At 63.6% G+C, this 913,088-nt stretch carries 855 protein-coding genes, 4 tRNA genes, 2 pseudogenes and 1 riboswitch (2 of these 862 cut by a window edge); of the genes and pseudogenes, 475 read left to right on the forward strand and 386 right to left on the reverse strand.

All coding sequences use genetic code 11. The features are described 5' to 3' along the window. From J0W34_RS00240 to J0W34_RS00325, 18 genes are all read left to right on the forward strand, one after another. Window positions 1-618: the 3' end of a pyridoxal phosphate-dependent decarboxylase family protein gene (locus J0W34_RS00240; protein ID WP_230970225.1), read on the forward strand. The gene continues 894 nt to the left of window position 1, outside the view; the window shows 618 of its 1,512 coding nt (coding positions 895-1,512); the start codon falls outside the window, past its left edge; the stop codon is at window positions 616-618. Beyond that, entirely contained in the window at window positions 618-1,859 is a 1,242-nt protein-coding gene (locus J0W34_RS00245; protein ID WP_230970226.1) for a beta-ketoacyl-[acyl-carrier-protein] synthase family protein, read from the forward strand. The genes J0W34_RS00240 and J0W34_RS00245 overlap by 1 nt, the downstream gene beginning before the upstream one ends. Next, window positions 1,859-2,692, forward strand: a complete 834-nt coding sequence (locus tag J0W34_RS00250) for a MaoC family dehydratase (protein ID WP_230970227.1) — start codon at window positions 1,859-1,861, stop codon at window positions 2,690-2,692. The genes J0W34_RS00245 and J0W34_RS00250 overlap by 1 nt, the downstream gene beginning before the upstream one ends. Continuing rightward, entirely contained in the window at window positions 2,682-2,942 is a 261-nt protein-coding gene (locus J0W34_RS00255) for an acyl carrier protein (RefSeq protein ID WP_230970228.1), read from the forward strand. Before J0W34_RS00250 ends, J0W34_RS00255 begins: the two co-directional genes overlap by 11 nt. Window positions 2,943-2,951: 9 nt before the next feature. Then, window positions 2,952-3,854, forward strand: a complete 903-nt coding sequence (locus tag J0W34_RS00260; protein WP_227817714.1) for a diiron oxygenase — start codon at window positions 2,952-2,954, stop codon at window positions 3,852-3,854. Next, a complete protein-coding gene (locus J0W34_RS00265) occupies window positions 3,827-5,407 on the forward strand; it encodes a phytoene desaturase family protein (RefSeq protein WP_230970229.1) in 1,581 nt (526 codons plus the stop codon). The genes J0W34_RS00260 and J0W34_RS00265 overlap by 28 nt, the downstream gene beginning before the upstream one ends. A gap of 3 nt (window positions 5,408-5,410) precedes the next feature. After that, complete coding sequence (gene fabG / locus J0W34_RS00270) at window positions 5,411-6,154, forward strand: 3-oxoacyl-ACP reductase FabG (RefSeq protein WP_230970230.1); 744 nt, start codon at window positions 5,411-5,413, stop codon at window positions 6,152-6,154. A gap of 27 nt (window positions 6,155-6,181) precedes the next feature. Next, window positions 6,182-6,541, forward strand: a complete 360-nt coding sequence (locus J0W34_RS00275; RefSeq protein WP_230970231.1) for a ferredoxin family protein — start codon at window positions 6,182-6,184, stop codon at window positions 6,539-6,541. Continuing rightward, window positions 6,538-7,368, forward strand: a complete 831-nt coding sequence (locus J0W34_RS00280) for a fatty acid desaturase (RefSeq protein WP_230970232.1) — start codon at window positions 6,538-6,540, stop codon at window positions 7,366-7,368. The genes J0W34_RS00275 and J0W34_RS00280 overlap by 4 nt, the downstream gene beginning before the upstream one ends. Window positions 7,369-7,411: 43 nt before the next feature. Further along, window positions 7,412-8,296 carry a fatty acid desaturase family protein gene (locus J0W34_RS00285; RefSeq protein WP_230970233.1) on the forward strand — a complete coding sequence of 295 codons (885 nt, stop codon included), beginning with the start codon at window positions 7,412-7,414 and terminating at the stop codon, window positions 8,294-8,296. Window positions 8,297-8,304: 8 nt separating this feature from the next. Next, the gene (locus J0W34_RS00290; protein WP_230970234.1) at window positions 8,305-9,777 is read left to right on the forward strand and encodes a class I adenylate-forming enzyme family protein; all 1,473 of its coding nucleotides are present in this window, start codon (window positions 8,305-8,307) and stop codon (window positions 9,775-9,777) included. Window positions 9,778-9,785: 8 nt separating this feature from the next. Beyond that, entirely contained in the window at window positions 9,786-10,337 is a 552-nt protein-coding gene (locus J0W34_RS00295) for a DUF2867 domain-containing protein (protein ID WP_230970235.1), read from the forward strand. Then, a complete protein-coding gene (locus J0W34_RS00300; protein ID WP_230970236.1) occupies window positions 10,334-11,500 on the forward strand; it encodes an MFS transporter in 1,167 nt (388 codons plus the stop codon). Before J0W34_RS00295 ends, J0W34_RS00300 begins: the two co-directional genes overlap by 4 nt. 12 nt (window positions 11,501-11,512) lie before the next feature. Further along, entirely contained in the window at window positions 11,513-12,232 is a 720-nt protein-coding gene (locus J0W34_RS00305) for an ABC transporter ATP-binding protein (RefSeq protein ID WP_227817705.1), read from the forward strand. Continuing rightward, window positions 12,229-13,536 carry an ABC transporter permease gene (locus J0W34_RS00310; RefSeq protein ID WP_230970237.1) on the forward strand — a complete coding sequence of 436 codons (1,308 nt, stop codon included), beginning with the start codon at window positions 12,229-12,231 and terminating at the stop codon, window positions 13,534-13,536. Before J0W34_RS00305 ends, J0W34_RS00310 begins: the two co-directional genes overlap by 4 nt. Next, on the forward strand, window positions 13,533-14,291 hold the full coding sequence (locus J0W34_RS00315) for an outer membrane lipoprotein-sorting protein (RefSeq protein ID WP_230970238.1): 759 nt from the start codon (window positions 13,533-13,535) through the stop codon (window positions 14,289-14,291). The genes J0W34_RS00310 and J0W34_RS00315 overlap by 4 nt, the downstream gene beginning before the upstream one ends. Before the next feature lie 26 nt (window positions 14,292-14,317). After that, complete coding sequence (locus tag J0W34_RS00320; protein ID WP_230970239.1) at window positions 14,318-15,544, forward strand: hypothetical protein; 1,227 nt, start codon at window positions 14,318-14,320, stop codon at window positions 15,542-15,544. A 116-nt stretch (window positions 15,545-15,660) separates the two neighbouring features. Next, window positions 15,661-15,930, forward strand: coding sequence for a hypothetical protein (locus tag J0W34_RS00325; RefSeq protein ID WP_230970240.1), 270 nt, complete (start codon window positions 15,661-15,663; stop codon window positions 15,928-15,930). A 127-nt stretch (window positions 15,931-16,057) separates the two neighbouring features. Here the strand turns inward: J0W34_RS00325 and J0W34_RS00330 are convergent, their stop codons facing one another. From J0W34_RS00330 to J0W34_RS00350, 5 genes are read right to left on the reverse strand one after another with little or no spacing between them, the layout of a single operon-like run. Next, a complete protein-coding gene (locus J0W34_RS00330) occupies window positions 16,058-16,588 on the reverse strand; it encodes an ureidoglycolate lyase (protein ID WP_230970241.1) in 531 nt (176 codons plus the stop codon). After that, window positions 16,585-17,619 (reverse strand): allantoicase, encoded by a 1,035-nt coding sequence (gene alc, locus J0W34_RS00335; protein WP_230970242.1) that lies wholly within the window; start codon window positions 17,617-17,619, stop codon window positions 16,585-16,587. Before alc ends, J0W34_RS00330 begins: the two co-directional genes overlap by 4 nt. Window positions 17,620-17,622: 3 nt before the next feature. Continuing rightward, window positions 17,623-18,573, reverse strand: coding sequence for an allantoinase PuuE (puuE, locus tag J0W34_RS00340; protein ID WP_230970243.1), 951 nt, complete (start codon window positions 18,571-18,573; stop codon window positions 17,623-17,625). Continuing rightward, window positions 18,570-19,310 (reverse strand): aspartate/glutamate racemase family protein, encoded by a 741-nt coding sequence (locus J0W34_RS00345; protein WP_230970244.1) that lies wholly within the window; start codon window positions 19,308-19,310, stop codon window positions 18,570-18,572. The genes puuE and J0W34_RS00345 overlap by 4 nt, the downstream gene beginning before the upstream one ends. A 20-nt stretch (window positions 19,311-19,330) precedes the next feature. Further along, the gene (locus tag J0W34_RS00350; RefSeq protein WP_230970245.1) at window positions 19,331-20,086 is read right to left on the reverse strand and encodes a GntR family transcriptional regulator; all 756 of its coding nucleotides are present in this window, start codon (window positions 20,084-20,086) and stop codon (window positions 19,331-19,333) included. A gap of 542 nt (window positions 20,087-20,628) precedes the next feature. On the opposite strand from J0W34_RS00350, the gene J0W34_RS00355 reads away from it, so the two are divergent. After that, window positions 20,629-22,077 (forward strand): NCS1 family nucleobase:cation symporter-1, encoded by a 1,449-nt coding sequence (locus tag J0W34_RS00355; protein ID WP_230970246.1) that lies wholly within the window; start codon window positions 20,629-20,631, stop codon window positions 22,075-22,077. Between the two features lie 166 nt (window positions 22,078-22,243). Here J0W34_RS00355 and J0W34_RS00360 read toward each other — a convergent pair whose 3' ends face one another. The 9 genes from J0W34_RS00360 to J0W34_RS00400 form a co-directional block, all read right to left on the reverse strand. Continuing rightward, window positions 22,244-22,645, reverse strand: coding sequence for a hypothetical protein (locus J0W34_RS00360; RefSeq protein WP_227817694.1), 402 nt, complete (start codon window positions 22,643-22,645; stop codon window positions 22,244-22,246). Window positions 22,646-22,713: 68 nt separating this feature from the next. Continuing rightward, the gene (locus tag J0W34_RS00365) at window positions 22,714-24,105 is read right to left on the reverse strand and encodes a CDP-glycerol glycerophosphotransferase family protein (protein ID WP_230970247.1); all 1,392 of its coding nucleotides are present in this window, start codon (window positions 24,103-24,105) and stop codon (window positions 22,714-22,716) included. An 18-nt stretch (window positions 24,106-24,123) separates the two neighbouring features. Continuing rightward, complete coding sequence (locus tag J0W34_RS00370; protein ID WP_227817692.1) at window positions 24,124-24,774, reverse strand: LysE family translocator; 651 nt, start codon at window positions 24,772-24,774, stop codon at window positions 24,124-24,126. Further along, a complete protein-coding gene (locus J0W34_RS00375; protein WP_230970248.1) occupies window positions 24,771-27,401 on the reverse strand; it encodes a membrane protein insertase YidC in 2,631 nt (876 codons plus the stop codon). The genes J0W34_RS00370 and J0W34_RS00375 overlap by 4 nt, the downstream gene beginning before the upstream one ends. A gap of 42 nt (window positions 27,402-27,443) precedes the next feature. After that, window positions 27,444-28,262 carry a phosphocholine cytidylyltransferase family protein gene (locus J0W34_RS00380; RefSeq protein ID WP_227817690.1) on the reverse strand — a complete coding sequence of 273 codons (819 nt, stop codon included), beginning with the start codon at window positions 28,260-28,262 and terminating at the stop codon, window positions 27,444-27,446. A 90-nt stretch (window positions 28,263-28,352) separates the two neighbouring features. Further along, window positions 28,353-29,546 carry a pyridoxal phosphate-dependent aminotransferase gene (locus J0W34_RS00385; RefSeq protein ID WP_227817689.1) on the reverse strand — a complete coding sequence of 398 codons (1,194 nt, stop codon included), beginning with the start codon at window positions 29,544-29,546 and terminating at the stop codon, window positions 28,353-28,355. A 67-nt stretch (window positions 29,547-29,613) separates the two neighbouring features. Then, a complete protein-coding gene (gene aepX, locus J0W34_RS00390) occupies window positions 29,614-30,504 on the reverse strand; it encodes a phosphoenolpyruvate mutase (protein ID WP_227817688.1) in 891 nt (296 codons plus the stop codon). Window positions 30,505-30,598: 94 nt separating this feature from the next. Continuing rightward, the gene (locus J0W34_RS00395) at window positions 30,599-31,033 is read right to left on the reverse strand and encodes a hypothetical protein (RefSeq protein ID WP_227817687.1); all 435 of its coding nucleotides are present in this window, start codon (window positions 31,031-31,033) and stop codon (window positions 30,599-30,601) included. Then, window positions 31,030-32,202, reverse strand: coding sequence for an MFS transporter (locus J0W34_RS00400; RefSeq protein ID WP_230970249.1), 1,173 nt, complete (start codon window positions 32,200-32,202; stop codon window positions 31,030-31,032). The genes J0W34_RS00395 and J0W34_RS00400 overlap by 4 nt, the downstream gene beginning before the upstream one ends. Window positions 32,203-32,307: 105 nt before the next feature. On the opposite strand from J0W34_RS00400, the gene J0W34_RS00405 reads away from it, so the two are divergent. Continuing rightward, window positions 32,308-33,216, forward strand: a complete 909-nt coding sequence (locus J0W34_RS00405) for a LysR family transcriptional regulator (protein ID WP_227817685.1) — start codon at window positions 32,308-32,310, stop codon at window positions 33,214-33,216. Between the two features lie 50 nt (window positions 33,217-33,266). Here J0W34_RS00405 and ppk2 read toward each other — a convergent pair whose 3' ends face one another. Further along, on the reverse strand, window positions 33,267-34,181 hold the full coding sequence (gene ppk2 / locus J0W34_RS00410) for a polyphosphate kinase 2 (RefSeq protein WP_227817684.1): 915 nt from the start codon (window positions 34,179-34,181) through the stop codon (window positions 33,267-33,269). Between the two features lie 198 nt (window positions 34,182-34,379). Between ppk2 and J0W34_RS00415 the strand changes: the two genes are divergently transcribed. From J0W34_RS00415 to J0W34_RS00425, 3 genes are all read left to right on the forward strand, one after another. Further along, the gene (locus J0W34_RS00415) at window positions 34,380-36,320 is read left to right on the forward strand and encodes a bifunctional metallophosphatase/5'-nucleotidase (protein WP_230970250.1); all 1,941 of its coding nucleotides are present in this window, start codon (window positions 34,380-34,382) and stop codon (window positions 36,318-36,320) included. 132 nt (window positions 36,321-36,452) lie between these two features. Next, the gene (locus tag J0W34_RS00420) at window positions 36,453-36,890 is read left to right on the forward strand and encodes an SRPBCC family protein (RefSeq protein WP_230970251.1); all 438 of its coding nucleotides are present in this window, start codon (window positions 36,453-36,455) and stop codon (window positions 36,888-36,890) included. Window positions 36,891-36,894: 4 nt separating this feature from the next. Next, window positions 36,895-37,215, forward strand: coding sequence for an ArsR/SmtB family transcription factor (locus J0W34_RS00425; RefSeq protein ID WP_230970252.1), 321 nt, complete (start codon window positions 36,895-36,897; stop codon window positions 37,213-37,215). 25 nt (window positions 37,216-37,240) lie between these two features. Here J0W34_RS00425 and J0W34_RS00430 read toward each other — a convergent pair whose 3' ends face one another. From J0W34_RS00430 to sbmA, 3 genes are all read right to left on the reverse strand, one after another. Further along, a complete protein-coding gene (locus J0W34_RS00430) occupies window positions 37,241-37,765 on the reverse strand; it encodes a 3'-5' exonuclease (RefSeq protein ID WP_230970253.1) in 525 nt (174 codons plus the stop codon). A gap of 115 nt (window positions 37,766-37,880) precedes the next feature. Continuing rightward, window positions 37,881-38,486 carry a hypothetical protein gene (locus tag J0W34_RS00435; protein WP_230970254.1) on the reverse strand — a complete coding sequence of 202 codons (606 nt, stop codon included), beginning with the start codon at window positions 38,484-38,486 and terminating at the stop codon, window positions 37,881-37,883. Between the two features lie 217 nt (window positions 38,487-38,703). Beyond that, on the reverse strand, window positions 38,704-39,993 hold the full coding sequence (gene sbmA / locus J0W34_RS00440; protein WP_230970255.1) for a peptide antibiotic transporter SbmA: 1,290 nt from the start codon (window positions 39,991-39,993) through the stop codon (window positions 38,704-38,706). A gap of 258 nt (window positions 39,994-40,251) precedes the next feature. Between sbmA and J0W34_RS00445 the strand changes: the two genes are divergently transcribed. Then, window positions 40,252-41,124, forward strand: coding sequence for an MBL fold metallo-hydrolase (locus J0W34_RS00445; protein WP_230970256.1), 873 nt, complete (start codon window positions 40,252-40,254; stop codon window positions 41,122-41,124). A 10-nt stretch (window positions 41,125-41,134) separates the two neighbouring features. After that, window positions 41,135-41,944: a sulfite exporter TauE/SafE family protein gene (locus J0W34_RS00450; protein WP_230970257.1), complete on the forward strand. Its 810-nt coding sequence runs from the start codon at window positions 41,135-41,137 to the stop codon at window positions 41,942-41,944. 343 nt (window positions 41,945-42,287) lie between these two features. On the opposite strand, the gene J0W34_RS00455 is transcribed toward J0W34_RS00450, so the two are convergent. The 6 genes from J0W34_RS00455 to J0W34_RS00480 form a co-directional block, all read right to left on the reverse strand. After that, window positions 42,288-42,863 carry a hypothetical protein gene (locus J0W34_RS00455; protein ID WP_230970258.1) on the reverse strand — a complete coding sequence of 192 codons (576 nt, stop codon included), beginning with the start codon at window positions 42,861-42,863 and terminating at the stop codon, window positions 42,288-42,290. A gap of 96 nt (window positions 42,864-42,959) precedes the next feature. Then, the gene (locus tag J0W34_RS00460; RefSeq protein ID WP_227818314.1) at window positions 42,960-43,295 is read right to left on the reverse strand and encodes a hypothetical protein; all 336 of its coding nucleotides are present in this window, start codon (window positions 43,293-43,295) and stop codon (window positions 42,960-42,962) included. Between the two features lie 238 nt (window positions 43,296-43,533). Continuing rightward, window positions 43,534-43,764 (reverse strand): CcdB family protein, encoded by a 231-nt coding sequence (locus J0W34_RS00465; RefSeq protein ID WP_227818315.1) that lies wholly within the window; start codon window positions 43,762-43,764, stop codon window positions 43,534-43,536. Window positions 43,765-43,863: 99 nt separating this feature from the next. Beyond that, a complete protein-coding gene (locus J0W34_RS00470; RefSeq protein ID WP_269144629.1) occupies window positions 43,864-44,235 on the reverse strand; it encodes an endonuclease domain-containing protein in 372 nt (123 codons plus the stop codon). Between the two features lie 210 nt (window positions 44,236-44,445). Then, window positions 44,446-45,543: an aromatic ring-hydroxylating dioxygenase subunit alpha gene (locus J0W34_RS00475; RefSeq protein ID WP_230970260.1), complete on the reverse strand. Its 1,098-nt coding sequence runs from the start codon at window positions 45,541-45,543 to the stop codon at window positions 44,446-44,448. A 43-nt stretch (window positions 45,544-45,586) separates the two neighbouring features. After that, entirely contained in the window at window positions 45,587-46,552 is a 966-nt protein-coding gene (locus J0W34_RS00480) for a PDR/VanB family oxidoreductase (RefSeq protein WP_230970261.1), read from the reverse strand. A gap of 256 nt (window positions 46,553-46,808) precedes the next feature. On the opposite strand from J0W34_RS00480, the gene J0W34_RS00485 reads away from it, so the two are divergent. Continuing rightward, a complete protein-coding gene (locus tag J0W34_RS00485) occupies window positions 46,809-48,530 on the forward strand; it encodes a sigma-54-dependent Fis family transcriptional regulator (protein ID WP_230970262.1) in 1,722 nt (573 codons plus the stop codon). A 15-nt stretch (window positions 48,531-48,545) separates the two neighbouring features. Here J0W34_RS00485 and J0W34_RS00490 read toward each other — a convergent pair whose 3' ends face one another. Further along, on the reverse strand, window positions 48,546-49,445 hold the full coding sequence (locus tag J0W34_RS00490) for a LysR family transcriptional regulator (RefSeq protein WP_230970263.1): 900 nt from the start codon (window positions 49,443-49,445) through the stop codon (window positions 48,546-48,548). Between the two features lie 190 nt (window positions 49,446-49,635). Here J0W34_RS00490 and J0W34_RS00495 point away from each other — a divergent pair, with 190 nt between their 5' ends. The 3 genes from J0W34_RS00495 (at window position 49,636) to J0W34_RS00505 (ending at window position 54,498) form a co-directional block, all read left to right on the forward strand. Continuing rightward, the gene (locus J0W34_RS00495) at window positions 49,636-51,288 is read left to right on the forward strand and encodes a DUF1302 domain-containing protein (protein ID WP_230970264.1); all 1,653 of its coding nucleotides are present in this window, start codon (window positions 49,636-49,638) and stop codon (window positions 51,286-51,288) included. A 26-nt stretch (window positions 51,289-51,314) separates the two neighbouring features. Continuing rightward, window positions 51,315-52,658, forward strand: coding sequence for a DUF1329 domain-containing protein (locus J0W34_RS00500; protein WP_230970265.1), 1,344 nt, complete (start codon window positions 51,315-51,317; stop codon window positions 52,656-52,658). Window positions 52,659-52,818: 160 nt separating this feature from the next. Continuing rightward, on the forward strand, window positions 52,819-54,498 hold the full coding sequence (locus J0W34_RS00505; RefSeq protein WP_230971709.1) for a sigma-54-dependent Fis family transcriptional regulator: 1,680 nt from the start codon (window positions 52,819-52,821) through the stop codon (window positions 54,496-54,498). Between the two features lie 663 nt (window positions 54,499-55,161). On the opposite strand, the gene J0W34_RS00510 is transcribed toward J0W34_RS00505, so the two are convergent. Together J0W34_RS00510 and J0W34_RS00515 are read right to left on the reverse strand one after the other, a co-directional pair. Beyond that, complete coding sequence (locus tag J0W34_RS00510; RefSeq protein WP_230970266.1) at window positions 55,162-57,030, reverse strand: ATP-binding protein; 1,869 nt, start codon at window positions 57,028-57,030, stop codon at window positions 55,162-55,164. A 617-nt stretch (window positions 57,031-57,647) separates the two neighbouring features. Continuing rightward, window positions 57,648-60,425 (reverse strand): ExeM/NucH family extracellular endonuclease, encoded by a 2,778-nt coding sequence (locus J0W34_RS00515; protein ID WP_230970267.1) that lies wholly within the window; start codon window positions 60,423-60,425, stop codon window positions 57,648-57,650. 189 nt (window positions 60,426-60,614) lie between these two features. On the opposite strand from J0W34_RS00515, the gene J0W34_RS00520 reads away from it, so the two are divergent. Together J0W34_RS00520 and cowN are read left to right on the forward strand one after the other, a co-directional pair. Then, entirely contained in the window at window positions 60,615-61,256 is a 642-nt protein-coding gene (locus tag J0W34_RS00520) for a Crp/Fnr family transcriptional regulator (protein WP_230970268.1), read from the forward strand. A gap of 65 nt (window positions 61,257-61,321) precedes the next feature. Further along, window positions 61,322-61,618, forward strand: coding sequence for a N(2)-fixation sustaining protein CowN (gene cowN, locus J0W34_RS00525; protein ID WP_227818045.1), 297 nt, complete (start codon window positions 61,322-61,324; stop codon window positions 61,616-61,618). A gap of 11 nt (window positions 61,619-61,629) precedes the next feature. Here cowN and J0W34_RS00530 read toward each other — a convergent pair whose 3' ends face one another. Further along, window positions 61,630-62,547: a LysR family transcriptional regulator gene (locus J0W34_RS00530; RefSeq protein ID WP_230970269.1), complete on the reverse strand. Its 918-nt coding sequence runs from the start codon at window positions 62,545-62,547 to the stop codon at window positions 61,630-61,632. A 172-nt stretch (window positions 62,548-62,719) separates the two neighbouring features. Here J0W34_RS00530 and J0W34_RS00535 point away from each other — a divergent pair, with 172 nt between their 5' ends. From J0W34_RS00535 to J0W34_RS00575, 9 genes are all read left to right on the forward strand, one after another. After that, the gene (locus J0W34_RS00535; protein WP_230970270.1) at window positions 62,720-63,163 is read left to right on the forward strand and encodes a DUF695 domain-containing protein; all 444 of its coding nucleotides are present in this window, start codon (window positions 62,720-62,722) and stop codon (window positions 63,161-63,163) included. Between the two features lie 408 nt (window positions 63,164-63,571). Then, a complete protein-coding gene (locus tag J0W34_RS00540) occupies window positions 63,572-63,910 on the forward strand; it encodes a 2Fe-2S iron-sulfur cluster-binding protein (protein WP_230970271.1) in 339 nt (112 codons plus the stop codon). Window positions 63,911-63,931: 21 nt separating this feature from the next. Next, window positions 63,932-64,867: a catechol 2,3-dioxygenase gene (locus J0W34_RS00545; protein WP_230970272.1), complete on the forward strand. Its 936-nt coding sequence runs from the start codon at window positions 63,932-63,934 to the stop codon at window positions 64,865-64,867. 157 nt (window positions 64,868-65,024) lie between these two features. Further along, a complete protein-coding gene (locus J0W34_RS00550) occupies window positions 65,025-65,303 on the forward strand; it encodes a phenol hydroxylase subunit (protein WP_230970273.1) in 279 nt (92 codons plus the stop codon). Window positions 65,304-65,339: 36 nt separating this feature from the next. Continuing rightward, window positions 65,340-66,332 carry an aromatic/alkene monooxygenase hydroxylase subunit beta gene (locus tag J0W34_RS00555; protein WP_230970274.1) on the forward strand — a complete coding sequence of 331 codons (993 nt, stop codon included), beginning with the start codon at window positions 65,340-65,342 and terminating at the stop codon, window positions 66,330-66,332. 9 nt (window positions 66,333-66,341) lie between these two features. After that, window positions 66,342-66,611, forward strand: a complete 270-nt coding sequence (locus tag J0W34_RS00560) for an MmoB/DmpM family protein (RefSeq protein ID WP_227818052.1) — start codon at window positions 66,342-66,344, stop codon at window positions 66,609-66,611. 33 nt (window positions 66,612-66,644) lie between these two features. After that, a complete protein-coding gene (locus tag J0W34_RS00565; RefSeq protein WP_230970275.1) occupies window positions 66,645-68,198 on the forward strand; it encodes an aromatic/alkene/methane monooxygenase hydroxylase/oxygenase subunit alpha in 1,554 nt (517 codons plus the stop codon). A gap of 237 nt (window positions 68,199-68,435) precedes the next feature. Further along, window positions 68,436-68,795: a phenol hydroxylase subunit P4 gene (locus J0W34_RS00570; RefSeq protein WP_230970276.1), complete on the forward strand. Its 360-nt coding sequence runs from the start codon at window positions 68,436-68,438 to the stop codon at window positions 68,793-68,795. Between the two features lie 13 nt (window positions 68,796-68,808). Further along, window positions 68,809-69,864: an NADH:ubiquinone reductase (Na(+)-transporting) subunit F gene (locus tag J0W34_RS00575; protein ID WP_230970277.1), complete on the forward strand. Its 1,056-nt coding sequence runs from the start codon at window positions 68,809-68,811 to the stop codon at window positions 69,862-69,864. 307 nt (window positions 69,865-70,171) lie between these two features. Here the strand turns inward: J0W34_RS00575 and J0W34_RS00580 are convergent, their stop codons facing one another. Next, on the reverse strand, window positions 70,172-70,804 hold the full coding sequence (locus J0W34_RS00580) for an HD domain-containing protein (RefSeq protein WP_230970278.1): 633 nt from the start codon (window positions 70,802-70,804) through the stop codon (window positions 70,172-70,174). 97 nt (window positions 70,805-70,901) lie between these two features. Between J0W34_RS00580 and J0W34_RS00585 the strand changes: the two genes are divergently transcribed. Next, complete coding sequence (locus tag J0W34_RS00585) at window positions 70,902-71,792, forward strand: LysR family transcriptional regulator (protein ID WP_230970279.1); 891 nt, start codon at window positions 70,902-70,904, stop codon at window positions 71,790-71,792. A gap of 3 nt (window positions 71,793-71,795) precedes the next feature. Continuing rightward, a complete protein-coding gene (locus J0W34_RS00590) occupies window positions 71,796-72,344 on the forward strand; it encodes an RNA 2'-phosphotransferase (protein ID WP_230970280.1) in 549 nt (182 codons plus the stop codon). 895 nt (window positions 72,345-73,239) lie between these two features. On the opposite strand, the gene J0W34_RS00595 is transcribed toward J0W34_RS00590, so the two are convergent. The 5 genes from J0W34_RS00595 to J0W34_RS00615 all read right to left on the reverse strand — a co-directional run bounded on the left by J0W34_RS00595 (window position 73,240) and on the right by J0W34_RS00615 (window position 82,312). Beyond that, window positions 73,240-75,327 carry a multiheme c-type cytochrome gene (locus tag J0W34_RS00595; RefSeq protein WP_230970281.1) on the reverse strand — a complete coding sequence of 696 codons (2,088 nt, stop codon included), beginning with the start codon at window positions 75,325-75,327 and terminating at the stop codon, window positions 73,240-73,242. A 4-nt stretch (window positions 75,328-75,331) separates the two neighbouring features. Then, window positions 75,332-77,092 carry an arylsulfatase gene (locus J0W34_RS00600; protein ID WP_230970282.1) on the reverse strand — a complete coding sequence of 587 codons (1,761 nt, stop codon included), beginning with the start codon at window positions 77,090-77,092 and terminating at the stop codon, window positions 75,332-75,334. Window positions 77,093-77,226: 134 nt separating this feature from the next. Continuing rightward, on the reverse strand, window positions 77,227-78,633 hold the full coding sequence (locus J0W34_RS00605) for an alginate export family protein (RefSeq protein ID WP_230970283.1): 1,407 nt from the start codon (window positions 78,631-78,633) through the stop codon (window positions 77,227-77,229). A 324-nt stretch (window positions 78,634-78,957) separates the two neighbouring features. Continuing rightward, window positions 78,958-80,316 carry a sigma-54-dependent transcriptional regulator gene (locus J0W34_RS00610; protein WP_230970284.1) on the reverse strand — a complete coding sequence of 453 codons (1,359 nt, stop codon included), beginning with the start codon at window positions 80,314-80,316 and terminating at the stop codon, window positions 78,958-78,960. Then, entirely contained in the window at window positions 80,291-82,312 is a 2,022-nt protein-coding gene (locus J0W34_RS00615) for an ATP-binding protein (RefSeq protein WP_230970285.1), read from the reverse strand. The genes J0W34_RS00610 and J0W34_RS00615 overlap by 26 nt, the downstream gene beginning before the upstream one ends. A gap of 260 nt (window positions 82,313-82,572) precedes the next feature. Here J0W34_RS00615 and J0W34_RS00620 point away from each other — a divergent pair, with 260 nt between their 5' ends. From J0W34_RS00620 to J0W34_RS00670, 11 genes are all read left to right on the forward strand, one after another. After that, complete coding sequence (locus J0W34_RS00620; RefSeq protein ID WP_230970286.1) at window positions 82,573-84,033, forward strand: 2-hydroxymuconic semialdehyde dehydrogenase; 1,461 nt, start codon at window positions 82,573-82,575, stop codon at window positions 84,031-84,033. A gap of 145 nt (window positions 84,034-84,178) precedes the next feature. Then, window positions 84,179-84,976 (forward strand): 2-oxopent-4-enoate hydratase, encoded by a 798-nt coding sequence (gene dmpE / locus J0W34_RS00625; protein WP_230970287.1) that lies wholly within the window; start codon window positions 84,179-84,181, stop codon window positions 84,974-84,976. Then, window positions 84,973-85,776, forward strand: a complete 804-nt coding sequence (gene dmpH, locus J0W34_RS00630) for a 2-oxo-3-hexenedioate decarboxylase (protein ID WP_230970288.1) — start codon at window positions 84,973-84,975, stop codon at window positions 85,774-85,776. Before dmpE ends, dmpH begins: the two co-directional genes overlap by 4 nt. A gap of 202 nt (window positions 85,777-85,978) precedes the next feature. Further along, on the forward strand, window positions 85,979-86,905 hold the full coding sequence (locus J0W34_RS00635; RefSeq protein WP_230970289.1) for an acetaldehyde dehydrogenase (acetylating): 927 nt from the start codon (window positions 85,979-85,981) through the stop codon (window positions 86,903-86,905). Continuing rightward, window positions 86,905-87,954 carry a 4-hydroxy-2-oxovalerate aldolase gene (gene dmpG, locus J0W34_RS00640; RefSeq protein ID WP_230970290.1) on the forward strand — a complete coding sequence of 350 codons (1,050 nt, stop codon included), beginning with the start codon at window positions 86,905-86,907 and terminating at the stop codon, window positions 87,952-87,954. The genes J0W34_RS00635 and dmpG overlap by 1 nt, the downstream gene beginning before the upstream one ends. A gap of 72 nt (window positions 87,955-88,026) precedes the next feature. Continuing rightward, window positions 88,027-88,956 carry a catechol 2,3-dioxygenase gene (locus tag J0W34_RS00645; RefSeq protein ID WP_230970291.1) on the forward strand — a complete coding sequence of 310 codons (930 nt, stop codon included), beginning with the start codon at window positions 88,027-88,029 and terminating at the stop codon, window positions 88,954-88,956. Window positions 88,957-88,984: 28 nt separating this feature from the next. Continuing rightward, window positions 88,985-89,749, forward strand: a complete 765-nt coding sequence (locus J0W34_RS00650) for an SDR family NAD(P)-dependent oxidoreductase (RefSeq protein WP_230970292.1) — start codon at window positions 88,985-88,987, stop codon at window positions 89,747-89,749. Between the two features lie 15 nt (window positions 89,750-89,764). Further along, a complete protein-coding gene (locus J0W34_RS00655) occupies window positions 89,765-90,196 on the forward strand; it encodes a tautomerase family protein (protein WP_230970293.1) in 432 nt (143 codons plus the stop codon). 41 nt (window positions 90,197-90,237) lie between these two features. Continuing rightward, window positions 90,238-90,669, forward strand: a complete 432-nt coding sequence (locus J0W34_RS00660) for a tautomerase family protein (protein ID WP_227818071.1) — start codon at window positions 90,238-90,240, stop codon at window positions 90,667-90,669. A 140-nt stretch (window positions 90,670-90,809) separates the two neighbouring features. After that, window positions 90,810-91,514, forward strand: a complete 705-nt coding sequence (locus J0W34_RS00665) for an NAD(P)H-dependent oxidoreductase (RefSeq protein ID WP_230970294.1) — start codon at window positions 90,810-90,812, stop codon at window positions 91,512-91,514. Window positions 91,515-91,624: 110 nt separating this feature from the next. Beyond that, window positions 91,625-92,713 carry a hypothetical protein gene (locus J0W34_RS00670; RefSeq protein WP_230970295.1) on the forward strand — a complete coding sequence of 363 codons (1,089 nt, stop codon included), beginning with the start codon at window positions 91,625-91,627 and terminating at the stop codon, window positions 92,711-92,713. A gap of 120 nt (window positions 92,714-92,833) precedes the next feature. Here the strand turns inward: J0W34_RS00670 and J0W34_RS00675 are convergent, their stop codons facing one another. Together J0W34_RS00675 and J0W34_RS00680 are read right to left on the reverse strand one after the other, a co-directional pair. Further along, window positions 92,834-94,018, reverse strand: coding sequence for an ABC transporter substrate-binding protein (locus J0W34_RS00675; protein ID WP_230970296.1), 1,185 nt, complete (start codon window positions 94,016-94,018; stop codon window positions 92,834-92,836). A gap of 401 nt (window positions 94,019-94,419) precedes the next feature. Further along, window positions 94,420-95,370 carry a LysR family transcriptional regulator gene (locus J0W34_RS00680; RefSeq protein WP_230970297.1) on the reverse strand — a complete coding sequence of 317 codons (951 nt, stop codon included), beginning with the start codon at window positions 95,368-95,370 and terminating at the stop codon, window positions 94,420-94,422. Window positions 95,371-95,527: 157 nt separating this feature from the next. On the opposite strand from J0W34_RS00680, the gene J0W34_RS00685 reads away from it, so the two are divergent. The 4 genes from J0W34_RS00685 (at window position 95,528) to J0W34_RS00700 (ending at window position 102,384) form a co-directional block, all read left to right on the forward strand. Continuing rightward, entirely contained in the window at window positions 95,528-96,427 is a 900-nt protein-coding gene (locus J0W34_RS00685) for an alpha/beta hydrolase fold domain-containing protein (RefSeq protein WP_230970298.1), read from the forward strand. Then, window positions 96,424-97,617: an efflux RND transporter periplasmic adaptor subunit gene (locus J0W34_RS00690; protein WP_230970299.1), complete on the forward strand. Its 1,194-nt coding sequence runs from the start codon at window positions 96,424-96,426 to the stop codon at window positions 97,615-97,617. Before J0W34_RS00685 ends, J0W34_RS00690 begins: the two co-directional genes overlap by 4 nt. Window positions 97,618-97,699: 82 nt before the next feature. Further along, window positions 97,700-100,948 (forward strand): efflux RND transporter permease subunit, encoded by a 3,249-nt coding sequence (locus tag J0W34_RS00695; RefSeq protein ID WP_230970300.1) that lies wholly within the window; start codon window positions 97,700-97,702, stop codon window positions 100,946-100,948. Further along, window positions 100,945-102,384 (forward strand): efflux transporter outer membrane subunit, encoded by a 1,440-nt coding sequence (locus tag J0W34_RS00700; protein WP_230970301.1) that lies wholly within the window; start codon window positions 100,945-100,947, stop codon window positions 102,382-102,384. The genes J0W34_RS00695 and J0W34_RS00700 overlap by 4 nt, the downstream gene beginning before the upstream one ends. Before the next feature lie 179 nt (window positions 102,385-102,563). On the opposite strand, the gene J0W34_RS00705 is transcribed toward J0W34_RS00700, so the two are convergent. Continuing rightward, on the reverse strand, window positions 102,564-102,872 hold the full coding sequence (locus tag J0W34_RS00705; RefSeq protein WP_227818082.1) for a hypothetical protein: 309 nt from the start codon (window positions 102,870-102,872) through the stop codon (window positions 102,564-102,566). A gap of 14 nt (window positions 102,873-102,886) precedes the next feature. After that, window positions 102,887-103,087 (reverse strand): DUF2905 domain-containing protein, encoded by a 201-nt coding sequence (locus J0W34_RS00710; protein WP_227818083.1) that lies wholly within the window; start codon window positions 103,085-103,087, stop codon window positions 102,887-102,889. 141 nt (window positions 103,088-103,228) lie between these two features. Between J0W34_RS00710 and J0W34_RS00715 the strand changes: the two genes are divergently transcribed. Together J0W34_RS00715 and J0W34_RS00720 are read left to right on the forward strand one after the other, a co-directional pair. Further along, window positions 103,229-104,929 (forward strand): Hsp70 family protein, encoded by a 1,701-nt coding sequence (locus J0W34_RS00715; RefSeq protein WP_230970302.1) that lies wholly within the window; start codon window positions 103,229-103,231, stop codon window positions 104,927-104,929. 12 nt (window positions 104,930-104,941) lie between these two features. Beyond that, window positions 104,942-106,927, forward strand: coding sequence for a J domain-containing protein (locus J0W34_RS00720; RefSeq protein ID WP_230970303.1), 1,986 nt, complete (start codon window positions 104,942-104,944; stop codon window positions 106,925-106,927). Here J0W34_RS00720 and J0W34_RS00725 read toward each other — a convergent pair whose 3' ends face one another. Then, a complete protein-coding gene (locus tag J0W34_RS00725; protein ID WP_230970304.1) occupies window positions 106,928-108,052 on the reverse strand; it encodes an aminotransferase class V-fold PLP-dependent enzyme in 1,125 nt (374 codons plus the stop codon). A 213-nt stretch (window positions 108,053-108,265) separates the two neighbouring features. Here J0W34_RS00725 and J0W34_RS00730 point away from each other — a divergent pair, with 213 nt between their 5' ends. The 8 genes from J0W34_RS00730 to J0W34_RS00765 all read left to right on the forward strand — a co-directional run bounded on the left by J0W34_RS00730 (window position 108,266) and on the right by J0W34_RS00765 (window position 117,038). Continuing rightward, entirely contained in the window at window positions 108,266-111,223 is a 2,958-nt protein-coding gene (locus J0W34_RS00730; protein ID WP_230970305.1) for a type VI secretion system Vgr family protein, read from the forward strand. Window positions 111,224-111,229: 6 nt separating this feature from the next. After that, window positions 111,230-112,432 (forward strand): hypothetical protein, encoded by a 1,203-nt coding sequence (locus J0W34_RS00735; RefSeq protein ID WP_230970306.1) that lies wholly within the window; start codon window positions 111,230-111,232, stop codon window positions 112,430-112,432. Between the two features lie 15 nt (window positions 112,433-112,447). Further along, a complete protein-coding gene (locus J0W34_RS00740; protein WP_230970307.1) occupies window positions 112,448-113,125 on the forward strand; it encodes an AHH domain-containing protein in 678 nt (225 codons plus the stop codon). Beyond that, a complete protein-coding gene (locus J0W34_RS00745) occupies window positions 113,122-113,748 on the forward strand; it encodes a hypothetical protein (protein WP_230970308.1) in 627 nt (208 codons plus the stop codon). Before J0W34_RS00740 ends, J0W34_RS00745 begins: the two co-directional genes overlap by 4 nt. Window positions 113,749-113,775: 27 nt before the next feature. Continuing rightward, complete coding sequence (locus J0W34_RS00750) at window positions 113,776-114,399, forward strand: hypothetical protein (protein WP_230970309.1); 624 nt, start codon at window positions 113,776-113,778, stop codon at window positions 114,397-114,399. 27 nt (window positions 114,400-114,426) lie between these two features. Next, the gene (locus J0W34_RS00755) at window positions 114,427-115,050 is read left to right on the forward strand and encodes a hypothetical protein (protein WP_230970310.1); all 624 of its coding nucleotides are present in this window, start codon (window positions 114,427-114,429) and stop codon (window positions 115,048-115,050) included. Window positions 115,051-115,116: 66 nt separating this feature from the next. Continuing rightward, the gene (locus tag J0W34_RS00760) at window positions 115,117-115,947 is read left to right on the forward strand and encodes a phospholipase D-like domain-containing protein (RefSeq protein ID WP_230970311.1); all 831 of its coding nucleotides are present in this window, start codon (window positions 115,117-115,119) and stop codon (window positions 115,945-115,947) included. Continuing rightward, window positions 115,944-117,038, forward strand: a complete 1,095-nt coding sequence (locus J0W34_RS00765) for a T6SS immunity protein Tli4 family protein (protein WP_230970312.1) — start codon at window positions 115,944-115,946, stop codon at window positions 117,036-117,038. The genes J0W34_RS00760 and J0W34_RS00765 overlap by 4 nt, the downstream gene beginning before the upstream one ends. A gap of 191 nt (window positions 117,039-117,229) precedes the next feature. Here the strand turns inward: J0W34_RS00765 and J0W34_RS00770 are convergent, their stop codons facing one another. Beyond that, window positions 117,230-117,745: a hypothetical protein gene (locus J0W34_RS00770; RefSeq protein WP_230970313.1), complete on the reverse strand. Its 516-nt coding sequence runs from the start codon at window positions 117,743-117,745 to the stop codon at window positions 117,230-117,232. A gap of 356 nt (window positions 117,746-118,101) precedes the next feature. On the opposite strand from J0W34_RS00770, the gene J0W34_RS00775 reads away from it, so the two are divergent. Both J0W34_RS00775 and ggpS read left to right on the forward strand, forming a co-directional pair. After that, complete coding sequence (locus J0W34_RS00775) at window positions 118,102-119,355, forward strand: MFS transporter (RefSeq protein ID WP_227818239.1); 1,254 nt, start codon at window positions 118,102-118,104, stop codon at window positions 119,353-119,355. A gap of 11 nt (window positions 119,356-119,366) precedes the next feature. Further along, window positions 119,367-121,664, forward strand: a complete 2,298-nt coding sequence (ggpS, locus tag J0W34_RS00780; RefSeq protein ID WP_230970314.1) for a glucosylglycerol-phosphate synthase — start codon at window positions 119,367-119,369, stop codon at window positions 121,662-121,664. Here ggpS and J0W34_RS00785 read toward each other — a convergent pair. The 3 genes from J0W34_RS00785 to J0W34_RS00795 are packed head-to-tail and all read right to left on the reverse strand — an operon-like array spanning window position 121,648 to window position 124,467. Next, complete coding sequence (locus tag J0W34_RS00785) at window positions 121,648-121,893, reverse strand: FeoC-like transcriptional regulator (protein ID WP_230970315.1); 246 nt, start codon at window positions 121,891-121,893, stop codon at window positions 121,648-121,650. The two genes, ggpS and J0W34_RS00785, sit on opposite strands and share 17 nt — an antisense overlap. A gap of 10 nt (window positions 121,894-121,903) precedes the next feature. Further along, window positions 121,904-124,219, reverse strand: coding sequence for a Fe(2+) transporter permease subunit FeoB (feoB, locus tag J0W34_RS00790; RefSeq protein ID WP_230970316.1), 2,316 nt, complete (start codon window positions 124,217-124,219; stop codon window positions 121,904-121,906). Beyond that, window positions 124,219-124,467 carry a FeoA family protein gene (locus J0W34_RS00795; RefSeq protein ID WP_269144631.1) on the reverse strand — a complete coding sequence of 83 codons (249 nt, stop codon included), beginning with the start codon at window positions 124,465-124,467 and terminating at the stop codon, window positions 124,219-124,221. Before J0W34_RS00795 ends, feoB begins: the two co-directional genes overlap by 1 nt. 440 nt (window positions 124,468-124,907) lie before the next feature. Here J0W34_RS00795 and J0W34_RS00800 point away from each other — a divergent pair, with 440 nt between their 5' ends. Beyond that, window positions 124,908-125,516 carry a hypothetical protein gene (locus tag J0W34_RS00800; protein ID WP_230970317.1) on the forward strand — a complete coding sequence of 203 codons (609 nt, stop codon included), beginning with the start codon at window positions 124,908-124,910 and terminating at the stop codon, window positions 125,514-125,516. A 10-nt stretch (window positions 125,517-125,526) separates the two neighbouring features. On the opposite strand, the gene J0W34_RS00805 is transcribed toward J0W34_RS00800, so the two are convergent. Continuing rightward, window positions 125,527-127,389: a M48 family metallopeptidase gene (locus J0W34_RS00805; RefSeq protein WP_230970318.1), complete on the reverse strand. Its 1,863-nt coding sequence runs from the start codon at window positions 127,387-127,389 to the stop codon at window positions 125,527-125,529. Between the two features lie 96 nt (window positions 127,390-127,485). After that, window positions 127,486-129,132, reverse strand: a complete 1,647-nt coding sequence (rtcR, locus tag J0W34_RS00810; protein ID WP_230970319.1) for an RNA repair transcriptional activator RtcR — start codon at window positions 129,130-129,132, stop codon at window positions 127,486-127,488. Between the two features lie 336 nt (window positions 129,133-129,468). Between rtcR and J0W34_RS00815 the strand changes: the two genes are divergently transcribed. From J0W34_RS00815 to J0W34_RS00845, 7 genes are all read left to right on the forward strand, one after another. Then, window positions 129,469-129,541: transfer RNA gene (locus tag J0W34_RS00815), tRNA-OTHER, on the forward strand. A gap of 548 nt (window positions 129,542-130,089) precedes the next feature. Continuing rightward, window positions 130,090-131,238 carry a slipin family protein gene (locus J0W34_RS00820; RefSeq protein ID WP_230970320.1) on the forward strand — a complete coding sequence of 383 codons (1,149 nt, stop codon included), beginning with the start codon at window positions 130,090-130,092 and terminating at the stop codon, window positions 131,236-131,238. A gap of 338 nt (window positions 131,239-131,576) precedes the next feature. Further along, window positions 131,577-131,984 carry a zinc-ribbon domain containing protein gene (locus J0W34_RS00825; protein ID WP_230970321.1) on the forward strand — a complete coding sequence of 136 codons (408 nt, stop codon included), beginning with the start codon at window positions 131,577-131,579 and terminating at the stop codon, window positions 131,982-131,984. After that, window positions 131,981-133,216, forward strand: a complete 1,236-nt coding sequence (locus tag J0W34_RS00830; protein ID WP_230970322.1) for an RtcB family protein — start codon at window positions 131,981-131,983, stop codon at window positions 133,214-133,216. The genes J0W34_RS00825 and J0W34_RS00830 overlap by 4 nt, the downstream gene beginning before the upstream one ends. 30 nt (window positions 133,217-133,246) lie before the next feature. Next, a complete protein-coding gene (locus J0W34_RS00835; protein ID WP_227818248.1) occupies window positions 133,247-134,611 on the forward strand; it encodes an AAA family ATPase in 1,365 nt (454 codons plus the stop codon). Window positions 134,612-134,746: 135 nt separating this feature from the next. Next, a complete protein-coding gene (locus J0W34_RS00840; protein ID WP_230970323.1) occupies window positions 134,747-135,187 on the forward strand; it encodes a hypothetical protein in 441 nt (146 codons plus the stop codon). A gap of 248 nt (window positions 135,188-135,435) precedes the next feature. Beyond that, window positions 135,436-136,701 (forward strand): J domain-containing protein, encoded by a 1,266-nt coding sequence (locus tag J0W34_RS00845; protein WP_230970324.1) that lies wholly within the window; start codon window positions 135,436-135,438, stop codon window positions 136,699-136,701. A 48-nt stretch (window positions 136,702-136,749) separates the two neighbouring features. On the opposite strand, the gene J0W34_RS00850 is transcribed toward J0W34_RS00845, so the two are convergent. Beyond that, window positions 136,750-137,046 (reverse strand): hypothetical protein, encoded by a 297-nt coding sequence (locus J0W34_RS00850; RefSeq protein ID WP_230970325.1) that lies wholly within the window; start codon window positions 137,044-137,046, stop codon window positions 136,750-136,752. A gap of 64 nt (window positions 137,047-137,110) precedes the next feature. Between J0W34_RS00850 and J0W34_RS00855 the strand changes: the two genes are divergently transcribed. Then, the gene (locus J0W34_RS00855) at window positions 137,111-137,557 is read left to right on the forward strand and encodes a M23 family metallopeptidase (RefSeq protein ID WP_230970326.1); all 447 of its coding nucleotides are present in this window, start codon (window positions 137,111-137,113) and stop codon (window positions 137,555-137,557) included. Between the two features lie 3 nt (window positions 137,558-137,560). Continuing rightward, window positions 137,561-138,001: a lipoprotein gene (locus J0W34_RS00860; RefSeq protein ID WP_230970327.1), complete on the forward strand. Its 441-nt coding sequence runs from the start codon at window positions 137,561-137,563 to the stop codon at window positions 137,999-138,001. 82 nt (window positions 138,002-138,083) lie between these two features. Here the strand turns inward: J0W34_RS00860 and J0W34_RS00865 are convergent, their stop codons facing one another. Both J0W34_RS00865 and J0W34_RS00870 read right to left on the reverse strand, forming a co-directional pair. Then, entirely contained in the window at window positions 138,084-138,680 is a 597-nt protein-coding gene (locus J0W34_RS00865) for a Yip1 family protein (protein ID WP_230970328.1), read from the reverse strand. A 427-nt stretch (window positions 138,681-139,107) separates the two neighbouring features. Then, window positions 139,108-139,734, reverse strand: coding sequence for an outer membrane beta-barrel protein (locus tag J0W34_RS00870; RefSeq protein WP_230970329.1), 627 nt, complete (start codon window positions 139,732-139,734; stop codon window positions 139,108-139,110). Window positions 139,735-140,120: 386 nt separating this feature from the next. Here J0W34_RS00870 and J0W34_RS00875 point away from each other — a divergent pair, with 386 nt between their 5' ends. Next, window positions 140,121-142,712, forward strand: a complete 2,592-nt coding sequence (locus tag J0W34_RS00875; RefSeq protein ID WP_230970330.1) for a hypothetical protein — start codon at window positions 140,121-140,123, stop codon at window positions 142,710-142,712. A gap of 215 nt (window positions 142,713-142,927) precedes the next feature. Next, entirely contained in the window at window positions 142,928-143,869 is a 942-nt protein-coding gene (locus tag J0W34_RS00880; protein WP_230970331.1) for a PEP-CTERM sorting domain-containing protein, read from the forward strand. 112 nt (window positions 143,870-143,981) lie between these two features. Here J0W34_RS00880 and msrA read toward each other — a convergent pair whose 3' ends face one another. Next, window positions 143,982-144,638, reverse strand: a complete 657-nt coding sequence (gene msrA, locus J0W34_RS00885; RefSeq protein ID WP_230970332.1) for a peptide-methionine (S)-S-oxide reductase MsrA — start codon at window positions 144,636-144,638, stop codon at window positions 143,982-143,984. Window positions 144,639-144,871: 233 nt separating this feature from the next. Between msrA and J0W34_RS00890 the strand changes: the two genes are divergently transcribed. From J0W34_RS00890 to J0W34_RS00915, 6 genes are all read left to right on the forward strand, one after another. Continuing rightward, the gene (locus J0W34_RS00890) at window positions 144,872-145,033 is read left to right on the forward strand and encodes a DUF3482 domain-containing protein (protein WP_227815127.1); all 162 of its coding nucleotides are present in this window, start codon (window positions 144,872-144,874) and stop codon (window positions 145,031-145,033) included. 110 nt (window positions 145,034-145,143) lie between these two features. Next, complete coding sequence (locus tag J0W34_RS00895; RefSeq protein WP_230970333.1) at window positions 145,144-145,581, forward strand: M23 family metallopeptidase; 438 nt, start codon at window positions 145,144-145,146, stop codon at window positions 145,579-145,581. A gap of 104 nt (window positions 145,582-145,685) precedes the next feature. Beyond that, window positions 145,686-147,677, forward strand: coding sequence for a HEAT repeat domain-containing protein (locus J0W34_RS00900; protein WP_230970334.1), 1,992 nt, complete (start codon window positions 145,686-145,688; stop codon window positions 147,675-147,677). A 37-nt stretch (window positions 147,678-147,714) separates the two neighbouring features. Further along, window positions 147,715-148,308 carry a DUF1287 domain-containing protein gene (locus J0W34_RS00905; RefSeq protein WP_230970335.1) on the forward strand — a complete coding sequence of 198 codons (594 nt, stop codon included), beginning with the start codon at window positions 147,715-147,717 and terminating at the stop codon, window positions 148,306-148,308. 227 nt (window positions 148,309-148,535) lie between these two features. Further along, complete coding sequence (locus J0W34_RS00910; RefSeq protein ID WP_230970336.1) at window positions 148,536-149,114, forward strand: DUF1444 family protein; 579 nt, start codon at window positions 148,536-148,538, stop codon at window positions 149,112-149,114. 92 nt (window positions 149,115-149,206) lie between these two features. Beyond that, window positions 149,207-150,823, forward strand: coding sequence for a methyl-accepting chemotaxis protein (locus tag J0W34_RS00915; protein WP_230970337.1), 1,617 nt, complete (start codon window positions 149,207-149,209; stop codon window positions 150,821-150,823). Between the two features lie 332 nt (window positions 150,824-151,155). Here J0W34_RS00915 and J0W34_RS00920 read toward each other — a convergent pair whose 3' ends face one another. Beyond that, entirely contained in the window at window positions 151,156-152,277 is a 1,122-nt protein-coding gene (locus J0W34_RS00920) for a mechanosensitive ion channel family protein (RefSeq protein ID WP_230970338.1), read from the reverse strand. Window positions 152,278-152,452: 175 nt separating this feature from the next. Here J0W34_RS00920 and J0W34_RS00925 point away from each other — a divergent pair, with 175 nt between their 5' ends. Then, the gene (locus J0W34_RS00925; RefSeq protein WP_227815134.1) at window positions 152,453-153,151 is read left to right on the forward strand and encodes a type VI secretion system tube protein Hcp; all 699 of its coding nucleotides are present in this window, start codon (window positions 152,453-152,455) and stop codon (window positions 153,149-153,151) included. Window positions 153,152-153,248: 97 nt separating this feature from the next. Here J0W34_RS00925 and J0W34_RS00930 read toward each other — a convergent pair whose 3' ends face one another. Continuing rightward, entirely contained in the window at window positions 153,249-153,848 is a 600-nt protein-coding gene (locus J0W34_RS00930) for a cysteine hydrolase family protein (RefSeq protein WP_230970339.1), read from the reverse strand. 62 nt (window positions 153,849-153,910) lie between these two features. Here J0W34_RS00930 and J0W34_RS00935 point away from each other — a divergent pair, with 62 nt between their 5' ends. From J0W34_RS00935 to J0W34_RS00950, 4 genes are all read left to right on the forward strand, one after another. After that, the gene (locus tag J0W34_RS00935) at window positions 153,911-154,831 is read left to right on the forward strand and encodes a LysR family transcriptional regulator (RefSeq protein ID WP_227815136.1); all 921 of its coding nucleotides are present in this window, start codon (window positions 153,911-153,913) and stop codon (window positions 154,829-154,831) included. Continuing rightward, complete coding sequence (locus J0W34_RS00940) at window positions 154,828-155,532, forward strand: YceI family protein (RefSeq protein WP_230970340.1); 705 nt, start codon at window positions 154,828-154,830, stop codon at window positions 155,530-155,532. Before J0W34_RS00935 ends, J0W34_RS00940 begins: the two co-directional genes overlap by 4 nt. A 148-nt stretch (window positions 155,533-155,680) precedes the next feature. Continuing rightward, window positions 155,681-156,556 (forward strand): spermine/spermidine synthase domain-containing protein, encoded by an 876-nt coding sequence (locus J0W34_RS00945; RefSeq protein ID WP_230970341.1) that lies wholly within the window; start codon window positions 155,681-155,683, stop codon window positions 156,554-156,556. Between the two features lie 150 nt (window positions 156,557-156,706). Next, window positions 156,707-157,411 carry a PEP-CTERM sorting domain-containing protein gene (locus tag J0W34_RS00950; protein WP_230970342.1) on the forward strand — a complete coding sequence of 235 codons (705 nt, stop codon included), beginning with the start codon at window positions 156,707-156,709 and terminating at the stop codon, window positions 157,409-157,411. 81 nt (window positions 157,412-157,492) lie between these two features. Here J0W34_RS00950 and J0W34_RS00955 read toward each other — a convergent pair whose 3' ends face one another. Both J0W34_RS00955 and J0W34_RS00960 read right to left on the reverse strand, forming a co-directional pair. Next, window positions 157,493-158,269 carry a slipin family protein gene (locus J0W34_RS00955; RefSeq protein WP_230970343.1) on the reverse strand — a complete coding sequence of 259 codons (777 nt, stop codon included), beginning with the start codon at window positions 158,267-158,269 and terminating at the stop codon, window positions 157,493-157,495. Then, entirely contained in the window at window positions 158,266-159,687 is a 1,422-nt protein-coding gene (locus tag J0W34_RS00960; RefSeq protein WP_230970344.1) for an NfeD family protein, read from the reverse strand. Before J0W34_RS00960 ends, J0W34_RS00955 begins: the two co-directional genes overlap by 4 nt. Before the next feature lie 105 nt (window positions 159,688-159,792). On the opposite strand from J0W34_RS00960, the gene J0W34_RS00965 reads away from it, so the two are divergent. Both J0W34_RS00965 and J0W34_RS00970 read left to right on the forward strand, forming a co-directional pair. Further along, complete coding sequence (locus J0W34_RS00965) at window positions 159,793-160,011, forward strand: VF530 family protein (RefSeq protein WP_230970345.1); 219 nt, start codon at window positions 159,793-159,795, stop codon at window positions 160,009-160,011. A 97-nt stretch (window positions 160,012-160,108) separates the two neighbouring features. Further along, on the forward strand, window positions 160,109-161,188 hold the full coding sequence (locus J0W34_RS00970; protein ID WP_230970346.1) for a potassium channel family protein: 1,080 nt from the start codon (window positions 160,109-160,111) through the stop codon (window positions 161,186-161,188). 28 nt (window positions 161,189-161,216) lie between these two features. On the opposite strand, the gene J0W34_RS00975 is transcribed toward J0W34_RS00970, so the two are convergent. The 6 genes from J0W34_RS00975 to J0W34_RS01000 form a co-directional block, all read right to left on the reverse strand. Then, complete coding sequence (locus J0W34_RS00975) at window positions 161,217-161,750, reverse strand: hypothetical protein (RefSeq protein WP_230970347.1); 534 nt, start codon at window positions 161,748-161,750, stop codon at window positions 161,217-161,219. Beyond that, window positions 161,737-162,198, reverse strand: a complete 462-nt coding sequence (locus J0W34_RS00980; RefSeq protein ID WP_230970348.1) for a hypothetical protein — start codon at window positions 162,196-162,198, stop codon at window positions 161,737-161,739. Before J0W34_RS00980 ends, J0W34_RS00975 begins: the two co-directional genes overlap by 14 nt. 118 nt (window positions 162,199-162,316) lie before the next feature. Then, entirely contained in the window at window positions 162,317-163,216 is a 900-nt protein-coding gene (locus tag J0W34_RS00985; protein WP_230970349.1) for a metal ABC transporter solute-binding protein, Zn/Mn family, read from the reverse strand. Then, window positions 163,213-164,046 (reverse strand): metal ABC transporter permease, encoded by an 834-nt coding sequence (locus J0W34_RS00990; RefSeq protein WP_230970350.1) that lies wholly within the window; start codon window positions 164,044-164,046, stop codon window positions 163,213-163,215. Before J0W34_RS00990 ends, J0W34_RS00985 begins: the two co-directional genes overlap by 4 nt. Next, window positions 164,039-164,794, reverse strand: coding sequence for a metal ABC transporter ATP-binding protein (locus J0W34_RS00995; RefSeq protein ID WP_230970351.1), 756 nt, complete (start codon window positions 164,792-164,794; stop codon window positions 164,039-164,041). The genes J0W34_RS00990 and J0W34_RS00995 overlap by 8 nt, the downstream gene beginning before the upstream one ends. Before the next feature lie 184 nt (window positions 164,795-164,978). Continuing rightward, entirely contained in the window at window positions 164,979-165,404 is a 426-nt protein-coding gene (locus J0W34_RS01000) for a Fur family transcriptional regulator (RefSeq protein WP_227815147.1), read from the reverse strand. A gap of 98 nt (window positions 165,405-165,502) precedes the next feature. Between J0W34_RS01000 and J0W34_RS01005 the strand changes: the two genes are divergently transcribed. From J0W34_RS01005 to J0W34_RS01055, 11 genes are all read left to right on the forward strand, one after another. Next, the gene (locus J0W34_RS01005; protein WP_230970352.1) at window positions 165,503-166,081 is read left to right on the forward strand and encodes a DUF2796 domain-containing protein; all 579 of its coding nucleotides are present in this window, start codon (window positions 165,503-165,505) and stop codon (window positions 166,079-166,081) included. Further along, a complete protein-coding gene (locus tag J0W34_RS01010; protein ID WP_230970353.1) occupies window positions 166,060-166,773 on the forward strand; it encodes an ABC transporter ATP-binding protein in 714 nt (237 codons plus the stop codon). Before J0W34_RS01005 ends, J0W34_RS01010 begins: the two co-directional genes overlap by 22 nt. After that, complete coding sequence (locus tag J0W34_RS01015; RefSeq protein ID WP_227815150.1) at window positions 166,770-168,035, forward strand: ABC transporter permease; 1,266 nt, start codon at window positions 166,770-166,772, stop codon at window positions 168,033-168,035. Before J0W34_RS01010 ends, J0W34_RS01015 begins: the two co-directional genes overlap by 4 nt. Before the next feature lie 115 nt (window positions 168,036-168,150). After that, on the forward strand, window positions 168,151-168,723 hold the full coding sequence (locus J0W34_RS01020) for a DUF3299 domain-containing protein (protein WP_230970354.1): 573 nt from the start codon (window positions 168,151-168,153) through the stop codon (window positions 168,721-168,723). Further along, window positions 168,720-169,094, forward strand: a complete 375-nt coding sequence (locus tag J0W34_RS01025) for a hypothetical protein (protein ID WP_230970355.1) — start codon at window positions 168,720-168,722, stop codon at window positions 169,092-169,094. The genes J0W34_RS01020 and J0W34_RS01025 overlap by 4 nt, the downstream gene beginning before the upstream one ends. Before the next feature lie 112 nt (window positions 169,095-169,206). Next, entirely contained in the window at window positions 169,207-170,601 is a 1,395-nt protein-coding gene (locus J0W34_RS01030; RefSeq protein WP_230970356.1) for a TonB-dependent receptor, read from the forward strand. A 10-nt stretch (window positions 170,602-170,611) separates the two neighbouring features. Continuing rightward, window positions 170,612-171,508, forward strand: a complete 897-nt coding sequence (locus J0W34_RS01035; RefSeq protein ID WP_230970357.1) for a metal ABC transporter substrate-binding protein — start codon at window positions 170,612-170,614, stop codon at window positions 171,506-171,508. A 79-nt stretch (window positions 171,509-171,587) separates the two neighbouring features. After that, window positions 171,588-172,148, forward strand: a complete 561-nt coding sequence (locus tag J0W34_RS01040) for an ATP-binding cassette domain-containing protein (protein ID WP_230970358.1) — start codon at window positions 171,588-171,590, stop codon at window positions 172,146-172,148. Continuing rightward, window positions 172,145-172,933, forward strand: a complete 789-nt coding sequence (locus J0W34_RS01045) for a metal ABC transporter permease (protein WP_230970359.1) — start codon at window positions 172,145-172,147, stop codon at window positions 172,931-172,933. Before J0W34_RS01040 ends, J0W34_RS01045 begins: the two co-directional genes overlap by 4 nt. Window positions 172,934-173,178: 245 nt before the next feature. Further along, window positions 173,179-174,879, forward strand: coding sequence for a hypothetical protein (locus tag J0W34_RS01050; RefSeq protein ID WP_230970360.1), 1,701 nt, complete (start codon window positions 173,179-173,181; stop codon window positions 174,877-174,879). Between the two features lie 7 nt (window positions 174,880-174,886). Then, window positions 174,887-175,474, forward strand: coding sequence for a peptidoglycan-binding domain-containing protein (locus J0W34_RS01055; RefSeq protein ID WP_230970361.1), 588 nt, complete (start codon window positions 174,887-174,889; stop codon window positions 175,472-175,474). A 225-nt stretch (window positions 175,475-175,699) separates the two neighbouring features. On the opposite strand, the gene J0W34_RS01060 is transcribed toward J0W34_RS01055, so the two are convergent. Continuing rightward, window positions 175,700-176,752, reverse strand: coding sequence for a CobW family GTP-binding protein (locus tag J0W34_RS01060; RefSeq protein WP_230970362.1), 1,053 nt, complete (start codon window positions 176,750-176,752; stop codon window positions 175,700-175,702). A gap of 570 nt (window positions 176,753-177,322) precedes the next feature. On the opposite strand from J0W34_RS01060, the gene J0W34_RS01065 reads away from it, so the two are divergent. From J0W34_RS01065 to J0W34_RS01080, 4 genes are all read left to right on the forward strand, one after another. Further along, complete coding sequence (locus J0W34_RS01065; protein ID WP_230970363.1) at window positions 177,323-178,573, forward strand: hypothetical protein; 1,251 nt, start codon at window positions 177,323-177,325, stop codon at window positions 178,571-178,573. Beyond that, window positions 178,570-179,256: a hypothetical protein gene (locus tag J0W34_RS01070; RefSeq protein ID WP_230970364.1), complete on the forward strand. Its 687-nt coding sequence runs from the start codon at window positions 178,570-178,572 to the stop codon at window positions 179,254-179,256. Before J0W34_RS01065 ends, J0W34_RS01070 begins: the two co-directional genes overlap by 4 nt. 205 nt (window positions 179,257-179,461) lie before the next feature. Continuing rightward, complete coding sequence (uvrA, locus tag J0W34_RS01075; protein WP_230970365.1) at window positions 179,462-185,059, forward strand: excinuclease ABC subunit UvrA; 5,598 nt, start codon at window positions 179,462-179,464, stop codon at window positions 185,057-185,059. 81 nt (window positions 185,060-185,140) lie between these two features. Further along, window positions 185,141-185,494: a YbaN family protein gene (locus J0W34_RS01080; RefSeq protein ID WP_230970366.1), complete on the forward strand. Its 354-nt coding sequence runs from the start codon at window positions 185,141-185,143 to the stop codon at window positions 185,492-185,494. Window positions 185,495-186,007: 513 nt separating this feature from the next. Here the strand turns inward: J0W34_RS01080 and J0W34_RS01085 are convergent. The 5 genes from J0W34_RS01085 to J0W34_RS01105 all read right to left on the reverse strand — a co-directional run bounded on the left by J0W34_RS01085 (window position 186,008) and on the right by J0W34_RS01105 (window position 194,712). Continuing rightward, window positions 186,008-188,119, reverse strand: a complete 2,112-nt coding sequence (locus J0W34_RS01085; protein WP_230970367.1) for a catalase — start codon at window positions 188,117-188,119, stop codon at window positions 186,008-186,010. Between the two features lie 120 nt (window positions 188,120-188,239). Continuing rightward, on the reverse strand, window positions 188,240-189,703 hold the full coding sequence (locus tag J0W34_RS01090; protein ID WP_230970368.1) for a UdgX family uracil-DNA binding protein: 1,464 nt from the start codon (window positions 189,701-189,703) through the stop codon (window positions 188,240-188,242). Beyond that, entirely contained in the window at window positions 189,697-191,001 is a 1,305-nt protein-coding gene (locus tag J0W34_RS01095; RefSeq protein WP_230970369.1) for a putative DNA modification/repair radical SAM protein, read from the reverse strand. Before J0W34_RS01095 ends, J0W34_RS01090 begins: the two co-directional genes overlap by 7 nt. 89 nt (window positions 191,002-191,090) lie before the next feature. After that, window positions 191,091-193,097 (reverse strand): TonB-dependent receptor plug domain-containing protein, encoded by a 2,007-nt coding sequence (locus J0W34_RS01100; protein ID WP_230970370.1) that lies wholly within the window; start codon window positions 193,095-193,097, stop codon window positions 191,091-191,093. 169 nt (window positions 193,098-193,266) lie between these two features. Continuing rightward, window positions 193,267-194,712 (reverse strand): DegQ family serine endoprotease, encoded by a 1,446-nt coding sequence (locus tag J0W34_RS01105; protein WP_230970371.1) that lies wholly within the window; start codon window positions 194,710-194,712, stop codon window positions 193,267-193,269. A gap of 206 nt (window positions 194,713-194,918) precedes the next feature. Between J0W34_RS01105 and J0W34_RS01110 the strand changes: the two genes are divergently transcribed. Next, window positions 194,919-195,857 carry a hydrogen peroxide-inducible genes activator gene (locus J0W34_RS01110; RefSeq protein WP_230970372.1) on the forward strand — a complete coding sequence of 313 codons (939 nt, stop codon included), beginning with the start codon at window positions 194,919-194,921 and terminating at the stop codon, window positions 195,855-195,857. 96 nt (window positions 195,858-195,953) lie between these two features. After that, the gene (locus tag J0W34_RS01115) at window positions 195,954-196,424 is read left to right on the forward strand and encodes a Dps family protein (RefSeq protein WP_331001528.1); all 471 of its coding nucleotides are present in this window, start codon (window positions 195,954-195,956) and stop codon (window positions 196,422-196,424) included. Window positions 196,425-196,472: 48 nt separating this feature from the next. On the opposite strand, the gene J0W34_RS01120 is transcribed toward J0W34_RS01115, so the two are convergent. From J0W34_RS01120 to J0W34_RS01140, 5 genes are all read right to left on the reverse strand, one after another. Beyond that, entirely contained in the window at window positions 196,473-197,060 is a 588-nt protein-coding gene (locus tag J0W34_RS01120; RefSeq protein ID WP_230970373.1) for a DUF924 family protein, read from the reverse strand. Beyond that, window positions 197,057-199,537 carry a DNA topoisomerase III gene (locus J0W34_RS01125; protein ID WP_230970374.1) on the reverse strand — a complete coding sequence of 827 codons (2,481 nt, stop codon included), beginning with the start codon at window positions 199,535-199,537 and terminating at the stop codon, window positions 197,057-197,059. The genes J0W34_RS01120 and J0W34_RS01125 overlap by 4 nt, the downstream gene beginning before the upstream one ends. 190 nt (window positions 199,538-199,727) lie before the next feature. Then, window positions 199,728-200,195, reverse strand: coding sequence for a DUF494 family protein (locus J0W34_RS01130; RefSeq protein ID WP_227815174.1), 468 nt, complete (start codon window positions 200,193-200,195; stop codon window positions 199,728-199,730). A 154-nt stretch (window positions 200,196-200,349) separates the two neighbouring features. After that, window positions 200,350-201,444 (reverse strand): DNA-processing protein DprA, encoded by a 1,095-nt coding sequence (gene dprA, locus J0W34_RS01135; RefSeq protein WP_227815175.1) that lies wholly within the window; start codon window positions 201,442-201,444, stop codon window positions 200,350-200,352. 1 nt (window position 201,445) lies between these two features. Beyond that, window positions 201,446-202,471, reverse strand: coding sequence for a LysM peptidoglycan-binding domain-containing protein (locus J0W34_RS01140; RefSeq protein WP_227815176.1), 1,026 nt, complete (start codon window positions 202,469-202,471; stop codon window positions 201,446-201,448). A 173-nt stretch (window positions 202,472-202,644) separates the two neighbouring features. On the opposite strand from J0W34_RS01140, the gene def reads away from it, so the two are divergent. The 5 genes from def to J0W34_RS01165 all read left to right on the forward strand — a co-directional run bounded on the left by def (window position 202,645) and on the right by J0W34_RS01165 (window position 208,566). Next, window positions 202,645-203,148, forward strand: coding sequence for a peptide deformylase (gene def, locus J0W34_RS01145; protein ID WP_227815177.1), 504 nt, complete (start codon window positions 202,645-202,647; stop codon window positions 203,146-203,148). 5 nt (window positions 203,149-203,153) lie between these two features. Then, window positions 203,154-204,080, forward strand: a complete 927-nt coding sequence (gene fmt / locus J0W34_RS01150; RefSeq protein ID WP_230970375.1) for a methionyl-tRNA formyltransferase — start codon at window positions 203,154-203,156, stop codon at window positions 204,078-204,080. An 82-nt stretch (window positions 204,081-204,162) separates the two neighbouring features. Beyond that, window positions 204,163-204,999: a zinc metalloprotease HtpX gene (gene htpX, locus J0W34_RS01155; RefSeq protein WP_230970376.1), complete on the forward strand. Its 837-nt coding sequence runs from the start codon at window positions 204,163-204,165 to the stop codon at window positions 204,997-204,999. Between the two features lie 95 nt (window positions 205,000-205,094). Continuing rightward, entirely contained in the window at window positions 205,095-206,465 is a 1,371-nt protein-coding gene (locus tag J0W34_RS01160) for a sigma-54-dependent transcriptional regulator (protein WP_230970377.1), read from the forward strand. A 19-nt stretch (window positions 206,466-206,484) separates the two neighbouring features. Then, window positions 206,485-208,566, forward strand: a complete 2,082-nt coding sequence (locus tag J0W34_RS01165) for a sensor histidine kinase (protein ID WP_230970378.1) — start codon at window positions 206,485-206,487, stop codon at window positions 208,564-208,566. Window positions 208,567-208,584: 18 nt separating this feature from the next. On the opposite strand, the gene J0W34_RS01170 is transcribed toward J0W34_RS01165, so the two are convergent. Next, window positions 208,585-209,001 carry a hypothetical protein gene (locus J0W34_RS01170; protein WP_230970379.1) on the reverse strand — a complete coding sequence of 139 codons (417 nt, stop codon included), beginning with the start codon at window positions 208,999-209,001 and terminating at the stop codon, window positions 208,585-208,587. Window positions 209,002-209,192: 191 nt separating this feature from the next. Here J0W34_RS01170 and J0W34_RS01175 point away from each other — a divergent pair, with 191 nt between their 5' ends. Continuing rightward, entirely contained in the window at window positions 209,193-209,642 is a 450-nt protein-coding gene (locus J0W34_RS01175; RefSeq protein ID WP_230970380.1) for an SRPBCC family protein, read from the forward strand. 30 nt (window positions 209,643-209,672) lie between these two features. Here J0W34_RS01175 and J0W34_RS01180 read toward each other — a convergent pair whose 3' ends face one another. Beyond that, entirely contained in the window at window positions 209,673-211,931 is a 2,259-nt protein-coding gene (locus J0W34_RS01180; protein ID WP_230970381.1) for a TonB-dependent receptor plug domain-containing protein, read from the reverse strand. Between the two features lie 340 nt (window positions 211,932-212,271). Between J0W34_RS01180 and J0W34_RS01185 the strand changes: the two genes are divergently transcribed. From J0W34_RS01185 to J0W34_RS01215, 7 genes are read left to right on the forward strand one after another with little or no spacing between them, the layout of a single operon-like run. Beyond that, the gene (locus J0W34_RS01185) at window positions 212,272-214,338 is read left to right on the forward strand and encodes a 4Fe-4S binding protein (protein ID WP_230970382.1); all 2,067 of its coding nucleotides are present in this window, start codon (window positions 212,272-212,274) and stop codon (window positions 214,336-214,338) included. 1 nt (window position 214,339) lies between these two features. After that, on the forward strand, window positions 214,340-214,981 hold the full coding sequence (locus J0W34_RS01190) for a TorD/DmsD family molecular chaperone (protein ID WP_230970383.1): 642 nt from the start codon (window positions 214,340-214,342) through the stop codon (window positions 214,979-214,981). Window positions 214,982-215,025: 44 nt separating this feature from the next. Further along, a complete protein-coding gene (locus J0W34_RS01195; RefSeq protein WP_227815188.1) occupies window positions 215,026-215,250 on the forward strand; it encodes a hypothetical protein in 225 nt (74 codons plus the stop codon). A gap of 10 nt (window positions 215,251-215,260) precedes the next feature. Further along, window positions 215,261-218,161 (forward strand): formate dehydrogenase subunit alpha, encoded by a 2,901-nt coding sequence (locus tag J0W34_RS01200; RefSeq protein ID WP_230970384.1) that lies wholly within the window; start codon window positions 215,261-215,263, stop codon window positions 218,159-218,161. A 21-nt stretch (window positions 218,162-218,182) separates the two neighbouring features. Further along, a complete protein-coding gene (fdh3B, locus tag J0W34_RS01205) occupies window positions 218,183-218,785 on the forward strand; it encodes a formate dehydrogenase FDH3 subunit beta (RefSeq protein WP_227815190.1) in 603 nt (200 codons plus the stop codon). Then, window positions 218,782-219,003, forward strand: a complete 222-nt coding sequence (locus J0W34_RS01210) for a hypothetical protein (RefSeq protein WP_227815191.1) — start codon at window positions 218,782-218,784, stop codon at window positions 219,001-219,003. The genes fdh3B and J0W34_RS01210 overlap by 4 nt, the downstream gene beginning before the upstream one ends. 12 nt (window positions 219,004-219,015) lie before the next feature. After that, window positions 219,016-220,035, forward strand: a complete 1,020-nt coding sequence (locus J0W34_RS01215; protein WP_230970385.1) for a formate dehydrogenase subunit gamma — start codon at window positions 219,016-219,018, stop codon at window positions 220,033-220,035. A 36-nt stretch (window positions 220,036-220,071) separates the two neighbouring features. Here the strand turns inward: J0W34_RS01215 and mobA are convergent, their stop codons facing one another. Both mobA and J0W34_RS01225 read right to left on the reverse strand, forming a co-directional pair. After that, the gene (gene mobA / locus J0W34_RS01220; protein ID WP_230970386.1) at window positions 220,072-220,680 is read right to left on the reverse strand and encodes a molybdenum cofactor guanylyltransferase MobA; all 609 of its coding nucleotides are present in this window, start codon (window positions 220,678-220,680) and stop codon (window positions 220,072-220,074) included. After that, window positions 220,677-221,540 carry a formate dehydrogenase accessory sulfurtransferase FdhD gene (locus J0W34_RS01225; protein ID WP_230970387.1) on the reverse strand — a complete coding sequence of 288 codons (864 nt, stop codon included), beginning with the start codon at window positions 221,538-221,540 and terminating at the stop codon, window positions 220,677-220,679. Before J0W34_RS01225 ends, mobA begins: the two co-directional genes overlap by 4 nt. Before the next feature lie 119 nt (window positions 221,541-221,659). On the opposite strand from J0W34_RS01225, the gene J0W34_RS01230 reads away from it, so the two are divergent. The 4 genes from J0W34_RS01230 (at window position 221,660) to gss (ending at window position 226,616) form a co-directional block, all read left to right on the forward strand. After that, the gene (locus J0W34_RS01230; protein ID WP_230970388.1) at window positions 221,660-222,145 is read left to right on the forward strand and encodes a DUF3305 domain-containing protein; all 486 of its coding nucleotides are present in this window, start codon (window positions 221,660-221,662) and stop codon (window positions 222,143-222,145) included. Continuing rightward, window positions 222,126-222,710, forward strand: a complete 585-nt coding sequence (locus J0W34_RS01235; protein ID WP_230970389.1) for a DUF3306 domain-containing protein — start codon at window positions 222,126-222,128, stop codon at window positions 222,708-222,710. The genes J0W34_RS01230 and J0W34_RS01235 overlap by 20 nt, the downstream gene beginning before the upstream one ends. A gap of 283 nt (window positions 222,711-222,993) precedes the next feature. Further along, a complete protein-coding gene (locus J0W34_RS01240; protein ID WP_230970390.1) occupies window positions 222,994-224,613 on the forward strand; it encodes a methyl-accepting chemotaxis protein in 1,620 nt (539 codons plus the stop codon). Between the two features lie 116 nt (window positions 224,614-224,729). Beyond that, window positions 224,730-226,616 carry a bifunctional glutathionylspermidine amidase/synthase gene (gene gss, locus J0W34_RS01245; RefSeq protein WP_230970391.1) on the forward strand — a complete coding sequence of 629 codons (1,887 nt, stop codon included), beginning with the start codon at window positions 224,730-224,732 and terminating at the stop codon, window positions 226,614-226,616. Between the two features lie 6 nt (window positions 226,617-226,622). Here the strand turns inward: gss and J0W34_RS01250 are convergent, their stop codons facing one another. Further along, window positions 226,623-227,444 (reverse strand): AraC family transcriptional regulator, encoded by an 822-nt coding sequence (locus tag J0W34_RS01250; RefSeq protein WP_230970392.1) that lies wholly within the window; start codon window positions 227,442-227,444, stop codon window positions 226,623-226,625. Between the two features lie 109 nt (window positions 227,445-227,553). Between J0W34_RS01250 and J0W34_RS01255 the strand changes: the two genes are divergently transcribed. The 4 genes from J0W34_RS01255 to J0W34_RS01270 all read left to right on the forward strand — a co-directional run bounded on the left by J0W34_RS01255 (window position 227,554) and on the right by J0W34_RS01270 (window position 229,839). Beyond that, window positions 227,554-228,087 (forward strand): carboxymuconolactone decarboxylase family protein, encoded by a 534-nt coding sequence (locus J0W34_RS01255; protein WP_230970393.1) that lies wholly within the window; start codon window positions 227,554-227,556, stop codon window positions 228,085-228,087. Window positions 228,088-228,106: 19 nt separating this feature from the next. Next, the gene (locus J0W34_RS01260) at window positions 228,107-228,703 is read left to right on the forward strand and encodes a cytochrome P460 family protein (RefSeq protein WP_227815201.1); all 597 of its coding nucleotides are present in this window, start codon (window positions 228,107-228,109) and stop codon (window positions 228,701-228,703) included. Further along, complete coding sequence (locus J0W34_RS01265; protein ID WP_230970394.1) at window positions 228,693-229,325, forward strand: uracil-DNA glycosylase family protein; 633 nt, start codon at window positions 228,693-228,695, stop codon at window positions 229,323-229,325. The genes J0W34_RS01260 and J0W34_RS01265 overlap by 11 nt, the downstream gene beginning before the upstream one ends. Before the next feature lie 64 nt (window positions 229,326-229,389). Then, a complete protein-coding gene (locus tag J0W34_RS01270; protein WP_230970395.1) occupies window positions 229,390-229,839 on the forward strand; it encodes a hypothetical protein in 450 nt (149 codons plus the stop codon). Here the strand turns inward: J0W34_RS01270 and J0W34_RS01275 are convergent. The 3 genes from J0W34_RS01275 to J0W34_RS01285 form a co-directional block, all read right to left on the reverse strand. Further along, the gene (locus tag J0W34_RS01275) at window positions 229,833-230,384 is read right to left on the reverse strand and encodes a hypothetical protein (protein ID WP_230970396.1); all 552 of its coding nucleotides are present in this window, start codon (window positions 230,382-230,384) and stop codon (window positions 229,833-229,835) included. The two genes, J0W34_RS01270 and J0W34_RS01275, sit on opposite strands and share 7 nt — an antisense overlap. A gap of 89 nt (window positions 230,385-230,473) precedes the next feature. Beyond that, window positions 230,474-231,364 carry an ATP-grasp domain-containing protein gene (locus tag J0W34_RS01280; RefSeq protein ID WP_230970397.1) on the reverse strand — a complete coding sequence of 297 codons (891 nt, stop codon included), beginning with the start codon at window positions 231,362-231,364 and terminating at the stop codon, window positions 230,474-230,476. A 6-nt stretch (window positions 231,365-231,370) separates the two neighbouring features. After that, window positions 231,371-232,429, reverse strand: coding sequence for an extracellular catalytic domain type 2 short-chain-length polyhydroxyalkanoate depolymerase (locus tag J0W34_RS01285; RefSeq protein ID WP_230970398.1), 1,059 nt, complete (start codon window positions 232,427-232,429; stop codon window positions 231,371-231,373). Window positions 232,430-232,557: 128 nt separating this feature from the next. Between J0W34_RS01285 and tpx the strand changes: the two genes are divergently transcribed. The 15 genes from tpx to J0W34_RS01360 all read left to right on the forward strand — a co-directional run bounded on the left by tpx (window position 232,558) and on the right by J0W34_RS01360 (window position 245,511). Continuing rightward, the gene (gene tpx / locus J0W34_RS01290) at window positions 232,558-233,058 is read left to right on the forward strand and encodes a thiol peroxidase (RefSeq protein ID WP_227815207.1); all 501 of its coding nucleotides are present in this window, start codon (window positions 232,558-232,560) and stop codon (window positions 233,056-233,058) included. Between the two features lie 127 nt (window positions 233,059-233,185). Continuing rightward, complete coding sequence (locus tag J0W34_RS01295) at window positions 233,186-234,154, forward strand: DUF481 domain-containing protein (protein WP_230970399.1); 969 nt, start codon at window positions 233,186-233,188, stop codon at window positions 234,152-234,154. A 152-nt stretch (window positions 234,155-234,306) separates the two neighbouring features. Continuing rightward, the gene (mnmG, locus tag J0W34_RS01300; RefSeq protein WP_230970400.1) at window positions 234,307-236,217 is read left to right on the forward strand and encodes a tRNA uridine-5-carboxymethylaminomethyl(34) synthesis enzyme MnmG; all 1,911 of its coding nucleotides are present in this window, start codon (window positions 234,307-234,309) and stop codon (window positions 236,215-236,217) included. Continuing rightward, window positions 236,214-236,849, forward strand: coding sequence for a 16S rRNA (guanine(527)-N(7))-methyltransferase RsmG (gene rsmG / locus J0W34_RS01305; protein ID WP_230970401.1), 636 nt, complete (start codon window positions 236,214-236,216; stop codon window positions 236,847-236,849). The genes mnmG and rsmG overlap by 4 nt, the downstream gene beginning before the upstream one ends. After that, window positions 236,849-237,619: a ParA family protein gene (locus J0W34_RS01310; RefSeq protein WP_227815211.1), complete on the forward strand. Its 771-nt coding sequence runs from the start codon at window positions 236,849-236,851 to the stop codon at window positions 237,617-237,619. The genes rsmG and J0W34_RS01310 overlap by 1 nt, the downstream gene beginning before the upstream one ends. A gap of 11 nt (window positions 237,620-237,630) precedes the next feature. Further along, window positions 237,631-238,482 (forward strand): ParB/RepB/Spo0J family partition protein, encoded by an 852-nt coding sequence (locus tag J0W34_RS01315; RefSeq protein ID WP_227815212.1) that lies wholly within the window; start codon window positions 237,631-237,633, stop codon window positions 238,480-238,482. A 146-nt stretch (window positions 238,483-238,628) separates the two neighbouring features. Then, window positions 238,629-238,970, forward strand: coding sequence for an ATP synthase subunit I (locus J0W34_RS01320; protein ID WP_227815213.1), 342 nt, complete (start codon window positions 238,629-238,631; stop codon window positions 238,968-238,970). A 1-nt stretch (window position 238,971) separates the two neighbouring features. Continuing rightward, on the forward strand, window positions 238,972-239,799 hold the full coding sequence (gene atpB, locus J0W34_RS01325) for a F0F1 ATP synthase subunit A (RefSeq protein WP_227815214.1): 828 nt from the start codon (window positions 238,972-238,974) through the stop codon (window positions 239,797-239,799). A 67-nt stretch (window positions 239,800-239,866) separates the two neighbouring features. Continuing rightward, window positions 239,867-240,112 carry a F0F1 ATP synthase subunit C gene (gene atpE, locus J0W34_RS01330; protein WP_227815215.1) on the forward strand — a complete coding sequence of 82 codons (246 nt, stop codon included), beginning with the start codon at window positions 239,867-239,869 and terminating at the stop codon, window positions 240,110-240,112. Between the two features lie 46 nt (window positions 240,113-240,158). Then, a complete protein-coding gene (locus J0W34_RS01335; protein ID WP_227815216.1) occupies window positions 240,159-240,632 on the forward strand; it encodes a F0F1 ATP synthase subunit B in 474 nt (157 codons plus the stop codon). 3 nt (window positions 240,633-240,635) lie between these two features. Continuing rightward, complete coding sequence (locus J0W34_RS01340) at window positions 240,636-241,169, forward strand: F0F1 ATP synthase subunit delta (RefSeq protein ID WP_227815217.1); 534 nt, start codon at window positions 240,636-240,638, stop codon at window positions 241,167-241,169. 11 nt (window positions 241,170-241,180) lie between these two features. Further along, window positions 241,181-242,719, forward strand: coding sequence for a F0F1 ATP synthase subunit alpha (gene atpA / locus J0W34_RS01345; RefSeq protein ID WP_227815218.1), 1,539 nt, complete (start codon window positions 241,181-241,183; stop codon window positions 242,717-242,719). Between the two features lie 21 nt (window positions 242,720-242,740). After that, complete coding sequence (atpG, locus tag J0W34_RS01350) at window positions 242,741-243,610, forward strand: F0F1 ATP synthase subunit gamma (protein WP_227815219.1); 870 nt, start codon at window positions 242,741-242,743, stop codon at window positions 243,608-243,610. A 26-nt stretch (window positions 243,611-243,636) separates the two neighbouring features. Then, complete coding sequence (gene atpD / locus J0W34_RS01355; protein WP_227815220.1) at window positions 243,637-245,037, forward strand: F0F1 ATP synthase subunit beta; 1,401 nt, start codon at window positions 243,637-243,639, stop codon at window positions 245,035-245,037. Between the two features lie 51 nt (window positions 245,038-245,088). Then, window positions 245,089-245,511 carry a F0F1 ATP synthase subunit epsilon gene (locus J0W34_RS01360; RefSeq protein WP_227815221.1) on the forward strand — a complete coding sequence of 141 codons (423 nt, stop codon included), beginning with the start codon at window positions 245,089-245,091 and terminating at the stop codon, window positions 245,509-245,511. An 80-nt stretch (window positions 245,512-245,591) separates the two neighbouring features. Here J0W34_RS01360 and J0W34_RS01365 read toward each other — a convergent pair whose 3' ends face one another. Genes J0W34_RS01365 through J0W34_RS01380 form a run of 4 tightly spaced genes read right to left on the reverse strand, consistent with a single transcriptional unit; the run spans window position 245,592 to window position 248,208 of the window. Continuing rightward, window positions 245,592-246,179, reverse strand: coding sequence for a ubiquinone biosynthesis accessory factor UbiJ (locus J0W34_RS01365; protein ID WP_230970402.1), 588 nt, complete (start codon window positions 246,177-246,179; stop codon window positions 245,592-245,594). Between the two features lie 7 nt (window positions 246,180-246,186). Continuing rightward, entirely contained in the window at window positions 246,187-246,996 is an 810-nt protein-coding gene (locus J0W34_RS01370) for a Tim44 domain-containing protein (protein ID WP_230970403.1), read from the reverse strand. 43 nt (window positions 246,997-247,039) lie between these two features. Further along, window positions 247,040-247,777, reverse strand: a complete 738-nt coding sequence (gene ubiE / locus J0W34_RS01375) for a bifunctional demethylmenaquinone methyltransferase/2-methoxy-6-polyprenyl-1,4-benzoquinol methylase UbiE (RefSeq protein ID WP_227815224.1) — start codon at window positions 247,775-247,777, stop codon at window positions 247,040-247,042. Between the two features lie 5 nt (window positions 247,778-247,782). Beyond that, a complete protein-coding gene (locus J0W34_RS01380; RefSeq protein ID WP_230970404.1) occupies window positions 247,783-248,208 on the reverse strand; it encodes a gamma-butyrobetaine hydroxylase-like domain-containing protein in 426 nt (141 codons plus the stop codon). Between the two features lie 160 nt (window positions 248,209-248,368). Between J0W34_RS01380 and phoB the strand changes: the two genes are divergently transcribed. Both phoB and phoR read left to right on the forward strand, forming a co-directional pair. Beyond that, window positions 248,369-249,079: a phosphate regulon transcriptional regulator PhoB gene (gene phoB, locus J0W34_RS01385; RefSeq protein WP_227815226.1), complete on the forward strand. Its 711-nt coding sequence runs from the start codon at window positions 248,369-248,371 to the stop codon at window positions 249,077-249,079. Between the two features lie 78 nt (window positions 249,080-249,157). Then, on the forward strand, window positions 249,158-250,441 hold the full coding sequence (gene phoR, locus J0W34_RS01390) for a phosphate regulon sensor histidine kinase PhoR (RefSeq protein ID WP_269144644.1): 1,284 nt from the start codon (window positions 249,158-249,160) through the stop codon (window positions 250,439-250,441). Here phoR and J0W34_RS01395 read toward each other — a convergent pair. The 9 genes from J0W34_RS01395 to gatC all read right to left on the reverse strand — a co-directional run bounded on the left by J0W34_RS01395 (window position 250,419) and on the right by gatC (window position 258,273). Next, complete coding sequence (locus J0W34_RS01395) at window positions 250,419-252,008, reverse strand: hypothetical protein (RefSeq protein ID WP_227815227.1); 1,590 nt, start codon at window positions 252,006-252,008, stop codon at window positions 250,419-250,421. The genes phoR and J0W34_RS01395 overlap by 23 nt on opposite strands. A gap of 98 nt (window positions 252,009-252,106) precedes the next feature. Further along, window positions 252,107-252,523: an HIT family protein gene (locus J0W34_RS01400; RefSeq protein WP_230970406.1), complete on the reverse strand. Its 417-nt coding sequence runs from the start codon at window positions 252,521-252,523 to the stop codon at window positions 252,107-252,109. Window positions 252,524-252,613: 90 nt separating this feature from the next. Then, window positions 252,614-253,417 carry a class II glutamine amidotransferase gene (locus J0W34_RS01405; RefSeq protein WP_227815229.1) on the reverse strand — a complete coding sequence of 268 codons (804 nt, stop codon included), beginning with the start codon at window positions 253,415-253,417 and terminating at the stop codon, window positions 252,614-252,616. Window positions 253,418-253,426: 9 nt separating this feature from the next. After that, window positions 253,427-253,867: a DUF1499 domain-containing protein gene (locus J0W34_RS01410; protein ID WP_227815230.1), complete on the reverse strand. Its 441-nt coding sequence runs from the start codon at window positions 253,865-253,867 to the stop codon at window positions 253,427-253,429. Continuing rightward, window positions 253,867-254,367, reverse strand: a complete 501-nt coding sequence (locus J0W34_RS01415; protein WP_230970407.1) for a DUF3617 domain-containing protein — start codon at window positions 254,365-254,367, stop codon at window positions 253,867-253,869. The genes J0W34_RS01410 and J0W34_RS01415 overlap by 1 nt, the downstream gene beginning before the upstream one ends. 31 nt (window positions 254,368-254,398) lie before the next feature. Beyond that, a complete protein-coding gene (gatB, locus tag J0W34_RS01420; RefSeq protein ID WP_230970408.1) occupies window positions 254,399-255,859 on the reverse strand; it encodes an Asp-tRNA(Asn)/Glu-tRNA(Gln) amidotransferase subunit GatB in 1,461 nt (486 codons plus the stop codon). A 57-nt stretch (window positions 255,860-255,916) separates the two neighbouring features. Next, a complete protein-coding gene (locus tag J0W34_RS22185; protein ID WP_269144632.1) occupies window positions 255,917-256,501 on the reverse strand; it encodes a hypothetical protein in 585 nt (194 codons plus the stop codon). Beyond that, window positions 256,498-257,952, reverse strand: a complete 1,455-nt coding sequence (gatA, locus tag J0W34_RS01435) for an Asp-tRNA(Asn)/Glu-tRNA(Gln) amidotransferase subunit GatA (RefSeq protein WP_230970410.1) — start codon at window positions 257,950-257,952, stop codon at window positions 256,498-256,500. The genes J0W34_RS22185 and gatA overlap by 4 nt, the downstream gene beginning before the upstream one ends. A gap of 33 nt (window positions 257,953-257,985) precedes the next feature. Next, entirely contained in the window at window positions 257,986-258,273 is a 288-nt protein-coding gene (gene gatC, locus J0W34_RS01440; RefSeq protein WP_227815234.1) for an Asp-tRNA(Asn)/Glu-tRNA(Gln) amidotransferase subunit GatC, read from the reverse strand. A gap of 160 nt (window positions 258,274-258,433) precedes the next feature. On the opposite strand from gatC, the gene J0W34_RS01445 reads away from it, so the two are divergent. The 19 genes from J0W34_RS01445 to J0W34_RS01540 all read left to right on the forward strand — a co-directional run bounded on the left by J0W34_RS01445 (window position 258,434) and on the right by J0W34_RS01540 (window position 281,543). Further along, the gene (locus J0W34_RS01445; protein ID WP_227815235.1) at window positions 258,434-259,477 is read left to right on the forward strand and encodes a rod shape-determining protein; all 1,044 of its coding nucleotides are present in this window, start codon (window positions 258,434-258,436) and stop codon (window positions 259,475-259,477) included. A gap of 65 nt (window positions 259,478-259,542) precedes the next feature. After that, window positions 259,543-260,451 carry a rod shape-determining protein MreC gene (gene mreC, locus J0W34_RS01450; RefSeq protein ID WP_230970411.1) on the forward strand — a complete coding sequence of 303 codons (909 nt, stop codon included), beginning with the start codon at window positions 259,543-259,545 and terminating at the stop codon, window positions 260,449-260,451. Window positions 260,452-260,458: 7 nt separating this feature from the next. After that, window positions 260,459-260,980: a rod shape-determining protein MreD gene (gene mreD / locus J0W34_RS01455; RefSeq protein ID WP_227815237.1), complete on the forward strand. Its 522-nt coding sequence runs from the start codon at window positions 260,459-260,461 to the stop codon at window positions 260,978-260,980. 169 nt (window positions 260,981-261,149) lie between these two features. Beyond that, window positions 261,150-263,048, forward strand: coding sequence for a penicillin-binding protein 2 (gene mrdA / locus J0W34_RS01460; RefSeq protein WP_227815238.1), 1,899 nt, complete (start codon window positions 261,150-261,152; stop codon window positions 263,046-263,048). Next, complete coding sequence (gene rodA, locus J0W34_RS01465) at window positions 263,045-264,187, forward strand: rod shape-determining protein RodA (RefSeq protein WP_227815933.1); 1,143 nt, start codon at window positions 263,045-263,047, stop codon at window positions 264,185-264,187. Before mrdA ends, rodA begins: the two co-directional genes overlap by 4 nt. Continuing rightward, the gene (locus tag J0W34_RS22265; protein WP_321573650.1) at window positions 264,184-265,257 is read left to right on the forward strand and encodes a septal ring lytic transglycosylase RlpA family protein; all 1,074 of its coding nucleotides are present in this window, start codon (window positions 264,184-264,186) and stop codon (window positions 265,255-265,257) included. Before rodA ends, J0W34_RS22265 begins: the two co-directional genes overlap by 4 nt. A gap of 153 nt (window positions 265,258-265,410) precedes the next feature. Then, window positions 265,411-266,538, forward strand: a complete 1,128-nt coding sequence (locus tag J0W34_RS01480) for a D-alanyl-D-alanine carboxypeptidase family protein (RefSeq protein WP_227815239.1) — start codon at window positions 265,411-265,413, stop codon at window positions 266,536-266,538. Between the two features lie 13 nt (window positions 266,539-266,551). Continuing rightward, entirely contained in the window at window positions 266,552-267,412 is an 861-nt protein-coding gene (locus tag J0W34_RS01485; RefSeq protein ID WP_230970412.1) for a D-amino acid aminotransferase, read from the forward strand. Beyond that, window positions 267,402-267,677 carry an HP0495 family protein gene (locus J0W34_RS01490; RefSeq protein WP_230970413.1) on the forward strand — a complete coding sequence of 92 codons (276 nt, stop codon included), beginning with the start codon at window positions 267,402-267,404 and terminating at the stop codon, window positions 267,675-267,677. Before J0W34_RS01485 ends, J0W34_RS01490 begins: the two co-directional genes overlap by 11 nt. A 1-nt stretch (window position 267,678) precedes the next feature. Beyond that, window positions 267,679-268,323 carry a lipoyl(octanoyl) transferase LipB gene (gene lipB, locus J0W34_RS01495; protein WP_230970414.1) on the forward strand — a complete coding sequence of 215 codons (645 nt, stop codon included), beginning with the start codon at window positions 267,679-267,681 and terminating at the stop codon, window positions 268,321-268,323. A gap of 24 nt (window positions 268,324-268,347) precedes the next feature. Then, entirely contained in the window at window positions 268,348-269,295 is a 948-nt protein-coding gene (gene lipA, locus J0W34_RS01500; RefSeq protein WP_230970415.1) for a lipoyl synthase, read from the forward strand. 3 nt (window positions 269,296-269,298) lie between these two features. Then, window positions 269,299-270,018: an SIMPL domain-containing protein gene (locus J0W34_RS01505; protein WP_230970416.1), complete on the forward strand. Its 720-nt coding sequence runs from the start codon at window positions 269,299-269,301 to the stop codon at window positions 270,016-270,018. Between the two features lie 272 nt (window positions 270,019-270,290). Continuing rightward, window positions 270,291-272,399, forward strand: coding sequence for a TonB-dependent receptor plug domain-containing protein (locus tag J0W34_RS01510; RefSeq protein ID WP_230970417.1), 2,109 nt, complete (start codon window positions 270,291-270,293; stop codon window positions 272,397-272,399). A gap of 24 nt (window positions 272,400-272,423) precedes the next feature. Beyond that, window positions 272,424-274,349: a carotenoid biosynthesis protein gene (locus tag J0W34_RS01515; protein ID WP_230970418.1), complete on the forward strand. Its 1,926-nt coding sequence runs from the start codon at window positions 272,424-272,426 to the stop codon at window positions 274,347-274,349. A 28-nt stretch (window positions 274,350-274,377) separates the two neighbouring features. After that, on the forward strand, window positions 274,378-274,959 hold the full coding sequence (locus tag J0W34_RS01520; RefSeq protein ID WP_227815247.1) for a YfiR family protein: 582 nt from the start codon (window positions 274,378-274,380) through the stop codon (window positions 274,957-274,959). After that, window positions 274,952-277,696 carry a hybrid sensor histidine kinase/response regulator gene (locus J0W34_RS01525; protein ID WP_230970419.1) on the forward strand — a complete coding sequence of 915 codons (2,745 nt, stop codon included), beginning with the start codon at window positions 274,952-274,954 and terminating at the stop codon, window positions 277,694-277,696. Before J0W34_RS01520 ends, J0W34_RS01525 begins: the two co-directional genes overlap by 8 nt. Then, window positions 277,689-278,636 (forward strand): diguanylate cyclase, encoded by a 948-nt coding sequence (locus J0W34_RS01530; RefSeq protein WP_227815249.1) that lies wholly within the window; start codon window positions 277,689-277,691, stop codon window positions 278,634-278,636. Before J0W34_RS01525 ends, J0W34_RS01530 begins: the two co-directional genes overlap by 8 nt. Before the next feature lie 115 nt (window positions 278,637-278,751). Then, window positions 278,752-279,432, forward strand: coding sequence for a DUF4197 domain-containing protein (locus J0W34_RS01535; protein ID WP_227815250.1), 681 nt, complete (start codon window positions 278,752-278,754; stop codon window positions 279,430-279,432). A 110-nt stretch (window positions 279,433-279,542) separates the two neighbouring features. Beyond that, a complete protein-coding gene (locus J0W34_RS01540) occupies window positions 279,543-281,543 on the forward strand; it encodes a UvrD-helicase domain-containing protein (protein ID WP_230970420.1) in 2,001 nt (666 codons plus the stop codon). Window positions 281,544-281,546: 3 nt separating this feature from the next. Here the strand turns inward: J0W34_RS01540 and J0W34_RS01545 are convergent, their stop codons facing one another. Both J0W34_RS01545 and J0W34_RS01550 read right to left on the reverse strand, forming a co-directional pair. Continuing rightward, the gene (locus J0W34_RS01545) at window positions 281,547-281,900 is read right to left on the reverse strand and encodes a hypothetical protein (protein WP_230970421.1); all 354 of its coding nucleotides are present in this window, start codon (window positions 281,898-281,900) and stop codon (window positions 281,547-281,549) included. Window positions 281,901-281,965: 65 nt separating this feature from the next. Continuing rightward, window positions 281,966-282,391 carry a c-type cytochrome gene (locus J0W34_RS01550; RefSeq protein ID WP_227815253.1) on the reverse strand — a complete coding sequence of 142 codons (426 nt, stop codon included), beginning with the start codon at window positions 282,389-282,391 and terminating at the stop codon, window positions 281,966-281,968. Window positions 282,392-282,513: 122 nt separating this feature from the next. Between J0W34_RS01550 and J0W34_RS01555 the strand changes: the two genes are divergently transcribed. The 7 genes from J0W34_RS01555 (at window position 282,514) to J0W34_RS01585 (ending at window position 293,069) form a co-directional block, all read left to right on the forward strand. Continuing rightward, a tRNA-Arg gene (locus tag J0W34_RS01555) sits at window positions 282,514-282,590 on the forward strand. Between the two features lie 207 nt (window positions 282,591-282,797). Beyond that, entirely contained in the window at window positions 282,798-283,685 is an 888-nt protein-coding gene (locus tag J0W34_RS01560) for a ubiquinol oxidase subunit II (RefSeq protein WP_230970422.1), read from the forward strand. Then, window positions 283,682-285,628, forward strand: coding sequence for a cbb3-type cytochrome c oxidase subunit I (locus tag J0W34_RS01565; protein ID WP_230970423.1), 1,947 nt, complete (start codon window positions 283,682-283,684; stop codon window positions 285,626-285,628). The genes J0W34_RS01560 and J0W34_RS01565 overlap by 4 nt, the downstream gene beginning before the upstream one ends. Beyond that, window positions 285,622-286,236: a cytochrome c oxidase subunit 3 gene (locus J0W34_RS01570; RefSeq protein WP_227815256.1), complete on the forward strand. Its 615-nt coding sequence runs from the start codon at window positions 285,622-285,624 to the stop codon at window positions 286,234-286,236. The genes J0W34_RS01565 and J0W34_RS01570 overlap by 7 nt, the downstream gene beginning before the upstream one ends. A 1-nt stretch (window position 286,237) precedes the next feature. Next, entirely contained in the window at window positions 286,238-286,552 is a 315-nt protein-coding gene (locus tag J0W34_RS01575) for a cytochrome o ubiquinol oxidase subunit IV (RefSeq protein ID WP_227815257.1), read from the forward strand. 281 nt (window positions 286,553-286,833) lie between these two features. Beyond that, on the forward strand, window positions 286,834-292,212 hold the full coding sequence (locus tag J0W34_RS01580; RefSeq protein ID WP_230970424.1) for a PAS domain S-box protein: 5,379 nt from the start codon (window positions 286,834-286,836) through the stop codon (window positions 292,210-292,212). A gap of 50 nt (window positions 292,213-292,262) precedes the next feature. Then, window positions 292,263-293,069: an alpha/beta fold hydrolase gene (locus J0W34_RS01585; protein WP_230970425.1), complete on the forward strand. Its 807-nt coding sequence runs from the start codon at window positions 292,263-292,265 to the stop codon at window positions 293,067-293,069. Between the two features lie 6 nt (window positions 293,070-293,075). Here the strand turns inward: J0W34_RS01585 and J0W34_RS01590 are convergent, their stop codons facing one another. From J0W34_RS01590 to J0W34_RS01605, 4 genes are all read right to left on the reverse strand, one after another. Then, complete coding sequence (locus J0W34_RS01590) at window positions 293,076-294,056, reverse strand: zinc transporter ZntB (RefSeq protein ID WP_227815260.1); 981 nt, start codon at window positions 294,054-294,056, stop codon at window positions 293,076-293,078. Between the two features lie 97 nt (window positions 294,057-294,153). Next, complete coding sequence (locus J0W34_RS01595; RefSeq protein ID WP_230970426.1) at window positions 294,154-294,333, reverse strand: zf-HC2 domain-containing protein; 180 nt, start codon at window positions 294,331-294,333, stop codon at window positions 294,154-294,156. Continuing rightward, window positions 294,330-294,569, reverse strand: a complete 240-nt coding sequence (gene nrtS, locus J0W34_RS01600; RefSeq protein WP_227815262.1) for a nitrate/nitrite transporter NrtS — start codon at window positions 294,567-294,569, stop codon at window positions 294,330-294,332. Before nrtS ends, J0W34_RS01595 begins: the two co-directional genes overlap by 4 nt. A gap of 51 nt (window positions 294,570-294,620) precedes the next feature. Beyond that, window positions 294,621-295,370, reverse strand: coding sequence for a YiiX/YebB-like N1pC/P60 family cysteine hydrolase (locus J0W34_RS01605; RefSeq protein WP_230970427.1), 750 nt, complete (start codon window positions 295,368-295,370; stop codon window positions 294,621-294,623). Between the two features lie 169 nt (window positions 295,371-295,539). Here J0W34_RS01605 and J0W34_RS01610 point away from each other — a divergent pair, with 169 nt between their 5' ends. Together J0W34_RS01610 and J0W34_RS01615 are read left to right on the forward strand one after the other, a co-directional pair. After that, on the forward strand, window positions 295,540-296,064 hold the full coding sequence (locus J0W34_RS01610) for a hypothetical protein (RefSeq protein WP_230970428.1): 525 nt from the start codon (window positions 295,540-295,542) through the stop codon (window positions 296,062-296,064). Between the two features lie 99 nt (window positions 296,065-296,163). Continuing rightward, entirely contained in the window at window positions 296,164-296,676 is a 513-nt protein-coding gene (locus J0W34_RS01615; protein WP_230970429.1) for an inorganic diphosphatase, read from the forward strand. A 100-nt stretch (window positions 296,677-296,776) separates the two neighbouring features. On the opposite strand, the gene J0W34_RS01620 is transcribed toward J0W34_RS01615, so the two are convergent. The 6 genes from J0W34_RS01620 to J0W34_RS01645 form a co-directional block, all read right to left on the reverse strand. After that, entirely contained in the window at window positions 296,777-297,460 is a 684-nt protein-coding gene (locus J0W34_RS01620) for a PEP-CTERM sorting domain-containing protein (RefSeq protein ID WP_230970430.1), read from the reverse strand. Window positions 297,461-297,681: 221 nt separating this feature from the next. Continuing rightward, window positions 297,682-299,151 carry an FAD-dependent monooxygenase gene (locus tag J0W34_RS01625; protein ID WP_230970431.1) on the reverse strand — a complete coding sequence of 490 codons (1,470 nt, stop codon included), beginning with the start codon at window positions 299,149-299,151 and terminating at the stop codon, window positions 297,682-297,684. Between the two features lie 36 nt (window positions 299,152-299,187). Continuing rightward, entirely contained in the window at window positions 299,188-299,919 is a 732-nt protein-coding gene (locus J0W34_RS01630) for a tetratricopeptide repeat protein (RefSeq protein WP_230970432.1), read from the reverse strand. Between the two features lie 69 nt (window positions 299,920-299,988). Further along, on the reverse strand, window positions 299,989-300,729 hold the full coding sequence (locus tag J0W34_RS01635; RefSeq protein WP_230970433.1) for an acetoacetate decarboxylase: 741 nt from the start codon (window positions 300,727-300,729) through the stop codon (window positions 299,989-299,991). Between the two features lie 235 nt (window positions 300,730-300,964). Beyond that, window positions 300,965-301,747, reverse strand: a complete 783-nt coding sequence (locus tag J0W34_RS01640) for a 3-hydroxybutyrate dehydrogenase (protein ID WP_230970434.1) — start codon at window positions 301,745-301,747, stop codon at window positions 300,965-300,967. A 32-nt stretch (window positions 301,748-301,779) separates the two neighbouring features. Continuing rightward, a complete protein-coding gene (locus tag J0W34_RS01645; RefSeq protein ID WP_230970435.1) occupies window positions 301,780-302,919 on the reverse strand; it encodes a patatin-like phospholipase family protein in 1,140 nt (379 codons plus the stop codon). A 211-nt stretch (window positions 302,920-303,130) separates the two neighbouring features. Here J0W34_RS01645 and J0W34_RS01650 point away from each other — a divergent pair, with 211 nt between their 5' ends. Next, window positions 303,131-303,517, forward strand: coding sequence for a hypothetical protein (locus tag J0W34_RS01650; protein WP_230970436.1), 387 nt, complete (start codon window positions 303,131-303,133; stop codon window positions 303,515-303,517). An 84-nt stretch (window positions 303,518-303,601) separates the two neighbouring features. On the opposite strand, the gene J0W34_RS01655 is transcribed toward J0W34_RS01650, so the two are convergent. Both J0W34_RS01655 and J0W34_RS01660 read right to left on the reverse strand, forming a co-directional pair. Continuing rightward, window positions 303,602-304,312 (reverse strand): YfdX family protein, encoded by a 711-nt coding sequence (locus tag J0W34_RS01655; protein WP_227815273.1) that lies wholly within the window; start codon window positions 304,310-304,312, stop codon window positions 303,602-303,604. Window positions 304,313-304,688: 376 nt separating this feature from the next. Next, on the reverse strand, window positions 304,689-305,564 hold the full coding sequence (locus tag J0W34_RS01660; protein ID WP_230970437.1) for a PEPxxWA-CTERM sorting domain-containing protein: 876 nt from the start codon (window positions 305,562-305,564) through the stop codon (window positions 304,689-304,691). Window positions 305,565-305,929: 365 nt separating this feature from the next. On the opposite strand from J0W34_RS01660, the gene J0W34_RS01665 reads away from it, so the two are divergent. Beyond that, window positions 305,930-307,345 carry a hypothetical protein gene (locus J0W34_RS01665; RefSeq protein WP_230970438.1) on the forward strand — a complete coding sequence of 472 codons (1,416 nt, stop codon included), beginning with the start codon at window positions 305,930-305,932 and terminating at the stop codon, window positions 307,343-307,345. A 373-nt stretch (window positions 307,346-307,718) separates the two neighbouring features. Here the strand turns inward: J0W34_RS01665 and J0W34_RS01670 are convergent, their stop codons facing one another. The 3 genes from J0W34_RS01670 to J0W34_RS01680 form a co-directional block, all read right to left on the reverse strand. Continuing rightward, complete coding sequence (locus tag J0W34_RS01670) at window positions 307,719-308,315, reverse strand: hypothetical protein (protein ID WP_230970439.1); 597 nt, start codon at window positions 308,313-308,315, stop codon at window positions 307,719-307,721. A 115-nt stretch (window positions 308,316-308,430) separates the two neighbouring features. Next, window positions 308,431-310,254, reverse strand: coding sequence for an AAA family ATPase (locus tag J0W34_RS01675; protein WP_230970440.1), 1,824 nt, complete (start codon window positions 310,252-310,254; stop codon window positions 308,431-308,433). Between the two features lie 746 nt (window positions 310,255-311,000). Next, on the reverse strand, window positions 311,001-312,911 hold the full coding sequence (locus J0W34_RS01680) for a sigma-54-dependent Fis family transcriptional regulator (RefSeq protein WP_230970441.1): 1,911 nt from the start codon (window positions 312,909-312,911) through the stop codon (window positions 311,001-311,003). A gap of 265 nt (window positions 312,912-313,176) precedes the next feature. Here J0W34_RS01680 and J0W34_RS01685 point away from each other — a divergent pair, with 265 nt between their 5' ends. Further along, a complete protein-coding gene (locus J0W34_RS01685; protein ID WP_230970442.1) occupies window positions 313,177-314,103 on the forward strand; it encodes a transporter in 927 nt (308 codons plus the stop codon). Between the two features lie 318 nt (window positions 314,104-314,421). Here the strand turns inward: J0W34_RS01685 and J0W34_RS01690 are convergent, their stop codons facing one another. Together J0W34_RS01690 and J0W34_RS01695 are read right to left on the reverse strand one after the other, a co-directional pair. After that, window positions 314,422-316,086 (reverse strand): methyl-accepting chemotaxis protein, encoded by a 1,665-nt coding sequence (locus J0W34_RS01690; protein ID WP_230970443.1) that lies wholly within the window; start codon window positions 316,084-316,086, stop codon window positions 314,422-314,424. 89 nt (window positions 316,087-316,175) lie between these two features. Beyond that, window positions 316,176-318,197, reverse strand: a complete 2,022-nt coding sequence (locus J0W34_RS01695) for a methyl-accepting chemotaxis protein (protein ID WP_230970444.1) — start codon at window positions 318,195-318,197, stop codon at window positions 316,176-316,178. 476 nt (window positions 318,198-318,673) lie between these two features. On the opposite strand from J0W34_RS01695, the gene J0W34_RS01700 reads away from it, so the two are divergent. Then, window positions 318,674-320,068 carry a phospholipase D-like domain-containing protein gene (locus J0W34_RS01700; protein ID WP_230970445.1) on the forward strand — a complete coding sequence of 465 codons (1,395 nt, stop codon included), beginning with the start codon at window positions 318,674-318,676 and terminating at the stop codon, window positions 320,066-320,068. A 26-nt stretch (window positions 320,069-320,094) separates the two neighbouring features. Here the strand turns inward: J0W34_RS01700 and J0W34_RS01705 are convergent, their stop codons facing one another. The 3 genes from J0W34_RS01705 to J0W34_RS01715 form a co-directional block, all read right to left on the reverse strand. Next, window positions 320,095-320,712: a DedA family protein gene (locus J0W34_RS01705; protein WP_230970446.1), complete on the reverse strand. Its 618-nt coding sequence runs from the start codon at window positions 320,710-320,712 to the stop codon at window positions 320,095-320,097. A 254-nt stretch (window positions 320,713-320,966) separates the two neighbouring features. Further along, window positions 320,967-322,361, reverse strand: coding sequence for a sigma-54-dependent transcriptional regulator (locus J0W34_RS01710; RefSeq protein ID WP_230970447.1), 1,395 nt, complete (start codon window positions 322,359-322,361; stop codon window positions 320,967-320,969). A gap of 3 nt (window positions 322,362-322,364) precedes the next feature. Continuing rightward, entirely contained in the window at window positions 322,365-323,858 is a 1,494-nt protein-coding gene (locus J0W34_RS01715; RefSeq protein WP_230970448.1) for a sensor histidine kinase, read from the reverse strand. 268 nt (window positions 323,859-324,126) lie between these two features. On the opposite strand from J0W34_RS01715, the gene J0W34_RS01720 reads away from it, so the two are divergent. The 4 genes from J0W34_RS01720 (at window position 324,127) to J0W34_RS01735 (ending at window position 326,736) form a co-directional block, all read left to right on the forward strand. Continuing rightward, window positions 324,127-324,615: a DUF1269 domain-containing protein gene (locus J0W34_RS01720; RefSeq protein ID WP_230970449.1), complete on the forward strand. Its 489-nt coding sequence runs from the start codon at window positions 324,127-324,129 to the stop codon at window positions 324,613-324,615. 70 nt (window positions 324,616-324,685) lie between these two features. Beyond that, window positions 324,686-325,060 (forward strand): hypothetical protein, encoded by a 375-nt coding sequence (locus J0W34_RS01725; protein WP_230970450.1) that lies wholly within the window; start codon window positions 324,686-324,688, stop codon window positions 325,058-325,060. 191 nt (window positions 325,061-325,251) lie between these two features. Then, entirely contained in the window at window positions 325,252-325,887 is a 636-nt protein-coding gene (locus J0W34_RS01730) for an MBL fold metallo-hydrolase (protein ID WP_227815290.1), read from the forward strand. Window positions 325,888-326,037: 150 nt separating this feature from the next. Continuing rightward, window positions 326,038-326,736, forward strand: a complete 699-nt coding sequence (locus J0W34_RS01735) for a response regulator transcription factor (RefSeq protein WP_227815291.1) — start codon at window positions 326,038-326,040, stop codon at window positions 326,734-326,736. A 70-nt stretch (window positions 326,737-326,806) separates the two neighbouring features. Here the strand turns inward: J0W34_RS01735 and mscL are convergent, their stop codons facing one another. Further along, complete coding sequence (gene mscL / locus J0W34_RS01740; protein WP_227815292.1) at window positions 326,807-327,232, reverse strand: large conductance mechanosensitive channel protein MscL; 426 nt, start codon at window positions 327,230-327,232, stop codon at window positions 326,807-326,809. Window positions 327,233-327,446: 214 nt separating this feature from the next. On the opposite strand from mscL, the gene J0W34_RS01745 reads away from it, so the two are divergent. The 4 genes from J0W34_RS01745 to J0W34_RS01760 all read left to right on the forward strand — a co-directional run bounded on the left by J0W34_RS01745 (window position 327,447) and on the right by J0W34_RS01760 (window position 333,946). Next, complete coding sequence (locus J0W34_RS01745) at window positions 327,447-329,075, forward strand: FecR domain-containing protein (protein WP_230970452.1); 1,629 nt, start codon at window positions 327,447-327,449, stop codon at window positions 329,073-329,075. Window positions 329,076-329,085: 10 nt separating this feature from the next. Further along, window positions 329,086-331,419, forward strand: a complete 2,334-nt coding sequence (locus J0W34_RS01750; RefSeq protein ID WP_230970453.1) for a CHASE2 domain-containing protein — start codon at window positions 329,086-329,088, stop codon at window positions 331,417-331,419. 22 nt (window positions 331,420-331,441) lie between these two features. Next, window positions 331,442-332,872: an AsmA family protein gene (locus J0W34_RS01755; protein ID WP_230970454.1), complete on the forward strand. Its 1,431-nt coding sequence runs from the start codon at window positions 331,442-331,444 to the stop codon at window positions 332,870-332,872. Between the two features lie 102 nt (window positions 332,873-332,974). Next, entirely contained in the window at window positions 332,975-333,946 is a 972-nt protein-coding gene (locus tag J0W34_RS01760; protein ID WP_230970455.1) for an NAD(P)H-dependent flavin oxidoreductase, read from the forward strand. A 39-nt stretch (window positions 333,947-333,985) separates the two neighbouring features. Here J0W34_RS01760 and J0W34_RS01765 read toward each other — a convergent pair whose 3' ends face one another. Together J0W34_RS01765 and J0W34_RS01770 are read right to left on the reverse strand one after the other, a co-directional pair. After that, window positions 333,986-335,419 (reverse strand): YdgA family protein, encoded by a 1,434-nt coding sequence (locus tag J0W34_RS01765; RefSeq protein WP_230970456.1) that lies wholly within the window; start codon window positions 335,417-335,419, stop codon window positions 333,986-333,988. 117 nt (window positions 335,420-335,536) lie between these two features. Next, on the reverse strand, window positions 335,537-336,469 hold the full coding sequence (locus tag J0W34_RS01770) for a homocysteine S-methyltransferase family protein (RefSeq protein ID WP_230970457.1): 933 nt from the start codon (window positions 336,467-336,469) through the stop codon (window positions 335,537-335,539). Between the two features lie 120 nt (window positions 336,470-336,589). Between J0W34_RS01770 and J0W34_RS01775 the strand changes: the two genes are divergently transcribed. From J0W34_RS01775 to J0W34_RS01805, 7 genes are all read left to right on the forward strand, one after another. Continuing rightward, the gene (locus J0W34_RS01775; RefSeq protein ID WP_230970458.1) at window positions 336,590-337,642 is read left to right on the forward strand and encodes a GlxA family transcriptional regulator; all 1,053 of its coding nucleotides are present in this window, start codon (window positions 336,590-336,592) and stop codon (window positions 337,640-337,642) included. 28 nt (window positions 337,643-337,670) lie between these two features. Then, window positions 337,671-338,285: a flavin prenyltransferase UbiX gene (locus J0W34_RS01780; protein ID WP_230970459.1), complete on the forward strand. Its 615-nt coding sequence runs from the start codon at window positions 337,671-337,673 to the stop codon at window positions 338,283-338,285. Between the two features lie 259 nt (window positions 338,286-338,544). Continuing rightward, window positions 338,545-339,570: an amino acid ABC transporter substrate-binding protein gene (locus tag J0W34_RS01785; protein ID WP_227815301.1), complete on the forward strand. Its 1,026-nt coding sequence runs from the start codon at window positions 338,545-338,547 to the stop codon at window positions 339,568-339,570. 75 nt (window positions 339,571-339,645) lie between these two features. Beyond that, window positions 339,646-340,836 carry an amino acid ABC transporter permease gene (locus tag J0W34_RS01790; RefSeq protein WP_230970460.1) on the forward strand — a complete coding sequence of 397 codons (1,191 nt, stop codon included), beginning with the start codon at window positions 339,646-339,648 and terminating at the stop codon, window positions 340,834-340,836. A gap of 1 nt (window position 340,837) precedes the next feature. After that, window positions 340,838-341,944, forward strand: coding sequence for an amino acid ABC transporter permease (locus tag J0W34_RS01795; RefSeq protein ID WP_227815303.1), 1,107 nt, complete (start codon window positions 340,838-340,840; stop codon window positions 341,942-341,944). Between the two features lie 72 nt (window positions 341,945-342,016). Further along, entirely contained in the window at window positions 342,017-342,745 is a 729-nt protein-coding gene (locus tag J0W34_RS01800; RefSeq protein WP_230971712.1) for an amino acid ABC transporter ATP-binding protein, read from the forward strand. A gap of 99 nt (window positions 342,746-342,844) precedes the next feature. Further along, the gene (locus J0W34_RS01805; protein ID WP_230970461.1) at window positions 342,845-343,450 is read left to right on the forward strand and encodes an LON peptidase substrate-binding domain-containing protein; all 606 of its coding nucleotides are present in this window, start codon (window positions 342,845-342,847) and stop codon (window positions 343,448-343,450) included. 316 nt (window positions 343,451-343,766) lie between these two features. Here J0W34_RS01805 and J0W34_RS01810 read toward each other — a convergent pair whose 3' ends face one another. Together J0W34_RS01810 and mutY are read right to left on the reverse strand one after the other, a co-directional pair. Then, window positions 343,767-344,519 (reverse strand): Hint domain-containing protein, encoded by a 753-nt coding sequence (locus tag J0W34_RS01810; RefSeq protein ID WP_230970462.1) that lies wholly within the window; start codon window positions 344,517-344,519, stop codon window positions 343,767-343,769. Between the two features lie 307 nt (window positions 344,520-344,826). Next, complete coding sequence (mutY, locus tag J0W34_RS01815; protein WP_230970463.1) at window positions 344,827-345,858, reverse strand: A/G-specific adenine glycosylase; 1,032 nt, start codon at window positions 345,856-345,858, stop codon at window positions 344,827-344,829. A gap of 170 nt (window positions 345,859-346,028) precedes the next feature. Here mutY and J0W34_RS01820 point away from each other — a divergent pair, with 170 nt between their 5' ends. Beyond that, window positions 346,029-346,352 carry a hypothetical protein gene (locus tag J0W34_RS01820; RefSeq protein ID WP_230970464.1) on the forward strand — a complete coding sequence of 108 codons (324 nt, stop codon included), beginning with the start codon at window positions 346,029-346,031 and terminating at the stop codon, window positions 346,350-346,352. A 52-nt stretch (window positions 346,353-346,404) separates the two neighbouring features. Here J0W34_RS01820 and J0W34_RS01825 read toward each other — a convergent pair whose 3' ends face one another. After that, entirely contained in the window at window positions 346,405-347,115 is a 711-nt protein-coding gene (locus J0W34_RS01825) for a Crp/Fnr family transcriptional regulator (RefSeq protein WP_230970465.1), read from the reverse strand. Window positions 347,116-347,282: 167 nt separating this feature from the next. Here J0W34_RS01825 and J0W34_RS01830 point away from each other — a divergent pair, with 167 nt between their 5' ends. Further along, window positions 347,283-347,774 (forward strand): flavin reductase family protein, encoded by a 492-nt coding sequence (locus J0W34_RS01830; RefSeq protein WP_230970466.1) that lies wholly within the window; start codon window positions 347,283-347,285, stop codon window positions 347,772-347,774. Between the two features lie 4 nt (window positions 347,775-347,778). Here the strand turns inward: J0W34_RS01830 and J0W34_RS01835 are convergent, their stop codons facing one another. The 3 genes from J0W34_RS01835 to J0W34_RS01845 all read right to left on the reverse strand — a co-directional run bounded on the left by J0W34_RS01835 (window position 347,779) and on the right by J0W34_RS01845 (window position 349,781). Then, window positions 347,779-348,678 (reverse strand): helix-turn-helix transcriptional regulator, encoded by a 900-nt coding sequence (locus J0W34_RS01835; protein WP_227815312.1) that lies wholly within the window; start codon window positions 348,676-348,678, stop codon window positions 347,779-347,781. Window positions 348,679-348,760: 82 nt separating this feature from the next. Then, window positions 348,761-349,561: a spondin domain-containing protein gene (locus J0W34_RS01840; protein WP_230970467.1), complete on the reverse strand. Its 801-nt coding sequence runs from the start codon at window positions 349,559-349,561 to the stop codon at window positions 348,761-348,763. A 146-nt stretch (window positions 349,562-349,707) separates the two neighbouring features. Further along, a tRNA-Gly gene (locus tag J0W34_RS01845) sits at window positions 349,708-349,781 on the reverse strand. 143 nt (window positions 349,782-349,924) lie between these two features. Between J0W34_RS01845 and thiS the strand changes: the two genes are divergently transcribed. The 5 genes from thiS (at window position 349,925) to J0W34_RS01870 (ending at window position 354,092) form a co-directional block, all read left to right on the forward strand. Then, a complete protein-coding gene (gene thiS / locus J0W34_RS01850; RefSeq protein ID WP_227815314.1) occupies window positions 349,925-350,134 on the forward strand; it encodes a sulfur carrier protein ThiS in 210 nt (69 codons plus the stop codon). 30 nt (window positions 350,135-350,164) lie between these two features. Beyond that, a complete protein-coding gene (locus tag J0W34_RS01855) occupies window positions 350,165-350,950 on the forward strand; it encodes a thiazole synthase (protein ID WP_230970468.1) in 786 nt (261 codons plus the stop codon). 76 nt (window positions 350,951-351,026) lie between these two features. Further along, window positions 351,027-351,770, forward strand: a complete 744-nt coding sequence (gene trmB, locus J0W34_RS01860) for a tRNA (guanosine(46)-N7)-methyltransferase TrmB (protein WP_230970469.1) — start codon at window positions 351,027-351,029, stop codon at window positions 351,768-351,770. Window positions 351,771-351,826: 56 nt separating this feature from the next. Continuing rightward, window positions 351,827-353,620: a signal peptide peptidase SppA gene (gene sppA, locus J0W34_RS01865; protein ID WP_230970470.1), complete on the forward strand. Its 1,794-nt coding sequence runs from the start codon at window positions 351,827-351,829 to the stop codon at window positions 353,618-353,620. A 94-nt stretch (window positions 353,621-353,714) separates the two neighbouring features. Beyond that, a complete protein-coding gene (locus tag J0W34_RS01870) occupies window positions 353,715-354,092 on the forward strand; it encodes an MliC family protein (RefSeq protein ID WP_227815318.1) in 378 nt (125 codons plus the stop codon). 55 nt (window positions 354,093-354,147) lie between these two features. Here the strand turns inward: J0W34_RS01870 and hemW are convergent, their stop codons facing one another. The 5 genes from hemW to J0W34_RS01895 are packed head-to-tail and all read right to left on the reverse strand — an operon-like array spanning window position 354,148 to window position 358,573. Next, entirely contained in the window at window positions 354,148-355,350 is a 1,203-nt protein-coding gene (gene hemW / locus J0W34_RS01875) for a radical SAM family heme chaperone HemW (protein ID WP_230970471.1), read from the reverse strand. Continuing rightward, a complete protein-coding gene (rdgB, locus tag J0W34_RS01880) occupies window positions 355,347-355,949 on the reverse strand; it encodes an RdgB/HAM1 family non-canonical purine NTP pyrophosphatase (protein ID WP_230970472.1) in 603 nt (200 codons plus the stop codon). Before rdgB ends, hemW begins: the two co-directional genes overlap by 4 nt. Continuing rightward, window positions 355,946-356,671, reverse strand: a complete 726-nt coding sequence (gene rph, locus J0W34_RS01885; RefSeq protein ID WP_230970473.1) for a ribonuclease PH — start codon at window positions 356,669-356,671, stop codon at window positions 355,946-355,948. The genes rdgB and rph overlap by 4 nt, the downstream gene beginning before the upstream one ends. A 31-nt stretch (window positions 356,672-356,702) precedes the next feature. Next, the gene (locus tag J0W34_RS01890) at window positions 356,703-357,629 is read right to left on the reverse strand and encodes a PP2C family protein-serine/threonine phosphatase (protein ID WP_227815322.1); all 927 of its coding nucleotides are present in this window, start codon (window positions 357,627-357,629) and stop codon (window positions 356,703-356,705) included. Beyond that, the gene (locus J0W34_RS01895) at window positions 357,626-358,573 is read right to left on the reverse strand and encodes a serine/threonine protein kinase (RefSeq protein ID WP_227815323.1); all 948 of its coding nucleotides are present in this window, start codon (window positions 358,571-358,573) and stop codon (window positions 357,626-357,628) included. Before J0W34_RS01895 ends, J0W34_RS01890 begins: the two co-directional genes overlap by 4 nt. Before the next feature lie 102 nt (window positions 358,574-358,675). Between J0W34_RS01895 and J0W34_RS01900 the strand changes: the two genes are divergently transcribed. Continuing rightward, on the forward strand, window positions 358,676-359,545 hold the full coding sequence (locus J0W34_RS01900; RefSeq protein WP_227815324.1) for a YicC/YloC family endoribonuclease: 870 nt from the start codon (window positions 358,676-358,678) through the stop codon (window positions 359,543-359,545). Window positions 359,546-359,642: 97 nt separating this feature from the next. Here the strand turns inward: J0W34_RS01900 and J0W34_RS01905 are convergent, their stop codons facing one another. The 4 genes from J0W34_RS01905 to J0W34_RS01920 form a co-directional block, all read right to left on the reverse strand. Next, window positions 359,643-359,837: a helix-turn-helix domain-containing protein gene (locus tag J0W34_RS01905; RefSeq protein ID WP_227815325.1), complete on the reverse strand. Its 195-nt coding sequence runs from the start codon at window positions 359,835-359,837 to the stop codon at window positions 359,643-359,645. Between the two features lie 404 nt (window positions 359,838-360,241). After that, the gene (locus J0W34_RS01910; RefSeq protein WP_227815326.1) at window positions 360,242-360,568 is read right to left on the reverse strand and encodes a DUF1840 domain-containing protein; all 327 of its coding nucleotides are present in this window, start codon (window positions 360,566-360,568) and stop codon (window positions 360,242-360,244) included. Between the two features lie 66 nt (window positions 360,569-360,634). Then, window positions 360,635-361,192, reverse strand: a complete 558-nt coding sequence (locus J0W34_RS01915; RefSeq protein ID WP_227815327.1) for a hypoxanthine-guanine phosphoribosyltransferase — start codon at window positions 361,190-361,192, stop codon at window positions 360,635-360,637. A 6-nt stretch (window positions 361,193-361,198) separates the two neighbouring features. Further along, window positions 361,199-361,741 carry an adenine phosphoribosyltransferase gene (locus tag J0W34_RS01920; RefSeq protein WP_230970474.1) on the reverse strand — a complete coding sequence of 181 codons (543 nt, stop codon included), beginning with the start codon at window positions 361,739-361,741 and terminating at the stop codon, window positions 361,199-361,201. A 274-nt stretch (window positions 361,742-362,015) separates the two neighbouring features. Here J0W34_RS01920 and ribA (J0W34_RS01925) point away from each other — a divergent pair, with 274 nt between their 5' ends. Next, on the forward strand, window positions 362,016-362,678 hold the full coding sequence (gene ribA / locus J0W34_RS01925) for a GTP cyclohydrolase II (RefSeq protein ID WP_230970475.1): 663 nt from the start codon (window positions 362,016-362,018) through the stop codon (window positions 362,676-362,678). 57 nt (window positions 362,679-362,735) lie between these two features. Here the strand turns inward: ribA (J0W34_RS01925) and J0W34_RS01930 are convergent, their stop codons facing one another. Then, window positions 362,736-363,980 (reverse strand): nitronate monooxygenase, encoded by a 1,245-nt coding sequence (locus tag J0W34_RS01930; RefSeq protein ID WP_230970476.1) that lies wholly within the window; start codon window positions 363,978-363,980, stop codon window positions 362,736-362,738. A gap of 167 nt (window positions 363,981-364,147) precedes the next feature. Next, the gene (locus tag J0W34_RS01935; protein ID WP_230970477.1) at window positions 364,148-364,930 is read right to left on the reverse strand and encodes an exodeoxyribonuclease III; all 783 of its coding nucleotides are present in this window, start codon (window positions 364,928-364,930) and stop codon (window positions 364,148-364,150) included. Window positions 364,931-364,965: 35 nt separating this feature from the next. On the opposite strand from J0W34_RS01935, the gene pyrE reads away from it, so the two are divergent. The 3 genes from pyrE (at window position 364,966) to J0W34_RS01950 (ending at window position 367,106) form a co-directional block, all read left to right on the forward strand. Then, a complete protein-coding gene (gene pyrE / locus J0W34_RS01940; RefSeq protein ID WP_227815332.1) occupies window positions 364,966-365,610 on the forward strand; it encodes an orotate phosphoribosyltransferase in 645 nt (214 codons plus the stop codon). Between the two features lie 5 nt (window positions 365,611-365,615). Continuing rightward, window positions 365,616-366,251, forward strand: coding sequence for a hypothetical protein (locus tag J0W34_RS01945; protein WP_230970478.1), 636 nt, complete (start codon window positions 365,616-365,618; stop codon window positions 366,249-366,251). A 93-nt stretch (window positions 366,252-366,344) separates the two neighbouring features. Continuing rightward, complete coding sequence (locus tag J0W34_RS01950) at window positions 366,345-367,106, forward strand: SIR2 family NAD-dependent protein deacylase (protein WP_230970479.1); 762 nt, start codon at window positions 366,345-366,347, stop codon at window positions 367,104-367,106. Here the strand turns inward: J0W34_RS01950 and J0W34_RS01955 are convergent. Genes J0W34_RS01955 through J0W34_RS01965 form a run of 3 tightly spaced genes read right to left on the reverse strand, consistent with a single transcriptional unit; the run spans window position 367,103 to window position 370,508 of the window. Further along, window positions 367,103-368,218 (reverse strand): hypothetical protein, encoded by a 1,116-nt coding sequence (locus J0W34_RS01955; protein ID WP_230970480.1) that lies wholly within the window; start codon window positions 368,216-368,218, stop codon window positions 367,103-367,105. The genes J0W34_RS01950 and J0W34_RS01955 overlap by 4 nt on opposite strands. Beyond that, window positions 368,215-368,796 carry a sigma-70 family RNA polymerase sigma factor gene (locus J0W34_RS01960; RefSeq protein WP_230970481.1) on the reverse strand — a complete coding sequence of 194 codons (582 nt, stop codon included), beginning with the start codon at window positions 368,794-368,796 and terminating at the stop codon, window positions 368,215-368,217. The genes J0W34_RS01955 and J0W34_RS01960 overlap by 4 nt, the downstream gene beginning before the upstream one ends. After that, entirely contained in the window at window positions 368,793-370,508 is a 1,716-nt protein-coding gene (locus tag J0W34_RS01965; protein ID WP_230970482.1) for a vWA domain-containing protein, read from the reverse strand. The genes J0W34_RS01960 and J0W34_RS01965 overlap by 4 nt, the downstream gene beginning before the upstream one ends. Window positions 370,509-370,776: 268 nt before the next feature. On the opposite strand from J0W34_RS01965, the gene J0W34_RS01970 reads away from it, so the two are divergent. From J0W34_RS01970 to J0W34_RS01990, 5 genes are read left to right on the forward strand one after another with little or no spacing between them, the layout of a single operon-like run. Further along, complete coding sequence (locus tag J0W34_RS01970; protein WP_230970483.1) at window positions 370,777-372,093, forward strand: NAD(P)/FAD-dependent oxidoreductase; 1,317 nt, start codon at window positions 370,777-370,779, stop codon at window positions 372,091-372,093. Continuing rightward, a complete protein-coding gene (locus tag J0W34_RS01975) occupies window positions 372,093-373,076 on the forward strand; it encodes a chorismate transformation enzyme, FkbO/Hyg5 family (protein WP_230970484.1) in 984 nt (327 codons plus the stop codon). Before J0W34_RS01970 ends, J0W34_RS01975 begins: the two co-directional genes overlap by 1 nt. Beyond that, window positions 373,073-373,903 (forward strand): MipA/OmpV family protein, encoded by an 831-nt coding sequence (locus J0W34_RS01980; RefSeq protein WP_230970485.1) that lies wholly within the window; start codon window positions 373,073-373,075, stop codon window positions 373,901-373,903. Before J0W34_RS01975 ends, J0W34_RS01980 begins: the two co-directional genes overlap by 4 nt. A gap of 22 nt (window positions 373,904-373,925) precedes the next feature. Next, window positions 373,926-374,696 carry a lysophospholipid acyltransferase family protein gene (locus tag J0W34_RS01985; RefSeq protein WP_230970486.1) on the forward strand — a complete coding sequence of 257 codons (771 nt, stop codon included), beginning with the start codon at window positions 373,926-373,928 and terminating at the stop codon, window positions 374,694-374,696. Between the two features lie 11 nt (window positions 374,697-374,707). Then, window positions 374,708-375,475, forward strand: a complete 768-nt coding sequence (locus tag J0W34_RS01990) for a glycosyltransferase family 2 protein (RefSeq protein ID WP_230970487.1) — start codon at window positions 374,708-374,710, stop codon at window positions 375,473-375,475. On the opposite strand, the gene J0W34_RS01995 is transcribed toward J0W34_RS01990, so the two are convergent. The 31 genes from J0W34_RS01995 to J0W34_RS02145 all read right to left on the reverse strand — a co-directional run bounded on the left by J0W34_RS01995 (window position 375,434) and on the right by J0W34_RS02145 (window position 413,581). Next, window positions 375,434-376,141, reverse strand: a complete 708-nt coding sequence (locus J0W34_RS01995; protein ID WP_230970488.1) for a phosphatase PAP2 family protein — start codon at window positions 376,139-376,141, stop codon at window positions 375,434-375,436. The two genes, J0W34_RS01990 and J0W34_RS01995, sit on opposite strands and share 42 nt — an antisense overlap. 7 nt (window positions 376,142-376,148) lie before the next feature. Beyond that, window positions 376,149-376,871: a 3-oxoacyl-ACP reductase FabG gene (gene fabG / locus J0W34_RS02000; RefSeq protein ID WP_230970489.1), complete on the reverse strand. Its 723-nt coding sequence runs from the start codon at window positions 376,869-376,871 to the stop codon at window positions 376,149-376,151. Then, complete coding sequence (locus tag J0W34_RS02005) at window positions 376,868-377,335, reverse strand: 3-hydroxylacyl-ACP dehydratase (RefSeq protein ID WP_230970490.1); 468 nt, start codon at window positions 377,333-377,335, stop codon at window positions 376,868-376,870. Before J0W34_RS02005 ends, fabG (J0W34_RS02000) begins: the two co-directional genes overlap by 4 nt. Next, window positions 377,332-378,147 (reverse strand): beta-ketoacyl synthase chain length factor, encoded by an 816-nt coding sequence (locus tag J0W34_RS02010; RefSeq protein ID WP_230970491.1) that lies wholly within the window; start codon window positions 378,145-378,147, stop codon window positions 377,332-377,334. Before J0W34_RS02010 ends, J0W34_RS02005 begins: the two co-directional genes overlap by 4 nt. Continuing rightward, entirely contained in the window at window positions 378,144-379,337 is a 1,194-nt protein-coding gene (locus tag J0W34_RS02015) for a beta-ketoacyl-[acyl-carrier-protein] synthase family protein (protein WP_230970492.1), read from the reverse strand. Before J0W34_RS02015 ends, J0W34_RS02010 begins: the two co-directional genes overlap by 4 nt. Before the next feature lie 61 nt (window positions 379,338-379,398). After that, a complete protein-coding gene (locus J0W34_RS02020) occupies window positions 379,399-380,112 on the reverse strand; it encodes a methyltransferase domain-containing protein (RefSeq protein ID WP_230970493.1) in 714 nt (237 codons plus the stop codon). Further along, complete coding sequence (locus J0W34_RS02025) at window positions 380,109-380,927, reverse strand: polysaccharide deacetylase family protein (protein WP_230970494.1); 819 nt, start codon at window positions 380,925-380,927, stop codon at window positions 380,109-380,111. Before J0W34_RS02025 ends, J0W34_RS02020 begins: the two co-directional genes overlap by 4 nt. Further along, window positions 380,924-381,538 (reverse strand): alpha/beta hydrolase, encoded by a 615-nt coding sequence (locus tag J0W34_RS02030; protein ID WP_230970495.1) that lies wholly within the window; start codon window positions 381,536-381,538, stop codon window positions 380,924-380,926. The genes J0W34_RS02025 and J0W34_RS02030 overlap by 4 nt, the downstream gene beginning before the upstream one ends. Continuing rightward, the gene (locus tag J0W34_RS02035) at window positions 381,535-383,859 is read right to left on the reverse strand and encodes an MMPL family transporter (RefSeq protein ID WP_230970496.1); all 2,325 of its coding nucleotides are present in this window, start codon (window positions 383,857-383,859) and stop codon (window positions 381,535-381,537) included. Before J0W34_RS02035 ends, J0W34_RS02030 begins: the two co-directional genes overlap by 4 nt. Continuing rightward, window positions 383,856-384,455, reverse strand: coding sequence for a LolA family protein (locus tag J0W34_RS02040; RefSeq protein WP_230970497.1), 600 nt, complete (start codon window positions 384,453-384,455; stop codon window positions 383,856-383,858). Before J0W34_RS02040 ends, J0W34_RS02035 begins: the two co-directional genes overlap by 4 nt. Further along, a complete protein-coding gene (locus J0W34_RS02045; RefSeq protein ID WP_230970498.1) occupies window positions 384,452-385,360 on the reverse strand; it encodes an LpxL/LpxP family acyltransferase in 909 nt (302 codons plus the stop codon). The genes J0W34_RS02040 and J0W34_RS02045 overlap by 4 nt, the downstream gene beginning before the upstream one ends. A gap of 11 nt (window positions 385,361-385,371) precedes the next feature. Further along, on the reverse strand, window positions 385,372-385,668 hold the full coding sequence (locus J0W34_RS02050; protein ID WP_230970499.1) for a 3-hydroxylacyl-ACP dehydratase: 297 nt from the start codon (window positions 385,666-385,668) through the stop codon (window positions 385,372-385,374). Next, window positions 385,665-387,023, reverse strand: coding sequence for an AMP-binding protein (locus tag J0W34_RS02055; RefSeq protein WP_230970500.1), 1,359 nt, complete (start codon window positions 387,021-387,023; stop codon window positions 385,665-385,667). The genes J0W34_RS02050 and J0W34_RS02055 overlap by 4 nt, the downstream gene beginning before the upstream one ends. 3 nt (window positions 387,024-387,026) lie before the next feature. Further along, window positions 387,027-387,737, reverse strand: coding sequence for a COG4648 family protein (locus J0W34_RS02060; RefSeq protein WP_230970501.1), 711 nt, complete (start codon window positions 387,735-387,737; stop codon window positions 387,027-387,029). Beyond that, window positions 387,734-388,012, reverse strand: coding sequence for a phosphopantetheine-binding protein (locus J0W34_RS02065; RefSeq protein ID WP_227815357.1), 279 nt, complete (start codon window positions 388,010-388,012; stop codon window positions 387,734-387,736). The genes J0W34_RS02060 and J0W34_RS02065 overlap by 4 nt, the downstream gene beginning before the upstream one ends. Before the next feature lie 62 nt (window positions 388,013-388,074). After that, window positions 388,075-389,319: a beta-ketoacyl-[acyl-carrier-protein] synthase family protein gene (locus J0W34_RS02070; RefSeq protein ID WP_230970502.1), complete on the reverse strand. Its 1,245-nt coding sequence runs from the start codon at window positions 389,317-389,319 to the stop codon at window positions 388,075-388,077. Then, window positions 389,316-389,561 (reverse strand): acyl carrier protein, encoded by a 246-nt coding sequence (locus tag J0W34_RS02075; protein ID WP_227815359.1) that lies wholly within the window; start codon window positions 389,559-389,561, stop codon window positions 389,316-389,318. The genes J0W34_RS02070 and J0W34_RS02075 overlap by 4 nt, the downstream gene beginning before the upstream one ends. Window positions 389,562-389,705: 144 nt before the next feature. Continuing rightward, window positions 389,706-391,142: a TolC family protein gene (locus tag J0W34_RS02080; RefSeq protein ID WP_230970503.1), complete on the reverse strand. Its 1,437-nt coding sequence runs from the start codon at window positions 391,140-391,142 to the stop codon at window positions 389,706-389,708. Next, window positions 391,139-393,286, reverse strand: a complete 2,148-nt coding sequence (locus tag J0W34_RS02085; RefSeq protein ID WP_230970504.1) for a peptidase domain-containing ABC transporter — start codon at window positions 393,284-393,286, stop codon at window positions 391,139-391,141. Before J0W34_RS02085 ends, J0W34_RS02080 begins: the two co-directional genes overlap by 4 nt. Window positions 393,287-393,293: 7 nt before the next feature. Beyond that, window positions 393,294-394,562, reverse strand: a complete 1,269-nt coding sequence (locus tag J0W34_RS02090) for an HlyD family secretion protein (RefSeq protein WP_230970505.1) — start codon at window positions 394,560-394,562, stop codon at window positions 393,294-393,296. Window positions 394,563-394,656: 94 nt separating this feature from the next. After that, window positions 394,657-394,839: a hypothetical protein gene (locus J0W34_RS02095; protein ID WP_227815363.1), complete on the reverse strand. Its 183-nt coding sequence runs from the start codon at window positions 394,837-394,839 to the stop codon at window positions 394,657-394,659. 212 nt (window positions 394,840-395,051) lie between these two features. Further along, the gene (locus J0W34_RS02100) at window positions 395,052-399,503 is read right to left on the reverse strand and encodes an EAL domain-containing protein (protein ID WP_230970506.1); all 4,452 of its coding nucleotides are present in this window, start codon (window positions 399,501-399,503) and stop codon (window positions 395,052-395,054) included. A gap of 17 nt (window positions 399,504-399,520) precedes the next feature. Then, window positions 399,521-400,570, reverse strand: coding sequence for an ABC transporter substrate-binding protein (locus J0W34_RS02105; protein ID WP_227815365.1), 1,050 nt, complete (start codon window positions 400,568-400,570; stop codon window positions 399,521-399,523). Further along, on the reverse strand, window positions 400,571-402,664 hold the full coding sequence (locus tag J0W34_RS02110) for a TonB-dependent receptor plug domain-containing protein (RefSeq protein WP_230970507.1): 2,094 nt from the start codon (window positions 402,662-402,664) through the stop codon (window positions 400,571-400,573). A gap of 85 nt (window positions 402,665-402,749) precedes the next feature. Further along, a complete protein-coding gene (locus J0W34_RS02115; protein WP_230970508.1) occupies window positions 402,750-403,565 on the reverse strand; it encodes a hypothetical protein in 816 nt (271 codons plus the stop codon). Beyond that, entirely contained in the window at window positions 403,558-404,328 is a 771-nt protein-coding gene (locus tag J0W34_RS02120) for a citrate synthase family protein (RefSeq protein ID WP_230970509.1), read from the reverse strand. The genes J0W34_RS02115 and J0W34_RS02120 overlap by 8 nt, the downstream gene beginning before the upstream one ends. Next, window positions 404,325-406,106: a thiamine pyrophosphate-binding protein gene (locus J0W34_RS02125; RefSeq protein ID WP_230970510.1), complete on the reverse strand. Its 1,782-nt coding sequence runs from the start codon at window positions 406,104-406,106 to the stop codon at window positions 404,325-404,327. The genes J0W34_RS02120 and J0W34_RS02125 overlap by 4 nt, the downstream gene beginning before the upstream one ends. A 353-nt stretch (window positions 406,107-406,459) precedes the next feature. Continuing rightward, window positions 406,460-407,176 carry a PEP-CTERM sorting domain-containing protein gene (locus J0W34_RS02130; protein WP_227815370.1) on the reverse strand — a complete coding sequence of 239 codons (717 nt, stop codon included), beginning with the start codon at window positions 407,174-407,176 and terminating at the stop codon, window positions 406,460-406,462. Window positions 407,177-407,390: 214 nt separating this feature from the next. Continuing rightward, window positions 407,391-411,278: a DUF3683 domain-containing protein gene (locus J0W34_RS02135; protein WP_230970511.1), complete on the reverse strand. Its 3,888-nt coding sequence runs from the start codon at window positions 411,276-411,278 to the stop codon at window positions 407,391-407,393. A 150-nt stretch (window positions 411,279-411,428) separates the two neighbouring features. Next, on the reverse strand, window positions 411,429-412,736 hold the full coding sequence (locus J0W34_RS02140) for an ATP-binding protein (RefSeq protein ID WP_230970512.1): 1,308 nt from the start codon (window positions 412,734-412,736) through the stop codon (window positions 411,429-411,431). After that, complete coding sequence (locus J0W34_RS02145) at window positions 412,727-413,581, reverse strand: response regulator (RefSeq protein ID WP_230970513.1); 855 nt, start codon at window positions 413,579-413,581, stop codon at window positions 412,727-412,729. The genes J0W34_RS02140 and J0W34_RS02145 overlap by 10 nt, the downstream gene beginning before the upstream one ends. Before the next feature lie 79 nt (window positions 413,582-413,660). Here J0W34_RS02145 and J0W34_RS02150 point away from each other — a divergent pair, with 79 nt between their 5' ends. Continuing rightward, window positions 413,661-414,197 (forward strand): hypothetical protein, encoded by a 537-nt coding sequence (locus tag J0W34_RS02150; protein WP_227815374.1) that lies wholly within the window; start codon window positions 413,661-413,663, stop codon window positions 414,195-414,197. Between the two features lie 11 nt (window positions 414,198-414,208). After that, window positions 414,209-414,505, forward strand: a complete 297-nt coding sequence (locus tag J0W34_RS02155) for an EF-hand domain-containing protein (protein ID WP_230970514.1) — start codon at window positions 414,209-414,211, stop codon at window positions 414,503-414,505. A 24-nt stretch (window positions 414,506-414,529) separates the two neighbouring features. Here J0W34_RS02155 and J0W34_RS02160 read toward each other — a convergent pair whose 3' ends face one another. Then, complete coding sequence (locus J0W34_RS02160; RefSeq protein WP_227815376.1) at window positions 414,530-414,880, reverse strand: RidA family protein; 351 nt, start codon at window positions 414,878-414,880, stop codon at window positions 414,530-414,532. 181 nt (window positions 414,881-415,061) lie between these two features. Here J0W34_RS02160 and J0W34_RS02165 point away from each other — a divergent pair, with 181 nt between their 5' ends. Both J0W34_RS02165 and J0W34_RS02170 read left to right on the forward strand, forming a co-directional pair. Beyond that, window positions 415,062-415,544 carry a cytochrome C gene (locus J0W34_RS02165; protein ID WP_230970515.1) on the forward strand — a complete coding sequence of 161 codons (483 nt, stop codon included), beginning with the start codon at window positions 415,062-415,064 and terminating at the stop codon, window positions 415,542-415,544. A gap of 28 nt (window positions 415,545-415,572) precedes the next feature. Beyond that, the gene (locus J0W34_RS02170; protein ID WP_230970516.1) at window positions 415,573-416,274 is read left to right on the forward strand and encodes a hemerythrin domain-containing protein; all 702 of its coding nucleotides are present in this window, start codon (window positions 415,573-415,575) and stop codon (window positions 416,272-416,274) included. Between the two features lie 6 nt (window positions 416,275-416,280). On the opposite strand, the gene J0W34_RS02175 is transcribed toward J0W34_RS02170, so the two are convergent. The 3 genes from J0W34_RS02175 to J0W34_RS02185 are packed head-to-tail and all read right to left on the reverse strand — an operon-like array spanning window position 416,281 to window position 418,597. Next, entirely contained in the window at window positions 416,281-417,618 is a 1,338-nt protein-coding gene (locus J0W34_RS02175; protein ID WP_230970517.1) for a pyridoxamine 5'-phosphate oxidase family protein, read from the reverse strand. Continuing rightward, the gene (locus tag J0W34_RS02180) at window positions 417,615-418,142 is read right to left on the reverse strand and encodes a hypothetical protein (protein ID WP_230970518.1); all 528 of its coding nucleotides are present in this window, start codon (window positions 418,140-418,142) and stop codon (window positions 417,615-417,617) included. Before J0W34_RS02180 ends, J0W34_RS02175 begins: the two co-directional genes overlap by 4 nt. Before the next feature lie 35 nt (window positions 418,143-418,177). Further along, window positions 418,178-418,597, reverse strand: a complete 420-nt coding sequence (locus tag J0W34_RS02185) for a YqaA family protein (protein ID WP_230970519.1) — start codon at window positions 418,595-418,597, stop codon at window positions 418,178-418,180. A 125-nt stretch (window positions 418,598-418,722) separates the two neighbouring features. Here J0W34_RS02185 and ilvA point away from each other — a divergent pair, with 125 nt between their 5' ends. Beyond that, window positions 418,723-420,243 (forward strand): threonine ammonia-lyase, biosynthetic, encoded by a 1,521-nt coding sequence (gene ilvA, locus J0W34_RS02190; RefSeq protein WP_227815382.1) that lies wholly within the window; start codon window positions 418,723-418,725, stop codon window positions 420,241-420,243. Window positions 420,244-420,319: 76 nt separating this feature from the next. Beyond that, entirely contained in the window at window positions 420,320-420,769 is a 450-nt protein-coding gene (locus J0W34_RS02195) for a c-type cytochrome (protein ID WP_227815383.1), read from the forward strand. A gap of 14 nt (window positions 420,770-420,783) precedes the next feature. On the opposite strand, the gene J0W34_RS02200 is transcribed toward J0W34_RS02195, so the two are convergent. Beyond that, window positions 420,784-421,080 (reverse strand): DUF6916 family protein, encoded by a 297-nt coding sequence (locus J0W34_RS02200; RefSeq protein WP_227815384.1) that lies wholly within the window; start codon window positions 421,078-421,080, stop codon window positions 420,784-420,786. A gap of 80 nt (window positions 421,081-421,160) precedes the next feature. Between J0W34_RS02200 and J0W34_RS02205 the strand changes: the two genes are divergently transcribed. Together J0W34_RS02205 and J0W34_RS02210 are read left to right on the forward strand one after the other, a co-directional pair. Continuing rightward, the gene (locus J0W34_RS02205) at window positions 421,161-422,363 is read left to right on the forward strand and encodes an aspartyl/asparaginyl beta-hydroxylase domain-containing protein (RefSeq protein ID WP_230970520.1); all 1,203 of its coding nucleotides are present in this window, start codon (window positions 421,161-421,163) and stop codon (window positions 422,361-422,363) included. Further along, window positions 422,356-422,835 (forward strand): GNAT family N-acetyltransferase, encoded by a 480-nt coding sequence (locus tag J0W34_RS02210; RefSeq protein WP_230970521.1) that lies wholly within the window; start codon window positions 422,356-422,358, stop codon window positions 422,833-422,835. Before J0W34_RS02205 ends, J0W34_RS02210 begins: the two co-directional genes overlap by 8 nt. Here J0W34_RS02210 and J0W34_RS02215 read toward each other — a convergent pair. The 4 genes from J0W34_RS02215 to J0W34_RS02230 all read right to left on the reverse strand — a co-directional run bounded on the left by J0W34_RS02215 (window position 422,832) and on the right by J0W34_RS02230 (window position 425,196). Continuing rightward, window positions 422,832-423,356, reverse strand: a complete 525-nt coding sequence (locus J0W34_RS02215; protein ID WP_230970522.1) for a phage tail protein — start codon at window positions 423,354-423,356, stop codon at window positions 422,832-422,834. The two genes, J0W34_RS02210 and J0W34_RS02215, sit on opposite strands and share 4 nt — an antisense overlap. Before the next feature lie 17 nt (window positions 423,357-423,373). Next, window positions 423,374-423,769: a DUF6916 family protein gene (locus J0W34_RS02220; RefSeq protein WP_230970523.1), complete on the reverse strand. Its 396-nt coding sequence runs from the start codon at window positions 423,767-423,769 to the stop codon at window positions 423,374-423,376. 70 nt (window positions 423,770-423,839) lie between these two features. Beyond that, on the reverse strand, window positions 423,840-424,364 hold the full coding sequence (locus tag J0W34_RS02225) for a phage tail protein (RefSeq protein WP_230970524.1): 525 nt from the start codon (window positions 424,362-424,364) through the stop codon (window positions 423,840-423,842). Window positions 424,365-424,497: 133 nt separating this feature from the next. After that, window positions 424,498-425,196, reverse strand: a complete 699-nt coding sequence (locus tag J0W34_RS02230; protein ID WP_230970525.1) for a PEP-CTERM sorting domain-containing protein — start codon at window positions 425,194-425,196, stop codon at window positions 424,498-424,500. Window positions 425,197-425,220: 24 nt separating this feature from the next. Between J0W34_RS02230 and J0W34_RS02235 the strand changes: the two genes are divergently transcribed. Together J0W34_RS02235 and J0W34_RS02240 are read left to right on the forward strand one after the other, a co-directional pair. Then, window positions 425,221-425,403 carry a hypothetical protein gene (locus J0W34_RS02235; protein ID WP_230970526.1) on the forward strand — a complete coding sequence of 61 codons (183 nt, stop codon included), beginning with the start codon at window positions 425,221-425,223 and terminating at the stop codon, window positions 425,401-425,403. Between the two features lie 89 nt (window positions 425,404-425,492). Next, window positions 425,493-426,236 carry a HEAT repeat domain-containing protein gene (locus J0W34_RS02240; protein ID WP_230970527.1) on the forward strand — a complete coding sequence of 248 codons (744 nt, stop codon included), beginning with the start codon at window positions 425,493-425,495 and terminating at the stop codon, window positions 426,234-426,236. Between the two features lie 21 nt (window positions 426,237-426,257). Here the strand turns inward: J0W34_RS02240 and J0W34_RS02245 are convergent, their stop codons facing one another. Continuing rightward, window positions 426,258-426,908, reverse strand: coding sequence for a hypothetical protein (locus tag J0W34_RS02245; protein WP_230970528.1), 651 nt, complete (start codon window positions 426,906-426,908; stop codon window positions 426,258-426,260). Further along, the gene (locus J0W34_RS02250; protein ID WP_227815394.1) at window positions 426,908-427,483 is read right to left on the reverse strand and encodes a 5-formyltetrahydrofolate cyclo-ligase; all 576 of its coding nucleotides are present in this window, start codon (window positions 427,481-427,483) and stop codon (window positions 426,908-426,910) included. Before J0W34_RS02250 ends, J0W34_RS02245 begins: the two co-directional genes overlap by 1 nt. A gap of 73 nt (window positions 427,484-427,556) precedes the next feature. Here J0W34_RS02250 and J0W34_RS02255 point away from each other — a divergent pair, with 73 nt between their 5' ends. From J0W34_RS02255 to J0W34_RS02270, 4 genes are read left to right on the forward strand one after another with little or no spacing between them, the layout of a single operon-like run. Further along, window positions 427,557-429,557 carry a lytic transglycosylase domain-containing protein gene (locus J0W34_RS02255; protein ID WP_227815395.1) on the forward strand — a complete coding sequence of 667 codons (2,001 nt, stop codon included), beginning with the start codon at window positions 427,557-427,559 and terminating at the stop codon, window positions 429,555-429,557. A gap of 13 nt (window positions 429,558-429,570) precedes the next feature. Continuing rightward, complete coding sequence (locus J0W34_RS02260; RefSeq protein WP_230970529.1) at window positions 429,571-430,536, forward strand: complex I NDUFA9 subunit family protein; 966 nt, start codon at window positions 429,571-429,573, stop codon at window positions 430,534-430,536. Then, entirely contained in the window at window positions 430,536-431,624 is a 1,089-nt protein-coding gene (gene cca / locus J0W34_RS02265; protein WP_230970530.1) for a multifunctional CCA tRNA nucleotidyl transferase/2'3'-cyclic phosphodiesterase/2'nucleotidase/phosphatase, read from the forward strand. Before J0W34_RS02260 ends, cca begins: the two co-directional genes overlap by 1 nt. A gap of 60 nt (window positions 431,625-431,684) precedes the next feature. Then, a complete protein-coding gene (locus J0W34_RS02270; RefSeq protein WP_230970531.1) occupies window positions 431,685-433,595 on the forward strand; it encodes a transglycosylase domain-containing protein in 1,911 nt (636 codons plus the stop codon). A 1-nt stretch (window position 433,596) separates the two neighbouring features. Here the strand turns inward: J0W34_RS02270 and J0W34_RS02275 are convergent, their stop codons facing one another. Beyond that, on the reverse strand, window positions 433,597-433,797 hold the full coding sequence (locus tag J0W34_RS02275; RefSeq protein ID WP_227815399.1) for a DUF2905 domain-containing protein: 201 nt from the start codon (window positions 433,795-433,797) through the stop codon (window positions 433,597-433,599). Window positions 433,798-433,985: 188 nt separating this feature from the next. On the opposite strand from J0W34_RS02275, the gene J0W34_RS02280 reads away from it, so the two are divergent. Together J0W34_RS02280 and J0W34_RS02285 are read left to right on the forward strand one after the other, a co-directional pair. After that, window positions 433,986-434,792, forward strand: a complete 807-nt coding sequence (locus tag J0W34_RS02280) for an alpha/beta hydrolase (RefSeq protein ID WP_230970532.1) — start codon at window positions 433,986-433,988, stop codon at window positions 434,790-434,792. An 88-nt stretch (window positions 434,793-434,880) separates the two neighbouring features. Continuing rightward, the gene (locus tag J0W34_RS02285; protein WP_227815401.1) at window positions 434,881-435,081 is read left to right on the forward strand and encodes a hypothetical protein; all 201 of its coding nucleotides are present in this window, start codon (window positions 434,881-434,883) and stop codon (window positions 435,079-435,081) included. 22 nt (window positions 435,082-435,103) lie between these two features. Here the strand turns inward: J0W34_RS02285 and J0W34_RS02290 are convergent, their stop codons facing one another. Then, a complete protein-coding gene (locus tag J0W34_RS02290) occupies window positions 435,104-436,264 on the reverse strand; it encodes a class I SAM-dependent methyltransferase (protein WP_230970533.1) in 1,161 nt (386 codons plus the stop codon). Between the two features lie 116 nt (window positions 436,265-436,380). Between J0W34_RS02290 and J0W34_RS02295 the strand changes: the two genes are divergently transcribed. The 3 genes from J0W34_RS02295 to J0W34_RS02305 all read left to right on the forward strand — a co-directional run bounded on the left by J0W34_RS02295 (window position 436,381) and on the right by J0W34_RS02305 (window position 439,087). Further along, a complete protein-coding gene (locus J0W34_RS02295; protein ID WP_230970534.1) occupies window positions 436,381-437,133 on the forward strand; it encodes a pteridine reductase in 753 nt (250 codons plus the stop codon). Between the two features lie 72 nt (window positions 437,134-437,205). Next, window positions 437,206-438,111 carry a tRNA 2-thiocytidine(32) synthetase TtcA gene (ttcA, locus tag J0W34_RS02300; RefSeq protein ID WP_407941165.1) on the forward strand — a complete coding sequence of 302 codons (906 nt, stop codon included), beginning with the start codon at window positions 437,206-437,208 and terminating at the stop codon, window positions 438,109-438,111. A 106-nt stretch (window positions 438,112-438,217) separates the two neighbouring features. Further along, entirely contained in the window at window positions 438,218-439,087 is an 870-nt protein-coding gene (locus J0W34_RS02305; protein WP_227815405.1) for an FHA domain-containing protein, read from the forward strand. A 53-nt stretch (window positions 439,088-439,140) separates the two neighbouring features. Here J0W34_RS02305 and J0W34_RS02310 read toward each other — a convergent pair whose 3' ends face one another. The 11 genes from J0W34_RS02310 to thiL all read right to left on the reverse strand — a co-directional run bounded on the left by J0W34_RS02310 (window position 439,141) and on the right by thiL (window position 447,056). Continuing rightward, window positions 439,141-439,374: a PsiF family protein gene (locus tag J0W34_RS02310; protein ID WP_230970536.1), complete on the reverse strand. Its 234-nt coding sequence runs from the start codon at window positions 439,372-439,374 to the stop codon at window positions 439,141-439,143. 123 nt (window positions 439,375-439,497) lie between these two features. Next, window positions 439,498-440,436 carry an HPr(Ser) kinase/phosphatase gene (gene hprK / locus J0W34_RS02315; RefSeq protein WP_227815407.1) on the reverse strand — a complete coding sequence of 313 codons (939 nt, stop codon included), beginning with the start codon at window positions 440,434-440,436 and terminating at the stop codon, window positions 439,498-439,500. Then, window positions 440,405-440,890, reverse strand: coding sequence for a PTS IIA-like nitrogen regulatory protein PtsN (gene ptsN / locus J0W34_RS02320; RefSeq protein WP_227815408.1), 486 nt, complete (start codon window positions 440,888-440,890; stop codon window positions 440,405-440,407). Before ptsN ends, hprK begins: the two co-directional genes overlap by 32 nt. Window positions 440,891-441,007: 117 nt before the next feature. Further along, window positions 441,008-441,331, reverse strand: coding sequence for a ribosome hibernation-promoting factor, HPF/YfiA family (hpf, locus tag J0W34_RS02325; protein ID WP_227815409.1), 324 nt, complete (start codon window positions 441,329-441,331; stop codon window positions 441,008-441,010). A gap of 14 nt (window positions 441,332-441,345) precedes the next feature. Beyond that, complete coding sequence (locus J0W34_RS02330; RefSeq protein ID WP_230970537.1) at window positions 441,346-442,758, reverse strand: RNA polymerase factor sigma-54; 1,413 nt, start codon at window positions 442,756-442,758, stop codon at window positions 441,346-441,348. Window positions 442,759-442,772: 14 nt separating this feature from the next. Beyond that, on the reverse strand, window positions 442,773-443,495 hold the full coding sequence (gene lptB / locus J0W34_RS02335; protein ID WP_230970538.1) for an LPS export ABC transporter ATP-binding protein: 723 nt from the start codon (window positions 443,493-443,495) through the stop codon (window positions 442,773-442,775). Beyond that, a complete protein-coding gene (gene recX / locus J0W34_RS02340; RefSeq protein WP_227815412.1) occupies window positions 443,482-443,928 on the reverse strand; it encodes a recombination regulator RecX in 447 nt (148 codons plus the stop codon). The genes lptB and recX overlap by 14 nt, the downstream gene beginning before the upstream one ends. Before the next feature lie 10 nt (window positions 443,929-443,938). Continuing rightward, window positions 443,939-444,982 carry a recombinase RecA gene (gene recA, locus J0W34_RS02345; protein WP_227815413.1) on the reverse strand — a complete coding sequence of 348 codons (1,044 nt, stop codon included), beginning with the start codon at window positions 444,980-444,982 and terminating at the stop codon, window positions 443,939-443,941. Between the two features lie 95 nt (window positions 444,983-445,077). Beyond that, window positions 445,078-445,563: a CinA family protein gene (locus tag J0W34_RS02350; protein ID WP_230970539.1), complete on the reverse strand. Its 486-nt coding sequence runs from the start codon at window positions 445,561-445,563 to the stop codon at window positions 445,078-445,080. 9 nt (window positions 445,564-445,572) lie between these two features. Further along, window positions 445,573-446,058 carry a phosphatidylglycerophosphatase A family protein gene (locus J0W34_RS02355; RefSeq protein ID WP_230970540.1) on the reverse strand — a complete coding sequence of 162 codons (486 nt, stop codon included), beginning with the start codon at window positions 446,056-446,058 and terminating at the stop codon, window positions 445,573-445,575. 29 nt (window positions 446,059-446,087) lie between these two features. Continuing rightward, window positions 446,088-447,056: a thiamine-phosphate kinase gene (thiL, locus tag J0W34_RS02360; protein ID WP_230970541.1), complete on the reverse strand. Its 969-nt coding sequence runs from the start codon at window positions 447,054-447,056 to the stop codon at window positions 446,088-446,090. A gap of 374 nt (window positions 447,057-447,430) precedes the next feature. Between thiL and J0W34_RS02365 the strand changes: the two genes are divergently transcribed. From J0W34_RS02365 to J0W34_RS02375, 3 genes are read left to right on the forward strand one after another with little or no spacing between them, the layout of a single operon-like run. Further along, a complete protein-coding gene (locus tag J0W34_RS02365; RefSeq protein ID WP_230970542.1) occupies window positions 447,431-449,203 on the forward strand; it encodes an N-acetylglutaminylglutamine amidotransferase in 1,773 nt (590 codons plus the stop codon). Window positions 449,204-449,214: 11 nt separating this feature from the next. Then, window positions 449,215-450,948: an N-acetylglutaminylglutamine synthetase gene (ngg, locus tag J0W34_RS02370; protein ID WP_230970543.1), complete on the forward strand. Its 1,734-nt coding sequence runs from the start codon at window positions 449,215-449,217 to the stop codon at window positions 450,946-450,948. 19 nt (window positions 450,949-450,967) lie between these two features. Next, on the forward strand, window positions 450,968-452,185 hold the full coding sequence (locus tag J0W34_RS02375) for an osmoprotectant NAGGN system M42 family peptidase (protein ID WP_227815419.1): 1,218 nt from the start codon (window positions 450,968-450,970) through the stop codon (window positions 452,183-452,185). Between the two features lie 178 nt (window positions 452,186-452,363). On the opposite strand, the gene gcvA is transcribed toward J0W34_RS02375, so the two are convergent. Beyond that, entirely contained in the window at window positions 452,364-453,353 is a 990-nt protein-coding gene (gene gcvA, locus J0W34_RS02380) for a transcriptional regulator GcvA (protein ID WP_227815420.1), read from the reverse strand. A gap of 222 nt (window positions 453,354-453,575) precedes the next feature. On the opposite strand from gcvA, the gene J0W34_RS02385 reads away from it, so the two are divergent. The 3 genes from J0W34_RS02385 to J0W34_RS02395 all read left to right on the forward strand — a co-directional run bounded on the left by J0W34_RS02385 (window position 453,576) and on the right by J0W34_RS02395 (window position 457,724). Further along, window positions 453,576-454,031, forward strand: a complete 456-nt coding sequence (locus tag J0W34_RS02385; RefSeq protein ID WP_230970544.1) for a Rid family detoxifying hydrolase — start codon at window positions 453,576-453,578, stop codon at window positions 454,029-454,031. 94 nt (window positions 454,032-454,125) lie between these two features. After that, window positions 454,126-455,592 carry an aminotransferase class V-fold PLP-dependent enzyme gene (locus tag J0W34_RS02390; RefSeq protein WP_230970545.1) on the forward strand — a complete coding sequence of 489 codons (1,467 nt, stop codon included), beginning with the start codon at window positions 454,126-454,128 and terminating at the stop codon, window positions 455,590-455,592. Window positions 455,593-456,851: 1,259 nt separating this feature from the next. Next, a complete protein-coding gene (locus J0W34_RS02395; protein WP_230970546.1) occupies window positions 456,852-457,724 on the forward strand; it encodes a delta-class carbonic anhydrase in 873 nt (290 codons plus the stop codon). A gap of 1 nt (window position 457,725) precedes the next feature. On the opposite strand, the gene J0W34_RS02400 is transcribed toward J0W34_RS02395, so the two are convergent. Beyond that, window positions 457,726-458,556, reverse strand: a complete 831-nt coding sequence (locus J0W34_RS02400) for a transglutaminase family protein (protein ID WP_230970547.1) — start codon at window positions 458,554-458,556, stop codon at window positions 457,726-457,728. A gap of 224 nt (window positions 458,557-458,780) precedes the next feature. On the opposite strand from J0W34_RS02400, the gene J0W34_RS02405 reads away from it, so the two are divergent. Continuing rightward, window positions 458,781-459,131 (forward strand): RcnB family protein, encoded by a 351-nt coding sequence (locus tag J0W34_RS02405; protein WP_227815425.1) that lies wholly within the window; start codon window positions 458,781-458,783, stop codon window positions 459,129-459,131. A 4-nt stretch (window positions 459,132-459,135) separates the two neighbouring features. Here the strand turns inward: J0W34_RS02405 and J0W34_RS02410 are convergent, their stop codons facing one another. From J0W34_RS02410 to J0W34_RS02475, 14 genes are all read right to left on the reverse strand, one after another. Then, window positions 459,136-459,366: a hypothetical protein gene (locus tag J0W34_RS02410; protein ID WP_230970548.1), complete on the reverse strand. Its 231-nt coding sequence runs from the start codon at window positions 459,364-459,366 to the stop codon at window positions 459,136-459,138. Between the two features lie 118 nt (window positions 459,367-459,484). Next, entirely contained in the window at window positions 459,485-459,880 is a 396-nt protein-coding gene (locus J0W34_RS02415; RefSeq protein WP_230970549.1) for a CBS domain-containing protein, read from the reverse strand. Window position 459,881: 1 nt separating this feature from the next. Further along, entirely contained in the window at window positions 459,882-460,097 is a 216-nt protein-coding gene (gene nqrM, locus J0W34_RS02420) for a (Na+)-NQR maturation NqrM (RefSeq protein WP_227815428.1), read from the reverse strand. 24 nt (window positions 460,098-460,121) lie between these two features. Beyond that, window positions 460,122-461,348, reverse strand: a complete 1,227-nt coding sequence (nqrF, locus tag J0W34_RS02425) for an NADH:ubiquinone reductase (Na(+)-transporting) subunit F (RefSeq protein WP_230970550.1) — start codon at window positions 461,346-461,348, stop codon at window positions 460,122-460,124. A 16-nt stretch (window positions 461,349-461,364) separates the two neighbouring features. Beyond that, on the reverse strand, window positions 461,365-461,973 hold the full coding sequence (gene nqrE / locus J0W34_RS02430) for an NADH:ubiquinone reductase (Na(+)-transporting) subunit E (protein WP_227815430.1): 609 nt from the start codon (window positions 461,971-461,973) through the stop codon (window positions 461,365-461,367). Window position 461,974: 1 nt separating this feature from the next. Continuing rightward, a complete protein-coding gene (locus J0W34_RS02435; protein WP_230970551.1) occupies window positions 461,975-462,643 on the reverse strand; it encodes an NADH:ubiquinone reductase (Na(+)-transporting) subunit D in 669 nt (222 codons plus the stop codon). Between the two features lie 2 nt (window positions 462,644-462,645). Continuing rightward, window positions 462,646-463,428 carry a Na(+)-translocating NADH-quinone reductase subunit C gene (locus J0W34_RS02440; RefSeq protein ID WP_230970552.1) on the reverse strand — a complete coding sequence of 261 codons (783 nt, stop codon included), beginning with the start codon at window positions 463,426-463,428 and terminating at the stop codon, window positions 462,646-462,648. Then, entirely contained in the window at window positions 463,418-464,629 is a 1,212-nt protein-coding gene (locus tag J0W34_RS02445) for an NADH:ubiquinone reductase (Na(+)-transporting) subunit B (RefSeq protein ID WP_230970553.1), read from the reverse strand. The genes J0W34_RS02440 and J0W34_RS02445 overlap by 11 nt, the downstream gene beginning before the upstream one ends. Window positions 464,630-464,632: 3 nt before the next feature. Beyond that, window positions 464,633-465,985 (reverse strand): Na(+)-translocating NADH-quinone reductase subunit A, encoded by a 1,353-nt coding sequence (locus J0W34_RS02450; protein WP_230970554.1) that lies wholly within the window; start codon window positions 465,983-465,985, stop codon window positions 464,633-464,635. 326 nt (window positions 465,986-466,311) lie between these two features. Next, window positions 466,312-466,764: a transcription antitermination factor NusB gene (nusB, locus tag J0W34_RS02455; protein WP_230970555.1), complete on the reverse strand. Its 453-nt coding sequence runs from the start codon at window positions 466,762-466,764 to the stop codon at window positions 466,312-466,314. Further along, on the reverse strand, window positions 466,761-467,237 hold the full coding sequence (gene ribH, locus J0W34_RS02460; protein WP_230970556.1) for a 6,7-dimethyl-8-ribityllumazine synthase: 477 nt from the start codon (window positions 467,235-467,237) through the stop codon (window positions 466,761-466,763). The genes nusB and ribH overlap by 4 nt, the downstream gene beginning before the upstream one ends. A gap of 18 nt (window positions 467,238-467,255) precedes the next feature. After that, window positions 467,256-468,374 carry a bifunctional 3,4-dihydroxy-2-butanone-4-phosphate synthase/GTP cyclohydrolase II gene (ribBA, locus tag J0W34_RS02465; protein ID WP_227815437.1) on the reverse strand — a complete coding sequence of 373 codons (1,119 nt, stop codon included), beginning with the start codon at window positions 468,372-468,374 and terminating at the stop codon, window positions 467,256-467,258. A 53-nt stretch (window positions 468,375-468,427) separates the two neighbouring features. Further along, the gene (locus J0W34_RS02470) at window positions 468,428-469,045 is read right to left on the reverse strand and encodes a riboflavin synthase (RefSeq protein ID WP_230970557.1); all 618 of its coding nucleotides are present in this window, start codon (window positions 469,043-469,045) and stop codon (window positions 468,428-468,430) included. A gap of 90 nt (window positions 469,046-469,135) precedes the next feature. Then, window positions 469,136-469,504, reverse strand: a complete 369-nt coding sequence (locus J0W34_RS02475) for a VOC family protein (protein WP_227815439.1) — start codon at window positions 469,502-469,504, stop codon at window positions 469,136-469,138. Between the two features lie 114 nt (window positions 469,505-469,618). Between J0W34_RS02475 and J0W34_RS02480 the strand changes: the two genes are divergently transcribed. Next, window positions 469,619-470,314, forward strand: a complete 696-nt coding sequence (locus tag J0W34_RS02480; protein WP_227815440.1) for a helix-turn-helix transcriptional regulator — start codon at window positions 469,619-469,621, stop codon at window positions 470,312-470,314. A 24-nt stretch (window positions 470,315-470,338) separates the two neighbouring features. Here J0W34_RS02480 and dsbD read toward each other — a convergent pair whose 3' ends face one another. Genes dsbD through J0W34_RS02495 form a run of 3 tightly spaced genes read right to left on the reverse strand, consistent with a single transcriptional unit; the run spans window position 470,339 to window position 473,382 of the window. Further along, window positions 470,339-472,204, reverse strand: a complete 1,866-nt coding sequence (gene dsbD / locus J0W34_RS02485) for a protein-disulfide reductase DsbD (RefSeq protein ID WP_230970558.1) — start codon at window positions 472,202-472,204, stop codon at window positions 470,339-470,341. A gap of 4 nt (window positions 472,205-472,208) precedes the next feature. After that, window positions 472,209-472,544 carry a divalent-cation tolerance protein CutA gene (gene cutA, locus J0W34_RS02490; RefSeq protein WP_230970559.1) on the reverse strand — a complete coding sequence of 112 codons (336 nt, stop codon included), beginning with the start codon at window positions 472,542-472,544 and terminating at the stop codon, window positions 472,209-472,211. A 7-nt stretch (window positions 472,545-472,551) separates the two neighbouring features. Further along, complete coding sequence (locus J0W34_RS02495; protein WP_331001529.1) at window positions 472,552-473,382, reverse strand: ABC transporter permease; 831 nt, start codon at window positions 473,380-473,382, stop codon at window positions 472,552-472,554. 37 nt (window positions 473,383-473,419) lie between these two features. Here J0W34_RS02495 and queF point away from each other — a divergent pair, with 37 nt between their 5' ends. Then, on the forward strand, window positions 473,420-474,259 hold the full coding sequence (gene queF / locus J0W34_RS02500; protein WP_230970560.1) for an NADPH-dependent 7-cyano-7-deazaguanine reductase QueF: 840 nt from the start codon (window positions 473,420-473,422) through the stop codon (window positions 474,257-474,259). 79 nt (window positions 474,260-474,338) lie between these two features. Continuing rightward, a complete protein-coding gene (locus tag J0W34_RS02505; protein WP_230970561.1) occupies window positions 474,339-474,917 on the forward strand; it encodes a glycine zipper 2TM domain-containing protein in 579 nt (192 codons plus the stop codon). A gap of 21 nt (window positions 474,918-474,938) precedes the next feature. On the opposite strand, the gene J0W34_RS02510 is transcribed toward J0W34_RS02505, so the two are convergent. The 6 genes from J0W34_RS02510 to J0W34_RS02535 all read right to left on the reverse strand — a co-directional run bounded on the left by J0W34_RS02510 (window position 474,939) and on the right by J0W34_RS02535 (window position 479,213). Further along, window positions 474,939-475,550 carry a DUF502 domain-containing protein gene (locus tag J0W34_RS02510; protein WP_230970562.1) on the reverse strand — a complete coding sequence of 204 codons (612 nt, stop codon included), beginning with the start codon at window positions 475,548-475,550 and terminating at the stop codon, window positions 474,939-474,941. A 15-nt stretch (window positions 475,551-475,565) separates the two neighbouring features. Continuing rightward, a complete protein-coding gene (locus J0W34_RS02515) occupies window positions 475,566-476,492 on the reverse strand; it encodes an ATP-binding cassette domain-containing protein (protein ID WP_230970563.1) in 927 nt (308 codons plus the stop codon). Between the two features lie 9 nt (window positions 476,493-476,501). After that, entirely contained in the window at window positions 476,502-477,110 is a 609-nt protein-coding gene (locus J0W34_RS02520; RefSeq protein WP_230970564.1) for a glutathione S-transferase, read from the reverse strand. 10 nt (window positions 477,111-477,120) lie between these two features. Beyond that, window positions 477,121-477,765: an alpha/beta hydrolase gene (locus tag J0W34_RS02525; protein ID WP_227815449.1), complete on the reverse strand. Its 645-nt coding sequence runs from the start codon at window positions 477,763-477,765 to the stop codon at window positions 477,121-477,123. Window positions 477,766-477,774: 9 nt separating this feature from the next. Then, window positions 477,775-478,083 (reverse strand): (2Fe-2S) ferredoxin domain-containing protein, encoded by a 309-nt coding sequence (locus J0W34_RS02530; protein ID WP_227815450.1) that lies wholly within the window; start codon window positions 478,081-478,083, stop codon window positions 477,775-477,777. A 71-nt stretch (window positions 478,084-478,154) separates the two neighbouring features. Then, window positions 478,155-479,213, reverse strand: coding sequence for a VanZ family protein (locus J0W34_RS02535; RefSeq protein ID WP_227815451.1), 1,059 nt, complete (start codon window positions 479,211-479,213; stop codon window positions 478,155-478,157). Window positions 479,214-479,340: 127 nt separating this feature from the next. Between J0W34_RS02535 and J0W34_RS02540 the strand changes: the two genes are divergently transcribed. The 4 genes and pseudogenes from J0W34_RS02540 to J0W34_RS02550 all read left to right on the forward strand — a co-directional run bounded on the left by J0W34_RS02540 (window position 479,341) and on the right by J0W34_RS02550 (window position 485,067). Further along, complete coding sequence (locus J0W34_RS02540) at window positions 479,341-479,655, forward strand: hypothetical protein (RefSeq protein WP_230970565.1); 315 nt, start codon at window positions 479,341-479,343, stop codon at window positions 479,653-479,655. A gap of 724 nt (window positions 479,656-480,379) precedes the next feature. Beyond that, a pseudogene (locus tag J0W34_RS22315) lies at window positions 480,380-480,724 on the forward strand (DUF6531 domain-containing protein); the annotation flags it as partial. A 390-nt stretch (window positions 480,725-481,114) separates the two neighbouring features. Beyond that, a complete protein-coding gene (locus J0W34_RS02545) occupies window positions 481,115-484,519 on the forward strand; it encodes an RHS repeat domain-containing protein (protein WP_230970566.1) in 3,405 nt (1,134 codons plus the stop codon). Then, window positions 484,504-485,067 carry a hypothetical protein gene (locus tag J0W34_RS02550; RefSeq protein ID WP_230970567.1) on the forward strand — a complete coding sequence of 188 codons (564 nt, stop codon included), beginning with the start codon at window positions 484,504-484,506 and terminating at the stop codon, window positions 485,065-485,067. The genes J0W34_RS02545 and J0W34_RS02550 overlap by 16 nt, the downstream gene beginning before the upstream one ends. A gap of 505 nt (window positions 485,068-485,572) precedes the next feature. Here the strand turns inward: J0W34_RS02550 and ubiT are convergent. The 5 genes from ubiT to ubiB form a co-directional block, all read right to left on the reverse strand. Further along, entirely contained in the window at window positions 485,573-486,082 is a 510-nt protein-coding gene (gene ubiT / locus J0W34_RS02555; protein WP_230970568.1) for a ubiquinone anaerobic biosynthesis accessory factor UbiT, read from the reverse strand. Window positions 486,083-486,090: 8 nt separating this feature from the next. Then, the gene (locus J0W34_RS02560; protein ID WP_456238053.1) at window positions 486,091-487,017 is read right to left on the reverse strand and encodes a U32 family peptidase; all 927 of its coding nucleotides are present in this window, start codon (window positions 487,015-487,017) and stop codon (window positions 486,091-486,093) included. A 4-nt stretch (window positions 487,018-487,021) separates the two neighbouring features. Further along, a complete protein-coding gene (gene ubiU, locus J0W34_RS02565) occupies window positions 487,022-488,017 on the reverse strand; it encodes a ubiquinone anaerobic biosynthesis protein UbiU (protein WP_230970569.1) in 996 nt (331 codons plus the stop codon). A 97-nt stretch (window positions 488,018-488,114) separates the two neighbouring features. Further along, a complete protein-coding gene (locus J0W34_RS02570) occupies window positions 488,115-489,527 on the reverse strand; it encodes a sodium:solute symporter family protein (RefSeq protein ID WP_230970570.1) in 1,413 nt (470 codons plus the stop codon). Between the two features lie 133 nt (window positions 489,528-489,660). After that, window positions 489,661-491,193: a ubiquinone biosynthesis regulatory protein kinase UbiB gene (gene ubiB, locus J0W34_RS02575; RefSeq protein WP_230970571.1), complete on the reverse strand. Its 1,533-nt coding sequence runs from the start codon at window positions 491,191-491,193 to the stop codon at window positions 489,661-489,663. A 263-nt stretch (window positions 491,194-491,456) separates the two neighbouring features. On the opposite strand from ubiB, the gene J0W34_RS02580 reads away from it, so the two are divergent. The 12 genes from J0W34_RS02580 (at window position 491,457) to J0W34_RS02635 (ending at window position 508,679) form a co-directional block, all read left to right on the forward strand. Continuing rightward, window positions 491,457-492,251, forward strand: coding sequence for a caspase family protein (locus tag J0W34_RS02580; protein ID WP_230970572.1), 795 nt, complete (start codon window positions 491,457-491,459; stop codon window positions 492,249-492,251). 49 nt (window positions 492,252-492,300) lie between these two features. Further along, window positions 492,301-497,757 (forward strand): CHAT domain-containing protein, encoded by a 5,457-nt coding sequence (locus J0W34_RS02585; protein WP_230970573.1) that lies wholly within the window; start codon window positions 492,301-492,303, stop codon window positions 497,755-497,757. Between the two features lie 10 nt (window positions 497,758-497,767). Next, window positions 497,768-498,343 carry a D-Ala-D-Ala carboxypeptidase family metallohydrolase gene (locus J0W34_RS02590; RefSeq protein ID WP_227815460.1) on the forward strand — a complete coding sequence of 192 codons (576 nt, stop codon included), beginning with the start codon at window positions 497,768-497,770 and terminating at the stop codon, window positions 498,341-498,343. Between the two features lie 118 nt (window positions 498,344-498,461). Next, on the forward strand, window positions 498,462-500,195 hold the full coding sequence (gene argS / locus J0W34_RS02595; protein WP_321573656.1) for an arginine--tRNA ligase: 1,734 nt from the start codon (window positions 498,462-498,464) through the stop codon (window positions 500,193-500,195). 22 nt (window positions 500,196-500,217) lie between these two features. After that, window positions 500,218-500,784: an SPOR domain-containing protein gene (locus J0W34_RS02600; protein ID WP_227815462.1), complete on the forward strand. Its 567-nt coding sequence runs from the start codon at window positions 500,218-500,220 to the stop codon at window positions 500,782-500,784. Between the two features lie 71 nt (window positions 500,785-500,855). Continuing rightward, complete coding sequence (locus J0W34_RS02605) at window positions 500,856-501,494, forward strand: thiol:disulfide interchange protein DsbA/DsbL (protein WP_230970574.1); 639 nt, start codon at window positions 500,856-500,858, stop codon at window positions 501,492-501,494. 6 nt (window positions 501,495-501,500) lie between these two features. Beyond that, on the forward strand, window positions 501,501-502,301 hold the full coding sequence (locus J0W34_RS02610) for an SDR family oxidoreductase (RefSeq protein WP_230970575.1): 801 nt from the start codon (window positions 501,501-501,503) through the stop codon (window positions 502,299-502,301). A 197-nt stretch (window positions 502,302-502,498) separates the two neighbouring features. After that, window positions 502,499-503,536 carry a patatin-like phospholipase family protein gene (locus J0W34_RS02615; protein ID WP_230970576.1) on the forward strand — a complete coding sequence of 346 codons (1,038 nt, stop codon included), beginning with the start codon at window positions 502,499-502,501 and terminating at the stop codon, window positions 503,534-503,536. Window positions 503,537-503,648: 112 nt separating this feature from the next. Next, the gene (locus tag J0W34_RS02620) at window positions 503,649-504,056 is read left to right on the forward strand and encodes a hypothetical protein (protein ID WP_227815466.1); all 408 of its coding nucleotides are present in this window, start codon (window positions 503,649-503,651) and stop codon (window positions 504,054-504,056) included. 125 nt (window positions 504,057-504,181) lie between these two features. Then, a complete protein-coding gene (locus tag J0W34_RS02625) occupies window positions 504,182-505,153 on the forward strand; it encodes a TAXI family TRAP transporter solute-binding subunit (RefSeq protein WP_230970577.1) in 972 nt (323 codons plus the stop codon). 86 nt (window positions 505,154-505,239) lie between these two features. Next, entirely contained in the window at window positions 505,240-507,873 is a 2,634-nt protein-coding gene (locus tag J0W34_RS02630) for a TRAP transporter permease (protein ID WP_230970578.1), read from the forward strand. Further along, the gene (locus tag J0W34_RS02635; RefSeq protein WP_230970579.1) at window positions 507,873-508,679 is read left to right on the forward strand and encodes a helical backbone metal receptor; all 807 of its coding nucleotides are present in this window, start codon (window positions 507,873-507,875) and stop codon (window positions 508,677-508,679) included. The genes J0W34_RS02630 and J0W34_RS02635 overlap by 1 nt, the downstream gene beginning before the upstream one ends. Before the next feature lie 280 nt (window positions 508,680-508,959). Here J0W34_RS02635 and J0W34_RS02640 read toward each other — a convergent pair whose 3' ends face one another. From J0W34_RS02640 to J0W34_RS02650, 3 genes are read right to left on the reverse strand one after another with little or no spacing between them, the layout of a single operon-like run. Then, complete coding sequence (locus J0W34_RS02640; RefSeq protein WP_230970580.1) at window positions 508,960-509,409, reverse strand: putative toxin-antitoxin system toxin component, PIN family; 450 nt, start codon at window positions 509,407-509,409, stop codon at window positions 508,960-508,962. Window positions 509,410-509,451: 42 nt separating this feature from the next. Further along, a complete protein-coding gene (locus J0W34_RS02645) occupies window positions 509,452-511,269 on the reverse strand; it encodes a PHA/PHB synthase family protein (RefSeq protein WP_230970581.1) in 1,818 nt (605 codons plus the stop codon). Window positions 511,270-511,279: 10 nt separating this feature from the next. Next, complete coding sequence (locus J0W34_RS02650) at window positions 511,280-512,317, reverse strand: MBL fold metallo-hydrolase (RefSeq protein ID WP_230970582.1); 1,038 nt, start codon at window positions 512,315-512,317, stop codon at window positions 511,280-511,282. A 129-nt stretch (window positions 512,318-512,446) separates the two neighbouring features. Between J0W34_RS02650 and J0W34_RS02655 the strand changes: the two genes are divergently transcribed. The 16 genes from J0W34_RS02655 to J0W34_RS02725 all read left to right on the forward strand — a co-directional run bounded on the left by J0W34_RS02655 (window position 512,447) and on the right by J0W34_RS02725 (window position 526,605). After that, window positions 512,447-512,833 carry a MerR family transcriptional regulator gene (locus tag J0W34_RS02655; protein ID WP_230970583.1) on the forward strand — a complete coding sequence of 129 codons (387 nt, stop codon included), beginning with the start codon at window positions 512,447-512,449 and terminating at the stop codon, window positions 512,831-512,833. Between the two features lie 74 nt (window positions 512,834-512,907). Further along, on the forward strand, window positions 512,908-513,360 hold the full coding sequence (locus tag J0W34_RS02660) for a PaaI family thioesterase (RefSeq protein ID WP_230970584.1): 453 nt from the start codon (window positions 512,908-512,910) through the stop codon (window positions 513,358-513,360). A 21-nt stretch (window positions 513,361-513,381) separates the two neighbouring features. Further along, window positions 513,382-514,554 carry an isovaleryl-CoA dehydrogenase gene (locus J0W34_RS02665; protein ID WP_230970585.1) on the forward strand — a complete coding sequence of 391 codons (1,173 nt, stop codon included), beginning with the start codon at window positions 513,382-513,384 and terminating at the stop codon, window positions 514,552-514,554. A gap of 77 nt (window positions 514,555-514,631) precedes the next feature. After that, window positions 514,632-515,771: a carbonate dehydratase gene (gene can, locus J0W34_RS02670; RefSeq protein ID WP_227815476.1), complete on the forward strand. Its 1,140-nt coding sequence runs from the start codon at window positions 514,632-514,634 to the stop codon at window positions 515,769-515,771. A 26-nt stretch (window positions 515,772-515,797) separates the two neighbouring features. Then, a complete protein-coding gene (locus J0W34_RS02675; RefSeq protein WP_230970586.1) occupies window positions 515,798-516,988 on the forward strand; it encodes an acetyl-CoA C-acetyltransferase in 1,191 nt (396 codons plus the stop codon). 76 nt (window positions 516,989-517,064) lie between these two features. Continuing rightward, window positions 517,065-518,198, forward strand: a complete 1,134-nt coding sequence (locus J0W34_RS02680) for an acyl-CoA dehydrogenase (protein WP_230970587.1) — start codon at window positions 517,065-517,067, stop codon at window positions 518,196-518,198. A 15-nt stretch (window positions 518,199-518,213) separates the two neighbouring features. Then, window positions 518,214-518,648, forward strand: coding sequence for a PaaI family thioesterase (locus tag J0W34_RS02685; protein WP_227815479.1), 435 nt, complete (start codon window positions 518,214-518,216; stop codon window positions 518,646-518,648). 44 nt (window positions 518,649-518,692) lie between these two features. Continuing rightward, on the forward strand, window positions 518,693-519,295 hold the full coding sequence (locus J0W34_RS02690; RefSeq protein ID WP_230970588.1) for a 2-hydroxychromene-2-carboxylate isomerase: 603 nt from the start codon (window positions 518,693-518,695) through the stop codon (window positions 519,293-519,295). Continuing rightward, on the forward strand, window positions 519,296-519,898 hold the full coding sequence (locus tag J0W34_RS02695) for an LOG family protein (protein WP_230970589.1): 603 nt from the start codon (window positions 519,296-519,298) through the stop codon (window positions 519,896-519,898). 27 nt (window positions 519,899-519,925) lie between these two features. Further along, entirely contained in the window at window positions 519,926-521,533 is a 1,608-nt protein-coding gene (locus J0W34_RS02700) for a carboxyl transferase domain-containing protein (protein WP_230970590.1), read from the forward strand. Window positions 521,534-521,536: 3 nt separating this feature from the next. Next, window positions 521,537-522,172, forward strand: coding sequence for an FMN-binding negative transcriptional regulator (locus J0W34_RS02705; RefSeq protein WP_230970591.1), 636 nt, complete (start codon window positions 521,537-521,539; stop codon window positions 522,170-522,172). Continuing rightward, window positions 522,169-522,969: an enoyl-CoA hydratase/isomerase family protein gene (locus tag J0W34_RS02710; RefSeq protein WP_230970592.1), complete on the forward strand. Its 801-nt coding sequence runs from the start codon at window positions 522,169-522,171 to the stop codon at window positions 522,967-522,969. The genes J0W34_RS02705 and J0W34_RS02710 overlap by 4 nt, the downstream gene beginning before the upstream one ends. Before the next feature lie 7 nt (window positions 522,970-522,976). Further along, complete coding sequence (locus tag J0W34_RS02715) at window positions 522,977-523,666, forward strand: DUF4126 domain-containing protein (protein WP_230970593.1); 690 nt, start codon at window positions 522,977-522,979, stop codon at window positions 523,664-523,666. Further along, window positions 523,663-524,298: a VOC family protein gene (locus J0W34_RS02720; RefSeq protein WP_230970594.1), complete on the forward strand. Its 636-nt coding sequence runs from the start codon at window positions 523,663-523,665 to the stop codon at window positions 524,296-524,298. The genes J0W34_RS02715 and J0W34_RS02720 overlap by 4 nt, the downstream gene beginning before the upstream one ends. A gap of 185 nt (window positions 524,299-524,483) precedes the next feature. After that, the gene (locus tag J0W34_RS22190) at window positions 524,484-524,609 is read left to right on the forward strand and encodes a hypothetical protein (protein WP_269144633.1); all 126 of its coding nucleotides are present in this window, start codon (window positions 524,484-524,486) and stop codon (window positions 524,607-524,609) included. Next, window positions 524,602-526,605 carry an acetyl-CoA carboxylase biotin carboxylase subunit gene (locus J0W34_RS02725; protein WP_230970595.1) on the forward strand — a complete coding sequence of 668 codons (2,004 nt, stop codon included), beginning with the start codon at window positions 524,602-524,604 and terminating at the stop codon, window positions 526,603-526,605. Before J0W34_RS22190 ends, J0W34_RS02725 begins: the two co-directional genes overlap by 8 nt. Before the next feature lie 332 nt (window positions 526,606-526,937). Here the strand turns inward: J0W34_RS02725 and J0W34_RS02730 are convergent, their stop codons facing one another. Continuing rightward, window positions 526,938-527,447: a tlde1 domain-containing protein gene (locus J0W34_RS02730; RefSeq protein ID WP_227815488.1), complete on the reverse strand. Its 510-nt coding sequence runs from the start codon at window positions 527,445-527,447 to the stop codon at window positions 526,938-526,940. Between the two features lie 74 nt (window positions 527,448-527,521). Between J0W34_RS02730 and J0W34_RS02735 the strand changes: the two genes are divergently transcribed. From J0W34_RS02735 to bfr (J0W34_RS02765), 7 genes are all read left to right on the forward strand, one after another. Further along, on the forward strand, window positions 527,522-528,448 hold the full coding sequence (locus J0W34_RS02735; protein WP_227815489.1) for a hydroxymethylglutaryl-CoA lyase: 927 nt from the start codon (window positions 527,522-527,524) through the stop codon (window positions 528,446-528,448). Between the two features lies 1 nt (window position 528,449). Further along, the gene (locus tag J0W34_RS02740) at window positions 528,450-528,656 is read left to right on the forward strand and encodes a DUF1289 domain-containing protein (RefSeq protein WP_269144634.1); all 207 of its coding nucleotides are present in this window, start codon (window positions 528,450-528,452) and stop codon (window positions 528,654-528,656) included. Between the two features lie 33 nt (window positions 528,657-528,689). Then, the gene (locus tag J0W34_RS02745; protein WP_230970597.1) at window positions 528,690-528,875 is read left to right on the forward strand and encodes a DUF1289 domain-containing protein; all 186 of its coding nucleotides are present in this window, start codon (window positions 528,690-528,692) and stop codon (window positions 528,873-528,875) included. Window positions 528,876-528,887: 12 nt separating this feature from the next. After that, window positions 528,888-529,802, forward strand: coding sequence for an MBL fold metallo-hydrolase (locus J0W34_RS02750; protein WP_230970598.1), 915 nt, complete (start codon window positions 528,888-528,890; stop codon window positions 529,800-529,802). A gap of 751 nt (window positions 529,803-530,553) precedes the next feature. After that, a complete protein-coding gene (locus J0W34_RS02755) occupies window positions 530,554-532,251 on the forward strand; it encodes an alkaline phosphatase D family protein (protein WP_230970599.1) in 1,698 nt (565 codons plus the stop codon). A gap of 259 nt (window positions 532,252-532,510) precedes the next feature. Beyond that, a complete protein-coding gene (gene bfr, locus J0W34_RS02760; RefSeq protein ID WP_230970600.1) occupies window positions 532,511-532,996 on the forward strand; it encodes a bacterioferritin in 486 nt (161 codons plus the stop codon). 10 nt (window positions 532,997-533,006) lie between these two features. Then, on the forward strand, window positions 533,007-533,489 hold the full coding sequence (bfr, locus tag J0W34_RS02765) for a bacterioferritin (protein WP_227815495.1): 483 nt from the start codon (window positions 533,007-533,009) through the stop codon (window positions 533,487-533,489). A gap of 76 nt (window positions 533,490-533,565) precedes the next feature. On the opposite strand, the gene J0W34_RS02770 is transcribed toward bfr (J0W34_RS02765), so the two are convergent. From J0W34_RS02770 to dctP, 3 genes are all read right to left on the reverse strand, one after another. After that, entirely contained in the window at window positions 533,566-535,098 is a 1,533-nt protein-coding gene (locus J0W34_RS02770; RefSeq protein ID WP_230970601.1) for a TRAP transporter large permease, read from the reverse strand. After that, entirely contained in the window at window positions 535,095-535,790 is a 696-nt protein-coding gene (locus tag J0W34_RS02775; RefSeq protein ID WP_227815497.1) for a TRAP transporter small permease subunit, read from the reverse strand. Before J0W34_RS02775 ends, J0W34_RS02770 begins: the two co-directional genes overlap by 4 nt. 108 nt (window positions 535,791-535,898) lie before the next feature. Next, complete coding sequence (gene dctP / locus J0W34_RS02780; protein WP_227815498.1) at window positions 535,899-537,032, reverse strand: TRAP transporter substrate-binding protein DctP; 1,134 nt, start codon at window positions 537,030-537,032, stop codon at window positions 535,899-535,901. Window positions 537,033-537,273: 241 nt separating this feature from the next. On the opposite strand from dctP, the gene rapZ reads away from it, so the two are divergent. From rapZ to J0W34_RS02795, 3 genes are read left to right on the forward strand one after another with little or no spacing between them, the layout of a single operon-like run. After that, window positions 537,274-538,152 (forward strand): RNase adapter RapZ, encoded by an 879-nt coding sequence (gene rapZ / locus J0W34_RS02785; RefSeq protein ID WP_227815499.1) that lies wholly within the window; start codon window positions 537,274-537,276, stop codon window positions 538,150-538,152. Next, window positions 538,149-538,538, forward strand: coding sequence for a NusG domain II-containing protein (locus J0W34_RS02790; protein ID WP_227815500.1), 390 nt, complete (start codon window positions 538,149-538,151; stop codon window positions 538,536-538,538). Before rapZ ends, J0W34_RS02790 begins: the two co-directional genes overlap by 4 nt. Next, window positions 538,519-539,046 (forward strand): Gx transporter family protein, encoded by a 528-nt coding sequence (locus J0W34_RS02795; protein WP_230970602.1) that lies wholly within the window; start codon window positions 538,519-538,521, stop codon window positions 539,044-539,046. Before J0W34_RS02790 ends, J0W34_RS02795 begins: the two co-directional genes overlap by 20 nt. A gap of 1,301 nt (window positions 539,047-540,347) precedes the next feature. Here J0W34_RS02795 and J0W34_RS02800 read toward each other — a convergent pair. From J0W34_RS02800 to prpF, 3 genes are all read right to left on the reverse strand, one after another. Further along, window positions 540,348-540,704 (reverse strand): VOC family protein, encoded by a 357-nt coding sequence (locus tag J0W34_RS02800; protein ID WP_227815502.1) that lies wholly within the window; start codon window positions 540,702-540,704, stop codon window positions 540,348-540,350. Window positions 540,705-540,797: 93 nt separating this feature from the next. Continuing rightward, complete coding sequence (locus J0W34_RS02805; RefSeq protein ID WP_230970603.1) at window positions 540,798-541,661, reverse strand: dienelactone hydrolase family protein; 864 nt, start codon at window positions 541,659-541,661, stop codon at window positions 540,798-540,800. Window positions 541,662-541,761: 100 nt separating this feature from the next. After that, complete coding sequence (gene prpF, locus J0W34_RS02810) at window positions 541,762-542,907, reverse strand: 2-methylaconitate cis-trans isomerase PrpF (protein WP_230970604.1); 1,146 nt, start codon at window positions 542,905-542,907, stop codon at window positions 541,762-541,764. A 108-nt stretch (window positions 542,908-543,015) separates the two neighbouring features. Here prpF and J0W34_RS02815 point away from each other — a divergent pair, with 108 nt between their 5' ends. Next, complete coding sequence (locus J0W34_RS02815) at window positions 543,016-543,648, forward strand: LysE family translocator (protein ID WP_230970605.1); 633 nt, start codon at window positions 543,016-543,018, stop codon at window positions 543,646-543,648. 118 nt (window positions 543,649-543,766) lie between these two features. Further along, window positions 543,767-544,147, forward strand: coding sequence for a response regulator (locus J0W34_RS02820; protein WP_227815506.1), 381 nt, complete (start codon window positions 543,767-543,769; stop codon window positions 544,145-544,147). 208 nt (window positions 544,148-544,355) lie between these two features. Here the strand turns inward: J0W34_RS02820 and J0W34_RS02825 are convergent, their stop codons facing one another. Both J0W34_RS02825 and J0W34_RS02830 read right to left on the reverse strand, forming a co-directional pair. Then, window positions 544,356-545,978, reverse strand: a complete 1,623-nt coding sequence (locus J0W34_RS02825; protein WP_230970606.1) for a GMC family oxidoreductase — start codon at window positions 545,976-545,978, stop codon at window positions 544,356-544,358. Window positions 545,979-546,071: 93 nt separating this feature from the next. Then, the gene (locus tag J0W34_RS02830) at window positions 546,072-547,586 is read right to left on the reverse strand and encodes a CoA-acylating methylmalonate-semialdehyde dehydrogenase (RefSeq protein WP_230970607.1); all 1,515 of its coding nucleotides are present in this window, start codon (window positions 547,584-547,586) and stop codon (window positions 546,072-546,074) included. Between the two features lie 140 nt (window positions 547,587-547,726). On the opposite strand from J0W34_RS02830, the gene J0W34_RS02835 reads away from it, so the two are divergent. Together J0W34_RS02835 and J0W34_RS02840 are read left to right on the forward strand one after the other, a co-directional pair. Continuing rightward, a complete protein-coding gene (locus J0W34_RS02835; protein WP_227815509.1) occupies window positions 547,727-548,617 on the forward strand; it encodes a LysR family transcriptional regulator in 891 nt (296 codons plus the stop codon). Between the two features lie 193 nt (window positions 548,618-548,810). Beyond that, entirely contained in the window at window positions 548,811-549,707 is an 897-nt protein-coding gene (locus J0W34_RS02840; protein WP_230970608.1) for a helix-turn-helix domain-containing protein, read from the forward strand. A 101-nt stretch (window positions 549,708-549,808) separates the two neighbouring features. On the opposite strand, the gene J0W34_RS02845 is transcribed toward J0W34_RS02840, so the two are convergent. The 4 genes from J0W34_RS02845 to J0W34_RS02860 all read right to left on the reverse strand — a co-directional run bounded on the left by J0W34_RS02845 (window position 549,809) and on the right by J0W34_RS02860 (window position 554,457). Next, entirely contained in the window at window positions 549,809-550,858 is a 1,050-nt protein-coding gene (locus J0W34_RS02845) for an alpha/beta fold hydrolase (RefSeq protein WP_230970609.1), read from the reverse strand. 50 nt (window positions 550,859-550,908) lie between these two features. Continuing rightward, on the reverse strand, window positions 550,909-551,676 hold the full coding sequence (locus tag J0W34_RS02850) for an SDR family NAD(P)-dependent oxidoreductase (protein WP_230970610.1): 768 nt from the start codon (window positions 551,674-551,676) through the stop codon (window positions 550,909-550,911). Window positions 551,677-551,702: 26 nt separating this feature from the next. Then, window positions 551,703-553,358, reverse strand: a complete 1,656-nt coding sequence (locus tag J0W34_RS02855; RefSeq protein WP_230970611.1) for a flavin-containing monooxygenase — start codon at window positions 553,356-553,358, stop codon at window positions 551,703-551,705. Between the two features lie 223 nt (window positions 553,359-553,581). Further along, window positions 553,582-554,457 (reverse strand): transporter, encoded by an 876-nt coding sequence (locus J0W34_RS02860; RefSeq protein WP_230970612.1) that lies wholly within the window; start codon window positions 554,455-554,457, stop codon window positions 553,582-553,584. Between the two features lie 417 nt (window positions 554,458-554,874). On the opposite strand from J0W34_RS02860, the gene J0W34_RS02865 reads away from it, so the two are divergent. Then, entirely contained in the window at window positions 554,875-555,873 is a 999-nt protein-coding gene (locus tag J0W34_RS02865; protein ID WP_230970613.1) for a PEP-CTERM sorting domain-containing protein, read from the forward strand. Here the strand turns inward: J0W34_RS02865 and J0W34_RS02870 are convergent. Both J0W34_RS02870 and J0W34_RS02875 read right to left on the reverse strand, forming a co-directional pair. Next, entirely contained in the window at window positions 555,818-556,774 is a 957-nt protein-coding gene (locus tag J0W34_RS02870; RefSeq protein WP_230970614.1) for a nucleoside recognition domain-containing protein, read from the reverse strand. The genes J0W34_RS02865 and J0W34_RS02870 overlap by 56 nt on opposite strands. 42 nt (window positions 556,775-556,816) lie before the next feature. Further along, window positions 556,817-557,098, reverse strand: coding sequence for a YciI family protein (locus J0W34_RS02875; RefSeq protein ID WP_230970615.1), 282 nt, complete (start codon window positions 557,096-557,098; stop codon window positions 556,817-556,819). 205 nt (window positions 557,099-557,303) lie between these two features. Between J0W34_RS02875 and J0W34_RS02880 the strand changes: the two genes are divergently transcribed. Then, complete coding sequence (locus J0W34_RS02880; protein ID WP_230970616.1) at window positions 557,304-557,795, forward strand: PliI family lysozyme inhibitor of I-type lysozyme; 492 nt, start codon at window positions 557,304-557,306, stop codon at window positions 557,793-557,795. 72 nt (window positions 557,796-557,867) lie between these two features. Here J0W34_RS02880 and J0W34_RS02885 read toward each other — a convergent pair whose 3' ends face one another. Beyond that, on the reverse strand, window positions 557,868-561,230 hold the full coding sequence (locus J0W34_RS02885; RefSeq protein WP_230970617.1) for a PAS domain S-box protein: 3,363 nt from the start codon (window positions 561,228-561,230) through the stop codon (window positions 557,868-557,870). 326 nt (window positions 561,231-561,556) lie between these two features. On the opposite strand from J0W34_RS02885, the gene J0W34_RS02890 reads away from it, so the two are divergent. The 5 genes from J0W34_RS02890 to J0W34_RS02910 all read left to right on the forward strand — a co-directional run bounded on the left by J0W34_RS02890 (window position 561,557) and on the right by J0W34_RS02910 (window position 568,946). Beyond that, entirely contained in the window at window positions 561,557-563,401 is a 1,845-nt protein-coding gene (locus J0W34_RS02890; protein ID WP_230970618.1) for an ATP-binding protein, read from the forward strand. A 74-nt stretch (window positions 563,402-563,475) separates the two neighbouring features. Continuing rightward, complete coding sequence (locus tag J0W34_RS02895) at window positions 563,476-564,519, forward strand: DMT family transporter (protein ID WP_230970619.1); 1,044 nt, start codon at window positions 563,476-563,478, stop codon at window positions 564,517-564,519. A gap of 276 nt (window positions 564,520-564,795) precedes the next feature. Further along, entirely contained in the window at window positions 564,796-566,970 is a 2,175-nt protein-coding gene (gene katG / locus J0W34_RS02900; RefSeq protein ID WP_230970620.1) for a catalase/peroxidase HPI, read from the forward strand. Between the two features lie 127 nt (window positions 566,971-567,097). Beyond that, window positions 567,098-567,598 carry an arsenate reductase ArsC gene (locus tag J0W34_RS02905; protein WP_230970621.1) on the forward strand — a complete coding sequence of 167 codons (501 nt, stop codon included), beginning with the start codon at window positions 567,098-567,100 and terminating at the stop codon, window positions 567,596-567,598. 127 nt (window positions 567,599-567,725) lie between these two features. Next, complete coding sequence (locus J0W34_RS02910) at window positions 567,726-568,946, forward strand: SpoIIE family protein phosphatase (RefSeq protein ID WP_230970622.1); 1,221 nt, start codon at window positions 567,726-567,728, stop codon at window positions 568,944-568,946. Between the two features lie 54 nt (window positions 568,947-569,000). Here the strand turns inward: J0W34_RS02910 and J0W34_RS02915 are convergent, their stop codons facing one another. The 3 genes from J0W34_RS02915 to J0W34_RS02925 form a co-directional block, all read right to left on the reverse strand. After that, window positions 569,001-569,348: an EthD family reductase gene (locus tag J0W34_RS02915; RefSeq protein ID WP_230970623.1), complete on the reverse strand. Its 348-nt coding sequence runs from the start codon at window positions 569,346-569,348 to the stop codon at window positions 569,001-569,003. 75 nt (window positions 569,349-569,423) lie between these two features. Next, on the reverse strand, window positions 569,424-572,948 hold the full coding sequence (locus J0W34_RS02920) for a PAS domain S-box protein (RefSeq protein WP_230970624.1): 3,525 nt from the start codon (window positions 572,946-572,948) through the stop codon (window positions 569,424-569,426). 207 nt (window positions 572,949-573,155) lie between these two features. Continuing rightward, window positions 573,156-573,833: an FKBP-type peptidyl-prolyl cis-trans isomerase gene (locus tag J0W34_RS02925; RefSeq protein ID WP_230970625.1), complete on the reverse strand. Its 678-nt coding sequence runs from the start codon at window positions 573,831-573,833 to the stop codon at window positions 573,156-573,158. Window positions 573,834-573,952: 119 nt separating this feature from the next. On the opposite strand from J0W34_RS02925, the gene acuR reads away from it, so the two are divergent. The 6 genes from acuR (at window position 573,953) to J0W34_RS02955 (ending at window position 579,345) form a co-directional block, all read left to right on the forward strand. Continuing rightward, on the forward strand, window positions 573,953-574,591 hold the full coding sequence (gene acuR / locus J0W34_RS02930; protein WP_230970626.1) for an acrylate utilization transcriptional regulator AcuR: 639 nt from the start codon (window positions 573,953-573,955) through the stop codon (window positions 574,589-574,591). Between the two features lie 28 nt (window positions 574,592-574,619). Beyond that, entirely contained in the window at window positions 574,620-575,603 is a 984-nt protein-coding gene (gene acuI / locus J0W34_RS02935) for an acrylyl-CoA reductase (NADPH) (protein ID WP_230970627.1), read from the forward strand. A gap of 64 nt (window positions 575,604-575,667) precedes the next feature. Then, a complete protein-coding gene (locus tag J0W34_RS02940; protein ID WP_230970628.1) occupies window positions 575,668-576,243 on the forward strand; it encodes a peroxidase-related enzyme in 576 nt (191 codons plus the stop codon). A 101-nt stretch (window positions 576,244-576,344) separates the two neighbouring features. Further along, complete coding sequence (locus J0W34_RS02945) at window positions 576,345-577,313, forward strand: Bug family tripartite tricarboxylate transporter substrate binding protein (protein ID WP_230970629.1); 969 nt, start codon at window positions 576,345-576,347, stop codon at window positions 577,311-577,313. Between the two features lie 77 nt (window positions 577,314-577,390). Then, window positions 577,391-577,834, forward strand: coding sequence for a tripartite tricarboxylate transporter TctB family protein (locus J0W34_RS02950; protein ID WP_230970630.1), 444 nt, complete (start codon window positions 577,391-577,393; stop codon window positions 577,832-577,834). Window positions 577,835-577,839: 5 nt separating this feature from the next. Further along, window positions 577,840-579,345 (forward strand): tripartite tricarboxylate transporter permease, encoded by a 1,506-nt coding sequence (locus J0W34_RS02955; protein ID WP_230970631.1) that lies wholly within the window; start codon window positions 577,840-577,842, stop codon window positions 579,343-579,345. A gap of 34 nt (window positions 579,346-579,379) precedes the next feature. On the opposite strand, the gene J0W34_RS02960 is transcribed toward J0W34_RS02955, so the two are convergent. Continuing rightward, the gene (locus J0W34_RS02960; protein WP_230970632.1) at window positions 579,380-580,795 is read right to left on the reverse strand and encodes a sensor histidine kinase; all 1,416 of its coding nucleotides are present in this window, start codon (window positions 580,793-580,795) and stop codon (window positions 579,380-579,382) included. Further along, complete coding sequence (locus J0W34_RS02965) at window positions 580,788-581,465, reverse strand: response regulator (protein ID WP_227815536.1); 678 nt, start codon at window positions 581,463-581,465, stop codon at window positions 580,788-580,790. Before J0W34_RS02965 ends, J0W34_RS02960 begins: the two co-directional genes overlap by 8 nt. 94 nt (window positions 581,466-581,559) lie before the next feature. On the opposite strand from J0W34_RS02965, the gene J0W34_RS02970 reads away from it, so the two are divergent. The 5 genes from J0W34_RS02970 to J0W34_RS02990 all read left to right on the forward strand — a co-directional run bounded on the left by J0W34_RS02970 (window position 581,560) and on the right by J0W34_RS02990 (window position 585,974). After that, a complete protein-coding gene (locus J0W34_RS02970) occupies window positions 581,560-582,612 on the forward strand; it encodes an ABC transporter substrate-binding protein (RefSeq protein ID WP_230970633.1) in 1,053 nt (350 codons plus the stop codon). A gap of 16 nt (window positions 582,613-582,628) precedes the next feature. Next, complete coding sequence (locus J0W34_RS02975; protein WP_230970634.1) at window positions 582,629-583,675, forward strand: AbrB family transcriptional regulator; 1,047 nt, start codon at window positions 582,629-582,631, stop codon at window positions 583,673-583,675. A 74-nt stretch (window positions 583,676-583,749) separates the two neighbouring features. Then, entirely contained in the window at window positions 583,750-584,637 is an 888-nt protein-coding gene (locus J0W34_RS02980) for a LysR substrate-binding domain-containing protein (protein ID WP_230970635.1), read from the forward strand. Continuing rightward, a complete protein-coding gene (locus tag J0W34_RS02985) occupies window positions 584,634-585,230 on the forward strand; it encodes an acyl carrier protein phosphodiesterase (RefSeq protein WP_227815540.1) in 597 nt (198 codons plus the stop codon). Before J0W34_RS02980 ends, J0W34_RS02985 begins: the two co-directional genes overlap by 4 nt. 132 nt (window positions 585,231-585,362) lie before the next feature. Then, window positions 585,363-585,974 carry a PEP-CTERM sorting domain-containing protein gene (locus tag J0W34_RS02990; RefSeq protein WP_227815541.1) on the forward strand — a complete coding sequence of 204 codons (612 nt, stop codon included), beginning with the start codon at window positions 585,363-585,365 and terminating at the stop codon, window positions 585,972-585,974. Window positions 585,975-586,706: 732 nt separating this feature from the next. Here J0W34_RS02990 and J0W34_RS02995 read toward each other — a convergent pair. From J0W34_RS02995 to J0W34_RS03025, 7 genes are all read right to left on the reverse strand, one after another. Further along, window positions 586,707-587,351, reverse strand: a complete 645-nt coding sequence (locus J0W34_RS02995; RefSeq protein WP_230970636.1) for a LutC/YkgG family protein — start codon at window positions 587,349-587,351, stop codon at window positions 586,707-586,709. Then, window positions 587,348-588,757 carry a LutB/LldF family L-lactate oxidation iron-sulfur protein gene (locus J0W34_RS03000; RefSeq protein WP_230970637.1) on the reverse strand — a complete coding sequence of 470 codons (1,410 nt, stop codon included), beginning with the start codon at window positions 588,755-588,757 and terminating at the stop codon, window positions 587,348-587,350. The genes J0W34_RS02995 and J0W34_RS03000 overlap by 4 nt, the downstream gene beginning before the upstream one ends. An 11-nt stretch (window positions 588,758-588,768) precedes the next feature. Next, a complete protein-coding gene (locus tag J0W34_RS03005; RefSeq protein WP_230970638.1) occupies window positions 588,769-589,554 on the reverse strand; it encodes a (Fe-S)-binding protein in 786 nt (261 codons plus the stop codon). A gap of 160 nt (window positions 589,555-589,714) precedes the next feature. Beyond that, window positions 589,715-589,993: a hypothetical protein gene (locus J0W34_RS03010; RefSeq protein WP_230970639.1), complete on the reverse strand. Its 279-nt coding sequence runs from the start codon at window positions 589,991-589,993 to the stop codon at window positions 589,715-589,717. Window positions 589,994-590,006: 13 nt separating this feature from the next. Further along, on the reverse strand, window positions 590,007-590,558 hold the full coding sequence (ruvC, locus tag J0W34_RS03015; protein WP_230970640.1) for a crossover junction endodeoxyribonuclease RuvC: 552 nt from the start codon (window positions 590,556-590,558) through the stop codon (window positions 590,007-590,009). Further along, window positions 590,555-591,100 (reverse strand): DinB family protein, encoded by a 546-nt coding sequence (locus tag J0W34_RS03020; RefSeq protein ID WP_230970641.1) that lies wholly within the window; start codon window positions 591,098-591,100, stop codon window positions 590,555-590,557. The genes ruvC and J0W34_RS03020 overlap by 4 nt, the downstream gene beginning before the upstream one ends. A gap of 14 nt (window positions 591,101-591,114) precedes the next feature. Continuing rightward, window positions 591,115-591,432, reverse strand: coding sequence for a heavy metal-binding domain-containing protein (locus J0W34_RS03025; RefSeq protein ID WP_230970642.1), 318 nt, complete (start codon window positions 591,430-591,432; stop codon window positions 591,115-591,117). Window positions 591,433-591,586: 154 nt separating this feature from the next. Between J0W34_RS03025 and J0W34_RS03030 the strand changes: the two genes are divergently transcribed. Next, complete coding sequence (locus J0W34_RS03030; protein ID WP_230970643.1) at window positions 591,587-592,147, forward strand: hypothetical protein; 561 nt, start codon at window positions 591,587-591,589, stop codon at window positions 592,145-592,147. On the opposite strand, the gene J0W34_RS03035 is transcribed toward J0W34_RS03030, so the two are convergent. Then, the gene (locus tag J0W34_RS03035; RefSeq protein WP_230970644.1) at window positions 592,112-592,738 is read right to left on the reverse strand and encodes a histidine phosphatase family protein; all 627 of its coding nucleotides are present in this window, start codon (window positions 592,736-592,738) and stop codon (window positions 592,112-592,114) included. The genes J0W34_RS03030 and J0W34_RS03035 overlap by 36 nt on opposite strands. Window positions 592,739-592,793: 55 nt before the next feature. Beyond that, window positions 592,794-593,657, reverse strand: coding sequence for a DMT family transporter (locus J0W34_RS03040; protein ID WP_230970645.1), 864 nt, complete (start codon window positions 593,655-593,657; stop codon window positions 592,794-592,796). Window positions 593,658-593,861: 204 nt separating this feature from the next. On the opposite strand from J0W34_RS03040, the gene J0W34_RS03045 reads away from it, so the two are divergent. After that, window positions 593,862-594,416, forward strand: a complete 555-nt coding sequence (locus J0W34_RS03045; protein WP_230970646.1) for a PEP-CTERM sorting domain-containing protein — start codon at window positions 593,862-593,864, stop codon at window positions 594,414-594,416. Between the two features lie 75 nt (window positions 594,417-594,491). On the opposite strand, the gene J0W34_RS03050 is transcribed toward J0W34_RS03045, so the two are convergent. The 5 genes from J0W34_RS03050 to metK form a co-directional block, all read right to left on the reverse strand. After that, window positions 594,492-594,965, reverse strand: coding sequence for a DUF2269 family protein (locus J0W34_RS03050; protein WP_230970647.1), 474 nt, complete (start codon window positions 594,963-594,965; stop codon window positions 594,492-594,494). Further along, window positions 594,962-596,215: an SDR family oxidoreductase gene (locus tag J0W34_RS03055; protein WP_230970648.1), complete on the reverse strand. Its 1,254-nt coding sequence runs from the start codon at window positions 596,213-596,215 to the stop codon at window positions 594,962-594,964. Before J0W34_RS03055 ends, J0W34_RS03050 begins: the two co-directional genes overlap by 4 nt. Beyond that, entirely contained in the window at window positions 596,212-596,673 is a 462-nt protein-coding gene (locus J0W34_RS03060; RefSeq protein WP_230970649.1) for a thiol-disulfide oxidoreductase DCC family protein, read from the reverse strand. Before J0W34_RS03060 ends, J0W34_RS03055 begins: the two co-directional genes overlap by 4 nt. Window positions 596,674-596,762: 89 nt before the next feature. Then, complete coding sequence (locus tag J0W34_RS03065) at window positions 596,763-597,293, reverse strand: GbsR/MarR family transcriptional regulator (RefSeq protein WP_230970650.1); 531 nt, start codon at window positions 597,291-597,293, stop codon at window positions 596,763-596,765. Window positions 597,294-597,411: 118 nt separating this feature from the next. Next, window positions 597,412-598,578: a methionine adenosyltransferase gene (gene metK / locus J0W34_RS03070; RefSeq protein WP_227815556.1), complete on the reverse strand. Its 1,167-nt coding sequence runs from the start codon at window positions 598,576-598,578 to the stop codon at window positions 597,412-597,414. A gap of 248 nt (window positions 598,579-598,826) precedes the next feature. Between metK and J0W34_RS03075 the strand changes: the two genes are divergently transcribed. Both J0W34_RS03075 and J0W34_RS03080 read left to right on the forward strand, forming a co-directional pair. Next, window positions 598,827-599,690, forward strand: coding sequence for a lysophospholipid acyltransferase family protein (locus tag J0W34_RS03075; RefSeq protein WP_321573652.1), 864 nt, complete (start codon window positions 598,827-598,829; stop codon window positions 599,688-599,690). Then, window positions 599,687-600,559: a lysophospholipid acyltransferase family protein gene (locus tag J0W34_RS03080; RefSeq protein WP_230970651.1), complete on the forward strand. Its 873-nt coding sequence runs from the start codon at window positions 599,687-599,689 to the stop codon at window positions 600,557-600,559. The genes J0W34_RS03075 and J0W34_RS03080 overlap by 4 nt, the downstream gene beginning before the upstream one ends. Here the strand turns inward: J0W34_RS03080 and J0W34_RS03085 are convergent. Beyond that, entirely contained in the window at window positions 600,553-600,789 is a 237-nt protein-coding gene (locus J0W34_RS03085; protein WP_230970652.1) for a hypothetical protein, read from the reverse strand. The two genes, J0W34_RS03080 and J0W34_RS03085, sit on opposite strands and share 7 nt — an antisense overlap. 135 nt (window positions 600,790-600,924) lie before the next feature. Here J0W34_RS03085 and dapF point away from each other — a divergent pair, with 135 nt between their 5' ends. From dapF to xerC, 3 genes are read left to right on the forward strand one after another with little or no spacing between them, the layout of a single operon-like run. Next, a complete protein-coding gene (gene dapF, locus J0W34_RS03090) occupies window positions 600,925-601,758 on the forward strand; it encodes a diaminopimelate epimerase (RefSeq protein ID WP_230970653.1) in 834 nt (277 codons plus the stop codon). A 29-nt stretch (window positions 601,759-601,787) separates the two neighbouring features. Continuing rightward, window positions 601,788-602,438, forward strand: coding sequence for a DUF484 family protein (locus J0W34_RS03095; RefSeq protein WP_227815561.1), 651 nt, complete (start codon window positions 601,788-601,790; stop codon window positions 602,436-602,438). Between the two features lie 8 nt (window positions 602,439-602,446). After that, window positions 602,447-603,352 carry a tyrosine recombinase XerC gene (xerC, locus tag J0W34_RS03100; protein WP_230970654.1) on the forward strand — a complete coding sequence of 302 codons (906 nt, stop codon included), beginning with the start codon at window positions 602,447-602,449 and terminating at the stop codon, window positions 603,350-603,352. A 4-nt stretch (window positions 603,353-603,356) separates the two neighbouring features. On the opposite strand, the gene J0W34_RS03105 is transcribed toward xerC, so the two are convergent. Further along, complete coding sequence (locus J0W34_RS03105; RefSeq protein WP_230970655.1) at window positions 603,357-603,869, reverse strand: DUF2242 domain-containing protein; 513 nt, start codon at window positions 603,867-603,869, stop codon at window positions 603,357-603,359. A gap of 114 nt (window positions 603,870-603,983) precedes the next feature. On the opposite strand from J0W34_RS03105, the gene J0W34_RS03110 reads away from it, so the two are divergent. Continuing rightward, on the forward strand, window positions 603,984-605,171 hold the full coding sequence (locus J0W34_RS03110) for a class I SAM-dependent rRNA methyltransferase (RefSeq protein ID WP_230970656.1): 1,188 nt from the start codon (window positions 603,984-603,986) through the stop codon (window positions 605,169-605,171). Here J0W34_RS03110 and J0W34_RS03115 read toward each other — a convergent pair. The 22 genes from J0W34_RS03115 to J0W34_RS03220 all read right to left on the reverse strand — a co-directional run bounded on the left by J0W34_RS03115 (window position 605,168) and on the right by J0W34_RS03220 (window position 621,734). Beyond that, on the reverse strand, window positions 605,168-606,274 hold the full coding sequence (locus tag J0W34_RS03115; RefSeq protein ID WP_230970657.1) for a M14 family metallopeptidase: 1,107 nt from the start codon (window positions 606,272-606,274) through the stop codon (window positions 605,168-605,170). The two genes, J0W34_RS03110 and J0W34_RS03115, sit on opposite strands and share 4 nt — an antisense overlap. Window positions 606,275-606,279: 5 nt before the next feature. Beyond that, on the reverse strand, window positions 606,280-607,758 hold the full coding sequence (locus J0W34_RS03120; RefSeq protein ID WP_230970658.1) for a glutamate--cysteine ligase family protein: 1,479 nt from the start codon (window positions 607,756-607,758) through the stop codon (window positions 606,280-606,282). Window positions 607,759-607,849: 91 nt separating this feature from the next. Continuing rightward, on the reverse strand, window positions 607,850-608,206 hold the full coding sequence (locus J0W34_RS03125; RefSeq protein WP_230970659.1) for a hypothetical protein: 357 nt from the start codon (window positions 608,204-608,206) through the stop codon (window positions 607,850-607,852). Next, window positions 608,203-608,856 carry an SGNH/GDSL hydrolase family protein gene (locus tag J0W34_RS03130; protein WP_230970660.1) on the reverse strand — a complete coding sequence of 218 codons (654 nt, stop codon included), beginning with the start codon at window positions 608,854-608,856 and terminating at the stop codon, window positions 608,203-608,205. Before J0W34_RS03130 ends, J0W34_RS03125 begins: the two co-directional genes overlap by 4 nt. Window positions 608,857-608,936: 80 nt before the next feature. Next, entirely contained in the window at window positions 608,937-609,569 is a 633-nt protein-coding gene (locus J0W34_RS03135; protein ID WP_230970661.1) for a glycine-rich domain-containing protein, read from the reverse strand. Between the two features lie 14 nt (window positions 609,570-609,583). Continuing rightward, a complete protein-coding gene (ruvB, locus tag J0W34_RS03140) occupies window positions 609,584-610,639 on the reverse strand; it encodes a Holliday junction branch migration DNA helicase RuvB (protein WP_227815571.1) in 1,056 nt (351 codons plus the stop codon). Continuing rightward, the gene (locus J0W34_RS03145) at window positions 610,636-611,151 is read right to left on the reverse strand and encodes a DUF4442 domain-containing protein (protein ID WP_230970662.1); all 516 of its coding nucleotides are present in this window, start codon (window positions 611,149-611,151) and stop codon (window positions 610,636-610,638) included. The genes ruvB and J0W34_RS03145 overlap by 4 nt, the downstream gene beginning before the upstream one ends. Further along, the gene (ruvA, locus tag J0W34_RS03150; RefSeq protein ID WP_230970663.1) at window positions 611,151-611,750 is read right to left on the reverse strand and encodes a Holliday junction branch migration protein RuvA; all 600 of its coding nucleotides are present in this window, start codon (window positions 611,748-611,750) and stop codon (window positions 611,151-611,153) included. The genes J0W34_RS03145 and ruvA overlap by 1 nt, the downstream gene beginning before the upstream one ends. Window positions 611,751-611,765: 15 nt before the next feature. Next, a complete protein-coding gene (locus J0W34_RS03155; protein ID WP_230970664.1) occupies window positions 611,766-612,377 on the reverse strand; it encodes a glutathione S-transferase family protein in 612 nt (203 codons plus the stop codon). A 29-nt stretch (window positions 612,378-612,406) separates the two neighbouring features. Further along, complete coding sequence (locus J0W34_RS03160; protein ID WP_230970665.1) at window positions 612,407-613,078, reverse strand: HAD family hydrolase; 672 nt, start codon at window positions 613,076-613,078, stop codon at window positions 612,407-612,409. Continuing rightward, entirely contained in the window at window positions 613,075-614,034 is a 960-nt protein-coding gene (locus J0W34_RS03165; protein WP_230970666.1) for a prenyltransferase, read from the reverse strand. Before J0W34_RS03165 ends, J0W34_RS03160 begins: the two co-directional genes overlap by 4 nt. A gap of 3 nt (window positions 614,035-614,037) precedes the next feature. Continuing rightward, window positions 614,038-614,625 (reverse strand): DUF1294 domain-containing protein, encoded by a 588-nt coding sequence (locus J0W34_RS03170; RefSeq protein ID WP_230970667.1) that lies wholly within the window; start codon window positions 614,623-614,625, stop codon window positions 614,038-614,040. 11 nt (window positions 614,626-614,636) lie between these two features. Continuing rightward, complete coding sequence (gene rng / locus J0W34_RS03175; RefSeq protein ID WP_227815578.1) at window positions 614,637-616,094, reverse strand: ribonuclease G; 1,458 nt, start codon at window positions 616,092-616,094, stop codon at window positions 614,637-614,639. Then, window positions 616,091-616,552: a CZB domain-containing protein gene (locus J0W34_RS03180; RefSeq protein WP_230970668.1), complete on the reverse strand. Its 462-nt coding sequence runs from the start codon at window positions 616,550-616,552 to the stop codon at window positions 616,091-616,093. The genes rng and J0W34_RS03180 overlap by 4 nt, the downstream gene beginning before the upstream one ends. Further along, window positions 616,549-617,184: a Maf family protein gene (locus J0W34_RS03185; protein ID WP_230970669.1), complete on the reverse strand. Its 636-nt coding sequence runs from the start codon at window positions 617,182-617,184 to the stop codon at window positions 616,549-616,551. Before J0W34_RS03185 ends, J0W34_RS03180 begins: the two co-directional genes overlap by 4 nt. 77 nt (window positions 617,185-617,261) lie before the next feature. Further along, window positions 617,262-617,732, reverse strand: a complete 471-nt coding sequence (rlmH, locus tag J0W34_RS03190; RefSeq protein ID WP_230970670.1) for a 23S rRNA (pseudouridine(1915)-N(3))-methyltransferase RlmH — start codon at window positions 617,730-617,732, stop codon at window positions 617,262-617,264. Beyond that, complete coding sequence (rsfS, locus tag J0W34_RS03195; RefSeq protein WP_227815582.1) at window positions 617,729-618,079, reverse strand: ribosome silencing factor; 351 nt, start codon at window positions 618,077-618,079, stop codon at window positions 617,729-617,731. The genes rlmH and rsfS overlap by 4 nt, the downstream gene beginning before the upstream one ends. Window positions 618,080-618,173: 94 nt before the next feature. Continuing rightward, entirely contained in the window at window positions 618,174-618,857 is a 684-nt protein-coding gene (gene nadD, locus J0W34_RS03200; protein ID WP_230970671.1) for a nicotinate-nucleotide adenylyltransferase, read from the reverse strand. After that, window positions 618,841-619,617 carry a BPSS1780 family membrane protein gene (locus J0W34_RS03205; RefSeq protein ID WP_227815584.1) on the reverse strand — a complete coding sequence of 259 codons (777 nt, stop codon included), beginning with the start codon at window positions 619,615-619,617 and terminating at the stop codon, window positions 618,841-618,843. Before J0W34_RS03205 ends, nadD begins: the two co-directional genes overlap by 17 nt. Before the next feature lies 1 nt (window position 619,618). Further along, window positions 619,619-620,365, reverse strand: a complete 747-nt coding sequence (locus J0W34_RS03210) for a BPSS1780 family membrane protein (RefSeq protein WP_230970672.1) — start codon at window positions 620,363-620,365, stop codon at window positions 619,619-619,621. Window positions 620,366-620,388: 23 nt separating this feature from the next. Continuing rightward, window positions 620,389-621,339 (reverse strand): homoserine kinase, encoded by a 951-nt coding sequence (locus J0W34_RS03215; protein ID WP_230970673.1) that lies wholly within the window; start codon window positions 621,337-621,339, stop codon window positions 620,389-620,391. 50 nt (window positions 621,340-621,389) lie between these two features. Continuing rightward, window positions 621,390-621,734 (reverse strand): DUF2782 domain-containing protein, encoded by a 345-nt coding sequence (locus tag J0W34_RS03220; protein ID WP_227815587.1) that lies wholly within the window; start codon window positions 621,732-621,734, stop codon window positions 621,390-621,392. Window positions 621,735-622,097: 363 nt separating this feature from the next. Between J0W34_RS03220 and J0W34_RS03225 the strand changes: the two genes are divergently transcribed. Next, window positions 622,098-624,056: a sigma-54-dependent Fis family transcriptional regulator gene (locus J0W34_RS03225; RefSeq protein ID WP_227815588.1), complete on the forward strand. Its 1,959-nt coding sequence runs from the start codon at window positions 622,098-622,100 to the stop codon at window positions 624,054-624,056. A 62-nt stretch (window positions 624,057-624,118) separates the two neighbouring features. Here J0W34_RS03225 and J0W34_RS03230 read toward each other — a convergent pair whose 3' ends face one another. Next, complete coding sequence (locus J0W34_RS03230; RefSeq protein WP_227815589.1) at window positions 624,119-624,736, reverse strand: amino acid kinase family protein; 618 nt, start codon at window positions 624,734-624,736, stop codon at window positions 624,119-624,121. A 541-nt stretch (window positions 624,737-625,277) separates the two neighbouring features. On the opposite strand from J0W34_RS03230, the gene J0W34_RS03235 reads away from it, so the two are divergent. From J0W34_RS03235 to J0W34_RS03255, 5 genes are all read left to right on the forward strand, one after another. Then, on the forward strand, window positions 625,278-627,080 hold the full coding sequence (locus J0W34_RS03235) for a methanol/ethanol family PQQ-dependent dehydrogenase (protein WP_230970674.1): 1,803 nt from the start codon (window positions 625,278-625,280) through the stop codon (window positions 627,078-627,080). A 141-nt stretch (window positions 627,081-627,221) separates the two neighbouring features. Beyond that, the gene (locus J0W34_RS03240) at window positions 627,222-627,626 is read left to right on the forward strand and encodes a c-type cytochrome (RefSeq protein ID WP_230970675.1); all 405 of its coding nucleotides are present in this window, start codon (window positions 627,222-627,224) and stop codon (window positions 627,624-627,626) included. A 15-nt stretch (window positions 627,627-627,641) separates the two neighbouring features. Next, the gene (locus J0W34_RS03245) at window positions 627,642-628,520 is read left to right on the forward strand and encodes a quinoprotein dehydrogenase-associated putative ABC transporter substrate-binding protein (protein WP_230970676.1); all 879 of its coding nucleotides are present in this window, start codon (window positions 627,642-627,644) and stop codon (window positions 628,518-628,520) included. Next, window positions 628,504-629,184 carry a hypothetical protein gene (locus J0W34_RS03250; protein WP_230970677.1) on the forward strand — a complete coding sequence of 227 codons (681 nt, stop codon included), beginning with the start codon at window positions 628,504-628,506 and terminating at the stop codon, window positions 629,182-629,184. The genes J0W34_RS03245 and J0W34_RS03250 overlap by 17 nt, the downstream gene beginning before the upstream one ends. After that, window positions 629,181-629,558 carry a hypothetical protein gene (locus J0W34_RS03255; protein ID WP_230970678.1) on the forward strand — a complete coding sequence of 126 codons (378 nt, stop codon included), beginning with the start codon at window positions 629,181-629,183 and terminating at the stop codon, window positions 629,556-629,558. The genes J0W34_RS03250 and J0W34_RS03255 overlap by 4 nt, the downstream gene beginning before the upstream one ends. A gap of 1,464 nt (window positions 629,559-631,022) precedes the next feature. On the opposite strand, the gene J0W34_RS03260 is transcribed toward J0W34_RS03255, so the two are convergent. Next, window positions 631,023-631,748 (reverse strand): LOG family protein, encoded by a 726-nt coding sequence (locus J0W34_RS03260; protein ID WP_230970679.1) that lies wholly within the window; start codon window positions 631,746-631,748, stop codon window positions 631,023-631,025. A 95-nt stretch (window positions 631,749-631,843) separates the two neighbouring features. On the opposite strand from J0W34_RS03260, the gene J0W34_RS03265 reads away from it, so the two are divergent. The 5 genes from J0W34_RS03265 to J0W34_RS03285 all read left to right on the forward strand — a co-directional run bounded on the left by J0W34_RS03265 (window position 631,844) and on the right by J0W34_RS03285 (window position 637,321). Continuing rightward, window positions 631,844-632,422 (forward strand): nucleoside deaminase, encoded by a 579-nt coding sequence (locus tag J0W34_RS03265; RefSeq protein WP_227815596.1) that lies wholly within the window; start codon window positions 631,844-631,846, stop codon window positions 632,420-632,422. A gap of 45 nt (window positions 632,423-632,467) precedes the next feature. After that, a complete protein-coding gene (gene polA / locus J0W34_RS03270) occupies window positions 632,468-635,191 on the forward strand; it encodes a DNA polymerase I (RefSeq protein WP_230970680.1) in 2,724 nt (907 codons plus the stop codon). Window positions 635,192-635,329: 138 nt separating this feature from the next. Next, window positions 635,330-636,076: a hypothetical protein gene (locus J0W34_RS03275; RefSeq protein ID WP_227815598.1), complete on the forward strand. Its 747-nt coding sequence runs from the start codon at window positions 635,330-635,332 to the stop codon at window positions 636,074-636,076. 133 nt (window positions 636,077-636,209) lie between these two features. Then, a complete protein-coding gene (locus J0W34_RS03280) occupies window positions 636,210-636,692 on the forward strand; it encodes an ArsI/CadI family heavy metal resistance metalloenzyme (RefSeq protein ID WP_227815599.1) in 483 nt (160 codons plus the stop codon). An 86-nt stretch (window positions 636,693-636,778) separates the two neighbouring features. Continuing rightward, window positions 636,779-637,321: a PEP-CTERM sorting domain-containing protein gene (locus J0W34_RS03285; RefSeq protein ID WP_227815600.1), complete on the forward strand. Its 543-nt coding sequence runs from the start codon at window positions 636,779-636,781 to the stop codon at window positions 637,319-637,321. An 83-nt stretch (window positions 637,322-637,404) separates the two neighbouring features. Here J0W34_RS03285 and J0W34_RS03290 read toward each other — a convergent pair whose 3' ends face one another. From J0W34_RS03290 to J0W34_RS03310, 5 genes are all read right to left on the reverse strand, one after another. Further along, window positions 637,405-638,130, reverse strand: a complete 726-nt coding sequence (locus J0W34_RS03290; protein WP_230970681.1) for a PEP-CTERM sorting domain-containing protein — start codon at window positions 638,128-638,130, stop codon at window positions 637,405-637,407. Window positions 638,131-638,247: 117 nt separating this feature from the next. Then, window positions 638,248-639,531, reverse strand: coding sequence for a TRAP transporter large permease (locus tag J0W34_RS03295; protein ID WP_230970682.1), 1,284 nt, complete (start codon window positions 639,529-639,531; stop codon window positions 638,248-638,250). Beyond that, entirely contained in the window at window positions 639,528-640,040 is a 513-nt protein-coding gene (locus J0W34_RS03300) for a TRAP transporter small permease (protein ID WP_230970683.1), read from the reverse strand. Before J0W34_RS03300 ends, J0W34_RS03295 begins: the two co-directional genes overlap by 4 nt. A gap of 84 nt (window positions 640,041-640,124) precedes the next feature. After that, window positions 640,125-641,162: a DctP family TRAP transporter solute-binding subunit gene (locus tag J0W34_RS03305; RefSeq protein ID WP_230970684.1), complete on the reverse strand. Its 1,038-nt coding sequence runs from the start codon at window positions 641,160-641,162 to the stop codon at window positions 640,125-640,127. 193 nt (window positions 641,163-641,355) lie between these two features. Continuing rightward, on the reverse strand, window positions 641,356-642,141 hold the full coding sequence (locus J0W34_RS03310) for a DUF4399 domain-containing protein (RefSeq protein WP_227815605.1): 786 nt from the start codon (window positions 642,139-642,141) through the stop codon (window positions 641,356-641,358). Window positions 642,142-642,367: 226 nt separating this feature from the next. On the opposite strand from J0W34_RS03310, the gene J0W34_RS03315 reads away from it, so the two are divergent. Continuing rightward, complete coding sequence (locus J0W34_RS03315; RefSeq protein ID WP_230970685.1) at window positions 642,368-644,227, forward strand: putative bifunctional diguanylate cyclase/phosphodiesterase; 1,860 nt, start codon at window positions 642,368-642,370, stop codon at window positions 644,225-644,227. 9 nt (window positions 644,228-644,236) lie between these two features. Here the strand turns inward: J0W34_RS03315 and J0W34_RS03320 are convergent, their stop codons facing one another. Then, window positions 644,237-644,674: a DUF2721 domain-containing protein gene (locus J0W34_RS03320; protein WP_227815607.1), complete on the reverse strand. Its 438-nt coding sequence runs from the start codon at window positions 644,672-644,674 to the stop codon at window positions 644,237-644,239. Between the two features lie 57 nt (window positions 644,675-644,731). Here J0W34_RS03320 and J0W34_RS03325 point away from each other — a divergent pair, with 57 nt between their 5' ends. The 4 genes from J0W34_RS03325 (at window position 644,732) to J0W34_RS03340 (ending at window position 646,909) form a co-directional block, all read left to right on the forward strand. After that, entirely contained in the window at window positions 644,732-645,580 is an 849-nt protein-coding gene (locus tag J0W34_RS03325) for a DNA ligase (protein WP_230970686.1), read from the forward strand. 209 nt (window positions 645,581-645,789) lie between these two features. Next, a complete protein-coding gene (locus J0W34_RS03330) occupies window positions 645,790-646,122 on the forward strand; it encodes a hypothetical protein (protein WP_227815609.1) in 333 nt (110 codons plus the stop codon). A 20-nt stretch (window positions 646,123-646,142) separates the two neighbouring features. Next, window positions 646,143-646,514, forward strand: coding sequence for a hypothetical protein (locus tag J0W34_RS03335; RefSeq protein WP_227815610.1), 372 nt, complete (start codon window positions 646,143-646,145; stop codon window positions 646,512-646,514). Next, window positions 646,511-646,909 (forward strand): hypothetical protein, encoded by a 399-nt coding sequence (locus J0W34_RS03340; RefSeq protein ID WP_230970687.1) that lies wholly within the window; start codon window positions 646,511-646,513, stop codon window positions 646,907-646,909. Before J0W34_RS03335 ends, J0W34_RS03340 begins: the two co-directional genes overlap by 4 nt. Here the strand turns inward: J0W34_RS03340 and J0W34_RS03345 are convergent. Further along, window positions 646,882-647,826 carry a trypsin-like serine protease gene (locus tag J0W34_RS03345; RefSeq protein WP_230970688.1) on the reverse strand — a complete coding sequence of 315 codons (945 nt, stop codon included), beginning with the start codon at window positions 647,824-647,826 and terminating at the stop codon, window positions 646,882-646,884. The two genes, J0W34_RS03340 and J0W34_RS03345, sit on opposite strands and share 28 nt — an antisense overlap. Window positions 647,827-647,996: 170 nt before the next feature. On the opposite strand from J0W34_RS03345, the gene J0W34_RS03350 reads away from it, so the two are divergent. Further along, a complete protein-coding gene (locus J0W34_RS03350) occupies window positions 647,997-649,193 on the forward strand; it encodes a lytic murein transglycosylase (RefSeq protein ID WP_230970689.1) in 1,197 nt (398 codons plus the stop codon). A gap of 10 nt (window positions 649,194-649,203) precedes the next feature. Here J0W34_RS03350 and J0W34_RS03355 read toward each other — a convergent pair whose 3' ends face one another. The 4 genes from J0W34_RS03355 to J0W34_RS03370 are packed head-to-tail and all read right to left on the reverse strand — an operon-like array spanning window position 649,204 to window position 653,176. Next, window positions 649,204-649,974, reverse strand: coding sequence for a polysaccharide deacetylase family protein (locus tag J0W34_RS03355; protein WP_230970690.1), 771 nt, complete (start codon window positions 649,972-649,974; stop codon window positions 649,204-649,206). Continuing rightward, window positions 649,975-651,045, reverse strand: coding sequence for a glycosyltransferase (locus J0W34_RS03360; protein WP_230970691.1), 1,071 nt, complete (start codon window positions 651,043-651,045; stop codon window positions 649,975-649,977). Further along, on the reverse strand, window positions 651,042-652,124 hold the full coding sequence (locus tag J0W34_RS03365; protein WP_230970692.1) for a glycosyltransferase family 4 protein: 1,083 nt from the start codon (window positions 652,122-652,124) through the stop codon (window positions 651,042-651,044). The genes J0W34_RS03360 and J0W34_RS03365 overlap by 4 nt, the downstream gene beginning before the upstream one ends. Beyond that, window positions 652,121-653,176, reverse strand: coding sequence for a glycosyltransferase family 9 protein (locus J0W34_RS03370; RefSeq protein ID WP_230970693.1), 1,056 nt, complete (start codon window positions 653,174-653,176; stop codon window positions 652,121-652,123). The genes J0W34_RS03365 and J0W34_RS03370 overlap by 4 nt, the downstream gene beginning before the upstream one ends. A 199-nt stretch (window positions 653,177-653,375) precedes the next feature. On the opposite strand from J0W34_RS03370, the gene J0W34_RS03375 reads away from it, so the two are divergent. The 8 genes from J0W34_RS03375 (at window position 653,376) to J0W34_RS03410 (ending at window position 662,623) form a co-directional block, all read left to right on the forward strand. Continuing rightward, window positions 653,376-654,596, forward strand: coding sequence for a glycosyltransferase (locus J0W34_RS03375; protein ID WP_230970694.1), 1,221 nt, complete (start codon window positions 653,376-653,378; stop codon window positions 654,594-654,596). 261 nt (window positions 654,597-654,857) lie between these two features. Further along, complete coding sequence (locus J0W34_RS03380) at window positions 654,858-656,159, forward strand: O-antigen ligase family protein (protein WP_230970695.1); 1,302 nt, start codon at window positions 654,858-654,860, stop codon at window positions 656,157-656,159. A gap of 97 nt (window positions 656,160-656,256) precedes the next feature. Beyond that, window positions 656,257-657,363 carry a glycosyltransferase gene (locus J0W34_RS03385; protein WP_230970696.1) on the forward strand — a complete coding sequence of 369 codons (1,107 nt, stop codon included), beginning with the start codon at window positions 656,257-656,259 and terminating at the stop codon, window positions 657,361-657,363. Then, entirely contained in the window at window positions 657,356-658,534 is a 1,179-nt protein-coding gene (locus tag J0W34_RS03390; RefSeq protein WP_230970697.1) for a glycosyltransferase, read from the forward strand. Before J0W34_RS03385 ends, J0W34_RS03390 begins: the two co-directional genes overlap by 8 nt. Beyond that, a complete protein-coding gene (locus tag J0W34_RS03395; protein ID WP_230970698.1) occupies window positions 658,528-659,685 on the forward strand; it encodes a glycosyltransferase in 1,158 nt (385 codons plus the stop codon). The genes J0W34_RS03390 and J0W34_RS03395 overlap by 7 nt, the downstream gene beginning before the upstream one ends. Beyond that, window positions 659,675-660,784, forward strand: coding sequence for a glycosyltransferase (locus tag J0W34_RS03400; RefSeq protein ID WP_230970699.1), 1,110 nt, complete (start codon window positions 659,675-659,677; stop codon window positions 660,782-660,784). The genes J0W34_RS03395 and J0W34_RS03400 overlap by 11 nt, the downstream gene beginning before the upstream one ends. Next, window positions 660,781-661,908: a glycosyltransferase gene (locus tag J0W34_RS03405; protein ID WP_230970700.1), complete on the forward strand. Its 1,128-nt coding sequence runs from the start codon at window positions 660,781-660,783 to the stop codon at window positions 661,906-661,908. The genes J0W34_RS03400 and J0W34_RS03405 overlap by 4 nt, the downstream gene beginning before the upstream one ends. Before the next feature lie 46 nt (window positions 661,909-661,954). After that, window positions 661,955-662,623, forward strand: coding sequence for a sulfotransferase family 2 domain-containing protein (locus tag J0W34_RS03410; protein ID WP_230970701.1), 669 nt, complete (start codon window positions 661,955-661,957; stop codon window positions 662,621-662,623). Between the two features lie 4 nt (window positions 662,624-662,627). On the opposite strand, the gene J0W34_RS03415 is transcribed toward J0W34_RS03410, so the two are convergent. The 7 genes from J0W34_RS03415 to cobU form a co-directional block, all read right to left on the reverse strand. Continuing rightward, window positions 662,628-663,725, reverse strand: a complete 1,098-nt coding sequence (locus tag J0W34_RS03415; RefSeq protein ID WP_227815626.1) for a glycosyltransferase family 4 protein — start codon at window positions 663,723-663,725, stop codon at window positions 662,628-662,630. A 51-nt stretch (window positions 663,726-663,776) separates the two neighbouring features. Beyond that, window positions 663,777-665,537 carry a lipid A export permease/ATP-binding protein MsbA gene (gene msbA / locus J0W34_RS03420; RefSeq protein WP_230970702.1) on the reverse strand — a complete coding sequence of 587 codons (1,761 nt, stop codon included), beginning with the start codon at window positions 665,535-665,537 and terminating at the stop codon, window positions 663,777-663,779. A gap of 70 nt (window positions 665,538-665,607) precedes the next feature. Next, on the reverse strand, window positions 665,608-666,270 hold the full coding sequence (locus tag J0W34_RS03425; RefSeq protein ID WP_227815628.1) for a tyrosine-protein phosphatase: 663 nt from the start codon (window positions 666,268-666,270) through the stop codon (window positions 665,608-665,610). A 54-nt stretch (window positions 666,271-666,324) separates the two neighbouring features. After that, entirely contained in the window at window positions 666,325-666,873 is a 549-nt protein-coding gene (gene cobC / locus J0W34_RS03430) for an alpha-ribazole phosphatase family protein (protein WP_230970703.1), read from the reverse strand. After that, window positions 666,858-667,628: an adenosylcobinamide-GDP ribazoletransferase gene (locus J0W34_RS03435; protein ID WP_230970704.1), complete on the reverse strand. Its 771-nt coding sequence runs from the start codon at window positions 667,626-667,628 to the stop codon at window positions 666,858-666,860. Before J0W34_RS03435 ends, cobC begins: the two co-directional genes overlap by 16 nt. Window positions 667,629-667,637: 9 nt before the next feature. After that, window positions 667,638-668,672 (reverse strand): nicotinate-nucleotide--dimethylbenzimidazole phosphoribosyltransferase, encoded by a 1,035-nt coding sequence (gene cobT / locus J0W34_RS03440; RefSeq protein WP_230970705.1) that lies wholly within the window; start codon window positions 668,670-668,672, stop codon window positions 667,638-667,640. A gap of 52 nt (window positions 668,673-668,724) precedes the next feature. Then, a complete protein-coding gene (gene cobU / locus J0W34_RS03445) occupies window positions 668,725-669,282 on the reverse strand; it encodes a bifunctional adenosylcobinamide kinase/adenosylcobinamide-phosphate guanylyltransferase (protein ID WP_230970706.1) in 558 nt (185 codons plus the stop codon). A gap of 59 nt (window positions 669,283-669,341) precedes the next feature. Next, window positions 669,342-669,572, forward strand: a riboswitch (cobalamin riboswitch). 117 nt (window positions 669,573-669,689) lie between these two features. Between cobU and J0W34_RS03450 the strand changes: the two genes are divergently transcribed. The 6 genes from J0W34_RS03450 to cobA all read left to right on the forward strand — a co-directional run bounded on the left by J0W34_RS03450 (window position 669,690) and on the right by cobA (window position 675,598). Beyond that, window positions 669,690-671,636, forward strand: a complete 1,947-nt coding sequence (locus J0W34_RS03450) for a TonB-dependent receptor (RefSeq protein ID WP_230970707.1) — start codon at window positions 669,690-669,692, stop codon at window positions 671,634-671,636. A gap of 62 nt (window positions 671,637-671,698) precedes the next feature. Continuing rightward, window positions 671,699-672,643 (forward strand): FecCD family ABC transporter permease, encoded by a 945-nt coding sequence (locus J0W34_RS03455; protein ID WP_331001530.1) that lies wholly within the window; start codon window positions 671,699-671,701, stop codon window positions 672,641-672,643. After that, the gene (locus J0W34_RS03460; RefSeq protein ID WP_227815635.1) at window positions 672,640-673,416 is read left to right on the forward strand and encodes an ABC transporter ATP-binding protein; all 777 of its coding nucleotides are present in this window, start codon (window positions 672,640-672,642) and stop codon (window positions 673,414-673,416) included. The genes J0W34_RS03455 and J0W34_RS03460 overlap by 4 nt, the downstream gene beginning before the upstream one ends. 9 nt (window positions 673,417-673,425) lie before the next feature. Further along, window positions 673,426-674,223 (forward strand): ABC transporter substrate-binding protein, encoded by a 798-nt coding sequence (locus J0W34_RS03465; RefSeq protein WP_230970709.1) that lies wholly within the window; start codon window positions 673,426-673,428, stop codon window positions 674,221-674,223. Then, complete coding sequence (cobO, locus tag J0W34_RS03470; protein WP_230970710.1) at window positions 674,220-674,828, forward strand: cob(I)yrinic acid a,c-diamide adenosyltransferase; 609 nt, start codon at window positions 674,220-674,222, stop codon at window positions 674,826-674,828. Before J0W34_RS03465 ends, cobO begins: the two co-directional genes overlap by 4 nt. Before the next feature lie 2 nt (window positions 674,829-674,830). Further along, the gene (gene cobA / locus J0W34_RS03475) at window positions 674,831-675,598 is read left to right on the forward strand and encodes a uroporphyrinogen-III C-methyltransferase (protein WP_230970711.1); all 768 of its coding nucleotides are present in this window, start codon (window positions 674,831-674,833) and stop codon (window positions 675,596-675,598) included. A 242-nt stretch (window positions 675,599-675,840) separates the two neighbouring features. On the opposite strand, the gene J0W34_RS03480 is transcribed toward cobA, so the two are convergent. Next, on the reverse strand, window positions 675,841-676,629 hold the full coding sequence (locus J0W34_RS03480; protein WP_230970712.1) for a hypothetical protein: 789 nt from the start codon (window positions 676,627-676,629) through the stop codon (window positions 675,841-675,843). Window positions 676,630-676,721: 92 nt separating this feature from the next. On the opposite strand from J0W34_RS03480, the gene J0W34_RS03485 reads away from it, so the two are divergent. From J0W34_RS03485 to J0W34_RS03495, 3 genes are all read left to right on the forward strand, one after another. Further along, window positions 676,722-677,501, forward strand: coding sequence for a hypothetical protein (locus J0W34_RS03485; RefSeq protein ID WP_230970713.1), 780 nt, complete (start codon window positions 676,722-676,724; stop codon window positions 677,499-677,501). A gap of 100 nt (window positions 677,502-677,601) precedes the next feature. After that, window positions 677,602-678,951: a replication initiation factor gene (locus J0W34_RS03490; protein ID WP_230970714.1), complete on the forward strand. Its 1,350-nt coding sequence runs from the start codon at window positions 677,602-677,604 to the stop codon at window positions 678,949-678,951. Between the two features lie 207 nt (window positions 678,952-679,158). Beyond that, window positions 679,159-680,220, forward strand: a complete 1,062-nt coding sequence (locus J0W34_RS03495) for a tyrosine-type recombinase/integrase (RefSeq protein WP_230970715.1) — start codon at window positions 679,159-679,161, stop codon at window positions 680,218-680,220. A gap of 26 nt (window positions 680,221-680,246) precedes the next feature. Here the strand turns inward: J0W34_RS03495 and J0W34_RS03500 are convergent. The 10 genes from J0W34_RS03500 to ybgC form a co-directional block, all read right to left on the reverse strand. After that, window positions 680,247-680,322, reverse strand: a tRNA-Lys gene (locus J0W34_RS03500). 46 nt (window positions 680,323-680,368) lie between these two features. Further along, entirely contained in the window at window positions 680,369-681,085 is a 717-nt protein-coding gene (gene queC, locus J0W34_RS03505) for a 7-cyano-7-deazaguanine synthase QueC (protein WP_227815643.1), read from the reverse strand. Window positions 681,086-681,105: 20 nt separating this feature from the next. Next, a complete protein-coding gene (queE, locus tag J0W34_RS03510; protein WP_230970716.1) occupies window positions 681,106-681,765 on the reverse strand; it encodes a 7-carboxy-7-deazaguanine synthase QueE in 660 nt (219 codons plus the stop codon). Between the two features lie 14 nt (window positions 681,766-681,779). Then, entirely contained in the window at window positions 681,780-682,496 is a 717-nt protein-coding gene (gene ybgF, locus J0W34_RS03515) for a tol-pal system protein YbgF (protein ID WP_227815645.1), read from the reverse strand. Continuing rightward, entirely contained in the window at window positions 682,496-683,020 is a 525-nt protein-coding gene (gene pal, locus J0W34_RS03520; protein ID WP_227815646.1) for a peptidoglycan-associated lipoprotein Pal, read from the reverse strand. Before pal ends, ybgF begins: the two co-directional genes overlap by 1 nt. A 56-nt stretch (window positions 683,021-683,076) precedes the next feature. Beyond that, the gene (tolB, locus tag J0W34_RS03525) at window positions 683,077-684,357 is read right to left on the reverse strand and encodes a Tol-Pal system beta propeller repeat protein TolB (protein WP_227815647.1); all 1,281 of its coding nucleotides are present in this window, start codon (window positions 684,355-684,357) and stop codon (window positions 683,077-683,079) included. A gap of 35 nt (window positions 684,358-684,392) precedes the next feature. After that, window positions 684,393-685,250, reverse strand: coding sequence for a cell envelope integrity protein TolA (locus J0W34_RS03530; protein WP_227815648.1), 858 nt, complete (start codon window positions 685,248-685,250; stop codon window positions 684,393-684,395). Window positions 685,251-685,255: 5 nt separating this feature from the next. Then, on the reverse strand, window positions 685,256-685,663 hold the full coding sequence (locus J0W34_RS03535) for an ExbD/TolR family protein (protein WP_227815649.1): 408 nt from the start codon (window positions 685,661-685,663) through the stop codon (window positions 685,256-685,258). A 24-nt stretch (window positions 685,664-685,687) separates the two neighbouring features. After that, the gene (gene tolQ / locus J0W34_RS03540; RefSeq protein WP_227815650.1) at window positions 685,688-686,362 is read right to left on the reverse strand and encodes a protein TolQ; all 675 of its coding nucleotides are present in this window, start codon (window positions 686,360-686,362) and stop codon (window positions 685,688-685,690) included. Between the two features lie 2 nt (window positions 686,363-686,364). Beyond that, window positions 686,365-686,793 carry a tol-pal system-associated acyl-CoA thioesterase gene (gene ybgC, locus J0W34_RS03545; protein WP_227815651.1) on the reverse strand — a complete coding sequence of 143 codons (429 nt, stop codon included), beginning with the start codon at window positions 686,791-686,793 and terminating at the stop codon, window positions 686,365-686,367. 202 nt (window positions 686,794-686,995) lie between these two features. On the opposite strand from ybgC, the gene J0W34_RS03550 reads away from it, so the two are divergent. The 3 genes from J0W34_RS03550 to hslU all read left to right on the forward strand — a co-directional run bounded on the left by J0W34_RS03550 (window position 686,996) and on the right by hslU (window position 690,049). Continuing rightward, the gene (locus J0W34_RS03550) at window positions 686,996-688,081 is read left to right on the forward strand and encodes an STAS domain-containing protein (RefSeq protein WP_227815652.1); all 1,086 of its coding nucleotides are present in this window, start codon (window positions 686,996-686,998) and stop codon (window positions 688,079-688,081) included. 83 nt (window positions 688,082-688,164) lie between these two features. Next, complete coding sequence (gene hslV / locus J0W34_RS03555; RefSeq protein WP_227815653.1) at window positions 688,165-688,710, forward strand: ATP-dependent protease subunit HslV; 546 nt, start codon at window positions 688,165-688,167, stop codon at window positions 688,708-688,710. A gap of 4 nt (window positions 688,711-688,714) precedes the next feature. After that, the gene (gene hslU, locus J0W34_RS03560; RefSeq protein WP_230970717.1) at window positions 688,715-690,049 is read left to right on the forward strand and encodes an ATP-dependent protease ATPase subunit HslU; all 1,335 of its coding nucleotides are present in this window, start codon (window positions 688,715-688,717) and stop codon (window positions 690,047-690,049) included. Window positions 690,050-690,093: 44 nt separating this feature from the next. Here the strand turns inward: hslU and J0W34_RS03565 are convergent, their stop codons facing one another. Beyond that, window positions 690,094-690,564 carry a PEP-CTERM sorting domain-containing protein gene (locus tag J0W34_RS03565; protein ID WP_230970718.1) on the reverse strand — a complete coding sequence of 157 codons (471 nt, stop codon included), beginning with the start codon at window positions 690,562-690,564 and terminating at the stop codon, window positions 690,094-690,096. Window positions 690,565-690,731: 167 nt separating this feature from the next. Here J0W34_RS03565 and J0W34_RS03570 point away from each other — a divergent pair, with 167 nt between their 5' ends. Beyond that, window positions 690,732-691,607, forward strand: a complete 876-nt coding sequence (locus tag J0W34_RS03570) for an AEC family transporter (protein WP_230970719.1) — start codon at window positions 690,732-690,734, stop codon at window positions 691,605-691,607. A gap of 149 nt (window positions 691,608-691,756) precedes the next feature. Beyond that, complete coding sequence (locus tag J0W34_RS03575) at window positions 691,757-691,954, forward strand: dodecin family protein (RefSeq protein WP_227815657.1); 198 nt, start codon at window positions 691,757-691,759, stop codon at window positions 691,952-691,954. A gap of 6 nt (window positions 691,955-691,960) precedes the next feature. On the opposite strand, the gene gor is transcribed toward J0W34_RS03575, so the two are convergent. Then, window positions 691,961-693,319 (reverse strand): glutathione-disulfide reductase, encoded by a 1,359-nt coding sequence (gor, locus tag J0W34_RS03580; protein ID WP_230970720.1) that lies wholly within the window; start codon window positions 693,317-693,319, stop codon window positions 691,961-691,963. A gap of 186 nt (window positions 693,320-693,505) precedes the next feature. Between gor and J0W34_RS03585 the strand changes: the two genes are divergently transcribed. Together J0W34_RS03585 and J0W34_RS03590 are read left to right on the forward strand one after the other, a co-directional pair. After that, window positions 693,506-694,426 carry a DUF808 domain-containing protein gene (locus tag J0W34_RS03585; protein WP_230970721.1) on the forward strand — a complete coding sequence of 307 codons (921 nt, stop codon included), beginning with the start codon at window positions 693,506-693,508 and terminating at the stop codon, window positions 694,424-694,426. 7 nt (window positions 694,427-694,433) lie between these two features. After that, window positions 694,434-695,186 (forward strand): TSUP family transporter, encoded by a 753-nt coding sequence (locus J0W34_RS03590; protein WP_230970722.1) that lies wholly within the window; start codon window positions 694,434-694,436, stop codon window positions 695,184-695,186. On the opposite strand, the gene J0W34_RS03595 is transcribed toward J0W34_RS03590, so the two are convergent. Then, on the reverse strand, window positions 695,183-695,842 hold the full coding sequence (locus tag J0W34_RS03595) for a class I SAM-dependent methyltransferase (protein WP_230970723.1): 660 nt from the start codon (window positions 695,840-695,842) through the stop codon (window positions 695,183-695,185). The two genes, J0W34_RS03590 and J0W34_RS03595, sit on opposite strands and share 4 nt — an antisense overlap. A 6-nt stretch (window positions 695,843-695,848) precedes the next feature. Between J0W34_RS03595 and arfB the strand changes: the two genes are divergently transcribed. Next, a complete protein-coding gene (gene arfB, locus J0W34_RS03600; protein ID WP_331001531.1) occupies window positions 695,849-696,274 on the forward strand; it encodes an alternative ribosome rescue aminoacyl-tRNA hydrolase ArfB in 426 nt (141 codons plus the stop codon). A 16-nt stretch (window positions 696,275-696,290) separates the two neighbouring features. Here arfB and J0W34_RS03605 read toward each other — a convergent pair whose 3' ends face one another. Beyond that, a complete protein-coding gene (locus J0W34_RS03605) occupies window positions 696,291-696,695 on the reverse strand; it encodes a hypothetical protein (RefSeq protein WP_230970724.1) in 405 nt (134 codons plus the stop codon). A gap of 101 nt (window positions 696,696-696,796) precedes the next feature. Here J0W34_RS03605 and J0W34_RS03610 point away from each other — a divergent pair, with 101 nt between their 5' ends. Further along, window positions 696,797-697,534, forward strand: coding sequence for a toll/interleukin-1 receptor domain-containing protein (locus tag J0W34_RS03610; protein WP_227815663.1), 738 nt, complete (start codon window positions 696,797-696,799; stop codon window positions 697,532-697,534). Window positions 697,535-697,570: 36 nt separating this feature from the next. After that, window positions 697,571-697,942: a hypothetical protein gene (locus J0W34_RS03615; RefSeq protein ID WP_230970725.1), complete on the forward strand. Its 372-nt coding sequence runs from the start codon at window positions 697,571-697,573 to the stop codon at window positions 697,940-697,942. A 10-nt stretch (window positions 697,943-697,952) separates the two neighbouring features. Here J0W34_RS03615 and J0W34_RS03620 read toward each other — a convergent pair whose 3' ends face one another. From J0W34_RS03620 to J0W34_RS03630, 3 genes are read right to left on the reverse strand one after another with little or no spacing between them, the layout of a single operon-like run. Then, window positions 697,953-698,345: a DUF2721 domain-containing protein gene (locus J0W34_RS03620; RefSeq protein WP_227815665.1), complete on the reverse strand. Its 393-nt coding sequence runs from the start codon at window positions 698,343-698,345 to the stop codon at window positions 697,953-697,955. Window positions 698,346-698,374: 29 nt separating this feature from the next. Then, window positions 698,375-699,613: an MFS transporter gene (locus tag J0W34_RS03625; protein ID WP_227815666.1), complete on the reverse strand. Its 1,239-nt coding sequence runs from the start codon at window positions 699,611-699,613 to the stop codon at window positions 698,375-698,377. Window position 699,614: 1 nt separating this feature from the next. After that, window positions 699,615-700,058, reverse strand: coding sequence for an Lrp/AsnC family transcriptional regulator (locus J0W34_RS03630; RefSeq protein ID WP_227815667.1), 444 nt, complete (start codon window positions 700,056-700,058; stop codon window positions 699,615-699,617). Between the two features lie 111 nt (window positions 700,059-700,169). Between J0W34_RS03630 and J0W34_RS03635 the strand changes: the two genes are divergently transcribed. Together J0W34_RS03635 and J0W34_RS03640 are read left to right on the forward strand one after the other, a co-directional pair. After that, entirely contained in the window at window positions 700,170-701,078 is a 909-nt protein-coding gene (locus J0W34_RS03635; protein WP_230970726.1) for a dimethylarginine dimethylaminohydrolase family protein, read from the forward strand. Continuing rightward, complete coding sequence (locus J0W34_RS03640) at window positions 701,075-702,118, forward strand: ornithine cyclodeaminase (RefSeq protein ID WP_230970727.1); 1,044 nt, start codon at window positions 701,075-701,077, stop codon at window positions 702,116-702,118. The genes J0W34_RS03635 and J0W34_RS03640 overlap by 4 nt, the downstream gene beginning before the upstream one ends. Window positions 702,119-702,172: 54 nt before the next feature. On the opposite strand, the gene phaP is transcribed toward J0W34_RS03640, so the two are convergent. Next, on the reverse strand, window positions 702,173-702,718 hold the full coding sequence (gene phaP / locus J0W34_RS03645) for a TIGR01841 family phasin (protein WP_227815669.1): 546 nt from the start codon (window positions 702,716-702,718) through the stop codon (window positions 702,173-702,175). Between the two features lie 285 nt (window positions 702,719-703,003). Between phaP and J0W34_RS03650 the strand changes: the two genes are divergently transcribed. Continuing rightward, the gene (locus J0W34_RS03650) at window positions 703,004-705,142 is read left to right on the forward strand and encodes an AsmA family protein (RefSeq protein ID WP_230970728.1); all 2,139 of its coding nucleotides are present in this window, start codon (window positions 703,004-703,006) and stop codon (window positions 705,140-705,142) included. A gap of 155 nt (window positions 705,143-705,297) precedes the next feature. After that, entirely contained in the window at window positions 705,298-705,609 is a 312-nt protein-coding gene (locus J0W34_RS03655) for a DUF2853 family protein (RefSeq protein WP_227815671.1), read from the forward strand. Window positions 705,610-705,677: 68 nt separating this feature from the next. Here the strand turns inward: J0W34_RS03655 and J0W34_RS03660 are convergent, their stop codons facing one another. The 7 genes from J0W34_RS03660 to J0W34_RS03690 form a co-directional block, all read right to left on the reverse strand. Then, the gene (locus J0W34_RS03660) at window positions 705,678-706,112 is read right to left on the reverse strand and encodes a CBS domain-containing protein (protein WP_227815672.1); all 435 of its coding nucleotides are present in this window, start codon (window positions 706,110-706,112) and stop codon (window positions 705,678-705,680) included. A gap of 233 nt (window positions 706,113-706,345) precedes the next feature. Continuing rightward, window positions 706,346-707,626, reverse strand: a complete 1,281-nt coding sequence (locus J0W34_RS03665) for a sulfate adenylyltransferase subunit 1 (RefSeq protein WP_230970729.1) — start codon at window positions 707,624-707,626, stop codon at window positions 706,346-706,348. A 146-nt stretch (window positions 707,627-707,772) separates the two neighbouring features. Further along, window positions 707,773-708,687 (reverse strand): sulfate adenylyltransferase subunit CysD, encoded by a 915-nt coding sequence (gene cysD / locus J0W34_RS03670; protein WP_227815674.1) that lies wholly within the window; start codon window positions 708,685-708,687, stop codon window positions 707,773-707,775. A 160-nt stretch (window positions 708,688-708,847) separates the two neighbouring features. Continuing rightward, entirely contained in the window at window positions 708,848-709,621 is a 774-nt protein-coding gene (locus J0W34_RS03675; RefSeq protein ID WP_230970730.1) for a phosphoadenylyl-sulfate reductase, read from the reverse strand. After that, window positions 709,618-710,142 carry a DUF934 domain-containing protein gene (locus J0W34_RS03680; RefSeq protein WP_230970731.1) on the reverse strand — a complete coding sequence of 175 codons (525 nt, stop codon included), beginning with the start codon at window positions 710,140-710,142 and terminating at the stop codon, window positions 709,618-709,620. The genes J0W34_RS03675 and J0W34_RS03680 overlap by 4 nt, the downstream gene beginning before the upstream one ends. Continuing rightward, on the reverse strand, window positions 710,135-711,817 hold the full coding sequence (locus J0W34_RS03685; protein ID WP_230970732.1) for a nitrite/sulfite reductase: 1,683 nt from the start codon (window positions 711,815-711,817) through the stop codon (window positions 710,135-710,137). Before J0W34_RS03685 ends, J0W34_RS03680 begins: the two co-directional genes overlap by 8 nt. 10 nt (window positions 711,818-711,827) lie before the next feature. Further along, a complete protein-coding gene (locus J0W34_RS03690; protein ID WP_230970733.1) occupies window positions 711,828-712,607 on the reverse strand; it encodes a sulfite exporter TauE/SafE family protein in 780 nt (259 codons plus the stop codon). A 104-nt stretch (window positions 712,608-712,711) separates the two neighbouring features. Here J0W34_RS03690 and cysB point away from each other — a divergent pair, with 104 nt between their 5' ends. Then, complete coding sequence (cysB, locus tag J0W34_RS03695) at window positions 712,712-713,653, forward strand: HTH-type transcriptional regulator CysB (RefSeq protein WP_227815679.1); 942 nt, start codon at window positions 712,712-712,714, stop codon at window positions 713,651-713,653. A 13-nt stretch (window positions 713,654-713,666) separates the two neighbouring features. Here cysB and J0W34_RS03700 read toward each other — a convergent pair whose 3' ends face one another. Both J0W34_RS03700 and J0W34_RS03705 read right to left on the reverse strand, forming a co-directional pair. Then, window positions 713,667-714,644: an asparaginase gene (locus tag J0W34_RS03700; protein WP_230970734.1), complete on the reverse strand. Its 978-nt coding sequence runs from the start codon at window positions 714,642-714,644 to the stop codon at window positions 713,667-713,669. A 12-nt stretch (window positions 714,645-714,656) separates the two neighbouring features. After that, window positions 714,657-715,565 (reverse strand): transporter substrate-binding domain-containing protein, encoded by a 909-nt coding sequence (locus J0W34_RS03705; protein WP_230970735.1) that lies wholly within the window; start codon window positions 715,563-715,565, stop codon window positions 714,657-714,659. 163 nt (window positions 715,566-715,728) lie between these two features. On the opposite strand from J0W34_RS03705, the gene prsT reads away from it, so the two are divergent. Next, window positions 715,729-718,539: an XrtA/PEP-CTERM system TPR-repeat protein PrsT gene (gene prsT / locus J0W34_RS03710; RefSeq protein ID WP_230970736.1), complete on the forward strand. Its 2,811-nt coding sequence runs from the start codon at window positions 715,729-715,731 to the stop codon at window positions 718,537-718,539. Between the two features lie 133 nt (window positions 718,540-718,672). Beyond that, on the forward strand, window positions 718,673-719,467 hold the full coding sequence (xdp1, locus tag J0W34_RS03715; protein WP_227815683.1) for an exosortase-dependent surface protein XDP1: 795 nt from the start codon (window positions 718,673-718,675) through the stop codon (window positions 719,465-719,467). Window positions 719,468-719,518: 51 nt separating this feature from the next. On the opposite strand, the gene J0W34_RS03720 is transcribed toward xdp1, so the two are convergent. Then, entirely contained in the window at window positions 719,519-721,336 is a 1,818-nt protein-coding gene (locus tag J0W34_RS03720; RefSeq protein ID WP_230970737.1) for an ABCB family ABC transporter ATP-binding protein/permease, read from the reverse strand. A gap of 35 nt (window positions 721,337-721,371) precedes the next feature. Then, window positions 721,372-722,007: a LysE family translocator gene (locus J0W34_RS03725; protein ID WP_227815685.1), complete on the reverse strand. Its 636-nt coding sequence runs from the start codon at window positions 722,005-722,007 to the stop codon at window positions 721,372-721,374. A 112-nt stretch (window positions 722,008-722,119) separates the two neighbouring features. On the opposite strand from J0W34_RS03725, the gene J0W34_RS03730 reads away from it, so the two are divergent. Continuing rightward, window positions 722,120-722,737 (forward strand): DUF2238 domain-containing protein, encoded by a 618-nt coding sequence (locus J0W34_RS03730; protein ID WP_227815686.1) that lies wholly within the window; start codon window positions 722,120-722,122, stop codon window positions 722,735-722,737. On the opposite strand, the gene J0W34_RS03735 is transcribed toward J0W34_RS03730, so the two are convergent. Together J0W34_RS03735 and J0W34_RS03740 are read right to left on the reverse strand one after the other, a co-directional pair. Further along, complete coding sequence (locus J0W34_RS03735) at window positions 722,719-724,041, reverse strand: ATP-binding protein (RefSeq protein ID WP_230970738.1); 1,323 nt, start codon at window positions 724,039-724,041, stop codon at window positions 722,719-722,721. The two genes, J0W34_RS03730 and J0W34_RS03735, sit on opposite strands and share 19 nt — an antisense overlap. A gap of 3 nt (window positions 724,042-724,044) precedes the next feature. Beyond that, window positions 724,045-724,734: a response regulator transcription factor gene (locus J0W34_RS03740; RefSeq protein ID WP_230970739.1), complete on the reverse strand. Its 690-nt coding sequence runs from the start codon at window positions 724,732-724,734 to the stop codon at window positions 724,045-724,047. Between the two features lie 190 nt (window positions 724,735-724,924). Between J0W34_RS03740 and J0W34_RS03745 the strand changes: the two genes are divergently transcribed. The 13 genes from J0W34_RS03745 to J0W34_RS03805 all read left to right on the forward strand — a co-directional run bounded on the left by J0W34_RS03745 (window position 724,925) and on the right by J0W34_RS03805 (window position 744,853). Further along, the gene (locus J0W34_RS03745; RefSeq protein WP_227815689.1) at window positions 724,925-725,461 is read left to right on the forward strand and encodes a Spy/CpxP family protein refolding chaperone; all 537 of its coding nucleotides are present in this window, start codon (window positions 724,925-724,927) and stop codon (window positions 725,459-725,461) included. Window positions 725,462-725,720: 259 nt separating this feature from the next. Then, window positions 725,721-726,404 (forward strand): TetR/AcrR family transcriptional regulator, encoded by a 684-nt coding sequence (locus J0W34_RS03750; protein WP_230970740.1) that lies wholly within the window; start codon window positions 725,721-725,723, stop codon window positions 726,402-726,404. Window positions 726,405-726,459: 55 nt separating this feature from the next. After that, entirely contained in the window at window positions 726,460-728,946 is a 2,487-nt protein-coding gene (locus tag J0W34_RS03755; RefSeq protein WP_230970741.1) for an acyl-CoA dehydrogenase, read from the forward strand. Beyond that, the gene (locus J0W34_RS03760) at window positions 728,943-730,229 is read left to right on the forward strand and encodes an acetyl-CoA C-acetyltransferase (protein WP_230970742.1); all 1,287 of its coding nucleotides are present in this window, start codon (window positions 728,943-728,945) and stop codon (window positions 730,227-730,229) included. Before J0W34_RS03755 ends, J0W34_RS03760 begins: the two co-directional genes overlap by 4 nt. Window positions 730,230-730,387: 158 nt before the next feature. After that, window positions 730,388-731,332, forward strand: a complete 945-nt coding sequence (locus J0W34_RS03765) for a DegV family protein (RefSeq protein WP_230970743.1) — start codon at window positions 730,388-730,390, stop codon at window positions 731,330-731,332. A gap of 28 nt (window positions 731,333-731,360) precedes the next feature. Then, on the forward strand, window positions 731,361-733,304 hold the full coding sequence (locus tag J0W34_RS03770; RefSeq protein ID WP_230970744.1) for a 3-hydroxyacyl-CoA dehydrogenase NAD-binding domain-containing protein: 1,944 nt from the start codon (window positions 731,361-731,363) through the stop codon (window positions 733,302-733,304). A 75-nt stretch (window positions 733,305-733,379) separates the two neighbouring features. Next, a complete protein-coding gene (locus J0W34_RS03775) occupies window positions 733,380-733,727 on the forward strand; it encodes an acyl-CoA thioesterase (RefSeq protein WP_227815940.1) in 348 nt (115 codons plus the stop codon). 65 nt (window positions 733,728-733,792) lie between these two features. Beyond that, entirely contained in the window at window positions 733,793-735,130 is a 1,338-nt protein-coding gene (locus tag J0W34_RS03780) for an OmpP1/FadL family transporter (protein WP_230970745.1), read from the forward strand. 207 nt (window positions 735,131-735,337) lie between these two features. Then, complete coding sequence (locus tag J0W34_RS03785; RefSeq protein ID WP_227815696.1) at window positions 735,338-737,719, forward strand: 3-hydroxyacyl-CoA dehydrogenase/enoyl-CoA hydratase family protein; 2,382 nt, start codon at window positions 735,338-735,340, stop codon at window positions 737,717-737,719. A gap of 22 nt (window positions 737,720-737,741) precedes the next feature. Further along, entirely contained in the window at window positions 737,742-738,941 is a 1,200-nt protein-coding gene (locus tag J0W34_RS03790) for an acetyl-CoA C-acyltransferase (protein WP_227815697.1), read from the forward strand. Window positions 738,942-739,144: 203 nt separating this feature from the next. Beyond that, window positions 739,145-742,399: an EAL domain-containing protein gene (locus tag J0W34_RS03795; RefSeq protein ID WP_269144635.1), complete on the forward strand. Its 3,255-nt coding sequence runs from the start codon at window positions 739,145-739,147 to the stop codon at window positions 742,397-742,399. Window positions 742,400-742,514: 115 nt separating this feature from the next. Then, a complete protein-coding gene (locus tag J0W34_RS03800) occupies window positions 742,515-744,410 on the forward strand; it encodes a putative bifunctional diguanylate cyclase/phosphodiesterase (RefSeq protein ID WP_227815699.1) in 1,896 nt (631 codons plus the stop codon). An 8-nt stretch (window positions 744,411-744,418) separates the two neighbouring features. Continuing rightward, on the forward strand, window positions 744,419-744,853 hold the full coding sequence (locus J0W34_RS03805) for a bacteriohemerythrin (protein ID WP_230970747.1): 435 nt from the start codon (window positions 744,419-744,421) through the stop codon (window positions 744,851-744,853). A 2-nt stretch (window positions 744,854-744,855) separates the two neighbouring features. Here the strand turns inward: J0W34_RS03805 and J0W34_RS03810 are convergent, their stop codons facing one another. After that, window positions 744,856-745,434, reverse strand: a complete 579-nt coding sequence (locus J0W34_RS03810) for a rhomboid family intramembrane serine protease (protein ID WP_230970748.1) — start codon at window positions 745,432-745,434, stop codon at window positions 744,856-744,858. 125 nt (window positions 745,435-745,559) lie between these two features. On the opposite strand from J0W34_RS03810, the gene J0W34_RS03815 reads away from it, so the two are divergent. After that, on the forward strand, window positions 745,560-746,360 hold the full coding sequence (locus J0W34_RS03815) for an enoyl-CoA hydratase/isomerase family protein (RefSeq protein WP_230970749.1): 801 nt from the start codon (window positions 745,560-745,562) through the stop codon (window positions 746,358-746,360). A gap of 13 nt (window positions 746,361-746,373) precedes the next feature. Here J0W34_RS03815 and J0W34_RS03820 read toward each other — a convergent pair whose 3' ends face one another. Then, window positions 746,374-746,757 (reverse strand): hypothetical protein, encoded by a 384-nt coding sequence (locus J0W34_RS03820; RefSeq protein WP_230970750.1) that lies wholly within the window; start codon window positions 746,755-746,757, stop codon window positions 746,374-746,376. A gap of 182 nt (window positions 746,758-746,939) precedes the next feature. Between J0W34_RS03820 and J0W34_RS03825 the strand changes: the two genes are divergently transcribed. From J0W34_RS03825 to J0W34_RS03860, 8 genes are all read left to right on the forward strand, one after another. Further along, a complete protein-coding gene (locus J0W34_RS03825; RefSeq protein WP_227815704.1) occupies window positions 746,940-748,130 on the forward strand; it encodes a hybrid sensor histidine kinase/response regulator in 1,191 nt (396 codons plus the stop codon). A gap of 88 nt (window positions 748,131-748,218) precedes the next feature. Then, entirely contained in the window at window positions 748,219-748,998 is a 780-nt protein-coding gene (locus J0W34_RS03830) for a DUF3750 domain-containing protein (RefSeq protein ID WP_230970751.1), read from the forward strand. 448 nt (window positions 748,999-749,446) lie between these two features. Further along, window positions 749,447-750,202 carry a helix-turn-helix domain-containing protein gene (locus J0W34_RS03835; protein WP_227815706.1) on the forward strand — a complete coding sequence of 252 codons (756 nt, stop codon included), beginning with the start codon at window positions 749,447-749,449 and terminating at the stop codon, window positions 750,200-750,202. Window positions 750,203-750,207: 5 nt separating this feature from the next. Beyond that, window positions 750,208-752,349: a bifunctional acyl-ACP--phospholipid O-acyltransferase/long-chain-fatty-acid--ACP ligase gene (gene aas, locus J0W34_RS03840; protein WP_230970752.1), complete on the forward strand. Its 2,142-nt coding sequence runs from the start codon at window positions 750,208-750,210 to the stop codon at window positions 752,347-752,349. Between the two features lie 2 nt (window positions 752,350-752,351). Then, on the forward strand, window positions 752,352-753,602 hold the full coding sequence (locus tag J0W34_RS03845) for an amidohydrolase family protein (protein ID WP_230970753.1): 1,251 nt from the start codon (window positions 752,352-752,354) through the stop codon (window positions 753,600-753,602). Further along, window positions 753,599-755,479, forward strand: coding sequence for an MFS transporter (locus J0W34_RS03850; protein ID WP_230970754.1), 1,881 nt, complete (start codon window positions 753,599-753,601; stop codon window positions 755,477-755,479). The genes J0W34_RS03845 and J0W34_RS03850 overlap by 4 nt, the downstream gene beginning before the upstream one ends. A gap of 15 nt (window positions 755,480-755,494) precedes the next feature. Beyond that, window positions 755,495-758,236 carry a DUF2339 domain-containing protein gene (locus J0W34_RS03855; protein ID WP_230970755.1) on the forward strand — a complete coding sequence of 914 codons (2,742 nt, stop codon included), beginning with the start codon at window positions 755,495-755,497 and terminating at the stop codon, window positions 758,234-758,236. After that, a complete protein-coding gene (locus tag J0W34_RS03860) occupies window positions 758,233-759,570 on the forward strand; it encodes a DUF3999 domain-containing protein (RefSeq protein WP_230970756.1) in 1,338 nt (445 codons plus the stop codon). The genes J0W34_RS03855 and J0W34_RS03860 overlap by 4 nt, the downstream gene beginning before the upstream one ends. On the opposite strand, the gene J0W34_RS03865 is transcribed toward J0W34_RS03860, so the two are convergent. Further along, on the reverse strand, window positions 759,459-760,316 hold the full coding sequence (locus J0W34_RS03865; protein ID WP_230970757.1) for a YdcF family protein: 858 nt from the start codon (window positions 760,314-760,316) through the stop codon (window positions 759,459-759,461). The genes J0W34_RS03860 and J0W34_RS03865 overlap by 112 nt on opposite strands. Window positions 760,317-760,396: 80 nt before the next feature. Between J0W34_RS03865 and J0W34_RS03870 the strand changes: the two genes are divergently transcribed. The 8 genes from J0W34_RS03870 (at window position 760,397) to ubiA (ending at window position 767,638) form a co-directional block, all read left to right on the forward strand. Beyond that, window positions 760,397-761,689: an O-acetylhomoserine aminocarboxypropyltransferase/cysteine synthase family protein gene (locus J0W34_RS03870; protein WP_230970758.1), complete on the forward strand. Its 1,293-nt coding sequence runs from the start codon at window positions 760,397-760,399 to the stop codon at window positions 761,687-761,689. 29 nt (window positions 761,690-761,718) lie between these two features. Continuing rightward, window positions 761,719-762,261: a DUF2802 domain-containing protein gene (locus tag J0W34_RS03875; protein ID WP_230970759.1), complete on the forward strand. Its 543-nt coding sequence runs from the start codon at window positions 761,719-761,721 to the stop codon at window positions 762,259-762,261. Window positions 762,262-762,269: 8 nt separating this feature from the next. Continuing rightward, window positions 762,270-762,995 (forward strand): SPOR domain-containing protein, encoded by a 726-nt coding sequence (locus J0W34_RS03880; RefSeq protein ID WP_227815715.1) that lies wholly within the window; start codon window positions 762,270-762,272, stop codon window positions 762,993-762,995. A 125-nt stretch (window positions 762,996-763,120) separates the two neighbouring features. After that, window positions 763,121-763,555, forward strand: coding sequence for a flagellar assembly protein FliW (fliW, locus tag J0W34_RS03885; protein ID WP_227815716.1), 435 nt, complete (start codon window positions 763,121-763,123; stop codon window positions 763,553-763,555). 107 nt (window positions 763,556-763,662) lie between these two features. Next, a complete protein-coding gene (locus J0W34_RS03890) occupies window positions 763,663-764,043 on the forward strand; it encodes a RidA family protein (RefSeq protein WP_227815717.1) in 381 nt (126 codons plus the stop codon). A gap of 15 nt (window positions 764,044-764,058) precedes the next feature. Then, a complete protein-coding gene (recG, locus tag J0W34_RS03895; protein WP_230970760.1) occupies window positions 764,059-766,125 on the forward strand; it encodes an ATP-dependent DNA helicase RecG in 2,067 nt (688 codons plus the stop codon). A 68-nt stretch (window positions 766,126-766,193) separates the two neighbouring features. Further along, on the forward strand, window positions 766,194-766,769 hold the full coding sequence (locus J0W34_RS03900) for a chorismate--pyruvate lyase family protein (protein ID WP_227815719.1): 576 nt from the start codon (window positions 766,194-766,196) through the stop codon (window positions 766,767-766,769). Then, entirely contained in the window at window positions 766,766-767,638 is an 873-nt protein-coding gene (gene ubiA, locus J0W34_RS03905) for a 4-hydroxybenzoate octaprenyltransferase (RefSeq protein WP_227815720.1), read from the forward strand. The genes J0W34_RS03900 and ubiA overlap by 4 nt, the downstream gene beginning before the upstream one ends. An 81-nt stretch (window positions 767,639-767,719) precedes the next feature. On the opposite strand, the gene J0W34_RS03910 is transcribed toward ubiA, so the two are convergent. Both J0W34_RS03910 and J0W34_RS03915 read right to left on the reverse strand, forming a co-directional pair. Beyond that, window positions 767,720-768,610, reverse strand: coding sequence for a PEP-CTERM sorting domain-containing protein (locus J0W34_RS03910; protein WP_227815721.1), 891 nt, complete (start codon window positions 768,608-768,610; stop codon window positions 767,720-767,722). Window positions 768,611-768,697: 87 nt separating this feature from the next. Then, on the reverse strand, window positions 768,698-771,637 hold the full coding sequence (locus J0W34_RS03915; protein WP_230970761.1) for a hybrid sensor histidine kinase/response regulator: 2,940 nt from the start codon (window positions 771,635-771,637) through the stop codon (window positions 768,698-768,700). A 150-nt stretch (window positions 771,638-771,787) separates the two neighbouring features. Between J0W34_RS03915 and ubiD the strand changes: the two genes are divergently transcribed. The 3 genes from ubiD (at window position 771,788) to sfsA (ending at window position 774,488) form a co-directional block, all read left to right on the forward strand. Beyond that, window positions 771,788-773,269, forward strand: coding sequence for a 4-hydroxy-3-polyprenylbenzoate decarboxylase (gene ubiD, locus J0W34_RS03920; protein ID WP_230970762.1), 1,482 nt, complete (start codon window positions 771,788-771,790; stop codon window positions 773,267-773,269). A gap of 84 nt (window positions 773,270-773,353) precedes the next feature. Continuing rightward, window positions 773,354-773,776 carry a DUF4870 family protein gene (locus tag J0W34_RS03925; protein WP_227815724.1) on the forward strand — a complete coding sequence of 141 codons (423 nt, stop codon included), beginning with the start codon at window positions 773,354-773,356 and terminating at the stop codon, window positions 773,774-773,776. A gap of 4 nt (window positions 773,777-773,780) precedes the next feature. After that, entirely contained in the window at window positions 773,781-774,488 is a 708-nt protein-coding gene (sfsA, locus tag J0W34_RS03930) for a DNA/RNA nuclease SfsA (protein WP_230970763.1), read from the forward strand. An 89-nt stretch (window positions 774,489-774,577) separates the two neighbouring features. Here sfsA and dacB read toward each other — a convergent pair whose 3' ends face one another. The 3 genes from dacB to J0W34_RS03945 all read right to left on the reverse strand — a co-directional run bounded on the left by dacB (window position 774,578) and on the right by J0W34_RS03945 (window position 778,340). Continuing rightward, complete coding sequence (dacB, locus tag J0W34_RS03935; protein WP_227815726.1) at window positions 774,578-776,161, reverse strand: D-alanyl-D-alanine carboxypeptidase/D-alanyl-D-alanine endopeptidase; 1,584 nt, start codon at window positions 776,159-776,161, stop codon at window positions 774,578-774,580. 147 nt (window positions 776,162-776,308) lie between these two features. Further along, on the reverse strand, window positions 776,309-776,923 hold the full coding sequence (locus tag J0W34_RS03940) for a lytic transglycosylase domain-containing protein (protein WP_230970764.1): 615 nt from the start codon (window positions 776,921-776,923) through the stop codon (window positions 776,309-776,311). A gap of 22 nt (window positions 776,924-776,945) precedes the next feature. Beyond that, window positions 776,946-778,340 (reverse strand): undecaprenyl-phosphate glucose phosphotransferase, encoded by a 1,395-nt coding sequence (locus tag J0W34_RS03945; RefSeq protein WP_230970765.1) that lies wholly within the window; start codon window positions 778,338-778,340, stop codon window positions 776,946-776,948. Between the two features lie 167 nt (window positions 778,341-778,507). Between J0W34_RS03945 and epsL the strand changes: the two genes are divergently transcribed. The 16 genes from epsL (at window position 778,508) to J0W34_RS04025 (ending at window position 796,272) form a co-directional block, all read left to right on the forward strand. Continuing rightward, window positions 778,508-779,740 carry an XrtB/PEP-CTERM-associated polysaccharide biosynthesis outer membrane protein EpsL gene (gene epsL / locus J0W34_RS03950; RefSeq protein WP_230970766.1) on the forward strand — a complete coding sequence of 411 codons (1,233 nt, stop codon included), beginning with the start codon at window positions 778,508-778,510 and terminating at the stop codon, window positions 779,738-779,740. A 210-nt stretch (window positions 779,741-779,950) separates the two neighbouring features. Continuing rightward, window positions 779,951-780,883, forward strand: coding sequence for an EpsD family peptidyl-prolyl cis-trans isomerase (locus tag J0W34_RS03955; RefSeq protein WP_230971636.1), 933 nt, complete (start codon window positions 779,951-779,953; stop codon window positions 780,881-780,883). Between the two features lie 73 nt (window positions 780,884-780,956). Further along, window positions 780,957-781,733: a polysaccharide export protein EpsE gene (gene epsE, locus J0W34_RS03960; protein ID WP_230970767.1), complete on the forward strand. Its 777-nt coding sequence runs from the start codon at window positions 780,957-780,959 to the stop codon at window positions 781,731-781,733. 21 nt (window positions 781,734-781,754) lie between these two features. After that, entirely contained in the window at window positions 781,755-783,116 is a 1,362-nt protein-coding gene (epsF, locus tag J0W34_RS03965; protein WP_230970768.1) for a chain length determinant protein EpsF, read from the forward strand. A 45-nt stretch (window positions 783,117-783,161) separates the two neighbouring features. Further along, window positions 783,162-784,085, forward strand: coding sequence for a chain length determinant protein tyrosine kinase EpsG (gene epsG, locus J0W34_RS03970; protein ID WP_230970769.1), 924 nt, complete (start codon window positions 783,162-783,164; stop codon window positions 784,083-784,085). A 19-nt stretch (window positions 784,086-784,104) separates the two neighbouring features. Beyond that, on the forward strand, window positions 784,105-785,037 hold the full coding sequence (gene xrtB / locus J0W34_RS03975) for an exosortase B (RefSeq protein WP_230970770.1): 933 nt from the start codon (window positions 784,105-784,107) through the stop codon (window positions 785,035-785,037). After that, the gene (locus tag J0W34_RS03980) at window positions 785,034-785,750 is read left to right on the forward strand and encodes an exosortase C-terminal domain/associated protein EpsI (RefSeq protein ID WP_230970771.1); all 717 of its coding nucleotides are present in this window, start codon (window positions 785,034-785,036) and stop codon (window positions 785,748-785,750) included. The genes xrtB and J0W34_RS03980 overlap by 4 nt, the downstream gene beginning before the upstream one ends. A gap of 38 nt (window positions 785,751-785,788) precedes the next feature. Beyond that, window positions 785,789-787,000, forward strand: a complete 1,212-nt coding sequence (locus J0W34_RS03985) for a glycosyltransferase family 4 protein (RefSeq protein WP_230970772.1) — start codon at window positions 785,789-785,791, stop codon at window positions 786,998-787,000. Next, window positions 786,987-788,330: a hypothetical protein gene (locus tag J0W34_RS03990; RefSeq protein WP_230970773.1), complete on the forward strand. Its 1,344-nt coding sequence runs from the start codon at window positions 786,987-786,989 to the stop codon at window positions 788,328-788,330. The genes J0W34_RS03985 and J0W34_RS03990 overlap by 14 nt, the downstream gene beginning before the upstream one ends. After that, window positions 788,327-789,214, forward strand: a complete 888-nt coding sequence (locus J0W34_RS03995; protein ID WP_230970774.1) for a hypothetical protein — start codon at window positions 788,327-788,329, stop codon at window positions 789,212-789,214. Before J0W34_RS03990 ends, J0W34_RS03995 begins: the two co-directional genes overlap by 4 nt. Further along, a complete protein-coding gene (locus J0W34_RS04000; protein ID WP_230970775.1) occupies window positions 789,211-790,092 on the forward strand; it encodes a sulfotransferase domain-containing protein in 882 nt (293 codons plus the stop codon). The genes J0W34_RS03995 and J0W34_RS04000 overlap by 4 nt, the downstream gene beginning before the upstream one ends. 37 nt (window positions 790,093-790,129) lie before the next feature. Further along, the gene (locus J0W34_RS04005; RefSeq protein WP_230970776.1) at window positions 790,130-791,413 is read left to right on the forward strand and encodes a lipopolysaccharide biosynthesis protein; all 1,284 of its coding nucleotides are present in this window, start codon (window positions 790,130-790,132) and stop codon (window positions 791,411-791,413) included. A gap of 116 nt (window positions 791,414-791,529) precedes the next feature. Further along, window positions 791,530-792,822, forward strand: coding sequence for a hypothetical protein (locus J0W34_RS04010; RefSeq protein WP_230970777.1), 1,293 nt, complete (start codon window positions 791,530-791,532; stop codon window positions 792,820-792,822). A 350-nt stretch (window positions 792,823-793,172) separates the two neighbouring features. Continuing rightward, window positions 793,173-793,958 (forward strand): glycosyltransferase family 4 protein, encoded by a 786-nt coding sequence (locus tag J0W34_RS04015; protein ID WP_230970778.1) that lies wholly within the window; start codon window positions 793,173-793,175, stop codon window positions 793,956-793,958. 10 nt (window positions 793,959-793,968) lie between these two features. After that, the gene (locus J0W34_RS04020) at window positions 793,969-795,114 is read left to right on the forward strand and encodes a glycosyltransferase family 4 protein (protein ID WP_230970779.1); all 1,146 of its coding nucleotides are present in this window, start codon (window positions 793,969-793,971) and stop codon (window positions 795,112-795,114) included. 63 nt (window positions 795,115-795,177) lie between these two features. Then, window positions 795,178-796,272, forward strand: a complete 1,095-nt coding sequence (locus tag J0W34_RS04025) for an acyltransferase family protein (protein ID WP_230970780.1) — start codon at window positions 795,178-795,180, stop codon at window positions 796,270-796,272. Window positions 796,273-796,389: 117 nt separating this feature from the next. On the opposite strand, the gene J0W34_RS04030 is transcribed toward J0W34_RS04025, so the two are convergent. Continuing rightward, window positions 796,390-800,523 (reverse strand): glycoside hydrolase family protein, encoded by a 4,134-nt coding sequence (locus J0W34_RS04030; RefSeq protein WP_230970781.1) that lies wholly within the window; start codon window positions 800,521-800,523, stop codon window positions 796,390-796,392. A gap of 407 nt (window positions 800,524-800,930) precedes the next feature. Between J0W34_RS04030 and J0W34_RS04035 the strand changes: the two genes are divergently transcribed. From J0W34_RS04035 to J0W34_RS04065, 7 genes are all read left to right on the forward strand, one after another. After that, window positions 800,931-802,034: a sugar phosphate nucleotidyltransferase gene (locus J0W34_RS04035; protein ID WP_230970782.1), complete on the forward strand. Its 1,104-nt coding sequence runs from the start codon at window positions 800,931-800,933 to the stop codon at window positions 802,032-802,034. 117 nt (window positions 802,035-802,151) lie between these two features. Continuing rightward, the gene (gene rfbB / locus J0W34_RS04040) at window positions 802,152-803,207 is read left to right on the forward strand and encodes a dTDP-glucose 4,6-dehydratase (RefSeq protein ID WP_230970783.1); all 1,056 of its coding nucleotides are present in this window, start codon (window positions 802,152-802,154) and stop codon (window positions 803,205-803,207) included. A gap of 11 nt (window positions 803,208-803,218) precedes the next feature. Next, window positions 803,219-804,112 (forward strand): glucose-1-phosphate thymidylyltransferase RfbA, encoded by an 894-nt coding sequence (gene rfbA / locus J0W34_RS04045; protein WP_230970784.1) that lies wholly within the window; start codon window positions 803,219-803,221, stop codon window positions 804,110-804,112. Next, a complete protein-coding gene (gene rfbC / locus J0W34_RS04050; protein ID WP_230970785.1) occupies window positions 804,112-804,657 on the forward strand; it encodes a dTDP-4-dehydrorhamnose 3,5-epimerase in 546 nt (181 codons plus the stop codon). Before rfbA ends, rfbC begins: the two co-directional genes overlap by 1 nt. Continuing rightward, a complete protein-coding gene (rfbD, locus tag J0W34_RS04055; RefSeq protein ID WP_227815751.1) occupies window positions 804,654-805,550 on the forward strand; it encodes a dTDP-4-dehydrorhamnose reductase in 897 nt (298 codons plus the stop codon). The genes rfbC and rfbD overlap by 4 nt, the downstream gene beginning before the upstream one ends. Continuing rightward, complete coding sequence (locus J0W34_RS04060) at window positions 805,547-805,891, forward strand: hypothetical protein (RefSeq protein ID WP_227815752.1); 345 nt, start codon at window positions 805,547-805,549, stop codon at window positions 805,889-805,891. The genes rfbD and J0W34_RS04060 overlap by 4 nt, the downstream gene beginning before the upstream one ends. A 67-nt stretch (window positions 805,892-805,958) precedes the next feature. After that, on the forward strand, window positions 805,959-806,696 hold the full coding sequence (locus J0W34_RS04065; protein WP_230970786.1) for a PEP-CTERM sorting domain-containing protein: 738 nt from the start codon (window positions 805,959-805,961) through the stop codon (window positions 806,694-806,696). 67 nt (window positions 806,697-806,763) lie between these two features. Here the strand turns inward: J0W34_RS04065 and lysA are convergent, their stop codons facing one another. Together lysA and lptM are read right to left on the reverse strand one after the other, a co-directional pair. Further along, on the reverse strand, window positions 806,764-808,020 hold the full coding sequence (gene lysA / locus J0W34_RS04070; RefSeq protein WP_230970787.1) for a diaminopimelate decarboxylase: 1,257 nt from the start codon (window positions 808,018-808,020) through the stop codon (window positions 806,764-806,766). After that, window positions 808,017-808,163: an LPS translocon maturation chaperone LptM gene (gene lptM / locus J0W34_RS04075; protein ID WP_230970788.1), complete on the reverse strand. Its 147-nt coding sequence runs from the start codon at window positions 808,161-808,163 to the stop codon at window positions 808,017-808,019. The genes lysA and lptM overlap by 4 nt, the downstream gene beginning before the upstream one ends. Before the next feature lie 50 nt (window positions 808,164-808,213). On the opposite strand from lptM, the gene cyaY reads away from it, so the two are divergent. Beyond that, window positions 808,214-808,537, forward strand: coding sequence for an iron donor protein CyaY (cyaY, locus tag J0W34_RS04080; RefSeq protein WP_230970789.1), 324 nt, complete (start codon window positions 808,214-808,216; stop codon window positions 808,535-808,537). Window positions 808,538-808,543: 6 nt separating this feature from the next. On the opposite strand, the gene J0W34_RS04085 is transcribed toward cyaY, so the two are convergent. Further along, window positions 808,544-811,012, reverse strand: coding sequence for a penicillin-binding protein 1A (locus J0W34_RS04085; RefSeq protein ID WP_230970790.1), 2,469 nt, complete (start codon window positions 811,010-811,012; stop codon window positions 808,544-808,546). A gap of 168 nt (window positions 811,013-811,180) precedes the next feature. Here J0W34_RS04085 and J0W34_RS04090 point away from each other — a divergent pair, with 168 nt between their 5' ends. From J0W34_RS04090 to J0W34_RS04135, 10 genes are all read left to right on the forward strand, one after another. Continuing rightward, a complete protein-coding gene (locus tag J0W34_RS04090; protein WP_227815758.1) occupies window positions 811,181-812,257 on the forward strand; it encodes a pilus assembly protein PilM in 1,077 nt (358 codons plus the stop codon). Next, a complete protein-coding gene (locus tag J0W34_RS04095) occupies window positions 812,254-812,841 on the forward strand; it encodes a PilN domain-containing protein (protein ID WP_227815759.1) in 588 nt (195 codons plus the stop codon). Before J0W34_RS04090 ends, J0W34_RS04095 begins: the two co-directional genes overlap by 4 nt. Then, on the forward strand, window positions 812,842-813,519 hold the full coding sequence (locus J0W34_RS04100) for a type IV pilus inner membrane component PilO (RefSeq protein ID WP_230970791.1): 678 nt from the start codon (window positions 812,842-812,844) through the stop codon (window positions 813,517-813,519). It begins immediately after the preceding gene. Window positions 813,520-813,526: 7 nt separating this feature from the next. Further along, window positions 813,527-814,045: a pilus assembly protein PilP gene (locus tag J0W34_RS04105; RefSeq protein ID WP_227815761.1), complete on the forward strand. Its 519-nt coding sequence runs from the start codon at window positions 813,527-813,529 to the stop codon at window positions 814,043-814,045. After that, a complete protein-coding gene (gene pilQ, locus J0W34_RS04110) occupies window positions 814,042-816,183 on the forward strand; it encodes a type IV pilus secretin PilQ (protein ID WP_407941132.1) in 2,142 nt (713 codons plus the stop codon). The genes J0W34_RS04105 and pilQ overlap by 4 nt, the downstream gene beginning before the upstream one ends. 4 nt (window positions 816,184-816,187) lie before the next feature. After that, entirely contained in the window at window positions 816,188-816,754 is a 567-nt protein-coding gene (locus tag J0W34_RS04115; RefSeq protein WP_227815762.1) for a shikimate kinase, read from the forward strand. Then, window positions 816,742-817,827 carry a 3-dehydroquinate synthase gene (aroB, locus tag J0W34_RS04120; protein ID WP_227815763.1) on the forward strand — a complete coding sequence of 362 codons (1,086 nt, stop codon included), beginning with the start codon at window positions 816,742-816,744 and terminating at the stop codon, window positions 817,825-817,827. Before J0W34_RS04115 ends, aroB begins: the two co-directional genes overlap by 13 nt. Then, window positions 817,824-818,948 (forward strand): deoxyguanosinetriphosphate triphosphohydrolase, encoded by a 1,125-nt coding sequence (locus J0W34_RS04125; RefSeq protein ID WP_230970792.1) that lies wholly within the window; start codon window positions 817,824-817,826, stop codon window positions 818,946-818,948. The genes aroB and J0W34_RS04125 overlap by 4 nt, the downstream gene beginning before the upstream one ends. Window positions 818,949-819,166: 218 nt before the next feature. Further along, entirely contained in the window at window positions 819,167-823,804 is a 4,638-nt protein-coding gene (locus tag J0W34_RS04130) for a glutamate synthase-related protein (RefSeq protein ID WP_230970793.1), read from the forward strand. A gap of 1 nt (window position 823,805) precedes the next feature. Beyond that, window positions 823,806-825,272 carry a glutamate synthase subunit beta gene (locus tag J0W34_RS04135; protein ID WP_230970794.1) on the forward strand — a complete coding sequence of 489 codons (1,467 nt, stop codon included), beginning with the start codon at window positions 823,806-823,808 and terminating at the stop codon, window positions 825,270-825,272. Window positions 825,273-825,333: 61 nt separating this feature from the next. Here the strand turns inward: J0W34_RS04135 and J0W34_RS04140 are convergent, their stop codons facing one another. Together J0W34_RS04140 and J0W34_RS04145 are read right to left on the reverse strand one after the other, a co-directional pair. Beyond that, complete coding sequence (locus tag J0W34_RS04140; RefSeq protein ID WP_230970795.1) at window positions 825,334-826,527, reverse strand: acetate/propionate family kinase; 1,194 nt, start codon at window positions 826,525-826,527, stop codon at window positions 825,334-825,336. After that, the gene (locus J0W34_RS04145) at window positions 826,524-827,936 is read right to left on the reverse strand and encodes a bifunctional enoyl-CoA hydratase/phosphate acetyltransferase (protein ID WP_227815767.1); all 1,413 of its coding nucleotides are present in this window, start codon (window positions 827,934-827,936) and stop codon (window positions 826,524-826,526) included. Before J0W34_RS04145 ends, J0W34_RS04140 begins: the two co-directional genes overlap by 4 nt. A gap of 209 nt (window positions 827,937-828,145) precedes the next feature. Between J0W34_RS04145 and glmU the strand changes: the two genes are divergently transcribed. Both glmU and glmS read left to right on the forward strand, forming a co-directional pair. Further along, the gene (gene glmU, locus J0W34_RS04150; RefSeq protein ID WP_230970796.1) at window positions 828,146-829,507 is read left to right on the forward strand and encodes a bifunctional UDP-N-acetylglucosamine diphosphorylase/glucosamine-1-phosphate N-acetyltransferase GlmU; all 1,362 of its coding nucleotides are present in this window, start codon (window positions 828,146-828,148) and stop codon (window positions 829,505-829,507) included. Between the two features lie 36 nt (window positions 829,508-829,543). Next, on the forward strand, window positions 829,544-831,373 hold the full coding sequence (glmS, locus tag J0W34_RS04155; RefSeq protein ID WP_230970797.1) for a glutamine--fructose-6-phosphate transaminase (isomerizing): 1,830 nt from the start codon (window positions 829,544-829,546) through the stop codon (window positions 831,371-831,373). A gap of 438 nt (window positions 831,374-831,811) precedes the next feature. On the opposite strand, the gene J0W34_RS04160 is transcribed toward glmS, so the two are convergent. Together J0W34_RS04160 and J0W34_RS04165 are read right to left on the reverse strand one after the other, a co-directional pair. Further along, a complete protein-coding gene (locus J0W34_RS04160) occupies window positions 831,812-832,480 on the reverse strand; it encodes a hypothetical protein (RefSeq protein WP_230970798.1) in 669 nt (222 codons plus the stop codon). Between the two features lie 510 nt (window positions 832,481-832,990). Further along, a complete protein-coding gene (locus J0W34_RS04165; RefSeq protein ID WP_230970799.1) occupies window positions 832,991-834,076 on the reverse strand; it encodes a hypothetical protein in 1,086 nt (361 codons plus the stop codon). Between the two features lie 473 nt (window positions 834,077-834,549). Here J0W34_RS04165 and J0W34_RS04170 point away from each other — a divergent pair, with 473 nt between their 5' ends. Next, window positions 834,550-834,981 carry a cupin domain-containing protein gene (locus J0W34_RS04170; RefSeq protein WP_230970800.1) on the forward strand — a complete coding sequence of 144 codons (432 nt, stop codon included), beginning with the start codon at window positions 834,550-834,552 and terminating at the stop codon, window positions 834,979-834,981. An 81-nt stretch (window positions 834,982-835,062) separates the two neighbouring features. Here J0W34_RS04170 and J0W34_RS04175 read toward each other — a convergent pair whose 3' ends face one another. Both J0W34_RS04175 and J0W34_RS04180 read right to left on the reverse strand, forming a co-directional pair. Then, the gene (locus J0W34_RS04175; RefSeq protein ID WP_230970801.1) at window positions 835,063-835,704 is read right to left on the reverse strand and encodes a response regulator; all 642 of its coding nucleotides are present in this window, start codon (window positions 835,702-835,704) and stop codon (window positions 835,063-835,065) included. Next, on the reverse strand, window positions 835,697-837,112 hold the full coding sequence (locus J0W34_RS04180) for a histidine kinase (protein WP_230970802.1): 1,416 nt from the start codon (window positions 837,110-837,112) through the stop codon (window positions 835,697-835,699). Before J0W34_RS04180 ends, J0W34_RS04175 begins: the two co-directional genes overlap by 8 nt. Window positions 837,113-837,365: 253 nt before the next feature. On the opposite strand from J0W34_RS04180, the gene J0W34_RS04185 reads away from it, so the two are divergent. The 3 genes and pseudogenes from J0W34_RS04185 (at window position 837,366) to J0W34_RS22200 (ending at window position 840,382) form a co-directional block, all read left to right on the forward strand. Further along, entirely contained in the window at window positions 837,366-839,507 is a 2,142-nt protein-coding gene (locus J0W34_RS04185; protein ID WP_230970803.1) for a 4Fe-4S binding protein, read from the forward strand. A 222-nt stretch (window positions 839,508-839,729) separates the two neighbouring features. Beyond that, window positions 839,730-839,933 (forward strand): annotated as a pseudogene (locus J0W34_RS22195) (SOS response-associated peptidase); the annotation flags it as partial. A 65-nt stretch (window positions 839,934-839,998) separates the two neighbouring features. Further along, the gene (locus J0W34_RS22200; RefSeq protein WP_269144636.1) at window positions 839,999-840,382 is read left to right on the forward strand and encodes an SOS response-associated peptidase family protein; all 384 of its coding nucleotides are present in this window, start codon (window positions 839,999-840,001) and stop codon (window positions 840,380-840,382) included. Window positions 840,383-840,873: 491 nt separating this feature from the next. Here the strand turns inward: J0W34_RS22200 and J0W34_RS04195 are convergent, their stop codons facing one another. Continuing rightward, window positions 840,874-841,902 carry an IS110 family RNA-guided transposase gene (locus J0W34_RS04195; RefSeq protein WP_230970804.1) on the reverse strand — a complete coding sequence of 343 codons (1,029 nt, stop codon included), beginning with the start codon at window positions 841,900-841,902 and terminating at the stop codon, window positions 840,874-840,876. A gap of 129 nt (window positions 841,903-842,031) precedes the next feature. On the opposite strand from J0W34_RS04195, the gene J0W34_RS04200 reads away from it, so the two are divergent. Beyond that, the gene (locus J0W34_RS04200; protein ID WP_230970805.1) at window positions 842,032-842,481 is read left to right on the forward strand and encodes a hypothetical protein; all 450 of its coding nucleotides are present in this window, start codon (window positions 842,032-842,034) and stop codon (window positions 842,479-842,481) included. A 460-nt stretch (window positions 842,482-842,941) separates the two neighbouring features. Here J0W34_RS04200 and J0W34_RS04205 read toward each other — a convergent pair whose 3' ends face one another. Next, entirely contained in the window at window positions 842,942-843,733 is a 792-nt protein-coding gene (locus J0W34_RS04205) for an IclR family transcriptional regulator (RefSeq protein WP_230970806.1), read from the reverse strand. A 157-nt stretch (window positions 843,734-843,890) separates the two neighbouring features. Here J0W34_RS04205 and J0W34_RS04210 point away from each other — a divergent pair, with 157 nt between their 5' ends. The 27 genes from J0W34_RS04210 to J0W34_RS04340 all read left to right on the forward strand — a co-directional run bounded on the left by J0W34_RS04210 (window position 843,891) and on the right by J0W34_RS04340 (window position 873,608). Next, window positions 843,891-845,498 (forward strand): MFS transporter, encoded by a 1,608-nt coding sequence (locus J0W34_RS04210; RefSeq protein WP_230970807.1) that lies wholly within the window; start codon window positions 843,891-843,893, stop codon window positions 845,496-845,498. Window positions 845,499-845,839: 341 nt separating this feature from the next. After that, complete coding sequence (locus tag J0W34_RS04215; RefSeq protein ID WP_230970808.1) at window positions 845,840-846,832, forward strand: tripartite tricarboxylate transporter substrate binding protein; 993 nt, start codon at window positions 845,840-845,842, stop codon at window positions 846,830-846,832. A 69-nt stretch (window positions 846,833-846,901) separates the two neighbouring features. Then, the gene (locus tag J0W34_RS04220) at window positions 846,902-847,699 is read left to right on the forward strand and encodes an enoyl-CoA hydratase/isomerase family protein (protein WP_230970809.1); all 798 of its coding nucleotides are present in this window, start codon (window positions 846,902-846,904) and stop codon (window positions 847,697-847,699) included. 22 nt (window positions 847,700-847,721) lie between these two features. Then, on the forward strand, window positions 847,722-849,806 hold the full coding sequence (locus tag J0W34_RS04225; protein WP_230970810.1) for an acetate--CoA ligase family protein: 2,085 nt from the start codon (window positions 847,722-847,724) through the stop codon (window positions 849,804-849,806). Window positions 849,807-849,834: 28 nt separating this feature from the next. Next, window positions 849,835-850,707 carry an alpha/beta fold hydrolase gene (locus J0W34_RS04230; RefSeq protein ID WP_230970811.1) on the forward strand — a complete coding sequence of 291 codons (873 nt, stop codon included), beginning with the start codon at window positions 849,835-849,837 and terminating at the stop codon, window positions 850,705-850,707. Window position 850,708: 1 nt separating this feature from the next. Then, window positions 850,709-852,757, forward strand: a complete 2,049-nt coding sequence (locus tag J0W34_RS04235; RefSeq protein WP_230970812.1) for a 3-hydroxyacyl-CoA dehydrogenase NAD-binding domain-containing protein — start codon at window positions 850,709-850,711, stop codon at window positions 852,755-852,757. 7 nt (window positions 852,758-852,764) lie between these two features. Then, window positions 852,765-854,093 carry an MmgE/PrpD family protein gene (locus tag J0W34_RS04240; protein WP_230970813.1) on the forward strand — a complete coding sequence of 443 codons (1,329 nt, stop codon included), beginning with the start codon at window positions 852,765-852,767 and terminating at the stop codon, window positions 854,091-854,093. Between the two features lie 36 nt (window positions 854,094-854,129). Then, entirely contained in the window at window positions 854,130-855,335 is a 1,206-nt protein-coding gene (gene pcaF, locus J0W34_RS04245; RefSeq protein ID WP_230970814.1) for a 3-oxoadipyl-CoA thiolase, read from the forward strand. 108 nt (window positions 855,336-855,443) lie between these two features. Beyond that, window positions 855,444-855,908, forward strand: coding sequence for a tripartite tricarboxylate transporter TctB family protein (locus tag J0W34_RS04250; protein WP_230970815.1), 465 nt, complete (start codon window positions 855,444-855,446; stop codon window positions 855,906-855,908). Between the two features lie 12 nt (window positions 855,909-855,920). Further along, window positions 855,921-857,432 carry a tripartite tricarboxylate transporter permease gene (locus J0W34_RS04255; protein WP_230970816.1) on the forward strand — a complete coding sequence of 504 codons (1,512 nt, stop codon included), beginning with the start codon at window positions 855,921-855,923 and terminating at the stop codon, window positions 857,430-857,432. Window positions 857,433-857,476: 44 nt separating this feature from the next. Further along, complete coding sequence (locus J0W34_RS04260) at window positions 857,477-858,214, forward strand: TerC family protein (RefSeq protein WP_230970817.1); 738 nt, start codon at window positions 857,477-857,479, stop codon at window positions 858,212-858,214. A gap of 12 nt (window positions 858,215-858,226) precedes the next feature. Beyond that, window positions 858,227-858,652, forward strand: a complete 426-nt coding sequence (locus tag J0W34_RS04265) for a universal stress protein (protein ID WP_230970818.1) — start codon at window positions 858,227-858,229, stop codon at window positions 858,650-858,652. Window positions 858,653-858,952: 300 nt separating this feature from the next. Continuing rightward, window positions 858,953-859,396 carry a universal stress protein gene (locus J0W34_RS04270; protein WP_230970819.1) on the forward strand — a complete coding sequence of 148 codons (444 nt, stop codon included), beginning with the start codon at window positions 858,953-858,955 and terminating at the stop codon, window positions 859,394-859,396. A gap of 64 nt (window positions 859,397-859,460) precedes the next feature. After that, on the forward strand, window positions 859,461-859,862 hold the full coding sequence (locus tag J0W34_RS04275) for an acyl-CoA thioesterase (RefSeq protein ID WP_230970820.1): 402 nt from the start codon (window positions 859,461-859,463) through the stop codon (window positions 859,860-859,862). A gap of 296 nt (window positions 859,863-860,158) precedes the next feature. Continuing rightward, a complete protein-coding gene (locus J0W34_RS04280; protein WP_230970821.1) occupies window positions 860,159-861,151 on the forward strand; it encodes a tripartite tricarboxylate transporter substrate binding protein in 993 nt (330 codons plus the stop codon). A gap of 334 nt (window positions 861,152-861,485) precedes the next feature. Beyond that, a complete protein-coding gene (locus J0W34_RS04285; RefSeq protein ID WP_230970822.1) occupies window positions 861,486-862,790 on the forward strand; it encodes an OprD family outer membrane porin in 1,305 nt (434 codons plus the stop codon). Between the two features lie 282 nt (window positions 862,791-863,072). Continuing rightward, entirely contained in the window at window positions 863,073-864,737 is a 1,665-nt protein-coding gene (locus J0W34_RS04290; protein ID WP_230970823.1) for a sigma-54 interaction domain-containing protein, read from the forward strand. Between the two features lie 149 nt (window positions 864,738-864,886). Beyond that, window positions 864,887-866,074, forward strand: coding sequence for an acyl-CoA dehydrogenase family protein (locus J0W34_RS04295; protein ID WP_230970824.1), 1,188 nt, complete (start codon window positions 864,887-864,889; stop codon window positions 866,072-866,074). A gap of 35 nt (window positions 866,075-866,109) precedes the next feature. Beyond that, on the forward strand, window positions 866,110-866,292 hold the full coding sequence (locus tag J0W34_RS04300; protein ID WP_230970825.1) for a rubredoxin: 183 nt from the start codon (window positions 866,110-866,112) through the stop codon (window positions 866,290-866,292). A 65-nt stretch (window positions 866,293-866,357) separates the two neighbouring features. Further along, window positions 866,358-867,704: an ABC transporter substrate-binding protein gene (locus tag J0W34_RS04305; RefSeq protein ID WP_230970826.1), complete on the forward strand. Its 1,347-nt coding sequence runs from the start codon at window positions 866,358-866,360 to the stop codon at window positions 867,702-867,704. Between the two features lie 10 nt (window positions 867,705-867,714). Beyond that, window positions 867,715-868,557, forward strand: coding sequence for a nitrate ABC transporter permease (gene ntrB, locus J0W34_RS04310; protein WP_230970827.1), 843 nt, complete (start codon window positions 867,715-867,717; stop codon window positions 868,555-868,557). 4 nt (window positions 868,558-868,561) lie between these two features. Next, window positions 868,562-869,485 (forward strand): ABC transporter ATP-binding protein, encoded by a 924-nt coding sequence (locus J0W34_RS04315; protein ID WP_230970828.1) that lies wholly within the window; start codon window positions 868,562-868,564, stop codon window positions 869,483-869,485. 27 nt (window positions 869,486-869,512) lie between these two features. Continuing rightward, entirely contained in the window at window positions 869,513-869,956 is a 444-nt protein-coding gene (gene cynS / locus J0W34_RS04320; RefSeq protein WP_230970829.1) for a cyanase, read from the forward strand. Window positions 869,957-870,002: 46 nt separating this feature from the next. After that, a complete protein-coding gene (locus tag J0W34_RS04325; RefSeq protein ID WP_230970830.1) occupies window positions 870,003-870,554 on the forward strand; it encodes an OsmC family protein in 552 nt (183 codons plus the stop codon). Window positions 870,555-870,558: 4 nt separating this feature from the next. Then, entirely contained in the window at window positions 870,559-870,918 is a 360-nt protein-coding gene (locus tag J0W34_RS04330) for a carboxymuconolactone decarboxylase family protein (RefSeq protein WP_230970831.1), read from the forward strand. Between the two features lie 79 nt (window positions 870,919-870,997). Beyond that, entirely contained in the window at window positions 870,998-872,176 is a 1,179-nt protein-coding gene (locus tag J0W34_RS04335) for an NAD(P)/FAD-dependent oxidoreductase (protein ID WP_230970832.1), read from the forward strand. 529 nt (window positions 872,177-872,705) lie between these two features. Continuing rightward, a complete protein-coding gene (locus J0W34_RS04340; RefSeq protein WP_230970833.1) occupies window positions 872,706-873,608 on the forward strand; it encodes a DMT family transporter in 903 nt (300 codons plus the stop codon). Window positions 873,609-873,632: 24 nt separating this feature from the next. Here J0W34_RS04340 and J0W34_RS04345 read toward each other — a convergent pair whose 3' ends face one another. The 17 genes from J0W34_RS04345 to J0W34_RS04425 form a co-directional block, all read right to left on the reverse strand. Then, entirely contained in the window at window positions 873,633-874,568 is a 936-nt protein-coding gene (locus tag J0W34_RS04345) for a Pnap_2097 family protein (protein WP_230970834.1), read from the reverse strand. Window positions 874,569-874,587: 19 nt separating this feature from the next. Beyond that, complete coding sequence (locus J0W34_RS04350) at window positions 874,588-875,892, reverse strand: MSMEG_0569 family flavin-dependent oxidoreductase (RefSeq protein ID WP_230970835.1); 1,305 nt, start codon at window positions 875,890-875,892, stop codon at window positions 874,588-874,590. A 37-nt stretch (window positions 875,893-875,929) separates the two neighbouring features. Further along, entirely contained in the window at window positions 875,930-876,223 is a 294-nt protein-coding gene (locus J0W34_RS04355) for an MSMEG_0570 family nitrogen starvation response protein (protein ID WP_230970836.1), read from the reverse strand. Continuing rightward, window positions 876,216-877,403, reverse strand: coding sequence for an MSMEG_0565 family glycosyltransferase (locus J0W34_RS04360; protein WP_230970837.1), 1,188 nt, complete (start codon window positions 877,401-877,403; stop codon window positions 876,216-876,218). The genes J0W34_RS04355 and J0W34_RS04360 overlap by 8 nt, the downstream gene beginning before the upstream one ends. Further along, the gene (locus J0W34_RS04365; RefSeq protein WP_230970838.1) at window positions 877,396-878,394 is read right to left on the reverse strand and encodes a sll0787 family AIR synthase-like protein; all 999 of its coding nucleotides are present in this window, start codon (window positions 878,392-878,394) and stop codon (window positions 877,396-877,398) included. Before J0W34_RS04365 ends, J0W34_RS04360 begins: the two co-directional genes overlap by 8 nt. Then, window positions 878,391-878,948, reverse strand: coding sequence for an MSMEG_0567/Sll0786 family nitrogen starvation N-acetyltransferase (locus tag J0W34_RS04370; RefSeq protein WP_230970839.1), 558 nt, complete (start codon window positions 878,946-878,948; stop codon window positions 878,391-878,393). The genes J0W34_RS04365 and J0W34_RS04370 overlap by 4 nt, the downstream gene beginning before the upstream one ends. Next, window positions 878,945-880,057, reverse strand: a complete 1,113-nt coding sequence (locus tag J0W34_RS04375; protein ID WP_230970840.1) for an MSMEG_0568 family radical SAM protein — start codon at window positions 880,055-880,057, stop codon at window positions 878,945-878,947. The genes J0W34_RS04370 and J0W34_RS04375 overlap by 4 nt, the downstream gene beginning before the upstream one ends. Then, a complete protein-coding gene (locus J0W34_RS04380) occupies window positions 880,014-881,024 on the reverse strand; it encodes a Nit6803 family nitrilase (protein WP_230970841.1) in 1,011 nt (336 codons plus the stop codon). The genes J0W34_RS04375 and J0W34_RS04380 overlap by 44 nt, the downstream gene beginning before the upstream one ends. A gap of 19 nt (window positions 881,025-881,043) precedes the next feature. Further along, window positions 881,044-881,526, reverse strand: coding sequence for an MSMEG_0572/Sll0783 family nitrogen starvation response protein (locus J0W34_RS04385; protein WP_230970842.1), 483 nt, complete (start codon window positions 881,524-881,526; stop codon window positions 881,044-881,046). A gap of 432 nt (window positions 881,527-881,958) precedes the next feature. Next, window positions 881,959-883,353, reverse strand: a complete 1,395-nt coding sequence (locus tag J0W34_RS04390; RefSeq protein ID WP_230970843.1) for an aminotransferase-like domain-containing protein — start codon at window positions 883,351-883,353, stop codon at window positions 881,959-881,961. A gap of 55 nt (window positions 883,354-883,408) precedes the next feature. After that, a complete protein-coding gene (locus J0W34_RS04395; protein WP_230970844.1) occupies window positions 883,409-883,879 on the reverse strand; it encodes a DUF934 domain-containing protein in 471 nt (156 codons plus the stop codon). Then, window positions 883,857-885,533 carry a nitrite/sulfite reductase gene (locus J0W34_RS04400; protein WP_230970845.1) on the reverse strand — a complete coding sequence of 559 codons (1,677 nt, stop codon included), beginning with the start codon at window positions 885,531-885,533 and terminating at the stop codon, window positions 883,857-883,859. Before J0W34_RS04400 ends, J0W34_RS04395 begins: the two co-directional genes overlap by 23 nt. Before the next feature lie 15 nt (window positions 885,534-885,548). Then, window positions 885,549-886,961 (reverse strand): cytochrome c oxidase accessory protein CcoG, encoded by a 1,413-nt coding sequence (ccoG, locus tag J0W34_RS04405; RefSeq protein ID WP_230970846.1) that lies wholly within the window; start codon window positions 886,959-886,961, stop codon window positions 885,549-885,551. Between the two features lie 102 nt (window positions 886,962-887,063). Then, window positions 887,064-888,482, reverse strand: a complete 1,419-nt coding sequence (locus tag J0W34_RS04410; protein WP_230970847.1) for an aminotransferase-like domain-containing protein — start codon at window positions 888,480-888,482, stop codon at window positions 887,064-887,066. 239 nt (window positions 888,483-888,721) lie between these two features. Continuing rightward, window positions 888,722-889,750 carry an NAD(P)-dependent alcohol dehydrogenase gene (locus J0W34_RS04415; protein WP_230970848.1) on the reverse strand — a complete coding sequence of 343 codons (1,029 nt, stop codon included), beginning with the start codon at window positions 889,748-889,750 and terminating at the stop codon, window positions 888,722-888,724. A gap of 10 nt (window positions 889,751-889,760) precedes the next feature. Further along, window positions 889,761-890,417, reverse strand: coding sequence for a hypothetical protein (locus J0W34_RS04420; protein ID WP_230970849.1), 657 nt, complete (start codon window positions 890,415-890,417; stop codon window positions 889,761-889,763). A gap of 14 nt (window positions 890,418-890,431) precedes the next feature. Next, window positions 890,432-890,641 (reverse strand): hypothetical protein, encoded by a 210-nt coding sequence (locus J0W34_RS04425; protein WP_230970850.1) that lies wholly within the window; start codon window positions 890,639-890,641, stop codon window positions 890,432-890,434. A gap of 212 nt (window positions 890,642-890,853) precedes the next feature. On the opposite strand from J0W34_RS04425, the gene J0W34_RS04430 reads away from it, so the two are divergent. The 3 genes from J0W34_RS04430 (at window position 890,854) to J0W34_RS04440 (ending at window position 893,700) form a co-directional block, all read left to right on the forward strand. Then, complete coding sequence (locus tag J0W34_RS04430; protein WP_230970851.1) at window positions 890,854-891,549, forward strand: PEP-CTERM sorting domain-containing protein; 696 nt, start codon at window positions 890,854-890,856, stop codon at window positions 891,547-891,549. A 97-nt stretch (window positions 891,550-891,646) separates the two neighbouring features. After that, window positions 891,647-892,306, forward strand: coding sequence for a response regulator (locus tag J0W34_RS04435; RefSeq protein ID WP_230970852.1), 660 nt, complete (start codon window positions 891,647-891,649; stop codon window positions 892,304-892,306). Continuing rightward, window positions 892,303-893,700 carry an ATP-binding protein gene (locus J0W34_RS04440; protein ID WP_230970853.1) on the forward strand — a complete coding sequence of 466 codons (1,398 nt, stop codon included), beginning with the start codon at window positions 892,303-892,305 and terminating at the stop codon, window positions 893,698-893,700. The genes J0W34_RS04435 and J0W34_RS04440 overlap by 4 nt, the downstream gene beginning before the upstream one ends. Window positions 893,701-894,081: 381 nt before the next feature. Here the strand turns inward: J0W34_RS04440 and J0W34_RS04445 are convergent, their stop codons facing one another. After that, complete coding sequence (locus J0W34_RS04445; protein ID WP_227815776.1) at window positions 894,082-894,939, reverse strand: LysR family transcriptional regulator; 858 nt, start codon at window positions 894,937-894,939, stop codon at window positions 894,082-894,084. Window positions 894,940-895,075: 136 nt separating this feature from the next. Between J0W34_RS04445 and J0W34_RS04450 the strand changes: the two genes are divergently transcribed. The 3 genes from J0W34_RS04450 to hmpA all read left to right on the forward strand — a co-directional run bounded on the left by J0W34_RS04450 (window position 895,076) and on the right by hmpA (window position 898,897). Further along, window positions 895,076-896,194 (forward strand): HPP family protein, encoded by a 1,119-nt coding sequence (locus J0W34_RS04450; protein WP_230970854.1) that lies wholly within the window; start codon window positions 895,076-895,078, stop codon window positions 896,192-896,194. Then, a complete protein-coding gene (ccoG, locus tag J0W34_RS04455) occupies window positions 896,191-897,582 on the forward strand; it encodes a cytochrome c oxidase accessory protein CcoG (RefSeq protein WP_230970855.1) in 1,392 nt (463 codons plus the stop codon). Before J0W34_RS04450 ends, ccoG (J0W34_RS04455) begins: the two co-directional genes overlap by 4 nt. Window positions 897,583-897,709: 127 nt before the next feature. Then, window positions 897,710-898,897, forward strand: coding sequence for an NO-inducible flavohemoprotein (gene hmpA / locus J0W34_RS04460; protein WP_230970856.1), 1,188 nt, complete (start codon window positions 897,710-897,712; stop codon window positions 898,895-898,897). A 110-nt stretch (window positions 898,898-899,007) separates the two neighbouring features. Here the strand turns inward: hmpA and J0W34_RS04465 are convergent, their stop codons facing one another. After that, on the reverse strand, window positions 899,008-899,688 hold the full coding sequence (locus J0W34_RS04465) for an FMN-dependent NADH-azoreductase (RefSeq protein ID WP_230970857.1): 681 nt from the start codon (window positions 899,686-899,688) through the stop codon (window positions 899,008-899,010). 113 nt (window positions 899,689-899,801) lie between these two features. On the opposite strand from J0W34_RS04465, the gene J0W34_RS04470 reads away from it, so the two are divergent. Then, the gene (locus tag J0W34_RS04470) at window positions 899,802-900,689 is read left to right on the forward strand and encodes a LysR substrate-binding domain-containing protein (protein ID WP_230970858.1); all 888 of its coding nucleotides are present in this window, start codon (window positions 899,802-899,804) and stop codon (window positions 900,687-900,689) included. Window positions 900,690-900,823: 134 nt separating this feature from the next. Here J0W34_RS04470 and J0W34_RS04475 read toward each other — a convergent pair whose 3' ends face one another. After that, on the reverse strand, window positions 900,824-902,428 hold the full coding sequence (locus J0W34_RS04475; protein ID WP_230970859.1) for a methyl-accepting chemotaxis protein: 1,605 nt from the start codon (window positions 902,426-902,428) through the stop codon (window positions 900,824-900,826). Window positions 902,429-902,763: 335 nt separating this feature from the next. Here J0W34_RS04475 and J0W34_RS04480 point away from each other — a divergent pair, with 335 nt between their 5' ends. Then, window positions 902,764-903,258: a Crp/Fnr family transcriptional regulator gene (locus J0W34_RS04480; protein WP_227815783.1), complete on the forward strand. Its 495-nt coding sequence runs from the start codon at window positions 902,764-902,766 to the stop codon at window positions 903,256-903,258. A gap of 86 nt (window positions 903,259-903,344) precedes the next feature. Here J0W34_RS04480 and ribA (J0W34_RS04485) read toward each other — a convergent pair whose 3' ends face one another. The 11 genes from ribA (J0W34_RS04485) to J0W34_RS04535 all read right to left on the reverse strand — a co-directional run. After that, entirely contained in the window at window positions 903,345-904,016 is a 672-nt protein-coding gene (gene ribA / locus J0W34_RS04485; protein WP_230970860.1) for a GTP cyclohydrolase II, read from the reverse strand. A 234-nt stretch (window positions 904,017-904,250) separates the two neighbouring features. After that, window positions 904,251-905,192, reverse strand: a complete 942-nt coding sequence (locus J0W34_RS04490; protein WP_230970861.1) for an electron transfer flavoprotein subunit alpha/FixB family protein — start codon at window positions 905,190-905,192, stop codon at window positions 904,251-904,253. An 8-nt stretch (window positions 905,193-905,200) separates the two neighbouring features. Next, window positions 905,201-905,950: an electron transfer flavoprotein subunit beta/FixA family protein gene (locus tag J0W34_RS04495; RefSeq protein WP_230970862.1), complete on the reverse strand. Its 750-nt coding sequence runs from the start codon at window positions 905,948-905,950 to the stop codon at window positions 905,201-905,203. 16 nt (window positions 905,951-905,966) lie between these two features. Continuing rightward, window positions 905,967-907,172 (reverse strand): 3-oxoadipyl-CoA thiolase, encoded by a 1,206-nt coding sequence (gene pcaF / locus J0W34_RS04500; RefSeq protein ID WP_230970863.1) that lies wholly within the window; start codon window positions 907,170-907,172, stop codon window positions 905,967-905,969. Beyond that, the gene (locus J0W34_RS04505) at window positions 907,169-908,695 is read right to left on the reverse strand and encodes a 3-hydroxyacyl-CoA dehydrogenase (protein WP_230970864.1); all 1,527 of its coding nucleotides are present in this window, start codon (window positions 908,693-908,695) and stop codon (window positions 907,169-907,171) included. Before J0W34_RS04505 ends, pcaF (J0W34_RS04500) begins: the two co-directional genes overlap by 4 nt. Window positions 908,696-908,780: 85 nt before the next feature. Then, window positions 908,781-909,572 (reverse strand): enoyl-CoA hydratase-related protein, encoded by a 792-nt coding sequence (locus J0W34_RS04510; protein ID WP_230970865.1) that lies wholly within the window; start codon window positions 909,570-909,572, stop codon window positions 908,781-908,783. An 8-nt stretch (window positions 909,573-909,580) separates the two neighbouring features. Beyond that, on the reverse strand, window positions 909,581-909,979 hold the full coding sequence (locus tag J0W34_RS04515) for a RidA family protein (protein ID WP_230970866.1): 399 nt from the start codon (window positions 909,977-909,979) through the stop codon (window positions 909,581-909,583). Beyond that, complete coding sequence (locus J0W34_RS04520) at window positions 909,976-910,416, reverse strand: acyl-CoA thioesterase (protein WP_230970867.1); 441 nt, start codon at window positions 910,414-910,416, stop codon at window positions 909,976-909,978. Before J0W34_RS04520 ends, J0W34_RS04515 begins: the two co-directional genes overlap by 4 nt. A gap of 19 nt (window positions 910,417-910,435) precedes the next feature. Further along, window positions 910,436-911,617 carry an acyl-CoA dehydrogenase gene (locus tag J0W34_RS04525; RefSeq protein ID WP_227815792.1) on the reverse strand — a complete coding sequence of 394 codons (1,182 nt, stop codon included), beginning with the start codon at window positions 911,615-911,617 and terminating at the stop codon, window positions 910,436-910,438. Window positions 911,618-911,636: 19 nt separating this feature from the next. After that, window positions 911,637-912,794 (reverse strand): acyl-CoA dehydrogenase family protein, encoded by a 1,158-nt coding sequence (locus tag J0W34_RS04530; protein ID WP_230970868.1) that lies wholly within the window; start codon window positions 912,792-912,794, stop codon window positions 911,637-911,639. 10 nt (window positions 912,795-912,804) lie between these two features. After that, on the reverse strand, window positions 912,805-913,088 hold the final stretch of the coding sequence (locus tag J0W34_RS04535) for an enoyl-CoA hydratase family protein (protein ID WP_407941134.1). The gene runs 562 nt beyond the window's last position; 284 of the gene's 846 nt are visible here — the last part of the coding sequence; the start codon falls outside the window, past its right edge; its stop codon occupies window positions 912,805-912,807.

A 913,088-nucleotide genomic window follows, 5' to 3' on the forward strand; every position in this document is an offset into this window, starting at 1 on the left:
CGGGCGGACAGTGTGTGCTGGGACCTGCACAAGGTGTTCTTCCAGAGCGTGCCCTTGAGCTTCCTGTTCTTCAAGGACCGGCATGCCGCCAGTCATGCCTCGCGGCACAGCACGCCCTATCTGACGCAGGAGTGGGCCGGCGATTACCCGGACATGCACAACTGGACCCTGGAGTGCTCGCGTCATGCCAACGCCATCAAGCTGTGGCTGTCGCTGCATACCACGGGGGCCGAGGCCATCGAGCGCGATGTGCGGGGGTTGCATGCGCTGACGGTGACGCTGTCGGAGCGCCTGCGGCAGAACGCCCGCCTGACGGTGTACGGCCAGCCGGACACCAACATCGTGTGCTTTCGCGTCGCCAGTGGCGTGTATGGCGACGGTATCACCCAGCAGTTGTTCGACCAGCTGAACGGAACGCGTTACTGGTCAGTCGGGCACGTCCATCTGGATGGCCATTTCTTCATCAAGGTGTGCTTCATGAATCCGCGCATGACCGAGGCGCTCGTTATCGAGTTTGCGTCCGAGGTCGAGCGGCAGTTGCGCACTGTAGCGGCCGTGATGCTCGTCGGCGACGAGAGCGCGGACGGTTCCCATGAATTCATCGAGGCGGTGTGGTAATGCGACGAGTGGTAGTGACAGGGTACGGTGCGGTGACCGCACTGGGCGAGACAGCCGGCGAGGCCTGGACGTCGATCATGAACGGGGTCATGGGGTATTCGAAGCAGGGCTTCGACAATCCGGACATCAAGGCGAAGTTCTACGCGTTCGTGCCCGAATCGAAAGCCCGCTACAAGGCGATTCCCAAGGCCATCCAGCGCTGTTTGCCGCGTTTTGCGAAAAACGCGGTGGTGGCGGCCCGCGAGGCCCTCGACATGGCGTTCGGCGATCCCCAGCGCATCGCCGACCATTACGCCGCACATGATTGCGGCGTGATCATCGGTACGGGCTGGGGGGGCGTTGACCAGTCCAACGAAATCCACGGCGAATACCTCGAGACCGGGTTCGGCAATCCCTTCGGCAGCCTGATCACCATGCCGAGCGTGGCCACCGGGGCATGCTCCCTGCTGTGGAACCTGCGCGGCTACCAGAACACCGTCAATGCCGCGTGTGCCACGGGCACCATCGCCATCGGCGATGCCTTCGAGATCATCCGCAGCGGTCGGGCGCGCATGATGCTGGCGGGGGGCTCCGAAACCCTGGTGGGCGAAACCAACGTGTGGAACATCGACGTGCTCAACGCCCTGAGCAAGGAGCAGACGCATCCGGAGCTGGCCTGCTGCCCCTTCGACCGTCGCCGCTCGGGCTTCGTGCTGGCCGAGGGCGCTGCCGTGGTCTGCCTGGAAGAGTACGAGCATGCCGTGCATCGCGGTGCCCGGATCCTGGGTGAAATCACCGGCTACGGCAATTATTCCGATGCCTGCGACTTCACCGCCCCGGCCGAGGACATGGCCTCCCGGGTGAAGTCGATCGAGCGCGCCCTGATTCAGGCCAACGTGAAGCCCGGACAGATCGGTTACATCAATGCCCACGGGACTTCGACACCGCTCAACGACCTGAACGAGACCAACTCGATCAAGAAAGCCTTCGGCGAAGTGGCCTGGGACATTCCGGTCTCGAGCACCAAGTCGTACAGCGGACACCTGATTTCGGCGGCCGGCAGCTTCGAGACCATCATCTGCCTCAAGGCGCTGGAAACCGGCACGCTGCCGGGCACGCGGAATCTCAATGATCCCGACCCCGAGTGCGACCTGAACTATCTGGCCAATGGCCATGTGCAGGCTGACGTCGATCGGACGCTCAACCTGAGTTTCGGGTTCGGGGGCGCCAATGCGGCGCTCGTGATCGAACGGGTGCGCTGATGCGCTTCGTCTTCCAGCCCACCGATGTGCGCGACTGGGCCGACCTGTCGCAGGACTTCAACCCCATCCATTTCGATCAGGCGGTGGCCCGGCGGATGGGGCTCGACGGCGTCGTGGTGCACGGCATGCTGCCGCTGATGCATATCAAGCGCCAGCTCGGCCGGCAGCTCGATCCGCACGCCACCGCCCTGTGGCGGACCATCCGCTGCAAGTTCCGTCAGCCGGTCGCCGAGGGGCGAGGCCATCAGCTGGAAGTCAAAGCGCGCCCGTCGGCCTTCCGCTTCTCGCTCAAGCGCGAAAGCGACGGTGCCGAGACCATCGGCGGTTCGGCGCTTGAAGCGGCCGTCGACGACGAGTCGGCGAGCGCGTCGGCTTGTTTCGACATCGCTCCGGACGTGTTGCGCGAAAAAGCGGCCACCTTCCACAGCGCGTTTCCCGAGTTCGACCGCGCCTGGTTGCTGCTCGACGCCATCGTCTTCTCCCAGTTTCTCAGCCACCAGATTCCCTACGAGCTGGTCCGGCAGGTGCCGGGATTCGATGACGCCATGGATCAGCGCGACCTGATGCATCGGGTGCTCACGGTGCAGACATCGCACACCGTGTCGGTGGCGCCATCGCTATGGCAGCAGCCCATCGAATCCTTCGATCCGGCGCGCCGGGTCGAGTGTCGCGTGCTGCCGCCGGTGACCGCGTCGGGGGGCGACAAGAGCCTGGCCGGGACCTGCCAGATCAACGTGTTTCTCGATGGCGAATTCGTCATGCAGTCCGAGGTCGGCGTCTTCCTGCGCTTCGACCCGTTTCACCACTCTTCACGAGGTAATCATGAGCAATAAAGAAGACATCCTGGCGCACCTGACCGACCTGATCGTCGACATGAAGGATTGCGAGACGACGGCGGTGCACCCGGCGGCCACCTTCGAAGATCTGGAACTGGACAGCCTCGACTTCGTCGAGGTGCAGGTGTCGGTCAAGAAGCGCTACCAGGTCAACCTGGTGCCCGACCTGTTCGCCAACGGCACCATTGCCAACGTCGGTCAGCTGGTGGATTACATCGCCGCCGAGTCGGTCGCGGTCGAGGCCTGAGGAGGGCGCATGGAAACGCTTGAACGCACCCAGACCCGCATCGGGCTGACCGAGGTCGACCGGGCCAAGGTCGGCACCCTGATCCGCGCCTCGCACCGTCATGTCATGGACCTGGAGACGGTGCTGCCGTGGGCCGACGGCATCGACTTCTCCCGCAATCCGAAACTCGAAACCGGCAGCTGGATCTACGGCACCGAATACTGGGACGCCCTGACCCCCGAGCAGCGCAACGAGTTGTTGTGGAAAGAGGTGGCCCGCGATGTCTCCATGTTCATCTGGCTGGAGCAGTCGCTGCCGCCGCTCTACATGAACTACGCCAATCAGGAGCCTTTCGGCATGCTGCCGGAGGTGTACGAATACCTGATGATCTTCTCCCGAGAAGAGATCACCCACACCCTGATGTTCCGCCGCTACCTGGATCTGGCGAAGCTGCCGCTGTTCGATCCGCCGCGCGGCGCCTACGCCCAGTTCACCCGCCAGCTGCCGGAAATGCATCCTGTGCTCGGCATCCTGTCGACGCTGATGCTCGAGTGGGTGGCCGAACTCAATGCCATCTATCTCACCCAGGGCCGCGACAACGAGCCGCTGACCCGCAAGATGTTCCATGAGCACCACATCGAGGAGGTGCGTCATATCGCCTTCGGCAAGCGGGTGGTCGAATACTTCTTCGAGAACGGCCCGGCCGAGGTGATCGACCGCATCCGTGGCAGCTTCGCGCCGCTCTACCAGAACCTGAAGAACGAGGTGACCTACAACCGGGACATCGCCCGTCACACCTCCTTCAAGTTTCCGATCGCCGAGGATGACGACGCGGCGGTCGAGCGTATCCGCCAGTCCGAGAACAACCGTCGCATGAATGGCGAGCGCTTCGCCGAGGTCGATACATGGTTCGCGAAACTCGGGATTCTCTGAGCGATCGCCCCTGGGATCTCGTCTGCGTCGGGACCGGCATCTCGGCCCTGACCTATGGCGCCTTGCGCCTGCGCGAGGCGCCCGGGCAGCGGATGCTGTTCCTTGAGCAGCACAACGTGCCCGGCGGCTACAGCAGCGAATTCGTGCGCCCCAAACAGGGCGCGCGATTCGACTGCAGCCTGCACAAGCTCACCGGCATGGGCGAGACCGGCAACCTGCGTCAGCTCTTTCGTGAGCTCGATCTGGAATCCAGCGTCGAACTGGTGTTCTCGCCGGCCTGGTTCCAGGTGGCCGGTGGTGTCGAGCTGATGCTCGACCAGGTGCCATCGCGCATGCGCGATGCCTTGTGCGATGCCTTTCCCGACGAGGCGGGTGCCATCGACGCCTTTCTGTACGAGGTGGAGGTGCACGGGCGCAACTCCTACATGCAGTTCGAGGTCATGCTCGGTCGCTTCGAGCCGGACTTCAAAGCCTTGCGTGTGGCGCACCGGACGCTCAAGATCATCACGGTACTCGACGCGCTGCGTGCACGCTTCAAGGACCCGAGGCTGATCGAAATCCTCAGCCTGCCCGCGATCTACATCGGCGCCTTCCCCGAGCAGTGCGCCTTTCTGTACTACCTGCACGTGGTGTATGCCAGCCTGTATGAGCGCAGCGCCTACATGCGTGGTGGCTCGCAGCAGCTCTCGCGCTTGCTCGTGAGCCAGATCGAGTCCATGGGCGGCGAGGTCCGGCTCAAGACCGACGTCGAGCAGGTGCTGATCGATCCGGACTCGGGCCTGGCCACCGGCGTGAGAACCGACCGGGGCGAGGTGAGGGCGGATCGGGTGATGATCAACGCCTCGCCGCGTTACGCCCTGGAGACGCTGCTGCCGCCGCTCGACGCGCTGGCCCCGCATCGGGCGCGGGCCGCCGAGCAGGTGACCGCCAACGCCACCACCACGCTGTACCTCGTCCTCGATTGCCCGCCCGAATCCATCGGCCTCGATCACGCCGAAACCATGGTGCTGGCCGACGATCCGCTCGCCGCGCTCGAAGCGCGCCGGCAGGCCCGTGCCCAGCCCACCGAGGCGGCCCTGTGCGAGCCGGCCTACTGGGGTGCCTCGTCCTTCGAGGTCACCAACTATCACGCCCTCGACCCCAGTGGGGGGGCCGTGGTGATCGTCAATGTGCTCGACGACATCCGTCACTGGCCGCCGCGCAAGACGCCGGAATACCGGCAGAAGAAGCGCCGGGTCGCCGAGCAGTTGCTCGCCCGGCTCGACAAGGTGCGTCCCGGCCTGCGCGGACATGTGCGCTACAGCGAGGTCTCCAGCCCGCGCACCTACGAGCGCTACACCCGCAATAGCGCCGGTTCGGGCTACGGCAACCTGGTGCTGCCAGAGGCCACGCCCAACCTCATCAACCACAACTTTCCCGTGCGCAACCTCAGCTTCCTCAGCGCCTGGATCTCCGGCTCCGGCTACGAAGCCACCATGGGATATGCACGCATGCTGGTGCGCAGCGCACCCCCCGCACGGCTGGCCCGCACCGGTACCGACAGGAGTTTCTGATTCATGAATGACACTGCCTCGAGATGGATTCTGGTCACCGGCGGCAGCCGCGGCATCGGTCGCGGCCTGGTCGAGCATTTCTCGCGCGACCACCGGGTGATCTTCACCTATCAGCACAGTGCAGAGCGTGCCAACGCCGTTGTCGATGCACTGCGCGCCCAGGGGCGTGACGTGTCCGCCTTCCGCTGCGACGGCGGCGACCCGGTGGAGACGGCCGCCTTCGGGCAGATGTGCGTCAAGGAGTACGGCCCGCCATGGGCGCTTATCCACAACGCCGGCATCACCCGCGACGGGCTGATGGTGAGCATGGACAACACGTCCTGGCGCGATGTGCTGGCCACCAATCTGGACGCCTGCTTCTACCTGACCCGCGCCTTTCTCGAATCGATGATGGCCGAGCGCAGCGGCGCCATCCTGATGATGTCCTCGGTGACCGGCCTGAAGGGCAACAAGGGGCAGGTCAACTACGGGGCGTCCAAGGCCGCCATGAGCGGCATGGTGCGCAGCATGGCCCAGGAGCTGTCGCGCTTCGGCATCAGTGCCAATGCCATCGCACCGGGTCTGATCGACACCGAGATGGCCGAAGGCATGACCGACAAGGCGCGCAAGGACATGGAATCGGCCATTCCGATGCGGCGCCTGGGCAGCGTCGATGAAGTGGCCCGGCTCGCCCGCTATCTGGTGTCGCCCGAGGCGGCCTACATCACCGGCCAGACCATCGTGATCGATGGTGGCCTCACTGCCTGATCCCCGTTCAGGACCAAGGAGTCTGACGTGACCTATGCCGTGACCAGTGGATGCATCAACTGCAAGTTCTCCGACTGTGTGGAGGTGTGCCCGACCGATGCCTTTCATGAAGGCCCCAACATGCTCGTCATTCACCCGGAAGACTGCATCGACTGTGGCCTGTGCGAACCGGAGTGCCCGGAGAAGGCCATCTTCGCCGACACCGATCTGCCGGACGACGAGCTCAACGCACTGGACATCAACACGCGTCTGGCCGAGTGCTGGCCGGTGATCTGCAAGTGCATCGACCCCATGCCCGAGGCCGAGCGCTGGAGCGGGGTCGCCAACAAATGGCCCTTGCTTGAAATCGAAGCCGGCGTGCTTGCCATGGAGACGGATGCGTCATGAAATCGCGCGGGATCTCCGTGGACCTGGCCAGCACGCTGTTCGTGCTGGCGCTGGTGGGTGTTGCCACGGCCATCGTTCTCGTGTCGTCCACCGCCGTGGCCGCGAGCCTGTCCGTGCTGCTCGGCCTGCTGCTGGTCGGGGCGCTCGAGGCGGTGCATCAGGCGACCCACAACAGCCTGTTCTCGTCCCGCGCCGCCAACCGCGGGGTGGGCACGGCGCTGGCGATGCTGTTGCTGATCAACTTCGTCCGCTATCGTGCCTTTCACGCCCATCATCACGCCCACACCGCCACGCCGAACGATCCCGAGCGCGTGCTCTACGAGGGCGAGGGGCAGGGCCCGTTGGTCGCCTGGCTGCTGGCGCCGGTGTTCTATCTGGGGTTTGCGCTGGCCATCGAGCGCTCGCCCTATGTGGCCATGCGGCTGCGGGGTCAGGCCCGGCTCAACCGGATCTTGCTGATCCTGTTTGCGGCTGCGCTGATCGGACTGACCGTCTGGCAGCCGCGGACCCTGGGCCTGCTCTACTGGCTGCCGCTGGCCTGCTTCGGCTGGTTCGACTACCTGCTCAACCAGGCCGAACACTACGGCATGCGGGAACTGGCGCCGGGCGAGGACCCGGCCGATGTGACCAACAACCTGCTGCTGCCCGCGCCCCTGAGCTGGCTCTTCCTGCATCGCAACCTGCACCGGGTCCACCATGTCCAGCCGCGAACGCCATGGCACCTGACCACCCGGGCCTACCGGGCCCAGGGGGCGCCGGGCCTGAGATTCGGGGATTTCTTCTCGCGCTTCTTCGCCGAGGGGCCCCGTCGCTGGGGCGTCCGATGAGAGAAACGACCGTCTTCCGATTTACTGATTCCGGAGCTGTTCAATGAAGGTGTTCATTCGCGATACCGTGTATCTGGCGGTGTTCCTGGCCGTTTTCGGCGCCAATTCATGGGCGCTCGCCAGCGGGTTTGCCCCGGGGGGGCTAGTCCCGCTGCTGGTGTTGTTGCAAGGGCTGATGTTCGTCGGGCTGATGGAGCTGTTTCATCAGGCGGTGCACCTCAACCTGCACCGCTCGCGCGCGCTCAACCTCATCCTCGGGCGTCTGGCCGGCGCGCATCTCGGGCTGGGCTTCGTTGCCTATCGCCGTTTCCACCTGGCCCATCACAACAACACCAATACGGCGGACGACCCCGAGCGCGACTTCTACCAGACGCCCGCGAGCACCACCGGCTTGTGGCTCTATCCGTTCATCTACCTGTTCCGCAACGCGGGCGTCATCAACCAGGGCAAGTACCTGCGCGCCGAAGACCGCCTTGGCCACCGGGTCGACCTGGTGAGCATCCTCGTCTTTCGCGCGGCGAGCATCGCGCTGACGGTGGTCTATCCGTGGCCCATGCTGATGGCCTACTGGTTGCCGTACTTCGTGTTCTTCTACATCGAGCTGTACATGTCCCAGTCACAGCATTTCTTCTCCGCCGAGGCCCGGCAGGCGCCACGCGGTCTGGAGCACTATGCGGCGAGCGTGAACATCACCCTGCCGTTTCCGCTCGGCTTCCTGTGCCTGTACACCAATGAACATGCCACCCACCATGTGAAGGCTTCGGTGAAGTGGTACGACACCCCCGCCAAGACCCGCGAGGACGCGGCCTACGTGTGCAGCATCCCGGCCATCGCCTTCCTGAAGGTGCTGTTCTCCGAGGGGGCGAAGCAATGGACCTCCACGCCCGAGCTCACCCCGCCGGGCAACGCCCCCCTGACCCAACAGTGAGCGCACTCATGACCCTGTATGAACAATTCTGCGCAACCTGCATGAGCTACCCCAATCAGGTGGCCTTCGAGGATGCCCGGCGCACGGTGACGTACGCTCGCATGCTGGTCGACGTCGAGAAAGAGGCTCAGGCCATGGTCGACCGCGGTGTCGAGTCCGGTGACCGGGTGGCGGTGAGTGCCGGCCGTCCGTATCCGGTGCTGGTGCTCGAACTGGCCTGCGCCAAACTGGGCGCCACGCTGGTCTTCCTCGAAAGCTTCATGGCCCCCAACAGCGAAGAATGGGCCGATGCGATCGAAGGCTCGTCCGCGCACTGGGCGGTCACCTGGCTGGACGAGACCTGCGGTGGCTGGACGCGGACCGACGAACCGCGCGACCCGCTCACTGCGTGGCCCCGCTACATCCTGCTCCAGGCCCGCACCAGCGGCACCACCGGACGCTCCAAGGGCGTGTGCCTGTCGGAGACCGCCTTGCTGCTGGCGGTGCAGAACACCCGCCACATTGCCCATGTGCAATCGGACTCGCGCGGCATGCTCATCTACGAGCCCCTGGGCTTGCTCAGCCAGATTGCTGCCTTCTCGACGCTGCTCTCCGGCGCCACCCTGGTCGATGGCATGCATGTGGCCGATGCTCCCGACACCCTGGCGGCCTTCCTTGAGCACAAGCGCATTTCCCATCTGGTGATGGTGCCGCAGCACATCGCGGCCACCATCGGCGATCCGCAGCTGGCCCGGCGCGACCTGAGCGCCCTCAAGACCATCATGTACGGCGCGGCGCCGGTGACCGCGGCCTTGATGCAGCGGGCGCGTGCCGCCATCGACTGCCGCTGGCTGCAGTGCTACGGCATGACCGAGACCACCGGCCCGGTGTGCTGGCTGGCGCATGAAGAACAGAACCTGGCCGGCTATTCGGTCGGACGCCCAGCGCCCGGCTGCGACATCCGCATTTTCGATACCGAGACGGGTGAGCCCTGCGAGGCCAATGTCACTGGCGAGGTCATGATCCGCGGGCCGCTGGTGATGGAGGGCTACTGGAACGAATCCACGCGCCGGCCCGAGGCGGGCGATGCGATCACCGAAGGATGGCTGCACACCGGCGACCTGGGTGCGCTGTCCGATGACGGGCATCTGCTCCTGCGCGGGCGCGCTTCCGACGAGATCGTGTGCGCGCTGGGCTACACCATCAGGCCGCGTGACATCGAGTTGGTGCTGGAGAACGTCTCCGGCATTCATGAAACCGCCGCGATCGGCTTCGAGCTCGATGAAGCGGGCATCGTGCCCGTGGTCGTGTGTCATGTGGACCCGGCGCATGCCGAGGTCGGGGCCCTGATCCGCGGTGCCTTCCACGCCCGGCTCGACCGCTCCAAGCATCCGACGCATTTTGCCTTGCTGGCCGAGGCATTGCCGCGTGGCAGCAACGGCAAGATCCATAAAGCACGCCTGCGCAGCCAGTTGCAGGCCGCCGACCTGATCGCACTGTGAGGGACGACATGAAACATGCCAGCAGAACCGGCGCCAGCCCGGGCATGGACGATGTCGGGTGCGATGCCGCCCCCGATTACATCGACGAGTTCTCGACCGTGCTCGAACGGGACGATGTGGAGGAATGGGAGATGGTGGCCGCGCTGTTCCACTCGGCGCCGGGCTGGTTCGATGTGCTCGCCCGCCTGCGCGACCGCATCGTGCGGCTGTTCGGGCTCAAGACTGCGAGCAACAACCCCAGAGTCATTCCACCGCCCTACCTGCCGGGGATGCGCATGGGCTTCTTTCGCGTGATCCATGTGGTCCCCGGCGAGGCGCTGCTCGGTGACGAGGACACCCATCTGGACTTTCGCACCGCGCTGCGCCTCAAGCGCGACGGCGGGCGCACCTGCCTGACCGTGTCCACCGCCGTCCACACCCGTAACCGCTTCGGCCGGATCTACCTGGCCCTGGTCCGGCCGGTGCACCGGCTGGTGGTGCCGATCATGCTCAAGGGCATGGCGCGCATCCTGACCACACGGTCGCTCCCGGCCAATTTCTACTCCCGAGCAAGAACATGACATCGACTGCGCTTTCCGCCTCCCCGTTCAACCGGGTGCTCTTCATCCTGTATGGCGTCTCCGCACTGGCGGGGATGGCCGTCGGCCTCTACAACCCGATCATCGCGGTGATGATGAAAGCGGCAGGCTATTCGGACACGGCCATTGGCGGCGCCTCCAGCCTGTTCTTCCTGTGCGTGATCCTCACCGCACCGCTGGCCGGCTTCCTCACCCAGCGGATCAGCATGCGCCTGGCGCTGGCCTGCGGTCTGGTGCTGGCCGGCACGGCCTCGTGCCTGTTCGCCTATGCCCAGACCAGCGCCGAGTGGTTCGGCTACCGGGGGCTGCTCGGTGCCGGTATCGGCCTGTACCTGATCGGCGGCCAGTCCGCGGTCAATACCTTTGCCAATGACCGCAACCGCACCATCGTGGGCGGACTGCATGCCCTGTGCTTCGGCATCGGCATGGGGGTCGGGCCGATCCTGGGCACGGCCCTGTACGAGGTGACTCCGGCGCTGGCCATGTTCGTGTGCGCGGGCATCCTCTTTGTGGGGGCGCCGGTCGTGCTCATCGGCCTGCCAGTGGAGGTCGCCAGCAAGCCCCGCGCGCTGCGCCTGGCGCAGATCAAGCGCATCTCCCTGGCCTTGCACGCGGTGTTCGCCTACGGGGTGGCCGAAGCCATCCTGATGAGTCTGTTCCCCGTCTTCATGCTCGACCGTGGCTACAGCATGACCACCATGAGCATTGCGTTTTCCGCCTTCGTGGTGGGCGGCATCATCAGCACCGTGCCGCTGACCAAGTGGGCCGACAAGGCCGGTCAGGAGCGGGTGCTGGCCTTCTGCGCCTGCGTCGGGGTGCTCGGCAGCCTGGCCATGACACTCAGCACCCAGCCCTATATCGCCATGGCCGCGTCGGCGGTGACCGGCGCCTGCCTCGGCCCGGTGTTCGCGCTGGCCCTGGCGCTGCTCGGCCGTCGCCTGCCCAAGGAAGATCTGGCCGGCGGCAGCGCGGTGTTCACCGCCTTCTTCAGCCTGGGCTCGATGGTGGCGCCGTGGCTGGCCGCGCTCATCATGGCGCAGCTGGGCAGCCTGCACATCTTCACCCTGAGCACCTTGCTGTTCGCGACCTTGCTGGTGCGCCTGGTGGTCGCCCGGCCGGCGGTGCAGCAGGCCTCGGGCGCCTGAGCGGAGATCGACATGGATGCTCGTGTGCGCCCGGCGCAGTCGCTGTACACCCTCAGCGGCGTGCGCAAGACCTTCCGGCTGGGGGAGACCCGGATTCAGGCCCTGCGGGGGGTCGATCTGGACATTCTCGCCGGTGACTTCCTCGCCATCTGGGGGCCGTCGGGCAGTGGCAAGTCGACCCTGCTCAACATGCTCGGCCTGATCGACGCGCCCGACGAGGGACGTGTGGTCTTTGACGGCCAGACCGTGGGCGGCATGACGGACGACGCCCTGTCCGATTGCCGCAATCAGAAGATCGGATTCGTGTTCCAGAACTTCAATCTCATTCCCGTGCTCTCGGCCCTCGAAAACGTGATGCTCCCGCTGCAACTGCAGGGGGTGGGTCGCGCCGACGCACGGGAACGCGCCGCGCGCTGGCTCAAGCATGTCGGGCTGGAGCGGCTGATGGCCTTTCGCCCCGATACGCTCAGCGGGGGCCAGCGCCAGCGGGTGGCGATCGCGCGGGCGCTGGTGGGTGAGCCGAGGGTGGTGATCGCCGACGAGCCCACGGCCAACCTCGACTCGGTGACCAGTCATGAAATCATCGATCTGCTCGAACTGCTCAACCGCAAGACCGGGGTGACCTGCATCTTCACCACCCATGATCCGCGCCTGCTCGACCGGGTGCCCCACCAGTTGTGTCTCGAGGACGGCGAAGTGTCCGCCAACCGGTTCGTGGAGGTCGGCACATGATCGACATCAGCCTGTTCCAGATGGCGTGGCGCAACCTGTGGCGCAATCAGCGCCGCAGCCTGGTGACCATCGTCAGCCTGGCCTTCGGCTTCGGGGCCATTGCCCTGTTCGCCGGATACACCCATGCGATCTACATGGGGCTGAGCAACGTGGCCATCCACACCGACCTGATCGGGCATCTGACCGTGAACAAGGACGGCTGGCGCACCATGGGCAAGTTGCACCCGGCGCGCTACCTGCTCACCGGGGAGGAGATCGAGCAGGTGAGGCGGGTGGTGGAGCGGGAGATTCCGGGCGCACGGGTGATCGAACGCATGACCGCTTCGGGCCTGGTGTCCAACGGACGCAACAGCACCATCTTCATCGCCGAAGGCATCTCGGCGCCTGACATGCAGACCCTGCGCGGGCCCTTCCGCAACGCGCCCGGCGCGCTGGTGGCCGATCAACCGCACGCCGTGACCATGGGCGAGGGGCTGGCCGACACCCTTGGTCTGGCGCAGGGCGATCCGGCCTCGATTCTCGTCAGCACCATCCACGGCCAGGCCAATGCGGCCGACATCGACGTGGGCACCACGGTCAATACCGGCAACCTGGCCACCAACGACAAGTGGATGGTCATGCCGCTGGCGCTGGTGCAGGACCAGATGGACGCGGTCGGGCGCGCCGAGTACCTGACCATCGTCCTGCCCGATGCGCTGGATGGCGGCGCGCAGCCGGAGGGCGATGACGTGCTGCTCACCATGTTCTCGCGTCCCGCCCCCGACGACGCGACCTCCAACGCGCTGCGCGACCGTCTGCTTGCCGTCTTCAACGCGGCCGGGCTGAGCATGGAAGTGCGCACCTGGCAGGAGATGTCCACCTTCTACCGGCAGGTGCGCGACATGTACAACATGATCTTCGGCATGATGCTGGCCGTCGTGCTCTCGATCGTCGTGCTCTCCATCGGCAACGCCATGAGCATGGCGGTGGTCGAGCGCACCCGCGAGATCGGCACCCTGCGGGCCATGGGCATGCGGCGCCACGGGATTTCGCGTCTGTTCGTGACCGAATCGGTGCTGCTCGTCGCCGTGGGGTTGGCGGCCGGTCTGGCCCTGATGCTGGCCGTGCGCGCCGGTGTCAACGCGCTGGATGTGCGCTACATCCCGCCGGGCAACACCACGGCCATTCCCCTCTATGTCGCGTTCGACGGTGTGCGCACGCTGATGGCCGCCGGCATCCTCTCGGTGCTGGCCATCGGTGCGGCCTTCATGCCCTCGCGCAAAGCCTCTCGCCAACCCATCACCGTATCACTGGGACACGTATGAGTATGTTCTCGACGCCGGGCGCCTCCCGCCTGCTGATCGTCATTGCCAGCCTGTGGATGAGTACCGTCTCGGTGGCCACGCCGGAAGGCGAAACCCTGGTCCGTCAGGCGGATGAAGCCCGCGGCGGCGGTATTCCCGGCCTGATCTGGGACGTGCGCGCCGTGACTTCCGGGGCCGATTCGGACACCCTTCCCGAGCACCGCCTCCGGGTCAAGGCGGCCGAAGCGGCGAGCCTGGCCGAAGTGCTCGAACCGGCCAATTCGCGCGGCTCGAAGATGCTCCAGGTGGAACGCAACATGTGGATGACCAAACCGGGCCTGCGCAAGCCGGTGGCCATCTCGCCCCGCCTGCGCCTGACCGGTCAGGCCGCCGTCGGCGACATCGCGGCCACCAACTACGCCAAGGACTACGAAGCCACCTACCTGCGCGAAGAGCGTTGCGGCGAACGTCTGTGTCATGTGCTCGACCTGGTGGCGCGGACGAAGCGCACCACCTACGACCGCATCACCTACTGGATCGATACGGAACGCGGCACGGCGGTCAAGGCGGATTTCCTCTCGCCCTCGGGCAAGCGGCTCAAGTCAGCGCGTTTCGAGTACGGCAACGTGGTCGAACTGGACGGACGAAGCATCCCCTTCATCAGCCGCATGTCCATCAGCGACGCGCTGAGCGATTCGCGCACCGAGCTGGAATACTCACGCATACAGATCGAGCCGGTGGCCGCGTCGGAGTTTGACGTGGCCAACCTGCAGTGAGGCGCACCTCGCGGGCGCGTTGGCTGGTGCCCCTGATCCTGGCGGTGATGTCGTCCGCCGCGCCGGCCGCGGGGTCACCCTGGCGCGGCGCGGCCGAACTCTGGGCCTATGGCACCTGGGCGGAGGTGCGTGACGAGGCCCCGATCAATCCGGGCAACCGCATCGCGCAGATCCCCGAGACGCGCTATGTGGCCGACCTGCGGGCCGAGCTGCGTGGCGATTTCGACCGTGTTCACCTCTACCTTGCACCGCGCTGGGTGGGCGAGCAGCAACACCTCGCCGGGCGGGACGACCAGGGCGAAAGCCATCTGCGCCTGCGTCAGGGCTTTGTGCGGGTGGACGACGGCGCCAACAGCTGGCTCATCGGCCGGGAGCGTCTGACCTGGGGGCCGGCCAACTTCCGCTCACCGAGCAACCCGTACTACTTCGACCCGGGGCGTGTCGATCCGCTGGCCTCCACGCACGGCATCGATCTGGCCCGGATGACCCACGCCACGGGTGATTGGCGGCTCACCGGTGCCTATGTGCGCGGCACGCGGGAAGTCCCTTCCGCCGGCCCCAGCCGCCGATCGGCACTGCTCAAGCTCGATCACCAGGGCGAAGCGCATCTGGTGAGCGGCATCGTCATGTGGCCCGGCGCCTCGGACGACTGGGCACAGCGCACGCCCTTCCTGGGCGCCTTCGGACAGCATGTGGTCGATGATGCCTGGCTGCTTTACTGGGAGCTGGGCTCCGGCGCGCCGTCGGGCGAGCTGGCGCTCTCCGATCCGCCGCGCCGGCGCGCATCGGCCTCGCGACAGAATGTGGTGCTCGTCGGTGGCTCCTACACCCGGCTGGACGGCCACGTGGTGTATCTGGAGTACCTGCACGACGAGGGCGGGTTCGATGACGATGAACGCCGCCGCTATCGGCAGCTCGCCAACAGCGCCGCCGACCGGCTGGACCGGGGCGACGGTGGCGGGGCGCAGACACTCGGCGTGTTGCTGGGGGCGGCGCCGCGGCTGCTCGGCCGCCACTACCTGTGGGCCGGCTGGCAGAGCAACCCACAGGTGACGCGTCACCTGTGGCGGGCCGAGCTGACCGTGAATCTCGATGATGGCAGTGCGAGGACCCTGCTGTATGGCGAGAAGAGCCTGGCAGACACCCTGTCGGGATTCGCCGGTTTGACCTGGCACAGCGGGAGTGACGACACCGACTTCGGCATGCTGACCCGTGCGCAACTGAGCCTGGGGATCAAGTGGTTTGCGTTCTGAGCGGTCCGGCCACGGCCCGCGCCTCTCCCGGCCCGGGCAGCACCTGTGGACGCGCTTGCCGGAACAGGCGCACCATGGTGTTTCAGGCCTTTGCATGTCAAACGAGGGGGCGACCGATGAAAACCCGAATCACCCGCCAAACCGACGGCGTCCAGATACAGGTCAGCGAGATCGGTGATCACGCCGATGCGCTCATGGACGCCTTTCAGGCCTGCCGCGAGGGCCGCTGCTCATGTCCGACCACTGAATACGAGAAGGTGGAATCGATCGACGTGGCACAGGCGGACAACGGCATTTCGCTGACCGTCAAATCAAAGGAAGGCACGCAGATCGACGTGGCTGAAATCGAGCAGTGTCTGGCGCACACCCGGCAGCAGCTTGAGTGAGGTGTGGCTCACCCGGCGGGTTTTTGCGCCCTGCCGGGTGTCTTGGGTAGCTCGCTGAGATGTCCCGACGGCCGCCCGGCATCGGGCTGGCGGCTTGTCGCTGCCAGGTGCCAGGACGGCGCGGTGTTTACTCCACGTCCCACGTCACGCCGGCGACATTCGCTGTCAGCGCCGGAATCGTCGCCGGCACCGCCAGCGTCTGCTCGATGCAGTTGTCCCCTTCGCCCGCACGGTCGATCACCAGAAAATCACACACGTCGTTGAGCGCCAGCAGCGGGTGGTGCCAGGTGCCCGCCGCATAGTTCACGCCCTGGTCCGGCTGGGCGAGAAAGATGCGGATGGCCTCGGCGCTGACCGTATCCCCCGGGGTGGCGACGGCGACCAGATAGGGCTGGCCGGACAGCGGCATGAAGGCCTGGGAGGCGAGCGGGTGCTTCTCCATCATGGTGATGGCGAAGGGCAGCTCCCGCGGCTGACCGCGGAAGATGCTCACGATGGCCTGGCCGTTGCGGCCCGCGTCGACGTTGGCCAGGTCGTGAAAGCGCTCGGTGTTGCCACCGTTGATGATGCGCCGTTCGGCGGCGGGCGAGGCTTCGATGACCTCGCCGTAGGGGGCGAAGGCGGCGGCGGTGAGCGGTGAGACCTTGAGTTCGATCATGGGCTCACCTTACCCCAAAGCCGCAGTCGCGAGACGCCGCCGTCGGGGATGATGTTGAAGCGCACATGGGTGACCGGGCCAAGCTCGGCCAAACCTTCGGTAAAGCTGTGGATGGCGTGCATCTCGAGCTTCTGCTCGTTCATCAGCACCGGCCAGAACATGGCCTGGGTGATGAGCGACTGGTCGGTGCCGCCCTCGACCCGCGCGGCCTGAACGCTGCAGCGATCCGGGTAGTTGCCGCGGAAGTGGGCGGTGTCCACCTCGATGCGCTCGATGATGCCGGCGGCGCCCAGTTCGACGATGCACCAGTCGTTGCCCGGCTCGCGGCGGCGGCGGGTCTCCCAGCCATCGCCCATGTTCACGCCCCGGCCCGGCAGCAGGATGTTGCTCGGCGAGCCATAGTGGGCGTCGTTGCAGGCCACCACGCGACCGCCGTTTTCCAGGGCGGCCAGATCGTAGGTGGCGCCGGGGTCGTCAAAGCTGCCGACCGGCTGGCCATAGACGCGCAGGCGGGCCACGCCACCGTCCGGGTAGATGTGGATGCGCAGATGGCTGAAGGCGCCGCTGCCGATGGCCTTGAGCAGATGATGGCTGTTGCCCTGAAGGCTGGTGGCCTCGAGCAGGGGCGTCCAGGCGGCGTGTTCGAGCACGGCGGGGTCGTCGCTGGTGGCGTCGGTGCCCTCGATGGCGATGGCCGGGGCGTAGTTGCCGGTGAAGTGGCTGGTGTCCACGTCAAACCCGCTGATGGTGCCCTTGCGGCCGAGCTTGATGATCGACCAGTCGTGGCCGGTGGTGCGCTTGCGGCGGGTCTCCCAACCGTCCATCCACTTGCCGTGGTCGTCGTATTTGCCGGGGATGAACACCGCCGGGGCCGGGTCGAGCATGCGCGAGAGCGGGGCGAAGAATTCGTCGCTGGCGAAGATGGCCTGCGCGCCCAGGCGCGGGTCGGCGAGGTTCACCGAACGCAGCGCCCAGTCGGGCAGGTCGGCGGCGGGGGCGATGACGGGGGCGCCGAATTGCGGAGCGGCCATGGATTAATCCTTGCGAAACGAGGTGTGGGGGTGGGTGTCGATCCAGTGCCGCGCGATGTCGACGCGCCGGCACACCCACACCCGGTCATGGGCCTCGATGTGATCGAGGAAACGTTGCAGTGCGCGCATGCGCCCCGGCCGGCCCAGCAGGCGGCAGTGCATGCCGATGGAGAGCATCTTGGGGGCGTCTTCCCCTTCGGCGTAGAGCACGTCGAAGGCATCGCGCAGGTACTGGAAGAAGGGGTCGCCATGCGAGAAGCCCTGGGGCAGGGCGAAGCGCATGTCGTTGGTGTCGAGCGTGTAGGGCACGATCAGGTGCGGCACGCGCTGTCCGTCGGTTCTGGTGACTTCGGTCCAGAAGGGCAGGTCGTCACCGTAGTAGTCCGAGTCATACAGAAAGCCGCCATGGTCGGCCACCAGCCGGCGGGTGTTGGGGCTGTCACGGCCGGTGTACCAGCCCAGCGGTGGCTCGCCGGTGAGCTTTTCGATGGCGGTCATGGCCAGCGTCATGTGTTCGCGCTCGGTGGCCTCGTCCACGTCCTGGTAGTGAATCCAGCGCCAGCCGTGGCAGGCGATCTCGTGGCCCAGCTCGACAAAGGCGCGGGTCAGTTCTGGATGGCGTTCCAGCGCCATGCCCACGCCAAAGACGGTGAGCGGCAGGCCGCGCTGTTCGAATTCGCGCAGGATGCGCCACACGCCCACGCGCGAGCCGTATTCGTAGATGGACTCCATCGACAGGTGGCGGTCGGCAAAGGCCGGGGGCGCTGCCAATTCGGACAGAAACTGCTCGCTCCCCGCGTCCCCATGCAGCACGCAGTTCTCGCCGCCCTCTTCATAGTTGAGGACGAACTGCACCGCGATGCGGGCCTGGCCCGGCCATTGGGCATGGGGCGGGTTCGCGCCGTAGCCGATCAGGTCGCGCGGATAGTCACGCAACTGAGGGCGCGTACTCATGCCTCGCCCCCGGAGAAATGCGCGAAGCGGCCGGAGAAACACTTGGCCGGTGGCGGGGCGAGGTCACCGTGCTTGCTGGTGTTCAGGCCCAATGCCGCGGTGGCTTCCACCAGTTTGACCGCTGCCGAGACGCCTTCGATCACCGGCAGGCCGACCGCCTGGCTGATCTCCTGCTCGAAGCCGGCCATGCCGCCGCAGCCGAGCACGATGGCGCCAGCCCGGTCCTCGTCGCGCGCGCGGCGGGATTCATCGATGATGCGGCCCACGGCGGCCACCATGTCCTGCTCCAGTGCCAGCACCGGAATCTCCACCGCACGCACGTTCTGGCACAGGGCAGCGTTGCCGTATCGGTGCAGCAGTTCTTCGGCAATGATCACCGTGCGCGCCAGCGTGGTGACCACCGAGAAGCGCGCGCTCACCAGGGCCGCCATCTGGAAGGCGGCCTGGGCGATGCCGATGACCGGGGCGCGGGTGAGCTCGCGCGCGGCGTTCAGGCCCGGGTCGCCGAAACAGGCGATCACGTAGCCGTCCGCCCCTTCCGCTTCGCCCCGGCGCACTTCCTCGCACACGCCCACGGCCGCGACGGCATCGTCGAAATGGCATTCGATGGACGCCGGCCCGTCAGCCGGATTGACCGCCACGATGCGGGTGTCGGGCGCAGCCACGCGCTGGGCGGCCACGCCGATGGCCGCGGTCATGCTGGCGGTGGTGTTGGGGTTGATGACGCGAATGTGCATAGGGTGTCCTTGATGCGTGATCACAGCAGGCGCTTCTTGGGCACCCGCGGGGCCACGCGCTGGAGGATTTCTTCCAGGCCCGGGGGCTTGGGGGCGTTCTCGCTGTAGGCGAAGCCCGATTCCACCCGGTCGAGGTGTTCGGCCATCCACGCGGCCGCGGCCTCGGTCTTGCCGGCGCGGATCAGCGTGATGATCTCGGTGTGCTCCGAATGACGGCAGGAGGTGGAGATAGGCGAGCCGTAGGTGGCGATGATGAGCGAGCTGCGGGCCACCAGCGCCGAGACGGTGCGGGCGAGGATGCCGTTGGCGGTGATCTCGGCCAGGCGGACATGAAACTCGCCCGACAGGCGGATGGCGGCAGGGCGGTCGCCGTCCTTCTGGGCGGCATCTTCCTGCGCGACGATGGCGGCCAGAGCCTTGAGGTCGGCCTCGGTCGCACGCTTGATCACCTCGGCCATGGCGCCGCATTCGAGAATCTTGCGGGTGGCGAACACCTCGCGCGATTCATCCACCGACGGCTCACCCACCACCGCGCCGCGATTGGGGCGGATCTCCACCAGCCCCTCATGCCCCAGGCGCTGCAACACCTTGCGGATGATGGTGCGGCTCACGCCGAAGCTGCGCGACAACGCATCCTCCGGCAACCGCGTGCCGGGGGTGAGGTGCGCCTCGAAGATGGCGGTGTGCAGGTGCAGGTAGATGGCCTCGTCCTTGTCCTGCCCGGGGGTGGGCTCGACCAGGGGGCGCGGGGCTGCGGTGGGCTCGAGAGTGCTCATGGTTGCGCAGGAATGGTATTCGACGCGAAATAAAGTTGTACACAACTTAAAGCGGGATATTGCACCGTGTCAAATACGATTGATCGACGGCCGGCACATTTGAACGGAGCCGAACTTGTCTCTTCATCGGGCTGAAACAAGAGGTTTCAAGGAGAAATGACCGCTTTCCGATATCGCCGCCGATCATCCGTCAAGCTGAAAAAGCGTTGCTCATGACGGAGAAACTGGTCAGAACTGCACCGATGTTGTGCCAGAATCGGGACACAATGCACCACGATGAATCAATTTTTGTGTTCTGGCGCCTTTATTTTTTGTATACAAACTGGCGATTCAAAAATTTTTTCATCCGGGCGCTTTCTCGATTGTTCTGGCCTCGATTCCGATGCAATCCGAACAATCCACGCGCACCGGGCCGACAAGCATGGATTGGCCCGGTGTTTGCAAGGAACGGGGCATGTGGCAGTGGCCCATCACGCGGGTTTCGACCCTGCCGCACATGGTCAACACGTGGGTGAAGACGCCCACCGAGTCAGGAGAGTTCCATGTCGAACACCACCCCCACCCAGTACAGCGAACGGCTGCACAACGAGGATCTTGCCCCGCTCAAGGACAAGAACTGGAACTGGTACAACATCTTCGCCTTCTGGATGTCGGACGTGCACAGCGTCGGCGGCTACGTGTTTGCCGGCAGCCTGTTTGCCCTCGGGCTTACCAGCTGGCAGGTGCTGGTCTCGCTGATCGTGGGCATCTGCCTGGTCAATGTGCTGTGCAACCTGGTGGCCAAGCCCAGCCAGATGGCCGGGGTGCCTTACCCGGTGGCCTGCCGAATGTCCTTCGGCGTGTTCGGCGCCAACGTGCCGGCGATCATCCGCGGCCTCATCGCGGTGGCTTGGTACGGCATCCAGACCTTCCTGGCCTCCTCGGCGCTCACCATCGTGCTGCTGCGCTTCTTCCCGGGCCTTGGCGTGCTCGCCGAGGACAGCTTCATGGGGCTGTCCTATCTGGGCTGGATGGGCTTCATGATCATGTGGTGGCTGCAGGCGCTGGTGTTCTGGCACGGCATGGAAGCGATCAAGAAATTCATCGACTGGGCCGGTCCGGCGGTCTATGTGGTGATGTTCGTCCTGGCCGGCTGGATCGTCTGGAAGGCAGGCCCCGAGAACATCTCCCTCAACCTGGGTGATGTGAAGTACAGCGGCTGGGAGTCCTTCGGCATGATGCTGGTGGCCATCGCGCTGGTGGTGTCCTACTTCTCCGGCCCGATGCTCAACTTCGGCGACTTCTCCCGCTACGGTCGCAGCTTCAAGGACGTGAAACGCGGCAACTTCTGGGGCCTGCCGGTCAACTTCCTGGCCTTCTCGGTGGTGACCGTCATCACCACCTCGGGCACGCTGCCGGTGTTCGGCGAGCTGATCACCGACCCGATCGAAACCGTCAGCCGCATCGACAACACCACCGCCGCCGTGCTCGGGGCCTTCACCTTCGTGACCGCCACCATCGGCATCAACATCGTGGCCAACTTCGTCTCGCCGGCCTTCGACTTCGCCAATGTGGCGCCCAAGCACATCAGCTTCCGCACCGGGGGCTTCATCGCCGCGGTGGGATCGATCTTCATCACTCCGTGGAACCTGTTCAACTCCCCCGAGGTGATCCACTACACCCTGGACATGCTCGCCGCTTTCATCGGCCCGCTGTTCGGCATCCTGCTGGTGGATTTCTACCTCATCCGCAAACAGAAGATCGTGGTGGACGACCTCTACAGCGACGAACCGGGCAAGGCCTACTGGTACCGCAACGGCTGGAACCCCCGCGCCCTCTATGCGCTGGTGCCCTCGGTGGTCGTCGGTGTCGCCATCACCCTGTCGGGCAACGTGATGCTGGCCAACTTCAACTGGTTCATCGGTTGTGCGCTGGGCTCGGTCTTTTACTACGGGCTCATGAAGCGGCATGCCGCGACGCTGCCGCAGATGGCGTCAGCGACAGCGGGCTGAAGTCTTCGAGGAAGGGGCCTTCGCAGCACCCCCGGCCGCTGAATGGCGGTCGGGGGTTCCCGCATCTGATGTGGGCGCAGAACGCGCACGATCGTCAAGAACATGCAGGATAGTGGCGAGTAACCGCCCCACCGTGGCCGGGCGAAACCCTTCCGACCGGTTCGCCCTACCTGAGCTGCGCGCCAATCACGAACGCGTTATAGCCCGCGTGGGACAGCCAGAGCGCGAAAACGGCAAACACCTGTCGGCCGAGCGTAGGAGCCGATACGGCGCTGAAGGCGCCAGCGGTCAGTAAAAAGGCCAAGGGGGCAGAGGCCAGGGCATCGCTCCCGGACTGCAGCACATGGGCTGCGGCGAATGCCGACCCGATGATCAGGATGCCAGCGACCCGGCCGCTGTCTCGATGACGCGTAGACAGCAGAGCCACCCGACGAAAAAGTACCGCAGCGCCGAGCAACAGCGCTGTTTCACGTGCAGGACCCCAGAGCACAAGCTCGACGCCCGGATGATCCGGCGCGATCGCAGTCATCACGACGATGAGCGCGATGGCAATGACGGCCGCCATCATGGGCGAACCCGACAACGGTGGAACTGATCCGAGGGGTCTGCGTGCGGGCTTGAGCGTTGGGCGACCGTTCACGCCGAGACGGTCCGTGCGGTTGGGGATGCGGATGCGTTCTCAGTAGCCGGTGCCCCGGCCGCACGGGCGATGACGTCGGCCGTGGGCGCGCTGGCGGCGCCGAAGTTGGCGACGTAGTGATGGCGGGTGTGAGCGATGCGTGCTGCACGTTCCGGATCCGCGAGCTCGGCCGCTACGATCTGACCAAGGTGGGGCAGATCGGACAGATCAATCCGGCGACCGATCACGTCGAGCATCTCGATCTCCCACGGCTCGAATTCCAGATCCATGGCTTCGAAGCCTCGCTTGTCGACCGGGAGGTCCATAGTCAATACGGGGCGCCCCGTCAGGAACGCAAAGTCGAATACGATCCCCGAGATGTCCGACACGAGGATGTCCGATGCAGCCATGGCGTCGACCGGGTCGCGACCGAGATCCCAGCGAAAGCCGGGTTGTGCGTCGGTGACGCGGCGCAGGGCGTCGATGAGCGCCTGCTCTGAGCGCAGGCTCTGGGGGTGCGGGCGGACGATGACCTGCATGCCGGCGGAGGAAAGCGCATCGATCAGTGCCTCGCCACAACGCGCCAGCAGTCCGTTGCGTCCCCAGGTCGGCGCCAGTAGTACCGTAGGCGCCTTGTCTGGTGCCTGATCGCGCCGCAGCGCGGCTTCGGCGTACCGTGGCGCCAGCCGATCGTAATATAGGCAGCCGGTGGTGTGCAGGGCCTTGTGGGGACGTCCACGCAGCGCCTCGAGGGCGCGGATGACCCGTGCCTGATGAGGGCCGCTGATGACCACCGAATCGAAGAAGTCGAATGAATAGGGCCGGTTGAATGATTTGTCGGTGGGGGAATGGATGACGTGCATGTAATGATGAACGTGTGGCGAGCGACGGACCTGCATCACATCAAGGCCGGGTGTCGTCATGCACACGACGCGGGCGCGCAGCGTTCTCAAACGAGCCCAGGCCATGTGGCCGTTACCGATGCATTCGGCACTGAACAGGGGGTAGCGTGTATCGCCCTCAAGGCCGAGCAAGGGGTCGTCGACATCGTTGGTCAGGTACAGGCAGGGCAGCTTGCGGGCAGCCAGCTGCTCGATCAACGGGCCGAAGGTGGCTTCATATTGAGCGCCCTCGCTGAACAGCACCACGGTGGCTTCGTGTTTGTTTCGCCGCATGCCCCGGGGCGACGCCAGCATGCCCAGACGCGTGCCGACACGGTAGGCAAGATCCCGAACCACGAAGTAAGCAGTACCGGCGATGCCGGCAATGGCGGAGAAGATCAGGCTGCCCGTGCCCGGATCCAGATAGAGTAGGGCGGCGGGTGATGACGGCTGCGAGATCGTCGCCGATGCAATGGCACCGCAGCATAGCGCGAGCAGAAGGAATGGATGGAAGGGAATTACGCGCATGGGTCAGACTCCGGGCGACTAGGTCAGGGTGTTGATGAGCAGCGTGAGGCCGAACAGAAAGAAAGCGACTGAGCTGGCGCGGGACACGGCATGCGCCGAGCCGGGCCTTGCCAGCCAGCGACGCGCTTTCGCGGCGACGCCGGCATAGACTGCGTGAACCGCGATCAGCGCGACGCAGTATGTGGCGATGGCGATGAGCAGCGGGCCTGCCGCTGCCTCGAGCGAATCATGTTCGCCGACGAACTGGGGCAATACGGACAGGAAAAATCCCAGTGACTTGGGGTTGCTGGTCTGGAGCATCGCCCCTCGGAGCAGAATGCGTTGATTCTCTTGTGGGTCGAGCGCCTCGTGGGTGTGTTGCGCGGTGACCTGCAGGATGATTCTCGGCTCGCGGTGCCAGGTTCTATAGGCGAGGTAGAACAGATAACCGATCCCCAGTGATTTGAGCAGCGTGAACAGATAGGCTGACGAGTGAATCAGCAGCCCGACGCCTGCAGAGGATGCGGCCGCCATGATGGCGGCCCCCAAGGCGAGGCCGACGACCCCGCTCATGGACATGCGCCAGCCCAGCGCAAGCGAGTTGTCGATGGTCATCAGTACGCCAGGGCCGGGACTGGCGACCGTCAGGACCACCATCAACAGGAAAGGAATGTAGTGCTCTGCCATCATGGCGCTCCTGACGTGACCATTCGGGTGGCGGGAGGGTGCGCGTGATCGTGGCGTGGCAGCTCGGCAAAATCCGTCCCGTTGGCGGTGTGCCAGCTCAGGGCCTGGCTGACCGGGCCGCGGTTCTCATGCACTGCGTCGATGACGTACTTGTCGTGAGTCTGGCCGGCGGGTTGCCAGGGGGTCTCGTAGAGCGTCACCGGCGGCACCAGTGGCGTATAACGGATCGTCTTGCCCGTGGCCCGGTCCAGGCATCCGCCGATGGTTTCGCACAGCATGCCGGGCACGCTGAAGTTCGCGATGTAGGTCGGATCTTCCCTCAGGGTGTGGTCGGCGTTAAACGGTTTGACCATCAGGAAGGCCTGATACATGGCGTACTTGCGCTGACCGGGGATGCCGTCGAGTAGCGGGTTGTCAGACACCCAGCCGTGGTCGGAAGCCAGCACGATGTAGGTATTGTCGAGCACGCCCTGTTCGCGCATCCAGGAGACAAATTCGCCAACGCCGAGCAGCACGCAGCGATGGGTTTCAAAGATCTTCTGGGTCTCGGCATCCTTGAAGCGCGGGGCGACCCGCGAGACCTTCCCGTCGCGTGCATCGGTCGGCAGGCAATCGTCGTCGAGAAGGAAGGGCGCGCGTGGCGTTTCGTTGGTGATGAAGTTGAACGTCGGCCGGTCCGAGTCCAGGGAGCTGACCTGCGGCAGCGCGTGCAAGCTGAAGAAGTTGTTCAGGTATTTGTCCAGTCGCTTCTTCCAGGCGAACGACATCGATAGCCATTGGCCGCCGTCGTAAATGGCGTTCTTGAGCGAATGGGGTGCGATCCGGAACAGCGTAATCGCGAGGTATTGCTTGGTGAGTCCCTGAAAAAAGTCGCTGGACTGCTCCGACGTGACTTTGCGCTTTCGCTCCTGAACACCCTGCCCGATCGAGTGAATGCAGCGTCCCTTGCCGGTCTTTGCGTATTGCTGATTGAAGAGATCGCAGTCACCCGAGCGCACGAGACCAAACCAGAACGGATCGGAATACTGCACGTCGTAACCCCGGGCGTGGAAGTTCTCGACATACAGTCGGTAGGCGTCCGACACCTTCTCCTTCAGCGTGCCGTCCTGACGCGCATTGATGGCGCCCACCGTGTAATCGGGTCCGCCAAAGACGGATGGCAGTCCGTTGATGGTGCGGTTGCCGCTTGAAATCACATTGGGGAACCAACTGAAGCCCAGCAATTGTGTCTTGAGCTGGGGTTCGTCCTCGAGAATGGCCGGGATGTACCCGCTCATGGCGCCATCGAGAAAGATCAGCAGCACGTTGGGTTCGGTGCGCGAATACCTGAACAATTTGGTGTCCGGCGTTGCCGCAGCCAGCGTCTGGTCGATGCGCTTGTCGAGTGACCACAGGCTGGCGCCGATGCTCAGTACGCTGGTCAGCAAGAGCACGCCCAGGACGTTGCGTAGTGCATTGGGGTGGCGGACGGTCAGCCACAGGCTGAACATGACCACTGCGCCGGTGAGGAACAGGTCCAGCGCGAGGCTGCCTGCACCCGGTGCCAGGGCTTGTGGTGTGAAGAACACGAAGTTGTCGAGCATGCCGGCGTCCGGCTGCTGCACGAAGGCGAACACCAGGGCGAGGGTGGTGACGCAGAAGGCGAGCACACTGGTCCAGGCCCGCCATGCCGGATTGAAGAGTCGATACGCGATGGCGCACAACAGCAAAGCTGGAATGGACGACAGCAGGGCTGCGACCAGGACGAAGGGGATGTAGCCACTGAGGCCGTCAACGTTGTCTTCAAGGCTGGCAAAACCGATTGGCAACGCAACGATCACAAGCATGAACAGGCAGGCGCAGGCCAGCCAGTAGGTGCGCCCAATGGTGCCCGACAGGCTGTCGAGCAAGCGTTGTGTACGACCGCTGCGCCAGACACCGAGGAGGTCGCCCAACAGTCGCATCAGGTGCGAACGTTGTGGCACGCCGCCGATACCGTCGCGCGCATACCAGGCGCTTTTCGCCAGCGAGAGCACGTTGTTGAACGTCCAGTACAGCACCAGGCCGCTCGGTGAGGCGTAAAGCAGGACCAGGAAAATCAGCGCGACGCCGACTCCTTGCGCCCACTGCCCCGACGTGAGCTGACGTGCATACAGTTCCAGCGCGAGCAGGTTGACCGCCGTCATGACCAAGGGCAGCAGGTTGGCACCGGCCAGCAATCCGTCCGGTCGGGCCAGATCATCGATGAACAGGAACGAGGCCCCGTTGAAGGGCGCATAGTCGGACAGCAGACCGAAGGCGGCAATGAAGAACGGAATCTGGATTGCCAGAGGCGCCAGTGCGCGAAGGGCGTACGCCGGGTGGTAACCGTGCAACTGATAGAGCTGGCGCAGCATCATGTGCAATTCCTGCCCCTTGAAGACGGCACGGAACTCGTCGATTTTGGACCGCATCCTCTGCTGGATGGCACGCTCCCTGGCCTGGACCTTTTCAGCCCAGTGGTAAGCGGGCATGAGCAGCAGATTGAAGACGACGCTCAGCACGATCAGCGCAAGACCGTGGCTGTGCGTCAGGCTGTACGCGAATTGAAGCACTTCGAGCAAGGCCCAGCGGATGGGCGCAATCAAGAACAAATCGAGCGAATCGAGCATCGGTTCAGTGGTATCCGGAAGTCGTGTCAGGGGCAGTGAGGATCAGGCAGCGGCACGCACGGCAGGAAAGAGGCCATGCGCGATGGCGAGGTCCTGCGGGGTATCGACTTCGAACCAGGCTTGTTCAAGCGTATCGACCGCGCGGATACGGAAGCCGGACCCGACGAGATCCTGCATGGCGTACTCAAGCGGAGCACTCCGGCCTGCGGTTTCAATGGTTCGTGTGACGGCAGATTGCAGGTCACTACATGCGGCCCCGCGTGCGACGCAGGTCAGATTGACGGTCTTGAAGGTGTCCGCCAGTTCGAAACCCCGTGCTCGCACCGACTCGTGAAGCCAGGCGGTGACCACCCCGTCGGCGACCGTGGCGAATGTGCCGGACAGGGTCGGTCGATAGGGCGCGAGCAGGGTTGCGGCGTCGCACTGATTCAGGTTGTCAAGCAAGCGCGTGAGCAACTCACGCTCAAGCACGACATCGCCCTCGATCAGCAATAGGTCGTGCGCTTCACGGTGGCTCTCTGCCGCGTCAAGGGCGAGTTTCAGCGAATAGACGGAGCCCGTGCTGGCGTAGTCCGGGTTATGAACAAAGTCGATCTGCATGGGACTTGAGTTGGTGGCCATCCATTGGCTGACGAAGGCGCGGATGTCCGCTTGCAGGTAGCCGACGACAAGCGTCAGTCGCTGGATACCCAGCGCATCGAGGTGCGCGAGCATGCGCTCCAGGATGGCCTGATCTGACACCTTGACCAGGCACTTGGGTGTCTCGCGGGTGTTTTCCTTGAGGCGGCTGCCCAGTCCGGCAGCGAGGATGATGGCGTGGTACGGGTGTCGCGCCATGGCAGGGCTGTTTTCATTGATCATGGATTCAGTCTCCAAACGTGTGCAGGGTGAGCTGCGGTCGACGCGAGCGGCGCCGATCGGGCGGTGTCAGGTGGGTGAGTCGGTGCGTCGTCAGTTCAGGCGCCGGAGCAGTTCGCGCAGCCGGCCCAGGCCTTCCATCACATCGTTGTCGCCAATCGCATACGAGAGGCGAACACTGCTGGGGTCACCGAACGCCGCGCCTGAAACGAGGGCAATGTGCGCTTGATCGAGCGCGAGCTCGCAGAAAACATCGACATCGTCGATGGTGCGATCACCCAGTCGTTTGCCAAGGTAGGCGGATACGTCGAGGAACAGATAGAACGCACCCTGAGCCGGGGCGGCGGTGATGTCGGGCATGTCGGCGATGATGGCCAGCGCGCGTTCGAGTCGTTCATCGAGCGCTCTGTTGACCGTGGCAATGAACTGCCCGTCGTCCCGGTCAAGTGCGTGACTGATGGCGTACTGGGCGACTGCACTGGGGTTCGACGTCGTGTGACCCTGGAGATTGGCCATGGCTTTGATGACAGGTGCGGGTGCCGCCACATAGCCAAGCCGCCACCCGGTCAGCGCGTGGCTCTTGGAGAACGAGTTCACCAGAATGGCTCGAGCCTTTAATTCCGGATGGCTGGTCAGGATATGGGCATGGCGATGGCCTGCGCGCACCAGCGAGGCATAGCACTCGTCGAAGATGATCCACAGGCCATGCTTGATGGCAAGCGCGGCGATCCGTTCCAGTTCTGAGGCGTCGTAGACCACCCCGGTGGGATTGTTGGGAGAGTTGATGATGATGGCCCGGGTTTTCGGACCGATCGCTTTCTCGACGTCGCTGGCGAGCAGTTGATACTTGCTGGGCCGAGTGTCGACGAATACCGGGCGACCCTGGGCAAGTTCGACCTGTGTCGGGAAGGTCACCCAGTAGGGTGATGGAATGATGACTTCGTCACCCGGATCGAGCAGCACCATGGCAGCGTTGTACAACGCTTGTTTGGCACCGGCGGTGAGCCCGACCTCCTCCATGCTGTAGTCGAGACCCGTGTGGCGTGAGACGACCCTGCTGACCTGCTGACGCAACGCGGGCAGGCCGAGCGTCGGCGTGTAGGTGTTCTTGCCGGAGGCGATCGCACCGCGTGCGCCTTCCTTGATCAGCTCGAAGGTATCCACGTCGAGTTCGCCGGCCGCGAAGTTGATGACCTCGATGCCGCGGGCCTTCATTTCGTTGGCGATGGTTCGCATGCGCGAAGTGCCGGGGGGCTGAATGGTCTGGGTGCGTTGTGACAGCATCATGAGTTGCGTCCTTGAGTGTGGCGGGTGTCAGCCGCGCCATGGGTGTCTGGGTGGTCGATCGAGGAAATCAACGGGTGCCCGGAATCAGGTGGAGGATTTCGTCGATTCCGAGGCAGCGGCCTTCCACTTCCAGCGTGCGGCCGTTGCGCAGAATCTCCTCGGCGACGTCCCTCATGGCCAGATAGGCGCTGCGCAACATGTGATTGGCGTAGATCACGATGTTGAAACCTGCAGCCTCCAGGTCTTCGAACCGCAGGTGGGCAAAGCTGGTTGGCACGCAGACCAGTGGCACGTCCGGATGGTGTTGGCGGAATTGGTGGGCAAACGCGAGGATCTCGGCGCCATCCTTGCGCCGACTGTGGATCATGATTCCGTCGGCGCCCGCTTCGACGTACGCCAGGCAGCGTGACAGGGCATCATCCGCACCGCGGTCGAGGATGAGGCTTTCGCATCGCGCGATGATCAGGAAATCATCGGTGACGACGGCCTTGCGTCCCGTGCGGATCTTCTGGCAGAAGGCTTCAACATCTTCCTGCTGTTGGAACACATCGTTTCCGAACAGGGAGTTCTTCTTGAGACCGCATTTGTCCTCGATGACCACGGCAGAGACACCTGCGCGTTCGAGCGCGCCCACGTGCAGCGCAAAATGCTCGGGTTGCCCGCCGGTATCGCCGTCGAAGATCATGGGCAATGCGCTGACCTCGAAGATGTCATGGACGTTCAGCAGGCGGTTGCTTGCCGTCAGGATTTCGATGTCAGGCAGGCCACGCTGCGTCGAATCGGTCAGTGAACTCGACCAGATGGCGTCATAACCGACGAACCGGCCGGGTTCGGGCTCGGTGCGGGTATGCTGCGCAAGCAGCGCGGACAGCGGGCTGTGCGCTTCGAGAACGCGGATGCATTGTTTTTCCCGCAAGGCTTTTTTGAATAATGACCGCCGCTTTTCGGATGTGATCATGTCTATCGTCTCCTGATGCCAGTGCTATCGGTTGGATGTCCGTCGAGGCGTGTGCATCACGCTCCGGCTGGGTTGAAAAGGGTGTTTCGGTGATCTATTCCTCACGCCAGCGGGTCGAGAGCCACTGGCGCCAGTGCTCGCGTGTCTTTGCAGCGACATCGAGGTCATGCAGCGGATCGATCGGGCGTGGATAGAACAGGTCGGGGTAGTCCGTGCCTTCAATCGGAACGGGTGCCGGGTAGCGCGGGATCGCGTGAAAATGAGGGTTGGGATCCACCATCATCAGTGCCATGTAGTTGAACTTGGCCGCATGGGTCAGTGATCTGACCGTGGCCTCGTATTGCGCGATGACGCGAGGCAGTTCGGCGAAAGCAGCGGATGAGAGTGCGCCCAGGCTGAGCACGTCGCTTCGGGCGGCGATGATGCAGCTCAGCGGTGTGCTCTGGATCGGCCGGATCAGCACGACCCAGTGATCGAAGGCCCGGACTGCCGAGCGGGGAAAGTCGAAACGTTCCAAGGTGGGATTCATGCGCGCCCCCGGAGGGTCCAGACGCGTAGGAACATCCATGCCCCCAGCAAGCAGGCCACGAGCAGGATCAGGAGAACGGGGCCGTCGTCCTTATACGTATGGATCAACCAGACGACCACGATCGGGCCCATGGCCCGCGCGATGAGCGGTGGACTCCCGATCAGCCCGCTTGTGGCGGCGTATCGAGCGGGGCCTCCCAGCGCCAGGGGCGTGGTGGCCTTGAGGATCGTCAGCAGTCCCAGTCCGATGCCGTAGGTGAAGATGAACAGCAGGCACAAGGCAGGCTCCCACCGGGCCAGCCAGAGAGCCACCAGCGAAAGACACATGAGGCCCAAGGTGATCCAGCCCAGCTGGCCGACATTGAAGCGGGCGCCAAAGAGCACATCCAGGCTTCTGCCCAGCGCCTGAGCCGGCCCGATGCACGCAGCCAGTGCGACCGCGGTCCCCGGCGAGAAGCCGCGTGCCTGAAGCAGGCTGATTGCCACGACGGCAATGGCTGCCGTCACGAATCCGTACAGGGTGAAGCATCCGGTCAGCAGCATGAGCGTGTGCGGGCGAGAACGCGTCAGTCCCGCACCCTCCGTGCCGTCGAGTCGACATGCCTCGGGAGCCGGCATCGGCGCTACTGTCCCGGCCAGGCGTAGCGGCCAGCTGGTGACGGCCGTGATTGCGTGCAGGGCGGCGAACACTTGCAGGGTGTCGCGCCAGCCGACAAGCCCCTCAAGATGAAAGGTGAGTGGCCAGAAGGCAGTGCTGGCCAGCCCGCCAACGATGGTCAACCACCCGATTCGCCGTCTGTGTTCCGACGGGTAGGACTGGACTACGGTGGCAAAGGCGGCGTCATAGAGTGTCATGCCCATCGCCAGCCCGAGGAGCGTCCACCCGGCGTAGAACTCTAGAACGGTGTGGGCGGATGACAGTCCCCAGAATGCCAGGGCAGCGATCAACGACCCCAGTGCCATAATGCGGCGAGCGCCCCAGCGCTCCATGGCCAGCCCCAGGGGGTAGGTGACCAGACCCCAGATCAGCAGGGCCACCGAAAAGGCTCCCGTGACCGTTTCCGGGTCGCAGCCCAGATCGCGCGCCATGGACCCGGCGAGGACGGCGAACGCGTAGTAGAGACTGCCCCAGGAGAGCAGTACAGTGGAGGACAGCCAGACCAGCAACATGATTCGTTATGTCATTTGCTTGTAATATTTCCAGTGTCGTCCTGCCCGTAATGCTTATGCAATCGAGATTCTCTGATCCCCTGTTGACTGTTTTTCAACACACCGATGTCTAGTCGCCCGCCTTTCAATGCACTCCACGTCTTCTGTGTGGTCGTCAGGGAAGGCAGTTTTCGCGCCGCCGCGGCTGCCCTGAGTCTCACTCCGGGTGCGGTCAGCCGTCAGATCGGGCTTCTGGAGGCGCGCCTCAAAGTGACCCTGTTTGAGCGGGGCAGCAGTGGTCCGGCGATGCTCACGCCTGCCGGGCATCGGCTTCATGAGCGTGCTGCAGACCGGATAGAGGGGCTGCTTGAATTGCTGGACGGTGAATCCCACCCTGGACGACAGCACAAGCTCTTGGTCGACACCAGTGTGACGCTGGCCATGTACTGGCTCATTCCGCAGCTTCGTCTCTTCGGCGACCGGCATCCGGGGACTCTTGTGCAGGTCAGGACCGCCGATGGCGACATCGATCCGGCCTCGCCGGCGGATGTCTTCATTCGCCGCGAGCCCAGCGAGCTTAGAGGACTGCCGGCCCAGCCATTGATGATGGAACGCTCTGTATTGGTGGCGGGGGCTGAATTTTCACGCGGAATTCAAGAGCGGCGCGGTGCAGGCCCCTTGGCCTTTGACGGCGACGTGCCACGGATCGGCATGCGTTCCCGCACGGATCTATGGCCGGCGTGGGGAAACGCGCACGGTCACGTGGCTCTGGAGCCGACGCTGCTGTTCGACAACACCGTGCTCGCCATTCAGGCGACGCTACAGGGGCTTGGTGTGCTCGTGGTGCCGGAGATCTTCGTGGCCGAGATGTTGGCCTCCGGGAGCCTGTGCCGCTTGCATCCCCTGACGCTGGAGACTGGGCGCTACGCGTTTGCGGTCGGACGGACGAGAGACTCGATGCGAGTGCGTCAGTTTACCGACTGGTTGTCGGCGCAGGCCACCGGGGCGGGCGGAGTGCCCTTGCCCGTGATCTGACGCGCTGGCGCGCGGCTTGCGAGCCGGCTCTGATCGGCCGCCGAGCGCCCTCAATACCGCTTCGGCACGTAAAGCGCTTCCGGCATGTCACTGCGCTCGTAGTCCGGATTGAACACCCGCTCCGGCAGGGAAATCGGCTCACGCGGCACGTCTTCATACGGCACCTGATCCAGCAGGTGCGCAATGCAGTTGAGTCGTGCCCGTTTCTTGTCGTTGCCCTCGACGATGTACCACGGCGCTTCCTGGATGTTGGTGCGCGCCAGCATCTCCTCCTTGGCCATGGTGTAGTCCTCCCAGCGCACACGGGACTGCAGGTCCATGGGGCTGAGCTTCCACTGCTTGAGCGGGTCGTGGATGCGCATGAGGAAGCGCAGTTGCTGCTCCTCGTCCGAGAGCGAGAACCAGTACTTGATGAGGCGCACGCCGGAGCGCACGATCATGCGCTCGAACTCGGGGACGTCCTGAAAGAACTGCTCCACTTCATCGGGTGAGGCAAAGCCCATCACGCGCTCGACCCCGGCGCGGTTGTACCAGGAGCGATCGAACAGCACGATCTCGCCGGCGGCGGGCAGGTGCGGCACGTAGCGCTGGAAATACCACTGGGTCTTTTCCCGCTCGGTGGGCTTGGCCAGCGCAACCACTTTGCAGGTGCGCGGATTGAGGCGCTGGGTGATGCGCTTGATCACGCTGCCCTTGCCGGCCGAATCACGGCCCTCGAACAGCACCACGACCTTCTCGCCCGTGTGCTCCACCCAGTCCTGCAGCTTGATCAGCTCGGCCTGCAACTCGATCAGCGCCAGGAAGTAGGTGCGCCGGTCGATGGTTTCCGGGTGCGCCTTCTTGTAGATCTTGCGTAGTTCGAGGGACAGGGCGGGTTCGGACAGTTCCAGCTCGACGTCTTCGTCCAGTTCGTCGTCCAGTTCGGCCTTGAGCCATTCGAGGGTGTCCTGGGGCAGGTCGGACATGGCGCGGTACTCCTTCGGTGGTGCGCTGAGGTCAAACGAATATTGTGCGCCTGATTGCGCGACAAAGTGATGTCAGCGGGGGCGGTTTCGGATCATGTGCGCTGTCATCATTTTTTCGGGTGGCCGACATGTGCGCGTCATCGCGCGTGCTTAAGGTGGAGCGCTTCGAATTCACCCGTCGCCTCCGGAGACCCCGCCATGACGCACCGCCTCAAACCTGTTGCCGCCGCCATGCTGCTCGGCCTGTCCACCCAGTTGTTCGCTGCCGGTTGTTCCGGCCATCTCGTGTTCGGCGACCTCGATTCCGGTGTCGCCGACCGCGCCGTGGGCGACGCCTGCCTGAGCGAACTGATCGACGCCACGCCCAACACCTGGGGCAACCACGGCCAGTTCGTGTCCCATGTGGCCCGCACCACCCTCAAGCGCGAGGTGCGCCGCACCCTGAACCACCGTGAGCGCGCCCGCCTCGTGAAGGCGGCGGCACACTCCGACATCGGCAAGACGCTGGAGGTGAAGATCATCACCATGGGTGATTTCCACGGCAACCTGCGCCCGACCGGCACGCGCAGCATCGACGGTGCCACCTTCGATCGTGGCGGTGCGGAGTATGTGTCGGCGGTGGTGAAGGAGAAGCTGACGGCCTACCCGAACACCGCGTTCGTGCACGCCGGCGATCTTATCGGCGCCAGCCCGCTGCTCTCCGCCCTGTTCCACGACGAGCCGACCATCGAAGCCATGAACGAGATGGGTCTGATGGTCAATGCCGTGGGCAACCATGAATTCGACGAAGGTCGCGAAGAGCTGCTGCGCATGCAGTACGGCAACCAGCTCGGTGGCAACGGCTGCCACCCCACCGACGGTTGCCAGGACGGTGACGACTTCGGCGGCGCCGACTTCCAGTTCCTGGCCGCCAACGTGGTCGATACGGCCAGCGGCAAGACCCTGTTCCCGGCCTACAAGATCATGAACTTCAAGGGCAACAAGGTCGCCTTCATCGGCATGACGCTGGAGAACACGCCGGCCATCGTGACGCCTTCCGGCGTGGCCGGCCTGAGCTTCAAGGACGAGGCCGATACGGTCAACGCGCTGGTGCCGCACCTGCGCCGCCACGGGGTGAAGAGCATCGTGGTGGTGGTGCATGAAGGCGGGTTTGCCACCGGCGGCAGCAATGCCTGCGAGGGCGTCTCGGGCCCGATCGTCGACATCGTGGCGCGTCTGGACGACGCGGTCGATGCGGTCATTACCGGCCACACCCATCAGGCCTACATCTGTCAGCTGCCGAATGCGGCAGGCCGCAACATTCTCGTGACCGCCGGCTCGCCCTATGGCCGTTTCCTCACTGACATCACGCTGACGCTCGACACGAAGAAAAAGGACGTGATCGCCACCGCCGCCGAAAACACCGAACTGCTGTTCGAACAGGGCGTGGCCCCCAAGGACGCGGCCATCACCGCGCTGATCGACAAGTACGATGCGCTGGCCGCGCCGCTGGAGAACCGCGTCATCGGCCACAACGCGGACGTGCTCAGCCGCACTGCCAACGCCGCCGGCGAGTCGGTGCTCGGAGACGTGATTGCCGATGCCCAGTACAACGCCACCAGGGACGCCGGCTTTGGCGACGCCGTGGTTGCGTTCATGAACCCGGGCGGTATTCGCGCCGACATCGGCTATGCCCAGATCGGTAGCGAAGGCGACGGCAACATCACCTACGGCGAAGGTTTCACCGTGCAGCCGTTCGGCAACTCGCTGGTCACCATGACCCTCACCGGCGCGCAGATCGAAACCCTGCTCGAGCAGCAGTTCATGGGCTGCACCAACAACCAGCCCTTCAACCGCATCATGCAGGTCTCCGATGGCTTCAGCTACACCTGGGACGCCAACGGCCCGGCGTGTGACAAGGTGAATCCCGCCAGCATCACCCTCAACGGCGCGCCCATCGATCTGTCAGCCAGCTACCGCGTGACGGTCAACAGCTTCCTGGCCGATGGAGGTGACAACTTCAGTGTGCTGGCCGAAGGCACCGACCGGCTGGGCGGCGCGCAGGATGTGGATGCCCTGGAAGCCTGGTTCAACACCTATGGTGTGGTCGATCCGGTGACCTATCCGACGGCGCTGCAGCGGATTCAGCGCTTGAACTGAGTGCCGCTGAACTGAGCCCGGGAGCCGCGCATCGCCGCGGCTCTTCTTCTGTTTTAAAATGCAACCAAATGGTTGCATTAACCGACAGCCTGTGTTCTGATGGCCACTCACCCCGACGCCAAGGAGCTCACCATGAAAAACGTGATTGAACGCGAGATTGTCATCCGTGCCTCCCAGGCGCGCATTTACGACGCCATCGCCAACCCCGCGGAGGTGGTCAAGTGGTTTCCCGAAACGCTGGAGGGTCGCTACGAGGTGGGTGAGCAGCCGATCTTCGGTTTCGGCGATCATGGCCGCAATCAGTTGTGCATCGTCGCGGCGCAGCCGCACACCTATTTCGCCTACCGCTGGGTGCCGGGCGCCGCGCATTTTCTGGGCGATGTGATGAGCGTGCCCAATACCCTGGTCGAGTTTCGCATCGAGCCCCTGGGCGACGGGACCTGCCGCCTCACCCTGACCGAGTCCGGGTTTGCCGATCTGCCCGCCGACGTGATGCGCTCGGCCTTTGACGACAACTCGGGTGGATGGACCTTCATGCTCGGTCGCCTCGAAGACTACTTTGCGGCCTGATCCCATGCAGGAGGCACACATCTACAAGGCCCTGGGCGATCCGACCCGGCTGGAAATGCTCCGGCGGCTGTCGATGCAGGCGGGGGCAAGCATCGGTGAGTTGTCGGCTGGTCTGGGCATGTCGCGCCAGGGGGCACGAAAGCAACTGCAGGTACTGGTGGATGCGAACGTGGTGCGGCTCATGCAACGGGGCCGCCAGACCGAGGTGGTGCTGGCGCCCGAGGCGCTTGCGCAAGCCCGCGAGTTCATTGCCTGCATGGAACGTGACTGGGACGCCCGGCTGGGTCGCTTGAAGCAACTGCTGGAGTCCGATCCCGGCACGTGATGCCGGGCCATGACAGTGAGCCGGGCTAGCCGACGCCGGTGCCGCGGGTGGCCGCGCCCTGGGCGGCGGTGCGCCGGTAGGTTTCCTGAACCAGCCAGGCGTCGTGGCTGGCGCGGTGGCGCACCAGGTGCGCCTCTTTCTGGACCTGCCGCTTGGTGGCGTGCCAGAGTGCCATCTGCGACTCGCTGAGAATCATGTCGAGCATGCTCACCTGGAACTGCATGTCCTGACCCGCTTCATGAAACAGCGTGATCAACCAGGGTTTGTCCACCACCCAGCCATCGGTGTAGAGCGTGTAGCCGGCGAGCATGTCATTGAGCAGGGCGGCCACTTCGGTCACCGGCTTGCCGAAGGTGGCCAGCTGTTGTCGCGAGATGCCGTGGACGCTTTCGGCCTGCTCGGACCAGAAGGTCCAGGAGGGTGCCGGCTTGATCAGCGTACAGAAGCGTCGCCCAGCATCGAGCGCCACGCCAATCTCGATCGGGTAGCTTGTACCGCCAAAGCCGGAGGCTTCGACGTCAATGATGTACGGGATGGCGGGTCGATGCATTGAGGGTCGGGGCCAGCGTTGTCAATGCATGGTAAAGCCGTATGGCCGGGGGTGGAAGCACGTTGTGTCGTGCCCGCCGGCTGTAACTCGCAGACGGGTCGTGGTGACGGGGCGCTCACCACAGCTTGTACCACGGCTTTTTCGACGAGCCGGCCGCTGGGTCGTGGTCAGTGGCATGCGAGTCGGAGACGCAGGGGTAGGGGGCCGTCTTGGTGCCTTCAACGAATCCGTAAATGGCCAGTGCGCTGCCTTGTTCGACGGGGATCACCTTGCTGCAATCGTGCACCGTGATCCCGGTCGCGATGGCTGCGCCCAGCGCCGCATCATGAAGCGGCAGCGACATCTTTTCGATATAGCCCAGATAGAGCGGTGCCAGCCGCTCGTGCGAGCCCTTGAACGACAGCGGGGAGAGTTTTGCCGACGCGTAGTCGTGATCGACCTCTTCCTGGCTGATGGGGCTACCGAGCTGGCGCAAGGTGGTGAACATGACGTTCATCAGCTTGGGCCCATCGGTATTGGCCTGCTCGGACAGGACGGTGGTGCCCGGTTCGACCTCGGGGTCGAATTCAAAGCTGCGGTACATCAGTGACCCGGCCATGCGTGACACTGAGAGGATGAGTGTTTCCGGGTGAAACTGGTCGTTTGTCGTCAGGCGGGCCCGGCTTGCCTGATTGAAGAAATTGGCCGCTTCAATCAGGGCCTGGTACTGGTCGTCACTCAACGCGGTTCTCCGTCGGCAGTGGGGTCGTCCCGAAGGGGGCGGGACGTTGTCGGCGAAGATAGCGGAGTCTGGGGAAAAGTGAAACGTCATAAATCACTCGCGGCCCGGGCGCAGGTCGCGGCGGTGATCAGTCCGGGGGCGGGCCGTGAGCCGCGCACGCCCGCGAGGTGTGGGCGGAGGCCGGGCAAGGCCCTGTCATCCGCCCGGACGTCAACGCTCAGGCGTCGTTCACCGGCACGGGTACCGCCTGGCCGGTCAGCTCGATGTCCGACAGCGGCTGCCCCTCCAGCGTGGCTTCAAAGGCCTTGAGACGCTTGTGGATGGACAGCAACTCCACGATGGTGGTCCAGGAGTTCACCAGGTACTGGAAGGAGTTTTCCACCTGGTTGAAGGCATTGAGAATCCGCTGCATCACGCCCAGCGTGAACGCACCGGCCACGATGGACGGGGCGAGGGCAATCAACGGGACGAACTGGCCGATGTTGATGTAGCCGAAGCGCACCACATTGAAGTACAGGTAATGGAAGTACAGGCGGAAGTAGTTCTGGCGCACGTCGGCGAACAACTCGCCGAGGGTGAGCGGATGGGCACGGTGTTCGTGGTCTTCCCCCAGCACCAGTTCTTTCCGGTAGGCCGCTTCGACCCGTTGGTTCTTGAACTCCAGCCCCGGTAGCTTGATGCCGGCCAGCCCGAGCAGGAAGGTGCCGAAAATCGACCAGATGATGGCCACGAACACCAGCGCATGCGGCACTTCGCCGATCAGGGGCAGTTCCTTCACCTGCTCCGAAAGCAGCCACAGGATGGGCAGAAAGGCGATCAGGGTCATGATGGATTCGAGCAGGCTGACGCCCAGATTCTCCACAATGGTGGCGAAACGCATGGTGTCTTCCTGAATCCGCTGGGAAGCCCCTTCGATATGGCGCAGGCGCTGCCAGTGCTTGGTGTAGTAGTCGGTCATCGCTGTGCGCCAGCGGAACACGAAGTGACTCACGAAGAAGCGGTTGAACACCGCCACGGCCACCGCGATCATGATGATCCAAGCCACTGTCGCCAGCTCGCTGAAATAGTCACCGATCTGCACCGTGCCGGGCTTGGACAGCGCGTTCTGGATCAGGTCGTAAAACCCCCCATACCACTCGTTGAGCATCACGCTCACTTCCACCTGAAACCAGGTGATGAACACGATCAGCCCCGAGCCGAACACCGACCATTTCGCCCATGGCTGCTTGCCGAAGAAGGACCACGGAATCATGAACGCCAGGTAAGCCACCAGCATGTACTGGTAAAGCCACAGGTTGATGGTCGACTGCACCTCGGCGTTGTCGGTGGCCGCCACCGCGCCCGGAAAGTGCAGGCCGAGGTGTTGCCCGAGATCCGCCGCAAAGCCATACCAGGCGCCGATGCAGGCGCTGGCCCACAGCAAGAAGCTGAAGAAGAAGAGCTTGGGGCGCGGGAAGAAGGAATGGAACATGGTCGCTACGTGCTCCGGCACAGGCCTGACGGCCACGGGGAATGATCCTGAGACGGGTCACGACCGGGTCGGTTCCCGGCCGGGCGAGATCCCGGCATGGCGTTGATGATACGTCGGGTCTGCAAAAGTGCGTCGTGAAGCATGCGACAGCAGCCGGGAACTCCGGCCACGGCCGGCTTGTCATTACCTATAAGAATATGCTTATATACGAAAAAGCATAAAGACCCATTCAAGCCACCGGACCCGTCGGGCGAAGCCCCGGCGATGACACCGGCCACGCATGGAGATCAGCCCATGACCCAGACCCGAAATACCGCAGACATCCGCGCCTTCTTCGACGAGGACACCAACACCGTCACCCATGTGGTGAGTGACCCGGCCACCAAGAGCGCGGCCATCATCGACAGCGTGCTCGACTTCGACCCCAAGTCGGGCCGGACCTCGCATGAACACGCCAATGAAGTCATCGACTACGTGCGCCGTGCGGAACTGCAGGTCGAATGGCTGCTCGAGACCCATGCCCACGCTGACCACCTCTCGGCTGCGCCCTATCTGAAAGCCCATGTGGGCGGCAAGATCGCCATCGGCGCGCATATTCGCGATGTGCAGGGCGTGTTCAGCAAGATCTTCAACGCCCCCGACATCAGCGGCACCGGCGTGGAATTCGACGTGTTGTTCGAAGACGGTGAGCGTTTCGCCATCGGCGAGCTGGAGGTGGAGGTGATGCACACCCCCGGCCATACCCCCGCCTGCCTCACCTACGTGATCGGGCCGGACGCCTTTGTGGGCGACACCCTGTTCATGCCCGACTATGGCACCGCCCGATGCGATTTCCCCGGTGGCGACGCGGCCACCCTGTACCGCTCCATCCGCAAGGTGCTGTCGCTGCCGCCCGAGACCCGGCTGCACCTGTGCCACGACTACCCGCCCGATGATCGCGAACCGGAATGGGTGTGCACCGTGGCCGACCAGCGCGAAAACAGCGTGCATATCGCCGATGGCGTGACCGAGGCCGAATTCGTGAAGATGCGCGAAGCGCGCGACGCCACCCTGGACATGCCGCGCCTCATCCTGCCCTCGGTGCAGGTGAACGTGCGCGCCGGCAATCTGCCGCCGCCCGAAGACAACGGCGTCAGCTATCTCAAGCTGCCCATGAACCTGCTCTGACCCCCAGACGATGAACGAGACCCTCGTCCTGGCCGGCGTGCTTGGCGGTGCCATTGGCGCGCTGCTGGGGCTGACCGGCGCAGGTGGCGGGGTGCTGGCCATACCCGCGCTCATGCTCGGGCTCGGGCTCGGGCTGACCGAAGCGGTGCCGGTCTCGCTCGCCGCCGTGGCCCTGGCCGCCACGCTGGGCGCCGTGGTCGGCCTGCGCAAGGGCATCGTGCGCTATCGCGCCGCCATGCTCATGGCAGCCCTGGGCATGGTGAGTGCGCCCGTCGGGCTGTGGCTGGGGCATGAGATCCCCCAGACCGTGCTCACCGTCGTCTTCTGCCTGCTCATGCTCTACATCGCCGCGCGCATGCTGCGCAAACGGCCGGCCCCCGCGCCGGGCGAGGCCTGCCTGGTCGAGGAGCGCAACTGCATGCTCGACCCGCTCACCGGTCGCTTCAAGTGGAACACCCGCTGCTCCTTCACCTTGGGGCTTATCGGCTGCACCGCCGGCCTGTTCACCGGCATGCTCGGCGTCGGCGGCGGCTTTCTCATCGTGCCGGCCTTCCGCCAGTTCTCCGACCTCTCCATGCAGGCCGCCAGCGCCACCTCACTGGCTGTCATCGCCCTGGTCTCGGCCTCCACGGCTACCGGCAGCCTGCTGCACGGCGGCGGTTTCGACAGCACCGGACTGACCTTCATTGTCGCCACGGCCACTGGTCTCATGGTGGCGCGGGCGTTCTCCGCGCGCATTCCGGAGCACTGGCTTCAGCGGGGCTTGGGGGTGGTGATTCTGGCGGTGGCGGTGGTGTGGTTGGGGAAGCAGTTTGTTTGAGCTGACTGCCCGGTCGCGCAATCACGTAGGGTGCGCTAGGCGAAGCCGTAGCGCACCAATCGGTGGTGGATAAACAAATGCCGCCCGAAGTCGAGCGGCATTTGAGAAGGCACATGTGGCGCGGGCCGGGTTTTCGATAGGTGACGGAGTCCCGGGTTGAGACGCCGAATGGTGCGTTACGGCTGACGCCTAACTCACCCTACGGAGTCCGCCTTACGCGCGTTAACTCACCATTGGCGGTGTAGAAACGAAGCCCTCGCGAGGCCGAGCGGCATTCGGGAAACCAGCTCAATGGTGCGTCTGCGACTTCAAATGGCGAAGAAGTCCGGACTCGTGATGCGCATTACGTGCCTTGGAGAAACTCTGCCGCTGCCCGAGTGACGAAGTACTTTTTGCTTCCTTTGCTCCCAAATTCTAAACGAACGAGACCAGCCGACAAGAGCGACTCCAGATCGTCTTTGATAAACCGACGGTCATCGTATTTTATTCTTCCCCCTAAACCTCCAATAAGGGGATATTCGTCAGGTTTTCCTGTGTAGACCTTATATTCCATAAAGTATTCAGCACCCGACTCTACAAGTTGCTTGAGAATTGAGACGGCTTGCTTCGATAGCATGGGTTTCGAATTTAGCAACCTAGCGAGGTTTCCAAATCCCTCGAATTCGCTTGCTAGATGTGCTATCCGGCTATCGAGTTGCGAAAGCCGTTCGACGAGAATCGCATGGTTTGTCGCGAGCAATGCCGAGAGTTCCTTGGATAAGAGTGAATGCCGCTCTATAGAATTGGCGATCGACTCGTAGTGACTCTCTTTTAGCCATGACGTGAATTCGGTTAGCTCCGTCCCAGATCGCTCAGCCTTGTAACTGGAGAGAAGTCCAACAATCGTCGCGAAGGTGCCAGCTGCGGTTAAAGGATCCATGCTTTCTCCCATGGAAAACGTTGTTTTGAGAGGTCTGAGCGGACTTCTGACGCACATGCTGACGGATGATGAGCCGAGCCTCGGACGGAACGCGATTTATGGCACTGAACTCTCAGAAAGCTCTGACAAAGCCTGTTCCAGCAATCTCGTAAGTTTCGCATACGGATAGAACACAGTGCCGATTCCGGAACCCCCGTTTTCATACGCCAAGCAGATATTTCTGCCGAGTGATCTTTCTCCGCTAAGGGAGGCTGTTCCGTTAATGCCGTCGACTGAAATCAGTTTTTGGCCCAAATGACCCATGTTGATAATCGCTAAAGCATCCTCTTCGAAAAACGACAAACCCAGAAAGCAACTTTCGTCATTTCGCAAATCGAAGAGCACGCGAATGCGGCGGTGTTCAACGAAGACTTCGTACCTAGTTTCGTCCATGTGTTTTCCAAGTTTGTTCCGCATGGGGTTACATAGTGCCCCGGCGCAACGCCCTAAGCAATCCCAAATGACTATTCTTCCCTACCTGTTGCCGACTGCTTTGGCCGACCGCTGGGCAGCGCGAGTAGGGCCGAAGAGCGAAGCGTCATCCGCCAATTTGAAGCGCGTCGTACTCGATCCGAAGAATGGCGCCTTTGGCGCTCTTCATGCCCACGCGACCGAAGCGTTTGCGCGTGCGTCAAAACCCGTGAAACACCAGATCCACCGCCGCGACCAGTTCGCCATGGCGGGCACTGGCGTCCAGCACCGGTTGCTTCAATTCCGAAGCGCGAATGGCGGCCATGAACTGCGTGACCATGACGTAGGGTTCGCCGTCGATATTGAACAAGGGGTTGAGCGTGCTGGCCGGCTTCGGGGCGTCGCTTGCATGCATGAGCGGCGCGACCACGCGGGTGTTGAGCTGGCCCATGAGGTCGTGCGCGGTGCACCGCGACGGTGGATCGACGTCGGCGGTTGGATCGTGGTTTTTCGCAAGATGAGTGAAGCCGCCGCGTCCACTCCTCCCCCTTCAAGGGGGAGGCTGGGAGGGGGATGGGTCAAGCGCCAGGTAAATCGCTTCGACCACCGCGTCCGTCTGGCAGAGGACGTCGTTGTTCCAGAACCTGAGCACCCGGAATCCGGCTCGCTCGAGCATGTCGGTTCTTGCATGGTCGTACGCCTGCTGGTCGGCGTGTTGGCCGCCGTCCACCTCGACAACGAGTTTGTGCTCCAGACAGACAAAATCGAGAAAGTACGGGCCAAAGGGATGTTGGCGTCGGAATTTGGCGCCTAGCTGCTTCGCGCGAAGCCGTCGCCAGAGCGCGTGCTCAGCGTCCGTCATGGACGCGCGGAGGGTTTGCGAAAGCTTTGTGCCATGGGTGTGGCTGGATCGGGTTAGCATATGGCATAGATTAACCCCATCCCCACCCCAATTAACCCCATCCCCACCCCAACCCTCCCCTTGAAGGGGAGGGGGTCTGGTCCGTGCGGGGTAATTGTGTGCGTCCGGAGTTCCCCGACTTGTCGGTCATCGTTGCGTGGGCCAGGCTTCTGACCTTGCCATAAAAAAACCCGGCACACGGCCGGGTCAAGGACTGAAGCAGTCAGGAATTCAGTGGGCAGGCGCCAGCGCGGGCGTCTTGGCTTCGGCCTTTTCCGCTTTCGCCTTTTGCTCCGCATCGATCATCTGTTGCAGCAGACGACGCACCCGCACCGGGCCCAGATCCGAGCTGATCAGTACCGGGCAGAGGGCGAAGAAGTCGGTGGTGCCCATGTTCTTGTGCACTTCGGTGAGGATCGGCCCGTCTTCGTTGGCGAAGGCGCCGTGCATGGCTTCAATCTTCATCTTGTTGAAGTCGGCATCCTCTTCAATGTGATTACGTCGCGTGGCGAAGAAGTAGTGGGTGTTGTCCGCGTCTTCCGGCGTGCAGGCGTGCAGGTCGTACTGGCCGACGGTGTGCTCGTAGTCGAGCGGGGCGTTGTCGTCCTGGGTGGCGCCGATGGTCAGTTGCAGGTTGGTGGGGGCGGACCAGGTCACGCGCACGAAGTGGCGGGCTTCCACGCCCGGCTCGGCCAGGAAGTCGTTGAAGATCAGCATGGGCGGGGTCTGCGACCAGTTCCACTGCACCGCCACTTGGCCGTTGTTCTCTTCCAGCTTGGGGATCATGGGCGAGAGCTGGCCACGGGTGGTGATGATCTCGCCGTGCACATGGTCCACATGCGACAGGTCCATCACGTTGTCGGTGATCAGCTCGTAGTAGCAGGGCCACTTCATGTAGGTGTGGGCAATGCCGTTGTCGTGGCCGATGTCCAGGGTGCCGAAGTCGGGCAGGGCGGATTCGTCCGCCGGTTGGTCGCCCATCCAGATCCAGATGAAGCCGTGGCGCTCGAGCAGAGGGTAGCTCTTCACCTGTGCGGCCGCCGGGATCTTCTGGTTGCCGTGCGGGTTCCTGGTGCACTTGCCGCTGCAATCGAAGGTGAGGCCGTGGTAGGGGCACACCACCGCGTCGCCGTCGCGCTTGCCCATCGACAGGGGCACGAAGCGGTGCGGGCAGCGGTCGTAGAGGGCCACGGGCGTGCCGTCGGCCTTGCGGTAGATCACCACCGGGGTTTCAAGCAGGGTGCGCTTGAACAGGGCTTCGCCTTCCACTTCGGTGGACAGGGCGGCCACATACCAGGTGTTCATCAGGTACTTGTGCTGTGTCTCCATGGTCTTTTTCTCTCTTGTGTTGATGCGTGGATGGGGTTGGGGATTACAGGTCGAGCAGCAACTTGCCCTTGCCGCGCGAGCAGCACGGGGTGAACTGGTTGTTGGCCTGGTGTTCCGCGTCGGTCAGGAACATGTCGCGGTGGTCCGGTTCGCCGTCGAGCACGCGGGTGAGGCAGGTGCCGCAGATGCCCTGCTCGCACGACAGCGGCACGTCGAAGCCGGCTGCGTGCAGGGCGACGATGGCGGTCTGCTCGGCGCCGACGCGAATCGACTGGCCGGTGCTGTTGATCACCATCTCGAAGCTGCCGTCGTCGCTGGTGTCGATGGCGGGGGCGGAGAAGCGCTCGGAATGTACGTTGGCCTCGGCCCAGCCGGCGGCGCGGGCGGTGTCGATGACGTGGTCCATGAAGCCGTTGGGGCCGCACACATACAGGTGCGTGCCGGTTTCCGGCGTGGCAAGGAGGGCGGCCGTGTCGAGCTTGCCGGCCTCGGGCAGATCGTCGTGATAGACATGCACCCGGTCAGCCCAGGGGGCGGTGGCGAGTCGGTCCAGATACGCCGCGCGGTGCCTGGTGCGGCTGCAGTAGTGCAGCTCGAAGTCGGCACCGGACGCATGCAGGGCCTCGGCCATAGCAATGATCGGGGTGATGCCGATGCCGCCCGCGAACAGCAGCGAGCGTTGCGCGTCGGTGGCCAGCGGAAAGAGGTTGCGCGGCAGGCTGATCTCGAGGGTGTCGCCTTCGTGCAGGTCGTCGTGCACACAGGCGGAGCCGCCACGACTGGCCGGGTCGCGCAGGATGCCCAGCTCGTAGCCGGCATCGGTCTGGCGGGCAATGGAGTACTGGCGGATCAGGCCGTTGGGCAGGTGCAGGTCGATATGGGCACCGGGCTCGGCCGGGGGCAGGGGCTCGCCATCGGCGGAAGCCAGGGTCAGGCCGATGATGTCGTCGGCCAGCCTGGCTCGGTGAGCGATGCGGGCCTGAAGGCGCAATTCGTTGCTTGCGTTCATGGGTGTCTCCTCCATGGGCGTGTGTCGCGGCCGATCTAGGTGTCGGCACTGCGTGTGTGGAGAACGCTTACGCAATCGATGTGCCAGCGGGCACGCCGCAGGCCGGAAATGCCCATGGGGCGGGGTGTTGCGGCGATCAGTCGGGTCTATCCGGCCATCAGGAAAATGAATTGATGCCCTAAAACAGGCAGCTCGGTGTGTTTGATTTCATGCAACTGCATGAGATGATGAAATCCAGTCTCAATCCGGACCGCCCATGTCGCCGACCCGTTCCGCCTTCGAACTGCATGCCCACGCCGAGCGCGATGAGTTCATCGCCCGGCACCTGCGCATGGCGCCCGACGAGGGCGAAATCCGCCTGTTCGATCAGCGCATGCTGCTCATGCACGGATACTCGCTCGCGGCCCTGCGGCGCGAGCTGATCGAGCGCCTCGGGCTGGAAAAGACCCGTGAGCTGTTCACCCGCCTGGGCTATCAGCAGGGGGTGGAGGATTCACACCACCTGCGCGCGCAGGTGGGCGGTGACGTGGCGCAGGCCATGGCGCTGGGCCCGCGCCTGCGGGAAATTGAAGGTTTCGTGCGCAACCGGGCCGTGGAGCAGATGCAGTTCGACACCGAGTCCGGCCAGTTCCGGGGCGACTACTACTGGCAGTCGTCCTGGGAGGCGGAAACCCATCTGCGCGAGTTCGGCGTCAGCGGCACCCCGGCCTGCTGGATGATGGTGGGCTACGCCTGTGGCTACACCACGGCCATGATGGGGCGCCCGGTCATCTGGCGCGAGATCGAGTGCGTGGCCATGGGCCATGAGCGCTGCCGGGTGATCGGCCAGCCCATCGAAGAATGCGATGCCAACGACGAGGCACTGCGCTTTTTGCAGGTGGAGGATTTCATCTCCGCGCCGCGTCACCGTGCGGTCGTGGCGGGCGCAGACCTCGGCCCCGCGAGCGACAGCGGCCTGCCCGATCTGGTCGGCGCCTCGGCGGGGTTCAATGCCGTGGCCTATCGACTCAAACGGGTGGCGCCCACCGATGCCACGGTGCTGTTCATGGGCGAGAGCGGCGTGGGCAAGGAGCGCTTCTCCAAGGCGCTGCACGCCATCGGCCCACGGGCGAGCCAGCCTTTTGTCTCGGTGAATTGCGCCGCCATACCGCAGGAGCTGGTGGAGGCCGAGCTGTTTGGCGTCGAGAAGGGGGCGTTCACCGGTGCCAATGCGGCACGGCCCGGTCGCTTCGAGCGCGCCAATGGCGGCACGCTATTCCTCGACGAGATTTCGTCGCTGCCCATGCATGCCCAGGGCAAGCTGCTGCGGGTGCTTCAGGAGGGCGAGGTCGAGCGCGTGGGTGACACCCAGGTGCGCAAAGTGGATGTGCGCATCGTCGCAGCCGCCAACCGGGACCTGCGCGAGGCGGTGAAGGCGGGCGAGTTTCGTGAGGACCTGTTCTTCCGCCTCAACGTGTTCCCCATCCTCATTCCGCCGCTGCGCGAGCGCCGCGAGGATATTCCCTTGCTGGTGAACGTGTTCATGCAGCGATATGCCCAGCGCTTCGGCAAGGGTATTGCCGGGGTGACCCGCCGGGCGACCGAAGCGCTGCAGGCCTACGACTGGTCGGGCAATGTGCGCGAGCTTGAGAACATGATCGAACGCGGCGTCATCCTCGCAGACGAGGGCGCCAGCCTGGATGTGCAGCATCTGTTCTCGGGCGGTGAGGTGCTGCCCGATCTGGCGCCCGCGACCGTCATGCCCCGATTGCCGCAGGCGGACGAGGCGCCCAGGCAGGCAAGCGATGCCGCGCCCATCGATACGGCCCAGCAGCAGCTGGATGCACTGCTGGCCGAGGCCGGCTCGCTCGATGGCATCGAGACCCTGATGATGCAGCATGCCTTGCGCCAGACCGGCGGCAATGCCTCGGCGGCGGCGCGGCTGCTGGGGCTGGGGCGCGGCCAGTTCGAATACCGTCGCAAGAAGCGCGGGGTGTGATCGAACGGGCTGTGATCAATCGGGCGCAGTGCGCTTGCGGTATTCATCCACCACTTCAAGCAGGCCGGCCAGAATCGGCGAGGTATCGCCCTTGCGATAGAAGCAGGTGAGATCCACACGCCCGTCGGGGATGTCGGTCAGCTCCCGGTAGGCCACGCCCGGCACGCGCAGGGTGGAGGCCGAACTGGGCACCACGCAGATGCCGAAGCCGCAGGCCACCAGCGCCACGGCGTTGACCGTATCGCCCACGGCTTGCGACACGTTCGGCTGAAAACCCGCCTGGGCACACATGCCCATGAGCTTGTCGATGAAACTCGGGCGGGTGCCGGTGGGAAAGATCACCAGCGGGAAGGGCGCAATGTCCGGAAACGAGACCGTGTCGAGCTGCGCCAGCGGATGGTGGATGGGCACGGCCAGCATGATGCGTTGCGAGGTCACCAGGCGCATTTCCAGATCGGGTTGCGCTTCCAGAATGCGGTTGAAAGCCACGCTGATGCGCTTCTGGCGCAAGGCCTCGATCTGCTCGGCCTTGGTCATGGTGTGCAGCACCACCTTCACATCCGGATAACGGGTGCGAAAGGCCATGAGCACTTCGGGAATCACATCCAGAATGGCCGACCCGAAAATCGCCACGTCGATGCGCCCCAGCCGGCCCTGGCCGGCGCGCTGGGTGCGCTCGGTGGCCTGCTCCACCAGCGACTGGATGTTGCGTGCCTCCTCCAGAAACAGCTCGCCCGCCGGGGTCAGTTCCATGCCCTTGGGCGTGCGGTTGAACAGCACGACGCCCAGGTCGGCCTCGAGCTGTTGAATCTGTCGGGTGAGGGGCGGTTGCGAGATATGCAGCCGGGCCGCGGCGCGCCCGATGTTGGCCTCTTCGGCCACCGCCACGAAGTAACGTAGTTGACGCAGATCCACAGGCTCACCTCTCAAGGGATTATGGCTGGGATACCTAAAAGGTATTGCTCGACAAGAACAATGGTATTGGACGGTAACAAGAATGACACGCTACCGTCCAGTGCGCATGCGTCCCACATGGCATCCGGTGTTGCCATTGGGGTATGACAAGCGCCAAGAACCAGAACCATAAATACAGGGAGACCACACCATGAGCACGCGCCTGCCGCGGCTTCGCCACGCCCTCATTCCGCTGGTCATCGCCAGCCTCTGTGCGCCCGGCGCCGCCAATGCCTTTCGCATCCAGACCGATAATCGTGACATCAAGATGTCGTGGGACACCACCGTCAAGTACAGCGCCGCGTGGCGGGTGCGCAGCGCGGACGATCAGGTGGCGGGCGACCCCACGACGGCGCAGGTGAACACCAACGATGGTGATCTCAACTTCGACAGGGGACTGATCTCGAACCGCCTCGATGTGCTCACTTCTTTCGATCTGAGCTTCAAGCGCAAATATGGCCTGCGGGTGAGTGGTCAGGGCTGGTACGACTCGGTCTATCACGACGATACCGACAACCCGGGCAACATGGGCATCAACCAGGTGTCGACGCCCGCAGACCAGTTCGTCAAGGACACCGAGCAGCTCCACGGTCAGCACACCGAGTTCATGGACGCGTTCATCTATGGCAACTTCTCGCCCAAGCGCAAACGCCTCAATCTCAAGCTCGGTCGCTTCACCCAGCTCTACGGCGAGAGCCTGTTCTTCGGTGCCAACGGGGTGGCCGGCGCCCAGACGCCGCTCGATCTGGCCAAGGCGCTCAGCGTGCCCAACCCCGAATTCAAGGAGGTGGCCCGGCCGGTCGGGCAGGTGAGCGCACAACTGCAGCTGAACTCCGATGTGTCCATCGGCGCCTACTACCAGTGGGAATGGCGCAAGACCCGCGTCCCCGGCGCCGGCAGCTACTTCAGCTTTGCCGACTTCGCCGATGAGGGGGGCGAGCGCCTGCTGCTCGGCCCGGGGGTGTTCCTCCACCGTGGCAAGGACATTCACGCCAAGGACAACGGCCAGGGCGGGGTGCAGATGCGCATCAAGTCGGGTGACAACGAGTTCGGTCTGTATGCGGCGGTGTTTCACGACAAGATGCCGCAGTTCTATGCCCGGCCCGGTGTGAACGCGCGCAGCGTCAACGACATTGGCGACTATGTGCTGGTGTACGGCGAGAACATTCGCCTCTTCGGTGGTTCGTTGACCACGCTGGTGGGTGACACCAACGTCGCGGCCGAATTGTCGATCCGCGAGAACATGCCGCTGGTCGCAGCGGGTAACACGGTGGTCATTCCCGGCGACAGCCGGGCGGATGGCGGCGCACGCGCGGCCTTCCCGAAAGGCAAGACGCTGCACTTCAATGCCTCGGCCATCGGGGTGTTGCCGGCCAGCCGCTTCTGGGATGGCGCCTCCTTCATGGGTGAGTTCGCGTTCAACCACGTGATGTCCTACACCGACAACGCGGACCGGGTGGACCCGAGCGCCACGCGAAGTGCCTCGGCCATTCAGGCGGTGTTCCAGCCCGAGTACTTCCAGGTGCTGCCGGGGCTGGACCTGCAGGTGCCCATCGGCATCAGTTACGGCATCGACGGGCGCTCATCGGTCAATGGCGCGCTGTTCCCGTCCGAACATGGCGGCAGCGTGAACCTCGGCCTCAAGGCGAAGTATCAGCAGGTGTGGCACGGCAGCGTGAACTACACGCACTACTTCGGCCCCGATGGCGCCATCATCCGCGCCGTCGGCACGCCGCTGCTGAGCTACGACAACGTCCACGGTGATCGGGACTTCGTCTCCGTCTCCGTCGAACGCACTTTCTGACCCACGCCCGGGATCGAGGAGGCAACATGAATCGTCAGTTCAAACTGATGGCGGCCGCTGTCGTGCTTGCGGCCATGCACATCGCCCACGCCGCAGTCCCCGAAGAACAGGCCGCCAAACTCGGCCAGTCACTCACTCCCCTGGGCGCGGAGAAAGCCGGTAACGCCGATGGCAGCATCCCGGCGTGGACCGGTCAGGTCATGCTCACCAGCGGCGAGAAGATCGGCGACGTGCCCAAGGCACTGTTCCCCGACGAGCAGCCCGTACTGAGCATCAGCGCCACCAACATGGATGCGCACAAGGCACGACTCACCGAAGGCACCATCGCGCTCATGCAGCGCTACCCGAGCACCTTCCGCATCGACGTGTATCCCACCCACCGCACCGCCGTGGCGCCGGACTACGTTTATGAAAACACCCGCCAGAACGCCACCCGCTGCACCCTGACCGAGGACAAATCCCTCGAGGGCTGCTACGGCGGCATTCCTTTCCCGATCCCCAAGAGCGGGCTCGAGGTGATCTGGAACCACCTGCTGCGGGTGGAGCCCGAGTCCATCGAGATGAGCTTCAAGAACATCGTCGGCGCCTCGAACGGCTTGAAGATGCTCGCCACACAGAATGAAGAGGCCTGGCAGTACCCGTACTACTACCGCGATGGCAATGTGGACGACTGGGAAGGCGAGTACTGGCTGCAGCGCTTCTACACCGTGGCGCCGCCGTTCAAGGCCGGGGAGTCGCTGGTGATCCGTGACGGTATCGACCCGGACACCCCGCGTCAGGCCTGGCAATACATGGTCGGACAGCGCCGGGTGCGTCGTGCACCGACCGTGGGCTACGACACGCCGGACTTCGTCTCATCGGGGGCCAACTACTTCGACGAAGTGATGGGCTTCATGGGGCATCCGGGCCGTTATGACTGGAAACTGGTCGGCAAACAGGAGATGTATATCCCCTACAACGCCAACCGGGCGGTGACCGCGCCTCAGGAGGCAGCCTACATGGACGCCCACCTCAACCCGGACGTGTTGCGTTGGGAACTGCACCGGGTGTGGGTGGTGGAGGCGACTGTCGCCGAGGGCGAGCGCCACGCGGTGCCGCGGCGCGTGTTCTATTTCGATGAAGACACCTGGCAACTCGTGCTCATGGACGGCTACGACCGCAACGGCAAGCTGTGGCGCACCTCGCAGGTGACCCCGTTCTATGTGCCGGGCATCCCGGCCGTAACCATCAAACCGGTGACCGTGTTCGATCTGCGTGCGCAGACCTTCTGCACCGTGCAGGCGCTCAATGGCGAACGCTACCGGGTGGTCGAACCACGCGATGAAACCTACTTCACCGGCGACGCGGTGGCGGCGGAGACGTCGCGCTGATGGTCGCGTGACTGCGTGTCCGACCGTGCCCGACCGTGTCGGACAGGGCGCCCCGCCCGTGGGGCGCCCTGTGTCGTTTCCGGCGAGTGCCGGCGCGTTGGCGCACTGAGGTAAAGTTGTCGCCAGGAAGTGGCCCGTGCGAGGCGACTGCGGAGACATGATGGCCGATCAGAAACTCATCGAGAAATTCAACCTGCGCTCCCGCCTGCGCTTCAACATCGACGCCGGGCAGATCTGGCTCGACGAGAACCGCATGCTGCTGCTGCACGCCAAGGCCATGGGCCACATGCGGCGCGAGCTGTTCGACGCCCTGGGCGAGCACGGCGCCCGCGGGGTGCTGATCCGCATGGGCTTCGGCGCCGGCCAGCAGGATGCCGAACTGGCGCGCTCGCTCATCGGCGAGGGCGACCCCTACGATGTGTTCAACATCGGCCCCGAGCTGCATGCCTTCGAGGGCATGGTCAAACCGACCATCACCAAGAAGGAGATCGACTGGGAGAAAGGCATTTTCATCGGCGAGGTGCTGCTGGCCAACACTTGGGAGGCCGAATCCCACATCCAGCACTTCGGCATCGGTGACGACCCGGTGTGCTGGACCATCGTCGGCTATGCCTCGGGCTATACCAGCCAGTTCTTCAAGCGCTTCATCGTGTTCCGCGAGGTGACGTGCATGGGGCGCGGCGACCACGCCTGCAAGCTGCTGGCCAAGCCCGCAGAGCTGTGGGACCCGAGCGACGGCTATCTCGACTACTTCCGCCAGAACCCGGCCTCCTACCCGATGCGCCGGCTTGAAGACGAACTCACCGCTCTGCGTGGCCGTGCCCGTGGCCCGGTGAGCACCGAAGGCGAGATCGTGGGCAATTCGCCGGAATTCCGCGCCGCCTTCGATCTGGTGCGCAAGGCCGCCAACAGCCCCATCAACGTGTTGCTGCTGGGCGAGACCGGTGTGGGCAAGGAGATGTTTGCCCGCTGGATGCACGACAACAGCGACCGCGCCAGCGGCCCCTTCGTGGCCATCAACTGCGGCGCCATCCCGCACGACCTCATCGAATCGGAACTGTTCGGTGTCGAGAAGGGCGCCTTTACCGGCGCCCAGCATTCACGCCCCGGCCGCTTCGAGCGCGCCGACGGTGGCACCCTGTTCCTGGATGAAGTGGGCGACCTGCCGCTGGCCGCGCAGGTCAAGCTGCTGCGTGTGCTGCAGACCGGCGAAGTCGAACGCCTGGGCGATCACCAGATCCGCAAGGTGAACGTACGACTCGTCGCCGCCACCAACGTCGATCTGCCCAAGGCCATTGCCGAAGGCCGCTTCCGTGCCGACCTGTATTACCGCCTGTCCACCTACCCGGTCACCCTCCCGCCCCTGCGCGACCGCCCCGGCGACATTCCGCCGCTGGCCAGTGCGCTCATCGCCAAATATGAAAAGAGCTACGGCAAGCAGCTCGGCGGCCTCACCGACCGCGCCCTGCGCGCCCTGCTGAACCACACCTGGCTGGGCAACGTGCGTGAGCTGGAAAACCTCGTCGAGCGGGGCGTGCTGCTCGCCCCCGAAGGCGGCCAGATCGAAGTCGAACACCTCTTCGCCGACCCCCCGGCCGAACGCGACGCCGGTGCGCAGGTGGACGTCTCCGGCGTGGTCGGCAACGCCGAGGAATCGAACCGCAACCGCCTGTGCGAACAGGTGCTCGACCGCCAGAATTTCAACCTGGACGCCCATGAGCAACGCCTGATCGAGCTGGCCGTGCAGCGCGCCAACGGCAACCTGACCCACGCCGCCAGAGCCTTGGGCATCACGCGGCGGCAGTTGTCGTATCGGTTGAAGCGCGGGGGTGGTGACTGAGCGGGGGGTTGCTGCTTATGTGACAAGTTCAGGTAGGCGCTGCGGCTGATGAGGGTGTCGCGAAGTCAACAGGGCTCTGTTTAGAGCCCTGTATTTTTTGAATTCCTGACTCACGGTCGGGAACGGAGCAACCGATTTCCTTGGATGTTTTCCCAAGGGCGGTTTTCGCCTCGAAGCAGACGTTGAACGCCCGGTTATGTGTATCTTTGCTAGGGGCCGCACCGGATGGTGAATTCCTTGTACCCCATAGCATTGACACTGATATTCGGTGGCTTTCCACGAACTTCGACTGGAGCTGCCATAAGCTGAAAAGTGGTGATATCTGAACCAAATTTCCTGGAAGCGACGCTCGATACTTGCGTTGTTTGGCCATTGGCTGTGGAGCAATAGACTTCGACTCGGGTAGCCTCGATGCCTTCGAACACATACTCGTTCACCGGCGTAACTTTGCATTCGGCGTACCCGGGTAAATCGGCTACTGAAATATGAAGCCAATCGTTTCCAGGACGAAACTGCTTCACTTCCCTTGAGGCCCCATCTAGGACTTCAATCTTCCACGTACAGAATTGAGCAGTTGCCGGAATTGGCAGTACTAGTGCTGATAGAAGTAGGAGATGTCGCATCTTTTTCTTCACATAGCGCCCACGTTCAGGTGACTCCGTCCTATTGGCGCAGTACTTGTGTGACTTCATTAAGCCACCTCAGCAATTCACCATCGGCGTCGATCTCGGCCAGCAGGTCAGGCGTCATGTGCGAAGGAGCTTGGGAGCACAATACCCGTTTAGCTCTCGAGATCTTTTTTCCTTTCTTTTCATCGTCAAGCTCCTCCCAAGGAGTGGTGCTCTCAGATTGACTATGCACGAGCCGAGCAACCTCGGTTGGGACGTCGTCGAACGGGCCAAAGTTTTCGTCCCGGGCTAGTTCGATGTTCAGGCCGGCGTATGCAGCCTTTATCGCATCTATGTGCAGGTAGTTTTCAATCTCAAGCTTTCCTGTGCATTGGGCTGTGCAATCAGCTCGACCATTTACGGCGTCTACGTGATCTTGGTACTTCGGCTGCTCTGGTGGAGTGGTATCGCGATCATAGAGGTGAAATTCCGGCCGATTTAAGTTCTCAAGTCTGGACGACCAAAGCGCGAGCGTAGACCCACCCAAGGGAAAGAAGATCAGCCTTCCATCAACTTCTGCGGCTTCGAGGTCGGCAACCGCAACGCCGTCACGCGACAATCTTGAAGATATCCGCTGTAGGAATGCGATGTCATTCGGTCCCTCGACGCCGACGAACAACTTCACTGTTGAATCGGGCAAAACTCCCAGGGCACGGGCAAAAAGGGTGTTTGTGTCGGGGCCGCCCAGCTGCAACGCACGCGTACCGTTATCTTCAACATGGATATATCGCAAGCACTGATCTGGGAGGCTTCTCGCTAGCATCGGTGTATGAGTCGTAACCACCACCTGGTACTCTGACGAGAGGTCCATCAAGGCCCTTAGCAAGACTCGCTGGTTAGTAGGATGCTGACTGGTTTCAGGCTCCTCGATAGCATAGATAACCGATCCATGATCAGATTTTTGTGCTGCCTTTTCCGCTTTCGCTCGGAAGAAGCTCAGGAGGACGAGCCGCTTTACTCCACTTCCTCTTTTGTTGATCGGGATATCGTCGTCACCGGTGATACTTGCCTTGAACAGGTTTTCCCACTTCGGAGGCTGGAAGGTCGGGTTGAGTTGGGATGCCAGGTTTGCATCCATCTCCTGCAACTTCTTTAAGGTTTCGTCAGCGATTGATTTGACCTGTGATTGTACGAACTCCTCAATCTCTTTGAGCTTGGCTTCCTGCTCCTTAATCGCTTCTTTTACCGCTGCCTTCAATGGGTCCTGCGCTTCAGCATCTTGATCGGTGCTTACCCTATCGGATTTGAATAGCGCCAGAGCCGGGATGTATTTCTTCAGTTCTGTCCAAATTTTTTTAGCGTTGTCGTCGTTTAATGGCACAAAGTTTGGTGTCGGAGCAAGATCTCCGAGGTGGTCACGAATTCGGTGGCGGAGTTGTGAATTTACCTTTTGATCGACGCCATCGAGGTTGACCCCGAGATCTCTAGCTCGAGCTTTTAGGTCGGCATTCTTCAACTGAAGGAGGTCAGCAGCCCCGTCAGTTGATGGATGCACGCAGTACGCCTCAACACTAGAGCACTTTGGGGACTTCAAGTCACCGCTGTAACGCTTGTGAATTTCCAGCTGCCCTTCGGCGTTGAGGAGATATTCGCTAGCTAGGGTTGTAGGAAACGCGTCGTCAATAATTATTTCTGGTGGAAGGTCTGAGAATTCACATGCGATCACCAGGTCTTTGGGGTTGCCTGATTTTGCTGCGTCATCTGCATCGGGCGCGCCGTCGTTAAGGAAAATCTCCATTGCATCCATCAACGACGACTTACCAGAATCGTTCTTCCCAATCAGCGCAGTGATGTCGGCGAACGGAACGCAGAACTCATCCGAATAGCAGCGGAAGTTGCGAACCCTAAGAGTTTCAAGTTTCATCAAGTCACCGAGCTTGTTGTAGACCGCAAATTGCGGGCGTAACCGTGTGGCTGCGGTATAACGTTCCGAAACCCGCAGGCTTGAACCGCTTGCGGAACTTGAGATTGGGCAGTGTGGTGCGTTTATTTTCAGTCATAACCAAATCAACAAACCCCGCAGTCGTATAAGGGAATTCTGAACCCGCAATACACGACGAGCATACGATTGGCATGACGTCATGTCTATCGAATGTGTTCGAGCGGCTTACGCCAAGGACCGCTTCAGGTGCGTACCAGACATAGCGAAGCGTCATCCGCCATTTCTCAGTCTCGATGGGGCTCTTCCGCCCTAGGTTCAGGCGACCCGCCAAGCATGGCACTCACGTGGGGCGGCAGGGGCAGGGTGTCGTGGATAGGCAGCACCTTTGCATCCGGTAAGGCGGCGACCAGTTCGCGCCACACGTGAGCGCCGGGCCGGCCGAATCAGGAGCCGATGATGGACACGGTCCTGGATATCTCCTGTGCAGGAATCGCGGTCCGCTGCGTCGCGTTGTATTCCCCCGCCTATTCGCATCGGGCTCAACCCACAAGAAAAATGGCCCGTCTGAGGACGGGCCATCGGCTTCAAGGTGAGCGCACTCAGCGATGTCTGGGTACGGAAACCACCGTCTGCTTGATGGTGGTGTTACCGGCGGCATCGGTGGCGGTGTAGGTAAGCGTGTATTCGCGACCGTGGCCACGTCTGCTGCGCTCGGCGCGCAGACCGATGGTCTGGTCATCGATGATCACGATATCCCCGTGGGTGTGGCCGTCGCCATGGCCGTTGTCCTGCTCGTTCGAGGTGACCGACAGCAGCTTGACCGTGGGTGTCTCGCCACTGTCGTCGCTGGCGGTGATGCTGGCGTGCACTTCGACCATGCGGTGATTGGGCGGCCACAGCATGTCGGCGTCCAGCGTCACTTCCAGCGTCGGGGCGATCAGGTCCAGACCCACCAGCACCGGATCGTGGTCGGACGAGCGATAGGCGTCGGGGGCGTAGAGGGCGTCTTCCGCATCGGCCTTGAAGCTCGTGTCGTAGTCGATCAGGTCCGGTTCGTCGGCATTGATGTGCCAGACCGTGGTGCCGGTGACGGCCGGGGCGAGGCTGGCGCTGGCCAGTGCGTGGTCGAGGTAGCCGGCCTGGCCGTCGAATACGTAGGAGTAGGCCGTGTCGCCACCGAAGGCCGCGAGCAGGTTGGTGTAGCCGGCTGAACGCAGGGCCGTGATCGGGTCTTCCCGGGTATAGCTGTTCAGATCGCCGATGACGAGGGTGCGGGTGCTGCCGCTGGCGGTCGGGTCGCTGGCCAGCCAGTCGGCCAGCGCCTGCGCGGCCGTAGTGCGGGTCAGGTTGCAGTTGCCCTGACCGTCGCCCAGATCGGGGTCGTTCAGGTCATTGCAGTCAGAGCCCTTCGACTTGAGGTGATTGACTGCCACGGTGAAGCGCTCGCCGCTGACGGCCGAGGCGAAGGTCTGGGCCAGGGCCGGGCGGTTCTTGTCGTCGATGAAGCGGGCGTCCATCGAGCTGTCGAGCACCGCAAAGCTGCCGACCGGGCTCACGCGGGCTGGCTTGTAGAGCAGGCCGACGCGAATGGCGTCGGTGCCGACCACACCGGTGTCGATGAAGGCATAGGTGCCGGCACCGACGCGGTCATTGAGGCCCGCCACCAGATCGGCCGCAGGCTCGACCCCGGGGGTGTTTTCCATTTCGATCAGGCCGATCACGTCGGCATCGAGGCCCGCCAGGGCCGACAGGATCTTCTCGCGCTGACGGGTGAATTCCTCGGCCGTGTCGGCGCCACGGCATTCCATGTCCTGTGCCGCGCCGCAGATGTCGGCGCCGGTGTCGAGACTCAGGAAGTAGTTGAGCACGTTCATGCTCGCCACACGGACGTTGCCGCCCACCTCCGCCGGTGCATCGGGCCGGTCGTTGAGGCTCAGGTAGGTGCCGTACCCGGTGGGTTGCAGGCGGTAGCGGCCGAAGGTTTCGTCCACCACGCCGGTGATGCCGCTGACGGTGTCGCCCCCGCGGAAGCGGTTGTTGAGCGTGAAGGCTTCGCCGTTGCCCGGATGGATCGGCGGGGTCGGGTTCTGGGTGCTGCGCCCGTCGTCGATGAGCAGGCGGCGGGTGACGTAGTCGGCGGCGAGCTGGTTGGCGTCGGCGCCCGGCGCGGCCACGGCGGTGGGGGTGTAGAAGCGGCTCTGGCCTTCGGGCGGCAGGCCGATCACCACCTCGCCGTAGCGGTCGAAGTTGAAATACTCGCTGATGACCAGTTCCTGCGGCAGCTGGACCAGCATGCCCTCGTAGGCCTCCATGGCCTCGGCGCTGTCGAGCGGGAAGAGCAGGGCGGTCGGGGTGATCGTCTCGCCGCTGCCGCACACTTGCACGGTGGGCGAGCCGCTCATCTCGGTCATCGAGCTGCCGCCGCTGGTGGTGTATTCGATCACCGTGCCGTTGACCCGCACCCGGTCGCCCACCGCCACACTGAAGCTGCTGCTGCCGGTGAAGACGAACAGGCCTTCCGAGGTGGTCGGGTCGCCGTCTTCGTCGCCAGCCTCTTCCTGAATATAGAAACCGCGCAGGCCCGGCATCAGCGCCGTCACGACCGCTTCCACGCTCTGAGCGCCGCCCAGTGCGAAGGTGGCACCGCTGCCCTGGATGGCATGGATCGGGGTGGCTTCGTCGCCGCACTGTCCGGCGACCACGGTCGGCTCGGTGGCATTGGGCAGCCCCGGCGTGTTGAGCGCTTCACCCGGTTCCAGCGAGCCGGCCTGACCGGCGATGCCCGCCAGATCGAAATCATTGCGCACCCAGTCCTGCGGCGAATCGGTGTCGACGCCATCGGGCAGGCGCGAGGCGCCGCCCGGGGCGAAGCTGCTGATGCCGTCGTAGTTGCGGCCCAGGGTCGGGCCGTAGGTCAGGTCGCTGCTGCCGCCATCGTTGATGGCAACCGAATCGACGATCTCGCGCCACGGCGTGGCATCGAACGTGCCGTCGTTGTCGGTGTCCACATCGTCACCGGCGGCGCCGCTGAAGTCTTTGACCAGCAGCAGGGTCATGGAGCCGTTCTCCAGCTCATTGGCCGCCAGCGACTTGAGCAGCAGACCGTCGGGGTTGGTCGTGCCATCGACCGGAATCACCGAATCGATGGTGCCGGCGGCCGTGCTGTCGCCCTCGATCTCGAGCAGGGTGTAACCACTGACCGCGGTGTTCGGGGCGCCGACGAGTTCAACGTACTCCACGTCGGTGCCGGCGGTGCTGGCGGAAAACTCGTTGATCAGCAGTTCGCCCGCGGCCAGTGCCGGCGGGGTTGCGAACAGGGTCGAGATGGCCAGCGCGAGCGTGCGCTGGGTGGCAAGGCGGTGGCGACGTGTCGTCATGATCGGTGGGTTCCCCTGCGGTTGATTCTGTCGGATGTCCGGCGCATGCGCGCAAGCCCACCATTGGACGCAGTGGATGTTGCATCGACATGTCATGCGCACGACGTGTTCATGACGAGGTAGATCCCCCGATCGGCGGGCATCAAACTTGCGACCCGGTCGGGGTCCGCCCTGCACAGACGATGGAACATGACCCCTGCCCACGCCCCGCATCAGGCCTTCATCGACATGCCCGCCCGCCGCAGGACGCTGCCGGCCGGGTATCTCGTGGCGACGCCGAATCACACGGAAAATCAGGTGTTCATGGTCGAATCCGGGCGTTTGAGGGTGTCTCTGACGGGCCAGAGCCGGGCGCTCACCCTGAGCTACCTCGAACCGGGCGACATCTACACCACCCATACTCCCACCTACATCGAAACCGTGTCGCCCACGGTGCTTCGCATGGTCGAAACCGCACAATTCGCACAACAGTTGCGCACCGACCCGGCCGCCATCGGCACCGTCATGCGGGTGCTGGGACGATTGCTGGAAAACTCGGTGGCCCTGGTCGAGGATCTGGCCTTTCGGGACGTGCCGGCCCGGCTTGCGCGATTTCTGCTCGGCCTGGCCGAACGACGCGGGACGGCCGTGGCCGGCGGAGTGCTGGTCCCGCTGGAACTGAACATGGAAGACGTGGCCAGCCTGCTGGGGACCACCCGCCAGACCGCCTCCAGCCTCATGAACCAGTTCGAGCGCGACGGCTGGCTGCAGCGGCCCACGCGCCGCTCCGTGCTGGTGACCAACATGGCGCGCCTCGAGGCGCTGGCCGGTCGCGACGGCAGTGTCGGCTAGCCGACAGACCCGGGCGGCTGACGTGGCCTAGCATCGGGGCCACGATTCCGTCCCCGAGGCCTTTCATGAGCACCCCCAGCCGCTGCACCCCGACGACCGACCGCTATGTGAGCTTCAAGGGCATCGATTGCGCCGGTAACGCTCGCGCCCTCATGGCGCGCATCGAACACCACATGACCCACGGTCACGGTTCGGCCTTCTGGGATTACTTCATGAACAAGCGCAAGGCGCAGTCAGGGCCGACGCCGGATGAGCTGTTCCTCATTCATTCGAACCTGAACCAGGTGCGCGAGCTGTTCGAAGCGGCGGACGATGAGGACGCCCTTGAACTGCTGTTCCGGCTCGAAGAGGAATGCTGCTGAGCCCTGGTTGCTCAATCGACGTCTGGCCAGACCGCCTCGACGGCGGCGATCAGTGCGCCGAGGAGCGGGCTTTGCGCCTGCGTGTTCGGCCAGACAAAGTTCAGGCGGACGGGCGGCAAGGCCATCGGCAGCGCGCAGATGGCACGTGAGGCGGCCGCGCGCTCGATGTCTTCCCGGCGCGAAATCGCCACGCCCACGTTGGCCGCCACCATGGCGAGGATGGAATCCTTGCGATTCACCACCGCCGCGCGGGCCGGCGTCTGCCCCATGGGTGCGAACAGCGCGTCGAGCACCTGCGTCTGGATGTGATCCGGTGCGTTGTGGATCCACGGTTCGCGCACCAGGGTGTCGAGATCGGCGCCGGCCAGTCGTGCCTGCCAGGCGAGGGGGGCGGCAATGGCCATGTCCTCGTCGCGGATGTGACGATGGGCGAAGCGGGCCGGGTCGACGGGCCCGCTCGCGAAACTCGCATGCAGATCGCCCGCCTGCAGCTTGGCGAGGTTGGCGCCGGTGCTCCCGGCGAGCAGCTCGAGCGCGATGCGCGGATGGCGCGCTGTCATGAGGCGCTGGAGTTCGGGGAGGCGGAGAAACTCGGCATCGGTATTGATGCCCACGCGCAGCACCCCCACCAGCTCGCCACGCAGTTCAGCCGCCCGCGCCTGAACCTGCCCGGCGGCGGCCAGGGTGCTTGTGGCGAGCGTCAGCAACTCCGTGCCCGCCGGGGTCAGCGTCATGCCTTTGGGTGTGCGCTCGAACAGCGTCAGTCCGAGCATGCCTTCCAGCGCCTTGATGTGGGCGCTGATGGTGGGCTGGCTCAGGCACAGGCGTTCGGCGGCGCGGGTCAGGTGTCCGGCGTCGGCAACGGCGCAGAAGGTTCTGAGGTGATAAAGCTCCACGGGGCCTGCCTGGGGTTGAACGCGGTCAAGCATACACGCGCGCCGGGGCGGACAGCATGGGTGGAACACCGGCTGCAGGCCGGAGAAACGTTTGCCGGTGTCACTCAATCTTCATAATCGTGACGAAAGTCCGCATGGCACGAATAAGCCCAATGGCATAATCCGCCGACATTCGGGCAGTCGGGCATCGGATCTGGAGAAGCGAATGAAGGGCGTGGGCGCAGACGAAGACAAGGATTGGGTGGTCACCCGGCTCATGGGTGACAAGGGTCTGTGCCAGCTGCGCGTCGCCCGGCTGCCCGACGGCTTCGACTTTTCGGCGTATGCCGACCGGGTTCACATCCTCTGGCGATTCGACGGTGGCGACGAGGCCATGCCGAGCGCGGCTGAAGAGGCGGCCATGGCCGAATTCGAACACGCGCTCGTCGACATGCTCAGGGCCGATCGCCAGGGCGCGCTGGTCATGGTGCTCAACGAGCTGGGTCATCGGGAGTTCGTGATTCACATCACCCGCGAGGACCGGCTCATCCACTATCTCAATACCATCGACGAAGCCATTGCCCTGCCCATCGAGGTCCAGGCCGATTCGGACGCAGACGGAACCTTCTTCAAGGCCCACGCAGGGCATCTCCTTCACAAGACCGCCTGACCCCCGGCGTACCCCATCCCCATCGGTTCGAGCCGTTTCCCGGCGATGGTCCGAGGGAACGCGGTTGTCCGTGAAACCGCTGCCCCCTGATTCACCACACCCCTTCGTTGCTGCGCCTGACTTCGCTCTTCGCGCCGGACAAGAATGTTGCGGTGCACATAAGCCATTGATTCCAAATGGGTTTGTTGCGGCGCAGCTTGACCAATTTGTCACCCGATCATTGAAGGTGTTCCAAATGGTCATGCGATCTCCCGGCCTTTTTCTGGTCAAAATCTCGAGAAAGTAACGAAATCAAGCACTTGGTCCGGCTGGCACGCCCCCTGCATTAATAGCGTTGAGGGCGCGATTAGAAAAATTGATCCCCGCGCCCGACTGACAAAACCGTCAGGACATGCTGGAGGAGACGCCATGCACTACCAGGTCACGATCGAAGAGACCGGCGAGCGCTACACGTGCGGTGAGCAGGAGAACCTGCTGATCGCCATGGCCCGTTCCGGTCGTCGCGGCATCCCGGTGGGGTGCCGCGGGGGTGGCTGTGGTGTCTGCAAGGTGGAGGTCACGGCCGGGGAATACGAGACCCGCGCCATGAGCTGCCAGCATGTCACCGAGGAAGACCGGGCCGAGCGCCGTTTGCTCGCTTGCCGTGTGTTTCCCCGGGGCGATGTGTCAGTGAAGGTGCTGGGCAAGATGCACAAGGCGGTCTGTACGAACGCCGGCTTGCGCCCGACAGAGAAAACCAGAATCTGATTCGTTGAGGAGGAGATCCAAATGGCAATGACCGGTGTTTTGCGTCCGGGTCACGCGCAGTTGCGCGTGATGAATCTGGAAGAAGGGGTGCGTCACTATCGCGACGTGCTGGGTATGGTCGAGACTGGTCGTGACAGCCAGGGCCGCGTGTATCTGAAGTGCTGGGATGAGCGCGACCACAACAGCCTGGTGCTGCGCGAGGCCGATCGGGCCGGCATCGACTTTGTCGGCTTCAAGGTGCTCGACACCGCCACGCTCGACAAATTCGAGCGCGACCTGCAGGAATACGGCCTCAAGACCGAGCGCATTCCGGCCGGCGACATGATGGAAACCGGCGAGCGCGTGCGCTTCGAGATCCCGACCGGGCATCTGGTCGAGCTCTATGCCGAGAAGACCCAGGTGGGCAATGGCCTGCAGAAACTGAACCCCGAGCCCTGGACCCCGGCGGCCGAGAAAGGCATCGCCCCGGCCCGCTTCGACCACCTGCTGCTGTACGGGCCGAACGTGGCCGAAGCCAAGAAGATCTTCTGCGACGTGCTGGGCTTCTATCTGGTCGAGCGCGTGCTCGGGCCGGACGGCGAGGGCGAGGCGGCCATCTGGTTGTCCTGTTCCCACAAGGTGCACGACATCGCCTTCGTGGAGCACCCGGAGCCGGGCAAGCTGCATCACCTGTCCTTCATGCTCGAGAGCTGGGAAGAAGTGCTGCGTGCCGGCGACATCATGTCCATGAACAAGGTGCCCATCGACATCGGCCCGACCCGCCACGGCATCACCCGCGGCTGCACCATCTACGCGTGGGACCCGTCGGGCAACCGCTTCGAGACCTTCATGGGCGGCTACCAGCCCTATCCCGACTACGAGCCCACCACCTGGACCTTCGACGGCCTGGGCGAGGGCGGCGGTCTGGACTACCCGCAGCGCAAGCTGCACGAGAGCTTCCTGACCGTGGTGACCTGATGCCCGATGGCCTTCCCCTTCAAGGGGAGGCCAGGAGGGGATGGGTCTTGCGGCCGTGTATCAAAACCCATCCCCACCCCAGCCCTCCCCTTGAAGGGGAGGGAGCCTACGCACCGGGCCCATGAATTGCCCGGTGTTCAACAAGGAGACGCCAGCCATGGCATCAGCACATCCGAGCGCCCCGCGGGCGACCCGGCAGGGCGAGTTCGACCCCATGCGCAAGTTCGTGCGGGTGCGCGAGCTGCGCAAGGACGGGTTCGTGGAGTTCGACTTCGCCATCGGCGAGCCGGAGATCTACGTGGAGATGATCCTCCACGCCGACGCCTTCGATGACTTCTGCGCGGACAACCAGGTGGAGTTCCTCACCGATGAACCCGCCGCAGAGGATGAGCAGCAGTGGCGCCTGAGCCAGACCTCGGGCCGCCAGTTCAAATAAGAACCATGCCCCACCGGGCACACGGAGAGACACGACATGCAGATTGACCTTCGAACCGTCAGCATCAAGCCGCTGCGCAACACCTTCGACCACCTGGTGCGCCGCTTCGGCGACAAGCCCGCCTCCCGTTACCAGGAAGGCAGCTACGACATCCAGGCCGATGCCAACCTGCAGTACCGGCCCATGTGGGAGCCGGAGCATGAACTGCACGACCCGGGCCGCACCGCCATCGTCATGGCCGACTGGTATGAGTTCAAGGACCCGCGCCAGTACTACTACGGCACCTACACGCTGACCCGCTCGCGCCAGCAGGAATCGGCCGAGGCCAACTTCGACTTCGTCGAGACCCGTGGTCTGCTCGCCCAGCTTAGCGACGAGGATCGCCAGCTCGTCATTGATGTGCTCATGCCCCTGCGCCATGCCGCCTGGGGCGCCAACATGAACAACACCGGCATGTGTGCCGACGGCTACGGCACGGTGATCACCCAGCCGTGCATGTTCGCCGCCATGGACAACCTGGGCGTGGCCCAGTACCTCACCCGCGTCGGTCTGGCGCTGAACGACACCGAGTCGCTGGTGGCCGGTCGCGACGCCTGGATGAACGACGACATGTGGCAGCCCCTGCGCCGCAATGTGGAAAAGATGCTCGTCACCCGCGACTGGTTCGAACTCATGGTGGCGCAGAACTTCGTGGCCGACGGCCTGCTGTACCCGATGATCTACGAGCAGTTCGTGGACACCCGGCTCAACGCCCGTGGTGGTGCCGGCGTGTCGATGATGTGCGCCTTCATCACCGAATGGAGCAGCGAAATGCGCAAGTGGATCGACTCGGTGATCAAGATCGCCGCGAAGGAATCCGACGCCAACCGCGCGCTGCTGACCCAATGGACCCGCTCCTGGCGCGACCGCAACGTCGAGGCCCTGGCCCCGATTGCCGCCCGGGCCTTCGGTGAAGACGCCACCCACATCCTCGACACCATCACCCACGCCTTCAACGCCCGTGCTGCCAAGCTCGGCCTCGACCTGTGAGCCCCCGCCATGTCTGACGTATTCATTGCCCTGCAAGCCAACGAAGAGAGCCGCTACATCGTCGAGGCCCTGCTCATCGACAACCCCACCGCGGTGGTGGACGAGCAGCCCGCCATGGTCAAGATCAACGTGCCGCACCAGCTGGTGCTCAAGCGCGAAACCATGGAAGAGGTCATCGGCCGCCCCTACGACCTGCAGGAAATGCAGATCAACCTGATCACCCTGTCGGGCCATGTGGATGAAGACGAGGATGAGTTCCGCCTCGCCTGGAACGATTAAGCGCCGCCCTCAGAGAGACAAGGAGTAACCACTATGGATATGCCGGTTAAAAAGAAAAAACTGGGGCTCAAGGAAAAATACGCCCTCATGACCCGTGACCTCGGCTGGGAACCCAGCTACGAGAAGCACGAGGATGTGTTCCCCCTCATCAACTATGAAGGGCTGAAGATTCACGACTGGGAGAAGTGGGAAGACCCCTTCCGCCTGACCATGGATTCGTACTGGAAATACCAGTCCGAGAAAGAGCGCAAGCTGTACGCCATCATCGACGCGTACAACCAGAACAACGGCCACCTCAACGTGACCGACGCGCGCTACATCAACGCCATGAAGGTCTTCCTGTCGGCCGTGCCGTCGCTGGAATACAACGCCCACCGCGGCTTTGCCCGCCTGGGTCGTCACATGGCCGGTGTCGGCCCGCAGGTCGCCTGCCAGATGCAGGCCATCGACGAGCTGCGCCACGCCCAGACCCAGATCCACGCGCTGTCGAACTACAACCGCTTCTACAACGGCTTCCATGACTGGAAGCACATGAACGACCGCCTGTGGTACCTGTCGGTGCCCAAGAGCTTCTTCGAAGACGCCTGCACCAGTGGCCCCTTCGAATTCATCATCGCCATCAGCTTCTCGTTCGAGTACGTGCTGACCAACCTGGTGTTCGTGCCCTTCGTCTCGGGCGCCGCCTACAACGGCGACATGGGCACCATGACCTTCGGCTTCTCCGCCCAGTCCGACGAAGCGCGTCACATGACGCTGGGCCTGGAAGTCATCAAGTTCATGCTCGAGCAGGACCCGGCCAACCTGCCCATCGTGCAGAAGTGGATCGACAAATGGACGTGGCGCGGCGTGCGCCTGCTGACCATCGTCGCCATGATGATGGACTACATGCTGCCCAAGCGCGTCATGAGCTGGAAGGAAGCCTGGGAGATCTACTTCGAAGAGAACGGCATGAGCCTGTTCAAGGATCTGGCCCGCTACGGCGTGAAGGTGCCGGACTGCGTCGAGCAGATCAAGAAAGAGAAGAACCACATCTCCCACCAGGCGTGGACCACCTTCTACGCCGCCGCACCGATGACCAACTTCCACACCTGGGTGCCGAGCGACGAAGAACTCGACTGGCTCTCCGAGAAGTACCCGGAGACCTTTGACCAGTACTACCGCCCGCGCTTCGAGTTCTTCCGCGAACAGGCCGAAAAGGGCGAGCGTTTCGTGAACCCCAACCTGCCGCAGCTGTGTCAGGTGTGCCAGATCCCCATGCTGTTCACCGAGCCCGACGAGCCGACCCAGACCGCCTACCGCCAGAGCGAGCACAAGGGCGAGAAGTACCACTTCTGCTCCGACCACTGCCAGCACATCTTCGACGACGAGCCAGAGAAATACGTCGAAGCCTGGCTGCCGGTGCACCAGATCATGCAGGGCAACTGCTTCGCCGAAGGCGCCGACCCGACCTCGCCGGACTTCAACCCCATCGCCTCGGTGCTGGACTGGTGGCACATCGAGAACGGCCGGGACAACGGCGACTTCGCCGGCTCCGAGGACGAGAAGAACTTTGCCCAGTGGCGCGGCATGGCCACGTCCAACAACTGATTGAACGGGGGGAGATCGGCGAGTGCCGGTGACGTGACAGACACCCTCCCCTTCAAGGGGAGGGCCGGGGTGGGGATGGGTTTCAACGGTGGCAACGAACACCCAATCCCCCTCCCGACCTCCCCCTTGAAGGGGGAGGGGTTACAGCGCAAAGCCCGCAACCCGTAGGGCGGAAGCGCGCCACCGGCGCACCACCCGCCGCCCCACCCAACACCCAACACGCTTCAGGAGTCAGACATGTCTGTTCGATCCATTCGCCCCTTCGAGCCCGTCGTCAAGGACGCGGCCGAAAACTTCCACGGCATGCAGGTGGTGTACCTCTGCTGGGACAAGCACCTGATGTTCTATGCCCCCATCGCCAAGATGCTGCCGCCGACCCTGACCTTCGGCCAGCTCATCGACGCCGAGATCACCCCGGCCTACAGCCGCCACCCTGACTTCGCCAAGATCGACTGGTCCGCCGTGCAGTGGAGCAAGGACGGCGAAGCCTTCACCCCGGCGCTGGACAAGTCCCTGCGTGAGAACGGCATCACCCACAAGACCGCCATCCACTTCAACACGCCGGGCCTCAACGGCATCAACGGCAGCGGCTTCTGAGGCGGGTAGTGGCATGACCTACGAACTCACCATTGAACCGCTCGGCCAGACCATCGAGATCGAGGAAGGCCAGACCATTCTCGACGCCGCGCTGCGTGCCGGCATCTACCTGCCCCACGCCTGCTGCCACGGCCTGTGCGCCACCTGCAAGGTGGACATCCTCGATGGCGAGGTGGAGCACGGCGAGGCCTCCAGCTTCGCGCTCATGGACTTCGAGCGCGACGAGGGCAAGTGCCTCGCCTGCTGCGCCACGGTGGAAGGCGACATCACCATCGAAGCCGACATCGAAGAAGACCCGGACGCCCGCAACCTGCCGGTGCAGGACTACGACGGCGAAGTCACCCGCATCGAGTCGCTGACGCCGACCATCAAGGGCGTGTGGATCAAGCTCGACCACCCCGTCGAGTTCCAGGCCGGCCAGTACGTGAACCTGGCACTGCCGGGCGACATCGGCACCCGCGCCTTCTCCGTTGCCAGCGCCCCGTCCACCGACGGTGAGGTGGAACTCAACATCCGCATCGTCCCCGGCGGCAAGGGCACCACCTACGTGCACGAAGAACTCAAGGCCGGCGACCGCCTGAGCATCACCGGCCCCTACGGTCGCTTCTTCGTGAAGAAGTCCGCCAACATGCCCATGATCTTCATGGGCGGAGGCTCCGGCCTTTCCAGCCCGCGCTCGATGATCCTCGACCTGCTCGAAGAAGGCTGCGAACTGCCCATCACCCTGGTCTATGGCCAGCGCAACCGCGACGAGCTCTACTACCACGACGAATTCGTCGCCCTGGCGGCAAAGCACCCCAACTTCACCTACGTGCCCGCCCTGTCGGACGAGCCCGAAGGCTCGGACTGGGACGGCTTCCGCGGCTACGTGCACGACGCCGCCAAGGCCCATTTCGACAACGACTTCCGCGACCACAAGGCCTACCTGTGCGGCCCCCCGCTCATGATCGACGCCTGCATCACCACCCTCATGCAGGGCCGCCTCTTCGAACGCGACATCTACACCGAGAAGTTCATCTCGGCTGCCGATGCGCAGCAGGTGCGAAGTCCTTTGTTCAAGGCGATCTGACGAAGAAGCCCGCGAAAGCGGGCTTCTGCCATTTCGGGTCAATCAATCTCAGACCCCGTAAGAGAAGCCAAAGGCGCCATCCGCCGATCCAGTCCCTCCGAGAAGTGCCTTCTTACAGCGCGTGACACGCAACGGCGGATACCTGACTCAGGCGACTGGTTCCAATTAATTCCGTCGATGTCATTCAAGACAGTCCGCTTTCGATGGGCTGTCCGCTGGAAACCCCTTAGGATCTGAACGGAGAGGCTTGATGAGATTGCTGATTCTGGAGCTAATGTTGTTTAGTCGTTTGGCGATCCGGGTCGCTTCAACGTGAATCCGACCATTCCATCCGCCGATCCTGCCCGGCCTCGGGCAGCGAGGAGACGACACCCTCACGAATCAGGGAGTTCTCGAACCACCTCACGTGGTCAATTGACTCATCATCGCTGACCGGACGGCGGTAAGCGTTATCGGCGCGATGGAAGAGAATTAGCAGTCGGGTATCCAGACCGTCGCGACCGAACTCTTCACGGAATTTCTCCCGGCGCTCGGGTGTCCATCGAGCGGCCGACCACTGCCCGGACTTGTCCTGCATCTTGCGCCAGTGGCTGTAGGCCCTGTCGTTGGAGAGGATCACCTGGACAAGCCGGTCCGGGGCGCCAAGATCCGAAGCGATTCGTGCAGAAATCACGCTGTGCGAGTCGCCCGAAAGCCGTCCGTTTTCGTAACAGGTGTCGGGCTTCCCGATATCGTGCAGATAGCACAGAGCCACGAGTGCCCAGTAGTCCTCGTCATCGGCATACCAGCCATCCACGAATGGCCGCACTTGTTCCAGCACATGCCGGCCCACACTGCCCTCCGGATGCCCGGGGCGAACATGGCCCCAGTCTTTGGCGCGTAGCCACTGCGGCGAGCGCATGATGTGCTCGACCCAATCCTTTCCCTGCATATTCTTCATGTTGTTCTCCTAGCGAGTGGAGCGCATGGTAGGCTGCTCAGAGATATGAAAAAACTAGTTAATATTGAAGAGCTATAAGGTGTATGGATAGTTGATCATGCTGCGAGCAGACCACCTCAATCTCGAGGCCATCCAGGCATTTGCCGTGTTCTCCGACAGCCTGAATTTCACCAAGGCGGCCCAGACCCTGCATATTTCGCAGCCAGCCCTGCACGCAAAGATCCGCAAGCTCGAGTCGCAGATGTCTTTGCCCCTATACGTGCGCGAGGGCCGCGTGTTACGGCTCACGCCGCAGGGAGAGCAGGTTGCGCGATTCGGTCGGGAACTGAGCGAACGGGCCCAACGATTCTGCGATTCAGCCAATGGCGTCGCGCAACGACCCATTACACTCGCTGCGGGTGAGGGGGCGTACATGTACCTGCTCGGTGCGGGCATACAGGCGTTTCTGTCGCACCAGCAGACAAGGCTTTCGCTTGTGACCGCCAATCGTGAACGGTCGATTCAGTGGGTCCGCGAAGGGCGGGCGCTGCTCGGCGTCGCACCCTTGGAGACTGTTCCGGACGACATCGAGGCCATGCCCTTGTCGGTCGTTGGCCAGATCGTTGTGGCCAACCGTGCGCATCCCCTGGCAAAGCGGCGTTCGGTTGAACTGCAGGATCTCGCCGGATGCGCCCTCATCGTGCCGCCCGAAGGCCGACCCCATCGACACATGCTCGGCCAGACCCTGCAATCGGCTGGGGTCCCCTGGTCGGTCGCGGTTGAAGCCTCAGGGTGGGAGCTGATGATGCGCTTCGTGCAGTTCGGAGTCGGGCTCGCCATCGTGAATGCGTGCTGTACGGTCCCCAAGGAACTGAAGCGTCTGCCCATATCGGGCTTTCCGATGATTCACTACCATCTGTTTCATTTGAGGGGCTCTGTCCTCAGTGCCCAGGCCAGGCAGCTGTGCGAGGATCTTCGTCAGCATGCAAACACGTGGGTGCAGAACTAAACCATGGATATCAAGGCGCTGAAGAGATTGAGCAAACAGATGTCGTGGGCGCTGAGACATGCTGCCCACGAGGTCGGACTTGTCGTGGATCCCGATGGCTACGTCCTGATCGATGACTTGCTGCCCTGCCTGCAACGCGATCTGCCATGGGCCACACGCACCTCGCTCGAACAGGTGGTTGCCACAGTGGAAACCGACAAGCAGCGCTTCTCCATTGACGGGGACTGGATTCGAGCCAACTACGGCCATTCACTCGATCGGCAGATCGAGTACCCGCAAGGCGAACCGCCCGCTGTGCTCTACCACGGGACCAGCGAAGCTGCGCTGGGCGAGGTCATGCGAGCCGGCCTCCTGCCCATGAGTCGACAATACGTTCACCTGACCACAGACCGGCGCCTGGCCACTCGTGTCGGTGCTCGCCACGGCAAGCCGGTGGTGCTACGTGTTGATACCAAAGCCGCGATCCGAGATGGAATCGTGTTCTTTCAGGCGAACCCGGTGTTCTGGCTGGTCGCTGCCTTGCCGGCCATGTACCTGGCCGGTGAATCTTGATCGAGTTCTCGGGGCGGCTGGGGTTGGTTTGATCGGGCTGCGTCCCATGCGCGAGCTCTAATCCTGGATTTCCTCCCTGCTCAGAGAGTTGTAGCCAAGCCATAAGGCCAACCCCGGGGCGAGTTCGCCAGAGATGCTATGCGCCGACCCGGAGTCTCCGCGACGTGTAGCTCCGGATGATGACGACCGATTCGTGGCATTGGGGCGGGAAAGATCGCCATAGAGGCTCCTAAGCCGGCGATTTGTCAGGCATGAGGAGCTTCCAGTGCGACCATGAAAGCGGAAAATGGGTTTGGTCGATTTCTGGATACTCCGACCGGAGGTGTGGCAGTCTGAAGACAGTTCACCGGGCAAGGGGCGCTCGAGACGTCGCTTCTTGGGCTCATTTCAGCTGAGGACTTGGCAATGGATAAAAAAATGTTGATCACGGCAGTGTTTGTACTCGCCATCTTTGTATTTATCGGTGTTGCAAACAAAATTGGGCTAACGAAACTACTTTTGGGGTGAGGCAGTCGAAGCCGTAACGCACCATCGTGCGTCTCAAGTCGGGACTCCGTTGTTGATTGAATACCTAGTCAAGCGCCAACGGCCTGCTTTCGAAATCGCCACTCGACCTCGGGCGGCGTTCGGTTTTCCGCCGCCGTTCGGTGCGTTCCAGCTTCGCCTGACGCTTCCTACGTGACGTCATGAAAGACCGCTCAGACCGGCTGTGTCGATGTTGGCTGTCCGCGTTGAGGCTAAGCAGCCATAGTTGCTTTGGTATCAATTGGCGCCGCCGGATGGCAAGTGCCCACGCCCGAGATCAAAGGGCTCGACGAATTCATTCTCGGTCAGACCATCGCGAGCGCCACTGGCGCGGCACCGACTGGCCAAAACTCATGCATCGGCGAAACCGTCATTCCCGCGCCCCCGCACCGGCCCGCGCCAGATAGCGCTCCACCGCATCCAGATTCCTCTGTGCCTGCGCATGGCCGGGCATCAGCCTGACGGCTTCGCGCAGCTCACGGGCTGCCGTTTCCCATTGGGCTTGCTGGCCGGCCAGCAGGCTGAGGGCCAGGTGCAGTTGGCCGGGTGCCGGGGATTGCGCGAGACCGGCGCGTAGCAGTTCAAGCGCTTCGTCGGTCCGTTCAGTGGCCGAGAGCAGGGCGGCGAGGCCGAGGCGGGCGTTCTGCAGGGCGGGTTCGCGCTCGAGGGCGCGTCGGTAGTGTGTCTCCGCGCTGGCGACGTCGCGTTGTGCGAGGGCGATGGCGGCCATGTCGAGCTGGACGCTGGGTATGTCGGCCATGGCCTGTCGGGCGGTTGTCAGCTCGGCCATGGCGGCCCGGCGCGGGGCGACCGATGCCGGTTCAAGGCGGCTGTCGGGCAGGTCGACCAGGCCCCGGGCGGCGGTGATACGCACGCCCCGGCGCGGGTCGGTGAGCAATGGTGGCAGCTGGCCCAGGCGCTCTTCGGCGGGGCGCGCTGCGACGGCCGCCGCCGCAGCCACACGAACCGCCGGGTCCGGGTCATTCAGTGCGGTGGCGGGCACCGGGCCGGGGTTCTGGTCGGCCCAGGTCTCCAGCGCCGTGGCGCGGACGATGGCGGGCTGGGTGGTGTCGCGGATCAGGGCGGCGAGCCGGGGGAGGGCGGCCACGTCACCCCGGCGGGCCGCTGCAAGCACTTCGCCATAGTGTTCGGGGCGGTTCCGTTTGCCATGATGGCGTTCGATGGCCGCTTCGGCCCATTCGGGCGGTTTGTCGGCGTGGCAGTGCTGGCAGGCGTTGGGGGTGCCAAGCGTGCGGGTCAGGTCCGGGCGCGGAATGCGGATGGCGTGGTCGCGCCGGGCATGGACCACCATGTAGTTCTGGCTCGGCATGTGGCATTCAACGCACTGGCTGCCGGGGCTGCCCGCAGTGTGGAAGTGATGTGCCGGCGTGTCGTAGTCCTTGGGTTTCAGGCCGCTGAAACGTGCGGTGTCGGGGGCCGGCTGATGGCATTGCAGGCACAGCGCATTGCCCGGGGCGCGCAAGCGGCCGCTGTGGGGTTCATGGCAGCTGGTGCAGGCGACGCCGGCCTGATACATGCGGCTCTGGCGGTATGAGCCGTACTCGAAGACTTCGTCCCGCTGCTGACCGTCGGAATGATAGAGGTCGGCGCGTAGGTTGTCGGGGACGAAGTTGTCGAGCAGGGGCGTGCCGGGGGTGGTCTCTTCGAGCAGCCGGCTGCGTCGGGCGTGGCAGGCGGCGCATTGGTCCACCTGGGCAGGGGCGCCGGACCGATCGGCGAAGAGGGCCTGGTTGGTGGTGCGCACCGGGGGTGTGCTCGATGCACTCGCTCCGGCGGCGGAGGCAGTGGCCGCGAGGGCGCGCGCGCTGTCCACATGGGCCCGACCACCCCCGTGGCAGGCCTGGCAGCCGACGTTCGGTGCTGCCCAGGTGGTGCGATAGGTGTCTTCGCGGTCGTCGTAGCCCTTGCGGTAGGCGGTGGTGTGGCACTCGCCGCACATCATGTTCCAGTTCTGGTAGCGGCCGGTCCAGTGCAGATTGGAGCCCGGCGGGACGGCGCCGTCCGGGTGAAGGGAAAACCACTGTTGGCGTTCGGTGTCCCAGGCGAGGGTGAAGGCCTGCAGGCGTCCGCCGGCCTGGGGCAGCAGCACCTGTTGCAGTGGGCGGACGCCGAAGGTGTATTCGACCGGTCGTTCGGCGCTGCGGCCCGTGGCGTCTTCGGTGTGGACAAAAAAGCGCCCGTTGCGCTGCTCGAAGCGGGCCTGCTCGCCGCCGCGGGCGAACCGGGCCTGGCTGAAGTCGCCCAGCACGGTCTGCGGTGTTGCCGGGGCCATGGCGTGGGCGTGTTTCGAGTCGCGCCAGCCTTCGCCCTGTGCGACATGGCAGGCCAGGCATTCGCCGTCGGCGACATGGTCAGGGCGTGGCCCCGCCTGCGGCGCGGCGGCCAGGGCCGCCGGTACCGCAAGCACCGTCAGGACAAATCGACACAGGGCGTGCATGCGCCTATCTTGCCGTGCGCGGGGTCAGATTGGCTTCGAATTCCAGATCCTCGTAGTAGTTGCGCGAGTTGCTGTAACCCGGTCGCTCGGCCAGACCCGGCAGCTCCAGCGTGCCGGTCTTGCGCACGTAGTCCTTCCAGGCGGCCAGCATTTCGCCGAGCTTCTGCGGGTGGGCGGCGGCCAGGTCGTTCAGTTCGGTGCGGTCGTCGGCCAGGTTGTACAGCTCCCACTGGCCCGAGCCCCAGGGCGGGTTGGCGTAGACGATTTTCCAGTCGCCCTTGCGCAGTGCCTTGCGGCCACCGAGTTCCCACCCCATGGCGTCGTCCTTGCCATGGACGGCATCGGCCTCGCCGCGCAGGTAGGGCAGCATCGATTTGCCCTCCAGCGGCACCACGGTGTGACCCTCATGGGTGCTCGGGTAGCGGGCGCCGGCCAGTTGATACACCGTCGGCGCGATGTCGGTCACGCGGAGCACTTCGCGCTTGACCGCGCCCTGCTTCATGCCCGGCCCCCAGGCAATGGCCGGCACGGTGATGCCGCCCTCGTAGACATAGGCCTTGTACAGGTGGAACGGGGTGGCGCTCACCTGGGCCCATCCGGGCCCGTATTCGGCGAAGGAACCGGGCAGGCCGAGGTTGGCCGTGCTGTTGTCCATGACCTTGCGGATCCACTCGCGGGTGCGCGCCACGTCATAGACCGAGTTGCCGTCGGCACCGTTGTCGGAGAGGAAGAAGATGTAGGTGTTGTCCAGCTCGCCGCTACGCTTGAGATAGTCCAGCATGCGACCGATGTTGCGGTCCATGCGGTCCACCATGGCGGCATACACCGCCATGCGGCGGGCTTCCGAGCGCTTCTGTTCGGGGGTCAGGGTGTCCCACTTTGGCCACACCGGATTGCCCGGATAGGCGGCGGTCTGCTCACCGACGATGCCCAGCGTGCGCATGCGCTCGAGGCGCTCTTTGCGCAGGGCCTCGTAGCCGGCCTTGTAGCGATCTTCGTACTTCTTGATGTCCACCTCTGGCGCCTGAAGTGGCCAGTGCGGGGCGGTGTAGGCCAGGTAGGCGAAGAACGGCTTGCCGGTGTCCTTGCCGGTCTCGAGATAGTCGATCAGCTTGTCGGTGTAGAAGTCCGAAGAGTAGAAATCCTTCGGAATGTTCACCTGCTGGCCGTTCTCGCGGTAGACGGCCATGGGCGTCTTGTCGGGGTTGCCGGCAATGACGCCGAGCTGGTCGCCGAAGTGGCTGGCGCCGCCCTGGACCATGGCGTAGGACTGCTCGAACCCGCGCGCCGCGGGGCTGAATTCCTCCGGTACGCCCAGGTGCCATTTTCCGGTCATGGCGGTACGGTAGCCGGCGCCCTTGAGCACTTCGGCCATGGTGACGACCCGATTGTTCAGGTGCCCTTCATAGCCGGGCTTGCCGCGCTGCTCGGCGACCAGCAGTTCGCCCATGTCGCCGAAGCCGGCCAGGTGGTTGTCGCTGCCCGACATGAGCATGGCACGGGTGGGCGAGCAGAACGGGGAGGCGTAGAACTGCGTCATCGTCACGCCTTCCTGGGCCAGGGTGTCGAGGTTGGGGGTGGCGATTTCGCCCCCGAAGCGGCCGATGTCGGAGTAGCCCAGATCGTCGGCCACGACGATCAGGATGTTGGGGCGCTTCTGCGGTGCCGCCTGGGCGATGGCCGCCTGGCAGAGTCCGGTGAGGGCGGCCAGCCCGAGGCACAGGCTGCGGGCCAGTCGGGTCGAGTGTCGTGGGGTGTTTGTCATGTGTGTCTCCTGTGGCCGACGGCCCCTGCGGCGGGGCGTCGGCGTGCGTGTCGTATCTGGGTGTCCCGTTGAAGGGCGGTCAATGAAAGGGCTCGGGGGGCGCGGCCATCGGGGCGGCGGCGCTTCCTGTTCGATCAGAAGCTGGCCGAGATGCGGAATTCGGCGCTGCGAACGTCCTTGCCGCCGGCCTGCTTGATGGCGTCATCCACCGCGTAATGCTGCAGATCGAGGTCGATGGCGATGTTCTGGCTCGGGGTCCAGCGCCCGCCGACCAGGTAGGCGGTGCCGATAGCCCGTTCGTCGTTGCCGCGTGTGCCAGCCACCGGGCGCAGGCCCGGCAGATAGACGAAATCGTCGGTGCTCTGGCGCCAGCTCTTCAGCACTTCCATGTGCACGTAGGTCGTGGGCGTCGGCGAGAGAATGAACGAGGGGCCGGTCAGGATGATGTTGGACTGGGTGGTCACGCCGGCAATGCCGTACTCCCCGTTCTTGGGGTACAGACCGTCGAAGGTTCTGCTGGTCGAGCCGGTGGGTTTGCCGCCGCTGCCCACGTCGAAGTGGACCCCCAGCGCGGCCTTGAAGGGGGTGTCGAGCTTGTACTGGGTGAGGCTGCGGATCCCCCAGGCGCTGATGTCGCGGTCGGCGTGCTCGCCGGCCTGGGCCATGACGTCCCAGGTCCACTTGTACTTTTCGGTGTTGCCGAAGTAGCGCACGCCTACGGTGTGCCGGTCTTCTTCGCCGGCCACGCCCTGGAAGAGGCGCGATTCGATATGGCGGGTGAAGGCATAGACGTCGAGCGCCGTGCCTGTGCTCAGCGGCAGGGTGCCGTAAGCGCCGTAGATCTGGGTGTCCTCATCGGCGCGGTTGTTCATGGCGCCGTCTTCATAAACGATGGGTTGAAGCGCGACCAGATCGAGGCGTTTGCCGTCCCGGGCCTTGACGGTGCCGCGCACGCCGTCAAAGGCGAGGCGCACGTTGCGCAAATCGCCGATGTTGAACAGGGCGCCCTGGCCGAACAGGATCTCCTGGCGACCGACCCGCACCGTGCTGCGGGTATCGCCGAGCGTGAAGTTCACATCGACGAAGGCCTGGGCCACATCGGTGCCGTTACCGTCGCGTGGTGTCGGCAGCTTGGCGCCCCAGGTGCTGGTGTTCTGCATCTGCAGGAAGGCTCGCACCGCGTCGTCGAACAGGTGAAGATCCGCATGCAGCTGGAGGCGCTGCATCATGAAGGAATCGTCCTTGAACGGGCCAAGGGCGAAGTCCGGGTTGGTGATGGTGCGGTGGGTGTAGCGCATGTCGCCGCCGAGCACCAGCCAGGCCGAGGGCCCCAGATCGTGAAAGCGCACCGCATCGAGCGGTTCGGTCCGTCGCGCCGGGTCCTTGAGAAAGCGGTAATCGGCGGCCCAGCGTGAGGGGCCTTGCGGCAGGGGCCGGGGGGATTCGGGCGGGTTGGCGGATTGGGCCTGAGCGGTGGCGGGCAGGGTGGCGCCGGCGAGCGAGATCGCGCCGGCGGCCAGTGCGATGGCCGTCTTGTACATGGTTGTCTCCAATGTTGTTTTCTCTTTCTTGTGTTGCCGCGGGCGCTCCGGTCATCGAGTGACGCGGCGCTCGCGGTGGAGAGCTATTGCAACCGACGTGCCAGCCCGCCGGCGTCCATGACAACGGAATTCAAGGGGTGGTGCGCCTGCCCTGAAAGCCGTAAAAATCTCGATATTTTTGATTGAAAGGAAAAATGCGGGCGTCAGCGGCGCGGGTCGCTTCGGCCGGCCGGACTGGTCAAAAATCGACCGCCCGGTGCGGACGGGTGGGCAAAATCTGCCCGGCCCCGGCCCCGGCCCCGGCCCCGGGCCCGGGGATGGGGTTCAGTCGGTGAGTTTGTTGCGCAGGGTCGCCCGGGTGACGCCGAGCAGACTGGCCGCCTGTGTCTTGTTGCCGCCGCACAGGTAGAGCACGTGCTCGATGTATTCGCCCTCGATCTCGCTGAGCGGGCGAATCGTGTCGGGGTCGGCGGCCCAGGCCGGGGCGCCGGGTGTCCGCTCGTCATGCAGCTCCCGCGGCAGGTGGGTGCTGCTGATGGTGCCGCCGCCGGACAGAATCGCGGCTCGCTCCATCACGTTGCGCAGCTCGCGGATATTGCCCGGCCACGGGTAGGAGAGCAGCAGGGGCGGCACTTCGGGGGCGATGGCGGGCACGTCGATGCCGATCTCAGGGGCCACCTGCTCGAGAAAATGCCGCGCCAGGGTCAGGATGTCCTGCTGCCGGTCGCGCAGGGGCGGGATGTCGATGGCCGCCACATTCAGGCGGAAGTAGAGATCCTCGCGGAAGCTGCCGTCCTGGATCATGGCGCGCAGGTCGCGATGGGTAGCGGCGACGAAGCGCACGTCGACGCTGATCTCGGTCTGCCCGCCCAGGCGGCGGAAGCGTTGGGTTTCGAGTACGCGTAGCAACTTGGGCTGCAGGGCCGGCGCCAGATCGCCGATCTCGTCGAGAAACAGCGTGCCCCCATCGGCCAGTTCGAGCAGGCCCCGCTTGGTGTGCTTGGCGTCGGTGAAGGCGCCGCGCTCATGGCCGAACAGTTCGGATTCGAGCAGGCCCTCGGGGAGCGAGGCGCAATTGAGCGTCACCCAGGGGCCGTCGGCCCGCATCGAGCGCTGATGGATGGTGTGGGCGATCTTCTCCTTGCCCACGCCCGACTCGCCCCGGATCAGCACCGGCACCTTGCCGGCGGCGGCCACCTTGTGGGTGGTCTCCAGCATGTCGAGGAAGACGGCGGTGCCGCCACGCAGCTCGTCGGCGCTGGCGCTGCGGGCCTGTGCCCGACGCCATGCCACCTCGTGGCGCAGCTGTCGCGTCTCGAGTGCGCGCCGGATCAGCTCGCGCAGGTCCTCCAGATCGAAGGGCTTGTTGATGTAATCGTAGGCTCCGGCCTTCAGGCTGGCGACGGCGGTGCGCACCTCCGGATAGGCGGTCATGACGATGAACAGGGGCGCGCTGCCGGCCGCATCGTCCGCATCCACGCTGGCGCCCAGCACGTCGAGCCCGCCCATGTCGGGCAGATGCAGGTCGAGCAGGGTGAGCGCGTAGCGGTGCGTGCGCAGTTGCGCGAGCGCGGCGGCGCCGGTGCCCACGGCCTCGACCTCGAAACCCAGGCGTTTGAGGAAGCGGGCCACCGTGCTGCGCAGGGTGTCGTCGTCTTCAACGAGCAGAATCGATTGCGTCATGGACTTGGATGGCGATGGGCCAGTGCAGGACGACCCGGGTACCCCGCCCCGGTTCGCTGTGGATGGAAATCTTGCCGCCGTGATCCTCGACGATCTTGCGCACGATGGGCAAGCCCAGGCCGCTGCCTTCGCGGCGTGTGGTGAAGAAGGGCTCGAAGATGCGGGCCAGCAGGTCGGGGGCGATGCCGGGGCCGGTGTCGGTCACGTCGAGTTCGACATGGTCGCGCCCGGGGGTCGCGGCGATGGTGATCGAGCCCCCGTCCGGCTGGACCTGGATGGCGTTCATCACCAGGTTGAGCAGCACCTGCTTGAGCTGGTGCCGGTCGGCCTGCAGCGGCGGCAGGTGATCGAGCTCGCCGACCGTGAACGCGATCTTGCGGCTGGTGGCATCGCGACGCGTCCAGAACAGCACGTCGTCGAGCGCGGCGCGCAAGGCGCATGGCTCCGGCGTGGGTGCATGCTGCGCGGCATAGCCATGGAAGCTGCGCAGAAAGGCCGACAGCCGGTCGATCTCGGATTCGAGCCGGGCCAGATCCTCGCGCGACTCGGTCGAGAGTTCGGGTCCGTATTGCAGCGATTGGGCGACCGCTTTCATGCCCCCCAGCGGGTTGCCGATCTCATGCGCCAGCCCCATGGTCAGTTCGCCCACCGTGGTGAGCTTCTCCATCTGGAACATCTGGCGGTCCAGCTCGCGGCGCTGGTCCTGCAGGGCGCGCCGTTCGAACACGGTGGCCAGTCGCTGGGCGACCAGTTCGAGCATGTCCTGCACCTGGGCCCGGACGCTTTCGTCATCGGCCTTGTCACCGGCCGGTTCGTAGGCGACGGTGAGGTGGCCGTGGGTCTGGCTTTCCGCCAGCAGAGGGGTGGACAGCTGCCGGGCCGTGTCGGGCGAGGTGCCGGTGGCGAGCTGTTGCCCGTCCCACTGGACCGCCACTGCGGTGGTGTCGGGCCGGGCGAAACCCGAGCGCAAGGCGTTGGCGACATCGTGCAGCATGACGCGCAAGGGGGTGTTCAGGTCTTCGCTGGCCTTGAAGACGGCGTGCAGGCAGGCCTGCTCGCGCACACGCGCCGCGAGGGCGCGCTTGGCCTTCAGCAGGTCGGCCGTGCGTCGCTTGACCGAACGCCGCAGGGTCCACAGCCACACCAGCAGGATCAGCACGGTAAACGCGGTCACCGCCGCCGCCTTGGCCAGATGACGCAGGTAGGCGGGCGGCTCGTCCACCATCGAACCGAGCCAGCGGTCGAATACGGCCTGCCGTGCCTCCGGATCGACCCGGGCATAGCCGGCCGCGATCAGCTCCCGCATGGCATCGTTGCCCTTGAGGACGGCCCAGTGCGCCGTGAGGGTGCGCAGAGGCGGCGAGTGGCGAAACTCCGATGCCTTGCCGGCCCGGTTGAGCAGGTAGGCGGCCTGCTGATCGGGCAGGCAGAACACCTTGATGTCGCCGTTGAGGGCCGCGTCCACAAGGGCGACGAAACTCGGATACGGCGCCAGGTTGAACGAGCCGCCATCCTTGAGTTCGGTCGGGCACACGCCCCCGCGACGCACGCCCACCAGAAAACCGCGCGTGCTTTTCGCGTCCACGATGCCGCTGATGCTCTTGTGGAAGTAGAGCACCAGATTCGAGGGCATGTAGGCGGCCGAGATGTCGAGCCGGTCTTTCTCGACATCGGCGTTGGAGACGAAGTCGATGGCATCGACCTTGCCGGCCAGCAACAGGTCCTTGGCCTCGCGGTAGGTGACCGGGTGAAGCGTCACCTTGATGCCGGTGGCGTCCTGCCACAGGGACCACCGGTCCACCCCGAGCCCCTGGAGTTGACCGTCGGCGTCGCGAAAGACCCAGGGCGGGCTGTTGTCGCTCACCGCGACGGTGATCGAGCGCACGGGCGCGGGGTCGGCGAGGGCCATCTGCACCCAGCACAGCAGGAGCGCCGCAACGAAGCCCCGTCGCAGGGAGCGCTGCCGGATCAGGGACAAGAATGCGGATGTGGGCAATGGCACCTCGGGTCGGCTTGGTGACGCTTCTGGGGGCAAGGGAAGTGGCTGCGAGATCAGCCTGTCGTGGGGCGATCCATGACCGCGCCGCCCTCGCGAGCACACCGGGACAAGGCAGCGCCTTATTCAGGATGCGCCCATCCGGACACGATTATCAACATACAAAAAAGGTATTAAAACGCGAGAAATAAGGTATTGGACGGTATTGGATTGGGTGCCTAGACTGGCTGCATATCGTTCCCACCTCTCCGAATACCGACATGCGTCAGATCGATCACTTCATCAATGGCGGCTTCACCGCCGGCAGCACCGGCAAGCGCTTCGAAAAGCGCTCGCCCCTCGACAACTCGGTGATCACCCGCATTGCCGAAGGCGGCAAGGCCGAGGTGGATGCGGCGGTGAAGGCGGCGCGCAGCGCGCTGCACGGTGACTGGGGTCGCATGACCACGGCCGGCCGTGTCGAGATGCTCCATGCGGTGGCCGACGAGATCACCCGCCGCTTCGACGACTTCGTGCAGGCCGAGATGGAAGACACCGGCCAGCCGGCGCATGTGATGGAGCATGTGTTCATCCCGCGTGGCGCGGCCAACTTCAAGATCTTCGCCGACGTGATCAAGAACGTGCCGACCGAGGCTTTCCAGATGGACACCCCGGATGGCGAAGGTGCGCTCAATTACGCGATTCGCGTGCCCAAGGGCGTGATCGGTGTGATCAGCCCGTGGAATGCCCCCTTCCTGCTCATGACCTGGAAGGTCGGCCCGGCCCTGGCCTGCGGCAATACCGTGATCGTGAAGCCCTCGGAAGAGACCCCGAACACCGCCGCCCTGCTGGGCGAGGTGATGAACGCGGTCGGCGTGCCCGCCGGCGTTTATAACGTGGTCAACGGCTTTGGCCCGCAGTCGGCCGGTGAGTACATCACCAGCCATCCGGGTGTGGATGCCATCACCTTCACGGGTGAAACCCGTACCGGCACGGCGATCATGAAAGCCGCCGCCGAAGGCACCCGTGACGTGTCCTTCGAGATGGGTGGCAAGAACGCCGGCATCGTGTTCGCCGATTGCGATTTCGACGCCGCGGTCGAAGGCGTCTTCCGCTCCGCCTTCCTCAACAGTGGTCAGGTCTGCCTGGGCACCGAGCGGGTCTATGTGGAGCGCCCGATCTTCGACAAGTTCGTCACTGCGCTCAAGGCCAAGGCAGAGTCGGTGAAATTCGGCCGCCCGCGCGACGCCGGTGCCAACTACGGCCCGCTGATCAGCAAGGAGCACCAGCAGAAGGTGCTCTCCTACTACAAGAAGGCGGTCGATGAAGGCGCCACCCTTGTCACCGGCGGTGGCGTGCCCGAGATGGGCGGCGAGCTGGCCGAGGGCAACTGGGTGCAGCCGACCATCTGGACCGGCCTGCCCGAGACCGCCTCGGTGGTGCGCGAAGAGATCTTCGGCCCCTGCTGCCACATCCGTCCCTTCGACAGCGAAGACGAAGTGGTGAATCTGGCCAACAACACCGACTACGGCCTGTCGACCACCATCTGGACCACAAACCTCGCGCGCGCCCACCGCATGGCGGCCCGTGTCGACGTAGGCATCACCTGGATCAACAGCTGGTTCCTGCGCGACCTGCGCACCGCTTTCGGCGGCTCCAAGCAGTCGGGTATCGGCCGTGAGGGTGGCGTTCACTCTCTCGAGTTTTACACCGAACTACGCAACGTCTGCATCAAGCTATGAATAAAGCTACTGCGCGCCCCGATCTTGCAACTGCGATGCTCACCGTACATTCGTACGGCTGCGCTTCTCGTCGCAACCTCGGCGCTGCTCGCGACGCTTTCCCCATAGCTTGCAGCTCTGAATTTGACCTTACGGTGAGTTTTCGATGAACGAAGAACTGATCAACCAATGCGGTGACGAGCTCTACACCGCCTGGCTTGAGCGCAAGACCCTCGCGCCGCTGACCGAGCGTTATCCCGAGATCGAACTCGAGGACGCCTACAGGATCGCGCTGCGCTACATCGACCGTCGCGTTCAGACGGGCGAGACCATCGTGGGCAAGAAGATCGGTGTCACCTCCAAGCCGGTGCAGGACTTCCTCGGCGTGTATCAGCCGGACTTCGGCCAGCTGACCTCGGGCATGGTCTATGAGGACGGCGCCACCATCGACCTGGGCACGCTGATCCAGCCCAAGGCCGAGGCCGAGCTGGCCTTCGTGCTCAAGGAAGATCTGACCGGACCGGGCATCACCGCCATGGACGTGATCCGCGCCACCGACTACGTGGTGCCGTGCTTCGAGATCGTCGATTCGCGCATCACTGACTGGAAGATCAAGATCGAGGACACCGTGGCGGACAACGCCTCCTGCGGCGTCTATGTGCTCGGCAAGACGAAGGGCGATCCGCGCAAGCTGGACATCACCCTGGCCGGCATGGTGCTGGAGAAGAACGGCGAGCTGTTCTCCACCGGCGTCGGCGCCGCCGTGCAGGGTTCCCCGGCCAACGCCGTGGCGTGGCTGGCCAACACCCTGGGCGAGCTGGGCATCCCCTTCAAGGCCGGCGAGGTGATCCTCTCCGGATCGCAGTCGGCCCTGGTGCCGGTCACCGGCGGTGACGAACTGGTCTGCCATGTGGGCGGGCTGGGCAGCTGCAGCATCAAATTCTCGGGCAGGAGCGCCGTATGAGCATGGAAACGACACTCAGCCGCGAAGACATCGTGCGCCTGACCGAGCGCATCGAAGGCGCCCAGACCCGCGCCTACGCGATCCCCAAGCTGACCAACGAATACCCCAACATGACCCACGGCGACGGCTACGCCGTGCAGACGGAGCTGCGCCGCCGCTTCATCGCCCAGGGCCACCGTCATGTGGGCTGGAAGGCGGGGCTCACCTCGAAAGCCAAGATGCAGCAGATGGGCGTGAACGTGCCCTCCATCGGCTTCCTGACCGACCGCATGGCCCGCCCGGAAAACTCCGCCATTTCCACCGGCGACCTGGTGCACCCGCGCGTCGAGTGCGAGGTGGCGTTCGTGACCAAGGCGGATCTGGCCGGCCCGAACTGCACGAAAGAAGACGTGCTGGCCGCGACCGACTATGTGCTGCCGGCGGTGGAGATCATCGATTCGCGCTTTTCCGGCTTCAAGTTCGACCTGGAGAGCGTGATTGCCGACAACGGCTCCTCCGCCCGCTATGTCGGCGGCGGTCGTGCCCGCGATCCGAAGGACCTGGATCTGCGCACCCTGGGCGTGGTGATGGAAAAGAACGGCGAGATGGTGGCCATGGGCGCCTCCGCCGCCGTGCTCGGTCACCCGGCCGAAGCCGTGGCCATGCTGGTGAACATCCTCGCCGAGATGGGCGAAACCCTGCCGGCCGGCAGCTTCGTCATGAGCGGCGGCATCACCGAAGCCATTGCCGTGAAGCCGGGCGACAACGTGATCGCGCGCTTCCAAGAGCTGGGCAGCGTATCGATGCGGTTTGTGGAGTAGCAAACGCGTTCCTCCCCCTTCAAGGGGGAGATCAGGCGGGGGATGGGGTGCGTCGGCGACGTTTTAACCCCATCCCCGCCCCAGCCCTCCCCGTGAAGGGGAGGGGGCAGATTTGAAGTCATACCCGAGGCTGGCACGCCGAACTCACGCGGCGAAGCCTCAAAAGGGAACCGGTGCCCTGCGCACCACGAGAGAGGGACAGATGAAGAAGATTCGTTGTGCACTGATCGGCTCGGGCAACATCGGCACCGACCTGATCTACAAGATCCAGCGCAGCCCGGTGCTCGAACCGGTGTGGATGGTGGGTATCGATCCGGAATCCGAAGGCCTGAAGCGGGCCCGCGACATGGGCCTGAAAACCACGGCCGAGGGCGTGGACGGCCTGTTGCCGCATGTGCTCGAAGACAACATCCAGATAGCCTTCGACGCCACCTCCGCCTATGTGCATGGGGAGAACAGCCGCAAGCTCAACGAGCTGGGCGTGATGATGATCGACCTGACCCCGGCCGCCATCGGCCCCCTGTGCGTGCCGCCGGTGAACCTGCGCGAGCATGCAGAAAAAGTGGAAATGAACGTGAACATGATCTCCTGCGCCGGGCAGGCGACGATTCCCATCGTCAATGCCGTGGTGCAGGTGCAGAGCGTCGGCTACGCCGAGATCATCGCCTCGCTCTCGTCCAAGTCCATCGGCCCGGGCACCCGGGCCAACCTGGATGAATTCACCTACACCACCTCCAACGCGCTGGAGAAGGTCGGTGGCGCGCGCAAGGGCAAGGCGCTGGCGATCATCAACCCGGCCGAGCCGCCGATGATCATGCGCAACACCATCTACTGCCTGACCGACGAAGCGCCGGACGAAGCGAAGATCATCGAATCCGTGCGCAAGATGATCGGTGAAGTGCAGAAGTACGTGCCCGGCTACAAGCTGGTGAACGGCCCGGTCTTCGACGAAGTGCCGCAGGGCCATCGCGTGGCGGTGTACATGGAAGTGGCCGGCCTGGGCGACTACCTGCCCACCTACGCCGGCAACCTGGACATCATGACCGCCGCCGCCTGCCGCACCGCCGAAATGTTCGCCGAGGAGATCCTCGCGGGCAAGATCCAACTCAAAGCCACGGAGGCCGCGTGATGACGGACTCGAACCTCAAGGGCCGCAAGGTCATCCTCCATGACATGTGTCTGCGCGACGGCATGCACGCCAAGCGCGAGCAGATCAGCGTCGAGCAGATGGTCAAGGTCGCCACCGCGCTGGATGACGCCGGCGTCCCCTACATCCAGGTGACCCACGGCGCCGGCATGGGCGGCAACTCCCTGCAGCACGGTTTCGCCCTGGCGAGCAACGAGGAATACATCAGCGCCGTGGCCGCCGCGGTCAAGCAGACGAAAATCTCCGTGCTGCTGATCCCGGGCCTGGGCACCATGCGCGAACTGCAGGCAGCCTACGATGCGGGCGCCCGCAGCGTGCACGTGGCCACCCACTGCACCGAGGCCGACACGGCCCCGCAGCACATCGCCTTCTGCCGCAAGCTGGGCATGGACACCACCGGCTTCCTGATGATGGCCCACCTCAACGACGCCAAGGGCATCGCGGCGCAGGGCAAGCTGATGGAAAGCTACGGCGCCCAGACCGTGTATGTGACCGACTCGGCCGGCTACATGCTGCCGCAGGACGTCAAGGACCGCATCGGCGCGCTGCGTGACGTGCTCAAGCCCGAGACCGAAATCGGCTTCCACGGTCATCACAACATGGGCATGGGCATCGCCAACTCGATCGCCGCCATCGAAGCCGGCGCCAGCCGCATCGACGGTTCCGTGGCCGGCCTGGGTGCCGGCGCCGGCAACACCCCGCTCGAAGTGTTCCTGGCCGTGTGTGACCGCATGGGCATCGAGACCGGGGTGGACCTGTTCAAGCTCATGGACGTGGCCGAAGACATCATCGTGCCGATGATGGATCACATGGTCCGCGTTGATCGCGATTCGCTCACCCTGGGTTTTGCCGGGGTGTATTCCACCTTCCTGCTGCACGCCAAGCGCGCCGCCGAACGCTTCGGCGTGCCGGCCCGTGACGTGCTGGTCGAGCTGGGCCGCCGGAAGATGATCGGCGGTCAGGAAGACATGATCATCGACACCGCCATGACCATGGCCAAGGAACGCGGTTTGCTCAAGGACGTCGCCTGAGCGGCGAGACACCACAACGACGGCCTGCCCACGCAGGCGGGCCGCATCACCCCTGAAAATGGAGACAAGACAATGGCAATGAGAGGCATCCTTCGCCTGGGCGAAGTCCAGATTCGCGTGCTCGACATGGCGGAAGCCAAGCAGCACTACGGCAAGTACATGGGCCTGCACGAAATGATGACCGACGCCGAGGGCAGGGTCTATTTCAAGGCCTGGAACGAGAAGGACCACCACAGCGTGGTGCTGCGCGAGACCGATCGCGCCGGCCTCGATCATTTCGCCTACAAGGTGTTCGACGACGCCACCCTGACCGAGCTGCAACGCAAGATCGAAGCCTTCGGTATCGAGGTTGAAAACGTCGCTGCCGGTGTTTATCCCAAGAGCGGCCGGCGCATCAAGTTCCGCGTCCCCACCGGCCAGGAAATGCATCTGTATGCCGAGAAGGAATACGTGGGCAACTCGCTGGGCGAGACCAATCCGGGCACGCTGCCCGACGAAGGCGTGATTCGCGGCATGCGCATCGACGGGCTGGATCACCTGTTCATCCTCGGCCCGAACATGCCCGATACCGTGCGTCTGTTTTCCGAGGTGTTCGAATTCGACCTGGCTGAAGAGCTGGTGGACGAGCCGGGCGGCAACCAGATCCTGACCTTCTTCAGCTGCTCGTCACGCGCCCACGATATCGCCTTCGGCATGCATCCGGAGCCGGGCCGCTTCCACCATGCGTCCTTCCGTCTCAATTCGACGGAAGACCATGTCTATGCGGGCGACCTGATGGGCAAGTACGGCGTGCCCATCGAGCAGAACGACCGCCACGGCATCACCGGCGTGAAGACCATCTATTTCTTCGACCCGTCGGGTAACCGTAACGAGATCTTCACCGGCGGTCACACCCGCTACCCGGACACCCCGAAACTGACCTGGACCATGGACCACCTCGGCCTGGCCGCCTTCGCCCAGTCGCTGCACGTGCCCGAGACCTTCCTCGGCGTGTCGACCTGATCGAAAAAGAACAACGGAGTACAGCAACATGACAAGCGACGCAGATCGCACCGAAATCGCGGTTGTCGTGGGCGCCACCGGCGCCTTCGGCAACAAGATGGTCGACCGCCTGGTCGACGCCGGCCTCAAGGTCGTGGCCGTGGCGCGCAGCGCCGATTCGCTGGCCGAGCTGCAGGCCCGCCAGCCGTCCATCGGTGTGTGCGTGGCCGACATCTCGGATGACTCATCCATCGCCGCCATCAGGGAAGTGCTCGACCGTCCGGTGCGTGCCGTGGTGCATGGCCCCGGCGTGGGCGTGGCCGGCGGCATTCTGGTCGCCCCGACCGCCACCATGGTCGATGCGGTAAACATCAAGGTCGGTGGCCTGTTGCGCCTGACCCGCGCGGCCGACGAGCGTTTCGTCAAGGGTAGCCGCATCATCGCCATCGGCGGTCACTATGGCCTCGAGCCGACCGCCTACGCGGCATCGGCAGGCGTGGCCAACGCGGCGCTGGTGAATGTCTCCCGTCAGCTCAGTCTGGCCTACGGCCCGCGCGGCGTCACCGCCCACGTCATCGCCCCGGGGCCGGCGGACACCGAGCGCCTGCGCAACGTGGCCAAGGCCCGTGCCGAGCAGCGCGGCTGCAGCGTGGATGACGTGCTCGACGAGCTCAAGGAAGAGTCGTCCATCGGCGCCTTCACCACGCCCGAGCAGGTCGCCTGGGCGGTGAGCATGTTGCTCGACCCCTGCGCCGATGCCATGACCGGCTCGACGCTGATGCTCGACTCCGGCCGCCGCAAGGGCCTGCCCTGAACGAGGACGAACACCATGCCCGTCGCCAATTTTCATCTGATCGACATCCCGCTCAACCGGGCCCTGGTCAAGCCGTTGCTCAAGGGCGCCTGCGCGCTGTACGCCGAAGTGCTGGGCGCGCCGCCGGAGCGCATCCGTGCCTTCGTGACCTTCCATGACCCGGACGCCTTTCTGGCGGGCGGCGAACTGTGCAGCGAGAACGGCGAGAACGCGCCGTACTTCGACTTCATCGTCCTGGAAGGGCGGCCGGTCGAACAACGTCACCTGCTGCTCTCGGGCTTTACCGACTTGCTGGTGGCGCTGCTCGGCGTCGATCGAAACGCCATTCGCGGCCACTGCCGCCCCGTGTCGCCCGAGAACTGGGCCATCGGCGGCGTGCCCGCCAGCGAGAAACGCGCAGCCGAGATCGACACGCTAGCCCGCGCCGCGGCCGCGGCGGCCCGCTAGCCCGTGGTACATCGGAACACTTGAATGACCGGAGAGAAACCATGCCCGTTGTGACCTTCCATCTGCTCGACAACGAGACCACCCACGCGAAGGCGGAAGAACTGCTGAAGGGCGCCTGTGCCCTGTACGCCGAGGTGCTTGATGCCCCCATCGAGCGCATTCGCGCCTTCATCACCCTGCACCGGGCCGACCAGTTTCTCGTTCATGGCCAGCTGTGTTCGAAAAACGGCATTCATTCACCGTTCTTCGATTTCATCATCATGAACGGCCGCCCCATCGAGTCGCACAACCGGCTCATGAAGGGCTTCACCGACCTGCTGGTCGAGGTGCTTGGCGTCAAGCGCGAAGACGTGCGCGGCATCTGCCGCCGTGTCGAGCCCGAAGACTGGTGCATCTCCGGCGAACCGGCCAGTGAGGTCCGCAAGGCCGAGGTCGAGGCACGCAAGGCGGCGGCTGCCGCCGCCAATGCGTAAGGCCACAGCCAGCCCCGGCCCAACCGCTCCCGCTCCGACCGACAAGCCCTCTCCTCAAGAGTGTCGGTCGTCTTCACCCTCCGCAGTCCCAGTGGCTGCGGAGGTTTTTTTGGCCTCACGATTGACCCGGGAAGCATGAGATGAATGTTCTGATCGTCTTCGCCCACAACGAGCCGCAATCCTTCAACGCCGCCATGAAAGACCTGGCGGTGAAGGAACTGGAGGCGCAGGGCCACAAAGTTCAGGTCTCCGACCTCTACGCCATGGACTGGAACCCGGTGGCCAGCGCCGCCGACTTCGGCAGCCGCAAGAATCCCGACTACCTCGTTTATGCCCTCGAACAGCGTCACAACTTCGAGGCCGCCACCCTGGCGCCCGACATCGCCGCCGAAGTCGAGAAGTTGCAATGGGCCGACTTCATCCTCTTCAACTTCCCCATCTACTGGTACGGCATGCCAGCCATCATGAAGGGGTGGATCGACCGGGTGTTCGTCTCCGGCCTGTGCTATGGCGGGCGCCGCATCTACGACCGGGGCGGCCTGGCCGGCAAACGCGCCATGCTTGCGTTTTCGCTGGGCGGGCAGGAACACATGTTCGGCGAAGGCGCCATCCACGGCGAACTCGACCTGCTGCTGCGCCCCATCCAGCGCGGCATGCTCGGCTACGTGGGCCTCACCGTGCTGCCGCCCTTCATTGCCTGGCATGTGCCGTATCTGTCGGATGAGGCACGGGCGCAGATTCTGGCCGACTACCGCGAGCGGCTGCACCAGCTCGACACGCTCGAGCCGCTGGTGTTTCCGACAATGGGAGATTTCGACGAAACCTTGCGCCCCAAAGCAGGCTGAACCCGGTGGCGCTCGCCCAAGCGCGCCTGACCTGTGGCACCCTGTGATGCTGTTGGTATGACTGTTCGCGGCCAACTGCGGGTGGCCGATGCATCAATGGAGCGGTTCGAATGAGTTATGTGGTGCAAATCTGGGCCGACCCGGTGCCGGCAAGCCTGACCGAGGCGAGCCAACTGATCGATCGGCTCAGTACCGAGCGTTGCGCTCAACTGCCCGAGTTTATCGAGCTGGCCAAACGGCTCACGGAAAAGTACCCGTGCCTGACGACCCCGGATGCACCCGGTGAGCACGGCGCATGGAGCGACGGGCCGCTCGATGGGCTGACCGACGAGCCCATCTACGGCCTCGGTGTGTCCTCGGACATGATCGACGAGGTGATGCCCTTTGTCGTCGCCACCGCCCGGCAGCTCAAGCTCACGGTCTACGACATGCAGGCGGGGCTGGCCTTCTTGCCGGACGGGACAATCCTGTGCGATCACCCGAACACGGTGGTCGCTGCCACGAGCGATGCCGATCCGATGGCCGAGGGTGGCATCGATGAACGCTTCCGCTCACGGCCTCACTTCGCCGAGGTGTTCAGGGCCGAACTGTGTGAGCTGATGCGCTCGCACGGCTACAAGGACTACAAGTCGTTCAGCATGTTCAAGCGCCGCACCGATCTGTTTGATGAAGAGGTTCAGATCAGTGCGGGATCAAGCTACGACCCAACGCTCATTTGGCGACTGACGCCTCGTCTTCCCGAAGCGCTCAAATCGGAAATCGAAGCTGCGGGTCTGTTGGAGGTCGTATATGAACTGGACCTCTGGGCGCTGGTCGATGCCGAACCATTTGATCGATCTTCGGCAGGTAAGACCGAGTCAGCTTACAGGGGGTCATTCAGTAACGAGGTCTTCTGGCGGGTTCAGTCGGTCCCGCAGGCGCGAGAAGTGGCCGCAAAGTGCATGGGACCCACTTTTGAGCATCGAATTCTTCCGGTTCTCAGCAAGTTCACGAATTGGCAAGCGGTCGATCAGATAATCAATCGGAACGACAATCAGCCCAGCCCGGTTTACGTAGAGGGCGACATCCTCGTTCTGGCCTGGCTGGCGGGAAGAACCGACCTTCGGTCGCTGGCGGAGCACTTGAAGCGGACCACGAAAGGCTTCAAGACCACGAAAATCGACACCTACCTCGCCGTGCTGGAGCGCGTCCCGCGCTAAGCACGTGGTCACTCTCGGCGCGCTGCAAGCGGCGCCGGGGGCGCTGTTGCGATCAGACGGTAGAAACCGGTCCTGCGGACGAAAGCGCAGGGCGGATTCTAGCCTGCCGCCCCCCGCCCCTTACTCGATCAGATACCCGGCCGACGACAACACCCCCAGCCCGATGCGTGCCACGGTCTTGTCGCTTGCGCCGGTGGGCGTGATGCGCAGGCCGCCGATGTCGCGGTCGCTCATGCCTTGCAACTGCGTGCGCAGGCTGGCGCGATCCACCACGCCGCTGATGCCGCCGATGGCATCGAGCACGACCCGTAGATTCAGATAGGCCTCGAAGCCGAGGTAGTTGGTGCTCAGTGGCAGTTCGGCGGTGACTCGGCGGAACTCGTTTGCCAGCGGAGCGGGGCTGGCCTCCGGGTTGGGCACCACGGTGGTGAAGCCGAGCATGCGCCCGCGAATCGATGGCACGGTCATCACCAGCGAAGGATCGGCCATGGACACCACGATGGGGGGCAGCTGTGACTGGTTGTCCGGCTGCAGAAGCGGCGTGGTCATGGCCGTGGAAGCGCTCAGGTCGAGCACCAGCGCATCGGGCTTGATGCCTTTGAGGGTGTCGAGCGCTCTTTCATCGGCCGTGATACGGGAGACCTTGATGTGGTTGGCCTCCAGGGCTCGCGTCAGCGCGTCGTTCTTTTCCGGCAAACTGGTGGCGTCGCTCATGATCACGGCGCGCAGGATGCCGATGGTGGCCATCTGCCTGGCCAGTTTCTCTGCCTCGGCCGCGTAGTCGCCCCGCACCGGGAACACCCGGCCGCCACCGGCGCCGCGCAAGGCCGTCGCGCCGGAAATGGTGCCCACCAGTACGCCGTCGGCCTTGCCGATGATCGGCACCGCGGCATCGCAGACCCGATCACCCACGCAGTTGATGACCGCCAGCACACCGTCTTCCTCGAGCAGCTGTGCCACGTTGTCGGCATAGCCTTCGGGTGTGCCGTCGTCCTGCAGGGTGATGAGTTCGACCGGGCGGCCGCCGATACCGCCGCCATCATTGACCGCGTCGACCAGCGCGCGAGTGGCGTCGGAGATGGCGCTGGCGATCTTGAAATTGGCCATGCCCATGGGCACGGACTGACCGATCAGAATGGGTTTTTCCGCCGCATAGGCGTTGCCCAGCAGCACGGCCGCCGACAGGGCAAGGGTGCCGGCCAGCCATGCCAGGTATCGCGCCACCCGCGCGCTGGTCATGAATCGCAACGCACGATGGGTCGGGGCGGGCGTCCGTGACACCGCCGCGTGTTCGTTGGAATGCATGTTGTCTCCTCCTCGGGATGAGACACGGGTACGTTGCCTGTGTCTCTGTTCGATGTGCGGTAATCCGGATGCTGCCGGCAGGCCTGGCCTCGAAAGAAAAGGCCTCCGCGCACCATGCGCGGAGGGTTCTGCAACAAGCGTGAAGGTCACGGTGGAGAGGGGGATCCAGCACGCCTGCAGAAGCTCAAAACGTGCGCCCGACCTGCCCTCGGACCCATGACCCGTGATCCCCAAGTGAGACGCCCTGACGCCTCGGCATGGCAAGCCCTGAGTCCAGCCTGACGAAAGTCAGGTCGGTTGCACCTGGCAATATTTACGGGGCTGGGCCATCGAGGTCCAATACCAATGGTGTGGGGGCTTCATACCGAATAGGTATCGTCGAGCGCAGGCGACGCGAGGGGTCAGGGCGTTCTCCGGAGCCGGCGCAACGGGACGTCGGGATCGAGTGGCACGACTTCGAGCTGTGCGAATACCTCGGCCATCCAGTCGACAAAGACACGAACCTTGGCCGAGAGGCGGCGATTGGGCGGATACACCGCATACACCGGCAGGGGGCCGGGCAGCCAGTCACTCAGCACGGGGACCAGGGTGCCTTTGCGCAGATGGTGTTCAACCAGATAGCTGGGGATCTGGGCCACGCCGTGGCCGGCGACGATCGCCGCCAGGTAGGCATTGCTGTCGTTGACCGTGATCCGACTGCGTCCGAACAGCTCGATGCGTTCGTCGCCTCGATTGAAATCCAGCGGAAACGCCCGACCGCTGCCGGCGGAGAAGTAGCCGACCACCCAATGCGCGTCTTCCAGTTCCGACGGGTGGGTCGGTTCGCCGTGGCGCTCGATGTAGCTCGGTGCCGCGCAGGTGGAGAAACCCATATGGGTGAGCAGGCGGGCCACCATCTGGTCATCAATGATGTTGCTGCCGCGGATGACGCAGTCCACGTTGTCGGTGATCAGGTCCACAAGGCGGTCGCCGACCCCCAGGTCAATCTGGATGTCCGGATATCGCGCATGGAAGTCATGCAGCTGGGGGATGATCACATCGCGCGCCAACGAGGCGGGCACATCCACCCGGATGCGGCCACAGGGGCAGGCCTGGGCGTTGGCCAGCGAGGTGTCGATCTCTTCCAGTTCGGCCAGCAGGCGCGCGGTGCGTTCGTAGTAGGCCGCACCCTCGGCGGTAACCGTCACCTGGCGCGTGGTGCGGTTGAGAAGCTGGACATGCAGGTGGGCTTCGAGGCTCTGCACGAGCTTGGAAACGGTGGCTTTGGGCATGTTCAGCGACTCGGCCGCCTTGGTGAAGGTGCCCGCTTCAACAACGCGCGCGAACACGCGAATGGCCTGGAACTGGTCCATGAGAAATCTCCCGTGCAGATGTGCAACTGCACAATTGTCCATATGTGGAGACAATGTAATCGCAAATAGGCTGTTTATCCATAGGTGTAAACAAACTATCGTTCAGCCATACGAAAACACAACCCCCAACCCCACGCACACATGTGAACCGATGCCCATGAGCCGTTTTTCCACCCTGCCGATCGACGCACGCGAGCCTGACTGGGCGCTTGAGGCGATCCAGAACGGCGCCGAGGCCACCGTCCCGGTGCGTGTCTACGGTGCCCCGTCGGCGCCGGCGGGCGCGGTGGTGGTCCATTTTCATGGGGGCAACCTGCGTGATGGCACGCTCGACGATGGCCTTGTGGTTGCGCGGCTGTTGCAGGGCGCGGGCGCCGTGGTGATGTCGGTGGCCTACCCGCCGGCCTGCGCACAGCCTTTCCCGGCCGCACTCGATGCCGGTCGTGCGGTGCTGATGTGGGCACATGGCCGGCTCAGCGCGCTGGCGGGCAAGGGGGCGCGACTGTTCGTGGCCGGCGAGGAGGGCGGCGCGAACCTGGCCGCTGCGCTGGCGATGCAGACTCGCGACCAGCGTTGCTCCGCCCTGGCCGGGCAGATCCTGGTGTCGCCCATGCTCGACCCGCGTGTCGGCACGGCGTCGATGCGCGCAGCTAGCGCCGGCAAGACCTGTTGCCAGTGGGCGCAGGGCTGGCACGCCTATCTGGATTGCGGCTCGGCCGCCGATCACCCCTACGCCTTGCCCGCGCGCTCCCTGCGGCTGGCCGGCTTGCCGCCCACCCTGGTCATCACCGGCGAGGACGACCTCATGCGCGACGAGGCGCTGGCCTACGCGCAGCGCCTGACCGAAGCCGGCACGCCGTGTCTGACAGAGGTGGTCGCCGGGGAGACCGGCTGGCCGCTGTCGCTCAGATGCGCCGACGCCCTGGCAGCCCCGTGGGCGGCGCAGGTGCAGGCACGGATGCATGGCTTCCTCAACCCGAATACCGAGAGGGTCGCCTGTCGAGCGGCCTCCGCCCCGACCCTGAAAGACTCCAACCCTGACGGAGAAAGATCATGACGACGAAAGAACAGAGCCCGCGCCGGCAGCGCAACCTGGCGGCCATCATTCTGGCCCTCGCGGCCGGGGGTGGTGCGGTGTACGCGAGCAAGAACGATGCGCCCGAGACGCCGCTGGCAGCGACCGTGGAGGCCGCCATTCCCGTGTCGGTGCAGACCGTGGAGGAGCGCCACGTCCAGCTGTGGCAGGAATTTTCGGGGCGACTCGAAGCGGTGGACGAAGTGGACATCCGCTCCCGTGTCTCCGGCACCATCCAGGCGGTGCACTTCAAGGAAGGCAGCCTGGTGAAGGCCGGTGACCTGCTCATCACCATCGACCCGGACCCGTACGCGGCCGAGGTGGATCGTGCCAGTGCCCAGGTGGTGGCCGCCCGTGCCCGCGTGGCCTACAGCACCAGCGAGGCGGAGCGTGCCCAGCGCCTGTGGAAGGTCAAGGCCGTGGCTGAGCGCGAGCTTGACGAGCGGGTCAATGCCAAGCGCGAGGCCGATGCCCAGCTGCGTGCCGCGTTGGCCGCGCTCAAGACCGCCAAACTCAATCTCGACTACACCCAGGTGCGCGCGCCGGTCTCCGGTCGGGTCGGGCGCATCGAAATCACCGTGGGCAACCTGGTGGCCGCCGGTCCGGGTGCCCCGGTACTGACCCGGTTGGTGTCGGTGAGCCCCATCTATGCGCGCTTCGACGCCGACGAGGCGGCCATCGCCCAGGTGCTGCGCAGTCGCCAGAGCGCCGATGGCGTGGCCGGCCTCAAGGACATTCCGGTGCAGATGAGCACACTGACCACCGGTGATCGCGCCCTGACCGGCCACCTGCAGCTGGTGGACAACCGGGTGGATCCGGCCAGTGGCACGGTGCAGATGCGTGCGGTGTTCGACAATCCGGACGGGCTGTTGCTGCCCGGTCAGTTCGCCCGGGTGAAGCTGGGCAGCGAACAACCGGCCGAGGCGGTGCTCATCAGCGAGCGCGCCGTGGGCACCGACCAGGACAAGAAGTACGTGCTCGTGGTCGATGCCGAAGATCGCACCCGCTATCGCGAAGTGCAGCTGGGCAATGCGGTCGATGGGGAGCGCATCGTGCTCTCCGGTCTGTCGGCCGGTGAGCGCATCGTCGTGAGCGGTCTGCAGCGCGTGCGCCAGGGCTCTCTGGTGTCGCCGCAGCCGGTTCAAGCGCCCGCGCCGACCGCCGGCCTCTAAAAACAACCCCCCGGACAAGCCGCCGTCGTGACCCACAAGGTCGCGAGGGAGGCGGCTTGCCATCCATCTCCCGGAGCGAGCCATGAACCTCTCCAAATTCTTCATCGACCGGCCCATCTTCGCGGGCGTGCTGTCGGTGCTGATCTTTCTGGGCGGCCTGATCAGCGTCCGCAGTCTGCCCATCTCCGAATACCCGGAAGTGGTCCCCCCGTCGGTGGTGGTGCGTGCCCAGTTCCCGGGTGCCAACCCGCGCGTGATTGCCGAAACCGTCGCCACCCCGCTGGAGGAATCCATCAACGGGGTCGAAGACATGCTCTACATGTCCAGCCAGGCCACCACCGACGGCCTGATGACCCTGACCGTGACCTTCCGTCTGGGGACGGACCCGGACAAGGCCCAGCAGCTGGTGCAGAACCGGGTGTCGCAGGCCGAGCCGCGTCTGCCCGAAGAGGTGCGTCGGCTGGGCATCACCACGGTCAAAAGCTCGCCCGACCTGACCATGGTGGTGCACCTGCTCTCGAGCAACGGCCGCTATGACATGACCTACCTGCGCAACTACGCGGTGCTCAACGTGAAGGACCGGCTCGCCCGCGTGCCCGGCGTGGGGCAGGTGCAGCTGTTCGGCTCGGGCGACTACGCCATGCGCGTGTGGCTCGACCCGCAGAAGGTGGCCGAGCGTGGCCTGTCGGCCAGCGACATCGTGACCGCCATCCGCAGCCAGAACGTGCAGGCCGCCGCCGGCGTGGTGGGCGCATCGCCCGCGCGCTCGGACGTGGAGCTGCAGCTGTCCATCAACGCCCAGGGGCGCCTGCGCAATGAAGAGGAATTCGGCGACATCATCATCAAGCGGGCCGACGACGGCGCCGTGACCCGCCTGCGCGACGTGTCGCGCATCGAGCTGGGGGCGGCCGACTATTCGCTGCGTTCGCTGCTCGATAACAAGGACGCGGTGGCCGTGCCGATCTTTGCCGCACCGGGCTCCAACGCCATCGATATTTCCAACGGCGTGCGCGCCACCATGGCAGAAATCAAGCAGACCATGCCCGAGGGTGTGGACTACGAAATCGTCTACGACCCCACCCAGTTCGTGCGTGCCTCCATCGAGTCGGTGGTGCACACCCTGCTAGAGGCCATCGCCCTGGTGGTGATCGTGGTGATCCTGTTCCTGCAGACCTGGCGCGCGTCGATCATCCCGCTGCTGGCGGTGCCGGTGTCGGTGGTCGGCACCTTCGGGGTGATGCATCTGTTCGGTTTTTCCATCAACGCGCTGTCCCTGTTCGGCCTGGTGCTGGCCATCGGTATCGTGGTCGACGACGCCATCGTGGTCGTGGAAAACGTGGAGCGCAACATCGAGGCCGGGCTGTCGCCGCGCGAGGCAAGCTACCGGGCCATGCGCGAGGTGTCGGGGCCGATCATTGCCATCGCCCTAGTGCTCATCGCGGTGTTCGTGCCGCTGGCCTTCATCACCGGCCTCACCGGCCAGTTCTACCGCCAGTTCGCCCTCACCATCGCCATCTCGACCGTGATCTCGGCGATCAACTCGCTCACCCTGTCGCCCGCCCTGGCGGCCATGCTGCTCAAGGGCCATGACGCGCCGAAAGACGCGCTCACCCGGGGCATGGACAAAGTGTTCGGCCCGCTCTTCCGCGGTTTCAACCACCTCTTCGGCCGGGGCGCCGAGGCCTACAGCGGCGGTGTGAAGAAGGCCATCGGCCGGCGTGCGCTCATGCTCGGGCTGTATCTGGGGCTGGTGGGCCTGACCTGGGCCTTGTTCCAGGGCGTGCCCAAGGGCTTCGTGCCGGCGCAGGACAAGCAGTACCTGATCGGCTTCGCCCAGCTGCCCGACGGCGCCACGCTGGACCGCACCGAGGCGGTCATCCGCCAGATGGGCGAGATCGCCATGCAGGACCCGGGCGTGGAGCACGCGGTGGCCTTCCCCGGGCTGTCGATCAACGGCTTCACCAACAGCTCCAGCTCCGGCATCGTGTTCACCCCGCTCAAGCCCTTCGACGAGCGCAAGGGGGCCGACCAGAGTGCCGGGGCCATTGCCGGGCGTCTGAACCAGGCCTTTGCCCAGATCCAGGATGCCTTCATCGTCATCTTCCCGCCGCCGCCGGTGCAGGGGCTGGGGACGACCGGCGGCTTCAAGCTGCAGGTCGAAGACCGAGCTTCGCTGGGCTTCCCGGCCCTGAACGACGCGGTGCAGGCCTTCATGGCCAAGGCGCATGAGGCCCCTGAACTGGCGGGCATGTTCACCAGCTTCCAGGTGAACGTGCCGCAACTCTATGCCGATCTGGATCGCACCCGCGCCCGCCAGTTGGGCGTGGCGGTGACCGATGTGTTCGACACCCTGCAGATCTATCTGGGCAGCCTGTATGTGAACGACTTCAACAAGTTCGGCCGGACCTATTCGGTACGCGTGCAGGCGGATTCACAGTTCCGTGCCCGCGCCGAGGACATCGGCCAGCTCAAGGTGCGTTCCGCCTCGGGCGAGATGATTCCGCTGTCGGCCCTGCTCAAGGTGTCGCCCAGCTTCGGGCCGGAGCGTGCCATGCGCTACAACGGCTTCCTGTCCGCCGACATCAATGGTGGTCCGGCGCCGGGCTATTCCTCCGGTCAGGCGCAGGACGCCATCAAGCGCATCGCGGCCGAAACCTTGCCCCCGGGCATTGCCTTCGAGTGGACCGAGCTGACCTATCAGGAAATCCTCGCCGGTGACTCGGCCCAGTGGATCTTCCCGCTGGCGATTCTGCTGGTGTTCCTGGTGCTGGCCGCCCAGTACGAAAGCCTGACCCTGCCGCTGGCGATCCTGCTCATCGTGCCCATGAGTCTGCTCTCGGCCATGGCCGGGGTGTGGCTGTCGAACGGCGACAACAACGTGTTCACCCAGATCGGCCTGATGGTGCTGGTGGGCCTGTCGGCCAAGAACGCCATCCTGATCGTGGAGTTTGCCCGCGAGCTGGAGTTTGCCGGTCGCACGCCGCTGCAGGCGGCCATCGAGGCGAGCCGCCTGCGCTTGCGCCCGATCCTGATGACCTCCATGGCCTTCATCATGGGCGTGCTGCCCCTGGTGCTTGCCAGCGGGGCCGGCTCGGAGATGCGCCGCGCCATGGGTGTGGCGGTGTTCTCCGGCATGATCGGCGTGACCGCCTTCGGCCTCTTCCTCACCCCGGTGTTCTATGTGGTGCTGCGCCGCCTGACCGGCAACCGCACCCTCAAGCTGCACGGGCACGAGGCCCACCTTGAAGCCTTCGCCGGCACCCCCGGTGCCCGACCCGGCCCCCGCCGCGCGTCGCGACGAACTGCTCTGAGCAGGAGGACGACATCATGACCCTCAATACGACATTGCTGACCCCCGTCCTCGCCGCCCTGGTGCTGGCGGGTTGTGCCTCCGCGCCACAGATCGACGCCAGTGCCCTGCCCACGGCACCGGCCCAGTACCGTGAAAACGATGCGCGCTGGATGCGCGCCGACACGGCCACGGTGGCGCCCCGCGCCGACTGGTGGACGCTGTTCGACGACCCCGTCCTCGACCAGCTTGAAACGCAAGCGGCCAAGAACAACAATGCCCTGCAAACCGCCGCCGCCAACCTGGCCCGTGCCCGCGCCGTGGCACGAATCACCGATGCCGACCGGGCACCCCAGGTGGGTGTCGGCGCACAGGTGACCCGCCAGGGCGGCCCGCTGGCCGAAGAGGCCGGCACTGCAGGCACACTCGGTCAGGTGGGGGCGAGCTTCTCCTATGAAGTGGATCTGTTCGGCCGCCTCTCCGAGGCGTCACGCGCAGCTCGCCTCGATGCCGACGCCCAGGCGGCCTTGCTCGACGACGCCCGCCTGCTGGTGCATGGCGCGGTGGCGGAAACCTATCTGGCCATCCGCGTGCTCGACCAGGAGCGCCGTGTGGTGCGCGATACGGTGGCGGCCTACCGCAACACGCTGGACCTGAGCCGCCAGCGGCTCGACGCCGGCGACATCTCCGAACTCGATGTGGCGCGCATCGAGACCGAGCTGGCGGTCAACGAATCCGACGCCCTGGCGCTGGACCGCCGCCGTGCCGTGCTCGAACACGGTCTGGCGGTGCTGGTGGGGCAGGCCGCCTCGGACTTCACGCTCGAAGCCACCGACTGGACGGCCACCCTGCCGACCATCCCCGCCGGCCTGCCCAGCGCCTTGCTGAGTCAGCGTCCGGACGTGCTGGCGGCGCAGCGGGCGGTGCTCGCGGCGCAGGCGCGGGTGGGCGTCGCCCAGGCGGCGTGGTTCCCCAACATCGCGCTGACCGGCAACGCCGGCTATGCCTCGACCGATCTGGAAGACCTGTTCAAGTGGTCGACCCGCGCCTGGGGGATCGGTGCGCTCCTGTCCTTGCCCATCTTCGATGGCGGCCGGCGCGAGGCCGGTGTACAGAGTGCGCAGGCGGACCTCGACGGGGCGCTGAGTCGCTACCGGGAACAGGCGCTGGTGGCGTTCCGCGACGTGGAAGACCAGCTCGCCTCCCTGCGTCTGTTGTCCGAGCAATCCGATGCCCAGGCCCGCGCGGTCAATTCGGCCACGCGGGCCATGACCCTGTCCGAACATCGCTACGACAACGGGCTGGTGAGCCAGCTTGACCTGCTCGATGCGCGTCGCAGCGAGCTGGCCAGCCGACGGGTGGCCCTGCAGGTGAAAGCGGCGCGGTATCAGTCCACCGTCGCACTCATTCGCGCACTCGGTGGCCGCTGGGCGCCGGGTGGTGCAGCCGAGCCGGTGGCGCTGGCCAACACCCCTTGATCAGTAATGCCGTTCAGTTAAGAGAATCCGAGCCTTATAGACGGGTCGCTCCCTCCCCTTCAAGGGGAGGGTTGGGGTGGGGATGGGGTGAAACTGGGCAGCTCAAACCCCATCCCCCTCCTGACCTCCCCCTTGAAGGGGGAGGAACCGTGCCTTAACTGAACGGCATTACCCCTTGATCAGCTGCTTTCAAGACTGGCGAGAAAATGCTCGCGGGCGGATTCGAGCAGGTGAAGCTGCTCGACGGCGACCAGCCGGCGGGCGTGCTGATGGTAGAGGTCGAGCGCGGTGATGACATCGGCCAGGGCGACCGTGTCTGTCGGTGGTGCAACCGCCTGAGTGGCACCACCCACCGGTTTGAGGGTGGCGTGCTTGGGCACGAACACGGTGCCGCCCTTTTCGGTGTTGGCGGTCATCGGACCGATCTTGGTGAAGACCTTGCCCTGCCATTCAAACTGCGCGCCGATGGGGAGGAGATGGATTTTCATTCGTGTCGGTCCGGTTATTTGCGCCACCACCACAGCAACAGCGAGACCACCACGGAGACGACGATGGAGGTCATCAGCGGAAAGTGAAAGCTGAAGCCCTCGCGCTGCATGTGGATGTCGCCGGGCAGGCGGCCCAGCGGCAGCTTGGCCAGCCAGGGCCACAGCAAGCCGACGGCGACCAGCAGCAGGCCGAGGAGGATGAGGGTGCGTTGCATGACCACAGTCTACAAACTTTCACGGTCGCACGGCATGCCGTCGCGGATGTGATCGATGCCGCGCGATGAACGCCGGATCCCGCGATACACTGGCGCCCTGAGATGGCAACGCCAATGGCATGAGCAGGAGAGAGCGGCGGCATGATGATTGGTATCGATCTGGGCACCACCAACAGTCTGGTGGGGGTGTTTCGCGACGGTGAAGCGACCTTGATTCCCAATGCACTGGGGCATGTGCTGACCCCGTCCGCGGTCGGCATCGACGAGCAAGGCAACATGCTGGTGGGCTTGCCGGCACGCGAGCGCATCGCGACCCACCCGGATCACACCGCGATCGCCTTCAAGCGCTGGATGGGTACCGACAAGACCCTGATGCTGGGCAAGAAGCGTTTTCGCCCTGAAGAACTCTCTGCGCTGGTGCTGGGTGCGCTCAAGCGCGACGCCGAAGCGTTTCTCGGCGAGCCGGTCACCGAGGCCGTCATCAGCGTGCCGGCCTACTTCAACGAGGCGCAGCGCAAGGCCACCAAGACCGCGGCCGAACTGGCCGGGCTCAAGGTGGAGCGCCTGCTCAACGAGCCGACCGCTGCGGGGCTGGCCTACGGGCTGGCCGAACGTCAGGAGATGAGTACTTTTCTGGTCTTCGACCTGGGGGGCGGCACCTTCGACGTGTCGGTGCTGGAGTATTTCGAGGGCGTGGTCGAGGTGCGTGCCAGCGCGGGCGATACCCGGCTTGGCGGTGAGGACTTCGTGCAGGTGCTCATCCGCCTGTTTCTGGAGCGTTGCAAGGCGCTGAGTGCGGCCGATCGCGAACGCATCGAGCGCGACCAGAGCCTGTGGCGTATCGCCGAGCAGGCCAAGCGCGATCTGGGCGAGCACGAGCAGGTCGTCATGCGCCTCCGGTTCGGTGACGCGACTCACGAACACACCATCACCCGGGCCGACTTCGAGGCCGCCTGCGCCGATCTGCTCCAGCGCCTGCGCCACCCCATCGAGCGCGCGCTCAAGGACGCTCAGCTCGACCCGGGCGCCTTGACCGAAATCGTGCTGGTGGGCGGTGCGAGCCGCATGCCGGTGGTGCGCCAGATGGTGACCCGGTTGTTCGGTCGGCTGCCGCTGCGCCATATCAACCCGGACGAGACCGTGGCCCGCGGTGCGGCGATTCAGGCGGCGCTGAAGGCGCGTGATGCGGCGCTGGACGAAGTGGTGCTCACCGACGTGATGCCGTTTTCCCTCGGCATCATCATCAGCCAGGAGACAGGTGGGCGGCGCATTCCCGACCGGTTTTCGCCGATCATCGAACGCAATACCCCGGTACCGGTGTCGCGCGTAGGGAGCTACTGCACGGTCCGGGACCAGCAGGCCGCGATCTTTCTGGATATTCGTCAGGGCGAATCGCCCGTGGGCTCGGACAACCTCAAGCTGGGCGAACTGGAAATGCCCGTTGCCGCCCTGCCGGCGGGCGAGGCCAACGTGGATGTGCGCTTTACCTATGACGTGAACGGCCTGCTCGACATCGAAGTGACCGACACCCGCACCGGCCACAAGGTGAGCACCGTCATCAAGCAGTCTGAAAACGTGATGACCGAGGCGCAGATTGCCGAGGCGCTGGCTAAGCTCGCCGATCTCAAGGTGCACCCGCGCGAGAAGCAGGAAAACATCTATCTGGTGAATCGGGCCAAGCGGCTGTACGAAGACAACCTGGGCGAGGTGCGTCAGCAGATTCTCGACTGGCTCTCCCGTTTCGAGGGCATCCTCGAGTCCCAGGACGAGCGTCGCATCCGTCAGGCACGCACGGACTTTGCCGCCGCGCTCGACAGCATCGATCGTGGCTTCATTCTCTGAGCGGTCGCTGGCGTGAATGACCACTGGGACTGCCTGGGGCTCGAACCCACCGACGACCTGGCCACCATCAAGCGTGCCTATGCCAAGGCACTCAAGCTCAACCGGCCCGAGGACGATGCCGGCGCCTACCAGCGCCTGCGCGAGGCCTACGACTGGGCGCAGCAATTTGCGCGCTGGGCAAAGGCCAATCCCGGCTGGCGGGAGGAGGACGACGACCCGGACGAGGACGTCAGCGAGACGGATGAGGCTGCCGCGCCATCGGACCTCGACAGCCCGACGAGCAGCCACGAAACGCGCCCACCGCCAGAGCATGAAGTGCAGATCGCGGTATCACCACCGGATCATCGTGCCTGGTGGCAGCGTGTCGGTGTCGATCCGGCCGCCGTGCTCATGCCGCACGATCGCGTGCTGCTCACGGGCGAGGGCGCGGCCGAACCGCTCATCTTCGTGAGTGTGCTGGGGCAGGCCGCGCCAACCCTTGTGCCACGCTGGCATCGGCATGTGGTGCCTGAGCATGAAGCCACCTGGGCCGACCCGATCTACGGTTTCGACGATCTGCACGCCGTCGACGCCAACGACGTGCTCGATGTGCTGGCCGACTGGCGTGACGCCGACGATCCGAATGAAGACCGCAGCGAAGCCCTCGTGCATCTGCTCCATCAGCTGCCGCTGCGCGAACAGGACGAGGTGCAGGTGCGGTGTGCCGGATTCGTGCTGGAGCAATCTGACCTTCCGCCCCGGCTGGTCCTCACGCTGGCAAACTGCTTCGACTGGGGGCGTGATTTCCGGCTCGAACAACTCATCGGTGAAGACGACGCGCTGGCGCTCTATGAGCGCATCGAGCGGGCGCGGGAAGATCTCGCCGAACTCGGGCCGCGAGGCCTCAGGGCCGCGCAGGCGCGCCTGTCTCGCTTGCTCGACTCGGCGCGGGCGCATGCCGAAAAACGCTATGCCACCTTCTGGGCGCGCCTGCTCTTGAGCCCTGTGGCGCACTATCGTGATCTGAAGGCACCAGATGCGGCCGTCGTTCTCTCGGTTGCGGAGCTGCCAGTGCGGCCGCTCTCCAGCGCTGTGCGTGCCGTGTTCTTCGTTTGTCTGCTCGCCGTCGCTGCGCTCATCGGATTCATGCATGGCGTCGACGGCGTGCTCCATGCGCTTGGCGCCGGAACTGCGCTTGAGCCGCGACTGACCTACCCCTTGCTGCTTCTCGGGGGAGGCGCGCTCGGCTATTACATGATGGCCGAATGGCCCCTGCCCGGGCTGGTCGGTATTTTCAGCCGGTTGGGCGGGACGCGGCCGGGCGAATGGCTGGCCCAGCAACGACACCAGCGCGTCACCTACTGGCTCTGGCTGGCCTATCTGCTGATTCTGACGGTGGGTTTGACCGTGCCTTACGACGCCATGCAGAGGGACGACGTGGCGATGGATCCCGGCGTCTGGATTGCGATATCGGCGCTCTTCAGTGCCTTGCCATTGCTTGCCCTATGGCCGCGCGGTGAAGCATGGGAGCCTCTGTATCTCCCCATGTGGGGCATGTTCAGCGCGGTGCTGGGGGCAAACACCAGTCTGGGCTGGCTGATGTCGCTGCCCATTGCCGCGGCCTGGATCGTGCTGGCGGCGCTGGTCGCGGTGTGCCATGCCGCGCTGGCCGATCGCGTGGTCAATGGCTTCTTCGGGTTGATCCGTCCCACTGGTTTCCGCTGGGTCCTGTTCTTCATTTTCATCAAGGGCGTCGTGGTGTTCTATACCGCACTCGCCCTGATCACCCCGCCACTGTGGTTGTGCGTCTATGCGCGCGATGCGGGCTGGCAGAAGGTGTGGATGGCCATGATGATCGCCTTCGGCCTGTGGGGGACCGGGCTGCTGGCGCTCGACGGCTTCAGCTTCATGGTGTGGCTCATGGTGACGCTCTTTGCCATGACGCGGCTCGACCGCCTGATCGCCAATACGCTCGACACGCGAGCCCTGGGCGCCGCCGGAGGCGACGCCCGCGCCTGATCACGCCGCGTTGAGCGCCGTGTTGAGCGTGGCGACGGTGCGGTCCACGTCCATCAGCTTGTCGAGGCCGAACAAGCCCACGCGGAAGCTCTTGAAGTCGGCAGGTTCGTCGCACTGTAGCGGCACGCCCGCAGCGGTCTGAAGGCCTTTGGTCATGAACGTTTTGCCGGTGTGGGTGGCGTCGTCTTCGGTGTAGCTCACCACCACGCCCGGCGCCTGGAAGCCTGGCGCCGCCACACTCTTGAAGCCATGCCCTTCGAGCAGGTCGCGCACACGGCGGCCCAGCTCGATCTGGGCGCTCTTGAGCTTCTCGAACCCGATGCCCTCCATCTCCAGCATGGTATTGCGCATCTTCGTGATGCCATCGGTCGGCATGGTGGCGTGGTAGGCATGGCCGCCGCCGAGGTAGGCATTCATGATCTGCATCCACTTCTTCAGGTCGGCGGCGAAGCTGGTGCTGGTGGTCGTTTCGATGACCTCGAGTGCCCGCTGGCTCATCATCACCATGGCGCAGCAGGGTGAGCCGCTCCAGCCCTTTTGCGGCGCGCTGATGAGGATGTCCACACCGGTGGCCTGCATGTCCACCCACACGGTGCCCGAGGCAATGCAGTCGAGCACGAACAGGCCGCCCACCTCGTGCGTGGCCTCGGCCACGGCCTTGAGGTAGTCGTCGGGCAGGATCATGCCGGCGGCGGTTTCCACATGCGGCGCAAACACCATGGCCGGCTTCTCGGCGCGAATGGTCGCCACCACCTCATCGATGGGTGCCGGCGCAAAGGGGGCCTGATATTCATCGCTGGTGCGACGCGCCTTGAGTACCGTGTGGCTCGACGGAATGTTGCCCATGTCGAAGATCTGCGTCCAGCGGAAGCTGAACCAGCCATTGCGGATCACCAGCGCCTTCTTGCCGGACGCGAACTGGCGCGCCACGGCCTCCATGCCGTAGGTGCCGCCGCCGGGTACCAGCACGGCCGATTCTGCCTTGTAGGTGTCTTTGAGAATCCGCGACACATCCCGCATGACCGTCTGGAACTTCTGCGACATGTGGTTGAGTGATCGGTCGGTGTAAACCACCGAGTATTCGAGCAAGCCGTCGGGATCGACGTCTGGTAACAAGCCTGGCACGGGTGTCTCCCAATCTCTGGTCTGTGGCCGCTATTGGGTGCGACCTGAAACGTACAGCATGCCACCGTTTTCATGACGGCTCCACCCTGTGCGAAGCAGGGGGATCTGGCGCCTCTTGCGAGATCATTGAAATGGCATGATTTGCGGCTGTCTGTTTGCCAATGGCATAGTCTCGCGTACCATACAACCCCTCGTGTTTGTCCTGACCTTGCCATGTTTTCCGAGTTTTCCACCGCCACGCGGCTGTACGATCTGAGCTGGCGCGACAGCGGCCCTGAGTTGCTGGTCGAAGCCTGGTGGGGCCATGAGGCCCTGTCGCAGGGGTTCGAGCTGTGCATCGACGCGCTGTCGACCGACGCACACCTGGCGCTCAAGGACTTTCTGGGCAAGGCGGTGAGCCTGCGCTGCGCCCTGCCCGACGGCAGCGCCAGCACCCGCAGCGGTCTCGTGCGCGCCGCCTTCAAGCTGGGCAGCGACGGCGGCTTCACCCGCCACCGGCTGGTGGTGGTGCCCTGGAGCTGGCTGCTCACGCAAACGCGCAACAACCGCGTCTTCCAGGACAAGAGCGTGGTCCAGATCGTCGAACAGGTATTCGCCACCCACCAGCAGTTCGCTGCCTGGCAGTGGAGCGATGAAGTGGCAGGCTTTCTGGAGCGCGTGCGTCCCCGCAGCTACTGCGTGCAATACGGCGAAACCGACTACGCCTTCATTTCCCGCCTGCTGGCCGAAGAGGGCATCGGCTGGTGCATGGAAGAAGACGACAGCGCCCCGGCCGGCCACCGCATGCGCCTGTTCGCCGACAGCGGCGCCTTCCCCGAAGACGTCCAGTCCCAGGTGGGCGGCATCCGCTTTCACCGCGCCGACTCGCAGGAAGAGAGCGACGCCATCGTCGCGCTCGGCGCCCACCGCAAGCTCGGCCTGTCGGTGGGCACCACGCTCAGCTACGACTACAAGCACAAGAAGATCGTCGCCACCAGCCTGCCCAGCGTGCAGCGCCCCGGCGGCCCCAACGCCCCGGTGCTCGAAGACTTCGACGACGCCGGGCTCTACGCCTACGCCGACCGGGCCGAAGCCGAGCACTACGCCGGGCTCATGCTCGAAGCGCGCGAAGCACGCTTCAAGACCTTCATCGGCCGCGGCACCGTGCGCAGCTTCCGCCCCGGGCTGGCCTTCAGCCTGAGCGAATCGACGCTCGACGCCCTGGTCGACTCACCCGACGACGCCACCGACGAGAACGCCACCCGCTTCGGCCTGCGCTCGGTGCTGCATGTGGGCATCAACAACCTCACCGGCGAAGCCATGGCCAGCATCGCCAAGCGCCTGTCCGGCGCACTGCACACCGACCCCGGCGCCTGGGAAGAGGCCGAGACACCCCGCGCCGACATCGCCCACGCCCCCGCCCAACTGCCCGATCGCATCCTCGAACTGGCCTGCGAGCGCGGCTACGGCAACCAGTTCGACACCCAACGCCTCAGCGTGCCCTGGCGCCCCGTACTGGCCGACGGCACCGGCGAGCGCCTCAACCCGCGCCCCACCGCCCCCGGCCCCATGACCGCCATCGTCGTCGGCCCGCAGGGCGAAGCCAGCCCCAATGGTGCCGACGAGCTCTACTGCGACAAATACGGACGCATCAAGGTGCGCTTCCACTGGCAGCAAGGCCTCGAAGCGGACGACAACCGCAGCTGCTGGCTGCGCGTGGCCAGCCGCCAGGCCGGCGAAGGCATGGGCTGGCAGTTTCTCCCGCGTATCGGGCAGGAAGTGCTCGTGGGCTTCCTGGGGCAGGACATCGACCGCCCCATCGTCATCGGCGCGCTCTACAACGGTCGGGGCGAGGGTGGCGTCGCCCCCACCCCGGGCGGCGAGACCGGCAGCGAATCGGACACCAGCGTCTTCACCCAGGCCACCGACCACAGCCCCTCCGCCCAGGGCAACCTCAGCGCCGGCAACAGCCCCGCCTGGCACGGCGGCGCCTCCACGGGCCACGGCCACGCCGCTGCCCTGACCGGCTTCAAGACCAAGGAGTTTGGTGCCAACGGCAGCTACGCCGGCTACAACCAGCTCGTCTTCGACGACACTGACAGCCAGCAGCGCGTGCAGCTCAAGAGCACCGAATCGACCAGCGAACTCAACCTCGGCCACCTCATCCACCAGGCCGACAACTACCGCGGCTCCTTCCGTGGCACCGGCGTCGAACTCAGAACCGATGCCTGGGGCGCCCTGCGCGCCGGCAACGGCTTGCTCATGAGCACCTGGGCCAAAGGCAGTGACCGAGAACCGGCCGGCGACAACAGCGCCGGCATGGCCCTGCTCAAGCAAGCCACCACCCTAGGCGAAACCCTCTCGGGCGCCGCCAAGACCCACCAGACCGTGCAACTGGCCAGCGCCCTGGGCTCCCAGGCCGCCAACCAGAGCGCCATCGACCCCGACGCCGCCCCCCTCAAGGCCCTGCACACCGTCGCCAGTGGCATGGTCGCCCGGGACAGCACCGGCGCCGCGAACAGCGACGCGGGCGCCAAGAACACCGCCGTGGGCGATGGCAAAGTCCCGCATCTCACCGATGCCGCCATCGTCCAGGCCGCCAAAGCCGGCCTGGCCATGGTTGCCGGGCAACACCTGCAATGGACCGTGGGCGAGACCGCCACCCTCATGAGCGGCCAGGACACCAACTTCGCCATCGCCGGCAAGACCCGTATCCACACCGGCCAGGCCATCGGCCTGCTCGCCGGCGCCATTCAGCCCGGCGAGCAGAACACCGGCATCAAGCTCATTGCCGCACAAGGCGACATCGATGCCCAGGCCCAGAGCGACGAGATGAAGTTCCAGAGCAAGAAGGACCTCAAACTCGTCTCGGCCAGCGCCAACATCGACTTTGCGGCGGCCAAGAAGATCGTCATGTCAGTCGGGGGCGGGGCGAGCATCACCATCGACGGGGGCATCACCGTGCAGTGCCCGGGGACGATTACGGTGCATGCGAGCAAGAAGAGTTTTAGTGGGCCGACGAGCGAGAGTTACGCGTTGCCCGTCATGCCCACTGAGAACAGCGACTGGGTCAAGGTTGACGCGGTATACGACGACGCCTGGAACACCCGTTGGCCCTTGGACGACATGAAGCTCGATCTTGGCGGACAGCCGCTGGCCACCCACTTCAACCTCCCCAAGACCAAGGAGTAAGGCCAGATGGCTTCGGAAGACGAGGGCGCGAAGAAGTTGCTCACCCCACAGGGCGGCTCCGTCGCCGTGATGGCAAATCCGAGAAATGTCAGTGAGAAGGAGATTCACGACGACAGATTGCTGATCATTCAACGCCTTGACGGTTGCTATGGCAATCTCGTTGAGCACATGGCACCAATGCAGGCGGCCTGGGATGCCAACCCCATGGTCGCGTTGGGCGAAGCGGCCATCGACGGTGCCAGCGCTGGTGTTGGTGACTGGGCCGACGACTTTGCCGACATGTTCGACAAGAAGACGTGGGTCGCGTTGGGGGACAAGTTGGAGCATGCGGCAGGCGCCGTCTACGACACCACCCGCGAGTATGCGGCGGATGTCTACCAGCGCATCGACGCGCTCTTCGAGAACGCCGACGATACCCTCGCCAACTGGGCATGGTGGCAAAGCCAGATCGAATCGGCCGAGCAGGCCGTCGTTGACGATCTCCAGCGAAAGTACGAAGCGATGAGGGAAACGGTTGATGACATCGAGGAGGTCATTGCCATCGCCCAGCGGGTGTGGGCCTATCGGGACGACATTCTCAACCTCCCTAAGCTGATTGCAGAAGGTGACGCCAAAGCGGTGCAAGCCTTTGTCGACAACACACTACCGAAGATCGACAAGGAACTGGCCGATGGCATTCGCAACGACCCGAATTTCTACGTCGTGCTGGAGATCATTCAGGACAATGACAGCGCGCTGGCCTATCTGAGTTACGTCAGCCTGGCCATCGAAGCCGTGCCGCCCAACTTCTACGCCTACCACGCCGGCAAGGGCGGCGCCTACCTGATGATTGAAGTGGTGCTGCTGATCGTCACCGCACTGCTATCGGCCGGCACCGTCGCCGCAGCACGCATCGCCGCACTCGGCGCGCGAATTGCCGCCAGCAGCGCCAAGGTCGCCGGCGTTGCCCGCAAGGTCGAAGCGGCGCAACGCGCCTTCGCCGCCTTTGTCCGCATGCTCGACGACTTCTCGGCCGCCGCCAACCAGCTCCACGCCCTGGGCGCCAAGCTCAACGTGGCGCGCCAGCGCGGCCTGCGTGTTGCGGGCAGCACAAAAACCACCATCACCGCCCGCCGCGCCGCCATCAAGCGCGACCGCCGCTGCCGCATCTGCGGCAGCAGCAAACACAGCACACCGCACGGGCGGCTGGGCACGGTCGAGTACGAATAAGGAGAAGAAGGCACAATGCTCGGCAACGTACTGAAGGACGCCAAGTACCTCAAACGCATCAAGGACGCCACGGACCTGCTCTCCGACCCCGGCCACCCGCGCCACCACGGAATCAAGATGCAGGCGCATCATGTGATTTCGGCGGAGGGGGTGAAGAAGTCTGGTCTTGGGAACGATCTCGTTCGATTTGGCTATGACATCAACCTGTTGGACAATCTGGTCTTCATTCCCTCGACGCTACAGGGCGCGTGCCACTTGGGCGTGCAGCCGCACCGGGGAGATCACAGGGCGCCGGTCGAGGGGGATGAGTTTGATGATGATCGGAAGCGACCGGATGACTACCATAGAACGATCGCCAAGCGAGTCAATGAGTTGAAGCGCCTGCTTACCGACAATTGCCCGGCCGAGGATCCGGACCGGCGGCGGACGATTCACCAGAAGATGGATGAGATCAGCAAGAAAATTGCGAAACTCATCCGAATCGTCCCGAGTAAAGCTCCTCTGACGAGAGTTGCGAAGCACTTCGGCCCGACATCAAAGATCGGCTGCGGCGGGGTCGATTCGATTCCTCGCCACGAAGACCATCCCTGCCCGGTGGAGCGACATCACCACGGTCAGCAAGGCCCCGGCCAGAAGGACGAGCAAATCACATACCGGAAAGATAAGCCGTATCAGTTGAAGGTGGGACGATGAGCGCAGGCAGGTTTGACAATGACTACTATTTTGTCCACGAAGTCCCTCACGATGAGCGTCTTCCATACCTGACACCCGATGAAGACACGTCGCGCAAACCCTATACGTCCAAGCGACTCCCGATGCATACCAAACCGTTGATTTTCCACAACGGCTCCTTGGATTATCAAAAGGCGAACCGCATCACTCCGTACGATCCGCCCCCGGAAATCCTCTTCAGTGGCTCCGACGTTGTCGTCAAGGACAAGCTGCGCGACAAACTCCTGCCGCTGGAAATTCCCAACCTCGCCATCCAGCCGGCGATCTACATCGACCACAAAAACAACTGGCACGAGGACTACTGGTATCTGACATTCACCGAGTTGTTCGATTGCTGGGATCGAGAGAGGTCTTACTACGACCCCGATCCGGTCGATTTCGACGATGTGAAGCTCTACGAGGTGTACACCTACTCGCTCGACGAAAAGGTGTTGGAAGAAACGCCGCTCGAATCTCGGCGCCTGTTCAAGATGGGTAGCACCACGGAAGGTCCGGTTGTCGTCCACGTCTCCATTGCAAGCTGGTTCGGACTTAGCGGCGCAGTGCTTGTGCCCATCGCCGAGTATGGGGTGTCATTTCCCTGAAGCGAGAGCGGTGTTGAAGGTCGGACGATGAGCACAGGAAAATTCGATAGCGACTACTACTTTGTTAGAAAAGCGCAAGACGAGCGTTTGCCGTCGTTGACACCCGACGAAGATACATCTCGCAAGCCTTATACGTCGGAGCGGCTTCCGATGCATACCAAGCCATTGATCTTCTTCAACGGTGCGTCGGATTTTCAGAAGAGCAATCACATACGGCCAAGTGACCCGGCTCCAGACATCCTTTTCAGCGGTTCGGATGTCCTCGTCAAAGACGAAGTACGCGATAAACTTCTGCCGCTGGAAATCCCCAACCTCGCCATCCAGCCTGCCATCTACATCGACCACAAGAACAACTGGCATGAGGACTACTGGTATCTGACGTTCACCGAGTTGTTCGATTGCTGGGATCGTGAGCGATCGTCATATCGGCCCAAGCCCATCGATTTCGATGGAGTGAAGATCTACAACGTACGTCAATATTCCCTGAACGATGACCTGCTTGACGAAACCCCACTCGAGTCCAGACGGCTGTTCAAGATGGGTGGCACGCTGGATGGCTTCGTCGTCGTCCATGTCTCCATTGCGAGCTGGTTCGGACTCAGCGGCGCAGTGCTTGTGCCCATCGCCGAGTACGGGGTGTCATTTCCTTGAAGCGAGAGCGGTGCTGAAGGTCGGACGATGAGCACAGGAAAATTCGACGGCGAATACTATTTCGTGCTGAAGGACAGGGCAGAGGGAATGCCAGAAATGACGCCGGATGAGGACACCGCAAGGAAGGGCTATCGGTTCACTCGGCTTCCGCTGCACACGAAGCCTCTGATATTTCACAACGGCTCATTGGAGCATCAACGAGCAAATCGAATTAGGCCCATCGACCCGCCTCCCGAAATTCTATTCGATGGCTCCGACGTCCTCGTCAAAGACGAAGTACGCGACAAACTCCTGCCGCTTGAAATCCCAAACCTCGCCATCCAGCCTGCCATCTACATCGACCACAAGAACAACTGGCATGAGGACTACTGGTATCTGACATTCACCGAGTTGTTCGATTGCTGGGATCGAGAGAGGTCTTACTACGACCCCGATCCGGTCGATTTCGACGATGTGAAGCTCTACGAGGTGTACACCTACTCGCTCGACGAAAAGGAGTTGGAAGAAACCCCGCTCGAATCTCGGCGCCTGTTCAAGATGGGTAGCACCACGGAAGGTCCGGTTGTCGTCCACGTCTCCATCGCGAGCTGGTTCGGGCGCAGCGGCGCAGTGCTGGTGCCCATCGTCGAGTACGGGGTGTCATTTCCCTAAGACCGTCTTGGCCTCCGATTTGGTGCTTCCCTTGGATACAAATTTTCAAGGCTGGATGGAAATTGCTTGGGCCCGAAGACATCCCTGCTCGAAGCCTGCGACGAGTACGTCACCTTGCTCAACCTGCGCAACTGGGAAAAGCTTTGCGAGCGCTACGTGACCGAACAGATCTACGTGCACTCAAAGCTGATGGTTGTGGATGACCGGATCGCGCTCATTGGCAGTGCCAACATCGATGACCGCAGCTTGCTGGGCGAACGCGATTCGGAACTGGCGGTACTGGTGATTGACGACACCCATGAGAAGGCCGACATCGGCCTGGGCCGGCAGACGCCGGTGCGCAAGTTTGCGCGGGAACTGCGCATGGACATCTGGAAGAAGCTGTTCGGAATCACCGGCAATGTGCGCCCGGCCACGCATCTGCAGGCGGCCATCGAACAGCCGGTCAAGCCAGCCAGTTGGAAGGCGATTCAGAAGCAGGCGCGGGAGAATGCCGAGGCGTATGAGAAGGCGTTTGAGTTTGTTCCGAGGAATTGGGTAGATGAGGTCGAAGGCAGGGTTCCTGCCAAGATCTTGCCCACTTGGGATTCAAGCTCCGACGTGCCTGAGGGAATAGCGGCCAATTGGGGAAAGAAAGGCTATCTGAAATCGCCATTACCGTTCCAGTCGGAATTCTGGGGTAAGCCACGTTACAACCCGACCGCCGTGGCCGGCCTCAACGACATCAAAGGATTCATTACCGCCCTGCCCGTTCACTGGACCGAAGGCGAGAATATCAAGTTTGTGTTCCCGACATCGCTAGTGGTGCAGAACGATCGTACACCGGCCGGTACGCCGCTAAAGACCGCTTGGGACGCAACGCAAGAAGACCAAGCTATAACGGACGAACACGTATGAGCTACCGGAATATTGCGATGGCCCTCGGGCTTTGTCTGCCGCTGGGCGCTTGCGCCGACAAGCCTGCAAACCAGACATGGCCAATCGAATGCGTAGGGCGCATGCAGATTTCGTTGCCGGGCGAGGCCGATCAGGCAGCCTTACCAAGTTCGGCATTCATTGAACAGTTTGCCGCAACTCAGACAAAGCGTATCCGGCACACGTACTCAGATGGGTCGTACGCTTCGCGGGTCAATTTATATTTTCGCGCCGGCGTGGAAGTCAGTCAAAAACTCAGCAATCAGGAAGTCGCGAATCTGAAGGGGGCCATCAAGGAGCGAAATATCCGGGTACAGCAGCATGCGAAAGACCAAGGCGGACAAGTGACATATTTGAATACTGGTCCGCTTGAAGGCTCAGTGCTGGTGCGAAGCGATGTGTTTTACATCTCTTCCACATTGATATTTGGCCAACATGCGCTGACATGGAAACTTCGCACGGACGAAAAACGCTTTGACGAAGTGAAGGCTTTGGCTAACGGTTTGAGCACGAACCTTCGTCCCCGCCCCCTTTTCGACACCCCCCACGAACCTGGCGTCTGCCTGCCCTATGCCTTCATCCGCGACGACGGCACCACCCCGCACAGCATCGCCATGAGCTACCGGCTCAATGATCACCCGGACATCGTCATCAATCTGGAGAGCAGTAGCGCAAGCCCCACACCGAAAAAGGGCGACCATGCCCGCCCGGATACCGTCACAGACGAGACGCGCACGAGTGATTTCTGGAACCAGCAGATGACATGGCTGCACACGTTCAAAACCCACTGGAAGCGCCCATTCTCCATGCGCAGTGTGGACATCGCCGGTCGTAAAGGCACGGCATCGTTCGTGGAAGTGGTGCGCGAAAAAGGCGGTCCCACCGACCACATCTATCTCGTGGTCGCGCGCGGCAATCCGGACGCCCCCGAGGCTGAGCCGGACATCCGCTTGTTCGTCGAGCAGACGCAGGAGAACGCCACCAAGCGCGGCATTACGCCGCTGACGCAGGACGAGGTGCAAGCGCTGGCCGAGCAGATCACTGCGAGCGTGTCGATCAGGCCCACTCTCTGATCGCTTACCGCAAGTCTTCTGGACCATGCAAACCCTCGTGGGTGGCCGTAAGAGCCTGCTCAACGGCATTCGCAGGGGGTTGAAGGCACTGCTGGTTGCAGTAGGCTGGCAAACCGTTGCGCCAAAAGATCGATGAAGAAGTTAATCAGGGCGCCGCGGCGCCCTGATTTATTGCGTTCAAGCCCGGAAGTTCAAGCCGTCTTCTTAACCGCCACCCGACGGCGCGTCACCGGCTTCTTCTCCACAGCCGTGGTGCTCTGTTCCATCGTCTTCAGCATGCTCGCGCCGGCTTCGGCGGCCAGTTCGGCGCTTTCTTCGACGGCTTGTGTCATCAGTTCGGCGGCTTCGACCATCACTTCAGTGCCGGCCGGGCTCCAGCGCTGCAGATCTTCGTAGCTGGCGTGGGCGGTGCGCTGGATGGTGGCCAGCTGGGCGTTGAGCAGGTCGACCCACTTTTCGTAGCTGTTGGTGAACACCTGCATGGCGCTTTGCAGCACCGAGACGGCGGTGTCCACCTGCACGGGGCTCGGTTGAGCGCCGGAGAGCATGGTCTGGGCGCGCTCGGCCTGGGTGTCGAAGCTGTCGCGGGCGTGCTGGAGCGAGAGCTGCATCATTTTCTCGATGGTATCCACGCTCAATTGACCATAGGCGTGCAGGTGGTCGATGGATTCGATCTGGTGTTCTTTGACGAGCGCTTGGGCAATCATGGGTTTGACCTCACTGGGTTGTCCGGGGGGTTGTCGGGAGCATAAGGGTGTTCTGTGACATCCATATGGAGGCATTGCCTACGGGATGAACGCAGGGTATGTAGGATAAGACCGATTGTGCATTGCACCAAACCCGGTACAATGTTCCTACAAAACTAATTTGCGTTCCAGCGTTGGCCGGTGATCCCGGCACTGCAGTTCGATCGGACAGGAACGCGCGCGGGTTGTGCTCACAGAGCAGCCCATTTGGTGATCGCGTAAGCGCGCACTGGTCACGTCGATCGTGTCTGCGTGCCTTTGTCCGGTCGAGGTCGCGGTGGTTGATCCACCTGGTCGAAGCTGACGCCTGGAGAAACATGCTTCCGGTTGTCGCTCGTATCTTGGCGCTGCTCTCAGGGACGATCCTCTTGCTTTTGGGGGTCGGCCTGCTCAATACGCTCCTCGTGCTTCGCGGGGCGCTCGAAGGCTTTTCCGACAGCATCCTCGGCCTCATGGGGTCGAGTTATTTCGCTGGCTTCCTTGTCGGCACCTTGCTGGTGCCGCGTCTTATCAAACGAATCGGCCACATTCGTGGCTTTGCATTCTTCACTGCGGCGGTCGGTGCGGCCGTGCTCGGTCATCTCATGGTGATCGACCCCTGGGTGTGGATTGCACTGCGCGTCATTGCTGGGGCCGCTATCGTCGGGCTCTACATCGTGATCGAGAGCTGGCTGTCCAGTGATGCGGGTGAAGCGCTACGCGGGCGGGTGTTCGCGGTGTACATGGTGTGTAACCTGGGCGCCCTGGCGGCGGCGCAACAGTTGCTGAATGTGGATGCGCCTTCCGGTTACTTGCTGTTCGTGATTGCGGCGTTTTTCGTGAGTCTGGCGGCCATGCCGGTGTCGGCGACACGTTTGCCGCCGCCCGAACTGCCCAGCGGCGAACGCATGACACTACTGGCCTGTTATCGTAAGGCGCCGGTCGCGGTCACCACAGGCGTGTTGTCGGGGCTGGCCATGGGCGCTTTCTGGAGTCTGGGCGCCGTTTATGTCGGCCGCCTCGGGGCGGACGAGACGGTCGCGGCCGATTTCATGACGGCGGCGATTCTGGGCGGCGTCGCCCTTCAATGGCCCATTGGCCACTTTTCTGACGGTAACGACCGCCGCCGTACGCTGGTGGTGGTGGCCCTGATCACTGCGGCGGCTTCGGCGGGCATGCTGATGGTCGGGGCGGATTACTGGCTCATGCTCGCAGCCACGTTTGCCTTTGGCGGTGTGGCGTTTTCTCTGTACCCGATTGCGGTCGCTCACCTCGTCGACCACCTGCGAGCCGAAGAAATTCTCAGCGGCAGCGCATCTTTACTACTCTTTCATGGAGGCGGCGCCGCGGTCGGTCCGATGATCGCCGGGGCGCTGATGAGCCATCTGGGGCCCATGGCCCTGCCGATTCACTTCATGGTGATGACCCTGCTGCTGGCGGGCATTGCCTTCTGGCACACGCGCCGACGTGCCGACGTCATCGTCGATGAGCCGGCCGTGTTCGTGCCCATGGTGCGTACCTCTCAGGGTGCGCTGGACATGATGGCGGCGGACCATGCGACCGCAGCCAGTACAGAAACCCACGCCAATTGAGGATAACAACGATGATTCTTGCAACCGATCTGGATGGTACTTTTCTGGCGGGCGACCCCGAAAACCGCGCCCGCCTGTATCAGCTCATCAACAACCACCCCGAGATCACGCTGGTCTTCGTGACCGGCCGGGGGCTCGAAGTGGTCATGCCCCTGCTCGATGACCCCACCATCCCTCAACCCGATTTCATCATCTGCGACGTGGGTGCCACCGTCGTCGAAGGTACGCATCTGCAGTCGGTGGAGCCGATCCAGTCGTCGATCGATGCCATCTGGCCCGGTCAGCACGTCGTTGCCGAACAGGTGGCCGACATCCCCGGCATTCGTCGCCAGAAGATTCCGCAGCAGCGCCGCTGCTCGTACTTCTGCGATGCAGAGGCGGTCACCGACGAGCTGCGCAAGCGGGTCGAGGCACTGGGTTGCGAGTTGCTGTATTCGGCCGACAAGTATCTGGACGTGCTGCCCAAAGGGATCAACAAGGGCAACACGCTGGTTCAGCTGGTCGATCTGCTCGAAGTGCCGCGGGACGAGGTGATTGTCGCCGGCGATACGCTGAACGATCTGTCCATGTTCGAGGTGGGCCTGTTCGGGGTGGCCGTGGGCGAGTCAGAACAAGGCCTGCTCGACGCCACCCGCGACCGCTCCAAGATCCTTCACGCCAAGCACACTGGCTGTGGCGGCATTCTCGAAGCCTTGTCGCACTTCGGCTTCCTGGGCCAGGGGGCGGTGGCCGCCGAGCTGGCCGAGCTGTCCAAGCCAGGGCGCTCAGAGCTGGTGATGGTGTATCACCGCCTGCCCTACGAAGAAACCTGGGAGAACGGCGAGCTGGTGCGTCGTCGGCCCACGTCCCCCAACGGCATCATGCCGACGCTGTTCTCGTTCTTCAAAGGCGGCAAGCGCGGCGCCTGGGTGGCCTGGTCCATCCACGACCCCGAGAGCGGCCGCCCTTTTGAAACCCACACCGTGGTGGATCGCAAGGAATTCCCGGGCCTGGTGGCGGCGCGCGTAGCGCTCACCAAGAACGACGTGGACGTCTTCTACAAGCGTTTTTCCAAGGAAGCCTTCTGGCCGACGCTGCATACCTTCTGGGAGCGCGCGCACTTCCGCGAGGAAGACTGGGAGGTGTTTCTCAAGGTGAACCGCATGTTCGCCGAGCGCACTGCGGCCGAGGCCGCCGAGGGCGCGCTGGTGTGGCTGCATGACTACAACCTGTGGATGGTGCCGGCCTTCCTGCGCGAGTTCCGCCCCGATCTGCGTATCGCCTTCTTCCACCACACCTACTTCCCGTCTGCCGATGTGTTCAACGTGCTGCCGTGGCGCCGCGAGATCATCGGCAGCCTGATGCAGTGCGACTACATCGGCTTCCATATCCCGCGTCAGGTGGAGAACTTCATCGATGCCGCGCAGGGGGTGCTGCCGGTCAAGGTGGTCGAGCGCAAGGCCAGTGCGCCACGCTTCCGCACCTATGGCTGCGCGGTGGGCGTGGACACCTACGCCACCACAATCGAGGTGCACAATCGCCGCATCGGGCTGGGCGCCCACCCGGTCGGGCTCGACGTGGGCCGCATCGAGAAGATTCTGGCCGAGCAGTCGACCCAGAAGCGTATGGAAGCCTTGCGGGCCGAGCTGGCGGGCAAGCGCATGGTGCTGTCGGTGGAGCGCCTGGACTACACCAAGGGCACGCTGCAGAAGATCGAGGCCTTTGAGCGCCTGCTTGAAAAGCATCCCGAGTTCCACGGCAAGGTCACCCTGGTGACTGTGTGTGTGCCGGCGGCCAAGGAAATGACCATCTACCAGCAGTTGCAGGAGCAGATCGAGCGCGCCGTGGGGCGGGTCAACGGCCGTTTCTCCACCGTGGGCTGGACGCCGCTGCAGTTCTTCTTCCGTCCGCTGCCCTTCGAAGAGGTGGTGAGCTACTACGCCATGGCCGACGTCATGTGGATCACCCCATTGCGCGATGGCCTCAACCTGGTGGCCAAGGAATACGTCGCCACGCAGGGCCTCACCAACGGCAAGGGCACCCTGGTGCTGTCCGAGTTTGCCGGCGTGGCGGCCGAGCTGCATGGCACCTTGCTCACCAATCCGCACGACCCGGCCGATCTGGAAGACAAGATCTACCTGGGGCTGACCATGAGTGGTTCGAATGGCGACCCGGCCGGGCGCATCCGTCAGCAGTTCGGCATCGTCCAGCACAACGATGTGCACGCCTGGGGGCAGGAGTTCATGGAGGCGGTCAAGGCGGTGGATACCACCCCGCTGGAAGACCGTGAAGAGCCTGCGATGGCATCCGAACTCAGCGGTGTAAGCTGACCGGCGACTCGCCAGGAGCGCCCCAGGCATAGACCTCCAGGGCGTCGTGGTCGCATTTGCAGCAATCGCCGCAGGTCTGGGCCGGGAGCTTGTGCACCCGGCCTTTTCTTTCGAGGGTCTCGAGCATGGCGCGCAGGGCGTCGGGCGCCATGCCCAGTTTGAGTGAGAGGTCCTGAACGCTCGCGCGCTGATGTTCGCGCAGCACATCCCGAAGCTTGTTGATCAGCATTGCCGGCCCCTCAAGTGCTGGATGCCACGGCAGGCGCGGCAAGACGTTTGCCCTGGTGGCGCAGGGCGAGGAAGACCGCGCCGATCGCCACGACCACGATGCCCACCTCGGTGGCAGAGCGGCTGGGATGCTGGGCAAAGGTGGCCAACTGGTAGTACAGGGTGGCCAGCCCGTAGGCCAGCCCGGTGGTCCACAACGACACAAAGCTCGCCCAGCGACCGCCCGCTTCCTGGTAAATGGCCGCCACGGTGGCGCTGCACGGCATGTAGAGCAGGATGAACAGCAAATAGGCGAAGGCCCCGGCCGCGCCGTCAAACCGGGCGGCCATGGCACCGAAAGTGCCGACCGACACGGCTTGTTCGGCCGCTGTTGCCTCGGTATCGCTCAGATCGCCCACGCTCACCCCCAGCGGATCGGTCCAGCCGCCCAGGGCATCCATGAGGTTGACCGGGATGGTTTCGGCCGCAGCGACGAGACCGCCCCAGACGCTGAACGGCGCAGCCTCGGTCTCCGGCGCGTCCTGCTGGGCCAGTGCGGTATAGGCCGCATCCAGCGTCCCGACCACGGCCTCTTTGGCAAGCACGCCGGTGACGATGCCCACGGCCGCTGGCCAGTTGTCCTCATGCAGACCCATCGGGGCAAACACCGGGCTCACCGCGCGACCCACTTCGGCCAGCACCGACCTGTCGCTGTTGTCATTGCCGAAGCTGCCATCGGTGCCCACGTTGTTGAGCAGGGTGATGACCAGCACCATGGGCACGATCACGCGACCGGCACCGACGACAAAGCTCTTGAGCCGCGACCAGGTGTGGATCATCACGCCCTTGGCGGTGGGCAGGTGGTAGGGCGGCAGCTCCATGATGTAGGGCGCGCTTTCGCCCGACAGCAAGGTGCGCTTGAGCGCCAGCCCGGTGATCACCGCCGCGGCGATGCCGATCAGGTAGAGGGCAAACACCACGTTCTGCGCGCCCTGCGGGAAGAACGCCGCGGCGAACAGCACATATACCGGCAGGCGCGCCCCGCAGGACATGAAGGGCACCATGGCCATGGTCATCAGGCGATCGCGTTTGCGCTCCAGCGTGCGGGTGGACATCACCGCCGGCACGTTGCAGCCGAAACCCACGATCAGCGGCACGAAGGACTTGCCCGGCAGGCCCATCCAGTTCATCAGCCGGTCCATCACGAACGCGGCGCGGGCCATGTATCCCGAGTCTTCCAGCACTGACAGGAACAGGTACAGGCAGGCGATCACCGGGATGAAGGTCGCCACGGTCTGAACACCGCCACCCACGCCATTGGCCACCAGCACGGTGAGCCACTGGGGCATGTTCATGGCCGCCATGATGTGGCCGAGGCCGTCGACCATGAGCGTGCCCACGGCCATGTCGAAGAAATCGATGAAGGCGCTGCCGATGTTGATGGTGAACATGAACATCAGGTACATCACGCCCAGGAAGATGGGAATGCCGAGCACCCGGTTGAGCACCACGCGGTCAATGCGCGCCGTGGTGTCCCGTGGGACTTCGCCGATCACGCGCACCGCGTTGCCGGCAATGGCGTTCGCGAGGGTGTAGCGCGCATCGGCGACGAGGATGTCCACATCATCGTTCAGTTCGGCCTGCAGCCTGCGCGCGCGCTCGGCACCCACGGGCCCGACGGCCTGCATGGCCAGATCGTCGCCTTCGAGCAGACGTACCGACAACCAGCGCGCCGACACATGGGTGTCGAGGGCCGCGGGCAGCGCGAGCGGCTCGAGTTGCGCCATGGCCGTGGCCAGGCTGGCTTCGTAAGTGACGTCGGCGGTGGCCCTGGGCAGGCGGACAAGCGCATCGTGAATGGCCAGGCGGAGTCGATCAATGCCGTCGCCTTGTGCCGCGCTGGCCAGCACCACCGGTACGCCCAGTGACTTCTCCAGTGCATCCGGATCGAGGGCCAGGCCCTTGGCCCGCGCCACATCGGTCATGTTGAGCACCAGCAGCATGGGCACGCCCATTTCGGCCAGCTCGATGGTGAGATACAGGTTGCGCTCCAGATTGGAGGCATCGACCACGTTGACGATCAGACTCGCCTCGTTGGCGTGGATGTAGTCCCGCGCCAGTTTTTCATCGAGCGACACCTCGCCATCGACCACATCCAGCGAGTAGGTGCCGGGCAGATCGACCACTTCAACCGCCTGACCCGTGAAGCGGTATTCACCGTGCTTGCGCTCGACCGTCACGCCGGGCCAGTTGCCCACATGCTGGCGGGCGCCGGTCAGCGCGTTGAAGACGGTGGTCTTGCCGCAGTTGGGGTTGCCCACCAGGGCGATGGTCTGGCGTTGTTGCATCACAACTTCTCCACTTCCAGCGCGTCGGCCTCGTCCTTGCGCAGCGACAGCGCCGAGCCGCGCACGCGGATTTCCACCGGATCGCCCATGGGGGCGACGCGCACCACCGTGAACGGGGTGCCCGGAGTGAGGCCCATGGACAGGAGCTTGCGACGATAGGCCTTGCCGGTCGGATTAAAGCCGGCGATCTTCGCCTGGTCGCCAACCGCAAGGTGCTTGAGCATCATCGTCATGTCGCTGGAAATCATCAGGGTCTCGAGTGTAAGTGAAAATTATTCCTATTTGCACTTCGATTAACTTGCGCTGGATCAATCTTTCCGGAAATTCTCGCAAGGACGGCAAGGGCTCCCGCAAGAACAGGGCCATGGCGGGTTCATCCAGAGGGTCGTGTCCGGCCGACTCGACTAAGTGCTTGGATAGGCAGCGTTTTGACCTGGTGTTGGGGGCGCGGTTTGGGTGGGGGTGTGCTCGGCCGTGTGTGTCGGGTTTGCGACATCCCGCGCTCGCTTGTCTCGGCGGCGATAGCGGTCTGGCGGCGTGCCGGCCGATGTCGGGAATTTTGACACCGGGCGCTCGTTGCTTGAAAGAATGCGGCTCAAAGAGGGCTTTGATGCCGTTGGCCTGATGTGTGCTTGCGACTGATTGACGCATCAACTCCCGTCAGTCACACAGTCACGAGGTCGGAAGAATGAGAAATCTGTTGTTTGCAGCGGTGCTGCTGATGTCCGGGGCGGCCCATGCGGCATTGCTCGGCACCACCGTTACCGCGACCGGGACATATTCGAACCCGCTGGGTCTGGTCAATGACGGATTCATCCCCCCCGAAACGACGCCCTGGGCCAGCGGGACCAACGTGTTCTGGAGCGACGGGGGCAACAACACCGTTCGATTCGTTTTCGACCTGGGCGCTGATTTTCTGGTCAGGGATATTCTCGTGTCGGTGGACAACAATGACGCCTATCGCGCGCAGTACTCGACAGACGCGTCGAACTGGACCGATCTGTTCATCATCCCGAGTGCCGGGGGTGAGATTTCCCCGATCCAGGGAGGCCTGGATACCCTGACCAGCGAGGCCGCATCGCTCGAATATCTGCCCGCCATGGACTTCGCCGGGCAGATCGCGCGCTACATTTCGTTCGAGGCGATTGGCGGCGACAGCAGCTACGCGCTGGCTGAATTGCAGATCTTCGGCGACGAATTGCCGGTTGACCGCCCGGTGCCGGCGCCCGGCACCGCATTGCTGCTGGCGGCTGGCCTGGCCGCGATGCGTTTTTCCCGCCAGCGCCGGGGGCGCTGAGTCCCGCAGCTCACATCACGCGAGCGCCGCGTTTCCAGAAGAACTTGCTGCCGAACTGCTTGTTGTCGCCGTCCACGCAGATCACGATGGTTTCATCCGGCAGTTCAACGGTCTCGAGGATGCGGCGCTGAATGTCTTCTGCACGATCCCGGTTGTGGCGCCGAAGGGCGCCGGTGATGCTGAACCCCAGCACGTAGAGCGGTCGGTCGGGCTGGTGCCGGACGCGCTTGCGCAGCAGATAGGCCTTGCGCACGCCGCCGATGCCTGACAGTTGTTCGCGCAAGCGTGCGAGTTGCGCGTCCGGCAATTCATGGCGCTCGAAGGTGTCGTCCAGACGCACCTCGTTACGCTCCTTGTTCGCCAGGTACTCAAGTTCGCTGCGTTCCACCAGGCGCTCGTGCCAGGCGTCGGCTTCCTCTTTCCGGCCGTGTCGCCAGTGGTAGTCGCGCAAGGCTTCGCTGCCGGGGGCGATGGCAGCCTCATCCACGGTCATGGCGCGTTCGATCAGTGGCTGCCCGCCATCATCGTCGCGGTCGAGCAGGCGGGTGCCTACCGAATAGAGCACGACCGGGTCGTCCGGGACGCGTTCGAGCAGCGCCCTGAGTTGTGCCAGCGCGCCATCGGCATCGTCGCCGATGCTTTCGGTCAGTCGCGCCCGCTCCAGCGCCTCGTCCCGGGGGAGCGGGGCCTCGGTCTGCGCGCGCTCATCCAGTGCCGCCAAACGGGCACGCCCTTCCTGGACCTCGCGGTAGCGCTCGTCCCATGACGGGGCGATGGCCTCTCGCCACTGGTGGTCGAAGGCCTCCGTGATCGGCTCGAGTGCATCGCCAAGCAGGCGGTCGGCCGAGGTGCCGTCAGTTGGCGGGGCCAGCCTTGGCTGGGCGTCGAAGGCGGCCAGGCGGTCCTTGAGCGCCGGGTGCGTGTCGCCCGAGCCGGTCTGGCGGGCCATGGCCTGTTCGAGCCAGCTGCGGGTCGAGTCTGCATCCACATCGTCGACAAAGTGCCGACCCATGCCGGTGTACGGCAGGACATTGGGCTGCGCCTGATCGTCGGCCTGGCGGTGCAGTTGCGGCCAGAAGCGTTCGGACAGATAGCTGCTCATGACCTCGACGCCGGTCAGTGCCTCGGCGGCGGCCTCTGGCGACGTCAAACGCACGGCCGTGGCGTCCGCCTGATATTCGTTGGCACGCGCCATCGGGAATGAATAGGCGGTGAAATACGGGACGAAACGGTTGAGGAAGGGCTTGAACAGAAATCCGCCCCGGCTCTCAGTGGCTTCGAGCACATCCACCAGTCGCGCCCAGCGCAGCCGCTGGCGGTAGATCCAGTTCGACACCCGTCCGTGACCCCGGGCCAGGTGGCCGAATTCATGTGCCAGCACGGCCTTGAACTGTTCGACACTGAGCGACTTCATCAGCGGCAGGCCGATCAGCAGATAGTTGCGTGGCCAGCCGAAGACGCCCAGTCGCGGTGACTGAACCACGCCTGCGTTGAAGTCGTCGGTGACCAGCACGTGATGAAAGCGGGGGGCGTCGAGGTCTCGACGCAGGGCTTCGATCATGGCGAACAGTTCAGGACTGTCCTGGGCGGTGACTTCGGTGCCGGTCGGCGGCGGGATCTTGACCCACAAAGCCTTGATCACCATCCACAGAAAGATGCCGACGATGAAGATCAGCTTGATCGCCAAGGCCTTGAGCACGGCCACGGAGGCAACCAGGCCGACCAGCAGCGCCACGATCAACAGCAGGATGCCCATGACGTAAGCGTTACCCAGAGCCGCCAGTCCGAGCACGCGCGCCGTGTAGGCCCCGGGGCGGGTGTGCGCGTCGTTTTCGAGGCGTGCGACCAGTGCGTCGAATTCATCACGTGTCATGGTGGTCACCATTCAGTGCGCTTGAAATGCCGGGCAGCCTAGCATGGCGTTTGCATGATCCGTGAGGAAAAATGCCTCAAGTCGCCGAGCGGCCGGTCACGGCGTCTGCCCGGTGTTTGCGGGGCCTTGAGCGATGTCGGACCAGGCCAGCTCGAACTTCGCCAGATACTTGCGCAGGCGGTCGGCGTCGTTGACCACCTTCCGCTCGGTGCGCGAGATGTCGAACAGCTGTCGGCCGGCCTCCGACAGGCTCTTGCAGCGACGGCATTCGGCCACTACTGCGGCCAGTTGAAGCCGGTCGAAACGATCGAGCGCATCGAGCCGATCCCCCAGCAGGGCGCGCAGACCGGCGGCGTCCGTCTCGCCGGCCTCCACCGCCCACGCGTGTCTGAGGCGCTCGATTTCCTCTGCCACAATCGCCTCGTTGATCCGCCCGGCATCCGCCAGGGTCGCCATACGCGTGACCGAGGCCGACAGCTCGCGAAAGTTGCCGCTCCAGCGCGCCTCGGGCGAGGTGGCAAAGCGCAGCCAGGCGCGTTTGGCCTCCACGTTGAAGCGCACTGCCTTGCCCAGTTCGCGGGCATGGCGCTCGAGTTCGAAATCCAGGTTGGGTTCGATGTCCTCGACCCGTTCGGCCAGGCCCGGCAGGGGGAAGGTCCACAGGTTGATCCGGGCATAGAGGTCTTCGCGGAATTTGCCCTCGCGCACCCATTGGCGCAGGTCGCGGTGGGTGCCGGCGATGAGCATGAAGTCGCTGCTCACCTCGGTGTCGCCGCCAAAGGGAAAGAAGTGCTTCTCTTCAATCGCCTTGAGCAGCATCGCCTGCTCGTCCAGGCCCAGCTCGCCGATTTCGTCCAGAAACAGCATGCCGTCGTGGGCCGCCCGCAGCAGGCCGGCGCGCTCGGTCTGCGCACCGGTAAAAGCCCCCTTCACATGGCCGAACAGGGCCGACATGGCCATGTCGCCGCGCAGGGTGGCGCAGTTCACCTCAACAAATCGCCCCTTCACCTGGTGACGGCGCTGGCGCAGTTCGAAAATGCGTCGTGCCAGAAAGCTCTTGCCCGCGCCGGTGGGCCCTACCAGCAGCACCGGCGCGGTGGAGCGCACCGCCACCTTCTCGATCTGCTCGATGGTGCGGTTGAAGGTGGCGTTGCGGGTGGCGATACCGCTCTTGAGGAAAGAGACGGTCTCCTCCGCCTCGCGGGCAAAGCGGGTGGCAATGGCGTCGTAGCGGGACAGATCCAGATCGATGACGGTGTGGGTGCCGCGCACGTCGCGGGGTTCGCCTTCGTTGGCCTCAGTGCGGCGCTTGCGCGGTGGCGCGGTCTGAAGCAGCCGCGCGGGCAGATAGTGCGCCTCGGTGAGCAGAAACCAGCAGATCTGCGCCACATGGGTGCCGGTGGTGATGTGGACGAGGTAGTCCTCGGCCTCGGTGTCGAAGGCATAGCCACGGGCGAAATCGTGCAGCGCGCCGTAAACCTCGCCGAAGTCCCACGGGTCGCGCAGCTCGATCTCCACCGAGCGCACCTCCGTCGCGGGCGACACCTCGGCAATGTCGAGCTTCACCTTGCTGGCCAGCCCCCGATTGCGGGCGTCGTGGATCAACTCGAGCCGATGCACCGGCAGGCCGTCCTGCTGGCACAGCCCCACCGTGGGTCGCCATTTCTGCCAGCGTTGCTGCCCCCGGCCACCGTAGTCGAGCACGGTGCCGAGAAAGCCGATCACGACGTTCTTGCGGTTCATGAGTTTCGCCAGAAAGATAAAAAACTAGCCATTTGTATCTGATTTTAGCGACCGTGTTAAGCGCGTACATGACGAATGGCAATGCCGATAAAAAATTTTGTCTATTGAAAACATGAGTTTGCGATCTTTTTGAATCCTCTGTCGTATTTCTGGCACGCCCTTCGCAGTACAGAGATCAACCGCGGAATCACCGCTGGAGTACGGGTTGAGGTTCTGGATGCCTCGCCGGTGCGCTCCCGCCGGATGACGTTGTGTGGGGCGTATGCCGCCTCGGTGAAGAAACGGTGTGCTGGATGCGTGTTGGTACGTTGATTCAGGTTCGACTCCTGACATCCCCGTTCGGTAGCTCATTTGGATAGAGCAGCAGATTTCGATCTGTTGGTGGCGGGTTCGAATCCCGCTCGAACACCAGCCTGATTAGCTGGCATTTATTTCAAGCAGTACCCGCCGGTTGTGGCGGAAAGGGCGGCGGCCCACGCGGCCAACGCCCCGCCCGCCACCGCCGTGCCGGCCGGCCCTTGTGGCTCGCCACGGGCAGCGATGGCAACACCTGACGGGTTGGAGGGCGCTTCGGTGACTTCCACTGCCCAAAGGCCTTGCCCCCGCACCCCGAGGCGCCCCGCAGGCGGCCCGCCGGCACGGCGACAGACTGGTAGAGGGGTCATCCCTCGCCATTCGCTGGATCGCGTTGTGCTCATGGCGCTTCGCTGGAACATCTTGAGGCTCGTCGCATTGTGCGCATCTGCCTTTTGGAGGGATTCGCAGTAGCCATGAGCACAACCCTGCGGGCTCACCCCTGCTGGGCTCCATGGCCGCGTTGCGACTCCTTGACTGGGGGCCACCCAGTCTGCGTCCCCGCGCCTTGCCCTGCAGCCCAGCAGGAGTGATCGCGCCAACGAATGGCGAGGGATGACCCCTCCCGGCCACAAGCCGAAAACAGATGATTGGAGAATAAAAATGAACATGTTGTGGAAGCGATTCGTGGTGAACCAGACCCAGCGCGCGCTGTTGCTGCGCGAGGGCAACTTCGAGCGTGTGCTCGAGCCGGGTGTGCATCGTGTGATGGACCCGTTCGACCGCTACGCCATCCAGTGCTGGAGCGTGCAGGCGCCGCACTTTGATCACCCGCTGGCTGAAACCCTGCGTCGTGAGCGGGGCGCGGTGATCGAACAGTACTTCGATGTGATGGACACCAATGAAGATCAGGTGGGCCTGCGCTTCGAGAACAAGATGCTGGTCGAGATCGTGCCGCCGGGCGCCCGTCGCCTGTACTGGAAAGGCCCGGCCGAGGTGCGCTTCGAGGTGGTCGAGCTGGCCGAAGGCGCCGAGGTGCCGGCGCGTGTGGCGCGTCTGCTGAACCAGTCCAACCTGCGTAGCCGCGTGGTGACCGGGCTGGCCGGGGTGTTGAGCCTGCAAGTGCCGGCCTGGCATCTGGGTGTGCTGAAGATCGACGGCAAGGTCGAGCGCCTGCTGGAGCCTGGTTTCGTGGCCTTCTGGCGCTTCAACCGCGAGGTGAGCGTCGAGCTGGTCGATACCCGTCTGCAAACCTTGGAAGTGAGCGGGCAGGAGATCCTGACCCGCGACAAGGTCGGCCTGCGGGTGAACCTTGCCGCCACCTGGCGCTTTGCCGACGTGCTGGCTGCGTTTGCCGCCACACCGAAGCCGGTGGAGCACCTGTACCGCGAACTGCAGTTCGGTTTGCGGGCGGCGGTGGGCACCCGGTCGCTCGATGAGTTGCTGGAAAACAAGCAGCTCATCGACGAGGTGGTGAGCCAGCACCTGGCCCAGAAGCTGGCCGGGCAGGGCATCGAGGTGCATAGCGTGGGCGTGCGGGACATCGTTCTGCCGGGCGAGATGAAGACGATTCTCGCCCAGGTGGTCGAGGCGGAGAAATCCGCCCAGGCGAACGTGATCCGTCGCCGCGAAGAAACCGCCGCCACCCGCTCGCTGCTCAACACCGCCAAGGTGATGGAAGAGAACCCGACGGCCCTGCGCCTGAAGGAGCTCGAAACCCTGGAGCGTGTGGCCGAGCGTATCGACCGCATCTCGGTGTTCGGTGGCCTGGACCAGGTGCTGAACGGCCTGGTGAGCATCAAGTCCGGGTGAGATTGGGACACGGCTTCGCCCGTGTCGGCCCGGCCGGGTGCGAGGCGATGGCTTCGCACCCGTTGGGGGAGGGCTTGGCGGGGCTGAGCGCGAAATGGCGAGCGGCCGGAAATGATTGCCGATACCGGTGAAGGGTAAAACCGAAGGCTTTGGAAACGGGCGGTATTTGAGGATGCAGCTGCGGGGTCTGCGTAAGGTTCCGTACGTGGCGCGCGTTTAAAGCACTGTTTCGCACGGGTGTCATGCCCCGTGTCGGCCTATTGCGGGTTCGAGTCCCGCCAGCCCCGCCAAGCCCTTCCCGGAGGGGAAAACGTTGCCCGGATGCACGGGAGTGAAACATGAAAAGCAACAAACAACGCCGCGCCGAAATCATGGCGGCCCGACGCCAGCGCAAGCGGCTGCGGACGGTGGCGACTCAACTCGAGCAGCGCCGCGTGCCGCTCGCGGCCAACGCCCTGCCGGTGGACGCGGCCGCGCTGATGCCCACCAACAGTTACGGCGCACCCGTGTGGCAGACGCGCGGTTTCTATCTGGACCTTGCCTTCACCTGCAAGGACTGCGGTGCCGAGTGCCTGTGGACGGCGCAGCGACAGAAGTGGTGGTATGAAGTGGCCAAGGGCCACCCCGATTCCACCGCCGTGCGATGCAAACCCTGCCGCGCCAAAGAGCGCGCCAGAAAAGAGACGGCCCGCCGTGTGGCGCTGGCCGGTCTGCAAAAGAAAATGGAAGCAAAGGAACACCCATGAAGATCGAACAACAACACGATCACGACATCCTGCACGCGGGACAGGGCGCGCCCATCAAGCTGTGGACCCACGGCGTGCCGGTCGAAGACGATGCCCGCCAGCAACTCATCAACACCGCGCAGATGCCCTTCATCTACAAGCATCTGGCCGTGATGCCGGATGTGCATCTGGGCAAGGGCTCGACCATCGGCAGCGTGATCCCCACCCGTGGCGCCATCATCCCGGCGGCCGTCGGTGTGGATATCGGCTGCGGCATGATGGCCGCCCGCACCACGCTCACCGCGGCCGACCTGCCGGACAACCTGCACGGCCTGCGCACCGCCATCGAAAAGGCCGTGCCGCACGGGCGCAACATGACCCGAGGCAAGCGCGACCAGGGGAGCTGGGGTCGCCCGCCCGAGCTGGTGGATGCTTACTGGAAGGCGCTGCTGCCGGGCTTCAACCGCATTACCGAAAAGGCGCCGCGTTTGAAGAACACCAACAACCATAACCATTTGGGGACGCTCGGTACGGGCAACCACTTCATCGAAGTGTGCCTGGATGAGGCCGAGCGCGTGTGGATCATGCTGCATTCGGGTTCGCGCGGTGTGGGCAACGCCATCGGCCGCCACTACATCGAACTGGCCCAGGCCGACATGCGCCAGCACATCGCCAATCTGCCGGACCGCGACCTCGCCTACTTCGAAGAAGGCTCGCAGCACTTCGACGACTATGTCGAGGCCGTGGGCTGGGCGCAGGACTACGCCCGCAAGAACCGCGAAGTGATGATGCAGCACGTGATCGCCGCCACCCGTACCGTGATCGAAAAGCCCTTCCAGGCGGATGTGGAGGCGGTGAACTGCCACCACAACTACGTGCAGCGCGAAACCCACTTCGGGCACAAGGTGCTGGTGACGCGAAAAGGCGCTGTGTCCGCCCAGAAAGGCCAGCTCGGCATCATCCCCGGCTCCATGGGCGCACGCAGCTACATCGTGCGCGGCAAGGGCAACCCGGAGAGCTTCTGCTCATGCAGCCACGGAGCAGGACGCACCATGAGCCGCAACGCCGCCAAGAAGCGTTTCTCGATCGAAGACCAGATTCGCGCGACCGAAGGCGTGGAATGCCGCAAGGATGCATCGGTGATTGACGAAATCCCGATGGCGTATAAGGATATCGACGCCGTCATGGCCGCGCAGGACGCGCTGGTGGAGGTGGTGCACACCTTGAAGCAGGTGGTGTGTGTGAAGGGGTGATAGCTAAAATAAATTTGCTCTGGGGCTAGTATGGATAATCTGAATTATTCCGAATCTGATTTTGGTGAAAGGTTAAACAAAGTACTTTCAGCGTCAAAGCCGATAAACAGCATTGAATTTTTAAAAGGTAGAGATAGAGAGCTAGAAACCATAAAACGCGCTCTATACGCTGACGGGAGGCACGTTTTTATCTTCGGAGATCGAGGTGTCGGGAAGAGTTCACTGGGCCAAACTGCTGCGATCGCATACCAAAGTTCGGATGCAGAACCAATCTTCGTTTCGGGGTCACCTGACGATTCATTCTCATCCATAGTGGCCAACATAGTGGCGCGAGCGATTAGCAAGCCGCGTACGAAAAGCGTAAAAAATTCGAAAAAAATTTCGCTTTCTTTTAGAGGTCTTTCGATTGGTGAAGGGGAAGATGTCAGCCCAATCGATATCGAATCTAACATCCAAACAATTGGTGATGCTGTTGAACTGCTCAGGCAGGCTGGAAAAGAGCACTCAGCTAAGCCTATCATTGTAATTGACGAGTTTGATACGATTTCCAGTCTCGATGAGAGAAACAAGTTCTCATATCTTCTCAAGCAGTTGGGAGATCAAGCAGTAAACATCAAATTCATTTTTACTGGAATTGCTCGGTCTCTAGATGAATTATTAGGAGTGCATCAATCGGCGTATCGGCAACTCGAGACAGTTGAACTGCCTCGCCTTGGCTGGGACGCTCGCCGCGAAATCGTAACTTCAACTGCGGCTGCATTCAATATCACTGTGGATAACGATGTAAATTGGCGCATATGTATGGTGAGCGATGGGTATCCATACTACATACATCTTGTGTTGGAAAAGATTTTATGGGCAGCTTACATTCTAGAGCCTGATATCTCGGAGATTGGATGGGATTTGTTTCATGAAGGTTTGCACGAAGCCATTTTGGCAACAAGTGCAGAGTTGAAGCGGCCTTACGAAAAAGCGGTATTGCACAGAGAAGAATCATACGAAGATGTTGTATGGGCAACCGCTGATCATGACGATTTAATGAGGTCGTTGAATGATATGTATGAATCGTACAGATTGGTTGTAGAAAAAAGGAATGATGCGCGCGAAGTTTTAGACCGGGGGAGATTTTCCGCGCTGGTGCGTAAGCTCAAAGACGCAAGCTACGGTTCTGTACTTACAAGTGTTGAGTCGCGTAAAGGCTGGTATTCCTACAGAGAAAAAATGCTACGCGGATTCGTTCGAATGCAAGCGCACGTTAACGGTGTCGAGTTGACTGGTGATCGACCAACGCCGAGACAGACGCAGCACGTTGGGAACGCGCGAAAGGGTTACAAAGGCGCAGCTTTGCCGCGCGGTGTTCGCCAGCGTTCAAAAATCGGAAGTTGGGACGATTGAAAGCGGTGTTGCGAAACAGGGGGCAGACCTCGGTATTTAACTTAATTAGCCAGGTTCGAATGTTGAGCGCCTAAAACCGAGCTCTGCCCCCTATTTCGGCTTGTGTGAAGGGGTGAGAGTTTCTGAGGGTTATGAATGCACGTACTAAAAGAGGGTAAAGAAGCGTTCCTTGAGTTCTTGAGAAATTTGACGCCGCAAGCTTTGCTTTTGGGTATAGCATTGGTCTCGGGGCGCAATCTCACGCTCACGTGCTGCTACCCAGAAAATGCGGCACAAACTCTTGCGGCGTTCGGATTCGGTGGGCTCGCTCTGCTTGCAGCATGGTCGAGTTCAGCTCTATTTATTGAAAAATACTTCGTTGCAGCTGACGATATGGAGGGAATTTCGCTGCAACTTAAGCGGGATGGATTAGTCGGAATTAATTATATGAAAGAGCTACTCAAACACGCATGCCGAAGACACAAAATTCTTTTCGTTGAGGCAATTTTCATTGTTTTCGTAGTTGAGTTCGCGATTGCAGCAGTATTTGTAGTGGCAATTGCAAATGCAGCGGGAATTGTTCGACTAATGAAATAGCCCGCGTAGGGCGCATTAACCGAAGGCCAATGCGCCGCATGTCTTCCGCGAAGCGTCTTCGACTCGACATACCCTCTTTCCAGGGAGCCCTGCACGCTCAACCCCGCTGACAAGGTCATTGACCCACTCGAGGTGGGGCGTTGTGGCGAATTCGCGCATGAAAAAGGCGACAGCCTCAACGGATAGCGCATTGCTGCCCTGCACCAAATTCGCGAGAATAAAGGCCACCAAGTTGGCAGGGGACGGTGGTGGCCGAACAAAGCAACACGCCTGACGGAAACGCTGGCTGGTGGAGCCGGCTGGCGCGCCGGATGCGCGGGTTCTTCAATGCGCCTGGCGTTTCTCAGGTGCAGGCTCCGCCATCAGAGACCCACGTGGAGACGTCTGAAGTCGTTTCGTCTGCCTCGGATGGCTCGGAGAACGATGAAGTGCCGGTTTTGTCGGCTGGACAGGACGGAACAAGCTTGCGTGTTCAGGACGCCGGGGAAACGCTCTTGCCCGAACCCGAACCCGAACCCGAACCCGAACCCGAACCCGAACCCGAACCCGAACCCGAACCCGAACCCGAACCCGAACCCGAACCCGAACCCGAACCCGAACCCGAACCCGAACCCGAACCCGAACCCGAACCCGAACTATTGCCAGAGCCAGAGCCAGAGCCAGAGCCAGAGCCAGAGCCAGAGCCAGAGCCAGAGCCAGAGCCGCGGCCGAAGCGGAAGCCGAGAAAGCGCAAGTCGGCCGTCGTGAAGGACAACCCCACCGATGGGGCTCAAGCGCTGCAGTCAGCGCCGGACCCCGCATGCGACGGGCTACGGCTGAAGATCGAAGACGTTCAAGGCAAGATCCTCGACCTTTCAGAGCGAAAGGCGAGCATGGATGCGACGATGACCGCGTTCCATACGGCGCAATATGAGGCGCTTGGCGAACTCCTTGCCGACTGCCTTGCGCTGCGATGTGCCGTCACACGCCGACAGGCCGAGATCTCCGGGTCGGTGGAGGACCGTGAAGCGGCGGCCGCGGCCGCCCGGGAAACCGAGCGCTACCAGCAGCAACTCGCGGAGGCGCCCGCTGCGGCGGCCGCGCAAGACCCGGAAACCCGGGCACGTCTCAAACAGGTCTATCGCGCGGTGGCCATGCGCTGCCATCCAGACCGGGTCGAAGCCGCGGATCAGGCGCAGGCCACGGAGCACTTCCAGCGTGCGCAGCGGGCCTATCGACAGTCAGACCTCGAAGCGCTGGAGATCCTGTTGGCGGAGCTCGAGGCTTTGCCGGCCGCCTTGGGGAACACACATGGGCAGGACGATCTGGCGACGCTGGAAAGGGCGTTGTCCCGCCTGCGGGGTCGCGCGGCCGATCTCATCCTCGAGATTCAGACCCTGCAGTTGAGCCCCGAATATCGCCGTGCCCTGGACCCTGATCGATGGGGCCCGTATTTCGACGAAGCACGTCAGGCGTTCGAGCGAGAGCGCGATCAACTGCGGGCGATGCTGAAGACGTTCGACGACCGGGCATAGGCGTCCCCTACGCCCCTCGGTCATTCGAGAGACGCAGCTTTCCGCGGGTCAGACGACCCGTATTTCCTCGGGCGCGCTGGAAGCGCGATGCTCGCCATCAACCTGAGCGAAGGTGAAGTCGAAGTGGGCGCGTTGGGCCCCGGAGCCCATGCGCTGTGCCGGGCTCGTGGCGGGCACCGTGGCCGACCCTGCGTTGCTTGTCGAAATCAATGCGCTGCTGGCAGTGGAGATGGCGGCGGACGAGAGCGGGGCGCTGGACGCGTTTTTCTGTCGGTTGGTGACATCGGACTGGAAATCCGAATATCGGGCGTAGTCGGCAGCGCGGCGTCGGGCACGCAGATTCAATGCTGACACGGAAAACCATATGGCATATCATGGGCAGCCGTCATTGAAATCAGGAGGCGATCCGATGCCGACGCCGCAATCCCCGACACTTTCGAACCCCATCAATAACGGGAGCCGCAGGGGGAGTGACAAGTGGGGTTCAGGCCATTTCGCTGCGCCGCGCGGAAGTCGACAACACAATGGTGTTGATATTTCTGCTTCGTTAGGTGAGGCCGTGCTTTCTCCGATCGATGCGAAGGTCGTTCGCGTTGCCTATCCGTATGCCACGGATTTGTCTTTGACCGGCATCTTGCTGGAGGGCGTGGGCCGCCATGCGGGTTTCACGGTAAAGATTTTCTACATGTCACCCGAGCAATCGAAAATCGGCAAACAGGTGTCTGCAGGCGAACGCATCGGCGCGGCTCAGAGTCTGCTCACCAAGTATCCTGGCATCAAAAACCATATCCACCTCGAAGTACGCCAGAATGGTGTCGTGATTGACCCCCAGTCCCTGATGCCCACTTTGCACTGACCCATGAAGAAGCTCCTCATTGCCATCGGAATGGCGGCGCTGCTGTCCGCGTGCCAGACGACCGGTGATTTCTCGGGTTCTCTGGAAGCGCGACGCTCGGCGGTGGATGAGGCGGGTGCGCCCTGCGTTCGCGTTCATGTGGCCGGCGACTACCGGCTGGTGGAAAATGCGTGCCCCGGTGCGGATGCGCGTCGCATCACGCTCATCGATCAGGCCGGTGAGCGCTACTACGCGTCATACGACCCGACATTCACGCGCTGGGCGTGGACAGAGGGGTGCGCGACCGAGGGCGCTTGCGCGTACACATTGAAGGTACGAGAGGGCGCCATCACTGCGTTCACCTATCGCTTTGCCATCAACCTGAGCGAAGGTGAAATCGATGTGGAGGTGGCGGGCGATACCTTGGTGGTCGTCCGCAAACAGATCGTCGATCAGCCGTCCTGAGTCGAGCGCGACGGCGGGCGCCAGCGACATTGCGTCGCCAGCGCCCGGTCAGTGGGGCCGCTGTCTTTGTGGCGGGTTTGCCTCAGCGCCAGCCCAGCACCAGACTCAGCACCAGGCTCATCACCACCGTCAGGCCGATCCACGCAGCAACGCCGGCGAAGGTGATCCGATTGCTGATGTGGTGTGCGGCATCCGCGTCGTCAACATGCAGCAAGGTGCGCACGCCGTGGCGAATGAGCGCGGCGGTGCCGAGCCATGCAATGGCCAGCATCAGCACGTTGAAGGTCATGCTCGGCACGAACAGCATCAGCGAGGTCAGCCACAGGGGCACCGGTGCGATGGCGGCCAAGCTGAAGCTCTGTGCATACGTGGGCTGGGTGTCCGAGCTCTCGGCGATCTGCCGGATCACGTCGGCCATCAAGAACACCATGGCCAGCTCGACCGCGAAGAAAATCCCGCCGACGATCAGGGCTTCGCCCATGCCAAGCGCCGGGGCCAGGGCAGGGAAGACGGCGCCGGGCGCCGTGGTGCTCGCGTACAGGTACATCAGTGGTGGGAGCAGGGACAAGGGCGCGGCAACGGCGAGCAACATGCGGATGACGCTCGGATGTTTTCGATCGATGTACTGCCAGCCGCGGGACTCGGAAATCAGCATGTGAGGCAGGTCTGCAAGAGACATGGTGTCCTCCTTGGTGGTCAGCGCACCGGCGCCATGCCGGCGCTCACAAACTCAGTGTAGACCATGGAATGAGTGCCATTTTCAGTTGAGGCTCGGCCCGACGTCTGTCGCCGGCGTGCCTCTCGACCTCGCCGTCCGCAACCACATCCTCGAAGCGCTCGCTACCACGGCGCGTGAGTGTTCGGGGCATCGAACCTGTCTGCACGCACCGGCGTCGCACCTTTATCGCCGGCGCACGGTCGGCATCATTGCCATCTCGATGGCGAAAAAGAACGTTTGCGGCGATTCGCAGGGCGAGACGGTGCCGATGAAGAAGGACCTCGGTGTGTTGTGCAGGCAGATCTCTGATCAGCCCTTCCGAGCGAGTAACGAGGCGAAAAAAATGCCCGGGAAACACCCGGGCATTTTTCATGACGCCAGTTCCAGATCAGAACTTGACCATGACGCCGACCGTGACCAGATCGACGTCGCCTTCGCCGGTGCGATCTTCATCGCCCACGTCGAAGAAACGTTCCCACTCGGCGCGCATGGCGAAACTGTCGTTGAAGGCGTATTCGGCACCCAGACCGAGAACCAGGTTGACTTCATTGTCGTCGACGCTGGAAACCGCGTTGCCGCCGGGGCCGGACGCCGAAACGTCGACTTCGTTTTCGGAGAAATACACACCGCCCTTGCCCAGCAGCGAGAACGCGTCATTGAGGGGCAGGAAGCCGACCGCTTCGACAAAAATGCCATGGCTCTTCCAGTCGGCCTCGAGTGAGCCGCCGGTGAAGGTGGCGTCGTACTGGGACGAGCCGAGATTGACGTAACCGCCTTCGATGGCGAAGTGCTGATTGAAGCGGTAGCCGCCATAGACCTTGAAGGCGACATCCTCTTCATCGACATCGCTCGACAGACCGGTGACGCCGACGGAACGCAGTGCGTCATCGAAGCTGCTCTTGTCGATGTCGACTGACGCGACGCCAGCAGAAAGACCCATGTATGCGTCCTGAGCCTGCGCCATGGACGTCAAGCCAATCGCAAGTCCGATGGCGACGAGTGTTTTCTTGATCATGAATGCTCCTGAATGATGTGCCTTTATGTTGATTGTCATGGCATATACAGAATGAGTCCGGGATTGTAACAAAACCCTTCATGCGTATCCAAAGCGAATTTTCAGAATCACGACGGTGCTTGGGGTGTTGTCGGGAACACGGGTTGGCGGCTCGACGCCGCGAGCGCAGCGGCCAGGCACTTAATCCTTTGGCTAATGAACGCGGGTGCAGTCTCCTCATTTGCCAAGGCGCTATTCGCTAGTGAAATGTATCGAGAGAGCCGAAGCTGGTAGTGAGTTGAACTGCATCTTGCTTACAAAGTAACCATGAAGTGTTCATGGTTACTGCCTACCCTGTCAGGACGACCCCGAGGCGTCGGGCATAACTAAAGCACAGGGAGCAACTCATGAATCCGTCCGCAACGCGTGAGCGGTACAAGGCCCTCTTTTCATTCTCGGCCGGCTTGTTCTTCATGGTCTGCGCGCCCGCGCAGGCGCAGAGTCTCAGCATTGACGAAGTGAAATGGGAAAGTGGTGACCACCTGCTGGTCGGCAAGGGGGAGGCTCCGAGGCGATCCACGATCCGGGTGCTCAACGCAGGTGACGGCTCACTGATTACCACCATCGAAAGCGGCCGGCGCAGCGAATGGCGGCTGCGCCAGGGGATGGATCGACCGCCCTGTCGATTGCGGGTTGAAGCTGGCGCGCTGTCGGCCGAGCGCAATGTGCAAGAAGCCGGCAGTGATTGTGATAGCGGCGCCACTGAGCCGCCGCCTCCGCCGCCTGCCGGTGGGACGTCCATCAATTCCACCAGCACCAGCCTCAACAGTGCGATGACTCCGGTGACCGAGCAGTCGCTGGGCGATGGCAATGCGTATGCCCTGTTTGCTGCCAACGATCTGGGCATGCACTGTGCCGATCTGGACTACCAGATCTTCAGCATCCTGCCGCCGTTCAACGTGGTGCACGCTCAGGTCGTTCGCAAGGGCGCCGACCCGCAGCTGATGGACGACAGTAACATCGAGGTGGTGTATTCGGCGGCATCGAACGCCAACGATCCCGCTCAGGCCAACAGCACGGCCGCCGAGCGTGGCGAGGTGATCTACAAAGGCAACTTCTGGCAGACCATGCCGGGTGACGCCAACCCCCTCTGGTACGAAGCCTATGCGCCCCTGTACTTCGGTCTGCTCCAACCGGGTGACCTGAGCGAGGACGCGGGTTTGCCGGTGCCCGATTCGATGAAACTGTCAGGTACGCCCGAGGCTTATTGTCTGGCGGGTTATCTGGCAGGAAGCGAGGGGCCGGAGGGGCCACGGGTCAAATGTGATCTGTCCCAGGCGACCATGCCGGGGCATCTCAACCCCTATCTGGCGAACGCGCCGAAAACCTTCGGGCGCTTCGACCGGGAGGTGAATTTTTTCAACGGCCTGCTGGGCGGACTCGGGCTGGGCGCCATCGTCCCGGAGACCAACTGGTTCTCGGCCGAGGGCATCCCCATCATGCCGGTGGACGATCAGGGCCGGACGAATCCGTATCCGCTCATGCGCGTGCAGGCCAAAGACCGGACGACTGGAGCGATCCTGGCGAGCACCGACGTGGTGCTGCCGGTGGCGACGGAGGCCGATTGCCAGGGTTGTCATGCGCGCACCTTCGATTGCGAAGACGTGAACCAGACCTATGGTTACACGCTGCAGTGCTCGGAACAGGCGCTTGATCGGGCGCACCCCGAGATCGTTGGCTATGTCCCGCCGGTGGTGGCCGAGAGTGGGCAGGCGCCGGGAGACACCCTGGAGCAGCGCATGCTCAACGCCGCCAAGATCAATATCCTGCGTCTGCACGATGCCAAGTGGGGCACCACGCTGGACAGCACCCGGCGCGTGGTGTGCGCCAGCTGCCACTATTCGCCCGCACTGGATCTGGCGCAACTCGGGCCCACGGACTCGCCGGCGACCGAACAGACCCAGCACATTTCCATGTCGCGGGCCATGCACAAGCACCATGGCGATCTGATGGCCAAGTCCCTGGCGGCGGCGCTGTTCCCGGACATGCCGGCACCGAACGATCCGATTCGAGATGAACCGGTGGCCAGTCATCTCGACCGCTTCCCGCTGGCGGATGCGGCTTCGACGCAGACTGTCACCGAGTACGTGCTGGAGCAAAGTTGTTACTCCTGCCACCCGGGCAAGCGGACCCAGTGCTTGCGTGGCGCCATGGCCAACGGCGGCGTCGTATGCCAGGACTGCCATGGCGACATGGCCACGGTGGGTGACGACTTTACCCACCGGTTTCCCTCCACGGCCGGAGCCATGGACACCAGCAAGCGCATTCCCTGGGCGGTGGAGCCGGGCTGCCAGTCCTGCCACGTGGGCGACGCGACTCATCAGCCGGGCAACACTCAAGGCTTCATCTACGCCGAGGACGGCATCCGCCTGCTTCGCGCCTATCGCAGCGGTGATGGCTCGGCGACGCCGATTCGCGCGCGTGACTCCCGGTTTGCCGAGAACCAGGTCACCAACAGCCTCGGTCAGCCGGTGGATCTGCTCTATCGGCTGAGCAAGGGCCATGGTGGTCTGTCCTGCGAGGGCTGCCATGGCAGCACCCATGCGATTTTTCCCAACCCCAATGCGGACGCCAACGACAACGTGGCGGCCACGCAGATTCAGGGACACTCAGGCACGGTGATCGAGTGCAACGCGTGTCATACCGGTATCTTGCCCAACCGCATGGATGGCCCTCACGGCATGCATCCGGTGGGTGCGGGGAGCGACTGGAACGAAGGGCACGAGGATGTGGCCGAACGCGACACCACCGCATGCAAGAGCTGTCACGGCCCGGATGGTGCCGGCACGGTACTCGCTCGCACCGCGACCGAACGTACCTGGCTGTGCAAGGACGAGAAGGGCAGTCTGTGCAGCCGCGAGGATCAGCGGATCACCGTGTCGAAGGGGACTGTGGTCAGTTGCACCTTGTGTCACGAAAACAAGATCAATGGCGACTGATGGCGCGGGCGCGGGCGTGGGCCGGCCGGCCGGGGGGGGCATGGATGACGTCGGAATTTTTTACATTCGGAAACAGGTGGCTTTGCGGGAGCTGATACAAGTGTTTGAAAAAAAGCGGCTTTCCTGATCTGGTATATCGATTGCTTAGTTGTGAGCATATGTAAGCACGTGTTACCGAGTTGCCTTCACCGGGCAGCCACTGACTGGAGTAAAAAATGAGTTCTTCGATCCTGAAACTGGGCCGTGTTGCCGCAGTGATCGCCTCTGCCATGGCGCTCTCGACGCCCGCGCACGCTATTCTTATCGACAACGGTATCGCTCAGGGCACGCTGGGTGCCTGGGAGGTTGATGTGGTCGGTGGCGGTCAGACCCGCAACGGTACGGTGACGGCCCTGAACCAGGCCACGAACACCGTCGAGACAGCTGAAGTGATCTACGATTACTACACCTATCTCAATGTGGGTGGCACGGGCATCCAGCTGTCCACGGGTGGGCAGGCTGCATCCGCCAACGGTGTCACCAGCTCCGGTTCTTTCACCGGGACGACGGGTGCGACAGTCAACTGGTCGGTCGAAAGCAGCATCGCTGCCGGTAGCAGCATCATGACCAACACCTTCACCTTCACCTCAACCGGTGATCTGGGTGAAATTTCCCTGTTCCAGTATCTGGACGAAGACGTGGTTGGCGCCGGTGACGACGTTTTCTTCACGCGTGGCTCGGCAGCCGGTAGTGATCTCGAACTGTTCACCATCGACAACAACCGCGGGTTCGGCGTGAGCCACGGCGGAGCCTACTCCGATGGGCAAGGTCTGCTGAACGCCACCTTCATTGGTTGGGCCGTGGACAACTACAACGACATGAAGCCGCGCCTGGGGGCTGGTACCCAGACCGTTTCGCTCGCTGGCAACGTTGACCCGGCTCTGTCCACCTCGGTCAACCCGTTTGTGGGTAACGTGATCGGTCCGGTGGATGTGGTTTCCGTGCTGGGCTGGGCGATTGACCCGACGGCGCAGACCGCGACCATCATCACGACCCTCGGTGGCGTGCCCGATGTCCGTCAGATCGACAACAACGACGTGCCGGAGCCCGGCACCATTGCCTTGTTGGCCGCCGCTCTGGGTGGCCTCGGTTTCAGCCGCCGCAACAAGCGCGCCTGAGCCTTGCGTGGTCGGGCTCAGCTCCTTCAGGAGCGGTGCCCGCCAAAAAAAGCCCCGCAATTGCGGGGCTTTTTTTGGGCGTGCCGATGCCGATTGACTCGGCGTCACACGTTCAATGATGGGCAAACACGGCTTCATTTCCCCACAGCTCGGTGACGCGGGCGTCACGGCCGCAGGCCTGCCGATAGAATTTGTAAGCCTCGGCTTTCGATTTCAGGCCGCGCCGGGTCAGCACGGTGTCATCCTTTTTGTAGTAGTCCTGGTGGTACGCCTCGGCCGGGGTAAAGGGCGTGGCGGTGAGGATGGGGGTTACCACCGGCTTGCCCAGCGCTTTCTGGGCTTCAAGCTTGGCCGCCTCGGCCAATGCGCGTTCCTCGGGCGAGTGAACGAACACAGCGGTGCGATAGCTCTCTCCCCGGTCGCAGAACTGGCCGCCCGCGTCGGTCGGGTCGATGCTGCGAAAGAACAGATACAGCAACTTTTCTTCGCTCACTTGTGCCGGGTCATAGCGGATCTGGACCGCCTCGTAATGCCCCGTGCCGCCACCCGAGACCTGCTTGTAGGTGGGGTTCTCGGTATGACCGCCGGTGTAGCCCGAAATCACCTCGGTGACACCGGGCACTGATTCGAAATCCGATTCCACACACCAGAAGCAGCCGCCGGCAACCACCAGCTGATCTGTCCCGGCCTGGGCCGGCGTCGCGAAGAGCCAGCCTGCGCTGGCGAACGTCAATGCCGCTGCAAGGCGACGAAGCCTGATCGTGTTCATGTGCATTTCTCTTGGTCGGTAAAGGTGATACCCATCTGACGGTGAAGGAGGGCGGAGGCTTACATTCACATCCACCTTCCGCCCGAGGTTGGGCTGTCGGGTATCAAAATACGGCACCCGAAGATTCGTTCTGATGATCAAGGACCAAAATTCTTCCACTCCAGAGTCACCTGCGATTTCATGCTCGCACCGCAACCCGGATGTGCCTCTGCACATCCGTTCAGGAGTAGGACATGAAAACCGTTCGAAAAAACAGTCAGCATCCTGTCTCTGTACTGGCCATGGTCGGCCTGACGCTCTGGATGGCGACCGCCATCGGCGCTGCCGGTGGCGTACTGATGAAATGGTATGGCGCACTGATGATGGGATCGTTCCAGCTGCCGCTGGTTCCGTAACCGTCTTCTCTGATCACGCTTCGGGTTCGTGCCCGGAGCCGTCTGCGCAATGTGCCACTGGCGTTCATGGCATGGCTCGACTAGGCTCGCGTGCTTAAAGAGGAGCGCGCGTGTTCAAGTACTCAATGATCAATCCTGTCGATGCGGGCACGGTACGCCGGTGCGATTGCTGGGGCGAGGGGCATTTCGGCGCGCCGCGGGGGTGTCGAACGCATCGCGGCGTGGACATCGTCGCTCGCGCCGACGCACCGGTGTTCTCACCGATGCATGCGCTTGTGGTGCGTGTCGCCGAGCCCTACGATGACGACGCCGTGCTGTCGGGCGTCCTGCTGCAAGGGATCGACGCCCACGCCGGGCTTGAGGCCAAGCTCTTCTATGTACTCCCCGACCTCGCGCTGATGGGGCAATGCGTGCGCGCCGGCGCCGTGATCGGCCGTGTTCAGAGCTTGCAGGCCCGCTACCCGGGTATCACCGATCATGTGCATCTGGAGGTGCGCGCCCAGGCAGTACCCATCGACCCGGTACCCCTCATTGCCGATTTGAGCTGAGCGCACGGCAGAACCTGCTGCGCGTGCTAGACTGCGCGCCGGCCAGTATGACATTCGATTCGCTCTCGCGACCCGCCCGACGCACCGTTTCCGATCTCTCTTCCATGCACACGTACGATGAAAACGCCTTGCGTGCCCAGTTGCTGTCCACCCATTCCAAGGCCTTCGCCGAAGGTGTGGCCAGCCTGAGTGCGGTGATCCGTCAAGGTGTACCGGTGTCTGCCCGTCTTGTGGCCGACGCGCTGGCGGTGCGAGTTGGGGATGCTGCGGGTCGCATGGACATCCTCGGGGCGCTGCGCCATGTGCCATCCGACGCGGCTGTCCTCGATCTGGTGGATGCCACCTGGCGTCAGGCACTGGCCGAGGACGATGACCCCCGGGTCAGAGCGCGCGCAGCAGAGTATCTGGCCGAGTCGCCGCGAAGTGGACGCCTTCCGTTGCTCAATGCGCTGGGTGGGGACCCCGATCCCGACGTGCGCCTGAGTGCGGCCCGGGCGCTGAGCGTGTTCTCCACGCCTGCCCAGCTTGAGCATCTGATGATGCTGTACCGGGAAGAGTCCGACCAGCGTGTGCGCTCGGGGATCATTCCCCTGCTGGCGCAGACACGGGATGAAACCGTACTGCCCATCCTCGCCAAGGCCATCGAGGATGAAACACTTCGGCCGGCCGTGCTCGAAGCCCTGCAGGAACACTTCAGTTTCGACGACTTGCTTGCGACTGAAGGCGAGATCGGTGGTGCCAGTCTCGGCCAGCGGCTGCAGGGTTTCATCGGTTTCGGTCCCGTGGGCTGCGCCAGGCGCCTGGTCGACCGGGTGCGCTCGATCATGAGTGCAGATCCCGAGCCGCGACACCGTGCGCTGGCGACCGCATGCATGCATTACTTCGATGTGGCCGCACCCGACGTACTCAGGGCGCTGAACGACGTTGCGCTCGAGGTGCGTCGCGCGGCACTGGAAGTCCTCACCACCATCGATTGCCCCGGTGCCTCGCCCGTGCTGAAGGCCATGTATGCGCGCGATCGCGGTTTGCGGCGCGAGATCCTGGCCGCATTGGGGCAGCAGCGCGAGGCTTCGGTGGTGAGCTTTCTGGGCGAGGCATACCGCAGTTCGCCCGATGACGACGAGGCCCGGCTTGGTGCCATCGAAGGGCTGGCTGATCTGGGTATGGCCGAGGGCCTCCCGATCCTGGCGCTCGCCATGGGGGACGCGTCCGGCTGGAACCGGAACTCGGCGGCGGCCGGTATCTGGAAAGTCTTGACCTTTCTCGATCTGCCGCCCGACGTGGACGTCATCTCCACCGTGGTGGAGGCACTGGTGCCCGCCCTGCGCGATGCGCATCCGCACGTGGCCCACCATGCGGCACGTGCGCTGGGTGTCACCGCCAGCGAGGTCGCGGCGCGCCACCTGATCGAGGCGCTCGCTCGCACGGGAGACGAACTGGCCGGTGAAATTTTCCTGTCGCTCGGCGAACTCCAGTCCCGGGCGGCGCTGCCGCAGCTTTTGTCGGTTCGGCCAGGCGTCTCGTTCCGGCTGCTCGAATCGGCGCTCACGGCCTTGAGCCGGTATGAAGACCCGGGCTTGCTGCCCGCGTTGATCGAGCGCGTGTCCTGGCCCGCGGCCGGACTGGGGGCCCGAGAGCATCTCATCGATCGCATCATGCTCATGGGTGGCCCCGAGGCGCGCAACTGTCTGATCCGCTGTCTGGATGACGATGACGAATTCGTGCGCGAGCGGGCGGCAAGCGCGCTGGAAGGTTACGAGCATCCGGACGTGATCCGCGCGCTCGCCGCGCGTCTGCAGGATGCGGCAGAGACGGAAGACGTACAGATTGCAGCCGCGCGAAGCCTGTCGAGCATGCGCGTGACGGGCACACTCGAGGCCCTCAAGCCGTTGCTCGACTCGCCCCTGCCGCGCGTGCGTCGAGGGGCCTTGCTCGCGATCGCAAGCATTCCGGGCCCGGCCCGGCTGCGAGCCATCGACCGGGCGCTGGATGATGAAGATGAAAGCGTTCGCGAGACGGCCATCGAAATCGGCGAGATGCTCGCCGAGGATGAGGATGCGACCTTCTTCCATTGGGGATCGGTGCGATACGAGTGAGTGTGTGGCGCGTCTGACGGCGGCAATCGGAGAATCCATGAAACCTGGTGCGAGAACATTGTTGTGCGTGACACTGGCTGTGACCTTGAACGCTCAGGCCGGGGTCACGCCGCAAGCACTGTCCGAGGCCGCCATAACGCGTACGCAGCATGTGGTGAAGTACGACGGCAGCTACCGTTCGATTGCCTACCCCAACGGGGATGTGCCCGCCGGGACCGGCGTGTGCACCGATGTCGTCATCCGCAGTTACCGCGCCCTGGGCATCGACCTGCAACAGCAGGTGCACGAGGACATGCGGGCCCATTTTTCGCGCTACCCGTCGAAGCGACTCTGGGGGCTGACTCGCACCGATACCAATATCGATCATCGTCGTGTGCCCAATCTTCAGGTGTTCTTCAGCCGGCACGGGCAGGCCTTGCCGAGCTCGCACAACGCGGCGGACTATGCGGCCGGCGACATCGTTACCTGGATGCTGCCGGGCAACCTGCCCCACATCGGCATCGTGACCGATCAGATCGATCCGGCGAGCGGGACACCGAAAGTGGTGCACAACATCGGCGCAGGGCCCCAACTCGACACCGTCCTGTTCGCGTGGCCAGTCACCGGGCACTATCGATACATGCCGAAGTGAGCGGCTATCCGGCCGGAGGGCGACATACCGGCCGGAAAACGCGCTGCACGCAAGACGCTCCACCCCCGCAGATGGTGACCTGATCACGGTGTTTGAAACAAAAGTATGACTTGCGAGGCTGTTCTGCGAAATCTGCCCGGGCCTTCGGCCGAAGAGGCTGGTAGATTTCCGGGGTATCGCTGACGGAGATCGGCGACATTTCGAGAACAGACAGTGAATCAACCCTGATGAGCAACATGCTGAACGTGCGCGAGGCCATCGCCTGCATCAAGGTCGGCGCGCCCGACATGGACGGCGACGCCGCCCTGCATCTGACCGGAGACGATGCCCCGGTCCTGACGCCCCTCGGGGCCAACATGAATATCGCCTATCTGGTCGATGATGGTGCTTCGCTCGTCTATGTGCAGGCGCGCCACCTGGACCAGCTCGACGGTCGCCGTGACCGCCTGGCCCGGCTTGGCTTGCGCAATCTGATGAAGCTGGCCGGAGAGCGCATGAAAGTGCGCACCTACAACAACATCTATGCGGTTTTTCTGGATGGCCACTTCGAGGCCAGCCTGACCCTGCTCAACGAGCTCTGGGACGAAACGCTGGCGGGCATGGTCCCCAACGGGCCGATCGTGGCCATGCCGACCCGCGATGTGCTCGCGTTCTGCGATGCAGAGTCCCGTCAGGGCATTGCCGAATTGCAGGACATGGTCGCGCGCGTGTGGCGCGACGGCACCCCGGATCACGCCCTCAGTCGCGATCTGTTCTATCGAACCGAACAGCGCTGGAAAACGATGCGATCGGCGAGCATGCGCTAAGGCGCGCAGCGGCCGCGCTTTCAGCGCGGAATCAGGGTTAATTCGCAGACGCCGGTGCCGATATGTTTCATCGAGACCCTTTGGAAATCACGATGAAACTCACCGTCAAAACGCAGATGATGACCACCCTTGGTGTGGTGACGAGCTTGCTGGCCTTGCTGCTGCTCATTACTTTCAACATGGCGGGCGAGGCGGAGCGCCAGACGCAACTGCAGGCAGAGCACGCTCAGGCGGCCGACGCCGTTCAGGAATTCCGCTATCGGGTCGCACAGGTACAGCAGTTCCTTACCGATGTGAGCGCTACAGGCGACGAAGCGGGGTATCAGGAATCGTCGGAACACTACGCCGCCGGACTCGCTGCCCTGGGCGCGCTCGAAACGGCGCGGCCGGCCTTGGCTGCCTCAATCACTGACGTCCGTCGTCGATTTGCCAGTTTTGATGAGGTCGGGCGTCAGATGGCAGCGGCCTATGTGTCTCAAGGGCGCGAAGCCGGCAATACGTTGATGAAGATGCCGGACTCCGGTTTCGACGCCCGCGCGAGCGCTCTGGTTGAAGCGATGAGCCCCCTCATCGAGAGCATCGAACGTGATCGCAAGAACGCCCGGCAGCTCTTCGCTGACGAGGTTCACCTCGGCGCAATGGCTGTTCTGGCGCTTGAACTGGTGATTCTGGCAGCGGCCGGGGGCATGCTCTGGCATCTGGCCGTGCGGGTCTTCCGTAATCTCGGCGGAGAGCCCGAGGCCGCACGCGAGATCGCCGACCGTATTGCCAATGGTGATCTGAGCCAAGATCTGTCCAACGATCGTGCCCCGGCGGGTTCCCTGATGGCTTCCATGGCCCGGATGCAGGCGCGCCTGCGTGATTTTGTGGGGACCACGAATCAGGCCATCCAGAACGTGAATGACGTGTCTACATCGCTTTCGGCGGCGGGGTCGCACCTGAAGGGCTCAGCCCACGATGCCAGTGGCGCCACGTCGGCCATGGCAGCGACGGTGTCGCAGCTGGCCGGCAACCTGGAGGAAATTGCGACCAATGCCAATGGGGCGCGGGACACCAGTGAAAGCTCCGGCCGTCTGGCAGATGAAGGCAGAAATCTCATGAGCCATACTGCGGCCGACATGGGGCGAATCGAGCAGGCCACCAACGAAGCTGCCCAAGGGCTGGCACGACTGGGACAGGCGTCTGACAGCATCAGCCGGGTCATCGACATGATTCGCGAGGTGGCCGACCAGACCAACTTGTTGGCATTGAATGCGGCCATCGAAGCAGCACGAGCCGGCGAATCGGGGCGCGGCTTTGCGGTGGTGGCGGACGAAGTGCGCAAGCTTGCCGAACGCACCGCATCGTCCACCAACGAAATCCAGGCCTTGGTGAGCGAAGTACGGGGGACCTCGGAGGCGGCCATTGCCACCATCGGTGACGTGGTCGGTCGCGTCAACGAAGGCGCCGGTCGCGCGCGCGCAGCGGACGAAACCATGGCGAGTATTCACGCGCAAACCCAGCAGGTGGTACGTATGGTGACGAGCATCAGCCAGTCACTGGGTGAGCAGGAGGTTGCCCATACCGATCTGGTGCGTCGTATGAGCGCACTGGCGGGCAACTCGGAGCTCAACAGTGAAGCCGCGGGTGATCTGGCGAATCATGCCGCTCGCATGCAGAGTCTGTCGCTCGAGCTCAAGCAAACGGTCGCGTGGATGCACGTACGTTGAGGTACAGACCCGATGGGGCAGCCGCGCCCAGCGCGTCAGTTGCGGGGTGATCGACAGGTTTTCCCGACCTCGCCGTCAGGCGTCATCACCGAGCCCCAGGCTGCGCCGAGCCGCCACGCAGCCCGCACGGCCCAGACTGCCAGGACGGCCGCAAGTGCTTCAGGGTGAAGGCCGGTATCGTCCGGTGAAGTAACGTTGCCGGGCGGTAGGGGGCGATTTGCCTGTTTGCGCTTGAGTCGGTTGCGGCGCAAGCAACATGCCGGCAAGCCCTTGCAAATCCAGATCTTGATCTGTCAAGCCACAAACGCGCCGGGCGGCCGGCGGGCTGCCCGTCAGGCCTGCGCGCTCGCCTGCGCGTGGATGGCGTTCGCGGACTCGGGATCAGCCGGAGACACTGACGCATGGAGCACCGGTGTCGACAGATCGATGCCATGCGCGCGCGCCCCGGCGATGAGTGCGGCCAGCACACGTTGCCGGGTGCTGAGTACCCGTCGTACGTCCTTGGTGTAGTAGAACACCGTCCACTCCACCGCGAAGTCGCCGGCGTCCGTGGCGCGCAGCTCCGGCGGGGCCTTGTGCTCCACGGGCAGATCCTTGTCCGCAGCCAGTTCGGTGAAGACCGCATCCACATAGGCCTGCATCGCTTCCTGCGGGGTGTCGTAGCCCACCTTCAGCTTGATCGCCTCACGCAGGCCCTTGGCCGACGCGAACTTCGACAGGTTGTGGATGGTGGTGCCGCGCAAGGTGGCATTGCTGATCATGGTGCGGTGGTTGTTGGCCAGGTTCAGCAGTTCGGAATGGAATATCTTGGTCTTGAACACGGTGGCCACCGTCGGGTCGGTTTCGCCCAGCTCGATCACGTCGCCTTCCTCGACCAGTCGGCTGTTGAGAATCACCAGCCCGCTGATGATGTCCGGCGCCCAGGCGCCCTGGGTGAGGGCCAGAATCACACCGAAGAAGCCGATTACGCCACCCGCCTCGAGCAGGCTGTGAAAGCCCATGATCTGCACTTCGGCAATGAGCACCACCACGAACAGCAGAATGCTCGAGAGCAACCCGAGCAGGCGGGTGTTGTAGGTCTCGACCCAGACCGTGTTGCCGTTGACCTCCCGCTTCTTGCCGAAGCGCCGCTTGATGAGAAAGTTGGCCAGGTGGGCCGTGAGATACCCCAGGAACGCCACCAGCACCGCGGCCAGCAGTCGTGTCATCCACGAATGCGACGCCACCGGCAGCACCAGCGCATTGAACACCACCAGCATCAGCACCAGCACGTTGGCGGCGCGAAAGTAATGCAGCTTGCTGGCAAAGCCCTCGTCAGACACCGGCTTGTTGCTCAAGCGGGCGAGGATGGGCCGCGAGAAGACGAGAAGCAGGATGTTGGCGACGATCAACCCCAGCTCGATGCTGGAGAAGGCGTCTGCCAGCGGGGGCAGGGAGAAGCCGAGAACGTTCATGACAGGTGGGGGCGACACGTTGGACCGGCCGTCATGCTCGCACACTCCGGGCGCTGCCGGGCACCTAGGACGATGTTTCCATTGCCGATGGCATGAATTCGTGATGTTCTATGCCGGCGCGATGTGCAGCCTGCCCATCGCCATGCCCTTGTCGCCGGTTCAACAGGAGTTTTTCATGATCTCACGCCCCTTCCGCTTCAACACCCTGCGGGCCGCGCTGGCCGCGTCCGCCTTGCTGACCCTCAGCATGCCCGCCTCGGCACTTGACACGTATTTTCTGAACATCGATTCGATCAAGGGCGGCAGCGTGATCGAAGGCCACGAGGAGGCGATCGACATCCAGTCTTTCAACTGGGGTGTGTCGGTCAGCGCTGACGGGGCCGGCGGACGCACCACCGCGCGCCCGGTCTTCAGCGATTTCCTGTGGACTCAGACGGCGGACGTCTCCACCCCCATGCTGTTCCAGGCGGTCTCCGCAGGCAGGGCTCTGCCCAAGGCCACCTTCGAAGCGGTACGCACGCTCGGCGGCGGGCTTGAGACCTACTTCCAGATGGAATTCGACAAGGTGATCATCACCTCCATGTCCCTCGGCGGCAGTTCCGGCGGCGCGGTCAGTGTGGTGGGCAGTTTCGCCTATCAGGCCGTCACCATGACCTACTGGGGCATGGACCCGAGGACCGGGGCGACGGGGACGCCGGTGAGCGCCACCTACAACCTGGAAACCGGCCAGGGCGATCTGGCGGCGTTGTCGGGCATCTATTCGGCCGCCCTGATCGGCGCGCCCGTGGTGGCAGTGCCGGAGCCGCAGACCTACGCCATGCTGCTGGCCGGTCTCGGGCTGGTGTCCCTGGTGGCGCGGCGGCGGAAGCGCTGAGCGCATTGTGACAACGCCCGGCCGGAGCCGGGCGCATTCTAGGGTGCCGAACATGATGGTCAATCCGGCATGGCGATTGCCTCGTGTGCCGGGGCGTTTAGCCGGGCAGTGCGTCCGCGGTCGGGACGACGCGGGCAAACAGATCGCCGAGCGCGGCGAGGCTTGCCTGCTGCAGGAGTGCCGCCGGCACGGTCTGGCCGTCCGGCCCCGGCAGGTCGCGGGTCGCGGTGGCCGTGGCAACGACGATCGGGTTCAGCCCGAGATTGAAGGCGCCGCGGGCCGTCGAGTTGATGCACATGTGGGTCATGAAACCCACGATGATCACGTCCTTGCGGCCGATTTCGGCAATGTGTTTCTCGAGGTCGGTACCGATGAACGCGTTGGGCAGATGCTTGACGATGACCGGTTCGCCTGCTCCGGGCGCCACGGGGTCGGCAATGGCGCCGATGCGCTCGCGGATATCGTAGGGGCTGCCGGGGCCGGCATCGTGCTGGATGTGGAACACCGGGCAGTCCAGGGCGCGGGCACGCTGGAGCACATGGGCCGCTTCGGCCAGCGCGTCCTCGACGCCCGCCAGCTGCATCAGGCCTTCGCGGTAGGTTTGCTGACAGTCCACCAGAACGAGGGCGCAATCGCCCAGGGCAGGGATGGCGTCGGGCAGGCCGGCAACGTTGCGAAGGGTGGTGAGCTTGGTCATGATGTGTTCCCTGATTTCAGAATGTGGTGTGACACACCCTAACGCGTGAGGATGTGATTTCGATGGGCATCCATGCAGGACAGCCCGGCAGCGATGCAGCCTGTTTCGACTGGAACGAAGTGCGCTTCGTGCTCGCCATCGCGCGCGCCGGCTCGATGGTCGACGCCAGTACCGTGCTCGGGGTCGATCAGACCACGGTGTCCCGACGCCTGCGCGGCCTGGAGCAGGCGCTGGGCACGCCGCTGTTCGAACGCCATCGTGGCCGCATGCGTCCGACCGGCGCCGGCCTGCAGGTGATCGAGCACGGTTCGCGCATCGAGCGTGAGATGGTCGCGATCCACCACGTGGTGGCAGACACCGATGCCCAGGTGCGCGGCGTGACCCGGGTGACTGCCGTCGACACGCTGGTGACCCATTACCTGTCTGGCCTGGTGGGGCCGGCCCGATGCGCCCTGCCGACGCTCTCCATCGAACTCATCGCCACCAATCACAATCTCGACCTTGCCCGGCGAGAGGCCGACATTGCCATCCGCCTGGCCCGTCCGACCGAGGGTGATCTGGTGGCGCGGCGTCTGGGCGAACTGGGCATGGGCGTTTTCGGCCGTGCCGACCGCGTGGGCGACAGCCTCTGCTTCGATCCCGAGGTCCCCTGGCTGACCTACGACCGGGACATGATGTCGCTGCCCGAGATGGCCTGGCTGGCGCAGCGCATCCGGCCGTCGGCGGTGGTCTTCCGCAGCAACTGCATCGACGCCCTCGCGCGAGCCGCTGTGGATGGTGTGGGTCTGGCCGTGCTGCCCCGTGTGGTCGGCGCCGCGCATCCGGCCTTGCGCTGCATGCCCTTCGCCGTGCCCGGTCGTGACATCTGGATGGTCATCGCACGCGAATTGCGCGACTTGCCTCGCGTGCGCGTTCTGGCCGACTGGCTGGTCCAGCGTTTCGCGGCGGACGACCTGTGGCTTCGCGACGGGCTGAGACGATGAGCGCCCGCGCCCGGCTTGGCGGGCTGTGTCTGATCGCTTCCCTCGCCGCCTGTACCACGGCGACGCCTGATGCGCCGGGTCAGGCACAGGCACCCGTCGGTCCCGTCCTGTCGGCACCGGAGGCCGCGCGGTCGTATGCGGTCGACCCGCAGGCCAGCCGCATTCGCTTCATTGTTCGCCGGGGTGGCAGCCTGGCCCGACTGGGGCATAACCATGTGATCATGGCCCGGCAGATCAAGGGGGTGATCCGGTCGGCGGATTCGCCACAGCGCTCCACCGTCGAACTCAGCCTGCCGGTGAGCGGTTTCGAGGTCGATCCGCCGGACGAGCGCGCCGCGCTGGGCGAAGGCTTCGGCCCGGTGTCCGAGGCGGCCGTGGCGGGCACACGCAAGAACATGCTCGGTGACAAGGTGCTGGAGGCCGCCCGCTTCCCGGTCGTCACCATCGAGACGGTGCGCGTTGTGCCGAAGGCATCCGATTGGGACATCACGGTCCGGATCACGCTGCACGGGGTCGCGCGCGACCTCACGGTGCCGGTGCAGGTGACTCGGGACGGGGCGATGTTGCGCGCACGCGCCGAATTTTCGGTTCGTCAGCGTGATTTCGGCATCACGCCGCTGTCGGTGCTGGGCGGCGCCCTGCAGGTTGAAGACGAGGTGGCGGTGAGCATGTCGCTGGTGGCCCTGGCCGACGACGCCTGAGTCGCCCCTGCGACAATCCGTCTCTGTGCGGCGTGTCGCGCAACGGCTAGGCTACGCACACCTCTTTTGATTGCTTTCGCGCCCCGGTCTGGGGCGCTTTTTTTTGGGGCGTCGCAACGGGGGCGCGGGCCCGTCATAGAATCGCGGCATGGCCGAAGACGACTACCTCATCCTGCCCAGTCCGTTTGACGTCGCGCCGGGCAGGGTGCTCCTGCGCGAACCGCGTGACGCCGACCCGACGGTGCTTGAAGCGCGGCTGCGTGCCGGCACCTACGAGCACCCCTTCGTGGTGGATGACGGCGAACATCTGACGCTGTATCTGGGCTCGATCGAGCTTATCCAGACGGTCATGGACAAGAACGATCCTCAAGCGCTCATGCCCGGTTACAGCCAGGCCATGATGATGTTCCTGCTTTTCAATCCGCAGCCACGCGACATCCTCATGGTGGGGCTGGGGGGCGGGGCCCTGCTCAAGGCCTGTCGTGCCCAGTTGCCTCGCGCGCGCATCGAGGCGGTGGATGTGGACCCGGCGGTGCTGGGTTGGCGGACGCTGTTTCAGCTGCCGCTCGATGATGCCCGGCTTGCGGTGAGCGTGGGTGACGGGGGTGTGTTCGTCGCGGCGCATCGGGGCGAGGTGGATGTCCTCATGATCGATGCCTTCGACGAGACCGGTTTCGCCCCTTCGCTGGATCGCCACGAGTTCGTCGCCCATGCCCACGCCGCGCTCTCGGCGCGCGGGCTGATGGTCACCAATCTGGCCGGGCCCGGCGCCGCCTACGGTGAGTTCCTCATGGCGATTCGCGAGGTGTTCGACGATCAGCTGCTGGTGGTGCCGGTGAGGGATGACGGCAATCACGTCCTGCTGGCCTTCAAGGACCCGTCGATGAGACCGGTCTGGCACCGGGTTCAGCGCATGGCCGCAGCGCTTGAAGCGCGCACGAAGCTTGCACTCGGGCGCTTCGTCGACGACGCGCAACGCATCGGTTGGCGGCGCCTGCCAGACACCCTGTGGCAGGCTGACTGAGCGTGATCCGGATCACGCCCGGCAATGGCTTCGGCGCCGGGTTGGTCGGAACGGTCGACCAGATCACGCTGTTCACCCGGCGGGTTACATAAAGTGGCGACGCACTGGGCGCTTGCGCCCGCACACCGCTTCGGGGAACAAGGAACAAGAATGAAAGCAAAACACCTGATCGCACTTGCACTGGCCTCCGTGGCGGGTGCGGCCAACGCAAATCTCATCGCCAACGGTGATTTCAATGCAGGCCTGTCCGGCTGGACGCTCCAGAATGGCGGTAGTGGCGCCTGGTATGCCGATGGCGTCGGCACGACAACCCCGTTCAGCAATCACCAGACCAGCAGCGCCGGCGGTGGTGCCGGGACCTACGCGGTGACCGACCAGGGGGGTGGTGGCTTGCACGTGATGTCGCAAGTCTTCACCGTCAGCGCAAACCAGCAGGTGACGGTCGAGTTCGATCTGTTCGCCAACAGCTATGGCGGTAACGTCATCGACTGTGGTGTGATTGCCTACAACGTTGGCCCGTGCCAATACACCATGGTGGATATCGTGCGCGCCAACGTGAATCCGCTCTCGCGTTCGGGCGGTGACGTCGTCGCCACACTGCTCTCACCGTTCGTGGATCCGCTGTCGAATCCCAATCCGTTCACCAGTTACGCCTTTGATGTCTCCGCATTCCTTGCCGCGGGTGGCGATTTCCGTCTGCGCTTTGCCGAAGTGGATAATCGTGGCTACCTCAACGTGGGCGTAGACAACGTCAGTGTGCTGGCTGAAAGCGTGGTGCCGGAGCCTGCCTCCATCGCCCTGATCGGCCTTGGCCTCACCGGCCTGATGGTGTCCCGCCGCAAGAAGCAGTCCTGATGCACGCGTGAGCCCAAGGCGCATTGCGTTGAAAAAAGCCCGGCACATGCCGGGCTTTTTTCATGAGCGTGGCGGGCGCGCTCAGCTTGTGGGCGCGTCACGCTTGAGTGTCTTCGCCAGCCCCTCGATCAGGTCTCCGGGCATGGGGAACACGATGGTGTTGCTGCGGTCGTTGGCCACCTGGGTGAGGGTCTGCAGGTAACGCAGCTGCATGGCGCCGGGCTCGCGGCCGAGCATCTGGGCGGCCTCCATGAGGCCGACGGCGGCCTGCTTTTCGCCCTCGGCATGGATCACCTTGGCCCGCCGCTCGCGCTCGGCCTCGGCCTGGCGGGCGATGGCGCGGATCATCGACTCGTCGATGTCCACATGCTTGATCTCCACGTTGGCCACCTTGATGCCCCAGGCGTCGGTCTGAGCGTCGAGGATCTTCTGCACGTCCATGTTGAGCCGGTCGCGTTCGGTGAGCATCTCGTCCAGCTCGTGCTTGCCGAGCACCGCCCGCAGCGTCGTCTGGGCCAGCTGGCCGGTGGCCATCAGGTAGTTTTCCACCTGGATGATGGCTTTCTGCGGGTCCACCACGCGGAAGTACACCACCGCATTGACCTTCACCGACACGTTGTCGCGGGAGATCACGTCCTGGCTGGGCACGTCCATGGTCACCACGCGCAGGTCCACCCGCACCATCTGCTGCAGCCCGGGGATGAGGATGATCAGGCCGGGCCCCTTCACGCTGGAGAAGCGCCCGAGGGTGAACACCACGCCGCGCTCGTATTCGCGCAGGATCTTGATCGACGCGGCAATGAGTGCGATCAGGACGATGAGGATGGGCGCAATGCCCGTGAGTGTATCGAAGTTCATGACTGACTCCCGTGATCGGTGTCGATGGGGGTGACGCTGAGGGTGAGGCCGTCCAGATCGGTGACGCGGATGGCGGTGCCGGGGGACAGGCCGGCGGGGTTGCGCAGTTGCCACCACTCGCCGTCAACATGCGCCCACAGGGCACCGTCGTCGCGGGTGTCCACATAGCCGGCGGCGCCGATGAGTGATTCGCGTCCGCTCGCGATCGGCCGCTGGCGGCTCTTCACGAGCAGGTTGCCGGCCAGGAAAATCAGCCCGGCCGCGGCCAGTGCGACGCCACCGAGGAAGGGCAGCGAGATGCCAAAGCCGGGCACGTCGCGATCCATGAGAAACAGCCCCCCGAGCATGAAGCTGATGATGCCGCCGATGCCCAGCACGCCGAAGCTGGGCATGAACACCTCGGCGCCCATGAGCAGCATGCCGAAGGCGATGAGCGCCACGCCGGCCCAGTTGATGGGCAGCATCTGCAGGGCATACAGCGCCAGCAGCAGGCAGATGGCGCCGGCCACGCCCGGCACGCCGAAGCCGGGGCTGGTGAACTCCACGAACAGCCCGTAGAAGCCGATCATCATCAGCACCACGGCCAGTTGCGGGTTGGCCAGCACCGCCAGCACCTGGTGCCGCCAGCTCGGCGCAATGCGCTCGATGGTGGCGTCCGCCGTGTGCAGCGTGCGCATGCCGTCGTGCAGGCGTACCTCGCGCCCGTCGAGCTGGCGCAGCAGATCGGGCAGGTCGGTGGCGATGATCTCGATCACGCCGCTCTCGAGCGCGGCCTTGGCCGACAGGCTGGCCGCGTCCCGCACGGCTTCTTCGGCAAAGCTCACATCGCGTCCGCGCAGTTCGGCCAGACTGCGGATATAGGCAATGGCATCGTTGGTGGCCTTGCGGGCGAGGGTGTCGCCGCCCAGTGAGGGTGTGATGCTTTCCTTGTCTGCTTCACCCTCGCCGGCCTCGGCCGGCGTGTCGGGCTTGCCACTGCCCCCGGGCATACCGCCCACGGCCACCGGTGAGGCGGCGCCCAGATTGGTGGCCGGGGTCATGGCCGCCACATGGCTCGCGTAGAGGATGAAGGTGCCGGCGCTGGCGGCGCGCGCGCCTTCCGGATGTACCCAGGTCACCACCGGCACGGGGGAGGCCAGAATGGCCTTGATGATCTGGCGCATGGAGGTGTCCAGGCCACCGGGGGTGTCGAGGGCAATGACGATCGCCTCAAGCCCGTCAGCCGGCTGCAGGCCACCGACGATGAAGTCCGCCGAGGCCGGCCCGATCACCTCGGCCACCTCCAGCACACGCACCTGTGCGGCCTGGGCAACGCCGCCGAGAAGGGGCAGCAGACCCAGCAGCATCAAGAGCGATTGTCTCAGATAGCGCAGCGCGCACATGCGGGCCTCCCGCAACGGGTGAATGGCTTCAGTCACTTCAAGTCTAGATCACCGGGTCTGACGCGCGTGTGCCTCGCGGGTTCCCCGGGCTTTCCCGTACCATGGCGGCGAATGCATTTCGACCATGAGGCGCCCCGAGCCGTGACTGACGAGCAACCCAACAATCCACTCCACGGTATCACCCTTGAGCGGGTGGTGACCGAACTGTCCGAGCATTACGGCTGGGCGGGCCTGGCGCAGCGGGTGAACATCAACTGCTTCAAGAACGAGCCCTCGGTAAAGTCCTCGCTCAAATTCCTGCGCCGCACACCCTGGGCACGGGCCGAGGTCGAAGCTCTGTACGTGGACACCTTCAGCTGACCGGGCGTCGACGCCGGCGGGCGCGGGCGCCCATTGTCCCTGACGTGCGTGGGGTCTATGCTCTTGCGCGTGATCCCTGTCCAGGTGTTTGCGTAAGGTGCTTCTGATCGAGTTCTTCCGGCATCGGCGTGATGCGGCCACTGGCCAGCGCATCCGCCTCGGGCGCAGCCGCCAGCTCGATCGCATCTTCCGCCGCATTCTCATCGCCGGTTGCGTGCTGCTGCTCATGTTCGCGGTGGGTAGCGTCGGTTTCTACTTCATCGGCGGCGAGGCCACCACCTGGTCAGATGCCGTCTACATGACGCTCATCACCCTCTCGACCGTCGGCTACGAAGAAGTCATGCCCATTCAGGGCACGGCCGACCGCCTGTTTACCGGCATCATCTCGCTGGTGGGGTTCGGCGCGGTCACCTTCATGTTCACCACCCTGTCGGTCTTCTTCCTCGAAGGCGATCTGGACGAGACCCTGCGGAGACGACGCATGGAAAAGCACATCAGCAAACTCAAGGGCCACTACCTGATCTGCGGCTACGGCCGGGTGGGGCGCAACGTGGCCGAGGAGCTTGACGCCACGCACCGGCCCTACGTCGTGATCGACGCTGACGAGGAACGGCTTGCCGCCGCCCGCGAACGCCAGCCCGATCTGCTCTGTCTGGCGGGCGACGCCAGCGACGACGACCTCCTGCTGGCCGCCAATATCGAGGCGGCCGCCGGCGTGTTCGCCGTCACCGACGACGACAGTCGCAACCTGATGATCGCCCTCACGGCCAAACAGCTGTGCCGCTCGACCCGCGTGGTGGCACGCTGCATGGAAGTGCGCAACAGCCCCAAGCTGCGCAAGGCCGGCGCCGACATGGTCATCGCGCCGGATTTCACCGGTGGCCTGCGCATCGCCGCCGCCATGCTGCGCCCCGGTGTGCTGAGTTTTCTCGATGACCTGATCCGTTCGGAGACCGCGCACCGGGTCGAAGAGATTCCCCTCCCCGAAGGCTTTGCATCCCGCCCGCTCGAAACCCTCGATCTGCCGGGCAAGGACGTGGTGTTGCTCGGCGTGCGCGAGCACCGGCACTTCCGCTTCAACCCGTCGGCCGATACCTGTCTTCAGGCGGGGCAGGTGCTGGTGGTGATGTGCGCGCCGGAAGCCCGCAAGGCCGTCGAGCAGGCCATCACCGGATAGCGATGGGCGCCATCGTGGGGTGCCGGTCTTATTCGACCACGAGTCGTCCGTTCGACCAGCGCACGACCTCAAACTCACCACACTGAAGGCATTTGTACCAGTTCATCGTATTGCCGCTCAGTTCAAGGGCGCTGAACGCCGCTTCGCTTCGGTCTGTGACCATGTGAGCTTGTGGTGTATTGCCTGTCAGCGCCAGCAGGAAGCGGCCGGTTTGTCCTGCCGGGGTCCTGTAGACGCCAACGAGGTATCGCTCTGGCGCGCCGTCTCCATTGAGATCGGCTGACGCGCTCAACCGGAGTTGAGTATTGGTCAGTGCTTTCAGTTCGGTATCGGAGACAATCGCTTCCAGCTTTTTCAGCGTAAGTTCGCTCGCACCTGACCACGCCGGATTCAATTGCGAGATGGGTATGCCCGCTACTTGTTGATCGTTTGCGTCCAGATGGAGCGTGAGCCACCACGCCGTGAGGGGCTCGGCGGGAGCCGGGGGCTCAGCGCTGGTGCAGGCTGCTGACAGCGAGATGCACGTGATCGCTGCACCGTACTTGAGCTTACCAATCCACATGCCAGTGACGACCTCCTGCGGCGCGTGGCTCACGAATGACGTGGGCTCCCAGCGCGCGAATTCTTGCTTCGATCCGGTTCAGTGTGTTTGCGTTGCCCACAGGCCAGCTGATGTCACGGGCTGAATTCGATAGATGCTTCGAGACAACAGCCCCGTTGCGTACAGCACGAGTGATGATGATCTCAAAGGCGTCGATCGTATCGTCAAGCGACGCGTTCATGTTGGTCAGATACCACTGATCCATCTCATGAATGTGGGGCCGGGGAAGATAGGTCCGGATAAATTCGTTTCGATCAGCGCGGATACGCTCTGCCATCAATTCAGCTTGGCGGCGCAGCGTTCGAGCGCGGCCGGTGATGCGAATGCCAGCCGATGGAAATTCTTTTTGAATGGTGGCGATCAGTTGATCGATTGTGGAGACTCTTCCCGATAAAACGGCGGAAGCCATGGCGCGTCCTGATTTGAGACAGATCGGGTCAGGATAGGTACGTGCCAAAAAATGTCAAATGAATTAATAGGGCGCCCGGTGCCTGTCGCCTGTTCCCGAGAGCGTCGAGCCGTGCCGCTCAGGGGGCCGTCAGCGTCTTCAGGTTGTGGCGCATGAGCCCGGTGTAGGTGTCGGCGCCGTCCTTGCGGGACAAGGCGTCGGCATACAGGGCGCCGCCCACGGTGGCGCCGGTCTCGCGCCCGATGCGCTGGATCAGGCGGTCGTCTGCCAGGGTTTCGAGATACACCCGATCCACGTTCAGCTCGCGCAACTGGCGGATCAGGTCCGCCACGGCAGCGGCCGAGGGCGCGGCTTCGTTCGACAGGCCCGCTGGCGCCAGAAAGTGCAGTCCATAGGCATGGGCGAAATAGCCGAAAGCGTCGTGCGGTGTCACCACCGTGCGTCGCGATGGCGGCAGGCTGGCAAAACCGGCCCGCAGGTCTTTTTCCAGGGTGTTGAGCTGCGCCAGATAGGCCGCTTCGTTGGCTTCGTAAATGGACTTCCCGGCCGGGTCGGCGGCGATCAGGGCGGCGGCAATGGTGCGCACGTAGTTCATGGCGTTGGTCGCATCCAGCCACGCGTGCGGATCGGCCATGCCGTCATGGTGATGTTCGTGCCCCGGCTCGTCGTGGCCTTCATCGTCGCGCTCGAGCGGCGTGACCTGGGACGAGGCGACCACATGGGTGCCGGTGAAACGCGCCGACTGCATCATCGGGTCGATCCACGGGTCGAAGCCCAGCCCGTTGCTCACCAGCAGGTCGGCGTCGCGCAGGCGACGGATGTCCGAGGCGCGCGGGTCAAAGGCATGGGCGTCCTCGTCGAAACCGACCAGAGTGGTCACCGTCACCCGGTCGCCACCGATTTCGCGGACGAAATCCTGCAGGATCGTGAAGGTAGTGAGCACCCGCAGGGCGGGTTCGGCAAAGGCAGTGCTGCTGAGCGAAAAGCACAGCATCAGGGAGGCAAGAAAGCGGGTCATGCAGTGGCCAGACGTTGTCGGGGTTTGAGGGGGGCGCCGGCGAGTACCAGCATGTAGATGAGGCCCAGGCTCAGGACGACCGAGGGGCCGGCGGGCAGGTCGAGATGGAAGGACACCAGCAGGCCGGAGATACTGCCTGCCAGTGCAGCGGCCACCGCCACCACCAGCATGGTGTCGAGCCGTTCGCAGACGAGGCGTGCAGTGGCTGCCGGCAGAATCATGATGCCCACCGCCATGAGCGTGCCCAGGGCGTGGAAACCGGCGACCAGATTGAGCACGGCCAGCAGCAGGAAGCCCACATGGGCGAGGGTGCCCGGCCCGCCGGCCTGACGCATGAAGTCCGGGTCGGCGCACTCGATGACCAGCGGGCGGTAGAGCACGGCAAGGCCGAACAGCGAGACCGTGGCGATGCCGGCGATCAGTACCAGCGCGTCCGGGTCGAGTGACAGCACCGAGCCGAACAGCACATGCAGCAGGTCGATGTTGCGGCTCTTGATCGACACCAGCAGCACGCCGATGGCCAGTGAAATCAGGTAGAAGGCCGCCAGGCTGGCGTCTTCGCGCAGGGCGGAGCGACGCGCCACCAGGCCGGCCAGCACGGCTACCGCTACGCCGGCGGTCACGCCACCCAGGGTCATGGCGCCCAGCGACATGCCGGAGACCAGATAGCCGATGGCGGCGCCGGGCAGGATGGCATGCGAGATGGCGTCGCCCATCAGGCTCATGCGCCGCAGCAGCATGAACACGCCAATGGGCGCCGCGCCCAGCGACAGCGCCACGCAGGCGGCCAGCGCGCCGCGCATGAACTCGAACTCGAAGGCTTCAAACATGCTGCGACTGGCCCAGCGCATTGCGCAGGAAGGCGTGGCGCGGGGGCACGAATTCGCCGGCGGCGGGTGCCGGGGTGGCGCGCACGGTCAGCAACTCCTGGGTCGGCACCAGCTGGGCATGACCGTCATCCACCGACAGGCACCATTCGAAGCGCTGGCGCACCAGTTCCACGTCGTGCAGCACCACCAGCACCGTGCGTCGTTCATCGTGCCACTCGTCGACGATGCGCATGAGCGCGTCGCGGGTGGGGCGGTCGACCCCGGCGAAAGGCTCGTCGAGCAGCAGCAGGGCTGCGTCCTGCAGAATCAGGCGGGCAAAGCGTGCCCGTTGCAACTGGCCGCCGGAGAGGGCGCCGATGGGGCGACGGGCCAGATCAGCCAGACCGGTGCGGTTCAGCGCATGCTCGATACGATGGCGGGTCTCACCCGTGAGGCGGCCGAACATGCCGGTATGGCCCAGCGCACCCATGGCCACGAATTCGAACACGCTGATCGGGAAGCGCACATCGACGGTGGCCGTCTGTGGCAGGTAGCCCATGCGCGCGCATGTGGCACAGCGATGCATCTGCCCGCCCATGGTGGGCAATTCGCCCGCAATGGTCTTGAGCAGGGTGGATTTGCCGGCGCCGTTGGGGCCGATCACCGCCACCCGCGCGCCCGAGGGCACGTTGATGCTCACGTCGTGAATGGTCGTGCGCCCGTCGTGGCCGGCGCTGATATCGGTCAGGCAGAGGGCATGCGCGCTCATGCGATGGCCCAGCCGGTGAGCGCCCACACCACGGCGACCGCCACGGTGGCGATCGCCAGCCGGGCGCCGACGCCGAAGGTCAGCAGCGAGTGAAAGGTGTGATGGGTCTGGGGCATGGATGCAATGTTTTATCGTGATTTTGATGGAGATAATGCAACGGAGTTGCGTTAGTTGCAAGCCGCGATCAGTGCTGATCGCCACAGGTGGGGCAGGCGCCGTGCAACACCAGCTCGGCCCGGTCCAGCTGATAGCCGCCGGGCAGATTCACTGCCACCGCGGGGGCCAGGCCCTCCAGGCACACCACCTTGCCGCAGCGGTCGCAATGAAAGTGCGCATGCTCGTGCGGAGCGGTGGCGGCCACGCCAAAACGCCGCGTCCGGCCGTCGCCCGCGGTCATGGTATGCGCCACGCCGACCTCCACCAGCCAGTCGAGGGTGCGGTAAAGCGTCACGCGGTCGTGGCGTACACCCTGGGCACTGAGCATCGCGGAAATGTCTTCGTGGGCCAGCGAGCCCTCGGACGAGAGCAGCACATCAAGGACCGCCACCCGGGTGCGGGTGACACGGCCACCGTTTTCGGCGATGAGGGAAGCAGCTTTGGATTCGGGCACGTTTTGCAAGTCAGTTGCAGCTGTTAATGCAACACTGTAGCATTTGCGCCGCCTCATGAACAACCCGCCGGTCCGCGAGACCGCGCATTCGGAGCCCCATGAAACTTCTGCCGATTGCCTTGCTGCTCACTCTCTCCGCCAGCCCGCTGTTTGCCCAGCACGCCCATGAGCATGGCGTGGCCCGCCTCGGGCTCGTCCAGTCGGGGTCCGAAGTCGGCGTCGAATGGTCCGGGCCGCTCGATACCGTCGTGGGTTTTGAGCACGCTCCATCCACGGCGGCCGAGAAACAGGCGCTGGCGGATGCCATCGAACGCCTGCGCAACCCGGTAACCGTGGTTTCGATGCCGCCCGCCGCCGGATGCCAGCTGATGTCCGCCAACGTCGCCATGCCGTTTCAGGCCGAAGACGCCGAGGGCGAGCACGAACACGAGCATGAACATGAAGACGAGCAAGAAAAGGGAGAGGGCGCCGACGCCATGCACGGTGAGCACGCCGACCTGATCGTCACCTATGACTTCACCTGCCAGCACCCCGAGGCACTCAAGGTGGTGCAGGTCACTGCCTTCGACAGCTTCGAGCGCCTGCAGCGGGTCGAAGCTGCCGTGCTCACCGACACTCGCCAGGGGGCGGCGCGCCTCACCCGGGAGAACACGGCGTGGACGCTCCCGACGCCGTGAGTGCCGCGGTCACACTCGACGGGGTGCGCTTTGCCTGGAAAAAGGCGAGTGCGCCCTGCCTCGACATCGTGCATTTTTCGCTCGGCCGGGGTGAGCGCGTCTTTCTCCACGGCCCCAGCGGAAGCGGCAAGAGCACGCTGCTCTCGCTCATCGGCGGCGTGACCGTGCCCCAGCTCGGTTCGGTACAGGTGCTCGAGAAGGATCTGACCGTGCTCACCGGCCCGGCACGTGACCGCCACCGGGCGGACCACATCGGCTTCATCTTCCAGCAGTTCAACCTCATTCCCTACCTGTCGGCGGCGGACAACATCACCTTGCCGTGCCGCTTCTCGCGCAAGCGCGCGGCGCAGGCGGGCGATCTGCCGCGTGCCGTGTCGCGGCTGGCAGAGCATCTGGATCTGTCGGCCGACGTGCTCGACGCGCCGGCCGCCGAGCTGAGCGTGGGGCAGCAGCAACGGGTGGCCGCCGCCCGGGCCCTGATCGGCGCGCCCGCGCTGGTGATTGCCGACGAGCCCACCTCCGCGCTCGATGCCGACCGGCAGGCGGCGTTTCTCTCCTTGCTGCTCGATGAATGCCGCGAGGCCGGCTCGGCGCTGCTGTTCGTGAGCCACGATCTGTGGCTGGCCGACCAATTCGACCGCACCGTGCCGCTGGCGGAGATCAATCGGGCCGGGATGGAGACGGCGGCATGAGGCTGCCGGTTTTCTTCCTCACCTGGGCCAGCCTGCGCAACCGCGCGCTGGCCAGCGTGCTCACGCTCATTGCCATTGCCCTGTCGGTCACCCTGCTGCTCGGGGTGGAGCGGCTGCGCAACGACGCCCGCGCCGGCTTCGCCAACACCCTGTCGGGGACCGACCTCATCGTCGGTGCGCGTAGCGGTGCCGTGCCGCTGCTGCTGTATTCGGTCTTCCACATCGGCGATGCCACCGCCAACGTGAGCTGGCAGAGCATCCAGGCCCTTGAAAAGATGCCGGCGGTGGACTGGGTGGTGCCCGTCTCGCTGGGCGATTCGCACAAGGGCTACCGGGTCATCGGCAGTACGCCGGACTTTTTCGCCCACTATCAATATGGGCGCCGCCAGCCACTGGCCTTCGCCCAGGGCCGTGCTTTCGAGGGGCTGTTCGATACCGTGGTCGGCGCCGAGGTGGCCCGCAAGCTGGGTTATGCGCCGGGCAGCCGCATTGTGCTCTCGCACGGCGCGGGCGAATTCACCGGTGCCGAGCATGGTGACAAGCCCTTCACCGTCACCGGGGTGCTCGCCCCCACCGGCACCCCCATCGACCGTGCCGTGCTGGTGAGTCTGGGGGCCATCGAAGCCATCCATCTGGACTGGCAGGGCGGCAGCCGCATTCCGGGTGTGCAGATCCCGCCCGAGTTCGTGAAGAAATTCGACCTGAGTCCCAAGTCGGTCACCGCCGCCTTTGTCGGCCTCAAGCAGCGCACCGCGGTGTTCCGCGTCCAGCGCGAGATCAACACCTTCAAGGCCGAGCCCCTGCAGGCCATTCTGCCGGGTGTGACGCTCGATCAGCTGTGGCGCGTGGTGGGCGTGGCCGAGCAGGTGCTGCTGGCCGTTTCGGGTTTTGTGGTGCTGGTGGGTCTGTCCGGCCTGGTAGCCATGATGGTGGGCGCGCTGTCGGCCCGCCGCCGCGAACTGGCCATCCTGCGTGCCATGGGCGCCGGCCCGCGCGACATCTTCACCCTGCTGCTGGCCGAGAGCCTGTTGCTGTCGGTGGCCGGTGGCGTGCTGGGCGTGTTCATCCTGTGGCTGGCCAGTACCGTGGCCGCCCCCTGGCTGGCGGCTGTCCACGGCGTGCAACTTGTGCCCCGTATCATCGATCTGAGAGAGTGCGCCCTGCTTGCCGGGGTGGTGGGCGCGGCGGTACTGGCCAGTCTGGTGCCCGCGTGGCGCGCTTATCGATATTCGCTCGCCGATGGCATGAGCGTGAGGATGTGAGCACAAAGACGATGGCCACCGACATTCTGCCCTTGCGGACAACGACCCGCCGTGGCACGACACACCCCCTCCCCTTCAAGGGGAGGAGCGCTCACCCCTCTGAATGGACCTGCATATGAAACACGTGCTGATATCCACCCTGATCTGTCTGGCGACCCTCGGCGTCCACGCCGAGGACTACCAGGTGGGCGACCGCCTTGCCAAGCCCGCGGCCGAGGCGGCCGGGAGCTACAAGACCATCACCTTCGACGACCTCATGCCGCTCGATTGGGACCCCAACGCCATCTTCAAGGAAATCGACCTCAGTGCCCTGCAGGACAACGACCCTCGTGCCGCCGAGATGATGGACAAGATCAAGCAGGCCTGGGAGCAGGCCCCGGTGGTGCCGGCGCTGTCGGGCCAGAAGATCCGCATGGCCGGCTTTCTCGTGCGCCTCGAAGGCGACGACAAGGAAATCCGCGAATTCCTGCTGGTGCCGTACTTCGGCGCCTGCATCCATGTGCCGCCCCCGCCCGCCAACCAGGTGGTGTACGTGAAGCCGCGTAAACCCGTGCCGGTCGGCCCCGACATGGGCGCGGTGTGGGTCAATGGCATCATCAGCCTCGCCGCCGCCAAGACTGATCTGGGCGATGCCGGCTACCGCATCGACGCCATCGAGGTCGAGCCGTATCGGGAAGAGGGGCAGTGAGCTTTGCCGGCCGCCGCCTGATGCCGCACCCCCTGCTGCGCCGATGGCTCGGCCTGCTGTGCGTGCTGCTCGTGCTGGCGTCCACCCAGGCGTTGTTGCACCCCTTCAAGCACCTGCCAGGCTTTGGCAGTGCCGCGCCAACGCTCAGCGCGTCAGATCTCGATGACGCCGGCCTCGACCTGCCGGGCCACGCCGAAGACCGCGTCTGCTTCGACTGCGTGGCCGGGCAGGTGGCCCGCGTGGCCATGCCGGTCACGCCCTGGGTCATCAGCCTCAACGCCACCGCCCGAACGGGCTGGACGCCACCCCCCTGTACGCCGGACGGCCGCTGTCCGGCGCGGCCCCGCAGCCGCTCTCCGCCCCTCGGCTGAGTCGTTTCACCTCCCCTGACTGAAACCGACCAGCCGGACCCGCCTTCGGGCGTGTCCGGTCACTGTTCGTGCGCCTGGCGCACGACGAACCGATTTGACGGAGAAATTCCTGATGTTTGCCCCCACCCCCCGCCGCATGGCCCTCAGCCTGGCGCTCGCCCTGTCTTTCCCCCTGCCGGCCCTGGCCGCCGACGATGCCGAACTGTCGGCCCTGCGCGATGAGATCCGCCAGCTGCGCGCGGCTTACGAGCAGCGCCTTGCCGACCTCGAATCCCGGCTTGAGCAACAGCAGGCGGCCCCGGCCCCGGCCGCCGCTGCGCCCGTCGCGCCCGTGGCCCATGCCGCCCCCCGTGGCGGTGGCTTCAATCCCGACGTCTCGCTTATCCTCATGGGCCAGTACCGGCGCATGAAGGACATCGACGAGCGTCACATCAGCGGCTTTACCTCGGTGGCCGAGCATGGCGATGACGACCACGCCCATGGCGCCGGGTCGCGCGGCTTCTCCATCGACCATTCCGAACTGGTGTTCTCGGCCAACATCGACAACCGCTTCACCGGCCTGGCCAACTTCGCCATGGCCGATGGCGAGGTCGAAGTGGAAGAGGCGTGGTTCGAAACCCTCGGCCTCGGCCACGGGCTCACCGTGCGTGGCGGTCGCTTCCGCTCCGGCATCGGTTACGCCAACCAGCAACACCCCCACGCCTGGGACTTTGCCGACGCCTCGCTCATGTATCAGGCGCTGTTCGGCGAGCACGCCAGCTATGCCAATGACGGCCTGCAACTGCGCTGGGTGGCACCCACCCCGGTGTATCTGGAATTCGGCGCCGAAGTGGGCCGCGGCGCCAACTTCCCCGGCACCGACCGCGACACCAACGGCGTGGGCAGCGGCGCGCTCTATGCCCACCTGGGCGGCGACGTCGGCACCAGCCACAGCTGGCGCGCCGGGTTGTCTTACCTCAACGCCCGGGCCGAAGACCGCCATTCGCACTTCGAAGACGTGGGCGGCGAAGAGGTGCATACCAACTTCAGTGGCACCAGCCGGGCCTGGATTCTCGACGGCGTGTGGAAATGGGCGCCCGACGGCAACGCCCGCGACCGTTACCTCAAGCTGCAGGGCGAGTACTTCATCCGCAAGGAGCGCGGTGATCTGGAATGCAATGGCGCCACCGGCACTGCCTGCGACGGCGGTGTGGACAGCGATTACCTCACCCGGCAATCCGGCTGGTATGCCCAGGCGGTCTATCAGTTCATGCCCGAATGGCGCGTCGGCCTGCGCTACGACCGGCTCGACCCCGGCACCCAGGACTACGGGGTGAACAACGCCAATCTCGAGCGCGAGGACCACAACCCCCATCGCACCACCCTCATGGCCGACTGGAGCCCTAGCGAGTTCGCCCGCCTGCGCCTGCAATGGGCCCGGGACCAGTCCATGGCCGGCGAGACCGACAACCAGCTGTGGCTGCAATACATCATGAGCCTGGGCGCCCACGGCGCGCACACGTTCTGAGGGCGCACGCATGAAACGCATCCTTTCTTTCGGCCTGCTGCTCATGGCGCTGGCCACCCCCGCCTGGGCGGGGCTCAAGGTCTTCGCCACGCTCCCAGAATGGGGCGCGCTGGCGCAGATCATCGGTGGCAACGAGGCGGACGTGTTCGTGGCCACCCACGCCCGGCAGGACCCGCATCATGTGGACGCCCGCCCCAGCCTCATTGCCCGCGCGCGGGCGGCCGATCTGGTAGTGGCCAATGGCGCCGAGCTGGAGATCGGCTGGTTGCCGGTGGTCCTGCGCAGCGCCGGCAATGCCGCCACCGTGCCCGGGCGGCCGGGCTATTTCGAGGCCGCCGCCCAGGTGCCGCTGCTGGAGATCCCCGCGCGCCTCGACCGGGCCGATGGCGACGTGCACGCGGCCGGCAACCCCCACATCGGGCTAGACCCCCGGCGGTTGCTGACCGTGGGTGCGGCGCTCACCGAGCGCATGGCCGCCCTCGACCCGGCCCAGGCCTCGGCCTATCATGCCAACTGGCACGCCTTCGCCACCCGCTGGCAGGGCGCCATCGACGGCTGGTCGGCCCAGGCTGCGCCGCTTCGCGGGTCGGCCATCGTGGTGCATCACACCGCCTATCCCTACCTGGCCGACTGGCTCGGCCTCAAGCGCCTGGGCGCCCTGGAGCCCAAGCCCGGCGTGGCGCCCACCTCGGCCCATCTGGCGGGTCTGCGCGCGCAGATGGCCGACACCCCGGTGCGGGCCATCCTGCGCCCGCCCTACACCAGCGAGGCGCCGGACCAGTGGCTGGCCGAGGCCACCGGCGTGCCCGTACTCGATGCGCCCATCGCGCCGGCGGAAGCCACCGAGCAGGGCTTGCGTGACTGGTACGCCGGTATCGTCACTGCCCTCGTCAAGGCCGCGCCATGAGCCCGCCCGCCCGGCCGCCCGAAGGGCACGCGAACCACCCCCGGGGAGGATGTCGCGTCAGCGACAGGAGGGTCGTTCAATGAGCCTGCTGCGCCTGTCGGCCTTCCGCTTCGGGCGCGGGCAGGTGCTTGCCCGCGCGCTCGATCTTGACCTGATCGCCGGTGAGCAGGCGGTGCTGCTCGGCCCCAACGGGGTCGGCAAAAGCACCTTCCTGCAGGCGCTGCTCGACCCCGCGCTGCGCCTCGGGGGCGAGCTCCACCTCGCTCCCGGCGCGCGGGTGGGCTATCTCGCCCAGTCGGGCGAAGCGCTCGACGCTCTGCCGCTCAGCGGCCGCGAACTGCTCGGCCTCACCCAGGCCACGCCGGCGGGCCTGCCCCCGGCGCTCGGCGCCTGCCTCGACCAGCGGCTCGATGCCCTCTCCGGCGGGCAACGCCAGTTCCTGCGCTTCTGGTCCATCGCCGCCGCGCCCTTCGACGTGCTGCTGCTCGACGAGCCCAGCAACAACCTGGACGAAGCCGGCGTGCGGGCCTTGCAGCACTGGCTTGCCCAGCCCCATCCCGCCCAGGCGGTGCTGCTCGTGACCCACGACAGCCGTCTGGTTGCCGCGCGCCAGCGTCGTCTGAGCCTGGAGCCGGCATGAACTGGGACCTGCTCCTCGACCCCCTGTTTCGCCTGCCCTTCGTCACCGGCCTGGGCCTCGCCATCGGCCTGCCGCTACTCGGGCTCTACCTGCGCATGCGGGGCGAATGGCTCGCCGTGCTCGGCATCGCCCAGTTGGCCGCCCTCGGTGCGCTCGCTGCCAGCGTGTTCGCGCTCCCCGGCCTGCTCGGCGCGGGTGCGGCCGGCGTGGGCGCCGTCGTCGCCAAGCGCATGGGCCGTGGCGGCGGCATGGGCGCCTATGTACTCATGCTGCTCATCGGCTGGTCCCTCGCCGTGCTGCTGCTTGCCAACCACCCGGCCATCGAGCACGTGGGGCAGGGCCTGTTCGACGGCCAGCTCTATTTCGCCGACAGCGACCACGCCCTCGCCACGCTGGTCATCACCATCCTCGGCGGGGCACTGCTCCACCGCCACGGCCAGCGGCTGCTGCTGGCCCGTGCCCACCCGGTGCTCGCTCGCGCCTGCGCACACACCCGCCGGGCGCACTGGCGTTTCGACTTGCTCGTGGGCATCAGCGTGGGGGTGGGCATCCTCTCGCTGGGCGTCATGGCCGCCTTCGCGCTCACCTGGGTGCCCGCCTGGATCGTGTTCGACCGCGCCCGCAGCTGGCGGCAGGCACAAAGGCAGGTGGTGATGGTCGGCGTGCTCGGCTATGCCGCGGCGTTCGTGGTCGCGCTGGTCGCGGATCAGCCTTTCGGGCCGGTGTGTGTGGTGGGGGTGCTGGGGGCCGGGTTGGTGGTGCGGTGGGGGGGCGTGAGGCGATAAATGGCGTTGCGAGCGGTCTGACCGGGTTCTGGACGCATGCCCGCTTCAGCATAAGCACGCCCTGTATAAAAACACCGGAGTCTGCTCCCAATAGTCGACCGATGACGTCGAGATTCTTTACAAATTATTAAAATTTGTAAAAAGTCACACTCCAAGTCATTGAATTTCAGGAGGTATTGCTAAAGGCATAGTTATTGCGGGTGTCGTTGCCGACTGTTACCGGTCGCACAACGGAGACAAACACCATGCGAACAACACTCAGAACAATCGCATCGTTCGTGGGCGTGCTTCTCGTCCCGGCCGTCCATGCGGCCGTCATGTACGACGCAGGCGCGCTCAATTTCGAGAGCACCAACCAGTCGATGTGGGGTAGCGGCAGCGCCTACGTCAATACCAACTCGGTCTTTGTCGGCACCCAATGGAGCAACAAGACCGCCACCATCGGCGGCATTGCCGGCGACCCCAATACGGTCATCATTCCCGGCACCAACGACTACACCATTCGCTGGTTCGAGCCGCGCATCAACCTGGGCTTCACGTCCATCGGTTGCGGTTGCACCCGCAGCAAGACCATTCCCGGCATTCCGCCGGTGACCGCCGACACCCGCACGGGCGCCGAGATCAACCTGCACACCTCCGGCAAGGTCGGCCTCGAGTTCGGCTACACCATCGACAGCGGCTCGATCAACACCACCGCCAATTTCAACGCCTCGGCCATCGTGCCGGACCAGATCCAGGCGGCGCAGTATTTCAGCCTCAACACCGCCAGCGTACTGGGCAGTGGCACGATCCAGAGCCAGTCGCCCAAGGTCGAGGCCTACATGAGCGCGATCATGCAGCTGTCGGGCTCCATCGACGCCCAGGCCTGTCTCGTGCCCTTCGGCTGTTCGGCCAAGGGCACCGCCGCCTTGCCGACCATCGACCTCAACCAGCGCATCCTGTCGGTGGACCCGAACAGCATCAAGGTGCTCGACGGTGCCGGGCCCGGGGGCGCGCCCATTGCCGAGACCACGCTCTTCAACCAGAGCCTCACGCTTGAAGGCGGCCTGAGTGCCACCCTGGTTCCGGGCTTCAAGCTCACCACGCTCAACGGCGCGGCGACCATCGTCAACACCATGCCCCCCGTGCCGTCGGTGACGGCCGACATGGCCGAACTGACCGTACAGTTGCCGGACATCGCTACCAGCGGCTCGGGCTCGAATGCGCCGATCACCTCCAGCGGGCGCGACGATGTGCTGTCGGCCCAGGTGGATCTGGACGGCATGGCCACCATGTTTGCGGGCCTGCCCCCGACCGGCCTCAACTTCGACCTCATCGACACCCCGGTCTTCAAGGTCGGCGCCTCACTCGACCTGATCGACGTCGATGCCGGGCCGGTTCTCGGGCTGGCGCAGGACTTCGAGTTCTCGCCCACGCTGATGACCACCATCAACTTCAGCAACCCGGTTGAAATCGCCGGCATGATCGGCCCGCAAACCTCCTGGACCGGTAAATGGAGCGACCTGCCCGCCATCGCCATTTCCCAGACCACCACCGCCAACCCGGTGTTCTGGATCGACGCCTTCCTGACCAACAACATGGGTCTGGATCTCGGGCTCGAAGGCACGATGGACCTGCTCAAGCTCGGCGCCACGGCCTCGGTCGGCGGCATCGATGTGCTCGGCCTCAACCCGCTGAGCCTCAACAACCTGCTCGGCCTCGACAACACCCTGTTCTCGACCGACAAGCTCCTGTTCGACATCTTCAGCGACACCTTCGGCCTCGGCGGTTTCGACCCGATTCAGGGCTCGCCCATCCTGCTTGCCCTGGCCACCGATCCCGGGCAGGGCGGCAATCTGGTCCCCGAGCCCGGCACCCTGTGGCTGGCGCTCGCTGTGCTTATCGGCTGGGGCGCCACGCAGCGGCGTGGCCGCGCTGCTTCGACGCCGGGCATGATCGGCGCATAATGCCGGCATGTCCCTGAAAACCTGCCTGCTGCTGCTCGGCATCGGCCTGTCGCTGCCTGCGGCAGCCGCCGATGGCAAAGACCAGTTCGCCGTGCGTGGCGCCAGCCTCATCGACTGCGCCGTGTTCTCCCGCGAGCACGCGGCGCGCGCCGATGTCTCAAAGATCGTCGCCTCCTGGGTCGATGGCTACGTCTCCGGCATCAACCAGGCCACGCCGGACACCTACGACATCCTGTCCTTCGAAACCACCGAGCTGATCCTCGAAATCGTCGACCGTCACTGCCGCGAGCGCCCCACCGACCGGGTGTTCTCAGTGGTGCACAAGCTCTTCGAACAGCTCAAGGCCGACCGGATCAAGGCCCGCGCCGACAAGATCCTCATCGAACAGGACGGGCGCGACGCCCAGCACTACACCGAGCTGATCCAGCGGGTGCAACGCAAGCTCAAAGCCGCCGGGCTCTATCAAGGCAAGGCCGACGGCCAGTTCAGCCCGGCACTGTCCTCAGGCATTGCCAAGTACCAGACGTCCATCGGCTTCGAGCCCACCGGCTTCCCCGATCAGGCGACCCTGTGGCGATTGCTGCGCAGCAAATAAGTGGGTGTTCGCCGCGTTCAGGTGGGGTGAGTCGCGTAGGGTGGGTTAGGCGTAAGCCGTAACCCACCATTGGGCGTCTCAATCTGGAACCCCATTCCATATCGGAGACACGGCCCCGCGCCCGATGCGTGCCGTCTCAAACGGCGTTCGACCTCGGGCAGCATCTGCTTATTCACCGCCGCTTGGTGCGTTACGGCTTCGCCTAACGCACCCTACCTGACGCCGTCATGCTTCAAGACACGCCAGCATGTCCCGCTCGATGCCATCCCAATCGAGCACCTGCGGACTGATGATCTCGATCCGGCTGTCGCGCCGGTAGGCCACCTTGTCGAAGTCGTGTTCGTTCCTCACCCGGTTGTAGAACACCCACGCCTCACCGATGCGGATCACGCCCTTGATGCGGTTGACGGGTTCCAGCGCATTCAACACCGCCTCCAGCTTCCAGAAATCGAAGCAGTCGTTCCGGTGGAACACCCAGCCGCAGGTGAACAGCCCGGCGCCCTGGCCGGTCTTGCGGATCGGCTGGCCGGGTTCGGGGGCGGGGGCTGCGACCGGGACTGAATCGGCGTTGCGTACCGGGCTGCGCTTCTGCTGGTAGGGGTGGGCGCCGCCCGGTGCCGGGTGGAGAGCCTGGGTATGGGCCTCGGGGAATTGCGATTCCAGTTCGCCGTTGCGCACCAGGTCGAGCAGGGCGGGGGCGATCACGCCGCGGGTGGTGCGGCCCACATGCTGTTTGAGCGGGAACATGTTGCCCAGGCTGGCTTCGGCGGCGGCAATCTGCGCCTCTTCGGCCAGATCGCATTTATTGATCAGCACCACATCGGCCAGGTTGAGCTGGTCGTGAAAGACGTTGTTGTCCAGAACTTCCTCATCCCCGAGCCCCCGGGGGTCGAGCAGGCACACGGTGGCGCGCAGGTCGAGCCTGTCCTTGAAGGTCGGCCCGGTGAGCGCATCGATGATGCCCTCCGGGTGGCCGATGCCGGTGGGCTCGATGATCAGCCGGTCCGGCCGGGCCAGCTCGATCAGGTCTTTCACCGTCGCCCGCAGGGACGGCCCCAGTGCACAGCAGATACACCCGCCCGCCAGCTCCTTGATATGCAGCCCGTCCCCGTCCGGCATCATCTCCTGATCAATGCCCACCTGCCCAAACTCATTCACCAGCACGGCCCAGGATTCGCCCGCGGGGCGGTTCTCGAGCAGGGTATTGATGGCGGTAGTTTTCCCGACGCCGAGGAAGCCGGTGATGATGTTGGTGGGGATGAGGTGGTGGGTGGTCATGGGTTGGCTTGGGGTTGAGGCGTTTGAGTTATGAGGACGCTGACTAACCGGTGGCTTTTAGAGGCACTCGATTGATTCTGTGAAACTAGCACGGTCCCGCCGAGAGGTGTCGGGCAATGGTCTCAAGTTCCTAGTAGAGCGCAATAACCGAAGGGCATTGCGCCGAATGGTTCAGCGAGGCACTATTGAGCCCATGCGACGCAATGCCCTTCAGTTATTGCGCTCAATGCGGGCTTCGACGAAGTATTGCGGAGACATGTTGCGGAGTGATGCCCGTTGGTTGTCGGTTTGTACGCGAGATGAATCGCATTACGACTTAAGTAAAGATTGCCGTTAACTTAAAATATAAATAACAACAATCCACTTGGTGTAAGTGAAGTCGCGTGATATTCTCAACGAGTTAAACATGTTGCTTCTAAAGAGCAGTTGAAAATAAATATTAGGGGGCGAGAATTGACTTCGGAGGTTGCTGGCGAAAGTTCGCGCGTAAGGCGACGCCAGGTTGACGGCGATGGGAGTTACGTTCAAACGCTTCTCAACTCCCTCACATTAGATCAAATACGTGGGGCGATGTACCGACTGGCCCCAAAAAAGAAAATATCGTTAAAGGCTCATGCTGCTTCCCTGGATGCGGTGGTTTCGACAGGTGCGTCAATTGAAGAAATCGAAAGAGCTTTGTTGGAGGCCGAGAGTTCTCAGCCGTTTAAGCACTGCCTTTTAATAAGGCTTGATTCTTTTTCTGGGTCAAATCTAGATAGCGAGAAAGTGGGGCGCTCATTTGGCTATGGAAATTATGTATTTAGGTTTGCGCACTTATCATCTTCTCGAACTCTATCCCTGACCTTTGAGCACGATGTTGAGCTTAAGGAGTGGGTTGAAGTTGAAACCGATGTCAGGAAGCGACAAACCGTAGTAACGCGACACCCCATCGTGGTTCGCGTTCATCCAGACGATAAGCTCCTCGTGATCAGTTATCCGGGTTTCTCGAATTCGAGATCTCGCGATTCCACGGCTGAGTCTTATGAGGCGGTCTTGGCGAGTTTTGTGAAAATGCTGAATGCCAGCTTCGGATGGAAAACCCGATCGATTGGGATTCAAACAGCACTGAACTATTTTCTTTTGGGTGGGAACAAAAGAGTAGTGAGGATGCGTGCAGACGTTGATACTGTTCTTGGGCGTATTGATGTCAGCGCAAATTCAGAGGCCGGTAGTATTGAAAGCGCGCTGACGCATTTTTTTGCGGATCATTTGCCTGGTGTCAATAAAGAAGATCTGTTAGCTGCAGCTAATTTGGCTTTCAGTAACGCTACGCCAAACACGATTGTGCTCTTCTGGCTTGAAGAAAAATTATTTACCCGGCTCAAGTTCTGGGATTTTGGAGCTGAGCTTTTCTTTGTTTGGAACAAAGAGTCCGCTAGTTACTATTCGGTGGATGAGATTGCAAGGACTTTAAGTGAAACTAGTCGCATGCAGTCTAAGGCTGGCGCAGGAGCCGACAACGAGCCAATCCTATCTTGGATAACACGTCAGAAGCCGTTGACCATCATCACGCCTGGTAATTTGGCTCAGCGTTTTGAACTAGAGGCAAAAGAAGCAAGAGCTTTGCTGCTAAATGCTATGAAAGCTGGTGTCATTGAGGCTGTCTATCGAATCGCTATCAATGAAGTTTTTGAGAGCTTTTCAAATCATTGGACGACTGAGTTGTCGCAACTAAAGACTATTGTTGAGACGGACGGCGGTCGCGTTATTGATGGCTCTGATCCGGCGAACATAGAGGTGGCGTTCCGGCGCGTTGCTAACCTCGAAGGAGTTTGGCAATGACGTATGGGATGAATGAATTTATTAGGGATCTTGTCGAGAAAGACATATCCCCTGACGATCAGATTTATGATTACCTTTCAGATACAGACATTCCCCGCCTAGAAGTCTTGTTGCATAGGTTGGATCACATCCGATCTCTCGATGCCAAGGAAATCGCGAAATCACGGTCAAAACCGCACCCACATTCTTCAGTGCGGTCTGTTCGAGGGAGGCAGGCGGCTATGCTTGGTAAGGTGCTAGAGCAGATTATGCTGACTCTCCTTAAGGGCTGTCGCTGTATCAGCGTTGGTGCAAATATTCGGTCGACTACTTCGGAAATTGATTTCTTGGTTCAGGTTGGACCGTTGGCTCTTGTTATACCAATATTCAAATCGGCAAAAACACACTTAATCGGAGAGGCTAAATGTTACTCATCAGGATTCAAGTCTGAGTGGGTCAATGAGTTGGTAGGAATAATGCAGTTGCATAGCGCGAATCACAGTATTATTTTTACTGCCTCTCCATCCAAGGTGCTTCGAGCTGAGCATCGACACGCGATTCAGTTGCATGGAGTTAAAGGCGATCGCGTAATTCCTTTTGGGCTCGCGCAAGTCAAAGAGATTGCCGGGGGTAAAAATTTTCTTAAAGTCTTGTCGGATCAGTATGTGCGAGTGTTGAATGCGACAAATGATCTAGCGATTTAGCCTGCGTAAAGCGTTGCCTGAACAAGGATCGCGGGCCGGACTCCGGGAGTCATTGGTGGATCTCCAACTGACCCCGGATTCCGCTTCGCTGCATCCGGGCTACGCACCCTACCGTCGAAGCCGCAACTCCCTGCACACGCACTACTGAACTTTTCTCCAGTTCCGGTATCCTCTCTGAGTCCACTTCGCTGCCTCAGAGATCCCCATGTCCGACCGCTCTACCGCCGATGTCATCCGCATTACCGGCGCGACCCAGAACAATCTGAAGAACCTGGATCTGGAGATCCCCCTGGGGGCGCTGGTGGTGTTCACCGGGCCGTCGGGGTCGGGCAAGTCGTCGCTGGTGTTCGACACGCTGTATGCCGAGGGGCAGCGGCGGTATGTAGAGACCTTTTCGCCCTATGCGCGGCAGTTTCTGGACCGCATGGACAAGCCTCATGTGAGCCGTATCGAGGGGGTGCCGCCGGCGATTGCGATTGACCAGACCAATCCGGTGCGCACCTCGCGATCCACGGTGGGCACCATGACGGAGCTCACCGACCACTTCAAGCTGCTGTTCGCCCGCACCGGGCATCTGCACTGCAAGTGCTGCGGCCAGCATGTGCAGCGGGACACGCCGGACAGCATCACGGCGGCGGTGACGGCGCGGGCGGCCGAGGCGGGCGACCCGCGCCTGCATGTGACCTTTCCCATCGATGTGCCGGCCAATTTCACCGAGGACGAGATTCGCGGCTATCTGGAGCAGCAGGGTTACACCCGCATCCATGGCAGCGAGGGCGACCGGCTGTGGGTGATTCAGGATCGCTTCCGCGCCGGGTCGGCGGAGCCCGCCCGCATTGGCGAGGCGGTGGAGGCGGCGCTGCGCACCGGGCAGGGGCGCATGGCGGTGCGGGTGATGGATGGCGAGGGCAACGAGGGCGCGGTGTGGCGCTTTTCGCAGGACTTTCACTGCGCCGATTGCGACATCGCCTATGGCGAGCCGCTGCCCAGCCTGTTTTCCTTCAACTCGCCCCTGGGCGCCTGTGAGACCTGCCGTGGCTTTGGCCGGGTGATCGGCATCGACTTCGGGCTGGTGGTGCCGGACGAGAGCAAGACGCTCAAGCAGGGCGCGGTGAAGCCCTGGCAGACGGCGAGCTATTCCGAATGCCAGGACGACATGGAGATGATGGCCAAGAAGGCCGGCATCCCCCTCGACGTGCCCTGGCGCGACCTCACCGACGCACAGAAGCACTGGGTGCTGGAAGGCGAGGACAAGTGGAAGAACTGGAGCCGCTCCTGGCCGGGCGTGTGGTACGGGGTGCGCCGCTTCTTCGACTGGCTGGAGACCAAGGCCTACAAGATGCATGTTCGGGTGCTGCTGTCGAAGTACCGCAGCTATACCGAGTGCCCGTCGTGCCACGGGGCCCGACTCAAACCCGAAGCGCTTTACTGGAGGACCGGCTCAGCCGCAGCCGCCGACGACGTGATGCCGCTGGCCGACCGCCTGCTGCCGCCGGGCATGACGCCCGAGTTGCTGCCCACGCTGCCGGGCCTGTGCATCCATGACCTGATGCAGCTCTCCATCGAGCGGCTGGGGCGCTTCATGGACACCATCCAGCCCGAGGGCCATTCCGCCGAGGACGAGGCCACCCGGCTGGTGTGCGACGAGATCCGCACCCGGGTGCGCTATCTCAACGAGGTGGGTCTGAGCTACCTCACGCTGGACCGCCAGAGCCGCACCCTGTCGGGCGGCGAGGTGCAGCGGATCAACCTCACCACGGCGCTGGGCACCTCGCTGGTGAACACGTTGTTCGTGCTCGATGAGCCCTCGATTGGCCTGCACCCGCGCGACATGGACCGTATCGTGCAGGTGATGCGCCGCCTGCGCGACGCGGGCAACTCGCTGGTGGTGGTGGAGCATGACCCGGCGGTGATGCTGGCCGCCGACCATATTTTCGACATCGGCCCCGGCCCGGGCGAGCGGGGCGGGCAGATCGTGTTCTCCGGCACGCCGGACGCCCTGCGCGCCGAGGGCACGACGCTGACCGCCGACTACCTGTCGGGCCGCAAGCGCATCGACGGCGGCACGCCGCCCCAGCCGCTGGACGACGACACCCCCCGGCTGGTGCTGCACGGGGTGCGCGAGCACAACCTGCAGGGCATCGACGTGTCCCTGCCGCTGGGGCGCATGGTGTGCGTGACCGGCGTCTCTGGCTCGGGCAAATCCACCCTGGTGCAGGACGTGCTCTATCCCGCCTTGCTCAAGCACTTCGGCCAGCCCACCGAGGCGCCCGGTGCCCATGAAGACATCACCGGCATCGGTTTCATCGACGACGTGGTGATGGTGGACCAGAGCCCCATCGGCAAGAGCTCGCGCTCCAACCCGGTGAGCTATGTGGGCGCCTGGGACGCGGTGCGCGCGCGTTTTGCCAATCTGCCGGCGGCCAAGCAGCGCGGCTACACGCCGGGCACCTTCAGCTTCAACGCCGGCCAGGGGCGCTGCCCCACGTGCACCGGCTCGGGCTTCGAGCATGTGGAGATGCAGTTCCTCTCCGACGTGTATCTGCGCTGCCCGGACTGCGACGGCAAGCGCTACCGCCCCGAGGTGCTGGAGCTGGAGATCGACGGGCGCAATGTGGCCGACGTGCTGGAGATGACCGTCTCCGAGGCGCTGGCCTTTTTCGACGGCGACGCCGCCATCGCCACCGCGCTGCAGCCGATCATCGATGTGGGGCTGGACTACCTGCGCCTCGGCCAGCCGGTGCCCACGCTCTCGGGCGGCGAGGCCCAGCGCCTGAAACTGGCGGGGCATCTGGCCGAGTTTGCGGCCAAGGCGAAGAAGCGCAATCCGGGCAAGAAGCAGAAGCCGGGTGGCACGCTGTTTCTGTTCGACGAGCCCACCACCGGCCTGCACTTCGACGACACCGCGCGCCTGCTCAAGGCGTTCCAGAAGCTGGTGGATGCCGGGCACTCGCTGCTGGTGATCGAACACAACCTGGACGTGATCCGCGCCGCCGACTGGCTGGTGGACCTGGGGCCTGAAGGGGGCGAGGGCGGTGGCCTGCTGATCGCCGAGGGCACGCCCGCCGAGGTGGCAAAGCACCCGACATCCCACACCGGGCGGGCGCTGGCCGAGTACGAGGCGGAGCTGTCGAAACCCGCCACCGCCTTCAAGGTGGCGGAAAAGTCGGTGGCCTACCGGCCGCGTTCCGCCGGGGCGGTGAGCATCCGCCACGCCCGCGAGCACAACCTCAAGAACATCGACGTGGACATCCCGCGCGAGGGCTTTACGGTGATCACCGGGGTGTCCGGCTCGGGCAAGTCCACGCTGGCCTTCGACATCCTCTTCGGCGAGGGGCAGCGGCGCTATCTGGAATCGCTCAATGCCTATGCCCGCCAGTTCGTGCAGCCGGCGGCGCGGCCCGAGGTGGACGCCATCTTCGGCATCCCGCCCACGGTGGCCATCGAGCAGCGCACCAGCCGGGGCGGGCGCAAGAGCACGGTGGCCACGCTCACCGAGCTGTACCACTTCCTGCGCCTGATCTACGTGAAGCTGGGCACCCAGTATTGCCCCACCTGCGACGTGCCGGTGTCGCCGCAGAGTTTCGAATCCATCATCGCGCGCATCAGCGAAGAGCACCGGGGCCACTCGGTGGAGCTGCTCGCGCCGCTCATCAACAACCGCAAGGGCCTGTACACCGATCTGGCCAAGTGGGCGCGGGGCAAGGGTTACGAGCAACTGCGGGTGGATGGCGACTACCTGCCCACCCGCAAGTGGCCGCGCCTGGACCGCTATGTGGAGCACACCATCGAACTGCCGGTGGGTATGGTCAAGGTCGGCCCCGAGCACGAGGGCCTGCTGCGCGAGCAGGTGAAGGAGGCGCTGGACGTGGGCAAGGGCGTGCTCAAGGTGCTGCGCCTGGGCACCGTGGGCGCCAAGCCCGAAGTGTTCTCCACCCACCGGGCCTGCCCGAGCTGCGGCAAGAGCTTCCCCGAGCTGGACCCGCGGCTGTTCTCGTTCAACAGCAAGCATGGCTGGTGCAACTCGTGTTTCGGCACCGGGCTGGTGGTCGGCAAGGTGAAGGAAGAGGAAGTGCACGACCTGGACCTGGCGTCCATGGACGAGGAGCCCACCGAAACCTGCCCGAGCTGCGAGGGCGCGCGACTGAACCCGGTGGCGCGGGCGGTGCGCTTTGCCGACCGGCCGATTCATGCACTGACGGCCGGGTCGGTGGATGCGGTGGCGGACTTCGTGAAGGGCATGGCGCTCACCGGCCGCGAGGCCGACATCGCCCGCGACATCGTGGCCGAGCTGGGCAGCCGGCTGGGCTTTCTGCAACAGGTGGGCCTGGGCTATCTGGCGCTCGACCGGGCGGCGCCGACGCTGTCCGGCGGCGAGGCGCAGCGCATCCGCCTGGCGGCGCAGCTGGGCTCGAGCCTGACGGGGGTGTGCTACATCCTCGACGAGCCAACCATCGGCCTGCACCCGCGTGACAACCGGGTGCTGCTCGACACCCTGGCCGAGCTGGAAGCCAAGGGCAACACCCTGGTGGTGGTGGAGCATGACGAAGACACCATCCGCCGCGCCGACCATGTGATCGACCTGGGGCCGGGCGCTGGCGTGCGGGGCGGCCGCATCGTGGCCGAAGGCAATGCCGAGGCGCTGATCGCTTCGCCGGAATCGGTGACTGGCAAGCACCTGCGCGCGCCCCTGCAGCACCCGCTCTACCCGCCGCGCGCCGTCGGCAAGGACGACGACAGCCTGTGGGTGCGCGGCGCCAGCCTGCACAACCTGCGCGGCGTGGACGCGCGCATCCCGCTGCAACGGCTCACGGTGGTGACCGGGGTGTCCGGCTCGGGCAAGTCCACACTCGCCCGCGATGTGCTGCTCGAAGGCATCAAGGCCCTGATCCACGAAGGCGAGGCCCCCGGCTGCAAGGCCATCGAGGGCGTGGAGCAGATCGAGCGGGTGTTGGAAGTGGACCAGACCCCCATCGGCAAGACGCCACGCTCCTGCCCGGCCACCTACGTGGGCTTCTGGGATCTGATCCGCAAGGCCTTTGCCGACACCAGCGAGGCGCGCATGCGCGGCTGGGCGGCGGGGCGCTTCTCCTTCAACACCGGCGACGGCCGATGCCCGGTGTGCGAAGGGCAGGGCCAGCAACGCATCGAGATGAGCTTTCTGCCTGACGTGAAGGTGCCCTGCGAGGCCTGCGGCGGCCGGCGCTTCAACCGCGAGACCCTGTCAGTGCGTTGGCGCGGCAAGAACATCGGCGAGGTGTTGTCGATGGACATCGACGAAGCGGTGGACTTCTTCGCAGCACACCCGCGCATCCACCACGCCCTCAGACTGATGCAGGACGTGGGTCTGGGTTACCTCACCCTCGGCCAGGCCAGCCCCACGCTCTCGGGCGGCGAGGCCCAGCGCATCAAGCTGGTGACCGAGCTGTCCAAATCGCTCACCCCCGCCGGCAAGGTGCGCGGCCGGGTGAGCGCCGGGCAGACCCTGTATGTGCTCGACGAACCCACCGTGGGCCTGCACATGGCCGACGTGGAAAAGCTCATCCATGTGCTGCACCGGCTGGTGGATGCGGGCAACACGGTGGTGGTGATCGAGCATGACCTGGACGTGATGGCCGAGGCCGACTGGCTGATCGACATGGGGCCGGAAGGCGGCGACGGCGGCGGCCAGATCGTCGCCAGTGGCCCGGTGGCGAAAGTACTCAAGGCGGGTAAGGGGCACACGGCCCGACTGCTGGCGGAATTTCTCAAGCTACGCCGTGAGCATGCCGATGAAGCTGGAAAGGTCGGCCAGAACGCGTAGGTGATGGCGCGCGGGCCGGTGAAGGGAACAGAGGCCGTTTGATAGAGTCCCATCTGAGTACCCGCGGAGGACACTGTGATCATGCGACGACCGCTCTACATGAGCGCCGGGCTGCTGGCTCTGGGCGTGGGCTTCATCGGCATTTTCCTGCCGCTGCTGCCCACGACCCCGTTCGTCCTCCTCGCCGCCTTCTGCTTCGCCCGCGCCAACCCCGCGTGGGAAGCACGGCTGCTGGCCGACCCCCGCTTCGGCCCCTCCATCATCGCCTGGCGCGAACGCGGCGCCATCCCAGCCTACGCCAAGCGCATGGCCATCTTCATGATGGCCCTCAGCTCCCTCATCTGCTGGTTCTGGATTCCCAACGGCTGGCACTGGACGCCCGCGGCCACGTGCAGTCTGGTGGCGATCTGGATGCTCTCGCGTCCGTCGTCCTGAGGAAAATCGCGTTGGCCGGATAAGCGAAGGCGCCATCCGGCAAAACAGCCTCTCGGGAGGGTACGAACGCCGGATGGCGCTTCGCTTATCCGGCCTACGGGGGCGTCTCCTAAACTTGATTGAAGCCGAGTTGGTCACGCCGATTGGGGGGCGATCGGCATTTTTACGTCGGTGCGTAGGGCCGAAGAGCGGAGCGTCATCCTCCAATTTTGCCCTCAGGTAGCTCCGAAACGGCGGATGACGCCTGCGGCTCTTCCGCCCTACCTGTTCTCGCGGCGATGCGACGTGTGATGGCGACCAGAATGCGTTGGCCGCTGTCGTCCTGAGGGATGTTCCGTAGGCCGGATAAGCGAATGCGCCATCCGGCAACACAGCCTCTCGGGAGGGTGCGAACGCCGGATGGCGCTGCGCTTATCCGGCCTACTAACCGCACCTGCTTCGACGAAAAAGCCCCCGGTCGTTGCTAACCGGGGGCTTGAACCCCAGCCTTGCTTTACGCGCGGGCGCGCCAAATTACTTCTTCTTGCTAGCCGGATCGCGCGACCACTGACGCGTACCTGCGACCTTGATGAAGGGCTTGGGATCATCGATGCCCACCACGCCGTCGTCGTGTTTCACGTGCGCGCGCTCGAGGATGATCTGGGTGCCAGGGCAGGCGGCGATGGCCTTGAGGTGGTGGTAGGCATCGCTGAACCAGCTCACGGCCGCCGGATCGTCGGCGAGTTTTTCGCCTTCCTTCGGCATGAGGATGCTCACCACGGCGTCGAAGACCACGCTCGGCGTGCCAGCCAACTGGCCGTCGACAGCCACTTCGGTGCCGTCCTTGAAGCTCACACGCTTGGTCGGGGCGACCAGTTTGACCATGGCGCCGGCTTTCTCGGCGGCCTTGCGGAAGCTATCCACCGCCTTGCCGTTGGAACCCTCGGCAACGAGGATGCCGATCACACGGCCTTCAAGCGTGTCTTTCGCCTTGCCGATGACCTGCAGGGCGGGGGAGGCGGGCATGTCCTGCACCGGCACGGTGGGTTTGGCCGCCTTGGGCAGCTTGCTCATGCCGAGCCCCTTGCCCACTTCCTTGGCCAGGTCCTGATCGATCACCCGCAGATGGCTGACCACCCGCTCGACCACCTCGGCGGTCTCCACTTTGGACAGCTCGAAGACGATGGCCGAGGCGATATGGCCCTGCTCGACCGGGGTCTGGCTACGATAGAACTGACGCGCCTGACTGTAGTGGTCGGCGAAGCTTTCGGGGCGGATACGGCCCTTGGCCGGGTCGTCGATGCGCTCGGCAAAGCTCTGGAGGCCAGTCGCGGCACTAGCGCGCGGGCTGTTGCCTTCCAGGCTGCTGGGCTCGTACGCGACGCGGCCTTTCGGCACCTGCATCTGCATGTGGCCATCGCGCTGGTTGTTGTGGAACGGGCATTTGGGAGCATTGATCGGCAACTGCGCAAAGTTGGGGCTGCCGAGTCGGGAGAGCTGGGTGTCCAGATAAGAGAACAGGCGGCCCTGCAGCAGCGGGTCGTTGGAGAAATCGATGCCGGGGACCACGTTGGCCGGGCAGAAGGCGACCTGCTCGGTCTCGGCAAAGAAGTTGTCCGGCCAGCGGTCCAGCACCATGCGCCCGATGGTGCGAAGGGGCACCAGCTCTTCCGGGATCAGCTTGGTCGGGTCGAGATGATCGAAGGGGAATCCGGCGGCTTCTTCTTCAGAGAACAACTGCACGGCCAGTTCCCACTCGGGATACTGACCCGCCTGAATGGCTTCGAAAAGATCACGGCGATGGAAGTCGTTGTCGGCACACTGCAGCTTGACCGCCTCGTCCCACACGGTGGATTGCAGGCCCAGCTTGGGCCGCCAGTGGAACTTCACGAAGGTGGATTCGCCCTTGGCATTGATGAGGCGGAAGGTGTGGATGCCGAAGCCCTCGATCATGCGGATGCTGCGCGGGATGGCGCGGTCGCTCATGGCCCACATGACCATGTGCATGGCCTCGGGGGTGAGGGAGATATAGTCCCAGAACGTGTCGTGGGCGCTGGCGGCTTGCGGGTAGCCGCGATCCGGCTCCATCTTCACCGCGTGGATCAGGTCGGGAAACTTCATCGCGTCCTGGATGAAGAACACCGGGATGTTGTTGCCAACCAGATCCCAGTTACCTTCCTGGGTGTAGAACTTGACGGCGAACCCGCGCACGTCGCGGGGCGTATCCACCGAGCCAGCGCCGCCGGCGACAGTGGAGATACGGCAGAACACCGGCGTGCGCGCGCCCTTCTCGGTAAGCACCTTGGCGGTGGTGATGCCCTTGAGCGGGTCGGTCAGCTCGAAGTAACCATGAGCCGCCGTGCCGCGCGCATGCACGATGCGCTCGGGGATACGTTCGTGGTCGAAGTGGGTGATCTTCTCGCGCAGGATGAAGTCTTCCAGCAGCGTCGGGCCTTTGGCGCCCTGAGTCAGCGAGTTCTGGTTATCGGCAATGACCGTGCCCTGCTGGGTGGTCAGGGCGGGATGCTCGCCACCGGCCTGCTGCTGCAGTTCGCCGGCGTTGCCGCGTCGGGTCTCGGCGTCCTTGGGCGCGGACATGCGTGTGTCAGGGGTGGCGGTGCTGCCGCCGGGGTTGCGCTTGGCCATGATCGGTTTTCCTGGTCGGGTGTGGTGACTTCAGGAGACTACCGAGTGGCGTCGCGCCGCCTTGTCGGACAATGCCGACTGGATATGACGGACAATGCCGCGAAGATGAACGATCCCCGCTCAGGCGTGTTCGGAGGCTGCGGCGTTGTCGAGTACGTGACGGACCTGGTCGAAGGCCGCGCGCCAGGCGGGTTCGACACGTTCGCGCTGCTCCGGTGCCATGCGCAGAAGGGCGGACGGGTGGGTAAGGACAAGCACCGGGGTGCCATCGGGTCGGGCCAGCCATTGGCCCTCAGTGGTATGGATGCGGACGCTCTGTCCGAGCACGCTGCGCGCGGCGGTGGCACCCAGCGCGACGATGCAGCGCGGTTGCACCAGCGCAATCTCGTGATCGAGCCATTGCGAGCAGGCCGCAGCCTCGCGTTGACCTGGCGTCTTGTGCAGCCGTCGTTTGCCACGCATTTCGTATTTGAAGTGCTTCACCGCGTTGGTGAGGTACGTGTGCTGCGCCCACGGCTGGTGCTGTAGCGCGTCGCGCAGCAGGCTGCCGGCAGGGCCGACGAAGGGACGGCCGATGAGGTCTTCACGGTCACCGGGCTGTTCGCCGACGATCATCACCGGGGCGTCCAGCGGACCTTCACCGCAAACGGCCTGGGTGGCCGCGGCGCCGATCGGGCAGTCCTGGCAGTTGCGCACGGCGCGCTCCAGCGTGGCGCGCGCGTCGTCCGGCGAGATCTGTCGTGTCGGGCGGCCAGGGAGGTGGCCAGCGCGACGCTCGCGCGCCTCGCCGGGGGCTTCGGTCATGGTGGTCGTGCGGGCTTGAGCCTCGTTGAGCAGGCGGGGGATGCTGCGCGCCTCAGGCAGGTTCTTCCAGTAGCGCACCGGCATTTCGCGGCGCATCTGGTCTGGATTGGCGCGGGCCGGGTTGAACGTGCTCTCGTAGTAGGCGAGCCACTCGCCGCTATCGGTGGTGTCCAGGGCGAAGGGCGGGCTGGCGCAGCCTGGGGCGTGGCGCAGGGCGGTGCCGTCCCACTCCACGCAGCCTTTGGGCGTGAAGATGGCCCAGCGCATGCCGGCGAAGCGCTTGGCGAAGAAAGGCGCCACCGCATCGACGATGTAGTGATCGGGCTCGAACCAGGCCAGGTAGCGCTCGTTGCCCAGCGCATCGGCCACTGGATGAAAGCGCACGAAGGCTTTCATCTTGTGCTTCTCGCGCCTCACCTGTTTGACGAACTGCTCCATCGCGACGCGCTCAGGGGCGAGGGTGTCGTGCCAGTGACGGCGGTCGGCGGCGACCCGGGCGAGGCAGGTGTGGATGGCAGTGAAGCGCGCCGGCTCGGCGTGGAGGAAGGCGACGGCGGCCATGTCCACGGCGCCCTTGGGCAGGTTCATGGCCGGCGGGGTGGGCAGTTCATGGGGATGAATCATTGCCCTGGTGTCGGCGTCGAACAGCCCGCCCTGGTGTTCGATGGTGCCGGTTTGCCAGCGCACGTCTGACGGTTCGACGCCTTCGCTGATGAGATGGCGCAGGGCGAGGCGAAACCCGGTCCAGTCGGTGGGGCCGTCGAGCTGGATCGTCAGCATGCTTCCAGGCGGGATACTGCCGGTGCTGCGGGCATCGGATCCGCGAACAGGTCACCCTGAACCGGTGCGGTGGCCTGCTTGTCTTCCTGCACCAGTGCCGCCACATCCTTGCTGCCCGGCCGGTGGTCGGGCAGCACCACGAAGGGCAGCACCCGTTTGCGGGGCAGGCGCATGCGTTGCAGGTCGTCGGTGCGCAGGCGGCGCACGCGCCGGGCGGTGAGCAGGCGCTGAACCGATGTGGGGCCGAGGCCGGGCACGCGCAGCAGCATCTCTTTGGACGCGCGATTCAGATCCACCGGGAAGTGCTCAGGATGTGCCAGCGCCCAGGCCATTTTCGGGTCGATATCGAGCGACAGCATGCCGCCGTCGGTGGCGATCTCTTCGCACTCAAAGCCATAGAAGCGCATGAGCCAGTCGGCCTGATAGAGCCGGTGCTCGCGCATGAGCGGGGCCGCGCGGGACGGTAGCGCCGCCGGAGCACCGGGGATGGGGCTGAAGGCGGAGTAATACACCCGGCGCAGCTGGTAGTTGCGGTAGAGCGTGATGCTGGTGCGCAGGATGCTCGCATCGTTGGAGTCGTCCGCGCCGATCACCATCTGGGTGGTCTGCCCGGCGGGGGCGAAGCGCGGCGGCTTGGCAATGCGGGGCTTGGCGCCGGCCATGGTGCGAGGCGCGCGGGCCTTGCGGGCTTCCTTGTTGTCGTCCACGGCCAGGCGGATGCGGCCCATGGCGCGCTTGATGTCGCCGATGTCCTTCTCCGGGGCCAGCGTTTTCATGGCTGCGTCGCTGGGGAGTTCGACGTTGATACTCAGGCGGTCGGCGTATTTTCCGGCTTCGGTCAGCAGCTCTTCGCTGCAATCGGGGATGGACTTGAGGTGGATGTAGCCGCGGAAGTTTTCTTCTTCCCGTAGCTTCTTGGCCACGAGTACGAGCTGCTCCATGGTGTAGTCGGGGCTGCGGATGATGCCGGAGCTGAGGAACAGGCCTTCGATGAGGTTGCGCCGGTAGAAGTCCATGGTGAGTGCGACCAGTTCTTCGACCTTGAAGCGGGCGCGGGGGGTGTTGCTGCTCTCGCGATTGACGCAATACAGGCAGTCGTAGATGCACCAGTTGGTGAGCAGGATCTTGAGCAGGGAGATGCAGCGCCCGTCCGGCGCGTAGCTGTGGCAGATACCCATGCCGCCGGTCGAGCCGATGCCCTTGCTGCCGGCGGAGTCGCGCCGGGGTGCCCCGCTGGACGAACAGGAGGCGTCGAACTTGGCGGCGTCGGCAAGGATGCGGATTTTGTGTTCGAGCATGGGGCCCTCATTGTGCTGTTCAAATATACAGCGTTTGAATGAGGGCTGCCAAGCCAGGGCGTGCGGCCTCCGGACCGCTTACCGGGGGGTCAGAACTGCAGGTTCAGCCCGGCGTAGACCTGTCGTGAGACCCGGTTGGCGGCACGGTTGCCATACACCAGCTGCATGGCAGGGTCGGCAATTTCCTGATGACGTCCGCCCAGGTTGAGCGCAGTGAGGCTGGCGGTCGCCGGTCGGCCAAAGGCGGTGAAAGCGCGGGTGAGGGACACATCGAACGTGGTGTGGTCTTCGACCACGACACGGCCGTTGGCCAGGTAACTGTCGCCCGAGGCGACCGGCCCCACCCGATTGATGCTCAGGTAGCTGCTCCAGTGCGCCGGCCAGCGCTGCTTCCAGATCAGGTTGGCGACGTATGGGGCAATCGCTGACGAAGCGGCCTCGCTGCCCGCATCGCGGTCGACAACACTCCAGGCCAGTTGAAACTCGCCTCCGGTCCATGGGTGTGTGCCCAGTTGTAGCTCTAGGCCTGTGAGTGTGGTGGTGCTGGCAGCATTCTGAAACTGGGTGGACTGGATCTGTGAAGAGAGCAGCGAAGGGGACGATACGGGCAGTCGCACGATCTGGTTCTGCAGTCGCTCCCGAAACAGCCGCAGGTCGAGTGTTGTCCCGGTGCTGTCGAATCGCGACAGTACTCCGGCTTCCAGCGTGTCGGCACGTGTCTCGCGCAGCGCCGGGTTGGGTACGAAGGGATGCGCGAGCAGCACGCCGGGAAAGGCGCTGTCGTAGATACGAAAATCAATGCCTTTTTCAAAAACCTCTGGCGCGCGGTAGACCCGTGAGGCGCCAATCCGCCAGGTGGTATCGGCGGTTGCCTTGAGGTTGGTGTAGAGCCGCGGGCTGACGCGCCAGCCTTCGCCAGCGTCTTCCGCGGTCAGACCGGCGTTGACCGTTACCATGTCGGAGGCCTGCCACTCGGCATTGGCGAACACCTTGTTCTGACGGCTAACGAGGCTGTCGCTGCGTGCGAACTGGGCCGGCGACACCGTCTCTGCGCGTTGTGTGCTCGCGCCCCAGGCGATGCGCAACGAACGGGCCAACCGGTCGCGGCGCTGAAGCTCGAAACGGCTTGTGCCGCCCCGGCGGTCGCGCGAGAGGTGGATGTCGTTGAAAACGGCATATGAGGTTAGCCAGCTGTCTTCCAGACGGACGTATTGACGGTAGAAGCCCAACGACCATTCGCGGTCGGTGTCCTCCGCGTTCAGCCAGCGCAGGTGGAACAGGGTGTGCCGGTCGCGTGATTCGCGAACCTTGTTGGAGCCGAAGGGGGAGTCAGGGTAGCCACGCTCCGTGCGCTCTCCCGTGCTGCCGAGTCGCAGATGGAGGCTATTGTGAGCGTCAATCCGCGTTTCGGTGACGAGGCTCAGTCGTTGTGTGCTTCGATCGTCAGCCAGACCGCGAAAGCCCTCTTCATGCTGTTCGCCCACAATCAGGCGGGTGCCCGTGTTGCCGACTCGGCCCGACCAGCCGATCTCGATATCGCGCAAGGCGTTGTCGCCCAGGTATGTTCTCACGTGGGTTGTCGGCGTGTCGCCGATACTGCGGGTGATCAGATTGGCAGAACCGAGCAGGGAGGTTGATCCGTAGGTGCTGGCGCTGGCGCCGCGAAGGACCTCGATCTGCTCGAGCTCGCTCAAGAAGATTGGCATGGTGGTCCAGCTCAAGGCACCGAAGTTGACCGGAACCTCGACCGTTGCGCCGTTGACGAGCACCTGCATGACCCCCGGAGAGCTGACGCCGATGCCGTGATAACTGACCCACGAGGCATGGGAGCGCTCGTAGCCGATATTGAGACCGGGGACCGCGCGAAGCAGCCGCGACACGTTGCGGTAGTTCGACGCCTCGATCGTGTCGCGATCGATCACAGTGATTGAGCCGGGCGCGTCGGCCAGCAACTGGGGGAGTCGGGAGGCCGTCAGGACGACCGGCAGCGGCTCGAAGAAAGCGTCTTCCTCGAACTTCTGACCATGACAGAGGGCAGGTGCCAGCAGGGAAAAAAGGAGACCCGTGATGGGTAGCGATATACGCATGGAGCTCATACGGGGCCGCCGGGGCCAGAACTTGATCAGAATGAAGTGAGGATAAGCGGATTTAACTTTCGTCGTAGTGGTAATTGTTCACTTTAAGCACGGTCGTTCGTCTCATGATACAAAAAAACACGGCCGGCATCAGGGTGCCGGCCGTGTCCTGATAAGGTCCGCTGTCGCGCTATTTGAGCTTGATGGGTACGTACAAACGCTCGTCTCCGCGCTGAATCAGCAGGGCAAAGCGGTTACCGGCCTGCTTGAGTTGCTGCCGGAAGGTCTTTACATCGGTCACCTGCGCATTGTTGATGGCCAGAATGACATCGCCCCGCTGCAGCCCCGCCTGGGCTGCCGGTCCGGCGACGCGTTCAACGGCAAGGCCGCCGCGAACGCCCAGTTGTTCTGCTTCCTGGTTGGTCAGAGGGCGCGCTGACAGGCCCAGTGCCGTGTCGGATGAATCGGTGCGTCGCTCGGTCGCGCGGATGGATTCACCGTCCATGCTGCCGAGGGTGGCCGAGACAATGCGCGATTTGCCGCTGCGCCAGATTTCAAGCTTGATCTCGGTGCCCGGGCGCATCTCGCCGATGATGCGCGGCAGATCGACGGAATCGTCGACCGGGGCGCCATTCACGCCCAGAATCACGTCACCGGCCTGAAGCTCTGCCTTGTCGGCGGCCGAGCCGGGCTCGACACTCGACACAAGCGCGCCGCGAGGCTTGTCGAGGCCGAACGAATCGGCCAACTCTTCCGTAACGCTCTGGATGGCCACACCGAGACGGCCGCGGCTGACCACGCCGAATTCCTGCAACTGGGCCTTGACCTTCATGGCCACGTCGATGGGAATGGCGAAGGAAATGCCCATGAAGCCGCCCGAGCGCGAATAGATCTGCGAGTTGATGCCGATCACTTCGCCTTCAAGATTGAACAGCGGCCCGCCCGAGTTCCCGGGATTGATGGCCACGTCGGTCTGCAGGAAGGGCACATAGGTTTCATCGGGCAGGCGGCGCGCCTTGGCGGAGATGATGCCGGCGGTCACCGTGTTGTCGAAGCCGAAGGGCGAACCCACGGCCACCACCCATTCGCCCACCCGGGCATCTTCCGGGTTGCCGATCTTGACTACCGGCAGATCCGTGGCGTCGATCTTGAGCAGGGCGACATCGGTGCGGGTATCCACGCCTTCGACCTTGGCCTTGAACTCGCGCTTGTCGGTGAGGCGCACGATCACTTCGGTGGCGTCGTCGACCACGTGCGCATTGGTGAGCACGTAGCCGTCCTCGCTGACGATGAAGCCGGACCCGACGCCGCGGGAGATCTGCGGCCCCGGTCCGTTAGGCCCCCCCGGCATACCCGGCAGCGGGATACCGAATCGACGCAGGAAGTCCTGCATCTCGGGCGGGACATTGAGCTGGGCTTCCACTTCCTGCACGACGCCGATGTTGACCACAGCCGGGCCGACACGCTCGACCAGCTCGGCAAAGTCAGGCAATGACCCGAAGGCGGCCAGACTGTTGGCCGCGGCAGGGGCGACAGGCGCGGCCTGGGCCAATGGCGCGGTGAAGGGGGCCAGACCGCTGGTGGCCAAGCCGATGGCGCTGGCGACCAAGGCCAGCCGGGCACTGCGTCGAAGCATGCATCCTCTCCTGAAATCGATTTGCCGACAGACAGGGACCGCCCTGCCGCGCCGGACACTACTTTATACATGTGGGGCCGAATCGGTGCGACACAAGCCGGATCTTGAGACGTTTCGTGACTACCCACTGTCACGATAGCCTGAGATAATCAGCCTCACTGATAGGGACCATGGCGTCGCACGACCGTTCCAGACCTGGATTTCGCATGACATTGACCGACCTGAAGTACATTGTCGCGCTTTCGCGCGAACGCCATTTCGGCCGCGCGGCCGAGGCCTGCCACGTGAGCCAGCCGACCCTGTCGGTGGCCATCAAGAAAGTCGAAGAGCAGCTGGGCGTGTTGTTGTTCGAACGTGGCACCAGCGACGTCAAGGTGACCGAGTTGGGTGAGCGCGTGGTCGAGCAGGCGCAGCGCGTGCTGGTGGAAGCCGCGCAGATCAAGGAAATCGCCCAGGCGGGCAAGGATCCGCTCGGTGGTGCGCTGCGCGTCGGGGCCATCTACACGATCGGACCCTATCTGTTTCCGCATCTGATCCCGAAGGTGAAAGAGCTGGCGCCGCGCATGCCGCTCATCATCGAAGAGAACTACACGGCCTCGCTGGCCGAGTCGCTCAAGCGAGGCGACATCGACGTGGCGATTCTTGCGCTGCCGTTCGAGCAACCGGGCATCGTCGCACAACCCATCTACGACGAACCTTTCCGGGTGCTGATGCCGGCCGATCACGCGTGGACGACGCAAGAGGCCATCGCCTCCAGGCAGCTGGCCGAAGACCAGTTGCTGTTGCTGGGTGCGGGCAACTGCTTCCGCGATCAGGTGCTTGAGGTGTGCCCGGAGTGCAGCGGTGTGGCGGGTCTGCAGCGGACCTTGCAAGGCAGCTCGCTCGAGACCATCCGGCTCATGGTGGCCAGTGGCATCGGGGTGACGGTGCTGCCAAGCACGGCGGCCGACACCATGCCCGATCAGAACAAGCTCGTGGCGGTGCGCCCCTTCGAGTCGCCCGACCCGACGCGCACCGTGGCACTGGCCTGGCGGGTGACTTATCCGCGCAGTGGTGCCATCGATGTGTTGAGGCGCGCCATTCTCGAGTGCCACTTGCCCGGCACGCGACCGGTGAGCGGCGCGATGCAGGGGGTTGCTGCATAGTCAATCGATATTAATTCAATCGATACGTTTGATTGGCTCTATCGATGTTGCGGAATTAAGCTGACGCCATCACCTCTGCACATCAAGGAGTCAGCCATGGACATCGATATCGGCATCACCCGGGAAGACCGCAAGACCATCACCAACGGCCTGTCGCGCCTGCTGGCCGACAGCTACACGCTCTACCTGATGACCCACAACTTCCACTGGAATGTGAAGGGGCCCATGTTCAACACGCTGCATCTCATGTTCGAGACGCAGTACAACGAACTGGCGCTGGCGGTGGATGGCATTGCCGAGCGCATCCGTGCGCTGGGCGAGCCCGCGCCCGGCACCTATGCCGCCTTTGCAGCGCTGACCCGCATCGAGGAGCCCGTCGGTGTGCCGGACGCCGCGAGCATGATCCGTGCGTTGGTCAAGGGACAGGAAGCGGTGGTCAAGACCGCCCGCGAACTGATGCCGGTGGTGGATGCCGCGGGCGACGAACCCACGGCCGATCTGCTGACCCAGCGCATGCAGGTGCACGAAAAGACGGCATGGATGCTGCGAAGTCTGCTCGAGGATTGAGGCTTGCGCTCAGCGACAGCGGCCGGGTGAATCCGGCCGTTTTTTCATTCAGAAGCCGCTACCCGGCTGGGCGAGATAATCAAGTTCCTCGGGGGTGCTGCTGCGGTTGAGGATGGCGTTGCGGTGAGGAAAGCGACCGAAACGTTCAATGACGGCGTAGTGCCGTTCCGCGTAGTCCAGCGTGCTTTCAAACCCGGCGTGCTCGTCTGCCAGCGCGCGGAACAACCGAAGCGCCATGCGCTGATCACCGATGTCTTCCGAGTGCTCGAAAGGCAGGTAGGCAAAAATGCGTTCGACGGGGATCAGGGTCTGATCGTCGCCGCGCGAGACGAGGTCTTGCGCAATGGACAGGGCCGTGGCGTCGCCTACAAAGGCACGTGGCGTGTTGCGATGCATGTTGCGGGGGAACTGATCGAGCAGGAGCAGTTGCGCCAACGCTGCGTGCGGCGTTGTGCCCCAGTCCGGCAGCCTGCCGTCGAGCGCACTGTCCGTGAGGGTGCCGAAATGCTCGCGGATATGGGCGTCCGTCTCGTCGCGTTTGACGAACCACAACTTGCGCTGCCGGCCGTAGGTGTCGCTCCCCGGCGCGCCGAACCAGAAATCAAGTACGGCTTGCGCGTCGGGGGGCAGGCTCATTCGGATTTGGCCTTGGCTTTGCCCTTGGCGGCCGGCTTCTTGGGCGCCCGGGGCTCAAACTCGAAGCCGACCTTGCCGTCCTTCTGACGCACCAGGAAGGCGGAGAACTTGCGCTTGGTCTTGTTGGAGACGAACCCGCGCAGCAACTCGGTCTTGCCCTCGGCCAGCAATTTCTGCATCTGCTCGCGTTCCACCGGTTGCTGAAGAATGATCTTGCCGGAGCGGAAGTCGCAGGACTTGTCCGGCCCGACCGACTTCTCGCAGACGTAGGCCATGCCGTGCTCGTAGACCTTGCTCTGGCACTTGGGGCATTCGCCCAGCGGCTCCTGATCCGAGAAATCGACGGGTTCGGCGTTTTCGTCGTCCTTGGGTTGGCCGAAGTCGAACGTCGGCTGCTGCTCGTCGTTGAGGACGATGTCCGCGTTGAACAGGCGGCCCATCTTGTTGCGGAAGCCCATGAGCGGACCGACGTGACCTTCCTTGAGCAGGGTTTCGATCTCGTCGATCTCGAACTGACGGCTGGCCACGATCTTCCACGTGCTCCAGTCACAGGCCTGGCAGGCGAACTTCTTGTAGTTCTCCTTCACCACCCCGCCGCACTTGGGGCAGGGGGTCTTCAGGGTGACGAAGTCGCCCGGCACGGTGTCGGATTCGTACTGCTTGGCGCGATCGACCATCTCCTGCGCCATGCGCGCGATCTCATCCATGAACGCGTCACGGGACAGGGCGCCTTTTTCGATCTGCGAGAGCTTGTATTCCCACTCGCCGGTCAGCTCGGGCGAAGTCAGTTCGGACACGCCCAGGCCGGTGAGCAGGGTGATCAGTGAAAAGGCCTTGGCGGTGGGCACCAGCTCCTTGCCCTCGCGCAGCATGTACTGTTCGCCGATCAGGTTCTCGATGATCTGGGCGCGGGTGGCCGGGGTGCCGAGGCCGCGCTCGGCCATGGCGGCACGCAACTCCTCGTCGTCCACCATCTTGCCGGCGCCTTCCATGGCGGAGAGCAGGGTCGCTTCGTTGTAGCGGGCAGGCGGGCGGGTCTGCAGGGCGCGAACTTCCAGTTCGTCCGTCTTGACCTTTTCGCCGGCGGCCACAGCCACCAGCTCGTCGTCACCACTCTTCTCGCGGCCCACGACCACCAGCCAGCCCGGCTTGACCAGCACCTTGCCCTCGGTCTTGAAGGCTTCACCCTCGACCCGGGTGATGCGGGTGGTGACGTTGTACTCGGCGGCCGGATAGAACACCGACAGGAAGCGACGGGTGACCAGGTCGTAGATCTTCTGCTCCGGCTCGGAGAGCTTCTTGGGCTCGGTGCCGGTGGGGATGATCGCGAAGTGATCGGAAATCTTGGCGTTGTTGAAGATGCGCTTGTTGCCGCCCTTGACCCAGCCTTCGCGTTTGATCTCGTTGGCGAACTTGCTGTACTCAGCCGGCAGGTTGCCCATCACCTCCTTGACCGTGTCCACATAGTCTTCGGGCAGGGCGCGGGCGTCGGTACGCGGATAGGTAAGCACCTTGTGGCGTTCGTACAGGGCCTGGGCAACCTGTAGCGTGGCGCGGGCCGAAAAGCCGAAACGGCCGTTGGCCTCGCGCTGCAGGCTGGTCAGGTCGAACAGCATGGGCGATTGCTGGGTGGAGGGCTTGGTCGCTTCCTCCACCGTGCCCGGCTTGCCTTCGCACTTGGCGCGGATGGCCTCGGCCTTGTCGGCCGTCCACAGGCGTTCGGCGCGGGCATGCTCGTCGTCGTTCTTCTTGAAGTTCTCGTCGAACCAGCGGCCCGGGTATTCACCTTCGGCGCACGCGAAGCTGGCGTGAAGCTCCCAGTAGTCGCGGGACTTGAACTGGCGAATCCGGTTCTCGCGTTCGATGACGATAGCCAGGGTCGGCGTCTGGACGCGGCCGACGGTGGTGAGGTGGAAACCGCCGGTCTTAGAGTTGAACGCCGTCATGGCGCGGGTGCCATTGATCCCGATCAGCCAGTCGCTTTCCGCGCGGCTGACGGCGGCGGCGGCCAGGCCGGCCACCGCTTCGGCATCACGCAACTGCTGAAAGCCGTCGCGAATCGCGGTCGGTGTCATGGACTGCAGCCACAGACGCTGGACCGGTTTCTTGGTCTTGGAGTGCTCGACGATGAAATTGAAGATCAGCTCGCCCTCGCGCCCCGCGTCGCATGCGTTCACGAGGCTATCGACGTCCTTGCGCTTGATCAGCCGTGTGAGCAGCTTGAGCCGGTCTTCACTCTTCTTGATCGGTTGCAGTGCAAAGTGGGTGGGAATGACCGGAAGGTTGGCAAATGACCACTTGCCGCGCTTGACCTCTTCGTCCGGCGGGACCGCCAGCTCGAGCAAATGACCGACGGCGGACGACAGCACGTAGTCGTCCGACTCGAAGTAGTCTTTCTGGCGGGTGAAACCACCGATCGCACGGGCGATGTCCTGTGCGACGGAGGGTTTTTCCGCAATGATCAGTTTTTTGCTCATGTCATGGCTGCGAGCCCTTTTGGGTCCGCATGGTTCCCGCATTTGTTAGGTCATTGAGCGCGGCATGATAAGGAAGCCGCGGCGACGCTGGCAAGTTTCGGCACAAGTGCGAAGTGCCGGTATCGCATGCGACACCGGCAGCCGACCTGCATCGGAAGGCCGCTCCAGCCTGTTACGGCGAAGCAGCTGTTTACTGAAGAACCGGGCGCTCGTCTTCGTCGTCTTCGGTGAGCAGTTCATCCACCAGCAAGGAGTCCATCGGGCGCGCCTCGCGCCACATCACCATCAGCACGATGACCTTGATCCGCCCCATGGAAACCGCTGCTTCAGGCAGCGCCATGACACGATCCACGATCAGTTCGCGGCTGCGGGCATCGAGGACGCCGGCACTTTCCAGGAAGGTGATGAAGCCGATCCCTTCGGTGCCGAGCTTGACCTGCTCTTCGGCCACATAGATGCGAATGGCGCCGATGGACGGCGCCACCGGCAACACGCTGGTGCCGGCCACATCGTCGAGACCGGAGAGCCACTCGAGTGCTTCGGAGATTTCCTCGTCCTCGAATCCGGCCGCGGACAGGCGCCGAGCCAGTTGATCCGGTTCGGGACACGCCTCGGCGTGAATATAGTTTTCAAACAGATAAACAAGGACGTCGAACATGTTGGGGCCTGCTTTATGGAAGGCTCCTCGTGAGACCGGCAGCGCGTTCCGATGGTTGCGTTGCGCGGCATTCGGATCGGGGTTTGACCGGATCCTGAACACCGTGCACCTCGTCCTCGGACCGCTCATGACGGGTTTTCGAGGCGCCTTGGAGTCAAAGTCGCTGGAAGCGGCCGCCGGGCAGGCGGCTGACTCGCCCTTCCAGTTCCATGTCAAGCAGCATGGCGTAGAGTGTTTCCGTCGTCAAGCCGGTGCGGTGCACCATTGTGTCGATCGTCACAGGATCGAAACCCATCGCATCGAGCAACGGGTCCGCCGTTTGCGTGTCGGTCGAGACGGTCTCCACGGCGCGCTCCAACGGGCGTTCCAGCGCGCTAAACGCTTGTTCTTCAAGAATGTCCCGCGCAGTTTCGACCAGCTTGGCACCTTCGCGAATGAGCTGATGGCAACCTTTGGCGAGCGGCGAATGGATGGAGCCGGGGATGGCGAAAACCTCTCGTCCCTGATCAACGGCTTGCCGTGCGGTGATGAGCGAGCCACTGCCCGGAGCGGCTTCGACCACGAGAACGCCGCGTGACAGGCCCGAGATGATGCGGTTACGGCGCGGGAAGTTGTGCGCGACGGCGGCCGTGCCCAGCGGAAACTCGCTGACGATCGCGCCGTGGGCGACGATCCGTTCGGCCAATGCCTTGTTCCGCGCCGGGTACATGCGATCGGCCCCGGTGCCGATGACCGCCACCGTGTCGCCGTGGGCTTCGAGGGCGCCCTCATGGGCCGCAGCGTCGATACCGAGCGCCAGGCCGCTCACCACGCACAATCCGCCGCTTGCCAGGTTGTGCGCGAAGGCACGCGCATTGTCGATGCCCTGTGCCGTCGCGTTGCGCGAGCCGACGATGGCGATGGATGTCCTGTTCAGGACGGACAGATCGCCTTTGACGTAGAGCAGCGACGGCGGGTCGGCGGTATCCAGCAGGGCTCGGGGGTAGGTGTCGTCCGCCAACGTGACCACATGATTGCCGGGTGTCTCCAGCCATTGGCGGGTTCGATCGATCTGCTCGCTGGCGTCGTGATCGCGGATGGCGTGGGCGAGCTTGTCGCCCACCACCTTTGCCAGCGCGCCATGGCCGGCGTCGAAAATCGCCACAGGGAGCCCGAAGACGCTCAGTAAACGACGCTGACGCTCACCCCCGATCCCGGGAATGAGCGTCAGTCTGAGCCAGGCGGCGAATGCGTCGTGGCGATCCGCCACGTCAGGGATTGCGGATGGTATCGGCGATCTGGACCGGTGCGGAGGCATCCACGACGAGGCCGTAGGACACACGGTTGAACACGCGGAACACGAACACCAGCCCATAACGGTTTTCGGGCAGGTCGAAGGTTTCCTTCTCGCCGGTTTCCGGGTCCTTGTATTTCACTTCGCCGCGCGCACGGTACAGCGCGAGCACGTGACCGACTTCGATGCCTTCTTGCTGACCGACGCCGAGCGTGATGACCCCTTGGCGACCGGTCTCGCTGACGCCGCCATACACGCCGATCACGCGGCCTTCGACGCTCGCCTCGGGCGAGTGCGGCACATAGGAGGTGATTTCCGGGCGGGTGGCGGGCAGCATGCGCTCGCCGCTGCCGATTTCCTGCTTGGCCGAAATGATCTGGAGCACTGCCGGCGCGCCATGCTGGGTCACCGCCGCGGTACCCAGATGGAAGGCTTCGTAACCGAGCACTTCCTTGGTCAGCGGGTCGACGAGCGGGCGGGCAGGACGGAAGACATGCCACTGGTCGGTGCCCGGATCGACGTCCTTGGCGAACACGGTGTCGCCCTGGCCCGTGAAGAGCCGGTTCTCCTGGGTGGCAACGATCACGGCGGCGTTCTGGATGTTCTGCTCATCCACCACGAGCGGTTGGGACAGGAAGGGCTCGATCTCGTTCTGCGGGATGCTCGGGATGGCGTCTGCCAGATCCTCGGTGTAGACCGTCGGCTTGATGTCACGGCCCACGCGACGACCGAGTCGCAGATAGGGGCCGCTGCGGTCGAGCATGATGACCTGGCCGGGGTAGATGAGGTGCGGATTGCGAATCTCGTCCTTGTTCATCTGCCACACTTCGGGCCAGCGCCACGGGCGGCGGAGAAACTTCCCTGAGATATCCCAGAGCGTGTCGCCTTTCTTGACCACGTAGCTGTCAGGCGCGTTGGCGGCCAGTTCGACAGGCGCTGCGGCTGCAGCGGGCTGGACGAGGGCGGCGACGCCGATGAACATAGAGAATATAATGCGGATCATCACTCGCTTCCGTATTGATGCGGGCGGCATTTTCAAAGCCCTGCCGGGAATTTGTTCACCCAATGACGGTCACAAATCCCGGAAGTTGAGTGCCCCGATGACAAACGTGCAATCATCGGGGATGGCAAATCACTTGAAATTCTGCACGTAATCCCATAACGCGGCAAGCTTTTATGGCACTTCTTCCTATCCTTCACTACCCTGACGAGCGACTCCATACCAAGGCGAAACCGGTGGCCGAGGTGGATGAGCGCATCCGTACCCTCGTGGCCGACATGGCCGAGACCATGTACGAAGCGCCGGGCATCGGTCTGGCGGCGACGCAGGTGAACGTCCATGAACGTGTGGTCGTCATCGACGTCTCGGAGGAGCGCAACGAACTGCGGGCCTTCATCAATCCGGAGATCATCGAACGCCATGGCGAGACGGTGGGCGAGGAAGGCTGCCTGTCGGTGCCCGGGATCTACGACAAGGTCACGCGGGCGGAGCGGGTCAGGGTCAAGGCGCTCAACGAGCGTGGTGAAGCCTTCGAACTCGAGGCGGATGGCTTGCTGGCCATCTGCATCCAGCATGAGCTCGATCATCTCGACGGCAAGGTGTTCGTCGAATACCTGTCACAACTCAAGCAGGGCCGCATCAAGAGCAAGCTGGCCAAGCGCGCCCGCATCACGGCCTGAGACCCATGAAAATCGCTTTTGCCGGCACGCCGGAATTCGCGGCGCAGGCCCTGCGCGCGCTCATCGAAGCCGGGCACGAGGTTGTGCTGGTGCTGACGCAGCCCGATCGTCCGGCGGGCCGTGGCATGAAGCTCACGCCCAGTCCGGTCAAGGTGGTGGCGCTCGAACACGGCATTGCGGTCGATCAACCGGAAAAACTGCGCACCGAAGAACAGCAGGCCGCGTTGCGCGCAGCCGCGCCCGAGGTGCTGGTGGTGGCGGCCTACGGCATCATCCTGCCGCAGGCCGTGCTCGACATCCCGACCCACGGTTGCCTCAACATCCATGCGTCACTGCTCCCGCGCTGGCGGGGTGCGGCACCCATCCATCGTGCCATCGAGGCCGGCGACGCCGAAACCGGCATCACCATCATGCAGATGGACGCAGGTCTGGACACGGGCGACATGTTGCTCAAGCGCGCCATGCCCATCCGGGCCGACGCGACCACCGCCTCGCTCCACGACGCGCTGGCGGCGCTGGGCGGCGAGATGATCGTCGAGGCGCTCGCCGCGCTGCCAGATGGCCTGACGCGTACCCCTCAGCCCGAAGAAGGCGTCACCTACGCTCACAAGATCGACAAGGCAGAATCCCGCATCGACTGGCGACGCCCGGCGATCGAGCTCGATCGGGCCGTGCGTGCCTTCAATCCGTTTCCCGGTGCCGTGGCCGAGCTGGGTGGAACAACGCTCAAGCTGTGGGCGGCCGCCCCGTGTGATCGACAGGGCGCGCCGGGCGAAGTGTTGCAGGCCGATGCCGAGGGCCTGGTCATCGCCTGCGGTGAAGGCGCGCTGAAGATCACCACCGCCCAAAAACCGGGCAAGAAGCGTCAGCCGGTTGGCGATGTACTGCAGGGCCTTGAGCTGGTGCCCGGCATGGTTTGCGACTTGCCGTAACGGATTGAATTTTTTTGTCTATACCCCATCTAATCGGGGCGTGGCGAAAGTTGCCCGCGCTTGACTGGAGGAAAGACTGGAAATGTTCGGAAACTGGATGAAAACCTCGATCCTGATGGCGGGGATCGTGGCCCTGTTCGGTGCCGTCGGCGCAGCCATTGGCGGCCAGCAGGGCATGTTGCTCGCGCTCGTCTTCGGTGGCGCCATGAACCTGTGGGCCTACTGGTTCTCGGACAAGATGGTGCTCAAGATGTATCGGGCACGTCAGGTGGATGCCGCGAGTTCTCCGTATCTCTACAACATGGTCAAGGAGCTGGCGGGCCGTGCCGGGCTGCCGATGCCGAAGGTCTACATCATCGATGAAGACCAGCCCAATGCCTTTGCCACCGGACGGAATCCCGACAACGCCGCCGTTGCAGCCACGACGGGCATCATGAAGATGCTCAGCGAGCGCGAACTGCGCGGCGTGATGGCGCACGAGCTGGCGCACGTGAAGCATCGCGACATTCTCATCTCGACCATGTCCGCCACGGTGGCCGGTGCGATTTCCATGCTGGCCAACTTCGGCATGTTTTTCGGCGGCAACAACGATGACCGGCCCAACCCGGTGGTCGCCATTGCCATGATGATCCTGGCGCCGATGGCGGGCATGATTATCCAGATGGCGATCTCGCGGACCCGTGAATTCGGTGCAGATCGGGGTGGCGCCGAAATTTCCGGTGATCCGCATGCGCTGGCGGATGCGTTGGCCAAGATCGACGCCTACGCTCGCGGCATCCCGATGCACACGGCGGAGCGCCATCCGGAGACGGCGCAGATGATGATCATGAACCCCCTCTCCGGCGGTGGTCTGCGTGGCCTGTTCTCGACCCACCCGAGCACCGAGGAGCGCATTGCCCGCCTGCGGGCCATGGGTTGAGCCGACCGCTGACCTAGGGAAAATACTGACGCGCGGCACCCGCCGCGCGTTTTTCATTGATGGTCTAATGGGCCGATCGCCCGACACTGCCATTCATGACGACCCCAGCAAACACCGACAGCGCATCCCCCGACCGAGCCCAGTGGGCGGATTACGCCGTGCTGGTGGTCGACGATGAGGAGGGGCTGCGCAGCTTCCTGAACCGTGCGCTGAGCGCACGCGGAGCGCGTGTGGAGACGGCCGAGTCGGCCGAGGCCGCGGCGGCCGTGCTGGCCGACGGGCATTTTGACGCGATCGTGCTCGACATCGCCCTGCCCGGCAAGGCCGGCATCGAGTGGCTGCGGGAGCTGCGTGCCGGGGCCTACTCGGGCGACGTGATCCTCATCACCGCGTTTGCCGACATGGACACCGCCATCGATGCGCTGCGCGCCGGTGCGGCGGACTTCATCCTCAAGCCCTTCCGGGTGGATCAGATTCTCAACTCCCTGCAGCGCTGTTTCGAGCGTGCCCGTCTGGCGCGGGAAAACTACGTGCTGCGCCGGGAAGTGGCCGACCTGTCGGGCGAGACCGGCATCGTGGGCAGCTCCCAGGCCATGCGTCAGCTGTACGGCCTCATCAAGCGTGTGGCGCCAACGCCGACCACGGTGCTGATCCAGGGTGAATCGGGCGTTGGCAAGGAGCTGGCAGCACGGGCCCTGCACGGCATGAGCACCCGGGCCGAGCGCACTTTCGTGCCGGTCAACTGTGCGGCGGTGTCGCCCGAACTCATCGAGAGCGAGCTGTTCGGGCATGTGAAGGGGGCGTTCACCGGCGCCGCTGACAGCCGTAGTGGCCTGTTCGTGTACGCCAACGGGGGCACGCTGTTCCTCGACGAAATCGGCGAACTGCCGCTGGCCCTGCAGACCAAGCTCCTGCGCGCCCTCGAAGAGCAGCGCGTCCGGCCGGTGGGCTCGACCAAGGAAGTGCCGGTGGACGTGCGCGTGATCGCCGCCACCAACCGCGACCTGCAGGCCGAAGTGGCGGCCGGGCGTTTCCGTGAAGATCTTTACTACCGGCTCGAGGTGCTGACGCTGACGATCCCGCCGCTGCGTGACCGGCCGGACGACATCGTGCCGCTGGCCGAGCATTTCAATCACCAGCTGGCGGCGCGCATCGGCCTGCCGCCGCTCGACATCCTGCCCGAAGTGGCGGCACGGCTGGCCGGCTATCGTTGGCCGGGCAATGCGCGCGAACTGCGCAACTTCATCGAACGGGCGCTCATCCTCGGACACTTTCCGGTGGACGCAGAGCAGGACACGGTGGGCGGTGCCAAGGACATGCCCCTGACCCTGGCCGAGGTGGAAAAGCGCCACATCCTGGCGGTGCTGCGCCAGTGCGAGGGCAACAAGACGCGCGCCGCCGAACTGCTCGAAGTCTCCCGCAAGACGCTCGAACGCAAGTGCGCCGACTGGGGCGTCTCGCTCTAGTGGCCGCGCCGCGCTAGCCATGTTCAAACGCTGGCTCGCGCCCTTGCGGCGCTCGGTACGCGCCCAGTTGCTGGCCCTGGTGCTGGCGCCGCTGCTCATCGGTGTGCCGATTCTGCTGGCGCTGGTATGGACCTGGGGGAACGAGGCCTACCAGCGGCTGCTCATCTCCAAGATCCGGGCGGATCTGGTCATTGCCCATGAGTACTTCGACCGGGTCAAGGACGGGATCGGCCAGGAGCTGCGCGGCGTGGCCGGCTCTCACCGTCTGGCGCTGGCCTATCCCGACGGCGACCCGGTGGCGCTTCAGCAATTGCTCAAGCAGACCTTGCAGTCGACCCGGGTGGACTTCCTGCAGGTGCTCGACATGACGGGGCAACCGGTGGCGTCGGCGCGCGGGCAGGTGCGCGCGCTGCCCGACCGGGAGCGCTGGCCGGTGGTGGCTGAGGCCATGAAAGGCACGCCGGGCACCGGGATCGAGCTGTTCGGTCCGAACGAGCTGGCGGCCATCGACCCGGCGCTGGCCGTGCGTGCCCATACCCGACTGGTCTCGACCCCGGCTGCGCGGCCGGACGATCGCACCTCGGAAGAGCGCGGCCTGATGATCCATTCCGCGGCGCCCATCCGCAATCTGGCGGGCGAGGTGATTGGCGTGCTCGAGGGCGGGGTGTTGCTCAACGGCAACCTGGACATGGTCGACAACATCAACGCCATCGTCTATCGGGAAGGCTCACTGCCGCTGGGCAGCCAGGGCACGGCCACCCTGTTTCTCGGCGATACGCGTGTGGCGACCAACGTGAAACTCTTCGAGAACCAGCGCGCCCTCGGGACCCGGGTGTCCGAAGTGGTCTACGACTATGTGATCGGCCAGGGCAAGATCTGGCACGACACGGCCTTTGTGGTGAATGACTTCTATGTGTCGGGCTACGAGCCTTTTGTGGATGGGTCGGGTAACAAGGTGGGCATGCTCTACGTGGGTTTTCTGGAGGCGCCCCTGCGCGCTGCCAAGCAGACGGCCATGGGGGTGCTGTTCGGCCTGTTCGTGATCATCTCGCTGCTCGGTGCCGTGGTGTCCTTACGCTGGGCGCGCGCCATTTTCCGGCCGGTCGAGCAGATGAACCGGGTCATCCACGAAGTGGAGCAGGGACACTCGGCCGCCCGCGTGGGCGATCTGAAGCGGGAGGACGAACTCGGGCGGGTGGCGCACGAGTTCGATCATCTGCTCGACAGTCTGGCCACCAAGCGTGAGCAGTTGCAGCAGTGGGCCGATGAACTTGACCGCAAGGTGGCGGAGCGCACCGCCGAGCTGGCCGATGCCAACGAGACCCTGCGTCGCGCGCAGCAACAACTGGTGGTCAGCGAAAAACTCGCCGCGGTGGGTGAACTCACTGCCGGTGTGGCGCACGAAATCAACAATCCGGTGGCGGTGATCCAGGGCAACCTCGATGTGCTGGCGGACATTCTCGGGCCCCAGGCCGACCCGGTGCGCGAGGAGATCCGCCTCATCCACCAGCAGGTGGACCGCATCCGCCAGATCGTCACCAAACTGCTCCAGTTCGCCCGTCCCGGCGAGTTTGCGGGTTACACCGAGCAGGTGGACGTGCCGTCGGTGATTGCCGATTGCCTGGTGCTGTCCCGTCACACCCTGGACAAGCGCCAGGTCAAGGTCGAAGTCGTGCATGCGGCGACCCGGAAGGTGGAGATCAACCGCAGCGAGCTGCAGCAGGTGCTCATCAATCTGATCGTCAATGCGGTGCAGGCCATGGCCGAGGGGGGGCGACTCACCCTCAGCAGCGAGGACTGGCTGGATGGGGAGCGGGTCATCGGGGTGCGCATTGGCGTCAAGGACACGGGCGCCGGCATCGAAGACGCGGATCTCAACCGCATTTTCGATGCCTTCTTCACCACCAAACAGGGCAGCGGCACCGGCCTGGGGCTGTCCATCAGTCAGACCTTGGTGCAGCGCTACGGCGGGCGCATCACGGCCGACAGCACCCCGGGCGAGGGCACCATTTTCCACGTCTGGCTGCTGTGCGACGCCGTTTACGAAGAAGGACCGAGCGCACCCGGATTCAAGGCGCGCTGGCGCTTTGGCAGCAACTGAGCCATAGAGCGGCGGCGCTCAACGCTGCACGCAGTCCTCGGTGCCGTGATTGCCGCCTTTGTACTCCGGCTCGTAGTAGAACTTGTGGAACGTCCACTTGCCCTCGGCGTTCTTGCTGAACATCGCGGTGCCGGTGCCGTAGTCGCGCGTCGTCGGGTCGGTGAGTGAGAAGAAAATGCCCATGTGCTCGCCGCGGGCGGCCGCCTGGCCCTCATACACGCCGTAATCCGGCACTTCGAGCTGGAACCGGTAGGCGCCGTATTCACCCGTGCTTTGCGTCGGGATGTTTTCGATGGTGACCGTCCCGGTATAGGCACCCTCATGCGCGTCGTTGCCGGTGCAGTCATAGACGCCGCTGTAGTCGGGGCCGGTGAATTCCGCGGCGAGTGCGGGCGTGACGGCCAGCAGGCCAGTAATCAGCAGGGCGATCTTCAAGGTCGGCTCCGGGGTGAAACGTCATAATGGTTAGGTCACCGAGCATACCCTCGAAAGGCAAACAGGCGAAGGCACCGGGAGCGGCCAGTCCGGATCGGCCGCCTGTTCACCAAAATGTCGCGCGGCATGTCGATTGATGCGCTTCAATGACGACTAACAGGTGTCACCCATCAAACACAAAGGAGAACTCCATGCCTCATACCGTGACCCTGCACCGTGTTGTCCGCGCCCCGGCCTCGCGCCTGTACCGTGCCTTCGTTGATGCGGACGCCCTGTGCAAATGGATGGCACCCCATGGCTACACCGCGCATGTGGATCATCTGGATGCCCGCGTCGGCGGCACCTATCGGATGTATTTCACCAACTTCAGCACCGGAACAAGCCATTCGTTCGGCGGCCGCTACATCGAACTGGTCGAGGGCGAAAAGCTGGTCTACGACGACCAGTTCGATGATCCCGCCGTACCCGGCACCATGATGACCACCATCACGTTGTCGCCGGTGTCGGTTGGGACCGAGCTGCGCATCGAGCAGTCCGGCATCCCAGACATGATCCCGTCCGAGGCCTGCTACCTGGGCTGGCAGGAGTCGCTGGAACTGTTGATCAAACTGGTCGAGCCGGAGATTCCCGACGGATTGTGAGTTTGACGGGGCGGCACCCCGTCAATCGGATCAGAAGCGTAGCTTCACCCCCGCATACAGATTTCGACCGGCACCCGGCACGCCGACGCCCCACACCGGCGCGCCGGCGGCGGTGGCCGACATCGTCGTGCCCTGGCCCAGGTAGGCGCCGCCGAGTGGGTCGAAGTAGAGGCGGTCGAAGACGTTCTCGACGCCGAAATCCACCTGCACCTGCTGCCAGGCATAGCTGGCACGCAGGTTGAGCAGGGTGTAGCCGCTGGTTTCGATCTCGTTGCGCTGATCGGACACATCATGCTTGCCGCCCACGGCCACGACTTCAGCGGCGTTGTTCCATCCGCCGACCTGGTGCGTGAGCGTCAGGCGCGTGTTGATCGGCATGATGTTGTACAGATCGTCGCCGGTGTCCAGGTTCTTGCCGTCCACATAACTCAGTACGCCCTTGAGACCGAATGCGCCGTAAGCCGTGTGCCCGAGCGGCAGGTGGCCGGCCAGATCAATGCCGAACAGACGCGCCGTCTGGTTGGTGTAGCGCAGCACGGTGAACTGGTCTTCGAGCAGCACGTCGCGCTCGGTGTTGGTGGTGCCGTTCCACTGCGCGGCGTCGATGTAGTCGGTCACGCGCGTGTAGAAAGGGGTCACCTTCAGACCCCAGGCGTCGTCCTCGGCGTGCCAGTTGAGCGTGGCGGAGAGGGTGTGGGCCTTCTCGGGTTCAAGATCCAGGTTGCCCACGTAGCCGTTGCCGTCCCCCACGAAGTTGTTCATGAGGGCGGCCATCTGCCAGGTGGACCAGGTGTAGCGCTCGTAGAGATTGGGCGAGCGGGTCTTGCGGGCGAAACCGAATTCCAGCTCGGCGGTGGCGCTCAGTGCATAGCGGGCCAGCGCGGTCACGTCCCAGTTGTTGTCGGTGCGCTGGTGGTCCTGGGCATTGAAGGCGTCGGCATCGCGGCCCTGAAAACCGCCGCCGGCCGGATTGTAGCCAATGGCATCGCCCGCATCTGACGCCACGCGCTCATAGCGCACGCCGAAAAGGGCCGTCCACGGCTGGGCCAGCATGCCTTCCCACTCACCGAACACGGCCCACCGGTCACGCTCGCCATCGCGAATGTTCCAGAAAGTGCCAGGCCACATGCCGCCGCCCGAGGCCGGCCACCAGTCGTCCAGTTCATACGCCTGGTAGTCGACCCCGGTGCGTACGAGGTCGGTGTCGTTCAGCGTGATGTCCGCCTGCAGACGCAGGCCGTCCGTCTGGCTGGATGTGTACATGGGCATGCCGGCGGCGCAGTTGGCGGCAATGGGAGCGCAGGGCACGCCATTGATGGCCGCGCTGCCACCCGAGGCGGCGCTGTACCAGTAGCGTTTATCGTCGCCGAAGTCCATGAAGTGATCGACTTCTTCATGGTAGGCGCGGGCTTCGAAACGGCCCCGGTCGAAGCGTCCCTCGTAGCGCAGGTTGGTGCGTTGGGCCGAGTTGTCGAGCAGGTCCATGCGCTGGTTCGGATACAACTGCTCGGCCATGTCCTGCAGGCCGAAGCGCGCTTCGAACAGATGGTTCTGCTGGCGGAAGGCGAGGTTCAGCTGGTGGTTGCTGGTCTGGTAGGCGGTCGAGCCGATGGTGTCCCGATCCAGCGTATGGCCCACGCGACCGATGGCAGTGCTGCGCGTGAAGTTGCCCCCGGCGCTGAGATCGTTCGAACGGGCGGTCGAGCCGGTGTAGTGGGCGCTGAACTGCTCGCTGGCCGCGGCGGCCGACAGGTTGGCCGAGAAGGCGTCGCCGTTGCTGCCATAGCGTGCGCCCGCCTCGCCGCTCACCCGCATGCCTTCACCCGGCGCAGCAAAGCGCGGGGCGGCAGAATCGACGACGATGCTGCCGCCAATACTGTCGCCCCCCACGCTCACGGGCGTGATGCCGGCAAACACGCTGGCGTGCGCCACCGCGGCCGGCTCGATGTAGGACAGGGCCGGGTTCATGTGATTGGGGCAGGAGGCAATCAGGTCCATGCCATCGACCCTGATGCGCAGACGGTCGTCTGCCAGGCCCCGGATCGCAGGCAGGCTCGAGACACCGCCGGCCTTGTAAAGGCTGACTCCGGGCAGGCCACGCAACAGGCTGGCCGTGTCGTCGGTGGCCGGCGTGGCCTCGCGCAGGGTCTTGCCACTGCGTGTGGCGGCATCAGGCACATGATCCGCCTGGTCGGTCACGACCGTGCGTGGCAGACGCGTGTCATCGGCGGCAGCGACAAGCGGCAGGGTGGCCATCAAGGCGGCCAGGGTCAGGCGCGGGAAAGGCATGCGGGCTCCGGGTCAGGCGTTTTCAGATCGGTCGCGATGCTAAGCGCGCGGGCCGGGCAGGGCCTGCGACAGACTGTCGCGCATGGGCGCCCACCCGGGGCGTGGCGCCAGTGACGGCGTGCCATTCAAGCCAGGTGCGACATTTTGTCTCGCCGGCACTGGCGCCTTGGACAAAATGTCCCGACGTGGGCTGGTGGTAAAACACCAAGTGCTTGTTTTTCCGGTCTTTGACGCGTTGGCACGAAAGCCGCTATGGCTCTATCGATCAAGCGCGCATCAAGTCGCGCACCAACGTGGGCAGCGTTATCCAAAAAATGGATAACGCATCGAGGAGACGAGTTTGGATCTCAAGCAAGGCCGGCCGGACGCGGCTGGTGTCACCCTGTGCCGTTGCCAGGGACGGATTCATGACGCGGCCGTCGCGTCAGTGACATCGGCGCTGGACGGGGTTCAGGTCGTGGATCAATTGTGTCGGAGCGGGACGCCCGGCACCGAGGGCGCCATTGGCTGTACCCGCGAGGCGCCCGTGCTTGCGCAGCGCGCGGGCGAGGGAGCAGCGATCCGCTTTTTCCCGGCCCGCGAATTCGCCGCCGGCGGATCGGGGGCGACCCCGCGACTTGCGGCACTGGTGGCTATGGCGCAGTTGCCCGAGCCACCGCCGGTGGATGCGGTCAGCTATCAGAGCGCGGGTCGCGTCGCGATCATCGGCGCAGGCCCCGAGGCCCTGCAGTGGGCGCATCGCCTTCAGAGTAAAGCGGACGGCGAGCTGCAGGTGACCGTGTTTGCCGAAGACGAGCAGCCGCTGACCGCCCAGAGCCCGCGCCGCATTCCGGTCCATCGCGCCCGTGGCGTGAGCGTGACCGGCTGGCTGGGCCACTTCGACCTGGCGTGGACGCCTGCCAATGCGGTCGACGCAGCGACCTGTACCGGCTGTGGCGCCTGTATCACCGCCTGTAGCTCGGATGCCATCGTGCGCGATGGCATTGCCGCCTATGTGGATGCCGGACGCTGCAACGACAAGCGGCGTTGCATCGAGGTGTGCGAGGTGGGCGCCATCGACTTCAGCTTCACCCCACGGTCGGCGCGCTTCGATCTGGTGCTCGATCTGTCGCTACAGCCGCGTCTCACCATGCCCCACCCACCGCAAGGATATTTCGCGCCCGCGGGCGATCCGGTGAAACTCACCGATGCGCTGCTGGCCATGACCGAGATGGTCGGTGAGTTCGAGAAGCCCAGGTTCTTCGACTACCAGCGCAGCATCTGCGCCCACTCGCGCAACAAGATCGATGGCTGTTCGCGCTGTATCGACACCTGTTCGACCTCGGCCATCGAGGCCGACGGCGACGGCATCCGCGTCGAGCCGCATCTGTGCATGGGCTGTGGCGCCTGTGCCAGTGTGTGCCCCACCGGGGCCATGCGCTACAACTACCCGGCCGTGCCGGAGATCGGTGGGCGCATTCGTGCCGCGCTCAACGCATGGCAGGCGGTCGATGGCCCGGTGCCGACCCTCGTGCTCCATGGTGCCGCCCAGGCAACCGCCTTGCAGGCCCTGGCCGAGACCGAGGCCTTGCCCGATCAGCTGTTGCCGCTGGCGCTCCACGATGGCGCCAGCGTCGGCCCCGATCTGCTGCTCTATGCGCTGGCCGTGGGTGCCGGGCGGGTGATGGTCTGGCAGGCCGAAGACGCCCCCGTGACCTACACGGCTTCAGCACGACGTACCGTGAGCTTCGCCACCGCCGTGCTCGATGGTCTCGGGTTGCCACAGGCGGCGGCGCGCCTGGCCTGCGTCGAAGGCGATGCTGACGCCCTGCTGGCCGGGCTGGGCACTGCCGCACCGACGGCACTGGGCGAGCCGGCGCGCTTCCACGGTCAGAAGGACAAGCGCACCACACTGGAGATGTGCTTCGAGCACTTCATGAAGCTGGCCGGTGCGATTCCGGCCGAGCCGCTGCCCTTGCCCGCGGGCAGCCCCTACGGCACGGTGCAGATCGACGGCGGCAAGTGCACCCTGTGCAAATCCTGTGTCGGCGCTTGTCCGAGCAAGGCGCTCACCGAGGCGCCCGACGCGCTGCAACTGCGCTTCCGCGAGATGAGTTGCGTGCAGTGCGGCCTGTGTGTCGAGACCTGTCCGGAAGACGCGCTGTCGCTGCTCCCGCGACTCAATCTCACCGCCGAAGCGCGCCAGCCCAGGGTGATCCATGAAGACCCGCCGTGCCACTGCGCCCGTTGCGGCAAGCCCTTCGGCTCCACCGCCGCCATCAACCGCATCGTCGAGAAGTTGGCGGGCAACCCGCACTTTTCCACGCCAGAACAGCGCAAGCGTCTGCAGATGTGCGGCGACTGCCGGGTGGTGGACATGATGTCGCCGCCGGATGGCCGTCCGCAAGCCTCGATCCTGGAGCATTGAGATGAACACCCCCCATGCCCCTGAACCACTGAACCCCGAGGCCCTGTTGCCGGCGGTCGAACCCGAGGACGCGGATCGCGCCGGCTTCTATGGCCTGATCGCCCACCTGATGAGTCAGGCCCCGAGCCGCGACACCCTGGGTGCGATCAGCCGCTCGCCCGCGCTCGAGGCGGATCCGCAACTGCCCGAGGCGGTGGCGCTGGCCGAGGCCTGGAATGCGCTGCGCAGGGCCTGTCACAGCATGACCGAGGCGCAGGTGGCGGCCGAATGGTCCGACCTGTTCGCCGGCACCGGGCGCCCGGCCGTGCTGCCCTATGCCTCGTATTACCTGACCGGCTTCCTCATGGAGAAGCCGCTGGCCGAGCTGCGCGACACCCTCGCTGAACTGGGTCTGCAGCGCGAGGCGGGCAACGGCGAGCCGGAAGACCACCTGGCCGGTGTATGCGAAGTCATGCGCCGGCTCATCGAGCGCGGTGACTGGGCAGCCCAGCCGCGCTTCTACGAACGCCACATGCAGCCGTGGGTGAGCCGCTGCTGCACCGAACTGTCATCGCTTTCGTCAGCCCGCTTCTATGCGGTGCTGGCTGATTTTGCTCATGCCTTCTTTCAGTGGGAGGCGCGGGTGCTGGGGTACGACCAATGAGAGACAAGAACAGGGTCCGCACGGACCTTTCGGGAGAAAGAACCATGAGTGACGCACGCGAAAAACGCACCAAGGCGCCGGCCAGTTACGGGCGGCGCAGTTTCCTGTTTGCTGCTGCCGGTACCGGCGCCGCCGGACTCGCGGCCGCCACGGGCGCGGCCCATGCCGCCACCGCGCAGGAAACACCCCAGGCCGAGCCTGATGGCCAGGGCAAGGGTTACCGCGTCACGACCCATGTGTCGCAGTACTACCGCAGCACGAAGTTGTGAGGAGGGAGCCATGCTCGTCAAGAAATCAAAGAAGACAAACGTCTCAACGGGCAGTGCGCTGAGCGATGCCATCAGCACGCGCAGCGCACCGAAACGCCTGGATCGTCGCAGTTTCCTGAAGCGATCCGGCTTTGCGGCGGGCGCCGGCGCGGTCGGCGCAAGCCTGCCATTCGGCATGGTCAAGCCGGCCGATGCGGCCAAGGCGGCCGGTGACGGTCAGGTGGACGTCAAGCGCACCATCTGCACCCACTGTTCGGTGGGCTGTGCGGTGGATGCCGAGGTGAAGAACGGCGTGTGGGTCGGCCAGGAGCCGGTGTTCGACAGCCCGATCAACCTGGGCGCGCACTGCGCCAAGGGCGCGTCGGTGCGCGAGCACGGTCATGGTGAGCACCGCCTGCGCACGCCCATGAAGCTGCAAGGCGGCAAGTGGGTGGCCATGAAGTGGGAAGACGCCATCGAGGAAGTGGGCAGCAAGCTCATGGAGATTCGCGACAAGTACGGCGCCGATGCCACCCACTGGATCGGCTCGTCCAAGCACTCCAATGAACAGGCTTATCTGTTCTGCAAGTTCGTGCGCATGTTCGGCACCAACAACACCGACCACCAGGCCCGGATCTGCCACTCCACCACGGTGGCGGGGGTGGCAAACACCTGGGGCTACGGTGCGATGACGAACTCGTACAACGACATGCATTTCTCCAAGGCGATCTTCTTCATCGGGTCGAACGCCGCCGAGGCGCACCCGGTGAGCATGCTGCACATCCTGCATGCCAAGGAAGGCGGCGCCAAGGTCATCGTGGCCGACCCGCGCTACACCCGCACGGCGGCCAAAGCCGACCACTTCGTGCGCCTGCGTTCGGGCTCGGACATTCCGCTGCTCTACGGGGTGATCCGCACCATTTTCGAGAACGGCTGGGAAGACAGGAAGTACATCGAGGACCGTGTGTACGGCATGGACCAGGTCAAGGCCGAGGCCATGGAGTGGACGCCCGAGAAGGTGCTCGAGGCGACCGGCGTGCCCGACGAGCAGGTGCGCACCATCGCCGAAACCATGGCCAAGAACCGCCCCTCCACGGTGGTGTGGTGCATGGGCCAGACCCAGCACACCGTGGGCAACGCCATCACCCGCCTGATGTGCAACCTGCAGCTGGTGCTCGGCAATGTGGGCGTGGCCGGTGGCGGCACCAACATCTTCCGGGGTCATGACAACGTTCAGGGCGCGACCGACATCGGTCCCAACCCCGATTCGCTGCCCGGCTACTACGGCCTGGCGACCGGCTCCTGGAAGCACTGGTGCCGCGTCTGGGGCGTCGATTACGAGTGGATGCTGGGCCGCTTCAAGGACCAGACCATGATGGAAAAGCCGGGCATCACCGTGTCGCGCTGGATCGACGGCGTGACCGAGAACCCCGAGCTCATGGACCAGGCCACCAACATCAAGGCCCAGGTCTTCTGGGGCATGGCGCCCAACTCCCAGAGCCGCGGCAAGGACATGGTCGAGGCCATGAAGGCGCTGGAACTGCTGGTGGTGGTCGATCCCTACCCCTCTGCCACGGCCTCCATGGCGGCCATGGTGCGTCAGGACGGCGTGTATCTGCTGCCGGCGGCGACCCAGTTCGAGACCTACGGGTCGGTGACCGCCTCCAACCGCTCCTTGCAGTGGCGCGAGAAGGTGATCGAGCCCCTGTTCGAGTCCAAGGCGGATCACACCATCATCTATGCGTTTGCCAAGAAGTTCGGCTACGCAGACGAGCTGTGCAAGAACATCAAGCTCAACAAGGACGCCAAGGGCTGGATGGAGCCGGATGTGGAAGACATCCTGCGCGAGATCAACCGCGGCACCTGGACCATCGGTTACAGCGGCCAGTCGCCCGAGCGCCTGAAGCTGCAGATGCAGCACCTGTCCACCTTCAACCCGAGCACCCTGCGCGCCGAGGGCGGGCCGTGCGACGGCGAATATTTCGGCCTGCCGTGGCCGTGCTGGGGCAATCCGGAAATGAAGCACCCGGGCTCGCCCAACCTGTACGACACCACCCGTCACGTCATGGATGGCGGCGGCAACTTCCGCGCCCGTTTCGGGGTGGAGAAGGACGGCGTGTCGCTGCTGGCGGCCGAGGGCTCCTCGTCCAAGGGCGCGGACCTGAACTTCGGTTACCCCGAGTTCGACGCCGTGCTGCTCAAGAAACTGGGCTGGTGGGATGAACTGACCGACTCGGAAAAAGAGGCGGCCGAAGGCAAGAACTGGAAGACCGACCTGTCCGGCGGAATCATCCGCGTGGTCATGAAGAACCATGGCTGCATGCCCTATGGCAACGCCCGTGCCCGCTCGGTGGTGTGGAACTTCCCGGACCCGGTGCCCAAGCACCGCGAGCCCTTGTATTCCACCCGGCCGGATCTGGTCGCCAAGTACCCGACACACGACGACAAGGCCAAGTTCTGGCGCCTGCCGACCCTCTACAAGACGGTGCAGGAGAAGTATCGCGACGTGGTGAACGACTTCCCGCTGATCATGACCTCGGGCCGACTGGTCGAGTACGAGGGCGGCGGCGAGGAGACCCGTTCCAACCCGTGGCTGGCCGAGCTGCAGCAGGACATGTTCGTGGAGTTGAACCCGCGAGCGGCCGCCGACCGCGGCATCGTCGACAAGGACTGGGTGTGGGTCAAGTCGCCCACCGGCGCACAGATCAAGGTGCGCGCGCTGGTGACCGAGCGGGTGGGGGCGGACACGGTGTTCCTGCCTTTCCACTTCTCCGGCCGCTGGATGGGCGAAGACATGCTCAAGTACTACCCGGAGGGCGCAGCGCCGATCGTGCGCGGTGAAGCGGTCAACACCGCCACCACCTACGGTTACGACGTGGTGACCATGATGCAGGAAACCAAGAGCACGGTCTGCCAGATCGCGAAGGCCTGAGGCCCGGAGGAGAGATAAAAAATGGCACGAATGAAATTCCTTTGCGATGCCGAGCGCTGCATCGAATGCAACAGCTGCGTCACCGCCTGCAAGAACGAACACGAGGTGCCCTGGGGCATCCAGCGCCGCCGCGTGGTGACCATCAACGACGGGGTCGAGAACGAGGAGAAATCCTTGTCCGTGGCCTGTATGCACTGCTCCGACGCCCCGTGCATGGCGGTGTGTCCGGTCGATTGCTTCTACCGCACCGAAGACGGTGTGGTGCTGCATGACAAGGACGCCTGTATCGGCTGTGGCTACTGCTTCTATGCCTGCCCGTTCGGCGCACCGCAGTTCCCGCAGGAAGGCGCCTTCGGCCAGCGCGGCAAGATGGACAAGTGCACCTTCTGCGCCGGTGGCCCCGAGGCGGACGGCTCGGACGCCGAGTTCGAGAAGTACGGTCGCAACCGGATTGCCGAGGGCAAGCTGCCCCTGTGCGCCGAGATGTGCTCCACCAAGGCCCTGCTGGGCGGCGATGGCCAGGAGATCTCCGAGATCTTCCGCCAGCGCGTGGTGCGTCGCGGGGGCTCAGGCGCCGAACTCATCGGCTGGGACACCGCCTACGGCAAGGGAGGCAAGTCATGAGCAAGCACACCGTGATGCTCGCCCTGGTCGCGGCCTTCGCCGTGGCCGGCTGTGGCGAGAAGACCCAGGTGGTCGAGTACAAGGCGGGCACCTACTCGGGCAAGCCGGACACCCGGCCCTGGGAGTCGTCCGCCTACAACGGCGACAAGGCCATGTGGGAGTCCGACATGCGCGCCCGCGCTCACAAGCAGACCGAACTCGGTCGTATCACCCAGTAAAGGGAGGTGCGCATGAACGGAAGCTTCACTCTGTGGCTACGGGCGCTGCTGCTGACTCTGGCCCTGGGCCTCGGGCTGGCGGGGACGCCGGCCCTGGCGCAGGACAGTGATCAGACCTCCGCCTCGGAACGCCACAACAACGTACAGGCCTTCACCGACGCGCGTCGCGGTGAGAACCAGTCCATCACCTTCCAGGCCCCGGCGGATCGGCAACTGATCCAGTCCGAGGGCGAGAGCTGGCGCCAGTGGCGCAATGGCCCGATTACCGTTTACGGCGGTTGGGCCATCGCGATCATGTTCGTGGCGCTGGTGCTGTTCTACGCCGTCCGCGGCAAGATCCGTCTGGAGGACAAGCCCACCGGGCGGCTCATCCAGCGCTTCACCATGGTGGAGCGGCTGGCCCACTGGTCGGTGGCGGCGTGTTTTGTCGTGCTCGGGCTCACCGGGCTGCTGCTGCTGTTCGGCAAGCATCTGGTGATCCCGCTCATCGGCTATCAGGCCTTCTCCTGGTTCGCGGTCATCGCCAAGAACCTGCACAACTTCATTGGCCCGCTGTTCTTCGTCTCCATCGTGCTGTTCGCCATCATGTTCGTGAAGGACAACGTCTGGCAGCCGATCGACGCCCTGTGGATCAAGAAGGCGGGTGGTCTGCTTTCAGGCGAGCATGTGCCGTCCTGGCGCTTCAATTTCGGTGAGAAGACCTGGTTCTGGCTCGGCGTGGTGTTCCTGGGTCTGCTGGTGAGCATCACCGGCCTGATCCTGGACTTCCCGGGCAATGGGCAGATCCGTCAGGACATGCAGCTGGCGCACATTCTTCACGCGGGCGGGGCGATGCTCTTCATCACCCTGTCGCTGGGCCACATCTACATCGGCTCAATCGGCATGGAAGGCGCGCTCGACGGCATGAAGACCGGCTATGTGGACGAAACCTGGGCCAGGGAGCACCACGAATACTGGTATCGCGAGGCCAAGAAGCAGGCCGGACAACCGGTGGACGCCCCGGTGCCGCACGGCTCGGCCACGGCACGCTGAGGATACCGGCGCCGCTCACGGGCGGCGCCGTGTGGTTCAGGTCTTCTGATGACTGGCGAGTTCTTCCGGCGTGTTGATGTTGGCGAAGGCCTCGACGCAGTCGTCGAAGTCCACCACCACATGCGCCTGCTTGAAGACCCAGCGATCGATCTTGCGATCGCCGGAGGCAAGGAAGTCGGCCAGCGAGGCGGCCACCTTCGTGCGCGCCAGCAGGAAGACCGGCTGATTGAAACCGCCGGCACGCACCATGGCGATGTCGGCATTCGCGTGTTCGGCCGCCGTTCGCAGGCGGCTGACCAGATCGACGGGGACGAAGGGCGAATCGCAGGGGCAGGTGACCACCCAGGCGTCTTGATCGCCCAGGGCATGCAGCCCCGCGTCGAGCCCGGCCAGCGGCCCGGCGTAGCCTTCAAGCCGGTCGCCGATCACCGGCACGCCATAGCCGGCATAGGTGTCGGCATTGCGGTTGGCGTTGATCATGAGGCGGTCACATTGCGGGCCCAGCCGCTCGATCACGTGAGCGACCATCGCCTTGCCGTCCAGCTCGACCAGCCCCTTGTCCACACCGCCCATGCGGCTGCCCATGCCGCCGGCGAGAATCAGGCCGATAACAGGGATGTCCGCGGGAATGTGAGATGCGCTCATGCCGACCTCGTGATGCGTTCAGGGTGGGAGTAGATCAGATGACGGCCGACCCGCGCGCGACACACCAGCGTGACCCCCATCTCCTTCGCCAGCTGCAGCCCCATCTGGGTGAGGCCGGAACGCGAGACCAGAAAGGGCACGCCCATCTGCACCGCCTTCATGACCATCTCGGAGGTGAGGCGCCCGGTGGTGTAGAAGATCTTGTCGGCACCGGTCTCTTCGTCCAGCCACATGAAGCCGCTGATGGAATCGACCGCGTTGTGCCGACCGACGTCTTCCACGTGGTAGAGCAGGGGGGCGCCCTCGAGGTTGCGCAGCAGGGCGCAGCCATGCACCGAGCCGGAGCGCTTGTAGATGGTGTCGAGCGCCAGGATCTGCGCCAGTGCCGCATCGAGCGTCTCTACCGACACGGTGGCGTCGCTCTCGATGGGGCGCAGCGCCTCGAGCCAGTCACCGAACATGGTGCCCTGGCCGCAGCCGGTGGTCACCGTGCGCTTGGCGGTGCGTTCGCGCACATCGAACGCTTCACGGGTGGTGACGGCGCAGGCGCCGGTCTCCCAGTCCACGTGCACCGTGGCCAGATCGGCGAGCGATTCGACCAGTCGCTGGTTGCGCAGGTAACCCATGATCAGCGCCTCGGGGGCCTGGCCGAGGGTCATGAGGGTGACCACTTCCTGCTTGTTGAGGTACAGGGTGAGCGGATGCTCGCCGGGCACCTCCACCTCGCGGGACTGACCCTCATGATCGATGACCGTGGTGGCCTCGGTCGCCGGGCGCCGGGCGCGGGTCATGGACAGGGACGGGGTGCCGGGCGCATCGCCCAGCGGAATCTGAAAGACTGCCTCGGTGTCAGAGGACATGAGCGGGGATTTCGTCTCTTCGGCCAATGGCGACAGGCGCCTTCGCCGTTTCGTTATGGATGGGCTATTTTAGCCCGAACGCGCGATCGACACCGCTGCCGCGCGACAGGAAAACACGGATGAACGCACCAGCACCCCTTCCGCCACCGGCCATGCAACTGGCCGTCAGCTTTGCCCGCGAGGCCGTGACCGGCAATCGATGGATCACCCATCGCTGGGCACTCGTGGGTATGCACGTGGGCGCCGAACCGCCGCCGATACCGGCCGAGCAAGTGGTGGTGAGCGGGCTCACGCTGACCCTGCACGGTGACGAGGCCGAAGGCTATTACATGAACGTGACGGCCGATGAGCCGTCCCTGTTCTTCATGGTGCGCCCGAGCGACGACGAGAACCCCGACAGTGCGCCGACGGTCATCGAGGTGAGTGCCAACTTCTACGAGGCGTCGCGCTGGATGGATGCCGGTGAGAGCGTTGAACGCCTGCCCTTGCCCGCAGACTGGACACGTGCCATCGCGGACTTCGCCCGCGCCCATTTCAAGCCGTTCGAAAGGAAACAGAAGCGCTACGCGCGCACCGGAGACAAGCATGAACGCCCCGGACACTGACCCGAAAACGCCGCTCAGCCTGGCCGAAGAAGAAGCCGAGGCGGGCTTCCTGAGCCGCTGGTCGCGTCGCAAGCAGGCCATTGCCCGCGGTGAGACGCCTGCCGAACCACCATCACCGGCCGTTGCCACCGCGCCCGCCGCTCAGCCGGAGCCGGCCCTGCCCGACCCCCTGACCCTGGGCATGGCGGACGACTTTTCCGCCTTCCTGCGCGACAAGGTGCCGCCGGCCCTCAAGCACAAGGCCATGCAGCATCTGTTCAGTCACCCGCACTTCAACGAGCTGGACATGATGGACGTGTACATGGAGGACTTCAATCTGGTCCCCAACCTCGAGCCGGCGTCCATGGACCTGGTCAGGCATGCCAAGGCCGTGCTCGATCCGACACCGCATGAGGCAAGGGAAGCCCCGGGCGAGGCAGCGGACGGCGGCCAGACCGATGGCGAACTGCTGGCGGGGCAAGCGATCGCCGAAGCACCCGCGGACGATGCCAACAGTGTCGACGTGCCGGAAGAGGCAGACCCATTGCCGGCAGAGCAGACCACGCAGCCGGATCGGACTGCCTGACGCGGGGCCACCACGGTCGCTCGCCCCGATGCGGGGGTGGGGTGTCGTCGGACCGCACCGGGACGCGCCTGTCGAGGCTGTCCAGCCAAATTCAAATGAAAATCCGATTCGGGTGCATGCGTGCCTTCAATGCGCGCAAGCGCCCGTCTGCCTTGGGCTTTCGAACACTGGGTTCAAACAGTGAATTCAAACGCGTGTTGTCCGCGCGGAATCGTGCTCAACCTTCTGTGGGCTGTGCCGTTTGCGCTGGAACAAACGTGTCGGAAGCGACAAGGAAAAGAATATGTTCGACAAGATTTCGATGAAACGCTTCGTCATCGCCATCGGCCTCATCGTGCTGGTACTGGTGGCGACGGTGGGTGGCCTGGGTCAGTTGAGTATCAATGGCGTCGCCCGTGACGCCGAGCGGATGGGGCTGGGCAAGGACCTGGTGGCCGATGTCCTGCCCTCGCCGCTGTTTCTGGTCGAAGCCCAACTCACCGCGCATGAGGCGGCGCGTGCGCCGCAAAGCCAGGTGGCCGCCCGGGTGGACGATCTCAAGCGCCTGCGCGCCGAGTACGAGGCGCGCAATCAGTACTGGGCGGCCCGCGAACTGCCTGATCACGTGAAGTCCGGCCTGCTGGGCGAGCAACGCACGCAGGGCGAGTCGTACTGGACGGAAATGGAATCGGTGTTCGTGCCGGCGCTCAAGCGCGGTGATGCTGACCAGGTGGAGGCATCGCTGGGGCGTCTGGAAGCCCTGTTCCGGGCGCACCGGGCCGGCGCCAGCAATACGGCCACGGCGGCCTCGGCCTTTGCCAGCGACGCGCTGACCGGACTCAATGACGATACGGCCCGGATGGGCTGGATTCTCAGCGCGGTCGGTTTCGGGGGCATGGGGGTGATCGTGGTGTTGATGATCTTGCTGCTCGGGCAGCTCAGGCAGCGCCTTGGCGGCGAGCCCTCCCAGGCACTCGAGGCTGCCCACCGTATTTCCCAGGGTGATCTCACTTTTGCGCTGGATGCCCGTGCGCCCGGGGTGATCGGTGCGCTCGAGGCCATGCGCCAGTCCCTGCGGGACATCACCGGGGTGATTGCCAACAATGCCACCTCGGTCGGCACCATCGCGCCGGAGCTGCGTGACCGAGCCAACGCGGCGCGCAATTCGGTGGCGCAGCAGATGGAAAGCACCAGCGAAATCGCCGCGGCGGCGGAGGAGCTGTCCGCCTCGGTGACCTGTGTGTCCGAGAACGCGGCCGAGGCGCGCAAACTGGCCGATGTGGCCGGCGTGGCGGCGCATGAAGGGGTGGCGATGATTCGCTCGACCGTGGACCACATGCGCACGGTCGCGAGCACGATTTCCGATTCGGTGGAAACGGTGCGGGTGCTCGGTGAGCAGTCGGGCGAGATTTCGCGCATCGTTCAGGTGATCCGCGAGATCGCCGACCAGACCAATCTGCTGGCACTCAATGCGGCCATCGAGGCGGCACGCGCCGGTGAGCAGGGCCGTGGCTTTGCGGTGGTGGCGGACGAAGTGCGCAAACTCGCCGAGCGCACTGCCCAGTCCACCGAGGAAATCTCGGCAACGGTCGATCGCATCCAGCGAGGCACCGGGCAGGTGACGAGCAGCATTGAAGGTGCAGCGAGCGCGGCGGACACCACCGCCTCCGAAGGCCAGAGCGCGGCCGCTGCCATGGCGCGGATCGAATCGTCGGTCAGCGGTGTGGTGGCCGCGATCCAGGAAATCGCCGAGGCCGTCGCCGAGCAAACCCAGACGGCCAGACTCGTGGCCGGTGGCGTCGAGCGCATCGCCCAGAGCACCCAGGGGGCGGTCCAGCGCTCGCAGCGCAATGCCGATGAAGCCGGAGCGCTGGTGCGCGTGAGCGAAGCCCTGCGCGAGACGGTAGCGCGCTTTCAGTCCTGACCCTTTTTGAATCATCATGCGGCAGGGAACTGCCGCATGATGGCAAGGTCGATACCTCGCCGTCTTCGCGGCGCCGCGACGCACCGGTTGTGCGTGGCTCAGGTGAGGGTTCGACCTTGACCGATTCAACTTCCACGGCCGCCGAGCCCTTCGGCGCCATCCTCGGGACCACGCACGGCGGCGTGACCGCCCATTCGAGCGATTACGAGAGCGCTGATCCGCTCGATCATCCCGATCACGACAGCTATCGCCATTTCATCGATGGCGAGTACATGGGTTACAAGTGGCAATGCGTGGAGTTTGCGCGCCGCTGGCTGTATTTGAACCATGGTGTGGTGTTCGACGATGTCCCCATGGCGTACGACATCTTCCGCCTGCGTTCGCTGCGGCGGGTCGGCGATGAGCAGCGCCTGCCCCTGCAGGCATTTCACAATGGCGCCGTGCGCCACCCCCAGCCCGGCTGCCTGCTGATCTGGAACGAGGGCGGCGAATTCCACGTGACCGGGCATGTGGCCATCGTGATCGAGGTGCTGCCCGATCGGGTGCGCATCGCGGAACAGAACGTGCACCACTCCCCGTGGCCGGCGGGGCAGTCCTGGTCCCGAGAGCTGCCGGCCCGCATCGATGCCGAGGGGGGCTACTGGATTCAGGCCACCTTGCCCGGCGCCAGCATCCTCGGATGGATGCTGCAGACCGATGACACCGACCATGCCGTTCCGCTCGAACAGACCGATCCGGCGCTGTTCGACATCGGTGTCGCCGGGGTGGTGGACGCGGGGCAGCACGCCCGCCCGTGGCTGGACCTTGCCCGCGAGGACGAGGCTGCCTTCGTGGCGGCCATGGCGGGTCACCGACTGACCACGGACGTGGCGGACCAGTACCGCTACTTCCGCCTCTCGGAGACCGCGCTCGACGAATTGCGCCGTGCCACCGACGAACTGCACGCCATGTTCATGCACGCCACCCAGGTGGTGCTCAATGACGACAAACTGCTGGCCCTGTTCAACATCCCGGAGGTGCTGTGGCCGCGCCTGCGAGTGAGCTGGGAGCGCCGGCGGGGGCAGATGATCACCGGTCGTTTCGACTTTTCGGTCTCGCATCGAGGCGTGAAGGTGTACGAATACAACGCCGATTCGGCCTCCTGCCACATGGAAACCGGGCGTGTGCAGGGTAAATGGGCCGCGCATTTCGGCTGCGACGACGGGCGCGATCCGGGCGACGACCTGTTCGATGCCCTGGTCAAGGCCTGGCGGGACGCGGGTGTGGATGATGTGCTGCACATCATGTACGACGCCGACATGGAAGAGGCCTACCACGCCCGCTTCATCAGATCGGCCGCCGAGGCGGCGGGCATCGAGTGCCGCATGATCCGTGGCGTCGCCGGTCTGGGCTGGAATGCCGCGGGCGAGGTGATCGACCCGCAAGGTCACCCCATCCGCTGGGTGTGGAAGACCTGGTCCTGGGAAACCGCGCTCGATCAGCTGCGCGATGAATGCATCGAGGACGACCGGGTGCCCATCGCGCTCGGGCCGGAGGGGGCTCGCCGTGCGCCCCGGCTCGCGGATGTGCTGTTGCGGCGCGATGTGGTGGTGTTCGAGCCGCTATGGACGCTCATCCCCAGCAACAAGGCGATCCTGCCGATCCTGTGGTCGATCTTCCCCAATCACCCCTATCTGCTGGACTCGCGTTTCGAGCCGGCGCCGGATTTCGGTGAAGGCGGATACGTGGTCAAGCCCATCGTCGGGCGCTGCGGGGCCAATATCAGCATCTACAGCGCGGACGATACCTTGCTGACCGAGACCGACGGCAAGTTCGACGATCGGGCGCAGATCTACCAGGCCTACTTCGGCCTGCCCAACATCGAAGGGCTCAACGTGCAGGTGTGCACCTTCTCCGTCGATGGCATGTACGGCGGTGCCTGCGTGCGGGTCGATCCGTCCCTGGTGATCACCACGGACAGCGATCTGCTGCCCTTGCGGGTGGTGCCCGATCGGTCGCTCTGAGCCGCGTCACACGCGTTGGCGGCCGAGCCATTCGCGAGGGGAGCAGGCCAGATGCGCGCGAAAAGCGCGGCCGAGTGCCGTGGCGCTGCCATAGCCCACCTCGTTGGCCACCACGCTCACGGGCTTGCCCCGGCGCAACAGCGTGCAGGCCACCCCGGTGCGCCAGCGGGACAGGAATTGCCCCGGCGGCTCGCCGACCACCGCATGGAAATGAGCGGCAAACCGGGCCCGTGACATGCCCGCCGCACTGGCCATGGTCTCCAGCCCCCAGGGCGAGGCCGGTGACTCGTGGACCGCGGTGATGGCCTTGGCCAGACGCGGATCCGACAAGCCGGCCAACAAGCCGGTGTGCATCTGCCCTTCGTCCATCAGATGGCGCAGCAACTGGATCAGCACGATCTCGAAGAGCCGGTCCGCCGCCGCCTGCCAGCCGCAGTGTGCGCCGGTGGCCTCATCGATCAGCAGATCGAGTGTGGCGCTGATCGAGGGCACCGCTAAGAGCGGCCGGGTGATGACCCGTGGCAGTGCCCGCACCAGCGGGTTGAGTTCGCCCTGACCCAGACCCACGGTGGCGCAGAACAGGTCGGTGTGGCAGTCGTCCGTCGAGACGAAGACATGCCGGGCTTGCGCGGGATAGAAGATCAAGGTGGGTTCCGACACCGTCCAGCTGTCGTGCACGTCCGAGCGCACATGGATCGAGCCGGCCCTGAGGACGTGCAGATACCCGGTGGCCTCGGTGTAGGCCTGTTCACGACAGAAACGGCCCGCGTGAATGAGGCGGGCCTCGACAGGGTAGTGGCGGAGAAGGGCGGCCAGTCGGTCGAGCATGATGAGACTATAGGTTGAATATTTGAGATGTAAAGGCGTCTTTAGTCCTGCCTGTGTCGCCATCATGGGGTCCGTGCACTCTTGCACGCCACCACTGATGGAGAACACCATGCCCATGATTGAACCCCTGGCTCCTGCCGCGACCGATGCGGCCACGCGCCAGACCCTGGATGCCGTGCGCGGCAAGCTGGGGATGATTCCCAACCTCTTTTCCACCCTGGCCCATGCACCGGCCGCCCTCAACGGCTATCTCGCCTTGACCGATGCCCTGGGCAACGGTCGTCTCACAGCGGTTCAGCGGGAAATCGTCGCCCTGGCCGTGGGGCAGTCGAACGCCTGCCACTACTGCCTGAGCGCACACACCATGCTGGCCCGGCACGCCGGGCTGGACGAAGCCGGTACCGCCCTGGCACGACAGGGACGTGGCGCCTCGACGCTCGACGACGCGATCGCCCGCTTTGCCCGTCAGGTGGTCGAAGCACGCGGTCGTCTGTCACCCGGTGATCTGGGCGCGCTGCGCCGCGACGGACTCGACGATGCGCTGATGATCGAAGTGCTGGCCCATGTGGCACTCAATGTGCTGACCAACTACACCAACCACATTGCCGGCACGGACGTGGACTTTCCGTCCGTGGCCGTGTGATTCGAGCAAGGAGACGATCATGAAAGCCAATCTTCTGATTCACGGCGCGGTGGCGCTGTCGGTGGCCTTGTCGGGCATGGCGGTGGCAACGCATGCATTCGCCGCCGGTGGCGGCGACTATGGCGCAACGTGGACGTCGGACGGCAAACTCGAGTTGCCCAAGGACTTTCACTCCTGGGTGTTTCTCGGCGCGCCCCTGACGCCCCATGCGCTCAATGGTGGTGCGGCCGGATTTCCCGAGTATCACAATGTCTACGTCCATCCGGCGGCCTACAAGGCCTATCGCCAGAGCGGGCGTTGGCCGGAAGGCACGGTGCTGCTCAAGGAGTTGCAGCTGACGCGTGAGGCCCGTCATGCGGACGGCTCCAGCGACGAGGCGTCGGGGCGGGGCTACTTTCCCGCGCAACTGAACGGCATCGACATTTCGGTGAAAGATAGCCAGCGCTTTGCGGGCACCTCCGGCTGGGGCTTTTTCAACTTTGGCCATCATGCGCCGCCCTATGCCAAACTCGCCGAGCCGGCGCCGAAAGATGCCTGCGCCGGCTGTCATGAGGCCAACGCGACGGAAGACATGGTGTTCACCAAGTTCTATGCCCCCATCCTCAATGCAAAGTGACAGCGACCGCGAGCCTGCCGAGGGCACGCTCGCGGACGCCCATGCCCTATACGCCCGGGTGCGTGCGTGTCGTCAATGCGAACCGCAGCTGCCCCTGGGCGCGCGGCCGATCATGCAGGTTGATCCGGCCGCGCGTTTACTGATTGCAGGGCAGGCGCCGGGGCGAAAGGCGCATGCCTCGGGCGTCCCCTTCGATGATGCCAGCGGCGTCCGCTTGCGGGCATGGCTGGGGCTGACGCGGGACGAGTTCTACGATCCGGCGCGCGTGGCCATCGTGCCGATGGGTCTGTGCTACCCGGGGCAGGCGGCCTCGGGAGACGCGCCGCCGCGAACCGAATGCGCGGCCCACTGGCGCAGCGCACTGCTCGACACCTTGAGTGCAGTGCACATGACCTTGTTGATTGGTGCGTATGCGCAGACCTGGCATCTGCCCGAAGACCGGCGTTCGGTCACCGAACGGGTGTCCGACTGGCAGGCGGGTTGGCCGACCGTCGTCTGTCTGCCTCATCCCAGCCCGAGAAACCAGGGCTGGTGTTCGCGCCACCCATGGTTCGAGTCGTCGTTCCTGCCCGTGCTACGGGCCCGCATCGCCGAGGTGCTCGATCTGCCCCACGCGCGCTGAGGCGCGAAGGCAGGGGGCGTCTCTGGTACAGTCCCGGTCGAACTGTTGATCGAGAGGTCCCGAGATGCTCCGCCGCCATTTTTTCCGTCATGCCCTGGGGTTGGCGTTGATGCCTGCCGGTGCCGCGCTGTTGTCGGCCTGCAGCAAGTTTGACCCGATGCCGCTCAAGGACGGCGAGTCTGAATGCCCGGTCTGCAGGATGAAGATCACGGCCCGGCCGTTTGCCGCCCAGATCCGTGACAAGGCAGGCACTTACCATTTCTTTGATGACTTCGGCTGCGCGGTTCACTGGATCAAGGCGCAGCAAGTGCCGGAGCACGAATTGACGTTCTGGATCATCGACTACAAGGGCGGCTACTGGATCGACGCAAGGCGCGCGGTGTACATGCAGGGGCCCGAAAGCCCGCATGGCTTCAACCTGGCCGCTTCGACCATTCCCAAAACCGGCGATCTGGACTACGACGCGGCCAAAGCGATCGCCCTGGCCAGACCCGCGCCGGTGCCGGTTCAGTAACGGCCGAGCATCAGCGGCTGGCGGGCCAGCACGCGGTTGATCTCGCCGGCTGCGGTGGCCTTGTACACCGCCAGTACCTCGGCGACGTAGCGATGTCCGTGACCGCCTGAACACGGTGCCAGATAGCCCTGTGAGGCGGTGCGCCCTCGTGTCAGCGCCCCACGCTCGATGAACACCTGACGGGGCATGTCGACCGAATAGCCGGTCACTGGCGGAAACAGGGCTTCGCTGGCGCCCTCAAGCCACAGTCCGATGGAGCCGAGCCCGCCGTTGCGGTCGAGTGACGGGTGATCGAGATCGTTGAATTGCACAATGATGGCATTGGCGCCGTCAGGGATGTCGCGCACGAACAGTGCCGGGCCGCGGTCGGCGCCGCCCTCGTTTGAGCAGATGCCGGACTTCGGTATCTGCTGCCCGTTCCAGGTGGCGTCGGCAATTGACACGACCATGCCGGGCAGGTCGGCGGTTGTCGAGCGGTAAGCGCCGCCCGTGGTGCAGGCGGATAGCGATAAAGCCACCATGAACGGAAGGCTAAGGCGCAGCACGGGTATCCCCTGAGCATGATCTCGGACACAGTTTATGACGTTAGGGTTTTTGTGGCAAGGGCGTTAGTGCCCGCAAGACCGGGAAGAGCCTAGCCTCGTGCCGAAGCAATGGCCCGGGCGAGGGCGGCCGCAGCACTCGGGTGATGGCGCAGGAAAAGTTCGGGTTCGATGAGTTCGATTTCCATGAGCCGCGGGCCTTCGTCGCTGGACACCATGTCCACCCGGGCGTAGCAAGGAGACTGGGGGCAGGCGGCCACGGCCTGGAGTGCCAGTTCGACCTCTGGCGGGGTGGGGTCGTGTGGATGAACCGTACCGCCGTGATCGTCCTGAACGCGAAAATCACCTGTTCGCGGCTGTTTTCGCACGCCGTGGGTGACCGCGCCGCCGATCACGATGACCGACACTTCGCCGCTGTGCTCGATGGCGCGCTGAAAGGGCTGGATCAGCATCCCTTCCCGGCGCAGGCAGTCCTGCAGCACAGGGGTTTCTGACTCTGCGGTAGCGCGATTTGCCCGCCAGGTGAGCCGTGCGGCGCCGCCGACGGCCGGCTTGATGACCACTTCGTCCCAGCCGGTATCGCCAAGTATGCCGCTCAGCGAGCCGCACGACCCGGCCTCGATGAATACGGTTGGGACCACCCGCACGCCCCTGGCTGACAGGTCGGCCAGGTAGTGTTTGTCCATGTTCCACTGCACCAGCGCCGCGTCGTTGATACAGCGCGCATGAGCACTCGCGGTATCGAGCCACGGGCGAAACCGGTCGATGCAGTCGAAATAGTTCCAGGTCGAACGGAACACCAGGGTGTCGGTGTTGCGCCAGTTCATGAACGGGTCGTCCCAGGCCTGGCGCTCGGCGCGTAGGCCGATGGCGGCCAATGCGTCGATGAGCAGGCCTTCCTCAAGGGCGATCTGCTGCTCGTACCAGTGGCTCATGTCCAGATTGCGATAGCGCATCTCGGTGAGGAGCGTGATATCGCACATGAGGGGTCAGGGCGCGGGCTGGCCGAGTTGCTCGATCATGCCCATCACGGCCTTGATCTGAACGCCCTTGGCGGTGGCATAGTCTGCGTCTTCGTAGCCCCACCAGTCCCAGCAGGCCTTGGGGTTGAATACCCAGCGAGGCCACCAGCCGGACCAGGTCCAGCCATAGCGCGGGGTGGTCTGCGGGTAGAGCACGATGATGCGGTTCGATTCGGCCCAGCGGTTGTAGCCGGCCTCGGTCACATAGGTGGTGCCGATCTGGTCGGCGCTCTGGCGGCAACCGTGGAAAGCCACATGGACCTTGCACTGCTGGCCGCGGCATCCGGTCGGCACATAGGCGTAGCCTGTCTGGCTCATGCCCAGGGCGTCGGCGGCGTCGGTGAAGGGGATCTGATCGAAGCTGATCAGCTCACCGCGGGCCTCGGCGGCCTTGGCTTGCAGGGGGCCGAGCAGGTGATTGAGCAATTGACCGGGGGCGTCGAACAGTGTTCCGGGTGGTTCGGCGGTTTCGCACCGGTTGATGAAGGGGGGTTCCGAGGTATTGCAGGCATTGGCCTGGGGGTCATCGGCCGAGATCATGGCGTGACCCGCGCCCGGGAGCTTCACGTAGGCCAGTGCGTCTGCGCTGATCCAGGTGCGGTAGAAGGCCGCCAGCGCATCGACCACCGGGCGTTCGACGGTGCGGTCGGCGCCGCCGGACAGCAACCAGACGCGGTCGCCGGACAGGCCCGTGGGGGCATCGATGCGGCCGGCGGCCGCGTCTTCATTGACGCGGCCAAGACTGGTCGCGGTGTCGGGGACCGGATCGTTGCCGTCAGGGGCCATGCAGTTGCTCAGGGCGCGTGAGGCGCTCCCCTGAGCACATTCGTAGGGGCCGCCGGCGACGATGCCGGCGCCGCTGACCCGACTGGAGTGGGCCACGTGAAACTGCACCGACATGTAGCCGCCGGACGAGATGCCCGACACCGTGATCTGGCTGACGTCGGCGCCGACCGCGGGTAAGGGGTCGGCGGCCCAGGCGGGGGTCGCGAAGGCGAACAACAGTAGATGTCGGAGGCGAAACATGGCGAATCCGGGTGAAACGAATCGACTTCATCTTGGTCCGACACCTTCAGTGAAGCAAGTGCGCTAGTGCACTTGCAGCAAACAGGTTCGCCAGCGCGCTGGTGGATCACACCCAAGGAGACATGAATATGGCAACCGTCACTCTGCGTGGCAATCCGGTGGACGTCGCTGGCACGATGCCGGCCCGTGGCAGCAAGGCGCCCGGTTTTTCGCTGACCAACGGTGAGTTGAAGGATGTTGGGCTGGACGATTTTGCGGGCAAGCGCAAGGTGCTGAACATCGTGCCGAGCCTGGATACACCGACATGCGCGGTCTCGACCCGTAAATTCAATACCGAGGCCGGCAGCCTGCCCGATACGGTGGTGCTGGTGGTGTCGGCCGATCTGCCCTTTGCCGCCAAGCGATTCTGCTCGGTGGAGGGGCTGGAAAACGTCGTGCCGCTGTCCACGTTCCGAAGCGCCGGGTTCGCCAAGGACTGGGGTGTGGCGCTCAGTTCGGGCCCCATGACCGGGCTCACGGCACGCGCCGTGGTGGTGCTCGACAAGGACGACACGGTGCTGCATGCCCAGCTGGTACCGGAGATTGCCGAAGAGCCTGATTACGAGGCGGCCAAGGCAGCGTTGAACTGAGTGACTCAAGGCTTGAATGGCGGGCTGCGGCCCGCCATTTCTGTTTTGCAATGCAGCAAGACAGTTGAACCACCGCGTGTGCTGCGGGTCATCTCTGGAACAGTTGGATAACGCCACAGGAGGCTGAATGCGTGTCGTCAAGTTGATGCCGATGGTGATGGTGGCGCTGGGGCTTGCCCAGAACGCCATAGCCGACGCGATCCGTGTCGAACTCAAGACCGGAGATGTGCTCTACGGGGAGACGCTCCGCGAAACGGACGAGCAGATGCTGATCAGGCATCCCCTGCTGGGTGACATCGGCATCCCGCGCGACGACATCAAGACCTTTGCCATCGGAGCCGGTGCCATCGCCAAGGCCCAGACACCCCAACCGGCCAAGGTCGTGAAGGTTGAGCCGCCGAAGCATGCCGACGGCGGGCTGCTCGGGCTGGGCTGGCTCAAGGATTGGGACCGCCGTCTCGAAGCCGGCGTGAGCGGTGCGTCCGGCGTCTCGAGCAACCAGCAGGCTCACGTGGGCTTCATGGCTGACTACGAAGACCCGCAAGTGCGCTGGCAGCAGCGGGCCCGGTTTTTCCGCTCCGAGAGCGAGGGCGACGAAACCGCGAACAGTGCCATGGTCAGTATCAACCGCGATGATCTGATGCCCGGGTCACCGTGGTTCAGTTTCGCCGGAGGGCGCTTCGATCGGGACGAGTTTCAGGACTGGCGCAACCGGGTCGCCATCAACGGCGGTGTCGGTCTCCAGATGGTCAAGACCGAGCGCTACCGGCTGCTCGGTCGTCTCGGTCTGGGCGCGACCCATTCCTGGGGTGGGCCGGAAGGGCAGAACACCGCGCCCGAAGGGTTGCTTGGCTTCGACATGGACTGGAAAGTCTCGAAGCAGCAGTCCGTGGCGCTGGCCAATACGCTGTACCCAAGCCTCAAACACAGTGGTGAGTTCCGGAATGTCACCACCTTCGACTGGATCATCGATCTGGACAAGGAGGCCGGTCTGGGCCTCAAGCTCGGGGTGGTCAACGAACACGAATCCGAGCGTGAAGACGGTTTGGACAAGAACGATTTCAAATACACCAGCGCGCTGATCTGGCGACTGTAGTCCGATAACGCAAATGAAACTCATGCACCACTTAAGGGCATGTTTCCACATGAAAAATACGTGGAACATCGCCCGGTGGGGGTGGTGTCTACAGGGCTGAAGCATTAGAATTCCGTCCCTTCCCCACGGAATGCTCACGCGCAGGACGCGCCATGCTCTACCCAAGTCGATTCGATGTCATTGTTGTCGGTGGCGGCCATGCCGGCACCGAGGCCGCGCTTGCCGCCGCCCGCATGGGCGTGCGCACGCTATTGCTGACCCACAACATCGAGACGCTTGGCCAGATGAGTTGCAATCCGTCCATTGGCGGTATCGGCAAGGGGCATCTCGTCAAGGAAGTGGATGCCCTGGGGGGCGCTATAGCGGCGGCCACCGACGAGGGGGGCATCCAGTTCCGCATCCTGAACGCTTCCAAGGGGCCGGCCGTGCGTGCCACCCGCGCCCAGGCCGACCGTGTGATGTACAAGGCGGCCATCCGCAAACGGCTGGAGAACCAGGCAAATCTCACCCTGTTCCAGCAGGCGGTCGATGACATCACCGTCGAGGGCGACCGGGTCACCGGTGTGGTCACCCAGCTGGGCATTCGCTTCGAAGCACCCACGGTGGTGCTCACGGCGGGGACCTTCCTGAACGGCCTCATTCATGTGGGCCTGACGAATCACGCCGGCGGGCGCGCCGGCGACCAGCCCTCGATCTCGCTGGGTGAGCGCCTCAAGGAACTGAAGCTCCCGCAAGGTCGCCTCAAGACCGGCACGCCTCCGCGCATTGACGGGCGCACGGTCGATTTTTCGGTCATGACGGTGCAGCCGGGCGATGATCCGGAACCGGTCTTCAGTTTCATGGGTTCGGTCGCGCAGCACCCGAAGCAGCTGCCGTGCTGGATCACCAAGACCAATGCGCGCACCCACGAGATCATCCGCAACAACCTGGATCGCTCGCCCATGTATTCGGGCGTGATCGAGGGGGTCGGGCCGCGTTACTGCCCGTCCATCGAGGACAAGATCCATCGCTTTGCCGACAAGGACAGCCATAACGTCTTCCTGGAGCCCGAGGGGCTGGAGACGCACGAGCTGTATCCGAACGGAATCTCCACGTCACTGCCCTTCGACGTGCAGCTGCAGGTGGTGCGCTCGATCACGGGCATGGAAAACGCCCATATCCTGCGCCCCGGTTACGCCATCGAGTACGACTATTTCGACCCGCGCAACCTCAAGAGCAGCCTGGAAACCAAGACCTTCCAAGGGCTGTTCTTCGCCGGCCAGATCAATGGCACCACCGGCTATGAAGAAGCCGCGGCCCAGGGCCTGCTCGCCGGGGCCAACGCCGCGTTGCAGGTCCAGGGCAAGGACGCGTGGTGCCCGCGCCGCGATGAAGCCTATCTCGGCGTGCTGGTAGACGACCTGATCACCCGTGGTGTGGCCGAGCCCTACCGCATGTTCACCTCGCGCGCCGAATATCGACTCTCCCTGCGTGAAGACAATGCCGACCTGCGCCTGACCGAAAAAGGACGCGAACTGGGGCTGGTGGATGATGTGCGTTGGGCGGCCTTCTGTGCCAAGCGCGAAGCCATCGAACGCGAGACAGCCCGCCTCAAGGCGACCTGGGCGCGTCCGGAGACCATCCCCGCCGAGGCAGCGGAAAAGGCGGTGGGTAAAGCGCTGGAGCGGGAATACACCTTCTTCGAACTGTTGCGTCGCCCCGGCGTACGGTACGCCGACCTGATGGCGCTTCCCGCGGCACCCGAGCAGCCCGAGACAGACCCGCTGGTCGTCGAGCAGCTTGAAATCGCAGCGCAGTATCAAGGTTATATCGACCGTCAGCAGGACGAAGTGGCCCGCGCCGCCAAGGCGGAGGCTACCGCGTTGCCGGTCGACATGGACTACAGCCAGGTGCGGGGTCTGTCCAAGGAAGTGCAGCAGAAACTGACCGAGCACCGCCCCGAGACCATCGGACAGGCCGGGCGGATTCAGGGGGTCACGCCGGCTGCCATTTCGCTGTTGATCGTGCATCTCAAGCGCAAGGGCGCGGCCGGTTCGCTCAAAGACGACAGGGCATCGGCATGAGCGAGGCGGCGCGACTCGAACGTGGCCTGAGCGCCATGGGGATCGACCTGCCCGAGGCGGCCCACGAGAAGCTCGTGGCGTATGCTGCGCTTCTGACCAAGTGGAACAAGGTCTATAACCTGACGGCCATTCGCGATGCCAGCCAGATGCTCACGCACCACCTGCTCGATTCGCTGGTGATTCTTCCGGCGCTGGCTTCCGTCGGACATCTTGCCGACATTGGTTCCGGCGGCGGCTTGCCCGGGATTCCGCTGGCGATTTCGCGGCCGGATCTGCAAGTGACGTCCATCGAGACGGTGAACAAGAAGTCCACCTTCCAGCAGCAGGCGAAGATCGAGCTGAAGCTCGACAATTTCCATCCGCTGTGTGCCCGTGTCGAGGACGTGCAGCCGGTGCAGCTGTTCGACGGCATTGTTTCCCGCGCGTTTGCCGAACTGTCGGACTTCGTTCGCCTGTCCGCACACCTGCTGGCGCCGGCCGGTCGCTTTTATGCCATGAAGGGCGTTTATCCTCACGAGGAGATCGCCCGCCTGCCAGAGGGCTTCGGCGTGGCTGAGAGCCTCGAATTGCGCGTGCCTGAACTGGACGCGCACCGCCATCTGATCATCATCGAACGTAACGGAACCGCCTGATGGCCCGAATCTTTTGTGTTGCCAACCAGAAAGGCGGTGTCGGCAAGACCACCACCTGCGTCAACCTTGCCGCGGCTCTGGCGGCGCGCAATCAACGTGTGCTGCTCGTGGATCTGGATCCCCAGGGCAACGCCACCGGGGGCAGCGGGGTCGACAAGCGCAGTCTTTCGCAGTCGGTCTACCACGTGCTCGTGGGGATGGCCGATCTGGCGGCTGTGCGCGTGACCTCTCCGTCGGGCAAATTCGACGTGCTGCCCGCGAACCGGGATCTGGCCGGCGCTGAAGTGGAGATGGTCGAACTGGAAGGGCGCGAGAAACGGCTCAAGAAGGCGCTGGCCGGTGTCATGGACGACTATGATTTCGTCCTCATCGACTGCCCGCCATCGCTGTCATTGCTGACCCTCAACGGCCTGTGTTCTGCGCACGGGGTCATCATTCCGATGCAGTGCGAGTATTACGCACTGGAAGGCCTGTCGGACCTGGTCAATACCATCAAGAAGGTGCATGCCAACCTCAACCGCGATCTGAAGATCATCGGCCTGCTCAGGGTCATGTTCGACCCGCGCATGACCTTGCAGCAGCAGGTATCGGCGCAGCTTGAGGATCACTTTGGCGACAAGGTCTTTCGGGCGGTTGTGCCCCGGAATGTGCGACTGGCCGAAGCCCCCAGCCATGGCATGCCCGGCGTGGTCTATGACCCGAGCGCCAAGGGCTCGCAAGCCTATCTCGAATTTGCTGAAGAAATGATCGAGCGCGTCAGAACGCTCTGAAGGATACGACGATGGCACCTCCGAAACTCAAGGGACTGGGCCGCGGCCTCGATGCACTGCTGGCGGCCAACACGGACGACGACGAAGAAAAGGGCGAGCTGCAGACCCTGCCGATCGACGCCCTGCAGCCCGGCAAGTATCAGCCGCGAACGCGCATGGACCCGGGGTCGCTCGAAGAGCTAGCCGCGTCCATCAAGGCGCAGGGGGTGATGCAGCCGATTCTGGTGCGTCCGGTGGGCGAAGATCGTTTCGAAATCATCGCCGGTGAGCGTCGCTGGCGCGCCAGCCAGATCGCGGGGCTCGAACAGGCACCCTGCCTGGTGCGCGAGATCCCCGACGAAGCCGCGCTGGCCATGTCCCTCATCGAGAACATCCAGCGCGAAAACCTCAACCCGCTTGAGGAAGCTGCCGGTATCCAGCGGCTGGTCGATGAGTTTGACATGACCCACCAGCAGGCCGCGGACGCAGTTGGTCGTTCCCGCCCGGCAGCCAGCAACCTGTTGCGCCTGCTTCAACTGGCGCCGGCCGTGCAGGAGCTCCTCATGGCCGGTGACATCGACATGGGGCACGCCAGGGCGTTGCTGCCGCTGGACAACGCGAGTCAGGTTCAGCTGGCCAATCGTGCGGCCGGCAGGGGGCTGTCGGTCCGCGAGGTGGAGCGTCTTGTGCACCATGAGCTCAAGCCGCGCAGCTTGCGCGCCAAACCGCAACCGGATCGCGATCTGCAGCGACTCGAAGAAGAAATGTCGGATGCGCTGGGCGCAACGGTGAAGATCAAGGCGAATCGTAAAGGTGCGGGCAGTCTTGTAGTAGACTTCGGGTCGCTGGACCAATTGGACAGCTTGCTTGAACGCCTGCGTTGACACGGGATCCGTGTCAATCAAGGCTTCCATGACAGCATGTTGCACTGCAATAAGGTTTGACTTCCCTGTGGTTAACCCCTAGAATCGCCGGGATTTTTTAGCGGCCACCCGAGTTGAAAACCGGGGTCGGGCGCGTAAGGGACGGGATGTATAAAGCTGTCGGAATCCAGCTGATCGCGACATTAATCGCCGCGGGAATTTCGGCAGCGCTGTTCGGTTATGAAGGTGGCTATTCGGCGCTCGCCGGCGGCTTGGCTGTTGCCTTGCCAAATGCCTTCTTTGCCTTTCGGCTGGCCGCCGCTCGCGGCCGCACCCCCACTTCTTACCCCGCCGCTTTCTTCGTTGGCGAATTCATCAAGGTCGCCGCGACCGTGGGATTAATGGCGCTAGCAGCCGCCCTGATCGACGACCTCCACTGGGGGGCATTGATCATCGGGATGGTGCTGGCGCTCAAAGCGAATTTATTTGCATTACTGGTGAAGAACTAACATGGCTTCTACAGGGCACGCACCCACCGCATCCGAGTACATCGTCCACCACCTGACCCAGCTCAATACATCGGGCCACGCTCAGGAAAACGTGATCGATTGGTCGATTATCAATATCGACACAATGTTCTATTCGATCCTGATTGGTGTTGTTTCCCTCTTTTTCCTGTGGCGTGCAGCCTCCAAGGCCACCTCGGGTGTGCCGGGCCGCTTCCAGGCCGCCGTCGAGTTGCTCGTCGAAATGGTCGCGGATCAGGCCAAGGGCATCATTCACAGTGAAGAATCCCGCAAGTTCGTCGCGCCGCTGGCCCTGACCGTGTTTGTCTGGATTTTCATGATGAACGCGATGGACCTGCTGCCGGTCGATCTGCTGCCGCGTATCGGCGAGATGTTCGGTATCCACTACATGCGTGTGGTCGCCACCGCCGACCTGAACGGCGCGCTGGGTCTGGCCATCGGCGTGTTGCTGGTCTGCCTGTACTACAACGTCAAGATCAAGGGCGTTGGCGGCTGGATCCACGAGCTCTTCACCGCCCCCTTCGGCAGCCACCCGTTGCTGTACCCGGTGAACTTTCTCATGCAGATGATCGAGTTCCTGGCCAAGACCGTCTCTCACGGCATGCGACTGTTCGGCAACATGTATGCTGGTGAGCTGGTGTTCATGCTGATCGCGCTGCTCGGTGGTACGGCAACCGTGTTCGGCTTCATCGGTCACGTCATTGCCGGTTCGATCTGGGCCATCTTCCACATCCTGATCATCGTGCTGCAGGCATTCATCTTCATGATGCTGGCGCTGGTCTATGTGGGTCAGGCTCACGAAAGTCACTAATTTCTGATTTCGCTGTTTTTCTTTTAACCCGGTTTCAAAGAACCACTTTATCTCTCAAGGAGTTGTCATGGAAAACGTTCTGGGTTTTGTTGCACTGGCCGCTGGTCTGATCATTGGTCTGGGTGCAATCGGTGCATGTATCGGTATCGGCATCATGGGTTCCAAGTACCTGGAAGCCTCTGCTCGCCAGCCTGAGTTGATGAACGCACTGCAAACCAAGATGTTCCTGCTGGCTGGTCTGATCGACGCTGCATTCCTGATCGGTGTCGGTATTGCCATGATGTTCGCGTTCGCCAACCCGTTTGTCGTTTGATCCTCGGGTCGTTTCACTTACCAACGAACCATAAGGACATCGCAACGTGAATCTGAACGCTACCCTGATAGCTCAGCTCGTTGTGTTCTTCATCCTGGTCGTCTTCACGATGAAATTCGTGTGGCCGCCCATCGTGAAGGCACTGGACGAGCGTGCGCAAAAGGTCGCGGACGGGCTGGCGGCTGCGGACAAGGCCAAGGCTGATCTGGCGCTCGCCGAGAAAAAGGTTGTCGAGGAACTGCGCACCGCGCGGGAATCGGCCTCCGAAGCACGGACCGCTGCTGAAAAGCAGGCTGCCGCGCTGATCGACGAAGCCCGTGCCGAAGCTGCCCGCATTGTCGCTGCCGCTCGTGAAGCTGCCGAAGGCGAAGCCGCCGTCGCTGCCCAACGTGCGAAAGAAGCCCTGCGCGAACAGGTCGCCAACCTCGCTGTCGCCGGTGCCGAGCAAATCCTCCGCAAAGAGGTTGATGCCAAGGCCCACGCCGAACTACTGGCTAACCTGAAACAGGAACTTCAATAAGTCATGGCCGAAAACGTCACCATCGCGCGCCCCTATGCGGAAGCTGCTTTCAAGCAGGCAGACGGGGCAGGTGCGCTGGGGCCCTGGTCGGAAGCTATCGAACGGATGGCGCTTGCCGCCTCCGATCCGCAGATGATGGATCTCATCAACGACCCGAAGCTCGGCGAAGACAAACTCGCCGACCTGTTTGTCGGGGTTGTGGGTGATCTCGACGACACGCAGAAAAACTTCGTGCGTGTGCTGGTCGAGAACGAACGTCTGCAGGTGCTTCCCGAGATCCGTGACCTGTTCGTTGAACTCAAGAACGAACGAGAAGGCACGCTCGACGCGGACATCGAGTCCGCTTTCGAGCTCGACGACGCAACGCTGAATACGCTGACACAGACGCTTGAAGCCAAATTCAAGACCAAGCTGAACGTGTCCGTGTCGGTCAACCCCGAACTCATCGGTGGTGTGACCGTCACTGTCGGCGACGACGTCATCGACGCCTCGGTCCGCGGCAAGCTCGCGAACATGGCCGCTGCGCTTAAGAATTAGGAGCATTGGAAATGCAACTCAACCCCTCTGAAATCAGTGATCTGATTAAGAGCCGGATTCAGGACCTGCAGCTTGCCGCCTCAGCGCGCAATGAAGGTACCGTGGTATCCGTTACCGACGGTATCTGCCGTGTTCACGGTCTCGCAGACGTGATGCAGGGCGAAATGCTGGAGTTCCCCGGCAACACCTTTGGTCTTGCGCTCAACCTTGAGCGTGATTCCGTTGGTGCCGTTGTGCTTGGTGAATACGAGCACATCTCCGAAGGCGATACGGTCAAGGCGACCGGCCGCATTCTGGAAGTGCCTGTCGGCCCCGAGCTGAAAGGCCGCGTGGTCAACGCGCTCGGTCAGCCGATCGACGGCAAGGGCCCGATCAACGCCAAGCTGACCGACAAGATCGAGAAAGTCGCCCCGGGCGTGATCGCACGTAAGTCGGTTGATCAGCCGGTGCAGACCGGTCTGAAATCGGTTGACTCGATGGTGCCGATCGGCCGTGGCCAGCGTGAGCTGATCATTGGTGACCGTCAGACCGGCAAGACCGCCGTGGCTGTCGATGCGATCATCAACCAGAAAGGTCAGGACATGACCTGCGTGTACGTGGCAATTGGCCAGAAGGCCTCCACCATTGCCAACGTGGTGCGCAAGCTGGAAGAGAACGGCGCGATGGAATACACCATCGTGGTCGCGGCAACTGCCTCCGACTCCGCTGCCATGCAGTATCTGTCTGCCTACGCAGGCTGCACGATGGGTGAATATTTCCGCGACCGCGGTGAAGATGCCCTGATCGTGTATGACGATCTGACCAAGCAGGCTTGGGCCTACCGTCAGATCTCCCTGCTGCTGCGTCGTCCGCCGGGCCGTGAAGCCTACCCGGGTGACGTGTTCTACCTGCACTCCCGCCTGCTCGAGCGTGCTGCTCGTGTGAACGCCGACTATGTCGAGAAGTTCACCAATGGTGAAGTGAAGGGCAAGACGGGTTCCCTGACCGCACTGCCGGTCATCGAAACCCAGGCTGGTGACGTGTCCGCCTTCGTGCCGACCAACGTCATTTCCATTACCGACGGTCAGATCTTCCTGGAAACCGACCTGTTCAACGCCGGTATCCGTCCCGCCATCAACGCCGGTATTTCGGTGTCGCGAGTCGGTGGTGCTGCACAGACCAAGGTCATCAAGAAGCTCGGCGGTGGTGTGCGTCTCGCACTGGCCCAGTATCGCGAACTGGCTGCGTTTGCGCAGTTTGCTTCCGATCTGGACGAAGCCACCCGTAAGCAGCTGGACCGCGGTCGTCAGGTCACCGAGCTGATGAAGCAGCCGCAGTACTCGCCGCTGTCCGTCGCTGAAATGGCCATGACGCTGTACGCCTCCAACAACGGTTACTTCGACGATGTCGAAACCAACCGTGTGCTGGCTTGCGAGTCTGCACTGCATCAGTATGTGCAGGCCAACCACTCAGCGCTTGTCGAGAAGATCGAGTCCACCAAGAACCTTGACGGCGACGCCGAGAAGGAACTGGTTGCCGCGATCGAAGCCTTCAAGAAGAGCTGGGCGTAAGCCGGCGGACGGAGACGGACTATGGCAAGCGGTAAGGAAATCCGTACGAAGATCAAGAGTGTTCAGAACACTCGCAAGATCACGAAAGCGATGGAGATGGTCGCAGCATCCAAAATGCGCAAGGCGCAAGACCGGATGCGTAGCGCTCGTCCCTACGCCGAAAAAATCCGCCGACTCGCTGCGAACCTGTCTCAGGCAAACATCACCGAGTATCAGCACCCCTTCCTCGTGAAGAAGAATGACGCCAAGCGTATCGGCATCATCGTGGTGACGACAGACAAGGGCCTGTGTGGTGGCTTGAACACCAACATCCTGCGTCAGACCGTCAGCAACATGAAGGAATGGCAAGCTGGCGGGGCGACGGAAATCGTCGCCACCTGCATCGGCAACAAGGGTTACAGCTTCATGCAGCGCATGGGCGTCAAAGTGATCTCTGAAGCCACGCAGCTCGGTGATACCCCGCATCTCGAAAAGCTGATCGGGCCGGTCAAGGTCATGTTGGACAAGTTCCAGAATGGCGAAATTGACGCGGTCTATCTGGCCTTCACCCGCTTCATCAACACGATGAAGCAGGAGCCGGAAGTCGAGCAGCTGCTCCCCCTGACGGGTGAGCGCCTTGGTGCGCCTGAGGGCTCCTGGGATTATCTCTACGAGCCCGATCCGCAGGTCGTGATCGATGAACTGTTGCTTCGTTATGTTGAAGCGCTGGTGTATCAAGCCGTTGCCGAGAACATGGCATCGGAACAGAGCGCCCGCATGGTGGCCATGAAGGCCGCCTCCGACAACGCGAAAAACGTCATCGGCGAACTGCAACTGGTCTACAACAAGACCCGTCAGGCTGCAATTACCAAGGAACTGTCCGAGATTGTCGGCGGTGCCGCCGCGGTGTAACGGATTATTGAATTGAGGAAATGACGATGAGTAACGGTACGATCGTACAGTGCATCGGCGCCGTGGTGGACATCCAGTTCCCGCGCGACGCTCTGCCGAAAGTGTATGACGCCCTGAAGCTGGAAGATGCAGCCAACTCCTTCGCGGAAGACGGCCTGACCTTCGAAGTCCAGCAGCAGCTTGGTGACGGCGTGGTCCGCACCATTGCTCTGGGTTCCAGCGACGGACTGCGTCGTGGTATGGCCGTGAGCAACACCGGTGCACCGATTTCGGTCCCGGTCGGTCACGGTACCCTGGGTCGAATCATGGACGTGCTGGGTCGCCCGATCGACGAGGCCGGTGATATCGAGTGTGACGAGCTGCGTGCCATCCACCAGAAGGCCCCGAAGTTCGACGAGCTGTCCCCGTCTGTGGAACTGCTCGAAACCGGTATCAAGGTGATCGACCTGATCTGCCCGTTCGCCAAAGGCGGTAAGGTGGGTCTGTTCGGTGGCGCCGGTGTGGGCAAGACCGTGAACATGATGGAGTTGATCAACAACATCGCAAAACAGCACTCCGGTCTGTCCGTGTTTGCTGGCGTGGGTGAGCGTACTCGTGAGGGTAACGACTTCTACCACGAGATGAAGGACTCCAACGTGCTGGACAAGGTCGCGATGGTGTTCGGTCAGATGAACGAGCCCCCGGGCAACCGTCTGCGCGTGGCGCTGACCGGCCTGACCATGGCCGAGCGCTTCCGTGACGAAGGCCGTGACATCCTGTTCTTCGTGGATAACATCTACCGCTACACCCTGGCCGGTACCGAAGTGTCCGCACTGCTCGGTCGTATGCCTTCCGCGGTGGGTTACCAGCCGACGCTGGCTGAAGAAATGGGTCGCCTGCAGGAGCGTATTACCTCCACCAAGGTCGGTTCCATTACTTCCATCCAGGCCGTGTATGTGCCGGCGGATGACTTGACCGATCCGTCGCCTGCCACCACCTTCCTGCACTTGGACTCCACCGTCGTGTTGTCGCGTGATATTGCTGCCCTGGGTATCTACCCGGCGGTCGATCCGCTCGACTCCACCTCCCGCCAGCTCGATCCGCTGGTCGTGGGTGAAGAGCACTACAACGTGGCTCGTGAAGTTCAGCAGACCCTGCAGAAGTACAAGGAACTGCGCGACATCATCGCGATTCTGGGTATGGACGAACTGTCTCCGGAAGACAAACTCGCCGTGTCCCGTGCGCGTAAGATCCAGCGTTTCCTGTCTCAGCCGTTCCACGTGGCAGAAGTGTTCACGGGTTCGCCGGGCAAATACGTTTCGCTGGCCGACACGATCAAGGGCTTCAAGATGATCGTGGAAGGTGAGTGCGACCAGCTGCCGGAGCAGGCGTTCTACATGGTCGGCAATATCGAAGAAGCTTTCGAGAAGGCCAAGACCGTCCAGTAACGCGAGCAAAGCCCCGCTTCCATGAAGCGGGGTCTAGCGGAGGTATTAACGATGGCAATGACTGTTCATGTCGATATCGTGAGCGCCGAAGAGGAAATCTTCTCCGGGCTGGCCGAGTTCGTGGCCTTGCCTGGTGAATCCGGCGAGCTCGGTATTCTGCCTGGCCATATGCCGCTGATGACCCGGATCAAACCGGGTGCGGTGCGCGTGAAGCCTCAGAACGGCGAAGAAGAGCTGGTTTTCGTCGCCGGTGGCTTGCTGGAGGTTCAACCCGGTCTGGTGACGGTACTTGCCGACACCGCCATTCGTGGCAAGGACCTGGACGAAGCCAAGGCGCTGGAAGCCAAGCAAAAGGCTGAAGAAGCGCTGGCCAACCAGAACGCCGAAATCGACTACGCTGCTGCTCAGGCCGAACTGGCTGCCGCAATCGCGCAGTTGGCTGCGATCAAGAAGATGCGTAACCCGCGTCACTGATCAGGTCAGTCGAAGCAACAAACAAAAAAGCAGCCCACGGGCTGCTTTTTTGTTTGTTCCCGGGGGAGGAGGCATCGTGGCTATGACAATGATTGACGGGTTTTCGTGCTCACGCGCTCAATGCGTTGGGTGAGTCGTGCGAGATCATCGCGCAGGCGACGCAGGGATGCCAGGTGTGAATTGAATTCGTCCTGTCCGACCAGGACGCCCCCTTCATGCACCAGATATTCAGTCGCGTTTCGAGCCAGACGCCGTCCGGTGTCCGGGACGGCCTTCTCGACCTGCTTGGCAGTGATGTGCATTCGGCGCCCGAGGATTGGGCCAAAAAGACGCGCCAGATCGGCTTCGCGATCCCAACGGAGGTGCCGAGCGACGAAGCTCAAGGTATCTGCGAGCTCGGCATTCCCCGTCAGCCGAACGTGGGCCATGACCCCGTCGACACCCTCCGTGAGTGCCTTGAGTGCGCCGTAGCCCAATTCAATCGATACGTCGCTGAGGGCGTCCGTGGTGCCGGCTTCAAGCTCGCCCGCGTCCGTGATGCGAAACCGGAGATGCTGGCCTGAGACGTTCACCTCTGCCTGTTTGCCCGCGTGTGGCAGCAGGCGTTGCCTTGCCCAGGGCTGCTGGGCAAGGAGGTGGTTGATAACGGGAGCAAGTAGGGCTTCCATCAGGCGCTCAATGGGACTGTTGAATACCCGAAACGACCCAGCCACCGTCCCCTTCCAGTGGTTTGGTCAGGTGCCAGATCTCGTCGAAGGGTGCGGGCGCAGTGTTGCTCTCTTCCCGGATCAGGCCGGAAAAGCGGACACTGACCACATATCGGTTCCCTTCCTGAGCGACTTCGATGACTTCTGCGTTCAGTTCGACCACATCGGTTTTCTGCGAAGCGCCGCCGCGTTCCTCATATTGCATGCGGACTTCGGCAAACACTTCCGGTGAGGTGAAGGCGCGGATGTCTTCGAGATTACCCTCGTCGTAGGCCGTTTGCAGGCGGATGAAATTGAGCTTTGCCTGACGTGCGAAGGCCGCCTCGTCGAAGCCGTCACGCTGCGCACCCGTGCCGGCATTCGGGACTGAGGTCGCGGTCTGCCGTTCGTCGTGCGGGTTGTAACCGGCATACGCCATCTTGTTGGCGTTTGCGGGTGCACCTCCGGTCAGACGACGGAAAATCATGACGCCGGCAAAAACCAGCAGTGCAATGAGGATGAAACTGCCCATCTCTTCGCCGAAACCGAGATGCGAGAACAGGGCGGCGAGGCCGAGACCGGCTGCCAGCCCACCGATGGCGCCCCAGACGCCGCTCCGGCCGGCGGGATTGGCCGTCGCCGGTTGTTTGGGGGCGGGGGCAGGTGCTGTGCGATTGACGGGTGCAGAACGCTGCATGCCGAATGAGCCGCCACCACCGAAGCGTCTTGCATCTGCCTCCTGCGCAAAGAATCCGAAAGTCAGGAAAACGGCGAAGAACGATACGAACAGCTTTTTCATGGTTTGTCTCCTCATCGTAGGTCGGTGGTCCTGGCCACCGAACTCATAATTTGTAACCTCGATGCAGGGCGACGATGCCCCCGGTGAGGTTGAAGTAGTCGACACGATCAAAGCCGACAGATTCCATCATTGTCTTCAGACTATCCTGATCGGGATGCATCCGAATCGACTCGGCCAGATAGCGGTAACTGTCGGCATCGCCGGCGACCCTGGCGCCCAACCACGGCAGAATCTTGAACGAATACAGGTCGTAGGCGGGCGCGAGCGGTTTGTGTACCTTGGAGAATTCAAGCACCAGCAGGCGGCCACCCGGCTTGAGCACCCGGCGCATCTCGGCCAGCGCCAGGTCCTTGTGAGTCATGTTGCGAAGACCGAACGCGACCGTGACGAGGTTGAAGTGATTGTCCGGAAACGGAAGCTTCTCGGCGTCGCACTGGGCAACCGGGAGCGTGAGTCCGTGGTCGATGGTGCGGTCCCGGCCATGCGTCAGCATGGCATTGTTGATATCGGTCAGCCAGACCTGGCCGCTTGGGCCGACCCGCTTGGCGAAGGCCATCGACAGATCGGCGGTGCCGCCTGCCACGTCCAGCACCCGGTCGCCTGCCTTGACGCTGGCCACGCGGACGGTGAATGCCTTCCACAGCCGATGCAGTCCGCCGGACATCAGATCGTTCATGATGTCGTAGTTGCTGGCGACCGAGGAAAAGACGCCGGCAACCTTCCCGGCCTTTTCGGATTCAGCAACCGTTTCGTAACCGAAATGTGTGGTTTTGTCGTCCATGCTGTTCAGTGCGCCTTGCTGCCGCAGCCCCCGGCGGGCTTGGGCGGTGTTGTGGTGTCGACGTCCCGGTCGGCACCGGCGGCTTCCAGGCGCGCCAGATAGTCGTCCCAGAGTGCATCCTGTTGTTCGCCAATCTCGACGAGGTAGTCCCAGGAATACAGGCCGCTGTCATGCCCGTCAGAAAACACCAGTTTGAGCGCATAGTGACCGACCGGTTCAACCTCGTTCAGAATCACGTTGCGCTTGCCGCTCTGGAGCGTTTCCTGACCGGGTCCGTGCCCGCGAACCTCTGCCGAGGGAGAGTAGACACGCAGGAATTCAAAGGGAAAGCGATAACGTGCGCCGTTGTCGAAAGCCACTTCGAGGACGCGTGACTGCTGATGCAGCACGATATCGGTCGGCAGTGGGGTGCCGGCGTCCAATCCAGCCATGGTGTCGATCCTTGATCATTGTGTTCGTTTCAGTAAGCGTCAATGATACCGCGATGCGCACATCGTCCGCCTTGATGATCACGTGTTGCAGAACGGTGACGCGTCATGAAACCGTCAAATACCTGCAATAGACTGTGCGCATGTTTTGGAGTTTGATCGAATGGCAGCCAATATTTTGCTTGTAGAAGACGAACCCGCGATCCAGGAATTGATCGCGGCCAACCTTGGCCGGGCCGGCCATCATGTCGTGCGCGCCTCGGATGCGGAAACCGCGCTGCGGATCGTTCGCGATGCACTGCCGGACCTGATCCTGCTCGACTGGATGTTGCCGGGCATGTCCGGCATCGAGCTGGCCAAGCGTTTTCGCGCCGAGGAGCGCACTCGGGACATCCCTCTGATCATGCTGACCGCCCGCGGCGAGGAGCAGGACAAGGTGCAGGGGCTCGAGACCGGTGCAGACGATTACATCACCAAGCCGTTCAGCCCGCGTGAGCTGGTTGCCCGGATCAAGGCAGTGCTGCGTCGCCGGGCTCCGCAGGCGACCGAGGACCCGGTCGAGGTCGGTGGCCTTCGCCTGGATCCGGCCACACACCGGATCAGTGCCGGCGAACAGAGCCTGTCGCTCGGGCCGACGGAGTTCCGTCTGCTCCATTTCCTGATGACGCATCCCGAGCGGGTCCATTCCCGCGCTCAGTTGCTCGATCAGGTCTGGGGTGATCACGTCTTCGTTGAGGAACGGACGGTCGACGTGCATATTCGCCGGCTGCGCTGTGCGCTCGAGCCCACCGGGCATGATCGACTGATCCAGACTGTCCGTGGGAGCGGATATCGCCTCTCTGCCCAGACAGAAGTGGCGCAGGCAATGCGATAATTCGCGAGAGCCGGACATCGTCGGAGCTGTTTCATTCGCGCATCATCCCGCTACATCTGGGTCGGTTTTGCCACTGCACTGGCCGCCGTCACGCTTTTCGCCGTGCCGGTGGCCTTGCTCGTCTCGCCGCTGGTGGGCGCCATCGTGGCCGCGATCGGTGTGCTGCTCATTCTGGTGCGGCACAACCTGTACCTGACGCAACTCGTCCAGTGGACGCATGAACCCATCGGTACCCCGCTGCCGCATGCATTCGGGGTGTGGGACTTCGTTTTCTCCGACCTGAATCGACGTTCCCGCCAGGCCAGCGAAGCGCGAGAGCGCCTGAGTGCTGCGCTTGACCGCTTCCGCGAGGCCAGCCAGGCCATGCCCGACGGTGTCATGTACCTGTCGCACACGGGGACCATCGAATGGATGAACTACCAGGCCTCGATCGATTTCAGCCTCGACGAGGAGCGCGATCGTGGCGCCCAGGTGACCAATCTGGTTCGTCAGCCCGATTTCGTGCATTACCTGGACAAGGGGCACTACGACGAGCCATTCCTGTTTCACCCCATTCATCGCAAGGGGGCTGCCTTGCTGGTGCAGGTGATCCGGTTTGGAGATCACCGCAAGATGGTGATCTCCCGCGATGTCTCGCACATCGAAAAGCTCGAGACCATGCGGCGCGACTTCGTGGCCAATGTCTCCCATGAACTGCGCACCCCGCTGACCGTGGTGGGCGGATTTCTCGAGACGGTCATCGACGCTGAAGACGATCTGGATTTGGCCGATCGGAACCACTATCTGGGGCTTGCGCTTGAGCAGTCCGGTCGCATGCGTCGCCTGATCAACGATTTGCTCACGCTTTCGGCGCTTGAAACCGGGGCGCCCCAGCCTGCCGAAGAATTGTTCGACGTCGGGGGCATCGTCCGCGAGATCGGGCGCGAAACCGAGGCGCTCTCCGGGGGGCGACACACGGTCGTGGTGGAAGTCGATTGCGATTGCAAGTGCCAGGGAAGCCCGAAGGAATTGCACAGTGCGTTCGCCAACCTGGCCAGCAATGCGGTGCGCTACACGCCCGATGGCGGGACCGTGACACTCAGTTGGCAACTGGGCAAGAACGGTGTGGGCAAATACTGCGTGCGCGATACCGGTATCGGCATTGCACCGGAGCACATCCCGCGACTGACCGAGCGTTTCTACCGGGTGGATCGTGGTCGATCACGTGAGACCGGTGGAACAGGCCTCGGTCTGGCCATCGTCAAGCACGTGCTCACGCGCCATCAGTGCGAGATGAAGATTTCCAGCAGATTGGGGCAGGGCAGCGAGTTTTGCGTGATCGTGCCGGCTGCCCGCATCGTCAGCTGCGACCGACCGTCGTAAATTCCACCTGATCGAAGTTGCTGCCCCGCGCGACCAGCTTGGTCAGACGCGCCTGCATTACTTTCTCGCCCACTTTCAGTTCCACAATGCGCTGCGGCTGGAACCAGCCACCCGGCACGATCAGGCCGGGCTGGGTCTTGAGTGCCGGCACGGCAGGCAACAGGAAGCCGAGTTTGAAGGGGTCGCGCGCATTGCTGTGCAGTCCGACGAGCCGCACGGCCACGCCTTCGGGCAGCCCCGGCAGGGTGTGCACGCCCAATTCCATGACGCCGTCGCCGCGGAACATCAGCCAGCTGACATGCGCCAGCAGGTAGTGTTCGCCATCGGGTGGGCGAATGCCCACCAGCTGGTGGTGCTCCAGCCGTTGCCCGCGTGGCTGGCACTGCAGGCGGAAGCCACCGACCGACTGGTCAACGATCTCCCAGATCTGGGGGATGTAGCCGCGCTCGATGGCAATGCGCTTCATGTCGTCTTCTTGCGGAATCTCGTCGGCGCGCTCACCGAAGGTGAGCATGGCAATGTCCGTCTGAACCGGGTTGAAGACCGAGTGCCGGGGCGACTCGAAGGGTTTGCCGAGGATGTAGAAGCCGATGGCGTCCCACTCCGCGCAAAGCTCGAGGCGTCCGCGCGAGATGCGCCGGGTGTAGCGGCGGCCAGCCGAGGCGAGGCCCCACGGGCGGTACAGGGAGAGGAGCAGCCGGCCGCCCGACTCAGTGGTGCAATCGTCACCCAGCCCCAGCGAGCTGGGGGTGACGCCCTGCTTGAACTGGGTCAGTACCGCCTGGATCTGACCGGCGAGCCGGGTCCCGTCGAAGCGGCGGACATGTTCCGACTGGGCCAGTGTGGCCAGTGGGCGTAATCCATGGTCCCGACTCAGATCGAGTGCGTAGGTGCCGGGTTTTTCACCCTCGCCAGGCTGGTGCAGGGCACAGTAAGGCGCAAAGCGCTGTGCCCAGCGACAGACCCAGTCAAATTCCCGCTGACTGCGGCCGAACGGATTGGCCAGATCGACCAGCAGCACGGCCACATAGGCCTCGACACTGCTTTGCGCTTTCCACACGTCGTTGAGCGGGTCTGCCACGCGCGTCTTGGCCACATTCTGCTGTTCGGCCACCGCGTAACCGGCGTGAAAATCAAGCCACAGGCCGGGCGGGATGGATCGGTGCGCGCGGAAAAATTCAAGCAAGGCCAGGCCGGCGTAGTGGAGCCGGCGCTGATAGAGGATGGGGCGCTGCGCCACCAGAACGCCGGTGGTCGCGTCGCGCTGCGTGATTAGTGCGTAAGAGCGCGACAGGTCGCGCCACAGACTCACGACCTGCTGAAGGGTATTCTCGCCGCGATCATTGGGGGGCAGCGGATGCTCGGCATAACGGCGCGACAGAGCTTCCTGAACAAGGGCAACGTTGGAGCGCGCAGCCTCCAGCACCTCGAAATGCCGATCGGGCGCGGGTGGCTTGTCGTGCATGTCATTGATGATGCGTGCCAGCGTGGCATGCGTGTCCGCGACGTCCATCGGACTGGCGTGGCGGATCAGGTCGAGCGCGACATTGGGATCATGGTAGTTCATGGCAAGGCTTTGTCGTCCATGTCGTTCGCTGCGGGTGTGTCGCGCGTAACGAGGCGGGTTTATTGTTTTTCACATCATGACGTGCGTCGCGGCATGAATCAATCATCCATTCGGCCAATCCAGATGCCGAGGGCGCGGCACAGGGTGTCATCGTCAACCTGCGGCTGATCTGCCGGCGCCCGACGGCGTGCGGCCCAGATCGGGTCCGGAAAGTGGGCATCGTCCTCGAAGCGGGCGATGACATGCCAGTGCAGGTGGGGAACCATGTTGCCCAGACTCGCCACATTGATCTTCGCCGGCCTGAAGCATTCGCGCATCGCCCCTTCCAGTGCGAAGACACGGCGCATGATCAGATCGCGGCCCGCCGGATCAAGATCGGTCATTTCGGCCATATGCTCAGTCCAGATCACCCGGCAATAGCCGGCATAGTCGGCGTCCTCGACGCGGATGATTCGACAGTGCTCATCCTGCCAGAGGATGTTCTCGCCTTCGGTCCGGCACAGGGGGCAGGTCATGATCGTTCGCAGGTCTGAATGGCTTGGGCCCGATAGTATGACGGGCTTTGGTGCCATGCGTGTGACGACTGGTCACGGCGGGCGTGTGAATTATTCCTTGATGAAGGGGCGGGTTGTGTTGTTGCCGAAGGCGTGCGCCTGGCCGTTCTCGAAGCTCAGCAACGTGCCCGGCAGCATGGTGGTCCACGCTTCATTGTCGGTCAGAGGGGTGGTGGCAATGACTGCCACCCGGTCGTCTGGCGTGGTGACGTCGCTGAAATCCACGCTCACATCCTGGTCCATCAGGTGAGCTTCGGCAAACGGGGCCTTGCGGACGATGTAGGCCAGGCGCGAAGCGCAATGGGCGAACAGCCAGCGACCGTTGGAGAGCAGGAAGTTGAATTCCCCGTGGGCGCCGATGTCGGCGGCCAGTCCGACCAGGTCGGCATGAAGCACGTCGAGTGTCGGCGGTACTTTCGGGTAGCGCTGGGCCAGCGTGTCGAGGATATGACAGAACGCCCGCTCGGAGTCGGTGTCGCCCACGGGCAGGAACCGGCCGGAGTAGTTTGGGGCGAACGCCTTCAGGTCGCCGTTGTGGGCGAACAGCCAGTACTGTCCCCACAATTCGCGGATGAACGGATGGGTGTTCTCCAGCGCGATGCGTCCGTGGGTGGCCTTGCGGATGTGAGCAATGACGTTGAGGGAACGGATCGGGTAGTGGCGGACGAGCTCGGCCACGGGGGAGTCGACGCTGGGTCGTGAATCCACGAACACCCGGCAACCATCGCCTTCGAAAAAGCCGATGCCCCAGCCGTCCCGGTGGTGATCCGTCAGGCCGCCCCGTGCCTGAAAGCCGGTGAAGGAAAAGCAGATGTCGGTCGGCGTATTGCAGTTCATGCCGAGGAGTTGGCACATGGCGGTCTCCTAGGGGGATTGGTCCTCACGGGCGCGCTCGAGCAAGCGCTCAATGCGCCGGCCATTGACCCCCATATCCCAGTAGCCCGAACAGGCACCGCTGCGCATGGCCAGTGAGCCGTCCGGGCGGGAGATGAAGTGGGCTTCATCGACGAAGCCGAACAGACGCGACTTGAAATGGGCAATCAGCCAGTTGTCGCCTTCAGCGACGATGCTGCTGCGTGCCTCGGCTTCGACTGCGCGACGCACTTGTGCCAGGGAAACATCGGTCGGTGCCGGCAGGCGTCGGTTCGACTTGGCGTGGTCGGTCGATACGCAGTTGGGGGTGTCGGGGCAGGGCATGAGCTGCTCTGCCGGATTGTCGATGGTGGTGCCGTGGCAGCTGGTATAGGCGTGAGCGGACATGGTCGAAGCGCAGAGCAGGAGGCTGAGGAGCAGTCGCGAGGCCATCAGCGCGCGCCGGGCATCCGCTTCATGAGCTCATTGAGGTTGATGCCGCCGGGCAGGCCCTGCATGATCACGTCCCCCGGTTGCTGGCCGGCCTGACAGGGGCCCAACCACCGGGCATCGATGCGGGTGGTGTTCTGTTGCATCCCGTTCAGTGGCGGCGAGAAGGTGGTGAGCACTTGCCCGGCAATGTGGCTGGTGAAATCACCGCTGAAACTCCCGCGACTGGTGGCGGTACTGCCGCCGGCCTGACACACGGATTCGACGGTGATGCGGTCACCCTCCTGGCGGATGTCCAGCTTGCTGCAGTTCGATACCCCTTGCTGGATGGCCATGTCGTCGAGGCTGCCGTCGGTGCACACGTGCACCGCGTGGGTGAAACCGCCGGTCTGGGACATCTGGACCCGATGTTCCCAGAGGCCGGCCTTGCGCTGGGGCAGGTCGGTGGCGGCGAGGCTGATGGCCGAGGTCAGCGAGAGCAGCAGGCCCAGAGTCGTTTTCATGTGCATTGGACTGTGGCGCCGGTGTCCGAGTTCAGCCGGCCAGTTTGGCGCGCAGCAACTCGTTGACCTGTGCCGGATTGGCCTTGCCGCGCGACGCCTTCATCACCTGCCCGACGAGGGCGTTGAGTGCCTTTTCCTTGCCAGCGCGGAATTCTTCGACGTTCTTGGCGTTGTTGGCGATCACTTCGTCGACGATGCGCTCCAGCTCGCCCGTGTCGTTCATCTGCTTGAGCCCTTCGGCCTCGATGATGGCGTCCACGTCATTACCGTTGCCGCTCCACAGCGCTTCGAAGACCTTCTTGGCGGCGTTGTTGGAGATGGTGCCATCACCAATGCGCATCACCAGCTTGGCCAGCTGGCCCGGCTTGAGGGGCGCGTCGACGAGTTCGAGTTCTTCCTTGTTCAGGCGTTTGGCCAGCTCACCCATGACCCAGTTGGCGCAGGGTTTGGCGAGTTTGTCGCCGGCGACGGCGACTGTGGCTTCGAAGTAGGCGGCGATATCGCGGTTTGCGGTGAGTGTTTGCGCGTCATAGGGCGTCAGGCCCCAGTCGCTCACGAAGCGTGCGCGCATGGCCGCCGGCAGCTCGGGCATGATTTCGCGGGCGCGCTCGATCTCTTCGTCGGTGATCACCAGCGGTAGCAGATCGGGGTCCGGGAAGTAGCGGTAGTCGTGGGCGTCTTCCTTGGTACGCATCACGCGCGTCTCGCCCGTGTCCGGGTCGAACAGCACCGTGGCCTGCTGCACTGTGCCGCCGTCCTCGATGTGCTCGATCTGCCACTGGATCTCGTAGTCGATCGCCTGCTGCAGGAAGCGGAAGGAGTTCAGGTTCTTGATCTCGCGTCGGGTGCCGAATTCTTCCTGACCGCGCGGGCGCACCGACACGTTGGCGTCACAGCGGAAGGAGCCCTCCTGCATGTTGCCGTCGCAGATGTCGATCCAGCGCACCAGGGTGTGCAGCGCGCGGGCGTAGGCGACGGCTTCGGCCGAAGAGCGCATGTCGGGTTCCGAGACGATCTCGAGCAGGGGCGTGCCGGCACGGTTGAGGTCGATGCCGCTCATGCCGTGGAAGTCTTCATGCAGGCTCTTGCCGGCATCTTCTTCCAGATGGGCGCGGGTCAGGTTGATGGTCTTTTCGTAGGCGTTGTCGCCCTCGCCGACCTGAACGGTCACCTGACCGCCGACCACCACGGGCAGCTCGAACTGGCTGATCTGGTAGCCCTTGGGCAGATCGGGGTAGAAGTAGTTCTTGCGGGCGAACACGCTCTTTTTGGCCACTTCCGCGCCAATGGCCAGGCCGAAGCGGATGGCGCGCTCGACGGCACCCTTGTTGAGCACCGGCAGCACGCCGGGCAGGGCGATGTCCACGCCGCAGGCCTGTGCATTGGGCTCTGCGCCGAAGGCTGTGCTGGCGCCCGAGAAAATCTTGGAGGCGGTATTGAGCTGGGCGTGAATTTCCAGCCCGATGACGACTTCCCAATCCTGACGACTCATGGTGTTTTGCTCTGTCTTTCCATCAAAGTGCCGGCCGGTGCCGACACGCATTGTTCATCAATCGCAGCGCCCGACCCGACGGTCGAAGAGCACCGGCAGCATGTCGCCGAACGCCTGGCCCGGCTGACAGTACGACTCGCAGCCGTGATAGGCGAGCACCACCTGAGGGCCCTGCTCCCACATGCGCAGCACGCACGCCGAGCCTCGACGGTCCCGCAGTTCGATGCTGGGCATGGCTTTGGTCTGTGCGAAATCGGGCAGTGCGAATTCGCAGCTGCCTCTGGGCTGTGCCAGGCGCGTGCGCAGGTAGCGCACCTGGCCGCCACGCACGTCCACATCAGCCTGCACGGTGTGCTTGCGCTCATCCATGGCCGCGCAGCGCATGGCGAGCGTGATCGGCTTTGCCGTCATGGCGCGGGTGGGGCGGCCGGCACGCGGCGCCGGGGGCGCTGGTGGTGTCTTGGCCAGTGGCGCCGGGGGCAGATCCCGCAGTTGCGGGCCCTGGGCCTCCGGGAGCGGGGGCTCCACGGGGGGCGGTGTTTCCGGTGCGGGTCGATAGGGGGGCAGGGGCGATGCGCAAGCGGCCAGCCCGGCTGCCAGCGCAACCAGGCTGAGATGGCGGCTGGCGCGGCTCGAGATCACCCCAGCTCCGGCGAGCGCAGGTGCCAGTCCGTGGCTTGCTGGAAGCCATGGGCAGCCTGCAGCAGGCGCGCTTCATCGAAATAGTTGCCGATCAGCTGCAGGCCCACGGGCAGGTCGTTCGCCCCCGTGCCGCAGGGCAGGGAGAGGCCCGGCAGGCCGGCCAGGTTGACGGCGATGGTGTAGATATCCTGCAAGTACATCTGCACCGGGTCGTCGCTCTTCTCGCCGATGGCCCAGGCCACCGTCGGGCTGGTGGGGCCGGCGATGACGTCGCACTGTTCGAACGCCTTCTGGAAGTCCTGCGCGATCAGTCGGCGCAGCTTCTGGGCCTTGAGGTAATAAGCGTCGTAGTAGCCATGTGAAAGCACGTAGGTGCCCACCAGAATGCGGCGCTTCACCTCGGCGCCGAAGCCTTCGGCGCGACTCTTCTCGTACATGCTCTCCAGACTGTCATAGCCCTCGGCACGGTGGCCATAGCGCACGCCATCGAATCGTGACAGGTTGGAGCTGGCCTCTGCCGGGGCGATCACGTAATACGCCGGGATCGCCAGCTTGGCATTGGGCAGACTGACTTCCACCGTGGTGGCGCCCAGTTCGCGATACTTGGCGATGGCCGCGTCGATGGCCAGGCGCACGTCGGCATCCATGCCGTCAGCGAAGAATTCGGTCGGCAGGCCGATGCGCAGGCCGGCCAGTGGCTTGTCGAGATCGCGGGTGTAGTCTTCGGCGGGCCGGTCGATGCTGGTCGAATCGCGCGGATCGAAGCCGGCCATGGCCGAGAGCAGCAGGGCGCAGTCCTGAGCGCTGCGACCGAAGGCGCCACCCTGATCAAGGGAAGATGCGTAGGCAATCATGCCGTAGCGGCTGACTACGCCGTAAGTGGGCTTGATGCCGGTGACGCCGTTCATGGCGGCCGGCTGGCGCACGGAGCCGCCCGTGTCGGTGCCGGTGGCCATGGGGACCATGCGCGCCGCCACGGCGACGGCCGAACCACCCGATGAGCCGCCTGCAACGCGGTCCTGCTGCCAGGCATTGCGCGTCGGGCCGTAGTGCGTGTTTTCATTGGACGAGCCCATGGCGAACTCGTCCATATTGGTCTTGCCGACCAAGACCGCTCCGGCTGCCTTGAGCTGGCTGACCACATGGGCGTCGTAGGGGCTCACGAAGTTGTCGAGCATCTTCGAGGCACAGCTGGTGCGCAGGCCCTCGGTGCAGAAGACGTCCTTGTGGGCGAGCGGAATGCCGGTCAGCGGGCCGGCGTGACCCGCTGCGATGCGTTCATCGGCCGCTCGTGCCGCCGCTAGCGCACCTTCGTGGTCCACCGTGATGAAGGCGTTGAGGGTCGGGTTGAGGGCGTCGATGCGTGACAGGCAGGCCCGCGTCAGTTCGACGCTGGAGACCAGCTTGCCCTGCAGGGCAGCGGCAAGTTCGGTGAGACTGGATTGGATCATGATGTGCTTCGTGCGCCGGGGCATGCGCCCGGGTTATTCGATGACCTGGGGGACGAGATACAGCCCGGCTTCGGTCTGGGGAGCGACCGCCTGGAAGGCCTCGCGCCGATTCTCTTCGGTGGCCGCGTCGTCTCGCAGGCGCTGTGCCACGTCCTGCGGGTGCGACATGGGCTCGATGCCGGTGGTGTCCACCGCCTGCATCTGCTCGATCAGGCCGAAGATGTTGTTGAGCTTGTCGAGGGTGTCCTGTGCCTCGCCGTCGGCCAGCTCGATACGGGCGAGCCGGGCAATCTTATGGACCTCTTCGAGCGAAAGAGACATGACGAGATAAACCTGCTTAAATCACAAGGGTTTGTAGGTTATCATAATCGTTTATGTTCACTAGGGCCTGATCTCGTTCTCGTGCTGTCTGCTGCGATACCTGCCGGACAGACCAGCGATGAGGCCTTACGCAACCCCCAAAGGACTTTTCGGGACTTCCATGTTTGGATTTTTGCGTTCGTATTTTTCCAATGACCTTGCGATTGACCTGGGTACTGCCAACACCCTGATTTACGTGCGCGCCAAGGGCATTGTGTTGGACGAGCCGTCTGTCGTTGCCATTCGCACCGAGGGCGGCCCCAATGCCAAGAAAACCATCCAGGCCGTCGGTCACGCCGCCAAGCAGATGCTGGGCAAGACGCCGGGCAACATCACCGCGATCCGCCCCATGAAGGACGGCGTGATTGCCGACTTCGTCGTTACCGAGCAGATGATCAAGCAGTTCATCAAGAAGGTGCACGACTCCCGCCTGTTCTCGCCGAGCCCGCGCATCATCGTGTGCGTGCCCTGCGGCTCCACCCAGGTCGAGCGCCGGGCGATTCGTGATGCAGCCCTCGCTGCCGGCGCGAGCCAGGTCTACCTCATCGAAGAGCCCATGGCTGCCGCCATTGGTGCCGGCCTGCCGGTGGCCGATGCGACCGGTTCCATGGTGGTCGATATCGGGGGCGGCACCACGGAAGTGGGCGTGATCTCCCTGGGCGGCATGGTGTATTCCGGCTCGGTGCGCGTGGGGGGCGACAAGTTCGACGACGCCATCGTCAATTACATCCGCCGCAACTACGGCATGCTCATCGGCGATACCACGGCCGAGAACATCAAGAAGGAAATCGGTTCTGCCTTCCCGGGCTCCGAAGTCAAGGAGATGGAAGTGAAGGGCCGCAACCTGGCCGAGGGTATTCCCCGCAGCTTCACCATTTCCTCCAACGAAATCCTCGAAGCGCTCAACGAGCCGCTCAATCAGATCGTCTCTGCCGTCAAGATCGCGCTCGAGCAGACGCCGCCCGAGCTGGGCGCCGACATTGCCGAGCGCGGCATGGTGCTGACCGGCGGTGGTGCGCTACTGCGCGATCTGGATCGATTGCTCATGGAAGAAACGGGTCTGCCGGTGATCGTGGCCGATGAGCCGCTTACCTGCGTGGCCCGTGGCTCCGGCATGGCGCTGGAAAAGATGGACAAGCTCGGTTCCATCTTCACTTCAGAGTGATCTTGTGTTCCCGGATGCGCCGATCCCGGCGCATCCGCCCTGTTTGCCTTACCTGACGTCGCCACGTGGTCGGTCATCAGCCTCCTCCGATATTCCGCCGTGGCCCCGCACCGCTGGTGCGGCTCTTCCTGCTCGTCTGTATCTGTCTGGGCATGCTGGTTGCCGACCTCCAGTTCCGTTACCTGGAAGTGGTCCGCAAGACCGTCTCGGTGGTGCTCTATCCGCTCGAGATTGCTGCCGCCGCGCCGGTGGAATTCCTCTCCAATGCCTCCCGCTATTTCGCTACGCTCGTCGAAGTGCAGGGCGAGAACCGGCAGTTGCGCCGCAAGGCCCTTGCTGACGCCGATCGCCTGCTGCGCCAGACCGAACTTGAACGTGAAAACGCCCGCCTGCGTGCGCTGCTGACCATGTCGGAGCGTGTCGGCGTCGAATCCGTTGCGGCCGATGTGCTTTACGAAGCCCGTGATGCCTTTACGCGCAAGGTGATTCTCGATCGTGGCGCCCAGCACGATGTGGGTGCGGGTCAGGCCGTGGTCGATGAACTCGGCATGGTCGGTCAGGTGACGCGGGTGTATCCGATTCAGTCCGAGGTCACCCTGGTGACCGACAAGGGGCAGGCTGTGCCGGTGCGGGTGGAACGTACCGGGCAGCGTGGGGTCGTTTACGGGGCGGGCGACGGCCGCCTGGAGCTTCGCTACCTGCTGGCCAATGCCGATGTGGAGCCGGGCGACCTGCTTGTCACCTCCGGCCTCGATGACGTGTATCTGTCGGGTATCCCGGTGGCGAAGGTGGTGGCGGTGGATCGCACACGACAGGCCTTTGCGCTGATCACCTGCGAGCCGATCGCCCGGGTGGGCCAGACCTCGCAGGTGCTGATCCTGGCCCGTGCCGTACCGCTGGCTCCCCAGGAGGCGTCGGCGGATTCCGCCCCCGAGGACGCAGCGGCCGGTGAGGCTGTGCCGGCCAAGGAATAGGGACACCATGCAACCGACCAATCGATCACGACGAATCCTGCGCCCGGTCCGCCTGTGGTTCGTCTACTTCTCGCTCATCGTTGCCCTCGGCCTGAACTTTATTCCCACCGGCCGTCTGCCGGGGATCCCCGACTGGCTGGCGCTGGTGCTGGCGTTCTGGTGCGTGCGCGAGCCCTTGCTCGTCGGTATGGGTACGGGCTTCGTTTTCGGTGTGCTGACCGATGTCGCGTACGGGGCGGCCATGGGGCAGCACGCGCTGGCCTATGTATTGCTCGCTTATGGTGCCAATGCACTGGCGCGCCGGGTGTTGTGGTTCGGACCGATTCAGCAGTCGGTGCAGATCCTGCCCCTGTTGCTGGGCGTGCAACTGGTCATGGTACTGGTGCGTCTGGCGGCCGGTGCGGAATTCCCCGGCTGGTGGTACTTCACCGGTAGTTTCACGGCGGCCGTGTTGTGGATGCCGCTGCATTTCGTGCTGTTGCTGCCCCAGTATCAGCCCGAAGAGCGCGATGACAACCGGCCGATCTAGATGGGCCCCCACGCTCACCGGGTTCGCTGCCCCCCGAGGGGGCGGCGCGCGCCTTTCGGGCGGCCGAGCGGGCGCGCGGACGGCCCCACGCCCACTGCGTTCGCGAAACACCGGTCTTGCCCCCACGAAGGGGCGTCATGCGCCCTTGGGGCGGGCGGGTTGAAGTGAAATGACCGAATTCCGATCCCAGGACGAAGAAGTCGGGCAGGTTCGCCAGCGGGCGATCGTGGCCGGCGGCTTCGTGTTCATCTGCCTATGTCTGCTGGCGTCGCGCTTCTTCTATCTGGAAGTGATGCGCTACGACTACTACCACACGCGCGCCGAGGACAACCGGATCGCGGTGGTGCCGGTTGCGCCCAACCGGGGCACGATCGTTGATCGCAAGGGCGAGGTGCTGGCGCGCAACTTTGCCGCCTATACGCTCGAGATCAATCCCTCGCGCGTCGATGACATCGACGACACCATCGACCGTCTCGGCGAGATCGTGCAGATCGACGACTACGATCGCCGGCGCTTCCGCAAATTCCGCGAAAGCAGCAAGTTCTTCGAAAGTGTGCCGATCCGCACCAAGCTGACAGACCAGGAAGTGGCGCGGTTCGTGGCCCGGCGCTACCTGTTTCCCGGCGTGGACGTGAAGGCCCGGTTGTTCCGCGTGTATCCCCATGGCGATCTGTTTGGCCATGTCATCGGCTACATGGGGCGCATCAATACGCGTGACGAAGAGCGCATCGAAGCCGACGGTGAAGAGGCCAACTACCGGGGGACCGACCACATCGGCAAACGCGGGCTTGAGCAAAGCTACGAGTCACTGCTGCACGGCCGAACGGGTTCCGAGCAGGTCGAGGTCGATGTCGGCGGTCGCGCGGTGCGTGTGCTTGACCGGCAGACCGCGCAACCGGGCAACAGCCTGATTCTCACGGTGGATGTGGGACTTCAGCGGGTCGCCAGCGAGGCCTTTGAAGGCCGGCGGGGGGCGCTCGTGGCCATGGACCCCAAGACCGGCGGTGTGCTGGCGCTGGTGTCCTCTCCGAGCTTCGACCCCAATCTGTTCGTGGATGGCATTTCGGTGGCCGACTGGAAGGCATTGAACGACTCGCCCGACCACCCGCTGCTCAATCGCGCCATTTATTCCGCCTACCCGCCGGGTTCCACTTTCAAGCCGTTCATGGGGCTGGCCGGGCTGGAGCTGGGCAAGCGCAGCGCGCGGCAGGCGATCGCCGACCCGGGGTATTTCGTCTTCGGGGGCCACCGCTTCATGGATGACAAGGTCGGTGGTCACGGCATGGTCGATCTGCACAAATCCATTGTCGATTCGTGCAATACCTACTACTACATGCTGGCCAACGACCTCGGGATCGAGGCCATCGCCGATTTCATGGCGCCGTTCGGCTTCGGTTCTCAGACCGGTGTCGACATTCCCGGCGAGGCCTCCGGGGTGCTGCCCTCGCCAGCCTGGAAGCGGGCACGATTCAAGAAGCCCGGCCAGCAGAAGTGGTACGGCGGCGAGACCATTTCGGTCGGCATCGGCCAAGGCTATAACGCCTATACCCCGATTCAGCTGGCCACGGCACTGTCCACGCTGGTCAACGACGGGGTGATGTTCCGGCCGCATATCGTCAAGTACATCGTCGATCCGGTGACCGGGGCTCGCACGCAGGTGGAGCCGGAGCCGATCCGCCGCATTCCGCTCAAACCCGAGAACCTCAAGGCGGTGCGTAATGCGATGGTGGATGTGACCCTCGAAGGCACCGGCGCCCGGCCGTTCAAGGACGCGGGTTACACGGTGGGGGGCAAGACCGGTACCGCTCAGGTGTTCTCGCTCAAAGGGGGGCGTTATCGGGAGGGTGATGTGGCCGAGCGTCTTCGCGACCATTCCTGGTTCATCGCCTACGCGCCGGCGGAAGATCCCAAGATCGCCATGGCGGTGCTGGTGGAAAACGGGGGCTTCGGTTCGCGCTCGGCGGCACCCATCGCACGAACCGTGATGGACTACTACCTGCTGGGCAAGCGGCCGGGTGACCCCGTCGTGACGCCTGAACCGCAGGCACCGGCAGGAGGGGGCGACTGATGGAGTGGAAGCTGCATCCGGTGGCCCTGATCAAGGGGCTGTTCCGGCCCATTGATGCGCCCCTTTTTCTCATGGTCTGCCTGCTCATGGCGGCCTCGCTCATGCTCATGCAAAGCGCGTCACCCGAGCGCATGCAGGCCCATCTCATGAACACCGGCGTGGCGCTCACGCTCATGTGGATCACGGCCCGGGTGCCTGCGCCCCGGCTGCTGTCCATGGCCATGCCGCTCTACCTCATCGGCGTGCTCCTGCTGGTGGGGGTGGCCCTGTTCGGTGAAACCTCCAAAGGCGCGCAGCGCTGGCTGCACATCGGGGTGACGCGTATCCAGCCGTCCGAGCTCATGAAGATCGCCATGCCGCTCATGCTTGCCTGGTACTTCCACCAGCGCGAAGGCGCCATCGGCTTCATGGAGTTCGTGGTGGCGGGCATTCTGCTGGCGATCCCGGTCGGGCTCATCGTGACCCAGCCCGATCTGGGCACCAGCTTGCTGGTGGCAGCGGCGGGTTTCTACGTGATCTATTTTGCGGGGCTCTCCTGGCGGTTGCTGGTGCCGGTCTTCCTGGTCGGTGTGGTGGCGCTGGGTACGATCGTCGTACTTGGTGACAGTCTCTGCCAGCCGGGCGTGGACTGGCAAATCCTGCGCGAATACCAGAAGCAGCGGGTGTGTACCCTGCTCGACCCCACGTCCGACCCGCTGGGCAGTGGATTCCACATCATCCAGTCGACCATTGCGATCGGTTCGGGTGGTCTGCTCGGCAAGGGCTGGCTCAATGGCACCCAGACCCATCTGGCCTTCATCCCCGAACGCCACACCGACTTCATTTTTGCCGTGCTTGCCGAGGAGTTCGGGCTGGTCGGTACCCTGTTGCTGTTGGCGGTGCTGATGACACTGATCCTGCGCGGCCTGGTCATTGCCGTGGGTGCGACGAGCCTTGGGCAGCGTTTGCTGGCCGGTGCCATCACGATGATTTTCTTTACGTATGCCTTCGTGAACATGGGGATGGTGAGTGGTATTCTGCCGGTCGTGGGCGTGCCGCTGCCCTTCATCAGCTACGGCGGCACGGCGCTGGTGACCCTGTGTGTCGGGGTCGGTATCCTCATGAGCATTCAGCGGGAGCGCATACTGAGTCAGTCATGAGTCGAACAGAGCACCTCGATTCAATCCAACGCTGGATGCGACTTGTCATCTCCCTGGTCATGGTCGGCCTGCTGGCGGCCTGTTCCAGCGCGCCGCCCAAGCAAACCAGCCGCAGTGCGCCCAGCGGCCACCCCGATCTGCCCTGGTCGGGGGGCAAGTACTACAAGGACGATGGTCCGGGCGCGAACGTGCCCCACGACATCGATCAGATCGCCGACGCCGTCCCCCGCGACGAACCGATTCACCGCGCTACCACCCGACCGTATTCGGTGTTTGGTGTGCGCTATGTGCCCATGTCCGCGCGCGACGACTTTGTCCAGGAGGGGCGGGCCAGCTGGTATGGGCGCAAGTTTCATGGCAACCGCACGGCCAATGGCGAGACCTACGATATGTACGCCATGAGCGGCGCGCACAAGACGCTGCCGCTGCCGTCCTACGTGCGGGTGACCAACCTGGCCAATGGCCGGCAGGTGGTGGTCCGGGTCAACGACCGCGGGCCGTTCCACTCGGGGCGCATCATCGATCTGTCGTATGCAGCGGCGTACAAGCTCGGGTACCTGAGTCAGGGCAGTACCCGAGTCCGTATCGAACTGGTCCGCCCCGGCGACGAAGCGCCGGCGCCGTCTCCGCCCGCACCCATTCGTGTCGAAACGCCGCCGCCAGCGCCCGAACCGCAGCCGGTTGTGACCACTGTCGCAGCGCTCGAGGAAACGGTGCCCGATGCTGGCGACATCACACCCGAAGGCATGCCGCCGCTGGCCGCTGTCGATCCGGCGGATATTCTCGACGGCAAGCATTCGCCCCGGTTTGAGGCCGAGCCAAGCGTCGTGCCGCCTGCGCCCGGCGTCTATCTGCAGCTGGGTGCTTTCCAGACCCGAGACAATGCGGAAGGCTTTCTCGATTATGTCGGCCGCAATCTGGACTGGTTGCGCGGGCAGCTTGACGTGCTTGCCGATGCGGACCATTTCCGCCTGCATGCCGGTCCTTACCCGAACGCTGATGCGGCGCGGGATGCGGCGCGCCGCATCAGCGAGGCTCTCAATCTGCAGCCCTTCGTCGTGACCCGTTGAACCTTGATGGTTGCCGCGGGTCTGGTCAGGCGTTGGCTTGTCGGTCCTTGCGGTCACGCCAATGCGCGCCCCGGCGGATTCAAGGATAATTGCCGCTTGCGCCGGTCCTTGGACCCATTCGATCACCCCCCAATCTGGAACGCTACTGATCTCATGCGCTTTCTTGTTGCACTGCTGCTCTCATTCTTCACCGTTTTTGCTCACGCTCAGGTCCCTCCACCGCCGACGCTCGCCGCCACGGCCTGGTTGCTGATGGATGTCGGTACCGGACAGGCCCTGGTCGAACACAAGGCCGACGACCGTATCGAGCCTGCCTCCCTGACCAAGCTCATGACCGCCTATCTGGTGTTCTCCGCCCTCAAGGCCAATACCCTGCAGGGCGACCAGATTGCACCGATCTCCGAGAAGGCCTGGAAAATGGGCGGCTCGCGCATGTTCATCGAGCCGCGCCATCAGGTGACCGTGGATGAACTGCTGCACGGCATGATCATCCAGTCCGGCAACGATGCTTCCGTGGCGCTGGCCGAACTGGTGGCCGGGTCGGAAGATGCGTTTGCCGCACTCATGAACCGGGAGGCCGAACGCCTGGGGATGAAGAACACCCACTTCATGAATTCCAGCGGCATGCCCGACGCGCAGCACTACACCACCGCCCGCGATCTTGCCGTGCTGGCGGCGTCCATCGTGCGTGATTTTCCCGAGTACTACAGCCTGTATTCGCAGAAGGAATACACCTATAACAAGATTACGCAGCCGAACCGCAACCGCCTGCTGTGGCTCGATTCCACCGTCGACGGTATGAAGACCGGCCATACCGAAGCGGCCGGCTATTGCCTGGTGTCTTCGGCCAAGCGCGGCCCGCGTCGTTTGATTTCGGTGGTGCTGGGCACCGAGTCCGATGCCATGCGCACCCAGGAGTCGCTCAAGCTGCTGAATTTCGGTTTCCGCTTCTACGACACCGTGCGGCTGTATGAGGCCAATCAGGCCATTTCCCAGTTCCGCATCTGGCAGGGTGAGATCGATCAGGTGAAGGTCGGCTTCAGCAAGGATTTCGTCCTGTCCCTGCCGAAGGGCCAGGCCGAGAAACTGCAGGTGACGCTCAACAGCCTGCAGCCGCTCGAAGCCCCGGTCGGCAAGGGCCAGAAAGTGGGCGAGATGGTGCTGACGCTGGACGGCGCGCTGATCGGGACCTACCCGGTCGAGGCGCTTGAAGATGTGCCTCTGGCAGGCTGGTTCGGCCGCACCTGGGATTCCCTGCAGCTGTGGATCAAGAACCTGTAAGCGGAGAGCGATCGTGAGTGTGTGTTACCTGAACGGGCAGTGGATGGATCTGGCCGAGGCGCGTGTCTCGCCCATGGATCGCGGCTTCCTGTTCGGCGACGGGGTCTATGAAGTCATTCCGTCGTACTCAAAGCACCTGTTCCGGGTCGACGAGCACCTGAAGCGTCTGGACAACTCGCTCAAGGCGATCGGACTTGAAAACCCGATGAACCGGGCCGAGTGGCGCAAGATCGTCGCGGAGGCGGTCGAGCGCAACGAAGGCACTGACCAGTCGGTCTATCTGCAGGTGACCCGTGGCGTGGGGGCGGTGCGCAACCACGCCTTCCCGGCCGAGGTGACGCCTACGGTATTCCTCATGGTCGAGACGTTGACGACGCCCGATGAAGCCACCCGCGCCCAGGGGGGCTCGGCGGTGAGTGCGGCGGATTTCCGCTGGCTGCGTTGCGACCTCAAGGCGGTGTCCTTGCTGGCCAACTGTCTGCTCAAGCAGCATGCGGCAGAGAACGCATGTGTCGAAACCATCCTGTTCCGTGACGGATTCCTGACCGAAGGGGCGGCATCGAGCATCTTCGTGGTGATCGATGGCACCGTCTATGTGCCGCCCAAGAGCCACCTCATGCTGCCCGGCATCACGTACGACGTGGTGATCGAACTGGCCCAGCGTCATGGCATGCCCTTGCAGGTGCGTGAAATTCTCGAAGACGAGGTGCGCAGCGCCGACGAAATCTGGATGACCTCGTCGACCAAGGAGGTGTTGCCGATCACCCGGCTTGATGGCCGTCCGGTCGGCAAGGGCTTGCCTGGGCCCATGGCCGCCCAGATGTATGGGTGGTATCAGGAATTCAAACAGGAGGTCATGCGCCATGGCGGATGACAAGCAAAAAGAGAGTCTCATCGAGTTTCCCTGCGACTTTCCCATCAAGGTGATGGGGGCTCGCGTCGACGATTTCGCCCAGGCCATCCTTGAAGTGGTGGTCAGGCACGACAGCGAATTCGACGCGGCGCGCATGGAAATGCGCCCGTCGAGCAAAGGCACCTACCTGTCGCTCACCTGTACCGTGCGTGCCACCTCGCAGGTGCAACTGGACAACCTGTACCGTGAGCTGAGCAGTCACCCCATGGTCAAGGTCGTGCTCTGAGATGGAAGTGAACGGCTGCCAGATCCGGGCGCTCGGCCAACAGCCGTACGAACCGACGTGGCACGCGATGCAGGAATACACGGCGGTACGCGATGGGGCTGCGCAGGACGAGCTTTGGGTACTCGAGCACCCACCGGTCTATACGCTCGGTCAGGCCGGCAAGCCGGAACATCTGCTGCGCCAGACCGACATCCCGCTGGTAAAGATCGACCGCGGCGGGCAGATCACGTACCACGGCCCGGGCCAGGTGGTGATCTACCTGCTCATCGATCTGCGCCGGCGCGGCATCCGGGTGCGCGAGATGGTGCAGCTCATGGAGCAGGCCATTATCGACGCGCTGGCCGATTACGGGCTGACGGCGGAGCGGCAGGACGGCGCGCCCGGCGTCTACATCAAGGGCGAGAAGATCGCCGCCCTGGGCCTGCGGGTGCGCAACGGGTGCACCTACCACGGCCTGAGCCTCAATGTCGATATGGATTTGACACCATTTACCTGGATCAATCCCTGCGGCTATAGTGGGCTCAAAACCATACAACTCAAAGACTTCGGGGTCATCGCCTCCACCGACGAGGTGGGCGAAAAGCTGGTGGGCCACCTGACCCGCCTGCTGCCCCCGATGCGACAGGTGGACGCTGCGACCGCATGAGGGTCGGGGCGCCGAGGGAATCGAATGGAAACCAAAGCCAAGAAACAGCGCGGCGCTGACAAGACCGCCCGCATCCCCATCAAGATCGTGCCCGCCGAGCGGCTCAAAAAGCCCGAGTGGATCCGCATCAAGATCGGTGCCGGCAAGGAAGCCGAGCGCTTCAACGAGATCAAGGCCACGCTGCGCGAGCAGAAGCTGCACACCGTGTGCGAAGAAGCCTCCTGCCCGAACATCCACGAATGCTTCGGCAAGGGCACGGCCACCTTCATGATCATGGGTGACATCTGTACCCGGCGTTGCCCGTTCTGCGACGTCGGCCACGGCCGGCCGGATCCGCTCAACACGGACGAACCCAAAGACCTGGCCGATACCATCGCTGCCATGCGCCTCAATTACGTCGTGATCACCTCGGTCGACCGCGACGACCTGCGCGACGGTGGCGCTCAGCACTTTGTGGAGTGCATCCGCGAGACCCGCGCCAAGTCGCCCAAGACCTCCATCGAGGTGCTGGTGCCCGACTTCCGCGGCCGGATGGAGATTGCCCTGGAGATTTTCGATCAGGCGCCGCCTGACGTGATGAACCACAACCTCGAGACGGTGCCCCGCCTCTACAAGCAGGCACGCCCGGGCTCCGACTATCAGTATTCCCTCGATCTGCTCAAGGCCTTCAAGGCGCGCCACCCGGAAGTGCCGACCAAATCAGGCCTGATGGTCGGTCTGGGCGAGACCGACGAAGAAATTCTCGAGGTGATGCGTGACCTGCGTGCTCACGACGTCGAGATGCTCACCATCGGGCAGTATCTGCAGCCCTCCGGCGGGCACCTGCCGGTGCTGCGCTATGTGCACCCGGACACCTTCAAGATGTTCGAGACCGAAGCGCTCAAGATGGGCTTCAGGAACGCCGCCTGCGGTCCCATGGTGCGTTCGAGCTATTGGGCCGATCAGCAGGCCCACGGCGCCGGGGTGGTCTGACTCATGGCAGCAGGTAGCCGACTTGTCGGGGTGCTGCTGGCCGCGGCCATCGCCTTTGCCGGGTACTCGGTGGGTGAAGGGCTGCTCAAGCTGCGCACCGGCGATCGCTCGGTGACCATCAAGGGGCTCGCCGAGCAGGACGTGAAAAGCGATTTTGCGGTGTGGGCACTGAGCTTCCGTCGGGCCGGCAACGCGTTTGCCGATGTACAACAGGCATTGAGTGAGGACCGGGCCAGCGTGCTGGCCTTCCTGAAATCCCAGGGCTTCGCCGATAGTGAACTCGACGCGGCGCCCGTGCAGGTTCAGGACGTCTACGCGCGCGAATACGCTCAGGCCAATGCGCCCCTGCGCTACAACGGCGTCGGTCGGGTCACGGTCAAGACGGCACGGGTCGACGCGGTGGCCAAGGCCGCCAACCAGACCGATCCCCTCATCGCCGCCGGCGTGCAACTGACGGGCGAGGGGGAAGGCCAGGGGCTGCCGGTGTTCCAGCTTCGTGGTGTGAATGCCCTCAAGTCGCCACTGCTCAAACAGGCCACAACCAATGCCCGCGAGCAGGCAGTCGCTTTCGCCGATGATGCGGGAGCGACGCTGGGCGAACTGAAGAGCGCCAACCAGGGCGTGATCCGCATCACCGACGACGATGGTTCCGACTACGACCGTGGTCGTACCATCGGCAAGCGCCTGCGCGTGGTGTCTACCTTCGTCTATCAGCTCGACTGAATCCGTCCGCTTTCCCTGCGCTTCGACCCGCGTCTTACGCCCCGCAGTACCCCCCAGGCCAGCATGGCCGCCCCCTCCGTTTTTCGAAGACGCGTTCCCCCGACATAACGCTTTCGTGATAGAAACGCCCTTGGTCCGCAGCGCTCCGGTCTGCTGTGGATCAAACGCCTTATGCAAGATTGCTATCAAGTCGCGCGGGAAGAGGGTCGATAAACTTCCACGGACCCGGCTGATCCATGCGTTGGGCGTCATCAGGGCTCAGGGGAAAAAATATGAAAATACGGGGACTTGCCTGCCGGATGGGGAGCGTCATGCTCGCCTTTGGCTGGATACATGGTGCTGTCGCTGCACCCAACGATAGCGATGAGGTCGAGGAGCTTCAGAACCTGCTAGAGGTGCTCGATCAGCAAACGGAAATTGCGACCAAGACCAAGCTCAATGCCGATTACGTGCCGGGGCTGGTGACGGTATTGCATGCCGACGAATTGTCGGAGCTCGGGATTCGAACGGTCTGGGAAGCACTGCGGCTGGTGCCAGGGATCGAGCCGTCGATTGATCAGATCGGCGGGCGTCAGACGCTGGTGCGCGGCGTCGGCGGCAGTTTCGCGTCGGGCAACATGAAGATTCTGCTCAACGGCAAGTCGATGAACTCCACGCTGTCGGCCAATTCGAACCCGGTACTCAACATGCCGGTGGCGCAAATCGATCACATCGAGGTGGTGCGCGGACCGGGCTCGGCAGTGCACGGAGAGTTTGCCTACGCCGGCGTGCTCAACGTCGTCACGCGCAAGACGGACGATGGTGTCTTCCTTCGGTTTGACGAGGATGAAACCTACACCGGAGGAGGCTTTGCCCACTGGGCGAGTGCGGATGGACGCCAGGGTGGAAGTATCAACATCGGTGGCTGGCAGAAGCAGGCGGGGGACGTGCAAGCGGGCGAGGACGCGGTCTACAACGGTTTCAACGCCGTCTTCAACCCCACTTACGCCACCCTCTCCAATGCCCCGGGCGCCGTGAATGACGCCATGGAGCAGCGATCCGTACTGATTGACTGGTTCTATGATGCGCTGTCGCTTTCATTTGCCTACGCTGAAGACGGCAATGGTGACCACTACGGCACGATCAACGTGCTGAGTGCCCCGGACGAAAACGGGATCAAGTACCACAATCGGTATCTCATGCTGAACGGGCGCGGGAAGTGGGCGCTCAGCGAGACGCTTGAGCTCAATACCGAGATCGGATGGCAGCAATACCAGAATCGGTACAACGCACGCCTGCTGCCAGACGGATTCACGTGGGCCACCCCGGCGATTCCAACCACGCTACTCGACGGCTTCCAGACCGAAGGTTATTACGAGGAGTCGCGCTACTCGGGCACGTTCGATCTTGTCTGGAGCGGGTGGCAAAATCACCGCTGGCTCGCTTCGCTGGGCGTCAGCCAGATCGAGGTCAACGATGCCTGGCAACGCAACAACATCAATCCGCGTACCCTGGGTCCGGCGGCCACCCGGAAGTATACGAGCAAGGACGGTATCCCCTGGCCGGGCCGGGATCGCGATCGTCAGATCCTGAGCCTCACCCTGCAGGATGAATATCGTGCCAGCGACGAGATCACGATCACCGCGGGTCTGCGCCACGACGACTATGACGACGTCGGTCAGAACACGTCGCCCCGGATCGCCGCAGTGTGGCGCCTGGGTCGGGATCATGTGCTCAAGGCGCAGTATGCCCAGGCCTTCCGGCCGCCCACGTTCTACGAAACTGCCTTCGAGGCGGACCTGGAGCCGGAGAAAATACGCACGTCGGAACTCGCGTACATCTACAAGGCACCGGATACCGAGTTGCGCGTCACCGGGTTTCGCTCGCGGCTTACGGATGTCATCACCGGAAACGGCATTCTGGGTTTCAGGAACGCGCCTGAAGTGAAGAGTCGAGGGCTTGAGTTCGAAGTGCGTCAGCGCTTCGGTGTGACCTGGCAGATTGACGCTAATGTCACCGTTGCCGAAAGCGAGAGCGTCAAGACGGGTGATCGAGTGCCGGCCGCCGCAGATCGTCTTGCCAACCTGGTCGTCCGCTACAAGCCGAGCAGTGCCCAGCAGTACGCGATATGGGTCCGCCATGTCGGTGATCGCGCCCGGGAAGAGGGCGATGCGCGCAAGTCGCTGGAGAGCTACGAGACAGTTGATCTGAGTGCCAACTTCCGGCTCCCCTTCAGCGCCGGTCCGATGATTCGTGTGGGTATCCGTAACCTGTTCGATCGCGATGTGCGGTATCCCGCGCTGCTGACGCGCGATGTGGTTGATCAGACCATCCAGTCCTACGAAGCCGACTATCCCCAGCCGGGCCGCACTGCGTGGCTCGAACTGGCCTGGCGTCTCTGACCCGGGCCTGAAAGAGGAGCGCACATGCACGCATCGACCGGATTCATCGTCCTCCAGGCGCTCAACTACCTGCTGACCGTCGGCGTGCTTGTGCACGCCTGGCGCCGGCAACGCGATCTGTTCTGGGTCATTCCGGCGGCCATCGTCTTCGGGTTCGTCATCGAGTATTCACAAGTCTCGAAAGCGGTCCCGCCATACCATTACACCGAGGCCCTGGTGCCCTTGCCGGGGATGGTGCCACTGGGCGTGGTGCTCAGCTGGGGCACCATCATCTACGCCGTGCTCGCGACCCTGCGGCTGATGCAGGTCTCGCGCTGGAGCCGCCCGGTCATTGCAGGCCTGCTCGCCACGGCCATCGACTTCGTGTCGGACCCGGCCTTCGTCTCGCTCGATTTCTGGATCTGGGCCGAGCCTGGTGCCTGGTTCGGCATCCCGTGGACCAACTACGTGGGCTGGTTCGTCATCGTCGCGGCCTACACGCTCTGGCATGACGTCCTGCTGCGGCTCGGGTCGGCGCGAACCGCCATCCAGATTCTGGCGGCCTGGCTCACCGTACCGTTGGCGTTCGGCACCTTTGTGGGGGTCATGCTCTGCTATCTGTGGCTTGAGGCAAGGGCGATCGTCGATCCGGACATGCTGGTGGTGATCTTCTTCGGCCTGTGGCTGGCGTTGTCCATCCGGCCGCTGGTGCGTGCGCCAGCCAACTGCACGCTCGATCCCATGGTGCTGGCGCCGGCACTGTTCCTCTATGCCGCGTCCATGGTCATCCTGTTCGGCGGCAACCTGCATCGCCAGACCCCGGAGCTGGGCATTGTGCTGCCCGTGTTTTCCATCCTCGGTCTGACCGGCTTCCTGTGGCCGGCGCGCTCGCGTGTCGGGTTGCACAGTCTGTCGGGGGGCGCCGGCGCTGGCCGAAAGCGTCACATGGTGCTTGCCCTGGCCATGGCGGCGGCAGCGGGGTTCGGACTGGCCGCGCTGCGCCCGAATCAGAGTCTCATCGGGCCGGTCAATCTGCCCAATGATGACGCGTTTCTGCCCAGTCAGGATGTGCAGTGGTGGTACTGGACCGGGCATCTGGAAACCGAAGAGGGGCGCAAGTTCGGGTTCGAAGTGGTGTTCTTCAGCTTCGACAGCTTCCTGATCATGCGCGATCAGCTCACCCAGGTGGCCGTCACCGATGTGCAGAACGACCGCTTCGAGTTTGCCGAGCACCTGAAATTTCACCTCCCGGCACAGTCCAGCAATCGTTTCGAGCTGACTGCCGGGCCCGGCGACATCGTTCGCGCCGTGGGCGACAACCAGACCGACCGCATCCATAGCGAGGTGAACGGCTATGTGCTCGATCTGGAGATGGAGGCGACCAAGCCGGTGGCCATGCACTACGGCGGCGACGCCCATCCCTACCGCTTCGGGGGGTATACCTATTATTACTCGAGGGTGAAGATGGCCACGAAAGGCACGATCACCGTCGACGGGCAGACCTACCACGTGACCGGCACCAGCTGGTTCGATCGTCAGTACGGCGAGCTGTACCAGGCCATTGTGAAGGGCTGGCAGTGGTTCGCCATCGAACTCGATGACGATCGCCAGATCATGCTGTACGACATTCTCGGCAAGACCAACGCGGTGGAACGGGCAGGCTCCATCACCGATGCCGAGGGCAACACGCGGCCCATCGCAGGCCATCAGTTCAGCGTCGAGGTGCTCGGCCAATGGAAGAGTCCGCACACGGGTTGTACCTATCCGTCCGGCTGGCGGGTTCACGTCGAGGATGAAGTCTTCGAGGTTCAGCCTATGGTGAAGGATCAGGAGCTGCGGGCCAGTCATGGTTTCTGGCCGGGCCCCGAGTACTGGGAGGGCGCAGCGACGGTCGACGGTCAGGTCGACGGCAAGGCCTATGTGGAGCTCAATGGATTCTGTCGGGGTGTTGAAGGCAGCTTCGCGCCCTGAGGGCCCGCCCATCGGGCGAGGCCCGTCCATGCCCGGCCAGCGGTCGGGCTGGATGCGTTCGCTCGTGGCCTGTGCCGCCGTACTGGTGGTGCTTGCGTCGCCCTGGCTCGGCGCCGTTGCCGCCGACGAGCAGGACGCACGCCGCGTCACCGTCGGCATCAACGTATTCCCCGCAGTCCTTGCCGCCGATCGAGACATCGAAGCCAAACGCTCCGCCTCTGGCGAACTGACCCTGCTCATCGTCCACCGCGATGATGCCGCCCTGGCCGACCGCCTGGCCGAAGTCCTCAAGGACAAGGGTGCGGTGCGCGGCGCGCCGATCCGGGTCGAGGTGCTGACCGTGGACGCGCTCGGCACGCGCGGGCCTGATGGCGTGGCGGGTGTCTTCATTGCGCAGCGGCTGGGCGACCGGGTTCCGTCGGTCGCCATCTATTGCAACCAGAAGCGCGTGTTGTGTTTTTCTCCTTTTGAAGGTGATGTGGAGCGCGGCATTGCTGCGGGCATTGCGGTCAGCGACCGCGTGCTGCCCTATGTGAATGTGACCGCCCTGGGCCAGGCCGGCCTGCGCATCAAACCCTTCTTCATGCGGATAGCCGAACGATATGAGTAAGCCCGCTCAGCGCCGCCGCCTGCGAAAACGTCTGCCGGCCGGCGTGGCCGTTACACCCCTGTTCCTTGCCCTGATGGTGGTGCTGGCGGCGTTCGTTGCCTATTACTGGTTTGCCGTGCTCGCGCCCCAGCTCGATGCCAACGCCCGGGCCAGCGCGACGGCACTGGCCGACTCCCAGGCCAGGACGCTCGAAGACGCCATGGCCGAGCCCGATCCGCAGGCGGCGCGGCGCCAGCTGGCCAGCGCCATGGATGAGTTGCTGATCGCGCGCGAGCCCACCACGGGCGAGCCCATCTTTCTCGGTGTCCGCACCGAAATCGACTACGACATGGTCGCTGCACCCGACGGCCTGTTCGACATCGCCAAGCGCAGCGGCGCGTGCGACGACTGTCTGCAGATCGATGTGCCGCTGTATTCGCGCGCGGGTCGTGAATTGATCGGGATAGCCCAGTTCGACGCCAATCTGGTGTTTCTGAAGGCACTGCGTGCCGATGTGCGCAACAAGCTGTCCATCGGTGCCGCGCTGTTGCTGGTGGTCATCGGCGGCATCTGGTGGGCGGTGGTGAACCTGCTGCGCAAGATTGCCCGCAGCGAACGCAACCTGCGCAATGTTTTCGAGGCTGCACCGGTGCCGATGGTGCTGGTGCGTCAGCGCGACGACCGCATCCTCAAGGGCAATCAGGCCGCGGCGGATCTGTTTGGCGTGCCGGTGAGCGACCTGGCGACGCTGAAGGGCGAAGAAGTGCATGTCAGCCAGGGCGACATGCGCCCCCTCAGTGGCCCCGGCGCCGCACAGACCGACGTGGAGGGGCGCGAGATCGTCATCGAAGCGGCTGACCGAACGAAACATTGGGTGCTGACTTCGTCGCATCCGATCGGTTTCCTCGACGAGGCGGCCCATATCATCAGCTACGCCGACATCACCGCGCTCAAGCAGATCCAGCAGGAGTTGACCGACGCCAAGGACGCTGCCGAGCAGGCAACCCGCGCCAAGAGCCTGTTCGTGGCCAACATGAGCCACGAGATCCGCACGCCGCTCAATGCCGTCACCGGTTTCTGCCACCTGGCCGAACGCACGCAGCTCGACGCCAAGCAACGCGGCTATCTCACCTCGATCCGCAAGGCGACGGATCTGCTGCTGGGCGTGATCAACAACATCCTCGATTTCTCCAAGCTCGACGCCGGCAAGCTCGAACTGGACGAAGTGGACTTCAGCGTCGCGGCCATGGTGAGCGATCTGCTCGACATGTTCGGCGTGCTCGCTGATCGCAAGGGCCTCGCGCTCGATGCCCATGTGGGTGACGAGGTGCCGGATGCGGTGCTCGGCGACGAACACCGCATCAAGCAGGTGCTGACCAATCTCATCGGCAACGCGCTCAAGTTCACCGAAGACGGGCGGGTCAAGCTGAGTGTCGATCTGGTGGAGATGAAAGACGCTGACCTGCTGCTGCGCTTCGAGGTCAGCGACACCGGGATCGGCATCTCCGCCAGCGCCATCGAATGCCTGTTCCAGTCCTTCACCCAGGCCGACAGCTCGATTACCCGCAAACACGGCGGTACGGGGCTGGGCCTGGCCATCAGCCGGTCGCTTGTCGAGCTGATGGGCGGCGAGATCGGGGTAAACAGCGAGCCCGGTCAAGGCAGCCAGTTCTGGTTCACCGTGCGTCTTGCCGCAGCCACCGGACCGATACTCAAGCGTCCCCAGAAGCGCACCACGGCCACCGTGCGTCGCGGCGCCAAGGTGCTGGTGGTGGACGACAACAACATCAACCGGCGCATCATGGTCGAGTTGCTCGATGCCCTGGGCATTCGCGCCGATGTGGCCAGCGACGGGGCCGAGGCGTTGGTCGCGGTGGACAACAAGTCCTTCGATCTGGTGCTGATGGATCTGCAGATGCCCAACATGGACGGCTACGAAGCGACGGCGCGCCTGCGTGAGCGCTTCGATGCCCAGCGGTTGCCCATCATTGCCATGACCGCACATGGCCGAGAGGAGGACAAGGTCAAGTGCCTGTCGGCCGGGATGAATGCGCATCTGCCCAAGCCGATCGACCCCGCCGAACTGGCCTCCGTGCTCGGCCACTGGCTGGCGGTGTCGTCACCGGGGGGCATCGAGGGCGCCAGACTCGGTTGGCCCGAGGAGCTGCCCGGCCTGCATGTGGCTGCCGGGCTCGCCCGTGCCGGACACAAGCCCGGTTTGTACCGGCAGCTGCTTGCCGAATTTGCGCAGGATCATGCCGGCAGTGCGCAGCGCCTGCAGCAGTCGGTGGAGGCGGGCGATTCGGTCGTGGCTGCACGCATCGCGCACAACCTCAAGGGCACGGCTGCCAACCTGGGCGCTCGCACCCTGGAGCAGAGCCTGCAAAGCTTCGAGCGCGCTCAGCGCGAGCATCTGGATGTTGCCGAGGCACTTGATGGCGTGCAGGCCGCACTCGAGGAGGTGCTGAAATCCATTGGGGACCTCAGCCCGGTCGAACGCGACGCGTCCGTCAGCGGCGTCGACGAGCGGGCGGTGCCCCGGCTGATCGAAGCCCTGGATACCTCATTGAGAGAAGGCAATTTCGAGGCCGCCCAGCGCCTCGACGCCCTGACTGCCGCACTCGGCGGACGCAACGCGGCCGAACTGGGTGTGCTGAGTCAGGCCGTGCGTGCCTTTGATTTCGCGGCAGCACGTGCTGCGCTGCGCAAGCTGCATGAATCGCTATCGATCACTTCCGGAGGCCAAGAGCGTGATTGAATCGAAACCGCGCGTGCTCATCGTCGATGACGAGCGCTCCAACATCAATATCCTGGGCAACCTGCTGGTGCCCGAATTCGATGTGCTGGTCGCGACCGATGGTCCGACAGCGCTGGCGCGTGCGGCCGGCGAGATGCGCCCCGATCTCATTCTGCTCGACGTGATCATGCCCGGTATGGATGGTCATGAGGTGTGTCGGCGGCTCAAGGACGACCCCGAGACTCACGACATCCCGGTCATTTTCATCTCCGCCATGAGCGAGGAAGACGACGAGGCCACCGGGCTGAAGATCGGCGCGGTCGACTACGTGACCAAGCCCTTTGCGCCGGCCATTCTCAAGATGCGCATCCGCACGCACGTGGAGCTCAAACGTCTGCGCGATCACTGGCAACGCCTGTCCACGGTCGATGGACTCACCCAGGTGGCCAATCGCCGTGCCTTTGACGATGCCTTGGCCGGCGCCTGGCGTTGCGGTATTCGCCAGCAACAGCCGCTGGCCCTGATTCTGGCCGATGTGGATCACTTCAAGGCCTACAACGATCACCACGGTCATGCGGCGGGCGACCAGTGCCTGAAGACCGTTGCCAGCCTCATGAGCAGTCAGGTCAAGCGTGCCTGCGATCTCGTGGCGCGCTATGGCGGTGAGGAATTCGTGTGCCTGATGCCCGGTGTGGAGATCGACGGCGCACGTCTCATCGCCCAGCGCATGTGCGACGCCGTCCGCGGTCATCGCATGGCCCACGAACACCCGGATGTTGACGGTCTGGTGAGTGTCAGTCTTGGTGTGGCTGCGATTGTGCCCGACACCGGTTTTTCGCCCGAGCACCTGCTCGCACAGGCCGATCAGCGCCTCTACGAAGCGAAGCGTGCGGGGCGCAACCGGGTGTGTGCCGGGGAGCTCGGCGAGCCTTTCGGGCCGCCGGTGGGCGACCTGTCCTGACACATTCCTTTGCGCTCGTGGACGGGGATGCTCATCCTGCAGATATGTCGGGGTGGTAAGCTAGGCCAGCCGGTCTGAATCGACCCCCTCGAACCACTCTCACGGAGCGAGCCCAATGCAGTTTCTTCGACGCGCAGTCTTCTTCCTCATGATGGCGTCTCCGGCCTTTGCCGGCGGCCTGGATCTGTTGTCGAGCACGCAGGCCAGCGGCGGCCTCAAGGAGGCGCTGGAACAGGGGGCCAACGTGGCGGTCGACCAGCTCGGCACCAAGGGGGGCTTCCTCAACAATGCCAAGGTGCGCATCCCGCTGCCCAGCGCGCTGGAAAAGACCCGCCCCATTCTCAAGATGATGGGCAAGGCCGACGAACTCGACAACCTGCAAACGGCCATGAACCGCGCGGCCGAAGCGGCCGTACCCGAGGCGCGCACGCTGCTCGTCGGTGCGGTCAAGTCGATGAGCGTGGATGACGCCAAGAAGATTCTGTCCGGTGGCGACAATTCGGTCACCCGCTATTTCGAGTCCAAGACCCGCGACGCGCTCACCAAGCGCTTCCTGCCGGTGGTGACCGAACAGACCAACCGTCTGTCGCTGGCCGGCCAGTACAACCAGCTGGCGGGCAAGGCCGCCAAGACCGGGCTGCTCAAGGGCGAAGAAAGTTCGGTGGAGACCTTCGTGACCGCCAAGGCGCTCGACGGCCTCTACGCCACCATCGCCGAGCAGGAGCGGGCCATTCGCGCCAACCCCATGCAGGCGGCCGGCTCGCTGGCCAAGAAAGTGTTCGAAGCCATGAAGTGACCCGCGCTTGTCGGTTCGCCCCCGGCGCACCCCGGTGCTCCGGTAAAATGACGCCCAACGCACTGTTCGCGCCGCCCGCCCGGGCGGCGTGCTGTTTTTGATCCCCGCCCATGTCTCTCGGTCTCAACGCTCCGCAACGTGAAGCCATCCACTACCTGAACGGCCCCTGCCTCGTGCTGGCGGGCGCGGGCAGTGGCAAGACGCGCGTGATCACCCAGAAAATCGCCTATCTGGTGGACGAATGTGGCTACTCGCCCACCAACATCGCGGCCATCACCTTCACCAACAAGGCGGCCAAGGAAATGCAGGAGCGCGTGGGCGGGCTGCTTGGTGGCGGGCGAGCCAAAGGGCTGACCGTGTGCACCTTCCACGCGCTGGGGGTGCGCATCGTGCGCCAGGAGGCCAAGCACTGCGGGCTCAAACCGCAGTTCTCCATCCTCGATACCTCGGACATCACGCAGATCATCTCGGACGTGGTCGGCGACACCGACAAGGCCTACGCGCGCAGCCTGCAGTGGCAGATTTCCAGCTGGAAGAACGCCATGATCACGCCCGAAGAGGCGGTCAAGATCGCCAATGACGACATCGCGGCGGCGGCGGCCAAGGTGTATCCGGACTACGAACGCACCTTGCGCGCCTATCAGGCGGTGGATTTCGACGATCTCATCAGCCTGCCGGTGCGTCTCCTGGGTGAGCATGAAGAGGTGCGCGAGCGCTGGCAGCGCCGGTTGCGCTATCTGCTCATTGACGAATACCAGGACACCAACCGGGCGCAATACACCCTGCTGCGTTTGCTCTCGGGCGAACGTGGCGCGTTCACCGCCGTGGGCGACGACGACCAGGCCATCTATGCATGGCGCGGTGCTGACGTGGAAAACCTCAAGCTGCTGCAGACCGATTACCCCAGCCTGCGGGTCATCAAGCTCGAGCAGAACTACCGCTCCAGCGGGCGCATTCTGGGCGCGGCCAACACCCTGATCGGCAACAACGAAAAGCTCTTCGAGAAAAAGTTGTGGTCCGAACACGGCCCCGGCGAGCCCATCCGCGTGGCCTCGGCGCGCGATCCGGAAAACGAAGCCCAGCTCGTGGCCATGCGCATCCAGGCGCACAAGTTCGAGTTCCGAACCAAGTTCAGCGACTACGCCATTCTCTACCGCGGCAACCACCAGGCCCGTCTGTTCGAGCAGCAGCTGCGCAATCACAAGATTCCGTACGTGATTTCAGGGGGGCAGTCTTTCTTTGACCGTTCCGAGATCCGTGACCTCATCAGCTATCTGCGCCTGTTGCTCAATCCGGATGACGATCTGGCCTTCATTCGCGCCATCACCACGCCGCGACGGGGTGTCGGACCGAGCACCATCGAAGCGCTGGGCAACTACGCGGGCAAGCGCCATGTGGGGCTGTTCGAAGCGGCCTTCGAAGAGGGCGTGGGGCAGCATCTCAAGGAACGTCAACTCGAAGCGGTGCGCGACTTCGGCAACTTCATCAACCAGCTCACCTTCCGTGCCGAGCGGGAGCCGGCCGGCCGCATTCTGGAAGACCTGCTGCGCGACACCCATTACGAAGCCTGGCTGATGACCGCGGACAACACCCGCGAAGCCGAGAGCAAGTGGAAGAACGTGCGCGACTTCGTCGAATGGCTCAGCCGCAAGGGCGAGCAGGACGGCAAGAACCTCATCGAACTGACCCAGACCATCAACCTCATTTCCATGCTCGACAAGGGCGATGAGGAGTTCGACGGGGTCCAGCTGGCCACGCTCCATGCCTCAAAGGGCCTGGAGTTCAAGCACGTGTTCCTGGTCGGCGTCGAAGAGGGCATGTTGCCGCACCAGAGCGCGCTGGACGAAGGCAATCTGGAAGAGGAGCGACGTCTGATGTACGTGGGCATCACCCGTGCCCAGCGCTCGCTCACCATCACCTGGTGTGAGCGTCGCAAGGCGGGTGCGGATGTGCGGGTGTGCGAGGCCTCGCGCTTCATCGGCGAGATGGGCGAGGGCATTGCCACCGCCCGAAAAGACGATGCCCCCGTCAGTCAGGACGAGGGCAAGGCACGGCTGGCCAATCTCAAGGCCATGCTGGCGGGCAAGGGCGGCCCGCCTGGAGGCGACTGAGCCTCAGCCGGCCTCGGTGAGGCGGCCTCGTACCATCATGATCGCGAGCGCAGCCCGGCAGGCGCTGACCAGTGCCGCCCATTCGGGGAGCTTCACCCCCTCTTCATCCTCGCCGTCAAATGCATCCCAGAAGGTGTCCACCGCCTCGCTCACTTGCGCGATCGCGGTGACTTCGTCGGGGGTGTAGGTGGGGGCGGGCAAGGTCTCGGCCGACGGATGGGCCGGGACCCAGTCCTCCCAGCACGCCGTCCAGGTGTAGATGCCCATGTGGGGCGGCTCATGCTCGGCATCGGCTAGCCATTCCAGGTTGCCGAGGATACGGTCCCGGGTCAGGGCGAGTTTGCGTTGGGTGCTCATGCAAGTCTCCGGCAAAGCAAAAGCGGCTCCAAAGAGCCGCTTTCGTTCAACAGCAATCCGGTGGATTACTCGACCGGGGGTGCCTCGAAACTGGCACCGGCCTGGTTGGCCAGGTAGGCCACGGCGCGCGCCAGTTCCTTGTCGGTCAGGTCGGCGGCGCCACCTTTCGGGGGCATGTTGTTGATGCCGTTGGTGGCGGTCTGGATCAGGGCATCGTAGCCCTTGGCGATACGCGGTGCCCAGGCATCGGCGTCACCCGTCTTCGGTGCATTCAGTGCGCCGGAGTTGTGGCAGGCGCCACAGACCTTGCCCACGATCTCTTCACCGGTGCGCTTGCCCGGCTCTTCTTTCTGGACCTTCAGGGCCACCTGAGCGACCGGCTGGGTCAGGCTGGCGGACATTTCACTGTCGATGGACTTGTCTTTGCCACAGGCGGCGAGCGTCAGTGCTGACGCGGCCATCAGGGCGATCAGAGCGCGGGACTTGGTCATGCGGAGGATCCTCAAAGGCAGGCAATTTTCAAAACCCGTCGATTATAGCGGTCGCAGGTGCAGCATGAAAGCACAACGCGTGGACGACATGTCGAAAAGCGGTTATGCTTGCCGCCTCCCAAGCGCCCGTAGCTCAGCTGGATAGAGTACTGCCCTCCGAAGGCAGGGGTCGTGCGTTCGAATCGCGCCGGGCGCGCCAGAATTGCCGAAAACGGGTCAGGCCAAATGCCTGACCCGTTTTTCTTTGTCCGGGCGCTGGTGGATATGGCCCGATCCGCTGGTGGATATCCACCGGCTTGGATCGCCGGATGTTCACAAATCCTTTGTTTCACAGTGCCTTGCGTGCTGGCGCCGAACTTGCGTTATCCCCTCCGAAAACACGAATTTCATGACTTCGGAGACGGCCATGGCGCGCATACGCCCCGCAATCGGCCCGCGAACCTTGTCCCTGCTGGGGGCAGCGGTGCTTGCGGGCTGCACCACCGAAACGCATTCCTTCCTCAATCCGGCCAGTCTGACGGCCGAGAGTCAGCGCGACCTCATGATCTGGGCGTTCGGGCTCATGCTCGTGGTACTCATTCCGGTGTGGGTGATGGCGATCTGGTTTCCCTGGCGCTATCGCGAGGACAAGAGCGGGGCCGACTATCGGCCCGACTGGGCGCATTCGAACCTGATCGAGGCGGTGGTGTGGATCGTGCCGGCCATCCTGGTGGTGGCGATCAGTGCGCTGGTGTGGGTGTACACCCACCGGCTTGACCCTTACGCGTCCCCGGTGGCCCGAGGTGAGCCGCTGCATGTGCAGGCCATCAGCCTGGACTGGAAGTGGGTCTTTCTCTATCCGGACAACGGCGTGGCCTCGGTCAATACGCTGATCCTGCCCGAGGGGCGGCCGGTGGAGATGTCGATTACCTCCGATACGGTCATGAACGCTCTCTACCTGCCGGGCCTGGCCGGTCAGATCTACGCCATGGCGGGCATGGTGACGCATCTGAATTTCGCACCTGACCATCGCGGCCACTTCACCGGTCGCAACATGCAGTATTCGGGCGATGGTTTCCCCGATCATCGCTTCGATGTCTCGGTGGAGTCCGCGGGTGATTTCCAGCGCTTCGTGCGCGAGCACCAGGGCCACTCGCCGCAGTTGAGCACGGCCACGTATCGACAGCTGGCCAATGCACATGCGACGGCCAGACCCGCCGTGTTCGGCGGTTTTCCGCCCCGCTTGTTCGATCAGGTGGTCCACAAGTACTGCGCCACCGATTGCGATCAGACGACGGCGGGGGATCGCCCATGAACTGGCTCGGACGGCTCTCGTTGGATGCGCTGCCCCTGTATTCGCCCATCGCGGCGATCGGTGCCGGCGTGGAGGTACTCGCGGGCTTGGCCATTGTCCTGCTGATCTGGCGCAAGGGCTGGTGGACACGTCTGTGGCGCGACTGGCTGACCACGGTCGATCACAAGAAGCTCGGGGTCATGTATGTGGTGCTGGCGCTGGTGATGTTGCTGCGGGGCTTTGCCGATGCCTTCCTCATGCGTACCCAGCAGGCCATCGCGCTCAACAGCGAAGGCATCCTGCCGCCGGATCACTTCGACCAGATCTTCACTGCCCACGGCACGATCATGATCTTCTTCATGGCCATGCCGTTTCTGGTGGGCTTGCTCAATATCGTGGTGCCCTTGCAGATCGGCGCGCGGGACGTGGCGTTTCCCCGGCTCAATGCGATGAGCCTGTGGATGACGGCCGCCGGTGCGGCGCTGGTGTTGTTGTCGTTGGTGCTGGGGACCTTTTCAACGGCCGGCTGGACGGGCTACCCGCCGTATTCGGAGCTGGCGACCACGCCGGACACCGGGGTGGATTACTGGATCTGGTCGGTGCTCATCGCCGGGGTGGGCTCGACGATGACCGGTATCAACTTTCTGGTCACCATCCTGCGCGAGCGGGCGCCGGGCATGACGCTGATGCGCATGCCGCTGCTCACGTGGACGGCGCTGGTCACCAGCGTGCTCATGGTGTTTGCCTTTCCGGCGCTGACCGTTTCCACCGTCATGCTCGCCCTCGATCGCGATCTGGGCATGCACTTCTTCACCAATGGTGGCGGCGGCAACATGATGAACTACATGAACCTGTTCTGGATCTGGGGGCATCCGGAGGTCTATATCCTCATCCTGCCGGCCTTCGGCATCTTCTCCGAAGTGGTGGCCACCTTTTCGCGCAAGCCCCTGTTCGGCTACGCGTCGCTGGTCTATGCCACGGCGGCCATCGGCATTCTGTCCTTCACCGTGTGGCTGCATCATTTCTTCACCATGGGAGCGAGCGCCAACGTGAACGCCGCCTTCGGTATCGCCACCATGGTGATCGCGGTGCCCACTGGGGTGAAGGTGTTCGACTGGTTGTTCACGATGTACCACGGCCGGGTGCGATTCACGGCCCCCATGCTGTGGACGCTCGGCTTCATCGTCACCTTCGTGATCGGTGGTGCCACCGGGGTGCTGCTGTCGATCCCGCCGGTGGACTTCGCCATGCACAACTCGGTGTTCCTGGTGGCGCACTTCCACAACATGCTGGTGCCCGGTGCGCTGTTCGGCTATCTGGCCGGCTACATGTACTGGTTTCCCAAGGTGTTCGGCTTCCGCCTCGACGAGCGCTGGGGCAAGCGCAGCTTCTGGGCGTGGATCATCGGTTTCTATCTGGCCTTCATGCCCCTGTACGCCACCGGCATCATGGGCATGCCACGGCGCATGGAGCATTACAGCAACGCGGCATGGCAACCGCTGCTCTGGGTGGCCGAACTGGGGGCGGTGTTCATCGGCATCGGCGTGTTGTGTCTGGCCATCCAGCTGGCCGTGTCGATCCGTCATCGTGAGGCCCTGCGGGACACCACGGGCGATCCGTGGGACGGTCGCACGCTGGAATGGGCCACCGCCTCGCCGCCCCCGGCATGGAATTTCGACGTCCAGCCCACCGTGCATGCGCTCGACGAACTGGCCTGGCGCAAGGCGCGCCACTACGACGCCACGGCGGATGGCGCACCGGCCCCCATCGTGATGCCCAACGACACGGCCTCGGGCGTGTGGCTCGGCGCGCTGGCCTTCGTTTTCGGGTTCGCGATGGTCTGGTATGTGTGGTGGCTCGCTGCCCTCAGCCTGTGCGGATTGATCGGTTTCGTGGTGTTCGCGATGTTCTCCGAGACGCCCGAGTTCAGGGTCGTCGATGCCCCGGAGGTGACGCCATGCTGAGTGCGCACGACCGCTTCCAGCGCGGCGCGCTGATCGACCATCACATGGCGCACACCTTCGAGGCACGCGAGATCGGCTTCTGGTGGTACCTGCTGAGCGACGCGATCATCTTTGCGCTGTTGTTTGTCACCTACGGCGTGATGGTCGATCGCACCGCCGGCGGGCCGGATGCCGCTGCGCTGGTGGACCTCAACCGCGCCTTCATCGAGACCCTCTGCCTTCTGGCGAGCAGCTTCACCTTTGCGCTGGCGGATCTGGCGGCCGAGGGCAACGACCGGCCGCGCACGGTCGCCTGGCTGGCGGTTACCACCATGCTCGGTGGTGCCTTCCTGTGTATTGAAGGGCTGGAGTTCATCGAGCTGGTGCTCGCCGGAGCCGGGCCGGATCGCAGCGGCTTCCTGTCCGCGTTCTTCACGCTGGTCGGCACCCACGGGTTGCATGTGAGTGTCGGCATGATCGGCCTGCTCGCATTGCTGGCACAGATCCGGGTATTCGGGCTCAGCCGCCCCGTGAAGTCGCGGCTACGGCGTCTCGGGCTGTTCTGGCATTTTCTCGACGTGATCTGGGTGGGCGTGTTCACCTTCGTCTACCTGGCCGGGAGTCTCTGAAATGTTCCTGTCCCAAACCCCTCACAGTCGCGCGGTGCGCCGTCGCGTCTTCGGCCTGGCGCTGGCCTTCGTGCTCACCCTGGTCGCCTTCGGGCTCACCCGGGCGCCGCTCCCGCGTGATCTGGTCATCGGGCTCATGGCCGCGCTGGCAGCGCTTCAGATGGGGGTTCACCTGGTCCTTTTCCTGGATGTGGGTAAAACCGGGTCTTCCCGCACCGTGAATCTGGCCGTCGGTTTTTCCCTCCTGCTGATCCTCATCATGGTGGGAGGCACCTATTGGGTGATGCACGACCTGCACCTGCGCATGATGGGGTGATCATCAGCGCGTTTCATAGCATGTGCGTTCGTTTTGCGAAGTCCGTGGACCGGTGAGGACTATCCGAAAGGAATATCAATGGCCTCTAATGCGCTGAAATCCTGAACAGAACGGGAAGAAGTTCTGTCATGATGATGTGAAAAACTGAAAAAAACAGAGGTCATTCAGCACATCCCAGGCGGTCGGCGGCGCATGTCGGCACGACAGGCTCAGGTGCGCGCGGATGATCCGTAGCGCCCGCTGAGTCACTGCGTTCCAGCCGGGTATGAAAGGTCAGGTGCATGGAACAGCCAGTCAGACCGGACGCACAAACCCCCGCGTCCGGTGCAGGGGAACCCCAAGGGCCCGCCGAGGGTGCGCGGGTCGTGGGTATCGGCGCATCGGCCGGCGGCCTCGAAGCCTTGCGCGAGCTCATGGATGGCCTGGTCGAGCACCACTTGCTGGCCTACGTGATCGCCCAGCATGTGTCGCCCAGCCATGTGAGCATGTTGCAGAACCTGCTGGCGCCGCGGACCGACCTGCAGGTCGCCAATCTCGAAGACGGTGAGGTGCCGCGCGCGGGCACGGTCTACATCACGCCACCCAACCGGGACGTGATCTTCCAGCGCGGTCAGCTGCGCCTGACCGAGCCATCGCAGCCTGTCGGCCCCAAACCCTCGGTCAATCATTTCTTCCAATCCCTGGCCGAAGGCCTCGGTGATCAGGCCATTGCCGTCATCCTGTCCGGGACCGGCTCGGATGGCGCCGCAGGCCTCAGGATGATCAAGGCAGCCGGTGGCATCACGCTGGTGCAGGATCCTGACACCGCGAAATACGACGGCATGCCCCGGGCCGCGATCCACACCGGCAGTGTGGATCTCATCCTGCGCCCGATGGAAATGGGCCAGGCCATCAGCCGGCTGGTGGCGCATGAGCCGGCCCTGGCCTTGCTGTCCCGTCCCGACTCGCCCGAGGACGATTTCGCCCACATCGGCAAGCTGGTGCGCCTGAAAACCGCCTTCCGCCTCGACGACTACAAAGCCGGCACGGTCCGCCGACGTATTGCGCGCCGCCTGCAGATCCTCGGGATCGATTCCCTCAGCGAGTACAGTGCGCGCCTCGCCGAAGACCCGGAAGAAGCCCAGGCGCTGGTGCGCGATACCTTCATCAGCGTCACCTCGTTCTTTCGCGATATCGACGCGTTCCAGGCGCTCGCGCAGGCGGTCGATGCGCTGGTGCGCCGTCTGGAGGCCCGCGCGATCATCCGCTGCTGGGTGCCCGCGTGTGCGACCGGTGAAGAGGCCTACAGCATTGCCATGCTCATCGAGGAGGCGCTTACGCGCCTCGGGCGTACCGACCTGCAATACATGATCTTCGCGTCCGATCTGGACGACGAAGCGCTTGAGCGTGCGCGCCAGGGGATCTATCCGGTGGCGGATCTGGAGCATCTGCCCGAAGGGCTGCGCGAGCGCTATACCGACCAGGTCGGTGGCTACTGTCACATCCTCAAGAGTGTGCGCAACCGCCTGGTGTTCGCCCGCCAGAACGTGATCGAAGACCCGCCGTTCGCCCGGCTCGACCTGATCAGCTGCCGCAACCTGCTCATCTACCTCAATCCGCCGGTGCAGAAGCGGGTGCTGGAACTCTTTCACTACTCGCTTTGCGCCCGCGGCATGCTGTTCCTGGGTAAATCGGAAAGTGCAGAGAGTTACGCCGAACTGTATCGCCCCATCGATGCCAGGGCACGCCTGTACCAGCGGGTGGAGGGCATCACCAGTTATGCCTTGCCGGTGCCGTCGGGGTTGTCTGCGCCGACGGCCCGTCGGCCGTTCGCGGCCCGCAACAAGACCAGCACCACCGATGCCCTCAGCATGCGCACGCTCGAAGCGCTGGCCCAGCGCTTTGCACCGCCCTCGCTGGTGATCAATGAGGCGGATGACGTGGTGCACTTCCAGGGCAATCTCAAGCCCTTCCTCGGCTTTCCCACCGGGGCGGCCAACATGCACCTGTTCGACCTAGTGGATTCCAACGCGCGCGCCGAGCTTCGCGCCCTGGTGTATCGCTGCCGACGGGATCAGTCGGAGGTGCGCAGCAGTGCGCTGGTGATCGACATCGACGGGGTGCCGCATCGCGTGAGCATCGAGCTCAGCCCGCTGGAGGCGGATGCCGGCCAGATGCTGCTGGTCTCATTCCTGAGCGAGCCGGTGTCGCTCGACACGCCGCGCGCTGCACCCGCTGACGGCAGTGCCCAGGATGGCCTCATCATCAGCGAACTCGAGCAGGAACTCTCCGACACCCGTGCGCACCTGCATCTGGTCGTGCAGGAGCTGGAGACCTCCAACGAAGAGTTGCAGTCGCTCAACGAGGAGCTGCAATCGACCAACGAGGAGTTGCAGTCCACCAACGAAGAATTGCAGACATCGAACGAGGAGCTTCAGTCCACCAACGAAGAGCTGCTCACGGTCAATGAAGAGTTGCAGGTCAAATCCGGCGAACTTGAGACCACCGCCACGGACCTGACCAACGTCAAGCAGAGTCTGTCGTTTCCGCTCATCGTGGTCGATACCCACCTGCGCATCACGCAGGCCAATCGGGCGTGCGCCGCCATCGTGACCACCGAGACACCGCTCGAAGGCTGTTCGCTGACCGGGGTCCATTGGCGCATGGAGGCGCCGGGGCTCAGTGTTCGCGTGCGCCAGGTGCTCGCCAACGGCCAGCCTCATGCCGAGGTGCTTCTGTCCGACGACGGACGTGCCTTCCGGCTCGACGCGATGGCCTACCGCACGGCGGCCGGCGCCATTGACGGCGCCGTGCTGGTGTTCGAAGACATTACCCGCCAGCGCCTGGCCGAGCAGGCACTGGCCCAGAGCAACGAGCGCTTCGACCTGGCGGTGCGGGGGAGCAATGACGGGCTGTGGGACTGGGAAATTGCCGACCAGCAGCTGTATTTCTCGCCACGTTTCAAGGAGATGCTCGGTTACCGCGAGCATGAACTGGAGGCGAGCTTCGAGGCCTGGGTCAGTCGCCTGCACCCGGAGGACAAACCGGCAGTGCTCGCTGCGATCGATGCGCACCTGAAGCAGAGCGAGCCTTATGAAATCGAGTACCGGCTGCGGCACAAGTCCGGCGGGTACATCTGGGTGCTGGCGCGCGGCGAGGCGGTGCGCAACGGCGCAGGCGAGGCGGTGCGCATGGCCGGCTCGATCAGCGACACCAGCCGGCGCAAGCATGTGGAGCTGGCCTTGCGCGAGAGCGAGGCGCATAACCGCGCGCTCATCGAAGCGGCGCCGGATGCGGTGGTGGTCATCGACCAGCATGGGCGCATGGTGCAGTGCAACCCGGCCTGCGCGCGCGTGTTCGGCTACGACGCCCCGGCACTGCTGGGCAACAACGTGGCCATGCTCATGGCCGACCAGGACACTGCCCGTCACGATGGATTCATCCAGCGCTTTCTGGCGCGGGGCAATGCCGCGCCGAGCACCGGACGCGACGTGCTCGGGCGCCACAAGGACGGGCACGACATCCATCTGCACCTGAGCATTGGCGTTCAGCGTCTTGGCGGCGGCGAGGTGCGCTTCATCGGCTTCCTGCGCGATCTGACCGAGCGCGGCAAGGCCGAGGCGGTCTTGCGCGAGAGCCAACTCAAGTTCCAGCAGGCCATGCGCTTTGCGCCCATCGGCATGGCGCTGGTGACGCCCGAGGGACAGTGGGTCGAGTTCAACGCTGCGCTGTGCCAGATCGTCGGCTATTCGGCGGACGAGCTGACCGGGATGTCCTTCCTCGATCTGTCCCTGCCGGAAGATCGCAGCCTTGATCGCGCCGAAGTGCGCAAGCTGCTCGACGGCGCGCTGGAGAACTACGCCGTCGAAAAGCGCTACCGGCACAAGGACGGCCGACTGGTGTGGGTGGGGCTCAACGTCTCGCTGGTGCCCGGCGACGAAGGCGGCGCGCGCTATTTCATCGTGCAGATCCAGGACATCACCCGGCGCAAGCGCGACCAGGATGAACTTCACCTGGCCGCCTCGGTGTTCTCCAGCACCATGGACGGCATCTTCATTGCCACGCGCGAGGGCAAGATCCTCAAGGTCAACCGGGCTTTCGAGCACATCACCGGCTACAGCGATGCCGACGCGGTGGGGCAGGACTGCAGCCTGTGGCAGTCCGACCGCCACGACGAGGAATTCCATCGGGAAGTCTGGCGGTGCGTGACCGAAACCGGCTCCTGGCAGGGCGAGGTGTGGAACCGCCACAAGGCCGGGCATCTCGTGCCCGTGTGGCTGAGTCTGTCGTGCATCAGCGGCGAGTCGGGCAGCGCGGCCCGCATGATCGGGGTGATGTACGACATCAGTGAGCAGAAGACCTCGCAGGAGCGCATCAACCACCTGGCGCACTACGACGGGCTCACCGGCCTGCCCAACCGCTCCCTGTTCATGGATCGCCTCGGCCACGCGCTGGCGCAGGCCAACCGGCAGGGCCGCAAGCTGGCGCTGATGTTCATCGATCTGGACAACTTCAAGCACATCAACGATACCTACGGCCACCCGGTGGGTGACGAACTGCTCGTCGAGGTGGGGGAGCGACTGCGCGCCATCACCCGCGCCAGCGACACCGTCGCCCGCCTCAGTGGCGACGAATTCACCGTCCTCATCGAAAACGCGGACGACGCGGATGCGGCCGAGACCACGGCACGCAAGATCCTGCATGTGCTCTCCGACCCCGTCGAAGTGGCCACCGGGCCGCTTTACGTGTCCGCCAGCATCGGCGTGGCAGTCTATCCCGAAGACGGCGGCGACGTGGACACCCTAGTCAAGAACGCCGACCTGGCCATGTACCGCTCCAAGGACGGTGGGCGCAACCAGTTCCACTTCTACACGCAGGACATGGCCAGCAAGGCCGAAGAGCGCATGACCCTGCACAACGAACTGCGCGAGGCGGTCGACCAGCACACCATCGAGGTCTACTACCAGCCGGTTGTTGACGTGACCACCCGGCGCTGCGTCGGTGTCGAGGCGCTGGCCCGCTGGCCCCACGGGGAGCGGGGCAGCATCGCGCCCGGGCGCTTCATTCCGGTGGCCGAAGAGCGCGGGCTCATTCACCCGCTGGGCGACTGGGTGTTCCGCCAGACCTGCGAGCAATACATCCAGTGGCGCGAGGCCGGTGTGGCACCCGATTTCGTGTCGGTGAACGTGTCGGGCAAGCAGGTGGCCCAGCGTGGCTTTGTGGATGCGGTGCTGCGCATGCTCGACGAGATCGGCTGCTCGCCCGAAGACATCGTGCTCGAGCTCACCGAAAGCTATCTCATGCACGAGAGCGCCGACGCCATCAGCCTGCTCAACCTGCTGCGCGACATCGGCTTCGGCATCGCCATCGACGACTTCGGCACCGGGTATTCGTCGCTGGCCTACCTCAAGCGTCTGCCGGTCACCAAGCTCAAGCTCGACCAGTCCTTCGTGCGCGATATCCCGGAAGACCGCAACGACATCGCCATCGCGCGCTCGATCCTGCGTCTGGGCGACACCCTGGGGCTGGAGGTCATTGCCGAGGGCGTCGAGACCGAGGCGCAGCACGACTTCGTGCTCAACGAGGGGTGCTCGCTCAGTCAGGGCTTCTACTACGCGCAGCCCATGTCGGGGCGGGATTTCATCGCCTACATGCGCGAGCAGCAGGCACGGGTGGAATGAAGGTGTACCGCCCCGGTTGACGTTAAGGTCAACCGGGGCATAATCGGCGCATGTCGTCGACACCGCAGATGCTGCCTGACCCGAGCGCGTCCCGTTGGGTGGATCACCCGGCCGGGCGCCTTTTCGTGTGCCAGTGGCCCGGCCAGGATGTCGAAGCGCTACCCGTCGTGCTGCTGCACGACTCGCTCGGGGCCGTGGCCCTGTGGCGAGACTTTCCGCATGCACTGAGCGCCGCCACCGGCCGCACGGTCATCGCCTACGACCGGCTGGGTTACGGGCAGTCGTCCCCTGCGCCCGGCCTGCAAGCACTCGATTTCATCTCCGCCGAAGCGCAGGGCGCGTTCGCCGCGGTGCGTCAGGCCCTCGGGCTCGATCGCTTTGTGGCGCTCGGGCACAGCGTTGGCGGTGGTATGGCGATTCATCTCGCCGCCGCCGACCCGCAGCGCTGTGCCGCCGTTGTCACCATGGCCGGGCAGGCCTTTGTGGAAGCGCGCACTCGCGCCGGCATTCGCGAGGCCCAGGCCCTGTTCGACGACCCGCAGCAGGTGGCGCGACTGGCCCGCTACCACGGCGACAAGGCGCGCTGGGTGCTCGATGCCTGGATCGACACCTGGCTGAGTCCGGCCTTTGACGACTGGTCGCTGGACGGCGTGCTCGATCAGGTGCGCTGTCCGGCGCTGGTCATGCACGGTGAAGAAGACGAATACGGTTCGGTCGAACATCCCCGGCGGATTGCCGCGGGCATTGGCGCCGAGGCCCGGCTGGTGATCTACCCCGGCGTGCGCCACATGCCGCACCGGGAGTGCCCCGAGGCGGTCATTGACGATATCGCCGGGTTTCTGGCCGGGGTGGACTGAGCCGGCTCAGATCACCTTCAGCCAGCGCAACAGCGCCACCTGGCCTACCACCAGCGCGCCGAGGATGGCGCACACCACCCAGAAGGCGTCCGGGTCGCTGGCTCCCGGAATCCCGCCTACATTGATGCCCAGCAGACCGGTCAGCAGGCCCAGGGGCAGGAAGATGGCGGTGATGATCGCCAGCGCGTACATGCTGCGGTTCATGGTCTCGGCGCGCATGTCCATGATCTGCTCATGCACCACCGTGGCCCGGTCGCGGATGGCTTCGAGTTCTTCGGCCAGTCGCGTGGTGCGCTCGCTCGCCTCGCGCACCCGGGTGCGATCCGGGCGGGTCATCCAGGGCAGGTCTTCAATCTCCAGCGTGGTGAGCGCATCGCGCTGGGGGAACATGAATCGGCGGATGAGAATCGACATGCGCCGCACATCGGCCAGATCGCGGCGGGTGGCGGTGGTGTCTTCATCGAGCACCGCGTCTTCCAGGTCGTCCACCTTGTCGTTCAGCGCCGCCACGATGGGTTCGGCCCGATCGGCCAGGCGCAGGGCGATCTTGGCGATCAGGTCGCCCGGGCTCACCGGGCCGGCGCCGCGCCCGACGGCGGCCAGCAGGTCGGTCATCGACAGCAGCGGTCGTCGCCACACGCTGACGACCCGCTTGCCGTCGCAGAACAGACGGATCGACACCATGTCCTCGGGCTCGGCCCCCGCGGCCAGATTGACCCCGCGCAGGATCAGCAAGGTGCCTTCGTCATCCACGATGCAGCGCGGCCGCGTTTCCTCAGCGGTGAGTGCCTGCACGAGAAACGGGCTCAGACTCGAATCGGCCAGCCACGCCTGCGCCTCGGGTGTGCCGCGCTTGAGGTGAATCCATTCGAATCGCTGGTGAGGCGAGTTGGCTTCGAGCATCTTGCCGTGGGCGTCGAAGCGCATGTGCTGCACGGGCAGATCGTCGGCGGGGGCAGCGGCAGGGGTGGGCGCAGTGTCTGTCATTGAGCTCGAAAGGGCGGAAACACCCGGTCAGACGATGGATCGAGCCCACAGTTTCGGTCCGGTGCGCGCAAATGACAATCCGCAGCGCGTCAGCGCGCTAGTCGCGCTCCCCGAAGCGCCGCTTGAACGCCCGGCGCATGAACTGCAACTGCCGTTCGAAGCGGGTGCAACCGGTGCAGAACAACAGATGGAATCGCACCTGCAGTCGCTCCCGGGCCGACAGTTTGCGGTCGAGCGAGGCCGACACCAGGGCGGTGATGTCCTTGCACGACTTCATGAGCGGCAGGCCGTATCGATGAGCATGCGTTGGCGGGTTACGGTGTAGCTGGCCACACAGAAGGGCACCACATAGTTGAGCAGCAGATGGGGCCACGACGGCGGCTGCCCCGCCATGATGGCGGAACCCTGGTTGATGGTGTTGAGCACCGTACCCACCACCAGCGCCAGCCGCGCGGCGGGGAACAGGGTGGCGCGGCGCGCCCAGTGGTGAATGAATCGGCGGGGGGACGACATGGTGAAAACTCCGTGGGGTGTCCTGATGAGTCTGTCGATGCACGGCATTTCTTACGGCCGTTCGTCGGACCAGACCACGGCATGCGGATCAAAGCCCGGCGCCAGCGCCGGTTTGACGATGCGAAAGTAGGGGGAAACGTCGAAATCGCGTGGTGCGAACAGACTGTGATGGCGGATATGCAGAATCTCGGCCACGCAGCCGGGGCAATCGGGGCGCGTATCGTCACGTTGCTCGACCATGGGCAGAATCGGGTAGCGCACCGAGTGGAAGCATTCGGCAATCAGAGTAGAGCAGATGGCGCGGGTCGGGTCGCCACTGCCCAGGGCGATCATGCGCCGCCGCCAGCGCACCGGTAATGGTGGCATGGGCAACAGGTAGCGCGCCAGATCGATCACGTTACGCAGGTCGTAGCGGTTGCCCAGACGCCGCCGGGCAAAGGCGACGAGTGCATCGATCTCCTCCGGTGACAGCCCCACCGGGCGGCAGATGCGGCAGTGCCGCCCCGCAAAGGTGTCGAGCCCGACCTGACGCACACCCTCCACCAGATCCGCCTCGATGAACTGATGCGCCTGCGCGCCATCGTCACCGATGTAGAGCGCCGCGTGTGACCAGGTGGACTGGGTAAGGTATTTGATGGCGGTGCTGATGCGGGTGCTGCCGTCCACCAGCAGCACGTCACCGGGCGACAGGGCGTCGGCCAGTGCGGCGCGACTGACCACGGGCGTCGCCTCGTGCTGATGGCGTTCATGGCTCAGCCAGCGCCCCAGGCGGGTGCCGATCCAGGTGCTCAGTGGTCCCATGGCGTGCCTCCCTGCGCTCGTCGGGAACGTTCCCTGAAGATTGGACCGATGCCGCTTCGATTGCTTACATCCGGGGCGTCGAGCTTGCGCCAGCACGCCCTCTTTGCTTTATTAAGGGCATGACTCAGTATTCAGGCCGCTGGCCGGCCTGATCGAGAGAGGGACCGCCATGGAACGGGAACGCCCGACATCACCGTCCTCTGTCGCACCGATCACCGCCAGCACGGTGACCGCGCCCAGCCTCAGGCCGTGCCGCTGCAGCCCGGCCGAGGAGGATGCCGAATTCCAGCAGATGCTTTCCTGGTACAGCAATGATGTGAACAATGCCCGTGCCCAGGGCTACCAGGCCGGCAACGACCCCGGCTACTCGGACCCCGGCCTCGGGTTCCACAAGGTGGGTAATTGCGCCGATTGGGCCCAGGTGTCGTGGGCCGCGCTCGTGACCCGCAGCTGGCAGTGCTGGCATGTGCAGAAGATCCGTGCCCGCCAGCACTGGACGCTGTTCGGCTTCCATCACTTCGTGCGGCTCCAGTCCTGCAGCGGGCGCGTGGTGTTTTTCGACCCGTGGCCCACCGGAAAGCCCGACTGGTGGGAGGCGAAAGACTTTCCGTTTGCCGATGGGGTGGGATGGGCCCATACCCCGGTGCGCACGCACCAGGCGGGCGATGCCCCCCGAGACCCGGGCCTCGACTGACACCCGCCACGCTGCGCCGACCTTCGCGCGGCGCACAACGCACACGCCAGACAATGGCTTTTGCGTTGCCGACCTGCCGTGCTCCGTTATGCTGTGTCGATGAACACGCACGCCGGATTCGGGCCGGCATCACCCTCAAGTACATCGACGCCCCCCCTGCTGGAGATTGTCATCGAGGTGCCGCGCGGCAGCTTTCTCAAGCGCGGGTCGAGTGGGCATATCGACTTCATCTCCCCGTTGCCGTGCCCGTTCAACTACGGCTCGGTGCCCGACATGATCGGGCTTGAGGGGGACCTGCTCGACGCCCTCGTACTCGGACCGCGGCTGCCTTACGAGGCGCGCATCACGCTGCCGGTCTGGGGGGCGGTTACGCTCATGGATCGGGGCATGATCGACGACAAGCTCATCTGCTGCGCGCATGAGCCGAGTGCGGCCGACATTGAAACGGTGCTGCGCTTCTTCAGCTTTTACGCCAGGTGCAAGTGGTGGCTCAATCTCGTGCGCGGTCGCAGTGGCCGCAACGCCTGCGAGGGCTGGATCAGCGCGACCGAGGCCATCGCGCGGGCGCGCCCGCGGACCGAGGCATGGGCAGGGCCGGATGTCACCTACTGAGTACCTTGCCGGCCTGTCGATGGCGTTCGCATGCCATGAAAAAGGCCACCCGAGTATGGGTGGCCCGTGTGCATCCGTGACACAGCGCCTGGCTGATCCGTCAGCGCTCAGATGTCTTCCGACGGCGGAAGACGCCTGCGCCGGCCAGGCCGAGGCCCACCAGCGCAATCGATGCCGGCTCCGGCACGGCGGTGGCCTGGATGGCAGCGGCGTTGATCGTCTGTGGCAGCGCGCGCAGGGTGATGCTCGCGTTCAGGGTCTGGTCGCCCACGTCGGTGAACATCAGGTCCGACAGGCTGATTTCCAGCAGGCCGCCCGTGCCGAAGGCCATCTCCAGCGGTGACCAGTACAGCGCGTAATCGACTTTACCGTCACTGATCTTGCCGGGGTCCGCCCAGCCTTGCGCGCTCAGGGTCGCTGTGACCGCGAACGGACCGGAAAAGGTGAATTCTAGGTCGAGGCCGAGGTTGTCGGTCTCGCCAGCGACGATGGACAGTTGCCCGTTGTTGCCGGCTGAGTGGGTGGTCGGTTCCCGGAAGCTGACGTTTGCCACGGCAAAGGTGAAGACATCGCCGACCGCATTGAGGGAAAACGACTGTGGCGGGGTAAAGAGACTGGTGAAACGTGTGTCGAGATAGGTACTGCTGGCACTCTCCTGGCTATCCACACCATAGCCGGTGCCGGGCGTCAGGGTCGCTGCCGTGACGCCGATGGGGATGGCGTGCGCTGTTGCCATGAAGCTGGCGACGGTAATCGCCAGTGACATCTTGATGATCGGGTTCATTTGGTTTCCGCCTGTGTGCACGCGGAATGTGTGCACTGGCACACATTCGATCACGCGCCGATGCCGGAAAAAGCAAATTAGTTATCACCCGCCTTCAAAATGTCATGGCCGGCAGCAGCGCCGGTCGATACAGGCGACGGACGGTGGCTTGAGCGCCCCATCGAGCGCCGATCGGGCGTGGTGCGACGGCGGATGACGCCCCGGCGCCTCCGCCTTTGCGGTCAGTGCGCCTGGCGCTCCAGCAGGCTGAAGATCTTCTCCAGCGCCGACATGCCCTCGCCGCGATGCCCCTGGTAGGCCAGGTAGCCGTCGGGGCGCACCAGCGCGATGCCGTGCTGGCTGCCGAAGCGCACCTCCAGCACGTCCTTGAAGGCCAGCGCCATGTGGCGGGCGGCCAGCTGCAGCGAGGCGCTCAGGTCCTTGCCCATGAGCAGCAGGTAGCGGCTGACGATGCCCTGGCCGCCGCGCAGGCTGTCGTCCAGGTAGCGCGGGGCGTCGCCGGTCACGATGGGGCTGCCGTGGTAGTCGATGCCCAGTTCGGAGAGCTGCTGGACCACCGCGTGCTGTACGCCGGGTCGCCCGGCCGCGAGCGGAATCATGCGGTCGCGCAGGCCGCGCACCACCGGATTGGTCGAGGCCATGGCACGGGTGAGCACATCGGTGATGCCCACCACATGGCGGATCACCGGCGTGCGTTCTTCATCGTAACTGTCGATCAGGGCGCGCGTGCCGTGGCCCTTGAGGGTCAGATCCAGCTTCCACACCAGATTCCACGCGTCCTGCAGGCCGGTGTTCATGCCCTGGCCGCCGAAGGGGCTGTGGATGTGGGCCGCGTCGCCGGCCAGAAAGGTATTGCCCTGGCGCAGGTGTGGCACCCGGCGATGGTGGATGTGGAAATAGCTGCTCCAGATCAGGCCGGCGGCGCGGATGCCACCGGGGGCGCGTTCATTGAGCAGGCGTTGCACGAGGGCGAGGTGCGGCACCTCGTCATCCACCTGCTTCACGCTGGCGACCACCCGGTGATGGGTCGCACTCATGGGAAAGATCGCCAGCGGGCCGTCCTCATGCGGGCAGACGAGCAGCTCGTCGTGTGGGCAGGGGGCGTCGGTTTCGATGTCGGCGAGCATGAACTGCTCGGCATATTCGCCGCCGCGAAAGGGCAGGCCCAGATCCTTGCGTACCGTGCTGTGGGCGCCGTCGCAGGCCACCAGATAGGTGGTGGAGACGAACTCGGGTTCGCCGTGGCGCTTGAGCTGTACATGCACCATGCCCATGCCCGTGCCCTGCGTGGCGTGCTCGAAGCGGGTGTCGAAGTCGATGTGGCCACCGCGCGAGGTGAGCGCGTCGGCCAGATGGGCCTCGGTGAGGTTCTGCGGCACCATGGCAATGAAAGGGTAGGGGCTGTCCTCGGGCCGGAAGGGCAGGTGCGCCAGGCTGCGGCCGTGCGTCATGACGCGTACCGAGGTGACCCGGTTGGCACTCTCGACAAAGGGCTCGGCAATGCCGGCCATGTCGAATACTTCCAGCGTGCGCGGGAAGATCGCCAGCGCCTTGGAATGTTCGGAGAGGCCACGGCGCGCTTCAACAATGCGCCAGCGCAGGCCGCGCCGGGCGCATTCGTTGGCCATGAAGAGGCCGACCGGGCCGGCGCCCACGATCAGCACATCGGTATCGGTGTTGGGGGTGTTCATGATGACGCTCCTTCTTTCGTCCGCGTGGCCGTGCGATCAGCGCTGGGCCTGGGCGGTGTGTGAGGCGGTGCCGGATGGCGCCGTCGTGTGTGCGGGGGTGCCGGTGTGTGTGCTGGATGTCGCAGCGGCCTTGGCTGGGGCGGCGTCCCGTTTGGTGAGCGTGCGGGCCAGCGACTCGGCGTGGGCCTGCTCCTCGGCGGTGAGCGAGAGCGCTTGCCGGTCGCGCAGATCGACGGCCACGCTGTCGCCCTCATAGGCCGCGGCGGCGTAGTCGGCATAGGCGAGGATCGGATCGGCCGGGCCGGCCAGGCCCTGGGCATTCATGGTGCCCAGGTGGCGCAGGGCGATGGCGTCCTGGTGCAGGGCGGCCTGGTTGAACCAGTGGCGCGCCTTGGAAAGGTCTTGCACCGCGTCGTCACCGTTCAGGTAGAGCAGGCCGAGCTGGCGGGCGGCTTCGGTATTGCCGGCCTCGGCGGCGCGGGTGAGCCATTTGACGGCCTCGGGCCCGCTGCGCGGCACGCCGTCCCCCAGGCGGTACATCTCGCCCAGGTAGTACTCGGCCGTGGAATCGTCTTTGGTCGCCAGCTGTTTGAACAGCGGCGCTGCTTCGCGGCCCTGGCCGTTCTGGAATTCGTGGATGGCAATGGCCTCTTCCCGCGCCGGGCTCAGGGGGCTGCCCTTGAAGGCGCGATAGCCGGCAAAGCCGAGCGAAATGAGGATGATGAGCCCCGCTGCAATGTAGGGGCGGTTCTGGTCTTTGATGATCATGGCGTGGTCCTCCGCGTTGTGCTCCATCCCGGGCGGGGCCAGGCCGCCGCCCGGTTGTCTGTGCTTGGCTTACTCGAGGTAGTCGAACACCACCTCGCCCAGGCCGAGGGTCAGGTCGGCCACAAAGTGTTTGGCCCCGACCACCTCCAGCACCGGCAGCTCGGCCACCGGGGCGCGGGCATGGGCGGCGAATTCCAGCGCGGCCGGGCCGCTCCACGCGCCTTTCATCTGGATGTCCTGCAGGTAGAAGCGCACCAGCTCGCACACCCGCGCGCTGCCATCCACATGGGGCATGACCTTGAGCAGGTAGTTGGGCGTCTTCGCCAGCGAGCGCCCCAGGGCCTCGGCGTCCAGCGGCGCGTGCTTGTAGCCCATGGTGCCGGTGGCCACGCGCAGTGGGCCGTAGTCGAGCGTGCCCACAAGGGTGTCGGAGAAGGTCTCCAGATGCGGGGTGGCGATCTTTTTCGGAAAGCCCCACAGCTCGCGCCCGCCAGCGGTGGCCGGGTGGTCGTTCAGATACATGGCGTGGGTGTAGTTGCCCGCCACGCCGTTGTGGCTCACCGGAATCACCTGCCCGGACTCGGTGTAGTCACCAAAGCCGGTGGAGTCGGGCATGCGGATGAACTCGTAGTTCACCAGCGGTTCTTCAATGGTGAGCGGCTCGGGCACCACGGCGCGCAGTTTCGCCGGGTCGGTGCGGTAGGTGATCACCAGAAACTCCCGGTTGAAGAAGCGGTAAGGCCCCTTGGGGTAGGACGGGCTGGTGACGGGCATGGCCCAGGCGTTTTCGCGAATCTGACCGATGTTCATGGTGGTTATCCTAGTGTTACTTGCTGCGTTTTCTGGGGGCGCCGGCCTCACGCAAATGGGACTTTGGCGCTTTACTGTCGGTTGGTCGTGCTCCCTCCCCTTCAAGGGGAGGGCGGGGGTGGGGATGGGGTGAACTTCGGTGAGAAACGGCAACGAACCCCATCCCCCTCCCAACCTCCCCCTTGAAGGGGGAGGCGTTCGCCCCTGTGCCTTCGGTGGGGTGTGCGCCCAGCCCTCACTTCATGCACCACCCATGGCTCACGATGATCGATTGCCCGGTGAGCGCGTTGGTCTCGAAGCCGGCCAGGAAGGCGGCCACATCGGCCACGTCCTGCACGGTGGTGAAGGTCTGATCCACCGTGTCGCCCAGCATCACGCGGTTGACCACCTCTTCTTCCGAGATGCCCAGGTCGTGCGCCTGCTCGGGGATCTGCTTTTCCACCAGCGGCGTTTTCACGAAGCCCGGGCAGATCACGTTGGAGCGCACCCCGTGCTCGGCGCCTTCCTTGGCCATCACGCGGGCAAGGCCGAGGATGGCGTGCTTGGCGGCCACGTAGGCGCTCTTGAGGGGCGAGGCCTCGTGGCTATGCACCGAGCCCATGTAGATGAGCGAACCGGAGCCCTGCGGATACATGTGCTTCACCGCCGCCTTGGTGGTCAGGAAGGCCCCGCCCACGTGGATGTCCATGAGTTTCTGGAATTGCGCGTACGGAAAGTCCTGAATCGGATGCACGATCTGGATGCCCGCGTTGGACACCAGGGTGTCGATGCGGCCGAAGCGTTTGGCCACCGCATCCATCGATTCGGTCACCTCGGCCTCGTTGGTCACATCCATGTGCACCGCCATGGCTTCGCGGCCACGGTCCTGGCGGATCTGCTCCACCGTTTCGCTGGCGCCGTCCATGTCGATATCGGCAATGGCCACGCGGGCGCCCTGGCGGGCGAGGGTGAGGGCGATCTGGCGGCCGATGCCTGAACCGGCGCCGGTGACGACGGCCACGTTGTTGTCGAGTTTCATGCTTGTTCTCCTTCTCTCTCAGGGGGTGGCGTTCAAAGCACGCCAGCGCGATTGGTGTCGAAGACGGCAATGCCTTCGGCGGGTTCGGGCGGGTTCTGCCAGCAGTCCTTGCGCAGGGTGCGGCGGGCATCGTTGAGCCCGGCGCGCCAGTGGTCGCGCATGGAACGCCTGGAGAACTCGTAGTCCTTGTTGGGGCCGTCGTAGGCGGCCCGGCGATAGATCAGATGCACGATCGAAAAGGCGTGCGTCGGGGCCAGGTCGGCCAGCGCGGCAATTTCCGGCTCGGCCAGCACCTCGGGCGGCAGCCGCTCGGCGAGCTTGCCGATGGCCTGGCGCAGGGCATGCACCTGGCGGAAATGGTTGGTGTTCATGCGCGTGCGGCTCGAATAGGTGATGTCCTTGTGCCGCTCCTCCACATCGAACAGGTGTTGCGGCATGGGGCCGAAGGCGCTGAACAGATCCACCTGAAACACCAGCGTGCTGCGCGCACTGGCGTTGTCGAGCACATGGGAAAGCGGCGTGTTGGAGACCAGCCCGCCGTCCCAGAACCACTCGCCCTCGATCTCCACCGGCGGAAAACCCGGCGGCAGCGCCCCGCTGGCCATCACATGCTCGGGGCCGAGCGCCATGCGGTGATTGTCGAAAAAGCTGAAGTTGCCGGTGCGCACATTCACCGCGCCCAGGCTCAGGCGCACCTCGCCGCGGTTGATGCGCTCGAAATCCACCAGTTCCAGCAAGGTGTCGCGTAGCGGCGCGGTGTCGTAGTGGCTCAGCGCGCGGGGCGAGCCGGGCAGCGACAGCCAGGGCGAGGGCACCCGGGGCGCAAAGAAACCGGGGATGCCCCGAGCCACCGTTTGCAGCCCGCTCAAGGCCCCCAGGGTACGGCGCGACACCGTGTCTTCCATCGAAAACGGCGCCAGCGCATCGTCGTGGGTGACCCGGTCCCAGAAGGTGGTGAGCTTGTCGAGGCGATCCTGCGGGCGGTTGCCGGCGAGGATGGCGGCATTGATCGCGCCAATCGAGATGCCGGCAAACCAGTCGGGGCTCACCCCGGCTTCACTCAGGGCCTGATACACCCCGCCCTGGTAAGAGCCCAGCGCGCCGCCGCCTTGCAGCACAAGCGCGGTCTGGTCGAATCGGGCGTTGGGGGTGAAGCGTTCCGGGGCGTTCATGACAGGCTCCTTGTTTTGGTTGCCTATCAATACGCATCAGCTGTGCCAGAGGAAAAAACTCATTAAAACAATGACTTGAAAATTTGGCATATAGTGCGCTGGTGGAACGCCCCCGGTGCGAGTGGTGGATATCCACCGGCCGCCCTTGCTTCGATCGATTGCCCCAAATTTGATTGGCATATCGCTTTGTGTACTCTGCCGTCTGGACAGCATGGAGGGGCAATTGATGGTGGTGAAGAGCGCAATGGCTGGCCTGGTGGCGATATCCCTGATGACCGCCTGTACCGATGCGCCCGAGTGTGGCGTCGCCGACGCGCTTGTCGAGCTTGGGCAGGCGCGGGTCGGCGGATCGGACTACTACATCTACTCGCGCACGGTGGGCGTCACCGACAAGACCCGGTTGTTCGAGCTTTACGCGCAAAAGCCGACGTTCGACACCTGCGGGCAGACCGACCAAAAGGTTTTGAGCGACGCATACATCGATCCGGCGCGCGGCACGCCTGTGCGTGTCATTGTTCGCGGTACGGAGATGGAGGTGGAATACGCCAGTGGTGACGGCGCTCAGGGCTCCCCGGCGCTGGAGATTGTCGTCCAATAAAAAAAAGAGGTGCCGTCAGCACCTCGGTTGGAATGTTTCCATTTCTCGCCCCGTCGCCGGGGCGTTTTCAAATCACGCGTCTGCTCAATTCACCGCCGTGCCGGAGGTGGCAGGGGCCTGTGCCTGCGCGTTGTCCGCCCCGGTGCCGGCGGGCGCCTTGGGTGCTTCAACCAGCATCACCGTTTCGGTGTCGAGGCCGTTTTCGGCGCGCATCAGCGCCAGGTTGGCGTCGTAGTAGTTCTGGCTGTAGATCAACCCTGCGGCTTCATCCACGTTCTTCTGGGTTTCGGCCAGCGGCATCAGGATGCGCGAGTAACCGATATCCACCTCGGCGAGCTTGAGCTGTTCGATGGCCGACTTGCTGTCGCCTTGCTTGAGGGTGTCGTTGCCCTTGTTGAGGGCGGCCGTTTTCTCCGGTGTGGGCACGTAGTCGTGGCCCACCACCAGTTGCCCGTCAATGGAGACCAGGTTGGGGTCGTTCTTCGAATTGGCCCCCAGTGCCTTCTCGTCGGTGCGGGTCTTCTTCAGCCCCTGCTGCGCCTGATCGATCAGCTTCTTCGCCTGATCCGTATTGCCGTTGAAGAGGGCGATGCGCGCGGCGTGCACATCACGCATCACCTGGTAACCGTCGTCGGAGACGGCCAGGTTCATCTTCTCGGCCTTGGTGAGCTGTTCATGCTTGACGGTGGGGTTGTTCGGCGTGGCGGCGTTGGCCACCAGCGGGGCAAGCCCGGCGGAAGCGAAGGTGGCGGTCGCGAAGGCGCCAAGCACGAGATTGCGAACGGTCTTGTTCATGTTGATTCTCCTGCACCCGATTGAATGGATGAGGGTGGTCGCGACGGGGTGTCGGGTCGGCTGGCCATCCAGTTGGCGTTACTGCTTGTGCCGACTGTGATGACGCATCAGGCGTGCCAGTGAGCTAAGCCTTTGAAAACGCGTCGAAACATCGACAGCCGATTCAGGAATTGATGGCGGTGTGGGGGTGATAACCACCAATGCACCGGGTGCCGGATTCGACCGGCCGACACCGCCCCGATCGAGCGCGGCGAACCAGGGCGACCAAACGCACCAGAGCACGGGAATCCCGAACGCAACGCCAGAATGCAAAAACGGCAGGCCGAAGCCTGCCGTTTGTCTCAGTGCTCGCGGCCTTCAGCCGCGCACGCCGAATTCACGCCCTGCGCTGGCGACGACGCGCCGCAGCGCCCACCAGACCGAGGCCGGCGAGCAGCATGGCGTAGGTTTCCGGCTCGGGCACCGCGCTCAGCACATTGCCGTAGAGGCCCATGCTGGGGGCATCGACGGTGACGCCCTCGGTGTAAATGGTGAACATCCCATTGGGATTGAAGTGAAAGCTGTCGGAGAAGTCGACGTCGGCGCCGCCGTACTGGAAGTTAGAAAACCTGCCCTGAGCCGCCACCGTCAATGCGGCGTTAACACCGATGGCCGCACCGCGGGGCACCCACAGCCGCTGGATCGATGCCGTCTCATTCACGGTGTAGGTCATGCCCTCGGTGGGGTTCACCACTGCGCGGCCCGAGATCCGTGTGCTCGTGTCCGACGAGCTGGCCGGTTTGCTGAAGTCAGGCTCCAGATACAGCGGCCCGCTCAGGCCCAGCACCAGATCCCAGCTGCCGGCACCACCCCAGTCGGTCCCGGTAACGGTGCCGGTGAGGCCGCCACCCAGGCTGAATTCGACCCAGTCGCTCTGGCCGCCGTTGTAGTTGGACGAGTAGTAGAACGTGGTGTCCTCGGCCGAGGTGAACGAGGCCGAGGCGTAGTAGCGATCGGTGCCGTAGTACATGTAGGCCTGCGCATGCAGGCCGAGGGGGCTGGCCCGGGCCGACGCGTTCCAGTCATAGCTGGCAAAGCCGCCGCTGTCAGACGCAGTCGCGATGCCGGGAAAGTTGGCCGTGTTGCTATTCGCACCGGCCGAGGCCTTGGCCACGCCATTGGCCATCGCCGGCAACGCCAACACGCCCATCACACATACCGCTGCCGTTCGTGCCACCGCGCCGATGGCGGTGCTGGTCGTTCCTTTCAACATGTCATGTACTCCAAGACGAATCAATGGCAGGGCCACGCAAGCGCAGCCAATGTTCTTTGTTCGTTGTCTGGCCAGTATGGCGAGCGGGAGGGGTGGGTGCAAGACCGTTGGCATTGAGTCACACGCCTGTCGGGCGGAAGTCTCGCCGCCAGAACGCCGTCCTCCCGATGCCAATAAAGCCATCGGGGTTGGTTCATCCAGGCCAACATTTGCGCGACTGCAATCCATGGCGCCACAGTTCCTTGCGGACTCATGCGTGTGCATGAAAACGTATTCAAATCACCTGATTCAGGTGTTAAATGCCTGGCACAAATCGGGTATTCAGCGCCGGTACCCTCCGATAAAAAAATAATAAGAGGTTCCCTATGCCGGATCAGATCCTGCGTGCCGCGCATCCACACCCTGCGCTGCGGTCCCGATATCTCCAACGGCCCATACACCTCATGGTGTTTCTCGCCTTGCTTTGCCTGAACATGCTGGCCACCAACAATGCATATGCAGAAGACGTGGCCGCCGAGTTTGTCAAAGACGTCAGCTGCGCCAACAGCTGGGAGAATTCGTTCTGGGATCCCGGCACACGCTCGTGTTGGGAATGCCCGAAATCAGCGCCCAAGCGCACGATCTGGCCGGTCGACCGCGAATGGGCCTGCGAACAACCTGCCCACGAAGTGTTCAAGCACGCCAAAGGCCCGGAGAACCCGACGCCCCTGTTGGGCTTCATCAATACCAACTGCCGCGAAGGCTGGTTCCTGGATGTTGGCGGGTGTTACAGCTGCGAGGGCTACAATCGGACGCTGGGTTATAAGATCACCGATCCCCGCGCATGCTCGAAACTGGTTCCGCTCGTCAAAGCGAGAGCGATCGAACGCGGCTCACCGGGCGGTTGTCCCGAGGGATCGTTCCAGCATCTGTTCCCGTCGAAGTGTTACAGCTGCCCGGCCGGTTCCTACCGCAACGCCAACACCGGCACCGACCCGACCACCTTTGGCGCATGTACCAAGTGTGGTGGCCTCAATGGCACCCCATGTCCGCTCACCACACTGAGAAAGTCCTGCGATGGCGACCTGGTCGAGGATTTTCTCAAGCACCGGTGCGTCAAGAGCGAGACCCGCCAGCGTCAGGAAATCGCCGCGAAAAAGCTGGCCGAGATCGCGAACTTTGTGGCGAGCAAGGTCAGCTTTGCCAACTCGGTGGCAAAGAACCCCCAAGTGCGCAATGCGTTGAGCACGGACAAACCGGAAACCGCGGCCAAGGCAGTCAACACCGCAGCCGCAGGCAACACGACCATGCCGGACGGCAACGTGCTGCGCACCATGACCGTGGGCGCCACGGTCGGGGCCAAGGTCATCTACGGCGGTTCTGCCGGCGTCGGTGCCGCCATCGACCTCACCGCACGCCTGCCCGTGTATGCCTACGCTACGGTGGATCACGACGCCTCACTCGGCTTCGGCGCTGCCGGTGGCGCGGATATCGGCTTCTGGGTGTGTCAGGCCAACAAGATCGGCGGTAACGCCTGGGGGGTGGAATTCGGCCCCAACGACATTCTCGCGTTCGCCAGGGGCTTGAAAGGGGTCGAAGGCGCCCGCCTGTCCGACATGGTCAAGCCGGGATGGGACGTTGGCGTCACCCTCTGGTTCGGCAACGACAACGTGTTCCAGGGATTCACGCTGACCCCCAGCGTCGGCGCTGGTGCGGATTTGGGGGGCGTCGTCTGGGCGACGACCTCCGTGCAGGACGACCCCGATGTCGCCTGCGATGGCACGCCGCGCCATGCCAGATAGAAGCCCTCATCACCGCTCACCGGCGGCATCAAGCCGGTGGGCAGTAGCGGTGAAGCCGTGATTAAAAACTGTGGTCTGTCCGCTATTCATGATCAAAAGTCGCTGGCGCTCCGTGAAGGCGGAAATCAATGACTCTGACCCCATTGATCGCGCCCCTCCATGCCAGATAGAAGCCCTCATCACCGCTCACCGGCGGCATCAAGCCGGTGGGCAGTAGCGGTGAAGCCGTGATTAAAAACTGTGGTCTGTCCGCTATTCATGATCAAAAGTCGCTGGCGCTCCGTGAAGGCGGAAATCAATGACTCTGACCCCATTGATCGACCCCATTGATCCGATGACTCTGACCCTATTGATCCGTCTGTCCCCTATTTCGTTAAATACAAATTGACCTGCGTCCAGTTCTAACGAGATCTTGATGAATTTCGACAAACCTATCCGAAGCTACGTCGATCAATCTAGCCTCTTCTCTAAAACGCTCCTCATGTAACGGATTTCCTTTGAGTGATTCATGACGTACCCCTTGCCAGCCGCCGGAATTTGGTGACGTGTAAAGTCCAATCAAGTTCATAAGTTCTTGACCGGCTTCCATCAAATTTTTTCGCTTTACTTCTAGGTCTTTGTCTTGGAATTCATGAGCGGCATTATCCCATTCTATTAAGAATATTCTCAGCGGTTTCAAGTCTTCAAGATTAAAATCAAGTAAGAAGTCGTGTTCTTTCAAAAAATCAATAAAAGATTCATTTGGCAAATCTTTGAGAAACTTTGAAAAGAGTTGAACATCGTTTGGGTGCGATTCTGAAGTGCGTACCCTTCTTTGGGTGCTAACTTCCGTGGCTATAAAACTTGAGAGCGAGAAAATAAATGCAGCAAATGGTTCCCATTGGAATTCCCATTCGATTGGATTCCAAAATAGCCACGCTACCGTGGTCATCATGCCGATGATAGATAAAAGCTTGGCTATAAAATTCATTGGTATTGGTTTTGCAGGTGTATGGAATGTCTGGTTTTGGCTAAGTTTTTAATAATCATATTCCATCGACTGCTCTGCAAATTTCCCCTGTTGCTTTGTAGTTGTGATTCGATGGTTATTGTGAGTCTTGTTTTAAGTCGAAAATTTTCCTTAGAAAGGAGCGTAGATCGCTGAGGGAATCTGGTTGATTCTTTATTAGCCATGTAAAAATCATCGGCATGTCACGTGTTTTTTTGAACTCTAATCTAGTTTCAGACAGCTTTGAGAATATATTTGAAAGGATCTCCGCTCCATTGACATCGGTTGCGCAATCTTCAATAGCTGAGTCGAGTTCTTCAGCAACAGCCTCAATCGGTATATTTTCTCCGTGAGCGCTCAGAATGGCAGCAATCGCGTCTGCTACTAATCCGTAATTCTCAAGCATCCGTCTCTCTAAAAATAATAATTTTCCTTGTGATTCCCTTGAAATGCGTTCGCAATCGGCGCTCTTTCGCTCTTCCTTATCGAGAAGTATAGCTACCATCGGTGGGACAAGAGCCGAGGATTCTGAGAGGCGTTTGTAGATATTTGCGACTTCTTGAGGAGATATGCTCCTCTTCTTATCGAAGGAGCCGGTATGCTCCACCCTAAGAACTGCAGTGCCAGCGGATATCTCTGAGCAGAATTCATCTAAGAGAGCAGGTATGACAATTTCCTCTGTTTGCCCCTCAACCCAGAGAATGCGATCGCGTCCGTGTAGATCGGTCATGCGAATTCCCAATTCCGCGAGTTCGTTTCGCAGCTTGGGAAAGTCCGCTCCGGAAACCTGTTTCGTTACGGAGAAGGTGCCTTGAAGTTCGAACATTGATATTGAACTTGGCGCAACTGCAGTTAAAACGTCTGGTGAGTGGCCTGTGAGAATGTACTGATGCTCCTTCCCCTCGTGAGCAAGGATGCTAAGGAGTTCGCGCAACGCTTTGGGGTGCAAGAAAGAGTTTGGTTCGTCGATAGCAATAACTTTAGGATGCCGTGCAGTCAAGACGACATACAGAATTGCTATCACGTTGCCTATCCCGCTTCCCATTCGGTCAAGTGGTACTGCTAAGTCATTTCGACGTGCCTCAGGCGGCTCTGGTAAGCATTGAAGCTCAAACGCTTTCTGATCTGTGATTGGTGGGGATTGAATCCATTTCACCGAAGGAAATATTCGATGAACCCAGTTGCAAAGCATGCGATGGCCTTCAGCATCGTTTGAAGATAAATGATTTATGCAATAAGGCAAATTTCCAGCTGTCTTCTCTAGCAGGGGCTTGCCTGACGTAGATGATTTCGCCGCTGGGAGTCGTTGTGCAGAGAATCTGTAAATTCTCGACTTGTACTTGTCGGCAACATTGCTCAGTATGTTTCCAATTCCGCCAAAGTTCGAAATACTTCCATTTCGGATTGACTCATTTGCGTCACTTATGGCAGCCCTGAGCGCGAGTCCGCTTTCCGTGTTTGCGTTCAAAGCTATGCTTGTTGATCTTCCGAAATGGGTTTCAATAGAAATATGATTCCGTCCGTTGTGAACGTCGAAATATATTGACATTTCTGGGTTGTTGGCTAGCCCGTCAAGAATTATTTGTGCGGCATCGTTTGTCTGGCTTGGCAAACCCCTCAAGGTGTCCCGTGAAAGTGGTACAAATAAATCTTGAGCCGAGAGTTTTTTGTATTCAGTAAAATTCGTTCCAATGGCTACTTGGAATCTAGATTGTGGTGCTGGTTGATCCCCGTATTCGACAAGGTTTGCGATGGATTTGTGTGGAAAGGAATTTGTGACATCGAGGTCCACGGTTTCCATGGCCGTGGTTTTTCCGGAGTTGTTTGAGCCAATAAATAGATTGAATCCAGGGTGTAGATGTATCGTTTCCGAATTCAAGAAGCTTTTTAGGTTTTCTATTTCAATGGATTTTATGTACATACAGGCTTGTCGTGATATCTCGATTTGGTTCAACTCGCGTAGGGAGCAATGGCCGAAAGATAGTGCGTCAAATGGCTTTCCATAGTGCCCCGGAGAATCAGACGTTGCAATGCCTGATGGTTATCGCAGCGTACTACCGAATGGTCGTGCCAGGGAAAACGAAGTATCCGCTTGACTTGCAAAAGGCACAGCGCCATCCGGCCAGCGCCACGCAGATAAATCGGCGGATAGCGTATTTCGAGTTGGAGTTGCTGTTAGACGGTCATGCGCTTGGCTTGCGTCGTAGGTAAATGACCAAGCTCAAGCAAACGACTAAACCCACGATCAGCACACTCAGCTTCACCCCCGGCATGTGCCTCGACACCTCCACCAACACCCCCGACACCTTGTCACTCAACGACAACCAAACCCCCACCCATAGCGCACCCCCCACCATATTCGCCGGCAGAAACCGCCACCGCGTTAAACCCAGGCTCCCCGCGAGCACCCCATTCAACTGACGCAGAAACACAAAGAATCGCGCCATCACCACGACCCTCACTCCCCATTTGGCGAACAGGCATTCTCTCCGGACGAGCCGGGCGTCGATGAGGCCGACGCGCGCCGTGCTTGAGCAGGGCGTGGCGGCCGAGCTGTCGGCCGATGGCGTGGCCGAGGGTGGCGCCCAGGGCGATGATGAGTGATTCGCCGGGCAGGGTGGTGCCGATGGCTGCCAGTGCCACCACCGCTGTGTCGTCCGTTCCGATTTAGTCCGCCGCTTCGCCCCGATCCGAATCCAAGTCCCTGACCCCCTCCAACTCAAACGGCTCCATCTTCCTGTAGATCGTCGCGCGCGCGACCCCCAGTTCGCGGGCGGTGGCCGAGACGTTGCCGCCGTTGCGGGCGAGGGCCTGGACGATGGCGGCGCGTTCGGCGCTTTGGAGTGTCTGGCTGGGTTGCAGCGTGTTGTCTGTCGGGGCGACCAGTTCGGCGGGCAGGTCGTCGCTGCGGATGATGCCGTCGTGGGACAGGGCGGCGCCCAGGCGGAGCACTTGCTGAAGCTCGCGGATGTTGCCGGGCCAGCGGTGTTGTCGTAGCCGTTGCCGGCTGGCGCTGTCGAGGCGAAGCGGTCGGCCGGGCGCGCCCAGCTCGGCGAGCAGGGTGTCGATGAGGGCTTCGAAATCCTCGCGGGCGCGCAGCGGGGTGAGCGAGACGCTGAGGCCGTTGATGCGGTAGTAGAGGTCTTCGCGGAATTCGCCGGTCTGTACGCTGCGGCGCAGGTCGCGGTGGGTGGCGCAGAGCAGGGCGCAGTCGAGTGTCAGCAGGCGCGTGCCGCCCACGCGGGTGACGGCGCGCTCTTGAATGACGCGCAGCAGCCGGGCCTGCAGGGGCAGCGGCATGTCGCCGATTTCGTCGAGGAACAGGGTGCCGCCGTTGGCTTGTTCTAACTTGCCGGGTTTGCCGTGCCGGCTGGCGCCGGTGAAGGCGCCGGGCTCGTAGCCGAACAGTTCGGATTCGATCAGGTCGGCGGGGATTGCAGCGCAGTTGATGGCCACGAAGGGCCCCTGGCTGCGCGGCCCGGTGTCGTGCAGGTGTCGGGCCAGCACTTCCTTGCCCGTGCCGGTTTCGCCGGTGATGAGCACCGGCAGGCCCTGGGCATAGACGCGCTCGGCCTGCCATACGGCGCGATGGGTCTGGCGGTCGAAGCGCGGGCTGGCAGCGCCCGAGGCCGTGCGCGCGGCGGGCCGTGGAACCCCCCGGGCTGGCTCGCGCTGCACCCGTTGCGCATGCAGGGCAATGCCGTTGTGGCGCCAGAGCCGCGCCGGCCTGCTGGTGTCTCGCAGGGCGTCGAGCAAGGCGTCGTGGGTGGTGTCCAGCAGCGCGTCGATGCCGGCCGGTTCGGTGCTGTCGAGGCCGAGCAGGTGGCGGGCGTAGGCGGTGGCCCCCAGCACGGTGCCCTGGTCCGACAGGGCAATGACGCCGGCCAGCGGCGAGGCGACAAAGGCCGGGTCGCAGTGCAGGCGGATGACGGTGGCGCCGGGCAGTGCCTCGACCATGCGGTTTTCAATCGACCGGGCCGCCAGCATGAGCGGCTCGATCACCCCCAGGGGGCGGCCGTCATGGCAGCGCGAGCCGTTGAGCACCCCGGCCAGGCCCCCTTGCGGCGACATGACCGGCACCGCGGCACATGAAAAGCGGCGGATGGCCTCGAAGAAATGCTCGCCCCCGCTGACCACGGCGGGGCGGCCCTCGGCCAGCACGCAGGCCGGGCCGCTGGTGCCGGCGATGTGCTCGCTCAGATTCACGCCGGGGCGCAGGGCGGTGACCACGTCGCGCATGTCGGGCTTCTCGCCCCCGATGGAGGCCAGCACGCAGCCTTCGGCTTCGAGGAAGGCCAACGCCCAGTCCCGGCTGCTGAGGGTGTCGAACAGGCGCGTCATGTCGGGCTGCACCAGCTCGAGCAGCTGGCGGTGCTGTTCCGACAGCTCGCGAATGCGCGCACGCGGCACCGGGTCGAACAGAATCCGCGCCGATTCGTTCAGGCCGTAGTCCCGCGACCGCGACCAGGACCGTTGAACGGTGTCCGGCACGTCGTGGTGCGGCACGTCGTGCCCTTCACGGAAAAGATGCCAGGCGTGGTGAAGCGTCTGGTCGAACTCGGTATTGAAACTGGCCATGTCTCCTCCTTCGCGGTTGACTCAAATTGAGTCAACGCCCGCCGCCGAATGATCCGTTCTGCGACGGGGCGATTGGTCTCCGTATCCCGCTGCGTGCTGTCTTTTTTATTGCAGTGGTTTGTTTTTGTTGGGTTTTTGTTTTCCTGGCATGCACCCTGCAAATAGGCAGATACCCGCATCGTGTGCCGCGCACGCCCTTGTGTGTCGCGCGGCGCCTCGGTGAGGGCATCCAAAAAAAGATACATCGTTACTAGGAGAAGATTCAATGATCGAATCCAGGGGGACTGGAGACAAGCAGGCGTCGTATCGTGGTCGTGCGCGCGGCATCGTGGCCGCATGCGCGATGGCGCTGGCGCTGGCGGCGGCAAGCCCGGGTGCACACGCGGTGGATGTGGATGCCGGCGACTACACCGCACTGCCCGATGGCACCAACCTGGCCATCGTGTATTACCAGCACGCCACCCGCGACGCCTTGTTTGCGGATGGTGACAAGGTCGATGTCGATGCCGGGCTCGATTCGAACGTGGGCATCCTGCGGGGCGTGCACTACATGGATGTGGGCGGCTACATCGTCGATCCGCAGTTCCTGCTGCCCTTCGGCCGGCTGGAGGCCAAGGATGACCTGTCCGCCCTCGGCGACGCCGACGGCATGGGGGATCTGATTCTGGCGGCCACCGTGTGGCTGGTGAACGACCCGAAGGACAGCACCTACTTCGGCATCACGCCCTTCCTGTTCCTGCCCACGGGCGACTACGACAAGAAAGACGCGCTGAATCTGGGCGAGAACCGTTGGAAGTTCGCGCTCCAGGCTGGCTACATCACGCAGATTGCGCCCAAGCTGCTGCTCGACGTGGTGGCCGACGTGACCGTCTATGGCGACAACGACGACTTCGGGCCCACCGGCGCCAAGCTGGAGCAGGACCCGAGCATCCAGCTGCAGGGCTTTCTGCGCTACCAGATGAGCGACACCTGGGACTTGCGCGCCGGCATCTCGCACACCACGGGCGGCAAGACCCAGGTGGACGGCGTGAGCCAGAACGATCGTCTGCAGACGACCAAGGTCTCGGTCGGCACCGGGGTGTTCGTGACCCCGACCGTGCAGTTCATCGCCAACTATGGTCGTGACGTCGATGTGCGTCAGGGCTTCCGTGAGGACAACCGGCTCAACCTCCGGCTGCTGAAAGTGTTCTGATCGTTTGGCTGCGCCCTCCCGGTCAGGAGGGCGCGTTCACGGCGCGGGTCTTGTCGGCGTGCGCTGCGAAGGGCAAGACCGATGAGTCACCGCCTCGGTCAGGGCCTTGCCCCACCCACGGGGCGCCGTCCAGCGCCTTCGTGGTGAAGCGTCGACTCAAGGGCCCTGCAGCGACAGGTCGCGGTTCTTCTCCTGCAATCCCCGGCAACGAGTCGGTGTCCTCGCCAAAAAAGTGGCCCGCACATGGCGGGCCGAAATTGCGGGAGGCGCAACACTGGAGCCGGCTGGGAGGAATCAAAGACCGGCCAGATGTCTGGACTACGCGGGAACTTGTGGTTCGTGCGCTACCAGGCCTGCCGCGGGCGGGACCTTGAATCGGGAGACGGTGAGATTCAGCGAGGCGGAGATTTCCGAGAGCACCCGTGCTGATTCGGCGGTGCGCACCATGCCTTCGGTGGTGCGCTCGACCATCTGGGCGACCAGTTCGACCTGCCTGGCCAGGTCGGTGCTGGCGTCGCCCTGCTCACGGGTGGCGTCGGCGACCCCTTGAACCAGGTCGGCCGCTTTCCTGGCGCCTTCGACAATGGCGGCAAGACCCTGAGCGACTTCGTCGGCGGCGGTGACACTGCGTTTGACCTGAGGGAGGGCCGATTCCATGGCGGTGACAGCGGCATTGGTCTCGTCCTGAATGCCGCAGAGCGTCTCCTCGATTTCGACGGTGGCATCGGCGGTGCGCTCGGCAAGCTTGCGTACCTCGTCGGCCACCACGGCGAAGCCGCGCCCCTGTTCGCCGGCGCGGGCCGCTTCAATGGCGGCGTTGAGCGCCAGCAGGTTGGTCTGCGAGGCGATGTCCTTGATGGAGGCGGCGATCAGGCTGACCCGGTCGGCGCGGGTCTTGAGCGTGGCGATGCGTGCCGAGGCGTCGGTGACGCGGTTGGACAGCGCGTCCAGCTCCCTTGAGGAGGTCGTGACCAGCTCCTGTCCGTTGGTGGCATACAGCACGGTACGCTGGGTGTAGTGAGCGGTTTCGCTGGCGCCGTCGGAGATGTGCTGGATGCTGACAGTCAGCTGCTGCATGGCAGCGGCCATGCCCTGGGTGGCGTTGCTTTGTTCGTTGGCGCCCTGGGCGACATTCGCCGAGGTGCGTTCGATGTCACGCGCGGCCTCTGCAATGTTGCGCGCACCGCCCATGATGTCGGTGACCGAGCGGGAGAGGGCTTGAATGAGCGCGCTCAGGTCGGCGAGCACGCTGTTGGCGGGCGCCGGCGGCATATGAACGGCCAGATTGCCGGCGGCGACCTCTTGCATCGTCTGGCCGGCCAGCGCCGGGTCGCCCCCGATCTGGCGGAGTACCGAACGGGTGATCCATGCCGAGATGAGCAGGATCAGCGCGGCAATCGGCGTGACCATGAGCGCGATCCGCAACAGCGCACCGGAAAAGGCTGCGTCGATGTCGTCCACATAGAGCCCGGTGCCGACGACCCAGTCCCAGGGCGCGAAGTGCTCGACCCGTTGCCATTTCTCCACTTGTTTGTCGCTGCCGGGCTTGGCGGTCATGGTGCGGGTGAGCGGGTCGTTGCTCATGGCGGCCTCGACCAGGGTGCGCACCGGGTAGCCGCCCTGCTTGTCCTGGCGGTCCCAGTGCGCGGCGCCCTCGTATTCGCTGCGGATGGGGTGCATCACCCCTTCGCCCTTGGTGGAGTAGACGTAGTAATACGCGTCCCCCAGGTAGCGCATGTGCCGCAGCGCCTCACGCGCCTGCTGTTGGGCGTCCTGCTTGCTCAGTTTCCCCTCTTCGGCCCGTTTGGCATAGCCGCTGAGCAGGCTCACCGCGTTGTCGATCGAGGCGTTCAGGAGCATGCGCCGGTCGTCGAGCATGCGCGAGTGCAAGTGAAGGACCAGCAGGACGCAGGCGATGACAAGGCCGGCGACCGCGACGGCGGAGAGGAGAATCAGCCTGCTCTGCAAGGAACGAAAGCGCATGATGGGGCCCTTTGACCGGCAAGGCCGGCGTCTCAAGAGGTGGGTGACAAAAGCTTTGGATTGGCCGTGCGAGGTGTGTCTGATGCCTGCTAGACGCTGAAGCGCTCGACCACGGTGGTCAGTTTCGAGGCGATCTTTTCAAGATTCGCCGCCGAGCTGGCCACGTGATGGACTGCCTCGCTGTTGCGGGCCGCCAGCTGCGAGACCGATTCCACATTCTGCGAGATGCGGGCACTTGCCTGGCTTTGCTCCTGCAAGGCCCGGGAGATGCCATCGACGAGTTGCACCACGTTGGTGGCGCTGATGTTGATGTGCTCCATCGAGTTGCCGATGCCGGTGGCGACCGCCACCCCGTTGCGCACGCGTTCGACCCCGCTATTCATCGCGCGCACGGCTTCTGCCGTGCCGTGCTGCATGCCGAGCACCATCTCGGTGATCTCTGCCGTCGAGGTGGCCGTGCGCTCGGCCAGCTTGCGCACTTCTTCGGCCACGATGGCGAATCCGCGTCCGTTCTCGCCGGCGCGGGCCGCTTCGATGGCGGCGTTGAGGGCGAGCATGTTGGTCTGCTCGGTGATGTCGGCAATGGCCGCGACGATGCGCGAGATCTCGTTCGAGCGTTCACCCAGGGCGCTGATTGCCCGTGCGGCTTCATCGACCATCTGCGCGGTGTTCTTCATTTCGGAGACCGACTCCTGGGCGGCTTGCGCTCCATGGGTGGCCAGACCGCTGGATGTCTTGGTCTGTTCGGCCGACTTGTCCGCGTTGCGCGAGAGGGCATCGATGCTGCATTTCACCTCGTCGATGGCGGTTGCCATGGCGCTGGCCGATTCATATTGCCGGGACGAAGCGTCGGCCACGTCGGAGGCCGTGTGTGTCATCTGTCTGGAGGCATGGCCCAGTTCCTCGACCGTCTCCTTGAACTGGGCGATGGCGGTGCGCAAGCGCTGCGCCATGTCGTTGAAGCGGGTTGCGACCTCGCCGAGTTCGTCGCGCGAGCGGACCACGATGGACTGGGTGAAATCCCCCTCTGCCATCCGACTTGCGCCGGCCGACAGCGCCCGGACGGCGCCCATGACCGAGTAGTACATGCCGCCCACCAGGTAGCAGACCAGAAAAGCCGCACCGAGCGAGACAGCCATGAGCGCGATCTGACGCACCCGCAGGCTCTGCTGGCGGGCCAGCAGCATGTTCCGCAGGTCGGGCAGGACAGTGCTCTTGAGTTCGGTCACCAGCGGGGAGATGGCGCGTGTGCTCTCGTCGAAGAACTGCTCCGGCGTCATCTCGAAGTTGTTGTCGAGAATCTGCTGGCGAACCAGCGCACGAATGCGTGCCGCGTCGGCCACCAGCCGGATGGCAGAGGCCTCCAGCCCCTTGGAGAGTGCCGGTACCGCGTCCGCGGCGCGGTGCAGACGCAGAATGAGTGCATCCCGCGTCTGGTCGAGCTGCGCCAGGCGGCTGATGAGCTGGTCCTCCTGGTCCAGGGTCATCACGTTCTTGGCCAGCAGCGCTGTGGCCATCCCGCGCACGCGGGAGATGCGTTCGGTCATCTCCGGTCCGTTGGTCACCAGCGTGTTCACCAGATGGGTGGCGGCGGGGTCGGTGTTGAACAGCAGTCCGGATCGCAGGGCGAGTTCATCAATGAAGGTCAGGATCTGGGCGATGAGCACCGTGTGGGCGTTCTGATTGACTTCCCAGTCGGGCGGCGTGCGGAACCTCAGGGCCGTCCACTTGCCTTCGATGGACTTGAGGCTGGCCAGGAGGCTGAAGGCGTCGCCATCGACCTCGAGTTGCTGAATCAGGCTGGCGAGCGTCGTATCGACGGCGTCGCGCACGGCGTCGGCCTGTGCGTTCAGTTCCTCCCGGCCGCCGAGCACACCGCCGACGAGGTCGCGATGGGCTTGAATGGCAGAGAGCAGATCAAGTGAGCCGTTCAGTGACTGCAGGCCCACCACCTCTTGCTCGATGTCGTCGATGTCACGACCGGTCTGGCTGTAGATCTGAATGACGAAGAACGCCGACACAAGGATTGTGATGGCGCCAATCAGGTTGAATTTTGCGACGTATCCAAACCGGTCGAGCAAGGCGACGGCTGGTGTGAACATTCTTTTCATTGTTATGGCCTCTCTGTGAGCGGGCTCCCCTCCGTACTATTCTAAGCACAAAAAAATCTCGATAGTGTCAATAAAATCAACGGATTGTGGAAATCCACAATACTTTTTATGCCATCATAAGTATTTTTACGTACTCATATTTTGTTACTCAAAGCGAGGGATTCTGAGCGCAGAAAGCGTGTGTTTCGACGACGTTCGTGGATGTTCCAGGTGAAGTTCTGAAGTCGACGTATGACCGGCGGGTCAGGCAGTGATCTGTCGGGGGATCGAGTCAATCGCGCGCAAGTCGCCGCTGGCGATCAAGCATGGGGGTCTCCGAGCCGGCAAGGTGCTGGTTGCCCGCTTCTCGCGGGCGCTGAGGCGACGGCAGCGAGCGGGTCGCGCCCTTCAAGCGGGGTTGATCATCCGCCAGCCATGGCACCATGTCGCCACTTACCGTGCGACGCGTTGAGCGTCCCGGAGCTGGAGGCAGGGATATGTGGCAAGACGTGGTTCAGTGGGCGCTCGCGGCCCATGTGCTGGTGATCACGGGGGCGCTCATGATGCTGCTCTTGATCGTGAGCATGTTGCGCCAGGCGCGGACACCGTCGGCATCCGTGGCGTGGTTGCTGTTTCTGATTCTGCTGCCCTACATCGGCGTGCCGCTCTATCTGTTGTTCGGCAGCCGCAAGTTCTTTTCAGCCAAACGGCGGCCCCTGAGCGCGGGGGTACATCCGGCATTGCCGACGGTGCCGTCTGATCCGGTCCGGCACTTTCTGGACGTGGCGGGCATGGCGCCGCCCGCGCCGGCGGAGGGCGTGCGTTTCCATGCGGGGGCGGCCGAGGCCCGGAGCGCTTTGAAGCGTTTGTTGGGCGAAGCGCAGACGTCGATCGACGTGTGTGTGTTTCTGCTGGGCGACGACGTCATGGGGCGCAAGATGCTCGATCTACTTGCCGAGCGGGCGCGCGCGGGCGTGCGGGTGCGCTTGTTGCTCGATGGCGTCGGTTCTTTCTTGCTGCCCAAGCGACGGCTCAGGCCGCTGCAGCAGGCAGGTGGCGAGACGGCCTGGTTCGTGCCGCTGTTGCGGCAGCCGTTTCGCGGGCGGACCAATCTGCGCAATCACCGCAAGCTGGTGATCGTCGATGGCGCCCGGGTCTGGGCCGGTGGGCGCAATATCGGCGCGGAGTACTTGGCGGACGAGGCTCAGAGTCACTGGTGGGACCTGAGTTTCGAGCTGGGTGGCGCGGCGGTGGCAGACTTCCAGCAGGTGTTCGAGGCGGACTGGGCCTTTGCGCGCGGGCAGGCGCGGCCCGAGTCACCTGCCGCGTCGGCCCGCCTGCCGGCCGGGGCGGGCGAGGGTGTCCAGCTGGTGCCCGCCGGGCCTGACATGGCGCAGGACGTGTTGCATGATCTGCTCGTGTTGCTGATGACCCATGCGCAGGATCGCATCGTGCTGGTGAGCCCCTACTTCGTGCCCGACGAAGTGTTGCAGACCATGTTGCGGCTGGCGGCACAGCGCGGCGTCCGGGTCGAGTTGATACTACCCCGGCGATCGAACCACCGGCTGGCCGATCTGGCGCGCGGCCGTGCGTTGCGCGAGTTGGCCCATGCGGGGGTGCGAGTGTATCTGCTGCCCGACGCCATGCTGCATGCCAAGGCGGTGCTGATCGACGGTCACATGGCGCTGGCCGGCTCGGCCAATCTGGACCCGCGCAGCCTGTTGCTCAATTTCGAACTGATGGTGCTGTTCCACGACCGGGCCGATGTGGCGCAGCTTGCCGCCTGGGTGGAGGGGCTTCGGAGCCGTTGCCCGCTGTGGCAGCCCACGCCGCCGGGGGTGCTCACCCAGACCCTGGAAGGGCTGGTTCTGCTCACGGCCTTTCAGCTCTGAGGGACGGGTCGCACGGCCTGGATGGTTCAGCGGCCCGGGTGCGGGCGGCCTGATTGCCGACGCCGCACGACAAACACGGCAGCCAGCCCGATCACGAGTGCGCCCAGCACGACGAGCTTGAGGCCGGGGAGGTGTTTCAAGACCTCGACCAGAGCCCCTGACACCTTGTCGCTGAGCGTCAGCCACACCCCCACCCACAAGGCGCCGCCCACCATGTTGGCCGCGAGAAATCGCCACCAGGGCAAGCCGAGGCTGCCGGCAAGCACGCCGTTGAGCTGACGCAGAAACACGAAGAAGCGCGCCACCACCACGACGCCCACGCCCCATCGGGCAAACAGGGTTTCGGCCCGGGCGAGGCGCGGTTCGGTCAGGCCGATACGCCCGCCATGCTTGAGCAGGGCGTGACGCCCCAGACGGCGACCGATGACGTAGCCCAGGCTGTCGCCAATCACGGCGCCCAGCCAAAGGGCGAAGAAGGCCGGGACGATCGATTGGTGGGCGTGGCCGAGGGCGACACCCAGGGCAATGATGAGGGATTCGCCGGGCAGCGGCGCGCCGATGGCTTCGAGCGCCACCACTGCGGTGACGACGGGGAGACCGGCGTCGAGCAGGTGCTGGAGTGTTGGCAAATGAGGCGGCGTCATGGGAGTGGGGTGTTTCGCTCCTCCCCCTTCAAGGGGGAGCTTGGGTGGGGGATGGGGTTTGGTGGTTTGTTGTGGGGGGGGATGAAACCCATCCCCAATCCTGCCGGTGGGCTGGCTTTACACAGCCAGCCCGTTCGCCGGGCGCGAAGCGGTGCTTCGCGAAACCCCCGCCTCACCCCCTTGAAGGGGAGGGGATCCGGAGAGTGCCATTTTGGGGAAGTCATGCGGATGGCTCGTTTGGTGTCGAGTTTTGGTTACGCCCGCTTGGCATCCGGCGCCAACTGATATTTCTGTATCCGGTAGCGCAGCGTCTCCCGCGTGGTGCCCAGGGCGCGGGCGGTGGCCATCACGTTGTAGTCGTGGCGTTCCAGTGCGGTCTGGATGATGAAGCGGTCCATCTCGTCCAGCGCCATGGAGCCGTCCAGCGGCAGGCGGATGGTGTCGCTGGATTCGACTGCCGCGCCGTCGCGCTGGCCGGCGGTGGGCAGGCCGAGCCATTCAACAGGTAGTTCCGGCCCGCTGGAGAGCAGCACGCAGCGCTCGATCACGTTGCGCAGCTCGCGTACGTTGCCGGGCCAACTGTAGTCCTTGAGCGCGGTCCACACGGCGGCAGGCACGCGGGCCACATGCTTGCCGGCCTGGGCGTTGAATTCGCTCACCAGCGAATCGACCAGCGGTTCGATGTCTTCCTTGCGATCACGCAGGCTGGGCAGGGTGACTTCGAACACCGAAATGCGGTGGTAGAGGTCGGCGCGGAAGTCGCCGTCGGCGGCCATCTGGCGCAGGTTGCGGTTGGAGGCGGCCACCAGTTGCACGTCCACCTCGATCTCGCGCTCGCCACCCACGCGGCGGAAGCGTTGGTCCTCCAAAGCCTTGAGCAGTTTCGATTGCAGGCCCAGATCCATCTCGCCGATTTCGTCCAGAAACAGGGTGCCGCCGTCTGCCTGTTCGAGCAGGCCCCGGTGGCGGCCCTTGGCGCCGGTGAAGGCGCCGGACTCATGGCCAAAGAGCTGCGATTCGAGCAGATCCTTGGGGAAGGCGGCGCAGTTTACATCCACGAAGGGGCCTTCGCTGCGCTCGCCCGAGTAGTGCAATATCTTCGCCGCCAGACCCTTGCCGGTGCCGGTCTCGCCCGAGATCAGCACGCTCGAGATGGGCACCCTGGCCAGCTGGGTGAGCATGGTGCGCACCCGCGTGGCGGCGGCGCTCACGCCGATGAGCGCTTCGGGCGAGAACTTGCGGGCGGCGGTTTCGGTGCTGTCGGCAATACGCTGGCGCTGGCGGGCGCCGCGTACGGCGGCGGCGATGGTCAGATCCAGCTTGTGGTCGTCGATGGGCTTGGCCAGAAAGTCCAGCGCCCCCAGCTCGGCGGCACGCTCGATGTCGCGGCGGGTGCCGTAGCCGGAGAGGAAGATCCATTCGCCCAGGCCGCCGGCCTCGCGCACCTCCTGCAGAAAGTCCAGCCCGTTGCCGTCGGGCAGGTTCATGTCCGAGAGCACGATGGATGGGGCAAAGCCCAGTTCGATGAGCAGGTGGCGGGCGTCACCCAGCGTTTCGCACAGGGTGACCTGCCAGCCGTCGCGCTCGAAGCGGCGTTTGAGTTCGGAGCCCAGCAGGCGTTCGTCTTCGATGATGGTCATGGTTCGCATGGGTCAGTCTCCACAAGGCAGGGTCACGATGGTGAGGGCGCCACCGTCGTCCCCGCGTTTGAGTTGTATTTCGCCGCCGGCCGAGCGGACCAGGCGCTGGATGATGGACATGCCCAGTCCGGTGCCGTCGGCCTTGCTGGTGTGGAAGGGGCGGATGCCGTGCTTGAGCAGGGCGTCCGGGTAGCCTGGGCCGGTGTCGGCCACGCTCAGCGTGACCTGGCGCTCGTCGCGACTCATGCGGATGACGATGCGCCCGGCGGCATCGGCCAGCGCGTCGGACGAATTGCGGATGAGGTTGATGAGCACCTGGCGCAGGGTGTCGCGCGGGATCACGCAGGTACCGGCGGCCACGTCGGTGTCGATGGCGATGCGCTCGGGCAGCTGATAGTGCATGAGGTGCACGATGTCGCCCACCAGCTTTTGGGCATCGACCTCCATGGGGGTTTCCAGGTGGGCGCGCCCCTGTTCGAGCATGCGGTTGAGCAGGCCGGTGACCCGCTCCATTTCATCGGCAATGAGGCGCACGCGCTCGCGCTCGTCACCGTCGGGCAGCTCTTCTTCCATGTTGTGCAGGGCGGCACTGATGCCCGAGATGGGGTTGCGCAGCTCATGGGCCAGACGGGCGGAGAACTCGCCGACGGCCGCGAGCCGTGAGCCATTCTCCAGCTCGGCCTGCTGGCGCAGCAGGGTTTCGGAGGCCACCTTCACCTGTCGCTCCAAAGACTCGGCATGAGCCTCGGCCGCGTGGCTCGCCTCGCGCAGGCGCTCGGCCATGTCGTTGTAGCGGGCATACACATTGGCCAGCGGATCGTCTGCGGGCACGTCGGTGGTGTGGAAATTCAGGTTGCCCACGTTCTCCAGCAGGCTGGTGAGCCGGTTGATCGAGCCGAAGGCGCGGCGGCGGATGGCGGCCAGCATCACCATGGCCAGCACCGGCAGTACGAGCATGGCCCCGGCGGCCACGGCCAGCTCCACCTCCGCGGCCTTGCGGGTCTGGCCGACCACCTTACGCTGCAGATCGTTTTCCTGGTGAAGCGTCTCGCGAATGACGGTGAGCGCGGCCAGCAGGCCGGTTTTCAAGTCGGGCTGAGAGTCGTCCAGAAAGCCCCGTGCACGCGCCAGCTGAACGGGAGTATCCGGATGCAGATGGGCGCCGCGGCTGATCAGCCCGGTCAGCTCCTTGCTGATGCGGGCCACTTCGGCATTGGTGGGTGTCGAGTCGGTCTGCACATGGCGGATGAGCAGTTCCTGGATGTCGATGCTGGTCTGCTGCAGGTCCTGCAGGTGGGTAATGTGGCGCTCCAGCGGGTCGAGGCGCTGGGCCGAGGTCCACGAGGTGTAGGCGAGAAAGCCGAGCGACACCACCAGCGCCACGATGGTGAGCACCGCCGCGAGCCGGAAGGGGCGCAACAGGGCGGTGTGGATGGTTGGTGGCGGACGGAGAGTGCGTTTCATGATGCGCTGGCGGCGCTCCGGATCGATGGCATTGATGTTCATGACGCAATGGGCGTGCCAAGGCTTGAGGCCGCTACCGGAGCCGCGCAGGGACTGGATGTCGCGGGGGTGTGGCAGACGTCGAGCCGGTGGAACGCCACCAGGGTGGTGGATTTGAACCGTCTGAGTGGTGGATATCCACCGAAGTTCCGCAGGGTGTTCCGGGGGCTGTCGGCAAGATATTGAATCGTAAAGATATTGTGCGTTGGCACACGGCTTGCCAAGGGAAGGGCGTCACCCCACGCGAAAGCCCCAACCCAGGAGACCCGTCATGTACGAACTGCTCACCATCGGGTACGACTCAGCCCTAGACGCCGACTCGGCCCGAAGCACCTTGATCAAGCTGTCCAGCCAATACCTCATCGATGTGGCCGACGCGGCCGTGGCGGTGGGCGACGGGCGACATCACATGCGGCTTGAGCACTTGGTGGACGTGTGGCCGGTGGGCCTGTCGGGTCGGGCCATCTGGGGCACGCTGGCCGGGGTGCTGCAACACCACCCCTCGGTGAAGGACGGTCTGGCCCGTGCCGAGACACTCGCCGAGTTCGGCATCAGCGACACCTACATGGAACAGGTGCTGACCCTGCTCGAACGCAAGGCGGCAGTGCTCTTCGTGCTGTCCCGAAAGAACAACAGCCAGCATGTGCTTGAGCACCTGCACCAGACGCAGGGGACCTTCCTGCGCAGCGACATCCACCGGCCCGACGACCTGGTGCGACGCGACCCGGCCGGCCTGGGCCGCTCGGCCATGGCGGCCTGAGCCGCTAAAAACCCCGGCGCGCCGCCCTGAGCGTGCCCGGCACAGATCATTCATCCAAAGGAGAGGAACCATGACAACCACCCAACTGCTGCGCGCCGCCCTGATGCTGCTGCCCCTGAGCGCCGCCCTGCCGGCCCATGCGCTGGAATGCCCGGTGAGCCCGAACGCGGCCAGCAAGCACGAGATCGTGGCCAACGCACCGCAGATCAAGCAATTCCAGAAGCGCCTGGCGGCTGAAAATCCGGCCGCGGCGGCCGAGTCGATCATCGGCACGCTGAAGGTGATGTACCCCAAAGCCAGCGACGAAGGCGTTGCCAATTTCATGATCGCGCTCGAATGCCCGGTGATTGCCGAGCAGAACAAGGGCGATGCCTGGGAGAAGACGCAGGTGAAACAGTTTGCCGACACGGTGCACAGCGTGCTGGCTGAGTCGTCCCACTCGTGATCGAGGGCCTGGCCCGTATGTCTCCCGCGGGTCAGGCCAGGGACCTCCGACGAGCATTGAGCCGGGTGTTCCCCGGCTTTTTTTCGTCCCGGCTGTGCGCGTGGCGAGGGGCTCGTGGTGGCCGGCGACTGCGGTATGCTCCGCCTTGTTCCGAATCATCTGTGCGCGAGCCGTTCTCGCCCCTGACCACCATGCTCGAATTCAAAATTGTCCCCGTGACCCCGTTTGCCCAGAACTGCTCGATTCTGTGGTGTTCCGAAACCCGAAAAGCCGCTGTGGTCGACCCCGGTGGCGATATCGACCGTATTGAAGCCGCGATCGCCGAGGCCGGCGTGACGGTCGAGAAGGTGCTGCTCACCCACGGTCACATCGACCACGCGGGCGCCACTGCCGAGCTGGCGCGCAAGCTGAATGTGCCGATCGAGGGCCCGCAGGAGGAAGAGCGCTTCTGGATTGACCAGCTGGCCGAGCAAAGCCGCATGTTCGGCTTCCCGCAGGTGGAAGACTTCACTCCGGACACCTGGCTGAACGATGGTGATCAGGTCACCGTCGGCCAGGTGACGCTGGAGGTGATCCACTGCCCCGGGCATACCCCCGGCCATGTGGTGTTTTTCGATCCGCAGAGCAAGCTGGCGATCGTGGGCGATGTGCTCTTTGCCGGTTCCATCGGGCGCACCGATTTTCCGCGCGGAGACCATGGCGCACTCATCAGTGCCATCAAGGGCAAACTCTTACCCTTGGGGGATGACATTCGCTTCATTCCGGGGCACGGGCCGATGTCCACCTTCGGTGCGGAGAGGCGTTCCAATCCCTACGTCTGTGGGTGAAATCACGGTTTTGCCACGTGTTTGAGGCCCCCAATCGTGACTCAGTGTTAAAGGATGTCTTCTGTGTGTCCGAAATCACTCTTATGGACTGTGCATGCGGTAGCATGATCAGTTATTGCGGGTAAAGCCGCTGGTGAAAGGAAACGACGAGTGCGATTGGCGATTCTCGAGGATGACTCTGTACAGAATGAGACGTTGACTGAATGGCTCCGGCAGGCCGGTCACGATGTTCATTCATTTGTCGATCCGCGCGAGTTCATCCGGGTGGCCGGGCGAGAGAGCTTCGATCTGTGTCTGATCGACTGGATGCTCCCCGAAATCAGTGGCACCGATGTGCTCAACTGGTTGCGTCAGGATCGTGCCAACGACACGCCGGTCATCTTCGTCACCGCCCGCGATGCGGAAGAGGACATCGTGACGGCACTGTCCTCGGGTGCCGATGACTACATCATCAAACCGCTGCGTCGCTACGAGCTGGTCTCGCGCATCGAGGCGGTCATGCGTCGTGCCCGGCCACTGGCACAGGAACAGGTCATCGATGTACCGCCGTACTTTTTCGATATCACTGCCAAGCGGGTGACCGTTGCTGGCGAACAGATCGAGCTCACCGACAAGGAATTCGACCTGTCGATGTTCCTGTTCCGCAATCTGGGGCGCCTGATCTCGCGCGGTCACATGCTCGAGGCTGTCTGGGGGCGCAATCCCAACCTGGCCACACGTACGGTCGATACGCACATCAGCCGTGTGCGCAGCAAACTGGGCCTGCGCCCGGAAAACGGCTTCCGCCTGACGCCGACCTATAACTATGGTTACCGCCTGGAGCGCCTCGTCGACGACGACGTGGAGTGAGCGACGCGAACAGGCAGACGCAAAAAAAGCCCCGCACACCAGCGGGGCTTTTTTGTTGCAGCGTGTCGGATCAGGCCTTGTTCTGCAGGGAATCGCGGATTTCGCGCAGCAGTTTGATGTCTTCCGGATCTTCTTTGGGTGCTTCGGGTGCAGGCGGCTCTTCGCGCTTGAGCTTGTTGATGCCCTTGATGGCCATGAAGATCACGAAGGCGATGATCAGGAAATCGAGCGCGGTGTTGATGAACACACCGTACTTGATGACCGGCGCGCCGGCTTCGACGGCGGCGGCCAGGCTGGCGTATTCGCCATCGCCGAGATTGACGTACAGTTCAGAGAAGTCGACACCGCCAACGATCAGGCCGATCACCGGCATGACCACGTCGGCCACGAGCGAGCTGACGATCTTGCCGAATGCACCGCCGATGATCACACCAACGGCCATGTCGACCACGTTGCCTTTCATGGCAAATTCTTTGAATTCCGAAATGAAGCTCATGCTCTGACCTCCTTGTGAGGGTGTTATCTGAAGTTTATGGTCCCCGAGGCAGGTCATCCGCACTGGCGCCCGCGACGGTTTGCAGTCTATGACACCAATCGGTTGTTCGCGACCCCGACGAAGCCCGGCGTTGCAATAATTTATTAGTCGTTTCCCCGCGCCCCGGCCCGTGGCACCATACGCTTTGACCCAAAAGTATCAAACGGAGAAGCGAATGCTGACCGAGTGCACGGCAAGGCGAGTCGCACGGTGGGTGGCCGGATGGCTGCTCGCGACAGTGATGGTGACCCACGCAGTGGCCGAGGAAGAGACGCTGCGCTACGTGGTGCGCCAGGACGACACCCTGATCGGCCTCGGTCAAACGCTCTTCGAAGATCCGGCCGCCTGGCCGCTGGTGCAGCGGATCAACCGGGTGGCCAATCCCCGGCGCATTCCGGTCGGCAGCGTGCTGACGATTCCGGTGCGTTTGCTGCGCAAGGTGCCGCGTCAGGGGCAGGTGGTGTTCGTGTCGGGTGAGGCGACCCGCGATGGACAGCCTGTGGCCGAGGGGGCGATGGTGGCCGAAGGCGCGCAGCTGTCGACCGCCGCACGCAGCTTTCTGACCATTGAACTGCCCGATGGCTCGCGCCTGACCATGCAGCCACAGAGCAAGGTTCGCATCGAATCACTCCATACCTACGAAGGCTTCGAGGCCGCCCAGCGGGCCGACTTCCAGGTCGAACGCGGGCGCATCGAGACCGAGGTGGAGCGTCAGTCCGGCCCGGCAGCGCGCTATCGCATCCAGACGCCGACGGCGGTCATCGGCGTGCGCGGCACCAGCTTCCGCGTGGCGGCCGACGAAACGACATCGCGCGCCGAAATGCGCGAGGGCACGGTGGCGGTCGAGCGGCCGGGCGAGGCCGGCAAGCCGGTGCGCCTGACCGAGGGTTACGGGCTGGTGGCGCAGGCGGACCGGCCGCTGCCCGAACCGGTGCCCCTGCTCGACGCGCCGGCAGTGGCGGGGATGCCGACGCTCTACGAGCGCCCGCTGGTGAGCATGGAACTCGAACCGGTGGCCGGTGCGGTGGCCTATCGCGGCCAGGTGGCAGCCGACGCCCGCTTCGTGAAGATTCTTGCGGAAAGCCGCAGTGCGCTGCCCACGGTTAAATTCGACGGCTTGCCCGATGGCGATTACTACGCACGGGTGCGCGGTATCGACTCGCGCGGGCTCGAAGGGCGCGACGCGCAGATGGCCTTCCGGCTCAAGGCGCGACCCGAGCCGCCCCTGGTGAGCACACCGCGTCCGGGCGGCAAGGTGAACGCCGGCGACATCAAGTTCAGCTGGTCCCAGCCCGAGGGGGCCGCCCGCTACCGTTTCGAGCTGTCGCGCAATGAAGATCTCTCGGCGCCGATGGTGGCCGAGACCGGTCTGACCGAGCCGGCAGTTTCCAGGCCGCTGGAGGAGGGGACGTACTACTGGCGCCTGGGCAGCACGCGCGCGGATGGCGATCTGGGGCCCTGGGGCGATCCGGTGAAAGTGATCGTGCGCCCGCCCATGGCCGAGGTGCCGCCCCCGAGCTTTGACGCGGACACCATGTACTTCGCCTGGCAGGGCGAGCCGGGTCAGCGCTTCGAGTACCAGCTGGCCGACGACAAGACCTTCGACAAGCGCATTGCCGAGGGCTCGGTGGACAGCCCGGAAGTGAAGCTCGACAAGCCCGGTCCGGGAGCCTACTACCTGCGCATTCGGGCCATCGACGCCGACGGATTCGTGGGCGCGTACTCGTCACCCCAGAAAATCGTGGTGCCGGCCGAACTGCCCGACTGGCTGCTGGGTGTACCGCTGCTGCTGATCTTCCTCTGAGCCCCGGACGATGAACCGATCCGGACGGCTGATGGGCGATCGCACCCTGTTTGAGTGGTTGGTGGTGACGGCGTTCTGCGCCACCGTGGCCGCCGCGTCAACCACCTTCGGATGGCTGTGGCGGATGGACATGTCGGCCTACGATGCCACCCTGTCACTGGTGCCGCGCAAGCCGGCCGAAGACGTGGTGGTGGTGGCCATCGATGACCCGAGCCTTGCCGAGATCGGTCGCTGGCCATGGCGCCGCTCGGTGCATGCAGCGCTCATCGATCGGCTCAGTGCGGCGGGCGCCCGGGTGATCGCCTTCGATGTCATCCTCCACGAACCCAATCCCGACAACCGCGAGGCCGACCGGGTGCTGGCCGATGCCATCGCCGCCAGCGGACGCGTGATCCTGCCGCTGGTGCAGGCCTCGCGCGCCAACCGGATCATCGGTGAAGCGCCACCGGCGCCCATCTTCCTGGCCGGCGCGAGCAGTGTCGGCCACATCCATGTCGAGTTCGATCCCGACGGTATCGCCCGCAGCGTGTACCTGTGGGAAGGCTTCGGCGCCGCGCGTCATCCGCAGATGGCGCTGGCGGCGCTTCAGTTGGCCGACCCGGCTCGTGCCGCCCGCTACGGCGCGCCGGCACCCGGGGCGGCCGAAGACGATCTGTGGCATCGCGACAGTTGGCTGCGCATTCCGTTTTCGGGGCCGCCGGGCACCTACCGTTACGTCTCCTATGCCGACGTGTTGCGTGGCGATGTGGATGCCAGCGTGTTTCAGGACAAGGTGGTGTTCGTCGGCGCCACGGCCCTGGGGCTGACCGACAGCGTGCCTACCCCGACGTCCGGGTTCAACCGGCCCATGCCGGGGGTGGAAGTCATTGCCAACGTGTACGGTGCACTGACCCGCGGCGATGCCGTCCGCCAGGTGTCGCCGGCCCTCACCGGCGCCCTTGCCGCCATCATCGTCATTGTGCTCATGGTGGTGATGCTGCGCACCAAGCCGCGCACGGCCCTGGTGTGGGCCTTTGCCGGGGTTGCCGGCACGCTGGTGCTGATGTGGATTGCCATGCAGATGGGGGGCTTCTGGTTTCCACCCGCGGGGGCAGTGCTCGGCTGCATGCTGTGTTACCCGCTGTGGAGCTGGCGGCGGCTTGAGGCGGCGCAACGCCACCTGGACGAACAGCTCGATGAACTGCACCGGAGCGCGGTGCGGTTCATCCCGGGCATGCCCGAGGCAACCGTCGCCTCCGATGCGTTCGATCCGCTTCAGCAGCGGATCATGCGGGTCGAAGAGGCCATCGAGCGGCAGCGCCATTTCCGCCGCTTCGTGAGTGAGACGCTCGACTCGCTGCCCGTGGGGGCGATCGTGACCGATACCGAAGGGCGCATCTTGCTCACCAACCGGGAGGCCCTCTCCCTGCTCTCGGCGCATGATGAAGCGCAGCTGGCGGCGGCGCTCGGGCAGATCGAATGGCCGCCGGGGGTGCATCTGAGTGCCGGCCTGCCGGTGGCCCTCGAGGCCGACCAGGTGGTGACCGCCGAGGTGGACGGGCCCAATGATCGGCGCCTGCTCACCCAGATGGCGCAACTGCGCAGTGCCGACGGTGTGCCGGTGGGGCGTGTGCTGGGCCTGTCGGACATCACGCGCATTCGCGATGCGCATCGCGCGCGCGAAGAGACGATGCATTATCTGTCGCACGATCTGCGCTCCCCGATCGCCTCCGTCCTCACGCTCATCGAGGCCGAGAAGGTGGCCGGAGACCTGGGGCCGGAGCAACTTGAATTCCTGCGCCAGCTCGGTCGCTACGCCAACTCGGCACTCAAGCTGGCAGACGATCTGTTCCGTCTTGTGCGTGCCGATGCCATCGACCAGAGCCGTTTCGTGGAATTCAATCTTGCCGCCACGGTGCAGGACGCCATCGATGAATCCTGGGCGCTGGCGCGGGGCAAGTCGGTCAAGGTCATCTTCGAGGCCACCGACGACATCGTCGATGCCTCCCAGGTGCACGGCGACATGGAGCTGGTGCGCCGCGCCGTGCTCAATCTGCTCACCAATGCCATCAAGTACGGTGCCGAGGATGGACAGGTGAGCGTCGGGCTCGCGCGCGTGGATGACCAGTGGGAAGTGAGCGTCAGTGACGATGGTGAGGGCATAGCGCCCGAACAGTTGCCCGGTCTGTTCCGGCGCTTCGGCCGCCTCAAGAATCCGGCCACCCGACGCGAAAAGGGCGTGGGGCTGGGGCTGATGATCGTCAAGACCGTGGCGGAACGCCACGGTGGCGGTGTGTCGGTGGCCTCGGAGCCGGGCCACGGGGCCGTGTTCCGCTTCCGCCTGCCAGCCCTCGACGAGGCCTGAAGGTGCACAGGCAGGGCCACGCATGAAGCGCAGGCATGTCGCCGCCGCGGTGCTGGCGGTGCCCTTGCTGGTGGTGGTGATCGGGCTGTTCGTTGTGCTGGCCATGCCCGACTGGCTCGACCGCATGCTGGCCCGGCAAGTGGGCAATCAGATCACGGGTGAGTTGAGTTTCGACCTGAGCACCCGAGCGCTCGGTGCTGCGCCGACCCTCGAAGCCGTCAATGTGCATTGGCGGCCGGCGAATGGCGAGCCGGGGCGCATCGATGTGGACCGACTGGTGGCACGCAGCAGCTGGACCGCCGGGCCGACCGGGACGCGCGCGCTGACGGTCGACCTTATCGGCGGCGAGGTCGAACTGCATCAACGGGCGGATGGCGGTTGGATCTTTCCAGAACGGGTGGCTGGTCCGGCCGGGGATCCAAGTACGTCGGCACCGTTCGTGACGCTCGACAGACTCACGCTCGCCGACGTGAAACTCAAGCTCATACCCCATGATGCGCCGCCGATCGAGGGGCTCGTGCGCGAGGGCAGCATCGTGGCCAGCGGCGACCGCTGGCGGATCGATCTGGCGGGCGCAGGCCGCCGAGAGGCGCTCGGGGGCGACGGACAGCTGACATCCGGTCTGCACATCGAGGGCGAGGCTATCCGGCTCGATGAGATAGGGTTTCATGGTGAGGTCGGGTATGGCGGTACGCAGATCGAGGTGCCGCAGCTGACGGTTGGGGCGATCCGGTTGGCTGATGGCCGATTTGCGCTCACGGGCCTGTCCGGCCAGGTGACACTGAGGCACGGCGCTGAAGCGGGCACCCTGAGCCTCAGTGTTTCCGTGCCCGCCATCGAGGGGGCGCCCGACGCTTGGTCAGGGCGGGTGGGGCCTGTGGAGGCTCGTCTCGAGGGTGCGTATGCCTCGCGGCTGACACTTGATGAGATGGCGGTCAGCGGCGATTCGGCCGCATTGCGTGTGACGCCCTTGCGGGCCCACCTGACTGCCACGACGCCGCAGGGGGAGGTCGAGCTGCGCACCGGGTCGGGCGCGGTCGCCTATGCCATACAAGAGGGCGTGGTCGCCGTCGATGGGCTCAGCCTGACCGCCCAGGTGCCCGATCCAGCCCGGGCCGGCGCGCGCGTGTCGGTCACCGCTGAATTGACCGGCACCCTCATGCCCGACGGCCCCGAGGCGCAGGGGGTGGTGACTGCGCATGCCGAGGGCAGTACGCTGAACGGCGCGCTCACGTATTCGGCCGAGGCGAGCCCGCCATGGCGACTCGATGCAACCGTCGATCAGCTCGATCTGGACCGGTGGACACCGCCGCCCGCCACGGATGGCGACACCGAGGTGGCACTCGACGTATGGCGCGACTGGCCGGTGCTGCTGGATTTGCGCGTGGGCCGGCTGACCTGGCAGGGGATGGTGGCCCGTGATGCCGAGGTGAGGCTTGGCGATCCCGAATGATCGAGAAAAGAACGATCGGTTTATTCTTGAGCGGATCGTGTTAGAGTCGAATCAAACGCGCGCCGAACACCCGGTAGCGCGACTCACAACGAGGAGACCTTCATGAGCTTGCCTGCTGCCTTTGCCGGGTGCATGCGCCTGCCGGCCATCGCTGCCCCCATGTTTCTTGTGTCCGGCCCCGAACTGGTGATCAACACATGTACAGCCGGTGTGGCGGGCACGTTTCCGGCGCTCAATGCACGCACCCCCGAACGGCTCGACGAATGGCTCGGTGCCATCGACGCCGCGCTGGACGCCCGGCGGGCCACCGGGCCGGACGCCTTGTGCGCCCCCTACGGGGTCAATCTGATCCTTCACCCGAGCAATCCGCGCGTTCAGCCGGATCTGGCCTTGCTGGTCAAGCACAGGACGCCGTTCGTGATCACCAGCCTGGGCAACCCCGCGCCGGTGGTGGAGGCGGTGAAGTCTTATGGAGGGCTGGTGTTCTCCGATGTCGTGCACGCATACCACGCGAAAAAGGCGGCCGCCGCCGGGGTGGACGGCATCATCGCGGTGGGGGGCGGTGCCGGCGGGCATGCCGGCACGCAGAACCCCTTCAGCCTGGTGCGCGAGATTCGGGAATTCTGGGACGGCACACTGATTCTGGGCGGGGCGATTTCCGATGGCGCCAGCGTGCGTGCGGCCGAAGTGCTGGGGGCCGATCTGGCCTACATGGGCACCCGCTTCATCGCCACCCGCGAAGCGATGGCTGACGAGGCCTACAAGCAGATGATCATCGACAGCACACCCAAGGACATCGTCTACACCGATGCCATCTCTGGTACCAACGCCAACTTTCTGTGGCCGAGTCTTGAGAAGGGCGGCTACGACCGCGAGGCACTGTCGCTCAATGTCGGCAAGGGCAAGCTCAAGCCGATCGCCGATGAGGCCAAGGCCTGGCGCGATTTCTGGAGCGCCGGCCACGGGGTGGCGACCATCCATGATGCGCCACCGGTGGCCGAGCTGATTGCCCGTCTGGGCGAGGAATACGACGCCGCCTGCGCGATGGGCAAGAGCGGCGTCTGCAAAGGCTGACTGCGGGCCCGGCGGTGTGCCCGCCGGGCGGACGCTGGATCAGCGGCCCGGGTTGAAGGGCTTGTCGTTGACCGTGAGCTGACCCTGTTTGAAGGCGAAGCGCGCCTTGATGAGGCCGTCGGCGCGGTCGATGTAGCCTTGTGACTCGAACTGCTGCAGCTGGGCATCGAGCTGGGCGTTGACCATGGCCACCTGTTCGTCGGTGAGGGTGGCCTCCGGGTCCATCATGGCCAGCTGGCTCTGGGTGCGGTTGAGCATCATCTCGCGCATCATCTGCTCGGGCAGTGCCAGGCTGCCACTGGCCTGCAGCTTGCCGATCATGATCATGGGGTTGCCCGCCTCTTCGGGCTGGAGCCCCGGCAGGCTGGCGCGTGCCTGGACGAGGGCTTCGCCGCTGGGAGTGTTGAAGCTCAGGCGGTCGAGCTTGAGCACCGGATCATGCTGCAGCAGGGCCATGGCGGGGCCGGCCATTGCCGACATGGCCATGGCCGGGTCGCCCTTGCCCATGAACATGCTCGGGTCCGAATACATCTCCATCATCCGCTTGTACAGCTCGGAGACGGTGCGCGCGTGCAGGTGTTCGAGTGAAAAATCGTAGTGGGCCGGGCCGAAGTTGAAGTCGCCCACCTGCACCACCTGGGCACTGATCCTGGCACCGAGGTCGAGGAAGTCGTCCTTCAGCGGGGCACTGATGTCGTAGCTCACATCCTTGAGGCTGACCGGTTCGCCCTCGAGCTCCGGGCCGCTGATCGACACGGTGCCGACGGTGAAATTCTGGGTGCCCGCAAACAGGAAGGGGTCGTCTTCGAAGACACGGGTCTGGTCGGCGGCCAGGGTCATGCCGGTCATGACCATGTGCACGCCCTTGCCGTCGAGGATTTCCAGCTTCGGTGCGGTGCCGTTCATGGTGTAGTGGGACATGTCGGCCGCAAAGTCGATGTTCACGTCGAGGCCTTCCCAGGCCATGTGACCCGGCTCGCCGCCGTCCACCGCCAGCAGCGGTGCCGACAGGGCCGGGCTCTTCACGGCGCTCGAGCCGCTGCCATTGAATTTCACGACGGTATGCGCGGTCAGTGGCTTGGCGTCGCCGAAGAGCTTGCGTGCTTCTTCCTGCGCCGTTTCCGGAATCACCAGCTCACTGTCGATCACGGCGGCCGAGAGGCCGGCCACGAACGGGCCATGCGAGATGGCGGAATTGAAGGTCAGCTGCAGCGGCTCAGGTGCCTCCACGCCTTCGGGCATGTCGCCGGCCATGGAACGCATCATGTCGCCGAACACTTCGATGGTGACACTCTCGTTGGCGGAAAAGACACCGCGCTCGTAGGTGCGTTGCACGACCTTGATGAACGGATTGGCGTCGAGCTGGGCGTACTGCTGATCCAGGTTCGACTGAACCTGTTTGCCCAGGTACCAGCTGGTGGCCGGGTAGGCGATGACGGGGAGGGCGAGAACGGCAAGCCAGGTTTTTTTCATGGGTACTCGATCGGTCTGGTTTGTGGCCGGCATCTGCGTGCCGGCCGGGAACGGATCAGAGTATAGCGGCTGATGAGCGTATTACCGTGTCATTCGGCCCTTTGTCGATGCCGCTGGTCAGCCGGCAAAGGCTGCACTGATGGCCGCCACATGGCGATGATCGGTCCCGCAGCAGCCGCCGATCACGCGCAGCGCCGGCAGTTCGGTGCGCAACTGTTCGTAGTCCAGCGCCAGGGCGTGGGGATCACCGGCATCGAGTTCGGTGGCCGCGTCCAGCTCGGCATGGCTCCGGCAGGAGGCGTTGGCGCGCAGCCCGCGAATGCGCAGATGCCAGCCCGAGCTGTCTTCCAGCACATGACGGAAGTGGCTCGGATGGGCGCAGTTGATCATGTAGTAGGCCGGGCCGCCGTCGGTGGCGGCATCCACCCGGGCAATCGCTTCGCCGAGGGCTTCGCCTGAGGGCAGGCGCCCGTCCGTTTCCACCGTGAAGGACATCACTGCGGGCATGCGACAGCCGTGCGCGGCCCGCACGATACCGATGGCTTCATTGCTGTAACCGATGGTGTAGGCGCTGATCAGGTCGGCACCCGCCGCGGCCAGGCTGGCCACCTGCGTGCTGTGATAGCGCTCGGCTTGCTCGGCGCTCATCACGGCGTCGAGCACGTAGCCATCGCCGCGCGGGCCGATGTTTCCGCCGACCACATGGGGCCGGTCGCTATCGGGCATCAGGTCACGCAGCCAGCGCACCGCATATCGATTGACGCGGTCGAGCTCGGCTGGCGAATAGCCGAGCATGGGCCCCCAGTCGGCATGGGCGCGCCAGGTGGGTGTTTCAAGTAGCAGACCGCGGCCGTTGGCCTCGGCCAGTGCGATGTAACGGCGGTAGTAGCGGGCGAGCTGTTCGCGGCCCTCGGGCGTGTCCAGCAGGGGAAAGGCGGCGAAGGCCGGCAGGTCGATCCCTTCGTGGAAGACCAGCGTGGTTTCGAGTCCGCCGTCGGTGAGGATGGCGCGGCCGTTGAGGAAATCGAATGTGTGGTTTTGCGTCGTCATGGATGGGTTCTCCGTGGTCTTTTGTGTGGTCGCGTGTCGTTGACCCGCGGTGAGGCAAAGGTAGTCCGCAGGTGTGCGGCTGACTAAAGTGGAAAGAGTCAAAAAGAGGACGATTCGGCCATGGATGTGACAAAACACCCGATTCAGGTGGCGCTCATCGCCACGCCGGAGGCCACGGCTTCGACCCTGTACGGGATGTATGACCTGCTCAAGGCACCGGGGCGGGACTGGGCCCTGGTGACCACCGGAGCACCCGGCGACAGCTTGCTTGCGCCGATGGTGGTCAGCGCTGACGGCCAGCCGGTGGTGGCGGCCAATGGGGTCACCATCGTGCCGGACGGCTCGCTGGCGGACTGTCCGGACCCGGCCGTGATCTGCGTGCCCGATCTGTTCGTGGCACCGGGCGAAGCCCTGGCGGGGCGCTTTGACGCCGTGATCGGCTGGATGCGCGAGTGTTTCGAGCGTGGGACCATGATTGCCTCGGCGTGTTCGGGGGCCTTGTTGCTGGGCGAGGCCGGGTTGCTGCGCGGTCAGGACGCCACCACTCACTGGGCCTATTGCGATGCCATGGCGCAGCAGTACCCGGGCGTGCGGGTGCTGGAGCGTCAGGCGCTGGTGGCCTCGGGCGACGGCCAGCGGCTGATCATGGCCGGCGGTGGCACCACCTGGATCGACCTCACGCTCTACATCATTTCGCGGCTGGTCTCGGTGGACGAGGCCATGCATGTGGCGCGCATCTACATGGTCAACTGGCACGATTTCGGCCAGCAGCCGTATGCCCGGCTGGCACGCGCCTCGCAAAGCGGTGACCGGCTCATCGCCGATGCCCAGGTGTGGATCGCCGACAACTACCGGCAGCCGGCCCCGGTCAAGGCCATGATCGAGCGTGCCGGCATTCCCGAGCGCTCGTTCAAGCGCCGCTTTGCGCAGGCGACCGGCATGTCGCCGCTCGAATACATCCATACCCTTCGTCTGGAAGACGCGAAGCAACTGCTCGAAGCCAGCGGCGATTCGGTCGAGGCCATTGCCGTGGAGGTCGGCTATGAAGACGCCAGTTTCTTCAGCCGCCTGTTCCGCCGCAAGGTGGGGATCACGCCGGCCCAGTACCGGCGCAAGTTCGGTGGCATGCGCCGCGCGCTTTCGCCCGGGCGGGCAGCGCATGAGGTAGGCTAGGCGGATCGACATCGAACGCCCACTGCCCATGAGCAACCCCAAGACCATCGCAGTTGCCCTTACCGGCGCCTCCGGCATGCCCTACGGCGTGCGCCTGATCGAGACCTTGCTCTCGGCCGGACATCGCGTGTGGTTGCTCTATTCCCAGGTGGCGCAGATCGTCGCGCAGCAGGAGATGGACTGGAAGCTGCCTTCGCGACCCGCTGAAGTGGAAGCCGAGTTGAGTGAGCGCTTCGGGGCAGCCGAAGGACAACTGCGCGTGTTCGGCCGTGAAGAATGGTTTGCCCCGCCGGCCTCGGGCTCCAATCCGCCCGATGCCATGGTGGTGTGTCCGTGCACCATGGGCACGCTGGCCTCCATTGCGCAGGGGCTGAGCGCCAACCTCATTGAGCGTGCGGCCGATGTGGTCATCAAGGAAGGCCGCAAGCTGGTCCTGGTGCCGCGCGAAACGCCGTTCTCGGCCATCCACCTGGAGAACATGCTGAAACTGGCGCGGCTGGGCGTCTGCATTCTGCCGGCCAATCCGGGGTTTTACACACGCCCCAAATCGGTGCAGGATCTGGTGGACTTTGTCGTCGCGCGGGTGCTGGATCAACTGGGCGTTGAACACTCGCTCGCCCCCCGCTGGGGGGAAAGCGAGTGAAATCAGCCCTTTCCTGAGGGCACTCGCCGGTGGCCTGGCTACGGGGGTGCGAATGGCACCAAACCTGCTTCATTGATTTACTGAACAAACGCCTGTGCCGTACCGCCGAGGTGGCGGTATAAGGGATTTCCACAGGCGCAGACGCGTTGTCACGGTTTTGTCACCCTGTTTATAGTGTTCGCTGGCCGGCCCTGACCGTGCCGCACATAAAACAGAGTGATTGATCTCTCAATCGATCCAAGCAGGAGGAGCTGTTCACATGAAGATGCAACGGGTTTCCGTATTGGCCGCAGTGGCCGCCGCCGGGATGATGGTCATGGGCTCTGCCCAGGCCGGCGCGACCTTCGACGCTGTCAAGAAGCGTGGCAAGCTGGTGTGTGGCGTGACGACCGGTCTGCCCGGCTTCTCGGCACCGGACGAAAAGGGCAACTGGACGGGTATCGATGTGGATACCTGCCGCGCCGTGGCCGCAGCCATGTTCGGCGATGCCACCAAGGTGGACTTCAAGCCGCTGACCGCCAAAGAGCGCTTCACCGCGCTGCAGTCCGGCGAGATCGACATGCTCTCTCGCAACACCACCTGGACCTTCACCCGCGACACCAGCCTGGGCCTGAACTTCACCGGCGTGAACTACTACGACGGTCAGGGCTTCCTGGTGAGCAAGAAGCTGGGCGTGAAGAGCGCGCTGGAATTGTCCGGCGCGGCCATCTGTATTCAGGCCGGCACCACCACCGAACTGAACCTGGCCGATTACTTCCGCGCCAACAAGATGGAATACACCGCCATCACCTATGACACCTCGGAAGAGACCATCAAGGGCTTCGAGGCCGGTCGTTGCGATGTGCTGACCTCCGACCAGTCGCAGCTCTACGGCCTGCGTACCAAGCTGCCCGATCCGGAAAGCGCCGTGGTGCTGCCGGAAGTCGTCTCCAAAGAACCGCTCGGCCCGGTCGTGCGCCAGGGGGATGACGAGTGGTTCAACGTGGTTCGCTGGGCGCTGTTCGCGCAGCTCAACGCCGAGGAACTGGGCGTGACCTCCAAGAACGTGGACGAGATGGTCAAGAGTGCCGACCCCGGCATCAAGCGACTGCTCGGCGGCGAGGCCGGCTTCGGCAAGTTCCTGGGCCTGGACGACAAGTGGGCCTACTACATCGTCAAGCACGTGGGTAACTATGGCGAGATGTTCGAGCGCAACGTCGGTCAGGGTAGCCCGCTGAAGATTTCCCGAGGCCTCAACGCCTTGTGGAACAAGGGCGGCATTCAGTACGCACCGCCGGTTCGCTAAAGCGACAAAAGGGCTGGTGACCTTCAGGGCACCAGCCCTTTTACCATCCACCTGATCCATCGCCAGAGCGACTCGATGACTGATACGTCTGCGCACAGCGAGATGCCCGCCAAGCCCAAGCGGCTGCGGGACCCGGCCTTCAGGGCACTGATCTTCCAGATTCTTGTCACCGTGGCGGTGGCGGCCTTCTTCATCTACATCGTCCGCAACACGCTCCACAACATGGAGTCGCGCGGGATCTCGACGGGTTTCGACTTCCTCGATCGCTCGTCGGGCTTTGCCATCCTGCAGTCGCTGGTGCCCTATAGCGAAGCCTCGACCTACGGGCGTACCTTCATCGTCGGTCTGCTCAACACCATTCTGGTGTCGGCGCTGGGTATCTTCTTCGCCACCATCATCGGCTTTGTGGTGGGCGTGCTGCGCCTGTCCAAAAACTGGTTGGTGAACAAACTGGCGATGATCTACATCGAGCTGTTCCGCAACATTCCGCTGCTGTTGCAGATTCTGTTCTGGTACTTCGCCATCGCCTTCAACCTGCCCTCGCCACGGCAAAGCCTGTCGATGGGCGATACGGTCTTCCTGAACAACCGGGGCATGTACCTGCCCGCGCCGCAGTTCGGCGAGGGCTTCTGGCTGACTGCCGTGGCCATCGTCGCCGCCATCGTCGGCACCATTTTCCTGGTGCGCTGGTCGCGCAAGCGCTTCGAAGCCACCGGGCAGACTTTTCCCACGTTGTACGCGTCGCTGGGCCTGCTCATCGGCCTGCCGCTGATCGTCTTCCTCGCCTCCGGCTCGCCCCTGCACTGGGAGCTGCCCGAACTCAAGGGCTTCAACTTCAAGGGCGGGCTGACGGTCATTCCCGAACTCTTTGCGCTGACCCTGGCCCTGTCCATCTACACCGCCGCCTTCATTGCCGAGACGGTGCGCAGCGGCATCCAGGCGGTGTCGCACGGTCAGACCGAGGCCGCCAGCGCGCTGGGCCTGTCGCATGGGCGCACCCTGCGCCTGGTGGTGATCCCGCAGGCCATGCGGGTGATCATTCCGCCGCTCACCAGCCAGTACCTCAACCTCACCAAGAACTCGTCACTGGCGGTGGCCATCGGTTACCCGGATCTGGTGGCGGTGTTTTCAGGCACCACGCTCAACCAGACCGGTCAGGCGGTCGAGATCATCGCCATCACCATGGCGGTTTACCTGACCCTGAGCCTTGCCATTTCCATGTTCATGAACTGGTACAACGCCAAGATGGCGTTGCGGGAGCGCTGAGATGAGCAGCAACAACTTCGTGCCGCTGCCCGACCTGCCGCCCCCGGGCAACTCGGTGGGGGCCATTGCGTGGCTGCGGACCAACCTGTTCTCCGGCTGGCTGAACACGGCACTCACCGTGGTGGCCATTTACGTGATCGCCACCACGCTGCCGCCGCTGATCAGCTGGATGTTCATCAACGCCGACTGGGTCGGGCAGGGTAAGGAAGCCTGCGATTCGGGCGGTGCCTGCTGGGTGTTCGTGGCCAACCGCTGGGACATCTTCATCTACGGCTTCTACCCCACGGACCAGCTGTGGCGGGTGGATCTGATCTTCGGTGCGCTGCTGGTGCTCACCGCGCCGCTGTTCTTCAAACAGCTGCCGGGCAAGCTCTACCTGGGTGGCTTCATCCTGTTCATCTACCCGATCATCGCCTTCTTCCTCATGCGCGGTGGCGTGTTCGGCCTGGAGTCGGTGGAAACCGCCAAGTGGGGCGGCTTCACGCTCACCCTGCTGCTGGCCGGCGTGGGCTGTATCGCCGCGCTGCCGCTGGGGGTGCTGCTGGCGCTCGGGCGCCAGGCCACCAACATGCCGGTGGTCAAGGGCATGTGCGTGATGTTCATCGAGTTCTGGCGCGGGGTGCCGCTGATCACCGTGTTGTTCATGTCTTCGGTGATGCTGCCCCTGTTCCTGCCCGAGGGCGTGAACTTCGACAAGCTGCTGCGCGCGCTCATCGGTATCACCCTGTTCCAGTCGGCCTACATGGCCGAGGTGGTGCGCGGCGGGCTGCAGGCCATCCCCAAGGGGCAGTACGAAGCGGCCGACGCGCTCGGCCTGGGCTATTGGCGCAAGATGGGGCTGATCATCCTGCCCCAGGCGCTGAAGATCGTGATTCCGGGCATCGTGAACACTTTCATTGCCTTGTTCAAGGACACCACGCTGGTGATCATCGTGGGCCTGCTCGAACTGCTGGGCATGGTGAAGGCCTCGCTGGGCGACCCCGCCTGGCCGGATGTGTCCCGCGAGGGCTACGTCTTTGCCGCCTTCATGTTCTGGATTTTCTGCTTTGCCATGTCGCGCTACAGCCAGTGGCTGGAACGCAAACTGCACACCGGCCACAAGCGCTGACACTGACTTTCGAATCTGGAGTTTCAAATGACGGCTGAAGCACAGGTAGCCACCGCAAAGAGTTCGGAGACCATGATCCGTCTGGTGGGCGTGAACAAGTGGTACGACAAGTTCCACGTGCTCAAGGACATCAACCTCGAAGTCGCCAAGGGCGAGCGCATCGTGGTGTGCGGGCCCTCGGGCTCGGGCAAGTCCACCATGATCCGTTGCATCAACCGGCTCGAAGAGCATCAGAAAGGCCAGATCATTGTCGACGGCATCGAGCTGACCAACGATCTGCGCAACATCGAGACCATCCGCAAGGAAGTGGGCATGGTGTTCCAGCACTTCAACCTGTTCCCGCACCTCACCGTGCTCGAGAACTGCGTGCTGGCGCCCATGTGGGTGCGCAAGACCCCGCGGAAAGAGGCCGAGGCCGCCGCCATGAGCTACCTGGAAAAGGTGAAGATTCCCGACCAGGCAAAGAAGTACCCCGGCCAGCTCTCCGGCGGCCAGCAGCAGCGCGTGGCCATCGCCCGCAGCCTGTGCATGAACCCGCGCATCATGCTCTTCGACGAGCCCACCTCGGCGCTCGACCCCGAGATGATCAAGGAAGTGCTCGACACCATGATCTCGCTGGCCGAGTCCGGCATGACCATGATGTGCGTCACCCACGAGATGGGCTTCGCCAAGACCGTGGCCGACCGGGTCATCTTCATGGATCGCGGCCAGATCGTGGAGAGCAACGCCCCGCACGAGTTCTTCAACAACCCGCAGAACGAGCGCACCCAGCTATTCCTGAGCCAGATCCTGAATCATTGATTCTCACTGCCCGGATGCAAGCGCGCATCCAATCGGTTATGGTTGAAACGGGCGCCTGACTGGCGCCCGTGTCGTCTCACTCAACCAGACTTCGCGCCCATGCCCACCTTACAGACGCTGCCCCTCTTTCCCCTCCAGACCGTGCTCTTCCCCGGTGGCCTGCTGCCCCTGCGCATCTTCGAAGCGCGCTACGTGGACATGGTCAGCGCCTGCCTGCGCAACGGTGACAGCTTCGGCATCTGCCTGATCGCGGCGGGGGCGGAAGTGGGCGAGGCGGCCATCCCCCACCATGTGGGCACCGAAGCGCGCATCCTCGGCGCCGACAGCAAGGAGCCCGGCCTGCTCGAAATCGTGGTCACCGGCGAGCGCCGCTTCCGCCTGCATGACCATTCGGTGGGCAAGCTGCAGGCCTTGGAGGGCGAAGTCGAATGGCTCCCGCCCATCCACCACACCGAGGTGCCCGAGGCCCAGGCCAACCTCATCCCCCTGCTCGAAAAGATCGTCGCCGACCTGGGTGACCGTGTGCCAACACCCCACCGCTTCGACGACGCCGAATGGGTCGGTGCCCGCTACGCCGAAGTGCTCCCCATTCAGCCGCTGGCCAAGCAGAAGCTGCTGGAACTGGACGACGTGGTCAGCCGGCTGGAGATCATCCAGCAGTATCTGGATCAGCGGAATCTGCTGACGGGGGCGAAGGGGAGTTGAAGCCGGATTCGGGTCGTAGGTTGTAGCCCGGATGCAGTGAAGCGGAATCGGGGAGCGGTGGTGGGGCAACCACTGAACCCCGGGGCCGGGCCTTTGGCCTCGCTCTTGCTAAGCTTTCTAATTCGGTGATGAGGCTCGTAGAAAGGTGGCGTGCGTTAGGCGAAGCCGGAAAGCATCCAACAGCTCAATTAGGGTGGAGGCGCTTAAGGCGTCACCCGCCGGATTCATCTTCCCGAGCTGCAAGAATGCCGGATGACGCTGCGCTCTTCCGCCCTACGATTCAGCCGAACCCGACCGCGTACCTCGGATGCGGTGCTCAAAGCGTGTCCCCGCAGGACGAATCCTGGCTCCAAACGCCGAGTTCACCGACGAAATACGTGTGCTTGCTTTCGAGTTCAAGATTGAACACGGCACAACGGAAATATGATGCTTCGTCCCAAAGCTCGACACTTCCGGGCTGATGCTCCTTGAGCCTGAAAACATCGAGTTCCCCTGAGGCCCCATTTCTCAGGTCGATAAGCTGGCCACTCGTTTCATCGAAAATACCTTGTTGCCACCCCATGCCATCCGTGTCGCTGAGATAAAGCGGAGAAACCTGAACAATGCCTGCCGTGTCACCGCTTGCCAGCTGCAACACGTCTGCATCGAAATCAAGTTGCTGAACTTGGAGCCAGCCTTTGCCAAGAACCCATAGACGGTGATCCGGTGTCAGTGTCAGGCGTCGATAAGCGCTGGCCTGGACAAGTGTTTTGGTTCGCTTGGCTTCTTCCGTGGCTGACGTGGGCAGGTAAAACAGGCTCCAGACCACTGCATTGTCAGTACGCGAGGTTTTGATGACCGGCGCGTATGCCTTTTCGCCTCCCTCAACCTGCTGCGTGAGGACAAGGTCACCAATTTCTATATGTTCGATGGGTTTTGTGCCATCTTTTGTGTGAATCGTTGTGCCCGCTACGTAACAACACTCACCTGCGCTTACTGTATCTATGGCCTGTAGGTGCTTGCTTTCAGACAGTTTGCTCGTCGTTGGCTTGTGCAACTGCGAGTCGTTTTTGCATGTGCAGGTCATCATGTTTTGTTCCGAGACTGATCGAATTCAGGCCGTGTGGTGGTCGAGAGGTGGAATGTGTCTGAGGCTGCTGTGAGCCATGATGCCTCAATTTGTGAGCGCCTCTTGCCTCGCTTCCGTACTGGTTCTTCAGCCGTCCGTCTTCTTTCATCATGATAAAGAAATATGTGTACTTATTTCGAGCTGCTGGACGCTTGGGCGACAGGACATCAGCTCGCGTAGGGCGGAAGAGCGAAGCGTCATCCGCCGTTCTGTCTGCTCGGTCATTCGCATTCGGTGGATGACGCCTACCGCTCTTCCGCCCTACGGATCAGCCGAATCCAAGTATCCGACTCACCGGCTTGGGCAGCCCAAGCCCCTTCGCTTCCTCAAGCGAAACGACCCGCCCGGCTCCGATTTCGCCAATGGAGTCCATATTCCCCACCTCAAACCGCACCGGCGAAATATCCAGCACATAGTGCGTAAACGTATGTCGCAGTTCCGGCAACGCGGAAACCGTCACCGCCACCTCCCCGGCGAACGCCCGCCACCAGTCCTCCGGCGCCATCTCCGATTCAAACTCAGGCAGCGACAGCAAGCCCCCCCAGATGCCCTTGGGTGGCCGCTGCACCAGCAGCACCCGCTCGCCATCCGTCACCACCGCCATCTGCGTGCTCCGGATCGGCGGCTTCTTGCGCGGACGGGCTTCGGGCAGTTCGGCGGTGCGGCCGGTTGTGTGGGCGACGCAGATCTCCGCCATGGGGCAGCGCTCGCATTTGGGGGTGCCGCGTACGCAGACGGTGGCGCCCAGGTCCATCTGGGCCTGGGTGTAGGTCTGGATGTTTTTCTTTGGCAGCAGGTCTTCGGCCAGGTCCCAGAGCTTGCGCTCCACCGGCACGCTGCCGGGGAAGCCTTCGACGCCGAAGACGCGGCACAGCACGCGCTTGACGTTGCCGTCGAGGATGGCGGCGTGCTGGCCGAAGGCGAAGGCGGCGATGGCGGCGGCGGTGGAGCGGCCGATGCCGGGGAGGGTGGCGATCTGCTCAGGGGTTTGCGGAAACTCGCCGCCGAACTCGGCCATCACCTGCTTGGCGCAGGCGTGCAGGTTGCGCGCCCGAGCGTAATAGCCCAGACCTGCCCACAGCGCCATGACGTCATCGGCCGGGGCGTCAGCGAGTGAGGCGAGGGTGGGGCAGCGCGCCAGAAAACGGGCGTAGTAGGGGATGACCGTGTCCACCTGGGTCTGCTGCAGCATGATTTCCGACAGCCAGATGCGGTAGGGGTCGGTGGTGTTCTGCCAGGGCAGGTCGTGGCGGCCACTGTGGGCGTGCCAGGCAATCAGTCGGTCGGCGAAGTCGCTCATTGATGGGCTTTGGGCGGTGGCAGAAACCGGATGTTACCCGTAGCGCGAAATGTCATGACTGCTTACAGGTCGGAATGACAATTCTCAATGTCGCCGCCCTGCCTCAAGGTCATATTAGGGATGTCTGATATACAGGCCGTGATGCACACGGCGAATGCAAGGAGCACATCATGAACACCCGGTTTCTTGAGATCATGGCCCTGGCCTCGGTCGTCGCTGTCAGCGGCGCTGCGATGGCTGCAGGTGGAGGCGGCGGTGCCGGCGGTGGCGGCATGGGGGGTGGCATGGGCGGCGGTTACGGGGCCGGCATGAGCCAGGGCGCTAAAGCCAAAAGCCAGAAGCAGATCGAAACCCGCACCCGAGACCAGATCCGTGACGAGACCCGCACGCAGGAGCGTCTGAAAGACGGCACTGGCACCGGGGCTCAGCAGCAGATCCGCAATCAGGACCGGGTGCAGACCCAGACCGAAACCCGGGAGAAATCGGGGCAGTGAGTGCTCGGCTTGAACGCAGCGCGCGGGGGTTGGGCGCGCCGCGACCGAGCGACTAGTTCTGTGCGAGGCGCATCAATGCGCCCACTTCCCGGCAACTGAGTTCGTCGCCGCGTTCCTGAAGAAAGCCCTCGCGTTTGAAGCGGGCCATCATGCGGCTGGCCGTTTCGGTGGAAACGCCGATGATGGAGCCGATGTCTTCGCGCGTGAGCGAGGGAAAGGGCGCCGCGTTCACCCCGCCGCTGAGTTTCATCAGCAGTCGCGCCAGCCGCGCTTCGGCTGTGCCGGTGGACAGTTCGGTGATGAAGCTGTCGGCCTCGTCGAGGCTGCGCTGCCACTGGACCATGAGCCGTTCATAGACCTGAGGGTCCATGGATTCGAGCTGCAGGATGAGCGCGGTCGGCAGTTTGCAAACGTGTGACGCTGCGATGGTTGTGGCGGTGTGCCGCGCCTGATGGTTGACCAGGCTTTCAAGGCCGATGATGTCGCCCCCATGCAGCAGGCGGACGATGCGCTGCTGGCCGTTTGCGAGGGTCTGGGTCAGTTTGATCAGGCCGTGGTTGATGATCAGTAGCGCATGGGCATGGTCGCCCTCGCGGTAGAGTTGTTCGCCCTTGGGTAGCGTGCGCTCGTGGATGTGATCGACCAGCTGAAGCAGCTTGGCCGGGACCTGCCCTGTGCGCTCGAAAACGTCGGAGAGGCAGCACTGGATGCACGGCAGGCCGACGGGCTTGCGGTGAAGGCACGGGGCGGTTTCATTTTCCATGATGGCCATCGTGGTGAACGGGTCGCTGCAGTATCGGATGGCACCCCGGCGGCTGTCGTGACCTGGGTCAAACAGACGTTTCGTCAGCAAGGACAGGGCATTCCCGAGTCGACGCCGCTGGCATGGCCTGAGATAATGGCCGACTTGCTTCAAGCTTCGACAGATCAATGACTTCCAGATCCGACAATCCAGAACGCGCCCTGCGCGACAGTCTGGGCATGTTTGCCACCGGCATCACGGTGGTGACCGCCCGTGCCCCCAATGGTACGCCCGTGGGTCTGACCGTGAATTCATTCAATTCAGTGTCGCTCGATCCGCCCCTGATCGTGTGGTCGCTGGCTGCGCACCTGGGTAATGTGGAGGTTTTCTCCAACTGCGAGTATTACGCCATCAATGTGCTGGCGGACGGCCAGCAGGACATGTCGCAGCGCTTCGCCACGCGGGATATCGACAAATTCGCCGGGCTTGAACTGCGTGACGGCCTGGGGGGCGCGCCCTTGCTCAATGATTGCTGCGCCTGGTTCGAATGCCGCAATACCGTCCGTCACGACGGCGGCGATCACCTGATGTTCGTGAGCGAAGTGGTCCGCCACACCCACGAGCCGGCGCGCTCGCCCCTGGTCTATTTCGGCGGACAATACCGCACGCTGGCGCGCTGAGCCCTCAGAGCACTTCACCCCGCCGCCGGGCCTCTCCCGGGGCACAACCCACCACCCGCTTGAACGCCTTGGAGAATGCGGCTTCCGACTGGTAGCCGCATTGCATTGCAACGTCCGGCAGCTGCGCGCCGGGGATCAGCAGCAAGCGGCAGGCGCGTTGCATCCGGTAGTGGGTCAGCCATTCCATCGGGCCGCAGCCGACAGTCTTCCGGAAGGTGGAGGCAAAGACCGAACGGGACTGGTGCGTGAGCGCCGCCAGTGCTGCCACGGACCAGTTGTGGTCCGGACACTCGAGCATGGCGTGCACGACCTTGCCCAGACGAGGGTGGGTGAGGGCGGCGGCGATGCCCTCGAGCGTCTCGCCGTGAGTTTCGAAAGCATGTCGCAGCGCGTAGGTGAGCAGGGCATGGGCCAGATGGATAAAGGCCGGATCGTCTTCGCTGGGCAGCCGGTCGGCCTCCCGGAACAGTAGCAGCGTCAGTTCGCCCACGGGGTTGTCGCGGGTCGGCACGATCAGTGCCGCCGGGAGCGTATCCTTGAGTACCTGTTGCGAGTGGGTGTCCACGTCAATGAAGCCGCACACCAGTGACAGCCCGCGACCCTGCCCGCGCGCACCTGCGTCAATCACGCCGTAACGGGGCGTCGCGTGGGCAGTGTCGGTGAGCACATGTGCCGTGTCGCCGGGCAGGATGAGCACATGACCCGGGGCAATCGGGACAGGGGGCGCGTCCGGCAGGTGGAGCCAGGTGGTGGTGTCGTGGGTGATGTGAAAAGTGATGCGGCCAGAGCCGGAGGTGTCCACATTCCATGGCGCGCACACCTGCCCACGAAACGAAATGCGGATACTGGGGGCGAGGTGTCGGAGCAGACTGGCAATCCAGTCGGTGGATTCATTCTCGGTCATGATGCAAGTCCGGGTCAGGGCCGCGATGGCGGCGATCTGACCCGGTAGACCGAAGGGATGCGCGAACGCTTACATCACGGACTCATGACTTGCGCAGTTTGCGGAAACCCCGTGCCAGACCGCCGACGCCGAAGGCCGCCAGCATGAGCGCCCAGCTCGGGGGCTCGGGCACCGGGCTGACCGTGATCAACGCGGCCCGATAGTTCGGCTGGTCAATGGTGGCGCCCGGGAACGCATTGAGAATGTTGCCGCCGGGCAGGAAACCGGCGTGTGCCGTCACGACGCCGCCCTCGGTAAGCCCGGTGTCGGGAACGCTCTGACCCAGCAGCGGGGTGTCCGCCGCCAGCTCGGTGTTGACCTCAGTGCCTGCATCCCAGATGTCGCTGCCGAAGATCACGCGGCGGACACTGAGAAATTCGCCGTCGTCGAAGATCCGGAACCGTCTGGGATCAGCGTTGGCAAAGAAGGCGTCGTTGCTGGGCAGAATCATCGAGGCGAAGCTCAGGTAGGCCGTGTCTTCACCCGGGTCGAAGTCGATCACGATGCTGCTCTTCGCGCCCGGCGCAAACACCGGTGGCGTGCCCGCGCCGAGGCCGGGCCCGAAGACGATGCCTTGTCCGAAGCCGGTGAAACTGCTCGACAGGGGGCCGGGGTTGCCGTCTTCGGCAAGGCGCTCGAGTTCCGCACTGGCGCCTTCGCCCGGGTTGAACAGATCGAAACTGCCGTCGTGGATGCCCACCCATACCGGGGTGAACAGGGTGCCGTTCGACGGCGCGAGATTTTCAACGGTCACACGAACCTGAAGCGCGTTGGCGGTGCCGGAGGCGGCAAACAGGGACGTGCCTGCCATCATGGCGAGGATCAGTCGATGGGGGGCGAGCATGGGTTGGCATCCTTGAGGGTGGAGAATCGATTGCCCGCGTGGCGGGGCTACAAACCCACTTTAAGGACGACGTCATGGGTGCGCCATGCGCGAACGTCCGGCATGAATGCCTGATCGTCTCGAAATGCGCTGAATGCCGGTGTGACTGGAGCGGGTGAAGGGAATCGAACCCTCGTATGCAGCTTGGGAAGCTGCCGTTCTACCATTGAACTACACCCGCCCGGGTGAAGTGCCGCGATCGCGACGTGCGGATTGTATCCGGGCCATGGGCGCTTTGGCAATTTGCCCGGGTGCAACGGGGCAGGGGATGTGGGGCTGGTGCTACAATCGGAGCCCATTCAACCCCGGTTTGCGCCCACATCCATGTCCGCCATTTCACTCGTCATCAACGGTCAGACCGAGACGGTCGATGGGCCGTTGACGGTTGCCGACCTGCTTGAGGCCAAGGGGCTGACGGGCAAGCGGCTGGCCGTCGAGCGCAACGGTGACATCGTGCCGCGGGGCCAGCATGCCGACACCGCACTCGAGAACGGGGATCGGCTCGAAATCGTCGTGGCGGTCGGTGGCGGTTGAACCCCCGCCCGATTTTTCAGGAAAGCATTCATGAGCGACGCTCTCGTCATTGCCGGAAAGGCGTATGACTCCCGCCTGTTGGTGGGGACCGGAAAGTACCGTGACTTTGCCCAGACCCGCGAGGCCATCGACGCCAGCGGCGCGCAGATCGTCACGGTCGCCATTCGCCGTACCAACATCGGGCAGAACGCCGATGAGCCCAACCTGCTCGACGCCCTGCCGCCCGACCGGTTCACCATCCTGCCCAACACCGCCGGTTGCTACACCGCCGACGATGCGGTGCGCACCCTTCGTCTGGCGCGTGAGCTGCTCGACGGCCATGCGCTGGTGAAGCTGGAGGTGCTGGGCGACCCGGAGACCCTGTTCCCGAACATGCCCGAGACGCTCAAGGCGGCCGAGGTGCTGGTCAAGGACGGTTTTGACGTGATGGTTTACTGTTCGGACGACCCGATCCAGGCGCGTATGCTCGAAGACATCGGCTGCGTGGCGGTGATGCCGCTGGCCAGCCTGATCGGCTCCGGCATGGGGATTCTGAACCCGTGGAACCTCAAGCTCATCATCGAGCAGAGCAAGGTGCCGGTGCTGGTCGATGCCGGCGTGGGCACGGCCTCTGACGCGGCCATTGCCATGGAACTGGGCTGCGATGGCGTGCTCATGAACACCGCCATCGCCAAGGCCAACGACCCGGTGCGCATGGCGCGGGCCATGAAGCTGGGCGTCGAGGCCGGTCGCGAGGCCTACCTGGCGGGCCGCATGCCGCGAAAAACCTATGCCGCGAGCCCCAGCTCGCCCACCGGCGGGCTGATCGGCCAGTAAGCCGGACGCTGTGCCCTCTACCCAACATCGAACGGGTCGCCTGTGCGGCCCGTCCTGCTTTTGACGGAATCGGTTCATGACGGATCAGAACACGCCCGAGAACAACGAAGTGCCTCCTGAGGCACAGACGACCGAAGCGCAGACGCCACGCCTGTCACGCCAGCCCATCCGCAGCTTCGTGCTGCGTCAGGGCCGCATGTCGGACGCGCAGCATCGCTACCTGGCCGAGCAGATGCCGCGCATCGGCATTCCCTACACGGAGTCGAATGTCGATCTCGACGCCATCTTCGGACGCGAGGCGCCCAAGGTGGTCGAGATTGGCTTCGGCATGGGGGACGCCAGTGCCCGGATCGCTCAATTCCTGCCCGGTACCGATTTTGTGGGGGTGGAGGTGCACGGCCCCGGCGTGGGCAATCTGTGCAAGCTCATCGACCTGGAAGGCATCGACAACATCCGCATCGTCCAGCATGACGCGGTGGAGGTCATGCGTGACATGATCGCGCCGGACAGCCTCGATGGCGTGCACGTCTTCTTCCCGGACCCTTGGCCCAAGAAGCGGCATCACAAGCGCCGCCTCATCCAGCCGGCCTTCGTACACCTGATTGCCAGCCGGCTTAAACCCGGCGGGTACTTGCATTGTGCGACCGACTGGGAAGAATATGCCGAACAGATGCTCGAAGTCCTCAGTGGCGAGAGCAGTCTCGAAAACACGGCCAGCGACTATGCGCCACGCCCCGACTACCGACCGGAAACCCGCTTCGAGGCCCGCGGTCTGAGACTCGGGCACGGCGTCTGGGATCTGGTCTTCCGCCGCCGCTGACCCCGATTTCCCGTCGGCCCAGGCACTGAACATCGTCATTGCAGGAGTCCAGCCCCATGTGGCGTTTCATCACCGCACCGTTCCGTTTTCTCTGGGCTGCCGTCGACGGCACCCGTCGGGTGCTGGCCAACCTGCTGCTGCTGATCTTTCTGCTGATCATCGTCGCGGCCTGGTGGGCCGGACGCACGCCGCCCCTGCCGGCCAAGGCGGCGCTGGTGGTTGCACCGGTCGGTCGTCTGGTCGAGGCGGCCACGCCGCCATCGCCCAGCGACCTGCTTGCGGGTGGGCGTGGCGTGGCCGAGGTTCAGCTCGATGACGTGTTGCAGACCATTCGCCGCGCCAAGGCCGATTCGCGCATTCAGATGCTGGTGATTGCGCCCGAACGCCTGGGGCCGTCCTCCGTCAGCAAGCTGGCGGCCATTCGCGACGAGATTGCCTCGTTCAAGGAGAGCGGCAAGCCGGTGTATGCCTACGCCGGGCGCTTCAACCAGTCCCAGTACTACCTGGCCAGTGCCGCCGACCAGGTCTTCATGGCACCCGACGGCTACGCACTGGTGCAGGGGCTGGCGGCCTACAACACCTTCTACAAGCGCGCGCTCGACCAACTGGGCGTGAAGGTGCATGTGTTCCGCGCGGGCAAGTACAAGTCTTTCGTCGAGCCGTACACCCGGGAGGGCATGTCCGAGGAAAACCGTGCCATGACCCAGGGCCTGCTCGATTCCGTCTGGGCGAATCTCAAAGCGGATCTTTCCTCGACGCGCCAGTTGCCCGAAGAGGCGATCGACACTTACGTGAACGACTATCGAAGCCAACTGGCTGCGGCGGGTGGCGATCCGGCAAAGATGGCGGTTGACGGTGGGCTGGTGGACCGCTTGCTTGACAGCAATGAATGGGAGGCCTTCCTGGCCGAGCAGCTTGGGCGCAATGCGGACGGCGATCTGCCGCTGGTCGGGATGGAGGCCTATCTGGGCGATACCCGGCACTGGTTCCCGAGGGAAGGCGCGGGGATTGCCGTGCTGACCCTCCAAGGGGCCATCGTTGACGGCGATGGGCCGCCGGGGACGGTCGGTGGTGCCGCAGTCAGCCAGATGCTGCACGAGTTGCGCGACAACGACGGGATCAAGGCCGTGGTCCTGCGCATCGACAGCCCGGGGGGCAGCGCCTTTGCGGCCGAGCAGATCCGTGTTGCGGTCGAAGGCGTACGTGCCGCGGGCAAACCGGTGGTGGCCTCGATGAGTTCCGTGGCGGCGTCGGGCGGTTACTGGATCGCCACGGGCGCTGACGAGGTCTGGGCCTATCCGATGACGCTGACCGGCTCGATCGGTGTGTTCGGCCTGTTCCCGGACATCTCGGAACCGCTCGACGCGCTGGGGATCGATGTGGACGGCGTGCGCACGGCACCGCTGGCTGGGGCGCTCGACCCGCGGCGCCCATTGTCGGACGACGCGCGCGATGCGCTCCAGCTGAGCGTCGAGCACACCTACACCCAATTCATTCAGCGGGTCTCCAAGGCACGCAAGATGTCGATTTCCGAGGCGGACGCGCTGGGGCAGGGCCGGGTGTGGACCGGTGCCGAGGCCAAGGCGCGCGGGCTCGTGGACCAGCTCGGGGGCCTCGATCAGGCCGTGGCCGCCGCTGCCCGGCTGGCCAACGTGAGCGACTATCACCGCGTCGAGGCGTCGGAGCCCCTGCCGCTGCGCCTGCAGTTGCTCAAGGAGTTTCTCCCTGACGCCCGTGCCAGTAGCGGTGTCGCGCCCTGGGTGAGTCGTGTCATGCAGGAGGCCGATCAGCTGCTCAACTGGAACGATCCGGCCAATCTGTATGCACATTGCCTGTGCGAACCGTTATGATCAGTGGATGCCGGTAAGGATTTGTTGCAGATCCTTGCCGGTGGCAGCGCGTGCTGCTGGTATGTTGTGTCACTCGTTTCGGTTCGGGATCACCATGAAAAAACGCCTTCTGCTTCTGACGCTGCCCACCCTGCTGGTGGCTTGCTCAACTGTGCCTGTGCCAGAGCGCACCATTGTCGAGTCGCCGCCGCCGGACGAGCCCCAGCAGATGGAGTTCGCGCTTGCCAGCGGCAGCTACCATTGCAATGCCGGTGAGGTGGTGAAGGTGATGCGCGATCGGAAGGACGGCAATCACATCAATGTGAGCTGGAAGGGGCGCAGCCATGATCTGCAGCGCAATCCGTCGGCCTCCGGCCTGCCGCGCTACGAGCACCCGGCCAGCCCGCTGGTATGGATCGATCTGCCCTGGAAGAGCTATCTGCTGGATCAGGAGTCGGGCAAACCCCTGGCCAGCGAGTGCCGTGCCGGCTGACACTGGCGCCGTTCAATGAAAAAGCCCCGCCGGATGCGGGGCTTTTTCATGGGCGTCAGAGAAAGAGCTGGAGCAGGTCGTTGAGAAAACGTTGCCCTTGCGGCGTGGGTCGCCAGCGTTCGACGTCGGCAAGCACCAGGCCCTTGTCGCGGGCACGGATCAGGGCGGGCTCGATCGCACTCAGCGGCAGGCCGGTGCGTGCCTCGAACAGATCGGCGGGCACGCCGTCGATCAGGCGCATGGCGTTCATCATGAATTCGAAGGGCAGGTCGTCGGCGCCGACGCCGTGCTGATCCTGGATGAACTGTCCGGTACTGTGCGCCGCCAGATAGGCGCCGGGATGCTTGTGGCGCATCTGGCGCACGATGCCCTCGTGGCTGGAGAGCTTGCTGTGCGCACCGGCCCCGATGCCCAGGTAGTCGCCAAAGCCCCAGTAATTGAGGTTGTGCCGGCATTGGCCGTGGGGCTTTGAGAAGGCCGATGTCTCGTAGTGCAGGTATCCGGCGTCCGCCAGCATGGTTTCGACCTGGTCCTGCATGTCGGCCGCGACGTCCGGGTCGGGCAGGACGGGCGGGCTGTGGTGGAACGGCGTATTCGGTTCCAGGGTGAGGTGGTAGCACGACAGGTGTTGCGGGTCGAACGCAATGGCCGTGGCCAGATCGGCAGCCAGCTGGGTCGGGGTCTGCCCGGGCAGCGCGTACATGAGGTCGAGGTTCACCCGCTCGAAATGCTTGAGCGCCAGTTCGACGGCCTGCCGGGCCTCTGCGGCCGAATGGATGCGGCCAAGCGCGTGCAGGTGCAGGTCGTCGAAGCTCTGGATGCCCAGTGAAACCCGGTTCACCCCCGAGGCCGCGTACGCGGCGAAGCGACCCGCCTCGACCGTGCCCGGGTTGGCCTCAAGCGTGATCTCGGCCATGGGATCGAGCGGCAGGCGCATGCGGATGTCGGTGAGCAGGCGATCGAGGCCGGCCTCGGTGAGCAGGCTGGGTGTGCCGCCGCCGATGAAGATGGAATGAACGCGCCGCCCCCAGACCGAGGGCAGGGCGGCTTCCAGATCGGCGATGACGGCATCGAGATACGCCGCCTCCGGAATGCCCTCGTGATGCGCGGCATGGGAGTTGAAGTCGCAGTAGGGGCACTTCTTGACGCACCAGGGAAAGTGCACGTAGAGCGTCAGCGGCGGTGGCGACTTCAGTTGCGGGGTGTTGCGGGCCTGCGGGGGCTGCGGACGCAACGGGATGACCCGTCGCTCGCTCATTCGGCGGTCTGCTCCAGCGCGAGCCGGTCGAGCAGATGGCGGCAGGCGTTGCCACGGTGACTCAAGGCGTTCTTGAGTTTGGGGTCGAGCTCGGCAGCGCTTTGCTTGAGATCGTCGAGCCAGAACACCGGATCGTAGCCAAAGCCGTGCTCGCCCTGAGGCGTCTTGAGAATACTGCCATGCCATTCGCCTTCGGCGATGATCGGCTGCGGGTCGTCGGCGTGGCGAACCAGCGCGAGCACACAGACGAACCGCGCATCACGATCGGCTTCGCCGGCCAGATCGGCGAGCAGCTGGTCGATATTGCGTTCATCCGACTTCGGCTCGCCGGCGTAGCGCGCCGAGCGTACGCCCGGCGCGCCGCCCAGGGCATTCACGCATAGGCCCGAGTCGTCGGCCAGTGCGGGCAGCCCGGTGTGCCGTGAGGCGTGACGTGCCTTGGCGATGGCGTTTTCAACGAAGCTGGGGAAGGGTTCTTCGGCCTCAGGGACATCGAAGTCGGACTGCGGTCGCACGGTGATGCCCAGCGGTTCGAGCAGGGCGGCAAACTCCTTGAGCTTGCCCTTGTTGCCGCTGGCCAGGACGAGTTCGGTGATCATGCGTCTGCGCTGGCCAGGACCTGGCGCTGGATGTCGTTGAGCTGGGCAATGCCGTCGGCGGCCAGGTCGAGCAGGGCATCGAGCGTCTTGCGGTCGAAGGCGGCACCTTCGGCGGTGCCCTGGACTTCGACGAAATGACCCGAGGCCGTCATGACCACATTCATGTCGGTGTCGCAGGCCGAGTCTTCCGGGTAATCCAGGTCGAGCACGGGGCGGCCGTCGAAGACCCCCACGGAAATCGCCGCGACCAGTTCGCGCATGGGGTTGCTTGCCAGCGCACCGCGGGCCACCAGGCCATTGAGCGCATCCATAACCGCCACGCAGGCGCCCGTGATCGAGGCCGTGCGGGTGCCGCCGTCCGCCTGGAGGACATCACAGTCGATGATGATCTGCCGTTCGCCGAGCGCCTCCATGTCGACAACGGCGCGCAGGCTGCGTCCGATGAGACGCTGGATTTCCTGCGTGCGACCGCTTTGCTTGCCACGGGCCGCTTCGCGACCGCTGCGGGTATGGGTCGAGCGCGGCAGCATGCCGTATTCCGCCGTCAGCCAGCCCTTGCCCTGACCGCGCAGGAAACCCGGTACGCTCTCCTCGACGCTGGCCGTGCACAACACGCGGGTATCCCCGAACTCGATGAGCACCGAGCCCTCGGCGTGCTTGGTGAACCCGCGGGTGATACGAACGGGGCGAAGCTGATTGGGTTCTCTGTTGCTGGGGCGCATGGGGCGGGGTGAATCCTTGTGGTTCGGGTGATCAGGTGTCGGCACTGAATTTCTTGATCGCCACGTTGATCTCGGCGATGGCCTGCTCGATCTCTTCGTCGCTCAGGTCCTGGGTGCCAGAGCCGGTGGTCGAGCGGTCGAAGCTATCCATTTGCGTGGTGAAGCTACTCACGGCCATGGTCTGGGTCGAGATCACGTCGGGCACTTCGTCGGAGAAGTCGTCGTGCCAGACCAGGCTGATCATGGACAGGTTGTCGGCATGCGGACCGGCGGCGAGCTCTGCCGCGTCGAGCACGCGAGGCGTGTCTTTCATGAGGTTCTTCGGGGTGGCGTAACGCTTGACCAGTTCTTCGGTGCCAAGGGGCCCCCACACGCCATCCGTGCATAGCAGGATGACGTCGCCGGAATACAGCGGAATCGGGCGGGAGAATTCGATCTGCGGTGCGTGGTTGCCGCCCAGACAGCTGTAGATGCGGTTGCGGCCCGGGTGGGTCGCGGCGTCCTCGGCATCGATCAGCCCCTGATCCATCATGAGCTGGATGCGCGAGTGGTCCTTGGTCTGGGCCTCGACCTTGCCGCCACGCAGCAGGTAGAGGCGCGAGTCGCCTGCGTGGGCCCAGTGGGCGAGACCGTTCTGGATCAGGCACACCACACAGGTGGTGCGCGGCGCTTCGGGCAGATGCTTGTCGAAGGCGTAATCCAGAATCGCATGATGCGCGTTGGTCATCACGTGCGACAGAAACAGGACCGGGTCCTGCACCACGGGCTGTGCCTCACGCTGGAAGGTCTGGGTGATGTACTGGGCCGCGATCTGGGCCGCGACCTCGCCATGCAGATGACCGCCCATGCCGTCGGCGATCACCATGAGCAAGGCATCGCGCGAGTAGCAATACGCGAGGCGATCCTGGTTGGAAGGGCGTTTGCCGGGCCGGCTTTCCTGGTAAATGGTGAATTTCATGAGCGACCAATGAAGGATTTGAGTCGGGAGCCCACATCCGCAAACCAGGAAGCCGGCATGGCTTCGTTGGGTCCGCGTTGAACCAATGCTTTCTGTAAAGCGTAGACGCTTTGCGGCCGTTCGAGGGGGTCCAGTTTAAGGCACCAGTCGATGGTTTCCAGCAATTGCTCGCTGTAGCGCCCCGGAAATGCCCGGACGGCCGGGATGAAGCTGTCTTTCTTGCCCCGTTCGTCCGAACGGGGCGGTGCGGTGCCGCCGATACAGGCATACAGGCTGGCCCCGACACTGTAGATGTCACTCCACGGCCCCAGCGCCTCACGGCCGGCAAACTGCTCCGGTGAGGCAAATCCGGGGGTGTACATGGGTTTGAGCATGGGCTGCCCGTTCATCAGGGTTTGTCTTGCCGCGCCGAAATCGAGCAGCACCGGGGTGCCGTCCGTGCGCAGATAAATGTTCGATGGCTTGATGTCGAGGTGCAGCAGCTTGTGCGCATGCACCTCCCGCAAACCATTTAGCATACGGGTGAACACGCCGCGCAGGAAGCGCTCGCGCAGTTCATCGCGATGTTTGTGTACGTAATCGTGCAGTGTGCGGCCGCGCTCGAACTGCATCACCATGTAGACGGTGCCATTGGCGCGAAAGAAGTTGAGCACGCGAACCACGTTGGGGTGCATGAGCTTGGCCAGCGCGCGTCCTTCCTCGAAGAAGCATTTCATGCCGTAGCGGAAGGCCGCGGTGTGCTCCTCCGATACCTTGGGTTCGATTTCGCCCTCGGTGCGCAGTGCCAGCGAATTGGGCAGGTATTCCTTGATGGCGACCGGTGTTCCGTCCTGGTCGTAGGCCAGGTACACGATGGAAAACCCCCCGAGAGACAGCTGTCGCTCGATCCGGTACTGATCCAGCTGAAATCCGGACGGCAGTGCCTTGTTTACTTGAGGGGGCATGGTGTGGTCGTTAAGATGCGCTTTTTTCGGATTGTCTTGTCTGTAACGAGTTGTGTAAAGCCACAGCTGCCGACAAAACGGCAATCATCAAGGAGAGCCTGAATGATACTGAGTATGACCGGTTTTGCGGTCGCCCACCGTGAATTGGGTCGGGTCAGCCTGCATATGGAGTTGCGCAGCGTCAATTCTCGCTTTCTTGATCTGGTCTTCCGCCTCGGCGATGACGTTCGCCAGGCCGAACCCGCCCTGCGCGAGAAACTGACTGCGCGCCTGAGCAGGGGCAAGGTCGAGTGCCGCCTCGCACTCCAGAAGAACGACGAAGCGGCCACAGGCCCCATGCAACTCAACGGCGGATTGCTGGCGCAACTTGAGTCCGCCCAGACCAGCGTGCTGGAGCGCTTTCCGGGCGCCCAGCCCATGAGCGTGACCGAATTGCTGCGCTGGCCCGGGGTGCTGTCGGACGATAGCCTCGGGTTCGACGATCTGATGCCCAGCATTGTCGAGATGGCCGATGCGGCGCTCGACGAGTTTCTGGCCAGCCGGCGACGGGAAGGAGAGAAGCTCGCCGGCGTGATTCGTGAGCGGGTCTCAGGCATGCGGACGCTGGTCGAGCAGGTCGCTCCGCGCATTCCGGAGATCGTGCAGGCCTATCAGACCAAGCTGACCGACCGACTGCGTGAAGCCGTCGATACCCTCGATGAGGATCGCATTCGCCAGGAAGTGGCGGTGTTTGCCCAGCGTATCGATGTGGACGAGGAACTCGATCGCCTGCGCACGCACATGGACGAAGTGGAACGCATTCTCAAGAAGGGCGGCATTGCCGGCAAGCGTCTCGACTTTCTGATGCAGGAACTCAATCGCGAGGCCAACACCCTGGCATCGAAAAGTGCGGGCACGGACGTCACCGCCGCGGCCATGGAACTGAAGGTGCTGATCGAGCAGATGCGCGAGCAGGTGCAGAACATCGAATGAGGCTGCATGCGGCATCGAAAAAACCGCCCGGTCAGGGCGGTTTTTTTATCTGACCTCGTCAGCGGATAGCCGGCGCGGATAGGTCTCTTCTTGTGACTTACTCGTGCGACGCGCGCAGCTTGGTGAGGATCTTCTCTGCGCGTTTCGGTGGTCCATAGACCATCTCGAGCAACAGGGCGATCGGGATCGGAAGCGGGCGACCGCTCTCGTACCGACTGCCTGCTGACTGGGTCACCCCGATCGGGGCCCAGAATTCAGACTGACTCAGTTTTTTCTTTCTGCGCCACTCCAAGACTTGCTCAGACGAGGGCGATTGGGCTTTGTGTCGCTGCGGCATGGCTAATCCAAAAGTAGTAGTTTTAATAATGTATCGGCACTTTAGCTCTTTCGCCAGTCAGGATCAATTCCCTCGTGAAACTGAACACATCGCCTAGATATCAAGGGGCTACGGTCGCTTTGGACTTATGTCTTCATAATTTTTGATTACCGGGCGATATCTCGTAAGGTGTAATTCTCATGTCCTGTCAAAGACTTGATGTCAATCAGATGAAATAATGAAAATGTCGTAAGGGTGACGAAGGCTGTCCCGGCGGCGCATTTTTCCCGGGTAAGGGTCGCGATTTCCAGGCGCAAAAAAAATGCGGCCGATGCGCCCGTGACGGGCGATCGGCCGCAATGCCTTTTCAAACGGGTGTTTCAGACTCCCCAGGTAACCGGCTTCTGCTCCTTGAGTGAGTACTCCAGCATATCCAGCAAGGGCCAGGCGCGTTGAGCGAAACTGACCGGTGCCCCCATCCCGCGCGGTGCCTCTTCGTCTGCTTCGTCGTCACTGACATCGTCATGCTGATGCTTGTTTTCATCGATGGCCGCCTTGAGCGCAGTGATTGCGCCGGGCAGTTGTTCGACAGTGACGATTCCGGTCTCGTCGTTCGGGTCCTTGCCGAGCACTTTCAGCAGATTTCTGGCGGCGTCGCCGAACATGATGACGTCGGCAGAGGCACCTGACTTGAACGTGATGAGCATGCTGATCTCCTCGGAGGTAAGTTTTTGAACGGTTTCAGATGTTTGAGCCCGGGCGACCTCTGGGGTTCAATGTCCTTTGACGGCAAATATGCCCGGTGCGTTACGCCAGTATCCCTTGTAGTCCATGCCGTAGCCGAAGAGAAACCGGTCTTCGATGTCCAGTCCGCAGAAATCGGCCCGCATGCCGGGGTAGGCCTTGCGGTCATGGCATTTATGCACGAGGACGGCTGAACTGACCGAGGCGGCGCCCTGCGCGCGCAGCGTATCGACGATGGCGGCCAGGGTGAGACCCTCGTCGAGAATGTCATCCAGGACGAGCACGTGGCGACCTTCAGGGGGGTGGGTCGGCGGTACACGCCAGTCCAGCGCATGGCCTTTCAGTGCGTTGCCGTAGCGGGTGGCGTGCAGGTAGGCCAGCTCCAGGGGGAAGGGCAGGCGCGGCAATAGCGAGCCGGCGAGGACGAGCCCTCCGTTCATGACGGCATACACCACCGGGTCGAGTTCGCTGAAGCGCTCGGTAATGGCCCGTGCCATGCGATCGAGCGCGGCTTCGACGGTGGCCTTGTCTGCTAGGCAGTCGGCCTCGTCGAAGGTGGTGTTGAGGCTATTTACGGTGTCGTTCATGGTCGTTCAGCAGCCCGCATACGCGGTCAGGGTATAAGGAAGGGCGCCGGTGCTGGCGAGCCGTGTCGAGCCGCCGAGGTCGGGCAGATCGATGATCGCGGCAACTTCGTGAAGCTGGCCGCCGAGGCGCCGGATGAGCGAGACGGCTGCCAGCATGGTACCCCCGGTGGCAATCAGGTCGTCGACAAGGACAACGGGTTGTCCGAGTGTGATGGCGTCTTCATGGACTTCCAGCGTGGCTTGGCCGTATTCAAGTGCGTAGGCCTCGCCGAGTGTGTCGTGTGGCAGCTTGCCCTGTTTGCGCAATGGCACAAAGCCACTGCCGAGCGCATGGGCCAGCGCCGCGCCGACGATGAAACCGCGCGCATCGATCCCTGCGACGATCAGATCCCGGTGGTCTGCGTATCGTTGCGCCAGGTGCTCAATGAGACGCTGGAACAGGGCAGCATTGGCAAACACCGGTGTGATATCGCGAAACTGAACGCCTGGGGCCGGCCAGTCGGGGACTGTTCGAATACAGTGCTGCAGAGCCGCTGAGAGAGCTGTCATGGTGGTGTCCGGTCGAGGAGCGTGGCCCGGGAAGGGCGATCGCGTGCCCCCGTCATTTTAGGTGAAGCAGTCGCTGACGCCCACCTTGAGCGGGATGGCGTCATGGAACAAAATGGCGTGAAACAGGTCCACAGGAAGCATGACACGTCACCATCTCGGGTCGGCGATGTCCGGCTTTGGCGTCGAGCCTGCCATAATGTCGGGCCGTGAGATCACCGCCGGGATGGCGGCGAGACAAGAATGAAGGCGCCCAGCGCTCAAGGAGAAGTAACCGATGACACTCCGTTTCGTCGACGCATGTCGTCTGCCCAACCGCTTCGGCGAATTCACTTTGCACGGCTTCGAAGATGAAGCGACCGGTGTCGAGCATCTGGCGCTCACATATGGCGATGTGTCCGGTGACGCGCCGGTGCTGGCGCGCATTCACTCCGAGTGTCTGACGGGTGATGGTCTGTTCAGTGAACGCTGCGACTGTGGCTACCAGCTCGAAGCGGCAATGCGCCGCATTGTCGAGGAAGGGCGCGGCCTGATTCTCTACCTGCGTCAGGAGGGTCGTGGCATCGGCCTGCTCAACAAGATTCGCGCCTACAAGCTTCAGGACCAGGGGGCCGATACGGTCGAAGCCAATGAGCAACTGGGCTTCCCCGCGGACATGCGCGACTTCTCGATCTGCAAACCGATGCTCGATCATCTGGGCGTCAACTCCGTGCGGCTCATGACGAACAATCCGCGCAAGCTCGACAGTCTGACCTCACAGGGATTGAATATTGTCGAGCATGTGCCGCTGCAGGTGGGCCGTAATCCGCACAACACGGCCTATCTGGACACCAAGGCGGCCAAGCTGGGGCACATCATGAAGCCGTCGAAGGCGTATCGTTCCCACGATGTGCCCGCCGATGGTGCCGACGAAGCAACGGCGAGTTGTCAGATTCAATAAGCGTACGCCAGACAAGAAAAGGGCCGCGTCAAGCGGCCCTTTTCTTGTGGAGGCATGTCAGCCGGGTAAGGCGATCTGCCCGTCGGTGCTGAACTGGTAGTCCTTGAACACGTGCTCGGCACTGAGAATCTGATAGTTGCCGTCGTCGTTCCGGTGGCTGGTGTCCTTGAGCCGGTAGGTATAGTGCCCGCAGGTCCAGCAATCGAAGTTGCGCATGTGGGTGCACAGGCAGGTCTTATCGAACACGTGAACACGCCGGGCGTCCGGGTGCAGCGCCACTTCCCGGTTGTAGGCCTCGATGTACTGGCAGTTGCCCTTGGCATCGAGCAGATAGCCATAGGCTTCGCAGTTGGGACGGATCCCGTCGCCGATGGCGGGGCTGTTCTTGAGCATGCGCATCGGATAGCCGGTGGGCGAAATCTGATTGACCTCGATGTCGTCCTCGCTGGCCTTGAAGTACTCCTGCTGGACTTTCTCCGGCAGTCCGCATTCTTCGGTGACGGTGAAGCGCGTGGCCACCTGGACGGCGGAGGCCCCCATCTCCAGGTAGTTGACCGCATCGGTGCCGGTGAAGACGCCGCCGGCCGGGATGAGGGGGATTTCCAGCTGCTGTTCATGCAGCCAGTCCCGAATCTCGGCCACGATCACCGGCAGCGAATACTGTGACCAGTCCATGCCGAAGCCGAGGTGGCCACCGGCCAGCGGCCCTTCCACGACCACGTAGTCAGGCAGCCGGTTGGTGCGGGCACTCTTCTTGATGAATAGCTGCAGCGCGCGCAGGGACGAGACGATGATGCCGAGCTTGGCGTCGCGGAAACGAGGATGATCTTCGATCAGCGAAAAGGAGCCCAGATGCAGGCCGGCCGCCAGCGTGATGCCGTCGATACCGGCGTCGAGCGCGGCCGACAGGCGCACCTTGAGTGTCTCCTTGGGGGAGTTCATGGTGAGCTTTTCCATGCAGTTGATGAAGATGAGTCCATCGCCCTGCTTGGCTTCCATGGTGGCGCCCACGTGACGGGCCGTTGCCTCGGCCAGCAAACCCATGTCGAACTGGACGACGGATTTGTCCGAATTGGAAACGTTGAATTTGAACTGCTTGAGCTTGTCCTTGACGTACTTGGTCTTGAACCGGCGGTCGGACACGGTGGGTACCATGGCGTCGGAGATGTGTCCGATGCCGCCCAGGCGAGCGGCCACCAGCGACAGTTCGGCCGTGGAGATGTCCACGCCCATGCCGCCGATCATGATGGGAACCAGTTCCTTCTGACCCAGTTTCAGGCGAAAGTCGTCTACGCGTTTCATTTGATTGTGTGCCCCCCCAAGGCAGGATCGCGCATTATCCCTCATGCGAGCGCACGTGGGCGGGCCCTGGTCGAAAACTTGATGGGCGGTCCAGGCGCGCGATGCCAAGACCCGATTCTACCGCGCATCGAACGGGTGCGCCCGACCGCTGCAGCCGGGCGCACTTGTTAGGCCTCGAACGCGTAGTCCACCGTCAGTGGTGCGTGATCGGAGAACCGCTCTTCCTTATAGACACTCGTCGACCTCGCGGTGGCGGCCAGCGCGGGCGTCGCGATCTGGTAGTCCAGTCGCCAGCCGACGTTCTTTGCCCAGGCCTGGCCCCGGTTTGACCACCAGGTGTAGCAGGCATCCGTGGTGTCCGGATGCAACTGGCGGTAGACGTCCTTCCAGCCCACGTCGTCGAACAGTTGCGTCATCCAGGCACGCTCCTCGGGCAGGAAGCCGGAGTTCTTCTGGTTGGACTTCCAGTTCTTCAGATCGGCCTCTTTGTGAGCGATGTTCCAGTCGCCGCAGATCACCACCTCGCGACCACTGGCCAGCAGCGCCTGCATGTGCGGCAGGAAGATATCCATGAACCGGTACTTGGCTGCCTGGCGCTCCTCCGAACTCGACCCCGAGGGCAGGTACAGGGAGATGACGGACAGATTGCCGAACTGTGCCTCGATGTAGCGGCCCTCGGCATCGAACTCGTCGTTGCCCAGGCCCTCGATCACGGCATCGGGTGCGCGACGTGCGTAGATGCCCACGCCGCTATAGCCCTTCTTTTCGGCGCAGTGAAAAAATCCCTGGTAGTCGCCGGGCGCACGCATATCCTCAGTGAGATCGCCGTGCTGAGCCTTGAGCTCCTGCAGGCAGATCACGTCGGCGTTCTGTTGCGCCATCCATTCGAAAAAGCCCTTACGGTTCGCCGATCGGATGCCGTTGAGGTTGATTGTGATGACGCGTAACATGGCTGATCCAGAAAGCTGCTGATTGGAAAGAGAACGTGGAGTTTAGCCGGGAATTCATTGCGCTGGCCTGCGACAAGGGCGTGCTTCGCTTCGGTGAGTTCATCACCAAGGCGGGTCGCAAGTCGCCTTATTTCTTCAACGCCGGGCTGTTCAACGACGGCGCCTCCTTCGGTGCGCTGTGCGGCTTCTACGCGCGCAGCATCGTCGCGGCAAAGCTCGACGCCAACATGCTCTTCGGCCCCGCCTACAAGGGCATTCCACTGGTGGCGGGCACCGCCATGCGGCTGGCCGAGATGGGCGTGAATCTGCCCTATTGCTTCAACCGCAAGGAAGCCAAGGACCACGGCGAAGGCGGCAACCTCGTGGGTGCGCCGCTCTCCGGGCGTGTCCTGATCCTGGACGATGTCATCTCCGCGGGAACGTCCGTGCGCGAGTCCGTCGAGATCATTCGGGCCAACGGCGCCATTCCCGCCGGTGTAGTCATTGCGCTCGACCGCATGGAACGTGGCACGGGGGCGCTGTCCGCCGTGCAGGAGGTCCGGGCTCAGTACGACATGCCGGTGGTGGCGGTGGCGACCCTGAACGACCTGATCGACTACCTCGGCGACAGCGAAGACCTGAATGCCAATCTGAAGGCAGTCAAAGCGTATCGCACCGAATACGGTGTTTCTGCGGGCTAGGCTGGATGAAGCGCCATATTGCGAGCCTCTCGTTGATGTGTGCCCTGGGTCTGCTGGCTCAAGACCGCAGTATCGCCGCCGGTGGGGCCATCTATTGCTGCGAGTCGGAATCGGGGCAACGCGTGTGCGGCAATCCGCTGCCCAACGTCTGCATGGGGCGGGCGCATCGCATCATCGGCGCGAACGGTATGGTGATCAAGGAAGTGGCCGCGCCCATGTCCGCGGCAGAGCGGGCGGCGGCCGAACGCGAAGAGCGACGCAAGGAACTTGAAGCGGCGCGGCGACGCAGCCAGCAGCTCCAGGACCGTGCCTTGCTCGACACCTACAACAGCGTCCAGGACATCGACGAACGTGAGCGCCGCGCGGTTAACGATTTCCAGCAGGATCTCGACAAGGCAAGCCGCCGCATGGAAGAGTTGGAGAAAGAGGCGGTTCGTCTGACGGAAGAATCCAAGCTCTACGCCGACAGCGATACCCCGCTGGACCTGAAGCAGGCCGTCAACGACAACAAGGCCGAGCGGGCGGCTCAGCTGACCGTGATCGAGGCCAAGCAGAAAAGTATCGAAGCCGTGAAGGCCCGATTCGACCGCGATCGCGAACGCTACAAGGTGCTGAGCGGGCATGGAGAGGCGTCGCGCTGACGGCGAGCCTGTCTGCCGGCGAGGCCGCTTGGGGCCGTTGCGGAGCTGGCGCGTGGCGCACCATGGAAGGCCTTCGAGGGATGAGACGACACCTTGGTTGAGTCTGCGCAGATCGATGCAGTTGCGGCCCTGATCGGCGCGGCGCAGCGCATCCTCTTCATCACCGGCGCCGGCATTTCGGCCGACTCCGGTCTGCCCACCTACCGGGGCATCGGTGGCCTTTACGAAGAAGCCCTCACTGATCACGGTATTCCCATCGAGCAGGCGCTGTCGGGCACCATGATGGCGCAGCGACCGGACATTACCTGGCAATACCTGGCGCAGATCGAGGCCACCTGCCGTGGCGCCGAACCCAACGAAGCACACTGGGTGCTGGCGCGCCTGGTGGCCGAGCGGCCGGCGTCGATGGTGCTCACCCAGAATGTCGATGGCTTTCATCGCGCCGTGGGCACCCCCGGGCTGGTCGAGATTCACGGCAATCTGCATCAGCTGGTGTGCACCGAATGTGGCCGTGGGCGACGAGTGCCGGATTTCGTGGGGCTGCAGTTTCCGCCGGCATGTCCGACCTGCCACGGTGTCATGCGTCCTGACGTGGTGCTGTTCGGCGAGTCCCTGCCGATCGAGGCCACCATGAAGCTTGAGCACATGCTCGAGTCGGGCCCCGAGCTGGTGGTCACGGTCGGCACCAGCAGCGCCTTTCCCTATATTGCGGGGCCGGTGATATGGGCGGCGGAGGAAGGTATTCCGACCGTCGAGATCAACCCGGGCGACACCCCTGTCAGCGGTTTCGTGACCCATCATCTGAGGATGGGGGCAGCCGATGCCCTGAGCGCCATCGAGGCGCGCTTGCGCTAGTCGCCGACGCGGCGGATGCGCAGGCTGCCGGTCGGTCGGTCTGCGGTGTCGATGCGGACCGTATCCGAACGTCCGTCACCTTCGAGCAGCGACATCACTTCAAGACGCTTGTGCTCCGCGGCGGTGGCGTCGTCGGGGTGCACGATCCACAACCAGGCCTGAGGCGGCTGCGTCTGCATTCGCTGCGCAATGGCGGTGCCGGGGGTCGCCAGCGGCAGGTCCCAGATCGGCAGGGGCGCCGGCGCGCGTGCGGCAGCCATGGGTTCTGCGGCCGGCGTCGGGCTCGCCATGTCGGCCATGGGCGTGTCGTCCAAATCCGCCACGGCGCGATCCTCCGAGGCCTGGGGCGCGGCGAGCCAGTGTTCTTCCGACGCGCTGTTGCTCAATGACTCCGTCGGCGCGGTTTCGCGTTTGGTCGGTACGGCGGCTTTGCGCTCCGCTATCGACTTCTGTTTTAGCTGTGCCGACGGTGGCGTCTCGTGAGTCTCGCGTTCCCGTCGGGGTGCAGTGGCCACCTGCGCCTGATCGATGGGCGCCGCGGCGGCAGCGGGCTCTGGCGGTCGGGCGTCGGCTTCTGGCATGGGGGCGGCAGGTTTTGCGGCGATCCGCTCGGCGACCTGTTCTGCCGATTCCAGGCGAACGGCTGCGTGCTCCATGGTCGGTGCGGTCGGATCTGTCCAGATCTTGAGTGCGACGCTGGCGGCGATTGCCGCGGCGGCGGCCAGGCCGAAGCCGTTGAACCAGCGTTTCCTGCTGGCACGCTGCTGCGTGCGTCTCGGCGCCGCGCGCCGGTCGGCCTGTTCGGCAAGCCACCGAGCTGTCTGTGGCGAGACCGCCGCGCCCAGGGCGGTGGAGGCCTCGGTGCCCGCCGCGATCTGGTCGAGCAGGGCATCGCGTCGGGGTGCCTGCGCGGCATCGAGGCGAGCGGCTTCGGCGAGCACGGCCGCCTCAATCGATGACGGCGGGGCGAAGCTCAGGCCGGATTGTGCGGTGTCGACCACCGACAGCACGCGTTCGAACATCCCCGCGGGGGGATCGAATCTCGGTTGCGACGCGATCAGCGCTGCCAGGGTCCCCTGGCCGGACACGAAGCGATCAAAGGCCTGGCTCATCCGGGCGGCTCCAACTGATCGCGCAACTGGCGGAAGGCGTAGCGCAGGCGACTCTTGATGGTCTCGAAACCGACGCCCACGGTGGTGGCGATGTCCTCAAGCGACATGTCGGCGAAAAACCGCAAGGCGACGGCCTCGCGCTGAGGGGCGGGCAGGCCCATGAGCGCGGCACGCACCCGGCCGCTATCCTGGGCCAGGCGCAGGGCGGCTTCCGGACTGAGATCTTCGTCTTCGGCCTCGGGGGCGGTGTCTTCAGGCTGGGTGCGCTGATGCCAGGCACTGCCACGGGCGTCGAGCCAGAGGTTGCGCGCGATCTGGAACAGGAAGGTGCGAAACGCCGCACTGGGCGTGTAGTCGCCGCACCGGGACAGCACACGGATCCAGGTGCTCTGGGCGATGTCTTCGGCTTCCTTCAGGTCGCCCTGGCTGAGCCATGCGATGAAGTTGAACAAGGCCTTGTTGTGCCGGGCGAACAGTTCGGCTGCCGGCTCACGCACGACGCCCTGCGCCACGAGCAGCATGAGCTCCTCGTCGGGCAGGGCGGACAGGTCGTCGTTCGTGCGTGGCGTGTCGGTCATTCCAGTCGGGCTTGGGCTTCCGGTCGGTTGGGTGTCAGGGCGCTGGCCAGATCCATCAGGCGGACCGCTTCGCCACGATAGCCGAAACGGTCCGCGCCGAGGGCCCCGGCGGCCAGCGCGCGGGCATCGGACAGCTGCCATTGTCCCGTGTATTTGCCGCCGCGCAAGAGCTGGCCGAAACCGGCGATGGCGGTGGCGAAGCGGAAGTCGTCGCTGGTGGCGGCCATGGGGCGCGTGCTGTCGCGCTGGACGATACGCTCGATCAGCGTGCTGGTGTCCGAGCCGGGGGCCTTGTAGCGCAGACGCACCTGAGCCAGTTCATTGGCCTTGTGCTGGTCGGGGCCCGGGTCGGAGCCGTAGCGTAGCGGCGTGATCAGGCCCGGCGCCTCGACGGGCGTGAGTTCGTAGATGGCCGTCACCGTGTGGCCGGCGCCGATCTCGCCGGCATCGACCTTGTCATTGTTGAAATCCTCGCGTGCCAGCTGGCGGTTTTCGTATCCGATCAGGCGGTATTCGCGGATCACGGCTGGGTTGAATTCCACCTGGATTTTCACATCCTTGGCAATGGTGGCCAGGGTGGAGGTCATCTCGTTGACCAGCACCTTGTGGCCCTCCATGAGCGTGTCGATGTACGAGTACGCGCCGTCGCCCGCGTCGGCAATCTGCTCCATGAGCTGTTCGTTGTAGTTCCCGGTGCCGAAGCCCAGGGTCGAGAGCGAGACACCGCTCTTGCGCTCGCGCTCCACCATTTGCTTGAGCTGGTCGAAGTTGGTCACGCCCACGTTGAAGTCACCGTCCGTCGACAGCAGGATGCGGTTGATACCGCCGTCGATGAAGCCCTCGCGGGCGGTGCGATAGGCCAGTTCGATGCCGGTCGCGCCAGCGGTGCTGCCGCCCGAACTCAGGTTGTCGATGGCAGCCATGATCTTGTGGTGTTCGTTGCCCGGAGTGGAAGGCAGCACGATGCCGGCCTGGCCGGCGTAGGTGACCAGGGCAATGCGATCCTGCGGCCGCAGTTGCCTGACCAGCAGCTTGAGCGAAGACTTGAGCAGCGGGAGCTTGTCCGCGCTGCCCATGGAGCCGGAGACGTCCACCAGGAAGACGAGGTTGGCCGGGGGCAGGCTGTCCTTGGCGACATCCTTGCCCTTGATGGCGACGCGCATCAGCAGGTTGTTGCCATTCCACGGTGTGCGGGCCAGTTCGGTGCCGACCGAGAACGGGTGGTCACTCCGGTCGGCCTGGTAGTCGTAAGGAAAGTAGTTGATGAATTCCTCGACGCGCACGGCATCGACCGGCGGCAGGCGGCCGCTGTTGATGAAGCGGCGGGTGTTCGACCATGCACCGGTGTCCACGTCGATGCTGAAGGTGGAGACCGGCTCCTGGGCGGCCAGCTTCACCGGGTTTTCGTCCAGCGACTGATAGCGCTCGCGGTCAGCCGGCTCGGGCATCACCACCATCGGGGAGGCCGGTTTGGTCATCGGCTGCGCGATTGCCTCTGCCGAGCGCATGGGGGCGGCATTCAGCGCCCGGTGTTTTTGAAGCGCGGGCTCGGGGAGGGTGTCGACCAGTTGCGCATCGTGCTCCATTCTGGATTCGTGGGCGACTTCCGGCACAGGTGGCACGGTGCGGCCCGTCGCCTCCGATGGGGTGTTCTGTGAGGTGGAGCAGGCCCCGAGCGAGATGGCGGCGGCAATGAGGGTGAGGCGTCGCATGATGATTCGTCCTTGTTGTGTGACTCTGCAGGTGTAACGATCGAGCGCTCGGGACGGGGTTAAACAGTGGTGTATCAAAATGTAAGCATCGGTGGGCGCCACTTGGCCGGCCTGCCTTATCGTCGGCACAGGCCCGAAAATGCTTACGAATTCGGCGGAAGGGCAGGATTTGAGCACCAGGGCGGTGCGATATACTTCGTGCCGTAACGCGGGCGCCGGGGGCGCCCGGCGTATGACAGCGACAACGATTTCAGACAGGGTGCAGCGAATGACCGAAGGGTTCGATTGTGACGTGCTGGTGATTGGCGGAGGGCCGGCCGGGTCGACCGTGGCGACCTTGCTGGCCGAGCAGGGTCATGCCGTGACGGTGCTGGAGAAGGCCCATCACCCCCGCTTTCATATCGGCGAATCGCTGCTGCCGGCCAACATGCCGTTGTTCGAGCGCCTTGGGGTCGCGGACCAGATCCGCGAGATCGGCATGATGAAGCCGGGGGCCGAGTTCGTCTCGCCCTGGCATGACCACACCCAGACCTTCCATTTCGCCGATGCCTGGGACAAGTCGATGCCCTACGCCTACCAGGTCAAGCGTGCGGATTTCGATCATGTGCTCATCCGCAACGCCGAGCGCAAGGGGGCCGAGGTCATCGAAGGCTGCCGGGTGCGCGATGTGGACTTCCTGCCCGACAACGGAGGCGCCGAGGTGTCGGCCGAGCACGATGACGGGCGCACGCAGCAGTGGCGTGCGCGCTTCGTGGTCGACGCCTCGGGGCGTGATACCTTCATGGCCAACAAGTTCAAGGCCAAGCACCGTAACCCCGACCACAACAGTTCGGCCATCTATGCGCATTTCGCGGGCGCGAAGCGCAACCAGGGTGAGGCGGAAGGCAACATCACCATCTTCTGGTTCGATCACGGCTGGTTCTGGTTCATTCCCCTGCGCGACGGCGTGACCAGCATCGGCGCGACCGTGTGGCCGTATTACCTCAAGCAGCGCAAGGGCTCGCTGGAGGCCTTCTTCAAGGACACCATCGCCATGAGTCCTGCGCTGGCCGAGCGCCTCGCGGGCGCCACCATGGTGACCCCGGTCGAGGCCACGGGGAATTTTGCCTATTCGGCAGACCATACCCATGGCGCCAACTATCTCCTGCTCGGCGATGCCTACGCGTTCATCGACCCGGTCTTTTCCTCCGGCGTGATGCTGGCCATGCAAAGCGGTGTGGTCGGTGCCGAGACCATCGATACCTGCCTGCGCGAGCCGGGCAAGGCGGCGCGGGCGCTGGTACGCTTCGACAAGATCATGCGCCGCGGTCCGAAGGAGTTTTCCTGGTTCATCTATCGGATTACGTCGCCCAACATGCGCGAACTGTTCATGCAGCCGCGCAACCTGTTGCGCATGCAGGAGGCGCTGCTCTCCCTGCTGGCCGGTGACATCTTCGGCAAGACGCCAATCTGGCCGTCCCTGTATGCGTTCAAGGCACTGTATTTCACCATGGGCCTGTTCCGGCTGCCGCGCACCATCGCCGCCTGGCGACGTCGTCGGCAGAACATCCGGCCCATGGAAGGCTTGAGTTTCGAAGACCGGTGATGGGGGTTCGGCTATACCACGACCTGAGTGCAGGCGAGCGGCGGGTGCCGCGCGGCACGCACGTCCTCGGCGGCGTGGCTTATGGTGATGTGGCCGCGAGCGGTGAAGCGCCGGTACTGACAGTGGACGCACCGGTGCTGGCGGGCGCGAGTGGCGCCACAAGCCTGTTGCTGACCGATCGACCGGGGCGCTGCGGCAACCACGGACCCGTGCGCTATTGTGCGACGGACGAGCTGGTGTTCGGCGTGGTGCGACTGCATGACGGTGCGCTGGAGGCGGCAACCGCGCGTGCCTACGGCGCGGTGTTCGAGGCGCTGGATGCGCTGGGCTATCCGACACTGCTGCGTGCCTGGAACTACATGGCGCAGATCAATGAGGTCGCCGACGGGGTGGAGCGCTACCGCCAGTTCAATGCCGGCCGGCAGGCGGCGTTTGCCGCTTCGGGCCGACCGCGTTCCGGACGCGTGCCCGCCGCATGCGCGCTGGGCACGCGCGCCGGCCCGTTGAGCGTCGCCTTCCTGGCGGGCGTGACGCCATTCGTGCCGGTCGAGAATCCGCGTCAGGTGAGCGCCTACCACTATCCCCCCGAGTACGGTGATCTGAGCCCCACGTTTTCGCGTGCCGGGCTGGCGCGCGTGGGCGGCGTCGACGCCCTGTTCGTGTCCGGAACGGCGGCCATCGTGGGGCACGCCTCCTTGCACGCGAACGATATCGACGCCCAGACGCGCGAGACGCTGGCCAACCTCGAGGCCGTGGTCGACGCCGCCGGTGCCTATCCGGGGGGTGTTCGCCACCGGCTCGAACACATGGATTTCACCGTGTATGTCCGCCATGCCGAAGATGCGGGGCGGGTCATGGCGCTGCTGCGGGCGCACGTGGGTGAAGCGGCGCGAGCCATCTGTGTGCAGGCCGACGTCTGTCGTGCCGAATTGCTCGTCGAGATCGAAGCGGTCGGGGGGCTGCCCCGGGGGACAGAGACATGAAGCGGATTCAGTATGGGTTCGCCGCCGTGCTGCTGGCAGGATCGGCCGCAGCCGGCGCAGCGGATGCTCCCTTGTGGGAAGTGGGGCTCGGGGTCGGGGCGGTCAGCTTTCCCGACTATCGGGGCAGTGACCGCCAGCGTGTGCATGCGGTGCCGGTGCCTTACGTGGTGTATCGCGGTGAGTTCCTCAAGGCCGACCGTGAGGGCGTGAGAGGCGTGTTCTTCGACTCGGATCGGGTCGAGATCAATGTCTCGCTGGGCGCTTCCGTACCGGTGGACAGCGACGGCAACGACGCCCGCCGGGGGATGCCCGATCTGGACCCCACGGTGGAGATCGGGCCGTCGGTCGATGTGACGCTGTGGCGTAGCGCGGGTCAACGCGCGAAGCTGGATCTGCGCCTGCCGCTGCGATGGGCCACGACCGTGAGCGGCGAGTTCCGCGACGTGGGCATGGTGTTTTCGCCACGGATCAATCTCGATGTGCGCGATCCGTTCGGCTACAGCGGATGGAATCTGGGGCTGCTGACCGGCCCCATCTATGCCGACGAACGCAATCACGCCTATTTCTACGATGTTGCGCCTCGGTATGCCACGGCGACCCGACCAGCCTACGAGGCCGATGGCGGCTACAGCGGCACGCAGTTCATCGGCGCCCTGTCCAAGCGCTATCCGGGATACTGGGTGGGGGCGTTCGTGCGCTACGACACCTTGTCCGGGGCGGCCTTCGAAGACAGCCCGCTGGTGAAGCGCGACAACGCCTGGGCCGCCGGTTTCGGCATTGCCTGGATGCTGGGCCAGTCCTCGCAGCGAGTGCCGATTGACGACTGAACGCCCTGGCGCGAGCGCGCACATGCCGGATTCCCTGTGGGCGACACTGCGCGAACGTATGCGTTTTCACCTTGGCCTCGCCTTTCTGGGGCTGGCCTGCGGCGTATGGTTCCCCCTGGCGAGTGTGCTTCACTTGCTGCTGCCGGCGCGCGTCGGCCAACGCGTTGGCCGCCGGGCAATCCGCTTCGGGTTCGATCGTTACCTTCGCTGGCTGTCCTGGATCGGCGCCTGCCATTTCGATCTGGCCGCCATCGACGTGCTGGCGAACGAGAGACCGCTCATTCTGGTGGCCAACCATCCGTGCCTGCTCGATGCGCCGATGATTCTTTCGCGACTGACCGATGTGGCCTGTGTCATGAAGACCAGCCTCATGCACAACCCGATGTTCGGTGGCGCGGCCCGGCTGGCGCGCTATGTACGCAACGAACCGCCAGTCGGCATGATCCTGTGTGCCGTCGACAATCTGCGCGCGGGGAGCCACCTGCTGCTGTTCCCCGAAGCGACCCGAACCGTCCGTGCGCCGCTCAACGCCTTTACCCCCTCGACGGCCCTGATTGCCCAGCGCGCGGGGGTGCCGGTGCAGACGCTCATCATCGAGACGGACTCGGCCTTTCTGAGCAAGGGCTGGTGGGTGTTTCGCCAGCCGTCAATGCCGATCCACTATCGGGTGCGACTCGGTGAGCGCTTCGAGCCGACGGCCGACGTCAATGCGTTCACACAGCGCCTGGAGGCGTATTTCACCGAGGCACTGGCCCGCGCCGACATGCCGCCTCCGGTGCCGCCGAAACCTTGAGCATGTCCTTCATGACGCTATCTCCCGCAACCTCCGCCACCCATCTTGTTCTGATCCCCAGCTACAACCCGGGCGAACTGGTGTTCGAGACTGTCAGCCGTGCGCGTGAGCGCTGGTCGCCGGTCTGGGTGGTGGTCGATGGCAGTACGGATGGCACGGCCGAGCGTCTCGAGGCGATGGCCGAGCATGATCCGGGCTTGCGGGTGCTGCGGCTACCGGTCAATTCCGGCAAGGGCGCGGCGGTGCTCCATGCACTCGACGCCGCCGATCAGGCGGGTTTCACCCACGTGCTGACCATGGATTCCGATGGCCAGCACCCGGCCCATCTGATCCCGGCGTTCATGGAGGCCTCGCAGCAGCGGCCCGATGCGATGATTCTTGGCCGGCCGGTTTTCGATGCCAGTGCGCCGCTGCTTCGGGTCCGCGGTCGCAAGGTGTCGAACTGGTGGGCGAATCTTGAGACCCTGTGGTCGGGCATCGGCGACTCGCTCTATGGTTTTCGGGTCTATCCGGTGGCCCCGCTGCGGCAGATCATGCACGGTCAGCGCTGGATGCGACGTTTCGACTTCGACCCCGAAGCCGTGGTGCGACTGGCCTGGGCCGGCGTAGCCCCGATCAATCTGTCCGCGCCGGTCCGTTATCTGAACGAGGACGAGGGCGGCGTCTCGCACTTCAATTACTGGCGCGACAACAAGCTGCTGACCTGGATGCACACGCGACTGTTTCTGGGCTTTCTGTTACGCCTGCCGCGTCTGTTGGCCGATCGTTTCCTGCGCTAGGGCCCGCATCCGCTTCTGGTGTCCGCGCAGCGCCGGCCACGCAAACGCCAGGCCGAGGGCAACGCCACCGACCACGTCGATGAACACGTGCTGTTTCACCGCCAGCGTGGCGTAGATGATCGAACCGCACCACAGGCCATTGAACAGGCGCAGCCACGTTGGTGCGCTCACCTCGCACAGCAGACGATGTAGCCATAGGCCCGAGAACAGGGCGGTGGCCACATGCATGGACGGGCAGGCATTGCCCGCAGCGTCGATGCCCTTGAGCAATCCCATTTCGGGGGAGGCGCTCCAGTCGATCAGATCCGGTGGAATGGTGGTCGGCCAGAGCACGAAAAGGGCCAGGCCACTCACACACAGCAATCCCACCCACACCCCGTATGCGTCCAGCGCCTTGCGATCGGCGATCAGCGCCGGCGGGATCGAGACATACACCCACAGCGACAGGTACGCCGGAAGCCACAGGCTGGAAAAACCGATGGCACGGTCGACCGCCGTCAGTGACAGCACGGTGACCTCGGCAAACGGATTTTCAAGAATCCAGAAGTACGCCACAAAGAAGGTGGTGATGAAGGCCGTCGTCCCAAAGGCCTTGATGAAGGCGTGCTGACGGGTGCGATCGAACAGTTGCGCGGTCCAGGCGCGCGCCGGGCGTGAAGCGCTCATGCGGGGCTCAGATCATCCCGCCATTGACGGAAATGATCTGGCCGGTGATGTAGCTCGATTGCTCCGATGCGAGGAAGGCCACCAGGTTGGCCACTTCGTCCGGCCGGCCGGCGCGCTTCATGGGCACCAGTTGGGCAATGGCCTCCCGGGTGAAGCTGCCTTCACTCATGTCGGTCTCGATCACACCCGGGGCGACCGCGTTGACGGTGATGCTGCGGCTGGCCAGTTCCAGCGACAGGGCGCGGGTGGCCGAGTGCAGGGCACCCTTGGCGGCCGCATAGTTGGTCTGTCCGCGATTGCCGGCAATGGCCGCGACCGAGGTGATGTTGATGATGCGGCCCCAGCGGGTGCGGATCATGGGCATGGTCAGCGGCTGGGTGACGTTGAAAAAGCCATTGAGGTTCACATCGATCACCCGTGACCACTGCTCGCCGGACATGCCGGGGAAGACGGCATCGTCGTGAATGCCCGCGTTGTTGACCAGCACCTGAACCGGGCCATGCTCCAGCACGGCGTCGAGTGCGATCCGGGTGGCCTGCGCATCAGCCACGTCGAAGGTCACGACCTCGGCACTTCCGCCCTGTTGTTCGATCGCATCGGCCAGCGCCTGCGCACGTGTCGTATTGCGGTTGGCATGAATGATCACATGCAGGCCGTCGGCGGCAAGGCGTTGGCAGATGGCCGCGCCGATGCCGCCACTGCCCCCGGTCACCAGCGCGCGTCGGCTCACGGGGTGGCCTCCGGACTGCCGGGCAGTTCCGGGCTGATGATCACGGCGGCGCGGCCATCGAGCAACGCCCGGCCTTCGGCGCTCACACTGAAACGGTAGAGAATCGTCGTGTCGTTGCCGGACAGGCGGGTGGCTTCAACCTCCAGCGGTGCATCGATGGTGTCGAGCCGGTCGGTATGCAGCTGAACGCCGCGGACGCTGGCCAGGAAGCCGACGCTGGGCGTGGTGGCCGGCGGCTGGAGGATGGCGCCATGGACCGCCATGGCCTGGGCTGCATACTCGACGCCCACTGCGGCGCCGAGGCGGCCGGCGTTGCGCAGTGGATTGTCGTCGCTGCGGTGGCTGGTGGCCCGGCAACGGATCGAGGCCTCGTCATGGGAGACCACGCCGTCGAGCAGACACATGCTGCCTGCATGGGGGATGCGCGCGGCGATCCAGTCGCGGTCGAATTCGTAGGACGTCATGTGGTCGGGTCGATGTCGATGGTCAGATGTGCGCCCGGCAGAAGTTCCAGCACACAGCGTTGATGTCCCTTCCCGCCGATGGCGCGTGCCACGCCGCTCAACAGCGGCAGCAGTCGTGCCGTGGGGATGCCCTGGCGCAAGTGTTCAAGCTCGGCATCATGCATCGGGGTGACGTGCTCGTCGCTCAGGGCGACGCGGACATTGGCCAGGGCATCGTCGACGGCGGACGTGGTCAGCAGCAGGCCGACGCCCATGGCATCCATGATGGGACGCGCCTGACCCAGTGGCGCCGGGTAGGGCGCGTCGTAGCAGATCATCAGCACCGATTGGCAGTCGCCCGTCGCCAGTTGTGCCATGGCTTCGAGCAGACCGGCGCCTGCGCTGCCGTCGTAGGCGGAGACGATGGTCGACGGTGCTTGCGCACCGGTGGCGATGCCCCAGTACCCGGAGGCCGCGTTGTTGACGGAATTGTGGAAACGCGTGGGCGAAATCAGCCGGTCGTCCGAGGCCAGGGTTTCGCAGATGGTGTGGCAATTGTCGCCGTCGCCACCCGACGAGACGAAGACCGTGGTCAGCGAAGCCGGGTTGGCGCCTGCATGCCCACAGGTCTGAAGCCCGGTGGCGATGGCCAGTTTCACCACTTTGCCGACCCGACGCCGCTCTGCCGGCGGCAGCGAGGCCGGCACCGGAATGATCGTGTGCGTGTGGATGCTGCTGGGCGCGCCGGTCAGTTGCAGGCGCAGCTCGTCCCAGTCGTTGAAACCCGGTCCGATGGCGCCGATGGCGCGCAGCGATGCGCTCAGCGTGCTCATGCCACCTCCTGACCGAAAACGAGGCTGGCATTGGTGCCGCCGAAGCCGAAGGAGTTTGACAGGACGTGGTGCACCGAGCGGTGCTCGACCTGATGCTGAAGCCGGATGTGGATGCCGGGGTCTGGCGTGTCGAGGCCGACATTGGCCGGCACCAGTCCGTCGGTGAGCGCAAGTGCGCAAATGACCGCTTCGAGCCCGCCCGCTGCACCCAGCGTGTGTCCCGTGGCGCCTTTGGTGGAGCTGGCGGCGACGCGGTCGCCGAACAGGGCCTCGACGGCCTTGCCTTCGGCCGCGTCATTGCTGGGTGTTCCGGTGCCGTGCAGGTTGATGTAATCGATCTGGTCGGCGCTCAGGCCGGCGCGTTCAAGTGCGCCGGCCATGGCCTGGCGCGCACCACGCCCCTCGGGATGGGGTGAGGACATGTGGTGCGCGTCGCTCGATTCGCCATAGCCCAGCAAGCGGACAGGCCCGCCACCGGCAAGGGGGGCGCGGCTGAGCAAGGCGAACGCGGCCGCTTCGCCAATCGAGATGCCCTTGCGCGCCACGTCGAAGGGGCGGCAGGCCTCGGGCGCCGTCAATTCAAGCGAATTGAAACCGTACAGGGTGGTCAGACACAGTGAATCGACACCCCCGACGACGGCCGCATCGATAAGCCCCAATTGCAACATGCGGGCTGCAGCGGCGAAGACCTTGGCGCTTGACGAACATGCGGACGAGACGACGAACGCCGGGCCGTGCAGCCCGGCCGCGGTGCGCACGAACTCGGCCACGGAAAACACGTTGTGCGAGCCACGGTAGTTGTAACTCAGGGGAAGCTTGCCGTTATGCGCGTCGCGCTCGCGATAGGCCAGCTCGGTGTCGAGGATGCCGGAGGTGCTGGTGCCCAGGAAGACGCCGACGCGCTGTTCGCCATGGGTCTGTGCGGCGAGGCGAATGGCATCGAAAAAACCGTCCTGTTGCAGGCCCAGCCAGGCCAGCCGGTTGTTGCGACAATCGAAATGCCGCAGATCGGCCGGGAGTGCAACGGCATCGACATCCGGGACTTCGCCGATCCAGGTGTCCAGATCGACGGTTTCGAACGCACACGGCGTCAGGCCGCCACGGCCGCCGGCCAGGGCTGCGCGCATGGCGCTCAGGCCGGTGCCGATGCAACTGGTGGCGGTGTAATGACTCAGGGAGATGGGCTTCAATTGCGCACGCCGGTTGAGGTTTGGACCATTCTAGCAAAGGGACGGGCCGAGACTGGACATCTCATGCGGCATGCCGCGCGATCAGCAAGGTATTGCCTAACGCGGGGCCGTCGTGCATGGGAATGGACTCGACCGTAAAACCCCGAGCCTCGAGCAGCTCGACCCATTCGGTCAGCGGGCGGGCGTGCAGGGTGCCCCAGCCGCGGCCTCGGCCCAGCATCACCAGCTGGTCGGTCATCCGGCTCTGCCAGGCCCGCCAGCCAGCGCTTGCATCGCCCACGCGCAGGATGAAACACCCTTCCGGCGTCAGCGCGGCCTTGACCTTGTCGAGGACGTGGCACTGTTGCCCGGGCGACACGTAGTGAAGGACATCGAGCAGGATGATGCGCTCCGCCGCCTGGAACGGTGCCGAGCACATGTCGGCACAGGTGAGGCGGGCGCGTTCGGGCATCGAGGTCTCGCCACGGCGGATATCGGCCGCCATGAGGTCGAGGCCCGAGTAGTGGCGGTAGGGGGCAACGTCCGACCAGCCGGCCGGCAGGTGACCGGCTGCGCTCGATTGCGCGGCGGCCACAAGCCAGTGCGCCAGCAGGGCCTGGCCACAGCCGACATCGAGGATGCTGACCGGGGTCTGAAACAGCCCCTGCTGCAGCAGGCTGGAAAAAACCGGGTCATGGCCGAGCTTGCCGCGGGCAAAATGCCAGGCAAAGCGCCCGCTCTTGCGATAGGGCGCTGCCGCCTGTTCGACCAGCGCACGCACGGCGCCGGACTTCATCGCGAGGCGGCCTCAAGCGTGACCGGCACGAGCTGCTGCGCGCGGCAGGTCTCGAGCAGGCGCTCAAGTACCGGAAGAATCACGGGCGTGCCATCCGCGGTTCTGGCGGCATGTCCATCGTGAAGCAGGAGGATGTCCCCCGGGGCCAGGGCATGGCTCAGGCGTTCGAACACCGTGTCGACCTCGCCGCAGCGCGTGTCGAATCCGCGTCGCGTCCAGGCGGCCAGCTGCAGGCCGAGACGGGCGAGTGCAGGCTCGAGGAACGGATTGCGCAAGCCGGCCGGGGCGCGAAAGAACCGCGGTGTGCGTCCGGTCAGCTGGCCGAGGCTTGTCTGAGCACGGCCGATTTCGGCGACGAATCCACTGAAGCCGAGCAGGGAAAAGTGGTGGCGGTGTCGGTGGCTGTGGTTCTCGACATGGTGGCCACGCGCAACCACCTCCCGGACCAGGGCCGGGTGCGTTTCGGCTGTCGTGCCGATGCAGAAGAACGTGGCATGCGCGCCGTAAGCGTCGAGGAGATCGAGCACCCGCGGGGTGACCTCGGGGTCGGGTCCGTCGTCGATAGTGATGGCGATTTCGCGACGCTGGATGGCCGCCTCGGGCAGACGCGTCCAGTTGGGCCCCAGGGCGCGACTGCGTGGCCACAGACCCACGGCCGTGATGACGCCGTGATTGAGCACGACGGCCAGTGCCGCCCACGGCCACAGGGGGGGCTGCAACACGCACAGGGCAAGGGCGCCCAGATGAATGGCCAATGACAGCCACAGCAAGCTGCCGGGGCGCCAGGGACGGGGTAGGTTCGCCTGCGGCATCATTGAGCGCCGATCGCCCCGACCAGACCCTGCCACAGGGTTTGCCAGGTGGGCCAGTCGTGACCGCCGGGCGCCCGCAGGACCCGGTCTGCCGGCAAGGCCTCAGCCATCAGCCGGTGCCCCGGGGCGAAGCGGTCGGATTCGCCATAGCCCAGCCAGAGCCCGGCCGGCAGGGCGCGGCCGAGGGATTTGAGCGCACGCCATCCGCGCAGTTCGCCCTCGTCGGTCTCCAGCGCGCCGGGTACCCAGCCCGTGATGCCCCCGGCGCGCTCGATGGTTTGCGTGATCATGCGATTGCCCGGGTACGGGGCGATCAGGACGAGCCCATCAACCGTGTCGGGGTAAGTGTCCGCGTAGGTCAGTGCCGTCAGGCCGCCGATGGAAATGCCGCCGAGTAGGATGCGCGCATCCCCCCGAGCACGCATGGGGCCGATGACGTCTTCGTGAATCCGGTGGACCAGACGGCCGTCGGCAATGGCGGTCAGATCGGTCGGATGGGCGAGCCAGTCGAACCCGGCGGTGCGGGCGATACGGTCGAATCCGTGCTCGACGAAATCGTCCGGGCTGTCATAGGCACCGGGCAGCATCACGATCAGCGGTGTGTCTGCGCTCATGCCGGGCGCGCCTGTGGCGGATGCATGATGGCCGCAAAAACGAGCGCCAGCAACGCACCGGGGCCCACGACGATGCCGATGGCGTGCAGGACCGGCACGGTGGAGAAGGCCAGGATGCCGAAGCCGGCCAGGGTGGTCAGGTTGGCCACCACCAGCGAGGCCAGGGTGCGCAGGTCCTGGCCATTGACGCGCTGCTCGCCGGCATCGAAGAAGAGCGCATAGTTCGACCCGACCGCCACCACGAGCAACATGCCGACCAGATGGAGCAGCGTCAGGCGCTCGCCGAAGGCATTGAGCGCACCGACCACCACCAGCACGGTGGCGAGCAAGGGCAGGGCGAGGCGGATCAGGCGCACGGGTGATCTGAGCGTGAACGCAAGCAGGACGAGGATGGCGAGCACGCCGCCGATGGCTGCCGTGCGCGCCTCTTTCAGGTAGCTGGCGTACAGACGTTCGGACTCTTGCTTGATGTCCACGAACACCGTGTTGTCGATGCGGGCCGAGGCCAGGGCTGCGCGGACGGCGGCAGCATCGATAGCGCCGCCGTCCGCAGGGGCGCGCACCGGCAAGACGGCGCGCCATTGGTCGTCGTGATGAATCAGCATGGCATCGACGGCCAGGGCCAGGGAGGTGCCTTCGAGGTCGTCGCGCGTGAGCGGGGCCATGGTACGGGCCGTCTCGACCGCTGCCACGAAAGGCGCGAGTTTGTCGGCGGACAGGGGTAGGTCGGCCGTGGCGGCGCTCAATCGCCGACGGAGTTCTTCGCCGTCCGGCAGGCTTGCAAGGCGCGCTTGCTGTGTCGCCGGGCTGGGCAGGAATCGCGCCGGATTGTCGAATCCCCCGATGATGGCCTCACTGGCCAGCCGGTCGAGGACCTCGCCCGCCTGTTCGGCCTGACTCAGCACGCTGGCGGCGTTGTTGCCGGAGGTGACGACCAGAAAACGCACGTCAGGCGCGGGCAGGTCGCGCCGCAACTGTTCGTCGAGGACCTGATCGGCATCGGGCACCGGACTCAGCGCGCCCAGTTCGTGGTGCCACAGCCGGTCACGGTGAAACCACAGGAAGCTGGCCGCCACCAGGCTGGCCAGCAGGGGGAGCCAGCGCAGCATGCGGGCATGTGCCATCAGGGTGGTCAGAGGCCGGGCGAAGCCATTGACCTCGCGGATGGCGAACCGGGCCGGTGTGAGCTCGGGGATGATGTAGCGGGTGGTGAGCACGGCCGCGATGAGGCCGGCCATGGAGAACAGGCCCACCTGCGCCAGCCCGGGGAAGCCCGAGAGCAACAGCGCGGCGAATCCGAAAACCGAGGTCAGTACGCCCAGCCGGATCGTGCGCCAGAAGCGGTTGATGTCGCCTCCGTTGCGCTGGATGAAGTAATAGATGGCGTAGTCCACCGCCTCGCCGATCAGTGGAATACCGAAGCCGAGCGTGATGCCGTGGACATGACCGAACACCAGGCCGACGGCGCAGACGCCGACCAGCGCCCCGGTGACGACCGGGGCCAGGCCGAGACACAGGGCGGTCGGTGAGCGGTAGATCAGCAGCAGCAGTCCAATGATGAGTGCCGCGCCGGTGAGCGAAAGACGCGCCACCTCGTCCTTGATGGTCGCCCGGGCGTTGACCGCGAACACGCCGGGGCCTGACACCTGAAGGCGCAGATCGGCAAGCCCTTCGCGTTCGCGGATCTGGTCGAAGGTGGTCTTGAGCGTGTCGATGGCGTCGGCCTGGCCGTCGGTGTCGGCGCCCGTGGCCGCGGTGGTCACCAGCAGCAGGGTGCGCTGGCCGTCACGGGCGACCCACAGACCGGGCCGGGCGGTCTGGTAACGGCTGAACTGCTCGATGACCTGCAAGGTCTCGGCGGTGGGGTCGCGGGTGAGAATGGGCTTGATCATCAGGCCTGCCGACGAGGCAAGCATGTCGATGCTCTCGGCGATGGCCGCACGAAGGCCCTCCGCGCTGAAGCGTGCGGGGGTGACGGCCGGGCTGAGCTGGTAGCGATGCTCGAACAGCCACGTCTGGTCTGCGTCGGTACCGATGGACTCGCCATTGCTGGCAGCCACGAAGCTTGGCGAGGACCGCAGGGCCACGGCCAGGGCACGCGAGCCGGCGGCTCGTGCCTGGGCGTCGCCGCCTTCGATGCCGACCAGCAGCATGCGGGAGGCGATGCCGTCGCGCAGCAGATCGACCAGCAGTGCCTGCTCTTCGGTGGGGGCGCTGGGCAGAAAGGCGGACAGGTCGGCGGTGAAGCGCATGCGGGAGATGCCCGCGATGCACAGCATCAGGATCGACACCCAGAGGAGGAGCAGTATGCGCCGCTTCAAGAAGCGTCCTGGCTCAGCGGTGTGATCAGCATGACGGAGCGGTCGCCGTCAGCCTGCAGGATCTCGACCGAGTCGATCAGCCCTGCATGCCCGTTGATGCGGATGCGGTGAACCAGCGCGGTGATCTGGGGGTCGGAGGGTGACAGGTCGAGCGTCCACGCGTTCGACGTGCCGCTGAGGCTGAGCAGGTAGTTCTTCTCCAGCGCGCTGCGGTCGCCGGCCAGCGTGCTGCGAATGCTTTCGATGAGGGCTGCCGCGTCGGGGTAGTCGCGCAGGTCCATGTGCAAATCGCCCGATGCGCGGGACAGGGTCAGGGCACTGCCGTCGAGGACCATCGATTCGGCGCGGGGACGTTCGGTGTGGCGTTCCAGGCGTCCCGGCCGCTTGTAGACCAGTGTGCCCGACGATTCGATGGGCACGTCCAGGACCGCCAGGTATTTGCGTTCGACGAACTGCGCCGTCCCCCCCGGATTGTCCGCCAGTGCGGCCATCAGCGTGTCCAGCCCCCAGGGGGCGGCCCGGACGGGACTGGCCACCCACAGCCAGGAGAGGCAGAAGAGCAACAGGGCAACCGAGACATGCGGGCGACGCGTCATCGTGAATCCGAGGGCCAGTAGGGAAAGAAGTTGAACCAGTTCATCGGCGCCTGGCGCAGACATTCGTCGAGTGCCTGCGCGTAGGCGTGCATGGCGGCGTCGATGGCGCGATTGCGATCCTCGCGTGCCACCTCGCCAAAATCCATGATGGGCACGAATCTTATCCGATAGCGGTGACCGCCGAGATACAGGCCCGCCATGAAGATGACCTGCTGGCGCATCATCGCGGCGATCCGGAAGGCGCCCACGGGCAGTTGCGCGGTCTCCCCCAGTAGTGTGACGGGGCGGGTTTCCTCGTCGCCGAGGCTGCGATCCGCCAGCAGACCGACCAGGGCGCCGTCGTCCAGCGCATCCTTGACCCGAAGCATGGTGTCCACATGACCGAGCGGGATGATCTCCGGGCGATTGGCGGGGTTGACGGCGTCGAGGGTGGCATTGACCTTGCGGGCGTTGTCCTCGTACATCGTCAGTGCGATCCGCTGACCCGGAATCCGGCGACCCAGCGCGCGGATGGCTTCAAAGCTGCCCAGATGGGCGCCGAACAGCATGGCACCCCGGCCCGATTGCCAGCGCGCCTGCATGAGCGGTTCGCCCTCGATCTCGATGTCGAACAGGTCGAAACGGTCTTTCAGGAAGTAGATGCGGTCCAGGATCGTGGCGGAGAAACTGAAGATGTGCTGCCATGCGTCGCGCCACCGGGCCCGGCGGCCCAGCGCACGGCTCAGGTAGTCCAGCGAGGCACGCCGGGATGTGCCGCCGAAGAGGAGGAAGTACGCCGCCACCGGCCACAGCACAAGGCGCGCCACCCGCCGCCCGAGGCGCAGGGCGATCCAGCAGATGACGCCGAGCGCCAGCCGGTTGCTGCGCTCGGGGCGTGATTTCCAGTGGGGCGTGCGCTGGTGCATCGATCCGCGCGTCAACCGGCCTGCACGGCGCCGGAGGCGATCAGGATGTCACCCGAGGTGACCCGGAAGTCGAAACCGCCGCTGGCCGTGGGCGTCAGCGCGATGCGCAAGCGCTGGCCCGGTCGCGCCGGGTGGACGAATTTGGCCGAACGGACGGCGCTGCGCCCGACGCCGGTGTGCTCGCCGAGGACCCGGGTCACTTCATCCAGAATCAGCGCGCCGGGCACGATGGGGTGCTCGGGAAAGTGGCCCGCGAAGATCGGGTGGTCGCTGGGCAGACTCAGGGTGGATTCAAGGGGCAGGCTCATACGGCACCTTTCTCGCGGGCATTGTGTGCGTCGCGCAGCAATTGCTCACGGGCGGCGTAGGGCAGTTTGCCGGTCGCGTTGCGCGGTAGCTGGTCGAGCAGAATCAGGGGGCGGGGCAGAAACAGCGGGTCGATGCGCTCGCGCAGTGCCTGGGTGATGTCGCTCTGGCTGAGACCGGGGGCGACAACAAGGGCGGCCAGGCGCACCAGGGTGTCGTCTTCATGCGGTGGCAGGTGAAAAGCGCCGTCCACGACCCCTTCGATGGACTGCAGTTGGCGATCCAGATAGGCCAGGGAACTGCGCTTGCCCGCAATGTTGATGAGGTCGGCATTGCGCCCGAGCAGCTTGAAGCGCCCGTCCGGGAGGTGCTCGATCCGGTCCCCCATGGGGACGGCGTGCTCGATATGGCCGCCTGCGGCCCAGGTGGCGTCGTCTTGGTCGGTCAGCTCAATCCCCGGGAACAGCTGCCAGTCCTCGCCCGTGGCGGTGCGCCGCATGGCGATCTGACCGGTCTCGGTGCTGCCGTAGATTTCCCGCAGGGGGCAACCAAAACGGGATTCTGCTTCCAGCGCCAATGCGTCGGACAGGGGGGCCGTGGCGCTGAGCAGCAGGTCGGCGGATGGGCATGCCGCCTCGGCACGCAGGATGTTGTTCAGGTGATAGGGGGTCGTGATGAGCACGCGGGGGTGGGGCAGGGCCTGGAGCGCGCTGACGACTTCGGCCGGAAAGAAGGCACGGTCGGCACTGAAAGCCCCTCCATTCTGGAGCGCGAGCAGGATTGTCGACTCGAACCCGTACATGTGCTGGGGCGGGACCGTGCCGAGCAGAGTGAAGCGCGGATCGGGCCAGGTGTCGATGTCGAGCAGACGCGCCGCGCCGCGCGTGTTGGCCACCAGCTTGCCCCAGGTCTTGAGATGCGGAACCGGGCTGCCCGTCGAACCCGAGGTGAACACCCAGGCCACGCGCTGTTCGGCGGGCAGATCCGGTACGGCGAGCACGCTGCCGGGATCGGTGTCGAGCGTGTCGGGATAGATCATGCAGGGCATGACGTTGAACGCGTCGTCCTCGTCGCTGACGATGAAAGCATCCGGCGCGAAGGCGAGCATCTCGCGAACACTTTCGCGGGTGTAGGTGGAGGGCATCAGGTTGATGCGCTCGCTGAGCATGCCGGCCACCAGCGTGACGGCAAAACGGTAGCGGTCCGCACAGGCGTTGAGCAGGTGCTGCCCGGTCGGCAGTCGGTCGGCAAGGGCCTGTGCATCGGCAATGAATTGCCGGACGCTGATGGCCTGCCCCTGGCGAAACGCCAGCGGGGCATCCAGCGAGCGGGTCACGAGAATGGGCAGTGTGCTCACGGCTCAATCCACCGGTTTGGCCTGTGCCTTGCGGTCAGGCGGATCGTCGGACAGGCGCGACCAGGTATCGGCCCAACGGTCGAACGCCGGCCATGAAGCACGCACCGAGGCCACCAGCCCGCTGCGCATCTCGGCGGGCAGCGCCTTGCGGCGCACCAGGTACTCGACGAGGAACATGGTGGCGATGATGATCGGCGTCAGCACATTGGCCAGCAGGGACCACTGGGCGATGTGACCACTGAAGAACAGGGCCAGAGAGGTCGTCGCCATCAGCACGAACAGGGTTGTCCACGCGATGGTGACCTTGCGGGTGTAGCGGGCCAGTGCGTCCGGTAGCGAGCCGTGTGCCGTGCGCGCGAAGACGGACACCATCGGGGTGCGGTCCGGTGCCAGGGTGCGGCCGAAGACCGCGCTCAGACAGGCGAAGGTGCCGGCGTGCTGTAGCAGCTCGATGTAGGCGAACTGCTGGGCCAGCACCTCATGGTTGACTGCCAGGAGCGCGGCGATGGCGACCCAGGCGCCCACGGTAAGGGCGCGAAGGGGGCTGACCCAGGCCAGCCACGCGGTGGTGATCCCCAGCGGCAGCAGGGCCAGTGCGCCGCCAATGACACTGGGGCGCCCCTGGGCGGTGAAATGGTGCAGCAGGCCGATGTAGAGCACGACGAGCAGCCCGGCGAGAATCGTCAGGAGCAGATGCCGGGCCCGTGCGCTCATTGGGTGCGGTGTTCGGCGACGTATTCGGTGAGGCTGCGCAGGGAGGAGAAGATGCGGACGTTGTCTTCGTTGTCGGCGCGCAGGGTGAAGCCGTAGCGCTTGGAGAGCACCAGCGCGACTTCGAGGATGTCGATGGAGTCCAGACCCAGCCCTTCGCCATACAGCGGAGCATCCGGCTCGATCTCGGACGGGCTCATTTCCAGGTTCAGGGCAGCCACGATCTGCTCGGCCACTTCGGCCATCAGGGCATCGTCGATGGGGGTGTTTTGTGTCATGTCGGTCAGGGATTCAAGTTTTTGTCTTGGGGGCCAGCGCGTCGTGCGCCGGGCGGTCGATGTCAGTGTGTTGCCCGCCGGAACGCGAGCACGGCATTACTGCCGCCGAAGGCGAACGCGTTGCTGATGCAGGCATCGATCGGTGCTTCGAGGGCATGTTCGCGAATGTGGCGGACGCCCTCGCAGGCCGGATCGAGCGACTCCAGGTGCGCCGTGGGCGGCAGCTTGCCCTGGCGCAGGGCCTGGACACAGATGACGGCCTCGATGGCGCCGGTGGCACCCATCATGTGGCCATGCATCGATTTGGTGGCGCTCACCGGAAGGTTTTCGGCATGCGGCCCGAAAACCTGACGGATGGCGTCGATTTCGATCGGGTCGCCCTCGGGCGTGGCGGTGCCGTGCGCATTGATGTAGCCGATCTGGGCAACATCCAGGCCGGCATCGCCCAGCGCCTGCTGCATGGCGTGGACCTGCCCGTCGGCCGACGGGCGCACGAGATGGTCCGCGTCGCTGCTGCAACCATAGCCGGCGAGTTCCGCCAGAATGGTCGCCCCGCGGGCGAGCGCGGTGTCCCAGTCCTCCAGCACCAGTGCGGCGGCGCCTTCGCCGAGCACGAGGCCGGTGCGGTCGGTAGCGAATGGCCGGCACGCGGCCGAGGCGCCATGGGGTTCAGCGTCGGCCAGCACGCGCAGGGCTTCCCAGGCGCGCACCACGCCCAGCGACATGGGGCTGTCCGAACCGCCGCAGATGGCCACATCCGATTCGCCGCGGCGGATACGCCGATAGGCCTCGCCAATGGCCGTGGCCGCGGCGGCACAGGCGATGGTGTAGGTCAGACAGGCGCCCCCGAGCTTGTGTTCGATGGCGATGTGGGAGGCGGCCGTGTTGTTCATGCCCAGCAGCAGGGACAGGGGCGGCACCCGACGGCGCTGATGGAGGTACATCTCCCGGTAGCCGCGCTCGAAGGTCAGCGTGCCGGCCAGCGCCGTGCCCCAGTAGACGGCGCCACTGCGCAGCGGTGCGTCGCTCGTGGGCCGGCCGGCCTGCTGCCAGGCCTTGCGGGCCGCCAGCAAGCCCAGTTGCCCGGCGCGGTCGAGGGTGGAAATGTTGCCGCCGAGTTCGGTGAAAGCGTTGAAGTCGTCCCAGTTGACGCCCGGAATCGAGATGGCGAGATGGTCCTCGTCGCGCTCGTGCATGCGCACGGCAGACTCACCGGCGAGCATGCGCGAAAAGAAATCGTCGGCATCACTGTGCCAGGGACCGGCCACGCCGATCCCGGTAATGGCCACGCGACGGTCGGCACTCATGCCTGGGGCTGGCCCTGAGCACGCAGTGTGTCGAGCTGGCTGACCAGATCCTGCACTGTTTTCGGGTTGGGCAGATCCTTGGGCAGCGTGATGCCCGATTGCTCTTCGAAGTCGAACAGCAGTTCGAGCAGCATCAGCGAGTCGATGCCCACATCGGCAAGGGTGGCCGCAGGCACGATGTTCTCGGGGGGAATGTTGCCGTGCGTGTGGGCAAATTCTCGAATCAGCGTGAGTGAATCCATGCAACTTCCAATCGAGGCTCGGCGGCGACCAGGGCGGGCCTCGGTGAGCCGGGCGTCTTCCGGCAGCGCGCAATGCCGGACAAAGGTTTGAAAAGTGTGAATTATACGCGGGATTGGCGGGGCTTCAGTGAGCTTGGCCACATTTCACGACGGGTTGGCAGCGGCCGGAGCCAGCGTCCAGAAACCCAGGCGACCGAGCGCGGCAGCCAGGCGCAGGCGGACAGCCCGCCAGTCGGCCAGGGCGTTGATGCGCTGGCGTGCCGCATCGGCCAGCGCGCGCTGCGCCTCGAGCAGTTCCAGTGTGCCGCCGATCCCGGCCTTGTAGCGCCCCTGGGCCACTTCGAGCGAACGGGTCGCAAAACCGAGCAATTCGGCGCTCTTCTCCACAGTGCGCGTGCCCGTCTGCAGGGCATGGAAGGCCAGCCAGACTTCCTGTGCCACCTGGCGTCGAGCGGCTTCCAGCTGTCCTTCTGCCTCGCTGAGCGCCGCTTCCGCTGCCTGTGTGGCGTAGGTGCGACCGAAACCGTCGAACAAGGGGATCTGAACCTCAAGCGCCACCAGGTTGTCGCGTTGATCGCTGCGCCCGCCGGTGGATGGAGCGATGCGCTGGTTCTGGTGCGAGGCGCTCAGGCGCACGCTGGGCAGGTGGGCGCGCTCGGTGGCCGTCAGTTGGGCCCGGGCCGCCTCGACGCGTGCCCGGGCGTTGCGCAGCTCCGGATGCCGGGTCTCGGCCTTTTGCAGCATGTCCGTCATCGCACTCACGAAGGAGGTGTCGGGGAGTCGGGCATCGTCTTCGTCCAGACGCAGCGGGGTATCCGGCGGCAGGCCGATGAGGACGGCCAGACGCCCGCGGGCCTCCTGGAGCGCGCCCTCGGCCTGCACGCGGGCCAGAATGGCTTGGCCGAGCGCGGTCTGGGTTTGCAGCTTTTCCGTCAGATTGCCGATGGCGGCCGCGTGCTTGGCGTCTGCGGCGAGGTAGCCCTGAAGATTGATGCGCTCCACTTCCTCAGCCACGGCGAGCGATCCTTGTGCCGAGAGCAGGTTGTAGTAGGCGGTGGCGGCATCCAGGAACACCTGCTGCAAGGTGGCGTCGCGGCTGGCCAGCGCGGCCAGCATGGCCTGTTCGGCGCTGTCAGCGCGGGCACCCCGCTGGCCGAAATCGAAGAGTGTCCAGCCCAGTTCGACGCGGTAGGCATCGGTGTCGACGTCGCTATCGAGCGTTGCACCGCCTTGTGTGACGCGCTGATCGAGTCGGCTGCGACTGAGCGTGGCGTCCAGACGCGGCAGGTACTCGGCGCGGACCTGCCCGCGCTCGGCGGCGCGTGCGGCAATGCCGGCCCAGGCGATACGGGTGCGTGGGTCGGTGCACAAGGCGCGACGGATCACCTCTTCGATGTGGATCTCCGGGCTGGCCGGGTCACGCGGGCCGGGGCAAGCCCATGGGGCGCCGTTGGCATTGGTCATGGGGGTCAGGTTCATCGACGGCGGTGGCGGCAAATCGCGGGCCACCCGCAACGGATCGAATGCGTGGGCGGAGAAGGCAATACACAGCCCCGCCAGTGCGGCCATGGCTCGCTTCATGATTCGGCGTGCCGGGCCCTGAGGGCCGAGACCGGTTCGTCCTCGGCGATGGCACCGTCGTAGAGCGTGATGACGCGATCGGCAGAGAGGATCGTTTCGGGGCGATGGGCGATGATGATGCGTGTCAGGGGCAGTGCCTTGACGGCCTCGTTGACCGCTGTTTCGAGTGCAACGTCGAGATGGCTGGTGGCTTCGTCGAGAATGAGCAGCTGGGGTTGCTTGTACAGGGCCCGGGCCAGGAACACGCGCTGCTTCTGGCCGCCGGACAGGACCGTGCCCATGTCGCCGATCAGGGTGTTGTAGCCCATGGCCATGCGTGCGATGTCGTCATGGATGTGGGCCATGCGCGCGCATGCCTCGATGCGCGCGCGGTCGGCGTGCGGGTCGAAGAAGCAGATGTTGTCCGCGATCGACCCCGCAAACAGGGTGTCGTCCTGGGTGACCGTCCCGATCAGGCGTCGCGCCGCTTCGCTGTTGCCGCGGTCGACGCGTAGCCCGCCGATCTCGATTTCGCCGGCGCTGGGGGCAAAGATGCCGAGCAGCAGATTCATGAGCGTGGTCTTTCCGCAGCCCGAGGGCCCGACGATGGCGACCGACTGCCCGGCGGGGATGCTCAGGTCGATGCCATCGAGCACATAGGGGTCGGTATCGGCGTAGCGGAAGCGCAGCTGGCGCAGACGAACCTCGACCCCGTCCGTGGTGGGGGCGTTCGGGTTCGATGGTGGCGGGGGCGCGCCCGCTTCGGGTGCTTCGAGCACGATGTCGGCCAGCCGCTCGCCCTGGACGCGCAGCATGCGCATTTCGAAATAGCGTTCGATCAGGCCGGCGATGCGCTGGTCGAACTGGTCCTTGTAGGCTTTGAAGGCCATGAGCATGCCGACGGTCATGACCCCGTCGAGGACTTCCCGCGCGCCCAGCCAGATGACGACGATGGTCACCAGGCCGAAGAGCAGACCATTGGCGGTGTCGAAGGCGATGCCCAGTCGCTGGGTGCGCACCGAGGCGTTGACCTGGTCGGCCACCAGGGTGAGCCAGCTGGCGCGCCGTTCTTCCTGTCGCCCGAACAGTTTCACGGCCTTGATGCCGCGCACGGTTTCGAGGAAATGGCTGTGCTGCCGGGCCTCGTGCACGATTTCCTCTTCCGTGGCATTGCGCAGGGGACGGAACCAGACAATGCGGATCAGGCTGTAACCGACCATGGCCGCGAGCGCGAATCCGGCCAGCGGCGGGCTGTAGAGGAACATCATGACCACGGTCAGGATCGACATCAGCCCGTCGAGTACGGCGGAGAAAAAGGCGGTGGTGAGCACCCGCTGGATCTCGTCCACCGATCCGAACCGGGAAACGATGTCACCCAGGTGGCGGCGCTCGAAATACACCATGGGCAGGCGCAGCAGGTGCGAGAACACGTTGGCGCGCCATTGCAGCTTCAGGTCGGTGCCCACGTGCAGCAGTATCCAGGCGCGCAGCGTGGAGAAAACGTACTGGACGATGAGCAGCAGCCCGAACCCCAGCGCCAGCGTGGTGAGCAGGTCGCGGTCGGCCGAGACGAGCACATGATCGATGACCCACTGCAGATAGAAGGGGCTGACCAGTGCGAACACCTCGAGGACGAGGGCGAGTGTCAGGATCTGGCCCGCGGCGCCGAACAGGCCGTCCACGCGGCCGATCAGGTCGCGAAAGCGGATGCTCGGTGGCGCGGCGGAGGGGCGGAATGCGGGCGTCGGCCACAGTTCGAGGGCGACGCCGGTGAAGCTGCGCGAGACCTCGTCCATGGGGATGCGGCGCTCACCGCTGGCCGGGTCGTGAATCGTGATGTGTCGCGGGCCGACGCGTTTGAGCACGACAAAGTGATTCATGTTCCAGTGCAGGATGCACGGGAGGCGCAGTTCCGACAGGTCTTCCAGGTCCAGTCGCAGGGGTCGGCTCGCCAGCCCCAGCTCATGGGCCACGGCGAGCAACTGCCCGAGCGTGGCGCCGTGTTGTGACACCGGGAAGCGACGGCGAAGCCGGGCGAGGTCGGTGCGAAAACCGTGATAGCCGGCGACCATCCCCAAGCAGGCCAGGCCACATTCGGTGGCTTCGGTTTGCAGCATGAGCGGCAGGCGGCGGCCGAGGCCGAAGAAAACGGTCGGTAGTGTCATGGGTCGGTCAGAGTCGCCCGCTGAGGCTCAGCAAAGGTTCGAGCGCCCATTCGTAGAGCTGGCGCTTCTCCTGCATCAGGTCGGCCTCGACGCGCATGCCCACCTGGAGCGGTCGGGACTGGCCATAGGCGTGGATGGCCTGTGCGGGCAGTGACACCGTGATCCGGTAAAGCGATTCGCCTGCCCCGGTCGGGCTGGCGCCGATGTCGAGGGTGGCAAGCTCTTGCGGGCTGAGGGCTGCACGGGTGATCTGGGCGACCTGACCTTCGAGATGACCGAACTTCTGGTAGGGGAAGGCATCGAGCCGGATCATGGCGCGATCACCCGGCCGGGTGAAGCCGACGGCGCGGCTGGGGGCGAACAGGTGCGCCTGCAGCGTGGCGCCTTCGGGGATGACGGCGACCAGCGGCCGGCTGGCGCTGGCCGTCTGGCCAAGCTCGGCGGACACCGCGGTGACAATGCCGTCGCGCGGTGCGGTGACCACCAGCCGCCGGCGCAGTTCGCTCTCGGTCAGCTCCTGGTCGGTGGCCGCGATGCGTCGTTCCAGGTCGGCACGCTGTTGCTCGAACTCGATCGGCTGGCGCTCCTGCTCGCTATCGATGAGGGCGATCTCGCGGGTGAGGGTGAGGCGATCTCGTTGCAGCGCCTGAAGTCGCGAGCGCTGGTCGATCCAGTCCGCTTCGCGCAACTGGACCTGTTCGCCGGCGATGTAATCCTTGGCGAGCAGGTCCCGGTAGCGTGACAGGGTGTCTTCGGCCAGCGCGATACGGTTGCGCTGGCCGGCGATGGACTGGTCGAGCACGCGCAGCTCGTTCTGGAACAGCTCACGCTTGTGTGCCAGCGCCGAGCGCTGCTCGGCGTGCAGGCGACCCAGCTCCGCCAGTTCGCGCGTGAGGCTTCCCCGGCGCTGTTCGACTTGCCGGCTGATACGCGCCAGGCTGTCGCCGCCGGTCTGGCCGGGGCGGTCGAGGCTGAGCACGTACAGCACGTCACCGGCCTTGACCCTCTGACCTTCGTGCGCGTGCTTTTCGATCACGATGCCGCTCTGGGTGGGGAAGACCTTGGCGAAGCCGCCCAGGGGGGAGAGTTCGCCGGAGATGGTGCTGCGCTTCGTGTAACTGCCGAAAATCGCGAAGCAGACCAGGGCGATACCGCACAGCAGGGCGACGAGGGTCAGGGTGCGGAACGAAGGCGGGCGTCGCAGGGTGACCGGGCCCAGCCACTGGGTTCGTTGCGCATCAAGGGCTTCGGGGCGAAAGAGAGCGTCGTCCTGCATGTCGGGGGGAAGTCAGGCGGGGGGTGCTGCGATGGGAAAGTTCACGCAAAAAACCGCCACCAGATGCGGTGGCGGCTGGATGCGACGTCGGCGATCAGCAGCCGGTGTTGCAGCCGGTGTTGCACGGGGTCGGTTCCTGCTTGGGCGTGCAGGAAGAGCCCCAGGAAAACAGGCTGCTGACCAGCTTCAGTTTCCAGCTGAGCAGGCCGCCGAACAGGCAGAAGGTGCCGCCGGAGACGTTCTGGACTTCTTGAGTCGTCAGTTCGCGAATTGCCATGATATGACCTCTTGATAGATTGATTTTTTGAAGACCCCTTCAATCGCGGGACTGGAGGGGTCTTCGTACTCTATCGTCTGAAAGTGGCATAGCAAGGGGCATCCGGGCGGCGACGCAGAAAGTAACAATGATGTTTGCATAAATTAACAGAATGTTTCCGAATCCTCTGCCGCAGCCCCGGTCGCGTGCCGGGATGGCAGGATTCTCGAGACTCAGGCGTCGGCGGGGCGGCTGCTCTGAACCGGGGTGGGGCGGGCGTCTGCGCCGGTCAGAAACAGGCGCTCCAGTTGCGAAGCGGGCAGGGGTTTGCTGATCAGGTAGCCCTGTATGAGGTCGCAGCCCATCTGGGCGAGCAGGTCCCGCTGGTCCTGGGTTTCGACGCCCTCGGCGACCACCTGGAGGTCGAGGTTGTGCGCCAGGGCAATGATGCCGCGCACGATCGCGGCATCCGTGTCGTCGCCCGAATCCGCAGTGCGCTCCTTGGCCAGGTCGATCACGAAGGATCGATCGACCTTGAGGATGTCCACCGGCATGCGCTTGAGGTAGCTCAGCGAGGAGTAGCCCGTGCCGAAGTCATCGATGGCCAGACGCACGCCGAGGCGCTTGAGGCGATACAGGTTGTCGATGGCCTCGCTCTGGCGGTCCATCCAGATGCTTTCGGTCAGCTCCACGATCAGTGCGTCCGCGGGAATGCCGTCCTTGGCCAGTGCCTCTTCCACGGTCACGGCGATCTGTTCGCCTTCGAGCTGCTGGCCCGAGAAGTTGACCGCGATGTGGATGTCGTGCCCGGCGGCGCGCCAGGCCTTGAGCTGGGTGCAGGCGGTGTGCAGCACCCATTCGCCGAGCGGCAGGATGAGGCCGGTTTCTTCGGCCATGGGGATGAACTCGTTGGGGCCGAGCATGCCACGGGTGGGGTGGTTCCAGCGCACCAGTGCCTCGGCGGCGACCAGCCGGCCACTGCGGGTGTCGATTTCCGGCTGGTAATGCAGTTCGAACTCCTTGCGATCGATGGCCAGGCGCAGGTCGCGCTCAAGGCGCATGGATTCGCTGGTGCTGGCCTCCATGGTGGCTTCATAGAAGACGAAGCTGTGATTGGAGTGCTTGGCCCGGTACATGGCGGTGTCGGCATGGCGCAAGAGGGTGCTCAGGTCTTCACCGTCGCGCGGGTAGATGGCGATGCCGACGCTGGCGGTCACGAAGATGTCGTGTCCATCGATGACGTAGGGCGCAGACAGGTCGGTGGCGATGTTCTTGGCCACGGTCGCTGCCAGGGAAGGTGAGGCAAGGTCTTCGACGATCACCGTGAATTCGTCACCGCCCAGACGGGCGACGCAGTCGCCAGTGCGTACGCTGTGGGTGATGCGCCGGGCGGCGGCGGTGAGCAGGCGATCGCCGACTTCATGGCCCAGTGAGTCGTTCACGAACTTGAAGCGGTCCAGATCGAGGAAAAGTACCGCCAGTGAGCGTTGCCGGCTGTCAGGCCGATTGAGCAGTCGCTGGAGGTGCTCCTGGAAGTGGGTGCGGTTCGGCAGACCGGTGAGCAGATCGGTGTAGGCGAGATGGCGAACGCGGCGCTCGCTGCGGCTGGCGTCGATGGTGCGGCGGACGCGCTGCACGACCACATTCAGGTGCAGGGGCTTGGTGATGTAATCGCTCGCGCCCGCGGCGAAGGCGCGTTCGATCGACTGGCGATCATCGAGCGAGGTGATCATCAGGACCGGGATGTCGACGCCTTCGGGCAGCTCCTTCAGCTGGGTGCACGTGGCGAAACCGTCCGTGCCCGGCATGACGGCGTCGAGCAGCACCAGATCGGGCTTGCAGCGCGAGAGCAGATCGATGGCCGAGGTGCCCGATTCGGCCTCATGCACCATGAAACCGTTGAGCTCCAGCGCGTAGCGCAGGGCGGAGCGGGTACTGCGGTCGTCGTCCACCACCAGCACGCGCGCACCGCTCTCGGTGGCGGTGGGGGCGCTGGACTGACCTTCGGGCAGGAAGGCTCGCAGCGCCGTCGCCACCAGCTGGAACTCCTTGCGCAGGCGGTCCAGATAGAGCGTCATGGTGGTGGGTGAGTCCTTGGCGTGCTGTTCGAGCAGTTCGGCCTGCTGAGCCAGTGCGTAGGCCCCCAGGTTGCCCGCGGCCCCCTTGATCTGGTGTGCGCCGGAGCGGATTTCCGCCGTGTCACTGGTCGGGATGGCCGTGCCCAGCATGTCCAGAATCTTGGGCATGTCTTCCAGGAACGGGTCGATGGCCCGGTCGATGGCGCCGCCAAGGGCGTCGCGCAGGCGCTCGATCACCACCGGGTCGACGGCATTGTCGGGCGACAGCTCGTCCGCGTCGTCGGGGTCGAGCTGCTTGATCGTCAGCGGAATGTCCAGCCAGCGCCGGAGCTTGGCCGCCAGCGCGTCGAGCGTCAGGGGTTTGGCGAGATGGTCGTCCATGCCCGCGGCCATGCTGCGGTTGATGTCGTCCTGGGCGGTTTCGGCGGACATGGCAATGATCGGCGTGTGGTGCCCGGTGGCCTGCTCGCGCGCGCGGATCGCGCGGGTAGCGTCGTTGCCGTCCATGCCCGGCATGCGGCAGTCCATGAGGATCAGGTCCCAGGTGTCGGCGGCGTGGGCATGCAGTGCTGCGTGACCATCATTGGCCAGCTCGACAGTGAGGCCCAGCATCTCGAGCATGCTGCGGACGATCACCTGGTTGGTCCGGTTGTCCTCGACCACCAGGATGCGGAACTGGCTGGGGGGAACTGCCGGGGCGCCGGATGTTCCGCTTCGCGCCAGGTTGGACAGAACATCCGCCAGGCGCGAGCGGCGCAGTGGCTTGGCGAGCGTGTCGCTCCAGTGGCGCTGGTCGTCGTCGGTGAAGCGGGCGAGCGGGGCCATGAGCACCCAGCTGGCACGTTTGAAGCTGTCATGGTCGCGCAGCGACTGGAGTTGCCCGGGGGTGACGGCGCCGTCGACGAAGACCACGTCATAGGACTTGTCGTCGTCATCCAGGCGGCGGCCGAGCGTGGCCGAATGACTGGTGACGACCTTGGCACCCATGAGATCCAGTTCGGTTTCCATGTACTCGCGACACACACGGCTGTCGGCAACCACGAGGGCGCGGCAGGGGGTGGCGAGTGGCACGGGCTGGGTGGCGGCGGTCGAGGGCGCGATCCGCATGGGCAAGGTGACGGTAAAGCGGCTGCCCTGGCCGGGCGCACTCTGAAGCTGAATGTCACCGCCCATCAGCTTGGCCAGCTGTCGGCTGATGGCCAGGCCCAGTCCGCTGCCCGCGTGCTGGCGGGTGGTCGAGGCATCCCCCTGGGTGAAGGAGTCGAAGATGCGCTCTTGCAGGCGCAGGTCGATGCCGGGGCCGGTGTCGCAGATCGTGAATCGCAGCTCCCGGGCACCCGTTTCGTCGCCAGAATCGGCCTGGTCGATGGTCAGCCAGACATCCCCCCGATCGGTGAACTTGATGGCATTCCCGACCAGATTGGTCAGGATCTGGCGGATGCGGTCGGCGTCACCGATCCAGGCCGACGGCAGTGCCGGGCTGAAGTGGTGTCCCAGTTCAAGACCTTTTTCGTAGGCTTGCGGGCTGAGGGCGTCGATCAGATCCTCGACCAGTTGTCGCAGATCGAAGCTGACGGCGTTGAGTTCGATCTTGCCTGCCTCCAGTCGCGAGAAGTCGAGCACGCCATTGACCATTTCCAGCAGATGGCGCGCGGAATCCCAGGCCATTTCGGTCAGCAGCTGCACCTTGGCGGGCAGGCGGCTGGCGCGCAACATGTTCAGCGAGCCGATCACGCCATTGAGCGGCGTGCGGATTTCGTGGCTCACGGTGGCGGCAAACTGGCTCTTGAGCTTGGCGTAGGCCATGGCGCTGTCGCGCGACTTGATCAGTTCGCCCTCCCGGTCTTCGAGCTCCTTCATCATGCTGTTGAAGGCATGCTCCATGTCGGCGATGTCGCGGGGGCCGCCGAGCTTCACCCGTACCCCGCGCTCGCCCGCCTGGGCCGCGGTCATGTTGCGTGACAGCTCGTCGAGGGGGCGGGTCAGTCGGCGGGACAGCAGTTCGACCAGTGCCAGGAAGAGAATGGCGAAGAGCACCGAGGTGGCCAGGTTGGACGCGAACAACTCGACGCGCAGATCGTTGATGACGTCCTTGCTCTGAACCACCCGTACCGTGCCCAGGACGCTCGACCCCGTTGATTCGGTCATGGCAAACGGGGACGTCTCTTCCGCTGCGATGGCCACGGTGGAGACATAACTCCACCAGGCATCGGTTTCGTCCTCGATGCGAACATCGCTGCTGAGCGTCGCCTCGGGCTGGGCGGGCAGGCCGGACAGATCCGTTTCTAGGGCGTTGCGTGCGAGCAGGACCTTGCCGTTGGCATCGAAAATCTGCACGGCGATGACATCGGGGAAGGACAGGGTGGCGTCGATCGCAGCCTTGGCGTTTTCGGGCGCGCCGGAGAGCAGTGCGAGTCGGCTCTGAGCGGCCAGGCTGGCAACGACGCTTTCACCCTGACGCACCATGGTTTCGCGAATCTGCCGGTCGCCGCGTACAGAGCTGGCGAGGGAGGCGACGATGGCGAGCAGCAGCAGGCCGAGTCCGATGGTCATCCGGAGCTGGGTGCTGAAGGTGCTGCGACGAAGAATGGAAGTCAGCCGTTTCATGAGGGTGACGTGCATGCCTATCGCGCCGGGAAGCGCAAGGCAATCTCGTCTTCGATGGCCTCCAGATTGAGGCCGAGGTGGCCGGCGGTGCGGGTATTGAGGGCCAGTCGAAGGTGATTGACCGGTTCGATCAGTGGCCGTCGCTGCTGCCCGAGAATGGATTTGGCGGAAGTGGCCAGTTGATGGCCCATCTCTTCGTTGTCCGGATACAGCGCGAAGAGGGCGCCGCGTCGTACATGACCCAGCGTGCTCGAGAACACCACGATGGAGCGGTCCCAGGCTTTTTGCAGCACGAAGGGCAGGATCACCTGATCGTCGAGCACGCGACTGTCCTGCGGCAGCCAGATGGCATCACGACCGACTTCGGCGGCATCCATGATGCCGTGAAACTCCTTGAGTGCGGAGCGCAGATCCTCCGTGGCGATGGGGACCAGTTCAAGTCCGCGGGCGCTCGCCGCCGGAGCTGCCAACTCGACCAGCCAGTGGTTTTCCTTGGGGGAATAGACGACGAACACGCGCTGTACCGAGGGGGCCAGTCGCTTGAGCTGGTCGATCATCTGACGGGGATCGGGGGCGAGACTGACCAAAGTGCCGGTCGGCGGCCGGTCGTCTGGCGAGGCCAGGACCGCGCCCCCGACCACCGGCAGCGCGTCGGGAAGCTGGGCCGCCACCTGAAGCCCGTGACGCCCCAGGGCGATGACCACGCCGACCCGTCGTTCGGCCAGTTCGCGGGACAGTGCTTCGACCGAATCGTCCTGATCGAGCTCGATGCTCACCACCGCATCGGAGGCCGCCTCTTCGATGCCGCCGACGATCTGCCGGAAAACGCTGCGATAGGGCTCGCCGAGCCGGGGATAGATCACGGCAATACGCTGATTGGCCGGGGCATCTGCCCGGCTCGCCAGCGCCAGTGCCGCGCGCGAGAAAAGATGATTCGCTGCCTGAGCCGGACTGAATGCATCAGGCGCCCGGGCCCAGCTGGCCTCGGGCCATGCACACAGCATGAGCAGTGCGCACAGCGAGGCGAGAGAGGTTCTGAGAAAATGCCGCATCACGAATGGCTGCATTCAGAATCGGACGCTGCCGCTCAGGAGCACGCTTCGACCCGGGAGAGGGAAGTCATCCACCCGGCCGGGTGACGGACTGGGCTCGTAGGCGGTGGCATCGGCGACATTTCGTACTGTGAGGGCGAGGTCGAGATCGCGCCAGATGCGCTCCTTGCGCAAGCTCAGGTCCAACAAGGCATAGTCGGACAGGGCGTCGCGCGTGTCAGCCGCCTGGCCTGCACGGGCCGGTTCGCGGGCACGGTCGGCCACCCAGTGCAGGGTGGAGGTCAGGTGCCAGTCATGCCCGGCCGCCCAGTCCGACCGCAGGTAGGCGCTCTGGCGCGGTGCATTGCCGGTGCTCTGGTCGGTGTCTTCATCGCGCGAGAACTGGTAGGCGTAGTAGCCGCTCAGGGCCAGCGAATGCAACGCCTGCCACGAAAATTCGATTTCGGCGCCGCGACCCGTGATCGACCCCGCGTTCTGCGCGGTGGATGCGCCTGAGCCGTCGGGCGTGAAGCGCAGGGTGTCGTGGATGCGGTAGTGGAACACGTTGGCCGACAGCTGCAGATCCTGGCTGGCTTGCCAGGAAACTGCCGCCTCCCAGGTTTCCATTTTTTCCGGTGAAACCTCCGGGTTGCCCAGTGCGACCGGGTTGTTGATGTTGTACTGCTCGACGAACGAGGGCGCGCGGAAGGCGCGGCCATAGAGCAGCTTGGCGGTCACCGAGGCGCCGGTGTCCCAGACGAGGGCCAGGCGCGGATTGGTGGTGTGCCCGAAATCGGAGTAGTTGTCGTGGCGAAGGCCGGCCGTCAGCGTCCAGTTTCGAGACAGGCTCCATTCGTCCTGCAGATAAAAGAAGCGGTTGGTGCGCTTATGTGGCTTGATGAACGCGTCATCGGCGCTGGCGACCACGTTGCCGCCGGGCAGGGGCGTGGGTGTGACGCCGACGAAATAGTAATTCTTCACCTCGCGGACCTTGTACAGGTCGAGCATCTGATAGCCGGCACCAAAGCGGAGGCGGTGATCGAACCAGCCGGTATAGATGGCCTCGGCCGTCACGCCGGCGTGCCGTTCCCATTTGTTCGGGCTGCCGAGCATACCCTCGGGGAAACTGCCACCGAATGCGCCCGGGGGGTAGAGCTGAAACGACGAAAAGTCGGTCATGTGCAGGTAGGTACCCTGAACCGTGAACTCCCAGTCGCGGACCAGATCATCACTCTGCCAGGTCAGGTCCGCCGTCCAGCGGCGAGAGCTGCCCTTGCCGACAGGATCCAGTGCGTCGGCGATGCCGGTGCCGGTGCCCAGATCGTGTCGTTCCTTGAGCGCAGCACGCAATTGCCAGTTGCCCATGATCGCGTCCAGACCGAGATCCGTGCCTTTCTGTTCGTTGTTGGTTTCGCCCGGAGCCCGTGAAGCCTGGGTTGCGAAGATTTGGTCCAGCCCGGTTTGCGCGTCGTAGGAGACGCGCTGGTCATGGCCGTCCGTGCGGCTGCTCCCCACATACAGGCCGAACTTGACCGGCCCGGCGGAGCCCGCGTGATTGGCCCACACGTCCCGCGTGTTGAAGCTACCCACCCTGAACCCGAATTCGGTGCCTTGCCAGTCGCGCGGCGAGCGCGTGATGACATTGATGACACCGGCGAACGCATCCGCACCATAGAGGGCAGATCCGGCACCGCGGATCACTTCAATGCGCTCCACGTTGTCCACGGGCATGCCGCCCCACATGTTGCCGCGGTCGCCGACGAAAACGCTGGTCATGGGGATGCCGTTGATCAGCACCAGCACCTGGGAGTTGTACTGGCTGTGGACCCCGCGAAAGGAATAGATCGGGTTCGACATCAGGAAGGCGCGGGAGACGTGCAGGCCGGGCACGCCTTCCAGGGCCTCGTCGAGGTCACGCGCGCCGGTGGCGATCAGGTCTTCGCGTGTGATCACGCTCGTCACGGCGGGCGCCCTGCGGAGCAGTTGCCGGTCGCCCGTGGCGATGCTCACGAAATCCTTGCCGCCGAAGGCTGCCAGGAGGTCCGGGTCGGCAGGCGCCTCGATCGCGGCCGCCAAAGGGACTGACCCCATGAGCGAGACACTGACCGACAGGACGCTGAGAAAACGCATGAAAACCTCTGCTTGGCGTATTAACCTTGGTTATATTTGTTTTTCATGCGTCCGCCAAGCGCAAATTACATCGAGTTTTCCTGCCTTATCGTTGATTTGCCTGTGGAACCGCCCATTTTCTGGGCATTTGACCGTCATATTCGATCATCTCAACGGGAATCGGAAGGAGTACGCCGCATGGTTGATCGCGCGCTTCCTTCCACACAGCGGGCATTCCCCCGAGAAACAGGGTGGCGACGTAGGCCTCCGCCGCTGTGCGATCGAGTTCAAGATCGACGCAGAAGGCAGCGACCATGGCGCCATAATTCATCTTCAGCGGCAGACCCTCGCGCGCCAGCAATTGCTCGAGACGGAAGGCGGTTTTCACTGCGGCGCCTTTGTCCAGGCCAAGCGTGCCTGCCCGTTTCATGAGCGGGGCAATGCGTTCGTCTTCGGCCACGATCGGGCGGCCATAGCCGCCAAAACGCAGCTTGCGTCGGCGATGGGCGCGCACGGCGGTACCCAGTTGTTCATCATCCTCGTGTGCATGCGCCCTGAGGAAGTCGTAGCACTCGAGAATCGGGCCCAGACCGTAGATGTGGGCGTCCGACGCGGCAATGGCTGCGCCAATGGCCAGGCCGGCCGAGGCGTGCGCGCTCCCTGCCAGTGCTGCGATCCGGTTGTTCCAGATGCGCGGATCGGCATAGCTGGTGTAGGTCCACACCGTCTCGAGCATTTCGATGGCCGCTGAGCTGAACTGCCTGCCGGTGAGCGAGAACAGATAGAGATCGAACCAGCTGCGCGTGCTCGCGTGATCATGCAGGGGGAGACCGCGAACACGTGCCCCGAGTCCCGGGAAGAATCCGCCTGCCTGTGTCACGACGTGGCCGATGGCGGCGTCGAAGTCCCTGGGTTCAGACATGGCCCGGCTCCGCGAGGGGGGCCTCGGAGAGGGTAAAGAAGGGAAAGTCCCGATACGACTTCCCGGATTGCTCGAGGGCATGTGCGAGTGCTCCTGGCAAGCGCAGCAGCAGATGGATCGCCTGGGCCTGTTCAGGGCTGAATCCCAGGTCGATACATGCAGCTGCCGCAACGCCGGAAAGGCTCAGACCGCGCCCGCAGTGGGCCGACAGCATGGGTTCGGCGTTGCGCAAGCACCTCAGGTGAGTCGCCAGCGGATTGAGGCACAGCGCGTCGAGACATTGGCGTACGACCTCTGGCGTGAAGTGAAGCTGTGGCGAGAAGCCGGGCCAGGTGCCATCGGTGTCAGCCTGCTCCGCCAGGGCCGAGCTCAGTTGATCCGTATCGATGCCGGCGTCAGCCCATGCAGCCATGGCGCGGACCAGGTCTGCGCTGCCGCCCTGATCGCCACTGGCGACCGCAAGCGCGGCCATCAGGCTGGCTGCGGGGTGGGAGCCGCCGATGCCGCCGCACATGGCCGCGTGCACCATGGGGTCGCGGGGGCCTGGATTGGCCAGCGCAACGGCGAGCTGTTCGAACAGGGCGCGTTGTTGGGCCGTTGGCGGCTCGTGCGTGAACAGCAGCCAGATCAGGTCCGCCCAGCCTGCGTGCTTGATCAGGTCGTCAAAGTAGTCGAAGCCCGACAGGCGAATGGCGCGTGCAGCAAAAGGCGAGCGCGTATCGGGCGATTCATCCCATATGCGGGTCTTGATCGTCGGTGTCATTTCACGGTGCCCAGTGCCTCGAGACGCATGCGGATGGGCGGCTCCTGCTCCGCATCGATGCGTACATCCAGCAAGGTCGGCGCCGACTTGGCGAGCAGGCCGGGCAGGTCGAGCGCAGCCAGGTCGGCCTCGTTGCGCACCACGATGCTGTCGACCCCGAGTGCCTCGGCCTGCCGGGAAAAGTCCACGCCCGGCAACTGGAAACCAATGGGTTCGGCGCGCGCAAGACGCTGACCGTGTTTCACCATGCCCAGGGCGCCGTCGTTGAGCACGACGAAGATGATCGGCAGGCGTTCGGCTTGCGCCACCGTGATTTCCTGGCCGCTCATGAGATAGCTGCCGTCGCCCGTGATACACACGACGGGGCGTCCCCGGCGGGCCAGTGCGACGCCGATCGAGGCCCCGATGGCCCAGGCCATGGGGGCGAAGTCCATCAGCACGCGCAGCCAGCTGGCGGCCGGATTGCGACGGTAGCCCTTTTCAGCCGCTTCTGTGGCCGAGCGGCGGCGACAGTTCAGTTCAAGATGGTGAATGGCCCAGGCTGTCCCATTGCCCGGATCAGCCAGGAAATTCGTGGTTGGCGGACAGCGTTCCGAGAGGACTTCCATCAGCACCTGGGGCCGGACGCCCGCAGCGATGGGCGGTGGGGTCGGGTTCAGGCGTGTGATCGCGGTGGGTGCCGGCGTCGGGGTGCGCATGAATTGCTCGGGCAGGTACTGCAGCAGACGACGGGCGACACCCGCGGGTTGGCCCGGGACATGCAAGCGTGCCATGGCCGAGCGTTGCAGGTGCTCCGTTTCCGCATCCACGTGAATCAGGCGTCGATTGAGCAGGACGTTGCTCCAGCCAGCGCTGGTCCACTCGCCCATGCTGACGCCGACGGCCACGAGCAGGTCGGGCTCGGAGGCGAGCAGCGTGTGGGCCTGTTGGTGCCCGGCAAAACCGAAGACGCCGTGATATCCGGGATGGGCGGGATTGATGAAGCCCTTGGCATCCGGTGTGGTGACGAAGCGGGCGCCGAGTCGTTCGATGACCTGCATGAACAGGTCCACTGAACCACCACTGCCATGGCCGAGAACGAAGACGGGGTGTTGTGCGCGGAGCAGCTCGCGCGCCATTTCCTGAACGGCATCGTCGTCCACCAGCACAGCCGGGGTCAGCAAGCGTGTCAGGTTGGCAGCCGGCCCGGTCCAGCCTTCGTGGGCGTTGCTGCGCTGGATGTCGACCGGAATCGTGAGATGGGCGGCACCACGGTGCTGGGCTGCATAGGAGAGGGCGCCCACGATCTTCGGTTCCGCCTGTTCCGGATGAGAGATCATGGAGTTGTAGCCGGTGCAGTGGCGGAACATGCCCAGGGTGTTGATGCCGGTACAGCCGGATTCCTGCAGTGCGCGGCGGCCAAAGGCGGCGAGCTTGGGCTGGCCGGTGATGGCAAGCAAGGGAATGTCGTTGTCGTGAGCGCACGCCACCCCGGTGATCAGGTTGGTGGCACCGGGCCCGGAAGTGGCGATGCACACGCCGATCTTTCCGCTCTCGCGGGCATAGCCTTCGGCCATGTAGGCGGCACCGGCTTCATGGCGTGCGGTGATGACACGTGGACCCCGTTTGCGCTCGCTGCGCGCCAGAGCATTGTAGATGGGCTCGATCGCACCGCCGGGCACGCCGAAAACGTATTCCACGCCAATGGCTGCCAGGTGCGCGATGATCAGATCGGCCACGTCGTCCGGGCGGCTGGCCTCTTCCGGGTGAACTAATGCGTTGGGCGTAGGGCGGTCCATATTTGATTTTCCTGTGTTTTAGCGTTCTCAGGTGTTTCCGGTCTTATGTCAAAAGGCATAAGTAGGCAGCTCGGGGCTGAGGTATTCCGGAGGCGCCGCTGCGCAACGTAATTCAGGGCAAATATGACAGCCGTGCGGTTTTCAACAGCTGGTACACATCGAGATACAAACCGATGTCATGTTGTGATCTATTCCGCATGTGACGCGGAAGTATGACGACGACAAAAAAGCCGCGAGGCGGCTGTTTGATGGTCGAGCACGCTGGAAAGGGTGCGCGTAGTGGGGGGTGTTCAGAGATGAAGGCGAAAAAAAACCGGGGTGCCATGCACCCCGGTTTTTCTGTCGGAAGCGGCTTACTGCTTCTTGCGACGCAGGCTCATCAGGCCAAGGCCGAGACCGGCGAGCAGCAGGGAGGTGGGCTCCGGAATCGGGTTGGTCACCACGATTTGGCCAACGTCACCAATCACCATGTCGTCGAACGCGAAGGTGTCACCACCGCCCGCATTGGCGAAGCTGATTGCGGTGTAGCTGTTGGTATCGTCGATGATGCCCCAGAACAGCGTGGCCTGGTCCGTGTTGCCGATGTTCAGGGAATGCGGCACGGTGAATTCGGTTTCAACGCCGTTGATGTCGGTGAGGGTCAGCGTCATCTGGCTGGTCACGAAGTCACCGATGTCGATGCCGTTGAAGCCGAAGGCGCTGACAGCCGTCGCGAAGCTGATGGTGAAGTTGCCGGTCGAAGCCGTGATGTAGTTGGTGCCGGAGGTGGCAAAACGACCGGTGCTCGGTGAGGTGGCCAGACCGATGCTACCGGCGAGGGTGGCGTCCAGCGGCGTGGTGGTACCCGGGAACTGGAAGCTGAACGGCTGAACGCCGGTCAGGGCTTCGAAGTCCTGGTTGCCGACGCCGCTCAGACCGCTCAGGAAGCTGGCGCGAGCTGCGGTGGAGTTGGGGCCGAGTACACCGGCGGTGGTGGGGTCTTCACCGAAAAAGGTGGAGAGCGCGGCATTTGCCGACACGGACATTGAAGCCAGTGCAACGGCTGCGGCGAGGGTCTTGATGTTCATCATGTTGAGCTCCGTGAGGATTGGGAATTGACTTTAAAACCGCGAAGCGGACACAGACGTGTCAGCAAATGGTGTGCCCATTCTCGAAGGGGTTTGTTTTTAAAGACAATTCGTCGGAAGTCAAGATAATGACAAATGCAACTTGTTAAATTTTCTGACAGATTCCCATGTCGATGGAATGTTCGCTGCCGAACCTCGGCAGCGAACATCAAAGCCATCAGAGCAGGACGCGCTCGATCCCGCCCCGGTTGGCCTGTTGCACGTACTCGGGCATCCAGTTCTCGCCGAGAATGTGCTTGGCGACCTCGACCACGATGTAATCGGCTTCCACATTGCCGTCGTCGCTGTAACGGGACAGACCCTGCAGGCAACTCGGGCAGGAGGTGAGCACCTTCACCGGGGCGGTGGCAGCGCCCTCGCGCAGCGCCTCGGCGCCGGCTTCGATCTCCTGCTGCTTGCGGAAGCGTACCTGTGTAGAGATGTCAGGCCGTGCGACGGCCAGGGTGCCGGATTCGCCGCAGCAGCGATCGTTCAGGTCCACGCGCGTGCCCATGAGCTGGTTGGCCACCTTGATGCCCGAATGGATCTTCATCGGGGTGTGGCAGGGCTCGTGGTACATGTACTTGGTGCCGCTCACGCCTTCGAGCTTCACGCCTTTCTCCATGAGGTATTCATGGATGTCGATCAGGCGGCAACCCGGGAAGATCTTCTCGAACTGGTACTTCTGCAGCTGATCCATGCAGGTGCCGCAGGAGACCACCACGGTCTTGATGTCCAGGTAGTTGAGCGTGTTGGCGACCCGGTGGAAGAGCACCCGGTTGTCAGTGGTGATCTTCTGACCCTTGTCCTCTTCGCCGGCGGCGGTCTGCGGGTAGCCGCAGCACAGGTAGCCCGGGGGCAGCACCGTGGTGGCGCCGACGTGATAGAGCATGGCCTGGGTGGCCAGGCCCACCTGACCGAACAGGCGCTCTGAACCACAGCCAGGAAAGTAGAACACCGCCTCGGAGTCGTCGCGCTTGACCTGCGGATTGCGGATCACCGGGATGACGGTGTCGTCCTCGATGTCCAGCAGGGCACGGCTGGTGCGCTTGGGCAGGTTGCCGGGCATGGGCTTGTTGATGAAGTGGATCACCTGCTCCTTGAGCGGCGCCTTGCGCAGGGTCGCGGGCGGCTGTTCCACCTGCGGCTGCACCAGCCCGAAAGACTTGGCCGTCTTGTGCGCCCAGCGCTGGGCCTTGTAGCCCCACTCGATCATGCCCTTGCGGATGATCTTGATGGTGGTCGGGTCCTTGACGGTGAGGAAGGCCATGGCGGCCGCCTTGCCCGGATTGAAGGACTTCTTGCCCTGCTTGCGCAGCAGGTTGCGCATCTTGATCGACACGTCGCCGAAGTCGATATCCACCGGACAGGGTTTCTCGCACTTGTGGCACACCGTGCAGTGGTCGGCCACGTCCTCGAACTCCGCCCAATGCGCCAGCGAGACGCCCCGGCGGGTCTGCTCTTCGTACAGGAAGGCTTCGATCAGCGACGAGGTGGACAGGATCTTGTTGCGCGGGCTGTAGAGCAGGTTGGCGCGCGGCACGTGGGTCGAGCACACCGGCTTGCACTTGCCGCAACGCAGGCAGTCCTTGATGTCGTGGGCGATCTCGCCCACATCGGTCTGCTCCATGATGAGCGACTCGTGCCCCATGAGGCCGAAGCTCGGCGTGTAGGCCCGCGCCAGGTTGGCGCCGCGCTGCAGCTTGCCACGGTTGAAGCGGCCGTCCGGGTCCACCTTCTGCTTGTAGTCCCAGTAATTGGCCATTTCCTCGTCGGTGAGGAAGTCCAGCTTGGTGATGCCGATACCGTGCTCGCCGGAAATGACCCCGTCGAGGGCTCGGGCGATGCCCATGATGCGCTCCACGGTCTCTTCGGCCATGCGCAGCATGGCGTAGTTGTCGGAGTTGACCGGGATGTTGGTGTGCACGTTGCCGTCGCCCGCGTGCATGTGCAGCGCCACGAACAGGCGACCGCGCAGCACCCGGTCGTGGGTGGCGTCGATGAGCTCACGCACCGGCTTGTACAGATCGCCGTCGAACACCTTCATCAGGCGCGCGCGCAGTTCGGTCTTCCACGAGGTGCGCACCGAGTAGTCCTGCAAGCGGTGGAACAGCACCGGGTCGGTGGCCGTGTTGGTCAGCTCGCCGGCTTCGATGCCGTATTCGCCGAACTGGTTTTCAGCCTGCGGCAGCGGCATGTCGAGGTTGTCGAGCAGCCACTGCCAGCGGCGGCCCACGTTGGTTACGTACTGGAGCGCGGACTGCTGGCGGTCACCGATGAGTTCCGCGGCTTCCAGATCGGCATCCTGCGTGTTCAGTGGCAGGTCGCCGGACAGGGCGTCGATCAGCGCATCGCACAGTTCCAGCTTGTTGCGCGTGGACAGCTCGATGTTGATGCGTTCGATGGCATCGCAGTAGTCGCCCATGCGCGGCAGCGGAATCACCACGTCTTCGTTGATCTTGAAGGCGTTGGTGTGTCGCGAGATGGCGGCGGTGCGCGAGCGGTCGAGCCAGAACTTCTTGCGCTGTTCGTCGGAGACGGCGATGAAGCCTTCCGAACCGCGTGCGTTGGTCATGCGGATGACTTCCGACGCCGCCTTCATGACGGCGTCTTCATCATGGCCGACGATGTCGCCGATCAGCACCATCTTCGGGCGGCCGTGGCGCTTGGCCTTGGTGGCGTAGCCAACGGCTTTCACGTAGCGCTCGTCCAGGTGCTCCAGACCCGCCAGCTGCACGCCCAGCCCGTGGCCTTCGCCCCCCGGCTTGAAGAAGTCGGTGATCTCGACGATGGCCGGCACGGCTTCGCGCACCTGGCCGAAGAACTCCAGACACACGGTGCGGGTCACCGGCGGCATCTTGTGGAGCACCCAGCGCGAGGCCACGATGATGCCGTCGGTGCCTTCCTTCTGCACGCCCGGCACGCCGCCGAGGAACTTGTCGGTCACGTCCTTGCCCAGGCCGTCCTTGCGACAGGCCGCGCCCGGCATCTGGAGCACTTCTTCAGACAGCTGCTTGCGGCCCGAGGCGTCGAAGCGGCGCAGGCGGAAATGCACGGTGTCCTGCTCGTGGATCTTGCCGTAATTGTGGTTGAGGCGCTCGACCTCCAGCCAGTTGCCGTCCGGCGTGACCATCTTCCACCAGGCCAGGTTGTCCAGCGCAGTGCCCCACAGCACGGCCTTCTTGCCGCCGGCATTCATGGCGATGTTGCCGCCGATACAGGAGGCCGAGGCCGAGGTCGGATCCACCGCGAACACGCGGCCAGCTGCAGTTGCGGCTTCAGCCACACGGGCCGTCACCACGCCGGCGCCGGTGCGGATGGTGGCATAGGGCGCATCCATCGGGCCGTCGATGCCCGGCAGGACCACGTCTTCGACCGGGCCGATATCGATGAGCTTTTCGGTGTTGATGACCACCGACTTCGGGTCCATCGGGATCGCGCCGCCGGTGTAGCCGGTGCCACCTCCGCGCGGGATGATGGTCAGGCCCAGTTCGATACAGTCGCGCACCAGATGGCCGATCTCGTCCTCGGTGTCCGGATAGAGGACCACGAAGGGGTATTCCACGCGCCAGTCGGTGGCGTCGGTTACGTGCGAGACGCGAGCGTGACCGTCGAAGCAGATGTTGTCCTTGCGGGTGTGGCGCGAGAGCACGCGCATGGCCTGCTTGCGCAGATCCAGCGTTTCCTGGAACTGCATCTCGAAGCGGGCGATGGCGTTGGAGGCCGCCTGCACCAGCGTTTCGACCTTGGCGCTGCGCTCCACGTCGTCGGATTGCGACTCGACGCGACGCTTCTCCACCTCGGCCAGACGGTGGCGCAGGGCGCCGACCAGGGCATCGCGGCGATTGCGGTTGTCCAGCAGATCGTCCAGCAGGTAGGGGTTGCGCTGCACCACCCAGATGTCGCCGAGCACCTCGTAGAGCATGCGGGCGGAGCGGCCGGTCACGCGTTCGGCGCGCAGATCGTCCAGCGCCTGCCAGCTTTCTTCGCCGAGCAGACGGATGACAATCTCGCGATCGGAATACGAGGTGTAGTTGTACGGAATTTCGCGCAGGCGTTGAGTCATGGTGGGGCGCTAGCGGTTCTTCGCGGGGAAACGTTCGATTCTATCAATGTGCGGCGCAACATGCAGCCACAACAAGACCTTACGACGGCGCGGGTCTTGTCGCATCCGGCCCCGCCATCGCAGTCTCAGGGCGTTTGAGGGGCTGATGGTTCAGGAGTTCGGGGCGGGCAGGCGCAATTCAACCCGCAACCCGCCCAACGGCGCGGCGTCGAAGCGCAGCGCGATGCCCAGGGTGCGGGCAATCTGGTCGGCGATGGCCAAGCCCAGTCCGGCGCCCGGAACGCCGCCGCGCGCACTGTCGCCCTGGGTGAATGGCTGGCGAAGTGTGTCGATCCGGTCAGCGGCAATGCCCGGCCCGGCGTCATCGACGACGATGAGCACTTCGCCACGCTCGGCGCGGGCGCGCACCTGCACCGGAGGCGCGCCGTGTTTCAGTGCGTTGCTGATCAGGTTGGTCAGCAGCCGCGTGAGCGCCGGGTGGTGGCTCAGCACACCCAGGTCGGCCGGCGCGTCGATGGCCACCGTCTCACCCTCCGGACAGGCGCCCCGTGCCTGGTGAAGGCAATCGAGCAGATTCAGGGGCTCAGGCGGGGTGGTGTCGTCCAGGCGGGCAAAGTCGATGAACTGCCCGATGATCTCGTCCATGCGTTGGCAGGCGCCGGCCATGCTGTCCAGCAGGACCGGGTCGGGCGGGGTGTCGTGTGCGTCCCGGAGCAGTTCGACCGACAGACGCATCTTGCTCAAGGGGGTTCGAAGATCGTGGGAGATGCCGGCCAGCATCAGTGCGCGGCTGCGCTCACGTTCGGCGAGCGCGGCCTGCATGCGGTTGAATCCCCGGGCCACTGCGGCCAGCTCCTCGGGCCCCTGTTCGCAGACCGGGTCGGGCGTGCGTCCGGCCTCGATGGCGCCCGCGGCGCTGGCCAGCGTGTCCAGCGGGCGATTGATCCGCCGCTGGATGCGCCATGCGCCGAACAGGGCGATGGCCAGGGTGGCGGCCCAGCTCATCAGCGTCGACAGGCCCGGGCGGGCGCTGAGATTGGGGCCCTGCACGGTCAGCCAGTGGTCCTCTCCGTCGACCGTCAGCCGAACGGACAGCGCGCCGCGCTCGCGCCGCCAGATGGCGTCGATGCCGTGGCGGGCCAGTTGCGCGGAGATGGCGCGCACGAGGATGCGCTGTGCCGGCAGCAGGCGATTGTCGTGGATGGCTTCGGGCTCGCCTTCGCCGGTATTGGCTGCGTTCAGTCGCGCCACGAAGGCGACGCGTTCCGCCGCGGGCAGGGCCGCCAGGCCCTCGCGCACGGCAATCAGGTTCTGCGCCAGCATGTCGGCGGTTTCCGCGGCCCGTGGCTTCTGCACGAACACGAAGAACAGCACCCCCGCCAACAGCTGTCCGAGCAGGATCATGCCCACCAGCAGCAGGAGGTTGCGCCCGAACAAGGAGCGCGGGGTCAGTCGCACGGCGCCTCGGCAGCGAGCATGTAGCCCTTGCCGCGCACGGTGAGGATCAGCCGCGGCTGGGCCGGGTCGTCCTCCAGCACACGGCGCAGGCGCAGGATCTGTACGTCGATGGCGCGCTCGGTGAGCTCGCGACCCCCGCCGTGCACCAACTCGATGAGCCGGTCTCGGCTCAGCGCGCGCCCCGCATTGGCCGCCAGGGCGCGCAACAGCTCGAATTCTCCGCTGCTGATGTCCACCGGGGCGTCGTCGCGCAGCACCCGACGGGTCACCGTATCGAGCCGGAACGGGCCGAAGCGCAGATCCGCCGGCGGGCGGGTGTGAATCTGTGCGCCGAGCATGCGCTGGCGACGCAGCATGGCTTCGAGCCGGGCCAGCAGTTCGCGTGGCTCGAAGGGCTTGGGCAGATAGTCGTCCGCGCCCATTTCGAGGCCCACGATGCGGTCGATGGCGTCCCCCCGGGCGGTGAGCATGAGCACGGGGATGGTCTCCCCGCGTGCCCGGAGGCGGGCACAGAAGCTCAGGCCGTCCTCCCCCGGCAGCATCAGGTCGAGCACCATCAGGTCAAAGCGTTCGCGCCCGAGCAGCCGGTCGGCCTCGGCCGTGCTCAGGCAATGCCGCACCTGGTAACCCCGGGTGCCCAGATAGCGAGACAGCAGGGCACCGAGCTCTGCCTCGTCGTCCACCACCAGGATGCGTGCCTTGTCCTCTTCCATGTCCCGTTCCGTTACCGGATGCCGCCATCTTATCGAGCCGTCGATGGCGCCGGCGTGCTTTTCATTACGGATGGTTACGGTGTGGCGAAGTTGAAACCCGACGTCATGAATCGTGGCGGTCCTGAAACCCATCGGCCGGGTCAGGCCCCTAGAGTCGAATCAAGCCCCGGCCGACCGGTCGGGGCAGGACATCAATCACGGAGATTCGATCATGAAAGGCTTTCTCAACCTGTGTGCGGCGGCAAGTTGTCTTGCCATCCTGAGCTTCGCCAGCGCCGATGCGTCCGCCGACAGCGTGCGCCACTTTTCCCGCGACAACCCCGCCGGCGGCACGACGGCCGGGCGTGTGACCCGTCGTGCCGGCCCCGATGGCGGTGCCACGGCCAGTCGCCGCATCCTGCGATCAGACGACGAAGGCAATCGGGCCGGCCGCAGCGCCCGCACCTGGCAAACGCCCAACGGCGGTGTCGGCGGCCGCGCCGGTGTCACCACCCGCAGCGCTGATGGCAGTGTCCAGCACCACAGTGGTATGGCGACCTCCGGCGCAAGAGGCAGCGCCTCGTCCACCGGTGGATTCACCAAGGATGCCGACGGTCATGTCAGCGGGCAACGCGACACGGCGGTGAGCAATGCCCAGACCGGCAACAGCTACAAGGGCAGCACCACCTATGATTCGAGCACGGGCGTGAGCCATTCGGGCACCTGCTACAACGCTGCGGGTGACATCATCGCCTGTCCGCGCCGCTGAGGGGGTGCGTCATGAAGCACAGGCGACACATGACGCCCGCACTGGCAGCGGCGATGCTGGTGTGCTTGTCGGACGCGGCGCTGGCGCAGCAGGCAGGCCGGCTCGAGCAGTTCCAGGCCCGGCTGGCCGAGCGCTTTGACGCTGCCGACCAGAACAAGGACGGCTGGGTGACGCGCGCCGAGGCCGAGTCGGGCATGCCCTTCGTGGCCCGTCACTTCGACAAGATGGATACCCAGGCGAAGGGGCGGCTCAGTCGGGACGACATCCTTGCCTACATCGCGACCCGTGCCGCCGAGCGTCAGCGCTGAATGGCTGCGCGCTGGCGGTGGTGATCAGCCCACCGCCGCCGTCAGCGCAATCTCGATGCGCCAGCCCTCGTTGGCCAGGGCGGCGACCTGCACGCAGGCCCGGCAGGGCGATGCGCCGGCTGGCACCCAGTTGTCCCACACCGCGTTCATGCCCTCCAGATCATCCATGCTGGTCAGGTAGATGGTGGCCATGAGAATGCGCGACTTGTCGCTGCCCGCCTGGGCCAGCAGACGGTCGATGCTGCCGAGCACTTCGCTGGTCTGGGTCTCGATATTGGTGTCGATGCTGGTGGGCACCTCGACGGTAAAGAGCGTGCCGTTGTGAACGACGATGTCGGAATAACGCTGTGTGGTGCCGAAGCGCTGGATGCTCATGGGTGGGCTCTCGATTCAGTGGGTGCGTGTCGTGATCGAGTCTAGCCGCTTTTGGTGAGGGTCGCCGACGCCGCGCAGGGCGGGTTTAGCAATTATTTAGGGATTCGTGACGGAAGACTTAGCGGCGGGCCACACTGCGCCTCCGTAAGCTGGCTCCATTCATCAACGAATGGAGTTTTTCATGAAACGGACCACGGCTTTTTTGAGCCTCTGCCTTGTCATGGCCACTGCGGCCCATGCCGATGATGTGGAACGCGGTCGCTACCTGGTGTCGGTAGGCGGTTGCAACGATTGCCACACGGCGCAATTCGCCGAAACGGGCGGTCAGATCCCCGAAACCCAGCGCCTCATCGGCGTGCCGGTGGGGTTCAGCGGGCCATGGGGCGTCAGTTACCCCGCCAACCTGCGGCTCACGGCGGCACGTCATGACGAGGATGCCTGGATGGCCCGGGTGCGTGCCGGTGGTCTGCCGCCCATGCCGTGGACCGCGCTGCAGGCCATGACCGATGCAGACCTGCGTTCCGTCTATCGCTATTTGCGCCATCTGGGCCCGGCCGGCGATGAGACACCAGCTGCCTTGCCGCCCGGGGCGCCCATTCCGACGCCGCATTTTGTCTTCGTGCCCCAGGCGCCGACCACCGTCGGCATGGCTGCACCCCGTTGATCGCAATTCGACTCAGGAGCGCTCCACCATGTCATTCATTCGACAGTTCCAGCCACCTGCCGCGCCACGTCACGACATCTACGTGGGCATCCACAAAGGCCTGCGCGCCTTCATGGCCGACACGCTGCTGCGCTTCGGTCGGCTCGATCCGGACGACGCGGTCGAACTGGCCGAGAGCCTCGATGCACTGACGGCTCTGATCGACCTGTGTGCTGCCCACCTGGTGCATGAAAACCAGGTGATCCACCCCGCGCTGAATGCGGCCGCGCGCGGTGCCAGTGATGCGGCATGCGATGACCATGTCGATCATGAGCACGCCATTGCACGCTTGCGCCAGCTGGCGGTACAGGTGCGCTCCAGCGCCCCGGTCGAGCGACCGGAGAGGGTCTTGCGGCTGTATCGGGTGCTGTCCTGCTTCGTCGGCGACAACCTGCTGCACATGCATCTGGAAGAGTGCGAGCACAACGCCTGCCTGTGGCGGGCCTATGACGATGCCGAGATACAGGCGCTTGAAGAACGCATCGTGGCGTCGCTGTCGCCGACCGAACTGATGCAAAGCCTGCGCTGGATGATTCCGGCCATGTCGCCGCGTGAGCGTCTCGAACTGCTCGGCCCGATGGCCGCGGCCATGCCGCCCGCCGTGTTCGATCAGGTGTATGCGATGGTGCGTCACTACCTGTCGGCGAAGGATCTGGTCAAGCTCGACCGCGGGCTCAAGTGCGCTGCATGAACTGCCTCAGCCGTGTTCCAGCTGGATCGGACGGTTCAGCTGTAACCGAAAGCGGCCACGACCGGTTTTTTCGAGCCGTACGTCATCGCTTCGGTCGATGAGCCGGCGGGTCAGCAGGATGAGGCGGGTGTCGAGGTTGTCGCAGATGTCGGGCAGCCTCAGGCAGGGGTCGAGACGCAGTTCCCGATTGGAAAACTCGGTGCGCCCGCTGTCCACGTGAATCTCGAGCAAGCGCTTGAGGATGGCGCCGGCGACCCCCTTGATGAGGTAGGTGTCATCGAAAAACACGCTGTTGTCGCGGGCGAAATGGCGCACGCGTAGCGGTCGCCCGTCGGGGACGGCGCCCGGTGGCGGCGCGGTGACGGACGTGTCGTCGCCGGGTTCGGCCTGCAAGGCTCGCAAGGCGAGCGAAAACTGGGCGCACAGGGTGACCAGCGCATCTTCCAGATCGTAGTTGAAGCGGCACAGCTGCCGGCTCTCGACATAGAGCACGCCCAGGCAGCGCCCCGTGGCCAGCAACGGGACCGCCAGCTGGCTGGCGGGTGCGGCCAGCCCGGGCAGGGGAATTTCCTCCCCGGGTTCGGGAAGGCCGTCTTCTGGTGCGATGCGGTCCCGCACCGCCCGGCTGTAGGCGTACTCCACGGCAGGAAACATCAGCCGGATCGGCGTGCCTTCGCGCGCCGCCACCCCCACAATGCCGTCGCCGAAGGCAATCTCTGCCCCCGCGCCGGAGTTGGCATAGCCGCGGCTGGCGATCACGCACAGGCGCTCGGCAGCACAGTCGGCCATCAGCAGGCTCTGGTGTTCGATGCCGAAATGGCGTTCCAGGGCGCTCTGCAAGGTGTCGACCAGCGCGTCGATGCTGTTGCACGTCGCCAGCGCATCGGCGCTGCGCCGCAGCGCGGGGAGTGCGGCAGGGGTGAGCGGCGCGGAGGGCAAGGTACGACCTGGCACGCTCTCGATATCGAGCACCCGGTAAATGTCGGCACCGCGTAGCCGGAACACGCCCACCATGCCGGTGTGCGAGGCGATGCCGGCGAGCTTGGCTTTCATGCGCTCGAACAGCGGCCCGCTGGTTTCGGTGCGCAGATAGCGGATGCGCAGCCGGTAGCGCGCCGCCGTGTCCGGATCCATCATCAGGACGGTCGCCACCGGATTGGCCAGAATGTTCTCGCGCGTCTTGTTGAAGAACTGAAAGGACAGGGCGATGTGGACGTCGTCCACATACATGAGCTGGGAGATGTAGGTGACGTTGGGCATTCCGTCCGGATCACAGGTTGCGATGCCGGCAGGCACGATGCCTTCGAGGCAGTTGCGCAGGCGATCCATGGACAGCAGGCTCATGGTGCGGGGCCGTCAGCAGCGATCGGCGCACCGGCCCGGGGCCCCGGGGTCTGACCGAACACGTCCCGAGGGGTGAAACGGATCACCGCGAGATCGTCCGGGGCGCACGCGAGCAGGGTGTGGACATAGGGCTCCGGGGTGTCGAAAGTTCTGAGCCGGTCGGCCATGGCGCGCACATAGGGGCCGAGCAGGGCGCGATCGTCTTCGTTCGCCGCGACCACTTCGGCGGCCGGGGCCTTGAGCTGCACTGTGCGGTGGCTCTCCGGCTCGTTGAAAACGGCCGCGACCGGATAGCCCCCTGCAACCGCAGCGAGCAGTCCGGTCGATTGCGAGCGCGATACCAGCACCCGCAGGTAGTGCGAATCCGCCGGGTCGATGCGGGCGCCCAGCCCTCTGACCAGCGTGGCCAGACCGTCGCCGCAGCCGGCGGCGACGTGGATGGATAGATGGCCAGTCACGAACTGCGCCAGCGCGGGGGACAGGTTCGCATCCATGGGCGCGACATGCGAATGAAAGAAGCTCAATTTACTGCAAAATTTTGTGGCCGTGGCGGGCGTTTTCAGTGGCTCAGCCAGACCAGCAGGGCGTAGCGAGCTGCCTTGCCCAGTGCCATCCAGAGCAGGCAGGGCCACCACGGCAGGCGCAGCCAGCCGGCGGCCGCGCACAGGGCATCCCCCACGACCGGTGCCCAGGCCAGCACCAGGGCAGGTGCGCCATGGCGCTGCAGCCAGTCGGTGCGATCCGCGTTGGCCGGTTTCGGGAACACGCGCGCCAGCAGGTAGGTGCTCATGCCGCCCAGGGTATTGCCAAGGCTGGCCAGCGCCCATGCGGGCAGCGCCATGCCCGGGTGCTGGACTACGTAAGCGACCAGCACCACTTCGGAGCCGCCGGGCAGCAGGGTGGCGGACAGGAAACTGATCAGGAAGACGGCGCCCAGGCCCGCATCGGGGCCAGGGTCGAGCCAATCGAGGAGGTCCATTCGGTCGGGTTGCGTGTGTGGGCGCACACATTGTCTCCGAACAAAGGGCTGACTGTCCTTGCCGCAGCGCATCAGCGCCTGATACCGTTCACGTTTCCCCTTGTGTTTACGGTCTTTTTGCCCCAATGAGCTCTTCTGCGCCCGACTATCTCGAACGTATCCTCAATGCGCAGGTGTACGACGTGGCCATCGAAACGCCACTGGACTACGCCGCCAGCCTGTCGGGGCGCATCGGCAACCGGATTTACTTCAAGCGCGAAGACCTGCAGCCGGTGTTCAGCTTCAAGTTGCGTGGCGCCTACAACAAGATGAGCAAGCTGTCGCCCGAGGCTCTGTCCCGCGGCGTGATCTGCGCGTCGGCCGGCAACCATGCCCAGGGCCTGGCGCTATCGGCGCAGAAGATGGGCGTGCGCGCGGTCATCGTCATGCCCACGACCACCCCGCTGATCAAGGTGGACGCGGTGCGTCGTCGCGGTGGCGAGGTGGTGCTGGCCGGTGAGAGCTATTCCGATGCCTATCTGCACGCCAAGGAACTGGAGCAGGCCGAGGGGCTGACCTTCGTGCATCCCTACGACGACCCTGAGGTGATCGCGGGTCAGGGCACCATCGGCATGGAAATCCTGCGCCAGCATGCCAAGCCCATTCATGCCATCTTCTGCTGTGTGGGCGGTGGTGGGCTGATCGCGGGCATTGCGGCCTACGTGAAGCGGGTGCGTCCGGACATCAAGGTGATCGGGGTCGAGGCCACCGACGCGGACGCCATGACCCAGTCACTGGCCAAGGGTGAGCGGGTCGAGCTTGAGCAGGTGGGCCTGTTTGCCGACGGTGCGGCGGTGAAGCTGGTGGGCGAGGAGACCTTCCGGCTGTGCCGGCAGTATGTGGACGAGATGATCCGTGTGGACAACGACGCCATCTGCGCCGCCATCAAGGACGTGTTCGAAGATACCCGCTCCATTCTCGAGCCGGCCGGCGCGCTGGCGGTGGCCGGTGCCAAGGCCTATGCGGCCCGTGAGGGCCTGCGTGACGAGGCGCTGGTGGCGGTGGCTTCCGGCGCCAACATGAATTTCGACCGCCTGCGCTTCGTGGCCGAGCGCGCCGAGGTGGGTGAGCAGCGCGAAGCGGTGCTGGCGGTGACCATCCCGGAAAAGCCCGGTTCCTTCCGTCATTTCTGCGAGCTGCTGGGCAGCCGGAACATCACCGAATTCAACTACCGGTACGCCGACAGTGCCGATGCCCACATTTTTGTCGGTGTCGGGGTGCTGAACCGCAGCGAGTCGCGGGCGCTGGTCGAGATGCTCACGCGGGAAGGCCTGCCGTGCTTCGACATGACCGACGACGAAATGGCCAAGAGCCATGTGCGCTACATGGTGGGCGGCCATGCGCCGCAGGCGAAGGATGAGCGCTTGTTCCGCTTCATTTTCCCCGAGCGGCCCGGGGCGCTGATGAATTTCCTCGACACCTTGCGCTCGGACTGGAACATCAGCCTGTTCCATTACCGCAACCACGGTTCCGACTTCGGTCGGGTGCTGGTGGGCATGCAGGTGCCGGAGGCCGATCGCGAGCGCTTCAAGACCTTCCTCGACAAGCTCGCCTACGAGTACACCGAAGAGACGGGGAACCCGGTCTACAAGATGTTCCTGGGCTGAGCCGCTGAGGCGCGGATCACGATTTCCTGCCGAGGGCTAGAATCGCCCCCTTGATTCGCAGCCCCGGAGTTCTGCCATGAACAAGCGCGTCGTTCCGATCATTGCCCTGGCCTTCGCGCTGGCCGGGTGTAGCGTCGAGGTCGAGGACACGGGCCCGGGCCAGCCGGTGGCTCATCGTCGGGCTGCGTTCAAGGAAATCCTCAAGGTGTTCGAGCCCATGGGGGTGATGCTGCGCACCGATACCTATGAGCCGCAGCGTTTTGCCCGACTGGCCAACGCACTTGAACACCTGCGCGACGGGCCATGGCCGTATTTTCAGCCGGATACCAATTACCCGCCCACCAAGGCCAAAGCGGCCGTATGGTCAGATCAGGCGGCCTTTGAAGAAGATCGCAAGGCGTTTTTCAAGGCCACTGACCACCTGATCGAGGTCGCCGGCACACCCGACAAGAACGTGGCAAAAACAGCGTACAAAGCGGTCGAGGATGCGTGCTACGCCTGCCACAAGGAATTCAAGAACCGCTAAGGCGCTTCGCGGGTTCAGTTGAAGATGGCCTCCAGACAGACGCCTTCTTCGGTCCGGCGGGCAGGCACGACAAAAAGATCGAGCGCACCGAGCGTTTCGTGTCTCAAGCGCAGCATGCCTTGCTGGACGTCAGCATCGGCAGGGGCGAGAAAGACCAGTACGAACGGGCCGCTTTGCCCTTCGTCAGGAGCCGGTCCTAGGGGTTTGGCTTCGATCAGTCTGACCTCGCCGCCCATGCCGCCTGCGGATTCGATGGGGATGGACGTGTTCACCAGCGGAAGAAACACATCGAGCGTGAGGTTCGTGTCCATAGGGCGGGGTCGAGCAGGCGTCGGTGAAGGTATTGAGCTTACGCTAAACTGAAGCTTCTCATGAGCTTGCGGGAGCGCGCTTGATCGACACGCATCTGTCATCGACAGTACCGCCAGATACGTCTTTCTCGCAGGCCGTCGCCATGCGTCTGCCCGTCCACATCGATGGGCCGGCACTCGCGGCCGATCTGGTGCGTCTGGCCGACCATGGCTGGACCCCCCATTTCAATACCGGTCTCTATTCCGGGCACTGGAGCGTGCTGCCCTTGCGTGCGTCCGAAGATGCCGCGCACGAGGTCGAGCGCGCGCACAACGCGCCGACGTCCACCCGCTTCATCGACCTGCCTGTCCTCGAAGCATGTCCGGGCATGCGAGCATTTCTGGCCTCGCTGGCCTGTGAGGTGCGAGCGGCCCGGCTGCTGCGACTGGGCGCCGGTGCGCAGATTGCGCCTCATCGGGATCATGCCCTGGGGCTTGCCTACGGCGAGGTCCGGCTGCATGTGCCGGTCCAGACTCAGCCGGAAGTCGATTTCAGGGTCGAGGGCGCCCGGGTCGTGATGGCCGTGGGTGAGCTGTGGTACATCGACGCCAGCCGGGAGCATCAGGTGAGCAACCCTGGTGATCAGGACCGGATTCACCTCGTGGTCGACTGCATCGTCAACGACTGGCTCGTTGAGCGTTTCCGGCAGGCGGCGTGGATCGAAGGCGCTCATCCCGAGCCGGAATCGCCTGCCGGTGAAGCGGCCCCGGCAGACCTTGCCTGGCCCGTCATCGGACCGACGCCGGATGCAGCACTGCCGAAAATACTGGCGTTTCTCGATGAGATCGGTATCCCCGTCACCGAGCGCGAACTGACCGGGCGCACCTTCTTGCCGGGCATCGCCATCGAGGCCGGCGCGCTGTGTGTGGATCGCACCCGGCTGCAGCACCCGGGCGACCTCCTGCACGAAGCCGGGCACCTGGCCGTGATGCCACCGGCGGTGCGTGCCTCCGCCAGCGCGCTGTGTGCCGATCCGGCTGAAGAGATGATGGCGATCGCCTGGTCATGGGCGGCCCTGACCTATCTGGACTTGCCACCCGGCATCGTATTTCACGATACCGGTTACAAGGGCGACGCGGCGTGGCTGGTCGAGACCTTCACCGCGGGTGAGCCTCTGGCGTTGCCCATGTTGCAGTGGCTCGGGATGACCGCCGATACGGTGCAGGCACCGGCGCTCGGTGTTCCACCGTTTCCTCACATGATCAAATGGCTGCGTACGGCCGACGAGGCCGGGTGTGGCTGACGCTGGAGTACTGCTTCGACCGATGTGCGACGACGACCTGGCCGTGGTTCAGGCGATCTTTTCCGACTGTCGCGCCGGTCCGTTCCGTGCGGCCGGACTGCCCGAGATCATGATCGACACGCTCATGGCGCAACAATGTGCGGCCCAGCACGAGCAGTATCGGCGCCTGTTTCCGGGCGCGTCCTATGATCTGGTGGAGCGTGCCGGAGAGGTCATCGGCTATCTGTTTGCGCTGCGCGGACCGGATCGCCACGTCCTGATCGACATTGCCCTGCGGCCTGACTGCTCGGGGATGGGGATCGGATCGGCGCTGGTTGCCGCGCTTCTGGCCCAGGCCAGCGCCGCGGGACAAAAGGTCAGCGCCCATGTCGTCCGGGATGGACGTGCATGGACGCTGTGGCAGCGGATGGGGTTTCGGGTGGTTGGCGACGATGGCGTCCATTACGCCATCGAGTGGTCACCTGAAAGTTAGTTGCGTGACGGAAATAGGCCCTGCAGCGCAATGATGAAGTTGACGCACAGGAAGGGCTGGACATTGGTGTGCGCCTGATCCCCGCCTGCGTTGGAAATAGCGCTCGATGCCATCGTGGCGTTCGGTGTGGCGGTGCTGTAGGTGCCCGACGTGACGCCTGCATCGTCGGCCCAGACGGCGGCCGCAGCGTCGTTGGTGTTGCCGGCCGGGGTGACGCAGCGCGCAGCGTGACTGTGTGCCGGCAGCTGGGCTGCGTTCAGCGTTACCGCTTCTGCTCCGCCCTTCGCGCCCAGGGGGCGCGGTGTCAGGCCCGTTCCCGTGCCTTCGTGGACGGGCAGGCGACCGCGCAGGTCGGGCAGCGCGAAGGTCGTACGACCGTCGCCCCCATAGGTGGTGCCCAGCAGGGAGAACAGTGCCTGGTTCTGGGAAATCGGCAAGATGGTGCCATCACAAAATGCATAACCGCGCGGGGCAAAATTGCCCCCGAACATCTTGATCTGGCCGAGAAAGGGTTCTGCCATGGTGAAGATCCTCCCGGTCAGGCGCGCACGGCGAAGTGGGCGATGTAGGTGCGATCCGTTGAATCCGACGGCGCCAGGCGAACCAGCATGGCGTCGGTGTTCGGGTGGCGCAGTTGATAGATGCCTTCGGCCAGTTCGGCGCCGCTGTCAGACGTGCGGGAAAGCACCAGGGTGAATTGATCCAGCTTCGGGCTTTGTGGCCCGTGCAGCACTTCCGTCAGCTCGAGATCAATGGCCTGACCACTGCCGGACAGGCAGCGAAACGTGGATTGGGTGAGCGCATCGAAGGCGTCGCGCGATAGCGCCGATGTGGCCGCCTTGGGCGCACTGCCCGCTGCCATGAGCGATGCCGGGGTCATCAGCGCCACGGCGCCGGCGGCGCAACCGCCGAGAAACTCGCGTCGTTGGGTCATGGAAATACCTCCTGTGCAACAGCGCCTGTGACCATTTGTCCAGAACGCTGCAATCGTTCGGGGACGCGGATCAGTTCCTGGACGGGAAGATGCCGAACAGCGCGATGATGAAGTTGACGCACTGGAACGGCTGCATGTTGTCATGCGCCTGTCCGCCGCCAGCATTGCCGATGGCTCCGGCGGCCATGGTGGCGTTGGGCGTTGCGGTGCTGTAGGTGCCGGAGGACACGCCCGCGTCATCCGCCCAGACGGCGCCGGCGGCGTCGTTGGTATTGCCGGCCGGCGTCACGCAATTGGCTGCGTGCGAATGCGAGGGGATCTCGTTGGCCGTGAGCGTGACCGCTTCCGAGCCGCCTTTCTGGCCCAATCGACGAGACGACAGTCCGGGGCCATGGCCGGGATGCATGGGCGTTCGCCCTCGTAGATCTGGCAGGGCGAAGGTGGTGCGACCGTCACCGCCATACGTGGTGCCCAGAATGGAAAACAGGGCGGTGTTCTGGGCGATCGGCAGCAGCTGGCCGTCGCAGAAGGCCCAGCCACGTGGCGCGAAATTGCCGCCGAACATGGTGATTTCGCCGATGAAGGGTTCAGACATGAGGCTTCTCCTGGTGGGTGTGGGGAACAACAGGGTGGCGCTGACGTCACCGGGGCAGCATGCGACCGGGGCACTGGATATCAGTGCCCGATCGCAGCAAAGAAAGACAGCGGAGTAAGGAAGGGGCGTGCGATCAGGCCGTGCGGTGCTTGCGGCGCCAGGCCAGTGCGCCCATGCCAAGACCCAGCAGCGCGAGGCTGGTCGGCTCGGGAACGCCGTTGGGGGGCGGGGGCGTGTCGCGGGTCTGGATGGTGAGGGTGGCGAAGATGTAGTACGCGGCGTTGAACGTGGTTTCGACCACGGGGGTGGTACAGCCGAACAGACAGGGCGTCAGGCCGGGGCCCTGAAGGTTCAGCGTGATATCTGCACTGCCATCGGCAAAAGAGGCGGCAAGAGCGGTGAGATCGATGGTGTAGGTGTTGAATTCGGCCGTGGCGCCGCCATGACCTTCGAGTAGCAGATTCATCTCCGTGGTCAGCGCGACACCGTCCACACTGAACAGGGCGACCTGATCCCCGCTGGCCTGGGAGTCGTGATCGATCAGGCCGATTTCCAGCGAGGCAGAGACGATCGGGTCCGAAATCGCGCCGAACGTATGCGTCCAGCTCCCTGCCGCGTTACTGCCGGCGAGGCCTGCTTCGTTGCCCAAAGCCGCGTCGAACGGTGCGGCCTGACCGGACTGCACTGGCGAGATGGCGAACAATGAAGGGATGTCCCCGTCAAGGAAGCCGGATGCCGTGTTTCCCAGTGAGGAAGTAATGAGGGCGGCCTGAGCGGCCGGGGCGGCCAGGAGACAGGCGGACGTGGCGATGGTGCCGAATACGTGCTTCATGAATGACTCCTCTCTGAAACGGATATGTCGGCGCCGACGCACTGGGGGCAGCAGGCCGTCGCCAAGGGTGTTGTGTTTGTTGTCAGCGACCTGAGTCGCCGCCTTGGGACTGGTGTTTCAGGAGGCAACTTCCATGCCGTTGTGCTTAAAGTGTTAAAAAACAGCGAACTGGCAGGCTTGTTGATTCATGATTGTTTAAAAGTGTAAAAAACGTCGACATGGTTTTTCCGGCGTTTTCGACATCGGATGCGCTAAGCTCAAGACTCTATGTAGCCGGAGTCGATTTCTTGGATGGCATGGTGTCAAAGCACACCCGACGCAGGCTCTGGCTCCTTGTCCTGGCGTGGTTGCCTCTCGCGTCCTGGGCGGGTGTCGGCGATATTCGCATCGACCTGCGGGCCGATCGCGTCAGTGTCGAGGCCCACGGGGTGACGCGCACCGAGGTGCTGCAGGCACTGGCCGAGCGGACGGGGGCCGAACTACGCCTTCGCGGGGAGACAGGCAGCGAGGTTCGTGACTGGCTGCTGCATGAGCACTCTGTGGCCGATGCAGTGCGTCGGCTCGCGCGCCCGCTGGATGTCATGGTGTTGTTTGGCGATCAGGGGCGTGTGAGCCGGATCTACCTGATTGGTGGCCAGCAGCCGACACGGACCCAGGCCCAGGGCCCGAGGGACTCAACGCCGCGTGCCCTGCCAACGAGCGGCACTTTGCGAGGCACCGACCATTGGCAGGCGCCGCCTGCGCCCGATTCGGACACCCTGATGCGACGTCACGAGATTGCTGGCCTGGGCATCGATGGCAACGCCGAGCGCCTTCCCGAACTCAGCTCGGCGCTCAGCGATCCCGATATCGGGGTTCGGCTCGAAGCGCTGCGCGCGCTCGGGCAGGTTGACTCGGACGAGGCGATTCGATTGGTGGCACAGGTGGCCATGGGCGGCGCTGCGGTTGAGCGCCGCGCCGCCATTGACGTGCTTGCCGGCAGCACCCGGCCGATAGCGGACATGTTCCTGTCCAGGATCCACCCCGGGCGGGCAGATTAGATCTTCGCCAGGTCCGTCACTTCATGGAAGCTTGCTCTCCAGGGGCGGCGTGGCCAGCAAACTGCGCATGCCGCACCACAACACCAGGGCATTGTTCAGGTGCCAGAGGAAGTGGGTACCCGTGGGCAGGGCGTCGCATGCGCGCAGGTCGACACTGCGCAGGATCATCGAGATCAGAAAGAGCAGGGCGGCGCGCCCGAGCCAATGCTTGGCTTCGCCCGGCGGGCAGCCCAGAGCGAGTGCGATCAGCGCCGCCCAGGGGCCCAGGTAAAGCTCCGAGCCATTCAGGGCGGCCGATTTGACGCTCATGGCTAGCAGCGCGGTCAGTGAGACGGTGGCCAGTACTGCGCCGGCCGCGCGGGTCGCGTCCCAGTGGAATAGCCGGACCAAAGCCCGGTGGATGAACAGCAGGACGAACAGGGCGATGAAGGCCACGTCCAGCACGCTCGCCCAGCGTTCGGCAACGGTATGGAAGACAAAGCTGCCGATACCGACCATTGCCAGCAGCGCTGCCAGCCATTGCAGGTCCGCAGGCGCGTTGCGGCCCAGCCGCCGACGCATATCCGCCCCCGCAATGAGGAAGCCGGCATTGGTCACGGCGTTGAGGGGTTCGGACCAGAAGCTCGCATCGGTGCGTTCGCAGTAAAGGTCGAGCGCATCACGCCACGCCATCAGCGTGCACCGGCTGTGTGCTGAATGCCCGCTTCGGTCACGATCCAGTCCATCGGATGGTCATGGGGCTGTGGGTGGGTGGTGTCGACGCGACCGACCTCGTAGCCGATACCGATGGTGATCGGCGGGGGCGTCAGGCTCGCCAGGGTGCGGTCGAAATACCCGCCACCATAACCCAGTCGGTAACCGGCGCTGTCGAAGGCATTGAGCGGCACCAGAATGACGTCCGGAACGAGTGTGTCGCCGGTCGCCGGCATCGGAATCCCGTGCCGGTCGGGAATCATTTCGCTACCGGTTGTCCACTCACGAAAGATCATGGGGGCGCCCGGGGCAATGACCACGGGCAGCGCTGCGCGACGGGCCGGGTCGATCATCAGCCAACCGGCAATGAAGCCGGTCAGGTCGGGTTCGCCGCGATAGGGCCAGCAAAATCCAAGCACGCGGGGGGCATGCTGGGATAGCAGGGGGCCAAGCGCGTCGAGGATGGCGATGTTCGCCTGTTCCCGCGCGTCGTCGGTGAGGGCTTCGCGCTGCGTAATGGCTGCGTTACGAAGCGCTTTTCGCTGCTCGTCCATGATTCGGATCGCCAGTTGATACAAGGGCCTCTATGCTATTCTGCTTCGTCGAACCATGACACATTCCGAGTCAATGACCTCTGCATCATCCGGCCAACCTGTCCGCGCGCCAGGGGCGCCGTGGTGGCGGTTCGGCTCCGCGTTTTCCTGTCTTGTCCACCCGTTCCTCGGGCTGGCCATGGCCAGTCTTGCCAGCCTGAGTCTGGCGCAATCGGCACTGCCGACCGGCGATGAGCGGATTCTGGCCGCACGCGAGGCCCTGCAGAAGGGCGACCGCAACCTGCTCGACCAGCTCGCGGTCACGAGCAGTCCGCACATTCTCGAGCGCTATGTCGATTATTGGCGACTGCACAACGTGCTGGCGCGCAGGGATGCGCCCGACGCCCGCGAGATCGAAGCCTTTCTGAGTCGTTACGCAGGCTCGGTGCTGGCCGAGCGGCTGCGCGCGGCCTGGCTGGAGCGCCTGGCGCGCGACGACAACTGGATCGGCTTCATTGGTGCTTGGGGCGGGCTGGAAGCCCCGTCGGACGACATGCGCTGCCTGCACTGGCAGGCACGTCTCAAGATCGGGGATCGCGGCGGGCTCGACGATGCACTCAAAGAATGGAACTCCCTCTCCTGGCGCGCCGATCACTGCGATACGGTGATTGGCCTGCTGGCCCAGCAGGGCCGCCTTGACGAGGACGAGCTGTGGCAGCGTTTTCGAACGCAGATGTCGCCGCGGACGGTGCGCGGCGCCGAACAGACGCTGGCCTGGCTGCCTGCGGCCGACATGCCCGACCCGGCCGAACTCAAGCTCATCCTGAAAGATCCGGACCGCTACCTTGCCAAGGTGCGCCCGGGCTTCGAGCGCTCGCGCACGGACCGGGAAATGGTGCTGGCGGCCATCGGACGCCTGGCGCGCAGTGACCCCAAGACGGCGTACATGCGTTTCGTGCGCCTGTCGGAGCGACTCAAGCCCGAGGAGCGGGCCTATGGTTATGTGATCCTCGGCTGGCGTGGCGCGCAGGACCACCTGCCCCAGGCGCTCGACTGGTTTCGCGCGGCAGGGCGCAAAGCCAGGATGACCGAGGAACAGTACGAATGGTATGTGCGTGCTGCCTTGCGCCAGCGCGACTGGAAGTGGGTACGCACCGCCATCCTTGACATGCCCGAGGTGCAGCGCAGCCAGAGCGTGTGGACCTACTGGCTGGCGCGTGCCGAGCAGGCCCTGGGGGATCGAGACGCCGCCACGGCGCTGCTCAAGCGTATTCCGGTCGGGCCTGATTACTACGAATTGCTTGCACAGGACGAACTCGGCCACCCGTTCGCGCCACCGCCACCGGCAAAGCCGATTCCTGCTCAGGTGATGGCGGACGCCCAGTCGGATCCTGACCTCCGACGCGCCTTGGCGCTGTTCCGGCTGGATCTGTATACCGAGGGCGTTCGCGAGTGGAACTGGCGTTTGCGCAAGGCGGACCCGACCTTCAAGGTGGCGGCGGCACGTGTGGCGCTCAAGCACGAGGTGTTCGACCGGGCCATCAACACCGCTGAAGTCGCCTCAAAGGACGGCGAGTACGAGTTGCGGTTCATCACGCCGTATCGCGATCTCATCGAACCCCAGGCGCGAGCCCAGGGGCTGGATCTGGCCTGGGTCTATGGCCTGATGCGCCAGGAGAGCCGGTTTGTGCATCGGGCCGCGTCGCGGGTGGGCGCCCAGGGCCTGATGCAGGTCATGCCGGCCACCGGCAAATGGGTGGCAAAGAAAATCGGCATGAGCGATTACTCCCGCGACAAGCTGGCCGAGCCGGAAACCAACGTGATGCTGGGGACCAGCTACATGCGCATCGTGCTGGACGATCTGGAAGATCATCCGGTGCTCGCCTCGGCCGGTTACAACGCCGGGCCCGGGCGTGCCAAGCGCTGGCGCGACAGCCGCACGATTGACGCTGCCATCTACATTGAAACCATTCCCTTCGACGAGACTCGACACTATGTGAAGCAGGTGATGGAAAACGCAGTGGTCTATGCGGCGATGATGGAAGGCAAGCCCCAGTCGATCAAGACGCGACTCGGCGTGATCGATCCGGGCTGAGGAGGCGAAAAACATGAGGCAACCGGGCAAGGTGCTGCTCATCGGGGGCAGCGGTTTCGTGGGCAGTGCCGTGGCGGCACGGCTGGTGGCGGATGGCTGGTGGGTTCGTATCCCGACCCGGCGACGCACCCGCGCGCGACACCTGGCGCTGTTGCCCACGGTCGATATCCAGCAGGCCGACGTGTTCGCGCCCGAGGCACTCGATCGCCTCATGGCCGGCATGGATGCGGTCATCAATCTGGTGGGGGTGCTGCACTCGACGCCGGGTACGCCCTACGGCCCCGCTTTCGAAAAAGCCCATGTGCAACTCCCCAAGCTCATCGGCGAGGCCTGCCGGCGCAACGGGGTCAAGCGCGTGCTCCAGGTCAGCGCGCTGGGGGCCGATATCAATGGTCCATCGGAATACCAGCGCTCCAAGGCCGCGGGCGAGGCGGCGATTCGCAACATCCGTCCCGAACTCGACTGGACCCTCCTGCGCCCCTCGGTGATCTTTGGCGAGGGCGACAGTTTCCTCAATCTCTTCGCGCGGCTCGTCAAGCTGGCGCCGGTCATGCCGCTCGGGGGGGCGCATGCGCGCTTCCAGCCGGTGTGGGTGGAAGATGTTGCCGAGGTGGTCGCCACCTGCCTGCAGCGCTCCGACAGCATTCGCAAGACCTTTGACGTGGCCGGTCCGGGTACGTACTCCCTGGCCGAGCTCGTGCGTTTTGCCGCGGCGCAGGTGGGGCGCAAGCCGATCATCGTGCCCATACCGGAAGGCGCTGCCATGCTTCAGGCACGCCTGCTCGAGTTGTTACCCAATCCGATGATGAGTCGCGACAATGTGCGCTCCATGCGGGTCGATAACGTGACCGATGGCGCACCGCTGCCCTTCGGGCTGACGCCGCATCCGGTCGAAGCCGTCGTTCCGGAGTATCTTGGCGGCAAACCCACCCGTCGTCGCCTCATCGAATCGCGACGACGACAGCCCAAGGGCGTTTGATGGATATCTACATTGTCGGCGGCGCCGTGCGCGACGCCCTGCTCGGCCTGCCGGTCAAGGACCGGGATTTCGTGGTCGTCGGCGCCACGCCCGAGCTGATGCTCGAAAAAGGCTATACACCGGTTGGCAAGGACTTCCCGGTCTTTCTGCATCCGGAGACGCACGAGGAGTACGCGCTGGCGCGCACCGAGCGAAAGTCGGGGCACGGCTATACCGGTTTCACCGTGCACGCGTCGCCTGACGTCACCCTCGAAGAAGACCTGCTGCGTCGCGACCTGACCATCAACGCCATGGCGCAGGCCGATGACGGCACGCTGATCGACCCCTACCACGGCCAGGCGGATCTGGTCGCACGACGTTTTCGTCATGTGAGTCCGGCGTTTGCCGAGGATCCGGTGCGGATTCTGCGCGTCGCCCGTTTTGCCGCCCGCTTCGAGGGCTTCACCGTGGCCCCCGAAACCCTGACCCTGATGCAATCCATGGTCGAGGCTGGCGAAGTGGATCATCTGGTGCCCGAGCGCGTCTGGCAGGAGATCTCGCGCGGCCTGCTCGAAGAATCGCCCATGCGCATGTTCGAGGTGCTTGAGGCCTGTGGTGCCCTGGCCCGCTGCCTGCCCGAGGTGCACGCACGACTGAGGCACGATGCCGATGGCCTGGCGCGCTCGCTCGAATGCGCGGTTCGCCACGGTTTGCCGCTGGCCGAGCGCTGGGCCCTGCTGTTTGGCGATCAGGAAGAAGCGGCCGAGGCGGCCAGTGCGCGCATTCGCGTGCCACAGGCCTGTCGGGATCTTGCCGTCCTGCTGGCCAGGCTGGGTCGTGATCTTGCGAGCGCCTCTACGGCGCAGGCGCGGCTCGAGGTCATGAGTCGGACGGACGCTTTTCGCCGCCCCGAGCGGCTCACGGGCGTCATGTCCGCCGCGGCCTGCCGTCTTGAGTTGCCGGTCTTCGATCGTGACGCCTGGCGCGCCGCGCTGGCGGCGGCGCGTGGCGTTGATGGCGGTGCGGTGGCCAAACAGGCCGGCAAAGCCTCCGACATTCCGGCCGCCATTCAGGCGGCCCGCCTGAAGGCCATCGAGTCGGTGAGTTGAAGGGCGTCGATTTTTCAAAACGACATGCCGGTCGAATGGCTGGCGTGACAGACTGACAGCATGATCCGGTCGTTTTACTCCCTGCTGGTGGGCGCCCTCGTGTCGATCACGGTGGCCCTGCCTTCTGCGCACGCGGTGACAACACCGGATTTCGCCACCGTTCGTTCGGAATACACCACCACGGAAGGTCGCCTCGTCGATCGGGCGGGCGAGCCGCTCTCGGAGCGGCGCGTGGTGTTCGAGGGGCGGCGCCTGGAATGGGTGCCGCTGGACCAGCTTTCACCCGCAGTGCTCGAAGCGCTGCTCGAGGCGGAAGATCGCCGCTTTTATGAGCACGATGGCGTCGATTGGCGTGCATTTGCCGCGGCTGCCGTGCAGAACCTCTGGTTCGAGCATGCCCGGGGTGCCTCGACCCTGACGATGCAGCTGGCCGGCATGCTCGACCCGGCCCTGCGCCTCGGTGCCAGCGGGGGGCGCCGTCGCACCCTCGAACAGAAATTCGACCAGGCCCTTGCGGCGCAGGAACTCGACGCTCACTGGAGCAAGGCCGAAATTCTCGAGGCCTATCTCAATCTCGTGCCTTTTCGTGGTGAGCTGATTGGGGTCCATGCCACGGCCTGGGGCTTGTTCGGCAAAGCCCCGCGCGCGCTTGATCGAGCCGAAGCCGCGCTGCTTGTGGCCTTGCTGCGTGCGCCCAATGCCTCTACGTCGAAAGTGAGCTGGCGAGCCTGCCAGCTCTTGCGGCGCATTGGCAGCGCTGATCAGTGTGAGCGCGCCACGGCGCTTGCGGCCGGTTTTGACACCGTAAGCCTTGAGCCGCGCTGGCAGGACGCGCCACAGCTGGCCCGGCGGCTGGTGCATCGGCCGGGCGAGGTGGTTCACACCGTGCTCGATGCCCAGTGGCAGCGCTCGATGCGGGATGCACTCGACGCCGCGGCCCCGGGGCGCGGGGCCGTGGTCGTGCTCGACAATGCCTCGGGTGCGGTGCTGGCCGATGTCGGCGGTGTTGCCGCGGCGCATGACGACGCCACCGTCGTCCGCAGAACGCTGGGCCCCTTGATCCGTCCCGCACTGACGGCCTTGGCTCTCGACAGTGGCGGTGTCACCGCGGCGACCTTGTTTGCCGGCGATGCGGGTTCGCCAGCGCACAGTCTTCGATGGTGGTTGATGCAGGGGCGCTGGCCGGTGGCCTTGGCGACGCAAGGTGAGGCGGCACGGCGTGATCTGGTGCTGGAGCTGCTGCGAGCGCGCGGCCAGGGGCTGAAGACCTGGCAGGAGGCCCGCCTGAATCTCGCCGAGCTTGCCGCCTGGTACCGCATGCTGGCGGTTGATGGCCTCTGGCGCGCGCCGTTCTGGCAAGCGGAGGATCAGGGCGCGGCCATACCGGTGTGTACGCCGAAGGCGGCCTTCATTGCCGTGGATATGTTCGGTGACCTGTGGTCGGCCGAAGTGGAACCCGGTCAGTCGGCCTGGGCAGTCGGGGGCAATGCCCGGGTGACGATTGCCGTCTGGCTGTCGATGGGCCCGACGGCGCGTATCGAAGCGCGCAGCTGGCTTGAAACCCAGTTGCAGTCCCTGGGGGCATGGCCGCCTGAGCGGGTGGTGCCCACCGGGGTGGTCCAGGGGCTGGTGCGTTTCGATCCGCCGGTCGAGCCTGATCGACTCGAGTGGTTCCTGCGTGGCACGACGCTGAGCGTGGCCGAGACGCCACGCATTCCGGCGCGCATTCTGGCCCCCGGGTCGCGGGCTGTCATCCGTCGTGGCGACCTGAAAGGTGGGCTGCTTGAACTGGTGGCGGACCGCCAGGACGATCGGTTGCGTTGGTGGATCAACGGGCAATTGGTGGGGTACGGGGGACGGGCCGCATGGCGCCCCGACGCCGGTTTGCAGACCATCGAGTTGCGCGATGATACGGGGCGCGTGATCGCCAGACACTCGGTCGCCGTCAGTGCGGACGTCGCGGTGCCCTGAGTCAGAGCATTCGCAGGATCAGCCAGGCAACCAGGGACAGCAGCACGGTGGTGGTGAACGGGAGCAGGATGGGGCGCCCGCGTCGGTGAATCACGATATCCCCGGGCAGGCGACCCAACGGCAGGTAGCGCGCCAGCAGCGGTTGCAATCCACCGAGCAGGGCGACAACGATCACGACGGAGATCAGCCATTTGAGCAGCATGTGGGATGGCACAAGAAGGTCAGGAGTGTGATCGAGGTTACACCAGTGTGCGTTTCGCAGGCGCTGCCCGATGGAGTCGATGGGAAAAATCGGTTACCGTCGAATCGTAAATCGCACGATCATTCGCTCGCCTGAGCGGGGCGTGTGCCGCGCACGGTCTGTCCGGGACGCGGTGTCTGGAGAAATACATGAATCGTAATCGTTTTGGCGAACTGGAAATCATCGTCAGGTCGCCTGCGGGTGAAGCAAACCCGACGCCCTTGTTGTTCGTCCATGGGGCCTATACGGCGGCCTGGTGCTGGGAGGAGCATTTCCTGCCGTGGTTTGCCAAGGCGGGTTACGAGAGCTATGCGGTGTCGCTCTCGGGGCATGGCAAGAGCCGTGATCGCAACATGCTGGACGGCTACAGCATCGATGACTACGTGAACGATCTGGGCGAGGCCGTTCAGGCGCTGCCGGCACCGCCGGTGCTGATCGGCCACTCCATGGGCGGTTTCGTGGTTCAGAAGTACCTCGAGCAGCACGACGTTCCGGGGGTGGTGCTGATGGCGTCTGTTCCGCCCCAGGGGCTCTGGTCGTCCGCGCTGGGGCTGATGTTCAAGAAACCGACCCTGTTGCAGGATCTCAACCGCATGCTCGGCGGCGTGACACCCAGTGTCGCCAGTGTGCGTGAGGCCTTGTTCAGCCAGCCGATCGATGACGCGCGCCTGCTTGAATTTGCCCGCAAGTCTCAGCCGGAATCGCATCGCGCGATCTGGGATATGACGCTGTTCAATCTGCCGCAGGTGTCGCGGATGGTGGAGGTGCCGATGCTGGTGCTGGGGGCGGGCGAGGATCATCTGATTCCGCCAACGCTGGTGCACCGAACGGCGCAGACCTACGGGGTCAGTGAGCAGATATTCGAGGAGATGGGCCACGCGATGATGCTCGAGCAGGACTGGGAAGCGGTCGCAGTTCGCATCGAGCACTGGCTCAGACAGGAAATCGCGGCATGAATGTGCGCTTTTTCATGGCACGGGGACGCCGAGCGATTCAGCATCATTGAACCGACCCGACGCGAATGATTCGCCGGAGGAGACAACGATGAACGATAAGAACACGCCGGCCATGACCGGTCGCCCCGATTACGACGACGAGGTGCTCGACGCAGGCTGGGTGCCACCGCCCGAGGCCCTCTCCGTGGAGCCCGAGGGGCATCCCCCCGTGCCCAATGAGGCTGCCAGCAAGCAGGTCGACGATTTTCTCGACGTCGTCTACCGTAGCCAGGGCTCGGATATCGAGTGATCCGGCGCTCTGTGACCGGCCGTCACAGGGTATGCAGTCGATCTCCTCGGCGAAAGCCGAGCAGAGGCGTTCGCAGACCTTTCCCCGCCACCATCACCTTGAACAACTCGCCCATCTCCTGCGGCGTGGTCAGCCGCTGCACGGCCCGGGCCGCGCGGATGTAGGCCGGCTCGCGCTCGTCTCCCCGAAGGGCCAGGCGCTCGAGAATGCCACAGTTGAACAGAAAGCTCGCCTGATTGGCGTAGCCGTAGATGTCCAGACCGCCGGCATGCGCGGCCTCGGCCATGGCGGTGAAATCGACAAAGGCCGTGATGTCGTTCAGGCCAGGCCATTTGAACGGATCGGGGTGGGCCTGGTGACGGTAGTAGCACAGTAAGGTGCCATTGCTCCGGCTGGGCAGGTAGTACTCGGCGCGGGGGTAACCGTAATCGATCATGATCAGGGCGCCCGAGGTCAGGCGTGCGCCCCAGTCGCGCATCCATGCTTCGCCAGCAAGATTCAGTTCGCTCACGTACTCCCCGTCCTGCGGCATCGGCGCGCCCAACGTGGCCGCTGCCTGCTGCAAGGCGTTGCTGGCGGGTTCATCCGCCCAGGCGAGATGGTCGTCGTCATCAAGACTCACCCCGCGCTCGAACAGGCCGCCATCGCGCCACACCAGCAGGTGCACCGGCATCACATCGAGCACCTCGTTGGCTACCACGACACCGCTGAAGGTATCGGGCAGCGTGTCGATCCACTGAACGCGTTCAGCCAGTGACGGCGCCCGGGCGCGGAGCGTGTCGGCCTGCCGCGCCCGCAATTCACCTGACACTTCAAGAATCTGGTATGCCTGCGGCAGGCAGCCCAGCTCGTCGAGCGTCAGCAACAGATCGGCCGCCAGATGGCCCGTGCCGGCACCGACCTCCAGAACCGTGGGTGCGCTCTGCGACATGATTTCGGCAATCTGCGCGGACAGTGCCTGACCGAACAGCGGCGTCAACTCCGGAGAGGTGATGAAATCGCCCTCCGCCCCGAACTTCTGCGCTCCGCCGCTGTAATAGCCAAGGCCCGGCGTGTAGAGCGCGGTGTGCATGTAGTCGGCGAAACTGATCCACCCGCCCGAATCACGGATGCGCTCGCTCAGGCGCGCCAGAAGGGCATCACTTTGCGCGCGGGCGTCGATAGAGGGTTCGGGCAGTTTCATGAGCGGCAGGGCTGAAGGCGGAAGGGCGAGTCTACCGCCCCTGCTGCGTATTGTCGCGGGGCCCGGGTGGCGTCTGCTTGTGATACAAAACCGGTTGATGAGAACAGGAGGCGGTGATGGCGAGCGAAACGGCTCAGGGTAAAGTCGTGCTGGTGACCGGAGGCGCCCGGCGGGTCGGGGCCTGTATCGCCCGGGCCTTGCACCACGCAGGCGCCCGGCTCGCCTTGCACTGCCGCCATTCGGTGGTCGAGGCGCAGGCACTGGCCAACGAATTCAACGCGATGCGCCCCGACTCAGCGGCCGTGTTTCAGGCCGACCTGCTCGATGTGTCGGCGATGCCGGGTTTGATCAGTCGCGTCGCTGCCCACTATGGTCGCCTCGACGCCCTGGTGAACAACGCCTCCAGCTTCTTCCCCACACCTGTCGGCAAGACCGATCTGGCCGCCTGGGACGACCTGATGGGATCCAATCTGAGAGCCCCCTATTTCCTCATGCAGGCCGCCAGCGATGCCTTGGCCGAATCGGGTGGCGCGGTGGTCAATATCGTGGATATCCACGCGGAACGACCGTTGCCGGGCTATCCGGTCTACAGTGCGGCCAAGGCCGGTCTGCTGGGCCTGACCCGCGCCATGGCCATCGAGCTCTCACCCCGGGTCCGTGTCAACGGGGTAGCCCCGGGGGCCGTGATGTGGCCCGAGGATGATCAGTTTCCCGGTGCCGAACGGGTCGCCATCATCGATCACACCTTGCTCAAACGTGCCGGCCGCCCCGACGATATCGCCGGTGCGGTTCGTTTTCTGCTGCTCGATGCGCCCTATGTGACCGGACAGATCCTTGCCGTGGACGGGGGAAGAAGCGCCCACCTGTGAGAAAAATCAGGCATTTGCCCTGTTTTGTGTCCGGTATAATGGCGCGTTGTTTGTTCGTTTGAGGTTCGCATCATCGAAGCCGTGCAGCCCGTCACCGAGGGCCGATTCTCCAACACCTTTCTGCGACTGAAGAAAAAGCTTGAGCGCGCAGTAGGTACCGCCATCACCGATTTCAACATGATTGAAGACGGCGATACGGTCATGGTGTGCATCTCCGGTGGCAAGGACTCGTATTCGTTGCTGTCCATTCTGCTGGCCTTGCGCGAACGGGCGCCGGTCAACTTCCGCCTGATCGCAATGAACCTCGATCAGAAACAACCGGGATTCCCCGACGATGTGCTGCCCGCCTACTTCGAATCGATTGGCGTTGAGTACCGCATTGTGACGGAAGACACCTATTCGATCGTCAAGGAAAAAATACCAGAGGGGAAAACCACCTGTTCGTTATGCTCCCGACTGCGGCGCGGCATCATATACCGCACTGCAAAGGATCTGGGCGCGACCAAGATTGCGCTCGGCCATCACCGGGATGACATGATCGAAACCCTTTTCCTCAACATGTTTTTTGGCGGGCGCATCAAGGCCATGCCGCCCAAGCTGGTGAGCGACGACGGCGAGCATGTGGTCATTCGTCCGCTGGCCTACTGTGCCGAAGCCGAGATCGAGCGCTTCGCGCGCGGTATGCAGTACCCCATCATTCCCTGCAATCTCTGTGGATCGCAGGAAAATGCCCAGCGCCGTCAGATCAAACTGATGTTGCGCGACTGGGCCGAGAAATTTCCCGGGCGGATCGAGTCGATCAGCACGGCGATGCAGCATGTGATCCCGTCGCATCTGGCGGACAAGTCCCTCTTCGATTTTGTCGGCTTGACCCGAAATGACGAAGTTGCCGAGGGCGATACGGTGTTCGACCCACCCGAGCTGCCATCACCAACGCTGGCGCAGCCGATTCAGTTGCACGTCACCCGGGAGTCCTGATGCATCAAGTTCACCCAGCCTTTCGAGCCTTCAGCACCGTGTGCGCGCATTCGGCGGCGCGCACGGGTTTCAGGCCGGAGAAAGGCGCTGTTAAGCGTGATCTTTCATGACAGAACAACGTAACGTGTGCGTGATGTACGCCGAACTCGTCGGTGGGGAGCGTCTGGCTGCCCTGCTGAGCGAGACCGAAGCCGGACACGCGGTCGAGCGCAGCATGAACCGCATCGAGCGGGTGGTCGAAGGCCAAGGCGGTGTGCTGCTACGCCGGGCCAGTGATGAAATCTGCGTTGCATTCGAACGCTGTGACGGCGCGATCATCTCGGCCAACGAAATGGTCGAACGGGTCGCCAGTCTGCCGCCCGTGCGCGGGGTTCGCCTCGGGATCCGCATCGGCATGCACTACGGTGCCATGGAAGAGGAAACGCCCCCGGCGGGTGAAGCATTGGCGGTCGCCATGCGTCTGGCCGGCATGGCGCAGTCGGGGCAGGCGCTCATCAGTGGTGCGACGGTCCTGTTGCTCACGGCCGGTACGCGCCAGTACATCCGTGAGGGCAAGGAACACGGCCTGAGTGTCGAAGGCTTCGAATGGCCGGTCTATGCGCTGGCGGGTCGTGCCGGGATGGCGACATCCATTCCCCCGGCAGCGCGCGTATCCCAGCGTCTGCGCGTGCGACACCAGGACGACACGCACATGGTCGAGGAGCTGCGGCCGATTCTGCTGATGGGGCGCGAGATGGGGAATGATATCGTGGTGATCGATCCGCGAACCTCTCGTCAGCACGCCCGCATCGAGCGGCGGCGCGACGGGTTCTTCCTGGTGGATCAAAGCACCAACGGCACCTTCGTGGCAAACGAGGGCGGCGGCGAGCAGTGTATTCGCAGCGGCGAGGTCATGCTGGCCGGTCAGGGCCGGATTGGCTGTGGTTTTTCGGCCAATGAGACCGAGAAAGATCTGGTGTTCTACGAAATCATCTGATGCGTGAACGGACTAATGAATGACTGAGGGCGCCTGCGGGCGCCCTCAGTCATTCAAGAAGCCTTTTTTGGTTCGTTGCTCACGGCAGCTTCGGGTTCTGAAGCCGGTTTTTCGTGTTTGCCCGACAGGCAGGTTTTCATGAATGCACGACGTTCATCACCCTTCAGGGCTTGTTCCTTGGCGGTCTTGTTGCAGTTGCGCATGCGTTCATGCTGCGGATTTGCCATGACGGCGGAGGTAGGGGCGAGGGCGACCACAAGGGCCAGCAGGTGAGCGATCTTGCGCATGGAAATCTCCTGAGGTTTCGACTTGAAGAGATTCCGAGCTTAGATGATTGAAGCGTAAATGCCATGTAGATATGACATTGTTGTTACGTGAGCTGTGCGCTTGACGAAGGCCGTGCCAGTTGTTCAATCGGGATTGTCCGACAGCAGCAGGGCGCGCTGACGGGCAATGAATTCCTGAGTGGTATCGATGCCGCGCAGTTGAAGAATGGTGGTGCGTACGGCGGCCTCAAGCAGCACGGCGATGTTACGCCCGGCCGCCACGGGAATCACCATTTTCGGTACTGCGACACCGAGAATTTCCATGGTGTCCTGCTCGATGGGCAGGCGGGTTGGATCGCCTTCGCCCGGCTGGCGCCGTTGCAGGTAGATCACGAGTTTGAGCCGCATTTTCCGACGACATGCCGTTTCGCCAAAGATGGTGCGGATGTTAAGAATGCCGATCCCGCGAACCTCCAGGTAGTTCTTGAGCAGTTCGGGGCAACGCCCTTCGAGCACGGTTGGCGCGATCCGTGAGAACTCGACCATGTCATCGGCAACCAGTCCGTGGCCGCGCGAGATGAGCTCCAGCGCCAGTTCGGATTTGCCGGCGCCCGAGTCGCCCGTGATGAAGACGCCAAGGCCGAGCACGTCCATGAACACGCCATGGAGGGCCGTACGTTCTGCCATTTCGCGAGACAGATAGAGTCGCAGTTGATCCACGACACTGGCCGCCGGCTGCGGTGAGCGGAAGAGGGCCACGTCAGCCGCCGCACATTTGCGCTCGAAGGTCGCTGGCACCTCGCAGCCGTCAGCCACGATCATGGCTGGCGGGCGGGCCGACAGAATTTCCTCGACATAGCGGGCAAGGCGATTCGCGGTCTGGCGACGTGCCCAGGCAATTTCGGCCATGCCGACGATCTGGAGTCGCTCGGGGTGAATCAGATTCAGGTGCCCGACGAGATCGGCGGGCCAGACGCGTTCTTCGGAGACCGACAGCGTCCGGTCGAGCGTGCCGCAGATGTGCGTCAGCTCAAGGCGTTCGCCAACTCGCTCAAAGAGGCGGCTGACGCTGGTCTGGCGCATGGGCACCCCATGTGGTGAACAGGGCGTGTACGGCAGCCGCATCCGACGCATGATGGACGCGATCGCGGAATTCGCTGTCGCTGAACAGCTGCGCGAGCTCTGACAGCAACTGAAGGTGTTGCTCGGTGGCCTGTTCGGGCACCAGCAGCACGAACAGAAGATCCACGGGTTTGCCGTCAGGGGCGTCGAAGGGAATCGGTGTGCTCAGACGGATGACCGCTCCGGTCGCCTCTTTGAGGCCCTTGATTCGACCATGCGGGATGGCGACGCCCTGACCCAGTCCGGTAGAGCCGAGCCGTTCGCGTGCGAAGAGGCTGTCGAAGACCGTACTGCGGCCAATGTCCTGATTGTTTTCGAAAATCAGGCCTGCCTGTTCGAAGACGCGCTTCTTGCTGCTGGCTTCGAGGTCAACGAGGACGTTATCGGAGGAAAGGAGGGAGGCAATGAGGTTCATGGAGACTTCTTGCGACCCCTTGGGGTCGAGACCGCCCGGCCGGGGCGGGACGGGTTAATTGAGCGGATTGGCCCGCATTATAAACCCTTGTCCCCGGTCAGGCGGCGAGGGAATCGATCACGATTCGATGCTTTGGTGCTTGAGCGCTTCGTTGCTGTGCCCCTGGACCTTCTGCTTGTACTTGAGGACCTGACGATCGAGCTTGTCGGTCATGGCGTCGATGGCAGCGTACATGTCTTCGTTTTCGCTTTCGGCGAACAGATCCTTGCCACGCACATGCAGGGTCACTTCAGCTTTCTGGACCAGCTTCTCGACCGACAGGATGACATTCACGCTGGTGACGTTGTCGAAGTGTCGGATCACACGATCCAGCTTGGATTCCACATACTCGCGGATGGCGGGCGTGACTTCCACATGGTGTCCGGTGATATTGAGGTTCATGATCGCTCCTGTAGTCAGATCGTCTTGCGTTTGCTGACCGGCGGGATGTTGAGGGACTCACGGTATTTGGCAACCGTGCGTCGGGCCACCACCATGCCCTGCTGGCCAAGTAAATCTGCGATTTTGGAATCGGATAAGGGTTTTTTACGGTCTTCAGCCTCCACAAGTTGACGAATTAACGCGCGGATGGCGGTCGACGAGGCAGCGCCACCGGTATCGGTCGCAACATGGCTGCCAAAGAAATACTTGAACTCCAGTACGCCGCGGGGCGTGGACATGTACTTTTGCGTGGTGACGCGTGAAATCGTCGACTCGTGCAACTCCAGTTCCTCTGCGATCTCGCGCAGCGTCAAGGGGCGCATCGCCACCTCTCCATAATCGAAGAACTGGCGCTGTTGGTCAACGATGGACTGCGCGACGCGCAAAATGGTGTCGAAGCGCTGCTGCACGTTCTTGATCAGCCATTTGGCCTCCTGCAGCTGGCCGCCCAGATCGCCGTTGTTGCCGCGATTCTGCTGGAGCAATTGCGCATACAGGGCATTGACCTTGAGCTTGGGCATGGCCTCGGGGTTGAGCGCGGCCGTCCACCGGCCGCGGACCTTGCGCACGACCACGTCCGGGATGACGTAACGCGTGTCGTTGAGGGCAAACTCGGCGCACGGACGCGGGCTGAGGCTGCAGATGAGGTGGTGCGCCTCCCGCAGGCTGTCTTCCGAGCATTGCAGGTTACGGCGGAGGCGGACAAAGTCGCGCTGGGCCAGCAATTCGAGGTGCTCGACAACGATGCGCATGGCCAGATCACGGGTGGGTGACTCGGGCAGCGAGCGCAGCTGGAGTGCCAGACATTCGGACGGGCTGCGTGCGCCGACGCCCGGGGGGTCGAGGTGCTGCAGGTGGTGCAGGGCAATCTGCAGGTCTTCGATCTCGACTTCGTTCTCCGGATCGAACATCTCCAGAATGTCGTCGAGTGATTGCGTCAGGTAGCCATCGTCGTCGAGAGCTTCCATGAGCAGGCGGACCAGCGACCGGTCGCGGTCGCTCATCGGGGTCAGTGCAATCTGTTGGTCGAGGTGTTCCCGCAGCGATACCTGGGCGGCGTGGAAGGACTGAAAGTCGCTGTCGTCGTCATCGTCCCGGTTGCTGCTGCTGCCCGAACTGGAGCTGGCCCAGTCGGACATCGCGTCGAGCACTTCGTTGCTCTGGGACTCGGTGCTCTCGCTTTCGTTGCGCTCGCCTTCGCCATCGCCCTCACTGCCGCTTTCGGGGCCGGGGCCCTCTTCACGCTCAAGCAGCGGGTTGTCGAGCAGTGCCTTCTCGATTTCCTGATTCAACTCGATCGTCGACAGCTGGAGCAGTTTGATGGACTGCTGCAGTTGTGGCGTCAGCGTGAGGTGCTGCGAGAGTTTGAGTTGAAGTGTGGGTTTCATGGGGAATCGCGCTGTCAGAGTCTGAAATGTTCGCCGAGATAGACCTGACGTACCTGGTCATTTTGCACGATATCGGATGGTGTGCCACTGGCAAGCACTTCACCCGAGTTGATGATGAATGCGCGCTCGCAGATGCCGAGGGTTTCGCGCACGTTGTGATCGGTGATCAACACACCGATGCCACGGTCCTTCAGGAAGCGAATGATCTTCTGGATATCGAGCACCGCGATGGGGTCAACGCCGGCAAACGGCTCGTCGAGCAGGATCAGCCGTGGCGACGTGGCCAGGGCCCGCGCGATCTCGCATCGGCGCCGCTCACCCCCGGAAAGCGAGATGGCCGTGCTGTCGCGCAGGTGGGCAATCCCGAGTTCTTCGAGCAGTTCTTCGAGCTTTTCATGCTGGGCTGTCCTGGGCAGGCCCTGAAGCTCCAGCACCGCAAGGATGTTCTCCTCGACCGTGAGCTTGCGAAATACGCTCATTTCCTGAGGCAGGTAAGACAGGCCAAGCTTCGCGCGCGCATGGATGGGCAGATGGGTCACGTCGGCTTCGTCGAGGGTGATCTGTCCGCCGTCGGCGGCGACAAGCCCCACGATCATGTAGAAACACGTGGTCTTGCCCGCGCCGTTGGGGCCGAGCAAACCCACCACTTCACCGCTGCCGACCTCGAACGAGACGTCGTGCACCACGGTGCGTGACTTGTACTTCTTCTGTAGTCCGGTGACCCTAAGCAGGCTCATCGTCGCGATCTTTCAGAATCTTGTGTATCACGTCGGCAGCAAAGCCCCGGCCCTGCAAAAAGCGGGCTTGCTTCGCCCATTCACGGGCGTCGACCGGCTGCCGGCCAAATTTCTTTTCCCACACTTCACGGGCGCGCACGGCGTCGTCCGAGTCGGTGGCCTCTTCAAGAGCGGCGTCGATCAAATGGTCGGGCACGCCCTTCTGTTTCAATTCAAGACGCAATCGCCGGTTGCCCATCCGGGTCTGGCGGCTGCGAACATAACTTTCAGCAAATCGCGCATCGGAGAGCAGATCCAGCGACTCCAGGCGGTCGAGCAGTGCGTCGAGCTCATCCCGGTTGCCTTCGCTGCCCAGTTTGCGCGCCAGTTCGGCCCGGCTGTGCTCGCGCCCCGAGAGCAGTCTCAGGGCGCGGGCCTTCAGGGCGTCTGCCATAGGCTCGGGCTCAGGCCTCGGTCGATTCAACCGGTTCGGCAGCGGCCTCGATGGCGGCCATGGCCGACAGGTTGAAGGTGGCGCGAACCTTGTTTTCGATTTCACGCGCGATGGCCGGGTTGGCCTTCAGGTACTCGCGCGTGTTGTCCTTGCCCTGACCGATCTTTGTGCCGTTGTACGAATACCAGGCGCCGGCCTTGTCCACGATCTTGGCCTCAACGCCCAGATCGATGATTTCGCCCTCGCGGGAGATACCTTCACCGTACAGGATGTCGAAGTTGGCCTGCTTGAACGGAGGAGCCACCTTGTTCTTGACGACCTTGCAGCGGGTTTCGGAACCGACCACCTCGTCGCCCTTCTTGATGGTGCCGGTACGGCGGATGTCGATACGCACGGACGAGTAGAACTTCAGTGCATTTCCGCCGGTGGTGGTCTCCGGGTTGCCGAACATCACGCCGATCTTCATGCGGATCTGGTTGATGAAGATCACCAGGGTATTGGTGCGCTTGATGTTGGCGGTGAGCTTGCGCAGGGCCTGACTCATGAGGCGGGCCTGCAGGCCCGGCAGCTGGTCGCCCATTTCGCCTTCGATTTCGGCTTTTGGCGTCAGGGCTGCCACCGAGTCGATCACGACGATGTCGATGCCGCCGGAGCGCACCAGCATGTCGGAAATCTCGAGCGCCTGTTCGCCGGTGTCGGGCTGGGAGACCAGCAGATCGTCGATGTTGACACCCAGCTTCTCGGCGTAGCCGACATCCAGCGCGTGCTCGGCATCCACGAAGGCGGCCGTGCCACCGAGTTTCTGCATCTCGGCAATGACTTGCAGCGTCAGCGTTGTTTTACCGGACGATTCCGGGCCGTAGATCTCGACCACGCGTCCACGGGGCAGGCCACCCAGGCCCAGCGCGATGTCGAGGCCCAGCGAGCCGGTCGAGACGGCTTCGATGTCGCGAGCGAGGTTGTCGTCGCCCATGCGCATGATCGAGCCTTTACCAAACTGTTTTTCGATCTGCGACAGTGCGGCGGCGAGCGCTTTGGCCTTGTTGTCGTCCATGTGGAATGTCCTCAATTTCGGTTGATGATGATTATGGCACAGAGTTTGCTGGTGTGTTGCGTCCGTTTTTCCGGGGGCGCATTCCCAGTGACTGCTCATGTAGCTTTATACAGTATCGAGCTCAGTGCGTGAATCACCGTCTGGCGACGGATGCTGGTGCGATCGCCGTTGAAGTGACAAGTTTCCGAAAAAACCGGCTGTCCGGGCCATGACCAGGCCAGACAGACCGTGCCGACGGGTTTGTCGGGCGTGCCGCCCGTCGGGCCGGCGACGCCCGAGACCGCGATGGCCACGTTTGCATTGCTGTTTGCCAGTGCCCCGGTGACCATGGCCTCCACGGTTTGTGTCGAAACCGCGCCGAATTGCTGGAGCGTTGACTCCGGCACGGCGAGCAGCCTCATTTTTGCGGCATTGGAGTAAGTGACGAACCCGGTGTCGAACCATGCCGAACTGCCCGAGATGGCCGTGATTGCCTCTGCGATCCAGCCGCCGGTGCACGATTCCGCCGTGGTCAGGATCCAGCCGCGCGTCTCCAGGGCTTTGCCGGTACTCAGGGCCAGCTCAAGCAGTTCGTCATCCATGCTCATGTCTCAGGCCTCCAGGAGGCGCATGGCAATGGCCAGCACCAGCAGGGTGTAGCCGGCGGCGATCACGTCGTCGAGCATGACACCGAATCCGCCCTTGACCTTGCTGTCGGCCCAGCCCACGGGTTGTGGTTTGACGATATCGAAGAAGCGAAACAGCACGAAGGCGGCGGCCTGCCAGCCAAGGGTGGCAGGTGTGAAAGCCAAGACCAGCCAGAAGGGCACCATTTCGTCCCAGACGATGGCGCCGTGGTCAGAGACGCCAAGCGCCTTGCCGGTGCGGTCCGCTGCGAAAACGCCGAGCACGAAGGCCGTCAGCAAGAAGAGCAGCAACATGGGCTCGGGCAGGGCCGTGCTCAGCAAGGGGAACAGCAGCCAGGCGGCGAGTGTCCCTGCGGTGCCCGGGCCTTTGGGCGATAGACCGGCGCCAAAGCCGAGCGCGATGAAGTGTGCCGGATGAGCGAACAGAAACTGCAGATCGGGGCGTCGCATGGGTGGGGCGAGTGATGTCTTGGGTCGGTTCAGTGATCGGAGGTGAAATGGTCGAAGCCACGCATCTCGAGTGTTTCCATGTGGCCGGAGATGCGCTGGATACGGCAGCCGTCGTTGCTCGACACAAGGGTGCCGATGGCATGTACCGGCACGCCAGCCGTGCGCGCGGCGGCTTCGATCGCATCATGGTGCGCCGCGGGGGCGGTAAAGAGCAACTCGTAATCGTCGCCGCCGGTCAGGCAGGCTTTGTGTGCGAGACCGGCGTCGCCACAGGCGGTCAGCAGGAGTGCCGTGGGCAGGCCCGCTTCGCGGAGGCGAACGCCCACGCCGCTGGATGCCAGAATGTGCCCCAGGTCGCCGAGCAAACCGTCCGACACGTCGAGCATTGCACTGGCCAGGCCACGCAGGCCCATGCCCAGTCCGGTGCGGGGTTGCGGGCGGTGTAGCGCCGCCATGCAGTCATCGCGCATCGTCCGATCGAGCGCTGTGCCGTCACGCAGATGCCACAGGGCCAGCGCAGCGCGGCCGGGCTGGCCTGACACCCAGACCTCGTCGCCCGCTTGGGCGCCGGCGCGTGTGATGGCCATTCCGGTGGGGACTTCTCCCATGATGGTCACGTTGATGGTGAGCGGCCCGCGTGTCGTATCGCCACCGGCGAGATCCACGCCGAAGGTGCTCGCACAGGCCCTGAACCCCCTGGCGAAGCCATCGAGCCAGTCGGAATCGACGGCCGGCAGGGCCAGAGACAGAAACGCCCAGCGGGGAACTCCGCCCATGGCCGCTATGTCGGACAGATTCACCGCGAGCGATTTCCAGCCCAGGGCTTCGGGCTCGGCGTTCTCGAAGAAGTGGCGTCCCTCAACCAGCATGTCGGCCGATACGGCCAACTGGTGACCCGGGGCGGGGGTGATGAGTGCGGCATCGTCGCCGCCACCCAGGTCCGTGTGGGTCACGGGCCACTGGAAATAGCGGTGTATCAGGTCGAATTCAGACGGCATGGGTCGAATGGGCTTCTTGGACGCGCCAGCATAGCGCCCGCGCCGAATGGGCTGCAAATGTGACGAAACGTTTGCGCAAAATTAGTTTGTTAGAATGTAACGCTTGTCTCGCGTGGCCCTGTGGCCGGTGCCGCGCGAAGCAAAGTGCGAAACGCTCCCGGAAAGCTTCGGGTGTCGTCGTTGCCGGCCACCCGCAGGCCTGGTCTGTGGTCAGATGCCTTGGGCATCGCGACTGAGTCGTGCGACGGCTGGTGTCGCCCTTTAGCAGCACCCGCAACGGCAGCGCATCAAATCACCCGATGCGCGAGCGTTTTGCCGATACATCCGCCGGTGAGGGCGGATGTCCGATCCGGAAACTCGAGAAAGGAGATGGCATGTGCGGCATTGCTGGTGAAATCAGGTTTGACGGGCAGATGCCCGACGCGCAGGCACTTGCCTGCATCGTCGGCGCACAAGAGAAACGGGGACCTGACGGGGCTGGCGTCCACATGCAACTGGGCCGTGGCTTCGGCCATCGCCGGCTCAAGATCATGGACCTGACCGAAGCGGCCGCCCAGCCCATGTTCGACCCGGCGCTGGGGCTCGGCATCGTCTTCAATGGTGCGGTCTATAACCACCCCGAGCTGCATCGCGAGCTCGAGGGCATGGGCTACACCTTCTACTCCCATGGTGACACCGAGGTCCTCCTCAAGGCCTATCACGCCTGGGGCCCCGACTTCGTCAAGCGCCTCAACGGCATGTTTGCCTTCGCCATCTGGGAGCGTGATTCCGGCAAGGTGCTGTTTGGTCGTGATCGCCTGGGCATCAAACCGTTTTACTACACCGAAGTGGACGGCGCGCTGCGCTTTGCGTCGTCCTTGCCGGCCCTGGTCAAGGCAGGCGGCGTCGACACCGCCATCGACCCGGTGGCGTTGAACAGTTACCTCTCTTTCCACGCCGTCGTCCCCGCGCCCTACACGCTGCTGCGCGGCGTACGCAAGCTGCCGCCGGGTCACCTGATGGAAGTCCTGCCCGACGGCACGCGCAAAACGCATCAATTCTGGACGCTGCAGGCCAATCGCACCGCCGAGGACGAATCCCGCAGCTTCGACGACTGGCGCGACATGCTGCTCGAAGAGCTTCGCGCTGCGGTCAAGCGCCGCCTGGTGGCCGATGTGCCGGTTGGGGCGCTGCTTTCGGGGGGCGTGGATTCCAGCCTGATCGTGGGCCTCATGGCCGAAGCGGGCGTCACCGATCTGCACACCTACAACGTGGGCTTTGAAGACGTGGGCGGCGAGAAGGGTAACGAATTCGAGTACGCCCAGATCGTGGCCGACGAATTCGGCACCACGCACGAGAAGATTTTCGTGCCCGAGGCCGAGCTGCTCACCCGCCTGCCTGAGGCCATCCAGGCCATGAGCGAGCCCATGGTCAGCCATGACTGCATCGGTTTCTATCTGCTCTCCGAGGCGGTGTCGCGCCGCACCAAGGTGGTTCAGAGCGGGCAGGGCGCGGACGAAGTCTTCGGTGGCTATCACTGGTATCCCAAGCTCGATGGCAGCAAGCAAGCCGTGGCCGACTATCTGGCGGCCTTCCGCGATCGCGATCATGCCGAGTACAAGGCCCTGGTCAAGCCGGCCTATCACGCCGACGATTTCAGCGGCCAGTTCGTGGCCGACCATTTCGCCCTGCCGGGCGCGGACGACCCGGTGGACAAGGCACTGCGCCTGGATACCACCATCATGCTGGTGGACGACCCGGTCAAGCGCGTGGACAACATGACCATGGCTTTCGGCCTGGAGGCGCGCGTGCCCTTCCTGGATCACGAGCTGGTCGAGTTTGCCGCCCGCATCCCCGCGCGGCACAAGCTCACCCAGGGCGGCAAGGGCATCCTCAAAGAGGCGGCCCGCAAGGTCATCCCCGCGGCAGTCATCGATCGGCCCAAGGGCTATTTCCCCGTGCCGGGGCTCAAGTATCTCAAGGGCGCCACCTTCGATATCGTGCGCGACGCGCTGCACAGTCAGGCGGCCCGCGAGCGCGGCCTGTTCAACACCGCTGAAATGGACAAGTACCTCTCGGCGCCGAGCGACCACATCACGCCGCTGCGTGGCTCCAAGCTGTGGCAGCTCGGGCTGCTCGAATGGTGGCTGCAGACGCATCTTTCCTGAGCGACACGATCATGACCCGCAAGTACGTCTCCCGCGCCCTGCGTCCGGCCAGCCAGCCGCTGTACATGGACGAATCCCAGCCCGATATGCGCGACATGCCCCAGAACAAGGCCATCGAATGTGGCTGGGGGCGGATCATTCCGGCGCAGACCTACGAGACCCCCACCGGTATCGCCGAAGCGCTGCTCAACGAGCGGCCGGGGCAGCGTGACATCGCCTTCTACGTGCTGCGCCCGCATCTGGTGGTCAATCATGCGCCGCAGGAGCTGTTTCTCGACCCCTCGGAGTCGTACCGCCGGCATCTGGGCGACTACCACCCCAAGCGTGCCTCAAGACGGGGGTTCACCGTGCGCCGCCTGCGCACGCGCAGCGACGTGGCGGCCATCAACGCGCTGTATCGCAGCCGTCAGATGGTGCCGGTCGATACCAAGCGGGTGTGGCGCGACCGCATCTCGCGCGAAACCACCTGGGCCATTGCCGAAGACCAGACCACCGGCGAAATCATCGGGGTGGCGCTGGGGGTGGATCACGTTGAAGCCTTCAAGGACCCGCAGCACGGCAGCAGCCTGTGGTCGCTCGCCGTGGCGCCACAGGCCGCTCACCCCGGCGTGGGCGAGGCCCTGGTGCGCTACCTGCTCGAGTTCTTTCAGGCGCGGGGACGGGCCTGGATGGACGTGTCCGTGCTTCATAACAACGAGGGCGCCATCGCGCTCTACGACAAGCTGGGCTTCCAGCGGGTGCAGGTGTTTGCGGTCAAGCGCCGCAATGCCATCAATGAGACCCTGTTCACCCAGCCGGTGGACGACGAGGGCGATCTCAACCCTTACGCCCGACTCATCACCGAAGAGGCCCGCAAGCGCGGTATTCACGTCAAGGTGATCGATGCCGAGGCCGGCTACTTTCAGCTCGAACTGGGCGGGCGCAGCATCATCTGCCGCGAATCGCTCACCGAACTGACCTCGGCCATCGCCATGAGCCGCTGCCAGGACAAGCGTGTCACCCTGCGCCTGTTGCGCGAGGCCGGCCTCAAGGTGCCCATGCAGCGGCTGGCCGACGGCAGCGCGGAAGACACCGCTTTCATGGCCGAGTGCGGTGCCGTGGTGGTCAAACCCGTCGAGGGCGAGCAGGGCAAGGGCATCAGCGTGAATATCAGCGACGAGGACGAGCTGGCTGCGGCGGTCGAGCGCGCCCGCGCCTACTGCGACCGGGTGCTGATCGAGCAATTCTGCCCGGGGCAGGATTTGCGCATCGTGGTCATCGACTACCGCGTCGTCGCCGCGGCGGTCCGCCGTCCGCCCGAAGTGGTCGGCGATGGGCGCAGCACCATCAAGCAGTTGATCAAGAAACAGAGCCGACGTCGCGAAACAGCCACGGGCGGTGAATCGAGTATCCCCATCGACGCCGAAACCGAGCGCTGTCTGGCCGCGCAGGGCTTCTCACTCAGCGACGTGCCCGAGCACGAAACGCGCGTCACCGTGCGCAACACCGCCAATCTGCATACCGGCGGCACCATCCACGACGTGACCGACGTGTTGCATCCGGAGCTCAAGGCCGCGGCGGAAGAGGCCGCCCGTGTGCTCGACATCCCCGTCACCGGACTCGATTTCATGGTGCCGGACCCGGCCGACGACACCTATGTGGTGATCGAAGCCAACGAGCGCCCCGGCCTCGCCAATCACGAGCCGCAGCCTACGGCGGAGCGATTCGTCGACCTGCTGTTCCCCAGAACGAGAAGAAACGACTAAATCAACAGGAGAGCACCCTATGGCCGAATTTGAACTGGACTACGACTACCTCGAAGAGACCCTCCTGCAGTTGCTGGCCATCCCCAGCCCGGTCGGCCTCACCGACGCCGTGGCCCGCTACACCGCCAATCAGCTCGACACCATGGGCATCCCCTTCGAGATGACCCGCCGCGGTGCCATCCGCGCCACCCTCAAGGGCAAGCAACCGCGCCCGGCCCGCGCCATCGTGGCCCACCTGGACACCCTTGGCGCCATGGTGCGTGAGCTCAAGCCCAACGGCCGCCTCGCCATCGTGCCCATCGGACACTGGTCTGCCCGGTTCTCGGAAGGCTGCCGCCTCACCATCTTTACCGACAACAAGCAGATTCGCGGCACCTGCCTGCCGCTCAAGACCTCGGGCCATGCCTTTGGCGAAGAGGTGGATGTTCAGCCCAGTAACTGGGATCAGGTCGAAGTGCGCGTGGACGTCTCTGCCCGCAGCGCCATGGACCTGGAAGCCGCTGGCTTTCGTGTCGGCGACTTCATTGCCTTCGACCCCAACACCGAAATCACGCCCGCGGGCTACATCACCTCGCGCTACCTTGACGACAAGGCCGCCGTGGCCGCACTGCTCACCGCCTGCAAGGCCATTCAGGACCACGGGCTCACCCCGCCGGTGGACGCCCACCCGCTGTTCACCATCACCGAAGAAGTCGGCACCGGCGCCTCCGCCGCGCTCCACGGCGATATCGCCGAGATGGTGAGCATGGACATCGCCATCGGCGCCCCCGGCCAGAACACCGACGAACACGCCGTCACCATCTGCATGCGCGACATGAGCGGCCCCTTCGACTACCACCTCACGCGCAAGCTCATCGGCATCGCCGAGAAATACAGCATCGGCCACCGCCGCGACGTCTTCCGTTACTACCGCTGCGACGGTGCCGCCGCCGTCGAGGCCGGGAACGACATCCGCACCGCGCTTATCGGCTTCGGCGCCGACGCCTCCCACGCCTACGAGCGCACCCACCGCTCTGCGCTTACGGCGCTGGCGCGCCTGACGACGCACTACATCCTCAGCAAACCGGTGGCCGCCCGGGACGAGCAGAAGATGGCCTCCATCGACGGCTTTACCGAACAGCTCAAGCCCGAAGAGATGGAAGTGCCCAATACCCCGCTGCCGATTCCGCACGACTTCATGGAAGAGCTGCTGACGACCACCAAGCCGCATTCTCCGGGGAAGAAATCGAAGAAGTGATGGTTTGAGCGTAGATGTCAAAAGCCCGGCTGATGCCGGGCTTTTTTTGGTCGCCACCGTGCGAGACCTCATCGGCTCGGCACGTGCGTGCTCGGGCTGACGCCCACCCGCGACAACCCATTGCCTTCGAATGGCCGTCGCGAGTGGCCACGGGAGGCCAATGTCGCCCTTGTCGGGGTTAGGAAACCATTCCTTCAGAAAGCGCCCAATCGCGAAAGGCAACCAACTTGGGCAGCGAGGCGTGTTCGGCCAGATAGACGATGAAATAGGCAAAGGGCGATGCCAGGCTGATGTCCGGAAACAGGCGGACAAGGCGCCCGGACGCCAGATCATCTCGCGCCATCAAACTCCGGGCGAGCGCGACGCCGTGGCCGTCTATCGCCGATTGCACGACGGCCGCCGCGCTGTTTGTTCTCAGGCTACATGCCGTTGCGACGCCGCTCACGCCTGCTTTCTGAAACCAGGCCGCCCATGTGGGGAAACTGGCATGACCTTCCATCGACAGGTCGTGGATCAAGGTCTCGCGAAGCAGATCTTTGGGCCGTTTCGGACGTTGGCGCCGGAACAGGAACATGGGGGAACACACCGGGAAGACCTCTTCGTCTGCCAGCTTGTGTGCAACCAGCCCCGGCCAGTTTCCCGGACCGTACCGAACCCCGATGTCGATCCGGCGAGCCGGAAAATCCGAGAGTTTGGGGTCCGTATCCAAGTGCAGGTCAATGTCGGGCCAGGCCGAATGGAAGCGTCCAATGCGCGGCATCAACCACTTGGTGGCAAGTGACGGACTAAGGGTGACGGTCAGCACGCGTTTGGGCGAACCCGTCTTCAGTTGCTCAAGTCCCAGCGCCAGGCGGTCGAAGCCGGCCCGAATGTCCGGCAATGCGTCTTCGGCGGCCTCGGTGGTGACCAATCTTGCTCGACCGTTCTTGCTACGCAGGAAAAGCGGAGCCCCCAGCCATTCTTCCAGCGAACGCACCATCTGCCCAACAGCCGCCGGCGTTACGTGAAGCTCGTCGGCTGCTGCTGAAAAACTTCGATGGCGAGCGCTGGCCTCGAAGGCGCGCAATGCATTTAAACGAATGGGCGATTTCATGGCGACAAAACTTTCCTTTGCATGCAGGACAGATTTTCTCGTTTGCCCGGGGCAATTTAACGGCGAAGAATGCATCGAAGGTCTTAGCACAGAGACCCGCTCCGGGAGCTAATACTGTACTCGACTGAGTCGTCCCGGAGACTACAGGTTTTCCCTTTCTTGACGAGGGGAAAAAGCAAAAGTGCGCTGCTCATTGGTAATTCAATGGGGAGGGTTAACCCGACAAAAAGGAAAAGTTCAACGCAAATACAATTTTAAATACGCATCAACGTTTATTAAATGGACTAGGTGAAAAGTATGAAAAGACACACCGTTTTGATTGCAGCAGCCTGTGCTTCCATCCTCCTTTCAGGGCCCGCTGTTGCCGACACAGGGAAGCAGATCCACTCGACGACGGGCGTCTATCCCGCCATCGGACCCTATTCGCAGATGGTGCAGGCCGGAAACCTGATCTTCATGGCAGGCGTTATTCCTCTGAACAAAGAAGGCAAGGCGGTCAAGGGGAAAGACATTGAAGAACAGACCCGCTTGGTGCTGACGTATATCGGTGAAAAGCTGAAATCTCAGGGCCTGGGTTTCGAACACGTGGTCATGTCGAATGTTTACATGAAGGACTTGAACGACTTTTCAAAGATGAATGCGATCTATGGCGAATATTTTAAAAACCAGCCCCCAGCGCGTGCGACGGTTGAGGTTTCCCGTCTTCCTCGCGACGTGCTCATCGAAATCTCCATCATTGCAGCAAAGCCATAAAAACTGAATCTTCACTCGGGCTGATTCGCCTGAGTATTCCCAAAGAGAGTTGGTTCAGACAGATGTCTTGTCTGATCAGACCCAGGAGTTGGTTATGGACTCGCAAAAACACATGGTAGGTGACAAGGCAGATAAGGCAGCGCATCCGGAATCAATGGCAGTCGCGCCGAATGATCTGGCCCGCAGGCGCTTCATGCAGATGATCGGCGCGGGGGCAGTCGTCGCTTCGACAGGAGTACACGCCCGACAATTCGGCTCATCTGGTGGCGCCGGTTTCTGGTCGGGGGTTGAACATCGCTTCGTCCTCAATCCCACAAAGCTATTCATGAATATCGGCACAGCCGGATCCATGCCCAGGGATGTTCTCCACTATTTCAATAACGCGAACCAGGAAAAAGCGCGAGAGTCGCTGAGTGGCTACGGCAATTTTGCGGATCTCAGAAAGCGGATTGCGCCGGGCTTCGGTGTGGATGAAGACGAACTTGTCATTTCCTACAACACGTCGGACGGCATGTGCCACGCAATCCTGGGAATCCCGTGGCAAGCCGGCGACTGCGTGATCACGACCAATCATGAACACCCTGGCGGCAACGTGCCATTGCAGATCGCAGTCGATCGCTACGGTGTTGTGGTGCGTCGAGTCAATCTGCCGGTGGGAAATGACCAGACTGCGCAGGACTACGTGGACCTGTTCCAGAACGCAATCGATCGAGCGCGCGGGGACGGGCTGAATGTACGTGCAATGATGTGGTCATCACCGACGTTTGTGACCGGGACCATGTTGCCGATTCGGCGCCTCGTCGATGTCGCCATTGCCAACGAGCTGGTGTCGATCTGTGACGGTGCTCACCTTCCCGGCATGATGGCGTACAACTACGCTGAACTGGGTGTCGACTTCATGTCCGGCGCAGGGCACAAGTGGCAGTGTGGCCCGGGTTCGACCGGCATTCTGATTATCCGGAACAAGGTGCGCAGCGCCCACAACCCGCTGCCGCTCACGCCTTATTTCCCGGTGGTAACGAGTTCGTATGCGCCGACCATTGGTGGTGTTCCATGGGGCGAACGAGCCACCGGACCGGTCGAAAGCTACAACATCGGCAATGTCATACAGAGTTGTGGCAGCAAACATTCGCCGATGCTTGAGTCCTTGGGCGTCGCATGTGACATGTGGGATGCAATCGGGCGCGAAGCAATTCAGGACTATGTCCTCGGGCTTTCAACCTATCTCAAGGAGCAGATCGTCCGTAAGTGGGGGGTGTCCGCCCTCTACTCTCCCAAGGACGATCCCGAGCTGATCTCTGCCCTCACGTCGTTTAATCCCTTCTACGACAACCCGGACCTGGTTCTGGATTCGTCCGCATCAAGGACATTCGTTGATCGCCTTGCCAGTGAATACGGGATCGTGATTCGGAATACCACGGCGCCGGTGGTGCGAGGGGGGGTTATCACCAACCATTACCCGATGAGGGTTTCAACCCATCTTTGGCACGACGTCAGAGACATCGACCGGCTGATGGACAGCTGCTGGGCTTTGACAACCAAAATGAGTCAGGGAAAGTGAATGGTCGGCAGGAGTGACGATTGAGGGTATAGGGAGATTGAGGCGTCAGTGATCAGCCGGTGTTTCATTAATCATGAAATTCTGGCGTTTCAACAAAACTATCAGAAGCATGGCACGCCTTTGATTTAGCAAAACCAGGTTGAGTGTTGCTTTCCAATTTCCAGGGTGGTCGTTTCGGCCACCCTGGTTTTCTATTCTTGAGTACGGCGATTGCTCCGTTCAGGCACCCGACCCGGCTTTGATTTGAATTCCGCTGCGTCGAGGTATTGTGTCCGGATATTCATTATTCCGCCCCTTTCCACACCCAGCAGATCAATTCGCTACAGGTGCACTCTGAAGGGGCTGGTAACTCGAAAGCCTTATTCCCTCAGGCGACAACATGAAGTGCGAGTATGACGCGCTGAGCCGGGTGATGCGACACCTGTTCAAGGTCATGGGGCCAGACATGAACGGTCGAGATGCCCATGACGCCGCTGCCGTATCGATCACCAGCATTTCATTCCCATCAAACAGGGCCGGGGTCAGCCGGGTGGCCTATCGGCTGCATTCGTTGTCCCATCGCCACGCCGGCCGAAGCGTGTATCCGCGCGATTGGGCACGACTTCCAATGAAACCTGGCGTGCAATAGGCGCAAGCCGTCGCTTGCCAGGGGGCCTCTCACCCCAGGGCAGTTTCAACCGTATCGGGTCACGCACCCGATTGCTGGTGGGGCCGAAGGCCATGCGCCGGTCGCGAATTTCCAGATCGTGTTAACCTCGCGCCCTGTCGATGACATCCGAGTATTGATGTCGTCTTGCTCGCGCAGTCCCTGCGCGGTATCCCGCTGGGCAGCAACTGCCGGATGTGCTGGTTCGCTCAAAGCCATGGCCACTTTCATCTTGACTGTCTGAGCACCGGCGCGACCGCGCGCGGGTGTGGTGTTCATGTCTGAGTGCTGATGAGTTCTCGTGGGCTTCTGATGCTGAGGCTCTCTGTCGTGGACAGTGCTGGGGCGATTCGCCAGTGCGATGCGTCGTTGGTGAATCACACGTGGTGCCACTGCGGCATACACGCGGGCGGGCTGAGCAGATCGGTCTGGCGAATGAGCATAAAGCCCTTGGGATTGAGCGCTTGCAGGTCCAGGTGACCGAGGCTCCGGCGCGGTGCTCGGCATCGGGATGGTGTCGGCATGTAGTTTCGCGTGCGGCTGGCGTTCCCGTCGCCTTCAGCGATGGGGCGATCGGCCGTTGAGGATGGGTGATGAGTCAGGCTGGAGGCTGATGATGAAGATCGAGACGTTTTACCGGGTGGGGGCCGTGCTGTTCCTGGGTGGGTGCGCCAGCGCAGGTCACCACGAGGCGGCCACGCATGGCGATGTGCCCGATACGGTGGTGGCCGAGCAGCGTGCGCAGCTGGCGCGCAACACCGAGGGCAAGGGCTTTGGCCCGCAGTCGCCGCGGGACATTGACCAGCGCGGTGGCGAGAACCCCGTCAGTTTTTCGCTGGCGCCCATGTCGGCGCGCATGAATCTGTGCAATATCCATTTCCACAAGAATGCCGAGCACAAGGGGCGCGCGTTCAGCGACTACGCGGGCAATGGTGACGGGCATGGTTATGGCAGCGGCTACCGGTATTCGGGTCGCCTGAGTGCAGCCGAACTGGCACCGGTCGAGGCCGAGGTGTGTCCGAGTGCGCACGGCAGCCTGTCGCCGGGTGACACCATCGAGGTGCACTACGTATTCTCGACGGCAGAGGTGCAGCCGGGGCCGACGCTGGGTGCATGCCTGAGCGATGCCATCAAGAATCCGCAACTGCTGGTCGAGGGGCAGGTGTTCGTGCTGGTCAATGACCGGTCGGCGCTGGACTTTGGCAAGCTTGCCGCGGTGAGTGAACGCGCCGGATTTGCCCAGGCGCCGAACATGACGCTCAACACCGGGCGGCCGGTGGAGTATGCCGGCTCGACCACGGGGCCGGGCTACAACGAGCAGGGATCGCCCTTTCAGGTGACCTGGCGGGTCAGGCCCCGGGTCGCAAAGGTGGACATCGCCACCGTGGGCGCCTGGTGCAAGAGCAATGTGTTCAATGAAGACCACGCCCATGGTGTGCGCAATCTGGTGACCAATCCGGCCTTGCTGTCGCCCATGGGGCGCTGAGTCAGGGGCTGGTCGACATCTGGATGGCGTAGTTCAGGGTGGCGGTCACGCCGTTGGCGATGAAGCCACCGTCGATGGGCATGGTGCTCGCCTGGTCGGCAGCGGCGCACAGGGCCACGTGCCCTTCGGTGGCCATGATGCCGTTGGTGGGGTCCCACCCACGCCAGCCCAGGCCCGGCAGCCAGACTTCCGGCCAGGCGTGGAGCTGACGTTGCCCCGCCGGGCTGCCGGGCGGGGCGTAGTAGCCGCTCACGAAGCGTGCGGGGATGCCCAGATGGCGGCAGGCGGCCATGAACAGCACGGTGATGTCGCGGCAGGCGCCTTCCTGATTGGCCAGTGTCGTGGCCGGGAGCTCGGCCAGACCGTAGATACGGTCGTGGCGAAAAACACGGTTGTACAGATCGGTGCACAGCGCCTGTACGAAGCCCAGCGGAAAGTGCCCGGCCTGCCAGCAGAGCAGTTCGGCAAACTGAGCCACGCTCGGGTCGGCGAAAGGTTCGTGGCGATACAGATCGAGGCGATCGCCCACCCGGGTCGGCCAGGGCAGGGCCGGCAGGCCCGGGTCGATGAGCATCGGTGGTCCATACGCGTTCAGTTCGAACTGACTGGAGATGGTGAGCCCGCTGAACAACCCGGAAAATTCGGCATATGTGATGGCGTTGCCGGCATCGTCGATGGTGTCGCTGCGCCAGCTGGGCCATGGGTCGATGTTCAGTTGCTGCCAGACGAGATTGGCATGATCGCGCCGGGGGCTGAGCCTCAGGGTGTGTGGCGCCAGGCCCACTGGTACGCTGTAGTTGTACCAGGTGTCGTGCTGGACCGTGATGCGCATGATGTTCTCCCGCACGACGGATCGGATGCCCGCAGCTGCGGGGCAGACCGTCGTGCTTGTCTCGGTCCATTGGAGCAGAGCCCGTGCTGCACTGCAAGGGCGCGCGATCGTGACATTCCGACGCAACGGTGAAGCCCGGTGGCGAAATCATCGGGCTCGGCGGCTGTCAGAATGGGGGAACAGCGCATGGAAACCGTGTCACCGATAACGACAAGGAGCTTGATATGAGAACAGCGAAGACTCTGGCGGTCTTGCTTTCACTGACACTGGCGACAGCGCCGGTCATGGCCAAAGGACAGAATGACGATCGCGGTGGTCCCCCGGAGCATGCCCAGGGACACAAGGACAAGGGCAACAAGCACGCCGATAAAGGGGGGCATCGAGGTGCCCGGGGCTGGAGCAAGGGAGACGTGGTACCTCAGGCCTATCGCGGTGCGAGCTACGTGGTGTCAGACTGGCGTGCGGTCAAGCTGAAAGCACCGCCTCCGGGGCATCGATGGATCAAGGTCGATGGTGACTACGTGCTGGTGGCCATTGCGACCGGCGTGATTGCCTCGATTCTGCTTGGGGACTGAGCGATCAGTCGCCGCGATGGCGGGGCGCCATGCGGCGCACGCGACGCGCCAGGCCGGGGTGGCGGCGAAGCCGCTTGAGCACGATGCCGCGGGCGGTGGGTGAAAAGCGCATGAGCAGGGGCAGGCCGACCAGCATCAGCGGCAGGCCGACCGGCAAGGGCGTCCAGACAAGGACAAACCCCGCAAACACGAGGATGAGTCCAACGACGATTCTCGCCCATTTGTGCAAGCTCACGGGGAATGCCCATTGATTCAGACCCGTCATTAGAGCCTGTGTCGATTGCAGGCAGATAACGCAAGCAACAAAAAGCCCGGCGCATGACCGGGCTTTTTGTTGCTTGTCGAGGCTGGGCTTACCAGAGCTTTTCCAGCGCCTTGAGCACGTCCCGGCGGGAAAGCTGGCCGACCAGCCGGCCGTCGTCCACCACCGGATAGGCGCGGTGCCCGCCGGCGACGAAGGACTCGGCGGCCTTGGTGAGACTGGACTCGGCGTCGATGGTGATGGCGCTGGTGGTCATCACTTCCTTGACCAGCCCGCCGAACTCCTCGTAGTACGAGGCGTTGAGCGCCGCCTTGAGACAATCCTTTTCCGACAGGAAGCCCACCACCTTGTTATTGGTGTCGACCACCGGGGCGCCGCTGAGCTGGTGCATGACCAGCGCATGCGTGGCTTCGAGGATCTTGGTGTCGGGCGTGAAGGCCAGGGCGTCGCCCAGCATGTAGTCCTTCACCTTGAGCGAGTTGAGCATGTCAGTGTTCTCCGCGTGCGGCACGGGCCATGGCTTCCGCTTCCATGCGGGCGAGGCGTTTCGGGCAGGGCTTGTCGCAGTCGCAGGCTTTCTCGATGCCCACGGCGGCCAGGCCGCCGCAGCTGCCACCGATGGGCTTGCGACCGGCGATCACGCCGATGGCCATGCCCAGCACGACGATGAGCACGACCGCGAAGGTCAGGATGAAGACACTCATGGTTTTCTCCTTTGGGACCGTGGGTCAGCCGCCGAAGTCGTCGAGCATGATGTTTTCACGCTCCACGCCCAGATCGAGCAACATGTTGATGACCGCCGCGTTCATCATCGGTGGCCCGCACATGTAGAACTCGCAATCCTCGGGGGCCGGGTGGTCCTTGAGGTAGTTCTCGTACAGGACATTGTGGATGAAGCCGGTGTAACCGGTCCAGTTGTCCTGCGGCAGCGGGTCCGACAGGGCCAGGTGCCACTCGAAGTTGGGATTGTCGGCCGCCAGCTGGTCGAACTCTTCCGCATAGAAGGTTTCGCGCAGCGAACGGGCGCCGTACCAGAAGCTGATCTTGCGCTTTGAACCCAGGCGCTTGAGCTGGTCGAAGATGTGCGAACGCATGGGCGCCATGCCGGCACCGCCGCCGATGAACACCATCTCGTTGTCGGTCTCGCGGGCGAAGAACTCGCCGAACGGACCATACACCGTGACCTTGTCGCCCGGCTTGAGGTTGAACACCCAGGACGACATCTGCCCCGGGGGCACGTCGTCGCGGTTGGGCGGGGGCGAAGCCACGCGGATGTTGAACTTCACCACACCCTTTTCTTCGGGGTAGTTGGCCATGGAATAGGCGCGGATGACGGTCTCGTCCACCTTGGAGACATAGCGCCACAGGTTGAACTTGTCCCAGTCCTCGTGGAACTTGGGATCGATCTCGAAATCCTTGTAGTTCACCGTGTGAGGCGGGCATTCGAGCTGCACATAGCCGCCGGCGCGGAAGTCCACGTTCTCGCCTTCGGGCAGGCGCAGGGTCAGTTCCTTGATGAAGGTGGCCACGTTCGGGTTGGACTCGACCGTGCATTCCCACTTCTTCACGCCGAAGACTTCTTCCGGCACTTCGATCTTCATGTCCTGCTTGACCGGGGTCTGGCAGGACAGGCGCCAGCCTTCCTTGCGCTGGCCCTTGGTGAAGTGCGATTCCTCGGTCGGCAGCATTTCGCCGCCGCCTTCTTCGACCACGCATTTGCACTGGGCGCAGGTGCCGCCGCCACCACAGGCGGAGGACAGGAAGATGTTGTTGCTGGCCAACGTCTGCAGCAGCTTGCCGCCGGCCGGCACGGTGAGCGAGCGCTCGCCGTTGATGTTGATGGTCACGTCGCCGGACGACACCAGGCGGGCGCGGGCCATGAGAATGATGACCACGAGCGCCAGCACGATGGCGGTGAACATGCCGATCGCGAGGATGATCTCTTGACTGTTCATGTTGCTTGTTCCGTCCTTACAGATTCACGCCGGAGAAGGACATGAAGCCCAGCGACATCAGCCCGATGGTGATGAAGGTGATGCCCAGGCCCTGCAGGCCCTCGGGCACATCGCTGTACTTGAGCTTCTCGCGGATGCCGGCCAGCAGGGCGATGGCGATCGCCCACGAGGCACCGGAGCCGAAGCCATAGACCACGCTTTCCGACATGTTGTAGTCGCGCTCGACCATGAACAGGGTCCCGCCCATGATGGCGCAGTTCACCGTGATCAGCGGCAGGAACACACCCAGCGCGTTGTAGAGGCTGGGCACGTACTTGTCGAGGGTCATCTCGAGGATCTGCACGATGGCGGCGATCACGCCGATGTAGGAGAGCAGGCCGAGGTAGGACAGATCCACCTCCGGCAGACCGGCCCAGGCCAGGGCGCCTTCACGCAGCAGCAGGTTGTAGATGAGCCAGTTGGCCGGCACGGTAATCGCCTGCACGACGACCACGGCCACCCCCAGACCGATGGCGGTTTCGACCTTCTTGGAGATGGCGATGAAGGTACACATCCCCAGGAAGAAGGCCAGGGCCATGTTCTCGATGAAAACGGCCCGCACGAAGAGGCTGATCAGATGTTCCATGTCAGTGGACCTCCTGGTTGGCCACTTGCGGCGCGATCTTGAAGGTGGGTTCCTCGACCTGGTTCTTCTTCCAGGTGCGGATGCCCCAGATGATCAGGCCAATCAGGAAGAAGGCCGACGGCGGCAGCAGCAGCAGGCCGTTGGGCACGTACCAGCCGCCATCCTTGGCCAGCGAGAGGATCTCGATACCCATCAGCTTGCCGGCGCCGAACAGCTCGCGCACGATGCCCAGGGCGATCAGCATGGCGCTGTAGCCCAGGCCGTTGCCGATGCCGTCCATGAACGACAGGAAGGGCGGGTTCTGCATGGCAAAGGCCTCTGCACGGCCCATCACGATGCAGTTGGTGATGATCAGGCCCACGAACACCGACAGCTGCTTGGCGAGGCTGAAGGCATAGGCCTTGAGGATCTGATCCACCACGATCACCAGCGAGGCGATGATCACCATCTGCACGATCATGCGGATGGAACCCGGAATCTGCGACCGGATCATCGAGATGAACAGGTTCGAGAACGCGGTCACCAGGGTGAGCGCGATGGACATCACCAGCGCGGTCTTGAGATTCGACGTGACCGCCAGTGCGGAGCAGATGCCGAGGATCTGAAGACCGATCGGGTTGTTGTTGAAGACCGGATTGAACAGGACTTCCTTGACGGTTGGGTTTGCCATGGTCAGACACCCTCCTGTGCGCGCAGTTTGGCCAGATACGGGCCGAAGCCCTGCTCACCGAGCCAGAATTGGAGCAAACGATCGACGCCCTTGCTGGTCAGGGTGGCGCCGGCGAGGGCGTCCACCTGATGCTCGGCGTTGGGGCTGGACGGATCGACGCCGCCCTTGACGATGTGGATGACCGGCTCGCCCGACGCGTTGTAGAGCTTCTTGCCGGGCCACAGGCCCCTCCACTTGGGATTGTCCACCTCGCCGCCCAGACCCGGGGTCTCGGCATGCTGGTAGAAGCCCAGACCGACCACGGTATTGAGGTCCTTCTCCAGGGCGATGAAACCGTGGAGCGTGGACCACAGGCCGTAGCCGCGGATGGGCAGGATCACCGACTTGAGCTGGCCGTTCTCTTCCACCGTATAGACCGTGGTGTAGCGCTCACGGCGCTTGATGAGGGCCGGATCGTCTTCGAGTGGTTCGGACAGCTTCGGGTCGCGGGCGGCCTTCAGGTTGTCGAACTGGGTCGGGTCGAACTGGTCGGTGTACTCGCCGGTCTCGAGGTCGAGCACATGAGGCGTGATCTGCTGGTCGAAGAGGTTCTTCACCTCGGTGCGGCTCAGCGTGCCTTCACCGATGCCGGCGATCGACAGGATCGAGCGCTGCTTGTCGAGCAGGCGGTTTTCCACCTGCACCGGCTTGAGCGACACGGCGGCGCCAGCCACGAACACCGAGCTGACCAGGGAGACCGCGAGGGCCACCATCACCGTCTTGCTGGTTGATTCCTTATTGGACATTCCGGGCGAGCCTCCGCTTGATGTTGGCCTGCACAACGAAGTGATCGATGAGCGGGGCGCACAGGTTGCCGAAGAGGATGGCAAGCATCATGCCTTCCGGGAAGGCCGGGTTGGCCACGCGGATCATCACGGCCATGCCGCCGATGATTGCGCCGAAGATCCACTTGCCGGTATTGGTCATGGAGGCCGACACCGGGTCGGTGGCCATGAACATCATGCCGAAGGCGAAGCCGCCCATCACCAGATGCCAGTGCCAGGGAATGGCGAAGGCCGCGTTGGTGTCGGAGCCGATGGCGTTGAACATGAGGCTGATGCCGATCATGCCGAGCATGACGCCGGCGACGATGCGCCAGGCGGCAATCTTCATGACCAGCAGAATCAGGCCGCCAATGAAGATGGCCAGGGTGCTGGTCTCGCCCATGGAGCCGGGCATGACGCCCATGAAGGCATCCGTCCAGCTCAGGGTGGCGGTGATGGCATCGACGCCACCGGCGGCACCCTGGGACAGCGGGGTGGCGCTGGTGAAGCCATCGACCGCCGTCCACACCGCATCACCCGACATCTGCGCCGGGTAGGCGAAGAACAGGAAGGCGCGGCCAGCCAGCGCGGGGTTGAGGAAGTTCTTGCCCGTACCGCCGAACACTTCCTTGCCGATCACCACCCCGAAGCTGATGCCCAAGGCGACCTGCCACAGGGGAATGCTCGGCGGCAGGGTGAGGGCGAAGAGGATGGAAGTGACGAAGAAGCCTTCATTGACCTCATGCCGGCGAATGGACGCAAACAGCACTTCCCAGAAGCCGCCGACCACGAAGGTGACCAGATACACCGGTAGGAAGTACATGGCCCCGTGGATCATGTTGTCCCACACGCTGCCCGGGTTGAAGGCGGTCAGCGCGCTGATGAGCGCCAGACGCCAGCCCTCCTGGGCGGCCATGAGATCCGGGTTGGCCGCCAGCGCACTGTTGGCCTGGTAGCCGATGTTCCACATGCCGAAGAACATGGCGGGGAACACGCACAGCCAGACGGTGATCATCATGCGCTTGAGGTCGAGACCGTCGCGCACATGGGCAGTGGTCCGGGTGACGGCCTTGGGGCGGTAGAAAATGGTGTCGACCGCTTCATACAGGGCGTACCACTTCTCGTGGCGACCGCCCTTTTCAAACTCGTGCTCGATTGAGTCGAGGAACTTGCGCAGACTCATCGATCAACCCTCCTTCTCGATGCGGGCCAGGTTATCCCGCAGGATGGGGCCGTATTCATACTTGCCGGCGCACACGTAGGTGCACAGGGCCAGGTCTTCCTCGGCCACTTCCAGGGCGCCGAGCTTCTGGGCCATTTCCACGTCGCCGACGACCAGATAGCGCAGCAGTTGCGTGGCCAGGATGTCCAGCGGCATCACTTCCTCGTAGTTGCCAACCGGCACCATGGCGCGCGGGCTGCCGTTGGTGGAGGTGGTCATGGGGATGCGGCGGGCACGGTTCAGTGCCGAGGTGAAGATGTTGAGCACCGAGTGCTTGTTGGTGCCGGCGCGCAGGTAGTGCATGAATTCGCGGTGGTCGCCTTCTTCAAGACAGCTAACCTGTTGCTCGTACGGGCCGAGGTAGGCCATGGCGTCGCGCGCCGTGCGGCCGCCGAACACCGAGCCCGAAATGATGCGGCTGTGGCTGGTGGTCAGCTGCTCGTCGGTGAGCTGGGCGAGGCTGGCGCCCACGCGGGTGCGGACCAGGCGCGGCTGTTTCACTACCGGCCCGGCCAGCGCTACGATGCGCTCGACCGACAACTCACCCGTGGTGAACAGCTTGCCGATGGCGGCCACGTCCTGCGCACCCACATGCCAGGCGCTGCGGGTCTCACTCACCGGCGCCAGGAAATGGATGTGCGTCCCGGGCAGGCCGGCCGGGTGCGGGCCGTCGAAGGTGGCGCGGCTGATCCGGGCGTGGCCCTCGGGCACCGGAACGTTGGAGCCGGGCGCTGTCGTGACCCACACCTTGCCGTCGGTCAGGCGGGCAAGCACACGCAAGCCGTGGGCAAAATCCTCGGCTTGCGCGGCCAGCACCACCGACATGTCCGGCGCCAGCGGATTCGTGTCCATGGCGGGCACGATGATGGCGGCCGGACGGCTCTGGGGATCGGGGATCTTGGCGAAGGGCCGTTGGCGCAGCATGGGCCACAGGCCCGCAGCGCACATCTGCTCGACCACGGTCTCGGGCGTGAGGCTGTCGAGGCTGGCGGCATCGTGGCGGGTGAAGGCTTCGGCCTCTTCCGGCGCGTCGATGCGGATCACGACCGACTGCAGCGCCCGGCGGGCGCCACGATGGATGGCGACGACTTCACCGCTGGCCGGAGCGGTGAACAGCACGCCGGGCAGTTTCTTGTGTTCAAAAAGGGGCTGGCCGCGCTTGACGCGATCGCCCTCTGCGACGCGCATGGTGGGCTTCAGGTCGATGTAATCGGCACCGACCACTGCCACATGCTGTACCGGCGGCGCATCGTAGATGCGTTGCTCCGGCACCCCGGTGATGGGGAGGTCCAAGCCTTTCTTGAGCTTGAATTGCATGGAGAGTGACCTATCGAGGAAATGAGCGATGGACGTGGCGGTACCCTCTGTGTCTCCGCTCACGCCCCTGAATGCAAAACCCTTCGAGTCTACTTGCTGCGCCGCAATAGATCCATACGGTTGATTACTTACTTATTGAAATAGCCGTTTGAATCATGGGTTTGCAGTTGCTGTGACGGTATACGTGACACAGCTTTCAGGAGCCTTACAACTCGAAAGACCATTTTTATATCATGGTTATGTCGCAGTGCAAGCATTGCCTCGGCCGAGCGAAAAGAAAAGCGCCCGGCGGACCGGGCGTTTTCTGGGCGGGCAATGTCGCCGGATCAATTCTTGGTTTGTTGAGCCTTGCGCGCTTCCACCTCGACGCTGCGCAGTTGCGCGGCCACCTTGTCGAGCACGCCGTTCACAAAGCGATGCCCGTCGGTGCCGCCGTAGCTCTTGGTGAGTTCGATGGCTTCGTTGATGACCACCTTGTAGGGCACCTCGATGTGGTTTTTCAGCTCATAGGTGGCGAGAGTAAGCACGGCGCGTTCGATGGGCGACAGTTCCGCGACGGTGCGATCCACGAACGGGGCGAATTCGGCCTCGAGTTCGGACGGTGCTTCGAGCGCACCGCGCATGAGGGCCTTGAACAGCTCGGCATCGGCCTTGTCGAAACCCTCGGCCTGCTGCACCTGGTCTTCGATCTGCGGCACGCTGTTGCCGGAGATCAGCCACTGATAGACGCCTTGCAGGGCGAACTCGCGCGAACGGCGGCGGGCCGACTTGCTGCTCATCGGTCGTTCACCGCGCGCAGCAGGTGCACCATCTCGACGGCGGTCCGGGCGCAGTCGGTGCCTTTCTCGTGCATGCGGGCCAGGGCCTGGTCGTCGTCCTCGGTGGTCAGCACGCCGTTGGCGATGGGCATGCCGGTGTCGAGGCCCACTTCATTGATGCCCGAGGCCATCTCGTTGGAGACGATCTCGAAGTGGTAGGTCTCGCCGCGGATGACCGCGCCCAGGGCCACGAGTGCGTCGTAGTCGCCGGTCTCGGCCATGTTCTGCAGCACCAGCGGGATTTCCAGCGCGCCGGGCACGGTGGTGATGAGCATGTCGCTGCGGGTGACGCCCAGACGCTCGAGCTCGGCCACGCAGGCCGACAGCAGGCCTTCGCACACGTCCTGGTTGAAGCGGCTCATGCAGATGCCGATCTTGAGGCCCTTGCCGTCGAGGTTGGGTTCGATTTCGGGGATGTTGTCGAAACGGGGCATTGTCGTGTCCGTTGAAAGTCAGGGTTCGGATTGATCGGTGCCGTCTTCATCGACGTAACCGGTCACTTCCAGACCGAAACCGGCCATGGAAGGAATCTTGCGGGCGCGGGCCAGCAGCTTCATCTTGCCGACCTTGAGGTCGCGCAGGATCTGGGCGCCGATGCCGAACAGGCGCGGATCCCACTTGACGGCCGGGCGCGGCAGGTCCGGGTCGTCGGTCAGCTGCGCGAGCAGGTCGCGGCCGGTGTGCGGGCGGTAGAGCATGATGAGCACGCCACGGCCCGCCTCGGCAATGCTCTTGAGCGCGCTGTCCACCGGAAAACTGTGGCGGCCGCTGCTGGTATCGAGAAAGTCGATGACGGTGATCGGCTCATGTACACGCACCAGGGTTTCGACCTCCTGCGTGATTTCGCCGCGGGCCATGGCCAGGTGCACGTCGCCCGAGGTCTTGTCCTCGAAGGCGCACAGGCGGAAGGGGCCGTGGGCGGTCTCGACGGTCTTCTCGGCCACGCGTTCGATCAGGCTCTCGGTAGCGGCGCGGTACTCGATCAGATCGCGGATGGCGCCGATCTTGAGGCCGTGTTCCTTCGCGAAGGTGATCAGATCCGGCATGCGCGCCATGGTGCCGTCGTCATTCATGATCTCGCAGATCACCGAGGCCGGCTCCAGCCCGGCCATGCCGGCCAGGTCGCAGCCCGCTTCGGTGTGCCCGGCGCGGATCAGCACACCGCCGGGGCGCGCCATGATCGGGAAGATATGCCCCGGCTGGACGATGTCGTTCGGCTTGGCGGCGCGGGCCACGGCGGCCTGGATGGTGCGCGCGCGGTCGCCGGCCGAAATGCCGGTGGTCACGCCCTCGGCCGCCTCGATGGAGACGGTGAAGGCAGTGCCGAAGGACGAGCCGTTGCTGCGCGCCATGAGGTTCAGGCCCAGCTGCTGGCAACGCTGCTCGGTAAGCGTCAGGCAGATCAGGCCACGGCCGTACTTGGCCATGAAGTTGATCGCCTCAGGCGTGACATGCTCGGCGGCGAGCACCAGGTCGCCCTCGTTTTCGCGGTCTTCTTCATCCACCAGCACGACCATGCGGCCGGCGCGGATGTCTTCGATGATGTCGGTAATGGGCGCAAGAGCGCTCACGATGTTCTCCCGTACCCCAGCGGGGTGTTCTTTTGAGCCGGACCGCTACGCGATCAGGCCTTGTTGGCTTGTGCTTCTTCCTGCTTCCAGGCGGTCATGCGCTCAACGTAGCGCGCAATGATGTCAATCTCCAGATTGACTTGCGCTCCGGGCTTGAGATGCTTGAAAGTGGTCACTTCCACCGTGTGCGGAATCAGGTTGATCGAAAAATCGGTGCTCTCGACCGTGTTGACGGTCAGGCTCACGCCATCGACCGTGATCGAGCCCTTGCGCGCGATGTAGCCGGCAATGCTGCGCGGCGCGCGGATCACCAGCTCGTGGCTCTCGCCGATGGGGGCAAACTTGAGCACTTCGCCCACGCCATCCACATGGCCGGTGACAATGTGCCCGCCGAGGCGATCGTCGACCCGCAGCGCTTTTTCCAGGTTCACCTCGCCGCCTTCGACGTCGAGGCCGGCAGTGCAGTTGAGCGTCTCGCGGGAGACATCGAAACAGGCCTTGGCGCCATCCATGGCGACCACGGTCAGGCACACGCCGTTATTGGCAATACTGTCGCCAATGGCGACGTCGCCCAGGCCGAGTGCGCCGGTGTCGACCTTCAGTCGAACGCCGTCTTCAAGGGGAGTGATCGATTCGATCCGGCCGGTGCCGGCGACGATGCCTGAGAACATGGCAGGTCCAGGGGCGGTGCAAGAAAAGAGCCTTGTATTCTAAGCCAATTCGGTCCTGCACGCTGCATTGCGGTGCAGGACCGGAGATCATCAGCTGGGTGCGTGCAGACCGACGCGATTGCCTTCGGTGTCGATGATCAGGGCGATGTCACCGACCTCGTCACTGACCCGGGTGATCGGCATGTCGATCCGCCCGCCCGCCGACTCGACCCGGCCGAGCATGGCCGCCAGGTCGCCACCGGCGTCCAGATAGATCATCGTGCCATGGTTGGCCGGTGACATCTGCTCGTGCTGGAAAAGGCAACCGCCGACCGCGCCGTTCTCATGCGGCAGAACGGCCATCTGGCCGCCACAACTGGGGGTGGTTTCCAGCTCGGTCGCCAGCAGGCTGCTGTAGAAGCGGCACGCGCGGGTCATGTCGGTGACCGGAATCTCGAACCAGTTAAGTGCGTTTTTCATGGGTGTGTGTCCATGTAGTGGAAGGAGCCCCTACTGTGCGCGTGTCATACTGACAGCATGGTGTCAGGAGAGTCCGGGCATCATGCGACGCGTCTTGCCAAGGAGTCTCACCCCATGCGCCGTGCCGACCGCCTGTTTCGAATCGTGACGCTCCTGGGCGGCGCGCGCATCATGACCGCGCGGCGACTGGCCGAACTGCTGGAGGTCTCCGAGCGCACCATCTACCGGGATGTCGCCGACCTGATCAGCTCGGGAACTCCCATCGACGGGGAGGCGGGGGTCGGCTACCGGTTGCGCCGCGAATATCGCCTGCCGCCCATGCAGTTTTCGCCGGACGAGTTGACTGCGTTGGCCACGGGCTTGCGTATGGTGGGCGGCTGGACCGATCCGGTGCTCGGCCGTGCCGCCGAGCTGGCGCTGGCGCGCATCGAGGCGGTGCTGCCGAACGGGCGCATATCGCTGCGCGACGCGCCGGTGTACGCACCGGGCTTTCATGTACCGGCGGCCATGGTGGCGCCGTTGCAGACCCTGCGCACCGCGATCGACGGGCGGCACAAGATCGAGGTCACCTACGGTCGCGCCGATGGCGAGCTCAGTGAGCGCCTGCTGTGGCCACTCGGTCTGGTGTTCTGGGGGCAAAGCTGGACGCTGGCCGCGTGGTGCGAAATGCGCGATGCGTTTCGCACCTTCCGTCTCGATCGCTTCCAGTCATTGCACATGCTCGAGACGCGTTATCCGAACCAGCGCGGCCGGCAGCTCAACGACTACATCCAGGCAGCGGAGTCCGACCCCGATCGTTGCAGTCCCTGATCGCGGCGTCGGCCGCGTCCTGGGTTAGCGCCGCAAGACGGCGTCGAGCTGGGTGGCGAACGCTTCCGCCGGCATGTAGCCGACCACGCGGCGGCCATTGATTTCCTCGCCACCGGGGCGGAAGAAGATGATGCCCGGCGGGCCGAACAGGTCGAAGCGCTTGAGCAGGGCCTGGTCGTCTTCGTTATTGGCGGTCACGTCGGCCTTGAGCAGCAGCATCTGGTTCATGCGCGCCTGCACCGTAGGGTCAGAGAACGTGAAGCGTTCCATCTCCTTGCAGGAGACGCACCAGTCGGCGTAGAAATCGAGCATGACCGGGCGGGTGGAGGCGGCGACGCGTGCATCGAGCTCGGCCACCGAACGCACTTTCTCGAAAACCGGTGCCGGCGCAGCCACGGCGGCACCACCACCCAGGCCGGCCAGCGGTTGCAGCGGATCGCGCGAGCCGGCCATGGCGCCGACCAGCAAGGTGGCACCCAGAATCAGGGCAATCACGCCTACCGCTTTCCAGAAACGCTGCCAGTTGCGCACATGCTGCGGCAGCGGATCGAGTGCGTGCAGGTAGATGCCGGAGAACACCAGCAGCACGCCGTAGCCGATCATGGGTACCACGGCAGGTACCACCGGACTGATCATCCAGATGGCCAGCGCCAGCAGGATGACGCCGAAGGCCCGCTTGACCCCTTCCATCCACGGGCCCGCCTTGGGCAGCACCGAGCGCGCGGCGACCCCCACCGCCAGCAGCGGGGCGCCCATGCCCAGGGCCATCACGAACAGCGCGCTACCCCCGAGCACCGCATCGCCCGTCTTGGCGATGTAGAGCAAGGCGCCGGCGAGCGGTGCGGCCACACAGGGGCCGACAATCAGCGCCGAGAGCACGCCCATGACCACCACGCCATGTAGCGAACCGCCTTTCTCGTGGCTGGCGGTATCCGACAGCTTGCTTTGCAGTGCGGTGGGCAGTTGCAGCTCGTAGAAACCGAACATGGACAGCGACAGCACCACGAACAGCAGGGCAAAGGCCGACAGCACCCAAACGTTCTGCAGCGCCGCCGAGAGCAGGGCGCCGGACAGGCCGGCAGCCACGCCCGCCGCTGCATACGTTACCGCCATGCCCAGCACGTAGGCGAGTGACAGCTCGAATGCCCGCATTCTGGTGATCTTGTGGCCGTGGCCGACGATGATGCCCGAGAGGATGGGGATCATCGGGAAGGTGCAGGGTGTGAAGGCCAGCAGCAGGCCAAAGCCGAAAAACGAGAGCAAGACCAGCGGCAGGCTCTGGTTGGAGAGCAGGCCGGCAATGCGGCCCGATTCGTCACCGTCGTCGGTGCTGGCGGGCGCGACGGGCGCAGGGGCGGGCTGTTCCGCCTTGGCCGGTGTTGTGTCCATGGCCGGGCGGGCGTCATCGCCACCGATACCCAGCGAACTCAGAAAGCCGCCCTTGGGGGCCTCTGAGCGGGTCAGATCCACCATCAGCGCTTGCGGATGGGGCGGATAGCACACGCCGATGTCGGCGCAACCCTGGCTGATGACCGTGAGCTCGAACTGGGTCACGTCGGCCGGCGCCTTGACGGGCAGATTGAACACCAGCTCATGGCGATAGGTTTCCACCTCGCCGAAGAACTCGTCCTGCTTCACCTTGCCCGGCGGCAACTCGGCCGGACCGACCACGACCGATTCGGGCTCGGTGCGGAACTGGAACTGCTTCTTGTACAGGTAGTAGCCGTCTTCGATCTCGAAGCGCACTTCGACACGGTCGGGCGCGCGGGTGACCACACTGGCACGATAGGCCTTGTCGGGCGGCAGCAGTTCGGGCGCTGCAAACGCCGGGCGCAGCAGCGTCAGGAAGACGAGCAGCAGAAGGCCGAGCAGGGGGAATCGTCGGGTCATGGTGTCAGTCGGTGGCGCGGGTTTCGTCGCGCACCCAGTCAAGATAAGCGGGCAGGCCCAGTGTCACAGGGACTGCAATGATTTCGGGAAGTTCATAGGGGTGACCGGCGCGGATGGCCTTTTCCAACATCGGATAGTTCGAACGCGTGCTCTTGATGAGCATCGGGGTCTCTGAATCGGTCTGCACGGCACCATCCCAGCGATAGACCGAGGTGGCCGGCGCCAGGATGTTCACGCAGGCGGCCAGCCGCTGTTCGATCAGTTGAGCCGCCAGCGTGTTGGCGCTTTCGGCGTCGGGCAGGTTGGTCAGGATCAGCAGCACGTCGTCCGCGTCGGTCATGGTCATCTCACTTGAGCAGACGGCGACGGGTCAGGGCGACCGCCAGCCAGAACGCCACCGCCGCATACCCCAGCAACACGGTCACGTGGAGCAGCACATCATTGGGCAGGTGACCCAGCATCATTGGACGCGCCAATGCCACGGCATGTGACAGGGGCAGCATCTGCGCGCCGATCTGCAGCGCGCCCGGCAACTGATCGAGCGGGAAGAACACCCCGGAGAGCAAGGCCATGGGCGTGATGAACAGGGTGAAGTAGTACATGAAGAAGTCGTAGTTCGGCGCCAGTGCGGTCACCACCAGCCCCATGGCCGAGAAGGTGACGCCGATCAGGAAGATCAGCGGGATCACGCCCACCGCCAGCGGGCTGGTGGTGAAGCCGAACAGGGACACCACCAGCAGGATGGCGGTGCCCGACAGCGTGGCCTTGCTCGCGGCCCACATCATCTCGGCCAGCACCACATCATCGAGCGTGAGTGGCGCGTTCATGATGCCCTCCCAGGTGCGTTGCACATGCATGCGCGAGAAGGCCGAGTACAGGGTCTCGAAACTGGCGGTGTTCATGCTTGAAAAGCACACCATGCCGGCGGCAAGGAAGTTCACGTAAGGCACGCCATCGACGGACTTGACCAGTGCCCCCAGGCCGTAGCCGAGGCCCAGCAGGTAGATCATCGGATCGGCCAGGTTACCCAGCAATGACGGTGCCGCCAGCTTGCGCCAGACGCCGAAATTGCGCAGCCAGACCGACGTGAAGCGCCAGGAGAGACTGGGCAGCCGGGCAAAGTGGGTGGTGGCGGACATGGGCTCGACGAGTGAGGGCGAAGCGCTGATTATAATCATCCGTTGATGAACGCCTTTTGAGATGGCTCAGATTCCCATGACCGGACACAAACCGACCCACGGTGCAGAAGCCTCGCCGCTGGGCAAGACCGCGGCCTATCGCAACACCTACGCGCCGGAACTGCTCTTCCCGGTGCCGCGCTCGGCCAAACGGGCCGAGATCGGCGTGGGCGAGACGCTGCCCTTCGTCGGCGAGGATGTGTGGAACGCCTACGAGATCTCCTGGCTCAACCCCAAGGGCAAGCCCGTGGTGGCCATGGGGGTGTTCCGCGTGCCGGCGACCTCGCCGAACCTGATCGAGTCCAAGTCACTCAAGCTGTATCTGAACAGCTTCAATGGCACCGCGCTGAGCGGCATGGACGAGGCGCGCGAACGCATGACGCGTGATCTGTCGGCCGCGGCCGGCGCCCCCGTCGCCATCGAGCTTTTCAAGCTTGATGACGTGCGCCGCGACACCGAAACCCTGGCGGGCGAGTGCATCGACGACCTCGACGTGGCCATCACCGGCTACCAGATCGCGCCCGACCACCTGGGTACGGTCGAGGGCGGCGATGTCAGCGAAACCCTGATCTCGCACCTGCTCAAGTCCAACTGCCTGGTGACCGGGCAGCCCGACTGGGCAACGCTCTACATCCGCTACCGCGGCCGACCCATCGACCGGGCCGGTCTGCTGCGCTACGTGGTGTCGTTTCGCGAGCACAACGAGTTTCACGAGCAGTGCGTGGAGCGTGTGTTCGTCGACCTCATGGCCCGCTGTCAGCCCGAAACGCTGGCGGTGTGGGCGCGCTACACCCGGCGCGGCGGGCTGGACATCAACCCCTTCCGCAGTAGGGTGGGCGAGGCGCTGCCACCCAACGGGGGCGATCCGCGCCAGTGAATTTCCGTGGTGACCGGCCGTCAACAGAACAGCACCCCCGTGCGTTGACGCAGGGGCAAGACACAGCAACGGAGGCAACATGCCCAATCGATTGATGCGTACCACCCTGGCCGCCGCCCTGAGCGTGGCGCTGGCCGTGCCCGCCCTGCCGGTGATGGCAGATCCGCCCGCGCATGCACCGGCCCACGGGTGGCGCAAGAAGCATGACCCCGACTATCACGGCTACCGTGGCCACAGTGGCCGCGAGTGGGATCGTGACTACGGCGTGCTGAAGGGGCGCTGCAGTGCCGATGCGGTCGGCGCCGTGATCGGCGGGGTGATTGGCGGTGCCGTGGGCTCGCAGGTGGGCGAAGGCGATGGCCGCCGTATCGCCACGGTGCTGGGCACCGTCATCGGTGCCGTGATTGGCGCCAAGGTGGCGCGTGACATCACCGATCTGGACCGTGCCTGCATCGGGCACGCACTGGAGTTGAGTGGTGACCGGCATCGGGTGGTGTGGGACAACCCCAAGACCCGGCTGCATTATGAACTGGTGCCGGTGCGCAGCTTCCGCGATGGGGGCCGCACGTGTCGCGAGTTCGACCTGATCGTCGATGGCGCACGTGACCGACGCAGCGCCTGCGATGCAGGTGGTGGTCAGTGGCGCATGCGCGGCTGATCGGGCTGAGCCAATACCCTGTCAGCTGCTCTTGCCGCTCTTGCCGTTGCTGCTGGCGTTGACGCCGGCAGTGACGGCGAAGCGCATGGCCGCCTCGCGCGGCATGTCGATGGTGGTGAGCTGGTCCGCGGGCAGGAAGACGGTGTAACCGCCGATCTGGTAGCTCATGGGGAAGTACACCGCCACATCGCCCTCGCGGCCGATGTTGTCGGGCAGGTTGTCGAAATTGTTGCGGGTCACGAAGCCGATGATGCGCGCCTCGGTGCCCGGCAGGGTGTAGCTCACCACACGCAGCACGTCGGTGCCTTCGTCGTTCGCCATCAGGCCGAAGAAGTCGCGAATGGCCGAGTAGATCGACTTGACCAGCGGCACCGCCATCACGGCCCCTTCCATCTTGTGGAAGATGGCCCGGAAGATCCAGGCCCGCATCAGCAGGCCGACGCCCAGGATCACCAGCAGGCCCATGAAGATGCCCATGCCCGGGAAGTGGAAGGTCATGGGCAGGAAGCGCACCATCAGGTCGCTGAAGAAGGTTTCCGCCGTGACGAACAGCCACGCCAGCAGGTAGAGGGTCGCCACGATGGGCACCACCGTCAGCAGACCGGTGGCAAAGATCTTGCCGAGGAACTTCATGTGCGCTTTGTCCGTTCAGTCGCGCAGATCGCGACCTGTCAGTTTGAGAAAGACATCTTCCAGGTTGGCTGGTCGGTGCAGGTAACGCAGCCCGTCCTGCCCGGATAGATGCGCCAGAAGTTCGCCAGCATCTTCCGTATAACAGAACACCGTTTCGGCACTTAGTTCGCAGCGCCGCGACAGCCTGCGCCCGTGCGCCTCGACCCAGGCGGCCATGCCGCCCGGCCAGTCGCCATGCACTTCCACCACGGTCGCTTCGATGTGCTGTGCGATCACCTCACGCGGCGTGCCGGTGGCCAGAATGCGGCCGTGATCCATGATCGCGAGGCGGTGGGCGAGGCGTTCGGCCTCGTCCATGAAGTGGGTGGTGAGCAGCACGCTGGTGCCGGCAGCGGTCAGGCGGCGCAGGCGCTCCCAGATCACGTGCCGTGCCTGCGGGTCCAGACCGGTACTCGGTTCGTCGAGCACCAGCAGGCGTGGTTCGTTGACCAGCGCGCGGGCGAGGGTGAGGCGGCGTTTCATGCCGCCGGACAGCGTGTTGATCTTTGAATCGGCTTTGCTTTCGAGGCCGGCAAATTCCAGCAGGCCGGGCAGCCGTCGCTCGACCGTCGCCCGGTCCAGCCCGAAATAGCGGCCGAACACCACCAGATTCTCGGCGCAGGAGAAGTCGGGGTCGAGATTGTCGAACTGGGGCACCACCCCGGTCTTGATGCGGGCCTCGCGGGCGCGCGCCGGCACCGGCTCGTCACACAGGGTGATGGTGCCGCTGTCGGGTGTGGTCAGGCCGAGTGCGCAGCGCAGGGTGGTGGTCTTGCCGGCACCGTTGGGGCCGAGCAAGGCGAAGCATTCACCGGGTTCGACGCGAATGGAGACACCGTTGACCACGGTCTGGTCGCCATAGCGCTTCACCAGCCCGTCAATGGCGAGCGTGGGGGTACTCATGCGCGGCGCTCAGTCCGGGCGGGTGGCCAGAAAACTGTTGCGGGCGCCGATGCGCAGGGCCAGCTCCTTGAGGTGCGGAAAACGCTGGCGCCAGTTCAGGTGCGCCAGACGAAAATCCAGATACTCCAGCGCACAGCCGGCCGCGATGTCGGCAAGACTGATCCGGTTGCCGTGAAACCAGTGCTCCTTGGAGGGGAGCTTGGCTTCCAGCGCCTGGAGGCCGCGCTCGATCTTGCCTTGCTGGCGCTCGACGGTCTCGCGCAGCTGCGCCTCCATCGGGCGCAGGGTCTCGAGGCGGATGATCAGGGCAGCATCGGTGATGCCGTCGGCCAGGGCCTCGGTCTGACGCACGCGAACCGCTTCCATCGGGTCCGCGGGAATGAACGGGGGTTCGGGAAACTTCACCTCCAGATAGCCCGCAATCACCGGGCTATCGAAGAAGTGTTCGCCCGCGTCGGTTTCGAGCACCGGCACCTTGCCCAGTGGATTGATCTCGGGGACGCCGGTGTCCGACTCCCAGGGGGAGTCCTCGATCAGCTCGAAGTCGACGCCCTTCTCGGCCAGCAGGATGCGAATCTTGCGGGCATAGGGGCTGGTGGGCGAGGCGGTCAGTTTCATGGTGCGTGTCTCAGAGCGGGTCCCAGCGATCCGCGATCAGGTCGCGGATGATGTGCAGACGGCCGTGGAAGAAATGGTCGGCCCCCGGCACCACGACCACCGGCATCTCCAGCGGGCGGGCCCAGTCGAGCACATTGGCGAGGGGGACGGTTTCATCCTCTTCGCCGTGGATGATGAGGCTGCCTCTGGCGACCGGTTCGGTGGCGTACTTGCGCGCGCCGGTGACTTCACCGGAGGCGAGGCCCACCAGGACGATGCGCTTGGCGGGCGTCACCCCGTCGGCCAGGCGCGCAGCCACGCGGGTCTGCACAAACGCGCCGAAAGAGAAGCCCGCCAGCGCCAGCGGCAGCATGCCATAGCGCGAATGCGCCCAGGCCAGCACCGCCAGGGTGTCTTCGGTCTCGGCCATGCCGTGATCGTGTTCGCCTTCGCTCTTGCCCACGCCCCGGAAGTTGGGGCGAATCGCCGCGTAACCCAGGTCACGCAGGCTGCGCGCCAGGGTGTGCGCCACCTTGTTGGTGTTCGCGCCCCCGAAGAGCGGGTGCGGATGCGCCACGATGGCAATGCCGCGCACGTCGTCCGGCGCGTCGATCAGCAGTTCGATATTGCCGTCCGGGCCCTTGACGAGCACGGATTCGGTGTTGGGCTGGCTCATGGGGTGTCCTCAGATGCGCAGGCGCTCGACCACGCGCCCGCCGATCAGGTGTTCCTTGATGATTTCGTCGATGTCGGCCTTGTCCACAAAGGTGTACCAGACCTCTTCCGGATACACGACCAGCACCGGGCCTTCATCGCAGCGGCCCAGGCAGCCGGCCTTGTTGAAACGGATGCCGCCCTTGCCCTTGAGCCCCAGTTCGGCGATGCGCTCCTTGGCATATTTGTGCAGCGTGTCGGCACCGAAATTATTGCAGCAGTTCTCGCCCCCATCGCGTTGGTTGCAGCAGATGAAAGCGTGGTGTTTGAAATAACTCATGGTGTGTGTCTCTGTGGGTTGCGGCCCATTATAGCCAGCAAGGCACCCGGGCCGGGCGCACGTTCCGGGGCTCAGCGCCCGTTGCTGCGAAGCAGATTGATGGCGCTCAGATAGCCCAGCGCCAGAAACGGCCAGACGCCTGCCACCAAGTGAGTCAGACCGCTGAAATTCAAAAAGTGCCCCTGATTGATGAGCGTCTGGTTGAATACCAGATAGGGGTTTTCGGGCGCGATGTTCACCAGCACCGCCCCGGCCAGCAGCGCCACCGCCGCCACCATGTGGCGAATCAGGCGGGGCAGCAACAGCCCGGCGATGAGCAGCGGCACGCCGGCCGCCAGACCGCCGATGGCGCCCGGGGTGAGCCACAGCAAGGGGCGGGGCGGTACATAGAAGTTGGATGCCGCCAGCGTGCGCATGCCCAGGCCGAGCACCAGCACCACGATCACCGTCAGCGAAAAACGCTGCAGCATGCTGCGCGTGAGCAGCCCCACCGCCAGCACATTGGCGGCCACGATGGCCGTCTCCAGACGCATGAAACGCTCCGGATTGAAGGGGAGCGGGGTCGGCAGATCAAAAAAGCTGCGGATATCGCCCAGGCCGAACAGCAGCGTCTTGGGCGAGAGCTGGGCGAGCAGCCACAGGCCGATGAGCACCACGCCCACGTCGCCCAGATGGCCGTGAATCAGGCGACGCGAATACCACTGATGCCACCAGCCATCGGCATCGAACAGGCGGCGCCCGGCGAACACCCCCAGCACCGCACCGATCAGCCCGCCCAGCGCGTTGGCGCCCAGATCCACATTGGAGGCCACGCGGGTGGGCAGATAGTTCTGCACCGTTTCGAGCGAAAAGCTCAACAGCGCACCGGTGACCGCCGCCAGCACCACCACCGCCCAGCGCGGCCATCGCGCCGGCTGCGCCGCCGCCAGCACGAAGCCGAAAGGCACAAAGCCCAGCACATTGAGCACGATGTCGAGCGCGGTGATGTACTTCGGCCACGGCGCACCCACGAAATCGAACAGCGGCAGACCGCTCGGCTGCCAGCCGCTGAACGGATGCAGGCAGGCATAGCCGATCAGCAGGGCGTAGGCGAGTGCCAGATAGCGGGGGAGTTGGGTGGCTGAGCGCAAGGGTGGTGCGTGTGCGTCGGGATGAAAACGGGATTGTACGGGGTGTGGAGACCTCCGACTGCGCCGAAGGTGAAAGCGGAGATTGTTCGGTGAGGCGCCGTGGATACTCTCATCCGGATCAGGCCCCGTGAAGCGCCGGATCGAACGGCCTGCCGGACTGGAGCATGCCGGGGGCTACTGGCAGTCGTTTGTGCATCATGGCGTCAAGGATGCGCCCGACGTGTTTTGCCGCACTGGCCGGCACACCGACGAACACGCGGTTGCCATCCCCATGCACGACATGAGCGGCCCCCTTCGACGATCACCTCACCCGCAAGCGCATCAGCTCAAGCCCGAAGAGCTGGAAGTGCCCAACACCCCGCTGCCGATTCCGCATGACTTCGTGGATGACTTGCTGACGACGAGCAAGCCGCATTCTCCGGGGAAGCAGCCGAAGCGGTGATGGTTTGAGCGTTGAGGAAAAGCCCGGCTGATGCCGGGATTTTCTTGTGCGATTGCGGGCTAGATTTGCTCAAAATACTATGACAACGGCTTTCAATGACGTTAGCATCGTGCTCGACTAGGAGAGCTGATGTCAGGGCTCTTCTTCGAGCGATTCGCTGAGACAGGTAAACGACTGTAGATAGTGTTGGAGCAGGATTTAAATGAGAGCTGATCAAGTACCGCAAAACAGTTGGTTCGTTTTGGTTTTGCTGCTGTGTTTAGGGGGGCTGGCGAATCATGCATTCGCTGCTCCTGCTGTTATTACCAACTCACAATGCCGTCAGTCGGGAAATCCTAATGCCTTTCTTGATTGTCTAACGCCTCAGTACACCCGGTGGGGGTGCCACCAAAATGATTTTAATGCCACTCATATCATATTCGATGCAGGGGAAAACGCACTTCCAGATTATTCTTGCGTTGACAAAATTATTGAATGGAAGAAGTCGGCGAAAAACAATCCATTAATCGATTACGAGCCAATTTCTTTTCCAGAAGACGACAGTTTTTTGGTGTATTCGCCTTGGAGTGATGGGCAATACATCATGAGTAGAGCATTTGGTTACACGATTGCAGACGGTGTTGTCTACGGGGTTGAAGACGGATTCGGGCGTTGGCAGCATCTTTACAAGCGTTTCATTAGTTGTGCCGTACCGGGAAGAAGGTCATACGGATCTCGGGCAGTGATGGACGATGAAGTCGATCCGGATTGGAGTGGGGTCGAGCCATCCGGAGTTCCACCATATTCGGATTACTACTGCCGTTACTACATTACCCCGGAGCTGGCAGGTGAAAATCTAGCCGGGCAATGCGAGGCTTCGAGCAATCGGCCAATCTCGTACGTTAATGGAAACAAGTATCTGAGCGAGCAGGATGTTTCTGCTTCGCCATTGAAAGGGTTGTCAATTACGCGGCACTACAACTCGCTCGGAATTGACGGGCGGGTAGACCTCGGTGCGCGTTGGCGCATCAACATAGACCGATCTCTCGGCCTCGACTCTCCTGACATGATTACTGCTTTTCGGGGCACCGGTCGATATCTGAATATGGCGCGTGCAGGAGCTGATTTTCTACCAACAGGGGGTGGTTCCGAGCGAGCAAGAGAGATTATTGAAAACGGCACAGTCATAGGATGGCTGTTCTTCGATGCGAGCGGGAACGTTGATCGTTTCGACAGCGAGGGACGTTTAGCCGAAATCGTTAGTGCTGACGGCATGACGTGGAAGATGGTGCGGAACAGTGCCGGGCGAGTTGCCCGTGTTGAAAACAGTTACGGTAACTTCGTAGATCTGAGCTATGACGACGCCTTCTCTCTTGCGGCGATAACGATGCAAGATGGTTCCCAGATTTCATACGGGTACAACGAAGACGGTAACCTCGCGCAAGTTGTTTATCCTGATGGATCCGAGAAGATCTATCATTTGCGAGAGACAGATTTTACTGCTCGGGTCTTGCGCCCCGAACTGATCACAGGCATCACTGACGAGTCAGGCACGCGCTACGTCAACTACTGGTACGACAGCGAACGCCGCGCTATCGCCGAAGAAGCTGCTGGCGGTGTCGACCGCATCGACCTCTCATTCGGCACAAACATCACCCGCGTCACCGATGGCTTTGGCACTCAGCGCGAATACAACTTCTCCCCGGTCAATCATGTTGCCCGCTACACCGGCCAATCCAAACCCGGCGGTGCCGGTTGCTCCCCATCCGCGAGCAACATCACCTACGACGCCAACGGCAATGTCGACAGCCGCACCAGTTTTGACGGCACCCAGACCACCTACACGCACGACCCGGCCACCAATCGCGAAACCCTTCGTGTTGAAGCCGCCGGCACCCCCGAGGCTCGCACCACCGCCACCGAATGGCACCCCGACTGGCATCTCAAGACCCGTGTCGCCGAGCCCAAGCTGATCACCACCTGGGTCTATAACGGCCAGCCGGACCCGATTCACGGCGGCACCGCCGCCTGTGCGCCGGCCGATGCGGAAGTGATCGCCGGCATGCCGATTGCCGTGGTGTGCTCGAAAACCGAACAACCCACCACCGATGGCACGGGCGCCCAGGGCTTCAGCGCAAGCGTCGACGGCCCGGCCCGCACGTGGACCTACACCTACAACCGCTACGGCAAGGTGCTCACTGCCGACGGTCCGCGCACCGACGTGGCCGACGTGTGGACCTATGAATACTTCCCCGCCGACGCCCTCTGCCCGGGCGAGGGTGAAGGCATCGGCATGGACAAGGGCTGCCGGGGCGAGCTGGTGCGTGCCACCGACCCGGTGGGTCTGGTGACGGACTATCTCAAGTACAACGCCCACGGCCAGATTCTGGAGATGGTCGCCCCCAACGGCGTGCTCACCCGCTACACCTACGACCTGCGCCAGCGCATGACCAGCCAGCAGGTGGGCAGCCTGCTCACCGTGTTCGACTACGACCCGCGCGGCCTGCTCGAACGCGTCACCTTGGCCGAAGGCTCGGCCATTGCCTACGCCTACGACGACGCCCACCGCCTCATCGGCATCACCCAGGTGGCCACCGGCGAGCGCATCGAATACACCCTCGACAACGCCGGCAATCGCACCGCCGAAACCGTGTTCGACGCTCAGGGGCAGGTCGCCCGGCAACTGGCGCGCGAGTTTGACGCCCTGGGGCGCCTGTGGCGCGAAATTCGCAGCATCAATGGCCAGAGCGCCGCCACCGACTACCTGCACGACGCCGAAGACCGCCTCACCCACGAGATCAACCCGCTGAGCGAAACCCGCCAGTGGCAGTACAACGCGCTGGGCAACCTCAAGGCAGAAGTCGACGCGCTCAACGCCACCACCCAGATCGTGCCCGACGCCAATGGGCAGGCCGAAGCTGTCATCGCCGCCAACGGCGCAAAGACCAGCTTCCAGGTCAACGGCCTCGGGCAGGTGCTGTTCGAAGGCAGCCCCGACCGGGGCAACATCACCTACGGCTATGACGCCGCCGGCAATCTGGTGAGCCGCACCTTTGCCAGCGGCATCACCGAAGTGCGCACCTACGATGCGGCCTCACGTCCGGAGAGCATCCGCTATGTGAAGGGCGCAACCACCTACTGGCGCAAGTTCGACTACCAGTGGAACCCGCGCGGCCAGCTCGAACGGCTCAATGCCGCGGGTGGCAACATGAAGTACGAATACGACGCGCTGGGCCGCGTGACGCGCAACCTGTTCAGCGTCATGGGGCCGGGCATGGATGTCCGCTACGCCTATGACAACGCTGGCCGCCTGAGCCGTATCACCTACCCCTCGGGCCGCCAGCTCGACATCGGCTACGACACCGCCGGGCGTATCGACAACCTCGCCATGGCCCCGTACCAGCTCGTCAGCGGCGTGCTCTACCACCCCTTCGGCCCGGTCCGGCAGATGACCCTGCTCAACGGCCTGGTGCACACTCGCGAGCTCGACGCCAACGGCCTGCCCAGCCGCATCACCCTCGGCGGCGTGGCCACCGACTACGGCTACGATCTGGCCGGGCGCATCACCACACTGGATGACACCAGCGGCAGCGCCTATGACCAGAGCTTCGGTTACGACGCCGCCGGGCGCATCACCGGCTACAACGGCCACCCCGGCCCGCGCGGCTACACCTACGACGCCAACGGCAACCGCACCAGCGACACCATTGCCGGCATGCTCACCGACATCGTCATGCGCTACAAATCGAACCGCATCTACACCATTGGCGGCAAGAGCGTCACCTACGCCGCCGATGGCGCCGTGCGCAAATATGACGGGCTCGATCTCTACTACAACGTTGAAGTCAAACTCATGAACGTTGTTCGATCCGATGGGCGGGTCAACTACGTCTACGACGGCCTGGGGCGCCGGGTCGGCAAGGTCAACTACGGTACCAGCGCACTGCCCTACAACATCCAGTACGCCTACGACCTCGACAACCACCTCATCGGTGAATACCAGCAGGACGGGACCCCCATCCGCGAATACGTCTGGCTGGGCGACCTGATCGTGGCGGTGATCGACACCAACCCCGACGGCAGCACCACTGCCTACGCCGTCGAAACCGACCACCTCGGCACCCCGAGGTTACTCACCGACGCCACCCAGCAAGCCCGCTGGCGCTGGATGAGCCCGCCGTTTGGCGATGTGCTGCCGGCGGAAGACCCGAGCGGGTTGGGGAAAGTGACGTTCAACTTGCGGTTTCCGGGGCAGTATTACGACCGGGAGAGCGGGCTGTTTTATAACTGGAACCGGTTTTATCATGCGGGTACGGGGCGGTATTTGCAGTCGGATCCGATTGGGTTGGCTGGGGGGTGGAATACCTACGGCTATGTCGGGGGGAATCCGCTTAGCTACTCCGATCCGACAGGTGAATTTGCCCAGTACATTCCGTGGATTCTCGGTGGAGGCGGAGTTGGGATTGGTCTGATCTATGCGCAGTCTGATCCTAACAAAGGAAGTGGTTCAAGTTCCGGGATTGAGAACACGGAACCCGAGAAGTGCTGCGAAAGATGGGAACGTATCTATGCGCCTAACTCCGGGAAGCATTTGTCGAAAGGGCGCTGGATGAACGGAAACTGGGCGGGGCCTGAGCCAGACCCGCTTTACGCTCCTGCCGCACTGAAAACGGCTATCCCGGTGACCGCGGATGAAACAGTTCTGGTAGGTCACATTGGCGACCAAGTCATTCAGTTCAATTTTGAGCGAGCTGACCCAGTTGCGTGTGTCAAGATTTATCATGGGTTTATCGTGTCTGGCCAGCCGGTTCCGGCGCGGCAAGATGTGCATAATGCTGCCAAGAAGGCGGGATTTCCGGGGACAAAGAAATGGAAGTGGAGGTAAATTGTCGAGATCTGATGCTAGGCACAGTCTCGTTCGATGGAATCGCGCTGGAGTTCGTTCTGGATCTAGAGAGATCGTCAGCAATCTCTGATGCAGGAGGTCGGTACCTTGACCACTGCGTCAATATACGGGTTCGAAATTCACCTGTATCGAGATTGCTGATTTCGAGCCAGGACGCGGGAAACTTCAAATACTTCTTGCAGCGCGTGCGAGTGGCCATAAGCTCGCAATCTACAGATCTTGACGGAAAGAGTGTTCCAGAAGAGCTGCGGAGAGCGAAACAACTCTATTATGAGGATGACGATGCTAACGCAGGACGTTCTTTAGAGTTGATATCGAAGTTTGTGGTTGCCGAGAGCTATCTCGGACGAATCTTCGTCGTTCCGAGAAACGGTGCATGTGAAGTTTTTGTTGAAGAAATTGACGAAGATACCTCCAGGGTGTTCTCGGAAAAAGTAGAGGGAGGAAGGTTCGCTGACGGTGTCTCTGAAGTTTTTGATTTTTTTGACCGAGCTGTTTCCTTGCGAGTGAATCCGGAGGAGCCGTAGTGGAGAGCGGTGTTTGGGAGGGGGAATTTGAAGCACTGATGGGGATCAACCCGCGTAAGGCGGACACCGTAAGGTGCGTTAGGCGAAGCCGTAACGCACCATTGGGCGTCGCAATCCGGGACTCCGTTGCTTATCGAAAACCGGGTCCAGTGCCCACGACGCCCCTTTCCAAACGCCGCTCGACCTCGAACGGCGTTTGTTCATCCACCGCTGTTTGGTGCGCTACGGCTTCGCCTAGCACACCCTACGCCGGGAATGCCGGCGGTGGTTATTTGACGGGTGATTTTCGGCTTGGAACTGGTTGCCGTTCCGGCCAATTTCATTTCCGTAAGTCACGTTAGGCGCAAGCCGTAACGCACCATCGGGCGCTTCAAACCGGGACGCCGTTGCTGATCGAAAACCCAACCCCTCGCCCACGGTGCGCCGCTCCAAACGCCGCTCGACCTCGGGCGGCGTTTATTCATCCACTGCCGTTCGGTGCGTTATGGCTTCACCTAACGGAACCCTACGCTTCGATGCCGGTGGGGCTTGTGGGCGCTGGCGAGACGAGGCGCTTGAGCGGCGTGGGGAGCGTATCGAAAAGGGCGTCCCAGTCCACTGCGTCCAGCGTGTTCTTGACCAGCAGTCCCAGGTCGGTATCGCCTTCCATGACCAGTCGGCGGCTGAAGAAGAGGGTGTCCGGGTCTTCTTCCTGCAGGGCGAGGGCGAGGTAGTCGCGCAGCCCGGCGCGCAGGGTGAGGTCGGGTTTCCGGGTGTCCTGGCGCAGGTGGAAGCGGCCGTTGAAGCCGTAGCGCAGGGTCATGCCGAGATCCGTCACTTCAAGCTGCAGGCGCTTGCCGGCGAGGGGGGCAAGGTCGTCTGCCGAGAGCACGCGGCCGAGGGCGAGGTTGAGACCGGTGACCAGAGCCAGGGTCGGCGGTGTCTGCGGCAGATGGCGACCGATGCGGGCGGCGATGCCGGGCAGTTTGAAGTCGGGCACGGTCCGGGGCAGGCGAAGGGCAGGCAGGGTCAGCATGATGAGCCTCAGGCAGCGATGCTGCTGGATACGACGTATTGCTCGACGCCCGGGCGCCCGTGCCAGAAACCGTTGCAGGGGGCGTCGCTCATGTACGCATGGCTGTGCTCGAAGGCGAGCTGCGGGTCGAGCTTGTGGCGTCGGGCGTCATCGAACAGGGCGAGAATGTCGGCGGTGTGTTCGCCCTGCGGCAGGACGCGCAGGACGCCCACGCCGGCCTGGGCCACGCCGGGCAGGTCGGCCAGCAGGTTGTGCACCTGCGCCGACTGGGTCTGGATGCCGTTGAGCGTGAGGAAGGGTTCGCCCTCGCGGGTGTGCAGGCGGATGCCGTCGGCGAACTGCAGGCAGCGAAATTCGCAGGTGTCTTTCTGCAGGTTGAAGTGGCGGGCGGTGAAGCAGCGGGCCGAGTAGGCCAGCGGCAGGCGGCCGTAGGCCATCACCTCCACCTCGGGCGGCTGCTCGCAGGCGGCGATGAGCGCGGTGAGATCCGCACGCGACATTTCGGGCGGTGCGACCCAGCGGCGGGCGCCCATGGCCTGCAGCCAGCCGAGCGTGTGCGGGTTGAACACGTTCAGCGTGGGGCCGGCGATCCAGCCTTCGACACCGGCCCGGTCGAGCTGATTGACCGCGGCCATGTCGTTGGCCTCGATGCGGAAGCCGGCCTGCTCGGTGAGCTTGCGCAGGGCCTTGAGGTCGGAGGCGGATTCGATCAGCGGCAGGGTGGAGATCACCACTTCCTTGCCCGCTTCGGCCAGTACCTGGCCGATCTCGAGCCAGTCGTCCATGCGCAGTTCGTGACGGCGGGCACACACGGTTTCACCGAGGTAGACGATGTCCACCGGGCTGTCGACGATGCCGGCGTAGAAATCCAGCATGGCCTGGCGGGGCCAGTAGTACTGGTTGGGGCCGAGGGCGAGTTTCAGTGTCTGGGGCATGGGCTTATTTCCATGGCCGGTAGTAGGCGCCGAGGGTGTGACTCTGTCCCTCGGAGACCTGGTTGAGGGCGGCCATCCAGGCCGGGTCGACCTCGAATCCGTCGCCGCGTGTCTGGAGGCGGTCGATGGCGGCACGCCAGATGCGCGTCACCTGGGCCACGTAGGCCGGGCTGCGCTGGCGACCTTCGATCTTGATGGCCTTGACGCCCATGCGTGCCAGCTCGGGGAGCAGGTCGAGGGTGTTGAGGCTGGTCGGCTCTTCGAGGGCGTAATAGGTTTCGCCCTCCACGTCGAAGCGGCCCTTGCACAGGGTGGGGTAGCCGGCGCGCTCGTCCTTGCCGAAACGGTCGATGAGCACGCCGTTCAGGCGTGTCTCCATGCCCTGCGGGGTGTCCTCCCAGCGCACATGCTTGCCCGGCGAGCAGGCGCCGTTGCAGTTGGGCGATTCGCCCGTGGCAAAGGCCGACAGGGCGCAGCGCCCCTCGACCATCACGCACAGGCCGCCAAAACCGAAGACCTCGATCTCGACATCGGTGTTGTCGATCACATGTTGCACCTGGGCCAGCGAGAGCACGCGCGGCAGCACGGCGCGGCGAATGCCGAAGTAGCGCTGGTAGAGGTTGATGGCCTCGAAGCTGGTGGCCGAGCCCTGCACCGACAGATGCAGGCGCAAGCCCGGGTGGCGATCGACCGCGTAGTGCATCAGCCCGGGGTCGGCGAGGATGACCGCATCCACCTCCAGCTCGGCCGCCAGATCGATGGTGTCGGTCCACTCGCGCCAGTTGCGGGCCTGCGGATAGGTGTTGAGCGCCAGCAGCACCTGGCGGCGGTGCCGGTGGGCATAGGCGACGCCGTCGAGCAGTTGCTCGCGGGTGAAGTTCAGGCCGGTGAAGTTGCGGGCGTTGGTGGCGTTCTTGAGGCCCACGTACACGCAGTCGGCGCCTGCATCAACGGCTTTCTTGAGCGCGGGCAGGCTGCCGGCCGGGCAGACCAGATCCATGGCAAGACTCGTCGGTGGTGGTGAATAGCCCGCGAGTCTATCGGCAGGACATGATGAACGGATTGACCCGCATCAATCCGCCCGAATTAAGGCGTGTTCAGTTGTAGGCCGATGGCTGGCGACCGACAAGACCGCCGATGAGCATACCCACCGCGCTGACGCACAGGCCGGCCAGCTGGGGCGGCACGATGGCCTCCGGAGCGACGAACTCGAGCGAAATCCACGTGACCAGACCGAACACCATGGCCAGCGCGGCGCCCAGATTGTTGGCGCGTTTCCAGTAGAGGCCGGCCGCGAGCGGCACGAAGGCCGCCGCCAGGGTGACCTTGTAGGCGTCTTCGACCATCTGGTGGATGGAGCTTTCGGTGCTGGTGGCGTACCAGGTGACGGCAATGGTGAAGGCCACCACCGAGGCGCGGGTCATCCACAGGAAGGCGCGGTCGCTCAGATGCGGCATGAAGCCCTTGAGGATGTTCTCGGAGAAGGTCACCGACGGGGCCAGCAGGGTGCCCGAGGCGGTACTCATGATCACCGAGAGCAGGGCGCCGAAGAAGATCACCTGGGCCGTGATGGGCAGGTGATTGAGAATGAGCTGCGGCAGGATGAGTTGCGAGTCCTCTTCCATGTAGCGGGCCACCAGTTCCGGGTCGATCAGGGTGGCGGCATAGGCGAGGAACAGGGGCACGGCCGCGAACAGGAAGTAGGCGACGCCACCGAGCACGGTGCCGGTGACCGCCACGTGTTCATTCTTGGCCGAGTTGGCGCGCTGGAACACGTCCTGCTGCGGGATCGAGCCGAAGGCCATGGTGAGCAGGGTGGCCACCCAGGCGATGATGGCGCCCACGTTGGCCTCGGGCAGCCATTCGAACTTGCCCGCGGCGGCGGCGTGATCGACCACCGTACCGACACCCCCGGCCAGATCGGCCACCTCCCAGCCAATGAACAGCAGGCCGAGCACGATCACCACCATCTGCACGAAGGTGGTGATGGCCACCGACCACATGCCGCCGAACAGGGTGTAGACCATTACCACGCCGGCGCCGATCAGCATGCCGTCGTTTATGGCGATCTGCCCTTGCGAGACCACATTGAACACCAGCCCCAGGGCGGTCACCTGCGCCGACACCCAGCCCAGGTAGGAGACCACGATGCACAGGGAGAGAATCATCTCCGTGCTGCGGTTGTAGCGCTTGCGGAAGAAGTCACCCAGGGTGAGCAGGTTCTGCCGGTAGAGGCGTTTGGCGAAAAACAGGCCGAAGAGGATCAGGCACAGGGAGGCGCCGAGGGGGTCGGAGATGAGCCCCATGAAGCCTTCTTCAAGGAAGGTGGCCGAGATGCCCAGCACCGTCTCGGCGCCGAACCAGGTGGCGAACACCATGGCCAGCACGATGTAGAAGGGCAGGTGGCGACCGGCGACGATGTAGTCGCGCGCATTGTGCACCCGCATGGCGGCCATCAGACCGATACCAATGGAAATGGCGAGATAGGCAATGACGAGCCAGAGCAGCATGGGCGGCGCTCCCGGAGAGGCGTGGGATGGTTCGGCGGCACGAGGCCGGTTTCAATCCGCGCGATTGTAGAACAGCCGTTTGCCCCTTTGGGCAATTAATCGTCCGGGATTGGGGTCCGAAGCCCCGGGCGGCTCAGCGCAGGAAGAACAGGTGCCAGAGTTCGACGCCGATCACGATCAGCAGAATGACCAGCAAGGCGTTGAAACGCCGGTGCTGACGCCGGTGAGCACGGGCCAGGCGGGCCATTTCCTTCTGCATCTCGATCTGCTGGTCGCGGGTGTCCAGCGCGTGGTGCACCAGGCGTGGCAATTGCGGGATCGCCATGGCCCAGCTGGGGGCCTCTTCCTTCACATGGCGCACCAGCGCGCGCCAGCCGATTTGCTCGTTCATCCAGCGCTCGAGGAAGGGCTTGGCGGTCTTCCACAGGTCCAGCTCGGGGTCGAGCTGACGACCGAGGCCTTCGATGTTGAGCAGGGTCTTTTGCAGCAGCACCAGTTGCGGCTGCACTTCCATCTCGAAGCGGCGGGCCGTCTGGAACAGGCGCAGCAGGGTCTTGCCGAAGGAGATGTCCTTGAGCGGCTTGTCGAAAATCGGCTCGCACACCGCGCGGATGGCGGATTCGAACTCATCGACCCGCGTATGTGGCGGCACCCAGCCGGCGTCGATGTGCGCCTGGGCGACGCGCTTGTAGTCACGCTGGAAGAAGGCCAGAAAGTTCTGCGCCAGGTAGTTCTTGTCCACGTCGGTGAGCGTGCCCATGATGCCGAAATCGAGGGCGATGTAGCGGCTGTCGGCCGCCACCATGATGTTGCCCGGGTGCATGTCGGCGTGAAAGAAGCCGTCGCGAAACACCTGGGTGAAGAAGATCTCCACGCCCGCCATCGACAGGTCCGACAGGTTCGTGCCCTGGGCCTTGAGTGCCTCGATGCGCGAAATGGGAATGCCGTGCATGCGCTGCATGACCATCACCGACTTGCCGCAGTAGTCCCAATGCACTTCAGGGACGATGAGCAGGTTCGAATCCTTGAAGTTGCGGCGCAGCTGCGAGCAGTTGGCGGCCTCGCGCATCAGATCCAGCTCGTCGCGCAGGTGCTTGGCGAATTCGCCCACCACCTCGCGGGGCTTGAGGCGCCGGCTGGCGGGCCAGAGTTTTTCCAGCGCGGTGGCGGCCACGTCGAGCAAAGCCAGATCGTGGGCGATGACGCGCTCGATGCCGGGGCGCAGGATCTTGACGGCCACTTCGGTGCCGTCGTGCAGTTCGGCGAAATGGACCTGGGCCACCGAGGCCGAGGCCACCGGCTCGCGGGTGAAACCGGCGAAGACCTCATCGACCGGCTTGCCGTAATAGTCCTCCAGCACCTTGATCGCCTGATCGATGGGAAAGGGCGGTACCCGGTCCTGCAGCAGCGCCAGTTCGTCGGCGATGTCCGGCGGCAACAGATCGCGCCGGGTGGAGAGCATCTGCCCGAACTTCACGAAGATCGGGCCGAGCGATTCGAGGGCCTTGCGCAGGCGCACGGCGCGCGGGTCGGCGAAGCGTCGCCAGAAGAACAGCAAGCCCCACACACGCACCAGGGTACCGCTCGGGTCGGCGGCGAGAATCATCCGGTCGAGGCCGAAACGCAGGCTCACGGAGACGATTTTGACCAGTCGGAACAGTCGCACGGGCACGGGTCTGGGGTTGGGAAAACGGCATTTTGCCTGTAAACGCCACAAGAGGGGTGTTGGCGTGGCACGGGGCGGCCGGGCGCGTGAGTGATGCATTCCACTGACGCGAAAGGGCGCATGGCGCGAGCATCTGTGCGGCCGCGTGTCGGCTTGCTGAGGGTCACGGGCATTTAACCTCGGGCGCCGACATGCTTTAATCAGACGAAAGACGCCGTCATCCGGGCCCGAGTCCGCCTCGACGCGCATCATGGAGGAGACCCGTGAGCAAGTCAGCCCTGTGTATTGGCATCAATGATTACCCCGGTACCGAAAGCGATCTTGCCGGATGCGTGAATGACGCCAACGACTGGTCGAGCCTGTTGGGCCAGCGCGGCTATCTGGTGCGCCAGATGCTCGACGGCGAGGCGACCAAGGCGGCCATGGTGCAGGCGATCGGTGATCTGATCGGTGCGGCGCGCAACGGCGACTCGGTGGTCATCACCTATTCAGGTCATGGCACCTGGGTGCCCGATACCTCCGGCGACGAGTCCGACGGGCGCGATGAAGGCCTGTGTCCGCACGACATCAGCGACGGCAACGTGCTGCTCGATGACGAACTGACCGAGATCTTCCGCCTGCGCGAGGCCGGGGTGCGGGTGCTGCTCATTGCCGACAGTTGCCACTCGGGCTCGGTCACCCGGGGTAACGATGCCGACCTCGATCCGGGCATGCCACGGGCGCGCTTCCTGCCGCCCAGCGTGTGGGCGGACGACACCCAGCTGGCGCCGGCCGCGCTGTCGCGCAGCGGCGGCTTCGGCAGTTTCTCCCGCCTTGGCGGCGATCTGCTCATGGCGGGGTGTCGCGATGCCGAGTTCAGCTGGGATACCCGCTTCGGCGGGCGGCCCAACGGCGCATTCACCTACTACGCCCTCAAGACACTGCAGCAGCTCGGGCCGGATGCTTCCTACCAGGACTGGTTCCGGGCCATCGGCAACCATCTGCCGACAACACGGCTGCCACAGACGCCGCAGATACTTGGCTCGCGTTCGGCACGTCACTTTCCCATCTTCGAATAGAACTCCATGGGTTCGAGCGCACGCCTGAACCCCGATAAGGATGTCGAGCATGTCTGACGATCACACCTACCTGCTGGCCGGACACGAGTCGGTCGCCGAGAAGCCCCGGACCGACGAGATCAGGATCACCGAGGCGCGCAAGATCATGCCCGGCGCGTCCCGCGGTAACGAGGCGCCAGCCGAACTGGATGGCGATGCCGTCGTCCGGGTGGAGCTTGAGAACGGCTTCGTCCTCTGGAGCCGGGCGGACGATCTGCTGCGCGAGCGTGGGCGCAAGGTCGGTCAGCGCGACGGCAAGACCACCTGGCAGATCGACTTCGCCCCACGACCGGGCGAGCCGGATCGCGGCTCGCAGCGCGGCTGGCTCGGCCTCGGGGTGCGCCTGCTTGAGGCCTTTGGCGTCGATCTCACCGGAAAAGCCGCCGCCACGCTGGCCAAGAAGCTCGAAGACAGACAGCTGGGCTCGACGCCGCCCGCGCTCTACCGGTGTGACCTGACCCCGAACGAAAAGGGGGTGCCCGGGCTCAACAAGCCGGGCCAGATCGACCCGGCGGCCGGACCGATGCTGGTCTTCCTGCACGGCACGGCTTCGAGCACGGAAGGCAGTTTCGGTGCCCTGTGGCGTAGCGACAACAATGCCGCGGCGGCCCTGCGCGGACGCTTCGAGTCGCGCTACGGCGACCGGGTGTTCGCGCTCCAGCACCGCACCATGACCGAGAGCCCGATCCAGAATGCGCTGGCGCTCGCCAAGGCCTTGCCCATGGGGGCCGAGGTGCATCTGGTCAGCCACTCGCGCGGCGGGCTGGTGGGGGAGTTGATGTGCCTGGGCATGCGCGACCCGCAAAGCGACCCGATCCGCGCGGCGCTGATCGACACCCTGTTTGCCGCCGACATGACCGTGGGCGAGCAACTGGGTCTGGGCGCCCTGCAAGGCAAGGAAGCCAAGGCCCGCGACAAGGCGTATGAAGAAGATCGCGCCGCGCTGCTCGAACTGGTGGCCGAACTCGACACCAAGAAACTGCGCATCACGCGCTTCGTGCGCGTGGCCTGCCCGGCGCGTGGCACCACGCTGGCCTCCGGGCGGCTCGATCGCTGGCTGTCGGTGCTCGACTTCGTTTCCGGTAAAGGCGTCTTCGGCGAGGCCTTGGATTTCCTGCTCGCGGTGGTCAAGGAGCGCACGGACCCCCGCAGCCTGCCGGGCCTCGAAGCCATGATGCCGGGTTCGGCGCTGACGCGTTTGCTGCAACACCCGGATCTGATCACCGCCGCCGACCTCTCGGTCATTGCCGGGGATGTGGAAGGCGACACCCTGTGGAGCCAGATCAAGCTGCTGGCGGTGGACTGGTTCTATGGCGACGACCACGATCTGGTGGTCAATACCGGCTCCATGCTCGGCGGCATGCGTCGCATGAAAGGCGGCGCGCGCTATCTGCGCGACGAGGGTGGCCAGGTCAATCACTTCCGCTATTTCACCAATGAAAAATCGGTGCGCTGGCTCACCAACGGGCTCATGCGTGCCGATGATTCCGGCGGCGGTTTCCTGCCCATCGAAGAGGGCGAGGTCAAGACGCCGCGCTGGCGCGAGGCGCTGGCCCGCAGCCGCAGTGGCGGCGCCCCCAGGCCGCTGGCGGTGATTCTGCCGGGGACCATGGGCAGTGTGCTGCAGCAGCATGGCGAGACGGTGTGGATCCATTACTGGCGATTGTTGCGGGGGCAGCTTGGCCGCATCGGCATGGGCGAGCGCGACGTGGAGCCGGTGGATCTGGTGGGCGATTTCTACGGCCCCCTCATCGAGTTCATGGCCCGCAGTCACCGGGTGGAGATCTTTCCCTACGACTGGCGCAACTCGGTGCGTGACGCGGCCGAGCGACTGGCCGAATCACTTGAGCGCTGGGTCCCCGAGGCCGAGCGCACCGGCCAGCCGGTGCATCTGATTGCCCATTCCATGGGTGGTCTGGTGGTGCGCTCGATGATTGCCGACGGCGGTCGGGGGGCTGCCATCTGGCAGCGCATCCTGGCCTTGCCCAACAGTCGCTTCGCCATGCTGGGGACCCCCAATCGCGGTTCATATGAAGCGGTGCGCTGGCTCACCGGTGGCAACCCCACCCAGCAGAAGCTGGCGCTGCTCGATTTCACCCGCAGCACCAACGACATCATCGGCCTCGTGGGCCGCTTCCCCGGGTTGATCGAACTGCTGCCCTTCGCCCCGGAAGACCCCGATTTCACCGAGCCCAGCCTGTGGAAGGCGCTCAAGGCGGAGATCGACGCCAGCTGGCCCACCTCGACGGCCACCACGCTGCGCAGCGTGCGCCCGACCTGGCAACGCCTGCTGGCGGCCCCCGGCGACCCGGATCACATGGTCTACCTGGCCGGTACACAGCCGGCCACGGTGATGGACTACCGGGTCGAAACGCCGGATGACGGCGCCTGGCCGGCCCGCAAACGACTGGCCTTCGACGCCACGGCCGAGGGTGACGGCACGGTGACCTGGGCGTCCGGACGCTTGCCCGGCGTGCCCACCTATTACATCGAGGACACGGCGCATGACGCGCTGTGTACGCAAACGCGCGCCTTCCCGGGGCTGCTTGACCTGCTCATGACCGGCGCGACCGAGCGCCTGCCGGCCTCGCCGCCGCGTGCCCGGGCCGGTCTGCCCGAGCGCTTCCCCATGCCGGAGCGGCCGTTCACCGACGATCTGCCCGACGAGAGCGCCGTGCGCGGCTTCGGCTTCGGCGGCGGGCTGCCGCCCTCCTTCGAGGAGGATGCCGTGGTGGCGCCGCGCATCCGCGTGAGCGTGCGCCACGGGGATCTGGCTTACGCCCGCCACCCGGTGGTGGTGGGGCACTACGAGGGCGACGCCATCGTCAGTGCCGAGGCGGCGCTGGACTACCGCCTCAACGGTGCCCTGTCGCGACGCATGCGTCTGGGGATGTACCCGACCACGCCCGGCACGCACGCGCTGTTTTTCAATGACGCGGTGGACATCAAGCCGGAAGGCGCGGTGGTGGTCGGCCTCGGTCAGGTGGGCGATCTGAGCCCCGGCGGCCTCGAAGTCAGTGTGCGTTCGGCCCTGCTCGATTTCGCCTTGCAGGTGGCCCAGTGGCCGGACGATGCGCGCTTCGGCCCGGCCTCGGCGCCGCGCTCGGCCGCGGTCAGCTGTCTGCTGGTGGGCACGGGGGCCGGCGGCATGCCGGTCTCGGCCTCGGTGGATGCCATCTTGCGGGCCGCGGTTGCGGCGGCGGACAAGCTCACCGAACAGGGGCTGGAGAACCGGGTGGTGATCGACGCCATCGAGTTCATCGAGGTGTTCGAAGACATCGCCATCAGCGCCACCGAGGCGCTGGGCAACTCCCTGCGCGATGGCGATCTGGCCGCGCGCATCGACTGGCCGGATCGCAACATCCAGATGGGTGAAGGGCGCCGCCGGCGGGTGCGTCGGGATGAGCAGCCAGACTGGTGGCATCGCCTCGAGATCGCCGAAGAGGAAGGCCGCCGCGCGCTGCGCTTCATCTTCGCCACCGACCGGGCGCGTGCCGAGGAGACCCTGGCCGCGGGCCAGCTGGAACTGGCGGATGCCTTCATTCGCCAGGCCGCTCGCTCACCGGCAGCCAACAGCGAAGTGGCCAAGACGCTGTTTGAAATGCTGTTGCCGAACACGCTCAAACTGATGGCGCCGGATCAGTCGAACATGGTGCTCATGCTCGATCAGCAGTCCGCCTGCTATCCGTGGGAGCTGCTCGAAAATCGCTGGGGCGCGTGCAACCGGCCACCCGCGGTGGCGGCGGGGCTGGTGCGACAGCTCAAATCGAAGGAATTCCGTGCCCAGCCGCTGCACAGCCAGAGTGCCAAGGCCCTGGTGGTCGGCAATCCGGATCTGGCGGGCTGGGCCACCTTCCCCGATCTGCCGGGGGCTCGGCGTGAGGCTGAAGAGGTGGCTGCCATGCTGCGCGGTGGCGGTTTCGATGTGCGCGAAAGCGTGGATGAAACCGCAGACGCCATCGTGGCCGGCCTGCATCGTGATGCCTGGCGCATCCTTCATCTGGCGGGTCACGGCGAGCATGAATTCGAGATCGGCACCGGGGCTGATGGCAAGCCGCGCAAGGTCTCCGGCATGGTCATCGGCAAGAACGCTTTCCTGACGCCGGGGGATGTGGAGCAGATGCGCTGGGTGCCCGAAGTGGTATTCATCAATTGCTGTCACCTGGGCAAGGTCGGCGGTGAGCCGGCCGTGCCCTTCACCGCGCTGGCGGCCAATCTGGCCGTGCAGTTCGTGCGTATGGGCGTCAAGGCCGTGGTGGCGGCAGGCTGGGCGGTCGATGACGCCGCGGCCACCGCTTTTGCGGGCAGTTTCTATCGTCACCTGCTCGCGGGCCAGAGTTTTGGCGAAGCGGTGCGCGCGGCGCGCGAGGTGGTTTGGTCCAACTATCCCGGCGTCAATACCTGGGGCGCCTACCAGTGCTACGGCGATCCGAGTTACCGCCTGCGCGGCGACGGATCGGCGCGGACGCATCGGGCCCCGCAACCCTTCTTCGCACCGGTGGAACTGGTGGTGGCGCTGGGCAACCACACCGAGTGGGTGCGCATGCAGATCCAGCGCGAGGGCGAAGAGCCGGAGCGGCTTGCCCGCATGCGGGCCGACATCGGCCAGATTCTGGCGCGGGTACCCGAAGACGTGCGCGACAGCTGGCTGGCGCGGGCGGATGTGGCCGCCGCACTGGGCTTTGCCTGGGGTGAGACCGGGGCCTACGCCGAGGCCATCGAATGGCTGGAGAAGGCCATGGTGCTCGACGCGGGCGACTGCCCCGTGCGGGCCGTCGAACAATGTGCCAATTTCAAGGTGCGGCTGGCCGGGCAGGAATGGGCCGGGCTGTGGCAGACGGGGGGTGTGGACGAGGATGTGCGCGAATCGCTGATCGAGCGCATCGAGGCGGCCATCATGGAGCTTGACCTCATCTGCCAGCGTGCCCCCACGGCCGAGCGCTACAAGTTGCTGGGCAGTGCCTGCAAGCGTCTGGCGTGGATGCACACCCACAAGCGGCCGCGGAACGAGGCGCTGATCAACATGGCCAACTACTACCGGCTGGCCTCGGAGGCGGAGCTGAAATCGGGGCAGCCGCCCAAGGCCTATGCCTTCAGCAATCGCGCCCTGGCCGAGGTGCTGGCGGCCATGCTCAACAAGGCCGACATGCCCGGAGACGACTGGCTGGCCGAATGCGAGGCCATGATCGCGCGCACGCAGGAGCGCAACGAGCGCAACCCCAACCTGTGGGACGCTCTGGGCGAACCGGACTGCATGCTCGTGCGCATGCTGGCGCGGCCCACGCGGCGGGGCGTGCGCGACGATGCCGACCATATCGCGCGCAGCTACCAGCGAGTCCTCATGCGCGGTGCGAGCCCGCGGGAGCGGGCATCGGTGGTTGAGCATGTGGAATTCGTGGTGGCCCTGTGCGCGGGCGAGGGCAAGGCCCTGCGCGAGGCGCTGGCAGTCATTCGCAGCGCCCTGTGAGGAGACGGCGATGAAAGACAGAATTGACGAGGCGCTCGAGAGTTTCGATCTGGCCAACCTCGATCCGCGGGACCGCATCAGTCCGAACTTCCGCATCTACGAGCTGACTGTCTCCGAACTGGCGATGCGCCAGGGCATCAGCAACCGGTTCGAGACCAATGAGCAGTTGCGCGCCGCCATCCATCTGGCGCGCAACGTGTTGCAGCCGATTCGCGAGGCCTTCGACAAACCGTATTCGCCCAACAGCGTGTTCCGCAGTCAGGCGTTAGAGCGGGTGCTCAAGCGCCGACCGGCCACGTGGATCAGCACCAGCCAGCACACCACCGGCTGTGCCTGCGATATCGAGATTCCCGGTGTGCCTACGCTGGAACTGGCGGAGCGGGCGGTGGAGATCCTGGGCGAATTCGACCAGATCATCTGCGAGTGCTACGACCCGCGCCTGGGGCCGAATGCCGGCTGGGTGCACATCTCCCTGTGCGCGCCGGGTTCGGGCAAGAAGAACCGGGGCAAGAAGCTCAGCTACATCCGTGACCCGCACACCGATCGCATGGTCTATGTCAGTGGCTTGCGTGCCAGCGTGGCCTGAGGGTGGAGCGCGATATCCGACGGGCGGACCGCTGCGCATGTGAAACCGTGGGTCTCGCATGGGATTTGGCGGCGGGAGCCTTGTATAATCTCGGGTTTGATCGAATTGTCTGATGGCCATGAGCGCTGACCCGAAACTTCACCTTGCCGAACTTCTCAAGACCGCGCTCGCCAGCGTGGCGCCCGACGCCCCCGAGCGAGACATCCTGCTGGAGCGCCCCAAGCAGGCCGGGCACGGTGATTTTTCCTCGAACCTGGCCATGCAGCTGGCCAAGCCCTTGCGCCGCAGCCCGCGCGATCTGGCGCAGATGCTGGTGGCCGAGCTGCCTGCCTCCGAGCTGGTGAGCAAGGTCGAGATCGCCGGCCCCGGTTTCATCAATTTCACCCTCGCCACCGATGCCAAGACCGGTATCGTGACCACCGTGCTCGAGCAGGGCGAGGCCTTCGGCCGTGGTGCGGATAAAGGCATCAGCGTCCAGATCGAATTCGTCTCCGCCAACCCGACCGGTCCGCTGCACGTGGGTCATGGTCGAGGTGCCGCCTATGGTGCGTCGCTGTCGTCGGTCATGGAGTTTGCCGGCTACAAGGTGGCCCGCGAGTACTACGTGAATGATGCCGGCCGTCAGATGGATATCCTGGCCACATCGACCTGGCTGCGCTATCTGGCGTTCTTCGGCATCGAGGTGGCCTTCCCGCCCAACGGTTATCAGGGCGACTACGTCATCGACATGGCACGCGAAATTCGCGATGGTCATCAGGACCGTTTCGCGAAAGTGAGTCTTGAGCAGGTGACCGCCGGTCTGGTGGATGTGGATGCCGACAAGGAGGCCCACCTGGACGGCCTCATCGCCAACGCCAAGGCCCTGCTGGGGCAGGACTACCACTGGATTCACGATTTCGTGCTCACCGAGCAGCTCGGTGACTGCCGCGAAGATCTGGGAGAGTTCGGGGTCACCTTCGACAAGTGGTTCTCCGAGAAGAGCCTGTTCGACACCGGACTGGTCGAGCGTGCCGTGACCCAGCTCGAAAAGCTCGGTCACATCTATGTGCAGGACGGTGCCAAGTGGTTCCGCTCCAGCGCCTTCGGCGACGAGAAGGATCGTGTGGTGCAGCGTGACAACGGGCTGTTCACCTACTTTGCTTCCGACATCGCCTACCACCTGAACAAGTACGAGCGCGGCTTCGATCGCATGATCGACATCTGGGGGGCCGACCATCATGGCTACATCCCGCGTGTGAAAGGGGCCATACAGGCGCTCGCGCTGGCACCCGAGAAGCTCGAGGTGTCGCTGGTGCAGTTCGCCGTGCTCTATCGCAATGGCCAGAAGGCGCCGATGTCGACCCGTTCGGGTCAGTTCGTCACCCTGCGCGATCTGCGCAAGGAAGTGGGCAACGACGCCTGCCGCTTCTTCTATGTGCTGCGCAAGAGCGACCAGCATCTGGACTTCGATCTCGATCTGGCCAAGAGCCAGAGCAACGAGAACCCGGTGTACTACATCCAGTACGCCCATGCCCGTGTCTGCTCCGTGCTGGGGCAGTGGAACGGGGTCGAGCGCGATCTGCTCGAGGTGGACCTCGGTCGTCTCGAATCCGAGCGCGAGCTGGGCCTGTGTGCCCGGCTGGCCACGTTCCCGGAGGTGGTGCAATCCGCTGCCGACGACTACGCCCCGCACCAGATCGCCTTCTACCTGAAGGACCTGGCCGGCGAGTTCCACAGCTGGTACAACGCCGAGCGCATGCTGGTCGAGGACGAAGACCTCAAGGCCGCGCGTCTGGCCCTGGCGGCCGCTATCCGCCATACGCTGGCCAACGGCCTGCGTCTGCTCGGGGTCAGTGCCCCGACCTCCATGTAAATCCAATCGAGGATCCGTGCGCGTGAGCAATCAACGCAAGAACACTAAGAAAGCCCCCCCGAAGAAAGCCGGGGGCGGCGTATTCGTCGGCATCGTCATCGGCCTCATGCTGGGGGCGGTATTCGCGGCCGGCGTGGCCTGGTATCTGACCCGCTCCAATCCGTTTGTCGACCAGACATCGAGCACTTCGTCCCCCGACCGCGCCCCGCTGACGCCGAAAGTGCTGCCGGGCAAGCCGGGTGACCGTCCGCTCGAGAAGCCGGAGTTCGATTTCTACAAGATCCTGCCCAAGGGCGACGGTTCGGTCGATATCCCGACCGACGGCAAGCCTGCGCCCACCGAGGCCCGGCCGGCCGAAAAGCTCTATTTACAGGTGGGTGCCTTTGAAGATCCGACCGAGGCTGACAACCTGAAGGCGCGTCTTGCGTTAATGGGGGTGGAAGCATCGGTTCAGCGTGGAGAATCGGCCACTGCCGGGACGGTTCACCGGGTGCGGCTCGGGCCCTACGCGCGACTCGATGATCTCAATGCCGTCCGTGCCGAACTGGCGCGCGCAGGAATCGAATCCAACCTCGTGCGCGTGAAGTAATCGATCGCGGGAACTTGAAATGGCCGGGCGCGTCACAACCGCGTCCGCCTCAATGCAAGGAACATTCAGTGATGGAACGTCGTGACGTCCTTAAACAGCTGGCAGCGCTGGCTGGTCTTTCCGCCGTCGGTGTGCCGGCCTTTGCCCAGGCTACCGAGCAGTACGCGCCGGTCAATCCGCCTCAGCCGACTTCCGATCCGGCCAAGATCGAAGTGATCGAGTTCTTCCATTATGGCTGCCCGCATTGCCGCGATTTCGATCCGCTGGTGCAGGACTGGGTCAAGACCTTGCCCGAGGACGTCACCTTCACGCATGTGCCCGCCATCTGGGGTAACCCGAAGCTCAGCGCTCTGGCCCAGTTCTACTATGCGATGGAAACCGTGGGGATTGCCCATGAGCTGCATCCCAAGGTGTTCAAGGCCTATCAGGATGGTCGCGTGCCGCTCGATACCGAAGAAGGTGCCATCCAGTGGGTCAGCGACAATGGCTTCGACGGCAAGAAGTTCGCCGACGCGTACAAATCTTTTGGCGTTCGCGGCAAGGTGCAGCGTGCCGATCAGCTGGCCCGCAACTACCGCATCCGTGGCGTACCGACCCTAGCCATCGATGGCAAATTCATGACTTCAGCCTCCATGTCGGGCTCGCACGAGAGTTCGCTCAAGGTGGCTGACCAGTTGATCTCGCTGATTCGCCAGACCAAGAAAGGCTGATCGTTGGTGAGTGACGCCCGCGCGCGCCGCGATGCCGAAAGGCCGCGGCGCGTTTTTCTGACCGGCGCCAGCAGCGGCATCGGCACCGCCCTGGCGCGCAGATACGCACAGGAAGGGGCGCAGATCGGCTTGCTCGGTCGCCGGCGGGATGCGCTTGAGGCCCTTGCCGCTGAGTTGCCGTGTCAGACCTGGCTGTATACGGCGGACGTGGCTGATGCGGTTGCCATGCACGCGGCCGGTCTGGCGTTCATCGAGCATTTCGGTGTGCCGGACCTCGTCATTGCTAGCGCGGGCGTCTCGGCAGGGACGCTGACCGAGTTCGAAGAGGACGCCCGGGTGTTCGAGCGGATCTTCCAGACCAACGTGCTGGGCATGGTGCACACCTTTCAGCCCTTCATCGAACCGCTCCGTTCATGCGGGCGTGGCACGCTCGTGGGCATTGCGTCGGTGGCCGGCATTCGAGGCCTGCCCGGTGCCGGTGCTTACAGTGCCTCCAAGGCAGCGGCGCGCACCTATCTGGAAAGCCTCCGCGTGGAATTGCACGGATCGGGCGTGCGTGTGGTGACCCTGTCGCCGGGTTATATCGATACCCCGATGACTCAGGTCAATACATACCCGATGCCGTTTCTGATGCCCGCTGACAAGGCCGCGGAGCGCATGGCAGCCCTCATCGACAAGGGGGCACGACATGCCGTGGTGCCCTGGCAGATGGGGCTGGTGGCGCGGGTTCTGGGTGTCCTTCCCCGGTGCGTGTATGACCGTCTGTTTGCTCGTGCGGGACGCAAACCGAGGCAGCTTCCTCTATAGGGGTTGCGCATCGCAGCATCTGGCTGGCTTCTCGCGATTCCCGGCTATCGCTTGAATCAATGGGTTTTCTTCGATTGATTTGAAAATCGAAAGAAACTTTGCGGGCAGGTCATGCGTCCATATTGTGCAATGCACAATATTTGCCTTTCCCGAACGGCACAGGTTCGTCACCGCGCGGCAGGCAAAGGACGGAGCGCATGAGTATCTCGTTTCCCTTGCTCGGCAAGAAGCACCGCATCAATCTCGCCCTTCAGGGCGGCGGCGCGCATGGCGCATTCACCTGGGGCGTGCTCGACTATCTGCTTGAAGACGGGCGCTATCAATTCGACGGGGTCAGCGGGACGAGTGCCGGCGCCATGAACGCCGTCGTGCTGGCCCAGGGACTGATGACCGGTGGGTGCGACGGCGCCCGCGAAGCCCTGGCGAAGTTCTGGACGGCCGTGGCCGAGAGTGTCCCCATCACGCTCGCGTCCCAGCTCTCGGACGAGACGGGGACCAAGACGCCCCTGGCGCTGACCTTGCTGCTCGACCTGACCAACTATTTTTCGCCCTACGAACTGAACCCCTTCGACCTCAATCCCTTGCGTGATGTGGTCGAAGCCCAGATCGACTTCAAGCGCCTGCGCCGGCACAGCCCGGTCAAGCTCTTCGTGGCCGCGACCAACGCCAACAACGGTCGCCTGCGCCTGTTCACCAATCGGGAGATGTCCGCCAATGCGGTGCTGGCCTCGGCCTGCCTGCCGAAAATCCATCATGCCATCGAGATTCGCGGTGTGCCCTACTGGGACGGTGGCTACTCGGCCAACCCGGCGGTGTTCCCCTTGTTCTACGAGTGTCGCGCCAAGGACATCGTGCTGGTGCTGCTGGCGCCGTCCGACCTGGGCAAGACGCCACACAGTGCGCGCGAGATCCAGCAGCGCGCCATGGAAATCGGGTTCAACAATGCGTTCCGGCGCGAGATGCGCATGCTTGCGCATGCACGGGACTACGTGTCGCGTTCCTGGCTGCCCCTGGGCCGTCTGGAGCGGCGGCTCATGAATGCACGACTCCATTCCATCGAGGCGGATACCCTCGGTGATCTGCCGTACGAATCGAAGCTGGCCGCCAATCTGGCCTTCTTCGAGCGTTTGCGGGACATGGGCCGTGCCCGGGCGAAGCGCTGGGTCCAGGCGAATCACGCCGAGGTGGGGCGCAACTCTTCGCTCAATCTGGAGGCTGCCTTCGGCGGCTATTGAGTGTCCGGTCGGCGCGTGGTGAGCGAGGCTCTTTGTGCCCGTGTGACGTCTGCCTTCAAGTCAGCTGTTTCCTGGTCGTTGTTTGAGGCATGGGGACATGAAGGAGACAACAATGGACGAGCTGAGCGAGCGCCGGTTGAGGCAGAGAATCCTGGTCAATCAAGGTGAGGATATGGCGTTCAAACTCTTTTGCGAAGGTACTCCGGCCGATGTGGCGGATCTCTCCCTGGAGGGCTTTGCCATGCGGGCTAGCACGGCTCCGGATGCGAGCCACGAATTCAGTTTCCGGCTCGAATACCGGGACATGCCGGTGACCGTGACCGGGCAGGCCCAGGTGGTGAACTACCAGAAGGGCGCAACGCACGAAAGCGGCATGGCCGGCTGCCGGATTCTGAGTTTCGACCGGGCGGGCCGGGACACGCTGGCCATGTGGCTGTCGGTTCATGTGGCCCGGCTTGCGAACGTGCCCTTGAGCGCGGACGAAGCCCTCGATATCGTCGCCGGTCCATCCCTGGTTTGAGCCCGTGCGGGCATACGGGCCGTCCCGTATGCCCGACCGAGGGGTCTTTGCGTTAGACTGGCCTGCGTGAGGCCGTCAGGCGCAGCCTGCCTTGGCGGTTGTTTTCGGCCAAAGGAGACCCAGTGATGAAGAAGCTCGTATCTGCGCTCGCCGTATCGGGCATGATGTTGTCCATGACCCCTGCGCCGGTCAGCGCGGCCCAGCAATTCGTGTCGATTGGCACCGGTGGCGTCACCGGGGTTTACTACCCCACGGGCGGTGCGATCTGCCGCCTGGTCAACAAGAACCGCAAAGAGCACGGCATCCGTTGCTCGGCCGAGTCCACGGGTGGCTCGGTCTACAACATCAACACCATCCGCGCCGGTGAGCTCGAATTCGGCGTCGCCCAGTCCGACTGGCAGTACCACGCCTACAAAGGCACGTCCAAGTTTGCGGACCAGGGGGCCTTCGAGAAGCTGCGCTCGGTCTTTTCCGTGCATCCGGAACCCTTCACCGTACTGGCCCGCAAGGACAGCGGCATCACCAAGTTCGAAGACGTCAAGGGCAAGAAGGTGAACGTGGGCAACCCGGGCTCCGGGCAGCGCGCCACCATGGAAGTGGTGATGGACGCCTTCGGCATGAAGATGGATGATTTTGCCGTGGCGGCCGAGCTCAAGGGCTCCGAAATGGCCCAGGCGGTGTGTGATGGCAAGATCGACGTGATGGTCTATACCGTGGGCCACCCGGCCGCAGCCATTACCGAAGCCACCACCACCTGCGACCTGAACCTGGTCAATGTGGTCGGGGCGCCGGTCGACAAACTGGTCGCCGACAACCCCTTCTATCGCAAGGCCACGATTCCCGGTGGCATGTATGCCGGCAACCCGGATGACACCCAGACTTTTGGTGTGGGCGCCACCTTCGTGACCTCGGCCGACGTCTCTGACGAGGTGGTCTATACCGTCGTCAAGGCGGTGTTCGACAACTTTTCCGACTTCAAGAAGCTGCACCCGGCCTTCGCCAACCTGACCGAGGCCGAGATGATCAAGGATGGCCTGTCTGCGCCGCTGCATCCGGGTGCCGTCAAGTACTACAAGGAACGCGGCTGGATGAAGTGATCCGCATGCTGCAGTGAAACCGGGGGTGCCGGCGTGTGACGCCGCCGCCCCCGTTTTTCTTCCCCCGTCCCCCAGGAGCAGGTCAGATGAGCGGGCACGCGAAAACAAAAGCACAAGAGCTCGAAAGCATGGTGGCGCAGTCCGAATCCGGCGCGCGCAAACCCGCCGGCAGCGTCGGCATCTTCCTTGGCATTCTGGCCTTTGCCTGGTCGATCTTTCAGTTGTACGTCGCCTCGGGCGTGCCATTCTGGCTGACCGAGCATCTGGGCGTGAACTGGGTGTTCAACAACCAGGAGGTGCGGCAGGTCCACCTGGCCTTTGCGATTGCGCTGTGCTCGCTGGCCTATCCGCTGTTCAAGGGCTCGCCGCAGCATCGCATTCCCTGGTACGACTGGATTCTCACGGTGGTAGGAGTGTGCTGCTGCCTGTATCTGCTGGTGTTCAAGGACACCATCTCGGATCGTGCCGGTCTGCCGACCACGAGTGATCTGGTCATTTCTGCCCTCGGGTTGATCTCCCTGGGCATTGCGGTGTTCCGCTCGCTGGGCCTGCCCCTGTTGCTGGTGGCCACGGTGTTCATGACCTACGTGTTCTTCGGTGACCAGCCGTGGCTGCCGGAAGTCATCCAGTGGAAGGGCGCCTCGTTCGGCAAGGCAATGTGGCATTTCTGGATGCAGACCGAAGGGGTGTTTGGCGTTGCGCTGGGCGTGTCGGCCACGATGATCTTCCTGTTCGTGCTGTTCGGCGCCCTGCTCGAGCGCGCGGGTGCGGGCAATTACTTCATCCAGCTGGCGCTGTCCCTGCTTGGCCACCTGCGGGGCGGGCCGGCCAAAGCGGCCGTGGTGGCCTCGGGCCTGAGTGGCTTGTATTCGGGGTCGTCCATCGCCAACGTGGTGACCACCGGGACATTCACCATCCCGCTCATGGTCAAGACCGGCTTCTCCCGCGAAAAGGCGGGCGCCGTGGAAGTGGCGTCGTCGACCAATGGCCAGCTCACGCCGCCGGTGATGGGTGCGGCCGCCTTCCTGATCGCCGAATTCACCGGCATTGCCTATACCGATGTGATCCGCCATGCGGTGGTGCCGGCGCTGGCCTCCTACATCGCGCTGTTCTACATCGTCCATCTCGAAGCCATGAAGATGGGACTCGAGGGAATGCCGCGCCCCTCGGCGCGTTTTACCCTCATCCAGAAGCTGATGGGCTTTCTCGGGGGCTTCGTGGCCATCGGCGTGCTCGGTGCCATTGTTTATTTCGTGTTGGGCAGCGTGGCCGAGATGATGCCGTCCATGACGACGTGGACCGGTGCGCTGATCTTCCTGTTGGGCTATCTCGCCCTGATCCGCGTGGCTGCCAAGCGTCCGGACCTCGAAATGAAGGACCCGGAGCATTTCGAAGTGCTCCCGCGTGCCGACGAGGTGGCGCCGACGGGGCTCTACTATGTGCTGCCCATCGTCGTGCTGCTGTGGTCGATCCTCATCGAGCGCCTCTCGCCCGCGCTGTCCGCCTTCTGGGCCTCGCTGGCCATGCTCTTCGTGGTGCTCACCCAGGACTTTCTCAAGGCCCTGTTCCGTGGCGAGCATGCCCACCTGGGTCATTTCAGGGACGGCGTGGTCGCCATGTACGAGGGCATGATCTCGGGGGCGCGCAACATGGTGCCCATCGGGGTGGCCACCGGGGTGGCCGGGGTGGTGATCGGCACCGTGTCGCTCACGGGGGCCCATCAGGTGGTCGGCGAGTTCGTCGAGATGCTGGCCGGTGGCAATGTGATGGCCATGCTGCTGCTGGTGGCGGTGATGAGTCTGATCCTCGGCATGGGCCTGCCGACCACGGCCAACTACATCGTGGTGTCCTCGCTGATGGCGCCGGTGATTGTCTCGGTAGGGGCGCAGACCGGGCTGGTCGTGCCGCTCATCGCGGTGCACATGTTCGTCTTCTATTTCGGCATCCTCGCGGACGATACGCCACCGGTGGGCGTGGCGGCCTTTGCGGCAGCGGCCATTTCCGGCGGGGACCCGATCAAGACGGGTATCCAGGGCTTTACGTACGACATCCGCACCGCCTTGCTGCCGTTCCTGTTCATCTTCAATCACGAGTTGCTGCTCATCGACGTGACGTTCGCGCAGGCGATCTTCGTCTTCATCATCGCGGTGATTGCCATGTTGCTGTTCGCGGCGGCCACCCAGGGTTTCTTCATCACGCGAAGCCGCTGGTATGAATCCGCGGCGTTGCTACTGGTGGCCTTCACGCTGTTCCGGCCGGGTTTCTGGCTCGATCAGGTGGAGGAGCCGTTCGTGCATCGTCCGGGCACCGAGGTGGTGAAGGAGGCGGGGCGTCTGCCCGAGGGGGGACTGTTGCGCATGGTGGTGTCGGGCCCCGATTTCGACCGTCCCGACCGCATGGCCTCGCTCACGCTGGTCGCCCCCATGGGGGCACCGGGGGATGGGGCGCAGCGCCTGATGGAGGCGGGCCTGATGGTGGGTGACAATCCGGATGCCCCGCAGGGCACGATTGCACTTGAGGAACCCATGGCCGGTACGCCGTACTTCACCAAGATGCAGATGTTCGACTTCTACGGCGATCGTCCGGTGGTGGTCGAGCGGGTCGAACTGGACGCCGAGCGAATGCACAAGGAAGTGTTCTACATTCCAGGCCTGGCCCTGCTGGCGTTGATCATCTTCCTGCAGTTGTCGCGTCGCAAGGCCACGCTCGCCGCTGCGTGATGTGCGCTGAACACGGCATCGATGCGGTGGGTGTGTCTCACCCGCCCGCCGAGGGGGCGGTGCGCATCGTTTCACTGGTGCCGTCGATCACGGAGCTGGTGTGCGACCTTGGCCTGACCGGACAGCTGGTTGGTCGAACCGGCTTCTGCATTCATCCGCGCGAGCGCCTCAGGGCGGTCGAAAAAGTCGGTGGCACCAAGGATGTGAAGCTCGACCGGATTCGGGCGCTGGCGCCGACGCATGTGATCCTGAACATGGACGAAAACACCCGTGAGGTCGCCGATGCGCTCGCGGCGTTTGTCCCCCATCTGATCGTGACCCATCCACTCACGCCGGAGGACAACCGGGGGCTCTATCGTCTGCTTGGTCATGTGTTCAGACGCGAGGCGCAAGCGGAGACGCTGGTATCTCGACTGGATGCGGCCCTGTCCGTGGCCGATGCTGCCGCGGCCGATCTCCCCACCGAGCGCGTGCTCTATCTCATCTGGCGTGAACCCTGGATGACCGTGGCCCCGGAGACCTATGTGTCGGCTACACTTGCCCGGATCGGATGGCATACCCAACCGGTGGCGCCGCTCACGCGTTATCCGGCCTTTGAACCCAGCGCGGACTGGTTGGCCGATGTGGATCGGGTGTTGCTGTCGTCAGAGCCCTACCGTTTCAGGGAAAAGCATCTGGCCGAAGTGAGTGCGTGGCTGGACCGGCCGGTGCATCTCATCGATGGGGAGTGGGCGTCGTGGTATGGGTCTAGGGCCATCGAGGGGGTGGCCGCGTTGGCGGCGTTTCGGCAGTCGTTGGTCGCGTGACAGTCGTTGGCCGGGTCTCGCCCCGGCAGGCGACCTCCTTTCTTGTGGCGACAAGAAAGGAGGCAAAGAAGCGCTCCCCGCTTTCGTGGCCCTGCGGGCTGCCCTCGTCGCTCGAATGATCAGCAGGGGGTTTCGCAAACTCGCCCTGTGGGCTCAGACAGCGAAACCCCTATTCTGCTGATCTTTCGACCAACTCGGCACGGCAGAGGGCGTGGTGAGAGCAGCCGGCTGCACTTTTTATACCGAATTCAGATCGGCATTTAGAGGGCGCGCTTCGACACTAAAGCGTCGGCAACACCTCTGTCTGCCAGCGCTCCGGTGTGAGTATGGCAAAGCGATCGCGCACCAGGCGGTGCCGGCCGCAGCGGAGCAGGGCCTTGTCGCGGGTGAGGAGCCAGTCCGCATTGCCGTCGCGGGCGATTTCAAGAAATTTCTGGTCGTCGGCGTCGCGGCACTTGGGGAGCGGGTCGCCATCGTTGACCGGGGTAACCGCTTCGGTGCGCGCCGAGTAGGCGGCGTGAATGGCCGTCTGGCGATCTTCATCACAAGCGAACTGGCGATAGGCGAGGACGCGGCGGAGCTCTTCGAGTGCATCGTCACGGGCAATGAGCCGCGCGCGGCCGGTGTCGATGAAGGCGCGCAAGTCTGACAGCCCCGGGTCTACAAAGAACCACAGGGCCATCACGGTATTGGTGTCGAGTAGCAGTCTGTGCATGGTGTGTGTGGACATGAAAAAGGGGCCGAAGCCCCTTTTTCAATGACGCATCAATGATCAGGCCGGGGTGTCGATGCGGGACTTCACATAGCTGCCCGGACCTTCCTCGATGACCTCGAGCTTGCCTTGCTCGGGGTCACGTGCGGCCACCATGGTCTTGTTGTGACCGGTCACCCAGGCTTGCCAGTCGGTCCACCAGGAGCCTTCGTGCTGCGTCGTGCCCTTGAGCCACTCATCGGCCGTCTCGGGCATGTCGCCGCTCTCGTTGATCCAGAAGCCGTACTTGTTGGCCACCGGCGGGTTCACGATGCCGGCGATATGACCGGAGCCGCCGAGCACGAAGCGGGTGTCACCGCCGAAGTTGCGGGCACCGGTATAGGTGCTCTTCCACGGGGCAATGTGATCTTCGATCGTGGAGATGAAATAGCACGGGATCTTGATCTTGCCCAGATCGATCGGGGTGCCGTCGATCTCGATGCCGCCGGGCTGGGCCAGACGGTTCTCCATGTACATGTTGCGCAGGTAGAAGCTGTGCATCTTGGCCGGCATGCGCGTGGAGTCTGAGTTCCAGTACAGCAGGTCGAACGGGAACGGGTCCTTGCCCAGCAGGTAGTTGTTCACCACGAAGGACCAGATCAGGTCGTTGGCGCGCAGCATGTTGAAGGTGCCGGCCATTTCCGAGCCTTCCAGGTAGCCACGCTCGAACATCTTCTTCTCGAGGCTGGAGACCTGGCCCTCGTCGATGAAGACGCCCAGTTCGCCCGGCTCGGAGAAGTCGGTCATGGTGGTGAAGAAGGTGGCACTGGCGATACGCTTGCGGCGCTTGGCGGCCAGATAGGCGCAGGTGGTGGCCAGCAGGGTGCCGCCCAGGCAGTAGCCGGCGGCGTTCACTTCCTTCTCGCCGGTCTGCTCTTCGATGGCGTCCAGCGCGGCCAGCACGCCGTCGATCACGTAGGCGTCGAAGCTCTTTTCGGCCAGCTTCTCGTCCGGGTTCACCCAGGAGATCACGAACACGGTGTGACCCTGGTCCACGCACCACTTGATGTAGGAGTTCTTCTCGCGCAGGTCGAGAATGTAGAACTTGTTGATCCAGGGCGGCACGATCAGCATCGGCCGTTTGAGCACCTTGTCGGTGCTGGGCGTGTACTGGATCAGCTGCATCATTTCGGTCTGGAAGACCACCTTGCCCGGCGTGGTGGCGACGTTCTTGCCCAGCTCGAAGGCTGTGGTGTCGGTCATCTTCACGCGCAGGTTGCCGCCGCCTTCTTCGACGTCGCGCAGCAGGTTGTTCAGGCCCTTGAGCAGGTTGCCGCCGTGGCTCTTGACCGTCTCGCGGAACACTTCCGGGTTGGTCAGCGCGAAGTTGGACGGGGACAGGGCGTCCACGTACTGACGGGTGTAGAAGTTGACCTTCTTCTGGGTCTGCTCGTCCAGGCCCTCGACACAGCACACGGTGTCGTGGATGTGTCGGGCGGTGATCAGGTACGACTGCTTGATGAAGTCGAACATGAAGTGCTCTTGCCACTGGTCATCGCGGAAGCGCTTGTCGTCCTTGGCCGGGGCGGCCACCGGAGGCGCCTGCATGCCGGCGAAGCGCAGCATGGAATGCTGCCACAGGGAGAAGTAGTCCCACACCAGGTTCATCTGGGCCTGGGCCAGCTTGTAGGGGTTGGCGAGCAGCTTGGCCATCATGTCCATGAAGGCCTGGGCAATGCCGAGTTCGTCCGCCGGCGCTGAGACGCCTTTTTTCATCTGGCGCTGAACATGCTCGCTGATCAGGGTCGAGGCGCGCTGGGCGACCTCGGCATACGTGTGAGCGATTTCGTTCGGATCGGGCAGTTCGCGTTCGACGTCTTCGGTCTTAGGGGGTGCCATCTTGTTGTCCTCATTTGGGTAGAGCGGTGGATACATAGCGGGCCACACCACCCGAATGATCGACTTCGCGCAATTCCCTCCCGCGCACGAGGTAGTTCACATGGGCGATGGCTTCTCCCATGGCGAACATGACCTGATGCGTGTCCAGTTCGCGAGGGAACAGGGTCTCCAGAAGGTCGCCCGCGCTCACCGGAGCATCGCAGGCGGCCAATAGTGCATCGCAACGTTCGCGGTGATGCTCATGCAATTGGCGAACGCGTGCGTGAATCCCCTTGAAAGGCCTGCCGTGCGATGGTAGCACGAGCGACGTGTCGGGCAAGCCCAGGAAGCGGTCAATCGACACGAGGAAGCGACCAATCGGATCGTCGTGTGGCGTTGCAGCAAAAACGCTCACGTTGGTGCTGATTCGCGGCAGCAGCATGTCACCCGAGATGAGTATGCCCAGATCGGCGCAGTACAGTGCGGCATGCTCCGGCGAGTGACCGGTGCCGATGATCACGGCCCAATCGTGTCCGTTGATGGTGATGCGGTCGTGGTCGTGCAGTCGATCATAGCGGTGCGGCATGGAGGGCACCCCGCGCTTGTAGGCGTTGCCGCGGGTGTCCAGGGCATTGAGGCGTGCCTCGTCCAGCCCGTGCTCGCGGAACTGTTCGATCATGTCTTCGACCCGATAACCCGGCAGCTGATGCCACAGGGCGTGGCCGCCCAGGTATTCACCCAGCGTCATGCTGATGGGCGCGCCGGTTTTCTCCGACAGCCAGTTCGCCAGGCCGAGATGATCCGGATGGCAGTGGGTGACGATGATGCGCGAGACCGGCTTGTCGAAGCGCGCGAGAATCGTCTCCCACACAGACTGCACCTCCGGCAGGCCGAAACCGGTATCGACCAGGGTGATGGCATCCCCATCGTCGAGCACCCACAGATTGATGTGGTTGAGCACGAAGGGCAGGGGCATGCGCACCCAGTGCACGCCGGGGGCGACCGTGATCCAGCCGCCGGTCTCGGGCATGTCATCGAAGGGATACACCAGTTCTTCAGGGGGACTCATCGTTTGCTTCTCCAGCCGGGTTGATTGCGGGCATGTGACAAATCTGATTTACTCGCCGCGCGTCTTTCCCGAATTCCAATTCCAACAGGCAAGGGTGCGATCCGTCATCGTGGCGATCCACCGGCATGCATGAACAAAGACACCACCTATACCATTTCCGAGCTGTCCCGCGAGTTCGACATCACCCCGCGCACGATCCGTTTCTACGAGGATCAGGGCCTGCTCACGCCGGCCCGCCAGGGGCGCAACCGTATCTACTCCCGCGCCGACCGCACCCGTCTCAAGCTCGCCCTGCGCGGCAAGCGCCTGGGGCTGTCGCTGGCCGAGATCAAGGAGATCCTGCAGATGTACGGCGGCGCCAACAACGCCCCGCAGCTGGAGCACTTCCTCAAGATCCTCGACACCCGCCGCAAAGCCCTCGCGCAGCAGCTCGAGGATATCGAGGTGGTGTTGGGCGAAATCGATCTGCTCGAAAAACAGGCGCGCGAACAGCTCGAAGGGCACAAAAAAAAATGAGTGGGGGTCACCCCCTTTTTTTTGTATTAACTTTACGTTAACGTAAACGTAAGTTCAAGACAGGAGGCCGCCGAGTGAGCGACAGGTCGCTGACCGAGATGCCTGGCGTGGCCAAGGTGAAGCGCGAGTTCGACGCCCAGCCCTTGATGCACTTCCTCGGCGCCGAGCTCACCCACGTCTCGCCGGGCGAATGCGTGATCGAGCTGGCCTACCGGGACGAGCTGTCGCAGCACCACGGCTACTTCCACGGCGGGGTGATCGGCATGCTGGCGGACAACGCGGGCGGCTTTGCGGGCTACAGCCTGATGCCGGACGAGGCCAGCGTGCTGACGGTGGAGTACAAGATCAACCTGATGGCGCCGGCCGTGGGTGAGCGCATGATTGCGGAAGGCTCGGTGGTGCGTGCCGGGCGGAATCTGGTGGTGACACGGGCCGAGGTGTTCGTGATCCAAGAGGGCGAGCGCAGGCATTGCGCGAGCATGCAGCAGACACTGATGACCATGCACCCGGCGAAAGACCGGGGCTGAACACACAATGAGGAGCGGGACGTGAACATTCCGAGCTTGCAGTTCAATCTGGGCGAGACCATCGACATGCTGCGCGACGCGGTGTGGGACTTCGCCAGCCATGAAATCGCCCCGCGTGCTGCGCAGGTGGACCAAGACAACCTGTTTCCGGCCGATCTGTGGAAGAAGCTGGGCGACCTGGGCCTGCACGGCATGACCGTGCCCGAGGAATACGGCGGCACTGCCATGGGTTATCTGGCGCATATCGTGGCGCTCGAAGAAGTCTCCCGCGCGTCGGCCTCGGTGGGCCTGTCCTACGGGGCACATTCCAACCTGTGCGTGAACCAGATCTACCGCAACGGCACCCAGGCCCAGCGCCAGAAGTATCTGCCCGGTCTGATCTCGGGCGATGCCGTAGGTGCGCTGGCGATGAGCGAACCTAATGCCGGTTCCGACGTGGTGAGCATGAAGCTGCGCGCCGACAAAAAGGGCGATCACTACGTGCTCAACGGCTCGAAGATGTGGATCACCAACGGCGGCGACGCCGACGTGCTGGTGGTCTACGCCAAGACCGATATCAATGCCGGGCCGAAGGGCATCACGGCCTTCATTATCGAGAAGGGCATGAAGGGTTTCAGCCACGGCAGTCATCTGGACAAGCTGGGCATGCGCGGCTCCAACACTTATCCGCTGTTCTTCGATGACGTGGAAGTGCCGGTCGAGAACGTACTGGGCGGCGAGGGCAATGGGGTGAAGGTGCTCATGAGCGGGCTGGATTACGAGCGTGCTGTGCTGTGCGGCGGGCCGCTCGGCATCATGGCCGCCTGCATGGATGCGGTCGTGCCCTACCTGCACGAGCGCAAGCAGTTCGGGCAGGCCATTGGCGAATTCCAGCTCATGCAGGGCAAGCTGGCCGACATGTACTCCACGTGGATGGCGACGCGCGCCTATGTGTATGCGGTCGGTCAGGCCTGCGATCGCACGGATCACGCGCGCAGCCTGCGCAAGGATGCGGCCGGCGCCATTCTGTATTCCGCCGAAAAGGCCACCTGGATGGCCGGTGAGGCGATCCAGACCCTGGGCGGGGTGGGCTACACCAATGAGTATCCGGTGGGGCGTTTGTGGCGCGACGCCAAACTGTACGAGATCGGCGCCGGCACGAGCGAGATCCGCCGCATGCTCATCGGTCGCGAGCTGTTCTCGGAAACCGAATGACGTCATGGATTTACAGCGCACGAGGCCCTCTGTGCAGGTATCCTCTCGGCTGTAATTAACGACGATCATTCATAATTATGACCATCAATCTGCGCATCCTCACTGCCGCCGACGCTGTCGAACTCGACCATGTCCGGCAGTTTTTCCGCAACTACGCCGGCTGGCTCGGCGTGGATCTGGGCTTCCAGAATTTCGATGCGGAGATGAAGTCCCTGCCCGGCGACTACAGTGCCCCTCATGGGCGATTGTTCTATGCCGAGCTCGACGGCAAGCCCGCCGGGTGTGTGGGTGTGCGCCGTTTCTCCGAAGGTGTGTGCGAGATGAAGCGGCTCTATGTGGAGCCCGACTCGCGCGGCCACAGCGTGGGGCGCGAGTTGGCCCTGGCGGCCATCCGTGCGGCCATCGACCTGGGCTACAAGCGGGTGATGATCGACACCCAACCGGCGATGCGCATTGCCGTGAAGCTCTATCGCGAACTCGGCTTTCAGGAAGCGCCGGCCTACTACCCGACCCCGGTCGAAGGCACCATCTTCCTGTCGCTGGATCTGGAAGACTGGTCGGAAGCGGCGGTCAATAACGAAAACCTGCATCACCTGTTCGACTACAACCGCGCCTGGGCGCGCCAGATGAATCAGGTGGATCCGGAATTCTTCTCCAAGCTCGCCCGCCTGCAGGCGCCCGAATACCTGTGGATCGGTTGCTCCGACTCGCGCGTGCCGGCCAACCAGATCGTCGGCCTGCTGCCGGGCGAGGTGTTCGTGCATCGCAACGTGGCCAACGTGGTGGTGCATACCGATCTGAACTGCCAGTCGGTGGTCCAGTTCGCGGTCGATGTGCTCAAGGTGAAGCACATCATGATCGTCGGCCACTACGGCTGCGGCGGCGTGGGCGCCGCCCTGCGGCGCGAGCGTGTGGGCCTGGTGGACATGTGGCTGCGCCATGTGCAGGACGTGCACACCAAGCACCTGGCGCGGGTGAGCGCCTTGCCGCCCGAAATGCGTCACGACCGCCTGTGCGAGCTCAATGTGCTCGAACAGGTGGTGAACCTGTGTCAGACGCTGGTCGTCCAGGACGCCTGGGCGCGTGGCCAGCAAGTCACCATTCATGGCTGGGCCTACGGCCTCAAGGACGGTCTGGTGACCGACCTGGGGCTCACGGTCAGCCGCCCCGAACAACTCGTGCCGCGCTATGCCGCGGCACTCGACGCCCTCAACTAGGGGCGCTTTTGATGAGGTAGCTCGCCATGTTCGATCCTGTCGTTATCGTTTCTGTCGCCCGTACGCCCATGGGCGGCTTCCAGGGCGATCTGGCGAGCCTCACGGCACCTCAACTCGGCAGCGTGGCCATTGCGGCCGCGCTCGAGCGTGCCGGTCTGTCGGCCGAGCAGGTCGAGGAAGTCATCATGGGCTGCGTGCTGCCCGCCGGGGTCGGTCAGGCGCCGGCGCGCCAGGCCGCACTGGGTGCCGGGCTGCCCCTGTCGGCCGGTTGCACCACGGTCAACAAGGTGTGCGGTTCGGGCATGAAAGCCACCATGCTGGCGCACGACCTGCTGCTCGCCGGCACCAACGCGGTGATGATCTCCGGCGGCATGGAATCCATGAGCAACGCGCCCTATCTGTTGCCGAAGGCGCGCAGCGGCTACCGGCTCGGTCATGGCCAGATGATCGACCACATGTTCTTCGATGGTCTCGAAGACCGTTACGGCAAGGAGACCGCCGGGCGCCTGATGGGCACCTTCGCCGAAGACTGCGCTCGCCACTACGATTTCAGCCGTGCAGCCCAGGACGAGTTCGCCATTGCCTCCACCACGCGCGCCCAGGCCGCCATCAACGGTGGCGGCTTCGACTGGGAGGTGGCGCCGGTGACCGTGTCTGGCCGCGGCGGCGACACGATTGTCGACAAGGACGAGCAGCCCCTCAAGGTGCGGCTCGACAAGATCGGTTCGCTCAAGCCGGCGTTTGCGAAAGACGGCACGGTGACCCCGGCCAACTCCAGCTCCATCTCCGACGGTGCCGCCGCGCTCATCCTGATGCGCCGGTCCACCGCCGACGCGCTCGGTCTCACGCCCATCGCCACCATCCTCGGACACACCACGCACGCCCAGGCGCCGGCTTGGTTCACCACCGCGCCGGTAGGGGCCATGGAGAAGCTGCTGGCCAAGGTCGGCTGGGGCGTGGGCGACGTGGATCTGTGGGAGATCAACGAGGCCTTTGCCGTGGTGACCATGGCGGCCATGCACGAGATGAAGCTCGATCACGACAAGGTGAACGTAAATGGCGGTGCTTGCGCGCTGGGCCACCCGATTGGTGCGTCCGGCGCCCGCATTCTGGTGACCTTGATCGGCGCGCTGCGCCATCGTGGCCTCAAGCGTGGCGTTGCAAGCCTGTGCATCGGTGGCGGTGAGGCCACGGCCATGGCGGTGGAACTGGTTTGACCTGTCGTCCGGACGACGAAAGACGAAACACAAGAACACGGCGGGACGGCACCCGCCAGCAACAGAGGAGACACCCATGATCCTGACCGAAGAGCAGGAAATGATCCGCGACACCCTGCGCGCCTTTGCGCAGGAGCAACTCGCCCCCAACGCGGCGGAGTGGGATCGCAACCACACCTTCCCGCGCGAAGCGCTTCAGGCGCTGGCCGAACTCGGTGCCATGGGCATGGTGGTGCCGGACGAATGGGGCGGTGCCGGCATGGACTACATGTCGCTGGTGCTGGCGCTCGAGGAAATTGCCGCCGGTGACGGGGCCACCTCCACCATCGTGAGTGTGCAAAACTCGCTGGCCTGCGGTATTCCGCTGCGCTATGGCACCGACGCCCAGAAAGACAAATGGCTGCGCCCGCTGGCCCAGGGGCAGAAGCTCGGCTGCTTCTGTCTGACCGAGCCGCATGTGGGTTCGGATGCCTCTGCACTGAAAACCACGGCTGTGAAGGACGGCGGCGGCTGGATCATCAACGGGGTCAAGCAGTTCATCACCACCGGGCGCGAGGCCGATGTGGCCATCGTGTTCGCGGTGACCGACAAGAGCGCCGGCAAGAAAGGTATCAGCGCCTTTCTGGTGCCGACCGACACCGAGGGTTACGTGGTCGCGCGCATCGAGGAGAAGATGGGGCAGCGTGCGTCGGACACCGCCCAGATCCTGTTCGAGCACTGTCGCGTGGGCGCCGACGCGCTGCTCGGCGCCGAGGGCGAGGGTTATCGGATCGCACTGTCGAATCTGGAGGCCGGGCGCATCGGCATCGCCGCCCAGTGCCTGGGCATGGCGCGCGCCGCGCTTGAGGCTGCGGTGAAATACGCCCACGAGCGCGAGAGCTTCGGCAAGCCGATCTTCGAGCATCAGGCTGTCAACTTCCGCCTCGCCGACATGGCCACCCGGCTTGAAGCCGCCCGCCAGCTGGTGTGGCATGCGGCCAGTCTCAAGGACGCCGGCAAGCCCTGCCTCAAGGAGGCTTCCATGGCCAAGCTGTTTGCGTCCGAGATGGCCGAGCAGGTGTGCTCCGACGCCATCCAGATCCACGGCGGCTATGGCTACGTGACCGACTTTCCGGTCGAACGCATCTATCGGGATGTGCGTGTGTGCCAGATCTATGAAGGCGCCTCGGACATTCAACGCATCGTCATTGGCCGCGCACTGGCCGCTTGAAGGAATCAATCATCCATGAGTCACCTGCTTCACCCGGACACCTCGCTTGAAGAGCTCAACGCCCGCATACCCGGCACCCTGTGCGGCTGGTACGGCATTCATATCGATGCCGTGTCCGAAGGGCGCATGAGCCTGTCGATGACGATCCGGCCCGAGATGCTTGCCCCCAACGGTTTCCTGCATGCCGCCTCGGTGATCGCCCTGGCGGACACCGGCGCCGGCATGGCCGCTTTTGCGCATCTGCCGGTGGGCGCGAGCGGTTTCACCACGGTCGAACTCAAGACCAACTTCATGGCCACCCAGATCGAAGGTCGTCTCACCTGCGAGGTGAGCGCGGCACACACCGGGCGTTCCACCCAGATCTGGGATGCCGAGGTGTTCGGCGAGACCGGCAAGCGCCTGGCGCTGTTTCGCTGCACCCAGATGATCCTGTGGCCCAAGGCCGGCTGAACGGCCTAAGCTCAAGACAGGACGACACGACAGCAGGAGACACCATGAGCGAACCCATCGATTTCTACTTCGACTTCACCTCGCCTTACGGCTATCTGATGAGCGAGAAGATCGACGCCCTGGCCGAACGCTTCGGGCGCAAGGTGCGCTGGCATCCGGTGCTGCTGGGCATGATCTTCAAGACCACGGGCGCCACCGCGCCGGTGGGCATCCCGCTCAAGGGCGATTACCTGCGGCGCGACTTCGAACGCTCCGGCCGCTATTTCGAGGTGCCGCTCACCATGCCGGCGAAGTTTCCGGTCGCCACCCAGGCGGCGGGGCGCACCTACTACTGGTTGCACGGGCAGGATTGCGCGCTGGCCCGTCGCTTTGCGCATGCCGCCTATCGCGCCATGTTCCGCGAGGGCAAGGACATCTCTTCACCGGAAGAAGTGGTCGGCATTGCTGCCAGCCTGGGCGTGGATGCCGCGGCGCTGAGCGCGGCCTTGCAGACCGATGAAGTGAAAGAACGCCTCAAGACGGAGACCGAAGCGGCCATGGACCGCGGCGTGTTCGGCTCGCCGCACGTGATCATCGACGGCGAAGCCTTCTGGGGCATGGATCGCTATGAGCAGATCGAGCGCTGGCTCGAGACCGGGGGCTTCTGAATGGTGATGGAACTGCCCTTCAAGCGTCTGTGCGTGTTCTGCGGATCGCGCCATGGTTCGCGCGCCGAATATGCCGAAGCCGCCGTGGCCCTGGGGCGCACCCTGGGCGAGTCGGGGGTGGATCTGGTCTATGGTGGCGGCAATGTCGGGCTCATGGGCGTGGTGGCTGATGCCTGCATGGCCGCCGGGGGCGAGGTGACCGGCATCATTCCGCAGGCGTTGATGGAATGGGAGGTGGGCCACACCCGGATCGGCCGGCTCGAGGTGGTCGACTCCATGCACACCCGCAAGGCGCGCATGGCCGAACTGGCCGACGGCTTCATCGCCCTGCCCGGTGGGCTCGGCACTTTCGAAGAGTTGTTCGAGGTGCTCACCTGGGCGCAACTGGGCTTTCATCGCAAACCCATCGGCCTGCTCGACGTGGCCGGCTACTACGCCCCCATGCGCGAGATGATGGCGCGCGGCGTGAGCGAGGGCTTCATGAAGCCGCAGAACGCGGCGCTGCTGATCATCGAGGATTCGGTGGCGGGGCTGCTCGCAGCGATGCGCGACTATCAAGCGCCGACCACCGATGCCCGCATCGAAAACACCGACCAGCTCTGAGCACCAGAGCACATCAAGAGAGGCGACATGAGCGTCATCCAGTCGAAGATCAATACCCGAAGCGAAGAATTCCGCGCCAACGCAGCGGCCATGCAAGCCCAGGTGGCTGACCTGCGCGACAAGGTGGCGCAGGTTTCTCTGGGGGGGGGAGCCTCCGCGCGGGACAAGCACCTGGCGCGCGGCAAGCTGCTGCCGCGCGACCGCATTGGCCACCTGATCGATCCGGGCACCGCCTTCATGGAAATCGGCCAGCTCGCCGCCTTCGGCATGTATGACGGCGACGCACCGTCGGCTGGCGTGATCGCCGGCGTCGGCCGGGTGGAGGGCGTCGAATGCATGATCGTGGCCAACGACGCCACCGTGAAGGGCGGCACCTACTATCCGATGACGGTCAAGAAGCACCTGCGCGCGCAGGAGATCGCCGAGCAGAACCACCTGCCGTGCATCTATCTGGTCGATTCCGGCGGTGCCTTCCTGCCCAAGCAGGACGAGGTCTTCCCCGACCGCGACCACTTCGGCCGCATCTTCTTCAATCAGGCCAACATGTCGGCCAAGGGCATTCCGCAGATCGCGGTGGTGATGGGCTCGTGCACTGCCGGCGGCGCCTATGTGCCGGCCATGAGTGACGAGACCATCATCGTGAAGAACCAGGGCACCATCTTCCTGGGTGGCCCGCCGCTGGTAAAGGCGGCCACGGGTGAGGTGGTGACGGCCGAGGACCTGGGCGGTGGCGATGTGCACACCCGCCTGTCAGGCGTGGCCGATCACCTGGCCGAGAACGACGCCCATGCGATCAACATCGCCCGCAACATCGTGGCCAACCTCAACCGGGTCAAGCCGGTGAGCCTCAGTCTGGAGGAGGTGGAAGAGCCCATTTACGACCCGGCCGAGATCTACGGCATCATCCCCACCGACACCCGCAAGCCCTACGACGTGCGTGAGGTGATCGCGCGGGTGGTCGATGGCTCGCGTTTCGATGAGTTCAAGGCGCGCTACGGCAACACCCTGGTGACCGGCTTTGCCCGGCTCTACGGCATGCCGGTGGGCATCGTTGCCAATAACGGCATCCTCTTCGGCGAGTCGGCCCAGAAGGGCGCGCACTTCATCGAGCTGTGCGGCCAGCGCAACATTCCGCTGGTGTTCCTGCAGAACATCACCGGGTTCATGGTCGGGCGCAAGTACGAGAACGGCGGCATCGCCAAGGACGGCGCCAAGATGGTCACCGCGGTCTCCACCGTGCAGGTACCCAAGCTCACCGTGCTTATCGGCGGCAGCTTCGGCGCCGGCAACTACGGCATGTGCGGCCGCGCCTACAGTCCGCGCTTCCTGTGGATGTGGCCCAACAGCCGCATCTCGGTCATGGGCGGCGAGCAGGCCGCCAGCGTGCTGGCCACGGTCCGCCGGGACGGCATCGAGGCCAAGGGCGGGCAGTGGAGCGCCGAGGAAGAAGACGCCTTCAAGGCGCCCATCCGCGACCAGTACGAAGCCCAGGGCCACCCCTATTACGCCACCGCCCGCCTGTGGGACGACGGCGTGGTCGATCCGGCCCAGACCCGGCGCCTGCTCGGATTGTCGCTGTCGGCCTCACTGAACGCACCGATCCCCGAGACGCGCTTCGGCGTGTTCAGGATGTAAGCCATGTACGTGCCGCGACACTTCGCCATTGAGGACCCCGCGCAACTGCACGCGTTCATGCGCGCCCATCCGCTGGCTACCATCGTCACCCACGGCCCCGGCGGACTCGACGCCAACCACGTGCCTCTGCTGGTGCGCGGTGCCGAAGGCTCGGAGCGCCTCGCCGGCCATGTGGCGCGGGCCAACCCGTTATGGGAAGACCATGCGGACGAACACGTGCTGTGCATCTTCCAGGGGCCGGCGCACTACATCTCGCCCTCGGCCTACCCGAGCAAGGCCGAGACCGGCAAGGTGGTGCCCACCTGGAACTATACGGTGGTGCACGCCCGCGGCCTCCTGCGCGTGATCGACGACCGCGACTGGCTGCATGCGCTGGTCTCCGAGCTGACACACACCCACGAAGCCGACCAGCCGACGCCATGGAAGGTGACCGACGCGCCCGATGACTACATCGAGGCCATGCTCGGCGCCATCGTCGGCATCGAGATCGAAGTCACCGAACTGGTCGGCAAATGGAAGGTGAGTCAGAACCAGCCGGCGAAGAATCGCGACGGGGTGATACGGCAACTGTCGGGCGGCGACGAAGCGGCGCGGGCCATGGCGGATTGGGTGGCGCGGCAATCGAAGGAGCGCTCATGATCACGACTTTCGACACGCTCGAAATCGCGCGTAGCGGTGGCGTCGCCACCGTGTGGATGAATCGCCCCGACAAGCACAACGCATTCAACGAAACCCTCATCGCCGAACTCGACGCGGCTTTCGCGCAGCTCGATGCGGACGACTCGGTGCGTGTGGTGGTGCTCGCCGGACGCGGCAAGAGCTTTTCCGCCGGGGCGGATCTGAACTGGATGAAGGCGCAGGGCGAGGCCAGTGAGGCGGCCAATGTGGCCGATGCGCGCAAGCTCGCCGACATGCTCGCGCGCCTGGCGACGCTGACCAAACCGACCATCGCCCGCGTGCACGGTGCGGCGCTGGGTGGCGGCATGGGGCTGGCCTCGGCCTGTGACATCTGCGTGGCCAGCCATCGGGCGGTGTTCGCCACCTCGGAAGTGAAATTCGGCCTCACGCCGGCGACCATCAGTCCCTACGTGCTGCGCGCCATCGGCCCACGCCAGGCGCATCGCTATTTCCTGACCGCCGAGCGCATCGACGCGGCCCGGGCGCATGCGCTGGGGCTGGTGCATGAGTTGGTGGACGATGAAACGGCCCTCGATGCGACGCTGGCCGAGCTGGTCGCGGCGATCCTGCTCGGTGGGCCAAAGTCGCAGGCCGCTGCCAAGGACCTGATTCGCGCCGTGGCGCATCAGCCGGTGACCGAAACGGTACTCGACGATACTGCCCGGCGGATCGCGGCCCTGAGGGCCACGCCCGAAGCAAAGGAAGGCCTGAGCGCCTTCCTCGACAAACGCCCGCCCGCCTGGGCGCCGAAGGACTGAGCGCGTCATGGACATCGCCACCACCGTGGACGCGATCCAGCCCATGCTCGACTGGCGTGACGTGCCGGTCGACATGGCTTCGCTCGTGGCCCTGGCCGCCGGCCTGGGCTGGGCAAGCGGTTTGCGCCTCTACGCACTGGTGTTCACCCTTGGCGCACTCGGCCGTTTTGCCGGCGTGCAGTTGCCGGGCGATCTGGATGTGCTCACCCACCCGCTGGTGCTGGGCGTGTCGGGCCTGATGTTGCTGGCCGAATTCTTTGCCGACAAGTTGCCCTGGCTCGATTCGCTCTGGGATGCGGTGCACACCTTCATCCGCATCCCAGCCGGCGCGGCGCTGGCGGCCGCCGTGATGGGTGAACAGGCTGGCAATGTGCAGTTGCTGGCGGCGCTGCTCGGCGGCACGCTGGCCGCCGGCACCCACTTCGCCAAGGCCGGTGCGCGCGCGGCCATCAACACCTCGCCCGAGCCGTTTTCGAACGTGTTCACCTCCTTCGGTGAGGACGCCGTGTTCGTCGGTGGCCTGTGGGCGCTGCTCTCCTACCCGGTGATCTTCCTGGTGGCGCTGGGTGTCTTCATGCTGCTGGCCGTGTGGCTGATCGTCTCGCTGTGGCGCTTCGTGCGCCGGCTGTTCCGCCCGCGTGAGCGCTTGGTACGGGCCGAGCGGCCGGCGCTGACCGACACCGGAGAGCGGGCATGAGCACCCGGCTCGACCATCTCATCGTCACTGCCCCCACGCTGGCCGAGGGCATTGCCGCGGTTGAGGCCTCACTGGGCGTGCGCATGGCTGCGGGTGGGCAGCATGTGCTGATGGGTACGCACAATGCGGTCCTTCGCCTGGGGCCGGACGAATACCTGGAGGTGATTGCCGTGGATCCGGCCGGGCATGCGCAGCGTCCACGCTGGTTCGGCCTGTCGCGGCGCGTCCTCCGTCCGAGCCTCGCTCATTGGGCGCTGTCATGCCGGGACATCGACACCTGGGCGGCCAACCTGGGCTTCGCGGCGGAAGAGGTTATCCCCATGCAGCGCGGCGATTTCGAATGGCGCATCAGCGTCACGGCCGACGGTCATCTGCCCGAGGGCGGCGTGGTGCCCAGCCTGATCCAGTGGGACGCGGGCGGCCACCCGACCGAGCGCCTGCCGGACGCCGGGTGCCGCTTGCTGGCGCTGGTGCTTCAACATCCGACACCCGCCCTGATTCAGGCGCGGCTTGAGTCGGTGGATTTTGAGGATGAGCGCCTGCGCGTTCAGCACAGCGAAAAACCGGGGCTCAAGGCGCTGATCGCAACGCCCAAGGGCGAGCGATGGTTGTTCGGTGATGGTGATGCGTAGGGTGCGTCAGGCGCAGCCGCAACGCACCGAACGGTGGAGAAGCATGGGATGACGTGCGATGTTGAGCATGTCAGACAAGAAGTGTGGAAGTGTGCCGGATCGCGATGTCCGGTGGTGCGTTACGGCTGCGCCTAGCGCACCCTACGGCAGCTTCGAACCAGAAGAGCTGAGGGAGTGGAGACAACATGTTTGAAAAAATCCTGATCGCCAACCGCGGTGACCAGCCGCAAAGCGGCGTAGCGACGCAGTCACATGGCCTTGTCCGCATCGCGGACTCAGGCGATTTCGCCGCGGAGGGGCACCATGTTTGAAAAGATCCTCATCGCCAACCGCGGCGAAATCGCCTGCCGGGTCATCAAGACCGCGCGGCGCATGGGCATCAAGACGGTGGCGGTGTATTCCGAGGCCGACGCCCACGCCCGCCATGTCCGCATGGCGGACGAGGCCGTGTTGATCGGGCCGGCGACGGCGAAGGAGAGCTACCTGGTGATCGAGCGCATCATCGAGGCCGCAAAATCGACTGGTGCGCAGGCCATCCACCCGGGCTACGGTTTTCTCTCCGAGAACGAGGCCTTCTGCCATGCCTGCGATGCGGCGGGCATCGTCTTCATCGGCCCGCCGGTGAGTGCGATTCACGCCATGGGCTCCAAGTCCGAGGCCAAGAAACTGATGGAAGCGGCCGGCGTGCCGCTCACCCCGGGCTACCACGGCGACGACCAGGACCCGGCGCTGCTGGCGAGCGAGGCCGAAGTCATCGGCTATCCGGTGCTCATCAAGGCCGCTGCGGGTGGGGGTGGCAAGGGCATGCGCCTGGTCGAACGCGCCGAGGACTTTGCCGACGCGCTGGCCTCGTGCAAGCGGGAGGCTGCTTCCAGCTTTGGCGACGACCATGTGCTGGTCGAAAAGTATGTACTCAAGCCGCGGCACATCGAGATCCAGGTGTTCGGCGACACCCATGGCAACTACGCCTACCTGTTCGAGCGCGACTGCTCGGTGCAGCGTCGCCATCAGAAAGTGCTCGAAGAAGCGCCCGCGCCGGGCATGACGCCCGAGCGTCGTGCCGCCATGGGGCAGGCCGCCGTGGAAGCGGCGCGCGCCGTGGGCTATGTGGGCGCCGGCACGGTGGAATTCATCGCCAGCCCGGACGGCAGCTTCTACTTCATGGAGATGAACACCCGATTGCAGGTGGAGCACCCGGTCACCGAGATGATCACCGGGCTCGATCTGGTCGAGTGGCAGCTGCGTGTGGCGTCGGGCGAGCCCCTGCCGCTCAATCAGTCGCAACTGAAGATCCACGGCCATGCCCTCGAGGCGCGCATCTACGCCGAAGACCCGGACAAGGGCTTCCTGCCGGCCACCGGCACGCTGGTGCACCTGTCGCCGCCGGTCGAAGGTCTGCATGTGCGGGTCGACACTGGCGTGGAGGAGGGCGATGCCATCAGCCCTCACTACGACCCCATGATCGCCAAGCTCATCGTCTGGGACGAGACCCGCGAAGGCGCACTGGCGCGCATGCTGCAGGCGCTGGCCGAGTACCGGGTGGTGGGCGTGGCCAATAACATCGGCTTCCTCTCGCGGCTGGTCGCCTGTTCCGCCTTCAGCAATGCCGATCTGGACACCGGCCTGATCGAGCGCGAACGGGACGAACTCTTCCCGGAAGCGCGTCCGGTGCCCGATGAGGTGTGGACCGTCGCCGCGCTGGCCGAGCTGCTGCGCGAAGCCGAACGCGCCACCAGTGATGCCCGCCACCATGTGGAGCCTGACTCCCCCTGGCATGCGCGCGACGGCTGGCGCATGAACGCCGCCGCCTCGCGCACGCTGCTCTTCCGCCACGGTGAAACCGAGCAGGCCGTGGGCGTGGATTACCGCTCCGGCGGCTTCCGCCTGACGGTCGATGGCCGTGCCATCGAGGCGCGTGGCCAGATGGATGCGCGCGGTCAGCTGCGGGTGGATCTGGACGGCCGGCGCATGGACGCGACCGTGGTCGCCGCCAGCGAGAAACGCCACGTCTTCCTCGCGGGCCATGCCTGGCCGCTCACCCGCATCGACCCGCTGCAGCACAGCGGCGAAGGCGGTGGGGCCGAAGGCGGACTGGTGGCTCCGATGCCGGGCAAGGTCATCGCCCTGCTGGCCGAGGCCGGGGTGACGGTGGCCAAAGGCGCACCGCTGCTGATTCTGGAAGCCATGAAAATGGAGCACACCATCACCGCGCCGTCGGCCGGCGTCCTCAAGGCCCATCGGTTTGCCGTGGGTGATCAGGTGGGCGATGGCGAGGAACTGGTTGAGTTCGAGGTGAGTGCGTCCTGAGTGCTATCGGCCTTTTTACCTTCGGCGCCAAAGGAACCAAGCCACGCTACACGCAATCGCGATAAGGGCTACGGAAGCGTGAGCCTGCCAGAAGTAGCTCGCGCCAAGTTCCTGCTCGATCGCGGGAGCAAGATCAGCCGCATGTATTTCAAGCAACAGCGTTGCACTCCAGAGGCTTGCCGCAACTGCGAGTGCCGCTGTAACCAGGGGCCATCGGATAAGCAGAAGGATGCCGATCGATGCCAGGCCAGCGATTGTCCATATCTGTATGGCGCCGGGGATCTTGTCACCCACCTCTGCCCACGCAGACGCGGGGCCGAGCAGGAGCGCAATCAGCGCGGTGCGGGATATCGGACGGTCAAATGGATGTAGCACTCGGGCAGCCCGTTGAGTTCGCGCTTGAGCGCGTCGATGAATCGGTCGATCTGAGCGGTGAGATCAATGCAGCCGGCGCTGCCAGGCACGGTCCCGCCATGGATGAAGAAGCCGCCTCGACCATACGTGTTTGTCTCGGGAAACGGGTGAATGGTAATGCGATAGTTGCCCCATGCGGCTCGCGGGGCAACAACCATGCTCTTCAACCAGTTGTTTTCCCAGGTTTGGGATGGTTGTATCCAGTATTTGCCCTCAGGGATCGGGCCGCGGCCTTTGAGTTTCTGACGGTCGATCGAATAGTTGAATTTGCCTGTTTCGTCGGGTTTCCCGGACACGGCAGGGAAGCGGAGTGCCTCGCGAACGCCAGTGGCACTCAAGTGGGCGCCATCGAAAAACAACTCGACGGTAGCGCGGGCGCAAGTGGGTACCGTCGGAGGTTTGCGCTCCTCAACGTAAGCAGTGGTCATTGTAGGAATGCCTTTCGTGGAATGGCCCAGTATATGCAAATAACGTATTTTGTCTCCAGCGTCTGGAGGAATGAATGACCCTACCCAATCGCGTCCACATCATGGACGTCGGCCCGCGCGACGGGCTGCAGAACGAAAAACAGGTGATCGATACGGCGGTGAAGGTAGAACTCATCGCCCGGCTCGGTGCAGCGGGCCTGAAGCGCATCGAGGCCACTTCCTTCGTGTCGCCCAAGTGGGTGCCGCAGATGGGCGACAACCTGGATGTGATGGCGGGCATCGAGCGTCTGCCCGGCGTGGTCTATCCGGTGCTCACGCCCAATGTGAAAGGCTTCGAGGCGGCCATGGCGGCGGGGGTGACTCACATCGGCGTGTTCACCGCCGCGTCCGAGAGCTTCAATCGCAAGAACATCAACTGCTCCATCGATGAATCGCTGCAGCGATTTCTCCCGGTGATGGCCGCGGCGCGGGCACAGAGCATCGAGGTGCGCGGCTACGTGTCCTGTGTGCTCGGCTGCCCCTACGAGGGCGAGATCGACCCCGAGGCAGTGGCCGAGGTCTCCGCCCGGCTCATCGACATGGGCTGCGCCGACATCGGTCTGGGCGATACCATCGGTACCGGCACGCCCGGCAAGACCCAGGCGATGATCGAGGCGGTGGCCCGGCGCGTGCCCATCGAGCGGCTGGTGGGGCACTATCACGACACCTATGGTCAGGCGCTGGTGAACATCTATGCCTCGCTGGAAATGGGGATGACCCTGTTCGACACGTCGGTGGGCGGATTGGGCGGCTGCCCCTATGCCAAGGGCGCGACCGGGAACGTCGCCACCGAAGATGTCGTCTACATGCTGAACGGTCTGGGCATCGACACCGGCATCGACCTCGATGCCCTGGTCGATACCGCCGCCTGGATCAGCGAACAACTCGGTCGCCCGCCGGCCTCGCGCGTGGCGCGCGCGATGCTCGCCAAGCGCGAGGGCGCGACCTGCAACGGAGCTTGAATTGACTGTCGAATCCCCCTGCACGAATGTGTGCCAGATGAATCCCGCCACCGGGTATTGCCTCGGCTGCTACCGCACCATCGAGGAGATCACGGCCTGGAGCCGGCTCGACGACGCCGGCAAGCGGGTGATTCTGCGCAACGTTGCCGAACGCGAGGCCGCCTGCGATCTGTTCGAAAACGACCTGCGCGGCGAGTGCGAACGCTAAAATGGCGTCTTTGCCTGACCGGAAGCCTGTTTCATGTCCGAATGCATCGGCGTGTGTGAGATCGACCCCTTTTCCGAAACCTGCATCGGCTGCGGCCGCTCGGCGGACGAGATCTTCGGTAACGACCACACGGATGACCCCACCGACGGCGAGGCCCAACCGCCTGCGGCCGACCACGTGCCCATCACGACGGACGATTCCCTGCCCGAATCCAAGTAATCCGGGGCGCGCATGAGCGCCGCGCTGCCCGATGACATACTGGTCTTCGAGCGCGGCTGGCTCTCGGCCAACAATATCCTGCTCTTTGATGGTGGCGCCGCGACGCTGGTGGACACCGGCTACGTGAGCCACGCCGAGCAGACCATCGCGCTGGTGCGTGCCGGCCTCGATGGCCGCACCCTCACCGACATCGTCAACACCCACTCCCACTCGGACCACATCGGCGGCAATGCGGCCGTGCAGCGCAGCTTCGGCTGCCGCATCACCATCCCCGAGGGCATGCACGCCGCCGTCCAGCAATGGGACGAAGCCGCGTTGTTGCTCACCGTGGCCGACCAGCGCGGCGAGCGCTTCACCGCCGACTATCTGGCGCATGCCGGTGAAACCCTCGCCATGGGAGGGCGCGAATGGCAGTCGCTGGCCGCCCCCGGCCACGACATGGACGCGCTCATGTTCTGGAATGCGGAGACCGGCATTCTGATCTCCGGCGACGCCCTGTGGCGCGACGGCTTCGGCATTCTCTTCGTCGAAATCTTCGGGACCGACGACGGTCTCGGCGCCGCGCGCAGCACGCTGGATGCCATTGCTCGGCTGCCCATCCGCACCGTCATCCCCGGTCACGGCGCGCCCTTCGTGGAGGTGGAGGAGGCGCTCGCCACGGCCTATAGCCGCCTCAAGGCCTTCGAAGACGACGGTGCCCGCATCGCCCGCAACGCCATCCGCGCGTGCACGACGTTTGCGTTGCTTGATCTGAGACGGATGCTGCTCGATGAGATGCCTGGCTGGCTGGAGCGGACGCCGCTGTTTGCCGAGGCGAACCGGCGCTTTCTCAATGAGACGCCTGAACGACTGGCGGATTGGTTGGTGGACAGTCTTGAGAAAGCGGGGGTGGCCAAAAGAGAGGGCGACTGGCTGGTCGCAGCGTAGAACACCCTTTGTCGCTGGGCCGTTCGTTGATCTTCGATACGATGTTGTTTCGCCCTGAAGGGCGACCTACTTTCTTGGCGCGCAAGAAAGTAGGCAAAGAGACGCATCCCGCTTTCGTGGCCCTGCGGGCTCCCCTCCCTGCCCGAACGCCCGGCAGGCGGTTTCGCCAACTCGCCCCTGCGGGGCTCAGACAGCGAAACCGCTTTTTCTGCCGTTCATTCGGGCGACTCGGCACGACAGAGGGATTGGGGCGTGCCGGGCTGAAGCTTCTTTCTGATGTGGACGGATGATTCCGGCATCGCTTCACTCGGCCGGGCGACAGGCCTCACCAGAGTGGCACGTCCGGGTCGCCCTCGATCGCGCCGATCGACAAGCGCCGGGGGCGGAAACACGGGCTTCGCTGTCTGAGCCCGCAGGGCGAGTTGGCGAAGCACGCCGACCACGGTGATTGACGATTGGGCATCGCCGCAAGGCGACGCGATCGTGGGCTGTGCTTCTTTGCTTACTTTCTTGCACAAGCAAGAAAGTAAGGCGCCCGCCGGGGCGAAACCCGGCCAATGGCCTTCGATATCTGGCGTTGTAGCCTAGTCGTGGGCTCTTACGTCGTCGCGCAGCGCACCACCGACCTGCGCCACCAACCTGGAGGACTAACAGACCTCCAAGAATCCTTCACTCCCCCTTCACCAGAAAGTCATATCCCTCCGCTAGCCTCCGGCACATTCCCCAAAATGCTGCTCGCGGAGCCCGAACCATGTCTTTCGATTCCAACAACTCACGCCGTCGCTTCCTGCGCCTGATGGGCGGCACGGCCGTTGCCGGTGCGGCCATGGTGCGCGGTGGCAAGGCGCTGGCCCATCGGGCCGAACTGCCGTCGCTGCGCACCTTCACTCATGGTGTCGCCAGCGGTGATCCGCTGCAGCATCAGGTGATCATCTGGACGCGGCTGAGTCCGGTGGCGCGACGTGGGGTGGTGCCGGTGTTCTGGGAAGTGTCGGTGGATCGGGCGTTCCGGCATGTGGTGAAGCGGGGCGTGACTCGCACCGACGCGAGCCGTGACTTTACGGTGAAGGTGGATGTGAGCCGTCTGCCCGCCGGCCGCCACTTCTACTACCGCTTCCGTTCCGGGCGTGCCATGTCGCCGGTGGGCATGACCCGCACCCTGCCGCGTGGCGCGGTGGATGAAGTGAAGCTGGCGGTGTTTTCCTGCTCGAACTACCCGGCCGGCTTCTTTCATGCCTATGGCGAAGCGGCCCGGCGCAACGACCTCTTTGCTTCCATTCACCTGGGCGATTACATCTACGAGTACGGGCGTGGCGGTTACGCGTCGGAAGATGCCGCACTGCTGGGCCGTGAGGTGGATCCGGAAGGCGAGATACTCTCTCTCGACGATTACCGCAAGCGCTACGCCCAGTATCGCAGTGACCCGGATTGCCAGGTCCTGCATGCGGCGATGCCGATGATTGCGGTGTGGGACGACCACGAGATCGCCAACGACACCTGGAAGAATGGTGCCGAGAACCACAATCCGGACGACGGCGACTTTGCCGCTCGCAAGGCGGCGGCCATCCGCGCCTATCACGAGTGGCTGCCCACCCGCGTGACCGATGGGCGTCGGCCGGAGCGCATCTACCGCAGCTTCGACTTCGGCAATCTGATGTCGCTGCACATGCTCGACACCCGCGTCATCGGGCGCGACGAGCAACTGGACTACGCCAATTACCTGGGGGCCGGCGGTTTCGATGCGGTGGCGTTTTCGACCGATATGGCCGACCCGACCCGCGAGCTGCTCGGTCGCGAGCAGACCGCGTGGCTGCAGCAGCAGATGGCAGGTTCGCGCGCGACATGGCAGGTGCTGGGTCAGCAGGTGCTCATGGGCCGCATGAACATCCCTGCGCCGGTGGCACTGCAAAGCATCAGCTTCAGTGACTACACGGCACTGGTCTTCAAGGCCCAGACCGAGCCCGCAACGCTGACCGACAGTGAGCGCGCCATTCTCGCGCAGCCGTCCATTCCCTATAACCTGGACGCCTGGGACGGTTACGCCGTGGCCCGTGAGGTGGTGCTGGGCATGGCCAGGGCCATGGACAAGAACCTGGTGGTGCTGGCGGGCGACACGCATAACGCCTGGGCCAGCGATCTGGCCGATGCGGCCGGTACGGCCGTGGGCGTCGAGTTTGCCACCTCGTCGGTGTCATCGCCCGGTCTTGAAGGCTACTTTCCCAACGAGGATCCGTCACTGGTGGCGGCGGGGCTGACGCAGCTCATCGAACCGCTGCGCTACGCCAATACGGCGGATCGGGGTTACATGGTGCTGACCGTCACCCGGGCGGTGTGCACGGCGCAGTGGCATTACGTGAGCACGGTGAAAGCGGCCGAATACGCCGCCTTCGACGGCCCGGCGCTTCAGGTGCTTCCGGGGGCGGACAATCGACGTGTGGTCTCCGCCTGAGCACGCATGCAGAGCCTGATCGTCGCCGGCGCCCCTGTTAACGGCTTCCTCTGTCTGTCGGGGTCGCAGCACCACGGTCGAACGAGAACGGGCGGTTGTTGAATGGAAATGAGAATGCAAACGATTCTTAAGCTTATGAAAAATAAAGCATTCGCCTGAACTTTCCTTGGTCAAGTCCCTCCGAGTGCATACAATGCAAAGTGTTCGCCCCTCACGAAGGGGCGAATACCTGAAACACCTAGCCTCACGGAGCCCAGCCATGAAAGGCGATAAGAAAATCATCGATATCCTCAACGAGCTGCTGGTCGGCGAGCTCACGGCCGTAGACCAGTACCTGATCCATGGCGAGATGTACGCCGACATGGGCCTGAACGAACTTGCCCAGAAGAGCCTGCACGAGTCCGATCACGAACGCGAACATGCCCGTGCCCTGATCCAGCGCATTCTCTTCCTCGAAGGCAAACCCGACCTGAGCAAGCGTGATCCGCTGACGGTGGGCAAGACGGTCCCCGACATGCTCAAGTCCGATCTGGCGCTTGAATACAAAGTGACCGGCGACCTGAAGAAGGCCATCGCCGCCTGTGAGAAGGCCTCGGATTTCGTCTCCCGCGAAATGCTCGAGACCCAGCTCGAAGACACCGAGATGGACCACGCCTACTACCTCGAAAAGCAGCTTCGCCTGATCGACATGCTTGGCCTGCCCAACTACCTGCAGAGCCAGATGGGCTCTGGCGATCCGGCTTGAGGAGCATCACATGAAAGGCGACAAGAAAATCATCGCGCTGCTCAACAAGGTGCTGACCAACGAGCTGACCTCGATCAACCAGTATTTCCTGCATGCCCGCATGTTCCGCAACTGGGGCCTGGAAAAGCTCAACGACTACCAGTACAAGCAGTCGATCCGCGTTATGAAGGAGGCGGACGAGCTGATCGAACGCATCCTCTTCCTCGAAGGCCTGCCCAACCTGCAGAACCTGGGCAAGCTCATGATCGGCGAGAACGTGGCCGAATGCCTCAAGTGCGATCTCAAGTACGAGCACGACGTCCAGCGTCCGCTGCTGATCGAGGCCATCGCCAAGTGCGAGGAAGTGCAGGATTACGTGAGCCGGGATCTGCTCGAAGAGCTGCTCGAGCACTGCGAGGAAGCCATCGACTGGCTTGAAACCCAGCAGTCGCTGATCGAGGATGTGACCCTGCCCAACTACCTGCAGGCACACATGGAGCCGGGCGAAGACTGATCGATTCGATCCCGGTAGCACCAGAAGAACGGCGGCCCGCAGGCCGCCGTTCTTCTGGTGCTACCGTGTCAGTGCATCATCCATACACCAGTGACGGCAGCCAGGTGACGATGCCCGGAATCAGGATGCACAGCAGCAGCCCGAGCGCCTGCAGGGCGAGGAACACCAGGGACGACTTGAAGATGGTCGCCATGCTGATGGAATCGGGCGCCACGCCGCGGATGTAGAACAGCGCGTAGCCGAAGGGTGGGCTCAGAAAGCTCATCTGCATGTTCACCAGATAGATCACCCCGAACCACAGGGCCACCTTGTCGCCCGGTACCGGCGGCATGCCGAACAGGCCGTCGAAAGTGAGCGACTTGATGATGGGCACGAAGATGGGGACGGCCAGCAGCAGGATGCCGACCCAATCCAGGAACATGCCCAGGATCACCAGCAGCACCATCATCAGGAACAGGATGCCGTAGGGCGACAGACCCGTGCCGAGGATGGCGTCGTTGATGAAGGCCTGCCCCCCCTGGAGGATGTAGAAGCCCACGAAGATGGAGGCGCCGAAGATGATCCATAGCACCATGGCCGAGGCTTTCACGGTGCTGACCGAGGCTTCGCGCAGGGCGACCAGGTTGAAGCGCCCGTGCATGATGGCCACGATGATGGCGCCGAAGGAGCCGATGCCGGCCGCTTCCACCGGGGTGGCGATGCCCGCGAACAGCAGGCCGAGCACCAGCACCACGAGGATGAGCGGGGCGATGAGCTTGAGCAGCAGCTTGAACTTGGCACCCAGGCTGATGCGCTCCTCCACCGGCACGGCCGGGCCCTTTTCCGGGTTGAGCCAGGTGCGGATGAGCACGTAGGCCACATACATGCCCGAGAGCATGAGACCCGGCACCAGCGAACCGAGGTAGAGCTCACCGACTGACTGCTGCGCCACCACCGCATAGAGGATGGCGAGAATCGACGGTGGAATGAGAATGCCCAGCGTCCCGCCGGCCATGATCGAGCCGATGGCGATCTGCGGGTCGTAGTTGCGTTTGAGCATGGCCGGCAGGGCGATGATGCCCATGGTCACCACGGCCGCACCGATCACGCCCACCATGGCGGCGAGAATGGTCGAGGCGATGATGGTGGCCGCGGCCAGGCCGCCGCGCAGGCCGCCCATCCACTGGTAGATGACGTCGAACATCTCTTCGATGAGCCCCGCCCGTTCGAGCATGGAGGCCATGAAGATGAACAGCGGGATGGCCGCCAGATCCGAATTGGTCATCATCGGGAAGATGCGCGAGGGGATGATGTTGACCATCACCTGCCCGCCGATGAGGTAGATGAACACCACCCCGAGCCCCCCGGTCACGAAGGCCAGCGGCAGCCCCATCATGAGCATGACGAGCAGGGAGCCGAACATGATGTAGGTCAGCTCCTTGATGTCCACGTCCTGCAGCATGCCGGCGGTGGTGAACAGGAAGTGCTCGTCGGCGTAGGGGTCGTAGAACAGCACGTTGATCAGTTCGACGGCAAAGACGAACAGCACCCCGAGCGTGGCCACGTACATGAGGATGGTGCCCAGGCGCCCCACGGCGGTGGGCCCGTTTGCGGCATTGGCGGCGCTCATGAGCGTCCCTCCCGGCACATCTGGTGGAACAGGATCATGTCCTTCACCAGTTTGGAAATGCCGGCGAGCAGCAGCAGCACGGCGCCCAGCACCATCATGCCCTTGATCGGCCAGTATTCAATGCCCCAGGTTTCCACGGTGGTTTCGTTCATGTTGTAAGAGTCCACGAAGAAGCCCCACGAGGTGCCCAGCAGTGCAATGGTGAAGATGAAGAAGAACAGCGAGGTGAAGATGTCCATGCCCACACGGCCGCGCGGGGGCAGCTTGATGTACATGACGTCCACCCGCACATGCCCGCCCGTGAGCAGGGTGTAGGCGCCGGCGAGCAGGTACTGCATGCCGAAGAGCAGGAAGCAGGACTCATGCACCCAGATGGTGGGCTGGTTGAAGATGTAGCGCATGACCACTTCATAGAAGTAGGCGCATACGGCGTTCACGGTCCAGAAGGACACGAAGATGCCGGACCATTTGCTGATCGCGTCGATGATGCGGGTGAAGCCGTTTTCCACGTGCAGGGCCGGGTCTTCCTCGGCGAGCAGGTTGGCGGCCAGTTCTTCATCCGGCGTGGGCGTCTGGGGGTTTCGCTTCTCTTCCCGCCGGGTGAGGAAGATGAAGATGATCGGCATGATCGCGAGCCAGCCCCAATAGACCATGTGGGGCAGCACGAAACCGAAATCGGGTTCGCTGTTCATTCTGATGTTCCTTGCGCGTCGGCCAGCCTCGGGCCGCACGACACCGGACACCGACGCGCAGGCCGGTGTCGTGCTGGCCGCCGAAGCGGCTGAGGCGGTTGCTTTGTCTTAGAGGCTCTGGCCCTTGATGTCGGCCGCGTCCACATAGCCCATGATGGGGTTCATCATGTAGTCGAGCTGCAGCTTGAACACCGCCGTAGCGTCGGCATCCTTCTTGGCCCACTTGAACCAGATGGGGATGGCCGCCTTGCGGAAGGCGTCCAGATCGGCCTGACTCATGCGGTTGACCACGCTGCCGGCTTCCTCGAACTTCTTGAGGGCCTCGACGTTGCGCTTCTGGATCGATACGTAGTGGTCGAGCGAGTAGGTCTTGACCCGGTCTTCCACCAGCTTCTGCATCTGCGGGGACAGGCCCTTCCAGGCGCGCATGTTCACGGTCAGGTCCATCAGGTCCACCGGCTGATAGACCGACATCAGGCCCGGAGGGCCGAAGAGGATGTATTTGGTGACCTGAGCGAAACCCAGATCCCAGTTCACCGCCGGGCCCACGTAGTCGGCCGCGTCGATGGTGCCTTTCTCGAGCGCCGGGAAGATGTCGGAACCCGGCAGGCTCACGGTCGAGGCGCCGAAGGCCTGGAACACTTCGGAGACCATGCCGCCCGGCACGCGCAGCTTGAGGCCCTGGAAGTCGGCCACGCTCTGCACCGGCTTCTTGGAGTGAATGATGTTGGCATCATGCTGGATCGGGCCGACATAAACCAGCCCGAACTTGGCATATATCTTTCGGGTGAGTTCGAGCAGACCGAGGCCATAGAACATGGTGTCCCACTGAGCGGGCTGATCAGGGCCGACCGGGTAGGAGGACAGAAACACCGAGGCCGGCATCTTGCCGGCCCAGTACAGTGTGAAAGGGTTCATGCCGTCGAGCACGCCGGTGCGCACCGACTCGAACAGGGCGTTGTTGTCGGCCGCCACGGCCTTGGCGCCGAAGGGCGTGATCGATAGCTCGCCGCCCGAGGCTTCCTTGAAGCCGTTGCACCAGGCTTCAAAGAGGGCGTAGCCCGTGGTGCCCGCATCCCAGGTGGACTGCACCTTCCAGGTCTTGCCCTTGGCCGCCTCGGCATTGCCGATGAAAGGCGCGCCCACAATGGCGGCCCCGCCGGCGATGGCGGTCTTCTTGAGGAAGTTGCGTCGATTCGGGGTGTTGCCGGACTGCGTCTTGTCTTTGCTTTCGTACGTCACAGTTGTCTCCTCCGGTACCGGATTTTTGTGGTTCCCGCTTGGCGTTCGGCGCGATCAATCCCCTGAAGCACGCCGCGCGAATCCCGAATCGAACGCGAGTGCGAAACGGGAAGCTGTCACGATTCCATACCACTTTCGAACGAACAATCATGCTTTACCCTAATATTCCGGCCGTTCGTCGCACGGGTGAAATGAGGCTCGGTTATGGATACACTCAAGTCATCGACTCACGAGTAATCCCATGCAGATTGTCCTCATCAGCGGCTTGTCCGGCTCCGGCAAGTCCATTGCCCTGAATGTGCTGGAGGATGCCTCCTTCTACGTGGTCGACAATTTACCGGCCACCTTGCTGCCCCAGCTCATCAGCACCTTGCGCGGTGCCGGCTATCAGAAGGTGGCGGTGGCCATCGATGTGCGTGCCGGTGCGTCCATTTCCGCCCTGCCCGGCGAGATCGAGCGTCTCGGCAACATGGTCGACGACTTGCGCTTCATCTTTCTCGATGCGCGGGACGACACCCTGATCCAGCGCTTCTCCGAAACGCGGCGCCGTCATCCGCTGGGCGACGACAAGCTCACCCTGGGCGAATCCATCCAGCGTGAGCGTGATCTGCTCGAGCCGATTTCGCATCTCGGCCATCGCATGGACACCAGCGACCTGCAGGCCAACACCCTCCGCGCCTGGGTGAAGGACTTCATGCAGATGGACGAATCGCAGGGGCTGACGCTGCTGTTCCAGTCCTTCGGCTTCAAGTACGGCATTCCGGTGGATGCCGATCTGGTCTTCGATGTGCGCTGCCTGCCCAATCCGCATTACGACCCCAACCTGCGGCCGCTGACCGGCAAGGACGCACCGGTGATCGAGTTCCTCGAAAAGCTGCCCGAGGTCGAGCGCATGCTCGATGACATCCGTAATTTCGTGGCCAAATGGCTACCGGCCTATATCCGGGACAACCGCAGCTACCTCACCGTGGCCATCGGCTGCACCGGGGGGCAGCATCGCTCGGTCTATTTTGCCGAGCGTCTGGCCGAGCACTTCAGCAGTACCGTGAGCGTGATGGTGCGTCACCGCTCGAGTGCCCGTCGTGCCCGTGACGGGCACCCGCTTGCGCGGGACACATGACCCTCCACTGGCGTGAATGGCTGGGCGAGCTTCGCCCGGGGGACGGGCTGGTCGTCATACTGGGGCTGGTGTCGGCCGGCGCTTCGGCCTGGATGCTGTGGCAAGGCGGGGCTGCGCGCTGGGCCGAGGTGCGCGCGCACGGTGAGGTGGTGGCCCGATTGCCCATCGACCGCCCGGGCGAGGTGACCGTCAAGGGGCCCCTCGGAGAAACGCGGGTCGAAGTGGCGCCGGGGCGTGCCCGTGTCAAGAGTGATCCGGGCCCCCGACAATACTGCGTCCGCCAGGGCTGGCTCAACCAGGCCGGCGCCGTGGCCATCTGTGCGCCCAACGAAGTCAGCCTCCACCTGATCGGCGACTCGCCCGCCTATGACACGCTCAACTATTGACCTGCCGATCACGGCCGAAGACCAGCGGATTGCCCGCTATGCAGCCGCCGCCATCGTGCTGTCGGTGGCCGAGGCAGCGATCCCGATGCCGCTGCCTGGCGTGAAGCCGGGGCTGGGCAACATCATCACTTTGGTGGTACTGGCCCGCTGGGGCTGGAAAGAAGCGGTGTGGGTAGTGTTGCTGCGGGTGATCGCGGCCAGTCTGCTGTTGGGCTTCTTCCTGGCACCCGGCTTCTTTCTCAGTCTGTCTGGCGCGCTCGTGAGTCTTGCCGTGCTGGGCGCGGCCATGCACCTGCCCAAGCGCTGGTTCGGACCGGTGAGCCAGAGCGTGCTGGCGGCCTTCGGGCACTTTGCCGGACAACTCATCGTGGCGCGGCTGTGGCTGGTACCGCATGAGGGGGTGTTCTATCTGGTGCCGGTGTTCGCCCTGGCGGCGGTCGTGTTCGGGACGGTGAATGGTCTTGTTGCTGCGCGCTTGTTGAGGGAGTTGCCGCCGCGGGAAGCGTAGGCGGGGCGTGAAGGCGAGCAGCCCTTCAGGCCGGAACCAACAGCGAAGCAAGATTGGAATGGTGTTTCGAATCAGTTGTGATTCGATGCGTAAGGCGCTGCAGGAATCGAAGGCCATTGGCCGGGACTCGCCCCGGCGGGCGCCTCACTTTCTTGCTTGTGCAAGAAAGTAAGCAAAGAAGCACAGCCCACGGTCGCGTCGCCTGCGGCGATACCCAATCGCCAAGCCCCGCTGGCGGCGTGCTTCGCCAACTCGCCCTGCGGGCTCAGACAGCGAAGCCCGTGTTTCCGCCTCCGGGGCTTGGCGATCGGCGCGATCGAGGGCGACCCGGACGTGCCACTCTGGTGAGGCCTGTCGCCCGGCCGAGTGAAGCGATGCCGGAATCATCCGTCCACATCAGAAAGAAGCTTCAGCCCGGCACGCCCCAATCCCTCTGTCGTGCCGAGTCGCCCGGATGACCGGCAGAAAAAGCGGTTTCGCTGTCTGAGCCCCGCAGGGGCGAGTTGGCGAAACCGCCTGCCGGGCGTTCGGGCAGCGAGGGGAGCCCGAAGGGCCACGAAAAGCGGGATGCGTCTCTTTGCCTACTTTCTTGCGCGCCAAGAAAGTAGGTCGCCCTTAAGGGCGAAACCAGCGGCATAACAAGATTGGAACGGTGCCCCGACTCAACACTGAACTCATGCGTGAGGTCGTTCAGGCACGAACCGCCATTGGCCGGGTTTCGCCCCGGCGGGCGCCTTACTTTCTTGCTTGTGCAAGAAAGTAAGCAAAGAAGCACAGCCCGCGCTCGCGTCGCCTTGCGGCGATGCCCAATCGTCAATCACCGTGGGCGGCGTGCTTCGCCAACTCGCCCTGCGGGCTCAGACAGCGAAGCCCGTTTCTCCGCCCCCGGCGCTTGGCGATTGGCGCGACCGAGGGCACTCCGGACGTGCCGTTCTGGTGGGGCCGTAGCCCGGGCCGAGCGCAGCGACACCGGGATCACCCGTCCAAGCTGGAAAGGAACGTCAGGCCGGCACGCCCCCAATCCCTCTGTCGTGCCGAGTCGTCCGAACGACCGGCAGAAAAAGCGGTTTCGCTGTCTGAGCCCGCAGGGCGAGTTGGCGAAAGCGCCTGCCGGGCATTCGGACAGCGAGGGCAGCCCGAAGGGCCACGAAAAGCGGGATGCGTCTCTTTGCCTACTTTCTTGCGCGCCAAGAAAGTAGGTCGCCCTTCAGGGCGAAACCTTAAACGGAACAGAACGGGATGGCGTCTTCAGCTCGCAACGAACATGCAAGATGAGGCGATGCGCGCTAGCAGCACGAAGCTCACACCGGATCCGACCACACCGCCAGTTCATTGCCCGTCGGGTCGGTGAAGTGAAAACGCCGTCCGCCCGGAAAGCTGAAGATCGGCTTCACGATCACGCCGCCGGCACTTTCCACCTTGGCTTGCGTCTGTTCCAGGTTCTTGCTGTAGATCACCACCAGCGCACTGCCGTTGGCAGTGCTGGCGTGCATGTCTGCCTGGTAGAAACCACCGTCGAGGCCCGCGTGGTCGAAGGCGGCGTACTCCGGGCCGTAGTCGGTGAATGCCCAGCCGAACACGTTCGAGTAAAAGGTCTTGGTGGCGGCCAGATCGCGTGACGGCAGTTCGATGTAATTGATCTTCTCGTGCGTGTTCATGGGTTCGCTCCGAATCGGGGAACGTTCACCGTACCGGATTGTTCGCGACGCCAGAATGACAATTACATTCGGGCGTCGCGGTCGGTGAGGCCGTCAGAGGTATTTGGCGAACCAGTCGGTGAGGCGTTGCCAGCCGTCCTTGGCCGGGCCTTCGCGATAGCTCGGGCGATAGTCGGCATTGAACGCATGTCCGGCGTCCGGGTAGATGACGATCTCATGAGGCTTGCCGGCGCTTTCGAGTTCCCCCTGCATGTATTTCACGTCATCGACCGGAATGCCCTGGTCCTGGGCGCCATAGAGCCCGAGGACCGGTGCGCTCAGTTCCTTGACGATATCGAGCGGATGCTTCGGGTTCAGCTCCGAGGGTACGCCGTCGAGTCGTCCATACCAGGCGACGCCAGCCTTGAGTTTGGGGTTGTGCGCGGCGTACAGCCAGGTGATGCGACCGCCCCAGCAAAAACCGGTGATGCCCAGGTGCGCGGGGTTGCCGCCCTGCGAGACGGCCCACTCGGCGGTCTTGTCCAGGTCGCTCATGACCTGGGCGTCGGGCACCTTCGACACCAGCCCGGCGAGCAGATCACCCACGTTGTCGTACTTGCCCGGGTCACCCTGGCGGAAATACAGCTCGGGGGCGATGGCAAGATAGTCGAGTTTGGCGATGCGGCGGCAAACGTCGCGGATGTGCTCGTGGACGCCGAAGATTTCCTGCACCACGAGCACGGTCTTGAGATCTTTTCCGCCAGCCGGTTTGGCGAAGTAGACCGGCAGCGCGCCCGAGCCCGTGTCGACGGTCGCGTTGCCCGTCTCCAGGTCGGTGTCATCGGTCTTGATGACCGTCTGCGCGTGGATGGGCTGGGTGGCCAGCGCAAAGCCGGCGGCCGTGGCGGTCACGATGAAACTTCGGCGGGTAAGCCGGGCCGCAGGGACCAGGCTGTCGAAATCGGCGGTGTCTTGCATGTCGGGCTCCTCGTCGTGGGTGCCCGTATGGACTATGAGTGCCGGGCATGGGTTCCGCTGAATGCAGCATAGACGTGCGCCTTGCCGCGTCAAAGCCGAATCATGCGGCCGGTACGCACACCCAGCCGTCCATCAGCGTGCGGGCACTGCGCCGCATGGTGGCGGATTCGAGGATGCGCCGGCCGTTTTCCTCGATCACAGACGCCGCCACCTCCGTCCGGCCGGAGGGGTGGCCGATGCGCAGCGGGCCGGCCGGGTCGGTGGCCAGTTGCCGGGCCACGATGGCCCCGGGCAGGCCGGCTGCGGCGGCGATGGCAATGGCCGCCGTGCCCGGGATGGCGTGATGGAAGACGCCCATGGAAAGCACCCGGGTACAGACATCCACATCCCCTGCGGCAAAGCGACGGCCGTCGGCGGCCACAAAGCCGGCACTCGGTGCCATGAAGGCCAGCTTGGGCGTGTGCTGTCGAGCGGCGGCCTCTTCGATCGTGCTCGCCAGCCCCATGGCGACCGCGCCGGCCAGACGGATCTGCTCGCAGCGCGCGAGCCGTTCAGGGCCGCTGTTGAGTTCCGTCTGTGAAGCCGTGCAGTCGATGCCTAAGGCCGTGGCGGCGACGAAGATCATCGGGTTGCCGGCATTGACGAGCGAGGCGGTGACCTCGGTGCCATCGGGCAGCACCAGGGTGTCGATGACATTGCCGGTGGGCAGCATGCGCCCGTCGTCCGCACCGCCCGGATCAACGAAGGTGAGCGTGATCGGTGCGTTGGGAAAGGCCACGCCATCCAGCTGGAAGTCGCCGTGCTCCAAGGGGTGCCCGTCGACGACCGGCACGCGGGCAATAATGCGTTTGCCCAGGTTGCCTTGCCACAGCCGAACGCTGGCTTCGCCGCGCTCCGGTGCCTTCACCAAGCCGCGATGGATGGCGAAGGGCGCCACGGCTGCAGTGAGATTGCCGCAGTTGCCCGACCAGTCGATGGTGGTGCCGTTGACGGGCACCTGGCCGAACCAGTAGGCCACGTCTGCGTCGTCGCGCTCGGCAGGGGCGACGAGAATCACCTTGCTGGTACTGGAGCTGGCGCCGCCCAGGCCATCGATCTGTTTGCCGTACGGGTCCGGGCTGCCCATGGCTCGAAGCAGTAGCGCGTCGCGCGTCGCCGGGTCACGAGGCAGATCGGAGGTCAGCAGGAACAGGCCTTTGCTGGTGCCGCCGCGCATCCACGCGGCCGGTATGCGTGTTTGATTCATGGGGCGGAGGATAGCGGACAATTCGTCGGCGTGGGCGCGTCGGGCGTGTCGGTCGGTGAGCCCACGCAAGCGCTACGATGATCGCTCGATAAGGCTTAGGAGCGTGGCATGGCGATCGAGGTCTGGCTGCTGTTTTGCGTGACGGCGCTGGTCGCGGCGGTGAGCCCGGGGCCAGCCATCCTGCTGGCGATCACCAATGGTGTGGCTGGCGGGGTTCGTCGTGTGCTGTGGTCGTCGCTGGGGAATGTCACGGGGCTGATGTGCGTCGCCAGCGTGTCCGTTTTCGGGCTGGGCGCCTTGCTGAAGGCGTCGTCCCTCGCGTTCACCGCGATCAAGCTGCTCGGCGCGGCCTATCTGATCTGGCTGGGCGTCAAGCAGTGGCGCAAGCCCGCGCTGGGCCTGCGCGTCGAGCCGCTCAAGAGCGACGCGGCGGAGCGGCCCTGGCACTTCTGGCGAGAGGGCGCGCTGGTGGCGCTGACCAACCCCAAGGCGCTGCTGTTCTTCACCGCACTGTTTCCGGTGTTTCTGGACGCGGGGCACCCGCTCGGGCCGCAGTTCCTGATCATGACCGGCACCATGATGTGCTGCTCTTTCACCTGTCTCATGGCATACGGCGGCCTGGCGCAGCGTGTGCGTCGCCGGCTGTCGGAGCCGGCCTGCCAGCGGCGTTTTCAGCGGGTGACGGGCGCAGTGTTCATGGGCATGGGCACAAGCCTGTTGGTGCTCACGCGCCCGCGCTGAGTCGGGTTGCGACGGGTTTGTGTATGATGCAAGGGTAGTCTGGTAATACTTCACATCCATCCTGTGAAGGATTCGGTAGCGTTTCGCTATCGCTGGCGTTTCCCCTTCTGGCCTTCCCATGATCGAGCCCAAACGCATTCTTCTCATCGAAGACAACGAGATCAACAAGGCGTTGGTGCTCGAGTCTCTGGTGGATCTGCCCTTCGAGGTGGATGTGGCCAGCAATGGCCGCGACGGCGTGCGCAAGTTCGAAGCCGGGCACTACCATCTGGTGATCGTCGATCTTCAGCTGCCCATCATGGATGGCTACGAAGTGGTGAGCCACTTGCGCGAGTTCGAACAGCGCAACGGCCAGGGGCATACCCCCATCATGGCGGCCACGGCCAACGCCTTCCCCAGTGACCGAAAGCGGTGTCTTGCCGCCGGTATGGACGACTACCTGTCCAAGCCTTTCGATATCGACGATTTCGTTGGCCGGATCGAACATTGGACTGCCTGAGGCACGAAGCCAACACCGCGCGTTCAACCGGCTTGAACTTGCTGTGATGGCGCCCGGCTGCGGCCGGGCACACCCTCCAGACTGGCATCACGCAAGGCTGCTTGTCCTGATGCCTCGCCGGGCACACGTGCCTTCTCTGGTATTGCCATCGTCTTCCTCATCCGCTGGGTGGGCCTGGTGGCCGAGGTACGGCAATCAGATGCACGACTCAGGCGGGCACGCGCCGGTCTTCGCGAATCATCTGTGCGCCACGGCTGGCGATCATGATGGTGGGTGAGCTGGTGTTGCCCGAGGTGATGGTCGGCATGATCGAGGCGTCGACCACGCGCAATCCTTCCAGACCACGCACCCGCAGGCGGCTGTCGGTCACCGCCTTGGCGTCGTCGTTCCGACCCATCTTGCAGGTGCCCACCGGGTGGAAGATGGTGGTGCCGATATTGCCGGCGGCCACCGCCAGTTCTTCGTCGCTCTCGAAGCCGGGACCCGGCAGATATTCCTCGGGGTGATAGGGCGCCAGCGCGGCCTGGCTGGCAATGCGCCGGGTCAGACGGATGGCCTTGGCGGCCTTTACCCGGTCGGCCTTGTGCGACAGGTAGTTGGGCGCGATCCTCGGCGCGGTGTTCGGGTCGCGATCACGTATGCTGATGTGCCCGCGTGATTGCGGCCGCAGGTCGCACACACTGGCGGTAAAGGCCGGGAACTTGTGCAGCGGGTCGCCGAACTTGTCGAGTGACAGGGGCTGCACGTGGTACTCCAGATCGGGCGTCCCCACCGTCTCGTCCGAGCAGGCAAACAGCCCGAGCTGGCTGGGTGCCATGGTCAGTGGCCCGCGTTTGAAAAGCGCGTATTCCAGCCCCATCTTGATCTTGCCCAGGATGCTGTTGGCCTGCTGGTTGAGGGTGTGGATGCCATCGACCTTGTAGATGCTGCGCAGCTGCAAATGATCCTGCAGGTTCTGCCCGACACCCGGCAGGGCGTGCGCGACCGGGATGCCGAGTGACTGCAGGAAGACCGGGTCACCAATGCCCGAGCGCTGAAGGATGCCCGGTGAGCCGATGGAGCCGGCGGCCAGCACAACTTCCACGCGGGCCTTGGCCATGCACGATTGCCCGTGCTGCTGGAACTCGATGCCGGTGACCCGTTTGCCGTCCATGATCAGCCTGTCCGACAGGGCGGCGGTGACGATGGTGAGGTTGGGGCGATGGCGCACCGGGTCGAGGAAGCCGCGCACCGCGCTCCAGCGGGTGCCCTTCTTCTGGTTGACCTCGAACTGGCTCACGCCCAGGTTGCTGCCGCGGTTGAAGTCGGGGGTGGCCGGAATGCCGGCCTGCACGGTGGCCTCGGCAAAACGGTCGAGAATGTCCCAGCGCAGGCGCTGCTGCTCGACGCGCCATTCACCGTCCTTGCCATGGAAGTCGCAACCGCCCTTGTGGTGGCTTTCCACTTTCTTGAACTCGGGCAGCACGTTCTGCCAGGCCCAGGCACTGTCGCCGGTGAGCGCGGCCCACTCGTCGTAGTCGCGCTGCTGGCCGCGCAGGTAGAGCATGGCGTTGATGAGCGTGCTGCCGCCCAGGCCCTTGCCGCGGGCGTAGATGATGCTGCGCCCGTTCAGGCCGGGCTCGGGTTCGGTCTTGTAGCACCAGTCGGTGCGCGGGTTGTTGATGCAGTACAGGTAGCCGACGGGGATCTTCGTCCAGATCCATTGCTCGTCATTGCCGGCTTCGAGCAGCAGGACCTTCACGTCCGGGTCGGCCGAGAGCCGGTTGGCCAGCACGCAGCCAGCGGCGCCCGCACCCGCGATGATGTAGTCGTATTCGCCGAAGTCTTTCATGGTGTCTCTCCCTCCTCAGGGTCGCGACCCGGCCTCCGATGCGTGTCGGACGCCGTGGTCAGCCTTGCGATGTTCAGGCGATGGTGGGGCGGGTCAGTTCACCGGCATGACGAACTCGGGCCCTTTCGAGCCGCTGTCCGGCCAGCGCTGCATGATGCTCTTGTAGCGGGTGTAGAAGCGCACGCCCTCTTCGCCGTAGGCGTGGTGGTCGCCGAACAGGCTGGCCTTCCAGCCGCCGAAGGAGTGCCAGGCCATGGGCACCGGGATGGGCACGTTGATGCCCACCATGCCGATGCGGATGCGGTTGGAAAACTCCTGCGCGGTACGCCCGTCGCGCGTGTAGCAGGCCACGCCGTTGCCGAAGGCGTGGTTGTTGATCAGCGCCACCGCCTCGGCGAAGGTGTCCACGCGCACCACGCACAGCACCGGTCCGAAGATTTCCTCTTCGTAGATCTTCATGCCCGGCTTCACGTGGTCGAACAGGGTGGCGCCGGTGAAGAAGCCGTTCTCGCGACCGGGCACGGTCAGGCCGCGCCCGTCCATCACCAGGGTGGCGCCTTCGTTCACGCCGGTGTCGATGTAGCCCTCGATGCGGGCCTTGGCCTCGGCGGTGACGATGGGGCCCATGTCGGCGCCCTCGGCTTCCCCGTCGTTGATGTTGAGCGCGGCGGCGCGGGTCTGCACCTTGTCGATCAGCTCGTCGGCGATGTGGCCCACGGCCACCGCCACCGAGATCGCCATGCAGCGCTCGCCGGCCGAGCCGTACGCAGCGCCAATGAGGGCGTCGGCCGCCTGGTCCAGATCGGCATCGGGCATCACCACCATGTGGTTCTTGGCGCCGCCCAGGGCCTGGGCACGCTTGCCGTGGTGGGCCGCCGTCTCGTAGATGTATCTGGCGATCGGGGTGGAGCCCACGAAGCTCACCGCCTGCACGTCCGGGTGGGCGAGCAGGGTGTCCACCGCCAGCTTGTCGCCCTGCACCACGTTGAACACGCCATCGGGCAGGCCTGCGTCCTGGAACAGTTCGGCGGTCAGCAGCGAGGGCGACGGGTCGCGCTCGGAGGGCTTGAGGATGAAGGCGTTGCCACAGGCGATGCTCACCGGTGCCATCCACATGGGCACCATGAAGGGAAAGTTGAACGGCGTGATGCCGGCGGTGACGCCCAACGGGTGGCGCTGCGACCAGTTGGCGATGCCCCCGCCCACGTTGTCCGAATACTGGCCCTTGAGCAGTTGGGGGATGCCGCAGGCGAACTCGATCACTTCCAGCCCGCGCTGCACTTCGCCCTGCGCATCCGGAAAGGTCTTGCCATGCTCGCGGGTGATCAGGCGGGCGAGGTCTTTCGAATGACGCTCCACCAACTCCTTCATCTTGAACATCACGCGGGCGCGGCGCTGCGGTGCCAGCTCGCCCCAGGCGACCTGGGCCTGCACCGCGCTGGTCACGGCGGCGTTCACGTCCTCGACCGAGGCCAGACCCACCTGCCGGGCCACTTCGCCCAGCGCCGGGTCGAACACCGGCTTCGACTCGCCGCCCGTGGCTTCGACCGGCTTGCCGTCGATCCAGTGGGTGAGGGTGTCGGGGGCGTTGATGTAAGTGAAGCTCATGGATGTCTCTCCCGCTCGTGAGTTCATTTAGGTCTGTGAGCGTATTGAAGCCCTGATTCGGCAAGGCGTCCAATGACTTCTGCTTGATTCCGTTATTTGCAGTGCTTATAACGGTGGTTCGTTTTCAGCGGTCATTGAAGATGGATATCCAACTGCTCAGCGCCTTCGTCACGGTGGCAAGGGAAGGCAATCTCACCCGTGCCGCCGAGCGCCTGTTCGTGACCCAGCCGGCGCTCAGCCTGCAGATCAAGAAGCTGCAGACCGGGCTCGAGCTCACGCTCTTCGAGCGCACCCCGCGCGGCATGCGTCTCACCGAAGCCGGTCAGCGTCTGCTGCCGGTGGCCGAGCGGGCGCTGGGGGGCGTGGCGGAATTCCGTGCGGCGGCAGCGGGGCTAAAGGATACGATCAGCGGTCGTTTGCGTCTGGGCACCATCGTCGACCCCGAGTTCCTTCGTCTCGGTGCCTTTCTGAGTGCGCTGGCCGAGCGCCATCCCACGCTCTCCTTCGAACTGACGCACGGCATGTCGGGCACGGTGACGCGCCTAGTGGAGCAGGGTGAACTCGATGTGGCCTACACCCTGGGGCCGCCGGGCTTTCCGGACCTGACCGGGCGTTTTCACGTGGTCGAGCTGACCGACTTCAGTTACCGGGTGGTCGCACCGCCGGGCTGGGCCGGGCAGGTGCGGGGCAAGGGCTGGCGCGAGCTGGCGGCGCTGCCATGGATCGAAACGCCGCCGGATTCGGTGCACCACCGCCTGCTGTCATCCGTGTTTGCTGCGGAGGGCGTGCGCCCGCACGTGGTGGCGCGGGTGGATCTTGAACCCTCCATGCTCGATCTGGTCCGCTCGGGCGTGGCCCTTGCGCTGGCCCGTGACAGCCTCGCGCTGCGCGCGGCGCATGCGGAGGGTGTCGTGATTGCCGATAGCGTGTCGGTGGAAGCCGAGCTGGGTCTGGTCTGCCGGGCCGACCGACGGACCGAGGCGCCGATCAAGGCTGCGATGGCTGCCATCGAGAGCGTCTGGCGGGGTTGAGTGCTTGCCCGCCGCAGACCAAGCGAAGCGGGTAGGGTTGGCATATAATTCCTCGATAAAACCATAAGCCGTTTTTTATATTCGCTGGGTCGAGACGCAGGCGTTTTCCACACGAGGCGCGGTCCGGGGCGGCACCCGACCGGGCTTGCCGACACGTTGTGTCGGCATCGCCAGCGAACAGGAGGCATCAGGCATGGCGACACTGATCACCCCACGAGACTTGCCCACCTGGGTGCCCGGACGCGTGCTTTCCGCCAGTGATGGACAAGGCTGGAAAGACGTGGCGCACCGGGCCTATCTCTATACCGGGCTGGATGTTCCCATCCCCGCCATGGACTGCTTCATGATCGTTCGCTACCGGGGCGGCGACACGCCGATGGATCGCTGGGTTGACGGGCGCTGGACGCGCAAGACCTGCACCCCGGGCGATTTCTCGTTGCTGACCCGGTCGGCCAATTCCCACTGGCACTGGACCCAGTGCATCGATGTGGGGCACACCTACCTGTCCGAGGCGCTCATGTCGCGGGTCGCGACCGATATTGTCGAGCGTGATGTGGCCGAAGTGCGCCTGCATGATGTGCTGCAGGCCCAGGATCCGGTGGTCACGCAGATCACCGATGCGATCACCACCGAGGCGAAACATCAGGGTGTGGGTGGTGCCTTGTATGCCGAAGCCTTGTCGATTCAGCTGGCAGTGCATCTGATTCGTGAGTACGCCGAGGTGAGTTTTCGTGGCGAGGCGGCTGCGGGGCTTCTGTCTCCGTCGGTCATGCGTCGGCTTGATGAATTCATCGACACCCATCTGCATGAAGGGGTCACCATTGAACGCATGGCGTTGATCGCGGGCCTTGGGGTGTGGACCTTCACCAAGCATTTTCGGGAAAGCGCGGGGGTGTCCCCCTACGAATACGTGATCCGTCGTCGGCTCGAGCGCGCCACCCGGCTCCTCACCAGCAGTCAGCGGGCCATCAAGGAGATTGCGGCCGATTGCGGCTTTTCCGATCAGGCGCACCTGACGCGGGCCCTGCGCGCGCGACAGGGCATGACGCCGGCGCAGATGCGCCGCAGCGCGGGGCGCTCAGGCGCATAGACGAAAAAAGGCCGGGTGCCGTTCCGGGCACCCGGCCAACTCTCCACGAAGATCACCGCCGGCGTTGCTGGATCAGGCGGCGCCGGCAGCGGGGGACGTCGTCACGACACCGGTCGGGACAACAACGCCGAGAGATTCCGGTCGAGTTCGGTCATCATGTTTGCATCGGTACCGAACAGCGCCAGATGGCCGTCGATGCTGCTCAATGGATGAAACTCGCTGTTGGCGATGAGTTGCTGTTCGGCCAGGCAGTCGTTGGGCGGAAAGAACATGTCATGGCTGATCGGCATGACAAACGTCCGGGCCGTGATGCGGCTCAGGGCTTCGGCCAGACTGCCGTCGGTGTGCCGGCTGACGTCGCCGCGTTGCCATTTCCACGCCATGCACAGCAGGTTGTTCGGGTCCATGGGGCCGAAGTAGCCGGTCATGAACTCGTCCACGAACGCGCCCATGTCGGCAAAGCCGAGCACCCGATGGCGGCCGGCGCGGAAGAACTCGGTGCTCCAGCCCATGACCGTCCACAGCTTGGCATGGCGCTTCAGGCCGGCGGCCACGTCGGCCGGTGTCCGGTAGCGCCCGTTGCTGAATCCCGGGTCGGTGACGATGGCCTCGATCAGGGTCTCGGCGTACAGGAAGTCGTGCTCGGTGTTTTTCGCCGTGCCGGCGATTGGCGCCGCACGCAGCACCATCTGCGGAAAACGCACCGCCCACTCGTAGGTCTGCTGTGCACCCATGGAGCCGCCGACCACGAGTTGCAGTTTTTCGACACCGAAGTGCTCGGTCAGCAAGCGGTGCTGGGCGCGCACGTCGTCACCGATGCGCACACGCGGAAAATCCGGCCCCGCGATGGGCGCCGGCGCATTGCTGGGCGACGTGGACAGACCGTTGCCGATCTGATTGACCACGATGATGCAGTAGCGTGACGGGTCCAGCGCCCGGCCTTCGCCGATGTAGGCATCGCCCATGATCTTGCTGGTGCCCGAGTACCAGGTGGGCACCAGAATGACGTTGTCGCGCGCCTCGTTGAGTGTGCCGTGCATGGCCACGGCCAGCTGGCAGTGCTCGATGACACCGCCTTCTTCCAGCTCGAGACGGCCGATGTCGATCAGCTCGAAGGGGCCGTGGTTGTCCTGCGTGTAGTAGTTGTTCATGGCAAGGTCTCCTCTGTGGGGTGCCCCGGCCGGCGCCGGGGCGTGTGCGCTCAGCGCGCGGTGTATCCGCCGTCGATCACCAGTTCCGAGCCGGTGATCCAGCGTGCCTCGTCCGAGGCGAGATAGACCGCACCCCAGGCGATGTCGTCCGGATCGCCCGTGCCGTGCAGCGGGTGCAGGGCATCAAGGGCGGCTTTGGCCTTGTCCAGCTCCATGCCCGCGTTGTTGGCGTAGCGCTTGACCAGGGCGGTGAACACGAAGCCCGGGTGGATGGAGTTGAAGCGGATCTTGTCCGGAGCATAGATGAGCGCATCGTTCTTGGTCATCAGCCGCACCGCCCCCTTGGCGGCGTGGTAGGGCGGAATGTCGCCCCCGCCGACGAGCCCGTAGATGGACGAAATGTTCACCACCGAACCGCCACCGGCCCGGCGCATGGCCGGAATCACGTGCTTGGTGCACAGGAACACGGAAGTGGCATCCACGTTCATGACGCGGTTCCACTCGGCCAGGCTGAGCTGATCGGTGGGGGTGTTCTCGCCTTCGATGCCGGCGTTGTTGACCAGAATGTCGAGCCGGCCAAAGCGCTGCTCGACCGCCTGCATCGCGTCACGCACCTGCGCTTCGTCGGTGACATCGACCTGGACGAACATCGCCCGGCCGCCGCCGGCTTCGATCCGGTGCGCCAGCTCGGCGCCCTTGCTGTCCATGTCGAGAATGCCGATGGCGGCACCGTGTTCGGCCATGCGCAGGCTGGTGGCCTCGCCGAAGCCGTTGCTGCCGCCGGTGATGACCGCCACCTTGTTTTCGAGTCGTTTCATTGTTGTGTCTCCTGTCGGGCCTGCGTTCAGTGCATCTGGAAGCCGGGGTAGCCGTCGCGGGCCAGTTCGTCACAGCGCTTGTGGTAGTTGCCGACACCGCCGATGTAGGAGAGCAGGCGACGGGGCTTGCCTTCGACGTTGGAGCCCATGTACCAGGAGTCGGTCTTGACCACGAGGGTCTTGGCGGCAGTCTCGTCGTGGTGGCGCACCCAGTCGTCCTCGAACTCGGCGGTCGCTTCGACCACCTGATTGCCGTGCTTGAGGGCGTAGTCGATGCACCCGGTGATCCAGTCCACCTGTTGCTGCAGGCAGGTGGTCATGTTGCACAGGGCGGCGGACGGAGCCAGCGGTGCGCCGGTGGTGAACAGGTTGGGATAGCCGTGCACCTGAAGCCCCATGGAGGTGCGGATCTCCTGTTGCCACTGGTCCTTGAGCGAGCGATTGTTGCGACCGCGAATGTCGATGCGTGACAGGGCGCCGGAGCCGGCATCGAAGCCCACGGCCATGATGATCACATCCACTTCATGCACGGTGCCGTCCGCGGTTTCGATGCCCTCGGGCACGACGCGGGTGATGGCGGTCTTCTTGCAGTCCACCGTTTCCACGTTGGGTTGCAGATACACCTCGAGGTACTTGTTCTCCAGCGGCACGCGGTGGGTGCCGAAACCGTAGTCGGTCGGGATGAGCAGATCGCACAGCTTGGGATCGTTACCGAGGCGCTCGCGCATCTTGCCGCGAACGAACTCGGAGACTTCCTCGCTGACCGCCTCGTCGAAGAACATCTCGGGGAAGGAGGCCAGCCACAGGGACAGGGAGCCGTCTTCCCACAGGCTCTCGAGCACCTGGGTGCGCTCTTCGGGTGTCTTCTCTTCCCAGGGGCCGGCGTCGAAGTCGTAGTCGAAACCGGCGAAGGTCTCGCGCACGCGCTTCTTGAGTTCATGGAAGCGCGAGCTCCACTGATCCCAGTCGGCCTTGCTGTATTTGGGGTTACGCATGGGGATGATGTACTGCGGGGTGCGCACGAAGATCTTCATCGAGCCGACTTCCGGTGCGATGGTCTGGATCACCTGGATGCCGGTGGCGCCGGTGCCGATCACCGCCACCCGCTTGCCCTTCAGATCGACCGGTTCCTTGGGCCACAGGGCTGTGTGGTAGATCTGGCCCTTGAAGCTGGCCTGGCCTTCGAAGCGATCGGACAGCGGCGCCGAGAGCATGCCGCAGCAGGCGATCAGGAACTGGGTGACGATCTTCTCGCCCTCGGTGGTCTCGATGCGCCAGACTTCGTTTTCCTCGTCGAAATGGGCCGAGGCGATGCGGGTGTTGAACTGGATGTCCTTCTTCAGGTCGAGCGTGTCGGCCACGTGGTTGAGCCAGCGTTCGGTTTCCGGCTGGGCGGGGAAGCGCTCCGAGGGCTGCCACGATTTGTAGAGTTCTTCCGAAAACCAGTACTGATAGATCTCTGCCTGGGAGTCGAAGCGGGCGCCGGGGTAGCGGTTCCAGTACCAGGTGCCGCCCACGCCACTGCCGGCTTCATAGGCACGCACCGACATGCCCATGTCGCGCAGGCGGTGCAGCTGATAGAGGCCAGCGACGCCGGCGCCGATGACGACCGCGTCCAGATAGATGCCGCCGCGCAGGTCCAGACCGGCGCATCCCTTCACGGGGAGCTGTTGCGTACTCATTTTGTCTCCTTCCTTGTTGTGGCGGTCCGGCGCGGGGGTGCGTCGACCGTGATTGGAATTTAAGGAAGGGGTGGGGGACGCATCTTGTCGTTTCGTGGCGAAGTTTTGAACGATCTGGTGAGGTGGCGTGCGACCGGTTGTCCAGGGGCGGCAAGAAAACGCCGGCGACCCGTCACGGGATCGCCGGCGCTTCATGTGGCGGTTGCTGCTGAAAAAGCCGCGCTCAGAAGACTTTCAGCAGTCTCAGATTGACCCGGTTGTCTTCGCGCAAGCCGTTCTCCACGGACAGGTCGCGGCCGTAATTGAAGACCACCTGGACGCTCGGTGTGGCGAACCAGGCGGTTCCCACGTTGGCCTTGGTGGTGCGCGTGCGATCGTCCTGGTTCACGCCGTCGACGCTCGTTTCGCCGCCGAAGGCGTGGGAGAGCCCGGCACGCAGATCCCATTGGGGACTGACGTGGTAGCGCAGGAAGGTCTGGAACTGATAGAGGGGTTTCTGCTCCAGCGTGGCGCCCGAGATGCCGAAATCGTCGTTGTCGCCGAACAGCGTGGCGTCGGCCACCACATCCAGTGTCACGGTCTTGCTCAGGGGCGTGATGTAGCCTGCCTGGAGCACGAGCTTCCAGCGGTTCTCGCCCAGATTGAGCGCGTCGTGCCTGTCGTAGTTGCCGGTGGGCAGGAACAGGTAGGGCGTGATCCCGAAATACCGGCCGGTGTCGGGCGAATTGAGCAGCCACACCGCGCTGGCCAGAATCAGGTCGCCCATGCCGTGGGCCGTGCCCATGGTGGCCAGATCGTCTTTCCCCTCGAGTCTTCCGAACGGCAACAGGAACTGAACGTCGATCCGGTGATCGGCGACGTCCGCGAAATGCACGGCGCGGAAAATGCCGATATCCGAGGTCAGGCCAGCGTCCAGATCTGCACGTCTGCCGTGCTGGTAGAGCGCGTCGCGACTCGCATGCTGGTAGTACAGCAGCGCGAGATTGGTGCCGGCAGGCAGGGCCGTGTAGTCGCCGGCATCCACATCCAGTGCGTGAGCCGGGCCGGTGGAAAGCATCGCCACCAGAGTGGCGATGCGCGTCAGGCGGTATGGCTTCATGGTTTTGTCTCCGTTCTTGTTGGGTACATGAGGCCGTTCCCGCCACGTCCCGGGCCGTGTCGTACCGGATAGCGGTCGCGAAAGATGGCGAGAAGCGGGCGAGTTGCAATCTAGGGAAAGCCGGCGGCGCGCATCTTGTCGATCCTTGGCGAATCTTTGAACGATGCGGTGTGCCCGATGGAGAGGAGCGGACGGAGATGGGCGGCGGCCGTCATGGCGTCGGCTGTTGGTGATCTTGCGCATTCGTGCTTGCCGGATCGCTCAAGGGTTCCCGCCGGGCATGGATGTCCGCCCCATGATCCGGTGAAGCGTTTGCGCGCGGTGGCGTGACTTTTCGCCCTGAGGGGCTAAGCTGAGGGTTTGTGTGCCGGTGTCATAACCGCCGGTGTGCGCCAAACCCCGATCCAAGGATGAACCATGCGATCCCTACGCGCTGACGCCCTCATCGGCTTTGCCATCGCGCTGGTCAGCGGCCCTGCCATTGCCGCCACGCCGCTCGGCACCCTCGGTGACGAATTCAACGACGCCGCCACATTGAGCCAGTGGTCTCGCCTCTACATCACGGAAGGCTGGGGCGCAGATCAGCTCGACACCTGGGATATCGGTGCCACCCAGACCGGCGCGATGACGCTCACACCGCATTCGAGCGTCTGGTACAACAATCGCAAGGGGGCGCTTGCCTTTCAGGCGGTGACCGGCGACTTCATCGCCACAACCGCACTGTGGGTCCGGGATCGGGATGCCGCCGATGGCAATGCAGTGCCCGCCTCACCGTTTTCCATTGCCGGGCTCATGGCGCGTGCGCCACGTCCGATCACCGATCCGACGACCGAATGGACGGCCGGGGGCGAAAACTACGTCCTGTCCGGGGCGGGCAGTGGCGCCAACGAGGCCAGTTTCCAGGTGGAAACCAAGACCACGGTCGACAGCAACTCGGTGTGGGCACAGCAACCGATCACTTCCGGGCTCGTCGAATTGCAACTGGCGCGCATCGGAGATACCTTCATCACGGCCTACCGGGCCGAAGGCGCCAACTGGCAGATCCATGATCGCTACTCCCGCACCGATCTGCCCGACACGCTGCAGCTCGGCATCGTCGCCTATGCCGACTATCCCACGGCCAGTGGCGTCTCGGCCTACGAACACAACTCGACGGTGCTGTCCGGTGCGCCCGATCTGACCGCCAGCTTCGACTGGTTCCGGGTGGCGGCGGTGGATCTGCCACCGGCCTTGCTCGGGCTCGACCTGGCCGATGCGGGCAGCGTGACCGATGCACAGCTATTGACGGTGCTCGGTGCCAACGGCATCCCCACCCCGGTGCCCGAACCGGCCACCTGGCTGAGCCTGCTCACCGGGCTTTTCACCCTGGGCGCGGTGGCGCGCAGACCGGGACGCGCCAGACACGCGCCAGGATAAACGTCGCCGCGACAGCGATGACGAGCCTCAGTAATACGAACGCCAACAGATCTCCGCCGATCAGCATGACGGCAAGCGTGTCCTCAATGACGCCATGGAAGAGCGCGACGAAGCACAGCGAGACTTTGACATCTCGCGGGTGCAGTCCTTCTCGCCGGGTCTCCTGAAGGAGCATGCCGCCGCCGTAGGCAAGACCCATGGTGATGCCGACGGCAAAGACGCTGCTCAGGCGCTGGCTGACGCCGAAAAGGCCGAGCAATGGCTTGAGCGCCCAGGTCAGTGCGCGGTCAAGTCCGCTGGCCTCCAGGGCGCGCTTGAGCAGTAGCAGAACGAAGATCACGGCTTCGATGAGCAGAAGGTTCCTGGCTTGAAAGTAGAGCCAGGCATCGACGCTGGCGATGTCGTCCGGCGCCTGCGGCAGTTGGAGGCTTGATGGGTCGGTGCCGATGTCGAAGGCGGTGAACAGCCCATGGCAGATGAGGCCGAAGACCATCGCGCAGCCGCATCGCAGCGCCAGATGCAAGGAAAACGAGAGGCCAATGCGTTTCGCGATGGCACCTTCGAGGATCAGCCCGTGACACAGCAACATCATGCCGCCAAGCGTGCTCGCCTGTGCGTGAGTGAGGGTCAGGTCCGGCAGGCTGGCAAGAACGATGAGCCCGCCGTAAATGTTCGTCACCATGGTGGAGGCCAGCGCGAACCCGGTCTCTGCCGGGAGTCCGACCAGGCGCATGGCCGGTTCGAGTGCATCCCCGATGTGCCGGACGGCGCCGAGCGCCTCCAGCACCCTCAGCAGCAACAGCACCGGAACGATGATTGCCAGCAGGCTCCTGGAGATCGCGAGAAACTCCCGAAAGAATTCCCTGAGCCATCTGAGGCGATGCCGGCTCGACTCAAGCATGTGGATTCTTCGCTCTGGAGGCTTGCCCGGTGCGAGCCGGGATCACAGCAGACATTCAAGCCCGGGCGTGTGCCGGCCAACGTTCACTTCGATGACTTCGGCCGTGACCACGCCATGCGCAACGAACGGGTCTTGCGCCACGCGGGCCTCGACCTCCTCGCGGGTGCCGCGCACGAGCAGCACGCCGCCGGCCGCTGGCACGATGCTGCCCACCAGCTGGAGCGCGCCGGACTCGAAGCCGTCGCTGATCCACTGATTGTGATCGTTCATGTACTTCGGGGCGTCCTGTTTGTGGTCGCCGAATCGCAGGATGACGATGAACATGTCACTTGTCTCCGTAACAGGGGGCGCAACGCACTCGTCGCGCCAGAGGGGAAACTCGCAAGATATGCCAATGGGGTATTGTGCGTCAATGCTCATGCCGCGCGTGATGCTGTCGGACTTGAGACGCGCTGCGTGCGCTGCTGTAATACGCGCTCGATACCGCATTACGGGCGCGCCTGTGCCTGATCACCGGAGCCCCTGATTCATGTTCAAAGTCCTCGTCACCACTTCATGCGCGGTGCTCTTGTGCGCCCAGACGGCCCTGGCGGATGAGGCCGAGCGCTTCGTCGGGCAGGTCGCCCTGCCCAATGGCCAGACGGTGGTGGTTGCCGAGGGCGATCTCGAAGCGCGGGCCCGGGGCAGCTACAGCGTGCGTTTGTACGAGGCGGCGAAGGCGTCCGATACAGGCGCGTTGTTCGTGTCGGGCATCGTCATGCCCCGCATGGGCACCGTGGAGCGCGTGATGGTCTCCGATCCGGATTCCGATGGCGAGCCCGAGGTGGTGGTCATGACGCGTTCTGTGGGCACCGGGGGCAAGCGCTCGGCGCGGGTGTTCGATGTGCTCGATGGCAGGATCGATCCCTTGATCACGGTGGACGATCTGCCCGCCGATGCCGATGTGCTCGACGCGCTCAAGGCGCGGGCGACGGTACGTGATGAAGTCAAGAAGCGGCAGGCCGACCGGTTGAAGAAGTAGCGATCCGGTCTCCGGGGCCGGGTTCGAGCGCGGTCGCAGCGGCCTTTTCTTCCGGCGCCTGGCTGAGGCCGTTTAGTGGGCTTCGGGTTCGGCTTCTTCCGTCGCGTGCGCAAGCCATGAAAGCACGGTGCGGAAGAACGCGTCCGGGTCGATCGGTTTGGGCAGATGGTCGTTCATGCCTGCGGCCAGGCAGACATCCCGGTCGGATTCGAAGGCGTTGGCCGTCATGGCGACGATGGGGGTGTCCATGTTCTGGCTGTCGGCGCGGATGGCACGGGTGGCCTCGAGCCCGTTGAGGATCGGCATCTGCATGTCCATGAGGATGAGGTCGTAGCGCGCCGAGCGCGCCATGTCGAGCGCCTGTTCGCCGTTGTCAGCGGTGTCTGCGATCAGGCCAAGCTCTTCGAGGAGGGATAGAGCGATTTCCTGGTTGAAGGGTTCGTCCTCGGCGACGAGCACCCGGGCGCCCGAGTGGCGGGCGCGAATCTGCTCGTCCGCGGATGTGTCCGGGTGTGGGGCGGGCGTGGTGTCCTGATACGCCGACGTGTCGCGAGGCAGCTCGAGTTCGATCCAGAACAGGCTGCCGGCGCCAGGGGTGCTGTCGAGGCCGATCTCGCCACCCATCAGATCCACCAGTCGTTTGCAGATCGCCAGCCCGAGACCGGTGCCGCCATATTTGCGGGTGGTCGAGCCGTCGGCCTGTTCGAAGGCACAGAACAGGCGGCTCTGGTCTTCCGGCGCGATGCCGATCCCGTGGTCTTCCACCTCGATTCTCAGTCGGACCATTTCGCTGGAAGCAGCGCTGGCGCGGAAGCGGATGTCGATCGGGTGCGCGGCCCCGAACTTGACCGCGTTGCCCACCAGGTTGTTCAGCACCTGACCCAGACGCAACGGGTCGCCCTGCAGCGGGAGCTGACGCACGGCATCGTCTGCATCGAAACGCAGTGGCGAGCCCGAGGCGCTGGCCTGATGGCCGATCATTTCGCTGACCTGGGTGATCAGCGCCTGCGGCGTAAAGCGGATGTGCTCGAGCTTGAGGTGCTCGGCCTCGATCTTGGAGAGGTCGAGGATGTCGTTGAGTACGGCGAGCAGGCGCTCGGCGGAGCGCTTGGCCTTGTCGAGCTTCTCCAGCCCGTCGGGGTCGGTCATGCGCTTGCGCGCGATGCCGATCATGCCCAGCACCCCGTTCATGGGCGTGCGCAACTCGTGACTCATGTTGGCCAGGAAAACCGATTTTGCGCGGTTGGCCGCCTCGGCCTGGTCCTTGGCCAGCTTGAGGTCGGTGACATCGACCGCCAGCACGAAGAAACCGACAACCTTGCCGTCGATCCGGTCGGGCACGTAGCGCGCTTCGGCGTGACGCAACTGGCCATCTTCCAGCGGGATACGCACCATGAAATGCTGCGCCTTGCCTGCGAGGACCGCTTCGGCCCGGGGCAACACATGGTCGAGGAAATCCGCCTTGAGCACCTGGGTGATGTGGCGGTCCTGCATCTCCTTGAGCGACACGCCCAGCCAGCGGCGGTAGTGCGGGTTGGAAAAGCGATTGATCAGGTCCTTGTCCCAGTAGGCGACGGCACTGGGGATGTTGTTGAGAATGATCTCGAAGTGATTGCGCTGTTTGGCCAGGGCCCTGGTCCGCTCGGCGACGACGGATTCGAGCGAACTGCGATAGCGCTCCAGCTCTGCTTCGGCGTGTTTCTGCTCGGTGACATCGCGAATCTGGACGAAAACGGCCGCCTGGTCGTGCAGATTGATCTTCGACAGGGTGACTTCTGCGATGAATTCGCTGCCGTCCTGGCGCACGAAGGTCCAGTCGAAGCGCGTCACATGATCGTAGCGCGTGCTGTCGATCATCCTGCGAAACTTGCTGGCCGACGCTTCGCCGTCGGGCTGGCAGGGGGGCGAAAGCTCGGCCGGGTGTTTGCCGACGAGATCATCCTTTGTCTCGTGACCCATGAGCGCGAGCGCGGCGTGGTTGCACTCGATGAAGCGCTCCTCGCGCACGATCCACAGACCGTCGGGCGAGGATTCGAACAGCGTGCGAAAGCGGCTTTCGGACGCCTGCAGGGCGGCCTGGCTACGGCGTTTCTCGCTGATGTCCCGCGACGAATAGAACATCACCGCCTGGCCATTGAGTGCCAGGCCCGCGCCGCTGACTTCGACCGGAATGATGTGGCCGTCCCGGTGGCGATGGCGGGTCTGGAACTCCAGGCGCGCCTGCGTGCGGAAGTGACCCTGCACCATCTCGTTCAGCGCCTCGGGGCCGTGTTGCCCATCCCAGAAGCTGACGTGTTTTCCGAGAAGCTCTTCGCGCGGGTAACCCAGCATGGCGCAGAACGAGTCGCTGGCCTCGATCAGGTGGCCGCCCTGGTCAAGGATATGAATGCCATCGCTGGCGTTGGTGAGCAGGTTCCGGTTGCGCTCCGTTTCGACCTGCAGATTGCGGATCAAGCGCCACAGAAGCCAGGTGAACACCGTGGTGATGAGGAGGAACAGCACCAGGATTGTGATGGCGTTGCGCGCCTCTTCCTGCCAGTCGGCCATGTGGTCATCGGGGGCGATTCCGACGACGAGATGAAAGGGCACGGCGCTCATGCGCCGGTAAGTCTGGATGAGTTCCAGGCCCTCGGCGCTGGCGCCGGAGTGGTACGTGGCTTCCGTTCTGCCCGAGTCCATGGCGGCCCGCAGTGGCTCCGTGTAGGTCTGCGTGCCCATCTGGGCAACCGGATTGCCGGTCGGCGGCTGGCGCACCATCAGTCGGGCATGTGAGTCGAGAATGATGGCCACCCCGTCGCGCCCGGTGTCGAAGCTGGAGAGCAATTCATTGAAATAGCTGACCGGGATCGCAAGCGAGATGACGCCGGCAAAATCCCCGTTCGGGTGGTTGTAGCGGCGCGCAAAAGACACCACCCAGGTCTGCGACACGCGCCCGTAAATAGGATCGGTCACGGTCATGCCGGCATGGGGTGTCGCACGGTGATGGAGGAAAAAATCGCGGTCGCCCCAGGTGGCATGCGCGTCGGGCCGGACGTCCGTGCCGAGAATCACGCGGCCCTCGGCGTCCGCGATCCGGATGCCCGCCGCGTGCTCGAGGTTGCGTTCATGGTCTGCGAGCAAGGCAGTGAAGCTCATCGTATCCAGATGGCCGGTCTCGCGCAGTGCGTTTTCCAGCTGGAACTGGATGCTCTTGAGCACCAGGTCGAATGCTTCGGCGCTCTTGGTGACGCTCTGGTCAGCGAGCCGGGCGAGGCTGCGGGTTTCGGCCTCGATGTGGGCCACATGCTCGACGCGGCTGTTGTCGACCGCCAGGTAAGTGGCGAGGATCGCCGCTGCATGGAGAACAAGTACCGCAATAATGAGCACACGACGGATGCGGGGCGTGCTGGCCAGCGAGGGCATCAGTCCGTCGTGCAAGCGGGTGTGCAGTCCCATGTACGTGAGCGTTCCTGTCGTGTCAGTGTGTCCGGGGGCGGCGTTCTTCCGGGCTCAGGCGGTTCAGACGGCTTGATCCCGATCTATGACTTACGGCAGATTACCCGTGAAGCTTGAGTCAGGCCGATTGCCCTCCGCGCCGGCAAACAGGGGACATCGGCCCGTCATGCAGCCGGCGCTGGTGCGGCCTGGCCCACGAGGCCGTTCTCAAGCAGTATTCCGTTGAGTCGTTAATGCAAGGCAGCCCCTGAGCGTGCGGATGATCCGGGGTTTGGGCGTGACGACGCCAACTGAATTCGGAGGCGCAGGCGCGGAACAGGCCGGGCATGGAAGAGACCGATCACAAACTCGAATGCGAAGTACAGGGTCAGCTGACCGAGTTGCTCTTTCGCAATGCGCTGGTGGCACTCATCGCCAATCTGGTGACCGGGGCCATGCTGGCTTATGTGAATGTCTCCATTCATGCCGCCTGGCAGCCGGCGCTGCTGTGGTGGATGGGCCTGGCCGCCGCTGCGCTGGGGCGCTACGCCCATGCACGGCTGTTTCAACGCAGGCGTCCCGATGCGCTCAGTGCCAGTCGCTGGCGACATCGCTACGTCGCGCTCACCGGGCTGGTCGCCGCGGTGTGGGGGGGCGGGGCCGTGATGTTCATGTGGACAGCGCCGGATACCGCAAGACTGTTCACCGGCCTGCTCGTCGCCGGGCTGGTGGCCGGTTCTGCGACCGTGCTCGCACCGGTGCTGTCGGCCTTGTACTGGTTTACCGGCTTGATCAGCGTGCCGCTGCTGCTCTCCATCCTCTGGAACGCCAGTGCGCCGATCCATGTCGGATTCGCGCTGATCGTGGTGGTCATGACCCTGGCCATCTTCTCGAGCGCTCGCTACCTGCACCAGACCATCAGGGCCTCGATTCTGCTCGGGCTCGAGCGCGGGAACATGGTCAGCCGGCTGGAGGAGGCCAACAGCGCCATCGAGGCCGCCAACAACGCCAAGAGTGCCTTTCTGGCGACCATGTCGCATGAAATCCGCACGCCCCTCAATGGCATCCTGGGCATGGCCCAGGCCCTGAAGAGCGCCGACACGCTCAGTGCCGAGCAGCGGAAGGACTATGCGGGCGTGATTCTGGACTCCGGCCAGCTCCTGCTCGCCATTCTCAACGATATCCTCGACATCTCGCGCATTGAGGCGGGACGGATGGCCTTGTCGGCAACACCGATGGCAGTCGAGCCCTGGCTGATGGACACGGTGCGCGCCTTCGAGCCGGTTGCGCAGGGCAAGGGCCTGTGCTTGAGCGCCACGTGGCACGGGCCGCCCGAACGGCGGTACTCCGCGGACGCCTTGCGGCTGCGCCAGATGCTGTCGAATCTCATCAACAATGCGGTCAAGTTCACTGCCCAGGGGGCAGTCCAGGTCGATGCGACCGAGCTCGAGGCCGAGGGTGGGCGGGCCGTGCTGCAAGTGCGCGTCACGGACACCGGGGTCGGCATGAGCCAGTCGGTGCAGGATCGATTGTTCGTCCCATTCACCCAGGCGGACAGCTCGATCACGCGCGAGTACGGCGGTAGTGGTCTGGGCTTGTCCATCGTGCGGCGACTTGCGCAGCTCATGGGGGGCGAGATCAGCGTACGCAGTGCGCCGGACGAGGGGGCCTGCTTCATGTTCGAGGTGCCGGTCGAGATCGACCGTGAGTCGACGCTATCGCTCCCGGCCGTCCCCGACAGGCCCGCGCCAGCGGCCGCGACGGTGAGTGCCCCGGAGACGGTGGTCGCGGGTGCGCCGGTGCTGCTGGTGGACGACAACCCGATCAATCGCAGAGTGGCCGAGATCATGCTCGGGCAGTTCGGCCTCGAGGTCGTACAGGCGACCAACGGGCAGGAGTGTCTCGATCGACTCGACGCGGGACTGCGGCCGGTCTTCATTCTCATGGATGTGCAGATGCCGGTGCTGGACGGGCTGAGCGCCACCCGGCTCATCCGCGAGCGGGAGGCCCGCGAATATTGTCGCCGTACCCCGGTCATCGCGCTGACCGGTGGCGTGTTCGAGGACGATGCCACCCGGTGTCGGGATGCCGGCATGGACGATTTCCTCGCCAAGCCCCTCGATGCGACACAGTTCAGACGCGTGGTGACACGATGGCTGGACGGCGCGGGCGCGCCCACCGCCGACAGCTAAGGTCCCGCAGGCTGTCCCGTGTCCGTCTGGTGCCGACGCCTTCATAATGGAGGCTGGTAACGCCCGGATGCGCCATGACCCGTCCCATCGTCTACGCCCTGCTCGCCGCCGCCCTGTTCGGTGCCAGTACCCCGTTTGCCAAACTGTTGCTGGGCGACGTTTCTCCGTGGTTGCTGGCCGGACTGCTTTACCTGGGCAGCGGGATCGGGCTGGGGGGCTATCGCGTCGTGCGCGACGGACAGTGGAAGCCGTCGGGCCTGACACCGGGGGAATGGCCGTGGCTGGCAGGCGCCATCGTCTTCGGCGGGGTGCTCGGGCCGCTCGCATTGATGTTCGGCCTCTCCCGGACGCCGGGGGCGGCGGCCTCCCTGTTGCTCAACCTCGAAGCCGTGCTCACTGCCGTGCTGGCGTGGTGCGTGTTCAGGGAAGCGACCGACCGTCGTGTCGTGCTGGGCATGGTGGCCATCGTGATTGGCGGGCTCTTGCTGTCATGGTCGTCCTCAGCGGGTCATGATGCCGGCAGTCTGCCGGGGCCGCTGGCCATCGTGCTTGCCTGCCTGTGCTGGGCCATCGACAACAATCTTACCCGTCAGGTATCGGCCGCGGACGCGGTGTTCATTGCCAGCGTCAAGGGCGCCGTTGCGGGCGGTGTGAATGTTGCGCTGGCGGTGATGCTCGGTGCCGACTGGCCGTCGGCCGAGCTCGTGGGCGCGACGCTGTTGGTCGGGCTGCTGGGCTACGGTGTCAGTCTGGTGATGTTCGTTCTGGCCCTGCGCGGGCTGGGCACGGCGCGCACCGGGGCCTATTTTTCGACGGCGCCCTTCATCGGCGCGGCCCTCTCGCTGGTCATGCTCGATGAAGTGGCGGGCCCCGGCTTCTGGTGGGCGACCGGTTTCATGGCAATCGGCGTCTGGCTGCACCTGAGCGAGCGTCATGAGCACGTGCACACCCACGAGGCGACAGCACACCGACACATGCACGTGCATGACGCGCATCACCAGCACGCCCACGAACCCGAGACCCCGCCCGGTGAGCCTCACGAACACTGGCATCGGCACGAGCCGGTCACCCACAAGCATCCGCATTTCCCCGACATCCATCACCGTCACTCCCATTAGCCGCGTCGCGCACGCGTGCCCCGTTGCGTCGAGCCCGCTGACTGCATCGGGTTGAACTCGCTGCCGAGAAGTGAGACCAAGCGATACGGCCGTCATGCACGATGGATTTTCCGCGGAAAGAGTCCGTGCATGACCTCAGTGATCGTTATAGGTGAAAGCAATCGTCTTTATTGCTTTTATTCTTTTTTTAAATGACTAGACTGCAGGGCAGGCGAGCGAAACGCGCCAAGGCGCGCCTCGCGATTTACGGTCAATGCAGCAAGCAAGGAGACTCTGATGGGCGCAAACGACATGAACAGCCGGGGTAAATGCCCGGTGATGCACGGCAGCGTGACGGCGGCCGGCCAATCCAACACCGACTGGTGGCCCAAGGCCCTCAATCTGGACATCCTCCACCAGCACGACACCAAAACGAACCCGATGGGCGAGGGCTTCGATTACCGCGAAGCGCTCAAGACGCTCGATGTGGAAGCGCTCAAGAAAGACCTGCATGCACTCATGCATGACAGCCAGGACTGGTGGCCCGCCGACTGGGGCACCTACGCCGGCCTGATGATCCGCATGGCCTGGCACGCGGCGGGCTCCTATCGCCTGGCCGACGGCCGTGGCGGCGGCAACACGGGCAACCAGCGCTTTGCGCCGCTCAACTCCTGGCCCGACAACGCCAACCTGGACAAGGCGCGCCGTCTGCTCTGGCCGATCAAGAAGAAATACGGCAACAAGATCAGCTGGGCCGACCTCATCATCCTGGCGGGCAATGTGGCCTATGAGTCCACCGGTTTCAAGACCTTCGGCTTCGGCTTCGGGCGCGAGGACATCTGGCATCCGGAGAAGGACACCTACTGGGGCTCCGAGCGCGAGTGGCTGGCGCCGAGCGACAATGACAACAGCCGTTACCACGGCGACCGCGAGATGGAGAACCCGCTCGCCGCAGTGATGATGGGGCTCATCTATGTGAACCCTGAAGGCGTCGATGGCAACCCCGACCCGCTCAAGACCGCCCAGGACATGCGCGACACCTTCAAGCGCATGGCCATGAACGATGAAGAGACCGTCGCCTTGACTGCCGGCGGCCATACCCTGGGCAAGTGCCACGGAAACGGCGATGCCGACAACCTGGGCGCAGCACCCGAGGGGGCGGAGCTTGAGGACCAGGGGCTGGGCTGGATGAACAAGGTCAGCCGCGGTGTCGGGCGTGACGCCGTGACCGGCGGACCCGAAGGGGCATGGACCACGAACCCCACGACCTGGGATGACGGCTACTTCAAGATGCTCTTCGACCACGACTGGGAATTGACCAAGAGCCCGGCCGGCGCGTGGCAATGGAAGCCGGTGAGCATCAAGGACGAGGATCGTCCGGTGGATGTGGAAGATCCGTCCATCCGTCGCGACCCGATGATGACCGATGCCGACATGGCGCTGAAGATGGACCCGGCATATCGCCAGATTGCCGAGCGCTTCCGCCACGATCAGGCCTACTTCGAAGATGTGTTTGCCCGTGCCTGGTTCAAGCTCACCCACCGGGATATGGGCCCGAAAGCGCGTTACGTCGGCCCGGACGTGCCGGCGGAAGACCTCATCTGGCAAGACCCGGTGCCGGCAGGCCCCACGGGGTACGACGTGAGCGCGGTGAAGGCCAGGATTGCCGCCAGCGGCCTGTCGGTGAGCGATATGGTCAGCACCGCCTGGGACAGCGCCCGCACCTATCGCGGTTCCGACATGCGCGGCGGCGCCAACGGCGCGCGCATTCGCCTTGCGCCACAGAAGGATTGGGCCGGGAACGAGCCGGAGCGTCTGGCCCGTGTGCTCGGCGTGCTCGAAGGGATCGCGAAGGACACCGGTGCCAGTGTGGCCGATGTGATCGTGCTGGCCGGCAACGTGGGTGTGGAGCAGGCGGCCGGGGCCGGCGGGGTGGACATCACGGTACCGTTCTTGCCCGGCCGGGGGGATGCCACCGACGCCATGACCGATGCCGAGTCTTTCGACGTGCTCGAGCCCCTGGCGGACGGTTACCGCAACTGGGCCAAGAAGGAGTACGTGGTCAGCACCGAGGAGATGCTGCTCGATCGTACCCAGCTGATGGGCCTCACGGCACATGAAATGACCGTGCTGGTCGGCGGCATGCGCGTGCTCGGCACCAACCACGGCGGCACGCAACATGGTGTGTTCACGGATCGTGTCGGTGCGCTGACCAACGACTTCTTCGTGAATCTCACCGACATGGCCAATACGTGGCAGCCTGCCGGCAAGGATCTGTACGAGATTCGCGACCGCAAGTCGGGCGAGGTGAAATGGACGGCGACCCGTGTGGATCTGGTGTTCGGTTCCAACTCGATTCTCCGCGCCTACGCCGAGGTGTATGCTCAGGATGACAACCGCGAGAAGTTCGTGAAGGACTTCGTGGCCGCCTGGACCAAGGTGATGAACGCGGACCGCTTCGATCTGCACTGAGTCTGGCCGTCGAGGCTCGACGTGCTGGTTTGACAGGGCGCCCGCGGGCGCCCTTTTTCATGCGCGGCCTCCAGTCCCCGCGCACGATGCCGACAAGGCCTCATGGACAGACCAACCGGGGAGAGACATGAAGAACACGTACAACGTCCTGTTCCTGTGCAATCGGAATTCGGCGCGCAGCATCATGGCCGAGAGCCTCCTCAACCGGATGGGGGAAGGGCACTTCAAGGCGTGGAGCGCGGGTGCCCGTCCCAGTGGGGTCGTCAATCCCCATGCGCTGCAACTGCTGCGAGAGCACGATTTGCCCACTCAGGGGCTTCACAGCAAGCACTGGAGCGAATTCGAAACACCGCAGGCGCCTGTGTTCGATTTCATCATCACCCTGTGCGACAAGGTCAGCGGCGAGGCTCGTCCGGACTGGCCGGGCCATGGGGTGAGTGCTCACTGGAGTATCGAGGACCCCGCTGAGGTATTCGGTGACGAGGCCGCCTGCCGGGAGGCGGTTCATCATGCGTTTCGTCTGCTGACCCATCGCATCGGTATCTTTCTGAGTCTGCCCTTCTCGCATTTCGACCACATGGCGCTGCACGAAGAAGTGACGCGCGTGGGTAGCGAACGGCCGGGCTGAGCTTCGCAGTTTCGCGGACTGGATCGGGAGTGTCACATTTTGTGTCTTTCTTGCGCGTCACCTTCAATTCGGTGAGCCGGGGTCGCTATAACTAAAGTTAAAGGCCCTTTTGCGCAGGAGCCCCTCCATGTCAGCAAGCCACTCCATGGCTACGCCGCCCTCGACAGCGTATGCGGTGACCCTCATGGAGCATCTGGTGGTTCCGACCTTCGTGCTAGATGCGAACCGGCGCGTCGTCGTCTGGAATCGTGCCTGCGAGCGCCTCACCGGTGTGCCGGCCGCTCAGGTGATCGGTACGCGCGAGCATTGGCGAGCCTTCTATACCCAGGCTCGCCCATGTCTCGCTGACCTGGTGGCCACCCGGGACTGGGGACGCATCGAACGGCTCTACACGCTCCATCACGATCCGGCCACGCCGGCCCACGGGGTGCATGTGGAGAACTGGTGCGACATGCCGCATCTGGGCGAGCGACGCTACCTGGTGGTCGATGCCGGGCCGGTTTTCGATGACCACGGTCAGCTCATTGCGGTGGTTGAAACCCTGCGCGACAACACGGAAAACAAGCTGGCGTCGGTGCAGGTCGAAGAGCAGGCCCGGCGACTGCGTGCTTACTACGACAGCCATGAGCGCGAGGCGGAACTGGCACGGCGCATACTCGACCACCAGATCCGCTCGGACGTCACCCTGCAGTCGGGGGTTGCCTTCCGGGTGAGCCCCGCCGATAACTTTTCGGGTGACATGGTATTGGCCGCGCGCAGTCCCGACGGGCGCCTGTATGCCTTGCTCGCGGATGCCGTGGGCCATGGGCTCGCGTCGGCCGTCAGCGCCCTGCCGGTGGTTCAGGAGTTCTACCGGCTGGTGGAACAGGGTGAGCCCCTCGGCTCGCTGGTGGAATCGATCAACTTCATTCTCGCCAACGCGCTGCCCGCCGGGCGTTTCGTGGCGGCCGCCTTTGTGTGTCTCGACGAGTCGGCGCAGCGGGGCGAGGTCTGGGTGGGCGGCGTGCCCGATGTGCTCATGCTCGATGCCGATGGCGCACTGCTTCAGTGCTTCGCCTCGCTTCACCTGCCCCTGGGGGTCAGTACCGATGAGGATGATGTGCGGCGCACGGTCAGTTTCGACTGGACGGTCGCGGCGCAACTGGTGATGGTGTCGGACGGGGTCGTGGAAGCCACCTCGCCGGATGGGCGCGAGTTCGGGGTCAAACGTCTGCTTGCGGCCGTCGACGGGGCGTCACCGGTCATCGAGGCCGTCAGCGACGCCTTGCAGACTCACCTGTGCCAGCTTCCCGCCCATGACGACATGTCCATTCTCGTGGTGCCGTGCCCGCTCCCGGACTGTCCGTGACCTGACCCGGTGGCGCATAGAGGCGCTTGCGTCACCGGGTCGACGTGCCCGGCGCTATATGCGCAGTTCGCCGGTTTCGCTGCGGCTGGCGTTGACGAGGACTTCGCTGATCTGCAGGTCGGGGGAGAGGTCGGTGTAGTTCGGGATGTCACCCAGGATATCGTCGGCCACCGGGCCGAAGGCCGTATTGAAGGCGTCGACCGACTCGAAATACAGGTGAGCGATCGCCACATAGGTCGCCGGCGCGTCGGGCGCACCGCCCGCCAGCCCCTTCTCTGCAGCGACACCCTTGCATGCGGCGCCGAGTTTGTCGCGCACCATGGGCAGGTGCGAGTGGGTGTAGTAGTCGAAATCGAATTTCGCACCGGGGGTATTGGGGTAGAACACACTGACCTTGATCATGCTTGTCTCCGTTGGATGGGCTTGTGCTCCACACTATAGGCCATGACGCGCCGGCTGAGCTCAACGGCTTGACGATCACTCTGCGACCGTGAGGTCAGCGGTCTGCTCCTGTCTGGGAATGGGCGCGTGCAGCCGGTGACCGTAGGACTCCACCACGATGCGAATCGTGCGGATCAATTCGCTCGGGTCGATGGGTTTGGCCAGGAAATCGTCCATGCCGGCCGACATGGCTGCCTCGCGATCGTCCGTGGTGGCGCCCGCCGTCAGTGCGATGATCGGCACGCCGCTGAGCTGGAGATCCCGGCGAATACGTGCGGCCGCTTCGCGACCGTCCATGCCGGGCATGTGGACGTCCATGAGAATCACATCCACGGTGTGCGACGTCAGCAGCTCGAGCGCCTCATGGGCGCTGGCGCACGCGAGCACCTCGGCGCCTTCCAGCTCTAGAATGCGACGGCAGACATCCAAGTTGAACTCGTTGTCGTCGGTCACCAGGATTTTCAGCCCGGTCAGCCATTCAAAGTGCTCGGCTTGGGGCGCATCGGGTGTCAGCTGAAGGCCACGGCGTTTGGCGACCAGGGTGGCGGTGTCGGCCACCGCGTCGAGAATGTCTGCCTCGCTGACCGGCTGCATCAGCACCCGGTCGGCCACCTGGCGGGCCTGTGGCGTCAGATCGCCGGGATCGTCGACCAGCAGCAGCACGGAGGGGCGAACCACGCAGCGACTGCAGGCGTCGGCGAGTTGCTCGAAGTGTTTCCGGTCCTCCGGGGCCAGAGGCCACTGGATCAGGACATCATCGACTGCGCAGTCGCGGCTTGCATCCGACTCCATGACCAGGGCGCCGAGGTGGTCGCGAACCTTGGTGCTCCAGCCGTGGGCTTCGGCCATGGAAACGAGGCGTGCGCGCAGTGCCTCGTCGCGAACGACGATGGCCACACAATAACCGGTGCGCTGTGCGCCCAGCCCTGCGGGTGGTGTCGCCAGCATGGGAATGTCCACCCAGAACCGGCTGCCCGCACCGGGCGCACTCTCCAGCCCGACGCGCCCCCCCATGCGCTGGGCCAGTTCGCGCACGATGGCCAGCCCGAGCCCGGTGCCACCGTAGGCCCGCGTCGTGGACGCGTCCACCTGGCTGAAGTGCTCGAACAGCTTGGCCTGACGCGCCTTGTCGATACCGATGCCGGTGTCGCTCACCCGCATGCGCAGCATCGGCAGATCGCTGTCCGTGGCACCGATGCGGCGCAGGGTTATGGTGACCTGACCGGCATCGGTGAACTTGATGGCGTTGTTGACCAGATTCACGAGCATCTGCCGGATGCGGCCTTCGTCGCCTTCGATGCTGGCGGGAATGTCACTGCCCACGGCCTCGACCACCAGGGCCAGGCCTTTCGACTCGGCCATGGGGCCGAGCATGAGTTGCACCTCATTCGCGACCTGCAGGGGCGAGAAGGGCGCAAACGCCAGATCGTCCTCGCCGGATTCGATTCTGGCCAGATCCAGGATGGAGTTGAGCAGCCACAGCAGATTGCGCCCGGCGCTGTGGATGGTGTCGAGCTGGCTACGCTGCTCGGCATCGAGTTGAGTGAATCGCAGCAGATACGCCATGCCGATGATGGCATTCAGGGGCGTGCGAATCTCGTGACTCATGTTGGCCAGGAAACTCGACTTGGCCTCGCTGGCCGCTTCCGCACGCCGCTGTGCGCGTTCGAGTTCGCCCGTGCGTTGCGCCACCAGGCGCTCCAGGCCGCAGTGGTAGTCGTCAAGTTCCGCCTGCATGTGCTTTTTCTGGCTGATGTCCTCGACGACCGAGATGAAGTAATCCGGCGCGCCGGATTCCTTGCGCACCAGGGCCACGGTCAGATTGATCCAGATGAGCTCGCCGTCCTTCCGGAAATAGCGCTTCTCCATGCGATAGTTGTCCGTGCGCCCCGCCAGCAGCGACTCGAGATGCTCCAGGTCGAGTGACAGATCGTCCGGGTGGGTCATCTCCTGGAAGGTCAGATCTAGCAGCTCCTCGCGCGGGTAACCGACGATCTGGCACAGGGTTTCGTTGACCTTCAGCCAGTGCCCGTCGGGGGCCACGTGCGCAATGCCGACCGCCGCCTGCTCGAAGGTGGAGGTGAACTTGAGTTCGCTCACACGTTGCGCCGCCTCGGCGTTGCGGCTGTCGCTCACATCCTCGGCAAACAGCACCACACCGCCGACCTCGCCCTGGGGGGTATGCCAGGCCCGGGCCTCCCAGCGGAACCAGCGCAGGGCATCTGCGCTGCCGATGTAGGCCTCGGCATCCACCCGGACGACCTCACCCTTGAGTGCTGCCTGGAGCCGCTCGCGCCATTCCGGGCCCAGCGCCGGCACGGTCGTCAGATGGTCCCGTCCGATGGTGCTGTCTTCATTGAGACCGAAGTCATCCAGCCAGCGCTGGCTGACAGCCAGGTAGCGCATGCGCGTGTCCAGCATGGCCAGCGCCGCCGGGGCGTGGCGAATGAACAGGTTTGCCTGGGCCGCGTAGCGTAGCAGATCTTCAACGAGCTGCTCCAGGACCCGCGCGAGCACGCCGACCTCATCATGTCGTTCGCGATGCCCCGAGTCGAACGGCGCCCCCGTGGCGGCGAGATAGGTCCCTGCGCGGCGGGTGAGGTCGAGCACGGGCGCGGTGACACGTGTGACCACGAAACGCACCATCAGGGCAAAGAGGGCCGCCAGCCCGAGGCTGAGCGCCAGCATGAGATTGCGCGCCTGGATGACATGCGCCAGTGCGGTGCTCCTGTCCTGCACCACCACGGCACGCCAGCCCATCGCCTGTATCAGGCTGCCGGGTGCGCCGGCCGCCTTGGCGCTCAGGTAGGTTTCGGGCGCTGACGGACCCTCGTCGTACCCGCCTTCCAGAGGCTCGGGGGACTGTGGGCGCATGCGTGGCGCGATGAGCAGATCGCCATTGCGATCTGCCAGGCCGAGCCCCGTGCCGGGGGACAGCTCCGCGGCCGCCTGGCCGGCGATGATCTGTTCGATCCAGTGCCAGTAGAGATGCGCGGCGAGGACGCCGGTCTCGCCCGACGGCAGGCGCACGGGCAGCGCGAGGTCGACGAAACGCGGTGGCGAGCCGTCCGGCGCCGGCCCCACGGCCTTGGCCAGCAGCAGGGCTTCGTGGGGCTCGCCGGCGTAGTCGCCTTTCCTGCCTGCCGAGAACCAGGGGCGCTGGCTGACGTTCTGGCCCTGGAGCATGCCGCCGGTGGCGGCCAGCACCGTGCCGCGCTCATCGGTGAGGCCAATCCAGGCATACGTGTGCTGCTGGCGCTGCAGGGTGTCGAGCAGACTGCGCGCGTCGTTGTCGGGGCGGGGAAGCTGCTCGACGGCCGCGGCGATCAGCCTCAGCTCACGTTGGTGGGCTGCCAGATTCCCTTCGAGGCGATCAACCAGCCGACTGGCAATGCCGTCGAGCGCCTGCTTTGTCTGGGCCAGGGCGTTGTGCTCGAAGCGCCACTGGAATATGCCCGCCATGACCAGGACCAGCACAATGCCGATCACCCCCATGATGGCGGTGAGTCTGGACCGTAAACTTGCCGACGGTGCAATGACGACGGGTGGCTGCGAACTCATGCGCCGATTCCGTGCAGTTTGCTACGCCGGTCAGTGACAGGGAATATCCCGAACATGCGACCGTCGTAGTCTCGACCAGGTCACTCTAACCCCATCGCCGTTGATGCAGCAAGGGTGCCCGGCGACGCGGTGCATGCGCCGGGTGGTGTGTATCGCAAAAAAAACGGGTAGCCAGGCTACCCGTTTCGGCACCATGAGTGTGTCGCTTTACTTCTTCACTTCGAGCAGCTCGATATCGAACACCAGCGTGCTGTTGGGGCCGATGGTGGTGCCGGCACCGCGCGGGCCGTAGGCCAGATCGGAGGGCACATAGATTTCCCAGTGGCCGCCCTGTTTCATGAGCTGAAGCGCCTCGATCCAGCCGGCGATGACGCCGCGAACCGGGAAGGTGGCCGCATTGCCGCGCTCGCGCGAGCTGTCGAAGACGGTGCCGTCGAGAAGGCGGCCTTCATAGTGCACCGTCACGTTGTCTTCCAGTGCCGGTTGCGGGCCGGTTCCGGCCTTGATGACCTTGTACTGAAGGCCGCTGGCGGTGGTTTTCACGCCGTCCTTCTTGGCGTTGTCGGCGAGGAATTTCTCACCCGCTTCCTTGTTCTTGGCGCCGACGGTGCCGCGCTTCTGCTCTTCGACCTCACGGGCCTTCATCATGACGTTGCGCGCTTCTTCGGGCGTCATGCGCGGCTCTTTGCCTTCCATGGCATCGCGCATGCCCAGCAGCAGGCTGTCCAGATCCATTTCGACGCCGTCACGCTTGAGTGACATGCCCATCTGCACGCCCACGGCGTAGCCGAACTGCTTCTCATGGGTGTCAAGCTGAGGGTCGGCCGCGATGGCGTTGAGCGCAAAGGCAGTCAGCACCGAGGCGCCGATCAGGGTTTTCTTCATCTGGGATTCCTTCAGGTGTGGTGTGTCGCGCATGGTAGCGGGTTTGGCGTTTGCGTGACACGCAGGCGTACGACGAACGGGGATTGATTTTATTAGACGTTCGGTCTAAAAATAAAAGCATGATTGACATCACCCCATCCGCGCGCCGTCGCGGCCGACCGCCGAAGCGACTCGAGGATCACCTCGAGACCCGCGAGGCACTCGTGCGTGCTGGGCTCGCCGTGTTGACCGAAAAAGGCTTCGTGGCGACGGCCATTGATGAAGTGCTGCGTCAGGTGGGCGTACCCAAGGGCTCGTTCTATCACTGGTTCGACAGCAAGGAGACCTTCGGGCTGGCGGTCATCGACGCATATGGCGATTACTTTGCCCGCAAGCTCGCTCGTGCGTTCGGCGATGACTCGATGCCGCCGCTTGAGCGCGTCGGTGCCTTTGTCGACGATGCGGCGGAGGGGATGGCCCGATTCGATTTCCGGCGAGGTTGCCTCATCGGCAATCTTGGGCAGGAGATGGGCAATCTGCCCGAGTCGTTCCGGGCCAGGCTGCGCGCCACCTTTCAGGAATGGGAAACCTTGCTGGAGCAGTGCCTGAGGCTGGCACGCCTGCGCGGTGACATTCATCCCCAGGCCGATTGCGGGCTGCTCGCACGCAGCTTCTGGATCGGCTGGGAGGGCGCTGTACTTTGGGCCAAGCTCGATCGCAGCAGCGACCCCCTGTTCATCTATTACGACACCTGGCAGCGCGCCATTCCACGCGGCTGAGCCAGGGTCCCAAACGGAGGAGAATTCCATGTACAAGGCGATCGTGATCAACAAGGACGAGTCCGGCTATCGCGCCAACTTGCAGACGCTGGACGAATCCGCGCTGCCCGAGGGTGACGTGACCGTGAAGGTCGACTACTCGTGCCTGAACTACAAGGACGGACTGGCCATCACCGGCAAGGGGCCGGTGGTGCGCAAGTTTCCGATGACGCCGGGCATCGACCTGGCGGGCAGTGTGGTGTCCAGCGAACACCCGGCCTTCGCGGTCGGAGACGCGGTGGTCCTGAACGGCTGGGGCGTGGGCGAAGGGCACCCCGGTGGCTTGGCGCAGATGGCACGGCTCAAGGGCGACTGGCTGATCCCGCTGCCCGCAGGGGTGACACCGCGCCAGGCCATGGCGGTCGGCACGGCCGGCTACACGGCCATGCTGTGTGTGCTCGGGCTCGAGAAGTCCGGCGTCACCCCCGATCAGGGGGAAATCCTGGTGACCGGTGCTGCCGGCGGTGTCGGCAGCGTGGCGGTCGCCATTCTGGCCAGGCTGGGCTACACCGTGGTGGCCTCGTCCGGCCGCCCGGAAGAGACCGATTACCTGAAGACGCTCGGTGCGGCCGAGGTGATGGACCGCAAGTTGCTCTCCGAGCCGGGCAAGCCCCTGGCACGTGAGCGCTGGGCGGGTGCCGTGGATACCGTCGGCGGTCATACGCTGGCCAATGTCTGCGCCAGCACGAAATACCTGGGCACGGTGACTGCGTGCGGTCTGGCCGGCGGTGCCGACCTGCCGGCCACCGTCATGCCGTTCATCCTGCGCGGGGTCACCCTGAAAGGGATCGACAGCGTCATGGCGCCCAAAGCGGCGCGATTGGAAGCCTGGGAGCGTATCGGCGTCGACCTCGACATGGACAAGCTCGAACTCATGGTCAATGAGATCGGTCTCGACGAAGCCATCGAAACCGCCGGCCGCCTGCTCGAAGGCAAGGTGCGCGGGCGCACCATCGTCAACGTCAATCGCTAATCGAAAACCCGGGCGCCAGGGGCGGCCCTAGAGCCGCACGCCCGAGTGTGGAGGGAGAACCACCATGCGCATCAGTCGCTTTGCCGTACCCGAACTGACCGACGTGCCCGAGGATGTGCGCAACCGCATCCTCGGCGTGCAGGAGAAGGCCGGCTTCGTGCCCAACGTGTTCCTCATGCTGGCCCACCGGCCGGCGGAGTTTCGCGCTTTCTTCGACTACCACGACGCCCTCATGGAAAAGGATGAAGGTCTCACCAAGGCTGAACGCGAAATGATCGTGGTGGCCACCTCGGGGGCCAATGCGTGTCTCTACTGCGTGGTCGCCCATGGCGCGGTGCTGCGCATCCGTGCCAGGGACCCGCTGATCGCCGACCAGCTGGCCACCAACTATCGCAAGGCCAATGTCACCGAGCGACAGCGTGCCATGCTCGATTTCGCCATGAAGCTGTCGGTCAATGGCGGGGCCATCGAAGACGCCGACGTGGACGCACTCAAGGCCCATGGTTTCGACGACGATGCCATCTGGGACATCGGTGCCATCACCGCCTTCTTCAGCATGAGCAACCGGCTGGTGCATCTGACCGGGACGCCACCGAACGAGCCCTTCTATCTCATGGGGCGCGTGCCCAAGGCAAAGTAGCTTCCTGTCGACACTGAAAGGGGTTCGAAAGCAAACCCTCGGACACTGCCGTCAAGCCGCCCCCGAATCGAGGCGGCTGATGACAAATCCAGGAGACTTTCATGCTGAAACGAACCCTAATGGCGGCCCTGTTGGCGGCCGCGGCCGTCGCTGCCCAGGCAGAGCCGGCCAAGCCCGAATGCATTGCGCCGGCCAAGCCCGGCGGCGGTTTCGACCTCACCTGCAAGCTGGCACAAGCCGGTCTGCAGAACGGCAACTTCCTCTCGGCGCCGATGCGCGTCACCTACATGCCCGGCGGTATCGGCGCGGTGGCCTACAACACGGTCATTGCCAACCGTCCGGACGAGGGCGGCACCATTGTCGCCTTCTCGGGCGGCTCGCTGCTCAATCTGGCCATCGGCAAGTTCGGTCGGTTCAACGAAAACGACGTGCGCTGGCTGGCGGCCGCCGGGGCCGACTACGGCGCCATCATCGTGCGCAGCGATTCCCCGTTCCAGACCCTCGGGGATCTGATGGCCGCGCTCAAGGCCGATCCCACCAAGGTGGTGTTCGGCGCGGGCGGCTCCGTCGGCAGCCAGGACTGGATGAAGTCGGCCCTGGTCGCACGCAGCGCAGGGGTGAATTACAAGGCCATGCGCTATGTCGCCTTTGAAGGCGGTGGTGAAGCCATGACGGCGCTTCAGGGCGGGCATGTGCAGGTGTATTCGGGCGATGCCTCGGAAGTGGCTGCCCACCTCAAGGGGGGCCGCGTGCGCGTGCTGGGCATCCTCTCCGACAAACGCCTGCCGGGCGAACTGAGCAACATCCCCACGGCCATGGAGCAGGGCTACGACGTCCAGTGGCCGATCATTCGCGGTTACTACGTGGGTCCGAAGGTGAGCGACGCCGATTACCAGTGGTGGGTCGGTACCTTCGACAAGATGCTGGCCAGCGATGAGTTCGCCAAGCTGCGCGAAACGCAGGGACTGTTTCCCTTCAGCCTCACCGGTGATGCGCTGGACGCCTTCGTCAAGGAGCGCGTCAAGCATTACGCCGAACTCGCCAAAGACTTCGGCATGGTGGCCCAGTAAGCCGGGCACGCCATGCGCCTGCCCCGCCCAGCGGGCTCGGCAGGCGATCGTATTCATCAGACTTTCCGGAGGGGACCATGAGCGAACGCATCTTCGGCATGTTCCTGCTGTGCCTGAGCGCCGTCGGCCTCATCATCGGCTGGGATCTCAAGGCCGCATTTTCCTATGAACCGGTCGGCCCGCGCGCCTTCCCGCTGCTGGTGCACAGCCTGCTGGCGGTCTGCGCGCTGCTGTTGATCGTATCCCGTCGCCCGCCCACGACCTGGGCGCCGTCACCGGTGCTGCTGCGCATCGGGGCAATGTTCCTGATCGTGCTGGCCTACGCCTTCCTGTTCGACAAGCTCGGCTTCGTGATCAGCACCGTGCTGATGTGCATCCCGGTGGCACGCCTGTTCGGCGGTACCTGGCGCCAGTCGGCATTGGGGGCGCTCGGGCTCGGCGCCGGGCTGTTCATCCTGTTCGATCGCGTCCTCGACGTGGTCCTGCCCACGGGCTTGTGGCTCAAGCCCTTACTGGGGTAATCATCATGGAAGTGCTTTCCCATCTGATGGAAGGGTTTGCCGTTGCCGGCACGCCCACCAACCTGCTCATCGCGCTGATCGGCGCCTTCCTCGGGACGGTTATCGGTCTGCTGCCGGGGCTGGGTCCGATCAACGGGGTCGCGATCCTGTTGCCGATCGCCTACGCCATGAAGCTGCCGCCGGAGTCGGCGCTCATCCTGCTCACGGCGGTGTATGCCGGCTGCGAGGTCGGTGGCCGGATCTCGGCCATTCTCATCAACGTGCCCGGTGACGCGGGGGCGGTCATGACCACCATGGATGGTTATCCGCTGGCCCGCAAGGGGCTGGCGGGGCCGGCCCTGTCGATTTCGGCCTTTGCCTCCTTTGTCGGTTCGATGGTGGCCACCGTGGGCATCGTGGCCTTCGCGCCACTGCTGGCGGACTGGGCGCTGGCCTTCGGGCCGGCCGAATACTTTGCCCTCATGGTGCTGGCCCTGTCCTGCCTCGGTGGCCTAGTGGGTGACTCCATGCTCAAGGCCCTGATCGCCTGCCTGCTGGGGCTGGTGCTGGCCACCGTCGGCATCGACGCCAACAGCGGCGTGTATCGCTACACCTTTGATCTGCTGCACCTGTCGGACGGCATTCCGTTCATCGTGGTGGTGATCGGTCTGTTCGCGGTCAGCGAGCTGATGCTCATGCTGCAGAGCCTGCACGCCGGGGCCGCGCCGGTGGAAATGAGCGGACGCACCCTGTTCAACGCGGCCGAGTTCATGCGGGTGAAATGGACCATCCTGCGCTCGTCGGTGGTCGGCTTCTTCGTTGGCGTGCTGCCGGGCGCGGGCGCCTCCATTGCGTCGGCCATGACCTACTCGATGGAGCGGCGCATGGCGGGCGAGGACCACGAATTCGGCCGGGGCGACGTGCGCGGCGTGGCGGCGCCGGAGGCGGCCAACAACGCCTCTGCCTTCGGTTCGCTGATCCCGATGCTGACCCTGGGGGTGCCGGGCTCCGGCACCACGGCGGTGATGATCGGCGCGCTGACGCTCTACAACATCACGCCAGGGCCGACCCTGTTCCAGGATCAGCCGGTGATCGTCTGGGGGCTGATCGCCTCGCTGGCCATCTCCAGCGTGATGCTGCTGCTCATGAACATTCCGCTCATCAAGGTGTTCGTGAAGTTCCTCGATGTGCCCAACTGGATCCTCGTGCCCGGCGTGGCCGCCGTATCGCTGGTGGGTGTCTACGCGGTACATGGCACGGTGTTCGATCTGGTGCTGGGCACCTTGCTGGGCGGGCTGGGCTACCTGTTGCGGGTGATGAACTTCCCGCTGGCGCCGTTCATCCTCGGCTTCGTGCTGGGGGACATGATGGAGCAGAACCTGCGTCGCGCGCTGTCGATCAGCAATGGCGAACTGTCCATTTTGTACAGCAGCCCGATCAGCATCGGCCTGTGGATCGGCGCCATCCTCATGCTGATCGGTCCGCGTCTGATGCGCGCCCGTCAGCAGCGCCGCGCGCTTCAGGCGGCCTGAGGCCGAACGCTGGCGTCCCGGTGTGACCGGGGCGTCAGCCCTCGTTGAGCGGAAAGCGGATACGTACCTGCAGACCGCGCCCGTCCGGGCCGCTCTCCAGGGTAATCCGGCCCCGGTGTGCGTGGGCAATCTCGCGCACGATGGCCAGGCCCAAGCCGCTGCCTTCGGCATTGCCCTGACCGAGGATGCGGTAGAAACGGCGGAAGACAAACTCCCGCTCCTCGGGGGCGATGCCGGGCCCCTGGTCGGTCACCCTCAGCTCGACCGCGTCCGGATGGCTCGCGGCCGAGACCACGACCTGGGTGCCGGCGCTGCTGTAGCGGATGGCGTTGTCCACCAGATTGGCCACCATCTCGCGCAGCATGGCCTCATTGCCGGCCAGCGGCGTGGCGGCCTCGCCTTCGAAGGCAATCTCGATGTCCCGAGCCAGTGCCAGCGGCACCAGATCGGCGGCGACCTCGCGTGCGAGGTCGGTCAGGTCGCAGGGCACCTTGTCCCCGATCAGACCGTTGGCGGGCTCTGCGCGCGACAGTGCCAGCAACTGGTTGGCCATGCGCTGCGTGTTGCCGAGGCTGCGCAGCACATGCCTGAAGGTGTCGCGCATGGCGGCCGGGTCCGTCTGGCGTACGCCGACTTCCGCCTGGGTGGTGAGTACCGCCAGTGGCGTGCGGATCTGATGGGCCGCGTCGGTCAGAAAACGCCGGCGCGAGGCGAGCATGGTGGAGATCCGCTCCATGTGATGGTTGATGGCGCGGATCAGCGGATGGACTTCACTCGGGACGTCTTTCGCCACGATCGGCGTCAGGTCTTCTTCATCCCGTTGTTCGATGGTGTCGTGCAGGGCCAGCAAGGGCCGGAAGGCCGAGCGCAGGGCGAACAGCAGCACCACCGCGCCGAGGCCGATGATGAGGACCTGGCGCTTGAGACTTTCGACGAACAGGTCCGTGGCCAGGCTGCGTCGTGAATCGGTGCTTTCGGCAAACACGATGGTGACCAGATCGCCACCGGCCAGCGCCGGATCATAGAGGCGCTTGCGCATGGCGCCGACGCGGATCGGGATGCCGCGGAAGTCGGCGCCGGCAAAGCGCAGGCTGCCATCGTCGCGCAGGCCCGCGGGCGGTGCCAGTTCCGCATACCCAGTGACAAGGTGGCCATCGGGCGCGAAGATGGCGTGATAGACGCGCTCCGGTGTATCGGCATCGAAGGTGGCGAAGGTGGACGAGGGAATGTCCACCGAGATGTCACCCTCCAGCGAGTGCACGCGCTCGGCAATGGATCTGATCGAGGCCCCCAGGCTGCGGTCGTAGGCACGGTCGACCGCGTCCAGCGCGCCCAGGTAGGACAGCGCCGCGTTGATGGCGATCAGGGCGGCCAGCGGCGGCAGCATCCAGCGCGCCAGCCGTGCCCTCAGGCTGTTGCGGTCGGGGCGGCCGACGCTGTGTTCAGGCATCCGGTGCTTCGCCGATCAGGTAGCCCAGGCCGCGCAGGGTGGTGATGCGTACGCCCGAGCCCTCAAGCTTCTTGCGCAGGCGGTGGACGTAGATTTCGATGGCTTCGGTCCGCGCTTCTTCGTCGAAACTGAAGACTTTCTCGAACAGGGCTTCTCGCGCAATCGGGCGGCCGATGCGGGCGATCAGCGCCTCGAGCACGGCCAGCTCGCGGGGTGTCAGTGCCAGCGGCTGGTCCGCCACCGTGGCCAGCCGCGAATTGAGGTCGAACACCAGGGCGCCGAGGCGCACGGTGGGGGCCTGTTGGCCCGCGCGGCGCAGCAAGGCTTTGATACGGGCTTCCAGCTCGCTCAGCTCGAAGGGCTTGGGCAGATAGTCGTCGGCGCCCAGGTTGAGACCGCGAACCCGGTCTTCCGTACTGCCCTGGGCGGTGAGCACGATCACAGGAACCAGGCGGGTGGTGTCGCGCTCGCGCATGCGGCGCAGCACCTCGAGCCCGTCGAGGCCGGGCAGGTTGAGGTCGAGAATGACCAGATCGTAGGGTTGAGTGAGCAGCGCGTGATCGGCATGATCACCCCGATGGAGCACGTCCACGGCATAGCCCGACTGGGTCAGTGCGCGACTGACCCAATCGGCCAACTCAGCATGGTCTTCGACAAGCAGCAGGCGCATGATGCGCCATGGTAACGCGGGCACGGGGCGAAAGGAGGATGAAAGCGAACAGCGTCATCATGAGTGCCGTGAATCGCGAGGGAGTCGCAGGGACGTGAAGCATTCGAAGCGCGCGAGATGGTTGGGCTGCCTGCTGGCGCTGGTCGGCATGGTGGGCGGGGGCACAGCCGCGGCAGCGGACGAGCAGGGCGCGCTGGCGGCCGAGGAGGGCCGGCTGGTCATCTATGCCGCGACTGATCTGAATGCGGTGCGCGCGCTCATCGACGACTTCGAGCGCGCACATCCGGGAGTGCGGGTCGACTATCACGACATGCAGACCTCCGAGCTCAACGCGCGCTTTCTGGAAGAGCGCCGCCATGGCGGTGGCCCGGACGTGATGTGGAGCTCCGCCATGGACTTGCAGATGAAGCTGGTCAATGACGGGCATGCCCTGCCGTACCGGTCGGCCGTCACCGAGGCGCTCCCGCCCTGGGCGGTGTGGAAGGACGAAGCCTTCGGCACGACTCTGGAACCCATCGTCTTCGTCTACAACCGGGCCTGGTTCGGCGATCAGGCGCCCCAGTCGCACGCCGAGCTGTTGCGCCTGCTCGAACGCGGCGATCCGGCCCTCAACGGGCGCCTGGTGACCTACGATCCCGAGCGATCGGGCCTGGGCTTCCTGTTGCAGACGCAGGACGTGCAGGCCAATCCCACCGTGTTCTGGCGACTGGCCGAAGCCATGGGCCGCAACCGCGTGCGCACCGAGCCGACCACGAGCGTGATGCTCGACCGGATCGCCGCCGGTGAGGCGGTCCTCGGGTACAACATGCTCGGGTCCTACGCACTGCGCCGCGCACGCCAGGATGATTCGCTGGGCATCGTGCAGCCGAAGGACTACACCCTCGTGCTCAGCCGGGTGGCCTTCATCTCGAAAGGGGCCCGGCATCCGAACGCTGCCCGGCTGTGGCTCGATCATATGCTCTCGGCGCGGGGTCAGCGCATCCTTGCGGGAGATGGTCTGGTGGGTGAGCGCGAGGCACTCGGCCCGGCGTTCCGGCCGCTCGCCCTCGGGGCCGGTCTCATCGCTTACCTCGACCAGTACAAATACCGCCAGTTCATCGCCCAGTGGCGCGCGGCGATCGGACGCGCTTCCGACGTCATCGAATAAGCGGCCGGTGAACGACATGCTTCAACTCCGGACCGGTGCCTGGCCGGTCATGCTGGGCGTTCTCGTGTGCCTGCTGGCTGGCGGCATTGCCACCGCGATCCACCTGCCTCTGCCGTGGATGATCGGCCCCTTGTGGGCGGTTGCGCTGCTGCGCATTCGCGGTGTGCATATCGCCCCGGTGCGTGGCGGACGCCAGGCGGGTCAGTGGGTGATCGGTACCGCGCTCGGCCTGTACTTCACGCCCGAGACGGTCAGCTTTCTGGCTGCACACCTGCCGGTCGTGGCCATGACCACCCTGGGCGCGGTGGTGGTGGGGCTGCTCAACACCGTGGTGGTGCGCCGGCTGAGCGGCGTGGACATCAATACGGCGTTCTTCTCGGCGCTGCCGGGCGGCGCGTCGGAAATGGCCGTGCTGGCCGAGCGCTTCGGCGGCGCCATCGACCGGATCGCTGCCGCGCATGCCTTGCGGGTCATGATCGTGGTGGCGGTGATTCCGCTCGGGCTGACCTGGGTGGGGGCCGAGGGCCATCAGATCGATGTGGCCACCGCGCGTCAGGCGGTCGATCCGTCCGGCCTGCCATGGCTTGTGGCGCTGGGGCTCGCAGGGGCCGCCGCGCTCGGGGTGCTGCGGGTGGGGAATGCCTGGGTGATCGGTCCGATCCTCGGCGTGGGGCTGGCCACCGCGTCCGGCATGTCGCTGTCGGCCCTGCCGCCGGTCGTGGTGCTTGGCGGACAGATGCTCATCGGCTGCTCACTGGGTTGCCGGTTTTCCCCCGGATTCTTCCGCGCCGCGCCGCGCTTTCTGGTGGCCACGACGGTGGCCTCCGCACTGGCCGTGGTCATTTCCGGGGCGCTGGGCGTGGGGATCGCGCCGCTGTTCGACATGGATTGGCCGACACTGACGCTGGCGGCAGCGCCCGGTGGCGTGGCCGAGATGTGCATCACCGCCAAGGTGCTTCATCTGGGCGTGGCGCTGGTCACGGTATGTCACACGGTTCGCGTCATCGTGCTGACCCTGGGCGCGCCCATGCTCTTTCGCTGGGTGACCGCACGCAGAGGCTGAACCGCGACGACACTTGCCCGCGGTCGACATGCTCGCCGACAATGGGTGGCTCCCCATCGATATCCGGATGCCGCATGCCCAGTGATCCGCCGCTCTTTCGCCGTGTTCCGCCCATGCATGCGCTGGCTGCCTTCGAGGCGGCTGCGCGCCTGGGCGGCTTTGCCCCGGCGGCGGACGAGTTATGCGTCACGCCCAGTGCGGTCAGCCATCGCATCCGCCAGCTCGAGCGTCAGCTCGACATGCAGCTGTTCGAGCGCACACCCACGGGCGTGAAACTGACCACGTCGGGGCGCATGTACCTGGCGCGTGTGCGCGAAGCCTTTGTCTCGCTGGCCCGGCCCGGCGACGGATCACCCGCCCGGGCGCGGCTGCGGGTCTCGATTCCGCCCACGTTTGCGCGCCAGCTGTTCATGCCGCGCCTGCCTGCCTACCTGGCCACGCGCCCCGATCTGGATCTTGAAGTTCACGTGACCAACTCGCTCGCCGCCGCGCACGACGAACCGGTGGATGTGAGCATCATCTGGAGCGATGGGGCCAACCTCTCCGGCGTCGCCCATCGCCTCTTCGATGAAGCCATCGGCCCGCTGGCCGCGCCCGGCATGGTTGCCGAATGGGGGCTGGGCGAAGCCGCGGATCTGGCCAAGGCCCCCTTGCTGCGCACCCCCTTGCTGCCCTGGGCGCCCTGGTTCCAGGCCGCCGGCCTCAACCTGCCCGAGCCGGACCGCGGCGCCTCCTTCAACGACCTGGGCATGTTGCTCGAAGCGGCCAGCGTGGGGCTTGGCGTGGCGCTGTGTTCGCGGCGGCTCGCCGCCCAGTGGATCGAGGCCGGCCGCCTCGTTCCGATCAGCGATGTCACCGCCGTGCCGCCGCACAGCTATTACGTGACCTGTGACAGCGCCCGGATGGCGCGACCGGAAGTGCTCGAATTCGTCGACTGGCTGCGTGAGGAATTCGCGTCATGAATTTCCTTGCCCACCTGTGGCTCGCCGGGCCCGACGAAGCCATGCGCCTGGGCGCCGTCGCGGGGGATTTCGTCAAGGGCCCGTTGCCGGCGGGCTTGCCGGACGATATTGCCCGTGGCGCCGAACTGCACCGCGCCATCGACCGCTTCGCCGACGAGCATCCGGCCTTCCAGCGCTCCCGCGCCCGGGTTAGTGACGCACGCCGCCGCTTTGGCGGCGTCATGGTCGACATGTTCTACGACCATTTTCTGGCAGCGAACTGGGCTGACTATCACGCCGATGAGCCGCTGCCGGTGTTTGCGGCCCGCCAGTACGCGCTGCTCCGCGACCACATCCACCGCATGCCCGAGGCATCGCATCGGGTGGTCATGCGCATGAGTGAGACGGACTGGCTGACGTCCTACGCGGATGCAGGGACGATTGAATATGCGCTGGACCGGATTGCCTCGCGGCTGAGTCGGCCGGAGGCGTTTGTCGGGTGTGGGGTAGAGCTGCGGGAGCAGTATTCGGCATTTGCGGCCGATAGTTCGGAGTTTCTTCGGGATGTGATGGGTTTTGCGCTGGCGACGCGGGGCAGATTGGGGCGCGCGTAGGGTCAGCGCTTAGCGTAGCGTTCATTGGCCGCGACTCGCCCCGCCGAACTCGAAGAAGTTTCCCTCACGCTATGATTTCCAAAGAAAATGCGTCTATGCTTTAGTCATTTAGTATTTTTTGGAGTTCGAGTCATGAAGCAGTGGATGCTAATGGGAGTCTTGGCAGTCAGCGGATTGGGCGCCCATGCAGCCGACAACCTTCTTGTCAATGGGGGGTTCGAGGATGGATTGCTGGGATGGGAATCGATGGGAAACGCGGCAATTCGCACCGCCGACCCCTTGGCCTACGAAGGTGACAACTACCTGTACGGCGACAGTACATCGCTTTATTCGGTCTGGCAGGATATCGATCTGCTAGGGGCAGGCTTCAGCGCAGAGGCGATTGACTCTGGGCAACTGATTGTAAGCTTCGGTGGTTTTCAATCCGGCTGGCATACTCAGACCGACCATGGATACATCACTCTTGCTCTCGTGAGTGATGAGCCAGACGAGATCGGCGGCTTCCAGTTGACTCCGTTCTACTCAAACAACACATGGGTAGAGCAAAGTGGAGAAGGTCAGATTTTGCCTGGAACCCGGACAATCCATTTTGAATTTGTTGGAATCAGGGATGACGGGTCAAACAACGATGCATACTTGGACGCAGCGTTCCTGACAGTGAGCGCCGTGCCGGAACCTGAAGCTTTGGGCATGTTCCTCGCGGGTCTTGGCGTTGTCGCGGCAGGTCGTCGGCGCTTGAAGTAAGAAGGGCCACGGGAAGCGGGATGCGTCTCTTTACCTACTTTCTTGCGCGTCAAGAAAGTAGGTCGCTCTTCAGGGCGAAACCAGCGGCGTCACAAGCTTGGAATGGTGTTCCGACTCAACCCTGAACTCATGCGTGAGATCGTTCAGGCACAAACCGGCATTGGCCGGGTTTCGCCCCGGCGGGCGCCTCACTTTCTTGCTTGTGCAAGAAAGTAAGCAAAGAAGCATAGCCCACGATCGCGTCGCCTGGCGGCGATGCCCAATCGTCAAACCCTGTGGGCGGCGTGCTTCGCCAACTCGCCCTGCGGGCTCAGACAGCGAAGCCCGTTAATCCGCCCCCGGCGCTTGTCGATTGGCGCGACCGAGGGCACTCCGGATGTGCCAATCCGGTGAGATCCGTCGCTCGACCGAGTGAACCGACGCCGGGTTCATCCGTCGAGATCAGAAAGGAGCTTCAGCCCGGCACACGCCAATCCCTCTGTCGTGCCGAGTCGTCCGGACGACCGGCAGAAAAAGCGGTTTCGCTGTCTGAGCCCCGCAGGGGCGAGTTTGCGAAACCGCCTGCCGAGCGTTCGGGCAGCGAGGGTAGCCCGCAGGGCCACGAAAAGCGGGATGCGTCTCTTTGCCTACTTTCTTGCGCTCAAGAAAGTAGGTCGCCCTTCAGGGCGAAAATCCAACCCGCCACGAAATGCTAAGTGGTCCGGCTAAGCCACTATCGCATCGCGAACGCGATCACCCCACAACCAGCAAATGCATCCGCCTCGGCCCATGAGCCCCCAGCTCAATGGTCTGCTCCACATCCGCCGTCCGCGACGGCCCGGAGATGAAGTTCATCGCCCGCGGCGCGCCCTTGCCGGCCTCGCGCAGGGCGACCCAGCAGTCTTCGTAATACCGCACGATGCGCTCCACCGGCACCACGACCACGTGGGTTTCCGGCACGAAGTTGTGGGTGATCGGGCTGTCCGGGCCGGAGTGCATCATCACCGCGCCGGTTTCGGCGATGGCGCGCCAGGCCATGGACACGCCCAGGGCGGTGTCGATACCGGCAGCGCCATGTTCAATGGACCAGCCTTCTGGCCAGCTCAGTGAGGCGAGTGCGTTGCCGACGGCGGCGGCGTGAGGCAGGCCATGTTTCTCGGCCAGGGCCGCGACGGCGGCCGGGACGGCGTCGAGCGCCTTGAGGCGCGAGGTCGTGCCCGAGCGGGATTCGATGCGCTCGCAAAAACGCGCGACGAGATCTTCGTCGTCCACCGGCGGGCGAATGTGGCGGGGCGGGTTGGCGCTGCGCTCGTCGAGTTTGCGCACGGTGGCTTCGTCGAGCGGACCACGGCCGAGGCCCTGGCGCACGGCGTTCAGGATGGTGTCACGGCTGCTCATTGCTCACCCCGCTTGGCTTGCCACAGTTCGAGGAAGGTGCGGCCGGTCGGGGCCGGCAGGTCGCGGGTGCTGGTCCAGCCCTTGTCGAACGGGAGCGAGCGCAATTTGCCTTCGCCGTTGGCCATGGAGGCGAGGATGCGCACGCCGAGGCGCTCGGCAAAGTGGTAGAGCTTCGGTCGCTCGGCCACATAGCGCCAGAGCTTGAGCGCCTGCTTCTGACGCTTGGGCGTCTGGTCGCGCCGCCATTGTTTATGTCGCACTTCGCGCAACAGGTCGGGCAGGGGGATGCGCACCGGGCACACGGTGCCGCAGCGGCCGTTGAGTGTGCAGGCGTTGGGCAGATCGTAGCTGCCGTCCATGCCCTTGATGAGCGGGGTGAGGATGGAGCCCATCGGGCCCGGATACACCCAGCCGTAGGCGTGGCCGCCGATGGAGCCATACACCGGGCAGTGGTTCATGCATGCACCGCAGCGGATGCAGCGGAGCATGTCCTGGAAGCGCGTGCCGAGCATTTTCGAGCGGCCGTTGTCCACCAGCACCACGTGGTATTCCTCGGGTCCGTCCACATCGCCTTCGCGGCGCGGACCGGTCGAGTAGGTGGTATAGCACTCGGTGTCTTGGCCAGTGGCGCTGCGGGCGAGGATGCGCAGGAACACGGAGACGTCGTCCAGCGTTGGGATGACGCGCTCGATGCCGCTGGTGACGATATGCACCTTGGCCAGCGTCTGGGTGAGGTCGCCATTGCCTTCGTTGGTGACGATGACCGACGAGCCGGTTTCGGCCACCAGGAAGTTGCCGCCGGTGATGCCCACTTCGGCGGTGAAGTATTTTTCGCGCAGCATCTGGCGCGCTTCGCCGACCAGTTCGGGTACGGTCTCCTTGCGGGGGAGCTTGTGGTGTTCTTCGAACAGGTCAGAGACCTGCTTCTTGGTCTTGTGCACCGCCGGGGCGATGATGTGGGAGGGCGGCTCCTCGGCGAGCTGGATGATGTACTCGCCCAGGTCGGTCTCGACCACGTCGTAGCCTTCCTTGATGAGGGCTTCGTTGAGGTCGATCTCTTCCGAGACCATCGACTTGCCCTTGGTGACGCGCTTGGCGCCGGCCTTGCGGCAGATGTCGAGGATGATGCGGCGGGCTTCTTCTGCATCGGCCGCCCAGTGCACATGGCCGCCGGCGGCGGTCACTGCGGCTTCGTATTTTTCAAGATAGTGGTCGAGGTGCTCGAGCACATGGTTCTTGATGTCACGGGCGGTGTCGCGCAGGGCCTCGAACTCGGGCAGGGCCTCCACCTGAATGCGGCGCTTGTCGATGAAGCCGCCCTTGGCGTTGCCCAGGGCTTTTTGCAGTTCGGTGTCGTGCAGGGCGTGGACAGCGCGGCCCTTGAATTCGGCAGAACGGAATTCCATGGCGTCTCTCCTCAGCCCTTGACCGGCGCGTCGCCGATGCCCGGCCCGTCGGCCAGTCCGGCGAGCACTTCGGCGGTGTGATAGACCTTCACCGGCAGCCCGCGCCGGCGCATGCGACCGGCCAGATGCAGCAGGCAGCCCAGGTCGCCGCCGAGCAGGGTGGTGGCGCCGGTGGCGTCGGCATTGGCGATCTTGTCGTCAGCGATCTTTTCGGAGATTTCCGGGTACTTCACGCAGAAGGTACCGCCGAAGCCGCAACACACGTCGGTGTCGGCCATCTCGCGCAGCTCCAGCCCCTGAACGCTGCCGAGCAACTGGCGCGGCTGGCCCTTGACGCCCAGACTGCGCAGACCGGAACAGGAGTCGTGATAGGTGACCGAGCCTTCGTAGCGGGCATCGACTTCGGTGACGCCCATCACGTCGGTGAGGAAGGACAGCAGCTCAAAGGACTTGGCGGCCATCGCTTCGGCACGGGCCCGCCAGTCGGCCATGTCGGCGAACAGATCCGGGTAGTCGTGGCGGATGGTGGCCATGCACGAGCCGGAGGGGCCGACGATGTAATCGAAGCCTTCGAAGGCGGCAATGACCTGCTTGGCCAGCGCACGGGCGCCGTCATAGTCGCCGCTGTTGTAGCCGGGCTGGCCGCAACAGGTCTGGGTGGGCGGCACATGCACCTCGCAGCCGGCGTCTTCGAGCAGCTTGGCAGCAGCGAAGCCGATATTGGGCCGCATGGCATTCATCAGGCAGGTGGCAAACAATCCGACCCGGGGTCGGGCCCCGGTGGTTTCGTTCGACATGTTCAGCGTCTCCTCACTTCGACTGTCGTTATGGTTATGAACTTTCATGGTAGTCAGCGCGGGGGCGCGGCGACAAGCGAAGGGTTTTGGTCAGGGGGGTGAAGGAAATTCACGGCCCACCCTGGAATATGGATGATTTTCGAAGGCGCAGTGGCCTGATCTAGAACCAGAAACGACTCATCGCGCTCAAAAACGCGGTGTTGATCGGAAAGCCTGACGCCGAGCCGATGACGCTGTCGATGCCACATCTCGGGCACATGGCGCATTGACCGACGCCCTCACTGTCCTCGTCAATCCACTCGATGATCTCGCTTGGGGCGAAAGTCTGCTTGCAGTGAAAACAACCGCAGATCGCACTGGCAACGATCTCGTTTCGATGATTCGATGAATGGACGTGTGCGCGTTGCACATCTTCCTGTGATGGTGTGGGCCGTTTCATCGATCCTGCCTCGTCATCCCACCAGCCGCCCACCCCGGCGCCGCATGCCAGCCGTGGCCATCGCACCCAGCCCCATGCCGCCGTGGGCATGGCAGATGGCACAGGCCAGCGCGTCGGCGGCGTCGGCCTGAGGCGCGGCCGACAGGTCCAGCAGACGCTGAACCATGTGCTGCACCTGATCCTTGTGCGCCTTGCCGTTGCCGACCACCGCCTGCTTGACCTGCAGTGCGGTGTATTCGAGCACCGGCAGATCGCAGGAGACGGCGCCGCAGATGACCGCACCGCGCGCCTGGCCGAGGAGCAGGGTCGATTGCGGGTTCACGTTCACGAACACCTTCTCCACCGCCACCTGATCGGGCGCGTAGGTGGCGATGACTTCGCGCACGCCATCGAGCAGGGTCTTGAGGCGGCCGGGCAGTTCGCCGTCTTTCGTCTTGATGCAGCCGCTGGCCACGTAGCGCTTCTGCTGGCCGAGGACGTCGATGACGCCAAAGCCGGTCACCCGCAGGCCCGGGTCGAGCCCGAGAATGCGGGTGGCGGTGATGCCGGAAGCCGTGCCGCTCACGGCGCCTCGTCCAGGTTGGGGATGCGCCACAGCAGGTCGGTCACGCCCATGTCCACGCCCGCCTGCGAGAGCAGGGTGGTGATCTGGCCGCGATGGTGGGTCTGGTGATTGAAGAAGTGGGTGAGCAGGGCGAAGAAGTTGCGCGTGGCTGGCACGCCCTTGGTGCTCTTGTAGGCCAGCGCCACGTCCAGGTCGGATTCGGTGAGTGTCTTCGACCAGTCGAGAATGGTGGCGTCGAGCGTGTTCCGCAAGGCGCGCACTTCGTCGAGCGTCGGGCACAGGATCTGGTCGAGTGCGCTCGGGTCGGGCATCTGCTGCACCGGGGCGAGTGCCATGAAACCGGTGGGGTGAGTGGCAAAGCGCTTGAGCCACAGGATGTCGGCCACCAGCAGATGGTTGAGCGAGCCGAGAATGGAGCCGAAGAAGGCTCCACGGTCTGCGGATAGTGCCGCCGCATCCAGCGACGCCGCCGCTTCGAGCAGACGGCTGTTCATCCACTGGTTGTAGTCCGCCATCAGACGGATATGGTCGCGTCGGAGCATCGTTGGGTCGTGCCTCAGACGACGACGGCGGTGCCGCTCACGCACACCATGAGCATGCCGTTGTCGGCACCGAGGACTTCATAATCCACATCGATGCCGACGATGGCGTTGGCACCGAGCTTCTGTGCCGCCTCCTGGGCTTCGCGCATGGCGATTTCGCGGGCGTCGGCTAGGGTGCTCTCGTAGGCACCGGCCCGGCCGCCCACCACGTTGCGCACGGCGGCGAACATGTCCTTGAAGATGTTGGCGCCGATGATCGATTCGCCATTGACCACGCCCAGGTATTGCTTGATGGGGCGGCCTTCGAAGGTGGGGGTGGTGGACATCAGCATGGGGGCATCTCCGGTGGATGATTCAAGGGTCATTGTAATGCCCGGTCGCGATCGATGCGTCCGGGCATGTCAGGTTTTGCCATCTGCGCCGGTCTCACGCATAGTGGGGGCAAAGGTCGCCCTGAGACGACCCATCGGAAGAGAGAGGCGAAGGATGACAATCAAACGCACGGGCGCTGCACTGGCGCTGGCCCTGAGCAGCATGGCATGCATGCCGGCCATGGCCTGGGACCTGGCCGGCACGCATGCGGTGGAACTGGTGCGCCAGGATGGCTCGACGGTGACGCTGGGCGACATTGAATTCAAGCCGGCGGGCGAGCGTATCGGCTTCACGTTCAAGCCGGAGCACAAGGCCTATCAGGACTACTTCCTGTCCATGAAGGAATTCAAGTGCATCACCGGCCGGGACGAGGTGTTCTGCCATGTGCCTTATCCGTACAAGAACCCGAAGAGCGTCACCCCTGATGACCTGGTCTGGCTGGAGCATGCCTTTCTCTTCCTGCACAAGAATCCGGCCGAGTTCGGCGCGCGTCTGTGGAACGGCATCATCTACAAGATGAGCATCACCGATGAGGGCATCGTCGGTTCGCCTCAGGCCGTGGATCTGAACGTGATCAGTGCGCCGCCGACGACCCCCGAGCCGCCTTACGGCATCGGCGAACGCAGTGATGTGGAGCCCTCATCGCGCGAATTCGGGCAACTGCGCATCCGCTAGCATGCGGTCGGGCTTGATGCGGCCGACCGCCTCAAGCCGGTAGCCGTCGCCGTGAGCGACCGGGCGGGCGATGACCATCTCGCCCATGGCCGGGAAAATGCCCGTGAGCGCGGTGATGTTCACCTGATGCGTCACCCAGACGCGATTGCCTTTCACCGGGGTGGCCAGCGATGCCAGCGCGTCACGTGTGGCGGCCGCTTCGCTCCCGCGATCCTGAAAGAAGGAGTTGATCGCCGGCCATGGCTCGACCGGGTGCCGGCTGCCGAAGGCGAGTTCGGCCGTATCCACGCAGCGACACCATTGGCTGGTGCGCACTTCGCCGACCGGAATTCGCTGGGCCTCGAACCAGACGCCGAGCTTGCGGGCCTGCTCGCGCCCCTGCGCGGACAGGTTGCGCTGGGTGCTGCAATCGTCAAGCGAGAAGTCGGGGGGATCGCCCAGCCCCGGTTCGGTGGCCGTGTGGCGAATCAGGATCACCAGATCCCCTCTGTGCAGGGGGGCGATGAGCTCCGGTTGAGCCAGTACTGTGCCGAGCGTCGTGACGGTCAGCGTGGCCGCGAGCAGACAGCGACGTATGATACGCAACACCATGGGGAGTCCTCCTGCAAAGACAGACTGCCTGCGCGCGTATCCGTTCGCGCCATGTCTATTTGCGACGCGCCAGCCACACCCCGGTCACGGCGATCCCCATGCCGATCATGGCCATCGTGGACAGACGCTCGTCGAACAGCGCCCAGGCCATCAGCGCCGTCACCGGCGGTGTGAGGTAGAACAGGCTGGCCACGTGGGTGGCGCTGCCCGAGCGGATCAGCAGGTTCAGCAGGCTGATGGCGCCCAGAGAGAGCACCAGCACCAGCCACAGCAGGGCAAAAACGAACGGTCCGCTCCACTGCACTTCCATGGTTTCGGTGGCACTCGCCAACAGAGCGGTCACGATCAGGGTGGGCACGAACTGCACAACGGACCCCGTGCGCAGATCGAAACTGGGGCAATAGCGCTTCTGGTAGAGCGTGCCCATCGTGATCCCCAGCAGCGCAGCCAGCGCGGGCCAAAGCATATGCACCAGCGTGTCGGCCGCGACGGTATCCAACCGCGCGCGCCCGGCGACCACGAGTGCGACCCCGACAAAGCCGAGGAGCAGCCCGAGCCATTGCCAGCGGCTGATCCGCTCGCGCAGCAGCCAGCCCGCACCCACGGCGGTCAACAGCGGCTGCATGCCCACCACCAGGCTGGTGATGCCCGCCGGCAGGCCATGCTTGATGGCGGTGAAGACGCCACCCAGATAGACCCCGTGGACCAGCAGCCCGGTGATGCCGATGTGCACGACGGTGCGTGCGTCTTTCGGCCAGGGCGCGCGTGCAATGACGGCCACCGCGCCCATGAGTGCGATGACCAGGGCGTACCGGATGCTCAGGAAGGTCAGCGGCTCACTGAAAGGCAGGCCGTATTTGGCGCCGATGAAGCCGGTGCTCCAGAGCAGGACAAACAGCAGGGGGTAGAAACGGAGCATGTGCTGGGCGGGGTGCGCGAAGGGTGGGATTGTCTCTGACGGCATTGGGTGGCGCCAGTTCGGTTAACCCTTGTGGCACGTCCATGACATTGTGGCAAAAGTCCGCGGGGTGAGGCTTTTGTCTTGATATGCTGCATTGCAGCGAACCTGTATCGACCGCCTTGGTCGCATGCATGAGGTCAACACAACATGGAGTCGTCGAAGATGAATAATGTGCTCAGAACCCTGGGTGCCGTTGCCCTGCTCTCCACGGCGGCCACCCCCGCGCTTGCCGATGTGTCATGCGAGGATTCCTCTGCGCTGACCGGCAGTTTCGGTTACGTAGCCTGTCAGGGGGTGGTGACCGGCAACATCGCTCCGGGCCAAACCAGTGTCGCCACCTTCGACGGCTATGGCAGTTTCGTCCTGACGGGGTCGACCGATTCAATGGATGCCGGGCCGTTTGCTGATGACGGCTTCAAAACCTCCGGTACGCTGTACTTCGATCAGTTGATCACCGGCGCATTCGTGCTTGGCATCAAGGGCGGGCCGACGTACAGCCTTTACCTGTTCGATGGCGGCGCTGCCGGCATTGCTTCGCTGAGCTACGACACGCTGGGCGTGGCAAAAGGCAATGGGCTGGCGGGGCCCGGACTCTCACACGCTTCCCTTTTCCTGCCAGCCGGCTTGCCGGTGACCGCAGTGCCTGAGGCGTCAGGCTGGGCGATGATGCTCGCCGGGCTCGGTATGCTCGGCTTTGTCGCCCGGCGACGCGCCTGAGGCGTCAAAAAAAGCCCGCCTTCACGGCGGGCTTTTTTCTGGGCGCCTGACAGGTGCCCGGACAGGGGACGATATTTACCCGAGCGTGGGTTTGATCACCATCAGCCCGAAGACGACCACCATGGCAATGAACGCCGGGTAGCCCAGCCACTCCCACCGTCGCGCGCACTGCCAATAGATACTTGGCAAAGGCGCGTTGGCGGTTGCGGCCGAGGCGGCCATTTTCTCCATACGGATCTGCAGCCAGACCACCGGTAACCAGCAGGCGCCGGCAAGGGCGTACAGGCCGAGCGACAGTGCGATCCATGACGTATCCAGTGGCCAGCCTGCCTCGTGGGCAAGCCACAGCCCGCTGAGCGGCTGGATGATGACGGTGGGCGTGGTGAACCACCAGTCGGCAAGCACGACCAGTCTGGATACATCGGCAATCGAGCGCACGTTGCCGATCCGGTGGGTGAAGAACAGATAGAAGGCGGAGCCGAAGCCGGTGCCCACCATGAGCACCGAGGAGATGATGTGGATGGTCTTGATGAGCAGGTAGGTGTTCATTTGGTGGTCTCCTCGGACAAGAGCGTGAGCAGGAGCGCGAGAATCGCGACATTCTTGAGAATCGGACCGAAGGGGTGAGCGAGGTAGGCCGGTAGTGCCAGGGCAATGATCATGGAGTAGCCCATGATCAGGCCCATCTGGGCCCACCAGAGTCGTCGTCCGGGGCGCCACAGCGTCGCAATGCCCAGGAGTGCGTCGAGCGTGGCTGCGCCATACAGCGCGAACCTGGCCGTCTGGCCGCTCAGGCCCACGGCGGCGAGCAGGTCCAGGCTGAGTTGCTCCGGATACACGAACGCGCTGACCCAGGCGGTGGCGAGCCAGATGAACGCAAGTGACCCGCGCCAGAGCAGTGGACGCCAGGCGGACAGCGCCTGCGCACGCGCGGTCGGTGCGTCGGCCGCCGAAATGAACTGGTCGACACGGGCCGGTTCTCGGCCCAGCAGCGCGGGCGCGGCGTTGAATGTGGCGACGTTGTGACGCGACAGCATGTGCCAGGTGTCCGGGGTGAGCAGCGCGCCGGGCAGGTGCTGAAGCAGCCGGGCACTCAGGCTCATGAGCGCAGCGGGGACACGGATCTGGAGGGCAGGCGGAAAGCGCATCTGTGCCCGGTAGCTTGAGATCATGTCTTTCCAGGTCACGACGTGGTCCCCGGCCAGTTCGAGCACTCGCGCCTGTCTGGCCGGCGCCTCGAGCAGTCGCTGGATGCATGTGCACAGATCGTCGATGTGGATCGGCTGCAGGCGCTGGAGGCCGCCGCCGGGCAGGCATTGCACGGGCAGGCTGGCCAGCGCGCGAAAGAAACGCGCCGACGTCCCGCTGGGGCCGTAGATCAGTGCGGGGCGGACCACGTAGCGCTCGAGGGGCAAGCTTGCCAGATGGGCATCCGCCGCCGCTTTCGACCGAAAGTACGCGGTTTGGCCGCCGTCGACGCCCAGCGCTGACACCTGGATCACTTTGCCGACACCCGCCGCGCGGCAGGCGTCGAACAACGCAATGGGCGCCGCGCTGTGGATGCGATCGAAACGAGCCGGGGTTGCGGTCAGCACGCCGACCGCGTTGATGACCGCGTCGACGCCGCTCAGACGCCCGACCCAGGCGGTCGAATCGAGATCACGTTCGTAATCGATGGCGATGTCGCCGGACATTGCAGGTGCGCGAACGCCGCGAACAATGGTGTGACCGGCGGCCGACAGGTGAGATGACAGCGCACGGCCAATGAAGCCGTTGGCCCCGCAGATCAGGATCTTCATGGCTGTTCTTCTCCGCGTTGTGGGGGCGGCGGCGCACAGTGTTCTGAACACATCGCCAGGTTCCGCGCCCGCTGGCGTCGAGCGCGCCATGCCAGCAGTGGCCCCACACAGCGCCCGAGACGGTGCCTGTGGCGGGCAAAGCGCGAGTACAGCCAATGGGTGAGAGGCGCCAGCGGCGGCCAGGTGATCAGCCTGGCGAGCATGTCCAGGCCAACGGCCCTGTACGCCAGCGCAAACACCTCAGGCCCTTCGATCATCACGCCGTCAGCCCGCTGCGCATGAATGCGCGCGTCGAGGGTGTCAATCGACACGTTGAGGGCGGCGGAATCGAAGTGCGCAGCGCGAATGTCCTCGAAGCGCAAGGATCCATCGGTGCAGCGTCGGCGGAGCATGTTGATCTCAACGGCGCATACCGGGCAGTCACCGTCGTAGAAAATGGTCAGGGGGTAGATACTCATTTTTTCTCTCCGTGTATGTAATTTCTGTATAAACAGAAATAACGGTGCCAAAAATTGGCGGAGCGTGCTCCGCCGGTATTTCTGTCAGATCACTTGCCGGGTTTGCGCAAGGTCCGGCTGATTTTTGCGCCGACACCCAGTGTCTTCATCAGCGTCTCAGGCTGCAGGCGCATCATCTCGTCCACCCAGGTGTTCATGGTCTCGATGAACTCCAGCGTCTCTCGTATGCGGGTCTGCGCGCCTTCATCTTCCTTGGCCAATTCTGGGTTGGCCAGGCATTCACGCAGCACGCCGATGGTCGGATCGATCTCGCGCTGCCGGCGGCCTTCGACGATCAGCTTGAACAGTTCCCAGACATCGGTGGAGGTCTCGAAATGGTCACGCCGATCGCCCAGCTGGTGCACCACCTTGACCAATCGCCATGACTGCAACTCCTTGAGGCTGTTGCTGACATTCGAGCGCGCCACGCCCAGGGTCTCCTGGATCTCTTCGGCGTGCATGGGGCGGCCGGCAAGGTAGAGCAGGGCATGAATCTGCGCGACGGTGCGGTTGACGCCCCAGCGCGAGCCCATTTCGCCCCAGTGGACGATGAATCGTTGTGTGACCGGTTTGAGTTCCATGAGCGAAGTTTAGTCTTGCAGTAATTTCTGTCAAGACAGAAATTGCCTCTATGCGGAGACACAATGAAAAAAGCCCGCAGGAGCGCGGGCTTTTCTGTGGGCGTAAAAAACGGTTTGCTCAGAGACCGGCGCCAGCGCGCAAGGCCTCGGCCTTGTCGGTGGCTTCCCAGGTGAATTCCGGCTCGTCGCGACCAAAGTGTCCGTAGGCGGCGGTCTTGGTGTAGATCGGGCGCAGCAGGTCGAGCGTGTGAACGATGCCTTTCGGGCGCAGGTCGAAGATGTCGCGCACCAGCGCTTCGATTTTCGCTTCGTCGATCTTGCCGGTGCCGAAGGTGTTGACCATGAGCGAGACCGGCTGGGAGACGCCGATGGCGTACGCCACCTGGACTTCACACTTGTCGGCCAGCCCTGCGGCGACGATGTTCTTCGCCACGTAACGACCGGCGTAGGCGGCGGAACGGTCCACCTTGGACGGGTCCTTGCCGGAGAACGCGCCACCACCATGGTGGGCCGCGCCACCGTAGGTGTCGACGATGATCTTGCGGCCGGTCAGGCCACAATCGCCGTGCGGGCCACCGACCACGAAACGGCCGGTCGGGTTGATGAAGTACTTGACGTTGTCGCCGAGCAACTCTTTGGGCAGCACGGGCTTGACCACTTCCTCGATGACGGCTTCGGTCAGCGCCTTGTGTTCGATGTCCGGCGAGTGCTGGGTGGAGACCACCACGGCGTCGATGCCGACCGGCTTGCCGTCCACGTACTTGACGGTCAGCTGGGCTTTGGCGTCGGGGCGCAGCCAGGGCAGGCGGCCATCCTTCCGCAGCTCGGCCTGGCGCTGCATGATGCGGTGGGCGTAGTAGATCGGCAGTGGCATCAGGCTCGGCGTCTCGTTGCAGGCATAGCCGAACATCAGACCCTGGTCGCCGGCGCCCTGGTCCAGATCGATACCCTCGCCCTCATTGACGCCCGCCGCGATATCGGCGGACTGGCGGTTGATGGCCGTGAGGATGGCGCAGGACTTGTAGTCGAAGCCGATGTCCGAGTCGTTGTAACCGATGCGGCGGATCGCCTCTTGCGCGATCTCGCGGTAATTGATGTGCGCCGATGTGGTGATTTCGCCGGAGATGACCACCAGACCGGTCGAGACCAGTGTCTCGCAGGCCACGCGGCCATTGGGATCTTCGGCCAGAATGGCGTCGAGGATGCTGTCCGACACCTGGTCGGCGACTTTGTCGGGGTGGCCCTCGGACACAGATTCCGAGGTAAAGAGGAATTCGTTGGCCATGGTTGCTCGCTCCAATAAAAAATCCCCGTTGTTTTCCGGCGAAGCCGGCTCCGGGGATTTCTCGAGCGGCGACGCTTTAGCAGTATTTGACCCGACTCGGGTGCGCCGCCCTGCAAGTTGTCTTTAACTCGGCGGTAATCGGGCAATTATACGCCGACAAAGTGTGTTTTCAATCCTGGGTGTCGGCGATGCAACATCGGCGCTCATGCCGGTACCCCAACGACGCGGCAATCGGGTATAAACGCGTCGTGCTGACCCTCAAGATTTCACGCCTCATTGCCGCCTTGCCGCTGTCCTGGGTACATCGACTCGGGGCCGCCTTGGGCTGGATTGCCTACTGGAGTTCACCCAAATACCGGCGACGCTTGCGAGCCAATCTGGCACTTGCTGTGGGCGACGAACAGATGAAGTCGATGCTCGGCCAGGCGGTGACAGGCGCAGGAAAGCAATCCCTTGAGTTACCGTGGATTCTCTTACGTCCCTACGCTCAGGTTCTTGAGAAAGTCGTCGCTGTCTCCGGCTGGGAGCACGTCGAGGCGGCGGAGGCGGCGGGTGAGGGCCTGCTCTTCCTGACCCCGCACCTGGGGTGCTTCGAAATCACCGCACAGTACATCGCGGAGAAGCGGCCGATTACGGTTCTCTATCGCCCGCCCAACTTCGAGGGGCTGGTGCCAATGATCGAGATCGGGCGTCAGCGGGCCATGATGTCAATGGCGCCGGCCAACGTGAAAGGCGTGAGAAAACTGATTCGGGCATTGCGGCAGCACGAGGCTATCGGCATGCTGCCGGACCAGGCACCCGACGAGGGTGAGGGCATCTGGTCGCACTTTTTCGGGCGGCCTGCGTGGACAATGACGCTCGCTGCCCGACTGTCCGAGGTCGGCCACGTGCGTGTCATCAGCATCTGGGCCGAGCGCCTGCCTGGCGGCAAGGGGTTTCACATCCACGTCTCCCCGCCCGGCACGCCGCTGGAGGGGGATACCGAAGCGCGCGCCCATGCCATCAATCGCGAAATGGAGCGCCTGATTCTCCAGTGCCCGACGCAGTATCTGTGGGGCTACCATCGCTATCGCCGCCCACGGGGTGTGCCGCCGCCGGAGGGCTCGCTTTGACGCGCCTGTTCGTCGGGGCCCTGTGGTTGCTTCACTGGTTGCCGCTGCGCCTGCTGGTGCCGATAGGCCATGGTTTCGGGTCCTTGCTTTACTTACTGGCGAAACGACGACGGCACATCGCTTCGGTCAATATCGGTCTCTGTTTTCCGGAACTGAGTGAGGGTGACCGGCGTGCCTTGTGCCGGGAGCATTTCAGACTTCTCGGCAGAAGCCTGCTCGAACGCGGGATCCAGTGGTGGGGCGTCCCCGAGCGGGTCGCTCGCATCGCGCAGGTCGAGGGCATCGAGCGGGTCAAGGCCCTGCTCGACAATCAGGAAAACGTCATTCTTCTGGTGCCGCATTTCCTGGGGATGGATCTGGCGGGCGCCGGTGTCGGGCTGCACCTTGATACCGTGATCATGTATGCGAAGCAAAAAGATGCGCTGATCGATCGCTATCTTCGGCATGGCCGTTCCCGTTTTGGCAATCAGGTCCTGCTCTCGCGTCATGACAGTCTTCGCCGGGTGATCAAGGAGATGCGCGGTGGGCGTCCGTTCTACTATCTGCCGGACATGGACTTTGGCCCCAGGGAGTCCATCTTCGTCCCGTTCTTCGGTGTTCAGGCGGCCACCATTGAAGGCTTGCCGCGTCTGGCGAAGATGGCGCGGGCACGTGTTGTGCCGGTGGTGATGGAAATGCTGCCGGGCAGCGCCGGCTACGTCGCGCGTTTCGGCGAGCCCTGGGAAGACTATCCGGGGGAGGACGCCCGCGCCGATGTACTGCGGATGAATGAGTGGATCGAGGCGGAAGTGCGCAAACGCCCCGCGCAGTACTACTGGGTTCACCGCCGCTTCAAGACACGCCCGCCCGGCGAGCCGGGCGTCTATTGATCTCCGGACGCGGCATCCTCGTCGCGCGCCATGAGGCGGGCAATCACCACCGGGAATGCGGCGCTGCCGATCAGCGCGATGCCTGAAACAAGGATTGCCAATCCGGCCCCGGCGTTGTCCAGCAGCGGATGCAGCGTAGTGCCGAGACCGGCGAGCAACGCAAGCCCGGCGCACAGGCACAGGGCACCCAGCGTACCCATGATCCGGGCGGAAAGTGGCCATCGAGACATGTCGGAGGTTGGCGTCCTGGGCGCAAAGCGTTCATTGTAGTGTCCGGGCGCACTCCGGTGGACGGCCTGCCATTGCTGGGCGACAATTCCACGACCTGAACCGGCTTCGGCCCACGACCGCGAGATGCTTCAAAGATGCGCCTGAGTTTTACCAAGATGCATGGCCTCGGCAACGACTTCGTCGTCATCGATGCCGTCACCCAGACCGTTGATCTGTCGCCTGAGCGCGTGCGTTTTCTTGCGGACCGGCATTTCGGCGTCGGGTGTGACCAGCTGCTGGTGGTTGAACCGGCGACGCAATCAGGCGTTGATTTCCGGTATCGCATCTTCAATGCCGATGGGGGGGAGGTCGAGCAGTGCGGCAATGGCGCCCGCTGTTTCGTGCGCTTCGTCCACGATAAAGGGCTCACCGGGAAGCGGAAAATTCGTGTTGAGACCCGGTCGGGCATCATCGAGCCCCGGCTTGAGGACGATGGTCAGGTGACGGTCGATATGGGCGTCCCGGTGCTCGATCCAGCGCGCATTCCCTTTGATTCCGCCTCCGATGCCGTCGTGCAGCCGCTGCAGGTGGGCGACGAGGTAGTTCCCGTCACTGCCGTGAGCATGGGCAATCCCCACGCGGTGCAGGTGGTTGCCGACGTTGATTCCGCGCCTGTCGAGGTGCTCGGCCCGGCGATCGAATCCCATCCGCGTTTCCCGGCGCGGGTGAACGCCGGATTCATGCAGGTGGTCGATGCGCATGCCATCCGCCTCCGGGTCTATGAACGCGGTGCGGGTGAGACGCTGGCCTGTGGGACCGGCGCATGCGCTGCGGTCGTCGCTGGTATTCTGAGAGGCTTGCTCGACAGCCCTGTGCGGGTCGAGACCCGCGGCGGGCCGCTGAGCATCGCCTGGGATGGTCGGGGCGAACCGGTCCTCATGACGGGGCCGGCGGTCAGCGTTTTCGACGCGCAGATCGAGCTCGATTGAATGCAAGGGCGAAGGAGCGCCGCACACACATGAACACAGAAGACATCGTCCGATACCTTCGCGACAACCCCGATTTCTTTCAGCACCAGGGTGAGCTGCTCGACACCATGACGGTGGTCCATCCGCATAGCGGCGAGGCCATTTCGCTGACCGAGCGGCAGTTGCATGTGCTGCGCGACAAGATCCGGCAGCTTGAGCACAAGCTGGCCGAGCTGATTCATTTCGGCGAAGAAAACGATGAAATCAGCACCAAGGTCCATCGCATGGTGCTCTCCCTGCTCGATGCAGAGGACTTCGAAGGCGCACGCGACGCGGTGCTCACCCACCTGCGTGACGACTTTACCGTGCCTCATGTGGCAATGCGTATCTGGAACAGCGTGCTGCAACGTGAGACGCCCGAATTCAATGCCGTGTCCGAAGAAGTGCGCTTTTTCGCCGGTGATCTCAAACACCCCTATTGCGGCGCGCCGAACAACCTCGAAGTGATCGAGTGGTTCGGTGAGGCCGGACCGCATGTGCGCTCCGTTGCGCTGGTACCGCTCAATCGCGATGGCCGCGTGTTCGGCATGCTCGCCATGGGCAGTGAAGACAGCGAACGCTTCTACCCGGAAATGGGGACGCTCTATGTAGAGCGCATCGGCGAAATGATCAGCGCCGTCATGCGCCGTCATCTGGGCTGAACACGAACATGGCGTCGCTGCCGTCCGATTTTGCGGGACAGATCGACGCCTATCTCGACTATCTGGCGAGCCAGCGGCGAGCCAGTGCGCACACCTTGACCAACTACCGGCGTGAACTCCGCCGCCTGGTCGAACTCGCCGATCCGGCGGGGCCTGACGACATCACTGCGCCACGCATCCGTGCCATGGCAGGCCGCCTGCATGCCGGTGGGCTCGCGCCGCGCTCGGTGGCGCGCGCGCTGTCGGCCTGGCGCGGGTTCTTTCGATGGCGGGTGCGATTGCACGGGGCCGCGATCAACCCGGTCGAGGGCATCCGCCCGCCCAAGGCGCCGCGGCCGCTGCCCAAAAGTCTCGGGCCCGATGCCGTGGGGCAACTGCTCGATGCCAGCCCCGACGACGAACTCGAGATTCGCGATCGCGCCATGTTCGAGCTGCTGTATTCGTCGGGCATGCGTCTGGCCGAAATGCTGTCGATCGACCTGGATGCCCGACTTGATCTGGCCGCCGGCGAAGCGACCGTGACCGGCAAGCGCGGCAAGACGCGGGTCGTACCGATTGGTCGGGCGGCGGTTGATGCCCTTCAGGCCTGGTTGCCGGTACGCGCGCAACTGGTTCCGGCCCAGGAGCGAGCGCTGTTCGTGACCCGCACCGGGTCGCGCATGTCCCAGGCGGCGGTGCGGGGGCGCCTCAACCGGTGGGTGCAGCGCCACGGTCAGGGGGCGCATGTTCATCCGCACATGTTGCGGCACAGTTTCGCCAGTCATGTGCTGCAATCGAGCGGCGATTTGCGCGCCGTGCAGGAAATGCTCGGTCACGCCTCCATCCAGAGTACGCAGGTCTATACTCACCTGGATTTTCAGCATCTGGCGAAGGTTTATGACAGCGCCCACCCCCGCGCCAGGAAGGGAAAGTAAAGCCTCAGCGTGTTGGCCTCAGGCGAGGGGCGTGTCGCGACACGGCAGCGAAAAAGCGTTGATAGAACGTCGGGTCTTCCACGGTCATGGCCCCCACCTTGACGAGTGAGTCCTTGCTGCCCCCCAAGGGAAGCGAGATGGAGCCGAGCCGCGAGATGCTCAGGTCCGCCGAGTCCGACTTTTCCTTGAGTGCATATTCTGTCTGAACCGCATTTACGTAGGCGATGGCGCCATCGGGGAGCGATACGCAGATCACGGTGATATCCAGCACGACATGTTCGTCTTCATCGGGCTGGAACGCCTTGCTGCCCCTGATCTCGTCGGCTGCGGCGGCAACCAGCGAATAGCCCTGTGAAAGCAGGACGCGTCTTGCCGCTTCGCAGGTGGCAGGGGGCGTGGTTGCGAACCGGGCCTCATAGGGCGAGGCTTCGGCAAAGGTCTCGTTGCGGTACGCCGTTGAACTGCAGGCGGCCAGCAGTTGTATCAGCGTCAGCGCGACCCAGAACCTCCGGCGCATCCAGTGACCTCTTCGGCATCGTCGAGTCATCCTGCCCAGCTTACGCCCGGAACAAAGCTGGCAGCAACGCGGCGCGCGGCGTAAACTCGCGGCTTTTGCGATAAGTCAAAGCCCATGGCGCAGCTCATTCTCAAACCCGGCAAGGACCGCGCCATGGCGCGCCGTCACCCGTGGATCTACGATTCGGCGGTGGCCCGCCTTGAGGGCCGTGCCCGGCCCGGCGATACAGTGACCGTGCTAAGTGACAGCGGCAAGGTACTGGGTAAAGCGGCGTGGTCGCCCGAATCGAAGATCCGGGCGCGCATGTGGAGCTTCGACCCCGAGGCCGTCATCGATCATGCCTTCTTCAAGCGCGCCGTGGCCGCCTCGGTGGCACGTCGGCAGCGTCATCCGGGTCTGGCCGGGCAGGACGGGGTGCGCCTCATCCATGGCGAATCGGACGGACTGCCGGGCGTGGTGGTCGATCGCTTCGGGGCGGTGGTGGTCATGCAGTTGACCAGTGCCGGTGCAGACAAATGGCGCGATGCCATTGTGAATGCGCTGGTTCAGGCTACGGGCTGTGAGGCCGTGTATGAGCGCTCCGATTCCGACGTGCGCGGGCGTGAAGGGCTCGAGCCGGTCACCGGCTGTGTTCATGGCGCGTTGCCCGATGCGCTCACCATCGTGGAAAACGGCATTCGCATGGAGGTGGATGTGGTCGGCGGTCACAAGACCGGCTTCTATCTCGATCAGCGCGACAACCGCCTGATGACCCGCGAACTGGCGAGCGGTCGCAAGGTGCTCAACTGCTTCTGCTATACCGGTGGCTTCAGCCTGCAGGCATTGGCTGGCGGCGCCGCATCGGTGCTGTCCATCGATTCGTCCGGGCCGGCCCTGAGCACGGCTGAGCGCAACCTGGCGCTCAACCCGTCGCTCGACGCAGGTCGTGCTGCCTGGCAGGAGGCCGATGTGTTCTCGGCGTTGCGCGAGCTGCGCGACGCAGGCGAGCGCTTCGACATGATCATTCTCGATCCGCCCAAGTTCGCGCCGTCCGCCGCCCATGCCGAGCGTGCCGCCCGGGCGTACAAGGACATCAATCTGCTGGGTTTCCGGCTGCTCAACCCGGGTGGCTTGCTGATGACGTATTCCTGTTCCGGCGGTATCGGCGTGGAGCTGTTCCAGAAGATCATCGCGGGGGCGGCCGCCGACGCCGGCGTCGATGGGCGCATCGTGCATCGCCTGTCGGCGGCGGTAGACCATCCGGTGGGCCTCTCGGTCCCGGAGGGCGAATACCTCAAGGGATTGTGCTGCGAAGTGGCCTAGACCGCGTCTGCGCTCACCTGACCTGAAGGCGTGACCTCCAGACCGTCATCCTGAACCGCATAGAACAGGCAGTCCGACTTCGCGATCACCGGATTGGTGGTGATCATGAACAGCTTGAGCGGTCGCTTGGTGCGCAATTCGCCGCTGCTGAGGCTCACCAGGTCTTCGAGGACGCAGGTGTGAGCGGTGTTGCGGGCGACGAACAGGTCACGCAGTCCGGCACCGTGTACCCAGCCAAGGTGCGTGCCTGCCGGCGTGAGACCGAAATTGTGGTGTTCGATGTCCGGGCGCAGGGTCAGTGGCACGTCGCTGACCGGTGCTCGCGCATAGGCCAGTTCGCATGTCTCCGTCAGTTCCAGACGCACCGGGTTGTACATGATCTCGATCGCGTCGTCGGCAGGGAGTGCGTCCCAGAGCGTGTCGCGGGTGAAATAGTGATCGATGCCGGCCCAGGCGACCGTGTGGGCGTTGGCATCGAGGCGTCCCCCACATTCGATGGTGACGGTTGGCACCAGATGCTCGCTGATTTCCATGAGCGAACCCAGGCGCAGGTCGGTGAGCACCAGTCGTCGGGTGAACAGGGACACCAGAGCAAGATGGCGGGCGTCCGCGTTGATCGACACCGCAAAAGAGGGGCCGCTGCCCGAGGTGTTGTGGACGTCGATGACAGCCTCGGGGCGCAACTGCTCGATCAAGGTCAGCATCTGGCCGGCGAGCCGGCCCGGGGCGTCGGTGTCAAACGGCGGGCGAAAACAGCGGTTCAGGTCCCGGGCGCCGGGCAGGGCGCGATGCGTGAAACCCGGCTCGCGCCGGGCCGCCTCGATCGAGGCGATGAGGCAGACCACATTGGTGGCCGGGCGCTTGCTTGCGCGCAGCCAGCGGTGCAGGGCGATGAACCCCGATGGTTCGTTACCGTGGAGCAGCGTCACGAGGACGCGCGTCCGAGTGGTGTCGTGGCCGCCCAGCGTGATGCACAAGGGGTGGTCGAGCTGCGCAAGAAACGACGCGTGATCCTCGCCGAGTGCCTCGGGACGCGGTTCATGGAGATGCTTGAACGTGGAGAAGTCGGCAGTCGAGCCGAACTGTGCTGCTTGATTAGACATGCGGCTCAGGTCCATTCGCCCACAGGCGTGTTGCTCACACTGCGATTGTAATAGTCCTCGAGCATCACCTGCGCCGCATGCGGTGCGCTGCGCCCGTCGATGCGCGCGGCCATGGCCTTGCGCTGCCATTGGGCACCGGTCTGACGGCTGGCGAGGCGTTGTTCGATCACGCTCAGATAGCGCTCGGCCTCCGAGGCCTCGATGCCGATGCTGTGCAGGCCTTCGCGCGCAATGGGCAGCAACTCGGCAAGCAACTCGCTGACCGGGCGTTCCCGGCAGGCGCTTTGCGCGGTGTCGGGCCACACCAGTGAGGCGTCGAGCCCGAACTGGGCGGCGCGATACAGGTTGTATTCCGCCAGCGTGAACGGCAGGCCGGGCAACAGGCGATTGATCAGCGGGCGCAGCCCCTCGGCCAGGCCGATGTACAGGGCCGCGTTGGCGACCATGTCGATCGGCGTGGGGCCGGCGGGCAGCACGCGCAGTTCGATGCGCAGGTGGCCGCCATCGGCGTCGTCATACACCGGACGATTCCACAGCCACACCGAGCCCTGGTGCAGCCGCAGTTCCTCCAGGGCCGGGACCTTGCCCCGGGCCACGGCCACCAACGGGTTTTCTTCGCCGCAGATGGGAAAGAAGGGCGGGTAGAGCAGCACCGATTCGGCGAACAGTTCGTGCGCGCCCTGTCGTACCCAGCCGTTACCGAAACCCACACGCGGGCTCTGGTGCCAGTGGTAGCGGTCCTTGATGCGGGTGTCGATGGATTGCTTGAACAGCGGAATGCGGGTCTCGCACCACAGGTCGTGCCCGAACAGGCCGGGCGAGTTGCCCGCGATGGCCACCACCAGCGGTGTGACCAGTTGCACCGCATTGAACGTGTCGGCGTAGGCACCGGGGGCGACCCGGTAATGGATCTGGAACGAGGTATTGGCCCCCTCGAGGGTCACGTCGTCCATATGCAGATCCAGCGGGGAGCGGCCGTCGATATGGACCTCGAACTGGCTGCCCCGACTGCGTTTGAGGCCGTCCACAAGCACGTGGTAACGCGTGCGGTCGGTCATCGAGTCGGGGCCGAAGTCGGCCTGGGTCAGCGTGGGCAGAATGCCGATGGTGACGATGCGCGCGTCGAACGTGGCCGCCTGCGCCTGCAGCCAGCAGAGCCGCGCCAGCATCTCGCGCTCGGTGGCTTCGAACGGTCGCGCAGACAGGCGGTGAGGCGAGAGGTTGTATTCCAGGTTGTAGCGATTGAGTTCGAGCGTGAGCTGGGGGTCTCCCGCCGCCTCCTGTACCTCCCGATTGACGCAGCGGGGACGACCATCGGCATCGATGAGATACATCTCCAGCTCGGCGCCCAGCGACCCCTCGCCGCGGCCGAAATGGGGCCACTCCAGGACCTGCCGCAGGGCAATCAGGTTGTCCTGCAGGCGCTGGGCGAATGCCCGGGTCATCTGTGGCGTGAAGTCCGCTTCCGCGATGTCGATACCCATGGTTTGAGCCGCTCCGCAATGCGCTTTCCGACCTCATTGTGCAAACAGGAGGGCGGGGGGCGTCAAGTGCTTTGTGGCAGCGCTTGTGGTTTCAGCGCGCGTTCTGGCTGTGGGTCGGGGGGCGGTAGTCCGGATTCGGGCGCACGTCTGCGCTGATGAATGCGGCCGTGAACAGCACGATCGAGGTGCTGACGAACACGAACTGCTGCGTTTGCCAGCGTTTGGCCTTGGCCACCGGAAGGCCGCTGGCCATGTGGCGCATGAAGTTGATGCCCGCCACCGCCAGGGCCACCATGGCGGCGCCCAGCAGGCGTGCGGCCGTGCTGCCGAAATGAGTGGCCAGCGACGGGTCGAAGCGGTTGGGCAGATAGAAATCGCCGCGCATGATCAGCCACGCCCCACCCAGCGCGCTGAGGATGACCACGAACAGCGAGACCGTGCGCATCATGGCGTGGCGGGCTCTCCGAGCAAGGCCGCCACGACCGGCACCAGCGCGTCACCCAGCGTTTCGTGGCTGTGGGCGTCCAGATGAACACCGTCGACCGCACTGGCATGGATGATATGACTGGCGTCGAAGAACGGGCAGTTCAGCTCTTTCGCGACCTTGTCCAGCGCTTTCGGGAAGCCGGTGCATTTGACGTCGCCACCGTTGAATTTCTCGGCCATGGTGCCGGCCGGCATGCCGATCTGGGGCGGCGCCACCAGTAGGATGGGCGGCACCGGCATGCCCGGTTCGATTGGTGCGGTCCGGATGGCATGGACCAGGGCGGCATTGCCCTGTGCTGCATGCCAGGCGGAATGTGGATGCATGGACTGGAAGTCGTTGTTGCCGAGCATGAGAATCACCAGCGCCAGTGGGCTGTTGACCTCGATGCGCTGGGCCAGGCCTTCGAGTCCGCTGCGCCCGGGTTTGTACGGGTCATCGAAGACCGTTCGACGGCCGTTGAGGCAGTCTTCGATCACGCGAACGTCGTCGCCCGCGGCCTTGAGACCGTTCTCGAGACGCCCGGGCCAGCGCACGTCGAACGGGTGGCGCTGGCGAGAGCCCGGGATGATGCCCCAGGACAGCGAGTCGGAATACACCAGGATCTGCTTCATGAACTTCTCCTTGATTGTTTCAACCGACCCGGGGGCCGCTCGGTACACGCCGGCACCGAGGCGCCGGAATCGAAAGGGCGTCAGTCACCCCCGCAGCCGCCGCCACACCCCCCGTCGCCATCGCCACCACAGCCGGAACAGCCTCCACCGCAGCCGATATGACCGGCGCAGTAGGCATCGGCGCCTGCTGCGCTGCGGGCCATGCAATCCAGATGGTAGGTGAAGCCGCCGCTGATGCCGAGCGCGCCATCGAGAGCAAACAGGCGAGGCAGGCGGCTGGGTGCCTGCGGGTTGATGCTTTCGTGCTTGCAGGCCAGACGCCAGCTTCGCTTGATGCCATCCTGAGCCTGGGTCGGGCTGCTCATCGCCTCGGCCGGGACGTGATGCAGGAAGCGGCCAAGACCGCGCTGGCAGAAATCCCGGTAATTGCGGGTGAACAGGATGAACTCGTGCCAGGCATCGTCGACCGCCTGCGACGGCATGGCGAGTTCGCGGCGCCCGGCCGTGTGGTTGATCAGGAACCAGTCACGCAAACCCATGAAAACATCCATGCGCTGGGCTGCCGTCAGCTGAGGTTGTTTCGCCGCCAGACGCTTGTCGAGCAGGCGGACAAAGTCGAATTCGTCAATAAAGCGGCGTCGGGCATGCTTGCGGAACAGGCGCCAAGCGATGCTGCCGATGATGAGGGCCGCAATGAAAAACAGCGTGTTCATCTGGCGGCCCGCGATCAGCCGGCGCCGAACAGATCGCCTCCGCTGCGCGGTGGCGTCAGACCGAAATGCTGCCAGATGGCGTGGGTGGCGATGCGTCCGCGCGGCGTGCGCTGCAGATAGCCTTGCTGGATCAGGTAGGGTTCCAGCACGTCTTCGATGGTGTCGGTCGACTCACCGATGGCCGCCGCGAGGTTGTCCAGGCCCACCGGGCCGCCACCGAATTTCTCCAGCACCGCGCTGAGCAGCTTGCGGTCCATGAGGTCGAGGCCCAACGCATCGACATCGAGCATGGACAGCGCGGCATCAGCCACCGGGGAGGAGATGTGGCCGTCGGCCTTCACCTCGGCATAGTCGCGTACCCGGCGCAGCAGCCGGTTGGCGATGCGCGGCGTACCGCGGGATCGACGGGCGATCTCCAGCGCACCGGCATCGTCGATGTCGACACCCAGCAGGCCCGAAGAGCGGCTGACGATGGTGCCCAGCTCCTGGGGGGTGTAGAACTCCAGGCGGGAGACGATGCCGAAGCGGTCACGCAGCGGGTTGGTGAGCATGCCGGCGCGGGTGGTGGCGCCCACCAGGGTGAACGGCGGCAGGTCGAGCTTGACCGAGCGCGCGGCGGGACCCTCGCCGATCATGATGTCGATCTGGAAGTCTTCCAGCGCAGGGTAGAGGATTTCCTCGACCACAGGCGACAGACGATGAATCTCGTCGATGAACAGCACGTCGTGGGGTTCGAGGTTGGTCAGCAAGGCGGCCAGGTCGCCGGCGCGTTCCAGCACCGGCCCCGAAGTCTGGCGCAGGTTGACCCCCATCTCAGCCGCGACGATGTGGGCCAGGGTGGTCTTGCCCAGTCCGGGCGGCCCGAACAGCAGCACGTGATCGAGCGCTTCACCCCGCTTGCGCGCCGCGCTGATGAAGATCTCCAGTTGCTCGCGTATCTTCATCTGGCCGATGTAGTCGTCCAGGCGCTTCGGGCGCAGGGCGCGCTCGATGGCGTCTTCCTGCGTGCTGGCGGCTTGTGGCGCAATCAGGCGCTCGCTGCCGGCCTGGAGTTTGTCGGTTTCGATCATTCGGGGAGTTTAACGGATGGAGGCAGCTTGCGGATGTACAAGGTTTTCTCCACGCGAGCGCACACCGTGCCGTCTGCATCCGTGACCTCGATGACGTAGACCGGCTCATGTTTCTGACCGTCGTCGGTTGCGGCACGGACGCGCGCCACTTCGTCGTCAGCCAGGGCAAAGTGCGCCCGCACCGTGCCCTTGGCGGGGTGCAGGAAATCGATGCGGGCGGCGCGATCCCACACCACATAGCCGCGTCCGAGCCGGTGCATCATCATCAGCATGTAGAACGGGTCGGTCATCGCGAACAGGGAGCCGCCGAAGTGCGTGCCCACATAGTTCCGGTTCAGCAGCCCCATGCGCAGGCTGACGACGATACGGTCGAAGTCGGGCGAGATCGATTCCACCCGGATGCCGGCACCGAAAAACGGCGGCCACAGGTTCATGCCCCAGCGCAGCAGCCTCGGGCTCAGTCGAAGATTGCGCAGGAAGCCCTGTCGCGGGCGTGGGGTGTCGGCGCCCATCAGACCTTGGCGAGAACCTTCAGCGCCTCGCGGATGCCGACTGATACGCCCGTGTCCGGGGGCAGGTCCTTGGTGGCGCGCAAGGCTTCCTTCTCGTTGTAGCCCAGGGCCATGAGGGCGTTGAGGATATCGCTGCGATCGTCGGCCGGTGCGCCGGGGGCGGTTGCCGTCAGGGTGGCACCGGTGTGCGGCAAGGCCTTGCCCAGTTTGTCCTTGAGTTCGAGCACCAGACGCTCGGCGGTTTTCTTGCCGATCCCCGGCACCTTGACGATGCGGGCGGTTTCCTGAAGGGCCACGGCCTGAGCCAGATCGTTCACCGACAGCCCCGAGAGCACGGCCAGCGCGGTGCGTGCGCCGATACCCGAGACCTTGATCAACTGACGGAAGGCGGCGCGCTCCTCGACGGAGAAGAATCCGTAGAGAAAGTGCCCGTCCTCACGCACCGCCAGGTGGGTGTGCAGCACCACGGGCTCGCCGAGCGCGGGCAGGTGGTAGAAGGTGCTCATGGGAACGTCGACTTCATAGCCGATGCCACCCACGTCCAGCAGGATCTGGGGCGGGTTCTTTTCGAGCACGGTGCCCGAGAGGCGTCCAATCATGGGGTGTTCCGGATCTCAGAAATCGGTGGCTTCAAAGGCCGGCAAGGCTTCGGCATCGGCCGAATGCCGCGCGAGGCGGGGGTAGCTGTCAGCCTCGATGGTGCCGGGCAGCGCATGCTGCACGAAGCGCCAGATGACCGCAATGCTGACATCCGCCAGGTTCGGGTCGCGGCCGCCGCTGATCCAGCCCGTTTCCGGGGTTTCGCCCTCCAGCAGGTCGAGGGCGGCGCGCAACTGGTCGCGCTTGCGGTCGATCCACTCCGGCCAGCGGAATTCGGGCGGGCGCATGCGGGTTTCGTAGTACACCTGCACCGCCTTGTCACAGGCGGCCAAGGCCACACTGGTCAGCCGTGTGCAGTGCAGGCGGGCTTCCGGGTCGATCGGGGTGAGGCGCTTGGACGGGGCGGCGAGCGTTTCCAGATAGTTGACGATGATCTGACTCTCGACCATCACCGTGCCGTCATCGAACACCAGCGTCGGCGCCTTGACGATCGGGTTGAGCGCCCGGAACTTGTCAGCGTCCCGGAAAACGGAAATCTGCTCATGGTCGAGCGACAGATTCATGAGATGAGCGCTGATGAGGGTTCGCCTGACAAAGGGCGAATCGAACATGCCAATAAGCTTCATGGAGGGAACTTCTGGGGTCGTGCGAGCGGCTATTGGCGCGTGAACCGGGTGACGATGTCAAGCAGGGAATCGGCGACCGGAATACCTGCTGAGCGTATGTCCTCGGCGGGTTCGAGCAGGTCCGGCACCATCACCACCTGCATGCGGGCGGCGTGGGCGGCCCGCACCCCCGCGTTGGAATCTTCCAGAGCCAGGCAGCTGACGGGATCGGCCCCGAGGCGGGCTGCCGCTTCCAGATAGATGTCCGGTGCGGGTTTCCCCTGGCTGACTTCATCGCCGGTCACCACTTGGTCCACCCGTGCCAGCAGGCCGACGGCGTCGAGCTTGGGCAGTGCGCGGGAACGTCGTGTCGACGTGGCGACGCCACGGGGGATGCCGAGCGCCTCCAGTGTGTCGAAAAGCGCATAAACACCGGGCTTGAGGGGGATCGTGCCGGTGGCGATCACCGCCTCGTATCGACGACCGAACTCGGCCTGGTGCACTTCGAGCGGGTAGTCGTCGCCGAATGCGCCCTTGAGTAGGGATTCGTGTTCGCGCGAGTTGCGACCGATGAGCTGTATGGCGACTTCATGTGTCCATGGGATGCCCAGATCGATGCTGACCTGTTTGCCGATGTCGTAGGCAATCTGCTCGCTATCGAGCAGCAGACCGTCCATGTCGAAGATGACGGCAGCGATGGTGTCGGGTTTGAACCAGTTCATGTGCCTATCGTACCCGGCCAGCGGGTAAAGGCCAGCATCGCGGCCAGCGCCAGACCGTGAACATTGGCGGCGGCGATGGTCAACTTGATGGCTTGCCCCAGTTCGCCGGGCGATGTGGCGTGGGCGATCAGGTCGCGACCGGCGCGAAAGGACAGCACCAGGGTCAGTGCTGCGGCGGCACTTTTTTGCGGCAACATGTCGGCGCTGATCATGGCGACCAGCCAGCCGTAGGCGATGATCGCAATGAGCAGATAGCCCCATTTGGCCACCGATGGACCCAGGATGACCACCAGCGTGCGCTTGCCGCTGGCGGCGTCGCCTTGATGGTCGGGAAACTGGTTGATGTAGAGGATGTTGGCCACCAGCAGCGCATAGGACAGACCCGCCATGGCCGGCACCGCGCTGAACGCACCGCGCTGGACGAAGTCGGCGCCGATGACCACGATCAGCCATGCGGCGGTGATCCCCAGTTCGCCCATGCCGCGCGACATGAGTTTGAACGGCGGGGCCGAGTAGGCCCAGCCGGCGAGCATCCCCACCAGACCGATGGCGATCAGCCCCGGCCCGGATTGCCAGGCCAGATAGAGACCGGCCGGGATGACCACGGCCAGCAGGCCGTAACCGAAGCGGGCGGTTTCACGGCGGGTGAGCACCCCGTTCTGGATGAACCGGCTGCCCCCGGTGAACGGAAACAGGCGCTGGGTGTTGGCGGCATCGGCACCCGAGACGTCGTCATGATAGTCATTGATGACGTTGCCACCGGCGTGCGCCACCAGCGCAAACAGGACGGTCAGGATGGCGTTGACCGGATCGATGTCCACGCCGGTGCCGTGGGCCGTGGCCAGCCCGATCAGGCACGCGACCAGCGTGACCGACAGGAAGGCCGGGCGGGTGGCGGCGAAATAGGCCGCCACGCGGGCGCGCTCGAACTGCTGCACACTGGGTTCAGCAATCATGGGTCAGAACCCCCGCCAAAGTAGCCAAGTGATCACTCCGATCTGGATCACGCCGATGGCGCGGAACTTGTAATAAAAGCTGTGTTTGGACGACTTGTGGCGGAACAGTTGTTGCGCGGCCACTGCGCCGATCCAGCCGGGAATGCTCAGTAACAGCAAGTTGGCTTCGCTCACACGCCGCTCGTTCCTGCGGGCAGCGCCTTTGTCCCAGTTGAACGCGATGAATGCCCAGAGTGCGGCGAGTGGAAGTAGTGCCCATTTCCAGAGTGGCAGCTGTAATTCAGACACCGCGAAAATCTGTAAAGGCACCAAAACGGCGGTCACCGCCCAATCGATGATGAAGGCTCGCCGACCGGATGCGCGCACGGGCTCCGCTTTCTCTTCGGTGCGGGCATAGCGAATACGCTTGGCAACCGGCCCCTTGGGACCGGCCGATGTTTCGAAGGTCAACATGTCGTGGACCTCCGGGCGCCGCGGGTTCCCCTCGAAGGCCTTGATATGAACGAAGACCCGTTCCGCCTGTCCCGGTACGAAGGCAAAGCCGAAACCCCGGTCGTCATTCCATTCACTCAGCTGACCATTGAATCGCATGATGCGCCTGCCTACAGCAACACGATGTCGTACTGCTCCTGCGTGTAGCTCGCTTCCGGATGCAGGGAAATGGTCTTGCCGATGAAGTCCGACAGCATGGCCAGGGCCTGGGACTCTTCGTCCAGGAACAGGTCGACCACGTTCGGTGCGGCCAATACGCGGAATTCCCGGGCGTTGTCGTACTGGCGCGCTTCGCGCAGCAGCTCGCGCAGGATCTCGTAGCACATGGTGCGGGCGGTCTTCACTTCGCCCCGGCCTTCGCAGGTGGGGCAGGGCTCGCACAGCGTGTGGGCCAGCGATTCATGAGTGCGTTTGCGCGTCATCTCCACCAGCCCGAGGGCGGTGAAACCGTTGACCGTCATCTTCGTGTGGTCTTTTTCGAGCGCGCGGCGGAACTCGATCAGGACCGCATCGCGGTGCTCTGCCGCCTCCATGTCGATGAAGTCGATGATGATGATGCCGCCGAGGTTACGCAGACGCAGTTGGCGGGCAATGGCCTGGGCGGCTTCGAGGTTGGTCTTGAAGATGGTGTCATCGAAGTTGCGGGCGCCGACGAAGCCGCCGGTGTTCACGTCGATGGTGGTCATCGCCTCGGTCTGGTCGATGATCAGGTAGCCACCGCTCTTGAGGTCCACCCGGCGGGCCAGCGCCTTGAGGATTTCCTCTTCCACGTTGTGCAGGTCGAACAGTGGACGCTCGCCCTTGTAGTGGGTGAGCAGGGGCAGCACCCTGGGCATGTACTGCTTGGCGAAGGCCTCGATCTTGACGAAGTTCTCGCGCGAGTCGATGACGATGCGCGAGGTGTCGTTGGTGACCAGGTCGCGCAACACGCGCTGGCCCAGGGTCAGGTCCTGATACAGCGCGACCGGCGGCTTTGCGCCCTGGCTCCGGCTGTCGATCTCCGACCACAGCTTGCGCAGGTAGGCGATGTCGGCGGCCAGTTCGTCATCGCTGGCCGACTCGGCCATGGTGCGCACAATGAAGCCACCGGTTTCTTCTTCGCCCATGAGGGCGGTCAGGCGCGCACGCAGTGCTTCGCGACCAGCTTCATTCTCGATGCGTTGGGAGATGCCGATGTGGTGTTCCTGTGGCAGGTAGACGAGCAGGCGGCCGGCAATGCTGATCTGGGTGGACAGGCGCGCGCCCTTGGTGCCGATGGGGTCTTTGAGCACCTGAACGACCAGGTTCTGCCCCTCGACCAGAATGCGCTCGATGGGCTGAGGTGTCTCGCCGTTCTGCCGCTCTGTCCAGATGTCGGCCACGTGCAGGAAGGCGGTGCGCTCAAGGCCGATATCGATGAAGGCGGACTGCATGCCGGGCAACACCCGGACCACCTTGCCCAGATAGATGTTGCCGACAATACCGCGGCTGGCGGTGCGCTCCACATGGAGCTCCTGCACCACGCCTTGCTGCATCAGCGCCGCCCGCGTCTCCTGCGGGGTGAAGTTGACGAGGAATTCTTCGGTCATGGGTGTTCGTTCTTTGCTTCCAGATAGAGCTGGGCCAGCAAATGCTTGACCCGCTGGGACGCGCGGGAATAGTCGCCGCGATTCAGTTCTTCCAGCGCGCGCGCCTCGCCTTCCTGCGCAGCCAGGTCGAGCGTCCGGGCTGCGCACAGGTGAAAGCGGGCGTGCTCCTGGCGTACCTGTTTGAACACCGGCAGGTGGCCGAAGTGGTCGTGCCCCTCGCCGTAGATCCACTGTCCCAGCGAGCACAGATTGTCGGGGCGGATGTTCTCGATCTTGAGGGTTTCATCGCTCTGCCCGCGGATGAAGCTCTCCAGTCGGCTCTTCCAGGCCATGTGGGCGTCAATGGTCGCCATCACATCCAGACCGTGCAGTGAGGCCGTGCCATCTGACGGAGCGTTTGCCTCTGCAGGGATGTCTTCGCCACCGACAATACGCTTGAACCAGTTCAATACACTCATGAAACATGTGCTCCCAATGCACTACACGGGGGGATGTCGAACAGGGCCAGCAGTTGTCCTGTCTCGTACAGCGGCAAACCCATGATGCCGGTGTAGCTGCCTTCGATATGCTCGACGAACATGCCTGCCCGGCCCTGGATGCCATAGGCGCCCGCCTTGTCCAGAGGCTCGCCGGTGGCCACGTAGCGGCGGATGGCCTCGTCGGACAGCGGCCCGAAGCGTACGAGGCTGGCACTCAGCGCCTGTTCGGTGCGCTCTCCGTCGGTCACGGCCACCGAGGTCAGGACCCGGTGGTCACGGCCCGACAGGCGCTTGAGGATATCAATGGCGTGCCTGGCGTCTTCCGGCTTGCCGATGATCTCGCCATCGACGGCGAGCGTGGTGTCCGCCGAGAGCACGGGTTTGCGGGGCAGGCCCCGGAGCAGGACGCGTTCGATGCCGCCCGCCACCTTGGCGGCCGCCACGCGCTGCACATAGACATCGGGCGATTCGCCGGGCAAGGGCGACTCGTCCACATCTTCATCGCAGCGATGGCCCGCCCGGAACAGCAGGACCTCGAAACGCACACCCATCTGACGCAACAGATCGCGCCGACGCGGGCTGTTGGACGCGAGATAAATGGCTGATGGCATGGCAAAAAATGGAATGGTTTTTCGCCATTCTAAGGGAAGTCGGCCGTTCCGCGATGCCTGGCCGACAATGTCCGCGTTTATTCCCGGTGATAGGGGTGGTTGCGGGTGACACTCCAGGCGCGATAGAGGGCTTCTGCCAGCAGGGGGCGGACCATGGCATGGGGCAGGGTCAGACTGGACAGGCGCAGGGTTTCACGGGCGCTGCGCTTGATGCTGTCGTCAAGGCCGTCGGGGCCGCCGATGATGAAGGCGACATCCTCACCCTCTCCGAGCCAATGCTCGAAACGCTCGGCGAGCTTGAGGGTGGTGGTGTCCTTGCCGTGCTCGTCGAGGATGACGCGCCGGCAGCGGGCCGGCAGGGCGGCTTCGATGCGAGCGGCCTCGGCGGCCATCATGGCGTCGACCGTCTTGCCGGTGGTGCGGGGTTCGGCCTTGACCTCGACCAGTTCAAGGCTGGCCTCGCGGGGCATGCGCTTGGCGTAGTCGTCGAAACCGGCGCTCACCCAGGCGGGCATGCGCGTGCCGACGGCCACGATCAGCAGTTTCACTTGGCCGGGTCGGGACGTCGGCCGGGGCCGGCGTTCCAGAGCTCTTCCAGGTTGTAGTAGGCGCGCACGGCCGGTTGCATGACGTGAACCACGATGGAACCCAGGTCGACCAGCACCCAGTCGCCGCTGTCTTCGCCTTCGACACTATTGACCTGTCCGCCCGCCTTCTTGACCTCTTCCTGCACGTTGCGGGCGAGGGCGCGGGTCTGGCGGCCGGAGTCGCCGCTGGCGATGATCATGCGATCGAACATGGCCGTGAGTTTGGCCGTGTCGATGACTTCGATGTCCTTGGCCTTGATGTCTTCAAGGGCGGTGATGACGATTTGCTGGAGTTGGTCGAGTTCCATTGAGCCTTCTGGGGTATCTGGCGGGGCGCGGCCCGGGTGTTTCAGTGTAGCCGATGATCAACGGACCGAAAGCGGTCCGGAAGCGGCCGGGGGGTCAGCTGGCGCTGCCACCGTAGAGTTGTCGCGCCGCAATATAGTCGAGAACCGGATCCGGGAGCAAATATCGCGCGCTGTGGCCGTGATGGAGCAGATCGCGGATCAGGGTGGCGGAGATGGCCAGCGGGGTCATGTCGAAGGGCAGAATCCCCCCCGCCGGACTCGCCCGCAGTTGATCGGCCGATTTGAAGACCCGCCCCTCGCAGGCTTTGGCCAGCTCGGGCGACAGTACCTCGGGCCAGCGGCGACCGTGGGGGGCGTAGCCCGGGCGATTGGCCACGGCGATGTGGGCCAGATCGAAGATGTCCGTCCATCGGTGCCAGGTGGCCAGCCCTTCGAAAGCGTCGGCGCCAAGCAGCAATACCAGCGGATGATCGGTGCCGATTTCCTCGCGCAGGCGGGTGAGCGTGAGGACCGAGTAGCTGGGGCCCCGGTGGCGGATCTCGATGTCGTCCACGGCCAGCCGGGAATTGCCCTCCACGGCCAGACGCGCCATGGCCAGACGATCCTCTGCCGGTGAGCGCGGCGTGCCGCGGTGCGGGGGTTCGCCTGCGGGCACCAGCCGCAACTGGCCCAGTCCCAGGGTTTCGTGTGCTTCCTCGGCCAGACGCAGATGGCCGAAGTGAATCGGGTCGAAGGTGCCGCCGAGCAGCCCGATAGGGGCCTCAGTCGGCAACTTCATGGCCCGGGATGTCATGTCCGAACACGTCCAGCGCGTTGGGCAGGAAGGTGGCGAACACGATGGGAATGGCAATGAGCGGCAGCGGAATGGCCAGCAGATTCGCCATGATGGGCGATGCGGTTGCGACCACGGCGATGATGAGCGCCGGACCGCCGACAATCACGAAGAAGATCGCCATGGAATACAGAAAGAAGGCCGGCCAGTTGCGCCAGCATGCCACCAGGCTGAAGAACAGCGCCTTGGGCGCGGAGACCTTTTGCCAGCCGACGAGCATCGGTGCAAACCAGTAGGCCATCATCAGCGGAGTGGTCAGGGCCACCGCCATGAGCGCCGCCGTCATGAGCCCGGGTGTGTTCATAGCCTCTTCGTCCAGTTTCTGGAAGCCGGTCATGAGGCGCAGCAGGGTGCCGCTGTCGGCCAGGGCGGTGAGTGACAGCGCGATCAGCGTACCGATCAGATAGAGGCCGCCAGTGGTGATCAGGCCTTGCATGTCGGACTTGAAGCCTGAGAACAGGATTTCGGGTCCGACCTTGCGTTTCTCATGAACGGCCAGCAGGCCGTTGAGCACGCTCAGGGAGAAGGCGGGCATGATCAGCGCGGCGACCACTTGTCCGATGAAGGGCAGGCTGCTCAGCACCACCAGCGCAAGCAGGTAGCCAAAGGCGAGGTAGGTGACCAGGGCCGGATTGCTTTTCCACAGGGCGAAGCCCTTGGAGACCCAGGCGACGCCATGGGAGGGAGAGCGTTTGTAGGCTTGCATGTCAGCGTGACGCGTTGTCGGTCAGTGCGGGGCGGTCGGCAAAGATATCAAGATATGCCGCGTGATGTGCACCTGCAACGACCGGAATGAGCACCAGCAGACCGAGTCCGGCGGGAATCATGGCAACCCAGGTCAGCACATAGAGCCCGAGGGCGAGGACCAGGCAGGTGGGGAGATTCTGGATGCAGGCGTGGATCGAGGTGGTCAGTGCCGGGACGGGCTCCATGCCATGCAACCGGATCAACGCCGGGGCGAACCACAAGGCCATGATCAGCAACAGCCACAGGGCGGTGAACACCACCACCGCCAGCATGAAGCCACCCGTGGCCAGACCGATGGCGGCGAGCGGACCGATCAGGGCGCCGGTCAGTGCGGCACTGGCGCCGACCAGCGCCGCCAGAAAACCGATGCCCAGTGCGCCGGCCAGATGAAAGACGCCGACCATGATGTGACTGTTGGCATCCCGACGCAGGCCGTCGAAGAGGGTCACCAACCGCAGTGGCCGCGCATGGGCGGCGTCGTCCGCCAGTGCGACCAGACCGGCGCCGAGGATCGGGAAGCCCAGCAGCGTGATGGCCCAGCCCACGAGCGGGACGACACCGATGAGTGTCAGCACCAGCAGGAAGCTGCCCGCTGCCAGCAGCCAGGGCAGGGGCTCGCGTGCAAACAGGCGCCAGCCTTCCGCGAGCCAGTCGAGGCACCGGGCGGGTGACACCGTGCGGGGGCACGGCAGGGGTGCTTCACTCATGGGTGGCCTCCCGGGGGTGGTACTCAGGGGCTGATCCAGGGCAGATCGTGGCTCGCCGCAATGCGCAGGCGAAGCATGTCGCGATATTCGTCCGGATCCTTCACCAGCACCATCTCGCCGTCACGTGGCAGGTGGAAGTCTTCGGCGCGCGAGAGCCAGAAACGCAGAGCCGCAGCGCGCAACATGGCCGGCCAGGCGGCATGCTCGGCGTCGGTGAGCGGGCGCTCCGCGTGGTAGCCCTCGAGAAAAGCGCGGGTGCGCACCGGATCAAGCTCGCGCGTTTCGGTGCTGCACCAGTCGTTGACCGTGACCGCCACGTCGAACAGCAGTGCGTCGTTGCCGGCAAAGTAGAAGTCGATGACACCGCCTACGTCGTTGCCGTCCCACAGCACGTTGTCTCGAAAGACATCGGCGTGAATGACGCCCGCGGGCAGCGCGTCGATGTCGATCGTGTGCTGAAACTGGATTTCCGTGTCGAGCAGGGTGCGCTCGTCGTCAGGCAGATAGTGGCGTACCGCCTGCGCTGTACGTGTGCGCCACGCCGGGCCGCGGGGATTGTCCTGACGGCGGCCGAAACGCTGGCCGGCCAGATGCAGGCCCGCGAGCATGGTGCCCATCTTGCGGCAGCGATCTAGGTCGGGCTGCATGTCGGACGCTCCGGTCAGGCATTTGACCAGCACCGCGGGCTTGCCCGAGAGCGTGCCCAGATATTCGTTGTCCAGATCGGCGATCGGGGCCGGCACCGGCAGCCCGTGGCGGGCCAGGTGGGCCATCAGGTGAAGATAGAACGGCAGCTCGGCGCGCGGCATGGTCTCGAACAGCGTGAGCACGTAACGGCCGAGGGTGGTCGTGACGAAGAAATTGCTGTTCTGGACGCCGGCGCTGATGCCCTGGAGCCTGACCAGACGGCCGATGGCGTAGTTGGAGAGCCACTCGCCGAGGGCGTCTTCGGTGACGGGAGTAAATACGGACATGTTTTGAGCGACGAACGTGCCGCCGCGGAAAGTTCAGGTTGCGGGCCGGATTACCAGCGCTTGATCACCCACATGGGGACGCTCAGTTTCGGGTCGGCAGTCTCGCGTTCGAAAACGCCGTCGCCCTTGCGGTCAACCAGGTAGTAGGGCACGCCGTGCGGTGGGGTGACCTTGACCATGTAGAGCTTGCCGTTGTGGCGATACTCTTCGACGGTGTCTTCGCCTTTCTTGATGATGGTCACTTCCGGCTCGAAGTCGTCTTCGGTGACGCCAGCGGGAATCGGTGGCGGTGCAGGCACTGCTTCGAGTTTGGAGGGCGCCTCCTCGGCGGCAGCGACCGGCGCAGCGAGAGCGGCAAGCACGGCGGATAGGGCGAGGAACTGAGCGGTTTTCATGGGTTTCTCCTTCAATGACGAGAGTGTATCAAGGCTGGCGCCATCGAAGTGAGTCCGGCAATGCTGCGCCGCACCGGCCTCGTCATGTTTCAACAGGGTTTGCATTTTCCTGTTTTGAGAACTCGTGCAGGGCGAAGTTCCGTGTCTATAATGCTTCAGTCGGCGATCGTCTGCCGCAGCAAGCACCGGGTGCCCGAGCGAGCGGGACCACGTGATGAAAGCATCCGGCGCGCGACTGGTGATGACCGACACCACACAGAAACCCGATGAAAAATACAAGGGTCTGGCGTGCAGGCGCGCTATTCGTCTGCGCGGGCAGGAGGAGACGTTGCCCGAGCCGACCCGCCATGAACGGGGGAGACAATGACGGTACCGACGCATTCATCGGTCCGTGGGCATGTGCACCGGATTCACGACATTGTGGATCGCGGGCGAAGCAATGATGTCAGTGAACTGGTCACCAGTTCATGGCAGAGGTGCCTGCGAGACTATCACCTTGATCCATCCACGCCGACCATCCCGACCATCCTCACGGATGGCGAACTCAGCGAACATAGATATCGCTCCGAAGACGTCATCGAAAGCGCCAAGCATGAGATGACGACGCTCTACCAGCAGCTGGGTGATGCAGAACTGGCTGTGGTGCTCGTCGATACCGACGGGGTCATCCTGCACATGGTGGCCGCGCCGGATTTTGCCGACGAGGTCGGGCGCTCCGGCTTTCGGGTCGGTGCGGTCTGGAGCGAGGGCGAAGTGGGTACCAACGGCATGGGCACCTGCCTGGTGGTGGGCGAGCCGGTCGTCGTGCGCCAGCATGAGCACTTCTTCCCGCAATACACGCAGCTCACCTGCTCGGCCGTGCCGATTCACGCACCGGACGGGCAGATTGTTGCCGTCCTGGATGTAACGAGTCGCTCCCCGCTGATGCAGCAGCATTCGCTGGTGCTCCTCGGCATGACGGCGCAGATGATCGAAAACCGCTTGCTCGATCGACGCCACCGGGACGACTATCCGGTGCATTTCCACAGCCGCCCGGAACTGGTCTACACCCTGCATGAAGGCATGCTGGTCGTCAGCGAAGACGGGCATGTGCGCGGTGCCAACCGCAGTGCCCTGTTCCAGCTCGGGTTCGACTCGGTGGCTCAGGTGCGTGAAAAGCGGCTGGAGGAACTCTTCCAGATCTCGCTCGACGATATCGTCAGCCGCAGCGCGCGCAGTTCCTTCCATCCGGTGCCGGCGTTCAGCGCAGGTTCGTCTAGCCGTTTCTTCATGGTGGCCCAGGAGCCCAAGTCCCGTGCGGGAAACGCACGCGACCGCGGCGCCGTACTTCAGGTCGAGGCGCCGCCTGCGCCAAGGCCCTGCTATCAGAAAGGCTATTTCAAGGACGAGCGCCTGACCTCGCAGCTGGCGCTGGCGGGCAAAGTGATTGCGCGCCGGATACCGGTGCTGCTGCATGGCGAAACCGGATCGGGCAAAGAGATTTTCGCCCGCGCGCTCCACGAAGCGAGTCCTTGCCGTGATGGGGTCTTCGTGGCGGTCAACTGCGCCTCGTTGCCTGAAGCCCTGATCGAGGCAGAATTGTTCGGCTACCGCGCTGGCGCCTTTACGGGCGCGCAGCGCAGCGGGCGACGCGGCAAGATCCTGCAGGCTGACCGGGGTACGCTGTTTCTGGACGAGATCGGCGACATGCCGCTGTCGCTGCAGGCGCGACTGCTACGGGTGCTTGACGAGCGCATGGTGACGCCGTTGGGTTCCGAAGAGCCGGTGCCGGTCGAATTCCAGCTCGTGAGCGCCAGTCACCGGCATTTGCCTGAACGGGTCGAGGCCGGTCAGTTCCGCGAAGATCTGTATTTCCGCCTGTGTGGTCTTGAGGTGGCCCTGCCGCCGCTGCGGGATCGCACGGATCGCAGGGAGCTGATCTGCCAGATTCTTCATGACGAGGCGGGTCATGTGGTCACCATGAGCCGCTCGGTGGAAACCCTGCTCATGGAGCACCCATGGCCGGGTAATTTGCGCCAGTTGCGCCATGTACTGCGCACGGCGGCGGTATTGTGCGACGGTGATCACCTTGAACTCGTGCATCTGCCACCCTCGATCAAGCCTGCGCCCACGGAGATCGGCTACGAACCGGTTCACGATGAGCCCGAAGAGGAGGGGCCGGTGCTCAACCCGATCGAGGCCAACGAGCGCCAGCTGTTGCTCCAGTTGCTCGAAGAGCACCGCTGGAATGTCTCGCATGTGGCCAAGGCGCTGGGGGTGAGTCGGAATACGCTCTACCGCAAGTTTCACCGTCTGCACATCGAGTTGCACGCGCCGCAGTAGGTTGCTTGCGGCATGAAAGAACGCCCGCATTTGCGGGCGTTTCCGTCTGCGTCCGGCTCTCGTCAGACCGCCCGGTGTGGTTTGAGGCCGTGAGTACAGCTTGAGCCGATCAGCATGTCGTGCAGCGTGATGCTGTGGTCACGGTCGAGCACCGTGATCGGCACATTCGCCTCGCTGGCAATGCGGGAAAACTGGGCTTCGATAATGCCGGCGGCCTCCAGGCTCTGCCAGTCCGCCGTGGCGGGCAGCGGGGACGACTTGACCAATACAAGCTCTTCGGCATTGAGTCGCTCGGCCAGCCACAGGGCGAGCCCGTCGGCCGACACGTGACTGTGCTCCGGCGTCTGCGCCACATGGCGCAGTTGCGCCAGGGGCATCCAGACGGCAACCCGACCGCTGTGCAGGGTCTTGAGGATGTCCTCTTCGCGTGCGCACAGTTCGAATTCCGGTCGCAAGGCCTGCAGCATGAAAGCGAACTGACCCATCCCCAGGACGGCGATGTTGTGCATGGTCAGGGGCGAGATATTCCACGTATCACGCATGTGCAGGGCGTTTCGCGCAAAATCGCCGCCGCCGGGCACAAGCACCACGCGACCCCCACCCAGGTCCGCGATTTTTTGCAGCCACTCTGTCAGAACCGGGTCTTCGGCCAGGTGTCCCCCGATCTTGATGACCCACATCTTGTTTCTTTTCTCCCAGGCGCCGGGCTGTTCAACCGGCGCAGGTGCAGATTTGAAAGGTTTGGGCCAGACGCGCGTCGTGACCCCCGGAGGTCATGAAACACAAAGCGTGCCAATCGCCCGCGCTTTCGGGCATTTCGACGGCATCCAAGGCCTGTGGCGATCCTGGCGTCGAAATCGTGGCCGGGGGCGGTACGAGCTGTGTCCCGGGATCGGGGCAGTGTGTCACGCGAGGTGTGTCATCCCCGGGGCGGCTTCGTGCGTTGATCTCACCATGCCCGGTGTTCTGCTTGCGGATGTGTCGAATGCCACATTTGGAAAAGCCTTGAGATTCCGCCCGGTTCGTCGCACCGGGCACCGCCTGGGGGGTGCGTGGCGCAAGTGTGGCACGTGACTTGCACTTAGGTGTCGTGGAGGTGTGAAGCTTGACCTCAACACGAGCCGCCAGCCGTCAATTGGGCGGGCGGGGGAGAAACCGGCGAACGCGTCGCAAAAAAAGAGGCGCCACGTTCGGGGCAGATAAAAAAGAAGGAGACATTGAATGAACCTTGGGCTGAAGCAGAAACTCGCGGTCTCGATCGCATGTCTGTGTGCCTCCGGTCTTGCCAGTGCTGACGCGGCGCTCGACAAGGCCATGGCGGACCCGGGCAACTGGGCTCAACAGGCCGGCGACAATTACAACCAGCGTTATAGCGAACTGAAGCAGATCACTGACAAGAACGTGGACAAGTTGCAGGTGGCCTGGACCTTCTCGACTGGCGTGCTGCGCGGTCATGAGGGCTCGCCGCTGGTCATCGGCGACATGATGTACATCCACTCCGCTTTCCCCAACAACGTGTTTGCGGTTGACCTGAACACCCAGGAGATCGTCTGGAAGCACATGCCGAAGCAGGACACCGCGGTGATCGCGCAGATGTGCTGCGACACGGTGAACCGTGGTCTGGCTTACGGCGACGGCAAGATCTTCCTGCAGCGTGCCGACTCCGTCCTCGAGGCACTCGATGCCAAGACCGGCAAGGTCGTCTGGTCGGCGGTGAACGGTGATCCGAAGCTGGGTGCCGTGAATACCAACTCGCCGCACGTTTTCGGCGACAAGGTCATCACCGGTATTTCCGGCGGTGAGTGGGGCGTGCGTGGCTACATCAGCGCGTACGACATCAAGACCGGCAAGATGGCATGGCGTGCCTACTCCACCGGCCCGGACGCGGAAATGCTGATGGATCCGGACAAGACCATGGCCTGGGCCGACGGCAAGCTCGCGCCGGTTGGCAAGGACTCCTCCCTGAAAACCTGGCAGGGCGATCAGTGGAAGACCGGTGGCGGCACGACCTGGGGTTGGTACAGCTACGACAAGGATCTGAACCTGCTGTACTACGGCACTGGTAACCCCAGTACCTGGAACCCGTCCCAGCGTCCTGGCGACAACAAGTGGTCCATGACCATCTTCGCCCGTGACCTGAACACCGGCATGGCCAAGTGGGCATACCAGATGACCCCGCACGATGAGTGGGATTATGACGGTATCAACGAAATGATCCTGGCCGACATCAAGGTCAAGGGCAAGGACACCAAAGCCCTGGTTCACTTCGACCGTAACGGTTTCGCCTACACCATGGACCGTGTTTCCGGCGCACTGCTGGTTGCCGAGAAGTATGACCCGGCGGTCAACTGGGCCACGCATGTGGATATGAAGACCGGCCGTCCGCAGGTCGTCTCCAAGTATTCCACCGCACAGAACGGTCCCGACGTGAACACCAAGGGTGTCTGCCCGGCCGCACTCGGCTCGAAGGATCAGCAGCCTGCCGCCTTCCATCCGAAGACCGGTCTGTTCTACGTGCCGACCAACCATGTGTGCATGGACTACGAGCCGTATGAAGTCAGCTACAACGCTGGCCAGCCGTTCGTGGGCGCCACGCTTGCCATGTATCCGGCACCGGAGAGCCATGGTGGCATGGGTAACTTCATCGCCTGGGATGCCGGCACCGGCAAGATCGTCTGGTCCAACCCGGAGCAGTTCTCGGTCTGGAGTGGTGCGCTGACCACCGCGGGTGATGTGGTGTTCTACGGCACGCTGGAAGGCTACCTCAAGGCAGTCCGCCTGTCCGACGGCAAGGAGCTGTGGAAGTTCAAGACCCCGTCCGGCATCATCGGCAACGTCTTTACCTATGAGCACAAAGGCAAGCAGTACGTCGGCGTGTATTCGGGTATCGGCGGCTGGGCCGGCATCGGTATGGCCGCAGGTCTGGAGAAGGATAGTGACGGTCTGGGTGCCGTCGGTGGCTATCGTGACCTGCAGAAATTCACGAACCTCGGTGGCTCGCTCACCGTCTTCGCCATCCCGTAAGGGACAGCGGCCGGCGCCGGACATCCTCCTACTGGCGCCGGTTTCCTTTTTATGCCGCCCTGCCGCCCCGTGCGGCAGGGCAAGGCAAAGCAAGACCTGGCACACAGCATATAAAAAACGGTAACACCGGAGAGAGACAACATGAAACGCTACCTCGTACCTTTGTTCGCCATGGGCGCCATCGCCGCCGCAGTCCCGGCCACGGCCATCAGCGGTGACGACAAGCCGCTCTATACCGTGAAGGATGGTTACTTCGTGGACGATCACACCTACGAGGGCTTCAAGACTTGGCGCGCCGCAGCCTGCGATCGCTGCCATGGCCCTAACCAGGAAGGCATGGTCGGCCCATCGCTGATCGAGAGCCTCAAGGTGCTCAGCTACGACCAGTTCAAGGACGTCATCATGAATGGCCGCCTGCAGAAAGGTATGCCGAACTGGAGCACGAACAAGCAGGTGGTCGACAATCTCGACGCGCTCTATGCCTATCTGAAAGGACGCTCCGACGGCGAGATCACCAAGGCGCGTGTCCGGAAGATGGAAAAGTAAGTTCCGGAGCCGCTCATGAACGCCACCCCAGTGACACGGGCCATCAGAGGTGCCGTGATCGGTTCGCTCGCCCTTGGCTTTTCGGTTGCGACTTTTGCCATGGATGGCGGGCCCGATCCGAAGGCCTTCCGGGTGTGCAAGGACGGCAACAACCTGCCGTTTTCCAACACCGCGCGGGAAGGGTTCGAAGACCGCATTGCGGCCCTGTTCGCCAAGGACCTTGGCCTGCCGGTGGAGGACTACAACTTTCCCCAGCGGCTCGGCTTCATCCGCAACACGCTGCGTTTCAAACTGCCGGATCAGGACTACCCGTGCGATGTGGTGATGGGCGTGCCCAGTGGCTGGGGGCAGGTGGATGCCACCAAGGCCTACTATCGTTCCACCTATGCGCTGGTGTTCCCGCCGAAAGGCGCGCTGGCCGACGTGAATACAGAAGAAGACTTTCTCAAGAACGAAGCCGTGAACACCGGTCAGGTGCGTATCGGCGTCTTTGATCGATCGCCCGGTTCTGCCTGGCTGGCGCACCACCAACTGGTGGACGCCGGTGTGCCCTACCGAAGCATGCACCCCAACCCCGATGTGACTCCGGCGGACCTGGTGGCGACCGATCTTTCCAACGGCAAGATTGCTGCAGCCGTCGTCTGGGGGCCGCTGGCCGGCCACCTGTCGCGACAGGCGGGCGAGGGTACCTACCGGATCGTGCCGTTGAGCTCGGAAAAGGGTGTCAAATTCGACTACGCCATGGCCATGGGCGTACGTCGGGGCGAGCCCGAGTGGAAGGCGAAGATCGAATCACTGATCGAAAAGAATCAGGATGCGATCGCAGCCATCCTCGCCGAGTACCAGGTGCCAACCCTGCCGATCGAAGAGGGAGGCAATGATGTGGCTCGCTGAAGCGAAGACACAAGGGCGGCGATGGATCGCCGCCCTTGCGCTGGCGGCGGTCAGCGCGCTGAGTGTTGCAGCGGACGAACCCTCGGCGGCCGAAAAGGCCGTTTTCATGACACCGCACCTGGCCGGCTTCAAGGCGCCGGGCGTGCTGCACTACAACTACCGTGAGACGGCGGCCGATCAGTCGCCCATTGAGGACACGGCCGACCTGTCCATCGAAAACGACGAGGACGCGAGTTATCGCGTGTCCGCCCGTTATCTGAGCGGCGAGCGGCAGCTGGCGCTGCCTGTGGTCAGCAAAGCGCAGAGCAACCCGGTCATCCTGTATTTCCTGGAGCAGGACGTACGGCAGATGCATGCGGATCTGGGGGGCGCCACCAACTATTTTCGCCGTCACATCCGCATGGCCTTGGCAAACAGCGCTGATGTCGCGCCTGTGCAATTCACCTTGGACGGTGCTGCCCATGAAGGTACCCGCATCCGCATTCTGCCGTTCATCGATGTGCCCAAGATCGAGCGGATGAAAGGGCAGGAAGCAAAGCAGTACGAATTCATCGTCAGCCCGAGCGTGCCCGGCGGTATCTACGAGTTGCGTAGCGGCGTACCCGACAAGGATGGCAGGCTGACGCATGAAATCACCCTCACCCTGAATTCGGAAGGCTCATGAAACACCTCCGTGCCGCCGTGAAGACACTCATCGTCCCGCTAAGCCTGAGCCTGTGGGCAGGCGCGAGTCTGGCGGAGACCCCCAAGAACGACTATCCGACCATCACCCGTGTCGAGTACGTGGTGGCCTGCATGCGCGATGCACCCAAGGCCAGCCAGGAATACATGTACAAGTGCAGTTGCGTCGTGGACAAGATTGCCGAGCAGCTCGACTACGACGAATTCGTCAAGGAATCGACCACCTCCAACGCCATCAGCATCGGCGGTGAGCGTGGCGAGGTCATGCGGGGGCTCAAGGGCGGGCGGCAGTTGGCGCGGACCTTTCATGGCATCGAAAACGAGGCGCGCAAGAACTGCTTCATGAAGCCGAAGTGACCGGCCCGCTGCGCGCGTTCGGAGCACATCAACTTTCAGCCGTTTTACCCCGAGGCCGGTGATCTCGGCTGCGCTTCGATCTCCCGCCTTCAGGACGCGCCGCCGGCTCCGTGTGAGCGAGTTGTCGTGCCCAGCTCAAACTCTCCCGTATTCATTTGCAGTGCCCACCTGCCGAGCAATCACCGTGAGATGGTGGTCTGGGGCAGTGGCGACCTGATCTGCGAAGTGTTGCTGGCACGGACCGCCATTGGCCGGGTTTCGCCCCGGCAGGCGCCTTACTTTCTTGCTTGTGCAAGAAAGTAAGCAAAGAAGCACAGCCCACGGTCGCGTCGCCTTCGGCGATCCCCAATCGCCAAGCCCCGTGGGCGGCGTGCTTCGCCAACTCGCCCTGCGGGCTCAGACAGCGAAGCCCGTTGATCCGCCCCCGGCGCTTGGCGATTGGCGCGATCGAGGGCGACCCGGACGTGCCATTCTGGTGAGAGCCGTAGCCCGGCCAAGCGCAGCGAGGCGGGGAACATCGCATCAAAATCACCTTCTGCGTCTCAGCCCGGCACACCCCAATCCCTCTGTCGTGCCGAGTCGTCCGGATGATCAGCAGAAAAAGTGACTTCGCTGTCTGAGCCCGCAGGGCGAGTTGGCGAAGTCACCTGCTGAGCGTTCGGGCAGCGAGGGAAGCCCGAAGGGCCACGAAAAGCGGGATGCGTCTCTTTGCCTACTTTCTTGCGCGTCAAGAAAGTAGGTCGCCCCTCAGGGCGAAACCGGCAGCGAAACAAGAATGGAATGGTGCCCCGACTCAACACTGAACTCATGCGTGAGGTCGTTCAGGCACGAACCGGCATTGGCCGGGTTTCGCCCCGGCGGGCGCCTCACTTTCTTGCTTGTGCAAGAAAGTAAGCAAAGAAGCACAGCCCACGGTCGCGTCGCCTGGCGGCGATTCCCAACCGCCAAGCCCCGCTGGCGGCGTGCTTCGCCAACTCGCCCTATGGGCTCAGACAGCGAAGCCCGGTTCTCCGCCCCCGGCGCTTGGCGATTGGCGCGATCGAGGGCGGGGCGGGCGTGCCGCTCTGGTGAGGTCAGTCGCCCGGCCGAGCGTAGCGACGCCGAATACAGCGAAACATAAACGGACGGCCGCAACAGTTGGCACGTCCCCAATCCCTCTGTCGTGCCGAGTCGTCCGAACGACCGGCAGAAAAAGCGGTTTCGCTGTCTGAGCCCCGCAGGGGCGAGTTAGCGAAAGCGCCTGCCGGGCATTCGGACAGCGAGGGCAGCCCGCAGGGCCACGAAAAGCGGGATGCGTCTCTTTGCCTACTTTCTTGCGCGCCAAGAAAGTAGGTTGCCCTTCAGGGCGAAACCATCAACGTCACAAGGAACGGGATGAAGTTCTGAGTCGGCACTCACCTGATCGCCTCGGCGTCGCCGACAAAAAACGACACGACCCGGCTTTCGCGCCCGGCCTCCGCCCGATCACAGGTTGAGCATCAGCTCATGCTCTTCCGGCAGCGGCAGGAACCCACGTGTCTCGTAGTGCTTGAAGATGGCATCCACCACCTCATCCGGATCGTCAATGATCTGCATCAGATCCAGATCCTCGGGATTGATCATGCGTTCAGCCACCAGCTTGTCGCGGAACCAGTCGATCAGCCCCTCCCAGAACGGCCGATGGACGAGAATCAGCGGGATCTTGCGGCTCTTCTGGGTCTGGATGAGTGTCAGCGCTTCCATCACCTCGTCCAGCGTGCCGAATCCGCCCGGCATGACCACATAGGCGGCCGCGAACTTCACGAACATGAATTTGCGAGCGAAGAAATGCTGAAAGGTCTGGGAGATGTCCTGGTAGGGGTTGGCGTGCTGTTCGTGCGGCAACTGGATGTTGAGCCCCACGGACGGGCTCTTGCCGAAATAGGCGCCCTTGTTGGCCGCCTCCATGATGCCCGGGCCGCCGCCGGAGATGACCGAGAAGCCCGCGTCGGACAATTTGCGGGAAATCTGTTCGGTGAGCACGTAGTAGGGGTGGTCCGGCGCCGTGCGCGCACTGCCGAAGACCGAAACCGCCGGGCGGATGGCGTTGAGCCGTTCGGTCGCCTCCACGAACTCTGCCATAATCCCGAAGATTCGCCAGGACTCGCGGGCGTTGTGCTTGGGCATGGCCGCTTCGGGCATGTCTGCGGGAAGTTTGTTCCTGGCGCTCATGGGGTGCGCTGCCTCGCTTGTTTTAAGGGGGAGTCGATTTTAGCCTGAGCACATGACCGCCGTCGTTGCGCGGCAGACAGACCTCGGACCCGATCATGTCGAATTCACTTTGCTTTGACCTGCCGGACTGGCTCGACGTTCATGCGGCAGCCTATGTCGCTACTGCGGATGTCGAGGCACGCATGGCCTTCGTGGTTGATGCGGCACGTCGAAACGTGGCTGAAGGGACGGGCGGGCCGTTCGCGGCGGGCGTGTTCGAACAGGTCAGTGGCCGGCTCGTGGCACTGGGCGTCAATCTGGTCACGACCCAGGGCTTGTCCATGCTGCATGCCGAAGTGGTGGCGCTGGCGCTGGCCCAGCGGCGCCTTGCGACCTACGACCTCGGCGCCGCCGGTTTGCCGCCCCACGAACTGGTCACCAGCACCGAGCCGTGCACCATGTGTCTGGGCGCGATCGGCTGGTCCGGCGTGAGCCGTGTCGTTTCGGGCGCCACCGATGCCGACGCCCGCAGTGTGGGCTTCGATGAAGGCCCCAAACCCCCCGACTGGGCTCAAGCCCTGGCAGCGCGCGGCATCTCGGTGAACGAGGGCGTTGGCCGTGCTGCGGCGCGCGCCGTGCTGGATCAATACCGGGCCCAAGGCGGCCACATCTACAATTCACGCGAAGGGCGCTGAGGCATTCACCCGGCGCCCACGAAAAAACCAGAGAGAGTCAAACGCATGCCCACCCTGTTGCTTGTCGATGGATCCAGCTACCTGTTCCGCGCCTTTCACGCCATGCCCGATCTGCGCAATGCCGCGGGCGAGCCGACCGGCGCCGTGTATGGCGTGCTCAACATGCTGCGTCGGCTCGACAGCGATTACCCGGCCGAGTACCGCGCCTGCGTCTTCGACGCCAAAGGCAAGACCTTCCGCGACGACTGGTTTCCCGAGTACAAGGCCAACCGCCCGTCCATGCCTGAAGACCTGGCCGTGCAGATCCCGCCGTTGCATGAAGCGGTCAAGGCCCGCGGCTGGCCGTTGCTGATGGTCGATGGGGTCGAGGCCGATGACGTGATCGGCACGCTCGCCAGGCAGGCCAGCGCCGCCGGCATGGACGTGGTCATCTCGACCGGTGACAAGGACCTGACCCAGCTCGTGGACGACCGGGTGCGCTGGGTGAACACCATGAGCAATGAAGTGCTCGACCCGGCGGGCGTGGAAGAAAAATTCGGCGTGCCGCCCGAGCGCATCATCGACTACCTGGCGCTGGTGGGCGACTCGGTGGACAACATTCCCGGCGTCGAAAAGTGCGGCCCCAAGACTGCGGTGAAATGGCTCACCCAGTTCGGCACCCTGGACAACCTGGTCGAGCATGCCGACGAGGTGGGCGGCAAGGTGGGGGAGAACCTGCGCAGGCATCTGGACTTCCTGCCCATGGGGGTCAAACTGGTGACCGTGGCCACGGATCTTGACCTGGGCATCGCGCCAGCCGATCTTGCCCCGCGCGAGCAGGACCGCGACAAGCTTATCGAGCTGTTCAGCCATCTGGAATTCAAGACCTGGCTGCGCGAGGTGCAGTCCGGCGACAACCCGACGCCAGCCGCCGCAGCCAGCGCCGATATCGACGAAACACCGGCTGGCGATCCGACGGCGCACCGGGGTGAATACGACACCATCCTCACCAAAGAGGCGCTCGACGCCTGGATCGACAAACTCAAGGCCGCGCCCATTGCCGCCTTCGACACCGAAACCACCAGCCTCGACGCCATGGCCGCCACCCTGGTGGGCGTCTCTTTTGCGGTGCCCGACGGCGGTGCGGCCTATGTGCCCATGGCCCACACCGGCCCCGGCGCCCCCGACCAGCTCGGCATCGAACCGGTGCTCGACGCCCTCAGGCCCTGGCTGGAAAGCGACGAGCACAAGAAGGTCGGCCAGAACCTCAAGTACGACATGCATGTGCTGGCGAACTATGGCGTGAAGATCGGCGGCATTGCCGACGACACCTTGCTGGCCTCCTACATCATCGAGTCCGACAAGTCGCACGACATGGACAGCCTCGCCAAACGGCACCTCGGCCTCGAGACCATTCCCTACACTGCCATCTGCGGCAAGGGCGCCAAGCAGATCGGCTTCAACGAGGTGGATGTCGAGCAGGCGAGTGAATACGCCGCCGAGGACGCGGACATCACCCTGCGTCTGCAGCAGTTCTTCGAGAAGCAACTGGGCAAGGAAGACAAGCTCAAGGCGCTGTACAGGGACATCGAGCTGCCCGCCATGCATGTGCTCTTCGAGATGGAGCGCAACGGCGTGCTCATCGACGACTTCCTGCTCGCGCAGCACAGCGAAGAACTCGGCCGTCGTCTGGCCGAGCTGGAGAAGGAAGCACACGAACTGGCCGGCCAGCCCTTCAACCTCAACTCGCCCAAGCAACTGGGTGAGCTGTTGTTCGGCAAGCTCGAACTGCCCATCGTCAAGAAGACCGCCACCGGACAGCCCTCGACGGACGAAGAAGTGCTTCAGAAACTCGCCGAAGACTACCCGCTGCCCAAGCTGCTGCTCGACTACCGCAGTCTCGCCAAACTCAAGAGCACCTACGCCGACAAGCTGCCGCTCATGGTCAATCGCAAGACCGGCCGGGTGCACACCAGCTTCTCGCAGGCCGTGGCAGTCACCGGGCGTCTGGCCAGCTCCGACCCCAACCTGCAGAACATCCCCATCCGCACCGCCGAAGGCCGCCGCATCCGTGCCGCCTTCATCGCGCCGCAGGGGCATCGCATCGTCAGTGCTGATTACTCCCAGATCGAGCTGCGCATCATGGCGCACCTGTCGGGCGACAAGGGCCTGCTCAAGGCCTTCGCCGAGGGCGAGGACGTGCACCGCGCCACCGCCTCGGAGATCTTCGGCGTCACCCCCATCGAGGTCAGCAACGACCAGCGCCGCTACGCCAAGGTGATCAACTTCGGCCTCATCTACGGCATGAGCGCCCATGGCCTGGCCAAGAACCTGGACATTGAACGCAGCGCCGCCGCGAACTACATCGACCGCTACTTCGCCCGCTACCCCGGCGTGGCCGACTACATGGCGCGCACCCGCGCCGAAGCGGCCGACAAGGGTTATGTGGAAACCGTCTTCGGCCGCCGCCTGCACCTCCCCGACATCCACGCCCGCCAGGCCGGCCGCCGCCAAGGCGCCGAGCGCGCCGCCATCAACGCCCCGATGCAGGGGACGGCTGCGGACCTCATCAAGCTGGCGATGGTGGCGGTGTCGAACTGGCTTCGGGACGAAAAGCTCAAGTCAAAGCTGATCCTGCAGGTGCATGACGAACTGGTGCTGGAAGTGCCGGATGACGAGTTGTCGCTGGTTCGGGAGCAGTTGCCGAAGCTCATGGCGGGGGTGGCGAAGCTCTCGGTGCCGCTGGTAGCGGAAGTGGGGGATGGTGCGAACTGGGATGAGGCGCATTGATTAAGCATCTACCCGGGTGGAGCGCTTTATTCGTATTTTGTGAGATGCGAAATAAATAAACAAATCGTCATTTAATTTATGCCCGATTGGGGTATATTCTGGCGCTTCTTCGAAGCAGTTCCTGATCTGGAGTGAGCCATGGAATCACGATTTGGGCAGTTCGTCACCGCTTGTGTTTTTTCGCTGAGCTTAGTCAAGGGAGTATCAGCAGCAACTTACGTTGTCGATCCGGATCAGAGCTTTGTGACTGCGACGACCCAGGCTTGGGTCTCAGCGCCTTACCTTGATCTCATCACGCGTGAGCCGACCGGCATGGTTGAATGGACGGTGCAGGATGTGGAGCATCGATTCGCCCTTTCGGGGGTGCTTGAGGTGTCGCGAACGCCTGCCATGTACACGCCGAATGCCGCTCGGATTCAGATTGATCGTGATGGATTGATCTCCGAAGCCCCCGCAGGGGTGGGCTTCTCCCTGCCCTCGAATTTCTTGCAGTACGGGTTTGAACTGTCTTATGGAAGCGGGCCTTGTTTTGGTTTCAACTTTGACAGTCCGCCCGACTTTTCCTGGTCATGCACTGGCTCCGTGCAATTCGGGTACGGTGGTGCAAGCGAAGGTGCCCTGAATCATGGAGTTTTGACGCTTTCCGGTTATCAGGCAAGTGGTTTCGGGGGGTTTCCTTTTGCCGTGATCTTGCCCGAAGGCGAGCAGCCGGAGCCGCTGGGTAATGCCTACGAACCGTTCTACAGTTATGAGTTGCGGGCCGTCTCCGCTGTACCGGAAATGCCTTCGTTGTTCATGATGCTTGCTGGCGTTCCCTTCGTAGGCGTCCTTGTTCGACGCAAAAGCCTGGCTGCGCAGGCTAAGGTCGATCAACTCGCGGGTTGAACGAATTTTGAACGCGCCAGGATGAGGGGCCAAAAGGTGACTCAAGGTGCTCTATCGAAGCCGGGCGGCGCTCCCCGGATTCCGCTGCGCTGCATCCGGGCTACACTTCGATACCACGCCAACGGAGTCGCCCATGAAACGCTTCCACGTCCACCTCACTGTCGATAACCTCGACGCGAACATCGCCTTCTATTCCAAACTCTTCGGTCAGGCACCGAGTCGACAAGAGGCGGACTACGCCAAGTGGATGCTCGATGACCCACGCATTAACTTCGCCATTTCGGCACGCGGTCACGGCAACGCGGTCAATCATTTCGGCATGCAGGCGGATTCGGCCGAGGAATTGAGCGAACTGCGCCGTTTCGCGGAAGCGGCGTCCGGTGGCGAATTGCTCGACGAGGGTGAGACCACCTGTTGCTATGCACGCAGCGACAAGCACTGGGTCACCGATCCGCAGGGTATGGCCTGGGAGCATTACGTGACCATGGGCTCGTCCGTCACGTTTGGTGATGACGAACAAGCAGCCGAAGGGGCATGTTGCGTGCCTGAGGTAGCGAGTGAATCGACGTCTTCTTGCTGTGCGCCGACGCCGAAAAAGTCGTCCTGCTGTGGTTGAGTAAAAACACACGAAGCATAAGAATAATTGCGTTTATCATTCGCCCCTGATGCCAATCTTGGCCATTTGTCTCAGGGATAAATCGAATGAAGAAAATGCTGATGTCTCTTGGTGTCGCCGCCGCCATCTCGGCGAGCGGTTTGGCGCATGCCAATCTGTTCAATGGCAAGGAGCTGAATTTTGCCATCAACTACCCGGCCATGGATTCAACCACCTCCGAGGTTCTCAACGGAACTTATCTCGTTGGCCCAGGTACCGAAATCAATGTTCCGGGTGTGGCCTTCATCGATTTTTCTGATACCAACCTTCTGGGTATCTACGGGTCGAGTTTCACGTTTGCCAGCCATCCGTTCGTAGGCTATGTTTTTTCCGATGCCAACGGAGATATTGATTCTTTTGCTTCGGTGGCGATCAATCCATTGACCAGCGTGGCTGGGTTTGATGCCTCGCGGATTACTTTCGATGACGATCATATCTGGGTGAATATGACTGGTCTGACGGTTCAAGCAGGCGACGCCCTGTCGTTCGACGTGTCCGCCGTTGCGGCGGTGCCGGAGCCCGAAACCTACGCCATGTTCCTGGCGGGGCTGGGGCTGATCGGCGGTGTGGCGCGACGCCGATTCCGCTGATCCTCTCGCCGGCCGTTGGGCTGGCGTGTGCTGGAAATGAAAACGCCCCGACGTCGGGGCGTTTTTTTTTGGCGTTGTCTGGGTCAGCGGCGGCGACGTACTGCGGTGCCGACGATGCCCAGACCGGTCAGGAACAAGGCATAAGATGACGGTTCGGGCACGGCGCTGACCAGCGAGAAAGGACCCGTGGTGACGGCGTAGGCGATGCTCGGATCGTTGATATCCGAGACGCTGAACTGCATGAAGCTCACAGCGGTTTCGCTGAACAGGCCCGGGTTGGGTGCCTGGCTTGGCAGGCCGCCGTGCGTCGTGATGGCGTCAGGGGTGCCCGCGGGGAGCGTGTCACGCAGTAGCAGACTGAAGCTGTAGGTCGGGGTGGCGATCAGGGGTGTGAGCGTATCCCCGGTGAAAGTGGTCGCATACTGGATGCCGAACTCGTCAGACGGCGTCTCGACCGGCAGGAAGGGGAAGCCGGCATTGTCGGCAACCAGAATCAAACCGTCTGTCCCCGACCAGGAAAGATCACCGACTGACACATTCAGCTTCGTAAATGCAAAATATGCGCCGAGTGAAAATCCGGCCAGTTCCGGCATCACGGTGGGGGCATCGCTCAGGTAGGCGAATTCCAGAGTCAAGTTCTGGCCCAGGAACCCCAAGCCATCGTCACTGATGATTTCGCCGGAATAGATACCGGTAACGAGGTTGGATGCCTGAGCATGAGCGATGGGCGTCGCCGCGCTCAGCAACCCTGCGGCGAACGTCGTTGTAACTGCATGGCGGACACGAGAAGAAAAATTTGGCATATGCATTCAAGACGGTTTTTATTTGCTTATGAATGATATGGCATTAGCTAAATGGCATGCGTGAAATAGTCGTCAGCATGCATGCCGCAACGCTGCGGGTGAGCGTCGATTTGAGGAGATTCACTACAGATACCCCAGCCGCCCCGGCAACCACAGCGCGATCTGCGGGAACGCGATCATCAGCGCCAGGCCCGAGAGCATGGCGAGCATCAGCCAGAGCACGGTTCGTACCGTCTCCTGCATGCCGATGCCGGCGATGCGCGAGGTGATCATCAGCGAGATGGCCATGGGCGGGGTGAACTGACCGATCGCCAGGTTGATGGTCATCATCACGCCGAACCACACCAGATCCCAGCCCATGGCCGTGGCGATGGGGATGAGCAGTGGCAGCAGGATGAGGAAGATGGAGATGGCGTCGAGGAACATGCCGGCGACCAGCAACAGCACGTTGATCGACAGCAGCATCACCCACTCGTTGGCATGCATGTCCACCAGTGCCTTGGCGGCACCGTCGAACACGCCGAGCGTGTTGCCCGCCCACGCAAAGACTGAGGCGATGCCGATGATCATGAGCACCACGGCGGACAGCTCACCGGCTTCGACGAACAGGCGGAACAGTGCCTTGAACGTCAGCGTGCGGTAGATGACCATCCCGACGAAGATGCCGTAGCCGACGGCGACCACGGCGGCTTCGGTGGGGGTGAAGATGCCCAGGCGCAGGCCGCCGAGGATGATCACCGGGGCCAGCAGGCCCCACACGGCGTCGATGAGGCTCTTGAGCAGGGGCGGGCGTTCCGCTTTGTAATGGGCGCCATAGCCATGACGGCGGCTGATGAGGATGGCCGGCACCAGCAGGCAGGCGGCGGCCAGCAGACCCGGGAACAGGCCGGCGGCGAACAAGGCCGGCACGGTGGCGGCCGGCACCATCACGCTGTAGAGAATGAAAGCGACCGAGGGCGGAATGACGATGGCGGTCGAGCCCGAGGCGGCGATCAGACCGGCAGAGAAGCCGCGGTCGTAGCCGCGCTTGACCATTGAGGGGAGCATCACCGTGGCCACGGCGGCGGCGTCGGCCGGGCCGGAGCCGGAGATACCCCCGAGCAGCATCGACACCAGAATCGCCACCACCGCCAGCGAACCGGTCCATTCGCCGACCATGGCGGTGACGAAGCGCACCAGGCGCTCGGCCACGCCGGAGCGTTCGAAAATGGTGCCGGCGAGGATGAACATGGGGATCGCCAGCAGCGGGTACTTGGCAATGCCGGCGTAGATGTTGGTGGGGACGGCCAATTGGTCGAAGCCGGCCAGGGCAAGCACCGCGACACTGGCCACACCGAAGCCCACCGCCAAGGGCAGGCCGGCGATCAAGGCCGCCAGGAACAGGCCGAGAAGCACCGCCGTGGTCATCGGTCTTTCCTCAGGCGGGTTGCGATCAGGCGCAGCACGATGACCACGGCGAGGATGGGCATCCACACCGAATACCACCACTGCGGCACGCCCAGCGCGGGCGAGGTCTCTTCAAAGCGGTAGTTGTCCCAGGCCAGATGGCCGGCGTAGAAGGCGATGAAGCCGAACAGCCCGGCGGTCACTGCGAACGACAGCCAGTCGGCGGCCGCCTGCCAGCGCGGGGGCAGCTTGTCGATGAAGAAGGTGACGCGGATGTGGCGGTCAAAGGCAATGGCGGTGGAGGAGCCGAGGAAGGCCAGGATGATCAGCAGCGCGATGGAGAACTCTTCGGTCGCGGCAAACGACTGGGCGGTGAGGTAGCGGACGATCACGTTGCCCAGCGAAATGAGCACGATCAGCAGCATGGCCACGCCGGTGAGGCGCTGCTCGATGGTCAGCGGTGCGTCGGCGTGGGTGAGCAACAACTCATCGGCGGTGTGGGTGTTTTCCGGGGCGTGGTCTGGCTTCATCGGGTGGGTACAACGGTGAGGCAAAAAAACGAAACCGGGCAGGCCGTTGCCGGCGCTGCCCGGATGGCATGGCGCGGCTGAGGGTCAGCGCTTGGCGATGTCCTCTTCGGCCTGCTTGACCAGGTCGTTGCCGATCTTGCCGGCCCATTCCTGATACACGCCGGCGGTGGCCTGGCGGAAGGCGTCGCGCTCGGTGTCGCTCAGGCGGGTGACGGTCACGCCGTTGCCTTCGATGGACTTGAGCACCGCGTCGTCGCCCTCGGAGATGCTGGCGCGGGCGCGCGCCACTTCTTCCCTGGCGGCCTGCAGCGCGGCTTCACGCACGGCCTTTTGGTCTTCGGCACTCCAGCTGGCCCAGACTTTTTCATTGACCACGAAAATCAGCGGGTCGGCCACGTAACCCCACAGGGTGACAAACTTCTGGTCCACCGTGTGCAGCTTGGCCGCGCTGAACACGGCCAGCGGGTTCTCCTGGCCGTCCACCGCGCCGGTGGCCATGGCCGGCTGGGCATCGGCCCAGCTCATCTGCGTCGGGTTGGCGCCCAGGGCGTTGAAGGTGGCGAGGAACAGCGGCGAGCCGACCACGCGCATCTTCATGCCCTTGAGGTCTTCCGGCGTGCGCACCGGGTGCTTGGAGTTGGTGACTTCACGGAAGCCGTTCTCGCCCCAGGCCAGCGGCACCACGTCGCGCTGGGTCAGGCTGGCGAAAATCTTCTCGCCCACGCGGCCCTGGGTGAGGGCGTCGATGGCCTTGTAGTCGGGCATCAGGAAAGGCAGGGAGAACAGGTTCAGTTCCTTCACCTGCGGCGACCAGTTGATGGTCGAACCCACCGCCATGTCGATGATGCCCTGGCGCAGCGCGGTGAACTCCTTGGTCTGGTCGCCGGACACGAGCGACGCCCCCGGATAGACCTTGATGTTGATGCGCCCGTCGGTTTTCTCCTTCACCAGTTCGGCCCAGCGGCTTGCGCCCCAGCCCCAGGGGAAGGCATCGCCCAGCACGGTGGAGAGCTTGTATTCGCTCTTGTAGGACTCGGCAGCTGCGGTAGCCGGCAGCGTCAGACCCAGCACGGTGCTCGCGCACATGGCCGCCACGGCAGCACCAAAACGACGTCTCAGCATGGTTTCCCCCTTGTTGTTGTGATCCGGGCGGATTGGCTCATGCCACCCGCAGACCCGGAAAAGGCGCGATTCTACAAAGGCACGGGTTCTCGACCAATCAGTATTTGCCCTGAAGGGCGCACCCACGTGCCGCGAAAGCCGCTGGCCAAGCCATCCCCGGACGCTTGCACAGGCAGATGTTCGCCTGCGGTGGCTATCGCGGCATGACCTTGAACCTGATGCCTTCGGAGGCCGCGATGACGGTGTCGGGTTCGGCGTTGGAAACGAGTTCGGTCTGCACCGTGTAGTCACCCGCGGGCGGTTGCAGCCACAACTCGGTGGCGCCGTCGGTCAGTGCGATCGACACCGGTTCGCCTTTGGCGGGCGTGAGGCGAATCCGGAAATGGCCGGTGTTCGGTTCCGTGATGTCGGTGTGCGACACGTTGTGGCCGGCGGCGTGCAGCACCACGGCGAACGGCGCTTGAAGACGGGCGTTGTTTCCGGGCGCCAGAATGCTGACGCCCGCCTGCCTGAGCGATTCGGCACTTTTGCCGCTCTTGCCCACCACGGTGATCCTGAGCGCGTCGCTATAGACGAAATTGGGGATGTGCTTGTGATCGGCAAAGACCAGCCGCAGCGTGTGCTCGCCTTCCGGCAGGTCGAGCACGGCCTCCATCTGCCCCTTGCCGAAGTGGATGTACTGATCGTTGAAAGGGAGCGGCTCGGTGAAGTCGAGGGGCAGCTCACGGTCGACGAGCAAGTGGTGGTGCCCCGTCCCCGTGACCGGATGCTTGACCGCGGCAATGCCGATGCCGGTCAGCCCGAAGCGGACAAGAAAAGGGGATTCCACCTGATCGCCCGACTTCAGGTTCGAGAACCAGGCGTACTTGTCGAGGCGCGGGTTTTGTGTGACCCAGGGGTGCTCCGGAGTCGCGCCGGCAGTCGGGGCGAGGGCCAGCAGCACAAGGGCGATCAAGGGCGCGAGGCGAACAGGTTTCATGGCGGTCGGACCACATGCGAGGAGGGCAGTGGTCACGATAACCCAGATGGAGCTCGTTTTCGACGATTAAAACGGGCGATTGCCATCTGTCGGAGAATGTGGAAAAAGAGTTACTGATCACACCATTACCGCCGTAAACAGTTCAAACGGATCCAGATTCAGACGCCAAGAGATGCCACGACGCATGTTCGGGTTTGCGAGCACGACCAGGTGGCGCAGATGGGCCTTGGGCCTGACTGCGGCGCTCGCCTGCGTGGGTACGGCGATGGCGTTGCGCGGGGCTGAACTCTGGGCCGTGGGTGCCGCGATCGCCTGGCTGCTGACCCTGCCGCTGGCCGTGTGTGAATTTGCCTTCCTGCGTGCAGCCTTCACCGCACAGAAGCTGGCGATGCGCGGTGCACACGACGGCCTGTGGTGGTGGGACCCGATTTCCAAACGGCTGTGGGTGGGCGCCCGCCTGCTTGAAATCCTCGGGTACTCCGAGAATTTTCTGAAGGACACTCACGGCTGGCTTGCGCTTGTCCATCCGGATGACCGTGTGAGCTACAACCTGGCGGTGGCACGGCATCTGAAGGGTGAGTCGCGGTTTTTCTATCACGAGTACCGGGTCAAGGCGAACGACGGCACCTATCGCTGGATTGCCTCGCGTGGTGAAGCCGTGCGCAATCGCAAGGGCCTTGCCACGCTCATGGCGGGCTCGGTGTCCGACATCACGGTGCGCCGGCAGAGCGAAGCGCGCATTCGCGATCTTGCCTTCCATGATCAGCTCACCGGCCTTCAGAACCGGGCGGCCCTCTCCGACCGGCTCGACCTGGCGCTGACACGTAACAACGGTCGCGAGCCCTCCCGCACGGCGGTGCTGTTCATCGACATCGACCGCTTCAAGGACATCAACGACGTTCACGGCCATCAGGTGGGCGACCGGCTGCTCGTCAAGCTTGCCAAGCGCCTGCGCGCGGGTGTGCGCGGCAGCGACACCCTGGCCCGCCAGGGTGGGGACGAATTCATCGTGGTGCTCTCCGAGGTGGACGAACACGCCGATCTCATGGCCATCGCGCGCAAGCTGCTCGATACCGTCGAGGCGCCCATTGAGGTCACGGGCCTGGAGATGCTGGTCACGGCCAGCATCGGGATCAGCATCTACCCGGACGATGCCAGTGATGCCGACACCCTGTTCAGCAACGCCGATACGGCCATGTACGAAGCCAAGGCGGCCGGCGGCAACCAGGTATGCATGTACAACCATCAGATGAACGATGTGGTGCGTGAGCGCATGAACCTCGAAGTCGGTTTGCGCATGGCCATCAACCGTGGCGAACTGCGTCTGGTCTATCAACCCAAGGTGTCCCTGGGCAGCGGCGAGCTCAAGGGCTGCGAAGCGCTGTTGCGCTGGCATCGCGCCGATGGTTCGCTGGTCGGGCCGGACCGCTTCATCCCGGTGGCTGAGCGCTGTGGCTTGATCGAACAGATCGGGCTGTGGGTGATGACCACCGCCCTTGACCAGATTGCCCTGTGGCGCGACGCGGGTCTGCGGCCACCCACCGTCGCCATCAATATTTCGGCGCTGCAGCTGCTCCGTCCGGGGTTTGCCGAGGCCCTGTTCGCGGCGCTTGCCCAGCGCAAGCTGCCGGCCGAAGCGGTTGAGGTGGAAGTGACCGAATCGGTGTTCATGCAGCCCGAGAGCGCGGCCCGGGAGGAGATGCTGAGCATGCGTCAGCATGGGGTGCGACTGGCGCTGGATGACTTCGGAACGGGGTATTCGTCACTCTCCTACCTGAGCGCGCAGGAATTCGACACCCTGAAAATCGATCGGAGCTTTGTCTCGACCGCGGATGCCGGCTGCCACGCGCGCGAGCACTCGATTCTGCGCGCGATGGTCGCCATGGCCCGGGCGTTCGACATGACCGTGGTCGCCGAGGGGATTGAGCGAGAGGCACAGCGCGACGCCTTGCTGGCGCTCGATTGCGCCCAGGGACAAGGCTATCTGTTCGATGCGCCGCTGGCGCCGGACGCGTTTGCAGACGCCTATCTCGCCCCGGTGCAGGCGCCGGCGGCCCCCTTCTCCTCTGTTGCCAGCGAGGCCTGAGGCCTCAGATCACGGTTCCCAGTGGGTGGGATGGCTCACCGCCATGTACACCTCTCTCAGGAACAGGCCCAGGCCTCCGATCATTGCGAGCATGGCCAGGATGAACAGCGTGGCGATGGCCTCGGTGACATTGGCCTGAATCATCGTGCCGACAAAGGCCCCGGCGACCACCAGACAGACCAGCAGGGCGCTGAGCACCTGGCAGAAGATGGCCTTGTAGATGAAGTTGCCGCGCCGGCCCAGCAGATCCAGCTCGCGTTCCATGGAGGCCGCCTGTTCCTCGGCCGCACCTTCCTGCAGCCGCTTGCGTACCACCCGCCGCCGATCCACGACGCGTGCGAGACGGCCATTGAGCGCATTGATGAGCGTGGCCAGCGCCGTGAGCAAAAACACGGGTGCAACGGCCAGCTGGATGGCGTGTGAGAGATCGGAGAGCGGTTCGGTCATGGGCGTAAGCATAGCCTGAGGTGCGCACTTGTGTGACGCTATAATCGGCCAATGCAAATGTCATTGATTCTCAATGGGTGCCGCGTGCTGCTGGTCGCCCTGTCGTCCCTGGCGGTAAGCCCCCTTGCGATCGCCGGTGAGCCCCTGCTCCTGGCTCGGGAAGCGACCGAGGGTGTCGATCCCCGCCCTTATCTGGTCAGTGAAAAGCTCGACGGCGTGCGTGCGCACTGGGATGGGCATGTGTTGCGCTTTCGCAGTGGTCGTCAGATCAATGCTCCGGCCTGGTTTACCGACGCACTGCCGCCCACGCCGCTGGATGGCGAGCTGTGGATGGGGCGCGGACGTTTCGAGACGGTGTCCGGCATCGTGCGCACCGACCCGCCCGACGAGGCGGGCTGGCGGCAATTGCGCTACATGATCTTCGAGCTGCCCGGCGGCGAAGGGGATTTTGCCAACCGCGCACAACGCATCAAGACGCTTGTCGTCGAGACCCGTTTGCCCTGGTTGCAGGCCGTGGAGCAGCGGCGGGTGCCCGACCGTGCCCGACTGGAGGCCTGGCTCGCCGAGGTGATCGATGCTGGGGGTGAAGGGCTGATGCTGCATCGAGCCGACGCGCCGTACCTGACCGGGCGCAGCGATGCGTTGCTCAAACTCAAGCCGTGGCAGGACGCCGAGGGCATTGTCACCGCCCACCTGCCCGGCAGCGGGCGTCTTCAAGGCATGCTGGGGGCACTCGAAGTACGGCTGGCCGATGGTCGGCTGTTGCGCATTGGTACCGGCCTGAGTGACGCTGAACGCCGCTCACCGCCTGCGCTGGGGGCGCAGATCACCTTCCGTTTTCGTGGTTACACGCGCACCGGACTGCCCCGGTTCGCCAGCTTTCTGCGCGTGCGCGATCCGCTTTAAGCCGGTCACCCCCTTGGCGGGTGTCAGTCGGCGCCTACATTCGCGCAGGGGCAAGGACGACACAAGGCTCCGGCGCCATCCCACGATCCGGCCCATGGGCGAGGCATAGCATGGTCACACGTGCTCACCGATGCACATCGCATCGAATCACGAAGAGATGTTCGGACGCGAATGCGTTGACCGAAACAGACCATGAAAAGGAGTCAGACATGAATACCGTTACCGATCCTGCTGTGACCAACACCACGACCAACCCGATCAAGGGCGAGGCTGTGGGTCGCGCGAAGGAGTCTTTTGGCGAAGTTCAGTCCGCCACCAAAAAGCTGATTCACGACGGTTCCGACGTGGTGAAGGAAGGCGCTGCCGCGGTTGAAACCGCCGTGCGTGAGGGCGCGACCAGGCTTGAAGAAACCGCCACCAAAGCGGCAGACAAGACCGCCGTCTACGTGCAGGAGCAGCCGCTCAAGGCGCTGCTGATCGCTGCGGGCACGGGTGCTCTCATCGCGTTGGCTGCCGGTGCCGCTGCCCGCCGTCACCGCTGATCGGTGCATTGGCGAAAGCCATGATTCCGTCACTGATCCGTTTGTCCCTCCGCGAGCCTGGCCTGCTGGCCGAGCACGCGGAGGGTTATTCGCTGCTCGCACGCCATGAGTTTCACCAGTGGCGCAACCGCACACGCAAGCGCGTGCTGTGGTGGTCCGCGGCGGCCCTGCTGGCCATGGTGGCACTCATCATGACCGGCTGTGCCCTGATGTTGTGGGCGACAACGATGAATTCGCACTGGTTGCTGTGGGTCGTGCCAGGGGTGCCCTGGTTGCTGACACTACTGGCGGCCGGGCAGGCGGCCAGCCAGCCCGATCCCGACGGGGCCTTCGATCGCCTGTGGGATCAGGTAGATGCCGACCTGCGTTTGCTCAAGGAGATATCCGAATGAACGCCCATGTGAAACCTGACGATCTGATCGATCCGGCCGAGGCCCGGTTGCGAGCGTCGCGCGAGCGGCTCAAGCAGCGCCTCAGCCCGCGCACCGCGTCTCAGGCAAGCGAGCACGAAGAAGCTCAGGGCGGCGACATGTCGCCGAGCGAAATGTTCGACACCGTCGTCAAACCGGCCACTGAAGAGATCGTGCGCCGCTATCCGGTGCGTTCGTTGGCTGCGGCCGCCGCTGTTGGTGCGCTCGCCGTACGCATCCGCCCGTGGCAGGGCCTGATCGGCTCGATCATTGCCACCACCCTGATCCGCAAGGGCAGCACGGTGGCCGCCGCGTGGGCCATGGACAAGGCGGCCGACGCGCTTGAGCCTCAGCCGGGCCAGCGCCCGCCACGCTGAGCGTGCCGGCGCCATCCGGCCAGCGCCAGCGCGACCAGCACAAGCGCGAGTCCGAGTACGGCGACCATCGTCGTTGCTGAGTCGGGTCCGCGCGGTTGGGGGCTGGCTTCCTGGAGTGCGCCATCCGTGACGGAGGTGAGCCAGGCACGTACGGCGGGGGCGGTCAGGTCCGTGCCCACGCCCAGGCTGCCGAACGTGAAGCGCGGGCGCTCGCCGCTGACCGGGCTGATCACCGCCACGCTGATGCCGACGAGCAGACGTTCGCTTGCCCCCCGAGGCCTGACATAGATCGGCCCGCCCGAGTCGCCTCCTGCCACCAGGGTTTCCAGCGGGTTGCCGAGTGTCGGTCCCCCGAGAACGCCATTGCCCTGCGGGCCGTCAAAGTCGTAGAACAGGAAGTGGCCCGCCGTTGGCACGCCCGGCACATGCTCACCGACCAGGTCGGCCACGTTACGCCCCCAGCGAAACTCGCGGGGGCTTGCGTCGTGCTGCAGGCCGGTGTCGCCGTGGCCGGATGCGCCAGCGCCGACCAGATCGATGACATCACCGGCATTGAGCGTGCCGCGCATGAGTCGGGCAACGGGCACGTTGCGTGGCAGCGGTGTTGCCAGTTCGATGACGGCCAGATCATTGGCCGGCATGGCGTAGCCCGGCAGGGTGGCGATGCGTGCCGCCTGGCGCTCGTCGGCCTCGTGGCCGAACGGAATGAAGCGCACGAGCGTCGGGAGGGCGCCATGCCCCCCGGCCACGTGCGTCGCCGTCAGCACATGGCGGCGACTGATGGCAACGCCATTGAAACGGCCGCCGGGGGTAATCACCTGTCCCAGACCGGGCCACTCGGCCGATTGCGACGGAGCGATCACGCGCGCTGCGGGCGAGTCCGGTGCCGCGCCGGCCATCAGGGCATGCGCCGGCATGGCAAGGATCAGACCCAAACTGACAAGGAGAGAAAAGCGTCGGCTCACGGGGGAAGGAACTCGGTGCAGGTGTTTCACCATAGCACCGCCCCGGAGCGCTGCGCCCAAACCCTGGTAAGGCTTTGCAACGCCCGGTGCACGGCGCCGGCAGTCCTCATAGAATATCGCCCATGAAATCACACCTCCTGACCGGCGCCGTGGCGCTGATGAGTGCGCTGGCCGCCCCCTTGGCGCACGCCGATCTCTCCTTCGATGAATGCATGCGCATGTTGCGTTCCGCCGCACCCAGCAAGGGCGTGAGCCAGGCCGCCTTCGACCGCTTTACTGCGGGTGTGAGCCCCGACGAGACCGTGCTCGAGTCGCTCGACTACCAGCCCGAGTTCGTGACGCCCATTTGGGATTACCTCGCGGCGCTGGTCGATCAGGAGCGCATTGATGATGGTAAGGCCATGCTCGCCCAGTGGAGCGAGGTGCTCGGCCGGGTCGAAGCGGAGTACGGCGTTGACCGGGCGACCGTGGTCGCGGTGTGGGGGGTGGAGAGCAATTACGGCAAGAACTTCGGCTCGCGCCCGCTGGTGACCTCGCTGGCCACCCTCTCCTGCGAGGGGCGGCGGCAGGATTTCTTCCGCGGCGAGTTCTTCACCACGCTCAGGATCCTCGAGCAGGGCAACATCGCGCCCGAGCGTCTCACCGGCTCATGGGCGGGGGCCTTCGGCCACACCCAGTTCATGCCATCGACCTTCATGCGCATTGCCGTCGATTTCGATGGCGACGGGCGCCGCGATCTGATGGACAGTGTCCCGGACGCGCTGGCCTCGACCGCCAACTATCTCAAGCAGGCCGGCTGGCGCACAGGCCAGGGCTGGGGTTACGAGATCAAGCTGCCGGCCGGGTTCGACGCCTCCGTGGCCGGGCGCAAGGCACGCCGTGCGGTGAGCGAATGGTCGGCCATGGGTGTTCGGCAGATCGATGGCAGCGCATTGGATGCCATCGACAGCCAGGCCGCCGTGTTGTTGCCTGCGGGCGCAGAAGGGCCCGCCTTTCTGGTGTTCCGTAACTTCAACGCCATCTACAGCTACAACGCGGCCGAAAGCTATGCGCTGGCGATTGCGCATCTCTCAGACCGGCTGCGCGGCGCGGGGCCTTTCGTGACCGACTGGCCCACCGACGATCCGGGCATTGCGCGCGCCGAGCGCCGCGAACTGCAGCAACTGCTGCTCGATCGCGGGCACGCGATTGGTGAAGTGGACGGGCTGATCGGCGCCAAGTCCAAGGCCGCGATTGCGGTGGAGCAGGAACGGCTGGGTTATGAAGTGAATGGCCGTGCCGGCATGAAGATCCTCAAGGCCCTGCGCGAAGGGCAGTGACGCTCGGCGATCAGGCGGGGCGGGCGTCGAAGGTCTGCCCGTCGCGACGAATGAACGCCCGCTTCGGGGTGTTCTTCATGTGCAGGCGCCAGAAGTAGCCGAGCAGATTGTCGCCGTAGGAGATGGCCTTGCGCGGCAGGGTGAGTGGATCGTCGGCGACCGTCGCAGGTGCTCTCACGCAGGTGGTGGCGCAGGTGTAGCCCGCTTCGGCGACGGCGTCGACCGCACGGCGATCGTGACTGCCAAAGGGATAGCAGAAGTGATTGACCGGCTCGCCCAGCACGTCTTCGAGCATGGCTTTTGAACGGGTGACTTCTTCAAGGATGGCCGGGGTTTCGAGGGTCGCCAGCTTGGCGTGCGAGGCTGAATGCGAGCCGAAGTCGCAGCCTTCGCCACGCAACTGGCGAATGCGCTGCGCGCTCATGAGTGGCGGCGTGTCGCGCCCGTCCGATTCGAACCAGTAGGACGGCTTGCCGAGCAGGTCGGCGATCAGATACACCATGGCCGGAAAGCCGTGCTTCTGCAGCACCGGCCAGGCGTGTTCGTAGAAATTCTCGTAGCCATCGTCGAAGGTGAGGGCGACCGCCCTGGGCGGAATCGGCCGCTCGCCGCGCAGGCAGTCGAGCACCTGATCCATGGACAGGACCGTGTAGCCGAATCGCGCCAGATACGCCATTTGCGAAGCGAAGCGCTTGTGATGGCAATAGGTGGAGCGGTGCGCTTTCATCGGCGCAAAGTCGCCCACCTGGTGGTACATGAGGATGTTGATACCGCTGTTCATTCAGCGATTGTCCAGCAATTGGGCGTAGAGCGCACGGTACTGATCGATGATCACCTGTTCGCTGAAATCCTGCTCGATGCGCTTGAGACCGTTGCGTGCGAGCGTGTTCTGCAATGAGGCATCTTCAATCAGCTGGCGCATGTTCTCCGCCAGCGATTCGGCATCGTCGCATGGGCTGACCAGCGCGTCCTCTCCAGGGTGCGCGATTTCGCGCGCGCCCCTGAAGGCGGTGCAGGCCAGCGGCTTGCCATAGGCCCAGGCTTCGAGAATGACGTTGCCGAGCGTTTCCCGGTCCTGCGAGGGGAAGACGACCATGTCGGACAGGTGGAACCACTGCGCCGGGTCCTGCTGCCAGCCGGCGAAGTGGACGCGACTGCCCAGACCGGCCTGGCGCACCTGGGTTTCCAGCGCCTCGCGCAGGGGGCCGTCGCCGAGCAGGATCAGGCGCAGGCGCCGTCCGCCCAGTTCTGCCGGCAACTGGCGCATCGCCTCGATGAGCGTGGCGTGGCCCTTGACGTCGATCAGCCTGCCGGCGGTGACCATGAGCCAGTCTTCCGGCTGTACCTGCAAGGCTTCGCGCAGTTCCGCCTGGGTGTCCGCGTTGCAGGGTCTGGCCGGGTCGGCGAAATTGGTGATGTGGTGGACATCCTTCGCGGGCAGGCCGCCCTGGATCATCCAGTCACACAAGCCCTTGGTGTTGCCGATCCAGGCGTGGGCATGGCGGAACGGGTCGAGCTTGTAATAGCCGCCGAGGCGCGACAGATGCACCTGACCACGCCCGCGCTTGAGGTGGGTGAGCCGGGTCGCCCGACCCATGTAGGTCTGCACGATCGGCGCGGCGCTGGCGGCGACGAGCCGGGACAGTTCGTATTTCGAGAACGGGTCCCAGACGGTGCGCATGCCGGCGGTGATCTTGGGTACGTCCTGCAGGTGGTGCTGGTCGAGCTCCGAGCCGCGGCGCACCAGCACCTCGATGTCTTCGCCGTGGCGCTGCATGGCGGCCACGAAGCGCAGCAGCCAGCGTTCGGCGCCGCCCATTTCCTTGCTGCCGAGGATGTGGAGTGACTTCATCGGTTCAGCACCTTGTCGTAGATCGCCAGATTGCCTTCACACATCACGTCCACCGAGAATTCGTCGAGTACCCGCTGCCGACCGGCGGCCCCCATGCGTTCGCGCAGGGCAGCATCGTCGAGCAGGCGGTTCATTGCCTCGCCGAGCGCGGCGACATCGCCCACATCGATGAGCAGACCGTTGAGCCCGTCGCGCACGGCCTCCGGCATGCCGCCGGCACGGCAGGCGATGATCGGCACCTGCGCGGCGGACGCCTGCAGCAGCGACACGCCCAAGCCTTCCATATCGGCCGGGTGAACGAGCAGATCGAGGCAACCGAGCTGGGCGGGCAGGTCGTCGACGAAGCCCATGAGGCGCACATTGGCGTTCAGACCCTGGTGCTCGATGGCTTCGCGCAGTGCAGCGTCCAGCGGACCACGGCCATAGATGAGGACTTGCAGATCGGGGTGTCGGGCCAGCACGGCGGGCAGGGCGGCGAGCAGGTGGCGATGGCCCTTGCGCTCGATCAGTTGTGCCACGATGCCGGCCACCGGCGTGGTTTCGGGGAAGCCGAGTGATCGGCGAAAAGCCCCCTTGTCGTAGTCGCGCAGATAGGGGGTCGGGTCGAGCGCGCTGCGCACGCAACTCACGTGCTCGGCGTTCATGCCTTCGGCAAGCAGTACCTGACGGATGCCTTCCGAGATGGTGATCACGTGGTGATAGAGCCCGTACTTGAGTCTCACGGCCAGCCGCGACTCGGGATTGTCCACCCGGCGCGAAATGACTGCTGGGGTGCCGGACAGGCGCGCGGCAATGCCACCCCAGACGTCCGCGCCACGGCGACTGTGTACATGGAGCAGATCCGCACCCTGCGTTTTCATGGCGCGTCTGAGCCGGCCAGCGAGCGCCGCGTCGAGATCGCCCTTCATGGGCATTTCGATCACCCCGCCAAAAACGCGAGCCTCATCGGCAATGTGCGATCCGGCCGGGCAGGCCAGCACATTATCGATACCGCGTTTTGCCAGCCCCTCCATCAGGTAGAGCACCTGCTTACCGCCACCGTAGAGGTGCCGGCCGGATTCCACGTGAAGCACTTTCACGTCGTGCCTCCGGCGGCGAGGACGCTGCGGGCTTCGTCCATCACGCGCTCGGCAGTGATGTCACGCAGGCAGGTGAATGCGCCATGGCAGGTCGGGCGCCTGCGGCAGGGGGAGCATTCGAGTCCGAGCCAGATCACCCGGGCGTTGTCGCGACCGGTGTCCAGATAGGGGCGTGTCGAGCCGAAGAGGGCGACCGTCGGGGTGGCGAAGGCGATCCCCATGTGGGTCAGCCCGGTATCGACGCCGACAAGCAGCCCGGCACGCTCGATGACGGCGGCAGCTTCGGGGATGTTGGTCTTGCCCGCGAGGACGACCGCGCCTGGAATGGCGCCGGCAATGCGCTCGGCTGCGTCCACATCGGCAGGGCCGCCGAGGATGACCGGGGTCATGCCCAGCTCGGCAGCCACTTTGGGCCCCAGGGCTTGCCATGCGTCTTCGAACCAGTGCTTCTGGGGGCGCGTGGTGAAGGGCGCAAAGGCCGCGAAATGCCCGCGCTCGAGACCCTGCGCGGCCAGCAGCGCATCGACCTTCGCTGCCACCGTGTCACCGACGACCAGACGCGGCAGGAATTCGCCGGTGTCGAGCCCGAGTTGCTGGGCGAGGTAGAGATATTCGGAGCTGATCCGCCCGGCGTCGCCGCCTTTCGGAATCACCTCGGTCATCAGCCATTGGCTGCCCTCACGACTGCCCAGTCCAATGCGTCGCGGCGCGCCCGACAACCAGGTGAGCCAGCCGCTCTTGAGCAGGCTCTGCATGTCGATGGCGATGTCGAAGCGCTTTGACTTGAGCTCGCGGGACAGGCCGCGGACTGCCCGGAACAGATCCCCGAAGCGGCGAGCCTGCCATAGCTTCTTCCACTCGCTCTTGGGCCAGTGGATGAGTTCATCGACGCACGGATCATCCGCCAGCAAAGGCGCGATGCCCGGCTCGACCAGCCAGGCCACATGGGCGTCTGGCCAGGTCGCCTTGAGCGCAGCCGCAAAGGGCGAGGCGAACACCACGTCGCCGATGGCGGAAGTGCGGACGATGAGGATGCGGGGCGATTGGGTCATGACGGCGACAGATATTACCCGGTCTTGCACACTCAGTCGCGAGTCACGGGCACGGCTGGATCGGAGGTGCCGCCCTGTCATGGGTGGCAATGTTAGACTTACGCCACTTTAGAATGACGAGTGTTTGCAGACGCATGCCAACCCCGGGTGCGTCGCCGGTGCTTGTCAGGTCAATTCCCTACAGAGACGGCGGAATCCCTTGAAGTTGCTGCATCTGGTCAGTCTGAGAGAAGTCGGCGGAATCCAGCGCGATTTTGCCAATTTTGTCAGCACCAGTCCTGCCGGTCGCGCCGTTGAACACCATCTGTTGCTGACCCGCCCCGGCATCGCTGAAGCCATTGCCCCGCAAGTGCGTTCCTCGGTCGCGTCTATCCGCGCATTGCGGCATTGGGGCACGCTGGAGATCCCGGCCGGCCTGCCCATGGTGCGTCAATGGTGGTTCCAACGTGCCGTCAAACGCTCGCAGGCCGACGCCATCGTCTTGTGGAGTGCGCCGCGAGCCCTGCAGCACATCGATGTGCCACCCGCAACCAGGCTGATCTATTACGAGCACGGTGCCGCCTGGTTCAACCGCGACACGGACGAGGTGGCGCGACAGGTCAAGCGAGCCGACGGCATTGTCTGCAATTCCAATGCCTCCGCGCGCATGATGCGTCTGCGGTGGGGCGTTGGAGCTGCCCAGCCGGTGGTCGTGTGTCCCAACGCGGTGGTGATGCCGACGGGCGCCAGTGCGGCAGCCCCAAGATCGCTGCCGCCGGGGGCTCGCCTGACGCTGGGGATGGCCGGGCGCCTCGAGTCGCTGAAGGGGGGCGTGCTTGCGCTTCATGCGCTGCGCGCCTTGCTCGATCATGGCGTGGATGCCCGGTTGCTGGTGGCAGGAACGGGGCCGGATCGGGCGCGTCTGGAGCAACAGGCCGCCGCGCTGGAGATATCGGAGCGGGTCGAGTTTCTGGGCTTTGTCGACCAGATGCAGTCGTTCTATGCGCGGCTGGATGTCTTTCTGTGCCCGTCGATTCGCGAGCCCTTTGGCCTGGTGTGCGCAGAGGCCATGGCCCACGGGCTGCCGGTTGTGTGCTCGGCCGTCGACGGCTTGCCTGAAGTGGTCCTCGATGGCGTTACCGGCGTTTGCGTCCCGCCGAGTCTGCCGCTGACGGACTACGGTGCGTATGGTGGCGTCGCGGATGGGGTGCCGGGATACGTTTATGATCCCGCGTCGGATGCCATCCGTCCTGCGCGGCTCGTGGATCCGGCGGGCCTGGCCAATGCCGTGCTTGCCGTGACGGCCGATGAGGCCGGCTATGCGCGCTTCAGTGGCGCCGCACTCGAACGAGCAGGGGTGTTGGCTGACTATGCGGGGCATGTTGGTGACGTGCTCGACGCCATCCGGTCGTTCATCGACGTGCCGCGTGAGGCCGCGTGATCCGGTGCAAGGCGTACGATGCCCATGGCTCTGTCATGCTCAAACGCTTGCTCTACGTCAGCTCACCATGTTAAACCCCGCTGTCTTCAAACGACGTCCGCCGTCGAACGGAAGAATGAAATCGACGACAGCACAATTCGATGCGTCACAGGCGTCGTCTTCATATTCATGCGCTGGTGCGTCCGGCAACAGCCCGGCGGTTTTCGGGTGACGCATCCGGGCAATGCCGACGTTTTCAATTATTCAATAGACCATGCATGAATGACCTCGCTGACCGGCTCTGATTTCAAGAGGTACTTTCACCTCGTTTCCTTGTATCTGCTGTACTTCGGCGCTTTTCTCTATTTTGCGGGGCCGGCGATCGGGCGACCGGTCTTCGAACTCTTCCTGATCACCGGGGCATTGAGTCTGATATGGCATCTACCCAGGATCTGGCGCAATCCGGTTGTTCTGTTGCTTGGCGCGAGTATCCTGATTCAGATCGCATCATGGATGTACTGCCAGCAGAATTTCGCGCAGTACGCTGCGTCGAATCCGGATCTGAAGCGATTGGGGCACTTGTTCCTGTTTCTGCCGGTGGCCTGGGTGCTTGGAGCGAACAATCGATCTCCTTGGGTGCTGGCAGTACTGTTTTTTGCCGGACTCTGCATCACGCCCTTTTCCATGGGCAATGGTGCCAGCGACTTTTTCGATGGGCAGCGATCCGACTTCGGATACCGGAACGCCCAGCACGTCGCCATCGTGTTTGCGGTGTCACTGGTGGCGTTGGTGGTGTTGAGAAAACGCGTTCTGGATGGCTTCCCGTCAGCGAAGACATGGGCCAGTGCCGTGCTTGCGGCGGCGATCATCTACGCCGTGCTGATCGTGGCGATCGCCAATACGCGCGGCGTGTTTCTTGGCCTGGCAGCGGGCGTTCTCGTGGCCGGTGCGGGCATGTTGTTGAAAAACAAGAAACCCAAAAAGCGCGACGTGCTGGTGACCGCGGCTCTGGCGATTGTGATGGCAATGTCGTTGAGCCTGACGTCGAATCCCGTGAGCAACTGGTTGCGCGAAGTGGACACGGTGAAATCACTGGTGTCTGGCGATGTCTCGACTATTCCCAATGACACCAGTTCGGGCATACGCATCCATACGTGGGTGGAAGGCTGGAAATGGTTCGGGCAGAGCCCATGGATCGGCTGGGGCCAGAACGGAAAGAACATGGCCATCAAGGAGTCCACTGCGCTGCCCGAAGCGATCCGGAATGAATTTGGGCATCTGCACAACAGCTACCTGGAGACCTTGGTCAACAATGGACTGCTTGGCTTGAGCCTGATCCTCGCCTTGCATGCATGGGTGGGCACCACCGTCATCAAGGGCTGCCGACGACGAGGCATCAAGGATGTTCAGGTCTTTACCGCAGTGGTCGGTGTGCTGTGGCTCATCGCCAACTGCTTCGAGTCCTACATGTTCTATCGATCGGGGGTGATGATGTTTGGTATCGTGAGCGCTTCGCTTTTGACCGCCAGTGGCTACGACTTCGGTCTTTCATCGCCAGTGGCTCGAAACGCACACGAACGCTGAAGATGTCTTCGCTGGTTTGTTGGCAGGATTCAGGTGCGCATGAGGCGCTGGACGATGAGTCGCCCTTTCTCACTATCAAACATGTCGGGGTGCCGAGGTGACTGAAAGAATCGCCATCTACACCCCCGATCTTTCCACGGGTGGCGTCGGGAAGATGCGCACGCACCTGATGTGGGAAATGGTACGTCGTGGTTACGAGGTGGATCTGCTGGTCGCCAGGACGGACAGCCCGCTGTTCGGCCGCATTCCCGATGCGGTGCACGTCGAACAGATCGGGACGACGCATCCCTTTTACAGTCTCTTTCCGCTTGTCCGCTATTTCAGGCGCCGTAAACCGACGGTGTTGCTGACGGATCGACTGCGCCTGAGCAAGGCCTGTCAGCGCGCTGTGAGTTGGTCGCGGGTGCCGACCCGCTTGTACCTCAGCATGCACAATCCGCTGTCGGTCAAGCTGGACGCCTTGTCTGAGCCCAAGCGCAAACGCCTGCATGGGGAGTTCATGCAATGGGCCCTGAAAAATGACAGATTGATCGCGGTGTCTGACGGCGTCGCGGCCGACCTGGTTGAGCATGTCGGCGTCCCCGCCGAATTCATCAGCACGGTCACCAATCCGGTGATTACGCCGGAGATCTTGCAGTTGGCGGCACAGCCGCTCGATCATCCCTTTTTCGGATCCCATCATGATCCGGTTGTGCTCGCCGCCGGTCGCATGACCGAGCAGAAGGATTTTCCGACGCTGCTTCGCGCATTCGAACGGGTCCGCCGTGAGCGACGCGTCAAAATGGTCTTGCTTGGCGATCAGGCCGGACACTTCGCCGAACTGGAGGCCATGGTGCGGACCCTGGGCATCGAGGATGATGTGAGCTTCCCCGGATTCGAACCCAACCCCTATCGATACATGGCCCGTGCCGACGTTTTCGCACTCTCTTCGCGCTGGGAGGGCTTCGGCAACGTCATGGTCGAAGCGCTGGCGACCGGCCTGCCGGTCGTGGCAACCGACTGTCCGGTCGGGCCCAGGGAAATACTCCAGGACGGCGCGCTGGGGCCGCTCGTTCCGATGGGTGACAGCCAGGCGCTGGCAAACGGCATCATGCAGATGCTCGACGAACGCCCTGCGGCCGAGCGCCTTCAGGCGGGCGTGGCGAAATACACGGTCGAACATAGTGTGGATGGCTATCTCAAGGCGTTTGGACTTGATGGCTGACACGTCCAAAAACGTTCACGACACCGGACCGGTCGGGCCCCGGGTGGCCTTTGTCATGGCTGAACTGGGCTCGGGCGGCATCGGCCGGATCACCGTGCTGCTGACCCGCGAGCTGGTCTCGCGCGGCTTCCGGGTGGATCTGGTGCTGGGGCGCGTCGCGGGGCCGTTTGTCGAACAGCTCGACCCGAGGGTGCGCGTGGTCTCGATCAAAACCACGCATTCGCTGGGTTCGATCATTCTACTGGCGCTTTACGTGCGCCGCGCCCGGCCAGCCGTCATCGTGTGCGAGAAGTTGCGGGTCAACCTGGCCGTTCATCGTGCCTGTGCGCTGGTGCGCCGCACGATACCGGTGTTCGCCAGTATTCACGGTGTCCTTCAGCACAAGCTCGAAGGTGAAAACCTGCCGGACCACAAGAAGCGGCGAAAGTATCGTGACATCGCCAAGGCCTATCCACGAAACGCCGGGTTCCTGCCGGTGTCGAGCGGTATCGGGCGCGATTTGATCGAACACTTTGGCGTACCGGCCGAGCGCGTCCACGTGGTGCTGAACCCGGTGGTCACCGAAGCGATGCTGAGCTCGGCCCGCGAGGCGGTTGATCATCCCTGGTTTGCCGAGGGTGAGTCCGTTCCGGTCATTGTCGGGGTCGGGCGGCTGGAGCCGCAAAAGGACTTCGCCACACTGATCCGGGCCTTCGCGCTCTTGCGAAAACGGTTGCCGATCCGATTGCTGATCCTGGGGGAGGGGAGTGAGCGCGCGCCACTGGCGTCCCTGGTCACCGAGCTGGGGCTCGACGACGACGTATCCATGCCCGGGTTCGTGGCCAATCCGTACGCTTTCGTTTCAAGATCGGCGGTGTTCGTGCTCTCATCGCGCTGGGAGGGGTTCGGCAACGTCATCGTCGAAGCCATGGCGCTGGGAACGCCGGTGGTGTCCACGGACTGTCCGGCCGGGCCGCGTGAAATCCTCGACGACGGCCGTTTCGGCCGGCTTGTGCCGATCGCGGACAGCCAGGCCATGGCGGATGCGATCGAAGCAACGCTTGCCCATCCGGTGCCGCGTGAGCTCCTGGTCGCCGAGGGCGCAAAATACACGCCCGCGGCTGCCGTGGATGCGTATCTGCGCGCGATGCAACTCGATCAGCCTCGGGGTGATGGACCGAAACCATGTTGAGCACGACCGTCTCCGATTCGCCGGCCATGCGTGTGGCCATCTTCATCCCATCGTATGGGGATGGGGGGGTCGAGCGCATGCTGGTCAATCTGGCGGGGGGCCTGGCTCGTCGTGGGGTGCATGTGGATTTCCTGACGCGCTCGGCTCAGGCGCCCTATCTGGACAGGCTGTCGAAAGAGGTCCGGCTGATCGAAACAGGCAAGACAGGCTTGTGGTCGCTTCAGCCCTTCCTGCGGCAGTATTTGAGCGAGGCCAGACCCGATTTCGTGCTTTGCGGCAAGGATCGCGCAGGGCGAACAGCACTGCTGGCCAAACGGTTGTGGAAAGCCGATTTCGCGTTGATTATGCGCCCCGGTTCAACTGTCTCCGAGCGCTTGGCCAAGCGCAACTGGTTCAAGCGCTGGCGAGCCTACCGCCTGATCCGGAAAACCTATCAACCGGCGGCTGCCGTCGTCGGCAATTCGGAAGGTGTGGTTCGGGACGTGGCCATGATCAGTGGCGTACCGGATGCGCGCATGCACCTGATCCGGAATCCCGTCATCACGCCCGATCTGTTCGAACGCGCCGCGCAGGCACCGCGGCCGGACTGTTTTGGCGATTCGGCACCGCCGGTGATCCTCGGTGTCGGCGGCCTGCGGCGGCAGAAGGGGTTCGACACCCTTGTCAGGGCTTTTGCCCGTGTTCGTGCTGCGCGCCCCTGCCGCTTGCTGATTCTCGGCGAAGGTCACCTGCGCGCGAGCCTCACCAGCCTGGCGGAGGAACTTGGCGTGGTCGGCGATGTGCTGATGCCGGGCTTCGATCCTGATCCGTATCCCAGTGTCAGCAGGGCCAGTGTCTTTGTGTTGTCATCGCGCTGGGAGGGGTCGCCCAATGCCCTGACCGAGGCCTTGGCGCTTGGCACGCCGGTGGTGTCGACCGACTGCCCTTCAGGCCCGAGGGAAGTGCTTCGCGGTGGTGAGGTCGCCCCGTTGGTGCCGGTCGATGACGTGACGGCCATGGCCGATGCCATCGACCGGGTACTGGATACACCGGGCGACCGGGCGATGCGCCAGGCGGCGGTGAATGAATATACGGTCGAGACCTGCGCGGCGCGTTACCACGCGCTGTTTCAATCCCTGCTCGACGCCAGAGGCCGTGGCCATGGGCACTGATCTGGTCATCTTCGCGGCCACATCGGGCCACAGCGGCGTCGATCGCGTGCTGCGCAATCTGGTGCCGGCCATTGCCCGACTGGGGGTTCGCATCGATGTGCTCGGCATCGAAGGGCATGGCCCCGCGTTTACGGAGCTGCCCGATGGCGTGCGGCACCTGCCGCTCGGGGCGTCCCATGTGAATACGGCCATTCCCGCCCTGATTCGCTACCTGAAGGCGGAACGTCCCGCTGCCATGATGTCCGACAAGGACCGGGTCAATCGTGCCGCCCTGTTTGCCCGCTGGATGGCACGGGTGCCGACCCGGGTCGGAGTGCGTCAGGGCACGACGGTTTCGATCAATCTTGCGAGCCGGCGCACCAGCGACCGGTTGGTTCAGACGGCCTCCATGCGTTGGCTCTATCCGCATGCCGACGCGGTGCTCGTGCCCTCGAAGGGGGCCGCGGATGACATCGCTGCCTTTGCGCGTCTGCCGGCGAGCAAGATCCATGTCGTGCCCAGTCCGATTGTGACGCCCACCTTGAAACTGCGTGCCCGCGAGGGCGTCGAGCATCCCTGGTTCGCATCGGAGGCGCCTCCGGTGATTCTCGGGGTGGGCGAACTGTCGGAACGCAAGGACTTTGCCACCCTGTTGCGCGCGTTCGCCCGGGTGCGTCAGACGCGCGAATGCCGCCTGATGATTCTGGGCGAAGGGCGGCGCCGAACGGAGCTCGAAGCCCTGGCCGCCGAACTGGGCGTCAGTGATGATGTCGCCTTGCCCGGATTCGTGGTCAATCCCTATCCCTACATGGCGGCGGCGTCGGTCTTTGCGCTGGCGTCGCGCTGGGAGGGCATGCCGGTCGTCCTCATCGAGGCGCTCGGTCTTGGCCGGCCCTGTGTGGCCTGTGATTGCCCCAGTGGACCGGACGAGGTGCTTGACGGTGGCCGGGTCGGGCCGTTGGTGCCGGTTCAGGACGACGCAGCCTTTGCCGCCGGCCTGGTGCAGCAACTGGACGCGCCGACGCCTCCTGAGCAGTCGATGTCGGCGGTCGCTGCCTACACCGACGAAGCGAGTGCTCGCGCCTATCTGAGCGCGCTCGGATTCACGGAATTTTCATGACAAAGAATGACGGCGCGTCGCGCATTGCGGTGTTGATTTCCTTTTCGGGCGAGGGCGGTGTCGAGCGCATGGTGCTCAACCTGGTCGAAGGTTTCGCTGCGCGGGGTCACCGGGTCGATCTGCTTGCCATTCGTGCCGACAGCGCCCATCTGGGCGACTTGCCCGAGGGGGTCACACTCATCGATCTGGGCGTCCGTCATAGCGGGTTGTCCATATTTCCGCTGGTGCGCTATCTGCGTCGTGTGCGACCGGTTGCATTGCTGGCGGCCAAGGACCGGGCCATTCGTGCCGCGGTGATCGCGCGGCGTCTGGCCGGGACGGACACGCGCATCGTCGGGCGCCTGGGCACGAATCTGTCGGCAGCGCTCGAAGGGCGTGCCGGCGTCTCGCGCTGGTTGCGTGTGGCGCCGATGCGCTGGATCTATCCGGCCGTCGACAAAGTGGTGTGTGTCTCCGAGGGTGTGCTTGAAGACACCGCGCGTCTGGCCGGACTGACGCCGGGGCAGTTGTGCGTGATCCGCAATCCGGTGGTCACGCCGCGCCTTGCCGCTCTGGCGGCTGAAGCCGTTGATCATCCTTGGGCGCATGATGGATCGGTGCCGCTGATCCTCGCGGCGGGCAGGCTCACCGAGCAGAAGGATTTCGACACGCTGGTGCGCGCCTTTTCGCAACTCAGGACCCGCATCCAGGCGCGTCTCGTCATTCTCGGTGACGGGCGTCTGAGAGCGAAGCTGCGCGATCGCATCGAGGCTCTGGGGCTGGTGGACGCGGTGGCCATGCCCGGTTTCACGCCCAACCCCTACGCGTGGATGGCACGGGCCGATCTGTTCGTTCTCAGCTCCGCCTGGGAAGGGTCGCCCAATGTGCTGACCGAAGCGCTCGCCCTGGGCGTCCCCAGCGTGTCGACAGACTGTCCAAGCGGCCCGCGCGAGGTGCTGGCCGGCGGGCGATTCGGGCGCCTGGTTCCCGTGGGGGATGCCGAGGCCATGGCCAATGCCATGGCGGCGACCCTGGCGTCGCCACTGCCCGAAGATCTTCTCAAAGGCGCGGTTTCCGCCTATCACCGCGACGCGTCGGCCTCGGCCTATCTGGTGGCCTTGGGGGTCGAGCGCGCCACGGAGTAAACTCTCGGCCAGCTCGGCACACGCTGCCCACTCACGGATTCAACCCATGCTGTTGTCACTGAAATACAACTTTCTGTTCGTGCATATCGCCAAGACGGGCGGCACCTCGGTGCGCGATTCGCTGCGTCCCCTGCGGCTGCGTGATCCGTGGTTCCCGGTGCAGTTCCTGTGTTCGCGCCTGTCGTCGCTCTCGGGCCACCGCCTGGGCATCAAGTTTCCCCGGCATTCCAAGATCATCGCGGCCAGGGAAATGCTGCCCGAGGAGACTTTCGACGGGCTCTTCAAGTTCGTGTTCGTGCGCAACCCCTGGGATCTTCAGGTCAGTTCGTTTCACCACATCCGGCGCGAGCGGCCGCACCTGATGAGCCACATCGAATCCTTCGACGACTTCATTCGCTGGAAGCTCGACCCCGAGCGCCCCTATCAGTTTCATGTGGATACCAGCATCGAGTTGCAAAGCGACTATGTGGTCGATCTGCACGGCAAGGTGCTGGTGGATTTCATCGGGCGGTATGAGAGCCTGCCGGAAGACTTCGACGAAGCCTGCCGGCTCATCGGCGTGAAGGCGCCGACGCTACTGCACAAGCGCCGGGCCAAGGATCGCGAGAAGGATTACCGCAGCTATTACAGCGACGAGCTTGCCGAGAGGGTGGGCGCGCACTTCGCCCGCGATATCGAGATCTTCGGCTACAGCTTCGATCCGGCCGGGCGATGAACGCCTAGAAGCCGGCTTTGGCCAGAATCTTGGCGTATCGCGCGCGCATCGTGTGCTCGGCCTCCAGGTGGGCGGCGGCGGCTTTGCCCAAGTGATCGATTTTCTCGGCGGTCAATGACTCGATGGCCGCCACCCAGGCGGCGGGGTCGTCGTGGGGCAGCAGCATGGCGGCCGCGCCATTGCCGACGATTTCCCGGATTTCGATCATGTCCGAGGCCAGGATGGCTTTGCCGTGGGCCATGTAGTCGAGCGCCTTCATGGGGCTGGAGTAGAGCACGCCGTCGGGGTTTTCATGATGAGGCGTGTTGGGCAGCAGGCACACATCGATTGCGGCCAGATAGCGGCCCACGTCGCTTTGCGGCACATAGCCATGGAAGTGCACATGGGCCCCCGGCATTTTCGCCTTCCACTCGGCGATCTGCTTGGGGTCGCCCCCCAGGATGTGGAAGTCGTGGTTGGGCATCCGGTTCGCCAGCTCGGCGACGAGCGCCATCCCCTTTTGTACTTGAAGCTTGCCGACGAAACCGATGTTCAGTCCCTGGGTGTGCTTGGCAAGGTGTCTGGGTGACGGTGCTGATCGCAGGCCGTTGCGACCGGTCGGGACGGGAAACACGATGTCCGGGTCCAGGCCGGGGAGCTTGTGACCGATGATGTTCTGGCGCATGAGCTCGGTATTGGTCACCATCAGTCGCAGCCGGCCGGTTCTGGCAAGCGCCGACAAGTTGGCGCCCTTGCTCTTGACCGGGGAATGCATGTCGTAGATCACGTCGTAGCCGAGGCGGGCGCAGAGCATTGCGCTACGCAGATAGCGGGTGAAGATGAGTTCGATGCGATGTTTGCGGGCAAACCAGACGACCAGCCAGCTGAACAGCGTGCGGCCCCCGCGGAACGGCGGGCTGCTCAGGTACTGGATGCGGAAATTCTGAGGCACGTCGTAGAAGGCGAAGACATCCGGGGCTTCGATGCGCTCGGGATGGCTCTTCGGGACCAGCAGAACCACCTCATGGCCCAGCTCGGCCATGGCGCTGCAGCCGCGCATGACATTGATGCTTTGAGCCGAATTCGACGGGATACCGGAGAAGGCGACGAAGGCGATTCGCATGTCGTGTTGATGTCCTGTTGGCAGTGCCCTGGCGCTTGAAGAGGGCGGCTCTTATCCGCGCGGGGCGGTGGATTCGTCGTCCAGAACGCCCTCGCCACTGGCAAGCAGGGCGGCATAGGCGCCGCCGGCACTGGCGAGCGACTCGTGAGAGCCCTGTTCGACGATACGCCCGTGGGCCATGACCACAATGTGATCGGCATCGCGAATGGTGGTCAGGCGGTGGGCGACGACCAATACGGTGCGATTCTGGCGCAATTCGACCAGTGCGTCCTTGATCGCGCGTTCCGAGGTGTTGTCGAGGGCCGATGTGGCTTCATCGAGCAGCAGGATCGGAGCGTCCTTGAGAAAGGCCCGGGCAATGGCAATGCGCTGGCGCTGCCCGCCGGAGAGCTGGTTCCCGTTGGCGCCGACCGGGCTGTCGAGCCCTTTCGGCAACTGCCCGATGAATTCCATGGCGTGGGCGTGCCGGGCGGCGGCCTCGATGGCCTCGCGCGGGGTGTCCTGTCGCCCGTAGGCAATGTTGGCGGCCACGGTGTCGTCGAACAGCACCACTTGCTGACCCACCCAGCCGATCTGGGAGCGTACCCAGCCCAGCGGCAATGCCGAGATCGGCTCACCATCGAGCAGGATTCGTCCGCTGTCCGGCGAGAAAAAGCGTGCGATCAATTGGATGACGGTCGTCTTGCCGCTGCCTGAGGCACCCACCAGGGCGATGGTCTTGCCCGCCGGAATATCCAGCGTGATGCCGGCCAGTGCGGGTTCGTCCTGACCCGGGTAGGCAAAGCGCACGTCTTCGAAGCGAAGGGCGCCGCGGGCGCGCGGGCGGTCGCATGTTTCGGTATCCGGCTCGGCCGGGGTATCCAGCAGTTCAAAGATGCTCTGCGCGCCGGCGAGCCCCTTCTGAATGGTGTTGTTCACGCTCGTGAGCCGGCGGATCGGCTCGAACAGCATCGCCATGGCAGCCACATAGGCCACGAAGGCGCCTGGTGTCAGGCGGTCTTCGGCCGACAGTGCCGAGGCAAACCAGATCACCAGTGCCACCGCCGTGGCCGCCACCATCTGCACGATGGGCACGTTGGCCGAGGCGATGCGGACGTTGCGCATCGACTCCTTCCGGAGGCGTTCGGCAATGCTGGCGAAACGCCGGTCTTCGTGCGCATGGGTGCCAAAGAGCTTGATCTCGCGCACGCCGGCAATGGTTTCACTCACCGCGCCGGTCATCACCCCGGTCGTGGCCTGCACCTTGCGGTTGCCTCCGCGCAGCTTGGTGCTTGCCTTGCGGATGATGAAGGCCATGGGCGGGGCCACCACGAGCAGCAGCAAGGTGAGCTCCCATGCTGTCCACACGAGGTAGCCGGTCAGGCCGATCACCACCATGGTGTCGCGAATGATCACGATCCAGGCGTTGGAGAGCGCCGCGCCCACCTGCGGAATATCGTGCAGGATGCGCGAGAGCATGCGCCCTTGCGAGGTGGATTGGTGGGCGGACAGGGGCAAGTGCAACTGGTGCTGAAAGACCTGCTGGCGCAGGTCGGTGATGGCCCGCAGGGCGATCCACTGGCTGGAGACGCTGGCTGCGTAGTCCGCGATGCCCTTGGCGATGAAGGCCACCATGATGAGCAGCGGCACTTGCCATTGGGCGGTCTGGTTCTTCTGAATCAGGCTCTCGTCCACCAGCGGTTTGAGCAATGCCGGGAGGACGGGTTCGAGCGATGCCGTGACGACCATCGCGAGAATCGACAGGCCAACCACCTTTCGATACGGCAGGATGCTGGCCAGCAGGCGCTTGTAGAGTGCGAGCCCTTCTTTCATGGGGTGAGGTCCGCGATGTGAGCGTGGCAGGTGCGTGCCGACGACACGCGTGCGTTTCTGTGCGGGATCTTCATTCGCGATGGAGCACTTTATCGACAATCAGGCTGGACCAGCCGTCGGCGCGGAACTGTTTCTTCAGCGCTTTTTCGTCATACACGGTGTCCACCCAGGTCATGAAATCGATGGGCGTGCGCGCATTGAACGCCACGTAGCTGGCCAGGAAAAAGTCGAGCACGCCCGTTTTCGCGGTGCGCGAGTGACCGTACTTCCAGTGAAGCTCACGCGTTGCCTCGGCCACCGGGTGGCCCAGATGCAGAATGCGATAGAGCGCCGCAGCGATGCCGGCCCGGTCTGCGCCCGATTTGCAGTGCATGAGGGCGGGATACTCGATGGTCTCGAAGAACTGCTTGAGCATATGGATGCGTTCGCGGCTGGGGGCGCCGCGCGAGAACAGCTTGGCATCGTGGAAGGCGATACCCAGCTCGCGGCATGTAGCCTTTTCGAGCGCGTAAGACCCGAACTCGCTCTCGCCACGCAGATTGAGAATCGTGCGAATGCCCAGCTTGCGGTGGTAGCGGCGAATCTGGGCCGGACTGGGCTGGCTGCTGCGGTACATGCCGCCACCGAGGTCGTACAGGTTGTTGTAGACCGTGCGGATGGCGCCGTGGTCCACCACGTGCATGTTCAGCCAGGCCAGGAAGCGGCCCGAGGGTTTGTTCAGGTCAAAGGACACGGGGCGCTCGCCGCCAGTAAGACAATCGCGGAAGTATACCGGAGTGTCGCGTGCTTACCGGTTGAACCATTTGAGCATCACGCCCCAGCCGTGCACGTCCAGACGCGTGACATGGCCGCAGGCGAAATCGAGGGCCAGCCAGCGGTCAGGAGGCAAGCCGAGCAGCTGGCCGGCGATCACCCGCAGCGGCCCGCCGTGGCCGACGATCACGTGGGCGTCGGCCTCCGGGTCGAGCTGTTGCTCCATCCATTGGCGCACCCGTTGCGCCATCTCCAGCGGGGTTTCGCCATTGGGGGGGCGGAAGTTCATCGGGTCTTTGGACCAATCGTCGATGGCGCTGCCGATGGACTCGAAACTCTGGCCTTCCCAGTCGCCGAAGTCCACTTCCATCAGCCGATCGTCCAGGATGGCGCTGCCCAGCTCATCCGCCAGCAGGCGCGCGCGTTGCAGCGGGCTGGCGTGCAGGTGGAAGGCGACGGGCAGGTGCGGCTTCAGCCGCGCCGCGACATCACGGGCGGATTCGGTGATGCCGACATCAGAGCGGCCGTAGCAGATGCCCGGCGCCACATCCGGGCGCGGGTGGCGGATCAGATAGAGTTCCATGCGATGAGAATTCCGAGGTAAGTGGCTAGTTCGGTGCCTTGCTGTGCCGCGCCCAGGCAGTCGCCCGTATAGCCGCCGAGGCGACGCGCGAACATGCGTGCCGCCCACCAGGTCACGATCAGTACCGCGACGGCAACACCCAGCGCCTCGACCCAGCCGAGCAGCAGCATGGGGGCCAGGCCACCGAGCGCGGCGATCGCCAGCTCCATGCTCGAAAGCTGACGGGCCAGGGGCTTGGACTTGCTGGTGGCGTCTTCACGCACATAGGGCAGGGTGTGGATCAGGCTGGTGGAGGCGAAGCGCGACAGCGCATGGGCCGCGATCATGGCCACGATGGCCTCTTGCGCACCGTGCGCGGCGATCTCCACCAGCGCCGCGGCCTTGGCGAGCAGCATGAGCACGATGCCCACCGTGCCGTAGCTGCCGATGCGCGAGTCTTTCATGATCTCGAGGACCTGCGTCTTTTCCCAGCCGCCGCCCAGACCGTCGCAGGTGTCGGCGAAGCCGTCTTCGTGAAAGGCGCCGGTCAAGCGTACGGTGGCCGCCATGGAGAGGATGACGGACAGGCTGGACGGCAACCACTGGCGTGCGAACCAGAACACGGCGGCGGCCACCAGGCCGACGATGATGCCGACCAGTGGGAAATAGCGCGCTGAATGGTTCAGGCGCTCGCTGGAAAACGGCACCCAGCCAGGCACGGGAATGCGTGTGAAGAAACCCAGGGCCGTGAAGAAGAGTTCCAGCTGGTAGCGCACCTGGCGGGCTCAGCCTTTGTCGCTGACGCCAGCGGAATCGAAGCTCGCCATGTCGGCCAGAAAGCCGACGGCGGCCTGCAGCAGCGGGAAGGCCAGTGCGGCGCCGGTGCCTTCCCCCAGGCGCAGCCCCAGATCGAGCAGGGGCACCGCGTTGAGGTGCATGAGCTGGAATTCATGGCCGGGCTCGCCCGAGCGATGGGCAAAGACGCAATAGTCGGTGATGTGCGGAATCAGCGCATGGGCCACCAGCAGCGCGGCCGTGACGATAAAGCCGTCGATGAGAATCACCATGCGCTTTTCGGCCGCGCCCATGATGGCACCGGTCATCATCGCGATTTCGAAGCCACCGTACTCGGCGAGTGCGTCGAGCGGATTTGACGGGCGTCCGCCACGGCGGACCGCCTGAGCGAGCAGCGCGTTCTTGAGGTCCAGCCCGGCGTCGTCCAGACCCGTGCCACGGCCGATGACCAGCGGCAGTTCGATATCGACGATGCAGTGGGTGATCAGCGAGGCCGAAGCGGTGTTGCCGATGCCCATTTCCCCGAAGCCGATCGCGTTGCAGCCGGCCTTGGCCAGGGTGTGTGCCAGCTGTCGGCCGTAGGCCATGGCCTTGTCGCGATCGGTGCCGCTCATGGCCGGCGCCTCGAGGTAATTGGCCGTGCCTGCCCCGATCTTGGCGTTGATCAGCCCCTCGCGCTTGCCGAACTCGTGCGCCACACCCGCATCGACCACCCGCAGTGCCACGCCGGCCTGTCGCGCGAAGACGTTGATGGCGGCGCCACCTGCGAGAAAGTTTTCGACCATCTGCCAGGTGACATCCTGAGGATAGGCCGAGATGCCCGCTTTGGCGGCACCGTGATCACCCGCGAACACCACCACGTGAGGGCGCGAGAGGCTGGGCGAATCGGTCTGCTGAATGCGCCCCAGCTGAGCGGCCAGGGTTTCGATCCGGCCCAGTGAGCCCAGCGGCTTGGTCTTGGTGTCGATCTTGTGCTGGAGACTGGCAACCTGAGTGTCGTCCAGCGGGGTGATGGCGATGTTCATCACGGAGTATCCGGGGCGCGTGAATGGCGCCGATGGTAGCACGCCAGCGGGGTCAGGCCGCGCTGCCCTTGAGGGTGAGTGGCAGGCCTGCGGCGACGAAGGTGACGCGATCGCAAGCCGCGGCCACCGTCTGGTTGAGCCGGCCGGCCTCGTCGCGGAACAGGCGGCCGAGTGCGCTCTCGGGTACCAGGCCGAGACCCACCTCGTTGGCCACGAGAATGATGTCACCGGGCAGTGCGGGCAGTGTGTCGATGAGTGCATCCAGTTCGCGCTGCCAGCCGGGTTCATGGTCGGCCGGATGGGGTGCCGAGAGTGACACCGGGTCCCGGGTGAGCAGGTTGGACAGCCAGAGCGTCAGGCAGTCGACGATGACGCAGCCGTCCGGCTTTGCGGCCTCGATCAGTGCGCCGGCGAGGTCGATGGGGGCTTCGATGACGTGCCAGTGCACCGGGCGATCGGCCCGGTGGCGCGCAATGCGTGCCGCCATTTCGTCGTCGCCGGCCTCGGCGGTGGCAATGACCGTGACGCAACCACCGTGGGCAATGGCTCGCTGTTCGGCCAGGCGGCTCTTGCCCGAGCGGGCGCCGCCCAGAATCAGTTCGGTTGTCATGGATCCTGCAGTGCAAAAAGAAGAAAAACTCATGTATTATCGCGGACTTGCCCGGAATTCGGGCAATTGTTGTTTCAGGTGCCTGTCGGGTGATCCACACCCAAGGGATAATCGGGAAACAGGTGAGCGCCGCCCTTATGTGGCACGCAATGCCTGTGCTGCCCCCGCAACGGTAAGTGGCATCAAGGTGCATCCCACCGCCACTGGGTCCAAGGACCCGGGAAGGCGATGCACTGAGCGACCAGTTCGCAGCCACGAGCCCGGATACCGGCCTGGAGCCTCATGACGGAAGTGCCGCGGGGTGCGGCTGAAGCATGTCCATTTCCTTGACATGAATCGCTCCCCTCGCGCTTTCACCACTGCGACGCATGTCCGGCGGGGACGCCGTGCATGTCAGGGAGAGTCTCTTGAATATCCGTTTTGTTGTGGCCGCAGTCGCGGCTGTTCCCATTGTGCTACCGGCTTCTGTTTTCGCTGACTCTAGCGGAAAGCCAATGGTGATTACCGCCTCTCGGATTGCCACCGAGGATGCCGATGCCACTTTCGCGACCGAGGTTCACTCGCGAGAGGATATTGAGCGCTCTGGCGCGTCGAGTCTGTTTGATTATCTGGCACGCAACACCTCAGTCCAGGTTCGGCCGAGATACGGGAATTCCATGGCGCCTGCTATCGACGTGCGAGGGTACGGGCTCGGGGACGGCTATCAGAATGTCGTCATCTCGATTGACGGTCGGCGCATGAACAATATCGACATGACCCCTCAGCTGGTGGGTAGCATTCCGCTCTCCGATATTGAGCGAATTGAGATTACGAAGGGTTCCGGCTCTGTGATTTATGGCGACGGAGCGATGGCGGGGTCGATTCAGATCATCACCAAACCCCGAAGCGGGGCGAGTGTGTCGGGGTATTTGGGTAGTGATGATTCCCGCGGTGCATCTGTCTCAGTGGGGGCAGTTCACAAGCGATTGAGTGTTTCTGCCGCGCTCGACCACGCCACAACAGATGGCGCGAAGGATCCCGATTCTTCTGGGCATACAAACGAATCCGAAAGCAATACTTGGCGTGCGGCGTTATCTGGCAAACCTCTTGACGGACTCGAACTGGAGGCCAAGGCATCTCACACGTATTTTGATACGCGCTACGTGGGCAAACTGACGAATGCGGAGTTTCGTCGCGATCCGGCTCAGGACACCGGAAGCGATTACACTTGGCAGCAGGTGAGTGAAGATGTTTGGGGGCTGGGCGCTGAATTCGAGCTAGCAGACGGGGTAAAGCTGCGATATAGCCATAGCGAGTTGGAACGTGATTCCGTGTTCGTCAATTCGGGCTACGCCACCCAAGTCGATTCAACGTACGACGAAATTAGTGCGCACGGTGCATTTGGTCCGCTGGAACTTGTTGTGGGCTGGCAGTCGAATGACTCAGAGCGTATGACTTTAAGCAACCGCGCGCGAACGGCAAAGAAAAACGATGCGGCGTATATCCAGGCAAATGCAACCCTTGGAGCTCTGACGCTGTCGGCAGGTGGGCGTCGGGAAGTCGTCTCTTATTCGCACAAACCGCTCGGCGCAGTGGGAATTTCAGATGACCACAAACTGTACGCTTGGGATATCGGCGCCAACGTCGGCATCACGGACGCGTGGACCGTATTTGCCAACTACAACAGTGCGTATCAGGCGCCGGACGTGGACCGATTCTTCAGAACGAACTTTTCGACGGGAGTCGCCAATTTCAACGGGTTCATCGAGCCGGCTGAAGTCAAGACGTTTAACCTTGGAACGCATTGGACTGGAGCAGGACACCGTATCAAGGCTAATGTATTTCACGCACGCTTAAAAAACGAGATCTACTACGATCAAGGTAATTTCACAAATACCAATCTTGATCGGTCGCATAAGTATGGATTTGAGTTTCAGGACCATTGGCAACTGACCCAGACTGTCGCAGGTGTACTGAATTACACGTGGGTGCGCGCCAAGATCGACAGAGAAGATGGTGGTAATGGCGCCTACGACGGCAAAGATCTCCCCGGCGTTCCAACTCATGGTCTGCTGATTGGCGGAGATTGGCAGTTTTCTGAGCGTTCCAACATCCGGCTTACGCATACTTGGCGTAGCCAGACATGGGCCATTGGTGACTTCGAAAACAACAATAATCAGAAGCAAGGTGCCTACAATTCAACGGATGTTCTTTACCGATACGAAGTCAAGGCGCTAGGTGCAAAACGTTTGATGGCTACGTTGGGTGTGAACAATCTTTTCGAGGCCCGCAACGGCATCTGGACTCGCGATGATTCCATTTACCCGACGGACTTCAAGCGCACGTGGCGCATTGGTGTCCAGGCAGATTTCTGAGACGTGGCAGCCTGATCGGGGAAGAAGTGGTGTTCAGAAAGTCGATCCCTCGGTTGATGCTGATGATGGTGTTCGTCAGTGCGGCCGCCTTGGTGGCGGCTCTCATGGCTGGATCGGTCGATATTTCGTTTAAAAGTGTTGTTGCATTTGTTGCTGGAAAGGCATCGGGTCTGGATGCAGCGGTGCTGGGCGAGCTTCGCCTGCCCCGGGCGCTTGCGGCCTTTGCCAGCGGCGGCCTCCTGGCGCTCGCGGGTGCCCTCATGCAGCTGCTTCTGCGCAATCCACTCGCGGACCCCTACGTTCTCGGTGTTTCCGGCGGTGCCGCTGTGGGGGCATTGAGTGCCATCTTCCTGGGCTGGGCGAGCTGGATCGTCGATACGGCCGCCTTTGCGGGGGCTCTCTCGGCCATGCTGCTGGTTTTCGGTCTGGCGCGCGGTGACGGTTCCTGGACCCAGAGCCGTTTGCTGCTCACCGGCGTCATCGTGGCAGCCGGTTGCGGCGCGGTGGTGGTGTTCATGCTGGTCATGACCACCGACACCCGCGTGCAGTCCATGCTGTTCTGGCTCACCGGGGACGTCTCCGGCGCAAGCCGGCCCTGGCCGGCCCTGGTGATTCTCGCTGCGGGTTTGCTGGTGGTATTGCCGTTTGCGCGCGACCTGAACGTGCTGGCCCGGGGCGAACTGAGTGCCCGCGCGCTGGGAGTGAGCACGCGGGGATTGCGCGCCGGCATCTATGTGCTCGCCTCGTTGCTGACCGCAGTAGCGGTCACACTGGTGGGGCTGGTGGGCTTTGTCGGGCTCATCGTGCCGCACCTGGTGCGCCTGGCCATCGGCAACGATCAGCGCATGCTCTTGCCGGTGGCGGTGTTTGCGGGCGGCACGCTCATGACCCTGGCCGACACCGCCGCGCGCACGATGGTGGCGCCCACCCAGTTGCCGGTGGGGGTGCTGACCGCGATGATCGGGGTGCCGGTCTTTCTCTTCCTGTTGATTCGCCATCCCCGATGACCGGGTCGCCGATCCTTCTCGAGGCGGATGGCCTGGCCGTGCAGATTGCCGACCGGTGGATCTGTTGCGACCTCTCCATGCAAATGCGGGCGGGCGAACGGTTGGTGTTGTTGGGCCCCAATGGCGCGGGCAAGACCACCTTGCTGCACACCCTGGCCGGCTTGCGTGCGGCACAACAAGGCAGCGTGCGGCTCATGGGCGAGTGCCTGGGTGACTGGAAGCCGCGCGCCCTGGCCCGTGCGCGTGGTGTGTTACCGCAACGACAGCCGGACTGGTTTTCGGCGTCGGTCCTCGAGACGGCGCTGGTGGGCCGCCATCCGCACCTCGGTCGCTGGGCCTGGGAAGGCCCCGAAGATGTGCGAATCGCGACCGCGGCGCTCAAGCAGATGGGCCTGTCGCACATGCATGAGCGCAGCACGCTCAACCTTTCCGGCGGCGAGCGACAACGTCTCGCCATCGCCAGTCTGCTGGCCCAGGCGCCGGCACTGTATCTGCTCGATGAGCCACTTTCGCATCTCGATCTTCACTATCAGATGCGTGTGCTCGAACACTTCAGCGAACTGGCCCGCGAAGGGGCTGGCGTCGTGGCCGTGCTGCACGACCTGAACCTTGCCGCGCGCTTTGCCGACCATGTGGTGCTGCTCGATGGCGCCGGGCGCATGGTGGCCGGCACGGCGGATGAGGTGCTCCAGCCGCACGTCCTGAGCACTGCTTTCCGTCATCCCATCCATCGTCATGTCATCGACGGTCGGGTGACTTTCATCCTTGAGTGATCCAGAACCATGTCATTCCTGATTCGAGTGTTCTTGCTGGGGCTTCTCGGTATGGGCGTGGCCAGTGCCGCGTCGTGCCCGCGCATCGTGAGCCAGTCGCCCTACATCACCATGGCGCTCCAGTGGCTTGATCGCGCCTCATGCATCGTGGGCGTGTCACGCTACGACCGCCAGCTAACCGAGTTGCCGCGCACCGGCGGCATTCAGGACCCGGACGTCGATGTGCTTGCTGACCTTGCGCCGGACCTGATCATCACATCGATGAGCAGCGATGCCGATCTGATCGCGCTGTCCGTGCCCACAGGTACGCATGTCGCGAAGGTAGGTGGCTTCGAGTCCATGGATGCCGTGGACGCGATGATGCGCGACCTTGCCCGGCTCAGTGCTTCGCCCGATGGTGAGCAGGCGCAGGAGTTTGCCCGCGGCTGGCGCGCGCTGGCCGGTCAAAGCGGCGCACACGGCGAGCGGGTGTTGCTGCTCACCGCATGCACCGGCACGCCGTATTCGTATGGCCGGGAACACATGCTGGGTGACCTGTTCGTCCATGCCGGGTTTGATGTGCTGGATCAGGGACGGGTGCAGGCGCTCAGGCCCGGCAGTGCCTTTGAGGGTATCGAGGCGCTGGTCGCGCACCACAAGCCCGAGATCATCTTTACCTTCAATCGATCCACCGATGACCAGTGCCGCGTCATCCTCGGAGAGCGAGAGCAACGTATCATTCACCTGAACGGAGATGACTTCCTCAACCCGGGTCCGAGACAACTCGCAGGTCTTGAGGCACTGGCCAAAGAGATGAGAAAACAATGACGGAATCAGCAGAGAAAGATGCGCGCCACAACGAGCGCATGGCCCGCAAGAAAGCGGTCGTAGACGAGAAGATTGCCCAGGCCACGCGCCAGCAAGGGGTGTTTCTGGTCAATACCGGCAACGGCAAGGGCAAGTCGAGCGCTGGCTTCGGCCTCATCGCCCGTGCCATCGGCCATGGGCAGACAGTGGGTGTGGTGCAGTTCATCAAAGGGCGCTCCGACACAGGTGAAGAGGCCTTCTGGCGCAAGCAGCACGAGGTGCAATGGCATGTGATGGGCGAAGGTTTCACCTGGGAGACCCAGGACCGTCAGCGGGACATCGAAAAGGCACAGGCAGCCTGGGAGGTCGCGCGACAGATGCTCAAGGATGAATCCCTGGGCCTGCTGGTCTTCGACGAGCTGAATATCGCGCTCAAGTATGGCTACCTGGATGCCCGGACGGTGGTGGATGACATCAAGGCCCGGCCGCGGATGCAGCATGTGGTGGTGACCGGCCGTGGCGCCCCTGAACTGCTGCTGGAGGCTGCCGATACAGTCACCGAGATGCGCCTTGAAAAACACGCGTTCAAGGCGGGCATACAGGCCATGCCCGGCATGGAGTTCTGACCATGAGTACTTCTCGTCCTGTCGAACCCGGTTGTGTCTATCTGGTGGGCGCGGGACCGGGTGATGCCGAGCTGCTCACCTTGCGGGCCGACAGCATCATCCGGCAGGCCGATGTGGTGGTCTACGACAACCTCGTGGGCGATGAAGTGATGGCGCGCGTGCCGTCTTCGTGCGAACGCATCTACGTGGGCAAGAAAGCCGCCAACCACACCATGCGTCAGGAAGACATCTGCGCCCTGTTGGTCCGGCTGGCGCAAGAGAACAAGCGGGTGCTGCGCCTCAAGGGCGGTGACCCGTATGTCTTCGGGCGCGGTGGCGAAGAAGCGGAAACCCTGGTTGATGCCGGGATTCCCTTCGAGGTCGTGCCGGGCGTGACGGCTGCTTCAGGGATCGGCTCTTACGCCGGTATTCCGCTGACACATCGAGACCACGCGCAGAGTGTGGTGTTTGCGACCGGTCACAAGAAGGAAGGGCCGGTGGATCTGGACTGGGCCGCCCTGGCGCGCCCCATGCAGACCGTCGTCATCTACATGGGCGTTTCGCGAATCGAAGAGATTGCTCGGCGGATGGTTGCCTACGGACTGCCCCGGACCACGCCTGCGGCGATCGTTCGCCGTGGCACGCTTCCCGATCAACGGGTGCTGGTCGCGACACTGGCCGACCTGGCCGAAAAGGCCGAGGCGGCCGGCATCAAGCCTCCGGCGCTGATGATCATCGGTACTGTGGTGACGCTGGCACCCCGGCTGGGGTGGTTCAAGGGCGCCGACTGAGGCGGCGGTGTCGGCGACGCAAAAACCCGGTCCACAGGGCCGGGTTTTTTCATGTCTGGCGGAGGCGTTTTTCGGGCGGTAAACGGAAAGAGCCCAGTCTTGCGACTGGGCTCTAATGTCCTGGTAGGCCGTGCGTGGCTCGAACACGCGACCAACGGATTAAAAGTTAATCTAACACATTGTTTTTATTGATAACGTGCCCGCCCTCGGCCGCCAATGCTCGTAGAGAGTTTTTAGAAATGCTACGTAGATTTCGGCGCGTTCTGACTTACGCGCTGGTTCATTGTGCGTTTTATCGATTTAATTAGGTGCGCGTATTCTGCCGCTACGGCATGAACTTTACTCGAGATCTCGGGATTTGATTCAAGAGTCTTGACCCTCAAACTCTCAGAATTTAGTTGCCCGCTCCAAGGAAATTTGTCAGGAAAACTTTCTAGTTCAAAGGCTAAGCCAGCGGATACGCATGCATGAGTTTCGGTTGATTCGAACTTGGTAAAGAGTCGTTCGACTCTCTTGTTCCACTCGACTAGCTCATCAATTACGTGTTGTTGGTATTCCACTCCCTGAGCCGATATGGGCAGCCGAGCTAGATCTACTTTAACTTTCAACCCGTCTAGTTCTGACAAGATCGACGACACGCGACCGAAGACTCCTTTTCGCGCCTCGACACGAACGCGATCGCAGTAAGCGGCTCTCGTCCTAAAGATCGATTCGAGGTTAGCGGCATGCGCTACGGTGCTAGCGTCCTTCGCGAGTTGATCGACGCCTTGTCTGAAGCTTCCGTATGCGGTTACACCACTGAGAAGTATCGTTCCTGCCACCCCAATTACCCGGAGTTTGCTAATCAAGCTCCCCGTTTCAAACTCAATTTCGACTTCGACATCCGCTCCAAGCATGAACTGAGCGCGCTCCTTGAGGTAGCTCGCAAGTGCAACGCGGAGTTTGTCGCGCTCCTCATCGGATTCAAAACCTTCCACGTTTAGGCGAGTGTATCCCTCGCACAGCACCTCTCGGCGCATGTAATTGGCCATAGTAAAAACTCAACAAGTGTAAGAAATTATGGTTTTGCATGATATCGTCAAATGCGTTACGCATGAAAGTGGTTGAAGGATACGGGTGAGGTGTGAATAAAAAGGAATACGGAAAACTCTCGCTCGACCAGTTTCGTTCGACGGTGAGGTTGTTGCCAGAGGTTCGAAGCGAGTTCTCTGCCTTCGAAGAAGTGGCTAGAACAAAGGCAAAGAAGTTTATGGCTCTGCTCGATGAGCCCGGTCTGGCGTGGGCAAGCATCTACGAGCGACCATTTCATGAGCAGATGGCATTGATGTTTGTCTTTCTTGGTTGGAATGACGACCTTCACGAAACTGCCTCACAGGAGGACCCGCAGGAAGCCTTGCTCGATTGGGTAAACGACGGTGGGAGATTGGATCAGTGGTATGAAGAGCACAAAGATGATCTGGATTTTCGACACCTCGTCTGGTTATGCGTCATGGTTCAAAGGAATGTTTTGGCGATCATGCTCTTCGGGCAGAGTATGGGGACATTGGTGGCAAGAGTGCGTGAAGGTGACGAAGACGCATTGTTCGATGCCGTTCGTGTCGATCGTTCTGTGTTACTCGCGCCGACGTGTTCCGACAGATTGTCACGAGCTGAACTCATTAACGACAAACACTTCTTCTTGCGGTTACGAGGTGCGATGAAGGGGCCTTCAAAGAAGTACATGAGCGCCATTCAGGATCTGCGTTACTCCATTGCACTCTTGAGGGACTGTGGATTCGACCGATTTTCAGATCAGGACCTTGAGACCTTGTTTATCTCCACGCGCTTGTACCCCAACTCGCCCGGGGCGCTAAAGAATCTTCGCAAGCACATACACGCTTCAAAGAAGCTTTCAACTCTCTGAAAACGCGATTTCAGGTGGTCGTCTGGGAAGGCGATCATGCATAACTTTCGTATCCGTTCCGGGACGCAATCGCATGCCCGGCGAACCGCTAGGAGCGGATATGATCAAGAAACCTCGCCCGGATCTGGGCAGCAACCACGAACAACCTCAAAACCGATCCCCCGAGGGGCGCTCGTCTGAGCTCGCCGCAGGCGAGGACAGACGACGCACATCGGGGGAAGTGGATGCGGTGCCTAGTAACACTGCATCCAATACATGCATTGGAGATTTCTTCAGGCCTCTCAGGTGGGGAGTGGATAGTCTGTACCTCTCCTTTCAGGGAGATCTGTTCAGGGACGTTGAACAGCGCCTGAATGAACTCAAAGCGGTCGCACAGTCCTCAGAGACGCATGAGCAGGCGTTCGCCCAGTACGAGGCGGGTGCGCACGTTTTCGAGGTACGTGACAAAGGGGCGGGAATGTTTCCGTATGTTCTCGACGATAACGCCTATCGACTTCAGTTCTCACGATCAGGCAAGAAGCTCCCAATGGCGTATGCCAAGGTGTCGTCCGAGTACCTATGCCACAAATCGGCGCAAGACATCGAATCCGAGTTGCGCGCTCTGCTGGAAGAGTTCGGAGAGATCACGGATAGCGCCAATGTCAGCCGGATTGACCTGTACGTCGATTTTGTTAGTTCTGTGGACATGGAGAGCTGGACCAGATCCGCGTGGGTCACTCGGGCGTCTTCGGTCAATGCCTACTCTGTTGGCGGGCGCTTTTCGGGTTGGACGGTGGGGCTCGGTGGAGTGATCGCTTGCCGCCTCTATGACAAGACATTGGAAATCGAGACGAGCAAGAAGGGCTATCTCAGAGCGCTGTGGTCCGAGCAAGGCTGGACCGACGATCAAAAGGTCTGGCGCTTGGAGTTTCAGTTCCGGCGCGAAGTACTCGATCAGAAGGGCATCCAGAAGCTCTATTCCGTGCTTTCGCATCTCAATGGCCTGTGGAGCTACGCGACGACCGAGTGGCTGCGTCTGACCGAACCGAATCCGGACGACAAGACGAGAGCGCGGTGGCCCGTGCATCCCCTTTGGATCGCCGTGGCGTCCGTGGATTGGGAAGATGACGGCGCACCGTTGTCGAAGCGGTTTTCCCCCTTGCGAGCCCCTAGCGATGATGGCCTCTGCAAGATGGCGTTTAGCGCGCTGACCTCGTTCATGGCGCGAGAATGTCTCTGGGACTTCAATGAGGCATGGCACTACCTTGGAAACCGTTTGTACGACTACCACGCCACACGCTCCAATTTTCAGGGAATTCCGTTCGAGCAGATGTTGGTGGAGCGGGTCCGTCTCAAGGGGCGCAAGTTCAACACCATCAACAACGCGGCCGAGATTCCGCACGAAGATCGGATTCGCGAGGGATATGACGAGGTGGCACGTGAGTACCGCAAGCAATCGCGGGGCGGCTGACGAGGACGATAGCCTGCCCTTGCCGCACCGGCGGTGTCTCACTAAGGATCAGGCAGCCGACTACCTCGGGATAGGGGTGACCCTTCTCATGGAACTCGGTGTGCCTTTTCTCAAGCTTGGACGTCGGTGCGTGTTCGACAAGCTTGACCTTGACCAGTGGCTTGACGACTATAAGCGCCGAGGGCGGGCCGTAAAGGAGGTTGATTTATGGCCCAACACACCGGCATCTACCGGAGACCGGACTCTCGTTTCTGGTGGATTGACGCCGTCTTACCAAACGGCGAACGCATACGCCAAAGCGCTCGGACTGAAGACCGACAAGCCGCCGAAGCGTACCTCGCGCAGTTAAAGCTCGCGGCGTACAAGGAAGCGCATTTCGGAATCAAGCCTCAACGCTCGTGGCAGGAAGCTGTGATCCGGTATCTCGCGGTAAAAGCGAACCTTCGGAGCATCGGGGATGTTCGACGGATTTTGCGCAAGCTTGATCCCTACCTTGGTCACTGCATGCTTGATGAGATCAATGGCGATCTTGTCTGGACGGTGATTCAGGGGGAGATGAAGAAGGGCAACAAGCCGGCGACGATCAACCGTTACTTGGCAACCATTCGTAGCTTGCTGCGCATGGCGCGTGATGAGTGGCAGTGGATCGATGTCTTTCCGAAGATTCGTCTGCTTCCCGGCGAGGTGGAGCGTGACCGGTGGCTGACAAGGGAAGAGGCATCACGTTTGATCGAAGCCTGTCCCGCACATTTGGCCGCTTTGGTTCGTTTCGCGCTTGCCACGGGTTGCAGGGCGCGTGAGATTACCGGCTTGGAATGGAATCGTGTCGATCTGGAACGCCGGACGGCATGGTTGAACCAGACCAAGAATGGAACGCCGCGAGGCGTACCGCTAAACAGCGACGCGGTTGCCGTGTTGCAGGAACAGGTGGGGCAGGGCACAAGGTTCTGCTTTACCTACCGGGGCAAGCCCATCCGCTGGGAGGTGACAAACAGCGCTTGGCACTCTGCCTTGGCAAAGGCAGGCATCGAAGACTTGCGCTTTCATGACCTGCGCCACACATGGGCCTCTTGGCACAGACAGGCGGGAACGTCCTGTGATGAGCTCAAGGAACTCGGTGGGTGGAAGTCCCGCAGCATGGTGGATCGCTACGCGAAGTACGCGACAGAACATCTGACGGTGGCGGCTTCTAGGATTGAGAACGGTCGGGGCGGGGATGTTTTGACGTTCCCCACGATTTCCCCACGTTCAAATAGGAAAAGGGCTTGACGTTGCCGTCAAGCCCTTTGATGTCCTGGTAGGCCGTGCGTGGCTCGAACACGCGACCAACGGATTAAAAGTCCGCTGCTCTACCAACTGAGCTAACGACCCGAAAGGAAGGCCGCATTATAGGTAGCGTTTATGGAGGTGTCAAGCCCTAAATCGCGCTGCTGTCGAAATACCGCGTGGGGTCTTCGACCCCCGCTTCGTGGAAGCCGGTCCGACGGAGTTTGCATGCCTCGCAGCGCCCACAGGCGCGTCCGGTATCGTCCGCCTGATAGCAGGTGACGGTGTGAGCGTAGTCCACACCGAGATCAGTGCCCTGGCGAATGATCTCGGCCTTGGTGAGGCTGATCAGCGGTGCGTGAATGTGCAGTTTCTGCCCTTCGATGCCCGCCTTGGTGGCGAGGTTGGCCATGGCCTCGAACGCCTGGATGAATTCGGGGCGACAATCGGGGTAGCCGGAGTAGTCGACCGCGTTCACGCCCACGAAGATGTCACGGGCTCCCAGCACTTCGGCCCAGGCCATGGCAATCGACAGCATCACGGTATTGCGTGCCGGTACATAGGTGACCGGAATCGGGTTGTCGCCGTCCTTGCGCTCGGTCGGTACGTCGATGGTCGGGTCGGTCAGCGCCGAGCCACCGAACTGGCCGAGACCGACGCGGGCGAGCCGGTGTTCTTTTGCACCCAGCTGGTCGGCCAGTTTCTTGGAGGCCGACAGCTCGGCGGCGTGGCGTTGCCCGTAGGCGACGGAAAGAGCGTAGCACTCGAAACCCTGATTGAGCGCAATGGCCAGGCAGGTGGCGGAGTCGAGGCCGCCGGAGAGCAGCACGACAGCGCGCTTGGGCGCAGTTTGTTCGATATCGGTCATGGCTTGGCGTGTTCGGGCGGTCAGCGGCCTCGCGCGTCCGCCCAGAGGATTTTATGCAACTGCATTTGAAAACGGACTGGCAGGCGATCGCGCACAATCCACTCGGCCAGCGTGGCGGGCGCAAGTTCGCCGGCCACCGGTGAAAACAGAACGTTACAACGTTCTGCGAGCTTGTGGGTCACGACCTGCTCACTGGCCCAGCGGTAGTCCGCTTCATCGGCGATGACGATCTTCACCTCATCGCGCTGGCCGAGCAAGGGCAGATTGTCCCAGCGGTTCTTGTCCAGCTCGGCGGAGCCGGGGGCTTTGAGGTCGACGATGCGCGAAACCCGCGTATCGACTTCCGACACATCGAGCGCGCCACTCGTTTCCAGGGAGACGTCGTAACCGGCGTCGCACAAGGCGGTGAGCAAAGGCAGGCACTGCTTCTGCGCCAGGGGTTCGCCACCGGTCACGCACACCTGGCGCAAGCCGTGCGAAGCCACTTCGGTCAGCACCTCGTCAATGCTGCGGGTGGTCCCGCCCTGAAAGGCATATTCGGTGTCGCACCAGCGGCAGCGCAGCGGGCAGCCGGTCAGGCGCACAAACACCGTGGGTAGCCCGATCCGGGTGGCCTCACCCTGGACGGAAGCGAAGATTTCCGTCACCCGGAGCCGGGTGACGGAAGGGTTTTCTCGCATGCTTGAAACCGGCCTCAGCTGCCGAGACGTTGCTTGGCCGATTTGGCCGCAGCGCTCTGTGGGTAGCGGGCAATGACATCCTTGAGCGTTTTCTGCTCAAGCTTGCGTTCGCCGAGGGCGCGCTGGCAGTTGGCGACGCCCAGCAAAGCATCCGGCGCCCGGGGGTCGTCAGGCCACTGATTGACGACGGCATTGAAGTGCTCGGAGGCGCGATTGACGTCCTTGGACTGCAAGGCAGCGCTTCCGGCCCAGAAGTGCGCACTGGGCAGGAAGGTGCTGCCTGGGTACTTGGCTACGAAGGCGTCGAACGCCGCCGCGGCTTCACCGTACTGCCCACCTTTGAGCATGTTCAGCGCCGCTTCGTAATCGGCAGATTCGGCCGCTGGATCGATCGGCCCGGCGGCAGCGCCGCCGGTCTCGATGCGACGCAGGCGCTCGTCCAGATCCACATAGAAGTCTTTCTGGCGTTTCTGGACCGAATCCATGTTGTGGTTGAGCAATTCAACCTCGCCACGCAGACGGGCCACTTCAGCCTTGAGCGCTTCGATCTGGTTGGACAGTTCCAGCTGTGCCCGGTTGGAGGCCTCAAGCGTTGCGATGCGCTGGTTGAAGTCCTCGCGCATGCGCAGGAGCTCCTTGCGCGCTTCGGTATCGTCGAACAAACCGGCTTGCGCCGGCAGCGAAGCTGCCAGCGCAAGCACGGCGATAGACAGGCGCCTGAGGCCTGCCATCAGAACTCACCCGAATAGAGCATGTCGCCGCGACGGTTCTCGGCGAAGCAGGACTCGGATGCATCGGTACAACGGGGCTTTTCCTCGCCCAGGCTGACGGCTTCAACCTGGTTTTCGGTTGCGCCCAGCAACAGCAGCGCCTTCTTCATGGCGTCGGCACGCTTCTGGCCCAGCGCGAGGTTGTACTCGCGGCTGCCGCGCTCGTCGGCATTGCCCTGAATCAGCATCTTGTATTCAGGATGCGCGACCAGGAAGCGGGCGTGATTTTCGACCAGCGGCATGTATTCGCCACGAATGACGAAGCTGTCGTAGTCAAAGAACACGCTGCGCTTGGACAGCGGGCTGGACGGGTCGGTCAGCTCGGGCAGCAGGCCGCCGGAGACGCGATCGGGGGTGACCGTGGGGATGGTGTCGGAGGCGCTACGGTCTTCGACGGCCGCCCCGGAGTCCTGGGTCATAGGGGTGCTCGAGCAACCGGCCAGCAGGCCGATGACAACGAATGAGGCGGCAAGGGTTGAACGCATTTTTTAACTCCTTGGAGTTGAGCGGGTATCAATATTGTCGGCCTTGTGGGCCTGGGTTACTGCATCAAAGGTCCCCAAGCCGGCTCGCGCACATCGGCGGCCTTGACCGACAGTCGTTGCTTGATCCGACCGTCGGAAGATACCGCAGACAGGACCCCGCGGCCACCCAGTTCGGTGGCGTAGAGGATCATGCGGCTGTTGGGCGCGAAGCTTGGGGATTCATCTCGCGATGAATCGGTCAGCACGGCGTACTGCTTGGTGGCCAGGTCCATGATGGCAACCTGGAAACCGTTGGCAGAACGGGTGATGTAGGTCATGGTGAGGCCGTCCGGCGAGGGGCGCGGCGTCACGTTGTAGCTGCCTTCAAAGGTCACGCGCTGGGCGCGGCCTCCGCTGGCGGAAATGCGATAGATCTGCGGGCTGCCGCCGCGGTCGGAGGTGAAGTAGATCCATTGTCCGTCGTGGCTGAAGGCAGGTTCTGTGTCGATGCTTGAGGATGTCGCCAGGCGTTTGAGGCCGGAGCCGTCCACGTTGAGGGTGTACATCTGCGACAGGCCGTCCTTGGTCAGCACCACCGCGAGGCGCTGACCGTCGGGTGACCAGGCCGGTGCCGAGTTGGAACCCTTGAAATTGGCCACGACCGACTGGATGCCGGCGGAAAGATCATGCACATACACGATCGGCTTTTTGAGCTGGAAGGAGACATAGGCCAGCTTTTTGCCGTCGGGTGACCAGGCCGGCGAGATGATCGGCTCACGCGAGTTCAGTGCCGTCTGGGCATTGGCGCCGTCGGAATCGGCAATCTGCAACTTGTAGCTGTTGCTCCCCGACTTGACCACATAGGCGATGCGCGTGGAGAACACGCCTTTGAGGCCGGTGATCTTCTCGAAGATGACATCGGCGATGCGGTGGCCGGTGGCGCGGTACTGATCCGGCGTCATGGTCAGCACGATGGCGTCGAGCTGCGCTTCCTGGCGCGTGTCGTACAGGCGCATGCGCACTTCGAACCGGCCCGCGCCCATGTCGCGTACGCTGCCCACCGCGACGGCATCGGCCGCGCGGGTGCGCAGATAGGCATAGTCGGGCAGGGCGCCTTCTGAGAGGGGTGTCGGGCCCAGTTCGACCAGACTGAACAGGCCGCTGCGCTCGAGGTCGGCACGTACCACCTCGGTCACACTGCGGGGGAGCTGGGATTCGCCTTCCATGGCGGCAATGGCCACGGGGAAACGATTGGCGCCTGCGCCGGTGATCTCGATCGACAACTGCGCCTGGGCGGCGAAGGCCCACAGGGACAGCAGGGCGGTCAGGAAAAAGCGAATCAAATCAGTTGGTTTCATTGTCGTTGTGTTCGGCGGATTATACCCAAGCCCGTTCAGTCATCGAGCGGGCGGAATGTAAGCTCGAGTGTACGCGAGAACAGCGACGGATCGTCAGGCTGCGGTAGCGGATCCGACTTCTGTATTGCGCGTTTGATGGCGTCATCAAGGATCGGGTTCCCGGTGCTTTTCTTCAGTCTGATGTCGAGCACGGTGCCACCGGGGCCTTGTGTGACGGAAAAGATCGCCTCCGGGTTGCCGGACAGCCCGGGGGGACGGATCAGGTTGGCTTTGACTTTGCCGCGAATCCGGTCGATGTAGGTCTGCAGACCGCGCACCCGGGCGGCACTGGCCGCCTCGGCGCGCAGCAATTCCGCCTCGCGGGCGCGCTGAGCGTCCATGGCGAGCAGTTCGTCCATCCGGTTGTCTTCCAGGGCGCGTGTTTTTTCCGCCGGGTCCGGTTTGGGTTTCGGCTTGGGCTCGGGCTTTGGCTTTGGCTGCGGTTTGGGTTCCGGCTTGGGCTCGGGTTTTGGCTTCGGCTCCGGCTTTTTCTCGGGCGTCTTGATGTCCGGCGCCTTGGGCTCGGGTTTCGGTTCGGGCTTTGGCTGTGGTTTAGGCTCGGGCTTCGGCTGTGGTTTGGGTTCCGGCTTGGGCTCGGGTTTCGGCTCCGGAGCCGGCTTGGGCTGCGGCTTGGGTTGGGGTTTGGGCTGCGGCTTGATGGCCGGGCGGCTCGGTTGCGGTGCCGCCACCAGCGAAACCTGAACGGCCGCGGGTGGCTGGGTCTGCCAGCGAACGCCGAAAAACAGAAAGATCAGCAGGCCCACGTGCACGAGCAACGCCAACGCCAGGGACGGCCACTTGCCGGGCGTGTCGTCATCGCGGTTGAAGTCGTGGAAATCGGCTTCCATGTTCATGGTGGTCAGCGGCTGTCGCCTCGCTGAACGAGCAGGCCGATCTGGTCGATGTTGCCCCGCTGGAGCTGGTCCATGACCTTGAGGACGGCCTCGTACCTGGCCTCCTTGTCGCCGGCAATGAGCACGGGGCGTTTCTTTTCTCCGCCCTGCAAGGCCTGCAGTTCGCCCACAAGGGCGTCGAGCGCCATGGGCCTCGGGTCGGCATTGCCATCGCGCAGGGCGACCGAGCCATCAGCGCGGACGACCACGTTGATCGGCTCGGCCGGCGCGTCCGAGGCCTTGCCGACGCTGGGCACCTCGATGCTGCCGGTCTGGATCATGGGGGCGGTGACCATGAAGATCACCAGTAGCACCAGCATCACGTCGATGTAGGGAACGACGTTGATCTGGTTCATCAGGCGGCGTTGGCGCATGCGCGACTCCGTCTCGGCGATCGATCAGCTCAGCTGACGCTGAAGGATGTTGGAGAACTCTTCCATGAAGCTTTCGGCGCGGATGGAGAGGCGATCGATGTCGTGGGCAAAGCGGTTGTATGCCACCACGGCGGGGATGGCTGCGAACAGGCCGATCGCGGTGGCGACCAGCGCCTCCGCAATCCCCGGCGCCACATGGGCAAGGGTGGCCGAGGAGACATTGGACAAGCCGCGGAATGCGTTCATGATGCCCCACACCGTGCCGAACAGGCCCACGTACGGGGACACCGAACCGACCGAGGCGAGAAAGGCCAGATGCGCCTCGAGTTCGTCGATCTCGCGCTGGTAGGTGGCGCGCATCGCACGTCGGGCGCCATCCACCACGGAGTCGGGGTCGCTGTTCTTGCCACGCAGCTTTGAAAACTCCCGGTAGCCGGATTCGAAGATCCGTTCCATCGGCCCGGTGTTGTGCCGGTCGTTGCAGGCGCTCTGGTACAGGTGGTTCAGGTCGCCCCCGCTCCAGAAATTGCGTTCGAAGATTTCGGTCTTGCGTCGTGCGGCGCCGATGGCGAACCACTTGCGGAAGATCCAGTACCACGACATGAAGGAGACGGCCGCCAGCAGGGCCATCACCAGCTTGACCAGCAGGCTGGCCTCGGCAATGAGGGAAATGATCGACAGGTCTTGGGTGATGGGCATGGTCAGGCCGCGGCTTCGAGGGTTTTTCGGATGTGCTCGGGAATGGCAGCGGGGCGACCGCTGGCCAGATCGAGGCACGCGATTGAGACTGTCGCGGTGAACAGGCGTTCCGTACCGCGTTCGATATATTGCGTGAATTTGAGGCTGGCACGGCGCGCGTCGGCCATAACCGTATTGACCACGATCTCGTCATCCAGTCGGGCCGGGCGCAGATAGTCGCCTTCCACCTTGCGTACCACGAAAGCCAGACCGGCCTCATCGAGCAGGGTTTGTTGCTCGAACCCCAGTGCCCGTAGCCACTCTGTCCGACCGCGCTCGCAGAATTTCCAGTAGTTGGCGTAATAGACGACGCCACCGGCGTCAGTGTCTTCGTAGTAAATCCGGAGCGGAAGTCGGGTCTCGCGCACTGCGTTCAGAAGGCCGAATTGCAAAGTCGCCTATTTTAGCCATAAGGAGCGTGATGCAAGTCGCAACCAGGTCGTTACATTTTCTCTCAATGCCGCCGGATCCCTGCCGTTTACTTCAGACAGTGGTATTCTCGAACTCCTCAAGGCCCGTGGCCTGATCGCTGTTGGAGGGGGTGCGATCTTGGTCGGCTCATCGAAAAAGCAACAAACACCCGATTCAAACGAAATGAAGGGACCGCGTTCCGAACTGTCGACGCTCGACTTCGGCGCCGGCGGCGCTGATGTACAGCGTGCGCTTGCCGAATGTGCGGACAAGATGGAAGTGCACGAAGGTGCAGACGATTCCTCGGCCATCGCCGAAGAAGCGGCGGTGCTGTACGCCAACGGCCAGAATGACGCGGCTGCGGCCGTGCTTGAAGTGCACGTCACCAGTCTCCCCGCTGGCCAGGGTGAGTTCATGTGGATGATGCTGCTCGACCTCTACAAACTCACCGGCATGCGTGCCGAGTTTGACGAGCATGTCATCGAATACGCCCGTAGTTTCGAAAAATCCCCGCCGCCCTGGGACGTTGCAAACGCGCCCGTCAAGAAAGCCAAAGCCAGTACCCCGTCTGTTGCGCTCGGATCATCGCTCAACGAGCAGGTGGCCAAGCAGTTCGACCGGGTTCGCGAGACCGCCCGCAAGCACGGCACCGTCAAGATCGATCTATCGCGCCTGCGAGCGGCTGACGAGGTCGGGGCCGAGATGTTGCGCTCGCTCATTCACGGACTGCGCAAGGAAGGGATTCAGGTCAAGCTGGCCGGCTGTGCGTCGATGGCGGCCATGCTGGGCGGGCAGGTGACCGTGGGGCAGCCCGAAAATCGCAGCCTGTGGCTGCTGCTGCTCGACATGCTTCAACACACCGATGACATGGACCGTTTCGAGGAAGTGGCGGTCGATTACGCCGTGACTTTCGAAGAATCGCCTCCGTCATGGGAGCCACCGGCCATGGAGGACTTCGTCAGCACCACGGATGTCTCCGCTGCCGCACCCGAGCCTCAGGGGTTTGCGCTGGAAGGTGATTTGCTCGGTGCCAGCGCAGAGGGGATTCGCAGCCTTGTGGCCTTTGCCTCGGATCACGCGGTGGTGAATGTGGATTGCTCCCGTTTGCGCCGGGTCGATTTCGTTGCCGCGGGCAGCCTGTTCAATGTGCTGGCGACCCTCCAGGGGCAGGGCAAGAACATCTCGCTCAATCGGGTCAACGCGATGGTCGCGGCCTTGTTGCGTGTCATGGGTATCGATCAGGTGTGCACCTTGCAATGGCCGACCTGATCCCCATCTAGTCGTCTCTTGGCGTTGCCGATTCGATGCAACGCCTGTCAAACCGGCCGGTTCAAGGCCCGTCAGGATTCAACATGGAACAGTATCACGGCACCACGATCCTCTCGGTGCGGCGCGGGCGTCACGTCGCGCTGGGCGGGGATGGTCAGGTCACCCTCGGCAATATCGTCGTCAAGGGCAGTGCGCGCAAGGTGCGGCGCCTCTATCAGGAGCGGATTCTCGCCGGGTTTGCGGGCGGCACGGCTGACGCATTCACGCTTTTCGAGCGCTTCGAAGCCAAACTGGAGAAACACCAGGGCAATCTGCTGCGTAGCGCAGTCGAGCTGGCGAAGGACTGGCGCACCGACCGCATGTTGCGTCGGCTCGAAGCCATGCTGGCGGTAGCCGATGAGGAGAATTCGCTGATCATCACCGGCAACGGCGATGTCCTCGAACCCGAGAAGGGGATCGTGGCCATTGGCAGTGGCGGCGCCTATGCCCAGTCGGCCGCGCTCGCCCTGCTCGACAATACCGACCTGTCGCCTGAAGACATTGTCAGCAAATCGCTCGGCATTGCGGCAGACCTGTGCATTTACACCAACCACCATCACACGATTGAAGTGCTGGGGGGAGGACGCTGAAGCCATGACTCAGATGACACCGCCGGAGATTGTCTCCGAACTCGACAAGCACATCGTCGGTCAGGCGCGCGCCAAGCGTGCGGTGGCCATTGCGCTGCGCAACCGTTGGCGACGGGCTCAGATCGAAGAGCCCCTGCGTGGCGAGATCACACCCAAGAACATCCTCATGATCGGGCCCACCGGGGTGGGTAAAACCGAAATCGCCCGTCGTCTGGCGCGCCTGGCCAATGCGCCGTTCATCAAGATCGAAGCGACCAAGTTCACCGAAGTGGGCTACGTGGGTCGTGACGTGGAAACCATCATCCGGGACCTGGTGGAGATTGCCATCAAGGATGCCCGAGAACGTGCGATGAAGGACGTCAAGGACCGGGCCATCGATGCCGCTGAAGACCGCGTGCTCGATATTCTGCTGCCGCCGGCGCGCCCTGTCGGATTCAGTGACGCCCCCGCGGCGGACGGCGACCAGAGCACTCGCCAGAAGTTTCGCAAGAAGCTGCGCGAAGGCGAGCTGGACGACAAGGAAATCGACGTGGAACTGGCGCACGCCGGCATGACCGCCGAGATCTTCGCCCCGCCGGGCATGGAAGAGCTGACCAACCAGCTGCAGGGCATGTTCCAGAACCTGGGCAGCCAGCAGAAAAAGACCCGAAAGCTGCCCATCAAGGAAGCGCTTCGCCTGCTCGCCGATGAAGAAGCAGCGCGCCTGATCAACGACGAGGAGGTCAAGAGCGCTGCCGTGAAGTCAGTCGAACAGCACGGTATCGTCTTTCTGGACGAGATCGACAAGGTGGCAACCCGCTCCGATACGCATGGCAGTGACGTGTCGCGACAGGGCGTGCAGCGCGACCTGTTGCCTCTGGTTGAAGGGACGACGGTGAGTACCAAGCATGGCATGATCAAGACCGACCACATCCTGTTCATCGCCAGCGGTGCTTTTCACCTGTCCAAGCCCAGCGATCTCATTCCGGAGTTGCAGGGCCGCTTTCCCATCCGCGTTGAGCTCGATTCCCTGTCCGTCGAGGATTTCGAGCGCATTCTCACCAGTACCGACGCCTGCCTGACGACCCAGTACGAGGCTTTGCTGGCGACCGAAGGCGTAAGCGTGGAGTTCACCGCGCCCGGTATCCGGCGGCTGGCCGAGATCGCTTTCCAGGTGAACGAGCGTACCGAGAACATCGGTGCCCGTCGCCTGTACACCGTGATGGAAAAGCTGCTCGAAGAAGTGTCTTTCGAAGCAGGCAAGAGTGGCCTGGACAAGGTGGTCGTTGATCCCACCTACGTGGATGAGCGCCTGGAGGTGCTGGCCGAGCGCGAGGATCTGGCACGGTATGTTCTTTGACCGTGTCCCGCAGAATTGAAAAAAGCGCCTGAGCGGCGCTTTTTTCATGCCTGGTTAGGGCGACGCCGCCGCGCCCGCAGGCCCAGCAGCCCAAGCCCGGTCAGCATCATGAAGGCCTGGCCGGGTTCCGGTACCGGCGACGAAATGTTGATGTCGCCACTGGCGAGCACGCCAGTCTGCGACCCGAAGTTCGTTGACGACAAGTGCAGGGTGTCGATCCACAGGCCGCCCGCCGCGTTTGATGTCAGGGTCAGGTCGCCGACGCTGAGCGTCACGCGCGGAGCGACGAACGTGGTGTCGGAAATATCCAGTCGGGACTGGGCCCACAGGTCGATCGACTCTTCCGCCGAGAGCGTCCAGTCGCCACCAATCCACAGGTCCCCTGCGCAGGAGATGCTGGTGTTGGCGCCTTCGATGAAGCTCAGATCTCCGCTGCAGACCAGCATGTCGATTGATTGAGCCGCGCAGTTTCCGATGTAGAACAGGGTGGCCAGAGCAAGTGCAGTTTTGCGCATTATTGGTGTTCCTCGTTTGTAGTGGCGAGATTATGCGTTCATCATTCATCTCTGTCGACCCGGTGCAAGGGTAACGTCGCCCTTTTTTCGTACGGGCATTCCCCGCTGTCTTAGCGCTTGGCGGGCACGTACAATCGCCAGTCGTTCTCCCTGAGCCGCGTGTCGTCATGCTCCTGCGCATCATCTCGATTCTTTTTCCCCTGTTCGCCATCGTTGCGCTGGGTTACTGGGTGGGGAAGAAGGCAAGACCCGATCTGGCGCACGCAAACAAGCTCAACATGGATGTGTTCGTGCCCGCATTGGTGTTTGCCGCGCTGGCCAGCAAACCGTTTCGGCCCGAAAACGACATCCCCTTGCTTGTTGCAACGCTGGTGATGGTGATCGGTTCCGGTCTGGTGGCATGGGGCATTGCCCGCGCACTCAAGATCGACGTGAAGACCCTGGTGCCGCCGGTGATGTTCAACAATTGCGGCAATCTCGGCTTGCCGCTGGCCGTGCTGGCCTTTGGCGAACAGGCGTTGGCGCCGATGATCGTGATGTTCATGGCCTCCAATCTGCTGCACTTTTCCTTCGGTGCCTGGCTGCTCGATCACCGTGTGCGGATGGTGACGATCTGGAAAGTGCCCTCTGTGATGGCGACCTTCGCCGGCCTGATCGTGGGCATGGCCGGCATCCCGGTGTGGGAGCCCTTGCTGATCTCCATCAAGATGGTTGGCGACATTGCCATCCCGCTCATGCTGATCGGTCTCGGAGTGCGGCTGGCCGACTCGCAGATTTCTTCGGTCCGGTTGGGCTTGATCGGCGCGGTGGTGCGGCCGGCGGTGGGCATGGCGATTGCTGCCATCCTGATCATGCTGTACGACTTTCCGCCCCTGCAAAAGGCCTTGGTGCTGGTGTTCGGCGCGCTGCCGCCAGCGGTGCTCAACTACATCTTCGCCGAGCGCTATGGACAGGAGCCTGACAAGGTGGCTTCGATGGTGCTCATCGGCAACGTGGCGGCGATTCTGTTCCTCTCCGTCGCCCTGGCGATCGTGCTGCCCTGATCACGGTTGTGTAAGTGGCGACAGGCCTTGTTTCGATTTGCCCGTCATGACTTACGCTTTCGCGCTTGTTTGCAAACCGGGTGACGACGATATTGGTGGCATGAAACCCGCCGGTGCCCGTTGGCCCGGGGCATCACGAGGGGAAGCCCATGATTTCGACTCAGGTCACCGAATTTACGGCCGAATCATCCACCAGCTTTGACGAAGCCATTCGCTTCGGCATGGCCCAGGCGCGCGCGAATCTTTCCAACATTCACGGCGCCTGGGTGCGCCAGCAACGCAAGGTAGTGTGCGGCGGACTCCCTGCCTATCGCGTGTCACTCAAGGTGGCGTTCGGGGCACCCTGACGGCGCTCAGGCGCCGCGGGGGGTGCGCATCAGCACGAGCTCTTCGGCGGCAGTCGGGTGCACGGCAATCGTGCGATCCAGATCGGCCTTGGTGGCCCCCATGGTGATGGCTACGGCCAGGGCCTGAATCATTTCGCCCGAATCGGCGCCGATCAGGTGCGCGCCCAGAACCTTGTCGCTTTCCGTATCCACCACCAGTTTCATGTAGGCACGTTCTGCGCGGCCAGCCAGCACATGCTTCATGGGGCGGAAATCCGCTTCGAATACGGTGACTTCATGACCGGCAGCCCTGGCAGCTTCTTCGCTCAGGCCGATGGTGCCGATCGGCGGCTGGCTGAACACCGCGGTGGCGATGAGGCTGTGATCCACCACGCGGGGCGTGTCGCCAAAAATGCTCTCGGCAAAGGCGCGCCCCTCGGCGATGGCGACGGGGGTCAGCGCGGCCCGGTCGGTCACGTCGCCCACGGCGTAGATGTTGTCCACTGATGTTCTCGAATCCGGTGTGACCTCGATGGCGCCGGAACTCGGGTCCATGCGCACGCCAGCCTCTGCCAGACCGAGGCCGTCGGTATTCGGCGAGCGTCCCAGTGCGCTGAGCACCGCATCGGCGGTGATGGTTCTGCCCTCCTTGCTGTGACAGACAATCCCGGCATCGGTCTTTTCCAGTCGTGTCGTCGAGAACCCATCGGCAAGCGTGATGCCGCGATCGGTCATGGCGGTGGCCAATCGGGTGCGGATGTCATGGTCGAAACCGCGCAGAGGCAGATCACCACGGTAAGCGACGGTGACCTCGCTGCCGAGTCCGGCAAAGATGCCGGCAAACTCGATGCCGATATAACCGGCGCCAAGCACCAGCAGGCGGCGGGGTTGCTCGGTCATGTCGAGCAGGCCATTGGAGTCCACAGCCAGTTCCAGCCCCTCGATGGGCGGGTGACTGGGCTTGCCGCCGGTAGCGATGAGGATGTACTCGGCGGTGATGTGGCGACCGCCGACGGACACCGTGTGCGCATCCACCAGACAGCCGTTGCCTTCCAGCAGGGTGACGCGGGCATTGTCGAGCATGGTGCGGTAAATGCCCTCGAGACGCTCTGTTTCCTTGTTCTTGGCACCGATCAGTGTCGCCAGATCGAACTCGGGCGCGCCCAACGACCAACCGTAACCGGGAGCATCCTCGAACGCGTCGGCGAACTGGGAGGCATACATCATGAGCTTTTTCGGCACACAGCCCCGGATCACGCAGGTACCGCCCACCCGGTCGCCCTCACAGATGGCCACTCTGGCGCCGAGCGCGGCCGCGCGGCGACTGGCGGCGACGCCGCCTGAGCCGGCGCCGATGGTGATCAGGTCGTAATCGTAGGTGGACATGAGTGACTCCCGAATGTCTGATGCGCCCGAGTGTAGCAGCCGGCGGAACAAGCCCGCCTGAGCTTGCGGTGGCACAAGCATGGAACTGACGCCTGCGAGCGCGGGATGGTTCCCCGAAGGTGTCGGCGGCGACCATCCGGGTTACCATGGCGCCGTTTGAATCCATTGCCCACTGAGGACATTCGCATGGCCGGAGCCAGCCTGTTTGCGCTGATTGATGACATTGCCACCCTGCTGGACGACGTGTCCATTCTGGGCAAGGTGGCTGCCAAGAAAACGGCGGGGGTGCTGGGGGACGACCTGGCGCTCAATGCCGAACAGGTGACCGGCGTGAAGGCGGATCGAGAGCTGCCGGTGGTGTGGGCCGTATTCAAGGGCTCGCTCAAGAACAAGGCCATTCTGGTGCCGGCGGCCATGATCATCAGCGCGATTGCGCCATGGGCGATCCTGCCGCTCCTCATGCTCGGGGGCGGTTTCCTGTGTTTCGAAGGCTTCGAAAAATTGCTGCATGCCTTCGAGAAAAAAGAGAAGAAGCAGGCGCATCACGAAGAACGCCGAAAGGCGGTGTGCGATCCCAAGGTGGATCTGGTGGCCTTCGAGGAAAAGAAGATCAAGGGCGCCATTCGGACCGACTTCATTCTGTCGGCGGAAATCATCGTCATTACGCTTGGCGTGGTCGCCGATGCCGAGTTCGTGACCCGGCTGGCTGTGCTCGCCGGTGTGGCCCTGGCGATTACCATCGGCGTGTATGGTGTGGTGGCCGGCATCGTCAAACTCGACGATCTGGGCCTGTGGCTCACCGAGAAGACTGGTGCCATGGCACGGGCCGTCGGGCGCGGCATTCTCGTTGCAGCGCCCTGGCTCATGCGCGGGCTCTCCGTGCTGGGCACCATTGCCATGTTCCTGGTCGGTGGCGGGATCGTGGCCCATGGCATCGGGCCCATCCATCATGCGATCGAGCATTGGGCCCAACAGGCCGATGGCTTGATCGGCAGTCTGCTGCCGACAGTGCTCAATGGCGTGCTCGGCGTCATCGTCGGGGCCGTGCTGGTCGGCATCTTCACGATCGTGATGAAGCTGCTGGGCAAGGGCGAGGCGCACGCCTGAGATCCTGATGCCCGAGTTGTCTTTGCCTGTGTTTGCCGGCCTCACGCTGGTCGCCTTCGTGGGCGGCTTCGTCAGCTCCATTGCCGGCGCCGGAGGCATGCTGGTGCTGCCGTGCCTGCTCTGGGCCGGTATTCCGCCGGTATTGGCGCTGGGCACGAACAAGACACAGAGCGTCTTCGGCACGCTGTCGTCGGCGATCAACTTTTTCCGCAAAGGGCATCTTGATCTGAAACCCTTGCGCGGCACGCTGGTGTGGGCCTTTTTCGGCGCCATTGGCGGTACCTGGCTGGTTCAGTCGATGGACAAGGCTGTCCTCGAAACCCTGTTACCGGCCATTCTGATCGTGTTGTCGATCTACTTTGCCGTCTCGCCGAGAGTGTCCGATCTGGATCATCCGCCGCGTTTGTCCGGGCGCAGCTTCGCGCCGGTGGTCGGGGGTGGGCTCGGGCTCTATGGCGGTTTCTTTGGCCCGGGCATGGGCTCGTTTGCCGCAGCGGCCTTTGCCGGGCTGCGTGGTTACAACATGCGCCGGGCGACGGCGAGCACCAAGCCGGTGGTGCTGGTCACGAACTTCACGTCCATGGTCATGTTCATCGCCGGGGGGCACGTGATCTGGTCGCTGGTCGCCGCCATGGCCGTGGCTCAGGTGGTGGGGGCGAGGCTGGGCTCCAATATGGTCATTCACCGGGGGGCTGCACTGGTCAAGCCGGTGATCGTGGTGGTCACGGCCGCCATCGCCGTGCGCTTGATGCTGCGCTAGTCGCGCTTGCGCCAAACGCTTGCCAGCCAGGGCTGTTCGTGGCGTGGTTTGCCGGGCGGGCGATAGTAGTGCTCGATTTCATCGAAGCCGGCGTTCGTCAGCAGGTGCTGCCAGGTGGGCAGGTCGTAGTAGCAGCCATAGCGCGAACCGTTGAAGCCTTCCTGATTCTCGCCACGGGGGTTCGAGCAAAAGAGGACGCCGCGCGGCTTGAGCGTGCGGTGCACTTCACCCAGCAAACCGGGCAGGCTGTCCTTGGGGGTATGAAACAGGGCGGCATTGGCAAAAACGCCATCAAAATGGGCGGCGGGCAGATCAAGCGCAATGAAATTCTGATGCCAGACATCGCAACCGGTCTCTTCCCGGGCGATGGCCACGAAGTTGGCGGCACCATCCAGGCCGATGGCTTCGTGCCCCAGATCGCGAAAGGTGCGCAGGTCGCGCCCCGGGCCGCAACCCAGATCCAGAATACGAAAGGGCGGTGTGCCCTCGATGGCGCGTAACAAGGCGTCCACGTTCTGGCTGACGTCATGGTCCGCCGTGCCATCACGATAGCCCGATGCATTGACTTCGTAATGCGCCAGGGTGTGATGGGCCAGGGTTTGGTCGTCGGGGCGTTGAGTCATGGTGCGTTGAACCACATGGAGAAACACGGGCATGATGCCATGATGGATGACCTGAAGATTACCGAACAGCTCTCGCTGCCGGTCGCCGAACTGAGCTTTGAGGCGATTCGCGCACAAGGTGCGGGTGGCCAGAACGTCAACAAGGTGGCGACGGCCATCCATCTGCGCTTCGACATTGGCGCATCGTCCCTGCCGGACACTGTCAAGACGAAGCTGATGCAGATGCGCGATCAGCGCATCACGCGCGAAGGCGTGGTCGTGATCAAGGCCCAGACTGCCCGTAGCCAGGCGGCCAATCGCGAGATCGCCATGGACCGTCTGCGCGAGCTGATCGTCCAGGCCATGCATGTGCCCAAGCACCGCCGTCCGACCCGGCCGACGCTCGGCTCACAACGTCGGCGGCTGGAATCCAAGCAGCGACGCGGGCAGCTAAAGCAGGCGCGCGGCAAGATTTCGCACGACTGAAGTGCGTGCGGTGTCTTCAGGCGCGAGCCAACATCACCGCAATCAACACGAGCACCAGCACCGGATACGGAAAAGCCACCGTCGGCCTGAGTGACTGCGCCAGGTATTCGCGGACAAGGCCCACCGTGCCCGGGCGCTTCGCCTGCCAGGCCGTATGCAGCTGGTGCGACCGTGTTTGCGGGTGCTGTTCAAGCTCGAGGATGCGTTCGCCAAGGCGTGATTGTGAGGTGCGGAAGATCGCCTCCTGCAGCCACAGGACGAGCACCATGGCCATCCCGAGCAGAGGCCACCCCAGCCACCCCAGTTGAGCGGCAAGTACGATGGCGAGGAGCTTCACCCACAAGGCCTGGCGCTCGTAGTGTTCGATGTTGTTCTGCAGGGTGGCCCACTCGTGGGCAAGGGCGTCTGACTCGGGCTTCATGGGATCGTGTCGATGCGATGGGGCGACCAGCATAAGCGGGGCCGGGGCGTCTGGCCAGATTTATGCTTCTGTTCTCTGTCTCGCGTTGCTATGCTGTGACCATGACCAGCATCTTCATCAGTTATCGACGGGACGACAGTAGCGGTTTCGCCGGACGGCTAGAGGACGATCTGTCCGAATGCTTTGGCGATGCAAGTGTCTTTCGTGATCGCGAAATACCGGCCGGTGCCGACTTCGCCGAGCATCTGAGCGAACGTCTCGGTGCTGCGGACGTGGCACTGGTGGTCATCGGCCGCCACTGGCTCGATGCACGTGATCAAGGCGGCGCCCGTCGCCTCGACCAGCCGGACGACTGGGTTCGCCGGGAAATCGAGCACGTGCTTGCGCGCGATTGCTTGGTGGTGCCGGTGCTGGTCGACGGAGCCACCATGCCCTGGCCCGAGCAGTTGCCGGACTCGCTCGACCCGCTGGCCGGCCGTCAGGCCGTTTCCCTTTCCGATATTCGCTGGCGTCAGGATGTCGAGGCGCTGGCTGATCAGTTGGCCTATCAGGTGCCCGCACTGGCCCGCGCACGCATCGCCAGAGTGCCGACGACAGGCAGGGCTCTCGGGGACATGATCGAGCAGACGCTGGGCGGCGGCAGAACCTCGCGGCCGCGGGGGCATCTGGGGCTGGCGCTCGGCCGCTGGGCCGCCGGGCGCTTGAGCAAGGTCTTCAACACCGTGATCGCGCTGGTGGTGATATACCTGCTGATCCGTTCGCTGGGCGGTGCCAGTGCCAATCACATGCTCGACAAGGTGATCAACACCTCCATCGAACATGCCAAAACGATTTTCTGATCGATTTTCTGTTTCTTCGCGCAGGACAACCCAATATTGTGGGACCTCTATCAACACCATCAGATCAGTCAGCTAGCGGCGAAAACCGAGGCGCTCAAGGGGGATGCGGAGCGCGTTCGGGGCCATTTGCGCTGGGACGTCAACCGTCTTGAAGCCAAGATCGATACGTTGGCGCTTGTCACGCAGGCGATGTGGGAACTGCTCGAAGCGCATACGGACCTGACCGAAGCCGACATCCGCAAGAAAATGACCGAGATCGATGAACGTGACGGCGTGCGCGACGGAAAGATGGGCGGCGTGCCGACACGGTGTGGCAGCTGTGGCCGTGACGCACACAGTCGGGTGGCCCATTGCATGTACTGTGGGCACCCGATCGACGGGCACCACGTGGCACAGCCACGCCCCTGAATCGCGTTGGTCAGGCCTCCGGGCGTCGGCGTTCGATATCCTCGACCACGACCGACAGGGCTTGGGTCGAGATCACCACTTCCCACAGCGACAGCAGTAACGAGACCGCCAGTGCGATGATCGACAGGCCGAACAGCGCGTTGCCCAGCGGACCATATGCGGCATAGATGGCGAGCATGGACAGGGCGCACAGCAGGAAGCTCACCACCCCAAATGTCTGCATGTACTTGATCAGCCCGATGCGGCGCTTGAGGCCGGGAATCTGCCGCGCCACCAGTTGCGGGCTCGTGCGGTCGGCCGCCAGTTGGCGGACGATCTGGGCCAAGGTCAGAAAACGGTTGGTGTAGGCCAGAAGCAGCAGCGAAATGGCCGGAAAGAGCAGGGCGGGTGTGGTGAGGTCCATGGCGTGCGGGTCGTGGGTGTCGAACCGGATTATCCCATGCGTACTTCGCCATCCGGCAAGCGATCGAGTCTGGCCAGTTCAGGGAACCAGCGCATCCACAACACCACCACCACCAGCGTCCCCACCCCGCCGAGAACGATGGCGGGGACGGCACCGAACCAGGCCGCGGTGACGCCCGACTCGAATTCCCCCAGTTGGTTCGACGCGCCAATGAACAGCGAATTGACTGCGCCGACCCGCCCGCGCATGTCGTCCGGCGTCGCGAGCTGAATGTAAGCGCCCCTGAACACCATGCTGACCATGTCCGCGGCGCCCAGGATCGCGAGTGCGCCGATGGACAGCCAGAGATGCGTCGACAGGCCGAATACGATGGTCGCCACGCCGAAGATCGCCACTGAGCCGAACAGGCGTGGGCCAACCCGGCCTTCCATCGGATGTCCTGCCAGCCATACCGACATCACCAGCGCGCCGACGGCCGGCGCAGAACGTAGCAGGCCCAGGCCCCAGGCGCCGGTGTGCAGCACTTCGCTGGCGATGATCGGCAACAGGGCGGTGGCGCCGCCGAGCAGGACGGCCATCATGTCCAGTGACAGCGCGCCGAGCACCGGACGATGATGGCGAATGAAGCGCAACCCTTCCATGAAAGTGTCCACGGGGTTGCGTCCGCGCTGACCGAAGGTCTGGGCGCGGACCGGCCGCACCGGTACCAACAGCAGGGAGGCCAGCGTGATCAGTGCGGTGGCCACCGAGTAGACAACCTCCGGGCCCGCGACGTAGATGAACCCGGCGACGGCGGGTGCCACGATGGTGGAGACCTGATGGGCAGAAGCATTCATCGCGACGGCGCGCGGCAGCAAGCGATTGGGGACCAGCAGGGGGACGAAGGCCTGAGTCGTGGGCGTTTCGAAGGTTCGTCCGGTGCCGGTGACGAGCATCAGCACGTATATGATCGGCAGCGTGATGGTCCCGGTCGCCGAGGTGATGGCGAGAATGCCGAGGCCGACCGCCTGGATCAGTTGCGAGGCCATGATCAAGCGCTTTCGATCGAGACGGTCCGCCAGGTTACCGGCCACGGGCATGAGGATCAGTCGCGGCAGAAACTGCAGCAGACCGACAAAACCCAGGGCGTAGGCACTGCCTGTCATGGACCACACCTGCCAGCCGATGGCGACGGCAAGCATCTGGTTGGCACTCGCGCTGCCGATGCGGCCAAGCCAGAACAGGGTGAAGCCGCGCTGGGCGAACAGGCCGTCCTTCGGTGCGCTCACGTCAGACCTTGTGCGTCGACAGGAGAATGCTCGTCTCCGTATTGGCAATGCCGTCGATGGCTCGAATTCGACCCAGCGCGCGATCGAAGGCTTCGAGGCTGTCAGCCCGTAACTCGGCCATGAAATCCCAGCGACCGTTGGTTGAATGCAGTGTCGCGATCGCCGGTTCGCCGCGCAGGGCCTTGAGCACCGCGTCGGTCGAGCTGCCCTCGACCACAATGCCCATCCACGCCCGAATCCGGTGCGGCTCGGCTTCAGGGCGCAGGCGCACCGTGTAGCCGCTGATCACGCCGGAGTGCTCCAGCCGGCGCAAGCGGTTGAGTACCGTCCCGCGTGCCACCTTCAGCCGCTGGGCAAGTTGGCTGACGCTCTGGCGCGCATCGTCCCGCAGCAGGGCAATGAGCTGCCGATCCGTGTCGTCCAGTTTGTGCAAAGTGTCAGCCATGTCTGCCATTGTGCTCGCAATGGAGGTGGAAGTGGTCAGTGTGCGGTGTTCCGTTTGTCGCGCATTCTGCCCATATTGAATGGAGAACACATCCTCACAGAGATTGCAGCTATGACCACTCACACGAAAGAAGGTGCGCACATCCTGCTGGTCGATCCAGCCTGTTTCGATGTGCACTACGCCATCAACCCCTGGATGTCGCCTGAGGCATGGCAAGCCGATGCGAAGCGCCTCAAGGATGAGGCACGGGCCGGCTTCGATGCGCTCAGGCGCGCGCTCGTGCGCATCGGCTGCCGGGTAACGGTGCTCGATGGCGTGCCCGGCTTGCCCGATATGGTGTTTCCGGCCAACGCGGCCGTGGTGCTCGATGGCGGTGCCCTGATGGCCCGGTTTCGTCATCCCGAGCGTCAGGGCGAGGAGGGGCCTTTTCTCGAGGCCTTCAAGCGCCTCGAAGCGCAGGGGGTGCTGACATCGTTGGCCTTGCTGCCCGAGGGGTGTTTTCAGGAGGGCGCCGGGGACTGTATCTGGGATGCCAATCGCGGCTGCTTCTGGGCGGGATTCGGGCCGAGAAGCGACGCGGCGGCGGCCGGATTCGTCGAGCGCCACTTCGACCGCCCGGTCATACCGCTTGGCCTCGTCACCGAGCGGGCCTATCACCTTGACGTGTGCTTCGCCCCGCTCACGGGGGGCGACGTGCTCTGGTATCCGCCGGCATTCTCGGCCCAGGCGCAGACGACGGTGGTTGAACGGGTCGGCATGTCAAATCTGATTGCGGCCGACGCACAGGATCTGGCGGCATTCAACGTCAATGCCGTGAACGTGGGGCGCGACATCGTCATGGCCCGATGCACCCCGCGTTTGCGTGCGCTCCTGGAGGCAAGGGGCTATCGGGTGCACGACGTGCCACTGGCGCCCTTCATGCTGGCGGGCGGTGGTGCCTTCTGCATGACCTTGCGACTGGATCGAAGCACCGTGCCGCTGGTGGGCCGTGACATCCTGGTCCGGGAGGTGTGCGCATGATGCCCGTGATCGATCTGCCGCAGATGCGTGGCTGGCTCCAGCGCCGGGGCGTGGCGAGCGTGATCGCCGACCTGGTGGAGGCGATCCGAGCCGATTACCTGCGTTGGCCCGAGTTCGAGAAGAGCGCCCGGGTGGCGAGTCATTCCACCGACGGTGTCATCGAGTTGATGCCGACGTCGGACGGCCGGCGCTACGGATTCAAGTATGTGAACGGTCATCCGGCCAACAGTCAGCGTGGCCTTCTGACGGTGACCGGCTTCGGCGTGCTGGCCGATGTGGCCACGGGCTATCCGCTGCTGCTCTCGGAAATGACGCTGGCCACGGCGCTGCGTACCGCGGCCACCTCGGTGCTTGCGGCCTCGGTCATGGCGCGGCCGGGTGCGCGGGTGATGGCCCTGATCGGCAATGGCGCCCAAAGCGAATTCCAGGCGCTTGGTTTTCACCATGTGCTGGGCGTGACGACCATCCGGGCGTTTGACGTTGACCCGAAGGCCACCGCGCGCCTGAAGGCGAATCTGGCCCATGTGGACGGGCTGCGTATCGAGACCTGTCGCGATGTGGCCGACGCGGTGCGCGGCGCCGACATTGTCACCACGGCCACGGCCGACAAGCGGCTGGCGACCATTCTCAAAGAGGCAGATGTGAGGCCGGGGATGCATCTCAATGCCATTGGCGGCGATTGCCCGGGCAAGACGGAACTCGATACAAGGATTGTTGCGCGCGCGCGCGTGGTGGTGGAGTTCGAGCCGCAGACGCGTCTCGAGGGGGAGATTCAGCACATGCCGCCGACTTTCGACGTCACGCCCCTGTGGTCCGTACTGTCGGGCGCCGCGTCGGGGCGCAAGGACGACTCTGAAGTGACGCTGTTCGACTCGGTTGGTTTTGCCCTGGAGGACTTTTCGACCCTCTGCTACCTGCATGAGCAGGTGGAGCGGGGGGCGCTGGGTTCACCGCTGGCGCTGATTCCGGAACTGGATGATCCACGCGACCTGTTTTCGCTGGTGGGTGCGAGCGCCGTATCTGCGCGAAGGGCGGCCTGAAAAGACACCGGCCTCCCGAAGGAGGCCGGCGGCCGGGGTTGGGTGCGAGTCCGCTCAGGCGACGGACTTGGCGGCCTTGGCCGTGGCCTTCAGGGCCGCGTCGGCTGACTTCACCATGTTGGCTTCGGCCAGGCTGACGGTTTCCTTGGCGACCTTGGTGGCTTCGTCGATCGCCTTGGTTGCTGTGGCCATCGCGGTCTTCAGTGCCGAGACCATGGCGTCACCACCGACGGGAGCGGTCTTGGACAGCTTCTCGAGAGCGGCGTCCAGTTCTTTGCTGGCGGCTTCGTACTTGGCGGTCATGACATCACCCATGGACTCACCCAGATCCGATGCGATACCGTAGCAGCCACGGGCATAGCCAATGCTGCTGGCCATGGCCGGCTCAACCATACCGGCAGACAGGGCCGCGAGTTCTTTCGGGTCCTTGGCGCTGCTGAGTTTGGTCATGTTCTTGAAGCTGTCGGTCATGGCCGTACGGCTGGCGTCGAAGGTGAGGCCGGACATACGCTCGAGGGTTTCGAACTGCATGCCCACGAGCGTCACGAACGTGTTGAGGACTTCAGTGCTACCTGCGCTGATTTTGTCAGGGGTCATCATGGTCAAATCTCCTGGATTTTCAATTGAAAGAAGCTTTCTGCTACAGCGCCTTGGATAAAAATGCTGCAGCGCACAATTTCATTCTAGTCAAGAAAATCAGGATGTAAAGCGTTTTTTTGTGCACTGCACAAAAAATTTGAGGCCAAATCGGGAAAAGCCCCGCTGCATGCGGATTCCCGCCCGCTTCGGTAAGGAGGCGTAAAACCGGGTGTCGTGCGCTTGAGACGAAACTTTCCGGCTGTTAGCCTCCTCTGACCACACCTATAACAATCATAGAGGGCTTTCATGAAATCGGTGCTTCGGCTCATCGCCGGCCTGTTCGCCATCGTCGTGCTGGTGGTCGTCGCCCTGGCGGCTTATCTGGCCTTCCTCTTCGATGCCAACGATTATCGGGACCAGTTGGTATCGACCGTCAAGGCGCAAACGGGACGGGATCTGACCCTCAACGGCCCGATCAAGCTATCTCTTTTCCCCTGGTTGGGGTTTTCAATCGGCGCGGCGGAGCTGGGCAACGCCCCGGGGTTTTCCGATCGCCCCTTCGCCTCGCTGGCCTCGGCCGAAGCGCGTGTGAAGCTCTTGCCCCTAGTCGGCGGCAATGTCGAAATCGATCGGGTCACCATGAATGGCCTGCAGCTCAGTCTGGAGCGTCGCAAGGACGGGCAGACCAACTGGGCTGACTTTGGTCAGGGGAAGGAGGCGCCGGCGCCGGAATCGACAAGCTCGTCAGGCGATGAGGACCGCGGGGCGACGGGTGCCCTGAGCGTCGGGGGCATTGATGTGACCGACGCGGCTGTACGCTGGACTGACGCGATGGCCGGTACCGACTATCTGCTCAATCAGGTGGACTTTTCGACGGGGAGTATTGAGCCGGCGGAACCCTTCGACTTCAAGGGCGGTTTCGATTTTTCCGTCTCGCAGCCTGCGGCGAACGGGCGGTTGGGCTTCTCCGGCCAAGCCACGCTCGATACCGAACAACAGAAATATACGCTTCGCCAGATGCGTTTCGAACTGAACGCTGAAGGTGCCGGCTTGCCCGGTGGCAAGATCGAAGCCGGCGCACTCGCCGATGTGGTGGCCGACCTGAACGCGGGCACCCTGAGTGTGGGCAACATGAACGTGAAACTCTACGACTTGCTCATCAGTGGTGGGCTGAACGTGGAGGGCCTGCGCGACTCACCCAATTACTCCGGCCGGATCGAGATTGACGGCTTCAATCCTCGCGCGTTGATGGCGTCCATGGGCCTGGATGCACCGGCAACCGCCAACGCCGAGCGCCTCAAGCGCGCCCGCCTGTCGGCCAATGTGTCTGGCACGGCTCAGTCGATGAAGCTGAGCAACCTCGCGGGCAGTCTCGATGACAGTGAAATCAGTGGTTCTCTGGAGGTTGCCAATTTCAGCCGTCAGGCGCTGAGCTTTGACCTGAGCATCAATCAACTGGACGTGGACAGCTATCTGCCGCCTTCGACGGCAGCACCCGAAACGGCCCCCAAACCCGGTGAAGGCGCGGGGGCCGGAGGCGCAACGAAGCCCCTCGATCTGAGAGGTCCGGCAGTCAAAGGCCGCCTGAGAGTTGGGGCGCTCAAGGTCAGTGGATTGAACATGAGCCAGGTGGACACCGGCGTGGCCCTGTCCAACGGAAAGCTGACATTGACCCCGAAGGCGGCCCTGTATGGCGGCCGTCTCGACGCGGACGTCGGCGTGCTTGCACAAGGCAAGACCGAGCAGCTCAGTCTCAACGGTGGTGTCTCCGGGGTTGCGATCGGGGGGCTGTTGCGAGACCTCACCGCCAAGCCGGAACGACTGACCGGCACGGGCAACGTGAGCATGAATCTGGCCGGGCGAGGGCTCGGAGGCGCAGCGCTCAGGTCCACCCTGGATGGTTCGGTGCGTCTTGTGCTCAAGGACGGTGCCGTGAAAGGTGTGAACGTGGCCCAGTTCCTGCGCGAGGCGCAGGCCAGGCTGCAGGGGAGCAACGCCGACACTGCCCAGGGGGCGCAACAGACCGACTTCAGCGACATGAGTGCGACCGTCTCACTCGGTGGCGGAGTGGCCCGCAATTCGGACCTGTCGCTGCGTTCGCCCCTGCTGCGCGTCTCGGGTGAGGGCCAGGCCAATCTGGTGAAGGAGACCATCGACTATCTGGTGAAGGCGTCCGTGGTCGGCACCCTGACGGGGCAGGGCGGCAAGTCGCTTGATGATGTGCGCGGCGTCACGGTGCCGGTGCGTGTCGGCGGCACATTCGCAGCCCCCACCTATCGCCTGGATGTGGAGGCGCTCCTCAAGGAGGCGGCGGGCGCCAGGCTCGAAGAGCAGAAAGCCAAGGTCAAGGAGCAGGTGGACCAGAAGGTGGAAGAGGTACGCGAAAAGGCCAAGGACCAGATCAAGGATGAGCTGAAGAAAGGGCTTGAGGGCCTTTTCAAGTGATCGATTGCCGGGGCTCTGAATATCAAACTTTGTGCCCTGGTCATGCGCTGTCGGTGCACAAGGCCGTCGCTTCATGCTAGGTTTGCACCGGATGACCACCGGATAACCGGACGGGCTTCGATCCAAATTCGAATTTCAGACTTGGGAGGTTAGACATGAGCGATTACGTGGCAGACGTGAAGAAGTACGCTTCGAACGTCGATGAAGCCGTCGTGGACAAGATCGTCAAGTACTGCGGCATTGCCCTGCGTAACAAGGATTCCTCGCTGGTGTCCGCATCGGACAAAGCCGAACTGGATCGTGTCCGCGACGGTTTCGCGAAGAAGAAGCTCGAACTCGAACCCGCCGCGGCTGAAGCCGGTATCGAGAAGGTGTGCGCCACGCTCAAGGGCGTGAATCAGAAGAGCCGCGTGACCTTCTACTACCTGCTGGCCGAAGCGACCGGCACCATGGACAAGCTGCGCTAAGCACTGCTTCGTTCACGAAAAAGCCCCGGCATGCCGGGGCTTTTTTCATGTCGGGGGCAAGAGCACCGTCAGAGGATGACGGTGATTTCCTCGCGGCGCTCCAGATCGGCACCGAACTCGCGCGCATCGAGGTTCAGTGCGTCGGTGGCGGCCACCAGTCCGATGGGGCGCCGGTCCTGATCCACCACCGGTACATGCCGGAAGCCGCCTTCGTACATCATGTGCAGTGCATGGACGAAGGGATGATCGGGCGCGATCGTCATCGGGTTGTGTGTCATGACCTCGGCCACCGGCGTCGCGTCGGCGTCCACGTCGGCGGCCAGCACCGAAAAGGTCGCGTCATGTTCGGTGAAGATGCCCGTGAGGATGCCATGCTCGGTAATCATGACTGCGTTGGCGTCGTGCTTGGCCATCAGATGAACCACGTCTCGAACGCTCTGTTTCGCGTCGGCTACCACCAGATGCTCAGGGCGCATCACGGCATGAATGGGTCGTGTCGGCATATCAGTCTCCTTCCTGCAGCCCTTGATATGGAGCTGTCTCGAGGTGGGTGGCCCGGCGCCGGCTGAGCGTCGGGGGTGATATTCCCGAAGCTTAGAGCGTGCCACTTTCAAATTGATCTAAGTGATTGAAAACAAAAGCGCCCGGGTTGCACTGCAACACGGGCGTCTTTCGTTTTTTGCGCCAATTTGGTGAATGTCCGCACCACAAGGGCGCGGAATTTCATTTGGGGCTGTCAGGCGATCATGCCTGCACCCACCGTGTTGTTGGTGGATTCATCAATGATGATGAAGGCGCCGGTGGCCCGGTTGCGCTGGTACGGGTCGGCAAAGATCGGTTGCGCCAGCTTGAGGCTCACGCGGGCGATGTCATTCATTTCGAGCGTGGCTGCGTCGCCAGTGTCGAGCGTGTTCACGTCGAGGCGGTACTCGATCCGAGCAACTTTTGCCTTCACTTCGCGGGTGGTGTGGCGCAGCAGGTAGGTGCGTGCCGGGCTCAAGGCGGTTTCGGAGAGCCAGCATACGTCGGCGTCGATCTGCTTGAGTGCGGCGGGCGCCTCGGCGCTCTTGACGATCATGTCGCCGCGCGAGGTGTCGATTTCGTCTTCGAACAGCAGGGTGACTGACTGTTCGTGAATGGCCTTGTCGATGCGCTGGCCGCCGATCTCGATGGCCTTGACCCGGCTGCTTTGACCCGAGGGCAGGGTGGTGACGGCGTCGCCCACGGCGATCTCGCCGGATTCAACCCGGCCCATGAAGCCGCGGTAGTCGTGCAGCTCCGGGTTGGCCGAGTCGCGCGGACGGCACACGTATTGCACCGGGAAGCGGAAGTCCTCCGGCTTTTCGGTGTGGGCGGCCGGGGCGGATTCGAGGATCTGCATCATGGTCGGGCCTTCATACCAGCCCATGCGATCGCCACGTTCGACCACCATGTCGCCGTTGAGGGCCGACATGGGGATGAAGCGCACGTCCTTGATGCCCACCTTTTCAGCAAAGGCGAGGTAGTCGTTGCGGATCGACTCGAAGGTGGCCTGATCGTAGTCGACCAGATCCATCTTGTTGATGGCGACCACCAGATGCGGGATGCCGACCATCTTGGCCAGGGTGGAGTGGCGCCGGGTCTGGGTCAGCATGCCTTTACGCGCATCCACCAGGATGATGGCCAGGTTGGCGGTCGAGGCAGCGGTCACCATGTTGCGGGTGTACTGCTCGTGACCCGGGGCGTCGGCAATGATGTACTTGCGCGTGCCGGTGGTGAAGTAGCGGTAGGCCACATCGATGGTGATGCCCTGCTCGCGCTCGGCCTGCAGGCCGTCTGTGAGCAGGGACAGGTCCACCGCGGTCAGGCCCCGCTTGGCGGAGGTCTTCTCGATGGCGTTCATGGTGTCGGCCAGGATGGTCTTGCTGTCGAACAGCAGACGGCCGATGAGGGTGCTCTTGCCGTCATCGACGCTGCCGCAGGTCAGAAAGCGCAGCAGGCCGTTGTCGGTGTCGGGCAGGTGTTCCAGCGCGGACATGTTCATTCCTTCAATACTTCGTGTTCTGCACGGAGTGGCGGTCTGATCCCCTCCCCCTTCAAGGGGGAGGCCGGGAGGGGGATGGGTCTCGATGTTCGATGCCCCCATCCCCACCCCAACCCTCCCCTTGAAGGGGAGGGCCCTGGTCAGAAGTAGCCTTCCTTCTTGCGCTGCTCCATGGACGCTTCAGAGGTCTGGTCGTCCATGCGCGTGGCGCCGCGTTCGGTGATGGTGGTGGTGGCCGTCTCGGCGAGAATCTTCTCGATGGAGTCGGCGTCGGAGGCGACCGGGGCGGTACAGCTGATGTCGCCCACGGTGCGGAAGCGCACCATCACGTCCTCAACCGTGTCTTCGGGCGCGGCCGGCGTGAGGTCGGTGACCGGCATGAGCAGGTCGCCCTTGCGTACCACCGGGCGGGTGTGGGCGAAATAGATCGAGGGCAGCTCCAGTTGCTCGCGCTCGATGTACTGCCACACGTCCAGTTCGGTCCAGTTACTGATCGGGAATGCGCGGATGTTCTCGCCCTGATGGGTGCGGGCGTTGTAGAGGTTCCACAGTTCCGGGCGCTGGTTCTTCGGGTCCCACTGGCCGAACTCGTCGCGGAAACTCATGATCCGCTCTTTGGCGCGGGCCTTTTCCTCGTCACGACGGGCGCCGCCGATGCAGCAGTCGAAGCCGAATTCCTCGATGGCTTCGAGCAGGGTCACCGACTGGTGCTTGTTGCGCGATTCGTTCTCGTGCTTGAGCACGATGGTGCCGCGGGCCATGGAGTCTTCCAGCGAACGCACGATCAGGCGCTCGCCCAGTTCCTCGGCACGCTTGTCGCGGAAGGCGATCACCTCCGGGTAGTTGTGCCCGGTGTCGATGTGCATGAGCGGGAACGGGAAACGGCCCGGGCGGAAGGCTTTCTCGGCGATGCGCAGCATGCACACCGAATCCTTGCCGCCGGAAAAGAGCAGCACCGGGTTGGCGCACTGGCCGGCCACTTCACGCATGATGTGAATGGCCTCGGCCTCGAGCCAGTCCAGGTGGGACAGGGTCTGTTGGGTCAGGGTCGACATCTTCTTATCTACAACTTGAAAAAAATGAAATCAGTGGCGCAGGGCGCGCAGGGCCGCGGCCAGTCCTGCACGCAGCGCCGCCATCTGTCGGGCGATCTGCTGGGTCAGGCTGGGTGGCAGGGTTCTGCTGTTGGGCATGGGGGCTCTCCTCGATGTGAGCTCAGCTTTTCTTCACGTGCAGGCCGCATTCCTTGGAGGCGGGGTCTTCCCACCACCAGCGGCCGGCGCGGATGTCTTCGCCGACGGCAACCGCACGCGTACAGGGCGCGCAGCCGATGCTCGGGTAGAACTGCTCGTGCAGGGCGCTGTAGGGCACGTCCTTGCTGCGGATGTAGGCCCACACTTCGGCCTCGCTCCAGTCGGACAGCGGGTTGAGCTTTTCCAGGCCGTTGCCGGCGTCGAATTCGCGGGTCGGCAGACCGGTGCGGGTCGGCGACTGGGCCGCGCGCAGGCCGGTGATCCAGGCCTTCTTGCCGGACAGGGCACGCTTGAGCGGTTCGATCTTGCGGATGGCGCAGCAGCTCTTGCGCAGCTCGACCGAGTCGTAGAAGGCGTTGATGCCTTCATTGCGCACATAGGCTTCGACCGCCGCCGCATCCGGGAAAAACACCTTCAGTCGGGTGTCGTAGTGTTGCTCCACCTTGCCCATGAGGTCGTAGGTCTCGACCGGCAGGCGACCGGTGTCGAGCGAGAAAATCTCGATCGGCAGCGAGTGCTTGAGAATCAGGTCGGTCACGACCATGTCCTCGGCGCCCAGGCTGTTGGCAAAGGTGATCGCGCCTTCGGCGCCGAACTCGGCCACGGCGTCACGCAGCTGCTTGAGTACGGCTTCACTCTTGGCGGCCACGCGCGCCAGCAGTTCGGGCGTCAGCTCCGGGTGGATGGCCGGGTTGTTCAGGGCCTGACGAATCGGGATGGCGGATACGGCGCTCATGCGGCAACCCTCCTTTGGCGGCGGAACAGAGGACTCTGCACCGTGACGGACGTCTGGTACGGCTCACTGAAATCCTTCACGTTGCGCAGGGCGTCTTCGAGCTGAGCGTCGCTGTACCTGCCCTCGGCCGGCTGCAGGGCATCGAAGCCGCAGCGGGTGAGGTAGTCGAACTGGTCGCGCAGCACATCACCAATGGCGCGCAGCTCGCCGGTGTGACCGTGGCGGGTGCGCAGCAAGGTGGCGATGGAGTAGCCACGGCCGTCGGCGAATTTCGGGAAATGCACGGCCACCAGCGGCAGCTGGGCGAGATAGGGCGCCACATCCGCGGGTTCGTCGTCACCGGCCAGCCACACGGCAACGTCGCGACGCGACTGCAGGGCGGTTTGCGCCAGGTAAACCGACAGGGGCACGATCCACTGACCTTCGGCGACTTCAACGCTATCGGCGTTCTGGTCTTCGGTCAGGGTCAGCACTTGCCATGCGTCTTCGACGATGGCCTGGGTCTTGATCAGCTTAGCCATTGACGACCTTCCTTTCATTCTGCTGTTCGCCATACACACGAGCCTTGAACGGGTCCTGACCGACGCGGTGCACCGTGTCGATGAAGCGCTCGCCCTCGTGGCGGTTATCGATATAGGTGGCGACGAGTTTTTCAATCACGTCGGGCACGTCGGCGGCGGCAAACGAGCGGCCGATGACCTTGCCGATGCCGGCCTCGTTGCCCTGACGGCCACCGATGGTGATCTGGTACCACTCTTCGCCGTTCTTATCGACGCCGAGAATGCCGATATGGCCCACGTGGTGGTGGCCACAGGCGTTCATGCAGCCGGAGATGTTGAGCTCCAGCTCGCCGATGTCGTGCAGGTAGTCCAGATCGTCGAAGCGTTGTTGCACGGCCTCGGCGATGGGGATGGACTTGGCGTTGGCGAGGTTGCAGAAGTCGCCGCCCGGACAGCAGATCATGTCGGTGAGCAGGCCGAAGTTCGGCGTGGCCAGACCATGGGCGCGCAGCTCTTCCCAGAGGGCGAACAGATTGGACTGCTTCACATCCGCCAGCACCAGGTTCTGCTCGTGGGTGGAGCGCACTTCACCGAAGCTGTAGCGGTCGGCCCAGTCGGCCACCAGATCCAGCTGGGCGTCGGTGATGTCACCCGGCGGCACGCCGGTCTTCTTGAGCGAGATGACCGCAGAGGCATAGCCCGGACGCTTGTGGCCGCGCACGTTGCGCTCGACCCACTTGGCGAACGGAACGCTCTCGGCCTGCTTGGCGATGAAGCCCTCGTCGATGGCCGGCAGGTTTTCGTAGTCCGGATCGACAAAACAGGCGGCGACGCGATCGACTTCTTCCTGTGTCAGCGTGGCCGGGCCATCTTTGAGATGCACCCACTCGGCCTCGACTTGCTCACGGAAGGCGTCGATCCCCAGCGCTTGCACCAGAATCTTGATGCGCGCCTTGTACTTGTTGTCGCGACGGCCAAAGCGGTTGTAGACCCGCAGGATGGCCTCCAGATAGGTGAGCAGGTGCTGCCAGGGGATGAAATCGGTGATTTCCTTGCCTACCATCGGGGTGCGACCCAGACCGCCACCGACGAAAACGCGGAAGCCTAGTTCGCCGGTCTCGTTCTGGCGTACTTCCAGACCGATGTCGTGGCAGCGGATGATCGCGCGATCTTCCTTCGCCCCATTGACGGCCATCTTGAACTTGCGCGGCAGGTAGGCGAATTCCGGGTGGAAGGTGCTCCACTGGCGGATCAGCTCGCACCACGGGCGCGGATCGATCAGCTCGTCGGCGGCGACGCCGGCAAACGGGTCCGAGGTGGTGTTGCGGATACAGTTGCCCGAGGTCTGGATGGCGTGCATCTGCACGCTGGCCAGATCGGCCAGGATTTTCGGCGTGTCTTCGATCTTCGGCCAGTTGAACTGAATGTTCTGACGCGTGGAGAAGTGGCCGTAGCCCTTGTCGTAGGTACGTGCGATGTGCGCGAACATGCGCACCTGATCTGAACGCAGGTTGCCGTAGGGAATGGCGACGCGCAGCATCGGCGCCTGCTTCTGCACGTACAGGCCGTTCTGCAGACGCAGCGGGAGGTATTCCTCCTCGGTCAGTTCGCCGGCGAGGTAGCGCCGGGTCTGGTCCGCGTACTGTTTGACGCGTTCGTCGACCAGTTGTTGATCGTAATCGTCGTAGCGATACATGACAGTTCTCTCAATGGGTTATCAGTTTTGCGCCCACCAGCACCAGGGTGGTGGCCAGAATCGGGCGCAGTACGCGGTCGGGCACGCGGGTAGACACATGGCTACCCAGCCAGATGCCCGGCAGGGAGCCGATGAGCAGGCTACCCAGCAGCAGCCAGTCCACCGTGCCAAGGGCCATGTGGCCAAGGCCGGCGACGGCCGTCAGCGGCACGGCATGCGCGATGTCGGAGCCCACGATGCGTACGGTCGGCAGGCCCGGGTACAGGAAAAACAGTGCTGTGACGCCCAGCGCACCAGCGCCCACACTCGAAATCGACACCAGGGCGCCAAGCACCACGCCGGTGATGATTGTCAGGTTGCGCACCCGGTTCGGGTTCGGGGTGTCGCCCATCACGCGACGTGAGAACGCCTGAATCTTGCTCCGCAGCAAAATGGCAGCCGCCGTGAGCACCAGTGCCCCACCGAGTGCCACCGAGATCACGCTGGTGGCGCCCTCGATGCCGCCCGGGGCGTAGGTGTGGACCGTCCAGAGCGTGATCAGCGCGGAGGGAATGCTGCCGCTGGCCAACCGACGCGTGATCGTCCAGTCAATGGTGCCCTTGAGGCTGTGAGCGAGCGTGCCACCCGCCTTGGTCAGCGCTGCGTAGAGCAGGTCGGTGCCGACCGCCACTGACGGATGAATGCCGAACATGAGGACGAGCAACGGCGTCATGAGCGAGCCGCCACCGACGCCGGTCAAACCGACGATGGCCCCCACAACAAATCCAGCAACCGTGTACGCAAAGTCCATTTCAACTATTCCCTTGATGGTGCAGTGCACTCTACGGATGGGGAATAGATCAGAACAGGCGGTTCAAGTTAAACTTTAAGAACCAAAAGTTATTTTGAGCTGCCATGAACATCCAGCAGTTACGCTATATCGTCGAAGTGGAGCGGCAAGGTCTGAACGTCTCCGACGCCGCCGAAGTGCTGTTCACCTCGCAACCCGGCGTGTCGAAGCAGATCCGCGCGCTCGAAGACGAGCTCGGTGTGCCCATCTTCGTGCGTCACGGCAAGCGCATCGTGGATGTGTCGGAGCCGGGCCGGGAGGTGCTGGCCATTGCGCTGCGCATCCTGCGCGACGTGGATAATCTCAGCCAGGTTGGTGAGGACTTTCGCAACGAGAAGGAGGGCCGGCTCTCCATCGCAACCACTCACACGCAGGCGCGTTACGCGCTGCCCAAGGTCATCGCCGAGTTCACGCGGCAGTATCCGGGGGTGCGGCTTGAGCTGCACCAGGGAAGCCCGCGGCAAGTGTGTGAGATGGCCATCAGCGGCGAGGCGGACGTGGCCATTGCCACCGAAGCCATCTCGGACTACGACGAACTGGTCATGCTCCCCTGCTACCAGTGGAATCGCTGTGTCGTGGCCCCGGCGGATCACCCCATCCTGCGTGCGCAGCCCCTGTCGCTCGAAGAAATCGCCAAGTGGCCGCTGATCACTTACGACACGGCGTTTACCGGCCGCGGGCAGATGAACAAGGCCTTTCTCGGTCGCGGGCTCAAGCCGAGTGTGGTGCTCACCGCCATGGATTCGGACGTCATCAAGACCTACGTACGCATGGGACTGGGCATTGGCATCGTCGCCCGGATGGCCTTCGATCCGGTCACAGACAAGGGGCTGGGGATGGTCGATGCCGCGCATCTGTTCGAGTCGAGCACCACCCGGGTCGGTATTCGCCGCAACGCCTGGCTGCGCGGCTATGTGTATGCGTTCATCGAACTGTTTGCGCCCACGCTTACGCGGCGGATCATCGATGCGGCGCAAGCGGGTGGCGGCAGTGATCCGGGATTATGAGGTGGCGCAAGATTCAGCCGTGCCCGGCAGCCAGGCGCGCGAACAGGCCTGAAGTGCCGGTGGCCAGTTCGAGCATGAGTGCAATGCGGGCCTGGAGGGGGTTCAGCACGCCGCTGCCGGGCAGGATGGCGGCTGTGCGTGTGGATACGCTACCGTTTGCGACTCGGCTCGAACGTATCACCCGGACACCGTTGTCAACGGCGCCAAGTGCAGCGTCGCGCCAGGTGTCGGGCAGGCTGCCGTTGCCGGGCAGGGCCAGAACCACCCCAGCGCAACCGCGCTCATGCGCCTCTGCAAGCAGTGCCGGGCGGCTGCCCGCAGCCACGTGCAGGATGTCGACCTCCGGGAGCGTCGCGTCGTCTTGCAACGTGGCGAGTGGTACGCAGCCCGCGCTGCCCGGCGCCGGTGGCCGGCAAAAAGTGCGCTCTGAAGCGTTGCCGACCGTCCCGGTGCGCGGGGCGGCTATGGCATCGAGCGCATGTGTATGTGTCTTGGCGATCTCTGAAGCGGCAAGGATCTGATCGTTCATGACGACCAGCACCCCATGGTTACGGGCCTCTGGCAGCGCAGCGACGCACAGGGCCTGATACAGGTTCATGGGGCCGTCTGCCGACAGGGCGGTCGCCGGGCGCATGGCGGCCGTCAGCACGACGGGCTTTCCGGGTGAGCACACCAGATGCAGGAACCAGGCGGTTTCCTCTAGCGTGTCGGTACCATGAGTGATCACCACCCCCTGACAGGATGCCGATGCCCGCGCAGCCTCGACGGCCCTTGCGATCATCAACCAGTGTTCCGGCGTCATGTCCTTGCTGTCGATGGACAGCAGTTCCTGTGTCTCGATGCGGGGCAGGTCATCCGGGTGACCCAGCGCCGTGAGTAAGTCAGTGGCCGACATGCTGCCGGCCACGTAATCCGATGCGTTCCCGGCGTGCGCGCCCCGACCGGCAATGGTGCCACCGGTGGTGAGCAGGGTGATGTGGCCTGTTGACATGGGTGAATCGAGTTACTGGAAAGGCTTGTCGTTGGGGGTGCGGAAGAGCTCGCGCATGGAGGTCGACAGCGGGAAGTTGAGATTCAGGTTATTGGGCGGGATCGGGCGCATGAACCATCTCGTGTAGATGCGCTCGGCTTCCCCGCTGGCCATGAGCTTGCGCAGCGTGTCGTCGACGAGCGCCTTCATGTCCGGATCGTCTTTGCGCAGCATGCAGCCATAGGCCTCGAACGAACGCGGCGTGCCGGTGACGATCCAGTCTTCCGGATGAGTCGATTTGGCGACCTCGCCATACAGCAGCGCATCGTCGAGCATGAACGCATCGGCGCGACCGGTCTCGAGTGTCAGGAAGCTCTCGCCGTGGTCGCGCGCGGTGATCAGCGTCAGGCCGCTGGCGTGGCCTTCTTTCATTTCGCGCAGCAGGCGCTCGGACGTGGTTCCCGCCGTGGTGACGACCCGGCGACCGTCCAGATCATCAAAATCCGAGATGCCGGCGTCACGGCGTGTCAGCAAGCGGGTGCCGATGATGAAAATGCTGGTCGAGAAGGCAACCTCGCGGGCTCGGGTCGTATTGTGCGTGGTGGAGCCGCACTCGAAGTCGATTTCGCCCTTCTTGATCAGGCGAAACCGGTTGCCTGATGTGATCGGAACCATTTCCACGCGCAGATCGGGCTGACGCAAGCGGCCGCGAATCGCCTCGACCACGTGCATGGCCAGGTCGTGGGAGTAGCCCATCACCTTGCCCTTCTCGTCCAGATATGAAAACGGGATGGATGAGAGGCGGTGCCCGAGGCGAATTTCGCCGCGTTCGCGGATACTGTCGAGTGTGCTTGCGGCCTCTTGGGCATGGCTCGGGATGCTCAAGCCCAGCAGGCCAACCGTTACGCCCATCAGGAGGCCGGTCCAGGTGCTTCGTTTCAAAACGGGGTCCTCTGCGGTGGATCGGTCCTATTCTGCCCCGATCCGTGACGTTTGCGGCCATTGTTCGGGAAAACTTTGCGCTCATTCCCAACAAGTCACAGTTCGCGTCACGTGTAGTTCTTATACTTCGTCGGCATTTCTTACTTTCTTCCGGCTTTTCCTCATGTCATCAAACCAGCTTCAACGTCTTGTCAGGGGTTCCGTCCTCGTCAGCCTGCTTGTCAGTGCCAGCGGCGTGTGGTGCGCTGATGCGGGAAAAGCCGCCGAGTATTACGAGGACGGGCTGAGCCGCTTCGAAGCGGGCGATCGGGCCGGCGCGATCATCCAGCTCCAGAATGCCCTGCAGGAAAATGGCAATCTGCTCTCTGCTCATGTGCTGCTGGCCAAAGCCTTGCTGGAGGATCTTCAGCTCTCGGCAGCAGAGGCCGCGCTCGACAAGGCCATGACACTCGGCGTCAGTCCGAGTGAAGTTGCCGTGCCGCGTGCCCGGCTGCTCAGCGCCCTGGGCCGCCATGCCGAATTGCTGGACAAGGTGAGCGCTGACGGTGTCTCCGGCGCAGACCGGACCGAAGTGCTGACCCTGCGTGCCAAGGCTCACGCCACGCTGGGAGACGAGGAAGCCGCCATGCGGGGTTTCGAGGCTGCGATCGAGACCAATCGGAGCGACGAAAAGCCCTACGTTGAACTCATTCCCTATCTGATGCAGCTCGGGCGGCTCGATGAAGCGCAAAATGCGCTCGATACCCTCGAAGTGATCCAGCCGGATGCTGCGTCGACATGGAACCTGAAGGCGTCGATGTCTCATGTTCGCGGGCGTCTCGACGATGCCCTCAAGGCGTACAGCAAGGCACTGGAGGCGGAGCCGCGGCATGTGGATGCACGTATTGCGCGGGCCTCGATCTACCTTGACGCCAAGAATCTCGATGCCGCCCGCCAGGACTTGGATTTTCTGCGCGAACTCGTACCTGAAGAGCCTCGCGCAAACTACCTTGGCGCGGTGCTTGCCGGCATTGAGGACGATTCAAGCGAAGTACGACAGCGGCTGACTGCGGTCGCGCAGCGCATCGATGCCCTGCCTGGCGAATACGTCTCTGCCAGTGAGCAACTCCTGATGCTCGGAGCGCTGGCCCATCACGGCCTGAATGTGCCCGTGAAGGCGAAGAGTTATCTGGATCGGCTGCTGGCGCGCTACCCCGCCAACCTTGCTGCCAGGAAGCTGCTCGCTGGAATTTATGTAGACGAGCGCGACAGCGTTCGGGCCATGCGCACGATCGAGCCCGTGCTCCGCGCGAAGCCGAATGACCCGCAGGCCTTGCTGCTCATGGGGCGCGCCCACCTGATCGACAAGCGCTTCACCCAGGCCAACCGCTATCTCGAGCAGGCCGCCGACAGCGTCAAGGATGATCCCCGGTCGCTTGCGGCGCTAGGCTTCGGGCTGATCGGTGCCGGGAGTCAGGCCGATGGTCTCGCTCGCCTCGAAGAAGCCTTTCGGCTCGACCCCGCCAATGGCGCGGTGGGCATGGTCCTGGCGACGGCGCACATGCGCCAGGGCGAACACGATCGGGCCATTGCGGTCGCACAGTCCCTGGTGGACAGTAATCCTGACGATCTGATTGCCCTGAACCTGCTCGGAGCCATCCATGCGGCCAAGGGCGACATTGCCGCGGCGCAGTCGGCGTACGAGCGTGCCCTCGCTGTCGATGCCGGCTTCGTCCCAGCCCAGCTCAACCTTGCACGATTGGAGATGGCCAGTCAGCGCTTTGAGTCGGCCCGGGTGCGACTGGCGGATATGAGCAAGACGTATCCGAACGATGGGCGCATCTACTACGAATTAGGGCGGTTGGCAGGCATGCAGGGTGATATGGAGGGGGCCATCAATGCGCTGCGGACTGCTGTTGCGAAAGATCGGCGTGACCCCAAAGCCAGCCTTGCCCTGATCGATGCCCTCTGGGCGGAGCGCAGATTCAGCGAAGCCCTGAGCGTCGCCAAAGAGGCCGCACTGCGTCATCGGGAAGACATGGCGGTCATCGCAACCCTGGCTCGGGCGCATCAATTGGCGGGCGACACCGACGCGGCTCGCTCGGTGCTCCGGGAGATGACGCGGCTTGCAGAGTTCGATCCTGCTGCTCAGGTGCGTATCGGCCGCATGTACATGGACGTGGGCTCCCCCGATGACGCCGAATACAACGTACGCAAAGCCCGCACGGCGTCACCTGATTTCGAGCCGGCACTGGCGCTTGCCGTGGAGATTGCCATCGCCAAGGGCGATGCGGGCGAGGCCGGAAAGCGCCTCGATCAACTTCAGTCCGTGGCGCCCAGGCATGTGGAGATCCCCGGTTACCAGGCGCGCCTGGCATGGCTCAAGGGCGAGCGGGAAGCCGCGCTCAAGCTGTTCCGACGCGCCTATGACATGTCGCCTTCTCCGTCGAGTGCCATGGCGCTGGCGCGTGCGAACTTCGAGGCAGGCAACGCCGCTGCGGCGATTGAGGTTCTCAAGCGGGACATCAAACGTGCGCCGTCAACGGCAGTCAGACGTGCGCTGATCGAACTGCTCATGCGTGAGCGTCAGTGGGCGGAGGCTCGCGGCCAGCTGGAGACGATGATTGAAAGCGGTGTGCGTGATGCCAGTGTGTTGAATCTGCTTGCCACCGTATATTTCGAGTTGGGCGATGGCCAGGCAATGGCGACTGCTGAAGAGGCTCGGCGTCTTGCGCCGAACGACCCGCTGGTGGCCGACACGCTTGGATGGATCAAATTGCATGTGGGCGATGTCTCGGGTGCGCTCAATCTGCTTCGGGATGCGCGCTTGCGTGATCCTTCCAATCGCGAGATCCGTTTCCATCTGGCCAAGGCGTTGCAGGCGGCGGGACGGATTGACGATGCGCGCAAGGAACTGGAGTTCGCCCTCGAGGGGGGGCAGGCGTTTCCGGGGCGTTCGCGTGCGCTTGAACTGAAACAGACCTTGGCACAGTGAGTGTCGAGAGATTTTACGCTTTGATGCCAAGCGCTCAGCCAATATGGCCTAAGTTTTTGAAATATAAATAGATGTTGTGTTGGCACGCGCATTGCTTTGTAATGTTTAGATACGAATAACCGGAGGTCTCCTGATGAGTCCCGCAAAACTCCGCGCCCTGTTGGCGCTTACCGCTGTGATGGCCGGCCCTGCGATGGCCGCGACCGAGTGGAACTTCAGCGGCGATAACAATAACGCCACCTGGGCCAACACCCGCAGCTTCACCTCTAATGGTATTACCGTGACGGCGTCTGCCTGGGCCAATACGTCGGGCACTGCGAACCAGCAGCTCGAAACGGCCTATCTCTCGGCGTATGGTTCCAGTGGTCTGGGCGTCATCAATCGCGACGGATACTCGAGCAGCAGTAGCGACAAAGACTACAACGATGTGATTGGCGATGGCCAAGAGCACTCCATGGACAACGACCAGCGTTACGACTCGATCCTGCTGTCGTTCTCTGAGGCGGTGAACGTCGCCGGTTTGCGCAACGGTTGGTACAGCGGTGATTCGGACCTGTCCGTCATGGCCTATCTCGGCGCCGGTGCGCCGTCGCTTTCCGGTCTGACCTACTCGAATCTGACGTCCAATGGCTGGGTGGGTATCGCCGACCTGTCGGATGTCGGCACCAGCTGGGGCGCGACCAATTCCACGACGTTCTCGTCTTACTGGCTGGTTGGCGCGTTCAACCCGGCATTCAATGGCAACACCAGCTGGAGCACCGGTAACGACATGGTCAAGCTCGCGGCTGTGAGCGCCAATGTATGTACCGGTGTTGTCTCCAACGGCACCTGCGGTCAACAGAGCACAGGCGTGCCTGAGCCCGGTTCCCTTGCACTTGCAGGCCTCGGTCTGTTGGGTGTGCTGGGAATGCGTCGCCGTCGCTCATAAGACGACGACCACTCCGTCTTTCACGGCGCCCGAGGGCGCCGTTTCTTTTTGTCAGGTCTCGTTTTCAGTGTGCTCTGCCGCCTCCTGTTGCTGGAGCCGCCACATCTGCGCGTATGCGTTGTCGGCGGCGAGCAATTCCCGATGGTGGCCACGTTCGACGATGTGCCCTTGATCCAGCACGATGATTTCATCGGCCTGCGCGATGGTCGACAGGCGGTGAGCGATGATGAGCGCGGTGCGACCTCGGGCGGCCTGATCGATCTGAGCCTGAATGGCCTTTTCGGTCTTGGAGTCCAGTGCCGAGGTGGCTTCATCGAAGATGAGGATGGCCGGGTCCTTGAGCAGGGCCCGGGCAATGGCCACACGCTGCTTTTCGCCCCCTGACAACTTCAATCCGCGCTCGCCAACCCGGGTATCCATGCCGTCAGGCAGCCGGGAGATGAAGTCATCGAGCTGAGCCGCGCTGGCGGCGGCCTCGACCGCGCCCTCCGACGCGTCCGGGTTGCCGTACTGGATGTTGTATCGAAGCGTGTCGTTGAACAGCACCGTGTCCTGGGGGACGATCCCGATGGCCTTGCGCAGGCTGTGCTGTTGAACATCACGGATGTCGGCCCCATTGATCGTGATGCGTCCCGAGGTCACGTCGTAGAAGCGGAACAGCAGGCGGGCCAGCGTGGATTTGCCCGAGCCCGAATGCCCGACCACGGCGACTGTCTTGCCGGCGGGGACGGCGAAGTCCACATCGAAGAGAATCTCACGCGCCGGATCGTAATGGAAACCGACATGCTCGAAGCGAACCGTGGCCGGTCCGGGCGGCAGGCTGCCGGCTTCCGGTTTGTCGTCGATTTCCTTGTGCTGCCCGAGCAGGCCGAACATGCGCTCGATGTCGGTGAGTGACTGGCGGATTTCACGGTAGATCACACCCAGGAAGTTGAGCGGGATATAGAGCTGCAACATGTAGGCGTTGATCAGCACGATATCGCCGATGGTCATGCTGCCCTCGGCCACCCGGTTGGCGGCCAGCCACATCATGGTGGCGACGGCTGTGGAAATGATGGCCGCCTGACCGATGTTCAGTCCCGACAGCGAGAGCTGGTTCTTGATCTGGGCATCCGCCCAGTCGCCCATCTGGCGGTCGTAGCGATCGGCCTCGAAACGTTCATTGTTGAAGTACTTGACCGTTTCGAAGTTGATCAGGCTGTCGATGGCCCGCGCGTTGGCCGCCGAATCCAGCTCGTTGGCCTTGCGGCGCAGGGCCGTGCGCCAGTTGGTGACGCGCACGGTGAAGGTGATGTAGAAGAGCAGCGTCCCGGCGGTGATGAGCGAGAACACGGCGTCGTAATTGATATAGAGAATGCCGATCACCAGGCCGATCTCGACCAGTGTGGGCAGGATGCTGTACAGCGTGTAGCTGATCAAAGAGCCGACGGACCGGGTGCCGCGCTCGATGTCGCGCGTCAGCCCGCCGGTCTGTCGTTCCAGGTGGAATCGCAGCGACAGGGCATGCAGGTGGTTGAACACCTGCAGCGAGATGTTTCGCACCGCCTGCTGGGTGACCCGGGCGAACACCAGTTCGCGCAGTTCGGTGAACAGAGACGTGGAAAAGCGCAGCACGCCGTAGGCAAACAGGATGGCCGCGGGGACAACGATGAAGGCCTGCTCCGGCGTGATCGTGAGCGCGTCGACCAGATGCTTGAACACCATGGGGACGCCCACGTTGGCGAATTTCGCCAATAGCAGGCACGTCAGCGCAAAGATGACGCGGCCTTTGTAGCTCCACAGGTACGGGATGAGGGTCTTGAGCGTGTACCAGTCGTGGCGCTCGGTGGGATCGGGGGCGGGCAGGGCGCCGGAGACTCGGTGTCGCATCCAGCGATTCTAGCCTGCCGTGGGTTTCCGGCGCTTCAAGCCGAAGGCGAGCCGGCGACCAATCTTGCGGCCAGGGCGAGGAAAACGAGGCTGGCGAAGCGATCGAGCCAGGGCGCCATTCGCGGATGCTTCTGCATCCATTGACCAATGCGCCCTGCCAGCAGGGCAATCGAGCCGAAGACGACGATGGTCTGCGCCATGAAGAGGCCGCCGAGGGTGAGCATTTGCAGGGTGACCGGGCCTGAGTCGGGATGGATGAACTGAGGCATGAATGCCAGAAAGAACAACGCCACCTTCGGGTTGATGGCATTGGCGACAAAACCGCGCGAGACGTCCCGCAGCCAGGGGCGTCTGATGCTCCGGCCCGCCGTCGGGGCCGGGCCGGGCCGGACGCGCCATGCCGATATTGCCATCCACACCAGGTAGGCCGCGCCCAGCCATTTGAGCGCGGTGAACGCCGTTGGTGACGCCAGCACGGCAGCACTGACGCCGAGCGTGGCCCACAGGATGTGCGTCATGCACCCGAGGGTGCAGCCCAGTGCAAAGGCGAATCCGGCCTGCCGTCCGCGGGCCAGACTGTGGGCGAGAACCATGAGGTTATCCGGCCCCGGGGCGATGGTCACGACCAGTGAGGCACCAAGGAAAGTGAACAGGGTGGGTAAATCGGGCATTCAGGTCTCGCGCAACAACACCGCCAGTGTAAGCTGCTGCGCCCAGCAGGGCCAGACAAGGCGGGAGACGGGGGGCGTGCTAACGTGTGGGTTTGATTCGGAAGGTGCGCAAATGCAGAGAAGAGATGCGCTGGTGTTGAGCCTGGGGGCCCTGGTGACGGCGGCGTTGGTGGTGTCGGGTATCGACCCATACGATCGGCTCACCTGGTGGATGGAGGTCTTGCCGGCAATGCTCGCACTGGTGATCATCGGTGCGACACACCGCCGATTCCCGCTCACGGAACTGGTGCTCGTGCTGATCGCGCTGCATGCGCTGATTCTCATTCTGGGCGGTGCGTACTCTTACGCCCGGGTGCCCTTGGGGTTCTGGCTACAGGACGCGTTCGGTTTCGAGCGCAATCCCTATGACCGCATCGGTCACCTGGCGCAAGGCTTCATCCCCGCCATGATTGCCCGCGAGTTGCTGATACGGCTCAAGGTACTGGCCCGCGGCGGTGCATGGTTGTTCTTTGTCGTCTGCTCGATCTGCCTGGCCATTTCAGCGCTCTACGAGCTGATTGAATGGCAGGCCGCAGTGATCATGGGGCAGGGCGCCACCGAGTTCCTGGGCACACAGGGCGACCCCTGGGATACTCAGGCCGACATGGCGCTGGCGCTCATCGGATCGATCCTTGCCCAGTGGCTGCTCGCGCGCTGGCATGATCGACAGCTTCAGGCCTTGTCCGCATGATTCTGTAGCGGCAGGCGCAGGGTCATGCGCAAACCGCCACCGGGCTCGTTGTTCGCCTCGATACTGCCCTGATGGGCCTTCATGGCGCGCTGGGCGATGGCCAGACCCAAACCGAAGCCCTGAGCGGAGCGTTCGTCGCCTCCCCGATGGAAGGGCTCGAAGATGTGGGGCAGATCATCCGCTGGTACACCAGGGCCCTGGTCGATGATGTCGACGCTCAATTCGCTGTTGCATGCACTGGCCTTGATCGACACGGTGGTGCCTTCGGCCGTGTATTTGACGGCATTGCGGATCACGTTTTCAAAGGCGCGTTGAAGCGGCGTGGCCTGAACCATCGCCCATGCCTCACCGGTGCTCTCGAAGTGGACGTCGCGTCCCTTGGCCCGGGCTTCGAACTGGGCATCACCCGCGATGTCGGTGAGCAACTCCATGAGGTCGAGGCGCTCAAGATGGCCGTTGGCGCCAGCTTCAAGGCGTGACAGCGTCAGCAGCTCGCCCACCAAGGTATCAAGGCGCTGGGATTCGAGTTCGAGCCGGTCGAACGTGGCTTCAAGTTGCGCCGGGTTCTTTCGCCCGAGACCAATGGCCGCCTGCATGCGGGCAAGGGGGGATCGCAGCTCGTGCGACACGTCGTGCAGCAGGCGCCGCTGGGCGTTGATCTGTGCCTGAAGCTGGGCCGCCATGCGATCGAAGTCCTGGCCCAGGTCGGCGATTTCATCTCGGCGGCCACCCATGGAGGGGGTTGCGCGGGCATCGAGATTGCCTCGCGCTGCCGCGTCGAATGCGCGGCGCAATGCGCGAATCGGCTTGGCGACGTACCAGGCGAGCAGGGCACTGAAGGCGACGCTTGCAATGAGCACCGCACTCAGGGGAACTAGGAGCGAGGGCGGTTTGCGGTCCGTGCGCTCATGAGTCAGGCGTTCCGGGTGGATCATGATCTCGTAGCGTTGCCCGTTGGCCGCGACCACGGATCGCCGCGCGTTGGCGGGAATGCTGTCCAGCTCATGCGGCGGGGGCAGGCGGTTGCCGGTGAGGTCGCGGCCCTGTGAATCGAGAATCAGCACGGGCGGAACACCGTGGCGCTGCCCCCAGCGGGAGATCAGGCGCCGCGCCGCGTCCGGATTGCCGGCGGCGAGCACCGTTTCGGTGGTGTCGAGCCAGAAACTGATGCGCGGGCCGAGACGTTCGCTCGCTTCATCGATCGATGCCTGACGATGCACCCATACGGCTGAGCCGACACCCACGCCGGCGACGATCAGCGCCAGCCAGAAGGCGGCAAAGGATTTCCAGAACAGGCGGCCCATAAATTATTCCCGCACGAACTGGTAGCCCTGTCCGCGAACCGTCTGGATCCAGGACTGCCCGTCGCGTCGTGCCCCGAGCTTCTGGCGGATGCTGGAGACATGCACGTCGATGCTGCGATCAAAGCGCGCCAGGGGGCGGCCGAGTGCCTTCTCGGAAAGTTCGTTCTTGCTCACCACGCTGCCGGCATGCCGGGCGAGCAGTTCGAGAATGGAAAACTCGGTGCTGGTGAGCGTCAGGGCGTTGCCATGCCATTCGGCGGTGCGTTTGGCGGGCCAGAGGGTGAGCGGGCCTTCCTGAATGGCATCGGCATGGTCGGCGGCGGTGGCTGGCGCGCTCATGCGCCGCAGGATGGCGCGAATGCGCGCCACCAGTTCGCGGGGTGTGCATGGTTTGGGCACGTAGTCATCCGCGCCCAGTTCCAGACCGACCACCCGGTCGATGTCATCGCCGCGTGCGGTGAGCATGAGCACCGGCATGTTGCTGTGCTGCCGGATCTTGCGCAGGGCGTCCACGCCATTGAGAACCGGCATCATCACGTCGAGCACGACAATGTCGAACGGTCCCTCGAGTGCCGCCTTGACGCCAGCCTCGCCGTCGTGAGCCACATCGGTGTCGAAGCCTTCCTGCGTCAGGTACTCACTGAGCATGCCGGACAGTTCCACATCGTCATCGACCAGCAGCACACGCGTCATCTTCATTCCTCCTGTCATCGCAGGCACATGATACGGCGGCGAATGCCCGGTTTGGCGGCCTTTACCGCGCTTTACCTGCCTTTACGTCGCCATGACCGTGCTTTACCCGGTCACCCCGCATAGTGCATCCAACAGGTGAGGGCGCAGTGCCCGGCCTGCCCTGAATGAAGATGAAGACAGGAGTGACGACATGAATAAGCGGACCAAGATCATCGGTGCCTTTCTGGCGGCAAGCAGCGTGGCGCTGGCCATCCCTTACGCGGCCCAGGCCCGGGGCGGTGACTACGGTTTCGGCGGTGGATGCGAAGGCCGTGGTCATCAGATGCACGGGGCTCGGCACATGTTTGGCGGTCACGGCGGTGGCCACGGCATGCTGCGTGGGCTGGACCTGACCGAAGCGCAGAAGGACAAGATCTTTGAACTGCGACACAAGCTCGAACCCGAGATGCGTGAGCAGATGAAAGTTGTGCGTGCCGCGGGTGTTGCCTTGCGCGAGATGATGACTCAAGGCGAGTACGACGCTGCCAGGGTCAAGACCCTGACCGAAGAACGCGCAGCCGCCATGAGCCAGATGGCGCAAATGAAGTTCGCCAATCAGAACGAGGTCTATCAGTTGCTGACCGACGAGCAGAGAGCCGAACTGAAGAAGCGCAAGGAAGCGCGTCAGGAGCGCTGGGAGAAACGCGGCATGGGGCAGGGTCGTAGTGCGGCGGACATGGATACCTGACGAGCGGTTTTGTGCACAACGAAAAAGGCGCATTCGATGCGCCTTTTTCTTTTTTGAGGCTCGTCAACACGCGATTATTTTTTATGCTAGAAGGTTCGCATTGTGCACTGCCCATTGATCTTTGCGTGCACGCCACTTAAAACCCGGTTGACAACCCTTCTGCTCGACGTATGATTGAAACGAACGTTCGGTTTTTTACGTCGGGCAGTAAAGTTGTACGCGACACATGCAACCACAACGATAGCGAGCGGTGAGCCCGATGACAGAAAACTACAAGCAAGGGACCGAAACGAGGGAGCGCATCCTGGATGCGGCGGAGGTCTTGTTCGCGGCGCATGGATTCGAAGCCACGTCCATGAGGATGATTACCGGTCTGGCCAACGTGAACCTGGCGGCGGTGAATTATCACTTCGGCAGCAAGGACGCGCTGATCCAGGAGGTGTTCCGACGGCGATTGACCGGCCTGAACCAGCGGCGGATGTCCGCGCTGGAAGAGGCCGAGCGTGCTGCCGCTGGCAGCGCGGTGAAACCGAGCAGGATCGTGGAGATCTTTTTCGGGATGCCACTGGTCATGGCGGCGGAGGCCGATCCGGCGGGTGCAACCTTCATGCGTCTGCTCGGTCGCACCTATACCGAGCCGAACGAGTTTGTTCGGCGTTTCCTGGCCGAGGAGTATTCCGAGGTCGTAGAGCGTTTCATGGGAGCGCTCTACCATGCGATACCGGATGTGCCCCGGGATGAAATCCTGTGGCGCTTCCATTTCATGATGGGGGCCATGTCCTACGCGATTGCGGGGACGGACGCACTCAGGCTGTTTGGTGGTGAATTGAACGACACGGACCCGGAGCGGATGCTGCCGCGACTGATGTCCTTTTTGCTGGGTGGACTGCGCGCCCCGTTGCCTGGATTGCAGGCGGCAGGGGCGGCGCGAGATGCCGCCTGAATGATCGGCCGAGCGGGCCGTAGAGCCCGCCGGCCTTCGATGAGGAGAACAACGCATGATCTGGTTTCTACTGGCCCTACCTCTCGTGGCTGTCGCGCTCGCCTACGGGCGGGCGCCACTTTTTGCCTGGGCCGTCGCAACGGTCGTCTGGCTCGGTGGCCTCGCAGTGACGGGGGGGTGGCCGGGTTGGCTGGGCATCCCGGCAGTGATCATCGCCGGCGCGTTGTTTGCCGTCTTCCTGATCGACTCGGTGCGCAAGCAGTATGTGACACGTCCGATCCTGAAAGCTTTCCGCGCCGCACTGCCCAGCATGTCTCAGACCGAGAAGGATGCGCTCGAAGCCGGCACCGTCTGGTGGGAGGGCGATCTGTTCGCCGGCAAACCCGACTGGGACAAGATGCGCAGCTATCCGTGGCCCGCGCTCACGGACGAAGAGCAGCGTTTTCTCGATATCCAGACCACCGAGCTGTGCCGCATGACCGATGAGTGGGACGGCTCCTTGCGTCAGGATCTGCCCATGGAGGTGTGGAACTACATCAAGTCCGAAGGCTTCCTGGGCATGATTATTCCCAAGGAATACGGTGGCAAGGGCTTCTCGGCCTTCATGCACTCCCAGGTGGTCACCAAGCTCTCCACGCGCTCGTCGGCGGCCGCCGTGACCGTCATGGTGCCCAACTCGCTCGGGCCGGCCGAATTGCTCCTGCACTACGGCACCGAGGACCAGAAAAACCATTACCTGCCGCGTCTGGCGCGCGGCGAAGAAATCCCGGCTTTTGCCTTGACCAGCCCCTGGGCGGGGTCGGACGCAGCCTCCATCCCGGATTCGGGGGTGGTGTGCAAAGGCCGGTACAAAGGCGAAGAAGTGGTGGGCATCCGGCTGAACTTCGACAAGCGCTACATCACACTGGCGCCGGTGTGCACCGTCTTCGGCCTGGCTTTCCGCATGTTCGACCCGGAGCATCTGCTCGGCGAGACCGAAGACATCGGCATCACCTGCGCCCTGATCCCGTGGAATCACCCGGGCGTGGACATCGGTCGGCGTCACTTCCCGCTCAACGCGATCTGGATGAACGGGCCGATCCGTGGTCAGGACGTGTTCATTCCGCTCGAATTCATCATCGGGGGGCCGGCCATGGCTGGCCAGGGCTGGCGCATGCTGATGGAGTGCCTGGCGGCCGGCCGGTCCATTTCCCTGCCGGGATCAAACACCGGCATGCAGAAGCTCACTGCCCGTGCGGTGGGGGCCTATGCCCGCGTCCGCTATCAGTTCAAGACTGCCATCGGCCGTTTCGAAGGCGTGGAAGAGGCGTTGACCCGTATCGGTGCCAACACCTACCTGTCGGATGCGGCGCGTATCTTCACTGCCGGCTCCATCGATCAGGGCGAAAAGCCGTCCGTGGTGTCGGCCATCGTGAAGTATCACATCACCGAGCGGGCCCGCCAGACGGTCAATGACGGCATGGATGTCATCGGCGGCAAGGGCATCTGCCTGGGGCCGCAGAACTTCCTCGGCCGTGCGTATCAGCAGGTGCCGGTGGGCATTACGGTGGAAGGGGCCAACATCCTGACGCGCAGCCTGATTCTCTTCGGCCAGGGGGCGGTGCGCTGTCACCCCTATGTGCTCAAGGAAATGCATGCGGCCCAAGACAACGATCTGGAGACCTTCGACGCCGCGCTTTGGGGGCATGTCAGCTACACCATGCAGAATGCCGCGCGTGCCCTGGTGATGGGGCTGACCGGCTCGCACTTTGTGAGGGTCCCGGCCGGCGTGCCTGAAGAGACGAGGCGCTACTACCAGCAGCTCACCCGGTATTCGGCAGCCTTTGCCTTTCTGAGCGATATTTCCATGGGCACCATGGGCGGTGCGCTCAAGCGCAAGGAAAAACTCTCGGCTCGCCTGGGCGACATCCTGTCGCTCATGTATCTGGCTTCGGCCACCCTCAAGCGCTACGAGGCCGAAGGCGCCAAAGCCGCCGATGCGCCACTCATGCATTGGGCGATCTGGGATGCCATGTTCAAGGCCCAGAATGCCTTCGAGGGGACCATTGCGAACTTCCCGAACAAGCTGTTCGCCTTCCTGTTGCGCCGGATCGTGGTGTTCCCGCTCGGTCGCCCGTATGTGGTGCCGAGTGACCGCGCCGGGCATGAGGTGGCCAGCCTGATGATCGAGCCGTCCGCTACCCGGGACCGCCTGATTGCCGACTCCTTTGCGCCTGATGACGAGAACGATCCGGTGGGTGTGCTTGAGCTGGCGTTGCGTGCCACGGTAGAGGCCGAGCCGATCGAGAGTCGGGTGAAGCAGGCTGTGCGCAGTGGCGATTTCAAGCCGGGTTTGTTGGTTGGTGGTGGCGTCGATGCCCTCTACGTCAAAGCGCATGAAGCGGGCGTGATTTCCGACGACGAGTTCAAGCTCATTCAACGCAAGGGGTATCTGCGCGATCTGGTGATCCGGGTCGATGACTTCCCCTACGATTTCGGGCTCAAGGCTGTGCTCGATGACATTTCTCTTGATGACCAGCTGCAGCGACGCGAGGCCGCATGACCCGTCCGGTTTACATCATCGATGGGGCTCGCACGCCCTTTCTGAAGTCACGCAACACGCCCGGGCCCTTTGCCGCCTCTGATCTGGCGGTGATGTCCGGTGCCGATCTGCTGGCGCGACAGCCCTTCGGGGCCGACCGCTTTGATGAGGTGATCGTCGGTTGCGCCAGTCCGTCGCCGGATGAGATCAACATCGGGCGTGTCATTTCCCTGCGGCTGGGCTGCGGGAACAAGGTGCCGGGCTGGACGGTGATGCGCAACTGCGCCAGTGGCATGCAGGCGCTCGATTCGGCCATGGTGAATATCCAGGCCGGACGTTCGGAACTGGTACTGGCGGGCGGTGTGGATGCCTTGTCGAGGGCGCCGCTGTTCTTCTCGGACGGTATGGTGAAATGGCTGTCGAAGTGGTTTGCGGCCAAGTCGCTCGGCCAGCGTCTGGGGCTGCTCAAGCAGTTCAAGCTGAAGAATCTTGCGCCGGTGCTCGGCATCGTCAAGGGGCTGACCGACCCGATCTGCGGGCAGCTCATGGGACAGACGGCAGAAAACCTGGCCTACCGGTTCGGTATCACCCGCGAGGACATGGATGAGTTCGCCGCGCGCAGCCACGAGAAGGTGATTGCCGCGCAACAGGCAGGACATTTCGACGAGATCGTGCCCCTTGTCGGGCCTGATGGCGCCGTGTATGACGCCGATGACGGTGTGCGCGCCGACTCGACCGCCCGGAACCTGGCCAAGCTGCGTCCGTTTTTCGACAAGAAGTACGGGCGAGTGACGGCCGGCAACAGTTCACAGATCACTGACGGTGCCGCGTGGCTGATCCTCGCGTCTGAAGCCGCGGTTGAAAAACACGGTCTGAATCCCATCGGACGCATCGTCGATGCCCAATGGGCCGGTCTGTCGCCGGAGCAGATGGGGTTGGGCCCGGTGCATGCCGCCACCCCGATTCTCCAGCGTCATGGTCTGGGCCTCAATGACCTGGACCTGTGGGAAATCAACGAGGCCTTCGCCGCCCAGGTCATCGCCTGCCTGCGAGCCTGGGAAGACGAGGCCTATTGCCGTGAAGAACTGGGCCTTGACACGGCCTTGGGGTCGCTGGACCCGGCGAGGCTCAATGTCGATGGCGGTGCGATTGCGCAAGGCCACCCCGTCGGGGCCAGTGGCGCGCGGATCGTGCTCCACCTGCTTGAAGCGCTGCGAAGAGAAAACAAACAACGAGGCATGGCGAGCATCTGCATTGGCGGTGGCCAGGGCGGTGCCATGCTCATCGAGACGGTGTCGCCCTGATGGCGATGCCTCACCCCTTACGAGCGGCGCAGGCGGCGAAGACGACCCCCTGCATGTTTTCAAGGCCTGCGTCGCCCGTATCCGTTGTGAATTTCATGAGAGACATCGCGTCGAACTCGATAGCGTATGAACGTTCGAGTGATGGGGAGGGTTGCTCCATGAAAACCGGATTGGTGATCGACGCTGCGGTGGATCTGCCGCAGGCATTCATCCGCGATCACGATATTCACGTGCTGCCGATCGAGTTGCGCGTCGGGAACGAGTTCATCATCGACCGCCGGGATCCGGTCGCGACGGAGCGCTTTCTGGCCGGCAGTGATGACAAGCGGGCCGAAGGCTATGCCGAATCGTTTCCGCCCTCGGCCGAGGATATCGCCCAAACCTTTCTGGACGATTGGGTGACCGAATGCGATCACCTGCTGTGCATCACCACGACCAAAGGGCGCAGCAAGATCTTCATGAACGCCACCGAAGCCGCGTTGCAGTGTGCGCGGCCCGCCAAGGACAAGCGCGCCCGTGCCGGCATGAGTGCCAAATGGGGCGCTTCGGTGATCAATAGCCGGGCCCTGTTTGCCGGCCCGGGCATCACCGTTTATGAGGCCACCCGACTCATCGGGACTCAGATGCCGGTCGAGGCAATCGAGTCGCGATTGCGTGAGGTGGCTGACTGCACTCACGCTTTCCTGATTCCGGACGACCTGTACTACGTGGTCAAGCGCGCCTCGAAAAAGGGCGAGAACAGCGTCAACTGGGCCGCTTATGCGGTCGGTTCGATGCTGCATATCAAGCCGATTCTCTACGGTTATCGGGACGAGACCCGTCCGGTCGGGAAGGCTCGCGGATTCCGCAAAGGCGTGCAGACGGTGTTCGACCATGCCATGGATCAGATCGAGCGTGGCACGCTTGAAGTGCCGCTCATCAACATCAGTTATGGCGGCCCGCTCGCCCGTTGTGCCCAGTTGCCCGGCTTCAAGGCCCTGGTGACCAAGGCACGTCAGCACCAGGTCGAGGTACTGCTCTCCCATCTGAGCATGACGGCAGCCATCAACGTGGGGGCCAATGGCATGGCGCTGGCGTTTGCTTCGCGGGATTTCACCGCCTGACGCCCCACACAGAGAACGAGAACAGACAATGACCTACAAGCATTGGCGACTGACCCGGGACGACGACGGCCTCGCCTGGCTCGACTTCGATACGGCAGACAGCGCCACCAATACCCTGTCGCGCGACGCCTTGAGCGAATTCGATCATGTGCTCTCGGCACTGACCAGCCCGGCACCGAAGGGCCTGATCATCCGTTCGGCCAAGTCGGCGGGCTTCATTGCCGGGGCCAACATCGAGGAATTCACCCGGATCGATTCAGCCGAATCCGCCCGTGAGCTGGTCAAGCGCGGCTGGGATATCTTCAATCGACTGGCCAAGGTCCCTTACCCCACGCTGGCGCTCATTCGCGGGCACTGCATGGGCGGTGGCCTGGAGTTGTCTCTCGCCTGTCGTTACCGCATCGCGGTGGACGAGCCGGGCACCCGCATGGCCCTGCCGGAAGTCATGCTCGGCATCGTGCCCGCCTGGGGCGGCATGATGCGTCTGCCCAAAACGGTCGGGCCGGCCGTCGCGCTCGACATGATGCTCACCGGCAAGGGCATGGACGCCAGGCGGGCGAAGAAAATCGGACTGGTGGATGCCGCCGTGCCGGTGCGGGTGATGGACAACGCTGCGCGCATGATGGTCACGTCGGGTGCGCCCGCGCACAAATTACCCGGCTTGCAGCAACTCATGAACGGCCCGCTCAAGCCGCTCGTGGCCGCCAAGGCACGCAAGCAAGTGGCGGCCAAAGCGCGGCCGGAGCACTACCCGGCCCCGTACGCCATCATCGACACCTGGGCGAAGTACGATGGCAACGCGCTGGCCGTGCCGGCGGGTGACCCGGCTTCGCTCGAAGCCATTTTCCAGTCGCCCACGGCCAAGAATCTGGTTCGCGTCTTCTTCCTTCAGGAGCGTCTCAAGAGCTTCGGCAAGGCCAGTGATTTCGCGCCTGCGCACGTCCATGTGGTCGGCGCCGGCGTGATGGGCGGAGACATCGCTGCCTGGTGCGCGCTGCGCGGCATGCGTGTCACCCTGCAGGACCAGTCGGTCGAGCGCATTGCGCCCGCCATTGCGCGAGCCCGCAAGCTGTACGAGAAGAAGCACCGTGGCGACCGCAAACAGGTGCAATTCACGCTCGATCGTCTGTTGCCCGATCCGGATGGCCATGGTGTCGCCCGGGCGGACGTGATCATCGAAGCCATCTTTGAAGATCTCGAGGTCAAACGCCGCTTGTTTGCCGAGATCGAACAGCGCGCCAAACCCGAGGCGCTCCTTGCGACCAATACCTCCAGCCTGAAGATCGAGGACATTGCCCAGGCCCTCAAGGACCCGACCCGGCTGGTGGGCATCCATTTCTTCAACCCGGTGGCCATGCTGCCGCTGGTGGAAGTGGTCGATGGCGAACAGTCGTCCGACGCCCAGGTCCAACGGGCCGCGGCCTTCGTGCGCAAGATCGACAAACTGCCTTTGCCGGTCAAGAGTGCCCCCGGATTTCTGGTCAATGCCGTGCTTGGCCCCTACATGCACGAAGCGCTCAAGTGCGTAGATGAGGGCATGGCGCCCGAAGCCATCGACAAGGCGCTGGTCGAGTTCGGCATGCCCATGGGGCCGATCGAGCTGGTTGATACCGTCGGGCTCGACATTGCCGTGGCCGCAGGCAAGACCCTGGCGGGCAACAATGCCGAGCCGCCGCGCGCGCTCATGCAGCGCGTCGATGCGGGCAAGCTGGGGCGCAAGAGTGGAGAGGGTTTTTACGTCTGGAAAGACGGCAAAGCGCAAAAAAATGATTCGGTCGAAGCGGCGGCAGTGGCCCCGCGTATCATTGAACCGCTGTTACAGGCCGCCCGCCGCTGCGTGGAAAACGCCGTGGTCGCCGATGCCGATCTGGCAGATGCCGGTGTAATATTTGGTACCGGCTTTGCCCCGTTCCGTGGTGGCCCCATGCACTATCTCGGCCAGCGTGACAATACCGTTGTGCTGCCCGCCTGACCCTCTGCACAGGATGTTTTCGTGACTGACCACCTTGCCCAGCTCCCGACCGATTGCGAACCGGTACTCCGCGTCATGCCCATGCCGGCCGATCTGAACGCCTACGGCGATGTTTTCGGCGGCTGGATCATGGCTCAGGTCGATATTGCCGGAGCCATCCCGGCCATGCGCCGTGCACGCGGCCGTGTGGCCACCGTGGCGGTCAATTCCTTCATGTTCAAGCAACCGGTTTCGGTCGGTGATCTGGTGAGTTTCTATGCCCGGGTCGGGAGCGTCGGACGGACTTCGGTGTCGGTGGACGTCGAGGTGTTCGCCCAGCGGCACCCCGAAAATCCGATCACGGTCAAGGTGACCGAAGCCCGGCTGACCTATGTTGCGGTGGGTGCCGACGGCACGAAACGAGAGATTCCCCCGGCAGCCTGAGGCTGGCGGGAGATGTGACAATCGGGTAAAAAGCCCGTGTTAAATGAGATGAGGAGACGTTCAATATGAAGATGAAGCAGATTGCACGGCTGGTGCCGATTGCCATGTTCGCGTTGGCAGGTTCGCAGGCCTCTGCTGCAGGTTTCCAGCTGCTGGAACAGAATGCCAGCGGTCTTGGTAACGCGTATGCCGGCACGGCGGCTGTCGCTGAAGATGCCAGCACGATTTTCTTCAACCCCGCCGGCATGACCCAGTTGCAGGCACGTGAGTTCTCGGTGGGCCTGGATTTCGTGCGGCCGTCGTTCGAATTTTCGAATGAGGGTAGCCAGTCCTATCCGAACATCGCTGCGACCGGTTCGGAGGCAGACGATGCGGGCAGTTGGGCCGCCATTCCGAATGCCTATCTCTCGTGGGCGTTGACTGATCGCCTGTACGTGGGTGTGGGGATGGGCGCGCCGTTTGGACTCAAGACCGAGTACAACGACGACTGGGTCGGCGCAGCGCAAGCCACGCTGTTCGATATCAAGACGATCAACATCAACCCGTCACTGGCGTTCAAGGTCAATGATGTGGTTTCCCTCGGTATTGGTCTGAACTGGCAGCGCATGGAAGCCCAGTATGAGCGCGTTGCCACGGCAACTCCTCAGATCGGGGCTCTCCCGGCAATCGTCAACGCGCAGTTCGCAGCCTTGCGTGCATCGAAGCTCGTCCTGGATGCTGATGACGATAGCTGGGGCTGGAATGTGGGTGCCTTGTTCAATATTTCGCCGACCACCAAGGTGGGTGTCGCGTATCGCTCCAAGATCAAGCACGAACTGGAAGGCTCACTCAAGGCGGAAGGTACCGCCAACGCGACGCTGAACGCTGCCGTCGGCGGCGACGCGAGCGCTGACGTGGAGCTGCCGGATACATTCACGCTGAGCGTGGCGCAGCAGCTGAACGACCGTTGGGAGATGCTGGGTGATGTTTCCTGGACCGGCTGGAGTTCCATCCAGGACGTTGATATCTACAGCGACAAGGCCGGTCGTGTGGTTCAAACACTTGAAACCAAGTTCCGCGACACTTGGCGTATCGCTCTGGGGGCCAATTACCAACTCAACGATGCATGGAAGCTCAAGTTCGGTGTGGCCTACGATCAGACCCCGGTGCAGAATCAGTCCGACCGGCTGGTGTCACTGCCGGACGCCAACCGCACGTGGCTGTCAGTCGGTGGGCAGTGGAAACTGAATCCCCAGAGCAGGCTCGACATGGGATTGGCTTACCTGATCGTTGACGACACCAAAATCAACAATGATCAGTTGAACGCCGATCTGACTTCGCCAACGTCCAATCGCGGCAAGGTGACGGGTGAATACTCGTCCAGCGTGATCATTCTGGGTGCCCAGTACTCCATGTCCTTCTGATTGTTGTCCGCGGGCGCCTCTGAAACAGGCGCCCGTCATTGAACGTTTCAGGTTTGTCGATATCTGCAAAGGTATCGACATTCTTTTCGATTAAAAAAGAACGACTGTGCGCTTCTGGCCTTCCGGGCGTTTGGGAGCCATAGTGAGACAGAGCCGGCGAGCGGGGCGATACGCTCTTGGCCTCGCCGGCAAACAGAGGAGACCAACGTGAGCAGAATGACCGTACGCAAGGTAGCGGTGCTCGGTGCCGGGGTGATGGGCGCGCAGATTGCCACTCACTGTGCCAATGCCGATGTGCCGGTGGTGTTGTTTGACCTGCCGGCCAAAGAGGGCGATCCGAACGGCATCGTGAAGAAGGCGCTGGCCGGCCTAAAGAAGTTGCAGCCGGCCCCCGCGGCCACCAAGGCACGGCTGGCGGCCATCGAGGCGGCCAACTACGAAACCGATCTTGAGAAGCTGCGCGACTGCGACTTGATCATCGAGGCGATTGCCGAGAAGATGGAGTGGAAACTGGACCTCTACCAGAAGGTGGCGCCCTTCATCCGCCCGGATGCGATTTTCGCGACCAACACCTCCGGCCTGTCGATCTCGACCCTGTCCGAGGGGATGCCGGCTGAATTGCGTGGTCGCTTCTGCGGCATTCACTTCTTCAATCCGCCACGCTACATGGCGCTGGTGGAACTGATCGCCACACCGAGTACTGAGCCGGCCATGCTCGATGAGCTCGAAACCTGGCTGACCACGCGCCTGGGCAAAAGCATCGTGCGGGCCAAGGATACGCCCAACTTCGTGGCCAACCGCGTCGGTGTGTTCTCCATTCTCGCGGTCATGCACCACACCGCGCGGCTGGGCCTCGGATTTGACGAGGTCGATGCGCTGACCGGTCCGAAAATCGGTCGTCCCAAGAGTGCTACTTACCGAACCGCCGACGTGGTGGGTCTGGATACCCTGGCGCATGTGATCGGCACCATGAACGCCACCTTGCCGCAGGACCCCTGGCATGCGTTCTTCGAGGCCCCGGCATGGCTCAAGGCCCTGATCGAGAAAGGCGCGCTGGGTCAGAAAACCCGCGCGGGCATCTACACCAAGCAGGGCAAGACCATCGCCGTGCTCGACCTGCACAAGCAGGACTACGTGCCCAGCGGCGGGCTGATCGCACCCGAGGTGGACGAGATCCTCAAGCTGCGCGACCCGGCCGAGAAATTCCTCGAGCTGCGTGCCTGCCCCCATCCTCAAGCCCAGTTCCTGTGGGCCATCTTCCGAGATGTGTTCCATTACTGCGCCTACCACCTGGCCGACATCGCCGACAACGCCCGCGATCTGGACTTCGCCATGCGTTGGGGCTTTGGCTGGTCGCATGGGCCGTTCGAAATCTGGCAGGCCTCCGGCTGGCAGGCGACGGCCGACGCCATCAAGGAAGACATCGACGCCGGCCACGCCATGACCGACGCGCCGCTGCCCAACTGGGTGTTCGAGCATGAAGCGGTGCACGTGCCAGTGGGCTCGTTCTCGGCCGCGCAGCAGACCATGAAGCCGCGCTCCGATCTGCCGGTCTATCACCGACAGCTCTATCCGGAAACGGTACTGGGTGAAAACCGGCCGGATATCGGCGAAACGCTTTGGGAAAACGCCGGTGTACGCCTGTGGCACCGTCCGGACCAGGACGCGCGGATCGGTATCCTGTCCATCACCTCGAAGATGCACGCCATCGGCGAAGAGGTGCTCGATGGTGTGATCGAAGCCGTGGCCCGTGCCGAGCGTGATCTGGATGGGCTGGTGGTGTGGCACGAGGCGCCGTTTGCCGTCGGGGCCAACCTCATGCAGGTCACCCAGGCCATTCAGGGCGGACAGTTCGACCTGCTTGAAAAGACGGTGGCCAAGTTCCAGCTGGCCTCGATGACGCTCAAGCATGCCCAGGTGCCGGTGGTGGCCGCGGTGCAGGGCATGGCCCTGGGTGGCGGTTGCGAGTTCGTGATGCATGCCGGCCATCGGGTCATGGCGCTGGAAAGCTATGTGGGCCTCGTTGAGGCGGGGGTGGGGCTGATTCCTGCCGGGGGCGGTTGCAAGGAATTCGCCTTGCAGGCCGAGGCGCTGGCCAGCCGGGCTGCCGGGGGCGACGTCTTTCCTTACATCCAGAACGCCTTCCAGACAGTGGCCATGGCCACTGTGGCCAAGAGTGCGCTGGAAGCCATCGAGCTGGGCTTTGCCAAGGCCTCGGACGACGTGCTGTTCAATCCGCACGAACTGCTCTATGCCGCCATCCGTCGTGCCCGCGGCATGTTCGAGGCGGGCTACCGTCCGCCGGTGGTCAGCCAGGGCGTGAAGGTGGCCGGCCGCAACGGTATCGCTACCTGCGAAATGATGCTGGTGAACATGGGCGAGGGCGGGTTCATTTCGCCCCACGATTATCTGGTGGCCAGGTCGGCCGCCACCGCCCTGTGCGGTGGCGAAGTGGAAACCAATGCCCGGGTCAGCGAGCAGTGGATTCTGGACGTGGAGCGCGCGCTCTTCGTCGATCTGCTGAAGAACGAGAAGACCCAGCAGCGCATCGTTCACATGCTCGAAACCGGCAAGCCGCTGCGCAACTGACCGGCGTACGAAGGAGACATTCATGAGCAAACAGATTCAGGACGCCTACATCGTCGCCGCCACGCGCACGCCGGTGGGCAAGAAGGGCGGCATGTTCGCCAACGTTCGACCCGATGACATGCTCGCGCACGTGCTGCGCGCCGTGGTCGATGCCGTTCCGGGGCTGGACGAGACCGAGATCGGCGATGTCATTACCGGCTGCGCCATGCCGGAGGCCGAGCAGGGCATGAACGTGTCGCGCATCGGCCTGCTGCTGGCGGGGCTGCCCAACACCGTGCCGGGCGTGACGGTCAATCGATTCTGCGCCTCGGGCGTGCAGACCGTGGCCGATGCCGCCGCGCGCATTCGTCTGGGCGAGGCCGATGTGATGATCGCAGCGGGCACCGAGTCCATGAGCGCCATGCCGCAGATGACCGGCAACAAGACCAGCATCAACCCGGCCGTGTTCGCCAATGACGAGAACCGTGCCATCGCCTTCGGCATGGGCTTGACGGCTGAGAAGGTGGCCGAGCAGTGGGGCATCAGTCGCGAGGCGCAGGACGCTTTTGCCTACCAGTCCCACCAGCGTGCGCTGGCGGCGATTCAGACCGGGCACCTGTCCGCTGAAATCACGCCGTACACCGTCCGCACGCATGTGCCGGGCGAGGGCGGCACAGTCAAGGTCATCGAGCGCGTCTGCGACACCGATGAGGGGCCGCGCCCGGACGCGTCGTTGGAGAAGTTGGCCAAGCTGCGGCCCGTGTTTGCTGCGCGTGGTTCGGTCACGGCGGGCAACAGCTCGCAGATGTCCGACGGCGCCGGTGCCGTGTTGCTCATGAGCGAGGCGGCGGTGAAGCGTTACGGGGTGACCCCGATTGCGCGCTTCGTGAGCTTCTCGGTAGCCGGCGTGCCGCCCGAGGTCATGGGCATCGGGCCGATCGAAGCCATTCCGCGCGCGCTCAAGGCAGGGGGTCTGTCGCTTGAAGACATGAACTGGATTGAGCTCAACGAGGCGTTCGCGGCCCAATCGCTGGCGGTGATGAACCAGTTGGGGCTCGATCCGGCCAGGGTGAATCCGCTGGGCGGCGCCATTGCGCTGGGTCACCCCCTGGGGGCGACCGGCGCGATCCGGACCGCGACCATCATGAGCGCGATGCAGCGTGATCCCGCGGTGCGCTATGGCATGGTGACCATGTGTATCGGGACCGGCATGGGCGCTGCGGGCATCTTCGAGCGCGTATGATCCCGTAAAGGGTATGATTGCCTTGCAACGAGCCCGGCCCTGGCCGGGTTTGTTGTATCCGGCGCCGGAAAAAAACCTAAGATGGGCGCGCTTGCGGCCGATAATAGGGGAAAGCATTGGTTCGCCGGGCTGGATGTCCGCGTGTTTGAGGGGGAAGTGGTCTGGCTCATGCAGCAACACAGGGAGAGCGTGCGTTTCGGCAGTTGCTGACGATCGCACTCGTGGCATCAGTGCTGGGCGTTCTGTCGCTGCAGATGGCGATCGCTCCGGGGTATGTCGCGCCCTTCTTCCCACCGGCGGGGATTGCTCTGGCGGCCGCCCTCATGTTCGGCACACGCAGTCTGCCGGCCATCTTCTTCGCCTCTTTCATCACCAACGCCGTCTCGAGCCTCAATGTGGGGCTGGCGCTCGACAGCGTGATGACGGCAGGTTACGTCAGTGTCGGTGCCTGTGTGCAGGCCATGGTGGGACGATATCTGGTCATGCGCTTTGCCGACTTCCCATCGGCGCTCGATCGCACCTACCAGACCATCCATTTCCTGATTCTCGGCGGTCCGGTGGCCTGCCTGGTCAATGCCAGCCTGTCCGTGCCCTTGCTGGTCTCCCTGGGGGCCATTCCGGCAGAAGAGCAGAGTTTCAGCTGGCTGAACTGGTGGGCGGGCGATGCCCTCGGCGTGCTGGTGTTCTCGCCGCTGGTGCTCGCCATCTTCAACTTTCCCGACAATGCCTGGCGAAGTCGCCGGCGGGTCATCGTCTGGCCGCTGACACTGGCGGTCGGCATGCTGGCGGCCATGATCTTCCAGGTCGGCCAGTGGGAGAATGAACGTCTCAAGACAAGCTTTCAGCGAGATGCGCGGGGCTTTTCAGAGATGCTCATCTCTCGGGTCACCGACCAGATGGACGCGCTTCATGCGACCAGCCAGGCGGTGGCTGCGCAGGGCGGTGCCAGTGGGCCGTTTTTCCGCTCCCTGACCGCGCCCTGGCTTGAACGATATCAGGGCATGTACGTGATCGGCTGGGCGCCACGGGTGGAGGCGGACGATCTGGACGTCTTTTCCAGCTGGGCCCGCAGCAACATTGCCCCGACCTTTGAAGTCTTCACCCGCGACGATGCGGGAAATCGCAGACCGGTGTCGCCGGAAGGGTTTCACCTGCCCATCGTCCGGGCCGAGCCCGCAGAGCGCAATTCAACGGTGATCGGGCTCGATCCGATGGGATTCTCACTGGCGCGCACGGCGCTTGACGCCAGCATGCGTAGTGGCAACCCTGCTGCCACAGTGCCCTTGCGATTGCAGCAGGAACCGGACGACCAGCGCAGTGTGCTCGTCTACCAGGTGGTGCGGGAGTTGCAGGCAGGCGAGTTCGGTGGGCGCATGATCGGCGTGGTGTATATCGGCCTGCGTCTGGCCGATGTCCTCGAAGGCGTGTTGGCTCGCCAAACCGATCATGCCCTCAGCGTATGCCTGTACGACCAGGCGTCGCAGCACATCCACCTGTTCGGCAAAGCTGATTGCGAGCTCAAGGCACAAGCCGATACGCCCATGCACTGGAGTGCCCCGTTCAGCTTTGCCGGGCGCACCTGGGTCATCGACGTCGAGCCCAAGCCGGGCTATGGCAGTACGCATCGCAGCCTCGCTGCCTGGGTCGTGTTGATCATCAATCCGCTGGCCGTCGGGCTGCTTGGCGCCTTTTTGCTGGTGACCACCGGTCATACGCAACGGGTCGAAGCGCTGGTGCGCGAGCGTACCCGTCAGCTCGAGAGCAGTGGTGAGCAGTTGCGTGCTGGTCGAGAGGCGCTGGCGCGGGCCCAGGCCCTGGCACAGATGGGCAGCTGGGAGCTTGAGCCGTCTTCAGGCCGGGTGGACTGGTCCGAACAGATGCGCGAGATGTTTCACTTCGATGAAGCCGTGACGGGCAACATGGAGCAACTGTTCGAGCGCACTGTTCAGACAGACAGCGCGAAACTGCGTGACGCGATTGGCCGGCTCGAATGCGTGCCCGGGGCGATTTCGCTCGATTGTCGCTTCAAGGTGGAAGGCGAGCCCGTCCGCGTCGGCCATTTCCAGATGGAGAGCGAAGTGGTCCCGGCGCAAGGGTTGTTGCTGCGCGGAACCGTGCGTGATGTGACCGATGCGCGGGCGGCCGAAGCGCACATCAACCGGCTGGCCCGCTTCGACGGGCTGACGGGCCTGCCCAACCGTGCGACCTGGACCGAGCGGGTGTATGCGCAGGTGCGCACGGCCAGCCGTCATGAAGAGCGCTTTGCGGTGTTGTTCATCGACCTGGACAACTTCAAGACGGTGAATGATTCGCTCGGCCACGCCCAGGGTGACCGCTTGTTGGCCATGGTCTCCAAGCGACTGTCTTCGGTCTTGCGCGAAGACGACATGCTGGCGCGTCAGGGGGGTGACGAATTCGTGGCCTTGCTCACCCGGCTGCCCCGGGCTGAAGATGCCGCCGCCGTGGCGAGCAAGATGATCGAGGCCATGGCGCGCCCGTTCATGATCGATCACAACGAACTGCTGGTGTCGGTGAGTATCGGTATCTCGCTCTATCCGCAGGATGCCCACGAGGCCGACGCGCTCATCACGCAGGCGGACCTGGCCATGTACAGCGCCAAGGAGTCGGGGCGCAATGGTTACGCGTTCTTCCACGAGGACATGAACGCCCGCGCCCACCGGCAGATGCAACTGTACAACGCCCTCAGGCGGGCGGAGGAGCGCGGCGAGTTCGCCCTCTTCTTCCAGGCGCAGGTGGATGCCGCCAGTGGTCGCGTGATCGGCTACGAGGCGCTGCTGCGGTGGAAAAACGACAAACTCGGTACCGTCTCGCCGGACGAGTTCATCCCCATTGCCGAGACCAGCGGGCTGATGCTTGCCATCGGCGAGTGGGTTCTGCGTGCCGCGTTCCGCCAGCAGGTGCGCTGGCAGCAGGAGGAGGGCCGGCAGTTGCGCGTTGCCGTCAATATTTCGGCGCTGCAGTTCCGGCACATCAATTTCATCGCGACGCTCAGCGAGTTGTTGCAGGAGACCGGTGCCAATCCGCGCCAGATCGAACTGGAAATTACCGAAAGCGCGCTGATGCAGATGGGCGAGGGGATGGTCGATCGCCTCGAACAGCTCAAGCGACTCGGTTTCACGCTTGCGCTGGACGATTTCGGCACCGGCTATTCATCGCTGGCGTATCTCAAGCGCTTCCCGATCGAACGCCTGAAGCTCGACCGTTCCTTCGTGCGCGACCTGCCGCATGACGCGGATGACTGCGCCATTGCTCAGGCAACCTTGTCCATGGCGCGGGATCTGGGGATGGATGTGGTGGCCGAAGGGGTGGAGACCGATGCACAGCGCGACTATCTTGTGAAGGCAGGCTGCGCCTTGTTGCAAGGCTACCTCTTCGGCCGCCCGCAGCCGGTGTCCGAACTGCAGATGGATGTCGCCGCGGTCAAAGGCCTGGGCTGAGCCACACAGGTACCGACCGTGCGCGGACGTCTTCAAGGAAATGGACGCCATCGCCGTTCATTAAGGTATCCGGGCTTGTGCCAAGCCCCCTGTGTTCGAACCGGAAACGATTGATGTGACTCCGCGCATCCCTCGATTCGTGCTGAAAGTCGTCGCCTTTTACGTGGCTGTCGCGCTGCTCTGGATCTTGTTGTCGGACCTGCTTGTCAGCAAGCTGGCGGCCGATCTGGATGACGCCACACGCCTGAGCGAGTTCAAGGGCGTGATGTTCGTCATTGTCACGTCGATCCTGCTGTATTTGCTGCTGGCGCGCCTGTCCCGGGCGCTGACGGCACAAACCGAACGGCTGCACGATGTTGCCCATCGGTATCACACCCTGTTTGAGCATGGCGGGGAATCGATGTTGGTGGTGGGGGCTGAGGACGGCATCATTCACGACGCCAATCACGCGGCCGCGGAGATGTACGGATGGCCCATCGAGGCGCTGATCGGGCGGCCCCTGGAAGAACTCGTGGCGTCAGCCCCGGATGATCTATCCCCAAGCCTGGCCGAACGCGTTTGCCACTGGCATCGCACTGCGGGCGGCGAGCGCATTCCGGTGGATCTGATCTCGAATGCCATGCGCTGGAAGGGGGATGCCGTGCACCTCGTGGTGGTGCGGCATCTGGGGGATCAACTCGAACAGCGTGAAAAACTCAGTCGGCTGGCGCACCAGGATCCGCTGACCGGCCTGTTCAACCGCAATCTGCTGCCGGAGCAGGTGCGCATGGGCGTTGCGAACGCTCAACGCACCGGCACGCTGTTCGGGGTCTGTTTTCTCGATCTGGATGGTTTCAAGGCCGTCAACGACCAGCTCGGCCACGATGCCGGCGACGAACTGTTGCGTCAGATCGCCCGGCGGATCAAGGCACAGGTGCGGGGTGGCGATGTGGTCGTGCGCCTCGGGGGCGACGAATTCGTGATTCTTCTCGGGGAGTTGCGTTCTCTGGCCGAGAGCGAGCAGATCCTGCGTCGGCTCCTGGGGAGCATTGCCGAGCCGGTGGCCCTCGGTGCTGAGCACGCGCGGGTGACCGGGAGTATCGGCGTTGCGCTCTATCCGAGTGACGGCAGCGATCACGAGATGCTGCTGCATGCGGCCGATGACGCCATGTACCGGGCCAAGGACGCGGGTCGCAACCGCTACGCTTTCCATAACAAGGCGCACGAGGACCGTATCAAGGCGCGCACCGCCATGCTCGACCGGGTCGCTCGAGCCATCAACGAACAGAAACTGCTGCTGTTCTACGAACCGCTGGTGGATGTTGCTCGTGGCGTGATCGACGGTATCGAGGCCAAGATGCGTTGGCAGCACCCCGTGCTGGGCATCCTCCCCGCATCCGAGTTCCTGCCGTTCATCAAGGACCCGGCACTGGAACTCGAGGTGGACCTGTGGGCCATCCGTCAGGCTCAGCGAGACATCGCCGCGCTGGACGACCGTCGCGTCGGACTGCGGATCAACCTGTTTGCGCCAGACGCCGGACGCGATGCTCTGCTCGACGCATTGCGCACCTTGGCGTCGCAGCTCGGGCCCGGGCGCTTGACGGTGGAACTGAGTCCGGAAGTGTTTCGTCGGCTCGCGCCCCAGCTGCCGGCCTGGCGAGACGCGTGTCATGCCATGGGCGTGCGTCTCAGTCTGGACGGGCTGGTGGCGGGGGCTGATTCGGTCCACTCATTGGCAACACTGGCCCTTGATGAATTCAAACTGCCTGCCGAGTCCTTGGGTCTCAATGGTGAACACGACGGGGTGGGGGTGCTGACGGCTTCATACGTCGCCGTGGCCCAGGCCACCGGAATGAATCTGGTCGTGAAGGGCGTGATGGATGAGGCTCAGGCGCAATGGCTCAAGGCGCACGGATGTGTGTTGCTGCAGGGCGAAGTCTTCGGTGGTGCGGTCGATGCCGACCACCTGTCCGAACGGTTGAATCAACAGACCGCGTCAATGACGCAGGTCGTCTCGGGAGATGTGGCATGACGGAGACCATGCACGAACAGAGGCCCTTCGTGTGGGCGCCGAAATTCGATACCGGCGTCGGGGATATCGACGATCAGCACCACGTGCTGGTCAACACACTCAATGAAGCCAACCTCACACTGCGCCACGAGACCAGCATCCCGGCCATCGACCGGTTATTGCAGGATCTGCTTGCCTACGCGCTCTACCACTTCGAAACCGAAGAGCACCTGATGCTGGAGCATGACTATGAAGCCCATGAACCCGAGGCGGCGCGACAACACATCGAGGATCACCGGAAGTTCGCGCAGCAGGTGGTCACCATGCGCAACACACTCGGTAGTACAGGCAACATCGATCGCGACGTCTTGCTGTCGTTTCTCGGCAGCTGGCTTCAACAGCACATTCTGGGGGTTGATCAGAAACTCGCGGCATTCCTGCACGAGCGCGGCGCCGCGGGTTGAATTCAGCGGCGCCGGCGACCGGCGAAGTTGCGAATCACCAGTAGCGCGCCCAGCATGCCCCCCAGGTGGGCAAAGTGGGCAACCCCGGCCTGCAGTCCGGTGACACCGAAGAACAGTTCCAGCGCGCCGTAAGCAATGACGAAGTACTTTGCCGGCATGGGAATGGGCGGGATGAGCAGCATGATGCGGCGTTCCGGAAAGAACATGCCGTAGGCCAGCAACAGGCCGAACACGCCGGCCGAAGCGCCGATCACCGGCACCATGTCGCCGGTCGCGGTGGCAAAGATCACCTGAACAACCGCGCCTGCCACCACGCTGGCAACCCAAAGGATGATGAATCGGCGGGTGCCGAACACCATCTCCATCGGCCCTCCGAACATGTAGACCGCGAACATGTTGAAGAAAATGTGGGTCAGATCACCGTGCAACAGGCTGTACGTGACCAGTTGCCATGGGGCGGTCACGAGGTTGTCCAGGCTGGGCCACAGGGCCAAAGGTGCCAAAGCGCCACCGACGCCGCTGAGCTGTAGCAGAAAGATCAGAACGGTGCCGATGATGATCGACTGGGTGACTGGAGGCATGGATGAGTCCGGTTGTCAGAGGTCGTTTTTAGCCATACGCTAGCGTATCGATCGCGCTGGGCCAGCCGCGAGTGTGGCATGGCAGCGGCCGGTTTCGCAAAAAGGCGCATGAACAGGAGACAGACATGGCGAACACGGTTTTGTTGCAGGTAAACGATGGCGTCGCCACCCTGACGCTCAATCGGCCTGTGGTTCTCAACACCCTGTCCGTGGAAATGATGCAGGATCTCGCCGAGGCGCTGTCCCGCGCCAAGAGCGATGAGACGGTTGAGGTGCTGGTCATCGAAGGCGCCGGGGATCATTTCATGGCGGGCGGCGATATCAAGGACTTCGAGAAGCACCTTGGGCTGAGTGCACCGGCGCGGTTGGCGACCTTCAAGGCCATGATCGAGCACCACATCAATCCCACCGTCACCACGCTGCAAGGCATGCATCAACCGGTCATTGCCAAGGTGCGGGGGGCCTGCGCCGGCTTCGGATTGTCGTTGATGCTCGGGTGCGACCTGACCATTGCGGCGGACAACGCCAAGTTCACTGCCGCATATGCCAACATCGGACTGCCGGCGGATGGCGGCATGTCGTATTTCCTGCCGCGCATGATCGGACGACGACAGACGCTCGAGCTGCTCATGCTGGCGGATCGATTCGATGCCGCAGAGGCCAGACGCCTGGGGCTTGTTACGCAGGTCGTGCCGGCCGCGGATCTGGATGACGCGGTCGATCGCCTGTCACGCCGTCTGAAGCGCGGGGCGCGTCACGCCTATGGCGAGATCAAGCGTCTGGTGAATGCCAGCTTCGATGCGCCGCTCGAGACTCAACTCCAGAGCGAGGCCGAGGCCTTTGCCCGTTGTGCTGCCTCCGATGACTTTGCCGAGGGGGTGCAGGCCTTTCTTGGCAAGCGCACACCTGAATTTCGCGGACGCTGATCAGCGCCTGACCTCAGCGCCGCCGGTCACGGCGGTTTGCTGAAGGGCCTTCTGGCAACGTGACCGGACCCCGCCGGATCTGCCGGGCGGCCTCCCGTTCCTGCCTGACCTGCTTGCGATCGGCGCGACGATCGCCTCGTGAGCCCTCCTCGACGCCGCTTGTGCGGGGACGCGGTGCCCTGCTGGCCGGATTGTCGGTGCGCCGATCCGGCTTGTCGCCATGCCCAATCGCCTTTGCCGCCCCTTCAATGGCGCCGGCCACATCGCCTCTCTCCAGTTGCCTGAGCCAGCTGTTGTCCGCGCCAGCCGTGAGTGGCAAGAGCAGGGCAGCCAGAGCAATGACGGGGAGGAGGCGTCGTTGCAATGGCGGACGCGGTGAGGTGTTGGCTTCGGGCATGCGTGATTTATCCATCCATTGAGAATAGATGCTATCGGTTGGCAGGGCCAGACGCGACTTTCGCCTGCGGGAACCGACCGTTCGTCGTCCGTACGCAGAAATACTTTGCATAAAAGATCAAAAGTAATAAAAATGATTAAAAGTATTTTTTGAAGCGGCTTCGATGTCCGCAGGAGGCGTCCATGTCAGCGCTAGCACAAGAACACCCGGCACAACCCGGTGCCGAGCCGGAGAAGGCCAAAGCCACCATCCTCGTGGTCGAGGATTCTCCGTCGATGCGATCCATCATTGCCGCATGTCTCAGTGGCGCCGGCTACAGCGTGCTGACCGCCGAGAACGGCTGGCAGGGCAGCGTCATGGCGGAAGAACACCTGCCTGATCTGATCCTCAGTGACGTGGAGATGCCGGAGGTGGATGGCTTCGCCCTGCTTGCGCATCTGCGTGAGAACCCCAAGCTGGCGCTCACGCCCGTCATCATGCTCACCAGCCTCACCGATCGTTCCAATGTGCGCCGGGCCATGAGCCTGGGCGCCGAGGACTTCCTCTTCAAGCCCTTCGACCCCGACACCGTGCTCGAAGCGGTCAGTACCCAGCTGAACCGTCACGCCAGCCGAAAGGCCGCGGCGGAACAGCTCGACGAACACATGATCAACATTCTCGGCAGTGTCCTGCCTCACGAATTCAGGACGCCGCTCAACGTGATCCTTGGCTACGGCGACCTCATGGGCGTGATCGGCAAGGACGGACTCAGCCCGGAAATGACTCAGGAATTCAGCCGTGAAATCGTGCAGGCCGGCAAACGGCTGCTCAGCCAGACCAATCGCTTCCTGACCCTCAGCCACCTGCATGGCGACCGCGCCATGGCGGCTGCGCGACGGGCATCGACCGAGGTCAATGACGCGCTCGTCGAATCCGTGGTCGAGGACGCGGTCAGCTTGCTACCCGAAAACATGGCGATGATGACCGACGTGAGTGTCGTCACCGGCATGGTGGCGGCCGACGCCAAGAGCGTGCGTGATGTGCTTTTCGAGCTCGTCACCAACGGCCTCAAGTTCTCTGACCGGGATACGCCGGTGGTGATCGCTGGACGCCCGATGCGCGATGGTTACTACCAGTTGGCCGTTGAAAATATCGGTCAGCCTTTCCCGATCGATCACCTGGAGCACGTGGGCAACTTCCGGCAATTCAATCGAACAATCAACGAACAACAAGGAGTGGGCATCGGACTGGCCATCGTTTCGGCGACGGCAGAAAGATGGGGCGGAGACTACCACGTGGAAAACCTGCCGGAAGGGATCGTACGGGTCTCGGTCCGCTTTCCGTTGGCAGGGGGCGTGGTCCAGCAAAAGAAGAGTCTGCGGGCCGTGAGCTGAGCAGACCGGTTTTCCCGCCGCGGGGGACCCGGAACCTTGCGGCGGCATGGCGGACCAAGTATCGACCCTCCCTCATATTTGGTTCGCCATGCATTTTCTTCGTTGGGCCCTGCTGGGCCTGTTCCTGATTCTTTTCGTACCCACCGGGGTTGCGCTCGCACGGCACTTCGCCATCGACGATCGTCCCACTGACTGGCGCACCGCCAGCCATGAGAGCTCGGGACTGGCACCCGACCCCCGGGCCACGCCCGAAGCCGTTATTCAGGTGTATGCGGCGCCAGCTTTCAGCTGGCGGGGTGCGTTTGGCGTGCACACCTGGATTGCCGCCAAGCCCAGCGGATCGACGACCTGGACCCGGTTCGAGGTCTTTGGCTGGGGCGTTCGGCGCGGCGAGGGGGCTGTGCGCGTTCTATCCGGCGTCCCGGACGCCAAGTGGTATGGCGCAACCCCCGAGTTGCTTCGCGACTTGCGCGGTGGGGCTGAAGTCAACGCGCTGATCGAGCGTCTGCATGCGGCGGCGCGGCGCTATCCGCACAACCATGAATACCGGGTGTGGCCCGGCCCCAACAGCAATACCTTCATCGCCTACCTCGGCCGGCAGGTGCCTGAATTGCACATCGATATGCCGCCGACGGCCATTGGCAAGGACTATCTGCCCGAGGGCGGCTGGGTGTCGACCGCGCCTTCGGGGCAGGGCGTTCAGTTGTCTGCCAAGGGTCTTCTCGGGCTGACCGTGGCGCCTGAAGAGGGGCTCGAGTTCAACGTCCTTGGCCTGACGGTCGGCATTGATGCCTCGCCTTGGGCCATCAAGTTGCCTGGAACCGGTCGTCTCGGGGCACCGGACGGACCGGCATCGCCTCACGGTTGATCTCGCGTGGACAAAAAAAAGCGGCCGAAGCGGCCGCTTTGAAAAATGCCGGCGAGAGGCGCCGTACATCAACCCTGCCGGGTTAGGGGGAGGCAGGGCAGGAGGCAGATCACCCACAGGCTCAGTGCGCGAACGCACCCGGTGTAGAGCCGGGATGTGGGTACCTGATGACACATGCCTTCTCACAAAACGTGAAGACGAGGCCAATATTAATGACGAAGTCATTTTTATTCAAGTATTCGTCATCATGAAGGCGTGACGAAATGCGTCTGCGCCGGTCAAGCGACTGAAAAACGTGAAGAAGTCCGGCTCGAGTCGGTGTGCCCGCAACCCCCGTGCCCGGTAAGTAACGCGTGGTATCGTTTCCCGATACCGGAATCTTGATTCTTTCTTTTCGGACGCGATTGGTTAGACTCCGGGTATCGAATCCCATGAGCATTCACGCCCGATGAGTACCTCTGCCAGTCTTGTTCAGACGCTCAAGAATGAACTGAAGGCCGCCGGTGTCACTTATGCCGAGTTGGCGCGCCGACTTGGCATGGCCGAGTCGAGTGTCAAGCGCATGTTCTCCCGTGCGGGTGATCTGCCGCTGTCGCGCATCGATGCCATCTGTCAGGCCCTGGGGCTGGACTTCGCCGAACTGGCGCGCGCCGTGGCCGACCAGACGCCCTTGCTGCAGCAACTGACGCTGGAGCAGGAAAAGGCGGTGGTGGCGGACCGGCATCTGCTGATGGTGGCCATTTGCGTGATGAGCCAGATTCCCATGGAGGAGATCGTTGCCACCTATGACATGACCGAGGCCGAATGCGTGTTGTGCCTGACACGTCTCGACCGCATCGGCATCATCGACCTGCGTCCGGGCAATCGCTATCGCCTCAAGGTGGCCAAGGGGTTTCGATGGCTGCCCCACGGCCCGGTGATGGACTTCTTTCGTCGGGAAGTGCTGCACGACTATTTTGCCGGTGGCTTCGATGGCGAATCGGAGCTGCTCACGCTCACGCATGGCGAGATCGGGCGCAGTGCAGCCAATTCCTTCCGTGACCGCCTCGTTCGGGTGTGCCAGGATTTTTCCAATCAGCACCTGGCGGATCAGAAACTCCCCTCGGAACAGCGACAGCCTTTCACCATCGTGGTGGGCATGCGCTCATGGAAGATGCCGGCCTTCAAGGCCATGGAACGCAAGCAAGAGAACAAGGACGCCTGATCCCCATGCTGAGAACACTCCTCAAACCCCTGCTGCGTGCAATTGCTCAGGTGCTCTTCCGGGTTCGCCTCACCGGCGACATGCCCCGTCACACGGAGCGCCTGCTGATCGTCGCCAACCACGAGTCGTTTCTGGATGGCCTGCTGCTCGGGCTTTTCCTGCCGCTCGATCCGGTGTTCGTGGTGCACACCGGGGTCGTGAAGAATCCGCTCCTGCGAGCTATGCTCTCGCTCGTGGATTACCTGGCCGTCGATCCGACCAGCCCGATGGCCATGAAGCAGGTGGTGCGGCTGATCGAATCCGGGCGCCCGGTGGTCATCTTCCCTGAAGGGCGGATCACCACCACCGGCAGCCTCATGAAGACGTACGACGGGCCGGCTTTCGTCGCGGCGCGTACTGGCGCGACCATCCTGCCGGTGCGCATCGATGGCGCTTCGCGCACCTTCTTCTCGCGCATGAGTGGCGACTACCCGCGTCGCTGGTTCCCGCAGTTGCGCCTGGCCATCCAGCCGACCACGAAGATCGAAAAACCTGAAGCACCCACCGCGCGCGAGCGTCGTCGCAAGGCGGGCGAGGCCATGCGACGCGTCATGCAGACCATGATCTTCAACAGCCGGCCTCAGGAAACCCTGTTCGAGGCCCTGCTCGATGCGACCGAGATCCACGGACGCAAACGTCGGCTGGTCGAAGACCTCAAGCAGGAGGAATACAGTTACAGCGACCTGCTCAAGATGGCCCTGGCGCTGGGGCGCATGGTCGAGAAGCGCACAGGTGAAGGCGAGCGGGTCGGCGTGCTGCTGCCCAACCTGGCGCCGACCATGGGGTTGGTCTTCGGCATGAGTGCCTTCGGTCGCATCCCCGCCATGCTCAACTACACGGCGGGTGCCGACGGCATGCAGGCGGCGTGCGTGGCGGCGCAGGTCAGGACGATCGTGACCTCACGCGCCTTCATCGAGCAGGCCAAGCTGGCGGACAAGCTCGAGGCGCTTGAGGGTGTCGACTACCTCTATCTGGAAGATATGAAGGCTGACATGGGCCTGGCCGACAAGCTCTGGCTGGTGCTGTGGGCCATGCCGTTTCCGCGTCTGGCCACCCGCATCGGCCAGCCGGACGACGCTGCCGTGGTGCTGTTCACCTCGGGCTCCGAAGGCAAGCCCAAGGGCGTGGTGCTGTCGCATTCGGCCTTGCTGGCCAATGTGGCGCAGATCCGCGCGGTGGTGGATTTTTCGGTGGATGACAAGATCCTCAATGCCTTGCCGCTGTTTCATTCCTTCGGCCTGACCGGGGGCGGTCTGTTGCCGATCCTGACCGGCGCCCATGTGTTCCTCTACCCGAGCCCGTTGCACTACCGGGTCATTCCGGAGCTGGCCTATGACCGTGCGTGTACCGTGTTGCTGGGCACCTCGACCTTTCTTGGCAACTATGCCAAGCACGCCCATCCGTACGACTTCTTCCGCCTGCGTTATGTGATCGCCGGGGCCGAAAAGCTCGCCGATTCGGTGCGCGAGCTGTGGTTCGACAAGTTCGGCCTGCGCATTTTCGAAGGCTACGGGGCGACGGAGACCGCGCCGGTGATGGCGGTCAATACGCCCATGGCTTTTCGCCGGGGCACGGTGGGGCAGTTCCTTCCCGGGATGCAACATGAACTCGTTCGCGTGCCGGGCATCGAGCGCGGCGGCATGCTGCATGTGAAAGGGCCGAACCTCATGAGTGGCTACCTCAAGTTCGATCAGCCCGGGGTGCTGCAGCCGCCTTCGTCCGAGGCCGGCGACGGCTGGTATGAGACCGGCGATATCGTGGATGTGGACGAGGACGGCTTCGTGCGCATCGTCGGCCGCGTCAAACGCTTCGCCAAGATCGCGGGCGAGATGGTGAGCCTGGAGGTGGCCGAAAAGATCGCCGCGGCGGCCAGCCCCTCGGGCGTCCATGCGGTGTCGACCCAGCCCGATGCGTCCAAAGGCGAAGCGCTGGTGCTGTTCACCTCCGACAAGACACTCGGCCGCGATGCGCTTGTGGCAGCCGCCAAGGCCCAGGGGGCGGCCGAACTGGCAGTGCCGCGCAAGATCGTGGCCGTGGACAGCCTGCCCTTGCTGGGCACGGGCAAGACCGACTACGTCACCCTCAAGCGGATGGCGGCCGAGGCCTGATCATGACCCTGTCGCGATCGCGTCGGAATTTTCTGATCGCCGGTGGCTTGCTGGCTGGCGGCGCCGCGATTGGTGCCCTGAGCCGCCCCTGGCTGATCAATCCGTGTCTGGCGGCGCTGCCGGCAGACCTGGGCGAGCATCCTTTGCTCAAGCGCGTGTGGGCGGGCGTCGATCCGGCCATGGTGTGGGATTGTCATGTGCATCTGGCGGGCGTGGGCGATGGGAGCAGCGGTATCGCCATCTCCCAGGACATGCTCAGCCCGCTCAGCCCCATGCAGTACCTGCAGCGTCTGTTCTACCTGAATGCCGGTTGTGCCCACGATGCGCCGGACCGGGTGGATCAGAGTTATGTGGAGCGTCTTCACAACCTCATGGAGGGCATGGCGCCCGGGGCCAAGCTGATGTTGTTCGCCTTCGAACATGCCCATGACGACACTGGGCGCGCGCGACCCGAGGCGTCGGCGTTCTTCGTGCCCAATGAGTACGCGCGGCGTGTGGCCGCCGAGTCCCCCGAATGGTTCGAATGGGTGTGTTCCATCCATCCCTACCGGGCCGATTGTGTGGATGCGCTCGACGCCGCGGTGGCACAGGGCGCGCGGGCGGTGAAATGGCTGCCGCCGGCCATGGGCATCGACCCCGCCTCGCAGCGGTGTGATCGCTTCTATGCGGCCCTGGCGCAGCACCAGCTTCCCCTGATCAGTCATGCGGGTGAGGAGAAGGCAGTGCATGGTATCGGCGAAGCGAGCTGGGGCAATCCCTTGCGTCTGCGCCGGGCGCTGGATGCCGGCGTGCGCGTGGTGATGGCCCATTGCGCGAGCATGGGCGACGATGTGGATCTCGACCAGGGTTCGGAGGGGCCGCGGGTACGCAGCTTCGATCTGTTTGCGCGCATGATGGCCGAGCCCGCGTATCGCGACCGGCTGTACGCCGACATCTCGGCCATCATTCTGCGCAATCGGGAGGTGTCGGTGATCCGTCAAATTGTCGAGACCACCGAATGGCATGGCCGCCTGCTGTTTGGTTCCGACTATCCCCTGCCGGGTATCCTCCCGCTGATTTCTCCGGCGACAATGGCGGACGAAGGTCTGCTCGACGAGGCGGCCGTGCCGGTGCTCGAGGGGGTGCGAGAGCACAACCCCATCCTGTTCGATTTCGCGCTCAAGCGCTTGCTGGTCAGCGACGGTGTGCGTTTGCCGGCGAGTGTGTTCGAAACCCGTCGTTTCTTTGATTCCAGCCTCGCGAGGGCAGCATGAGTTCCCAGTTCGGCCTGATGCGGGAGCGACGCTTCCTGCCCTTTTTCCTCACCCAGTTCTTCGGTGCGTTCAACGACAACCTGTTCAAGAATGCGCTGGTGGTGCTGATGACCTTCGAGGCGGCGCGCTACACCACGCTCTCCGCCGGGGTGCTGGTCAATCTCGCCGCGGGTATTTTCATCCTGCCCTTCTTCCTGTTCTCGGCCACGGCCGGCCAGTTGGCGGACAAGTACGAAAAGAGCCACCTGATGCGGCTCATCAAGCTCATGGAAATCGTCATCATGGGCCTGGGGGCGGTGGCCTATGCCATGGAGTCGCTCTGGCTGCTGCTGGCGACCCTGTTCCTGATGGGGGTGCAGTCATCCATCTTCGGCCCGGTGAAATACGCCATCCTGCCCCAGCATCTGGCCGAAACCGAACTGGTGGGTGGCAACGCGCTGGTCGAGTCGGGCACCTTCGTGGCCATCCTGCTCGGCACCATTGCCGGCGGCGTGATGATTGCCTTGCCCGGCGGGGCGGCCTGGGTGTCGGGCGCGGCCATCGTGGTGGCGGTGATCGGCTATTTTGCGAGCCGGGGTATTCCGTTGGCGCACGCGGCAGACGCTGCGCTCAAGGTGAACTGGAACCCGCTGACCCAGACCTGGAAAACCATCGGCTTTACACGCACGAACCGCACGGTGTTTCTGTCGATTCTGGGCATCTCGTGGTTCTGGTTCTACGGGGCGCTGTTTCTTTCCCAGTTCCCGGGCTACGCCAAGGACGTGCTCGGCGGCGACGAGCATGCGGTGACGCTGCTGCTGGCCGTGTTCTCGGTGGGCATCGGCATGGGCTCGCTGTTGTGCGAGAAGCTCTCGGGGCGGCATGTGGAGATCGGTCTGGTGCCCATGGGCGCGGCCGGGCTGACCCTGTTCGGCCTCGACCTGTGGTGGGCCAGCCCGGAGGTCGGCGCTGCCGGTGCCGGTCTGCCCCTGAGCACCTTGCTGGCCGATGGCACCACCTGGCGGGTGATCTTCGATCTGGTCATGGTGGGTGTGTTCGGCGGTTTCTTCATCGTGCCGCTCTATGCGCTGGTGCAGGCGCGCAGCGCGCCGAGCCACCGCTCACGCATCATCGCCGGCAACAACATCCTCAATGCCCTGTTCATGGTGGTGGCGGCCGGCATGGGGGCGGGACTGCTGGCGGCCGGGCTCGAGATTCCCCAGCTGATCCTGATCACCGCGCTCCTCAATGCCTGCGTGGCGATCTACATCTTCACCCTGGTGCCGGAGTTCCTGCTGCGCTTCATCGTGTGGCTGCTGGTGCACACCGCCTACCGGCTCGAAGTGGAAGGGGAAGAGCACATTCCCGATGAGGGGCCGGTGCTCATCGTGGCCAACCATGTGAGCTTCGTCGATGCGCTGGTGATCATGGCCGCCTGCCGCCGGCCGATCCGCTTCGTGATGGATCACCAGATCTTCCGCTGGCCGATTCTCTCGTTTGCGTTTCGCACCAGTGGCGCCATTCCCATCGCGTCGGCCAGAGAGGATGCGGCGATGATGGAGCGCGCTTTCGAGCGTGTGGGCGAGGCACTCGATGCCGGGGAGGTGGTCGGCATTTTCCCGGAAGGGCGCATTACCGCGGATGGCGAACTGGGTGCCTTCCGCCCAGGCGTGACACGGATTCTCGAGCGCAATGCGGTGCCGGTCATTCCCATGGCCTTGCAGGGGCTGTGGGGCAGTTTCTTCAGCCGCAAGGGGGGCGCTGCCATGAGTCGGCCATTCCGCCGCGGGATCTTCAACCGGATCGCGCTGCGCATCGGCCCGGCCGTTGGCGCATCACAGGCGGATCCGGACACGTTGCGCGAGCGGGTGCTCTGCCTGCGCGGCGACAAAAAATAGAACGGAAAACACATCATGTGGATTGTCATTGGTCTGGTGCTCGGTGTCTGGCTGGGCTCCTGGGGCGGGCTTGAAGAAGTCATCGGCGGCGGCGTGCTGGGGGCCCTCGGGGGGCTGGTGATTCAGGTCGTGTTGAGCCGTCCGGCACGGGCGCGGCTCGATCAGCTGGAGGCGCGCATCGCGCAACTGGAGTCGCAAGTCCTGCAGTTGCGAACGGGTGCCACGCCGGCTGTTGAAGATGAGCCCACCCCGGCGCGTAATGCCACAGTGCCTGAGCTGCCCAGTGTGCCCTGGGCGGTCGAACCCCCGGTGGTGCCCGCGCCTGCGGCGAGCACCCCGGCTGCGCCCGACCCGGTCGCGTCGGCAGAAACCCCCGCGCCGTCTCGCCGGCGAGGCATTGACGTGCTCGGCGGCGCCGCGACAGAACCCGAACGCGCGCCGTCCTCACTGGATCAGCTCTACGACACAGCGCGACGCTGGCTGCTGGGCGGCAACACGGTGGTGCGGGTCGGGTTGCTGGTGCTGTTCTTCGGCCTCGCCTTTCTGGCGCGCTATGCGGTCGAGAACAGCCTGTTTCCCATCGAACTGCGTCTGGCGAGCATCGCGCTCGGGGCGGTGGGCTTGCTTGGCGTCGGCTGGCGTCTGCGGCATCGACGGGCAGGCTATGCCCTGAGCCTGCAAGGCGGCGGTGTGGCCGCGCTCTACCTCACCATCTTTGCCGCCATGCGGCTCTACGGGCTGATCCCGCCGACGGCGGGCTTTGGCCTGCTGCTGGTGATTGTGGTGCTCTCGGCCGTACTGGCGCTATTGCAGCGCTCGCAGGCGCTGGCGGTGATCGGCACGGCGGGCGGCTTCATGGCGCCGATTCTCGCCTCGACAGGGCAGGGCAGCCACGTGATGCTGTTCTCCTATTACCTGCTGCTCAATGCCGGTGTGCTTGGCATCGCCTGGAAGCAGGCCTGGCGCGGGCTTAACCTCACCGGCTTCCTGTTCACCTTTTCGATCGCGCTGTTGTGGGGGGCTCGGGATTATCGGCCCGGCCTGTTTGATTCCACCGAGCCGTTCCTGATCGCGTTCTTCCTCATGTATGTGGCCGCAGCCGTGCTGTATGCCTGGCGCAGCGCACCGCAACTCAAGCACTACGTGGATGGCACGGTGGTGTTCGGTACCCCGGTGGTGGGCTTCGGCTTGCAAGCGGCACTGACCGAAGGCATGCCCCATGCGCTGGCGATCAGCGCACTGGTGGTGGGCGGCTTCTATGTGATGCTGGCGCGCTGGCTGCATGCCCGTGCCCGTCCTTCGTTAGGCCTGCTGGTGGAGTCGTTTCTGGCGCTCGGGGTCGCCTTCCTGACGCTGGCGATTCCGCTGGCGGTCGATGGTGAGTGGACCGGCGCGGCCTGGGCGCTCGAGGGCGCGGCCCTGCTTTGGGTGGGCGCCCGACAGCGGCGCAAACTGGCCATGGCATCCGGGGTGCTGCTGCAACTGACGGCCGGGGTGATCTTCTTTGGCGAATCCCTATTCCATCCGGACGCGGCCACACCCGTGCTCAACAGCACATGCCTGGGCGCTGCGCTGGTGGCCCTCGCCGGGCTGGCCAGCGCGCACATGGCCGACCGCTGGCGCGATGCCTGGCCGCGTTTCCTGCGCCTGAGTCAGCCCCTGCTGCTGGCATGGGGTGTGTTGTGGTGGGTGGGCGCCGGCTTCAATGAAATCACCGACGCGCTGCCCTTTGAATCTGAGCCGGTCGCCCTGCTGCTGTTCCTCTCCGCGAGTGGGGCGCTCGCCACCCTGATGGCCGACCGAAGCGGGTGGTCGGTGTTGCGCTGGCCAGCACTCCTGCCGGTCATGGGCATGGCCTTTGCGCTGCTCGGCGATGCGGATGCACATCAGGCGCCGTGGTCCGGGCTGGGTCTGCTGGCCTGGCCGCTGGCGATCGGCGCGATGGGATGGTCGCTGCGCAAGGCAGAGGGCGCGCCGCAGGTGGCGTTCGTGCTGCCGATGGCGCATCTGGTGACGCTGTGGCTGGTGTGCCTGTCGCTGGTGTTGAGCGCTGCGCAGCTGGGCGAGGTGGGGAATCTGTGGCGGGTTGCCGCCATGGTGTTGGTGCCGCTGTCGGCGTGGTGGTTGATGCGCCTGCCGCAGGTGGAGGCGCGCTGGCCGGTGCGGGCCTGGGCGCCGATCTATCAGCAGCTTGGCGTCGGCGTGATGCTGGTCGTTGCGCTGCTCGGGGCGGTGGCGACGAGCCTGGGCACCGGCGGTTCGGTGGCGCCGCTGCCCTATATGCCCGTGTTGAACCCCTTCGATCTGACCGTTGCCATGCTGCTGATGGCCGCGGCGCAGTGGTGGCGTCGATGGCGTGACGCGCTGCCCATCGATCCGCGCGTCGCGCAGGGCGTGCTGGCGGGCTTTGCCTTCGTGCTCATCACCTGGGGCGTGATCCGCGCCATCCACCACCTTGCGCAGGTGCCGTGGGATGCCGATCGGCTCTTTGCCAGCGATACGGTGCAGGCCAGTGTGTCCTTGTTGTGGGGGGCGCTCGGGCTGGTGCTGACCTTCATCGCGAGCCGGCGTGCCCATCGTTGGATGTGGATGGCGGGCGCAGCGCTGCTCGGCGTGGTGGTGCTCAAGCTGTTTCTGGTGGACATGGCGAGCACCGGCACGGTGGCGCGCATCGTGTCCTTCATTGGCGCGGGCGTGGTGTTGCTGGTGGTGGGTTACTTCTCGCCACTGCCGCCGGCGCGGGAGCTGCGATCATGAAGATGCGTCTCTGGTGGCTGCTGATGTGCCTCCTGGCGAGCCCTGTGCTGCGGGCGGCCGATGACTTTGCGCTGGATCTGCGCATTCAGGTACCCGAGGGCGCGGATCTGGTCAGGATCGAACTGCCCGAGGCGGTCTATCGCGCAGCCCATCGGCCCGATCTGGGCGATCTTCGCATCGTCAACGGGGCGGGTGAGGTCCTGCCGATGGCGCGCCTGCCACAGCCGACACGGCAGGTGATCAAGCGGGCCGGGCGCACGCCGGTGCGCCTGCCGGTGGAGCCGCAAGCACACAATCCGGCGCTCAGTGTCGCGACCCGCGATGGCGGGCAGTCGGTGGATATCGACATCCGGCCGGGCGGCAGCGCGCCGCCGCGCTTGCCGGGCTACCTGATCGATACGGATGGGTTCGACGCCCCGATCGACGCCATCGAACTCAAGTGGCGGGGCGACCCGGTCTTCGAGGCCATGCTGGAGGTGTCTGCCTCCGATGACCTGAAGCGCTGGCGGCAGGTCAATGTGTCCGCGCCGGTGCTGGCGATGGGCGAGCCCGGGGCGCGCGTCGAACTGAACCGTGTCTCGCTGAGCGGCGTAAAGGCCCGCTACCTGCGCCTGAGATGGGCCGGCACGACGCCCGACGTGTCGATCGACCAGGTCGACCTCATCAGCGAGACCGACGTGGCCAAGCCTGTCGAGCACAGCATCGAGCTGACGGGCACGGTCGAGGGCGATCATGTGCTCTTCGTGTCACCCGGGGTGTTTCCGGTGAGTGGCATCGAGTTGCTGTTGGGCGAGGACACTCATGTGCTGCGGGCAACGGTGAGCTCGCGCGCGAGCCCTTCGGCGCCGTGGCGGCCGCGCGGAACGCGTCTTGCCTACAAGCTCAAGACGGATGGCGGCGTGACCCAGGGCGGCATCTTTGCGGGGCTCTCGGCGCGAGACACCCTGTGGCGCCTGACGGTGGACGGCGGTGTGCCGGCCACCGTGCCCGGCCTGAGACTGATCTGGCCGGCCGAGTCGGTCGTGTTCGTGGCGCGCGGTCAGGGGCCGTACCGGCTTCGGGTCGGCCAGCGTGGCATGGAACCCGCGTGGCGGCCGCCGGCCGCGCTTGTGCCGGGCTATGGCACGCCAGCGCAGATCCGCCTGTGGCCGGGTGTGGTGGTGACGCCCGACATGCCGATCAAGGGACGGCCGCAGTCCACCTCCATCGCCGACGACCCGTATCAGTGGTTGTTCTGGGGCGTGCTCGCGCTCGGCGTGGCGGTGCTGGGCTGGATGGCGCGTTCGTTGCTCAGGGAGTTGTCGGCCGGTGGATCGGATTCGGACAGCCGATAGGCCAGATTGCCCACCAGCTCGTGCACGGCAAACCAGCCATCGTAGGCCGCGCGGGCAGAGGGGATGAAATCGCCCCAGTCAACGTCCGGGTCGGGATTGTGCATCCACACGGTCGGGGCCGGTGTCACGCGCAGGCCGGCCGCTTCGAAAGCGCGTCGGGCCCGCAGCATGTGGGTGGCGTGGGTGACCAGGGTAATCGAATCGATTCCTGCGCTTCTGAGAATCTGTGCGGTGAAATTGGCGTTGTCACGGGTGTCGAGGGACTGGCTCTCCGCCCAGCGCACCGGTACGCCGAATTCTTCCTCCAGCACCTTGCGCATCTGCACGGCCTCGATGATGCCGTCGCGCGGCGCGCCTCCGGTGACCAGCACCGGCTTGCCGCTCTCGCGAGCAAGCAGAGCCCCGTAACGCAGTCGCTCCAGGGCCAGCCGGCCGACGGTTTCGCCGTCCGGATATTCCGGCGCCCTTGAACGAACACCAGCGCCGAGGATGACGATGGCCCCGGTCTGGGCCACGGCGTCGCGGCGCACGGCGACCGGCGGTGGTTCGACAATTCCGGCGAGCATGCCGACGGTCACCGGCAGGCTCGCGATCAGTGCATAGCTCCAGCCGAGCCAGGCCAGCGCGCGCCAGCGTTTGAGCATCAGGCCCAGGCCGATGAGCAGCAGCGGGCCGCTGGGCGGGAGAATGAACAGGGCAAGGATTTTCTTGGCCCAGAAGGCCAGCAGGGACAAATCGATCGGCATGGGGCGTTGTGGAGGTGACGGGGTATCCGTATTATCCTTGACCAAATCGACCACTGCCGGGGTTTTACCCGGCCAGCAACATGCCCGATCACCAGTACGGTATCGAAACCCTTTGCCTGCATGCCGGCCAGCAGCCGGACGCCGCCACCGGTGCGCGGGCCATGCCCATCTATCAGACGACCTCGTTCGTCTTCGATTCGCCCGAACACGCCGCCTCGCTGTTCAATCTGCAGACCTTCGGCAACGTCTATTCACGCATTTCGAATCCGACCGTGGCCGCCTTTGAAGAGCGGGTCGCCGCACTCGAAGGCGGACGTGCTGCACTCGCCGCATCGTCGGGGCTGGCGGCGCAAATGACCGCGCTGCTGACACTGGCCGAAGCGGGCGACGAGATCGTGGCGGCGCGCACGCTGTACGGGGGCAGTTACTCGCAGCTCGATGTGAGCCTGCGCAAGCTGGGCATCACCACGCATTTTGTCGACCCTTCGGACCCCGAGGCCTTCCGCGCCGCCATCAACGATCGCACCAAGGCCGTGTATGGGGAAATCATCGGCAATCCGGGGCTGAACGTGTTCGACGTCACCCCCATTGCCGAGGTCGCCCATGAAGCCGGCGTGCCGCTGGTCATCGACAGCACGCTGGCCTCGCCCTACCTGTGCCGCCCCATCGAGCACGGCGCCGATATCGTCATCCATTCGGCGACCAAGTACATGGGGGGGCACGGCACCACCATGGGCGGCGTGCTGGTCGAATCCGGCAAGTTTCCCTGGGACAACGGCCGTTTCCCGCAGATGGTCGAACCGTCGCGCGGCTATCACGGCGTGCGCTTCTACGAGACCTTCGGCGACTTCGGTTTCACCATGAAGGCGCGCATGGAAACCTTACGCACCTTTGGCCAGTCGCTTTCGCCCTTCAATGCGTTCATGCTGTTGCAGGGGCTTGAAACCCTGCATGTGCGCATGGACCGGCATGTGTCGAATGCGATGGCCGTGGCCGCCTTCCTGAAGGCGCATCCGATGGTCGAGTGGGTGAATTATCCAGGGCTGCCCGACAGCCCCGACCATGTGCTGGCGCAGCGCTACCTACCCAAAGGCGCGGGCGCGATCCTGAGCTTCGGGATCAAGGGGGGGCAAGCGGCGGGCGAGCGCTTCATCGATGCGGTGCAGATGATCAGCCATCTGGCCAACGTGGGTGATGCCAAAACGCTGGTGATCCATCCGGCCTCGACCACCCACCGGCAGCTGTCGGAAGAAGAGCAACGCGCCGCCGGTGTGCCGCCGGACATGGTGCGCCTGTCGGTCGGCATCGAGACCGAGGCCGACATTCTCTGGGATCTGGACCAGGCGCTGGCGTTGGCCGGCAAGGGAGCGTGAGCATGGGCTTGCGGGAATGGATTTTTGTCGTGATCGCGCTGCTTGCGGTTTATCTGGTGTTTCAGCTGATTCGCGCGATGCAGGTCAAGGATGACGCGGTCGGCATTCCGGGCGAAGTGCTCACCGAAATGCCGACCGAACTGCTCGATGAGGCCGCCGAGTCAGAGACGGCCGTTGAGACCGATCGTGCGCCGGACGAAGACGAAGACCCGGACGGCACGGACGAGAAACCGCGTTCCCAGCCCGAGACGGACGAACTGGCCGAAGAGAGTTTCAAGCTTGCGCTGGAGGTTCGACAGCTGCGACGGGATATCGCCCAGTTGCGCGACGAGGCTGATGCCCAGCGCGGCGAGATGGCCGAACTGAGAGTGATCATCGACCGCCAGAGCCAGCAGATCGAGGCCACCAAGGCGGCGCAGAACGTTTCACCCATCTATGGTGAAGCGCTGGCCCTGGCACAGCGCGGCATGGCGGCGGATGTCATCGCCGAACGATGCAGTATTTCGGTGGCCGAAGCCGAGCTGGTGAGATCGCTGGCTCGTGACTCGGCCGCCTCGGGGGAGGAGCAATGACCAGAAAAGTGAGGAAGAACAAAAAGGGGTCCGTTCAGCGTGCCGTCCTGTTGCGCCGTGCCGGCATCGCCGGTGGGCTGATTCTGGCCTTGCTGGTGGGCCTGGCGTGGTACGAACGCAGCCAGAGCGTCCCGGATTTGCCGCGCTTGACCGAAGCACCTCCACCGCCACCGCTACCGACGCTGGAAGAGCCCCTGCGCGGTGCGCCACCCATGCCGACTGCGGAGGAGGCCGAAGCGTCGGTGGCCGGCAACACGTCGGGCGTGGGCGCAGACGGCGCCGTTCCCGAGCTCACTGCCGCACCTGCCGTGGTCGCGCCTGAAGCACGTAAGGATGAAACGCCTCCCGCCGCGAGCGGGGCGCCACGCCTTGTCCTCGGGGACGAGGCGCCCGTGGCCTCGGACAAACCCGCGTTACCACCGGCGCCGGAGCGCGCGCCCAAGACAGTGGCCAAGGCCGAGGTGCCGGCGGCCAAGGTGGCCGCGCCCGAGCCGACGCCGGCAAAGACATCGGTGGAGGCGATCAAGAATGGCTACATGGTGCAGTTGGGCGTCTTCAGCGCGCCGGGCAACGCGCAGGCGCTGATCGAGCGGGTTGATGCCCTGGGGATTCCGGCCCATATCGAAAGTCGCGTCGTCGTGGGGCCATTCAAGGATCGCTCTGAAGCCGATGCCGCACGACGTAAGCTGTCAGCGTCCGGCCTGGGCAAAGGGCTGGTGGTTCGCACTCGTTGAAGCCGTGATCCGGGATTCGAAAAGCATCAAAAGGGCCGGCTTTCGCCGGCTTTTTGCTGTTTTGCTTGCCAGCCGGGGGGCGTAAGGTGCTTCGTGGCACCATGCTTTCAATCAAGGAGACTCCCATGCATATCGACAGCCCCGTGTTCGGCGGGTTGGATGTCAGCCCCGAGAACATCGTTGAATTTCCCAACGGCCTGCCCGGTTTCGAAGGCTGCCGCCGCTTTACCTTTGTGGAAGAGGGTGACGCCGACAAGGTGCTGCAGATGCAAAGCGTCGATGATCCAAGCATCGTTTTCTCGGTGGCCGATCCCTCGACGCTCGGTGCGAACTATGAATTTACGCTGACGGATACTGAAGTCCAGACGCTTGAGGTGTCATCGCCGGACGATGTGGCCGTTGCGGTCATCATCCGCAAACGCGCGGTTCCGGGGTCGCCGTCCGAAGCCGGACTCAAGGCCAATTTCATGGCGCCCCTGGTCATCAACACCGCCGCACGTCGCGGACTGCAGAAGGTCATCGAGAACGTGGGTTGCAGTGTGACCTTCAAGGGCGCCTGACCGGCCGCGCATCGCGGGGGCACAACAGGGCGCACGGCGGGCCGTTGCTGGGTAGAATGCGGGACGAATCGCGTTCGCGCGCAACGACCCCTACGGAGCCTGAAAGCATGAGCAAGCAGATCATCGCCACCGACAAAGCCCCCGCCGCCATCGGCACCTATTCACAGGCCGTGCGTGCCGGCAATACGGTCTACCTGTCCGGTCAGATCGGGCTCGACCCGACGAGCATGGAAATGGTCGACGGCTTCGAGGCGCAGACCCAGCGCGTGTTCACCAATCTCAAGGCGGTGGCCGAGGCGGCCGGAGGCTCGCTGGCGGATACGGTCAAGCTCAACATCTACCTGACGGACCTGTCCAATTTCGCCAAGGTCAACGAGATCATGGCGACCTTCTTCGAGCAGCCCTATCCCGCGCGTGCAGCCGTCGGGGTCAAGGAATTGCCCAAGGGCGCGCTGGTCGAAGCCGACGCTGTTCTGGTCATCGACTGAACCTCCAGTCTCCCCATGGCGAAAGCCAAGGCGGCGGCCGCGCCGCCCGTGCGCGGCTGGCCCGGTGTCGGCACTCAGCTGGCGGGGCGGCTGGTCAAGCTCGACATCCACGGTCCGCAGGACCTGCTCCTGCATCTGCCCCTGCGCTACGAAGACGAAACCCGCTGTGCCCGTATCGCCGAGCTGCGCGGTGGCGAACCGATGCAGGTGGAGGGTGAGGTCACCGACTGCGAGGTGCGCATCCGCGGCCGGCGCCAGCTGGTGGCCCAGATACAGGACGACACGGGCACACTCACCGTTCGCCTGCTGAATTTCTATCCCCAGCAGCAAAAACAGCTCGAACCCGGCAAGCGGGTGCGCGTTTTCGGCGAGGCTCGGGGCGGCATGTTCGGTTTCGAGATGGTGCATCCGCGAATTCGCACGGTCGATGCCGGCGAACCGCTTCCGACATCACTCACACCGGTCTATCCCACCACGGCCGGGCTGGCACAAAGTGCGCTGCGCAAGCTGATCGAGCGTCATGTGGGCCGTGTCAGCATGGAGGACTATCTCCCCGAAGCGGTGCGTGCCCGCCTCGGGTTGATGTCGCTCGCCGAGGCCATTCCGCTTCTCCATCAGCCGCCGCCCGAGATCGACGGCAGCGCGCTCGACGACCGATCCCACCCGGCCTGGCAACGCCTGAAGTTCGAGGAGTTGCTCGTGCAGCAACTCTCCCTGCGCAAGGCGCATGCGGCGCGACGGGCGAAGACGGCACCGGTGTTGACCAGCCCGGGGCAGCTCGTGCGGGCCCTGCTGGATGACCTGCCCTTTGGTCTGACCGGTGCGCAGGTGCGCGCCGGTGATCAGATCGACGCCGATCTGGCCCAGCCACATCCCATGCAGCGGCTGTTGCAGGGCGATGTGGGCAGTGGAAAGACCATCGTTGCGGCACTGGCCATGTTGCGGGCGGTGGAGGCCGGTTGGCAGGCCGCGCTGATGGCGCCCACCGAAATTCTGGCCGAACAGCACTACCTCAAGCTCGATCAGTGGCTCGCGCCGCTGTCGATCTCTGTTGAGTGGATTTCGGGCAGCCTCACCAAGAAGCAGCGCGCCGCGGCCTGCGCGCGTCTCGAGACCGGCGAGTCCATGCTGGCCGTGGGGACGCACGCCCTGATTGAAGACCCGGTGACCCTGCCGCGTCTGGGCCTGGCCGTGGTCGATGAGCAGCACCGCTTCGGTGTGCGTCAGCGCCTGGCCCTGCGCGACAAAGGGGAGGGCGTGAGCCCCCACATGCTGATGATGTCGGCCACCCCCATCCCGCGCACGTTGGCCATGAGTTACTACGCCGATCTGGATGTGTCGGTGCTTGATGAATTGCCGCCCGGGCGCACGCCCATCGTCACCAAACTGGTGTCCGATGCCCGTCGGGATGAGGTGGTGGCCCGTGTGCGCGACGCCTGCCGCGAAGGGCGGCAGGTGTATTGGGTGTGTCCGCTGGTCGAAGAGTCGGAAACGCTGGATTTGCAGACCGCCATCGATACCCATGCCCATCTGGAATCGGTGTTGGGCGAGCTGAAGATCGGCCTGGTACACGGCCGGCTCAAGGCGGACGAGAAGCGCGCGACCATGGCGGCGTTCGCCGAGGGCGAACTCAACGTGCTGGTGGCCACGACGGTGATCGAGGTCGGGGTGGATGTCCCCAACGCCAGCCTGATGGTGATCGAGCATGCCGAACGTTTCGGCCTGGCCCAGCTGCATCAGCTGCGCGGTCGGGTCGGGCGGGGAAAGGTGGATTCGGTGTGCATCCTCATGTTCGGTGGCGAGTTGTCGCAGACCGCACGAGCGCGATTGAAGGTGATCTACGAACACACGGATGGCTTCGAGATCGCGCGCGAGGATCTGCGCATTCGCGGCCCGGGTGAGTTCGTGGGCGCGCGTCAGAGCGGCGTGCCCATGTTGCGCTATGCCGACCTGGAAACCGATGGCGAACTGATCGATCAGGCCCGTGATCTGGCCGTCGAACTGCTTGCATATCATCGTCCCGTCGCCGAACAGATCATGGGGCGCTGGCTGGCTGGGCGCGAGAGCCTGTTGCGGGCCTAGGGGCGAGCCGCAAAGCGCGCGCCGGGCAAGGGCCTCGCGGCCAAACGCGCTATCATTGCCGCCGCATCATGATCCATGACCGCCTGCCTTCTCCCGCTGCCGACGATCTGTGGCTGGCCCATCCGCCACGCGCCACTGTCCATGCGCGTTTGCGCCCCTGGCTGATCGACCCGCAATCACTCACTGCCCGTATTCGCGCCCGTTGCGACCGCTTCCATGTCGAGGTGATTCGTCAGGCGCCCATGCGGCCGCATGCGGATGAAGCGGCTGCCTTGGGTGTGCGCGCCAAGGAGCGATCGTGGCTGCGCGAAGTCTTGCTCTATGCTGATGGCGTCCCGGTTGTGTATGCCCGCTCGGTGTTGCCGCGCAAACATCTGCGTGGTGCATGGCGAGTGTTTCACGGCATTGGTGCCCGCCCTCTGGGGGCGGCTTTGTTTTCCGATCCGCGTATTGCGCGTCAGCCGTTGCGTTGTGCACGTCTGGACCGGCGTGATGCGCGGTATCATCGGCTGGCCGTCGTGACCCACGGACGCATGCGCCTGCCCCCCTCGTTGTGGGCGCGGCGCTCGCTCTTCCGGCTGCGCGGGCGCTCGCTGCTGGTGAGCGAGTTCTTTTTGCCAACCATTCTTGATCTCGACCCATGACCCTCATCGAACGGCTCAGGATCTATGAGCGGCTGATGCGGCTCGACAAGCCCATCGGCATTCTCCTGTTGCTGTGGCCTACCCTGTGGGGCATCTGGATTGCCGGCATGGGCAAGCCGCCGATCTTCGTGCTGTGGATCTTCGTGATGGGCACCGTGCTCATGCGCTCGGCCGGCTGCGTGATCAATGACTACGCGGACCGGAATTTCGACGGACATGTGGAGCGGACCCGGCATCGTCCGCTCGCCAGGGGCGAGATCAGCACCAAGGAGGCCCTGATGCTGGCGGCGGGGCTGTCGCTGGCGGCCTTCGTGATGATTCTGCCGCTCCATTCACTGGTGATCTGGCTGTCGGTCCCCGCGCTTGTCCTGGCGGCCAGTTATCCGTTTACCAAACGTTTCCTTGCCATTCCTCAGGCCTATCTCGGAGTGGCGTTCGGATTCGGCATCCCCATGGCGTTCGCGGCCATTCAGTATTCAGTCCCTGCGGTGGCCTGGGTCATGCTGGCTGCCAACGTGTTCTGGGCGATCGCTTATGACACCGAGTACGCGATGGTGGACCGTCCGGATGATTTGAAGATCGGCATCAAGACGTCGGCGATCACCTTCGGGCGGTTCGACGTGGCAGCGGTGATGCTCTGTTACGCAGCGTTTCTGGGCTGCATGATCTGGGTGGGCGTGCACGAGCAGCTCGGCACCTTCTACTACATGGGGCTCGCGGCTGCCGCCGCGATGGCCGGCTACCATTTCACCCTGATTCGCGATCGTGATCGCGACCGCTGCTTCAAGGCGTTTCTCCACAACAACTGGCTGGGTGCCGTCGTTTTTGCCGGCATCGTACTCGATTATCTGATCACGCCCATGGGCTGATCCGGCGCGCTGGGCCGATGGATGACGTATCAAGAAAAACGCCACCGGCAAGGTGGCGTTTTTTCGTTTGGAGCGCTGCTTTCAGTGCGCCCGTCGGCGAAGCCGCCAGCCGAGCAGGCCCAGCCCGGCGAGCATCATCGCCCAGGTCTGAGCTTCGGGGACCGCGGTCACGGGTTGGACCTCCCAGCCGATGTCGGCGAGCAGCGCCCAGTCCAGATCGGTCATGTATTTTCGGGTGCCGCTGGTGATGGCGGGGGTCAGCGAGGGTTGTTGCAATGTACCCATGAAGCTGGAGCGCAGTGCGCTGGAGACGTGCCCATCGTCGGCCAGCGGGACAGCGCCGCCATTGATGAGGCTGGCGTTTGCACCGGTGAAGGTGTTGCCGCTGATCAGGTTGTCCCAGGCATCGGAGGTGCCGATGCCCAGAACGTGGGCGACCTCATGCACGGCCACCGAATAGAAGTCGTTGCCGGCAAATGATTCAACCGTACTGACGTCGGTATCCAGGTACCAGTTGCTGTTCGCATTGAAGACAATGGAGCCGGTCACCGGGGCGTAGTCCACGTCGGGCGAAGCACTTTGCCCACGGTTGTCGAGCAAACTGATGAACGCGCTGCTCCCGCCGGCGCTGTATCCCGAGCCGCCGAAACCGAGGGTGTCAGGATCGAGCGTGCGGGCGCCAAGGTAGATGATCACCGTGTCTTCGGGCACCGATATCGGGTCGGTCACCAGGCTGCCGTCGGTGGCGACCGTCCCGATGCCGGCCTGGTAACGGTTGCCTCCGGTGCTGTTGATTGCTGCCAGGCTGTCCGTCAGCCGGCTGCCGAATTCGTCGGCAACCGTGTTGAGAATGCCGCGGTGTTGCGTGGTGAAGAACCCGTTGCTGTCGTAGGTGTAGTCGAACTGCACGGTGATGGCTTGTGCGGATCCGGCAGCAAGGGCCAGGGTGGCGCAAAACAGCATTTTCTTCATGGGGTTCACTGGTTCGTATCCTGAAAGGCAGGCTGATGATGACATAGCCGCATGACGTCTGGAAGGCGTTGATCGTACCCGGATGTGTCAGCGCACGGGAAAGTGGGCGTTCATGGTGTCGAGCAGCGTGATCAGCATCTGCTCGAGAATGGGCTGCTCATCCTTGGCAATGTCGAGCATGCCGCCACGGCAGGCGGTTTCGATTTCCTGTGCGACATGAGCCGTGGCGTGGGCGCTGATCAACTGGACGGTGCTCTTCAGGCTGTGTGCGGCCAGCGCCGCAGCGTCAGCATTGTCGCGGGCCAGGGCATCGCTGAGCTGGTTGAAATGCTGTGCGGCTTCGCGACGTACATCGGTCACGACCTGAGCGATCAACTCCTCGTCGTTGAGCAAGCGGTCCCGCATCTGGTCAAGATCAATGGCCGGGAGTTGTTCTGCCTTTCTGCTGATGGCGGACCGTGTCTTCGCTCTGGCGGCCGGCTTCTGATCGTCGAGGGCATGAATCCAGCGGTTGAGGATGGCTGCGAGTGCCTCCTGCTGCAGTGGCTTTTCGAGCACGCCGTTCATGCCGGCCTGTTCGCAGGCGGCGACCCGGTCGGAATGAATGTCGCCGGTGAACGCCACGATCGGTACGTTCCGAATGTCCGTGCCGGCAGCCCCCGCGCGGATCTGCTCGGTGGTGCTGAGCCCGTCAAGCTCGGGGAGCTGCGTGTCCATCAGCACAAGCGCGATATCCGGGTGCGTCCGCAGGGTTTCAATGGCTGCGAGCCCGCTGGCGGCCATCATGGCGGTGTGCCCCAGACGAGCCAGGTGTTCGCCCGCCACGCGTTGATTCACGGGCAGATCGTCGACCACCAGCACCTTGGCGCCACCGCCAGGCGCCGGTGGCGACGCCGGGCGCTCGTCCGCAGGGGGCGGTGCGACCAGCCCCATGCGGGTCAGGCAACGCAACAGATGGCTGCGGCGGGCCGGTTTGGTCAGCTTCAACTGGCAGGGCAGGGCATGACCGGCGCGTGCCGGGGCGACACAGACGAGCCGTTCCGTGGGGATGCTCAGTTGCCGGATGCAGTTGTCGGCGTCGGGGGGGAGGCCGGGCAGACTCTCGAGCACAAAGGCGGCCTTGGCAGACGGTGCTGCTTCGATGAGTCCGTTCCAGTCTTCGCATTCGACCACCTTGAAGCCCCAGCGACGCAAGGGGCCCGTGATCTGCCCGCGGGCCGTCTGGAAGGGCTCCGCAACCAGGATTGTTGCGGGCTCCTGGGGGGTGACTGTGGCGGCGGCCGGCACGGGTTGAACCGGAATGCGCACCCAGAACGTCGACCCCACCCCTTGAACGCTGTTGACGCCGATCGCGCCGCCCATGAGTTCGATCAGGCGCTTGCAAATGGACAGGCCGAGCCCGGTACCGCCGAATCGGCGATTGACCGACGAGTCAGCCTGCATGAAGGGCTGGAAAAGCTGTTGTTGCACATGGGGCGCGATGCCTATGCCGGTATCCGTGATGTAGACCCGCAGGTGAGCCGTGTCGCCGCTCCCCTGATGCTGTACTTCAAAGCGCATGGACACGCAGCCTTCGTCCGTGAACTTGATGGCGTTGCCGACCAGGTTCGTCAGCACCTGACGGAAGCGCAGCACGTCGCCGAGCACGAATTCAGGCACGTTGGGCGCGGCCTCCCAGGCCAGTTCGAGGCCTTTGCCCGAGGCCGACATCAGTGCCACTTCGATGACATCTTCGGCGACATCGAACAGCGAGAAGGGCGCAGACTCCAGACGCATTTCGCCGGCATCGACCCTGGAGAAGTCGAGGATGTCGTTGACCGTCGCGAGCAGCGCGTTGGCACTGCGATGGGCAATGGCGAGGAATTCGCGTTGTTCCTCATCCATGGGCGAGTCTTCGAGCAACTGGATCATGCCCAGCACGCCATTGAGCGGCGTACGGATCTCATGGCTCATGTTGGCCACGAACAGGCTTTTGGTGCGCACCGCGCCTTCGGCCGCTTCCTTGGCGGTGCGCAGCGACATCTCGGCCGCCTTGCGTTCGCTGATGTCTGAAAGCACGCCGGCCATGCGGGTCGGTCGACCGTTTTCGTCGCGCTCGATGATGTGTCCGCGATCGAGCACCCAGATGATCTGTCCGTCACGACGGCGCATGCGGTGCTCGATGCGATAAGGCTGGTTCTGGTTGAGGCAGGCTTCAATTGCAGCGTGGATGCGCTGCTTTTCCTCGTCGAGCAGGCAGGATTCGAAGTCCTCCAGGGTGCCCTTGAGGTGCGACGGATCGTAGGCGAGGATCTCGTGCCACTGGTCGTTGTGACGCAACTCATTCGTGGTGATGTTCCAGTCCCAGAATCCCTCACCCGCTTTGGAAATGATGCTGTCGAGCTCACGCTCGCGCTTCTCGGCCAGATGACGGTCGGTGATGTCGCGCGCCACGACCAGGATGTGCCGCTCGCCATTCGGCCCGGTGAGCGGTTTCTTGATCGACAGGAAATGGCGCTCTTCGCCCGAATCCACCTCCGTGGATGATTCCGCGACGATCTGGGTCTCGCCCCTGCGCATGATCTCGCGAATGTTTTTCGTATACGCCTCGACCTGCGCTGTATTGGGGTTGAAGTCCGCATCCGTCTTGCCGGGCAGCGCAGCCGTTGTCGTGCCATAGAAATCGGCTAGCCGCTGATTGCCGAGCACGAACCGGCCGTCCCAATTCTTGACCATGATGATGTCGGGACTTTCATCAACAATGGTCCGCAGCAAGCTGCGGGTGGCGCGCAGGGCTTGGGCGGCCTCGCGCTGCTTGCTTTCGAAGTCAAGCAGATACCGCACCCCGAAGAATAGGATGACCGCCAGCAAGCCGACGGCCAGGTAGGCGAGCATCTGAGCGTTGCCTTCGGCATGCTGGGTGCTTGCCGTGGCGAGCAGAAACAAGGCGACGCAGCCCAGAATGGCAATCACCCAAGCCGTCGAGATCTGCGGCGCTGGCGGCTCGTGTTCGTCATCGCGTGACGACGACGGGGTGTCCTGGTTCATTGAAGAGGTCAAGGGGCGTTCGTCATTGCCGCTCATTGTGCCACCAAAGGAATACCAACCGAAGTCTGAACGGGGCCGCTACTGCCGGTGGGGCGGGGCGTGCGGCCCGTATAATGCCGAGTCACCTTGCCCGCTCTGGAGTGTCCGACCATGCGTTACACCGATCTTCGCGATTTCATTGCCAAGCTTGAAACGCGTGGCGAGCTCAAGCGCATCGCCGAGCCGGTGGATACCTACCTTGAAATGACCGAGATCGCCGATCGGGTCCTGCGTGCCGGTGGTCCGGCCCTGTTGTTCGAGAAGCCCAAGACCCACGGTACGCCCCAGCCGATGCCGGTGCTGGCCAACCTGTTCGGTACGCCTGAGCGGGTGGCGCTGGGCATGGGCGTTGATGGCGACTGGAAAACCCAATTGCGCGAGGTGGGGCGTCTGCTGGCTTTTCTGAAGGAGCCCGAGCCGCCCAAAGGCCTGCGCGATGCCTGGGAGAAGCTGCCGGCCTTTCGCCAGGTGCTCAACATGTCGCCCAGAACGGTGCGCTCTGCGCCTTGCCAGGCCAGGGTGCTCGAAGGCGCCGATGTTGACCTCTCCGCGCTGCCGATTCAGCACTGCTGGCCGGGCGACGCCGCGCCCCTGGTGACCTGGGGGCTGGTGGTCACGCGGGGCCCTAATCAGAAGCGACAAAACCTGGGCATCTACCGCCAGCAGGTGCTCGGCCCCAACAAACTGATCATGCGCTGGTTGGCGCATCGCGGCGGTGCGCTCGACTATCGCGACCACTGCCAGGCGACGCCGGGCGAGCCGTTTCCGGTGGCCGTGGTGCTGGGCTGCGATCCGGCCACCATCCTTGGCGCCGTCACTCCGGTGCCCGATTCGCTGTCGGAATACCAGTTCGCGGGTCTGCTGCGCGGTGGCAAAACGGAACTGGTCAAATGCCTTGGGAGCGATCTGCAGGTGCCGGCCACGGCCGAGATCATCCTCGAAGGTGTGATCCATCCGGGTGAAACGGCACTGGAAGGCCCGTATGGCGACCACACGGGCTACTACAACGAGCAGGCCGAGTTTCCGGTCTTTACGGTCGAGCGCATCACCATGCGATCCGAGCCCATCTACCACAGCACCTATACCGGTAAACCGCCCGACGAGCCGGCCATGCTTGGCCTGGCGCTCAACGAGGTGTTCGTGCCGTTGTTGCAAAAGCAGTTCACCGAAATCGTCGATTTCTACTTGCCGCCTGAAGGCTGTTCCTACCGGCTGGCGGTGGTGAGCATCCGCAAGCAGTATCCGGGGCACGCCAAGCGGGTCATGTTCGGCATCTGGAGCTTCCTTCGCCAGTTCATGTACACCAAGTTCATCATCGTGGTGGACGACGACGTGGATATCCGCGACTGGAAGGAAGTGATCTGGGCCCTGACCACGCGCATGGACGCGACCCGCGATACGGTGCTGGTGGATAACACACCGATCGATTATCTCGACTTCGCCAGTCCCGAGGCCGGTCTGGGCTCCAAGATGGGACTGGATGCCACCAACAAGTGGCCCGGGGAAACCAAACGCGAATGGGGGCGTCCCATTGTCATGGAAGAGGCAGTCAAGGCGCGCGTGGACGCCATGTGGGATCGCCTCGGCCTCTGATGCAGGGGCTTGAATTTCAAGCTTTTTACCCCCATTTGCTGTTCGTCGCCTCTGCGGGCGCGCCCTGAACCACTGGAGAACCCGATGACCGATAGTCGAACCATCGACGTCAACCCGCTGCCGTCATCCGGCATGGTCACCCTCACGCACGTGATCTACGCGTTGCACGCCTTTGCCCTGTTTACGGGCGTGGCCACGTCCGCCACCATCATTGGCAGCTTTGTGTCCGGTCTGCCATCGATTGTCGCGGTGATCATCAACTACGTGAAGCGCGATGCGGTGCGTGGTACCTGGCTTGACAGCCATTTCCGCTGGCAGATCCGGACCTTCTGGTTCGCGCTGCTCTGGATTGTCGTTTCCACGCTGTTGGCGATCACCATCATCGGCATTCCGTTTGCGTTCGTGATGGTCGGTCTGGCGGGCCTGTGGGTGCTCTACCGCATTGCACGCGGCTGGATCAATCTCTCCAACCGACAGGCCATGCCTGTGCCCGAGCCGGTCGCCTGATCCGGTGCAGCTCCCGCCCCTGGTGGCCGGTCGGCTGGTCAAGCGCTACAAGCGATTTCTCGCCGATGTAACGCTGGACGACGGCCGACTGGTGACCGCTCACAGTGCCAACACCGGCAGCATGATGGGCTGCGCCGAACCCGGGTCGAGGGTCTGGTTGTCGGCCTCCAGCAACCCGAAGCGCAAACTGGCGTTCACCTGGGAGCTGGTTGAAGCCGAGCCTGGTGTCGTGGTGGGTATTCACACCGGTCGCGCCAACGCCTTGGTGGAAGAAGCCATCTGTGCCGGTCACCTGCCGGCGCTAGCCGGGACCGCATCGATCCGGCGTGAAGTGCGCTATGGCCAGAACAGCCGTATCGACCTGTTGCTTGAGTTCGATCACGGACCGCCGTGTCACGTCGAGGTGAAGAACGTCACCCTGGTTCGTGACGGTGTTGCCCTGTTTCCAGATGCGGTGACCGCTCGCGGTACCAAGCACCTGCATGAAATGGTTCAGGTTGTTCGAGATGGCGGTCGGGCGGCGATGGTGTATTGCGTGCAACGCGGAGATGCAGAATCGCTCTCGCCCGCGAAAGAGATCGATGCTGCTTATGCCCGCGCACTGGGCACGGCGCTGGAAGCGGGTGTTGAAGCCTATGCCTTGAGGGGCCGACCGGATCCGGTCGGCGGGCAAATCCAGCTCAACGAATTGCTGCCGGTCCGGCGCTACTGAACGTCCGACTCATGGCGGTGACGTGACGTGATGGCCTTGTGGCGGATGATGTTGCGCTCACCTGTCCTGCACGTCAGCTCGCCCTGTGGTCATGAGCCTTCCCACACCCACTCGAGCAAGATGTCCTGTGCGTCGCGGCTGTTGTGCGCATTCGGGCTATTGACCATCATGGCCACCACGTAACGCTCCCCTTTCTTGTCGATGACGTAGCCCGCCATGGCGCGTACGCCGTTGAGAGTGCCGGTCTTGATGTGCGCGGTGCCCCGCGCCGGGCTGTCCCGGAGGCGTCGGCGTGCGGTGCCGTCGATACCGGCCACGGCCATTGAACTCATGAACTCGGGCATGAAGGGGCGTTCCCACGCCTGCTCCAGTAACTGACCCAGTCCGCGTGCCGTGATTCGCGCGGTGCGTGACAGGCCCGAGCCGTTCTCGATCGACAGGCCGGTGGTGTCGATGCCGGCGGCGGCCAGCTGAACCGTGGCCAGGCGAGCACCGCCCGAGACCATGTCGGCCGCGGTGTTGTCGCTGGCACCCAGCGTGGCGAGCAACTGGCGGGCAATGACGTTGTTGGACCACTTGTTCATGTCGCGCACCACGTCTGCCAGCGGACGCGAGGTGTGTACAAACAGGGTCTTGGCATCGCGTGGTGCGCGCCCGTGCTTGACCTGACCACTGAGTTTGCCGCCCATTTCGTCCCAGAGACCGCCGATCACGTTGCGGGCAAATTCCTCGGGCGACTCGGGTGAGACAAACCAGTCCTTGATGCCGCAATCGTCGCGCCAGGCCCCCTTGATACTCAGCTTGCGCTTCTTGCGGTCCTCTGTGGACTCGGCATCAAGCGCCTTGTACCAGCGACTGGCGCATCGTCCGTCCTGTGTTTCCAGTTCGCTGTCGAGTTCGAACGCAGCCATGGGCGGGTCGACGAGCACGCGTGGTGGCCGTGTCTTGTGTGTGGGGGCCGTGGCCGACGCTGCATTGGCGGTCTTGACCACCTGCAGGCCGGCTCCGGGAGCAGCGGCCGTTTCGGGCTCGGGTTCCGGCACAAAGGTCAGGCGAAGTGCATTGAAGTTGATCATCAGGCCGCTGGGGCCTGCGTTGTAGGGGCGCATGCCCTGACCGTCAAAGGCGTAGGGGTTGTGGGCGGGCAGGCGCAGCGCGCTGTCATCAATGATGATGTTGCCCGCGATGCGGTCGATGCCCAGTCCACGTACCTGGCGCAGCAGCTTCCACAGGTCGGCATGGGTGAAGATCGGGTCTCCGCCACCCACCACGTACAGGTTGCCGTCGAGCTTGCGTCCGGAGATCTCGCCATCCATCTTCAGGCGCGTCGTCCAGAAGTAGGCCGGGCCCAGCCGGTCCAGCGTGGTGAAGGCCGTCACCAGCTTCATGACCGATGCCGGATTCATGGGGGTATCCGGATTGTGGGAGAGCTTGGGCTGTTTTTTGTCGACCCGGCTGACCCAGATGGAGACATCCGAGAGCGAAATATTGGCCTTGTCGAGCGCCTTCTTGAGGTCCGGGGGAAAGCCTGCGGCCGAGGCCAGCAGAGGAGCGGTGAGCGCGGCGGCGGCCGCCCACTTGCAGCAGGCAGTCAGGCAGCGTTGAAGGATGGTGCGCGTCCGGTTGCCGGGCTGCGGGCCGACAAGGGACGGGATGCTGCGCTTTGAAGACATGTAGGAATTGCGTCCTGGCTTCGGTGTGTTGCGGGTGTCTCGATACGCCCGCCCGAGGCGGTCGGCATCGAAGTGCCCATTATTCCGAAGAACGGACAGGGACGCCATGCCCTTTACATCTGATGTTTGGTGTTGTTCTCGGTGCGATCAGGGGGCTGGCGGGGGCAGGGCCTGGAAGGTGCCCGTTGCACTCTGAAGCTGCCACGGCTGTGGCACGGCCTTGCGTTGTTCGCGCAGCTCAGCATACTCGGTCATGACGCGGGTGACGTAGCCGCGCGTCTCGGCATACGGCGGGATTCCACCGTAGCGCGTGACCGCACCAGGCCCAGCGTTGTAAGCGGCGATCGCGAACTCGACGTTGTTGTCGAACTGATCGAGCAATTGTCGCAGATAAAGCGCGCCCACCTGGAGATTGTGCCGAGCGCTGGTGAGTGCGCGCCGGTCGTACATGGCAGCGGTCCCAGGCATCAGTTGCGCCAGCCCTTGAGCGCCCTTGTGAGAGCGCGCATCCGCACGATAGTTGGACTCGGCCTTGACCACGGCGTGCAGTAGCTCTGGCTCGATCTGTGCGGCGCTGGCCGCGTCTTCAATGGCCTGTGCGTATGGCCGTGCATCCGTGGTCGCGTTGGTCGTTTTCGGTGCTGGCATCTGCCAGGCCGGTTGAGTCTTGATCTGATACTGCGACGGATCCACGCGCAGCCGGTAGGCGTTGTCCGATGGCTCCGCAAGCGCCGCCGCGTGAGCGAGTAATGCTGACAGCAAGAGGGCGGGCCCAAGGGCTGCACTAGTACGCACTGCTGTCCTTGAGTGTGGTGGCAGCCGTCTTGATGATGATCCACAGGTCCATGCTCAGTGACCAGTTGCGCAGGTATTCCAGATCATACTCAATGCGCTTTTCCATCTTTTCGACGGTTTCAGTTTCACCGCGATAACCATTCACCTGAGCCCATCCGGTGATGCCAGGTTTGACCTTGTGGCGAACCATGTAGCCCTTGATGAGTTTGCGGTAGGTTTCATTGTGGGAAACAGCGTGCGGTCGCGGGCCGACAATGCTCATGCGGCCCTGCAGCACATTGATGAACTGCGGCAGCTCATCGATCGACGTCTTGCGAATGAATGCACCGAAACGGGTGATGCGACTATCGCCACGGGTGGCCTGCTTGACGTCCTTGCCATCGTCGCAGGTGGTCATGGAGCGGAACTTGTAAACGACGATTTCCTTTCCGTCGAGGCCATAGCGGCGTTGCTTGAAGATCACTGGGCCTGAGGAAGACAGTTTCACCCCGATGGCTGCGAACAGCATGATGGGCGAAATCAGGATCATGATCAGGATCGACAGGATGATGTCCGAGATGCGTTTGATGACGCCGCTGGCCCCGGTGAAGGGCGTTTCGCAAACGGCCACCACCGGCATGCCGCCAACCTGATCGACGCGGCCCTGGATAAGATCTGTTACGAAAATATCCGGCACGAAGAAGATGGATGTCGTCGTGTCCTTTAGATTGTCCAGAATTTTCAGAATCCGCGGCTGTGTGGCCATGGGCAGTGCGAGGTAAATGTGATCCACGTGGTGGGTTTTCACGTACTCGGCCAGCTGGTCAAAGCTGCCAAGGAGCGGCGCGTCGCCAATGCCGTCGAGCCGGTCGCGCTGACGGTCGTCGAAGTAGCCCACGAAGCGCACCCCGATGAACTTGTTGCTGCCGAAGTTCTCAGCCAGTCGGGTGCCGATATCGTTGCATCCGGCGATCACTGCTGTGCGGGTGTTGCCCTCCATCGCCAGCACGTTCGGGATGATCCAGCGCGCCAGCGAGTTGGCTGTCATCAGGGCAAAGGGCGTGGCGATGAGCCAGCTGTAGATGACATCACGCGGAAAGAAGTTGATGTACCCGCTTGCTTCACCGAAGAACACCATGATGCCCGCGACAATGACCCAGTTGACGAAGGTCTTGCGCAGCATGCGGCGCAGGCTGTCGTTGAGGAAGATGTTGCCGGGAAAGGTGAGCGAGAACACGATCAGCGCGAGGATGACGTACTCGGGCCCCAGGACTTCACCGCAACTGTAGGCGCAGACGAACAGGGACCCGACAGCCACAATCGGGTCAAGAAAGGTTTCGATTGTGCTGGAGAAGGACAGTCCACTGCGGTGGCTGCCGTTTGACTTGTCGAGCGTGGCGAGCATTGAGTTGCTTTGTAACGAATTCGAGTTTGATGCAGAGCACCAATTACGTAATCATATTCCCATGGTTGTCAGGTTTGGTGTCAACTTTGACACAAGCCGTAAGCGCCCTGGAAGCACGGATATGCCGAACGACTGTTTGTGCGACGGGGCATGATAAGGATATTTCAGTGACATTTTTCGGAATTGGTTCGCGTCTGTGGGCAGCCCGAGGAGCAGGCAGGCCGCTGTCGATACTCTTGCTGTCCGGTGTCTCTGCCGCTGCCTTGGCTGCTGACCCCGCCGATGCGTTCAACTTTTATATCAGCCAGTCGTTTCAGCACGACGACAACCTCTATCGCCTGGCTGATGGTGTCAAGCCGTTCGGTGATGGTCAGCGCGATGACAACATCAGCGTGACCTCATTTTCGGCCATGTTCGACCGGGTCTACAGTCGTCAGCGCCTGTATGCCTCGGTCGATCTCGCTTATGCGGCCTTCGACACCTACAGCGATCTGGATTACGACACCAAGGGTGTGGCGACCGGCTGGGACTGGAGCTTCGGCAGCCACTGGACGGGTAAGCTCGAACTTAAGCAGGACGAGCTGGCGCGTGATCGTTCCGACTTCCGCACAAACAGTCGCGAAACCAGCATCAACCGCCGACGGACTCTCGATGCCGAGGCAGACTACTGGTGGCATCCGGACTGGGCTGCAGGTGTTGGATATGAGGCCTTTGCGTCAGAATACTCGGATGATGCGTCGCAGAATCTCAATTACGAGGCATCCATTCCAGAAGTGAGCCTCACTTATCGGCCTCAATCTGGTAACAAAGTTTCTCTCCGCGCGCGATTCACTGATGGGAAATACCCAGATAGAACCTCGAGTGCGATTCGGGATGACGGATACAGCCAAAGGGACTTGCGCTTGGTTGGCGCTTGGCGACTAACTGGCGCCAGTCGTCTTTCCGGCTATCTCGGTTACACCTCGCGCGAATATGAAAACCTTGAGGTGAGAGACTTCAGTGGTATGACCGCTCGACTGCAGCATGACTGGACCATCACTGGGAAAGTGCAGTTGCGCACGACTGCCCGGCGCGAAATTGGTGCCCGGGAGGATCTGACCGATAACTCTGTGGTGACCAAGGCTGTTTCCGTTGAGCCGACGTGGGCGCCCACGGCAAAAATCGCACTACAGGGCCTGCTGGAATGGCGTCAGCGTGACTTCCGCGGGGATCCTGGCCTCGTTACGAGTGTCGTTGAGCAGGACGACGAAACGACAACATGCCGTCTGTCGGTGTCCTATATGCCGCTCGACAGCCTCAGCCTGAGTCTTTCTCACACAGCCAGCAGTCGAACAAGCGATCGCGCGGCAAACGAGTACGATGCCAACGTGACGGCCCTCTCCGCTCAGTACAGCTTCTGATTTATTGATATGACATCATCTGCTGCGCCCGCAAAAAGGGCCCCGTTCAAGCGGAGAATGTGACCCACTCCCTGTATGTCGGACACTTTCCGGCTGATCATATGTTGCGATCATGTTGATGTAACATGGCCGACATATGTTTCGGGTTTGCGCTTGCCATTTTTGCTGCGGCGCAGCACACTAACTCAACACGATGTCATGGAGACACGGATGACCGTTTTTGGCTCTGCCGCTCGGCTGGCAACTGCCGCCGCTCTCTCACTTCTTCTGGCTGCTTGCGGGAGCGGGTCAGACTCGAAGGGCGCCACACAGGTGGCGGCGAAGGTTAATGACGGAGAGGTGACGGTTCACCAACTCAACGCGGTGCTGTCGCGAACGCCCAACCTCCAGCCCGACCAGATGGAGAAGGCGACTGAGCTGGCTCTCTCGCGCTTGATCGATCAGGAGTTGCTGGTTCAACGTGCGCGCGACAAGAAACTCGATCGCGACCCGCGCGTCCTTCAGGCGATCCAGGCGGCTGAGCGTGAAATTCTGGCGCGCAGCTACATGGAGCAGTACACCGCTTCGGTGGATAAGCCATCCGCAGACGAAATGCGTGAGTTCTACAACGAGAACCCGGCGCTGTTCGCCGAGCGCCGCGTCTATAACCTCCAGGAACTCAACATCACCATTGCCCCCGATCAGCTGGACGCACTCAGGGGGGCCATTGGCGACGCGAAATCGCTCAATGATGTGGTTGAGTGGTTGCGAAGCAACAATGTTGTCTTCAAGGCGGGCGGTGGTGTCCGCGCCGCAGAGCAATTGCCCCTCGAGGCGCTGCCAAGATTCGCCCAGATGAAAGATGGCCAGATCGGCATGGTGCAGACGCGCGGCGGTGTGCTCGCCATCTACCTGGCCGGCTCGCGGCAGGCGCCCATGGATTTCGACAAAGCCACCCCGTTCATTGAACGCTTCATCATCAACCGAAAGCGTGCCGACATGGCCAAGGCTGAAATGAAGCGCTTGCGCGACACCGCCGAGATTTCATACATGGGTAACTTCAAGGCGCCGGAAACCCCGGTTGAGCCCGACGCCACCGCAGCGAACCCTGGCGAAGGCGCCATGGACGAATCCATGAAGAAAGGCCTTGAAGGCCTCAAGTAAGCCATCCACTCGATTGAGACAAGCTGAACCCACACCCATGACTCACCGAATTACGACCCAGATCATCCTGTTCGTGGCGGCACTGTTGCTTTTTGCCCAGCACGTCTTCGCGCAGGAAGTCGTGCCCGAGTATGTGCTCGGCCCCGGCGACATCGTACGCATCACTGTTTTCCAGAACCCGGATCTCACCACCGAGGCTCGAGTGTCGGAATCCGACGTGATCACCTTTCCGTTGATCGGTAGCGTCAAGGTGGGAGGGCTCAGCGTGCCGGCCGCTGAGCGGGCCATTGCTCAGCAATTGCGCAGCGGGGGTTTTGTGCTGCAGCCACAGGTCAACATCCTGCCGCTGCAGATTCGCGGGAATCAGGTTGCAGTGCTCGGTCAGGTCAATCGCCCAGGGCGGTATCCACTTGAAACACTCGATACTCGCTTGTCTGACATGCTCGCCACTGCAGGCGGTATTTCGCAGACCGGTGCTGACGAAGTCGTCTTGGTCGGCGAGCGCGGTGGGCAGCCCCTGCGGGTCACTGTAAACATCCCCAAGACGTTCGCCCAAGGTGATTTCAGCAAAGACCTGAGACTCGAGGGCGGCGATCGAATTTACGTGCAGCGCGCACCTATGTTCTACATCTATGGCGAGGTGAATCGCCCAGGCGCATTCCGGCTAGAAGACGCTATGACCGTCATGCAGGGGCTCGCCACGGGGGGCGGCATCACGGCACGCGGAACTGAAAAAGGCATCCAGATTCACCGTCGGGACAGCGAAGGTAAGTTGCAGGTGATTCAACCGGGGCTTAGCAGCGCGCTCCAGGCCGATGATGTGATCTATGTGCGCGAAAGCCTGTTCTAAGGCAGCTAGGAGAGATCGCCAGTGAGCATTCAACAATTACTGCTTATCTTACGGGCCCGTATCTGGGTGGTCCTGATTACCTTTTCGATCGTCGTGGGAGCGGCTGTCGTACTCAGTCTCGTCCTGCCAAAGAAATACACTGCAACGACCTCGGTCGTTGTCGAGGCAAAGACAAACGATCCCCTCATGGGTGGGCTCTTACCCGCCCAGATGATTCCGGGCTACATGGCTACTCAAACTGACATCATTGAGTCTGACCGTGTAGCTCAGCGTGTTGTCTCGATGCTGAATCTGACGAAAGTTCAGTCCATTCAGGATGATTGGCGGTCGGAAACTGACGGGGTCGGTTCAATTACTGTATGGCTGGCGCGACTGCTGAAAGAGAGCTTGGATGTCGAGCCTTCGTTAGAGAGCAATGTCGTCCAGATTTCGTATTCTGGTGCTGATCCTCAGTTCTCAGCTGCGCTCGCAAATGCTTGGGCGCAAGCCTACATCGACACGAGCTTGGAGCTTAAAGTCGAACCCGCTAAGCAATACGCTAAATGGTTCGATATTCAAACGGATGAACTGCGCAAAAACCTGACTGAAGCTCAAAAGCGTTTATCTGATTACCAACAGGAACAAGGCATTGTCGCGACAGACGAGCGTTTAGATGTCGAGAGCGCTCGTCTTGCTGAGCTTTCGACTCAATTGTCAATGATTAAAGCGCAACGAGTTGATAGCGAGTCGCGTCAGGCTCAATCCAGAAACGCGGAGTCCATGCCTGAAGTGATGTCGAATGGGGTTATCCAGGGGTTGAAAGTAGACTTGGCTCGTCAGGAATCAATGCGTGATCAACTTGCCGCTCGTTACGGTGTTAACTATCCGGAGATTGCTCGGGTTGATGCCGATATTGCGTCTCTTAAACAGAAGATATCAAGTGAAATACAGCGCGTTGTTCGCTCCTTGGGTACAACGACTCGGGTAGACGTTCAGCGTGAATCCGAGATCCAGGCAGCGCTCGATGCGCAGAAAAAAAGAGTGCTAGCACTAAAGGCTGAACGAGACAAAATCAGTGTTTTGCTAAGAGACGTTGAGAATGCGCAGCACGCATATGACTTAGTCACACAACGGCTCGCTCAGACAAACCTCGAAAGTCAGACCCAGCACACAAACATTGTCGTGCTAACACCCGCCTCGCCCCCGCTTGAGCCTTCGAGTCCGAAGATTGTTCTCAATACCGTATTGGCTTCATTTCTCGGATTGCTGCTTGGAGTCGGGTTTGGATTTTTCTGGGAGATTCTTGATCCACGAGTGCGTGGGAGAAATGATCTGTCGCAAGTCGCCGGCCTGCCTGTGCTGGGCATTGTGCCTCCCGCTGTAAAGTCGCTTGCGGGCGCTTAATTCTCGATGCTGAAAAACCCGAAAATGATATCTTCAGGTGACACAATGAACGAGCTACGTGCGGACGATTTGAATAAATGTGGTTCGAACTCGGCGTCAAATACGATTGAGCAGTTGGCGCACAGACGATTTGGGCGCGAGAGATCAATTGGCGCGATTTTGGTGGACGCCGGAAAGATAAGGGCGGAGGACGCTGAACAAATTATTCGATTTCAGCAGCAGGAAAACCTTCGATTCGGGGATGCCGCGAAGAAGCTCGGATTCATAACAGACGCGGATATTGCTCAAGCCTTGGCGCGACAGTTTGATTATCCCTATCTCACGAAGGGCGAGAGCAGTGTATCCGCGGAAGTGATGGCAGCATATAACCCATTCGCAGCACCTGTTGAGGCGCTTCGCGCACTGAGAAGCCAGTTGATGATTCGCTGGTTCGATACAGACCAAGAGCGACGGACGTTAGCTATCACAAGTCCTGAGCGAGGGGAAGGTCGATCGTGGATAACGGCAAACCTGGGAGTCGTCTTTTCGCAACTTGGCGAGCGAACACTGATTGTGGATGCTGATCTGCGGCACCCGCGTCAGCACCTTCTGTTCGGCGTCGAGAATCGGTCAGGGCTGTCGTCAGCTTTGTCTGGACGGGAAGCAACTTCAGCCTTGCAACGTGTGCCTTCTCTGATGGATCTCTCCATTCTGCCTGCCGGCGCAGTGCCGCCTAATCCGCAAGAATTACTGTCCCGGCCGGCTTTCTCTGGCTTGCTCGAACAGCTAAGTAAGAATTTCGACGTGATTCTAATTGATACGCCAGCAAGTACTCAGTTTGCAGATGCTTACGCCGTTGCTGTTCGCGCGAGTGGAGCGCTTGTCGTTGCGCGTAAGAATGCAAGTCGCTTGGGGCTGCTTCGGAGCTTCGCTGATGCACTCAGACAATCGTCTGTCGAGGTTGTGGGAACGGTGCTGAACGAGCGGTAAACTCGGTGAGCATAAGAATATGATTTCAGTTGACGGCGTCACGATGAGAAATGGCGGCAACCGCTCGCGATATGAAGGGGGTGGTCTTTTTCCGTGGCTGCTCATTCTATTGGGTTTTGGCGCAACCTATTTACCTACGTTTATTGACCTTTCTCGTACCTTATGGAGTACGGATCAAAACGCACACGGCCCAATTGTCTTGGCTGTCGCTATTTGGTTCTTCTATTTCAAGGGGCGCTTAATTAGCGCAGATCCTGATGTCAAAATTTCGCCTGCACCACTGTTGGGGTGGCCCGTACTTTTGGTGGGCCTCTTGCTCTACGTCGTCGGTCGTTCTCAGGAATTTTATCTGTTTGAAGCGGGTTCATTAATTCCGGTTCTTGTCGGTGTCGTTCTACTGTTTTTCGGCACGCAAGTACTTAGACGTTTGTGGTTCGCATTCTTTTTCCTCTTTTTCATGGTGCCGTTGCCAGGTTCTGTCATCGATGCCATGACACAGCCAATGAAAGTCGCAGTCTCTTGGGGTTCGGAGCACCTTCTCTATGCGCTCGGCTATCCCATTGCTAGAAATGGAGTTGTCCTCATGGTTGGCCAGTATCAGTTGCTTGTCGCTGATGCTTGTGCTGGTCTGAATTCTCTCTTCACACTCGAGGCACTAGGTCTCTTGTATTTAAACGTTGTGCGCCATGAATCGATGAAGAGAAATGCCGTTCTGGCGGCCTTAATCGTTCCCATTAGTTTTACATCAAACGTAATTCGTGTGGTCACGCTGGCTTTGATCACCTATTACTTGGGGGATGAAGCAGGCCAAGGGTTCTTGCACGGTTTTTCGGGCATGGTCCTCTTTATTACAGCACTTCTTCTCATTATCGGGGTCGATAGCTTGCTACAAGTGATCATGGATTATCGGAAGCGGCGTCAAGCGTTAAATCAGTCGCGGGCTGCAACATGATGACGCTGCGCCTACCCAGTATTCCCCTGTGGCCCGCCGTATTCGTGGCTGTGGCGCTCATGTTGTCTGCAGCCATGTCATTTATCGCGACGCCGCAGAGCGTCGGGGTTATGAATGAACCAAGCCTTGAAGATGTCGTTCCGAAAGCATTTGCTGGCTGGACAGAGAAGCCTTCAACTGCAATGCAAGTGAGTCTCTCTACTGGCGATGGTACAAGCATGTATCAACCGTACGATCAGACGGTGATGCGCGTATACGAAAACGAAAAGGGAGAGACGGTCTTTCTTGCCTTGGCGTGGGGACGGGAGCAGCGTCAAGAGGTAAAGATTCACCGCCCCGACCTCTGTTACGTGGCGCAGGGCTTCAAAGTTGACAAGCTTGTGTCGCACGAATTTCAACCCATCTCGGCTACGTCACAAAGACAGATTCTCGGAAAACACATGCTAGCGCGGCATGGATCTACGTTTGAGGCAGTCAGCTACTGGATGCGAATTGGTTCGCTATTCAGTGAAAATGCGTTCGAAACCCGTATGCATATATTTGAACAAGGTTTCAAGGGTGAAATTCCCGATGGGATTCTCGTTCGCGCGTCGATGAGGGTGCGGGATCACGAATCTGCAGAAAGTGCGTTTCCCGTCCTCGATGAGTTCCTTCATGAGCTTGTTGAGGCGACACCTGAGAGTGCTCGGCGAATGTTGCTTGGCAACAGCTGAGCAATGCTATTGGTCGTACACAGAGCCGAGAGGTACGCATGCGGATCCTGAAGGTCAATAGCCTTTATTTTCCCTACGTTAGAGGTGGTGCCGAAGTTGTAGTGAAAACCCTCTCGGAAGGTTTGGTGGCCGCCGGCCACGATGTTGTCGTCGCATCGACCTGCGAGCCGGAAAAATATGAGCGCGATGTCGAGCTGATCGAAGGTGTTCAGTCGATCCGCTACCCAATCAAGAACCGCTACTGGATCTATGCGCCGGACAAGAAAGGGTTGCCTGACAGGCTCCTTTGGCATTCGGCTGACGCATTCAATAAAGATGCTGCGAACGATCTTCGGTCACTCGTTGAAGAAGTTCGCCCTGACATCGTCGTTTGCCACAACATTTCCGGGTGGTCGTCCAGTATTTGGCCCGCACTGGCTTCGATAAACGTACCTGTAGTGCAAGTGCTTCACGATTATTACAATTTATGCGTCAAAACCTCGCTGTTCAATGGTGAAAAAAGATGCGTGGGGCGATGCCTCCCGTGCCGATATTTTCGTCGTCGTCAAGAGGAGATGTCGAAAGACGTCAACGGCGTGATCGCGGTAAGTCAAGCTGTTCTTGATCGTCATTTCGACGCAGGGTTGTTTTCGTGCGCCCAGACCAAAGCCGTTATTTACAACTCGATTTCTCAAGCGCCTATTCCAGAGTCACACCAAAGGGGCTTCTGGGACGTGCGAAGGTTCGGATTTATTGGACGTTTAGCGCCAGAGAAAGGCGTTGAAGTGATGGTTGACGCGTTTAAAGAAATCGAAGCCCGCTTTCCGGAGGCTTGCCTCTGGATCGCTGGAGACGGGGATCCCACCTATGTCGAATCACTGATTTCGCGTTCTCAATCCGAAAACATTCGCTTTCTAGGTCGGGTTAAGGCGGAAACCTTCTACCAAGACATCGATGTTCTGATTGTTCCGTCTATCTGGGACGAACCATTCGGCCTTGTCGTGGCTGAGGCGGCGGCCTACGGCGTCCCTGTAGTCGCTCATCCAGTGGGTGGCATCCCGGAAATCATAAGCTCCGGTGTGGGTATCCTCGCGAGCGAACCCACCGTTGCTGCACTCGCGGATGCGCTCATGCGGTGTATGACTGAGCCAGAAACCCTCATCAGCGTTCGTACCCAACTGCCTGCCGTTGCGGAGCGTTTTGCGAACACGGAAGCGATGGTGATGCAACATGAAGAATTTTACCGGGAGATTCTGAATGGCCATCGCTAGTTTGGAGTATTCGGTAGTTGGAGGTGACCACCAACGGTTCCCTCCGGTAAATCCCCCGGCTGGCGGATACCTTTCGTTTGCGACAGTCTATTTCTATGGTTACATGGTCTCGGTCGCACTTGAAGGTGTTTTGCGGTTTTTGCTGTCAAAAGCGGGTGCGGAGTCGCTTTTTTATATTCGTGACGCCTTCGCGGCGGCTGTGTTTTTCGGTTTTATTTGGATAGATTTGCTGTCGACTGGGCGAGCCAAAAAACTCGAGTTGTTTTTAATTTGGTTTTGTGCGGTCTATTTTTTCTATTCATTATTGGTTGGGCGTGGCCTTTTTTCAGCTGTTTTTTCGATAAAGATGATGATCCCGGTTGTTCTCGGTATCTCGATTGGTCTTAGGTCCGATGGGCGGCATCTTTCCTATGGGCGCATTTACTCCCTTGTCTTCTGGGTTAGTGTGGCGGGAGTTTTTGCGAATCGATTGTATGGAACATTTCCGTGGCAAGGCTATGAGTATGAGTCAGCTTTCGGTGTGATCTCTTCCTCGCGCCTTTGGTGGATGGAAGGGGGCATATCTAGGTTGGCCGGGTTTGCGCGGAGCTCGGTACATGCCGCGGCCGTCATTGGCTGCTTCGGCGCACTGGCGCTAGCGCACAGCAAGACGCGTATCGGGTTCACGGTCGTTGCTACAGCTGCGCTGGGTGCGCTGGTCTTAACGACATCGAAAGGGATGTTGGCTGCGTTCACTTTGCTGGTGTTCTTTTGCGCGAGCGCCCTTTATTTTCGAAGGGCATTGGCGCTTAAGGTATTGTTGGTGGCCCTGCTGTTTGTTGCGATTATGCTTCCGGTGCTCTCGCTTGTCCTAGACCGTCAGGACCTTACCGACGCACCTAGGTTTTTAGGGTCGTTTGTTGCTCGGATGATTCATACTTGGCCAAACGCATTTGACGCATCTGACACTGTCTGGGAGGTGTTTTTTGGTTCTGGCTTCGGGGGAGTTGGGACTCCGATGCTAATGGGTGGCGATGCTTCCAGTTTTAATCCCGCTGATAATTTTTTAATGTATACATACGGGCTTTTTGGTCTGTTCGGTGTCTTAACCGTTTTGTCTGTTTTTATAAAAGCTTTGCTTTTGCGTGGGAATGATTTGGCGATTCCTATATTGGCTGTTCTCTGTGCATTTATTGGCTATGGAATAACAACAAATCACGTAGAGACCCCAATAGCTATGAGCATCTTTGGTTTGGTTGCTGGATATGTGCATTCTCGAAAGAGTTCAATGAGCGCTGATGGCGGAGTAGCCGTTCAGGCTACCCCTCGTGATCGAGGGAAATTCCTATGAAGATAATCTACGTTCTTGGGTCTGGCCGAAGCGGTTCCACCGTGCTGGAGCGCGTGATGGCAACGGCTGCCGATACTGTTGGTGTCGGTGAGTTTCATTGTTTCTGGCGTCGTCCAGCGCATGAACTTCTCTGTTCGTGCGGACAGACTTTTTCTCGATGCGAATTCTGGACAGAGGTCGTGCGGGCCTCTCGAATTTCAGAGGCAGACCTCGTCCGCTTACGCACTCTTGAGGATAGCGTGGTTCGCAACAAATTCTTGCTGCAGCAGAGGTTCTCTCTAGCTCGATTAACATCGAACCCGCAGGTCAAGGAATTTCTCGGGTATCAGGACGTCTTGTTGGACGCAGTGTGTGCAGTGTCGGGAAAGACTACGATTATCGACAGTTCCAAGGCCGGCCCGCGCGGTTGGATCATGGCTCTCGATGACCGTGTGAGTTTTGTCCATGTAACAAGACAGGCTCAAGACGTCTTTCCGTCGTGGATGCTCCCCAAGTGGGACAGGGTGCGTGAGGCGCCGATGAAGCAAATGTCGCTTGTCCACGCGGCCTTTGACTGGTGGCGTGTCGAACAGTCGGCGGCGATGCTACGCAAGCAGGTAGCGATACGTCATATCGATTATGCTCAGTTTGCTCACAGCCCTGAAGAGGCCTTGCTGGCGGCTCGAATCACGGGCCCCAATGGCTTGTTGGGTGAGATCCCCTGGCTCGACGGGTCGTCTGTCGAGAGCCCAACAGATTATCACTCGCTCAACGGAAATCCCGATCGGTATGATCGAGGCCCGATTCAGATTGCATTTCGAACACCTCGGCTGGAAAAACTGGGAAGGCTTGACCGCATTGGCGTGAGGCTTCTCGGTGGCCTATTGGACAAATTGTATCCATGAAGAAACCTAATTTCTTTCTGGTCGGTGCGCCCAAATCCGGCACGACTTCGCTGGCCAATTGGCTTGAGGAGCACCCTGAAGTCTGCTTCTCGAAGGTCAAGGAGCCAGATTACTTCAGTACTGATTTTGTGCATCGACATGGCGACTCCTTGAACCGCTATGAGAGCTATTTCGACCACGCAACTGATCGTCATATTGCCGTGGGGGAGGGGTCGACAGGGTACTTGCGGTCGTTTAACGCTGTCCCCAATATCCTTTCGTACAATAGTGCGGCGCGATTCATCGTTTGTCTGCGCAATCCAATGGAGATGGCCCCCTCCTGGCATGGTCAGATGTGCTATGTGGGCTATGAGAACGTTGACGACTTTTCGGCCGCCTGGCGCCTGAATGAAGCTCGTAGGTCGGGGCTTCAAGTTCCCGCATTGTGCCCGGATCCAAAGCACCTTTGTTACGACGATGTATGCAGGGTTGGATCGCAACTTGAGCGGCTTGCCGAGCGAGTCCCTTCGACCCAGCTTTTGGTGCTCTTTCAGGACGACCTCAGAGTTCGGCCAGCCGAAACCCTGAGGCGTGTTCTAGACTTCTTGGAGGTCGATTCCCGTTTTGACTGCAGCTTTACCAATGCCAACGAAGCGCGGCGTGTTCCGAAGTGGGTGTCACATGTCAGCCGCGTTGTTGTTGATTCCAAACGGCGACTCGGTATCACGGGCGGACTTGGACTGGTGAGCCTTCTCAATCGGAAGACGGCGCAGAAAGGCAAGTCGATGCCTTCTGCCGACTGTATGCGAGAAATGGCGGCCGTGTTCGCTAGCGAAATCGACAAAGTGGAGCATCTGACCGGTCGCGATCTTGCCGATTGGCGGACGGCAATGCAATGAGGCTCAGCGATGTTGGCGTCTGTGTGGACTGGGTTGCATGAGACGCGGCGAATTGCTTGGAAAGTTGGCCGTTGCGTTTGGCGCCCGGGTGATCGGTGCACTGACGGGCCTACTGATGACCGTGGTGGTGACGCGCGAGTTGCCCCAATCGATTGCTGGTCAGCTATTTCTCCTGCTGGCTGTCGTCAATCTGAGCGGCGCCTTGGCATGTTACGGCACTAATACAGGTGCATTGCGTTTTGTCGGGCGCTTTACGCAATCGAAACAGCCGCAGAAGTCTGACGACCTTCTGGTGTTTATCACACGGTTGTGCATGGCGTCGGGTGGTGCGCTCGGCCTTCTGATACTCACCGCGGACTATTTTGGCGTCTTGCCGTTTTCATTGGGTGTGGAGGGGTTCCAATCTGCTGTTGCAGTGTTTGTTGCCGTGCCTGCGTTAGCCGTGGCGCTTGTCCTGTCTCAGGCGCTGCTTGGTGTGGGGCGCCTGATGGGGTCCGTATTAACATCGTCATTCGCATTCCCCGCGTTTCTCATTCTGTGGGTGTGGCAGGGAACACTTGGAATTAGTGTGACCTCCGCCATTGCGGCGGGTGCATTCGCGGCTGTGGCCGTTGGTGTTGTCTCTTGGGGCCGGTTTCCGATTGTGCGAAATGCAAGTGCCGCCCAAGAGATCCGCGAGCTCTTGAGAACGTGCCCGTCGTTGTGGATTCTGGTTGCCTTGAACGCGGCCCAGCAGTGGGGTGGGCAGTTGCTCGTCGGGAGCCTTCTTTCGACTGAAGATGTAGCCGTATTTTCTGCCGCACTGCGGGTCACGATGGTCGTGAACTTTCTCCTCGTCGCAATGAACATGGTTGTTGCCCCCCGGTTTTCGGCTTTGCATTCGCGTGGTGACATCAACGGGCTGAAGCACCTGGCGCGCACTGTGACTTTTTTGCTTTTGCTGGCGACGCTGCCATTGGTGGTTTTGCTTGAAACTTTTTCCCACGAGGTCATGGGAATGTTTGGCGCCAAGTTTGGATCTGAAGGTGCCATCCTGAGGGTGCTTCTCATGGGGCAACTGGTGAATGCCGTCACTGGTCCAGTCGGGTTCCTGCTGACGATGAGCGGTCATGAGCGAGATGCCATGCGTGCTGCGTTTGTAGGTGTTGTCGCCGGATTCACTCTTGCGGTGATGCTGTCCTTTCAACTTGGCTTGACCGGAGTTTGTGCCGGTCTCAGCCTGGGTATCGCGATTCAGAATGTCCTGACGGCCTGGGCGGTTCGTCGTCGCCTCGGGTTCTGGTCGATGTTTGGTATCCCGGGCTTCCTCAGCAGGGCGTAGTCACAATGAGTCAAATCCCACTTGGTGTCGCTCTGAAGTACCTAACAAGCAATCGGTTTGCGGACCGTCTTTGGGTTCCCAGGTTGAGGTCCTCGGTCACCAGATCGGTGGGCGCCGTGTTGATCGTCGCGGGCCTGATGGGACTCATCGTCAGCCCTTCTGCAAATGCGGCCGACGGTCCTTTGCTCATCGGAGTAGGAACACATTTGGGGCAGGCAAAAACCGGGCCTCGAGACCTGACCCGATGGATGAGTGAGAGCGGTATCCGTGCCATCCGGGACGAATTCTACTGGGGGCATCTGGAGAAGCAAAAGAACAGCTTTACTTGGACCGGTAAGCCCCTTCAGGCAAAACTGGCCCTTGGCGCGATCGAGGCTGAGGTTGGAGATGTGGCACTGCTGACGGTACTGGGTTACGGAAATCCCTTGTACGGCGGTGGCCACCCCGAGCAGCCCGAGGCGGTTAGCGCATACACACGTTATGTGAGCTGGCTCCTGGGACAGTTGCCGCAAAAACGACGTTATTTCGAAATCTGGAATGAATGGAACACTGGCGGCGGACTGGTGAAACCCAAACGCAGTGGCAGGGCAGAAACCTACGTTGCACTGGCGCGTCAGACGTACGCGAAGATCAAGCGCTTGCGCCCAGACGCAACTGTGCTTGTCGGAGCGCTAGGTCATGACGGTCAAAACTGGCCGTGGCTCCAGGAGGCGATACGTTCCGGCATGCTAGAGGCTGGCGACGCACTCTCCGTCCATCTTTACAATCACTGCGAACGACAGCGCGTTGGGGCAGATGATCTGATTGGCCGACTGGATAAATTGCGCGCCATTCTGATCGACGCTGGACGCGAAAACATGGGGGTCTACGTCACCGAGGTGGGGTGGCCCACCTATGAGGGGCGGTGTGGCGTTGGCGAACGTGCAGCGGCCGAATACACCTTGAGATTCCTCCTTGAGGCCAGTGCGCGTGAGTGGGTCAAGGGCGTATGGGTCTACGAATTCATGGACACGCCCCGGCGTGATGACAGCATTCAGGCGCACTTTGGCCTGCTGCGAACGACGGGGGAAGAAAAGCCATCTTCATGTGCCGTCAGGGCTTTCAATCAAGTGATCTCAGATCGCCCGATTCGAGTTCTGACCAGGAAGGGCCTCAGTGCCTACCTGTTCAAAAAGCGCAGTGGTGAGCATCTGATCTTTCTCTTCGGCAACGAGCAGGCCGCGAGGTCGAGCGTGCGCGTGATGAATGCCGGCACGGCTGAATTGCTCGATCCCTGCCGGTTGGCTTCCTCAGCACGTGTGGCACGCGTTGCGGGGCATGTTGAGGTGAACTTCGAAGGCGGCATGCCAATTGTATTGAACCTGCCGGATCATCTCCGACCAGAAGACATTTCGCTTGATTTTGACTGATCAACGACAGCCGCCCATTCAGACACAACTCTGTTTTTACGGTAATCCGGATGACACCGATATACATCAATGGCCGATTCCTTGGGCGTCGGCCTACGGGAGTGGATCGTTTTGCCCATGAAATACTGCGAGCCATGGACGACGCGCTCGGGCGATCGGCAGTTCAACTTCCGACCGACGTCACGATCCTAGTTCCTTCAGGCGCCGATGCAAGCTTTCAACATCTTCGTGTTGAAACGGTAGGCCATCGAAATGGCTTGCTTTGGGAGCAAATAGACCTCCCGTGGCGAGCAAGGGACGGGGTCGTTCTGAATCTATGTAATGTGGGCCCGATATGCGCACGTCGGCAAGTGACGATCATTCACGATGCTGCAACAGTGCGCACCCCCGTTTCCTACAGTCGAGTCTTTCGCATGTGGTATGGCGTGCTGATTCCTTTTCTCGTGCGACGATCCATGGCAGTCGGGACCGTTTCTGAATTCTCCCGACAGGAGCTTGCCAAGGTGTACGGCGTTCGCGATGCGTTCATCGTGGGCGAGGGCGGCGATCACATGGATCGAATTGAATCGGATCGTACGGTCCTGGAGCGCCACGACTTGACCCGTCGCCCCTTTGTGCTTGCCGTCAGCAGCATGGCGCCACACAAGAACTTCGGTCTGATCTCACGGGCAATGGCGCGCTTATCTTCGTCGGGATTCGATCTTGTTGTGGTTGGCGGAAGTAACCCCAAGATCTTCGCCGGAATGGAACAGGAGCTCCCCGATAGCGTCAAGTATCTCGGATATGTGAGCGACGCTGAACTGAAGGCTCTCTATGAGACCGCAGCCTATTTCGTCTTTCCCTCTACGTACGAGGGTTTCGGCATTCCGCCCCTTGAGGCGATGGCCTGTGGCTGTGCGGTGCTGGCCTCAAATGCCGCATCCATTCCGGAGGTGTGCGGTAACGCGGCCGCTTATTTTGACCCCAACGACCCGGACGGATTGGCGGCATTGCTCGAACGGGCAATCGGCGACGATAGCTTTCGGCGCGATCTTCAGACGAAGGGGCGGGAACGCTCCCTGGCTTTTCACTGGGAGTGTGGCGCACGTGCGCTGAGCGAACAGCTAACAACAATAGTCGCCAATCAGACGGCGTGAGAACCGAACAATGAAAGTAGCAATCATTCACGACTGGCTCACTGTTTACGCGGGAGCCGAGCGTGTTCTCGAGCAATTGATCCAGATCTGGCCTGATGCCGATCTTTTTTCGGTCGTTGACTTCGTGCCTGAGGCAGAACGCGGGTTTCTGCAAGGCAAGCGCGCCAAGACCACATTCATCCAGCGCATGCCGCTTGCACGGACAAAGTATCGAAACTACCTGCCGCTGATGCCCATCGCGATTGAGCAGCTGGATCTCTCAGCCTATGAACTCGTGGTTTCGAGCTCGCACGCAGTCGCAAAAGGTGTCATCACTGGCCCTGATCAGGTGCACGTCAGCTACGTTCATTCACCTATGCGATACGCGTGGGACCTGCAGCACCAATACCTGAAAGAAGCGCGTCTCGATCAAGGCGTCAAGAGCGTAGTGGCGCGTTCGATGCTGCATTACATGCGGCTTTGGGATCTGAGAACTTCAAATGGCGTGGACCAGTTTGTCGCCAATTCATCGTTCATCGCGCGGCGTATCGCAAAAGCATATCGTCGCGATGCTGTCGTTGTGTACCCGCCGGTCAGTGTCGAGCGACTGGAGTGGACCGATCAGAAAGAGGATTTCTACGTAACCGCTTCAAGGATGGTGCCGTACAAAAAAATTCCGATGATCGTTGAAGCGTTCTCCCGTATGCGTGACAAAAAACTTGTGGTCATTGGGGACGGCCCGGAACTCGCGCGCGTGAGGGAGTTGGCGACACCCAACGTGTCGGTGCTCGGTTTTCAGCCGACCGAGGTCCTCGTCGATTACATCAAGCGGGCGCGAGCCTTCGTGTTCGCCGCTGAGGAAGACTTCGGCATTGCACCGGTTGAGGCACAGGCATGCGGTACGCCGGTGATCGCGTACGGGAAAGGTGGCGTTCTGGAATCTATTGTAGGCGTTGGTGACGGCGCAAGAACTGGCTTGTTCTACCCTTCCCAGACGCCCGAGGCGGTTGTGGAAGCAGTGAAGGCATTCGAGAAACCAGGGTTTGATATTTCGTCCAAAGCGTGCAGGGAAAATTCCCTGAGATTTTCCGAAACCTCGTTTAGGCGGACGCTTAGTGATATAGCCGCATTGGCGATTCAGGAAAAACTACAGCCGGTAGCTCGAAATGGCTTTTGAGTGTGCGCAAATAAATATGAGGTGCCGAATGAAAGGTGTGAGTCAACCTAATTGTGCAGAAGTATGAATTCGTCTCACCGGCTGCATAGTATTGAGGTGCTGAGGGGGGTCGCGGCGATGCTTGTGGTATGGCAGCATAGCTCTGAGATGCTGGCTCGAATACCTGAGGTGGCTGCGCGTGGGGCAGCATTTGCTGCATTTGCGTGGAATTTTGACTTCGGACGAATAGGGGTTGTTTGTTTCTTTTTGATATCTGGCTTTGTTATTCCTTACAGTTTTCCATCCGGTGCGGCTGCTGTAAAGAGCTTCGCGATCCGAAGATTTTTTCGTCTTTTTCCGGCCTATTGGTTGTCAATCTTGGCGGCAATCTTTGTTTACCGAATTTGTGAAGGTAAGGAGTTCTCATTAGTCGAGGTGCTTGCCAATCTCACTATGATTCAAGGTTTTTTGGGGGTTGGGCACATACAGGGCTTGTATTGGACGCTTCAGGTTGAGCTGGTTTTTTATGCGCTTTGTGTAATTTTATTTCGATGTGGGCTTTTGTGGCGGCTTTCTATCCAGATTAGTATGTGCGTTCTACTGTTGGTAACCTTTTTTCTTGTGTCTGTTCTCGATAAATATTCGGTTCTGGGGTTTTCGCTAAGTCAGGAGATGAGGTATCTGCCATATGTTCTTGCGATCATGTATTCAGGTACTGTCTTGCGCCAATACTTCTTCCCACGAGAAGGAGTGGCTAAGTTCTGGGGTTTGTCTGGAGTTGTGCTGGTTTTTTCTATTCCTGTTTTGGTTTTCGTTTTATCGATTTTTGGCCTAAATTTTGTGGAGCATCCGGGGCGCTTCTTTTTCGGGCATCTATTTGGATTGGTAATATTTGTCGGTGGGTTTTACGTCCTCCGGATTGAAAGTAGAATTTTGTTGTGGCTCGGAGCGATAAGCTACTCTCTTTACCTCTTTCACCCAATTGTTATGAAAATGGTCGGGCTGTGGGTTGATAAAGCATTGAGCGTGGGTGTTGAGGCGACGCACATGGGGGTCTTGATTTGCTTTATTTCACTTCTGACTATGGGTGTCGCCTCTTTGGTTTATCGGTTTGTTGAGATGCCTTCGATTGCACTCGGTAGACATTTGAGTCGCGGCCAAGGAACGCACGTCGTTTGAGAGATTTTCTTTTCATGTGCTCTATGGGTGTCGGTCCGATGCCGTAAATATGGTCTTAGCCGCGCGGAACAATTAAGTGTGATAATAGACAATAACGTGATTGAGGATCGGATGCGTTCATTGTAGGAAGCGTAAATAAACGGGTCCTGCGGCCTCGCTTAATTCAACTCTGCTCGTAACCCCGTCGGGGTTGGCAGATATGTTGACGTTACTGGTTCCGTACATGTCGGTGATGCTCTCAAGCCGCGCATCCGGGAAGGAAAGTGTCAGATCACCGTCCGTTCGGGTGTTCCACACAATCCATGTGCGGCCCGTCTCATCCTGGAGCCCCATGACGTGAACGCCCGCCGGGGCGTTTGTTGCCAGGCCGATGAATTCTTGATCGGCTGCAGCAGACACAAGATGTGCGAGTGCGTCCGCGCCCGGCTTGTTTTGAAGAAACTCGTTCAGCAGGCCGAAATGATGTTGGTGATCAGCTACGTCGGCGCCCTTGTTGACCAGGTTGTACCAGATCGACATCGGGATATTGGATGCCCAGTTGGAGAGGGTGCCTCGCGCGAGCATGACCGCCTGCCGGTGTTCAAAGGCGTCCTGATCGCTCTGGGTGTCGATGCGGTTGGTGGAATAGCCCCATTCGGTAAGCCACATGGGCAGCGTGCGTCCAGCGAGGGTCTTGATCACCCAGTTTGCGGTGATCCATTGGTCAATGATGGTTTCGGGCGCTTCGTCGCGATATCCGTGTATTGCAACTGCGTCTGCATTTTGCGCTGCGCCCGCCATGAGCATGGTCTCCATGTAGGGCCAGTTGAACCCGGCCAGGCCTCCTGTGGAGACCTTGGCGGCGGGATTGCCCTGGTGCACACCGTCGATCGCGGCTCTGCAGAGACTTGCGTAGGCTTGTGGGTCGGGCGTAGACCCCCAGAACACCTCGGTGTCGGGTTCGTTCCACACCTCGAAGGATACCGACCGCCCCGCGAAATATTGCGCGGCGGCTTTTGCGTACGCTGCGAAAGCGGCCCGGCCGGCGGCGGTGCGAACATCGTGATCGGGATGACCGTAGTCGAGGATGAAGAGCATGCCCATCCCCTGTGCTTCAGCTTCGGTGACCAAGGGTTCGAAACGTTTGAAGTCATAGACTCCATTGCGCTCGACGTCGGTCCAGTACAAGTCGCTTCGGATGAGCTGTATGCCGTGTTGAGCGGCAATGGCGACCGGCGCAAGACCGGCGCTGAGGTGATGCGCGACACCCAAGCGATTGCCCAGTTTTCGCGCTGACGGCGGCACTTGTGTCAGCGCGTTGGTATCGGGGTCGAGCGAAAAAGTGACGTTTGTGCTCGCCCAGACGCTCAAGTCGTCAAAGTTTGCAGTGCCGCTGCAGGGTAGCCCCACGATGTTCTGGACGATCAGCTGGATGGCCTCGATACTGCCATGCGCTTTTCCGTCAGCTCGTCCGCCCCAAAAGCTGTCGGGTCGGGATACGGCGACCCGAGTATGGAACCAGGCGGTGGCATCGCTGCCTTCCAGAGGACGCCACAAGCGGTACTGAAGGGACTGCCCCTCTTCATCGACGAGCCGCAGATGGAGTTGAACGCAAGCGAGCGCTTTTGCGCTGATGGACAGCGCCGCTGGAACTTCAATCGGTTTTGGCAGCTGAAGCCATGCGCCAACATAGCCACACGAGACGCCAACGCAGTTAAAGGCGTAATTCACAGCGAGGCTGCTGTTCGATGCGTTGCCGGCGCCGAGTGCTACTGAGCCCGATGCGCCACTGTCACCGCCCGCGACTCCGTACCACGGACCGGTATTCAGGCGGTCGTCAAAGTTGTCAATCGTTGCGTGTCCCGTGCTGAGCGCGGCGACGCGCACCACGGGTTCATCTGCCATCCCGATCTGGTCGATGAACGCGCTGCCTTCAAGCGTACCCGCATGGCGCGCCCAGACGACAATCGAGACCGCGACGATGTTGCCGGATATCTGCCCGGTGGCTGCGCCGCCCCAATACGTATCTGGCTTGGCCAGCGCCACGGTACTCTTGTACCAACTGTTTGGGTTGTACGCCGCAATCGGTTTGACTGTCTCGTACTGGAGCGTCTGGCCGGTTTCGTCTGTGACGCGAACGCGCAACTGCGTTTCCTTTGAGACGCGGGCCCAGAAGGAAAGCGCACCCTTGGGGGGAAGGGGTTCGGGCAGCGCCAACGTGCTAACGATGCTTGGCATGCATTCCGCACTGCTCGCACAGGTGGCGTTATAAGTGACCAGCATTGAGCGCGCGGTGTTGTAGCCTGCGCCCGTGCCCAAGGAGGCATCGACCGATCCCACGAGTGACTCGATTTCCCAAGGAGCATGCGTTGGGCGCGTATCGAAATCGTCGAAGGCGAGGCGGCCGTCATCAAGATTGAACGCGATGGATACGGGGGCGTCTTTGGTCATTGTCACGGTATCAATGTCAACCGCGCCGGAGGTCGACTGGCTATTGCGACTTCGAACGACGATCCACATTTCGGATATGCCACCTTGCGGGACGCCTGTGTTGACCCCACCCCAGTGGTCCGTTGGACGGCTCATATCGGCGGTGGCTAGGTACCACGTGGAGGGGGTGTAGCCGTCGAGGGGGCGGCGCAGAGCGTACTGCAACATCTGTCCAGATACGTCCAGGAGGCGCAGTTGCAGTTCGACATCCGTCGGTGCCTTCACCCGGATGGCGACACCCCCGGGCAGCGCCGTCGGTGTCGGTAACGCAAGAACGGAGGCTGCGGCGGAGCTGCAGGGCGCTGCGGTTGGCGCGCAGTTCAGCGCGTAATTCATCCTCAGACCACGTGTACTCTCATGTCCCGGGGAGGTGTCCAAGTGAGCATTTGCCGAGCCGGCGCTCGCTGTCCATGTGGCCCAAGGCAACGGCGTGATGCGACGGTCGAAGTCGTCGATGATGACATCGGAGGTTATTGGCGAGGCGGTCTCAGCGCTTGGAATACTTGCGACAAGTTCAATATCGTCGATGTGAACGAATCCTGATACCGTAGCTGTATCGTCGCCTTCAACCATCATCCACACTTCGGTAATGCTCCCATGGATGACGCCATCTGCCGCCCCTCCCCAATGACTTGCCGGTTTGGAAAGATCGACTTCGGCTTGGTACCAGACGGCGGGGTTGTAGGCTTCGATCGGCTTTGCCACGGCGTACTGGAATATTTGCCCTGTCGAATCCACTACCCTGAGCTTCAATCGAGCGTCGATCGACGACCGAGTCATGAAGCGTACGCCTGCTCCCGCTGGCAAGGGTACCGGCAGCTTGATCGTTGCGGCTGCAGCAGGCACGCAGTTGCCACCCGAGCCGGAGCAAGAGAACGTGTAGTTGAGCGCGAGTCCTTTTGCGCTTGAGTATCCGGGTGCTCCCTGGACCCAGGCAGAGGCTGTCAAACTCGAGCGGACCCAGATCTTCCAGGGCAAGATGGTTGAGCGATTCTCGAAATCGTCGACGATCGAGTCGAAGGCCGTGGTGCCGCTAACCCGGCTGGAGGTTTCAGAGACCATGGATACATTGTCAATGACGAGAAAGCCCGATCCGGCTGGGGAGGCTGTCGACTCGACAATGAAAAAGATTGATTTGATGTTGCCCTGAAACAGTCCGTTGTTCGCGCCACCGAAGTAGGAGTCAAAGTTGTTAATGGCGACACTAGCTGTAAACCAGGTGTTCGGATCGTAGGCCGCCAGAGGGCGCGCAACTCTATATTGAAAAACCTGATCGCTCTCGTCTTGAATTCGCACGATCAAGTTTGCCTCTGGAGAGAGTCTCGCGACGAACGTGATTGCTGCGAGCGGCGTAACTACTGTCTCTGGCAGATATCTGAGACCGGCAAATTGTTTGCAGGCTGCACTTTTCTGCGAGCAAGTAAAGTTGTAGTCCAGCTTGAGTGCGTTTCCCCCGAGAGCATCCGGAGCCAAAGCGGTGCTTGCTGTGACTCCTGTCTCGACGCTACGCCATGTTTGCCAAGGTGAAATAGATTGACTGGTATCGAAATTACCCAGCAAAACCTCAGCGTGAAGCGCGCCGTTCGCGAGCGCGAGACAGATGAGGGCCGCTGATAGAAGGATGCCCCGCAGCGTAGACCACGCAGAGCGTCGTTCCGCTTGTTTTCCGGCGCGTGTTGCCATATCGCTGAGTAGCATTCTAGAGAGTTGAAAATTTGTCATTGCAAAAACCGTCGATTCTGGCGCCTTGAACGCATGACGTCCGGGCCGTTTCGTGTCCACTTGTGTTCGCCGCCGACAGGGAGGGAACTGGTTGTTGCAACGGTCTTGGGGTCGCATGCTTTACGCTATCCGGGCGAACGGCGCGTTCAGCCTTACGTACGGTTGATAAAGAGCGGACACTCTGCTATGGCAACCATTTCCACGTGAATCGCCCACGGTTTCCTAGACACCTTTGTGCCTCAGATGGATTGTCCCGACCATCGGCAGCACTTTCGGCGGCTGGGCTGTTCTGCCGGAGATGAGGCGTCAATTGATAACTCGTGATTTGCAATATGTGCGGCCGGACACCCTTGGCGCTTACGGTGTCCGTCAGGCGAATGACGTATCAGTTGTGATATCGTTGTGCCGCTGCAGTGCACAATGACATGGGCGTTTCGTAATCGACACATCAGCATCGAAAGGAAAACATGGCTAAAGGAATGATTCTCGCTGCGGGCAAGGGCACACGTGTCCGCCCGTTGACTTCGCAACTGCCCAAACCCATGGTGCCGATTCTGGGTAAGCCGGTGATGGAGTACCTCATTGAGCATCTCGCGCGTTACGGGATCAAGGACATCATGGTCAACGTGGCTTTCAATCACTGGAAGATTGAAAATTACTTTGGTGATGGCCGACGTTGGGGCGTGAACATTGGCTACTCCTTCGAGGGGCAGCGTGACCATGGTGAGATCGTCTCGAAGGCGGTCGGCTCGGCTGGAGCGTTGCGCAAGATTCAGGATTTTGGCGGGTTTTTCGACGACACGACGCTGGTCATGTGCGGCGATGCGGTGGTCGATCTGGACATCGGGGCAGCCCTGCACGAACACAAGACCAAAGGCGCCAAGGCGAGCGTGGTCACGCTCGATGTGCCGCGCGAGCAGGTCGTCAACTATGGCGTGGTGGTCACCGACAACGATGACCGTGTCACGTCCTTCCAGGAGAAGCCTCAACCGGATGAGGCCCTGTCGACGCTCGCCAGTACGGGGATTTACATTCTCGAGCCCGAAGTGATCGACATGGTGCCTCCAGACACCGAATATGACATTGGTTCTGAGTTGTTCCCCAAGCTGGTCGAAGAGGGCGTGCCCTTCTTTGCGCAAAGCCGTTTCTTCAACTGGATCGATATCGGTCGCCTCTCGGACTACTGGGAGGTCTCCCAGCGCGTGTTGCGCGGCGAGGTGGCTCAGATGGATATGCCTGGGAAGGAAGTGAAACCGGGCGTCTGGGTGGGGCTCAACACATCAATTGCCTGGGACAGTGTGCAGATTGTCGGGCCTGTTTTTGTGGGGTCGGGCGTCCGTATTGAACCGGGGGTGTCTATCATCGGGCCAACCTGGATTGGGCATGGTTCTCACGTGAGGGCCGGTTCGCGCGTTGAGCGATGCATTCTTCAGGAGTACACGCGTGTGGGCGAGGGGCAGCGTTTCTCGGAGTTGATCGTGTCGCCCAAGTTCTGCGTGGATCGCTCCGGTGTCGCCCACTATCTGGGTGAGGACGATTGTCCGTACCGCTGGGGGGATGCTCGCGGGTAAACTGAGCCTGCGGCTGAAACAAGGTCGGCTATGCCGGCCTTTTTCTTTGAACGGGGGTGGTGTCGAGTTGGTAAAATCCCGCGGGCAGCAATAAATGACTAAAAGAAGGGCGCTTGCGTGATTCTCGTGACCGGTGGTGCCGGCTTCATCGGAGCCAATTTTGTCCTCGACTGGATCGCTGAAACGGGCGAGCCGGTGGTCAACCTCGATAAATTGACTTATGCCGGTAACCTCGAGACGCTCAAGTCGCTCGCGGGTGATGGGCGCCATATCTTCGTGCAGGGTGACATCTGCGATCGAGCGCTCGTCGATCAATTGCTCGCTACGCATCAGCCCCGCGCCATTGTCCATTTCGCAGCCGAGAGCCATGTGGATCGATCCATACATGGCCCGGGCGAATTCGTGCGGACCAATGTGGAAGGCACGTTCACCCTGCTAGAGGCGGCGCGGGCCTACTGGGGGGGGCTTGACGAGGCTGCAAAGGCGGATTTCCGTTTCCTGCATGTGAGCACCGACGAGGTCTATGGTTCCTTGGCCGCCGAGGCGCCTGCCTTCACGGAGACGCATCCGTACGAACCCAACAGCCCGTATTCAGCAAGCAAAGCGGCCAGCGACCATCTGGTGCGCGCCTGGCACCACACCTATGGTCTGCCGGTGCTCACCACCAATTGCTCGAACAACTATGGTCCATATCAGTTTCCGGAGAAGCTGATTCCGCTCATGATCGTCAATGCTTTGGCCGGAAAGACGCTTCCTATCTACGGCGATGGCATGAACGTGCGCGACTGGCTGTACGTCAAAGATCATTGCAGTGCCATTCGGGCTGTCCTGGCCGACGGTCGCCTCGGCGAGACCTACAACGTCGGCGGCTGGAACGAGATGCCCAATCTGGACATCGTGAAGACGATTTGCGCGATTCTCGATGACATGCGTCCTGGCGCGGCCAGCTACGCTGAACAGATCACGTACGTGAAGGATCGCCCGGGGCACGACCGTCGCTACGCGATTGATGCGCGCAAGATTGAGTGTGAGCTGGGCTGGAAACCGGCAGAGACATTCGAGACCGGTATTCGCAAGACGGTGCAGTGGTTTCTCGACAACGAAACGTGGATTGCCAACGTCCAGAGCGGTGCCTACCGTGACTGGGTTTCCACGAACTACGCTGATCGATAAGGGAGCACGGCATGGCACACGCAAGTGCCCGCAAGGGCATCATTCTCGCCGGTGGCACCAGTACGCGGCTGCATCCGGCGACGCTGGCGGTCTCGAAGCAGCTGATTCCGGTTTACGACAAGCCGATGATCTACTACCCCCTGAGCACGCTCATGCTGACGGGTATCCGCGACATCCTCATCATTTCCACCCCGCTGGACACCCCCCGGTTCGAGCAGTTGCTCGGTGACGGCAGACAGTGGGGCCTCAATCTCAGCTATGAAGTCCAGCCCAGCCCGGATGGCCTCGCTCAGGCATTCATCATCGGGGCGGATTTCGTGGGCGATAGCCCCTGCGCGCTGGTGCTGGGTGACAACCTCTTTTATGGGCATAACTTTGCCAAAGGCCTGACGGCTGCCGATGCCTCGTCGGTGGGTGCGACCGTGTTCGCCTATCCGGTGCACGATCCCGAGCGTTACGGTGTGGTCGAATTCGACGAAGCCGGTCGTGCGGTCAGCCTGGAAGAAAAGCCGGCGAAACCCAAGAGCCGTTATGCGGTGACCGGGTTGTACTTCTACGATGCGTCGGTGGTCGAGATTGCCAAAGGGCTCAAGCCGAGCCCGCGTGGTGAACTGGAGATCACGGACGTCAACAAACACTATCTGGAGCAGGGCAGGCTCGATGTTCAGGTGATGGGCCGAGGACATGCATGGCTCGATACCGGTACCCACGAAAGCCTGATCGAAGCGGGTCTTTTCATCCAGACCATCGAGAAGCGCCAAGGACTCAAGGTGGGGTGCCCAGAAGAGATCGCGTGGCGTCGCGGCTGGATCTCCAATGACCAACTTGCCGACTTGGCCAAGCCGCTGACCAAGAACGACTACGGTAAGTATCTGCAGCGCATCCTCGAAGAGCGGGTGTTCTGATGAAGGTGATCGATACCGATATCGATGCAGTCAAGATCATCGAGCCGGACGTGTTCGGCGATTCGCGCGGTTTCTTCCTCGAGAGCTTCAACGCAAAGCGTTTTGCCGAGGCAACTGGGGTGGAACTGCCCTTTGTTCAGGACAATCACTCGCGCAGTCAGCGGGGTGTCTTGCGCGGCTTGCACTATCAGATCAAACAAGCGCAGGGAAAACTGGTGCGCGTAGTGCGTGGTTCGGTGTTCGATGTTGCTGTCGACCTGCGCCGTAGCTCGTCCACGTACGGCGCTTGGGTCGGCGTAGAGCTGACTGAAGACAACAACCGCCAGTTGTGGGTGCCGCCGGGCTTTGCTCATGGTTTTCTGGTGATGTCGGCCTCGGCGGACTTCCTGTACAAGACCACTGACTACTACGCGCCCGAGCATGAGCGGAGCATTCTCTGGAACGATCCGGCCCTGGGCATTGAGTGGCCGCTGAATGGCGAACCGATGCTGTCTGGCAAGGACAAGGCCGGTATATTGCTCAAGGACGCTGAGGTCTACGAATGAAGCTGCTCGTGACCGGGGGCAACGGCCAGGTGGGCTGGGAGCTGGCCCGAAGCCTCATGCCCCTGGGTGAGGTTATTGCGCTTGACCGCAACGCATGCGACCTCTCAAAGCCAGACACCATAGCCGGCGTGGTCAGCGCCCATCAACCCGATGTGATCGTTAACGCGGCAGCGTACACCGCTGTGGACAAGGCAGAATCCGAGCCCGAGCTGGCTCATGCCATCAACGCGACAGCGGTCGGGGAGCTGGCGGTGGCCGCGCGCCAGGCGGGCGCGCTGCTCGTTCACTACTCGACCGATTATGTGTTTGACGGCACAAAGGCGGGTGCCTATCTGGAAACCGACCCCACTGCGCCAGTCAATGAGTACGGCCGCTCCAAGCTGGCAGGAGAGCGCGCGATCGAAGAGAGCGGATGTGATGCGCTGATTCTGCGCACGACGTGGGTCTATGCGGCGCGAGGCAAGAACTTCGTGGCCACGATGTTGCGACTGTTTGCCGAGCGCGAGGCGCTCACGGTGGTGGCCGATCAGTACGGTGCGCCCACATGGGCGCGCAATATCGCCGACGCCACTGCACACCTGGTGCGTTGGGCTGATGAGCGGCGTGGTGGTGCGGAGCCCGTGTTCCGGCGTTACAACCTGTGTTCGGCGGGGCGCACTTCCTGGCATGGCTTTGCCGAAGAAATTCGCGCCCAAGCCAGGGCGCAATGGCCGGAACGCGCGTGGGCGGTGAAGTCGATTTCGCCGATCCCGAGTTCGGACTATCCGGTACCCGCCCCTCGGCCAGCGAACTCGTCGCTCGATAATTTTGCACTGCACAATGAAACCGGGATTACAATGCCCCACTGGAAGGTTGCGCTCGCAGCCTGTCTGGCGGAGATGGCAAACCAGTGAGCGGTTTCGAGAATTTTGCGCAGGAAGCCCGCGATATAGAGCGTGCGCTTGAGATGCATGGCATTGCAATGGGCATCGACTGGAACGACACGGCCTCGGTTCGTTGTCTCGCGGCCGAGGCGCTCAAGAGCCAACCGGCAACCACCAAGGCGCTGGTGCTCTCCAAAGACCCGGCCACACGAGCCAAGGGCGAAATCTTTGCCCTCTCCAATCTCATGCTGAAAATCATGGCCGAGAGCGCGGGGATCGGGGTTCACACCCACGGCGGATGCGCCTGGAAATCCTTCGCTCGAGCCTTGTACGCGATCACTGAAACAAAATCACGCACAGCACCGAAGTGATCTGTTACATATCTGTCATTATTTAAACGTCATAACATGAGATCTCCAAACTCAAGGAGATTGAAGAATGACTTTCCCGTTTCGTGCCGGTATCACGCTGGCTGCACTTGTGTCCTCAACGGCGGTCATGGCCGCTCCCTCTGTCGGCGATCTGGCGTTTACTGCGGTCAATGCCGATGAGGATGGATTTGCGCTGACAAGCTTCGTGGATCTGGCGGCTGGCGAACAGCTCTATTTCACCGACCGTGAGTGGAACGGCGCACTTCCAGGCGCTGGCGGCGCTTTCCTGACGGGCGAGGGCGTGCTGAGCTGGACATTGGACGCCAATGTGGCGGCGGGCGAAGTGATCCGCTTTGCCTCGGTCAATAGTGCGACGAGTTTGTGGTCGTCCGTCGGCGATTTGGGAAGGTCCGGGAGCTTTTCCCTGGCAGCGCTCACCGATTCAGTTACGCTGTACCTTGATCAGGCAGGCGTCATCACACCTTTGGCCGCCATTGGCTGGGGCGGGTTCGTTCCATCGCCGGGTGCCGGCCTTGACGGTGCTGTCGTCAATCTGGACGGGCGTGTGGACTTTGCTGAGTACGTGGGGCCGCGCAGTGGTGAAACGACGCTTGAGGCTTACCGCACGTCGTTGCTCGACACGTCTCAGTGGATTGTCCGCAAGGAGACCATCGAAACCAACACGGCGCCCTATCTGGGTGGCTTCACTGTGACTGCGCCGGTGCCTGAGCCCGAAACCTATGCCATGATGCTGGCGGGCCTGGGCATGATCGGGACCATGGTCAAACGCCGACGCAAGTGCTGAGATTCAATGCATTCTGAAACGACAAAGGCGCCTTCACAGGCGCCTTTGCCGTTGCGTCCGGTTGGCCTCAGGGCAGGCGCTGCTCGTTGGCGAACAGGTCTTCGACACGCTCGCGAGCGCGGATGGGGTGGCAACGATCTCCGTCGACCATGACCTCGGCCGCGCGCGGTCGCGTATTGTAGTTCGACGCCATGGTCATGCCATACGCCCCGGCCGACAGGATGGCAAGCAGATCACCTGCGCGGACAGCAAGCTTGCGGTCTCGAGCGAGGAAGTCGCCGCTCTCACAGATCGGCCCCACCACGTCGTACACATCGGCCGTCACATCACTTTTCTCGACTTCGACGACGGCATGATAGGCGTCATACAGTGCCGGTCGGGCAAGGTCGTTCATGGCCGCGTCGACGATAGCAAAGTGCTTTTCCTCACCATGCTTGAGAAACTCGACTCGCGTAAGCAAGAGCCCGGCATTGCCAACGAGTGAGCGACCTGGTTCCAGATGGATGGCTTCCGGACGGTCTTTCAAGACCTCAAGCACCGGTGCCAGGAATGCATCGGCGTGCGGCGCTGATTCATCTTCGTAGCGGATGCCCATCCCGCCCCCGATATCGATGTGATGCAACTCGATGCCGGCGTCGTTGATCTGTTCGACCAGCGCGAGCACCCGTTCTGCGGCTTCGGCCACTGGCGCGGCATCGAGCAACTGTGAGCCAATATGCGAGGCAATGCCGTGAATGGCGATGCCCGGCGTTTGGGCCGCGCGACGATACAGCGAGAGTGCATCGTCGTAGGCCACACCGAACTTGTTGGCCTTCAGACCGGTCGAGATGTAGGGGTGGGTCTTGGGGTCCACATCCGGGTTGACGCGAAACGCGATCGGCGCCACCTTGCCCATGGTCGCGGCGGTCTCTCCGAGCCGCACGAGTTCTTCGGGCGACTCGATATTGAAACAGCCAATGCCAGCCTCAAGTGCCAGGCGCATTTCCGCTTCCGTTTTGCCGACACCCGAGAACACGACCTTGGCCGGGTCGCCACCGGCAGCGATGACGCGTTGGAGTTCTCCACCCGAGACGATGTCAAAACCGGCACCAAGACGCGCAAACGCGTCCAGGATGCCGAGGTTGGAGTTGGCCTTGACGGCATAGCAGATCATTGCCTTGCGACCGGCTAGCGCTGTTTCGTAGGCGCGATAGGCGTCCGTCAGGGCCTTGCGAGAGTACACGTAGGTGGGCGTGCCGAATTGAGCGGCAATATCGCTCAATGCGACGGATTCAAGCTGGAGCTGATCTGTGCCCGTGAGGGTCGGGATCGGAAACGCGGTCATTTGTTCGGTTCTTCCTGGGCAGATTTGCTACCATCCGCTGCGCTGATGTCGGGCCGTTCAGGCACAAACAGAGCGCCTTTGATGCCGCATGCACTCAAGCTCAGCACTGCGGTCAGGATCAGGAGAAGGCGGGTGGAGGTCATGGCGGACTCGACGGGAAAAGGGAAAATGCTAGCAGAAACAGGGGGCAGCAATGGATGAGTCAGTATTTGTTTCCATGGCGGAAAAAGAACTCGCGCATATCGAAGATGCGCTTGAGCAATGCGGTGTGGACATCGATATCGAACCGCAGCCCGGAGGCATACTGGCGCTGACGTTCGAGGATGACTCGCAGATCATCATCAATCGCCATGTGGCGGCCCGCGAAATCTGGGTTGCGGCGCGCAGTGGTGGATTCCACTTCCGTCCGGTCGACGGCGACTGGCGGGACTCGCGTTCGGGCGAAGATCTGTATGTCTTGCTCTCACGCGTGATCAGCGATCAGGCAGGCGAGCCCGTCCGGCTGGAGCCCGCCTGATCGTACTTATTGTATGGGTGTCGGCCGAATGACCGGTCGCGGCGCTGCGTCAAGGACGGGCGCTGGTGTTGGACGAAGGTCTTCGACCGGCGCCGGTGGCTGAACCCGCGGTTCGATCTTGATGGGTGCCTGGGGCGGGGCCTCGCTGTCACCGCCGAACAGCCCACCCGGGAACGCCGGGATGACTTCCGATGGGGCATCCATCGGTGCCGTGGCGTGTTCAAGCAGATCGTCGGGAAGCTCGGGCGGGATCGGCGCTTCGTTCTCGGCATACACCCAGTCCGGCTCGATGCCTTCCACCGCTGCCACCCGGGCGACTCGGGCTGGCTTGGGTATCGACTTGTTCTTTACGCCGTCCAGCGCGACCTTCATGTAGTCGATCCAGATCGGTAGCGCCGTGCGGCCGCCTGTTTCTCCCCTACCGAGATTACTGGGCTGGTCAAAGCCGACCCATGCCACCGTGACAATGTCCGGGTTATAACCACAGAACCAGGCGTCCACATAGTCGTTGGTTGTGCCGGTCTTGCCGGCGAGGTCGCTACGCCCCAAGGATTTCGCCCGCGCGGCTGTGCCGGCGTTGACCACATCCTGAAGCATCGAATTCATCACGAAAGCGTTGCGTTCGTCGAGCACCCTCGCCGCCGATTTCCCGGCGACCGGGGCGTCGACGCGCGCCAGAATGTTGCCGTCACTGTCCTGAATTTCCTTGATCACGTACGGCTGAATCCGATAGCCGCCATTGGCGAAAACCGCATATCCGGTGGCCATTTGCCAAGGTGTGGCTGAGCCTGCGCCCAGTGCCATGGTCAAATAGGCCGGCGTGCGATCCGCCGAGAAGCCGAAACGGGTCGCGAAGTCCTGGGTGTAGTCGGGGCCGATCGACTGCAGCAAGCGGATCGAGACCATGTTCTTCGACTTGGCCAGGGCACGACGAAGTGTCATGGGGCCTTCGTACTTGTGATCATAGTTCGCGGGCTCCCACGCTTGAGACCCGGTGACCCCTGGCGGGAAGTAGAGCGGCTCGTCTTCCACGTAGCTGCCAGGGCTGAAGCCGCGCTCAAGTGCCGCGGAATACACGAAAGGCTTGAAGCTTGATCCAGGCTGGCGATACGCCTGTGTCGCGTGATTGAACTTGTTGCGGAAATAGTCGTAGCCGCCCACCAGCGCACGGACCGCGCCATCATCTGCGTTGATTGCAACGAGTGCGCCCTCGACGGTCGGCAGCTGGCGAATGGTCCAGCCCAGCTTGTCTTCCTGCTGAAGGCGGATGACGGCCCCCGGGCGGATCCGTTTGGCGGCCGGTGCCTTGGTGGCCAGCATGGGGGCCGCAAAGCTCAGGGCCTTGCCTTCGATCTCGTACGATTTGCCGTTGCGATAGGCCACCACTTTCTTGGGCGTCGCTTCGGTCACCACGGCGGCGAGCATGTCTCCATAGTCGGGCAGTTCATCTAGCGCCTCGTCCATGGCCTCGGTGCGCAGCTCGCCGGCCGGCGGTAGTTCGATGAATTTCTCTGGGCCACGGTAACCATGCCGCAGGTCGTACGCGATGAGTCCATCGCGCAGGGCGCGGTAGGCGGCTTCCTGCTCGTCCTTGCGGATCGTGGTGATGATCCGGATGCCGAGTTCGTAGGCCTTGTCTTCGAACTGCTCGACTGCGATCTGGCGTGCCATTTCAGCTACGTAATCGGCATGCACCGTGGATGCTTCGTTGCGATCAGTCGTGACTGCTTTGAAGGGCTCGGTCTTGGCGCTTTCGAGTTCGGCCGTGGAAATGTAGCCCAGCTCGTTCATGCGCCGAAGGACATAGTGCTGGCGGAGACGGGCGCGTTCCGGGTTGACGACCGGGTTGTACTTGGACGGTGCCTTGGGCAAACCCGCGAGCATGGCGGCTTCGGCAACAGTCAGGTCGGCGAGTGGCTTTCCATAGTAGGTTTTTGCCGCCGCTGAGAACCCGTAGGCACGCCGACCGAGATAGATCTGGTTGATATAGAGCCCAAGGATCTGGTCTTTCGTCAGATTTTTCTCGATCTTGAGCGAAAGCAGGATTTCGTAGATTTTTCGGGTGTAGGACTTTTCGCGCGAGAGAAAGAAATTGCGCGCCACCTGCATCGTGATGGTGGAGGCGCCTTGCGCCTTGCCACCCGAGAGCAGGTTGGCCGAGGCGGCTCGAGCGATGCCCAGGACATCAACCCCCGGATGCTCGTAGAAACGCTCGTCCTCGGCGGCGAGAATCGCGTGCTTGAGGACTTCGGGCACCGTGTTGATGTCGACGAAATTCCGCCGCTCCTCGCCGTATTCGCCGATCAGGTGGCCGTCGGCGGTATAGATCCGTAACGGGATCTTGGGCTGGTAGTCGGTCAGGATGTCGAGGGACGGTAGCTTCGGCCAGGCAAAGGCAACGACGGCTGCCAAAGTAGCCATTCCGAGCACGACAAGGCCAATCAGGGCCAAAAACGGGTAAAGAACCCAGCGCATGCGTCGTAAATATCCGTGAGTAAATCGCGCAATTATACGTTTTGCGGCGGTGCGGCACCAATCAGTGTGTGACAGAGATGTTTGTTTACACATGCCATCGTTGTTGCTAGCATTGAAGCCGTTTTTCACATGTTGCGCCTAACATGAAGAAATTTAAGGATTTTCTTTGTGATTGACTTGTCGGTTTTTAACCCGAAGGCGCGCCCCTTGGTTGGGCTCGATATCTCTTCTTCATCGGTAAAGCTCGTCGAGCTTTCCGGTGGTCTCAAAGAAGGGATTCGGATGGAGCGCTATGCGGTAGAGTCGTTGCCCAAGGATGCTGTGTCCGATGGCAATATCGTTAACCTCGACGGCGTCGCGGACACCATCAAGCGTGCGTTGCGACGCATGGGGCCGGGTATTCGAAATGTCGCCATGGCCTTGCCTGCATCTGCTGTCATCACGAAGCGGATTCTTCTGCCTGCGGGATTACGCGAGCAGGAGATGGAGGTTCAGGTTGAGGCTGAGGCCAACCAGTACATTCCGTTCGCGCTCGATGAGGTCAATCTGGATTTCCAGGTCATTGGGGAATCCGGTGACGCCGAAGGCGAACTCGATGTTCTCATCGCGGCCTCGCGAAAAGAGAAGGTGGAAGACCGGATTGCCGCGGCTGAAGCTGCAGGTCTCAAACCGGTGATCATGGATGTCGAGTCCTTCGCTGCCCAAGCGGCCTTCCATCATGTCGCTCGTCAGCTTCCCGGTCAGGGCAAGGGCAGCATCATTGCGCTGGTCGACATCGGCGCCAATCTGCTCAATGTCACCGTGCTGCGCGATGGCGTTCAGGTCTATGCCCGCGAGCAGGCGTTCGGTGGTCAGCAGCTGACACAGGATATTGCGCGTCAATACGGGATGAGTGCAGAAGAGGCGGAGTCCGCGAAGCGTAGCGGCAGCCTGCCCGAGAACTACACATCGGAGTTGCTTCGCCCCTTCATGGACAGCCTGGCGCTTGAGGTGTCTCGTGCCCTCCAGTTCTTCTTTACCTCGACGCAGTTCAATCAGGTGGACCACATCGTTCTCGCGGGTGGCTGTGCCGTGATTCCGGGCCTGGCCGAAGTCGTTGGCGGACGCACTCAGGTCGACACCATTGTGGCCAACCCGTTCGCAAAAATGCAGCTTGCTTCCAAGGTGCGCCCGAAGAACCTCATAGCCGATGCGCCCTCGCTTCTTGTGGCGTGCGGCCTTGCTCTCCGGAGGTTTGATTCATGATTCGGATCAACCTGCTTCCTCACCGCGAGGAGGCACGCCGGCAACGCCGAAACAATTTCTACGCTCTGGTCGGTGCAATGGCCTTGGCCGGCGTCGTGATCGGTGCGATCGTCAGCTTTGCGATCGGCGAGGTCATTGATGCTCAGGAGAAAAAGAACAACTTCCTGCGCACCGAGATCGCCAAGCTCGACAAGGATATCGCTGAAATCAAGCGCTTGCGTGGCCAGATCGAAGCACTCCTTGCCCGCAAACAGGTCATTGAGTCGCTTCAGGGAAATCGGGCCGAGACCGTGAATTTGCTCAACGCTTTGGCTCGACAGACGCCCGAAGGTATCTACCTGCAGGGCATCAAACAGCGCGGCAAGGTGGTTGAGTTGTCGGGTTACGCTCAGTCCAATGCCAGGGTATCCACGCTGATGCGCAATCTGGATGGCTCTGAGTATCTCGAAAAGCCTGAACTGAAAGAGGTCAAGGCAGCAACGGTTGATGGACGCCGGGTCAGTCAGTTCGTACTGGAGATATCGTTTGCACGACCAGTCAAGGACGAAGAGCCGCCCGCCACAGCTGCAGGGAGGAAGAGCTAAATGGTTAAATCATTAAGCTCGAAGCCAGCGGCGCAAATAGATTTCAAGCGTCTCGCTGACGATTTCAAGGGCCTGGACAACGATCCGGGTGTATGGCCACTTGCGCCGCGTGTCGCGACACTCGCATTTGTACTGGCGCTCGTCGTGGGGCTGGCTTACTGGTTCGTCTGGCAGGGGCAGGTCGAGACGCTCGAAAAGAGTGAAAAGGCCGAGCTCGATCTGAAGGACGAGTGGCGTAACAAGAAGCGGCAGTCGGTCAACCTTGATGCTCATCTGGCGCAACTTGCCGAGATTGATCGTCAGTTTGGCGCCTTGCTCAGACAGCTTCCCAACCGTGCCGAGATGGATTCTCTACTGGCTGATATCAACCAGGCGGGTATCGGGCGTGGCTTGCTCTTTCAGCTGTTCAAACCCGGTGGCGAGAACGTCAAGGAGTTCTACGCGGAGATGCCGATCGACGTGAGTCTTGTCGGCGAATACCACGACCTCGGCGCGTTTGCGGGCGATGTGGCCAAGATGCCGCGTATCGTGACATTGAATAACCTGGAAATACTCCGGGAAAAACCGGACGAGCCACTGCGGATGAAGGCTTCTGCCGTGACCTATCGCTACCTGGATGAAGAAGAGCTGGCGGCGCAAGCAAAAGCGAAAGCCGAGGCTGCCAAGAAGAGGAAGTGACGTGCGAATGAAGAAAATATTATTCCTCGTGCCCTTTCTATTGCTCGGGTGCAGTGGTGAGCAGGAAGATCTGAAGGCCTGGATGGAAAAGGAAACCGCGGGCATGCGGGGGCAGGTCAAGCCGCTGCCCGAGATGGAGCCATTCCCGTCGGTGGACTACGAAGGCTTTGCTTTGAGTTCACCCTTCGATCCGTCGAAATTCGTTGCTGCCGCGATTCCGATCGCCTCCAGTGGTGTACGGCCGGACGTCAATCGTCAGCGGGAGCCGCTCGAAGCTTTCCCGCTTGAATCGCTGAAAATGGTTGGGTCAATGACGAAAAATGGCGTTGGCCACGCGCTGATCGATGCTGACGGCAGTGTGTATCAAATCAAGACAGGTAATTACATGGGCCAGAATTTTGGTGTCGTGACCAAGATTTCAGAAACAGAAGTCACCTTGAAAGAGTTGGTAGAAGATCTGAACGGCGATTGGGTTGAAAGAACAACCCCGCTGTACTTGCAGGGTCCGCAGGAGACAACGCAATGAAGTTGATGAATAGGTTCTTGACGGTTTTCGCAGCGACTCTTCTCGCGCTGGCGCCTGCATTCGCTCAAGATCAAACAGCCGGCGCTCAGGAGGTTCAGAGCGCGGGAAACCAGATCAAGGCACTTGATGTGTCGCGACAGGGCAGCGATATCTTCGTCCGACTGACGCTCGAGCAACCATTGGCTCAGCCGCCGGCCAGCTTCAGTGTCGCCAATCCGGCCAGGATTGCTTTTGATTTTCCGGCAACCGCAAATGCAACCGGTCGCAACGTTCAGGAGATTGAAGAAGGCGACCTGCGTAGTGCCAACATCGTCCAGGTGGGCGACCGTACCCGAGTCGTGCTCAATATGCTGCGCATGGCGCCTTACGACACCAAGGTCGATGGCAATTACGTAACGATCGCACTGACGCCTGTGCGTCGCGATCCTTCGGAAATGACGCCTGCGGACCGCCCGTTCGCGAGTTTTGCCAGTACCTCGGCATCTTCTGACGAAGGTGGCAAGGCGATCCGCGATGTCAATTTCCGCCGTGGTGCCGATGGCGAGGGTCGCATCATTGTTGAACTGAGCAATCCCGACACTGGCATCGATATCCGTCAGCAAGGAGGTTCTCTCATTGTTGATTTCCTCGGGACCAATCTGCCTGCAAGTCTGCGCAAGAAATCCGACGTCACCGATTTCGCGACGCCAGTGACGCAGATGACGGCGCAGCAGCAAGGTGCAAACGCACGCCTGGTTGTCAAACCGAACGGGTTGTGGGAGCACAATGCTTACCAGAGCGACAACCAGTTCGTGCTCGAAGTGAAACGGGTTCTTGAAGACCCGAAGAAACTGATTCAAGGCGGCGGCGACAAGTATCAGGGCGAGAAACTCTCCCTGAACTTCCAGAACATCGATGTCCGTTCCGTGTTGCAGGTGATCGCCGACTTTACCAACTTCAACATCATCACGAGCGAGAGCGTTCAAGGTAGCCTCACGCTGCGTTTGAAAGATGTCCCTTGGGATCAGGCGCTTGACATCATTCTTCAGTCCAAAGGGCTGGACAAACGCAAGCACGGTAACGTGATCTGGATTGCACCAAGAGACGAGATCGCTGCCCGCGAGAAGCTTGAGTTGGAGTCAAAGCAGCAGATCGGCGATCTTGAGCCGCTCAAGACGGAAAGCTTTCAGATCAATTATCACGAAGCCAAGGCGATCTACGATTTCCTGAAAGACAAGGACCAGACGGTTCTGTCCAAGCGCGGTAGCGTGATCGTTGATGAGCGAAGCAACAAGGTGTTCGTGACCGACGTGTCAAACCGGCTGGAGGATCTGCGTCGCTTGATTACCGAAATCGATGTGCCGCCGCGTCAAGTGTTGATCGAAGCACGTATTGTCGAAGCGAGCAAAGGCTTTGCACGTGATCTTGGGGTGAGGCTAGGTGCTGATACCGCTGGAAAGTCGCTCGGGTTCATTGGTGGGTCGCGTCTCGCTGTTAGCGGCTCGGTCGTTGATACCGGCTTCCACACAGGCCAGACGGCGAGTTCAACGTTCCTGGGCGATACGTTGATGCTTAATATGCCTGCGTCTCCATCAACCGGAACGCCCGCTCAGATTGGCTTTACGCTGTTCAACAGCGCCATGACGCGATTCCTTAACCTGGAATTGTCAGCGCTTGAGGTGGATGAGCGCGGCCGCGTCATCTCGAGCCCGCGCGTACTGACGGCCAATCAGGTTGAAGCAATTATGGAGCAGGGTACCGAAATTCCATACCAGAGTGCGACCAGCTCCGGTGCAACATCCGTGCAGTTCCGGAAAGCAGTGCTTTCACTCAAGGTTCGACCGAACATCACGCCTGACGGTCGCATCCAGTTGTTCGTGGATGTGAACAAGGATCAGCCGGGCCAGGTGGTTCCGGGGGGTGTCGCCATCGACACCAAGCACGTGAAAACTGAAGTGCTTGTTGAAAACGGAGGTACCGTCGTGATCGGTGGCGTGTATGAGGAAACCGAGCGTAACCAGGTGGATCGAGTCCCTGTGCTTGGCGAGATTCCCGTCCTTGGTGCGTTGTTCCGAAACACCCAGAACGTGTCTGAGCGTAGTGAACTCTTGATCTTCATCACGCCGCGAGTTGTGACCCAGGCGCTGTCGCTGCGTTGAAAACATGGTGTCAGCTGATGTAGGTCCGGCTGGCGCTGTTATTGCTGCATCCCTGCCCTGCATCGTGCTCGTTGGCATGATGGGGGCGGGCAAAACGACGGTCGGACGCGAGTTGGCAAAGCGTCTCGGCCGTCGCTTCGTTGACAGCGATCACGAGATTGTCGATCGCACCGGTGTGTCCATACCGGTGATCTTCGACGTCGAAGGCGAAGACGGATTCAGAAAACGCGAGACCATGGTCATCGACGAGCTGTCGAACGACACAGGTGTCGTTCTGGCGACTGGCGGTGGGGTGGTTCTTCGACCGGAGAATCGGGAGATTCTCAAATCCCGCTGTCGCGTCGTCTACCTAGATGTGCCACCGCAGACCCTGTTTGAACGGACGCGGCATGACAAGAATCGACCTCTACTCCAGGTTGAGAATCCTCGGGCAAAGATCGAGTCTCTTTACCGTGAGCGGGACCCACTGTACCGGGAGGTGGCTCATTTGGTTGTGAGTGGTGGGCGAGGCAGTGCAAAATCAATGCTTCGGAAAATCGAGAAGGCACTGCAAGAGCAATGCGCAAACTGAATGTCGCCCTTGGTGAACGTAGTTACCCCATCCTGATTGGTCGTGGATTGCTGGACCGTGGTGACCTGATCGCGGAGCGCTTGCGCACGCCGAAGGTTGCCATCGTCACAAACGATGTTGTCGGGCCGCTCTATCTGCGTCGGCTGGAAGCTGCGCTTGATGAGGCGGGTATTGCGTATACTTCGATCATTCTGCCAGACGGGGAGCAGCACAAGACGCTTGAGACCTTGAACCGGGTTTTCGATGGTTTGCTCTCATCCCATTGCGACCGGAGTACTTCCATAGTTGCGCTGGGTGGGGGCGTCATCGGGGACATGGCCGGTTTTGCGGCAGCGACTTACCAGCGCGGCGTCGATTTTGTGCAGATTCCGACGACCTTGCTTGCTCAGGTCGATTCCAGCGTAGGCGGCAAGACGGCGGTCAATCATCCGCTTGGCAAGAACATGATTGGTGCCTTCCATCAGCCCAAACTGGTGCTGGCTGATACCGATACACTTGCTACCTTGCCAGACCGCGAGCTGAAAGCCGGTATGGCCGAGGTGGTGAAATACGGTCTCATTCGCGATGAGGCCTTCTTCGAGTGGCTCGAGTCGAACATGAGCGGTCTTCTGGCCCGCGATACCGACTTGCTGTCGGAGGCAATCGAGCGTTCCTGCGTCAACAAGGCCCGTATCGTCGCTGAAGATGAGACCGAGCGGGGCGTGCGTGCTCTGCTAAATCTTGGGCATACTTTCGGGCATGCAATCGAAGCGGGCGTCGGCTATGGTCAATGGCTCCATGGTGAAGCGGTGGGCGCCGGCATGGTGATGGCGGCCCGGCTTTCCGAGCGTCTGGGCTATCTGCCCGCAGATCAATGCTCCCGGGCAATTGCCCTTATCGAGCGTGCCGGCTTGCCGGTCGTGGGGGCTGGGCTTGGGGCGGATCGCTACCTTGAACTCATGTCGCATGACAAGAAGGTTGAGGCGGGAAGGCTACGGCTGATTCTCATGCGAGCGATCGGTGACGCAGAGATATTCGCCGATGTGCCCGTGAGCGAGATTGCCGCGGCGATCGAGCAGTGTTGTCTGCGATGAGTGGCGTTGCTGAATACGCAGTTGATGAGGCCCGTTCGCGGGGGCGCAAGCACCGCGAAGCATCGCCCAGTGCGCGTAGCGAGTTTCAGCGCGACCGGGATCGTATCGTTCACTCGACCGCGTTTCGCCGTCTGGAGTACAAAACTCAGGTTTTCGTGAATCACGAAGGCGACCTGTTCCGTACTCGCCTGACCCACAGCATCGAAGTCGCGCAGATCACACGCTCGCTCGCGCGTGCACTGCGGCTCAACGAGGATCTGGCTGAAGCCATTGCGCTGGCGCATGACCTCGGGCACACCCCCTTTGGGCATGCCGGCCAGACGGCGCTGAACGACTGCATGCGACCTTATGGCGGTTTTGAACACAACCTCCAGTCTCTCCGAACGGTTGAGCTGCTCGAGGAGCACTACGCTCAGTTCGACGGCCTGAATCTGATGTATGAGACCCGTGAGGGTATTCTCAAGCACTGTTCGCGCGCGAATGCTCAGCAGCTGGGAGAGCTTGGTGAGCGCTTCCTCAAGGGCGAACAGCCATGCCTGGAGGCTCAGCTGGCCAACCTGGCCGATGAGATTGCCTATAACAACCACGATGTCGACGATGGTTTGCGTTCCGGCCTGATTACCCTCGATCAGCTTGAGTCCGTTGACGTGTTTGCAGTGCAGCGACGTGAGGTGGAAACGACCTACCCCGACCTTGCCGGCAGGCGTCTGATTCACGAGACCATCCGCCGCATGATCAACCTGATGGCGCTTGATCTGATCGCTCAGACCAATGCCAATATCCACGAACATCAGGTTGAAACACTGGATGACGTCCACAGGGCACCTCGGCTTGTTGCCTACTCCGCACCGCTGCTGCCCAAGCTCAAAGAACTCAAGAGCTTTCTGCGTGAAAACCTGTACCACCACTACCAGGTGCTACGTATGACCGATAAGGCCAAACGCATAATCGCCGACCTGTTTGGCGCTTTCATGGCCGACCCGCGTCTTCTTCCGCCGCAATATCAGCTGCGCGCCGAAGACGATACGCCAAGGGCAATTGCTGACTACATTGCCGGAATGACCGACCGCTACGCCATGCGCGAACATCGACGGTTGTTCGCAATTGGCGAGATTTATTAAGCCCTTGCGTTCATTGCGCACTGCAAAAAGGGCTTGAACGAGAGTCGCTCGAAAGGTATATTCGAGAGTCCGCCCAATAGTTCATAACGGCCTCTTTCCGGGGGCCGTGGAGAGCCGGCGCGTTTGCGTCCGGCTTTTTTGACGTCTTTCGTGTCCGTGTTGCCGGACGTCTCAAGCCCGTGGCTGAGCGAAAGGCGACGCAGTGTCGAGGAAAAGCTATGAGTCTTCCCCACAAGCAGGGTTTGTACGACCCCGCCAACGAGCATGACGCCTGTGGCGTCGGTTTTGTCGCCCACATCAAAGGCGAGAAACGACACGAAATCATTACTCAGGGTCTCGAAATCCTGAAAAATATCGATCATCGTGGCGCCGTCGGTGCTGATCCCCTGCAGGGTGATGGTGCGGGCCTGCTGTTGCAGATACCTGATGCGCTGTACCGCGATGAGATGGCCCAGCAGGGCGTGAGCCTGCCGTCTCCCGGGAGCTACGGCGTCGGTATGGCCTTCCTGCCCAAAGAGAGCGCATCGCGCCTGGCCTGTGAGGAAGAGATCGAGCGCGCCGTGCGCGCCGAAGGGCAGGTCGTACTTGGCTGGCGCGATGTGCCGCTGAACCGCGACATGCCCATGTCGCCCGCCGTCAAGAAGACGGAGCCGGTGATTCGCCAGATTTTCGTGGGTCGTGGTCCGGACGTGATGGTCACGGACGCGCTCGAACGCAAGCTGTACGTCATCCGTCGTCGCGCGGCCAACGCTATCCAGGCGCTGGATCTAGAGCACGCCAAAGAGTTCTACATGGTCTCCATGTCGGCCCGTACCATCGTGTACAAGGGCCTGCTGCTGGCAAACCAGGTGGGCGAGTACTACACCGACCTGACTGACCCCCGCGCTGTGTCGGCGTTGGCGTTGGTGCATCAGCGTTTTTCGACCAACACTTTCCCGAAGTGGAACCTTTCGCACCCGTTCCGCATGATCGCCCACAACGGCGAGATCAACACCCTGCGTGGCAACTACAACTGGATGCGCGCCCGCGAAAAGGGCGTCTCTTCCCCGCTGCTCGGTGACGACCTTCACAAGCTGTGGCCGCTGATCTACCCGAACCAGTCCGATTCCGCTGCTTTCGATAACGCTCTTGAACTGCTGGTGATGGCGGGCTATTCCATGGCCCACGCCGTGATGATGATGATCCCGGAGGCGTGGGAGTCTCACGCCCAGATGGCGCCGCAGCGTCGTGCGTTCTACGAATACCATGCTGCGATGATGGAGCCGTGGGACGGTCCGGCGGCCGTGGCCTTTACGGATGGCCGCCAGATCGGCGCCACCCTGGATCGGAACGGCCTGCGTCCGGCTCGTTACCTCGTGACCGACGATGATCTCGTCGTGATGGCCTCCGAATCCGGCGTGTTGCCGATTCCTGACAGCAAGATCGTCAAGAAGTGGCGTCTGCAGCCGGGCAAGATGTTCCTGATCGATATGGACCAGGGCCGCATCATCAACGACGAAGAGCTCAAGGAGTCCCTCGCCACGGCCAAGCCCTACCGCGAGTGGAACGAGCGCATCAATATCAAGCTCGACAACCTGGAAAAGCCGGAGTCTCTGGATACCCCGAAGAGTCAGGTCAGCCTGCTCGACCGCCAGCAGGCGTTCGGCTTCACGCAGGAAGATATCAAGTTCATCCTTGAGCCGATGATGGACAAGGGCGAGGAAGGCACCGGTTCCATGGGTAACGATTCGCCCATGGCTGTGCTCTCCAGCAAGGAAAAGCCGCTCTTCAACTACTTCCGTCAGCTGTTTGCCCAGGTGACCAACCCGCCGATCGACCCGATCCGTGAAGAACTGGTTATGTCGCTGGTGTCCTTCATCGGGCCCAAGCCCAACCTGCTCGAGATCAACGAGATCAACCCGCCGTATCGTCTCGAGGTCGCGCAGCCCGTGCTGACCTTCGCCGACATGGCGCGTATTCGCGACATCTCCCGCTATACCGGCAACAAGTTCCGTTCTGCGGAACTGAGCATCTGCTATCCGGTGGCCTGGGGCAAGGAGGGCGTCGAGGCCCGCCTGGCGTCTCTCGCCGCGGAAGCCGAAGATGCAGTCCTGCAGGGTTACAACATCCTGATCGTTTCCGATCGCAACGTGAACAAGGACAACGTCGCGATTCCCGCGTTGTTGGCCACCTCTGCGATCCACCAGCATCTCGTGACCAAGGGCCTGCGCACGCGCACCGGCCTGATCGTTGAAACCGGCACCGCTCGCGAGAACCATCACTTCGCCGTGCTCGCCGGTTATGGCGCCGAGGCTGTTCATCCCTACCTCACGCTGGAAACCCTGCGCGAGCTGGCCGGCACGCCCGAGGCAGGCGAAAAGGCAGTCAAGAATTTCGTTAAGGCCGTGGGTAAGGGCCTGCGCAAGATCATGTCCAAGATGGGCATTTCCACCTACATGTCCTACACCGGCGCTCAGATCTTCGAAGCCGTGGGCCTGAAGCAGTCCTTCGTTGACAAGTACTTCACCGGCACGACGTCTCAGGTTGAGGGCGTTGGCGTGTTCGAGGTGATGGAAGAGACCCTGCGTCTGCACCAGAAGGCCTTTGGTGAAGACCCGGTGCTGGCCGAGATGCTCGACGCCGGTGGCGATTACGCGTTCCGTATCCGTGGCGAAGAGCACATGTGGACGCCGGATGCCATCGCCAAGTTGCAGCATTCCACGCGTTCCAACAAGTACGAGACTTACAAGGAATACGCACGCCTGATCAACGACCAGACCAAGCGTCACATGACGCTGCGTGGTCTGTTCGAGATCCTGCCTGCCGGCGCGCCGATCAGCCTTGATGAGGTTGAACCGGCCAAGGAAATCGTCAAGCGTTTTGCCACCGGTGCCATGTCACTGGGTTCGATCTCCACCGAGGCACACACCACGCTGGCGATCGCCATGAACCGGATTGGCGGTAAGTCGAACACCGGTGAAGGCGGCGAGGATCCGAAGCGCTTCATGCCCGTGGCCAAGCCGACCAAGCTCTCCGAACTCATCGGTGCCAGCCGCATCGAGCGTGATCTCGAACTGAACGCGGGTGACAGCCTGCGCTCGGCGATCAAGCAGGTGGCCTCCGGTCGTTTCGGTGTGACCACGGAATACCTCGTCAACGCCGACCAGATCCAGATCAAGATGGCTCAGGGGGCCAAGCCGGGCGAGGGCGGTCAGCTGCCGGGTCACAAGGTGTCCGAGTACATCGGTTTCCTGCGTCACTCCGTGCCGGGTGTCGGCCTGATTTCGCCTCCGCCGCACCACGACATCTACTCGATCGAGGATCTGGCGCAGCTGATTCACGATCTGAAGAACGCCAACAGCAAGGCGGATGTGAGCGTGAAGCTCGTGTCCGAGATCGGTGTGGGTACCGTGGCCGCGGGTGTGTCCAAGGCCAAGGCCGATCACCTGGTGATCGCCGGCCATGACGGCGGCACGGGCGCATCTCCGCTCTCGTCGATCAAGCACGCCGGTTCTCCGTGGGAGCTTGGCCTGGCCGAAACCCAGCAGACCCTGGTGCTCAACCGCCTGCGTTCGCGTATCCGCGTTCAGGTGGACGGCCAGATGAAGACCGGTCGTGACGTGGTCATCGGCGCCCTGCTGGGTGCGGATGAGTTCGGTTTCGCCACTGCGCCGCTGGTTGTCGAAGGCTGCATCATGATGCGCAAGTGCCACCTCAACACCTGCCCGGTGGGCGTGGCCACGCAGGATCCGGAGCTGCGCCGTCGCTTCTCCGGCCAGCCTGAACACGTGGTGAATTTCTTCTTCTTCATCGCCGAAGAGGTGCGCGAGCTGATGGCCCAGATGGGTATCCGCAGGTTCGACGAACTCATCGGTCGTTCCGACCTGCTCGACATGAAGAAGGGCATCGACCACTGGAAGGCAAAGGGGCTCGACTACAGCCGCATCTTCTATCGCCCTGACGTGCCGGCTTCCGTGCCGCGTCTGCACACCGAGATCCAGGATCACGGTATCGACAAGGCGTTTGACCAGGAGCTGGTCAAGCTGGCTGCTCCTGCGCTCGAGAAGGGTGAGAAAGTCTCGATCGACCTGCCGGTGCGCAACGTCAATCGTACGGTCGGCACCATCCTGTCGGGCGAAGTGGCCAAGCGCTACGGTCATGCCGGCCTCCCGGATGACACCATCCACGTCAAACTGTCCGGTACGGCCGGTCAGAGTTTCGGTGCTTTCCTTGCCCGTGGCGTGACGCTTGAACTGGTTGGCGAAGGTAACGACTACGTCGGCAAGGGCATCTCGGGCGGTCGCATCATCGTGCGCCCGGACGGTGCCTTCCGTGGCGACGCTGCCGACAACATCATCATCGGCAACACCGTGATGTACGGTGCGATCGAGGGCGAGGCCTTCTTCTCCGGCGTGGGTGGCGAGCGTTTCTGTGTTCGTAACTCCGGCGGTACTGCGGTTGTCGAAGGTGTGGGTGACCACGGCTGTGAATACATGACCGGCGGCACGGTGGTTGTGCTGGGTGAGACCGGGCGCAACTTTGCGGCTGGTATGTCCGGCGGTATCGCTTATGTGCTGGACGAGGCGGGTGACTTCGCAGCTCGTTGCAACCTGGCTCAGGTCGCACTCGAGCCGGTCAAGGCCGAAGCCGATGACGACTCCAAGCCGGAGACCCGTCATCAAGGCCAGATCGACGAAGTCGTCCTCAAGGGGCTCATCGAGCGCCACGCCGAATACACCGGCAGCGAGCGCGCCAAGTCCATCCTGGCTGACTGGGAGACCTATCGCGCCAGGTTCGTGAAGGTCTTCCCGCACGAATATCGTCGCGCACTGGCCGAGATGGCTGCGCAGAAACAGAAGCAACTGGAGGCTGCATAAGATGGGTAAGCCCACCGGATTTCTCGAGTACGACCGCCTGGCCGAGGCCATCGAGCCCGTCGAGCAGCGTATCAAGGACTATCGCGAGTTCGTCGACCGCTTGCCGGATGACGAGGCCGCCGTTCAGGGGGCGCGCTGCATGGACTGCGGCATCCCCTTCTGCAACAACGGTTGCCCGGTCAACAACATCATTCCGGACTGGAACGATCTGGTCTTCAATGGCAAGTGGGAGCAGGCCATTGTGGTGCTGCACTCGACCAACAACTTCCCGGAGTTCACCGGTCGTATCTGCCCGGCGCCTTGTGAAGCGGCCTGTACGCTCAACATCAATGCCGACGCGGTGGGCATCAAGTCCATCGAGCGCGCCATCATCGACAAGGCGTGGGAAAACGGCTGGGTGAAGCCGCAGCCGGCTTCGGCCAAGACGGGCAAGAAAGTGGCTGTTGTGGGGTCCGGCCCGGCAGGCCTCGCGGCTGCTCAGCAACTAGCACGCGCCGGGCACGACGTGGTTGTGTTCGAGAAGAACACCCGCGTCGGTGGTCTGCTGCGCTACGGCATTCCTGACTTCAAGCTCGACAAGACGGTGATCGACCGTCGTCTGGACCAGATGAAGGCCGAGGGCGTCGAGTTCCGCACCGAAGTGTGTGTCGGCGCCAATCCGAGCATGACGGGCGTGACCGACGACGGCAAGAAGCTGGTCACGGCTGATGAACTCAAGGCCGAGTTCGACGCCGTGCTGCTGGCGGCTGGCTCCGAGACCCCGCGTGATCTGCCCGTGACCGGTCGCGAGCTCGACGGCGTGCATTTCGCGCTCGAATTCCTGATTCCGCAGAACAAGACGGTGGCCGGTGACGGCCCGAATCCGATTTCTGCCAAGGACAAGCACGTGATCGTGATTGGCGGTGGCGACACCGGCTCTGATTGTGTGGGCACGAGCTATCGTCACGGCGCAGCGTCCGTGACCCAGTTCGAGCTGATGCCCCAGCCGCCCGAAGAAGAGAACAAGGCGCTGACCTGGCCGTACTGGCCGATCAAACTGCGCACTTCGTCCTCTCACAAGGAAGGTGAGACCCGTCGCGAGTTTGCCATCGCCACCAAGGAGTTCCTGGGCGAAAACGGCAAGGTGACCGGCCTGACCACCGTTCGTCTGGAGTGGAAAGACGGCAAGATGGTTGAAGTGCCGGGCTCGGAAGAAACCTTCAAGGCAGATCTGGTGCTGTTCGCCATGGGCTTTACCCAGCCGGTCGCTTCCCTGCTCGAGGCATTCGGTGTGGAGAAGGATCCACGCGGCAATGCCAAGGCGACCACGGATGGCGAAGGGTGCTACGCCACCAACGTCGACAAGGTCTATGCCGCAGGTGACGTGCGCCGTGGTCAGTCCCTGGTCGTCTGGGCGATTCGCGAAGGCCGCCAGGCTGCTCGCGAGATCGATCTGGCCCTGATGGGGCAGACCGAGCTGCCGCGCTAAGCCCGCGTTCAGCAACAAAAAAGGCGGCCTCGGCCGCCTTTTTTGTTGTCCACGAGCCGTTTCATGCCAGCACGAGATCGTAGGTGTGCTGGGCAATCATGCGTTCTTCGTTGGTCGGGATGACTGCAATGGCCACCGAGCTGTCGCCCGCCTCGATCCGGGTTGCGTGGCCCAGGTTGGCGGTGCCGTCGAGCTTCGCCCCCAGCCAGGCCGCCTGGGCGATGACGCGCTCGCGCACCGCGGCGGCGTGCTCGCCAATCCCGCCCGTGAACACGATGGCATCGGCGCCACCGGCAGCCGCTGCCAGCGAGCCTAGTTCCCGGCTGATTCGATAGCAGAACAGCTCAATCGCCTCTTGCGCTTCGGGGGCGTCGGCGTCGAGCAGAACGCGCATGTCAGAGCTGATGCCGGAGACACCGAGCAGGCCACACTCCTTGTAGAGCAGGTTGGTCAGGGCCTTGGCATCCATACGCTTCTGGTCCATGAGATACAGCAGCACGCCGGGGTCGATATTGCCCGGGCGGGTCCCCATCATCAGCCCATCAACGGCGGTGAAACCCATCGTTGAAGCGACGCTCTTCTTGTCACGCAGCGCACACATGCTCGCCCCGTTGCCCAGATGCGCGACGATGACGGCGCCGTGAGCGTTTTCCGCCCCGAGTACATCGTCAAGCTGGCGGCTGATGAACTCGTAGGACAGGCCATGAAAGCCGTAACGACGAATGCCCTCGGCACTGAGGGCGCGGGGTAGTGCAAAGGCCTGGGCAACGTCCGCCTGGGTGCGGTGGAACGCGGTGTCGAAGCAGCCGACTTGGGGCAGCTCGGGCATCAGCCGGGCAATGGCATGCACGGCTCTGAGGTTATGGGGTTGATGCAGTGGCGCCAGCGGAATGAAACCCGAAAGCACCTGAAGCACGTCGGCGTCCAGACGCATGGGGGCACTGAATGCCGGCCCGCCGTGGACGATGCGGTGGCCCGCGGCCACGATCTGCATGTTGGCATTGTGGCTGCGTAACCATCCAAGCAATGCATCGAGCGCGTGCTCGTGATGGGCCTCGATGGAGGCGTCGTCGGGCCCTTGCACGGGCTCGGCGTAGCGCGAGCCGTCCGCCGCTTTCGCATGGAGCATGGCGTTGATGCCGATGCCCTCGATCTGGCCCGACAGGGCTGGTGTTTCCGCCAGCATGCCATCGATCTCGAACAGGGCAAACTTCAGGCTCGACGAGCCTGCATTGAGGGTGAGCAGGGTGTTCATAGGCGAATCTGCTTGCGGCGTTGGTGGGCCATGAGCTGGGCAATCGCGCACGAGGCGGCGCGCGTTTCGGACGTATCCGCACGGCTGGTCAGTACGATGGGCACGCGCGCGCCCAGCACGACACCGGCAAGGACGGCATCGGCGAGGTATTCGAGCTGTTTGGCAACCATGTTGCCCGATTCGAGATCCGGCACCACGAGAATGTCCGCGTTCCCTGCGACCGGGGAGTTGATGCCCTTGGTCTTGGCCGCGACGATGGAAATGGCGTTGTCGAAAGCCAGCGGGCCGTCCAGCACGCCCCCCTTGATCTGCCCCCGATCAGCCATCTTGCACAGGGCGGCCGCTTCGATGGTGGATCGCAGTTTCGAGGTGACGGTTTCAACCGCAGACAGGATGGCGACCTTCGGTTCGGTCAAGCCCATGGTCTGGGCCAGTTCGATCGCATTCTGGATGATGTCCACCTTGTCTTCGAGAGAGGGCTCGATGTTGATGGCAGCATCGGTAATGAGCAGCGGATGGGAGTAAGTGGGCACTTCGGCGATGAACACATGGCTGATGCGTCGCTCGGTGCGCAGGCCGGTGGCCTTGCTCACCACGGCGCTCATGAGCTCGTCGGTATGAAGAGAGCCCTTCATCAGCGCCTCGACTTCGCCGTTGCGCGCCATTGCGACGGCTTTTTCGGCAGCGGCATGGCTGTGCGGCACATCCACGATCCGCACGCCATCCAGGCTGTAGCCTTCTTCTTCCGCGACCGCCCGGATTTTCGCCTCGGGGCCCACCAGCACCGGAATGACGAGTCCTTCTTCCATCGCCTGGAGCGGCCCGCCCAGCGACTCCTTGTCGCATGGGTGGGCAACCGCGATGGGAATCGGCTCAAGTCCGTCGGTGAGCGACACCAGGTGCTGGTAGCGCAACTCCTTGTCGGAGATGGTGACCTCGGGCAGATTCACGCGCGGGCGCTTGATCTTCTCGGTCGGGGCCAGCACTTCGGCGCAGCCATCGATCACCTTGAGGCCGTCCTGGTTGGTCGCCAGACATTCGAAGATGATGTGGTTGTTGTGATCGAACTTCTCGCGGCAGGTGACGACCACATTGAGCGTGTCGCCAATGCTCACCGGCCGCCAGTACTTGAGCGACTGGGAGACATAGACGGTGCCCGGCCCCGGGAACTCGGTCCCCAGAATTGTGGAGAACAGGGTGCTGCCCCACATGCTGTGGCCCACCACCTCGCGGAACTGCCCCGAACGAGCAAACTCCGGATCCACGTGGGTTGGATTCACATCCCCCGACACCGCGGCAAACAGGTGGATATCGTTGGGTTTCAGGGTGCGCACAAGCTGGGCATGGTCGCCGATGGCGATCTCGTCGTAGGTGCGGTTCTCGATATATTGATGGACGGCCCGGTGCATGGCTCGGCTCCTGTATTTGCGTTGCAACAAAAGCAGTCTAACGACTGTTTGTTTCCATTCCTTAGACGTTAATCAAAGAATAGTGCATTGCAGCATAACTGTATTGCTCGCTCGATCAACCATGCTAATGGCAATGAGGGCGCAGGTCACAGTTGCAGGCGAACCTGCATGCTAGAATCCGCCGGCAATCCTCACTGAATGGACGTTTTATGCAAGTCGTCGTTCTCGCTGCCGGACAGGGAAAGCGCATGCGCTCGGTCCTGCCCAAGGTACTGCAGCCCCTCGCTGGCAAACCCATGCTGGCCCATGTGCTCGACACGGCACGCGCCCTTGGCAGCGAAAAGATCTGCGTCGTGTATGGGCATGGCGGTGAAACGGTGCGCGAGGCCCTGGATGCGCCCGATCTGGCCTGGGCATTGCAATCGCCTCAGCTGGGCACCGGGCATGCGGTGCAACAGGCCGTGCCGCATCTGGACGACGGTCATCTCGCGCTCGTGCTGTACGGCGACGTCCCGCTCATCGGCGAAGCCACGCTGCGGCGCCTGGTGTCAGCCGCCCGTGAAGACGCCATGGCCTTGCTGACCGTTGAACTCGACGACCCGACCGGATACGGTCGCATCGTGCGCGATGGCGCCGGCAAGGTGCAGCGCATTGTCGAGCACAAGGACGCCTCCGACGCCGAACGCGCCATCACCGAGGTCAATACGGGCATTCTGGTCGCGCCGGTGCTTCGCCTGCGCGAATGGCTGGGGCGCCTCAAGAACGACAACGCGCAGGAGGAGTACTACCTCACCGACATCATCGGCATGGCGGTGGCGGATGGCGTCTCTGTGGTCGCGGAGCAGCCCGATCACGTCGCCGAAACCCTGGGCGTGAACAACAAGGCGCAACTGGCCGAGCTCGAACGCATGCATCAGCGCATGCTGGCCGATCAACTGCTCGAGGCCGGCGTCACTCTGATCGACCCCGCACGTATCGACATTCGCGGCACGCTCGAATGCGGGCGTGACGTCCAGATCGACGTCAACTGTGTCTTCGAAGGGCAGGTGGCCCTGGGCGATGGTGTCCAGATCGGCGCCAACTGCGTCATTCGCAACGCGAACATCGCCAGCGGCACCCGAATTGCACCTTTCTCTCATGTGGAAGATACCGTCATGGGCGAGGGCTGCGTGATCGGCCCCTATGCGCGCACCCGGCCGGGCACGCGTCTGGGCAACGAAGTGCATTTGGGCAACTTTGTCGAGGTCAAGAACAGCACCATCGCCAACGGTTCGAAAGCCAATCACCTGGCCTACGTGGGCGACGCCGACATCGGCGAGCGCGTCAATGTCGGGGCAGGCACCATCACCTGCAACTACGACGGCGCCAACAAATTCCGTACGATCATCGAAGACGACGTCTTCATCGGCTCCGACACCCAGCTGGTGGCCCCGGTGCGTGTCGGCAAAGGCGCCACGCTCGGTGCCGGCACCACGCTGACCAAGGACGCCCCGGCGGGCGAACTGACCGTGTCGCGGGCCAAGCAATTGACGATTACCGGCTGGAAGCGCCCGGTCAAGCAACCCAAGTAAGACTGCTGGCGGCGCGGGCCGCCTCTGGAGAGCAACATGTGTGGCATCGTAACCGCCATTTCCACTCAAAACGTGGTCCCCGTCCTGCTTGAAGGGCTGCGCAAGCTCGAATATCGGGGCTACGATTCGGCCGGCCTGGCCGTGCTGTACAACAACGATCTGGTGCGCCTGCGTGCCGCCGGACGTGTGGCTGACCTGGCCGCCATGGCCGACGAGCGCAGCCTCGCCGCCAACATCGGTATCGCCCACACGCGCTGGGCCACCCACGGTGAGCCCTCCGAACGCAACGCCCACCCGCACATCTCCGATGGTCTTGCCGTGGTGCATAACGGCATCATCGAAAACTACGAAGAGATTCGCGAGCGCCTCACCGCCAAGGGCTTCAAGTTCACCTCCGAGACCGACACCGAGACCATCGCCCATCTGGTCAAGGACAAGCTCAACGAAGGCCTCGATCTGTTCGAGGCCGTCCGGCTGGCCGCCAACGAACTCGAAGGCGCCTACGCCATCGGTGTCGTCTGCGAAAACGACTCCACCCGTGCCATCGTGGCCCGCAAGGGCTCGCCGCTGCTGCTCGGCGTGGGCGAAGAGGGTATGTATGCTGCCTCTGATACCTCGGCACTGCTCCAGGTGACCCGCAAGGTCATCTATCTGGAAGATGGCGACGTGGCCGAACTCAAGCTGGACGGCTACCGGATCTGCCTCTCCGACGGCACGCCCGTCGAGCGTGGCATCACGGTCTCCTCGCTGTCGGCCGACGCCATCGAACTGGGCCAGTACCGCCACTACATGCAGAAAGAGATCTTCGAGCAGCCCCAGGCGCTGGCCAACACGCTCGAAATGATCGCCGGCGGCAACGTCGTGTCGCCGCAAGTGTTCGGCGCACAGGCAGGCGAGGTGCTCGGCGCCACACGGCGGGTCCTCATCATTGCCTGTGGCACCAGCTTCCACGCGGGGCTGGTGGCTCGCTACTGGCTCGAATCCATCGCCGGCATTCCCTGCTCGGTCGAGATTGCCAGCGAGTATCGCTATCGCACCTCGGTGCCCGACCCCGACACCCTGGTGGTGGTCATCTCCCAGTCAGGCGAAACCGCCGACACCCTGGCCGCCCTCAAGCACGCCAAGTCGCTCGGCATGAAAAAAACGCTGGCGATCTGCAATGTGCCCGAGTCGGCCATCGTGCGCGAAACCGCGTTGCGCTTCATCACCCGCGCAGGCCCCGAGATCGGTGTGGCCTCCACCAAAGCCTTCACCACGCAGCTCGCCGCGCTGGCGCTGCTGACGCTGTCCATGGCCAAGGTCAATGGGCGACTGACCGAAGAAGACGAATCCAGATACCTCACCGCCATGCGCCACCTGCCCGTGGCCGTGGCCAAGGTGCTGGAACTCGAATCCGAAATCGAACAGTGGGCACAGCGCTTCGCCAGCAAGCAGCACGCACTCTTCCTCGGCCGTGGCCGCCACTGGCCGATTGCCATGGAAGGCGCGCTCAAGCTCAAGGAAATTTCGTACATTCACGCAGAGTCCTACGCCGCAGGCGAACTCAAGCACGGCCCGCTCGCCCTGGTCGACCGCGACATGCCGGTCATTGCCGTCGCCCCGGCAGATGAGCTCATCGAGAAGCTCAAGAGCAACCTGCAAGAAGTGCGCGCGCGTGGCGGTGAGTTGTATGTCTTCGCCGACGCAGGCAGCGAAATCCCCGAGTCCGACGGTGTCCATATTCTTCACATGCCGGAGCACTACGGCATGCTGTCGCCCGTGCTGCACGTGATTCCGCTGCAACTGCTGTCGTATCACGCTGCACTGGTGAAGGGCACGGACGTTGATAAGCCCAGGAACCTCGCCAAATCGGTGACGGTGGAATGAGGGCGCTTGGTTGCGACGCTTTTTGTTCCTGACAATTAAAGTCGAAAACTCGTAAATAAAGTCGAAAACCACATACCAATCAAAATGCGCTCGCGGCAACAGCCGTCGAGCGCTTTTTCTTTTTTTTCAGAGTCTTAGGTCTCTAAGAGGTTTTGTCGAGTTTTCGACTTTAATTGTCAGCAGAGATACGGCTAGGTTTTGGCGTCGGTATCGTCGTGATCTGCAGGTGAGCGGCAGAGTTTCGGCCGTAGCAGCCGTCCGGGCATCACGACCAATCGGGCCGCGATACGATAGTTACCTGCCTTTCAGCCCAGAGCATCCGCGAACGACTTGTTTCGGTTAACGAACGCGAACTCCCGACCCGAATCGCTCTAAAGTAATGCGTCGACTGAAGACCGCCACCGCCTCGAAGCGGACGTTGAGCATTTGAGTTAGACCTCATGGAATGTCAAAGATGATGTGCTGCATTTCGTCTGGGTTGAAGAATTCTTCGGCTTCCTCATCCGCAACCCATGCGCCAAAGAAATCTTCGACGTGACCTGCCTTCATGAAGTGCTGCATGTTGACAGGGTGCGATTGTCTGCGCTTGAGGTATTCAAGACGGTAGGCATCTTCTCTATCTCCGAAGTAGTGCCCGTCAATTTCGACACAGGCGATCCGTACTGCGTACTCGGGAAGAATGCGAAAGTGAGTGCGGTCCGCGTGTTTGAGGAGTGAGGATTCAAATAGCTCAGAATTGAATTGAGCGACTTCTGCCAGAAGCATGCAGAGCGAAAGAAATTGATTCTTCTCAGACACTTGGTCGTCACCTGATGTCGGAGCACGATACGAAATCAGTTCGCGTTCCGCCTTCAATTCGCGTATTTCCTTTTCGGCGGAATCAGCAACCGCTTTGTCGAAACGGCGCAAGTGCTCTAGTGCTCCATCGATTGCCTTGCCATGGGGAATTTGGATCAACTGACCTTCCTTCCATTCATGGTCAGGAAGGGTGTAGCAGACAGCACGCAAAAGAGAGAGCGCAGAGTAGTAACGCAAATACGGCACGACAACTCGCAAATTGCGATCCTCTGCGAAATGCGCGGCGTTGACATGCAATGTCGATGACATTACGAGCTTCGCGGCCATAAAAAGGCGGCAAGTCCACTCGGAATTTAGTTCCGGACTCCATGCCTTCGTGAGCTTTGAGTAACGTTCGAGAAGTCTGGCCGCCACCTTCCGACATGACGCCTCAGAAAACGTAGCATCGATTTCCCGAAAGTCGTAGTACCAGTTACGTCCAGCGAGAGTTCGCATGTTGATCGGCTGAGGGTAAGGTCTGAAGTCTAACGCCATCCATCAGCTGCGCTGATGTACGAGCGTCGGCTGGACGGCTTGGTTATGTTTAGTGGCAACATTCATAGTCTGCCTCAAAGCTCGTCAGCCTAGCGAGCGAATCAAGCTCGCGTAAGGTGCAATAACCGAAGGGCATTGCACCGAATGGGTATCCATAGTGCCTCGGTGCAACATCCGGCGCAATGCCCGTTGGTTATTGCGCCCTACTGACGAATACCTGCTTCGGGTTCGGAACCGCCGGGTGGCGCAAAAGGCCGACAGGCCGCTCCTGGCCCTAGGGCGCCTCTAGCCATCAGCGGAGTCTAATTGCTGGAGGCGATGTGTAGGATGAAGTCCTACCTGCAACTGGTAGAGGATAAACAGGCCCTCCGGCATAGGGAGCCCCCTTTCATATTCTTCCCAGCGCTCTTTCGGAACGAACACCACTGATGCTGCCTGAGCTGGCGAATGTTGAGCCTTTTCCCGTAGCGCAACTATCTGCTCAGTCTTTGGTTCGCGATGCGTGTGGCGCGGCCAAAGCTGCGGCGGGCGGTCGTTCTTTTCGACCAGTTGGAGTCGGACGTCGTCCCAGTCCAGTAGTACCGGCACGTCGGCGTCAGCATCACCCGAACGTCGTGCGCAAAGTCCGATGACCGACTCCGCTCCGTGCTTCTTGTAGTCACGGATGGCCGATTCAAAGACCGATCGTGCTCGCGCGACGGGCTCCGCGACGGCGTCACGTAACGCCAAGTGCGCTACTCCCAACTCTTGCACACTTAATCGCGCGCGCCGGCGAACATCAATCTTCTCGGGCTGTTCATCAAGGATTCGGGTCTTGAAGTCCCGGTCCTCGTTCAGGGAAGCCTTGCTCGCATAGAACTTGATCATTTCGACCCAACCGTTGGGGTCCACACTTGCGGCATTCGCGCCCTCGAAGCCGTGGATGGCAGTCGCTTTGTGCTGGACGTGATTCCGTAATTCACACATAAATCGGTAGTCTGGACTGCGTTCGAATACTTTGGCGAGTTCCGTTTTGGCAATCGAACTGAACCAACGATGTGGGTCAAGGCACTTGAAGTCCTGCCGCACTTGGTCAGCATAGCCTCGCATGGCTGTGAGGATGTTTACGATGTGGCGATTCGCCTGCCGAATGGTCTCAGCCATCTCTGGGTACCGAAACTGCGGCTCAACCTTTACACGCAGGCAAATCTCTGTAAAGGCGAGCTCCATCGAGATGAAGTTACCGAGCAGCAATTCGTAACGCTGCTCGAAGGCCGACGCGTCCGTCAAGACCTCCCGCGCATGCGCTAGTTCGCTATAGCGCTTCTCGGTGATTTCCAATGTCAAGCGCGGTCCGAGGATGCGCTGCTCTAGAACGTATTTATCGGCCATTTATCCGACTCATTGCACTCCAAGTGCACCAAGTTTCCACTGACCCCGGCGAGACACGAGGTTAACCCGCTACGGAGGCTTGTGGCTGTAAAACGGTTATTGCGTAACAACTCTCAATTTCTGACATATGTCGAAGGGGTGGATCTAAAGTGAGCATAGCCCACATGCCCGATGGAGCGGCAGCAGTACGTTCCACTGCGGTCGCTCATATCGTCGATATGGGCCGACAGCATTGGCCGAATTCCAGTCTTGACTAGCAGCGATCCTCACGGTTCCGCTTCGCTAAAAACCTTAGTCAACACCCTTCACATCACCGTGCTCGGTGGCGGCGTGCGCATCCTCGTTACCCGAATCATGTGACCTTGCGGGAAGGACTCCTGTACCAGCTCAGGAGTTTCACTCTCACAGCGGTGCTTCTTTAGCGAGTCCAATGAAAGTTCATTAAAGGAGGTCACCCTTCAAAGGAGGCACACATGATGGACTTCAGGTTCGACGATTCCGCTGTTAATTGGGTTCGGTTTGGCGATACAAGCCCGGCGTTCTTTTATTCGATTCTGAATATCGACAAGGAGAACCGGATTGCCGACGTACTGTTCAAGCTGCCAGCAAAGGAGCAGATCGTTCTTCACCGCCATCACGCCTTGAACCATACCTTCGTGGTTCAAGGCGAACACCGCATATATGAGCCTGACGGCACACTGCGGGAAAGGCGCCAAACGGGCAGCTACACATGTTCGCCTGCGAGCGAAGTCCCGCATCGTGAAGGCGGGGGCGATATCGACACGATCGTGCATTTCAGCATTCGCCCCGGAAGTGGCGAACTGCTTTACGAGCTGTTCGATGAGAATTCGGAGGTGCTCGGGTTGATCACGTTCAATACGCTGATCGAACTCGAAGCGGCGTGACACCACGCCGGGCGCTCTGATGCGGCGCCCGGCTTTCCTTCAGTTCGAGCCGATAGCGTTGCGCTGGATTGGCAACGGCCATCAAGGCTTGAAGAGCCCGTGGGTGATCGCTGCCTTCATCATTTCGATGTCGTTCCTGACGCCCAGTTTCAATTTGATCTGGTAGTGATAGTTCTGAACCGTTTTGTTGGAGATCGAGAGTCGGCTGGCGATTTCGTTTGAGTCGCATCCGTCCAGCAGCATTTGCAGAATCTCGAACTCACGGGGGGACAAGGTTTCCACCGGGCCGTGCGACCCGTTCACGAGTGACAGCGCCAGGTCGGAGGAAATGTCCGGGCTGATGACCTGTTGCCTGGCAGCGACCCGGTAAATGGCGTCGATCATCACTTCTGGCTGGCTGCTTTTCGTCACGTATCCGATGGCACCGGCGCGCAGGGACTGGGTGACGAAGATGGGGTCACGATGCATGCTGAAAATGAGTATCCGGCAGCTCGGATCCCTTTGAACAAACCGACCGATGAGTTCGACTCCGCCGATGTCGGGCAAACCGATGTCAAGCACAATCACGTCAGGCAAGCATTCGCGTTGCCGATCCAGGGCCTCACGCGCGCAGGCCGCCTCGCCGACCACGATCAGATCATCCTGGGACTCCAGCAGGCGCCGATAACCGTTGCGCACCACTGCGTGGTCATCGACCAGCAAGAGTCTAAGCCGCTCATTCATGTGTCATCCCGCCTGAAACGTCAGTCTCGAAGATGGCTTTGACGCCGACGCCTTGTGGCGTTCGCGCCTGCATCCGCAGCGTTCCGCCCAGCGCGGCGACGCGTTCCTCCATGCCCAGCAAACCGAAGCCGCCTCGCCGGGACGCGGCGCCCACCCCTGAACCATCGTCGTTCACGGCCACCGAGATGTTCGTCTCGTTTCGAACCAGTTGCACCTCGATGTGCTCTGGTGAGCCGTGGCGAATCGCGTTGGTCAAGGCTTCCTGAACAATGCGATACAGGCTGACGGTCAGATCGTCGGGCAGGTCATCGAATTCGCCCTCGATCATCAGCTCGATTTCGCAGCCGGTTGTTCTGCCCCGCCAGCCGTCAATCAAGTGGACTACGCCTGCCTCCAGTCCGAACTCGTCCAGCCCCTGGGGTCTCAGTTGCGCCAGGATGCCCTGAAGGCTCTCCATCATCTGGGTGGCCACCGCCCGGATGGACGCAAGGGCCGGCAGCAAGTCGTCCCGACTGCCCTTGAGTTTTCCCGAGAGAAACGCGGCGTCCGCGGTGACCGACGTGAGCAATTGACCGAATTCATCGTGCAGTTCTCGAGAAAGATGGCGGCGCTCTTCCTCACGCACCGTGATGAGACGTTGAGCAATTCCTTGTCGCTCGTCGAGGGTCTGCTGGAGGCGATCCGCCAGGTGATCGAAACCGATCGCGATATCGCGCAGTTCCCGCAAGCGCGGCCGCGGCATTCTTGCCCGAAGGTCGCCGGACTCAAGCTGGCGCATGGTATCGATGATGTGATCGGTCGGCCGAAGGGCCCGACGCACCGGACGGTAGATGATGAAATTGAGCACCAGGATGCTCATTGTGGCGCCACCCACGATCTTCAGCTGGTCCCACACGGCCATCGCTTCATGCTCGAAGTCGGGTGTCACCACGAGTTCTCCAATGACCACGCCAGGCCCGCCTTCGATCACGTCCGTGTATCGAGACCCGTCGCCAACGAAACGCGAGAGCATCCATTCGACAAATCCGGGGGCTCCGCCCGGGTCACCAAAACATCGTTTCACGACCGGATGATTGTAGATGTCCTTGACCTCGACACAGGCGCCGAGGATGGAGGCAATACTGGCGATGGAGCTCAGGTCCAGACCGTCGATCCTGTCCAGGCTGAACTGGAAGGAGCCCTGAGGACGGGTCGCTTCCTTGCTCACCAGATCCACCAGTGCGCCACCCGCCTCGACGATGTGTTCGCTGATCCGTGTCTTCGCCACATGGAAGACGGCGATTGCCGACACCGCGGACACCACGAGGGCGAACAGGGTGACACGCAAAAGAAGAAGCGCTTTGAGGTCGACTGCGCGAGTGTCACTGGGTGGCCGCGAGGCGTCGGAATGGTCGATGGCCGGACTCACTCTTGGTAGGTGCTGCTCGTTGATCGGGGCGCAGGCAGGTGCCACTGATGAAACGTCGTGACTGCGTGCTATTGGCGAAGCCTACGAGAGTCCGGGACAGTTCCGTTGGGCAAATTTCCTGCGTCTTATTGGGCAATCCCCACCGGTTGTCTTGCGCGTCCAAGGCCCCAGCCAACTCCGGGAAGTTTTCCTATGGGCGGCGCTGCCCCGACGTGAATCAATGGCGTCTCGAGAAACTTTGTCGGGGAAAGCCATGCGCTTGCTATTCACGCGCTCGATGCCTGCTGCGTTGGCGATGTTTGCTGGACTCATGCTGGTGCTTGTCTCGGGGTGGCCTGGGGGCGCAATCGCAGGGGTGTTGAGCAAGGAAGACATTCAGCGTCGGTTCGGTGCGCCGTACGAGGTTCAGGAGATGCTGTCGGACGTGCCGGCATGGCCGGTGACCAGCTCTCTGGAAAAGGAGGTGGGCCCGGTCGCGTATGTTTTTGAATCGGCCGACATCGCACCGCTGCCCGGGTTCGAGGGCTCCCCCATGAACTTTCTGATCGCGATTGATCGAAACGGCGTGTTCATGGACGTCGAGGTGCTCCAGCAGCGGGAGCCGGTCTTCACGTTTCGTGACCTCGGGGGCCTGGGCGATACGCCACTGCGTGAGTTCATTGGCCAGTACGCTGGCAAGAGCCTGAATCAACCCTTCGTGATTGCCCTGGATGCGGCGCGAAACAAGACGGGTAGCATCAGCTCGGCAAGCGTTGGGCACGCCACGCTCGACGGCATCGCCAAGGCGACCACATCCGTGCGGATCGTGAATCAGACGGTGCTGACTTCAGCGCTTGCCGTGGCGAGGGCCCGGTTGGGCTTCTCGGCTCAAGCTGAATCCAGGCCACCTGCGCAACCGATTCAGGAAGTCCTGCATTCACTCGATTTCGACGAATTGGTCGCGCAGGGGATGGTGAAACACTTTCGTGTTCTCAACCGGGAGGTCGAGGCGCTATTCGAGGGCACAGACGGTTCCGATCAAGACCCGGAGGCACTGACAGCGCCCGATGCGGCCTATGTCGATCTGTACGTGGCCTATCTGAACGCGCCGACCATTGGCGTGGCACTCCTCGGGAAAGATCAGTACGAGCGGGTGATGTCGCGCAACTTCGACGATCAGCAGCTGTGGTGGGTCGGTGCTTCGGGCCGGTTTCGCCTGATCGACGCGGACTTTACGCCCGGCACACAGTCTCCGTTCCTGTCCCTGTCGCAGTTCGGTGGCTTCGCAGACTTTCGAGATCAAGTCTATGAATCGATACCGGTCGATGCAGCGATTTCGCTGGACGAATCACGCATCTTCGGCGTTCGGGAGGATTCAGGGATCGATCCTGCCAGCCCGGTCAGCTTTGTCCTGACGATCACGCGTTCAAAAGGCTCCGTGCTGCCGGAATTCTTCCATCAGCAACTGAGCCTGGAATACCAACCGCCAGAAGATCTGTTCATCCGACCCGAAGCGCCCATGTCGGAACTGGCGCTTGCATGGTTCGACCGTAAGATCGATTTGATCATCGTCGGTGTTTCGCTGCTAGTGCTGGTCATCTTCCTGTCCAGGCCCCGATGGATTTCGGTCAGACCTGCACGCCTTGCCTGGTTTCGCATGGGCTTTCTCGCGTACACATTGTGCTTTATCGGCTGGTACGCCCAGGGGCAACTGTCCGTCGTGCACGTCACGGCTGCCATCAAGAGTCTTCTGAGCGGGAACAGTCTCTACAACTATCTGTATGACCCGGTGTGCCTGGTGCTTCTGGTGTTCACGCTGGTGACCTTCTTCATCTGGGGCCGAGGGACATTCTGTGGCTGGCTGTGTCCGTTCGGTGCGCTGCAGGAGTTTGTCGGCAAGATCGCTCAGCGCCTGCGTCTGCCGCAGCTCAAGCTCTCTGGCGTGACGACGCGCCGGATGGAAAGACTCCGATACGGCGTCCTCGCAATGCTGATCGGAGCCGCGCTATTCTTTCCGTCGCTTGGGGAGAAGCTCAATGAGGTCGAGCCGTTCAAGACCTCGATCACGGTCGCGTTCGATCGTGGCTGGCCGTACGTTGCATACGCCGTTGGCTTGCTTGTGGCCGGGGCGATCTACTACAAGTTCTTCTGCCGATTCATTTGCCCGCTTGGCGCAGCCATGTCGATCGGTGGGCGCCTCAGGCGTCTGGACTGGCTCGCCCGACGGAAGGAATGTGGAAAACCTTGCCAGCGTTGCACATCAGCCTGTCATTACGGCGCGATTGAAGAGACCGGGCTGATCCGGTACGACAACTGTTTCCAGTGTCTGGACTGCGTCGGGATCTATCACGATGAAGGCCGTTGCGTGCCCTTGATCCTGTTTAAGAAGAAGGGGGTCGTTCTCAGTGAACGTTAAGAGGGGCGACTTAGCAAGAATTCTCAGCTGACCAATGGTGTTCGGCAGCGCCGCGAGGAATGGACGCTGCATACCCAGTTGACGCGTATGACGGGACTCGTCGATAAAGCAGACGCTCGCGCGTATCTGTCTAGTGGGCGGCTTCGGCCGAGAAATGCTCGTTGTCCAATGAGCAATATTCCTGCGGTGCCACGAGCCATTCAGAGCGTCTAGACTTCACTTATGTGCAATCGCTACGTATCCCCGGAAGAAGCAGAAATCGAACGGTTCTGGGAAATTGGTCGGCGCAACTCTCTCCCGTGGTGGCAGCCTGCGATCTTCCCGCGTGCGCAAGGACCGTTTATGCGCGCATCCGTGGAAAGAGGGCCGGAGCTGGTTGTCGGCCAGTGGGGCCTGGTCCCGTGGTTCGCTGAATCGACCAAACTCCGTTATTCGACCAATAACGCCCGTTTCGAAGGCATCGAGGCAAAGGCGTCGTACAAACATCATGGTTGCGGGGCAAGCGTTGCATCATCCCCGCGTGGTCCTTCGATGAACCGTGCTGGGAGAGCGGGCGCAATGTGTGGTGGACATTCCGGCGCGCGGATGGAAATCCCTGGGGACTGGCTGGGCTATGGAATACATGGACCGACAAAGAGACCGGGGAGGTCGTCGAGAGCTACACGATGCTGACGATCAACGCTGACAGACATCCGCTAATGTCTCGCATGCACAAGCCCGACCCGAAGTTTCCACCCGATCAACAGGACAAGCGCAGCGTGGTGGCCATCGAGTTCGCTGATGTTGATACCTGGCTACTCGGTTCGGTTGAGGCGGCTGCAAACTTAGTATGCGCCCCATCGCTTGAAGTCATTGACGCTGTTGCAGCAAAGTAGGTGCCATACGCATTGACTCGCTGTTGCCACGCAGCCGGCAGCTTCGGCCAAGGTCTTACCGTAGAGAGGGCCTCAGCGTTCAATGACCGCTTACGATACGCGCCGAACTCGCACTTTCGGTCAGGAGCGGTCAGGAGCTTCTTGGCGCAATGTCCTTTGGATATTGCGCCCAACACAAGCTGCACTTTTGCCGCTCGCAGAACGCCAGCTACAAGGGCTTCCCCCCGAATCGCAAGCATCGATTCAAATCATTTGATTCTCCTGGTGCTGGCAACACGACGTGTCGAAGAAGCTGAAGGACTGCGGTACTACAACCGGTCATGTTGGGCATCAATGGCCCGGACCCTGATGAAAGACGCGCGTGGGGGCCTCATTCGTTAGCCGGGCTCGGTGTTGCCACCCCTGGAGTTAATCAGGTACGCCCCACGCGGGTCCAAACCGCTTCACATCAACGCTGTGTTGTCCTGCCAGAATTCATTTCCTGTTCTAGATCATTCGACCGGATCGGCCTTAAGCCGGAACTGATCACCGTAGTGCAATACCGCCCAGGCCAGACGCGCGTTCTTCGCTGCGATTGCCACGGCCGCTTTCCAGTAGCCGCGTCTTTCGACCAGCGATCGAGCCCAGCGACTGAACCGATCCTGCTTCTCGCCCAGCCCGGACAAGATCGCCCGGGCGCCCATCAGCAGCAGCGATCTGAGATAGGCGTCTCCCGCCTTGGTGATGCGCCCCAGTCGTGTCTTTCCACCGCTGCTGTATTGGCCGGGCACCAGCCCGAGCCACGCGGCCACCTGGCGGCCGTTGCTGAAGTCGTGTCCGTTGCCGACGCTGGCCACCAGCGCGCTGGCGGTGGCCGGGCCGATGCCGGGCAGACGCATCAGGGCACGGGCTTGTCCATCCTCCCGAGCCATCTGCTTGAGGATGTGGTCGTATTCCTCGATGCGTCGCTCCAGCTCGGTGGCGTGTTCGAGCAGATCGGTGACACAGCGAAGCGCCCACGGGGGGAGTTGATCCAGATGAGCCCGGATCTGCACTCGGAGCCGTTCGACCTTCAGTGGCAGCACGATCCCGAATTCGCTGATCAGGCCGCGGATACGGTTGTAGGTGGCGGTGCGCTCGGTCACAAAACCCTGGCGGGTGCGATGCAGGCAAAGCACGCTTTGCTGCTGTTCGCTCTTGATGGGCACGAAGCGCATGTTGGGCCGTTGCACCGCTTCGCAGATGGCCGCCGCGTCGGCCGCATCGTTCTTGCCGCGTCGGCCGCTGAGCCGGTAAGGGGCGACGAACTTGGGCGCCATGAGCCGCACGGTATGACCCAGGGCCTGGAACTGCCGGGCCCAGTGATGCGCACCCGAGCACGCTTCCATGCCGATCAGGCACGGCGGCAGCGAAGCAACCAGCTCAAGCAGTTGCTCACGCGCTACCCGAGGGCGCACCAGTTCGGGCTTGCCGGATTGACCGATCCCATGCACAGCGAATACGCTCTTGGCCAGATCGATCCCAAGGACAATAATGGTCATGGACTTCCCCTCCTGCGTGATTGATGAGAACCGCTATTTCCATCATGGCACCCGATGCCGAGCGCGGCTTCGCCCGCACACCCGGGACGGGGAAGTCCCTTTCATTCGTTAGGCATCTCTGGAGAATCCATGTCTTTTCTCAACTGGCTGAAACGCACGATTGGCCGTGCAGCAGAAGGGAATCGAACTCACCTGATTGGTTCTGCAGAGTTGTTCGCGGTTGATCCCGAAGTCCTCGATCGCATGAAAGCCTCGTCGGATGAAGAGAGCGAACGGCTCCTGATTGAGAGTCTCGAAGGTCAGCACGCAGCAGTTGTCGATTGGAAGGCGTCTCTTTCAGATGTCCTGGAGGAGCTGACTTGTCTTACAGATCAAGAACGAGCCGTTCTTGTCTCGGCGCCGGCTCCATTGACTGACAAACGCATCTATAGCGTTTCGCACCAGATCACCGACCTGTTGCACCCGCCGCTCAGAGCACTTCGTATCGTCGAAACATTCGGCGATGCGTACATTGTTTTTCTGGTACCGCCGCAATTGATCGAAGCGTTCGATGACACGAACAGGCACTGGACTATCTAGATGCCGTACCCGTCATTGCCCCCGGCGTGCTACTGAGGACTTCGTCTGTTTTGGGTCGGGAGTTCGCGCGCGCCGCACCGAGACCGGTCGTTCGCGGATAGTCTAGGCGGAGAGGCAGGAAAAACTTCTATTGCGGCCCAATTGGTCGCGCAGCCCACGCGGCTGCTCCGACCGAGCTCTCGCCGTCGGGCGCGCCCGTGCATTCAATGACCACTGACGAGACGGTTCGAGCACGCGCTATCGACTCGTAGTGGACGTTCATCATTTCGGCATGGCCATTGCGGGAATGGCCGCGTCACTCGAAAACGCGCCGTCAGCTGCGCGGCCGTCCTTTGGCGATCTCCTGCAGCTACGTCATCGTCAATGACGTTCGACGAAACTCCCGAAGTCCGGCATACGCCTTTGGGGTCTCAGCGATCAACGGCGCTTCAGGGCATGACGATGCGCGGATGCAGGTGATTCATTGTTCAGTGAAATGCTCAAGAATCTTCGTGCGGAGCGTCATGAGCGCTGGCGCAAGTTCACCAGAAACCTCACCTATTGCTGTTTTGGTGGTGACGCTGACGTTCAGTACGTAGGCCGGGCTCCGATCCAGGACCAAGGGTGTCGAGAGCGCAACCACTTCGGGTTGCCATGAAACGGCGCAGAATCCGTGCTCCTGAACCTCCGCAATGGAACGGCTGATCTGCGCTTTCAGTTCCGCGGAACAGGCGTGTGTACGTTTGGCATCGATCGTCTTCAAGACCATGGTCTGTTCTGTTGGCGTCAGTGTCGACAGGTAGGCGCGACCGAGGGAGGTCAGTTCAATCGGTACTCGCTGGCCGGCGACGACCGAGCGAAGTGTGACCTTGCGGTTGTAGCGAATCGATTCGAGATAGACCATTTCGTCCCGATCTGGCGTGGCCAGGCCGACGTTGATGTGTTGGGTCTCGGCGAGTCGTTGCATCATGGGTGAGGCGATCTGGAGGATCGGGTTGCTGCTGCGCATGGCGAGGGCGAAGGACAGTACCGGTGCGCCGAGCCGGTACGCGCGTGCCCGCCGGTCGTGTTCGAGCACGCCGGTGCCGGCGAGGGTTTGCGTCAAACGGCTGACGGTCGCCCGGGACAGGCCGGTGCGCTCAGCAATTTCACCGTTGCCGAGCAGATCCGAGCCGGGGCGAAAGGCCCGGAGGATTTCAATGCCGCGTTCCAGCGAACGATTCTGGATTCTTGAGTCGGCGTCTCCGTCCGTTGCCGTTGGTGTGTAGGGCATGCTCGTCCGTCTCCTCTTATTGATTTCACCTGTTGGAAATGCGACAGGATTTTCGACAGCATGCCAGATACGCTTCCCGTTTGGTGGGGCCATTCCCGCGGACGATCAGGATGTGAACGTATCGCGTGATCGCCACCGGTGTGTGCGAGCCCGATGCATGAGTAACATCGAACCAGACGCTGTGTCATCTTCTCCGTTTCTTCCGCTGGTCAATCCGGTGTTCCGGACGCTCTGGGCCGTCTGGCTCGCGGCAAACCTGTGCCTGTGGATGAATGATGTGGCGGCCGCCTGGTTGATGACCGCGCTGAGCGGTACGCCGCTCATGGTGGCGCTGGTGCAGTCCGCTTCGACCTTGCCGGTGTTCCTGCTGGGCGTGCCCAGCGGGGCCCTTGCGGACATCGTCGACCGCCGGCGCTACCTGATGTTCACCCAGTTCTGGGTGGCGTCGGTCGCATTCCTGACCTGTTTGGCGATGATGTCCGGCGTGATGTCGCCGGGCGTGCTGCTGGCGTTGACCTTCGCCAACGGACTGGGCCTGGCGATGCGCTGGCCGGTGTTTGCGGCAGTCATCGCCGAGCTGGTGCCGCGCGAACAGTTGCCGGTGGCGACGGCCTTGAGCGGCATGGCCATGAACATGTCGCGCATTCTGGGGCCCCTTCTCGCCGGAGTACTCATCGCAACGCTCGGTCCGGTCGCGGTCTTCGGGCTCAATGCGGTGGTTTCCGTCCTGGCTGGGCTGGCCATTTTCCGTTGGCAGCGTCCGCGGCTGGTGGCCGCGCTGCCGAGCGAACGCTTTTTCGGGGCCATTCGCGTCGGTGTGCAGCATGTTCGAGCTTCGACCCGGATGCGCGCCGTGTTGAGTCGGGCGTTCGTCTTCTCGTTTTCGTCGATTGCCTTGCTGGCGATGTTGCCGCTGCTGGCGAAGCAGCAGTACGGCGGTGGCGCGCAGAGTTATACGCTGCTGATGGCGGCGATGGGCGGTGGTGCCATTTGCGGTGCCCTGCTGCTGCCGCGCATCCGGCGCCATCTGGGGCGCGACCGCATGGTGGATCTGGGCTGCCTGCTGCATGTCGGTGCCGTTGTCGGAGCGGCCTCGGCAACGGACATTGTTCTGGCCTTGCCTGCGCTGTTCGCGGGGGGCATGGGATGGATCGCCGTTGCCAATTCCTTCAATGTATCGGCGCATTTTGCGCTGCCCGACTGGGTGCGGGCGCGGGGCATCGCGTTCTACCAGATGGCCATGATGGGCGGGAACGCCCTGGGGGCCGCCTGCTGGGGGCATGTGGTGGGCAGCTTCGGTTTGCGCCACGGCTTGCTTGCAGCGGCGTGCGCCACCTTGGTCGGCTGGTTGCTGACCCGGCGCCTGTCGATTGTCGGCGATCCGGAGCAGGGGCCGCTGACGCCTCCGGTCTGGAAGGCGCCAGAGGCGGCCATCCCCATCGATTTTCAACGCGGACCGGTGCAGGTGACGGTGGAATACCGGATCGATCCGGCGCGTGCGGAGGACTTCGTGCGGGTCATGCGCGAGAGTCGTCGCGTGTGGCTGCAGAACGGCGTGCTCTCCTGGCACCTGTTTCGCGATGTGAGCGATCGTGGATGTTTCTCGGAACAGTTCGTGGATGAGTCCTGGGCGGACTACCTTCGCCGCCATGAACGCATCACCGCCACCCACATGGCGCTCAAGCAGCAGAAGCTGTCGTTCCATCAGGGCGAGGCGCCACCGATGGTGAAACGCTGCATCGCCGAGCGTATTCCCCGCGGATGACAGATCGATTGATGATGCGATGTCATCGCTCGTCGTCGGACCTTCTCCGACGCGCACGACTTGTCCTGATCATCTCCCGTGATTTTACGCTCCTGACCGCTGCCAACACCGATCCCCCCGGCGCAACCTTCCATCGGCATCGTGTCCGCTCATTGCGCTGACCAGCCCGCCCGGTCCGGCGCTCTGAGCAGTGCCAAGATATTTCCATCAGGTGGAATTTGCAGCGTGTCTCGGTGGGTGAGGATGCATATAGTGGAATCACGACACAAGAGCGCGAAAGCCAGATGCCAAAGGGGCATCGGAGAGCGCCGGTCGGATCAAACTTGATCAGGAGACATGGTATGTCACGCTATTCTGGGCGCCGTTTCGCACGGGCTCTCACCTTCACGTTCTTCGCCGCGCTGGGCGCCATCAGTCTGCCTTCTGCGCAGGCTGACACTTTCCCCGAGAAGCCGATCCGCTTCGTGGTGCCGTTCTCACCCGGCGGAGGCACCGATCTGGTCGCCCGCACCCTTGGTGCCGAGATCTCCAAGGATCTGGGCCAACCGGTCGTTATTGAAAACAAGCCGGGCGCGAGCACCATCATCGGCACCGACACGGTGGCCAAGGCCGATCCCGACGGCTACACGGTGGTGATTTCCACCGCGGCGCATGCGGTCAATCCGAGCCTGATGGCCAAGTTGCCGTACGACACCGACAAGGACTTTGCGCCCGTGATCCTGATCGCGCGCTCGCCCAACATCCTGGTAGTGAGGCCGGACAGCCCCTACAAGTCGGTGAAGGACATCCTTGCGGCCGCCGCCGCCAAGCCCGGCGAGCTGACGTTTGCCTCACAGGGAAGCGGCACTTCGGCCCATCTGGCCGGGGAGCTGTTCAAGCATCTGGGCAAGGTGGATCTGATTCATGTGCCCTACAAGGGCGCCGGCCCGGCGCTGACGGATCTGCTCGGTGGCCAGGTGGACATGATGTTCGCCACGGCCGCCGCCGTGGGCGGCTTTCTCGAAAGCGGAAAGCTGCGGGCGCTTGCGGTGACCACGGCCGAGCGTTCGCCGGCGCACCCCGAACTGCCGACCGTCGCCGAGGCGGGCCTGAGCGGGTTCGTGGCGGACAGCTGGTACGGCATGTACGCCCCGGCGGGTACGCCGCCGGAGGTGATCGCCAAGCTCAATGCGGCGGCGAACAAGGCAGCGCAGAGCGAGGCCTTCCGTAGCCGGGTCCAGCCCGAAGGCCTGATGATCAGCGTCGGTACGCCGGAGGCTTACGACCAGTACGTACGCGGCGAGATCGACCGCTGGGCCAAAGTCATCAAGGCCGCCCACATCACCACCAACTGAGCGGCCGGACCGACGCCGACACGCATCGGTCCGTGCCGGAATTCGTCCGGACATTCAAGGAAGACACCATTGGATACGCAAACTTTCATCGATCTTCAGGTTGTCGATGGCATCGCCACGCTCACGCTGAATCGCCCCGACAAGCGCAACGCCATGAGCGACGAGATGCGCACCCAGTTCATCCATGCGCTTGAGCGGGTCGCCGCCGACAAGGCGATCCGGGCGCTGGTGCTCACCGGCAGCGGCAAAGGCTTCTGCGCCGGCGGAGATATCACCGGCATGGAGCGGCGCATGCAGGCACCGGCCGGTGAGGTGGGCTTCAACGGCTGGCACCGTCAGCAACGCGTGCACCACACCCAGACCCTGCTGCACACCCTGCCCAAACCGACCATCGCCGCCGTCAATGGCGCCGCCTCGGGCCTGGGTGCCGATACCGCGCTGGCCTGCGACTTCATCATCGCCACCGATGCGGCCAGCTTCACCTGGTCCTACATCAAGCGCGGGATCATCCCCGACGGTGGCGGCATGTATTTCCTGCCGCGCCGCGTCGGCCTGTCGAAAGCCAAGGAGCTGATCTTCAGCGGGCGCACGGTGGAGATCGACGAAGCGCAGCAACTGGGCATCGTCGACCGGCGCGCCGGCACCGACACCCTGGTGGCCGAGGCGCAGGCCTGGGCTGCCGAACTGAGCCGGGGGTCGGCCACCGCGCTGGCGCTGGGCAAGACCATTCTCAACCAGAGCTTTGAACTGTCCGCGAGCCAGGTGTTCGCGCAGGGCAGCCAGGCGCAGGGCATCTGCTACACCAGCACCGAGCACCGCGAGTCCGTGATGGATTTTCTCGCCAAGCGCGCCGCCAAGAAAGCCTAACCCGGAAGCAAGGAACCGCACCATGGATGCCATTTCGAAACTGATCAAGCCCCGCAGCGTGGCCGTCATCGGCGCGTCTGCCGACCTCAACAAGACCGCCGGCCGGCCGGTGTCCTACCTGCGCAAGCACGGCTTCGACGGCGACATCTACCCGGTCAATCCGCGCGCCGAAACCATCGACGGGCTGCGTTGCTATCCGGACGTGGCCTCGCTGCCGGCGGTGCCCGACGTGGGCATCGTGCTGCTCGGCGCCGAGCGCGCCCACCTGGCGGTGCGCGACCTGGCTGCGCGTGGCGCGGCGGCGGCGATCGTGCTGGCCAGCGGCTACACGGAAACCGGCGCCGAGGGCGCCCGTCGCCAGAAGGAGTTGATCGAGGCGGCCGGCGACATGCGCCTGCTGGGCCCGAACACCATCGGGTTGGTGAACCTCACCGACAACATTCCGCTGTCGGCCAGCGGGGCGCTTGAAATGGAACACTTCCCGGTGGGCTCCATTGGTGTCGTGTCGCAAAGCGGCGGCATTCTCGGGGCCTTCCTGTCGCGTGCCGCGGCGCGCGGCATCGGCCTGTCCAAGCTCATCTCCACCAGCAACGAGGTCGATCTCGAGCTGGCGGACTTCATCGATCACCTGGTCGACGACGAGGCCACCCGCGTGATCGCGCTGTACGTGGAAACCATCCGCAATCCGGAGAAATTCCGCGCCGCCGCGCTCAAGGCGGCCCGCGCCGGCAAGCCGGTGGTGGCCTTCAAGATCGGGCGCTCCGAGGCCGGTGCCAAGGCCGCGGTGTCGCACACCGGCGCGCTGGCCGGCGCCGACCGCATGTACGACGCGCTGTTCCGCCAGGTGGGCGTCATCCGCGCGCAGACGTTCGGCGACCTGCTCGACATCCCCGCGGCGCTGTCCACCGCGCGGGTGCTCAAGGGACGGCGCGTGGCCATCCTGACCTCCACCGGGGGCGCGGGCACGCTGGTGTCCGACAGTCTTGGCGTGTCGGGCTTCGATACCCCGGCGCCCGACGAGGCGACTGCCGAGCGCTTGCGTGCCCTGCAGACCGGCGACCATGCCGCGCTCGACCGCAACCCCATCGACGTCACCCTGGCCGGCCTGCAGCCCGACCTGCTGCGCGGCGCGATCAATACCTTGCTCGATAGCCCCAGCTACGATGCACTTGTCATCATTGTCGGCTCGTCCAGCCTGGCGATGCCCGAGCTGATGGTCGGTGCGATCAAGGATTGCCTGCCCAACAGCAACAAGCCGGTGCTCGCTTACGTGAGCCCGCACGCCCCGGACCTGGCCGCGCTGCTCAACCAGCAGGGCGTGCCGGCCTTCACCGCGCCGGAAAGCTGCACCGTGGCGCTGGAATCCATGCTGCAGGCCTCCACCTGGCAGGTGCCGGGTGCCGAGGCGCTGCCGGCCCCGGTCGACGTCTCCGATTTCCCCGCCGGCTCGCTTGATGAAGCCCAGGCCAAGCAACTGTTCTCGCGTTTCGGCCTGCCGTGCGTGCGCGAGCGCATTGTCGAATCGGCACAAGCGGCCGAACAGGCGGCACGCGAGCTGGGCGGCCGGGTGGTGCTCAAGATTCTCTCGGGCGAGATCACCCACAAGAGCGACGTGGGCGGCGTGGCCGTGAATGTGGCTGCCGAGGACATCGGTGCCCGCCTGCAGCGCATGGCGGCCGAGGTGGAAGCGGCGACCGGGACGGTGCCGACCCGCTTCCTGGTGCAGGAAATGGTGTCCGGCGGCACCGAGCTGATCCTCGGCATGCATCGCGACCCGCTGGGCACGGCGGTGCTGCTCGGCATGGGCGGCGTGACGGCCGAGTTGTTCAAGGATACCGCCATGCGCCTGCTGCCGCCGGGCGGCGCCCTGAGCCGGGCGGAGGCGCTGGCCCTGGCGAAAGACCTCAAGACCTGGCCCTTGCTCGACGGTTTCCGCGGTCGCCCGAAAGCCGATGTCGAGGCCTTGGTCGGTGCCATCGTGGCCTTCTCCGCCATGGCGGCGCAGATGGGCGAGCGGCTGATCGAGGCCGAGATCAACCCCGTCTTCGTGCTCAACGAAGGGCAGGGTGTGCGCGCCGCCGATGGCGTCGTGGTTCTGGGCGCCTGAGCCGCGGGCCGTCACCGGAGAGTCGATCATGCTGCCACCGACCGCGACCACTGACGAAGCGACCCGCGCCGACCTGGGTGCGGTGGATGCGCGCGCGACGCGCCGCGTCGTCATCCGCGACGGGCGCGCCATGGTCTGGCGATGCTGGGGTCAGGGGCGTCCGCTGGTGCTGGTCCATGGCGGTCACGGCAGCTGGATGCACTGGGTCCACAACGTCGAGGCGTTGGCCGGGCATGCGCAGGTGTGGGTGCCGGAACTGCCCGGCTACGGCGATTCGGATGCCCCGGTCGGCAAGGATCTGGCCGCCGTGCTCGATCCGCTGGCGGAGGGCATGGAGATGCTCTTCGGCGAGGGGCCGGCGGTAGACGTGGTCGGGTTTTCCTTCGGGGGCCTGGTCGCGGCGCATCTGGCGACGCGCTGGACCGGCGTGCGGCGGCTGGCGCTGCTGGCGCCGGCCGGCCACGGCGGTGCGCGCCGACCGCGTGGGGAGCTGCGCAGTTGGCGCCATGCCGCGCGCGAAGGCGACGCGGCGACGCTGGCGGACGTCATGCGGCACAACCTGCGGCTGCAGATGCTGCATGACGAGACCGCGGTGGATGCCCTGGCGCTGCAGATCCACACCGACGCGTGCCTGCGCACCCGTTTTCGCAGCAAGGAAATTTCCCGTACCGGGGGCCTGGCGCACGTGCTCGATGCGTGTCCGGCGCCGGTCTTGCTCGCCTGGGGCGAACACGACGTGACCGTCGAGCCGCACGCGATGGCGGAGCAGCTGGCGAACGGGCGGCCGAACTGCCGCACGGCCATCGTGCCGGACGCGGGCCATTGGCTGCAGTACGAGCAGCCCCATCTTGTGAATCGCCTGCTGATCGACTGGCTGGGCGATGCAGCGCTGGAGAATTGATATGAACACGCGTGTGCGCATGGAGCGGGACGGCGATGTCGCCGTGCTCGTGATCGATAACCCCCCGATTAACGCCGGTTCGGCCGAGGTCCGCCAAGGGCTGCTCGAGGCCGTCGCCGCCGTTGGGTCGGATACGCAACTGAAGGCCGCCGTCATCATCGGCGCGGGGTCCACCTTCATCGCCGGGTCTGACCTGAAGGAATTCGGTCAGCCGCTGGCCGAACCGCAGTTGCCGACGGTCATCGCCGCCATCGAGGCCTGCCCCAAGCCCGTGGTGGCCGCCCTGCACGGGGCGGCCCTGGGGGGCGGTTACGAGCTGGCGCTCGGCTGCGATGCGCGCATCGCCGCGCCGGGCACCGTGGTCGGCCTGCCGGAGGTTACGCTGGGCATCATTCCGGGGGCCGGCGGCACGCAGCGCCTGCCGCGCCTGATCGGCGTGCCCAAGGCCATCGAACTGGTCTGTGCCGGGACACGTGTGAAGGCCGACACGGCCCACGGCCTGGGCATGGTCGATGCCGTTGCCGACGGCGAGCTGCGCGCTGCCGCGGTGGCCTATGCCCGATCGCTGGTCGATGCCAAGGCACGCCTGCGCGAACGTGCCGTGCCGGTCGCCAGTGACGACGAGATCGCGGCGGCCAGCCAGGGCGCGCTGCGCAAGGGCAAGCACCGCCCGGCCGTGAAGGCAGCAATCGACGCCATCGTGGCGGCGGCGCAACTGCCTTTCGATCAGGCCCTGGCGCGCGAACGCCTGGTCTTTCAGGAGCTGCGCCTGACGCGCGAAGCGCGCGCGCTGAGACACCAGTTCTTTGCCGAGCGCGAGGCGGCCAAGCTGCCCGACCTGCAGGGCATCGAGGCGCGCCCGGTCGAGCGGATCGCGGTGATCGGTGCCGGCACCATGGGCACCGGCATCGCCATTGCCGCGCTGGACGCCGGCTACCGGGTGAGCCTGCTGGAGCAGGACGAGGCCGCGCTGGCGCGCGGCAAGGCGCGGGTCGACGATCACTACGAGCGCCGCGCCGCGACCGGCAAGATGCGCCCCGACGCGGCCGACGAGTGCTGCGCGCGACTGCAGGCCGGACTCGACTGGACGGTGCTGTCGCAGGCCGACCTGGTCATCGAGGCGGTGTTCGAGGAGCTGGGCGTCAAACAGTCGGTGTTCCGCCGGATCGACGAATTCGCGCGGCCCGGTGCGGTGCTGGCCACCAACACCTCCTACCTGGATCTGGACGCCATCGCCCGCGCCACCGCCCGGCCGCAGGACGTTGTTGGCCTGCACTTCTTCAGCCCGGCCAACGTGATGCGCCTGGTCGAAGTGGTGCGCGGCGCCGACACCGCACCCGACGCACTGGCCACCGGCCTGGCGGTGGCCAAGCGGATGCGCAAGATGCCGGTGGTGACGGCCAACGCCTTCGGCTTCATCGGCAACCGCATCTACGCGGCCTATCGCCGCCAGTGCGAATTCATGATCGAGGAGGGCGCCTGGCCGGAGGAAGTGGACGCCGCTCTCGAGGCCTTCGGCTTCGCCATGGGGCCCTTCGCGGTGGCCGACCTGTCCGGCCTGGACATCGCCTGGCGGATGCGCCAGAGCCAGGCCGCCACGCGCGACCCCGCTGCCCGCTATGTCCACATCCCCGACCGCCTGTGCGAGGCCGGCCGGCTCGGCCGCAAGACCGGCGCCGGCTACTACCGCTATCCGGCCGAGGGCAAGAGCCGCGAGATCGACCCGGCGGTGCACGACATCATCGCCGCCGAGCGCGCCGCCAAGGGCGTTGTGCCGCGCGCACTGGGCACCGAGGAGATCCAGCGGCGCGCCCTGCTGGCGATGACCAACGAAGCGGCGCTGTTGCTGGGCGAGGGCGTGGCGCAACATGCTGGTGATGTGGACGTGGCCCTGGTCAATGGCTACGGCTTCCCGCGCTGGGAAGGCGGCGTGGTGTTCTGGGCGCGTGAGCGCGGGCGCGAAGCGCTCGCGGCGGACCTGGACGAACTGGCCCGTCTGAGTGGTCCCGGCTTTGTGCGCGGTGATCTGACCCACCTGTTCGAGGAGTGATCCGGAGATGACTGCCATCGAAGTGTTCGGCGCCTACGCCGACGTGTTTCGCGCGACGCCCTTGAGCGACGAGGTGATCCACCATGCCAAGCGCGCGGTGGTCGACTGGTATGCCTCGCTGTTCCCGGGCTTGGCCACCGAGCCGGTTCGCCTGCTCGAAACCACGCTGATTGACGATCTCGACCGCGGCGCCGCCCGGCTCGCGTTCGGGCGCAGCGCGACCACCCGTACGGCGGCACTGATCAACGGCGCGGCGGCGCATGCGGCCGAGGTGGACGACAGCTTCCGCGACGCCATGTATCACCCGGGCGCTGCGACCATCGCCACTGCCCTGGCGGTGGCCCAGGAGACCGAGGCAAGCGGCCTGGAGTTTCTGCGCGCGGTCGTGCTCGGTTACGAGATCTCGACCCGCATCGGCGTGGTCATGGGCCGGCCGCACTACACCTACTGGCACAGCACCGGCACCGTGGGGACCTTCGGCGCCGCCTCGGCCGCCGCCTACCTGTACGGACTCGACAGCCGCGCCTTCGCCCATGCGCTGGCGACGGCCGCCACCTTCGCCGCCGGCCTGCAACAGGCCTTCCGCATGGACTCCATGTCCAAGCCGCTGCACCCCGGGCGCGCGGCCGAGGGCGGCGTGCTGTCGGCGCAGCTCGCGGCGCGCGGGGTGACCGGTTCGCTCGACGTGCTCGATGGCGAGTCCGGCCTCGGTCAGGCCATGAGCGATGGACCGGACTGGTCCGCGGTCGGCGCGACGCTCGGGCACGATTTTCATGTCACCCGGCTGACGTTCAAGAACCACATCGGCTGTGGCCACACCTTCGCGGCCATCGACGGCGCCCTGGCGCTGCAGCGTGAGACGGGGCTCCATGCCGACCGGATCGCGCGCGTGCGTGTCGGCACCTATCGCCCGGCGCTGGACATCGCCTGCTACCAGAACCCGACGACGGTCAACGAGGCACGCTTCAGCCTCAAGTACGTGGTGGCCACGGCGCTGGTGCACGGCAGCGTGCGCCTGGCCGCCTACATGCCGGCCCGCCTCGACGACCCCGCCACCCGCGCGCTAATGGCGCGCATCGAGGTGGCGGTCGATCCCGAACTGGATGCCGCCTTTCCGGGCAAGCGCGCCGCGCGCATCGAATTCGAGACCGATACCGGCGAGCGTTTCAGCTACCTGCAACCCAACCGCAAGGGCGATCCGGAGGCGCCGCTGAGCGATGCCGAACTCGACGACAAGATGCTGGAACTGGCGATGCCGGTGATCGGCGACGGCGCGGCGCGGGCCTTGCTCGAACGCTTGCGCGTGCTCGACACCCTGGCGGCGCTGGACTGGTGAGTCGGCGCCACCGATCGATCAATTGAGGACAACACGATGACAATCGATGCATTCATCTGCGATGCGATCCGCACGCCCTTCGGCCGCTACGGGGGCGCACTGTCCGCCGTGCGGGCCGACGACCTGGGCGCGGTGCCGCTGCAGGCCTTGATGGCGCGCAACCCGGAGGTGGACTGGGAGGCGCTGACCGACGTGATCTACGGTTGCGCTAACCAGGCCGGCGAGGACAACCGCAACGTGGCGCGCATGAGCGCGCTGCTCGCGGGCCTGCCGGTCACGGTGCCCGGTTCGACGGTCAACCGCCTGTGCGGCTCGGGGCTGGACGCACTGGGCACGGCGGCGCGCGCCATCAAGAGCGGCGAGGCGGCTCTGATGATCGCCGGCGGCGTGGAGAGCATGAGCCGTGCGCCCTTCGTGCTGCCCAAGGCGACATCTGCCTTCACCCGCGCCAACTCGATCGAGGACACCACCATCGGCTGGCGCTTCATCAATCCGCTGATGAAGGCGCGCTACGGCGTCGATTCCATGCCCGAGACGGCCGAGAACGTGGCCACCGAATTCGGCATCGACCGCGCCGCGCAGGATCGCATGGCCCTGGCCTCGCAGCACAAGGCGCTGGCGGCGCAGCGAAGCGGCGTCTTCAATGCCGAGATCACACCGGTGAGCGTACCGCAGCGCAAGGGCGATCCGGTGGTGGTGGATGCCGACGAGCATCCGCGCGACACCAGTCTGGAGGCCCTGGCCGGTCTTAAGGGCGTGGTGCGCCCCGACGGCACGGTGACCGCCGGCAACGCCTCCGGCGTCAATGACGGGGCCTGCGCCTTGCTGCTGGCCGACGCCGGCAGCGCGTCGCGCCACGGTTTGAATCCCCGTGCCCGCGTTGTGGCGATGGCCACCGCCGGGGTGCCGCCGCGCATCATGGGCATGGGGCCGGCGCCGGCCACGCGCAAGGTGCTGGCACTGGCGGGTCTGACGCTCGAGCAGATGGATGTGATCGAGCTGAACGAGGCATTCGCCGCGCAGGGGCTGGCGGTGCTGCGCGACCTGGGGCTGGCGGATGACGATCCGCGCGTCAATCCGAACGGCGGCGCCATCGCCCTGGGGCATCCCTTGGGGGCTTCAGGCGCACGGCTGGCGACCACGGCAGTAAACCAGTTGCATCGAATCAAGGGGCGCTACGCGCTATGCACCATGTGCATCGGTGTGGGGCAGGGGGTGGCGGTCGTGCTGGAACGCGTCTGAGGGCGCGGGACGGATACGGCTGCGTCACAAGAACATAACGATCGAAAACGTCGCCCCGCCCGGTTCGGGATGCCGGTCGACGAAAAATGACAAGGAAGGAGACACAAGATGAACGGATTGATCAAGGGGCCCAAGGACTTCTGGACCGGGCTGCTCTATTTGACGATCGGGGGCCTGGCCGTCGTGATGGCCCGTGACTACGGCATGGGCGAAACCGCCCGCATGGGGCCGGGCTACTTTCCCACCGTGCTGGGCGGGTTGCTTGTGGTGTTCGGTCTGCTGTCGCTGGGGCGCTCTTTGATGCGTCGCGGCGAGGCCATCGGCACGATTGCCTGGAAGCCCATTGCGTTGATCGTTGGCGCCACGGTGGCTTTCGCCTACTTGCTCAAGCCCGCCGGCCTGGTTGTTGCGCTGCTGGCGCTCATCCTGATCAGTGCGTCGGCCAGTAGCAAGTTCCGCTTCGAATGGAAGGCGACCCTCGCCATGTTCGCGCTCATCGCGTTCTGTGCCGCGGTCTTCGTCGAGGGGCTCGGTATTCCGCTGCCCTTGTTCGGTACCTGGTTCGGTGCTTGAGGAGAAACGGAAATGGAAATGGATATTTTCTCGAATCTCGGGCTCGGGCTCGAGATGGCTGCCAGCTTCTCGAATCTGCTCTACTGCCTGATCGGCGTTTTCTTCGGCACCGCCATTGGCGTGCTGCCCGGGCTCGGCCCGGTGGCCACCATCGCGATGCTGCTGCCCCTCACCTTTGGTCTGCCACCGGTTTCGGCGCTGATCATGCTCGCGGGGATCTACTACGGCGCGCAGTATGGCGGGTCGACAACCGCGATCCTGGTGAACCTGCCCGGCGAGTCTTCATCGGTGGTGACCGCCATCGACGGCTATCAGCTGGCACGCCAGGGGCATGCGGGCAAGGCCCTGGCGGTGGCAGCGATCGGCTCTTTCGTGGCCGGTACCATCTGCACCTTCGTGATCGCCCTGGCGGCGCCACCGCTCACCGAAGTCGCGCTGAAGTTCGGTCCGGCGGAGTACTTCTCGCTGATGACGCTTGGCCTGGTCGCATCGATCGTGCTGGCCAGCGGTTCACTGCTCCACGCCTTGGGGATGATTCTCCTGGGCTTGTTGCTCGGCATGGTGGGTACCGATGTCAACTCGGGTCTGGCGCGCTATTCCTTCGATTCGCCCCACCTCACCGACGGCATCAACTTCGTGGTGGTGGCCATGGGTGTGTTCGGGCTCGGCGAGATCATTGCCAACCTGCAGCATGAAACGACCCGAAGCGTGACGGCGAGCAAGATCTCCGGCCTGCTGCCCAGCCGCGAGGATTTCAAGCGAATGATTGGTCCGGTGCTGCGGGGGACCGGCATGGGGACGGTGCTCGGCATTTTGCCGGGTGGCGGCGCGATGCTCTCGTCGTTCGCCTCCTACGCCCTTGAAAAGAAGATTTCACCGAACTCCGAGAACTTCGGCAAAGGTGCCATCGAAGGCGTGGCGGCACCGGAGTCGGCCAACAATGCCGGCGCACAGGCCTCGTTCATCCCGATGCTGACGCTGGGCATTCCGTCCAATCCGGTCATGGCGCTGATGATCGGCGCCATGATGATCCAGGGCATCCAGCCCGGGCCATCGGTGATGACCGAACAGCCCGAACTCTTCTGGGGCCTGATCGTGTCCATGTGGATCGGCAACGGCATGCTGCTGGTGCTCAACCTGCCGCTGATCAGCCTGTGGGTCAAGATGATTTCGGTGCCCTATCACTTGCTGTTCCCGGCCATTCTGGTGTTCTGCGCGATCGGTGTGTTCAGCCTGTCCAACAGCGCCTTCGATGTCTATCTGATGGCGGTGTTCGGCCTGGTCGGCTACCTGTTCCACAAGCTCGACTGCGAGCCCGCACCCTTGATGCTCGGGTTCATCCTCGGTCCGATGATGGAGGAATACCTGCGCAGGGCCCTGTTGTTGTCGCGGGGCGACGCGATGGTGTTCATCGAGCGTCCGATCAGCGGAACGATGCTTGTGATCGCCGTGATCGCGCTGATCGTGGTGATCTCGCCCGCCATTCGCAAGAAACGTGAGGAGGCTTTCTGTGAGGATGAGTGAAACCGCCCGGAGAGCCCGGAGGATGAGCATGAAAGGAGAGGGAGATGCCTGAGTTTTTGATGGAGTCGTCGTTCTGGATATCGGTGCTGCAGATCATTGCCATCGACATTCTGCTGGGGGGTGACAACGCGGTGGTGATTGCCCTGGCGTGCCGGAAGCTGCCGCCGAAGCAGCGCAGTCAGGGCATCGTGTGGGGCGTGGCGGGGGCGATCCTGTTGCGGGTGGTGCTGATCTTCTTCGCCCTGCAACTGCTGGCCCTTCCGTTCCTGAAGGTGGTCGGTGCGCTGCTGCTGCTGTGGATCGGCGTCAAGTTGCTGCAGCCCGAAGACGACGATGAGCATGCGAACGTCCAGGGCAGCACCAGCCTGTTCGGAGCGATCAAGACCATCATCGTGGCCGACGCGGTGATGAGTCTGGACAACGTGATCGCGGTGGCCGGTGCCGCCAAGGGGGACCTGAACCTGGTGGTCTTCGGCATCGTGGTGAGCATTCCGATCATCGTCTGGGGGAGCAAGCTGGTCCTGCGCCTGATGGATCGCTTCCCCGCCGTCATCACTGGCGGGGCTGCCCTGCTGGGCTGGATCGCGGGCAACATGCTGGTCACCGATGTGGTGGTCCAGCCGCTCCTGGAGGGGGCGCCAAGCTGGTTGCACTATGTCACGGCCGCGGTGGGCGCGCTCTTCGTCGTCCTGGTCGGTCGGGCACTGGCCGCCAAGGGGGCCGCCGGAAAAGGGCCGCTGGTGGATCTAGCCGCCAGCGAAAATTCCGCCTCAAACCGCTGAAGGAGCACACTCATGCTGAAGATTCTGTTGCCGGTCGATGGATCGGCCTACGGCGAGAAAGCCGTTGCCCATGTGCTCAAGTTGCGTGAGCAGTCCGCCGGCCTCGAGGTGCATCTGCTCAACGTCCAGATTCCGATCGAGTCTGGCCATGCGCGCATGTTCGTCGCGCACGACGAGCTTCAAGACTACTACCGTGACGAGGGGCTCGAGGCGCTCAAGGGCGCGCGGGCATTGCTCGATGCGGCCGACTTTCCCTATGTGTTCCACATCGCGGTCGGCCATGTCGCCGACACCATTCTGCGCTACGCGCAGGAGAAAGGCTTCGACAAGATCGTCATGGGCACGCATGGCCGGAGCGGCTTGATGCAGGTCCTGCTCGGTTCGATCTCGGAGGAGGTCCTCCGGCGCGCCGACATACCCGTGACGCTGGTGAAGTAGGGGAGGCGCCCGTGCGTGCCGACCCACATGGCGACCATGGGCCGCAAAGCGACCGGACAGACATGTGCCCGCGCGGGGTGTGCCCGTCGAAACGGTGTGCGTCAGTCGCCACCGGCGATCTGCGCACCTCTGGCGGAGATGCTGCCCGGTTGCGCGGTGCATGTTCAGTTTACCGGGGGCCATGGGGCGGTTTGGCGCTTGTAATGACCCGGTGAGTAGCAGTTATGGCGAATGGCGGAGCGCGTGCCTGCAGGGCGTGCGAATCGCCATGAGCGTCTGATGGATTGAATGGGAGGTCCTATGTACAAGCATTTGTTGGTCCCGATCGACGGCTCGGCGCTTTCCCGCCGTGCGATGGATGGCAGCATCGAGCTGGCCAGGCAACTGGGTGCCCGGATCACCGGGCTGGTGGTCGAGCCCGATCTTCCGCTGGCGGTGACGAGCCGTGACGCGGAGACCTTTTCGGAGCGTATCGAGGCACACCAGAAAGGCAACGAGGCGCATGCACAGTCGCTGCTCGGGCAGTTCGAAGCCCGGGCCACGGCCGCCGGCGTCGAGTATTCCGGTGTCGCGGTGACGGCCTACATGGTCGACAGCACGATCGCCGAAGAAGCCAAACGGCTCGGTTGCGACATGATCGTGATCGTGACCCACGGGCGCGGCGCCCTGGGCGAGTTCGTGTTCGGCTCCCACGCCAAGGGGCTCATCTCCAAGACCCGCTTGCCGGTGCTGGTGCTGCATTGAAGACGGCGTCCGGAAGATGACGGACGAGGCGCCCCGGCGGGGCGGTACACAGGAGGCTCAACCCATGAATGAGACCGCGAAACCCCAAGGCGAACCGGCGATCCGGACCATCGCGATGCCGGCCGATGCCAACCCTGCCGGCGATATTTTCGGCGGCTGGCTCATGGCCCAGATGGATCTGGCCGCTGGCAACGTTGCGGCAAGACGCGCGCGCGGTCGTTGCGCGACCGTGTCGGTCGATCGTATTACCTTCCTGCGGCCGGTCTATATCGGGGACGAAGTCAGTCTCCACGCCCGGATCACCCGGATCGGGCGCACCTCGCTGACGATCGACGTCGAGGCGTGGCGACGCTCCCGTGATGGGGAGGAGCAGGTCATGGTGACGGACGCCAGTTTCGTGTTCGTGGCGCTCGACCAGGGTGGGCGACCGCGTGTCATCAATCAGGATTCGGGGCCGGTCTCCTAGGGCTGTTTGCAGAAGGCAGGCGGTCGCGCTCAAGCCTGTTCGTTTCCATGGCAAGGCGAATTGACGCAGCCTGGGTGGCCCCGAGGCAAGAAGATGCAGCGCCGCCATGGGGGCTGCCAGCGCTCCCCCAGCGCTGATCAACAGGGGTATGTTTCAAAAAATTCCACTGAGTGGAATTTGTGGGGTGCGGCGAGGGACGGTGTTGGCCTACATTGAGCGTGCAAAACAAGAGCGAATCCGCAGGTGGCGGTATTCAGCCAGCGGGGCTACAGACCATCGCGAATCAGGAGACAACCATGCGATCAACGCTTATTTCCACATTGAACCGCGGCCTTCGCCTGGCCGTCATTGCGGCCACTGCCTTCGGGGCGACGATGCCCTCGGCACAGGCTGCTTTCCCAGACAAACCCATCCGGATCGTCGTGCCGTTCTCGCCTGGCGGCGGGACTGACCTGGTGGCCCGGACACTGGGTGCCGAGATGTCCAAGGATCTGGGGCAGCCGGTGGTGATCGAGAACAAGCCGGGTGCGAGCACGATCATCGGCACCGACACGGTGGCCAAGGCCGATCCGGACGGATACACGCTGGTGGTGTCGACCATCGCCCACGCGGTCAATCCCAGCCTGATGGCCAAACTGCCGTACAACACCGACACGGATTTCGCGCCGGTGATGTTGATCGCCCGCTCGCCCAACGTGCTGGTGGTGCATCCGGACAGCCCGTACAAATCGGTTGAGGACATCCTGAAAGCGGCCAAGGCCGACCCCGGGCGGCTCACCTATGCCTCTCAGGGCAACGGTACTTCGGCGCATTTGGCCGGGGAGTTGTTCAAGTACCTTGGCCAGGTCGACATCATCCACGTTCCCTACAAGGGCGCCGGTCCGGCACTGACCGATCTGCTTGGCGGCCAGGTGGACATGATGTTCGGTACCGCAGCGGCCGTGGGCGGCTTTGTCGAGAGCGGCAAGTTGCGCGCGCTGGCGGTGACCACGGCTGAGCGTTCCCCCGCGCTTCCCGATCTGCCGACGATCGCCGAGGCCGGTTTGCCGGGCTATGTCGCCGATAGCTGGTACGGCATCTATGCGCCCGCCGGTACGCCGCCGGAGGTGATCGCCAAGCTCAATGCGGCCGCCAAGAAAGCGGCCGAGAGTGAGGCGTTCCGCAATCGGGTGCAGCCGGAGGGCCTGATGATCAACGCAGGTACGCCGGAGGCCTACGACCAGTACGTGCGCGGCGAGATCGATCGCTGGGCCAAGGTCATCAAGGCCGCCCACATCACCACCAACTGAGCGAACCACCATTGGGCGGGGGCGCTCACTCCGGGTGACTCTGCCCTTCCCAGCGTAGTTCGTCCGTCTCGATCCGGACGGCCGGAGGCAGCTCCGGTCCATGCCGGCCCCTCGGGGCGGAAGTGTTCCAGAAAATCGAAGGCGCCGACGGCGCCGGATGAATCCACGTTTGGCCTGGAGGGGTGCGTTCGTCCTGCGGACCTGCGCATACCGGGCCCTGCGTGCGTCACGACTCGGGTCGGGCCGGATCGTTGGGAACCACCGCGATCGGCCTCGTCCGAGGATGAAAAAGTGCCCGGGGAGCCGGGTCACACAAAGCCTCAGGAGGAGTTCAATGAAAGTACAAAGCAAGCGAGCGGTTGCCCTGCTCGTATCGACGCTGGCCGTCGTGCCCGGATTGACGCATGCCGCTGAACAAAGCGGCCACATGCTCGAACTCAAGGCGCGCGGGATTCATTTCGATCGGTCCTTTGAAGACTCATCGAAGGACCGCACGCAAAGCGCTCTCGGTTTGCAACTGAACTATGAATCGCCCTATCTGGCCGACGTGATCGGCGTGGGCATTTCCGGCTACAGCGTGACGCGGCTGGGGTCGTCCGGCCCCGAAGCCACCGACATCCTGTCGACGGACTCGGATGGGGACTATCACGACTCCTTCGGCAAGATCGGTCAGGCCTTCATCAAGGTGAAGTACCAGGATCTGCTCCAGGCCAAGCTGGGGCGCCAGGTCTACAACTCGATGCTGCTGTTCAGCTCGACCAGTCGCGCCATTCCCGCCTCCTACTCGGGCGGCAGCGGTGTGGTCACGCCGATGAAAGGCTTGAGCTTCTACGGCGCCATGTTCAACGAATGGTCCGCCCGGGCCGATTCGAGCTTCGAGCGTCTCAGGACCGATCGCTCCGTCGACGACGAGATCGACTATGTGGGCCTGATCGGTGCGAAGTTCGAGCAGGGGCCGGTGGCGGTGAACGTGGAATATCTGCACGCGAAGGACTACCTGAGCAAGTTCGGCCTTGTCGGCTCGTACACCTTCAGTCTGGCGGAGAAGAGCGCACTGAAACTGACCGCGGGGCTGCATACCTCGAGGGACGACGGCAAACTGTTCCTGACCGGCTCGGAAAGCGATCAGGACGACGAGGACAAGTACGCCAAGGGCGCCCGCAGCGACAACGATGGCCAGGGTGTTTATCTGCAGGCGGACTGGAACCACGGCGCATTGACACTGGGCGCCGCCGTGGCGAAGTTCGACGGCCTCTGGATCGAGGACAACTTTGCCGGCGATCATGGGCAGAATCCGTTCCCGACCGGCGGTGTGCTGGCCGACATGACCAACCGGGACGAAACGGTGTGGATGGTCCGTGGCGGTTATGACTGGAAGGAACTGGTCAATGGGGTCAAGACCACCGTCAGCTACAAGAGTGGCAGCGGCGCGCGCAACAGCCACGTGGCCAGCCTGGGCGAGGCGGACGAGGACGAAGTGGAGGCCAACGTGTTCTACGCCGTGCCGGCGGTCAAGGGTCTGAAGGTGCGTTATCGCTACCTGAAATACACCGCCGACAAGACTGGCCGGGTCGATGGTGTGAAGTCGGACGGCACAGATCATCGGCTGTACATTGACTACACCTATCGTTTCTTCTGAGCGGACGCGTGGCGAAGAACACTGCAGACTGGCTGTGTTCTTCGCCACGCATACGCGCTTGACCTGGCTTGCTTCGGATTGGCCCATGTCAGGCGATTGACCCGCCGGGTTTTAGACAGACCGCTTCCTCAACTGCCATCTCGAAGAGCGTGATCCGGCGCGCCACGCCACTGTGCACCACGAAAGTCGTGCCCGAACGCACCCCATCGGCGGCGGGTGTGGCAAAGTGCTCCGATGTCGGAGGGGCGGCAGCTCTTCTTCGAAATCTGTCGGGGTGTTCAATTGGAATCGTTCTATCAGGCTTCGCCCGAAGTGCGGGAGGAGCTCGTCGAGCAGGAGCAGTTGCTGGTCCGTGAAAGCATCGGGCTGCTGAGCCGTGGCCTTGAACCGTTCAAGGCGGTTCGCGAAATGCTGCACCTGCTGTCGGAGTTGCTCGGCCTGAACCGGGGACGACTGGTGATGCGCGAAGACGACGGCGATCAACTCGTGATCCGGGTCGCCTACGGGCTGACCCGGGAGGAAGTGGAGCGGGGGCGATACAAGATGGGCGAAGGGGTCACCGGGCGCGTGATGCAGAGCGGTGAGATTGCCATCGTCCAGGACATCGACAATGAACCTGCCTGGTTGTCGCGAGCGGTCGAGCGCATCACGCTCCCGCTGGGGACGGTCTCCTATATCGCGATGCCCATCATGGTGGACAGGCGGGTCGCCGGTGTGCTCGGGGTGCATCGTCTGAGATCACGGCAGCGACCGATCCGCGCTGATCTGCAGATACTCCAGACCGTTGCGGAGTTGATGGGGCAGATCTTCAAGATCGAGCAACTCATCGCCAAGCGCACCGCGCGTCTGCAGGAGGAAAACCGCACCCTGAAGGCCGCCTTGAACCATCGAGAGCATGGCAAGGCGAACTGGGGGATCATCGGGCAGGCGCCCAAGCTCCAGGCGGCTCTCGATCAGCTCGAACAGGTCGCGGGCACCGACGCCACGGTGATGCTGCTGGGAGAGTCCGGCACCGGCAAGGAGCTCTTCGCGCGTGCCCTGCATCTGCAGAGTCCCCGGAGCGACAAGGCCTTCGTCAAGGTCAATTGCGCCGCGATTCCGGAGACCCTCTTCGAGGCGGAGCTCTTCGGCCATGAGAAGGGTGCTTTCACCAGCGCCAATCAGCAGCGCATCGGTCGCTTTGAGCAAGCCAACGGCGGCACCCTGTTTCTCGACGAGATCGGCGATCTGCCCTTGGCCGTGCAGGTCAAATTGTTGCGCGTGCTCCAGGAGCGCGTCATCGAACGATTGGGGGGGCACACCGAGATCCCGGTCGACGTGCGCATCGTGGCGGCCACCCATCAGGACATGATGGCCCTTGTTCACGCGGGGCGCTTCCGCCTCGACCTGTTCTACCGCCTCAACGTGATTCCGGTCCGCCTGCCGGCGCTGCGCGAACGGCAGGGCGACATCAAACTGCTGGTGCGGCATTTCGTTTCGCAACTGAACCAGCAGCACCAGCGCAATGTCGTCATCACGCCGGAAGGCATGAGCAGTCTTGTCTCGTATCCCTGGCCGGGCAACATTCGCCAGCTCTACAACGTGGTTGAACGCATCGTGCTGCTCTCGAAGGGCGAGGAAATCGACGAGGATACGGTGGATCTGGCGCTGGTCACCGAGGCTCAGGGTCAATCGCTCGAAGCGTTGCCGGAACCGCAGGGAAATACGACCACGAGCGTCGTCGGCGCGGCGATGACGGAGGCGTTCGCTGCGCCTCCCCTCTCCGCCGTGCGCGACTACCGGCCGGTGCAGGGCGGCGAGCGGGAGCTGATTCACGCGGCGCTTGTCCATCACGGCGGCAACAAGTCCCGGACAGCACGAGCACTCAACCTGACCTTGCGTCAGCTCAACTACCGGATCGAGGTGCTCGACGTACCGGTCCCACCTCGAAAACCACCCAAAATGTGAACAAAATGTATACATTTTGGAAATTGTTAAAAGTGGAGTGAATTTTCAAGTCATTGTTTTAGCTTGAAAAAATCTTCTGGCACGGTTCTCGCGAATAGCCTGGCAAAGCTCAGCCACGCGGTTCCAGCCGCCCGACCAGGAGATTGTTCATGTCCTCTTCCAGCCTTGCCTCTGCGGTTGTCGAACAACCGTTCCCTGCCGTTCCCGAAGAGCCCGAAGTTCAGCTTGGAGATCTGACGGCGATTCGCTCGCTGATCCGTTCCCAGCTTGTGCCCAAGGTGCTGGACGTGGATATCAAGGCCGAGTATCCGCAGGATTTCATGCGTGCACTGGGTGCAGCGGGTGGTTTCCGTGGGGCTGCGGCGCCCGCCTTTGGTGGTAACGGCCTCGGCATGCGTCATGTGGTGGAGGTGATGGAGGCGGTGTCGGAGGAATGCCTCTCCACCGGCTTCCTGGTGTGGTGTCAGACCGCCTGCGCACGCTACATCCAGCTTTCCGGCAACGACGAACTCAAGGCGTCGATTCTGCCTCGGATCCTGTCCGGCGAGGTGCTGGCAGGAACCGGACTCTCAAACACCGTGAAGTCCTGTGACACCATCGAAGACTTCCGTCTCAGCGCCCGGCGCGTCGAAGGCGGTTATCTGATCAATGGTGTGCTGCCCTGGGTGTCGAACCTGGGCGCCGACCATGTCTTCGCCACCGGATGCCCGGTTCAGGACGAAGACGGCAAGCTGGTCTTCGTGCTCGTCGATTGTGATCAACCGGGTTTCAAGCTGCTCGACTGCGCCCGTTTCATTGGCCTGGACGGCACGCGCACACTCGCTTGCCACTTCAAGGAAAGCTTCGTGCCGGACGACAGGGTGCTCGCGCATCCCGAGGAGTCCGACGAGTACGTCAAGCGTATCAAGCCCGGCATGATTCACGCGCAGATGGGGATGGGGCTCGGACTCATCGACGCCTGCTGCAAGCTCATGCAGCAATCCAACAAAAGCCACTCGCACGTGAATCAGTACCTGGATGACCAGGTCGGGGACATCGAAACGGTGCTCGCCGGCGCACGCGAGTCAGTCTATGAGATCGCCGACGAACTGAGCGCCGGCACCGGCGCCGAGCGCATCCTCGAGATCCTCAAGCTGCGGCTGGCCGGGGGCGAGCTGTCGGTGCGCGCCGCCCACGCGGCCATGTTGCATCAGGGGGCCAAAGGCTACCTGGTGCGCAATCCCGCCCAGCGGCGCCTGCGCGAAGCCTACTTCGTGGCCATCGTCACCCCCGCCACCAAGCACCTGCGCCGCGAGATTGCGCGAATCGAATCCGGCGAGCGCTGCGACGGCATGTAAGCAACGGTTCCCATCCCTTTCCAGAGAGGCAAAAAATGAATGACGTGCTCCAAACCAACCAGTGGATCTGCAAGGTGTGCAACTGGATCTACGACGAGGCACTGGGTGCCCCTGATCATGGCATCGCGCCGGGCACCGCCTTTGCGGACATTCCGGACGATTGGTACTGCCCCGAGTGCGGTGTGACCAAGGTCGATTTCGAACCGCTCGAATTCTGAACTACCTGCAGTGACGGCACGTTCGATGCCGCGCAGCAAACACCTATCTGATCAGGAGCCCCGACATGTCTTTGCAAAATCCTTTCAATCCCGATAGCCGACTCGGCTGCAGCTGTGGTCAACATGCCAGCGAGACCGAGCACGACGCAGCAGTGGCCGACGAGGCCGCGTTCCAGCGCCGCCTGCTGGAGTCCACCGTCATGCGGGCGTTGTTCCCGCATGACGCGACACGGCGCAAGTTCCTGTCAGCGGTGGGCGCGGGAACGGCCCTGGCGGCGGTATCGAGTCTCTTCCCCTTCGAAGCCCTCGCGGCCATGGCCCAGGAGAAGGGGCCGCTGGAGAAGAAGGACCTCAAGGTGGGCTTCCTGCCGATTACCTGCGCGACCCCGATCATCTTCGCGGGTGCCGCGGACTTCTACGCCAAGGAAGGACTCAACGTGTCGCTGCAGAAGACCGCCGGTTGGGCGATCGTGCGGGACAAGGTGCTGGCCAGGGAATTCGACGCCTCCCACATGCTCTCTCCGATGCCGCTGGCGATCTCGATGGGGGTGGGGTCGAGCGCCGAGCCGATGGTGATGCCCGTGATGGAAAACACCAACGGCAATGCCATCACGCTGGCGATGAAGCACAAGGACAACCGCGACCCGAAGAACTGGAATGGCATGAAGTTCGCCATTCCCTTCGACTACTCGATGCACAACTTCCTGCTGCGCTACTACCTGGCGGCCAACGGGATCGATCCGGACAAGGATGTGCAATTGCGCGTGATGGCCCCGCCCGACATGGTCGCCAACCTGCGCTCGGGCAATATCGACGGCTTCATCGTGGCCGAGCCCTTCAATCAGCGCGCGGTGTTCGAGAAGGTCGGCTTCATCCACACCCTGACCAGCGAGATCTGGGACAACCACCCCTGTTGCGCTTTTGCTGCCAGCGAAAGTTTCGTCAAGGAGAACCCCAACACCTTCGCGGCCCTGGTGCGGTCCATCATGCGTGCCACGGTGTTCGCCGACAAGCCCGAAAACCGCAAGGGCGTGGCCGAGATGATCTCGCCGGCCAACTATCTCAACCAACCCCCCATCGTGGTGGAGCAGGTGTTGACCGGGCGCTTCGCGGACGGCCTGGGCAAGGTGCGCAACGTGCCGGACCGCATCGGCTTCGATCCCTTCCCGTGGCATTCGATGGCGGTATGGATGCTCACCCAGATGAAGCGCTGGGGTTACATCAAGGGTGATGTCAATTACAGCGACATTGCCGAGCGGGTCTTTCTGGCCACCGATGCGCAAAAGCGCATGGCGGAACTGGGGGTGGAAGCGCCCAAGAGCACCTATGCCAAGCACGTGATCCTGGGCAAGCCATTCGACCACAGCCAGCCCGACGCCTATCTGAACAGTTTCGCCATCCGGCGCGCCTAGGAGAGACGTCATGAATCGAATGAACCTGCGGGCCGGGGTGCTCTCGCTGATGCTGCTGGGTCTGTTCCTTGCCGTCTGGTATCTGGCGACGGTGCCGTCGGTGACGGATCAGACCATGAGCGCCGCAGATGCCGAGTATGCCGCGTTGATGGGCCAGGGCAGCGACAAGCATGAGGGATTCCCACCGCCGGCCACGGTGGCGGCGACCTTCGTCCATTACCTCTCAGACCCTTTCTACGATAACGGGCCCAACGACCAGGGCATTGGCATCCAGCTGGCCTATTCCCTGGTGCGGGTCGGCATCGGCTTCCTGCTGGCGACGCTGGTGGCGCTGCCGCTGGGCTTCGTGATCGGCATGTCGCCGCTCATGACCCGGGCCCTGAATCCCTTCATCCAGATCCTGAAGCCGATTTCGCCGCTGGCGTGGATGCCGCTTGCGCTCTACACGCTCAAGGATTCGGACGTTTCGGGTGTGTTCGTGATCTTCATCTGCTCGATCTGGCCGATGCTCATCAACACCTCGTTCGGCGTGGCCTCGGTGCGGCGTGACTGGATCAATGTCGCCCGCACCCTGGAGGTGGGGCCGCTGCGCAAGGCGTTCCAGGTGATTCTGCCGGCCGCCGCGCCAACGATTCTCACCGGCATGCGGATCTCGATGGGCATTGCCTGGATCGTGATCGTGGCCGCCGAAATGCTGGTGGGCGGCACGGGCATCGGCTACTTCGTCTGGAACGAGTGGAACAACCTGGCCCTGCCCAACGTGATCTTCGCGATCACCATGATCGGGCTGGTCGGGATGCTGCTCGACCTGGCCTTCGGGGCCCTGCAGAAATCCGTGACCTATCAGGACTGACACCATGACGAACCATTTTCTCAGCGTGGAAGGCCTCACCAAGGTCTATCCAACCAGTGACGGTCAAGCCGGCACCCCCGTCTTTCAAGACATTCACTTCGGTATCGACAAGGGCGAGTTCGTCTGCATCATCGGACATTCGGGGTGCGGCAAGACCACCATCCTCAACGTGCTGGCAGGGCTCGAACAGGCGTCCAGCGGCGTGGTGATCATGAACGAGCGGGAGGTCAAGGGCCCGAGTCTGGAGCGCGGTGTGGTGTTCCAGAATCACGCGCTCATGCCCTGGATGTCGGTGCTCGGCAACGTGGCCTTTGCCGTCAAATCCCGGTGGCCGGAATGGTCCCGTACCGAGATCGAGGCTCACAGCACCCGCTTTCTCGACATGGTCGGACTGGGTCAGGCCATCCACAAGAAGCCCGCCGAGCTGTCGGGAGGCATGAAGCAGCGGGTGGGTATCGCCCGCGCCTTCGCCATCCAACCCAAGATGCTGCTGCTCGACGAGCCTTTCGGGGCACTCGATGCGCTCACCCGGGGCACGATCCAGGACGAACTGCTCAACATCGTGCAGGCCACGCACCAGACGGTGTTCATGATCACCCACGACGTGGATGAGGCAATCCTCCTCGCCGACAAGGTGATCCTGATGAGCAACGGGCCGCTCGCCAAGGTCGCCGAGATCGTCGAGATCACCATGCCGCGTGAGCGCACCCGCGCCGAAATGCATCACGACCCGCAGTACTACCGCATCCGCAACCACCTGGTGGACTTCCTGGTGAATCGCTCCAAGGAGTACGCCGGTGCTGCAGCACTGCCGCACGATCCCCGGCGCCCGTGCGTGGTGCGCCCCGGATTGGTCGTGGATATGGAGCCCCAGGTGGATGAGGCCAAACGGCCGGCCGCCAAGTTGAAACAGATCGTCAACCAGTAAGCAGTTACCCCCTTCAGGAGAAAGAGCATGAATCGCAATGACGTGACTGAAATGATCATGACCGCCAAGATCGCCAAGGGCATCAAGTGGTCGGATGTGGCCGCCAGCTTCGGCCTCGCCAAGGAGTGGGTCACCTCGGCCTGCCTGGGCCAGATGGCGATGAGCGCCGAGCAGGCCAGCATGACCGCAGAGATCTTTTCGCTGCCGGCTGAGGCCATCCCCGTTTTGCAGGCTGTCCCGTACAAGGGATCGCTGCCCACTGCCGTGCCCACCGACCCGCTGATCTACCGTTTCTACGAACTCATCAACGTGTATGGCACCACGTTCAAAGAGCTTATCCACGAAGAATTCGGCGACGGAATCATGTCCGCGATCGACTTCAAGATGGATCTGAAGCGCGAGGCCCATTCGGCCGGTGACCGCGTCGCCATCACCATGTCGGGCAAGTTCCTGCCCTACAAGACCTACTGATCACGCCATTCATTTCTGATTCCAGATCCTTACGGAGCAATGTCACATGAGCACTCAATCGTCCCATACCTACCTGCGCCCCATCGACCGTGATGGCCTCATGAAGTTTGCCGAGGCCGGCCGCGAAAACCCCGAGCGTCGCGGTGTGAACAAGGTTCACACCGTCATGCAGGGGCAGTACCGCTCCTGGAGCTTCGTCGGCATCCACAACCCCGTGGTGGTCGATGAGCCCCTGCACCTGTTCGGCGAAAATACGGCGCCGGCACCGGGTGAGATCGTGCTGTCGGCCCTCGGTGGCTGCCTGGCGGTGGGCATCACGGCGGTGGCCACCCATCGCGAGGTGAAGTTGTCACGCCTCGAAGTCTTCATGGAAGCCGAGATCGGCAACACCGCCGCCTGGGGCGCGGGCGGCGCGGATCGGAAGCCGGAGCAAATGGGTTTCCAGAACATCCGGGTGAAGGTGCTGGTGGAAGGCGATGCCAGCCGCGAGGCCCTCGACGACATCGTCAAGCACGCCAACTACTACTCGCCGGTGGCCAACAGCATGCGCAACCCGATCGCGTTCGAGATCGGCACCATCGAAGCCGCCGAGGCCTGAGACGATGAGCAAGTCGTTTTCCGTGATCACGGGTGACGTCGGCAAGGCGCTTGCGCAACTGCGCAGCGCCGTGCCGGAGACCATGAAGGGCTTTGGCCAGATGTCTCAGGCCGCGCTCTCCGACGGCGCGATGTCGCCCCTGCAAAAGGAGCTGATCGCACTGGCCATCGGTGTGTCCTCGCGCTGTGATGCCTGCATCGGCTTTCACGTCAAGGCCTTGCACAAACTGGGCGTCACCCGGGAGCAGCTCATGGAGACGCTGGCGGTGTGCATCTACATGGGCGGTGGTCCGACCCTCATGTATGCCGCCGAGGCGGTACGCGCTTACGACGAGTTTGCGCCGGTCGAGGCCGCAGTGGCCTGAACTTCAACCTCTATCGCGTTCCGTCCGTCCGGCCCGTTGGCCGGCGGCGGGCGCCACAGGCATCACACAGGCAAGACAAATGACCCAGCGAAAGCGAATCGTGATCGTCGGCAGCGGATTGGCCGGCATGACCCTGGTGCGGGAAATCCGCAAGCGCGACAAGTCGCTCGAGATGCTGCTTGTGTGCGCCGACGACGGGCACTTCTACTCCAAACCCGGTCTGTCCACCGCCTTTGCCTCGGGCAAGGATGCGACCGGGCTGGTGCTGACCCGCGCCGCAAAGCTCGAACAGGATCTTTCCATCGTGATCCTCGCCGGACGACGGGTGCTGGGTATCGACGCCTCGTCCCGAACGCTGGCGCTCGATGGTTGCAAGCTCGACTACGATGAACTCGTGCTCGCGGTCGGGGCCTCGCAGATGCGACTGCCCCTGGCGGGCAATGGCGTGGCCGACGTGATCAGCGTGAATACGTTGGATGAATACGCACGGTTGCGTCAGCGCCTTGACGGCAAGCGCCGGGTGGCCATCGTCGGTGCCGGACTGATCGGGTGTGAATTTGCCAATGACCTTTGTCTGGGCGGTTTTCAGGTGTCGCTCTACGACATGGCGGAACAGCCGCTCGAGCGCTTGCTGCCGCCCTTTGCTGCCCGGTCGATGGCAGAGCGGCTCACGGCCGCAGGCGTGGACCTGCACATGGCGACGCAGCTGGCGGCCATCGAACATGTGGGCGAGGGCTACCGGCTGAGTACGGCCAGCGGCGACGTTGCCGAATTCGATCTTGTGATCAGTGCCATCGGGCTCGTCCCCAATCTTGAACTTGCCCGTTCGGCGGGGATCAAGACCCACCGCGGCATCGTTGCGGATGCGTTTCTCGGCACTTCCGATCCGCATATCCACGCGCTGGGCGACTGTGTCGAGGCGGATGGTCAAGTCCTCCCGTACGTGATGCCGATCATGCAGCAGGCCAAAACGCTGGCCGGCACACTGACCGGACATGCCGAGGCGCTGGTGTATCCGGTGATGCCCATCGTGGTGAAGACGCCGGCGTGTCCGACCGTCATCTGCCCGCCCCCGTCTGGCGTGCCGGGCACATGGCAGGTGGACGCCAGTGATCCAGGCAGTGCGGATCTGCGTGCGCTCTATCTTGGCCCGGATGGCGCACTGGCGGGATTTGTCCTTCAGGGCGCGATGACCCGCGAGCGGCAGATGCTTGTCACCCGTATCCAGTCCGGCGTCCCCACGCCCGCCACGGCCTAGAAGCCGTGCAAGCGCTGCCGCCGCGGTCGCGTTGTTGCTGAAGTCGCGCTGAGCGGCTGTCAGATCGCTGTCGGCCAGCGTGTGCCCTTGCCGGTTCGCGGCTTCAGAGCGCTGTGGTGAATGCCAGCGCCGGGTCATCACGCCTGCCTGCCGAACGCGCCCGTGCGTTCTGCTGGCCGTTCCGGCTCGAGTCCCACCGCCATTTTCGTGGCAGCCCTGTCGGCCATGGGGCCGAGCCAGCTGTTCCGCTTGAAAATCGCACCATCTGACTCTGGCGCAATCGAGCAAGACGTGGTGAAGTGACGGCCATTGCGCTTACGCAGGGTTCATCGGCGGCGCCACCGGCGGCCGATCAGCTCACACGTGCCCGTGGCCGCCGAGTGGCACCCCGAATCAGCGCCAACCGCCACACGTCCCCCAAGCAGGACTCTGATCGCAATCGGAGGCGGTTTCGCCCCGATGCGCTGCTGATCCTGCGACAAACAACAAGATTGGTTTTCAGATGAGTTTAATGAGCCGCCACGGGATCGTGCCTTCAGACACCGCCAAGGGTTTTCTGGCTGCACTTGTGGTCGTTGCGTGCTGGACCGGATTCAATCTCGTTTCGCGGTTTGGATCGACGGCCTCCTTTACCCCGTTCGATCTTGCGGCGCTGCGCTACGGTGTGTCGGCCACACTGACCCTGCCGTTCTTTTTCAGGTATGTCCCGATCCGCGACTGGCCCCGCCATGCGGTGCTGGCAACGTTCGCCGGCCTCGGCTACGGCATCTTCGTGTACTCAGGATTTTCCTATGCCCCCGCGGCGCACGCGGGGCTTTTCGTCAATGGCGGCATCCCGTTCTGGACGGTCGTGATCGCCGCTGTCCTGGCCGGTTTCCACATCGCACGCCAGACCCTTCTGGCCTTGCTCCTGTCGAGCTCCGGGCTCGTTCTGATCGGCTTCCACAGCCTGGCCGCGCCGGCGGTTGCCGGGCAATGGATCGGGGATGTCCTGTTTCTTGCGGCCGCCCTGTGCTGGGCGATCTTCGGGCTGTTGATGCGCCGATGGGGCATCAAGCCCCAGCACTGCATTCTCGGCATCGCCGCGTTCTCGGTCGTCACCTACATGCCCGTGTATCTGCTCTGGTTGCCCAGTGAGCTGGCCAGCGCGAGTTGGGGCGCCATTGCGCTTCAAGCGGTCTATCAAGGCATCGTGGCCGCCTTGTTGGCTGCGGGCATGTACAGTTACGCGAGCCAGAAGATCGGTGCCTGTGAAGCGTCCATGATGCTGGCGCTGGTGCCCGCGCTGACCGCGATCGGTGGTTTCTTCATCCTGGACGAAGCACTGAGCCTGGTGACGGGCATTGGTGTCGTGATCGTGTCGCTGGGGGCCTTGCTGGGCGCCATGCCGTCCAATACGCTCCAGCGCTTCGCCTCGCGCAGGTATCGCTGACGCGCCCCCCGGATCGCCTGCGTTCTAGGCTGTCGTGGCACCTTCACGGCTCGGCGGAACGATCGGCACGACATTGTCGGCCGCATTGACCACGCGTCTGACATGACAACGCTGTGAGTAGATGTCGGCGATTACCACACCGTCGGCGCTGCGGGCCATCTGGATGTGATGATCCATGCGCCCGTCAGGGTTTGCCAGCTCATGCAGGTGCAGGACGAGTCGGGCGCCGGGATTGGCGTTTCCGTGGAACAGGATGTGGCGTTCGGTCGTACTCAGGTGGTGGGCCGCACGACCGAACCAGCGTGACTCGGCCTGATCTGCAAACTCGTGGAAACGTGCAAAGTACATGAAACCCGCGCCATTGAAGTGGGCGCTGGGGTTGGTGTCCAGGAGTTGCGGCGCAAAGCTGTGGGCATGAGCATGCGCCGATTCCGGGCGCGGCTTTTTCTGCGAACGCTGCCTGTTCAAGTCAGCGAAGCGCGCGCCGTCGCCGAGTTCGGGAAGGCCGTCGAAGCCGGGGACCGCGCTGCGTACCGCGGAGGTGTTGTCGTCCGCGCGCTCGCGGGCGACAAACACCGACTGCATCTCCAGCGTAGCAATGATCTCGTTCCCGCAGGCAATCACATGCTTGCTGTAGCACTGGGTGCGGCTGATGCGGCCGATCCGGCTGTCGAGCGAAAGGAGATCGCCCTCGCCAACCCGCTCAAGGGCGGCCTGCCGCAACCGGATGGCACGAAACGCCGCATACACACGTCGCCCCCGGCCATCGCGCAGATTCACCACCGGCTGGCCGCAGGCCTCCGCCAGCAGTTGCCAGTGGCGATCACCACATTCGGCCAGAAGCCAGCTCTCCGACAGGCCGTTGAGACCCAGTTGCGGCATGCCCACCCGTACCCGGGCCGGCAGGGTGGCCGGTCGTGTGTCAGGGGGGCTCCAGGCTGAGAAGGCGGCATCGAACATGGTGATCTCCCCAGGGCGATCAGACGGCTGCCGCAACAGCGGCGTCGGCCGGTCGGACGCTGGCCAGGCGCTCGGCGATCACCTCGGCGAGGTAGGCTGAATCCTCGGCCACGCCGAGGAAGCGACCCGAGCCCCAAGTGTTGAGCCACGGCAGCCCGAGGAAGTAAAGCCCCTCCACCGGCGAGACGCCGCGGGTGAATTTCGGCCGACCGCGCCCATCGAAGGTGGGCAGGTCGATCCAGCGGTAGTCCGGGCGAAAGCCGATGGCCCACACGATGCTCGTGATCCCGGCCGCATCGCAATCGAGGGACGTGGGGTCGGACTCGGGCGCCCAGACCTTGGCGAACGGCGGCTCTTCCGGCGCGTCGATGCCCTTGTCGGCGATGAACTTGTCGATGTCCCGGCGAATACTCACGTACACCTCGTCGGCGTCGTCCAGGTTCTTGCTCAGGTCGGGCAGAAATTCAAGCCGGCTACTCTGGATGTTGGCCATCGAGCCATACAGCTTCACGCCTTCGAGGGCGAAGCGGCGCAGATCGATCTCGTGACCGCCGTCGCGCCCGGTCATGTAATGGTTGGTCTTCTCGCGGGCGGCTTCGCCGAGCGGGTGACGGTCGATGGTGAGCTCGTAGTAGCGCATGTCCCACAGCCACTCGGTGGCGTCCTTGCCCCGGTACTTGCGGGGCGAGCGCGGGGCCGGGCCCACACACAGGTGCACCTTGCGCCCGGCCAGGTGCAGGTCTTCCATCAACTGCACGCCGGATTGCCCGGAGCCGACCACCAGCACTTCGCCCTCGGGCAGCTGCGCCGGATTGCGGTAGTCCCGCGAGTGGATCTGCTGGATGTGAGCCGGCAGGCTGGCCGCATAGTCCGGCACGATGGGGATGTCGTAACCGCCGGTGCAGATGGCCACCTGGTCGGCCTCGAAACGCCCCGCGCTGGTCGCCACGTCGAAGCGTCCCGACGCCGACCGGCTCACCTGCTGGACCGACACGCCCTCGACGATGGGTGGCTCGAAGCTTCGTGCGAAGGCCTCGACGTAATCCACGATCTCGTCCTTGAGCATGTAGCCGGTCGGATCATCGCCGGCATACGGAAAGTCCGGCAGCTGACATTGCCAGTTCGGCGTCACCAGGCAGAAACTGTCCCAGCGTTCATGCTTCCAGGAATGGGCGACACGACGCTTTTCGAACACGATATGGTCGATGCCCTGTTGCTTGAGGCGATAGCTCAAGGACAGCCCGGCCTGGCCGCCGCCGATGATCAGTACCGGGTAATGGGTGCGCGAGAGTAGTTCTGTCGATTGGGGGAATAGGGTATTCATGGGAAATCCTCTGTGTTGCGGGGTTGGGGGGCGGCGCTCAGCGGGCGCCGGGCTTGAAGCCTTCGACGAGGACTTCACTTTCCGAGGGGTCGAAGTCCTCGGCGCGCGTTCTGATGCGCGCGAGCTGATCCATGGCACTGGAGCAGTAGAAACCGTACTTGGCCTTGACCCGTTCGCTGGCTTCGCCCAGGGCGCTCTCGCAGCGCTGGACGAAATCACCCACCGGGTAGCGGCCACCGGCATCGAGGTGATCCTGGATGACCAGCGAGGGGGAGTAGCAGCGTTCCTGCTGGCCATCGGGCCAACGGACGTCGAAGTAGATCTCAGGCATGTTGAAACTCCGTGATTGGGGTTGTGGTTTTAAGCAGGTCGAGATAGGCGGCTTCATGCGCGTGTGCGCAGTCACTCCACAGGTGGTGCGCCGCCACCTGGTGGCCCGCTTCGATCAGTTGCTGGCGGGTGGCCGGGATGAGCGCGCGGCACATGGCGGTGGCAATCGAGTCCGGGTCGTGCGGATCGACCCAGAGGCAGTCCGTGTCGCCGAGAAAATCGGTGAAGGGCGCCATGCCCGAGACCAGGGTGGGGACCCCGCAGGCCATGGCCTCGATGATCGCCAGCCCGAAACCCTCGATCAGAGAGGCGAACACCAGCGCGTCGGCAAGACGGTAGGCCGCAGGCATCTCGTCATCGGCCAGCACGCCGGCGAGAATCACCTCGATCCCCGCTGTCAGGCCGGCCTGGGCGAGCGCGGCATCGAAATCCCGGCGGTAGCGATCATGGTCGAGCAGGCTGGCGCCGCCCACGATGAGCAGTTGAGCGTCGGGTACGCCGTGTCTGAGCCGGGCAAAGGCACGCAGCGCGCCGATGGTGTTCTTGCGCGCCTCGATACCGCCGACCATCAGAAAGATCGGCCCGCGGCCCAGCCCCAGGCGGTGACGCAGGCGAACATCCATCTCGGTCGGCTGCGGATTGAAGCGGGACAGATCCACGCCATTGCCCACCAGCGTTGAAGCGCGGCCGAAACGCTGCAGCAGCGTGTCCTGCCAGGTGGGGCTGACCGTCAGCAGGCGATCCGCATGATCGATGCAACGTGCCTCCCAGGCATCGACCCGGGCATCCCCGAAGGAGGTTTCCAGGTGGTGGACCGTGCGCAGGTAGCCGGCCACCGTGCCGGCCCGGCGCAAGGCCAGCAGCGCGTTGGCGCCGATGCCGTCGTGGGCATGGAACACGTCGAAATCGGCATGTCCCGGTTGCGAGAACCAATCCACGAACCCGCGGATGCGGGCCTCGACCACCGCGCTGAGCGACGCTGGAGCGACCTCGCAGGGCACGAAACGTGTCGCACACGAAGTCCCGCGAAAGAAGCGTGAGCCGGCCGCCGCAGGCGCGTGGATGGTCACCGCATGGCCGCGCGCCATGAGTGCTTCGCCCAGCGACAGGCAATGCACCACCCCGCCGCGCGGGTTCACCGAATGGGTCAGCAGGGCGATACGCAAGGGGCGCTCACACATGGCAGACCTCCCGGTGCGCGGGGGCTTCGACCCCCATCAGGGGAGACTGCGTCAGATCCCAGAAAGTCGCCTGCTCGGCAACACCCGCGGCGTTGGTGCGCACCTGCAGGCGACGGCTGGCGTCGAAGTGCCCGATGCCGGCCGCCGTAATGTCCCGCGTTGCGAAATGCGCGACCAGATCGCTCACCTGCTCGGGGCGGCAGGCCAGCAGGTAGCCGAAACTCGGAAAACTTCTGAGCCAGCGGGCGAGGGGCACACCGTGCGGCTGTGGAACGGCATCCAGGTCGAGCTGCAGGCCGACGCCGGAGCACTCCATGAACATGAGCGCCGTGCCCAGCAGGCCAGCCTGACTGATGTCCTTGGCGCCGTGGGCCAGCCCACGCTCCGCCGCGATCGGCAGCAGCTCGAGGTCGCCGCACATGCGTCCGGCCGGAGCCGAGGTGGCCGCATCCCAGTTGTCGAAGGGCTCGCGATACGCACCGCGCAGGTCGATGGCTGCCACCAGGGCATCCCCCGGCCGCGCCGCAAAGCTGGTGAGCAAGGTGTTCGCTTCACCCACGATGGCCACCGCCAGCTGGGTCTGCGTCGTACGCAGGTTGCTGTGGCCGCCCACGATGGGCACGCCCAGCGCGCGGGCTGCGTCGTCCAGGCCCTTCATCACGGCGGCGGCATGGGCATCGCCATCGCTCCACAGGGCATCGACCACCGCCAGGGCGCGGCCGCCCATGGCGGCGATGTCGGAGACGTTGACCATGACGCCACACCAGCCGGCGAACCAGGCATCGTGGGCGACGAACTCGTTCATGAAACCTTCGATGGCGAACAACAGGTGACTGTCGCCACGCGGGAGGGCCGCGCAATCGTCCCCCAGCCAGGCCGCCGCGCCCGGCACATGTGGCACCGACACATGACGCAGCAGCGTCTCGATGTCGCGCTTGTGCGCCAGGCCCTTATGGGCACGCATTTCAGTCATCAGGGCGTCGAGCGTCATGATCGCCCCCGATGCACGTGCACCCGCAGCGGCTCATCCGGTGCAAAGGCCGGGTAATGCGCGAGGTCGGCCGACATGACGTGGTGCGGCTGACCGTGCAGCTCGGTGCTGCCCAGGCTGTGCCAATGCAGTCGCTGGAACATGCGCACATTGGCGGCCTGCACCTGGGCGATGAAACGCTTGCAGCCGAAGGTGTGGGCACTGCGTACGGCAAGCTGGATGAGCGCTGCGCCGATCACGCCGACCCGGCGGAACTCGCTCGCCACCGCGAGGCGAGAGCCTTGCCAGGTGCCGGGCTCGCATTGATGGATGCGCACCGTGCCGACCACCGGGCGATCACCCGGCGGCGTGGCATCCGTTGCCGGATAAGCCACCAGCGTCAGCGCGTGGGGATCGATGGCGTCGGTGTCGTCGCCGTCGAAAAGCCCCTGCTCGTGGCAGAACACGGCGCGACGCAGTTGCTGCGCAGCGGCTTTCCCCGCCGCATCGGCGTGCACGATCCGATAGTCGCGCGGCACCAGCAGACGCAGGTTTTCGGGCAGCGGCGCGTTCATGCCCGGGCCTCGTAGCTGGCCAGTGCGGAGCAGGCGCCGCATTTGCCGCAGCCGGCCTTCATGCCCGCCCCGGACAGGCCGGCGCCCCGGATGAGCCCGGCCAGCGGCCGCAGCAGTTCATCCATGAAGGTGCTGTCGGGGGCGGGGTGATCTTCCAGCGGCGTGCCGGAGATGGGTACGAAAGGCACCACAAAGGGATACACGCCCATGTTCACCAGCCGGGCGCAGGTCTCGAGAATCGCATCCCGGGTATCGCCCAGGCCAGCAAGGATGTAGGTGGACACCTGGCCGCGGCCGAACGTCTCCACCGCCGCGGCAAAGGCCTCGTCATAGCGGGCCAGTGAGACCGTGGCCTTGCCCGGCATCAGGCGTGTGCGCAGTGCCGGCGTGACGATTTCCAGATGCAGGCCCACGCTGTCGACGCCGGCCTCACGGACCCGGCGGAACCAGGCGAAGTCTTCCGGCGGTTCGAACTGGGCCTGCAGCGGCAGATCCACCGCCGCGCGAATGGCCTCGGCGCTCTCGCACATCACCTTGGCGCCCCGGTCGGCGGTCGGCGGCGTGCCGGTGGTCATGACCATGTGACGCACGCCGTCGAGCAGCACGGCGGCACGGGCGACCTCGGCCAGTTGCTCCGGGCTCTTGTGGGCCACCGTGCGCCCGGCCGCGAGTGACTGGCCGATGCTGCAGAACTGGCAGCTCTTGGTGCGGCTCTGATAGCGGATGCACTGTTGCAGCACCGTGGTGGCCAGCACGTCGGTGCCGTGCAGGGTGGCGATGTGGCTGTAGGGCACACCGTCGAGGGTTTGCAGTCGGTAGAAGCGCGGCTTGCGGGCGAACTCCACCTTTGCGATGGTGACCCCGTCGCGCCGGATCGTGGCCTGCCCGTCGGCGTTGGGCACCGAGGCCAGGTAGGGCGAATTGTGGGCGCTGCTGGTGTGCACCGGCACCATGACGGGCCGGCCGTCCACCACCACCGCAGCATGGTCCGAGGGGCCGGCGCCACCGCGCCGGCTGTGAATGTCCGCTGCCACGCCTTCCAGGCGAAAGCCGCGGCTTTGCAGGTCAGAGATGAGGTGCTGCGAGGCAGCCGGGCTCGTCATGGTCATCGTGTGCTCCCGTGGGGTTGGGCATCTCGGCGTCGCCGAGCGCATGCAGCGGGGCCTTGGTGGCCAGGTCGGCATGCAGGGACAGGAGTTCGGGCCGGGCGTAGTGACCGACCGAATCCATCATGCGTTTTCGTTTGGTGATGAGGGCCATGTCCAGGTCGGCCACGAGCATGCCCTCGCCCTCGGTGAGGGGCGGGCACACGTAGTTGCCTTCCGGTGAGACGATGGCGGTATGGCAGCCGCCGCGCAGTGCGCGCTGCATGGCCGGGTCGGGGGTAATCGACTCGATCTGGGCATCGGTGAGCCAGCCGGTGGCGTTGACCACGAAGCAGCCGGACTCGAGCGCATGGTGACGGATGGTCACCGCCATCTGGTCGGCAAAGATCTGGCCGACCATCGAACCGGGAAACTGCGCAGCATGGATTTCCTCATGCTGGGCCATGAGGGCATAGCGGGCGAGCGGGTTGTAGTGCTCCCAGCAGGCCAGGGCGCCGACGCGGCCGACGGCGGTATCGACCACCTTGAGGCCGCTGCCGTCGCCCTGTCCCCACACCATGCGCTCATGGTAGGTGGGGGTGATCTTGCGACGCTTGAGCACCAGTTCGCCCGTCGCATCGAAGATCAGCTGGGTGTTGTAGAGCGTGCCATGGTCACGCTCATTGACCCCCAGCACGACGACGGTGCCGGCCTTGCGCGCGGCATTGCCCACGGCCCGGGTCACCGGCCCGGGGACGGTCACCGCCCACTCGTACAGCTTCAGATGCGCGGCGCCCATGGTGACCGCGGGCTGGATGAACGAGAAGTACGGGTAGTAGGGCACGAAGGTCTCCGGGAAGACCACCATGTGCGCGCCTTTCTGCCCGGCCTCCGTGATGGCCAGGCAGACCTTGTCCACCGTGCCCATCGCAGACTCGAGATCCGGTGCCATCTGCACGGCGGCAACGCGGACGGTTCGGGAGGTCGTCATGCGGGGTCTCCTCGATCCGTCAGAGGGTCCAGGTGTTGACCACGAACGCGTTGTCGCGCTTGTGGAGCAACTGAAGGTCCATCACATCGAGGGGGCTGATCGGTACGATGCCCGGGATCAGTGAGGGCTCGCCATGGCCGTACAGGGCTTGCAGGCCGAAGCGGCATGCATACACCTTGCCGCCTTCTTCGATGAACTTGGCGATCTGCTTGTTCATGGCCAGGTGGCCGGGGAAGGCCTCGTCGCCCAGGCGGGGGAAGCCACGCTGCAGGCCCAGGGTGACGCCCGGACCGTACAGCAGGATGGTGGTGTCGAAGCCCTTGCGCAGCAGACGCGTGGCCTGCAGCAAATTGACCAGGCCGATCGAGCCCTCGAAGGCCACGGTGTGAAAGGTGACCAGCGCTTTCTGGCCGGGTTCGGCTTTTACGTCTTCAAAGACCTTGTCTTCGTAATCGACAAAGAAGTCGCCATCGGCATGAGGGGCTTGAGTGACTGCGGGCATGTTGTTGCTCCTTGATGTGTTGGGGGGCGCACTTCGCGTCGCAGCCCCGGCCGGAAGACCGGAACGTTTCAGCGTGGTGCGCAGCATCAATTGAGCAATCAATGTGCCAGCCATTGTATTTTTATTGTATGCATACAAGTAATCGCGCGTGCGACGGCGCATTCAGCGTTCTGGTGCCCGCGTGGGGTGCCTCATCATCAGGATTTGCAAGAGAATTCCGCGCACAGGAAGCGTGCGGCGAGGAGGTGAATTGCACGCATTAAGTGCGATTTTTGTATGCATACAATCGGCGGGTCGTGCGCGATGTGATCCGGCTTTCCGGGGCCGAAACAAGGGGGCTCGGCGCCGGATGGCGCTGACCGAAGCAGTCAGGGAATCGAGGGGGAAATCGAACGGATCACGACCATGCCCGCGCCACCGACCCGGCGGTGCTCAGACGATGGAAGAGTAGATTGCCGGTGGGTGGGACAGGGCCGAGCCAACCAGCTCCATGGCGTGGCGGACATCATCGCGGCTGGCCACACCGCCCAGGCAGATGCGCACCGCTTCGACTGCCGTGCCACTGACCAGGAACGCGTCGCTGGTGACCACGCCGATACCGCTCGAGCGCAGGTGCGCCGCAAAGCTCACCCGGCTCCAGCCCTCGGGCAGCGGCAGCCAAAGGTGAAAGCCTTCTTCCGAGGCCAGATAGTCCGCAGCGCCGAGCACCTCGCGGGCAATCCGTTGGCGCTCGACCGACTCTCCACGGATGAACTGCACCAGAGCGTCCGCCGTACCATCGGCGATCCATTCGGTCGCAATGGCCATGGAGATGGGCGGCGCCATGACCGATACCGCCCGCAATGCCGCACTCAACCGGGGCAACTGGCGTACATCGGGCGCCGCCAGATAGGCGATGCGCAGCCCCGCGCCGAGCGTCTTCGACAGGCCGCCGACGTAGTAGGTGATGTCCGGCGCCAGCGCATGGAAACTGGGTGGGGCGTCGGTCAGCAACAGACTGTAGGGGTCGTCCTCAATGATCGGCACCCCGTAACGTCGCGCGACCTCGATGAGCGATTCGCGACGCTCCAGCGGGACGGTGACCGTAGTGGGGTTCTGGAGGGTGGGGTTCAGATACAGGGCCGCTGGCGCATGGTCCCGGCAGGCCGCCTCGAATGCCTCGGGTGTGACGCCTTGCGCATCACAGGTCAGGCCCAGCAGGCTGATTGAATGCAGCGCGGCCAGCGCACGGGCACCGGGGTAGGTGATGTTCTCGCAGCAGATGCGCCCGCCATGCCCGGCCAGCAGCGCGAACAAGGCGTTGAGCGCACTGTGGGTGCCCGGGCAGATCAACACCTTGTTGAGCGCACTGCGAACGCCTCGCCGCGCGAGCCATTGAACCGCCATGTCCCGATCCTCGGGGCTGCCGCCGAAGGTCTGGTAGCGCAGCATGCCGCGAATGTCGGTGCACAGGCGCTTCATGCCCGATTCCATCCGGGCCAGCAGCTCGGTCGAATCCGGCTCCGGTGGCAGGTTCATGGACAAGTCGATCACCGCCGGCCGGGCGATGTCGCGCTGGATATGCGGGGCTGCGCTGGGGCGCACGAAGGTGCCCCGTCCCACCCGCGCCTCGATCAGCCCTCTGCGCTGCGCCTCGGCGTACGCACGGCTGATGGTCGTGAAGTTGTAGCCGAGCGCATCGGCCAGCTTGCGCTGTGGCGGCAAGGCGGCATTCGCCTTGAGCCGCCCGGCCCGGATGTCATCGGCAATTGCCTCGGCGATCGCGATGTAGGCAGGTCGATCCTTGGCAATGGACGTGGGCGTCCAGGACAGCGGGCGGTTGGGCATGTTGTGCAACGGGCGTTGTTTCTGGTGACCGCACTATTGTACGCATTCAATGCCGTCAAATTGTTCGCGTCCCGTTTGTCCACCCATCCGGCACGGTGTAATCGGAGAATGCCTCGCATGCCGCGGCCAGGTCTTGATCGGCCCTCAGCTGAAAAGCATCGAAGCCGACCTGATGCAGGAACCAGAGTTGGTCACGGAGGATGTCACCGGTGGCCCGCAGCTCTCCGCGATAGCCGATGCGCTCCCGCAGCAGGCGGGCCATGGAATACCCCCTGCCGTCCGTAAAAACGGGAAACTCGATCGCGATCAGTCCGAGACCTTCAATCCGGGCGGCGAGCGCGCCGATGTCATCCTCGGGCTCCAGCCAGACCCCGATATCGCGGTGCGTCGTGACTGACGCTTCCCGCCAGGCAAGCCATTGATCGACGCTGACGCAGGCCGGCGTCGCCGGATCTGCGGTCGCTCCGCGCTCGATTCGGGCGCGGGTGTCTTCGAACGTTCCCTCAAGCGTGAGAATGCTTGCCATCCCTGCCTCCATAAACAGCTGCTTTGAACGGTTCGTGTCCCAGGCGCTCGACCGTGTGGATGAAGGCTTCCTCGGGGGCTCGGTGTTCGCGGTACACCTTGATCACGCGCTCGATCGCCACGGGCACCTGGTCCGCGGGCAAGGCGGGACCCATGATTTTTCCGATGGCGGGCTCGCCATCCGGATGTCCGCCGAGCGTGACCTGGAAGAACTCCTGGCCATTCTTGTCGACGCCGAGGACGCCCAGGTGGCCGACGTGATGATGGCCGCAGGCGTTGACGCATCCCGAGATGTTGAGGCTCAGTGCCCCGGTTGCCTGCAGATCATCGTCCTGGTCGAAACGTCGCTGGATGGCTTCGGCCAGTGGCAGAGACCTGGCATTGGCGAGGTTGCAGAAATCACCCCCCGGACAGCACACGAGATCAGTTGCCGTGCCGACGTTGGGGGTTGCCAGCCGCGCGTCCAGTGCGGCCGACCACAGCGCATGCAGGTCGCGGGTCAGAACATGCGGAAGCACGAGATTCTGGTCATGCGAGACGCGGATCTCGCCCCGGCTGAAACGATCGGCCAGATCGGCCACCCGATCCATCTGGTCTGCCGTCGCGTCGCCGGGGGGCGTCCCGGTCCGCTTCAGTGACAGGGTGACGATGCTGTGTCCCAAGGCCTTGTGGGCCGAGGTATTTCTGTTGGCCCACCCCGCAAACGCATCATCGAAGATCCGCGTGAGCGCGGCGTCATCCGGCACCGGGGCGTGCACGTCGCACGCGGGCGCCTGAAAGTGGGCGCTGACCGCTTCGATTCGGGCATCGCTGAGGGTTGCGGGGCCATCGCGCAGGCACATCCATTCGTGCTCCACCTCGCGTGCAAAGGCGGCAACGCCCAGTTCCTTGACGAGAATCTTGATGCGCGACTTGTACTTCTTGTCGCGCCGGCCGAATCGGTTGTAGGTCCGCATGATGGCGTCGACATAGGTGAGCAATTCCCGATGCGGCAGAAACGCCCGGACACATTGGCCGACCATGGGCGTACGCCCCAGTCCGCCACCCACGAACACCTCGAAACCAACCTCGCCCTCAGCGCTGTGTACCGCCCTGAGCCCGATGTCGTGAAACCGTACGGCCGCTCGGTCCACCTGGCTACCCGTGATCGCGACCTTGAACTTCCTGGGCAGAAAGCTGTATTCGGGCGACAGGGTCGACCATTGGCGAAGAATCTCGCAGTACGGTCTCGGGTCGAGCACTTCGTCCCTGGCCACGCCCGCGAAATGATCCGTCGTGATGTTGCGGATGCAGTTCCCGGACGTCTGGATGGCGTGCATGTCGACCGCGGCCAGTGCGTCGAGAATGTCCGGCACTTCCTCGAGACGCACCCAGTTGAACTGGATATTGCATCGCGTGGTGAAGTGCCCATAGCCACGGTCGAAATCGCGCGCAATGGTGGCGAGCGCTCTCATCTGACGCGAGGACAGGGTGCCGTACGGAATGGCGACACGCAGCATGGGCGCATGCCGCTGGATATAGAGCCCGTTCTGAAGGCGCAGCGGGCGAAAGTCGTCTTCGGACATCTGGCCGCTCAGGTACCGCAGCATCTGGTCCCTGAACCGCGTCACCCGCTGGCGCAAGAAGCGCTTTTCGTTTTCGTCGTATTGATACATTGAGGTTCTCGCCGTTCAGGGCAGCAGGAAAATGGATTTCTCGGTGAGGCTCACGGGCGTTTCATCCGTGCTGTGCACCTGGAACGCAATGGGCTGTGCCCCATGGCGTGTTTCGTCGGCAGCCATGCTGACCCCCAGGGGCACGGACGACACTTCGCCGGCAGGCAAGAGGATGTGCGTGTCGCCTTCAATGCGCATGTCGCCCGGACCGACAATACTCACAACGACCATGCGCGGCGTTTCGAGCATGTTGGCGATCTTCAGGATGTAGGGGTTTTCGATGCGGCCATCGCTCGTTTCATGCATCAGGGCTCGGCGGTCGCGCAGCACATCCACCTGCAGCGGGACGCGGTTCGCCAGCAGCACCATGGCGGCCACAAAGCACACGATCAACGCACTGGCGTAGGTCGTGACTCGCGGGCGCAGGGCTCCGCCAAACGCAGGTTTACCGCCACCACGCACAGGGGCCTGCAGGGTGCGCTCGGAGGCAAACCGGATCAGCCCCGTGGGTGCCTTGACGCGCGTCATCACCTCATCGCAGGCGTCGGCGCACAGGCCGCAATTGATGCACTCGTACTGCAGCCCCTTGCGAATGTCGATGCCGGTCGGGCAGACCTGAACACACAGGCTGCAATCCACACAGTCGCCCCGCGGGCCCGTGCTGTCTTTACCGTGCTGCGCGCCTTTCGCGCCACGCGGCTCGCCACGGCGCGCGTCGTAACTGATGGTGCGGGTATCCGCATCGATCATCACGCCCTGGAACCGCGCATACGGGCACATATGGAGGCACACCATCTCGCGCGCGAAGCCGGCCATGACATAGGTGAACACGGCGTAGAAAAACACCCAGAAACCTTCCCACGGCCCCAGTGACCCGCTTGCGAGGTCGGCGAGCAATTGGCGAATGGGCGAGAAGTAGCCCACGAAGGTAATCCCGGTCCACAGGGCAATCAGGCCCCAGGTCAGATGCTTGCCCGTCTTGCGTGCGATCTTTGCGGTGCTCGCGGCACTGCTGTCCAGACGCATTCGCGACAGGTGATCGCCTTCAAATCGGGCCTCGACCCAGCGGAAGATGGCCGAATAGACGGTCTGGGGACAGGTGAAGCCGCAGAACATGCGTCCGGCCAGCGCCGTGACCATGAACAGGCCGCTGGCCGCGCCGATCAGCGCCAGCGTCAGCAGCATGGCGTCCTGGGGCCACAACACCAGCCCGAAGACATAGAACTTGCGCTCGGCGATATCGAACAGAAGTGCCTGGCGACCGTCCCACTGCAGCCAGCACGTGGCATAGAAGATGATCTGGGTGACCCAGACCATGGACCACCGCCAGGTGTTGAAACGCCCGGTGACCGAACGTGGGTGGATTCGCCCGGTGCGTTCATAGAACGACACCCGGGCCGCAAGGGCTTTCGATGATTCACTGCTCATGACGTGCTCCGATCGCAACCTGCACCGCGCGGACGCGGGTGATCAGGGCGATGGACGCAGTACATCACCTCAGCGACTTGGATAACAGTCGCAGTTTTTTAACTATTTGAGCATAACAGTTTGAACGATGGCCGCCAGGCGACTGATGGCCGCGTCAATGTCCGGGCCCCAGGGGTGGCCATAGTTCAGCCGGATACAGTGGCCGTATTCCCGCTTTGCCGAGAAGATCGGGCCCGGCGCAATACTGATGCCTTCGTCCAGCGCCATGCGGTGAACCGCCAGGGCATCGGTGCCGGCGGGCAGCTCGACCCACAGGAAATAGCCGCCTTGCGGACAGCTCAGGCGAGTGCCCGGGGGAAACCGCGCTTCAATGGCGCGAACCATGTCCGTCTGCTGGTGCTCCAGGCGGGCGCGAAGGCGCCTCAGGTGGGGTTCGAGTTCGCCGTGTTTGAGAAACTCGGCGAGCGCAATCTGCACGGGGATGGTTGTTGCCAGACTGGCCGACAGCTTCAGCCGCTGAATTCGTTGCGCGTACCGCCCCGCAGCGACCCAACCCAGGCGATAGCCAGGCGCCAGACTCTTCGAAAAGCTGGACACATTCATGACGAGCCCGGTCTGGTCCATCGACTTGATGGCCAGCGGGCAGCGCGAATCGAAGTGCAGGTCGGCATACGTGTCGTCTTCGATCAAGGGCACGTCGTGGTTCCGGAGCAAATCGATCAGCGCCTTGCGATGCTCGTCCGGCACCAATGCGCCCAGCGGATGCTGAAAGTTCAGCATGAACACGCAGGCCTTGACGGGATGGTGTCGGAGCGCATCCGCAAGGGCCGGCAGACTGACGCCGTCGCGCGGATGCGTCGGTATCTCGATCACCTTCAGCCCACGACGCTCGGCCATCTGCAAGGTCGCATGGAAGGTCGGCGACTCGAGTGCAATCAGGTCCCCCGGCTGGGTGCACGCTTCCAGACACAGGTTCAGCGCTTCCATGGCGCCGTTGGTGATGACGATTTCATCAACCGGCACCGCCACGCCACGCTCGAGGTAGCGTTTCGCCAATTCCCGGCGCAGTTCCGTATTGCCCGGCGGCAGATCCGTGACCGTCGCCCGTGGGTCCAGATGGCGCGCCGCGCGTGCCAGCCGGCTCCCCAGCTTCTTGAGCGGATAGAGGTCCGGGCTGGCGAAACTCGAGCCCAGCGGGACAACCGCCGGGTTCTTCACCGCAGCCAGAATTTCAAAAATGAACTCGCTGACCTTGAGCGAGGTTGACGCGCCCACAGGCCGCGTCATCTCGGGCTCGGCCAGCATGGACCCCAGTTGCGGCCGGACGTAATACCCCGATTGAGGCCGGGCCTCGATCAGCCCGCGGCGCTCAAGCAGGTAATACGCTTTGAGTACCGTCGACGGACTGATGCGCTTCGTTTCGCACGACTTCCGCACCGAAGGCAAGCGATCACCCGCGCGAAGAACGCCGCGGCTGATGTGCGTCTCGATCTCGGCGGCAAGCTGTTCGTAGAGATTCATGCCGCCGAGTGTATGTCTGACTTGCCGATAAGTGTTGATTGGCTGGTACGCCGCGTTCCACGGCAAGACGATGCCCGACGATTGTCGAATCGAGAGGCTGTTCGATTAGTCCAAGCTTCTGGGTTGTTTGGTGGTAACTCGTCGGCCTGAACAGCCGTCGGGGCATTACGATCAATCGGGCCGCGACAGGGTCGATATCTTCCTCTCCGACCGGAACATCGGGAACGAAGGGTTTCGTTTTAGCGAAGGCGAACGCGCGACCCGTAGTCGGCGGTGAGAACTCTGTCGGGCGGATTGATGGCGATGGCGACCTTCCCTCGTGCGCGTCCGAGCGCCATGTGTTCGATGGCCTCGGCACCCCGTTCCAGACTGAAGACCCTGTCCACGGGCGGGCGGATCGCCCCGGTTTCAATCAGGCCGCAGAGGGCCTGCAGATCAGCTTGCTGTACGGTGGAGACCAGCGGAAAGAGCCGGTGCCGGGACAGAAACGGATTCAGGCACCAAGCCGCCAGGGGGCGTCTCAGCCCTACGGTCCACGGACTGCCACGCTCTCCGCCGACCAGAATCAAGATGCCGCGCTCATCGAGCAAGCACCGCAATTCTGAAAGCGACCGGTTGTCCCCGATGTTGATGACGACAGGAAAGCGACGCGGAAGGGTTTGTCGCCCGAATTGGGTGTAATCAAACACATGATGCGCGCCAAGCCCGAGCACGTAATCTGCTTTGGCCTGACTGCACACGGCGCTGACCTGTGCCCCCAAATGGCGGGCGATCTGTACAGCATAGGAACCCACGCCACCAGATGCGCCCAGAATGAGCACGTCCTGTCCCGGGAGGATGGGTGCCGCCCGCCGGAGTGCCTGGTGGGCGGTGACCCCTGACATGGCGCAGACCGACGCACCCAGGGCATCCAGGTTTCCGGGGCGCACGACCATCTGATCTGCCTCGGCGAGGGCCAGTTCCGCATAAGCGCCTTTCCCGAGACCGAATACTTCATCGCCCACACGAAGATGGCGAACCTGTCGACCCACCTCGATCACCTGCCCGGAGAGGTCGATGCCCGGGATGGGATGGCGTGGTCGCCTGAGACCCATGGCCAGCCGAAGCGGATAAGGGGTGCCATTGAGCATGTGCCAGACCGCCCGGTCAACGCCTGCTGCATGAACCCGCACCAGCACCTGGCGTGGCCCGGGTGGCGGCGGGCGCTGCACATGGCTCACCGTCAGCGCGCGCGCGTCCCCGTAAGTCCTCTGCAGAATGGCCCGCATGTCGAATACCTCAGTCGATGCTCATTGTGGGTGGCCGGGGGCACAGCGGGTTCAGGGCAAAGCGCGTTTCCATGACCGCGGGTGGGGGAAGGTTCAGGTTCAATACCAAGGTCGGCATGCCTGTCCAGCTGTAAAGGTAGCTGGCTCCACCCGTTTCAGGACTGCGACGGTGCATGTCGTAACGGCCGTAGCGAGCATCGAGCTGCTGTTGAACTTCCTGCTGCTGCCTGCGATTCTTGGCCGCAGGGAACGTGCGGGTGATGGCGATCACCTGCCATGACTGTTGCCCGGAAGCGTTGGGCAGAAGACTCAATGTGACGCGGGTGGGATTGCCCCCTGCCGAGGTGAACTGTCCGATCAGGCTGTGGCCCCCGCATGCGGCCTCGACCCGGTCCAGACGCCTCAGCAGGTGGTGATCGAACTTGCCCTGGGCGAGACCGGATGCAATGTCGTCTAAGCGACCCTTGTAGAGCGCCTCCAGTTTCTGACGTTGGCGTCCCGACAGCGGTCGGGCCGTTGTGCTGGGGATTTCATCCCATTTCATACTGCTCAGGCTTTTGGCTCCATCGCCCAGACAGATCTTGTCAACGCAAGGCATGGGCTCGGGCGAAGCCGCCATGGCCAGTTGAGCGCTCATGTTCATCGCGATGACCGGGGCGGCGATCATCAGCAGTCCCAGCCTCACCGGAAAATGCTCTTCAGGTCGTTGATGGCGCCGCGCAGGTCACGGGCTGTTGTACTGGCCTCGTGGGCCGCATCGCGCACATCACGGGCACTCGTGGCACTTCCCGACGCGGGCTGCTCTGTTTCAGCCTGTTGAGGTTGGGTCGTTACGCAAGCTGACAGGGCAAGGGCGATACAGACGATGGGGGTGATCAATGGCGTTTTCATGATTTCTCCAGAATGGGGAACGAGGAGAACGCACTATAGGGGGCGAATTCTTTGCGAATTCTTGGGGGTGGCACCCTGAGGTTGAAGGGCGAGCGAGCCATCTATCCGGAGTCGATGAACCCGGTTCATCCATTGGTGGATACCGGAGGTAATGCAAAGAAATCCCAAAGGATTGGGCATGTACAGTCGGGCCAACTCGATACCCGATCCATATGAAGGTGATTTGCATGACAAGAAAACCAGTCGCATTCGTCTGTGCCGTTTTGTGGCCAGCGCTCAGCTTCGCGCTCCCGATCGTTCACACGTCGGATTTCATTGATGATGCCGCCCGTAGCCATTTCAACAGTTTTGAAAACATTTCCAGCACCAATGGCATGTATGACGGTGGTTCTGGGCCTTACGTCGAGGATGGCATTCGCGTTGAGCAGATCAATGGTGACGCGGGTGACAGCATCCTCGTGAACTACGACCCCGGTGGTCGTGACGGTCAGTACAGTTGGTACCCCATCGGGGGCGACCGGGGCTACACCCAGATCAGTCTGGTCAGCGGACTGGATTTCGATGACCTAGGCTTTTTGATTGGAAGTGGTTTCATCCCCACGCGAGGCGCGGCATATTACGAGCTATGGAATGACGGTGCACGGATCCTGTCCGGTTCGGTCAGTCACCAAAGCGCATTCCACTATCTTGGATTCGAAGGGGGCGGCTTTGACACCATACGGCTCTGGGATGGCGCGAATGGATCCAGCGTGGCCATCAATGCCCTTTTTCTCGATGCCATCGAAACGCGTGCCCCCGTGCCTGGCGTGCCGGAGCCCGAGACTGTCTCCATGCTGGGGCTCGGTTTGCTGGTCCTGGGGGCGAAACACTATCGTCGCGCGTCGCGGAAAGTCGATTCGTCCGAATGAGCAGAGTCGGATGCCCGCAGGGCGGGGTGGAGCCCCGTCCCGGCCGACACATCGTTTGTTTGTCGGTCACGCGCGGTCAGAAGGCTCGTAGACAGTCATGCATCTATTGCTGATAGAAGACGATCTCGACCTGGGTGCCGCCCTGCAGCGGGCCTTGATGGGTCACGGGTACGCATGCACCTGGGTCAGAAGCGTCAAGGATGCGCGCTCGCAGGTCCAGGCATTCGAACAGTTTGCCTGTCTGGTGCTGGATCTGGGGCTGCCTGATGGCGAGGGACTGGAGGTGCTTCGTGCCTGGCGGCGGGATGGTGTCGTAGTGCCAGTGATCGTCCTGACCGCGCGCGATGCCGTGGCCTCAAAGGTCTCCGGCCTGGATGCTGGCGCGGACGATTACGTCATCAAGCCCGTGGCCCCGGAGGAACTGGCCTCTCGCATCAGAGCCGTCACCCGGCGCGCGGCGGGGCAGTCATCTTCAGCGTGGTCATTCGGATCGATGCGTATCCACATCGGCCGACGTGAGGTCAGCCAGAATGACGTGCCCATCCCGCTCTCTCCCAAGGAATTCCAGATCATCGAAGCGTTGGCGCGGCATGCCGGACAAGTGGTCACCAAGCACCGCATGGCCGAGTTGCTTCAGCCCTATGGGGACCCCCTCGCGTTCAGTACCCTGGACTGGCACATACACAATCTGCGCCGCAAGCTTGGCGCGGGCACGATCCAGACCGTGCGCGGCGTTGGTTACTTTCTGGGCGAATGAAAGCGCCATCGCTCTCGAAGGTTCTGGTGGTGACGGTACTGCTGGGTAGCGTTCTGGTCTGGGTGGCCATTTACGGTGTGGGTCTCGCGCTCATGTACTGGCCGGCTTCCGGCGGGTTCGACAAGCAGATGCGGATATTTGCGGACGGGTTGGCCCAGGTCTCGGAGCAGGATCTGGACCAGGACGCACTGCAGCAATCCATGCTGGGCATCAATCTTGTCATCTCCCGGTTTGCCGGCGATACCCCTCACAACGATGCCGTTGGCTTCAACCTTTGGCGTGCTGACGGCCAATGGGCGGCGGGCAGTCCCAATGTGCCGCGACAACGGGCGAGTTCGCCGGGAACGGAAGGTTTTTTTGACGCCACCCTGGAGGGGGAAGACTACCGGGGGTTTGTTCGCTGGACCGCGAATCGGGTGTACCAGATCGAGGTCTTGCACACGGCGAGGGGACGCCGGACGGACTTCAATGCAGTGATGCTCAGCCCTGTCAGCATTGTTGCCCCTCTTCTGGTGGGATTGCCCATGCTGTTGCTGCCGGTGTTGTTCGTGGTGCGCTGCGGGTTGAAACCCCTGAAGAAGTTCTCGGAAGCATTGTCTGCTCGAAAGCCGGACGACCTTACGCCCATCCAGACCGGTGATCTGGTGTCGGAACTGAGGCCGGTGGTGGAGGAAGTGAACGGAACTCTGGGTCGGCTGGATGCCCTCCTGAAGCGGGAGCGGGATTTCCTCGCCGACGCCGCCCACGAGTTGCGCACCCCTCTTGCGGTCGTGAGTGCCCAGGCCGACGAGGTACTGCGGGCCGTCTCACCCGAGGCCCGGACCGAGGCTGCCGCGGTACTCAAGGCGGGTCTGGGCCGCGCCAATCGGCTGGTGAACCAGCTGCTGACCCTGGCACGACTGGAAGCCCAGGCCGACATGGAAGCAACTGATGACGATGCGGCCGATATCGTTCGGGAGTGTCTCGCCGCCTATGCCCAGGAGGCCCGCACCAGATCGATTGAACTCATCTATCAGGGGCCCGATCACCTCGCTGTGGGACGGGCTGGCCATCTTTTCGAAGGCATCGTCGGAAATCTGGTGGCCAATGCCATCCGGTATGGCCACGCAGGCGGCCAGGTACTTGTTCGAATGGAACCCTCTTGCGACGGAGAAACCTGGACCCTGTCGGTCAGCGATGACGGACCGGGTATTCCGCTGGAAGATCGGGAACGCATATTCGAGCGGTTTCGGCGGGGCAGTCAATTGGGGGCTGCGGGCTCCGGCCTCGGTCTAGCCATCGTCGCTTCCGCTGCACGTCAGGCCGGGGCCGAAATCGAACTCGGGGCTGGACTGGAAGCCCGCGGGTTGAGCGTGCGGGTCTCCTGGCCGGCAAAACCCTGTCCGCGGCCGTGAGCAAATCCAGGCGTCGGGCGACGTCATCCACACGCATCGGTTTCGTTTCGCCCTCGAGCTCAGGCCGGCGCGTTGATCGCCATCTGGCATCAGAACTCCAATGAACACAGACCCTGCCGAAGGATCGGTCGACGCCCTCCAACCAATTCGCCCTCCATCATCGACATAAGTCATGTTGGTCCCCGGGCCACCTTCAAGACGGCTGGGTTGTTGTCGGGGAATGGGTCTCCGACAGGCCGCTCCGGGGCGAGCTCAAGACGCCTAGTCGGCGGTTGGCAGATCCAGGCGCTCTCCGGGTGGCGAGGCTTCGGCCGGCCCGGGAGTTCAGTCGTGTGGGGGTGATGTCTCTGGCCGACCCGAAGCGGATCTTCAACGTTCTAATCAATGCACCCAGCGCTGGGACCAGTCGATCGGTTCGGCGCAGGTGGCTTTGAGCGTGTCGATGGCTTGCGCCAGAAATGGGGAGCGGTTTTCGCGCGAGTAGACGAGATAGACCGGGTATGAAAACTCGGGTGCCCCCTCCACCCGTGTCAGTTCGCCCGTTTGCAGGTAGTGCTCGACCACGCGAGTTCTGAAGTAGCCACGGCCGCCATGCTGGAGCAGATACTGGAGGGCGAGGGGGCCGAGGTTGAAGCTCAGGGCCGACCGGGTCTGCTGGGGCAGGGCGATGTCGTGCTGGTGGCGAAACTCCGGGCCCCAGTCGACATAGATGTAGGGTTCGTCACCCTGCGTCGCCCTGACCTGGATCAGCTTTTCCTCAAGCAGTTGTTCAACCTGTATCCCCGGCCGGTACACCGGCTGGAACACCAGCGCGGCATCCAGTTCGCCCTCGGCCACTTTCACCTGCAGCGCTTCTCCATCACCTGATTCGACGCGAATCGCCTGGGACGGCGCCACGTCGCGCAGGCGCACGGCCCACGCAAAGAGCATGGGGTTGGAGAGGGTGACCTCGCCGCCGAACGCGAACAGGGTTTCATGGCCTTGCGGAAGGGGGAGGTCGCGCAGGGTGGCCTCCCAAACCTGCATCAGGCGTGCCGCGTGCCCGAGAAAGCGCTCGCCGTTGGCGGTCATGCTCGCGCCGTGCCGGCTGCGCACGAAGAGGATGCAGCCGAGCATGGATTCCAGGTTCTGGATACGCGCCGTCACGGTGGTCTGGGTCACGTGCAGTTGCTCCGCGGCGGCCACGAAGCTGCCGCAGCGGACCACCTCGATAAAAGTTTTTGCCAGCGTAATGTCCACAACCGCGCTCCACGCTTGATGTATTTGATTTTTCGATATTTCGGCTCAGCCGATTTCATTTTACGCGATCGATTCGGCCTCCTAGCATGCGACCTTCCTTCAATCAGTGCGGGTCTGCCTTGCCGGACATGCACATGTGTTTCGGTCCCGTATGCTCAAACGACGGCAGTTCGGTCGTCTCCTTTCGATGCCGTTGTTCGGCCTGCCACCACGGCGCCTGCCGGCGGTGCTCGCCGTGCGCAGTGGTGTGCAGTGGTGTGCGGCCACCGGAGCTTGCCTGGGCATTCTGGCGGCGGCCCTGGGCACCTGGGCGCTGTTGCCGGCCAATGCCGTCTGGCTGATCGCGCCCATGGGGGCCAGCGCCGTGCTGGTCTTTGCGGTGCCCTCCAGCCCGCTGGCGCAACCCTGGCCGGTGATTGTGGGCAATACCGGCAGCGCCCTGGTGGGGGTCGTCTGCGCCAGCCACATTCCGGAGCCGGCCCTTGCCGCGGCGCTGGCCGTCGGCCTTGCCATTGTCGTCATGTCGCTCACCCACAGCCTGCATCCGCCGGGCGGGGCCACAGCCTTGCTGGCGGTGCTGATGCATGCCGAGACGCCGATATTCGCCGTGCATCCGGTGGCCATCAACTCGGTGCTCCTGGTGGTGGCGGGCGTCGTGTTTCACCGGCTCGGGGCGCACCCTTACCCGCACCAAGCGGCGCCGCCGGGCCGGCCGCGTCGCTTCAGCGATGCCGATATCGATGTCGCCCTGCGTGAGCACGACGCACTGCTCGATGTGAGTCGGGCCGATATCGAAACCCTGCTCGAGCACGCCGAAACCGCCGCCTACCGGCGCACGCTCGGGGCCGTGCGGTGCGAGCAGATCATGGTGCGCCCGGTCTGTCAGGTGAAACGCAACACCCCCGTGAGCGAGGCCCATCGACTGATGCGCCAGCATCGTGTCAAAGCGCTGCCGGTGACCGCAGGTGGCGGCCTTGTCGTGGGCATCCTCACCGCCTGGGACGTGCTCGAACATCTGGCCACGCGCCAGCCGGGCCGCCATGCCGCGGTCGGTGCGCTCATGAGCACGCCGGTGGTCACCGCGCGTGCCGATCGTCCGGTGGTCGAGCTGGTCAGGCTCATTGCCGGCGGCGCCAATCATCACATCCCGATCGTTGATCAACATCAGCGTCTGGTCGGGATCCTCACGCAGTCGGACTTGATCCGGACGCTCCACCTGGCCGTTCATCCCGGCCCGCTCGACAACGCATCATGAAAGACAACGCTTCACCCGTCATCCCCATCACGCCGCTGTACGCCAAACGCAAGAAGATCCATCCGCGCACCATCCACGGCCTCTTCCAGCGCTGGCGATGGGTGTTCGTGTGGCTCACCCAGCTGCTGTTCTACGGTCTGCCATGGTTGCCGTGGAACGGTCGTCAGGCGGCGCTGTTCGACCTGGATGCCCGGCGCTTTTATGTGTTCGACCTGGTGCTCTGGCCACAGGACACGATCTATCTCGCGGCCATTCTGGTGCTCAGTGCGCTGGCGTTGTTTCTGTTCACGGCGGTGGCGGGGCGCCTGTGGTGTGGTTACACCTGTCCGCAGACGGTGTACACCGAAATATTCCTGTGGATCGAGGCGCGCGTCGAAGGCGACCGCAACAAGCGCATGAAGCTCGATCAGGCGCCCTGGAGCCTGCACAAGCTCAAGCTGCGAGTCGTCAAACACAGCCTGTGGCTGCTGGTTTCGGCGTGGACCGGTTTCACCTTCGTGGGCTACTTTACCCCGATCGACCAGCTTGGCAGTGCCTTCGTGACCGGTACCGCCGGAGCGTGGTCGATGTTCTGGGTCTGCTTCTATGCGCTGGCCACCTACGGCAACGCTGGGTTCATGCGCGAGCAGATGTGCAAGTACATCTGTCCGTATGCGCAGTTCCAGACCGTGATGTTCGACAACGACACGCTGATCATCGCCTACGACCAGCAGCGGGGCGAGTCGCGTGGCGGCCGGGCGCGGAGCGCCGACCCGACCGCGCTCGGGCTGGGTGACTGCATCGACTGCAGCATCTGCGTGCAGGTGTGCCCCACGGGTATCGACATTCGCGACGGCTTGCAGATGGAGTGCATCGGGTGTGCTGCCTGTATTGATGCCTGCGATCAGGTGATGGACAAGATGAACTACCCGCGCGGGCTGATTCGCTATTCAAGCGAAAACGCGCTGGTGGGCGGGCACAACCCGATGCGCAGGATGCTGCGGCCGCGGGTGCTGATCTATTCGGTGATCTTCATGGCGCTGAGCGCCGCGCTGGCCGCCTCGCTCATGACGCGCATGCCGCTCAAGGTCGATCTTCAACGCGACCGCAACACCCTGGCGCGGGAAGTGGCCGATGGCCAGATCGAAAACGTGTTCCAGCTCGTCATCATCAACGCGACGGAAACGGCGCACGACTATCGCATTGCCGTGGATGGCCTCGACGGCATCCGCCTCGATCAGACGCAGGCGATCCGCATCGACGCGGCATCAAGGGGCTCGAGCGTGATCCGTGTCCATGCCCCTGCCGATGCCGCCGCTTCGGGCGCTCACGACATCCGCTTTACGGTCACTGACGTGGCCGACCCGAGCATCAGTGTCTCCGAGCGCAGCCGGTTCTGGCTGCCGTGATCGCACGGGCCTGACGCCACCCCCCCACGCAGAACCAGAATCGCCACGCCGGAGCATCTCCCGTCAGGAGGCTTTCGGCGCGGCTCACCACACATCCCCCGTCATCTCCAACCATGAGGAAGACCCCATGCTGACCGAACAACAACGCGACATCATCAAGGCCACCGTGCCGCTGCTCGAATCGGGGGGCGAAGCGCTCACCACCCATTTCTATCAGCTGATGCTGGGCAACTATCCGCAGGTGCGGCCGCTGTTCAACCAGGCGCACCAGGCCAGCGGTACCCAGCAACGCGCCTTGGCCAACGGGGTGCTGACCTATGCGCGCAACATCGACCGGCTCGAAGCGCTCGGCCCGCTCGCGGCGCAGATCGTCAACAAGCATGTGGCCCTGCAGATCCAGCCCGAGCACTATCCCATCGTCGGCACCTGCCTGCTGCAGGCCATCAAAGAGGTGTTGGGACCCGAGCTGGCCAACGACGGCGTCATCGATGCCTGGCGGGTGGCCTACCAGCAACTGGCCGATATCCTCATCGGCGCAGAACGCGAGGCCTACGACACGCTCGCTGCGGCCCCGGGCGGCTGGCGCGGCGGCCGGACGTTCCGCGTCGTGCGCAAAGAACGCGAAAGTGCGCAGATCGCCTCCTTCTACCTGGAGCCGGTCGACGGCGACGCCGTGCTCGACTTCAAACCCGGGCAGTACATCGGCCTGCGCCTTGTCATCGACGGGCAGGAGGTTCGACGCAACTACTCTCTGTCCGCCGCCCCCAATGGCGTGGGGTATCGCATCAGCGTCAAGCGCGAGCCGGGCGGGGTGGTCTCGACCCATCTGCACGACCGCGTGTCAGAAGGCAGCACGCTCGAACTGTTCCCGCCTGCGGGGGCCTTCACGCTCAAGGATGGCGATCACCCGCTGGTGCTGATCAGTGGCGGCGTCGGCATCACGCCGACCCTGGCCATGGCCGAAGCCGCGCTGATGAACAGCGACCGGACCGTGGTGTTCATTCACTACGCCCGCGACGCCGAATCCCATGCCTTTGGCCAGCTCGTCCATCGCTGGCGTGCCCACTATCCGCAGTTCAAGCCGTATATCGTGTATGAGCACAGCGACGACGGCGCGCCAGACGCTCCGGACGCGCTCGGGCGCCCGACCCTGGAGCAGCTCAAGCAGTGGCTGCCGGACCCCCCTGTTTTCGATGCCTACTTTCTCGGTCCCAAACCGTTCATGGCGGCGATCAAGCGGTTTCTGACACAGCTCGGGCTGCCCGAAGGACACATCCATTTCGAATTCTTCGGCCCGGCTGAAGATCTGAACTAAGCCCCGGCGGCGCTACCGTCAGCGGCACGTGCGCTGACGGTGGCGTGCCATGCGCGCTGGCGATGGACCTGTGAGAGGGGCCGACGCCGCCGCTCGCAAGGTGCCAGCCTTCACACAAGCTCACGCGTCTGAAGGGTGTGAACCAGGGCGTCGACCTGATGCTCGGCGTCGGAGATCGATTGAACGAGGCGCGCGTCCGAGAACTCGTCGTACTCGATGGCCGCCGTGTGTGTGTCGGTGACGCCCATGTAGGCAAAGGCGGTCTGCACCGAGGCTTCGACATGATTGCGCGCGGCGATGCGCTCCCCCGGGCCGTAGCCGAAGTCGCCCCGGGAGGAGAGGATGACCAGCTGCTTGCCCATCCCGGTCAGCAGGGGCCAGTAGGGCTCGCCCGGTCGCGAACGGTCGAAGCCGAAGGTGCGCCCCACCCGCACGATGTTGTCGATATAGGCTTTGAACTGGGCGGGCGGGCCAAAGTTGTACATGGGCACGCCGGCGACGATGACATCGGCCTCGAGCAACTCGTCCACCAGCCGGTCACTCGGGCCCAGGGCCTCATGCATCCAGGGCTCACGATTCGGTTCGGGCGTAAAGGCGGCATGAATCCAGTCACCCGTGACCGGGGCGGGTGGCGCCAGCCCCACATCGCGACGAATGACGCGTGCCGAGGGCTCTGTCTCCAACCAGCGATCCATGAAGCGTTTGGTCAGGCGACGGGTGTGAGAGCCGTGGGCCAGCGTGTCGGACGCGCCTGATCGGGCGCTGCTATCAATATGCAGTAAGGTGGTCATAATCTCTCCTTGCATGTCTGAGATGATTTCAATGAGTGCAAGTCGAGTTTTGTACAGTCCAAGTGCTTGTACAAACGATCATTGTTCAATCGATAGATGATTTGAGATCACCCATGAATCGTTCAGCCAGACTCCCGTCCCTGTCGTCGCTGCGCGCCTTCGAATGTGCCGCGCGGCTGTGCAGCTTCAAGCAAGCGGCCGAGGAGCTTTCCGTCACCGCCACGGCGATCAGCCACCGGATCCGGGTGCTGGAGGCCGACCTCGGGCACACGCTGTTCCATCGCAAAGTCCGCTCGGTCGAACTGACCCCGGAGGGGCAGGTGCTGTTTTCTGCCGTTCATGCCGGTTTCGAAGCCATTGCCGCGGGCGTCGCGCAACTGAGGGCGCCAACCCGTGGCGCGGTCACCGTTTCCGTCACCCCCGCATTCGCGGCCAAGTGGCTCGTGCCGCGTCTGGACGCGTTTCAGGCGGCCCACCCGGACATCAACCTTCATGTCCACGCCTCGAACGATGTCGTGCGCCTGGGCCCGGGCAGCGCCGATCTGGCCGTGCGCTATGGCAAAGGCCCGTACCCGGGCCTGGACGCCACGCCGCTCATGCAGGACCGTTTTGCCCCGGTCGCCAGCCCCGCGCTCGGGGCGATCAGCAGCGAGCAGATCGCCGAATCACCGCTCATTCACTTCGACTGGCATCGGGGCACGGCAAACGCCCTGTCCTGGGCGGCGTGGGCGCAGGCGGCAGACATGGAGGCGCCGCCGCTGGCCAAGTGCATCCGTTTCTCTGAAGAGTCCCACGCCATTCAGGCCGCGGTTGCCGGCCAGGGGGTGGCGCTCGTGAGCCTGTTGCTCGTGCAGGAGGAACTCAAGCTGGGGCTGCTTCGGGTCGTCCCCGGCCCCTCGCTCGAAGGCTGGTCATACAACCTGGTGGCGCCGCCGCTTGAGACCGCTTCTGCCCAGGTGGTCGCCGTCCGGGACTGGCTGATCGAGGCATCGGCGTCGTGATGCCGGAGCACGAGATTTCGAAGGGGCCGCTCCGGTTCGCGTTTCGATGACATGGCTGCGTCAGGCGGGCCGTCGATGATCGTGCGCCGGCCGCCTGTGTCGTGTCGCGTCCTCGTGATTGCGGTCTTCGGGCCTCAGCCCACCACCCGGAAGAAGCCGACCAGCCGGTTCAGATCCGCGACATTGGCCTCCAGGTTGTCGGCTGAGCGGCCAACGCCTTCGGCGCCCGCGGCGCTGGTGTCCACCAGGCTCGAAATGCGTTCCATGTCGCGAGCGATCTGTTCAGAGGCGCCGGAATGTTCTGCCGCCGCGTCGGCGATACGGCCGGCCAGCGAGGCCACCTCTTCGCTGCCCCGGGCGATCTGGTCCATGACATCGAGGCTTTCTTCGGCGCCGCTGGCGGCCTCGCCGACCGTGTCGGCAACGCCATCCATGTCGCGCGTGATCTCGGTTGAGTTGCGGCTGACGTCGCCGACGATGCGTGAGATGTTGCCGGTGCAGTTGGCGGTGCGCTCGGCCAGCTTGCGCACCTCGTCGGCAACCACGGCGAATCCGCGCCCGACTTCGCCGGCCCGCGCGGCTTCGATGGCGGCGTTGAGGGCGAGCAGGTTGGTCTGATCGGAGATTTCGCGGATCTCGTTCGAGATCTGTGCCACCTGCTCGATGGAGGTCCCCAGGCTGCGCATGGCGCTGTTGGCGCTGTTCACCGCTTCGACGGTCCGGTGGCTGGCGGCCACGGCCTGATTCAGCCGGGCACGTCCCTCGGCCACCTGGGCGAGGGCTTCCTTCGCCGCGTGGGCCGAGTCCTTGGCACCGCTGGCCGCTTCCGCACCGGCCGCACAGTTCTGTTCGCAGGCGGCGCTCACCGAGAGGATGCGATCGCGTTGCGCGGCAGTGGCCTGTTGAAGGGTCTCCACCTCACGGTGCAGGCGGGTGTTTTCCGCTTCGGTGTGGGTGGCCGATTGCCGGATTTCGTCCAGCATCACCTTGAGCCGGCCCTGCATGTACATGAGGGACTCCATCAGCCGGCCCATCTCGTCCGAGCGTCCCACCGGCAGCTTGCCGGTCAGATCGCCCTCGCCGATACGTTCGAAAATCCCCAGCATCGTCGCGGGCTCGGTGATCGAGCGGCGCCACAGTCGGGCAATCAGCCACAGGCTGCCGACAAGGCCGCACACGCCGGTCAGTGCGAGGGCGCGGGTGCCCGGGTCGAACGCGGCCAAGGCCGCCTGCGCGACGGGCAGGAAGGCGAGCACGGCAAGCATCGCCAGCATGGTGGTGTTCGGGATCGGGCGGCGGACCGGCATGTCGATATTGCGGTACTTCCGCCCACCGGCGCGGATCGCGTCATACAGCGCCGTCTCCGCATCGATCCGCTCGGGCGCGGCTTCACTGCGCAGGCTCATGTAGCCCACGTTGCGCCCGTCCTGGCGGACCGGAATCGTCAATGCCTGTGACCAGCAGACGCCGCCATCCTGATGGCGGAGCTTGGCCAGCCCCAGCCATGGTCGGCCCTGACCGGTGGTCCCGCGGATGTCCGCGAGCAACTCGGCGGGCACGTCGGGATGGGCGATCTCGCGGACACTGGTGCCCAGAAGCGCTTCGCGCGTCGTGCCCAGCATCTGTGCGCAGGCGTCGTTGGCATAGGTGATCTTGAAATCCGTGTCGTACTTGAGTACGACCAGCTTCCCCTTTGGAAACGGATGGCGCAGGGTGGCGCCGGCCTTGTCTTGGGCCATGAGACTCTCTCCTTGAGGCAACAGTAGGAACTGCGCGTTGACGCCTGCTATGTTTATGAGCGAATAGTTTAAGTATCAACAATGTTGTATAGCGACGCGCCAATGCGGAACTTGAGTGCGTGTTGACTCCGTGAAGCGACATCAGGCCGTTCATGGCAGTGCCGAATCAAACGCATTGAGTCGTCAGTTCCCCGAAGGGCTCCGTCGTCTGACGGATTGATGTCGTTGCTACGCCGGTGCTTGCGCCATACACCAAGGCACCTAGACTCAAGACATGGAACGTGTCCGTGGAGGAGCCGCTTTGCTCTGGGCTCGCGTGGCAATGGGAGCGTGATATGGACAGGCTTGACGGGGCATCGCTGCTGGCCGAAGCGGGCGTGGCCCATTTTCAGGGCGCGGCCACCCTGGGCGCCTTGAGCGAGGCGGCAATCCGCTGCCTCTTCGAGCATGGGCGCATCCTCGCGCTGGCCGACGGCGAGACCCTGATCCGCACCGGGGATACCGCCGACGCTTTCTTCATCGTCCTCGAAGGCCAGTTGGCCGCCTATTGCAAGACGGCAGATGAAGACGTCCCCATCCTGACGCTCGATTTCGGCGAGCAGATCGGTTACGCATCGATGATCGCCCTGTTCCCGCGCCCCGGTGAAGCGCAGGCGCATGGCGCAACCGTGGTGCTCGAGGTCGACACCGCGCTCTTCTACCAGCTACATGAGCAGCTTCCCTTCGATTTCGGCGTCCTCATGCTCAATCTTTCGCGCGAAATGGCGCGGGGATTCCTCAAGGTCACGGCCGGCCTCGTCTGCGCAAGTGCCCATCATCCTGTGCTCTAGTGTGTGTGAGCACGAGCAGGGGGGGGCGCCGGTGCCGCGTGTCGCTGTTTCGGCGGCTCCAAGGCGTGTGGCCCCGTCACTTCGGCTCAGGAAACGAGGCTCTTTCGTGATGCGTATCGTCGGATGTCGGGTCGGGTGAGATTGCCGGGGAGGAAGTGACCCAGGCGTTCGGCCTTGGTCGCCAGATAGCGGGCATTGGTGGCACAGGCGCCGGCCTGATGGGGAAGGCGCTCGACCACCTCGATACCTTGAGCTTCGAGTGCGGCCACCTTGCGGGGGTTGTTGGTCATGAGCTGAACGCGCCCAACGCCCAGGTGCTCGAACATGGGCCGACACATGGCGTAGTTGCGCGCGTCGGGGGCGAAGCCGAGTTGAAGGTTGGCGTCCACGGTGTCCAGTCCCATGTCCTGCAGCGCGTAGGCGCGCAGTTTGTTGAGCAGGCCGATGCCACGACCCTCCTGACGCAGGTAGAGGATGACGCCGCGCCCGGCGTCGGCGATGGCCGCCATGGCGGCCGCCAGTTGGGCGCCGCAGTCACAGCGCTGGCTGAACAGGGCGTCGCCGGTCAGGCATTCGGAGTGAATGCGGCACAGCACGGGTTCGTCGCCATCCAGGCGACCCACGGTGAGCGCCAGGTGTTCGTGGCCGTCCGCTTCGAAACCATGAAGCAGAAAGGTGCCCCAGGGGGTGGGCAGGCGGGTGCTGGCGACGAAGCTGAGCTTCGTTGCCTGATCGGTGTCGAGCTCGTGGGCGGGCATGGTTGATCTCCTGGCAAAGCGTGTCGATCAGGGGCTGGCCGTCATGCGCCACGGCGGTCGGCGCCCTCGTGTCCCGCGGCACCCTCCGGCGAAGGCGCCGGAGGGTGCGTGGGGATGAGCAAAGGTCGTGGCCTCAATCGCCACGGCCTGTTCCGTGTAAAAAAAGCCCGGAGGCCCGGGCGAAATCCACCACTGACGCTGATTGGGAGGGGGCGAGCAGGGTGGGAAGAGGAGTCATTGGCAGGCCTCGACCAGCGCCGGTACGGCGGAGAACAGATCGGCAACGAGGCCGTAGTCCGCAACCTGAAAGATCGGGGCTTCCGGGTCCTTGTTGATGGCGACGATGACCTTGGAGTCCTTCATGCCGGCCAGGTGCTGAATGGCGCCCGAGATGCCGACCGCGATATAGAGTGCCGGCGCAACGATCTTGCCGGTCTGGCCGACCTGGAAGTCGTTGGGCACGAAGCCCGCATCCACTGCCGCGCGCGAGGCCCCGAGCGCCGCCTTGAGCGCATCGGCCAGGGGCTCGAGAATCTCCCGGTAGGCGTCGCCACTGCCCAGCCCGCGTCCGCCCGAGACGATCACCTGGGCGGTGTCCAGTTCGGGGCGTGTGGACTGTGTCAGTTCGCGACCGACCAGCCGGACGAGGGCGCAGTCGGCCGCAGGGTCGAGTGCCGTCACCGGGGCGTGGTTGTCGGTGCCGACCGGGTCGAACGCGGTGGTGCGCACGGTGATCACCTTGCACGCATCGCCGCTCCGAACGGTGGCGAGCGCATTGCCCGCGTAGATCGGGCGCACGAAGGTGTCGGCGTCTTCGATGGCGACAATGTCGGAGATCTGCGCCACATCGAGCAGGGCGGCAATGCGCGGTGCCAGATTGCGGCCGAAGGCGGTCGCCGGCGCGAGGATGTGACCGTAGCTGCCGTCCGCGCCGATCCGCGCAAGCACCAGGGTGGCGAGGTTTTCGGCACTCGGGTCCGCGTAGTGGGGCGCATCGGCGGACAGCACCCGGGCCACGCCGTTCAGGCGCGTGGCTTCGGCAACTGCGTCGGCGCACTGGTGCCCGGCGACAAGGACATGCACGTCGTCGCCGAGTCGAGCGGCCGCGGCAACGGTGTTGAGGGTCGACGCCTTGAGGCGTGTGTGGTCGTGTTCAGCGATGACAAGAATGCTCATGGATAACCTCAGATCACTTTGGCTTCGTTGCGGAGTCGGGCGACCAGCTCGGCGACATCCGCCACCCGGATGCCGGCGCTGCGTGCGGGCGGCTCGACGACTTTGAGCGTGCTCAGGCGCGGGGCCAGATCGACGCCCAGCTCACTGGCGGGCAGCACGTCGAGCGGCTTCTTCTTGGCTTTCATGATGTTGGGCAAGGTGGCGTAGCGCGGCTCGTTGAGGCGCAGATCGGTGGAGACCACGCCCGGCAGGGTGAAGGCCAGGGTTTCCAGTCCGCCGTCCACTTCGCGGGTCACGCACACCTCGCCGCCCTCGACCACGATCTTTGAGGCGAAGGTGGCCTGTGGCCAGCCTTGCAACGCGGCCAGCATCTGTCCGGTCTGGTTGGCGTCGTCATCGATGGCCTGTTTGCCGCACAGCACCAGTTGCGGCTGCTCGCGCGCACAGATCGCCTGGAGCAGCTTGGCCACGCCGAGGGGTTGAAGCTCGGTGTCGGTGCTCACCAGAATGGCGCGGTCGGCGCCCATGGCCAGGGCGGTGCGCAGGGTCTCCTGGCAGGCGGTGACGCCGCAGCTTACGGCAACCACTTCGGTGGCCGTGCCGGTTTCCTTCATGCGAACCGCTTCCTCGACGGCAATCTCGTCGAAGGGGTTCATGCTCATCTTGACGTTGGACAGGTCGACGCCGGTGCCGTCGCAGCGCACGCGAACCTTGACGTTGTAGTCGATGACCCGTTTGACGGGAACGAGAATCTTCATTGCGTACTCTCCGTGTTCAGACCCGCTCGATGACCATGGCAATGCCCTGGCCGACGCCGATGCACATGCTGCACAGGGCATAGCGTCCCTGGCGGCGGGTCAGTTCGTGACTGGCGGTGGCCACCAGCCGGGCGCCGCTCATGCCGAGCGGGTGGCCCATGGCGATGGCGCCGCCGTTGGGGTTCACATGGGCGGCATCGTCGGCAATGCCGAGTTGGCGCATGACGGCCAGGGCCTGCGCGGCGAAGGCTTCGTTCAGCTCGATCACGTCCATCTGTTCGATGCTCAGGCCCAGGCGGGTAAGCAGCTTGCGGGTGGCCGGCACCGGGCCGATACCCATGATGCGTGGCTCGACCCCGGCGGTCGCCACGCCCAGGATGCGGGCGCGGGGCGTGAGCCCATGGCGCTCAAGCGCGGCGCCCGAGGCAATCAGCAGCGCACCGGCGCCGTCATTGACGCCGGAGGCATTGCCGGCGGTCACGGTCATGTCCGGCCCGTTGATGGGCTTGAGGCGGCCGAGCATGTCCACGGTGGTGTCGGGGCGCGGGTGCTCGTCGGTGTCCACTCGCAGCGCGTCGCCCTTTCGCCGAGGGATGAGCACCGGCACGATCTCGTCGGCAAAGCGCCCGGCGGCCTGCGCGGCGGCCCAGCGTTGCTGGCTGCGCCAGGCGAACAGATCCTGATCCTCGCGGGCGATGCCCAGCTCGACTGCCAGGTTGTCGGCGGTCTCGGGCATCGAATCGATGCCGAACTGCTCCTTCATGCGCGGATTGACGAAGCGCCAGCCGATGGTGGTGTCGAAAATCTCCATGCCGCGCCCGAAGGGGGTGTCCGACTTGGGTATCACAAAGGGCGCGCGCGACATGCTCTCCACGCCGCCGGCGATCATCAGCTCGGCCTCGCCGCTGCGGATGGCGCGTGCGGCAATCCCGATGGCGTCCATGCCGGAGCCACACAGGCGATTGACGGTGGCCCCGGGGACCGCGATGGGCAGGCCCGCGAGCAGGCCCGCCATGCGCGCCACGTTGCGGTTGTCTTCGCCGGACTGGTTGGCGCAGCCGAGCACGATGTCGTCCAACGCGGCCCAGTCCACCGAGGGGTTGCGCTCCATCAGGGCGCGCAACGGATGGGCGGCCAGATCGTCGGTGCGCACGGATGAGAGGGCGCCGCCGTAGCGGCCGATCGGGGTGCGGACGGCGTCGCAGATGTAGGCGTCGTTCATGACGGTTCCTTGGCCATGGCGGCGAAGTACTGCTGTTCGATATGGGGTGAGATGCGATAGCGCGGTTCGCCATAGCCGCTGCCCAGATGGGCCAGCACGGTGCGGATCGTCGGCCAGCCGACGCCCTCCGCCCACGCCAGCGGTCCCTGCGGGTAGCCCACGCCCAGGCGCATGGCGGTATCCACCGCGGCGGTCTCGGCCACGCCTTGATTGACCGCGTCCGCCGCTTCGTTGGCGAGCATGGCCACGGTGCGCATGACCGGCAGGCCCGGGACGTCACGCAGGCGCGACACGGCGAACCCGGCGGCCTGCAACAGGCCGGTCATGGCCTGGCTGGCGGCGTCGCCGCAGTGCTGCGCGCAGGCGATGCCCAGACGTGGCGCGCTCATGTAGTCCAGCGCCAGATCGACCAGCACCGTGTCGGCCACGCCGTTGTCCGCGGCCCGTCGGGTGGCGGTTCTGCCGTCGCTCACATACAGGCAGGCGGTGCCGGTGCTGGCGACCCGATGGTCCGCATGGGCCGGGGCGCGGGTGATGCGGGTGGTGTCCGGCAGGCGCGTGACAAGGGCCTCGGCCAGCGGCGTGTTGCCGTACACGGTGATCCCGGTCGGCGCCGGCTGCCCGGTGCAGCTCGCCGGTGCGGGGCGCTCGGCGTCCTTGTCGTAGCGGTAGAAACCGCGTCCGCTCTTGCGACCCAGCCAGCCGGCCGCGACGTATTCATGCTGAATCAGCGAGGGGGCAAAGCGCGGGTCGTTGGCAAAGGCCTGCCACACCGACTGGGTGACGGCGAGGCTCACGTCGAGGCCCACCATGTCCATCAGTTCGAAGGGCCCCATGCGGAAACCGCCGGCCTCGCGCATCAGCGCGTCGAGGGTGGCGCAGTCGGCCACGCCTTCGTTGAGCAGGCGCAGGGCCTCGCCGTAATAGGGGCGGGCGACACGGTTGACGATGAAACCGGGCGTGGAGCGGGCGAGGACCGGGGTCTTGCCCCAGGCCGTCGCGGTGTCGAACAGGGTCTCGGCGGTGGCCGGGTCCGTGGCCAGCCCGCTCACGATTTCGACCAGCGGCATGCGTGGTGCCGGGTTGAAGAAATGCATGCCGGCCAGTCGACCCGGGTGCGCCAGGCCGGCGGCGATGGCGGTGACCGAGATCGACGAGGTGTTGGTGGCGAACAGACAGTCGGCGCCGACCCGCGTCTCCAGCTCGCCGAACAGGCCGCGCTTGGCGTCCGCGTCTTCGACGATGGCTTCGATGATCAGGCCGCTGTCCGCCAGTTCGGCCAGGCTGCCGGCGGCGCTCAGGCGCTGCGCGGCCGCATCGGCGGTCTCTTGGGGCAGTTTGCCTTTGGCGGCCAGGGTGGCCAGCATCTCGCGCAGCTTGCCCACGGCGGCGGTGGCCGCGTCGGGGCGCGCGTCGAACAGGCGTACCGGATGGCCGGCCAGCGCGGCGACCTGGGCGATGCCGCTGCCCATGGCGCCGCTGCCGACCACGGCCACCGGGCGGTTGGAAGACAGGGCGCTCATCGGGCGATGCCTCCGAGGGGCCGCGCGCACGGGCGTGGCGAAATGGAAGGATGGGTCATGACGTTTGCCTCAATCAGCCTGGGGTCTATCGCCCCGTCCATTGGGGAGTGCGTTTTTCCAGGAACGCGTCGATGCCTTCGCGACGGTCATCGGTACCGGCGAGGATCACGAAGTTGCGGCGCTCCGCCGCCAGACCGGCGCCCAGCGGGGTGTCGAAGGCCTGCAGCACCGACTCCTTGGCCAGTCGTGCGGCCAGCGGGGCCATGCCGGCGATCTTGGTCGCCAGTGCGCGGGCGCGATCCAGGCAGGCGTTGTCGGGGGTGACCTCGGCCACCAGGCCGCTGCTCAGGGCCTCGCGGGTGCTGATGAACTCGCCGCTCAGCACCATCTTCATGGCCATCGACTTGCCCACGGTGCGGGTGAGTCGCTGGGTGCCCCCGGCGCCGGGGATGATGCCGAGCCGGATTTCGGGCTGGCCGAACTGGGCCGATTCGCCGGCGATGACGATGTCCGCGAGCATGGCCAGTTCGCAACCGCCCCCCAGGGCGTAGCCGCACACGGCGGCGACGACCGGTTTGGGGAAGCGGGCGATGGCGGCGAACAGCCGGGGACGGTCCTCGACGAGCACGGCCTGCAGGTCCTTCCGGGCCATTTCGGCCAGGTCGGCACCGGCGGCAAAGACCTGTTCGCCCCCGGTGAGCATGACGCAGCGCACGGCCTCGTCATGCTCCGCCTGCGCCAGCAAGGCCACCAGGGCCTGCAGCAGGGGGGTGCTCAGGGCGTTGCGTGCCTGTGGGCGGTTGAGGGTGATCTCGAGCACGCCCTTGTCTGGCGCACCCACCCGCAGCAAGGAGTCGTCGGCGATGTACCTGGTCATGATCGCTCTCAGTCCGGAATGACGGCGGTCACTTCGATTTCCACCTTGGCGCGGTCCTCGACCAGATCGGCGACCTGCACGGCACTCATGGCGGGGAAGTTGCGGCCCATCACATCGCGGTAGACGACACCGATGTCCTTGAGGCGGGCGACGTATTCCTTCTTGTCTTCCAGGTACCAGGTCATGCGCACCACATGCTCCGGGCCGCCACCGGCGGCGCGCACCACGTCCATGCAGTTATGCAGGGCCTGCTGGATCTGCTCGACCAGGTCGTCGGTTTCGAATTCGCACTGGGCGTTCCAGCCGATCTGGCCGCCGACGTAGATCTGCCGGCCACGTGCCTCGATACCGTTGGCGTAGCCTTTGGGGGCAATCCAGCCCTCGGGTTGAATGACTTTGATGCTCATGACTTCTCCTTGAATCCATGGATGGCCTGGCGGATGTCTTCCGGCCAGGGCATGGGACGGTGGGTGTCCAGCGAGGTGGCGACCATGCGCTGCTCGAAACGGACGCGTTCGCCCCCGTCGGGGCCGACGATGCGGTGTGTCAGGTGCAGTGAGCTGTTGCCGACATGGGTCACCGACAACTCGAATCGCACCGTTTCGCCGAAATGCGAGGGGGCAACGAAAGTGGTGTCGATCTGGGCGGTCGGTGTGCCCATGCGTCGTTCGCTCACGGTCTCGGTCCATGGCTTGCCGATATGCGCCCACCAGTCTTCGACCACGCCGTTGAGCAACTCGAAGTAGCGGGGGAAAAACACGATGCCCGCCGGGTCGCAGTGGCTGAACCGGATCAGGCGTTCGGCGACGAATTGCCCGGTGGGGATGTCTGAGTTTGTGTGCATGTTCGGCAAGCCTCCGAAATCAGTTGGCGAAGGCGGCGATCCCGGTGATGGCGCGACCGAGAATCAGTGCATGGATGTCATGCGTGCCTTCGTAGGTATTGACCACCTCCAGATTCACCAGATGGCGGGCGATGCAGAACTCGTCTGAGATGCCGTTGCCGCCCAGCATGTCGCGCGCGTTGCGGGCAATGTCCAGGGCCTTGCCGCAGGAGTTGCGCTTGACGATGGAGGTGAGCTCCACCGGCGCATTGCCTTCGTCCTTCATGCGCCCGATGCGCAGGCAGGTCTGCAGGCCGAGGGTGATCTCGGTGAGCATGTCGGCCAGCTTCTTCTGGATGAGCTGGTTGGCCGCCAGCGGACGACCGAACTGCTTGCGATCCAGGGTGTATTGACGTGCTGTCTCGTAGCAGGCCTCGGCGGCGCCGAGGGCGCCCCAGGCGATACCGAAGCGGGCGCTGTTCAGGCAGGTGAACGGGCCTTTGAGACCGCGCACGTCGGGGAAAGCGTTCTCCTCGGGGCAGAACACCTCGTCCATGACGATTTCGCCAGTGATCGAGGCGCGCAGGCCGACCTTGCCGTGGATGGCCGGGGCGGAGAGGCCCGTCCAGCCCTTCTCGAGCACGAAGCCGCGGATCTGGCCCTCGTCGTCCTTGGCCCACACCACGAACACGTCGGCAATGGGGCTGTTGGTGATCCAGGTCTTGGCGCCGCTCAGGCGGTAGCCGCCGTCCACCTTGCGGGCACGGGTGATCATGCTGCCCGGATCGGAGCCATGGTTCGGCTCGGTCAGGCCGAAGCAGCCGACCCATTCGCCGGTGGCAAGCTTGGGCAGGTACTTGCGCTTTTGCGCCTCGGTGCCGAATGCGTTGATCGGCACCATCACCAGCGAGCTTTGCACGCTCATCATCGAGCGGTAGCCCGAATCGACACGCTCCACTTCGCGGGCGATCAGGCCGTAGCACACGTAGTTGAGGCCGGAGCCGCCGTATTCCTCGGGAATGGTGGCGCCCAGCAGACCCAGCTCACCCATCTCGTTGAAGATGGCGCGGTCGGTGTTCTCGTTCCGGAAGGCGTCCTGCACGCGCGGCAGCAGGCGTTCCTGGCAGTAATCGCGGGCGGTGTCGCGGACCATGCGTTCGGTCTCGGACAGTTGCTGATCGAGCAGAAGCGGGTCGTTCCAATCGAAATGAAGTTTGCTCATGTGCTTCTCCGGCTTGGGGTCAGGTGTGTTGTTTGAGGAGTTCGCGGGCAACGATGAGTTTCTGCACCTCGGTTGCCCCTTCGTAAATGCGTAGCGCGCGGATTTCGCGATACAGGGATTCGACCCGCACGCCGCTGCGCACGCCCTGGCCGCCATGCATCTGCACGGCCGCATCGATGATGCGCTGGGCGTTCTCGGTCGCGGTCATCTTGGCCATGGCCGCTTCGCGGGTGGTGGGTAGTTTCTGCACATCGCGGCGCCAGGCGGCGCGTGCGGTCAGCAAGGCGGCGGCATCGATGTCGGTGGCCATCTCGCCCAGTCTGGCCTGGGTCAGCTGGAAGTCGGCCAGCGTGTGGCCGAACATCGGTCGGGCTTTCACATGGGTGATGGCCTCGTCCAGTGCGCGGCGGGCAAAGCCGAGGGCGGCAGCGCCCACCGAGGCACGGAAGATGTCCAGCGTACGCATCGCCACCTTGAAGCCTTCGCCCGCGGCGCCGAGGCGGTGCCCCACCGGCACGCGCATGTCGGTGAAACGCAGGCGCGCCAGCGGGTGCGGGGCGATCACCTCAAGCCGTTCGGCGATCTCGAAACCGGGCATGTCCGGCGTGATGACGAAGGCCGAGATGCCGCGCGTGCCCGGCGCTTCGTCGGTGCGGGCGAACAGGCAGTACACATCGGCGATGCCGCCGTTGGAAATCCAGGTCTTCTCGCCGTTGATCACGTAGTGATCGCCCTCAAGGCGGGCCTCGCAGGTCATTGCGCCCACATCCGAGCCGGCCAGTGGCTCGGTCAGTGCGAAGGCTGCGATCCATTCGCCCGCGGCCACCCGGGGGAGCACCTGGCGCTGGATTTCCGGCGTGCCCGCGAGGGTGATCGCGCCGGTACCCAGGCCCTGCATGGCAAAGGCAAAGTCGGCCAGACCGTCATGGTAGGCAAGGGTCTCGCGGGCAACGCAGAGCGAGCGCGAATCGAGTTCGGGTAGCGCGCCGCCGAACGCGGCCGGCACGCAGTAGCGCAGGAAGCCGGCGCGACCGAGCGCGGCCACCAGCTCCCGGCAGGTGTTGTCGGTGTCGTGGTGGTCGATGGCCGGCAAGCTGGCCGCCCAGTCCACCAGGGCATCCGAAAGCTGCCGGTGCTCGGGGCCGAAGAAGGGGAGATCGAGGCAGGTGCGGTCCATGATCGGTCCCTCAGTCGCCCTGGAATTCGGGCTTGCGCTTGGCCGCAAAGGCCTCGAACGCGCGACGGAAATCGCCGGTCATCATGCAGATGGCCTGTGCCTGGGCTTCGGACTCGATCATCTCCTCAATGCCCATGGCCCATTCCTGATTGACCATGGTCTTGGTTACCGTGTGGGCGAACCAGGGGCCGTCGGCCAGTTCGCGGGCCAGTGCCTGCGCCTGGTCGAGCACATCCTGCGAGGGGTGCAGGCTGTTGAAGAAGCCCCAGGCGGCGCCTTCTTCGGCACGCATCG

This window comes from Nitrogeniibacter aestuarii (genome assembly GCF_017309585.1).
Taxonomy (GTDB): Bacteria; Pseudomonadota; Gammaproteobacteria; order Burkholderiales; family Rhodocyclaceae; genus Nitrogeniibacter; species Nitrogeniibacter aestuarii.

Coding starts and splice junctions, on each gene's coding strand:
- J0W34_RS00245 (WP_230970226.1), top strand. CDS start 618: ATGCGACGAGTGGTAGTGACAGGGTACGGTGCGGTGACCGCACTGGGC.
- J0W34_RS00250 (WP_230970227.1), top strand. CDS start 1,859: ATGCGCTTCGTCTTCCAGCCCACCGATGTGCGCGACTGGGCCGACCTG.
- J0W34_RS00255 (WP_230970228.1), top strand. CDS start 2,682: ATGAGCAATAAAGAAGACATCCTGGCGCACCTGACCGACCTGATCGTC.
- J0W34_RS00260 (WP_227817714.1), top strand. CDS start 2,952: ATGGAAACGCTTGAACGCACCCAGACCCGCATCGGGCTGACCGAGGTC.
- J0W34_RS00265 (WP_230970229.1), top strand. CDS start 3,827: ATGGTTCGCGAAACTCGGGATTCTCTGAGCGATCGCCCCTGGGATCTC.
- fabG (WP_230970230.1), top strand. CDS start 5,411: ATGAATGACACTGCCTCGAGATGGATTCTGGTCACCGGCGGCAGCCGC.
- J0W34_RS00280 (WP_230970232.1), top strand. CDS start 6,538: ATGAAATCGCGCGGGATCTCCGTGGACCTGGCCAGCACGCTGTTCGTG.
- J0W34_RS00285 (WP_230970233.1), top strand. CDS start 7,412: ATGAAGGTGTTCATTCGCGATACCGTGTATCTGGCGGTGTTCCTGGCC.
- J0W34_RS00290 (WP_230970234.1), top strand. CDS start 8,305: ATGACCCTGTATGAACAATTCTGCGCAACCTGCATGAGCTACCCCAAT.
- J0W34_RS00295 (WP_230970235.1), top strand. CDS start 9,786: ATGAAACATGCCAGCAGAACCGGCGCCAGCCCGGGCATGGACGATGTC.
- J0W34_RS00300 (WP_230970236.1), top strand. CDS start 10,334: ATGACATCGACTGCGCTTTCCGCCTCCCCGTTCAACCGGGTGCTCTTC.
- J0W34_RS00305 (WP_227817705.1), top strand. CDS start 11,513: ATGGATGCTCGTGTGCGCCCGGCGCAGTCGCTGTACACCCTCAGCGGC.
- J0W34_RS00310 (WP_230970237.1), top strand. CDS start 12,229: ATGATCGACATCAGCCTGTTCCAGATGGCGTGGCGCAACCTGTGGCGC.
- J0W34_RS00315 (WP_230970238.1), top strand. CDS start 13,533: ATGAGTATGTTCTCGACGCCGGGCGCCTCCCGCCTGCTGATCGTCATT.
- J0W34_RS00325 (WP_230970240.1), top strand. CDS start 15,661: ATGAAAACCCGAATCACCCGCCAAACCGACGGCGTCCAGATACAGGTC.
- J0W34_RS00330 (WP_230970241.1), bottom strand. CDS start 16,588: ATGATCGAACTCAAGGTCTCACCGCTCACCGCCGCCGCCTTCGCCCCC.
- alc (WP_230970242.1), bottom strand. CDS start 17,619: ATGGCCGCTCCGCAATTCGGCGCCCCCGTCATCGCCCCCGCCGCCGAC.
- puuE (WP_230970243.1), bottom strand. CDS start 18,573: ATGAGTACGCGCCCTCAGTTGCGTGACTATCCGCGCGACCTGATCGGC.
- J0W34_RS00345 (WP_230970244.1), bottom strand. CDS start 19,310: ATGCACATTCGCGTCATCAACCCCAACACCACCGCCAGCATGACCGCG.
- J0W34_RS00350 (WP_230970245.1), bottom strand. CDS start 20,086: ATGAGCACTCTCGAGCCCACCGCAGCCCCGCGCCCCCTGGTCGAGCCC.
- J0W34_RS00355 (WP_230970246.1), top strand. CDS start 20,629: ATGTCGAACACCACCCCCACCCAGTACAGCGAACGGCTGCACAACGAG.
- J0W34_RS00360 (WP_227817694.1), bottom strand. CDS start 22,645: ATGATGGCGGCCGTCATTGCCATCGCGCTCATCGTCGTGATGACTGCG.
- J0W34_RS00365 (WP_230970247.1), bottom strand. CDS start 24,105: ATGCGCGTAATTCCCTTCCATCCATTCCTTCTGCTCGCGCTATGCTGC.
- J0W34_RS00370 (WP_227817692.1), bottom strand. CDS start 24,774: ATGATGGCAGAGCACTACATTCCTTTCCTGTTGATGGTGGTCCTGACG.
- J0W34_RS00375 (WP_230970248.1), bottom strand. CDS start 27,401: ATGCTCGATTCGCTCGATTTGTTCTTGATTGCGCCCATCCGCTGGGCC.
- J0W34_RS00380 (WP_227817690.1), bottom strand. CDS start 28,262: ATGATCAATGAAAACAGCCCTGCCATGGCGCGACACCCGTACCACGCC.
- J0W34_RS00385 (WP_227817689.1), bottom strand. CDS start 29,546: ATGATGCTGTCACAACGCACCCAGACCATTCAGCCCCCCGGCACTTCG.
- aepX (WP_227817688.1), bottom strand. CDS start 30,504: ATGATCACATCCGAAAAGCGGCGGTCATTATTCAAAAAAGCCTTGCGG.
- J0W34_RS00395 (WP_227817687.1), bottom strand. CDS start 31,033: ATGAATCCCACCTTGGAACGTTTCGACTTTCCCCGCTCGGCAGTCCGG.
- J0W34_RS00400 (WP_230970249.1), bottom strand. CDS start 32,202: ATGTTGCTGGTCTGGCTGTCCTCCACTGTACTGCTCTCCTGGGGCAGT.
- J0W34_RS00405 (WP_227817685.1), top strand. CDS start 32,308: ATGTCTAGTCGCCCGCCTTTCAATGCACTCCACGTCTTCTGTGTGGTC.
- ppk2 (WP_227817684.1), bottom strand. CDS start 34,181: ATGTCCGACCTGCCCCAGGACACCCTCGAATGGCTCAAGGCCGAACTG.
- J0W34_RS00415 (WP_230970250.1), top strand. CDS start 34,380: ATGACGCACCGCCTCAAACCTGTTGCCGCCGCCATGCTGCTCGGCCTG.
- J0W34_RS00420 (WP_230970251.1), top strand. CDS start 36,453: ATGAAAAACGTGATTGAACGCGAGATTGTCATCCGTGCCTCCCAGGCG.
- J0W34_RS00425 (WP_230970252.1), top strand. CDS start 36,895: ATGCAGGAGGCACACATCTACAAGGCCCTGGGCGATCCGACCCGGCTG.
- J0W34_RS00430 (WP_230970253.1), bottom strand. CDS start 37,765: ATGCATCGACCCGCCATCCCGTACATCATTGACGTCGAAGCCTCCGGC.
- J0W34_RS00445 (WP_230970256.1), top strand. CDS start 40,252: ATGACCCAGACCCGAAATACCGCAGACATCCGCGCCTTCTTCGACGAG.
- J0W34_RS00450 (WP_230970257.1), top strand. CDS start 41,135: ATGAACGAGACCCTCGTCCTGGCCGGCGTGCTTGGCGGTGCCATTGGC.
- J0W34_RS00455 (WP_230970258.1), bottom strand. CDS start 42,863: ATGGATCCTTTAACCGCAGCTGGCACCTTCGCGACGATTGTTGGACTT.
- J0W34_RS00460 (WP_227818314.1), bottom strand. CDS start 43,295: ATGGACGAAACTAGGTACGAAGTCTTCGTTGAACACCGCCGCATTCGC.
- J0W34_RS00465 (WP_227818315.1), bottom strand. CDS start 43,764: ATGGGCCAGCTCAACACCCGCGTGGTCGCGCCGCTCATGCATGCAAGC.
- J0W34_RS00470 (WP_269144629.1), bottom strand. CDS start 44,235: ATGCTAACCCGATCCAGCCACACCCATGGCACAAAGCTTTCGCAAACC.
- J0W34_RS00475 (WP_230970260.1), bottom strand. CDS start 45,543: ATGGAGACACAGCACAAGTACCTGATGAACACCTGGTATGTGGCCGCC.
- J0W34_RS00480 (WP_230970261.1), bottom strand. CDS start 46,552: ATGAACGCAAGCAACGAATTGCGCCTTCAGGCCCGCATCGCTCACCGA.
- J0W34_RS00485 (WP_230970262.1), top strand. CDS start 46,809: ATGTCGCCGACCCGTTCCGCCTTCGAACTGCATGCCCACGCCGAGCGC.
- J0W34_RS00495 (WP_230970264.1), top strand. CDS start 49,636: ATGAGCACGCGCCTGCCGCGGCTTCGCCACGCCCTCATTCCGCTGGTC.
- J0W34_RS00500 (WP_230970265.1), top strand. CDS start 51,315: ATGAATCGTCAGTTCAAACTGATGGCGGCCGCTGTCGTGCTTGCGGCC.
- J0W34_RS00505 (WP_230971709.1), top strand. CDS start 52,819: ATGGCCGATCAGAAACTCATCGAGAAATTCAACCTGCGCTCCCGCCTG.
- J0W34_RS00510 (WP_230970266.1), bottom strand. CDS start 57,030: ATGAAACTTGAAACTCTTAGGGTTCGCAACTTCCGCTGCTATTCGGAT.
- J0W34_RS00515 (WP_230970267.1), bottom strand. CDS start 60,425: ATGACGACACGTCGCCACCGCCTTGCCACCCAGCGCACGCTCGCGCTG.
- J0W34_RS00520 (WP_230970268.1), top strand. CDS start 60,615: ATGACCCCTGCCCACGCCCCGCATCAGGCCTTCATCGACATGCCCGCC.
- cowN (WP_227818045.1), top strand. CDS start 61,322: ATGAGCACCCCCAGCCGCTGCACCCCGACGACCGACCGCTATGTGAGC.
- J0W34_RS00530 (WP_230970269.1), bottom strand. CDS start 62,547: ATGCTTGACCGCGTTCAACCCCAGGCAGGCCCCGTGGAGCTTTATCAC.
- J0W34_RS00535 (WP_230970270.1), top strand. CDS start 62,720: ATGAAGGGCGTGGGCGCAGACGAAGACAAGGATTGGGTGGTCACCCGG.
- J0W34_RS00540 (WP_230970271.1), top strand. CDS start 63,572: ATGCACTACCAGGTCACGATCGAAGAGACCGGCGAGCGCTACACGTGC.
- J0W34_RS00545 (WP_230970272.1), top strand. CDS start 63,932: ATGGCAATGACCGGTGTTTTGCGTCCGGGTCACGCGCAGTTGCGCGTG.
- J0W34_RS00550 (WP_230970273.1), top strand. CDS start 65,025: ATGGCATCAGCACATCCGAGCGCCCCGCGGGCGACCCGGCAGGGCGAG.
- J0W34_RS00555 (WP_230970274.1), top strand. CDS start 65,340: ATGCAGATTGACCTTCGAACCGTCAGCATCAAGCCGCTGCGCAACACC.
- J0W34_RS00560 (WP_227818052.1), top strand. CDS start 66,342: ATGTCTGACGTATTCATTGCCCTGCAAGCCAACGAAGAGAGCCGCTAC.
- J0W34_RS00565 (WP_230970275.1), top strand. CDS start 66,645: ATGGATATGCCGGTTAAAAAGAAAAAACTGGGGCTCAAGGAAAAATAC.
- J0W34_RS00570 (WP_230970276.1), top strand. CDS start 68,436: ATGTCTGTTCGATCCATTCGCCCCTTCGAGCCCGTCGTCAAGGACGCG.
- J0W34_RS00575 (WP_230970277.1), top strand. CDS start 68,809: ATGACCTACGAACTCACCATTGAACCGCTCGGCCAGACCATCGAGATC.
- J0W34_RS00580 (WP_230970278.1), bottom strand. CDS start 70,804: ATGAAGAATATGCAGGGAAAGGATTGGGTCGAGCACATCATGCGCTCG.
- J0W34_RS00585 (WP_230970279.1), top strand. CDS start 70,902: ATGCTGCGAGCAGACCACCTCAATCTCGAGGCCATCCAGGCATTTGCC.
- J0W34_RS00590 (WP_230970280.1), top strand. CDS start 71,796: ATGGATATCAAGGCGCTGAAGAGATTGAGCAAACAGATGTCGTGGGCG.
- J0W34_RS00595 (WP_230970281.1), bottom strand. CDS start 75,327: ATGCACGCCCTGTGTCGATTTGTCCTGACGGTGCTTGCGGTACCGGCG.
- J0W34_RS00600 (WP_230970282.1), bottom strand. CDS start 77,092: ATGACAAACACCCCACGACACTCGACCCGACTGGCCCGCAGCCTGTGC.
- J0W34_RS00605 (WP_230970283.1), bottom strand. CDS start 78,633: ATGTACAAGACGGCCATCGCACTGGCCGCCGGCGCGATCTCGCTCGCC.
- J0W34_RS00610 (WP_230970284.1), bottom strand. CDS start 80,316: ATGACGCAATCGATTCTGCTCGTTGAAGACGACGACACCCTGCGCAGC.
- J0W34_RS00620 (WP_230970286.1), top strand. CDS start 82,573: ATGCGTCAGATCGATCACTTCATCAATGGCGGCTTCACCGCCGGCAGC.
- dmpE (WP_230970287.1), top strand. CDS start 84,179: ATGAACGAAGAACTGATCAACCAATGCGGTGACGAGCTCTACACCGCC.
- dmpH (WP_230970288.1), top strand. CDS start 84,973: ATGAGCATGGAAACGACACTCAGCCGCGAAGACATCGTGCGCCTGACC.
- J0W34_RS00635 (WP_230970289.1), top strand. CDS start 85,979: ATGAAGAAGATTCGTTGTGCACTGATCGGCTCGGGCAACATCGGCACC.
- dmpG (WP_230970290.1), top strand. CDS start 86,905: ATGACGGACTCGAACCTCAAGGGCCGCAAGGTCATCCTCCATGACATG.
- J0W34_RS00645 (WP_230970291.1), top strand. CDS start 88,027: ATGGCAATGAGAGGCATCCTTCGCCTGGGCGAAGTCCAGATTCGCGTG.
- J0W34_RS00650 (WP_230970292.1), top strand. CDS start 88,985: ATGACAAGCGACGCAGATCGCACCGAAATCGCGGTTGTCGTGGGCGCC.
- J0W34_RS00655 (WP_230970293.1), top strand. CDS start 89,765: ATGCCCGTCGCCAATTTTCATCTGATCGACATCCCGCTCAACCGGGCC.
- J0W34_RS00660 (WP_227818071.1), top strand. CDS start 90,238: ATGCCCGTTGTGACCTTCCATCTGCTCGACAACGAGACCACCCACGCG.
- J0W34_RS00665 (WP_230970294.1), top strand. CDS start 90,810: ATGAATGTTCTGATCGTCTTCGCCCACAACGAGCCGCAATCCTTCAAC.
- J0W34_RS00670 (WP_230970295.1), top strand. CDS start 91,625: ATGAGTTATGTGGTGCAAATCTGGGCCGACCCGGTGCCGGCAAGCCTG.
- J0W34_RS00675 (WP_230970296.1), bottom strand. CDS start 94,018: ATGCATTCCAACGAACACGCGGCGGTGTCACGGACGCCCGCCCCGACC.
- J0W34_RS00680 (WP_230970297.1), bottom strand. CDS start 95,370: ATGGACCAGTTCCAGGCCATTCGCGTGTTCGCGCGCGTTGTTGAAGCG.
- J0W34_RS00685 (WP_230970298.1), top strand. CDS start 95,528: ATGAGCCGTTTTTCCACCCTGCCGATCGACGCACGCGAGCCTGACTGG.
- J0W34_RS00690 (WP_230970299.1), top strand. CDS start 96,424: ATGACGACGAAAGAACAGAGCCCGCGCCGGCAGCGCAACCTGGCGGCC.
- J0W34_RS00695 (WP_230970300.1), top strand. CDS start 97,700: ATGAACCTCTCCAAATTCTTCATCGACCGGCCCATCTTCGCGGGCGTG.
- J0W34_RS00700 (WP_230970301.1), top strand. CDS start 100,945: ATGACCCTCAATACGACATTGCTGACCCCCGTCCTCGCCGCCCTGGTG.
- J0W34_RS00705 (WP_227818082.1), bottom strand. CDS start 102,872: ATGAAAATCCATCTCCTCCCCATCGGCGCGCAGTTTGAATGGCAGGGC.
- J0W34_RS00710 (WP_227818083.1), bottom strand. CDS start 103,087: ATGCAACGCACCCTCATCCTCCTCGGCCTGCTGCTGGTCGCCGTCGGC.
- J0W34_RS00715 (WP_230970302.1), top strand. CDS start 103,229: ATGATGATTGGTATCGATCTGGGCACCACCAACAGTCTGGTGGGGGTG.
- J0W34_RS00730 (WP_230970305.1), top strand. CDS start 108,266: ATGTTTTCCGAGTTTTCCACCGCCACGCGGCTGTACGATCTGAGCTGG.
- J0W34_RS00735 (WP_230970306.1), top strand. CDS start 111,230: ATGGCTTCGGAAGACGAGGGCGCGAAGAAGTTGCTCACCCCACAGGGC.
- J0W34_RS00740 (WP_230970307.1), top strand. CDS start 112,448: ATGCTCGGCAACGTACTGAAGGACGCCAAGTACCTCAAACGCATCAAG.
- J0W34_RS00745 (WP_230970308.1), top strand. CDS start 113,122: ATGAGCGCAGGCAGGTTTGACAATGACTACTATTTTGTCCACGAAGTC.
- J0W34_RS00750 (WP_230970309.1), top strand. CDS start 113,776: ATGAGCACAGGAAAATTCGATAGCGACTACTACTTTGTTAGAAAAGCG.
- J0W34_RS00755 (WP_230970310.1), top strand. CDS start 114,427: ATGAGCACAGGAAAATTCGACGGCGAATACTATTTCGTGCTGAAGGAC.
- J0W34_RS00765 (WP_230970312.1), top strand. CDS start 115,944: ATGAGCTACCGGAATATTGCGATGGCCCTCGGGCTTTGTCTGCCGCTG.
- J0W34_RS00770 (WP_230970313.1), bottom strand. CDS start 117,745: ATGATTGCCCAAGCGCTCGTCAAAGAACACCAGATCGAATCCATCGAC.
- J0W34_RS00775 (WP_227818239.1), top strand. CDS start 118,102: ATGCTTCCGGTTGTCGCTCGTATCTTGGCGCTGCTCTCAGGGACGATC.
- ggpS (WP_230970314.1), top strand. CDS start 119,367: ATGATTCTTGCAACCGATCTGGATGGTACTTTTCTGGCGGGCGACCCC.
- J0W34_RS00785 (WP_230970315.1), bottom strand. CDS start 121,893: ATGCTGATCAACAAGCTTCGGGATGTGCTGCGCGAACATCAGCGCGCG.
- feoB (WP_230970316.1), bottom strand. CDS start 124,219: ATGCAACAACGCCAGACCATCGCCCTGGTGGGCAACCCCAACTGCGGC.
- J0W34_RS00795 (WP_269144631.1), bottom strand. CDS start 124,467: ATGATTTCCAGCGACATGACGATGATGCTCAAGCACCTTGCGGTTGGC.
- J0W34_RS00800 (WP_230970317.1), top strand. CDS start 124,908: ATGAGAAATCTGTTGTTTGCAGCGGTGCTGCTGATGTCCGGGGCGGCC.
- J0W34_RS00805 (WP_230970318.1), bottom strand. CDS start 127,389: ATGACACGTGATGAATTCGACGCACTGGTCGCACGCCTCGAAAACGAC.
- rtcR (WP_230970319.1), bottom strand. CDS start 129,132: ATGAACCGCAAGAACGTCGTGATCGGCTTTCTCGGCACCGTGCTCGAC.
- J0W34_RS00820 (WP_230970320.1), top strand. CDS start 130,090: ATGAACATGTTGTGGAAGCGATTCGTGGTGAACCAGACCCAGCGCGCG.
- J0W34_RS00825 (WP_230970321.1), top strand. CDS start 131,577: ATGAAAAGCAACAAACAACGCCGCGCCGAAATCATGGCGGCCCGACGC.
- J0W34_RS00830 (WP_230970322.1), top strand. CDS start 131,981: ATGAAGATCGAACAACAACACGATCACGACATCCTGCACGCGGGACAG.
- J0W34_RS00835 (WP_227818248.1), top strand. CDS start 133,247: ATGGATAATCTGAATTATTCCGAATCTGATTTTGGTGAAAGGTTAAAC.
- J0W34_RS00840 (WP_230970323.1), top strand. CDS start 134,747: ATGCACGTACTAAAAGAGGGTAAAGAAGCGTTCCTTGAGTTCTTGAGA.
- J0W34_RS00855 (WP_230970326.1), top strand. CDS start 137,111: ATGCCGACGCCGCAATCCCCGACACTTTCGAACCCCATCAATAACGGG.
- J0W34_RS00860 (WP_230970327.1), top strand. CDS start 137,561: ATGAAGAAGCTCCTCATTGCCATCGGAATGGCGGCGCTGCTGTCCGCG.
- J0W34_RS00865 (WP_230970328.1), bottom strand. CDS start 138,680: ATGTCTCTTGCAGACCTGCCTCACATGCTGATTTCCGAGTCCCGCGGC.
- J0W34_RS00870 (WP_230970329.1), bottom strand. CDS start 139,734: ATGATCAAGAAAACACTCGTCGCCATCGGACTTGCGATTGGCTTGACG.
- J0W34_RS00875 (WP_230970330.1), top strand. CDS start 140,121: ATGAATCCGTCCGCAACGCGTGAGCGGTACAAGGCCCTCTTTTCATTC.
- J0W34_RS00880 (WP_230970331.1), top strand. CDS start 142,928: ATGAGTTCTTCGATCCTGAAACTGGGCCGTGTTGCCGCAGTGATCGCC.
- msrA (WP_230970332.1), bottom strand. CDS start 144,638: ATGAACACGATCAGGCTTCGTCGCCTTGCAGCGGCATTGACGTTCGCC.
- J0W34_RS00890 (WP_227815127.1), top strand. CDS start 144,872: ATGAAAACCGTTCGAAAAAACAGTCAGCATCCTGTCTCTGTACTGGCC.
- J0W34_RS00900 (WP_230970334.1), top strand. CDS start 145,686: ATGCACACGTACGATGAAAACGCCTTGCGTGCCCAGTTGCTGTCCACC.
- J0W34_RS00905 (WP_230970335.1), top strand. CDS start 147,715: ATGAAACCTGGTGCGAGAACATTGTTGTGCGTGACACTGGCTGTGACC.
- J0W34_RS00910 (WP_230970336.1), top strand. CDS start 148,536: ATGAGCAACATGCTGAACGTGCGCGAGGCCATCGCCTGCATCAAGGTC.
- J0W34_RS00915 (WP_230970337.1), top strand. CDS start 149,207: ATGAAACTCACCGTCAAAACGCAGATGATGACCACCCTTGGTGTGGTG.
- J0W34_RS00920 (WP_230970338.1), bottom strand. CDS start 152,277: ATGAACGTTCTCGGCTTCTCCCTGCCCCCGCTGGCAGACGCCTTCTCC.
- J0W34_RS00925 (WP_227815134.1), top strand. CDS start 152,453: ATGATCTCACGCCCCTTCCGCTTCAACACCCTGCGGGCCGCGCTGGCC.
- J0W34_RS00930 (WP_230970339.1), bottom strand. CDS start 153,848: ATGACCAAGCTCACCACCCTTCGCAACGTTGCCGGCCTGCCCGACGCC.
- J0W34_RS00935 (WP_227815136.1), top strand. CDS start 153,911: ATGGGCATCCATGCAGGACAGCCCGGCAGCGATGCAGCCTGTTTCGAC.
- J0W34_RS00940 (WP_230970340.1), top strand. CDS start 154,828: ATGAGCGCCCGCGCCCGGCTTGGCGGGCTGTGTCTGATCGCTTCCCTC.
- J0W34_RS00945 (WP_230970341.1), top strand. CDS start 155,681: ATGGCCGAAGACGACTACCTCATCCTGCCCAGTCCGTTTGACGTCGCG.
- J0W34_RS00950 (WP_230970342.1), top strand. CDS start 156,707: ATGAAAGCAAAACACCTGATCGCACTTGCACTGGCCTCCGTGGCGGGT.
- J0W34_RS00955 (WP_230970343.1), bottom strand. CDS start 158,269: ATGAACTTCGATACACTCACGGGCATTGCGCCCATCCTCATCGTCCTG.
- J0W34_RS00975 (WP_230970347.1), bottom strand. CDS start 161,750: ATGTGGATTGGTAAGCTCAAGTACGGTGCAGCGATCACGTGCATCTCG.
- J0W34_RS00980 (WP_230970348.1), bottom strand. CDS start 162,198: ATGGCTTCCGCCGTTTTATCGGGAAGAGTCTCCACAATCGATCAACTG.
- J0W34_RS00985 (WP_230970349.1), bottom strand. CDS start 163,216: ATGACCCGCTTTCTTGCCTCCCTGATGCTGTGCTTTTCGCTCAGCAGC.
- J0W34_RS00990 (WP_230970350.1), bottom strand. CDS start 164,046: ATGTTTGAAGCCTTCGAGTTCGAGTTCATGCGCGGCGCGCTGGCCGCC.
- J0W34_RS00995 (WP_230970351.1), bottom strand. CDS start 164,794: ATGAGCGCGCATGCCCTCTGCCTGACCGATATCAGCGCCGGCCACGAC.
- J0W34_RS01005 (WP_230970352.1), top strand. CDS start 165,503: ATGAAACTTCTGCCGATTGCCTTGCTGCTCACTCTCTCCGCCAGCCCG.
- J0W34_RS01015 (WP_227815150.1), top strand. CDS start 166,770: ATGAGGCTGCCGGTTTTCTTCCTCACCTGGGCCAGCCTGCGCAACCGC.
- J0W34_RS01020 (WP_230970354.1), top strand. CDS start 168,151: ATGAAACACGTGCTGATATCCACCCTGATCTGTCTGGCGACCCTCGGC.
- J0W34_RS01030 (WP_230970356.1), top strand. CDS start 169,207: ATGTTTGCCCCCACCCCCCGCCGCATGGCCCTCAGCCTGGCGCTCGCC.
- J0W34_RS01035 (WP_230970357.1), top strand. CDS start 170,612: ATGAAACGCATCCTTTCTTTCGGCCTGCTGCTCATGGCGCTGGCCACC.
- J0W34_RS01040 (WP_230970358.1), top strand. CDS start 171,588: ATGAGCCTGCTGCGCCTGTCGGCCTTCCGCTTCGGGCGCGGGCAGGTG.
- J0W34_RS01045 (WP_230970359.1), top strand. CDS start 172,145: ATGAACTGGGACCTGCTCCTCGACCCCCTGTTTCGCCTGCCCTTCGTC.
- J0W34_RS01050 (WP_230970360.1), top strand. CDS start 173,179: ATGCGAACAACACTCAGAACAATCGCATCGTTCGTGGGCGTGCTTCTC.
- J0W34_RS01055 (WP_230970361.1), top strand. CDS start 174,887: ATGTCCCTGAAAACCTGCCTGCTGCTGCTCGGCATCGGCCTGTCGCTG.
- J0W34_RS01060 (WP_230970362.1), bottom strand. CDS start 176,752: ATGACCACCCACCACCTCATCCCCACCAACATCATCACCGGCTTCCTC.
- J0W34_RS01065 (WP_230970363.1), top strand. CDS start 177,323: ATGTACCGACTGGCCCCAAAAAAGAAAATATCGTTAAAGGCTCATGCT.
- J0W34_RS01070 (WP_230970364.1), top strand. CDS start 178,570: ATGACGTATGGGATGAATGAATTTATTAGGGATCTTGTCGAGAAAGAC.
- uvrA (WP_230970365.1), top strand. CDS start 179,462: ATGTCCGACCGCTCTACCGCCGATGTCATCCGCATTACCGGCGCGACC.
- J0W34_RS01080 (WP_230970366.1), top strand. CDS start 185,141: ATGCGACGACCGCTCTACATGAGCGCCGGGCTGCTGGCTCTGGGCGTG.
- J0W34_RS01085 (WP_230970367.1), bottom strand. CDS start 188,119: ATGGCCAAGCGCAACCCCGGCGGCAGCACCGCCACCCCTGACACACGC.
- J0W34_RS01090 (WP_230970368.1), bottom strand. CDS start 189,703: ATGCTGACGATCCAGCTCGACGGCCCCACCGACTGGACCGGGTTTCGC.
- J0W34_RS01095 (WP_230970369.1), bottom strand. CDS start 191,001: ATGCTCGAACACAAAATCCGCATCCTTGCCGACGCCGCCAAGTTCGAC.
- J0W34_RS01100 (WP_230970370.1), bottom strand. CDS start 193,097: ATGAGCTCCATGCGTATATCGCTACCCATCACGGGTCTCCTTTTTTCC.
- J0W34_RS01105 (WP_230970371.1), bottom strand. CDS start 194,712: ATGCTTCGACGCAGTGCCCGGCTGGCCTTGGTCGCCAGCGCCATCGGC.
- J0W34_RS01110 (WP_230970372.1), top strand. CDS start 194,919: ATGACATTGACCGACCTGAAGTACATTGTCGCGCTTTCGCGCGAACGC.
- J0W34_RS01115 (WP_331001528.1), top strand. CDS start 195,954: ATGGACATCGATATCGGCATCACCCGGGAAGACCGCAAGACCATCACC.
- J0W34_RS01120 (WP_230970373.1), bottom strand. CDS start 197,060: ATGAGCCTGCCCCCCGACGCGCAAGCCGTACTTGATTTCTGGTTCGGC.
- J0W34_RS01125 (WP_230970374.1), bottom strand. CDS start 199,537: ATGAGCAAAAAACTGATCATTGCGGAAAAACCCTCCGTCGCACAGGAC.
- J0W34_RS01130 (WP_227815174.1), bottom strand. CDS start 200,195: ATGTTCGACGTCCTTGTTTATCTGTTTGAAAACTATATTCACGCCGAG.
- J0W34_RS01140 (WP_227815176.1), bottom strand. CDS start 202,471: ATGATCCGCATTATATTCTCTATGTTCATCGGCGTCGCCGCCCTCGTC.
- def (WP_227815177.1), top strand. CDS start 202,645: ATGGCACTTCTTCCTATCCTTCACTACCCTGACGAGCGACTCCATACC.
- fmt (WP_230970375.1), top strand. CDS start 203,154: ATGAAAATCGCTTTTGCCGGCACGCCGGAATTCGCGGCGCAGGCCCTG.
- htpX (WP_230970376.1), top strand. CDS start 204,163: ATGTTCGGAAACTGGATGAAAACCTCGATCCTGATGGCGGGGATCGTG.
- J0W34_RS01160 (WP_230970377.1), top strand. CDS start 205,095: ATGACGACCCCAGCAAACACCGACAGCGCATCCCCCGACCGAGCCCAG.
- J0W34_RS01165 (WP_230970378.1), top strand. CDS start 206,485: ATGTTCAAACGCTGGCTCGCGCCCTTGCGGCGCTCGGTACGCGCCCAG.
- J0W34_RS01175 (WP_230970380.1), top strand. CDS start 209,193: ATGCCTCATACCGTGACCCTGCACCGTGTTGTCCGCGCCCCGGCCTCG.
- J0W34_RS01180 (WP_230970381.1), bottom strand. CDS start 211,931: ATGCCTTTCCCGCGCCTGACCCTGGCCGCCTTGATGGCCACCCTGCCG.
- J0W34_RS01190 (WP_230970383.1), top strand. CDS start 214,340: ATGAACACCCCCCATGCCCCTGAACCACTGAACCCCGAGGCCCTGTTG.
- J0W34_RS01195 (WP_227815188.1), top strand. CDS start 215,026: ATGAGTGACGCACGCGAAAAACGCACCAAGGCGCCGGCCAGTTACGGG.
- J0W34_RS01200 (WP_230970384.1), top strand. CDS start 215,261: ATGCTCGTCAAGAAATCAAAGAAGACAAACGTCTCAACGGGCAGTGCG.
- fdh3B (WP_227815190.1), top strand. CDS start 218,183: ATGGCACGAATGAAATTCCTTTGCGATGCCGAGCGCTGCATCGAATGC.
- J0W34_RS01210 (WP_227815191.1), top strand. CDS start 218,782: ATGAGCAAGCACACCGTGATGCTCGCCCTGGTCGCGGCCTTCGCCGTG.
- J0W34_RS01215 (WP_230970385.1), top strand. CDS start 219,016: ATGAACGGAAGCTTCACTCTGTGGCTACGGGCGCTGCTGCTGACTCTG.
- mobA (WP_230970386.1), bottom strand. CDS start 220,680: ATGAGCGCATCTCACATTCCCGCGGACATCCCTGTTATCGGCCTGATT.
- J0W34_RS01225 (WP_230970387.1), bottom strand. CDS start 221,540: ATGTCCTCTGACACCGAGGCAGTCTTTCAGATTCCGCTGGGCGATGCG.
- J0W34_RS01230 (WP_230970388.1), top strand. CDS start 221,660: ATGAACGCACCAGCACCCCTTCCGCCACCGGCCATGCAACTGGCCGTC.
- J0W34_RS01235 (WP_230970389.1), top strand. CDS start 222,126: ATGAACGCCCCGGACACTGACCCGAAAACGCCGCTCAGCCTGGCCGAA.
- J0W34_RS01240 (WP_230970390.1), top strand. CDS start 222,994: ATGTTCGACAAGATTTCGATGAAACGCTTCGTCATCGCCATCGGCCTC.
- J0W34_RS01250 (WP_230970392.1), bottom strand. CDS start 227,444: ATGCTCGACCGACTGGCCGCCCTTCTCCGCCACTACCCTGTCGAGGCC.
- J0W34_RS01255 (WP_230970393.1), top strand. CDS start 227,554: ATGCCCATGATTGAACCCCTGGCTCCTGCCGCGACCGATGCGGCCACG.
- J0W34_RS01260 (WP_227815201.1), top strand. CDS start 228,107: ATGAAAGCCAATCTTCTGATTCACGGCGCGGTGGCGCTGTCGGTGGCC.
- J0W34_RS01265 (WP_230970394.1), top strand. CDS start 228,693: ATGCAAAGTGACAGCGACCGCGAGCCTGCCGAGGGCACGCTCGCGGAC.
- J0W34_RS01270 (WP_230970395.1), top strand. CDS start 229,390: ATGCTCCGCCGCCATTTTTTCCGTCATGCCCTGGGGTTGGCGTTGATG.
- J0W34_RS01280 (WP_230970397.1), bottom strand. CDS start 231,364: ATGTGCGATATCACGCTCCTCACCGAGATGCGCTATCGCAATCTGGAC.
- J0W34_RS01285 (WP_230970398.1), bottom strand. CDS start 232,429: ATGTTTCGCCTCCGACATCTACTGTTGTTCGCCTTCGCGACCCCCGCC.
- tpx (WP_227815207.1), top strand. CDS start 232,558: ATGGCAACCGTCACTCTGCGTGGCAATCCGGTGGACGTCGCTGGCACG.
- J0W34_RS01295 (WP_230970399.1), top strand. CDS start 233,186: ATGCGTGTCGTCAAGTTGATGCCGATGGTGATGGTGGCGCTGGGGCTT.
- mnmG (WP_230970400.1), top strand. CDS start 234,307: ATGCTCTACCCAAGTCGATTCGATGTCATTGTTGTCGGTGGCGGCCAT.
- rsmG (WP_230970401.1), top strand. CDS start 236,214: ATGAGCGAGGCGGCGCGACTCGAACGTGGCCTGAGCGCCATGGGGATC.
- J0W34_RS01310 (WP_227815211.1), top strand. CDS start 236,849: ATGGCCCGAATCTTTTGTGTTGCCAACCAGAAAGGCGGTGTCGGCAAG.
- J0W34_RS01315 (WP_227815212.1), top strand. CDS start 237,631: ATGGCACCTCCGAAACTCAAGGGACTGGGCCGCGGCCTCGATGCACTG.
- J0W34_RS01320 (WP_227815213.1), top strand. CDS start 238,629: ATGTATAAAGCTGTCGGAATCCAGCTGATCGCGACATTAATCGCCGCG.
- atpB (WP_227815214.1), top strand. CDS start 238,972: ATGGCTTCTACAGGGCACGCACCCACCGCATCCGAGTACATCGTCCAC.
- atpE (WP_227815215.1), top strand. CDS start 239,867: ATGGAAAACGTTCTGGGTTTTGTTGCACTGGCCGCTGGTCTGATCATT.
- J0W34_RS01340 (WP_227815217.1), top strand. CDS start 240,636: ATGGCCGAAAACGTCACCATCGCGCGCCCCTATGCGGAAGCTGCTTTC.
- atpA (WP_227815218.1), top strand. CDS start 241,181: ATGCAACTCAACCCCTCTGAAATCAGTGATCTGATTAAGAGCCGGATT.
- atpG (WP_227815219.1), top strand. CDS start 242,741: ATGGCAAGCGGTAAGGAAATCCGTACGAAGATCAAGAGTGTTCAGAAC.
- atpD (WP_227815220.1), top strand. CDS start 243,637: ATGAGTAACGGTACGATCGTACAGTGCATCGGCGCCGTGGTGGACATC.
- J0W34_RS01360 (WP_227815221.1), top strand. CDS start 245,089: ATGGCAATGACTGTTCATGTCGATATCGTGAGCGCCGAAGAGGAAATC.
- J0W34_RS01365 (WP_230970402.1), bottom strand. CDS start 246,179: ATGGAAGCCCTACTTGCTCCCGTTATCAACCACCTCCTTGCCCAGCAG.
- J0W34_RS01370 (WP_230970403.1), bottom strand. CDS start 246,996: ATGAAAAAGCTGTTCGTATCGTTCTTCGCCGTTTTCCTGACTTTCGGA.
- ubiE (WP_227815224.1), bottom strand. CDS start 247,777: ATGGACGACAAAACCACACATTTCGGTTACGAAACGGTTGCTGAATCC.
- J0W34_RS01380 (WP_230970404.1), bottom strand. CDS start 248,208: ATGGCTGGATTGGACGCCGGCACCCCACTGCCGACCGATATCGTGCTG.
- phoB (WP_227815226.1), top strand. CDS start 248,369: ATGGCAGCCAATATTTTGCTTGTAGAAGACGAACCCGCGATCCAGGAA.
- J0W34_RS01395 (WP_227815227.1), bottom strand. CDS start 252,008: ATGAACTACCATGATCCCAATGTCGCGCTCGACCTGATCCGCCACGCC.
- J0W34_RS01400 (WP_230970406.1), bottom strand. CDS start 252,523: ATGACCTGCCCCCTGTGCCGGACCGAAGGCGAGAACATCCTCTGGCAG.
- J0W34_RS01405 (WP_227815229.1), bottom strand. CDS start 253,417: ATGTGCCAACTCCTCGGCATGAACTGCAATACGCCGACCGACATCTGC.
- J0W34_RS01410 (WP_227815230.1), bottom strand. CDS start 253,867: ATGGCCTCGCGACTGCTCCTCAGCCTCCTGCTCTGCGCTTCGACCATG.
- J0W34_RS01415 (WP_230970407.1), bottom strand. CDS start 254,367: ATGAAAACGACTCTGGGCCTGCTGCTCTCGCTGACCTCGGCCATCAGC.
- gatB (WP_230970408.1), bottom strand. CDS start 255,859: ATGAGTCGTCAGGATTGGGAAGTCGTCATCGGGCTGGAAATTCACGCC.
- gatA (WP_230970410.1), bottom strand. CDS start 257,952: ATGATCCAATCCAGTCTCACCGAACTTGCCGCTGCCCTGCAGGGCAAG.
- gatC (WP_227815234.1), bottom strand. CDS start 258,273: ATGTCTCTTTCGCTCGAAGAGGTCCATAAGATTGCCCGGCTCGCCCGT.
- J0W34_RS01445 (WP_227815235.1), top strand. CDS start 258,434: ATGTTTGGATTTTTGCGTTCGTATTTTTCCAATGACCTTGCGATTGAC.
- mreD (WP_227815237.1), top strand. CDS start 260,459: ATGCAACCGACCAATCGATCACGACGAATCCTGCGCCCGGTCCGCCTG.
- mrdA (WP_227815238.1), top strand. CDS start 261,150: ATGACCGAATTCCGATCCCAGGACGAAGAAGTCGGGCAGGTTCGCCAG.
- J0W34_RS22265 (WP_321573650.1), top strand. CDS start 264,184: ATGAGTCGAACAGAGCACCTCGATTCAATCCAACGCTGGATGCGACTT.
- J0W34_RS01480 (WP_227815239.1), top strand. CDS start 265,411: ATGCGCTTTCTTGTTGCACTGCTGCTCTCATTCTTCACCGTTTTTGCT.
- J0W34_RS01490 (WP_230970413.1), top strand. CDS start 267,402: ATGGCGGATGACAAGCAAAAAGAGAGTCTCATCGAGTTTCCCTGCGAC.
- lipB (WP_230970414.1), top strand. CDS start 267,679: ATGGAAGTGAACGGCTGCCAGATCCGGGCGCTCGGCCAACAGCCGTAC.
- lipA (WP_230970415.1), top strand. CDS start 268,348: ATGGAAACCAAAGCCAAGAAACAGCGCGGCGCTGACAAGACCGCCCGC.
- J0W34_RS01505 (WP_230970416.1), top strand. CDS start 269,299: ATGGCAGCAGGTAGCCGACTTGTCGGGGTGCTGCTGGCCGCGGCCATC.
- J0W34_RS01510 (WP_230970417.1), top strand. CDS start 270,291: ATGAAAATACGGGGACTTGCCTGCCGGATGGGGAGCGTCATGCTCGCC.
- J0W34_RS01515 (WP_230970418.1), top strand. CDS start 272,424: ATGCACGCATCGACCGGATTCATCGTCCTCCAGGCGCTCAACTACCTG.
- J0W34_RS01520 (WP_227815247.1), top strand. CDS start 274,378: ATGCCCGGCCAGCGGTCGGGCTGGATGCGTTCGCTCGTGGCCTGTGCC.
- J0W34_RS01525 (WP_230970419.1), top strand. CDS start 274,952: ATGAGTAAGCCCGCTCAGCGCCGCCGCCTGCGAAAACGTCTGCCGGCC.
- J0W34_RS01535 (WP_227815250.1), top strand. CDS start 278,752: ATGCAGTTTCTTCGACGCGCAGTCTTCTTCCTCATGATGGCGTCTCCG.
- J0W34_RS01540 (WP_230970420.1), top strand. CDS start 279,543: ATGTCTCTCGGTCTCAACGCTCCGCAACGTGAAGCCATCCACTACCTG.
- J0W34_RS01545 (WP_230970421.1), bottom strand. CDS start 281,900: ATGAGCACCCAACGCAAACTCGCCCTGACCCGGGACCGTATCCTCGGC.
- J0W34_RS01550 (WP_227815253.1), bottom strand. CDS start 282,391: ATGACCAAGTCCCGCGCTCTGATCGCCCTGATGGCCGCGTCAGCACTG.
- J0W34_RS01560 (WP_230970422.1), top strand. CDS start 282,798: ATGGCGCGCATACGCCCCGCAATCGGCCCGCGAACCTTGTCCCTGCTG.
- J0W34_RS01565 (WP_230970423.1), top strand. CDS start 283,682: ATGAACTGGCTCGGACGGCTCTCGTTGGATGCGCTGCCCCTGTATTCG.
- J0W34_RS01570 (WP_227815256.1), top strand. CDS start 285,622: ATGCTGAGTGCGCACGACCGCTTCCAGCGCGGCGCGCTGATCGACCAT.
- J0W34_RS01575 (WP_227815257.1), top strand. CDS start 286,238: ATGTTCCTGTCCCAAACCCCTCACAGTCGCGCGGTGCGCCGTCGCGTC.
- J0W34_RS01580 (WP_230970424.1), top strand. CDS start 286,834: ATGGAACAGCCAGTCAGACCGGACGCACAAACCCCCGCGTCCGGTGCA.
- J0W34_RS01585 (WP_230970425.1), top strand. CDS start 292,263: ATGTCGTCGACACCGCAGATGCTGCCTGACCCGAGCGCGTCCCGTTGG.
- J0W34_RS01590 (WP_227815260.1), bottom strand. CDS start 294,056: ATGACAGACACTGCGCCCACCCCTGCCGCTGCCCCCGCCGACGATCTG.
- J0W34_RS01595 (WP_230970426.1), bottom strand. CDS start 294,333: ATGAAGTCGTGCAAGGACATCACCGCCCTGGTGTCGGCCTCGCTCGAC.
- nrtS (WP_227815262.1), bottom strand. CDS start 294,569: ATGTCGTCCCCCCGCCGATTCATTCACCACTGGGCGCGCCGCGCCACC.
- J0W34_RS01605 (WP_230970427.1), bottom strand. CDS start 295,370: ATGGGACCACTGAGCACCTGGATCGGCACCCGCCTGGGGCGCTGGCTG.
- J0W34_RS01610 (WP_230970428.1), top strand. CDS start 295,540: ATGGAACGGGAACGCCCGACATCACCGTCCTCTGTCGCACCGATCACC.
- J0W34_RS01615 (WP_230970429.1), top strand. CDS start 296,164: ATGAACACGCACGCCGGATTCGGGCCGGCATCACCCTCAAGTACATCG.
- J0W34_RS01620 (WP_230970430.1), bottom strand. CDS start 297,460: ATGAACCCGATCATCAAGATGTCACTGGCGATTACCGTCGCCAGCTTC.
- J0W34_RS01625 (WP_230970431.1), bottom strand. CDS start 299,151: ATGAACACCCCCAACACCGATACCGATGTGCTGATCGTGGGCGCCGGC.
- J0W34_RS01630 (WP_230970432.1), bottom strand. CDS start 299,919: ATGATCATCAAAGACCAGAACCGCCCCTACATTGCAGCGGGGCTCATC.
- J0W34_RS01635 (WP_230970433.1), bottom strand. CDS start 300,729: ATGAACATCGGTCAGATTCGCGAAAACGCCTGGGCCATGCCCGTCACC.
- J0W34_RS01640 (WP_230970434.1), bottom strand. CDS start 301,747: ATGAAACTCGACAACAACGTGGCCGTCGTCACCGGCGCCGGTTCAGGC.
- J0W34_RS01645 (WP_230970435.1), bottom strand. CDS start 302,919: ATGAACGCCCCGGAACGCTTCACCCCCAACGCCCGATTCGACCAGACC.
- J0W34_RS01650 (WP_230970436.1), top strand. CDS start 303,131: ATGGAGGGGCAATTGATGGTGGTGAAGAGCGCAATGGCTGGCCTGGTG.
- J0W34_RS01655 (WP_227815273.1), bottom strand. CDS start 304,312: ATGAACAAGACCGTTCGCAATCTCGTGCTTGGCGCCTTCGCGACCGCC.
- J0W34_RS01660 (WP_230970437.1), bottom strand. CDS start 305,564: ATGTTGAAAGGAACGACCAGCACCGCCATCGGCGCGGTGGCACGAACG.
- J0W34_RS01665 (WP_230970438.1), top strand. CDS start 305,930: ATGCCGGATCAGATCCTGCGTGCCGCGCATCCACACCCTGCGCTGCGG.
- J0W34_RS01670 (WP_230970439.1), bottom strand. CDS start 308,315: ATGAATTTTATAGCCAAGCTTTTATCTATCATCGGCATGATGACCACG.
- J0W34_RS01675 (WP_230970440.1), bottom strand. CDS start 310,254: ATGTACATAAAATCCATTGAAATAGAAAACCTAAAAAGCTTCTTGAAT.
- J0W34_RS01680 (WP_230970441.1), bottom strand. CDS start 312,911: ATGGCCAGTTTCAATACCGAGTTCGACCAGACGCTTCACCACGCCTGG.
- J0W34_RS01685 (WP_230970442.1), top strand. CDS start 313,177: ATGATCGAATCCAGGGGGACTGGAGACAAGCAGGCGTCGTATCGTGGT.
- J0W34_RS01690 (WP_230970443.1), bottom strand. CDS start 316,086: ATGCGCTTTCGTTCCTTGCAGAGCAGGCTGATTCTCCTCTCCGCCGTC.
- J0W34_RS01695 (WP_230970444.1), bottom strand. CDS start 318,197: ATGAAAAGAATGTTCACACCAGCCGTCGCCTTGCTCGACCGGTTTGGA.
- J0W34_RS01700 (WP_230970445.1), top strand. CDS start 318,674: ATGTGGCAAGACGTGGTTCAGTGGGCGCTCGCGGCCCATGTGCTGGTG.
- J0W34_RS01705 (WP_230970446.1), bottom strand. CDS start 320,712: ATGACGCCGCCTCATTTGCCAACACTCCAGCACCTGCTCGACGCCGGT.
- J0W34_RS01710 (WP_230970447.1), bottom strand. CDS start 322,361: ATGCGAACCATGACCATCATCGAAGACGAACGCCTGCTGGGCTCCGAA.
- J0W34_RS01715 (WP_230970448.1), bottom strand. CDS start 323,858: ATGAACATCAATGCCATCGATCCGGAGCGCCGCCAGCGCATCATGAAA.
- J0W34_RS01720 (WP_230970449.1), top strand. CDS start 324,127: ATGTACGAACTGCTCACCATCGGGTACGACTCAGCCCTAGACGCCGAC.
- J0W34_RS01725 (WP_230970450.1), top strand. CDS start 324,686: ATGACAACCACCCAACTGCTGCGCGCCGCCCTGATGCTGCTGCCCCTG.
- J0W34_RS01730 (WP_227815290.1), top strand. CDS start 325,252: ATGCTCGAATTCAAAATTGTCCCCGTGACCCCGTTTGCCCAGAACTGC.
- mscL (WP_227815292.1), bottom strand. CDS start 327,232: ATGAGCTTCATTTCGGAATTCAAAGAATTTGCCATGAAAGGCAACGTG.
- J0W34_RS01745 (WP_230970452.1), top strand. CDS start 327,447: ATGCTGACCGAGTGCACGGCAAGGCGAGTCGCACGGTGGGTGGCCGGA.
- J0W34_RS01750 (WP_230970453.1), top strand. CDS start 329,086: ATGAACCGATCCGGACGGCTGATGGGCGATCGCACCCTGTTTGAGTGG.
- J0W34_RS01755 (WP_230970454.1), top strand. CDS start 331,442: ATGAAGCGCAGGCATGTCGCCGCCGCGGTGCTGGCGGTGCCCTTGCTG.
- J0W34_RS01760 (WP_230970455.1), top strand. CDS start 332,975: ATGAGCTTGCCTGCTGCCTTTGCCGGGTGCATGCGCCTGCCGGCCATC.
- J0W34_RS01765 (WP_230970456.1), bottom strand. CDS start 335,419: ATGAAAAAAACCTGGCTTGCCGTTCTCGCCCTCCCCGTCATCGCCTAC.
- J0W34_RS01770 (WP_230970457.1), bottom strand. CDS start 336,469: ATGACGACGCAAAACCACACATTCGATTTCCTCAACGGCCGCGCCATC.
- J0W34_RS01775 (WP_230970458.1), top strand. CDS start 336,590: ATGGATGTGACAAAACACCCGATTCAGGTGGCGCTCATCGCCACGCCG.
- J0W34_RS01780 (WP_230970459.1), top strand. CDS start 337,671: ATGAGCAACCCCAAGACCATCGCAGTTGCCCTTACCGGCGCCTCCGGC.
- J0W34_RS01785 (WP_227815301.1), top strand. CDS start 338,545: ATGAAGATGCAACGGGTTTCCGTATTGGCCGCAGTGGCCGCCGCCGGG.
- J0W34_RS01790 (WP_230970460.1), top strand. CDS start 339,646: ATGACTGATACGTCTGCGCACAGCGAGATGCCCGCCAAGCCCAAGCGG.
- J0W34_RS01795 (WP_227815303.1), top strand. CDS start 340,838: ATGAGCAGCAACAACTTCGTGCCGCTGCCCGACCTGCCGCCCCCGGGC.
- J0W34_RS01800 (WP_230971712.1), top strand. CDS start 342,017: ATGATCCGTCTGGTGGGCGTGAACAAGTGGTACGACAAGTTCCACGTG.
- J0W34_RS01805 (WP_230970461.1), top strand. CDS start 342,845: ATGCCCACCTTACAGACGCTGCCCCTCTTTCCCCTCCAGACCGTGCTC.
- J0W34_RS01810 (WP_230970462.1), bottom strand. CDS start 344,519: ATGATGACCTGCACATGCAAAAACGACTCGCAGTTGCACAAGCCAACG.
- mutY (WP_230970463.1), bottom strand. CDS start 345,858: ATGAGCGACTTCGCCGACCGACTGATTGCCTGGCACGCCCACAGTGGC.
- J0W34_RS01820 (WP_230970464.1), top strand. CDS start 346,029: ATGAACACCCGGTTTCTTGAGATCATGGCCCTGGCCTCGGTCGTCGCT.
- J0W34_RS01825 (WP_230970465.1), bottom strand. CDS start 347,115: ATGGAAAATGAAACCGCCCCGTGCCTTCACCGCAAGCCCGTCGGCCTG.
- J0W34_RS01830 (WP_230970466.1), top strand. CDS start 347,283: ATGACTTCCAGATCCGACAATCCAGAACGCGCCCTGCGCGACAGTCTG.
- J0W34_RS01835 (WP_227815312.1), bottom strand. CDS start 348,678: ATGACCGAGAATGAATCCACCGACTGGATTGCCAGTCTGCTCCGACAC.
- J0W34_RS01840 (WP_230970467.1), bottom strand. CDS start 349,561: ATGCTCGCCCCCCATCGACTGATCCTCGCCATGATGGCAGGCACGTCC.
- thiS (WP_227815314.1), top strand. CDS start 349,925: ATGTCCGCCATTTCACTCGTCATCAACGGTCAGACCGAGACGGTCGAT.
- J0W34_RS01855 (WP_230970468.1), top strand. CDS start 350,165: ATGAGCGACGCTCTCGTCATTGCCGGAAAGGCGTATGACTCCCGCCTG.
- trmB (WP_230970469.1), top strand. CDS start 351,027: ATGACGGATCAGAACACGCCCGAGAACAACGAAGTGCCTCCTGAGGCA.
- sppA (WP_230970470.1), top strand. CDS start 351,827: ATGTGGCGTTTCATCACCGCACCGTTCCGTTTTCTCTGGGCTGCCGTC.
- J0W34_RS01870 (WP_227815318.1), top strand. CDS start 353,715: ATGAAAAAACGCCTTCTGCTTCTGACGCTGCCCACCCTGCTGGTGGCT.
- hemW (WP_230970471.1), bottom strand. CDS start 355,350: ATGAGCGAGCGACGGGTCATCCCGTTGCGTCCGCAGCCCCCGCAGGCC.
- rdgB (WP_230970472.1), bottom strand. CDS start 355,949: ATGATCACCGAACTCGTCCTGGCCAGCGGCAACAAGGGCAAGCTCAAG.
- rph (WP_230970473.1), bottom strand. CDS start 356,671: ATGCGCCCCAGCAACAGAGAACCCAATCAGCTTCGCCCCGTTCGTATC.
- J0W34_RS01890 (WP_227815322.1), bottom strand. CDS start 357,629: ATGAAATTCACCATTTACCAGGAAAGCCGGCCCGGCAAACGCCCTTCC.
- J0W34_RS01895 (WP_227815323.1), bottom strand. CDS start 358,573: ATGCCCCCTCAAGTAAACAAGGCACTGCCGTCCGGATTTCAGCTGGAT.
- J0W34_RS01900 (WP_227815324.1), top strand. CDS start 358,676: ATGATACTGAGTATGACCGGTTTTGCGGTCGCCCACCGTGAATTGGGT.
- J0W34_RS01910 (WP_227815326.1), bottom strand. CDS start 360,568: ATGCTCATCACGTTCAAGTCAGGTGCCTCTGCCGACGTCATCATGTTC.
- J0W34_RS01915 (WP_227815327.1), bottom strand. CDS start 361,192: ATGAACGACACCGTAAATAGCCTCAACACCACCTTCGACGAGGCCGAC.
- J0W34_RS01920 (WP_230970474.1), bottom strand. CDS start 361,741: ATGACAGCTCTCTCAGCGGCTCTGCAGCACTGTATTCGAACAGTCCCC.
- ribA (WP_230970475.1), top strand. CDS start 362,016: ATGACACTCCGTTTCGTCGACGCATGTCGTCTGCCCAACCGCTTCGGC.
- J0W34_RS01930 (WP_230970476.1), bottom strand. CDS start 363,980: ATGAAACGCGTAGACGACTTTCGCCTGAAACTGGGTCAGAAGGAACTG.
- J0W34_RS01935 (WP_230970477.1), bottom strand. CDS start 364,930: ATGTTACGCGTCATCACAATCAACCTCAACGGCATCCGATCGGCGAAC.
- J0W34_RS01945 (WP_230970478.1), top strand. CDS start 365,616: ATGAAGCGCCATATTGCGAGCCTCTCGTTGATGTGTGCCCTGGGTCTG.
- J0W34_RS01955 (WP_230970480.1), bottom strand. CDS start 368,218: ATGAGCCAGGCCTTTGATCGCTTCGTGTCCGGCCAGGGGACCCTGGCA.
- J0W34_RS01960 (WP_230970481.1), bottom strand. CDS start 368,796: ATGACCGACACGCCACGCACGAACGACGACCTGTCCGCCCTGCCCGAC.
- J0W34_RS01965 (WP_230970482.1), bottom strand. CDS start 370,508: ATGCGACGCCTCACCCTCATTGCCGCCGCCATCTCGCTCGGGGCCTGC.
- J0W34_RS01970 (WP_230970483.1), top strand. CDS start 370,777: ATGACCGAAGGGTTCGATTGTGACGTGCTGGTGATTGGCGGAGGGCCG.
- J0W34_RS01975 (WP_230970484.1), top strand. CDS start 372,093: ATGGGGGTTCGGCTATACCACGACCTGAGTGCAGGCGAGCGGCGGGTG.
- J0W34_RS01980 (WP_230970485.1), top strand. CDS start 373,073: ATGAAGCGGATTCAGTATGGGTTCGCCGCCGTGCTGCTGGCAGGATCG.
- J0W34_RS01985 (WP_230970486.1), top strand. CDS start 373,926: ATGCCGGATTCCCTGTGGGCGACACTGCGCGAACGTATGCGTTTTCAC.
- J0W34_RS01990 (WP_230970487.1), top strand. CDS start 374,708: ATGACGCTATCTCCCGCAACCTCCGCCACCCATCTTGTTCTGATCCCC.
- J0W34_RS01995 (WP_230970488.1), bottom strand. CDS start 376,141: ATGAGCGCTTCACGCCCGGCGCGCGCCTGGACCGCGCAACTGTTCGAT.
- J0W34_RS02005 (WP_230970490.1), bottom strand. CDS start 377,335: ATGACGTCCTACGAATTCGACCGCGACTGGATCGCCGCGCGCATCCCC.
- J0W34_RS02010 (WP_230970491.1), bottom strand. CDS start 378,147: ATGAGCACGCTGAGCGCATCGCTGCGCGCCATCGGCGCCATCGGACCG.
- J0W34_RS02020 (WP_230970493.1), bottom strand. CDS start 380,112: ATGAAGTCCGGCGCCGTGCGTGCGCTGGTCGAACAGGCGGCAGCGCCC.
- J0W34_RS02025 (WP_230970494.1), bottom strand. CDS start 380,927: ATGATGCCGCAGGCGAACCTACCCCGTCCCTGGCGCCCCGGCAGCTTG.
- J0W34_RS02030 (WP_230970495.1), bottom strand. CDS start 381,538: ATGAGCGCAGACACACCGCTGATCGTGATGCTGCCCGGTGCCTATGAC.
- J0W34_RS02040 (WP_230970497.1), bottom strand. CDS start 384,455: ATGACGCGTCGCCCGCATGTCTCGGTTGCCCTGTTGCTCTTCTGCCTC.
- J0W34_RS02045 (WP_230970498.1), bottom strand. CDS start 385,360: ATGCACCAGCGCACGCCCCACTGGAAATCACGCCCCGAGCGCAGCAAC.
- J0W34_RS02050 (WP_230970499.1), bottom strand. CDS start 385,668: ATGAGCCTGCCCCTTGAATCCACCCTGAGTCTGCCCAGCGACCACCCG.
- J0W34_RS02060 (WP_230970501.1), bottom strand. CDS start 387,737: ATGAGCGCACGGGCCCGGCATCTGCTCCTGACGATTCTCGCCGGGCTG.
- J0W34_RS02065 (WP_227815357.1), bottom strand. CDS start 388,012: ATGACACAAAACACCCCCATCGACGATGCCCTGATGGCCGAAGTGGCC.
- J0W34_RS02070 (WP_230970502.1), bottom strand. CDS start 389,319: ATGAGTGCCGACCGTCGCGTGGCCATTACCGGGATCGGCGTGGCCGGT.
- J0W34_RS02075 (WP_227815359.1), bottom strand. CDS start 389,561: ATGGATTCACTCACGCTGATTCGAGAATTTGCCCACACGCACGGCAAC.
- J0W34_RS02080 (WP_230970503.1), bottom strand. CDS start 391,142: ATGAAGCGAGCCATGGCCGCACTGGCGGGGCTGTGTATTGCCTTCTCC.
- J0W34_RS02085 (WP_230970504.1), bottom strand. CDS start 393,286: ATGACACTACCGACCGTTTTCTTCGGCCTCGGCCGCCGCCTGCCGCTC.
- J0W34_RS02090 (WP_230970505.1), bottom strand. CDS start 394,562: ATGCAGGACGACGCTCTCTTTCGCCCCGAAGCCCTTGATGCGCAACGA.
- J0W34_RS02095 (WP_227815363.1), bottom strand. CDS start 394,839: ATGGCAATTCGCGAACTGACGACTCAAGAAGTCCAGAACGTCTCCGGC.
- J0W34_RS02100 (WP_230970506.1), bottom strand. CDS start 399,503: ATGAAACGGCTGACTTCCATTCTTCGTCGCAGCACCTTCAGCACCCAG.
- J0W34_RS02105 (WP_227815365.1), bottom strand. CDS start 400,570: ATGCAGCCATTCGTGATGCGGCATTTTCTCAGAACCTCTCTCGCCTCG.
- J0W34_RS02110 (WP_230970507.1), bottom strand. CDS start 402,664: ATGCGTTTTCTCAGCGTCCTGTCGGTCAGTGTCTCGCTCATGGGGTCA.
- J0W34_RS02115 (WP_230970508.1), bottom strand. CDS start 403,565: ATGTCTGAACCCAGGGACTTCGACGCCGCCATCGGCCACGTCGTGACA.
- J0W34_RS02120 (WP_230970509.1), bottom strand. CDS start 404,328: ATGACACCGACGATCAAGACCCGCATATGGGATGAATCGCCCGATACG.
- J0W34_RS02125 (WP_230970510.1), bottom strand. CDS start 406,106: ATGGACCGCCCTACGCCCAACGCATTAGTTCACCCGGAAGAGGCCAGC.
- J0W34_RS02130 (WP_227815370.1), bottom strand. CDS start 407,176: ATGATGAACATCAAGACCCTCGCCGCAGCCGTTGCACTGGCTTCAATG.
- J0W34_RS02135 (WP_230970511.1), bottom strand. CDS start 411,278: ATGACTCAACGCCTGCGCGAAATTCCGTACAACTACACCTCGTATTCC.
- J0W34_RS02145 (WP_230970513.1), bottom strand. CDS start 413,581: ATGGGTTTCAGGACCGCCACGATTCATGACGTCGGGTTTCAACTTCGC.
- J0W34_RS02150 (WP_227815374.1), top strand. CDS start 413,661: ATGAAAGGCTTTCTCAACCTGTGTGCGGCGGCAAGTTGTCTTGCCATC.
- J0W34_RS02155 (WP_230970514.1), top strand. CDS start 414,209: ATGAAGCACAGGCGACACATGACGCCCGCACTGGCAGCGGCGATGCTG.
- J0W34_RS02160 (WP_227815376.1), bottom strand. CDS start 414,880: ATGAGCATCCAGCGCTTCGGCACCACACAGCGTTATTCCGACATCGTC.
- J0W34_RS02165 (WP_230970515.1), top strand. CDS start 415,062: ATGAAACGGACCACGGCTTTTTTGAGCCTCTGCCTTGTCATGGCCACT.
- J0W34_RS02170 (WP_230970516.1), top strand. CDS start 415,573: ATGTCATTCATTCGACAGTTCCAGCCACCTGCCGCGCCACGTCACGAC.
- J0W34_RS02175 (WP_230970517.1), bottom strand. CDS start 417,618: ATGAGCCTGCTGTCCATGGATCGCCTGCGCAACTGCCTCGAAGGCATC.
- J0W34_RS02185 (WP_230970519.1), bottom strand. CDS start 418,597: ATGGACCTCCTCGATTGGCTCGACCCTGGCCCCGATGCGGGCCTGGGC.
- ilvA (WP_227815382.1), top strand. CDS start 418,723: ATGAGCTCTTCTGCGCCCGACTATCTCGAACGTATCCTCAATGCGCAG.
- J0W34_RS02195 (WP_227815383.1), top strand. CDS start 420,320: ATGAACAAGCGCGTCGTTCCGATCATTGCCCTGGCCTTCGCGCTGGCC.
- J0W34_RS02200 (WP_227815384.1), bottom strand. CDS start 421,080: ATGGACACGAACCTCACGCTCGATGTGTTTCTTCCGCTGGTGAACACG.
- J0W34_RS02215 (WP_230970522.1), bottom strand. CDS start 423,356: ATGGCAGAACCCTTTCTCGGCCAGATCAAGATGTTCGGGGGCAATTTT.
- J0W34_RS02220 (WP_230970523.1), bottom strand. CDS start 423,769: ATGACCCAACGACGCGAGTTTCTCGGCGGTTGCGCCGCCGGCGCCGTG.
- J0W34_RS02225 (WP_230970524.1), bottom strand. CDS start 424,364: ATGTCTGAACCCTTCATCGGCGAAATCACCATGTTCGGCGGCAATTTC.
- J0W34_RS02230 (WP_230970525.1), bottom strand. CDS start 425,196: ATGAAGCACGTATTCGGCACCATCGCCACGTCCGCCTGTCTCCTGGCC.
- J0W34_RS02235 (WP_230970526.1), top strand. CDS start 425,221: ATGTCGGCGCCGACGCACTGGGGGCAGCAGGCCGTCGCCAAGGGTGTT.
- J0W34_RS02240 (WP_230970527.1), top strand. CDS start 425,493: ATGGTGTCAAAGCACACCCGACGCAGGCTCTGGCTCCTTGTCCTGGCG.
- J0W34_RS02245 (WP_230970528.1), bottom strand. CDS start 426,908: ATGGCGTGGCGTGATGCGCTCGACCTTTACTGCGAACGCACCGATGCG.
- J0W34_RS02250 (WP_227815394.1), bottom strand. CDS start 427,483: ATGGACGAGCAGCGAAAAGCGCTTCGTAACGCAGCCATTACGCAGCGC.
- J0W34_RS02255 (WP_227815395.1), top strand. CDS start 427,557: ATGACCTCTGCATCATCCGGCCAACCTGTCCGCGCGCCAGGGGCGCCG.
- J0W34_RS02260 (WP_230970529.1), top strand. CDS start 429,571: ATGAGGCAACCGGGCAAGGTGCTGCTCATCGGGGGCAGCGGTTTCGTG.
- cca (WP_230970530.1), top strand. CDS start 430,536: ATGGATATCTACATTGTCGGCGGCGCCGTGCGCGACGCCCTGCTCGGC.
- J0W34_RS02270 (WP_230970531.1), top strand. CDS start 431,685: ATGATCCGGTCGTTTTACTCCCTGCTGGTGGGCGCCCTCGTGTCGATC.
- J0W34_RS02275 (WP_227815399.1), bottom strand. CDS start 433,797: ATGCTGCTCAAATGGCTGATCTCCGTCGTGATCGTTGTCGCCCTGCTC.
- J0W34_RS02280 (WP_230970532.1), top strand. CDS start 433,986: ATGAATCGTAATCGTTTTGGCGAACTGGAAATCATCGTCAGGTCGCCT.
- J0W34_RS02285 (WP_227815401.1), top strand. CDS start 434,881: ATGAACGATAAGAACACGCCGGCCATGACCGGTCGCCCCGATTACGAC.
- J0W34_RS02290 (WP_230970533.1), bottom strand. CDS start 436,264: ATGAAACTGCCCGAACCCTCTATCGACGCCCGCGCGCAAAGTGATGCC.
- J0W34_RS02295 (WP_230970534.1), top strand. CDS start 436,381: ATGGCGAGCGAAACGGCTCAGGGTAAAGTCGTGCTGGTGACCGGAGGC.
- J0W34_RS02305 (WP_227815405.1), top strand. CDS start 438,218: ATGACAGAACAACGTAACGTGTGCGTGATGTACGCCGAACTCGTCGGT.
- J0W34_RS02310 (WP_230970536.1), bottom strand. CDS start 439,374: ATGCGCAAGATCGCTCACCTGCTGGCCCTTGTGGTCGCCCTCGCCCCT.
- hprK (WP_227815407.1), bottom strand. CDS start 440,436: ATGCGCCAGACCAGCGTCAGCCGCCTCTTTGAGCGAGTTGGCGAACGC.
- ptsN (WP_227815408.1), bottom strand. CDS start 440,890: ATGAACCTCATTGCCTCCCTCCTTTCCTCCGATAACGTCCTCGTTGAC.
- hpf (WP_227815409.1), bottom strand. CDS start 441,331: ATGAACCTCAATATCACCGGACACCATGTGGAAGTCACGCCCGCCATC.
- J0W34_RS02330 (WP_230970537.1), bottom strand. CDS start 442,758: ATGAAACCCACACTTCAACTCAAACTCTCGCAGCACCTCACGCTGACG.
- lptB (WP_230970538.1), bottom strand. CDS start 443,495: ATGAGCCTGCTTAGGGTCACCGGACTACAGAAGAAGTACAAGTCACGC.
- recX (WP_227815412.1), bottom strand. CDS start 443,928: ATGGCAGACGCCCTGAAGGCCCGCGCCCTGAGACTGCTCTCGGGGCGC.
- recA (WP_227815413.1), bottom strand. CDS start 444,982: ATGGACGACAACAAGGCCAAAGCGCTCGCCGCCGCACTGTCGCAGATC.
- J0W34_RS02350 (WP_230970539.1), bottom strand. CDS start 445,563: ATGGATGACGAACTGCTTGAGCTGGCCCTGAGTACCGGCAAAGCCCTG.
- J0W34_RS02355 (WP_230970540.1), bottom strand. CDS start 446,058: ATGCGACGCCCCGATCTGCAGTTTCTGTTCGCTCATCCGGCACACTTC.
- thiL (WP_230970541.1), bottom strand. CDS start 447,056: ATGCCGTCTGAATTCGACCTGATACACCGCTATTTCCAGTGGCCCGTG.
- J0W34_RS02365 (WP_230970542.1), top strand. CDS start 447,431: ATGTGCGGCATTGCTGGTGAAATCAGGTTTGACGGGCAGATGCCCGAC.
- ngg (WP_230970543.1), top strand. CDS start 449,215: ATGACCCGCAAGTACGTCTCCCGCGCCCTGCGTCCGGCCAGCCAGCCG.
- J0W34_RS02375 (WP_227815419.1), top strand. CDS start 450,968: ATGGCCGAATTTGAACTGGACTACGACTACCTCGAAGAGACCCTCCTG.
- gcvA (WP_227815420.1), bottom strand. CDS start 453,353: ATGCATTCTTCGCCGTTAAATTGCCCCGGGCAAACGAGAAAATCTGTC.
- J0W34_RS02385 (WP_230970544.1), top strand. CDS start 453,576: ATGAAAAGACACACCGTTTTGATTGCAGCAGCCTGTGCTTCCATCCTC.
- J0W34_RS02390 (WP_230970545.1), top strand. CDS start 454,126: ATGGACTCGCAAAAACACATGGTAGGTGACAAGGCAGATAAGGCAGCG.
- J0W34_RS02395 (WP_230970546.1), top strand. CDS start 456,852: ATGATGAAGATCGAGACGTTTTACCGGGTGGGGGCCGTGCTGTTCCTG.
- J0W34_RS02400 (WP_230970547.1), bottom strand. CDS start 458,556: ATGCGCATCACGGTCCAGCACGACACCTGGTACAACTACAGCGTACCA.
- J0W34_RS02405 (WP_227815425.1), top strand. CDS start 458,781: ATGAGAACAGCGAAGACTCTGGCGGTCTTGCTTTCACTGACACTGGCG.
- J0W34_RS02415 (WP_230970549.1), bottom strand. CDS start 459,880: ATGCTCAACTCGCTCAAGGTGAAGGACTACATGCTGGGCGACGCCCTG.
- nqrM (WP_227815428.1), bottom strand. CDS start 460,097: ATGAGTGTCTTCATCCTGACCTTCGCGGTCGTGCTCATCGTCGTGCTG.
- nqrF (WP_230970550.1), bottom strand. CDS start 461,348: ATGAACAGTCAAGAGATCATCCTCGCGATCGGCATGTTCACCGCCATC.
- nqrE (WP_227815430.1), bottom strand. CDS start 461,973: ATGGAACATCTGATCAGCCTCTTCGTGCGGGCCGTTTTCATCGAGAAC.
- J0W34_RS02435 (WP_230970551.1), bottom strand. CDS start 462,643: ATGGCAAACCCAACCGTCAAGGAAGTCCTGTTCAATCCGGTCTTCAAC.
- J0W34_RS02440 (WP_230970552.1), bottom strand. CDS start 463,428: ATGTCCAATAAGGAATCAACCAGCAAGACGGTGATGGTGGCCCTCGCG.
- J0W34_RS02445 (WP_230970553.1), bottom strand. CDS start 464,629: ATGAGTCTGCGCAAGTTCCTCGACTCAATCGAGCACGAGTTTGAAAAG.
- J0W34_RS02450 (WP_230970554.1), bottom strand. CDS start 465,985: ATGCAATTCAAGCTCAAGAAAGGCTTGGACCTCCCCATCACCGGGGTG.
- nusB (WP_230970555.1), bottom strand. CDS start 466,764: ATGAGCAGCAAGTCGGCCCGCCGCCGTTCGCGCGAGTTCGCCCTGCAA.
- ribH (WP_230970556.1), bottom strand. CDS start 467,237: ATGCCCCGTTTCGACAACATCCCCGAAATCGAACCCAACCTCGACGGC.
- J0W34_RS02470 (WP_230970557.1), bottom strand. CDS start 469,045: ATGTTCTCAGGCATCGTCGCCGGCACCGGCCGGATCGAATCGATCACT.
- J0W34_RS02475 (WP_227815439.1), bottom strand. CDS start 469,504: ATGAAAAACGCACTTAACTGGTTCGAGATTCCGGTCACCGACATGACC.
- J0W34_RS02480 (WP_227815440.1), top strand. CDS start 469,619: ATGCGCCGTGCCGACCGCCTGTTTCGAATCGTGACGCTCCTGGGCGGC.
- dsbD (WP_230970558.1), bottom strand. CDS start 472,204: ATGACCCGACGATTCCCCCTGCTCGGCCTTCTGCTGCTCGTCTTCCTG.
- cutA (WP_230970559.1), bottom strand. CDS start 472,544: ATGACCGACGCGGACGACGTGCTGCTGATCCTGACCAACCTGCCCGAC.
- J0W34_RS02495 (WP_331001529.1), bottom strand. CDS start 473,382: ATGATTATAATCAGCGCTTCGCCCTCACTCGTCGAGCCCATGTCCGCC.
- queF (WP_230970560.1), top strand. CDS start 473,420: ATGACCGGACACAAACCGACCCACGGTGCAGAAGCCTCGCCGCTGGGC.
- J0W34_RS02505 (WP_230970561.1), top strand. CDS start 474,339: ATGCCCAATCGATTGATGCGTACCACCCTGGCCGCCGCCCTGAGCGTG.
- J0W34_RS02510 (WP_230970562.1), bottom strand. CDS start 475,550: ATGAAGTTCCTCGGCAAGATCTTTGCCACCGGTCTGCTGACGGTGGTG.
- J0W34_RS02515 (WP_230970563.1), bottom strand. CDS start 476,492: ATGAGTACCCCCACGCTCGCCATTGACGGGCTGGTGAAGCGCTATGGC.
- J0W34_RS02520 (WP_230970564.1), bottom strand. CDS start 477,110: ATGAAACTGACCGCCTCGCCCACCAGCCCCTATGCCCGCAAGATTCGC.
- J0W34_RS02525 (WP_227815449.1), bottom strand. CDS start 477,765: ATGAGCCAGCCCAACACCGAATCCGTGCTCGTCAAGGGCCCGGACGGC.
- J0W34_RS02530 (WP_227815450.1), bottom strand. CDS start 478,083: ATGAGTTATTTCAAACACCACGCTTTCATCTGCTGCAACCAACGCGAT.
- J0W34_RS02550 (WP_230970567.1), top strand. CDS start 484,504: ATGGAAGTGGAGGTAAATTGTCGAGATCTGATGCTAGGCACAGTCTCG.
- ubiT (WP_230970568.1), bottom strand. CDS start 486,082: ATGCTGACCCTGCCTGCCCTTCGCCTGCCCCGGACCGTGCCCGACTTC.
- J0W34_RS02560 (WP_456238053.1), bottom strand. CDS start 487,017: ATGCCCCAGACACTGAAACTCGCCCTCGGCCCCAACCAGTACTACTGG.
- ubiU (WP_230970569.1), bottom strand. CDS start 488,017: ATGGATCTGGTCTGCCCGGCCGGCAGCCTGCCCGCGCTCAAGAAAGCC.
- J0W34_RS02570 (WP_230970570.1), bottom strand. CDS start 489,527: ATGCTGCTCTGGCTCGTCATTGCCTATCTCGCCATTTCCATTGGTATC.
- J0W34_RS02585 (WP_230970573.1), top strand. CDS start 492,301: ATGTCTGACGATCACACCTACCTGCTGGCCGGACACGAGTCGGTCGCC.
- J0W34_RS02590 (WP_227815460.1), top strand. CDS start 497,768: ATGAAAGACAGAATTGACGAGGCGCTCGAGAGTTTCGATCTGGCCAAC.
- argS (WP_321573656.1), top strand. CDS start 498,462: ATGAGCGCTGACCCGAAACTTCACCTTGCCGAACTTCTCAAGACCGCG.
- J0W34_RS02605 (WP_230970574.1), top strand. CDS start 500,856: ATGGAACGTCGTGACGTCCTTAAACAGCTGGCAGCGCTGGCTGGTCTT.
- J0W34_RS02615 (WP_230970576.1), top strand. CDS start 502,499: ATGAGTATCTCGTTTCCCTTGCTCGGCAAGAAGCACCGCATCAATCTC.
- J0W34_RS02620 (WP_227815466.1), top strand. CDS start 503,649: ATGGACGAGCTGAGCGAGCGCCGGTTGAGGCAGAGAATCCTGGTCAAT.
- J0W34_RS02625 (WP_230970577.1), top strand. CDS start 504,182: ATGAAGAAGCTCGTATCTGCGCTCGCCGTATCGGGCATGATGTTGTCC.
- J0W34_RS02630 (WP_230970578.1), top strand. CDS start 505,240: ATGAGCGGGCACGCGAAAACAAAAGCACAAGAGCTCGAAAGCATGGTG.
- J0W34_RS02635 (WP_230970579.1), top strand. CDS start 507,873: ATGTGCGCTGAACACGGCATCGATGCGGTGGGTGTGTCTCACCCGCCC.
- J0W34_RS02640 (WP_230970580.1), bottom strand. CDS start 509,409: ATGTCCACACACACCATGCACAGACTGCTACTCGACACCAATACCGTG.
- J0W34_RS02645 (WP_230970581.1), bottom strand. CDS start 511,269: ATGGCACCCCCTAAGACCGAAGACGTCGAACGCGAACTGCCCGATCCG.
- J0W34_RS02650 (WP_230970582.1), bottom strand. CDS start 512,317: ATGAGTCCCCCTGAAGAACTGGTGTATCCCTTCGATGACATGCCCGAG.
- J0W34_RS02655 (WP_230970583.1), top strand. CDS start 512,447: ATGAACAAAGACACCACCTATACCATTTCCGAGCTGTCCCGCGAGTTC.
- can (WP_227815476.1), top strand. CDS start 514,632: ATGACCATCAATCTGCGCATCCTCACTGCCGCCGACGCTGTCGAACTC.
- J0W34_RS02675 (WP_230970586.1), top strand. CDS start 515,798: ATGTTCGATCCTGTCGTTATCGTTTCTGTCGCCCGTACGCCCATGGGC.
- J0W34_RS02680 (WP_230970587.1), top strand. CDS start 517,065: ATGATCCTGACCGAAGAGCAGGAAATGATCCGCGACACCCTGCGCGCC.
- J0W34_RS02685 (WP_227815479.1), top strand. CDS start 518,214: ATGAGTCACCTGCTTCACCCGGACACCTCGCTTGAAGAGCTCAACGCC.
- J0W34_RS02690 (WP_230970588.1), top strand. CDS start 518,693: ATGAGCGAACCCATCGATTTCTACTTCGACTTCACCTCGCCTTACGGC.
- J0W34_RS02695 (WP_230970589.1), top strand. CDS start 519,296: ATGGTGATGGAACTGCCCTTCAAGCGTCTGTGCGTGTTCTGCGGATCG.
- J0W34_RS02700 (WP_230970590.1), top strand. CDS start 519,926: ATGAGCGTCATCCAGTCGAAGATCAATACCCGAAGCGAAGAATTCCGC.
- J0W34_RS02705 (WP_230970591.1), top strand. CDS start 521,537: ATGTACGTGCCGCGACACTTCGCCATTGAGGACCCCGCGCAACTGCAC.
- J0W34_RS02710 (WP_230970592.1), top strand. CDS start 522,169: ATGATCACGACTTTCGACACGCTCGAAATCGCGCGTAGCGGTGGCGTC.
- J0W34_RS02715 (WP_230970593.1), top strand. CDS start 522,977: ATGGACATCGCCACCACCGTGGACGCGATCCAGCCCATGCTCGACTGG.
- J0W34_RS02720 (WP_230970594.1), top strand. CDS start 523,663: ATGAGCACCCGGCTCGACCATCTCATCGTCACTGCCCCCACGCTGGCC.
- J0W34_RS22190 (WP_269144633.1), top strand. CDS start 524,484: ATGTTTGAAAAAATCCTGATCGCCAACCGCGGTGACCAGCCGCAAAGC.
- J0W34_RS02725 (WP_230970595.1), top strand. CDS start 524,602: ATGTTTGAAAAGATCCTCATCGCCAACCGCGGCGAAATCGCCTGCCGG.
- J0W34_RS02730 (WP_227815488.1), bottom strand. CDS start 527,447: ATGACCACTGCTTACGTTGAGGAGCGCAAACCTCCGACGGTACCCACT.
- J0W34_RS02735 (WP_227815489.1), top strand. CDS start 527,522: ATGACCCTACCCAATCGCGTCCACATCATGGACGTCGGCCCGCGCGAC.
- J0W34_RS02745 (WP_230970597.1), top strand. CDS start 528,690: ATGTCCGAATGCATCGGCGTGTGTGAGATCGACCCCTTTTCCGAAACC.
- J0W34_RS02750 (WP_230970598.1), top strand. CDS start 528,888: ATGAGCGCCGCGCTGCCCGATGACATACTGGTCTTCGAGCGCGGCTGG.
- J0W34_RS02755 (WP_230970599.1), top strand. CDS start 530,554: ATGTCTTTCGATTCCAACAACTCACGCCGTCGCTTCCTGCGCCTGATG.
- bfr (WP_230970600.1), top strand. CDS start 532,511: ATGAAAGGCGATAAGAAAATCATCGATATCCTCAACGAGCTGCTGGTC.
- bfr (WP_227815495.1), top strand. CDS start 533,007: ATGAAAGGCGACAAGAAAATCATCGCGCTGCTCAACAAGGTGCTGACC.
- J0W34_RS02770 (WP_230970601.1), bottom strand. CDS start 535,098: ATGAGCGCCGCCAATGCCGCAAACGGGCCCACCGCCGTGGGGCGCCTG.
- J0W34_RS02775 (WP_227815497.1), bottom strand. CDS start 535,790: ATGAACAGCGAACCCGATTTCGGTTTCGTGCTGCCCCACATGGTCTAT.
- rapZ (WP_227815499.1), top strand. CDS start 537,274: ATGCAGATTGTCCTCATCAGCGGCTTGTCCGGCTCCGGCAAGTCCATT.
- J0W34_RS02790 (WP_227815500.1), top strand. CDS start 538,149: ATGACCCTCCACTGGCGTGAATGGCTGGGCGAGCTTCGCCCGGGGGAC.
- J0W34_RS02795 (WP_230970602.1), top strand. CDS start 538,519: ATGACACGCTCAACTATTGACCTGCCGATCACGGCCGAAGACCAGCGG.
- J0W34_RS02800 (WP_227815502.1), bottom strand. CDS start 540,704: ATGAACACGCACGAGAAGATCAATTACATCGAACTGCCGTCACGCGAT.
- J0W34_RS02805 (WP_230970603.1), bottom strand. CDS start 541,661: ATGCAAGACACCGCCGATTTCGACAGCCTGGTCCCTGCGGCCCGGCTT.
- prpF (WP_230970604.1), bottom strand. CDS start 542,907: ATGAATCAAACACGCATACCGGCCGCGTGGATGCGCGGCGGCACCAGC.
- J0W34_RS02815 (WP_230970605.1), top strand. CDS start 543,016: ATGGCGATCGAGGTCTGGCTGCTGTTTTGCGTGACGGCGCTGGTCGCG.
- J0W34_RS02820 (WP_227815506.1), top strand. CDS start 543,767: ATGATCGAGCCCAAACGCATTCTTCTCATCGAAGACAACGAGATCAAC.
- J0W34_RS02825 (WP_230970606.1), bottom strand. CDS start 545,978: ATGAAAGACTTCGGCGAATACGACTACATCATCGCGGGTGCGGGCGCC.
- J0W34_RS02830 (WP_230970607.1), bottom strand. CDS start 547,586: ATGAGCTTCACTTACATCAACGCCCCCGACACCCTCACCCACTGGATC.
- J0W34_RS02835 (WP_227815509.1), top strand. CDS start 547,727: ATGGATATCCAACTGCTCAGCGCCTTCGTCACGGTGGCAAGGGAAGGC.
- J0W34_RS02840 (WP_230970608.1), top strand. CDS start 548,811: ATGGCGACACTGATCACCCCACGAGACTTGCCCACCTGGGTGCCCGGA.
- J0W34_RS02845 (WP_230970609.1), bottom strand. CDS start 550,858: ATGAACAACTACTACACGCAGGACAACCACGGCCCCTTCGAGCTGATC.
- J0W34_RS02850 (WP_230970610.1), bottom strand. CDS start 551,676: ATGAAACGACTCGAAAACAAGGTGGCGGTCATCACCGGCGGCAGCAAC.
- J0W34_RS02855 (WP_230970611.1), bottom strand. CDS start 553,358: ATGAGTACGCAACAGCTCCCCGTGAAGGGATGCGCCGGTCTGGACCTG.
- J0W34_RS02860 (WP_230970612.1), bottom strand. CDS start 554,457: ATGAAGCCATACCGCCTGACGCGCATCGCCACTCTGGTGGCGATGCTT.
- J0W34_RS02865 (WP_230970613.1), top strand. CDS start 554,875: ATGCGATCCCTACGCGCTGACGCCCTCATCGGCTTTGCCATCGCGCTG.
- J0W34_RS02870 (WP_230970614.1), bottom strand. CDS start 556,774: ATGCTTGAGTCGAGCCGGCATCGCCTCAGATGGCTCAGGGAATTCTTT.
- J0W34_RS02875 (WP_230970615.1), bottom strand. CDS start 557,098: ATGTTCATCGTCATCCTGCGATTCGGCGACCACAAACAGGACGCCCCG.
- J0W34_RS02880 (WP_230970616.1), top strand. CDS start 557,304: ATGTTCAAAGTCCTCGTCACCACTTCATGCGCGGTGCTCTTGTGCGCC.
- J0W34_RS02885 (WP_230970617.1), bottom strand. CDS start 561,230: ATGGGACTGCACACCCGCTTGCACGACGGACTGATGCCCTCGCTGGCC.
- J0W34_RS02890 (WP_230970618.1), top strand. CDS start 561,557: ATGGAAGAGACCGATCACAAACTCGAATGCGAAGTACAGGGTCAGCTG.
- J0W34_RS02895 (WP_230970619.1), top strand. CDS start 563,476: ATGACCCGTCCCATCGTCTACGCCCTGCTCGCCGCCGCCCTGTTCGGT.
- katG (WP_230970620.1), top strand. CDS start 564,796: ATGGGCGCAAACGACATGAACAGCCGGGGTAAATGCCCGGTGATGCAC.
- J0W34_RS02905 (WP_230970621.1), top strand. CDS start 567,098: ATGAAGAACACGTACAACGTCCTGTTCCTGTGCAATCGGAATTCGGCG.
- J0W34_RS02910 (WP_230970622.1), top strand. CDS start 567,726: ATGTCAGCAAGCCACTCCATGGCTACGCCGCCCTCGACAGCGTATGCG.
- J0W34_RS02915 (WP_230970623.1), bottom strand. CDS start 569,348: ATGATCAAGGTCAGTGTGTTCTACCCCAATACCCCCGGTGCGAAATTC.
- J0W34_RS02920 (WP_230970624.1), bottom strand. CDS start 572,948: ATGAGTTCGCAGCCACCCGTCGTCATTGCACCGTCGGCAAGTTTACGG.
- J0W34_RS02925 (WP_230970625.1), bottom strand. CDS start 573,833: ATGAAGAAAACCCTGATCGGCGCCTCGGTGCTGACTGCCTTTGCGCTC.
- acuR (WP_230970626.1), top strand. CDS start 573,953: ATGATTGACATCACCCCATCCGCGCGCCGTCGCGGCCGACCGCCGAAG.
- acuI (WP_230970627.1), top strand. CDS start 574,620: ATGTACAAGGCGATCGTGATCAACAAGGACGAGTCCGGCTATCGCGCC.
- J0W34_RS02940 (WP_230970628.1), top strand. CDS start 575,668: ATGCGCATCAGTCGCTTTGCCGTACCCGAACTGACCGACGTGCCCGAG.
- J0W34_RS02945 (WP_230970629.1), top strand. CDS start 576,345: ATGCTGAAACGAACCCTAATGGCGGCCCTGTTGGCGGCCGCGGCCGTC.
- J0W34_RS02950 (WP_230970630.1), top strand. CDS start 577,391: ATGAGCGAACGCATCTTCGGCATGTTCCTGCTGTGCCTGAGCGCCGTC.
- J0W34_RS02955 (WP_230970631.1), top strand. CDS start 577,840: ATGGAAGTGCTTTCCCATCTGATGGAAGGGTTTGCCGTTGCCGGCACG.
- J0W34_RS02960 (WP_230970632.1), bottom strand. CDS start 580,795: ATGCCTGAACACAGCGTCGGCCGCCCCGACCGCAACAGCCTGAGGGCA.
- J0W34_RS02965 (WP_227815536.1), bottom strand. CDS start 581,465: ATGCGCCTGCTGCTTGTCGAAGACCATGCTGAGTTGGCCGATTGGGTC.
- J0W34_RS02975 (WP_230970634.1), top strand. CDS start 582,629: ATGCTTCAACTCCGGACCGGTGCCTGGCCGGTCATGCTGGGCGTTCTC.
- J0W34_RS02980 (WP_230970635.1), top strand. CDS start 583,750: ATGCCCAGTGATCCGCCGCTCTTTCGCCGTGTTCCGCCCATGCATGCG.
- J0W34_RS02985 (WP_227815540.1), top strand. CDS start 584,634: ATGAATTTCCTTGCCCACCTGTGGCTCGCCGGGCCCGACGAAGCCATG.
- J0W34_RS02990 (WP_227815541.1), top strand. CDS start 585,363: ATGAAGCAGTGGATGCTAATGGGAGTCTTGGCAGTCAGCGGATTGGGC.
- J0W34_RS02995 (WP_230970636.1), bottom strand. CDS start 587,351: ATGAGCAGCCGTGACACCATCCTGAACGCCGTGCGCCAGGGCCTCGGC.
- J0W34_RS03000 (WP_230970637.1), bottom strand. CDS start 588,757: ATGGAATTCCGTTCTGCCGAATTCAAGGGCCGCGCTGTCCACGCCCTG.
- J0W34_RS03005 (WP_230970638.1), bottom strand. CDS start 589,554: ATGTCGAACGAAACCACCGGGGCCCGACCCCGGGTCGGATTGTTTGCC.
- J0W34_RS03010 (WP_230970639.1), bottom strand. CDS start 589,993: ATGAAACGGCCCACACCATCACAGGAAGATGTGCAACGCGCACACGTC.
- J0W34_RS03020 (WP_230970641.1), bottom strand. CDS start 591,100: ATGCTCCGACGCGACCATATCCGTCTGATGGCGGACTACAACCAGTGG.
- J0W34_RS03025 (WP_230970642.1), bottom strand. CDS start 591,432: ATGCTGATGTCCACCACCCCCACCTTCGAAGGCCGCCCCATCAAGCAA.
- J0W34_RS03030 (WP_230970643.1), top strand. CDS start 591,587: ATGACAATCAAACGCACGGGCGCTGCACTGGCGCTGGCCCTGAGCAGC.
- J0W34_RS03035 (WP_230970644.1), bottom strand. CDS start 592,738: ATGGTGTTGCGTATCATACGTCGCTGTCTGCTCGCGGCCACGCTGACC.
- J0W34_RS03040 (WP_230970645.1), bottom strand. CDS start 593,657: ATGCTCCGTTTCTACCCCCTGCTGTTTGTCCTGCTCTGGAGCACCGGC.
- J0W34_RS03045 (WP_230970646.1), top strand. CDS start 593,862: ATGAATAATGTGCTCAGAACCCTGGGTGCCGTTGCCCTGCTCTCCACG.
- J0W34_RS03050 (WP_230970647.1), bottom strand. CDS start 594,965: ATGAACACCTACCTGCTCATCAAGACCATCCACATCATCTCCTCGGTG.
- J0W34_RS03055 (WP_230970648.1), bottom strand. CDS start 596,215: ATGAAGATCCTGATCTGCGGGGCCAACGGCTTCATTGGCCGTGCGCTG.
- J0W34_RS03060 (WP_230970649.1), bottom strand. CDS start 596,673: ATGAGTATCTACCCCCTGACCATTTTCTACGACGGTGACTGCCCGGTA.
- J0W34_RS03065 (WP_230970650.1), bottom strand. CDS start 597,293: ATGGAACTCAAACCGGTCACACAACGATTCATCGTCCACTGGGGCGAA.
- metK (WP_227815556.1), bottom strand. CDS start 598,578: ATGGCCAACGAATTCCTCTTTACCTCGGAATCTGTGTCCGAGGGCCAC.
- J0W34_RS03085 (WP_230970652.1), bottom strand. CDS start 600,789: ATGTCTCGATGGCCACTTTCCGCCCGGATCATGGGTACGCTGGGTGCC.
- dapF (WP_230970653.1), top strand. CDS start 600,925: ATGCGCCTGAGTTTTACCAAGATGCATGGCCTCGGCAACGACTTCGTC.
- J0W34_RS03095 (WP_227815561.1), top strand. CDS start 601,788: ATGAACACAGAAGACATCGTCCGATACCTTCGCGACAACCCCGATTTC.
- xerC (WP_230970654.1), top strand. CDS start 602,447: ATGGCGTCGCTGCCGTCCGATTTTGCGGGACAGATCGACGCCTATCTC.
- J0W34_RS03105 (WP_230970655.1), bottom strand. CDS start 603,869: ATGCGCCGGAGGTTCTGGGTCGCGCTGACGCTGATACAACTGCTGGCC.
- J0W34_RS03110 (WP_230970656.1), top strand. CDS start 603,984: ATGGCGCAGCTCATTCTCAAACCCGGCAAGGACCGCGCCATGGCGCGC.
- J0W34_RS03115 (WP_230970657.1), bottom strand. CDS start 606,274: ATGTCTAATCAAGCAGCACAGTTCGGCTCGACTGCCGACTTCTCCACG.
- J0W34_RS03120 (WP_230970658.1), bottom strand. CDS start 607,758: ATGGGTATCGACATCGCGGAAGCGGACTTCACGCCACAGATGACCCGG.
- J0W34_RS03125 (WP_230970659.1), bottom strand. CDS start 608,206: ATGATGCGCACGGTCTCGCTGTTCGTGGTCATCCTCAGCGCGCTGGGT.
- J0W34_RS03130 (WP_230970660.1), bottom strand. CDS start 608,856: ATGAAGCAGATCCTGGTGTATTCCGACTCGCTGTCCTGGGGCATCATC.
- J0W34_RS03135 (WP_230970661.1), bottom strand. CDS start 609,569: ATGAACACGCTGTTTTTCATTGCGGCCCTCATCATCGGCAGCATCGCT.
- ruvB (WP_227815571.1), bottom strand. CDS start 610,639: ATGATCGAAACCGACAAACTCCAGGCCGGCAGCGAGCGCCTGATTGCG.
- J0W34_RS03145 (WP_230970662.1), bottom strand. CDS start 611,151: ATGGGCGCCGACACCCCACGCCCGCGACAGGGCTTCCTGCGCAATCTT.
- ruvA (WP_230970663.1), bottom strand. CDS start 611,750: ATGATTGGACGCCTCTCGGGCACCGTGCTCGAAAAGAACCCGCCCCAG.
- J0W34_RS03155 (WP_230970664.1), bottom strand. CDS start 612,377: ATGAAGCTTATTGGCATGTTCGATTCGCCCTTTGTCAGGCGAACCCTC.
- J0W34_RS03160 (WP_230970665.1), bottom strand. CDS start 613,078: ATGAACTGGTTCAAACCCGACACCATCGCTGCCGTCATCTTCGACATG.
- J0W34_RS03165 (WP_230970666.1), bottom strand. CDS start 614,034: ATGATTGCTGAACCCAGTGTGCAGCAGTTCGAGCGCGCCCGCGTGGCG.
- J0W34_RS03170 (WP_230970667.1), bottom strand. CDS start 614,625: ATGCGATTCAATGGTCAGCTGAGTGAATGGAATGACGACCGGGGTTTC.
- rng (WP_227815578.1), bottom strand. CDS start 616,094: ATGACCGAAGAATTCCTCGTCAACTTCACCCCGCAGGAGACGCGGGCG.
- J0W34_RS03180 (WP_230970668.1), bottom strand. CDS start 616,552: ATGAGTGTATTGAACTGGTTCAAGCGTATTGTCGGTGGCGAAGACATC.
- J0W34_RS03185 (WP_230970669.1), bottom strand. CDS start 617,184: ATGCCATCAGCCATTTATCTCGCGTCCAACAGCCCGCGTCGGCGCGAT.
- rsfS (WP_227815582.1), bottom strand. CDS start 618,079: ATGGAACTCGACCAACTCCAGCAAATCGTCATCACCGCCCTTGAAGAC.
- nadD (WP_230970671.1), bottom strand. CDS start 618,857: ATGAAGTTGCCGACTGAGGCCCCTATCGGGCTGCTCGGCGGCACCTTC.
- J0W34_RS03205 (WP_227815584.1), bottom strand. CDS start 619,617: ATGCAAGCCTACAAACGCTCTCCCTCCCATGGCGTCGCCTGGGTCTCC.
- J0W34_RS03210 (WP_230970672.1), bottom strand. CDS start 620,365: ATGAGTGAAGCACCCCTGCCGTGCCCCCGCACGGTGTCACCCGCCCGG.
- J0W34_RS03215 (WP_230970673.1), bottom strand. CDS start 621,339: ATGTCCGTATTTACTCCCGTCACCGAAGACGCCCTCGGCGAGTGGCTC.
- J0W34_RS03220 (WP_227815587.1), bottom strand. CDS start 621,734: ATGAAAACCGCTCAGTTCCTCGCCCTATCCGCCGTGCTTGCCGCTCTC.
- J0W34_RS03225 (WP_227815588.1), top strand. CDS start 622,098: ATGACGGTACCGACGCATTCATCGGTCCGTGGGCATGTGCACCGGATT.
- J0W34_RS03230 (WP_227815589.1), bottom strand. CDS start 624,736: ATGTGGGTCATCAAGATCGGGGGACACCTGGCCGAAGACCCGGTTCTG.
- J0W34_RS03235 (WP_230970674.1), top strand. CDS start 625,278: ATGAACCTTGGGCTGAAGCAGAAACTCGCGGTCTCGATCGCATGTCTG.
- J0W34_RS03240 (WP_230970675.1), top strand. CDS start 627,222: ATGAAACGCTACCTCGTACCTTTGTTCGCCATGGGCGCCATCGCCGCC.
- J0W34_RS03245 (WP_230970676.1), top strand. CDS start 627,642: ATGAACGCCACCCCAGTGACACGGGCCATCAGAGGTGCCGTGATCGGT.
- J0W34_RS03250 (WP_230970677.1), top strand. CDS start 628,504: ATGATGTGGCTCGCTGAAGCGAAGACACAAGGGCGGCGATGGATCGCC.
- J0W34_RS03255 (WP_230970678.1), top strand. CDS start 629,181: ATGAAACACCTCCGTGCCGCCGTGAAGACACTCATCGTCCCGCTAAGC.
- J0W34_RS03260 (WP_230970679.1), bottom strand. CDS start 631,748: ATGAGCGCCAGGAACAAACTTCCCGCAGACATGCCCGAAGCGGCCATG.
- J0W34_RS03265 (WP_227815596.1), top strand. CDS start 631,844: ATGTCGAATTCACTTTGCTTTGACCTGCCGGACTGGCTCGACGTTCAT.
- polA (WP_230970680.1), top strand. CDS start 632,468: ATGCCCACCCTGTTGCTTGTCGATGGATCCAGCTACCTGTTCCGCGCC.
- J0W34_RS03275 (WP_227815598.1), top strand. CDS start 635,330: ATGGAATCACGATTTGGGCAGTTCGTCACCGCTTGTGTTTTTTCGCTG.
- J0W34_RS03280 (WP_227815599.1), top strand. CDS start 636,210: ATGAAACGCTTCCACGTCCACCTCACTGTCGATAACCTCGACGCGAAC.
- J0W34_RS03285 (WP_227815600.1), top strand. CDS start 636,779: ATGAAGAAAATGCTGATGTCTCTTGGTGTCGCCGCCGCCATCTCGGCG.
- J0W34_RS03290 (WP_230970681.1), bottom strand. CDS start 638,130: ATGCATATGCCAAATTTTTCTTCTCGTGTCCGCCATGCAGTTACAACG.
- J0W34_RS03295 (WP_230970682.1), bottom strand. CDS start 639,531: ATGACCACGGCGGTGCTTCTCGGCCTGTTCCTGGCGGCCTTGATCGCC.
- J0W34_RS03300 (WP_230970683.1), bottom strand. CDS start 640,040: ATGAAGCCAGACCACGCCCCGGAAAACACCCACACCGCCGATGAGTTG.
- J0W34_RS03305 (WP_230970684.1), bottom strand. CDS start 641,162: ATGCTGAGACGTCGTTTTGGTGCTGCCGTGGCGGCCATGTGCGCGAGC.
- J0W34_RS03310 (WP_227815605.1), bottom strand. CDS start 642,141: ATGAAACCTGTTCGCCTCGCGCCCTTGATCGCCCTTGTGCTGCTGGCC.
- J0W34_RS03320 (WP_227815607.1), bottom strand. CDS start 644,674: ATGACCGAACCGCTCTCCGATCTCTCACACGCCATCCAGCTGGCCGTT.
- J0W34_RS03325 (WP_230970686.1), top strand. CDS start 644,732: ATGTCATTGATTCTCAATGGGTGCCGCGTGCTGCTGGTCGCCCTGTCG.
- J0W34_RS03330 (WP_227815609.1), top strand. CDS start 645,790: ATGAATACCGTTACCGATCCTGCTGTGACCAACACCACGACCAACCCG.
- J0W34_RS03335 (WP_227815610.1), top strand. CDS start 646,143: ATGATTCCGTCACTGATCCGTTTGTCCCTCCGCGAGCCTGGCCTGCTG.
- J0W34_RS03340 (WP_230970687.1), top strand. CDS start 646,511: ATGAACGCCCATGTGAAACCTGACGATCTGATCGATCCGGCCGAGGCC.
- J0W34_RS03345 (WP_230970688.1), bottom strand. CDS start 647,826: ATGCCGGCGCATGCCCTGATGGCCGGCGCGGCACCGGACTCGCCCGCA.
- J0W34_RS03350 (WP_230970689.1), top strand. CDS start 647,997: ATGAAATCACACCTCCTGACCGGCGCCGTGGCGCTGATGAGTGCGCTG.
- J0W34_RS03355 (WP_230970690.1), bottom strand. CDS start 649,974: ATGAACAGCGGTATCAACATCCTCATGTACCACCAGGTGGGCGACTTT.
- J0W34_RS03360 (WP_230970691.1), bottom strand. CDS start 651,045: ATGAAGTCACTCCACATCCTCGGCAGCAAGGAAATGGGCGGCGCCGAA.
- J0W34_RS03370 (WP_230970693.1), bottom strand. CDS start 653,176: ATGACCCAATCGCCCCGCATCCTCATCGTCCGCACTTCCGCCATCGGC.
- J0W34_RS03380 (WP_230970695.1), top strand. CDS start 654,858: ATGACCTCGCTGACCGGCTCTGATTTCAAGAGGTACTTTCACCTCGTT.
- J0W34_RS03390 (WP_230970697.1), top strand. CDS start 657,356: ATGGCTGACACGTCCAAAAACGTTCACGACACCGGACCGGTCGGGCCC.
- J0W34_RS03395 (WP_230970698.1), top strand. CDS start 658,528: ATGTTGAGCACGACCGTCTCCGATTCGCCGGCCATGCGTGTGGCCATC.
- J0W34_RS03400 (WP_230970699.1), top strand. CDS start 659,675: ATGGGCACTGATCTGGTCATCTTCGCGGCCACATCGGGCCACAGCGGC.
- J0W34_RS03405 (WP_230970700.1), top strand. CDS start 660,781: ATGACAAAGAATGACGGCGCGTCGCGCATTGCGGTGTTGATTTCCTTT.
- J0W34_RS03410 (WP_230970701.1), top strand. CDS start 661,955: ATGCTGTTGTCACTGAAATACAACTTTCTGTTCGTGCATATCGCCAAG.
- J0W34_RS03415 (WP_227815626.1), bottom strand. CDS start 663,725: ATGCGAATCGCCTTCGTCGCCTTCTCCGGTATCCCGTCGAATTCGGCT.
- msbA (WP_230970702.1), bottom strand. CDS start 665,537: ATGAAAGAAGGGCTCGCACTCTACAAGCGCCTGCTGGCCAGCATCCTG.
- cobC (WP_230970703.1), bottom strand. CDS start 666,873: ATGGAACTCTATCTGATCCGCCACCCGCGCCCGGATGTGGCGCCGGGC.
- cobT (WP_230970705.1), bottom strand. CDS start 668,672: ATGAACATCGCCATCACCCCGCTGGACGACACTCAGGTTGCCAGTCTC.
- cobU (WP_230970706.1), bottom strand. CDS start 669,282: ATGACAACCGAACTGATTCTGGGCGGCGCCCGCTCGGGCAAGAGCCGC.
- J0W34_RS03455 (WP_331001530.1), top strand. CDS start 671,699: ATGATGGTGTTCGTCAGTGCGGCCGCCTTGGTGGCGGCTCTCATGGCT.
- J0W34_RS03460 (WP_227815635.1), top strand. CDS start 672,640: ATGACCGGGTCGCCGATCCTTCTCGAGGCGGATGGCCTGGCCGTGCAG.
- J0W34_RS03465 (WP_230970709.1), top strand. CDS start 673,426: ATGTCATTCCTGATTCGAGTGTTCTTGCTGGGGCTTCTCGGTATGGGC.
- cobO (WP_230970710.1), top strand. CDS start 674,220: ATGACGGAATCAGCAGAGAAAGATGCGCGCCACAACGAGCGCATGGCC.
- cobA (WP_230970711.1), top strand. CDS start 674,831: ATGAGTACTTCTCGTCCTGTCGAACCCGGTTGTGTCTATCTGGTGGGC.
- J0W34_RS03480 (WP_230970712.1), bottom strand. CDS start 676,629: ATGGCCAATTACATGCGCCGAGAGGTGCTGTGCGAGGGATACACTCGC.
- J0W34_RS03490 (WP_230970714.1), top strand. CDS start 677,602: ATGATCAAGAAACCTCGCCCGGATCTGGGCAGCAACCACGAACAACCT.
- J0W34_RS03495 (WP_230970715.1), top strand. CDS start 679,159: ATGGCCCAACACACCGGCATCTACCGGAGACCGGACTCTCGTTTCTGG.
- queC (WP_227815643.1), bottom strand. CDS start 681,085: ATGACCGATATCGAACAAACTGCGCCCAAGCGCGCTGTCGTGCTGCTC.
- queE (WP_230970716.1), bottom strand. CDS start 681,765: ATGCGAGAAAACCCTTCCGTCACCCGGCTCCGGGTGACGGAAATCTTC.
- ybgF (WP_227815645.1), bottom strand. CDS start 682,496: ATGGCAGGCCTCAGGCGCCTGTCTATCGCCGTGCTTGCGCTGGCAGCT.
- pal (WP_227815646.1), bottom strand. CDS start 683,020: ATGCGTTCAACCCTTGCCGCCTCATTCGTTGTCATCGGCCTGCTGGCC.
- tolB (WP_227815647.1), bottom strand. CDS start 684,357: ATGAAACCAACTGATTTGATTCGCTTTTTCCTGACCGCCCTGCTGTCC.
- J0W34_RS03530 (WP_227815648.1), bottom strand. CDS start 685,250: ATGAACATGGAAGCCGATTTCCACGACTTCAACCGCGATGACGACACG.
- J0W34_RS03535 (WP_227815649.1), bottom strand. CDS start 685,663: ATGCGCCAACGCCGCCTGATGAACCAGATCAACGTCGTTCCCTACATC.
- tolQ (WP_227815650.1), bottom strand. CDS start 686,362: ATGCCCATCACCCAAGACCTGTCGATCATTTCCCTCATTGCCGAGGCC.
- J0W34_RS03550 (WP_227815652.1), top strand. CDS start 686,996: ATGAAGGGACCGCGTTCCGAACTGTCGACGCTCGACTTCGGCGCCGGC.
- hslV (WP_227815653.1), top strand. CDS start 688,165: ATGGAACAGTATCACGGCACCACGATCCTCTCGGTGCGGCGCGGGCGT.
- hslU (WP_230970717.1), top strand. CDS start 688,715: ATGACTCAGATGACACCGCCGGAGATTGTCTCCGAACTCGACAAGCAC.
- J0W34_RS03565 (WP_230970718.1), bottom strand. CDS start 690,564: ATGCGCAAAACTGCACTTGCTCTGGCCACCCTGTTCTACATCGGAAAC.
- J0W34_RS03570 (WP_230970719.1), top strand. CDS start 690,732: ATGCTCCTGCGCATCATCTCGATTCTTTTTCCCCTGTTCGCCATCGTT.
- J0W34_RS03575 (WP_227815657.1), top strand. CDS start 691,757: ATGATTTCGACTCAGGTCACCGAATTTACGGCCGAATCATCCACCAGC.
- gor (WP_230970720.1), bottom strand. CDS start 693,319: ATGTCCACCTACGATTACGACCTGATCACCATCGGCGCCGGCTCAGGC.
- J0W34_RS03585 (WP_230970721.1), top strand. CDS start 693,506: ATGGCCGGAGCCAGCCTGTTTGCGCTGATTGATGACATTGCCACCCTG.
- J0W34_RS03590 (WP_230970722.1), top strand. CDS start 694,434: ATGCCCGAGTTGTCTTTGCCTGTGTTTGCCGGCCTCACGCTGGTCGCC.
- J0W34_RS03595 (WP_230970723.1), bottom strand. CDS start 695,842: ATGCCCGTGTTTCTCCATGTGGTTCAACGCACCATGACTCAACGCCCC.
- arfB (WP_331001531.1), top strand. CDS start 695,849: ATGATGGATGACCTGAAGATTACCGAACAGCTCTCGCTGCCGGTCGCC.
- J0W34_RS03605 (WP_230970724.1), bottom strand. CDS start 696,695: ATGAAGCCCGAGTCAGACGCCCTTGCCCACGAGTGGGCCACCCTGCAG.
- J0W34_RS03610 (WP_227815663.1), top strand. CDS start 696,797: ATGACCAGCATCTTCATCAGTTATCGACGGGACGACAGTAGCGGTTTC.
- J0W34_RS03620 (WP_227815665.1), bottom strand. CDS start 698,345: ATGGACCTCACCACACCCGCCCTGCTCTTTCCGGCCATTTCGCTGCTG.
- J0W34_RS03630 (WP_227815667.1), bottom strand. CDS start 700,058: ATGGCTGACACTTTGCACAAACTGGACGACACGGATCGGCAGCTCATT.
- J0W34_RS03635 (WP_230970726.1), top strand. CDS start 700,170: ATGACCACTCACACGAAAGAAGGTGCGCACATCCTGCTGGTCGATCCA.
- J0W34_RS03640 (WP_230970727.1), top strand. CDS start 701,075: ATGATGCCCGTGATCGATCTGCCGCAGATGCGTGGCTGGCTCCAGCGC.
- phaP (WP_227815669.1), bottom strand. CDS start 702,718: ATGATGACCCCTGACAAAATCAGCGCAGGTAGCACTGAAGTCCTCAAC.
- J0W34_RS03650 (WP_230970728.1), top strand. CDS start 703,004: ATGAAATCGGTGCTTCGGCTCATCGCCGGCCTGTTCGCCATCGTCGTG.
- J0W34_RS03655 (WP_227815671.1), top strand. CDS start 705,298: ATGAGCGATTACGTGGCAGACGTGAAGAAGTACGCTTCGAACGTCGAT.
- J0W34_RS03660 (WP_227815672.1), bottom strand. CDS start 706,112: ATGCCGACACGACCCATTCATGCCGTGATGCGCCCTGAGCATCTGGTG.
- J0W34_RS03665 (WP_230970729.1), bottom strand. CDS start 707,626: ATGTCCGCGCTGGAACACCTGCCCGACACCGACAACGGCCTGCTGCGC.
- cysD (WP_227815674.1), bottom strand. CDS start 708,687: ATGTCGACCCTGACCCAACAGACCCTGTCCCACCTGGACTGGCTCGAG.
- J0W34_RS03675 (WP_230970730.1), bottom strand. CDS start 709,621: ATGAGCGCCGTATCCGCCATCCCGATTCGTCAGGCCCTGAACAACCCG.
- J0W34_RS03680 (WP_230970731.1), bottom strand. CDS start 710,142: ATGGCTAAGCTGATCAAGACCCAGGCCATCGTCGAAGACGCATGGCAA.
- J0W34_RS03685 (WP_230970732.1), bottom strand. CDS start 711,817: ATGTATCGCTACGACGATTACGATCAACAACTGGTCGACGAACGCGTC.
- J0W34_RS03690 (WP_230970733.1), bottom strand. CDS start 712,607: ATGGACTTTGCGTACACGGTTGCTGGATTTGTTGTGGGGGCCATCGTC.
- cysB (WP_227815679.1), top strand. CDS start 712,712: ATGAACATCCAGCAGTTACGCTATATCGTCGAAGTGGAGCGGCAAGGT.
- J0W34_RS03700 (WP_230970734.1), bottom strand. CDS start 714,644: ATGTCAACAGGCCACATCACCCTGCTCACCACCGGTGGCACCATTGCC.
- prsT (WP_230970736.1), top strand. CDS start 715,729: ATGTCATCAAACCAGCTTCAACGTCTTGTCAGGGGTTCCGTCCTCGTC.
- xdp1 (WP_227815683.1), top strand. CDS start 718,673: ATGAGTCCCGCAAAACTCCGCGCCCTGTTGGCGCTTACCGCTGTGATG.
- J0W34_RS03720 (WP_230970737.1), bottom strand. CDS start 721,336: ATGCGACACCGAGTCTCCGGCGCCCTGCCCGCCCCCGATCCCACCGAG.
- J0W34_RS03725 (WP_227815685.1), bottom strand. CDS start 722,007: ATGCCCGATTTACCCACCCTGTTCACTTTCCTTGGTGCCTCACTGGTC.
- J0W34_RS03730 (WP_227815686.1), top strand. CDS start 722,120: ATGCAGAGAAGAGATGCGCTGGTGTTGAGCCTGGGGGCCCTGGTGACG.
- J0W34_RS03735 (WP_230970738.1), bottom strand. CDS start 724,041: ATGGGCCGCCTGTTCTGGAAATCCTTTGCCGCCTTCTGGCTGGCGCTG.
- J0W34_RS03740 (WP_230970739.1), bottom strand. CDS start 724,734: ATGACGCGTGTGCTGCTGGTCGATGACGATGTGGAACTGTCCGGCATG.
- J0W34_RS03745 (WP_227815689.1), top strand. CDS start 724,925: ATGAATAAGCGGACCAAGATCATCGGTGCCTTTCTGGCGGCAAGCAGC.
- J0W34_RS03750 (WP_230970740.1), top strand. CDS start 725,721: ATGACAGAAAACTACAAGCAAGGGACCGAAACGAGGGAGCGCATCCTG.
- J0W34_RS03755 (WP_230970741.1), top strand. CDS start 726,460: ATGATCTGGTTTCTACTGGCCCTACCTCTCGTGGCTGTCGCGCTCGCC.
- J0W34_RS03760 (WP_230970742.1), top strand. CDS start 728,943: ATGACCCGTCCGGTTTACATCATCGATGGGGCTCGCACGCCCTTTCTG.
- J0W34_RS03765 (WP_230970743.1), top strand. CDS start 730,388: ATGAAAACCGGATTGGTGATCGACGCTGCGGTGGATCTGCCGCAGGCA.
- J0W34_RS03770 (WP_230970744.1), top strand. CDS start 731,361: ATGACCTACAAGCATTGGCGACTGACCCGGGACGACGACGGCCTCGCC.
- J0W34_RS03775 (WP_227815940.1), top strand. CDS start 733,380: ATGCCCATGCCGGCCGATCTGAACGCCTACGGCGATGTTTTCGGCGGC.
- J0W34_RS03780 (WP_230970745.1), top strand. CDS start 733,793: ATGAAGATGAAGCAGATTGCACGGCTGGTGCCGATTGCCATGTTCGCG.
- J0W34_RS03790 (WP_227815697.1), top strand. CDS start 737,742: ATGAGCAAACAGATTCAGGACGCCTACATCGTCGCCGCCACGCGCACG.
- J0W34_RS03805 (WP_230970747.1), top strand. CDS start 744,419: ATGCACGAACAGAGGCCCTTCGTGTGGGCGCCGAAATTCGATACCGGC.
- J0W34_RS03810 (WP_230970748.1), bottom strand. CDS start 745,434: ATGCCTCCAGTCACCCAGTCGATCATCATCGGCACCGTTCTGATCTTT.
- J0W34_RS03815 (WP_230970749.1), top strand. CDS start 745,560: ATGGCGAACACGGTTTTGTTGCAGGTAAACGATGGCGTCGCCACCCTG.
- J0W34_RS03820 (WP_230970750.1), bottom strand. CDS start 746,757: ATGCCCGAAGCCAACACCTCACCGCGTCCGCCATTGCAACGACGCCTC.
- J0W34_RS03825 (WP_227815704.1), top strand. CDS start 746,940: ATGTCAGCGCTAGCACAAGAACACCCGGCACAACCCGGTGCCGAGCCG.
- J0W34_RS03830 (WP_230970751.1), top strand. CDS start 748,219: ATGCATTTTCTTCGTTGGGCCCTGCTGGGCCTGTTCCTGATTCTTTTC.
- J0W34_RS03835 (WP_227815706.1), top strand. CDS start 749,447: ATGAGTACCTCTGCCAGTCTTGTTCAGACGCTCAAGAATGAACTGAAG.
- aas (WP_230970752.1), top strand. CDS start 750,208: ATGCTGAGAACACTCCTCAAACCCCTGCTGCGTGCAATTGCTCAGGTG.
- J0W34_RS03845 (WP_230970753.1), top strand. CDS start 752,352: ATGACCCTGTCGCGATCGCGTCGGAATTTTCTGATCGCCGGTGGCTTG.
- J0W34_RS03850 (WP_230970754.1), top strand. CDS start 753,599: ATGAGTTCCCAGTTCGGCCTGATGCGGGAGCGACGCTTCCTGCCCTTT.
- J0W34_RS03855 (WP_230970755.1), top strand. CDS start 755,495: ATGTGGATTGTCATTGGTCTGGTGCTCGGTGTCTGGCTGGGCTCCTGG.
- J0W34_RS03860 (WP_230970756.1), top strand. CDS start 758,233: ATGAAGATGCGTCTCTGGTGGCTGCTGATGTGCCTCCTGGCGAGCCCT.
- J0W34_RS03865 (WP_230970757.1), bottom strand. CDS start 760,316: ATGCCGATCGATTTGTCCCTGCTGGCCTTCTGGGCCAAGAAAATCCTT.
- J0W34_RS03870 (WP_230970758.1), top strand. CDS start 760,397: ATGCCCGATCACCAGTACGGTATCGAAACCCTTTGCCTGCATGCCGGC.
- fliW (WP_227815716.1), top strand. CDS start 763,121: ATGCATATCGACAGCCCCGTGTTCGGCGGGTTGGATGTCAGCCCCGAG.
- J0W34_RS03890 (WP_227815717.1), top strand. CDS start 763,663: ATGAGCAAGCAGATCATCGCCACCGACAAAGCCCCCGCCGCCATCGGC.
- recG (WP_230970760.1), top strand. CDS start 764,059: ATGGCGAAAGCCAAGGCGGCGGCCGCGCCGCCCGTGCGCGGCTGGCCC.
- J0W34_RS03900 (WP_227815719.1), top strand. CDS start 766,194: ATGATCCATGACCGCCTGCCTTCTCCCGCTGCCGACGATCTGTGGCTG.
- ubiA (WP_227815720.1), top strand. CDS start 766,766: ATGACCCTCATCGAACGGCTCAGGATCTATGAGCGGCTGATGCGGCTC.
- J0W34_RS03910 (WP_227815721.1), bottom strand. CDS start 768,610: ATGAAGAAAATGCTGTTTTGCGCCACCCTGGCCCTTGCTGCCGGATCC.
- J0W34_RS03915 (WP_230970761.1), bottom strand. CDS start 771,637: ATGAACCAGGACACCCCGTCGTCGTCACGCGATGACGAACACGAGCCG.
- ubiD (WP_230970762.1), top strand. CDS start 771,788: ATGCGTTACACCGATCTTCGCGATTTCATTGCCAAGCTTGAAACGCGT.
- J0W34_RS03925 (WP_227815724.1), top strand. CDS start 773,354: ATGACCGATAGTCGAACCATCGACGTCAACCCGCTGCCGTCATCCGGC.
- dacB (WP_227815726.1), bottom strand. CDS start 776,161: ATGTCTTCAAAGCGCAGCATCCCGTCCCTTGTCGGCCCGCAGCCCGGC.
- J0W34_RS03945 (WP_230970765.1), bottom strand. CDS start 778,340: ATGCTCGCCACGCTCGACAAGTCAAACGGCAGCCACCGCAGTGGACTG.
- J0W34_RS03955 (WP_230971636.1), top strand. CDS start 779,951: ATGACCGTTTTTGGCTCTGCCGCTCGGCTGGCAACTGCCGCCGCTCTC.
- epsG (WP_230970769.1), top strand. CDS start 783,162: ATGAACGAGCTACGTGCGGACGATTTGAATAAATGTGGTTCGAACTCG.
- xrtB (WP_230970770.1), top strand. CDS start 784,105: ATGATTTCAGTTGACGGCGTCACGATGAGAAATGGCGGCAACCGCTCG.
- J0W34_RS03980 (WP_230970771.1), top strand. CDS start 785,034: ATGATGACGCTGCGCCTACCCAGTATTCCCCTGTGGCCCGCCGTATTC.
- J0W34_RS03985 (WP_230970772.1), top strand. CDS start 785,789: ATGCGGATCCTGAAGGTCAATAGCCTTTATTTTCCCTACGTTAGAGGT.
- J0W34_RS03990 (WP_230970773.1), top strand. CDS start 786,987: ATGGCCATCGCTAGTTTGGAGTATTCGGTAGTTGGAGGTGACCACCAA.
- J0W34_RS03995 (WP_230970774.1), top strand. CDS start 788,327: ATGAAGATAATCTACGTTCTTGGGTCTGGCCGAAGCGGTTCCACCGTG.
- J0W34_RS04000 (WP_230970775.1), top strand. CDS start 789,211: ATGAAGAAACCTAATTTCTTTCTGGTCGGTGCGCCCAAATCCGGCACG.
- J0W34_RS04005 (WP_230970776.1), top strand. CDS start 790,130: ATGAGACGCGGCGAATTGCTTGGAAAGTTGGCCGTTGCGTTTGGCGCC.
- J0W34_RS04020 (WP_230970779.1), top strand. CDS start 793,969: ATGAAAGTAGCAATCATTCACGACTGGCTCACTGTTTACGCGGGAGCC.
- J0W34_RS04025 (WP_230970780.1), top strand. CDS start 795,178: ATGAATTCGTCTCACCGGCTGCATAGTATTGAGGTGCTGAGGGGGGTC.
- J0W34_RS04035 (WP_230970782.1), top strand. CDS start 800,931: ATGGCTAAAGGAATGATTCTCGCTGCGGGCAAGGGCACACGTGTCCGC.
- rfbA (WP_230970784.1), top strand. CDS start 803,219: ATGGCACACGCAAGTGCCCGCAAGGGCATCATTCTCGCCGGTGGCACC.
- rfbC (WP_230970785.1), top strand. CDS start 804,112: ATGAAGGTGATCGATACCGATATCGATGCAGTCAAGATCATCGAGCCG.
- rfbD (WP_227815751.1), top strand. CDS start 804,654: ATGAAGCTGCTCGTGACCGGGGGCAACGGCCAGGTGGGCTGGGAGCTG.
- J0W34_RS04065 (WP_230970786.1), top strand. CDS start 805,959: ATGACTTTCCCGTTTCGTGCCGGTATCACGCTGGCTGCACTTGTGTCC.
- lysA (WP_230970787.1), bottom strand. CDS start 808,020: ATGACCGCGTTTCCGATCCCGACCCTCACGGGCACAGATCAGCTCCAG.
- lptM (WP_230970788.1), bottom strand. CDS start 808,163: ATGACCTCCACCCGCCTTCTCCTGATCCTGACCGCAGTGCTGAGCTTG.
- cyaY (WP_230970789.1), top strand. CDS start 808,214: ATGGATGAGTCAGTATTTGTTTCCATGGCGGAAAAAGAACTCGCGCAT.
- J0W34_RS04085 (WP_230970790.1), bottom strand. CDS start 811,012: ATGCGCTGGGTTCTTTACCCGTTTTTGGCCCTGATTGGCCTTGTCGTG.
- J0W34_RS04095 (WP_227815759.1), top strand. CDS start 812,254: ATGATTCGGATCAACCTGCTTCCTCACCGCGAGGAGGCACGCCGGCAA.
- J0W34_RS04100 (WP_230970791.1), top strand. CDS start 812,842: ATGGTTAAATCATTAAGCTCGAAGCCAGCGGCGCAAATAGATTTCAAG.
- J0W34_RS04105 (WP_227815761.1), top strand. CDS start 813,527: ATGAAGAAAATATTATTCCTCGTGCCCTTTCTATTGCTCGGGTGCAGT.
- pilQ (WP_407941132.1), top strand. CDS start 814,042: ATGAAGTTGATGAATAGGTTCTTGACGGTTTTCGCAGCGACTCTTCTC.
- J0W34_RS04115 (WP_227815762.1), top strand. CDS start 816,188: ATGGTGTCAGCTGATGTAGGTCCGGCTGGCGCTGTTATTGCTGCATCC.
- aroB (WP_227815763.1), top strand. CDS start 816,742: ATGCGCAAACTGAATGTCGCCCTTGGTGAACGTAGTTACCCCATCCTG.
- J0W34_RS04125 (WP_230970792.1), top strand. CDS start 817,824: ATGAGTGGCGTTGCTGAATACGCAGTTGATGAGGCCCGTTCGCGGGGG.
- J0W34_RS04130 (WP_230970793.1), top strand. CDS start 819,167: ATGAGTCTTCCCCACAAGCAGGGTTTGTACGACCCCGCCAACGAGCAT.
- J0W34_RS04135 (WP_230970794.1), top strand. CDS start 823,806: ATGGGTAAGCCCACCGGATTTCTCGAGTACGACCGCCTGGCCGAGGCC.
- J0W34_RS04140 (WP_230970795.1), bottom strand. CDS start 826,527: ATGAACACCCTGCTCACCCTCAATGCAGGCTCGTCGAGCCTGAAGTTT.
- J0W34_RS04145 (WP_227815767.1), bottom strand. CDS start 827,936: ATGCACCGGGCCGTCCATCAATATATCGAGAACCGCACCTACGACGAG.
- glmU (WP_230970796.1), top strand. CDS start 828,146: ATGCAAGTCGTCGTTCTCGCTGCCGGACAGGGAAAGCGCATGCGCTCG.
- glmS (WP_230970797.1), top strand. CDS start 829,544: ATGTGTGGCATCGTAACCGCCATTTCCACTCAAAACGTGGTCCCCGTC.
- J0W34_RS04160 (WP_230970798.1), bottom strand. CDS start 832,480: ATGTCATCGACATTGCATGTCAACGCCGCGCATTTCGCAGAGGATCGC.
- J0W34_RS04165 (WP_230970799.1), bottom strand. CDS start 834,076: ATGGCCGATAAATACGTTCTAGAGCAGCGCATCCTCGGACCGCGCTTG.
- J0W34_RS04170 (WP_230970800.1), top strand. CDS start 834,550: ATGATGGACTTCAGGTTCGACGATTCCGCTGTTAATTGGGTTCGGTTT.
- J0W34_RS04175 (WP_230970801.1), bottom strand. CDS start 835,704: ATGAATGAGCGGCTTAGACTCTTGCTGGTCGATGACCACGCAGTGGTG.
- J0W34_RS04185 (WP_230970803.1), top strand. CDS start 837,366: ATGCGCTTGCTATTCACGCGCTCGATGCCTGCTGCGTTGGCGATGTTT.
- J0W34_RS04195 (WP_230970804.1), bottom strand. CDS start 841,902: ATGACCATTATTGTCCTTGGGATCGATCTGGCCAAGAGCGTATTCGCT.
- J0W34_RS04200 (WP_230970805.1), top strand. CDS start 842,032: ATGTCTTTTCTCAACTGGCTGAAACGCACGATTGGCCGTGCAGCAGAA.
- J0W34_RS04205 (WP_230970806.1), bottom strand. CDS start 843,733: ATGCCCTACACACCAACGGCAACGGACGGAGACGCCGACTCAAGAATC.
- J0W34_RS04210 (WP_230970807.1), top strand. CDS start 843,891: ATGAGTAACATCGAACCAGACGCTGTGTCATCTTCTCCGTTTCTTCCG.
- J0W34_RS04215 (WP_230970808.1), top strand. CDS start 845,840: ATGTCACGCTATTCTGGGCGCCGTTTCGCACGGGCTCTCACCTTCACG.
- J0W34_RS04225 (WP_230970810.1), top strand. CDS start 847,722: ATGGATGCCATTTCGAAACTGATCAAGCCCCGCAGCGTGGCCGTCATC.
- J0W34_RS04230 (WP_230970811.1), top strand. CDS start 849,835: ATGCTGCCACCGACCGCGACCACTGACGAAGCGACCCGCGCCGACCTG.
- J0W34_RS04235 (WP_230970812.1), top strand. CDS start 850,709: ATGAACACGCGTGTGCGCATGGAGCGGGACGGCGATGTCGCCGTGCTC.
- J0W34_RS04240 (WP_230970813.1), top strand. CDS start 852,765: ATGACTGCCATCGAAGTGTTCGGCGCCTACGCCGACGTGTTTCGCGCG.
- pcaF (WP_230970814.1), top strand. CDS start 854,130: ATGACAATCGATGCATTCATCTGCGATGCGATCCGCACGCCCTTCGGC.
- J0W34_RS04250 (WP_230970815.1), top strand. CDS start 855,444: ATGAACGGATTGATCAAGGGGCCCAAGGACTTCTGGACCGGGCTGCTC.
- J0W34_RS04255 (WP_230970816.1), top strand. CDS start 855,921: ATGGAAATGGATATTTTCTCGAATCTCGGGCTCGGGCTCGAGATGGCT.
- J0W34_RS04260 (WP_230970817.1), top strand. CDS start 857,477: ATGCCTGAGTTTTTGATGGAGTCGTCGTTCTGGATATCGGTGCTGCAG.
- J0W34_RS04265 (WP_230970818.1), top strand. CDS start 858,227: ATGCTGAAGATTCTGTTGCCGGTCGATGGATCGGCCTACGGCGAGAAA.
- J0W34_RS04270 (WP_230970819.1), top strand. CDS start 858,953: ATGTACAAGCATTTGTTGGTCCCGATCGACGGCTCGGCGCTTTCCCGC.
- J0W34_RS04275 (WP_230970820.1), top strand. CDS start 859,461: ATGAATGAGACCGCGAAACCCCAAGGCGAACCGGCGATCCGGACCATC.
- J0W34_RS04280 (WP_230970821.1), top strand. CDS start 860,159: ATGCGATCAACGCTTATTTCCACATTGAACCGCGGCCTTCGCCTGGCC.
- J0W34_RS04285 (WP_230970822.1), top strand. CDS start 861,486: ATGAAAGTACAAAGCAAGCGAGCGGTTGCCCTGCTCGTATCGACGCTG.
- J0W34_RS04295 (WP_230970824.1), top strand. CDS start 864,887: ATGTCCTCTTCCAGCCTTGCCTCTGCGGTTGTCGAACAACCGTTCCCT.
- J0W34_RS04300 (WP_230970825.1), top strand. CDS start 866,110: ATGAATGACGTGCTCCAAACCAACCAGTGGATCTGCAAGGTGTGCAAC.
- J0W34_RS04305 (WP_230970826.1), top strand. CDS start 866,358: ATGTCTTTGCAAAATCCTTTCAATCCCGATAGCCGACTCGGCTGCAGC.
- ntrB (WP_230970827.1), top strand. CDS start 867,715: ATGAATCGAATGAACCTGCGGGCCGGGGTGCTCTCGCTGATGCTGCTG.
- J0W34_RS04315 (WP_230970828.1), top strand. CDS start 868,562: ATGACGAACCATTTTCTCAGCGTGGAAGGCCTCACCAAGGTCTATCCA.
- cynS (WP_230970829.1), top strand. CDS start 869,513: ATGAATCGCAATGACGTGACTGAAATGATCATGACCGCCAAGATCGCC.
- J0W34_RS04325 (WP_230970830.1), top strand. CDS start 870,003: ATGAGCACTCAATCGTCCCATACCTACCTGCGCCCCATCGACCGTGAT.
- J0W34_RS04330 (WP_230970831.1), top strand. CDS start 870,559: ATGAGCAAGTCGTTTTCCGTGATCACGGGTGACGTCGGCAAGGCGCTT.
- J0W34_RS04335 (WP_230970832.1), top strand. CDS start 870,998: ATGACCCAGCGAAAGCGAATCGTGATCGTCGGCAGCGGATTGGCCGGC.
- J0W34_RS04345 (WP_230970834.1), bottom strand. CDS start 874,568: ATGTTCGATGCCGCCTTCTCAGCCTGGAGCCCCCCTGACACACGACCG.
- J0W34_RS04350 (WP_230970835.1), bottom strand. CDS start 875,892: ATGAATACCCTATTCCCCCAATCGACAGAACTACTCTCGCGCACCCAT.
- J0W34_RS04355 (WP_230970836.1), bottom strand. CDS start 876,223: ATGCCTGAGATCTACTTCGACGTCCGTTGGCCCGATGGCCAGCAGGAA.
- J0W34_RS04360 (WP_230970837.1), bottom strand. CDS start 877,403: ATGTGTGAGCGCCCCTTGCGTATCGCCCTGCTGACCCATTCGGTGAAC.
- J0W34_RS04365 (WP_230970838.1), bottom strand. CDS start 878,394: ATGACGCTCGACGCCCTGATGACTGAAATGCGTGCCCATAAGGGCCTG.
- J0W34_RS04370 (WP_230970839.1), bottom strand. CDS start 878,948: ATGAACGCGCCGCTGCCCGAAAACCTGCGTCTGCTGGTGCCGCGCGAC.
- J0W34_RS04375 (WP_230970840.1), bottom strand. CDS start 880,057: ATGACCATGACGAGCCCGGCTGCCTCGCAGCACCTCATCTCTGACCTG.
- J0W34_RS04380 (WP_230970841.1), bottom strand. CDS start 881,024: ATGACGACCTCCCGAACCGTCCGCGTTGCCGCCGTGCAGATGGCACCG.
- J0W34_RS04385 (WP_230970842.1), bottom strand. CDS start 881,526: ATGCCCGCAGTCACTCAAGCCCCTCATGCCGATGGCGACTTCTTTGTC.
- J0W34_RS04390 (WP_230970843.1), bottom strand. CDS start 883,353: ATGCCCAACCGCCCGCTGTCCTGGACGCCCACGTCCATTGCCAAGGAT.
- J0W34_RS04395 (WP_230970844.1), bottom strand. CDS start 883,879: ATGGCAAGCATTCTCACGCTTGAGGGAACGTTCGAAGACACCCGCGCC.
- J0W34_RS04400 (WP_230970845.1), bottom strand. CDS start 885,533: ATGTATCAATACGACGAAAACGAAAAGCGCTTCTTGCGCCAGCGGGTG.
- ccoG (WP_230970846.1), bottom strand. CDS start 886,961: ATGAGCAGTGAATCATCGAAAGCCCTTGCGGCCCGGGTGTCGTTCTAT.
- J0W34_RS04410 (WP_230970847.1), bottom strand. CDS start 888,482: ATGAATCTCTACGAACAGCTTGCCGCCGAGATCGAGACGCACATCAGC.
- J0W34_RS04415 (WP_230970848.1), bottom strand. CDS start 889,750: ATGCGGGCCATTCTGCAGAGGACTTACGGGGACGCGCGCGCGCTGACG.
- J0W34_RS04420 (WP_230970849.1), bottom strand. CDS start 890,417: ATGATCGCCGCCCCGGTCATCGCGATGAACATGAGCGCTCAACTGGCC.
- J0W34_RS04425 (WP_230970850.1), bottom strand. CDS start 890,641: ATGAAAACGCCATTGATCACCCCCATCGTCTGTATCGCCCTTGCCCTG.
- J0W34_RS04430 (WP_230970851.1), top strand. CDS start 890,854: ATGAAGGTGATTTGCATGACAAGAAAACCAGTCGCATTCGTCTGTGCC.
- J0W34_RS04435 (WP_230970852.1), top strand. CDS start 891,647: ATGCATCTATTGCTGATAGAAGACGATCTCGACCTGGGTGCCGCCCTG.
- J0W34_RS04440 (WP_230970853.1), top strand. CDS start 892,303: ATGAAAGCGCCATCGCTCTCGAAGGTTCTGGTGGTGACGGTACTGCTG.
- ccoG (WP_230970855.1), top strand. CDS start 896,191: ATGAAAGACAACGCTTCACCCGTCATCCCCATCACGCCGCTGTACGCC.
- hmpA (WP_230970856.1), top strand. CDS start 897,710: ATGCTGACCGAACAACAACGCGACATCATCAAGGCCACCGTGCCGCTG.
- J0W34_RS04465 (WP_230970857.1), bottom strand. CDS start 899,688: ATGACCACCTTACTGCATATTGATAGCAGCGCCCGATCAGGCGCGTCC.
- J0W34_RS04470 (WP_230970858.1), top strand. CDS start 899,802: ATGAATCGTTCAGCCAGACTCCCGTCCCTGTCGTCGCTGCGCGCCTTC.
- J0W34_RS04475 (WP_230970859.1), bottom strand. CDS start 902,428: ATGGCCCAAGACAAGGCCGGCGCCACCCTGCGCCATCCGTTTCCAAAG.
- J0W34_RS04480 (WP_227815783.1), top strand. CDS start 902,764: ATGGACAGGCTTGACGGGGCATCGCTGCTGGCCGAAGCGGGCGTGGCC.
- ribA (WP_230970860.1), bottom strand. CDS start 904,016: ATGCCCGCCCACGAGCTCGACACCGATCAGGCAACGAAGCTCAGCTTC.
- J0W34_RS04490 (WP_230970861.1), bottom strand. CDS start 905,192: ATGAGCATTCTTGTCATCGCTGAACACGACCACACACGCCTCAAGGCG.
- J0W34_RS04495 (WP_230970862.1), bottom strand. CDS start 905,950: ATGAAGATTCTCGTTCCCGTCAAACGGGTCATCGACTACAACGTCAAG.
- pcaF (WP_230970863.1), bottom strand. CDS start 907,172: ATGAACGACGCCTACATCTGCGACGCCGTCCGCACCCCGATCGGCCGC.
- J0W34_RS04505 (WP_230970864.1), bottom strand. CDS start 908,695: ATGAGCGCCCTGTCTTCCAACCGCCCGGTGGCCGTGGTCGGCAGCGGC.
- J0W34_RS04510 (WP_230970865.1), bottom strand. CDS start 909,572: ATGACCAGGTACATCGCCGACGACTCCTTGCTGCGGGTGGGTGCGCCA.
- J0W34_RS04515 (WP_230970866.1), bottom strand. CDS start 909,979: ATGAGCATCAAAGTCATTCAACCCGAGGGCTGGATTGCCCCCAAAGGC.
- J0W34_RS04520 (WP_230970867.1), bottom strand. CDS start 910,416: ATGCACACAAACTCAGACATCCCCACCGGGCAATTCGTCGCCGAACGC.
- J0W34_RS04525 (WP_227815792.1), bottom strand. CDS start 911,617: ATGAGCAAACTTCATTTCGATTGGAACGACCCGCTTCTGCTCGATCAG.
- J0W34_RS04530 (WP_230970868.1), bottom strand. CDS start 912,794: ATGGACCGCACCTGCCTCGATCTCCCCTTCTTCGGCCCCGAGCACCGG.